At 50.7% G+C, this 913658-nt stretch carries 860 protein-coding genes, 7 tRNA genes, 2 other RNA genes, 2 pseudogenes and 1 riboswitch (2 of these 872 only partly in view); of the genes and pseudogenes, 483 read left to right on the top strand and 388 right to left on the bottom strand.

Features of this window, described 5'->3' with window-relative positions; all coding sequences use genetic code 11:
- The 6 genes from ACZ520_RS17510 to ACZ520_RS17485 all read left to right on the top strand — a co-directional run.
- A protein-coding gene (locus tag ACZ520_RS17510; protein ID WP_464126794.1) for a DUF4423 domain-containing protein crosses the window boundary here: on the top strand, nt 1-1048 show its 3' portion. It extends 95 nt beyond the left edge of the window; 1048 of the gene's 1143 nt are visible here — the last part of the coding sequence; its start codon lies off the left edge, out of view; it ends in the stop codon at nt 1046-1048.
- A gap of 333 nt (nt 1049-1381) precedes the next feature.
- Nucleotides 1382-1727, top strand: a transfer-messenger RNA (tmRNA) gene (gene ssrA / locus ACZ520_RS17505).
- A 110-nt stretch (nt 1728-1837) separates the two neighbouring features.
- Nucleotides 1838-2248 carry a BrnT family toxin gene (locus ACZ520_RS17500; RefSeq protein WP_464126792.1) on the top strand — a complete coding sequence of 137 codons (411 nt, stop codon included), beginning with the start codon at nt 1838-1840 and terminating at the stop codon, nt 2246-2248.
- A gap of 254 nt (nt 2249-2502) precedes the next feature.
- The gene (locus ACZ520_RS17495; protein WP_464126790.1) at nt 2503-4257 is read left to right on the top strand and encodes a reverse transcriptase domain-containing protein; all 1755 of its coding nucleotides are present in this window, start codon (nt 2503-2505) and stop codon (nt 4255-4257) included.
- Nucleotides 4250-5056, top strand: coding sequence for a hypothetical protein (locus tag ACZ520_RS17490; protein WP_464126788.1), 807 nt, complete (start codon nt 4250-4252; stop codon nt 5054-5056). The genes ACZ520_RS17495 and ACZ520_RS17490 overlap by 8 nt, the downstream gene beginning before the upstream one ends.
- An 11-nt stretch (nt 5057-5067) precedes the next feature.
- Nucleotides 5068-5559: a hypothetical protein gene (locus ACZ520_RS17485; protein WP_464126786.1), complete on the top strand. Its 492-nt coding sequence runs from the start codon at nt 5068-5070 to the stop codon at nt 5557-5559.
- Here the strand turns inward: ACZ520_RS17485 and ACZ520_RS17480 are convergent.
- Nucleotides 5556-6350 carry a competence protein CoiA gene (locus ACZ520_RS17480; protein ID WP_464126784.1) on the bottom strand — a complete coding sequence of 265 codons (795 nt, stop codon included), beginning with the start codon at nt 6348-6350 and terminating at the stop codon, nt 5556-5558. The genes ACZ520_RS17485 and ACZ520_RS17480 overlap by 4 nt on opposite strands.
- Nucleotides 6351-6424: 74 nt before the next feature.
- On the opposite strand from ACZ520_RS17480, the gene ACZ520_RS17475 reads away from it, so the two are divergent.
- From ACZ520_RS17475 to ACZ520_RS17460, 4 genes are all read left to right on the top strand, one after another.
- Entirely contained in the window at nt 6425-6955 is a 531-nt protein-coding gene (locus ACZ520_RS17475; protein ID WP_464126782.1) for a CGNR zinc finger domain-containing protein, read from the top strand.
- Nucleotides 6948-7547, top strand: coding sequence for a hypothetical protein (locus ACZ520_RS17470; protein ID WP_464126780.1), 600 nt, complete (start codon nt 6948-6950; stop codon nt 7545-7547). Before ACZ520_RS17475 ends, ACZ520_RS17470 begins: the two co-directional genes overlap by 8 nt.
- Nucleotides 7548-7586: 39 nt before the next feature.
- Complete coding sequence (locus tag ACZ520_RS17465) at nt 7587-8504, top strand: hypothetical protein (RefSeq protein WP_464126778.1); 918 nt, start codon at nt 7587-7589, stop codon at nt 8502-8504.
- 77 nt (nt 8505-8581) lie between these two features.
- Nucleotides 8582-9196: a DUF938 domain-containing protein gene (locus ACZ520_RS17460; RefSeq protein WP_464126776.1), complete on the top strand. Its 615-nt coding sequence runs from the start codon at nt 8582-8584 to the stop codon at nt 9194-9196.
- A gap of 22 nt (nt 9197-9218) precedes the next feature.
- Here the strand turns inward: ACZ520_RS17460 and ACZ520_RS17455 are convergent, their stop codons facing one another.
- Both ACZ520_RS17455 and ACZ520_RS17450 read right to left on the bottom strand, forming a co-directional pair.
- Nucleotides 9219-10061 (bottom strand): DMT family transporter, encoded by an 843-nt coding sequence (locus ACZ520_RS17455; protein WP_464126774.1) that lies wholly within the window; start codon nt 10059-10061, stop codon nt 9219-9221.
- A gap of 99 nt (nt 10062-10160) precedes the next feature.
- Nucleotides 10161-10937, bottom strand: a complete 777-nt coding sequence (locus tag ACZ520_RS17450) for a pirin family protein (protein WP_464126772.1) — start codon at nt 10935-10937, stop codon at nt 10161-10163.
- Nucleotides 10938-11025: 88 nt separating this feature from the next.
- On the opposite strand from ACZ520_RS17450, the gene ACZ520_RS17445 reads away from it, so the two are divergent.
- On the top strand, nt 11026-11346 hold the full coding sequence (locus tag ACZ520_RS17445; RefSeq protein WP_088563923.1) for a winged helix-turn-helix transcriptional regulator: 321 nt from the start codon (nt 11026-11028) through the stop codon (nt 11344-11346).
- Here ACZ520_RS17445 and ACZ520_RS17440 read toward each other — a convergent pair.
- Both ACZ520_RS17440 and ACZ520_RS17435 read right to left on the bottom strand, forming a co-directional pair.
- Nucleotides 11343-12269, bottom strand: coding sequence for a JmjC domain-containing protein (locus ACZ520_RS17440; RefSeq protein WP_464126770.1), 927 nt, complete (start codon nt 12267-12269; stop codon nt 11343-11345). The two genes, ACZ520_RS17445 and ACZ520_RS17440, sit on opposite strands and share 4 nt — an antisense overlap.
- A gap of 43 nt (nt 12270-12312) precedes the next feature.
- A complete protein-coding gene (locus tag ACZ520_RS17435; RefSeq protein ID WP_464126768.1) occupies nt 12313-14055 on the bottom strand; it encodes a DEAD/DEAH box helicase family protein in 1743 nt (580 codons plus the stop codon).
- 81 nt (nt 14056-14136) lie between these two features.
- On the opposite strand from ACZ520_RS17435, the gene ACZ520_RS17430 reads away from it, so the two are divergent.
- The 3 genes from ACZ520_RS17430 to ACZ520_RS17420 all read left to right on the top strand — a co-directional run bounded on the left by ACZ520_RS17430 (nt 14137) and on the right by ACZ520_RS17420 (nt 16038).
- Complete coding sequence (locus tag ACZ520_RS17430; RefSeq protein ID WP_464126766.1) at nt 14137-14361, top strand: hypothetical protein; 225 nt, start codon at nt 14137-14139, stop codon at nt 14359-14361.
- 81 nt (nt 14362-14442) lie between these two features.
- Nucleotides 14443-15420: a PAS domain-containing protein gene (locus tag ACZ520_RS17425; RefSeq protein ID WP_464126764.1), complete on the top strand. Its 978-nt coding sequence runs from the start codon at nt 14443-14445 to the stop codon at nt 15418-15420.
- Nucleotides 15421-15435: 15 nt separating this feature from the next.
- Nucleotides 15436-16038: a type 1 glutamine amidotransferase family protein gene (locus ACZ520_RS17420; protein WP_464126762.1), complete on the top strand. Its 603-nt coding sequence runs from the start codon at nt 15436-15438 to the stop codon at nt 16036-16038.
- Between the two features lie 14 nt (nt 16039-16052).
- Here the strand turns inward: ACZ520_RS17420 and ACZ520_RS17415 are convergent, their stop codons facing one another.
- Complete coding sequence (locus ACZ520_RS17415; protein WP_464126760.1) at nt 16053-16991, bottom strand: sigma-70 family RNA polymerase sigma factor; 939 nt, start codon at nt 16989-16991, stop codon at nt 16053-16055.
- Between the two features lie 117 nt (nt 16992-17108).
- Between ACZ520_RS17415 and ACZ520_RS17410 the strand changes: the two genes are divergently transcribed.
- Both ACZ520_RS17410 and ACZ520_RS17405 read left to right on the top strand, forming a co-directional pair.
- Nucleotides 17109-17585 (top strand): carboxymuconolactone decarboxylase family protein, encoded by a 477-nt coding sequence (locus ACZ520_RS17410; protein ID WP_374031455.1) that lies wholly within the window; start codon nt 17109-17111, stop codon nt 17583-17585.
- Between the two features lie 45 nt (nt 17586-17630).
- Nucleotides 17631-18131: an FBP domain-containing protein gene (locus ACZ520_RS17405; protein WP_088563929.1), complete on the top strand. Its 501-nt coding sequence runs from the start codon at nt 17631-17633 to the stop codon at nt 18129-18131.
- On the opposite strand, the gene ACZ520_RS17400 is transcribed toward ACZ520_RS17405, so the two are convergent.
- Nucleotides 18128-18763 (bottom strand): TetR/AcrR family transcriptional regulator, encoded by a 636-nt coding sequence (locus ACZ520_RS17400; RefSeq protein ID WP_417868097.1) that lies wholly within the window; start codon nt 18761-18763, stop codon nt 18128-18130. The genes ACZ520_RS17405 and ACZ520_RS17400 overlap by 4 nt on opposite strands.
- 78 nt (nt 18764-18841) lie before the next feature.
- On the opposite strand from ACZ520_RS17400, the gene ACZ520_RS17395 reads away from it, so the two are divergent.
- Genes ACZ520_RS17395 through ACZ520_RS17385 form a run of 3 tightly spaced genes read left to right on the top strand, consistent with a single transcriptional unit; the run spans nt 18842 to nt 20288 of the window.
- Nucleotides 18842-19372 (top strand): SRPBCC family protein, encoded by a 531-nt coding sequence (locus ACZ520_RS17395; RefSeq protein ID WP_464126757.1) that lies wholly within the window; start codon nt 18842-18844, stop codon nt 19370-19372.
- Between the two features lie 10 nt (nt 19373-19382).
- On the top strand, nt 19383-19796 hold the full coding sequence (locus tag ACZ520_RS17390; RefSeq protein WP_088563932.1) for a VOC family protein: 414 nt from the start codon (nt 19383-19385) through the stop codon (nt 19794-19796).
- 9 nt (nt 19797-19805) lie between these two features.
- Nucleotides 19806-20288 (top strand): SRPBCC family protein, encoded by a 483-nt coding sequence (locus tag ACZ520_RS17385; RefSeq protein WP_374031450.1) that lies wholly within the window; start codon nt 19806-19808, stop codon nt 20286-20288.
- Nucleotides 20289-20322: 34 nt separating this feature from the next.
- Here the strand turns inward: ACZ520_RS17385 and ACZ520_RS17380 are convergent, their stop codons facing one another.
- Nucleotides 20323-21096 carry an exodeoxyribonuclease III gene (locus ACZ520_RS17380; protein WP_374031449.1) on the bottom strand — a complete coding sequence of 258 codons (774 nt, stop codon included), beginning with the start codon at nt 21094-21096 and terminating at the stop codon, nt 20323-20325.
- 113 nt (nt 21097-21209) lie between these two features.
- On the opposite strand from ACZ520_RS17380, the gene ACZ520_RS17375 reads away from it, so the two are divergent.
- A complete protein-coding gene (locus tag ACZ520_RS17375) occupies nt 21210-22202 on the top strand; it encodes a VOC family protein (RefSeq protein ID WP_464126754.1) in 993 nt (330 codons plus the stop codon).
- A gap of 34 nt (nt 22203-22236) precedes the next feature.
- Here ACZ520_RS17375 and ACZ520_RS17370 read toward each other — a convergent pair whose 3' ends face one another.
- Both ACZ520_RS17370 and ACZ520_RS17365 read right to left on the bottom strand, forming a co-directional pair.
- Nucleotides 22237-23190 (bottom strand): SRPBCC family protein, encoded by a 954-nt coding sequence (locus ACZ520_RS17370; RefSeq protein ID WP_374031446.1) that lies wholly within the window; start codon nt 23188-23190, stop codon nt 22237-22239.
- Nucleotides 23174-23539, bottom strand: a complete 366-nt coding sequence (locus tag ACZ520_RS17365; protein WP_088563937.1) for an ArsR/SmtB family transcription factor — start codon at nt 23537-23539, stop codon at nt 23174-23176. Before ACZ520_RS17365 ends, ACZ520_RS17370 begins: the two co-directional genes overlap by 17 nt.
- 149 nt (nt 23540-23688) lie before the next feature.
- On the opposite strand from ACZ520_RS17365, the gene ACZ520_RS17360 reads away from it, so the two are divergent.
- From ACZ520_RS17360 to ACZ520_RS17340, 5 genes are all read left to right on the top strand, one after another.
- Nucleotides 23689-25032 carry an MBL fold metallo-hydrolase gene (locus ACZ520_RS17360; RefSeq protein ID WP_464126752.1) on the top strand — a complete coding sequence of 448 codons (1344 nt, stop codon included), beginning with the start codon at nt 23689-23691 and terminating at the stop codon, nt 25030-25032.
- A 60-nt stretch (nt 25033-25092) separates the two neighbouring features.
- A complete protein-coding gene (locus tag ACZ520_RS17355) occupies nt 25093-26058 on the top strand; it encodes a hypothetical protein (protein ID WP_464126750.1) in 966 nt (321 codons plus the stop codon).
- On the top strand, nt 26055-26867 hold the full coding sequence (locus ACZ520_RS17350; RefSeq protein WP_374031443.1) for a metallophosphoesterase family protein: 813 nt from the start codon (nt 26055-26057) through the stop codon (nt 26865-26867). Before ACZ520_RS17355 ends, ACZ520_RS17350 begins: the two co-directional genes overlap by 4 nt.
- Nucleotides 26849-27385: a hypothetical protein gene (locus ACZ520_RS17345; RefSeq protein WP_464126748.1), complete on the top strand. Its 537-nt coding sequence runs from the start codon at nt 26849-26851 to the stop codon at nt 27383-27385. Before ACZ520_RS17350 ends, ACZ520_RS17345 begins: the two co-directional genes overlap by 19 nt.
- A 145-nt stretch (nt 27386-27530) precedes the next feature.
- Nucleotides 27531-28421, top strand: a complete 891-nt coding sequence (locus ACZ520_RS17340) for a DUF6635 family protein (RefSeq protein WP_232468968.1) — start codon at nt 27531-27533, stop codon at nt 28419-28421.
- Here ACZ520_RS17340 and ACZ520_RS17335 read toward each other — a convergent pair whose 3' ends face one another.
- Nucleotides 28422-28832: a CoA-binding protein gene (locus tag ACZ520_RS17335; protein WP_088563940.1), complete on the bottom strand. Its 411-nt coding sequence runs from the start codon at nt 28830-28832 to the stop codon at nt 28422-28424. It lies immediately after the preceding gene.
- 193 nt (nt 28833-29025) lie between these two features.
- On the opposite strand from ACZ520_RS17335, the gene ACZ520_RS17330 reads away from it, so the two are divergent.
- Nucleotides 29026-29301 (top strand): TFIIB-type zinc ribbon-containing protein, encoded by a 276-nt coding sequence (locus ACZ520_RS17330; RefSeq protein ID WP_088563941.1) that lies wholly within the window; start codon nt 29026-29028, stop codon nt 29299-29301.
- Here ACZ520_RS17330 and ACZ520_RS17325 read toward each other — a convergent pair.
- On the bottom strand, nt 29298-30488 hold the full coding sequence (locus ACZ520_RS17325) for an MFS transporter (protein ID WP_464126745.1): 1191 nt from the start codon (nt 30486-30488) through the stop codon (nt 29298-29300). The two genes, ACZ520_RS17330 and ACZ520_RS17325, sit on opposite strands and share 4 nt — an antisense overlap.
- Nucleotides 30489-30685: 197 nt before the next feature.
- Here ACZ520_RS17325 and dkgB point away from each other — a divergent pair, with 197 nt between their 5' ends.
- Nucleotides 30686-31486 carry a 2,5-didehydrogluconate reductase DkgB gene (gene dkgB / locus ACZ520_RS17320; RefSeq protein ID WP_464126743.1) on the top strand — a complete coding sequence of 267 codons (801 nt, stop codon included), beginning with the start codon at nt 30686-30688 and terminating at the stop codon, nt 31484-31486.
- An 18-nt stretch (nt 31487-31504) separates the two neighbouring features.
- Here the strand turns inward: dkgB and ACZ520_RS17315 are convergent, their stop codons facing one another.
- The gene (locus tag ACZ520_RS17315) at nt 31505-31978 is read right to left on the bottom strand and encodes an SRPBCC family protein (RefSeq protein WP_088563944.1); all 474 of its coding nucleotides are present in this window, start codon (nt 31976-31978) and stop codon (nt 31505-31507) included.
- 8 nt (nt 31979-31986) lie between these two features.
- Entirely contained in the window at nt 31987-32391 is a 405-nt protein-coding gene (locus tag ACZ520_RS17310; protein WP_374031438.1) for a VOC family protein, read from the bottom strand.
- A gap of 106 nt (nt 32392-32497) precedes the next feature.
- Between ACZ520_RS17310 and ACZ520_RS17305 the strand changes: the two genes are divergently transcribed.
- The 3 genes from ACZ520_RS17305 to ACZ520_RS17295 are packed head-to-tail and all read left to right on the top strand — an operon-like array spanning nt 32498 to nt 33819.
- Nucleotides 32498-32857, top strand: coding sequence for a DUF1428 domain-containing protein (locus ACZ520_RS17305; RefSeq protein WP_088563946.1), 360 nt, complete (start codon nt 32498-32500; stop codon nt 32855-32857).
- A 13-nt stretch (nt 32858-32870) separates the two neighbouring features.
- Nucleotides 32871-33416 (top strand): SRPBCC family protein, encoded by a 546-nt coding sequence (locus ACZ520_RS17300; protein ID WP_088563947.1) that lies wholly within the window; start codon nt 32871-32873, stop codon nt 33414-33416.
- 13 nt (nt 33417-33429) lie between these two features.
- Nucleotides 33430-33819, top strand: a complete 390-nt coding sequence (locus ACZ520_RS17295; RefSeq protein ID WP_088563948.1) for an acyltransferase — start codon at nt 33430-33432, stop codon at nt 33817-33819.
- Here ACZ520_RS17295 and ACZ520_RS17290 read toward each other — a convergent pair.
- The 3 genes from ACZ520_RS17290 to ACZ520_RS17280 are packed head-to-tail and all read right to left on the bottom strand — an operon-like array spanning nt 33792 to nt 37448.
- Nucleotides 33792-35861, bottom strand: a complete 2070-nt coding sequence (locus tag ACZ520_RS17290; protein ID WP_464126739.1) for a hybrid sensor histidine kinase/response regulator — start codon at nt 35859-35861, stop codon at nt 33792-33794. The two genes, ACZ520_RS17295 and ACZ520_RS17290, sit on opposite strands and share 28 nt — an antisense overlap.
- Nucleotides 35861-36331, bottom strand: coding sequence for a response regulator (locus tag ACZ520_RS17285; protein ID WP_374031436.1), 471 nt, complete (start codon nt 36329-36331; stop codon nt 35861-35863). The genes ACZ520_RS17290 and ACZ520_RS17285 overlap by 1 nt, the downstream gene beginning before the upstream one ends.
- Nucleotides 36315-37448: a sensor histidine kinase gene (locus ACZ520_RS17280; RefSeq protein WP_374031435.1), complete on the bottom strand. Its 1134-nt coding sequence runs from the start codon at nt 37446-37448 to the stop codon at nt 36315-36317. Before ACZ520_RS17280 ends, ACZ520_RS17285 begins: the two co-directional genes overlap by 17 nt.
- 219 nt (nt 37449-37667) lie before the next feature.
- Between ACZ520_RS17280 and ACZ520_RS17275 the strand changes: the two genes are divergently transcribed.
- Nucleotides 37668-38591: a PLL family lectin gene (locus ACZ520_RS17275; protein ID WP_088563952.1), complete on the top strand. Its 924-nt coding sequence runs from the start codon at nt 37668-37670 to the stop codon at nt 38589-38591.
- A gap of 37 nt (nt 38592-38628) precedes the next feature.
- On the opposite strand, the gene ACZ520_RS17270 is transcribed toward ACZ520_RS17275, so the two are convergent.
- A complete protein-coding gene (locus ACZ520_RS17270) occupies nt 38629-40173 on the bottom strand; it encodes an AbgT family transporter (RefSeq protein ID WP_464126735.1) in 1545 nt (514 codons plus the stop codon).
- Between the two features lie 80 nt (nt 40174-40253).
- Between ACZ520_RS17270 and ACZ520_RS17265 the strand changes: the two genes are divergently transcribed.
- The 4 genes from ACZ520_RS17265 (at nt 40254) to ACZ520_RS17250 (ending at nt 42499) form a co-directional block, all read left to right on the top strand.
- On the top strand, nt 40254-40613 hold the full coding sequence (locus ACZ520_RS17265; RefSeq protein ID WP_088563954.1) for an MGMT family protein: 360 nt from the start codon (nt 40254-40256) through the stop codon (nt 40611-40613).
- 240 nt (nt 40614-40853) lie between these two features.
- The gene (locus ACZ520_RS17260) at nt 40854-41540 is read left to right on the top strand and encodes a hypothetical protein (RefSeq protein WP_232468969.1); all 687 of its coding nucleotides are present in this window, start codon (nt 40854-40856) and stop codon (nt 41538-41540) included.
- Nucleotides 41541-41543: 3 nt separating this feature from the next.
- Entirely contained in the window at nt 41544-41978 is a 435-nt protein-coding gene (locus ACZ520_RS17255; RefSeq protein ID WP_464126732.1) for a hypothetical protein, read from the top strand.
- A gap of 158 nt (nt 41979-42136) precedes the next feature.
- Entirely contained in the window at nt 42137-42499 is a 363-nt protein-coding gene (locus ACZ520_RS17250) for a hypothetical protein (RefSeq protein WP_374034269.1), read from the top strand.
- Nucleotides 42500-42564: 65 nt separating this feature from the next.
- Here ACZ520_RS17250 and ACZ520_RS17245 read toward each other — a convergent pair whose 3' ends face one another.
- Nucleotides 42565-43212, bottom strand: coding sequence for a L,D-transpeptidase (locus ACZ520_RS17245; protein ID WP_232468970.1), 648 nt, complete (start codon nt 43210-43212; stop codon nt 42565-42567).
- A 235-nt stretch (nt 43213-43447) separates the two neighbouring features.
- Complete coding sequence (locus ACZ520_RS17240) at nt 43448-43954, bottom strand: DUF1993 domain-containing protein (RefSeq protein ID WP_416479830.1); 507 nt, start codon at nt 43952-43954, stop codon at nt 43448-43450.
- A gap of 103 nt (nt 43955-44057) precedes the next feature.
- On the opposite strand from ACZ520_RS17240, the gene ACZ520_RS17235 reads away from it, so the two are divergent.
- Nucleotides 44058-44786: a tRNA-uridine aminocarboxypropyltransferase gene (locus tag ACZ520_RS17235; RefSeq protein ID WP_464126730.1), complete on the top strand. Its 729-nt coding sequence runs from the start codon at nt 44058-44060 to the stop codon at nt 44784-44786.
- On the opposite strand, the gene ACZ520_RS17230 is transcribed toward ACZ520_RS17235, so the two are convergent.
- Nucleotides 44783-46378, bottom strand: coding sequence for an ABC-F family ATP-binding cassette domain-containing protein (locus ACZ520_RS17230; RefSeq protein ID WP_088563959.1), 1596 nt, complete (start codon nt 46376-46378; stop codon nt 44783-44785). The two genes, ACZ520_RS17235 and ACZ520_RS17230, sit on opposite strands and share 4 nt — an antisense overlap.
- Nucleotides 46379-46558: 180 nt before the next feature.
- Here ACZ520_RS17230 and ACZ520_RS17225 point away from each other — a divergent pair, with 180 nt between their 5' ends.
- Together ACZ520_RS17225 and ACZ520_RS17220 are read left to right on the top strand one after the other, a co-directional pair.
- Nucleotides 46559-47281: a DUF4097 family beta strand repeat-containing protein gene (locus tag ACZ520_RS17225; RefSeq protein WP_232468972.1), complete on the top strand. Its 723-nt coding sequence runs from the start codon at nt 46559-46561 to the stop codon at nt 47279-47281.
- A 6-nt stretch (nt 47282-47287) separates the two neighbouring features.
- Entirely contained in the window at nt 47288-47950 is a 663-nt protein-coding gene (locus ACZ520_RS17220; protein ID WP_417868108.1) for an SRPBCC family protein, read from the top strand.
- On the opposite strand, the gene ACZ520_RS17215 is transcribed toward ACZ520_RS17220, so the two are convergent.
- The gene (locus ACZ520_RS17215) at nt 47947-49701 is read right to left on the bottom strand and encodes a hypothetical protein (protein WP_464126728.1); all 1755 of its coding nucleotides are present in this window, start codon (nt 49699-49701) and stop codon (nt 47947-47949) included. The genes ACZ520_RS17220 and ACZ520_RS17215 overlap by 4 nt on opposite strands.
- A gap of 115 nt (nt 49702-49816) precedes the next feature.
- The gene (locus tag ACZ520_RS17210) at nt 49817-50335 is read right to left on the bottom strand and encodes an asparaginase domain-containing protein (RefSeq protein WP_374034261.1); all 519 of its coding nucleotides are present in this window, start codon (nt 50333-50335) and stop codon (nt 49817-49819) included.
- A 106-nt stretch (nt 50336-50441) separates the two neighbouring features.
- Here ACZ520_RS17210 and ACZ520_RS17205 point away from each other — a divergent pair, with 106 nt between their 5' ends.
- The gene (locus tag ACZ520_RS17205) at nt 50442-50867 is read left to right on the top strand and encodes a VOC family protein (RefSeq protein ID WP_088563963.1); all 426 of its coding nucleotides are present in this window, start codon (nt 50442-50444) and stop codon (nt 50865-50867) included.
- Nucleotides 50868-50880: 13 nt separating this feature from the next.
- On the opposite strand, the gene ACZ520_RS17200 is transcribed toward ACZ520_RS17205, so the two are convergent.
- From ACZ520_RS17200 to ACZ520_RS17190, 3 genes are all read right to left on the bottom strand, one after another.
- Nucleotides 50881-51360 carry a GreA/GreB family elongation factor gene (locus ACZ520_RS17200; RefSeq protein WP_088563964.1) on the bottom strand — a complete coding sequence of 160 codons (480 nt, stop codon included), beginning with the start codon at nt 51358-51360 and terminating at the stop codon, nt 50881-50883.
- A 105-nt stretch (nt 51361-51465) separates the two neighbouring features.
- Nucleotides 51466-51957 carry an Hsp20/alpha crystallin family protein gene (locus ACZ520_RS17195; RefSeq protein WP_088563965.1) on the bottom strand — a complete coding sequence of 164 codons (492 nt, stop codon included), beginning with the start codon at nt 51955-51957 and terminating at the stop codon, nt 51466-51468.
- On the bottom strand, nt 51957-52133 hold the full coding sequence (locus tag ACZ520_RS17190) for a hypothetical protein (protein ID WP_374031423.1): 177 nt from the start codon (nt 52131-52133) through the stop codon (nt 51957-51959). The genes ACZ520_RS17195 and ACZ520_RS17190 overlap by 1 nt, the downstream gene beginning before the upstream one ends.
- A 177-nt stretch (nt 52134-52310) precedes the next feature.
- Between ACZ520_RS17190 and ACZ520_RS17185 the strand changes: the two genes are divergently transcribed.
- Both ACZ520_RS17185 and ACZ520_RS17180 read left to right on the top strand, forming a co-directional pair.
- On the top strand, nt 52311-53675 hold the full coding sequence (locus tag ACZ520_RS17185) for an NAD(P)H-binding protein (RefSeq protein WP_464126724.1): 1365 nt from the start codon (nt 52311-52313) through the stop codon (nt 53673-53675).
- A gap of 24 nt (nt 53676-53699) precedes the next feature.
- Nucleotides 53700-54095, top strand: a complete 396-nt coding sequence (locus ACZ520_RS17180) for an NINE protein (protein WP_464126722.1) — start codon at nt 53700-53702, stop codon at nt 54093-54095.
- On the opposite strand, the gene ACZ520_RS17175 is transcribed toward ACZ520_RS17180, so the two are convergent.
- Both ACZ520_RS17175 and ACZ520_RS17170 read right to left on the bottom strand, forming a co-directional pair.
- Complete coding sequence (locus ACZ520_RS17175) at nt 53988-55799, bottom strand: ArnT family glycosyltransferase (RefSeq protein ID WP_464126720.1); 1812 nt, start codon at nt 55797-55799, stop codon at nt 53988-53990. The genes ACZ520_RS17180 and ACZ520_RS17175 overlap by 108 nt on opposite strands.
- 52 nt (nt 55800-55851) lie before the next feature.
- Nucleotides 55852-56289 carry a hypothetical protein gene (locus ACZ520_RS17170; RefSeq protein WP_464126718.1) on the bottom strand — a complete coding sequence of 146 codons (438 nt, stop codon included), beginning with the start codon at nt 56287-56289 and terminating at the stop codon, nt 55852-55854.
- 73 nt (nt 56290-56362) lie between these two features.
- Between ACZ520_RS17170 and ubiG the strand changes: the two genes are divergently transcribed.
- Together ubiG and ACZ520_RS17160 are read left to right on the top strand one after the other, a co-directional pair.
- Entirely contained in the window at nt 56363-57130 is a 768-nt protein-coding gene (gene ubiG, locus ACZ520_RS17165; RefSeq protein ID WP_232469305.1) for a bifunctional 2-polyprenyl-6-hydroxyphenol methylase/3-demethylubiquinol 3-O-methyltransferase UbiG, read from the top strand.
- Between the two features lie 51 nt (nt 57131-57181).
- Nucleotides 57182-57691, top strand: coding sequence for an anthrone oxygenase family protein (locus tag ACZ520_RS17160; protein WP_374031418.1), 510 nt, complete (start codon nt 57182-57184; stop codon nt 57689-57691).
- On the opposite strand, the gene ACZ520_RS17155 is transcribed toward ACZ520_RS17160, so the two are convergent.
- A complete protein-coding gene (locus ACZ520_RS17155) occupies nt 57642-59213 on the bottom strand; it encodes a B12-binding domain-containing radical SAM protein (protein ID WP_464126716.1) in 1572 nt (523 codons plus the stop codon). The genes ACZ520_RS17160 and ACZ520_RS17155 overlap by 50 nt on opposite strands.
- 109 nt (nt 59214-59322) lie before the next feature.
- Here ACZ520_RS17155 and ACZ520_RS17150 point away from each other — a divergent pair, with 109 nt between their 5' ends.
- Nucleotides 59323-60558 carry a M20/M25/M40 family metallo-hydrolase gene (locus ACZ520_RS17150; RefSeq protein ID WP_464126714.1) on the top strand — a complete coding sequence of 412 codons (1236 nt, stop codon included), beginning with the start codon at nt 59323-59325 and terminating at the stop codon, nt 60556-60558.
- 54 nt (nt 60559-60612) lie between these two features.
- On the opposite strand, the gene ACZ520_RS17145 is transcribed toward ACZ520_RS17150, so the two are convergent.
- Nucleotides 60613-61533, bottom strand: a complete 921-nt coding sequence (locus ACZ520_RS17145) for a LysR family transcriptional regulator (protein WP_464126712.1) — start codon at nt 61531-61533, stop codon at nt 60613-60615.
- 204 nt (nt 61534-61737) lie between these two features.
- Between ACZ520_RS17145 and ACZ520_RS17140 the strand changes: the two genes are divergently transcribed.
- Both ACZ520_RS17140 and ACZ520_RS17135 read left to right on the top strand, forming a co-directional pair.
- A complete protein-coding gene (locus ACZ520_RS17140; RefSeq protein ID WP_374031414.1) occupies nt 61738-62115 on the top strand; it encodes an HPF/RaiA family ribosome-associated protein in 378 nt (125 codons plus the stop codon).
- Between the two features lie 41 nt (nt 62116-62156).
- Nucleotides 62157-62714, top strand: a complete 558-nt coding sequence (locus ACZ520_RS17135; RefSeq protein ID WP_374031413.1) for a BON domain-containing protein — start codon at nt 62157-62159, stop codon at nt 62712-62714.
- Nucleotides 62715-62811: 97 nt separating this feature from the next.
- On the opposite strand, the gene ACZ520_RS17130 is transcribed toward ACZ520_RS17135, so the two are convergent.
- On the bottom strand, nt 62812-63687 hold the full coding sequence (locus tag ACZ520_RS17130; RefSeq protein WP_464126709.1) for a hypothetical protein: 876 nt from the start codon (nt 63685-63687) through the stop codon (nt 62812-62814).
- Nucleotides 63688-63875: 188 nt separating this feature from the next.
- Between ACZ520_RS17130 and ACZ520_RS17125 the strand changes: the two genes are divergently transcribed.
- Together ACZ520_RS17125 and ACZ520_RS17120 are read left to right on the top strand one after the other, a co-directional pair.
- Complete coding sequence (locus ACZ520_RS17125) at nt 63876-64481, top strand: flavodoxin family protein (RefSeq protein WP_464126707.1); 606 nt, start codon at nt 63876-63878, stop codon at nt 64479-64481.
- A 124-nt stretch (nt 64482-64605) separates the two neighbouring features.
- On the top strand, nt 64606-65379 hold the full coding sequence (locus tag ACZ520_RS17120) for a hypothetical protein (RefSeq protein ID WP_088563978.1): 774 nt from the start codon (nt 64606-64608) through the stop codon (nt 65377-65379).
- A gap of 158 nt (nt 65380-65537) precedes the next feature.
- Here ACZ520_RS17120 and ACZ520_RS17115 read toward each other — a convergent pair whose 3' ends face one another.
- The 3 genes from ACZ520_RS17115 to ACZ520_RS17105 all read right to left on the bottom strand — a co-directional run bounded on the left by ACZ520_RS17115 (nt 65538) and on the right by ACZ520_RS17105 (nt 68553).
- The gene (locus ACZ520_RS17115) at nt 65538-66158 is read right to left on the bottom strand and encodes a superoxide dismutase (RefSeq protein WP_088563979.1); all 621 of its coding nucleotides are present in this window, start codon (nt 66156-66158) and stop codon (nt 65538-65540) included.
- A 65-nt stretch (nt 66159-66223) separates the two neighbouring features.
- Nucleotides 66224-67510 carry a polyamine aminopropyltransferase gene (gene speE, locus ACZ520_RS17110; protein ID WP_374034246.1) on the bottom strand — a complete coding sequence of 429 codons (1287 nt, stop codon included), beginning with the start codon at nt 67508-67510 and terminating at the stop codon, nt 66224-66226.
- 125 nt (nt 67511-67635) lie between these two features.
- Nucleotides 67636-68553, bottom strand: coding sequence for a class I SAM-dependent methyltransferase (locus ACZ520_RS17105; protein WP_088563981.1), 918 nt, complete (start codon nt 68551-68553; stop codon nt 67636-67638).
- 163 nt (nt 68554-68716) lie between these two features.
- Between ACZ520_RS17105 and ACZ520_RS17100 the strand changes: the two genes are divergently transcribed.
- Nucleotides 68717-69445: a Bd3614 family nucleic acid deaminase gene (locus ACZ520_RS17100; RefSeq protein ID WP_232468975.1), complete on the top strand. Its 729-nt coding sequence runs from the start codon at nt 68717-68719 to the stop codon at nt 69443-69445.
- On the opposite strand, the gene ACZ520_RS17095 is transcribed toward ACZ520_RS17100, so the two are convergent.
- From ACZ520_RS17095 to ACZ520_RS17085, 3 genes are all read right to left on the bottom strand, one after another.
- Complete coding sequence (locus ACZ520_RS17095; protein ID WP_088563983.1) at nt 69417-71006, bottom strand: PAS domain-containing sensor histidine kinase; 1590 nt, start codon at nt 71004-71006, stop codon at nt 69417-69419. The genes ACZ520_RS17100 and ACZ520_RS17095 overlap by 29 nt on opposite strands.
- Before the next feature lie 173 nt (nt 71007-71179).
- Nucleotides 71180-71602, bottom strand: coding sequence for a cysteine rich repeat-containing protein (locus tag ACZ520_RS17090; protein ID WP_417868117.1), 423 nt, complete (start codon nt 71600-71602; stop codon nt 71180-71182).
- A 143-nt stretch (nt 71603-71745) separates the two neighbouring features.
- A complete protein-coding gene (locus ACZ520_RS17085; protein ID WP_374031406.1) occupies nt 71746-72222 on the bottom strand; it encodes a fibronectin type III domain-containing protein in 477 nt (158 codons plus the stop codon).
- A gap of 97 nt (nt 72223-72319) precedes the next feature.
- Between ACZ520_RS17085 and rnpB the strand changes: the two genes are divergently transcribed.
- From rnpB to ACZ520_RS17070, 3 genes are all read left to right on the top strand, one after another.
- An RNA gene (gene rnpB / locus ACZ520_RS17080) (RNase P RNA component class A) lies at nt 72320-72703 on the top strand.
- Nucleotides 72704-72792: 89 nt separating this feature from the next.
- A complete protein-coding gene (locus tag ACZ520_RS17075; protein ID WP_464126703.1) occupies nt 72793-74106 on the top strand; it encodes an alpha/beta fold hydrolase in 1314 nt (437 codons plus the stop codon).
- 140 nt (nt 74107-74246) lie between these two features.
- Nucleotides 74247-75578 (top strand): DUF1214 domain-containing protein, encoded by a 1332-nt coding sequence (locus tag ACZ520_RS17070; protein WP_464126701.1) that lies wholly within the window; start codon nt 74247-74249, stop codon nt 75576-75578.
- Nucleotides 75579-75658: 80 nt separating this feature from the next.
- On the opposite strand, the gene ACZ520_RS17065 is transcribed toward ACZ520_RS17070, so the two are convergent.
- Entirely contained in the window at nt 75659-76456 is a 798-nt protein-coding gene (locus ACZ520_RS17065) for a hypothetical protein (protein ID WP_464126699.1), read from the bottom strand.
- 153 nt (nt 76457-76609) lie between these two features.
- Between ACZ520_RS17065 and ACZ520_RS17060 the strand changes: the two genes are divergently transcribed.
- Together ACZ520_RS17060 and ACZ520_RS17055 are read left to right on the top strand one after the other, a co-directional pair.
- The gene (locus ACZ520_RS17060; protein WP_464126697.1) at nt 76610-77554 is read left to right on the top strand and encodes a hypothetical protein; all 945 of its coding nucleotides are present in this window, start codon (nt 76610-76612) and stop codon (nt 77552-77554) included.
- Complete coding sequence (locus tag ACZ520_RS17055) at nt 77530-77739, top strand: hypothetical protein (RefSeq protein ID WP_464126695.1); 210 nt, start codon at nt 77530-77532, stop codon at nt 77737-77739. Before ACZ520_RS17060 ends, ACZ520_RS17055 begins: the two co-directional genes overlap by 25 nt.
- Before the next feature lies 1 nt (nt 77740).
- Here the strand turns inward: ACZ520_RS17055 and ACZ520_RS17050 are convergent, their stop codons facing one another.
- The 6 genes from ACZ520_RS17050 to ACZ520_RS17025 form a co-directional block, all read right to left on the bottom strand.
- Complete coding sequence (locus ACZ520_RS17050; protein ID WP_464126693.1) at nt 77741-78850, bottom strand: BamA/TamA family outer membrane protein; 1110 nt, start codon at nt 78848-78850, stop codon at nt 77741-77743.
- Nucleotides 78851-78871: 21 nt separating this feature from the next.
- On the bottom strand, nt 78872-79498 hold the full coding sequence (locus ACZ520_RS17045; protein ID WP_464126691.1) for a DUF481 domain-containing protein: 627 nt from the start codon (nt 79496-79498) through the stop codon (nt 78872-78874).
- Between the two features lie 102 nt (nt 79499-79600).
- Nucleotides 79601-80608 (bottom strand): hypothetical protein, encoded by a 1008-nt coding sequence (locus ACZ520_RS17040; protein WP_464126689.1) that lies wholly within the window; start codon nt 80606-80608, stop codon nt 79601-79603.
- 17 nt (nt 80609-80625) lie between these two features.
- Nucleotides 80626-81771, bottom strand: coding sequence for a BamA/TamA family outer membrane protein (locus ACZ520_RS17035; protein WP_464126687.1), 1146 nt, complete (start codon nt 81769-81771; stop codon nt 80626-80628).
- Nucleotides 81772-81813: 42 nt separating this feature from the next.
- Nucleotides 81814-82377, bottom strand: coding sequence for an outer membrane beta-barrel protein (locus ACZ520_RS17030; RefSeq protein WP_417868122.1), 564 nt, complete (start codon nt 82375-82377; stop codon nt 81814-81816).
- A gap of 33 nt (nt 82378-82410) precedes the next feature.
- Nucleotides 82411-84459 (bottom strand): carbohydrate-binding family V/XII, encoded by a 2049-nt coding sequence (locus tag ACZ520_RS17025; RefSeq protein ID WP_464126685.1) that lies wholly within the window; start codon nt 84457-84459, stop codon nt 82411-82413.
- Nucleotides 84460-84696: 237 nt separating this feature from the next.
- Here ACZ520_RS17025 and ACZ520_RS17020 point away from each other — a divergent pair, with 237 nt between their 5' ends.
- The 4 genes from ACZ520_RS17020 to ACZ520_RS17005 are packed head-to-tail and all read left to right on the top strand — an operon-like array spanning nt 84697 to nt 91406.
- Nucleotides 84697-86280: a YiiX/YebB-like N1pC/P60 family cysteine hydrolase gene (locus ACZ520_RS17020; RefSeq protein WP_417868124.1), complete on the top strand. Its 1584-nt coding sequence runs from the start codon at nt 84697-84699 to the stop codon at nt 86278-86280.
- Between the two features lie 9 nt (nt 86281-86289).
- Nucleotides 86290-87501 (top strand): hypothetical protein, encoded by a 1212-nt coding sequence (locus ACZ520_RS17015; RefSeq protein ID WP_464126683.1) that lies wholly within the window; start codon nt 86290-86292, stop codon nt 87499-87501.
- Complete coding sequence (locus tag ACZ520_RS17010) at nt 87498-89552, top strand: phospholipase D-like domain-containing protein (protein WP_464126681.1); 2055 nt, start codon at nt 87498-87500, stop codon at nt 89550-89552. Before ACZ520_RS17015 ends, ACZ520_RS17010 begins: the two co-directional genes overlap by 4 nt.
- A gap of 60 nt (nt 89553-89612) precedes the next feature.
- Nucleotides 89613-91406 (top strand): M3 family oligoendopeptidase, encoded by a 1794-nt coding sequence (locus ACZ520_RS17005; protein WP_464126679.1) that lies wholly within the window; start codon nt 89613-89615, stop codon nt 91404-91406.
- Here ACZ520_RS17005 and ACZ520_RS17000 read toward each other — a convergent pair.
- The 10 genes from ACZ520_RS17000 to ACZ520_RS16955 form a co-directional block, all read right to left on the bottom strand.
- On the bottom strand, nt 91399-91968 hold the full coding sequence (locus ACZ520_RS17000; RefSeq protein ID WP_464126677.1) for an N-acetyltransferase family protein: 570 nt from the start codon (nt 91966-91968) through the stop codon (nt 91399-91401). The genes ACZ520_RS17005 and ACZ520_RS17000 overlap by 8 nt on opposite strands.
- Before the next feature lie 108 nt (nt 91969-92076).
- The gene (locus ACZ520_RS16995; protein WP_088563991.1) at nt 92077-92703 is read right to left on the bottom strand and encodes a glutathione S-transferase family protein; all 627 of its coding nucleotides are present in this window, start codon (nt 92701-92703) and stop codon (nt 92077-92079) included.
- Nucleotides 92704-92715: 12 nt separating this feature from the next.
- Nucleotides 92716-93513: an ABC transporter permease gene (locus ACZ520_RS16990; protein ID WP_088563992.1), complete on the bottom strand. Its 798-nt coding sequence runs from the start codon at nt 93511-93513 to the stop codon at nt 92716-92718.
- The gene (locus ACZ520_RS16985) at nt 93514-94326 is read right to left on the bottom strand and encodes an ABC transporter permease (protein WP_416480769.1); all 813 of its coding nucleotides are present in this window, start codon (nt 94324-94326) and stop codon (nt 93514-93516) included.
- On the bottom strand, nt 94283-95113 hold the full coding sequence (locus ACZ520_RS16980; RefSeq protein ID WP_416479854.1) for an ABC transporter ATP-binding protein: 831 nt from the start codon (nt 95111-95113) through the stop codon (nt 94283-94285). The genes ACZ520_RS16985 and ACZ520_RS16980 overlap by 44 nt, the downstream gene beginning before the upstream one ends.
- 22 nt (nt 95114-95135) lie before the next feature.
- Nucleotides 95136-95666, bottom strand: coding sequence for a hypothetical protein (locus ACZ520_RS16975; RefSeq protein WP_088563995.1), 531 nt, complete (start codon nt 95664-95666; stop codon nt 95136-95138).
- A gap of 127 nt (nt 95667-95793) precedes the next feature.
- Nucleotides 95794-96600, bottom strand: a complete 807-nt coding sequence (locus ACZ520_RS16970; protein WP_088563996.1) for an endonuclease/exonuclease/phosphatase family protein — start codon at nt 96598-96600, stop codon at nt 95794-95796.
- 50 nt (nt 96601-96650) lie between these two features.
- Entirely contained in the window at nt 96651-97175 is a 525-nt protein-coding gene (locus tag ACZ520_RS16965) for a GNAT family N-acetyltransferase (RefSeq protein WP_088563997.1), read from the bottom strand.
- 87 nt (nt 97176-97262) lie between these two features.
- Nucleotides 97263-98300: a class I SAM-dependent methyltransferase gene (locus ACZ520_RS16960; protein ID WP_088563998.1), complete on the bottom strand. Its 1038-nt coding sequence runs from the start codon at nt 98298-98300 to the stop codon at nt 97263-97265.
- A complete protein-coding gene (locus ACZ520_RS16955) occupies nt 98300-98800 on the bottom strand; it encodes a hypothetical protein (protein WP_088563999.1) in 501 nt (166 codons plus the stop codon). Before ACZ520_RS16955 ends, ACZ520_RS16960 begins: the two co-directional genes overlap by 1 nt.
- A 128-nt stretch (nt 98801-98928) precedes the next feature.
- Here ACZ520_RS16955 and ACZ520_RS16950 point away from each other — a divergent pair, with 128 nt between their 5' ends.
- The 8 genes from ACZ520_RS16950 (at nt 98929) to ACZ520_RS16915 (ending at nt 107222) form a co-directional block, all read left to right on the top strand.
- A complete protein-coding gene (locus ACZ520_RS16950) occupies nt 98929-99537 on the top strand; it encodes a DUF4442 domain-containing protein (RefSeq protein ID WP_374031391.1) in 609 nt (202 codons plus the stop codon).
- An 11-nt stretch (nt 99538-99548) separates the two neighbouring features.
- Nucleotides 99549-101156 carry a carboxyl transferase domain-containing protein gene (locus ACZ520_RS16945; protein WP_374034216.1) on the top strand — a complete coding sequence of 536 codons (1608 nt, stop codon included), beginning with the start codon at nt 99549-99551 and terminating at the stop codon, nt 101154-101156.
- Nucleotides 101157-101158: 2 nt separating this feature from the next.
- A complete protein-coding gene (locus ACZ520_RS16940) occupies nt 101159-101938 on the top strand; it encodes an enoyl-CoA hydratase-related protein (RefSeq protein ID WP_464126671.1) in 780 nt (259 codons plus the stop codon).
- Nucleotides 101938-103416 (top strand): acetyl-CoA carboxylase biotin carboxylase subunit, encoded by a 1479-nt coding sequence (locus ACZ520_RS16935; RefSeq protein WP_374031388.1) that lies wholly within the window; start codon nt 101938-101940, stop codon nt 103414-103416. Before ACZ520_RS16940 ends, ACZ520_RS16935 begins: the two co-directional genes overlap by 1 nt.
- Nucleotides 103416-103796, top strand: a complete 381-nt coding sequence (locus ACZ520_RS16930) for an acyl-CoA carboxylase biotin carboxyl carrier protein subunit (RefSeq protein WP_464126668.1) — start codon at nt 103416-103418, stop codon at nt 103794-103796. Before ACZ520_RS16935 ends, ACZ520_RS16930 begins: the two co-directional genes overlap by 1 nt.
- Before the next feature lie 5 nt (nt 103797-103801).
- A complete protein-coding gene (locus tag ACZ520_RS16925) occupies nt 103802-104737 on the top strand; it encodes a hydroxymethylglutaryl-CoA lyase (protein ID WP_088564005.1) in 936 nt (311 codons plus the stop codon).
- 75 nt (nt 104738-104812) lie between these two features.
- Nucleotides 104813-106408, top strand: coding sequence for an AAA family ATPase (locus ACZ520_RS16920; protein ID WP_464126665.1), 1596 nt, complete (start codon nt 104813-104815; stop codon nt 106406-106408).
- Entirely contained in the window at nt 106395-107222 is an 828-nt protein-coding gene (locus ACZ520_RS16915) for an HNH endonuclease (RefSeq protein ID WP_464126663.1), read from the top strand. The genes ACZ520_RS16920 and ACZ520_RS16915 overlap by 14 nt, the downstream gene beginning before the upstream one ends.
- Here the strand turns inward: ACZ520_RS16915 and ACZ520_RS16910 are convergent.
- On the bottom strand, nt 107219-108814 hold the full coding sequence (locus ACZ520_RS16910; RefSeq protein WP_464126661.1) for a lytic transglycosylase domain-containing protein: 1596 nt from the start codon (nt 108812-108814) through the stop codon (nt 107219-107221). The two genes, ACZ520_RS16915 and ACZ520_RS16910, sit on opposite strands and share 4 nt — an antisense overlap.
- A gap of 154 nt (nt 108815-108968) precedes the next feature.
- On the opposite strand from ACZ520_RS16910, the gene ACZ520_RS16905 reads away from it, so the two are divergent.
- Nucleotides 108969-109766, top strand: a complete 798-nt coding sequence (locus tag ACZ520_RS16905) for a substrate-binding periplasmic protein (RefSeq protein ID WP_464126659.1) — start codon at nt 108969-108971, stop codon at nt 109764-109766.
- A gap of 4 nt (nt 109767-109770) precedes the next feature.
- Here the strand turns inward: ACZ520_RS16905 and ACZ520_RS16900 are convergent, their stop codons facing one another.
- From ACZ520_RS16900 to ACZ520_RS16890, 3 genes are all read right to left on the bottom strand, one after another.
- Nucleotides 109771-110916, bottom strand: coding sequence for a hypothetical protein (locus ACZ520_RS16900; protein WP_374031385.1), 1146 nt, complete (start codon nt 110914-110916; stop codon nt 109771-109773).
- A gap of 120 nt (nt 110917-111036) precedes the next feature.
- Nucleotides 111037-112869 (bottom strand): TonB-dependent receptor plug domain-containing protein, encoded by a 1833-nt coding sequence (locus ACZ520_RS16895; RefSeq protein ID WP_464126657.1) that lies wholly within the window; start codon nt 112867-112869, stop codon nt 111037-111039.
- A gap of 28 nt (nt 112870-112897) precedes the next feature.
- Nucleotides 112898-113488, bottom strand: coding sequence for an energy transducer TonB (locus ACZ520_RS16890; RefSeq protein WP_088564010.1), 591 nt, complete (start codon nt 113486-113488; stop codon nt 112898-112900).
- Between the two features lie 171 nt (nt 113489-113659).
- Between ACZ520_RS16890 and ACZ520_RS16885 the strand changes: the two genes are divergently transcribed.
- Complete coding sequence (locus tag ACZ520_RS16885; protein WP_464126655.1) at nt 113660-115189, top strand: ATP-binding cassette domain-containing protein; 1530 nt, start codon at nt 113660-113662, stop codon at nt 115187-115189.
- Nucleotides 115190-115305: 116 nt separating this feature from the next.
- The gene (locus ACZ520_RS16880) at nt 115306-116790 is read left to right on the top strand and encodes a hypothetical protein (RefSeq protein WP_374031382.1); all 1485 of its coding nucleotides are present in this window, start codon (nt 115306-115308) and stop codon (nt 116788-116790) included.
- Here the strand turns inward: ACZ520_RS16880 and ACZ520_RS16875 are convergent.
- From ACZ520_RS16875 to ACZ520_RS16840, 8 genes are all read right to left on the bottom strand, one after another.
- Nucleotides 116787-117572, bottom strand: coding sequence for a DUF2799 domain-containing protein (locus tag ACZ520_RS16875; protein WP_232468982.1), 786 nt, complete (start codon nt 117570-117572; stop codon nt 116787-116789). The genes ACZ520_RS16880 and ACZ520_RS16875 overlap by 4 nt on opposite strands.
- Before the next feature lie 32 nt (nt 117573-117604).
- Complete coding sequence (locus tag ACZ520_RS16870) at nt 117605-119437, bottom strand: ATP-binding cassette domain-containing protein (RefSeq protein ID WP_464126653.1); 1833 nt, start codon at nt 119435-119437, stop codon at nt 117605-117607.
- A 77-nt stretch (nt 119438-119514) separates the two neighbouring features.
- Nucleotides 119515-119889, bottom strand: a complete 375-nt coding sequence (panD, locus tag ACZ520_RS16865) for an aspartate 1-decarboxylase (protein WP_464126651.1) — start codon at nt 119887-119889, stop codon at nt 119515-119517.
- Between the two features lie 10 nt (nt 119890-119899).
- Nucleotides 119900-120670, bottom strand: coding sequence for a type III pantothenate kinase (locus ACZ520_RS16860; protein WP_088564013.1), 771 nt, complete (start codon nt 120668-120670; stop codon nt 119900-119902).
- A complete protein-coding gene (coaBC, locus tag ACZ520_RS16855; RefSeq protein ID WP_464126648.1) occupies nt 120667-121938 on the bottom strand; it encodes a bifunctional phosphopantothenoylcysteine decarboxylase/phosphopantothenate--cysteine ligase CoaBC in 1272 nt (423 codons plus the stop codon). Before coaBC ends, ACZ520_RS16860 begins: the two co-directional genes overlap by 4 nt.
- Nucleotides 121925-122680, bottom strand: a complete 756-nt coding sequence (panC, locus tag ACZ520_RS16850) for a pantoate--beta-alanine ligase (RefSeq protein WP_464126646.1) — start codon at nt 122678-122680, stop codon at nt 121925-121927. The genes coaBC and panC overlap by 14 nt, the downstream gene beginning before the upstream one ends.
- Nucleotides 122677-123468, bottom strand: coding sequence for a 3-methyl-2-oxobutanoate hydroxymethyltransferase (gene panB / locus ACZ520_RS16845; RefSeq protein WP_374031378.1), 792 nt, complete (start codon nt 123466-123468; stop codon nt 122677-122679). Before panB ends, panC begins: the two co-directional genes overlap by 4 nt.
- A 7-nt stretch (nt 123469-123475) precedes the next feature.
- Nucleotides 123476-124195 carry a DUF2520 domain-containing protein gene (locus ACZ520_RS16840; RefSeq protein WP_374031377.1) on the bottom strand — a complete coding sequence of 240 codons (720 nt, stop codon included), beginning with the start codon at nt 124193-124195 and terminating at the stop codon, nt 123476-123478.
- Between the two features lie 148 nt (nt 124196-124343).
- Between ACZ520_RS16840 and ACZ520_RS16835 the strand changes: the two genes are divergently transcribed.
- The 3 genes from ACZ520_RS16835 to ACZ520_RS16825 are packed head-to-tail and all read left to right on the top strand — an operon-like array spanning nt 124344 to nt 126416.
- Entirely contained in the window at nt 124344-125078 is a 735-nt protein-coding gene (locus tag ACZ520_RS16835; RefSeq protein WP_088564018.1) for a hypothetical protein, read from the top strand.
- A 54-nt stretch (nt 125079-125132) separates the two neighbouring features.
- Complete coding sequence (locus tag ACZ520_RS16830; protein ID WP_088564019.1) at nt 125133-125693, top strand: hypothetical protein; 561 nt, start codon at nt 125133-125135, stop codon at nt 125691-125693.
- A 12-nt stretch (nt 125694-125705) separates the two neighbouring features.
- Nucleotides 125706-126416, top strand: coding sequence for an SDR family NAD(P)-dependent oxidoreductase (locus tag ACZ520_RS16825; protein WP_416479866.1), 711 nt, complete (start codon nt 125706-125708; stop codon nt 126414-126416).
- On the opposite strand, the gene ACZ520_RS16820 is transcribed toward ACZ520_RS16825, so the two are convergent.
- The 7 genes from ACZ520_RS16820 to ACZ520_RS16790 form a co-directional block, all read right to left on the bottom strand.
- A complete protein-coding gene (locus tag ACZ520_RS16820) occupies nt 126417-127187 on the bottom strand; it encodes a substrate-binding periplasmic protein (protein ID WP_088564021.1) in 771 nt (256 codons plus the stop codon).
- Between the two features lie 54 nt (nt 127188-127241).
- Complete coding sequence (locus ACZ520_RS16815; RefSeq protein WP_464126642.1) at nt 127242-128327, bottom strand: hypothetical protein; 1086 nt, start codon at nt 128325-128327, stop codon at nt 127242-127244.
- A gap of 10 nt (nt 128328-128337) precedes the next feature.
- On the bottom strand, nt 128338-129270 hold the full coding sequence (locus ACZ520_RS16810) for a hypothetical protein (RefSeq protein WP_464126640.1): 933 nt from the start codon (nt 129268-129270) through the stop codon (nt 128338-128340).
- 101 nt (nt 129271-129371) lie between these two features.
- Nucleotides 129372-130745: an HAD-IG family 5'-nucleotidase gene (locus tag ACZ520_RS16805; RefSeq protein ID WP_088564024.1), complete on the bottom strand. Its 1374-nt coding sequence runs from the start codon at nt 130743-130745 to the stop codon at nt 129372-129374.
- An 11-nt stretch (nt 130746-130756) separates the two neighbouring features.
- Nucleotides 130757-131116 (bottom strand): rhodanese-like domain-containing protein, encoded by a 360-nt coding sequence (locus tag ACZ520_RS16800; RefSeq protein WP_416479869.1) that lies wholly within the window; start codon nt 131114-131116, stop codon nt 130757-130759.
- Between the two features lie 126 nt (nt 131117-131242).
- Nucleotides 131243-132199 carry a formylglycine-generating enzyme family protein gene (locus ACZ520_RS16795; RefSeq protein ID WP_416479870.1) on the bottom strand — a complete coding sequence of 319 codons (957 nt, stop codon included), beginning with the start codon at nt 132197-132199 and terminating at the stop codon, nt 131243-131245.
- Between the two features lie 120 nt (nt 132200-132319).
- Nucleotides 132320-134308: a M13 family metallopeptidase gene (locus ACZ520_RS16790; RefSeq protein ID WP_464126637.1), complete on the bottom strand. Its 1989-nt coding sequence runs from the start codon at nt 134306-134308 to the stop codon at nt 132320-132322.
- 18 nt (nt 134309-134326) lie between these two features.
- Here ACZ520_RS16790 and pif1 point away from each other — a divergent pair, with 18 nt between their 5' ends.
- From pif1 to ACZ520_RS16755, 7 genes are all read left to right on the top strand, one after another.
- Nucleotides 134327-135646: an ATP-dependent DNA helicase Pif1 gene (gene pif1, locus ACZ520_RS16785; protein ID WP_088564027.1), complete on the top strand. Its 1320-nt coding sequence runs from the start codon at nt 134327-134329 to the stop codon at nt 135644-135646.
- The gene (locus tag ACZ520_RS16780) at nt 135646-136788 is read left to right on the top strand and encodes a hypothetical protein (protein ID WP_464126635.1); all 1143 of its coding nucleotides are present in this window, start codon (nt 135646-135648) and stop codon (nt 136786-136788) included. The genes pif1 and ACZ520_RS16780 overlap by 1 nt, the downstream gene beginning before the upstream one ends.
- Before the next feature lie 345 nt (nt 136789-137133).
- A complete protein-coding gene (hppD, locus tag ACZ520_RS16775; protein WP_088564028.1) occupies nt 137134-138192 on the top strand; it encodes a 4-hydroxyphenylpyruvate dioxygenase in 1059 nt (352 codons plus the stop codon).
- An 8-nt stretch (nt 138193-138200) separates the two neighbouring features.
- The gene (gene ribD, locus ACZ520_RS16770; RefSeq protein WP_374031366.1) at nt 138201-139385 is read left to right on the top strand and encodes a bifunctional diaminohydroxyphosphoribosylaminopyrimidine deaminase/5-amino-6-(5-phosphoribosylamino)uracil reductase RibD; all 1185 of its coding nucleotides are present in this window, start codon (nt 138201-138203) and stop codon (nt 139383-139385) included.
- Between the two features lie 43 nt (nt 139386-139428).
- The gene (locus ACZ520_RS16765) at nt 139429-139875 is read left to right on the top strand and encodes a PspC domain-containing protein (protein ID WP_157678706.1); all 447 of its coding nucleotides are present in this window, start codon (nt 139429-139431) and stop codon (nt 139873-139875) included.
- Between the two features lie 5 nt (nt 139876-139880).
- Nucleotides 139881-140300, top strand: a complete 420-nt coding sequence (locus ACZ520_RS16760; protein ID WP_374031365.1) for a hypothetical protein — start codon at nt 139881-139883, stop codon at nt 140298-140300.
- On the top strand, nt 140300-140545 hold the full coding sequence (locus ACZ520_RS16755; RefSeq protein ID WP_374031364.1) for a hypothetical protein: 246 nt from the start codon (nt 140300-140302) through the stop codon (nt 140543-140545). Before ACZ520_RS16760 ends, ACZ520_RS16755 begins: the two co-directional genes overlap by 1 nt.
- Before the next feature lie 13 nt (nt 140546-140558).
- On the opposite strand, the gene ACZ520_RS16750 is transcribed toward ACZ520_RS16755, so the two are convergent.
- The 4 genes from ACZ520_RS16750 to rfaD all read right to left on the bottom strand — a co-directional run bounded on the left by ACZ520_RS16750 (nt 140559) and on the right by rfaD (nt 145460).
- The gene (locus tag ACZ520_RS16750) at nt 140559-141875 is read right to left on the bottom strand and encodes an alkaline phosphatase D family protein (RefSeq protein ID WP_464126633.1); all 1317 of its coding nucleotides are present in this window, start codon (nt 141873-141875) and stop codon (nt 140559-140561) included.
- A 73-nt stretch (nt 141876-141948) separates the two neighbouring features.
- A complete protein-coding gene (locus ACZ520_RS16745) occupies nt 141949-142734 on the bottom strand; it encodes an RNA methyltransferase (RefSeq protein WP_088564033.1) in 786 nt (261 codons plus the stop codon).
- 1 nt (nt 142735) lies between these two features.
- The gene (locus ACZ520_RS16740) at nt 142736-144478 is read right to left on the bottom strand and encodes an aromatic amino acid hydroxylase (protein WP_417868147.1); all 1743 of its coding nucleotides are present in this window, start codon (nt 144476-144478) and stop codon (nt 142736-142738) included.
- A 13-nt stretch (nt 144479-144491) separates the two neighbouring features.
- Nucleotides 144492-145460: an ADP-glyceromanno-heptose 6-epimerase gene (gene rfaD / locus ACZ520_RS16735; protein ID WP_088564035.1), complete on the bottom strand. Its 969-nt coding sequence runs from the start codon at nt 145458-145460 to the stop codon at nt 144492-144494.
- Between the two features lie 212 nt (nt 145461-145672).
- Between rfaD and ACZ520_RS16730 the strand changes: the two genes are divergently transcribed.
- From ACZ520_RS16730 to ACZ520_RS16720, 3 genes are all read left to right on the top strand, one after another.
- Entirely contained in the window at nt 145673-147193 is a 1521-nt protein-coding gene (locus tag ACZ520_RS16730; protein ID WP_088564036.1) for a S41 family peptidase, read from the top strand.
- Entirely contained in the window at nt 147190-147834 is a 645-nt protein-coding gene (locus ACZ520_RS16725) for an alpha/beta hydrolase (protein WP_088564037.1), read from the top strand. Before ACZ520_RS16730 ends, ACZ520_RS16725 begins: the two co-directional genes overlap by 4 nt.
- A gap of 120 nt (nt 147835-147954) precedes the next feature.
- Nucleotides 147955-148365: a bacteriohemerythrin gene (locus ACZ520_RS16720; protein WP_088564038.1), complete on the top strand. Its 411-nt coding sequence runs from the start codon at nt 147955-147957 to the stop codon at nt 148363-148365.
- 42 nt (nt 148366-148407) lie between these two features.
- Here ACZ520_RS16720 and ACZ520_RS16715 read toward each other — a convergent pair whose 3' ends face one another.
- The gene (locus ACZ520_RS16715) at nt 148408-150264 is read right to left on the bottom strand and encodes a hypothetical protein (protein WP_464126629.1); all 1857 of its coding nucleotides are present in this window, start codon (nt 150262-150264) and stop codon (nt 148408-148410) included.
- Between the two features lie 124 nt (nt 150265-150388).
- On the opposite strand from ACZ520_RS16715, the gene ACZ520_RS16710 reads away from it, so the two are divergent.
- Nucleotides 150389-151015: a hypothetical protein gene (locus ACZ520_RS16710; RefSeq protein WP_088564040.1), complete on the top strand. Its 627-nt coding sequence runs from the start codon at nt 150389-150391 to the stop codon at nt 151013-151015.
- 20 nt (nt 151016-151035) lie between these two features.
- On the opposite strand, the gene ACZ520_RS16705 is transcribed toward ACZ520_RS16710, so the two are convergent.
- Nucleotides 151036-151572 (bottom strand): putative glycolipid-binding domain-containing protein, encoded by a 537-nt coding sequence (locus tag ACZ520_RS16705; RefSeq protein WP_088564041.1) that lies wholly within the window; start codon nt 151570-151572, stop codon nt 151036-151038.
- Between the two features lie 135 nt (nt 151573-151707).
- Between ACZ520_RS16705 and ACZ520_RS16700 the strand changes: the two genes are divergently transcribed.
- Together ACZ520_RS16700 and ACZ520_RS16695 are read left to right on the top strand one after the other, a co-directional pair.
- On the top strand, nt 151708-154224 hold the full coding sequence (locus tag ACZ520_RS16700; RefSeq protein WP_464126626.1) for a response regulator: 2517 nt from the start codon (nt 151708-151710) through the stop codon (nt 154222-154224).
- A gap of 1 nt (nt 154225) precedes the next feature.
- Nucleotides 154226-154915, top strand: a complete 690-nt coding sequence (locus ACZ520_RS16695) for a response regulator (protein WP_088564043.1) — start codon at nt 154226-154228, stop codon at nt 154913-154915.
- Here the strand turns inward: ACZ520_RS16695 and ACZ520_RS16690 are convergent.
- Together ACZ520_RS16690 and ACZ520_RS16685 are read right to left on the bottom strand one after the other, a co-directional pair.
- Nucleotides 154912-156075 (bottom strand): hypothetical protein, encoded by a 1164-nt coding sequence (locus ACZ520_RS16690; protein ID WP_464126623.1) that lies wholly within the window; start codon nt 156073-156075, stop codon nt 154912-154914. The genes ACZ520_RS16695 and ACZ520_RS16690 overlap by 4 nt on opposite strands.
- Before the next feature lie 2 nt (nt 156076-156077).
- Complete coding sequence (locus ACZ520_RS16685; RefSeq protein WP_416479879.1) at nt 156078-156605, bottom strand: peroxiredoxin; 528 nt, start codon at nt 156603-156605, stop codon at nt 156078-156080.
- Between the two features lie 60 nt (nt 156606-156665).
- Here ACZ520_RS16685 and ACZ520_RS16680 point away from each other — a divergent pair, with 60 nt between their 5' ends.
- Both ACZ520_RS16680 and ACZ520_RS16675 read left to right on the top strand, forming a co-directional pair.
- A complete protein-coding gene (locus tag ACZ520_RS16680) occupies nt 156666-157433 on the top strand; it encodes an exodeoxyribonuclease III (RefSeq protein WP_232468989.1) in 768 nt (255 codons plus the stop codon).
- 16 nt (nt 157434-157449) lie between these two features.
- The gene (locus ACZ520_RS16675; RefSeq protein ID WP_464126621.1) at nt 157450-158031 is read left to right on the top strand and encodes an FxsA family protein; all 582 of its coding nucleotides are present in this window, start codon (nt 157450-157452) and stop codon (nt 158029-158031) included.
- 451 nt (nt 158032-158482) lie between these two features.
- Here the strand turns inward: ACZ520_RS16675 and ACZ520_RS16670 are convergent, their stop codons facing one another.
- Nucleotides 158483-159775: a penicillin-binding transpeptidase domain-containing protein gene (locus ACZ520_RS16670; protein WP_232468990.1), complete on the bottom strand. Its 1293-nt coding sequence runs from the start codon at nt 159773-159775 to the stop codon at nt 158483-158485.
- Nucleotides 159776-159911: 136 nt separating this feature from the next.
- Here ACZ520_RS16670 and ACZ520_RS16665 point away from each other — a divergent pair, with 136 nt between their 5' ends.
- The 4 genes from ACZ520_RS16665 to ACZ520_RS16650 all read left to right on the top strand — a co-directional run bounded on the left by ACZ520_RS16665 (nt 159912) and on the right by ACZ520_RS16650 (nt 162496).
- Nucleotides 159912-160520 (top strand): TetR/AcrR family transcriptional regulator, encoded by a 609-nt coding sequence (locus ACZ520_RS16665; RefSeq protein ID WP_011165850.1) that lies wholly within the window; start codon nt 159912-159914, stop codon nt 160518-160520.
- An 89-nt stretch (nt 160521-160609) separates the two neighbouring features.
- The gene (locus ACZ520_RS16660; protein WP_088564049.1) at nt 160610-160954 is read left to right on the top strand and encodes a hypothetical protein; all 345 of its coding nucleotides are present in this window, start codon (nt 160610-160612) and stop codon (nt 160952-160954) included.
- Nucleotides 160955-161418: 464 nt separating this feature from the next.
- The gene (locus ACZ520_RS16655) at nt 161419-161790 is read left to right on the top strand and encodes a TraR/DksA family transcriptional regulator (protein WP_088564050.1); all 372 of its coding nucleotides are present in this window, start codon (nt 161419-161421) and stop codon (nt 161788-161790) included.
- A gap of 262 nt (nt 161791-162052) precedes the next feature.
- Nucleotides 162053-162496, top strand: a complete 444-nt coding sequence (locus tag ACZ520_RS16650; RefSeq protein WP_464126618.1) for a hypothetical protein — start codon at nt 162053-162055, stop codon at nt 162494-162496.
- A gap of 89 nt (nt 162497-162585) precedes the next feature.
- Here the strand turns inward: ACZ520_RS16650 and ACZ520_RS16645 are convergent, their stop codons facing one another.
- Nucleotides 162586-163083: a GAF domain-containing protein gene (locus tag ACZ520_RS16645; RefSeq protein WP_464126616.1), complete on the bottom strand. Its 498-nt coding sequence runs from the start codon at nt 163081-163083 to the stop codon at nt 162586-162588.
- A gap of 2 nt (nt 163084-163085) precedes the next feature.
- The gene (locus ACZ520_RS16640) at nt 163086-163970 is read right to left on the bottom strand and encodes a LysR family transcriptional regulator (RefSeq protein WP_417868156.1); all 885 of its coding nucleotides are present in this window, start codon (nt 163968-163970) and stop codon (nt 163086-163088) included.
- Between the two features lie 123 nt (nt 163971-164093).
- Here ACZ520_RS16640 and ACZ520_RS16635 point away from each other — a divergent pair, with 123 nt between their 5' ends.
- The 7 genes from ACZ520_RS16635 to ACZ520_RS16605 all read left to right on the top strand — a co-directional run bounded on the left by ACZ520_RS16635 (nt 164094) and on the right by ACZ520_RS16605 (nt 170460).
- The gene (locus ACZ520_RS16635) at nt 164094-164792 is read left to right on the top strand and encodes a pirin family protein (RefSeq protein WP_374031342.1); all 699 of its coding nucleotides are present in this window, start codon (nt 164094-164096) and stop codon (nt 164790-164792) included.
- A complete protein-coding gene (locus ACZ520_RS16630; RefSeq protein ID WP_464126613.1) occupies nt 164789-166387 on the top strand; it encodes an MFS transporter in 1599 nt (532 codons plus the stop codon). The genes ACZ520_RS16635 and ACZ520_RS16630 overlap by 4 nt, the downstream gene beginning before the upstream one ends.
- Nucleotides 166388-166399: 12 nt before the next feature.
- A complete protein-coding gene (locus ACZ520_RS16625) occupies nt 166400-166777 on the top strand; it encodes an OsmC family protein (RefSeq protein WP_374031340.1) in 378 nt (125 codons plus the stop codon).
- 20 nt (nt 166778-166797) lie between these two features.
- Complete coding sequence (locus tag ACZ520_RS16620; protein WP_464126610.1) at nt 166798-167586, top strand: pirin family protein; 789 nt, start codon at nt 166798-166800, stop codon at nt 167584-167586.
- 144 nt (nt 167587-167730) lie between these two features.
- Nucleotides 167731-168384, top strand: coding sequence for a hydrolase (locus ACZ520_RS16615; RefSeq protein WP_374031337.1), 654 nt, complete (start codon nt 167731-167733; stop codon nt 168382-168384).
- Nucleotides 168329-168601, top strand: coding sequence for a DUF1427 family protein (locus tag ACZ520_RS16610; protein ID WP_464126608.1), 273 nt, complete (start codon nt 168329-168331; stop codon nt 168599-168601). Before ACZ520_RS16615 ends, ACZ520_RS16610 begins: the two co-directional genes overlap by 56 nt.
- 8 nt (nt 168602-168609) lie before the next feature.
- Nucleotides 168610-170460 carry an amidohydrolase gene (locus ACZ520_RS16605; protein WP_464126606.1) on the top strand — a complete coding sequence of 617 codons (1851 nt, stop codon included), beginning with the start codon at nt 168610-168612 and terminating at the stop codon, nt 170458-170460.
- A gap of 82 nt (nt 170461-170542) precedes the next feature.
- On the opposite strand, the gene ACZ520_RS16600 is transcribed toward ACZ520_RS16605, so the two are convergent.
- The 5 genes from ACZ520_RS16600 to ACZ520_RS16580 form a co-directional block, all read right to left on the bottom strand.
- A complete protein-coding gene (locus ACZ520_RS16600) occupies nt 170543-170929 on the bottom strand; it encodes a hypothetical protein (RefSeq protein ID WP_464126604.1) in 387 nt (128 codons plus the stop codon).
- Between the two features lie 152 nt (nt 170930-171081).
- Nucleotides 171082-171798, bottom strand: a complete 717-nt coding sequence (gene lexA, locus ACZ520_RS16595) for a transcriptional repressor LexA (RefSeq protein ID WP_226988073.1) — start codon at nt 171796-171798, stop codon at nt 171082-171084.
- Nucleotides 171799-171920: 122 nt separating this feature from the next.
- The gene (locus tag ACZ520_RS16590; protein ID WP_464126602.1) at nt 171921-172589 is read right to left on the bottom strand and encodes a hypothetical protein; all 669 of its coding nucleotides are present in this window, start codon (nt 172587-172589) and stop codon (nt 171921-171923) included.
- A gap of 57 nt (nt 172590-172646) precedes the next feature.
- A complete protein-coding gene (locus ACZ520_RS16585; protein ID WP_088564060.1) occupies nt 172647-172988 on the bottom strand; it encodes a hypothetical protein in 342 nt (113 codons plus the stop codon).
- 102 nt (nt 172989-173090) lie between these two features.
- Entirely contained in the window at nt 173091-173312 is a 222-nt protein-coding gene (locus tag ACZ520_RS16580) for a hypothetical protein (RefSeq protein ID WP_374031332.1), read from the bottom strand.
- A gap of 172 nt (nt 173313-173484) precedes the next feature.
- Here ACZ520_RS16580 and ACZ520_RS16575 point away from each other — a divergent pair, with 172 nt between their 5' ends.
- Nucleotides 173485-174375, top strand: a complete 891-nt coding sequence (locus ACZ520_RS16575; protein WP_088564061.1) for a M14 family zinc carboxypeptidase — start codon at nt 173485-173487, stop codon at nt 174373-174375.
- Between the two features lie 12 nt (nt 174376-174387).
- On the opposite strand, the gene ACZ520_RS16570 is transcribed toward ACZ520_RS16575, so the two are convergent.
- Both ACZ520_RS16570 and ACZ520_RS16565 read right to left on the bottom strand, forming a co-directional pair.
- Nucleotides 174388-175257, bottom strand: coding sequence for an endonuclease I family protein (locus ACZ520_RS16570; RefSeq protein WP_464126599.1), 870 nt, complete (start codon nt 175255-175257; stop codon nt 174388-174390).
- Nucleotides 175250-175347: riboswitch (purine riboswitch) on the bottom strand. Its footprint overlaps the gene before it by 8 nt.
- A 134-nt stretch (nt 175348-175481) precedes the next feature.
- Nucleotides 175482-176012 carry a hypothetical protein gene (locus ACZ520_RS16565; protein WP_088564062.1) on the bottom strand — a complete coding sequence of 177 codons (531 nt, stop codon included), beginning with the start codon at nt 176010-176012 and terminating at the stop codon, nt 175482-175484.
- Between the two features lie 179 nt (nt 176013-176191).
- On the opposite strand from ACZ520_RS16565, the gene ACZ520_RS16560 reads away from it, so the two are divergent.
- Nucleotides 176192-176593, top strand: coding sequence for a hypothetical protein (locus tag ACZ520_RS16560; RefSeq protein WP_374027639.1), 402 nt, complete (start codon nt 176192-176194; stop codon nt 176591-176593).
- An 11-nt stretch (nt 176594-176604) separates the two neighbouring features.
- Here ACZ520_RS16560 and ACZ520_RS16555 read toward each other — a convergent pair whose 3' ends face one another.
- The 3 genes from ACZ520_RS16555 to ACZ520_RS16545 all read right to left on the bottom strand — a co-directional run bounded on the left by ACZ520_RS16555 (nt 176605) and on the right by ACZ520_RS16545 (nt 178716).
- Entirely contained in the window at nt 176605-176970 is a 366-nt protein-coding gene (locus tag ACZ520_RS16555) for an AgmX/PglI C-terminal domain-containing protein (RefSeq protein ID WP_464126596.1), read from the bottom strand.
- A 358-nt stretch (nt 176971-177328) separates the two neighbouring features.
- Nucleotides 177329-178285, bottom strand: coding sequence for an aldo/keto reductase family protein (locus ACZ520_RS16550; protein ID WP_011165832.1), 957 nt, complete (start codon nt 178283-178285; stop codon nt 177329-177331).
- 29 nt (nt 178286-178314) lie between these two features.
- Nucleotides 178315-178716 (bottom strand): hypothetical protein, encoded by a 402-nt coding sequence (locus ACZ520_RS16545; RefSeq protein WP_011165831.1) that lies wholly within the window; start codon nt 178714-178716, stop codon nt 178315-178317.
- 148 nt (nt 178717-178864) lie between these two features.
- On the opposite strand from ACZ520_RS16545, the gene ung reads away from it, so the two are divergent.
- From ung to ACZ520_RS16505, 8 genes are all read left to right on the top strand, one after another.
- Nucleotides 178865-179554, top strand: coding sequence for a uracil-DNA glycosylase (ung, locus tag ACZ520_RS16540; protein ID WP_088564065.1), 690 nt, complete (start codon nt 178865-178867; stop codon nt 179552-179554).
- Nucleotides 179555-179686: 132 nt separating this feature from the next.
- On the top strand, nt 179687-179998 hold the full coding sequence (locus tag ACZ520_RS16535; RefSeq protein WP_464126593.1) for a hypothetical protein: 312 nt from the start codon (nt 179687-179689) through the stop codon (nt 179996-179998).
- 41 nt (nt 179999-180039) lie between these two features.
- Nucleotides 180040-180456, top strand: coding sequence for a sll1863 family stress response protein (locus ACZ520_RS16530; RefSeq protein ID WP_038448587.1), 417 nt, complete (start codon nt 180040-180042; stop codon nt 180454-180456).
- Entirely contained in the window at nt 180456-181508 is a 1053-nt protein-coding gene (locus ACZ520_RS16525; RefSeq protein ID WP_464126591.1) for a 3-dehydroquinate synthase family protein, read from the top strand. The genes ACZ520_RS16530 and ACZ520_RS16525 overlap by 1 nt, the downstream gene beginning before the upstream one ends.
- Nucleotides 181501-182676 carry a 3-phosphoshikimate 1-carboxyvinyltransferase gene (locus ACZ520_RS16520; RefSeq protein WP_232468994.1) on the top strand — a complete coding sequence of 392 codons (1176 nt, stop codon included), beginning with the start codon at nt 181501-181503 and terminating at the stop codon, nt 182674-182676. The genes ACZ520_RS16525 and ACZ520_RS16520 overlap by 8 nt, the downstream gene beginning before the upstream one ends.
- A complete protein-coding gene (locus ACZ520_RS16515) occupies nt 182673-184499 on the top strand; it encodes a shikimate kinase (protein ID WP_374031322.1) in 1827 nt (608 codons plus the stop codon). Before ACZ520_RS16520 ends, ACZ520_RS16515 begins: the two co-directional genes overlap by 4 nt.
- Entirely contained in the window at nt 184496-185521 is a 1026-nt protein-coding gene (aroC, locus tag ACZ520_RS16510) for a chorismate synthase (protein WP_464126588.1), read from the top strand. Before ACZ520_RS16515 ends, aroC begins: the two co-directional genes overlap by 4 nt.
- A gap of 20 nt (nt 185522-185541) precedes the next feature.
- Nucleotides 185542-186441, top strand: coding sequence for a 1,4-dihydroxy-2-naphthoyl-CoA synthase (locus ACZ520_RS16505; protein ID WP_015092483.1), 900 nt, complete (start codon nt 185542-185544; stop codon nt 186439-186441).
- Nucleotides 186442-186803: 362 nt separating this feature from the next.
- Here the strand turns inward: ACZ520_RS16505 and ACZ520_RS16500 are convergent, their stop codons facing one another.
- Genes ACZ520_RS16500 through aroF form a run of 3 tightly spaced genes read right to left on the bottom strand, consistent with a single transcriptional unit; the run spans nt 186804 to nt 189435 of the window.
- Nucleotides 186804-187859: a S1 family peptidase gene (locus ACZ520_RS16500; RefSeq protein WP_464126586.1), complete on the bottom strand. Its 1056-nt coding sequence runs from the start codon at nt 187857-187859 to the stop codon at nt 186804-186806.
- A 3-nt stretch (nt 187860-187862) separates the two neighbouring features.
- Nucleotides 187863-188570 (bottom strand): bifunctional demethylmenaquinone methyltransferase/2-methoxy-6-polyprenyl-1,4-benzoquinol methylase UbiE, encoded by a 708-nt coding sequence (ubiE, locus tag ACZ520_RS16495; protein ID WP_088564073.1) that lies wholly within the window; start codon nt 188568-188570, stop codon nt 187863-187865.
- The gene (gene aroF / locus ACZ520_RS16490; RefSeq protein WP_464128434.1) at nt 188563-189435 is read right to left on the bottom strand and encodes a 3-deoxy-7-phosphoheptulonate synthase; all 873 of its coding nucleotides are present in this window, start codon (nt 189433-189435) and stop codon (nt 188563-188565) included. The genes ubiE and aroF overlap by 8 nt, the downstream gene beginning before the upstream one ends.
- Nucleotides 189436-189751: 316 nt before the next feature.
- Here aroF and ACZ520_RS16485 point away from each other — a divergent pair, with 316 nt between their 5' ends.
- From ACZ520_RS16485 to ACZ520_RS16475, 3 genes are read left to right on the top strand one after another with little or no spacing between them, the layout of a single operon-like run.
- Nucleotides 189752-190561 (top strand): chorismate-binding protein, encoded by an 810-nt coding sequence (locus ACZ520_RS16485; protein WP_232468998.1) that lies wholly within the window; start codon nt 189752-189754, stop codon nt 190559-190561.
- Nucleotides 190558-192138: a 2-succinyl-5-enolpyruvyl-6-hydroxy-3-cyclohexene-1-carboxylic-acid synthase gene (gene menD / locus ACZ520_RS16480; protein ID WP_088564076.1), complete on the top strand. Its 1581-nt coding sequence runs from the start codon at nt 190558-190560 to the stop codon at nt 192136-192138. The genes ACZ520_RS16485 and menD overlap by 4 nt, the downstream gene beginning before the upstream one ends.
- The gene (locus tag ACZ520_RS16475) at nt 192126-192896 is read left to right on the top strand and encodes an alpha/beta fold hydrolase (protein WP_232469002.1); all 771 of its coding nucleotides are present in this window, start codon (nt 192126-192128) and stop codon (nt 192894-192896) included. The genes menD and ACZ520_RS16475 overlap by 13 nt, the downstream gene beginning before the upstream one ends.
- On the opposite strand, the gene ACZ520_RS16470 is transcribed toward ACZ520_RS16475, so the two are convergent.
- The 7 genes from ACZ520_RS16470 to add all read right to left on the bottom strand — a co-directional run bounded on the left by ACZ520_RS16470 (nt 192879) and on the right by add (nt 199383).
- The gene (locus ACZ520_RS16470) at nt 192879-193718 is read right to left on the bottom strand and encodes a S1 family peptidase (RefSeq protein WP_374031317.1); all 840 of its coding nucleotides are present in this window, start codon (nt 193716-193718) and stop codon (nt 192879-192881) included. The genes ACZ520_RS16475 and ACZ520_RS16470 overlap by 18 nt on opposite strands.
- 11 nt (nt 193719-193729) lie before the next feature.
- Nucleotides 193730-194656: a S1 family peptidase gene (locus ACZ520_RS16465; protein WP_417868175.1), complete on the bottom strand. Its 927-nt coding sequence runs from the start codon at nt 194654-194656 to the stop codon at nt 193730-193732.
- A gap of 32 nt (nt 194657-194688) precedes the next feature.
- Nucleotides 194689-195636, bottom strand: coding sequence for a prolyl aminopeptidase (gene pip / locus ACZ520_RS16460; RefSeq protein WP_011165810.1), 948 nt, complete (start codon nt 195634-195636; stop codon nt 194689-194691).
- A 100-nt stretch (nt 195637-195736) separates the two neighbouring features.
- Nucleotides 195737-195913 (bottom strand): hypothetical protein, encoded by a 177-nt coding sequence (locus ACZ520_RS16455; RefSeq protein WP_464126581.1) that lies wholly within the window; start codon nt 195911-195913, stop codon nt 195737-195739.
- A 140-nt stretch (nt 195914-196053) separates the two neighbouring features.
- Complete coding sequence (gene ggt, locus ACZ520_RS16450; RefSeq protein ID WP_464126579.1) at nt 196054-197787, bottom strand: gamma-glutamyltransferase; 1734 nt, start codon at nt 197785-197787, stop codon at nt 196054-196056.
- Entirely contained in the window at nt 197780-198361 is a 582-nt protein-coding gene (locus ACZ520_RS16445) for a DUF6624 domain-containing protein (protein ID WP_374031313.1), read from the bottom strand. Before ACZ520_RS16445 ends, ggt begins: the two co-directional genes overlap by 8 nt.
- Nucleotides 198358-199383, bottom strand: a complete 1026-nt coding sequence (gene add, locus ACZ520_RS16440; protein WP_088564081.1) for an adenosine deaminase — start codon at nt 199381-199383, stop codon at nt 198358-198360. The genes ACZ520_RS16445 and add overlap by 4 nt, the downstream gene beginning before the upstream one ends.
- A gap of 37 nt (nt 199384-199420) precedes the next feature.
- On the opposite strand from add, the gene ACZ520_RS16435 reads away from it, so the two are divergent.
- The 3 genes from ACZ520_RS16435 (at nt 199421) to ACZ520_RS16425 (ending at nt 203101) form a co-directional block, all read left to right on the top strand.
- A complete protein-coding gene (locus ACZ520_RS16435; protein WP_088564082.1) occupies nt 199421-201454 on the top strand; it encodes a transketolase C-terminal domain-containing protein in 2034 nt (677 codons plus the stop codon).
- Nucleotides 201455-201620: 166 nt separating this feature from the next.
- Nucleotides 201621-202718, top strand: a complete 1098-nt coding sequence (locus ACZ520_RS16430; RefSeq protein ID WP_464126576.1) for a hypothetical protein — start codon at nt 201621-201623, stop codon at nt 202716-202718.
- Nucleotides 202718-203101, top strand: coding sequence for a putative hemolysin (locus tag ACZ520_RS16425; protein WP_464126574.1), 384 nt, complete (start codon nt 202718-202720; stop codon nt 203099-203101). Before ACZ520_RS16430 ends, ACZ520_RS16425 begins: the two co-directional genes overlap by 1 nt.
- Before the next feature lie 106 nt (nt 203102-203207).
- Here the strand turns inward: ACZ520_RS16425 and ACZ520_RS16420 are convergent, their stop codons facing one another.
- Both ACZ520_RS16420 and ACZ520_RS16415 read right to left on the bottom strand, forming a co-directional pair.
- Entirely contained in the window at nt 203208-203612 is a 405-nt protein-coding gene (locus ACZ520_RS16420) for a hypothetical protein (RefSeq protein ID WP_464126572.1), read from the bottom strand.
- Between the two features lie 241 nt (nt 203613-203853).
- Nucleotides 203854-204351: a chemotaxis protein CheW gene (locus ACZ520_RS16415; protein ID WP_088564086.1), complete on the bottom strand. Its 498-nt coding sequence runs from the start codon at nt 204349-204351 to the stop codon at nt 203854-203856.
- A 270-nt stretch (nt 204352-204621) separates the two neighbouring features.
- Between ACZ520_RS16415 and ACZ520_RS16410 the strand changes: the two genes are divergently transcribed.
- The 4 genes from ACZ520_RS16410 (at nt 204622) to ACZ520_RS16395 (ending at nt 210846) form a co-directional block, all read left to right on the top strand.
- Nucleotides 204622-206670, top strand: a complete 2049-nt coding sequence (locus tag ACZ520_RS16410; RefSeq protein WP_464126569.1) for a chemotaxis protein CheA — start codon at nt 204622-204624, stop codon at nt 206668-206670.
- On the top strand, nt 206667-207536 hold the full coding sequence (locus tag ACZ520_RS16405; protein ID WP_417868184.1) for a CheR family methyltransferase: 870 nt from the start codon (nt 206667-206669) through the stop codon (nt 207534-207536). The genes ACZ520_RS16410 and ACZ520_RS16405 overlap by 4 nt, the downstream gene beginning before the upstream one ends.
- 15 nt (nt 207537-207551) lie before the next feature.
- Nucleotides 207552-208616 (top strand): protein-glutamate methylesterase/protein-glutamine glutaminase, encoded by a 1065-nt coding sequence (locus tag ACZ520_RS16400; protein WP_088564089.1) that lies wholly within the window; start codon nt 207552-207554, stop codon nt 208614-208616.
- 124 nt (nt 208617-208740) lie between these two features.
- The gene (locus tag ACZ520_RS16395; protein ID WP_464126566.1) at nt 208741-210846 is read left to right on the top strand and encodes a prolyl oligopeptidase family serine peptidase; all 2106 of its coding nucleotides are present in this window, start codon (nt 208741-208743) and stop codon (nt 210844-210846) included.
- 3 nt (nt 210847-210849) lie between these two features.
- Here the strand turns inward: ACZ520_RS16395 and ACZ520_RS16390 are convergent, their stop codons facing one another.
- Nucleotides 210850-211611, bottom strand: coding sequence for a cyclic nucleotide-binding domain-containing protein (locus ACZ520_RS16390; protein ID WP_088564091.1), 762 nt, complete (start codon nt 211609-211611; stop codon nt 210850-210852).
- Nucleotides 211612-211757: 146 nt separating this feature from the next.
- Entirely contained in the window at nt 211758-212960 is a 1203-nt protein-coding gene (locus tag ACZ520_RS16385; protein ID WP_232469004.1) for a CCA tRNA nucleotidyltransferase, read from the bottom strand.
- Nucleotides 212961-213112: 152 nt separating this feature from the next.
- Between ACZ520_RS16385 and ACZ520_RS16380 the strand changes: the two genes are divergently transcribed.
- Entirely contained in the window at nt 213113-213928 is an 816-nt protein-coding gene (locus ACZ520_RS16380; RefSeq protein WP_015092457.1) for an alpha/beta fold hydrolase, read from the top strand.
- A gap of 98 nt (nt 213929-214026) precedes the next feature.
- On the top strand, nt 214027-215646 hold the full coding sequence (locus tag ACZ520_RS16375) for a DEAD/DEAH box helicase (protein ID WP_464126563.1): 1620 nt from the start codon (nt 214027-214029) through the stop codon (nt 215644-215646).
- 86 nt (nt 215647-215732) lie between these two features.
- Here ACZ520_RS16375 and ACZ520_RS16370 read toward each other — a convergent pair whose 3' ends face one another.
- The 3 genes from ACZ520_RS16370 to ACZ520_RS16360 all read right to left on the bottom strand — a co-directional run bounded on the left by ACZ520_RS16370 (nt 215733) and on the right by ACZ520_RS16360 (nt 218625).
- Nucleotides 215733-216392 (bottom strand): ankyrin repeat domain-containing protein, encoded by a 660-nt coding sequence (locus tag ACZ520_RS16370; RefSeq protein ID WP_088564094.1) that lies wholly within the window; start codon nt 216390-216392, stop codon nt 215733-215735.
- 7 nt (nt 216393-216399) lie between these two features.
- Nucleotides 216400-217704, bottom strand: coding sequence for a D-alanyl-D-alanine carboxypeptidase (locus tag ACZ520_RS16365; protein ID WP_464126560.1), 1305 nt, complete (start codon nt 217702-217704; stop codon nt 216400-216402).
- Nucleotides 217705-217902: 198 nt separating this feature from the next.
- The gene (locus ACZ520_RS16360; RefSeq protein WP_088564096.1) at nt 217903-218625 is read right to left on the bottom strand and encodes a hypothetical protein; all 723 of its coding nucleotides are present in this window, start codon (nt 218623-218625) and stop codon (nt 217903-217905) included.
- A 142-nt stretch (nt 218626-218767) separates the two neighbouring features.
- Between ACZ520_RS16360 and ACZ520_RS16355 the strand changes: the two genes are divergently transcribed.
- Together ACZ520_RS16355 and ACZ520_RS16350 are read left to right on the top strand one after the other, a co-directional pair.
- Nucleotides 218768-219121, top strand: coding sequence for a CidA/LrgA family protein (locus ACZ520_RS16355; RefSeq protein ID WP_464126558.1), 354 nt, complete (start codon nt 218768-218770; stop codon nt 219119-219121).
- On the top strand, nt 219118-219798 hold the full coding sequence (locus ACZ520_RS16350; protein ID WP_464126556.1) for an LrgB family protein: 681 nt from the start codon (nt 219118-219120) through the stop codon (nt 219796-219798). The genes ACZ520_RS16355 and ACZ520_RS16350 overlap by 4 nt, the downstream gene beginning before the upstream one ends.
- On the opposite strand, the gene hemH is transcribed toward ACZ520_RS16350, so the two are convergent.
- Genes hemH through ACZ520_RS16305 form a run of 9 tightly spaced genes read right to left on the bottom strand, consistent with a single transcriptional unit; the run spans nt 219795 to nt 229596 of the window.
- Nucleotides 219795-220802 carry a ferrochelatase gene (hemH, locus tag ACZ520_RS16345; RefSeq protein WP_088564099.1) on the bottom strand — a complete coding sequence of 336 codons (1008 nt, stop codon included), beginning with the start codon at nt 220800-220802 and terminating at the stop codon, nt 219795-219797. The genes ACZ520_RS16350 and hemH overlap by 4 nt on opposite strands.
- Nucleotides 220795-222012, bottom strand: a complete 1218-nt coding sequence (locus ACZ520_RS16340; RefSeq protein WP_464126554.1) for a protoporphyrinogen/coproporphyrinogen oxidase — start codon at nt 222010-222012, stop codon at nt 220795-220797. The genes hemH and ACZ520_RS16340 overlap by 8 nt, the downstream gene beginning before the upstream one ends.
- On the bottom strand, nt 222009-223358 hold the full coding sequence (hemN, locus tag ACZ520_RS16335) for an oxygen-independent coproporphyrinogen III oxidase (protein ID WP_374031298.1): 1350 nt from the start codon (nt 223356-223358) through the stop codon (nt 222009-222011). The genes ACZ520_RS16340 and hemN overlap by 4 nt, the downstream gene beginning before the upstream one ends.
- Nucleotides 223355-224374: a uroporphyrinogen decarboxylase family protein gene (locus ACZ520_RS16330; protein WP_416479913.1), complete on the bottom strand. Its 1020-nt coding sequence runs from the start codon at nt 224372-224374 to the stop codon at nt 223355-223357. The genes hemN and ACZ520_RS16330 overlap by 4 nt, the downstream gene beginning before the upstream one ends.
- A complete protein-coding gene (locus tag ACZ520_RS16325; protein ID WP_374031297.1) occupies nt 224371-225045 on the bottom strand; it encodes a response regulator transcription factor in 675 nt (224 codons plus the stop codon). Before ACZ520_RS16325 ends, ACZ520_RS16330 begins: the two co-directional genes overlap by 4 nt.
- Complete coding sequence (locus tag ACZ520_RS16320) at nt 225042-225917, bottom strand: sensor histidine kinase (RefSeq protein ID WP_416479914.1); 876 nt, start codon at nt 225915-225917, stop codon at nt 225042-225044. Before ACZ520_RS16320 ends, ACZ520_RS16325 begins: the two co-directional genes overlap by 4 nt.
- Nucleotides 225918-227198, bottom strand: coding sequence for a glutamate-1-semialdehyde 2,1-aminomutase (locus tag ACZ520_RS16315; RefSeq protein WP_464126550.1), 1281 nt, complete (start codon nt 227196-227198; stop codon nt 225918-225920).
- Nucleotides 227186-228697: a hydroxymethylbilane synthase gene (gene hemC / locus ACZ520_RS16310; RefSeq protein WP_464126548.1), complete on the bottom strand. Its 1512-nt coding sequence runs from the start codon at nt 228695-228697 to the stop codon at nt 227186-227188. Before hemC ends, ACZ520_RS16315 begins: the two co-directional genes overlap by 13 nt.
- The gene (locus tag ACZ520_RS16305; RefSeq protein ID WP_374031294.1) at nt 228688-229596 is read right to left on the bottom strand and encodes a Rossmann-fold NAD(P)-binding domain-containing protein; all 909 of its coding nucleotides are present in this window, start codon (nt 229594-229596) and stop codon (nt 228688-228690) included. Before ACZ520_RS16305 ends, hemC begins: the two co-directional genes overlap by 10 nt.
- A gap of 122 nt (nt 229597-229718) precedes the next feature.
- On the opposite strand from ACZ520_RS16305, the gene hemB reads away from it, so the two are divergent.
- Nucleotides 229719-230705, top strand: coding sequence for a porphobilinogen synthase (gene hemB / locus ACZ520_RS16300; protein WP_464126545.1), 987 nt, complete (start codon nt 229719-229721; stop codon nt 230703-230705).
- A 50-nt stretch (nt 230706-230755) separates the two neighbouring features.
- Here the strand turns inward: hemB and ACZ520_RS16295 are convergent, their stop codons facing one another.
- The 5 genes from ACZ520_RS16295 to ACZ520_RS16275 all read right to left on the bottom strand — a co-directional run bounded on the left by ACZ520_RS16295 (nt 230756) and on the right by ACZ520_RS16275 (nt 235154).
- Nucleotides 230756-231097 (bottom strand): hypothetical protein, encoded by a 342-nt coding sequence (locus ACZ520_RS16295; RefSeq protein ID WP_088564109.1) that lies wholly within the window; start codon nt 231095-231097, stop codon nt 230756-230758.
- 166 nt (nt 231098-231263) lie between these two features.
- Nucleotides 231264-232391, bottom strand: a complete 1128-nt coding sequence (locus tag ACZ520_RS16290) for a hypothetical protein (RefSeq protein WP_088564110.1) — start codon at nt 232389-232391, stop codon at nt 231264-231266.
- A gap of 167 nt (nt 232392-232558) precedes the next feature.
- The gene (locus ACZ520_RS16285) at nt 232559-233152 is read right to left on the bottom strand and encodes a hypothetical protein (RefSeq protein ID WP_232469007.1); all 594 of its coding nucleotides are present in this window, start codon (nt 233150-233152) and stop codon (nt 232559-232561) included.
- The gene (locus ACZ520_RS16280) at nt 233149-234174 is read right to left on the bottom strand and encodes a TolB family protein (protein ID WP_416479918.1); all 1026 of its coding nucleotides are present in this window, start codon (nt 234172-234174) and stop codon (nt 233149-233151) included. The genes ACZ520_RS16285 and ACZ520_RS16280 overlap by 4 nt, the downstream gene beginning before the upstream one ends.
- Nucleotides 234171-235154 (bottom strand): A/G-specific adenine glycosylase, encoded by a 984-nt coding sequence (locus ACZ520_RS16275; protein WP_088564112.1) that lies wholly within the window; start codon nt 235152-235154, stop codon nt 234171-234173. Before ACZ520_RS16275 ends, ACZ520_RS16280 begins: the two co-directional genes overlap by 4 nt.
- Nucleotides 235155-235268: 114 nt before the next feature.
- Here ACZ520_RS16275 and speB point away from each other — a divergent pair, with 114 nt between their 5' ends.
- The gene (gene speB, locus ACZ520_RS16270) at nt 235269-236204 is read left to right on the top strand and encodes an agmatinase (RefSeq protein WP_088564113.1); all 936 of its coding nucleotides are present in this window, start codon (nt 235269-235271) and stop codon (nt 236202-236204) included.
- Here the strand turns inward: speB and ACZ520_RS16265 are convergent, their stop codons facing one another.
- Nucleotides 236205-236705 carry a hypothetical protein gene (locus ACZ520_RS16265; RefSeq protein WP_464126541.1) on the bottom strand — a complete coding sequence of 167 codons (501 nt, stop codon included), beginning with the start codon at nt 236703-236705 and terminating at the stop codon, nt 236205-236207.
- Nucleotides 236706-236889: 184 nt separating this feature from the next.
- Between ACZ520_RS16265 and ACZ520_RS16260 the strand changes: the two genes are divergently transcribed.
- Complete coding sequence (locus ACZ520_RS16260) at nt 236890-237624, top strand: type 2 periplasmic-binding domain-containing protein (protein WP_464126540.1); 735 nt, start codon at nt 236890-236892, stop codon at nt 237622-237624.
- A gap of 41 nt (nt 237625-237665) precedes the next feature.
- Here ACZ520_RS16260 and ACZ520_RS16255 read toward each other — a convergent pair whose 3' ends face one another.
- The 6 genes from ACZ520_RS16255 to ACZ520_RS16230 all read right to left on the bottom strand — a co-directional run bounded on the left by ACZ520_RS16255 (nt 237666) and on the right by ACZ520_RS16230 (nt 245281).
- Nucleotides 237666-239069: a sigma-54-dependent transcriptional regulator gene (locus ACZ520_RS16255; protein ID WP_088564116.1), complete on the bottom strand. Its 1404-nt coding sequence runs from the start codon at nt 239067-239069 to the stop codon at nt 237666-237668.
- Between the two features lie 332 nt (nt 239070-239401).
- Nucleotides 239402-239800 carry a response regulator gene (locus tag ACZ520_RS16250; protein WP_417868194.1) on the bottom strand — a complete coding sequence of 133 codons (399 nt, stop codon included), beginning with the start codon at nt 239798-239800 and terminating at the stop codon, nt 239402-239404.
- Complete coding sequence (locus ACZ520_RS16245; RefSeq protein WP_464126537.1) at nt 239797-241989, bottom strand: ATP-binding protein; 2193 nt, start codon at nt 241987-241989, stop codon at nt 239797-239799. Before ACZ520_RS16245 ends, ACZ520_RS16250 begins: the two co-directional genes overlap by 4 nt.
- A gap of 77 nt (nt 241990-242066) precedes the next feature.
- Nucleotides 242067-243914, bottom strand: coding sequence for a PAS domain-containing sensor histidine kinase (locus ACZ520_RS16240; RefSeq protein WP_464126534.1), 1848 nt, complete (start codon nt 243912-243914; stop codon nt 242067-242069).
- Entirely contained in the window at nt 243902-244585 is a 684-nt protein-coding gene (locus ACZ520_RS16235; RefSeq protein ID WP_088564119.1) for an HAD family hydrolase, read from the bottom strand. The genes ACZ520_RS16240 and ACZ520_RS16235 overlap by 13 nt, the downstream gene beginning before the upstream one ends.
- Nucleotides 244586-245281, bottom strand: a complete 696-nt coding sequence (locus tag ACZ520_RS16230) for a M14 family murein peptide amidase A (RefSeq protein ID WP_417868195.1) — start codon at nt 245279-245281, stop codon at nt 244586-244588.
- Nucleotides 245282-245338: 57 nt separating this feature from the next.
- Between ACZ520_RS16230 and glmU the strand changes: the two genes are divergently transcribed.
- Both glmU and glmS read left to right on the top strand, forming a co-directional pair.
- Nucleotides 245339-246739: a bifunctional UDP-N-acetylglucosamine diphosphorylase/glucosamine-1-phosphate N-acetyltransferase GlmU gene (gene glmU / locus ACZ520_RS16225; protein WP_374031283.1), complete on the top strand. Its 1401-nt coding sequence runs from the start codon at nt 245339-245341 to the stop codon at nt 246737-246739.
- A gap of 1 nt (nt 246740) precedes the next feature.
- Nucleotides 246741-248627: a glutamine--fructose-6-phosphate transaminase (isomerizing) gene (gene glmS / locus ACZ520_RS16220; protein ID WP_464126531.1), complete on the top strand. Its 1887-nt coding sequence runs from the start codon at nt 246741-246743 to the stop codon at nt 248625-248627.
- On the opposite strand, the gene ACZ520_RS16215 is transcribed toward glmS, so the two are convergent.
- Both ACZ520_RS16215 and mltF read right to left on the bottom strand, forming a co-directional pair.
- On the bottom strand, nt 248610-249167 hold the full coding sequence (locus tag ACZ520_RS16215) for a hypothetical protein (protein WP_464126529.1): 558 nt from the start codon (nt 249165-249167) through the stop codon (nt 248610-248612). The two genes, glmS and ACZ520_RS16215, sit on opposite strands and share 18 nt — an antisense overlap.
- 74 nt (nt 249168-249241) lie before the next feature.
- Nucleotides 249242-250621 (bottom strand): membrane-bound lytic murein transglycosylase MltF, encoded by a 1380-nt coding sequence (gene mltF / locus ACZ520_RS16210; RefSeq protein ID WP_464126527.1) that lies wholly within the window; start codon nt 250619-250621, stop codon nt 249242-249244.
- A 276-nt stretch (nt 250622-250897) separates the two neighbouring features.
- Between mltF and ACZ520_RS16205 the strand changes: the two genes are divergently transcribed.
- Nucleotides 250898-251512 (top strand): thymidine kinase, encoded by a 615-nt coding sequence (locus ACZ520_RS16205; protein WP_038448527.1) that lies wholly within the window; start codon nt 250898-250900, stop codon nt 251510-251512.
- 32 nt (nt 251513-251544) lie between these two features.
- Here ACZ520_RS16205 and trmFO read toward each other — a convergent pair whose 3' ends face one another.
- Nucleotides 251545-252867 (bottom strand): methylenetetrahydrofolate--tRNA-(uracil(54)-C(5))-methyltransferase (FADH(2)-oxidizing) TrmFO, encoded by a 1323-nt coding sequence (gene trmFO / locus ACZ520_RS16200; RefSeq protein ID WP_464126525.1) that lies wholly within the window; start codon nt 252865-252867, stop codon nt 251545-251547.
- Between the two features lie 23 nt (nt 252868-252890).
- Between trmFO and ACZ520_RS16195 the strand changes: the two genes are divergently transcribed.
- Nucleotides 252891-253286 (top strand): DciA family protein, encoded by a 396-nt coding sequence (locus ACZ520_RS16195; RefSeq protein WP_088564129.1) that lies wholly within the window; start codon nt 252891-252893, stop codon nt 253284-253286.
- Nucleotides 253287-253326: 40 nt separating this feature from the next.
- Here ACZ520_RS16195 and ACZ520_RS16190 read toward each other — a convergent pair whose 3' ends face one another.
- The 8 genes from ACZ520_RS16190 to ACZ520_RS16155 form a co-directional block, all read right to left on the bottom strand.
- Nucleotides 253327-255900 (bottom strand): hypothetical protein, encoded by a 2574-nt coding sequence (locus tag ACZ520_RS16190; RefSeq protein ID WP_464126523.1) that lies wholly within the window; start codon nt 255898-255900, stop codon nt 253327-253329.
- Between the two features lie 12 nt (nt 255901-255912).
- Nucleotides 255913-257064 (bottom strand): hypothetical protein, encoded by a 1152-nt coding sequence (locus tag ACZ520_RS16185; protein ID WP_232469015.1) that lies wholly within the window; start codon nt 257062-257064, stop codon nt 255913-255915.
- 164 nt (nt 257065-257228) lie between these two features.
- Nucleotides 257229-258062 (bottom strand): S1 family peptidase, encoded by an 834-nt coding sequence (locus ACZ520_RS16180; RefSeq protein ID WP_416479929.1) that lies wholly within the window; start codon nt 258060-258062, stop codon nt 257229-257231.
- 81 nt (nt 258063-258143) lie between these two features.
- On the bottom strand, nt 258144-258440 hold the full coding sequence (locus tag ACZ520_RS16175; RefSeq protein WP_232469018.1) for a hypothetical protein: 297 nt from the start codon (nt 258438-258440) through the stop codon (nt 258144-258146).
- A 148-nt stretch (nt 258441-258588) separates the two neighbouring features.
- On the bottom strand, nt 258589-259404 hold the full coding sequence (locus tag ACZ520_RS16170; RefSeq protein ID WP_088564134.1) for an MlaD family protein: 816 nt from the start codon (nt 259402-259404) through the stop codon (nt 258589-258591).
- The gene (locus tag ACZ520_RS16165) at nt 259404-260150 is read right to left on the bottom strand and encodes an ABC transporter ATP-binding protein (RefSeq protein WP_088564135.1); all 747 of its coding nucleotides are present in this window, start codon (nt 260148-260150) and stop codon (nt 259404-259406) included. The genes ACZ520_RS16170 and ACZ520_RS16165 overlap by 1 nt, the downstream gene beginning before the upstream one ends.
- Entirely contained in the window at nt 260147-260902 is a 756-nt protein-coding gene (locus ACZ520_RS16160; protein WP_416479930.1) for an MlaE family ABC transporter permease, read from the bottom strand. Before ACZ520_RS16160 ends, ACZ520_RS16165 begins: the two co-directional genes overlap by 4 nt.
- Nucleotides 260903-260934: 32 nt before the next feature.
- Entirely contained in the window at nt 260935-261417 is a 483-nt protein-coding gene (locus ACZ520_RS16155) for a hypothetical protein (RefSeq protein ID WP_374031273.1), read from the bottom strand.
- A 595-nt stretch (nt 261418-262012) separates the two neighbouring features.
- On the opposite strand from ACZ520_RS16155, the gene ACZ520_RS16150 reads away from it, so the two are divergent.
- From ACZ520_RS16150 to ACZ520_RS16060, 19 genes are all read left to right on the top strand, one after another.
- Entirely contained in the window at nt 262013-264793 is a 2781-nt protein-coding gene (locus tag ACZ520_RS16150; RefSeq protein ID WP_464126518.1) for a tetratricopeptide repeat protein, read from the top strand.
- A gap of 8 nt (nt 264794-264801) precedes the next feature.
- On the top strand, nt 264802-265644 hold the full coding sequence (locus ACZ520_RS16145) for a sigma 54-interacting transcriptional regulator (protein WP_088564139.1): 843 nt from the start codon (nt 264802-264804) through the stop codon (nt 265642-265644).
- Nucleotides 265641-266051, top strand: a complete 411-nt coding sequence (gene flgB / locus ACZ520_RS16140) for a flagellar basal body rod protein FlgB (RefSeq protein WP_088564140.1) — start codon at nt 265641-265643, stop codon at nt 266049-266051. The genes ACZ520_RS16145 and flgB overlap by 4 nt, the downstream gene beginning before the upstream one ends.
- 3 nt (nt 266052-266054) lie before the next feature.
- Nucleotides 266055-266498, top strand: coding sequence for a flagellar basal body rod protein FlgC (gene flgC, locus ACZ520_RS16135; RefSeq protein WP_015092407.1), 444 nt, complete (start codon nt 266055-266057; stop codon nt 266496-266498).
- A gap of 80 nt (nt 266499-266578) precedes the next feature.
- A complete protein-coding gene (fliE, locus tag ACZ520_RS16130; RefSeq protein WP_088564141.1) occupies nt 266579-266914 on the top strand; it encodes a flagellar hook-basal body complex protein FliE in 336 nt (111 codons plus the stop codon).
- Between the two features lie 24 nt (nt 266915-266938).
- Nucleotides 266939-268588: a flagellar basal-body MS-ring/collar protein FliF gene (gene fliF, locus ACZ520_RS16125; RefSeq protein ID WP_088564142.1), complete on the top strand. Its 1650-nt coding sequence runs from the start codon at nt 266939-266941 to the stop codon at nt 268586-268588.
- Nucleotides 268588-269622 (top strand): flagellar motor switch protein FliG, encoded by a 1035-nt coding sequence (gene fliG, locus ACZ520_RS16120; RefSeq protein ID WP_011165739.1) that lies wholly within the window; start codon nt 268588-268590, stop codon nt 269620-269622. Before fliF ends, fliG begins: the two co-directional genes overlap by 1 nt.
- Entirely contained in the window at nt 269609-270394 is a 786-nt protein-coding gene (locus ACZ520_RS16115; protein WP_088564143.1) for a FliH/SctL family protein, read from the top strand. Before fliG ends, ACZ520_RS16115 begins: the two co-directional genes overlap by 14 nt.
- Nucleotides 270394-271722, top strand: coding sequence for a FliI/YscN family ATPase (locus ACZ520_RS16110; protein ID WP_011165737.1), 1329 nt, complete (start codon nt 270394-270396; stop codon nt 271720-271722). The genes ACZ520_RS16115 and ACZ520_RS16110 overlap by 1 nt, the downstream gene beginning before the upstream one ends.
- A 12-nt stretch (nt 271723-271734) precedes the next feature.
- On the top strand, nt 271735-272184 hold the full coding sequence (fliJ, locus tag ACZ520_RS16105; protein WP_015092402.1) for a flagellar export protein FliJ: 450 nt from the start codon (nt 271735-271737) through the stop codon (nt 272182-272184).
- A 4-nt stretch (nt 272185-272188) separates the two neighbouring features.
- On the top strand, nt 272189-272992 hold the full coding sequence (locus tag ACZ520_RS16100) for a MotE family protein (protein ID WP_088564144.1): 804 nt from the start codon (nt 272189-272191) through the stop codon (nt 272990-272992).
- Between the two features lie 38 nt (nt 272993-273030).
- Nucleotides 273031-274854 (top strand): flagellar hook-length control protein FliK, encoded by a 1824-nt coding sequence (locus ACZ520_RS16095; protein WP_464126512.1) that lies wholly within the window; start codon nt 273031-273033, stop codon nt 274852-274854.
- Nucleotides 274855-274921: 67 nt separating this feature from the next.
- Entirely contained in the window at nt 274922-275926 is a 1005-nt protein-coding gene (locus tag ACZ520_RS16090; RefSeq protein WP_088564146.1) for a flagellar hook assembly protein FlgD, read from the top strand.
- A complete protein-coding gene (locus ACZ520_RS16085) occupies nt 275926-276357 on the top strand; it encodes a TIGR02530 family flagellar biosynthesis protein (RefSeq protein ID WP_088564147.1) in 432 nt (143 codons plus the stop codon). The genes ACZ520_RS16090 and ACZ520_RS16085 overlap by 1 nt, the downstream gene beginning before the upstream one ends.
- A 128-nt stretch (nt 276358-276485) precedes the next feature.
- Nucleotides 276486-277769 (top strand): flagellar hook protein FlgE, encoded by a 1284-nt coding sequence (locus ACZ520_RS16080; protein WP_088564148.1) that lies wholly within the window; start codon nt 276486-276488, stop codon nt 277767-277769.
- A gap of 251 nt (nt 277770-278020) precedes the next feature.
- The gene (locus tag ACZ520_RS16075) at nt 278021-278695 is read left to right on the top strand and encodes a response regulator transcription factor (protein ID WP_088564149.1); all 675 of its coding nucleotides are present in this window, start codon (nt 278021-278023) and stop codon (nt 278693-278695) included.
- Nucleotides 278676-280088 carry a sensor histidine kinase gene (locus ACZ520_RS16070; RefSeq protein ID WP_417868204.1) on the top strand — a complete coding sequence of 471 codons (1413 nt, stop codon included), beginning with the start codon at nt 278676-278678 and terminating at the stop codon, nt 280086-280088. Before ACZ520_RS16075 ends, ACZ520_RS16070 begins: the two co-directional genes overlap by 20 nt.
- Before the next feature lie 127 nt (nt 280089-280215).
- On the top strand, nt 280216-282369 hold the full coding sequence (locus ACZ520_RS16065; RefSeq protein ID WP_464126508.1) for a FecR family protein: 2154 nt from the start codon (nt 280216-280218) through the stop codon (nt 282367-282369).
- Nucleotides 282353-283570, top strand: a complete 1218-nt coding sequence (locus tag ACZ520_RS16060; protein WP_374031258.1) for a hypothetical protein — start codon at nt 282353-282355, stop codon at nt 283568-283570. Before ACZ520_RS16065 ends, ACZ520_RS16060 begins: the two co-directional genes overlap by 17 nt.
- Here the strand turns inward: ACZ520_RS16060 and ACZ520_RS16055 are convergent.
- The 11 genes from ACZ520_RS16055 to ACZ520_RS16005 form a co-directional block, all read right to left on the bottom strand.
- Nucleotides 283562-286804, bottom strand: coding sequence for an RCC1 domain-containing protein (locus ACZ520_RS16055; RefSeq protein ID WP_464126505.1), 3243 nt, complete (start codon nt 286802-286804; stop codon nt 283562-283564). The genes ACZ520_RS16060 and ACZ520_RS16055 overlap by 9 nt on opposite strands.
- Nucleotides 286805-286929: 125 nt before the next feature.
- Complete coding sequence (locus tag ACZ520_RS16050) at nt 286930-287643, bottom strand: ABC transporter ATP-binding protein (protein WP_374031257.1); 714 nt, start codon at nt 287641-287643, stop codon at nt 286930-286932.
- Entirely contained in the window at nt 287640-288416 is a 777-nt protein-coding gene (locus tag ACZ520_RS16045; RefSeq protein WP_374031256.1) for an ABC transporter ATP-binding protein, read from the bottom strand. The genes ACZ520_RS16050 and ACZ520_RS16045 overlap by 4 nt, the downstream gene beginning before the upstream one ends.
- Nucleotides 288397-289368 carry a branched-chain amino acid ABC transporter permease gene (locus tag ACZ520_RS16040; protein WP_464126502.1) on the bottom strand — a complete coding sequence of 324 codons (972 nt, stop codon included), beginning with the start codon at nt 289366-289368 and terminating at the stop codon, nt 288397-288399. The genes ACZ520_RS16045 and ACZ520_RS16040 overlap by 20 nt, the downstream gene beginning before the upstream one ends.
- Entirely contained in the window at nt 289368-290270 is a 903-nt protein-coding gene (locus ACZ520_RS16035) for a branched-chain amino acid ABC transporter permease (RefSeq protein ID WP_374031254.1), read from the bottom strand. The genes ACZ520_RS16040 and ACZ520_RS16035 overlap by 1 nt, the downstream gene beginning before the upstream one ends.
- Nucleotides 290271-290278: 8 nt before the next feature.
- Nucleotides 290279-291400, bottom strand: coding sequence for an ABC transporter substrate-binding protein (locus ACZ520_RS16030; RefSeq protein WP_011165721.1), 1122 nt, complete (start codon nt 291398-291400; stop codon nt 290279-290281).
- Nucleotides 291401-291489: 89 nt separating this feature from the next.
- Complete coding sequence (gene pfkA, locus ACZ520_RS16025; RefSeq protein WP_011165720.1) at nt 291490-292479, bottom strand: 6-phosphofructokinase; 990 nt, start codon at nt 292477-292479, stop codon at nt 291490-291492.
- 92 nt (nt 292480-292571) lie between these two features.
- Nucleotides 292572-292844 carry an HU family DNA-binding protein gene (locus tag ACZ520_RS16020; RefSeq protein ID WP_011165719.1) on the bottom strand — a complete coding sequence of 91 codons (273 nt, stop codon included), beginning with the start codon at nt 292842-292844 and terminating at the stop codon, nt 292572-292574.
- 161 nt (nt 292845-293005) lie between these two features.
- Complete coding sequence (locus ACZ520_RS16015; protein WP_088564159.1) at nt 293006-293227, bottom strand: DNA gyrase inhibitor YacG; 222 nt, start codon at nt 293225-293227, stop codon at nt 293006-293008.
- A gap of 46 nt (nt 293228-293273) precedes the next feature.
- Complete coding sequence (locus tag ACZ520_RS16010; RefSeq protein WP_374031252.1) at nt 293274-293984, bottom strand: hypothetical protein; 711 nt, start codon at nt 293982-293984, stop codon at nt 293274-293276.
- Between the two features lie 246 nt (nt 293985-294230).
- Nucleotides 294231-294671 (bottom strand): metalloproteinase domain-containing protein, encoded by a 441-nt coding sequence (locus ACZ520_RS16005; protein ID WP_088564161.1) that lies wholly within the window; start codon nt 294669-294671, stop codon nt 294231-294233.
- Nucleotides 294672-294868: 197 nt separating this feature from the next.
- On the opposite strand from ACZ520_RS16005, the gene ACZ520_RS16000 reads away from it, so the two are divergent.
- Nucleotides 294869-295690, top strand: coding sequence for a hypothetical protein (locus ACZ520_RS16000; protein WP_374031251.1), 822 nt, complete (start codon nt 294869-294871; stop codon nt 295688-295690).
- Here ACZ520_RS16000 and ACZ520_RS15995 read toward each other — a convergent pair.
- Nucleotides 295652-296401, bottom strand: a complete 750-nt coding sequence (locus tag ACZ520_RS15995) for a prolipoprotein diacylglyceryl transferase (RefSeq protein ID WP_464126497.1) — start codon at nt 296399-296401, stop codon at nt 295652-295654. The two genes, ACZ520_RS16000 and ACZ520_RS15995, sit on opposite strands and share 39 nt — an antisense overlap.
- 107 nt (nt 296402-296508) lie before the next feature.
- On the opposite strand from ACZ520_RS15995, the gene ACZ520_RS15990 reads away from it, so the two are divergent.
- Entirely contained in the window at nt 296509-297936 is a 1428-nt protein-coding gene (locus tag ACZ520_RS15990; protein WP_088564164.1) for a cyclic nucleotide-binding domain-containing protein, read from the top strand.
- On the opposite strand, the gene ACZ520_RS15985 is transcribed toward ACZ520_RS15990, so the two are convergent.
- The 6 genes from ACZ520_RS15985 to ACZ520_RS15960 are packed head-to-tail and all read right to left on the bottom strand — an operon-like array spanning nt 297921 to nt 302441.
- On the bottom strand, nt 297921-298733 hold the full coding sequence (locus ACZ520_RS15985; protein ID WP_088564165.1) for a metal ABC transporter permease: 813 nt from the start codon (nt 298731-298733) through the stop codon (nt 297921-297923). The genes ACZ520_RS15990 and ACZ520_RS15985 overlap by 16 nt on opposite strands.
- On the bottom strand, nt 298730-299299 hold the full coding sequence (locus tag ACZ520_RS15980) for an ATP-binding cassette domain-containing protein (RefSeq protein ID WP_417868208.1): 570 nt from the start codon (nt 299297-299299) through the stop codon (nt 298730-298732). The genes ACZ520_RS15985 and ACZ520_RS15980 overlap by 4 nt, the downstream gene beginning before the upstream one ends.
- Nucleotides 299296-300171: a metal ABC transporter substrate-binding protein gene (locus tag ACZ520_RS15975; protein ID WP_464126494.1), complete on the bottom strand. Its 876-nt coding sequence runs from the start codon at nt 300169-300171 to the stop codon at nt 299296-299298. The genes ACZ520_RS15980 and ACZ520_RS15975 overlap by 4 nt, the downstream gene beginning before the upstream one ends.
- 9 nt (nt 300172-300180) lie before the next feature.
- Complete coding sequence (locus ACZ520_RS15970; RefSeq protein ID WP_464126492.1) at nt 300181-301239, bottom strand: outer membrane beta-barrel protein; 1059 nt, start codon at nt 301237-301239, stop codon at nt 300181-300183.
- Complete coding sequence (locus ACZ520_RS15965) at nt 301239-301844, bottom strand: hypothetical protein (protein ID WP_464126490.1); 606 nt, start codon at nt 301842-301844, stop codon at nt 301239-301241. Before ACZ520_RS15965 ends, ACZ520_RS15970 begins: the two co-directional genes overlap by 1 nt.
- A 3-nt stretch (nt 301845-301847) precedes the next feature.
- Nucleotides 301848-302441, bottom strand: coding sequence for a hypothetical protein (locus tag ACZ520_RS15960; protein WP_464126488.1), 594 nt, complete (start codon nt 302439-302441; stop codon nt 301848-301850).
- A 233-nt stretch (nt 302442-302674) separates the two neighbouring features.
- Here ACZ520_RS15960 and ACZ520_RS15955 point away from each other — a divergent pair, with 233 nt between their 5' ends.
- The 4 genes from ACZ520_RS15955 (at nt 302675) to ACZ520_RS15940 (ending at nt 305051) form a co-directional block, all read left to right on the top strand.
- Nucleotides 302675-303859 carry a sensor histidine kinase gene (locus ACZ520_RS15955; RefSeq protein ID WP_464126486.1) on the top strand — a complete coding sequence of 395 codons (1185 nt, stop codon included), beginning with the start codon at nt 302675-302677 and terminating at the stop codon, nt 303857-303859.
- Entirely contained in the window at nt 303859-304383 is a 525-nt protein-coding gene (locus ACZ520_RS15950) for a response regulator transcription factor (RefSeq protein WP_464126484.1), read from the top strand. The genes ACZ520_RS15955 and ACZ520_RS15950 overlap by 1 nt, the downstream gene beginning before the upstream one ends.
- 145 nt (nt 304384-304528) lie before the next feature.
- Nucleotides 304529-304819: a BrnT family toxin gene (locus ACZ520_RS15945; RefSeq protein ID WP_464126482.1), complete on the top strand. Its 291-nt coding sequence runs from the start codon at nt 304529-304531 to the stop codon at nt 304817-304819.
- Nucleotides 304809-305051 carry a BrnA antitoxin family protein gene (locus tag ACZ520_RS15940; protein ID WP_088564174.1) on the top strand — a complete coding sequence of 81 codons (243 nt, stop codon included), beginning with the start codon at nt 304809-304811 and terminating at the stop codon, nt 305049-305051. The genes ACZ520_RS15945 and ACZ520_RS15940 overlap by 11 nt, the downstream gene beginning before the upstream one ends.
- A gap of 16 nt (nt 305052-305067) precedes the next feature.
- Here ACZ520_RS15940 and lspA read toward each other — a convergent pair whose 3' ends face one another.
- The 6 genes from lspA to ACZ520_RS15910 form a co-directional block, all read right to left on the bottom strand.
- Entirely contained in the window at nt 305068-305577 is a 510-nt protein-coding gene (gene lspA, locus ACZ520_RS15935; protein ID WP_088564175.1) for a signal peptidase II, read from the bottom strand.
- 57 nt (nt 305578-305634) lie between these two features.
- The gene (locus ACZ520_RS15930; protein WP_464126480.1) at nt 305635-306240 is read right to left on the bottom strand and encodes a hypothetical protein; all 606 of its coding nucleotides are present in this window, start codon (nt 306238-306240) and stop codon (nt 305635-305637) included.
- 261 nt (nt 306241-306501) lie between these two features.
- The gene (locus ACZ520_RS15925; RefSeq protein ID WP_464126478.1) at nt 306502-307293 is read right to left on the bottom strand and encodes a siderophore-interacting protein; all 792 of its coding nucleotides are present in this window, start codon (nt 307291-307293) and stop codon (nt 306502-306504) included.
- Nucleotides 307294-307449: 156 nt separating this feature from the next.
- Nucleotides 307450-308973, bottom strand: a complete 1524-nt coding sequence (locus ACZ520_RS15920) for a sigma-54-dependent transcriptional regulator (RefSeq protein WP_464126476.1) — start codon at nt 308971-308973, stop codon at nt 307450-307452.
- Entirely contained in the window at nt 308966-310771 is a 1806-nt protein-coding gene (locus tag ACZ520_RS15915) for an ATP-binding protein (protein ID WP_416479945.1), read from the bottom strand. Before ACZ520_RS15915 ends, ACZ520_RS15920 begins: the two co-directional genes overlap by 8 nt.
- Before the next feature lie 232 nt (nt 310772-311003).
- Nucleotides 311004-312320 (bottom strand): radical SAM protein, encoded by a 1317-nt coding sequence (locus ACZ520_RS15910; RefSeq protein WP_464126473.1) that lies wholly within the window; start codon nt 312318-312320, stop codon nt 311004-311006.
- A 331-nt stretch (nt 312321-312651) separates the two neighbouring features.
- Here ACZ520_RS15910 and ACZ520_RS15905 point away from each other — a divergent pair, with 331 nt between their 5' ends.
- Nucleotides 312652-316365, top strand: coding sequence for a TolB family protein (locus ACZ520_RS15905; RefSeq protein WP_464126471.1), 3714 nt, complete (start codon nt 312652-312654; stop codon nt 316363-316365).
- Nucleotides 316366-316425: 60 nt separating this feature from the next.
- Here ACZ520_RS15905 and ACZ520_RS15900 read toward each other — a convergent pair whose 3' ends face one another.
- Nucleotides 316426-318399: a hypothetical protein gene (locus ACZ520_RS15900; RefSeq protein WP_464126469.1), complete on the bottom strand. Its 1974-nt coding sequence runs from the start codon at nt 318397-318399 to the stop codon at nt 316426-316428.
- A gap of 217 nt (nt 318400-318616) precedes the next feature.
- On the opposite strand from ACZ520_RS15900, the gene ACZ520_RS15895 reads away from it, so the two are divergent.
- A complete protein-coding gene (locus tag ACZ520_RS15895; protein ID WP_374031235.1) occupies nt 318617-318877 on the top strand; it encodes a 2Fe-2S iron-sulfur cluster binding domain-containing protein in 261 nt (86 codons plus the stop codon).
- A 124-nt stretch (nt 318878-319001) separates the two neighbouring features.
- Nucleotides 319002-319904, top strand: a complete 903-nt coding sequence (locus ACZ520_RS15890; protein ID WP_232469045.1) for an MBL fold metallo-hydrolase — start codon at nt 319002-319004, stop codon at nt 319902-319904.
- A 15-nt stretch (nt 319905-319919) separates the two neighbouring features.
- Here the strand turns inward: ACZ520_RS15890 and ACZ520_RS15885 are convergent, their stop codons facing one another.
- Nucleotides 319920-320756: a DUF6279 family lipoprotein gene (locus ACZ520_RS15885; protein WP_464126466.1), complete on the bottom strand. Its 837-nt coding sequence runs from the start codon at nt 320754-320756 to the stop codon at nt 319920-319922.
- A 54-nt stretch (nt 320757-320810) separates the two neighbouring features.
- Nucleotides 320811-323096, bottom strand: coding sequence for a transglycosylase domain-containing protein (locus ACZ520_RS15880; protein ID WP_088564181.1), 2286 nt, complete (start codon nt 323094-323096; stop codon nt 320811-320813).
- Nucleotides 323097-323209: 113 nt separating this feature from the next.
- Between ACZ520_RS15880 and ACZ520_RS15875 the strand changes: the two genes are divergently transcribed.
- The 3 genes from ACZ520_RS15875 to ACZ520_RS15865 all read left to right on the top strand — a co-directional run bounded on the left by ACZ520_RS15875 (nt 323210) and on the right by ACZ520_RS15865 (nt 325808).
- Entirely contained in the window at nt 323210-323839 is a 630-nt protein-coding gene (locus ACZ520_RS15875; RefSeq protein WP_416479952.1) for a co-chaperone GroES, read from the top strand.
- A 10-nt stretch (nt 323840-323849) separates the two neighbouring features.
- A complete protein-coding gene (locus tag ACZ520_RS15870) occupies nt 323850-325259 on the top strand; it encodes a hypothetical protein (protein ID WP_374031231.1) in 1410 nt (469 codons plus the stop codon).
- A 174-nt stretch (nt 325260-325433) separates the two neighbouring features.
- On the top strand, nt 325434-325808 hold the full coding sequence (locus ACZ520_RS15865) for a hypothetical protein (RefSeq protein WP_088564184.1): 375 nt from the start codon (nt 325434-325436) through the stop codon (nt 325806-325808).
- On the opposite strand, the gene ACZ520_RS15860 is transcribed toward ACZ520_RS15865, so the two are convergent.
- The 3 genes from ACZ520_RS15860 to ACZ520_RS15850 all read right to left on the bottom strand — a co-directional run bounded on the left by ACZ520_RS15860 (nt 325805) and on the right by ACZ520_RS15850 (nt 329347).
- The gene (locus ACZ520_RS15860; RefSeq protein WP_416479954.1) at nt 325805-326821 is read right to left on the bottom strand and encodes a hypothetical protein; all 1017 of its coding nucleotides are present in this window, start codon (nt 326819-326821) and stop codon (nt 325805-325807) included. The genes ACZ520_RS15865 and ACZ520_RS15860 overlap by 4 nt on opposite strands.
- The gene (locus tag ACZ520_RS15855) at nt 326818-327879 is read right to left on the bottom strand and encodes a hypothetical protein (protein ID WP_464126464.1); all 1062 of its coding nucleotides are present in this window, start codon (nt 327877-327879) and stop codon (nt 326818-326820) included. Before ACZ520_RS15855 ends, ACZ520_RS15860 begins: the two co-directional genes overlap by 4 nt.
- Before the next feature lie 70 nt (nt 327880-327949).
- Nucleotides 327950-329347 carry a hypothetical protein gene (locus tag ACZ520_RS15850; protein ID WP_464126462.1) on the bottom strand — a complete coding sequence of 466 codons (1398 nt, stop codon included), beginning with the start codon at nt 329345-329347 and terminating at the stop codon, nt 327950-327952.
- 290 nt (nt 329348-329637) lie between these two features.
- Here ACZ520_RS15850 and ACZ520_RS15845 point away from each other — a divergent pair, with 290 nt between their 5' ends.
- Nucleotides 329638-330828: a KamA family radical SAM protein gene (locus ACZ520_RS15845; protein WP_464126460.1), complete on the top strand. Its 1191-nt coding sequence runs from the start codon at nt 329638-329640 to the stop codon at nt 330826-330828.
- Here the strand turns inward: ACZ520_RS15845 and ACZ520_RS15840 are convergent.
- The gene (locus ACZ520_RS15840; protein WP_088564189.1) at nt 330820-332013 is read right to left on the bottom strand and encodes a serine hydrolase domain-containing protein; all 1194 of its coding nucleotides are present in this window, start codon (nt 332011-332013) and stop codon (nt 330820-330822) included. The genes ACZ520_RS15845 and ACZ520_RS15840 overlap by 9 nt on opposite strands.
- A 259-nt stretch (nt 332014-332272) precedes the next feature.
- On the opposite strand from ACZ520_RS15840, the gene ACZ520_RS15835 reads away from it, so the two are divergent.
- Nucleotides 332273-333106, top strand: coding sequence for a flagellin N-terminal helical domain-containing protein (locus tag ACZ520_RS15835; protein WP_011165687.1), 834 nt, complete (start codon nt 332273-332275; stop codon nt 333104-333106).
- Between the two features lie 47 nt (nt 333107-333153).
- Here ACZ520_RS15835 and ACZ520_RS15830 read toward each other — a convergent pair whose 3' ends face one another.
- From ACZ520_RS15830 to ACZ520_RS15820, 3 genes are all read right to left on the bottom strand, one after another.
- Nucleotides 333154-334599, bottom strand: a complete 1446-nt coding sequence (locus ACZ520_RS15830) for a methyl-accepting chemotaxis protein (protein ID WP_374031225.1) — start codon at nt 334597-334599, stop codon at nt 333154-333156.
- 233 nt (nt 334600-334832) lie between these two features.
- On the bottom strand, nt 334833-335330 hold the full coding sequence (locus ACZ520_RS15825) for a hypothetical protein (protein WP_088564195.1): 498 nt from the start codon (nt 335328-335330) through the stop codon (nt 334833-334835).
- 70 nt (nt 335331-335400) lie between these two features.
- Nucleotides 335401-337689: an ATP-dependent helicase gene (locus ACZ520_RS15820; RefSeq protein ID WP_464126457.1), complete on the bottom strand. Its 2289-nt coding sequence runs from the start codon at nt 337687-337689 to the stop codon at nt 335401-335403.
- A gap of 173 nt (nt 337690-337862) precedes the next feature.
- On the opposite strand from ACZ520_RS15820, the gene ACZ520_RS15815 reads away from it, so the two are divergent.
- Both ACZ520_RS15815 and ACZ520_RS15810 read left to right on the top strand, forming a co-directional pair.
- Nucleotides 337863-339200 carry a hypothetical protein gene (locus ACZ520_RS15815; protein ID WP_464126455.1) on the top strand — a complete coding sequence of 446 codons (1338 nt, stop codon included), beginning with the start codon at nt 337863-337865 and terminating at the stop codon, nt 339198-339200.
- Nucleotides 339201-339800: a hypothetical protein gene (locus tag ACZ520_RS15810; protein WP_416479961.1), complete on the top strand. Its 600-nt coding sequence runs from the start codon at nt 339201-339203 to the stop codon at nt 339798-339800. It abuts the gene before it with no gap.
- A gap of 61 nt (nt 339801-339861) precedes the next feature.
- Here the strand turns inward: ACZ520_RS15810 and ACZ520_RS15805 are convergent, their stop codons facing one another.
- Nucleotides 339862-340671 (bottom strand): SPOR domain-containing protein, encoded by an 810-nt coding sequence (locus tag ACZ520_RS15805; RefSeq protein ID WP_232469049.1) that lies wholly within the window; start codon nt 340669-340671, stop codon nt 339862-339864.
- 133 nt (nt 340672-340804) lie between these two features.
- Between ACZ520_RS15805 and ACZ520_RS15800 the strand changes: the two genes are divergently transcribed.
- A complete protein-coding gene (locus ACZ520_RS15800; protein ID WP_088564199.1) occupies nt 340805-341656 on the top strand; it encodes an inositol monophosphatase family protein in 852 nt (283 codons plus the stop codon).
- Here ACZ520_RS15800 and ACZ520_RS15795 read toward each other — a convergent pair.
- The 4 genes from ACZ520_RS15795 to ACZ520_RS15780 form a co-directional block, all read right to left on the bottom strand.
- Nucleotides 341653-342438 (bottom strand): murein L,D-transpeptidase catalytic domain family protein, encoded by a 786-nt coding sequence (locus ACZ520_RS15795; RefSeq protein ID WP_464126452.1) that lies wholly within the window; start codon nt 342436-342438, stop codon nt 341653-341655. The two genes, ACZ520_RS15800 and ACZ520_RS15795, sit on opposite strands and share 4 nt — an antisense overlap.
- A 106-nt stretch (nt 342439-342544) precedes the next feature.
- Nucleotides 342545-343084, bottom strand: a complete 540-nt coding sequence (locus tag ACZ520_RS15790) for a hypothetical protein (RefSeq protein WP_374031222.1) — start codon at nt 343082-343084, stop codon at nt 342545-342547.
- Nucleotides 343085-343258: 174 nt separating this feature from the next.
- Nucleotides 343259-343555 carry a hypothetical protein gene (locus ACZ520_RS15785; protein ID WP_088564202.1) on the bottom strand — a complete coding sequence of 99 codons (297 nt, stop codon included), beginning with the start codon at nt 343553-343555 and terminating at the stop codon, nt 343259-343261.
- A 32-nt stretch (nt 343556-343587) separates the two neighbouring features.
- Nucleotides 343588-343869 carry a CsbD family protein gene (locus ACZ520_RS15780; RefSeq protein ID WP_088564203.1) on the bottom strand — a complete coding sequence of 94 codons (282 nt, stop codon included), beginning with the start codon at nt 343867-343869 and terminating at the stop codon, nt 343588-343590.
- A 224-nt stretch (nt 343870-344093) separates the two neighbouring features.
- On the opposite strand from ACZ520_RS15780, the gene ACZ520_RS15775 reads away from it, so the two are divergent.
- The 14 genes and pseudogenes from ACZ520_RS15775 (at nt 344094) to ACZ520_RS15710 (ending at nt 356487) form a co-directional block, all read left to right on the top strand.
- The gene (locus ACZ520_RS15775) at nt 344094-344657 is read left to right on the top strand and encodes a flagellar basal body-associated FliL family protein (protein ID WP_232469051.1); all 564 of its coding nucleotides are present in this window, start codon (nt 344094-344096) and stop codon (nt 344655-344657) included.
- A gap of 9 nt (nt 344658-344666) precedes the next feature.
- Nucleotides 344667-345668 (top strand): flagellar motor switch protein FliM, encoded by a 1002-nt coding sequence (gene fliM / locus ACZ520_RS15770; protein WP_088564204.1) that lies wholly within the window; start codon nt 344667-344669, stop codon nt 345666-345668.
- Nucleotides 345669-345793: 125 nt separating this feature from the next.
- Nucleotides 345794-346045: pseudogene (fliN, locus tag ACZ520_RS15765) on the top strand (flagellar motor switch protein FliN); the annotation flags it as partial.
- 11 nt (nt 346046-346056) lie between these two features.
- A complete protein-coding gene (locus tag ACZ520_RS15760; protein ID WP_374031220.1) occupies nt 346057-346725 on the top strand; it encodes a FliO/MopB family protein in 669 nt (222 codons plus the stop codon).
- Nucleotides 346722-347480 (top strand): flagellar type III secretion system pore protein FliP, encoded by a 759-nt coding sequence (fliP, locus tag ACZ520_RS15755; RefSeq protein ID WP_088564207.1) that lies wholly within the window; start codon nt 346722-346724, stop codon nt 347478-347480. The genes ACZ520_RS15760 and fliP overlap by 4 nt, the downstream gene beginning before the upstream one ends.
- Before the next feature lie 8 nt (nt 347481-347488).
- A complete protein-coding gene (fliQ, locus tag ACZ520_RS15750; RefSeq protein WP_088564208.1) occupies nt 347489-347761 on the top strand; it encodes a flagellar biosynthesis protein FliQ in 273 nt (90 codons plus the stop codon).
- Nucleotides 347761-348540, top strand: coding sequence for a flagellar biosynthetic protein FliR (gene fliR / locus ACZ520_RS15745; protein ID WP_088564209.1), 780 nt, complete (start codon nt 347761-347763; stop codon nt 348538-348540). The genes fliQ and fliR overlap by 1 nt, the downstream gene beginning before the upstream one ends.
- A 32-nt stretch (nt 348541-348572) precedes the next feature.
- Complete coding sequence (gene flhB / locus ACZ520_RS15740; protein ID WP_088564210.1) at nt 348573-349634, top strand: flagellar biosynthesis protein FlhB; 1062 nt, start codon at nt 348573-348575, stop codon at nt 349632-349634.
- Nucleotides 349634-351733 carry a flagellar biosynthesis protein FlhA gene (flhA, locus tag ACZ520_RS15735; RefSeq protein WP_464126447.1) on the top strand — a complete coding sequence of 700 codons (2100 nt, stop codon included), beginning with the start codon at nt 349634-349636 and terminating at the stop codon, nt 351731-351733. The genes flhB and flhA overlap by 1 nt, the downstream gene beginning before the upstream one ends.
- A complete protein-coding gene (flhF, locus tag ACZ520_RS15730) occupies nt 351723-353183 on the top strand; it encodes a flagellar biosynthesis protein FlhF (RefSeq protein WP_464126445.1) in 1461 nt (486 codons plus the stop codon). Before flhA ends, flhF begins: the two co-directional genes overlap by 11 nt.
- Complete coding sequence (locus ACZ520_RS15725) at nt 353180-354010, top strand: MinD/ParA family protein (protein WP_088564213.1); 831 nt, start codon at nt 353180-353182, stop codon at nt 354008-354010. Before flhF ends, ACZ520_RS15725 begins: the two co-directional genes overlap by 4 nt.
- A 79-nt stretch (nt 354011-354089) precedes the next feature.
- On the top strand, nt 354090-354875 hold the full coding sequence (locus ACZ520_RS15720; protein ID WP_041577976.1) for a FliA/WhiG family RNA polymerase sigma factor: 786 nt from the start codon (nt 354090-354092) through the stop codon (nt 354873-354875).
- An 83-nt stretch (nt 354876-354958) separates the two neighbouring features.
- On the top strand, nt 354959-355570 hold the full coding sequence (locus ACZ520_RS15715; RefSeq protein ID WP_464126442.1) for a hypothetical protein: 612 nt from the start codon (nt 354959-354961) through the stop codon (nt 355568-355570).
- Nucleotides 355571-356058: 488 nt separating this feature from the next.
- On the top strand, nt 356059-356487 hold the full coding sequence (locus tag ACZ520_RS15710; RefSeq protein WP_232469053.1) for a hypothetical protein: 429 nt from the start codon (nt 356059-356061) through the stop codon (nt 356485-356487).
- Nucleotides 356488-356499: 12 nt separating this feature from the next.
- Here ACZ520_RS15710 and ACZ520_RS15705 read toward each other — a convergent pair whose 3' ends face one another.
- Both ACZ520_RS15705 and ACZ520_RS15700 read right to left on the bottom strand, forming a co-directional pair.
- Nucleotides 356500-357621: a sigma-70 family RNA polymerase sigma factor gene (locus ACZ520_RS15705; protein WP_416479976.1), complete on the bottom strand. Its 1122-nt coding sequence runs from the start codon at nt 357619-357621 to the stop codon at nt 356500-356502.
- Between the two features lie 8 nt (nt 357622-357629).
- Complete coding sequence (locus ACZ520_RS15700; protein ID WP_088564216.1) at nt 357630-357935, bottom strand: polyhydroxyalkanoic acid system family protein; 306 nt, start codon at nt 357933-357935, stop codon at nt 357630-357632.
- 176 nt (nt 357936-358111) lie between these two features.
- Here ACZ520_RS15700 and aspS point away from each other — a divergent pair, with 176 nt between their 5' ends.
- On the top strand, nt 358112-359926 hold the full coding sequence (aspS, locus tag ACZ520_RS15695) for an aspartate--tRNA ligase (RefSeq protein ID WP_088564217.1): 1815 nt from the start codon (nt 358112-358114) through the stop codon (nt 359924-359926).
- Nucleotides 359927-359991: 65 nt separating this feature from the next.
- Here the strand turns inward: aspS and ACZ520_RS15690 are convergent, their stop codons facing one another.
- Entirely contained in the window at nt 359992-360654 is a 663-nt protein-coding gene (locus ACZ520_RS15690) for a DUF4097 family beta strand repeat-containing protein (protein WP_374031215.1), read from the bottom strand.
- Between the two features lie 73 nt (nt 360655-360727).
- Here ACZ520_RS15690 and ACZ520_RS15685 point away from each other — a divergent pair, with 73 nt between their 5' ends.
- Together ACZ520_RS15685 and ACZ520_RS15680 are read left to right on the top strand one after the other, a co-directional pair.
- Nucleotides 360728-361498 (top strand): DUF1266 domain-containing protein, encoded by a 771-nt coding sequence (locus ACZ520_RS15685; protein ID WP_416479979.1) that lies wholly within the window; start codon nt 360728-360730, stop codon nt 361496-361498.
- Between the two features lie 105 nt (nt 361499-361603).
- Nucleotides 361604-362050 (top strand): hypothetical protein, encoded by a 447-nt coding sequence (locus ACZ520_RS15680; protein WP_374031213.1) that lies wholly within the window; start codon nt 361604-361606, stop codon nt 362048-362050.
- 39 nt (nt 362051-362089) lie between these two features.
- Here the strand turns inward: ACZ520_RS15680 and ACZ520_RS15675 are convergent, their stop codons facing one another.
- From ACZ520_RS15675 to ACZ520_RS15665, 3 genes are all read right to left on the bottom strand, one after another.
- Nucleotides 362090-363199, bottom strand: coding sequence for a CpaF family protein (locus tag ACZ520_RS15675; RefSeq protein ID WP_464126438.1), 1110 nt, complete (start codon nt 363197-363199; stop codon nt 362090-362092).
- Nucleotides 363196-364497, bottom strand: coding sequence for a pilus assembly protein (locus ACZ520_RS15670; RefSeq protein WP_464126436.1), 1302 nt, complete (start codon nt 364495-364497; stop codon nt 363196-363198). Before ACZ520_RS15670 ends, ACZ520_RS15675 begins: the two co-directional genes overlap by 4 nt.
- A 75-nt stretch (nt 364498-364572) precedes the next feature.
- Entirely contained in the window at nt 364573-365679 is a 1107-nt protein-coding gene (locus ACZ520_RS15665) for a hybrid sensor histidine kinase/response regulator (protein WP_088564223.1), read from the bottom strand.
- A 220-nt stretch (nt 365680-365899) separates the two neighbouring features.
- On the opposite strand from ACZ520_RS15665, the gene ACZ520_RS15660 reads away from it, so the two are divergent.
- Both ACZ520_RS15660 and ACZ520_RS15655 read left to right on the top strand, forming a co-directional pair.
- Nucleotides 365900-368071 carry a hypothetical protein gene (locus ACZ520_RS15660; protein ID WP_374031209.1) on the top strand — a complete coding sequence of 724 codons (2172 nt, stop codon included), beginning with the start codon at nt 365900-365902 and terminating at the stop codon, nt 368069-368071.
- A gap of 55 nt (nt 368072-368126) precedes the next feature.
- Complete coding sequence (locus tag ACZ520_RS15655; protein ID WP_464126434.1) at nt 368127-369395, top strand: amidohydrolase; 1269 nt, start codon at nt 368127-368129, stop codon at nt 369393-369395.
- On the opposite strand, the gene ACZ520_RS15650 is transcribed toward ACZ520_RS15655, so the two are convergent.
- From ACZ520_RS15650 to ACZ520_RS15625, 6 genes are all read right to left on the bottom strand, one after another.
- Complete coding sequence (locus ACZ520_RS15650; protein WP_464126432.1) at nt 369388-370263, bottom strand: hypothetical protein; 876 nt, start codon at nt 370261-370263, stop codon at nt 369388-369390. The two genes, ACZ520_RS15655 and ACZ520_RS15650, sit on opposite strands and share 8 nt — an antisense overlap.
- An 8-nt stretch (nt 370264-370271) precedes the next feature.
- Nucleotides 370272-370754 (bottom strand): hypothetical protein, encoded by a 483-nt coding sequence (locus ACZ520_RS15645; protein ID WP_464126430.1) that lies wholly within the window; start codon nt 370752-370754, stop codon nt 370272-370274.
- Between the two features lie 96 nt (nt 370755-370850).
- Complete coding sequence (locus tag ACZ520_RS15640) at nt 370851-371585, bottom strand: hypothetical protein (RefSeq protein WP_464126428.1); 735 nt, start codon at nt 371583-371585, stop codon at nt 370851-370853.
- 13 nt (nt 371586-371598) lie between these two features.
- Nucleotides 371599-371928, bottom strand: a complete 330-nt coding sequence (locus ACZ520_RS15635; RefSeq protein WP_464126426.1) for a hypothetical protein — start codon at nt 371926-371928, stop codon at nt 371599-371601.
- A gap of 2 nt (nt 371929-371930) precedes the next feature.
- Complete coding sequence (locus ACZ520_RS15630) at nt 371931-372200, bottom strand: Flp family type IVb pilin (protein WP_011165646.1); 270 nt, start codon at nt 372198-372200, stop codon at nt 371931-371933.
- A gap of 98 nt (nt 372201-372298) precedes the next feature.
- The gene (locus ACZ520_RS15625) at nt 372299-372586 is read right to left on the bottom strand and encodes a hypothetical protein (RefSeq protein ID WP_088564229.1); all 288 of its coding nucleotides are present in this window, start codon (nt 372584-372586) and stop codon (nt 372299-372301) included.
- 187 nt (nt 372587-372773) lie between these two features.
- Here ACZ520_RS15625 and folD point away from each other — a divergent pair, with 187 nt between their 5' ends.
- The 4 genes from folD to ACZ520_RS15605 are packed head-to-tail and all read left to right on the top strand — an operon-like array spanning nt 372774 to nt 377107.
- The gene (folD, locus tag ACZ520_RS15620; RefSeq protein ID WP_088564230.1) at nt 372774-373640 is read left to right on the top strand and encodes a bifunctional methylenetetrahydrofolate dehydrogenase/methenyltetrahydrofolate cyclohydrolase FolD; all 867 of its coding nucleotides are present in this window, start codon (nt 372774-372776) and stop codon (nt 373638-373640) included.
- Between the two features lie 13 nt (nt 373641-373653).
- Nucleotides 373654-374694 carry an aromatic ring-hydroxylating oxygenase subunit alpha gene (locus ACZ520_RS15615; protein WP_015092307.1) on the top strand — a complete coding sequence of 347 codons (1041 nt, stop codon included), beginning with the start codon at nt 373654-373656 and terminating at the stop codon, nt 374692-374694.
- A gap of 1 nt (nt 374695) precedes the next feature.
- Nucleotides 374696-375799 (top strand): esterase-like activity of phytase family protein, encoded by a 1104-nt coding sequence (locus tag ACZ520_RS15610; protein ID WP_464126422.1) that lies wholly within the window; start codon nt 374696-374698, stop codon nt 375797-375799.
- A gap of 3 nt (nt 375800-375802) precedes the next feature.
- Complete coding sequence (locus ACZ520_RS15605) at nt 375803-377107, top strand: class I SAM-dependent rRNA methyltransferase (RefSeq protein WP_011165641.1); 1305 nt, start codon at nt 375803-375805, stop codon at nt 377105-377107.
- A 36-nt stretch (nt 377108-377143) separates the two neighbouring features.
- Here ACZ520_RS15605 and ACZ520_RS15600 read toward each other — a convergent pair whose 3' ends face one another.
- The 4 genes from ACZ520_RS15600 to ACZ520_RS15585 form a co-directional block, all read right to left on the bottom strand.
- Nucleotides 377144-377431 carry a DUF3817 domain-containing protein gene (locus ACZ520_RS15600; protein WP_011165639.1) on the bottom strand — a complete coding sequence of 96 codons (288 nt, stop codon included), beginning with the start codon at nt 377429-377431 and terminating at the stop codon, nt 377144-377146.
- Between the two features lie 87 nt (nt 377432-377518).
- Nucleotides 377519-378172, bottom strand: a complete 654-nt coding sequence (locus ACZ520_RS15595) for an alpha/beta hydrolase (RefSeq protein WP_464126419.1) — start codon at nt 378170-378172, stop codon at nt 377519-377521.
- A 3-nt stretch (nt 378173-378175) separates the two neighbouring features.
- Entirely contained in the window at nt 378176-378952 is a 777-nt protein-coding gene (gene ygiD, locus ACZ520_RS15590) for a 4,5-DOPA-extradiol-dioxygenase (protein ID WP_198298072.1), read from the bottom strand.
- 222 nt (nt 378953-379174) lie between these two features.
- Nucleotides 379175-380464, bottom strand: coding sequence for an Hsp70 family protein (locus tag ACZ520_RS15585; RefSeq protein ID WP_088564234.1), 1290 nt, complete (start codon nt 380462-380464; stop codon nt 379175-379177).
- Between the two features lie 143 nt (nt 380465-380607).
- On the opposite strand from ACZ520_RS15585, the gene ACZ520_RS15580 reads away from it, so the two are divergent.
- Complete coding sequence (locus tag ACZ520_RS15580; RefSeq protein ID WP_417868240.1) at nt 380608-381714, top strand: 3D domain-containing protein; 1107 nt, start codon at nt 380608-380610, stop codon at nt 381712-381714.
- A gap of 33 nt (nt 381715-381747) precedes the next feature.
- Here the strand turns inward: ACZ520_RS15580 and ACZ520_RS15575 are convergent, their stop codons facing one another.
- A complete protein-coding gene (locus ACZ520_RS15575) occupies nt 381748-382761 on the bottom strand; it encodes a hypothetical protein (RefSeq protein WP_232469062.1) in 1014 nt (337 codons plus the stop codon).
- Nucleotides 382762-382874: 113 nt separating this feature from the next.
- Between ACZ520_RS15575 and ACZ520_RS15570 the strand changes: the two genes are divergently transcribed.
- The 8 genes from ACZ520_RS15570 to ACZ520_RS15535 all read left to right on the top strand — a co-directional run bounded on the left by ACZ520_RS15570 (nt 382875) and on the right by ACZ520_RS15535 (nt 391029).
- The gene (locus ACZ520_RS15570) at nt 382875-383429 is read left to right on the top strand and encodes an SLBB domain-containing protein (protein ID WP_088564237.1); all 555 of its coding nucleotides are present in this window, start codon (nt 382875-382877) and stop codon (nt 383427-383429) included.
- Nucleotides 383429-384709, top strand: coding sequence for an O-antigen ligase family protein (locus ACZ520_RS15565; protein ID WP_088564238.1), 1281 nt, complete (start codon nt 383429-383431; stop codon nt 384707-384709). Before ACZ520_RS15570 ends, ACZ520_RS15565 begins: the two co-directional genes overlap by 1 nt.
- Entirely contained in the window at nt 384709-385977 is a 1269-nt protein-coding gene (locus ACZ520_RS15560) for an MFS transporter (protein ID WP_088564239.1), read from the top strand. The genes ACZ520_RS15565 and ACZ520_RS15560 overlap by 1 nt, the downstream gene beginning before the upstream one ends.
- A 103-nt stretch (nt 385978-386080) precedes the next feature.
- On the top strand, nt 386081-387502 hold the full coding sequence (locus ACZ520_RS15555; protein WP_416479998.1) for a GumC domain-containing protein: 1422 nt from the start codon (nt 386081-386083) through the stop codon (nt 387500-387502).
- 6 nt (nt 387503-387508) lie between these two features.
- The gene (locus tag ACZ520_RS15550) at nt 387509-388654 is read left to right on the top strand and encodes a polysaccharide deacetylase family protein (RefSeq protein ID WP_088564241.1); all 1146 of its coding nucleotides are present in this window, start codon (nt 387509-387511) and stop codon (nt 388652-388654) included.
- A 5-nt stretch (nt 388655-388659) separates the two neighbouring features.
- Nucleotides 388660-389040: a YkgJ family cysteine cluster protein gene (locus ACZ520_RS15545; protein ID WP_374031195.1), complete on the top strand. Its 381-nt coding sequence runs from the start codon at nt 388660-388662 to the stop codon at nt 389038-389040.
- A 153-nt stretch (nt 389041-389193) separates the two neighbouring features.
- The gene (locus ACZ520_RS15540) at nt 389194-390240 is read left to right on the top strand and encodes a hypothetical protein (protein WP_088564244.1); all 1047 of its coding nucleotides are present in this window, start codon (nt 389194-389196) and stop codon (nt 390238-390240) included.
- Between the two features lie 45 nt (nt 390241-390285).
- Entirely contained in the window at nt 390286-391029 is a 744-nt protein-coding gene (locus tag ACZ520_RS15535) for a hypothetical protein (RefSeq protein WP_088564245.1), read from the top strand.
- A gap of 11 nt (nt 391030-391040) precedes the next feature.
- Here the strand turns inward: ACZ520_RS15535 and rfaE2 are convergent, their stop codons facing one another.
- The 11 genes from rfaE2 to ACZ520_RS15480 form a co-directional block, all read right to left on the bottom strand.
- The gene (gene rfaE2 / locus ACZ520_RS15530; RefSeq protein WP_374031193.1) at nt 391041-391508 is read right to left on the bottom strand and encodes a D-glycero-beta-D-manno-heptose 1-phosphate adenylyltransferase; all 468 of its coding nucleotides are present in this window, start codon (nt 391506-391508) and stop codon (nt 391041-391043) included.
- Between the two features lie 5 nt (nt 391509-391513).
- Nucleotides 391514-392299: an RDD family protein gene (locus ACZ520_RS15525; protein WP_088564247.1), complete on the bottom strand. Its 786-nt coding sequence runs from the start codon at nt 392297-392299 to the stop codon at nt 391514-391516.
- A gap of 14 nt (nt 392300-392313) precedes the next feature.
- Complete coding sequence (locus ACZ520_RS15520; RefSeq protein ID WP_464126413.1) at nt 392314-393075, bottom strand: RsmE family RNA methyltransferase; 762 nt, start codon at nt 393073-393075, stop codon at nt 392314-392316.
- Entirely contained in the window at nt 393072-393971 is a 900-nt protein-coding gene (locus ACZ520_RS15515) for a 50S ribosomal protein L11 methyltransferase (RefSeq protein WP_374031189.1), read from the bottom strand. Before ACZ520_RS15515 ends, ACZ520_RS15520 begins: the two co-directional genes overlap by 4 nt.
- Entirely contained in the window at nt 393964-394602 is a 639-nt protein-coding gene (locus tag ACZ520_RS15510; RefSeq protein WP_088566751.1) for a hypothetical protein, read from the bottom strand. Before ACZ520_RS15510 ends, ACZ520_RS15515 begins: the two co-directional genes overlap by 8 nt.
- Nucleotides 394603-394746: 144 nt before the next feature.
- Nucleotides 394747-394986, bottom strand: coding sequence for a hypothetical protein (locus tag ACZ520_RS15505; RefSeq protein WP_088564250.1), 240 nt, complete (start codon nt 394984-394986; stop codon nt 394747-394749).
- Nucleotides 394987-395059: 73 nt separating this feature from the next.
- The gene (locus tag ACZ520_RS15500) at nt 395060-399583 is read right to left on the bottom strand and encodes a tail fiber domain-containing protein (RefSeq protein WP_464126410.1); all 4524 of its coding nucleotides are present in this window, start codon (nt 399581-399583) and stop codon (nt 395060-395062) included.
- Between the two features lie 72 nt (nt 399584-399655).
- Nucleotides 399656-404353 (bottom strand): tail fiber domain-containing protein, encoded by a 4698-nt coding sequence (locus ACZ520_RS15495; RefSeq protein ID WP_464126408.1) that lies wholly within the window; start codon nt 404351-404353, stop codon nt 399656-399658.
- Nucleotides 404354-404520: 167 nt separating this feature from the next.
- Nucleotides 404521-405408: an EamA family transporter gene (locus ACZ520_RS15490; protein WP_464126406.1), complete on the bottom strand. Its 888-nt coding sequence runs from the start codon at nt 405406-405408 to the stop codon at nt 404521-404523.
- A 21-nt stretch (nt 405409-405429) separates the two neighbouring features.
- Nucleotides 405430-406314: a pseudouridine synthase gene (locus tag ACZ520_RS15485; RefSeq protein WP_038448409.1), complete on the bottom strand. Its 885-nt coding sequence runs from the start codon at nt 406312-406314 to the stop codon at nt 405430-405432.
- Nucleotides 406269-407318 (bottom strand): hypothetical protein, encoded by a 1050-nt coding sequence (locus ACZ520_RS15480; RefSeq protein ID WP_088564253.1) that lies wholly within the window; start codon nt 407316-407318, stop codon nt 406269-406271. Before ACZ520_RS15480 ends, ACZ520_RS15485 begins: the two co-directional genes overlap by 46 nt.
- 110 nt (nt 407319-407428) lie before the next feature.
- Here ACZ520_RS15480 and ACZ520_RS15475 point away from each other — a divergent pair, with 110 nt between their 5' ends.
- The 4 genes from ACZ520_RS15475 (at nt 407429) to ACZ520_RS15460 (ending at nt 411549) form a co-directional block, all read left to right on the top strand.
- Nucleotides 407429-407932, top strand: coding sequence for a hypothetical protein (locus ACZ520_RS15475; protein WP_232469066.1), 504 nt, complete (start codon nt 407429-407431; stop codon nt 407930-407932).
- A 222-nt stretch (nt 407933-408154) separates the two neighbouring features.
- Complete coding sequence (locus tag ACZ520_RS15470) at nt 408155-409264, top strand: VWA domain-containing protein (protein ID WP_416480005.1); 1110 nt, start codon at nt 408155-408157, stop codon at nt 409262-409264.
- A gap of 68 nt (nt 409265-409332) precedes the next feature.
- Nucleotides 409333-410076, top strand: coding sequence for a DUF5020 domain-containing protein (locus ACZ520_RS15465; protein ID WP_417868250.1), 744 nt, complete (start codon nt 409333-409335; stop codon nt 410074-410076).
- 12 nt (nt 410077-410088) lie between these two features.
- The gene (locus ACZ520_RS15460) at nt 410089-411549 is read left to right on the top strand and encodes a methyl-accepting chemotaxis protein (protein WP_417868251.1); all 1461 of its coding nucleotides are present in this window, start codon (nt 410089-410091) and stop codon (nt 411547-411549) included.
- On the opposite strand, the gene ACZ520_RS15455 is transcribed toward ACZ520_RS15460, so the two are convergent.
- Nucleotides 411550-413352, bottom strand: coding sequence for a protein-disulfide reductase DsbD family protein (locus ACZ520_RS15455; protein ID WP_374031180.1), 1803 nt, complete (start codon nt 413350-413352; stop codon nt 411550-411552).
- Nucleotides 413353-413455: 103 nt separating this feature from the next.
- Here ACZ520_RS15455 and motA point away from each other — a divergent pair, with 103 nt between their 5' ends.
- Nucleotides 413456-414322 carry a flagellar motor stator protein MotA gene (gene motA, locus ACZ520_RS15450; protein ID WP_038451640.1) on the top strand — a complete coding sequence of 289 codons (867 nt, stop codon included), beginning with the start codon at nt 413456-413458 and terminating at the stop codon, nt 414320-414322.
- Nucleotides 414323-414324: 2 nt separating this feature from the next.
- Complete coding sequence (locus ACZ520_RS15445; protein WP_088564259.1) at nt 414325-415281, top strand: flagellar motor protein MotB; 957 nt, start codon at nt 414325-414327, stop codon at nt 415279-415281.
- Here the strand turns inward: ACZ520_RS15445 and ACZ520_RS15440 are convergent.
- Nucleotides 415253-415936 carry a TorF family putative porin gene (locus ACZ520_RS15440; RefSeq protein ID WP_374031177.1) on the bottom strand — a complete coding sequence of 228 codons (684 nt, stop codon included), beginning with the start codon at nt 415934-415936 and terminating at the stop codon, nt 415253-415255. The genes ACZ520_RS15445 and ACZ520_RS15440 overlap by 29 nt on opposite strands.
- A gap of 109 nt (nt 415937-416045) precedes the next feature.
- Here ACZ520_RS15440 and ACZ520_RS15435 point away from each other — a divergent pair, with 109 nt between their 5' ends.
- Nucleotides 416046-416876, top strand: a complete 831-nt coding sequence (locus ACZ520_RS15435) for an exonuclease domain-containing protein (protein ID WP_416480007.1) — start codon at nt 416046-416048, stop codon at nt 416874-416876.
- 24 nt (nt 416877-416900) lie between these two features.
- Here ACZ520_RS15435 and hflX read toward each other — a convergent pair whose 3' ends face one another.
- From hflX to ACZ520_RS15415, 4 genes are all read right to left on the bottom strand, one after another.
- A complete protein-coding gene (gene hflX / locus ACZ520_RS15430) occupies nt 416901-418367 on the bottom strand; it encodes a GTPase HflX (protein WP_088564262.1) in 1467 nt (488 codons plus the stop codon).
- Nucleotides 418368-418506: 139 nt separating this feature from the next.
- Nucleotides 418507-418905 (bottom strand): hypothetical protein, encoded by a 399-nt coding sequence (locus ACZ520_RS15425; RefSeq protein WP_232469070.1) that lies wholly within the window; start codon nt 418903-418905, stop codon nt 418507-418509.
- On the bottom strand, nt 418895-420163 hold the full coding sequence (locus ACZ520_RS15420; protein WP_232469072.1) for a C1 family peptidase: 1269 nt from the start codon (nt 420161-420163) through the stop codon (nt 418895-418897). Before ACZ520_RS15420 ends, ACZ520_RS15425 begins: the two co-directional genes overlap by 11 nt.
- Before the next feature lie 67 nt (nt 420164-420230).
- Nucleotides 420231-421163, bottom strand: a complete 933-nt coding sequence (locus tag ACZ520_RS15415; protein ID WP_088564263.1) for a signal peptidase II — start codon at nt 421161-421163, stop codon at nt 420231-420233.
- Between the two features lie 93 nt (nt 421164-421256).
- On the opposite strand from ACZ520_RS15415, the gene dacB reads away from it, so the two are divergent.
- A complete protein-coding gene (dacB, locus tag ACZ520_RS15410; protein ID WP_464126398.1) occupies nt 421257-422681 on the top strand; it encodes a D-alanyl-D-alanine carboxypeptidase/D-alanyl-D-alanine endopeptidase in 1425 nt (474 codons plus the stop codon).
- A gap of 31 nt (nt 422682-422712) precedes the next feature.
- On the top strand, nt 422713-423897 hold the full coding sequence (locus tag ACZ520_RS15405) for a lytic transglycosylase domain-containing protein (RefSeq protein ID WP_464126396.1): 1185 nt from the start codon (nt 422713-422715) through the stop codon (nt 423895-423897).
- Between the two features lie 77 nt (nt 423898-423974).
- Here ACZ520_RS15405 and ACZ520_RS15400 read toward each other — a convergent pair whose 3' ends face one another.
- The 12 genes from ACZ520_RS15400 to ACZ520_RS15345 all read right to left on the bottom strand — a co-directional run bounded on the left by ACZ520_RS15400 (nt 423975) and on the right by ACZ520_RS15345 (nt 434585).
- Nucleotides 423975-424682 (bottom strand): TetR/AcrR family transcriptional regulator, encoded by a 708-nt coding sequence (locus tag ACZ520_RS15400; RefSeq protein ID WP_464126394.1) that lies wholly within the window; start codon nt 424680-424682, stop codon nt 423975-423977.
- A gap of 95 nt (nt 424683-424777) precedes the next feature.
- The gene (locus ACZ520_RS15395) at nt 424778-425581 is read right to left on the bottom strand and encodes a hypothetical protein (protein WP_464126392.1); all 804 of its coding nucleotides are present in this window, start codon (nt 425579-425581) and stop codon (nt 424778-424780) included.
- 60 nt (nt 425582-425641) lie between these two features.
- On the bottom strand, nt 425642-426091 hold the full coding sequence (locus tag ACZ520_RS15390; RefSeq protein WP_088564268.1) for a hypothetical protein: 450 nt from the start codon (nt 426089-426091) through the stop codon (nt 425642-425644).
- Between the two features lie 172 nt (nt 426092-426263).
- Complete coding sequence (locus tag ACZ520_RS15385; RefSeq protein ID WP_464126390.1) at nt 426264-427844, bottom strand: S8 family serine peptidase; 1581 nt, start codon at nt 427842-427844, stop codon at nt 426264-426266.
- Between the two features lie 73 nt (nt 427845-427917).
- Nucleotides 427918-428586, bottom strand: coding sequence for a glutathione S-transferase family protein (locus tag ACZ520_RS15380; protein WP_374031165.1), 669 nt, complete (start codon nt 428584-428586; stop codon nt 427918-427920).
- A gap of 40 nt (nt 428587-428626) precedes the next feature.
- Nucleotides 428627-429328 carry a hypothetical protein gene (locus ACZ520_RS15375; protein ID WP_088564271.1) on the bottom strand — a complete coding sequence of 234 codons (702 nt, stop codon included), beginning with the start codon at nt 429326-429328 and terminating at the stop codon, nt 428627-428629.
- 151 nt (nt 429329-429479) lie between these two features.
- Nucleotides 429480-430718: a M14 family metallopeptidase gene (locus ACZ520_RS15370; protein WP_464126388.1), complete on the bottom strand. Its 1239-nt coding sequence runs from the start codon at nt 430716-430718 to the stop codon at nt 429480-429482.
- Between the two features lie 190 nt (nt 430719-430908).
- Entirely contained in the window at nt 430909-431919 is a 1011-nt protein-coding gene (murB, locus tag ACZ520_RS15365; RefSeq protein ID WP_088564273.1) for a UDP-N-acetylmuramate dehydrogenase, read from the bottom strand.
- Nucleotides 431920-431934: 15 nt separating this feature from the next.
- Nucleotides 431935-432249 (bottom strand): PilZ domain-containing protein, encoded by a 315-nt coding sequence (locus tag ACZ520_RS15360; protein ID WP_232469075.1) that lies wholly within the window; start codon nt 432247-432249, stop codon nt 431935-431937.
- Between the two features lie 102 nt (nt 432250-432351).
- Complete coding sequence (locus tag ACZ520_RS15355; RefSeq protein WP_088564275.1) at nt 432352-432861, bottom strand: dihydrofolate reductase; 510 nt, start codon at nt 432859-432861, stop codon at nt 432352-432354.
- Nucleotides 432858-433652 (bottom strand): thymidylate synthase, encoded by a 795-nt coding sequence (locus ACZ520_RS15350; RefSeq protein WP_011165585.1) that lies wholly within the window; start codon nt 433650-433652, stop codon nt 432858-432860. The genes ACZ520_RS15355 and ACZ520_RS15350 overlap by 4 nt, the downstream gene beginning before the upstream one ends.
- 60 nt (nt 433653-433712) lie before the next feature.
- Nucleotides 433713-434585: a LysR family transcriptional regulator gene (locus ACZ520_RS15345; RefSeq protein ID WP_374031160.1), complete on the bottom strand. Its 873-nt coding sequence runs from the start codon at nt 434583-434585 to the stop codon at nt 433713-433715.
- A 161-nt stretch (nt 434586-434746) separates the two neighbouring features.
- Here ACZ520_RS15345 and ACZ520_RS15340 point away from each other — a divergent pair, with 161 nt between their 5' ends.
- On the top strand, nt 434747-435445 hold the full coding sequence (locus tag ACZ520_RS15340) for a pirin family protein (protein ID WP_038448387.1): 699 nt from the start codon (nt 434747-434749) through the stop codon (nt 435443-435445).
- Nucleotides 435446-435508: 63 nt separating this feature from the next.
- Here ACZ520_RS15340 and ACZ520_RS15335 read toward each other — a convergent pair whose 3' ends face one another.
- Both ACZ520_RS15335 and ACZ520_RS15330 read right to left on the bottom strand, forming a co-directional pair.
- The gene (locus ACZ520_RS15335) at nt 435509-435967 is read right to left on the bottom strand and encodes a copper chaperone PCu(A)C (RefSeq protein ID WP_417868264.1); all 459 of its coding nucleotides are present in this window, start codon (nt 435965-435967) and stop codon (nt 435509-435511) included.
- Nucleotides 435964-436479 (bottom strand): SCO family protein, encoded by a 516-nt coding sequence (locus ACZ520_RS15330; RefSeq protein ID WP_464126383.1) that lies wholly within the window; start codon nt 436477-436479, stop codon nt 435964-435966. Before ACZ520_RS15330 ends, ACZ520_RS15335 begins: the two co-directional genes overlap by 4 nt.
- A gap of 381 nt (nt 436480-436860) precedes the next feature.
- Between ACZ520_RS15330 and ACZ520_RS15325 the strand changes: the two genes are divergently transcribed.
- Both ACZ520_RS15325 and ACZ520_RS15320 read left to right on the top strand, forming a co-directional pair.
- Complete coding sequence (locus ACZ520_RS15325; RefSeq protein ID WP_088564278.1) at nt 436861-437412, top strand: TMEM165/GDT1 family protein; 552 nt, start codon at nt 436861-436863, stop codon at nt 437410-437412.
- Nucleotides 437413-437557: 145 nt separating this feature from the next.
- Entirely contained in the window at nt 437558-438040 is a 483-nt protein-coding gene (locus ACZ520_RS15320) for a hypothetical protein (protein ID WP_464126381.1), read from the top strand.
- Between the two features lie 70 nt (nt 438041-438110).
- On the opposite strand, the gene hpt is transcribed toward ACZ520_RS15320, so the two are convergent.
- Genes hpt through ACZ520_RS15305 form a run of 3 tightly spaced genes read right to left on the bottom strand, consistent with a single transcriptional unit; the run spans nt 438111 to nt 440422 of the window.
- The gene (hpt, locus tag ACZ520_RS15315) at nt 438111-438641 is read right to left on the bottom strand and encodes a hypoxanthine phosphoribosyltransferase (protein ID WP_015092239.1); all 531 of its coding nucleotides are present in this window, start codon (nt 438639-438641) and stop codon (nt 438111-438113) included.
- 17 nt (nt 438642-438658) lie between these two features.
- The gene (locus ACZ520_RS15310; protein ID WP_374033958.1) at nt 438659-439447 is read right to left on the bottom strand and encodes a uracil phosphoribosyltransferase; all 789 of its coding nucleotides are present in this window, start codon (nt 439445-439447) and stop codon (nt 438659-438661) included.
- 18 nt (nt 439448-439465) lie between these two features.
- On the bottom strand, nt 439466-440422 hold the full coding sequence (locus ACZ520_RS15305; protein WP_232469079.1) for a hypothetical protein: 957 nt from the start codon (nt 440420-440422) through the stop codon (nt 439466-439468).
- A 197-nt stretch (nt 440423-440619) separates the two neighbouring features.
- Here ACZ520_RS15305 and rsmH point away from each other — a divergent pair, with 197 nt between their 5' ends.
- From rsmH to ACZ520_RS15290, 3 genes are read left to right on the top strand one after another with little or no spacing between them, the layout of a single operon-like run.
- Nucleotides 440620-441606 (top strand): 16S rRNA (cytosine(1402)-N(4))-methyltransferase RsmH, encoded by a 987-nt coding sequence (gene rsmH, locus ACZ520_RS15300; protein ID WP_088564282.1) that lies wholly within the window; start codon nt 440620-440622, stop codon nt 441604-441606.
- The gene (locus ACZ520_RS15295; RefSeq protein WP_011165571.1) at nt 441587-441922 is read left to right on the top strand and encodes a hypothetical protein; all 336 of its coding nucleotides are present in this window, start codon (nt 441587-441589) and stop codon (nt 441920-441922) included. Before rsmH ends, ACZ520_RS15295 begins: the two co-directional genes overlap by 20 nt.
- 1 nt (nt 441923) lies before the next feature.
- Nucleotides 441924-443906, top strand: coding sequence for a penicillin-binding transpeptidase domain-containing protein (locus ACZ520_RS15290; protein WP_464126377.1), 1983 nt, complete (start codon nt 441924-441926; stop codon nt 443904-443906).
- A gap of 77 nt (nt 443907-443983) precedes the next feature.
- Here the strand turns inward: ACZ520_RS15290 and ACZ520_RS15285 are convergent, their stop codons facing one another.
- Nucleotides 443984-444838 carry a penicillin-binding transpeptidase domain-containing protein gene (locus ACZ520_RS15285; RefSeq protein ID WP_464126375.1) on the bottom strand — a complete coding sequence of 285 codons (855 nt, stop codon included), beginning with the start codon at nt 444836-444838 and terminating at the stop codon, nt 443984-443986.
- A 193-nt stretch (nt 444839-445031) separates the two neighbouring features.
- Here ACZ520_RS15285 and ACZ520_RS15280 point away from each other — a divergent pair, with 193 nt between their 5' ends.
- Nucleotides 445032-446624, top strand: a complete 1593-nt coding sequence (locus ACZ520_RS15280; RefSeq protein ID WP_416480021.1) for a RecQ family ATP-dependent DNA helicase — start codon at nt 445032-445034, stop codon at nt 446622-446624.
- A 6-nt stretch (nt 446625-446630) separates the two neighbouring features.
- On the opposite strand, the gene ACZ520_RS15275 is transcribed toward ACZ520_RS15280, so the two are convergent.
- The 5 genes from ACZ520_RS15275 to ACZ520_RS15255 form a co-directional block, all read right to left on the bottom strand.
- Nucleotides 446631-447386, bottom strand: a complete 756-nt coding sequence (locus ACZ520_RS15275; RefSeq protein WP_088564286.1) for a UDP-2,3-diacylglucosamine diphosphatase — start codon at nt 447384-447386, stop codon at nt 446631-446633.
- A complete protein-coding gene (locus ACZ520_RS15270; RefSeq protein ID WP_088564287.1) occupies nt 447383-447829 on the bottom strand; it encodes a Crp/Fnr family transcriptional regulator in 447 nt (148 codons plus the stop codon). Before ACZ520_RS15270 ends, ACZ520_RS15275 begins: the two co-directional genes overlap by 4 nt.
- Nucleotides 447830-447951: 122 nt before the next feature.
- Entirely contained in the window at nt 447952-449694 is a 1743-nt protein-coding gene (locus tag ACZ520_RS15265; protein WP_464126372.1) for a hypothetical protein, read from the bottom strand.
- 51 nt (nt 449695-449745) lie between these two features.
- Nucleotides 449746-452295, bottom strand: a complete 2550-nt coding sequence (locus tag ACZ520_RS15260; RefSeq protein WP_464126370.1) for a LamG domain-containing protein — start codon at nt 452293-452295, stop codon at nt 449746-449748.
- Between the two features lie 92 nt (nt 452296-452387).
- Nucleotides 452388-453068, bottom strand: a complete 681-nt coding sequence (locus tag ACZ520_RS15255) for an alpha/beta hydrolase (protein WP_374031146.1) — start codon at nt 453066-453068, stop codon at nt 452388-452390.
- Between the two features lie 27 nt (nt 453069-453095).
- On the opposite strand from ACZ520_RS15255, the gene ACZ520_RS15250 reads away from it, so the two are divergent.
- Nucleotides 453096-454586, top strand: a complete 1491-nt coding sequence (locus ACZ520_RS15250) for a UDP-N-acetylmuramoyl-L-alanyl-D-glutamate--2,6-diaminopimelate ligase (RefSeq protein ID WP_464126368.1) — start codon at nt 453096-453098, stop codon at nt 454584-454586.
- Nucleotides 454587-454588: 2 nt separating this feature from the next.
- Complete coding sequence (locus ACZ520_RS15245; RefSeq protein ID WP_464126366.1) at nt 454589-456010, top strand: UDP-N-acetylmuramoyl-tripeptide--D-alanyl-D-alanine ligase; 1422 nt, start codon at nt 454589-454591, stop codon at nt 456008-456010.
- A gap of 17 nt (nt 456011-456027) precedes the next feature.
- Here the strand turns inward: ACZ520_RS15245 and ACZ520_RS15240 are convergent, their stop codons facing one another.
- Nucleotides 456028-456498 carry a CBS domain-containing protein gene (locus ACZ520_RS15240; protein WP_088564291.1) on the bottom strand — a complete coding sequence of 157 codons (471 nt, stop codon included), beginning with the start codon at nt 456496-456498 and terminating at the stop codon, nt 456028-456030.
- A 201-nt stretch (nt 456499-456699) separates the two neighbouring features.
- On the opposite strand from ACZ520_RS15240, the gene mraY reads away from it, so the two are divergent.
- The 6 genes from mraY to murC all read left to right on the top strand — a co-directional run bounded on the left by mraY (nt 456700) and on the right by murC (nt 463296).
- Complete coding sequence (gene mraY, locus ACZ520_RS15235; RefSeq protein ID WP_416480025.1) at nt 456700-457776, top strand: phospho-N-acetylmuramoyl-pentapeptide-transferase; 1077 nt, start codon at nt 456700-456702, stop codon at nt 457774-457776.
- A 4-nt stretch (nt 457777-457780) separates the two neighbouring features.
- Entirely contained in the window at nt 457781-459169 is a 1389-nt protein-coding gene (gene murD / locus ACZ520_RS15230) for a UDP-N-acetylmuramoyl-L-alanine--D-glutamate ligase (protein ID WP_088564293.1), read from the top strand.
- Between the two features lie 78 nt (nt 459170-459247).
- Nucleotides 459248-459622 carry a hypothetical protein gene (locus ACZ520_RS15225; protein WP_088564294.1) on the top strand — a complete coding sequence of 125 codons (375 nt, stop codon included), beginning with the start codon at nt 459248-459250 and terminating at the stop codon, nt 459620-459622.
- 98 nt (nt 459623-459720) lie between these two features.
- Complete coding sequence (gene ftsW, locus ACZ520_RS15220; RefSeq protein ID WP_088564295.1) at nt 459721-460863, top strand: putative lipid II flippase FtsW; 1143 nt, start codon at nt 459721-459723, stop codon at nt 460861-460863.
- Nucleotide 460864: 1 nt separating this feature from the next.
- Entirely contained in the window at nt 460865-461938 is a 1074-nt protein-coding gene (gene murG / locus ACZ520_RS15215) for an undecaprenyldiphospho-muramoylpentapeptide beta-N-acetylglucosaminyltransferase (protein ID WP_088564296.1), read from the top strand.
- On the top strand, nt 461935-463296 hold the full coding sequence (gene murC, locus ACZ520_RS15210; RefSeq protein WP_088564297.1) for a UDP-N-acetylmuramate--L-alanine ligase: 1362 nt from the start codon (nt 461935-461937) through the stop codon (nt 463294-463296). The genes murG and murC overlap by 4 nt, the downstream gene beginning before the upstream one ends.
- On the opposite strand, the gene ACZ520_RS15205 is transcribed toward murC, so the two are convergent.
- From ACZ520_RS15205 to ACZ520_RS15180, 6 genes and pseudogenes are all read right to left on the bottom strand, one after another.
- On the bottom strand, nt 463293-464252 hold the full coding sequence (locus tag ACZ520_RS15205) for a 2-hydroxyacid dehydrogenase (RefSeq protein ID WP_374031138.1): 960 nt from the start codon (nt 464250-464252) through the stop codon (nt 463293-463295). The two genes, murC and ACZ520_RS15205, sit on opposite strands and share 4 nt — an antisense overlap.
- Nucleotides 464253-464296: 44 nt before the next feature.
- Complete coding sequence (locus tag ACZ520_RS15200; protein WP_417868270.1) at nt 464297-466120, bottom strand: hypothetical protein; 1824 nt, start codon at nt 466118-466120, stop codon at nt 464297-464299.
- Between the two features lie 141 nt (nt 466121-466261).
- On the bottom strand, nt 466262-466897 hold the full coding sequence (locus tag ACZ520_RS15195) for a methyl-accepting chemotaxis protein (RefSeq protein ID WP_464128431.1): 636 nt from the start codon (nt 466895-466897) through the stop codon (nt 466262-466264).
- A 294-nt stretch (nt 466898-467191) separates the two neighbouring features.
- Nucleotides 467192-467770 (bottom strand): annotated as a pseudogene (locus ACZ520_RS15190) (Tll0287-like domain-containing protein); the annotation flags it as partial.
- 236 nt (nt 467771-468006) lie between these two features.
- On the bottom strand, nt 468007-468933 hold the full coding sequence (locus ACZ520_RS15185; RefSeq protein WP_088564300.1) for a universal stress protein: 927 nt from the start codon (nt 468931-468933) through the stop codon (nt 468007-468009).
- A 78-nt stretch (nt 468934-469011) separates the two neighbouring features.
- Entirely contained in the window at nt 469012-470550 is a 1539-nt protein-coding gene (locus ACZ520_RS15180; protein WP_464126363.1) for a methyl-accepting chemotaxis protein, read from the bottom strand.
- A 193-nt stretch (nt 470551-470743) separates the two neighbouring features.
- On the opposite strand from ACZ520_RS15180, the gene ACZ520_RS15175 reads away from it, so the two are divergent.
- From ACZ520_RS15175 to ACZ520_RS15145, 7 genes are all read left to right on the top strand, one after another.
- Nucleotides 470744-471490: a cell division protein FtsQ/DivIB gene (locus ACZ520_RS15175; protein ID WP_088564302.1), complete on the top strand. Its 747-nt coding sequence runs from the start codon at nt 470744-470746 to the stop codon at nt 471488-471490.
- A gap of 121 nt (nt 471491-471611) precedes the next feature.
- Entirely contained in the window at nt 471612-472868 is a 1257-nt protein-coding gene (gene ftsA / locus ACZ520_RS15170; protein WP_088564303.1) for a cell division protein FtsA, read from the top strand.
- 62 nt (nt 472869-472930) lie between these two features.
- Entirely contained in the window at nt 472931-474589 is a 1659-nt protein-coding gene (gene ftsZ, locus ACZ520_RS15165) for a cell division protein FtsZ (protein ID WP_088564304.1), read from the top strand.
- Entirely contained in the window at nt 474589-475344 is a 756-nt protein-coding gene (locus ACZ520_RS15160) for a UDP-2,3-diacylglucosamine diphosphatase (protein ID WP_464126360.1), read from the top strand. The genes ftsZ and ACZ520_RS15160 overlap by 1 nt, the downstream gene beginning before the upstream one ends.
- Before the next feature lie 91 nt (nt 475345-475435).
- On the top strand, nt 475436-475918 hold the full coding sequence (locus ACZ520_RS15155; RefSeq protein WP_464126358.1) for a hypothetical protein: 483 nt from the start codon (nt 475436-475438) through the stop codon (nt 475916-475918).
- Nucleotides 475919-475972: 54 nt separating this feature from the next.
- Nucleotides 475973-476470, top strand: coding sequence for a class I SAM-dependent methyltransferase (locus ACZ520_RS15150; RefSeq protein ID WP_464126356.1), 498 nt, complete (start codon nt 475973-475975; stop codon nt 476468-476470).
- A gap of 63 nt (nt 476471-476533) precedes the next feature.
- The gene (locus tag ACZ520_RS15145; protein ID WP_464126354.1) at nt 476534-476731 is read left to right on the top strand and encodes a hypothetical protein; all 198 of its coding nucleotides are present in this window, start codon (nt 476534-476536) and stop codon (nt 476729-476731) included.
- Nucleotides 476732-476759: 28 nt separating this feature from the next.
- Here the strand turns inward: ACZ520_RS15145 and hmgA are convergent, their stop codons facing one another.
- Nucleotides 476760-478049, bottom strand: a complete 1290-nt coding sequence (gene hmgA / locus ACZ520_RS15140) for a homogentisate 1,2-dioxygenase (protein ID WP_464126352.1) — start codon at nt 478047-478049, stop codon at nt 476760-476762.
- 111 nt (nt 478050-478160) lie between these two features.
- Between hmgA and ACZ520_RS15135 the strand changes: the two genes are divergently transcribed.
- From ACZ520_RS15135 to ACZ520_RS15125, 3 genes are all read left to right on the top strand, one after another.
- Entirely contained in the window at nt 478161-478580 is a 420-nt protein-coding gene (locus tag ACZ520_RS15135; protein ID WP_088564309.1) for an Rrf2 family transcriptional regulator, read from the top strand.
- A 60-nt stretch (nt 478581-478640) separates the two neighbouring features.
- Nucleotides 478641-479264, top strand: coding sequence for an NAD(P)-dependent oxidoreductase (locus tag ACZ520_RS15130; RefSeq protein WP_464126350.1), 624 nt, complete (start codon nt 478641-478643; stop codon nt 479262-479264).
- 69 nt (nt 479265-479333) lie between these two features.
- The gene (locus ACZ520_RS15125) at nt 479334-479726 is read left to right on the top strand and encodes a nuclear transport factor 2 family protein (RefSeq protein WP_374033046.1); all 393 of its coding nucleotides are present in this window, start codon (nt 479334-479336) and stop codon (nt 479724-479726) included.
- Here ACZ520_RS15125 and ACZ520_RS15120 read toward each other — a convergent pair.
- The 5 genes from ACZ520_RS15120 to ACZ520_RS15100 all read right to left on the bottom strand — a co-directional run bounded on the left by ACZ520_RS15120 (nt 479723) and on the right by ACZ520_RS15100 (nt 486035).
- Entirely contained in the window at nt 479723-480448 is a 726-nt protein-coding gene (locus ACZ520_RS15120; protein ID WP_464126348.1) for a phosphatase domain-containing putative toxin, read from the bottom strand. The two genes, ACZ520_RS15125 and ACZ520_RS15120, sit on opposite strands and share 4 nt — an antisense overlap.
- Nucleotides 480449-480528: 80 nt before the next feature.
- Nucleotides 480529-481707 carry a PA14 domain-containing protein gene (locus ACZ520_RS15115; RefSeq protein ID WP_088564313.1) on the bottom strand — a complete coding sequence of 393 codons (1179 nt, stop codon included), beginning with the start codon at nt 481705-481707 and terminating at the stop codon, nt 480529-480531.
- A gap of 110 nt (nt 481708-481817) precedes the next feature.
- On the bottom strand, nt 481818-484583 hold the full coding sequence (locus ACZ520_RS15110) for a tail fiber domain-containing protein (RefSeq protein WP_464126346.1): 2766 nt from the start codon (nt 484581-484583) through the stop codon (nt 481818-481820).
- Nucleotides 484580-485146, bottom strand: coding sequence for a hypothetical protein (locus ACZ520_RS15105; RefSeq protein ID WP_464126344.1), 567 nt, complete (start codon nt 485144-485146; stop codon nt 484580-484582). The genes ACZ520_RS15110 and ACZ520_RS15105 overlap by 4 nt, the downstream gene beginning before the upstream one ends.
- A gap of 130 nt (nt 485147-485276) precedes the next feature.
- The gene (locus tag ACZ520_RS15100) at nt 485277-486035 is read right to left on the bottom strand and encodes a hypothetical protein (RefSeq protein WP_232469090.1); all 759 of its coding nucleotides are present in this window, start codon (nt 486033-486035) and stop codon (nt 485277-485279) included.
- 172 nt (nt 486036-486207) lie between these two features.
- Here ACZ520_RS15100 and ACZ520_RS15095 point away from each other — a divergent pair, with 172 nt between their 5' ends.
- The 4 genes from ACZ520_RS15095 (at nt 486208) to ACZ520_RS15080 (ending at nt 492227) form a co-directional block, all read left to right on the top strand.
- Complete coding sequence (locus tag ACZ520_RS15095) at nt 486208-486756, top strand: NUDIX domain-containing protein (RefSeq protein WP_088566760.1); 549 nt, start codon at nt 486208-486210, stop codon at nt 486754-486756.
- 16 nt (nt 486757-486772) lie between these two features.
- Complete coding sequence (acnA, locus tag ACZ520_RS15090; RefSeq protein WP_416480037.1) at nt 486773-489457, top strand: aconitate hydratase AcnA; 2685 nt, start codon at nt 486773-486775, stop codon at nt 489455-489457.
- A gap of 162 nt (nt 489458-489619) precedes the next feature.
- A complete protein-coding gene (locus tag ACZ520_RS15085) occupies nt 489620-491251 on the top strand; it encodes a HAMP domain-containing methyl-accepting chemotaxis protein (protein ID WP_464126341.1) in 1632 nt (543 codons plus the stop codon).
- A 166-nt stretch (nt 491252-491417) separates the two neighbouring features.
- Nucleotides 491418-492227: a L,D-transpeptidase gene (locus tag ACZ520_RS15080; protein ID WP_088566761.1), complete on the top strand. Its 810-nt coding sequence runs from the start codon at nt 491418-491420 to the stop codon at nt 492225-492227.
- On the opposite strand, the gene ACZ520_RS15075 is transcribed toward ACZ520_RS15080, so the two are convergent.
- The 6 genes from ACZ520_RS15075 to ACZ520_RS15050 all read right to left on the bottom strand — a co-directional run bounded on the left by ACZ520_RS15075 (nt 492224) and on the right by ACZ520_RS15050 (nt 501190).
- Nucleotides 492224-494317: a S9 family peptidase gene (locus tag ACZ520_RS15075; RefSeq protein ID WP_374031124.1), complete on the bottom strand. Its 2094-nt coding sequence runs from the start codon at nt 494315-494317 to the stop codon at nt 492224-492226. The two genes, ACZ520_RS15080 and ACZ520_RS15075, sit on opposite strands and share 4 nt — an antisense overlap.
- Nucleotides 494318-494364: 47 nt before the next feature.
- Nucleotides 494365-495306, bottom strand: coding sequence for an NmrA family NAD(P)-binding protein (locus ACZ520_RS15070; RefSeq protein ID WP_088564318.1), 942 nt, complete (start codon nt 495304-495306; stop codon nt 494365-494367).
- Nucleotides 495307-495450: 144 nt separating this feature from the next.
- Nucleotides 495451-497151, bottom strand: a complete 1701-nt coding sequence (recN, locus tag ACZ520_RS15065) for a DNA repair protein RecN (RefSeq protein ID WP_088564319.1) — start codon at nt 497149-497151, stop codon at nt 495451-495453.
- Between the two features lie 15 nt (nt 497152-497166).
- Nucleotides 497167-498078 (bottom strand): NAD(+)/NADH kinase, encoded by a 912-nt coding sequence (locus ACZ520_RS15060; protein WP_088564320.1) that lies wholly within the window; start codon nt 498076-498078, stop codon nt 497167-497169.
- Nucleotides 498078-500117, bottom strand: coding sequence for a M3 family metallopeptidase (locus ACZ520_RS15055; protein ID WP_088566762.1), 2040 nt, complete (start codon nt 500115-500117; stop codon nt 498078-498080). Before ACZ520_RS15055 ends, ACZ520_RS15060 begins: the two co-directional genes overlap by 1 nt.
- A 488-nt stretch (nt 500118-500605) precedes the next feature.
- Nucleotides 500606-501190: a hypothetical protein gene (locus tag ACZ520_RS15050; protein WP_088564322.1), complete on the bottom strand. Its 585-nt coding sequence runs from the start codon at nt 501188-501190 to the stop codon at nt 500606-500608.
- A gap of 257 nt (nt 501191-501447) precedes the next feature.
- On the opposite strand from ACZ520_RS15050, the gene ACZ520_RS15045 reads away from it, so the two are divergent.
- The 4 genes from ACZ520_RS15045 to ACZ520_RS15030 are packed head-to-tail and all read left to right on the top strand — an operon-like array spanning nt 501448 to nt 504643.
- Complete coding sequence (locus ACZ520_RS15045; protein ID WP_088564324.1) at nt 501448-501963, top strand: hypothetical protein; 516 nt, start codon at nt 501448-501450, stop codon at nt 501961-501963.
- Between the two features lie 2 nt (nt 501964-501965).
- Nucleotides 501966-502721 carry a hypothetical protein gene (locus ACZ520_RS15040; protein WP_088564325.1) on the top strand — a complete coding sequence of 252 codons (756 nt, stop codon included), beginning with the start codon at nt 501966-501968 and terminating at the stop codon, nt 502719-502721.
- An 18-nt stretch (nt 502722-502739) separates the two neighbouring features.
- Nucleotides 502740-503435: an ABC transporter ATP-binding protein gene (locus ACZ520_RS15035; RefSeq protein WP_088564326.1), complete on the top strand. Its 696-nt coding sequence runs from the start codon at nt 502740-502742 to the stop codon at nt 503433-503435.
- On the top strand, nt 503435-504643 hold the full coding sequence (locus ACZ520_RS15030) for an ABC transporter permease (protein ID WP_088564327.1): 1209 nt from the start codon (nt 503435-503437) through the stop codon (nt 504641-504643). The genes ACZ520_RS15035 and ACZ520_RS15030 overlap by 1 nt, the downstream gene beginning before the upstream one ends.
- Nucleotides 504644-504675: 32 nt before the next feature.
- Here the strand turns inward: ACZ520_RS15030 and ACZ520_RS15025 are convergent, their stop codons facing one another.
- The gene (locus ACZ520_RS15025) at nt 504676-506451 is read right to left on the bottom strand and encodes an NHL repeat-containing protein (RefSeq protein ID WP_464126335.1); all 1776 of its coding nucleotides are present in this window, start codon (nt 506449-506451) and stop codon (nt 504676-504678) included.
- 424 nt (nt 506452-506875) lie between these two features.
- Here ACZ520_RS15025 and ACZ520_RS15020 point away from each other — a divergent pair, with 424 nt between their 5' ends.
- Genes ACZ520_RS15020 through ACZ520_RS14995 form a run of 6 tightly spaced genes read left to right on the top strand, consistent with a single transcriptional unit; the run spans nt 506876 to nt 513899 of the window.
- Nucleotides 506876-507874 carry a diacylglycerol/lipid kinase family protein gene (locus tag ACZ520_RS15020; protein ID WP_088564328.1) on the top strand — a complete coding sequence of 333 codons (999 nt, stop codon included), beginning with the start codon at nt 506876-506878 and terminating at the stop codon, nt 507872-507874.
- Nucleotides 507875-507892: 18 nt separating this feature from the next.
- Nucleotides 507893-508912, top strand: coding sequence for an SDR family oxidoreductase (locus tag ACZ520_RS15015; protein ID WP_374033924.1), 1020 nt, complete (start codon nt 507893-507895; stop codon nt 508910-508912).
- Nucleotides 508887-511016 (top strand): dehydrogenase, encoded by a 2130-nt coding sequence (locus ACZ520_RS15010; protein ID WP_464126332.1) that lies wholly within the window; start codon nt 508887-508889, stop codon nt 511014-511016. The genes ACZ520_RS15015 and ACZ520_RS15010 overlap by 26 nt, the downstream gene beginning before the upstream one ends.
- A gap of 9 nt (nt 511017-511025) precedes the next feature.
- On the top strand, nt 511026-511721 hold the full coding sequence (locus tag ACZ520_RS15005) for an outer membrane lipoprotein-sorting protein (protein ID WP_088564331.1): 696 nt from the start codon (nt 511026-511028) through the stop codon (nt 511719-511721).
- The gene (locus tag ACZ520_RS15000) at nt 511722-512789 is read left to right on the top strand and encodes a hypothetical protein (protein WP_464126330.1); all 1068 of its coding nucleotides are present in this window, start codon (nt 511722-511724) and stop codon (nt 512787-512789) included.
- 12 nt (nt 512790-512801) lie between these two features.
- Entirely contained in the window at nt 512802-513899 is a 1098-nt protein-coding gene (locus ACZ520_RS14995; RefSeq protein WP_464126328.1) for a BtaA family protein, read from the top strand.
- Between the two features lie 39 nt (nt 513900-513938).
- On the opposite strand, the gene ACZ520_RS14990 is transcribed toward ACZ520_RS14995, so the two are convergent.
- On the bottom strand, nt 513939-514271 hold the full coding sequence (locus ACZ520_RS14990) for a hypothetical protein (protein ID WP_374031112.1): 333 nt from the start codon (nt 514269-514271) through the stop codon (nt 513939-513941).
- 220 nt (nt 514272-514491) lie between these two features.
- On the opposite strand from ACZ520_RS14990, the gene ACZ520_RS14985 reads away from it, so the two are divergent.
- Nucleotides 514492-515703 carry a hypothetical protein gene (locus ACZ520_RS14985; RefSeq protein WP_374031111.1) on the top strand — a complete coding sequence of 404 codons (1212 nt, stop codon included), beginning with the start codon at nt 514492-514494 and terminating at the stop codon, nt 515701-515703.
- A gap of 115 nt (nt 515704-515818) precedes the next feature.
- Here the strand turns inward: ACZ520_RS14985 and ACZ520_RS14980 are convergent, their stop codons facing one another.
- Genes ACZ520_RS14980 through ACZ520_RS14955 form a run of 6 tightly spaced genes read right to left on the bottom strand, consistent with a single transcriptional unit; the run spans nt 515819 to nt 526296 of the window.
- Nucleotides 515819-518503 (bottom strand): phosphoenolpyruvate synthase, encoded by a 2685-nt coding sequence (locus tag ACZ520_RS14980; protein WP_417868283.1) that lies wholly within the window; start codon nt 518501-518503, stop codon nt 515819-515821.
- Between the two features lie 2 nt (nt 518504-518505).
- Complete coding sequence (locus ACZ520_RS14975) at nt 518506-519369, bottom strand: UbiA family prenyltransferase (RefSeq protein WP_464126325.1); 864 nt, start codon at nt 519367-519369, stop codon at nt 518506-518508.
- A complete protein-coding gene (locus ACZ520_RS14970) occupies nt 519362-521779 on the bottom strand; it encodes an alpha/beta fold hydrolase (protein WP_464126323.1) in 2418 nt (805 codons plus the stop codon). Before ACZ520_RS14970 ends, ACZ520_RS14975 begins: the two co-directional genes overlap by 8 nt.
- Nucleotides 521776-522516, bottom strand: a complete 741-nt coding sequence (locus tag ACZ520_RS14965; protein ID WP_464126321.1) for a formyltransferase family protein — start codon at nt 522514-522516, stop codon at nt 521776-521778. The genes ACZ520_RS14970 and ACZ520_RS14965 overlap by 4 nt, the downstream gene beginning before the upstream one ends.
- Nucleotides 522513-524294 carry an AMP-dependent synthetase/ligase gene (locus ACZ520_RS14960; protein ID WP_416480054.1) on the bottom strand — a complete coding sequence of 594 codons (1782 nt, stop codon included), beginning with the start codon at nt 524292-524294 and terminating at the stop codon, nt 522513-522515. The genes ACZ520_RS14965 and ACZ520_RS14960 overlap by 4 nt, the downstream gene beginning before the upstream one ends.
- A gap of 40 nt (nt 524295-524334) precedes the next feature.
- Complete coding sequence (locus ACZ520_RS14955) at nt 524335-526296, bottom strand: protein kinase domain-containing protein (RefSeq protein WP_464126319.1); 1962 nt, start codon at nt 526294-526296, stop codon at nt 524335-524337.
- A 65-nt stretch (nt 526297-526361) separates the two neighbouring features.
- Between ACZ520_RS14955 and coaE the strand changes: the two genes are divergently transcribed.
- Nucleotides 526362-526967 (top strand): dephospho-CoA kinase, encoded by a 606-nt coding sequence (coaE, locus tag ACZ520_RS14950; protein WP_416480055.1) that lies wholly within the window; start codon nt 526362-526364, stop codon nt 526965-526967.
- Here the strand turns inward: coaE and ACZ520_RS14945 are convergent.
- Nucleotides 526958-527485 (bottom strand): hypothetical protein, encoded by a 528-nt coding sequence (locus tag ACZ520_RS14945; RefSeq protein WP_464126318.1) that lies wholly within the window; start codon nt 527483-527485, stop codon nt 526958-526960. The genes coaE and ACZ520_RS14945 overlap by 10 nt on opposite strands.
- A gap of 96 nt (nt 527486-527581) precedes the next feature.
- Between ACZ520_RS14945 and ACZ520_RS14940 the strand changes: the two genes are divergently transcribed.
- Nucleotides 527582-528763 (top strand): hypothetical protein, encoded by a 1182-nt coding sequence (locus ACZ520_RS14940; protein WP_232469107.1) that lies wholly within the window; start codon nt 527582-527584, stop codon nt 528761-528763.
- Nucleotides 528764-528896: 133 nt separating this feature from the next.
- Here ACZ520_RS14940 and ACZ520_RS14935 read toward each other — a convergent pair whose 3' ends face one another.
- A complete protein-coding gene (locus tag ACZ520_RS14935; protein WP_088564348.1) occupies nt 528897-529619 on the bottom strand; it encodes a hypothetical protein in 723 nt (240 codons plus the stop codon).
- A 236-nt stretch (nt 529620-529855) separates the two neighbouring features.
- Between ACZ520_RS14935 and ACZ520_RS14930 the strand changes: the two genes are divergently transcribed.
- The 6 genes from ACZ520_RS14930 to ACZ520_RS14905 are packed head-to-tail and all read left to right on the top strand — an operon-like array spanning nt 529856 to nt 539616.
- Nucleotides 529856-530908: a hypothetical protein gene (locus ACZ520_RS14930; RefSeq protein WP_374031096.1), complete on the top strand. Its 1053-nt coding sequence runs from the start codon at nt 529856-529858 to the stop codon at nt 530906-530908.
- 9 nt (nt 530909-530917) lie between these two features.
- Nucleotides 530918-531889 (top strand): hypothetical protein, encoded by a 972-nt coding sequence (locus ACZ520_RS14925; protein WP_464126315.1) that lies wholly within the window; start codon nt 530918-530920, stop codon nt 531887-531889.
- Nucleotides 531889-533007 carry a hypothetical protein gene (locus ACZ520_RS14920; protein WP_232469111.1) on the top strand — a complete coding sequence of 373 codons (1119 nt, stop codon included), beginning with the start codon at nt 531889-531891 and terminating at the stop codon, nt 533005-533007. Before ACZ520_RS14925 ends, ACZ520_RS14920 begins: the two co-directional genes overlap by 1 nt.
- A gap of 6 nt (nt 533008-533013) precedes the next feature.
- Nucleotides 533014-535737 (top strand): PD-(D/E)XK nuclease family protein, encoded by a 2724-nt coding sequence (locus ACZ520_RS14915; RefSeq protein WP_464126312.1) that lies wholly within the window; start codon nt 533014-533016, stop codon nt 535735-535737.
- The gene (locus ACZ520_RS14910; protein WP_464126310.1) at nt 535713-538793 is read left to right on the top strand and encodes a UvrD-helicase domain-containing protein; all 3081 of its coding nucleotides are present in this window, start codon (nt 535713-535715) and stop codon (nt 538791-538793) included. The genes ACZ520_RS14915 and ACZ520_RS14910 overlap by 25 nt, the downstream gene beginning before the upstream one ends.
- 28 nt (nt 538794-538821) lie before the next feature.
- Nucleotides 538822-539616, top strand: coding sequence for a PilZ domain-containing protein (locus tag ACZ520_RS14905; protein ID WP_374033902.1), 795 nt, complete (start codon nt 538822-538824; stop codon nt 539614-539616).
- 46 nt (nt 539617-539662) lie between these two features.
- On the opposite strand, the gene ACZ520_RS14900 is transcribed toward ACZ520_RS14905, so the two are convergent.
- Nucleotides 539663-540154, bottom strand: a complete 492-nt coding sequence (locus ACZ520_RS14900; RefSeq protein ID WP_464126308.1) for a hypothetical protein — start codon at nt 540152-540154, stop codon at nt 539663-539665.
- Nucleotides 540155-540266: 112 nt separating this feature from the next.
- Nucleotides 540267-545165 (bottom strand): hypothetical protein, encoded by a 4899-nt coding sequence (locus ACZ520_RS14895; RefSeq protein ID WP_464126306.1) that lies wholly within the window; start codon nt 545163-545165, stop codon nt 540267-540269.
- A gap of 290 nt (nt 545166-545455) precedes the next feature.
- Here ACZ520_RS14895 and ACZ520_RS14890 point away from each other — a divergent pair, with 290 nt between their 5' ends.
- On the top strand, nt 545456-546190 hold the full coding sequence (locus ACZ520_RS14890) for a DUF5602 domain-containing protein (protein WP_416480065.1): 735 nt from the start codon (nt 545456-545458) through the stop codon (nt 546188-546190).
- 1 nt (nt 546191) lies between these two features.
- Here the strand turns inward: ACZ520_RS14890 and ACZ520_RS14885 are convergent, their stop codons facing one another.
- Both ACZ520_RS14885 and ACZ520_RS14880 read right to left on the bottom strand, forming a co-directional pair.
- Nucleotides 546192-546983 carry a hypothetical protein gene (locus tag ACZ520_RS14885; RefSeq protein WP_464126304.1) on the bottom strand — a complete coding sequence of 264 codons (792 nt, stop codon included), beginning with the start codon at nt 546981-546983 and terminating at the stop codon, nt 546192-546194.
- 8 nt (nt 546984-546991) lie between these two features.
- Nucleotides 546992-547843, bottom strand: a complete 852-nt coding sequence (locus ACZ520_RS14880; protein ID WP_416480067.1) for a hypothetical protein — start codon at nt 547841-547843, stop codon at nt 546992-546994.
- A 227-nt stretch (nt 547844-548070) separates the two neighbouring features.
- On the opposite strand from ACZ520_RS14880, the gene ACZ520_RS14875 reads away from it, so the two are divergent.
- Both ACZ520_RS14875 and ACZ520_RS14870 read left to right on the top strand, forming a co-directional pair.
- On the top strand, nt 548071-548739 hold the full coding sequence (locus ACZ520_RS14875) for a hypothetical protein (protein ID WP_416480068.1): 669 nt from the start codon (nt 548071-548073) through the stop codon (nt 548737-548739).
- A 16-nt stretch (nt 548740-548755) separates the two neighbouring features.
- Nucleotides 548756-549406, top strand: coding sequence for a hypothetical protein (locus ACZ520_RS14870; protein ID WP_416480069.1), 651 nt, complete (start codon nt 548756-548758; stop codon nt 549404-549406).
- Nucleotides 549407-549475: 69 nt separating this feature from the next.
- Here the strand turns inward: ACZ520_RS14870 and ACZ520_RS14865 are convergent, their stop codons facing one another.
- On the bottom strand, nt 549476-551089 hold the full coding sequence (locus ACZ520_RS14865) for a hypothetical protein (protein WP_464126301.1): 1614 nt from the start codon (nt 551087-551089) through the stop codon (nt 549476-549478).
- A gap of 219 nt (nt 551090-551308) precedes the next feature.
- On the opposite strand from ACZ520_RS14865, the gene rnhA reads away from it, so the two are divergent.
- Nucleotides 551309-552073: a ribonuclease HI gene (rnhA, locus tag ACZ520_RS14860; RefSeq protein WP_464126299.1), complete on the top strand. Its 765-nt coding sequence runs from the start codon at nt 551309-551311 to the stop codon at nt 552071-552073.
- A 6-nt stretch (nt 552074-552079) separates the two neighbouring features.
- Nucleotides 552080-552856 (top strand): SDR family NAD(P)-dependent oxidoreductase, encoded by a 777-nt coding sequence (locus tag ACZ520_RS14855; RefSeq protein WP_374031075.1) that lies wholly within the window; start codon nt 552080-552082, stop codon nt 552854-552856.
- Nucleotides 552857-552889: 33 nt separating this feature from the next.
- Here the strand turns inward: ACZ520_RS14855 and ACZ520_RS14850 are convergent, their stop codons facing one another.
- From ACZ520_RS14850 to nadB, 3 genes are read right to left on the bottom strand one after another with little or no spacing between them, the layout of a single operon-like run.
- A complete protein-coding gene (locus ACZ520_RS14850) occupies nt 552890-553486 on the bottom strand; it encodes a hypothetical protein (RefSeq protein ID WP_088564358.1) in 597 nt (198 codons plus the stop codon).
- Nucleotides 553486-554337, bottom strand: a complete 852-nt coding sequence (locus ACZ520_RS14845) for an alpha/beta hydrolase (protein WP_464126297.1) — start codon at nt 554335-554337, stop codon at nt 553486-553488. The genes ACZ520_RS14850 and ACZ520_RS14845 overlap by 1 nt, the downstream gene beginning before the upstream one ends.
- A 38-nt stretch (nt 554338-554375) precedes the next feature.
- Nucleotides 554376-555989 carry an L-aspartate oxidase gene (nadB, locus tag ACZ520_RS14840; protein WP_464126295.1) on the bottom strand — a complete coding sequence of 538 codons (1614 nt, stop codon included), beginning with the start codon at nt 555987-555989 and terminating at the stop codon, nt 554376-554378.
- 139 nt (nt 555990-556128) lie between these two features.
- Here nadB and ACZ520_RS14835 point away from each other — a divergent pair, with 139 nt between their 5' ends.
- From ACZ520_RS14835 to ACZ520_RS14770, 14 genes are all read left to right on the top strand, one after another.
- Entirely contained in the window at nt 556129-558381 is a 2253-nt protein-coding gene (locus tag ACZ520_RS14835) for a sensor histidine kinase (protein WP_464126293.1), read from the top strand.
- Complete coding sequence (locus tag ACZ520_RS14830; RefSeq protein WP_464126291.1) at nt 558382-559872, top strand: GGDEF domain-containing protein; 1491 nt, start codon at nt 558382-558384, stop codon at nt 559870-559872. It abuts the gene before it with no gap.
- A 9-nt stretch (nt 559873-559881) separates the two neighbouring features.
- A complete protein-coding gene (gene alr / locus ACZ520_RS14825; RefSeq protein ID WP_464126289.1) occupies nt 559882-561090 on the top strand; it encodes an alanine racemase in 1209 nt (402 codons plus the stop codon).
- Complete coding sequence (locus tag ACZ520_RS14820; protein ID WP_088564364.1) at nt 561087-561914, top strand: MlaE family ABC transporter permease; 828 nt, start codon at nt 561087-561089, stop codon at nt 561912-561914. Before alr ends, ACZ520_RS14820 begins: the two co-directional genes overlap by 4 nt.
- Complete coding sequence (locus ACZ520_RS14815) at nt 561914-562678, top strand: ABC transporter ATP-binding protein (RefSeq protein ID WP_088564365.1); 765 nt, start codon at nt 561914-561916, stop codon at nt 562676-562678. Before ACZ520_RS14820 ends, ACZ520_RS14815 begins: the two co-directional genes overlap by 1 nt.
- On the top strand, nt 562675-564051 hold the full coding sequence (locus ACZ520_RS14810) for an MlaD family protein (RefSeq protein ID WP_088564366.1): 1377 nt from the start codon (nt 562675-562677) through the stop codon (nt 564049-564051). The genes ACZ520_RS14815 and ACZ520_RS14810 overlap by 4 nt, the downstream gene beginning before the upstream one ends.
- A 3-nt stretch (nt 564052-564054) precedes the next feature.
- The gene (locus ACZ520_RS14805; protein WP_464126286.1) at nt 564055-565827 is read left to right on the top strand and encodes a tetratricopeptide repeat protein; all 1773 of its coding nucleotides are present in this window, start codon (nt 564055-564057) and stop codon (nt 565825-565827) included.
- Nucleotides 565827-566483 (top strand): hypothetical protein, encoded by a 657-nt coding sequence (locus tag ACZ520_RS14800; RefSeq protein WP_464126284.1) that lies wholly within the window; start codon nt 565827-565829, stop codon nt 566481-566483. Before ACZ520_RS14805 ends, ACZ520_RS14800 begins: the two co-directional genes overlap by 1 nt.
- On the top strand, nt 566483-567445 hold the full coding sequence (locus ACZ520_RS14795) for a 3'-5' exoribonuclease YhaM family protein (RefSeq protein WP_374031068.1): 963 nt from the start codon (nt 566483-566485) through the stop codon (nt 567443-567445). Before ACZ520_RS14800 ends, ACZ520_RS14795 begins: the two co-directional genes overlap by 1 nt.
- Nucleotides 567446-567457: 12 nt before the next feature.
- Nucleotides 567458-567964: a serine O-acetyltransferase gene (cysE, locus tag ACZ520_RS14790; protein WP_088564370.1), complete on the top strand. Its 507-nt coding sequence runs from the start codon at nt 567458-567460 to the stop codon at nt 567962-567964.
- Between the two features lies 1 nt (nt 567965).
- The gene (locus tag ACZ520_RS14785) at nt 567966-568391 is read left to right on the top strand and encodes an Mpo1 family 2-hydroxy fatty acid dioxygenase (RefSeq protein ID WP_088564371.1); all 426 of its coding nucleotides are present in this window, start codon (nt 567966-567968) and stop codon (nt 568389-568391) included.
- Nucleotides 568392-568885: 494 nt separating this feature from the next.
- Entirely contained in the window at nt 568886-569512 is a 627-nt protein-coding gene (gene rpsD / locus ACZ520_RS14780) for a 30S ribosomal protein S4 (protein WP_088564372.1), read from the top strand.
- On the top strand, nt 569512-569748 hold the full coding sequence (locus ACZ520_RS14775) for a hypothetical protein (protein ID WP_088564373.1): 237 nt from the start codon (nt 569512-569514) through the stop codon (nt 569746-569748). Before rpsD (ACZ520_RS14780) ends, ACZ520_RS14775 begins: the two co-directional genes overlap by 1 nt.
- A 132-nt stretch (nt 569749-569880) precedes the next feature.
- A complete protein-coding gene (locus tag ACZ520_RS14770) occupies nt 569881-570723 on the top strand; it encodes a hypothetical protein (protein ID WP_374031067.1) in 843 nt (280 codons plus the stop codon).
- A 51-nt stretch (nt 570724-570774) separates the two neighbouring features.
- Here ACZ520_RS14770 and hrpB read toward each other — a convergent pair whose 3' ends face one another.
- Genes hrpB through ACZ520_RS14755 form a run of 3 tightly spaced genes read right to left on the bottom strand, consistent with a single transcriptional unit; the run spans nt 570775 to nt 574703 of the window.
- Entirely contained in the window at nt 570775-573315 is a 2541-nt protein-coding gene (gene hrpB / locus ACZ520_RS14765; protein WP_464126280.1) for an ATP-dependent helicase HrpB, read from the bottom strand.
- Between the two features lie 3 nt (nt 573316-573318).
- Complete coding sequence (gene rsmI / locus ACZ520_RS14760; protein WP_011165473.1) at nt 573319-573975, bottom strand: 16S rRNA (cytidine(1402)-2'-O)-methyltransferase; 657 nt, start codon at nt 573973-573975, stop codon at nt 573319-573321.
- Entirely contained in the window at nt 573975-574703 is a 729-nt protein-coding gene (locus tag ACZ520_RS14755) for an HAD family hydrolase (protein WP_416480073.1), read from the bottom strand. The genes rsmI and ACZ520_RS14755 overlap by 1 nt, the downstream gene beginning before the upstream one ends.
- Nucleotides 574704-574796: 93 nt before the next feature.
- Between ACZ520_RS14755 and phnD the strand changes: the two genes are divergently transcribed.
- The 4 genes from phnD to ACZ520_RS14735 are packed head-to-tail and all read left to right on the top strand — an operon-like array spanning nt 574797 to nt 577881.
- The gene (phnD, locus tag ACZ520_RS14750; RefSeq protein ID WP_416480074.1) at nt 574797-575690 is read left to right on the top strand and encodes a phosphate/phosphite/phosphonate ABC transporter substrate-binding protein; all 894 of its coding nucleotides are present in this window, start codon (nt 574797-574799) and stop codon (nt 575688-575690) included.
- The gene (gene phnC, locus ACZ520_RS14745) at nt 575687-576472 is read left to right on the top strand and encodes a phosphonate ABC transporter ATP-binding protein (protein WP_088564378.1); all 786 of its coding nucleotides are present in this window, start codon (nt 575687-575689) and stop codon (nt 576470-576472) included. Before phnD ends, phnC begins: the two co-directional genes overlap by 4 nt.
- Entirely contained in the window at nt 576450-577460 is a 1011-nt protein-coding gene (phnE, locus tag ACZ520_RS14740) for a phosphonate ABC transporter, permease protein PhnE (RefSeq protein WP_416480075.1), read from the top strand. Before phnC ends, phnE begins: the two co-directional genes overlap by 23 nt.
- 16 nt (nt 577461-577476) lie before the next feature.
- Complete coding sequence (locus ACZ520_RS14735) at nt 577477-577881, top strand: acyl-CoA thioesterase (protein WP_088564380.1); 405 nt, start codon at nt 577477-577479, stop codon at nt 577879-577881.
- On the opposite strand, the gene ACZ520_RS14730 is transcribed toward ACZ520_RS14735, so the two are convergent.
- On the bottom strand, nt 577878-578795 hold the full coding sequence (locus ACZ520_RS14730) for a chemotaxis protein CheX (protein WP_416480076.1): 918 nt from the start codon (nt 578793-578795) through the stop codon (nt 577878-577880). The two genes, ACZ520_RS14735 and ACZ520_RS14730, sit on opposite strands and share 4 nt — an antisense overlap.
- A 223-nt stretch (nt 578796-579018) precedes the next feature.
- Here ACZ520_RS14730 and ACZ520_RS14725 point away from each other — a divergent pair, with 223 nt between their 5' ends.
- On the top strand, nt 579019-579810 hold the full coding sequence (locus ACZ520_RS14725; RefSeq protein WP_088564382.1) for a GYF domain-containing protein: 792 nt from the start codon (nt 579019-579021) through the stop codon (nt 579808-579810).
- Between the two features lie 26 nt (nt 579811-579836).
- Nucleotides 579837-580823: a hypothetical protein gene (locus ACZ520_RS14720; RefSeq protein ID WP_464126275.1), complete on the top strand. Its 987-nt coding sequence runs from the start codon at nt 579837-579839 to the stop codon at nt 580821-580823.
- Here ACZ520_RS14720 and ACZ520_RS14715 read toward each other — a convergent pair.
- On the bottom strand, nt 580754-582565 hold the full coding sequence (locus ACZ520_RS14715) for an ABC transporter ATP-binding protein (protein ID WP_464126273.1): 1812 nt from the start codon (nt 582563-582565) through the stop codon (nt 580754-580756). The genes ACZ520_RS14720 and ACZ520_RS14715 overlap by 70 nt on opposite strands.
- A complete protein-coding gene (locus ACZ520_RS14710) occupies nt 582558-584228 on the bottom strand; it encodes an ABC transporter ATP-binding protein (RefSeq protein ID WP_417868308.1) in 1671 nt (556 codons plus the stop codon). The genes ACZ520_RS14715 and ACZ520_RS14710 overlap by 8 nt, the downstream gene beginning before the upstream one ends.
- A 346-nt stretch (nt 584229-584574) precedes the next feature.
- On the opposite strand from ACZ520_RS14710, the gene ACZ520_RS14705 reads away from it, so the two are divergent.
- The 3 genes from ACZ520_RS14705 (at nt 584575) to ACZ520_RS14695 (ending at nt 587688) form a co-directional block, all read left to right on the top strand.
- Nucleotides 584575-585309, top strand: coding sequence for a helix-turn-helix domain-containing protein (locus tag ACZ520_RS14705; RefSeq protein WP_088564385.1), 735 nt, complete (start codon nt 584575-584577; stop codon nt 585307-585309).
- A 100-nt stretch (nt 585310-585409) separates the two neighbouring features.
- Nucleotides 585410-586741, top strand: a complete 1332-nt coding sequence (locus ACZ520_RS14700) for a ferritin-like domain-containing protein (protein ID WP_416480080.1) — start codon at nt 585410-585412, stop codon at nt 586739-586741.
- Nucleotides 586741-587688, top strand: coding sequence for an acyltransferase domain-containing protein (locus ACZ520_RS14695; RefSeq protein WP_464126270.1), 948 nt, complete (start codon nt 586741-586743; stop codon nt 587686-587688). The genes ACZ520_RS14700 and ACZ520_RS14695 overlap by 1 nt, the downstream gene beginning before the upstream one ends.
- On the opposite strand, the gene ACZ520_RS14690 is transcribed toward ACZ520_RS14695, so the two are convergent.
- On the bottom strand, nt 587685-588617 hold the full coding sequence (locus ACZ520_RS14690) for a hypothetical protein (RefSeq protein ID WP_416480082.1): 933 nt from the start codon (nt 588615-588617) through the stop codon (nt 587685-587687). The two genes, ACZ520_RS14695 and ACZ520_RS14690, sit on opposite strands and share 4 nt — an antisense overlap.
- 130 nt (nt 588618-588747) lie before the next feature.
- On the opposite strand from ACZ520_RS14690, the gene ACZ520_RS14685 reads away from it, so the two are divergent.
- The 3 genes from ACZ520_RS14685 (at nt 588748) to ACZ520_RS14675 (ending at nt 591845) form a co-directional block, all read left to right on the top strand.
- Nucleotides 588748-589470 (top strand): hypothetical protein, encoded by a 723-nt coding sequence (locus tag ACZ520_RS14685; protein WP_088564389.1) that lies wholly within the window; start codon nt 588748-588750, stop codon nt 589468-589470.
- A gap of 91 nt (nt 589471-589561) precedes the next feature.
- Complete coding sequence (locus ACZ520_RS14680) at nt 589562-590284, top strand: murein L,D-transpeptidase catalytic domain family protein (protein ID WP_464126267.1); 723 nt, start codon at nt 589562-589564, stop codon at nt 590282-590284.
- Nucleotides 590285-590390: 106 nt separating this feature from the next.
- Nucleotides 590391-591845, top strand: coding sequence for a cache domain-containing protein (locus ACZ520_RS14675; RefSeq protein WP_416480084.1), 1455 nt, complete (start codon nt 590391-590393; stop codon nt 591843-591845).
- On the opposite strand, the gene ACZ520_RS14670 is transcribed toward ACZ520_RS14675, so the two are convergent.
- From ACZ520_RS14670 to ACZ520_RS14655, 4 genes are all read right to left on the bottom strand, one after another.
- Nucleotides 591842-592618, bottom strand: coding sequence for an HvfC/BufC family peptide modification chaperone (locus tag ACZ520_RS14670; RefSeq protein WP_464126265.1), 777 nt, complete (start codon nt 592616-592618; stop codon nt 591842-591844). The genes ACZ520_RS14675 and ACZ520_RS14670 overlap by 4 nt on opposite strands.
- A complete protein-coding gene (gene bufB / locus ACZ520_RS14665; RefSeq protein WP_417868312.1) occupies nt 592587-593441 on the bottom strand; it encodes an MNIO family bufferin maturase in 855 nt (284 codons plus the stop codon). Before bufB ends, ACZ520_RS14670 begins: the two co-directional genes overlap by 32 nt.
- Nucleotides 593442-593449: 8 nt before the next feature.
- Complete coding sequence (locus ACZ520_RS14660; protein ID WP_088564394.1) at nt 593450-594055, bottom strand: YceI family protein; 606 nt, start codon at nt 594053-594055, stop codon at nt 593450-593452.
- Between the two features lie 206 nt (nt 594056-594261).
- Nucleotides 594262-595680: a S8 family peptidase gene (locus tag ACZ520_RS14655; protein ID WP_088564395.1), complete on the bottom strand. Its 1419-nt coding sequence runs from the start codon at nt 595678-595680 to the stop codon at nt 594262-594264.
- A gap of 237 nt (nt 595681-595917) precedes the next feature.
- On the opposite strand from ACZ520_RS14655, the gene ACZ520_RS14650 reads away from it, so the two are divergent.
- From ACZ520_RS14650 to ACZ520_RS14620, 7 genes are all read left to right on the top strand, one after another.
- Nucleotides 595918-596439 (top strand): NADH-quinone oxidoreductase subunit B, encoded by a 522-nt coding sequence (locus tag ACZ520_RS14650; protein WP_050792947.1) that lies wholly within the window; start codon nt 595918-595920, stop codon nt 596437-596439.
- Nucleotides 596426-598108, top strand: coding sequence for an NADH dehydrogenase (quinone) subunit D (gene nuoD / locus ACZ520_RS14645; RefSeq protein ID WP_088564396.1), 1683 nt, complete (start codon nt 596426-596428; stop codon nt 598106-598108). The genes ACZ520_RS14650 and nuoD overlap by 14 nt, the downstream gene beginning before the upstream one ends.
- Before the next feature lie 11 nt (nt 598109-598119).
- Nucleotides 598120-598593: a complex I 24 kDa subunit family protein gene (locus ACZ520_RS14640; RefSeq protein ID WP_088564397.1), complete on the top strand. Its 474-nt coding sequence runs from the start codon at nt 598120-598122 to the stop codon at nt 598591-598593.
- A complete protein-coding gene (nuoF, locus tag ACZ520_RS14635) occupies nt 598593-599885 on the top strand; it encodes an NADH-quinone oxidoreductase subunit NuoF (RefSeq protein WP_088564398.1) in 1293 nt (430 codons plus the stop codon). Before ACZ520_RS14640 ends, nuoF begins: the two co-directional genes overlap by 1 nt.
- Nucleotides 599866-601434, top strand: a complete 1569-nt coding sequence (locus tag ACZ520_RS14630; protein WP_416480087.1) for an NADH-quinone oxidoreductase subunit G — start codon at nt 599866-599868, stop codon at nt 601432-601434. The genes nuoF and ACZ520_RS14630 overlap by 20 nt, the downstream gene beginning before the upstream one ends.
- On the top strand, nt 601431-601955 hold the full coding sequence (locus ACZ520_RS14625) for a NuoI/complex I 23 kDa subunit family protein (protein WP_088564400.1): 525 nt from the start codon (nt 601431-601433) through the stop codon (nt 601953-601955). Before ACZ520_RS14630 ends, ACZ520_RS14625 begins: the two co-directional genes overlap by 4 nt.
- Before the next feature lie 152 nt (nt 601956-602107).
- Nucleotides 602108-602500, top strand: coding sequence for an Ig-like domain-containing protein (locus tag ACZ520_RS14620; protein ID WP_374031043.1), 393 nt, complete (start codon nt 602108-602110; stop codon nt 602498-602500).
- On the opposite strand, the gene thpR is transcribed toward ACZ520_RS14620, so the two are convergent.
- Nucleotides 602450-603079: an RNA 2',3'-cyclic phosphodiesterase gene (gene thpR, locus ACZ520_RS14615; RefSeq protein ID WP_088564402.1), complete on the bottom strand. Its 630-nt coding sequence runs from the start codon at nt 603077-603079 to the stop codon at nt 602450-602452. The two genes, ACZ520_RS14620 and thpR, sit on opposite strands and share 51 nt — an antisense overlap.
- A 51-nt stretch (nt 603080-603130) precedes the next feature.
- Complete coding sequence (locus ACZ520_RS14610) at nt 603131-604108, bottom strand: TerC family protein (RefSeq protein WP_416480088.1); 978 nt, start codon at nt 604106-604108, stop codon at nt 603131-603133.
- Nucleotides 604109-604203: 95 nt separating this feature from the next.
- On the opposite strand from ACZ520_RS14610, the gene ACZ520_RS14605 reads away from it, so the two are divergent.
- Nucleotides 604204-605106 carry a LysR family transcriptional regulator gene (locus ACZ520_RS14605; protein ID WP_088564404.1) on the top strand — a complete coding sequence of 301 codons (903 nt, stop codon included), beginning with the start codon at nt 604204-604206 and terminating at the stop codon, nt 605104-605106.
- Nucleotides 605107-605145: 39 nt separating this feature from the next.
- Here ACZ520_RS14605 and ACZ520_RS14600 read toward each other — a convergent pair whose 3' ends face one another.
- Together ACZ520_RS14600 and ACZ520_RS14595 are read right to left on the bottom strand one after the other, a co-directional pair.
- Nucleotides 605146-605559, bottom strand: coding sequence for a hypothetical protein (locus ACZ520_RS14600; RefSeq protein WP_232469133.1), 414 nt, complete (start codon nt 605557-605559; stop codon nt 605146-605148).
- Nucleotides 605547-606875, bottom strand: coding sequence for a transglycosylase SLT domain-containing protein (locus ACZ520_RS14595; protein WP_464126258.1), 1329 nt, complete (start codon nt 606873-606875; stop codon nt 605547-605549). The genes ACZ520_RS14600 and ACZ520_RS14595 overlap by 13 nt, the downstream gene beginning before the upstream one ends.
- A 201-nt stretch (nt 606876-607076) precedes the next feature.
- On the opposite strand from ACZ520_RS14595, the gene ACZ520_RS14590 reads away from it, so the two are divergent.
- Nucleotides 607077-607541 (top strand): hypothetical protein, encoded by a 465-nt coding sequence (locus ACZ520_RS14590; protein WP_416480089.1) that lies wholly within the window; start codon nt 607077-607079, stop codon nt 607539-607541.
- Nucleotides 607538-608641, top strand: coding sequence for a hypothetical protein (locus tag ACZ520_RS14585; RefSeq protein ID WP_416480090.1), 1104 nt, complete (start codon nt 607538-607540; stop codon nt 608639-608641). Before ACZ520_RS14590 ends, ACZ520_RS14585 begins: the two co-directional genes overlap by 4 nt.
- A 27-nt stretch (nt 608642-608668) precedes the next feature.
- On the opposite strand, the gene ACZ520_RS14580 is transcribed toward ACZ520_RS14585, so the two are convergent.
- On the bottom strand, nt 608669-610117 hold the full coding sequence (locus tag ACZ520_RS14580) for an adenylate/guanylate cyclase domain-containing protein (RefSeq protein ID WP_464126255.1): 1449 nt from the start codon (nt 610115-610117) through the stop codon (nt 608669-608671).
- Nucleotides 610118-610135: 18 nt separating this feature from the next.
- The gene (locus ACZ520_RS14575) at nt 610136-611602 is read right to left on the bottom strand and encodes a class I SAM-dependent methyltransferase (protein ID WP_464126253.1); all 1467 of its coding nucleotides are present in this window, start codon (nt 611600-611602) and stop codon (nt 610136-610138) included.
- A gap of 175 nt (nt 611603-611777) precedes the next feature.
- Here ACZ520_RS14575 and ACZ520_RS14570 point away from each other — a divergent pair, with 175 nt between their 5' ends.
- The gene (locus ACZ520_RS14570) at nt 611778-613307 is read left to right on the top strand and encodes a YiiX/YebB-like N1pC/P60 family cysteine hydrolase (protein ID WP_417868320.1); all 1530 of its coding nucleotides are present in this window, start codon (nt 611778-611780) and stop codon (nt 613305-613307) included.
- 150 nt (nt 613308-613457) lie between these two features.
- On the top strand, nt 613458-614267 hold the full coding sequence (locus ACZ520_RS14565) for a dioxygenase family protein (protein WP_015092092.1): 810 nt from the start codon (nt 613458-613460) through the stop codon (nt 614265-614267).
- On the opposite strand, the gene ACZ520_RS14560 is transcribed toward ACZ520_RS14565, so the two are convergent.
- The 3 genes from ACZ520_RS14560 to ACZ520_RS14550 form a co-directional block, all read right to left on the bottom strand.
- Entirely contained in the window at nt 614264-614734 is a 471-nt protein-coding gene (locus ACZ520_RS14560) for a hypothetical protein (RefSeq protein ID WP_088564409.1), read from the bottom strand. The two genes, ACZ520_RS14565 and ACZ520_RS14560, sit on opposite strands and share 4 nt — an antisense overlap.
- 90 nt (nt 614735-614824) lie before the next feature.
- The gene (locus tag ACZ520_RS14555) at nt 614825-615931 is read right to left on the bottom strand and encodes a fatty acid desaturase (RefSeq protein WP_088564410.1); all 1107 of its coding nucleotides are present in this window, start codon (nt 615929-615931) and stop codon (nt 614825-614827) included.
- 50 nt (nt 615932-615981) lie between these two features.
- Nucleotides 615982-616605 (bottom strand): porin family protein, encoded by a 624-nt coding sequence (locus ACZ520_RS14550; protein WP_088564411.1) that lies wholly within the window; start codon nt 616603-616605, stop codon nt 615982-615984.
- Nucleotides 616606-616729: 124 nt separating this feature from the next.
- On the opposite strand from ACZ520_RS14550, the gene ACZ520_RS14545 reads away from it, so the two are divergent.
- Both ACZ520_RS14545 and recO read left to right on the top strand, forming a co-directional pair.
- Entirely contained in the window at nt 616730-617716 is a 987-nt protein-coding gene (locus ACZ520_RS14545; protein ID WP_416480095.1) for a hypothetical protein, read from the top strand.
- Entirely contained in the window at nt 617713-618312 is a 600-nt protein-coding gene (gene recO / locus ACZ520_RS14540) for a DNA repair protein RecO (protein ID WP_088564413.1), read from the top strand. Before ACZ520_RS14545 ends, recO begins: the two co-directional genes overlap by 4 nt.
- A gap of 3 nt (nt 618313-618315) precedes the next feature.
- Here the strand turns inward: recO and ACZ520_RS14535 are convergent, their stop codons facing one another.
- Nucleotides 618316-619200 carry a tyrosine-type recombinase/integrase gene (locus tag ACZ520_RS14535; protein WP_374031034.1) on the bottom strand — a complete coding sequence of 295 codons (885 nt, stop codon included), beginning with the start codon at nt 619198-619200 and terminating at the stop codon, nt 618316-618318.
- A gap of 187 nt (nt 619201-619387) precedes the next feature.
- Here ACZ520_RS14535 and ACZ520_RS14530 point away from each other — a divergent pair, with 187 nt between their 5' ends.
- From ACZ520_RS14530 to ACZ520_RS14520, 3 genes are all read left to right on the top strand, one after another.
- Nucleotides 619388-620446: a sigma-54 interaction domain-containing protein gene (locus ACZ520_RS14530; RefSeq protein WP_088564415.1), complete on the top strand. Its 1059-nt coding sequence runs from the start codon at nt 619388-619390 to the stop codon at nt 620444-620446.
- A gap of 252 nt (nt 620447-620698) precedes the next feature.
- Nucleotides 620699-622009: a hypothetical protein gene (locus ACZ520_RS14525; RefSeq protein ID WP_464126248.1), complete on the top strand. Its 1311-nt coding sequence runs from the start codon at nt 620699-620701 to the stop codon at nt 622007-622009.
- Between the two features lie 144 nt (nt 622010-622153).
- A complete protein-coding gene (locus ACZ520_RS14520; RefSeq protein WP_374031031.1) occupies nt 622154-622768 on the top strand; it encodes a hypothetical protein in 615 nt (204 codons plus the stop codon).
- On the opposite strand, the gene ACZ520_RS14515 is transcribed toward ACZ520_RS14520, so the two are convergent.
- A complete protein-coding gene (locus ACZ520_RS14515; protein WP_374031030.1) occupies nt 622765-623415 on the bottom strand; it encodes a TetR/AcrR family transcriptional regulator in 651 nt (216 codons plus the stop codon). The genes ACZ520_RS14520 and ACZ520_RS14515 overlap by 4 nt on opposite strands.
- 170 nt (nt 623416-623585) lie before the next feature.
- On the opposite strand from ACZ520_RS14515, the gene ACZ520_RS14510 reads away from it, so the two are divergent.
- The 3 genes from ACZ520_RS14510 (at nt 623586) to ACZ520_RS14500 (ending at nt 628847) form a co-directional block, all read left to right on the top strand.
- Nucleotides 623586-625028: a TolC family protein gene (locus ACZ520_RS14510; protein WP_232469139.1), complete on the top strand. Its 1443-nt coding sequence runs from the start codon at nt 623586-623588 to the stop codon at nt 625026-625028.
- Between the two features lie 2 nt (nt 625029-625030).
- Nucleotides 625031-628243, top strand: a complete 3213-nt coding sequence (locus tag ACZ520_RS14505; RefSeq protein WP_088564419.1) for an efflux RND transporter permease subunit — start codon at nt 625031-625033, stop codon at nt 628241-628243.
- Nucleotides 628244-628325: 82 nt separating this feature from the next.
- Nucleotides 628326-628847, top strand: a complete 522-nt coding sequence (locus ACZ520_RS14500) for a MarR family winged helix-turn-helix transcriptional regulator (protein ID WP_374031027.1) — start codon at nt 628326-628328, stop codon at nt 628845-628847.
- Nucleotides 628848-628906: 59 nt separating this feature from the next.
- Here ACZ520_RS14500 and ACZ520_RS14495 read toward each other — a convergent pair whose 3' ends face one another.
- The 6 genes from ACZ520_RS14495 to ACZ520_RS14470 form a co-directional block, all read right to left on the bottom strand.
- Nucleotides 628907-629659 (bottom strand): cyclic nucleotide-binding domain-containing protein, encoded by a 753-nt coding sequence (locus ACZ520_RS14495; RefSeq protein ID WP_464126244.1) that lies wholly within the window; start codon nt 629657-629659, stop codon nt 628907-628909.
- Between the two features lie 84 nt (nt 629660-629743).
- On the bottom strand, nt 629744-630892 hold the full coding sequence (locus ACZ520_RS14490) for an aminotransferase class V-fold PLP-dependent enzyme (protein ID WP_464126242.1): 1149 nt from the start codon (nt 630890-630892) through the stop codon (nt 629744-629746).
- Between the two features lie 63 nt (nt 630893-630955).
- Nucleotides 630956-631564, bottom strand: a complete 609-nt coding sequence (locus ACZ520_RS14485; protein ID WP_374031025.1) for a hypothetical protein — start codon at nt 631562-631564, stop codon at nt 630956-630958.
- A 109-nt stretch (nt 631565-631673) separates the two neighbouring features.
- On the bottom strand, nt 631674-632450 hold the full coding sequence (locus tag ACZ520_RS14480; RefSeq protein ID WP_088564423.1) for a hypothetical protein: 777 nt from the start codon (nt 632448-632450) through the stop codon (nt 631674-631676).
- A 246-nt stretch (nt 632451-632696) separates the two neighbouring features.
- Entirely contained in the window at nt 632697-633530 is an 834-nt protein-coding gene (locus ACZ520_RS14475; RefSeq protein ID WP_011165421.1) for a flagellin N-terminal helical domain-containing protein, read from the bottom strand.
- Nucleotides 633531-634096: 566 nt separating this feature from the next.
- A complete protein-coding gene (locus tag ACZ520_RS14470) occupies nt 634097-634357 on the bottom strand; it encodes a hypothetical protein (protein WP_232469141.1) in 261 nt (86 codons plus the stop codon).
- A 58-nt stretch (nt 634358-634415) separates the two neighbouring features.
- Between ACZ520_RS14470 and clpB the strand changes: the two genes are divergently transcribed.
- The 14 genes from clpB to ACZ520_RS14400 all read left to right on the top strand — a co-directional run bounded on the left by clpB (nt 634416) and on the right by ACZ520_RS14400 (nt 649672).
- The gene (gene clpB / locus ACZ520_RS14465; protein WP_232469142.1) at nt 634416-637004 is read left to right on the top strand and encodes an ATP-dependent chaperone ClpB; all 2589 of its coding nucleotides are present in this window, start codon (nt 634416-634418) and stop codon (nt 637002-637004) included.
- A 118-nt stretch (nt 637005-637122) separates the two neighbouring features.
- Complete coding sequence (locus tag ACZ520_RS14460; RefSeq protein ID WP_015092070.1) at nt 637123-637506, top strand: methylglyoxal synthase; 384 nt, start codon at nt 637123-637125, stop codon at nt 637504-637506.
- A gap of 91 nt (nt 637507-637597) precedes the next feature.
- Nucleotides 637598-638710: a CapA family protein gene (locus tag ACZ520_RS14455; RefSeq protein WP_464126238.1), complete on the top strand. Its 1113-nt coding sequence runs from the start codon at nt 637598-637600 to the stop codon at nt 638708-638710.
- Nucleotides 638711-638764: 54 nt separating this feature from the next.
- Complete coding sequence (locus ACZ520_RS14450) at nt 638765-639271, top strand: hypothetical protein (protein ID WP_088564429.1); 507 nt, start codon at nt 638765-638767, stop codon at nt 639269-639271.
- A 68-nt stretch (nt 639272-639339) separates the two neighbouring features.
- Nucleotides 639340-639834 (top strand): hypothetical protein, encoded by a 495-nt coding sequence (locus ACZ520_RS14445; RefSeq protein ID WP_464126236.1) that lies wholly within the window; start codon nt 639340-639342, stop codon nt 639832-639834.
- 85 nt (nt 639835-639919) lie between these two features.
- The gene (locus tag ACZ520_RS14440) at nt 639920-640246 is read left to right on the top strand and encodes a CZB domain-containing protein (RefSeq protein WP_088564431.1); all 327 of its coding nucleotides are present in this window, start codon (nt 639920-639922) and stop codon (nt 640244-640246) included.
- 309 nt (nt 640247-640555) lie between these two features.
- Nucleotides 640556-641752 (top strand): hypothetical protein, encoded by a 1197-nt coding sequence (locus ACZ520_RS14435; protein ID WP_232469143.1) that lies wholly within the window; start codon nt 640556-640558, stop codon nt 641750-641752.
- A gap of 85 nt (nt 641753-641837) precedes the next feature.
- Nucleotides 641838-642437, top strand: coding sequence for a riboflavin synthase (locus tag ACZ520_RS14430; protein WP_088564433.1), 600 nt, complete (start codon nt 641838-641840; stop codon nt 642435-642437).
- 2 nt (nt 642438-642439) lie between these two features.
- Nucleotides 642440-643570 (top strand): 3,4-dihydroxy-2-butanone-4-phosphate synthase, encoded by a 1131-nt coding sequence (gene ribB, locus ACZ520_RS14425; RefSeq protein ID WP_088564434.1) that lies wholly within the window; start codon nt 642440-642442, stop codon nt 643568-643570.
- Nucleotides 643570-644109, top strand: coding sequence for a 6,7-dimethyl-8-ribityllumazine synthase (gene ribH / locus ACZ520_RS14420; RefSeq protein ID WP_088564435.1), 540 nt, complete (start codon nt 643570-643572; stop codon nt 644107-644109). The genes ribB and ribH overlap by 1 nt, the downstream gene beginning before the upstream one ends.
- A 15-nt stretch (nt 644110-644124) precedes the next feature.
- A complete protein-coding gene (locus ACZ520_RS14415; RefSeq protein WP_232469144.1) occupies nt 644125-646329 on the top strand; it encodes a sensor histidine kinase in 2205 nt (734 codons plus the stop codon).
- Between the two features lie 17 nt (nt 646330-646346).
- Nucleotides 646347-647720 (top strand): sigma-54-dependent transcriptional regulator, encoded by a 1374-nt coding sequence (locus ACZ520_RS14410; protein ID WP_416480102.1) that lies wholly within the window; start codon nt 646347-646349, stop codon nt 647718-647720.
- A gap of 18 nt (nt 647721-647738) precedes the next feature.
- Complete coding sequence (gene proS, locus ACZ520_RS14405) at nt 647739-649238, top strand: proline--tRNA ligase (protein ID WP_417868331.1); 1500 nt, start codon at nt 647739-647741, stop codon at nt 649236-649238.
- A 182-nt stretch (nt 649239-649420) separates the two neighbouring features.
- A complete protein-coding gene (locus ACZ520_RS14400; protein ID WP_464126230.1) occupies nt 649421-649672 on the top strand; it encodes a KH domain-containing protein in 252 nt (83 codons plus the stop codon).
- Between the two features lie 56 nt (nt 649673-649728).
- Here ACZ520_RS14400 and ACZ520_RS14395 read toward each other — a convergent pair whose 3' ends face one another.
- Entirely contained in the window at nt 649729-652734 is a 3006-nt protein-coding gene (locus ACZ520_RS14395) for a FecR family protein (protein ID WP_464126228.1), read from the bottom strand.
- Nucleotides 652735-652790: 56 nt separating this feature from the next.
- Nucleotides 652791-653270: a hypothetical protein gene (locus ACZ520_RS14390; RefSeq protein ID WP_374031015.1), complete on the bottom strand. Its 480-nt coding sequence runs from the start codon at nt 653268-653270 to the stop codon at nt 652791-652793.
- A gap of 307 nt (nt 653271-653577) precedes the next feature.
- Here ACZ520_RS14390 and ACZ520_RS14385 point away from each other — a divergent pair, with 307 nt between their 5' ends.
- From ACZ520_RS14385 to ACZ520_RS14360, 6 genes are read left to right on the top strand one after another with little or no spacing between them, the layout of a single operon-like run.
- The gene (locus ACZ520_RS14385; protein WP_374031014.1) at nt 653578-658227 is read left to right on the top strand and encodes a hypothetical protein; all 4650 of its coding nucleotides are present in this window, start codon (nt 653578-653580) and stop codon (nt 658225-658227) included.
- Nucleotides 658214-663436 (top strand): hypothetical protein, encoded by a 5223-nt coding sequence (locus ACZ520_RS14380; protein WP_464126225.1) that lies wholly within the window; start codon nt 658214-658216, stop codon nt 663434-663436. The genes ACZ520_RS14385 and ACZ520_RS14380 overlap by 14 nt, the downstream gene beginning before the upstream one ends.
- Before the next feature lie 27 nt (nt 663437-663463).
- On the top strand, nt 663464-669643 hold the full coding sequence (locus tag ACZ520_RS14375; protein ID WP_464126223.1) for a hypothetical protein: 6180 nt from the start codon (nt 663464-663466) through the stop codon (nt 669641-669643).
- 43 nt (nt 669644-669686) lie between these two features.
- A complete protein-coding gene (locus ACZ520_RS14370) occupies nt 669687-670859 on the top strand; it encodes a hypothetical protein (RefSeq protein ID WP_416480109.1) in 1173 nt (390 codons plus the stop codon).
- Complete coding sequence (locus ACZ520_RS14365; protein ID WP_464126220.1) at nt 670856-672265, top strand: vWA domain-containing protein; 1410 nt, start codon at nt 670856-670858, stop codon at nt 672263-672265. Before ACZ520_RS14370 ends, ACZ520_RS14365 begins: the two co-directional genes overlap by 4 nt.
- Complete coding sequence (locus tag ACZ520_RS14360) at nt 672255-673478, top strand: hypothetical protein (RefSeq protein ID WP_464126218.1); 1224 nt, start codon at nt 672255-672257, stop codon at nt 673476-673478. The genes ACZ520_RS14365 and ACZ520_RS14360 overlap by 11 nt, the downstream gene beginning before the upstream one ends.
- Here ACZ520_RS14360 and ACZ520_RS14355 read toward each other — a convergent pair.
- Nucleotides 673475-673906, bottom strand: a complete 432-nt coding sequence (locus ACZ520_RS14355) for a hypothetical protein (RefSeq protein WP_374031005.1) — start codon at nt 673904-673906, stop codon at nt 673475-673477. The genes ACZ520_RS14360 and ACZ520_RS14355 overlap by 4 nt on opposite strands.
- 156 nt (nt 673907-674062) lie before the next feature.
- Between ACZ520_RS14355 and ACZ520_RS14350 the strand changes: the two genes are divergently transcribed.
- Both ACZ520_RS14350 and ACZ520_RS14345 read left to right on the top strand, forming a co-directional pair.
- Nucleotides 674063-674872, top strand: coding sequence for a motility protein A (locus tag ACZ520_RS14350; protein WP_416480112.1), 810 nt, complete (start codon nt 674063-674065; stop codon nt 674870-674872).
- Nucleotides 674873-674874: 2 nt separating this feature from the next.
- Nucleotides 674875-675825 (top strand): OmpA/MotB family protein, encoded by a 951-nt coding sequence (locus ACZ520_RS14345; protein WP_464126215.1) that lies wholly within the window; start codon nt 674875-674877, stop codon nt 675823-675825.
- On the opposite strand, the gene ACZ520_RS14340 is transcribed toward ACZ520_RS14345, so the two are convergent.
- Complete coding sequence (locus ACZ520_RS14340; RefSeq protein WP_464126213.1) at nt 675822-676352, bottom strand: hypothetical protein; 531 nt, start codon at nt 676350-676352, stop codon at nt 675822-675824. The genes ACZ520_RS14345 and ACZ520_RS14340 overlap by 4 nt on opposite strands.
- Nucleotides 676353-676514: 162 nt before the next feature.
- On the opposite strand from ACZ520_RS14340, the gene ACZ520_RS14335 reads away from it, so the two are divergent.
- Genes ACZ520_RS14335 through ACZ520_RS14320 form a run of 4 tightly spaced genes read left to right on the top strand, consistent with a single transcriptional unit; the run spans nt 676515 to nt 680708 of the window.
- Nucleotides 676515-677414 (top strand): tetratricopeptide repeat protein, encoded by a 900-nt coding sequence (locus ACZ520_RS14335; RefSeq protein WP_374031001.1) that lies wholly within the window; start codon nt 676515-676517, stop codon nt 677412-677414.
- Nucleotides 677414-677998 (top strand): hypothetical protein, encoded by a 585-nt coding sequence (locus tag ACZ520_RS14330; protein ID WP_374031000.1) that lies wholly within the window; start codon nt 677414-677416, stop codon nt 677996-677998. The genes ACZ520_RS14335 and ACZ520_RS14330 overlap by 1 nt, the downstream gene beginning before the upstream one ends.
- Complete coding sequence (locus ACZ520_RS14325) at nt 677998-678975, top strand: hypothetical protein (RefSeq protein WP_416480115.1); 978 nt, start codon at nt 677998-678000, stop codon at nt 678973-678975. The genes ACZ520_RS14330 and ACZ520_RS14325 overlap by 1 nt, the downstream gene beginning before the upstream one ends.
- Complete coding sequence (locus ACZ520_RS14320; protein WP_417868336.1) at nt 678972-680708, top strand: FliG C-terminal domain-containing protein; 1737 nt, start codon at nt 678972-678974, stop codon at nt 680706-680708. The genes ACZ520_RS14325 and ACZ520_RS14320 overlap by 4 nt, the downstream gene beginning before the upstream one ends.
- Here the strand turns inward: ACZ520_RS14320 and ACZ520_RS14315 are convergent.
- Nucleotides 680705-682456: a SpoIIE family protein phosphatase gene (locus ACZ520_RS14315; RefSeq protein WP_464126210.1), complete on the bottom strand. Its 1752-nt coding sequence runs from the start codon at nt 682454-682456 to the stop codon at nt 680705-680707. The two genes, ACZ520_RS14320 and ACZ520_RS14315, sit on opposite strands and share 4 nt — an antisense overlap.
- Before the next feature lie 105 nt (nt 682457-682561).
- Nucleotides 682562-682951, bottom strand: coding sequence for an Lcl C-terminal domain-containing protein (locus tag ACZ520_RS14310; RefSeq protein ID WP_374030994.1), 390 nt, complete (start codon nt 682949-682951; stop codon nt 682562-682564).
- A gap of 185 nt (nt 682952-683136) precedes the next feature.
- Between ACZ520_RS14310 and ACZ520_RS14305 the strand changes: the two genes are divergently transcribed.
- The 15 genes from ACZ520_RS14305 (at nt 683137) to ACZ520_RS14235 (ending at nt 700304) form a co-directional block, all read left to right on the top strand.
- On the top strand, nt 683137-683817 hold the full coding sequence (locus ACZ520_RS14305) for a L,D-transpeptidase (RefSeq protein WP_374030993.1): 681 nt from the start codon (nt 683137-683139) through the stop codon (nt 683815-683817).
- A 50-nt stretch (nt 683818-683867) separates the two neighbouring features.
- Nucleotides 683868-684230 carry a hypothetical protein gene (locus ACZ520_RS14300; RefSeq protein ID WP_416480118.1) on the top strand — a complete coding sequence of 121 codons (363 nt, stop codon included), beginning with the start codon at nt 683868-683870 and terminating at the stop codon, nt 684228-684230.
- Nucleotides 684231-684233: 3 nt separating this feature from the next.
- A complete protein-coding gene (locus ACZ520_RS14295; RefSeq protein WP_464126207.1) occupies nt 684234-685694 on the top strand; it encodes a hypothetical protein in 1461 nt (486 codons plus the stop codon).
- Nucleotides 685695-686001: 307 nt separating this feature from the next.
- Nucleotides 686002-687441, top strand: a complete 1440-nt coding sequence (gene purF, locus ACZ520_RS14290; protein ID WP_464126205.1) for an amidophosphoribosyltransferase — start codon at nt 686002-686004, stop codon at nt 687439-687441.
- Nucleotides 687438-688151 carry an AIR carboxylase family protein gene (locus ACZ520_RS14285; protein WP_464126203.1) on the top strand — a complete coding sequence of 238 codons (714 nt, stop codon included), beginning with the start codon at nt 687438-687440 and terminating at the stop codon, nt 688149-688151. The genes purF and ACZ520_RS14285 overlap by 4 nt, the downstream gene beginning before the upstream one ends.
- Nucleotides 688148-689182, top strand: coding sequence for a phosphoribosylaminoimidazolesuccinocarboxamide synthase (locus ACZ520_RS14280; protein ID WP_464126201.1), 1035 nt, complete (start codon nt 688148-688150; stop codon nt 689180-689182). The genes ACZ520_RS14285 and ACZ520_RS14280 overlap by 4 nt, the downstream gene beginning before the upstream one ends.
- Nucleotides 689179-690417 (top strand): phosphoribosylamine--glycine ligase, encoded by a 1239-nt coding sequence (gene purD, locus ACZ520_RS14275; protein WP_464126199.1) that lies wholly within the window; start codon nt 689179-689181, stop codon nt 690415-690417. Before ACZ520_RS14280 ends, purD begins: the two co-directional genes overlap by 4 nt.
- Entirely contained in the window at nt 690414-691025 is a 612-nt protein-coding gene (gene purN / locus ACZ520_RS14270; protein ID WP_464126197.1) for a phosphoribosylglycinamide formyltransferase, read from the top strand. Before purD ends, purN begins: the two co-directional genes overlap by 4 nt.
- A 2-nt stretch (nt 691026-691027) precedes the next feature.
- Nucleotides 691028-694057 (top strand): phosphoribosylformylglycinamidine synthase subunit PurL, encoded by a 3030-nt coding sequence (locus ACZ520_RS14265; protein WP_464126195.1) that lies wholly within the window; start codon nt 691028-691030, stop codon nt 694055-694057.
- Nucleotides 694041-694787 (top strand): phosphoribosylformylglycinamidine synthase subunit PurQ, encoded by a 747-nt coding sequence (locus tag ACZ520_RS14260; RefSeq protein ID WP_464126193.1) that lies wholly within the window; start codon nt 694041-694043, stop codon nt 694785-694787. The genes ACZ520_RS14265 and ACZ520_RS14260 overlap by 17 nt, the downstream gene beginning before the upstream one ends.
- Entirely contained in the window at nt 694784-696307 is a 1524-nt protein-coding gene (gene purH, locus ACZ520_RS14255) for a bifunctional phosphoribosylaminoimidazolecarboxamide formyltransferase/IMP cyclohydrolase (RefSeq protein WP_464126191.1), read from the top strand. Before ACZ520_RS14260 ends, purH begins: the two co-directional genes overlap by 4 nt.
- 11 nt (nt 696308-696318) lie before the next feature.
- Complete coding sequence (gene purM, locus ACZ520_RS14250) at nt 696319-697320, top strand: phosphoribosylformylglycinamidine cyclo-ligase (protein ID WP_464126189.1); 1002 nt, start codon at nt 696319-696321, stop codon at nt 697318-697320.
- Between the two features lie 172 nt (nt 697321-697492).
- The gene (locus ACZ520_RS14245) at nt 697493-698506 is read left to right on the top strand and encodes a hypothetical protein (RefSeq protein WP_374030982.1); all 1014 of its coding nucleotides are present in this window, start codon (nt 697493-697495) and stop codon (nt 698504-698506) included.
- 400 nt (nt 698507-698906) lie between these two features.
- Nucleotides 698907-699764, top strand: coding sequence for an alpha/beta hydrolase-fold protein (locus tag ACZ520_RS14240; RefSeq protein ID WP_416480128.1), 858 nt, complete (start codon nt 698907-698909; stop codon nt 699762-699764).
- Between the two features lie 102 nt (nt 699765-699866).
- On the top strand, nt 699867-700304 hold the full coding sequence (locus ACZ520_RS14235) for a methyl-accepting chemotaxis protein (protein ID WP_088564457.1): 438 nt from the start codon (nt 699867-699869) through the stop codon (nt 700302-700304).
- On the opposite strand, the gene ACZ520_RS14230 is transcribed toward ACZ520_RS14235, so the two are convergent.
- Complete coding sequence (locus ACZ520_RS14230; RefSeq protein WP_464126186.1) at nt 700273-702204, bottom strand: acetyl-CoA hydrolase/transferase C-terminal domain-containing protein; 1932 nt, start codon at nt 702202-702204, stop codon at nt 700273-700275. The genes ACZ520_RS14235 and ACZ520_RS14230 overlap by 32 nt on opposite strands.
- A 116-nt stretch (nt 702205-702320) precedes the next feature.
- Nucleotides 702321-702560: a hypothetical protein gene (locus tag ACZ520_RS14225; RefSeq protein ID WP_011165370.1), complete on the bottom strand. Its 240-nt coding sequence runs from the start codon at nt 702558-702560 to the stop codon at nt 702321-702323.
- Nucleotides 702561-702707: 147 nt separating this feature from the next.
- On the opposite strand from ACZ520_RS14225, the gene pyrF reads away from it, so the two are divergent.
- The 14 genes from pyrF to rplL all read left to right on the top strand — a co-directional run bounded on the left by pyrF (nt 702708) and on the right by rplL (nt 709743).
- Complete coding sequence (pyrF, locus tag ACZ520_RS14220; RefSeq protein ID WP_088564459.1) at nt 702708-703427, top strand: orotidine-5'-phosphate decarboxylase; 720 nt, start codon at nt 702708-702710, stop codon at nt 703425-703427.
- Nucleotides 703414-704304 carry a TrmH family RNA methyltransferase gene (locus ACZ520_RS14215; protein WP_374030979.1) on the top strand — a complete coding sequence of 297 codons (891 nt, stop codon included), beginning with the start codon at nt 703414-703416 and terminating at the stop codon, nt 704302-704304. The genes pyrF and ACZ520_RS14215 overlap by 14 nt, the downstream gene beginning before the upstream one ends.
- Before the next feature lie 67 nt (nt 704305-704371).
- Nucleotides 704372-704447: transfer RNA gene (locus ACZ520_RS14210), tRNA-Thr, on the top strand.
- Nucleotides 704448-704474: 27 nt separating this feature from the next.
- Nucleotides 704475-704560 (top strand) — tRNA-Tyr (locus ACZ520_RS14205).
- A 72-nt stretch (nt 704561-704632) separates the two neighbouring features.
- A tRNA-Gly gene (locus tag ACZ520_RS14200) sits at nt 704633-704709 on the top strand.
- A 15-nt stretch (nt 704710-704724) separates the two neighbouring features.
- Nucleotides 704725-704799 (top strand) — tRNA-Thr (locus tag ACZ520_RS14195).
- A 59-nt stretch (nt 704800-704858) separates the two neighbouring features.
- Entirely contained in the window at nt 704859-706049 is a 1191-nt protein-coding gene (gene tuf / locus ACZ520_RS14190; RefSeq protein WP_015092020.1) for an elongation factor Tu, read from the top strand.
- A 243-nt stretch (nt 706050-706292) separates the two neighbouring features.
- A tRNA-Trp gene (locus ACZ520_RS14185) sits at nt 706293-706368 on the top strand.
- Between the two features lie 32 nt (nt 706369-706400).
- Nucleotides 706401-706778, top strand: coding sequence for a preprotein translocase subunit SecE (gene secE, locus ACZ520_RS14180; RefSeq protein WP_088564461.1), 378 nt, complete (start codon nt 706401-706403; stop codon nt 706776-706778).
- A gap of 10 nt (nt 706779-706788) precedes the next feature.
- Nucleotides 706789-707322 (top strand): transcription termination/antitermination protein NusG, encoded by a 534-nt coding sequence (nusG, locus tag ACZ520_RS14175; RefSeq protein ID WP_088564462.1) that lies wholly within the window; start codon nt 706789-706791, stop codon nt 707320-707322.
- A gap of 62 nt (nt 707323-707384) precedes the next feature.
- A complete protein-coding gene (gene rplK / locus ACZ520_RS14170; RefSeq protein WP_038448239.1) occupies nt 707385-707807 on the top strand; it encodes a 50S ribosomal protein L11 in 423 nt (140 codons plus the stop codon).
- A 12-nt stretch (nt 707808-707819) separates the two neighbouring features.
- On the top strand, nt 707820-708524 hold the full coding sequence (rplA, locus tag ACZ520_RS14165) for a 50S ribosomal protein L1 (RefSeq protein ID WP_011165363.1): 705 nt from the start codon (nt 707820-707822) through the stop codon (nt 708522-708524).
- Nucleotides 708525-708760: 236 nt separating this feature from the next.
- Nucleotides 708761-709291: a 50S ribosomal protein L10 gene (gene rplJ / locus ACZ520_RS14160; protein WP_226988014.1), complete on the top strand. Its 531-nt coding sequence runs from the start codon at nt 708761-708763 to the stop codon at nt 709289-709291.
- An 83-nt stretch (nt 709292-709374) separates the two neighbouring features.
- Nucleotides 709375-709743 (top strand): 50S ribosomal protein L7/L12, encoded by a 369-nt coding sequence (rplL, locus tag ACZ520_RS14155; RefSeq protein WP_011165361.1) that lies wholly within the window; start codon nt 709375-709377, stop codon nt 709741-709743.
- A 313-nt stretch (nt 709744-710056) separates the two neighbouring features.
- Here rplL and ACZ520_RS14150 read toward each other — a convergent pair whose 3' ends face one another.
- Nucleotides 710057-710812: a hypothetical protein gene (locus ACZ520_RS14150; protein ID WP_464126180.1), complete on the bottom strand. Its 756-nt coding sequence runs from the start codon at nt 710810-710812 to the stop codon at nt 710057-710059.
- Between the two features lie 233 nt (nt 710813-711045).
- Here ACZ520_RS14150 and rpoB point away from each other — a divergent pair, with 233 nt between their 5' ends.
- From rpoB to ACZ520_RS13980, 34 genes are all read left to right on the top strand, one after another.
- The gene (gene rpoB / locus ACZ520_RS14145) at nt 711046-715284 is read left to right on the top strand and encodes a DNA-directed RNA polymerase subunit beta (RefSeq protein ID WP_232469147.1); all 4239 of its coding nucleotides are present in this window, start codon (nt 711046-711048) and stop codon (nt 715282-715284) included.
- A gap of 29 nt (nt 715285-715313) precedes the next feature.
- Nucleotides 715314-719441: a DNA-directed RNA polymerase subunit beta' gene (gene rpoC, locus ACZ520_RS14140; RefSeq protein WP_088564465.1), complete on the top strand. Its 4128-nt coding sequence runs from the start codon at nt 715314-715316 to the stop codon at nt 719439-719441.
- A 182-nt stretch (nt 719442-719623) separates the two neighbouring features.
- Nucleotides 719624-719998, top strand: coding sequence for a 30S ribosomal protein S12 (gene rpsL / locus ACZ520_RS14135; protein WP_011165356.1), 375 nt, complete (start codon nt 719624-719626; stop codon nt 719996-719998).
- Nucleotides 719999-720008: 10 nt separating this feature from the next.
- A complete protein-coding gene (gene rpsG, locus ACZ520_RS14130; protein WP_011165355.1) occupies nt 720009-720482 on the top strand; it encodes a 30S ribosomal protein S7 in 474 nt (157 codons plus the stop codon).
- A 9-nt stretch (nt 720483-720491) separates the two neighbouring features.
- The gene (gene fusA / locus ACZ520_RS14125; RefSeq protein WP_088564466.1) at nt 720492-722597 is read left to right on the top strand and encodes an elongation factor G; all 2106 of its coding nucleotides are present in this window, start codon (nt 720492-720494) and stop codon (nt 722595-722597) included.
- Between the two features lie 207 nt (nt 722598-722804).
- Nucleotides 722805-723122: a 30S ribosomal protein S10 gene (gene rpsJ / locus ACZ520_RS14120; protein ID WP_011165353.1), complete on the top strand. Its 318-nt coding sequence runs from the start codon at nt 722805-722807 to the stop codon at nt 723120-723122.
- A 9-nt stretch (nt 723123-723131) separates the two neighbouring features.
- Entirely contained in the window at nt 723132-723794 is a 663-nt protein-coding gene (gene rplC, locus ACZ520_RS14115) for a 50S ribosomal protein L3 (RefSeq protein WP_011165352.1), read from the top strand.
- 1 nt (nt 723795) lies between these two features.
- Nucleotides 723796-724425, top strand: coding sequence for a 50S ribosomal protein L4 (gene rplD, locus ACZ520_RS14110; RefSeq protein WP_011165351.1), 630 nt, complete (start codon nt 723796-723798; stop codon nt 724423-724425).
- Nucleotides 724425-724703: a 50S ribosomal protein L23 gene (rplW, locus tag ACZ520_RS14105; protein ID WP_088564467.1), complete on the top strand. Its 279-nt coding sequence runs from the start codon at nt 724425-724427 to the stop codon at nt 724701-724703. Before rplD ends, rplW begins: the two co-directional genes overlap by 1 nt.
- 2 nt (nt 724704-724705) lie before the next feature.
- Nucleotides 724706-725524 carry a 50S ribosomal protein L2 gene (rplB, locus tag ACZ520_RS14100; protein ID WP_464126176.1) on the top strand — a complete coding sequence of 273 codons (819 nt, stop codon included), beginning with the start codon at nt 724706-724708 and terminating at the stop codon, nt 725522-725524.
- A gap of 9 nt (nt 725525-725533) precedes the next feature.
- Nucleotides 725534-725821 carry a 30S ribosomal protein S19 gene (gene rpsS, locus ACZ520_RS14095; protein WP_011165348.1) on the top strand — a complete coding sequence of 96 codons (288 nt, stop codon included), beginning with the start codon at nt 725534-725536 and terminating at the stop codon, nt 725819-725821.
- A 12-nt stretch (nt 725822-725833) separates the two neighbouring features.
- Entirely contained in the window at nt 725834-726166 is a 333-nt protein-coding gene (gene rplV / locus ACZ520_RS14090) for a 50S ribosomal protein L22 (RefSeq protein ID WP_011165347.1), read from the top strand.
- A gap of 2 nt (nt 726167-726168) precedes the next feature.
- The gene (gene rpsC, locus ACZ520_RS14085; protein WP_088564469.1) at nt 726169-726834 is read left to right on the top strand and encodes a 30S ribosomal protein S3; all 666 of its coding nucleotides are present in this window, start codon (nt 726169-726171) and stop codon (nt 726832-726834) included.
- Nucleotides 726821-727228, top strand: coding sequence for a 50S ribosomal protein L16 (gene rplP, locus ACZ520_RS14080; RefSeq protein ID WP_041577922.1), 408 nt, complete (start codon nt 726821-726823; stop codon nt 727226-727228). Before rpsC ends, rplP begins: the two co-directional genes overlap by 14 nt.
- A gap of 4 nt (nt 727229-727232) precedes the next feature.
- Nucleotides 727233-727424: a 50S ribosomal protein L29 gene (rpmC, locus tag ACZ520_RS14075; RefSeq protein WP_011165344.1), complete on the top strand. Its 192-nt coding sequence runs from the start codon at nt 727233-727235 to the stop codon at nt 727422-727424.
- Between the two features lie 9 nt (nt 727425-727433).
- Nucleotides 727434-727703 (top strand): 30S ribosomal protein S17, encoded by a 270-nt coding sequence (gene rpsQ, locus ACZ520_RS14070; RefSeq protein WP_041577921.1) that lies wholly within the window; start codon nt 727434-727436, stop codon nt 727701-727703.
- A gap of 9 nt (nt 727704-727712) precedes the next feature.
- The gene (rplN, locus tag ACZ520_RS14065; protein WP_011165342.1) at nt 727713-728081 is read left to right on the top strand and encodes a 50S ribosomal protein L14; all 369 of its coding nucleotides are present in this window, start codon (nt 727713-727715) and stop codon (nt 728079-728081) included.
- Nucleotides 728082-728092: 11 nt separating this feature from the next.
- On the top strand, nt 728093-728632 hold the full coding sequence (gene rplE / locus ACZ520_RS14060; protein ID WP_011165341.1) for a 50S ribosomal protein L5: 540 nt from the start codon (nt 728093-728095) through the stop codon (nt 728630-728632).
- A gap of 10 nt (nt 728633-728642) precedes the next feature.
- Entirely contained in the window at nt 728643-728948 is a 306-nt protein-coding gene (gene rpsN / locus ACZ520_RS14055) for a 30S ribosomal protein S14 (protein WP_088564470.1), read from the top strand.
- Between the two features lie 10 nt (nt 728949-728958).
- Nucleotides 728959-729348, top strand: coding sequence for a 30S ribosomal protein S8 (gene rpsH / locus ACZ520_RS14050; protein ID WP_011165340.1), 390 nt, complete (start codon nt 728959-728961; stop codon nt 729346-729348).
- A gap of 7 nt (nt 729349-729355) precedes the next feature.
- Complete coding sequence (gene rplF / locus ACZ520_RS14045; protein WP_416480131.1) at nt 729356-729898, top strand: 50S ribosomal protein L6; 543 nt, start codon at nt 729356-729358, stop codon at nt 729896-729898.
- A gap of 12 nt (nt 729899-729910) precedes the next feature.
- Complete coding sequence (gene rplR, locus ACZ520_RS14040; protein WP_088564472.1) at nt 729911-730276, top strand: 50S ribosomal protein L18; 366 nt, start codon at nt 729911-729913, stop codon at nt 730274-730276.
- A gap of 10 nt (nt 730277-730286) precedes the next feature.
- The gene (rpsE, locus tag ACZ520_RS14035) at nt 730287-730745 is read left to right on the top strand and encodes a 30S ribosomal protein S5 (protein WP_041577917.1); all 459 of its coding nucleotides are present in this window, start codon (nt 730287-730289) and stop codon (nt 730743-730745) included.
- Between the two features lie 20 nt (nt 730746-730765).
- Entirely contained in the window at nt 730766-730951 is a 186-nt protein-coding gene (gene rpmD / locus ACZ520_RS14030) for a 50S ribosomal protein L30 (protein ID WP_232469151.1), read from the top strand.
- A 2-nt stretch (nt 730952-730953) separates the two neighbouring features.
- Entirely contained in the window at nt 730954-731391 is a 438-nt protein-coding gene (gene rplO, locus ACZ520_RS14025) for a 50S ribosomal protein L15 (protein ID WP_088564474.1), read from the top strand.
- Entirely contained in the window at nt 731391-732719 is a 1329-nt protein-coding gene (secY, locus tag ACZ520_RS14020) for a preprotein translocase subunit SecY (protein ID WP_088564475.1), read from the top strand. Before rplO ends, secY begins: the two co-directional genes overlap by 1 nt.
- Nucleotides 732719-733354, top strand: a complete 636-nt coding sequence (locus ACZ520_RS14015; RefSeq protein ID WP_088564476.1) for an adenylate kinase — start codon at nt 732719-732721, stop codon at nt 733352-733354. Before secY ends, ACZ520_RS14015 begins: the two co-directional genes overlap by 1 nt.
- Nucleotides 733355-733484: 130 nt before the next feature.
- Complete coding sequence (rpmJ, locus tag ACZ520_RS14010) at nt 733485-733598, top strand: 50S ribosomal protein L36 (RefSeq protein WP_011165332.1); 114 nt, start codon at nt 733485-733487, stop codon at nt 733596-733598.
- Nucleotides 733599-733600: 2 nt separating this feature from the next.
- Nucleotides 733601-733975, top strand: a complete 375-nt coding sequence (gene rpsM, locus ACZ520_RS14005) for a 30S ribosomal protein S13 (protein WP_011165331.1) — start codon at nt 733601-733603, stop codon at nt 733973-733975.
- 14 nt (nt 733976-733989) lie between these two features.
- On the top strand, nt 733990-734382 hold the full coding sequence (gene rpsK, locus ACZ520_RS14000; protein WP_011165330.1) for a 30S ribosomal protein S11: 393 nt from the start codon (nt 733990-733992) through the stop codon (nt 734380-734382).
- 10 nt (nt 734383-734392) lie between these two features.
- Nucleotides 734393-735019, top strand: a complete 627-nt coding sequence (gene rpsD, locus ACZ520_RS13995; RefSeq protein WP_011165329.1) for a 30S ribosomal protein S4 — start codon at nt 734393-734395, stop codon at nt 735017-735019.
- Between the two features lie 20 nt (nt 735020-735039).
- Nucleotides 735040-736071 (top strand): DNA-directed RNA polymerase subunit alpha, encoded by a 1032-nt coding sequence (locus ACZ520_RS13990; RefSeq protein ID WP_038448232.1) that lies wholly within the window; start codon nt 735040-735042, stop codon nt 736069-736071.
- A gap of 154 nt (nt 736072-736225) precedes the next feature.
- Nucleotides 736226-736771, top strand: a complete 546-nt coding sequence (rplQ, locus tag ACZ520_RS13985; RefSeq protein ID WP_417865086.1) for a 50S ribosomal protein L17 — start codon at nt 736226-736228, stop codon at nt 736769-736771.
- A gap of 208 nt (nt 736772-736979) precedes the next feature.
- Nucleotides 736980-737552 carry a TlpA disulfide reductase family protein gene (locus ACZ520_RS13980; protein WP_088564478.1) on the top strand — a complete coding sequence of 191 codons (573 nt, stop codon included), beginning with the start codon at nt 736980-736982 and terminating at the stop codon, nt 737550-737552.
- Between the two features lie 133 nt (nt 737553-737685).
- Here ACZ520_RS13980 and ACZ520_RS13975 read toward each other — a convergent pair whose 3' ends face one another.
- The 3 genes from ACZ520_RS13975 to ACZ520_RS13965 all read right to left on the bottom strand — a co-directional run bounded on the left by ACZ520_RS13975 (nt 737686) and on the right by ACZ520_RS13965 (nt 741477).
- Nucleotides 737686-738786, bottom strand: coding sequence for a hypothetical protein (locus ACZ520_RS13975; RefSeq protein ID WP_464126167.1), 1101 nt, complete (start codon nt 738784-738786; stop codon nt 737686-737688).
- A gap of 198 nt (nt 738787-738984) precedes the next feature.
- A complete protein-coding gene (locus ACZ520_RS13970; protein WP_464126165.1) occupies nt 738985-740940 on the bottom strand; it encodes a TIGR03545 family protein in 1956 nt (651 codons plus the stop codon).
- A 12-nt stretch (nt 740941-740952) separates the two neighbouring features.
- Complete coding sequence (locus tag ACZ520_RS13965; protein ID WP_088564481.1) at nt 740953-741477, bottom strand: DUF2062 domain-containing protein; 525 nt, start codon at nt 741475-741477, stop codon at nt 740953-740955.
- Nucleotides 741478-741573: 96 nt separating this feature from the next.
- Here ACZ520_RS13965 and ACZ520_RS13960 point away from each other — a divergent pair, with 96 nt between their 5' ends.
- Nucleotides 741574-742557, top strand: coding sequence for a D-glycero-alpha-D-manno-heptose-1,7-bisphosphate 7-phosphatase (locus tag ACZ520_RS13960; RefSeq protein ID WP_088564482.1), 984 nt, complete (start codon nt 741574-741576; stop codon nt 742555-742557).
- Between the two features lies 1 nt (nt 742558).
- On the opposite strand, the gene ACZ520_RS13955 is transcribed toward ACZ520_RS13960, so the two are convergent.
- The gene (locus ACZ520_RS13955; RefSeq protein ID WP_088564483.1) at nt 742559-743554 is read right to left on the bottom strand and encodes a lysylphosphatidylglycerol synthase transmembrane domain-containing protein; all 996 of its coding nucleotides are present in this window, start codon (nt 743552-743554) and stop codon (nt 742559-742561) included.
- Between the two features lie 205 nt (nt 743555-743759).
- On the opposite strand from ACZ520_RS13955, the gene ACZ520_RS13950 reads away from it, so the two are divergent.
- A complete protein-coding gene (locus ACZ520_RS13950) occupies nt 743760-745160 on the top strand; it encodes a mannose-1-phosphate guanylyltransferase/mannose-6-phosphate isomerase (RefSeq protein ID WP_417868355.1) in 1401 nt (466 codons plus the stop codon).
- A 66-nt stretch (nt 745161-745226) separates the two neighbouring features.
- Here ACZ520_RS13950 and ACZ520_RS13945 read toward each other — a convergent pair whose 3' ends face one another.
- Nucleotides 745227-746096 (bottom strand): murein L,D-transpeptidase catalytic domain family protein, encoded by an 870-nt coding sequence (locus tag ACZ520_RS13945; RefSeq protein ID WP_374030957.1) that lies wholly within the window; start codon nt 746094-746096, stop codon nt 745227-745229.
- A 279-nt stretch (nt 746097-746375) separates the two neighbouring features.
- Between ACZ520_RS13945 and ACZ520_RS13940 the strand changes: the two genes are divergently transcribed.
- From ACZ520_RS13940 to ACZ520_RS13930, 3 genes are all read left to right on the top strand, one after another.
- Nucleotides 746376-746633, top strand: coding sequence for a hypothetical protein (locus tag ACZ520_RS13940; protein WP_088564486.1), 258 nt, complete (start codon nt 746376-746378; stop codon nt 746631-746633).
- A 132-nt stretch (nt 746634-746765) separates the two neighbouring features.
- Nucleotides 746766-747341: a hypothetical protein gene (locus tag ACZ520_RS13935; RefSeq protein ID WP_232469159.1), complete on the top strand. Its 576-nt coding sequence runs from the start codon at nt 746766-746768 to the stop codon at nt 747339-747341.
- The gene (locus ACZ520_RS13930; protein WP_464126160.1) at nt 747319-748272 is read left to right on the top strand and encodes an HTTM domain-containing protein; all 954 of its coding nucleotides are present in this window, start codon (nt 747319-747321) and stop codon (nt 748270-748272) included. The genes ACZ520_RS13935 and ACZ520_RS13930 overlap by 23 nt, the downstream gene beginning before the upstream one ends.
- A 42-nt stretch (nt 748273-748314) precedes the next feature.
- Here the strand turns inward: ACZ520_RS13930 and ACZ520_RS13925 are convergent, their stop codons facing one another.
- Nucleotides 748315-749253: an HTTM domain-containing protein gene (locus ACZ520_RS13925; RefSeq protein WP_374030954.1), complete on the bottom strand. Its 939-nt coding sequence runs from the start codon at nt 749251-749253 to the stop codon at nt 748315-748317.
- A complete protein-coding gene (locus ACZ520_RS13920) occupies nt 749228-749842 on the bottom strand; it encodes a hypothetical protein (protein ID WP_374030953.1) in 615 nt (204 codons plus the stop codon). The genes ACZ520_RS13925 and ACZ520_RS13920 overlap by 26 nt, the downstream gene beginning before the upstream one ends.
- A 314-nt stretch (nt 749843-750156) precedes the next feature.
- Here ACZ520_RS13920 and ACZ520_RS13915 point away from each other — a divergent pair, with 314 nt between their 5' ends.
- From ACZ520_RS13915 to ACZ520_RS13885, 7 genes are all read left to right on the top strand, one after another.
- Nucleotides 750157-753249 carry a hypothetical protein gene (locus tag ACZ520_RS13915; RefSeq protein ID WP_464126157.1) on the top strand — a complete coding sequence of 1031 codons (3093 nt, stop codon included), beginning with the start codon at nt 750157-750159 and terminating at the stop codon, nt 753247-753249.
- Nucleotides 753250-753449: 200 nt separating this feature from the next.
- Nucleotides 753450-753980 carry a protease gene (locus ACZ520_RS13910; RefSeq protein WP_417868359.1) on the top strand — a complete coding sequence of 177 codons (531 nt, stop codon included), beginning with the start codon at nt 753450-753452 and terminating at the stop codon, nt 753978-753980.
- Between the two features lie 9 nt (nt 753981-753989).
- On the top strand, nt 753990-756734 hold the full coding sequence (locus tag ACZ520_RS13905) for a hypothetical protein (RefSeq protein WP_464126155.1): 2745 nt from the start codon (nt 753990-753992) through the stop codon (nt 756732-756734).
- On the top strand, nt 756734-757336 hold the full coding sequence (locus ACZ520_RS13900; protein WP_088564492.1) for a hypothetical protein: 603 nt from the start codon (nt 756734-756736) through the stop codon (nt 757334-757336). Before ACZ520_RS13905 ends, ACZ520_RS13900 begins: the two co-directional genes overlap by 1 nt.
- 46 nt (nt 757337-757382) lie before the next feature.
- Nucleotides 757383-758663 carry a hypothetical protein gene (locus tag ACZ520_RS13895; RefSeq protein WP_088564493.1) on the top strand — a complete coding sequence of 427 codons (1281 nt, stop codon included), beginning with the start codon at nt 757383-757385 and terminating at the stop codon, nt 758661-758663.
- A 46-nt stretch (nt 758664-758709) separates the two neighbouring features.
- Nucleotides 758710-760281, top strand: coding sequence for a hypothetical protein (locus tag ACZ520_RS13890; protein ID WP_416480144.1), 1572 nt, complete (start codon nt 758710-758712; stop codon nt 760279-760281).
- A gap of 4 nt (nt 760282-760285) precedes the next feature.
- Nucleotides 760286-761137: a hypothetical protein gene (locus ACZ520_RS13885; protein ID WP_464126152.1), complete on the top strand. Its 852-nt coding sequence runs from the start codon at nt 760286-760288 to the stop codon at nt 761135-761137.
- A 20-nt stretch (nt 761138-761157) separates the two neighbouring features.
- Here the strand turns inward: ACZ520_RS13885 and ACZ520_RS13880 are convergent, their stop codons facing one another.
- A complete protein-coding gene (locus ACZ520_RS13880) occupies nt 761158-762672 on the bottom strand; it encodes an acyl-CoA dehydrogenase family protein (protein WP_464126150.1) in 1515 nt (504 codons plus the stop codon).
- A 126-nt stretch (nt 762673-762798) separates the two neighbouring features.
- On the opposite strand from ACZ520_RS13880, the gene ACZ520_RS13875 reads away from it, so the two are divergent.
- On the top strand, nt 762799-763695 hold the full coding sequence (locus tag ACZ520_RS13875; RefSeq protein WP_464126148.1) for a S1 family peptidase: 897 nt from the start codon (nt 762799-762801) through the stop codon (nt 763693-763695).
- Between the two features lie 151 nt (nt 763696-763846).
- A complete protein-coding gene (locus ACZ520_RS13870) occupies nt 763847-765178 on the top strand; it encodes a hypothetical protein (RefSeq protein WP_417868363.1) in 1332 nt (443 codons plus the stop codon).
- On the opposite strand, the gene ACZ520_RS13865 is transcribed toward ACZ520_RS13870, so the two are convergent.
- Nucleotides 765175-765840 carry a type 1 glutamine amidotransferase gene (locus ACZ520_RS13865; protein ID WP_464126145.1) on the bottom strand — a complete coding sequence of 222 codons (666 nt, stop codon included), beginning with the start codon at nt 765838-765840 and terminating at the stop codon, nt 765175-765177. The genes ACZ520_RS13870 and ACZ520_RS13865 overlap by 4 nt on opposite strands.
- A 44-nt stretch (nt 765841-765884) precedes the next feature.
- On the opposite strand from ACZ520_RS13865, the gene ACZ520_RS13860 reads away from it, so the two are divergent.
- Complete coding sequence (locus ACZ520_RS13860) at nt 765885-766166, top strand: hypothetical protein (RefSeq protein ID WP_464126143.1); 282 nt, start codon at nt 765885-765887, stop codon at nt 766164-766166.
- A 17-nt stretch (nt 766167-766183) separates the two neighbouring features.
- On the opposite strand, the gene ACZ520_RS13855 is transcribed toward ACZ520_RS13860, so the two are convergent.
- Complete coding sequence (locus tag ACZ520_RS13855; RefSeq protein WP_464126141.1) at nt 766184-767314, bottom strand: AGE family epimerase/isomerase; 1131 nt, start codon at nt 767312-767314, stop codon at nt 766184-766186.
- A gap of 210 nt (nt 767315-767524) precedes the next feature.
- On the opposite strand from ACZ520_RS13855, the gene ACZ520_RS13850 reads away from it, so the two are divergent.
- Complete coding sequence (locus tag ACZ520_RS13850) at nt 767525-768070, top strand: hypothetical protein (protein ID WP_088564501.1); 546 nt, start codon at nt 767525-767527, stop codon at nt 768068-768070.
- A 72-nt stretch (nt 768071-768142) separates the two neighbouring features.
- Here the strand turns inward: ACZ520_RS13850 and ACZ520_RS13845 are convergent, their stop codons facing one another.
- Nucleotides 768143-768589, bottom strand: a complete 447-nt coding sequence (locus tag ACZ520_RS13845; protein ID WP_232469168.1) for a hypothetical protein — start codon at nt 768587-768589, stop codon at nt 768143-768145.
- A 104-nt stretch (nt 768590-768693) separates the two neighbouring features.
- Here ACZ520_RS13845 and ACZ520_RS13840 point away from each other — a divergent pair, with 104 nt between their 5' ends.
- Complete coding sequence (locus ACZ520_RS13840) at nt 768694-769551, top strand: helix-turn-helix domain-containing protein (RefSeq protein WP_464126138.1); 858 nt, start codon at nt 768694-768696, stop codon at nt 769549-769551.
- Between the two features lie 17 nt (nt 769552-769568).
- On the opposite strand, the gene ACZ520_RS13835 is transcribed toward ACZ520_RS13840, so the two are convergent.
- Both ACZ520_RS13835 and ACZ520_RS13830 read right to left on the bottom strand, forming a co-directional pair.
- Nucleotides 769569-769751: a hypothetical protein gene (locus ACZ520_RS13835; RefSeq protein WP_088564503.1), complete on the bottom strand. Its 183-nt coding sequence runs from the start codon at nt 769749-769751 to the stop codon at nt 769569-769571.
- 112 nt (nt 769752-769863) lie between these two features.
- Entirely contained in the window at nt 769864-771234 is a 1371-nt protein-coding gene (locus ACZ520_RS13830; protein WP_232469169.1) for an MFS transporter, read from the bottom strand.
- A gap of 381 nt (nt 771235-771615) precedes the next feature.
- Here ACZ520_RS13830 and ACZ520_RS13825 point away from each other — a divergent pair, with 381 nt between their 5' ends.
- The 7 genes from ACZ520_RS13825 (at nt 771616) to ACZ520_RS13795 (ending at nt 779727) form a co-directional block, all read left to right on the top strand.
- Nucleotides 771616-772479 carry a DUF4382 domain-containing protein gene (locus ACZ520_RS13825; RefSeq protein WP_464126135.1) on the top strand — a complete coding sequence of 288 codons (864 nt, stop codon included), beginning with the start codon at nt 771616-771618 and terminating at the stop codon, nt 772477-772479.
- 85 nt (nt 772480-772564) lie between these two features.
- Nucleotides 772565-774397, top strand: coding sequence for a MutS family DNA mismatch repair protein (locus ACZ520_RS13820; protein ID WP_464126133.1), 1833 nt, complete (start codon nt 772565-772567; stop codon nt 774395-774397).
- Nucleotides 774398-774709: 312 nt separating this feature from the next.
- Nucleotides 774710-775330, top strand: a complete 621-nt coding sequence (locus ACZ520_RS13815) for an HdeD family acid-resistance protein (RefSeq protein WP_088564507.1) — start codon at nt 774710-774712, stop codon at nt 775328-775330.
- Nucleotides 775331-775367: 37 nt separating this feature from the next.
- Entirely contained in the window at nt 775368-776318 is a 951-nt protein-coding gene (locus ACZ520_RS13810; RefSeq protein ID WP_374030936.1) for a hypothetical protein, read from the top strand.
- 148 nt (nt 776319-776466) lie between these two features.
- Nucleotides 776467-776661, top strand: a complete 195-nt coding sequence (locus tag ACZ520_RS13805) for a hypothetical protein (RefSeq protein WP_374030935.1) — start codon at nt 776467-776469, stop codon at nt 776659-776661.
- Between the two features lie 162 nt (nt 776662-776823).
- Nucleotides 776824-778353: a L,D-transpeptidase family protein gene (locus ACZ520_RS13800; RefSeq protein WP_464126130.1), complete on the top strand. Its 1530-nt coding sequence runs from the start codon at nt 776824-776826 to the stop codon at nt 778351-778353.
- Between the two features lie 81 nt (nt 778354-778434).
- Complete coding sequence (locus tag ACZ520_RS13795) at nt 778435-779727, top strand: beta-sandwich domain-containing protein (RefSeq protein WP_374030934.1); 1293 nt, start codon at nt 778435-778437, stop codon at nt 779725-779727.
- Between the two features lie 77 nt (nt 779728-779804).
- Here ACZ520_RS13795 and ACZ520_RS13790 read toward each other — a convergent pair whose 3' ends face one another.
- The 3 genes from ACZ520_RS13790 to ACZ520_RS13780 form a co-directional block, all read right to left on the bottom strand.
- A complete protein-coding gene (locus ACZ520_RS13790) occupies nt 779805-780182 on the bottom strand; it encodes a hypothetical protein (protein ID WP_464126127.1) in 378 nt (125 codons plus the stop codon).
- A gap of 134 nt (nt 780183-780316) precedes the next feature.
- Nucleotides 780317-781615: a hypothetical protein gene (locus ACZ520_RS13785; RefSeq protein WP_464126125.1), complete on the bottom strand. Its 1299-nt coding sequence runs from the start codon at nt 781613-781615 to the stop codon at nt 780317-780319.
- 12 nt (nt 781616-781627) lie between these two features.
- Nucleotides 781628-782128: a fascin domain-containing protein gene (locus ACZ520_RS13780; RefSeq protein ID WP_374030931.1), complete on the bottom strand. Its 501-nt coding sequence runs from the start codon at nt 782126-782128 to the stop codon at nt 781628-781630.
- Between the two features lie 135 nt (nt 782129-782263).
- On the opposite strand from ACZ520_RS13780, the gene pepT reads away from it, so the two are divergent.
- The 3 genes from pepT to ACZ520_RS13765 all read left to right on the top strand — a co-directional run bounded on the left by pepT (nt 782264) and on the right by ACZ520_RS13765 (nt 784358).
- Nucleotides 782264-783490 (top strand): peptidase T, encoded by a 1227-nt coding sequence (gene pepT, locus ACZ520_RS13775; protein ID WP_374030930.1) that lies wholly within the window; start codon nt 782264-782266, stop codon nt 783488-783490.
- 202 nt (nt 783491-783692) lie between these two features.
- Nucleotides 783693-783769, top strand: a tRNA-Arg gene (locus ACZ520_RS13770).
- A gap of 136 nt (nt 783770-783905) precedes the next feature.
- On the top strand, nt 783906-784358 hold the full coding sequence (locus tag ACZ520_RS13765) for a hypothetical protein (RefSeq protein ID WP_374030929.1): 453 nt from the start codon (nt 783906-783908) through the stop codon (nt 784356-784358).
- On the opposite strand, the gene ACZ520_RS13760 is transcribed toward ACZ520_RS13765, so the two are convergent.
- The 5 genes from ACZ520_RS13760 to ACZ520_RS13740 are packed head-to-tail and all read right to left on the bottom strand — an operon-like array spanning nt 784355 to nt 789146.
- Nucleotides 784355-785206, bottom strand: coding sequence for a YihY/virulence factor BrkB family protein (locus ACZ520_RS13760; RefSeq protein ID WP_232469173.1), 852 nt, complete (start codon nt 785204-785206; stop codon nt 784355-784357). The genes ACZ520_RS13765 and ACZ520_RS13760 overlap by 4 nt on opposite strands.
- Complete coding sequence (locus ACZ520_RS13755) at nt 785197-786102, bottom strand: MBL fold metallo-hydrolase (RefSeq protein ID WP_464126122.1); 906 nt, start codon at nt 786100-786102, stop codon at nt 785197-785199. Before ACZ520_RS13755 ends, ACZ520_RS13760 begins: the two co-directional genes overlap by 10 nt.
- The gene (locus tag ACZ520_RS13750; RefSeq protein ID WP_088564520.1) at nt 786077-786847 is read right to left on the bottom strand and encodes a lysophospholipid acyltransferase family protein; all 771 of its coding nucleotides are present in this window, start codon (nt 786845-786847) and stop codon (nt 786077-786079) included. Before ACZ520_RS13750 ends, ACZ520_RS13755 begins: the two co-directional genes overlap by 26 nt.
- The gene (locus ACZ520_RS13745; protein ID WP_088564521.1) at nt 786844-787788 is read right to left on the bottom strand and encodes a phosphatidate cytidylyltransferase; all 945 of its coding nucleotides are present in this window, start codon (nt 787786-787788) and stop codon (nt 786844-786846) included. The genes ACZ520_RS13750 and ACZ520_RS13745 overlap by 4 nt, the downstream gene beginning before the upstream one ends.
- The gene (locus ACZ520_RS13740) at nt 787788-789146 is read right to left on the bottom strand and encodes a sigma-54-dependent transcriptional regulator (RefSeq protein WP_464126119.1); all 1359 of its coding nucleotides are present in this window, start codon (nt 789144-789146) and stop codon (nt 787788-787790) included. The genes ACZ520_RS13745 and ACZ520_RS13740 overlap by 1 nt, the downstream gene beginning before the upstream one ends.
- A gap of 111 nt (nt 789147-789257) precedes the next feature.
- Between ACZ520_RS13740 and serA the strand changes: the two genes are divergently transcribed.
- Nucleotides 789258-790463, top strand: coding sequence for a phosphoglycerate dehydrogenase (gene serA, locus ACZ520_RS13735; protein ID WP_417868376.1), 1206 nt, complete (start codon nt 789258-789260; stop codon nt 790461-790463).
- 2 nt (nt 790464-790465) lie between these two features.
- Here the strand turns inward: serA and ACZ520_RS13730 are convergent, their stop codons facing one another.
- The 5 genes from ACZ520_RS13730 to ACZ520_RS13710 form a co-directional block, all read right to left on the bottom strand.
- The gene (locus ACZ520_RS13730; protein ID WP_464126116.1) at nt 790466-793237 is read right to left on the bottom strand and encodes a fibronectin type III domain-containing protein; all 2772 of its coding nucleotides are present in this window, start codon (nt 793235-793237) and stop codon (nt 790466-790468) included.
- An 88-nt stretch (nt 793238-793325) separates the two neighbouring features.
- Complete coding sequence (locus ACZ520_RS13725) at nt 793326-794711, bottom strand: FAD-binding oxidoreductase (protein ID WP_374030923.1); 1386 nt, start codon at nt 794709-794711, stop codon at nt 793326-793328.
- Between the two features lie 11 nt (nt 794712-794722).
- Nucleotides 794723-794929 carry a YgaP family membrane protein gene (locus ACZ520_RS13720; RefSeq protein WP_011165270.1) on the bottom strand — a complete coding sequence of 69 codons (207 nt, stop codon included), beginning with the start codon at nt 794927-794929 and terminating at the stop codon, nt 794723-794725.
- Nucleotide 794930: 1 nt separating this feature from the next.
- Nucleotides 794931-795236 (bottom strand): Grx4 family monothiol glutaredoxin, encoded by a 306-nt coding sequence (gene grxD, locus ACZ520_RS13715; protein WP_011165269.1) that lies wholly within the window; start codon nt 795234-795236, stop codon nt 794931-794933.
- Nucleotides 795237-795250: 14 nt separating this feature from the next.
- The gene (locus ACZ520_RS13710; RefSeq protein ID WP_374030922.1) at nt 795251-795466 is read right to left on the bottom strand and encodes a BolA/IbaG family iron-sulfur metabolism protein; all 216 of its coding nucleotides are present in this window, start codon (nt 795464-795466) and stop codon (nt 795251-795253) included.
- A gap of 151 nt (nt 795467-795617) precedes the next feature.
- On the opposite strand from ACZ520_RS13710, the gene ACZ520_RS13705 reads away from it, so the two are divergent.
- Nucleotides 795618-797555: an LTA synthase family protein gene (locus tag ACZ520_RS13705; RefSeq protein ID WP_464126113.1), complete on the top strand. Its 1938-nt coding sequence runs from the start codon at nt 795618-795620 to the stop codon at nt 797553-797555.
- Nucleotides 797556-797595: 40 nt separating this feature from the next.
- On the opposite strand, the gene ACZ520_RS13700 is transcribed toward ACZ520_RS13705, so the two are convergent.
- Entirely contained in the window at nt 797596-798009 is a 414-nt protein-coding gene (locus ACZ520_RS13700; RefSeq protein WP_088564527.1) for a CBS domain-containing protein, read from the bottom strand.
- Between the two features lie 127 nt (nt 798010-798136).
- Between ACZ520_RS13700 and ACZ520_RS13695 the strand changes: the two genes are divergently transcribed.
- Nucleotides 798137-798745 (top strand): DUF4337 domain-containing protein, encoded by a 609-nt coding sequence (locus ACZ520_RS13695; protein ID WP_088564528.1) that lies wholly within the window; start codon nt 798137-798139, stop codon nt 798743-798745.
- Here the strand turns inward: ACZ520_RS13695 and ACZ520_RS13690 are convergent.
- Together ACZ520_RS13690 and ACZ520_RS13685 are read right to left on the bottom strand one after the other, a co-directional pair.
- Nucleotides 798742-799428, bottom strand: a complete 687-nt coding sequence (locus tag ACZ520_RS13690; RefSeq protein WP_088564529.1) for a PilZ domain-containing protein — start codon at nt 799426-799428, stop codon at nt 798742-798744. The genes ACZ520_RS13695 and ACZ520_RS13690 overlap by 4 nt on opposite strands.
- A 1-nt stretch (nt 799429) precedes the next feature.
- On the bottom strand, nt 799430-800572 hold the full coding sequence (locus ACZ520_RS13685) for a cyclic nucleotide-binding domain-containing protein (RefSeq protein WP_088564530.1): 1143 nt from the start codon (nt 800570-800572) through the stop codon (nt 799430-799432).
- Nucleotides 800573-800682: 110 nt separating this feature from the next.
- On the opposite strand from ACZ520_RS13685, the gene ACZ520_RS13680 reads away from it, so the two are divergent.
- The gene (locus ACZ520_RS13680; RefSeq protein WP_088564531.1) at nt 800683-801012 is read left to right on the top strand and encodes an HNH endonuclease; all 330 of its coding nucleotides are present in this window, start codon (nt 800683-800685) and stop codon (nt 801010-801012) included.
- A gap of 25 nt (nt 801013-801037) precedes the next feature.
- On the opposite strand, the gene ACZ520_RS13675 is transcribed toward ACZ520_RS13680, so the two are convergent.
- The 6 genes from ACZ520_RS13675 to ACZ520_RS13650 all read right to left on the bottom strand — a co-directional run bounded on the left by ACZ520_RS13675 (nt 801038) and on the right by ACZ520_RS13650 (nt 811050).
- On the bottom strand, nt 801038-801691 hold the full coding sequence (locus ACZ520_RS13675; RefSeq protein WP_417868979.1) for a hypothetical protein: 654 nt from the start codon (nt 801689-801691) through the stop codon (nt 801038-801040).
- Between the two features lie 133 nt (nt 801692-801824).
- Entirely contained in the window at nt 801825-806735 is a 4911-nt protein-coding gene (locus ACZ520_RS13670; protein ID WP_464126109.1) for a hypothetical protein, read from the bottom strand.
- Between the two features lie 77 nt (nt 806736-806812).
- Complete coding sequence (locus ACZ520_RS13665) at nt 806813-808036, bottom strand: hypothetical protein (protein WP_464126107.1); 1224 nt, start codon at nt 808034-808036, stop codon at nt 806813-806815.
- Nucleotides 808033-808470 (bottom strand): pentapeptide repeat-containing protein, encoded by a 438-nt coding sequence (locus tag ACZ520_RS13660; RefSeq protein WP_464126105.1) that lies wholly within the window; start codon nt 808468-808470, stop codon nt 808033-808035. The genes ACZ520_RS13665 and ACZ520_RS13660 overlap by 4 nt, the downstream gene beginning before the upstream one ends.
- A 3-nt stretch (nt 808471-808473) precedes the next feature.
- Entirely contained in the window at nt 808474-810291 is a 1818-nt protein-coding gene (locus ACZ520_RS13655) for a hypothetical protein (RefSeq protein ID WP_417868974.1), read from the bottom strand.
- A 138-nt stretch (nt 810292-810429) separates the two neighbouring features.
- Nucleotides 810430-811050, bottom strand: coding sequence for a hypothetical protein (locus tag ACZ520_RS13650; protein ID WP_464126103.1), 621 nt, complete (start codon nt 811048-811050; stop codon nt 810430-810432).
- A 126-nt stretch (nt 811051-811176) separates the two neighbouring features.
- Between ACZ520_RS13650 and ACZ520_RS13645 the strand changes: the two genes are divergently transcribed.
- Entirely contained in the window at nt 811177-811809 is a 633-nt protein-coding gene (locus ACZ520_RS13645; RefSeq protein ID WP_088564538.1) for a hypothetical protein, read from the top strand.
- Here ACZ520_RS13645 and ACZ520_RS13640 read toward each other — a convergent pair.
- Genes ACZ520_RS13640 through ACZ520_RS13630 form a run of 3 tightly spaced genes read right to left on the bottom strand, consistent with a single transcriptional unit; the run spans nt 811799 to nt 814652 of the window.
- Entirely contained in the window at nt 811799-813070 is a 1272-nt protein-coding gene (locus ACZ520_RS13640; RefSeq protein ID WP_464126101.1) for an outer membrane protein assembly factor BamB family protein, read from the bottom strand. The two genes, ACZ520_RS13645 and ACZ520_RS13640, sit on opposite strands and share 11 nt — an antisense overlap.
- Nucleotides 813067-814245, bottom strand: a complete 1179-nt coding sequence (locus ACZ520_RS13635; protein WP_464126099.1) for a hypothetical protein — start codon at nt 814243-814245, stop codon at nt 813067-813069. Before ACZ520_RS13635 ends, ACZ520_RS13640 begins: the two co-directional genes overlap by 4 nt.
- Complete coding sequence (locus tag ACZ520_RS13630) at nt 814215-814652, bottom strand: pentapeptide repeat-containing protein (protein WP_088564541.1); 438 nt, start codon at nt 814650-814652, stop codon at nt 814215-814217. The genes ACZ520_RS13635 and ACZ520_RS13630 overlap by 31 nt, the downstream gene beginning before the upstream one ends.
- Before the next feature lie 176 nt (nt 814653-814828).
- Here ACZ520_RS13630 and ACZ520_RS13625 point away from each other — a divergent pair, with 176 nt between their 5' ends.
- The 4 genes from ACZ520_RS13625 to ACZ520_RS13610 all read left to right on the top strand — a co-directional run bounded on the left by ACZ520_RS13625 (nt 814829) and on the right by ACZ520_RS13610 (nt 821962).
- Complete coding sequence (locus ACZ520_RS13625; RefSeq protein WP_464126097.1) at nt 814829-818164, top strand: Ig-like domain-containing protein; 3336 nt, start codon at nt 814829-814831, stop codon at nt 818162-818164.
- A gap of 183 nt (nt 818165-818347) precedes the next feature.
- Nucleotides 818348-820117: a DNA topoisomerase VI subunit B gene (locus tag ACZ520_RS13620; RefSeq protein ID WP_088564542.1), complete on the top strand. Its 1770-nt coding sequence runs from the start codon at nt 818348-818350 to the stop codon at nt 820115-820117.
- The gene (locus ACZ520_RS13615; protein ID WP_088564543.1) at nt 820117-821280 is read left to right on the top strand and encodes a DNA topoisomerase VI; all 1164 of its coding nucleotides are present in this window, start codon (nt 820117-820119) and stop codon (nt 821278-821280) included. Before ACZ520_RS13620 ends, ACZ520_RS13615 begins: the two co-directional genes overlap by 1 nt.
- 283 nt (nt 821281-821563) lie before the next feature.
- On the top strand, nt 821564-821962 hold the full coding sequence (locus ACZ520_RS13610; RefSeq protein WP_088564544.1) for a hypothetical protein: 399 nt from the start codon (nt 821564-821566) through the stop codon (nt 821960-821962).
- Between the two features lie 17 nt (nt 821963-821979).
- Here the strand turns inward: ACZ520_RS13610 and ACZ520_RS13605 are convergent, their stop codons facing one another.
- Entirely contained in the window at nt 821980-822621 is a 642-nt protein-coding gene (locus ACZ520_RS13605; RefSeq protein ID WP_374030898.1) for a methyltransferase, read from the bottom strand.
- 156 nt (nt 822622-822777) lie between these two features.
- On the opposite strand from ACZ520_RS13605, the gene ACZ520_RS13600 reads away from it, so the two are divergent.
- Nucleotides 822778-823446 carry an energy transducer TonB gene (locus ACZ520_RS13600; RefSeq protein ID WP_464126094.1) on the top strand — a complete coding sequence of 223 codons (669 nt, stop codon included), beginning with the start codon at nt 822778-822780 and terminating at the stop codon, nt 823444-823446.
- 79 nt (nt 823447-823525) lie between these two features.
- On the opposite strand, the gene ACZ520_RS13595 is transcribed toward ACZ520_RS13600, so the two are convergent.
- Entirely contained in the window at nt 823526-825103 is a 1578-nt protein-coding gene (locus ACZ520_RS13595; protein ID WP_374030895.1) for an ArnT family glycosyltransferase, read from the bottom strand.
- Between the two features lie 87 nt (nt 825104-825190).
- Between ACZ520_RS13595 and ACZ520_RS13590 the strand changes: the two genes are divergently transcribed.
- Together ACZ520_RS13590 and aspA are read left to right on the top strand one after the other, a co-directional pair.
- Nucleotides 825191-826231, top strand: coding sequence for an MBL fold metallo-hydrolase (locus ACZ520_RS13590; protein WP_464128428.1), 1041 nt, complete (start codon nt 825191-825193; stop codon nt 826229-826231).
- A gap of 14 nt (nt 826232-826245) precedes the next feature.
- On the top strand, nt 826246-827664 hold the full coding sequence (gene aspA, locus ACZ520_RS13585) for an aspartate ammonia-lyase (protein ID WP_088564547.1): 1419 nt from the start codon (nt 826246-826248) through the stop codon (nt 827662-827664).
- Here aspA and ACZ520_RS13580 read toward each other — a convergent pair.
- A complete protein-coding gene (locus ACZ520_RS13580; protein ID WP_464126091.1) occupies nt 827661-828695 on the bottom strand; it encodes an FUSC family protein in 1035 nt (344 codons plus the stop codon). The genes aspA and ACZ520_RS13580 overlap by 4 nt on opposite strands.
- Before the next feature lie 31 nt (nt 828696-828726).
- Here ACZ520_RS13580 and ACZ520_RS13575 point away from each other — a divergent pair, with 31 nt between their 5' ends.
- Complete coding sequence (locus tag ACZ520_RS13575; protein WP_464126089.1) at nt 828727-829359, top strand: DsbA family oxidoreductase; 633 nt, start codon at nt 828727-828729, stop codon at nt 829357-829359.
- On the opposite strand, the gene ACZ520_RS13570 is transcribed toward ACZ520_RS13575, so the two are convergent.
- A complete protein-coding gene (locus ACZ520_RS13570) occupies nt 829283-830146 on the bottom strand; it encodes a substrate-binding periplasmic protein (RefSeq protein ID WP_464126087.1) in 864 nt (287 codons plus the stop codon). The two genes, ACZ520_RS13575 and ACZ520_RS13570, sit on opposite strands and share 77 nt — an antisense overlap.
- A 45-nt stretch (nt 830147-830191) precedes the next feature.
- Here ACZ520_RS13570 and ACZ520_RS13565 point away from each other — a divergent pair, with 45 nt between their 5' ends.
- Nucleotides 830192-831376, top strand: coding sequence for an RtcB family protein (locus tag ACZ520_RS13565; RefSeq protein ID WP_374030888.1), 1185 nt, complete (start codon nt 830192-830194; stop codon nt 831374-831376).
- Here ACZ520_RS13565 and ACZ520_RS13560 read toward each other — a convergent pair.
- The 4 genes from ACZ520_RS13560 to ACZ520_RS13545 all read right to left on the bottom strand — a co-directional run bounded on the left by ACZ520_RS13560 (nt 831373) and on the right by ACZ520_RS13545 (nt 836108).
- The gene (locus ACZ520_RS13560; RefSeq protein ID WP_088564552.1) at nt 831373-831852 is read right to left on the bottom strand and encodes a hypothetical protein; all 480 of its coding nucleotides are present in this window, start codon (nt 831850-831852) and stop codon (nt 831373-831375) included. The genes ACZ520_RS13565 and ACZ520_RS13560 overlap by 4 nt on opposite strands.
- A gap of 108 nt (nt 831853-831960) precedes the next feature.
- Nucleotides 831961-832557, bottom strand: a complete 597-nt coding sequence (locus tag ACZ520_RS13555; RefSeq protein WP_088564553.1) for a DUF4360 domain-containing protein — start codon at nt 832555-832557, stop codon at nt 831961-831963.
- A 57-nt stretch (nt 832558-832614) separates the two neighbouring features.
- Nucleotides 832615-833331 (bottom strand): DUF4360 domain-containing protein, encoded by a 717-nt coding sequence (locus ACZ520_RS13550; protein ID WP_232469181.1) that lies wholly within the window; start codon nt 833329-833331, stop codon nt 832615-832617.
- 140 nt (nt 833332-833471) lie between these two features.
- Entirely contained in the window at nt 833472-836108 is a 2637-nt protein-coding gene (locus ACZ520_RS13545) for an ATP-binding protein (protein WP_464126084.1), read from the bottom strand.
- 120 nt (nt 836109-836228) lie between these two features.
- Here ACZ520_RS13545 and gloA point away from each other — a divergent pair, with 120 nt between their 5' ends.
- The 8 genes from gloA (at nt 836229) to mdtD (ending at nt 843684) form a co-directional block, all read left to right on the top strand.
- Nucleotides 836229-836738: a lactoylglutathione lyase gene (gene gloA, locus ACZ520_RS13540; RefSeq protein ID WP_464126082.1), complete on the top strand. Its 510-nt coding sequence runs from the start codon at nt 836229-836231 to the stop codon at nt 836736-836738.
- A 4-nt stretch (nt 836739-836742) separates the two neighbouring features.
- Complete coding sequence (gene mtgA / locus ACZ520_RS13535; protein WP_088564556.1) at nt 836743-837495, top strand: monofunctional biosynthetic peptidoglycan transglycosylase; 753 nt, start codon at nt 836743-836745, stop codon at nt 837493-837495.
- A gap of 73 nt (nt 837496-837568) precedes the next feature.
- Nucleotides 837569-837979 (top strand): hypothetical protein, encoded by a 411-nt coding sequence (locus tag ACZ520_RS13530; protein WP_464126080.1) that lies wholly within the window; start codon nt 837569-837571, stop codon nt 837977-837979.
- Nucleotides 837980-837988: 9 nt separating this feature from the next.
- Nucleotides 837989-838657, top strand: a complete 669-nt coding sequence (locus tag ACZ520_RS13525) for an AlkZ-related protein (RefSeq protein ID WP_088564558.1) — start codon at nt 837989-837991, stop codon at nt 838655-838657.
- Nucleotides 838658-838743: 86 nt separating this feature from the next.
- Complete coding sequence (locus tag ACZ520_RS13520; RefSeq protein WP_088564559.1) at nt 838744-839889, top strand: CapA family protein; 1146 nt, start codon at nt 838744-838746, stop codon at nt 839887-839889.
- Between the two features lie 31 nt (nt 839890-839920).
- Nucleotides 839921-840415, top strand: coding sequence for a Cys-tRNA(Pro) deacylase (ybaK, locus tag ACZ520_RS13515; RefSeq protein WP_088564560.1), 495 nt, complete (start codon nt 839921-839923; stop codon nt 840413-840415).
- A gap of 123 nt (nt 840416-840538) precedes the next feature.
- Nucleotides 840539-842185, top strand: coding sequence for an ATP-binding protein (locus ACZ520_RS13510; RefSeq protein ID WP_464126077.1), 1647 nt, complete (start codon nt 840539-840541; stop codon nt 842183-842185).
- A gap of 65 nt (nt 842186-842250) precedes the next feature.
- On the top strand, nt 842251-843684 hold the full coding sequence (gene mdtD / locus ACZ520_RS13505) for a multidrug transporter subunit MdtD (RefSeq protein WP_464126075.1): 1434 nt from the start codon (nt 842251-842253) through the stop codon (nt 843682-843684).
- Here the strand turns inward: mdtD and ACZ520_RS13500 are convergent.
- Complete coding sequence (locus ACZ520_RS13500; protein ID WP_416480179.1) at nt 843681-844451, bottom strand: protein-glutamine glutaminase family protein; 771 nt, start codon at nt 844449-844451, stop codon at nt 843681-843683. The genes mdtD and ACZ520_RS13500 overlap by 4 nt on opposite strands.
- A 91-nt stretch (nt 844452-844542) precedes the next feature.
- Between ACZ520_RS13500 and ACZ520_RS13495 the strand changes: the two genes are divergently transcribed.
- From ACZ520_RS13495 to ACZ520_RS13480, 4 genes are all read left to right on the top strand, one after another.
- Nucleotides 844543-845640 (top strand): PrpF domain-containing protein, encoded by a 1098-nt coding sequence (locus ACZ520_RS13495; RefSeq protein WP_464126072.1) that lies wholly within the window; start codon nt 844543-844545, stop codon nt 845638-845640.
- 129 nt (nt 845641-845769) lie between these two features.
- Complete coding sequence (locus ACZ520_RS13490; protein WP_464126070.1) at nt 845770-847323, top strand: hypothetical protein; 1554 nt, start codon at nt 845770-845772, stop codon at nt 847321-847323.
- A gap of 63 nt (nt 847324-847386) precedes the next feature.
- Nucleotides 847387-849102: a sensor histidine kinase gene (locus ACZ520_RS13485; protein ID WP_464126068.1), complete on the top strand. Its 1716-nt coding sequence runs from the start codon at nt 847387-847389 to the stop codon at nt 849100-849102.
- A 34-nt stretch (nt 849103-849136) separates the two neighbouring features.
- Nucleotides 849137-849778 (top strand): response regulator transcription factor, encoded by a 642-nt coding sequence (locus tag ACZ520_RS13480; RefSeq protein ID WP_232469191.1) that lies wholly within the window; start codon nt 849137-849139, stop codon nt 849776-849778.
- 19 nt (nt 849779-849797) lie between these two features.
- On the opposite strand, the gene ACZ520_RS13475 is transcribed toward ACZ520_RS13480, so the two are convergent.
- Nucleotides 849798-850331 carry a YceI family protein gene (locus ACZ520_RS13475; protein WP_088564567.1) on the bottom strand — a complete coding sequence of 178 codons (534 nt, stop codon included), beginning with the start codon at nt 850329-850331 and terminating at the stop codon, nt 849798-849800.
- A 156-nt stretch (nt 850332-850487) separates the two neighbouring features.
- Between ACZ520_RS13475 and ACZ520_RS13470 the strand changes: the two genes are divergently transcribed.
- Complete coding sequence (locus ACZ520_RS13470) at nt 850488-850760, top strand: GNAT family N-acetyltransferase (RefSeq protein ID WP_088564568.1); 273 nt, start codon at nt 850488-850490, stop codon at nt 850758-850760.
- A 2-nt stretch (nt 850761-850762) separates the two neighbouring features.
- On the opposite strand, the gene ACZ520_RS13465 is transcribed toward ACZ520_RS13470, so the two are convergent.
- Nucleotides 850763-851242, bottom strand: coding sequence for a C40 family peptidase (locus tag ACZ520_RS13465; protein WP_232469193.1), 480 nt, complete (start codon nt 851240-851242; stop codon nt 850763-850765).
- Between the two features lie 160 nt (nt 851243-851402).
- Between ACZ520_RS13465 and ACZ520_RS13460 the strand changes: the two genes are divergently transcribed.
- The 9 genes from ACZ520_RS13460 to ACZ520_RS13420 all read left to right on the top strand — a co-directional run bounded on the left by ACZ520_RS13460 (nt 851403) and on the right by ACZ520_RS13420 (nt 865478).
- Nucleotides 851403-853100 carry an NAD-dependent malic enzyme gene (locus ACZ520_RS13460; RefSeq protein ID WP_464126064.1) on the top strand — a complete coding sequence of 566 codons (1698 nt, stop codon included), beginning with the start codon at nt 851403-851405 and terminating at the stop codon, nt 853098-853100.
- 170 nt (nt 853101-853270) lie between these two features.
- On the top strand, nt 853271-855067 hold the full coding sequence (locus tag ACZ520_RS13455; RefSeq protein WP_464126062.1) for a sensor histidine kinase: 1797 nt from the start codon (nt 853271-853273) through the stop codon (nt 855065-855067).
- A 143-nt stretch (nt 855068-855210) separates the two neighbouring features.
- Nucleotides 855211-856632, top strand: coding sequence for a S8/S53 family peptidase (locus ACZ520_RS13450; RefSeq protein WP_464126060.1), 1422 nt, complete (start codon nt 855211-855213; stop codon nt 856630-856632).
- Nucleotides 856633-858084, top strand: coding sequence for a S8/S53 family peptidase (locus ACZ520_RS13445; RefSeq protein WP_464126058.1), 1452 nt, complete (start codon nt 856633-856635; stop codon nt 858082-858084). It begins immediately after the preceding gene.
- Nucleotides 858085-858360: 276 nt separating this feature from the next.
- Nucleotides 858361-860439: a methyl-accepting chemotaxis protein gene (locus ACZ520_RS13440; protein WP_464126056.1), complete on the top strand. Its 2079-nt coding sequence runs from the start codon at nt 858361-858363 to the stop codon at nt 860437-860439.
- Between the two features lie 2 nt (nt 860440-860441).
- Complete coding sequence (locus ACZ520_RS13435; protein WP_417868934.1) at nt 860442-861266, top strand: CheR family methyltransferase; 825 nt, start codon at nt 860442-860444, stop codon at nt 861264-861266.
- 1 nt (nt 861267) lies between these two features.
- Nucleotides 861268-861738 (top strand): chemotaxis protein CheD, encoded by a 471-nt coding sequence (locus tag ACZ520_RS13430; RefSeq protein ID WP_088564575.1) that lies wholly within the window; start codon nt 861268-861270, stop codon nt 861736-861738.
- 9 nt (nt 861739-861747) lie between these two features.
- Entirely contained in the window at nt 861748-863223 is a 1476-nt protein-coding gene (locus tag ACZ520_RS13425) for a chemotaxis protein CheW (protein WP_374033696.1), read from the top strand.
- Between the two features lie 65 nt (nt 863224-863288).
- The gene (locus ACZ520_RS13420; protein WP_464126053.1) at nt 863289-865478 is read left to right on the top strand and encodes a DUF748 domain-containing protein; all 2190 of its coding nucleotides are present in this window, start codon (nt 863289-863291) and stop codon (nt 865476-865478) included.
- Here ACZ520_RS13420 and ACZ520_RS13415 read toward each other — a convergent pair whose 3' ends face one another.
- The 9 genes from ACZ520_RS13415 to ACZ520_RS13375 all read right to left on the bottom strand — a co-directional run bounded on the left by ACZ520_RS13415 (nt 865479) and on the right by ACZ520_RS13375 (nt 872587).
- The gene (locus ACZ520_RS13415) at nt 865479-865877 is read right to left on the bottom strand and encodes a hypothetical protein (protein WP_374030866.1); all 399 of its coding nucleotides are present in this window, start codon (nt 865875-865877) and stop codon (nt 865479-865481) included.
- A gap of 145 nt (nt 865878-866022) precedes the next feature.
- Nucleotides 866023-866313, bottom strand: a complete 291-nt coding sequence (locus ACZ520_RS13410) for a hypothetical protein (RefSeq protein ID WP_464126051.1) — start codon at nt 866311-866313, stop codon at nt 866023-866025.
- 67 nt (nt 866314-866380) lie between these two features.
- The gene (locus tag ACZ520_RS13405; protein ID WP_464126049.1) at nt 866381-867736 is read right to left on the bottom strand and encodes a cytochrome c biogenesis ResB family protein; all 1356 of its coding nucleotides are present in this window, start codon (nt 867734-867736) and stop codon (nt 866381-866383) included.
- 19 nt (nt 867737-867755) lie between these two features.
- A complete protein-coding gene (locus ACZ520_RS13400; RefSeq protein WP_088564579.1) occupies nt 867756-869135 on the bottom strand; it encodes an ammonia-forming cytochrome c nitrite reductase subunit c552 in 1380 nt (459 codons plus the stop codon).
- Between the two features lie 9 nt (nt 869136-869144).
- On the bottom strand, nt 869145-869600 hold the full coding sequence (gene nrfH, locus ACZ520_RS13395; RefSeq protein WP_088564580.1) for a cytochrome c nitrite reductase small subunit: 456 nt from the start codon (nt 869598-869600) through the stop codon (nt 869145-869147).
- Between the two features lie 144 nt (nt 869601-869744).
- Complete coding sequence (locus tag ACZ520_RS13390; RefSeq protein ID WP_416480191.1) at nt 869745-870053, bottom strand: hypothetical protein; 309 nt, start codon at nt 870051-870053, stop codon at nt 869745-869747.
- A 164-nt stretch (nt 870054-870217) separates the two neighbouring features.
- A complete protein-coding gene (locus ACZ520_RS13385; RefSeq protein ID WP_464126046.1) occupies nt 870218-871150 on the bottom strand; it encodes a PLL family lectin in 933 nt (310 codons plus the stop codon).
- A gap of 92 nt (nt 871151-871242) precedes the next feature.
- A complete protein-coding gene (locus tag ACZ520_RS13380) occupies nt 871243-871935 on the bottom strand; it encodes an RluA family pseudouridine synthase (protein WP_374030861.1) in 693 nt (230 codons plus the stop codon).
- Between the two features lie 79 nt (nt 871936-872014).
- A complete protein-coding gene (locus tag ACZ520_RS13375; RefSeq protein ID WP_416480193.1) occupies nt 872015-872587 on the bottom strand; it encodes a hypothetical protein in 573 nt (190 codons plus the stop codon).
- 210 nt (nt 872588-872797) lie between these two features.
- On the opposite strand from ACZ520_RS13375, the gene ACZ520_RS13370 reads away from it, so the two are divergent.
- Entirely contained in the window at nt 872798-874105 is a 1308-nt protein-coding gene (locus tag ACZ520_RS13370; protein ID WP_464126044.1) for a hypothetical protein, read from the top strand.
- Nucleotides 874106-874193: 88 nt separating this feature from the next.
- The gene (locus ACZ520_RS13365; RefSeq protein WP_374030858.1) at nt 874194-874409 is read left to right on the top strand and encodes a hypothetical protein; all 216 of its coding nucleotides are present in this window, start codon (nt 874194-874196) and stop codon (nt 874407-874409) included.
- 14 nt (nt 874410-874423) lie between these two features.
- Here the strand turns inward: ACZ520_RS13365 and ACZ520_RS13360 are convergent, their stop codons facing one another.
- Nucleotides 874424-875362, bottom strand: coding sequence for a glycerophosphodiester phosphodiesterase family protein (locus tag ACZ520_RS13360; protein ID WP_464126041.1), 939 nt, complete (start codon nt 875360-875362; stop codon nt 874424-874426).
- Nucleotides 875363-875508: 146 nt separating this feature from the next.
- Here ACZ520_RS13360 and ACZ520_RS13355 point away from each other — a divergent pair, with 146 nt between their 5' ends.
- Nucleotides 875509-876420 carry a mechanosensitive ion channel family protein gene (locus tag ACZ520_RS13355; protein ID WP_464126039.1) on the top strand — a complete coding sequence of 304 codons (912 nt, stop codon included), beginning with the start codon at nt 875509-875511 and terminating at the stop codon, nt 876418-876420.
- On the opposite strand, the gene ACZ520_RS13350 is transcribed toward ACZ520_RS13355, so the two are convergent.
- The gene (locus tag ACZ520_RS13350; protein WP_464126037.1) at nt 876417-877283 is read right to left on the bottom strand and encodes an MBL fold metallo-hydrolase; all 867 of its coding nucleotides are present in this window, start codon (nt 877281-877283) and stop codon (nt 876417-876419) included. The genes ACZ520_RS13355 and ACZ520_RS13350 overlap by 4 nt on opposite strands.
- Before the next feature lie 62 nt (nt 877284-877345).
- Between ACZ520_RS13350 and ACZ520_RS13345 the strand changes: the two genes are divergently transcribed.
- Complete coding sequence (locus ACZ520_RS13345; protein ID WP_088564588.1) at nt 877346-877696, top strand: MerR family transcriptional regulator; 351 nt, start codon at nt 877346-877348, stop codon at nt 877694-877696.
- A gap of 49 nt (nt 877697-877745) precedes the next feature.
- On the opposite strand, the gene ACZ520_RS13340 is transcribed toward ACZ520_RS13345, so the two are convergent.
- Nucleotides 877746-878549, bottom strand: coding sequence for a class I SAM-dependent methyltransferase (locus ACZ520_RS13340; RefSeq protein WP_464126035.1), 804 nt, complete (start codon nt 878547-878549; stop codon nt 877746-877748).
- Nucleotides 878550-879141: 592 nt separating this feature from the next.
- On the opposite strand from ACZ520_RS13340, the gene ACZ520_RS13335 reads away from it, so the two are divergent.
- The 3 genes from ACZ520_RS13335 (at nt 879142) to ACZ520_RS13325 (ending at nt 880825) form a co-directional block, all read left to right on the top strand.
- The gene (locus ACZ520_RS13335) at nt 879142-879816 is read left to right on the top strand and encodes a response regulator transcription factor (protein WP_464126033.1); all 675 of its coding nucleotides are present in this window, start codon (nt 879142-879144) and stop codon (nt 879814-879816) included.
- Nucleotides 879817-879972: 156 nt separating this feature from the next.
- On the top strand, nt 879973-880236 hold the full coding sequence (locus tag ACZ520_RS13330) for a helix-turn-helix domain-containing protein (RefSeq protein ID WP_374030852.1): 264 nt from the start codon (nt 879973-879975) through the stop codon (nt 880234-880236).
- Between the two features lie 100 nt (nt 880237-880336).
- On the top strand, nt 880337-880825 hold the full coding sequence (locus tag ACZ520_RS13325; protein ID WP_464126031.1) for a hypothetical protein: 489 nt from the start codon (nt 880337-880339) through the stop codon (nt 880823-880825).
- Nucleotides 880826-880830: 5 nt separating this feature from the next.
- Here ACZ520_RS13325 and ACZ520_RS13320 read toward each other — a convergent pair whose 3' ends face one another.
- Entirely contained in the window at nt 880831-881829 is a 999-nt protein-coding gene (locus tag ACZ520_RS13320) for a zinc-binding dehydrogenase (protein WP_417868911.1), read from the bottom strand.
- Nucleotides 881830-881996: 167 nt separating this feature from the next.
- On the opposite strand from ACZ520_RS13320, the gene ACZ520_RS13315 reads away from it, so the two are divergent.
- Nucleotides 881997-882416, top strand: a complete 420-nt coding sequence (locus ACZ520_RS13315; RefSeq protein ID WP_464126028.1) for a DoxX family protein — start codon at nt 881997-881999, stop codon at nt 882414-882416.
- Nucleotides 882417-882489: 73 nt separating this feature from the next.
- Nucleotides 882490-883476 (top strand): hypothetical protein, encoded by a 987-nt coding sequence (locus tag ACZ520_RS13310; protein ID WP_464126026.1) that lies wholly within the window; start codon nt 882490-882492, stop codon nt 883474-883476.
- Here ACZ520_RS13310 and ACZ520_RS13305 read toward each other — a convergent pair.
- On the bottom strand, nt 883473-884078 hold the full coding sequence (locus ACZ520_RS13305; RefSeq protein ID WP_464126024.1) for an HAD family hydrolase: 606 nt from the start codon (nt 884076-884078) through the stop codon (nt 883473-883475). The two genes, ACZ520_RS13310 and ACZ520_RS13305, sit on opposite strands and share 4 nt — an antisense overlap.
- Nucleotides 884079-884153: 75 nt before the next feature.
- Here ACZ520_RS13305 and ACZ520_RS13300 point away from each other — a divergent pair, with 75 nt between their 5' ends.
- Entirely contained in the window at nt 884154-885062 is a 909-nt protein-coding gene (locus tag ACZ520_RS13300; RefSeq protein ID WP_464126022.1) for a hypothetical protein, read from the top strand.
- Here the strand turns inward: ACZ520_RS13300 and ACZ520_RS13295 are convergent.
- Complete coding sequence (locus tag ACZ520_RS13295) at nt 885050-886816, bottom strand: tetratricopeptide repeat protein (RefSeq protein ID WP_464126020.1); 1767 nt, start codon at nt 886814-886816, stop codon at nt 885050-885052. The genes ACZ520_RS13300 and ACZ520_RS13295 overlap by 13 nt on opposite strands.
- Nucleotides 886817-887064: 248 nt before the next feature.
- Between ACZ520_RS13295 and ACZ520_RS13290 the strand changes: the two genes are divergently transcribed.
- A complete protein-coding gene (locus tag ACZ520_RS13290) occupies nt 887065-887697 on the top strand; it encodes a hypothetical protein (protein WP_464126018.1) in 633 nt (210 codons plus the stop codon).
- A gap of 11 nt (nt 887698-887708) precedes the next feature.
- Entirely contained in the window at nt 887709-888623 is a 915-nt protein-coding gene (locus ACZ520_RS13285; RefSeq protein ID WP_464126016.1) for a hypothetical protein, read from the top strand.
- A gap of 27 nt (nt 888624-888650) precedes the next feature.
- Here ACZ520_RS13285 and ACZ520_RS13280 read toward each other — a convergent pair whose 3' ends face one another.
- Nucleotides 888651-888917, bottom strand: a complete 267-nt coding sequence (locus ACZ520_RS13280) for a hypothetical protein (protein WP_088564602.1) — start codon at nt 888915-888917, stop codon at nt 888651-888653.
- 282 nt (nt 888918-889199) lie between these two features.
- Here ACZ520_RS13280 and ACZ520_RS13275 point away from each other — a divergent pair, with 282 nt between their 5' ends.
- Nucleotides 889200-893843 carry a hypothetical protein gene (locus ACZ520_RS13275; RefSeq protein ID WP_464126014.1) on the top strand — a complete coding sequence of 1548 codons (4644 nt, stop codon included), beginning with the start codon at nt 889200-889202 and terminating at the stop codon, nt 893841-893843.
- 77 nt (nt 893844-893920) lie between these two features.
- Here the strand turns inward: ACZ520_RS13275 and ACZ520_RS13270 are convergent, their stop codons facing one another.
- A complete protein-coding gene (locus ACZ520_RS13270) occupies nt 893921-894793 on the bottom strand; it encodes a hypothetical protein (RefSeq protein WP_464126012.1) in 873 nt (290 codons plus the stop codon).
- Nucleotides 894794-895044: 251 nt separating this feature from the next.
- On the opposite strand from ACZ520_RS13270, the gene ACZ520_RS13265 reads away from it, so the two are divergent.
- Entirely contained in the window at nt 895045-895455 is a 411-nt protein-coding gene (locus ACZ520_RS13265; RefSeq protein WP_464126010.1) for a hypothetical protein, read from the top strand.
- A gap of 135 nt (nt 895456-895590) precedes the next feature.
- Here ACZ520_RS13265 and ACZ520_RS13260 read toward each other — a convergent pair whose 3' ends face one another.
- The 7 genes from ACZ520_RS13260 to ACZ520_RS13230 form a co-directional block, all read right to left on the bottom strand.
- The gene (locus ACZ520_RS13260) at nt 895591-895953 is read right to left on the bottom strand and encodes a hypothetical protein (RefSeq protein ID WP_464126008.1); all 363 of its coding nucleotides are present in this window, start codon (nt 895951-895953) and stop codon (nt 895591-895593) included.
- A gap of 273 nt (nt 895954-896226) precedes the next feature.
- A complete protein-coding gene (locus tag ACZ520_RS13255) occupies nt 896227-897138 on the bottom strand; it encodes a hypothetical protein (RefSeq protein WP_464126006.1) in 912 nt (303 codons plus the stop codon).
- A 399-nt stretch (nt 897139-897537) separates the two neighbouring features.
- Nucleotides 897538-897613 (bottom strand) — tRNA-Gln (locus ACZ520_RS13250).
- 270 nt (nt 897614-897883) lie between these two features.
- A complete protein-coding gene (spoVG, locus tag ACZ520_RS13245; RefSeq protein ID WP_011165187.1) occupies nt 897884-898210 on the bottom strand; it encodes a septation regulator SpoVG in 327 nt (108 codons plus the stop codon).
- A gap of 292 nt (nt 898211-898502) precedes the next feature.
- Nucleotides 898503-899924 (bottom strand): trypsin-like peptidase domain-containing protein, encoded by a 1422-nt coding sequence (locus tag ACZ520_RS13240; protein ID WP_088564618.1) that lies wholly within the window; start codon nt 899922-899924, stop codon nt 898503-898505.
- Nucleotides 899925-899938: 14 nt separating this feature from the next.
- Nucleotides 899939-900187 carry a DUF1844 domain-containing protein gene (locus ACZ520_RS13235; RefSeq protein ID WP_011165185.1) on the bottom strand — a complete coding sequence of 83 codons (249 nt, stop codon included), beginning with the start codon at nt 900185-900187 and terminating at the stop codon, nt 899939-899941.
- A 45-nt stretch (nt 900188-900232) separates the two neighbouring features.
- Nucleotides 900233-901045, bottom strand: a complete 813-nt coding sequence (locus tag ACZ520_RS13230; protein ID WP_088564619.1) for a M48 family metalloprotease — start codon at nt 901043-901045, stop codon at nt 900233-900235.
- 158 nt (nt 901046-901203) lie between these two features.
- Here ACZ520_RS13230 and ACZ520_RS13225 point away from each other — a divergent pair, with 158 nt between their 5' ends.
- From ACZ520_RS13225 to ACZ520_RS13185, 9 genes are all read left to right on the top strand, one after another.
- Nucleotides 901204-902178: an AAA family ATPase gene (locus ACZ520_RS13225; RefSeq protein ID WP_038451994.1), complete on the top strand. Its 975-nt coding sequence runs from the start codon at nt 901204-901206 to the stop codon at nt 902176-902178.
- Entirely contained in the window at nt 902178-903047 is an 870-nt protein-coding gene (locus ACZ520_RS13220; RefSeq protein WP_088564620.1) for a DUF58 domain-containing protein, read from the top strand. The genes ACZ520_RS13225 and ACZ520_RS13220 overlap by 1 nt, the downstream gene beginning before the upstream one ends.
- Complete coding sequence (locus tag ACZ520_RS13215; protein WP_464126002.1) at nt 903047-903946, top strand: hypothetical protein; 900 nt, start codon at nt 903047-903049, stop codon at nt 903944-903946. The genes ACZ520_RS13220 and ACZ520_RS13215 overlap by 1 nt, the downstream gene beginning before the upstream one ends.
- On the top strand, nt 903943-904953 hold the full coding sequence (locus ACZ520_RS13210) for a vWA domain-containing protein (RefSeq protein ID WP_374030826.1): 1011 nt from the start codon (nt 903943-903945) through the stop codon (nt 904951-904953). Before ACZ520_RS13215 ends, ACZ520_RS13210 begins: the two co-directional genes overlap by 4 nt.
- The gene (locus ACZ520_RS13205) at nt 904953-906017 is read left to right on the top strand and encodes a vWA domain-containing protein (protein ID WP_088564623.1); all 1065 of its coding nucleotides are present in this window, start codon (nt 904953-904955) and stop codon (nt 906015-906017) included. Before ACZ520_RS13210 ends, ACZ520_RS13205 begins: the two co-directional genes overlap by 1 nt.
- Nucleotides 906018-906199: 182 nt before the next feature.
- Nucleotides 906200-906868, top strand: a complete 669-nt coding sequence (locus ACZ520_RS13200; RefSeq protein WP_464125999.1) for a tetratricopeptide repeat protein — start codon at nt 906200-906202, stop codon at nt 906866-906868.
- Nucleotides 906852-908837, top strand: coding sequence for a BatD family protein (locus ACZ520_RS13195; RefSeq protein ID WP_464125997.1), 1986 nt, complete (start codon nt 906852-906854; stop codon nt 908835-908837). Before ACZ520_RS13200 ends, ACZ520_RS13195 begins: the two co-directional genes overlap by 17 nt.
- 2 nt (nt 908838-908839) lie before the next feature.
- Complete coding sequence (locus ACZ520_RS13190; protein WP_088564625.1) at nt 908840-909325, top strand: hypothetical protein; 486 nt, start codon at nt 908840-908842, stop codon at nt 909323-909325.
- Between the two features lie 169 nt (nt 909326-909494).
- Complete coding sequence (locus ACZ520_RS13185) at nt 909495-910226, top strand: tail fiber protein (protein WP_464125995.1); 732 nt, start codon at nt 909495-909497, stop codon at nt 910224-910226.
- Nucleotides 910227-910263: 37 nt separating this feature from the next.
- On the opposite strand, the gene ACZ520_RS13180 is transcribed toward ACZ520_RS13185, so the two are convergent.
- A complete protein-coding gene (locus tag ACZ520_RS13180) occupies nt 910264-910794 on the bottom strand; it encodes a hypothetical protein (RefSeq protein WP_464125993.1) in 531 nt (176 codons plus the stop codon).
- Nucleotides 910795-910923: 129 nt separating this feature from the next.
- On the opposite strand from ACZ520_RS13180, the gene ACZ520_RS13175 reads away from it, so the two are divergent.
- Nucleotides 910924-911196 (top strand): peptide methionine sulfoxide reductase, encoded by a 273-nt coding sequence (locus ACZ520_RS13175; protein WP_041577875.1) that lies wholly within the window; start codon nt 910924-910926, stop codon nt 911194-911196.
- Nucleotides 911197-911325: 129 nt separating this feature from the next.
- Nucleotides 911326-911649: a hypothetical protein gene (locus tag ACZ520_RS13170; RefSeq protein ID WP_417865283.1), complete on the top strand. Its 324-nt coding sequence runs from the start codon at nt 911326-911328 to the stop codon at nt 911647-911649.
- A 3-nt stretch (nt 911650-911652) separates the two neighbouring features.
- On the opposite strand, the gene cobB is transcribed toward ACZ520_RS13170, so the two are convergent.
- Complete coding sequence (gene cobB / locus ACZ520_RS13165) at nt 911653-912369, bottom strand: Sir2 family NAD+-dependent deacetylase (RefSeq protein WP_464125990.1); 717 nt, start codon at nt 912367-912369, stop codon at nt 911653-911655.
- 122 nt (nt 912370-912491) lie between these two features.
- Here cobB and ACZ520_RS13160 point away from each other — a divergent pair, with 122 nt between their 5' ends.
- Nucleotides 912492-913658: the 5' portion of an aconitate hydratase gene (locus tag ACZ520_RS13160; RefSeq protein ID WP_374033661.1), read on the top strand. 1092 nt of this gene lie beyond the right edge of the window; 1167 of the gene's 2259 nt are visible here — the first part of the coding sequence; its start codon is at nt 912492-912494; its stop codon lies off the right edge, out of view.

Genomic DNA, 913658 nt, shown 5'->3' with positions numbered 1-913658 from the left:
GTTCTTGGCGGACTTCTATCTGTTTAAACGTAAGGCTTCCAAAGGCTCTTTGCGTGCATACACGTATGCCGTGTTCTCTGCCGCAGCCAATATCAAATCCCCGAATTACTTGAAAATGATCATCGAAGGAAAAAGAAATCTTTCCGACGACATGATCGGCAAGTTCGGTAAAGCCCTGGGCTTTATGAAAGATCAGACCGAAGAATTCCGTTTGCTGGTTCAATTCACGCAAGCGATGGATCCGGCTGAACGCAACATGTACCTCAAGAAATTGAGCGAACACCGTGTGGCGGGGAAACTGAAATCCGGCGAAATCGATCGCAAGACCTGGGAAAAAGTTCCGAACTGGGTGGCGTGGATCATTTACGCAATGATCGATCAAGACGGCGTGTCCTTCGATACAGCGACGCTGAAAAACCTTCTGCGTGGCAAGGCTTCTGAAGATGAAATCGACAACGCCCTTTCCACTTTGATCAGCTCTGGCGACCTTCGCCGTGACGAAGTGACGGGTGAATTGAAAAAAGCCCGCAGCCTGACTGAATCCCCGGAAGAAATCCCGGTGGCTTTGGTTCGCAAGCTGCAATCCCAGTTGATGTACTTGGGCCTTGAATCCCTGTACCAGGATCAACCAACCGAGCGTGAGTTCGGCACGTTGACTCTTTCTTTGACCAAGTCCGAGTTTGAAGAGATCAAATTCAAACTGCGCCAGATGAGAAAAGCCCTGCACAAGGACAACTCAATCGCGCGCATGAAGGACAAGGGCGAAAGAGTTTACCAGTTGAACATCCAACTGTTCCCGGTGACCAACGCGGTGGAATCTGCGGTGAAAGCACCAGCAATGAAGTCGGCTTTGGACATCCAGGTTGAAACTCCGATCGTGGAGACGACCCCTGTGGAAGCACCAGTGATGATGGCTGAGGCTGCTCCGGTGGTTCCTCAAGCGGCCGCTCCAACAGCTCCTGTCGGCGCTAAAGAACAGAAGAATGACCGTTCAAATGTGAGCTCTCTTGCCGCAACGGCAGCGTCCGCTGCCGACCTTTTCCGTTAATTCTGCACAATCTAAGGGCTGTCATTGAACGTGACAGCCTCTCGGATAAATTTAAGATTCTTAAATTTTGGTGTCAGTTTTGCCCCATTTTTCAGCCAACAATGTGGATAACTCTGTGGAATAGCCCCATAAATGGTGGATATCTCAACCGTTTGGCGTAAATTGTCCCTTGCTAACGTTAGGATCTGGTTAGGATGACACCACCCAAGCAAGACAAAAGTCCTGCGTCACGAAAAATTTAATCGTTGAAAACAGGGGTCCGAATGGGAAGGATAAACGATTTTCATTTTCCCGCGAAATGCGAGATGATGAGAAAGAACTGTTTCACAACATGGGGGCGTACTGGCTTCGACGTGGGTGCTGAAGCATAAGGAGCATACCGGGGCGGATGAGGACCTCGTTAAAAACGTCCACTTTGTAATTGGCAACGATTACGCACTTGCAGCTTAATTAAGCAGCACGATCAACCTTGTGGTGGTTCCGCACTTGGATTGATCGTCATTTAGGGACCTCGGCGTGTTGGGTTTTCTCCAGCAGACATGCTTAAATTTACTGGGGGAGAGGTCTTAGGGATTTTGTCTGTGGAAGCCCGAGGACCAATCTAAAACACTGACTAAGTATGTAGCGCCTTATCGTGGATCATTTGCGGACGGGGGTTCAATTCCCCCCGCCTCCACCAATTTCCGGCCTGGAAATGGTTCTAAGCTGTTATAGTGTTAGATACTACCCCCCTCGGGGGAAAGTCTTATGGTTCAGTAGTTCGACAGGAAATCAAGTACTCGGAGAGAAATGTTTCAAAGCAAACTTTGGCAGGATCGACTACTCTCAATCATTTCCTCCCATTCACAAGATAGCGTTGGTCGGCTCCGGGCAATCGGAAACTTTGAAAAGATGTCCGGGAATTTGAATAAGCATGAGGTATCATTTGATGAGGCTTCTAGCTGCATAATTAGTATTAAATCCATTGCGCTTAAAGATAAACTTTTTAATGTCCGACTTGAGCCACGTTTCAACCTGATCGCCTTGAGTGATCAAAAGCGAATTTTGTTTGTCGTATTTTGTGTTCGTGACAAGGGCACTCAAAAGCGAATCATTTCTGCTCGATGTGCAAATGGAAAGGAGCGCGCAAAACTCTTGGCTAAGTTCCCTGAGATTGACGGGTCTTACCGCTCCTGCAAATTCTTAAAAAATTCAATATAGCCTGACCGTCATTAGATGCTGGACCAAGATATTATAGTCTAAACAAAATATATTTATTCTTGAGTATGTACAGCTGAGAGCTTTAAGATCGAATTGCGGTCTGCCCCAAGAAAATTGATTAGTGCTGTCTGTAACTGCGGCAACTAGTAAACGCCGGGTGCACGGTTGCCCCCAGCAATCTCTTATGGCCTTTTCTGCATGTAACATTCTGTTCATGGCGAAAGAGTGAATTAAATCGGGCAGACCGCTTTTTTATGGAACAAAAAAGTAAAGACGTCAAACTTGAGTCCTTAGAGACCTTAAAAGAAATCGCCGACTTGCTTAATGTAAAAGTAAAGCGATTAGGTATCGTATTATACTCGGAAAGAGACAATCGGGCTAGTCAGTATAAAGAATACTCCATTAAGAAAAAAAATGGTGGCATACGAGAAATTGCTGCTCCGGAGGTGGGCCTTAAGATCCTTCAAAAGAACCTGGCTAAGGTTCTCTTGGAGAGCTACCAAGTAAGACCATCAGCGCACGCCTTTTTACCCAATACTTCAATCATCACTAATGCAAAGAGACACCTTAAACACCGTCATATATTTAATTTAGATTTGAAAGACTTTTTCCCTTCGATAAACTTTGGAAGGGTTCGCGGAATGTTCATGGCGAAGCCTTATAATATGAATGCAAAAACGGCTACCGTCTTCGCCCAAATTGCATGCTATAAGAATTCAATTCCTCAGGGTGCTCCAACTTCTCCCATTATCTCAAATATGATTTGTTCAAAATTAGACGGTGAGCTACAAAAATTTGCAAAAGAGAACAAGTGTACGTACACGCGTTATGCCGATGATATTACTTTTTCCACGAACCAACCAGGCTTCCCGAAGGAAGTAGGTTTTCTTAAGGGAGAAGTAAGCCATTCTTCTGCTGCGCTCAGAAAGATAATTGAAAAAAATGGTTTCACAATAAACTCAAAAAAGGTTCGATTACAGTCTGATGACGACAGAAAGATAGTTACCGGAATTACAGTTAACAGTAAGTTGAACGTATCTAGAAAGTACGTTAGAAATTTACGCACCGCCTTGTATAAATGGAATCAACATGGCATCGAAACCGTTTCGAAAGAATATTTTGAAAAATATATTCCGACTTCAAAAGAAAAGAGCACTAAAAGATTCGATAAAATCATCCGTGGAAAGCTCGAGTTCCTAAGATTTGTTAGAAGCTCTAATAATAAGTCAGTGCACTATAGCAAGCATCATTCCAACCAAGGTGATATTTTTGAAAATCTAATCTTAAGATATTTTGAATGCGGCTTGAGAGATCATAACTGCACCGCTATTCGAACTGAGGGAAAGACAGATTGGATAATATTCGATGCAGTTCTGAAAGCTCTTCAGGCAAACAATGAGTTTAAAGATTTAAAAATAGCTTTTCATAAGATAAAAGAGGACCGTTTCTATGGAGATCAAACTCTCTCGAGCTTTTGTTCCTCTGCTAAGAAGCTAAGGAAGTTCAAGCAACGTATCATTTGTATTTTTGATCACGATAATGATGCGATAAAAAAGAACCACGAGCAGGGAGTAATTAGTTGGTCAAATAACGTCTTCTCAATGGTAATTCCTTTGCCTCCTGAGCATAAGAACTCTTGCAGTGCTGAACTTCTTTTTAAAGATGACGATATCCGACGGCTTGTTGTTGATGGGCGACGTCTATATTTATCCAATGAATTTAATAAAGACGGCACACTTAAAAGTAATGGGAATATTAAGTACCAAGGAAAGATAAAGCTCGATACTGGTGAAGTGAAGGTTATTGATTCGGACGTATTTGATAAGTCATCTGGTAAGTCTCTTGCATTATCTAAAAATCATTTCGCGAAAACAGTTAGTAAAAGTTCCACTTTATTAAATTGTGATCTTACGGCATTCAGAAAACTATTCAAAGAAATCGAAGAGTTTGAATCTCGAATGACAAAAGAAGGATCTAAAAATGTCGAGACGAAATCTTCAAATGCATAAAGATCATGACGTCCTATTAAGATGGAGAACTCAGCTCACTGATATTGAGGTTGATACATTCATCCCTTTATTCCTTGGACGACTTGATGGCCTTGGAGAAATTCTAAAGAAGATGCTCGAGATGTTGGAATACGCTCGAAATGACAAAGTTTTTATACATTCGGTAGAACAGGTTGTCAATCCAGGTGCCTTTGAAAAAAAGGCAAATCAAGGATCTGCTGGTGTCGCTTATTGCGACGGTATCGAAAAGACTATTAAAGAAAGTTTTTTAGCCAAGATTCAGTCAATAGAGATTGAATTCAAGTCGGCTAAGACTTTTAGAGAATTTGCCAAGTGTACTGCCCAACTGGATATGCTTTGCCAGTCAATTATTCAAAATAAAGCTGATCTATTTCTATTTAGTTTGCGACCTTTTGCTGAGATTGAAGACAAAAGGACAGGGCAAATCATTACAACAGAACCTGTTCATTACTCAATGATTCTTAGACCATTCGAAATCTGGTTATCAAATCTAAATCAAATTGCAGAAACTACGTCTGCGACCATCAATACGTGGCGAAAATCGCAATTAGAATGGAAGACAGATTACTTAAACTTTCGCGCGGGAGAAGCAGCAGCGAAAGGGAATCGAATGGTCCTATATACCAATATCGCCACTGTAACTGTAGCAATCTCGCTTTCGTGCTTGTTTCTGTTTATTCCCGATATCCTAAATTTGCGAAAGGAAAATCAGGAGCTCAGGGAGCGGATTCAGCAGATGATGGCCAGCCAAAATACAACAAATAAGAAATCTAAGTAGGGGTGGGTTGATTGGTTTCTAAAGAAAGTCTGGAGCTGCACGCACTTAATTTAGGTAAACTGCTGGGTAATCTACAAATGCTTGAGTTTCTCGCTCGAATGGCAATTTCAAAGTTGAACAGTCGTGAGTCGGAGCGAGTTATTAGCCAACTTCCTAGAATTAAATCAGGTGATCTTATTGAGATTAATATCTTCACTAACAAAGATGATCTAACACAAGTCTTAGAGAAATATAACAAGTGTGCTCCTTTGGAGTTCAAAATAGATATCAAACCGATTGTTACTCTGAGGGACGCCTTGGCACATGGTCGTACTTTTGGATTCGGTTCCCAAAAATATCTTCGCCTCTTAAAGTTTAATCGGAAAGCTGAAAACGACAGGGTAGAAGTTACAATAGCTGTCGACATGTCACCAGACTGGTTCGATGAACAGAACAATAGCCTCCAAATATGTCTCGAGAAAGCACGACTTTCAATTGGATATCTTAAGGCAGAGATAAATTAAAGAGGTCGTCGGTATCTCCATCTTTGGTGGGACAATGCAGCAAGAGGATCGGTATAACGCAAATTTTGTTGTTGTCTTGCCTGCGCGTCAAAACGTTTATTGAAATCAGAAAACAATATCTGGAATTTCTCTAGTAGCTCCTGAAAGATATCTTTTTCTGTTTCATCTTGGTGAATTTGAATGAATGCAGCACGAGAGAATTCACATATATATTTGCGATCTTGGAGCCCTGCGGGGAAAAGACACCATAATGAGGTTTCATCCCCAAAATCAAATAAGATTGGTGCATTAAGATTTGACCATTCTTTCAGTAGCGTATTTTCACTAGCAATGAAAATTCTGCGAACAAGAGGGCTATTATTTATAGAGGCCACTTCTCTAAGAGATTCGAAGAATTGAGATTTGTCTCGTTTTCGTCTTAGACCGTCTACTACCCAAGTAAGTCTCTTATAGAATGAGTTTCTGGAATTACGTTCTTCGGAGGATATAGCCGAATGCTGAAATTCCAACACCCAACCCTTTATGGTCTTTACGTCAGCAATATGCTTTTCTCCATCTTCTGCTTGGTGGACATATTCCTGCCATTCAATTTGGAAGTGAGACTTCCACCCACGATGCCATTCAGTTTCATTTTCCCACCAGGGGTCGCATTTGCGTTTCCCTCTATGAGCCCAATGCTTAATTTTAATGTGCCCACATTTAGGCGTCATTGGTTGTGCGCAGCCCACGCAGATACCAGATAGTCCTTTTTTAGCTTCTCGACGCTGTCCGTTTACAAGTGCAAACTTCATAATACCCTTCTTTGTTTAAATCGTGTAACACGATAAAATCACTAAAGGCGTTACGCCTTCAAGAGGGTTAATTCATGGAAAAAGCGTTACAAGACTGTTTTTATGTTCAACAAACGGATGTGACCGGCAAAACCAACGGAAAGCCCCCAATCAAATATGACAGGGAAAATGCCTCTTACCTTATTGATGGCGCCAACAATCACATTAGAAAAGCTGAAGCTCGAGATACAATCCAGATCGAGCATGATGAGTATATTCACTGGTGTATGAGTGAATACTTCAGAAACGGGTCTTCACCACTGTTATTGAATACTTTAAATAAGCATGTTTGCATCGTGGGACACCAATGTCACATTATGCCTGCTGGAAAAAAACTGACGGCAATATTTGTGGCTCACATTCCTCATAAGCCTCCTCCTAAGACTTTCGCTTCATACATGTTTTCAAATATGATTTCACTAGGTTGGCTAGAGGGACTGAGGAAATGTAAAAATCCAGATTGCCAACAGTTTTTCACCGGCAGAGCAAACGTAAAGTGGTGCTCTAAAACTTGCGGATCAAATTATCGGGTGGGTCAAATGCGAAAGAGAAGCCGGAATGTCTAACAACTGGATTCTTGATTTAAAGAAAGAAAAACTTTTCAAGCTATTTATGATCCGCGATGAAGTTAGTCTCCGCATAAGCGATCTCCTTTTAAGGCAACTCCAACTCGGCGTCTCGGACGACTCACTTCATGTACAAATGGTCATAGAAGAAATCAACACACTGGAGGGCTGGGGAAAAACGCGCACGAAGAGTGAGGAGCCGTTCCGGGGAAAGCATTTGAAGGGGCTTTATAAAAAACATTTTTTCCAAACGGCGCTAATAGCGAGAAATCTTCAAAGTGAATGGAAAATGCAAAGTAAAAAGTCTGAGAAGTTGAGAGGAATGATTCAAAGTATTTTGAAAACCAGCAGTGATCCTTTAAAGAAAAGCCAGGATATAGCCAGCGAATTTGTAAAGGCATTATCCGTACGAGAAAAACGTGGCGATTTAGACGGAGAGTGGATCGTATTCGCTAAGTATGAAGGTTTGAACTATTATTTAGTCCTCGCACACCACAAAGATGGAGATGAAAATATTCGAGAAGAAATTCTGAATTCATGTCATCAGCAGTTCCCATTTATAAAAGAGATTCTTCGAACAGAGCCACTGTAATTTACTTTATATTAACGAATACTTTGATGGGATGATTCAATGAGTTTAATGTTTAGAATCTTTGATTTTATGTATACCAAACTGGTGCCCGAATCACATCACGACAAAATGCTGTTTGAACAGTTGGATAGATGTATGAAATCTTATCCAAAATTGCGCAAGGTTATTCCTCAAAGTTGGCCTCGCCATTCAAAGTACGGAATTACAAATAGAAGAATGCATAAGTTTAACAAGGCACGACGAAAAAGACCTGAGGGCATGAACCTGCCGTTGTTCTTACACCTCTCTGAAGTTGAACCCGATAGGAAGATGAGAGAGATATTCCAATCAATCTTAGTTGCTCTTGATTGGTTTGCGTCTGAGATGATGGATAAACCAGGTGCGAAGTCCGTGCTCGAGCCGCTATGGACTAGTACGTGGGATTTACTTCGAATTTGGGGGGTGGTTTCCGAAGTATTTTTGATCCGTCATTTAAAAATTAATACAGATTTTCAATTGCAGGGATTTGATCGAAAGATCCCTGATTCACAAAAGACAGCAGATATTCATGCAATTCTGCTAGGAAGAGATACATGGATAGATGTCGAAGCTTCGGCTCTAGAACCCTTCAGGGGAACTGCCCAAGAATTTAGAGAGTTGCTGGTCATGCGCGCACGCAAAAAAATGACCGCAAAGTTCTCTGATCTTCCGTCAAGTCACTCAGGCATGATCATTTCTATATATAGGGTTATGAGCCCCGAGAATTTGCGCCTTTTCCAAACGGATTCAATATTGACCAAGCCCATCGCGGAGAAAAACGTTTCTGGGAGCATATTTTGGCTACTTCAAGGCAGGAAGCTCGGAACGCTAGATTCATTCGCGCTACATCTCGAGGGTTTTACTGCTTTTGACAAAACCGAGTTTTTTGTACAAATTCCAAGAAGAGTGAATCAGGATAGTTCCTTTGAGGAAACTTGATTTTCCTCCTTTCCTCCAATATCGTCGAGGAAGCATATGTTTTTCAAATATGGGCCTGAATTTTCCAAAGGAAAACCATGGAACTACCATTCTCCGCCGCTGCCGATCGTAATAAAGAGCCCATTTTGGAAGTTCTTAAGAAAGTCATCCGTCACGAAGACCACAACCTGCTCGAGGTGGGTGCCGGCACCGGACAACACGCGGTTTACCTTGCACCCTTCTTCCCTAAGATGGAATGGACTCCGACCGAAGTAGCAGAAAACCTGCCGATGCTTCGTGAGCGTATTAAGCAAGCTGCCATTCCAAATATCAAAACTCCGTTCCGAATGGTTGTCGGGGAGGATGATTTCCCGATTCGCACTTTCGACGTGATTTTGACGATCAATACATTCCACATCATGTCCTGGAAAGAGTGTAAGACTTTTATCAAATTGATCGCGGGCCGTTTAGAGGAAGGCGGGAAGGTTCTGATTTACGGGCCGTTCAACTATAACGGCCAGTTCACGACCCCCAGCAATGAAGAATTCGACAAATCCTTGCGCGAACGAGATCCGCAAAGTGGCATCCGCAATTTTGAAGACGTCTTAAGCGCGATGTTTAAAAATGGTTTTGAGTTCGTGAAAGACTTCGAAATGCCAGCGAACAATCGCATGCTGCTTTTCCGCAGGCTTAAATTCGTAAGAAAGAAATAGTCCTCATTTAAATTTAAAGGTCTCAGGCTTTGTTGTTAGCAACTATTTTGATATAAAGCCCGCCAAGAATAAGGGCCGTTGCAATAAAAAGTCTGAGACTTGTTTTTTCATTCAAAAGCAAGATTCCACCAAAGGCCGCGATGACCGGGCTTGATAGCATGGCCACGGCAGCAGTGCTTGTTTTCAGACTTTGCATGACGATATACCACAGTAAATATCCCAGCGCCGATGTCAGTGCTCCGGACAAAACGGCCCAAGTGGCACCCATGGTTGTCAGTTTTAGACCAAACACAAGATACAAAGCCAAAACGACCGGAAGGGTGAAGATAAAGTTCATTGCGGTCGCGGTGACGGGATCAGCGGCTTTCTTTCCAAGAATAGAATAAATCCCCCAGGATATTCCTGAAAGAGCCATCAATATAGAGGCCTGAACCGGCGGAACATCAAAGCCCGGAAGCACCAGATAAACCAATCCGGAAAGCGCGACGATCACGCCCAGCTTTTCAAAGCGCGACAGTTTTGCGCCGTTGTACATCGAGTATCCCAGCATCGTCATTTGCGCCGCCGGAAATACAATCAAAGCCCCCGTGCTGGCGGTCATCCGGACATAAGCCAGAGAAAAGAAAAGGGCATAAGAAAACAGCATGAGCGCCGGGAGCATGGCCATTCTATTACCGATGATCTTTTTGTCGTGATAGGCCTTCAGGGCCAAAGGCAATAGAATCGCAGCCCCGGCAAATAATCTTAAGATAGTAAAAGAAACCGGATCATTCGCGTGATCGCTCAACGCCAGTCTGCAGAAAATGGAATTTGCTGCAAAAGCCACCATCGTCAGTGAAGTGAGTAGAACGATCCTTAGGTTCATCCAAGCATTCAACGCCACTGACTTTGGTTTTGCATCAGTAATGAGGGTTTTTAGGTTCTTTATCTGATGTTCAACATACGGGTGACTGAAGGCAGTCTTTTAATTTTTGGTCTGTAATATCACGATGGCCTGTCCGGTGCCTTTGATGCCAAGCTTTCCACTTTGGGCAAGAATCCCATCACCGTCTTTTATATCTTTCCCATTCCAAGAAAGATCCCCAATAGAAACCGCATAGGCGAACTTGTCTTCAGGAATTTCAAAGACCTGTTCTTCCCCCTCGATCTTTGCAGCATACAACCACACATCCTGTCGGATATTCAGTGGGGCAGTGCTGGGTCCCGCCAACAGGTTGAAGCCTTTCTGGGTAAGACCTGCTTGCTGCACCACCGGCGTTCCAGACTTGGCATTCGGATGGATCCAGATCTGAAGCAGACGCAAAGGTTGGTCACTGAGATTCCCTTCCGCATGAAAAATCCCATCGCGAGCACTCATTAGTTGCAAGTGCTCCGCCGGAACTTCCTGATTCGTTCCTTTGTCATCCAAATGTTGAAGCTTGCCATGAACCACCCATGTCAGGATTTCCATGTCATTGTGGGGATGATCGGGGAAGCGGGATTTTGGCTGGATCTTCGCATCCGCCAATACCAGCAGATTTTTCAGTTGTTCGCCACGACCTGAATAAGGTCCCACGGTTGCGATAAAGTGATCTTTCAAAGACAGCCAGCCCAGGTTCATTTCCGGCAGTTGGGAATAAGGCCTAACTTGAATTTCGGATGTTTTTGAATTCATAGAGCTGTCTCCTAAAATCGCAAAGTGAAACAGAGCCGCCACTGAAAGAATTCCGATACCGGCAAATACAGGGAATCTTTTTTTCATTCTTCACGGCTCCTTATGGTATTCTGGGGCAGGTGGTATCTTTAGTAAAGTAGGGGTATTTTGGAAACTAGTTTCCTAGAGTGAACTAATGGCAAAAAGTAAATCATTGGAAGCCTGCCCGGTATATAAGACGGCGATGATTCTGGACGGAAAGTGGACGATTCTCATTTTTAGAGACTTGCTGGCTAATAAAGTCGTCCGTTTTAACGAACTTCGCCGGTCCCTGGGATCCATCAGCCCCAAAACCCTGACCGAGCGCCTGACGGAGCTTGAAGATCAAGGTCTGGTGAACAGAAAAGTCTACGCCGAGGTCCCGCCACGGGTGGAATACTCGCTGACTGAAAAAGGCAAAGGCCTTTCTGCAGTTTTTGACTCCATGGCAAAATTCGGAGACAAGTGGCTGAGCTAGATCAAGCCACCTTCCTGAAGCAGAAGCCTGCCGGAAATTTCAGGCAGCTCTGTTGCCAGGCTTTTTAGTAAGAATTCAAAACGTGCGATGGCGGCTTCTTTTCGTTCTTGATCAGTGCCTTCAAGTCCGTCGGCCAGTTCGCGCCATTCCGGTGATCTTAAAAGGACTTCCTGCAATGACTTGGTGAACACATCCGCCCACGTCGGTTGGCTGAATGTAAAGTTCAGTGAAAGGGATTCTTCCTCGGTGGTTGTTTCATGCCAATAACCGCGGGGAACAAACAAAACACAGCCCGGCTTCATCACGACTTCCATGCTGTCTTCATCCAAAGCATCGATCAGGTGAGCATGACACTGTTTTTCCAGGGCTGCCGGCATTTCTTCTGATCCGGTAGTAAAGCGCTCCGTGGGGAACTCTACGGATTCATTCGGCGCAAGTCTCCATGTCTTGGTGCCTTTGATCTGAATGATGAAGTTTGCATTGGCATCAAAGTGCAGACGGGTGCCGCAACCAGCCGGTGTGGCATAGGCAATCGAACGCGCTTTGCACAGATCGTTTTCAGCTCCACCAGTTACCAACCCCAAGTCCGCGCGGATATTCGTAAGCATGTCGGCAATTGTTGCATCCTGGCTTTGCATGGAATCAAAAACCAGGGTCATGTTGTTGCGATAGGCTTTCAGCGCATCACTGGGCTCAAGATGGATCGAGCTGTATTCGTCGTCAAAATCAGGCAGACAGGCCCGAACCTTGCGCTGGCGGGCAGAGATCAGATTTTTAAGATCTTGCATTTGCTCTAAGGCAAATATGTCCTGCAGTTTCCCCGGGGTCGCCGGAATAAACAAAGGCTCCACTGGCCAGTGGGAATTAAAGAATTCAGGAAGTGTGACAGGGGCCAATAGTTCTGCAAGACCAAGTTTTTTCATGTCTTGATTTAACCCCGAGAAACCGATCAGCGCTATCTATTCTTTAAGGTGCCAGCTCTTCAGCAAAGACTTTTTCGGTCACGCGCCAGAACTTGTCCTGTTTTCTGGCGATCACAAAGATCGGGGCGCGGAAAAGCTTCTGGAATCGGATGACTTCCTGAGGGCTTGTCAGATCCACGGCCAGTTCCGGCAGTCTGAGGTGGGATCTTAAGAAGTTGATATTGAACTTCTTCACGGCTGTTGTGTTGTTGAAGAAGTGGACTTCGCTGAGGTAATTGGATTCCAGATCGTAATAACGGATTTCAAGGTAAGGATTTGAATTCTTGTCCTTGCGCTCTTCAAATGAAATCCGGTCCGGAGTCATCACATGGGCGTTCTTGGAAAGCTTCGCCTGCTTCAGTTTGGCTTCGGCATCAATTAAGACGGCATCGCACTTTTCACAAGCCTTGGCCGTGATGTCGTTTTCACAGGAACAGTTATGGCAAAGTTTAAATCTGAAGCGGAATCCGCAGGGCTTGATTTCCAATGTGTTCGGGTCTTGAGAGGCCCCTTTGCATTTTCTGCCGAAATGTTCAAAGACCACGCCGTCATCATCGGCATAACCCCAGAAATCATTTTCAAAGGCACACTGGGGGCAGGCCACTTTGACCGGAACGGTGTCCTTGGCCGGGCGCTTGTCGCTGATCTCCGGGGCATAGATGTCGTGACCGACCCCGGTGTAATCCAGAACGTAACAGTCTTTTTTGTCTTCAGATAAACGAAGTCCGCGACCCACAATCTGCTGGTACAGACTGTTGGATTCCGTGGGGCGCAAGATCGCAATAACATCGACGTGAGGCGCATCAAATCCGGTGGTCAGGACTGACACATTCACCAGGTACTTGAATTTTTTCTGCTTGAAGTCGTGGATGATCTGCGCACGCTCTTTGATATCTGTATCACCAAAGACAACGCGGGCCTGATCCGCCGGAAGATAGGTCATGATTTCTTCAGCATGTTTAATGGTGCTGGCAAAAATCATCACACCCTGACGGTCGTACTTTTCCGTGATGTCGATGATGTTATTGATAATCAAAGGGGTCAGGCGCTTTTGATTCTTAAGAACTTCTTCAACCTCAGCGGTGGTGAAGGCGCGGTCTTTTCCCAGCAGGTCTGAAAAGTCATAACATGTGACCGGAATATCAACCTTCACCGGAATGGTCAGATAGCCGTGACGGATCATGTAGGACAGTGGCAGTTCATACACGCACTGCTTGAAGAATCGACTTTGTTCGGTTTTAAGCTCGCCGCCTTGATTGTATTCATAGATCCAGCCTAGCCCCATACGGTAAGGCGTGGCCGTCAGGCCCAAGACACACAACGTGGGGTTGCGATCCTGCAGCTTTTTAACGACTTCTTGATATTGTGTTGCGCCCTCTTCGGCGACACGATGGCATTCATCAATGATCAGCAAAGAAAAGTTGTTGAAGAACTCATCCGGGGCGCGGGCCACGGACTGTACGCTTCCAAAGATGGCCTTCTGATCGTGATCTTTCTTTCCCAGGCTGGCGGAAAAGATGCCGGCTTCCAGGCCATAGCTTCTGTACTTGTCATGGTTTTGTTCGACCAGCTCTTTGACGTGTGCCAGTACCAGGATGCGACCACGGGCGATGCGGGCCAATTCGGCGATAACCAAACTTTTTCCCGCACCTGTCGGCAATACAATGACAGCCGGTTCCCGTTTCTTCTGAAAATACCGGATCGTATTTGTAACCGCCTGCTGTTGATAGTCACGTAACCTGTACATGGGCCTACCTTACAGGATTAGGCTGAAAATCTCACTTCTTAAGTTTCTCTGGGCACAAGCTTATTTACAGCTGAGAGCGCCGTGACTAAACTGATTTTGCAGGAGGTCTATATGGATGAAAGTGATTTTGAGGGGACTTTGGTTCTTGAGAAAATTGCAGAGATCAATAAGATTGACGAGTTCTTTGAGGCCGTGGATTCTGACGACTTTGACCAGGCCCGAGCCCTGATGAGACGCGCCGGGGTGGACGGCGAGACCATAATGATGGTTCTGCGCAAGATGCGTGCGGCGGACGGCGAGCACTAAAGCTGTCCGCGTTAGCAGTTTACTTGAATCCTCCAATCCGGTTGTATATGATCCCCATGTACTGCTAGAGGGGCGTGGGTTTTGGCGTTAAACGACAAGAAAAAAACATTTGAGTATTTTAGTTCGTGGCATGTCCAGAACAAGATCACTCTGATCACTCTCATTGCCATTTTGCTGCTGTCAGCCCTGTTTGTGACGGCGGCCATCATTCTTCCGGCCATTACGACTTCACAAATCATTGCCTTTATTATTTTGATTCCAGCGTTGGCCTGCTTTGGGATTGCCACCTGCCATTCTTCCAGTCTGGAGCTGGCTAAAGCCCGTCGCGATTACGACAAGCTCGCGCAGCGTCTGTCTGAAACGGAAGATTCCCAGATCACATTGGATCGTTTCTTTTCCATTTCGAACGATCTGATGGCCGTTGCCGGTAAGGACGGGCGGCTGAAGAAAGTCAGTAAGTCCCTGGTGACCACCCTGGGCCATAGCGAGGAAACTCTGCTGAGCACGCCGTTCTTTGAGTTCATTCATCCGGAGGACCGCGTTTCCACCCGCGAAAACATCAAGGCCCTCAGCTTGGGTCTGCGTTCAGTGGGCTTTGTGAACCGCTATCGCACCGCCGATGGTTCTTACCGGACACTCAGTTGGAGTGCTGCTGCCGATGATGAGTTGGGTGTGAGAGTCGCCTCCGCTCGCGACGTGACCGATGAAGGAAGTATCAAAAGCCGTATGCAGAGGATGCTGGACTCGGCTTCTTTCCTGCTGATAGTGAAAGACACCGATGGCATTATCACCAACTGCAATGAGGCTTTTGCAGTATTGGTCGGTTTTACGCGGGAATCCTTATTGGGAAAAAGTGTTAAGCTGCTGAATTCGCCGTACCATTCGGCTCCAGCAGATAAAGAGCAGGAAGTTCTAAAATCCCTGGCGCCTTTGACTTATGATGAAGTGTTTGTGAAGGGCGGCGCCGAAGAAAAGTATATTTCCACCGTTTTTCCAATCCTTGATCAGACGGGAAAAGCTATTTCTATCGGTAAAGTCTCAGTCAAAGTAATGCAATGACCTTAGGAGGCCTTGATGGCTGCAAATGACAAAAAGATTTTGATCTATCTGCCGGATGAATACGCGGACTGGGAAGGTGCTTATCTGATGAGTGAGCTTTCTCAGAACAAGATTCCCTTCACTGTTGTGTCGGAAACAAAGAACACCATCACCTCCATCGGAACCCTCAAGGTACAACCTCAGGCGGCCATCACAGACTTTACTGCAGACCAGGTGTCAGCGTTGATTCTGATCGGCGGGGAAAACTGGCCTAATATGGACCGCAACAAAGACGTGCGTGCGATGGCAGCGCAGGTTCTGAAGCAAAACTCTTTGCTGGCGGCGATCTGCGGGGCGACTTTTGCGCTGGCGCAAGAAGGTTTGCTGAAAGACCGCAAACACACCAGTAATGATCTGAATATGCTAAAGGCTTTTGTGCCGACTTACGCTGAAGACGCCAATTACCAGAACAAGCTTGCAGTGACGGATGGAAATCTGATCACGGCATCCGGTGCCGGCCCGGTGGACTTCACGTTGGAGCTTTTGCGCGCTTTGGATGTTTACACCGAAGAAAAGCGTCAGCACTGGTATAACCTGTTCAAAAACGGCACCCCGCCACCGGCAGAGTTCTGGACATAGCATTGGGCGGGCCGCTAGCTTAGCGATGTCAGGCGCGCCAGTTTGTCCGGATTTCTTTGGGAATAAATTCGGGCAATCTTTCCGTCTTCAAACTCAAATGAAATCAGGGTTTCAAAGGCCCAATCGCCCGAAGGAAGCTTTTTAGAAATCACCACACCCGGACGTCCACTGACCGGGTGCAATTCCATCTTCATCTCATATGGCGGTTTCACGCGAGAAGAATAAATGCCCGCAAAGAACCGCGCGATATCATACGGCGTGCGCAGGATGTGCGGAACAGCCGAGATCTTTCCGCCCCCATCAGCCCAAAATTCAGAGCTGTCCGCCAGAAGCAGACTTAAGGCTTCGGTATTGCCGGTTCGGGCGGTTTCAAAGAACTGCGAAATCAGCCTTGTGGGATTGGCACCTTCGGCAGATTCAAAACGTTTTTTGTTTGCGGAAATAAACTCACGCGCTCTTTGAGCGATCTTTCTGCAGGCGGTTTCGGATTTGTTTAAGAATTCAGAGATTTCCTTGAATGAATAATCAAAGATTTCATTCAGCAGATAGACGGCACGCTCTTCTGGATTTAGGCGTTCCAAGAGCAGCAGAAAACTTGTAGTCAGACTTTCGCTTCTGATCAGATTTTTGTCAGCGGAATCGGTCTCGGGCAAGTTCCAGTATTGAAGACTGTCGGGCACTGCATCCGGAAGCCAGGTTCCGGAATAAGATTCCCGCTGTTTGTAAGCAGACTTCAGCAGATCCAGCGCACGGTGGGAACATATCTTGGTCAGCCAGGATTTGTGGTTTTCGATGGTGGAAGGATCGGTTTTCGCCGCCTCAATAAAGACATCCTGAACCAGGTCTTCGGCTTCGGCCAGACTTCCGGTCATTCTGAACGTGAATGATATCAAATAGGGACGGTGCTGTGAAAAGGACGGTTCCCATTCTTTAAAATAAAGCGGTGTTTCCATGTCGATAAGACGAGTTTAAAAGGCGAAATGTGACAATTCACCTTAAAATATTCAGATTTGTCACAATTTTCAGGCCTCCCTCGTCTTAAGGGTACAAACCGCTTTCAAGGAGCCTCTATGCATAAAGCAAGAATTCAGTTCGCACCCATGATTCAAGATCAGTTCCAAAAGCTCGCTCAAATGAGCCAGTCGGTGGAAGAAACCCTTGGTGAAAGCCTGTTTGGTCTGGTTCATAACCGTGTTTCCCAGATCAACGGCTGTGCGTTCTGTCTGGATATGGATGTGAAAAAAGCCAAAATCCGCGGTGAACGCGAGCTGCGTATGTATCACATTGCCGTGTGGCGCGATTCTCATCTGTTTACGGATAAGGAAAGAGCCGCTTTGGAATGGAGCGAGGCGGTCACCAAGCTTCACGGTGATAATATCAGTGATGAACTGTATCAGCGTGTTCGTGAACACTTCTCTGAAAAGGAGCTGGTTCATCTGACGTTGGGGATCAGCGTGGTGAATGTGTGGAACCGTCTGAATGTGGCTTTCCGCAATCCCGCCGGGTCCGCGGATGCCTATTTCGGTCTTGATAAGGCGGGTCTATAGTTGAAATTGTTCGATTTGATCATGGGCTTGGAATATTCTAAGTCCATGATTAAATCTCACAGCAATAATTTCCAGGCCGAACATTCCTTTTCGATCAGCTCTGAAGATGAGCTGGTGAAGTCGTTCCGTGTGCGTGATCAGAAGAAATTGGTTCTGCCCGATCGCCTGCGCTATCCGCTGAATATTCGTTCTTACTTCACCTGGAAAGAGCCTTCCGGCGTTTACACCTATCTGGTGATGAAGATGCCGAACTGGGATCTTCCCAAAGGGGTTGCGTTTAAAAGAACAGCTCCCAGCGGTGAGCCCACGGGAGGGCTGTGCAACTGGTGCCACGCCTATGGATCTTCAGAAGAAATCGGCCTCTTGTCGGTGGCGATGAGTGCCAATGTCAGTAATTCGTACATGATCTGTCAGGACTTGCGTTGTATCGAAAAGATCGAAGAAGCGGCGATGCTGGCTGGAAAAGATCCTGAAAAGAACATCAACGAGCTTTACCAGAAGATGCAAAAGCTCTTTGAAAATATCAGCGGCTATCGTCCTGATTAGGCTTTTAGAATTTCAAAATATCTTTTTAAGGAATCATAAAGAGCATTAAAGGCTTTGGGGTCTTCAAGGCCTTTTAGCATTCCGTAAAAACCCTCATGCGCCATCACCACGAAATGCGCCACCTGACGGGTGTTGATATCTTCACGCAGATACCCCGCTTTTTTGGCGCGCTTGAGTTCCTGATCCATGCCATCGATCCAATAGTTCAGAGCATCTTGCAAACGTGCTTTAAAGCCCGGATCCACCGGAGCCATTTCCTGCACTAGATTATTCAAAGGACAACCATAGCGAAGTTCCTGAGGATCGGCTTTGCCGATCAGGTTTTTTAGCTGCAACAAGATCCCTTCCAGGGGGTTTTCATAGGTTTTCAGTGGATCAATCCAGCGGGCGTAGGTCATCGGTTTGATGACTTCATCGACCAGGGCATAGCCCAGATCCAGTTTTGTCGGGAACTGATGGTAAAAGGCCCCTTTGGTCATCGATGTCTTTTTGACAATGTCATCGATGCTAACCCCTTGAAATCCGCGGGTAAAGACCTCCCAAAAGGCCGCATCCAAAATCTCTTTGCGGGACTTTTCCAGGTTTCGGGTCTTTTTAACGGGTGCTTTCTGCCCCTTTTTTCCTTTTTCCATGTAAAGAGTCTAGCAAAAAAGACCGATCTTTACAACATACTAAATAGTATGTTAATGTTTCTCATATAGGAGGTCGTTATGTTGATCAAAGTAGTCGTGGGTATGCTGGTTGTCGTGGCACTGTTTTTGGCCTTTATCGCCACTCGCAAGGGTGAGTTCCGTTATGAAGTCAGCGAAGTGATCGCGGCTCCGCCGGAAAAGATCTTTCCATATATTAGTGATTTGAAGCTGGGCGGGGAGTGGTCTCCTTTTGAAAAAGTGGACCCCAACATGAAAAAAGAATTTATCGGTGAACCGAATCAAGTCGGCGGCAAAATGACCTTTGCGGGGAACAAAGACGCTGGCGCAGGATCAATAGAAATTATCCGAATTATTCCCAACGAGCTGGTGCAGCTTCGTCTGCTGATGACGGAGCCCTTGGCTGCTGACAACATTGTGGAATACCGCCTGACCCCCGAAGGACAAGGCACCCGTTTCAGTTGGGCCATGTCCGGTAATGGCGGTTATGTTGGAAAACTTGTTACATTCTTTATCGATTGCGAAAAAATGGTCACGGATCAATTCCGCAAGGGCTTTGAAAATCTTAAAGCCATCGTGGAAGTAAAGTAAGGAGCTGCAAATGAAAGGCGAATTTTGGATCAACCTTCCTTCGAAAGACATTGAAAAGACCCGCAAGTTCTATACGGAGCTGGGTTTTGAAATGAACACCGCCCATGCAGCCCCGCACATGGTGGGAATGTTTTTGGGAAGCAAGAAGGTGGTGCTGAACATATTTCCGGATGTGATGTTTAAGGAATTTATTGGTGGATCTGCTGTGACGGAAAGTCATGAATCCGGAGAAGTGCTGTTTTCATTGGGTGCGGACTCGGTCGAGGAAGTGGATGATTGGGCCCGCCGCGCTGAAAAAGCAGGGGCTAAATCCTTTGGGGATCCTGGAGACAAAGACGGTTGGATGTACGGATGTGGCTTTGCCGATCCCGATGGCCACCGCTGGAATATTTTATTTATGAACATGAGCAAGATGCCGAAATAGGAGGCCGTTATGAAGATTGATCCAAAGCTTGATCTGGTGCTGGAAAGAGTTATTGATTTGACCCCTGAACAGGTATGGAAGGGCTGGACGACTCCAGAGATTCTGACCAAGTGGTTCTGTCCAGAACCATGGAAAACCATCGAAGCCGAAGTGGATCTGAAGCCCGGTGGGATCTTCCGCACGGTGATGCAGTCTCCGGAAGGTGACAAGTACCCGAATGTCGGCTGCTTCCTGGAGGTTGAAAAAAACAAGAAGCTTGTGTGGACCGATGTTTTGGCTCCTGGATTCCGTCCGGTTCCGACGGTGGAATCTGGCGCGGGCTTCCCGATGACGGCTTTCATTTTGCTGGAAGAGCATCAGGGTAAAACCAAGTACACGGCCGTGGCCCGCCATCGCAGTGAAGAGGATCTGAAAAAACACGAAGCCATGGGTTTTCACGAGGGCTGGGGCATTTGTGCCGATCAGCTTGTGAAAGTGATGAAGAGTCTTTAAAAAGAAAAAGCGGCTTGTAACAAAGCCGCTTTTTTTATTTCTTCAGTGTCAGGCGCACCGGACAGTGGTCAGAGCCCATCACATCCGGGCAGTGAGCCGCTGCTTTGAGGCGGTCGGAAGCCTCTTTGTTCACCAGGAAATAATCCAAGCGCCATCCGATGTTCTTTTCGCGAACTCCGGGACGGTAGCTCCACCAGGTATAATGATCAGGGCCCTGTTCAAATTTTCTGAAACTGTCGACCCATTCAAGCTTATCCAGGAACCGTGTCATCCATGCGCGTTCTTCGGGAAGGAATCCGGCATTTTTCATATTGGATTTCGGATTGCGCAGATCGATCTCTTTGTGGGCGATATTAAAGTCCCCGCAAATGATGACCTCGCGGCCTTTTTTTCTGAGTGCCTGCAGGCGCTTTTCCGCCGCCGCACAGAATTCAAGCTTAAAGGGCAAACGGGTGTGTTCGCGCTGACTGTTCGGCCAATAGCTGTTCACAACCGTGATGGGGCCAAAATCCGCCTCCAGCCAGCGGCCTTCGACATCAAACTTGGCAATACCCAAACCAATGCGCACATCGTCGGGCTCTTTCTTGGAATAAAGCGCCAGGCCGGAATAACCAGCTTTTTCGGCAAAAGCCCAGGCAGAATGATATTTGGCCGGATGATAGAATTCTTCATCCTTTTTGATGGCTTCATCGGTGATTTTAATTTCCTGCAGGCAGACGATGTCGGCCTTTTCTTTTTCGAACCATTCGCGGAAATTTTTGCGGTGGACCGAACGCAACCCATTCACATTCCAAGAGATCATTTTCATAAGCCCTACAATAGGGGGTTTTGCCGATGGAGGTCAAGGCCGGTCGAGGGTTGCCGCCGCCCGGGTTTTGATACTATAAAAGGCTCATCTTTCTGGGGCGTCTAAAAATGAATATGAATGAATTTAACATCGCAGCTCAGGACTTTTTGCAGAGGGTATTCAATAAATTGGATGCTCAGAATATCCAATTGGATAAGCATTGGTTCATCGATCATCTTTGTTATCGCGTCTCTTCGTTGGAGAATTATAACTCCTTTAAGAAACAATTCGCATCTTTTGCCGAGCTTCTGATTGAAAGTGATGTGAACGGGCGCCCCATTGCCACATACAAATTCGCTGAGCCCATTTGTTTTCGAGATTGGTCCATTCAGGTGGTTGAGCTTCCGGCACCGAAGCCGGGTAAAATCACCATCGAGGGTTTTGAACACTTTGAAGTGGTCGCAGATGTCGGCTTTGATGAAATCAAGTCTCGCTATCCAAATGCAGTATTCAGTGAATCAGGCTTAAAAAAGGATTTTAATCCGGAGCTTGAAATTTCGTTGGATGAACTGGCGATCAAATTTCATCCCTTGTCTTTGGAATCTGTTATCCGACTGGAAAAGAACGAAGCCGTTTATGCAGCCGTGAAAAGCGCAGGTGTTCTGAAGTCCCTGAAGGAACATCAGCCCCTGTTGGTGGGAACATTCCCACTGGGTATCGATGTTTCAGGATCTGACGTGGATGTTCTGATCAACGTTCCAGATCTGACGGCAGCCGAGACTTTGTTTAAAAAGCATTTCTCCGGCTTTGAAAACTTCAAGACCGAAACCCACGCGCAGTATTCTGCGGTGACAGCTTCTTTTGATTTCCAAGGTGTGCCCTTTGAGGTCTTTGCCCAAGTCAAAGATTCCGCCAAACAAAGCGGCAATCTGCACTTCCTGGCAGAAGAGCGTCTGTTGCATGTGGGGGGAGCATCGTTGGGTGATAAGATTCTGGCTTTGCGTAAAGCCGGGGATAAGACCGAGCCTGCTTTTGCCAAGGCATTGGGGCTGTCCGGGAATCCCTATGACGAGCTTTTGCGATTGCAAAAACTCAGCGAGTCTGAACTTCGTCAGCTTCTGAAATAAAAAAAGGCCGTGGGTGTCACGGCCTTTTTCATTCTTATTTTTTCGCCAGCAACTCTTCCAGTTTGTCGAAGGATCCAGTCCATCCTTGCGTCATTCCGGCGCGGCCTTGAACAAAGGTCGCCAGTTCCTCTTTCGTCCATGTGCCGTGAGCTTCCCAGGTGATTGTGACCCGGGTTTCATCCGGAGCTTCCTCGGTCAGCAGCACCGTGGTCTTCATGGATTCAGGCCACGTCGGCGCCAGTGGGTGACGGGAGGGTCTTTCGTCCTTGTCGCAGAACTGCTGTGTGTACACGATGCGGTCCGGGCGATGAATTTCCAGATAGTCGGCGCGACTGTAAAATTCGACACCTTTTCCGTCCGTCATCATGCAAAGCGTGCTGCCGCCGGGTTTAATATCCGCGCGCAGGAACTTCATGGTGAACCCTGTCGGTGGGATCCATTTGGCAAAGTGCTCTGGATTTGTCCACATCTCAAACACCGTGTTGATCGGGGCTTCAAAGGAGCGGTTGATCACAAAGGTCTCGTGTCCGGTGGACTCTTTCTCCAGATACTCTGCCAGACGGTCCCAAGTGGAGTTGCCACCTGCAGCTTTGATAAACTTTCTGGTTTCTTGTGCGGCTTCAGGTGTCGGCAAAGTCATGGTCATTTCAAGTTTGGTTTTGCCTTTGACGTCCTGGAATGTCGCCGTCACCCGGAACAGAGGAGGCCTGTCATCATTGCCTCCGTGGTCGTACACCAGTCGGGAGCGTTCTACGACTTCATGATAAATGGTTTTGTTTTCCCAGTTGGTTCCATCAGGTCCATGCATGGTGTAAGCCCAGTGGCCGCCGGGGCGCAGGTCCTTGCTGTGAGTGGTGATGGTGAATCCTCGCGGACCCCACCACTTGGCGACTTGATCAGGGTCCGTCCAGGCATCCCACACGGCCTTCACCGGAGCATCGTAGATTCTGGTAATTTTAATTTCGTTGGATTTACTTTTTGCGGCCATGTTTTTTCCCTTTCGGTTTTTCTTTCACAGTGACGGTTTTTAAGTAGGCATCTAAGCGATCAAGGCTTTCTTCCCAGAAGACCCGGTATTGCTCCATCCAGTCGGCGACATCTTTTAAGCCGTCGCCATTCAATTTGCAGGGGCGCCACTGGGCTTCTTTGGATTTCGTAATCAGGCCCGCTTTTTCCAGGACCTTCAGATGTTTGGTGACAGCAGGCAGGCTCATTTCCTTTAGAAATGGCTTTGCCAAATCCGACACATTGGCTTCACCTTTTGAAAGCTGAGCCAGCATCGCCCGGCGGGTCGGGTCGGCAAGGGCGGCAAAGGTCAGGCTAAGATGGTCTTGCATAATACACCTATCGGTTAATTAACTAATAAGTTAAATATAAACCTCTGGAAGGGGTCTGTCAAATTTGGCCTTAAAACAAGTGATTTCAGTAAGTTATAAATATCACAAAAACGCGTGGCAAAGGCCCTGGTCTGTAATAGAACACTGCCATGGTGAAAGTTTCCCGAATCCTGCATGCTGGTTACGTCTTTGAGTGCGAGGGCACGCGTGTGGCCTTTGATACGATCTTTGAAAATCCCTTCAGTCGTAATTGCCATGCATTTCCTGCGGTGGAATTTGATAAGGAGCAGATTCGGGATCTGAAATTTTCCGCCGTTTTTATCTCACACTATCATGACGACCACTGTTCTTTGGACAGCTTGAATCTGCTGGATCGAAGCACGCCGATTTACATGTACTGTGTTTTTGACGAGATCTTTGATTGGATTCGACAACTGGGGTTCACGAACGTGAACTCTTTGGCGCTGAATGTGCCGGTCAAGATCGGGGAATTTGAAATCATCCCGCGCCGGGCTTTGGATGCGGATGTGGATTCGTTGTTTCAGATCAAGGCCAAAGGTTTAAACATTCTGAATGTCGTGGATTCCTGGATTGACTACGACACTTTGGATTTGTTGCGTGCCCAAGGTCCCTGGGACCTGATTATGTGGCCTTTTCAGACCATGCGGGAAATTGAAGTCATCGCCCCCAGAAGTGCGGCCCCGTCCGATGGTTTGATCCCAAAAGAATGGGCCGAACAGCTCAAGGCACTTAATCCCCGTTTTGTGATCCCAAGCTCTTGTCAGTTTTCGATGGAAAGCTGGTCTTGGTATAATCATGCCTTTTTCCCTGTGTCCTATGCCGGATTTCAAAAGCAGCTAAAGGACCTTTTGCCACAAGCGCAGGTGGTCCGCTTGAATCCGTCCTGCAGTGTAATACTGAATGGGGAAGGTGTGAGCCCGGCCGCGGCGCTGCCTTGGATAAAACCAGTGGGACCGCAGGATGTTGACTATGACTATCAGCCGAAACTGGTTCCGCCTAAAACCGCAGAAATCGCCAAGCGCTTTCCGGCTCTGACGGCGGAACAATACCGCCGTGTGATTGAATACTGCCAGTCAGACCTTTTGGAAAAGTACCGTTCAATGGTTCCCCCGGAAGATATCTATTTCGAAAATCCTCGTCTTTGGCGACTTTCCGTTTTTGATCACCAAGGTCAGGGTCAGGAGTTCTTGTATCAGGTCCACGGGGCCGAGATCGAAACGCGGACCGCTGCCACCGAAGACATTGGCTGGACGACGGAAGTGTCTCTTTACAAGCTGCATGCGGCTTTGCAGGCAGGCGAGACCCTGACATCCATGTACATGCGGATTAACGATTATGATTTTGCACCCGAACTAAGTTCCGCTGTGGCTGAAGTGGACGTCGTGGAAGATCCGCTGGTGCGCTGCCTGTTCAACGGTGTCTTCGGGGCGTACCAATTGGCACAACTTCGTCGTCTGACAGGATGTCAGTGAACAGAGCTTTAATCCGTTCTATCCATTGACTGATGTTTACAGCAATTCTAAAACTGATATGTGCTTAAACGTCTGATACCCCTTTTTTTGATGCTGGCGCTGCAACCTTGTTGGGGCGCTCCTTTGGGAACGATCCCCACGATTGAAGAAGACAATCTGCGATTGATCTTCGATTTTCGATCGGACCTTTGGTCTTCGCCCTACACCTACAAAGATTCACCCGTGCGAATCGTGGGTGGAGACATCCGAATTCCCATTTATAAAAGCGAAACCTGGAGCGCATCCGCCCGCATATTCGACGAGAACCTTCAGTTGGGCCGGGCCCAGTTCAATCTTGGTGGAGAAAGCATCTTCATTGGAACCGCCCTGCAGAATCAAGGGGCGGGGTTTGGCGTGCGTAAAGTTTTCGCCAGCGGCAGCATGATGAGTGTTTTTGCCTCTTACGCCACGGCCAGTGACGTTCCTTGGGGTGCGCCACGCAATGACTATTTCGACGGGACGATCTCTTACCGAATGGTGACTGGCAACGACTATCACTGGATCTTTGCGGTGAATCAGTCTGACAATCGGGGAATATACAACGGCATGCCTTACCCGTTCATCGGCGTGGTTCAGGATATCTGGCCGGGCTTTCGTTTCAGTCTGGGGCTGCCCTTCCTGATGTTGGAATGGGGAGCCACCGAAGAATGGGTGACTAACTTTAGCCTGACTCCGTTCGGCGTTAAGCTGGCCACCAGTAAGAATCTGGATCATGGCTTTGTCTTCCAGGCAAAGACTGCCCTGACGGTGCGATCGTACATGTTTGACACCCGCAAAGACAGCGCGGACCGCCTGTATTATCAAGAGATCTTTGCCGAAGGGGCCTTGAAAAAGTTCGTGACTCCTCAGACCGGAGTGTCTTTTGCGCTGGGGGCGGCGGTGGATCGGCGGTTGTATGAATCCGAGCGCATTTATGTTCCGAACTCAAAAGTGACCACGATCAAAAATGATTTCTATGGCCGTCTAGGTGTGGAGTTCAGACTATGATGAAGTGGGCATTCTATCTTTCCGCATTTGTCCTGACCAGCTCCTGCGCCCCGTTCGTGGATTCGCCTTTTTCCGACAATCTGCTGCGTCCTGAGCGCAACTTGAACGAAATTGCCATCAGTCGCTTGGGCGATATCGAGGGTGACGGAGTCATTCGTATCGGTGTTTTCTCTGACCCGCATCAGAACTACAAGGCCACCGACAAGATGGCTTATCAGATGAATCAGGCGACCGATCTTGATTTTGTGGCAGGGCTGGGGGATTTCACCAATTCAGCTTATAACCTGGAATACGATGAATTTATCGAAGCCATCGGGCGCCTGGATCAGATCAATATCAATGCGGTGGGAAATCACGATTCCATCGGGGCGGGCCCGGAGCTTTATCGCAAGGCTTTTGGCAAATCGAATTTCTATTTCGAGTCCGCGACTTACAGATATATCTTCTTCAATTCCAACAACCTGGAAAACCCGGCTGAATTCGATCCGCAGTGGCTCAAGGACCGGGTGGATGAAACCGGCAAGAACATCATGATCTTTTCGCATGTGCAGTTGCGCGATAACGAGCGCTATTTCAACGACGATGCCACGATTCTGGGTTATGTGATCGAACACCCCAGAGTGAAGGTGATTTTTAATGGTCACAACCACGTCTATGATCTGTCGAAAGATCACGACACCATCATGATGCAATGTGGGCGTGTTGCAGGGGATGATGGCACCCATTGGCTGACGATCACCGTGCAGGGCGGACAGTTCTGTGTGAAACGTATGGATACAGGAGTCACCACATGCGAAAATATCAAGTAGGTCTTTTCGTGGCGATGTTGCTGCTGGGTCTTTCGGCGCAAGCCGGAGACTGGCGTGCGGTTGTGGAGCGAGCAGGCTTCATGGGTACAGTGGCGGCGGGCTTTAGTTACGAGTGGGAGCCTGAACATGCGGTGGATCTGTCCCTGGGGGCTTACCCGCTGGATGATCAGACCTATTACCAGACAAATTTTGTCTATCGGTATTCCCGCTGGAACAGTCCGGTGGGGGAGGACATGTGGCGGCCGCTGCAGTTTGGCTTCTTCATGGCGTACTCTCTGGATCAGGAGCATTACTTTATGAAGTCCCCGGATAAGTATCCGTATCCGGAATACTATGACTGGACCGCTCTTCGTTATGGACTGGAGTTTGGAACAACTTACACCTTTATGCCCAGCCGAATCGGGCTGGCTTATCGCATTCGTATTTTTGATAATGGGGTGATTGCTTTGTTCAATAATTCCAATCGCGACCTGCAGTATTACGTGTCTTCAGGATTCTCGCTTCAGTATTTGTTTTAGAAGTGGCTGAAAGGTTGACAGATTTTTTGTCTTTCAGCCGGGACGTCCTGTTTAAAAACGAGATTCGCACGCAATGCCACGATCCGGTTGAGAATTAATCCTTTTCACGAATAAAATTTGTCAGAATGGATCCAGGAGATTCCTCATGGATCAAAGAGCCGCGCCAGTTCTGGGCGCCATAGATGACTGCATCGAAAAGTTCGCCGCAGAAAGAAAGCAGCACATTGCCCCCTTCATTGAAAAGCATTTTTCCGTGTCTGAAACAATCCGGATTCAGAAAAGGCATCTGCCTCTGGATCTGCTGTTAAGTCCGGTGAATGCCCTCTGGTCGATTCCCTATCTGATGCTAAAAAAAGCTGTAGAGACTTCCGACAAAATGGGCTGGCCGGCGCTAAATCCTCTGATCGACATTCTTCCGGCAAGTTTTAAAACGGGCTATCAAAAGGACATCGAAAAGCTGATCGCAACAGAGCTTGTGGGTGAAGACATCCTGATGGACTGTCTGCGCAAGGATGCCGTGCTGGGGCCAATGCTGGCGTCGGGGGCGGTTGAGCTGAATCAACGCAAGATCCGCAGTGAAGTGCTGAAAGAGATTGAAAAGTACACCTCCAGTCAGGCCATGATCAATGATATCTGCAGTTCTCTTCTGACTCTGGCGGCAGGATGGATTTATTTCGGAGACAAATCGCTGGGGGTCATGGGAATAGGAAGCAAGATTGCCCGGCAGATGGCCCGCGAAAAGGCGTCGTCGAACTTTTTCCTGGGTGAAAAAGTGGGGTCGGTGTTTTATGGAGTTTTTCCTCCGGCGCCCACAAATACCCAGGTGGTGCTGGCGACTCTGGCGGTGGGAACACTGCTGACGGCCTGCAGTTTGGTGGTCAGTGTTTTGAGTGACCCCGCCCGCAAACGTTTCGGCCTGCATGATAAAAAGCTTCATGCTCTGGTGGACAATCTGGAGGAAAGACTCTTTATTGCCTTAAAAAAAGACCTGAAGAGTCATATCCGCCAGTCTGCCCCCATGAAGCAGGCAAGTTGATCAGAAGTATTTTTTATGTTCGATGATCAGGCAGCGGTTGGAAACGACTTTGAGACCCGCTTTTTCAGCGCGGGCTTCCGCCTCGGGGTTGGTAATCCCCAACTGCAGCCATAACACTTCCACTCCACCAACAGCCAAGGCTTCATCGACGACTTCGTCGATGCGGTCCGAACTGCGAAAGACATCCACAAACTTGCGATACTCCGCCGGAACTTCAGCAAGACTGTTATAGATTTTAAATCCTCCGGCTTCATGTTTTTTGGGGTAAGTTCCCACCATGTCCCAGCCATGGTCACGCATGTAAGCCGGAACATAGTGGCTGGCTTTCGTGGCATCAGGGCTTAGACCATAGACGGAAAATTTTTTGTACTTTTCCAGCAGGGCTTTGAATTCGCTGTCTTTGACATTCATTAGGGCACCTCGGGTTGTATCCATTATGTTCAGCGAGCGACGCTTTAAGTTCAAGCATTCAGAGGGAATTTCGTGCAATAACAGCATGAAATCTCTGTGCGTACTTTGTTTTAATCAAACATCTTGATTAAGTTTATCGATTTTTAAAATGAACTGCCCTGAGCTACATTGGATTTATCAGGAGGCAGAAAATATGAAATGTCCAAACTGTAAAGAACCGAATCTGGTGATCTCTGAACGCAAAGGGATTGAAATTGACTATTGCCCTGAGTGCCGCGGCATCTGGCTGGATCGCGGCGAGCTTGATAAGATCATCGAAAGATCCGCAGAATACGAGGCGGCTCCAAAACGCGAAGAGGTTGTTCAACATCAACAACCCCCTCAATATCAGCAGCAGCATCAGCAGCCCTATCAGTATCAGAAACCTTACAAACGCAGAAAATCATTCCTGGAAGAACTGTTCGACTAGGACTTCTTTTCCGTAAGGAAGTAAGCAAAGGCGAGGGCTGGCATCAGGAACCCCACCCACGATGTCAGCTCCCAGCCGCCACGGGCGTAGGCCCACGCACCCAGTGTAGATCCCACCGCACCTCCCACAAAAATCGTCGCGATAAAGAGTCCGTTCAAACGACTGCGGTATTCCGCATTTAGTGAGAAAATCGCTCTTTGACCCATCACCAGATTGGCGGTGATGCCTGCATCCAGCAGGATTGCGGAAATCACCAGCGCGGCCAATGAAGCCGTAGAACCACCGTCAAAGAAGTGACTTAACAAAAATGAAAAGGCCGAAACCGTCATGGCAATCATGGTCGCTATGCGGCTGTGACCTTTGTCGGCGGCTTTACCGGCAATGGGTGCAATCACCGCTCCGGAAACTCCGACCAATGCAAAGATCGCAATGGCTGACTGGGACAGGTTGAACTTCGGCCCGGCCAGCAGCAGGGGACTTGCGGTCCAGAACAGACAGAATGCTCCAAACATAAAAGCCTGATAGGCGCCACGACGGCGGACCACCGGTGTTTCAACAAACAGTCGTCCCATGGATTTCAGCAGATCAAAATAGTGGATGTTTTTATTCTCGGGATGACGTTCCGGCATCACTTTATAAAGAATGACGGCAAGGACCATCATCAGTGCGGCAGACAGAACAAAAACCGCATGCCACGAAAATAAATCCGTCAGCAGGCTTGAGACCGGACGGGACAGCATAATCCCGATCATCAATCCGCTCATCAGGCTGCCAACGACCTGGCCTCGTTTTACTTCCGGGGCAAAGTGCGCCGTGTAGGGCACAAGAATTTGCACGGTCGAAGCCCCAAGTCCAGTGGCGAACGCGGCGATAAAATAAGGCGTCAGTTGCGAGGCAAACGCCAGGCCCAGAACACCCAGTACTGCAATCCCAATCATGGTCAGAACCAGACGGCGATTTTCGATGATGTCACCCAAAGGCACAATCAGCAAAACTCCCAGTCCATATCCGATCTGAGTAAGGGTCACGACAAGACCGGCAGCGCTGGGATCCAGTCCCAAAGCCTGACTGATCATGGCGGTGATGGGTTGAGCATAATATAAGTTGGCAACAATGATTCCGACGGCAGCCATCAGAAGCAGGACCAACCCGCGAGTTAAAGTCGGGTGTACAGTGTCCGTTTTCATATTTCCGAAGCTACGCCTGTCTATGCGATTGCGCAAGGTCAGTGATGAAAGCCGACTTGCACTCGGTATTCACTAAGGATTGCTAAATGGATTATTGATTTCAAGTCAAAGATCAATTGCGGTTTTATGTCTGAATCAGCAACAGTGAAAATGTTAGATTAGCCTTATCAAAACGTATCTTTGATGAGGAGAACTCTATGAAAATGCCACAAATCGGACTTGGAACCTTTCGTTTAAAAGGCGCTGACGCCGAAAACTCAGTAAGAATGGGACTGGAGCTGGGCTATCGCCATATCGACACGGCTCAGATCTATGACAATGAAACCGAAGTGGGGAAGGTGCTGACTGGAAGCGGGATGCCCCGCGCAGACGTGTTTTTGACCACCAAAATCTGGACAGAGAATCTGTCCAAAGCAAGTCTGATTCCAAGCTTGAAGGAAAGTCTTCAGAAGCTGCAAACCGACTATGTGGATTTGGTGTTGATTCACTGGCCATCTCCGGAAGGAAAAGTTCCCTTGGCCGAGACTTTGGAGGCCCTGATGCAGGCAAAGTCCCTGGGGTTGAGCAAAGAGATCGGGGTTTCCAACTTCCCGATCAGTGAAATGAAGAAAGCTGTTGAAATTGTCGGGGCCAAGAACATATTCACCAATCAGATCGAGGTTCATCCGTATCTGCAAAACCGAAAGCTGGTTGATTACCTGCAGTCGGTGGGTGTGACCGTAACGGCCTATATGCCGCTGGCTTATGGGAAAGTCATGAAAGATGAAACACTGCTGAAGATCGCAAGCCGACATGGAGTGACACCGGCGGATGTGGTTTTGTCCTGGCTGATGGATCAGGAAATGGTGGTCATTCCTTCTTCGACCAAGAAACAGAATCTGCAGAAAAATCTGCAGGCACGCCGGGGGCTTTTGACTGCGGAAGAAAAAGAACTGATTGCCAACCTGAACTCGGGGGAACGACTGGCGAATCCGGCTTTTGCGCCGGCGTGGGATTAATGCGGGTTCTTGCCTCGCTTACATGATCCGCAAAAGATCTTCCAGGCGGTTGTAGCTTTCGCTAAGTCCGCGGTGCATGCCTGACTGTAAAACCATATCTCGCGCAGTTTTGGATTCGTAGCGCAAGACCACCGTGTGCAGCGTGGTTTTGCCGTCTTCGGTCAGCGAAAGGTCATTCAGGCCCTCACCCGGATACCAGGGCTCATCGAAGAGCTCGGTGGTTTGCAGATGGTCGGGGCGGTGAATCTCTTTTACCACTCCGTGCATTCCCATTTCGCGGCCGTCCTCGTGGCGCCACAAATAGTGGTATTGACCTCCGGGATGGGGATCCAGAGTGCAAACGGGCAGGGTCCATCCTTCCGGGCCCAGCAGCCAGCGTTTCAAATATTCCGGTTTCGTGTAGGCATCAAAGATTTTTTCTTTAGAGGCTTTGAATGTGCGGGTGATGACGATATTGCGGTCACCTGCGGGTACGACTTTTAAATCGTTCATGCGTCCTCCTACTTTGGCGGCTCTTCTCCAGAATAGCTGACAATCTCCCAGACATGTCCGTCCAGATCCTCAAAACTGCGGCTGTACATAAAACCATAGTCCGTGGGCGGGCGTGGGGACAGGCCTCCGGCTTTTTTGGCTTTGTCGATCAGCGCTTCCACCTGCTCTTTTGAATCGACGGAAAAGCAGGTAATGACTTCAATGTTCTTACGGGCATCCATGATGGTTTTGTCGGTGAAAGTCTGGAAGAAGTTTTCATCCAGAAGCATGGCGAAGATATCTTTTCCCATGACCATGCAGGCGGCGCTGTCGTTGGTGAACTTCATGTTGTATTCAAAACCCAGCTTGCTGAAGAACTCCATGGATCTTTTCAGATTCTTGACAGGAAGATTCACGTAGATTTGATTAACCATGCATTTCTCCTTCCAGAACGGGCCTGGTTCCATATATTGTTATTAACGTGGCAATAAGTCTCAAGTGACGATGAAGGAATACATAGAAACATAACGGAGGAATCATATGGCAAAATACGTAGATGGATTTGTACTGACTGTTCCCAAGAAAAACATGGCACAGTATCGCAAGATGGCGATGCAGGCCTCAAAAATCTTTTTGAAGTACGGGGCGCTGGAATACAAAGAATGTGTCGGCGATGACATGAATATCGAATGGGCGCTGCCGTTTCCTAAGCTGACCAAGGCAAAATCCGATGAAGTGATTGTGTTTTCATGGATCACCTACAAATCCCGTGCGGCTCGGGACCGTGCGAACAAGGCCATGATGAATGATCCGAAGATGAAGGACATGCAGCCGGATAAAATGCCATTTGATATGAAGCGCATGGCCTACGGCGGCTTCAAAACGATCGTGGATAAATAGGTTCGGAAAGTCTATGAAAACATTTGGAATAATAGTTGGTTCCCTGGTGGCATTGATTCTGGTGCTGGGACTTCTGGCACCCAAGGACTTTAAGGTCAGCCGTGACATCATTATCGATAGGCCCCAGTCTGAAGTTTACGCCTATGTGAAACAACTGAAGAATCAGAACCTGTGGAATGCCTGGTTTCTGAAAGACCCCAAAGTGAAGATGGAGTACCAAGGCGAGGACGGGACCATCGGTTTTGTCGCTTCCTGGGAAAGCGCGATGAAAGAGGTCGGAGTGGGTGAGCAGGAGATCAAAGGTCTTTCTGAAAACACTCGCGTGGACACCGAGATCCGTTTTAAGATCCCGATGGAAGCCAGCTTTGATTCTTACGTGACCACGGAGGCTGTGGACGCTGGTCAGACCCGCGTCACCATGGGAATGCATGATGAGATGTCCATCCCCATGAATGTGATGAGCTTCCTGTTTAACAAGATTTTTGGCGGCGAAGACCATATCATCCGGGACATGGATCAGAGTCTGATAAATTTGAAAACACAGCTTGAGCAGAAATAAGGAGAGAGAGTTTATGCGATCTAAATTGGCAACAGGTTCCCGTTATTTACTGGGTTTGATTTACTTTGTTTTTGGATTGAACGGCTTTTTGCAGTTCATTCCGGCACCACCGACAATGCCAGAAGGGGCGATGGCCTTTATGGGGGGGATGATGGCGGCGCCTTATTTCTTCCCGGTATTGAAAGGCACGGAAGTGATCTGTGGAGCTTTGCTGCTGAGTGGATTTGCGGTCCCGCTGGCGTTGGTGATTCTGGCGCCAATCACTTTGCAGATTTTCCTTTTCCATTCCTTCCTTACGCCGGGTCTTGAGAATGTCATCATGCCTGTGGTGATGATAGCCCTGCATGTACTGGCAGCCACTGGATACTGGAATCTTTATAAGCCATTGTTTAAAAGAGGCTGAGGTCGTGGCGGGCTTTTTCCCGTCAGGCGCAGCACTTCTTTGACAATGCTTTTGATCGGACTGGGTTTGCTTAAATGCTGCTGGAAACCGGATTCCAGCGCTTTGCGAATGTCTTCGGTGCTGGTATACGCCGACAGGGCAATTGCCGGCAGGTGACGGTTTCGCGGGCCTTCCCAGTCCCGCAATGCCCGAATCAGTTCATATCCGTCCATCTCAGGCATGCCAATATCTGAAATCAGAATATCAAACTGACCTTCTTTTAACTGAGCCAAGGCTTGTTTCGGTAAAGACGTGTCAGTCACCAGAGCCCCTTCCCGCTGCAGCAGGCGTTTGATCAGCACCAACGTGTCCTCTGAGTCGTCCACCAAAAACACCCGCAGCCCCGACAATGATCCTTTTGCATCTTCGTCGATGAATTGCAGCTTTTCGGTGTTTCCACTTAAGTTCATTGCCGGAGCCTGCGTGGCTTCCATCGAAACCAGCGGCAACTGGAACCTGAAGGTCGCACCCCGGTTTTTTCCACCACTGCTGACTTCGATGCTGCCGCCGTGAAGTTCGGTCATATGTTTTGCAATCGAAAGGCCCAATCCCAGTCCCATGCGCTTGCGATTCATGCCGGAATCCTCCTGCCAGAACTTTTCAAACATATAGGGAAGATTTTCCGGTTCAATGCCCTGACCTGAGTCCTTCACTGAAACACTGAATTGCGAGTCGTACTTTTGGCAATCCACGTGAATATGACCGCCATGAGGTGTGAACTTGATGGCGTTGGAAAGAAGATTCCACAGGATCTGGCGGAATCGATCCGGATCGACCACGGCAGGCGTTGCGGCTTCGCTGCAGGTGAATTGCAGTGAGATGCCCTTGGCATTGGCGGCGGTTTCAAGGGATTCCATCACGGATTGAATCAGCTCCTGTACAATCACTTTCTTCAGGCTTAATTTGGTCTTCCCGGTGGTGATGCGAGAAATTTCCAGCGTGTCGGAAACCAGGCGTATTTCGTGATTCAGATTTCGCTCAATGGCGTCCAGCGCATCGTGATATTCCCGTGACAGGGGATCTGAGCCTTTTAAAAGATCCAGGCCCCCTTTGATGATGTTCAGCGGGGTGCGCAGTTCATGGGACAGGGTCGCCAGAAAGTCATCTTTCTTTCTGTGGGCAGTGTGAAGCTGCTGAATCCGCTCTTCCAGCTCTTTGTGAAGGGCATTGCGGCTCATGGCGATGGAAAGAGTGTTCACCAGGGACTGGACGAAACGCACTTCCTCTTCGGAAAAGTGGCGGATGGACCTGTTCATCAGTAAAAGCAGGCCAAACTTCTGGTCTTTCTCAAGTCCCTGCACTGGAACAATCAGGCAGGAGTTAAAGCCCTCTTCCCGCAGGTCCCGTGCAGAAGATAGCTTCATCGCCAGATCTCCATCCAGCAAAAGTTTCGGCGTGCGCAGATTCCAAAAGCTGGACCGGGCGAATTCTTCTGACATTTTTTCTGAATCACGACGGATCATTTCGACAGCGGAAAGTTTCAGGCACTTCAGGGCGCTTTGCCTTAAGTGTTCGATCATCTGCTCGGGATAGACCTCGGTCATGACAAATTTGGAAAAATCAAAAAGAGTCTGCATCTGCTCGAACTGCTGTCGCATCAGCACTTCGGCGGATTTTCTTTCAATGGCGGCATAGATTCCGCGCACCATTGCTTCGGATGTCAGTTCCGACTTGCAAAGATAGTCCTGGGCACCTTCATGGACTTTTCTAAGGGCGAATTCCCGGTCTTCCAAGGCAGACAGGATGATGATTGGGGCATCCGGCAAAATGGCCTGCATACGGGGCAGGGTTTCATCCAGGTCACTGTCCGGCAAACGCAGGTCCAGCAACACCAAGTCATATCTTTTGGTGTCTATCAGTTGAAGAGCGGTCTTTAGCATCGCGGCGCGATCCAGGGTGATTTCGGGAACGTCCTTCACACGGCGAATATAGCGCGAAATGATGAAGGCGTGTTCATCGTTGTCCTCCACCAGCAGAATATTCAGTGGCTTCAGGGGTGACATCACGGCTCCTTTTCGGCCTCGGGCTTGGAAATATTGCGATTCCAAACGCCCCAATAGGTGGCCATGCTTTCCACCATTTTCTTAAGATCATCGGCTTGCAATGGCTTTACCAGATAACTATTGGCGTGCAGATCGTAGGCTTTCATTTTGTCGACTTCTGCATCTGAAGTGGTCAGCACGATGATGGGAATTTTGCGAAGCCGGGCGTCGTCTTTCACCTCGGAAAGAACTTCGTGTCCGTCAAGGCGGGGTAATTTCAGATCCAGCAGGATGATGTCCGGCTTTTCCCGGTCCTCATAGGGGGTCAGGCCGCGCAGATACTGAAGTGCCTGCACGCCGTCGCTGACGCGGTCCACTTTGTGGACGAAGGATTCTTTCTTCAGGTTTCTCATGACAATCAGGGCGTGATCATCGTTGTCTTCCACCAGAAGAATTCTTAAAGGGTGTTTGGCATCATGACTTGGCTGCATCGAAGACTCCTCGCTCGGTGAAGAATTTTGGGAAGGCCAGCCAGAATGTGGCTCCTTCATTTTCCCGCGATTCCACCCAGGCGCGCCCACCGTGCAGTTGCATGATTCTTTGCACGATAGCCAGCCCCACGCCTGTTCCTTCTTTCGAGTTGTCCAGACGCTGAAACAGTCCAAATATTTTGCGATGATAGGCCGGGGCAATCCCCGGGCCGTTGTCCTTCACGCCCACCATCATTTCCGTGGGCGCATCCTTCGTCAGGATTTGGATTTGCGGATTGGGATTGTCGGTTCCGTATTTCAGGGCATTGGTGATCAGATTCTCCATCACCTGATACAGGCGGCGGCGGTCGCCGATCACTTTCGGGAGTTCGACGGGAACCTGCACATCTATTTTGCGGTCGCTGAAGCGGTTTGAGAAGTTTTCCAGAATTTCATTCAGGATGTCATTCATGCTGACGTCACTTAGGTTCAGTTCCATGCGGCCGGCTCGGCTTAATTGCAGCAGATCGTTGATAAGTTCCTGCATGCGCTTGTGGGCTTTTTCCAGACGGTCGATGGAATCAGCGACATCATCCATGTTGCCGCTTTTAATATCTTCTTTGATGAATTCAATGAATGAAGAACTGGTCACCAGGGGTGATTTCAAGTCATGGGAAACCGTGTATACGAATTGTTCCATCTCCTGATTCTTCTGCTGAAGCTCATCATAGGCGTGTTTCAGACGGGTTTCGATCGTCTTTCTTTCCGTGATGTCGACGATGGAAGCAATCGCATAGTTGCTGTTGTCGATAGTAATGTGGTTCAGTCCGATTTCCACCGGAATTTCTTTACCATCCTTGCAAAGTCCGCTGAGATCACGCCCCGCCCCCATCTGGCGTTTGGCCGGGTTTTGCATGAAGCTTTCGCGATGTTTGGGATGGTTGTGCCGCGACCCCATCGGTACCAGTCGTTCTATCGCCGAACCCTTGAGTTCGCCGGGATTGTATCCGAACATTTTTTCCATCTCTGCGTTGCACAGGACGATGAATCCGGCTTTGTTCACCATGACGATTCCTGTGGGCAAAGACTCGATGATGGTTTTAAACCGGTTCTCATGCTCGAAGGCTACAGTTTCCACACATCCCCCTTTATTCCTAAGCACAATTTCAGTTTGTTTAGGCAAAAATGCGGACGCAATATGTTTAATCACAAGTGTGTTTTCACAGTGGATTTTTCTTTAGCACTACTTAGTGGTTCATTTTAGCAAAGCACGCGAATCAACTTTCTCTTTCGTTTAATTTCGCTACCTTCTGGCTGTGAAAGAATTTTCACCAACGCAGGATTCAAGGAGGATGATATGCGTTTCTCGAAGTTAATTCTGACTTTGTTTTTAGTCACAGCCACATCACTGACAGCAAAAGGCTTCGTGATGACAGATGCGCAATACGCGCCCCTGCACGATGACCCACAACCCCCGGGATGGTCCGCCTGGACAAGCGTTGGCGGGGTGGGCACTTCAGATCCCGCCAGTTGCTCCCGCAGCAACTTCCGCACGGATCTGTTCGTGCGTGGTACAGACAATGCTCTTTGGTATCGTCACTGGAACGGATCCAGTTGGGGTTCTTGGACGTCGCTGGGGGGTTTCCTGACGTCTTCACCCGCGGCGGCTTGCTGGGGCCCCAACCGCATTGATGTCTTCGTGCGTGGCGGAGACAACGCTCTTTGGCAGCGCACGTTCCGTCACGGAGTGTGGCAACCGTGGGTGTCGCTTGGTGGCTTTCTGACTTCGGGCCCAGCCGCAGCCACGTGGTCGGGGGGACGTCTTGATGTATTCGTTCGCGGTGGTGACAATGCCCTCTGGCATAAGTGGTTCACTGGGGGAGCTTGGTCTGGCTGGGAGTCGCTGGGAGGAGTGCTGACGTCAGATCCTGCTGCGGTCTCTTGGTCCAGCGGACGGATTGATGTGTTTGTGCGAGGAACAGACAACGCCCTTTGGCACATCTGGTACTGGGGAGGCTGGTCCGGATGGGAATCCCTGGGCGGAGTTTTAACTTCGTCACCGGGGGTTTCATCATGGGGTAATGGCCGTCTTGATGTGTATGTACGGGGAACTGACAATGCCCTCTGGCACAAGTGGTACAGCGGCGGCTGGTCCGCTTGGGAATCTTTAGGAGGCGTTTTAACCTCCGGGCCGGATGCCACATCATCTGCGCGAAATCGAACGCTGGTGTTTGTAAAAGGCACGGACAACGCGATTTGGTATCGATCGTGGAAACAGTAGAAATAAAAAAGCCGGGTTTTTAGACCCGGCTTTTTCTTTATTGTCCTGGCATCACATAGAGCAGATTTGCTCCCGGTCCCAGTGGCAGCTTCAGGCCGATCCACGCAAACAGCAACAACGACCAGAAGATCGTAAAGGCGATCGAGTACGGCAGCATCAGGGCGATCAAAGTTCCCAGGCGTGCTTTGGGCTCATACTTGTTCGCAAATGCCAGAATCAGCGGGAAGTACGGCATCAATGGCGAGATAATATTCACGACGGAATCCGCCACACGGTAAGAAGCTTGCGTTAGTTCCGGCGCAATTCCCAGCAGCATGAACATCGGCACAAACACCGGAGCCATCAGGGCCCATTTCGCCGAAGCACTTCCCAGGAACAGATCCACCACGCAAGTCAGAATGATGAAGCCAATCATCAGCGGGATGGCACTTAAGTTCATATCCTTCAGAAGTTCAGAGCCCTTCACCGCCAGAATCAATCCAACGTTCGAGGAGTTGAACAAAGCAATAAACTGCGCGGCAAAGAAGACCATGACCAGATACGGAGCCATCGTTGCCATGGCGTCTTGCATGGCGCTGGTGACGTCAGTTTGGGATTTGAAGGTTTTTGCCGCAAAGCCATAGACCACACCAGTGGAGGCGGCAAGGAAGAACACCATCGGGATGATGCCCTTTAAAAACGGCGAATCCAACAAAGAGCCATTGGCAGGATTTCTTAAGAAGCCAGTTTCAGGGACTGTGCCCCACAAAACCAGCAGAGCGAAGATCGCAAACACAACGCCGGCCCACAGCAGACCCTTTCTTTCGTAGGCATTCAAAGGCTCTGGAGCCGTGCGCTCGGCTGCACCTTTGTATTCACCCAAAAACGGCAGCGTGATCTTTTTGGCCACAAGAGTTCCCACACCAATGATGAGCACAGAGGAAACTGACATAAAGTACCAGTTTACCACCGGAGTGACGGTGTAAGCAGGATCGATGATTCGCGCGGCTTCCTGAGAAAGACCTGAAAGCACAGTGTCGGCCACACTCAGCATGAAGTTGGCTGCAAAACCCCCAGACACCCCGGCAAAACAAATTGCCAGACCAGCCAGAGGGTTCAGACCCGCACTATGAAAGGCCATCGCTGAAAGGGGAATCAACAGCACATAGCCGATGTCTCCGGCGGTGTGGGACATGATTCCGGCCAACAGCACTGCGGGCACCAGAAGCTGACGCGGGGCCTTGATCACCAGCAGGCGCAGCAAAGCGCCCAGCAATCCACTTTTTTCTGTCAGACTGAAACCCAGCATCGCCACCAGCACCGTTCCTAGGGGAGCAAAGCCGGTGAAGTTTTTCAGCATGTCAGTCAGAACCATGTGCAGGCCCGATACGGAAAGAAGGTTCACCGCAGTGATGCTTTCTTTTTTGACCGGATGAATGGCCTCAACGCCCAAACCACTGATGACCGCCGACAGCAGAACCACCAGAATTGTTAATAACAGGAACATCAAAGCCGGTTGTGGCAGGGCGTTCCCCGCGCGTTCGACCTTTAGCAGAAAGCGATACAACGGTCCGGACTCTACAGTATTATCAGTACTCGACATGTGAAAATTTCCCCCTCAGGCGAATATCTTTTAATATTTGTAAGTACTTGTCACATATTAAAGACAAAGTAAGATGAGTTATGAGCGAAGTATTTTCAGAGAAGGTTCTTAAACTGATCAAAAAGATCCCGGCAGGGAAAGTGGCCACCTATGGCCAGATTGCGGCCTTGGCGGGAAAGCCTCAGGGATCCCGTGCAGTGGCGTGGTTGCTGCACTCGTGTTCGGAAAGTCATGATCTTCCCTGGCAGCGGGTGTTGAACTCGAAAGGAAAGATTTCATTTCCGCCGGGGACGAAGTCCTATCGGCAGCAGAAAAAGCTTTTGGTTTCCGAGGGCGTGCGCTTCGGCGAGGGTGACGTGATCGAGATGTCGCTTTTTCAGTGGAAGAAAAAACCGGTATCTGCGAAAGTTTCTGCCAAGAAGCCACGGATGTTTTCGTAGTAAGTTATTTCGGAGTATCCTCGCAAAATCCGCTCTGGTAGCGGGTTTTCAGTTTGTTTGTTTGCGCCTCTTTGGTCTTAATTAGGTCTGGAAACTGGGCTAAGGGTCTTTTCAGTTACAGCGCTGTTAACTAAGACTCAGGCAATGACAAAATACACAAACTTAAAAAGTGTCTTAAAGTCCTCGAATGAAAGTAAATTTCCCATTCGGTTTTTGCTGGTCTTGGCGGGTTTTTCCCTCGTGGTAGGATGTGCTGGTGCCTCTGGAGATGGGGAATGGGCTTCTGGAAATCCCGACAGCGCTCAAGGAGGCGTAACACCAGAGCCGGAAGTCCCAGAAGTCACGACACCACCATTGGCGGGGTTGTATTTTTCTTTCAAACCCGGCACCCAGACGCTGGCCTATGGCTTGGGTAAAACCTGGGATGGCTGTGACAAAGAAGCGATCGTTCGTGGCGGTTATGACAGCGACACGAAATGTGGTAACGGCACGGTGTTGCCTGCGTATGCTGAACATTTGAATAAACACTTTTTTGGCTGCGTGGAAAAAGGTTCTTTGGCGGCGGGGTATTCTCAACCGGACCGGGTGTTCATCCGTCACTGGGGAACTTATGTGAATCGCAACGCAAGAAATTCAAGCAGTCTCAGCATGCATGCCTATGCCCGTGCGATTGATATCGTGAAGTTTATTATTTATGACCGCACCGGCAAAGCAACCTCTGTCAGCACTCATGTGCGGGACTTTAAAGGGACGACGGCAAAGTTTTATAATGCCTTCCGCCAGTGCTGGAAGGACACGATGCCGTCGAAGTGTCGACCGGGGCAGCGGGAATACAGTGGATCAATTGGTATTCCTGGGTCAGAACTGGGCGGGAACAGTTTGCACAACGACCATATTCATCTCTCATTTCCATTCTGTGCGGGGTAACTTATGAAAAAAATGATTTATACTTGGATGACTTTAATGGGGATCTCTTTGACGGCTATGGCGGCCACAGATGTGGTGGGCGAAAAGACTGTGGATCTTAAAGGGGGCGGCCAGGCCATGGTCACGACTCGCAAAGTCGGCGACAAGCTGGGTAAACCCTATACCATGGAGCTTCGCGTGAACTGCCACGGCGGACGTATCGCATGGCAGGAGCTTCCGGTGAAGGATCAGGAGTCCGTCTGTGACGTGAAACCCCAATCGGCGAAACTGTCTGAAGATGGTAAAAACATCGTGGTTTTGATTCGGGAGACAGATGCTGATGAATTCAACCGTCTTTCCAAGCAGACTCCGGCTGGAATCCTGGGCGAAGTGGAGCCGCAGTGTAAAAAAGAGGCGGCCGAGTTCAAGTTCCCGGTGGAAAGTTATTGTTTGCGCTAGTTCCAGTCGAATCTGCCCCGAAGCTGTGATAGTTTGGGGGCATGAGTTCAACTTGTTGTGTATGCCAAAAACCTAAAGCCACGCTTCAGTGTGGCTGTTGCAAAGAAGCGGTCTGTAAGAACTGTGCGCAGTTTCTGGAAGAGGGCCGCTTTTCCTTTATGACCAAGGTTCCGGAAATGCTTTCTCACGGAGCTTACTGCACCCCTTGTTTTGATTTCAAAGTGATGCCTGAAGTGGATGCCTACGATGCGGATGTAAAGGCCGCGCGTAACATCGCGGTCTTTTTCAAGGATCAATCCAAAGAGACTCGTCTGATGAAACGCACTGAAAAGCCGTTTAAGATTGTGGACTGCGAGGATCGTGACGAGACTTTGCTGCGACTGGCGTATTTTGCGGTTCAGGCGAAGTTTAATGCGATCATCGATGTGGAAATCACCTCCAGGAAAGTTCGCAATGGCGCTTATCAGACTCATCTTTGGAGTGGTACGGCCATTCCCACGAACTACACGGCCCGCCGTTAGGAAATGCATAGCCCCGTCCTGGTTTGAACGGGGCCCTTGCCCGGAACGCTCCATCACAACGTGCTCTATTGAACTGTAATCCACACATTGGCTTTGCCATAACTTCGCACCAGACGGTTGAAGACGTATCCGTTGTCCGGGTGCATGCGTATGCAACCGTGCGAAGCGCGCGTTCCTAACTTAGACCAGTTGCCCTGAGGGGTGCCATGCAGGGCAAATCCTCCGGTGATAAAGACGGCGTAAGGCATGTTACCCAGTCCCTTATAATCGCCACCGGGAAACTTGCTGGAGCTGTAGCGGTCATAAATGCGGCCGTTGGGGTGTCTGTCAAAGTTGGGCGTTCCATAGCCGGCCATGCCGGTGGATACCAGCCATGATCCTCGCAGTGAACCGTTCACATACAAGTACATTCGCTGACTGGATTTCACCACCTGTGCCCAGACCGCACAGGTATTGCGAGTGCAGCCACCAAAGATGTTGACCAGTTCATCAAGATAAGTTTCTGGAAGATGAGCCGATTGTCCGGTTTCTTCTTCATAAATTTTATCGAATTGTTCCAGCACTTGTTCGATGTTTGGGTCAAAGGGGTTGATCTCGTCGATCACTGTGGGACTGCGTTTTTGCATTGTTTCGGTGGGCTCTGCCTGGGCAGTATTCACTGTCAAAAACAGCAGAGCAGCGATGGCTCCTGTTATTTGTTGTAGAGTTCTCATGCCACACCTCATTGGTTAGAGAGTTGGGATTTGTCCTCATTGTACTTTGTGGGGGCAAAAAATTGGTAATTTCCGTACAAGCATGGACGGATGACAGAGATATTTTCAGAGAGACAGACAGACGAAGGGAACCTTCATGCAAGTTCAGAAAGAGAACGACACAGAGGTCTGGTGTGAAGGATGGGGACAGAATGTGAGCATGTTGAATCTCTTCAACATGCTCATTAGCAGCCGGCTAGGACTTAAATGGCAAAGCGCCCAGGAAGTCTTTTTTACCAATCTCGACGCCATTGTGACGAAGGATGGAATAAGCTGTGGTGACATGGAAATAGATGTTCGGAATCGCGTGATGCAAAACATACTCTTCGCCAGTCAGATATTTTCCTTCCCAGCGCGGTTGGCTGATGTGCTTTTTATCTGCACCCTCAAAGTCCTTGGCGGAGACGGACTCAAGGAAGGCAATCGTGCTTTCAATGCGCGTCTTTAGTTCCGGTAAAGTTTTTTCCGTGTCGGGGTGGGAAGGCGCTTCTTTGCCTGTCAGGCGAGCCACACCCAGTTTCGCCGTGTCACAGGCGATCTGAATCTGACGAGTCAGCGGGAACTGATCCGGCGCCAGGCGGGAGTTCAGCAGAACCTCGACGTCAAACTTTTTTGTCTCGGCCAGGTGGGCGCCTTTGTCCAGAATGGCAGAAAGATTTTTAAGGGTTTTGATAAAAGGGGGAACAGTCATTTCGTAAAGCATGGAGACCTCCGGTGAACAGTGCAGAAGAATTAGAGCAGAGGCTTTTCCCAGTGACAAGTTTCCTGTGCAGGTTAGACTCAAGTTTGAAACGGGAGTCAGGCGTTTGGATTTAAAGCAGTACCAGGAGCGTAAAACACAGCAGCAGAGCGGTCCTGCCATGAGACCCCTGTGTTATTCCTGTCTGCAGCCCGGAAAAGCCTGCTATTGCCATGCCATTCAAAGATTTGATCCTGGAATCAGCTTTGTCCTGTTGATTCATCCCATTGAAGTGCGCCGGCGCATTGCCACCGGGCGTATGACGTCGCTATGTCTGGATAATTCTCATCTTATTTCAGGTCAGGACTTCAGTGAAAATTCCCAGGTGAATGCGCTGATCAAGGACCCGGCAAATCACTGTGTGATTTTGTATCCGGGGCCGGATTCCAGTGACCTGTCGGTGATGAATCAGACGGCGCGCAACAGCCTGGTGCCGGATGGAAAAAGGCTGACGGTGTTTGTGATTGATGGCACCTGGGCCACGGCAAAAAAGATGATGCGTGAAAGCCGCAACCTGCACGCGCTTCCCAAGATCTGTTTTTCCCCTGATAAGCCCTCGGGCTTTCGCGTGCGCAAGCAGCCCAGGGAATTGTGTTATTCCACCATCGAGGCCGTTCATCAGACGATTGATCTTTTAGGTGGGGCGTTGGGTTTGGATCTGACCCGGCGTCCGCATGACAACCTGCTGGACGTCTTTGATCTGATGGTGGAGCGTCAGTTGCTTCACCTGCGCCATGCGGAAGAAATTCACGGGCCTTTCAATTCACGTGATCTCAAGGCCCGTCACAGTCGTTAGTGAGTCACTTGCTTGGAAGCCAGGTACTCTTCGTAAGTGATGTGATTGTCGTAAACCACACCCTGATCGATTTCGATAATTCTGTTGGCCACGGTTTGAATCAGCTCATGGTCATGGGAGGTGAAGATCACTGTTCCCTTGAAACGGCTCAAGCCTTCATTGACCGCCGTGATGCTTTCGAGATCCAGGTGATTCGTGGGTCCATCCAGAATCAGAATGTTCGCACCTGACAGCATCAGTTTAGAGAACATGCAGCGAACCTTTTCGCCCCCGGAAAGAACCTTCGGCTGTTTCAGTGCATCGGTGCCGCCGAAAAGCATTTTCCCCAGGAATCCGCGCAGGAAGGTTTCGTCTTTTTCCGTGGAGTACGGGCGCAACCAGTCCACCAGGGTTTCCTCATCACCATTGAAATAGCGGGAGTTGTCTGTCGGGAAGTAGCCGACGGAGGTTGTGATACCCCAGTTGTAAGTTCCGGAATCCGCCTGCATTTCACCGGCGATGATTTCCAAAAGCAGGGTCTTTGCCAGGTCATTGCGGCCCAGAAGTGCGACCTTGTCGCCTTTTTTTAAAGTGAAGCTGAGGTTTTTAAGCAGCGTTTCGCCTTCCCATGTTTTGGTCAGCTTATCCACGACCAGAACGTCGTTCCCCAGTTCGCGCTTGATATCAAAACCGATAAACGGTTTTTTACGGGAAGAAGCCGGCAGATCGACGAACTCGAGCTTTTCCAGTTGTTTCTGACGGGAGGAAGCCTGACGGGATTTCGAGGCGTTGGCGCTGAAACGGGCGATGAAGGCTTTCAGCTCTTCAGCCTTGTCAGAGCTTTTTTTGTTCTGATCTTCGCGCAGGCGCTGATTCAGCTCGCTGGCTTGTCTCCAGAAGTCATAGTTGCCGGTATAAGTGGTCACTTTGCCAAAGTCGATATCGGCAATGTGAGAGCAGACTTTGTTCAGGAAATGACGATCGTGCGAAATAACGATGACGGTGTTTTCAAAGTTCAGCAGGAACTCTTCCAGCCACTGGATCGCATAGATGTCCAGGTGATTCGTCGGCTCATCCAGCAAAAGAATGTCCGGGCGCCCAAACAGAGCCTGCGCCAGAAGGACCTTTACTTTTTCGCCGCCATTAAGCTCTTTCATCAGCTTGCCGTGCATCTCTTCCGGAATTGCCAGGCCGGCCAGCATCACGGCCGCTTCGGATTCAGCCTCCCAGCCGTTAAGTTCTGCGAACTCAGTCTCAAGTTCGGAAGCGCGCACGCCGTCAGCCTCAGAAAAATCCGGTTTTGCGTAAAGAGCGTCTTTTTCTTCCATCACCTTGTACAGGCGCTCGTTCCCCATAAGAACGGTCTTAAGCACCGGGTACTCATCATAGGCATAGTGATCCTGTTTCAGGATAGAAAGGCGCTGATCCGCGCCGATGATCACTTCGCCGGTGTTGGGTTCGATTTCTTTGGAAAGGATTTTCAGGAATGTCGATTTTCCAGCCCCGTTGGCGCCAATCAGGCCATAGCAGTTGCCGGGGGTGAATTTGACGTTCACTTCTTCGAAGAGTTTTTTGCCGCCAAAACGCAGACTTACATTATTCGTGCTGATCATCGGAAGGGTCCTTTTGAAAGCTGTTTTTTTACGTGTTTCAGGCGGGAAACGCAACCCTTTCCGGGGCCGAAGCCCGCCCTTGGAAAAATCTCCCGGTGAAAAAGGCTGGCCGTGTGCTCTGGGCTTGAAAATAGGGGGGCTTGGCGGCTTAATAAATGAATTATGTTTGTAGGAGGACTTATGAAGTTTGCAGCATTGTTGGCCCTGTTTATCAGTCCCTTGGCTTTGGCCGCCGAGACCGAAGTGAAAGAGTTTGATGCGAAAACCATTCACAGTTTCGATATCGAGAACCTGAACGGAAATATCAAAATTGAGGGGGGTCACGAGGAGAAGATCGTGATCACGGCTGAAAAGACCGATTTCACCAAATCCTGCCGTCTGGAAATCAAACAAAAAGGCGCGGACCTGGATGTGAAAGTTTCCCGCAAAGGCGTATTCAAAAAGTCGGACTGCACCACCCATTTTACCGTCCTTTTGCCAAAAGTGATTGAGCTGGAATTGAAATCGGGCTCGGGCAATATCGCCATCACCGGCACTAAAGGGGATATCGACTTTAAAATCGGCAACGGCCAGGTGACGATTGATGCCGACGTTCACGAACTGGATGGTTCAGCGGGGAATGCGGATATCAATGTGAAGTCCCTGACCGGTAAAACCGAGCTGAAAATGGGCTCAGGCACGGTGAAGGCCGCTTATGCCGCTTTGCCTGCCACGGGTGAGTTTGAAATCAAATCCGGCAGCGGGAATGTGGAGCTGACTTTGCCAGCCGATGCCAAGATTCAGACAAGCTTCATCTCTGTTGGCGGAAAAATGACCAACGAAGTGGGCGACACGCCGAATGCGGGATTCAAAGTGAAACTGAAATCGGGCGCCGCCAACCTGCATATCAAGAAGGCGCTTTAATCAGCCATGGCCAAAAAAGCACCCGTCGTTATCGAGGTTTTAAACAAGGTCACAGCCGCATCCGTGGAAAAACACACGGGCAAAAACTGGGATCAGTGGATCAAAATTCTGAATGAGCAGGGTGCAAAAAATCTTTCCCACAAAGAGATCGTGGCTTTGCTGGGAAAGAGGACTTTCAAGATGAAAGAGTGGTGGCGCCAGATTGTGACTTCGGGTTACGAGGTTCATATTGGCCGCCGTCAGGAAGGCCGCAATCAAAAAGGTGAACTGTCGGCCACGGTCAGCCGAACTTTCTATATCAGTGCCGACAAACTTTGGAAGCTTCTGGAATCCGCCGAAGGCCAGGCCGTCTGGTTAAAGCCATTGTCGCACTTCAAGTTCAAGGCCAAGAATGTTTTTGAAACCGAGGACGGTTATTTTGGGGAAATCCGCACGATGAAAGAGGGGGAACGCCTGCGCATGAGCTGGCAGGATCCCGAGTGGCACAAGCCCACGATTGTGCAGGTCTATGTGATGGGCCGGGAAGAGAACAAATCCATGCTGGCCTTCATGCATGACGGCATCAAAGACACCCGTTCCAAAGCGGCAATTCGAGAGCGCTGGAATGAAGCCGTAAACGCCCTGTCAGAGATGACGCCCGCGGCCCCAGTCAGAAAAAAGAAATCCTAACGAACAGTCACGTTCGTGCGATCCGTAATATATTTCAGCAGTGTTTCACGACTGATGCCGCGTTCTTTCAACGGGCCCTGGGTGCTGATGTGCCCGGTTTCTTTGATCCAGCTTTTCACGGTTGAAAGTGTCGATTTGGAAGTCGGAACAAATCCCGCCGCCAAATCCAGGCAGATCCCCCGGGCCGCGCCGGCCTTGGGTGAATAGTCGTGGGATACAAAGATCCCGTTGTAGCGCCATTTGTTGTCGCGATCGATGTCAGGATAGACTTTACGGTTTAATTGCGCCCACACATCGCAGTACTCGGCATTGTTCATGTCCGAGCGCAACTGATAAGCAAAAGTCTGCACGGAATCCAGAATCCAGTCCGTCAATTCCGGCTGCAGGGCCGTTGCCAATTCGGAGCGCAGCTTTGTAAATTTCAAGGTACTGACACGAAGTTTTGGATCGAACAGGGACTGGGGCACCAAGTCCGGATAGCGGGATCCGTTTTGTTTCGCCCAGATTTGCGTCGCTTCATAGTTCACGCAGGAATCAAAGAATGACACCGGCATATGACCCAGCAAAGTCTGATAGAAAGGCTGACGGCACGCTTTCAGCACGCGGTCTTTGTCGGTGTTGGTCAGGCCGTCGTCGCGGTCGATCTCTTTTTGGAATTTTTTTGAAACGCCGGTGTCACCGCAGTTTTTACTGGAGGTGTATTCCTGTCCGTCGTGCACCAGATACTTGATCAGGTTGTATTTTTCTGCGGATTTTTTCTTCAGCAGATTCGGATTAAAGCGGTAGGCCGTCACGCTTTCGGCGAAATCTTCAAAAGGGTTCGATTCGCCATAGCGGGAAACGAAAGGGTGACCCTGGAGGGCTTTCTTCTTTTCAACTTCAAAGCCGCCGGCTTTGGATTCTTTCCAGTTGCTCAGTTCCAGCCATGTCACGGAACGATCATAGTCTGAAAACTGATTGTCCGAATGGTTGTGGGCGATTTCGTGATAAAGCGTGTACTGACGCATGATCGAGGACTGTTCAGACCAGGAATCGAAAAGTTCGATTGAGGCATTGGCCAGAACTTTCCCGCCGTCATTGCCGTAAGAGGCCCGGGTGTAGCCGCGTTTGAACTTGATCAGTTGTTTGTTGAATCCAAATGGCAGTTGGTCCGGTTTCACCAGTTCGAAAGTGCGAATGACATCGGCGATCTCGCCAGCGGTGAAAAGGGAGGCGCTGGTAAATGAATAAGGCGAGGTGTTCACATCGAACCTGTCCATCAGGTAAAGCATCTGCGGACCAACATCTGCGCCGAAAATCTTTTGAGCCGCGCAAAGAGCCTTGTCACAGCCGGGCCCGATTTTAAACTCTTTCTGAAAGTCCTTGATCACTTTTTCCGGAGTCGCGCTTTCGCGTCCCAAAGTCAGCAGACGACTGAAGGCCAGAACCAGATGGGGGCGTTCATTGTTCAGGACAACCCCCGCAACCTCGTGGGTGCCGGCTTCATAGCCGTCTTCGACGGGAAGATTTTTATAGTAGCGCTGAATTTCTTCGGTGGTGACGGGCAGCTTTAAACGGCACACAGCGGACTTGACCTGGCGTTCGTTGGCGGCCCACCAGTCAAGTTCTTCAGCGGCTGGCGTTCGTTTGTGGGGAGGAAGAGGCACGACCTTGTCTGTCAGGAGTGAACTTTCATTCACCGGTGTTTTGGTCAGATGAGTGCATGCGGAAAGTACAAAAACGGCTGCCAAAATCAGGCGGGATAAAAACAAGCGTAACTCCTCAGAAGTAGATCCAATATTGTCTTTTCGGAGAAGGTCCGAAGGGCTTAACAGCGCCCTTCAGAAATCTCAAATTAACACAGGACTTTCAGAGAGGAATTCGCGATTAGAAACTTTCGAAGGTGCCTTTTTCGCGATTCTTGCGAACCTGAGGCACATTGAACACCTGGTTGTGGAAGGAAATGTAGAATCCCGGTTGCAGAAGTTTAGCTGACAGCAGGGCTTCGGTGACATTTTGAGCGGCATCGCTGTCGTCAAAACCCATTGGGATCATGGCGCCAGTGAAGACCACCGGAACTTTCGGTGTGCCGATTTCTTTAAAGCAGTGTTCGGCAGAAATGTGCATGGTGTCGGTTCCATGCAGAACGACGATCGGGCTTCCACGCTGCATTTGATCTTTGACCGTGGCAGAAATCAGGGCGCGGTCCTCATCTGTCATGTACAGGGAGTCTTTGCTCAGCAGGGGATACACCATGATATTGGTGTACGGCAGACGCATCTTGGAAAGAATGCGGTTTTTAATGCTGGTGCCTCTGTTTTCCAGAGATCCATCGAACTCATTATAAGTTTTTTCGATGGTGCCACCGGTGGTGATAATGATGACGTCTTGAATAGCTGTGCCCATGGTCCGAGATCCTATGTCAACTTTCGGAGGCTGGCAAGAAAAGCAAGAAAGCGGATGCTCGCGGAAAAGGCCCTGTGTTAGCATCTGAGTGCAAGCGAGGTGGATTATGGAAGCACGACTGACGATGATCACGCTGGGCGTTCAAAACCTGGCAGTGTCCCGCGAATTCTATGAAAAGGGACTGAAGTGGCCCGTTTCATCAGCAAGCAATGAAAACGTGGTCTTCCTGCGCACCGGCGGAGTGGTTTTGGCGCTGTTTCCTTCCGAGGAGCTGGCAAAAGACGCCGGTGTCGACCCGCAGGGCAGTGGCTTCCGGGATTTCACCATCGCGCACAATGTGAACAGCAAAGAGGAAGTGGCCAGAGTGCTGGCACAGGCTGAAAAAGCCGGAGGCCGCATAATTAAACCTGCCCAGGATGTGTTCTGGGGAGGTCATAGTGGATACTTTGAAGATCCGGATCGTTTCCTGTGGGAAGTGGCGTGGAATCCCATGGCGCCACTGAACGAAAAAGGCGAGATGCAACTGCCTTAGGGCGCCTGCCGTCCTACCAGATATTGATAATGTCGTATTCGCGAATCTGAGGGCCGTTTTCGACAACGGCCACGCCGCCGACCTTCTGATCCAGAAGTGCTTCGCCCAAAGGGCTGTTCGGTGTGACCACCTGAATGTTCTTTCCTTCAAACTGCACATTGACGCCGCCGCCTTTGGCAAGAATGAAGAAGAAGCTGGTTTTGCCGTTATGCTCAACTTCGATGACCGCCGAAGACGAAATGCCGTCGTTGGGTCCGAAGTCACGCACCGACAGGTGTTTTAGCAGCAACAAAACCTCTTCAATGTCGGCAATGCGCTTGGCTTGTCCACGCGCCAGATAAGAAGCCTCAAGGCCACGGGTGTCGTATTCGTTTTCAGCTTTGCTTTCTTCATTGGTGGCCGCATCGATAGTGGCTTTAACAGCCTCTTTAAGAGCAGTCATGTCCGCGACAAGTTGTGTGCGAATGGCTTCAATCAGTTTCTTTTTATCCAAGGGACACCTCTGTCGTCAGTATCGTCTTTTGTGTGGACACAGGCAATCGATAAAATAGAAGAGGGCTTGACGGGGAATCAAGCCCTCTGAGGGAAGGAAGAAGGATTAGTGGGAGGAAGATGCGGACTTGTTGTCTTCGGCTGCAGAGCTTTTGGCTGCTAACAGCTTGTCGAAGAAACCCCCTTTTTGAGTTTGAATTTCAATTCTTTGGGCTTTCGCCACCGGAGCTTTCGGCAGATAAATGCTGAGAACTCCGTCTTCGTGATGGGCTTCAATTTTTGCGCCATCGACGGTGTCGGGAACGGTGAAGCTGCGACTGAAAGTGCTTAACACTTTTTCATCACGCTTTCGTTCGCCTGAGATGGTCAGAAGATTTCCGTTCATCTCGATTTGAATGTTTTCTTTTTTGAATCCAGGCAGATCAACACTCAGTAAGTAATGATCTTCGGATTCGGCCACTTCACATGTGGGTTTAAATAGACGCTCCTGATTCTCGGTGAAGGGGACCGCTGCAAGATTTTCAAACATACGATCCATCTCTTCAAAGATATTGGATGTCATTCTGCGAGTGGGCCAATAAGGTGTAATCAGTCTCATTATAAACCTCCTTTGCAGGTTTCGTTCTTACACTCTAACGATGTGGTGGCTTGTGCGACTGTCAAGTTGGGGGGATCAAAAATTTTTGCGCCAACCACAACCAAAGCTGTCAGATAAAGTGCAATCAGAAGTTCTTTAATAAGATGTTTTATTGAAAAAGAATCGGTTCGTCTCATGACCAACAACCTCCTTTCGTGGGTCAAAAAGAGGAACTTCAAATCAGTTTGTTGCCATAAATCTGGGTCCGATATTTTTGTTGTCAAGCTGCGTGCAAGTGCTTGTTATTTGTCAATAATTTTAGGACTCTGGATGAACGTGTTAGGATGGATCTATCTGTGAGGTCGAATGTGAAGGTGGCAATTGCCGGAGCCAGCGGTTTTGTTGGCAAAGCCCTGATCCAGGAACTGCAAGGACATCATGAAATCGTTGCGCTCAGCCGGTCCAGTAAAAAGGATTCGGCTGCTGGCATCGAGTGGCGGTCCTGTGATCTGTTCAGTCTGCTGGATGCGGAAAAAGCTTTGGAGGGCTGTGATGCCGCCGTTTATCTGGTGCATTCCATGCGTCCTTCAGCGCAACTGACTCAAGGGACCTTTGAAGACTTCGATCTGATCGTCGCTGATAATTTTGTGCGTGCGGCGGAAAAGTGCGGAGTAAAAAGAATCTTTTATCTGGGGGGCATGTGCCCTGAAAACACGGATGAAATGTCCCGCCATCTGCGCAGTCGGCAAGAGGTCGAAGGTGTTTTCAAAACCAGTCGCATTCCCGCAACCATTCTGCGTGCGGCAGTGATCCTGGGCCCGGAGGGCTCTTCATTTCATATTATGACTCGTTTGGTTGCCCGGCTGCCGGTTATGGTCTGTCCGAAGTGGACCAGCACGCAGAGCCAGCCCGTGGCTTTAAAAGATGTGGTGCGCAGTCTGCGCCACTGTCTGGAAACCGCGGAAACCCAGAATCATATCTATGATATTGGTGGCCCTGATGTGATCAGCTATCTGGATATGATGAAAATGATTGCGCGCATGCAGGGACTAAAACGCACGCTGCTGCCGGTTCCGCTTTTAAGCCCCAAACTTTCGACGTTGTGGGTGTGTCTGGTGACCGGAGCACCCAAGGCTCTGGTCGCGCCGCTGGTCGAAGGCTTGCGGTCCACGCTTTTGGTCAGCGACAAACGTCGGCTGGAAATTCCCGGATACCGGTTCATGCCGGTGGACGAGGCGTTACAGCAGGCTTTGGCGGATTTCACGGAAAAGAAAACACCGTTGGCTTTTCAGAAAAGTCCTTTGGGAAGTTACGAGGTGCGTTCGGTCCAGCGATTGTTGATTCCCGAAGGGGTGACTGCTGACGAAGTGGCTCACGCGTACATGGAGTTCTTGCCCAGTATGCGCCCGGGTCTTATGAAGGTTGAAGTCAACGGACGCTGGGTGAATTTCTGCTGGAGCTTTCCGTATGTGCGGCTTTTGATTCTGGAGTATTCGCCGGAAAGAAGCTGGTCCCATCGTCAGTTGTTCTATGTGCGGGGTGGTCTGCTGGCGCAAAAAACCGTGCGTGGACGTTTGGAGTTTCGTGAAACTCTGGGAGGCAAGGCGGTGATCGCCGCCATTCATGAGTTTAAACCCCGCATGCCGTGGTTTCTGTATCGCTGGACTCAGGCGCTGTTTCACATCTGGGTTATGCGTCAGTTCGGACTTTACTTGAATCGGCCCAAGTCTGCGCGGTAGTCTTTGGAATGCAAGGAGGCCCGCATGGCCAAGTCAGATCATTCCAGTTTTATCGGTTATATTCTTTGGATCTTTGGTTTCATGGGGGCGCACCGTTTTTATTTCGGCAAATCCATCACCGGGACCATCTGGTTTTTCACTTTCGGTCTGGCCGGCATCGGCTGGCTGATTGATATCTTTCTTATTCCAAGCATGAGTCGCAGTGCCCAGCGCAGCTATCGCAGCGGACGGGTGGATTATAACGTCAGTTGGATTTTGCTGACGTTCCTGGGAATCTTCGGTGTGCACAGATTCTATATGGGGAAATGGTTGTCAGGTTTGATCTGGCTTTGTACCGGTGGTCTTTTCCTGATCGGTTATCTGTATGGCTATTGGACTTTGAATGAGCAGATTTCCGACGTGAACCGCGAGGCGGCTTAACCACGCAGCGCCCAACGATCCCCAACTGATCAAAAGAGCATCAAAGGGGACTCGGAAGCGGTTCTCTGATTTAAAGAACCACACCGTCATAAAGAGCGAAAGCATCAGAAGGACCGTGGCCTTGTTAAAGGGCTCTTCTGACTTTCGCAGTACCAGCAGTCCCAGCAGACTCAGTGGCAGCAGAGCATAGTAAAAGAAATTTTCCCATGGATAGTAAAGCTCTTTGGTGGGGTTTGAGATGATCGGCCACAAGGGGTTTCCCCACGCCAGATAGTAGATATATCTTAAACTTGAAACCAGTACGGCCGGATCTTCGGCCACACACTTCAGGCCTTCTTTCCAGAAATAGCCCTGATTGGTGAAGGGCTGATCCCACTGCTTGAAAGTTCGTTCGTTCGTAAAGTGAAATAGCGGCGACATCCAGCGGGCACCGGACGAATCCGCGTTGTCTTTGGAGGGGCACTTGCCTTCGATAAAGTTCAGGGCTCCGGCGGTGGGACCCAGTTGCGGTTTTCCATAGTGCTTCCACGTCCATGCCATGTGAGGAACCACAATCAACAGACAGCCGATGGCCATCACTGTCGCCTTTAAAAACGCGCGAGGGAGTTGGTGGCGTTCACGGTACAGCAGCCACAGGCCCAGAATCGGAATAAAGAACGCATGATTGCCTTTGAAATAAAACGCCACGGCCAGCAGAAGCCCCATAAGGAAATAGCCGGACAGCTTTTCATTTTTAAAGGTCTTCATCATCAGCCACAGGAACAGCGTGATTAAAAAGGCATAGGCATTTTCCGCCATGTGGAATGTCGCAAATCCGGCAAGGGGAATATAGGTTGCGGAAATAAGAGCCGAGAAAGCCCCCGCCAAAGCGCCAAAGCGTTCCCGTACCATCAGATAAATTAAGACGACTGTTCCCCAGGACAAAAACACCTGGGACCAGTTGAAAAGCTCAAAACCGCCAAGCCGACGCAGCCACAGACTCCACAATGTGAAGCCGGCAGGCTGGAAAAGCTGGCTCAGGGTGTATTCACCGCGCATGATTTCCTCGCCGCGGTGAAAGTATCCTGCCATGTCCGAAAACAGACTGAATTCCGGAGGGGCTTTTATAAACACCAGCCAAAAACGGAATAAGAAGGCGCCGCCCAGAACAGCGGCGATGAAAGCCCGTTCAGCCAGAGGCACCGGCAGCTTCGTCATAAGCATCATCATCAAAGAGACCACAACCAGCGCCAGGCCCAGGGCCACGGGAAGATCGGTCCAGTCTTTTTCAAGCAGGACACCGTAGCTGTCGCCCTTGGTGCTGCCAGCAAAGTGCCAGGTGGTTTCTTTGGCAAGGCTTGCACCCGTGTTGTTTAATTTGAATCCGGCCAAGTTATCACAGCGGGTGTTTAGATCCGTGGGTAAGTTCCAGTCGCCGTGCTGAGTGCTCATCTCATGCACGCAGTTCATGGTGCGAAGCTTAAGATGTTTCAAAGGATAGATCATCGGGGTGGTGGTGAACTTAACCCAGTAAAGGCCTTCGCGTTCGGGATTCATATCCTGAAACAGAAAGCTCGCCAGGGAGTCCTGAACGGTGTTCAAATCGGTTTTGATAATTTCAATATTGTGAGCGCGCGGGGTCAGCAGAAACAGCCAGCTCATTGCCAGAGTAAAAAGGGCAAGGCTCAGACCGAAGAATGCGTTGGATTTCAGAGAGTTTTTCATGGCTGGGGACTTTCTACTGAAAGGAACTCCCTGCCTTCAAGTTACGAAACCCTTAGTGAACAAGTCGTAATAGAGACGTGTTGTGGGAAAAGACCAACAACAAATACGGCAGGGTGGTGGTCACCAGCACGCCCCAGGGTTTTGGGTTGTGCAGGATATGCAGGCCTGAAATTACGAAAATCAAGGGGGCGAACACCACCAGCGTGGCCGGAACCGCGAAATTCAGCAGAAGAACGGCGCCACCGATGATCTCCATTAATTTGACCGTGGGCATGATAAAGCGGGTTTCAAGGCAGGCATTCACAAAGGCATCGATCTTGGGATCTGAAGGTGGAATCTTCACCCAGTGGAAGAAGCCGTTCATGCCCCAGAAAAACATTTGCAGTCCAAAAATCCACCGGCAGACAATCTCGATGTATTCAATCATGCTGTCAGTGTAGCGGAAGGGTCCGGGCAGATCAATGCGGGATTCTTGCATGATTCTTACCACTGGACTTCGCCAAACCTCCAATTGCCATGAACCCCTTGATAGCTTTGGAAAAGACAGGGAGGTCGATGTGGATATGGAATTGGCGAAGGTGGATCGCGAGATTATTAACAACGAAGCTTATGATCATCTCGCGGACCGCTGGTACGAGGCGCAGGATGACCCTATCGCTCTTTTGCGCAACCAACACAAAGTGGAAATGCCGTGGATATTGGAAGCCATCCGCCGCAACATTGGTTACAAAGCCGAAATTCTGGATATGGGCTGTGGCGCGGGCTTTCTGGCAAATGATCTTGCGGCGGCCGGGCATAAGGTGACTGGAATTGACCTTTCCACCTCCAGTCTGAAGGTGGCGGAATCTCGTGATCTCACCCATTCAGTGCACTATCGGCAAGGGGACGTCTATCAGGTTCCTTTTGCCAACGAAAGCTTCGATGTGGTGGCGGCGATGGATTTGCTGGAGCATGTGTCTGATCCACAACGGGTGATCGCCGAAGCCTCGCGGGTGCTGCGTCCGGGCGGGCTGTTCTTCTTTAACACCTTCAATAAAAATCCCCTGGCGTGGCTGGTGGTAATTAAGGGCATGGAGTGGTTCGTAAAGAACACACCCAATGATTATCACGTGTACTCACTTTTCATTGAGCCGAAAAAATTGAAACTGTGGCTGGAGGATTTTAGCCTGGATACCACTGAAATTCGTGGTATTCGTCCGGTGTTCGCTCAAAAAGCGCTGTGGCAGTTGATTCGCACCGGTGTCGTACCGAAAGATTTTAAGTTCACATTTTCACGGGCGCCTTTGATTGCGTACACGGGCTTTGCGAAGAAGTCGCGGGGGTTCAATTAATTAACAAAAAGCAACTTGAGGAGCGATAAACAAAGGAATATAGATTTCGACATGAACGTTTCCACTCTTCTTAGATATTGCGGCTTGCTCTTGGTGGGCATGATGGCGGGCAGCTCCTTCGCCTTTGTTTTGGGTATGGGCCCGGCGATGGAGCAACTGTCGATCACTTCCTATATGGAATTCCACCGCTCGATGGAAACTCCGTTCAATATTTTCAGTCCCTTGATCTATCTGCTGGCTATCGCAACTTTGGTGGCCAGTCTTTTTCAGATCCGCCATTCGTGGAAATCGATGGAGTTTCTTCTGATCGTGTTTGCGCTTTTGTGTGTGGTGGACGAGCTTCTGATGACCCGTTTTGGAAATCTGCCTTTGAATCACGTCATCAGTCAGTGGGATTTGATCGCTCCGCCACCGGATTGGATGGAGATCCGCTCTCAGTGGCTGCGTTTCATGTACATCCGCAGTGCTTTACTGGTGTCAGGATTCGCACTGCTTTTGGCGTCGACGTTCTTTATGAAACGGTCTCCGGCTTCCCCACAAGATGTCTTTGCTGTCGCTTAGGCAGATTGATTTTGTTTGATCCATCTCCGGATATCTTCTGATTTTTTTCTTCGCCCTTTTTCAGGAAGCGCGGGATTTCTTTTTTTCCCGTGGCCAGATAATCTTCGGCCAGCAGGTCCTTGGCTTTTTCTTCCGGCCAATGCTGGCTTTCAGTCAGATACACCAATGCCGATTCAAACAGGTTCAGTTGGGAAATACCGTGGGATTGGGCATGGCGCTTGGACATAAAGTCGTTGAAGTCATAGAACTGCCAGAAGAAGGACTTGTGTTCCTGCTCCTGCGCTTTTTCTTTCAGACTTTCGACGAACTTTTTGAATGTTCCGCTGTTGGCGTAAAGGTCCCAGTACTTGGCAAAACGATTCATCACCTGCAGGGTCGCAAAATCCATGGATTTGGTGCGCAGGATCTGGAACGGAGGATGATTGGAATAAACCATCTCCCATTCCTTGTCGTGGCGGGCGATCGGGGCGCCTTTCAGACGCTTCAAAATGCCCACCTGGATTTCGTCCGGACGAAGCTCTGCCAGGGTGTCAAACCCGCGCGCAAAACTGTGAATGTCTTCACCAGGAAGACCCACAATCAGATCGGCATGGGTGTGCACGCCGGTTTCTGCGGCCAGGAAGCGGAAGTTGTCTTTTACTTTTTCCAGATCATTTCTGCGGCTGACCAGGCGAGCGACGTCGGTGTTCCAGGTCTGAATGCCGATTTCGAACTGCAGGGCGCCGGCCGGGAACTTTTTGATTAATTCTCTGATTTCGGTCGGCAGGCGGTCCGGCACCATCTCAAAATGCAGGAACAGTCCCAAATGCACTCGCTCCAAGAAGAATTCCAGAATCTGGGTGCAGGTGGTGGGACTTAAATTGAAAGTGCGGTCGATGAATTTGAACTGACGGGCGCCTCGGTCCATCAGCTTTTGCATGTCGGCCAAAAAAGCCGGGACATCAAAGTTTCGGACGGCTTTATCCAAAGAGGACAGGCAGTATTCGCAGCGGTAAGGACAGCCGCGGGAAACCTCGACATACAAAACCCGGTTCTGAATGTCTTCGTCAGAATAAAATTCGTACGGGGTTTTGATGGTTTTAATATCCGGCAGGATGTTTGTGACAAACTTTTGGCCCGGCAGTGTTCCGTCAGTCAGGAAGCTTTTGCAGAAGTCGCGGAACAGGAAGTCCGCCTCGCCTTTGATGGTGAAGTCTGCGATTTGGCAAATCGGATTGGTTTCGGCTTCATGGCTGACTTCAGGTCCTCCAAGAACAACCAGGGTCTCCGGGCTGATTCTTTTTAGCAGGGACACCAGTTCCAAGGACTCCTGGGCATTCCAGATGTACACCCCCAAACCAATAATTCTTGGTTTCTGGCGCAGAAGAATTTCAGCAATATCGCGGGGATCCCTGGCGATCGTGAACTCCATGATTTGAGCGCGATTTTGCAGCTCTTCAAGATTGGCGTACAGATAACGCAGTCCGAATGAACTGTGTTGATAGGTGGAGTTCAGGGTCACAAGCAAAATGTCTGTCGTCATAGGGGGCTATCCTAATGCATGTTGAAAAAATAAGCGAATTGTCTTTGCCAACATGAGGACAATTTAGCTACCATTACTTTGCGGTAATGCTTTTTTCAAAGGATTGAAAATGATGAAAACTGCCACGATGGCTTTTGTGACGTTGGTTGCTATGACGGCAACAGCGCATGTGCCTACGCTAGAAAATTTTGAAACCAAACCTATTCTGGCGGATCTTAAGGACTTGCGCGCCCTGAACATCCCGGTATTGGCAAAAGATGAACGCATCGAAGTCGGTTACGCAATCGTGACCCCGTTGATGCAACAAAGAATTCAAGAACGCTCCCACCAAGTGGGTAAATGCGGCGGCTTTGAAGATCTGAGTTTGGATATGCATATCCAGGGCACAGGCTTTAACAGCATTTTGGATAGTCTTGCGGCTATTCAGGAAAAGAACGCCCTTTATGAGCGCGCTCCATTTGCAGCTTTGGCTTTGGAGAAAAACGGAATCATCGAATCTGCGATGACCGAAGTCAGTGAAGAAAACCTGCGCAGCTATGTGACCTGGCTTTCCTCCTTCCCAAGCCGCAGCAACCGTGATGCGGATCCAAACCGTCATGTGGTGGAAATGAAAACCCGTCTGGAAGCCATGCTGGCGGAAGCGACAATCCCTTACGAGATTTCTGAAATCAGCCACACCTCCACCAAACAAAGAACTTTGAAAGTTCGTCTGGTCGGCAGCGAGCGTCCCAGCGAGATCGTCGTGCTGGGTGGTCACCTTGACTCCATCAATCAAAGCTGGGGCGGAGGCAAGACGGCGCCGGGTGCTGACGACAACGCTTCCGGTTCTGCGAATCTGATTGAAGCTTTGCGCATCATGATGACCAAGGCTCAGCCAAAGCGTACGGTGGAGTTCTTCTGGTACGCGGGTGAAGAATCCGGCCTGTTGGGTTCCGCTGAAATTGCCAAACAATACAAAGCTGAGAAAAAAGACGTGGTCGCGGTTCTGCAACTGGATATGACGTTGTTCGCGGGTTCCGGGGAACTGGTTATCGGCAGCATGACGGATTTCACCAGCGCTTGGCTGCGCGATTACCTGAAAGCGGCGAATGAGACTTACATCCATGCACGCATCGTTGATGACAAGTGCGGATATGGTTGCAGTGACCATGCTTCATGGAATCGTCAGGGTTATCCGGCAGTGATGCCGTTTGAAGCGACCTTCAGCAAAAGCAACAAGAACATTCACACCACGCGTGATGTGATTTCTCCTGAATCCAACTTCAAACACTCGGCTGCGTACACGAAAATCGCCCTGGTGATGGGAATGGATCTGGCCAATTCAACTGCAAGACAGCCTTACTAGCTGATAGCTGAAAAATGAAATTAAAAAGGGAGCCTGCTGGCTCCCTTTTTTTATCTAAATCTTCTCCAGACGTTTGACGGTCTTTTTCAGATCCTGAATTATTTCATCTTCTTTTTCGTCTTTTCTGCCCAGTAAGTACAAGGTGTGTTTCCAGTAGCCGGCTTTGGGACCCAGCAGGGTCAGGATACCGGATTGGACTTCGTCCATCACATAAGGCACCGGCAGGAATCCCACACCGGCGCCGTCAACGATGGCTCGGCCCACGACGGACATGATGTCACTTTCAAAGACGACTTTTTTGCGGGCGCGGATTTCTTGAAAGAACAGATCCGTTTCATGGCGCAGTTTCATTTTGTACGATGGAATGATCAGTCCCCACGGAACCGCATTCAGAAACTCTACGGCCGATGTGTTTCTGGAGGTGCGGATTTTTCTTTCTTTCAGGTTCTTCGTGGACACCATCAGGTTTACCGGCATTTCGGCGGTGGCAAGTTCGGTGACATCGTCGGCATAGATGGGTTTGTTCGTCAGCAGCAGGTCGATTTCCCGGCTGCGCAGTTGTGTGACCAGGGCATCAGAAGGGGCCGAGCTGACGAAAAATATTTTCTCCACACCACGCTTTTGTTCGCGAATCAAAGGTGCCAGCAAGTCGGCGATGAAAGGACGTTCCACCTGATCGCTGACGCCGATACGGATGCGCTGACTTTGTTTTTCTGTCGGACTTTTCAGGGACTCGGCAAAGTCGGCGGCGACATCGAACATTTTTTTACAGTAAGCAAACGTGCGTTCACCCTCTGGAGTTAAGTGAAGATTTCTTCCGCGTTTTTCGAAAAGTTTCTGATCGATGGAAGATTCAAGCACTTTGATCTGTGAACTGAGCGAGGGCTGACTGATATGCAGGTATTTGGCAGCATTGCTGACTCCACCCAGCCGGGCGGTTACATAAAAGTAGTACAGGTGATTGTAGTTAAACATGATACTAGACCTCCTAATAACATGGCTTTTTTGGAGCCCTTTTGGAACTGGTCTTTCGCTGCGAAACTGTAAGTGATGATCTCTACAGCGAATTTCTAAACAGGACCCCTTTAATATATAACTTTAACCTAATTATGTCTTCTAAATTATATATTTAACGAAATTGTCGATATGAACGATAATAGTCTCAAGAAGGAGGTAGATATGCAAACAGACATCTACTACAGAGACATCACTAAAACTGAAAATCTCGAATCTTACTTGTTGGAAACAGTCGAAGGGACTGTGGGAGATTTCTTCAAGTATGACAGTGGTGCTCACCTCACAGTGCGGGTGGAAACCGATCGACATCGATCGCAGACTCGCAAACCCAGTTATGTGTGTGAGGTCATCTTGAAACCATCTCGCTCGAAAACAGTGATCAAAGTGGTCAAACGAGACGAGAATTTCAAGCGATGTGTAGCTAAGACCGTATCTGCTTTAAAAGGCGTTCTTAGCAAACGTTCCTCCCGTAAATCCCAGCATCGTCGTAATGATCCGATGTTGGAATTCCAACCTATGCCACTCGAAGGGGTGGCATAACCCAAAAGAATTAAGACCCGTCAGAGGCAAGGAGCAGCTTTATGAAAACTCATCTTCTGAAAAACCAAAGTGACGGCGAACTGGGTCGCAAGATCCGGGACCGCATCAAATGGGACAAAAGAGTGAGCTTGGCTGATCTGGATATCGTCATTCGTGACGGCGTGATTGTGGTCAGTGGATTTGTCGACACATCTTACAAGAAAAATGCCGCTTTGGAGGTCATCTCTGAAACGGAAGGAGTGTGGACGATCGAAGACCGTATCGTCGTTCCCGCGGATTACTACCGCTCAGACGAGGAAATCCAGAGTATCCTGGAGGCTCAGATCGATGACATGATCAAGATCGGCGGAGAGCACATCGAGGTGATCGTCAAAGATGCCGTGGTCAGACTGGAAGGGGAGGTCTTCCGTCCACGTCTGAAAGCAATGGCCGTTGGCGCTGCCTGGGAGCTTTCCGGTGTTCATGACGTTGTCAACGCCATTGAAATCAAAGAGCCGCCAAGACGGGTTCCCATGACTGTAGGTTTTGAATTTGAAGTGCTGTTCCCTTTAAACAAGGGGACAGAGATCCTCGAGGACAAACTAAAGGAGGTCTCTTGATGAAAGTAGACACAACATAATGTGCGGTCCTTTTCCCATCCCTCCATGTGCAGGCGTCTGAATCAGACGCCTGTCATTTTTTTATGCCGAATCGGCTTTAGAACAGATAGCGCAGTTGAGCCGCTGCCGTGAACATATTGTACTTTTCCAGATTGCGGTCGCTTTGATTCATCACCGTGGCAAGTCCTGCGGTCGGGATGAATTCCAGTCTCTCAGCCACGGGCATGCGGGCGCTGAAGTTTGCATAGAACATTTCCAGATCATCATCGATAGTTCCGGTAACTGACTCAGAGCTGAAGCTGCGGCTGTAAGTGCGCGCATAAGTCAGGCTGAAGTTCGGGTGACTTTCGCCTTCGATTTCGCCGAAGAACGAGAATCGAACCTGACTGCCCCCTTTGACTTTGCCCGAGTCAGAGAAAACGCCGACGTCAACATCCGCGTCTCCCTCCATGGCGATGTCATAGGCTGCGATGGCGCCCAGGGTGAAGTCCACAAGCTTTTGCACATAGCCCGCGGCCAACGTAACCGTGGTTTGCCCGGTGCTGGCGCTGAATTTGGCGTCATTGGTGTTGAATTCGTACTTTTCGCTGGGGAACGAGACTCCGGCTTCCAGATAGACTGTTCCGCTTTCAGTATCCAGATTTCCTTTATAGCTGATGTCGATGTTACCGAAGTCTTGAGTTTCTCCGCTGCCAGAAAGACCGGCTTTGGAAAAGTTGGAATCATTTTTCAGATAGTAAGTTTCAACACCCACAGCATGATGGGTGGTGATGCCGTAAAAATAAGAAACAGGAATCACAAACTGATTGGAAGTCGCTGATCCGCCCAGATCGGCTTCGGCCGAGACGTGAGAGTATGAAATGCCGCCCTTCAGCTCGTTTTGTCCGGCTTTAGGGGTCAGGGTTTGCAGCGTTTGGGTCAAAGCAAATGCAGAGGCAGGCAACAGCGAAAGCAGCAGAATCAGGGATTTCATGAACATCCTTTCATTTGCTTTCATTGTGGCCTTGGGCAGACCTCAGTGTACAGACAAATGTTTATGGGCGTTCGCATCTTTGGTTTCGGGCGGCGCCATTTGACAAAGCTTGATTCGGCCGCTGGCTTTTGCTGACGCATCAGAAAATCGACGGATGTCCTTGGCCTGGGCGGTGGAAACAGACAATAATGCTGAAAGAGAGTGAACTGGCGGGAAGTAAAAGCATGAAAAAAGTTTTGATCTTAAATGGCAGTCCGACGGGGGACAAAGGCAACTGTGCTCAGTGGATCAAGGGGCTGGTGAAGATCTTTGGGAAGCAAGCCGAAGTGGAAGTTGTGCATCTGGCGAAGACGTCTTACGGGCCGGGACTGCGAAAGAAACTCGAATCAGCTTCAGGCTTGTTCTTTGTGACGGGAACTTACTGGGATTCCTGGGGGAGCCCATTGCAAAAGTTGATGGAAGACATGACTGAACTTGAAGGCTCGGCCGCCTTTATGGGAAAGCCTGCGGCGGTCTTTGTGCTGATGCATTCGGTGGGTGGTAAAGGGGTGCTGTCCCGTCTGCAAGGGGCCCTGTCGACGATGGGTTTTTTGATTCCTCCGATGAGCGGCATGGTCTATTCCTTGGTTTCGGATATCGCCCTGAAAAGTCCAAGCTCTCACGCCAAGGACTTCTGGCAAAAAGAGGACGCCGAACTGATTGTGGAAAATTTCCTGAAAGCCTGCGATCTGCAGGTGACTTGGACCACCTGGCCCGTCGACAAAAAAGACCCTCGTCGCAAGTGGCTTAAGTAATCTGATCAGCTTTTGGTCGCTGTGAACTATTTACCCGGTCCGCGGGGGATAGAGGCGCTCAGAGGGAACTGAGGGGGCTTTCGGGCCCCTTTGTATTGGCACTTATCTTGTATTGCGTGCGGGTATGCGCGCGTTGATTTCATTCATCATTTTGGCTTTCAGTTTTCAATCCCTTGCGGGGTTTGACGACGTCATTCCTGAAAAACGAGTGGTGTTCAATCCGGTTGTCAGCACCTCCGCCCGCACCTTGCCGCAGTGGCAGTTCGGTTATCAGCGGGCCGGTGGCGCCAACGTCAATTCCCACATGTTGACGAATGCTTTGAGCATGGGTGTATTGCCTCGTCTGGAAATCGGTACGGTTCCCATGTTCTATGCCACGGCATCCGGCAGCCGCAATTACACCGTTAAAGGTAACTTCTATCGTGGTGAGAACTTTGACTGGGCGGCTTCATTCACCGAAACACGTTTCCGGTCTGAAGTGAAGAAGGAAGGCAAAGTTGTCGAAAGACCGGATCTGGTTTTGCGTTCGACCCAACTGGGATTCAACTATCGTCCTGACTGGAATGAAAACGTGACGATGTCGCCGTTTATCACTCAGGTGTGCGGGCACATTGATTCCACCAACGGTTTGATTTTCGTTTATTCACTGAAGTGCGAGGCAGAGTACGGTCTGGATATTCAGTATCAGATCAAAGATCGTGAATGGATCACGTTGGCTTACGGTCATTTGCGTGAAGCGGGTCTTTCGCCTTACGAGCAGATGAATACTGGGGTGGGTCTGGCCTGGTCGCAGCTTCGCCCGAAAGAAATGTTCTCGCGCCCGTCGGTCGGCGTCTACTACACTCCCGACACCCAAGACACCCTCTTCCTTCTTTCCACCACCTTCTTCGAACTCTAAAAGGTACCTGCTTACTTTTTCCGAAGCGTCGCTTCATTTTGGCCATAAAAAAAGGAACTGCTGATGAAGGCAGTTCCTTTTCTTGTTTTTGTGGTGCTCTGCTTATGCAAAACTGCGGTGGGCCCCCCTGTGGAGGGTGCCGCAGAGGTACCTTTTGGTTATGTCATGGACTTGGTCAGGTCACGAACTTTTTTGGAAGCGAAGTTTTCGGAAACGAAGTTCCAGTTTACTTGCGCCCAGAAAGTCTCAAGATATTTTGCACGAAGATTTCTGTAATCAACGTAGTAAGCGTGCTCCCAAACGTCAGCAACCAACAGTGGAGTCGGGCCGTTGTTAGTGAATGGAACTGCCGCGTTGGAAGTGGAAACCAAAGACAATTTGCCAGCAGCATCCATGCACAACCAGATCCAGCCGGAACCGAATGTTTTAACGCCGCCATCTACGAACTTTGCTTTCAATTCATCCATAGAACCGAAATCACGAGTGATCGCAGCAGAAAGTTCTGCAGACGGTTGGCCGCCCTGACCCGCCGGGCTCATGCCGAACCAGAAGAAAGTGTGGTTCCATGCCTGAGCGGCGTTGTTGAAGATGCCACCAGAGGAAGTCAAAGTGATCTCTTCCAGGGATTTACCTTTCAGGGATGCATCTGTTTCCATGAATTTGTTCAGATTGTCGATGTAAGCTTTGTGGTGCTTGTCGTAGTGGTAAGTCATTTGTTCTTCGTTGAACAATGGAGCAATACCGGTTTTCGCGTAGGGAAGATTTGGAAGTTTGAACATTACGCCTCCTGTTTTGTTTAGTTTTCTAAATGAAACTATAATGAAAACAGGAGGCGGTCTATCAATTAAGCGTTATCGCCAAGCATTGTTTTGACGAAAGTAGGAAGGCTGAAGGCCGCAGTGTGCAGGTCTTCATTGTAGTACTTAAGACCTTTGTCCTGAGCGAACTTGGCCGCGTGGTCTTTGTTGAAGTCTTTCGCCGGATGTTTGGATCCTTTCACAGCAACCTGCAAGCTCCACATGCCCGACGGATAAGTCGTCGCATGGAACAGCATGGTGTGAACGCTTTGTTTGCCGAAGATGCCCTTCAGGCAATGATTCAATTCAACGAAAGTGCCCTCATGGAACATCGGGGATTCACCTTGAGTGATCACCAAGCCGCCGTCTTTCAATGCGTTTTTACAGTTGTTGTAGAATTCCGCAGTGAAAAGGCCTTTCGCCGGACCCACCGGGTCAGAACCATCCACGATGATCACATCGTAAGAATTCGGAGCCGCGTCTTTCACAAACTGGATGCCGTCACCGATAATAAGATTCAATTTCGGGTTGTTGAATTCGCAAGCGATGTTTGGCAAGTGCTCTTTGGAAGCACGAACCACCGCTTCGTCGATTTCAACCATGGTCACATTGTCCACGTTATATTTGAACAATTCACGGATGGTACCGCCGTCGCCGCCACCGATAACCAATACGTTTTTCGCATTGCCGTGAGTCTGCATCACAGGGTGAGTGATCATTTCGTGATAGTGGTATTCATCACGCTCAGTGCACATCACCATGTTGTTGATCGCCAGGAATTTCCCGTGAGAATAGGAATCCAAAACGCGCACGCGCTGGAACGGATTTGTTTCATCAAACAAAACATCGCCCGTGTAACGCAAAGAAAGCGCCTGGTTTTCGTCTTTGTCGGTGAACCAGACATTGCGATCGATCTGATGACCTTTGGAAAGATCGAAAGACGGTTTTTCGCGCATGATCTTAGGCTGGAAGTCGGACTTCTGGATGACGTGCAAAGAGCCGCGATTCATCTCCAAAGCCGAATAGTTCGCCTGGAAAGCTTTTTTCAGGTGTTCAAAAGAAACCCAAGGATCCACTGAATCACCGCAGGTGAACAGATCCACGGCCGCATAACGGTATTCAGGCCAAGTGTGAATAGCCAGATGGCTTTCCTGAATAACTACCACACCGCTTACACCCCATGGGGAGAAGTGGTGGAAAGTGGAGTTGATGACTGTCGCACCAGCAATCTGCGCCGCTTCGACCATGCTTCTTTCGATGATGGAAACGTCGTTCAGAACTTCTGCGTTACATCCACTGAACTCAACCAAAATATGACGACCTAAAGCTTTCAATTCCCTGTCCTCCAACGGCCCCTGAAAAGTGGCCTTAATAAGTAAAATTTAGGGGGTTCTAGGGTGTTTTTACCTGGGGGGCAAGGTATTTTTGGCCCCAAATGGGAAAAGGGGCCGTTTGGCCCCTAGTTGCTTCTGATCTCGAAACAGTTGTGTATTTTTTTGTCGTGGAAGTCCTGGGGGATGCTGTCGGTGGTGATTTCCTTCACCTTGTATTTGGCCAGCAGCGCCGGGGAGATTTTAAATTTTCGCTTGTTGTTCGAGAAATAGAGTATTCCCTCTGGTCGCAGCATATTCATGCAGCTTTCCACCAGGAACTCCTGGTCCCTTTCGACTTCGAAGCTTTCGTCCATCTTTTTTGAGTTCGAGAAGGTCGGTGGATCCAGGAAGATCACGTCGAAAGTGTTCGGCAATTTTGTTGTGCGCAACCAATCCAGGACGTCGGCGTTGATAAAGGCGTGTTGGGCCGGATCCAGATTGTTCAGTTGGAAATTGTCCTGAGCCCAGCGCAGATAAGTCTGGGACATGTCCACGCTGGTGGTGTGGGCGCCACCCAAAGCCGCAAAAACGCTGACTGAGCCCGTATAACAGAACAGATTCAGGAACTTTTTGTCTTTGACGGATTTAAACACTTTTTGGCGCATCGGGCGGTGATCCAGGAACAGGCCGGTGTCCAGATAGTCGTACAGGTTTACTTTCAGCAGCGCCTGGGATTCGCGCACGACAAAGGTTTCCTCTTTGGCGTCGAGCTTTTCGTATTGTTTCAGGCCTTCCTGGCGCTCCCGCTTTTTGATCACGATTTTGCTGTCGTCGCATTTAAAAAGGGCCTTCAGGGCTTCTTGCACGTGAGGCAGGTGGTTTTTCTCCACATCGCGCAGGTCGCTTTTGTCGTAGATCAGGAAGTGATCTTTGTAGATGTCGACGATATAAGGGTATTCCGGAATATCCCGGTCATACAGACGGTACGCCTCGATTTGGGCGCGTTCAGCCCAGCTTTTCAGTTTTTTGTAGTTCTTTTCAAGACGGTTTTTGATCATGTCCATGGGGGCTTTTTAGACAATTTAAGCGGGATATGGTACCAATTCCTCGATGTTGGCAGAAAAAAGGGCAGAACATATAGCATTTTTACTCGCTTCAGACGGCGGAGAGGTTGCCTTTGTCGAAGACAAGGGGACCGTTTATTTCGCCCGCTTTCCGGCTGGAGCAGTGGCACCTTCATCGGCCGTGGTAAAGCTGCTGCAGGGGCTGTTTGACCGCTTTGTGGATCACAGTTTTTTCATTCTGCGCCAGCGCATTTACACCACGGCCGCCCTGACCGAAATGTGCCGGGGTATGGTGAAAGTTGTTGCCAAGCGAATCACGGAAAATCTCAAACCCTCGGATCAGGGTGAAAATCCCGGCTGGCAGTTTGTGGAGATTGGCGACACCACCCAGATTGTTTCAGCCGTGTCCCATCTGAATCAGGAAAATCAAAAATCAGTCCACGAGATTGCAAGCTGGTTTCGGGGGCAGGCTGCCCAAAGCCCGGAACAGCAGTTGGAGCTGGCGTCAGGCCTGGCCCGGCTGGTTCCCCGGGGGGATGTGCTGCATGACTATGATCGCGACATTGCGGCCTTTCTGGTGAATCCGGAAGGCGAGCTTTTAAGTTATGGTGTGAATTCCAATTCAAAAAACAAAACTCTGCATGCGGAAGTGAATCTGGTGCAGCGCCTGTATCGCGAAACGGGAAAGAAGATCCCGGCCGGAGCGGTTCTTTATTCCACCCACAAGCCCTGCAAGATGTGCGCAGGCATGATTTATCACTGGTGTGAAAATCCGGCGCAGCTAAAGGTTTATTATTCTGTCGAGGAAAAAGGCGGGCTGTCACGGCAGACCGTGCTGGATCGGCACGGCCTGAATCATCACCTTAGAAAGTGGCTTCCGGAGCATCGCTAAAATAAGAGGAGATCGCTTTCAGCATGGTGTCCTTGCGCACGGGTTTGGACAGGTGCAGGTCGCAACCGGCAGAGATGCTTTTTCTGACGTCCTCCTGGAAAGCATTCGCCGTGCAGGCAAATATTTTCGCAGGAGTGCGATTCAACTGGCGCTCCATTTCGCGGATGCGCTGAGTGGCTTCATATCCGTCCATGCCCGGCATCTGCACGTCCATGAAGATAATGTCGTAGTGGTCCTTGGCGACCATGTCCACAGCCTCGACGCCGCTGTTGGCATAGCTGACAGCGTGAGCGGTTTTTTGCAGATAAATTCCGAACAGATGGCGATTGTCATCGACATCATCCACGACCAGAATGCGCAGACGGCTTTGAGAGATATTGTGTTTGATGTCGCTGAGCTGGTAGCGGCCCTGCCAAGGATTGTGCATGGTCGTTTTCCTTTCAGTTGTGGACGGCACCGAAATCGTGAAATAGAACGTCGTTCCCTGGCCCGGTTGGGATTCAAACCAGACATGGCCGTTCATCATTTGCACGATGTTTTTCGTGATGGAAAGCCCCAGTCCCGTGCCGCCATATTTGCGTGTGGTGGTCGTGTCGGCTTGAGTGAATGGCTGGAAGATGTCTTTGAATTTTTGTTTGGAAATGCCGATGCCCGTGTCGGTCACCCGAAACAGCAGATTTCCTTTGTGGGGCGTGCGGTTCACTGACACCTGCAAAGACACCTCACCGGTGTTGGTGAATTTGATTGAATTGTTCACCAGATTCATCAGTACCTGGCGCAGGCGATCGGCGTCGCCGACAAAGTATTCTTCAACATCGGGATCGATGGTCATTGAAAGCTTCAGGCTTTTTTCTTTGGCTCGGAAGCCCAGCACGGTGTTCAGTTCGTCCAGCAGGCGTTTTAGATTGAACGGAAGCGGTCGCAGTTCCATTTCTCCAGCTTCGACTTTGGAAAGATCCAGAATGTCATTGATGATGGTCATTAGCTGATGATTGGCGCGCTGAAGAATCTCGACGAATGAGGCTTGCTGGTTGTCTAGCGGAGTCTCGGCCAGAGTGTCGGTGATGCCGATGATGGAATTTAGCGGAGTGCGGATTTCGTGGCTCATGTTTGCCAGAAAAACGGTTTTTGCGTCAGTGGCGGCTTTGGCTTTGATCGCAGCGCCCAGAAGCTCTTTGTTTTTCTTTTCCAGGTTGTCTGAAAGACTTTTCTTTTCAGTGATATCCACGGCCATCTTCACGATCTTGGACACCTGCCCCTGCAGATTTCTTACTGGAGTGTAAGATCCTTGAATCCAAACTTCGCGATTTGTTTTGGTAAGTCGCTTGAACTCTCCTGCCTGGGCTTGTCCTTCAGCAAGTTGGTTCCACATTTCTTGATATTCCAGCTCGTGTTGGTGAAACTCCGGCAGGAATATTGAGTGATGACGTCCTTCAATCTCATCGAGTTCATACTCCATAAGATTCAGGAAATTCGGGTTGGCCCAGAGAATGTATCCCTGGTTGTCGAACTCGATCACCGCATTTGAATTTAGTAGAGCCTCATAAACAGAATGAGTCATGACATAAGTGTATCTACAGTCATGTTTATTAATAAAATTACAAAATCCCCTGGGGATTAAAGTTTTGTAATTACGCTATGAGTCCGTCGCTTCTGTACAACCAGAACAACTGGAATGTTGATGAATCGTTGAGTTTTATCTGCGCTTTGACAACTTCTTAGCGCTCCAAATTTTTATGGCCACTGATTCTCCAGCAAGTCTTTGCGCGCTTCCATGGCGTTACGAATTCCGATGGTGCATGAATTAGAAAGCTGTCGGCTGTTGTCTTTCAAACAGCGCAGGATGCGGCCTTCGCCGGGTTTAAGCATGTCACAGAACTGCAGCAGATCGTTGTTGCAAGCGCGACGAAGCTCCATCATCAAGTGATGCACCTTCTGACTGCGCGTTCGGCAGTCGCTGGTCAGTTTGTCTTTGTGATCTTCCAGACATTTCAAAAAGTTTCCGCCGCCAGGTTCAACATCCTGGCAATAGCGATTTAAATCTGCGCGGCAGGGATCCAGGGCGGTTTTTTCCGTCTGGGCCAGAGCTTCAATAGAGAATATGAAAATCAGCGTAAAGATCAGGGTCAGCACGCCGACGATGAAACGATTTTCCATAGGCGAAACCTCCGGAGTGATCAATGCCATCCAGTGAAGTGGTTTATTCAGTTTTGAAAGGGGAGATTTTTTTTGAAGAGCCCTCTCTGAAGAGAAGTATGGAGGGCTCTTGAGAAACTTAGAACGAGAAAACTAAGGACGTGTTACTTTGCAGCCGGTGTTTCGAACATGGACATTGCAAAGAAGGACTTGCGGAATGTGCTCCAGTTTGTGGATTTCACAGCCGCGACTCTCCAGAAGTAATGTTTGCCAGCTTCCAGACCTGTGGCTTCGAAAGTAGTGCCTTTAACAGCGTATTCGTTTGCCACCAACCATTTGAAGTTAGGATCTGTAGCCACTTGAACATGGTACTCGTCCGCGCCAGCAACGGATTTCCAAGTCAGAGTTGTTTTATCAGCTTTAACGGAAGTGTAATATGCCGGGCTTACAAGCTCTGGTTTAGCCGGAACTTCGTTTTTCGCAGGATCCGCTTTTGGCTGTGGGAACAAAGAGTTCATTTTTTCGGTCAAACCACCGTGGCCGCCGCCGTGACCACCACCACCATGAGCCTCTTCAGCCAAAGAAGCAGAAGCAAGAGTCAAAGTCATAGCGAACGCGAATAGAGATACCAAGATCTTCATGATTTAATCCTTTTGTAAACGATGCTTAGAAAGTAAAATAAAACCGGGATTAAGAAAACCTTCTTGCACGAAATGCTGGACGGTGTTAGAAATCCCCACGGTTTTGCGGATGATTGCTCTAATAATTCTCTAAATTCCTGAAATTAGAGAGGAAAGTCCGGACTCCATATGGCAGCGCAAGGGGTAACGCCCCTCTACAGTAATGTAAGGAACAGTGGAACAGAGAGAATGTCCAGGGCATTGAGCCAGACACCGGGAACGGGAGGGTCTGGGGAGCCGCTGGAGTGAAAACAGCCAAACTCTGCGCGGAGCAAGATCAAATAGGGTGACACTAGTAGGGCGGCCAGCCCGTAGTCACCGGGTAAGATCGCTTGAGGGTGTCAGTAATGCCACTCCCAGAGGAATGATCATCCACGATTATCGGGTAAATTATGGGACCTGGTAGTTTGGACAGAATCCGGCTTATAGCAAAACCGAGATCCCGCCTTCTTTATCGACGACTCTGCAAGTTTTGCAAAACTTGAGAGTTTTCGTGCCCTTAGGATCCCTATTTGGGCTAAATTCCCCGCCATGAAAACACTGTTGTTTGTCCTGATCATGGCTGCAGGCTTGGCTGCACAGGCCCAAGTTTCTTTGAACATTCCTTCTGAATCGACTTACGAGTCAGGCAAGTCCCTTTGTCAGAAAACCTATGCGTCTTTGATCGCCCACGAAAAAGGATTCTATGTCCGCGTCCCGGTGGACTATTCCCGCCCGGAACGGGGTATGACCGAGGTTTACTCTTATTTCCACCGCGGCTTTGATCCCAGCAAAGAAACCATGATTTATTTCACCGGCGGACCCGGGCAAACCTCGCATTGGGGCCTGTTCCGCAATCCGATGCCTTACAATGTTCTGATCATGGAGCACCGGGGGATTGGCTGTTCGCGCCCGGACACCCGCGCGATGTTCCTGGATCCGTCTTATTATTCCTCTGAAAATGTCGCTCGTGACGCCGAAGTGGTTCGTCAGCATCTGATGATCAATCAATGGACTGTGTATGGAATTTCTTATGGCACGGTTCCGGCGACGATGTATGCTTCGCTTTTCCCGCAAAGCACCCGCGCGGCGATTTTGGAAGGTGTGGTCTATGACGGGGGCCTGCAGTTGTGGGATGCGCCTCATCGCCGCAAGCTGGTGCAGAAGATGCTAAACTCTTTGTCGCCTTCGCTGATGGCACGGCTTGAAAGTGTGTCGACAGTTCATGGCATTCCCGACACCTGGATGTCACGTCAGGCGCGCACACAGTTGATGTACAACGATGGCGTGAAAAAACTGAAAGAGCGCTTGGAGCTATTAACTGACGACAAGGTCTTTAAAGAGTTTCTTGCCGAGGTTCGCAAAAGTTATGAGCCGATCACTTATACTCCGCACATTCTGTTTGCCTCCAATGACATCGCCTACATGATGATTTCCTGTCAGGAGCTGGGAATGGCGACGCCGGACATCAGCATCGAGGATTCTTTCATCAAGGGGCAGTTGGTGCGCAAGGTGGATACTGATTCGCTGAAGCAATGTGCGCGTCTTCGTGCCAAAGGCGACAAGATTTATCGGGCCGAAAATTATCCGGTCAAGGTTCCGGTCACGTACTTCCAGGGATCTGATGATGGAGCGACTGCGGCTCCAGAGGGAATTCGTCATTACAAGAGTGTTCCGGCTGGATTCAAGCAGATGGCGATTTTGGTTCGTGGCGGACACAACCCGAATCTGGAACTGATCCTGTACGAAAATCCACAACAGTTGCAGATCTTTGATTACGCTATGAAAGGTCTGCCAATTCCCAAGTCTCTTTATTCTGAAATGAAAGAGAACACCGGCCATTTCTGGGCCTACACTTCCAACTGAAGTCGGGGTGGTTTGTTTGTCGCCACCGAATGGCGAATGAATCTGTCTTAAGACTCCTCCGGGTCTAAAATAGGGATTGTTGCTTTAAAGACAAGGAGGTCTTTATGGGCCAGTCGTCGAAGGTTATTTTTACTTCGTTAATGACAGCTTTCCTGCTTGCGGGATCGGTGGGTTTCGCTGCGGAAAAAAAAGAGCGTATCAGTGACAAGGATGTGGTCGATGCCTACGCTTATTATTTGGGACGTTTGCTGGTGCTGCGCCAGGAGCACCTTGATTTTCGCGATGAAGGTTTCCGCTGGAATAAAATCATCCATCGACCGGTGGGCGGGGTGAAATGGGCCAATCCGAATCTGGATGTGGCTTACAGCGAGGCTTGGGTGGGAATTGATAAAAACTCCTGCACCATGCTGGAAGTTCCAAAGATCACCGGGCGCTATTATACCATTCAAGTTTTGAATGGATGGGGCGAAACAACCTCCAATATCAATGAACGAACTTTTCCCCGCCATGCTTCCGGAAAATTTGCCTATTGTCTGAAGGACAGTACGGTGGCGCTGGGACCTGATGTTGAAAAAGTGATCCTGCCCAGTGCAAAGTCGCGAATTTTGGCCCGAGTCGAACTGGGGGCTGATCCATCTCAGGCGGTGGCTTTGCAAAAACAAATAAAACTGTATTCAATCGGGACGCCGGTGATTGCCAAGCCTGTTGCAATTCAGATCTTCACAAACAAGAATCTGCCGGGAATCACCGCTTTTGACAATGCTTCCGCGGTCCTTGCCAGTGAAGCGGACATCAATCCTGGAATGGAAGAGCTGCAGGCCAAGGTTCGAAGCATTCAAAATGCCGCCAAGGGATCTGAAAGAACCCGCTTGAATGAGGTGATTCGCACGCGCGCGATTCCGGATTTTGGTGCGCATTTTTTGAAACTGGGTCGAGCGGGTAATGGCTGGCATCATCCGACCGTCGTGGGTAATTATGGGTCTGATTATCGCGCCCGGTCCGCTGTCAATCTGGGTGGGATCTGGGCCAATAACAGCAAAGAGGCTGTCTATTTCAAAACCAATACCGACGGACAAGGGGTCGAACTGAACGGCTCCAATGTCTATACGATGACCTTCCCGAAAGATCGCCAACCGCAGTCTTTGGTCCGCTATTTCTGGTCAGTCATCGTGGTGGATGCTGAAAAATTCCAGGTGGTGCCGAATTCTTTGCAACGCTACAACCTGAATAATCAGTCGGGTCTTAAGACGAACGCAGATGGATCACTGACCGTGATTTTTGCCAACAAGTTGCCATCGGGTTATCCGCAGAGCAATTGGTTGCCGACACCGGCAGGGAAGAACTATCACCTGACCATGCGTTTCTATGGTCCGACGGCAGAGCTTGAAAGCGGTCGGTACTTCCCTCCACCACTGGTGAAGGTGGGTGGTTCTCTGGCCAAAGCCGAGAGCAGCTCCACGGTCTTGAAGTAAATAAAAGAAAACCCGCCTTCGTTCTGAGGGCGGGTTTTCAACTCACAGGATCTTCATTCCTAAAGATCCACGTTCGTTTTTTAATGTCTGGTGATGGGAAACTGGAAGTTCAGACCCACAAAAGTCTGAAAATTCGGAACGCCCACGCCTTCGTGCGCGACGGTCCACTGAGGTTCGGCAAACAGATTCATCGTGGTGCCTGTTTCAAGCTTCCACACTTTGCCAATTCCCAGTCCGATCGGAATGTAATAGTCACCGGTTTCCCAGTTGAAGAACCAAATTCCCGTCGAGCGCAGGTAAACGGCCGACGGCAGATTATAGATGACGAAAGGCTGTAGGGTGGCGATGTTCTGGGTGGGGCGATCCTCGTCCCCAGCGACATCATGCTGATAAGTCAACAGGCCCCCGATAAGTCCCCAAGGGTGCGGGCTCATCATCATGGCCGAAGCACCCACCTGCCATTTGCCAGCGCCGGTTTCATCTTCGCTGGCAGTGGGGAAAACAAAATAGGGACCGACACCGAATTCCACACTCTCGATGCCTTTAACCAGGAAAATATCAAACAGGTTGATATCACCCAGGCCTGACACTTGATCTCCGTCAGGACCCGGCACTGTCTGGTAAGGAATGGTCATGCGCGCAATCTGCGGCAGGCCTCCCAATAGATGCGGCAAAGCTCCGCGCAGATTGAATGAATTGGAGGTTTCATCCGTACCGAAGATGGAAGAGGTTATATAGTCGTGCAAGTTCAAAGCAACCATCGGTGTCAGTGGATTGTTGGACTTGTTCATGTCATCGGCAGAGGCATCTGCCAGGGCATTTGAGGTGGATGTTGCAACTGCGAGGGCCGCCAGCACTTTTCTGAACTTTATATTCATGAATCCTCCACTGCATGAAGTGCTATTATTTCGCGACGGCGAAGTTCAAGGTACTGGCATGAGCAAAAGTGTGAAAAAAACAAAAAATATTTATTATGTGTAATTCATCCCTGCGGGTTTAGGTGTCGTGATGATTGTCATAAAATACATCTGATGAAGTCATTGGTTGTTGTGACGATCTTATTTCTGATTGCAGGGAGTGAGGCAGTGGCTTCATTGTTTTTGTCTCCGGTTGGGCACCGCGAAGCCTTTTTAGGAAACACCGGGGCGGGACTTGTGCAATCCCCTGGAGCGGTGCTGTTTAATCCAGCAGGTATGGCCTATTTTAAGGATCGGCCGGCTGTGTCTCTGTCCGGATCCGCTGTCAGCTATCAGGAGTTTTCAGGCCAGGCATTAACCCGGGAAACAGGACAGCTTAAGTCCGAAACTCTTTTAGGCTCTGCGATTTTTCCGGTGGAGGCAGGCCTGCGCATGGGCGTCTTCTATTCTTATCCAGGCAATATTCAGGATTACCTGCGTTCGTCATCCATTGAAAATGGCGCCGAGGTCACCGACACCAGTGAGCTGCAGCGGCAGGCGGCCGTGGGTGGAATTGCGTATGCAGGAATGATTGATGCCGATCAAAGCTGGGGGGTTGGAATTAACATCGCTTACAGGGAACTGAACGGTCTGGTACTGAGTCAGTCGGTTTCTTCGGGGGCTTCGACAGTTCGTTTGCAGAAGAACGTTGAACAGCAGACCTCGCTGGTGTTGACCCCTGGATACATGTGGCGAGTCAGTGAAAACTATTCTTTTGGTTTGAACGTTCAGTGGAAGGCTTTGAATGTTTATTCTGAAGGAGATCAGTACATCAATGAATTCAGCTCGGGGGATGCACGGCCTTCAGAGGATTTCTCCCGATACACTCCGGCCTCTGAGTCGATGCTCGGGTTTACTTTAGGACAGGTATGGAACGTCGACGGACATCGGTTGTTGCTGGATCTGTCTTGGGCACCTCATTCCGGCTATCGCGAGATGGCGGTCGGGCGGATTCGACGGTGTCAAAAAATATTTCCCTTGGCTGGGAGGCTCCGGTGCTGCCGAATTCTGATATTTTAAGCGGCCTGTCGCTGACGGAGGTGGGCTCTCAGAATTTCTATCTGGTCACCGGGGGCTTGGGATTTAGCAATCGCACCTATGATGGCAGCGTGGGAGGCTTTTTTAAATACACAACGGATTCGCGCCGGGGCGGATTGTCTTCCAGCACGATAGGTTTTCTGTTTTCTTCGTACATCGAGTACTGAATTAGAACCACGCTGACCCGGCCTGGATATAGAACACGGTTTCTTCCGGTCCGCGGGCGACATCAAAACCCATCTGAAAACCCACCAGGCGAGCCATTAAATAGCGAAGACCGACACCATAGGTGTCTGCGGTGTCAGAGCTTTTAAAAAGATCGTTCTCGGTTGAAGCCTTTCCTCCGCCTCCAAAGGCGCTGAATTGCCAGCGGGGTTGGGGACGCCAGCGCAACTCCAGTTCCAATGATCCCGCAATGTCGCCTTGATATCTTTGTTTGGCGATTCCTCGCAAATCAATATAAGGTTTGGCATAGAAGGGCGCACTGCCATCAGTCCAACGAGTCAGGAGCCTTGCAGCGCCACCCCAAATTTCGTTCCACTTCCAAAAGGTTTGAATATCTGCCGCGGAAAGATTGTAGTTCAAATTCCCACCGAAGTTTTCTGAGAACATGTAGTAGCGCAATTCCCCCTGTACACCAGTTAAAGGGGAAAGTGTGTTGTCGCGGCTGTCATAGTTTATCAGCAACGCCAAACCTCCATTGCGGTTTTCGGTCTCGGGAAGGGGAAGGTTTCCGCCTTCAAAAGTGGCTTTCAGATCTGAATACAGGTAGCGTGCACCGAGAAACCAGTTGCTTTCGCCCAGGCGGCGACGCAGATCCTGTAAAAGGAAAAAGCCGTCCAGGCTGTATTGCATCTTTAGGTCTTCTGAACCGGGAAAGCCGACTGAACCATAGAAGTTCAGATTCATTCCGGCGACTCCAAGCACACCCAGATAGCGCCAGCGATCCTCATCCCAATTGCGCACATAAAATCCGGCTCCTCCTGCACTGCCGTTATCTGTGGCAAAGGCCGCAACCCCTTTGATGGTTGGGGGAGCAAAGTGTCCCGGGCGGGGAGCTTCAGTGCTTCTTTCCATGAAGACCAGGGCCAGTCCCCCTCCGAATCCGACGGCCGGTTCAGTGATTATGATCGGCACGGGCAAGAAGCCGCTGTGTTCAAGCAGCCAGCGACTGGCATCCAGATAACCGTCTTCGGGATCTATAAAGACACTTCCCCATGAGGGGCTGCAGGTCAGATGAGTAAAGATAGTGGCTAAGAGCAGGATCTTTTTTTTCACTTCCATCCTCCATGTAAAGCATCAATAGCTGGCAATCAGATTCAGGGTTGTCAGAGTGCTGGCGGTTTCCATACCTGCGAAAGGTTGCTTCTGATACTGCACCAAGTAGCCCAGCTTCAAAAACAACTGCGGGCTGAGGGAAGACCCCAGTGCCACCTCGGCATTGGCTAGATCCATTCCGGCATCGGTCAGGTTGGGAATGTATTCGGCCCAGACTTCTGCGCTCAGTCTGGAGGTGAGTTTTCTTTCGTAAAAGGAATAAACCCTCCCCGCAGTCTGAAACCGGTTCGGGGAATTCTGCGGGTTCACCTTCATGTAGCGAAGGCCCGCTTCTATCAGCCAAAGATTCTGACCGTTTTCAATAAGGCGTTGCTGAACGCCAACTTCGTCACTGTCGCGCTGGATGATTCCCGCGAACGGATCGCTTTCGGTCTGGTGAAAGTAATACCCGCGGGTTTCGGTCATGATTAGATTTCGTTCCAGACGGGCGCCCCCCAGCCAGTTCCGGTTGTTTTCCACGCCGTTGTCTTTGGTGCGCAGGAAATGGCCATATAAAGAGATCATTCCCGCTGTCATTTCATAGTCGGCATCCAGACTGGCGGCATAGGAGTCAGAATCAGCGTTGCCACGCATTTCCAACAGACTCATCTCCAATGTCACGTGAAAGGGGTTGGGGGTATGAAGAGTGCCTTTTGAAGAAATTCCAAATAGTGAGGCGATGGCCAGAAATAGAATCAGCATTTTTTATTCCTAAAAGCGATAGTTGACGTTGAGGGTCTGATTCTCTTTGTTTTCTGAAAAACCAACTTCCAGCACGGCCGACCATTCTGAACTTAGTTCCCAGTTGATTCCGGCAAGCGCATTCCAGACGTCCAGCGGCTGTTGGGACATCCGGTAACGGACGGTCACGTTTTCACCGACATTGGGATCTCCGGCAAGGGGCAGTTCGTAGTGTCCGGTCAGATTGACTTTTGTATTCAGATAATTCGCGCCAGCATAGAAGCCGAACTTTCCGCTGCGCGGAGTGCGGTAATTGTAGCCCACCCTTGGAATGAAGCTGAAGGCGGTGATGTTATCTTCAGATACATTCACGTTGGTGATCACATAAGTTATGGGGGCGGCGAAAAACCAGTCCTTGTAGCCACTGGCCAGCAGAAGGCCCAAGCCGTAATTATAGCCGTTATAATCAATGGGCGCGACGGCAGAAAAGTAGCCCTCGCAAAATGCCGGTGGGGACCCGCCCGAACAAAGATTCGGGGTGAAAAAGTCATAGAGATCCGCTTTGGCAATTGAAATAGGAACTGTGCCGGTTCCTTTGACCGAGCCCAGAGTGACAAAGGCATTCAGGAACGGAAAGATCCAGGCATCGAGCTTTGTTTGCCAACTGGTGTTGTCGACTTTGGCTCCGGAAAAATCAATGAAGTCGATGTTTTTATAAGGAACATCCTTGCGAAATGCGACTTCCATGGATTCGATGCTGAACCCCTGATTCTGATGAAAGAATATCAGGCTGACTCCGTAGGGCAGCGGCAGGCTGAAGCCCCTGTCCAAAGCTCTCTGCCCCAGAAATGGCAAGGCATGGTCCCAGGTTCTTTCGCTTTCGCTGTCGGGATGATAGGCCGGATAGGGTTTCCCTTGAATGGCATTGCCAGGTTCAAGGACACGATCCCGGGTGGCTTCTTCAGCCGTTTTTCCTGCTGCAGGATGAAAGCAGAACAGAAGTGACAAAGCTGTCATTATCAAATGGATGGAATTCACGTCCGGCCTCCTTCATTTTAAAATGACTGCCCCACACTGAAGTAGTAACTGATTCTCTGGTCGCCATAGGCGGTATCAAAACGGAAGTCGACTGGATTTTTCTGAGCGATACGAAAACGCACGCCCAGACCGCCGCTTCCCAGAAAGGCGGCGCCTTCAAAGTCAGAAACTTTTGGGGCCAGTTGTCCGGCACCCGCGAAGGCGACACCGCCCCAGCGATCCGTGAAACGATAGCGATACTCTGTTTGTGCGGCCCACATCATCTTGTCGCGGTACTTGCCGGTTTCATAACCGCGCAAGTCGCCGCCCTGACCAAACATGCTCAGGCTGTAAAAGGGGACTTCGCCATAAGCAAAGCGCGCCATCAACCGATAGGCAAAAACGGAAAATGGTGCCATTTGCAGATACTGATTCCAGGAAATTTTGTAGGTCTGGTAAGTGGAATTGTCGTGCAATTCCTCACTGTGAAATTCAGCCTGCAGATCAAACAGGGATCCTTCCGTCGGATAGAAGCTGTCATTACGGGTGTCACGTTCAGCTTTCAGGTTCGGGGCAATGAAATCTGTTTTGGCGACGATTTCCTCCGCCAGGACGCCGGGGATGTTCTCTGATTCTATGTTGGTCGTGATTTCAGCGCCGATAAGCTCAATTCCCAGAAAAAGTTTATTGGTGACCTGCTTCATCAGTCTTAGCCCGGCAAAGTCGACTTCCTGTTTCAGGGGAATGGAGATGTCCTGCTTGTTCTGATCGTAACCGACGCCGTAAAAGTCGTAAAAGACTGTGGCCTTTCCAAGTGCCAGTCCCACGCGCCATTCGTCATTGGCAAGCTTTCCTGAATAGGCCAAACCTCCTCCGTAGGAATGTTTTTCGGTGTAGAATGCGCCACCTCCGACAATAGAAGGCGGACTGTCGTCATCTTTCAGAGTAAAAATGTACTGGGCCATCAGCGCAAGCCCCCATCCCTGACTCGGATTCAGGAAGGGAATTGGGGCAATGACAAACTCATTCTGGTCTTTTTTGTGAAAGGCGTTGAATGGCGTGGGTTGCGCTGCGTTCACCGGCAGAGCTTTCTCGTCGTCCAGTAAATTGGAAGACTCGTCCCAATGCAGACGAGTGTCCTCTTCGGCAGAAGACTGTTGAGCTTCTGCCGAAAAAGAAATCATCCAGATGAGAACGATCAGAGATAAAGATTTCCGCATTTTCGATTAATCCATCGAGTACGTCAGATTCAGACCCACGGCCTTATAGTTGCCAAGGCCCTTTGCCACGGCACCGTTGGCGCCATCAATATAGAAGTTAAAGCCGAACTTTGGCGTGGCTTTAAACAGGACACCAAAGATAATCGGGAAAGTCGGAGTGTCCACATCCTGGACCTGGCAGGAGTCACTGCCCGAGCAGGATTTCGAAATATTGATACTGGTGTGGAAGCCCATATACATACCGAACTGCTCTCCGGACTTGATCAGGATATCCACCGGAATATCCAGATAGTCCAAGTGGAAATCAATTGTCTGTCCGGTGATGTCACTTTCTGATTGCAGCGGTCTTTGAGTATATAAAAGCCCCGTGCGGAAATGAACCGGTCCTTGCTCCATCGGAACATGGACAAACACGCCCCCCTGGAAACCGACTTGCGAGTTGGCCGAAAAATTCAAACCCGCGACATCGCCTGCTTGCTGGCGGGCTCCCAGCTCGATGCCCCAGTCCATGGCTGCCATCGAGGGGGACGTCAACAGAGTCAGAGCCAAGTAACAGAAAATCTTTTTCATAGTCATGGTGCACTCCTTTTATTTGTTATTTATTTATCTGCGGAACCCACCGCCATGGAAGCCTCCTGCCCGGAAGCCCCCTCCGCCTTGAAGCTGCGGTCGTCCTGAGAAATCCCGGCCTGTGGGCGGACGGGCCATCTCACGTTGACTGTCGCGGGAACCATGCATTCGATCCAGGTCTGCCGTGTTCTTGCGATCGACGTTTTCCCAGGAGCCCGGACCGATATTTTTCTGCCAGCCCGAATCGGTGCGGCGATAGACCTGGCCATCGTGGGTGGCATAAATATTTGAACTGTCATTGCCGCGAATGAACTTGGTCTGACCGATGGTGTTGGTGGTGATGCCATGCCCACCGGGCCCTGAGATGACGGTGTGACGACCCCAGTTGGTGTAGGTGTTGTTGATATTAATGTTCACGAAGGTCGGACCGTAACAGCAGTATCCCCAACCCCACGGGTACATGAGTGAACCCATTGAAAAGCCCATAAAGAATCCGGCTTCATAGCCCCAACCGTAACCCACACCAAAACCGTAGGTGCTGGGGGCGGGGTACCACTGACTGCCGGATGTGTAAGAGTCATAGTTGTAGCCGGTTCCATAAACGATGGTGCCATCCGCCGAAACAAAAGTGCCGTGATATCCCGGAGTGTAACCCACCGTCACTGTGTCTGAGGTCGATCCATAAACGTGCACATAGGTGACATAGTAAAGGGGCGAAGAGGCGGGAATTTTGTAAATCTGTTCTGGAACGGCCAAGGCCACCTGCCAAGGGCCTTGGGCTGAAGTGGATGTGAACCACACTCCATCCTGCACTAAATAGAAGGATTCACTGTTAACTTCAATCAGCGGACTGTTGCAGTTTTGCGCATACTTCAGGCCGGTTTCGGGAATGGACTGCCATTTCACCTTGCCATCGCAGGAGATGTCTTTGGGTTTGAGATCTCTTTTCACCTGAGCTGTTTGCGGGATCTGACTGACAACGACAGCTTCCTGGGCCTGCGGCGTGCCCGGCACAGAGACCAGCACTTCCGCGACAGGGCTTTTCAATGGGATTCTGGCAAAATCCTTGGGAAGCTGTTTGCCGCTGACATAGCTCCACGGTCCTTGAAGACTGGCAGAACGGAACCATCTTCCCGAGACCAGGGTGTAATAGTTCTGGTCTTTGGAATCTATAAATATAGAGTTCGGTGAGTTCGACATGTATAGCAGTGCGGTGCCATCGACTGCGGCGTACTTCGGTTCCCCTGTGCTTTGCAAAAGTTCCGTAGGCTTAGTGGCTACAATTATTTCAGGTGTGACACCAGGCTGATAAAGCGGTTTGCCGTCGGCGGTTTTGCCTTCCAGTGGATCCACCTTTTTGGCTTTCACGAGTTTATCTTTAATCATCACAAATTTGGAGGTGGGACCGGATTTGGAGACCTTCCAGGGGCCCTTAAGTTCGGGGGCTTGAAACCATTTTCCCAACGCCCAAAGATAATAGTCTTTTGATTTTTCCTGATGCAGAAACAAGGCGCTCGAGTTCAGAACTCGTTTGACCTCTTTGGCGCCGTCGGATGCGGTCCATTGGGGTTCGCCCGAGATCATAATCAGGATCGACGGCTGCGAAGCGAAGACAAACTCAGGGGGCTCGTTATGCAGTTTGGGTTGGGGCAGGCTGGCGCCCGAGGCCACCGCCAGATTGTCGACCAAAGTCCGGTAAGAAAATGCCACGGTTTTACCGTCGAAATTTTTTTCGATTTCTATCTGTAGGTCGTTGTTGGTGATATTGGCCGTCGGTGCCTGAAGGTTCTTGATGCGGAAGCGGCTGAGTTCGACCAAATCAGACTCTTTGTTGATGGCTGCTTTTGCTTCTATTTTACAGCTCCCATAATAGTCTTTGCCCTCCCTTCTTAGTTTGAAGGCGGCGCGGGCCTTGATGTCGTTGTGGCTGAGGGATTCTACCTGAGGCTGATACATTTCGATGGTTTGATTATTGGTGAGCTTCAGCTCCAGGGGCCAGGTGCGGGTTTGTTCCGGTTTGTTTTGAGCTATTACCCAGGGCGAAAGAACCATAATAAGAAGAACTGCGATCCAGGACTTCATGGGGATGTCTCCTCTGATTGATAAATCAAAGTTTATCAATATGAAGAGGGTCGACAATTCAGCCGCAGAAATTACAGTGGTCTAGGTTTACCAATTCGCCACTGTTACCAAGTCCAGCAATGGATTTATCGGTGTCCTTTTGCACTGGTCCTCTGGGCCAGATTTACTGTCAGTAAACATGTTTAAAGCGAGAAGTTAGTCCTCCTCAGATAATCTGATCGTATGGAGGGAAATCCCATGCGTTTCGCTATTGTTCTGTTGTGTGCACTCACAGCATTTGTTGGCGCTTGTTCTTCGTTCAAATCTTCTCAGGAAAGAACGCCAGCAGCGACCTATTATGTAGATCCCCAATACTATGACCTGCAGGTTTTGATGGCCGAAGCTTTGGACTTCCGCGCCACCGCCCTGCGCTTTGCGGATGAAAAGAAGTTGGGTCAAACGGGCGACGTGTCCTTGAGTCGTTCTGAAGGGGAATGGGTTCGCGCCATGGGCGCAAATTATCTGGAAACGCGCAAAAAACTGATGGATCTGGCGATCGCTGAAGGCGAGTATTTCGCAGGTAAAAATCAGGTGAAGTTGACGCCGTATAAAGGCACCAAAACAGAGAAGAAAGACCGTCATGTTCGTAAGGACACCTACGAAACTTATAATGTTTTGAATGTGGATCCAAAAGATGCTCAGGGCGAAAAACAGATTTTCCGCATGCAGATGGCTTTGGCTTCCGCATTGCTTCTGATGGACAACTATCTGGTGGCCATCCAGCCGTTTAATGACAACTCTTCTTTGCGTTATGTTCTGAACTATGACGTTCCTCAAAAACGTGCGTTGCAGGCGATTGCGGATTCTTATTCCTCCACCAGTCGTCGTGACCAGATCGAAGACGCGATCAAGTTCATCGACTCGGTGATGGCTTGGCGTCGTGCTAACGGTGAAAAAACCAGTCCGGAAGAAGCCCAGCTTTACACCCTTACTCAGTCCAGTATCTGGTACCTGGCAGTTAAAAATGACAAGACCGGCACAGGCTTTAAAGACGCCATTGCCAATCTGTGGAATCGCCTGACTTTGCGTGGAAAACGCGGTGTTCGTGCAGTTTCTTACGGGATGAGCATGGGCTTCGGCAACATGGTCGGCCTGGTAGAGACTCGCAAAGGTTATCTATACAATATGTCTGAATCGGAGAAAGCCAATCTGATTGCAGAAATGAAACCGCTGGACATTCTGATGGAGAAAACTCCATTCCGTCTGACCGACAAGATGATCCCGGGGCACTACGGCCACGTGGCCATCTGGTTGGGAACTGAAGAGCAACTGAAAGACCTGCAGGTTTGGGATCAGATCCCGGCAAAAATTCAGGCGAAAATCCGTTCCGGCCACCGCATCGTGGAAGCTTTGCGCCCGGGTGTGGAATTGAACACTTTGGAGCATTTCCTGAATATCGATGACTTCTTGGTGGTTCGTGACACGCGTTCCAACATCACGGATGAATATCGCCGCAAGGCCATTTTGCAGGCGATTGCCCAGATCGGGAAAGAGTATGATTTCAACTTCGACGTTCATACGCACACGCGTATCGTTTGTTCTGAGATCGCCTATGTGGTCTTTGGTGACGTGAAGTGGCCGCTGGAAGAAACATTGCGCCGCTACACCATCAGCCCGGATAACGTGGCTCAACTGGCTATCGGAAACCAGAGAACCTTTGAACCGGTGATTATGTATTACGACGGCAAGCGCGTTTACAAGGATCTGCCTTATTCTTTGGGCCTTCTGCTGAAAGCCGACGATCAACACTACGCTGAATTTAAAAAATTCCAGAATCTGTAGGAAGTAATCATGAAGATGACGATGAAATCCGCTTTGATTGCCTGCACAGCCCTGATGGCTGTGCATTGCACCCACAAAGAGGTGCGTGAACCAGCCAGTGAAAAAAAGTACACGATCTCGGATGGGCAGACTCAGGCATTGGCTGATCTGATCGGGGGGGATTCCCCTTTGAAGCCGTATCGTCATCCGATGAAGATTTCTTTCCACACCAATGGCGACCAAAAGTATCTTTCTGAAACGGCCCGCAAGGCTCTGAATCAAGCGATCATTGAAACGCTGGGTGTGGAAAATCCGGAACAGGGCCTGGCTAAACTGGCGGTAGGAAACCTGAAAGACGCGATGATCGAAAACTTTGTAAAGACCATGCGTGTTTACAAGATCATCAACACCGGACTGCAGGTGGATCTGACTTTCCTGCCTCAGCCGAATCAAAAGAATGATTATGCGACCGAGTTGAACAGCAATCAACTGGTTCGCTTCAATGAAACCGGCGCATTGAGCTCCAAGTGGGATCAGTTGGAAAAGTCCACCGACACCGGCACTGTTTATAATAACTCAGTATACATTCCGGCCACCCAAGGAAAGGCCGACTATATCGGTGGTACGGTGACCTTTTATGTTGAGATTCTGGATACCCGTCCCAAGTTCGGTCTGCCGAGCATCAAAAAGAACGGCGTCAAGGGCTTTGCCCGTTATCGCCGGTACTATCGCCTGAACCGTGAAGTGCAAAAGTCAGTAACCTGCGAAGGCTTCACACTGTCGGCTAAAAAGGCCGGTGCCGGAGTGCCGTTGTTCTACACGGTGGATCTGTATAAGAACTTCAGTCTGAAAGACATCATTCCGACGGAAGAAACCATCGAAGTCTTCCCGGGCCTCGTGGCCTCGAACAATGAGGGACGTTCTGAATTGATGCCGGATAAATACGAAAAAACCGGCAAGTCCATTCCAACGGGTCAGTTCCTGGTGGAAAGTAAAAAGTCCTTTGTGGAAGAGATCAGCTTCAACCTGGAAAAGATCGTTTACGACCTGAAAGAGAAAAAACTGGATCGCGATCGTTCCCGCGTCAAGCTGGTGGAATACTATTCTTCCCGTGATAACGACAATATGGCGAACGAGACCCAGGCGCTTTATTCTGCGCGCGTCCAGTACCTGAAAAAATGTGAGTCATCGATGGAGAAATTCCTGCATCTGGATGCTCTGGTGAACGGAGGTGTCCTGTGAAAAAGACCCTGTTGATTCTAAGTTCTGTGGTTTTTGCCTCCACTGCGGTGGCGCAAACGGCACAAGTGTCTTTGAAAGAGCGCATTGCTGCCATGGACTACTATAAGAAAAATCATGACATGATGTTTGCGGCAGAAGCCTGCCGTCGTCCAGAGACTTTGCTTCAGGAAATCAAAAAGCTCCCGGCGTCCGAGCAGACCAAGGCTCGCGCTTTTGTGAAAGCCAATGATTCCATCGTGCCGGAAAAAATCCTGCTTCCTTTGGTTTATTGGAAGTTTGTGAAAAAGAATGCGGCAAATGAAGGCAAGGTGATGCAGTACTGGCTGCAGATGCGTTTGCAGGCCCTGCGTGACTATGCTGATAATCCTTTGGTTAAAGATAAAGCGGCTCAGAACGAAGCCCGCTCTTTGATGACTTCGTGGGCTGGGGCTTCCAACTTGAGTCTGACCAGTCGCGAACTGACCGAAAATTTGCAAAAACGTTTCCCGCAGATGGACCCGTACTCTTTGTCGGCGGGGGGCTTTGTCCCGGGCAACATTGTAGAGCTGGTCAGTCATAACGAGATATCTCCGGAAAGAATCCAATGGTTCAATGACCGCGTGATCTTTGCCGGTGGGGTACTTGATTTCAGTCAACCTTATATGAAGATGCCTTTGCACAAGGACGATGACGGACATCCGTCTTTCAAAGACCCAATGTTTGCAAAAATCCGTGACATGATCCTTTCCGCGAAAGAGTCGGTGTTCATTGATATCTTCCTTTTTGGCGGAACGATGGGTGGAACTTTGAGCAAGTTCCTGCTGGATCAAACAGTGGAAAAGAAGAAAGCCAATCCGAACTTCAAGGTGTTGTTGCTGCATGATTATGCCACAAACTACAACATGAAGGACGAGATGATGCCGATCTTTAAGTATATTAAAGACCGTGCGGCAACCGATCCTGGTCTGAAGGGTTCTGTGTACCTGCTTCAGGCCAACATTCAGCGCCATCCTCCTGGGATTCCGTTCGGTATCACGAACCTGGTGCCGAAGACGGAAGAGACTTTCAAAGCCCTGGAAAAGCGCAACACTTACTACGAATCCAAGATCGATCATAGCAAGGTGATCGTGGTGGATCCCGAATCTGATGCGCCTCAGGCTTATTTTGGTTCCAAGAACTGGTCTGATCACAGTGGTGGCTATTACTATGATAATGCCCTTTATGTGAAAGGCCCTGCCGCAGCGTTGGTTCAGGCCGCTTACTATGATGATGTCGAAGCGGCGTTGACGACAGATCCGAACGAAAGAAAATGGTTCTATTACAAGGAAGAGGGTTACGACAACGCAGCTTATCTTAAAAACCGTGATCAGATTCTGGCGTGGTTCCGCGTTGACAGAACTTCGTTCCCGGCCGTGGGAAATCAGTCTGTACGTCTGGCGGAAGCCAATGTGGATGGGAAAATCAAAGACACCCGCAACATGCTGGTGGATATGATTATGAAAGCCGAAAGCCACATCTATATGGAGCATCTGTTCATTTATGACAAGTACATCAACGATGCCCTGATGAAACGCAAGGCGCAGGTTCCGGGTTTGAAGATCCGCATTCTGGCTGACCACAACGGAAACTTCAGTTTGGGGGGATTGCCAAATACGTTGTACTTGGATCAGTTGCTGCGTCATGGGGTTGAAGTTCGTGCCCGCCGCACTTTGGGTATCGAAGCGAAGTTCCCTAATGGAAAAACACAAGGCTATCACCAGGAAAATCACCGTAAGATTACTTCCGTTGATGGCAAAGTGATGCTGGTGGGTTCTTCGAACTTGAATCCGGACACTTTGCAGGGAAGTTTCCGTGAATTCGGAGCACAGTTGTTTGACCAAAAAGTCATCGGTGGCTTTGAAGAAGAATTCCTGGATGCGTGGAGTGACGACAAGCTTGTCGGCCCGTTCTATGAAGGTGAGCATCTGCAGTTGCAGGTGATGGGTAAAACCCTGTCGCCGGAACTAAGCAAGATCATCAATGATCTGGGTTCCACGGTGCTAAGAGCCAAAGACGACATCGAAAAGCGTTAAAACTAAAAAGGGCCTCAAAGGCCCTTTTTGTTTTTCGGACCTTGCGGTAAGATCAGTGCCATGGAAAAAATGGCTTGGAATCTTGAATCTGAATATCCGTCTTACAACTCTCCTGAATTTCAGGCTGAATTTGATCTGGTGAAATCCAAGGTTGATCAGCTTGAAAAGGACGTCAAATCCCTGAAGACTCCGTTTGAAAACGAAGTGGAAAAAATCCAGAAGATCTGGATCGACGTGGAAGCCACCCAGATTTTGGTTGGTAATATGTCGACCTTCCTGAATTGTCATCTGTCGGTGGACAGCACCCTGAACGAGGCGCAAGCCAAAAAGTCTGAGGTGATGGCGCTGAATTCGCATATGTGGCAGATCCTGATCCCGGTGGATAACTTTATGAAACGTTGTTCAGAGGAAACTCTGAACAAGATTCTTTCCCACCCGGAACTGACACCAGCAAAATTTGACTGGAGCCAGGAACGTACACAAAAACCATTCATGCTTTCTGATGAAGAAGAAACTTTGTTGCAGGCACTTTCAATGCCGGGCTTGCATGCGTGGGGCGAGCTTTACACCAACTTGAGCGGCACCATGCGCTGTGAAATGAAATTCAAAGACCGCACAGAAACTGTGGGCCTGGCGAAGGCATCCGCATTGATTCGCAGTCAGGATGAAGAAACCCGCCGTGTGGCGTGGACCTCCATTCAAAACGCATGGACCACGCACAAGGAAACAGCAGCATCGATTTTGAATGCCCTGGCTGGCTGGCGCCACGAGGTGATCAAGAAACGTTCTCAAGTGAAACCGGCGCACTATCTGGATCAGTCCCTGTTCTATAGCCGTATCACCCAAGAAACTTTGGATGCGATGCTGACGGCTTGTTATGAAAACGTCGATATGTCCCGCCGTGCGAATCTGGCGATGGCAAAGCTGATGGGTAAAAAGTCTTTGGACCCTTGGGACTTGCTGGCGCAAAGCCCGATTTCAGCCTCCAAATCAGAGCGTAGCTATGAAGAAGGCTTGAACATGATCAAGGATGCCTTCGGTCAGGCTTCACCAGACATGGCGCAGTTTGTGGACATGATGGCTGAAAAACACTGGATCGAAGCGCGTGTTCTTCCGAACAAACGCAACGGCGCTTATTGCACCGGCTTCCGCAAAAAACGTGAACCACGCGTGTTTATGACCTACATGGGTTCTAATAGTGATATCTCCACCTTGGCTCACGAACTGGGGCATGCTTATCATTCCTGGGTAATGCGCGATATGCCAATTGCCGAGTGTGGGTACCCGATGACGTTGGCTGAAACGGCCAGTATTTTCTCGGAAACCCTTTTGCATGATGTGCTGTTGACCAACTCCAAAACCCGTGAAGAAAAGATTGAATTTGCGTGGGGTGAGATGGAGCGTGCGACGGCATTCCTGCTGAATATCCCGGCTCGTTATGACTTTGAAAAAAGCTTCTATGAAATGCGTGAAAAGCGCACGGTCAGCGCCGATGAACTGAGCAAATTGACCGATGAGGCGTGGAGCAAGTGGTACGGCAGCACTTTAAGTGCGAACGACAAGATGTACTGGGCGACAAAGCTGCATTTCTCGATGTCCGGAATCAGCTTCTATAACTATCCGTACACGTTCGGTTACCTGTTCAGCATCAGTGTTTATGCCCGTCGTGAAGAGCTGGGTAAGGACTTCATGAAGACTTACGTCAATATTCTGCGCGACACGGGTCGTATGACGGCGGAAGATCTGGTGCAAAAGCACCTGGGCGAAGACATTCGCAAACCAGAGTTCTGGAGAAAATCCATCGCGGTCATTAATCGCAAAATTGAAGAATTCGAAAAACTCGCCCTTAGCTAGGGCGAGCTCTTAGATCCAGTGACATGGAAATGTCATCGGTGAAAATTCCATCGGGTTGGCGATAAGCTTCGCGCAAATAGCCAACCTGCTGGAATCCCAGTTTTTTATACAGTTTGAACGCCGGTTGATTCGCACTCATCACGTTCAGTTCCAGAAAGCTCAGGCCTTCAATGCTTTGAGCGACTTCAATCAGACGACGCAATAAAGCTTCGCCCAATCCCTGGCCGCGATAATCATGATGCACTGACATTCCCAAACCCGCGCGGTGCCCGCGTTTGCTGTCTTTGAACGCCACCATGTTGGTGATGCCGATGATGCGGCCCTGGTGTTCAGCGATGATCAAAGCGCCTTTGGGATCTTCGTTGGCATCGGTAATCCACTTTGTTTGGGTTTCCACGGTTTTCTTTGCTGCGGATTCCGGAGTGGTCAGAATGTAAGGGGACGTGGGCAGAATTTCCAGAAAGGCATTTAACAATGCCTCAGCCTCGCTGACCAAAGCAGGCCTCATAATGATGGAATCGCCGCTTTTCAGTTGAATGGTGCGGGCTTCATGCAATGCCATTTGGACCTCCTTTGGTGATCTTTAAGATCGGCGAAAAGAGGCCTCAGGACAAATTAATAAATTTGATGGAGCCTCTAAGGAAAATGCATTCCCCAGAGGCTGTACGATCTAGTGAGCCTGAGCAGAGGCGCGCAGTTTATCCAGCTTTTGAGCGGCGGGACGGCTGGTACAAAGTCCCATCCATTTGTTGATTTCAGGATAAGCAGACATGTCGAATTTCAGGGCGTATAGCAAGCCCGCCACCGAAGCCACATTCAGATCCGCTACGGTGAAACGGTTGCCGACAAGGTAAGTCTTGCCTTTAAGGCCGGCTTCCAATGTGTTCAGATAAGTTGGCAGAACCTTTTTCGCGTCTTCGATGACTTTGGGATTTTTGAATTCATCCGGGACAAACAAAGCCTGAATCAGCCAGTTCACGGCTGGGGTTTGCAAGTCCACCAGGGCCCAGAAGCTCCATTGCATAATGTGGCCTTCTTCTTCCAGATTCTGCGGCGCCAGCGGGCTGTTGTGTTTTTTTGCCAGATAGTTGGTGATCGCCATGGATTCCCACAGTACGTATTCACCGTCGATAATTGCCGGGATTTTTCCGTTCGGATTAATCTTCAGATAGTCCGGGGACTTGTGCTGCTTTTCGCGCATGTTCAAGGGCACCTGTTCGTAAGGCAGGCCCAGCTCTTCAAGCATCCAGTAGCAGCGCCCGGCGCTGGACATTGGGGATCCGTAGATTTTAACCATGTGAATGACTCCTTAGGAACTTGCGCTGGAATAAAAACGCAGGGCAAATTTCCAAAACTTGTTTGTTAGATAAATCAAAATTCCCGAAAGCACCACCACCCACGCAAACAGGGCGAAATCCGGCGGCTCCAAAAGAGCGCGGGCCGGAACGCTGGCAATCACACCCACCGGCAGGGCGGTCAACAGCATCCATTTGAACCACGGAACATAGATCGAATCCGGGCGCATCCCCAGGCGATAGATCTGATACCAGATGAATTGCAGGTTTTCGGAACGGGCAAAGATCACCGCGGTGGAAGCCATAAAGAATCTCATGGCATACAATGCCACCAGTCCGCACGGAACCAGAAGCAGCAGCCAGAACAGGCGCAGCCACTCAAAATTAGAAAGCTGGATGATGCTGTAAATGAACCAACTGGAGGCAATAATCAGATTGCCGATCATCGCGGTGGATGCTTTTTGCAGTGAAATCATGAACTGCGAATTAATGGGCTTTGCCAGCAGCAGATCCAGATCGCCTTTGCGCACTTTTTCAGAAAACTGATCCAGGTTCTCGGAAAGAATGATCATGTAAAGGCCGTCGACGACAAAAACCACACCCAGGAACACACGCATTTGTTCCAGATTCCAGTCGCCAATCTTGGGCGTATGACGGAACAAAACCTCAAACGTCATGATCTGCGCCAGATACCAGAAGATATCTGTCGCAATGCGGGTGATAAAGTTCACCCGGTATTCCAGGTCCGCAATAAAGCTCGTGCGGAAGAGGGCGGCGTACAAAGACAGGTATTTCTTTAGCGTCTGAAACATTTAAGCCCCCGTTCCGGTGTACACGTTAACACCTTTTCGCCACAGCCAGGCGCCGATAAGATTCACCACGACGATGCCGACAGTGACAGAGGCAAAGGACTGCCAGACCGTGCCGATTTCCAGCCGTCCTGTCAGATATCCCACGGGAACATAAACCCCGGCACTGAAAGGCAGGGCAATCATGATGGACTTCAGCGGTTCCGGCATCAGATCCAGCGGGAACAGTTCCCCGGTCATCAGCCACAGAGCCAGATTTTTCGCTCCGGTCACGGCATAGACCTTATTCAGGTAAAAGGCGCCGGCCGCGATCACAAAGCTGATCGAATGAACCAGAATCAGATAATAGAATTCCAAAGCGAATGCCAATGGCAGACGTTCAAACTTGGTCGGAAGATCAAAAATAAAGATCGCGATGAAAGGCACCAGCATCGACACCAGAGTGGTGATGAACTTGTATCCCATCAATTGCGAGAAATAGTATTCATAGAAAGTCATCGGGCGCACCAGCAGGCTGTTGATGCTTCCGGAATCAATTTCCTGAATCATACGGTATTCATACATCCAACTGGTGCAGATGCGCGCAAAGAACGCGCCCCACATCGCGTAGGCCAGATAATATTCGCGACCGAAGCCCGCAATTTCGGTGGCGCCCGCCCCTTTAAAGACGGCAAACCACAAAAGGATTTCAATCCCCGTAGTCAGTGTTGGCTGAACAATCGCATCAACGAAGTAATTCAGCCGGTATTCAAGATTGGACAGAATCGCGAGCTTAGCGAACGCGAGATTCCGCTTCCAAAAAGCGGCGAATGACATCTTCAAAATCGACCTCTTCGTTTTCAGCCAGTTCAGTGTTGGATTTGGTTACGAACTCAGGAACCGTGCCCTGATAGACGATGTTGCCTTTGCTGATAAGAAGCAACTTGTCAGCAAGCTTGGCGATATCGTCCATGTAGTGACTGGTCAGAATCACGGTTGGTTCTTTTTCTTTCACGTACTGATCCAGGAACTCACGAATGGTCTCCTGGGCCACGATGTCCAGGCCGATGGTTGGTTCATCCAGGAACAGTACTTTGGGTTCATGTAAAAGGGCGCCGATGATTTCCATCTTCATGCGCTCTCCCAGACTCAGGCGGCGAAGCTGTGTGTGCAGGACGTGTGTGCACTGAAGCATCTCGGCCAGATGGTCCACGCGCTTTCGGGCCTGTGCCGGATCCAGATCATAAATACGCGCCAGCAAAGAATAAGAATCCGCCGGAGAAATATCCCACCACAGCTGATTTTTCTGCCCCAGCAGAATGCTGATCTGGCGCAGGAATTCGTTTTTGCGCTCCCACGGTCTGAAACCCAGGACCCGTGCATCACCACTGGTGGGAGTCACCAGGCCTGAAAGCATTTTCAGTAAAGTGGTTTTGCCGGCACCGTTGGCACCAACCAAGCCCACAATCTGGCCGGATTCAATTTTTAAAGTGGTTTTGTCCAAAGCAACTTTGGAGACATGCTTACGATTCACGAAGCCCTTCAGGGAATTGATAAATCCTTCGGGCTTCTGGTAAGTCTGATAGACGCGGGAAAGGTCGGTGGTTTCAATTACGATCGCCATGTCGGCGACTATAACCTAGATCCTAGTCGTTGATAAAAGAAAACTCAGCGTAACGTTCTTCATCACTGAAGAATGTTTTTTGATCCGCAGATACGTAGCTGCCTTCGATAATACGGCCTGCTTTGCAGTTTTTCAAAGACTCGCGTTTGCCGTTGTAGTCGCAGTCACCCACGTACCAGGCTTTTTCGGAATACTTGATTTTGTAGCCGATCAGGCGGGCGCCTTTGTAGAACGCCAGGACCTCGTCCAAACGAGTGCGGCCGGCCGCGTGATAATCGCCCTCCAGAATCGTGTCGCCCCAAACCTGAGCTTGCTCCACTGCGATGGCCTTCAGGTTGTCGCGGGTGGGATCGTTCAGTTTGTTCATGCGGGTTTTCTGGCTGTAAACGATCTGGTGGGAATAGTTGGATTTGCACGGCTGGGTCTGGCAAGCGTGCTCGTAGTGAGCCGCTTCTTCGTAGAATTTGTCGCCGTTCGGGCCCATCTGATCAGCCATCGCCAAAGAGGAAACGAATAGCCCCAAAAGTGCTGTGACTGCAGTTTTCAAAGACATAGAAACCTCCTGTGAGGTGAATATGCTCCGAAATCGAGGAAACTTTTAATACATACAAAAGAACTTATTATACAAAAAATGAATCAACCGGAGGCCGATCGCGCATAACGAAGTCGGCCCGGGAAGGCTATTTCAGACGGAACGAGGCCGAAAGGGGCTTGTGATCCGAGGTTTCGATATTGTTGTGCAGGGTTGTGGAAGTGGCTTCCAGCCCGCGGACGTAGATGTGATCCAGTTTGAACCTGCGGTTGTCGTTGGCAAACGGCAGCTTCTTCATCTTGAGTTTTCCAAGGATTTCATCAAGATAGGCCAAGCGTTCGCCATTCCAGGAATTGAAGTCCCCGGCAAAAATCAGCGGACCGTCGTGTTTTTTCAGGAAAGCCGCGACCTGTTCGATCTGCTCGCGGTTGTGTTTGTTGGCCACGAAATTCAAACCGTGGATGTTCGCAACCCACAATGTGAACGGGCTGTTGGCGATGGCGTATTCGCTGACCAGCACCATTTTCGGGGTTTTGATCACGGGTTCGCGACCCGGGCTGCGCAGGAAGTGAACCATGGACGGGCGCGCGTAAGAGCCATTCATGACGCCGGTCTGATCGCCGTCTTTTTCCAGGAAGCTTGTGGCAAAATCCCAGCAATAGTTCTTCTGGCGCAGGATCACGTTCGGAACGTAAGAATCAATCATGCCTTCCTGAATCAGGATCAGATCGTTTTTGGGAACAAAATATTCAAAGTCGCGGGCCCAGCGGTCTTTGGCTTCGGCTTTTTTGATGTTCCACACGAACAGGTCAAAGTTGGACGGCAGAAACTCGTGCTGGCATTGGCCAAACTGAGTGTGAACGTCTTTGTCTGCGGGAATTTCGTTTTGAACCTCTTCGGCGAACGCGAATGAGGACACGGACAGGGTCAGCGCCAGGATCAATCCCTTGATCATTTTTTGCTCCTTGCAAAAAAAGCCCCTCATCAGTGAAGGGCTTTAGGATTTTAAACTTTCTTTTCAAGGACTGTGAACTGCAGTCCTTCGACTTTCGGAATTCCGAAGCGTTCATCACCGTAAGGGAACGGCTTGGTTTCCTTGGTGTTGCGGAAGCCATGCTTTTCGTACCACTTGATCAGCTCTGTGCGAACGGAAATCACTGTCATGAAAATGGTAGTACAATCCCAGAATTGCGCAAGAGCCTCTGACTCATTGAGCAACAATTTTCCGAGTCCTTTCGACTGTAATTCAGGAGCCACGGTCAGCATGCCCAGATACATTTTTGAACCTTGTTTTTCGACGTGGACACAACCCAGAAGATCACCGTTGTCGTCATCTTCCGCCACCAAAATCACGGACTCTTCCTTGTCGATCAGTGCCTGAATGCCTTCAGCATCCACACGCTGTCCGTCCAACAAGTCAGCCTCTGTCGTCCACCCTTGTTTGGAACTGTCCCCGCGATAAGCGGAATTAACCAGTTCAACCAAATCTTCAATGTGACTATGATCAGCCTGAGTAAATTCAATATGCATAGCTTCCCCCAAAAGGTACCTGCTTACTTTTGCATAAACGGTGCGTCTAGCGCGATGCTTATGCAAAAGTAAGCAGGTACCTTTTAGTTACTTCTTTTTGGTGTAGATGAAAAGCTCTTTGCCTTGGCGGCGGGGGATTGATTTTTGCCAGCGGCCCCAGAAGATGGGGTGGTAGTGGTTTTTCAAACGCTGGCGCAGCTCCCACTCGGTGCCGCCGTAAGGTGGGCCCTGGCGTTTTTCGAAGGTGAAGAACACGCCCATCAAATGGCCGCCTTGGACCAGCACGCGGTTCCAGATTTTGACAAGCTCCTGACGGCGTTCCGGATTGATGGCGCAGTAACAAGTGTGTTCAAACACGACATCAAAGGACTGGTCGAAATCCTGTGGCAGCTTGAAAAGGTCCGCCTGCACAAAGTTCAAAGTCGGCAGATGGCCGTAAAGTTTTTTAGCGCGTTCCAAAGCCAATGGGGAGATGTCGACGGCCGTGACAAAGTGGCCGGCCGCTGCAAACAAAGCCGCATCATGACCTTCGCCACAACCCAAAACCAGCACGCGCGACCGGCTGATTTTCAGTCGGGGAATCATGTCTTTCAGGGCTTCAGCGGGTTCGCCCAGATTCCAGCCCGGATTTTCTTCCTGCTGGTAGATCTGACTCCAGTAGGTTTCTTTTTCGACGTCTTTGTGGGATGGCCAGTAAGCCGGGATGTCGTAGGTTTTGCCGTTGAATTCGATGAAGTCGTCGCCGAATTCTTCAAGCAAGTTGAAGAACGTGGCCTGGGCCTTGCGGGACATCACGAACGGGATTTTATTGGCGGCATAACCGTGAAAGCGGTCCCATTCGTCCAAAGACAACGATTCCAGATCGAAGGCATAATGAACGCCATACGGAAGCAGGATTTCCCAGGTTTTGTCATCTTTCAGATTTACTTGAGCGGCTACGTAGGGTTCGTCGAAGGCTTCAACGATCACCGGGACATCGCCGAAGGTGGAAAGCAGAGTTCCGCCTTCGTGAATTTTCAGATTTTGCAGGATTTCCTGCCCCACAATCGGGTCTTGGATGCGAACCTCGCGGCTCAGAGCAAAACCCTCTTCATCAATCTGGATGAAATTTGTGGGAATAGCCATTAGTGGCCAGGAGTTGCTGTTGGAGCAGGAGTCGGAGTCGCAGTGGCTGCCGGAGTCGCCTCTGGAGCTGCTTCAGTTGTTGCTTCGTCCGCACCCGGAGTGATTGTGGAACCTTCAGTGAAGACCACGATATCATTGGTGGTTTTTACGGATTGCAGAACCCATTTATCCACGTTTTCCTGATCAGAAACATCACGGTAAAGAACCGCTTCGCCTTCGATCACTTGTTCCATGGTTTCGCCGTCTTCAGCCACGTCCGTGAACTTGTAAGCAAACACCGCACGAACCTTGTTGTCGCTCAGGGTTTCAGTCCACAAACGGGAGATGGAAAGGTCTTTGGCGTGTGGCTTTTTTGCAGCCAGAGTCTGAGTGATAAGTTCAGCCAGTTTTACCTGAATGCCGGAGTGCGTCTCAAATCCTACGGCTTGGGAAGTGTGGATCACGTTCCAGGTCCAAACCAAGGCAGCAATGAAAATAACCAGGCTTACAATTTTCTTCATCTCTAGAGTCCTCTCTCCATTTACTCAGTGTGATAAAACTGACATCGCTATCCGAGCATGATATTCAGTTTTTTTCAACACTCGCACAGAGAGGGTATCTCATGAACCAACAATGGCTGACAATCTTAATGTCAAAGGGGATTGAGCTGGAGCAGAACCTGCGTCAGCAGTTGCAAAACGCCAAAGACGGGCTGAAGTCCCAGCTTGAAGAACGGGGTATTCGTCTGAGTGCCGCGGACCTGGCAGCCTTGCTGGAAGAGGTTTCTCCGAAGGCCTCTCATGCTGCGCTTAGTTATGCGCTGGATATCGTGCGCCCGTTCTCGGCAGGCATGGGTCTGAGAATTTCTCGCTTGTCAGACACGCAGGTGGAAATGGTGGTTCCGGCCCGCACCCGCAACCTGAATGAAGTCAAAACTATGCACGAGGGGGCTTTGGTTACGGCGGCGATTGAGGCGGCCAAACTTCTGTGGATGCGCCATGCACCGATGGGGTCTTTTGAAATCAACGTGACCCGTATTGAATCTGAATTGTTCAAAGTCACCAGTGAAGAGTGCCGTGTGCGCATGGAGCTTCCTGAAACAGTCCGCGAAGTGGTGCTGGCGGAAGTCCGCGATCACCGCGAAGCCAAAGCCGAGGTCGAGCTGAAAGCCTTCGACAGCAACGATCAGGCCGTGGCGGAGTTCCGTTTGCATTTGAGTTTTAAACACACTCCGGCTTTGCCCGGCAGTGAGGGATAGTACAAGGTTCTATGGAAATTTTAGAGACAAACATTGATTCCAGTTCCAGTGATTTCAAGCTCAACCGCGAGGCCATGCTTGGTATCGTCAACGAATGGCGTGAACGCGTAAACCTTGTGAAACAAGGTGGCGGCGAAGACGCGACTAAAAAACACAAATCCCGTGGCAAGCTGACGGCGCGTGAGCGTATCGAGGCATTGGTGGACGGCGGAACCGCGTTCCTTGAGTTCTCAACACTTGCGGCGTGGGACATGTACGAAGGCCAGGCACCGGGTGCGGGTGTGGTCACCGGTATCGGTGTTATCCACGGCACTGAATGCGTGATCGTGGCGAACGATGCGACGGTCAAAGGCGGCACGTACTTCCCGATGACGGTGAAAAAGCACTTGCGCGCGCAAGAGATCGCTTTTGAAAACGGTCTGCCATGTATTTATCTTGTCGATTCCGGTGGCGCCTTCCTGCCTATGCAGGCGGATGTTTTCCCGGATCGCGATCACTTCGGAAGAATCTTCTACAATCAGGCCCGCATGTCGGCCGCCAACATCCCGCAAATCGCGGTGGTGATGGGTTCTTGTACCGCGGGTGGCGCGTACGTTCCGGCGATGAGTGATGAAACCGTGATCGTGAAAGAAAACGGAACCATCTTCCTGGGGGGGCCTCCTCTGGTGAAAGCGGCGACCGGTGAGGTTGTTGATGCTCAGGAACTGGGCGGGGCGCAGGTGCACTGTGAAACTTCCGGTGTGACGGATCACTTTGCGGAAGATGACGAACACGCGATTGAAATCACCCGTTCCATCGTGGCTCACCTGAACCACAAGCGTGCGGTGCAGTTGAAGACTCTGCCTGTGGAAGAGCCATTGTTCGACCAGAAGGAACTTTACGGGATCATCCCGAAAGACAGCCGCACTCCATTTGATGTGCGTGAGGTGATCGCGCGCATCGTGGACGGTTCCCGCTTCCATGAATTTAAACCGCTGTACGGTAAAACTCTTGTAACGGGCTTTGCCCACATCTGGGGCATGCCGGTGGGTATTATCGCCAACAATGGTGTGTTGTTCAGCGAAAGCTCTTTGAAAGCGGCGCACTTTATCGAACTGTGTGAACAGCGCGAAGTGCCTTTGATTTTTCTGCAAAACATCACCGGCTTCATGGTCGGTAAAAAATATGAAAACGAAGGTATCGCCAAACACGGCGCGAAGATGGTGATGGCCGTTTCCAACGCCCATGTGCCGAAATTCACCGTGGTGATTGGTGGTTCTTACGGTGCCGGAAACTATGGTATGTGCGGTCGTGCTTTCCAGCCTCGTCAGTTGTGGATGTGGCCTAACGCCAAGATCAGCGTGATGGGTGGCGAGCAGGCAGCCAACGTTCTTCTGACTGTGAAAATGGATCAGATGGCGGCGAAAAAACAAACGATGTCTGCTGAAGAGCAGGCGGAATTCAAACGTCCAACTTTGGAAAAATACGAAAAAGAAAGCGCTTGTTATTATTCTTCAGCGCGCCTGTGGGATGACGGGATCATTGATCCGGCGGACACCCGCCGTGTGCTGGCACTGGGGATTTCCGCAAGCCTTAACAAGTCCTGGGGTGAAAAAACTCAGGGCGTCTTCAGGATGTAATTATGTCTTTTGTTGTAGTTACAGAAATGAATCAGGTGGCCTATGTGAAACTTCACAGGCCCGAAGTGCGTAACTCTTTCAACCCGGAGATGATCGCCGAGCTGACCAAGATTTTCACCGATCTGGAAGCGCGCAAGGATCTGCGTGCTGTGGTTCTGCAAGGGGAAGGCAAGGTCTTCTGTGCGGGTGCGGACCTGAACTGGATGAAAGAGATGGTGAACTTCACCTTCGAACAAAACCGTGAAGACTCTTTGAAGCTTTTCGGTATGTTTGAAGCCATCGCCCAATGCAGTCTGCCAGTGATCGGCATGATTCACGGCGCGGCCTTTGGCGGCGCTTTGGGGCTGGTGGCGGTTTGTGACGAAGTCATTGCTGAAGAAAACACCCAGTTCTGTTTCAGTGAAGTGAAGCTGGGAATCGCGCCGGCGGTGATCAGTGCCTTTGTGAACAAGAAAGCTGTTGCGGGGAAAGTTCGTCCGTTGATGCTTTCAGGCGCGGTGTTTAATTCGCATATCGCCCAGCAAGCCGGTCTGGTAACTGAAGTGGTTCCAGTGGGTGAAGGCCACACGGCTTTGCAAAAGGTTCTGCACGGCTATATGCAGTGTGGTCCGGATGCGGTTCGTGAAACCAAAAAACTATTGAATGATCTTGATACCTTGAACTGGGCCGATCAGCGCAGCCGTACAACCACGGTGATCGCAGAACGTCGCGCCAGCAATGAAGGGCAGGAAGGCCTGAAATCCTTCCTTGAAAAGCGTGAGCCCGCATGGAGACTGAATTAATGAAAAAGTTCACACGTATTGCCATCGCCAATCGCGGTGAAGTGGCTGTTCGTATTATCAAAGCCTGCGAGGAACTGGGGATTGAAACCGTTCTTCTGCACTCAGAAGCCGACATCAACACCCGCGCTTATCGTATGGCGACTAAAACCATCTGCGTGGGTCCTGCGGCGACGGCGGAAAGTTATCTGAACATTCCAGCCAACATCAACGGCGCTTTGGCCGGTGGTGCGCAAGCGGTACATCCGGGTTTTGGTTTCCTGTCTGAAAACGCTGATTTCGCGGAGGCTGTGAACAAAGCCGGTTTGACCTTCATTGGTCCTTCTCCGGAAGCGATCCGTGCTTTGGGTGACAAGGTTCACTGTAAAGAGCTGGCAAAGCAGGCGGGTTTGCCGCTGGTGCCGGGTTATCAGGGTGAAAACCAGGATGTGGCTCACTTGATCACGCAGGCTGAGAAAATCGGCTATCCGGTGATCGTGAAGGCCGCTGCCGGTGGTGGTGGCCGCGGGATGAAGCTTTTAAAGTCTTCCGCCGAAGCACACGAGCTGATTGAATCCGCCCAGCGTGAAGCGCAGTCGGCTTTTGGTTCCCCGAAAGTTTTCCTGGAAAAATATCTGGATCGCGCCAAACACATTGAGTTCCAGGTCTTCGGTGACAGCACCGGAAATGTGCAGCACTTCTTTGACCGTGAATGCTCTGTTCAGCGCCGTCACCAGAAAATCATCGAAGAGGCGACTTCGCCTTCTTTGACCGATGATCTGCGCCGCCGTATGGGTGAAGCGGCTTGTGCGATTGCGACTTTGGGCAAATACAAAGGCGCGGGCACGGTGGAATTCCTTCTGCAAGATGGGGAGTTCTATCTTTTGGAAGTGAACACTCGTTTGCAAGTCGAACACCCGGTAACAGAAGAAGTTCTGGGCGTGGATCTGGTAAAAATGCAGATCCTGACTGCACAAGGCGACTTTGTTCACGACAACAAGCAGATCCGTGCGCCGAAGGGTCATTCCATCGAATGCCGTATCTATGCTGAAAATCCATTCCTGGGTGGCGTACCTTCCACAGGTCTTTTGGGGCATGTGGAATGGCCCGAAGGCCCAGGCCGTCGTTATGAATACGGCTTTGATTCAGGTGATACCATCACGCCGTACTATGACCCGATGATCGCAAAAGTGATCGTGTGGGATGAAAACCGTCCGCGTGCGATTCAGAAAATGATCCGCGTGCTGAAGGATTCCGTGGTGTTTGGGGTTCACACGAACATTCCGTACCTGATCGAAATTCTTTCTCACAAAGAATTTGTCATGGGCACGATGACGACAAGATTTATTGAAACCTACTTCAGTGAATCACTGAAAGAACCAGCTTTGACGGAAATTGAAAAAACCGTGGCAGCCGGAGCTTTGTTGCAACTTCGCGGAGGCGCTGGTGAAACGGCCAAAGCTTCCGCATCCCCTTGGGCTTCTTACTGGAGAGGTATCTAATGGAAGTGAAAGTAAGAATCGACGGTGTTGATCACAAAGCTCAGGCCCAACTGATTGCCGGGACATTGTGGGTTCACTATAACGGCCGTGTTTTCACTCAGGACGCCACGACAGGACGAAAGTCCCGTAAAAAGGGCGGTTCGGGTGGTTCTTCCGATCAGATCATGGCCCCTATGCCGGGCAAAGTGACCAAATTGCTTTTGGCGCCAGGGGCGGCTGTGGCTGCAGGCCAGGCGGTTTTGGTGATGGAAGCCATGAAAATGGAGTACACTTTAAAGGCAGAGATCGACGGAACTATCGACAGTGTGAACTGTGCCGTCGGCGAACAAGTGGCCTTGGGTAAAGCCCTTGTGAAAATCAAACCAGCATCCGATAAATAGGGCCTATGAAAAAGTCAGTTGTCATTGTGGAAATGGGATTAAGAGACGGTCTTCAGAACGAAAAAACGGTTCTGGATGCTGACACTCGTGTGGAACTTGCAAGACGACTGATTTTGGCCGGAACCAAGCGTGTTGAAATCGGGGCATTTGTTTCCCCGACCTGGGTTCCGCAAATGGCGGGCACTGCGGAAGTGTTGCAAAAGACTTTCGCGCAGGTGAAGTCCGGAGTAATCCCCAAGAAGACTGAATTTTCGGTTCTGGTTCCCAATGAACGCGGGATGATGGATGCCATCGCCAGCGGCGTAAAGGAAGTTGCGATCTTTGCGGCGTGCTCTGAATCCTTCTCTTTGAAAAACATCAACTGTTCCATCGATGAAAGCTTCAAACGCTTCGAGCCGGTGATGGCTTTGGCAAAGAAGCACAAGATCAAAGTGCGTGGTTATCTTTCCACGTGCTTTGGTTGTCCCTTTGAAGGCAAGGTGTCTGAGGCCAAAGTGGTGAAGCTTGCTCAGCGCATGCACAAGCTGGGTGTGTACGAGCTTTCCATCGGCGACACCATCGGCGTGGCGGATGTGGGGCAGGTGGAATCTTTGTTCAGAAAGTTGAAGAAAGTCGTTCCGGTGAAAAAACTTGCCGGCCATTTCCATGATACGCGCGGGCAGGCTTTGGCGAACATTCTTGCGGCGTACAAACTGGGGATCAATGTCTTTGACACCAGCCTGGGTGGTTTGGGCGGATGCCCTTATGCTCCGGGGGCCACGGGCAACGTTGCGACCGAGGACGTGGTTTACATGTTCCATGGTATGGGTGTGAAAACGGGTCTGAATCTGGACAAGCTGATTGAAATCAATCCGTGGATGGCGGAAAAAATCCAGCATCCACTTCCATCAAAGGTCGGCAAAGTCGGCCGTTTGAAACCTTTGGGTAAAGTTCAAAAGTAGACAAAGGTCCTGTTGTTTCCCAGTAATTGAGGCAATACATTTTTTTGTTTATATTCATACCACCGTGAGGATCGGATGAATAAGATTCAAATATATGTAGCGCAAAGTCTCCCTACAGCCGCCAAAAGCAGTGGAATAGAAGTTTATATTACGCCGATCGATGGACATTGGAATGATCATGGTTTCAAAACTCGATTTACTTTGAGTATTCTTGTTAACAGAAAGTCCGTTTTTAAGTCGTTGTGTCACTTGAATGTAAGAGATGGTTCCGAGCTTTTGCAAGAGATGATCATGGATGCTGATCCTCCAGTGCATTTGACTAAGGGCTTACGTACTTCTCCCGAGCTTTTCATGCTAATGCCAAACATTAAAGACTACCAAAGGCTAATCGAGGTATTCGACCTAGAGTTAGCGAAAGAAATTCTGTCGAGATTGGGCGATGTTGTATTATTAAGCCACGAAAATTGTACCGATGAGAACTTTGAGACTTTTTTAAAGAGCAGGAAATTTATATTGTCATACACGAGAACCGCGGAAGCGTTCTTTTCTTATAAGAATTCTGGGGTGATTCTCAATGGTCTAAAGCAAATTGAAAAAACTAAGATGTCAATGAGCTATAGGTTTTCCTTTAAGCTCCCGGCCTTCCGAAATAAACACACACTCAATATGGACTTTTCTCTGGAGTCTCGCTTGCCTAGAAGAGTTTTTGCAATCATTGGTGAAAATGGAGTCGGGAAGAGTCGATCATTGGTGAAAATGCGGGAATACCTGATTAAGGGAAGCGGTATCTTGGATGACGATGGAAACAGGGTTGCAGTAAATAGGCTTTTGTGTTTGGCGCCAAGTGCTGACTCCATTAGATCATTTCCAAGAGGAAACTTAGCTTCGAGCCGAGCGCGGATATATGCGAGGACTCTTAATTACGGATCGGTTTCTAGGAAGGGAGTCGAGGGAGTTTGTCAGAAATGTATTCAAGTTTTTAGGCGCGAAGATGAAATTCGTGGGCGAACACGTTGGGAAATATTCATTGAGGTGATGCGAAGTGTTTTGCCAATTGATGAAGTTGTGTTTCCATTTGAAGATTCGGATGAAAAGGAATCTTTTGTCGAACTTTCCAAGTTAGACCAGCTGAGTGAACAGAAGTTTCTTGAGACCGCAAGTAGAGTATCGAAAAGTGGAGATCCTTTTCGTCTGGTGGATGGAGAACTCACGCCATTGAGCAGTGGGCAGATTTCATTCTTTAGATTGGTTGCTACTCTTTTGTTGGAGATTGAAAATGGCACTCTTGTTCTTTTGGACGAGCCTGAGACGCATTTGCATCCGAACTATATAAGTAAATTGATGGAGCTGCTGGATTCTTTGCTAATGTCAGCAGGATCGATAGCAGTAATTGCAACTCACTCTGTTTATCTTATTCGAGAGTTGCCAAGGTCCCAGGTTGCAATACTTGAAAAAGATTCTGAAGGATCAATTTTTATCAAGAAACCAACGCAAAAGACGTTGGGTGGGGATGTTGGATTGATTTCGCACTTCGTATTTAAAGATGAGTTCTTTGGCAGATTGGTGCGATCAAAGAAGAATTTGTTGAGAACTCCCGAGTTTTTAGATGAATTGTCCGATGAAGCGCGTGTTTACTTTAGGACATTAGGATCGGTCAATGAAAAAACTTGAAGCTCCGAATTTTGACGATCTAGATATTCTGAGAGACATGAGCGGAGAAGGGAATCCATTGTATAGGAGATGGAATCTCATTGAGAGTATTCGTGGTGCCTACGGAAACTATGATGTGCAAAGAGGCAATGGACATCAGATTGGTGCTGCTGTTTCAATAACGGATTCCGCCAAGTTTGCTATCTTGAGTTGTGTTAAAAATTGGAGTGGTCCTCTTGGAGTTTTTGAGGACATTCGATTTAACTTGTCTCCAGATGTTTGTCCAATGTGCGGAAGTTTTTCAACAACATCGATAGATCATGTTATTCCTAAGGAGCTATACCCGGAATTTAGCTTCTATTCAAAGAACTTGGTGCCTGCGTGTTCCTGTAACTCGAAAAAGCTTCTCAATTTTATCGGAAGTCCGAATGAGAGAGTATTGCATCCGTACTTCGATGAGGTTTTAAGGAAGCGTTTGATTGTCTCTTCGTTTGGTAGACCGCTCGATTCAATGACGATAAGTGTTGTCGTTGCGCCGGATCTCGATGAGCTCCAAAGTGAGGTAATTTTTCACATAGATAAGTTGATTAAGAACGAAAGAATTGCCGGATATTTCTCCTGTGAGTTTAAAAAAATTTGGACTTTACCGGATCACTATTTTAATAATGTCCAAACTTTGACATTCGACATCATGAAAGTTGAACTGGAGAGAAAGCTTCATCGGCTTGATGAAGAGTATGGTACCAAGAATAATTGGAAATCGGCTCTTTATTCTGGAATCTTGCTTGATGAAGAGGTCTTGAGATATATCTTCAATAAGCTTCAGAATATTTAGTTTTTCGAAGCAGAAACTTGTGATGCCATTTGCGGTGTCACAAGCAGTTCCGGATACAGTTTAGAGTACCAGTACTGGTTGCGCAGGATGCCTGCGACGTATTCACGTGTTTCATCAAACGGAATCAGATCCACGAACAGCAACGGATTTTCCACCGGATAGCGTTTCATCCATTTGCGTACGTTGCCGCTGCCGGCGTTGTAGGACGCCAGGGCTTTCATGTGATCATTCTTGAATTCTTTTACCAACGCAGCAAAATAGCGCGCACCCAACTGGATGTTGCTTGAGGGATCCAGCAGTTCTTTGTCGGTGACAACGCGTTTTTTCAGATCTTTCGCCGTGCGAGGCATGATTTGCATCAAGCCCGTCGCGCCCACCGGGCTTTTGGTGTTCGGATTGAAGGAACTTTCCTGACGGATCAAAGACAGAAGCAGGAACGGATCCTGATCGCGGTGATGTTTGATCACCAGATCTTCAAACGCCAGTGGATAATAGATATTCAGATTCTTCAGTGTCTTGAACTGAGGATGATTCTGGAACAGGCGGCTGAGCACCATGAAACGCTGATGGTTCATGTCATCAAACTTCGCCAGCAGTGTTGCCACATAAAGCTGGAAACCGGGTTCTGCTTCGGCCAGCTCTGCATAGTCGATAAATTCAAGCGTGCGTTTTGCCAGGGCATCTTTTTGCTGAGCCATGAAGTGCTCAACCAATTGGATGGCGCCATTCAGATCTTCAAATGAGCTGCGGGTCTGCATGCGCTGCTCTCGCAGGTCGGAAACCGTCTGATAAGGGCCGTCTTCCATTGTCGCGTAGTCTGTCAGGATGTGATAGCTCAGGGGGAAGCTGGTGAAGTGATCTTCCATGGTGTTGGCAGAGACAGATTTCCCCTGCTCGCGAGCGGCATGATTCATCCAGAACTGCGCACGGGATGTCAGTGCGATGTCCTTGGAAAGCTTGGAAAGTTTCTTCAGGAAGTCTGTGGCTTGTTCAGGATTTTCCTGCCAGATTTCAAACAAACCACCGCGGTAAAGACCCAGGTCGCTGAATTCTTTATCTGTACTGCACTCCAAAGTTCGGGCATACAGCGCGCGCACGGTGGAAAGCACTTTTGCATCGGGAAGTTTTTCTTCCAGCTTAAAGGCCATGGCAGTTGCCAGGTGCGGGGAAATGCAGGTTTTGTCGTTTAGAATATGCTCAGTCAGGTTGTGGCGATCTTTGTTTGAAAGAGTCGAAACAGCGCGCACACTTTCTGATTCAGAAGTGTTGGAAAGCTCTGTCCATTTTTGCTGACGAATTAATTTTGTCAGTTGGGCTGCTTTCAATCGGGTGTCTTTATCTTTCCCGGCAGCGGATTTGTCTTTATAGAAGCTTTTGCACAGAACGGCATTGCGTTCGATATGGCAGCCCTTATAGCGGGCGGCAAAGAAGTTGTGCTTTTCATTCAGTTGAATAAAGAGCTCAGCGGCTTCTTTATGTTCCTGGGAAACAGGGGTGGGGCTGGCATGTACATTTTGTAACAGCTGCCCAAAACCGGCATCGAAATAGCAACCGGCCGCCGCTAATGTCAGGGCGAAGGTGCTTGAAATCATTAATAAAGTCTTAAACCGGTTTTTCTGCATAGTTGTTAAAGTGGTTTAACTGCACTAACCGTACCCTTTGGAGGCTAAGCAGATTGGCGGTGGATTCCACTTAAAATGCTTTTGAAACGTGTCAGATTGAGACGAACTGACTAAGATGGTGTCTATGCATTTTTTAAAAGCGCTTTTGGTCATTGCGATAGGATTGTCAGGCGGAGTGGTCTTTGCCAAAGAGACCTGCTCTAAGCAGTATATCGTGGGTACCAACAACTATATGCCGATGTACTTTCGTAATCCCGGCGGCCAAGCCGGGGGCGTTGATGAGGATCTGATCTCTGCCATCATGGCAAGAAGCGATTGTGGATACAATTCCCGAGGCATGTCCCGGCCGATGGCGGTTGAGTCCTTGAAGCGAAATCAACTGGATTTGATTCTGCTGGTGGCAGAAAATAACATCTATTCCGATGGCGGCGCAGATTTCATTCCACTGTTTCGTTCAGTGCGGGAACTGGTTGTGCGCAAATCGAAATATAAAAAGGGTCAGACGGTTGCTGATGTTTTCGGAAATAAAAAAGTCATTTTTGGAAACCTGATCGGATCCCGTGCGGTGATGACAGAGCCTGAGTATCAGATGCTGCTTAAAGACAGCCGGATCATTCAGGTGCCGGATGCTGTCGGTGTTTATTCCCTGATTCAAAAAGGCCGTACGGATGCAGTTATTGCGACTCCGCTTTTGAATAATTATTTGGTTAAAGATTTAAAAATAGAGAATGACATCATCCTGGTTTCGGATCGCAATTTTACAACGTCATTGGGTATTTATGTTTCCAGGCAGCGAGTGGGACAGCAAGACCGCGCAAGGCTTGAAGAGGTCGTGCGTAAGATGAAGAAGGACGGGACCATAGAAAGAATCATCTCAAAGTATCTTACGCAGGATCAGATGTCGTCAGTGACCTTCGAATAGACGGTTACTGACAGGATTTTGCTTTGGAAGGCGTGAAGTTATAGATCATGGTGCCGCCTTCTTTCAGGAAGCCTTGTTTCAGTTGATCCAGATATGGGGGCGGAGTTCCCAGCTTGCTGCGACCGTGGCGGACGGTGTCCAGTGATCCCGCAACCCCCAGACAACCCTGAGTTGGAGTATACGGATCCCAGCCGTGCAACAGAACGCCGCGACCATGGATATCCTGATTTTCCGGCTCGAGGCCCACCAGTTCAATACCGTCACGAATATTGCCGCCGCGCGGAGGGCTGTAGGCTTTGGTCATGATAGCGCCATTCGGAGTTTTCAAGGAACCCCGGCCGTTACCGAAGCCGCCTTCACCGCGGGACACCCAGAGGGGATTTTTATCCACAACATTGGCTAGGGAGCCATCGGCGTTCAGAATCCACATTTTTCCCATCACACCGCCATCAGAGAAGTCATTGAAAATGAACTTGTCCTGATTGACCTTGCCTTTGTTTTTCTTCAACGCTTCCATAGCCTGCTTCAGGCCGCAGTTCAAAGTCTTGTTGTTCTGAATGACTTCAGGAAATTTCTTTTCATCGCAATTGGCAGTGGCGCTGCGGGAGTTCAGCATGCGATTGGTGCTGTCGATCTTTTCCGTCATCGCCGAAGCCATGGCATCAGCCTCGGCCACTTCAGTTCCGGTGCTTGGCGTGACCAGGGATTTCGGTTTGGATCCCAAGCCGAACAAGTTCAGGAACCAGTCGATCAAATTAAAGCTTCCGGTTTTGTAGGCTGGCACATCGCTGGTCAAAGTACAGTTGGTAGTGCCATCACCGGCGGAGCAGGTGGCGGCATCAGTGCCCAGATCGGACTTTTGCACCACCAGGCTTGAGGATTTTGCCAATGCCTGCAGATCGGCGTTGTCGGAAGTGTCTTCCGTGCCGCTGATATCAGTGACCTGATAAAGAGAGTTTTTATCAACGTCTTTTAAAAAGCCGCTGTTGCCTTCGTACTGGGGAGTGATAAAGCGGGTGCCCTCTTTGACGGCCTGAAGTTTCACCGAAGAGTTTTTTGGCAAGGCCCCGATAGGCATGACCGCCTCGGTGGATGCATAACTGACTGCTTGTAACAGAAATATTGAAGCGCCAACAATGAACGGTCTCATAGTCTTAATTTAAATGAAAAAGACTCTGAAATTAAGGCCAGTTTCTGTCAAATGGCGGGGAAGGTCCTGTTCCGGGAAAAACTGAGGGGCACTGGACCCCTCAGATACAAAGAGCGGTGCTTAGAACAGGTATTCCGCTCCCAGTGAGCCAGAGAAGCCCTCTGAATAGAAGCTGTAGGTTTCTTCATAGCGATGGTCCGCCAGGTTGTTCAGGCGGGTGAAGACATTGATATTGTCATTCCATTGATATGAATAAGCAGCGTTGGCGGTCACATAACCCGGAATTGAAGTGGAGGCATAAGCCGTCATCGAGATCGGTGCGCCGTTATCCATGCGTTCGCCAGCACCCACCAGCTCCAAAGCAGCGGTGTGTTTGTCGTGGTTTTGGATGTATTTCAGGCTGCCGTTCACAAGCGGACGACGCAGCAGCCACGTGCCGGTGTCGACATTGCGTGGCTCCTGATAGCCGTAGGTCGCGATGAATGTGCCGCCAGTCCAGGGACGGATGGTATAGCTGATATCAACACCACGGGTTTCGGTTTTGGAAACGTTTTCGTACTGAATGCTTGGGAATGAACCGGAAATCTGGATCAGATCCGTGAAATCAGAACGGAAGAACGTGACAGAGGCGCTTTGGCTTTCAGAGATTTCAAATTCCTGCATCAGGCTGTACTGAACGGCGCGCTCGGCTTTCAGGTCTGGATTGCCATAAGAAGAATACAACTGGAACAGCGAGGGAATCTTGTATCCGGAAGCCACTTCAAGCTTGGTGTGCTCAAACACGGTCAGGCCAATTTGATAGGTGCTGACAGCATCCTGATCCGCCCAGTTTTCCACGCGCCCACCCACGGCCAAAGAAAAGCCCGGATGGAATTCATAGTCAGCCTTGGCAAAGACACCGCGCTGTTCAGAGAACGTATTCACGGATTCCACACCCTTGTCACGGTATGTGAAGTCTTCATAAAGATAGCTAAGCCCCGCAGCCACGCTGATCTTTTCAGACTTGTACGGAGTCAGATCCAGACGGGCGGTGCGCAGATTTGCGCCATATTTCTGGTCAGTGCCTGTTGGGTTTTGTACTGGAACCACCGGCCACTCATAAGTGCGCAAGCTGTTTTGCATGCTCAAAGCCAGGCGCGGTTCGAACGGAAGTTCGTTGAACTTCATGTAAGTGGAACCACCAATCTGACGGGTGAACATTTCCAGATCGTCGGTGTCCATCACCTGATTGGTGGTGCGATCCGTGGTCGGGGACGTGTTGAAGTCCTGCAGGAACAGGGCTTTCAGGTTTCCATCAACAGCGCCCTTCCATACATAGGCACCTTCGGCGTTCCAGTTGTTGCGGGAATAGGTTTCGGTGGAATCAAGCACCGGGGATTCTGCGTCTCTCCACGCGCCATGACCACGCAATACCAAGGCGTTGTTGTCATTCAAAGCTTCTGTGTGACCGACAGTCACGTCGCGGAAGTTCTGGGTGCCCAGTTGACCTTGCAGGGAGCTTTGGCTTTTGATTTCCTGAGGAATAGTGTCGATCTTGATTACGCCGGACAATGCCTGACCGCCGTAAAGCACGGTCTGGCCACCTTTGATGATTTCAATGCGGCGAACGGATTTGATATCCAGGGAATTCAAATTGAATGTTCTTTGCACCGTAGAGGCGTCGTAGAACGGAACGCCGTCGACAATGATCATCACGTGCCCAGAGTCACCGCCACGAATGAAGATGGAGTTGGGCTGAAAGGGTGTGCTGACGACGGTGATGTTGGCCTGGCTGGAAAGCAGACTGGTGATGTTCGGAGCGCGGGAATCCTTGATGGTCTTTTCATCGATCACGACCTTGTTGGAGGTGTTAAAAACAACATCCTCAACAACGGTTTCAAAACTGGGAACAGCTTCTTGAGCGTGAGCGGCCAAACCCAGGAACAGGCAGGCAAGCAGAACTGAATATTTCACTGATAAATCCTTTAAACCGGTGCAAGACTTAATTTACTTCTAATTTAAATCTATAGGTGTAACGGATCTTAACAGCAACAGATTCTTCGCCTTTGAAAGCTGGTTGAAATTCGAATTTTTTCAGTGCTTCCACGGCGGATTCATTCAAGCCATGACCCGGTCCGCTTAGAACCTGCACGTGGCGGACTTTGCCTTCGCGGTCGATCAGGATTTCCAGAATGACGGGCCCATCCACAGCGGCTTTCTTGGCTTCTTCCGGATATTGGGCTTTGAATTCACGTTTAACTTTTGGAAGACGGGTGATTTCGCTGAAGCCCACCGGGGTGGTGGAATCTCCGCCACCACCGGCGGCACCCGCGTCTGCGTTGGCAGTTGTTTCAGGGGCTTCGCTCTTTACAGATTCCGACGGAACAGTCGGTGCTGGTTTGCTGACAGCAGCCGGAGGTGCCGGCGGCAGGCCTGAAACACCTGCAGGGCTTGTAACCGTCAGATCCACCACGGTCCCCAGATCTGGAGACACCGGCGAAGCACCCCACTGCAGGGCCGTGACCGCCAGCAAATGCAAAATAACTGATAATAGGATCCAAAGTTTAAGTTTCAAGCCCTTAGACCTTCTCATAATCCAATTTTAAGTCAATGCCCGGCAGGGCTATTGTGGGAAGAGCTCAGATGGTGTAGAGTGGTTCTTGTCGGGCTCTAAATCCGGCGTCTATGAGAAATTAATCCGTCATCTTATTCTTTTTTTAAGAACTCACATCGGCCCCCTTCGGGCTTGGACGGATTATTTACTATGCAAAACAATTTATTTCAGGTGACCGGAAGGTCCCTGTTCTATGAGCTTCCCAATGGGGTGAAGCTTTTGAATGATATTTCATTTACGTGGAACTTTCGCCGGTGTGCCTTGGTCGGCCCCAATGGCGTGGGAAAAACCACGCTGGCAAAGATTCTTGCAGGAATTTTGGAACCCAAAAGCGGTGAATTGCGCTGTTCACAAAACGTGGTGTATCTGGCGCAGGTCAGTGAACCGGCAGATATCACCGTGGGTGAGTATCTGATCGGCTTGTGGGAAAGTCCGGTGGCGGACCCGGCAGTGTGGGGCTTGCTGCTTCAGGATATTCCGCTGGAGCAAAATCTAAAGTGTTTGAGCGGTGGCCAGTGGACCCGTGTGCGCATTGCTGAAGCCCTGGGGCGCGGCGGTGGGCTGCTGATCCTGGATGAGCCGACAAACAATCTGGATCGTGAGGCGCGCGAACTCGTGTATCGCTTTGTGCGTGAATATCCGGGATGTCTGCTGCTGATCAGTCACGATCGTGAACTGATGGAGGAAGTCGACGGTATCTGGGAGCTTTCCAGTCAGGGACTTTCAAGTTATGGCGGCAGCTATTCTTTTTACGAAGAGCAAAAACAGGCCGAACGGGAACTGCTTGAGGAAAAGATCGACCGCGCAAGACGTGAAAAAAAGAAGCTGGAACGCGAACACCACGACAAACTGCAGACCCAGGAAAAGCGCATGCGTGCAGGTGACGCCAAAGCCGCCAAGGGCGGGATTCCCCGGATCATTGTCGGCGGACTGAAGCGCCGGGCGCAGGAAACCCACGCACGCATCAATGTGAATGAGGAAAAGCGTGTGGAAAAGTCGCAGGAAAACCTGCGCGAACTGGTGCAGGCGCAAAAGGTGGAAAGCCGTCTGGGACTGGATTTGAGCGCCGCAGCCCTGCCGGAAGGAAAGCTTGTTTTTGAGCTCGATCACTTCAACTTAAGTTATTTTTCAGAGGGTTCCTTTCTTTGGCAGGAGCCATTGACTTGTGCCATGCGCGGACCCCGAAGATGGGCTTTGTATGGAAGAAATGGCGCGGGCAAAACCTCGTTGCTGGATTGCCTGTTGGGCCGTTCACAAGCGGTGCGCACCGCAGGTGTCTGCCGTCTGGGAGAGGTGCCCGTTCAGGTCTTGGATCAAAAGTATTCGTTGCTGGATGCCGATCATTCTGTGCTGGAAAACGTGATGGAACAATCCAGGTTTGATCCGATAGAGACCCGCAACCGTCTGGCACAGTTTCAGTTCTTTGGTGACATGGTTCATCGCAAGACCCGGGACTTAAGCGGAGGTGAAAAGCTGAAGGCGTCTTTGGCGAAGCTATTGCTGTCCCAGCCCGTGCCGCAGCTCTTGATTCTGGACGAGCCCACCAACAATCTGGATCTGGCCAGTTTGAAGGTTCTGGAAATGGCCTTGGCAGAATACGCCGGAGCGCTGCTGGTGGTTTCCCACGATGAGGTGTTTCTGCAAAATATCGGGGTCGAAGCGGTATTGGAAATCGGATAGGGTCCCAAAAAACAGGGGCCCACCCTTTGCAATGTTCCAGCTTCGCTATGTTTGCTCGTTGGTTCACCGTTCTATCTTTTGTGTGTTTTGGCCTACTTAGCCTTTTTGTCGTTCAGATGACAAGAAGGCCGCTCTGTATTGAATCCAAGGTTGTCGAAAGAATCGACAGACTGGGACCTCAGTCGACGGACACCATCTATCGCTGTGCTGTGAACCGTGAAACGGCTTACAGCACCTATTTTGGGGAGCAAAGCCGGGACCTGACGTATCGGATTCAAAAGACCGAGCGTCTGCTGGAAAGCTTTGAACCCTTCCGCAAGAAAGTGCAGCTCACGATCTTCCCGGATCGACCGTACTTGTACCGCGTTCAGGGACAGCATATTTTTATCGGCCAGAAGATGCTGGAGGCTCCGGGGCATCTGGAAAAGGCGCTAGCAAAAGTCTGGTATCACGAACGCAATGACTCCTTGTTTGTGCAGCAGGATCTGATGGAAGAAGTCTTTACTGATTTCCTGGTGTATCTGGATCTGGGGGATCTTGATATCGGAGACCCGGATACGCGTCTGAAGACAGCGCTTCGTAAAGTGAAATGGCCGTTTGTTCTGAAATCTGTGGCAGCTTACTGTGATTCGCCATGGAAGCAGTCTGAACACTTCGCCCTTTGTCAGAATAAAGCCGAAGCCGCGCATGAGCTGAATCAGCAAGTGGTGGAAATGAGTCTGCGCCCGCTGCTGGTCACAAGCTGGGTGAATGCCTATCGTCAGTTGACGATGAAAGAGCGTTTTGAATTCACGCAGAATCTGCCGCAGCTTTTGCGCGCTGACCATTCCGAGCCTTTGCCGATCGTGGGCAGTGCTGAGGCCATGATGTCGGACACCGCTTTGATGAAGGCGGCCGAAGCCATTAAGAATGTGAATCTGTTTGTTTCAAAGACCAACGCCATCAAGGATTCTGAAACTCATCGTCTGTTCCTGGCGAATTTCACCAATGAACTGCGTATGAATGGGTTCCATGATGCCTTTGCCGAAGCGTCTTTTGATGTTTTGTATGTGGCACAGGAAGAGCTGAACGAAAAATCCAAAGTGCTGCAGCAGTTTATGAAAATTGCGAAGGCCCAGCCAAAACTTCAGATGGCTGTGCGTGATGGAACAAACCTTTGGATGCTGCCGTCCCGTTACCCGGTGCCGGTAAAGTCTTTTGGTCAGATCAAGTCAGTCCGTACCGTGGTGGAAAAATGCGGTGGCTACAATTTTAGCTATGTGATGGACTATGCCGAAGAAACCGAAAAGTTGCTGGTAGTGGACCATTGTGACGCCAAAAAAGAGATCCAGTATTCCCGCTATCTTTCGGAAGGGGCTGAAGGTTTTGGGGCTCAGAACAAAGGAACCGCGTTTGTGCAGTTCCATCTGCCTTCGTTGCTGATGAAGAAGGCCGAGCTGGAGCAGGTTTCAAATGTCTTTGAATTTATTCAGAAGCGCGATGTGGAAAGTGCGCCTTTTAAAAGCCTGGGCTGGCGCGAGGTTCACTGGAGTGAGCAGGCCAATGCTTATCAGCCAAAGGCCTTTGTCGATGCTATTGAATGGTTCCGCGTTCCAAACTAGGGGTTGTCCAGGCTTGGCAGCTCTTCCTTGAAGGCCGAGATATCTTTCTGCAGTTTGTCTCGGTTGTTTTCCAGAGTATTCAAATCACTTTGCAATGAAAACACCTCTGATTTTTTGCTGTTGATATTTGAATCAAGCACAGAAATCTGGGAATTGAAGTGAGTCACCAACTGGCTTTGCTGATTTATCATTGCCGCGGACTTGCTGGATTCCAGACCGCTTTTCTCCGCTTCCAACGCGCTCAATCTGCTGCGTGCAAAACTTAAATTATTGCGCTTGTGCAGAATATCCATATCCAGGCTGCGTACCTCGGAAGATTTGCTGTCGATCAGGGATTGAACGTATTTTTTGCGACCTTTACGGTATTCAGGCAGGAAAGCCGGTTCAAGTTCCTTCGGGCAAACGTTCTGATACTTTTTGCCGGACGTGCCGGCAACGAAGCCGTTGGATTTTGCACAGTAATCCACCGTGCCTTTGCGGTGTTCAGCAACCAAAACATTAATCTGCGGTCCTTCGCAGATATCGCGAGAGAAGAAATCACCACTTTTTCCGATGATGTACGCATTGGTGGTGGTGCAGTACTTTTCAACGCCGCTTTTAAAGCCTTTATCCAGTTGGGATTCCTGAATATCAGCCTCGACTTTGCGGCATTCGTTCACTACCGGGTCGGCATTCAGCCATTGGCCGCGCATGGCAACTTTTTGGCCGTGTTCAAACCAGTTGATGGATTCGCAGTCTTTCTTTTTGAAGTAGCTTGCACAACCCGCCAATTGAAATGCCATTACCATCAACACCAATACACGCAACATCGTCATTACCCCACAAGCTGCTTCAGCTCGTTTTCAAAATTCTGCTGGTCTTCCATGGCTTGCAGCATGGAGGATTCCAGATCTTCAATGGCCCCGCTCAGTTCATGCAGCTCTTTGGCCAGGCCTGCGGCTTTGTCCCCGGCCGCGGTCATCAGACTTTCATTTAAAGCGTCTCTCTTTTTAGTGAGATCGGCAATCTTCTTGTCACAGTCTTCAATCAGTTTCTGGGCCTTCTTGATCTGGGTCTCAAGCTTCTTTCGTTCTTCTTTATAGTTGAATTTCGGAGCCTCGGCGGCTTTTTCGGAACTGACTTTTTGCGTTGTCGCGCCTTCGTTCAGATCACGTTCTGCCAGGAAACCTTTTTGCAGACTCCAAACATACTCGTCATAGGTGCCGGGATACAAAGTCAACTTCCCGTGGTTCACCTCGAGGATTTTGTTGGCCACGCGGCCGATAAAACCCCGATCGTGGCTGACCGTGATGATGGTTCCTTCGTATTTTTCCAAGGCCGTGGTCAATGCCTCGACTGTGTCAAAATCAAGGTGATTCGTAGGCTCATCCAAGAGCAGCAGCGGTGATTTCTGCAGCAGGATCTGCCCCAAAGCCACACGGGACTTTTCGCCGCCGGAAAGGACTTTCACTTTCTTGTGAACGTTGTCCCCGGAAAATAACAAACTGCCGGCGATGTTCAGAACATCCTGCTGGGTTACTTCTTTGTGGGCAGCAGAGGCCATGGCTTCTAAAACTGAATGTTCAGGATTCAAAGATTCCGGCGTGTGCTGGGCAAAATAGGACAGGCTGACCTGATGACCCCATTTGATGGATCCACGCACCAGGGGAATCTGTTCACCCAGGGACTTTAACAGAGTGGATTTGCCGGCCCCGTTCAGCCCCACGATGCCCAGATGATTGCCGCGCTCTAAGCGCAGGGTTACGTCTTTCAAAATCACCTTGTCGCCATAACCACATTCGACATTTTCCACTTCCAGAATCATTTTTCCGGTCGGGGAGGCCGGCGGAATGTGAATATGGGAATGGGTGGGTGCTGCCTTCACCTCGATGACCTCCATTTTTTCCAAAGCCTTCAGGCGGCTTTGTGCCTGACGGGCTTTGGTGGCTTTGGCTCCGAAACGGGTCACAAAGTCCATGATGGATTTCTTTTTGGCTTGTTGGCTTAGAACCTGCTTTTGCAGAATTTCAGCCAGCATTTGTTTTTGCTCGAAGTAATCGTCAAGACTTCCGGGGAACTTCACGATGTCGCCGGATTCGACTTCCAGAATATGATCCGTCACCCGGCGCAGGAATTCGCGGTCGTGCGAAATCAGCAGGAACGCGCCCTTATATTCCTGCAGGAAGCTTTCCAGCACCAGCAGGGTTTCCAGATCCAGGAAGTTCGTCGGCTCATCCAGCAACAGCAGGTTCGGCTCTTGCCCGATCAGGTACAAAAGCTTCACGCGCATGCGGTAGCCACCGCTAAGCTGTTTCAGATGAGATTGGAAGTGACCTTCCGTCAAACCCAGTTTCAAACCGAACTGTTTCAGTTCCCATAGGGGCTTGATGCAGTTCTTTTCCAGATATTCTTCGACCTTTTGATCGACGTCCCAGTCAGATTCCTGTTCCAGATAGCCCAGACGCAGTTGTTGGGATTTGGTCACGATCCCTTCATCAAGATGTTCCTGATCGACCAGAATTTTAAACAGAGTGGATTTGCCGGCACCGTTGGGGCCGATAACGCCGACGTGTTCACCTTCGTTGATCGCGAAAGTGGCATCGTCAAAGAGAACTTTGGCGCCAAAGGCCTTGTGGCCGGATTGCAGTTGCAGAAGAGTGATAGCCATACGGCCTAAACTGAAGGAATTTCGTCGCGGGGTCAAGAGCGGGAAGGCCATTTGGCGGGCTTCCCGCATTTTTAAGGCTACTTATTGTTCTTGCGGTCTTCTTGGCGCTTTTCAGTGACTTTGTTTTTTGCGTTTACAAAAACCACTGTCGGCTCATGTTTCTTGGCTTCATCCATGCTCAGTCCGCAGTAAGAACAGATGATCACCAGATCGCCTTTTTGTACGTGACGGGCGGCAGCCCCATTCAGGCAGATTTCGCCCTTTTTACCCTTGATCACGTAAGTGGAAAAGCGCGCGCCGTTGTTGCAGTTGTAAATATCCACGCGTTCGTTCATCAACAAACCAGAGGCTTTGATCAGATCCGGACAGATGCTGACAGAGCCTTCATAGTTCAGATCGGCTCCAGTAACGGTCGCGCGGTGAATTTTGGTTCTAAGCAATGAAATATTCATAAATAAATCCTTAAGCGTTGTGTTGCAGGGCGATCAGCATGCCTTTAAGAACAAGGTCCGGCACGATTTCGTCGAATACTTTTTCTTTTTCAAACAAATACGAAAAACCACCGGTCCCGATCACCATCGGGCGTTCCCCCTGGAAACATTCTTTGGTGATTCGTTCCGTCAGTTCCTTGATGGTGCCCAGATGACCATAATAAAGACCCGACTGGATGCTTTCGATGGTCGCACGGCCCAGGGCCTCGTGCATGGCCACGATTTCCACGGACGGAAGCTTGGCCGTTTTGCTTTCCAAGGCCTCCATGCAAAGGCGCAATCCCGCCACGATGGATCCCCCCAGATAGTCCTTGTCCTTTGAAACCGCACAGAACGTGGTGGCCGTACCCAAGTCCACCAGAATCAGATTCTTACCCGGATACAGGTGAGTCGCCGCAATGGAATTGGCGATACGATCGGCGCCGACTTCCAGTGGGTTTCTGTACTTGATCTTCAGACCGGTTTTAACCCCGGCCTGCAGGATGAACGGATTGATATTGAAGTACTTCATGCAGGCGCCGCGCAGGGAATAGATCACCTCCGGAACGACACTGCAGATCGCGATTTGTTTCACCTTCGCCGGATCAAATCCATTTTCGCGAATGGCCGTGCGCAGGAAAATGCCGGTTTCATCGGAAGAAGCCCCGCTTTTGGAGTTCTTACGGAAAGACAGAACCATCTTGTCCTTATCAAAAAGCCCGGCATAAATCTGGGTGTTACCCACATCAAGACACAAAATCATAAAGAATCCTTTGGCAGCACCACACGAATCAGTTCACTGGTCAGTTGATCCAGATTTTCACAGGCAACAAAGCCTTCGTGATTGAACAGCGTGAACCTGTGGGTGTGGTTGACGATATCAATTTCGCTTAAATCATTGTGAACGACGAAGTCCGCGTGGGAGTTGGCAAAAAGCTTTTCCACGGCGTGGGCTCGCTGTTCAGGAGTGGCGTGACTGGTCAGTTTAAACGCAATCACTTTCAGGTCCTTGTTTTTTGAATAATCCTTCAGTCGGTCCACAATCTTGTGGTTGCGCTTCAGAACGATATTCATTTTATCAGCGTCAGAGCTGACTTTCTTCACCTCAAACGGACGGAAACTTTGCCCATCGACTTCGATGTGGTCGACAGAATAGTCACTGACGGCCGCCGCATGGATCACGTGGGTGAAATCCTCGGTGGAAAGGTAGTGCTTCATCTTTTCATCCAAAGTCGCAAAGCTGACGAACAGGTCACGGCGGGTGACGTGTTCAGACTTGGGTGAAGAATGGGCTTGCAGCAAGGTCACATCAAAGCCCATCTGGGTCATGTATTCAGCCAGCGCAATGCCGGTGCGGCCGGAGCTGAGGTTGCTGATCACACGAACCGTGTCGATGGGCTCTTGCGTGCCCCCGGCAGTGATCAGGATTTTCACTTTGGAAAGAGCAGAGGACTTCGGAGCGACCGAGGCCCCTGCGGTGTCTTGCGCAGGCTTATGAAGCGCTTCCAAAGTCATTTTCAGAATCAGATCCGGTTCCAGCAGTTTGCCCCAGCCTTCTTCACCACAGGCTAGAATGCCTGAGGCCGTGTCCAGGATCTGCACACCCATCTCTTTCAGTGCGGTCAGGGATTTTTGTGTCACCGGGTGCAGATACATGCTGGTGTTCATGGCCGGAGCGACCAGGAAGGGCTTTTTAAAGTCATGAGCCAGGAATAGAGTCTGCAGCAGATCATCACCCACACCTTGAGCGGCTTTGTTGATGAAGTTCGCCGTGGCTGGTGCCACCAAAATCACATCCGCCCAACGCATCAGGTGGATATGATCCATGACGTTCCCTGCGGCATACATGTCACTGATGACGGGTTTACCCGTCAGGCCTTCCAGGGTGGCGTTGCCGACGAACTTCAACGCTGACGGAGAGGCCACAACCTGAACCTCGCAGTTATTCTGCACCAGACGGGAAACGACATGGCAGGCTTTGTAACAGGCAATCGAGCCCGTCATCATGAAGAGAACTTTAGATTTGGACATTGTCGATCAACCTCACTTCACCGAGTTTGGCGGCGACGAAGCGGCGGTTTCCCACATCCGTCACATAATCCACGATAAATCCTTGCGCTGACAAGGAAGCGGCGGCTTCTTCGGCCGATTTGCTTTTCGTAATGGCTTTAAAGATGGCCGGTGCTTTCTTGCGCTCTTCCGGGGTTAGGCGCAGATTGCGCGAACTTTTAGCCAGACCGTCTTCTTCACGTACGGTCGGGACCGGAACGATTTCCAGGTCCATGAAGAAGCTTTCCACCATGCCTTGAATCAGGGTCAACTGCTGGAAGTCCTTTTCGCCGAAGTACGCCTTGGTCGGGCGAACCACATTGAAAAGTTTCATCACCACCGACAACACACCATCAAAGTGACCCGGGCGGTGGGCGCCATCTAGCAAATTGGAATATTCATTTTCAGAAACTTTATAGCGGTAATTGTCCGGGTACATGTCAGAATAGCGCGGGAAAAAGATCGCATCGACGTTGTTTCTTTCGGCCATCGCCAGATCCTGATCCCAGGTCTGCGGATATTTTTCCAAATCTTTTGGGTCATTGAACTGGGTCGGGTTCACGAAGATGGAAAGCACCACAAGGTCGTTGTTCTTGCGGGCTTGTTTGATCAGTTCCTCGTGTCCGGTGTGCAAAGCCCCCATGGTGGGAACAAATCCGACCGTGCCGGATTGCTTGCGGCGCCAGGCTTGAAATTCGGAAGGAGAGCGCAGGACCTGTGTCATGAATAACTCTCTTTCTCGGTAGGGAAGGTTTCAGCACTGACTTCCTGATGGTACTGGTTCAAGGCGCCTTTGATGGTGTTAAAGCCATCCAGGTATGTTTTGACGAACTTCGGTTTAAAGCCTTGGTTCATGCCCAGCATGTCCTGCAGGACCAGCACCTGGCCGTCGCAATCCACACCCGCACCGATGCCGATGGTTGGAATCTCCAGAGCGGCGGTGATTTCTTTGGCCAGTTTGGATGGAACACATTCAAGGACGACGGAAAAGGCGCCAGCGTCCTGCAATTGCAGAGCGCCTTCCAGAATTTTCTTCTGCGCTTTTTCATCGCGGCCCTGAACTTTGAATCCGCCCAGTTGATTGACGGATTGCGGGGTCAGTCCCAAGTGTCCCATCACTGGAACGCCGGAATCCACCAGATGGCGGACCAGTTTCAAATTTCCGGCAGCGCCCTCCAGCTTCACGGCGTGTGCGCCCGCTTTCATCACTTTTTCCACCGCTGTCATATTGGCCGTCAGGCCTTTGCGATAACTCATGAACGGCAGATCGGCGATCACAAACTTGTCACCAGCCCCGCGCACAACCGCGGCAGTGTGATGAGCCATGACACTGGCTGAAACATCCAGGGTGGTGGAATGCCCCAACATCACCATCGCCAAAGAGTCTCCGACCAGAATGCAGTCGATATCACTGTCGGCCACAATGCGCGCGAAGGAATAGTCGTAGCAGGTGATCATCGAGATCTTTTGTTTTTTGCTTTTCTTGTCATGGAAATCGAGGATGGTTTTCATAGGGCCCTCACTTTCGCGGATACTCAGGCCAAAGGGTTTCAAGAAAGGCTTTGTACACAGCCTGATAAGGATCATCGTTTAAGGCCTGCAGATTCTTTTCGACTGTGGCGGCATCTTTGCGCGCCAACGGGCCGGTGAAGGCATCTCCAGGGTTCGCCAAAGTGTTCTGTATCACTCTTTCAATATAAGGCTTGGCGGCACTTTGCGGTATTTTCATCTCGGCAAAGCCTTCCAGCATCTTGGCAAGCAACAAAGTGGTGAAATTTCCACCGAGCACACACAAGGCGTGATAGCGGGCTTTTTCAAAGGCGAAGATGTTCGAATAAGAATTGGGAAGTCCCGGCAGGGCCTCAATCAGGGAATCACATCCGGTCAGTGCAAAGTGAATCTGCTGGTAGGTGGACAGATCGTAAAGATCCGGACCAAAGGTCATCAGCGGGTGTGCTGCGATCATTCCTTTGAAGTACAGTGCGCCCGAGAAATGCACGAGCGTTTTGTCTTCATGCTGGGCCAAGTGCTCTTGATAAAAGGACTCCAGCGCACTGTCGCTAATAGCCAGCAGAATATGCGAGCTCGCAGAAACTTTGCCCGCCAAAGCAGAGATGTCCTCGCTGCGGTCCCAGGTCTGGTATTTTAGATTGAGTAAATGGAAATAGTGGGCGACATGTCGGGCGACACGGCCAGAGCCAATAATAAGAAATGTAGGAACAGTCTTTGTCGCATTCATATGTGGGTACCTGTCCTTTGCGGGATCAAGTCCTCTGTAATGTTCGCAACCTAACATAATTCTAACAGATTTCAACGATTCTTGCCAATATGCGTAAATGCGGTCGTGGGCGCTGGACTTAGCTCTTAAACTAAGTAAAGTTCCGCTCATGAAATACTTGTACTGGATCAGCGCCGTCGCCGTGATTGCATTGGGTGTGTTTTTCTCCATGAATTTTCAGATTCAGGAACGCTCTATTCCCAAAATCAAATTTTCTCAGGTTGAAGTTCCCGAAAAGATGGGAAAAGGCATTTACGAAAGACTGCGCATGGAAATCAAAAATGCGCCGATCGTTTTCCTGGGTGTGACCCCGGGACAGATTGAGGATTTGGAACTGTGGAGAGGCTTTATGGAAGCCAATCAAGAGCAGGGATCCAAGTACGACGTGATTGTCGTGGACCCGCAACTGCCTTACGTGGAGCTTTTCAATTCCACTATGCGCCTGGATGTCCAAAATGAAATGCCCCGTTTTGTCGAGGGCGTGAACAACGCTCGTGCGCAAGGGTTGCGAGTGGCCGTGATAGTGCCTTACATTTATTCTTCGCAACTTGTGAAAAAAGGCCCTGCCAATCGTCTGAAGGAAGAGTACAAGATGGACGTGACGAGTTTCTCGGTGATGAAATTCCCGGTGACTCGCGAGCAGGAAGAAACCTTCCAGCCTGTGTGTGATCTGGATGGCACAAGAGACCTTGCTGGCACCGGACATCTGGGCTGCATGGTTATCGAAGTGGCACGCAAAACGTACCGCAAGAAATTTGAAGAAAACAAATACTCAGGCATGATGGAACAAACCGGCGCCAAAGACTACATCGTGCTACTAAACCGCAACGCCAGCCCCCGCTAAAAAGGTTCCCGGTTCTTTTTTGGGTCTACAGAGCGTTATAAGAGGAGAAGATAGATGAAAACGATGATGCTTGTTTTGTCTCTGTTGGCAGGTTTCACTGCTGAAGCCCGCAGCGTTCTTGAGCAGCCTTGGCAGTCTGCTGATGGCCGTGCGATTGTTCGTTTCGTTGAATTCAACGGCAGGCTGACTCTGAACACTCGCAGTTACTATCCAAATGGCGCCCCTTCTGATTATTTCTTTGAATTCTGGATGCCGGAGGGCCGCGATGTACGCCCTGGTGAAACAATCCAGGGTCGTCTGCGCAGTTTGGATGGTTATTATGGCTGTGTGTTTGATGAACATGCGCAAGCTCAACTGACTGTGGATGGAACTTTGAAAGTTCATTATCCTTTGTTGACGTTCCACCGTGAAACACGCTCGGTGCGTGATGGTAACGGCGGCCGCCACTATCGTCGTGTCATCGACTGGAATGGCTGGGGCTGGGTTGAGACTGTTTATTCCTATCCAGTGGAACGCTGGAGAGTGATTTCTTCTGAATGCGTGATCAACCAGCGCAACTGGGTGACCAATGAATTGTTCCCGGTCGGTGAACGCCCGGTTCCTCGTCCCAACTAAAAGGATTTCTTCGTGAAAAAGATCGCTGTCGTCACTGGTGCAAATCGTGGTTTGGGTCTTGCCTTGAGTGAGGCCCTGGCACAAAGGGGCTTCAAAGTCCTGATGGCGATGAGAAATCCGGACAAAGCACAAAAGACCCTGAACGGCCTGACCATGAAGGGTCTGGATGTCGTGCCAATGAAGCTTGATCTGTCCCAGGAAAAAAGCATCAACGACTTTGTCGAAGTGATCAAACGCGAATACGGTTTTGTCGATGTACTGGTGAACAATGCGGGCATCCTGATCGACAGTGAAGACGGCGGAAATTCCTCGCTGTTTAAAACCAAAGCCTCCACTTTGCAAAAAACTTTTGCTACCAACACCCTGGGGCCGTTCCTGCTGACTCAGAAAATCTTCCCGCTGATGAAGCAGGAAGGTTATGGTCGCATCGTCAATGTCTCTAGCGGCATGGCTCAGCTTTCGGAAAAGCAGAAGGCCTCGGCGTCTTATCGTATTTCCAAAACGGCTCTGAACATGGTGACGAATCTTTTTGCCTCGGAAGTTTCCGGCGAAGACATTTGTGTGAATTCGGTATCGCCAGGATGGGTGCGCACGGATATGGGCGGGCCGCACGCGGATCGTTCAGTTGAACAGGGGATCAAAGGTCTTCTTTGGGCGGCGACGTTGCCAAAAGGCGGTCCCAATGGTGGTTTCTTCCAGGATGGCGAATCCTTAAGCTGGTAATTAATCCTTATAGTATTTCAGATCTTCTTCTCGGACATAGTCCTTGGCAGAGCGGGCTAGGGACCCGTCGGACTTCATGCGTTTGATAATGTCTTTGATTTTATTGCGTTCTTTTTCTGTTACACGGGCTTTGGAAACATAGATGCCCAGATCCTGCGCCTGATTCGGGTCCGGTAAAATCACAAAGTTATGATCCTGACCTTTGCGCGATAAGTAATAGTGAGTGAACAGCGGGGTCGAGAACGTGGCCTGCGTGCGGCCTTTGATCAGGTTGGCAAAGATGTCGGCGGGGCCGGGCACTTCAAACAGGCGCTTTTGTTTGAAAAGTAATTCCCGTTCCTGATCGGACATAAAAAATCCAGCCCCAATCAGGGTCGAGAAAACGATTTTGGAGCTTTTTAGGTAATCATCGATCTTGTAGGCGGGATTGAAGACTTTTTTATCGACAATCAGCATGCGTGGCACGCGATAGGCCGGTATGAACTCTGCGACTTTGTCCATTTCAGCATCGCGGATTGCAAGCCCCATGATGTCGACACGGTTTTTGAGAAGCTTTTCTTTGTTGGCGGCATATGATCCCGGGATCTCGGTTTCACGGCATTCAAGCTGCTTCACGACTTCAGTCATCAGAACATACGAGTGGCCTTTTTTAACGCCGTTTTCGATGAAGTAGGAAGGCTCGTTGTCCATAAAGGCCAGAACGAAACGTCTTTCGCAAAGGTCATTGGCGTGCGCAAACATCATCGCAAAAAGGACATTCAGCAGAATCATGAAGTTTATTGTGATTAAGCCGAGTTCATCGGGCAAATTGAAACTCGCCCAGGTCTAGTATTCGTACTCACTTCCGAACACCACGCCGACCGTAGAGCTTTCAACCGTCGTGCTTTCTTTGCCATAGTAAAAGCCGGCCGCAGATCGCAGCGCGCGAGTTCTCCATGAATACCCTACGGATGTATTGAAATTCTGTCCGAAGTAATCCACATCCGAACCAAATCGGTGGGAAATACCACACAAAAGCTGGTGTCCGTCCGCGGCTCCGTAACGATAACCAAAACTTTGCGAGAACGTGTAACGATCCAGATTTCCCGAGACTTCGACAAAAGAAGAATCCGTCAGAAATTCGTGATGTCCCACCTTGAAGCCGTGACCGATCAAGAGCTTGCCCTCTTCATTGGTGACGCTGGATCTGGCGTCATCATCTTCGCTGACGGTGAAGTCGCCTGGAGGTGATCCATGGGTGAAGATTTTGGAAGAACCCTTGTTCTGGTTGTACAAGGACAAGCCGCGCGAATTGAAATTCACACCCAATGTGTAGTGTTCAAACTGAAAGTGCGTCGAAAGCCCCAGGGCCACATTCAGATTCTTGTATTCGGACTTGGTTTTGGAAACCACATAAATGTCTTGTGCGGGGAAAGAGCTTTCGCCAACCCCGAATGTTTTTGCCTCGGAATAGCGAGCCAGGAACTGGATGGCAAGCGGAATGGACTTAAAGGCCATCGAGTATCCCGAAACCATGCGACTGATATTGGCTTCGGCATCAAACGAGGTTTCGTTCTTGTTGGACTGCCAGGAAAACAGACCCTGTAAAGTGTTGGCGACAAAGAATTCATGCACCAGATCTTCGCCGACCACCAGATTGCTCAGGTAAGAAGGTGCCAGTCCCAAGGACGATGAAAATGTCTGGCCTTCGTTTTTGGAATTGATGGCCCCAATCGAGTTTCCATTCAGGCTGAAGGCATTGTCCTGTCTTTGGCGAAGCAGACTGGGATTGTAATAAGACGCGGCCTTGGAGTGAGTGGTCGCCACGCCGGTGTTGGCCATCATGCCTTCGTAAAGGCCCACGGGAAGAATCTGCGCCAAAGCCGTGGAAGAGGTCAGAAGAATTGAAAGAGCGTACAGAACGGATTTCATCAGAGTATCTCTATTGTTTGTTCAGACGGACTTGTCCGGTCATGGCGTATTCGCCGCGTTTTTTCTGTTCATAGACGTTCCCCACCCAAACTTGAGTGTTCCCGTTTAAAGGATAGATTTGAATATAGGCTTTGTCGGCGCGGATATTGACGATCAGGGCGCTGCTGCCGGAAACGGTCATATAGTCCTGTAAAGGCCCGCTGGATGTCTGGGATCGGCTGATAACTTCACCGCTGTCCTTTTTGGAAAGGATGACCAGGGCATAGGCATCTTCCTTATTGGGCTGTCTAAGGCGGACGTCCCAGGTGATGAGCCAGTCTGACTTGTGTGTTTTGCGATCAAAGAAGGTGATCTCTCCATTGTAGACACCCTGGATGCCGCTGGAGTTTTTGGTTGAAAGGGGGGAGCTGGCAGTCAGCGTCGCAAACAGGTCTTTGATCTCCATTTTTTTCAGTTCTTCCAGCGCGAGGTTTTCGTCACGGACTTCAAGAAGTGTTTTTTCGTGGCTGATCCACTCGTTGCCGGTCTTTGAGGTGGCTACAGTTTGCACCGCAGTCGGAGCGGCATCGGTGGGAACCGGGCTTGAGGTCATCGCAGCGGCAGCCGGTGTTTGGGCAGGCGCTGTGGGAATATTGCATGCGCCCTCCAGCATTGTCGGGCTTGTGGATTTAAACGCCAGCTTTACGCCCAGCTCGGCCAAAAAGACGGTGACGATCTTTCCCAGAATCTCGTCCGCCTTCTTGTAGCGCTCTTCGAGAGTTTTCAGATTCTGGTATTCTTCAAAGTCCTTCTGAGTCAGTGCAATCAGTTCGGATTTGACCTGATCGGCGATGACCGCCGATGCCGTCGAAGTCGGTGCGGTGGAGCGCCCGAGAGAAAACGAAACAACTGCGACAGCAGCAACAACCAGGACAATCAGAATCTGCGACGAATTTTTCTTCATTTGGAAATGGTACTTTGGGGCGTGGGCAAAGAAAATAAAAAAGCCATCCCCGAAGGGATGGCTTTGACGCGGCAGGGACCTGAATTAGAACCAGGAACCTTTTAGAAAATTTCGTGAGCCAGTGGGCGACGAGGCGCACGGAAGTAGGTTCTTGGCGACAGATCCAGCAGATCGCTCAGCTTCTGCATGTAAACGCAGGCATAGCGGTCTAGTTGGTAGGCGAAGTAACTTTCTTCGTTGCCGGCTCTCATCAGTTGACCCCAGTTGGAGTTGTACATGGCCTGCTGCTTTTTGATCAGTTGGCTGATCTGGGCGTCGATCTCAGAAATAGTCTTCTGCAAAGTTTCGATCTGAGGTTCATTGGCCGCCACGGATTTTTCAATCTTGCGGGTCATGATGTCCGTCAGTTCATCTTCGAGAGGTTCTTTCTTTTTCATCAGGGTTTCGATTTCCTGATTGATCGGTTCAGCCTGCTTGTTGTTTTCAACTTCAACGTCAAGTTCCTCGATAACCATCGCGGTTCTCCAGTTGCAGTCCTTTTTCAAGCGCAGGATATCACCGTAGATATGGTCACCCACGTAAAGGATGTCATCCCCCGCCAGATCCAGATCGGCCGTGAATTTCTTCGCGTTACCGCCCTGATAGATCCCCGGAGTCAGCTTGCCTTCCATGTTGGTCATAGTGCCATCTGCCGGATTCACACGCAGGTACTTCTGGTTTTCGTAGAAGAACTTTGGTTTGGAGGCAAACGTGATCACGAACTCAAACAGATCTTCCCAGGACTTGTGCTCTTTTAGGAATGGCTGAATCGCATAGTCCAGAAGCAGTTTCGTGTAGTGGAAATCAGAGTTCGTCAACACGAAGATCTTTTTCCCGTGACGACGGAATTTTTCCAGCGTGTGCACCAGGGTTGGATCTTTGATGATGAAATGATCCAGGTTCTGTTTCACAACGTCTTTCAGGGAACCGTCGCGGTGAGCTTCATCCAAAGCATCCAGCACGTCGTCAGCAATCTGCGCGTATTCCGGATACTTGTTGGTTGTGTCCGAGTCTTTCAGTTCCACGATCTGAGCGATCAGATTCGCCAAAGAGATCGAGAAAGACGTGTCCACCGCCAGGTAGTCGGAATTGGACAGGTCAATGTAAGTGGACTTGTAAAGCTTCTGGTGGCTTTTGAAATCCAGAGGCTTCAGACCGTGATAGCTGGCACGAATCGCCGTGTAGCGGTTCAGCTTCAGCAGATTTCCCATCTTGCGGTCGATAACCAGGCCACGGATGGCGAAGTTATAGTCGAACACCAGCTTGCGCAAAGTTTCAGGATAACCGCGTTTGACCAGTTTATCGATCATCGTGGTGTGGGACAGGCGCTCAAAGTTTTCGCTGTTATAACGAACCAGTGTGTGGTCCATGTCCACGCCGATGTAGCGGATTTTTTTCAGATTCAATGTTCTGTTAACAAATACTTTTCCAGGCATATTTTCTTTTCTTACTTAGTAACAGGGAGCTGCAGATCATTCCAAAGAAGCATGCCCCCTTGCATGTTGTATACTTCTTCAAAGCCGTTCATCTTGGCAAAGGCTGTGGCCTTGGCAGAGCGACCGCCACTGCGGCAGATAAAGACCACAGTTTTGTCTTTGGGCAGGGAGCCCAGTTGCTCAGGGAGAGTGTCCAGTACCATCAGGGAGGAGCCTTCAACGTGACCCAGTTCGCCGATATATTCTTCAGGCTGGCGCACGTCGATCATCACCACGTTTGCCTTGTTCTGCAGAAGCTCCGCAGGGCCAATATCGTAGATTCCCTCAAAATGAGGATTTTCAGTTTTTGAAGTAAAGTTGACGAATTTCATTGTAACGTCTTCCTCCGGCATCAGAGCCAAGACTCTAACCATAGCACCTGCCGGAAAATACAGCAAGAACCAGTCAGGCTCGGCGCGCAGCAGATTTAGGTCCTAAGTTGTTTTAGGACCTGTAAATCAATTGGAAGCAGATGGCAGGATGGGAGTGGCCGCAGAGACACAGCGGAAACCCAGATGATTGGCGGTGTAAGACGCACTGTTGTCCAGATCGATCGAGAAAATCCCGGACTGTGTACCATTGTAAAGACTGCCCCCGCGGGCGACGGCCCCACCCGGACTGCTGATCCAGGCAAACCCCATCCCGCAGAAGTCGTTGGTGTTGGGGTCGGCGCATTGCAGACTGGCGGCCGGGGCAAACAAGGTGGTGAAAGAATCCGCCAGCGTGATCAGTTCCGAGATATAAACATTCGAAGTGGCCGCACCAGCAGAATAGTCATCTTTGGTCCATTCCCACGAGTTCCCGGCGAAATCCCACAGGACTTTTCCGGTCGAAAGCTGGTGAGTGCGACGGTTTTCGTGCCAAAGCGTGGGACTGCAGACCGCATCCAGAGACGCAAGACTGTCGGGATTGGTGTCTTCATCCAAATCCAGGCCATAGCAAGGATGATCATCACCGCCCGCAGCCAGTAAGCCCCCGAAATCGTCGTTGAAGTGCCCCCGGTTCAAAGCGCCCGAAGTGACGGCCCCGGAATTCCAGTTGGTGGATACCGACGCCAGATTCTGCGCCAGTTGGTTCCACTGCGCATTGGAAATCAAGTCAAAATCCGCACCCAAAGCCTGGCAGGCCGCGACGGCATCGTCCCGGTCAATCGCACCCCACGGAGCCCCGCCAGCCTGCGAAGTCGCCACGGAACCCACGTCCTTCATTTCATACTTGGCAACACAAAAACCCGGAGGAGGAGAGCCCGCCGGCGCCGGCACATAGACATAGTTCTCCGGACAGGAATAAAGAGTTTCCTCGATCACGGCATCTTCGTCCGTGCTGCCGTCTTCTTTTTTTAAGTCCAGTGTGCAGGCGGAAAGCAGCAGGGAAAGCAGAGGTAAAATGGCGTATGGGAGTATACGTTCAGTCATGCAGGACTCTTCGGTGTCCATTAAAGATTCGTAAAGAGCTATGCGATGAGAACTCGGTAAATTCCGCGAGAAACTAAAAGAGCTGTTTCAGGGTGAAACAGCTCTGTGAGAATTCTTGTATTACCAGATTTGCACTCGGTCTTTTTCCGGAAGAGTCATGGGATCTCCAGGCTTGCACTGGAAGGTTTCCGCAAATGCCGGCTGTTGTTTCACCTGTTCGTTGATGCGTGCCGGACCTGAAGAGTGCGGATCGGTTTTACGCAACAACTTGGCGTTGTCGGGGCGAATCACTTCGCACCACAGGCGTCCGTAAGCAACGAAGAAGTCCTTCTTGTCTTTTTCACTGCCTTTGCCGTCAGGGAAAGCGGCGTTGTAGGCAAAAGTCAGCCCGACAAGGTCGGCCACGTTTTCGCCCAAAGTCAGTTTGCCGTCATGATCGGCCTTGTTGAACTGGTCAATCATCTTCTGGCCGCGCAGATTGAACTCCATGATGTCCTTGGTGGTCATCCAGGTGCGCAGGCGCCCCTGGGAATCATATTTGGAGCCGCTGTCATCAATACTATGCCCCAGTTCATGACCGACAACCGCGCCCACGGCCCCCAGATTTTCAATCACCGAGCCGTCTTTGTCATAGAACGGGAACTGCAAAATTCCGATCGGCAGCACGAACTTGTTTTCGTTGGAGCTGTAGTAAGCGTTCACGGTCAGTGGGCTCATGCCCCAGGCGTCCATGTTGGCGGGCTCGCGCATTTCCTGCATGGATTTTTCCCAGCGGGCCTCGCGGTAAGTCCGCAGGTTTTGAATGGCCTGTCTGCTGGAATACTTTTTCACCGGCAGGAAATCCCATTCGCGGTCGTTGTGGGGTTTAACCAGTTGCAGGCGCGCTGTGCGGATCTTTGCCAGGGCTTCTTTTCTGCCTTCCTTGGAAAGCCAGGTGTTTTTTTCCAGGCCCTGCAGGATGCTGGCGCGAATGCGTGATGCCACTTCGTTGACTTTGCTTTCGTCAAAATTCGGGAACACTTTTTCAATCAGAACCGCGTCGATTTCTTTCGAGAACAAACGGGTGGCCTCTGAAGTGCAGCGTTCCTGACGGACCGGGCGCTGGGCCGGGCCACCGAAGAACTTCTTTTCAAAGGCAAACTGTGAAGCAAAGAACTTCGGATAACCGTCATCCATAATTCCGCTGAGTGCGCCATACAGATACGCATCTTTCCAGACTTGCAGATCCCGTTTTGGCAGTTCGGCATTCAGAAAGTCCAAAGATTCCGGAATCGGCGTGTTGACGGCCAGTTTTTCCGGCACGTATTTGAACAAAACATCCAGCTTCAGATTCGGATATTTTTTCACCAGATCTTTTTGGGAGGCGACACGTTTTTCGCTCCAGCGCTGGTGACGAACTGCTGTTACCGGGAAGACTTTGATGAAATCCTGCTCCAAGGCGATCTGGGCCTGGGCTTTTTTCACGGCCTCAGCTTTTTTGATTTTCGGATCGACGGACTGGAAAAAAAGCACCAGTTGCTTTTCATAGTCGGCCATCAGGTCCTTTTGCTCATAGTACTTGTGATCTGGAAGCTCCATCAGGCTTGAGTACAGCATGGCGTCGATCTCTTTGGGATTATCCAGATTGTTCGTCGGCCACAGGCGGATCAGACCTCCCAGTCCGCGCGGCATTTGGGCGTGGGTGTAAAGAATGAATTCCTCTGTGGACTTGATTTGCTCCAGCTCGGCTTTCAGCTTTTTGACTTCGGCTTTTTCATCCTTCGCCTTGGCGGTGGAATCCATGCACGCCAGATAGTAATCGCGAACCTGGGAGGTGCGTGCATCCAGATTTTTCTGGTGTGGAAGTTCTTTCATGAACTTCATCTGGGTTTCAAGCAGACGTTCACGGGAATCACTGAAGGCAAACAGGTGACGGCTGCGATCCTCGCGCAATTTGAAAGCGGATTCGGCTTTGGAGCAAACATACTGATGGAAGTTGTGGCACGGGCTGATCTCTGAATTCAGGGGAAATTCACGTTTGACCGGAATTTCGGAAGTGGATTTGGGAGCGGGTTTTGTGGCCTGCGCCATCAGAGGGGTCATCAGCAGGGGGAAGAGAAGTTTCAGCATCAACAACAGTCCTTTGTTATGAATTCGGAATCCAAATGCTATCGTTTTTATATTTGCTTCGCAAGACTGGGAAGTGGCATGATCGCAGGACCTATGCCTGTGCACGAAATCGAACTTTCCCCCGAACAAGCCTCTGCTTTGGATCTTTTAAGATCCGGAGAGAATGTTTTTTTGACGGGTGGGGCGGGCAGCGGAAAAAGCTTTCTGATTCGTCAGTTCATGCGTGAACTGGATCCGAAGGAAATGCCGATCCTGGCCAGCACCGGTGCCGCCGCCGTATTGTTGGGTGGTCGGACTTTTCACAGCTTCTTCGGCCTGGGTATTATGGAAGGTGGCGCAGATGCCACTTACGAACGGGCCAGCAAAGACAAACGCCTGATGTCCCGCCTGCGCAAGGTCGAAGGTGTGATCATTGATGAAATTTCAATGATTCCCGGTCAGGCCCTGATGATCGCCGAAGCTTTGTCGCAAAGAGCCCGGGAATCCAAACTGCCCTGGGGCGGCCTGCGTGTGATCGCGGTGGGGGATTTTGCGCAACTGCCGCCCGTGACACAGACGGGGCAGCGCGACTGGTGTTTTCTGAACGGCGTCTGGGAAGCCAGTGGTTTTCAGACGGTGATGCTTTCGCATAATCAGCGGGTTTCAGACAATTTGTTTTTGGATGTGCTCAGCGACGTTCGTCACGGCAAGGTCACGGAACGTGTTCGTGAATTTCTGAATGAACATGTTCAGGATCACGACGAGGACGATCCGGGCACACGCCTGTTCCCGCGCAAGATCAACGCTGAAAAATTCAATGAACGAAAGCTTGCCGAAATTGACGAAACAGAAGTGGTGATTGAATCCATTTACAGCGGATCCGAACGTCACATCGAGACTTTGAAGAAGGCGTCGCCGATCGCGGAAAAGTTGATTTTAAAAATCGGTTGTCAGGTGATGTTCCTGCAAAACGATCCGCAGCGCCGCTGGGTCAATGGAACTCGCGGGACTGTCGTGGATATCACGGCGGATCAGATCACCGTACGCAAGGATCGCGGTCGCGAAGTTCAGGTCAGCAAATCCTCTTTTGCCATTCAGGATGCCGAAGGCAATATTATGGCGCAGGTCGAACAGTTCCCCCTGACGCTGGCGTACGCCACCACCATTCACAAAAGCCAGGGCGCCACGCTGGATGATCTGTGGTGTGATCTCAGTCAGTTGTGGGAACCGGGGCAGGCGTATGTGGCGCTCAGTCGCCTTCGCAGCGCCAAGGGCCTGCACCTGATTGGGTGGAATCCACGATCGATCATCGTCGATCCAAAAGTTTTGCAGTTTTATAAGCAGTTTGAAGGTCTTTAATGTTTTTGAAAGTAGTGCTTTTCACCTGGGTTTTCTCGGTAGCGTCTTCTGCATTTGCAATTTATTTTCCATTGCCAGCGGGGCATCGTGAGGCCTTTATGGGCAATGCCGGTGGTGCGATGGAGTCGTCTCCGGGAAATGCATTGTACAATCCTGCGGGACTGGGGTTTCGCTCTACGAATAAGTTGTCACTGTCGGTCAGTGGGACCGCGCTAACCAGTCACCAGATGAAAAACAGCAGCAGTGACTTGAGTCCCAGCGACTATTCTGTGCGCCCCTTGCTGGCTTCCGGAATTTATCCGACGGAGTGGGGGACCGGAGCTGTGTTTGTGGCAAGCCCGATGATGTTGAGCCTGGATGGTTTGTTGAATACGCAGGGTGGTTCCTACAATTCGTCCACACTGACCAGTTTGGACAGTCAGCTTTTGAAGGTCGGGGCCGCATTTGGCGCAGCCATCAACGACAGCATTTCATGGGGGATTTCTTCTGGCTTGCAGCTAGGGGACTCCAGAACTCACAGTTACAATAAGGTAAGTACGGGGGGAAATCTTTATGCCACCATATTTACCGAGACGGAAAACAAAAATAAAGGCCTCTTCATTTTGCCGGGGATCCAGATAAAGCCTGTGGCGAACTGGACGCTGGGTTTATCTGCTCAGTTCATACCTGTGATGCTGGAATCAAAGGCGGTGGATTATACGGCTGTTCACTATGTGGCGACTCCGAACACGGTGAATGAAGAGACGGTTTCTTATGAGCCGGTGAAGCAGTCCCCTTACTATCTGCGTTTGGCCAATGGCTTTAATCTGCTTGCTGGGAATGACGTGTTTGTTGATGTGACTTATACTTCCGAATCCTCGTTGAGGGACGCAGAGGGAGTTGTCGAGAATGAAGAGTCGTTCGTTGTCTATTCTGTTGGCTGGAGAAACAAAAGTTTTGAAAGCTGGCAGCCTATGGCGGGTTACAGTCATACTTCAATCAACAACAGTACAAATCATCTGACCAGTGCCGGAGTTGCGATTGTGCGTGGCCGAAGTGAGCTGATTCTGGGTGGCTATTACATGGCTTCGGTACCGAACGAGGATAATGTATTTGAGTATTCGAGCTACGGATTTATGTTCTCAAGCAACGTAGCTTACTAAAGAATCCACATCAGTTCGCGAAGCATGCCGATGGCGATGATGATTCCCAGTGTTTGTAAGACCAACACTATGTAGAACCAGGCAGGTTGTTTTTTCGATGGTGCTTTCGACATCAGCCCTCTTCATAATCCTCATCGGGTTTAGTTCAGAATGTGTAAACCAGATGAGGTTGAAATTTCATCACTGTAATCCCTCTGTGAACATCGCCTTTATGTCTGATCCAGCCCCTGGGTTGGGGGCGCAAAATTGATCTAAGTGTTTGATATACCTAAATTTATTCATGCTTGAATAATGCTTAATTTGGGGCTACTGTCAGCGCATCGTATATAAGTTGTAGGAGGAGCCATGGCTCAAGTTACCGAGAAAAATCCGGTGGGTCTGAACGGGGTCGATTTTATCGAATACTCCGGTCCTGATGCCCACTTTTTCGAACAAGTGTTCAAGCGCTATGCTTTTAAAGAAGTTGGCCAAGTTCATGGCAAAAACATCAAGCTTTTCCGTCAAGGCGACATCAATTTTATCCTGAACTGCGAACCTCAGACATTCGCTACGGACTTTGCAAAACTTCACGGCCCGTGCGTGAATGCAACCGGCTTCCGTGTTTTTGATGCGGATCAGGCCTTCAAAACGGCTGTGGCTCGCGGTGCGCGCCCTTACGACGGCAACGAACACCAAAAAGGCGCGACTCCTTTCCCGGCAATCTACGGCATTGGTGACTCTTTGATCTATTTCATGGATCAGAAGAACCAGGACAAGCTTTACAATGAAATTTTCCAGGTGAAACCTGAAGACAAAGCGCCCGTGGGCGTGGGTTTCACAGTTGTCGATCACTTCACCAACAACGTACCAAAAGGTGAAATGGACAAATGGCAGCGTTTCTATGAAGACGTTTTCGGCTTCTATGAGGCGAAATTCTTCGATATCCGCGGCAGCAAGACGGGCCTTCTGTCCCGTGCGATGAGATCTCCGTGCGGCAAATTCTCTGTGCCTATCAATGAGCCGACTGAAGAAAAATCCCAGATTCAGGAATACCTGGATGAATATAAAGGTTCCGGCATTCAGCACATCGCTTTGCTGACCAATGATATCAATTATTCTTTGGAGTCTTTGAAGAGCAGCGACATTCAGTTCCTGACGCCGCCTCCGCACACGTACTATGAAATGATTCCTGAGCGTGTACCGGGTGTGACGGAAGATATCAGCCGTCTTGAAAAGAATGCGATCCTGGTGGATGGCGACAAAACAGGAAAATACCTGTTGCAGATCTTCACGAAAAACACTTTCGGTCCGATCTTCTATGAACTGATTCAGCGTAAGGGCCACGATGGTTTCGGCGACGGAAACTTCCAGGCTTTGTTCGATGCTATCGAGCGCGATCAGCGTGACCGCGGTTATTTGACATAGGTGATTTGATGGAACTGATTCGTTCTTTGTCCCTGCCTGCCATTGGAACCAAGCTCACGGCTGAAGAAGCCATGAGCCTTGCCATCAGCGAGGCCTATAAGGGAGCAACGCGAGTCAGTCCCAACCCGCTGGTGGGTGCGGTGGTTCTGGATGCCCAAGGAGGATTTTTATCCGCCGGTCATCATGAATTTTACGGCGGCCCCCATGCGGAAGTGAATGCTCTGAAAAATCTTTCGCCGGAACAGCTTAAAGGCGCTCATGCCTTTGTTACGCTGGAGCCTTGTGCGCACGAAGGGAAAACCCCTTCCTGCGCCAAGATGATGGCAAAACTTCCACTGAAAAAAGTGACCTTTGGTTTGATCGATCCCAACCCTCTGGTGGCGGGGCAGGGCGCGGAAATTCTGCGCCAGGCGGGGATTGAAGCCGAGGTGTTTTCTTCGCCACATCCGGCCCTGGATGCGAAAATCAAAACAGAGCTTGAAGAAGTCTGCGAAGCGTTTCTGTGGAACTTCCGCAAAAAGAAAGTCTTCGTTTCTTTGAAGATGGCTTCCAGCCTTGACGGGCAGGTGGCGCTTCGTTCGGGTGAAAGCCAGTGGATCACCGGTCCTGAATCCCGGGAATACGTTCACTACATCCGCGCCTGCCATGATGGAATCCTGGTGGGTAAAGGCACCATTGATTTTGATAATCCGTCTTTGAACATTCGGCACCCGCAGATCACGAAAAAGAACAAGGTCATCGTGGTCGATGGGGAAGCTGAGCTGCTGCCGAAATTCACCAAGCTGAAACTTTCCGAAGTGCATGCCTCTGAGGATGTGATCTGGTGTGTGGCCGAAGAGCTGCGTGAAAAGGTTGAAAAACTGCGCGGCACTTTGGCGAAATCCCCGGACGTGGTTTACGTAAAAACCCGCGTGGGTGGCGATCTGGATCTGGAAGACCTTTTGGCGCAGCTTTATAAAAAAGGTCTTCGATCGGTGATGGTTGAAGGGGGCGCATTCACGGCCAGCTCCTTTGTTAGTTACCACCTTGTAAATCGACTTTATATGTTCCAGGCTCCTATCATCATGGGCTCTGGAGGCTCCCGCTCCTGGACGGAAAGCGTTCGTATTTCCACCATGACGGATAAGATCCACTTGAAGAACCCTCGTTATCTGACTTTCGGTAACGATTTCATGATCACGGGGACCTTATAGGTACAGCTTACTTTTCAAAGGCAGGGGTGCTAAAACCCTCCCTTTGCTTGAAGCAGTATTGATGGAGGCCGAAGTGACCGAACAAAACACACAGAAACTGGACTATCGTTGGGTTCGATCCGATAAAGGCGCCTTGGCTGGCGTTTGTAAGGGTTTGGGCGACGCTTTGGGTATCGAAACATGGATACTGCGCGTCATTTGGCTGGTTGCGGTTCTCTGGTTTGGCAGTGGGATCGTGTTTTATTTGATCCTGGCAGTTTGCTTGCCCCGTGTCGACAGACTGGACCAAGCTCTAGATAGAAAGCTTCTTGGCGTGTGTGCTAGAATAGCTAAACGGTACCACATCGAGGTGGGAGTAGTAAGAACGGGATTTGTTCTGTTCTCGCTGGTCACTTTCGGTGCTGCGATCCTGGGTTACGGCCTTTGTTACTTTCTTATTCCCAAGGCTGACGAACCCGCAAGTCGCTCAAAGAGCGCAGGAGTATTTTAATATTTATGGGTGATGACAGTAGTAGGTCGATCGTAAAATCCCTGAAAAACGAATGGTCTTTGTTTTTGGAAGCTTTCCAGGGCGAAGACGCTGATGAAACTAAACCGTCGCAAGACGCCTTTGCCACGGGCCAACTGGAAGTTCTGGATCTGGAGCAGATCCGCGAAATGACCAAGGCTCTGGTCGAGGACCGCAAAAAGCTCAATCAAAAATTGGAGTCCCTGTCCAAAGAGATCGACCTGAATTCGGCGAAGCTGGAAAGCCTGCGCCTGGTTGGTGGTGAAGAGGACGAAACCATGTCCCGTATCAACGAACTGCATGATCTGGGTCAGAGCATGGCGCAAGCGCTTCAGAAACTGGACAAGCAGCTTCGCAATATCCGTGAACAGGAAGACAAACTGAATGAGGAGCTTCTGACATCCTAATGGGATGGTGGTTGCTTCTTCCTTTTATCGCTTCGGCTGACTTTGCCTTCACCGGCAAAGTCGTGAGCCTGCAAAAAAATCCCCTGAAAAACAATTATCTGGTGCGCATGGAAAGCGTCGATAATCCCTTGGAGGTCGACAAGGGCCCCGAGTACCTATGTCTGCATAAGGCCATGAGGTCGCAAGACCCGGTGCTGTTCACCTTTGATGCGCGTCTTTTTAAAATCCGCACCTGCAAGCTTTGATCGTTTTCGTCTGCTATCTTTGCACTGTGCCGGCGTGACTGATCAGCAGTTTGCCGGTTCGTCCAAGGCAGTACAGGTCCGTCGACAAACCGTTTTTGACGGTCTCAGTTTTCATAATCATAAAATTATGCTTCCAGGTGTGAGTCAGTCTTCGCGGGTTTCGCATGTACCAGGCCGTGGGATAATTAATACTGTGCATGGCGCTGGAGGTGAATTCAAAGGTTCGATACCCCAGAAGCTGAGGTTCAATTTTTAAAACTTCACTGAAGTGCACATCCCCTGAGGCAAAGACCACGGGGGCTTCCAACCGGCGAAGTTTTCCCGTCAGATCAGAAAGGTTGCGCATGTATTCTTTCTGAAACGAATCGTGGCCGATATAGGATGAAAAATACTGACTGCCGTTCATCAGCCAGGAAGGTTTGTCATTCTCACCTAAAGTTTCAAGCAGCCATTCCTGCTGATCCGATCCCCACATCATGCCGCCGGTTCGGGGTTCATCGCGGAAGAAGCGGTCATCCATAAGAAAGAATCTTTGTCCAAATCCGGTCAGCACCGAACCGACCCCATGACCCTTGCGATAGCCAGCGACAGGTGTAGAGCCGAAGAAGCATTCAAAGATCCGTCGGGAGACATGCTTCATGGCATAGTGGCGATTTTCATTGTTTCGGCCATAGTCATGATCATCCCAGGTGGCCAAGGTTGGAATCAGCCGCGGTTGTCGGAAATGCGCCAGAGTCGTGCGCGTTTCGCAGTGGCGGCGCCACAGGTCTTTTTCCGTCCCGTCACTGCCCAGGTCGCAGTACACCGAGTCCCCCAGCACAAACACCAGTTCGGGAAGTTCGGCAAACATCCGGTCCCACATATTGCTGTTCTGGCTGTGATAGATGTCACAGGAACAACTGATCATTGCAAAGCGCAGATTTGTTTTTCGATTTAAAGGTAAACTTTTAAAGATCCGTTCGTCCAACACAGTGCCGCGGTCCTTGTCGATGACCTGCAGGCGGTACAATTGGTCGGCCTGCAGTTTTTCCGCGATCAGCTTGTCGATGCCGTATCCGGAATGCTTGCGGTGCTCTTCATCCCATTTACGCACGGGAAGATCGCGCCCTTGCGAGTCTTTCACTCGGTAAGCGTAAGGATTTTTTCCTTCCGTCAGGATGGTGAACTGAGCCGAGATTTCGTTGGTCATGTTCTGGCAGATGGGAACTTTGCCAGTGTAAAGATCGGATTGATATTCATTGCCCGCCAGCGCAAGCCCCGCGGGGAGGCTTGTGTATATCAGCATGGATTTCGTGGCATTTTCCAGGAACTCGCGGCGTGACGTGCTCATCACATTATCATCGCGGTAAGAGTTCCTGCTTGGGGAGGCCTCTGTTCAAAAAACAGAGATGACAGATTTGTTACTAACGATCGCGGTTCTGGAATTCCTTCCATTCACGCAGTTTGCGAATGCTTTGTTGCAAAACGGTTTCCAGAATCACCAGTTCTTTTTTGGTCGGCGTGTTTTGCAAAAGCATACGACGAAGAACGGTGAAGACATTGATCTTTCTTTGGCGGGTCAGATCAAAGCCCATTTCTTCAAGCCAGGTTTTCAAAGTGGCCTCGGGATCAATGCCCTCGATGCCTTGGGGGGCGCGGCGAACTTTTCCGCCGTCCAGTTTCGTACGTTGTCCACCCCAGGTGCGGCGCAGACTGTACATGCCAAGCAGTGTGGCTTGCGCCAGATTCAAACTCCAGTTGTCACCAAATGTCGGGATGCAGGCGCAGAAGTTGGCGTGCTCAAGGTCTTCTCCGGCAAGTCCCCAGTCTTCGGGGCCGAAGACCAAGTGAACGACGTAAGGCACGTCACTTTCCACCTGGAACTGAGGGGCTTTGTCGGCGATGTCCTTAAGAACTTCATCGACATCACGCACTTGACGGCCTTTGCCATCGCGGGCGGTGAAGGCGACTTTGATGCTTTCGGGTTCTTGTTTCAGGAACTCGTCCCAGGAAGCATAAGTCGTGCGGTTTTGCAGGCCGGTTTGGCCGGTGGCCGCCGCTTGCTGGGCTTCATAGGTGATTTCGCACTTGGGATCAATCAGGATCAGCTTTTCAATCCCCATGTTGGACATAGCCCTTGAAGTGGCGCCGATGTTTCTTTCATAGATAGTGCGAACCAGAACAATACGAATCTCAAAAGGACGTTTCATTTTACAGGGCTCCAGCCAATACCAGGCCGTCAGAAATCAGGCCGTGGGTTTTTTCATCCTTCTTGGACAGAGTCGCCAGATCGTCTTCGATCTGTTTTTTTAGTTTCGATTCAGGGTGACGGGATAAAACCAGCTCCAAAGACTCCATCAGCAGCAGCCAGTCGGTCGGCATCAGGGTTTTGTGAACTGTCAGAACTTTTTCCAAAGCGTCAGTCAAGGCAGGCCCCTGAAGTTTGTCTTCGCGGATCTTGCGAACCTGACCGTACAGGCTTTGTCTTTGCAGTTCTTCGTTGGAATACTTCGGGGCCGGAACACGTTTGGCCACGAAGTCAGTGGTTTCACCATAAGCTTCGCGATCTGCAGGCCCGCCAAACACCGACGGGACCGTGGATCCCACGGCCATGTCAAAGGTGCCCCACTCTGGAGCAAACAGCACGCGGCCGTTGAATTCCGCTTTGGCATCGGTCAAAGCCAGCACCAGGGTCTTTCCGTCTTTTTGCAGAACGGACTGAACCTTGCCGGTCACAACGACGCCAGAAACAAATTCAAGGCGCGTTTCTTTGCCCGCAACCACATTCAGTTCAGCCCACTGGCTGGCTGTGAATGTGGAAGGGCACTGATTTGGATACGCTTTCAGGAAGCCCACCGGAGTTCCGAATCCATGGGCATGATACTTTTGATCATGGCCGGGAAGTTCGTGATCCTGATAGGACAACTGCGAAGGCCCTTGCAAACGCAAATAAGCCAGGGCACCGTTGCTGTCGGTGATCGCTTCCACGATCTGACCGGAAATCTGCAGACCGGAATTCAGTTCGGCCGTGTTCACGGACTGGGCTTCGATGGCTTTGTTTAAGCCCTTCAGGCCGCCAATACGGAAGGCCATCTGGTTCGCCATTTCATCCAGCACTCGCACCAAAGTTTTGAAATCCTTCGCCACGAACAATTGCGGCTGCGGTTCAGTAATGTCATAGGAAGTTTTAATGCAGTCCACAGTCAGAGGGATCTTTTTCACCTTCTGACTTAGGCACCACTTGGATTCACCAACACTGGACAGCAAGCCCGCACCAAAGATCTTTGGATTGTCGAGCTCACCAATCAAACCGTATTCCGCCGTCCACCAGTTCATGCGGGACAGTTCAGACGCTTCTGAGATATGGCTGATGCTTTTACCAACCTTGTCCAGATGTTCTTCCGCCGCCTTGACCTGTTCAGGTGTGGAGGCCGGGTTTTCCTTGATATCAGAAAGGTCACGGATGGCTTCGTAAAGATCCAGATCCTCTTTGCTGATGATGGCTTTCTTCGCGACCTGAGCATACTGGCGCAGGTAATCGGAAAACTCCGGATGAATTAGAATCGGGGCGTGACCCGCAGCTTCGTGAACAATGTCCGGGGCCGGGGTGTAAAGCAAATGATCCAGGGTGCGCATGTCCGAAGCAATTGGCAGCACCCCAAGGGATTGCAGCTCCATGAAAGCTGCCGGCGGGATAAAGCCGCTGACCGGCAGTGCGCGCCAGCCGAATTCCTGGATTTTTTTACTGACGTCTTCAATGCGCGGAATGCGTTCGATATCGATGCCGGTTTTCTTCAAACCTTCGACGTAACATTCATGAGCATGTTTGGACAAAAAGGCCTTCAGTTGGCGCAAAACATAGCGCCACACAGCCTGATCAACGGGAGTGTACTTTTCGTAGTGTTGTTCTACGACGTATTTTCTTAAGTGTGGCGGTAGAAAGTCCGTCTCCATAGTGGTCTGCCTCTTACAGGTCTTTGTCGTCTTTGGACAGATAGTTCTGAATATAATCAGCGACGGCTTTTTCCAAAGGCCATTTCGCCGGGCTCATGCCCGCAGCCAGCCACTTGTCGGTTTTAGCTTCGGTGAAGTATTGATACTGGCCGCGGATGTTTTCAGGCATCTCGAGCCAGTTGATTTTCATGTCTTTCCCCATGGCCTTGAATACACCACTGGCCAGATCCAGCCACGTGCGTGGTTTTCCGAAGCCCATGTTGTAAACGCCATTCTTTGGTTTCTTGTCCATCAGCTCGGCCATCCAGCCGGTGACGTCCTTCACGTAAACGAAGTCACGCATGAATTCGCCGTCTTTATAGTTCGGGTCTGCGGATTTGAACAGTCCCAACGCGCCGGTGTCCTTGATCTGATTGTAGGCTTTAAAGGCCACGCTGGACATGGCGCCTTTGTGGTATTCATTCGGACCAAAGACGTTGAAGAACTTAAGTCCATACCAGTGTGGAGGAGTTTTTGTCTGCTTCACCGCCCAGCGGTCAAACAGAACTTTGGATTCACCGTACAGATTCAGCGGACGCAGTTTTTCAGGATCGGTGGTGTCGTCAAAGCCCAGTTCACCAGCTCCGTAAGTTGCAGCACTGGAGGCATAGATCATGGATTTGCCATGTTCTGCGCACCATTCAAAGATTCTTTGTGTGTAGTAAGTGTTGTTCTCCCACAGGAACTCTTTGTTGGTTTCTGTCGTGGAAGAGCAGGCGCCCATATGGATGATCCAGGTGACTTTCTTTTTTGCTTCCTCGGTTTCAAGGAACGGCCACAAGTCATCCTTCAAAAGGAACTTGGTGATTTTTTGTTTGCGAAGAAGATTGCGTTCGGAAAGACCGACCGAGTCCACCGCGACGATATCGGTAAGACCTTTTTGGTTCAGTTCCCACACCATCACACTGCCAATAAAACCGTTTGCGCCTGTTACAATAATCATAGTGATTTTAAGGTATTACAGGGGGTCGAAAAGCTCAAGGCCGGGGGCGTTGTTCAGGGCCTGTGCGAACAGGAAATTTCTTCCAAAATGGGGGTGAAAAACGGCACCTAGAGCCGATTAATTCGATCTGGGCGGGCACGGTGGTTGCTCTCTAGGAGCGGGTCGGGAGGGCCGAAGTGCTCAGTTCACCACGTTTTTTCATAATCTCATTGATGGTTTTGGTCTTGGGGGCCAGCCTGTATCTTGTGCGTCTTTCAGGTAAAGACGTCAGCAAGGTGAAATCCGGTGAAGACTATTGGGCCGAGACCGGCTTGGGGCCGGCAGCCCTGGAAGACCTGCTTCAGGATCAGACCTGTGGCAGTTCCGAACGCTACTTCCTGGCTTGTGCCAATGCCATTCTGACAGTTGCCAATCGCTACAATCTGAGCCTGAATTTGCAAGGGGAGCTGGTCCCAGTTCACGAAGCCTTGTCTGCCGACATGAGCTCTGAGAAAAAACAGTTGGAACCGTGGAAAGAATATTTCACTTCACACACTGCCAAAGCCACACAGATCTCTTTCCTGAAAGCATGGGAACAACTGAAGGCTGAATATATCAAACCCAAACAAAGCTCCATGATGGTGGGCCTGGGGTTGAATGGTTTTATCTCGGTCTTCCGTGATCCACACACTTACTTTATGCCGGTCAATCAGTTCCAGGAAGTGATCTCCAGAGCCGACAGTCGTTCGGTCACTTTGGGAATCACGTTGGGCAGCCACAAAGGCCAGTACGTTGTGCGCAAGCTGACCGAAGGCAGTCCCGCGAAAGCTTCCGGCATTCAAAAAGGGGATGTGCTGATTTCCATCAACGGCACCCCTGTTAAAGGTCTGATGCAGCCGCGCGTTTCTGAATTGTTGAAAGGTGAAGTCGGCGATGTGGTTCGCATCCGTGTTGAGCGTGATGGCGAAACCTTGAAGTTCCGCCTGCGCCGCCAGGAAATCACTGTGGCCACGGTTTCCACCCGAGTGATCGAAGGCATCAAGCCTATTGCGGTGATTGGTATCAACAAGTTTGCCCGTGGCGCCTGTGAAAAGGTGAAAGAGTCGCTTGAGATCGTCAAACGTTCCCACGTGCGTGGTTTGTTATTGGATTTGCGTGACAATCCAGGCGGTCAGATGGAAGAAGCCGCTTGTATTGCGAGTCTTTTTGTAGGACCTGAAAACAAGATCTTCGAAGTTCGTTACCTGGATCCAAGCAAAAAGGCTGAAGTCTTCTATGGTGGCGAGGAAAAGCATTTTGATATGCCAATGGCTGTACTGGTGAATGCAGCCTCTGCCAGTGCTTCTGAAATCGTGGCCGGGGCTTTGCGTGACCTGAATCGCGCCGTGCTGGTGGGTGAAAGAACTTTCGGAAAAGGTTCTTTCCAAGAGGGTGAATACTGGTCCCAGAACAAGAAGATCGCTTTGTTTGAAACCAAAGGCTTCTACTACCTGCCATCGGGCCGCTCCCCACAGATGAAGGGGCTGGAGCCGGATGTGGCGGTGAATTTTGAAGAGATCTCTGTCGTGCGCGAGGCGGAGCAGTTCATCAATCCGCTGCGGGCACCGGAACGTCAGGTGCGTGCGATGGCGCAATCCATGTCCAGCAGTGAATGTCTGGACTTGGAAGACGGTTCTCCTTCTGATGATTTACAACTGACAAAAGCTCGTCAGGTTCTTTTCTGTACAAAGGCTGTGGCGAGGGCGGGGCTATGATTACGACGACACTTTTTAAACACAAATTTATTCCGGCAAAAAGAAAATCCGAGTACCTGATGATCGTGCTGCACGGTCGTGGTGACAGTATCAAGCCGTTCTTTTCATTTGATGAAGAACTAAATCTGCCTGAAATGAATTATCTGCTGCTGAATGCGCCCCGCAAGTTTCTGGATGGCTACACCTGGTATGGAGAACCTCCGTATCAGGCCAACGGCGTGATGAAGATCCGTGAAAAGCTTTTTGATCTTTTAAACGATCTTGAAAATCAGGGTTGGGACAGTGAAAAGATCTTCCTGTTTGGCTTTTCGCAAGGCTGCCTGATCAGTGCGGATGTTGGTTTGAACTATCCCAAGAAGCTGGCCGGCGTGGTCGGTATCAGCGGCTATTTCAACTTCTATCCCCGTTGGAGAAACAATCTTTCGTTGGATGCGAAGAAAACCCCGTGGCTTTTCACCCACGGTCACCAGGATGATATTCTGCCTCTGGAAGAGACCAAGTACGGTGTCGACAAACTGAAGGACGCGGGTCTGAAAGTGGAGTGGGTTGAAATGGACAAAGACCATTCCCTGAAAGATGAAGAGTATCCCATTATAAGACGCTGGGTTCGCGACCAGCTTTCTGATTTAAGAAAAAATTGAACAACATGACGGCCATCATGCAGAAGTAAATCAACCCCACCGAGAAGTTGGATGTAACAATCCTGCTTCTCCACCTTACGGGCGAAGTTGGATGTAACCAACAACTTCTCGAGGTGAAAGATGGCTGAATCATTCTTTAAATGGGACCAGGAGCGACTGACCACACATGTGGACGCCATGGACCATGAACATCAAAAACTAATCCAAATCATGAACCGTCTGTATGAGCGTAACGAAGCCAAGGCCTCCAAGGCCGAACTTACGTCCATCGTGCGTGAACTGGCCAGTTGGACCGTGACTCACTTTGACCACGAGGAAAAGTTCTTCGACACCCTGGCGTATTCACAGGCCGCCGTTCACAAGAAGATCCACCGGGATCTGATCGAGCGTCTGAAGGGGCACCAGGCAGAATTTGAAAAAACCGGGGTGCTGACACCAGCCTTCTTCCAGTTCCTGAAAACCTGGCTGACCGCGCACATTATGGGGATTGACACCAAGTACGGTGAAATCGCCGCCAAGAAGTCGGCTTAAAAGGCAGAAAACAAAAAGGCACCCGGTGGGTGCCTTTTTGTTTTAGATGGATTCCTTGTGTTCTTCCACCAGACTGAGCAGCCGGGCATAAAGATCCATTTTGACCGCCGGGGTCTGTTGCAGTTCCTTATAGAAACGGCCTGTTGGAATTTCCGGCATTCCGTTTTGTTCAAAGACCAGCTTGTCGATGATCTTCTGGATCTGCTCCATGCTCAGGCCCTTTTTCTTTTCGGTGATGATTTCCTCAACCATCTCGATCAGGGCGTTGCCGGTGATGCGTTTTTCTGAATTCAGCTTTTCAGCGCGGTCAGAAATGCCTTTAAGAATATGTTCGGGCTTGTTTTTACCAGCCGCCGTCTGAACCAGCTCGCGGTACAGGGACTGGAAGTTTTCAATATGACGACGCTGCTTTTCACCCATGCGGGCATCACGGTTCTTGGCAAAGCCGGACAGCACCGTCTTAAAGAAATTGTTTTCAGTCATCCAGCGTTTTTCAAAAGGCAGCGGACTGTCCTGAAGGAACTTTGGATAGTCCCTCATGATCGTGCGCATATTGTAAAGCGCGGGGTGATTTACTCCATCAGCGACTTTTTCGGTATTACCGCTGACTTTGCACCTTTCAAAGAATGAATACTCTTTGTCAAAGCGGGCAAACAGACCGTCTTTGGCCAAAATGTGACTGCGCTGGGTTTCATTAAAGCCCATGCGATAAAGAAGTCTTTCGGCGCGTTTGTTGTCAAAGACCTTGTTGAAGTTCTGCACCGCCGGGTGGTGGGCAAATTCACGCAAAGGTTTTTTCTTTTTGGTTTTAAGGTAGTCCACCATTTGCGCAAAGACCTGCACAATCAGACGGGCTTTTTGTTTTTGCTCGTTCAGATTGGTCGAGAATCTTTCCACGTCATCATAGCGGTATTTGTCATGGCGAATACCAAACTGACGAACACTGCCATAATCAATGATGCCGGCATCAGCCAGAACGTTGTCACCGTCCCAGTCGAGCCACGCAAAGATATAGTCCGTATCCAGCAGGGCGGTGAATTCACCGAAGGCCTTGGACACTTCATGCAGCATTTCATCGTATTTGGCGCTGCCTTTGGATTTAATATCCCAGGCTTTGTTCATCACCTGACGGTCAATCAGATAGTCTGTGGCCGCTTTCAAATTGTCCAGACGCTCTTGCTTCAGATAAAGGAACAAGTGGGCCGGACGGATCAGGTTTTGAGCCGCACGAACGCCAATGCCGTAACCTTTGCCCAGATCAATCACACACAAAACACGTTCAGTGCGCACGCCTTGCAGGTGCATCACTTCAGCCAGAATCGAAGCGCCCAGCAGTTCATCAATTTCAGCTAGACCGCAGCCATAGCCAAATTCAGTGCCGCCGGTTTTTAGTGGCTTTTGTGCCGCCACTGCGCCTGGAGCAAGGCACGTCACACCCGTGCCGCGGCTGGAAACATCCCAGGTCGTACCGCGATGGTAAACAGTGCCGTTCCAGATGCCACGCCCGTCGCCCGAGGTTTTACCCTGTTTGTTCGAGTGCTGCAGTTGCAGATAGCGGGTGGCCATGTATTCGTGGGGACGGATGGTGTCAGGGTCGATGCGACGGTGAGTGAGTTCGTCGTATTCATTGATGATTTGCAGAGAGAAAGTCTCAATCAGTTTTTCCTGAAGATCATCCGTCATTTGATGAGGATGGTCGGAAGGGATCAGTCCCATTTCTTTGGCGAGAATGAAATTGAAATAGGCGACTTTGCCAGTTTGCAGTTCACGCACTTTATAAGATACAAAGCCGTCTTTTACTGCTTCCATCCAAGGATGCACGCCGTTGAGCTGATCAAAGGACGAATAAAAGTTCGTCACTTGTTGTAACTTTCTCGCGCCGCTATGTTTCATCGTCATGAGATTCCACACTCCTTGTAGAAAAATGAGACACTCTTCATATCGGCAAGCCAGGCCTGCACTTTAATATTAAGCCCTAAAAAAGTTATTCCGAATACTAGACTGGACATAATAAGGGGACTTCATGAAGACATCTGGCTTTTTACTTCTAGTGCTGATCTCAACGACCTCCTTTGCCCTGAAGCGCGACCCGCCGGGAAAGCTGCTGCGACCGCAGTTTTCAGCTTCACAACCTTGCGAGAACCGTCCTGACTTCCTGACTGAGATCCGCAGTGAGTTCGTCGGTTCCCTGAAGCACCTGCCAGAGACGGTTTTGGTGGCCCGGGATGTGGAATATTATGTGGAAGGCAAGGCTGACGCGGAAAATCTGCGCATGCATGGTTACCAGTCCTTTATGAAAGCTCCCGCAACGCCAGCCAAAGTCCTTTGTGGCAGCACCGCTCAGGACCTTAGCCAGAGGTTTTCTTTGATGGCTCCCACTTTGATCGACACCCACAAGGAAAACCGCGTGGGACAAAGCTTGTGGCAGTTTCAGTTGCTGACGGACTCTCAGCGTTTTTCATTCTGGAATTTGAAGACTGCGGGCCTGCGCGGGGGTGAAAGCCTGGAGGACTGGATCAAAAGCAGCGGAGCTCAGTATAAGATCTATCAAAAGACCCACACCGAGTATGAGTTGATGCTGATTAAAACTGAGGGCAACGTGACTCAGTATCTGTCCGTTCGCTATGACTCGGTTCCGAATCTGAAATAGCGCTGGCCTTTGGTGGGGGATTAAAGGCGACGACGGAAGTAGCCTGGATATTCCAGCACCAGACAGTCTTTATCCACTGTGAGGTCCGCGCTGAAGTGGACCTCTTTTGTTTTGGCATCGATGGATTCAAAGCGATAGATGCTTTGTTCCGGTGTGTTCTTCAGTTCGGTATATCGCTGGCTGGCTTTTTTGGTTTTAAACTGCAAAGCATCAACCCAGGTCACTTCAATTTCATAGACTTGCAAAAACTGCGAGCGCATCCATTGAATTGGCAGGGTGTTGGTGAATGGAGACGGAAAAATATCCACAAACAGGGAATCAATCAGGTCCGAAACGCCGACCTTTTGGTTTGGATGGGTCAACGACTGCACGTGAAAGTTCTGTACGCTGTAGGAATCATCCATGGTGATGCTGTACTTGATGCGCTGAAGTTTTCCGGCTGAATCAGGGTAAACCAGCAGGGAGTCAGCGAAGATGTTATCTCCGGCTGTTTTCAGCACCAGATGTTCAAACCCGACTCCCTTCAGGGATTCCCATACAACGTCCTGCACTTGCATACCCACCACCTCGTACGTCTAACAGGATAACACAGAGAGATTTGTCTGGTCCGGGAAAATGTTCGGGAAACTGCCAAACGTTTTGACAGCTCGGATTTCCGCTTCATGGTGAGATCCAAAATCCGATAAGAATACATGGGCTCAGCATCGTTTCTTAAAAATCTGCTGACACGCTTTGGAGTGGAGTTCGGTCTGATGGGTCTCATCGGGTTGGGGCTTCTTACGTTCCAGCACCCCGAGCTTTTAAAGCTGAGCCAGTACTCTGAACGACCTTTGAGTGAACTGACCGAAGTGCTTCGCACAACAGAGCAGATTCTGGTGCGCGCCGAAGCGGCCCAGGATCGATTCCTGGTGTCCCGTCAGCCCACCGACTTGCAGTCTTATAACAGTGAAATCACCGCTTTGAACGGGCAACTGGCCAGAATGTCGCAACTGGTGCGCAACAAACCCCGTGAGCACGCCATGGCCGTAAAGCTGGGGCATCTGATTCGGGCGCACATTGAAACGGCCAACACGCAAGTGATGAATCCGCAGCGCCGTCCGGCGCAGACTGAAGAGTCTTTGGATAAAACCCGCTATCAGATCCGCCATCAACTGGTCGAGATGCAGGCGGCGTCCGCACCCGCGATTAAATTCAAACCCACCAAAGAAGGTCAGAACTTCCTGCTGGGCTTGTGTGCGGCGATTGCTTTGATCGTGGTCAGTCGTTTTTTGCAAAGAAAAGAACAGCGCGAAACCCGCAAGGCTGTGGAAGCCCTGCAGGGAAAATCCATTCTGCTGGATACAATCCTGAATTCCATGAGCGAGGCCCTGATCGTCGTGGATCAGAATGGCTGGTTTACCCATTACAATGCAGCCGCGCAAAGAATCGTTGGCTCCCGGATCAAGGAAATTGCAACTGATTCCAGTGTGGAACAGTTGGGGTTCTTTAATCTTGAGGCCGGTCGCCCGTTCACGCGGAAAGAGCTGCCGTTGTATCGTGCGCTTAGTGGGGATCGCGTGGATGATCAGGAGATTTTTGTTCAAAATGCCGAGCATCCAGAAGGAATTTATATTTCTCTTTCCAGCCGTCCGCTGAACGACATTGACGGCGGCATATCCGGCGCCCTGATTGTGTTTAAGGATATCAGCCGTCGCAAGATGGTCGAACAGGAATGGATCCGCGCCCGTGAGGCCGCGTTAGAGGCATCTCAGAAAAAATCGGATTTCCTTGCGGCGATGAGCCACGAAATCCGCACGCCGATGAATGGCGTGATCGGTATGACGACGTTGTTGGCGGACACGCATCTGAATCCGGAACAGACCGACTATGTCGGAAATATCAAACGTTCGGCGGAGTCCTTGTTGATGCTGATCAATGATCTTTTGGATCATTCAAAAATCGAAGCGGGCAAGATCCGCCTGGATCCGCAGCCGCTGGATCTGCAGTTCCTGGTGGAAGACGTGCTGGAGATGTTCAAGCCCACGGTGGCGGAAAAGAACATCGGTCTTGAGTGCCGCTTTGATGGCCGGAATCTTTGGCATTACCGCGCCGATGCCGGACGCCTGCGCCAGATTCTGGTGAATCTGATGGGGAACGCGGTAAAGTTCACGGAAAAAGGCTTTGTCCGTCTGGAAGTTTCCAGTCGTGGCGACAGTGACGGCAAAACGGCATTGTTGTTTGAAATCAAGGACACCGGTCAGGGACTGCAAGAGCATGAAAAGCGCTCGCTGTTCCAGAAGTACTTCCAGGCAAAAGCCGGAATGAAGTTTGGTGGCACGGGGTTGGGGCTTTCCATTTGTAAACAGCTTGTGGATCTGATGGGTGGCGAGATTGGCGTTGAAAGTGTGCCCGGTGTCGGATCCAATTTCTGGTTTATGGTGAACCTTGAAGAATGCGCGGGGGAAGTGCAGCTGCAGAGTTCAGAGATTCGTTTTGCCAAGATTTTCTCAGGCCATGTGCTGGTCGCTGAAGATCAGATCGTCAATCAGCGGGTGGCTGAAAGTTATCTGACCAAGCTGGGTTTGAAAGTGGAAATCGCCGGCAACGGTCAGATCGCTTTGGAAAAAGCCCGCAGCAAGTCCTACGACTTGATCTTTATGGACTGCCAGATGCCAGTCTTAAATGGCTATGAAGCGACAAAGCAGCTTCGCCTGTTGGAAAACACCCTGGGCCGCAAAACCCCGGTGGTGGCGCTCACAGCCGAGGGCACCAGTGGTGAACGAAAGAGCTGCTATGAAGCAGGCATGGACGACTTTTTGACGAAGCCTTTGGAGCTTCATAAACTGATCGCGACCTTGCACCGCTGGTTGAAGCCGTCAGAGAAAAATCTGGATCTGAAAGCTTTGGAGAGTCTGAAAGATCTGATTTCAAATGATCGCAGCCTGACAGAAGTGCTGATCGAGGATCTGGAACAGACAGGGCCTGTGTTGTTGCACGAAATCCGTGAGGGTATCGAGGCCAGGAACCAGGAAAAGATCTCTGAAGCGGCCCACGCTCTGAAATCCAGTGCGGCGACTTTGGGGGCCAAACAGGTGTCCGAGCTTTGTCAGAAGCTGGAGGATCTGCAGGACTTTACCGAAGCAGAGTTTTTGCTGAAACAGACGGAACGCAAGTTTTTTGAAAGTCTTTCGGAGTTAAAGACATACTCCTCCAGAGTGAGGGCGGCATAAGATGGCTAAAATACTGATCGTGGATGATCAAAAAAGTGTGTTACTGACTTTAGAGGCTCTGTTGATCAAGGACAATCACCTGGTCACGGCCTGCATGAATTCGATTGATGCTTTGGATAAGCTGACCAATGAACATTTTGATCTGATGATTACAGATGCCATCATGCCGGGCGGAGCCACCGGTTATGCCCTGATTCGCACAGTTCGCAGCAATCCCCAACTGGCGCACCTGCCGGTGATTTTGCTGACGGGGAAGAGGGAAAAGGCTGATATCGAACGAGGCATTGAATCCGGCGCGAATGACTATGTGGTGAAACCAGTGGACCCGGAGCTGCTTTCTGCCAAGATTCAAAACCTGCTGGCGAAAACTGAGAAAGACACTGCTCACTTTGTTGAAGCCCCCGTACATGCGAAGGCCGAATGGGAAACCAAGACAGAGATCATGGCGGTGTCTGAGCTGGGGATGACAATCAAATCAAACATTCCGATGCCTTTGGGGATGGTGACCCGAATTTCCAGCAGCCTTTACGAAGACATTGGTATCAGCAAGGTGCCGTTGAGAATTACGGCCTGCGAGGAAACCAAAACCGCGACCGAAACCTTTTATAAGATCCAGGTGCATTTTGTTGGTTTGACGGAAAAAGAACTGACACCACTGCGTCTGTGGATTCGTTCCAAAAAGACCTTTTAGAGTTTCACCGTCGCAAAGCCGCCGTAGGTGGTGCGCAGATTCGTGACCTGTCCCTGATAGAGTCTTGCCAGAACCATTTGCATACGCCCCTGATAAGCATAACAACGCAGATCATACTTGAAAGCCTGAGGTCCTTCCGGCGTTTCAAAGGTTTGTTCCGGAGCTGGCATGTATTCCTGCGCAATCATATCCTGCCCCACGATCTTGTCATAGGTGCTGCGGCTGATGGTGCCGCCGCGATAGGACTGTTTGGAGCCAAAGGCGTTTTTCGGTTTAAAGAAGAACTTTTTGCGATTGCCCCAGATTTCGTCGGCACGCTCGGTGCTGATATCAAAGGATTCCGGCACCGCTGTGCGAACCAGGTTCAGATCCTCGCCAGTAAGACCCTGGCTTTCAAGGAATCCAGGGGTGCCCCAGTCGATCAGGCGCTGCTTATCAGCCAGCATCAGATATTCAAACGGATTCGGTGACAGGCACACGTCACGGCTCAGGAACTTTTCACGCAAAACAGAACTGGAGGGTTCGGTCAGGAAAAAGTCTGTGTGACGGTTGTAAATAAAGTCCGGATGGAAGTCCTTGAACAGCTCGCGATAGTCGACAATGCGGGAATCCCAGCCGAAGGATTTGAACAGCTCGTTGTAAGCCAGGAACTCAACATACAGTCTTTGCTGGGAAGGGGCATCGTCGGTGATCGCCACTTTGAAGCCGGGGCCGGCTTTTTTCCCCTGCAGTTCCATTTCCGTTTCGATGGAGCGGCGAATTTCTTCAGGATTGAAATCGGGAACCGGAAGAGAGTGCCCCTTCATGCGGTACATTTCATAGCCCAGGATCAGAAAAGCGGCGTTGGTGTTCACTTCGATGAGCTTCAGATTCTGATGCTCGTCCAGGTGAAAATCATAGCTCATCATGATGGATTTATTGCCCGGGTCCTTCAGGCCTTTTTCGGCAATCAAAGACTGGTAGTGCTGCAGATAAGAGGGCTGCTGGCGCATGTTGTACAGAGCAGAGATGATCTTTTGCGCCTTCTGAATCACGTCCGGGGACAGAGCCACGGTAAACGGTGAAATCAGATTTTCAGAAACGATGTCCTCAAGAGGCTCTTTTTCAAGCCCCTTGTAGGAAGAACGAAGCTGCTGGATATAGTCAGCCTTCAGATTCATGGTTACTTCAGTGGAGTGATGTGTTCGTCGCCCACTTTCCAGCCGGCCTGGCAAAGCTCTCCGGTCTGGCAGCCCTGAAGCACGCGCAGGATTTCTTTAGCATCACGGCCCACGGATGTATTGTGGATGCCCATGTATTGAATTTTTTGGTCTGGATCGATGATGAAGGTGCCGCGGGTCGCAATACCACGATCTTCAAACAGCACGCCGTAATCACGGGCAATACGTTTTGTCAGATCGGCCATCAGTGGATAACCCAGGTTTCCAAGGTCATCACGCAACCAGCGTTTGTGAGAGTGTACAGAGTCCACGCTGCAACCGATAACAGTCGCACCCGCATTGTGGAATTCCTTCAGGTGCTCGCGGAACTGAGTCAGTTCAGTCGGGCATACGAAAGTGAAATCCAGCGGATAGAAGAACAGAACCACCCATTTACCTTTGAAGTCGTTCAGTGAAATATCTTTAACTTCGCCGCCATCAAACACAGCCTGAGCTGCAAAGTGCGGAGCGGGTTGATTAATCATTGGCATAGATGTGTCTCCTTGCTATTAATTGATGCCTTTGATGGTGTGGAAACTCAAGGAGAAACTGTGAAAATCATCTCTTGGAATGTGAATGGAATTAGGGCTTGTCACAAGAAAGGTCTTCTCGATTTTGTGAACAGGGAAAAGCCGGATATTTTCTGTATTCAGGAGACAAAAGCTCACATTGATCAGGTGGAAAATGAACTGAAGAAACTCACCTGGAATCATTCTTACTGGTCCTCGGCTGTTAAAAAAGGTTATTCGGGCGTGGCGACGTTTGTGAATGAAGAGCCAAAAAACGTGGAATACGGCTGGGGTATATCTGAATACCAGTCAGAAGGCCGCATCATCATTTCCGATCACGGTCCTTTCGATCTGTACAACATCTATTTCCCGAATGGCGGTTCCGGCGATGTTCGTCATAACTTCAAGCAACAATTTCTGAAAGATCTGAATCTGCATCTGAAAGAAAAGCTGGCGACCGGACGTCAGGTGGTTGTGGTCGGGGATTATAATGTGGCTCACGAGGCCATCGACGTCCATGATCCTGTCCGTCTGTCCAAAGTCAGCGGCTTCTTCCCTGAAGAACGCGCCTGGTTTGATTCATTCGTGGACCTTGGTTTCATCGACACCTTCCGTTATTTCAAGCCGTCCGAAGCAAAGCGTTACTCCTGGTGGGATTATCGCCAAATGGCACGCATTTCAAACCGCGGCTGGAGAATTGACTACATCTGTGTCTCAAAAGGCCTTGAGAAATACCTGGCTTCAGCAGATATTCTCGACCAAGTCGAAGGCTCGGACCACTGCCCGGTCGTAGCCACTTTGGATATCTAGAAAAAGGGGTCCACAAATGATCATGATTCCATTTCCATTCATCGTTGCAGAGCTGGTGATCTTTTTCCTGGCCGTGCAAGAGTGGGGTTTCCTGAACACGCTGGGCCTGTATTTGCTGCCATGCCTGCTGGGCTTTTTGATCATGACCACCGTAGGCCGCGTGGCTTTGATGAGCCTGCAAACCTCCATGATGCGCGGGCAACAACCCGGAAATAAAATCCTTCATTCCGGAGCCCTATTCCTGTCAGGCTTGCTGTTTCTGATCCCAAGCTTCTTCGCCCGAGTTATCGCGGTAGTTTTGTTCCTTCCAGGATTGCGCCATCTTGCAGTCTGGAGATTCAAAACCTACATGGCCAAAAAAATGACCCAAGGCTCTGCCAGAGTCTTCAATTTCGGCGGCGGACCTTTCGGCTTCGGCGCAGGAATGGGCGGCATGGGCAATAACAACGCCAACAACGGCTTCCGCTACTACGAATTCAGAAACCAAGGCGGCGGCTTCGAAGAAGTAAGAGAAGAACGCGAAATTCAGGCCGAAGTATTGGACGTAACACCTCTAGAGATCACCCACGAAGACAGCAACCCAAAAGAAGACAAATAGGCGAGCTTCCCCAATTCAGAGGCCTTTGAAGGACCTCAAGAACCAGTAAAACTAGTCTTAAGATCCGTTTAAAGCTCCTCAAAAAACGACGAACATTACTTTGCGTAAGTAGTTTGTTCGGCATTCGAACCTCCTCGGAAAGCGAAGAGGCTCAAATTCCATAAAAAGCGAAATGAGGAAGCTCATTTCGCTTTTTGCATTTCACATACCCAATCTTCCCAAACACTCGAAGCAGTCTCATCGCGCTCGTGCGCAATTTTGCTCCAACCTAAAATGATCTGATTGTCCTACCAAGCTGTCGTTGTGGCAGAGGGAGGATAAAGACGAATCCGCCGCAAGTTCTGCAGCGAAAACAAAAAACGCCGGCGAAAGCCAGCGTTGATAGTGTAGAGCGAGGATGTGTTCGAAGCGGCGGGGTCGGCTTTAGCCTCTCTCTGCCGCATCCGGGAGCCTACTTGGTGGAAGAAACCACGCGCCCGTTCTTAGGTTGGTTAGAAACCACTGGGCCGAAGTATTTGCGGAACATGGACTGCCCCAAGTGCGCCGACTTTACCGTCCAGAATTTCTTGTTCACAGTGATAGCAGCAACCGCGATCTTGCGTTCGCCGTCTTGGGCGTAGCCCACGAACCAGTCAGTGCGACCTCGTGGGTTGTCGCCAGTCAGGTGACCGGTTTTACCGCCCATTTCGATTTCACGGAACTTGCGATCTTTGGTGATCGGGCGGAACGAGCGGCGGGAAGTTCCTGCCAGAACAGTTCTTTCCATCAGCTCTCGCACTTTCGCGGCGGATTCTTTGGTCATGATCGTGCCGTTGTTCAAAGTCGAACCCTCGTAAAGGGATTCGCCTTTTTCATCAGTCACATTGCGCACAAGGTAAGGGATTACAACCTGACCGTCGTTGGCGACAGCAGCGGCGATCATTGCGCCTTGAACCGGGCTCATGCGGTTGGTTTTGTTGTAACCGGAAGCCACTTCAGCCATTTCAAAGCCTTTGCCTGGCGGAACGTAAGCCACACCCATTTCAACCGGGAAGTCCGCGGGGATTTCCTGATTGAACATGAAGCGGTTGGCGTATTCGTTCAGGTCTTCGGGGTGCAGGTTTTCGATGCTCAGGCGACCGAAAGCCGTGTTGATCGAGCGGGCGAAGGCGTCTTTCAGGGTGATCACGTTGGTCCAACGGGTCACTTTGTCAGAAAGAACGTTTTTCTTGTACAGAGTGTAAGCGCCGCCGTTGTAGCGGATCTTGCTTTCAGGGCTGACGCCGGCTTTATCAACTGCCGCTGTGGCCGTGACAACCTTGAAAACGGAAGCGGCCGGGAACGTGGCCTGCAGATTCAGGTTCGGAGCATCGGCATCGTCACGCTGGAAGCTCGACATTACCAGAACTTCTCCGGTCATTGCATCGATCATGAAGACCGCGCCGTAATCCGGTTTGTAGGATTTCAGCAGGCGGTCGGCTTCACGTTGAAGGGTGTCGTCGATGGTGTAGTTCAATTTCACGGCCTGCTCTTCGCCGTTCCATGGGATCTTAAGAGACTCTGGCAGATCATTGGCGCGAACTTTTGAGCCAATGGCTTTTGCCAACTGAGTGCGCTGTTCAAGTTGAGATTTGATTTTCTTGTGAGCTTGAACCTCTTGGCTGTCCGCAGAGGACGTAAAACCTAACAGAGAATAAAGGCCTACCAGGCAAGCTCCTGAAAAAACGAGCAGTTTTAGCAACTTATAATTGTTTTTAGATGACATTATTTTATGGTAGCACCAATTTTTTAACGCTTTCAAGGGCATTCTCAGAAGAAGTCACTGGAAATGCCATTCTGGTGCGCTTTTCAGGCCTATTCCTCGTGACTCTCGAGGGGACTTGGACTAAAGACTAATAAGCATGAAGACCAAAGAACGCATTCTCGTCACCTCCATCGAACTCTTCAATCGCAGCGGCGTGGTGGCTATCACGACAAATCATATCGCGAAAGCCATGGATATCAGCCCCGGCAACCTGTATTTCCACTATGACAACAAGGAAGAGATCCTGATTGAGCTGTTTAAGAGAATGGCGAAAGAGACCTACGACGTCTGGCGCCCCAGCCGTGCCAAGAAGTCGACTCCGCTGGTCTTCATCAGCGACAACTTCGAGTTGTACTGGCGCTATCGTTTCTTCCACCGCGAAATGTACGCCCTTCGCCGCCGTGACCAGCAACTGGCGAAGATGTGGCGCAACCACATCCAGAAAATGATGAAACTGATGGTCATCCTTTACCGCCAGTGGGTGAAGGATGGCAAAATGGTGAAGATCGCCGAAGTTTCTGAAATGCAGTACATCGCCGAATCCCTGCTGGCGATGGCGACGACCTTCCTGCAGTTCTTTGAATCCGCAGAAAAGCAGCCCGGCAAGCGCAGCATCGAGCGTGGTAAACGCCACGTGGCCCGTCTGTTGTTGCCGTATACTTCTGGCGAAACAAAGAACGAGTTTGAAAAATTTCTAAAGTCCTAGCCTAAAATGTCACCTGAGAGCGAATACAAGCCGTTCTCAGCTGGCAGACTCATTGCTTTAGGTCAGAGTCATCAACGAAAGGCTCTGACATGAAAACCATCGCCACATTCTTCGCCGTGATTCTGTTTGCTTCCAATTCCATGGCGGCTTCCCAGTGTGCAGAGCTTAAAAAAGAACTTCAGGCCATGCAGAAGGCTCAGGCCCAGATCATGGCAAGCCTGGTGAACAATCACGAAACTTTCGCGTCTTCTTTGGAGGAATACTCCACGACAATGAAAACAGCCAAGGGGTCGGCTGTGAAAGCCGTGTCGAAAGAGATGGATCAATCCGCTCAAGCCTTCCGCACTCGCGGAGTTCAGGGGAAAAAGATGGCCACACAACTTAACGCCGCAACCGGGGATTTGCTGGCGCGTGTGGCTTCTTGCCTTAATTAGTCTTTATATATGCCTGTGGGACGCTTCTCGGGGGAGAAGCGATCCTGAATCGTGCAAGGCGACCTCATAGCAGGTCGCCTTCTTTATTTCTGGGCCTTGTTCTAAGGGCTTTCAACGACTGTCAGTCGGCAAACTCGCTTCAATCTGAGATTCTTCGAGGGAAAAAGCCCCTTTCTGTTTTCATTTCGCAAACTGAGGGCTAGAATTCTAACGCGTTGCGAGTTTGAGCGGGCGATCTAATCAAAATTGGGATTATAATTGTAAGAAGATGACTTGGAGATGGGTTTGTGAGGTCAGCCGCTATGGCGCTCCCATGGCCGCAGTTAAGGATTCGTCAGGATTTACAACGCTTTATTTAATTTTAAGTTAATGTAAGATTTTTTGCTTGCAAAAATTACAGGTCTAGAACTTAATAGGTCAGTTCCAAATTGGCACTTAAGCTGGAAGGAACTCGAGGGGGCAATATGGCTATCTCTGAAAAGCTGGTGACTGAATGTCGTACAAAGCTTTTGCAAACGAAGCAGGATATCCTCAATAGAGTGAAAGAAGCTCGTTTGAACTTGGACCAGAATGAGGAAAAGGGCGGCGATGAAGGCGACCAAACGGTTCGCGTTTTGGCTGAACAAGAATTCCTCAGCATGCATGAAAGACTGCGTGGTCAACTGATGGAAATCGAAAGCGCCTTGGCTCGCATTGAGGGCGGCACATTCGGTTACTGCGAAGAGACTGAAGAGGCGATTGAGCCTGAAAGACTTCGCGCTATTCCTTGGACTCGCCTGAGCATCGAAGGTGCTGAGATCCGCGAATCCATGAATAAACGCTACGCTCGCGGCTAAACCGTCAGCTCAAACGTATTTGATTTAGTATTATCTCGAGGGGATTAGAAGGGATGGTGTGCGCTTGCGACCATCCCTTTGTTTTTTCTACGGTCGGTGAAAAGGACCTCATCGACGGCGTTGTCGGCCAACGTCCTCGCTTCGACGTGCTTGGAGACCGACCGTAATTACCTGTAAATTTACCACTACTTAACTCGTTGCGTTGGTTTTGGGGTGGGGCTGTGCTAGAACGCCCTCATCAAAACAACCAAGGAGTTAAAAGATGAAAGTTCTTTCTGTTGTCGCTGCATTGTTGGTGGCTTCTTCCGCTCAAGCCTGGAGCGATAAATACGTCGACGTTCAAAATGGCCGTACGGTGGCTGTGAAAGCTGTGGATGCTTCCAATCAGGATGGCATCGTTTCTTTGCGCGTGGTTGTTAAAAACCAGGCTTTGAATCTGATTGATCCAAAAGGTGTTGTGACTTCCGAACAAGATGGTTTCACTTGTGATGTTGAGCGCGTGATTCTTTTGAACAGCTCTTATGATTCCGCTTCCAAAACTTATACTCAGAACTATGAACTGAAAGTGTCCTGGACTCCGGGCGCTGACTGGAGCTCTTGCACAGTTCAGGTTCAACACCCATCTTTGAAAAACAACAGCGTTGTTCTTTATGTAGAAGGTGCGACGACGTCTCCAATCGAAGACGATTATCGCGATCTTTACTAGTTTGATTATTGAAGAGTTTTATTAAAAGCCGGTTTGTGCAAAACGAACCGGCTTTTTTGTTTTCGGTGGGTTGATCCCGAGGTGGGCTTTTAAACAAACCTGTCTGGCCACGCAGTTTTACTGATCAGAATCTGCACCAGGCCTTCAAGGCCCTTTTGATCTTCGTTGTCGAAACGATTTAAAACCGGCGCATCGACATCCAAAACCCCCAGCAGCTTTCCGTTATGAATCAGTGGCACCACGATTTCAGATTTTGAGGCGGCGTCACACACAATGTGACCGGGGAACTGATCCACGTCAGCCACCAGTTGAGTCTGCAGTGTTTTCGCCGCGGTTCCGCACACACCTTTTCCGATTGCGATGCGCGTGCAGGCGGGAAGTCCTTGGAAGGAGCTGAGCAGCAGTTCGTTGTTATGAAGCAAATAAAATCCCACCCAATTGATCTCAGGCAGGTGCTGCTTAAGCAGGGCAGAGAAGTTCGCAAGATTCACGAACCATTCTTTTTCCGCCAGGCCTTCGGCTTCAGAGTGCAGCTCTTTATAGAACTTGGTTTTGTCAGAATAGTTGATGGACGTGTGCTGTTGCATATCTATCTCCCTTGAGTGGACCGTTTCTGAAAGGCATTCCATACTGAACGGGCCGTGACGCCGATGGGGCGGTTTTTGGGACGGACCAAACATAGCTCAAGATGGGTCTCGGAAGCGATGGATTTATCAATCAGCACCAGATTTTTTTCTTTGGTGCATTCGCTTTTGGCGATGCGGCCCCAGCCGACGCCACCTTCGATCATTTTCACTTTGGTGTGGTGATCGGGAACATAGATTTTGTGACCGGCCTCTTTGCTGGTTTTGCGAATCGTGGCATCGGGTCGTTCATTGGTTTGGTGGTTATAGACCAGAATCTGGGGGTGTTTGGTCAGAAATTCTTTGGTTGGCGTGCGCTTTTCCTGCAGCAGACGGCGGGACACGGCGGTCACCAGAACGACGTCTTCAAGGAAGATGCTTTCCAGGTCTTCGTTGTTCTTGGGGGCCGGAGCGATGGCCAGGTCAATCTCGCCATCCAAAAGGCGCTGATAGCCGCCCTGAAGAATGGACTTGCTGATGATCAGATTCACCGGCAGCACGGGGCGCGCACATTCCAGGGCGATCAGCTCCAGAATTTCGGTGGAGATCAGCGGGTCGGCAGAAATATGCAGTTCGGTGTCGGCCTTGTGACGTCCCAATTCGATACCCACACGGGCCGTGTATTGGGCGGATTCCAAGGTGGCTTTTGCCACGGCATAAAACGCCTGGCCTTCCGGGGTCAGTTTTACTTTGTATTCGGAGCGGTCAAAGATGGTCAGGCTCAGCTCATCTTCCAGATTCTTAATAGCCACGCTCAAGGCCGGCTGGGAGCGTCCCACCTTGTCGGCCGCGGCCCGGAAGCTTCCACACTCAATGACGGCTTTAACGAATTCCAACTGGTCTAAGTTCATAGGACCCCTAATGATAATCTTTACTTATCAAGATGATTAAATCTTTCAAATTTTATTTATCGTCTGAAAGCCGTAAAGTCTATCAAGAAAGACAAACACGATTTTAAAAAAAGGGAGCAACATATGATTCAAGTAAGAAAATCCAACGAGCGCGGTCTGGCACAACACGGATGGCTGAACTCCAAACACACTTTCTCTTTTGCGGAATACTATGACGAAAACTTCATGGGCTATGGCCCTCTTCGCGTAATCAATGAAGACCGCATTCAGGGCGGCACAGGTTTCGACACCCATCCTCACCGTGACATGGAAATCATTTCTTATGTGATCGACGGAGAGTTGGCCCACAAAGACTCTATGGGTAACGTGGCTGTGATCAAACCGGGCGAAGTGCAGCGCATGAGTGCAGGCACAGGGGTCCGTCACTCCGAATACAACAACATCCCGGGCAAGGAAACTCACTTCCTGCAAATCTGGATCAAGCCGGATAAGATTGGTGTGGAGCCGGGCTATGCCCAGAAGAACTTTGCTGACAGCTTTGGTTGCAGCGATTTGATTCTGGTGGCTTCGCACAAAGGCCGTGGTGGTTCCATCACGCTGAATCAGGATGTCGACATGTATGTGGCGAAAGCCCAGGATGCCGGTGAAAAAAATCACAAGACCTATCCGCACAGACATCTGTGGGTGCAGGTAATTAAAGGCGACGTGCAGGTGGATTCAAAGTCCCTGACGGCGGGTGATGGTGCGGCAATTACTGATGTGGAAACACTGAAGCTTTCCTGGGGCAAAGGGGCTGAATTTATCCTCTTTGATATGCCGTGAGTTCTGCTGCTGCTGAAAACACAAGGGAGCAAAGTGCTTTTGCTCCCTTTACTCACAAAGCTTTTGCGGTCATCTGGATTGCCACCGTTTTATCCAACATCGGCACGTGGATGCACGATGTGGGGGCGGGCTGGCTGATGACCAATCTGAATCCATCACCAATGATGGTGGCTCTGGTGCAAACGGCAACGACCCTTCCCGTATTTTTGTTTGCATTGCCGGCAGGCGCTTTGGCGGATCTGATGGATCGTCGCCGTCTGTTGTTGGCGGCACAGACCATTCTTGCAGCCTTGGCTGTGTGTCTGGGGTTCATGGTTTATGCCGGGCAGATCTCACCGGTGTTGCTGTTGTTATTTACGTTTTTGATGGGAACATTTTCGGCTTTTTCAACTCCGGCATGGCAGGCCATCACGCCCAGCCTGGTGCCCCGGAATGTTCTAAACAGTGCGGTGTCGTTAAATTCTGTCGGGATCAACATCAGTCGCGCCATCGGCCCGGCCTTGGCGGGGGTGATTTTGGTGCAAGTGGGTCTTGCGGCGCCGTTTATGGTGAATGCGTTAAGTTTTTTGGTGGTGATCGCGGCTTTGTGGTGGTGGACACCACCGAAGAAAGCGGAAAGAACGCTGCCCGCTGAAGACATTCTGGGCGCGATGTGGACCGGGGTTCGTTATGCCCGCAACAGCCGTCCTTTTAAGAACACGGTCTTGCGTGCGGTTGGATTCTTTTTGTTCGCCAGTGCTTACTGGGCGTTGCTGCCTTTAGTGACGAAAAAGAATCTTGGCGGCGGCTCTGAACTTTACGGCATCCTGCTGGGAAGTGTAGGCGCAGGTGCGGTTCTTGGGGCGTTGATGCTTCCGAAGGTGCGCGCCCGTCTGAAAGCGGATCATGTGGTTTTGCTGGGTACAGTGGGAACCGCAATCAGCCTGGGCCTTTTTGCCGTGACAGCACAAAGTTTTGTGGCCGTGGCGGCCAGTATTATCGCCGGGGCTTCCTGGATTGGCGTTCTGACGACGCTGAATGTGTCAGCGCAGACTTCGTTGCCGGATTGGGTGCGTGCCCGTGGGTTGTCCTTGTTTGTGATGGCCTTCTTCGGCTCGCAGACGCTGGGAAGTTTGTTGTGGGGGCAGTTGGCTTCCCGCACGACGATCTCGATCGCCCTTTTGGTGGCAGCTGCGGGGTTGTTGCTGGCGGTTCCATTGTTCTGGGGCTTTAAACTGCACCAGGAAAAGACGGCGGATCTGACTCCGTCAGCGCATTGGCCCGAACCCGTGCTGGCTCACAAAGTCGAGCTGGATCGCGGTCCGGTGATGATTACGGTGGAATACATTATTGATGTGAAAAAGAAGACCGAGTTTGTGGCCGTCATGGATTCCCTGAGCTCTGAACGCCGTCGTGACGGTGCTTATTCCTGGGGAATTTTCGAGGACACTGAAAAGCCGGGCCGATTCTTGGAATATTTCCTGGTGGCCTCCTGGCTGGAACACTTAAGGCAGCATGAACGCGTGACCAAGTCCGCTCATGATGTGCAGATGGAAGCGCGACGATTCCACGTATTGTTGGAAGAACCCGTGGTGTCGCACTTTGTTTCTCCGTAAAGGGTATTGAAAATGGTTGAAGGTAGACGAAAAGAAAATCTGGTGGCGGAAATGTCGGTTCGCGAGCACAAGGTGCATGCGGGTCTTGCAGAAAAGCTGGGTGGCAAAGATGAAGCGCCCGATCCGCATGAATTGCTGGAAAGTGCCTTGGCGGCTTGCACGATTTTGACGGTACAGCTTTATGCCAACCGCAAAGGTTACAAGCTTGAATCGACAGACGTGAAAGTGAAAATCGAATCTGAAGGGCCCGAAACCCAGATCAGCCGCGAGATCACCTTCCGCGGTGAACTGACAGATGAGGAAAAGGCAAGGCTTTACGATATCGCCGGCCGCTGTCCGATTCACCGTCTGCTTGAAAGCAAGGTCACGATCACCAGCAAAATGGTTTAACTTTCCTAACAGGGGGCTTCATGAAAAGACGGGACTTTATTCGCAGTATCAGTCTGAGTGCTTTGGGGGCTTTTCTTCCATGGAAAGTCTTTGCTGCTGACAGCAGCAAGGCCCGGGTGACTTTAAGACGGTCAGACGAGCGAGGCTTCGCGGATCATGGCTGGCTTAAAACCAAACACAGTTTCTCTTTTGCCAACTATCGTGATCCAAAACACATGGGTTTTAAAAACCTGCGCGTGATCAATCAGGATATCGTGGTGCCGTTGGAAGGTTTTCCCACTCATCCTCACACAGACATGGAAATAGTGACTTACGTATTAAGTGGAGAGGTGAAGCATAAGGACACCCTGGGTAACAGCACTATCATCAAGCGGGGTGAGATCCAGAAAATGACCGCGGGAACTGGAATTCAGCACAGTGAATACAACAGCTCCAGTCTGCAGGATGTTCATTTTATGCAGATTTGGATCGAGCCTTCCCTGGAAGGCATTCAACCCATTTATGAACAAAAAGCCATTGATGGTTTTGGTAAAGAGGGCTTGATTTGTGTGGCTTCTGAAGCCGGTCGCAAGGGCGGGCTTTATCTGAATGCCAAAGCTGATATTTTCCGCGGCAAGTTTTCAGAAAAAACCTCGGCCACGTATCGTTCTTCTCGTGAAGGCAGTGTTTGGATTCAGGTGATCTCAGGTTCAGTCACTGTGGGGAAGGTTCTGGCCCAGTCCGGGGATGGCTTGCGAATTGAAAAAGGAAGCAAGCTGCACCTGCAAGCCGGGGCTGGGACAGAGTTTCTGCTCTTTGACCTTACTTAGAGGGAAATGCGCAAATAATGATAATTAATTCCTATCATCTCGATTTAAAATAACAAATTTCTTTTATCAAAGTTAATCGCTATCTTTTTAAAAAACAGGGGAAACCCACTCACAAAATTGAAAAATAAAAAAGGGGATATCAACATGGCAAAAGCAACTGCAACACCGGCAAAATCACTTCTGACTCCAAAAGATCACACTCTGATCCTGATCGACTTCCAAAGCCAGATGGCTTTCGCAACCAAATCCATCGACACCACATTGCTTCGTAACAATGCAGCTCTGGTTTCGAAGGCAGCCAAGTCCTTCAACGTGCCAGCGATCCTGACCACGGTGGCGGAAAAGTCTTTCTCGGGCCCGATGTTTAGCGAAATCACGCGCACCTTCGAAGGTCAGAAAATGCTGGATCGCACTTCGATGAACACCTGGGAAGATCAAGCCGTGATTGATGAAGTCAATCGCATCGGTAAAAACCGTATTGTCTTTGCAGGTTTGTGGACCAGTGTTTGTATCGTCGGCCCTGTTCTTTCTGCTTTGGAGCAAGGTTTTGAAGTCTATGTGATTGCTGACGCCAGCGGTGATATCAGTGAAGAGGCCCACAACCGCGCCATGGATCGTATGGTTCAGGCGGGTGCTCGCCCAATCACATCTTTGCAATATCTGTTGGAGCTGCAAAGAGACTGGGCTCGTGGCGAAACTTATGCGTCGACAACCAGCATTGCCAAAGAGGTGGGTGGCGCTTATGGCCTGGGCATCGACTATGCCAAAACTATGTTCAACGCTCAAGAAGGCCACTAGTGTGCGGCCCTACATAATATCATTAGTGGTTGGATTGCTGGTCGGGATCATTTACGCTGGTCTGCGTGTGAAATCACCAGCGCCACCCGCAATCGCCCTTGTGGGATTGCTGGGAATGCTGATCGGGGAAAGTGTCTTTCCCCTGATCAAAGACCGCCTTTTTCCACCAGCCGAGCCCGCTCGGATTGAAAAACAAGAACTGAATCGCTTCAAGTAAGGACAACCATGGATCAGAAAGCCAGCCTCGTATTTATCAACGGAAAAATCTCCACCATGAACCCGAAACAACAGGACGCCACTGCGGTGGCGGTTCTGGGTGACAAGATTCTGTCGGTGGGGTCTGACAAAGATGTGATGAAAAATGCCGCGGCCGACGCGAAGGTCGTCGACTTGCAGGGGCGTCGTCTGATTCCAGGCCTGATTGACAGCCATATTCACGTGATTCGTGGGGGCTTGAATTACAACATGGAGCTTCGCTGGGATGGCGTAGATTCTTTGGCTGTGGCCCTGCGCATGTTGAAAGAGCAGGCGCAAAGAACTCCGGCCCCACAATGGGTGCGAGTGGTGGGCGGCTTTACCGAATTCCAGTTCCGCGAAAAAAGACTTCCGACCATTCAGGAAATCAATGAGGCATCCCCGGACACGCCGGTGTTTATTCTGCACCTGTATGACCGCGCTCTTTTGAATGCGGCGGCCGTGCGTGTGTGCGGCTTCACCAAGGATTCTCCGAACCCTCCGGGGGGAGAGATTCAGCGTGATGCCAACGGCAATCCCACAGGCATTCTGATTGCGAAGCCCAATGCCCTGATTCTTTATTCGACTTTGGCAAAGGGGCCGAAACTTCCGGTAGAGTACCAAAAGAATTCCACTCAGCACTTCATGCGCGAGCTGAATCGCCTGGGTGTGACCGGAGTGATTGATGCTGGTGGCGGTTTTCAGAACTATCCGGATGACTACACGGTGATTGACGAACTGGCGAAAGAAAAAAAGCTGACTCTGAGAATCGCCTACAACTTGTTCACGCAAAAACCGAAAGGGGAACTGGCGGACTTCAAAAATTGGACTGAAACCGTCAAGTTCGGACAGGGGGACGATTTCTATAAACATAACGGCGCTGGCGAAATGCTGGTTTATTCCGCCGCGGACTTTGAGGATTTCAGAGAACCCCGCCCGGACATGCCGGAAAATATGGAAGAGGATCTGGAAGCAGTCGTGCGTGTGCTGGTCGAAAAACGCTGGCCGTTCCGCATGCATGCCACTTACAACGAAACCATTGAGCGCGCTTTGAATGTGTTTGAAAAAGTGAACCGCGATATGCCTTTCAACGGCATTCACTGGTTCTTTGACCATGCAGAAACGATTTCAGAAAAGAACATCGAGCGTGTGAAAGCATTAAACGGCGGGATCGCGGTTCAGCACCGTATGGCTTACCAGGGTGAATACTTTGTGAATCGTTACGGTAAAGAGGCGGCGATGCGCACACCTCCGGTTCAGGAGATGTTGAAGGCGGGTGTGCCAGTGGGCGCCGGAACGGATGCCACTCGCGTTGCAAGTTACAACCCGTGGATGAGTCTTTACTGGCTGACAACTGGTAAAACTGTGGGTGGTCTGAAAATGTATCCGGATGAAAGATGCCTGGATCGCGCCGAAGCACTGAAACTTTGGACGATGAGCAATACCTGGTTCTCGAATGAAGATGGCACTCGCGGTCAGATCGTTCCAGGGCAGCTCGCTGACTTTGTGGCCCTGAGTGCGGATTATTTCACCGTGCCGGTGGAAGACATCAAAGACCTGCAGGCGGTGATGACGGTTGTGGGTGGCAATGTGGTGTATGGTGCTGAAGAATTCAAGTCGCTGTCTCCGGAAATTCCGGCGGCGATGCCTGACTGGTCCCCGGTGCGCACTTATGGCGGCTACCAGGAAAGATCTTCGGCTTCCAAGCATGCACTGGCCAGCATTCATAATGCTTTCAGCCATGGCTGTTGCGGGGTTCATGCGCAAACCAAAAAGGTGCGCAGCTCTTTGGAAGAAGTCGCCTTGGACTGGAGCATGGGTTGTTCTTGCTGGGCTTTCTAAATTATCAGACAGACAAAATAAAAAAAGCGCCCACGTCGAAAAGACGGGGCGCTGGTATTCATATAATTAGTTCCAATCGAACTTAGAGTTGTCCCAATTGTTTCAAGCCCTCTTCGGTTTTTTTGCATCCTTCTTTGAAGGTGTTGCTGGAGATGTCAGTAATTTCGTATTTTACTTCAGCCTTGCAAGTCACACCCTCATGTTGGGGGAATAGTTTTTTACAGGCTCCGTGAGCGGCTTTCATTTGCGCCAGGATTCTGTCTTCATTCGGAATCCCGCCCAGAAGGATTTGCAGGTGGTTGAACTCCAGAAGGACATTGTTATAGCTGGTGATGAACTCCTGGGTGCAGTAGCCGTTGGCATCCACAGAGTTTGTTTTGGCGTTGGTTTCATCACTGCCGCCACCACCGGCACAAGCAGTCAGCATGGACATAACAAGAACGGTGCTTAGAAGTTGGATGGTTTTCATTTTAAATCCCCTTTGTTTTCTGTCCCAGTTTTCAGAAGCTGGAACTAAATTTTAGAAAAACAGCGGGTTTTATCCGTCCCCGCTGCGGTATCCGATATGGACGACTCGCGGAGACGTAAAAGCAATGGCAGTGCCAGGGGATTTAATAGGAATTAGAACTTACGGATCAGGCCGACAACGATTCCACGGATTTCAACCTCATCAGGAGTGTACCACATGGATTTCATCGTTGAATTAGACGGGCGCAGTTCCACCATCTTATCTGCGTCCCCAGTTTCCGGGCGGGGGCGCAGATAGAAGCGTTTCACGGTGGCTTCATTATCTACCGTTGCCACAATGATGTCGCCGTTGTTGGCGGAATTCTGTTTCTGAATCAAAATGATGTCTTCATCAAAGATCCCGTCTTCAATCATGGAATCGCCCTGCACCTTCAGTGCAAAGGATTTGGAAGGATTTCTGACCATGGAAGGGGGGACGTCCACGAACTCGTCGTGTTTGATGGCTTCAATAGGTTGGCCTGCCGCCACTTTCCCAAGAAGGGGAAGTGACAGGATCTCGTCACGAGCCTGGAGGAGCTGAGTGCGAGGAGATCCTGTCTTCGTCGAGACCGTTTTCGATTGCAGCTGATCCTGAACCGCCGAAGCGGAGTGGAGCACCTGAATGGCTCGCTTCAAGTTCTGGGGATTTGAGATATATCCCTTGTTCGTCAACTGCTTCAGATAATTCTGAACCGAGTTGAACGAAGCCAGACCGAAGTGATCCTTAATTTCTTGATATGACGGCGAAACTCCTGAACTTAAGATGTGCGCCTCGATAAATTCGAGGACGGATTTTTCTTTCGGTGTCAGTGGTGGGAGGGGCGTTTTCATCGTCATAACTTACATATGAACTTACAGTGTAAATTATATGTAAGTCAATAGCCTATTTTCAAAAAAAGAAAGGACCAGCCCTTGGGCCAGTCCTTCGTCATTTTTTGCGCTGGAAGCGGGTTTTATTGCTTCTCAGGGGCTTTTCCAGCCTCGTCATGCTTCGGTGCCGGGCCTTTGTGCGCTGGGCCGTTTGCAGGGCCATGATGGCGGCGGGAAGCATCCACCAACTTTTTGGTGGCTGGGTCCACCGGTTTATCAACAGCCTTCAGGATTTCAGCGATGCGGTTCAGGTTCGTTGCCCAGTCGGTGAAGATGATCTGGTTGGCCGCCGCATTCACATTCATCTCGCCATCACGCGAAGGCAGGATGCGCAGATCGCGATTCAGATCCAAAACAGAAACATGCTTCAGCGTCGCCACCCAGGTGTACATGCGCTGAGGTGAAATCGCAGGAACTTCCGAACTGACCTCGATCAAATCACGCTGCACATTGCGCGCGGATTTCACCACCATCACGTCGTTTTGTTTGCTGATCGCAAAGCCGTTGGTGGCAAGGGCGATGGAAAGCTGATTGAACGCTTCAGCCGGCTCCAGAGCCTCTTGATTATAGATTGAGATTTTTCCGCGCACGCCCGGATCAATAATGAACTTTTGACCTGTGGCCTTCGAGTAAATCTCGATCACCTTGGTCAGTTCCTCGTTATTGAAATACATTTTGATTTTGTCGGCAGCAGACGCCTGGGACAGAGTAAGAATGGAAACAAACAAACTTGAGATAACGTACTTAAGCATGGATCCTCCTAGCGCTGTTTAGGCTAGGAGACCTTCCAAAGACGGGCAAGTCCAGCTTTACAGCAGACCCGCCACGCAAGATGCCAGCGCCTGTTCAGCGTAAGGGGATAAAACCATGCGGACGTGGTTGTCGCGAGTGGTGGATTCAGTATAAAGATCGCTGACGTCGTTCATATGCTCAATCAGGCAGCCGGCCTTCTGGGATTTGATTTCCATTTTAACCAGGCACTTTTTATTGCGCACAGAGCAGCGGATGTCGTTGTAATGAACTCCAGGGGTCAGGTTTTCCTGATTCAGGGTCGCCAGCAGCGTGGTCTCGTCTTGAGACGACAAAAAGGCCTGGGCAGGAGATGCTGCCAAAGCCATGATTGCGGCAAGTGCGATAGTGATTTGTTTCATAGAAGCCTCCTTGTTTCTAACTTGCTTCGAAAGCTAGTTGTAACAAGCAGGCCATCATGGGTAAAAGGTATATAAAGAATTCAGATATGCACGTTTAGAATATTATTCCTTACGTGGGCATTCTTTCTTATCGTCATTGCAGACAGGTTTGATATCAGCAACCACAGGCTGTGACTCGGAAGCCACTTGGCGGGTGATCACCGGGATCGGTGTGGAGTTTTTGGCGTGGCTTACCGGCGCCATTGAGCAGTTTTGATAAAACAGTATCACGACGGGATTGATTACCAGCATCGCAACGAAACTAAAACTACCTCTATTCAACATACTTGCCTCCACACTGAGTCCTAATGGTCACACCCTTTCTTTTACGGACGAAAGCCTGCAAGACTTTAGTCAATTTGTAAGGATTCTCAGCTTGATTCAAAAAAAGCCACTTTCTCATCTTGAGAGAATTCGCAGACACAGCGATAATGATTGCTGAGTGGTTAAGAGGACTATGAAAGCATTAATTTTTAGCGCGATCCTTATGACAGTTGTTGGGGCGAAGGCGAACTTCCCTGATCTTCAGCAAGACTGTATCAATGAGCTCAAAAAATTTCCGGGCGCTTGGGACGACAAGCTTTTGCATCAGGCTTGTGCCAAGGTGCAAATCGACACTCAGTGCGTGAGTGCCGAAGGCCGGCCTATCTATCATTATGAAAAGATCTCTTCCACCCCTGGAGCCAAAAAGGTTCTGGTGTTCAGTATGATTCACGGAGATGAAACGCCGGCAGGCACCGTGGGCCGTTACTGGATGGAGCGTCTGGAAGGCATCGATCCGCGCAATTCCTGGCGTGTGATTCCGGTGTTGAACCCGGATGGCGTGAAATACAAAACCCGCTACAACGCGAACAAGATTGATATCAACCGCAACTTCCCAACCAAAGATTGGGATGCGGGGGCTTTGACTGCGTGGAGGCGTTCTACGGGCTCCAACCCACGCCGTTTCCCGGGTAAAGAAGGTGGCAGTGAGCCAGAAACCAAGTGCGCGATGAAGCACCTTGGTGACTTCCAGCCGGATTTTATCGTATCTGTTCACACACCGCTCAAAGTTTTGGATTACGACGGACCGAAAGTGAAATCTCCGCCCAAGTTTGATTACCTTCCTTGGAAGTCCCTGGGGAACTACCCTGGGTCCTTGGGTCGTTACATGTGGGTCGAGCGTTCAACACCGGTGCTGACGATGGAACTGAAAGACAATCTGCCGCCGAATCTGGCGCCGTTTGATCAGCTTCAGGATATTATCGGGACGCTGGTGAAATACGAAACCTCTGCAGAGCAAAAAAAAGAGGAGACTTCCACAGCCTCCTCTCCAACGAGCTTTTTACCTGTCGCCTTGGAACACTAGTTCCAGGGCTTTCTAGAAATCACCGATAGAATCTTCAAGACCCGGGAAATCGATGAACGGGTTTCTGTTCCCTTGCATCTTGTGGATCTCGTCGTTGCGGCTGATTTCTTCATCATCAATTGGATCTTCTTTGGACCACTTGCGCAAAGTCGCTTCCTGACGGGAATCAATTGGCAGGTCATATCTTACAGAGAAATAGAACAAAGCGCGAGCCACGTTGCCGCGGTGATTTGCCGGTGGCATGAACACGTCAGCGCCACCCTGGGAAGCACGACCGAAGCGGGATACTCGGCATTTCAATGGTTTTCTGTCCTGAACAACTTCACCAAATGGGTTGTTGCCGCGGATAGAGTTCATTTCATTGTCAGTAGGGTACAAGTGGTGCATGTCAGCTTTCTGCATGCTCTTGTTGTGGCGGCCAGAGAACTTGGATTGCGGCCAGGTGTGCTCAGTGTTCACAATGTTGCCGTCGGGAATTCTGCCCGGAGCCGGAGCATTGCCGCCGCGGAAATCAGCAGAGCCGCGGATAGAGTCGCAGTAAACGTCCTTCACGGCATAGTCCCCGTGACCTTCATCAACCAAATAGAAAGAACCCAGAAGGAAGGTGCGAGCGCCGTCGTAACCCAGAGAAACATGCTGATAGCAGTTGTCGCCGCTGCAGCCGTTCACGATCTGATCGTAGCTGCCGTTCACACGAAGGTGGAAACTGCGAAGAACAAACTGAATGTTCTTTTTCAGATCGTCGTTGGAAATTCCGGAAGCCAGATCGTGGTGGAATTTTTCGCCATAATAAGGAACATCGCCGGAAGAAGGAGCTGCAAAAACGAATTGCCCACAAAGCGTGGATACCAGCACCAGAAGAGAAACTGCGGTCAACTTCACAAAGAACCTCCATAGTCAGGCATTTGAGGTGCCTGGTAGAAACGCTGCGCCCTATTCGCAGCATATACGGGGAAACACTATGAAGTTATTTCCAAAAGATTCCGTGGTTGCAACAACTTAATGAAAACCAACCGTATACAAACAAATTTGCGCGGCGCGGAGGTGTCATATTCGACAAATTATCGGAAACAGGGCGGTTTTTAGCCCTGCTTTTTAAGATTTTTTCAGAAAACTCTCTGGCATTTCAGGCGCAGGTCCCAGATTTTTTTCCACTCATTTTGGAATATCAAAGCCGCTTCGCGGGACTGAACAGTCAGGCGGGCCTGCAGGGATCTTTTGTCCAACTGAAGCTGATTGAGGACATCCGGGGTGTAGGTCAGGGTGGAGCCCTCTTCCAGGGCTTTCATGGTCAGGAACTCTGGGGATTCCTGCATCTCTTCTCCCGCCCAGGCGTGAATGTAGGTGGAATTCAGGAACTTGGTGTGAAGACCCTCGGAGCGGTTATAGATATTTTCATATTGGGAAAGCGGGATGTACTTCAGTTCGGCTTTGGCGTAGCGCTGGCCATCACGGTAAGGCACCGAACCAATACAGACTTCCACCTTGTGCATTTGAAGTTTGGCCAGATCCGGCTTCGTGACTTCGCAGGCGTAACCTTCGTCAGCGGGCCAGTCGGATGTCAGAAACTCTTGGCAGTTATGGGCCCAGGACAGGGCCGGGAACAAAAGCATGGCAAGTACAAGCAGGCGGTTCATGGGTACTCCTGAAAGCGCTGGTTATACCTTAAAGGCCGTGGGCCTTCCAGATGGTGGCCGAGGCGCCTGAAAAAGATTCCGGACTGCTCAAGGTTCAGACAGGTGACAGCGGCTTTCGCGGTGAATCTTGTCGCTGCCAAAGCGTTATGGAATACTGCCGATGTTTCTGGAGGGGTTCCTTGGTTAAGTATTTGATGATGGAGATTGAAAAGTCTCAGCTTATGAAGGCTGTGCATGACAACAACAGCCTGGTGCTGGATCTGGAGTGCATTCTGAGTGTGGTGGATGAAACCACCGACGTTCTGGAAAGAGCCAACAGCAGTGTCACCACTAAAATCACCATCAAAAATCCCCGCCTGAACCGCGTGCCACCTGTGGGCTACGTGTCTGAAGGGCAACTGGAAATCGACGACAAACCAAAAGGTTTCCTGCCGCTGAATCTGGAATACAAAGGCGACTTCCGCCTAAGTCTGACCCTCGGCCCGGATGAATTCGAGACCGAAGGGGATGAGATCATTATCAAGACCGAGAGTTCGGAGATTCCGTCGGGGTATCGTAAAATTCCCGCGATGGGGTGGTAGACTCGCTAATCTTATTTCACGATTAACTCAAGGCTGACCTTGGTTCGGGAGTCTTCGGCGGAAGGTGGAAACTTCATCGCCTTGATTTTGGAGATAATGCAGTCTTCAAATGCAGGATCCTTGAAGTTCATATCGCGAATGCGCGGATTCTTAACAAAACCATCTTCATTTTGAATCCAAACAAGCGTTGCTCTTCCATCCAGGCCCGGCGATCTCTTTACTGCATCTTGGATGCAGGACTTGAAAGCACCTTGATTTTGATCGAGCGTGCGGTTGGTCGCTTTTTCCGTCGCATCCAAACGTTCTTCACGCGTAGGCACATTTGAACAAGAAGCTAGAGCTAGCATCATCAGGGTGAGGATAACTTTTTCTTTCAATTAAAACTCCCGTTATTGGTCGGTCTCGTTGTTGTTCTTTCCACTTCGTTTATGGGCGATCCACGATAATGCAGCAAATGCTGGAAAAATAATAAATGAATATAGGACATGCGTCTTAGCTTCGGGGCCGCATGTAGTTTCCCAAGTACCTAACCCGCTCGCGATACATTGATCCAACGAGTAATCGAATAAAATAACGATCGGGACCAGTAGAATAATAAGGCAGAAAAATATGGCTGATTTTTCTTTATAGGTGGGCATGGTTCTATCTTCTGTGATTTATTTTGGCGGGTACAGTCAAATAGCAGTGAAAGAAAAAGGCTGCGGGGGACTTCCCAGCAGCCTTTTGTTTGTCTCATTAGTAAGCGAAAATCTTTTTAATGTCTTTGTCGATCTCGGGTGTGATTTCAACCTTCAAGGCACCCAGATTTTCCTGCAGTTGTTCGATGCTGGTCGCGCCCAGAATCACGCTGCTGACTCCCGGTTGGGCGGCGGTCCATGCCAGTGCCAACTGCGTGCGGCTGCATTCCAGTTTGTCGGCGATGCCTTTAAGTTCCCACACGCGCTGACTGTTCTTTTCGGTATAGAAGGTGTCCTTCAGCCAGTCGATGCGCGACAGGCGGCCTTCGCTGACGCCTTTGTCGTATTTTCCGGTCAGCATGCCAGACGCTAACGGAGACCAAGTGACCAGGCCCATGCCGTGTTGTTGGGCTTTAGGTTGCACATTGGTTTCAAACTTGTCGCGCACAAGCAGGTTGTACTGTGGCTGTTCGACTTGCGGTTTGTAGTAACCACCCTTGTCGCAGATATCCATGGCTTCCTGAATCTGTTCAGCGGTCCATTCGCTGGTTCCCCAGTACAGAATCTTTCCGTGATGAATTAAATCATCCATGATGCGCACGGTTTCTTCCACCGGGGTTTCGGGGTCATAACGATGGCAGAAATAAATATCCAGATAGTCCGTGCCGATTCGTTGCAAAGACTTGTTCACGGATTCCAGAATGTGTTTGCGGGAAAGACCCTTGTCGTTGATGTCTTCACTCATCGGCCAGAAGACTTTTGATGAAATCACCAGCTCGTGGCGGGGGAAATCTTTTAAAGCTCCGCCCATGATGCGTTCGGATTCGCCTTTGGCGTAGATGTCGGCGATGTCGAAGAAATTGATTCCGGCTTCATAAGCCAGGCGCAGAATGCTGCGGACGGAAGTGAAGTCTTTGACGGTGCCACCAAAGGTGGTCCATCCACCCAGAGAATAGGTGCCGATTTTAAGACCGCAACGGCCAACGCTGCGGTAAGGCATATTGGGATTGAACATCAGGGCCTCCTTGCAGAAGCCCCATTATCTTAATGAAGAACCGGATGTTGCAAGTAATGATTGATTTCGATGATTCGGTCTTGCTGACTGACCACGGAATCCTGAATCGCCACCAGCTTTTGCATCAGATTGTCTTTAGCAAGCCTAATGGCTTCGAAGATATCCTCGTGGACGCCTTCAGCCTCGGCCTTCGCGCCGCCCTCGTTTAAGACGATGGCAATACGATACAGTTTCTTCAGACCCTCGCGGGTGAATTCGCGCCCGTCTGTTTCATACTGGAGCGCAAGTTTTCGGGGATCCCGGGCTACTACCGCAACCACAGTCTGTGGAGTCACAAAGTGTTCAAACTCTGCGATCTGCTGGTAGATAAAGGACTTAACCTCAGGATTTTGCTCAATAAGCTCAATGGTGGGGTTGAGAAGGGTCGTCATAGGCGGCCTCCTTTTCCTCGTAGTTATAGTGTAACAATGGGGTCGAATTTTGTCTGGTCAAGAAGACTGGCACCGAAAAAATAATTTGAAATCGAATAGGTTTGCATTAGAATCCCGAACCTGGACCATAGACCTGTGTCAGATTGAGATGGAAAATATTAAGTCAGAAATCAAATTAGACTCATCTTGGAAGCAGCATCTTCACCTCGAATTTGAAACCGAGCGCATGAAGAAGCTGAAAAACTTTTTATCTGCTGAATACAAGGCGGGTAAAACGATTTATCCCCGTGGCGATGACTATTTTGCGGCGATGAATCTGACTCCTTTTGACAAAGTGAAAGTGGTGATCGTCGGGCAGGATCCTTATCATGGCCCCGGTCAGGCGCACGGACTTTGTTTTTCTGTGCAAGACGGCGTTCGTTTTCCTCCGTCTCTTAGAAACATCTTTAAAGAACTTCACGACGACGTGGGCGCGACCATTCCACAAAGTGGCTCCTTGACCAAATGGGCTCAAGAAGGTGTGTTGTTGTTAAATGCCGTGCTGACAGTCGAGGACGGGAAGGCCGCTGCCCATCAAGGCAAGGGCTGGGAAGAGTTCACCGACAAGATCATCCACGTGCTGAACGAAGAAAAAGAAAATCTGGTGTTCATTCTGTGGGGTTCTTACGCGCAGAAAAAAGCGTCCTTCGTGGATCGCAAAAAACACCTGGTGCTAGAGGCTGTGCATCCATCGCCATTGTCCGCTCACCGCGGATTCTTTGGGACTAAGCCCTTCTCCAAAACCAATGCCTATCTGAAATCCAAGGGTATTGGCGAAATCAACTGGAACCTGGTTTAACTCCTTCGGGGGGCGTCCAAAATAGATCCATCCCGGTGTTTTATATCAAGCCTGCAAGGGTAAAAGCTCTAGTCTTCGCTGGGGACCTTGGCTAAGATATAAGAAGGTCTCAATTATTCACCAGGAGGATTTATGAGATGGCTTGTTATGGTGGCTTTCGTGGCATCCGTCTTTACTGGCTTGAATCCGGCACAGGCGGGTCCGTCGATCCGTTTGGTCGCAAGTGAGCACTCCACAATCACCGCAGACACCGTCAAAAGCATCCGTGCCGATGGCAACGGGCTGCTGGTGGTCTTTGCGAAAACAGCCGGAACCTATTATCTGGATCGTGATGTCATCAACTTTGAGACCTACCGCAGAAAGCTGGAAGAAAGTCTGAAAAATCAGAAGCCTGTCAGCGTCAAGGCCGAGCAGCATCAGCTCAATATTGTTGAAGTAAAATAAGGCCCCGTTGTAAACTGGTCTCCGTCGTAAGGAGACCTTTTATGCGTCATATTGCTGCTGCCTTTGTAGTGTTGTCCCTGGCTTCCCAATCCTTTGCCACTTCCGCTGAAGAAGTGAAAACCAAAACCGCTGAAGCAGCTACGGCTGCGGCTGATTACACCAAAGAACAAAAAGAGCAGTTCCAAAAAGACATGGAAGAAAATCTGGCGAAAATGAAAAAAGAAATCGCCGAGATGAAAGAAGCTGCCTCCAAGAAAACCGGCGAAGCAAAAACTGAGTACAAAGAACAGATCGCTGCTTTGGAAAAAAAGCAGGAAGAAATGAAGAAAGATCTGGCGAAGATGAAGAAAAGCTCTGGCAAAGCCTGGGGCGAAATGAAAAACGGAATGAGCAAAGCGTGGGATGCGATCTCTGATTCCTACGGTAAAGCCAAAGCCCACCTGTCAGAAGAAAAATAATGAAAAAAAGCGCACTGCTCTTCACCACAGAATTACCTCGTCCCGCAGACCTGGGGGAAGAGCTGTTGTTGGTCCACGACGAGATCTTGCCTCGTAAATCCAAAGCCTTTAAAAAATGGATGGCACAGTTTCCACTGCGTTATCCGGTGAAGGCCGGGGAATCTCTTAAATCCGTTCAGAACTTTCCTGAACACATCACCAAGATCGTCAAGCTGTGTGAAGGCGCTTCCAGCCGGCGTTTGACGGTGGTGGTGGCCGGAGGCGGCAGTGTCGGGGACTTTGGCGGCTTTGTTGCCAGCATCCTGAAGCGTGGCGTGCGTCTGGTGCACATGCCCAGCACCTGGCTTTCGGCGATTGATTCTGCTCATGGTGGCAAGACCGCTTTGAATGTGGGATCAGCGAAAAACCAGATCGGCACTTTCTATCCCGCTGACAAGATTGTTTTGTCTCGTTCGTTGCTGATGGCTCAGCCGGTTGCCCGAGCCTTTGAAGGTTTTGGCGAACTTCTTAAGATCGCTTTGATTGCCGGGGGACCGCTGTGGCGGGATCTGGCGAAAGAATACGAAGTGAATGCGGCGGTGCTGTGGAAATACCTTTCCAGTGCCATTGATGCCAAATACAAGGTTGTCGCCAAGGACCCGGAGGAAAAATCCGGTCATCGTCATATCCTGAACCTGGGGCATACTTTGGGTCATGTGCTGGAAACCCAGTACGAACTGCCACACGGGGTGGCGATTAATTACGGGCTGGAGTTTGCTTTGCGCTTCAGCTTGCACAAAAAGATCATCACACCTGCTGAGTACGAAAAGCTGATGCTGGCGCCTGTGATGGGTTACTTGCTGTCACCCGTGCGGGATGAATTGCTGCAGACCAAAGAATCGGTTCTGCGTGAATTCAGAAAGCAGCTTCTTAGTGACAAGAAAAAGACGTCGTCTGAAGTTCTGCGTTTCGTTTTCCTGAAAAAGCCCGGCCAGTGTGTCGTGCGTGAAGTCAGTGTGGATGACATCCTGGTGGAAGTCTGCCGCCAGAAAGAAGATGAACTCAATGGCTGATTTCCGATTTCAGGGCGAGATTCCTGGTTCTAAATCCATTTTCAATCGCGCTTTGATCGTAAAAAGCTATTTTCCCGTGTTGGATCTGCAAGGGCATTCCGAATGTGACGATGTCGTTCACATGCGTGAAGGCCTTAAAGAGATCCGCGAACGCAGCCGCATTGATTGCGGCGAAGGCGGCACCACGTTCCGCTTTATGGCGCTTCGGGCGTCACGCATGCGCGGGGTCCATACTTTAGAGGCCACACCTCGTCTGTTGCAAAGACCGCAAAAAGGTTTGCTGGATTTGTTGTCTCAGTTGGGTGTGCAAACCCAAATCAAGAATCGCGAAATGTTCGTGGTGTCTGAAGGGTGGAAGCGTCCGCGCGCCCCATTGAAAGTAAACACCTCTGAATCCAGTCAGTATGCTTCGGCTTTGATTCTGAACTGCTGGCTTTTGGATTTCGATCTGGAATTTGAACTGGTCGGCGACAAGGTTTCTGAATCGTACTTCCAGTTGACCGTGCAGATGCTGAAAGAATTGGGCATGCGCATGCAGGTTCAGGGCAACAAGTACCTGATCCCGGCCGGCCAGCGTATCAGCAAGCTTGAATACCGTGTGGAATCGGATCTGAGTTCGGCATTCACCATGGCGTCTGCTGGCGCCTTGGTGGGGGGAGCCAAACTTTTGAACTATCCGGTGAAAAGCTCCCAGCCGGACGGCGTCTTTGTCGAGATCTTCAAGCAAATGAACATCGAAACAGAAATGGTCGAAGGCGCTTTGTGTGTAAAGCCTTCCACAGGCTTGCGTGCGGTGAATTGGGACCTTTATCAGTCCCCGGATCTGTTCCCGGTGCTGGCGGTGCTTTGCAGTTGGGCCAACGGCAGCTCCAAGCTTTTCAATGCGCCTCATCTGGCGGCGAAAGAAAGCAATCGCATTGCCAAGATTGCTGATTTGTTTGAACGCCTGGGCATTTCCCATGAAGTCTTGCCGGATGGCATGATCATTCACGGCAACCCCCAGCAAAGCCTTAAAAAAGGCATCACTTTTGATTCCGATCAGGATCACCGTATGGTGATGGCGGCCACTTTGATGAAGCTAAAAGGCCATGACATCACCATTGAAAACCCCGAGGCCATCAATAAGAGTTTTCCAGAGTTCTGGGACATGATAGGTATCAAGGCATGATTACTGTCGTCGTTGGCCACCGCGGAACCGGAAAAACTGAAATGATGAAGCGTCTGCAGATATACCTGCGAGACGAGTCCGCGGAGATCATTGACCTGGATGAATCCATCGAAGAAAAAATCGGAAAAACCATCCCCGAACTTTTCTTAGAGCACGGCGAGGCCTATTTCCGCGAGTTGGAGCGCCAGCTTTTCCTTGAGACTTTGCAAAAGCCCCACACGCAGATGTTCCTGGTGCTGGGGGCGGGCTTTGATCTGTCCGTGATCCCAGAAAACGTGCGCGTGCTGTGGGTTCGTCGTAACACCGATCTTGATGGTAGAATCTTCTTGAACCGCCCACGCCTGAACCCGGAATTGTCTCCGCTGGAAGAATTCCATAAGCGCGCCGTTGTGCGCGAAGCCCGTTATCGTGAACGAGCCGATGAGGTCTATCTGATGCCGGAAGGTCTTTTTGAAAATCGCCATCACGCCATGGCCGTTGAAAAAGCTCTTTTGACTCACAGTCTGCATGACATCGGTGGCGCGGTGACGATCCCGTCCGAAGTCTTTGCGACAGAAAAGCGCTGGGAACTTTTTAAAGCCCGCTTCGTGAACCGAGGTGTGGGTTTGTTTGAGCTGCGCGATGATTTGCTGACCTTTGAACAGATCCAGCGCGTGGTGCAGGAAATGGCCAGCGAGCGCCTGCTGTACTCTTTCCGTAAGGCCCCGGAAAACGCCGAAGCTCTGATACAGGAGCCTTTGATTGCGGTTTTGAATCGTGTCGCCTGGATTGACTGGCCGGTGGAGCTGGGATCACCCGAAGATCTTTTGCGGGTGATTTCGTCTGATAAGCTGATTTTGTCTTTGCACGATGATTCCCGCAAAGAACTGTGGCAGCAGTTTTCTCATCAAGCGGCACAGTTGAAATATGCACCGATGGTCGACACCTTCAGTGATCTGAAGACGGGCCACGAATGGCAGCAAGGCGAACCTTCCCGCCGCAGTTTCTTGCCGCGGTCCCCGGATGGTCGCTGGGAATGGTATCGCCGTTTGCAAAAAGGTCATCAACTGATCAATTTCTGGCGCGAAGGGGATGGCACTGCGGGGGATCAACCTTCGCTCTGGGCATGGATGATGACTCCGACGGTGGTGAATGGTTTTGCTGCGGTTCTGGGTGATCCCGTTCGTCACAGCTATACTCCGCTGGAGCATTCTGATTTCTTCCACAAAATGAATTTGCCGGTCTTCGCAGTCGCTATTTCCCGTGAAGAGTGGGATCAGGCCTTCCCGGTGGTGCAAGGCATGGGGCTTCGTTATGCGGCGGTCACGTCCCCTCACAAAGAAAACGCCGCCAAAGTCTGCAAACATGAAACCCTGAAGGCCGTGAACACTCTTTTCTGGAATGAAAAGACCAGATCATGGCAGGGGACCTCCACCGACGATCAGGGCTTTATGGAACTGATCGAGGGTGTTGGTATGATTGCGCCTTTGCAAAAAGAAATTTCCGTCTGGGGCGGGGGTGGCGTGCTGGAAATGATTGAAAAAGCCCTGCCGCACGCAAGCTTCATTTCTTCGCGCACGGGGAAGCCCCGCGCAGGGTCTGAAGATGCCGAAACCCTTTTGCCCAAGATTGTGATCTGGGCTGCACCTCGCGGACCGGAAACCCAGATGCCACCTGCACACTGGAATCCGGCGATGGTGTTTGATTTAAATTACAAAGAAGATTCCATGGGCCGTGAATATGCCCAGCGCTGTGGCGCCAATTATCAGTCCGGGCTTGTGATGTTCACAGCCCAGGCGCAAGGACAGCGAATGTTCTGGCGCAAGTCCGAGGAGAACGCATGAGTGCAAGTCAGTTCGGTTCCCGTTTTGTGATCACGACTTTCGGTGAAAGCCATGGGACCGCTTTGGGCGTGGTGATTGACGGATGTCCGGCCGGAGTGAATTTTGACGAAGCACTTCTAAAAAAAGAACTGGAACGCCGTCGTCCCGGTCATCATGGTTCGGGTCAGATTGTGTCCGGTCGTCAGGAAGCAGATGCTCCGGAAGTTCTGAGCGGCGTTTTCGACGGTAAAACCCTGGGCACGCCGATGGCGATCATTGTGCGCAATCAGGATGCAAGATCTCAGGATTATTCTGCCATCAAGAATTCCCCGCGTGCGGGCCATGCCGATGACATGTGGAGGAATAAATTCGGTCACAGCGATCATCGTGGGGGCGGCCGGTCTTCCGGTCGTGAGACGGTGTCCCGCGTGATGGCGGGGTCTGTGGCGCAGATGATGATGAAACACGTCAGTGCGCCAACCAAGGTGATTGGTTATGCCTCACAAATTGGTCCGATGACTTTGACCGATGCCGAACGCGCGGAAGTCAGCAAGAAGGACATCGATTCCTTCCAGGCAAGATTTCCCTCCAGCCGCGATCAGGAAGTGGCCGCGCTTTTAAAGAAAGCCCAGGACAACGGCGAAAGCCACGGCGGCGTGGCTGAGATTCTGATTCAGAATCCACCAGCCCATTTGGGTCAGCCGGTGTTTCATAAACTGAAATCCGATCTGGCGATGGCTTTCTTGAGTGTCGGGGCCACCAATGGCTTTGAGCTGGGGCTGGGCTTTGAGTCCGCCGAAGTCAAAGGCACGGAATTCCATCAGGGCCCTCAGGACGCCTATGGCGGCATCCGCGGCGGGATTTCCACCGGGGAAAGCATTCTGCTGCGGGTTTCCTTTAAGCCCACAAGTTCGATTCTGGATGTGGCAAAAAAAGGCCGCCACGATCCCTGCATCGTGACCCGTGCGATCCCGGTGCTGGAGGCCATGACATGGCTGGTGTTGGCAGATCACTACTTGTGGTCTAAAACTGATCGCATCTAGATTCAATAAAGAGGTTTTAAATGGTTTCTGATATTTTCAATCCAGAGTGGTGGACGGAAGTTCCTGGTTTTAACTTCAAGGATATTACTTATCATCGCGCTAAAGATCAGGGCACAGTTCGTATTGCCTTCAATCGCCCTGAAGTGCGTAATGCCTTCCGCCCACAAACCGTGGACGAGCTTTACACTGCTTTAGAGCACGCTCGTATTTCTGCTGATGTTGGTGTGGTTTTGATCACGGGTAACGGTCCTTCTCCGAAAGACGGTGGTTGGGCGTTCTGTTCTGGTGGTGACCAGCGCATCCGCGGTAAAGACGGTTACAAGTACGAAGAAAAAGAAGCTCAAGGCAAAATGGATCTGGCTCGTCTGGGTCGTTTGCACATTCTGGAAGTTCAGCGCCTGATTCGTTTCATGCCGAAAGTGGTTGTGGCGGTTGTTCCCGGCTGGTCCGTGGGTGGCGGTCATTCCCTGCACGTGGTGTGTGATATGACGATCGCCAGCCAAGAGCATGCGATCTTCAAACAAACGGATCCGGACGTGGCAAGCTTCGATTCTGGTTACGGTTCTGCATACCTGGCCCGTATGGTGGGTCAGAAGCGTGCTCGTGAAATCTTCTTCCTGGGTCGCAATTACACAGCTCAAGAAGCCTTCGATATGGGCATGGTGAACGCCGTGGTTCCGCACAAGGATCTTGAAAAAGTGGCGTTGGAATGGGCGAAAGAAATGAACTCAAAAAGCCCGACAGCGATGCGCATGCTGAAGTATGGCTTCAACATGATCGATGACGGTCTTGTTGGTCAGCAACTGTTTGCGGGTGAGGCGACTCGCTTGGCTTACGGAACCGAAGAAGCCGTGGAAGGACGTAATTCCTTCGTTGAAAAACGTCCGAAGGATTTCTCTAAATTCCCTTGGCACTACTAGGCTCCAGATTCAGAAAATAATAAACTCTTAAAACACGGTCCGAAAGACCGTGTTTTTTTATTTAAAACCAGCCTAACGATTTGAAAATCCCTATCAAGTGCCAGTGCTTGAATACAGCTGTCTTTGTTTGATGCCGGGGAGGACAATAGGGTCATGAAACCAGCTATCTTCTTCCTACTGTTAGTGTTCGTAGGACTGGCATTCTGGGGATGCCCAACGAAGAAGTATATTCCTGACCCAACACCACCAAAACCTGAAGTGCAGATCCAAACCATGCGTTATGATGAAGTTCTAAGACAACATGGGCAGGCCCCACCCGTGGGACCTCGCCAGGACCAGCGTCGAATGCTGGCTATGAATTACTAGAAAATGCTGATTCCTACAGACAGGAAGGTTTCGGAAGAATCCTGCGGGCTCATGCCGGCTTCAATGTTAAAGCCCATGCCCGACAAATAGATCATCGCATAGTTGCGCTCGTTGTATTCTTCAAACGTCAGGCGTTTGTAGCCAACGCCCGCATAGAATGGCAGAAAGTTGGCCGTTTCAAAGTACCAGCGATAAGCCAAAGCCAAGCCGCGGTACTCAATATCTTCTTTGGATGAAGACACGGAACGCTCAACACCCACCAGAAAGCGGTCTCGCAACCAGATGCTCAAGTCCAACGCCAAAGCATTGTCCTTAATTTCTTTGCCGTTGTGATGAAGGCTGACGAAGGTTTCTTTTACATTCAAATCAAAGCTGGCTTTGGCATCCCGAGAGCTGAACGTGCGCGACGGCTGGTCTTTCAGTGTCGCCAGTTTCGCCGGATGAATCATGCGCCCGATGCTGCCCGCAGCTTTGCGCACGTACTTGGCGGAAACCACGCCGATGATTTCACCCTGATCATTCAAAACCGCACCGCCGGAATTCCCCGGGGACACGGACATGTCGGTCAGGAAATTTTTGTCAGAGTTGATTTTGGTGACCATGCCTTTGGTGAAGTTGAAAAGCATGTCGTTGTTCAGATTTGTATCGAAATCCAGTCTTGTCCCGAACGGGTGCCCGATGGTGGCGCATTCCTGGCCCACTTTGATGGAAGCAAGGTTTGCAAACTTCAGGGGCGTGGCTTTCGCCGGAGCATCCAGGGTCAGAATCGCGATGTCATTGTCTTTGTCCCAGCGGCTGATGGTGGCGCTTTGCTGGGTCACGACCTTGTCGTTTTCAAGCCATTGAACGGTGATCGGACGAAGATCAAAAACACAGTGGCGGGCTGTTAGAATTTCTGTCGGGGAAATCAAAGCGCCGGAACAAACCCCGCCTTTAGAGCGGATCACCGGAATTGCGGGACGCGCTTTTTCAAAGACCGCAGACCATACGGTGTCTGCGGCAGTTGCCGGAAGAGCCACTGCCATCAGAAGAACGCCAAATAGGAATTTCATAAATTATTTTACGGTGCCTTTATAGATGTAAGCGATACCACCGGTCAGGGTGATGTATTCCATTTTGGAATAAGAACCGCTTTCTTTCATCAGATCCAGGAAGCCTTCACGGCAAGGGAAGGCCGCAGAGGATTTTTGCAGGTATTCGTAAGCTTCTTTCTGACCCGTTACGATGCCGCCGATTTTAGGCAGGATGTTCTGGGAGTAGAAGTTATACAAAGCACCGAACACCGGAATGTTCACCTGGCCAAATTCCAGAACCATCACTTTGCCGCCTGGGCGAGTGACACGCGCCATTTCTTTTAGCGCCTTCACCGGATCACCGACGTTGCGGATACCGAAAGAGATGCTGCAAACATCAAAGCTGTTGTCAGCGTATTGAAGCTGGGTCACATCGGCTTGTTCAAAAGTGATGTCCAAACCGCGCTCTTTGGCTTTGCCCGGAGCCGGGATCAGCATTTCTGCGCAGAAGTCAGTTCCAGTCACAGCGCCCGTGCCGACAGTTTTTTTGAACTCAATCGCCAGGTCACCTGTGCCAGTGGCACAATCCAAAACCTGATCACCGGCTTTGGCGCCGCTGTATTTCACCAGTTTTTTTCTCCACAGGTGATGGATGCCCATGGAAAGGACGTTGTTGCCCTTGTCATAGTTCGCCGCCACTTTAGAGAACATGTTTCTGATGATTTCAGGATTTGGAGAATGATTAGACATAAACTTCCGCCTTGTGCGCTTTGTGCAGTGGACGGTCGATAGCCGTCAGGATTCTATCAAGCTTCTTCATCATCATCGAGAAGTCATTCAGGGTCAGCGCCTGCATTCCATCAGACAGCGCTTCCGCCGGACGAGGGTGAACTTCGACGATGATACCATCGGCGCCCACCGCTGCGGCTGCGTAAGCCAGATCCGGAACCAAAGCGCGGATGCCCACCGCGTGAGAAGGATCCACGATCACCGGAAGGTGCGTGTTCTTTTTCGCGTAAGCCACAGCGTTCAGATCCAGAGTGTTGCGAGTTGCAGTTTCGAAGGTGCGAATACCACGTTCACACAGAATCACATTTTGGTTGCCCATTTTGGTGATGTATTCAGAGGCTTTGATCCATTCGTCGATATAAGCAGCCAAGCCGCGTTTCAAAAGCACCGGCTTTTTCTGGCGGCCCAGTTCTTTCAGCAGTTCATAATTTTGCATGCTGCGGGAACCAACCTGGAAGCATTCCACGATGTCGTAAACTTCCTCGATTTGACGGATGTCAGTCACTTCGGACACAAGGCTCATGTTTAGTTCTTTGCAAACAGTGCGAACCATGTCGAAAGAGTTTGCGCCCAGACCCTGGAAAGCAGTCGGGGAGGTGCGCATTTTCCAAATGCCACCACGAAGCAGGTGTGCGCCTGCGGCTTTAACGCCGGAAGCGGTTTCCATGAACTGAGCCTGGCTTTCAATTGAACAAGGGCCGGCGATCACGGTGAAATTTGGTCCCCCGATATCAAAACCGCCAACATTGACAATTTGGGTTGAGGGACTTGTTTGCATAGTTTGCGTTTCCATAATACGAACTTCTTCTCGCCCTTGTTTTAACATTTTCACAACTACTAAGTTGAAAAAAGAGGGTCCTTTTGTGGATCGGCAGAATAGCATAACGCTCGAAGGCATTACAAACTTTTTGGAGGCAGGGGCCCTCTTGCGACATGGAAACCAATGGATTCTCATTGAGGGGCCGTTCGCTGCAGAACCAACCCCAAATAGTGTCGAAATTTCAGTATTTTGCCCGGATTTCTATGATCTGACGACCCCGGCCCGCTGGTACGGGAAAGCCCGGTACGCCCTCTCTACAGAGGAATTGCGTCGCATTTGTGAGGCCTACTTGGCTCAAGGGCCCCGTACTGTGGAGCCCTTAATGACCGCACACTGGGAAGAGCCGCGTCTGGAGGACTTTGCCGAGGCCCTTTCCGTTATCCAGTCCCGCATTGAAAAAAACGAAATTCAGAAAGCCGTTCCGGCTGTGTTTGCCCGGACCGCTCAGACCGTCACGGCCCGTGATCGTGCGCGCATGTTGGTGAAGCTGTCTGAAGCTCCATCGACATTGTTTGTTTATGGATTCTGGAAAGACGGTGAAGGAGTGCTGGGGGCAACACCGGAAACACTCTTTGATTTTTCCAAAGGTGTTTTAAAGACCATGGCGTTGGCGGGCACCTGCCCGAAAAATGAAAGCACCGAGCGTGAATCGCTTTTGCGTGATAAAAAAGAAATGCTGGAACACCAGTTGGTCGCCGAAGATATCAAAGAGCGTCTGTCTGTCTGGGGCGCCGTGCAGTCCTCCGCGCCTTATATTCTGGAGCTTCCGACCCTGTATCACCTGAAAACCGACATCAGCGTGGTTTGTCAGACACAGCCGGATTTTGTGGAGCTGGTGAAAGCCCTGCACCCTACGCCGGCCTTGGGCGTGGCGCCACGGTCCGCCGGGTATGTGTGGATGCAGGCGCTGCCGGGGCAGCAGGGGCGCCGCAGGTTCGGAGGTCCTTTTGCCTTTATCGGGGCTGAGGAGGCCCTGTGTCTTGTCGGCATTCGCAATTTGCAGTGGAGTCAAGACTCTGCGATGATTGGTTCCGGCTGTGGTGTAGTCGCGGCCAGTGAACTGGAAAGAGAATGGCGGGAGCTTTTCCAAAAGCGCCTGTCCGTGAAAAAGATATTGGGGCTTGAAGTATGACAAACATGGAACTTGCAGCAAAAGTCATTCAGGAACTGGTGCACACCGGAGTCAGAGAATTTATTCTTTGTGCCGGCGCCCGCAACAGTCCGATGGTTCACATTCTGGATGAATGCAAGAATCTGAAGGTTTATTCATTCTTTGAAGAACGTGCCGCAGGCTTCTTTGCTCTGGGCCGTATTGCCAGCACCCGTCGTCCAGTGGCGGTGATCACAACATCGGGAACTGCTGTGGCGGAACTTTTGCCCGCGGCTGTGGAAGGCACTTATTCTTCTTTGCCTCTGATCATGGTGACGGCGGATCGTCCGAAGCACTATCGTGGTTCCGGGGCTCCGCAGACGATCGAACAAGTGGGTATTTTCTCTTACTACAACGAAGTGGCTTTGGATCTGGACAGCGAAAACTCGCATCTGTCATTCAAATCCCTGTCCTGGAAAAAACCAATTCACGTCAACGTCAGCTTTGAAGAACCGCTGATCGACGGTCCGGTACCACAAATTCATATTCCCAGTGTTTCTGAACGCACCAAGCTGCCCGTGCAAATTCCACTGGGCACGCTGAAAGAAATGGAAACTTTCGTCAACACCCACAAGCCACTGGTGATGGTGGGGATCCTGCCGGAAAAAGCTTACGGCACTGTTTTGGATTTCCTGAAGCAGTACAAAGCACCGGTTTATTGCGAAGGCATTTCCAGTCTGCGTGGTCACCCGGACTTGAAGGATGTTGAAATCAGGTCCGGTGAAAAAATGATTCATCGTATTCTGGAGATGGGCGTTTGCGATTCCATCCTGCGTATCGGGGGTATTCCGACAGCGCGTGTGTGGCGTGATCTGGAAGACAAGTACAAAGAGCTTCCGGTGTTCTCGGTCAGCTTCAACCACTTCACAGGCCTGAGCCGTCCGGTTCAGCACTGCAATTCTTTGGATTTGCTAAGTCAGGTGGAATTCTCGTATCCGCATCACGAAAACGTGAAGGTGAATATCGAGGACGCGGCTCGCGCGACGCAGATTCGTCAGCTTTTGGACAAGTATCCTGATTCCGAGCAGGGCATGATCTATGCGATTTCAAAACGCATGAAGGGCTCATCGGTTTATCTTGGAAATTCTTTGCCGATCCGTGAGTGGGACTCCAGCTCTTCGCATGATTTCCCTCCGGCGCGGGTGGCGGCCAACCGTGGCGCCAACGGTATCGACGGACAGATCTCAACCTTCCTGGGCTGGGCTCATCCAGAGCTTGAAAACTGGTGCCTTGTTGGAGATTTAACAGCGCTGTATGATTTATCGTCACTTTGGGTAACTTCCCAGCTGGATGCGAAAAAATTCCGCGTTGTTGTGATTAATAATGGCGGGGGGCAGATTTTCCACCGCATGTTTAAGAAAGAGATTTTCATAAACAAACACCAGATTTCTTTCGAATCGTGGGCAAAGATGTGGAACTGGTCCTACGACAAATGGCATACTATTCCAGAAGACAACAAAGAGTTGAACCTGGCGGACCATCAGATCATTGAGCTGAGTCCTAACTGGGAACACACTCAAGAATTCTGGAAGGAGTACGACTCATTGTGGAAAGAGTGAATCTCTTTTTCCTTCACGGCTTCCTTGGAAGACCCACGGACTGGGCGCTTGTAAAAGCGCACTTGCCGCAAACTGAAGGACTGCGCATTTTTACACCGGATTATTTCAAAGAACTTTCCCTGGGGCCGACGCATTCGTTCGAGACCTGGGCGGAAAACTTTGTCAGATGGGTTGAAATTCATGGTGGTGGCAGTGCCGCCCGCAATGTTCTGGTCGGATATTCTTTGGGTGGTCGTCTGGCGCTGCATGCTCTGGAAAAAAAGCCTGCCCTGTTTTACAAAGTCATGCTGGTGTCCACCAACCCCGGCTTCAATGACATGCACGAATCCTTTGATCCTATTTCTGAAGAGCGCCGTCAGCGCTGGATGAATGATTCCTATTGGGCTGAGGAATTTTTAAAGGCCCCGTGGGACATGGTTCTGCGCAACTGGAACGCCCAGCCGGTGTTTGGCGGTGCTGAAGCTGAGCCATCCCGGTCAGAAAAGGAATACTCGCGCGAGGCGCTCAGTCTGGCGTTGACCCAGTGGTCACTGGCACAGCAAAAGAACATGCGTGGTCTGCTGGAAAAGCAGATTCAGAAGCTGATCTGGATGGTCGGGGAACGTGATGAAAAGTTCCTGGAGATGTCCCGTCGACTGACGGAAGAGGTCCCGGGGTTCCACTTTGAAACAGTGCCCTCTTCCAGTCACCGGGTTTTGTTCGACAGCCCCAAAGAACTGGGCGAAAGAATTCGTCAGCTTTTACAGAAGCTTCTTTGAATTATCATCAATCCACTGGCGATATTTTATCACATTCATGTAGATGGATTTGTCTTTGCAAAGGTCTTTATTGTCGATGTACTGGCTTTTCTGGCTGGCTTTGACTTCGCCAGGCACGGTCCAGGAGATCGCTGAAGCCACACCCACGACATAGTCCTTGCCTGAATAGCGCATCAGCGCCGGTCCACCCGAGTCGCCGTTGCAGATGCCTTTGCCGTCTTCCTGATTGATATAAAATTGAGTCTCGTCGCTGCTGAAATGACTGATGGTCAGATCCACGTGGCGCAGCTTGCCTGAACCTTGAGTGTCATCGGCAGAAGTTTTTTTGCCCGAGATGCGCCCGTAACCAGCGGCCGTGAAGATCAGGTCTTTGCTTAGAGGGAATTTGGAATCCGGCAGGGTCAACGGACGATAGGACGCCGGGGCATCCTCTTTCATCGAGATCAAAGCAATGTCATTGCGCTCGGTGGAATTTAATTTTTTGTATTTGTCGTGAGTGGCCACCTTGTGGGCCTTTTTCATCACGTACTGACCTGCCAGCGGATTCAGGCCGAATGCCAGAGTCAAACCCTCAGCACCTTTACCCACGCAGTGAGCGGCGGTCAGAATCAGGCGTTTGGAAATCAGCGCACCTGTGCAGTAGGTTTTTGTCGGGTTGTCATAGATCAACACCACATACTGGGAAATGATATTGTCTTTGGCGGTCATGGTGCCGCCGACAATGGCCGTGTCATTCGGAGCCGGGGAATAGGCTGCTTCATAGCCTCCGCAAGCCGAAAGAATCAAAACGATGAAAGAGCTAACGTACAACTTCGTTTTCATACTTCCCCGGACTATTTAGGCAACAACTGGTTGGGGTCAACCAGAGAACTGGAAAGTCTGGCGACCATGCGATTGATCCAGGACTTATAGTACAGCGTGCTGGTGAAAGCTGCGTACTGAGAGCAGTCGTTGTTTTCGTCCTTCACACCACGGCTGGTGATACCCATCAGGAACAGTTTACCGTTTTGTTCAAGGTACGCAGGCCCTCCGGAATCCCCGTGGCAAGCTCCTGTGCCTTGGGTCTGATCGACAAGGAATTCAGAAGTGCTGTAATTTGGACTGTCGATTTTAACTTTTGTCGTGCGCAATGTGCCGATGCCGGCGCCGGTTTTGCCATCTGCGATGCCATAACCTGCAAGAACGATCTCTGCACCTTTTTTGATGTTGCGTTTGTTGCCCAGAAGCGTGGCTGGCTTATAGCCCGCCGGAAGTTCGCCCGAGAATTTAACAAGAGCGATATCACCAGTGTCATAGTCTTCGCCCTGGCGATTTTCCCAGTATTGGGAAACTTCCACTTTTTCAACCTTGCGGTGTTCGCTGGTGGCCGTGATTGTTGTGCCGAAGAACACGTACATGTCTTCTTGGAAAAGACCTATGCAGTGAGCGGCTGTCAGAACGATATTGTTGGTAAGAAGTGAACCTGTGCAGATTTGACCCTCGAAGGCGTCATACACAGCGACGATGCTTTGGCTCATGGAGTCTTCGGACTTAACTTCCGTTCCCCCGATGATTCCGTCTCCAGATGTCAGAATGCTGGAGTCGTTTTTTTGTGGCGCGCAGGCTGAAAGTGCCAGACTTGCCATGATCCCCGAAATTAGCAACTTATTCAGTTTCACTAAAATCCCCCCGGATTTCGCTCCACAAAGCTTGTGGTTCGTGGCACTGAATAAACCCTTTTTGGCACTGCGTGACAAGATGATAATGCTTATATCAGCCATAAGGGGAAAAACCCCCTATGGCTTTGAAAGTCTTACAGATCTCTGAAACTGTCTGTGGCTTCAATAAGAGCTGAGCGGGTTCCAGGCTCGGCCGCTGCGTGGCCTGAATCCGGGATGATTGTAAATTTTGCCTCCGGCCAGGCCTTGTGCAGTTCCCAGGCGGACTTCGCCGGGCAAACCACATCATAGCGGCCCTGAACAATGGCGCCCGGGATGTGGCGGATTTTATCCACGTTTTCCAGCAGCCAGTTGTTGGTTTTAAAGAAGGCGTTATTGGTAAAGTAATGGCATTCGATGCGCGCAAAGCTTAACGCGTATTCCGGGTCATCGAACTCATCCACCGCTTTCGGGTCCACGATCAGACGGGAGGTTGCGGCTTCCCACTTGCTCCACGCTTTGGCAGCTTCCAAACGGACATCTGCGTTTTCGTGAGTCAGGCGTTTGTAGTACGCAGCCACCAGATCATGGCGTTCGTTTTCAGGGATTGGTTTCAGATATTCGTCCCAAACATCCGGGAAGATGTGGGAAGCGCCCTCCTGATAGAACCACTGAATTTCAGACGGACGGCACAGGAAGATTCCGCGCAGAACCAAAGCCTTTACGCGCTCTGGATGAGTGATTGCGTACGCCAAAGCCAGGGTCGAACCCCAACTGCCGCCGAAGACAACCCATTTATCGATCTTCAGCATTTCGCGGATGGTTTCGGTGTCCTTCACCAGATCCCATGTGGAGTTTTCACGCAGTTCTGCGCAGGGCAAAGACTGCCCGCTGCCGCGCTGGTCGAAAAGAATTATGCGATAAGCTTTTGGATCAAAGAAACGACGATGATCCGGGTGAACACCTCCACCCGGGCCGCCGTGCAGGAACACCACAGGTTTGCCTTGTGGATTTCCGCACTCTTCCCAGTACAGGGTATGGATATCAGAAACTTTCAGCATGCCTTTATTGAAAGGCTCTAGAGCTGGATAAAATTCGCGCATAAGCACCTCGCTTGAGAAGCAAAGACTCGCGCAGTTCTGTCACGAAGTCAAAATGCGCCACGGCTGATTTTAAAAAGTGCAGCGCATGAGACGTGAAGGACTATTTGGTGAGTTTGTCTCGAAGGATCAGAGGGCAGAGGCCGGCGCGGCAGCAGAGCTTGGCCAGCTCTTTGGCGTCGGAGGCTTTGTTCATCATTGCATGCAGCAGATTCATGGCATCTACCGACAACAAAGTACTTTGGCATTCGGTTCCGGATACAAAATGAACAATACGCACTGAGCACCTCCCGCGCATTCAGGATAAGCGGGAAGTTTTGTTTAAATCCATTTAATGAGAATAACTGTCAAAAGATGAAAGGTCGTTGAGAATCAAGCTGGATCAGCCCTCCGGGGAGGGAGGAGGGCTTTGGCTTGGGGTTACTTGGCGATGCTAGTGCCGATGTCGCGTGGGTCTGCCACGCCATGCAGTTTGTCGCCTTCTTTTGAGACGGCCATCACGTTGCAAGGGATCGGGTCGATCTTCACGTCATAGCCCATGTCCTTCAATTGCTTTAAAACTTCCGGCTTCGGCCCTGGCGGGTCGATGAACAATACATCCGGCTGCCACTGCTGGTGGTAGCGAACCATGGTGACGGATTGATATAACGGCAATTTGAATTCGACATAGTTCAAAATTGTCTGCGCCACGCAACTGATGATGCGTGTGCCGCCCGGAGCCCCCACGGCCATCACCGGCTTGTTGTTTTGAAGCAGAATTGTCGGAGACATGCTGCTAAGTGGAGTCTTTTTCGGAGCGATGGCATTGGGTTTTCCACCGATCGCACCAAACAAATTCGAAGCACCCACTTGTGCCGAGAAGTCATCCATTTCGTTGTTCAAAACCATGCCTGTACCCGGCGCCACGATCGCAGCCCCCATCCAGCCGTTGATGGTCTGAGTGGTGGCGACTGCGTTGCCTTTGGCATCGATCATCGAGATGTGTGTCGTTTCGGTGGATTCATATCCTGTGACTTTGCCTGCGGAAACCTCGGATGCTTTGCGGGCGCGATTCTCGGGAATCTGCTGACGACGGTCCTTCAGATATTCCGGGGACAGCAAAGTTTTCACGGGCACGTCGGTGAACTCGGGATCACCCAGATAAGTCGCACGGTCCGCAAACGCGGATTGTAAGGCGGAAGCAGCCAAGTGAATGGACTTTGTGGACAGCGGACCTGCCTTTGCCAGATTGTCAGCTTCCAGCGTGTCCAGGAACTGAATCACGTGAACACCGCCGGAACTTGGCGGTGGCATCGAAATCACTTCATAACCGTGGAACTTTCCTTCGACGGGTTTGCGCCATTTCACCTGATAGTCGTTGAAATCTTTTTGTGTCAAAAGACCTTTGCGCTCTTTGGAAAGTTTCAGCATGGACTGCGCAACGGATCCCTTGTAGAAACCGTCTTTGCCTTTTGCGGCGATCAGCTTCAGGGTTTTTGCCAGGTCTTTTTGTACCAGTAATGTTCCCAGGGCAGGGGCTTTGCCTTCTTTCGTCAGGAAGATGGCTTTGGCCGCCGGGTCTTGGGCCAGAACATCGGCGCGGTATTCAAGAGCTCTGTGGAATTCCGGGTAAATTTCAAATCCGTTTTCAGCCAATTCAATTGCCGGCTGCATGACTTGCTTTAAAGGCAGTGACCCGAAGCGCTGATGAATTTCCAAAAGACCTGCGACCAATCCGGGGACGGCCACAGCCAGAATTCCGTCTTTGGAAAGATCGGAAACGGCCTTTCCATCTTTTCCAATGTACATGTTTTCAGAGGCCTTCAGCGGCGCACGTTCGCGGAAATCAATCGCGTAGGTGTCACCGGTTTTGGCTTCGTGGAAAAGCATGAAGCCTCCCCCCGCAATCCCGGTGGACTGAGGGCGCTCGACAGAAACTGTGAAGGAAGCGGCCACGACCGCATCGATGATATTTCCGCCGTCAGCAAACATTTTTTCTGCGGCTTTGCTGGAATAGCGTCCTTGGGTGGAAATCGCATACTGCGTTCCGTAGGCCTCAGCGGTGGCGTGATCCGGGCGTTCTTTGGCGGTCAGGATGACAGGTGAAGTTGAAGTCGTCTGACAGCCCAGTGCCAGCAGAGAAATTGAAAGTACGAAAAGTTTTGATTTAGTCATTGTTTCTCCATCCGGTTTTAAAGGTCCATTCAATGAATTCTTTGTGTCGCTTTTCGGGTTCGGGCGGGTGGTATTCACCATCCAACGGGGTGATCACCAGGCTTTCAATGGGATCCAGCCCCATCTCGGATCTTCGGTTGTTGAGATTTTTTTCGTCCTCAACATCGGTGATGCGCAGGATGCCGTTTTCATCCCAGTCGGCATTGGTGCCGTAAACCTGCTTTCGTCCCTCATAGAAACGAATACGGTCAATCAGAATGGCAACGTAACTTTTAGGGACTTTTCCATTCTTGGCCAGATCAATCAGCACGGGTTCCTGCATGCGCATGAACTCCGGCCAACTGATTGCGTGCAAAATGATTCTTAAAGCGGCGGTGCAGGCCTCTTCGCCGACAAGGTCGATTGTGGGGAAGCCTTTTTCAACAATCAGGTCATTCAGTTTTCTGGCATTGCGCAGGTGAACTTTTTCCATCTGGGCGTTGTAACCCTGAAACAACTCGCCCGTGGCAGCCAAAGCTTCGCGCACGGCCTCATCTTCACGCATCAGGTGCAGGATTTCTTCTGCGTAGCTCATCCGAAGAATTCCCCCATGATGCGGTTTTTTTCGATGTCCGGAATGAAGCTCGCATCAAAGGCGATCTGATTGCATTTGTGGAAATCCTCTTTGGTAAAGCCATGCACGCGGTGAAGGACTTCATAGTCATCACTCAAAGTCGTTGCAAACACGCCGGGATCGTCGGAATTGATCGTGACCAGAACGCCTGCCTGCATCAGCCTGCGGATCGGGTGTTCTTCGTAAGTCGGGAAGGACTGGGTCAGATAGTTGCTGATCGGGCAAATCTCTAGGGGAATGCGGCGGTCTTTCACCAGTTCCAATACGGACGGGTCGTTGATGATCTGAATGCCATGCCCAATTCGTTCTGCACCCAGGATCTCGATGCTGTCGCGAACCCAATGAGCAGAAACCGGGCTTGGCGTTTCACCAGAATGCACGGTGATGCGCAGGCCCGCCTTTTTGGCTTTTTGGAACAGGGGAGCAAAGACTTTCGGATCAAAGCCCTCTTCGTTGTCTGCCAGGTCCAGAGCCAAAAAGCTGTCTTTGTGGTCAATGGCGAAATCCACAACTTTTTCCGCAACGTCAAAGGACTTGATCCTTTGAACGATGCAGATCAGGCCGATCAGCATCGGGAACTGTTTGCGGGCTTGTTCGATGCCTTTTAGCAAAGAGCGGTGGATCTTTTCGAAAGTCAGGGATTTGTGTCCATCGGCGATAAAGGTCGGCGCATAACGCAACTCAAGAAGACGAACTCCGTCATTGAAGGCGTCCTCACAAGCTTCATAGGCGACCCGGGTCAGGATTTCTTCACTGGCCAGAACTTTCTGTGCATTCATGAACTTATTCAGCACCGAACCTAGGTCCTTCATGGGACCCGTAATCAAAAACTGATCCTTTTGCCCCTGGGAGGTGGGGGCCAGCGGAATGCCCACTTGCGGAGCCAGTTCCAGAATGGTGCTCCAACGCACTGAGCAGTCCAAATGACGGTGCAGATCCACTTTCAGGATGTCGCGAATATTGTGAGAATAGAGCCTTTCCATTTGATGTTCCTCGCTCTGGGCAGTAAAACTATATCCTATGACAGAACCGATTCAGATCAAAACAAAACTCGCAGGCAACCCTACTCAAGAACCTCAATTCAAAAGCTTTGTTAAAAGCAAAGACGGACGTCAGATTCCAGTGGCCGATCCTAACGCGACTCGCGCCCTTGTTTCTTTGATGGATATGAACGCCGTCCTTGGTGGCGCGGCTTCTCACTATGGCGGTCCTGCTGCTTTGGCGGAACTTATGTCCGCATTGCACGGTCATGTGTTTGATGTGGCGGCTCGTGAAAACAAGCAATGGTATGACCTGTTCCATATCGTGAACGACGCAGGTCACTGCGAAAATGGTCTGTATGCTTTGAAAGCCAATTACAAAATGGCGGGTCTGACTTTGGACAGCCTTAAAAAATTCCGTTCGATCGAAAGCGGTCTGACGGGTCACGGTGAAGTGCACTGCTTCCCGGAAGGGGTCTTTATCTCCAACGGTCCTTTGGGTTCTGCGTTCCCGCAAACTCAAGGTGTGGCGATGGGCGAGGCGATCTCTGGCAAAAACCGTGTGACAGTGACCACGATCTCTGACGGTGCCTGCATGGAAGGTGAAGCGAAAGAGGCTTTCGCGGCGATTCCGGGTCTGGCAAAAACCGGCAAGATGGGTCCTTATGTTTTGATCATCAGCGATAACAACACGAAACTTTCCGGTCGTATCGATGCGGAATCTTTCTCGATGACTCCGACCTTCGCGTCTTTGAAGGACCTGGGCTGGAATGTGATCAATCTTGCTGAAGGCAATGATCTGCAAAAATGTTACGACACGATTGTTAACGCTATCGAGCAGGCCAAAGCCAATCCGATGGCGCCGGTTGTAATCCACGCAAAAACCGTGAAAGGCATCGGCACCAAGAAAACCGCAGAATCCGCAACGGGCGGTCACGGTTTCCCTCTGAAAAGCCCTTCTGAATTGCCTGCATTCGTTGGCGAAATTCTGGGAGGCGCGGCTTTGCCGGATGTTTTCAATACCTGGATTGCTGAACTGAACAAGTGGGAAGCGGACATCAAAGCCAGCGGTGTGAAAGATTCCGGTGAAAAAATTCAAGTCGGCATTTCTTCCGCGATGGTGCGTGCACGCAAAGCCGGTTTCCCGGTTTTGAGTGTGACTTCGGATCTGCCAGGTTCCACAGGGGTTGCGGGCTTCCGTAAAGAATTCCCTCAAGATTCCTTCGACGTGGGTATCGCAGAATCCAACATGGTTTCAACAGCGGCGGGTTTGTCCAAGCTGGGTTACATCCCGGTTGTTGATACCTTTGCTCAGTTTGGTGTGACCAAAGGCGCTTTGCCTCTGACGATGGGTGCATTGTCTGAAGCGCCGGTGATTGCGGTGTTTTCTCACACCGGTTTCCAGGATGCGGCGGACGGGGCTTCCCACCAGGCGCTCAGCTATGTGGCGATGGTTTCCTCCATCCCGCATGTGGATGTGTATTCCCTGTCTTGCAGTGAAGAAGCCGACGCTTTGATGTACACGGTGATTGAAAACTTCGCCAAAGCCCGCAAGGAAGGTAAAGTTCCGAATTCAGCGGTGTTCTTCTTGGGTCGTGAAAACTTCCCTAAGACCTATGTGGCTGGTACTTCCTATGACTTGCGTAAAGCGCAGGTTCTGGCGGACACGACAGCGGGTAAAACCAAGTCTGTGGCGATTGCAACGACAGGTTCTTTGGTCCCACAAGCTTTGCAGGCGGCTAAAGATCTTGAATCCAAAGGTGTGGGTGCGGTTGTTGTGAACTGTGCCTGTGTGAACCATGTGGACGTGGCGACCTTCAAAACTGTTTTGGAAAAAACTCAAGGGCACTTGATCACGGTGGAAGATCACCAGTTGCTGGGTGGTTTTGGTCAGATTCTGACTCATGCTCTGATGAATGCCGATGTGACCTTCAAGGTGAAAAGCCTGGGTGTTCACGGCGAATTCGGTCAAAGTGCTTACACGGCGGCTGACCTTTATCGCAAACACAAGGTGGATGCCTCCGCGATCGTCGAAACCACCGGCACCTTCTTCCAAAAAAGCGGCGCCTGGTAGGGCCCCCTACACTGCGTTAGTCTTTGTGAGATAAAATGAAACCCCACTGTCGAATGGCTGTGGGGTTTTTTATTTGCAGGCCCAAGGTCCGTAAACAGATATTGCCACTAGTAGGCGTGAATACCTTCGGTGAAAATGGATATATATCCAAACTTCTGAGGGGTTCATGAAACTGCTGACCAGAGTGATTGTGTTTGTGATTCTTGGACAGTCAGCCGTGGCGGCAACAATGCCGGCCTTCACGCGTTTTGGCGAAGGCTTCTCGGTTCAGCCAAAGACCGAAAAGAAAGTCACGATGCCCAAAGTGATGTCCCAAGACACTTTGGGGCTTTGTTATTCTTTTGCTGCCGCCGCGATCATGACGGCGGAAAAATGCCGAATCGAAAAAAAAGACTGTAACAATCTGCCGGATTCAGAGGTGTTTTCCCCTTTGGACGTGGCCCGATTTGGAAATGATCCCGACGGAGAGAATACCTTCGAGTCGTCTTACCGTGGTATCCGCGAGGGCGGTCCGGGGGCTTTCACTCTGGAAGTGGCGGCAACGTTTGTCGGCAACGCGGCTTCTCAGCAGTGCATGTCTCTGGATAAAGTTCTGACGAAAATCGGCGGAGCACAGATGGGGACGGAGGCTCAGGTGGCGGCCTTCAAACGTTTGCGCAAAAAATACGATGAATACCGCAAGATTGATCCAAACTGCCAAACCTGTCTTTCTGATTTTTTTGCCACGGCCAAGACCGAAGTGGACAAGGATTTTGCTGTCGACACAGATCCGGCCCGATTGTTAAAGGCTTTCAGCGAAGAGACCTATGAAAAGTTCTTTGACCGGCTTGTGACCCCGAAAGAATGTGCTCGGGCGAAAAATCGTGCCTACTTTGAGGGGATGGGCTCCACTGAGATAAGTCTGTTTCCCAAGAAGGGGCAGAAGGCAGACTATGCGAACTCTATTGCAGAGATTAAAAAGCAATTGTCTGCCGGGCATCCAATACTGCTTTCGAATATTTGTCTGAATGAAAAATACTCCGACGACTGTCCCGCCCCAGGTGTTGAGGGCGGAAACAAACATGCGACGGTGATTTCCGGTTATCGCCGCATGTGTGACAAAGCCAACAAGTGCTATGATGCAGTTCAGATTCATAATAGCTGGGGGCAGGAGTGGCAGGACACTTATAACGGTGGCTGGGTCGATGCTGAAACGCTGTTGAACTATACCGGATATCCCGAACAAATGCTGGCCTGGCTTTCAGACAAACCAAAGGACAAATAATGAAAATGCTTGCGATGATTTCAGTTTGGATTTTGGTGGCGTCGTCAGCCTGGGCAGACCTGAAGATTTATGATGGCAAAGGGTATCGGCCGTTGAAGGTGCAGGAATACCAGAAGCTGAAATTATCAGTGGATTGTTTCAAGGGAAAAACCCCGAATTGTGACGCGTGGAAGGTCGCTCAAAAACAGGCCCCGCGCGTAAATCTGCCTCAAGCCTTGGCGGGCAATCCCGCTGCCAGATACTGTCTGGACGCCGGGGGAGAAAACCGCATCGCTAAATCAGACAAGGGTGCCGAGTTTGACTATTGCCTGTTTAAAGACGGTTCGATGATTGAAGCCTGGGGACTTTATCTGAAGTTTAATCCCGTCAGCGAAAGAAAATAAAAAAAGCCCCGGGAAATCCCAAGGGCTTTGATGAACGCCCATTTACGCGGCGTTTATGCATAACTGCGGTGGGCCCTCCTGTGGAGGGTGCCGCAGAGGTACCTTTTTACTTAATGGAAACTTCGCATTGGAAGGTGCCGACTTCGGTTTGTTCGCCCAGGCCCCACCAGTAAACTTTGGCAGTGTGGTCGACAACGCTGATGACCAGTTCGAATTCGTAGGATGCTTCAACCCAGAAATCATAACGAACTTCAGTGTCAGAAGCGGCGCTGGATTCTCTTGCCAATGCCGGACCGTTTTTGTCCAGAGTGGAAACAGAGTAATCACCAACACTCAAAGACCAGTTCTTCGCGTCTTCGATCAGAAGTACAGTGGGATTTTTTTGGATGTTGAAATCTTCAGATACATCCGGGCTTTTGGAAAGTTTGGTAGCTTGGCAGTCAAAAACTCTCTGGCCGGCGAAAGACAGGCTGGAGAAAAGCATCGCAGTCACAAAAAAGATAGATTTCATGATTTTGTCCTTTGTTTAATGGCGTCTTGCTATCTCGTTTAGGGCGAAAAGTCTTTGATTTTATTGTTTGATTTCTGAAAGTGAAGAAATTGCCCAAGTCCAAGATGGAACATGGCGGAGCGGGCGAGGGCGCGGGCCACGCGTAAGTGTTCGTTTTTAGGTGATTTTATCGGGTTATTGAAAAGCAAAACCCGCGGGCTTTGGACCCACGGGTTTTATATTGGAATCTTTTAAAAAGCTCTTAAGCGGCTTTGGCTTCTTCGTGGTGAGAGAACTGCGCCATCTGACCCATTTGATCCTGATTGAACGCAGACACGATATCCACAAGGATAACGACTTTATTGTCGACTTTACCCATACCACGCACGAAGGACATCGCGTGTTCGTTGCCCAGAACCGGAGATGGTTCGATTTGGTTTTCCTGAAGGTCCACAACCTCTTTTACAGAGTCCACGATCATGCCCACCTGACCGATTTCAGTATCGATCACGATGATGCAGGTGTCGCGGGTTGTGTCCTGAGACTGCATGCCGAATTTAATGCGCAAGTTCACTACTGGAATGATCTTGCCGCGAAGGTTCATCACACCTTTTACATAATCAGGAGTGCGAGGCACTGGAGTGATTTCGCCGAACTGATTGATCTCGCGCACTGTTTCGATGGCCACACCATACTGCTCTGCCATCAATTGGAAAGTTAGATACTGACCGGGTTTTGCTTTCATGGATACATCGCTCATCGTATTACGCCTTTCAAAGTCGTGATTAAAAATCTTAACAATAGACTCTTCGCGAAAAAACCAAGGTGACTTAAGAGGATTTCTCGGTGGGATGGAAAAAATAATATTCTCGGATATTTGGCGGCTCATAGTGGGACAATGGTCCTGTGTTTCATTAATTCTTTACACCAAAGGGTGGATTGATTCTCATTCTGGACCAAGGGTCTAAATAGCTCAGATGTTCGATCACCGATACATCAATGTGATTTTCTAATCTCTATGGAGCGCACAATGAGCGGTGACAATTCTTTCTTTGAAGAACTACAAATGGATTTCCTGAACGAATCCGCATTTATGCTGGAGCAGTACGAGGAATACATGATGAGGCTGGAAAACAGCGAAGATCCAGCGAAAGATCTGACAGATATATTCCGGGTGGCCCATTCCGTAAAAGGAGGAGCTGCTGCCGTCGGTCTGGCAGACTTGTGCAAATTTGCCCACGTGATGGAAGACCTTTTGGATCTTCTGCGTTCGCGCCCTGAGCTGGTGAACTCAACTGTGATCTCTTTGTTGTTGCAGTCCGGAGACGAACTGAAGAACCGCGTTGCGGCTCTTCAGCAGCAGCAGGGTGGTCCTTGGGATCCTTCTGCATTGACGGCGGAATTGATCGCCATCACCGAGCAGCTTTCTGGCAAAGCTTCCAAGCACGCACATGCTCCCGCTCCTTCAGTGGATGAGCCCAAAGTGGAAGCTCCCGATGATTTCTTTGCCCTAACGCCTGCGGCTGAAGCGGCTGCACCAGAAGATGATTTGATCAATCATGATCTTTTGGCAGAACTTCTGGCACAGATGTCCCCTGAAGATCAGGCTGAATTCCATGCCAAAGAAGCGGCTGAAGCCGCTCTGAAAACGGCTATTGCCGAAGCGGCCCCTGTGGCGGCGGCAGAGCCTGCGAAGCCGGCTCCGGTTCTGAAAGTGGTGGAAACACCGGTTGAAGCTCCGGCACCAGCTGCAAAAGCAGTTCCGGCTGCGGCAGCCAAACCAGCAGCGGCGGCAGCCGCATCTGGAAGTGGTGGTGGTAATAACAAGAATGTCAAAAATGCGACCAGCGCCATCAAAGTTGACACCGGTCGTGTGGATTCGGTTCTGGATGCCGTGGGTGAGCTGGTTGTATTGAAAAATCAGCTCGTGCATGACGAAACAGTTCGCAGCGGTGTGAACCTGCGTCTGGAGGCCATTGTTGATCAGCTCGATAAGGCCGTTCGTGAATTGTATGAAAAAACTTTGAGCATCCGTATGACCCCGCTGAAATCCATGTTCATCAAGATTCAGCGTATCGTGCGTGACGTGTCTTTGACTCTGGATAAACCAGTGGATCTGCAACTGATCGGTGAAGAAACCGAAGTTGAAAGAACCGTGTTCGAGCTTCTGGGGGACCCTTTGGTTCACCTGGTTCGTAACTCGATGGACCACGGGGTGGAAAAGAAAGAACTTCGCCAAGAGCGCGGCAAGCCGGCGACGGCAAAAGTCACCGTATCTGCAAAACAATCTGGCGGTAACGTTATCATCGACATCTCTGATGACGGTGGTGGCATCAACCGTGACAAGGTTCTGAGCAAGGCCATTGAAAAGGGCTTTGTGCCCGCAGGCGTGGACCCGGCGTCCATCCCTGATGAGCAGGTTTTCCAGTACATCTTCTATCCGGGTTTCTCTACCGCTGACAAGATTTCGGACCTGTCCGGTCGTGGTGTGGGTCTGGATGTGGTGAAATCCAATCTGGATAAAATCAACGGTAAGATCAATATTTACTCCAAGGCAGGCCAGGGGACCACGTTCCGTCTGACGATTCCTTTAAGCACGGCGATCACCGACGGTATCATCGTGGCTTTGGATGGCGCTCGTTATATTCTGCCGATCCATTCTATCCGCGAGATCGTGCGTGTCCTTCCAAAGGACTACACGAACATCTCTGGTGCCGGGAAAGTGGCCAGCATCCGTGGTCTTCTGTTGCCGGTGATAGACGTTTCCAAAACCCTGGGGTCTATCAATTGGACTTTGAACAAAAAAGACCAGCAACTGGCTCAGCGCCGCGAAAATTCTTTAAGTGCACGTCGCGAAGAAACCATGCTGGTGATCATTGAATCCATGACAGGTCAGATGGCCTTCCCGGTGGACGATGTCCTGGGTCAGGCGCAGGTGGTTGTAAAACCAATCACCACCGGTCAGGACATTCCGGAAGTGGCCGGTGCCGCGATCCTGGGTGATGGCCGTACAGTATTGATTTTGGAGCCCGGTGCTCTTGTGAACAACGTCGCTAACGGAAGAGGAATGGCCGCATGACCGCTGTAAAAAAGAACGAGGCCACAGGCGCTCTGTACGATTTTGAAGATATCAAGCTTTCGGACAAAATGTTCATGAAGTTTGCTGAGCGCATGTATGACCTGGCCGGGGTGGATCTGCCACTGACGCCAAAGAATCATGCTTTGATCCGCAATAGAATTGTAAAACTGCTGCGTCGTCATTCCTTGAAGACCTATGAAGAATACTGGTCAAAACTTGAAGCCGGTGGCAACGAGATGGTGTCTGAATTCATTTCAGCCCTGACCACGAACATGACTTCGTTCTATCGAGAGTCGAATCATTTCGACTTTCTAAAATCCATTCTGCCGGAGCTTTCCCGCAAGTTCGGAACTGATCTGCGCATGTGGTGTGCGGCAGCAAGCACGGGCCAGGAGCCTTACACGATCGCGATGACAGCGTGTGAAGCTCAACCTGAAATGCCTTCCGCGAAGCCGCGTTTGCTTGCGACCGATATTGACCTGCAGGTTTTGAAAAAAGCCTCTACAGGCACATATGAAGAGCGCGAAATGCAGGGGCTGCCGCCAGTGCAGCGTTCGAAGTACTTTGAGAAAATCAAAGCTGACGGCGATGAATACTGGAGAGCCAAGGATCAGATTCATAACATGATCCGCTTCGCGCCGTTTAATTTGATGAATCCCAAGTACGAGTTCCAGCACAAGTTCCATGTGATCTTCTGCCGTAACGTACTGATTTATTTTGATGAGCCGACAACAAAACGTGTGATCGACAATCTGGTGTCCTGCCTGGCACCGGGCGGATATCTGATTCTGGGTCATTCCGAATCAGGGAACGTGAAACATCCGGGTTTGAAACCGATGTCTCGCGCAGTATATCAAAAACTTTAATTAAAGAAGGCCCCAATGGCACAAAAGATTCGTGTCCTGATTGTTGATGACTCTGCGGTGATTCGTAAGCTGCTGGAAAAGATCTTTTCCTCCTGCGCGGATATCGAGGTGGTGGGAACGGCATCGGACCCTTACATCGCCCGCGACAAGCTGGTGGCGCTAAAACCCGACGTAATGACTCTGGATGTGGAGATGCCTCGTATGGACGGCATCAGCTTCCTGGAAAAAGTCATGCAGCATTTCCCGACCCGCACGATCATTTTCTCAAGCTTGGCGAAAACCGGCTCTGAAACGTATCTGCGTGCTCTGGAAGCTGGCGCGATTGAAATCATGGAAAAGCCGTCCATCGACGTGTCCCAGTCTTTGGAGACATTGTCGGCGGCCATCATTGAAAAAGTAAAAGCCGTGGCGAAAGCCCGCATCAATCCGATCAAAGCGGTGATTCCGAATCCGGGGGCGCCAGTGCAGAAGGTGGCCAGCACCTCTTTGGCAAGAACCACGCACCAGTTGCTGGCGGTGGCTTCTTCCACGGGTGGTACCGAGGCTTTGAAGGTCTTCCTGAGCGGCATGCCGGCGGATATTCCGGGAACTTTGGTTGTGCAGCACATGCCACCGGGCTTCACGAAGTCGTTTGCTGAAAATTTGGATAAGATGTTCCCGTTTGAGGTGAAAGAAGCGCAGGAAGGTGACCAGGTGGTGCCAGGGCGCGTTCTGATTGCTCCGGGCAACTATCATATGGAAATCACGCGCAGTGGTGCCTTCTATTACGTGAAGCTGCATCAGGGCCCGGCCCTGCACAGTGTTCGCCCTGCGGCGGATTATCTGATGAAGTCGGTGGCTAAATACGTGGGTAAGAATGCCATGGGTGTTGTTCTGACCGGTATGGGTAAGGACGGCGCTGAAGGTCTTTTGGAAATGAAAAATGCCGGAGCTTACACTGTGGCTCAGAATGAAGAAACCTGTGTGGTTTACGGTATGCCAGCCGCAGCGGTGGCGCTGGGGGCCGCAGACAAAGTTCTGCCGCTGGATCGCATCGCAGGGGATCTGCTGAAACAACTGCAGACTCGTAACGCCGCTTAGTCCAGCAAAGTTTAAAAAATGTTTTACCCAAGCCCGAAGGAAACTTCGGGCTTTTTTATTGTCTTTCTTGCTTCATTCCGCCGTCCGGTTAGAATAAGTTCCTGAAATCCGTCAGGAGACATCAATGAATTTCCGCAAAAGTTTGATCCTGGGTCCTCTGTTGCTGGTGGCCTGTACGACGACGAATCAATTCAAGAAGGAGTCCCTCATGCACGATCCCTATTTGTGGCTGGAAGAAGTGGAAGGCGAAAAGGCCCTGGAATTTGCCAAGGCCGAAAACAAACGCACGCTGGGGCACTTTCAACAGAATCCACGCTTTAAAACCATCGAGCATGACTTAAGAAAGATCATGCTGGCGGAAGACCGCGTGCCTGCTGTGCACCTGAAGAACGGGGAGCTTTATAATTTCTGGCAGGACGGAAAACACGTGCGCGGCCTGTGGAGAAAAACCACCCTGCAAAACTATAGGACCTCACACCCGCACTGGGATGTGATTCTGGATATTGATGCTTTGGCCAAAAAAGAAAATGAAAACTGGGTGTGGAAGGGGGCGATGACCTTGCCCCCGGCTCACGAAAAAGCTTTGGTCTATTTGTCCCGTGGGGGCAAGGACGCCACGGTGGTGCGTGAATTCAATATGAAGACCCGCCAGTTTGTGACGGACGGCTTTGTATTGCCTGAGGCAAAAAGCAATGTTCAATGGAAAGACGACAACACCGTTTATGTGGGAACGGATTTCGGGCCGGGCAGTATGACGGACTCAGGTTACCCGCGTATCACCAAAATCTGGAAGCGGGGCACGCCGGTCAGCGAGGCCAAGCTGGTGATGGAAGGCAAACCTACTGACATGTCTGTGTACAGCTATGTGCAGTTGGACGGCGACAACAAACATGTCTTCCATTCTATCCGTACGGGCTTTTATTCCAGCGAAAACTGGTACGAAGACGACAAGGGCGTTAAAACCCGTCTGCCGATGCCGACGGATTCCGAGTTCTGGGGTGTTTTCAAAAACAAACTGTTCTTTGAGCTGAAGTCTGATCTGGGAAATCTTAAAACGGGCAGTATTGTGTTCATGCCATTCGATAAAATCTTCGAAGGCGAAAAAGCTCAAGCGTCCCTGAAGGCGATCTTTGTCCCGACCGACAAAAGATTCATTCAAGGCCTGAATCCAACCAAAAATCATATCATGCTGCATGTGACAGACAATGTGCTTTCCAAAATCGAGAAAGTGACCTTCACCAATGAGGACACCTTCAAGACCGAGTCCGTGCCACTGGGTGAGAACGGCATGGCCTATGTCACTTCCACCGAGGAAGAAAGTGATCTGTATCTGGCGCAGTACATGGATTTCTTCACTCCGGTATCGACATATCTGGGGGATGCGAGTGACGGCAAAAACATGCTGGAGCTTTTGAAGAAATCTCCGGATCGTTTCAACAACAAGGGCATGAAGACCCAGCGTTTTGAAGCGACCAGCAAAGACGGCACGAAGATTCCTTACTTTGTGACTTCCAAGGCAGACATCAAGATGGATGGAAAAAATCCGACGCTGCTTTACGGGTATGGCGGATTCCAGTCGCCGATGCAGCCAAGTTATCTGGGCACGGTCGGCAAAGTGTGGCTGGAGCAGGGTGGGGTCTATGTGATTTCCAATCTGCGCGGCGGGGGCGAGTTCGGTCCGGCATGGCATCAGTCCGTGCTGAAAGAAAATCGCTATAAGGTTTACGAAGACAACATCGCGATTTCAGAAGACCTGATCAAGCGCGGTTTCACCTCGCCACAGCACCTGGGTATTTCCGGTCGATCCAATGGCGGTCTGTTGACGGGGGCGACCTTCACGCAGCGTCCGGATCTGTACAATGCGGTGATTGTGGGTGTGCCTTTGCTGGACATGCTTCGCTATCACAAGCTGCTGGCGGGCGCCAGTTGGATGGCCGAATACGGTGATCCGGACGATCCAAAAATGCGTGAGGCGATTCTGAAGTATTCTCCGTATCAGCGTCTGAGCAAAGACGCGAAGTATCCTGAGGTGTTTATCATGACCAGCACCAAGGACGACCGCGTTCACCCGGGCCATGCGCGCAAGATGGTGGCCAGAATGAAAGAACAGGGTCATCCGGTTTACTATTATGAAAACATGGAGGGCGGCCACGCAGGCAGCGCGAACATCGAACAGGCCATCTTGTGGAATGCTCTTGAGTACACCTATCTTTGGGAAAAGCTGAAGTAGGTTCTAGCCGGTCAGGGCCTTGTTGGCTTTCTTCAGCCGCTGTGACAGGGTCTTGACCAAAGCCTTCGCCCACGAGGGGCGCGCAAAGATAACATTGTCCAAAGAGCCATTCGGGATCGCGATCAATTCGACTTCCGTGATGGCCTCCACGGTGGCCGAGCGGGGTTCGTGATTGAAGTGCCCCATTTCGCCAACGAATTCACCGGGCAGAATTTCTCCGAACATGATTTTGTCACCGTCCGGGCCTTCCGAGTACGCACGCAGGCTGCCTTTTTTCACGATATAAGCCACTTCGGTCATATCGCCTTCTTTGAACAGCACATCACCCGGCTGCAATTGTTTTAGCTCGTACTGGGCCTGGTTGTTATCAACCTTCGGGGAAATGATTTTGGAAACACAGTCCACCAGAGCTTTTTCGCGGTCCGGTTCGGTCAGAAACTGAATACGGCCCGAGGCGACTTCGTGTTTGAAGATATCGTGGTCGGCGACATAGGACATGATGATGATCGCGATGTCGTCGTTGTTTTTTTCTTTGAGAATCTTCGCGACGATGTCAAAGCCGGAACCCTTGGGTAAATATTCATCCACCAAAACGGCTTTGGGGTGAACGTTGTCCAGTTTGTACTTGGCTTCAAACCACTCCGAGCCGTGAAAGACCGAGCAGTTTTCAAAATTTCGATTAAGGGCTTCAGTGCACTTATGGATGCGGGTTTTGTCGCCGCTGATAATCAGGAAAGTGTTCTTCTTTTGGTCGTTCCGTCCCATATCTAAAACCTTCCATCGTTTTACGTGGATGTTTAAGACAACCCACGCTGGGTGACATTGTCTTATTATCAGGCTTTTAGGGGACGGCTTCAATAGACCGGTCTCAATTCAATCGTGGATGTCTTGAACTGAGACCCTTAGCGGACTTAGTGGTGGGTTTCCTCGGGTTTCGGACGCGGAGCCGGTCCACGCGAGAACTTTTCATACTGCTGTTCCCAGTAGTGCATCTGGGACGGGGACAGGGAATAATCCATCTTCGCCAGCTTCATCGCCAGCAGGAAAGATTCATTCATCACAAAAGCCGCCTGACGGCGTTCGCCCTTGCGGCTGTAGTTTTCAATCTTGTGCAGACCCTGCATCAGATACAAAGCTTTGAAGAAGATCGCGATCTCCTGTTTGAAGATGCCCATTTCTTCACGCATGAAGTAGGCAAGCTTCGGATCATTGGAAAGCTCGTCATGATTCCAAGGCTCTTCGCCGTACTGGGCTTTCATGAAGGCCATCATAAATCCGGCAAACAATTCGATCGGATCATTCTTGTCGATGCCTGAAAGATTGATGCGCGCCAGATGAATTTCAAAGATTTCCATCTTGTGGGCGTCAACAAACACAGAATGCAGGCCCGGCAGGATTTGTTCCAGAATGTGCAGGTCAAACAGTTCCATGAAAGCCAGGTGGGGTTCTTTCAGGCGCAGGAATTTCAGCCATTCTTCACGACGGCGCGGAAGGACGGATTTTTTCAGTTCACCACTGCATTCGGCGATCGCCGCACGCATCGTGGCTTCAATCGAGAAATGCAATTTGTGGGAAAGACGGATCGCACGCAGGATACGAATCGGATCCTCGATGAAACGAGCTTTCGGATCACCGATCATGCGAAGCACGCGGTTTTCGATGTCCTGGATGCCACCGCAATAGTCGATCAGTTTGTGCTGACCCGGATCGTAGAAGACGGCATTGCAGGTGAAGTCGCGGCGAACGGCGTCTTCTTCAACAGTGCCGAAGTAGTTGTCACCTTCCACAGAGTCATCGCCCTGATCGGCCAGTTCTTCCTGAGTCACGTTACGACGGAAGGTGGCCACCTCAAACTGCTGATCACCACGTTTAACAAGCACCAGCTTGAAACGACGGCCGATCACGTAAGCGTTGGGAACTTTTTTGCGAACCTGATTGGGGTGAGCGCTGGTGGCGATATCAAAATCTTTCGGATGAATCCCAACAAGCAAATCACGAACGCAACCACCAACAAGATAGGTTTCAAAACCGGCGTCTTGAAGGTTACGGACAATTCTTAATGCGTAGGAGTCGATCCAGTCCTCGTGGAGCTGGGGTTTTTGCTGGGCAGTCATTGAGGCTGAATCTACATCCCTTCGCATCAAAATTCAAACCTGAATAACAAAAGACCGGAAGGACAAGTCTTTGATCTTAAGTCCTTGAAATAATTGAGGGTCTTTTGAATAAATCAACATGACGTCACCCTCGCCCGGGGGTATAAAAGGGTATGTCTTACCTCAATAATTTCTATCATCTCTTTTATGGTCCCGAAGACGGGCGCAAATGGGTCTTTGTTCATGGTCTGATGGGCTATGGACAGAACTGGCGCCGGATCATTCAGGGGATTGAGGCGACCGAACGGTGTTTGGCCTTTGACCAGCGCGGGCACGGAAGATCCTTCCAGCCGCCCGAGGGTTACAGTCCCGAAGACTATGCGGACGACCTCAAAAAGATTGTGGATGAGTTGGGGTGGGGGAAGTTTGTTCTGGTCGGGCACTCGATGGGTGGCCGTAACGTCCTGAACTTTGCTTCCAGATTCCCCGAGTATGTGTCCCACCTGGTGATCGAAGACATTGGGCCCGAGGCCAATCCCACGGCTCATGAGTATTACGAGTATTTGTTGAATCTGGTTCCCAGCCCTTTTGCCTCCCGAGACGAGGCCAAGCGCTATTTCTTTGAGGACTTTGTCAAAACGGCGAAGACCCGGGAAAACATCCAAGTGATGGCGAACTACTTCTATTCGAATATGGTGGAACAAGCCAACGGAACTGTGGATTGGCGGTTTTCGAAACAAGGCATTCTGGACTCTGTCCGCCTGGGGCGCACAGATGACCGCTGGGACGAAGTGAAATCCCTGAAAGTGCCGACCCTGTTGGTTCGCGGAGGAAACTCCAAAGAACTCAGTCAGGAAAACTACGACAAAATGCTGGCTAGCAACCCTATGATTAAGGGCGTCGTAATACCTGGAGCTGGACATTGGGTCCACTCAGATCAACCTCAGGCCTTTACGGAGGCCGTGAAACTGTTTGTGGGCGGCTTTTAAGCGCCTGCTTTGACATTTGGCTCCCTGCTAAGTAGTTTGGGAGCTTCAGACCGGAGTATAGAAACTTGAAATTCTCAGAATTGAATTTAGATTCCCAATTGTTATCTGCAATCCAGAAATTGAACTATGATGATTGCACGCCGATCCAGGAACAGGCCATCCCGCCGGTTCTGGATGGCAAAGATGTTGCCGGCCTTGCTCAGACCGGAACAGGTAAAACCGCCGCTTTCGTAATCCCAGTGATGGAACGTATCCTAAGAGCCCGCCCGGTTCAGGGTGAAGTGACTGAAGAGCAAAAAGCCCTGATCGAAAAAAGAGCCTACAAAGACTGGAAACCTCAGAACTTCGTATTGATCCTGGTTCCAACGCGTGAGTTGGCCGAGCAGGTTCAGGACAACATCAACAAACTGAGCGTTGATTCCGGCCTTCGTGGTTTTGCGATCTATGGTGGTACTGGTTATGACAAACAAAAAGAGGCGCTGAAAAACGGTGTTGAATTCATCGTGGCGACTCCGGGCCGTTTGATCGACCTGTACAAGGAACATCTGGTGGACTTGAAACAGGTTCGTGCGATCTGCTTCGATGAAGCGGACAGAATGTTTGATATGGGCTTCAAAGACGACATGAAGTTCATCCTTCAGCGCGTTCCTCGTGAACGTCAGTTGCTGGTCTTCAGTGCGACTTTGAACTTCGACGTTCTGAACACGGTTTACCAGTTTGGTTCCGAGCCGGTTGAAATCAACATCAGCCGTGACCAGGCCAAAGCTGAAAACGTGAAAGACCAGATCTTCCACGTGGGCAACGAAGAAAAGCCCCAGCATCTTTTGTCTTTGGTAAAAGTGCACAATCCAAAACAGGCCATCATCTTCACCAACTTCAAAATGAGCGTCGAGCGCATCGCGAAGTTCCTGGTGGAAAACGGTGTTCCTGCCATGGCCATCTCAAGCCTTCTGACCCAGGCTCAGCGCAACCGCGTGATTGAGCAGTTCAAGGCTGAAAACGACATGAACGTTCTTGTGGCAACCGACGTTGCAGCCCGCGGTCTGGACATCAAAGGTGTCGACATGGTTGTGAACTATGAACTGCCAATGGACTCTGAATCCTACGTTCACCGTATCGGTCGTACCGGCCGTGCGGGCACGACGGGTCAGGCGTTTTCTTTGGTGGGCGACAAGGATATCGAGTCTTTGGGTCGCATTGAAGATTATCTGAAACACAAAATCGAAGTCGGCTATCTGGAAAACGACCAGTTGTTGAAAGACTTCAAACCGATGAGCTCCAGCTTCGATGGTCACTATCCAAAATCTTTGGACCGTGCACGTGCACCTCGTGAAGGTGGCCGTGGTGGTGACAGAGGCCCGCGCCGTGAAGGTGATCGTGGTCCACGTCGCGAACGTGGTGATCGCGGACCTCGTCAGGACCGTGGTCCTCGTCCAGAGGGGCAGCAGAAATCCGCTCAAAGCGCGGCAGGTGCTCAGCAGACTCAAGGTGGCGGCCAGCGTCCGGACAACCGTCCAAGAAGACAAGAGGGTGGCCCAAAACGCCAGCACGAAGGAAAACGTGGCGAACAAAGACCAAGAACCGACCAGCAGGCCCGCAAACCGCACGGTCAACAGCAGCAGCGCCAAGGGGCTTCTGCGAAAAAGCGTGTGCCAGTGGCAGCGCAAAAGTCCATCGGCCAGAAGGTCGCAGGATTCTTCAAACGTCTGTTCTCTTAATCAGGCATTTCAAAACCCTGAAAAACAAAAAGCCTGCTCCGTTAAGGAAGCAGGCTTTTTTTATGCCCCGAGGGATTTTGGGCGTCTTATTTCTTTTTGGAAAGAGCTTTTGCCGTGTCCTGGTTGGAAGCTTCTTTTGCCACATCCAGAGCCGTCTGACCTTTTTTGTTTTTCACTTTCAGGTCAGCACCTTTTTTAACCAGGAAGTCGATGTCTGCCGGAGTTCCGTAGCGAGCCACCGCAAACAAGGCCGTCTCACCCAGAGAGTTGGCTTTGTTGATCAGGGATTTGTTTTTCGCCAGAATGGATTCTGCCGTTTTTTTATTGTTCTGGGCTGCACGCATGAACAGGGTGTCGCCTTCGTCGCCCGCCACGGTGATGTCCACGTTGGCGCCGGCTTTGATCAGCTCTTCAGCCACGTCGTAGGCATCGTTGGTCACCGCAAAAGCCAAAGCGGTTTCTCCGCCGTTGTTTTTCAGCTCCAGATTCACTTTTTTGGAAAGCAGGAATTTTACGATATCCAGATTCCCACCCATCGCCGCATTCATCAGCGGGGTCATGCCGGTTTCGTCCTGAGCGTTCAGATCAATCTTGTTTTTCTGAACCAGGGTTTTAACTTTCGCCAGGTCACCTTGTTCCGCAGCCTCGTTCAGGGCTTTATTGGATTTTCCCGCCGCGAAAGCCGTTCCGTGAAGAAGGCCCGCGAGGAAAAAAATCAATGCCGCCAGCAAATAAGACTTTTTCATACGTCACCTATTTCTTCGCTGTAGTGATAGTGTTCACTTTGGTCAGGTAAGAATATTTATCAAATGGCAAAGGCAGTTGCTCTGTGTATTTGATCGCTGTCGGGCCGCCATTTTGATTGATCAACTGGCTGACCTTGTTTTTGATCTGTTGAGAAGCCACACCCCAGTCAGAGCGGGACTTGTCATAATCTGTGTGCATCAGAACTGCGAAGTAGATTTCGCCGTTTTTGGTGGAAACAGAACCCATCAGAGTTTTGGCTTTGTTCACGCTGCCGGTTTTTGCCGTTGTGGAACCTGCCATCACGCCGCCATAGTTGCCGACGGTGGAGGATTTGTCCTTAGCGGCAACCGCCATGACGTCAGAAAGGTCATACCCTTTTGCAGACAGGGATTTGTCCAGGGAATAAAGAACCTTGATCATCATTTCGCAAGTCGCTTCGTTATAAACCGGTTTTGCCACCGAGCCTTCATTGTTGCCGGAACCGTTGTGGAAAACGATATCGGTTTGATCAGCCTGCATTTTGTTGGCGATATAAGTGTTGAAAGCCTCAGTGCCACCCAGATTCCAGAACAAATTGTCAGCGATGTAGTTATTGGACTGGTTGTTCATGCGCTTCAGGATGTTTTTCAAAGGTGAAGACAACAAAGCCATGGTGGTGGTCTTTTCAGATTTCTGAAAATCAGCTTTTCTTACGAAGCTGACAGTGCGCACGTCCACCTTCGGGCGAAGGGCCATTTGCACCCCAATGCGGGACGCTTTGGATTTCAGAATGGCGTAATAGCCCGGATTGATAGCCGTTGCAAAAGAGGACACCAAAGTCGCACGCACGACAGAGGCCTGCTGTTCAACGGTTTCATATTTAGGTGTCGTTCCACCGATCATCGGCTTTTCTTCCGCCAACCACGCCAGCAGGAAGTTTTCATCGAAAGTCAGCTTTTCGACCTTGGTGATTTTCATGCGGTTCAGTTCAGAAAGCAGGAAATAGGACATGTTGCGACCAAACAGCGGATCGCGGCTGCCTTCGATATGAATATCGTAAGAACCGTTTGCTGTCGGTGTGACATGCAGTTTGGTTTGGAAGCGATAGTCAGGACCCAGGCGGTCAATGGCCCATAATGTGGTTACGACTTTGGAGATGGATGCCAGCGGGAATTTGTCGTCCTTGTTGTCATCACCCTGGATCTGCTGGGTTTTTGAATTGGCGGCCATATGGCACATGGAATTCAAATAAACCTTCGCAGAAGCGGCGGAACTGATTAGAAGCGTACCAACAGTAACGTGCAGTATTTTTTTGGCCAAAGCTGGAATCATTACTACCTCTCCTTCAAGACACAGGCTGTATTTCATGATCTGTACCACCTTGAGATGCTTTCAGTTTTAGCTGGGGAACCAAAACATGTCAGGATTCTGTATTGGAGCCCAAAATTGGCAGCCTGGGGAGGGAATAAAAAAAGCCCCGGGGTCTGCGGGGCTTAAGTTCACTGAGATTTGCTGGTTTTCTTGAGCCTGTTACGGCTGACATTGGGTCAGTTGGAAAGCCTTCTGTACGGCCAGTTGCTCATACAAAGAAGCCGTCAAAGTCATATTATTATATAGACGCAAGGTCCATGCTTTGTCCAAAGAACCCAAAGTCAGTCCATCCAGAATCTGGTTGGGCGAGGCCTCCAGAGTGCGTTGGAATTTTTCACGCAGATCACTGATTTGCTGAAGCAATTGGGCTTCATTCATACGAACCAGGTCGCCGTTCTGAGGAAGCTCTGCAACTACGTCCGGATTTTTCATCTCAATTAATGTGCTGGCAACGACAGTGTTGATATAAGGCATGGTGACCACGGGACTTCCCACCACAGCCACGGCTCCCAAAAAGGTTTCACCGACTTTGGCGGCGATCACATTTGCGGCTCCCTCGATGAACTGACCATGGGCATAGGCGGCCCGGGAAATGAATCCTCCTGAAGTGACGGCGGCCCCGCCGGCTCCGATCATAACTTCTGCCGCAAACAGCAAGGTCATGCTGGAAAGCGCGATACCCAAGGACAGATGCTGATCTCGGGTGGCTTCATCGTAGTTTTCTTTGAACAGGGCAGAGATGGCCTTCATGTCATCTGCCTGCATGCGGTACAGGCGTGCCTGGCGAGCCAAAGCCTCGCTGTTACATTTGCTATCAGAGGCCTGGGAAGTTTGGCCTAAGAGCAGGCTTGCGGCAATAAAAACGGACAGTAGACGGGACATGGAAAGCTCCTTGAATCATTGCCAAGGGGATTCCAAGTTTCAGGCCAGCGCCGGAATCAATTAAAACACGATACAGGAATCCGGGCTGTCTCATAATTAGACGAGCGACATTTGTGGTCGGTTCTGTTAGGTTCGAGGAATCATGATTCAGGCTTTTTTGATTCTGCTGATTTTTCAGTTGTTGGGAGAGGTTGTGGTTCACCTTTTCCGATTATTTATCCCCGGCCCGGTGCTGGGCATGGTCTTCTTCTTTATAGCCCTGTTGGTGCGCCCGTCCTTAAAGGACAGGGTGGAAATCTTGAGCCGTTCCATCACGGCTCATCTGGCCTTGTTCTTTGTTCCGGCTGGGGTCGGAGTTGTTGAGTATTTCGATCTGTTTGGAAAATTCGGCGTGGGTATGGTGGTGACGGTTTTGATCAGTACCGTCATTACTTTGGGGATGACGGCTTTCGTGTTTCATCAACTGATGAAAGTCGGCACCAAGGAGTCCCCATGATTGAGTTAGGCGCCTTGATCATGACCCTGGGGTTTTATCTGGCATCCCGTCGTATCAGTGCCTGGGGAAAGGACAATCCTTTGCTCAGTCCGCCTGTCATTTCCATGTTCGCAATTATTGCCGTTCTTCTGATGGCGAGGATTCCATATCGTGATTACTTCCAGGCCGTGCGCCCGATTCACTTTATGCTGGGACCGGCGACGGTGGCGTTGGCTTTGCCGTTGTATAACCAACTGGATCGTCTGCGCCGGGTGCTGGTTCCGTTGATGGTGGCTTTGGTGATTGGCTCGGCGGTGGGAATTCTCAGTGCTGTGTTCATCGGGGCCTTCATGGGACTTCCGCACGAGGTGCTTTTGGCGCTGGCTCCGAAATCTGTGACCACACCAATTGCCATGGGCATTGCCGAAAAAATCGGTGGGGCTCCTTCGCTGGCGACCGTCTTTGTGATGATCACGGGGATTGTCGGTGCGCTGGTGGCCACCACCGTGATGAAGCTTGTGCGGGTGAAAGATCCGGTGGTGAAGGGTTTTGCGATGGGACTTGCCGCCCATGGACTGGGAACCGTGCGGGCCTTTCAGATCGGCGAGATGGCCGGGGCCTTTGCGGGGCTTGCGATGGCGCTCAACGGTTTGATGACCGCCATCATTGTGCCTTTGATACTTTCGTTGATTCCTTAAAGGCTCTTCACCAGATCGGCAAAGCCCTGAACCCATTTCGGGTTGTCGTTCACGCAGGGGACCAGATAGTACTGGTCGCCGCCGTGTTCGTGGAAGGTCTCTTGTCCGCCGATTCCGATTTCTTCCAAAGTCTCGATACAATCAGCCACAAAGGACGGGCAAATCACGGCGATATTTTTTTTGCCGGTTTTGGCCAGTACTTCCAGACTGTGATCGGTGGCAGGTTTCAGCCATTCTCCACGTCCCAGACGGGACTGGAAGGCCACACTCCAGTGACTTGGAGCCAGATTCAGAGATTCTGCAATCGCAGTTGCTGTGGCAAAGCACTGGGCGCGATAGCAGTTCTTGGCGCAGGCGTTTTTTTCAAAACAGCAGTCTTCGGTGGTCAGGCAGCCGGGAATTCTTCGCACATGGCTTTCAGGCAGACCGTGGAATGAAAACAGATAGTGATCGACCTTTTTGTCCTGCAGGGTTTCTTCGGTCAGTTTCACAGAAGTTCCAATGAAAGAAGCATCATCGAAAAAAGCCGGCAGACGGCGCAGAGGAGTCGTCAGGTGAAGTTTCTTGGCTGTTTTCTCTGCCAGTTTGAATGAGCTTCCATTGGTGGCTTCAGCATACTGAGGGAACATAGGGGCAATCAGGATTTCATCAACACCGGCTTGCTGCAATTCCTTCAGGGCTGATTCCACGGACGGTTCACTGTACTGCAGACCCACTTTCACGACGAAACCGTCTTTGAGTTCCTGCTGCAAAAGTTCGGCAAATCGACGTGTGTACACGGCAATCGGAGAACCTTCCTTCATCCACACTTTTTTGTAGTTTTCAGCCGAGAAGGGCGCGCGACGGGGAACGATTAAAAGATTCACCAGAGGCCAGCGCAGAACGAAGGGAAGATTGATGACCTCTTCATCCATCAAAAACTCGGTCAGATACTTTTTTACGTCCGGCACTTCGTAAGAGCGGGGGCTGCCAATATTGATTAACAGAAGTCCTTTTTTAGCCATGTGCGCTCGCAATCTTTTCAGCGATCAAATCGCTGCGTTCCAGAATTTTGCTTAAACCAATGCCGCTCAGGTAATTGCCATGCAAGTACAAACCTTGTGGTTCCGGCACTTCAGCCAGATCCGCCAGAGCATTTTCCAGGTTCAGATCATAAAACGGCAAAGCCTTTTTCCAGCGGTTGATACGATATTCCAGCAGGGTGTCTTTCTGACCCAGAATACGGAAGCGTTCTTCCGCCAGAAGGTTCAAAAGATCACTGTCAGAAAGATCCAGCAAAGCTTCTTCCTGCTGCCCACCCAGAATCCAGGTTTCATTGTAAGTTTTGTCGCGGTCCTTAAAGATATAGGAATTCATCAGAACCCCCAAAGTCTTCAGGTCAAATCCACGAGGGATCAGGCAGCCGAAGCCTTTGTATTTCTCTTGGGGCTTGGCGAAGAACAACGTCACACTCATCAGTGAAGACATCTGAATGTTGCCAAGAACCTTGGAAAAATCAGGGTGTTTTTTGGCCAGCAACTGGGTTGCAGCCCTGGCGGAAGTGGCGACCACCACCGGACCTTGCAGGGACTCAAGGCTTACCTGAGAATTCAGGTGAATCTTCACGCCCAGTTCCTGCAAACGGGTTTGCAGGTGATCGACCAGATCCTGCATGCCGCCCGGGCCGGTCAGAAGACCTTTGTACTTGCTGCGTTTGTTCCCGGAAAACAGCGGGCCCAGAATCAGACTGGCACTTAGATGTGTGATCTCGTTGCCATAGATTCCCTGCATCGCAGGTCCCAGCAAAAATCTGGTTGGCGCCTTTCCGATTTTGCGCTCGCCCCAGTTCAGCAGGGTTTCGCCGGCCTGAGGGCGCAGGGCTTTTTTACCCCCGGTCAAAACGCGCGGAAGCACCCGGCCCATCAGGGCCAGGGTCTCAAGGAAGGACAGCGGCCACGCTTTCGGAGTGTTGCGGAAGAGGAAGCGTTTTTTTGAGGTTTCCAGCGGATAGCTGGGAGTGATGCCGAGTTCCGCAAAAAGGCCTTCGGCTTTTTCAGTGCGGATCAGGGCATTGGCGGCACGTTCGGCAATTCCGTAAGGTGTCTGGTCAGTACCCAGCAATCCTCCGACACGGTCCGAGGATTCATAAAGTTCTACCTGAAAGCCTTTTTGGGCGAGCCTCAGGGACACTGTCAGTCCCGCAAAGCCCGCGCCGATCACATGCACTGTTTTCATATGGATTGAGAGAAGATTTTGGTCTGTGGTTGTTTGGTTTTCAAGCGCTCATCAAAAAATGCACAGGCATTTCTCAGGAACGGGCGACCGGCTTCGTTCACCATTAGCTTGTGATCCTTGATTTCAACCAGTTCGTCTTTGATCATTTCAGCCAGGAATTCCTTGGATTGATTTTCCTGAGCTTCATTGACGAATGACACCTCAAAGTTCGTCATCAGATTCAGAATCTGTTCACGACGGACTTTGTCTTCTTCAGTCAGAATGTGGCCGCGCAAAGTTGGCAGGCGGCCTTCATTCAATGCGGCCTCGTAAAGCGGCAGCACTTTTTCGTTCTGATGGAAGCTAAACGGAGTTTCAGAGATCGAAGAAACACCCATGCCCAGCAACACATCCGTGCGCTGATCGGTGTAACCCATAAAGTTCCTGTGCAGGCGCTTTTCTTTCATCGCAATGCAAAGATTGTCCGTCGGAAGGGCAAAGTGATCCATGCCCACTTCCACATAACCGCCTTCGATCAGGATGCCACGGGCGATTTCATACAATCTGCGCTTTTCAGAAGCTTTTGGCAGATCCTCGTCTTTAAACAGGCGCTGAGCCGGTTTGATCCAAGGAACCAGAGCAAAGCTGTACAAAGCAATACGGTCCGGGCGCAAAGCCACGGTCGCTTTCGCCGTTTCGGTGATGGATTCCGGAGTCTGGCGAGCCAAACCATAGATCAAGTCAAAGTTCACGGAAGTGTAACCCATGTCGCGCGCGTCCTGAGTCAGCTTCTGGGTGATTTCCAAAGGCTGAATACGATTCACCAGGCGCTGCACTTCCGGATGGAAATCCTGAACACCCATACTGACACGGTTGAAGCCCAGCTCGCGCAAAGCTTTCAACTGAGCGGCATTGGTGCGGCGAGGATCCACTTCGATGGAGCCTTCAAAATCGTTTGTGTCGATTTTCACGCGGGAAAGAATCGGTTTCAAAAGCTGAGTCAAAGCATCTGCGGAAAGGAAGGTCGGCGTGCCGCCACCCAAGTGGATGTGCTTCAGGGGTTTTTCCAAAAGCTCAGGAACCTGATCCAGATACAACTGCCATTCTTTCAAAACCATATCCACATACGGTGTTTCACGCTTGTGGTCTTTGGTGATGATGTTGTTGCAGCCGCAGAAAGTACAAAGACTTTCACAGAAAGGAATATGCAAGTACAGGGACCAGCCCCCAGTGCCTTCTTTCAAAGTGGCGCGCAGATGCTGCACCCATTGATCCGTCGTGGGATTGGTTTCCCAGTACGGCACAGTCGGATAAGAAGTGTAGCGGGGAACTGGTACGTCGTATTTCGCCAATAGATCTTTCATCATGACAGCACCTCGCGAACAGTATCTACGAACAGTTTCACGTTCTTTTCAGGAGTTTTCGGCAAAACACCGTGACCCAGACCGCTCACCCAGCCGGCGCGCTGTTCTTTGCTCATGTTCTTCATGGGCGCAAGGTAGGTGTGCATCGCTTTTTTAAAATCAGCATCATCCATGAACAGCAAGCTTTGGTCGAAGTTGCCCTGAACGAAGCCTTTGTTCTGGATGTTGAAGCAATCCGGAAGATAATTTCTATGGTCGAAGCCCTGACCTGCCCATGGCAGTGCCTTGAAGGCGTCATTGAAGAACACCGCCTGGGTGCCCTTGGAATAGTAGCCGATCTTGCCCGGATAGTCCTGGGACAGACGGGTCAGTACCGGCTGGATCCATTCCTGGAAGAACAGAGGTGAAACTTCACCGGCAGCGGTGTCGAAGATCATCACGATCTCTACGCCACCTTCCAGTTGCAGGCGGATGTTTTCTTTTAGCAGCGGATACATTTTTTCCAGGAACTGCGGGAACATCGGTGCCAGTTTCTTGGACTGGATCAAGGAGCCCGCGTGAGAACCTTCCACCGCGTAAACGAACAAAGTCCAAGGACCGCCCACAAAGCCAATCAGACTTTTATTGGAAGGCAGAACTGCGCGAGTCGCCTGGACCGCTTCTTTTTGGAAGTGCATGAATTTGACAGCTTCTTCCACGCCACCCAAGGTGCCGATGGTTTCCGGAGTCAGTTTGAAACCCAGTTGCGGGCCGTGATCCGTGTACTCAAGGCCCATGCCCAGAGCTTCCAGTGGATACAGGATGTCGCTGAAAAGGATGGATACGTCGAAATCAAATTCCGCCACGGGACCACGAGCCACTTCTGCCGCCAGATCCGCGCGTTTGCAAAGCTGGTCAAAGGAGTGATTGGCGCGCATGCCCTGATAGTGTTTGTGATAGCGGCCTGCCTGGCGCATGAACCAGATCGGTGGGACTGCCTGAGGAGTTCTTTTAAGTGCGTTGTGGAATAAAGTGTTCATGTTGCCTCCTCAGTGGACCATTGATAGCCGACGCCGCGAACAGAGCGGATGTGTTTTTCTCCGTCATCGCCCAAAAGCTGGCGCAGGCGCACGATAATATTGTCGATAGTGCGATGGCTGGGGTTTTTATCAACGCCCCAGATTTCGTTCATAATTTCATCACGGCTTAGCACCCGTGGTGATTTTTCAATCAAAAGCTGCAGAATCTTCAGATCCGTCACCGGCGGATATTCAATCTGGCCGGTCTTCTTGGTCACGGACATCTGTGTGAAGTTCACCACGCAGGATTCCAGTTGCAGTTCGCGGGTCGGGGCATGGGCATCCAGCACATGCTTCACGCGAATTAAAAGCTCTTTCAAATGGAAAGGCTTGGGGATGTATTCTTCCGCACCCAACTCAAACCCCTGCAGACGGGATTCCGCATCGGCTTGTGCCGTCAGGAACAGGAACAGGATGGGAGCGGTGGCCTTTAGTTTTGCCGCCAGTTCAAAACCGCTGCCATCAGGCAGGCCCACATCCAGAATCGCCAAGTCATAATCCTTGGTTTTTGAAAACAGGGACCAGGCCTCGCTCAAGGATTTCGCCCAGGAAACTTCATAGTCCCTTTTCAGGCGTTCATTCAGGGTTTCGCCCAAAGAGATATCATCTTCCACCAGAAGGATTTTTCTCATGGCAAAGTCCCTTCAATTTCAATGTGGGATTTGAAGCCTTCGTTTTCCTTCGATTCAAACCAGATGTCGCCGTTCATTTTTTCCAAAAGACGTTTTGTCAGCAGCAGGCCAATGCCGTTGCTGCGAACATCCTGGGACATCAAAATCTCGGAGCCTAGCTTTTTTAGAATACCCTTAAAGCCCAAACCATCATCCTGGATGACCAGTTCAATGCGGCCTTCGCCATGTGGGCGCACACGGATCTTCACCGTGGTGGCTTTGCCGTGCAGGACTGAATTCTGCAGAAGATTGCGCAGAACACTCAGCAGGGCGCGGCGATCACCCAGGATTTTGGCTTCACGTTCAAGCTCCACAGTAAGTTCAGAGAACTCACTGCGCAGACTGGACAGAAGATCACTTAAAGACACTTGTTCTTTCAAGAGCTGACCGGCCTCAAGATTTGCCAGCAGCAGGGAGTTTTCAAGTTGCAGATCCAGACGCTGAATGTCCTGAATCAGGCGTTTCATCACCGGGTGGGATGTTGTGTTCAAATCCTCTTCCAGCACCTCGGCCTGCAGGCGCAGACGGGCAATAGAGGTTTTAATGTCATGGCTGAACGTTGAAAAGAAGAAGCGCAGACGCTGGTGGCGCTTCTGATCGCGGTAAGTGAAAATCACCAAAGCAATCCCGCCAAACAGGATCGCCGCCAGCAGGATCGAACCTTCCCACGCAAACATGCGGTGAGAAGTTCTCATCTGTTCAAGTGAAGCGTTTTCAGGACTGAGTTTCAGCAGGAAGTAAACCCACCACCAACCCACCAGCGAGAAGGTAAAGGCGAACCACAGGATCGCCAATGCCGTCTTGATATGGGGTTTGATGAAGGATTTAGTCATTTACTCCGCCGCATCCACGATAATCTGTGCTGCCTGTTCCAAAAGCTCATCAGAGTGAGCCAAAGAAACGAAACCTACTTCGTAAGCATTTGGTGCAAGGTAAACACCTTTGTCCAAGGACTTCAGGAACAGGTTCTTGAAGTTGCCGCCCTGATTTGCCGGGATCTGGTCGATGGAACGGATTGGGTTTGCTGTCGGTCCGTGGATCCAGAACAGGGACGCCACTTGGCTGACTTCAAGGTTCACACCTTTTTTCGCAAAACCAACACGGATGGCATCAGCGAATTTTTTGGTTCTTTGCTCAAGCACGTTCCAGCCGTCCACACGCTGCATTTTCTTAAGTGTGGTCAGGCCTGCGCGCATGCCCACCGGGTTTGCGCTCAAAGTGCCGGCCTGGTAAACGTCACCACTAGGGGCCACCATGTTCATCAGTTCCGCTTTGCCGCCATAGCAACCCACAGGGAAGCCGCCGCCGATGATTTTACCGTAAGTCACAAGGTCCGGACGGATGCCAGTTTGTTCAACCATGCCACCCAAGCCCACGCGGAAACCCGAGATCACTTCGTCAAAGATCAGCAAGCTGCCGTTCTTTTCGCAAAGCTCTGCGACCTTTTTCAGGAACTCAGGACGCTGAACCAAAAGGCCATAGTTGGCTGGAAGTGGTTCGATGATCACAGCGGCAATGTCTTTGCCTTGAGCCGCAAACACTTCAGCCAATTTAGCTTCGTCATCCAACGGAGCCACCACAGTGTGAGCCGCCACTTCCGCCGGGATGCCCGCGCTGGAAGATGCAGATGCACCTGCCAGACCGCTGCCGGCTTTTACCAGCAGGTTATCAACGTGGCCGTGATAGCAGCCTTCAAATTTCAAAATTTTAGTACGGCCCGTTGCCGCACGCGCCACACGCAAAGCACTCATCACGGCTTCAGTGCCGGAAGATACAAAGCGCAGCTTTTCCATGAACGGCAAAGTGCTGGTGATCCATTCAGCCAGTTCCAAAGAATAAATTTCAGTGGCACCGAAAGTCCATGCGGTGTCCACCATGCGGTGAACTTCCTCTTTCACTTCAGCATCCAGATGACCCAGGATCAGCGGGCCAAAGCTTTGGCAGAAGTCGATGTATTTTTTGTCTTCAACGGAAGTCAGGAAAGCGCCTTCAGCTTTTTTGAAGAAGACAGGAGCACGGTCAAGACCCTTGAAGGAACGAACCGGGGAGTGAACTCCGCCCGGAGCGACTTTCAAAGCGCGTTGGAAAAGTTCTTCAGAAGTTACTTTGTGCATTGTTTTCTCCAGTCTTCCTGATCCAAAAAGACGTGCAGTCGGGTTGGATCGTATTTCTTGTTTTCTTGCAAATAGGATCGGATCACCTGATGGGTGTTGCCCGGTCCGGAGGCGTGGTGCTGGGACAGAATCTCTGGGAACTCCTGCACTGTTTGCAGGAACTGACTGCCGCTGCTCCAGAAGAAGAACTTTTTGCCGCTGACAGTTTCTTTGGTGCCTTCCGCTTTCAACGTATAGGTCGCAACCAAAGGCATTCCACCCTGAACCGGATTGGCGAATCCGTCTTCGTGGCTCAGTTTTGCCCAAGCCAATTTACGATTCGCCAGAGTGTCCAGTTGAGGCTCTTCCTGCTCTCCAAGGCTTTCCGCACATCCGTGCACCCATATACCTTTTTGAGAGAGGTTTTTCCATGTTTTTAGACCTGCGGTCCACACAAAATCAGTCCAGAGGAGGTCCGTCGGCCATGCTTCACTGCGTGCTACAAACAGGGCGGTGGTGCCTACCGGGATTTCATAGCAGGAAATCGCCTGGCGCTCGGCTTTGACGTCAGCAGACCACAATTCAGGCGCAGCAAATTGTGGCGGTTGGTTTTTAGGCTGTAATTCTTTCTTATCCAAGACCTGTCCGCCGTCAGTCAGGCCCTTCAAAAGGGTGATGCGGCCATACGGGCGGGACAAAACAGCGATGCCGATCTTCTGATGGCAGCCCCCACCAAAACCGGACAATGTATCGCGCTCGCTTTGGGCGCAATGGAATGTGTCGGGATCATGGATGGTGTTCAGCAGATCGCGCAGATCCTGACGGCTTTTCAGAACCTCAACCGCCAAGGCCCCTTGGGCCGCGGCATTGGGATTCACACTCAGTGGCAGAACCACCCAGTTCAGTTCATTGAAATACTGGCGCAGCTGCTGCTGGCCTTCAGCAAACTCTGGCAGTGTTGCGCTGAACAGGCGGTCAAACGCCGCTTTGGCGACGATCAGGCCGTCGGTTTCCGGGGATTCAATCAGTTTGCGCACGCGAGTCAGCATGTTGCCGCGAACACTTTCAAATTTCACGTCCTGCAAACCAAAGGGCAGGTGTTCTTTGAAGAATCCTGTCAGGTTGTATTCGCGGCGCGGGGACGAGCTGAAAACCTTCAGGGTTTTGCTGGCCATGATTTTGTCGAAGTGGGATTTTTTAACCAGCAACAGATCACGCTGATCCGCACGCGGTAATGTCGCACCGATCACAGTCTCGGATTTGAATTCAGTCGGAAGATCTTTCCAGGAATGCACCACCAGATCGGTTTCATCGCGCAGCAATTCGCCGAAGAAATCCTCGGTGAAAACACCTTTTTCCGGAATCTTCCACAGAGGTTCAGTCAGGTTTTTATCACCCAGGGATTCACGAAAACGGTAGTCGATTTCGATGTGTGGATTTTTTTCTTTCAGAGCGTCTCCGACCATGTAGGCCTGAAGACGGGCCAGATCACTTTTCCTTGCGGAAATTCTTAAGCGCATATGTCGTCCCAACCAAGTGGGCGAAGCTCTGTCCTTTGTGTGAAGGCCAATGCGCGCTCAAGTAGAGCGGCTTTAAGGGCCTCCAGTTTGGTAGTTGTGTCTTTCTTGGTTTCTTCGATCTCTGCAAAAAATTTGTTAAGACCCATGAAACCCACATGAGAGAATTGCGATGCAACGATGTCCGAAAGGTTGTTCGCTTCCCCGCGCAGGTCATAGACGGCGTGAGGGCGAGTGTCTTGTTTGTTCATCAGCTCCACAATGCGCTCATCAGTAAGTGGTGCAGCAATCACCAAAGCTTCGCCGTGAATAAAAGCATCATTGTAAGTGGAAATGGTAAGATTGTCGTATTTATCGGCGAAAGCCTGCATTTTTGCAGGTTCACGGCAGATCACCTGAACGGACTTTTTCAAAGCCAGCCACGGAAGGATTTCCTGCGCCAGATGGCCGGAACCGCAGATGGTGACAGAGTCCATGTCTTTTGTGTAGCGACGCAAAAGACTGCCATAGCTTTGGGATCCCAGGCCCACAAGATGCTGGGCGCGCGTTTTCTTCACTTCGGCCATGATGAAGTTCAGCCATTTCTGGTGATCTCCGAACAAGGGGTCCTGAAGCTGTTTGCGGGAATCGACGAAAAGTTTGAACTGACCGAAGACTTCAGTCTCGCCCACGATCGGGGAGTGAAGGCCGCACAGAATCTCAAGCAAAAGACTCAGTGCCTTTTCGCCACGAAGAACAGTGTCTTCCGGTTCAATCACATCCGCATAGTTGCCCAGTTCCATTTCTGTGCAGAAAAGGATCTTGCGCAGACACGTCTTGAAGATCGCAGCGTCTTGCAAAGCTGCGAATTCTTCAGAGAAGTTTCTATTGGATTTTCTGTGAACGAGAAGTATATCTTCCATGTAGGATTAGGTTTATCACTAACCTTTCATTAAAGTGTCATCGAAATGTCATGGCTCATGGAAAACTCTGCCTGTTATTTAAGCAGATGACCCAATTTAAGACCCCAGGGTGGAGGCCGATTATGAAACTCACTCAAAGACCGAGAAGAAATCGCACTACAGAAGCTCTGCGCCAAATGGTGGCTGAGACCGAACTGCGTGTATCGCAGCTGGTTTTACCCCTGTTTTTGGTGGATGGAAAGGACCAACAGCAGGCCATTTCCACAATGCCGGGCATTTTCCGCCTGAGCCCGGACCTGACCTTGAAACTGATCGAAAAAGCCGTGGGTCTGGGAGTTAAATCCTTCGATCTGTTCCCAGCCCTGCCAGAGTCCAAAAAAGACAAGTACGGAACAGAATCTTTGAATCCGAACGGCTTAATGCCAACGACTCTCAAAATGATCCGCGACAAGTTCCCGGACGTGACTTTGATCACGGACGTGGCTTTGGATCCGTATTCCTCTGACGGTCACGATGGTGTGGTTGAAAATGGCAAAATTCTGAATGACGAAACTGTCGAGCTGCTGGCGAAGATGTCCCTGGTTCATGCGCGCGCCGGAGCAGACATCGTGTCCCCGTCGGACATGATGGATGGCCGTGTGGGGGCGATTCGTGAAGCTTTGGACAACGAGGGCTTCATCAACACGGGGATTCTTTCTTACTCGGTGAAATATGCGTCGTGCTTCTATGGTCCGTTCCGTGAGGCTTTGGATTCAGCACCAAAATTTGGCGACAAAAAAACCTATCAGATGGATTTCCGCAACACGCGAGAGGCTTTGCGTGAGATTGACCTGGATGTGGCAGAGGGTGCTGACATGGTCATGGTGAAACCTGCCTTGAGTTATCTGGATGTGATCGCGAAAGTGAAGGCCCACACCAACCTGCCAGTGGCGGCTTACAACGTCAGTGGTGAATACAGCCTGATCAAGGCCGGGCACAAGGCCGGCATCATGGATGAAACCCGCGGCATGGTGGAAACTCTTTATTCCATCCGTCGCGCTGGTGCAGATGTGATCTTTACGTACTTCGCCCTGGATATGGCCCAGTGGCTTCGCGATAACCGCAATTAAAAAACAAATGCCGGCGACAGAGTTGTTGCCGGCATTTTCTTTTCAGTCGTTTATTTGCTACAAGGTTTTAGCACGACTTCGACTGTCGCCTGTCTGTCAGTTTCGATCTGCGCAAACAATATGATTTTGCCCAAATTATCCCAGACTCTGATATCAACCAGTGTAAAGCCTGTTCTGTTCTTGATTGTTTTCTGAATGATCTGTTCTGCTTCTTCCGGAGTTCCCGTGTAGCAGATTTTATCGGTGAAAAGAAAATTGGCGGGAATTTTTGTCGCCTTGTCGATGATGGTGATTTCGTTGTAGGCGCTGACGATAATAACGGCCTTTTGTTTGGCCTGTGCCGTTGCAGAGAACATCAGGGACAGGGCCGCTAGAACGATAAACTTGCGCATAAAAGCTCCTTTGTTTTTAGTGTTGAAACAAGGTGCTGCGCGGAATGTGCCAGATTAGAATGTGAAAGAATGAACTTTTAGGGTGTGGCGCGCGAAAAAGCCACAGACACAGTGACAAAAGGGAGTCGCCGTGACTCCCTTTTAAGTTTTTTTCCAGTTTTGAAAACTACTGGAAGTAGTGTCGGTAATAGATCGTGAAAGTAGGATCGATTTTTCCGGTTTCCATGTTGCGACCGTTGTAGGTCTGATAGTTGTGCAAAGTTCCGTGAGTCTGTTCCAGACGGAAACCAATGCGCCAGTTCTTTTTACCCGTGGACAGATCCACATAGCCTGAACCCTGATAGCCATCCTGGAAACCTTTGGAGTTGTGACCGATCTCTGCTCTGTAAGTCAGTGTTCTTGGGCCGGCCTGACACCACAAAACCCCACCGACATTGGCAGCCACGTAGCTTGCGCCATCAATGGTGGACCCACGACCGCCAAGTTCGGTGAAAGCACGGGCACGGCAGGTGTTTTTCGCGTTCACGTATTCTTTCGCAATACCCAGATAAAGACCCATGATCATGCCGTCACGGGTTTTCTGCCCGTCGCTGATATAGGTTGGCGTTTTGGTCTGACCTGGCTTCAGGTTGTTCACCATCTGGTGGAACTTGTCCTGCTGGTTGGCGGCTGTCAGCACGTTGCCACGGGAATCAGACTGCAGTTGCTGCCAGCCGGCTTCGGCTTTCCAGTAGAAGGTTTCAGCGCGGGCATTGTCGATATTGTCGATTACGAACTTCAGAACGTTTTCGTTCGTGAAGTGCTGGTCAATACCACGGCCGCCATCAGGAAGTTGTTTGGCGGTGCCTTCGATTTCACGAGTGTACAAATCAGAAGTTGCATCGAACTGCAGGTAATGACCCGTTGGCAGGAAGCCACCGATGGAAAGTTTTGATCCATGAGTATAACCGTTGTCATCAGTGTCAGCACCCACCGCAATTGGATTCAGCAGATTGTAATCGTTGGTGACGGCCAGATAAACGCTGATACCGCGTGGACGTTCAAAGTCTTCACCGGGCAGGAACTGTCTGAACATTTCAGGAACGTCACGGGCGTCTTTAAAACGAATGTGGATCACACCCCCCAGTTTTTCGGGGCGAGCGGCGTTGTTGTAAGAATACTTATGACTGAAGATATCAGGCTGCGTGTTCTCGGCATACAAGTCCTGGAACTTCCAGAACTCTTCCGCGTGCGCCACGGAAGAAAGGCCAAGAACCGAGGAAAGAAGCAACAAGCCCCATCTTTTAAAAATCATGAATCCACCTTGCGAATTTTTAATAGAGTTAAAGCACAAGGGGGCAATTCACAAGGTGGCGTCTTTGGATTCACCTTTTTCCAAGGCGTCGTCTAAAGTTCAGCCGGTTTAATTTCGTTATGGCGTGGATTTACGTGGAACACGCGCCAGTGAAGGCTTTCGTGGGTCTATTGTTTGGTCGTCGGGGTGGCTGGAGCCGGAGTCGATGGAGCCGCTACTGGCTTTTTTTCCTCTTCATTCCAAGAGAACGACTTCATGATCTGATTGCAGCTTTGCAGGGACTTGCTGAAGGTGGCTTTGTCATCCAGGCAGGTCATGATCGCCACACGGTCCTGGTTTTTCAAAACCACCTGACGGATTTGTTTGTTTTTGGATCGGGATAGCATGTCCACCACCAAAGCGGGACTGCCGTTCAGTTCGAAGTTCTTCGCCGAGATCACCTCAAAGCCATAGTTCGGGTAATCCCGCATCCATTTGCGTGTGTAAAGCTCCAGGGACGCGGTTTTTGCGACTTTGTCAGTGCGAATGCTCAAGACCCCTTTACCGTTGTCTTTGGCGGCAAAGCGGACGGTATCCAGCAGGCTTTGTTCAGAGGTCGCAACCGGGATCCAGGATGTGCCTTCGGTTTTCAGGGTGAAACCCTTGTGCAGGAAATAGAGACCCTTTTCCGGATTGGTCAATGCCGAAGAGCTCGTCGCCGGAAAAGGCGCCGCCAAGGCAGACATCGGTAAAAGGATCAGTAAACCAAGCAGATTTCTCACTTCTTCAGGGTATCTGAAGGGGCGGGTTCCAGGCAAGGGCCTAAATCTGCGGGCAAGGTGACAATGTAAATTTGTTTCTTGTCCTGAAAGCTGCGAGTAAACGCCAGACGCTCCTGGGATTCATTGGAAACCACCGGGGAGGCCAACGAGTCATTGCCTTTGAATACAACCTGCGTGCACTGCTTTTCAAGGTCGTACGCTTCCAACTGCCACTGCTTTTCACCCTTGCGCAGGATGCTGTAAAACAGACGGGCCGGGGGGCGTGGAGCAAACTGCAAATCGCGGTATTCGCCCTCCTGGCTTTTCAAAACCACGGGGATCTTTTCTTTCAGCTTGAAGGCCACCAGGCTTTGCGTGTTGGCCTTCAGATCCTTTTCGACCCATACCAGTTGTTTGGCATCAGGGGACAGGGTTGGATAGCGTTTGTCTTTGTCTTTTTCCGCTGAAATCAGACTGACCGGCAGATTTTTCAGATCCAGACGATAGATGCCCGTCAGGCCGCCACGACGGGACGTGAACAGAATGGCAGGCTTCAAGGCATGGGTCATGAACAGGCTTTGCCCGTCATATCCCGGCTGCTGGGTCAGACGCACAATCTCGGTGCCGTAAAGATCACTCATGTACAAGTCTGACGGAGGATATTCTTTGTCGAAATTTTTATTCAGCAGCGGACTTTCTTTGATTTCATCCGTTGTGGAGGAATAAAGAATCTCGGAAGCGCTGATATAGATCGCATCAAAGGCATCACCATCAGAAAAGGTCACGCGGCGTTCTTTGTTTTTAGCCAGATCCATTTCGTAGATCTGTGAACCTTTGTGGGATGAACGGCCACGACTGGTGTAAATCAGTTTGTCGTTGTCTTCGGAAAAACGCGGATGATCATTGTCACCCAGAAACGTGATTTGTTTGGAGCCTTTGGCCAGCAGATAATCCGGAGTCAGAACGTCTTTGGTGACACTCAAATGTGAACAACCCGTTGCAAGAAAACAAAGGGCCACGATCGCCGGATTCATCCACTTCATATTTCAACCTTGTGCAGTACTTTCTGGAGTAAGGAAGAAGGATTGACCTTCTTCAGTTCTTTCAAATCAACCCACTGCAGGTTTTTGCCCGTCAGTGATTTCTTTTCAGTGATCTGAATAAAGATATCATGATGGGTAATGTTGTGTTTGGCATCATAGGCTTTGGGCTTGTTTTTTTCCATGCTGATTTCCCCTGGGAAAATCATCTGGCCCTTCAGGAAGGGGGCGTAGTCATTCTGTACCAAAGCCACCTTTTGGTTTTTGATTGCAACCACTGGTTTCCAGACCCAGACCTCGGATTCTTTGCGTGGCTTTTTCAGGGGCAGCTTTTCCACCAGATTTTTTTCGCGGGACACACAGGTCGCGGCCCACGGGCACAGCATACACATGACTTTTTGCGGAGTGCACACGGTGGCACCAAGCTCCATCAGTCCCTGATTGACGACATCCGCCTGCCCGAGCAGGGACAGTTCGTCCGAGATCTTTTGCAATTGATCACGACCTTTGCCGTTCCACCATTCCAGTTTCAGGCCATAACGACGGGACAAAACACGAATGACGTTTCCATCCAGGACACCGACTTTTTCACCGAAGGCAATGCTTGCGACCGCGCGGGAGGTGTAAGGGCCAAAGCCCGGAAGCTCCAGCAGTTCGGCGGCGGTTTTGGGAAAGCCGCCGGCGGCCAGCGCTTTAGCGGCCTTATGCAGATTGCGGGCGCGGGAATAGTAACCAAGACCCGCCCAGGCTTCCAACACCTCCGCTTCAGGGGCCTTGGCCAGATCCTGAACGGTCGGGAACTTTTGCAGAAATTTTTCGAAGTAGGGAATCACGGCAACAACGGTGGTTTGTTGCAACATGACTTCTGAAAGCCAGATACGATACGGGTTCTTGTTTTCCCGCCATGGCAAGGAACGTTTGTTCTTGTTGTACCACTGGGTCAGTTGCTTGTGATCTGTCTTGTAATCGTGTTGGGCCGCCATGCGCGGTAATGTAGTCAACAGCCCAAGGCAGAGTCAAGGGGCGTCATTGCCCGGGGCTCGACACAGGGGTAGAATAAGGCTGTAACCGGGCTATTTCAGTCAGTGAGGAGCACCATGGAATACAAACCGCTGAGCGGACGCGAGTTCCCGCGTTTTTCCGCAATTAAAACTTTCTTCAGATTGCCGTATGTTTCAATCGAGGCCGACTACGAAGTCGGGATTTTTGGTATCCCGTATGACGGTGGGGTGTCGTATCGTCCGGGCGGGCGCTTTGCTCCGGCGAAGGTGCGCGATGTGTCCAGTCTGGGGCGTGGCTTCCATATGACCCGCATGGAAAATTTCTTTGAAAACCTGAAGGTGGCCGACATCGGTGATTGTCCCACAGTGCCGATTGATCAAAAGCAGACTTACGAAAAAATCGAAAAGTTTGTCGGTGAAGTTTTAAGTCACAACAAACGTTTCCTGGCGGTGGGCGGGGATCATTCCACAACGTTGCCGGTACTGCGTGCTTTAAGAAAAAAATACGGCAAGCCGTTGGCGTTCATTCACTTTGATGCCCACTTGGACACGTATCCGGCAGCCTGGGGTCAGGAATACCACCACGGGGCCTTTGCCCGTCACGCTGTCGAAGAAGGTCTGGTGGATCCGAAGAAGATGGTGCAAATCGGTATTCGCGGACCGCTGGCCGGTGGTGATGATCTGAGCTTCGTGAACAAACACGGCATTCGTGTGATCACCGTGGATGAGATCCGCAACCAGCCGATCAACGATTTCCTAAGAACCCTGCCGACGTTTGATGAAACGCCGACCTACATCAGCTATGACATCGACAATCTGGATCCAAGCTGTGCTCCGGGCACCGGCACACCGGTTCCAGGGGGGCTGACGACTTATGAAGTTCAGCGCATCTTCCGTGCGCTGAAGATTCCAAATCTGGTCGGTGGTGACGTGGTGGAGATTTCGCCTCCATTTGACCATGCAGACATCACGGCCTTGGCTGGCATGGATGCACTGTTTGAAATGCTGCATTTGTTTCCCACCAAAAAATAGCTAATTTCGCTCGCCGTGGGATATCACCAGGATCTGGGATTTGGTGATATTCACGGCGATAAAGCTGACCGCATTGACGCTCGGAAACCAATACGTGTCCGGGTCGACCCAGAAGTTTTCCAGGCCCTCTTTAAGCTGTAACAGTTCCCAATGATTTTTGCTTTTGGTTCGTTGCATGACTTCAATTTGATCGAGGTCGTCGTAACGGCGAATTTGACTTTCCATCGAGGCCATCAGGGTCTGGATCATCAGAGACCATGTGGCCGGACGCATGTGCCAGTCATTCAGGTCCCGCAGTTCCTCCAAATCCGCCGCCAAGTCCTGTGCGGAGCTTTGATAAAATTCAATTCGCACGCAGGCAAAGTCTGCGTAAGCCTCTTCCACTCGGGCGCATTCGGTGCGCAGGGTTTTCAAGGATGAACTGGCTTCGATTTCGGTCAACGCCCAGACACCGGAAGGACAGGACATACACAGGAACATTGTTATCAGTAAGAATTTCATGAATCACCTCAGGTGCAATGGATTGCAAGCCAGAGGCATAATTCAATTAAAATTCAATCGTTCTTGGGTGAACTGCTGTCCGATGTTGGGAACAGGGGCAAACCTGTCCGCGCAATTGTCTTCGCCCGATACTTTTTATTTTCGCAATTTGCAAAGCACCTCAGAGCTTTGCTAGGATGGCGCCATGAAATGGGCCTTTATACTTGTATTTTTTGTAAGCTCAATGGCGATGGCTGAACAGTCGCCTTTGCAGTCGCCCAAGCCTGTGGTGATGGGGCTGCCCTTTCATGTCAAACGCATTAAAGCCATCATGCAGTATCAGGACTTCATCAATCAGACTATGTCCAGCGTGGGATACAAAGTCAGCATCCGCAACACTCAAGGCAGTCCCCCCAATAAAATGCTGACCGATGGACAGATCGACGCCATTACCTATGACGACAAGACCTGGACCGAGCAGCGGGATAAGACCGTCAGTCTGTCATTTCCGATTATTCGCACTCGGGGGCGCATTTTTTTCAAGGGTAACAACACACGATTTGACGAAACCAAACTGGCAAAGTTCAAGGGCGGTATTTCCAATAACAATATGGCGTTCACAGAAGAAGCAACCCGCCGCAAACTGAAGTTCATCAACACCGCAAGTCCGTTGCAAAGTGTGGTGGATCTGATGAGTGGCAAGATTGACTATTTTGTCGCCATCCAGGAAGTGGGATTGAGTGCCGTCGATTCTCACCCCGAAGGCAAAAGCAGTATTGTCATGGGTAAAACAGTTTTTCTGGAAGTGCCGCTGTATCTGACTTTTTCGCGAAAGTTCCAGTCGGATCTGCCGCGGATTGAAAGTGCCTTTCGCAAAGCGCTGACCGGAGACCTGTCCAAATACCCGCTGATCATTGAAAATCTGAATAAAGAGCCCTGAAATGAAAAAACCCGCTGCTTTGAACAGCGGGTTTTGTTTTTTTAAGTCGGGGTGATTTCGTTTGGCGGGGTCAGACCTTTCTTTTTGATCTTCTCTACCAGAGTTGTGCGGTTCAGTCTTAGCAAAGCCGCTGCCTGATTGCGATTCCAGCCTGTTTTTTCCAGGGCTTTCAGAATCAGGGCGTTTTCGTAAGCGTCCACCGCCGAATTAAAGTCCATACCCACATCCGGAATTTCAAGGCCGCCGATTTCAGTCGAAGCCGTTTTGCCGGATTTGTATTTCAAAGGCAGATCGGAAATGTCCACCTGACCCTGGCCTTTAAGGATCGTCATGCGCTCCACCAGGTTTTCAAGTTCACGAATGTTTCCTGGCCAAGGGTAATTCACCAGACAGTCCAAAGCATCAGAAGTGATGCCGGTCAGACCGCGGCCCTTGGTTTTATTGAAGATATCCATGAAATGATTCAGCAGCAGCGGAATATCGCTCTTGCGTTCGCGCAAAGCCGGAACGGTGATCGGAATCACGTTCAGGCGATAGAACAGATCCTCACGGAATTTGCCGTTTTCAACCGCTTCTTCCAGATTCAGATTGGTCGCGGCAATTACACGCACATTCACGCTGACAGTTTTGGTGGATCCCACCGGCTCAAAGCTCCTTTCCTGCAGGGCGCGCAAAAGCTTCACTTGCAGGGACGGCTCAAGATCACCGATTTCATCCAGGAAGATCGTGCCCCCGTCAGCCATTTCAAAGCGGCCCACACGGTTGGCAATGGCGCCGGTGAAGGCACCTTTCATATGACCGAACAGTTCACTTTCCAAAAGTTCAGAAGGGATCGCACCGCAGTTAATCGGTACAAAAGGCCCTTGTGCGCGGGAGGAGTTATAGTGAATTGCGCGGGCAATCAGTTCTTTCCCGGTCCCGGATTCCCCGGTCACCAGAACTGTCGAATCAGAATCAGCCACGCGCTCAATCATGCGCAGAACATTCTGGATTTGGTCGCTGGTTCCGATGATCTGGTCGAATTTGTATTTCTTGTTCAGCTCCGAGCGCAGTTGCTGATTTTCCTGCTGCAGTTTTTTGTGCGTCAGGGCTTTTTCAATCAGACTCATCAGCTCTTCAAGATTGAAGGGTTTGGTCACGAAGTGGAAGGCCCCTTTTTGAGTCGCGCGAATCGCGGATTCAATAGTGGCATGACCAGTCAGGATGATCACTTCAGTCGCCGGTGTGAGTGATTTAAGATAAGTCATGAACTCGATGCCGTCGCCATCTGGAAGATTCAAATCGACAATGGCCAGATCCACCGGGCTGTCACCCTGGCACAGAACTTTGGCTTCTTCGATTTTATTGGCGGTGATGACGTTCAGGCCTTTGCGATCCAGCACCCGGAACAGAGCGGTGCGGAGTGAAGACTCATCATCTAATATCAGGACACGTTGGCTACGCATGAACCTTCCTTCCATGGTGGGTTCTTGGCGGAAGAAACCGCCTAAAATCAGGATAAGGGGATTTTGACGGGACTGTCAAAAAATCCGCGCCTGGCAAGGCTTTCAGGACCATAAAACTGGACGGGGGTGGGAAAAAAATGCCAGATTTCGCTGGGCCAGAGGCGAGGAAAATTCGAGCTTTTTCTCGTGAAGCAAGGCCTGCCAAAACCCATGGAAATTGCTAACAGCTAAAGAAGACTTGGGTATTCCAATTTTATCAGAAAGAACTGATTAAAAGACGGGCAGACCTGACAGGGGATTCGCAAAGACCCCTGTCTGTGGGGTGGCAAGGGCTAGAAGCCCAGGTTTTCGATCTTTTTGCGAAGCAGGTCCAAAGTGACGGGTTTAACGATGTAGTCATCCACACCGTCTTTCAAGGCGGACTTCACCGAGTTTTCATCTGACACATTGGTGGTCATGATGACTTTCGCGGATTTGAATTTTCGCGACCGTTTCAGTTCCTGCAAAACGGCGGCACCATCACGCTTGGGCATACGCCAGTCCAAAAAGATCAGTTGCACGGGGTTCAGCGTATCAAAGGCATTTTCCAATTTTCCCAAAGCGATGGATCCATCTTCGGCTTCAAGAATATTCTTAAAGCCCAGGGTGTCCAGCGCCGCCACCATGATCATGCGGTCGGTGCTGTTGTCGTCAATTACCAGAGTCGGACATTTAATGCGTTGAAAACTCATGTGGAAATTCCTTGTTGTGGTACTTCGAGCATTTCTGAGCGCCACAGATGCGTGCAGGCCATCTTGTATTCAGAGCGAAGTTGCAGCAGCAGATAACGAAGCTCTTCTTTGGTGCCCGCACGGGCCTGCTTTTCGATATCGCTGCACAGTTGACCCATGACACGCAGGCCGGCATTCACACAGCTTGATTTCAGATAGTGGGCGCGGTCAGCAAGGTCTTTCAGATCCCCGCGTTTTTCCGCTTCGATCATCTCCACCACATAGGCAGGGGCCTCTTTACCCCATGCCTGCAGAATCTGCTTCATCAGGTCGTCAGCCATATCCGGGCTGATCTGGCGCAGGTTTTCCATGGCTTTGGGATCAACCACCTGGGTTGCCGCATATTTCAGATGACGTGACCACAGGGCCAGTTTTTCATCAAGCTCTGCCAAGGTCAGAGGTTTTGACAGATAGTCACACATGCCGGCAGCCAGGCAGGCTTCTTTGTCGCCGCGAATGGCGTTGGCGGTGACGGCAATAACGGCCGGCCCCTGACACCATTGCGGGAAGCGTTCCGTGATTTTTTGCGCGGCCTCATAACCGTCCATGACGGGCATGTGGCAGTCCATCAGGATAATGTCGTAGGTGCTGGAAAGGGTTTTCTCCAAAGCCTCTTTCCCGTTGTTGACGATGTCAAACTTGTGTCCCAGTCGGCTCAGCATGACTTTCACAACTTCCTGATTGGTCATGTTGTCTTCGGCCACCAGAATTTTCAGAGGGGCCTGGGATGATGAATAGCTTTGTGATTCGCTGGGGCGCTGGTTTTCCGGCATCACGTTGATCGCCTCAAGGGGCAGGGTCACCCAGAAGATGGAGCCTTCGTTGGGTTTACTTTCCACTTCGATCTTGCCGTTCATCAGCTCCACCAGTTGTTTGGTGATGGAAAGGCCCAGACCGGTACCGCCGAATTTGCGGGTGGTGGATTTGTCAGCCTGCTCAAACGGAGAAAAGATTTTTTTCAAAGTCGCTTCGTCCATGCCCAGACCCTGATCCTTGACCTGAATCTGCAGCATGGTGCGGGACTGATCACTGCGGAAAGAGTTTACAATCAGGCTGACGGTGCCTTCAGAGCTGAACTTGATGGCATTCCCCAGAAGATTGATCAGGATCTGGCGCAGGCGCAGGACATCCCCTGAAAACGCTGCCGGCGTCTGTTCACTGACCGAGGCATGCAGATCCAGTCCTTTGGATTTGGCAGAGTATTCAACGGTGTTGATGACTTCCTGAACCAGCTTGCGCGGCTCAAAATAGCTTTCTTCCAGTTCCAGTTTGCCGGATTCAATCTTTGAAAGATCCAAAATGCCGTTGATCAGCGACAGCAGGTTCAGGGCGGATTCGCGGATGATTTGAATTTTCTTTTTGATTCCCGATTCTGGGTTCTGATCCAGCAGAACTTCGGTCATGCCCAGAATTCCATTCATCGGTGTGCGGATTTCGTGGGACATATTGGCCAGGAAGCTTGATTTCATATGAGAAGCCTGAAGGGCTTCGTTGCGGGCTTCGACCAGTTGCTTTTCAAGCCGGCGACGCTGACGGCCTTCAAATTCTGTCATGACATAAGCCACGATGATCAGCAAAAAGGCCATAGCAGTGCCCAGCACCTGCCACAACTGATTCCGCTGGGCTGTGATTTCGGATTCCTTTTTCAGTGCCAGCACGCGGGCGCGTTCGTTAGTGATGACCGTGTTAACCGCTTCACGTAGCTGGTCCATGACATCCTTGCCTTGGCCGGATTTAACCAAAGCAATCGCGGTGCTGAGTTTGCCAACACGCACGTAATTGATGACGTTTTCTGAAATTTCCATTTTCTGGCGAACCAGAGCGGACATGGATTGATACTCAGGGCTGGCCTTCAGAGTTGCCGGAGCACTCTTTTCAAGGAGTTCAAATTCCTTTTCGATCGCATCGTTGGCATCCAGATACGGCTTCAGAAACTGTTCGTTCTGCGTCAGCACGTAACCGCGCTGGCCGGTTTCCAGATCCAGTGTGGATTTTTCCACGGCCTGAACCAGAGTAATAAGAGCTTCGGTTTTTTCATAGAGTGCAATGGTTTCTCGATATTCCTTCAGGGCCAGGAATTTCAGGATGAAAACCGTCAGGGTGGCCGCAACACCGGTTGAGAACAGCAACAGTGTCAGGGTGCGATTCATTTTAAATGCCAAGGTGGTCCTCGTTTCCGAGTCTTCAGGATAAGAGAAAGACTCTGCTCCAACAAGTGTCCTAAGACCTAGGGCGTGTGTGTCGGAGTGAAGGAAATCTTAACACCGTTTCCGGCGGTTTTGTCAGGAAGAATTTCCAGTTTGGCGTCATGATCGCGCAGAATCTGAGACGCAACGGAAAGTCCCAAACCCAAAGGCATGGAGGTGCTTTTCTCAGGGGTGCCGTTATCGTGAACCAGAATTTCAGGCACACCATCGGTCGTCAGGATTTCGATGTCCATCAGAGCCTTAAAGTCCTTGTTGTGACGGATACGATCAGTAACCCGGTCAATGGATATCTGCAGGATGTTTTTCAGTGCCTGGGCCAGCATGTTCAAATGTCCGCGAATGACGATATCATCCGCAGGGAAGTGCAGTTTGACCTCGATCCCCTGGGATTTCGTCTGAAGTTCGACGATTTTCAGGGACCGCAGGCAGACTTCTTTCAAGCTGACTGCACCCTCACGGTCGGCGTTGGGGTCGCGGGTAAAGCCCAGCAGGTTCTGCACGATTTCTTTGCAGCGCTGGACGCCGGCTTCCATTTCCACGACATCCGGATAAAGGGGATGTTGGGGGTCCATGTCCATTTTGATCAACTGGGTGAAGGACAAAATCCCGCCCAGAGGATTGTTCAGTTCGTGGGCGATGCTGGATCCGATTGTTCCCAGTTCGGCCATCTTGGCGGATTCCAGAATCTGACGTTCCATTTTCAGTTGCTGGGTGACGTCGTGATAAAGGTTCACGAACACCGGCGGTTTTTCTGAATCCAGCAGCAGGCTTTGTGAATAGACTTCAAAGGTGCGGGCGGCGCTGCGCGATTGCACGCGGAAGTTGGAGCCGCGCTGACAGCCCGGGCAGGGTTCATCGCGGTTGTATAATACCTTGTAGCATTTGCGCGAGGTTTCCTCTTTGCTTTCGCTCAGGCGTTCATTCAGGGCCTTGTTGGACTGAATGATGTCATAATTTGTATCGATCAGAACAACCGGGTCGGACATCGAGTTGAATGTCGCCTCCCATTGTTCCTTCATGGATTCAGATTCTTTCAGTTTCTGAATACGATCCAGCGCCAGGGCCACGGCCTCGGCCACGCGGGTCAGGAAGTCACTTTCATCCTTGGAAAAAGGATGGTCCGGGGCGCGCAAAAAGAAGATCGAACCGACTTTTTCATGCTGGCGGAACAGCGGCACCTGAAACTGGGTGAAGCTCAGTTGGGTCTGCACCTGTTTGGCAAAAAGTTCGTCCTGGGGATGGAAGAACAAACGAATCCACGATGTCTGCACTGTTGCCGCCAGGGAATCATTCAGCAGTTGCTCGATTTCAACAACGGAGCTGGCTTCGTGCACCGCCATCAACGCGCGTTTGAAACCTTCAATGCGCGAATTGGTCAGGAAAAGTTTGCGGCGGGCCTCGGTTAGAAACTTGGTTCTTTTCTGAACCCGTTCTTCCAGTTCGATTTGCAGGCGTTTAAGTTGGGCTGTCTGTTCACGAATCAAAAGGGCGAGGTTTTCATCCTGTTTGCGCTGATTGGCCTCTTCCAAAGCTGAAAACAAATGTGTTTCCAGATCCGGATCCTGAAAGCTTTCCATCACCCGCAGGAATGTGAATTCCTCATGCAGCAGCGCCAGTTGGTTGGCGGAAAAGTCCGCCGGAACCACGGCGATAAACTGCGTGGCCGGATGGGCACGTTTGACCTCTTCGTAAAATTCGGGAAATTTTTTACCCAGAATCAGAGTCACTGACAAAGCCACCACGTCATAGGTGGAATCCTGGATCCAGTGCCAGGCCTGATTTAAGTCCGTGGCGATGTGAGCACCCAGCTCTTGCAGGCGCGCATCCCAGGGACCAATAAGCAGGAAGCCGGCTTTCAAAGTCCGCATGTCGGGATCAGATCCTTGTGGTGAGTGATGGTAAAGTCAGGATGATCTTCCGGATACATCGGTTTTTCGCCGGTGTGTTCTCCATAGGCGAAATAGCAGGTGTCAGCGCCCACGCGTTTGCCGTCGCGAATCTCGCTGGACAGGCGGTTTCCGATGCTCAGCAGATGTTTTGGGTCGTGACCTTGGGTGCGCAGAATTTCACGGAAGGCACTGTCTTTCTTTTCGCCGATAAAGCCGTTCAGAATGTAAATGCCGTCAAAGAAGCCGGCGATGTTCAGGGCTTTGATCTTTTTTTCCTGCGACGGGCGGGAGCCCATCGTGACTAAAAACAGTTTATAGCGTCCGCGCAAAGCTTCCAGATTCTGCAAAGAGCCTTCCAGCAGGGGAAGTGTTTCCGGCACCAGAGGGTTGTAGAATTCCTCCAAGGCGTCGTGGATGGCCTTGCCTTTTTGGTTCGTGCCAAAGCGGTTGGCAATCTGGGTGAAAATTTCGGTGTGGGAAAGTTCTTTGGCCAGCTCTTCGCGGGCGCTCATGCATTCGTCCAAAGTGCATCGCAAACCGGCTGCCAGCATAGCTTCGCAGGCCCGCTGGGAGGCGCGAGGCACCAGCAAACCTGAAGTATCTAGCAGAGTGTCATCCAAATCGAAGGCGATGCTTTTGTACTTTGTCATTTATACATTCCGTCCCGTGATCAGAAGTTCCAGGCCCGGCTTAAAGTGAGGCCAGACCAGATTCAGATCGATGTGCTCTTGCTCTTCGATGCAGATCACAGGAATTTGATGTTCAATCCATCCATACTGTCCAAGGCTGCCCGGGGTCGGATAGCCAATGTCCTCGCGGGCTTCATAGCCGGTGCCGGTGGCCAGAATCTCGGCCGCCTGTTTGCCCGGAGCTCCCGTATAGACAACGCAAGGCTCCCACGAATGAAAGTGTACTATAAGCTGTGGCTTTTCGTCCTCAATGAGTTTTACCAGAGCCTGAACTTCCCTCTCACTCCCAGGCGAAGGGCCAGGATAGTATCGAGGAGCTTTGCTTTCGGGGCTCCAGTCCCGGCACGGGAAGTTGCGATTCAGATCGACGCCATTGGCGTTGGTGCGCTGATTCTTGCCGTAGCCGTCGGGATTGATGCAGGGAATGAGGATCCACGGGCGCAGGCGACCGCTGTTGGCGGCTTCCTCCTGCTTCAACCAGTGCAAAAACTCTTCTGCCAGACGGACCCCCTCGGGTTCGTCGCCATGCACACCGCCGATAAACAGGATCGGGCGTTCAGAAAAGTCACTGAGGCTGTGTGATTTTTTATACAGCTCAATGGAAGTTCCCTGAGAGGTGGTGGCCCAAGAAGTTTGGTGAAAAATTTTTGCTTGCATGAGACAATTAAGCCTGTTTTTTTCAGATAAGAAAAGCTTTTAAAAGGAAGTTTCGAAATGTCAGCAAATGCATCTGAGAAGTTGACGGTTATCGCTCTTGCGGCAGGCAAGGGAACTCGCATGAAGTCCCCCCTCCCGAAAGTCCTTCATCCTGTAGCGGGCCGTCCGATGATTGAAAAAGTGATTCAAGCCTCCAAACAGGCCGGCGCTGCCGAAGTGCGCGTGATTGTCGGTCATGGTCAGAATCTGGTTCGTCAGGTTGTGGAGCCAATGGGTGTTGCCTGTTACGTGCAGGATGAACAACTGGGCACCGCCCACGCGGTTCGCTGTGCGAAGCCGGAAACCATCGAGGGCGTGGTCGTTATCATGAACGGGGACCACCCGCTGATTGAAGCTTCCGACATCAAGGATTTCGTGCGCATTTTCCGCGACGAAAAATGCGATCTGGCCGTGGTGACTGCGGTCTTGAAAAATCCGGGCGAGTTCGGCCGTATCGTGCGCCACAAGGGTGACCTGGCGGCGATTGTGGAAGCCAAAGACGCTTCTGCCGAAGCTTTGAAAATCCGCGAGATCAACACCGGCATCTATATCGTCAAGGCGTCCATCCTTGCTGATTATTTGCCAAAGATTTCCAACAACAACGCAAAAAAAGAATACTACATCACGGACCTGATTTCTTTGTGCATTCAGGACAAGTGCCGTGTGCAGGCAATCCAGTCCACGCCGAAAGTGGCGGTGGGTGTGAACAACCAGCTTGAACTGGCGCGCGCCACCCGTCTGCTGTTCAAGCGCAAAGCTTTGCGTCTGATGGAAGAAGGTGTGCTGATGATTGATCCGCGCACCGTCTATGTGGAAGAAAGCGTGGAAATCGGCGCGGGCACTGTGATCTATCCGAATGTCTTTATCCGTGGCCGTTCCAAAATCGGCTCTTTCACGGTGATTGAATCCAACGCCTTTATTTCTGACAGTGAAATCGGCGACAGCGTGCAGATTCGTGGCGGTAGCTATCTGGAAAGTTCCAAACTGCACAACAAGGTTTCTGCGGGACCGTATGCGCGTCTGCGCCCGGAAACTGAAATCTTCGAGGAAGCTCATGTTGGCAACTTCGTTGAAATGAAAAAGGTCAAGTTCGGCAAAAAATCCAAAGCGGGTCATTTGACTTATCTGGGTGATGCCGAGATTGGCGAGGAAGTGAACGTGGGTTGCGGAACTATAACTTGCAACTACGCCGCTGATAAAAAGAAATATAAAACGAAAATCGGAAACCGCGTCTTCGTGGGCAGCGACACTCAGTTTGTGGCGCCTATTGAAGTCGGCGATGATGCCATCATCGGTTCCGGCTCCACGATCACCAAAAACGTGCCGGCGAAAGCATTGGCTGTGGCCCGTGGAAAACAATTTGTAAAAGAAAACTACGCCGCGAAAACTGCGGAAACTGAAGAAAAAGAGCAGGTGTAAGATGTGTGGAATTGTTGGTTACTTGGGTCCACAAAATCCTAAAGATATCATTGTGAGTGGTCTGAAAAAACTTGAATACCGCGGTTACGACAGTGCCGGGGTGGCCATTCTGGACCACGGCAAAACCAAACGCGTGCGCGCCCAAGGCAAGCTGAAAGCCCTGGAAGACAAACTGGCGACTGAAAAATTCGACGGCCACATCGGTATTGGTCACACCCGCTGGGCGACCCACGGCAAGCCTTCCGAGCGCAACGCCCATCCGCACCAGGTGCGCGGAATCAGCCTGGTTCACAACGGCATCATCGAAAACTATCTGGATATTCGCGAAGAACTGAAGGCCCAGGGTGCGGATATCACTTCTGACACGGACTCGGAGCTTGTGGCTCACTTGATCGCTAACGAAGTGGAAGTGACCAAGGATCTGTTCAAGGCCGTTCAGAACGTGCTGGAAAAGATCCGTGGCGCGTTCTCGATCCTGGTGATGTGGGAGCAGGAACCGGACCGTTTGGTGGCCTTCAAAGACGGCCCGCCGTTGGTGGTCGGCCTGGGCAGCAAAGAAATCTTCGTGGCCAGCGACGTGCAGGCTTTGATTCAGTACACGAAAAACTTCGTTTATCTTGAAGACCGTGAAGTGGCTTCCATCAAGGGGGCTGATGTTCAGTTCTTCTCTGCCAATGGTTTCCCGATCCAGAAGAAAGTGGTTGAGCTGAACTGGAACCCGGAAATGGTTGAAAAGCAGGGCTATTCCCACTTCATGCTGAAAGAGATCTATGAACAGCCACGCGCGGTGGCGGCAGCGATCGAACCGCACGTGAATCCAGAGACGTTCTCTGTGGCTTTGAAAAATGTCGGCTTCGGTGGACAGTCCGTGCAAAAGCTGGAGGAGCTTGATGCGAAGGCCGACTGGGCAAAAACCCAGGAAGTTTTCAAGAGTATTGAGCGTGTGTTCATCATCGCCTGCGGCACCAGCAACTATGCCGGGAACGTCGGTAAATATCTGATCGAACAACTGGCGAAAGTTCCGGTTGAATGCGACATCGCCAGCGAATTCCGTTACCGCAATCCAGTGATCCCGGCAAAAAGCCTTGTGATCACAATTTCTCAATCCGGAGAAACAGCTGACACTTTGGCGGCCATCCGTATGGCCAAAGAAATGGGCGCGACCACTTTGAGTATCTGCAACGTGAAGAGCTCCACGATCGACCGTGAAGCGCATGGGCACTTGTACATGAACTCGGGTCCTGAAATCGGCGTGGCTTCCACGAAAGCCTTCACCAGCACGATGGCGGTTCTGAACACTTTGGCAATCGCCATTGCGCGCACTCGCGGGGTGATGAACGAAGCAGAGGAAAAAGAGCTGGTGAAATCCCTTCTGGCGGTTCCAAGTCAGATGGAAGGTGTTTTGTCTTACGATAAATACTTTGAAGAAGCGGCTTCCAGTCTGAAGTTGTTCCGCGGTTTCCTGTACATGGGCCGTGGCACCAGCTTCCCGATTGCAATGGAAGGGGCTTTGAAACTGAAAGAACTGGCTTACATGCACGCGGAAGGTTATGCCGCTGGCGAAATGAAGCACGGTCCTTTGGCGTTGATTGATGAGCGTATGGCGATTGTGATGGTGGCTCCGACGGATCACCTATACGAAAAAACCATCAGCAATCTGGAAGAAGCCCGCGCCCGCGGTGGCAAGGTGATTTCTATCGGAACTGGTGATAACGAAAAACTGCGCGAGATCAGCGAGCACTATCTGGCTATTCCAAAAGCTCACTGGACAGTGAATGCAATCCTGTCAGTGATACCTTTGCAGTTGATGTCTTATCACCTGGCAAGCAATCTGGGTTACGACGTGGATCAGCCACGCAACCTGGCGAAGTCAGTGACGGTGGAATAGACTTTTCAACCCCGGGTGTCCCCCGGGGTTTTTTGTTTCTGGTGACATCTTCTTTTCGCCTTCCAGATAAAAATACAGCGCCATCAAAATCAGAATGAATCCCGCAGTGATAATCAGCAGATGGAAGAACATGAAAAGAGTCCATTCTTCGCGCAAGGACAACCACTGCGTGGGCACTGAACCGGTACGACCGGCTTCGCGCAGGATGATATTGATTTTGTAGTGTCCTTTGTAGGACAGGATGATTTCATCCAATAAGCAAAACAGAGATGAAGCCACGCAGATAAATTCAAAAGAACGCCATTTTTTACGACGAAGTATCAGCCAGGCTAAAGCTGAGACGACCATTGTCAGATAGGCCAGACGCACCTTGGGCTCAAACAAGGGTTCGGCCACACGATAAAACTCCAGATATTGTTCCAAGGGCATGCGCGCCAGAACCTGGCTGGCAAAGAAAGCAAAGTAAAGCACAAAGCCGGCAAACAGACCGATGCTTAAAACACAGATATAAATGCAGATTCGCAACGGGAGTTGTGCCATTGTGTTTTATTGTCAGCACAGAGGCAGTATATAGCAAATTTTAGATCGGCAACATTCCTAAAGAAATTCTATTTTTATCCGGCGGCGTTCATCAGATTATAGAATGATTTAACACGCTCCACGAAATCCACGGTTTCGTAACCGCGAGCCGGTCCGTATTCAAACTCTGCGGCGTATTCCGGATCCGCCAGCAAAGGCAGAATCTCGCGCATGTGTCTCCAGGAATAAGGATTGCGCCCCATTTTTTCGGCCAGCTTCTGAGCGTCTTTTAAATGAGCCCAGCCAACATTGTAGGCTGCCAGCGCCAAAGCCAGACGGTCTTTGTAGTTCAGGTGGGAAGGCACGCGGTTCATCAATGAACGCAAGTATTTAGATCCGCCCCAGATGCTTTGCAGTGGATCGGTACGATCTTCAATACCCACATGTAAAGCAGTGTCAGTCGTCAATTGCATCAGACCACGCACACCGGTGAAACTGCGAGCTTCCGGATTCCAGTGCGATTCCTGATAAGCCACAGAGGCGATCAACTGCCAAGGCAGATTGTGTTCGCGACCAGCATCACGGAAGGCCTCTTTATAAGTCGGCAACGTCGTGCGAATTTTTTTGAAGAACTGAGCGATGTCGCGCTTGTCTAACTGGGTCAGATACGTTTTGTAGCGATCCAGGATGCGCATGATTTCGTCTTCGCGGGACGCCTGCTGATACCAGTGTTGCATTAGGTGAAGCAGACTTGAGTTGTCCGGTGATAGCTGCCAGCTCAAAGAGTAAGGGGCTGTCAGGTCCGTGACCTTTTCGATCGAGGGGTGATAGCGGGCATAGAAATCACCGCTGAAGTTTTCTGCGATCACACAGTCGTTCTTGCGCTGGGCAAGGCTGGCGATCAGATCCTGGGTTTTGATGTTTTCCTGAATTTCAACCTTCACTTGGGGTGAAAGCTGGGTCAGACGTTGTGACAATCCCAGATAATTGTCTTTTTGCAGCAGTGAGATGCTTTTGCCATTCAGATCCTGGATGTTCTGGATCTGGGCCTTCTTGTGGCAGTAAAGGCTAAGATAAGTTTCTTCGTAAGCCGGGCCGGTCAGGAAACCGGTCATATTGTGAGGAGTCCTCAAGCGGGCTGCGGCGATATCCCCTTCGCCTTTAGAAAGCGCCCGCAACACCGAGTCCTCATCCGGAAGGACCACGTACCTCAACTTGAGGTTGTAGCGGGTGGCGAAGTTTTCCAAAAGATCGTGATCGATCCCGAAAGCCCCACCGCGTTTGGGCTGACTATATATAAGAGGACTTTGCGTGGTCAGCACCACGATTTCACCTTTGGACTGAACTTGAGCCAAGCTCTCCTGTTCGTCCATAATCATGGCGTCGCAGCCATTCATGGCGACCGTGGTAAACCCAAGGCCTCCGATTAGAAAGGCCCGGGCGATTTTCTGTCTTAATCTTAAAATCGTTCCCATAGCGTGGGGCAGTGCTATCCTTTGGCGCGCCGCCAGTGCAAGCATTAAGCACCGAATTTGTGTCTTTAAATGTGAAAAGCGCGCGGTTTTTGCACAAAATCCCCGGCAAATTGTAAAAAAGCTCAGTCCTCGGCGACGCTTACAGGCTGGCGTCAGAAACCCAGAAATCGCTCGTTTTTATGACGCAAGCTAGTTGAAAAAGCCTGTCTGGAGCGTTGACTCCTCCGCCAGATTCCACGATCGTTTTTGCCAATGGCCACTAAAAGGAGGGTTTTAGTGTCTGAGTTTTCTTATGTTCACACTCGTGGTTGGGTTGAGGTTGTTGTTGGTTCCATGTTCAGCGGTAAGACCGAGGAACTGATCCGTCGCCTGCGCCGTGCGGAATTCGCGCGCCTGCAAATTCAGGTGTTCAAACCTATTATAGATAAACGCTACAACGAGATGGCCGTGACTTCCCACGATCTGACGACCATTGATTCCACTCCGATTCACGATGCTGAAGAAATCTGGAACCTTCTAAAACCCAACACGAAAGTGGTGGGGATCGATGAAGGTCAGTTCTTTGGGCAAAACCTGGTGCAGATCGCCCAGGATCTGGCAGACCGCGGATTGCGTGTGATCATCGCGGGTCTGGATACAGACTGGCAGGGGAAACCCTTTGAACCCATGCCGACGTTGATGGCCGTGGCTGAAAGCGTGACCAAACAACATGCCGTGTGTGTGGTGTGTGGGTCTCCAGCCAGCCGCACGCAAAGAACGGCGGGTGGCGACGGTCAGGTTCTGGTCGGAACTCATGACGCGTACGAAGCACGCTGCCGTCAGCACTTCAAACCGGAAGTGGATGCTCCCACGCTCGACTGGAAACTAAAACGCGAAATGGAAATTTCCTAAATAAAAAGGCCCCGGATGGGGCCTTTTGTTTTTTATGGTTTCCACTGCTCCATCGCATTGCGGGCGATGGTGATTTGTTTTTCTTTGCGCAGGGTTTTGTCGCGCTCTTTTTCCGCCAGTGGTGGCAGTAAAGCAAAGTTGATATTGGTCGGCTGGAAGTGTTCTGCACGGGTTGGATCCGTGATCGCTTCAAGCAAAGAACCAAAGGCACTTTCGCGCGGCGGAGGATTGAATGGCTGGTCTTTCAATTTCTGATTCAGGAACCGGGACACCATCAAGCCTGTGCAGGTCGATTCAAAGTAACCTTCAACACCCGTGATCTGACCGGCAAAGAACAACCAAGGATCATTCTTGCTGGAAAGGTCCTTGTTCAGACGCTTCGGGGAGTTGATGAACAGATTGCGGTGAATGCTTCCAAGTTTCAGGAACTCGGCGTTTTCAAGGCCCGGGATCATGCGGAACACACGAACCTGTTCGCCGTAAGCCATGCGGGTCTGGAAGCCCACCATGTTATAGGCTGTGCCTTCTTTGTTGTCCTGACGAAGCTGAACCACGGCCCATGGATAACGGCCGGTGCGAGGGTCATCCAAGCCAATCGGCTTCATCGGACCGAAACGCAAAGTCTGCGGGCCACGATCCACCATCACTTCAATCGGCATGCAGCCTTCAAAAAACTCTGTAGTCTCGAAGTCTTTTGGTTCGATCTTGCGCGCTTTTTGGATTTCTTCGATGAAGCGGTTGTATTCTTCCTTGTTCATCGGGCAGTTGTAGTAGTCCCCGGTGCCCTTGTCATAGCGGTCGGCCTTCCACGCGATTTCCGTATTGATGGAATCCGCATCAATGATCGGTGCAATGGCATCAAAGAAATAAAGGAATTCGTCACCAAAATGCTGGCGCATGCTTTCGGCCAGATCATCGTGAGTCAACGGACCGGTGGCAATAACTGCCGGACGGGGGATGTCGTTTAAGGACTTCACCACATCGTTGCGGATTTCAATATTCGGATGATTTTTGACTTTTTCAGTCATGATGGCAGAAAAGACCTCGCGGTCCATGCCCAAAGCCTGACCGGCCGGAACTTGAGCCTCGAAGGCGGCCTGCAGGATGTGAGAATTCAGCTTTTTAGCCTCCCACTTCAATTGGCCAGGAGCGGAATGTTCACCCAAACTGCCAAAAGAGTTGGAGCACACAAGTTCTGCGAATTTATGAGTTTTGTGCGCCGGGGTCATGGTTTTATCGCGCATCTCGTAAAGAACGACACTGTATCCCATGTCAGCTAGTTGCAGAGCGCATTCTGAGCCCGCAAGCCCTGCTCCAACGACTGTAATTTTTTGATTTTGAGTGATATTTGTCATCTTTGTGGTAGACCTTTTCTTACATGGATCCCAATCAGAAACCCAAAGGCAAATTATCTATCGGCTCGGAAGTACTACAGAGACTTTTCGAAAATGGCAAGTCGCCATTGTCCGAGCAGTTTATGCGCTGGAAACTATGGGCAAAATGGGAAGAAGTTGTGGGTCCGACTATCGCCAAAAATGCCGAACCGGTGGGTTTTCAGAGGGGTGTTTTGTACGTTTGGGTGCGAAACTCGTCCTGGATGCAGCAGATGATCTTTATGAAGGATCCTATCCGCGACACCATCAATCAGAAGTTTGAAAACAACTTTGTAAAATATATCAAGTTCACCCTGGATCGCCGGGAGGTTCCGACTGAGGACACCTCCACTTTCAAAGAGATGATCCAGAAAATCGCACCAGAATCCGACGACGACTAAGGCTGATGAAAAAGGCTCAGCCTTGCAGTTTACTCAATTTTTATTTTAGGTTTTTAAGAGCGGCTAGCCACGGGTTCATCAGCTTTTCCAGTTGAATGCGGCTTTCTTCCGGCAGGTGTGGTTTCAGTTCGCTGAGTGCCAGCAGGGTGTTGATACGCTCGGGCAGACTGAGTTTGCTGCCGTCGCTGTTGATATAGAATTCTTCCTTGGCGTTGAACATCTGGCGGTTCATCGCATAGTAAACTTCCTGAGCGGACCACAGATAAGAATCAATTTTCGTGATCTGCCAGCCCTTTAACAGCGCACGAATCGCCAGGGCCTGTTGTTCGACGCGATAGTCTTTGTTCACTTCCAGCGTGCGTTCATTCAGATTCATTTTGGTCACAGCCAGCTTGTCGGCTTTGATCAGTTGATTGGAAATAAAATTGGAAAGCGCCAGGATCAACAGACGCATGTCTTTGCGGCCCGCATTTAAAATATCCAAAGGCGCTTCGCCGTTGGCGTCTTTTTCAAGCAGGATCGATGATTTGGTGTTTTCTACACCTTCGGTGGCATCCAGGAACTCGCTGAGCGCCAGCAGGAAGTTTGCCGTGTCGCGGGTGCTGACCGTCTGCGTGCGTTCGCCTTTTTTGATGTCAACGATTCCGGCCATGACGGCAGTTTCATTGGTTGTTCCATAGCTGTCTGCCCAAAGCAGATTGTTGTTCAGACTCAGCATAAACACCGGGGTTGCTTTTTTGGTGATGTCCTGAAGCAAAACCGCCGCATTCCCCAAATTCAGAGCAAAGAGCATGTCTTTCGGGAACAGAGGCTGTTGCAGGTCTTCGTGCTGGGCATCCTGAGTCAGATCCTGCGCTTTGATCGGACCCAACTGTTCATCATAGGCGGTTTTCTTCCAGTCGGCCGTCAGGCGCATCATGCGACTCAAACCACGAATTTGCGATGCGAAGGCTGCCGCTGAAAAGTCTTTTTCATAAGTGAGCTCGTGATCTGCATGATAGGCATCACGCAGCTTGATGATATCAGGGACGCGGAAGGAAAGTCCCGGGTCTTTGGAAGCATCAAAATTCATTATGTCCAGCAAGGTGCCTTCATGATTCACCGGAGCCAACAGGGCCGGAACCAGATTGTTCTCCATGTCACGATAGCCAGCAATTGCCACCAGCTTGTTCACCTGCGCCAGCATTGCGGCAAAGGCATTCGGATCGTTGGCAGGCGACTCTTCCAGCAAAAGGACATTGGCCGACATCGCCGGACCAATGGAGTCTGCGCGCAATTGCGGGGAGGCTGCCGCCGGCTTCAGATTCAGGGATTTGCTGGTGGAGGCTTCAAACAGAACCTGTCCGCCTTCAAAGCCAGGCAGCATGCCGTCGGTGGCGGGCAGGACTTTCTTTTGCCATACCTTAAACAGGTTGCGCACATAGTTCTGATAGCCGTCACGCACCCGTGTGATGGCCGCCGCTTTATCTGTCAGGCCCACATCGATGTTGTCAGCGAAGGTCTGGGGCATTGTCTTTACGAATTCGGCAGCGAAGGCCTCAATGGAGGTCACAACATACTGGCGGGTGGCGTTGTTCAAATCGCGCTGCAAAGTCTCTACACCGAATTTTTTGATTTTCGGAAGAATAAAGATCTTTTTGGTGATGCCGTCGATGATGCCGCCGTTGCAGCCTTCGGTGGCCAGGCAGATCAATTCGTCCTCGTTCTGTTTGGACAGGAAATCATACAGTGTTTCATTCACCGGTTTGAAATTCTGTTCGCGCTCGGCGGGGGTCAGCATGCGCCATACGTCCACGATCACGGTCAGAGCGCTCTGGGCATCGGACATGCGATCCAGGCCCACCGCGAGTTTGCGTCCCTGCAGCATGCTGGCCTGAAGTTCCGGGGTCAGTTCGACCTCAAATTGCTTAACGGCGTCGTCAATAAGGCGCAAAGTTTCTGAAAGGGTTTTGGTGGCCGCAAGTTTTGCCAGCAGGGCGCGCACTTCCGCAAACAAGGGTGTGGTTTTCTTCTGGAACTCTTCTGTCAGACCACTTTCGATAACCGGGATCAGTCCCATATTGGGGATTTCCGCCAGCACCATGCCCGTGAATATTTCGGCGCGAGAAAGAATCTCGTTCAGATTTTTAATGGGAACCTGAGGCAGTCCCGGGCCCAGAGCCTCAATGTGTCTGCGAATCACCGGACGCGATTTTTCGATATCGGCCAGAACTTCAGTCAAAGTCCCGCGGACTTGTTCCTGGGTCTGAGAAGTGGCCAGAGATGCAAACGGGGAATCCGCTAGCTCCGTTGTCAAAGTGGCCTGGGGAGTGCTGTAATATTTGCGAATCCAGGAAAGCCCGGTCTGCTTTAGGGCCGGTGTTTCGGTGGAAGCACCCAAGTGGTGCAGAGCCTCAGCAATTTCAAAGAACCGGGCGCTGCCGATGGTGCCAGCCCAGTACAATTCCGGAGTGTCTTTGCCAAACTGACGAACACGCAGGTTCAACCGGGTGTCTTTGGATTGCGGGCCGAAAGAAGTTTGGGGTTTTTCAAAGACACGTTCTTCCACTTTCGGAGCGCACGCCGAAAGAACAAGGGCCGAGGACATCAGAATGTGCAAAGACTTTCTTAACATGGGCCCTCCTTTCTAGAAGAACATCATCAAGTTCATTTCCTGCGCCAACTGGCGTTCGATATTGACGCCGGCAAAGACGTCGGAAATCTGATAGCTGATCATCATGGGAATCAAGGCGGTCTTTTTAAAATATGAATTCACCGTGCTGTAAGTCAGCTCGGCCTTCACGCGGTGAGCGGTGGAGGCGGAATTCAAAGCCAGCAGGTCATAGCGTGTATTGCGATCGCCACGATAGACGTCTTTTTCTTTGGTCGAATAGTCATAACCTGCCCCCAGCGTCCAGCTGTCGCTGAATTCATAGAAGGCATTGCCACCGACGGTGGCGATATTACCCAAAGTGCGGGTCACGTCCTCTTTAGTGGTGGCATCAGGCAAGGTGTCATCTTCATCGGTGGGAACCCGGGCTGTGATGTTGTCCGGGATGTTCACCAGATAAGAAACGTAAGGAACCAGATAGGCTCCGGCAAAGATTTTGTGGGAATAAACGAAAGAATTCGTGATGTTCGTGCGACCGAATACATTCAGCGCAGCCAGATCGTCGGTGTCGTATTTAGGGCCCGTCGGCAGATTCAACTGGGCCTGATGGGCCATGGTGATGTCGCCTTTTTCATAGAACTTGTAAATGCTCACCACGTTCACATCGCCAATGAAACTTTCATCGCGGTTCGCAAGTGGTTTGTAACCCTTTGCCGTCAAAGTCTCGTTGGTGGCTTTGCTCAAGTCCGTATTCAAAGCCGCATCCAGTTCCGGATTCAGTCCAGAGAACTGCTGGCGATAGTATTCAATATTCGAGAACTCCTGCGAAAGGGAGATCTTGTTGGTGTAAGACACGACCGGCACGCCGACACCGATTGTCCAGTTCTTGGTGATACCGCGGGCGAAAACCGGGGCATAGTATTGAACCTTCGGCATGGTGTCCACGCGCAGGACGCCCAGATTGAAGGCATCCCCCAGATTGTGACCACCGAAGCGGTTTAAAGCGTCAATCAGGCGTTTGGCGTCGGAATTAAACTTAGCCAGGGATTTGGCGTCGAAGACCACGGATTTGTAGTCCCCCAGATTCATCAGGCTGCCGCTTTCGGTGTATTTCTGGCTGATGCCGTCGATCATCCCAAAGCGCAGGGAAGGGCTGTTGATCCCCTCGGGCAGTGTGCTTGTTCCCATAAGCGAACCATAGGCGCAAATTGAGCCTAAAATTCCGCAAAATGTTACAAGTAACGCCCGAATATTCACAGCATTTCCTTCTAAAGCATTTAGATTGTATTTAAAAGTCTCTTCTGAAACTTACTAACTTTAACCTGAAATTCTTATGCCACTCGCGCTGCGGATTACTCTTGTGAAAGAATCTTGGATGTCGCTTCGATCCAGTCCATGTGGAACTGAACGTTCATGTATTCACCCTGCATGATGCACAAGTTCCATTCTTCCTTTGGCAGTTTGTCATCGAAGAATGTTTTCGAAGCCACGCCCACCACCATGGTGTCGCTGCCAATCGTGGTGATCGCAGGTCCACCGGAATCACCCTGACAGAAGCCTTTTCCTTGTGATTGATCCACGATGAAAGCAGGTTCGGTCGGACTGTACTTGGCGATATTCAAATCTGCCGTGCGCAGAATGCCGACATTGCCTGGGAAGGACGGACGGCCGTCCATGCGACCGAAACCAGCCGCTTTGATGCTGTTTAACCCCAGATCCACGTCTTTGGCCGGCAGTTTCATGATCTCGATATTTTCTGGCAGGGCCGTCTCAAGCAGTACCAGCGCCAGATCGTACTTTTTGTTTCCGTTTTCGTATTCAGGATGAACCAGGAATTTCGAGGCCTTGTAATAAATCGCCTCGCCATCCTCGTTTTTCAATTCAATTCGGTGTAAAGCGTCTTCGCGCTTTGAAATGCAGTGGCCCGCCGTCAGGATCAGACGGGGAGAAATAGCACTGGCTGTGCACTGGGAAACTTTGTATCGGGTGATGGTCCCGCGCTCATCTTCGGTGATTTGCGGGTCATACAGCACGCGGAAGTTCAGGGCCTGTTTTGCCGTGGCTTCAGTCACGGCCACGTCGGTCCCGCCGACTATGCCGTCAAAGTTGGAATTAACCAGGGAATCTTTGGAGATCTGGCCCTGGCAGGCGGACAATATGAGTGACAATACGATCAACTTTCTCATGCCGGGTCTGACTTGCAAAATTGCAACTCAGCTTATATGCATCCCAAGGGGTTTTCGGCTGTCAAAAAGTTGGATAGTGCCCTAAAAAGACCACGAAATTTGGGCAGCCGCTCCCACAGCTTCCGTTTGCATCAGGCTGGAAACCTGCAAAGTGGCGGAGGTGGCTGGGATCTTTTCAGACCAACTGACCTTCATTTCGCGCACATCGCCGGTGGAGTCTTCATTGTCGATGTAGATCACTTCGGAGCTGATGCGGTTTTCGCCCAGTCCATCCATCGGAAGTTTCAGGCGGTGTTCAGAGGCCTGCGCAGTCCCCGCCAAGATCAGTAGAAGAGTAACGCCGATTGAAATTGCTTCGAGTAGTTTTGAATTTTCCATGAATCTAAAACTAAAGATCTTTGAAACGATTCTCCACTCGGGTTTCCAGGATTTCTGGACCAAGTGGAGGAAGCTTGCAGAATTAAAACGGTACTAAACCGAAAAGACCAGCAGAAAGCTAGTCTTTGAAGGGGACTAGCTGAAAAGGCTAGTCTTTGGTTTCTTTTTCGATGGAAGTGCGAAGCAGGGACTCGACGTGATTCTTGCGATTGGAACCACCCAGCATGTTTTTCAGGCGGTTGTGAATGGACGGATCGTTGATCAGTGCGCCCAGACTGCCTTCGCCACGGTCGATCTTGGACAGAATGGAATCCAGTTTTTCGATGGATTTACCCAGCTTTTCGCCGCCTCCGTGGGCATTCATCTGCGCCACGAATTTCTGGCTGTCTTTGCTGGTCTGGGAAAAATTCGTGCTGGCGGTTTCAAGGTTCGCCATGATTTTACCCATGCGGTTTTCCACGTTCATCGCATGGGTGATTTTGTAAAGCTCGTTGATGATATCAAAGATTCTGTTGGTTTCATTGCCACGCTCAGAAACGATACCCAAAAAGTCCGTGGGCTTTGCCACTTCCAGAATATCGCCTTCTTTCAGGCTTTCAGCGCGCGGGTCCCCTGGGATGATAAAGACGAACTTGTCACCCAAGGCCCCTTGCGTGCGGATTTCCACCTGGGAACCCTGACGGATACGGTCGATATAGTCCTCGTTGATTTTCATCTTTACGTCCAAAGAGTTTTTCTCGGGCAGGAAGGTGATGGTTTCAACGTTACCGACGGTCACACCGGACAGGGACACGACGCTTCCCACCGCCAGGCCCTGAACCTGGTCAAAGTGAGCATGCACACGCACATAGCTTGTGAACAAGGCCTTGTCCGCGCCGAGCATAAAGATGGTGGCCAGAATCAGGAAGATCCCGATGGTCAAAAAGATTCCGACTTTGATTTGGGTGCCGAAGTGAGATTCCATTAAGCACTTTCTCCGTTGATGAACTGGCTCATGGCCCCTGGGGGCTCTTGTTTGAGTTTTTCAATTGTGTACTGCTCGCCGATTTTTCCATTCAGCAGCAGGGCAACCTTGTCACAGACGGCATAGACCGTCGGCATGTCGTGGGTTACCAGAATCGAGGTCACACCCTTGGCCTTCAGGCTTAAGATGGATTCCTGGATGCGTTTGGTGTTGTAAGGGTCAAGACCCGCTGTCGGCTCATCGTACAAAACGACTTCGGGGTGCATCATCATCGCGCGGGCCAGGCCCACACGCTTTTGCATACCACCGGAAAGATTTCCCGGCAGCAGGTGTTCAGATCCCGGCAGGCCAAACTCCTGCAGGGTTTCTTTGATCTGGCGCGAGATTTCCTCTTCGCTGAAGTTGAAATGTTCACGTAAAGGATACGCCAGATTTTCGTACACCGACATCGAGTCAAACAAAGCCCCGCCCTGGAAGGCATAGGCCACTTTCTTGCGGATTTCGATCAGTTCGTTTTCTTTCATCGGAGTGATATCCACGCCGTTGATCAGAATCTGCCCGCTGTCAGGTTTTTCCAAACCGACCAGACTGCGCAGAATAACACTTTTTCCGGCACCGGATCCGCCGATCAGGCCCAGACATTCACCTTTACGCACATAGAAGTTCACACCCTGGTGCACTTTCTTGCTGCCAAAGGACTTTTTAAAGTCCACCACTTCGATAACGCCTTGTCTGGTTTCGCTCATATCATTTTCTCCACGATCCAGAAAAGTTTTGAAAGGAAGAAGTCACCGACTACAATCAGGATAGACGACACGACCACCGCTTTGGTGGTGGCGATGCCGACTTCTTTCGTGCCGGCTTTCACATTCAGACCGAAATAGCAGGACGGGATGGCAATAAAGAGGGCAAAGAAGAAGGTCTTCGCAAATCCGGACAGATAATCTTGGATGTTGGAAGTCGTCATCACTTTCAGATAATAGAAATTAGGATCCAGATTCAGTTCAGTCGCACCGATGATCAGGCCGCCCAAATTTCCGACGATGTTGGCAATAGAAACCAGGATCGGCAAAGTGATCAGGCATGCCAGAACACGGGGAATAACGATTTTCTTGATCGGGGATGTGCCCAGAGCACGAATCGCATCAATTTGCTGGGTCACGACCATACTGCCAATTTCACTGGCGATACCGGCACCCACACGAGCCGCCAGCATCAGACTTGTAAACACTGGACCCATTTCACGCAAGATGGTCACGGCCAGCAGTTTAGGAACATAAAGTTTACCACCGAATTTTTCCAGACCCATCCCAAACTGCAGGGACATCACCATGCCGATGCTGACGGCGGTGATCACGATCAGCGGCAAAGAACGCATGCCGATCTGATAAATTTGTTCAGAGATCAGTTTGTAATAGATACGGCCACGGATGGTTTCACGGAAAACATCACGGCTTAGCAGCCCCACTCCACCAATAAAGTGGAGGACTTCCATCATAAAGACTGTGAAGGGCAGGGCGAGGTTATTCATCACGGAGCCTTAAACTGAGCCTTAAAGTCTTCAAAGTGTTTCTGTTCAGCCGCAAACTGCTTCTGAACGCCACCATAACTCAAAGTGTAGTTGCAGTTGTTTTTCTTAAACACCAACAAAGCCAATTGCACTGGAATGCCATCCACCGTGCCCGTAGCAACGGATTGACGGGCCTCGCGGCCATTGAACATCAAAGTGTCTGACTTAACATCCAGATTGGAAAGCGCCGCCAAAGACTCGGTTTCCATTTGCTGTAAGGAAGGATCCGAGCCACCACAATCAGAAACAAAAGAAATGGTATTGCCCGTAGCCGAACTCAACCAGGCTTTGTCAGAGTTACCAGCATCAATGGATTTAAACGGAGAAGCAGGCGAAGAAAACTCCACACCCTTAGCAGGCACAGATTTCCGCCCCGGCAAATTCACCGACACACACCCAACAAAAAGCAAACTCAAGATGCAACAAACAAAGATGTTCTTCATAGCACCCATCCATCGGAATAAATTGAGGAAAAATCCAGAGTCTGTACGGCGAAACAGTGCCTCGGTCTAGTGCGGATAGGGGGAGCGGTGGCGCCTCATCCCCTTCGAACACATCCTCGCGGACGTGGCCCTTTGGGCCTACTGCTGCGGAACTTGGGGCTGAGCCACCACCGCTCCCCCTATCCGCACTAGACCAAGCTGTCCGACCTTCCAAACAAGAATTTTCCCACTGCTTCTAGCGCCCCACCGAGAGCTCTCGTTAGCGCGTAGAAAAAGTTCAGAGAACACACGTCGTGTGCACAAGCCCACAAAACCTGCCGGCACACCAGGCGCTTGGCAGGGGCTTAGGCAAGCCAGACGCGAGTTCCGCAGCAGCACGTCCCAAAGGGACGGCGTCCGCGAGGACTGTCCGAAGCGGCTGGCTTGCCTAAGCCCCTGCCAAGGGCCGGGTCGTTTGCCGTCAGCGTTTTGGCGGTGGTGTTGGAAATTCTATGAAACTTTTTGCCCATCTGGAAATTATTTGCCAATGGACCTTTGAAAGAGGTGGCACCGTATGTGCAATAGCAGAGCGAAGGGAAGAGAAGGGGTTCAAGGAGTGAACACTTTACGCAATTTGATCGTGGCAGGATGCCTGTTCTTTGGTCTAGCTTCAGCGCAAGCGGCGAAGGTCAATGGAATCATTAATTTTCAGGGCGACACTGTTCACATGGAACTGTCGGGCCAGCAAAATTGGGATTACGACGTCAAACGCCTTGATAAAAAAGGTCAGGTTGTCGTTGAAATGACCGTGCCGGCGTTGGATGAATCCACGATCGGTTCTCTTTCTTCATTTAAAAGTGATTTTGTGACGTCGGTGGCTGTGGACCGCAAGGGTCCGGATGGCAAGAACGTGATTCAGTTCACCCTCTCCGGCGAAGACATTGAGACATTTGATTACCTGACGGATCAGCCTTCTCGCCTGATCATGGATTTCTATGTGAATCCTTCCGCGAAACCTAAAAAAGACAGCAAAGCGGTTGCTAAAAAAGACACACAGATCCCGACCGAGCTGCCTGCTAAAGATGTGAAACCTGTAGCAAAAGCCAAAACAGACAAGAACCGCAAACCTGCGGCGGATACTTTGGCGATTGCGGATCAGGGTGTGGGCTTTGCCGCTAATGATTCGGTGAAATCCGGTATCTTTGACGGTGGCGATCCGGACTATTCCCGCTTCTCGGTTAAAGACTATGAGATCAAAGAAGAGGCGATGATCCGCGCCAAGGATAACTACTATATTCCGTTCCCGATGCTGGAAACCCCGGTCAGTTACTGGGAGAAAATGAAGATCACTCCGGCGATCTATCAGATTTCCCCGCAGTCCACCGAAGAAAACAAACAGGCTCGCTTGCTTTTGACTCTTTTTGAAAAGCAGCGTTATGGCGTTTATCTGAAAACGCAAGCTTGGTTCAAAGACAAGTATCCAAAATCTGAATACAACGAAGTCATTGATTTCATGACTGCCGACGTTCACCTGGCCCTGTGGCAGGAAGAAGGCCGCATGAAGGATTATGACGAGGCAATGCAGAAATATAAGGAAGCGGTCGCAAAGTATCCGCGCTCTCCTCTGGCGGAAAGAACGTCCGTGAAGACAGGCTTTTTGGCTTTGGAAAAAGGCGATGCGCTGAATTCCCTGCGTTTGTTCCAGGAACACATCGACAATAAAAACTTCTCTGGCAAAGAATCGGTTTCAAAAGACCTGGCTCGTCTGGGCATGGGTTTGGCTTTCATGAAGCTGAACAAATGGACTGATGCAATTGCCCAGTTTGATCAGGTTGAAAAAGAAGCGACCAACCGCGATTTGAAAGTGGAAGCCGCTTACCGTCGTGGAGACGTTTGGGTGCGCGGCAAGAACTATGCAAAAGCGGTTGATGAATATCAGAAAGCTTTGAAGAAGTATCCAGAGGGGCAGGGTTCTTACCCGAATGCCTTCTTCAATCAGGCGGAATCTTTGTTCATGATGAACAAGTACCCGCAAAGTCTGGACACTTATCGTGAATTTGTGAAGAAATTCCCAAGCAGCAATCACTCGGCCTTTGCGATGACCCGCATGGGTGAATTGCTTGAAATCTTCGGTGCCGACAAGTCCCGCGTGATGGGGGCTTATCTGGAAACTTACTTCCGCTATGGTGAAACTCCGAATGCGGTGATTGCGCGTTTGCGTCTGTTGAGTGCGCGCATGAAGGGCATGAAGCCGAAGGAAGTGAACCATGCGGTTGAAGAAATCATGTCTTTGGCTAAAAAAATTGACCTTCCGAACATCGAGCAGTTTGCAACTGTGATGGTCGCGGATGGTTACACTCACCGTGGGGAACACCAAAAAGCGGTGGATCTGCTTTCCAAGTATTATAAAGAACATCCAACATCTGTGGATGTTCCGCTGCTGACCAACCGTATTGTTTCCAACATCAACGACAAGCTGGAATCTGAAGTCAATGAAGGCAACTTCATCAAGGCTTTGAAGACCCACAGTCAATATGCTGACAACTGGCTGAAAAATTCAAAGCGTCTGGATACAAAATATAATGTCGGTCGTGCCTTTGAAATGGCCGGCGTTCCGGTTGAAGCGGAAAGATACTACAAAGACGTTTTGAATCGTATCTATGCGATTCGTGGCACCGCGGAAGCCAAAGAAATCCAGGTGAAAGAGCAGATTCCTTCTGAAGACGAGCTGAACCTGCGTCTTTCCAACGTGTTCACTCAAGAACAAAAATACAACCAGGCCTATGACTATCTGAAAAATATCAAAGCTCCTGAAAAGATGGATGAAAAAGCTCAGATTGAACGCGTGAACATCGCGGTTCGTCTGCTGGAAAAACGTGGTGATAATGACTCTGCGGTTCGTTACCTGGGAGAATTGCTGCGCACCTGGAAAGGCCAGCCTCAACTGGTGGCAGAACCTTACTTGAAGCTTGCAGAGCTTCAGGTGAAACAAAGCAAGCCGGATGAAGCCATCCAATCTTTGGAAATGATCGACAAATTGCAAAGTGATTCGGGCAAGATTTCCCCGGTTGTCCACGCCAAAGCGCTGGAAATGATGGGTGATATCTATCTGGATAAAAAGCAGCAGGATCTGGCGACAGGTTCCTATGAAAAGCTGCTGGAAAAATACGAAGACAATCGTCCTCTGTCCTCTATCCGCTACAAGCTGGGTCAGATCTACTTCAAAGCAGGTGAGATCCAGAAGGCGGCTGAGGTTTGGAATGACTTCAAAGGTGACAAGAGCGGGTTCTGGAAGAATCTGGCTCAGGAGCAGTTGAAGAATTCAGAATGGCGCGACGGTTACAAGAAATATATCAAAAGAATTCCAGCTATGTCTGAGAACGAGCAAGGCCAATAGGAGTTTGGATGTCGTACTTTGATTTTGATGCTCTACACATCGAAGATAGAAGAATGCACGAAGTGAAACAACTGAGTTTGCAGTTGGCTTCAACGCAGGCAAGTTTGCTTCTGGTGGGTGAAGCCGGTGTGGGTAAAACAAGTCTGGCTCGTTACATTTACACAAAAAGCCGTTCAGCACGTCTGTACTGCCTGGATTGTAAAAACGCCGGTGGATTTGATTTCTCCCGCGTGGATGGCGGTACTTTGCTGATTGAGGATCTGGATTGTGCTTCCGTGGCGTTGCAAAATGACCTGATGAAGCTGGTGGAAAGAACCGACGGCACTCGTCCCCGTTTCATTTCGACTTCCCGCCGCGATCTGCGCGCTTTGGTGAAGCAGGAGCAGTTCCGTCAGGATCTTTTCTATAAGCTGGCGGTTGTGCATCTGGAAATTCCGCGTCTGGAAGACCGTCGTCAGGATTTCCAGAATATTGTGAATTTTATTCTGGAAGTTTCCCAGATCATGCACGGCAAGTCGGGCTTGCGTTTGACGGCCGAGGGCTATGAGCGCCTGAATAGCTGGAACTGGCCGGGGAACATTCGTGAGCTTGAAAATGTGCTGGAAAGAGCCGTGGTTCTTGCAAAATCTTCACTGATTGGGCCTGAATCCATTCAGTTTGAGGCTGTGGTTGAGGATATGGACCTGGATTTTGCACCGGGCATGTCCCTTTCTGAGGTCGAGAAGCGTCTCATTATTCAGACCCTGGAGCTGACTGCCCAGAACCGCACCCGTGCGGCGCAAATGCTTGGAATCAGTATTCGTACATTGAGAAACAAACTTAATGAATACAAGGAAGCAGGTGTTTTATGAGTAGTATCTTCGATAAAACAACCAACGCTCTGGCGACCTCACTGAGCATGAGGCAGCTCCGTCACAATGTGACATCCTCCAATATCGCCAATGCCGAGACTCCGGGGTACCACGCCAAGAAAATGGATTTCGAAGGCGCTTTGCAAAGAGCCCTGGATCTGGATGGCGCGAATTCTTTGAGCACGAGCAATCCCGAACACTTCGCGGTGGGCGGAATCTCTGTGAACAAAACCCGCCCGGACATTTACGATGATCCGGAAGGCGCCGTGAACAACGACGGAAACACCGTCGATGTGGAAAAAGAAATGTCGGCGTTGTCAGAGAACGCGATCATGTACAAAGCGGCTCTGCAACTGATCAACAAAAAAATGGCGGCCCTGAAATATGCCGCAACCGAAGGGCGGTAATAGATGGCTGATTTTTTGACGGGGATGAGAATCAGCAGCAGTGGTATGGCGGCGCAAAGAATGCGCATGAATACCATTGCCAGCAATATTGCCAACATTAACACGACCCAGACCCCTGAAGGTGGTCCGTATCGCCGTAAGGACGTGGTTTTCGAGGCGATGCCCGACGCCAAGAACTTTGGCGAGATTATTACATCGACCGATCCGGCGGGAAGCTTCCAGCGGGTCCAGGTGACAGATGTGGTTTCGGATCGCAAGGCGCCGTTGCTCAAGTATGAGCCGGACCATCCTGATGCAAATGCAGATGGATACGTGGCTTATCCGAACATCAATTTGATGGAAGAAATGACCAATATGATACAGGCGTCGCGTTCTTACGAGGCGAACGTGACAGCGGTTCAGGCGTCCAAGGATATGGCCCTTTCCGCGCTGGAGATAGGCAGGTAATTCCTTCCTAGACCCCGGCAAAAATTAAGGACTTTTTTACGCAAGTTTAATACAATTTTCTAAGAGGAGAAGGTGAAGCCATGGAGGGTTTTACTGTATCAAATGCAAACAGGTTTCTCGATAATGGAATCGTCCGTGATTCCAAGTCACTAAGTATCGAGAACACCCCTTCAGCTAGTTCGACATCCGGTACGGGCAAGAGCTTCGCCGACACCCTGAAAGACGCCGTAGGCAGCGTGAATGAAATGCAGAAGGCTTCAGACAAAGCCATGCAGAATCTCGCGACTGGCAAAACGGACAACGTGGCCGATGTGATGATCGCCGCAGAAAAAGCAGACATCGCCCTGAAGGTGATGGTGCAAGTGCGCAACAAGATTATTGATGCGTACCAAGAAGTTATGAAGATGCAGGTTTAGTTTCCTTAGGCTGGAGGGGTTTCCTTGAATAAGATTTTTGGTGGATTGGTTGTCCAGTTTCGCGAGTTCTTCAAAAACCTGGGTCCGACCAAAAGACTTTCAGTAATTGCGGTTACTGTAATTGCGGCGGTGGCACTTTTCACGATGCTGTTTATGGCTTCAGGAAAAGACTATGTGCCATTGTTCACAAACATTCCGACGGAGCAGGTTTCCACAATCGTGGGAAAACTGAACGAAAAGAATGTGCCGTTCCAGTTGCGTGATGGCGGTAAAACAATCGCCATTCCAAAAGAACTGCTGCACTCAACCCAGATGACATTGATGTCCGAGATCGGTTCCCCAAAAATGGGTTCCATCGGTCTTGAGATCTTCGACAAGCAGGATTTCGGTATGAACTCCTACGCTCAGAAGATCAACTATCAGCGTGCCCTTCAGGGTGAGCTGATGCGTGCGATCAACACGCTGACCGCCGTAAAACAATCCAAAGTGATTCTGGCATTGCCAAATAAAAAGACTTTCCTTGAAGAGGGCGGTCAGGCGTCTGCGTCTGTCGTGGTGGAATTGCACCAGGGGAAAGAACTGGCTCCGGAGCAAGTGCGCGGTATCCGTTACCTGGTGGCGAACTCTGTTGAGGGTATGGACGCCGACAAAGTCACAGTTCTGGATGAGCGTGGTAAAGTTCTGACCCGCGTGGCGGACGGTACAACCGGTGGTTCCAATGAACTGCTGGATCTGAAAGCGAAAATTGAAGGCGACCTGGAAGATCGCATCGAGGACATCCTGTCCAAAGTGGTGGGTCATGCCAAGGTGGTGGCGAAAGTGGATGCCACTTTGAATCACCGTGTGATTTCTTCTGTGGAAGAATCCGTGGATCCGGATAAAACAGCGATCCGTTCCCAGCAGTCTGAAGAGGAATCTTTGGACGGCTCCCGTACCAATCCAGCCGGTGTGCCGGGCTCGCGTTCCAATCTGCCGGGTGCCGAGGACCAGGGGACTGTGGGCTTCCGTCAGGATGTTAAAAAAGAAATCAAGACAACCAACTATGACGTTCCAAAAACCGTGCGCAACATCCGTGAATCCGCCGGGAATCTGGAGCGCGTGAGTGTGGCGGTCGTTGTTGACGGTATGATGACCACAACAACCAAGGCCGACGGCACAACTGAAACAACCTGGAAACCGCGCTCTGCTGAAGAGCTGCGCAAGTACGAGGACCTGGTTAAAAACGCGATCGGGTTCAACACCGCCCGCGGTGACAGTGTTAAAATTGAAAATATCCAGTTCCAGCCGGAAGACTTCTCTGAAGCAGAAAAGATCCTGACGACGCTGGAAAGAAAAAAGCTGATCCACGCGTTGTTCAAGTGGGCATTGCTGGGCTTCAGCTTGGCGCTGTTCTTCTTCATCGTGGTTCGCCCGTTCATGCAGTGGATCACCGACAGCTTCCAGGATTCTGTTGAGGAAATGCTTCCTCGCACCATCGAAGAACTGGAAGAGCTGCAGTCTGTGGATAACACCCTGCCGGGCATGTCCACCGCGTTGCCGGTCCTTCAGGAATCAATTGATCCTGAGAAGGCCGAATCTGAATTGCTGAAAGACCGTATCCTGTCATCAATGAGTCGTGACGAGGAAAAAGCAGCCAACGCCTTTGGTATGTGGCTGGTTAGGAAGGATGGCTAATGAAACTTCATAAGTCAGATAATATTGAGTATGAAAATCTCAAGGGCTTCGACAAGGCCGCAATCCTGATCAACTACCTTGGCAAGGACGCGGTGAAGGTTCTGCTTCGCCGTATGGACGACTCCGATATCCGCAAGCTTATTAACCAAATGAGCAAATTGCGCGTGGTGCCGGTTCATGTGACCAAACGTGTACTGGAAGAGTACTACGAAATGATTTCTGAGACGGAAGACTACATTTTCTCTGAAAATATCTCTGCCAAGGACACCATCGTGGACGCCCTTGGTGAGGAAAGAGCCCGTGGTATCCTGGGGGGCTTGAACATCACTTCCGGTGGTTCCCGTTCTTTGGAATCCCTGGAGATGGTCGACGCCAAATCCCTGGCGACCTTCCTGGTGAATGAGCACCCGCAGACCGTAGCCGTGATCCTGGCGCATCTTGAGCCCGAGAAAAAAGGCGAGGTTCTGAAACGTCTTCCTGAAGCCCTGCAGGCCGAAGTGGTTCTGCGTATGGCGAATCTGGAGCACGTCGATCCTGAATTGATTGCTGAAATTGACCGTGTATTGAAGAACCAGTTGTCCAATACGGCGACTGTCGAGCAGGCGGCATTGGGTGGCGTACATCCGGTGGCGGAAATGCTCAACGTCATGGACAAGAACACGGAAACCGCGATCATGTCCCGCCTGGAGGAAAAAGATCCTCTGCTGGCGGAAGAGATCCGCAAGCTGATGTTCGTCTTCGACGACATCGTGAAAATCGACGACCGTGGTATCCAGTCCCTTCTCAAGGAAGTGGCGAACGAAAAGCTTCTGCTGGCGCTCAAAACATCCAGCGAAGAGATTCGTACGAAGATCTTCAAGAACATCTCTGCCCGTGCGGCCGAGATGCTGCGTGAGGATCTGTCGAACATGGGTCCATCCCGTCTGTCCGACGTCGAGTCGGCTCAGCAGGAGATCGTGAACGTGGCACGCCGTCTGGAAGCAGAAGGAAAAATCCTGATCGCAAGAGGTGGTTCAGAAGATGCAATGGTCTAATCGCGCCTCCAAGTCCGTTCTGTCCAAGGAAGTGGCTGAAAAGACAGTTCTCGAGTTCGTTCCCATGCGTTTTGATCTGGGGACTCCCGAGCAGGCCATGAACTATCTGGCAGAAAAGAAAAAGGGCTCTGACTTCCGCATGAACGATGCCGTGCGTGTGCAAACGGGTATCGATCAGGTGGAAAAAGGCAACGACGAGGAAAAAGTCGAAGTCGCCGCTTTGGAAAAACTGAAAGAGATCCAGGAAGGCGCCTATCAGGAAGCCTATCGCCTGGGTCTGGAAGAGGGCCGTAAAGAAGCCTTCGAGCAGGTTTCTGCGGATATCGCCGAGCGTATGGCCGGTTTGGACACCCTGCTTTTGACTATCAAAGAACTTAAAAAAGAAATGTCCGGATTCAATGAGGCCCATCTGCTGAAGCTGATGTTCCAGATGGCCTCCCGTCTGGCCAAAACCGAGCTTCAGAGCAATAACGACGCGATGGTGGGAATTCTGCGCGACGCGGTTGGTTTGGCTCAGGACGAAGAAGAAATCACCGTTCACGTGTCCCAGGCTCAGTTCGACTTCCTGGAAGAACTGAAATCCGAAACCGGCCGTGAATTTGAATTCATCAAAAAAATCAAATTTGAACCCAACGCCGAAGTTGCTGATGGCGGCTGCATCGTTGAAACCAACTATGGTGAAGTCGATGCGCGCATTGAGCAGCGTGTGGAGCAGTTGTGGTCTGTTCTTTCTGAAAACATGCCCAAAGTTAAAGACAGGATTGCCGGTTAATGAGCGAATTTGAACTGAACCTGGATAAGTATTCTGACGTGATCCAGTCTGTCCATTTGACGAAGGACAGCGGTAAAGTCACGGAAGTGAACGGGATGCTTATTAAAGGGTATCTGCCCGGCGCAAGTGTTGGCAGTATCGTGTCCATCAATCCCAGTGGGATGGAAAAGTCCTTCCTGGCGGAAGTGGTGGGGTTCAAGGACAAGCATGTTCTGATGATGGCATTAAACGACATGAGAGGCGTGGCCCTGGGATCCAAAATCGTCCTGGCCCGTCAGATTGCCACCGTGCGTGCGGGTGAAGAGCTTTTGGGCCGTGTGGTGGATGGCCTGGGTCGTCCTTTGGATGACAAAGGCGAAGTCGAAAATTTCCGTGAAGTTCCTTTATACAGTGAAGTCCGCAACCCTCTGGATCGTCGTCCGATTCGTGAGCCTATTGACCTGGGGATTCGTGCCATTAATGGTGCATTAACCGCAGGGCTGGGCCAGCGTGTCGCTATTATGGCGGGTTCCGGTGTGGGTAAATCCGTATTGCTGGGCATGATGGCCCGTAATACGAATGCCGACGTCAACGTGATCGCCATGATCGGTGAACGTGGGCGTGAGGTGCGCGAATTTATCGAGCACGATCTGGGCCCGGAAGGGATGAAAAGATCGGTTGTTGTCTGTGTGACCAGTGACCAAAGCCCGCTGCTGCGTATGCGTGGCGCCTATGTGGCGACGGCACTGGCTGAATACTTCTCCTCTCAGGGGAAGAATGTTTTGTTGATGATGGATTCGGTGACTCGTTTTGCGATGGCTCAAAGGGAGATCGGTCTGAGCACCGGTGAACCGCCATCCCAGAAGGGTTACACCCCGAGCGTCTTTGCCACCCTGCCTAAGCTCCTTGAGCGGGCCGGGTCCTTTGAAGGCGAAGGCAGTATCACCGGCTTCTATACGACGCTGGTCGAAGGGGATGACATGAATGATCCGATCGGGGATTCCGTGCGTTCCATCGTGGACGGGCACATCGTTCTAAGCCGTTCGTTGGCGCAGAAGGGTCACTTCCCGGCGATCGATATCATGCAAAGTGCCAGCCGGGTGATGCGGGCGGTGTCTTCGCCGGAGCACTCCAAACTGGCGCAAAAGCTGCGTGAAACCCTGGCGGTCTATAAAGACGCCGAGGATCTGATCAACATCGGAGCCTACAAACCGGGATCCAATCCCAAGATTGACCGGGCCGTGAAGGTGATTGACCAGGTGAACGACTTCCTGAAACAGAGAGTCGAGGACCCGACCAACTTCACGCAGACCGTGCGTCAGATGCAACAGATTCTTATCAACGCCTAATAGAGGTGGATCATGAAATTCAAATTTCCACTTCAAAAGGTTCTTGAACACCGCAAGATCAAAGAAAATCTGGCACAAAAGGACTTTCAAGAGGCCGTGAACCTTTATCAAGAGGAACTGGAGCGTCTGAATCAGATGGGCAGCCAGGTTCAGAACGCCCATGCACAGGTGGGAGCGCTCAGTAATCAGGGCGGGGCCCAAGGTCCAGCTCTTTCTCAGATCCACGAGTTTCTTCAGGGCCAGCAAATCCGCATCCAGAGGCAAATGCAAAAAGTTCAGGAATTCGAGAAATTGGTCGAGGCCAAGAGAGAAATTTTGCGACAAGCCGCTCTGGAATATAAAATTATGGAGAAGATGCGTGAAAACAAGTTCGAAGAATATCGGGCTGAGCGTCTTTCCAATGACCAGAAGGAAATGGATGAACAGTCCATTCTGCGGTTTAAAGCTGTGAAGGAATCATAGGCAGATGAAAAGCGGATACGATCAGTTCTTCAAAAATGCACGTCAGGTTGCCGACCAGAACAACGGAGTGAAGTTTCAGAAAAGAAATGCGTCTCCGAAACTGCATCTGGATCTGGCGTCTGAAGACGTCGAACAGCAGATCCGCCGCCGTATGAAAATGTCTGCTCCAAAGAAGAAGAAAAAAGCCCCGGTACCATGGAAAATGATTGGCGTGTCCTTCATGGGTTTCATGGTGGCCATCTGGGGATTCCAGAATCACGAAGAAGTTGAAAATATCATTAAACGTGTCGAAGTTCAGATGACCGGCGAAGCGATTGCCCAGCCGTCAGCGGCTCCTGCAGAGCCGGCACCTGCCGAAGCGAAAGCGGAAGCTCCGGTGACCGCGGCGATGAGTGGCGCTGAAATCGATCACCTGCAAAAACTAAATGAAAGAAACAAAGAGCTCGATGCGCGTGAAGAAGAGCTGAACCGCATGGAGACCGAACTTGCCACCCAGAAGGTGGAACTTGAAAAACGCCTGAAAGAGCTGGAAGAGATGCGCAGCAAGATCTCCGGCATCCTGGAAGACCGGGTCAAGGCGGACGACGAGAAAGTCGATACTTTGGTACAGATGTACACCAATATGAAGCCACCCCAGGCGGCCAAAGTCTTTGAGACGATGGACGAGGATTTGGCAATTGAAATACTTGGTCGTATGAAAAAGAAGAATGCTGCTGATATTATGAATTTGTTGAAGCCTGAAAAAGCTCAGATTTTGTCTGAGATGTTTGCGGGCTACAAGCGTCGTGCTCCTGCGAGCGCGAAATAAGAAAGTAACGACAGTTTTTTCCAGGGAAGGAGGAAGGTTTGTTACAAAGTATCGTACCCCCCATGGTGGGTGCGACCGAGATGAAGTCACCACCTGACAGAGGGGTGGAGAAAGACTTCAAGGGAACCGGATCCGGCTCTTCTTTCGGCAAAGCTCTCGAGGAGAAAATAGCCTCGAAAGACCCGAAAGAAACGAAAGAGCCACCGCAGCGGGAACTGAAGGCGAAGAATGAAAAGCCTGAAAAGACCGAAGCGCAAAAAGGCAAGGAACCCGAGGTCAGCCAAAACGATGGGAAAGCAGAACGAAAGGGAACGGTTCGACAGCAAAAAATAAAAGAATTCATGGACTCCTTCGAGAGTGAATTCGAAATATCCCCCACGCGACTCGTGGAGGCGATGTCCCAGCTGGACGACACCCAACTAGTACAATCCCCGGAAGAGACGGCAGAAGCCGTGATCTCTCAATTGGGACTCAGTGATGAGGATGCAGACAAAGCGCAAGCGATGTATGCGGGCTTGCTGCTGCAGTTGAAGCAGACTCCTGCGCCTGCAAAGGCTCCGGAATTTGCGGTGGGTGCTGGCGTGGTGACTCAGGCTGGTGTGCAGCTGCGCGCTGAACAGGCGCAGGCCAAGCAGACCATGCTGGGTAATACCGTCGACCGTTTAAATCAAAAATTCTGGACAGACGCGCAGGCAAAACCTTTGCCTTCGGCAGCGCTGGGACAGCTTGATGCGGCAGCCCTGCAGAACATGGATCTGGATGAGGCATCTTTTGCGGATATTCCAAAACAGGAAATCCCGATGGATATGCCTCTGCCGGAAATGCCACACCAGGCTTCAGGCAAGCTTCCTGAACTTCCTCCGCATCTGCAGGGGCAGATGAAGGATACCATGTCTCCGGCATTGCTGGCGGCTTTGGCAGCAAAGAAGGCGGCCGAAGCGCAGGCCGCTCAGGGAACTGGCGTCGCAGCGGAAGCTCAAGCCTCTGAACAGGGTGCGGATCTGATGGCGGAATTCACTCAGGCGGTCAAAACGCCCGAGGCTCCGAAGATCCCGACAGCTCAGGCTTTGAATCCATTGGAAGTGCAGTCCAAACTTTCCCAGGAATTCATGCGCAATGAATCCCAGGGTGGCAATCTGATGCAACAGGGCAATGACTTTATGAAAGGCATGAGCGCCGAAAAAGAAGTGGGTGAAAAGTCCACTCTGACATCCGGCGAATTCAAGCAGGGTCTTGAGGGCCTTCAGAATGTTCATGGCGCTCCGATCAAGGGCGAATCCCTGAAGATGGATGCCGCTTTGCCATTGGCAGGGACGGCCCCTCAGGCACCTGTTGATGCCAAGGAAAATGATGCCGCCGTGAAGCAGTTGATGAATCAGGCCCAATACCTGATCAAACGCGGTGGCGGCGAAATGAAGGTTCAGATGACCCCGGAGGGCATGGGAACCATTCACCTGAAAGTCATGCTTCAGGACGGTAAAGTGAACATGCAGATGTCAGCAGATACTCAGGAGGCTAAAAAAGCCATCGAGTCCAGTCTAGCTGAACTGAAAACCAGTCTTGCTGCTCACAAATTGTCCATGGAGAATGTAAAGGTGGATGTGGTGAACACGACATCCGCGGATACGGCTACGCAAAACCAGACCAACATGAACGGCAATCAGCAAAGAGATCAGGCGCGCCAGTTCTGGAATCAGTTCAATGAGAACTTCGGATCCCAGGGCCGCAAGGAATCTTTCGCAGACATGCCTTCACTGAAAGGTTATGGCAGTCGCCGTGATCCACTTCAGCCAATCGAGACGCGCTCAACGCCGACTCGTAAAGTTGAAGGCCGTGGCAGTGGACTGAATCTTGTAGCGTAACGGCTATGCCGGCAGAGCTGAAGCCCCGGCAGGGGCGTAAGCTGAAGCAGCTTTAAAAGGAGCAAAGATGACAATGGTGAACGCGAAACTTGGTGTGAATGCATTCGGAGCGACTCAGACAAAACCTGAGAACGCCGGGCCTTCCAACATGAGCGTGACAGACAGAGAAAAGCTGGGCGGTGAAAACGTCGGCGAAGTTCTGAACAAGATTGTCGATGCCAACTGGACAGATCCATCCAAAAAAGTTCGCACGGTCGGCAACCCGAGCTTGGACAAGGATGCTTTCTTCAAGCTGATGCTGACACAGATGAAAAATCAGGATCCGACGAATCCACTGAAGAGCCATGAGATGGCGGCACAGTTGGCAAGCTTCTCCTCTCTGGAGCAGATGCAGAACATGAACAAGTCACTTGAGGAAATGAAGAACGGTCAGAAGCCTTCGGAAAACTTCCAGGCGCTGAATCTGATCGGTAAAGCAGTCGCAGGTGATTCTTCGAAAGTGGTGCGCGGCACGAATGACAGAGAGCATGATTTCAAATTCACTCTGCCGATGGCTGCCAGCGAAGTGTCGGTGAAAGTTCGTGATGCCGAAGGAAACATCGTGCGCACGTACAATCTGAAATCACTGAAAGCGGGCGAAAACAAACTGACCTGGAATGGTGAAGACGAAAAAGCAATGAAGGCTCTGCCTGGTGAATACCAGTTCATCGCAGAAGCCAAAACTGCTGACGGTAAGAAGATGGGAATCAAAACAGACTTCGACGGAATGATCACCGGTGTGAGCTATTCCAATGAAGGCCCTGTGCTTCATGTGGGAAATCAGGCGATTCGTTTCTCTGACGTGAAGAAGATTACAGACCCACGTCTTATGACCACCGACCAGAAAGTAAATGATGTAACAAACCTAGACTTGAAGAAAGATGATGCTAAAGGACAAACTATGAAAGAGGGGAATGCAGAGTTACAAAACTCTTCCATGAATCCTGCTCCTGTAGCAAAATCTAACATCATGAACAATGTGGGCTTGTCCCGCGACATGATGGAAAAGATCGCCAAGGAGACAGCGAAGTAATGGTCGATTTAAAGAAGATACAAACTCTTGATCAACTCATCCCGCAGCAACCAGGGAAGGTAAAACAACCGGATCTGGCTGGGGGACCCTCCTTCAAGGAGACTCTGAATCAGGTCGGTGGTGTGAAGCCGCAGAACCTGGGACAGATGCAACCTCCTGGGCTTGCAAAAGCTGTTGAAGGGGTGAAGTTTTCGAATCACGCGATTGAGCGCATGAGAACACGGGGAATCAATTATTCACCGGAAGATGTCTCAAAAATCTCAGAAGCGGTTTCGAGAGCGGCGGCGAAAGGTTCCAAGGATTCATTGATTCTGATGAATGACTCGGCACTGATCGTCAGCGTGAAGAACAACACGGTTGTCACGGTGATGGACAAGAATGCGCTCAAAGAGAACGTGTTCACCAACATCGACTCAACAGTGGTTCTTTAAACTGTGAAGCTGTCCCGACGAGACAGATAGCAGCTGGTTTTAAAAACTAAATATTAGGGCTGGTCCTCGTAGAGGAGGCCCTCCAAACGGCGGAATTCGACTAATTCTGCCAACGACATGGAGGTCACATGGGTATTCTTTCTTCATTGTACACTGGTGTATCCGGTATGACAGCACAGGGCGAGGCTCTGGGTGTTATCGGGGACAATATCGCCAATGCGAACACTATCGGTTTCAAAGCAAGCCGTGCAGAGTTCCAGGACATCATCTCCAAAAATCTAAAAGGTATTGTTGGTGGTAACCAAATTGGCCGCGGTGTGAAGATCGGTGCCGTAAATCCAATCCTTTCCCAGGGTAACATCGACGCCACTGAAAAAGTGACGGACCTTGCGATCTCCGGTGACGGTTATTTCAAAGTTAAAGGTTCCGATGGTGAGTCTTACACTCGTGACGGTTCCTTCCACTTCGACCGTGAAGGTTACCTGGTAACAAACGACAATCAGCGCGTACAGGGCTTCTCCACAGACGAGAAGGGCAATATCGTCAACAAAATGACCGATATCAAATTCCCTCGCGCTCTGATCCCGGCTAAAGCTACAAAAGAACTGAAACTGGATCTGAACCTTGACTCCCGTATGGAGCCGACGAAGAAATTCGATGTTAACGATCCATACTCCACTTCTCATTACTCTACAGGCGTTGAGATGTACGACTCTCAGGGTAACAAACACCTTGTCAGCTTCTTCTTCAACAAAGTTAACGACCGTGAATGGGAATTCAAAGGTTTGGTTGACGGTAAAGAGATCACTGGCGGCGAAGAAGGCAAAATGTCTGAAGTGGCTGCTGGTAAATTGATGTTCACAGTTGACGGTAAACTGGATTCCCAGGAAACAACGTCCACGAACTTCAACTTCAAAGGCGGTGCTTTGCAGGACCAGCAGGTGAAGCTGAACTTCGGTGATGCTATCAAGGACGGCGGTAAAGGTTTGGACGGTACTAAGCAGTACGGTAAAAACTCGGACCTGATCTCCTGGCACCAGGATGGCGCGGCTGCAGGTACTATCACTGGCCTGTCCTTCAATGACGAAGGTACATTGACAGCGGTATACTCCAATGGTCAGGCCAATGACCTTGCCCAGATCGCTTTGGCGAAGTTCGAGAACCCGGAAGCTCTGTTCAAAGTCGGTAACAACCGTTTGAAAGAATCCAGAGACTCCGGTACTGCCTCCGTAGGTGCCCCAGGCGCTGCCGGCCGCGGTAAGTTGTTCGCGAAATCCCTGGAAAGATCCACAGTGGATCTGGCTACAGAGTTCGTAAACATGATCCAGAATCAGCGTGGTTTCCAGGCCAATGCCAAAACCATCACGACGACGGACGAGCTTCTGAACGAAGTTATTCAGTTGAAACGTTAATTCCCGCTAGTCTAAACCTACCATGACCATGTCGACAGGCTCCCTGACCAGGAGCCTGTTTTTTTTCGTTTGGCAACCTCGTTTCAGAGGGAAAATTGTTTCATCTTTGCAATCCCCTGACTAAACCCGATTAAATCTATGTAATATTGCCTATTAAGGGCGCCAATGTGAAATTTGCTACTTTTGTTTAGAAACAAATCTGCTATAAATTGCATATAGATTTTACGAACCAGTAACAAAGGTGACTCTCGATGAGATGCTTAGTGGTCGAAGACGATAACGAGATCGCAACAATAGTGAAACAAGGCCTGGGCGAGCTTGAAGGTGAGGTCGATGTTGAGTCCAACGGACGCCGTGCCTTTGAAAAAGCACAAACCAATCATTACGATATTATTGTTTTGGATTTGATGCTGCCTGAAATGGACGGTTACACTTTCGCAAAGTCTTTGCGCGAAAAAGAAATCAACACCCCCATTCTGATCCTCAGTGCTTTGCGTGAATTGGATGACCGCCTGAAGGGCTTGAGCATGGGTGGCGACGACTACCTGACCAAACCTTTCGCGATGGCTGAACTTCAGATCCGTGTAAAGAACCTGTTGAAGCGCTCTCAAAAAGCGTCTGAAGTGACTCAACTGGTATTCCAGGATTTGAAACTGAACCGTCTGAACCGCGATGTGGTTCGCGCCGGCAGAAAACTCGACCTTCAGGAAAGAGAATTTGTTCTTCTTGACCTGTTCATGAGTAATCCAAATAAAATCATTGGTAAGCAGACGATCCTGAAGGAAGTCTGGAACTATGATTTTGACCCTCAAACGAACGTGGTGGACGTACTTGTATGCCGACTAAGAAACAAGCTGGAAAAAGATTTCCCTACACGCCTTATCTATACGGTTAGAGGTGTAGGATATGTCCTCAAGTCGTCTTAAGCCGACACTCTTCAGAATCAGCACCAAGCTGACGCTTGCGTATTCTCTGGTGCTGATTCTCAGTTCTACCGTTATCTTCAGTTTCCTTTATTTCCAGATCAGTCACGGCCTGCAAGAGCAGGAGCGTGGCGTTCTTTCCTCCAAGCTGGAAGAGTACCGCAATCGTATCGAAGTGCGGGGCCTGGGGGAATTCAATGACTATTTCCTCTATATTCCCAATTATGATCGCGATGCTGCGCTGCTGGTCAGTGTTTTCAGTCCCAAAGGGGAAGTGACTTTCCATCACGAGCCCTTCCCAAGCTTCAAATTGAACATGGAGAAGCTTAAAGAAGAGATGAACCGGCACCGCGGTCAGCTCTTTGAATTTGCCATGCGTGAAATGCATGGGGGCGACACGATCATCATTCTGGGGTCGACTCTGAAAGACGGCAGCAGACTTGTGGTGGGTAAAAGTACAGAAAGCCTGAGCCTGCAACTGCGCAATCTGCAGAAGATCTTCTGGTGGTTGCTGCTCCCGGTGGCGCTGATCGGATTCCTGGGGGGCTTGTTCCTGTCCAACAGAACTCTAAGTCCGGTGCGTGAACTGATCACCTCTATGAAAAAGATCGAAGGCGGTTCCCTGTCGACCCGTGTTCCGATCGGGGGCAGTGACGATGAGCTGGAAGAGCTGAAAGTTCTGTTCAATAAGATGCTCGATAAAATCGAAGGTCTGGTGAACGGACTGAAAGAGGCCTTTGATCATCTGGCGCATGATATCCGCACTCCGGTCACACGACTGCGCGGCCGTGCGGAACTGGCGCTGACCAGTGAGGGGGATGTGGAATCCTATCGCGAGGCTTTGCAGAGCTGTTTTGAAAACTCGGACAAGATCCTGAATTTCCTGCAAGTGCTGACGGATATTACTGAGGCTGAAAATCGCAGTAAGAAACTGAAGATCGAAAAGAAATTCATCAGTGACCTGGTGAAAGAGATCATGAGCCTTTATGAAATGGCCTTCGAGGAAAAAGACATTCGTGTGGTGCAAAAGCTCGACAACCATGACTGGGCCATGGTCGATGCCAAACTGATCAGCCGGGTTATCGCAAACTTGCTGGATAATGCACACAAGTACACACCACCGGGTGGTGAAGTGACGATTGAAACCATCAATCAGACCGAAAACGTCATCATTCGTGTGACAGATTCAGGGCCGGGTATTTCGGCTGATGAACACGGTATGATCTGGCAAAAGCTTTATCGCAGCGACAAGAGCCGTTCTGAATACGGAATGGGATTGGGTTTGACGTTTGTAAAAGCAGTCGTTGAAGCGCATGACGGTAAAGTTTCTGTGCGCAGTCCGGTGAAAGACGGACGTGGTACAGAGTTCGAAGTTCTTTTGCAGAAGATGTCGTGACTTAGGTCGCGGCTCTTCTGTTCCGCAGAGTGAAGTTTTCTCTTCAAATTCAGGAACACAAGTGTTGTCCAGATGTTGGATATTTCTGGCCGGGGTGTAATGCGTCGGACATAATGACTTCAACACCATGAAAAAAATAATTGTCGCATGTATTCTCGGTATTTCAGTGTTGTCTTTCATCGTGGCAAAGCAGTTTCTGTTCAAGGCCGAGGTGAATAATGAAAATCTTGGTCCGACACTGGCGGAAGTTCGCAATGTAAAAAATGAATTGCGTTACAAGCACGCCACCGGATTTTTCTGGGCCGACGCCGCCCAATCACAAAAACTTTTTAATGGATCTGAGGTTTTCACCGGACCTTCTTCTGAAGCCCTGCTGGAAATGCGCAACAAGGATATCATCCATGTTCCTGCCGAGACTCTTTTGCGCATCTCGGAGAATCGGCAAGCGGGCACTTTGGCTTTGAATCTGGAGCGCGGAAGCCTTCAGGTGGAAGGTAAAGGGCAGGGAAAACCTTTAAGTGTACGGGTTGGGAATTCTGATCTTGTTTTGAAAGCCGATGCACCCTTTGGACTTTTCGCGAAGAAAGATGCTTCCGGTCAGCTGACACTTTCCATGGCCTCGGGTTCTTTAACATTGGAAAGTGGGGGCCAGACGAAAACCCTCGGCACCGGAGAGGCTTTGAGCATTTCTGATCCCACGGCTGCTGAAGAGGGCGCCGCAAGTGGGGCCGCAGGTGGAGGCTCGGAAGTTTCAGGTGGTGGGAGTGGTGATATCAAGGTTGCTCCTGAGTCAGAAGTAAAGAAGGCACCGCCCGCTTTGCAGATGACCGAAGTCGTGAAAGAAAAGCTGGTTCTGCTGGAGCCTGCTCCTAAGAAGGTTTTTTATGGTCAGGGAATTGAGTTCTTCCGCTGGAAGAGTGCTGACGGACGAAGACTGACCTTACAGATCAGCCGCACCGCCGATTTCCTGACGGAAACACGGGCAGAAGATGTCTCCGAAATGAAAGAGGCCGTGATTCCGAAAGATCTGGGCACGGGCGAGTATTACTGGCGCGTGGTCGAAACCACAGACGGTGTGCCGCATTTTTCAGAAACGCGCACCTTCCGTATTGAGCGTCTGGGCCGCGCCATGATTGGTCAGCCTGTTTTGACATTCAAAGAGCGTGGCAAGTGGACTTTGAATGTCCCGGTACAGGATGCGAAGCCCGGTGAAAAGTTCCACATGCAGGTGGGAAAGAACAAGGGTTTTGAGCAGATCTTTGACGAATACGAAGGCCCGCAGCCCTTGAGAAGTTTCCTGGATATGTCGGGGGAATACAGCATTCGCGTTCGCAAGGCCTATGGAGACAATCTCTATTCTGACTGGTCCGATCCGGCGAAATTGATTGTGCGTCCTCCGTTGTCGGCGCCAATTCTGTCCAAAACAGATGAAAAGATCGGATCCTCGGGGCTTTCAGAGATGACTCTGACCTGGAATCCGGTTCCTTATGCCGTCGACTATCTGGTGCAGATTGCTGACGGACCGAAGTTCAGCAGAATCCTGAAAAACGTGGTCGTTGAAAAAGCCCCTTACGAATTGAAACACAACGAATCTGTTCCAGGTTATATGCGTTTGGTGGCCCGTTCCGTTGAGGGGGAGTATTCTCCTGCATCCGAAGTTTATCAGGTCAAGGGTGTGATCAAAGGCCCGGCTATTGAGAAAAAAGAGGTTCTGCCGCCGGTCTTTGAGCAGGCGGGATCAACACCTCAGTTTCATCTGGTATGGACTCACCGTGAGGCGGCGAAAAGATACCGTGTTGAATTAAGTCGTGATCCGAAGCTGGCAGGATCACAGATGCTGGACACTGAGAATGTGGAGATTTTCCATCCGGTTTCAGAAGAGGGCTGGTACTATTTCCGCGTCTGGCCAGTGGTGGATGAAAGCAAATTGTTTGGTCTGCCAACGCCGATTCTGGCGGTTTCTTATGGCAAGCCCGGTCCGCTGATCACTCCCAAACCCATGACACCCAAAAAGAATGAAGTGTTCCTGATTCCCCGTGGTGTGCCGGTGTCAATCAAGTTCACGTGGTCTGAATCTCCCGAAAATGAATGGTATGTTCTGCAGATGTCGCAGGATCAGAACTTTGCAACGAGTACTGAAATTAAAGTTGAAGCCCAGGAATACATTCTGAAGAAGCCGATGAAAAACGGCCAGTGGTATTACCGCGTTCGGGGCAGAAACAAGTACCAGGCCTCGGCCTGGAGCGATACTGGAGTGTTCTATTTTGGCGTCTCTCAATAAAGCTCTTGGAATTTTTGCTGCTGTATTGATTTCGTGCGGATCGGCGTGGGCTCAACAGACCCTGAACAAGGCGCGGGTTGAGGTTGTCCCGTTTTCTTCATTGCAAAAGAACATTCATCCGTTTCAGACGGATTGCCGCAATATTCTGCGCGAGCCCAGAGTGGAATGGGAGCAGTTTGAAATAGTCAAGTTTCCCGAGCAAAGCACGTTGCAGCTGAAGATTTCCGGCGAGCTGAAGGAAAATTTGGATATCCGTTTCTGGAGCCGGCGAATTTTACTTTACGACAAGGACAAAAAGTCCCTGAAGCCTGTGGTTTTGCCCCTGGTGAATCTGCCGCTAAAATCAGACACCGGAAAGTTTTTGATCTCTTTGAATATTCCGGAAAACGCCAACTTTATTTCCGTGCCTTTGGAGCTGTTTGGCGATGAAAGCTTTCGGTATTTGTTTCACGTGCGTGGGGTGAATCAAGAGATGCAAGTTCAGGCTATGCCCGTGCTGGACAAAGTCGGAAAGGACTTTTGTTCCCGTGACGTGATGTGGGTTGGAGCGGGATTGATGGGGGCTGCTCAAAAACAGGATACCAGTCCGATCGTGACGACTTTGGATCTTCAGTCTTTTACATTCGACACCCTTTCGTTTACCCGCCGCTGGAACTGGAAAGTGGATCGCACGATTCGCGCCGGTGCTTACACCAGCAGCTTCCAGTTTAATAATTTTCTGGATGTGTCCGGAAACCAGCGCTTGTTCGATATCAAGGGTGAGGTGGCGTTCACCAGGCGCCATTGGACCTATCGCAATGCTCTTTTCAAAGTGCAATACGGTTATCTGGCGGGGGGCGATTTTGAAAGACGTCCTTATGCCTATGTCTCCAGTGCATCGTCAGGGGGGATCAGCAGCGGACAGCATGTCAGCGCGACGGCAGGCGGGTTTGCGGAACTGTTTTCTCACGACAAGAAGTGGTACACGGATGTGTCTTTACGACTGCATCCCTTCTATTTTGGTCTGGATCACACCTATAGTGGCATTGGAATTTCAGGGGAACTCGGTTTTGCCCATCCACTCAGTTACGAGCGCACCATTGGTGTTTACACCTATGGAACCATGTTTCAGGGCCGGCACGCAGGCTCTGATTCCAAAGACACTTCCGATGTCTTTATATTCGAAACCCATCTTGAATTCCGATATGGCTGGCTATTTTAAGACGTAAACTGGTGTTCGGTGCATGAAGTTGTCATGCGCCTCGCCATATTGACTGACGCCCCAGCATTTCAAATCCCCCAGAGTCGTGAGAGCGCAAACATGCAGCGGCAGATTGTCCATCATGGACATTCCCACGCTGACAGATTTGGCAAGGCCAAATCCGAATGCAAATGATGCTGTCGGCGACGACACAATCTGATAAGTGGAACTGACGAGGCCGTTGTTGTCGACACCCCAGCATTTCACGGTGCCGGTGGCCATGCTTGCACACCCACCGAAGGAGCCCAGCGAGATGTCCGTGGCCCCCGTCAGTTGGGGCGCCACGACAGGGGTTGTGGTGATGGTTCCGTTGGCCAAAGTTGTGAGAGGCACGGCAGCCAAAGCCGTTCTGCTGCCCCAGCACTTCACTGTTCCGTCGTGCAAATAGCAGGCGCCATAGTTCCCCATGGAAAGTTTGATTTCCTTGGTGGTGGTGATTGTATCAATCAAGGTGGGAACGTGAGTCGCATTTCCGATGGCAGTCCCGGTGCCAATGATGCCGTTGATGTTGTAACCCCAGCAGTAAATTTCCTTTGTGGTGGCATTAGCCTTAACGGTACAAGTGTTACTGATGCCGGCATGAACACTTTCAACTCCGGATGTGAGGCTTGCGATTGCGGAAGGGTAGGGCCTGGAGGTGCTGATGTCTGCTTGTCCGGACTCGCCAGCGCCGTTGTTGCCCCAGCAAAGTACTCCACCGGAAGAAATGATGGCACAGGTGTGATTGTAGCCGACCGATATGTCTTTGATGCTTGCAGGCAGGGCCACAACTCCGTTCGGATATACGGTGGGAATTTGATAGGGAGCCAGCACTCGCGTGCCGCTGCCGTCGTTGTTTCCAATCTGCCCGGTTCCATTGTATCCCCAGCACCAGACGGCACCGGCCTCGGTCAATGCACAATAAGACTGGTACTTGCCCGAAATTTTCTTAACGTTGGTCAGAGGCAGTGTGTACTGCGGGCGCGAGAATGAATTTCGATTGTTTACGCCAAGCTGTCCTTCGTCATTCTGCCCCCAGCAGGTCACAGTCTTGTTCGTGCGCAGGGCGCACGTTGACGCCAGGGTTGCCACCACCTGCGTATAGGTTTCCGGGGACTGGCCGGGACTGAAGGCCACAGCTCTGAAGCCATCACCCCAAAGACCGTTGCCCATTTCGCCGAAGCGGTTGAATCCCCAGCATTTCACTCTGTTGGAGGCCGTGATGGCACAGCTGGCAAGTTCACCCAGTTGGAAATCTGTGAGGGTTTCACCAAAAGAGTCCATCCTCATTGGAGTATAGCTTTCAGTAAGTTCATAAGCATTGTTCGCAACAGGAAGACCGACACCCCAGCAGTACAGATTGTTATCCACGCCCAGTGCACAGGAAGCATCCGTTCCCACTTTGACCTTTTTTGATTTGACTGGCATGGCCACCTGATTGGCTGATGCCCAGGGCACAGAGCCGGAAACGGCACCGCGACGTGAGCGATAGTTGCTGCCCCAGCACCAGACGTCGCCGGATTCAGTCAGACCGCAGCCGTGACGGACGTCTGCATAAGTGCTGCCATTGACTGACAGAGTGGAGATGTCATTCGGTAATCCAGTGATGGAGATTGGAACATGAGTCGCCGCAGATCCTGTGCCCATTTTCCCCCAGCACTTCACGGTGCGCGTGCCGGCGTCTTCGTCGATGGCGCAGGCCATGCGTGCACCGGCGGCGACGTCCAGAGCTTTAGTGACATAGCCATACAGAGTCGGTGTGCTATATACAGAAGTGCTGGTGGCCTGTCCCACGGTGGCTTCCGTGTTATTACCCCAGCAACGAACCTGATCTGTCGAGGTGATGATGCAGGTGTATCCCATTCCCACCGTGACTTTTTTTACATTCGTGTAGCCAGCAAGTTTTTGCGGAGTCTCTGTGGCGGCCGTTAAACCATTGCCAAGCTGCCGGGAGGCGTTTTCACCGAAACAATAGACGTCTCCTGCAGTGTCGATATAGCAGTTGTGCTCAGCATATCCGCCAGCAATGTCCCGAAGGTCGCTGGCTCCGGCAACTTCGGTTGCGAAAGAAGTTCCGGCGGCCTGACCATTTCGATAGGGGAAAGCTCCCCAGCAATCCAGCTTTCCATCCAGGCGCTGGGCACACATGTGACCTTTGGCGGCGCCCGCCATTGATTTGTATCCTGAGGCCTGCGGTCGGGAACTGGTGTCAGGTATTGTGTTGGCGATATTTACTGTCAATGAGGGCAGACTGGAGGCTGCATTCGTCGTTCCGGTCACCGTCAGTGCAAAACTTTTCGTCGGACCCGGCGTTGTTTTGGTCATGATGGAATAATATGCGGGAGTATAAATCGATCCTGCAGGAACCGTCACTTCCGTGGAAATGATATCCGGGAAATAGTAATCAATGCCCGCCAGAGCCGTGCCCGGGACTGACTTCAGCAGCACCGTTGTGGCCACGGGGCTGGTGCGCGACAAGTTGACCTCGATGTTCCCCATGGTTTGTTCCTGATTGTAGGTTCCCAGAGAACTTAATGTCACGACAGGTCCGGCAATGAATGCGGGCGAAGTTTTTTCCGCACTGACGTTACCCACTTTGTCGGTCACGCGAATGATATAGTAGTAACTGTCAGCCTCCGTATCCGGCAAGGTCAGACCGTCAAAGAAAAGCGCATCTTTGGGTTTTTCAGCCCAGTCCTTGATCACGGCGTTGCCAGCAGTTTTTACCAGCTTGATTTCATACTTGGCGATGCCGGACAGATTGTCGGTGGTCACGGGTGCATTCAGGCGCGGTGAAACATCCAGCAAAGAGCGCGTTGACACCAGGGTCTGTGTGTCAGAAACATTGGGAGCGGTTTTATCCAGAATGATTTTGGCTTTCGTGCATTCGCTGTAAAAACCGTCCTTGTTGCGAACTTTGACGGAGATAATATGTTCGCCCTCCACGTTCGGAAGCACGGCGGTTTTTTCCGCGGTGTAGGGTTCCCACATCTCTGAGCACAGACCACCGACCGCAAAGCTCAGTTCAGAAATTTCAGAAGTCGAAATGATTTTGACCGGAACACTGGTTTGTCCCGTGTAAGGCACTTCGTTATTCACCTTCAAAGAAATGGCCGGCGTGTTCTTACTTGAAAAAATGAGTGAAAGATCGTTCTTGGTGGTGCAAGAACTTAGAAGAAATAAACCGAGCAAGAGGCAGAAGAACGTTCTAGTCATGCCGTTCTGATCGGGTATTTGGAAGCAATTATAAAGACTTAGGTGGGTTCAATCTCGGTTTGAAACAACATGAATGTTCCAGAGAAAATGCCAGCGGAATACTTTGCAATGCCATGGTCGGGATTCTAGACTCCCAGATAGCTTTTTCGGACTTCGTCGTTGTTCAGAAGACTCTGGGCAGAGTCCTGCATCACGATGCGACCACATTCCAAAACATATGCGCGGTGGGAAATCTTCAGTGCCATGCGCGCGTTTTGTTCGACCAGAAGGACCGTCATGCCTTCCTCCTGATTCAGCTTTTTTACAATTTCAAAAATCTGCGCCACAATCAACGGAGCCAGCCCCAAAGAGGGTTCATCCAAAAGCAGCATGCGTGGTTTTGCCATCAGCGCACGGCTGATAGCAAGCATCTGCTGTTCCCCGCCGGAAAGGGTCCCGGCCATCTGGGAAATGCGTTCTTTCATGCGTGGGAATAAAGTCAGGCACATTTCCAGATCCTGTTTGATCTTTGCTTTGTCGGTGCGGGAATAGGCACCCATTTCCAGATTTTCAAGCACGCTCATTTGGGCGAAGACCCCGCGGCCCTCTGGTGATTGGGCAATACCGAGGCCCACGCGTTTGAAAGTGGACACCTTGTTCAGGTCTTCACCACGAAAATGAATGCGCCCCTGGCTTGGTACAATGCCCGAAATTGCCCGAAGCGTGGTTGTTTTACCCGCGCCATTGGCGCCGATCAAAGACACCACTTCGCCTTCATTGACGTTGAAGCTGATTCCCTTCAGGGCGTGAATGGAACCGTAATAGACATCCAGATTTTCAACGGTCAACAGGGGATTCATTCAGCCTCCTCAACGCCCAGATAGGCCTCGATCACTCTTTGAGAGCTTTGCACCTTTTTCGGAGCCCCCTCTTCAATCTTCACACCATGATCCAGAACAATGATGTTTTCACAAATACCCATCACCAGTTTCATGTCGTGCTCAATCAAAAGCACGGTCAGTTTGAAATCCTCGCGAATCTTCGCAATGGTTTCCATCAGATGGTGGGTTTCGGAATGGTTCATACCGGCAGCGGGCTCATCCAAAAGAATGATCTTTGGATCCGTCGCCAGAGCGCGCACGATTTCCAGCTTGCGCTGTTCGCCGTAGGGCAGGGATGTTGCCGGTTTGTGGGCTTTTTCCTGCAGCTTGAAAATCTTCAGAAGATCGAAAGCCTTTTCCTGCAGACGTTGTTCATCCACGCGGAAAGAATCTGTCTGAAACAAAGTATCAAACAAGCCATAGCGAACGTGCTGGTGACCGGCGATCAGCACGTTGTCCAGAACAGTCAGGTTTTTAAACAGACGGATGTTCTGGAAAGTGCGTGTGACGCCACGATGGGAAATTTCATAAGGTGCCAGGCCTTTCATGCTTTGACCTTCCATCAGGACTTCACCGGAAGTGGGCTGATAAACTCCGGTCAGCATATTAAACACCGTGGTTTTGCCAGCACCGTTGGGGCCGATCAGTCCCGCCAACTGCCCTTTTTTGATTTGGAATTCCAAAGAGTCAACGGCCTTTAGGCCGCCAAACTGCATGGTGATCTTGCGGGCCTCAAGCAGAACGTCGGACATATTTTCTCCAAACATCGCTGAATTCCATGTCCCCGAACAAACCCTTTGGTCGAAGGATCATCATAAGAATCAAAGCCAGGGAATAAATCACCATGCGCAGATCCACACCCGTCAGCTCCTGCAGTGGGCGCAGGGCTTCTGGCAAAACCGTGATGATGATCGCTGCCACGATGGACCCGGTCATGGAGCCCATGCCACCCAGAACAACCATGATCACCGCATTCACACTTTGCAGGAAGGTGAAAGAGGAGGGATTGATGAAATTAGTGAAGTGTGCAAACAATGCCCCCGCCACACCGGCAAAGAAGCTGGAAAGTACAAAAGCTTTTACTTTCATGCGGGTGGTATTGATACCCATCGCTTCGGCAGCGATTTCGTCTTCACGAACGCTCAGGAATCCGCGACCGTGACTGGAATGCATGACTCTCCAGATAGTGAAGAAGCAAATCACCAGCCACACGGAAGCAAACATAAAGGCAAATGGAAACGAGCCGACACTGGGAATTCCTGAAAGACCGCGCGGTCCTCCCAGGAAGTCCATGTTCAACAGCGCCACGCGAATGATCTCGCCAAAACCCAGGGTCACGATGGCAAGGTAATCGCCCTTTAAACGCAAGGAAGGCAGACCTACCAGGAAGCCCGCAGCTGCGGCGGCAAGGCCTGCGCCGATCACAAAAACAAAAGACTGAACAAGCTGTAGGGACTCAGGCAAAAAGCCCCACTTGGTGGAAGCGTGTGCCGAGAAATACGCGCCAATCGCCATAAAGCCCGCGTGTCCCAAAGAAAACTGGCCAGTGTAGCCGTTTACCAGATTCAAGCTCATGGAAAGCAGACAGTTGACGGTCGCAAAAAGCAGAATCAGTTTGATATAGGCATTGACGCCAAAATCCAGTCCGAATCCCAGGACAGCAAGGCATATCAGGGCCAGTGCCGGGTTTTTTAAGGCTTTCATCAGACCTTCTCCACAGAGTATTTACCCAGCAGACCTGCCGGCTTAAAGATCAAAATCACAATCAGAATTCCGAAAGCCAAAGCATCACGATAGGTGCTGGACAGATAAGCCACGACCATTTCTTCGGAAAGACCCATGATCATCGCACCCAGAACCGCACCGCCGACGTTGCCGATGCCACCCAGAACCGCGGCGACGAAAGCCTTCATTCCGATCATCATGCCCATCAAGGGATCGATTTTGGGATACTTCATGCCGACCAGCACGCTGCCGATACCAGCCAGTGATGATCCAACGATAAAGGTAAAGGCAATGATGCGGTCCGGGTTCACACCCATCAGGCTTGCGACCATGGGGTTGGCGCTCACGGCCCGCATCGCGCGGCCGATTTTGGTTTTGAACAGCAGGAACTGAAGTCCCAGCATGGCGACAATCCCCACGCCCAGAACGGTCACATCAAAAGAGCGGATTTCAACGATACCGATAGAGAAGATCACAAAGTCTTTCATGACTTCAGGAAAAACTTTGGGATCGGCTCCAAAAACCACCTGACCGGAATACTGCAAAAACAAACTGACACCGATGGCGGTGATCAGGACATTCAGTTTTGGAGAATTTCTTAAAGGACGATAAGCCAGACGTTCAATCACCAGCCCCAGAAGGCTGCAGCAGATCATCGTGATTACAATCAAAGTCAGAAGAGTGCTGAAACCGGGGTTGTTTTCAATTCCCAGCCAGCGGGCGAAATAGTAGGCGGCAAAGGCGCCCACCATATAGACATCCGAGTGGGCGAAGTTGATCATTTTCAGGATTCCGTACACCATCGTGTAGCCCAGGGCGATCAATGCATAGATGGATCCAAGGCTCACTCCGTTGATCAAATGCTGTACGAAATCCTGCATGCACGTCCTTATGGGTTGATGGTCGTCACAAACTTGCGGTTGTTGCCGTCCACCTGGATGACCACCGCGCTTTTCACAGCGTCACGGTTTTCATTCAGGCTGATTTTCCCGGTCACACCAGGGAAATCTTTTGTCTTGGATAGTTCATCACGAATGGCTTTGCCTGACAAGTCTGGCGCACGTTCAATCGCTGCCACCAGGATTTTCGCAGCATCGTAACCCAAGGCTGCCAAAGCGTCCGGAGTTTCATTGTATTTGGCTTTGAATTTTTTGATGAATTCAGTCACCGCAGGATCTGTGGACTCAGTCGTGTAGTGGTTGGAGTAATAGTTGCCGTTGATGGCTTCTTTGCCGATCTCGTACAATTTGTCAGAATCCCATCCGTCGCCACCCATCAAAGGCACTTTCACACCCAGTTGGCGGGCTTGTTGGGCAATCAGACCGACTTCAGTGTAATAGCCCGGCACATAGATCGCTTCCGGATTCTTGGAGCGGATCTGTGTCAGTTGGGCTTTGAAATCAATGTCTCCGGCTTGATAGCTCAGGTCTGCAACGATCTCGCCGCCGCCTTTTTTGAATTCCGCAGCAAACACATCCGCCAGACCCACGCTGTAGTCATTTTTCACGTCACGCAGGATCGCGGCTTTTTTGATCTTCAGGTTTTCTTTGGCGAACTTTGCCATCACCATGCCCTGGAACGGGTCGATGAAGCAGACGCGGAAGACATAGTCACCGGCCTTGGTCACATCCGGATTCGTGGAAGCCGGGGAAACGAAAGGAACTTTGTTGGACTGGGCAATCGGAGCTGCCGCTTTGGAACGTCCGCTGGCAACACCACCGATGATCGCCACGACATTGTTTTGGGTGATCAAACGGGTTACTGCAGAGGCCGCTTCTTCGTTTTTACCCTGATCGTCCAAAGTCACCAGGCTGATTTTTTTGCCTTTGACCCCGCCCGCGGCGTTGATTTCATCCAATGCCAGGCGCACACCCTTGTTGGAGCTGAGGCCGAACGTGGCATCGCTTCCAGTCAGGGAATCATATTCACCGATAACAATTTCATTTTCTTTTTTGGTGCAGCCGCTGATGAGTGGCAGAACCAAAATCAGAGCCAAGAGGAGTTTTTTCATGTGGACCTCGCTGTGGGTTGCTTAAATGGAATACTCCATAGAATTCAAGCTCCTACAGTCGAGGTCAAGGTAAAAACGTGAGGACAGGTTTAAGTTGCCAGAACACTCGCCAACGAGATCAGATCCAACTGGTTTTTCTTTTCGTTCTTATAGACAAGATCCAAAGGCACCTGAATAAGTCGTTCGCCTTCAGTGCCGATCATGACGTCGCAATAACCTTTGAACAAAGCGTCCACGGCGGCAGCGCCCATGCGGCTGGCAAGAATACGGTCGGCCGCGGTTGGAGATCCGCCACGTTGTTGGTGTCCAAGAATACAGACTTTTGCGTCCATGCCGGATTTTTTGCGGATGGCATCAGCAAGATCATACGCGCGCCCTGGTTTCTGTCCTTCAGCGGTGATGATGATGCTGCTGGTTTTACCACGGGATTTGGCTTCGTTGATGCGGTCGATGGCTTTTTCAACTGTGGTGTTGGCATCCGGAGTGAAGATTTCTTCCGCACCACCCGCAAGACCGACGTGAGAGGCGATGAAGCCTGAGTTTCTGCCCATCACTTCCACGATAAACAAGCGGTCGTGAGACGCAGCGGTGTCACGAATGCGGTCAATTGCTTCAAGGGCGGTGTTCACAGCCGTATCAAAGCCGATGGTTTTATCACTGCCAAAGATGTCATTGTCGATAGTGCCAGGAACGCCAACCACCGGGATCTGATGCTCTTCCCAAAGGGCATGAGCACCGCGGAAGGAGCCATCACCACCGATGCAGACCAAGGCATCAAGTCCCAAATTTTTGATATTCTGAGCGGCGCGCGCGCGGCCTTCAGGGCGCATGAATTCTGTAGAGCGGCCGGTTTTAAGGATCGTACCGCCACGCTGGATGATGTTGGCCATGTCACGAAGTTGCAAGGGCTCGATCTTGTTTTCGATCATGCCGACGTAGCCGTTGTGAATTCCGTACACTTCAAGTTTTTGCGAGATCCCCACACGCACAACTGCGCGGATTGCCGCATTCATACCCGGGGCATCGCCACCGCTTGTGTACACACCGATTTTCTGAATTTTCTTATCAAACTGAGCCATGGGATAAAGGCTACCCCGGGATTATCATAGAGACAAAATAAAAAAGGCGTCCTTGCGGGACGCCTTTTCAGAAATCGAAAGACTTCGGTTAATTACTTAACCATAGCTTTGAATTCAGCACCTGCGCGGAACTTCGGAGCCCATGCAGCAGGGATTTTGATCGCTTTGCCAGTTTGTGGGTTGCGACCAGTGCGAGCTTTACGTTTAGCTTTAGTGAAAGTACCGAAGCCAACCAATTTAACATCGTCACCTTTTTTAACGGATTTTTTGATGTTTTCTACAGCGCAATCAAGGATTGCTTCTGCTTGAGCTTTGGAAACTTTTGTTTCAGTAGCGATTTTTTCGATAAGTTGAGCTTTGTTCATTTGAACTCCTCTTGTTGGACACGTTTGTGTATCCGATGTTGATTATAAAATCGTGATGATAACTCTTCGTCATCCAATGACAGCCCCATGAAAATCCATAATCAGAATTTCGTCAACTGCAAAATGTGAAAAGGTCTCTGAGTGTGGTTTTGCGGCTGATACTAATGTTTGTCTTCGCCTGGATAATCATCATCATCCATGGAAGTTAAAGCATCACTTGAAGAGTCTTTAACGGGAATTCGGTAGGACTCAGAGGCCCACTCGCCAAGATCAATAAGTCTGCATCTTTCAGAGCAGAAAGGGCGGAAGGGATTTTCGTTTGAGTACAAAGCCAAACGCCCGCATTGCGGGCATTTGACCTGTCGAGATTGAGATTCGGTCATAGTCGAAATTTATTCCAAGTCCCGCACCCAGTGCAAGACGCGGAGCTTAGTAACGCTTGAAAACACCCGTTGCGAACTTCGTCGCAACACCATTGTGCGGGAAGTAAAGTTCGTAAGCGAACTGATTCTGCGCCAAAGTGCCTTCTTTCACCATCACCTGGATCAGGCGAAGACCACCACCGTTCAGGTAAGAACCCTGAGCGCGGATTTCAAAGCCTTTGCTGTTGTTGATCAGGCTGAAAGTGTTGTTGTTGGAAAGAATCAGCGGGTTGAAAGCAACACCACCTGCGTTGATTCCCAGGCTCAATGTGTACTGATACCAGTTTGGAGCAGGGTATGCTTCAAATCTCAACACTGGTCTCATGGAACCGTCGATAGAGAAAGAAACCATCAGGGAGCCGGATGTCCAGTTTTCACACTTGGCCAAGCCCGCTTCGATACCCCAGATAGTGCGACCGCACACGGCCAAAGCTTCCTTCAGGAAGGTTGCATAAGCACCGCTGTTTACAATGCTCAGGCTGCCGCGGTAATTTGTGTTATTACCATAATAGTTATAGTCATAGAATTGAACAGGGCCGGTTACGACGTTGCCGCCGCCATTAACCACAACACACTGTGAACCGTTCCAGACAGTTCCTACTGCACAGTTGGGAATTGTGCCGGTGTTGTTGTTTCCGCCGCCGCCACCACTTTTTCCGCACGCCGCCAAAACCAGCGCGCTATAGATCGCGATAAACGATACGATAATCCTTTTCATAATAAACCTCTCTCTCGATATTTTTCCTCACTTACACTGCAATACATGAGTCATGCCAGAGGGCGGGATTGTTGAAAGAGGGTTTAAATGCAGATGGGGCGCGCCGAGGTGTTTACTTATTTATAAGGTCAGCCATTTTGTGTCACAGGCTGCGCCGATGGCGAGGGGTGAATACTGCAATGGAACATGAAAAACCCTGTCTCAATCTGAGACAGGGGGGGGAACTTATTGAAAGCACTGCGGGTTTTAGTCGCCGCGAGCGATGTCGGCTGTGCTGGAGATGCCCACGGCATTGCCGGCCTCATCCAGGTCAACATGGAAGCGGACGTTGGTTTCGCCCAGCGGGCGGTAGGTGATCAGCAGATTGCACACGGCGGATTTTCCACTCTGGTCGACGCTGCATTTGGTGTCGGTGTGGGAAACAGCACTTGTCATGTTTTCCAGATCCTGGCCTTCGGAAAGGCGGGTCAGGATCTCGTCGTTGTAGGCCTGAACTTTGGCCAGAATCTCTGTCAGCTTTTCTTCGGGGCGAACATCACCAGTCAGGCGCATTGAAGCGGCATTTTGTTCCAGAAGAGTCAGGGCCTGCTCTTGCAGTTTTTGATCATTCAAAGAATCAAAAGCCGAAGCTGAGGCTTGGGTCGCAAAAACAAAAGACATCAAAAATACAGTCATCGACACGCGCATGGAATCCTCCGGATTTTTTTAAAAGTATGTCGAAGATGGTTCATAGCAGAATTTGTGCCTGCCGGAGATGAGCTTTGTTTTGATTCCAGTGACTATGCTTGAGTGAGGTGAACATTTTCTGTCACTGCGGGTGGAAACTTTCACGCCACGTTTTGCACATGGGACTTTAATCTTAAATATGGTATGGTGCTGTCCCTATGAGCCGCGAAACTAAAAAATATCTTCCCTATATTCTGGCGACACTTCTTCTGGTGGGACTTATTGTTATGGTTCAGACGCAAAAACCGTTGAAGGCCCGCACTTCAGGAGCGTCTTTCGCGCAGCAGGCCGGATATTTCTTTTTGCCTCCGGGAAGTGCCAAGGTTTCGGATGTGACTGAGGCTCAATACCGAGCCCTGCTGACTGATTTTCAGGTGAAGTACATCATGCCGGTGTTCAACAGCACCGGAAGACCTCTGCTGATTCCGGCGGAATGGGAAAGCCCTTACTTTGCGGCCTTTGCCCAGAACAAAGACACTTATATGCAGGTGTCTTTGTGGGGTGGAATGGCCAGAGCGCCAGGGGCTTCGCTGCCGGTTCTGGCGGGAATTCTTTGTCACGAAATTGGTCACGTGATTGCCGGAGAGCCCCGTCAAACTTTCACCGGGGCGGAGTGGTCGTCTTCGGAAGGTCAGTCGGATTTTTATGCTGCGAAAGACTGCCTGCCGCAGTTTTTGAAAGCGCATCCGGAACTGGTTGCTGATATCAATCCGCAGGTGCTTGCACTTTGTGGGGGCAATGAACTTTGCGCCCGAGTTGCGCAGACCGGGGTTGAAATGGTGCAGTTCTTTAAACGCTATGATTCACAAAAATCAGATGATGTATCTTTGTGGACACCGGCTCCGGCAGCAGAACAGTTGCTAAGAAACGTATATCCATCCCATCAATGCCGTCTGGATACTTATCTTGCAGGGGCTTTGTGTCAGACGGGCGGCAGTTGCTCAGCTCCGGCGTGCTGGACGGCGAATCATCAGGAATAATCCCAGCGCCATAATCGTCAGACTGATCCAACTTGAAATGGACAATCCCAAAGAAGGCCCACGGAAATCATCGCGGAAGGCCTCCATCAACAGACGTCCCATTCCATGCAGCACCATCCATAAGAAAAAGATGCTGCCCGGATTTTTTAAGAGCTTGGGACGAAGTGACTGAGCCGTGGTTTCAGTTCCCAGCAAAATGAAAAGCACTCCCAGTTCCCAAAGCGAAGCATAGGCCTGGGTCGGGTGCAGACCATTCACGGCCCAGGGCAGATCGCAGCTTCCGCCATAACAACATCCCGCCAGCAGGCACGCCACGCGACCCAGGACATAAGCAAAAGACAAGACCGGTGCAAACAGATCCAGGTAATCCTCAAACTGAACCCTGGCCACAAAGATCATATATAATAGACAGCACAAGCCCGCCAGAATTGCGCCGCCATAAAAAACAAACCCGCCATTCCAGAAATAGAAGATGCGGGTGAAGTCTTCCTGATAGTGCTCGAAGTTTTCATAGAAGACGTGAAACAGGCGGCCGCCAATAAATCCCGTGACCATGATAATAAGACTTAGGTCCAGAGCGACCTTCCGGGAAAGTTCAAACTTATCCGCGCGGGCACTGATCCAAATCAGACAAAGGCACACCGTCAGACTCAAAACGAGATAGTAAGTGGGAACGTTCAGAGTTGATGACAGGGGGATAAAAGGAAACAAGCGGCCTCCGCTATATACCGACGATAGACTTAATTTTCTTTGATTACCAAGAATATTCAAGACGATTCTGGTCAAGGGCCCGGAACTACAGACATAATAAGGCCTATATGAAGTTGCACCCGGCTGAAATCGCCAAAGAAATTAGGGCCTTTTCTTTCTTTAAATCATTTGCGGATGACCTGCTTTTGCAGACGTCTGCCATGGTTCATTGCGAGTCATTCGCCGCGGGTTCCTTCATTCTTCAAGAGGGCAAACAAAACAGCTCTCTGTTCTTTTTGAGATCCGGAAAAGTCGAAATTTCCCTGGCTTCTGAAGTGATTGCCACTTTGGACACCCCGGGTGAGGTGTTCGGTGAAATGAGCGTGATCACCTCCAATCCGACATCCACCACGGTCAAGGCTCTTTCGGCGGTGGAATGTTTTGTGATCCGTTCTGAGGACTTCGGTCATGTTCATCCCAAAGACAAAGACCGCTTTCAGGCGTTGTTGTTCCAGATTTACTGCAATGTCCTTACTGAACGTCTTATGAAAACCAACGAAAAAGCGCGACTCTTTGAAATCCTGAACCGCGAACTTCATGAGGCCCAGCAAAAAATCCAGAAAGTGGGCGGACGCGTTTTGTTGGTTGAACCGGATAAAAAGCAGCAGCTTCCGATCCGCATGGCTTTGGGGGGCACCGGGGTTCATCTGGACATTGCCAATGATGCCGAAGGTGCACGGGAATTCCTGCGCGACAATCAGTACGACGTGGTTTTGTGTGAAGAAGGCTGCGTGGAAGTTCTTAAAGAGGTCCACGAAGGCAAAAAGACACCATTTTCAATTTTGCTGACCAGTAAGGATGTCCAGGGGAACCTGCGTATTCTGGAAGGCAATCGTTATGTGGATCATATCATTTCCCGGGATGCAGAAGACCGCAACGCCACCATTCGCTATGTCCTGACGGCGCTGGGAAAACTTCTGAACAAGGATCTGTTCGGTATCGAAAAGTACCTGACCTGGGGAGTGGAAGTTCAAAGAAAGATGGTTTCCAACTCGACCCAGCGTGAATCCCTGCGCGAAGATCTGTATGGTTATTTCAAAAAAATGGGGGTTCGTTCCACCATTTTGGACCGTGTGAACACGGTGGTTGAAGAAATGCTGATGAATGCGATCTATGATGCGCCGGTGGACTCCAACGGAAAATCCATCTTCAATCATGTGTCCCGTAAAGAGGAAATTCAGCTCGACACCCATCAACAGTCCCAGCTTCGTTACGCGAGTGACGGGGTTTATCTGGCGGTGGGGGTGAAGGATCCATTTGGGTCTTTGACCAAGGATATCATCATTGACTATCTGCTAAGCTGTTACAATGGCGCGGCGGGAAGCATGAACGCCAACAAAGGCGGCGCCGGGCGCGGCCTTCATCAGATCATCGAAAATGCGGATCTGACTGTGTTCAACGTTAAAAAAGGCGTCTGCACAGAAGTCATCTGCATGTTCAATATCGACGGCCAGAAGCGTGAAGCCCAGCCGTCATTCCACTATTTCTTCGTATAAGTGATCAGACCCAGCAACATCTGTCCCAGAAGCACGCAAGGCACTGTGGGCAGATTGGTGGATATCAATGAGGTCGCAAAGCCCAAAGCCGTTCCCCCCAGGGAAATCACCAGCATTCGGATCAGATAACTTTGTAAATTGCGACTGCGGGTGGATGTAAAGCTGGTTGCGATGAACAGGGATCCGATAGTGAACAGATAACCCATGCTTTGGATCGCCATCGTCGTCAGCAGCAGCGTTCCCACGTCAAAGACGCGATTTTGCCAAGTGCGATGAATATAGCTGTGGTTGACCATTTGGAAAGACGCCAGCGACAAGGATCTCCAGAACTTCAGAACAAAGACGCCAAAAAACACGGCCGCCAGCAAACACAATTGCGCCCCCGTATCACTCATCACCGCCAGATCACCGAAATAAGAGGCGGCAATATGGCTTTCCAGGGCCGGGGTAAGATAGCTGGTCAGATAGGTCAGCGACAGGAAGAACACAAACAGGGTCAGATAGATGTGGTTGCGATCGGACTTTGTCTGAATCAACTGATCCATCAGTAATAAAGTCACCCAACCCAGGGACAATCCCGCCACCAGGCTGATACCATGAAAATCAGTGCCCAGCAGAATATTGATCACCAGGCCCAGAACAATCCCCAGGGAGGCGCCTTGTCCCAGGACAAAGATTTGCGCGCTTTTTTCACGCGCACTCCACTGGGACCCGATCAGTGCCAGCACCGCCGCCATCAACACCGACGACGGCAGGGACCACTTATAGATTTGCAGCAGTTCAATAAAGGATGTCATCGGATCTCCAGCACACGCACGCGGTTCCATTCAGCGGTCAAAGCGCGATGGGACACCAAAATCAATGAACTTTGCGGATGTTCTTTCAGGTAAGTCCCCAGAGCTTCTTCCAACTGCAGGGTGGATTCAGAGTCCACATGATTAAACGGTTCATCCAGAATCAACAGACGGGGCTTTTTAGCGAGCACGGCTGAAAGCAGGATCTTCTGCCGTTCGCCACCGCTGGCGGTGTTCCACTTTTTATCCAGATCCATGTTCTTTAATAGGGGGTGGGATCCTTCGTTATCGCCCAGCAGATCACGCAAAGTCAGTGGCAGATGAAAATGAAGTGTTCCCAGTTGCGGCAGATATTGGATGTCTTTTTGCGGAATTGAAAACTGAAAGCGGCCCTCAAAGTACTTATGCAGCCCCAGCAGGGTTTTTAGCAGCGTGCTTTTTCCAGCGCCGTTTTCACCACGCAGAAAAAGAACTTCACCATCATTCAGTTCAAGGTTCACCACGGGTGAAAGCGCCAGACCATCAGAGCTTAGAACCCGCAAGTCCCGGGCGGAAAGCAAGGAACTCATTTCACTGACCCCACCAGCAGCTCCTGCAGTTTCGCGATGGAGCTGGCATCGCCTTTTGTTTGCACATAAGAAGGCACGATCATCACGGGCACGCCGGAAAGTTCCTGAAAGCGCTCCAGGGTTTTATGCGGAGCTGATGCCGTTGCAAAGAGCACAGTCACTTTATTGTCCTTGGCAAGTTTGGCAGCCTGAGCGATGCGCGCCGCAGACGGAGGCATTCCCGGTTTTTCTTCCAAAGAACCTGCGGATTCAAGCCCGTAGGCGCTGAAGAAGTAAGTGAATTCCTTGTGATACTCCATCACTTTGGTTTTCTTAACGGTTTTTGTCAGACGCTCCTGCAGGCGGGTCATTTCGGCTTTGAATGCATCATAATTTTTCTCAAACGCCGCACTTTCCTGAGGTAGCGCCGCTGACAGCACTCGCACCACTTCGCGCCCGGCTTCGGCCATTTTCAAAGGGCTTAATGTGAAGTGAGGATTGCCGTGTGCGTGAACATCGCCCAGCGAGCGATTGATCACACCTGTCGGGACGTCCAAGGGCTTGATGCTGTTGCCAAGAATGCAGGAGCCAGTGCCTCCATCCTGAATTTTCGCATTCCCGGATTTGGAAAGAACTTTCGGAAGCCAGCCGACCTCCAGTTCAAGGCCCATGGAACAGACGATGTCGGCGCGGTTTACTTTCAGAATGTAATCAGGGCGGGCTTCGGCAAAGTGTGCATCTTCAGAACCTGAAAGCAGACTTTGTACCTCCACCTGCTCTTGTCCGATGGCACGCACCACTTCAGCAATGTCCGGCAATGTGGTGACAACTTTGATTTTGGCCTGAGCATAAGGACTAAAAAGCAACAGCACAGAAAGCAAAAATTTATTCATGTCAGGCTCCTAGAATGAATGGGCCGGGTGGGCGCCAAGGATCGCCACCCACTGCAGTTCGATTTTCTGGCTGATGGTGTCGGATTCGCCCTGATAAGTTTGATTATCATAGGTGTATGCCACACGCAGCAAAGAGAACTCGCTGTTTTTAAAAGTCAAAGTCGGGACAAATCCATAATCCAGATTTTTTTGTCGGGAGCCATCGCTGATAAAGCTGCGGGACAGATCCGAGAACAAATCCACACGCAGTCCCAGGAACAGTCTTTCTGACAAAGACATCTGAGGATAGACGTAAGCACCAATGTCTTCCTGAGTGTCCGCCCCCGGCCCACTCAAGTTGCGGTACCAGATTTCAGACTGGAACAGGAAGCTGAGGGTTTTGCCCTCTGTTTTTTTAAACACAAAATCCAGACCGTAAAGCTGGGTTTTGGTTTCTGCCGCGTCGGTGCGGCCCAGATAGTTCATGCCCCATTGAAGCGCACCGGCCTCGCCGAAGTCGACAAAGTTCACCGGGTGGATGTAGTGAGTGGGCACCTGCGGCTTTTCGCCCTCATCGTGGCTGTGGCCATAAGTGTAGCCATTGGTCACACCCAGGGTGATATCCCAGTAGCTGTCCGTGGGAAGCAGAGTTGAAAACTCAGCGCCAGTATCGGCGACACCTTCCTCATCAAAGAATTCAGCCTGTACGCGGGGAGCCGACACAAACGCCCAGTCGTGCTGGTGGAACTGATTCAGTCGACCCACACCCAGAAAGAATTTTCCGACGCGGAAGCGGGAATTTGGAATCACTTTGCTGGAACCCACATAGGCTTCGTGAACTTCGGCCACGAATTCGCCTTCCTCATTGTGAGCGGCAAAGTTCAGGTAAGCATCAAAGGTCGGATCCAAAGGCCCAAAGAACATCAATTCGGCAGCGCGGATGTCCAGCTTGTTTTCGGCAGAGTCCTCGAAGTTCAGCGGCGCCACCAGATCCAGTGCGGCTGCAGATTGCATGTTTTGCAGAACCTGGGCGGAAGCTGTCGTTGCGGTGGAAGAAAGCAAAGCGGCGGTCAGAATCAGTTTTTTCATCAGTGTCCATCCTGTGGGGAAGAAAGGCGTGCATTCAAAAGTTGAGCGTTCGTGGCGGTGAAGCCCCAGGCCCGTCCAGAACCATTTCCGGGAGCGGCATCATAGTTCAGATCCAGGCTGTCCTCCGCGCTGTTATAAACTGTGTTTGTGTGGTCCATGCCAGATGCTTTGGCTCCATTCCAGATCAGCACATGGGCGGGACGTTCATTGTTATGAATGTCCAGATTGAAAGTCAAAGTTGTGGAGGCATCCACGGCAGCAAACAAAGAACTCCAGTCCTGCACCTCGCCTTGAGCATCGGCATGCACCTGCAATACATTTCCCATGCGTGTGAATGTCACCGTGAATCCACTTTGCAGGCTGGAATTTGCGAATGTGTGCAGGCTCAAGGAACCACCGTCATTCAGGGTGAAGGTGATTTCAAAATTGGCTCCGGCAGAAACAGCCGAAATACCTTCGCTCATCAGGCCTTTGCCTGAACCCAGATCATAATAGGAAGAGTCACCCACCTGCAGCGCCTTGCTGAGGTTGTCTTTGTCGGGATTGTGACCACCACCGCAAGCTGCCAAAGCCAGAGAGAAGAAAACAGTTAAAAGCTTCTTCATCGACTACTCCTGATAGCGGGGTTCGTTCGGACCCGGATTTCTGCTGCGGTGACAGTCAAAGTGATCACCGTGCATGTGACACATGAAATGGGACTTCACTTCTCCCGCACCCGCGTCGTGAGTCAGCGTTGCCCAGATGCCTCCCCCAGTCTGCCACATTTTCACATTTGTGATCTGGGACAGAGGCGCAATTTTTCTGGTGAAGATGTCAGCGGAATAAGCCAAAGAAGCGGCGAATTCATCAACGCTAAAGCTGATGTCGTTGGCAGGGGAGTCGATCACTCCCAAATCTGCAGAGTCATGGCAGTGAGCTTCCTGAGCATCGCCATGAGCATGGAAATGGCAGTCATAACCCACCACGCGGGCTGTGCCGGAGTTATCCATATAGGTCAGTTTCACGGCCGCTTCATCATCCGCTTTGAAAGTTTGAAAGCCCACCAGACCGCCGATGTTGCCGCTTTCAAAAAGTTCCAACGCCGCCACCGATGCCAAGGTCACCGGAGATTGGTTCAAAACGGTGTTGCCATGATCATGATCGTGTTCATGAGCAAATGCAGACAGAGGCAGGGCCAACAATAAAGAGAAGATGAGTTTCATAGGTTACTCCTTGGATTCTTTTGCTTCTAACAAGGCCACCTTCTAATTGCAAGATATTTGCGTTTAGGTGGCGGAACTGAATTGATTTTGGGTTTAACAATGTCTAAGTGCTTGAAATTACGAAGCAAGGGGCAGCGAATCGTTGCATATTTAAGTCTGCGGTTGCACCCCCGGGGGGCTGGGGTTACAAGGGGCCCATGCCAGGACTGATTCGTTTTCGATGGATAGCTATTGTGTCTTTGTTGCTTGGAACCATCCCGCTTTTGAAGTGGGGTTATCTGGACAAGCGCCATTTTCCGTACATTATTGCAGTGCTGACGTTGCTGGCGATCTTGAATGTTTTGGCTCACAGTATCTGGCCGAAACAAGAAGACTATGGACAGAAGCAAGTGCTGGTGCATTTGTGGGTGGATCTGCTCGCGGCTTCCGGATTGTTGTTCGTAAGTGGTTCTGCCGACAATCCGTTTGTTAGCATTCTTTGCATTCACTCATTCCTGGGTGGGATGCTTTTGCGAAAAAAAGCATCCTATGTTTTCGGAGCTTCCGTTTTGGTGCTGCTGTCGCTGTTGCAGTATGAAACCTGGCTGGACTCACAAAAGACGGTGGGAATTGATTTCTCAGAACTGTCTTTGCGCTTCCTTTCCCAGTGGGTTTTGATCACGGCCAGTTGGTTTGTCAGTCATTATTTTTCCAGTCTGCTGGCGCGTAAAGAAAAGCGCATCCGTCTTTTGCAGGACCGTCAGCATCAGGCTGATCGCTTGAAGGCTTTGGGTGCCCTGACGGCGGGTTTTTCCCATCAATTGGCAACACCGATGAATTCGCTGAAACTTCGCATGGAGCGGGGCTTGCGCAAGCTGCCGGAAGAAAGCTCTGGCGCTCGTGAGGAATTTGAAAAAGCACAGAGTTCACTTGATGAATGCGTGCGTGTTTTCCAGCACATGGCTTCAGTCTTTTCGCGCTCGTCCCAAAGCGAACTGCAACGGGTCGAACTGCCGGTGCTGGTGAAGGATTTGATTGGCGTGTGGGAAAAAGAAAATGCCGGGGTTGTGATTGAATCCCATCTGACCACTGATTCTTTGTGGTGTCGTTTGCAGACGCTGGCTTTTTCCCAGACATTGTTTGATCTTTTGGACAATGCTTTGGAGGCGTCCCCGGTGCCAAGCCCGCTTTACGTGCGCCTGTTCAAAGAGGACACCTGGGCGGTGCTGGAAGTGGTCGACAAAGGTTCGGGCATTTCGGCAGAAATCCTGTCGCGTTTGGGTGAGCCGTTTGTGACTGGCAAAGAAGCGGGCAACGGTCTGGGAATTTATTCTGCGCAAATGATGGCTCAGGCCAGCGGCGGGGATTTTGTAATCACCAATAACGTCAGCGGCAAGGGCGCCACGGCCCGCATCCGTCTGCCTTTGGAGGAAAAGTAATGGAACAACATGCAAAACGACTTTTGCTGGTGGAAGACGACCAGGGTTTGCGTGAAGTGCTGACCGAAGAACTGCAAGAGCGTGGTTTTAAGGTGAAGGCCTATGCTGATATGCCCGCGGTGGCAGAGCTGGGTGAAGTTGACTGGGCGCTTTTGGATTTGCGCGTGGGCAGTGAAAGTGGCCTGGAGCTTTTAAAAGATCTGAAGACCCGCCAGCCGCAAGTCAAAGTTGTGATGATGAGTGGCTTTGGCAGTGTGGCTTCCGCGGTGAAGGCCATGCAACTGGGTGCACATAACTTTATCGCCAAGCCAGTCACGGTGGAAATGATTTTAAGAGCCTTCAGTGATCAGGCCGAAAACATGGAGCTGCCGGAGGAAGAAATCTCCCTGGCGCGCATGGAGCGTGAATACATTGATTATGTCCTGCAAAGTTCTGAGGGTAATATCACCCAAGCCGCCAAAAAGCTGGGTCTGCACCGCCAGAGCCTTCAGCGCAAACTGCGCAAGAACATCCCCCGCAAATAAGCCAGTTCCCGGATTTATATTTCCTTCAGACCCACTCCCTCAGTTTTAAGGTCGGAGTGGGTTTTGCTTTTTAAAATCTTCAATAAAATCAGCATATTGATGTTGTAATTACGATGTATTTACATTTTTGAAGAAGCACGGTAATATGGAATTTGAGTGGGACGATGGCAAAGCCCAGAGCAACTACAAAAAACACGGAGTCAGATTCTCTGAAGCAGTGACGACGTTTCGAGACTCTCACGCGCTGGAGATGTTGGATCAGGAAAGCTCTGCTAATGAAGACCGCTGGGTAAGGTTGGGAAGGTCATCGCATTCAAGAGTCCTGGTGGTTGTCTGTTGTGAGCGTGTGAGTCCGGAACGAATTCGGATCATTTCGGCAAGAAGGGCAACATCCCGGGAAATGGAATCATATCTACGAGGTTTGCATGAAGAGTGAATTTGATTTTTCCAAAGCCAAGAAAAAGAAGCCTTTGAAAGACATCAAGGTGCTTAAGACCATTCGTTTGGATCCTGAGGTGCTGGAGTGGCTTGAAATTGAAGCTGAAAAGCAGGGGATGGGTTATCAGACATATTTGAACTGGTATTTGCGAAATGCCATGTCCAATAGAAGTTCGATTGAAGAGCGCATTGCGAAACTGGAAAAGGCTGTTTTTCCCAAGAAGGCTTAACAAATAAAAAAGGCGCCTATGTGGCGCCTTCTTCTTTTTCTTTATTCTTTTTATTTTCCAGGAACATCAACAGCAGCAGCAGTGCGACACCGCCCACGATCGCCATATCGGCGATGTTGAAGGCTGGCCAGCTCCAGCGGTTGTACAGATGGAAATCCAGGAAGTCGATCACGTAGCGGAAGCGCACGCGGTCGATGTAGTTCCCGATAGCACCACCAAAGATGCTGGATAGAGCGATGATTTGTTTTGTGTCGTCATCTTTCACTCCACGCAGGATGCCCAGAATGATCAGCAATGCGATCGGCGGCATGGACAGGAAGAAGATCTCACGGAAAGAGGGATGGCTTTCAGCCAGGAATCCAAACGCCGCACCGAAGTTTCTAACATAAGTCAGATTGAAGAAGTTCGGAATCACGATAACGGATTCGCCCAGATGGAAGTGCGTGTGAACGTACACTTTCACCAATTGGTCCAAGGCCACCAGAAGGCCGGAAATAAGCACTAACCAGATATATTTTTTCTTCATGCGGGGGAGTATAGCCTAGTTTAAATAAGATATTAAATGATTTCGTTGGGATATGGCTTACTTCAGAAGGCCCTTGGAGCGGCTGTAGCCGATCTTGATCAGCATTCTGAGGGCTTCCAGATCCGAGCTCAGGTTGAACTCGTCTTTGACTTCCTGAATCATGGCTTTGGAGCCACAATCAAGCATATCCAGGGTTTCCGGGGCGCGGGAGGTCGTCGTCAAAGTCTTTTCTGTGTAGGAAACCTGAGTCTGCGTCGCCGGTGCCGGAGGCATCGTCATCACCGGCTGAACCGGTGGCAGTACCTGCTGCTGCATCTGAGGCATGTGCTGAACTTGATGAACCGGCTGTTGCGGAGCCATCATTGGTTGTGCCTGAACCGCGGCGGCGGCAGCGGCTTGTACGACAACAGAACTAGCCTGAGGTGCGCGATCCAATTCGCCCATCATGCCGGCCAGGCTTTTCAGCTCGTTTTTGAAGTTCTGAATGCTGGGTCTTTCCAGAGAATGTTCACCATCACGGGTGGCCTTCAGATACAGGCTGACCAGAATGTCCGGAGTCGTTGCCATTTCCTTGATAGAGCTGTTCTGCACCATAAGCCATTGATAGGCTTTGAGCATTGTCTCTTTCGTGTAAGCCTGTGGCGGCAACGGATTCATGGTCATTAACTAAAAATCTCCGGGAGTGAGGGACTGAAACTACAGAGTTCGTAAGATCGAGTCAATGCAGAGACCTCACTATTTAAAACAATTCAATGCCTAAAAAATATGCATCTCTAGATAGGGGGGATTTAAGGTGATTACAAAACTAGAGGCGACGCAGAAAGGGCTCTTTTATGAAAAACTTTTTCTTGATTTGGCGGAAGAGCTTTTGTTGGTGACTCCCGAAAACCCTGTCGTTCCGGGAGTTCCAGGCCACTAAGGCCATTAAGTATTTTCGTTTTTCTTCCAGTATCCGGTGGCTTTCACCCATTCCGGATTTGCACCACGAACGGTTTCAACAAGCTCTTTGAGCTCTTTGGATGTTTGCAGCTCGGTGGCGATCCAGCAGAAATAATCACCATGTGGAAGCTTCGCTTTCAGCACAGTTTCTTTCAGTTTTACCGCTGTTCCGGGCGGGTTGTTTTCACGCAAAACCCAGTGAGTTGCCACATGGGCCTTGGATTCAAATTCGCGTTTTTCGGATTCATTTCCGATTTCAACAACCACCACGGCTTCAGCGCCAGCGGGCAGTTCGCTCAAACGGCGGGCAAATGACGGAATCGCACACTCATCACCGATCAGCAGATACCAGTCAAAGTCATAAGGAACGACCGTGGAACCGCGCGGTCCGCCGACGCCCAGATAGCTTCCCACCTGGGCTGCGCGAGCCCAGGTCGCCGCAGGCCCTTCTTCGTGCAGGAAAAATTCCAGATCAAGTTCTTTGGCGGCATTGTCAAAACGGCGTGGAGTGTAATCCCGCATGATCGGTTTTTCACCTTCCGGGAAGACCGGTCCTTGCGGGCCAAGCTCTGGAATCACGGGCATTATCTCGCCGGGCTTCGGGAAGAAGACTTTGACGTGATCATCCGGGGATGCGCTGTAAAAATCAGCGAGGTCTTCGCCGGTCAAAGTGATGCGTTTCATGCGCGGGGAAATATCAGTGATGGATTTGACCTGCAGCAGTCGGAACTTAAGATTGTGGCGAACTGACTGAGGTTTTCTGTATGTGTTTTCCATTCGAGGAACCTCCAATATCTTTAGATCTAGGAGGCGGGTTGATTTGGTGCAACCGCTTTTCGTTCAGCTCGATTATATGAATTCACATTATCATCGCGTTTGCGATTTGAAAGTTCGGAGTGCTAACGAAGAAGGCCGGGATGTCCCGGCCTTTTCTTAGTTCGAATAGTCTTTGGCGATGATGCCGTACTTTTCGATTTTTCTGAGAAGAGTCTTCTTTGGAATGTTCGCATGCAATGCTGTCTGATTGATGCGGCCGCGGAAGGTTTTCAGAGCCTTGATGATAAATTCTTTTTCGAAGGCTTCTTTCTGGGCGTTGAAATCCAGATTTTCGCCAGAGTAAGCGATCATCTCGCCGTCGTCTTCGTCCAGATCCATGCCACCGACATCGCCGTCTTCGTCATCACCCAAAGAAGCGTGAGCCTGAACTGCAGAGCTGATGCCCGCAGAAGCCACGTTCTGAGCGGTTTCCTGAACCGGAGGAACGTCGATCAGGTTTGTGCCTGTCGCGATCAACAAAGCTTCCGGCAAAGAGGCGATCGTGATCACATTGGACATTTCCAGAACGAAAGCGTGTTCGATCACGTTTTCAAGCTCACGGATGTTTCCTGGCCAGCTGTGTTTTTTCAAAACAGCCATGGCATCCGGCGCGATGCCAGTGATGCGTTTGCCATGGGCCTGGTTGAACTTGCGGATAAAGATGTTCACCATGTGTTCCATGTCGTCTTTGCGTTCAGCCAAAGCCGGCAGGAATATAGGTACAACGTTCAGGCGATAGAACAGGTCCTCACGGAAAGTGCCGGCTTTGATCATGTCCTCCAAAGGACGGTTGGTCGCAGCGATGATACGCACGTTCGTAGGGAATTCACGGTTGGAACCCACTGGAGTGAACAGTTTTTCCTGAAGCACACGCAGGATCTTCACCTGCATCAGCTGAGGCATGTCGCCCACTTCATCCAGGAACAAAGTGCCACCTTCAGCGAACTGGAATTTACCAATCTTGCGCTGGTCAGCGCCGGTGAAAGAGCCTTTTTCGTGACCGAACAATTCGGATTCAAACAGATTTTCCGGGATAGCAGAACAGTTGATTGCCACGAATTTTTCGTCTTTGCGGGCCGAGTTGAAGTGGATGGCTTTCGCCACCAGTTCTTTACCCGTACCGGAAGCACCACGGATCAGAACCGGGGTTTCCACTTTCGCCAGACGATGAATGATGTTGAACACCTTCTGCATCTGGGAGGTATGACCGATGATTTTGCGGCCTTCTTCCACCATCACGGGGGCAGAGGCGGCGATATTGGAAATCAGATTGTGGGCGTTAACGGCTTTGTCGATCAAAGCCAGCAGGTCATCACCAGCCACAGGTTTTTGCAGATAGTTGTAGGCGCCGTCTTTCACTGCCTGAATGGCAGATTCAAAGGTCGCGTGGGCCGTCATGATGATAACGATGATGCCTGGATCGAATTCTTTGATCTGACGAAGGGCTTCAAGGCCGTTCATGCGAGGCATGTCGACATCAAGCAGAACAAGGTCGTATTTCTTGTCGCCGTTTTTCACTTTCTCCATGGCATTGACGCCGTCGAAAGCTTCATCAACTTCGAAGCGCTGAGTAACCGCAAGTGCGGACTTTACCGAAAGTCTTAAGCCCTGATCATCGTCTACAACCAAAACCTTAAGCATGAGTGCCCCCTTGTTCGATGGGTAGTTCTACCGTAAATGTGGAACCATTACCATGGGAAGATTCTACAAAAATGTTTCCCTGATGTAATTCCGTGAAGTATTTCGCCAGATACAGGCCCAACCCTGAACCCTTGATAGGGGAGGATTTGACGTTTTTCGATCTGAAGAACTTCATAAAGATATTCTGCAATTCATCCTGCGGGATGCCCGGGCCCTGATCGGCCACCTGAACGATCACCTTAGAGGGTGTTTCCTCGCTGCTGACCATGATTTTCGTGTCTTCCGGGCTGTATTTGATGGCGTTTTCCACCAGGTTCGAGAACACCTGTTTCATCAGCTCCGGGTCGACTTGAACCGGGAACATGGGCTCCAGTTCCGACACGATTTGAATGCGTTTCACCTTGGCCAGGAACTCGTGCTTGCGGATAACCTCTTGCAGAAGGTTATTGATGTCCTTGCTTTGCATGTTCAGCTGCACGCCCTGACTTTCAATCTTACCGTAGCTTAAGATCGCATTGATGAATTTCAATAGATCATCAGAGGAATGTTTGATCGTGTCCACGGCCTCGCGCTGCTGGTTGCTCAGTGCGACCGAGTCGGTCAAAATCACATCGGTCATGCCCTGAATGCGCGCAATTGGCGTTTTCAAGTCATGGGACATCATGGAAATGAAGTTGGTTTTAAGCTCTTCCACCTGGCTGAGCAGTTTATTCTTCTGATAGTACTCCCAGCTACGGCGGTTTTCCACGATCAGGCGGTAAGGGATAAAGAAGTAATAACACAGGAAGATTGTCAGCAGCGGTGCCGCCATTGGCAGCCACAATCCGAAGCCCCAGTAAGCGCCCGCACATAGAATCACAAACCCCAAGAGTGTCGCGCCCAGAACAATCAGGCCGCGGGTGGGTTTCATCGTCAGCACCACTTGTGTGGTCAAAACCGACGCAATCAGAATAAACAGCCAGCTTAGGTAGCCGGAAACTTTCACCGGGCCCGAGTTTTTGATCAATGTGTCGATGACATTGGCCTGCATCTCGATGCGGGTCATGGCGGTCACTTCTCGGCTGAACGGAGTCATGATGTATTCAGCTTCATTCAAGCCCAGATCCGTCCCGATCAGAATGATTTTGTCTTTAAAACGGGAAGGGTTCACTTCACCTTTAAGAATAGCTTCAAAGGAAGTTGCCGGGTAAGAGCGCGCCGGATGGAAATCGATGTACGCCTGGTCAGTGCCATAGAAATCAAACTGACCACGGATGCTGTCCACTTGCATGGCCTGAGGATTCACCAGACTTGCCAATCGCACCGGCAGCATAGGGCGGTCCTGATAAGTCAGAATCATACGACGGGTGACACCGTCTTTGGCAAAGTTCACCAGATCGGTTGTCTTGGGTGCAGGAGAAATCGAGACCTGTTCCAGAGGCTCTTGCAGGAACATCTGGTTTTCTTCACCCTTCATGGGCGTCGTGCGACCGGCGACAAAAACATGCGGAGAAGCAACAATGGCTGATTCCCAGGCATTCTTTTCGTCAAGCGTTCCTGGAACCTCATCAAAGGCAAAATCATAGGCAATGGCTTTAGCGCCGCTGTCATTCAGAGCCTTCAACAGAGCAATCTGTTCCGGGGCGGAAGGATAACCTTTATAGAACTGAACAGTCTGTGGAGTGATATAAATCAGCTCGACGTTGCCGGAAGTGGAATTGAGGATTTTTGTGCGAACCCGCAGATCGTAAAGATAGGACTCAAGATAATCCAGGTTGGTTTGGCCGATGAAAAAAGAAATCCCCACTGCGAACAACATTCGCAGCGCAAGTGCTTGGTAGGAGCGTCTTTTGGAGGCTCCGGATTTCTCTTCAAGGGAGGGAGGAAGAGTCATACAACCTGTCTTTAAAGTTTAATCAATTCTGATTAGCGAACCGGGATGCAGCCTTCGCCAGTACCGCCGCCAGGACCGGCCAGCTTGGTAGTGGATGAAGGTTTGGGCTTCAGAGGTTTGATTTTTTTGATATGTGTTTGCTGTGTCATAGTTTCCTCTAGCAGGTGGCCCTGCTTAATTTATAGTACATAAAAGTGGTTCCAATCAAGCTGCGCGTGCGGAAGCAGAACTGACCGTCCTTTTGGTGCTTGCTGCCCGTGCCTTTCTTGTGGATGAACATGCAGCCGCCACCGCATAGGAACCGGGCCCAGCAGCTTTGGCAGTTGTTTTTTTCAATCAATGGCGCCTGTTCGGCCTCCATGCGGGCAAAGTCAACGTCTGTGCCTTGTCCGACTTTTTCTTCCTGATTTCCCACTTCCCAAGGGCAAGTGAACAGGTTGTTTTTGGCATCCATCATCAGGAAGGATTTGCCAGAGCCGCAGAAGTTTTCCGTCTGCTGCTGATTGTCCAGTGCATTGAAGTACTGGTCGAAGATGCCCACTTTACGAAGCTCTTCCTCGCCGCCGGCTTTGAAGGCCATTTCAGCGATCTGATTCATCTGATCGACGAACAGCTTGTTGCTGGCATCGTCATTTTCTTCCACTGAGTAAGTGAACTCATAGCGGTCCGCATTCAGGGTTTTGTAAAACTCGTAAGCTTTTACCAGCTCCAGGTTTTCACGGTTGAAAACGCCGTGCAAAGTCAAACGACCCAGGGATTCGCGAACGGCAGCAAGCTGTTTCAGACCTTCAACAACCAACGAAGTGCTGCCGCGACCGTCTTTGGAAGGGCGGGCCTTGTCGTTGGTTTCTGCCGGGCCGTCCAGGCTGACGGTGACATTGGTTTTCAATGAAGTCAGAACTTTCAAAGTTCTTTCGTTGATCAAAGTGCCGTTGGTCACAATCGAAAAAGACGCGTGAATGTTCTGGCCCGCGGTCATCAAACGAACATAGTTGCCGATTTCCTGAATGCCGTCCGGGTAAAGCAACGGTTCGCCGCCCAGGAACGTGATGTTGAATCTGCCACCGGCAGGAACACGCTCCAGGAAGAACTTCAACTGCGGCAAAGTTTTTTCAACGTTGATTTTGGTTTGAGCGGAACCATAAGTTCCATCGCCACCGGCTGCACAGTAAGTGCATTTCAAGTTGCAGATCTGGGTCACGTTGATAGTCAGGCTGCGAATGCCCACAGAAAGGCGGCCGGATTTAACGTCAGGGCTGTTTTCCAGCTCCCAGTTTTTCAGCGCCACGGCGGCATCGTCAGAACCCAAGGATTCCTGACTCATCTGGTTCCAGGTGTCTTCAGAAATCTCGGCGATTTCAAGATTGCGGGCATGGAAAGCCAGGGGAGCTCCTTGGTTCCATTTGAATGCCACAATGTCTTTAAATCGTCTTTGTTCCATAGTCAGTCCAAGGTATTGCAATAAGCGTTCCATAATGAGACACGGCAAGGCCTTAACTTAATTAAGTAATTTCATATACTTAGGAATGCGTAAGGTGGTGTATTTTTGGCCTCTTTTCGGGGGGCTGGGAGCAAAAGGAAACTATTTCAGGGGGTGTCTAAAAGGTCCCTAGGTCCCTTGGTGGGCGGCAAAGGCGAGGAAACTCGCGAGCTGCGCTCCATTTGTCGAAGGAAAACTCATGCTTTTCCGAATGATAAGTTCCATATTCTCAAATCAACCCGGTGTGGGACCAGATACGGAAAAACAGGGGATTTTCAGAGGCAAAATCCTTCAGTGGGGCCTTGGGGGTTCCGATAAATTCTGTATGGTATTGCATATCCTGTACGTCCTTGTGGCGATATTCATTTTCGCGGGTTGTTCCATCGAGGCTAATCTTGAGGATCTGACCAGTCGTAATCAGTTGTTCATCGTTTTGGATGAAAGCAACAAGGCCATTAATTCCTCCAACATTCGCTCTTACGTCATCAAAGGTTCGTGCCAGCATGTGGGTGAGCCTGTGCAGATCTCTCTGGAGGGGCGTGGAACTTTCGAGGGTCTTTGTGATGCATCAAAGACTTTCGAGGTGGTTCTGGATCTGGATGGTTTGTCCGAGGGAGAAATCCAGATGACGGTTTCACAAAATGAAACTGAGATCAAAAAAACATCGCTCGATACAAAAACCATTCTTGTGGATCTGACTCCGCCGACGGTGACCGTGAATGCGCCGGACAATGCCGACAACTATCCGGTATCTTCGTTGCGTGCGAACTATCCGATCACGGGGGCTTGTTCTGATGCTTTGAATCTGGTGAAAGTTGTAACGTCCCTGCCGACTGAACATTTCCTGGTGTGCTCTGCGCTGAACCAGTGGGAGCTTCGCATGGACTTGTCGGCGCAGACGGCAAGTTCCATTGATTTTTATATTCAGCACTTTGATACGGCAGGAAATGTCTCAGAAACAAAATCTGTGACGATCAGATATCCTCAATGGCAGAAGATCAGCCCGGACGTGACATCGACTGGTTATCCGGCTGTACGCCAGATCGTGCAGTATGGGGATTCGGGGCGTGTCCTTCTATCTTCTCCGTTGCGAAACGATGATCTGGTGGATCTTGGGATTGTGAACTTTGACGGGACTGGTTTGACCCGGATAAATCCGATGTCGGGGCAGTGGGCCCTGGATACAAGTTCGGTGATCACCCCTGTTCCAAAGCACAGCCGGGCCTTGTATGTTCGTCAAACTGTGGGCCGCATACAGCTAAAAGAACTGCATTCTGTGAAACTTGACGGCAGCGGAGACCGTGTTTTGATGGGACCAACCTCGGCCAATCCAACAGGGGGCGTGACAACCTACGCTTTGACGCCGGATCAGAGCACGGTCATTGCTATTGGGGATGTGGGTTCGGCCGACAATGAATTCAGTCTGTATGCCATCAATGTTCTGACGGGTGCACAAACGAAGCTGAATGGAACCATGGTGGCCGGTGGGGATGTGCGTGAGTTCAGAATTTCTCCGGATGGATCAACTGTCGTGTTCCGTATGGATAAGGACATTGATGAAGCGATCAATCTTTACGCTGTAAATGTGAATGGCACGAATTTGCGTCGTCTTGGACCTGCGATGGGCCCCGCTCAGTCAGTGCAGTCAGACTATGTGATCAGTCCGGACAGTACATGGGTGGCATTCCGGGATAATAAAACTTTCTCCAACGGCGGCACGGCTTTTGGTGTGGTTTCGCTGGTGACGGGAGAGCTGATTGACCTTACGAGTGCCACTATCAGTGGTATAAGTCTGATGGGGTCCTTCAGTCCGAACTCCCGTTATATCACTTATCGATCGGACCGTGCCCTGGCGACATGTCTGGAATTGTTTGCCTATGATCTGCACACTCGGACGGAAGCCCGTATTACCGACACTTGCACGCTGACCACGATGGATGTGGGCGCGTGGACCTGGTCCGCGGATTCGACCAAGCTTGCTTTCACTCAGTCCATCACCGCAAACCGCTATGATCTGCATGTGGCTAATGCCGATGGGACCGGCCTTTTGCGTTTGACCACAACAACGGTGAACCGCAATGGCCTTTTTCATGGATTCAGAGACAAAGTGATCAACTTCACTCCGAATGGAAAGTACATCGTCTATCAGGCCGATGCGACCGGTGTGGATCCGGGAGCAGCTGGTGAAATGAAAATGGACCTTTTTGCGATCAAAGCTGATGGTACGGGCAGCCCGGTTCTGCTCACCACCCAGTCAACTCCAGTCGTGATTCGTGACTATCCGGTTCTTGAGATCGGTCCTCAAGGAGACCGGGTGGCCTATGTCGCTGATATTGAAGTTGATGGTAAGTACGAGATGTATTTGTCTGCTATTGATGGCAGCTCCACGCGGAAATTAAGTCCTGTCATCACCAACCCTGACGGCGACGTCGGTCTTACACAATATTTCTTTGACTGGGGCCGCAATACCGTCATGATGCTTGCCGATGACACCATTGACGCCGTCAATGGCCTGTACCGTTCAAGCCTCGGGCTTGCTGCCAGTCCGACAGTGAAGATCAATATGCCGTTGATTCGTTCCGGGGACTATTTCTTTGGGACACCACCGGCGAGTGGAACTAAAATCGCTTTCCGGGGAAATCCTGACGTGGATGGCGAAATGCATATCTATGCTGCAAATCCCAATGGCAGCAATGTCGTCCGTGTGACGAAGAATTATCCTGTCGGGGGCGGCAAGTTGGTTTCGTTTTTATTCACTGCTGATGGGGCGAAAATTATCTATACGGCTGATCAGGACACCCCTGGTTTGCTGGAGCTTTATGTGGGTGACAGCAACGGGGCTGCGCCGATCAAGGTCAGTGTCCCAATCACCAATCCTAACGGGGCAATCACGGACTTTAAGTTCAATGAGGCGACTCAGAAGATTTACTATGTCGGCGACATCACAAACGACACGATTCCGGAGCTGCATTCAGTGAATCTGGATGGAACTGGTCACATCAAAGTGACTCCTGACTTTGCTCACAGTGTGATCTACACCTTGTGGGATGTGGCCCCGGACGGCAGCTATGTGGTGATTCGCTGGGACTACGCGATTGATGAAAAATTCGAGGTCGCGAAGGTGGCTGTGGACGGCAGCGGCACTATTACCCGGTTGAACTCGGTCATCGGCAATGCTTTTGATATCGCAAACTTTGTGATTTCGCCGGATTCCCAGTGGGTTTGTTATTGGGGTGTTACGGTCACTGCGGGTCGCAATGATGTGAAAGTGGCCTCTGCAGCGAATCCCGCAGGTGTGAACCATATGGCGGCGCAAGGGGTGGACACTTCGCGTATGGGGGCGGGGTGCCGATTCTCTGAAGACTCTGAATATGCGGTTATCAATGGGGACTTTGTGACCGACGGACGCACAGTGCTGAAGACCTTCCGTATTTCTGATCAGACGCTTTTTGATATGAATCCGGGGCTTCCCGCGACGTCGCACACATCTTTGTATCAAACGTTGACGGAGGGGGCGAACAAGCGGTTGATCGCTCTCAGTGAGTCGGCACCGGACATCTACGAATTGTACAGCATGAATCTGGACGGGTCTGATCTGAGAAAAATCAGTCAGGCTCCGTATGCCGGCGGTCAGGTAAACGCCAATAACGGAACGGCCGTTAAGTTTCTGAATGACGCCAACAAAACGATAGTCTACACGGGCTTGATCGAAACCGTGGGGAAATGGGACCTGTATGCTGTGAAGTGGGATGGAACTGAAAGCAGAAAGCTGGTCACTTTGAATTCCTATGCAGACATCTATGACACCTTTGTGTCGGTGCTGACAGATCGAGTGTTCTTCCGTGCGGATAACGACAAAGACGGTGTTTTGAGTCTGTATTCTGTGAAGGGCGATGGTACTGGTTTGAAGAACCATATGCCGGGCCTGCAGGGTAATACCGGCGTCTGGTACAGCACGATGGCCACATCAAGCCATGTTCTGTTCACCAGTGATGCCTACAATTCCCAGGTGCTGGAAGTCTTTGTCGATTCATTCTAAAAAAAATCCCGGATTGCTTTCACAACCCGGGATTTCTGAATTTCTGATTTTACAGTTCAACTACATCAATGGAGCTGGCTTCGTGTGAGTGCGGTACTCACCGGCATCATCCGTGAACAGACGCAGGTCAAAGCTGCGGTTGTGGATGATGTTCTGGATGTACATCAATGAACGGTACAGACTTTCTTCGGCGAAAGTGCCGAAGCTGTACTGGATCGGAGTGTTGCCTTTTGCTGACAACACCATTTCATAGCGCATCAACTGGTGCTGCGATGTTTCTGGAACCAGAGACATCAGGAAGCCCACGCCGCGTTCGCGCCAAATGCCGATTTCCTGCAGGTCTTCAAACGCTTCGAAGCGTTTTTCAACAGTGGTTGCCGGATTGATGATGATCTGCAGACGGTCTGCGATGCGCTTGATATCGCCCGTGAATGCCGCCATCCAGTTGCCGATCGCACCTTTAGGCGGGATCAGACCACCGATGATCGGTGTGGAGCGAGGACGGCTTTTGGTTGCGATGTAAGCTTTGAACTTCGCCACAAAAGCCTCTTTCGTCATGTATGGCAGATAAGCCAGCGCATCCGGATTAAAGAAGACTTCCTGTTTGAAGTAACCATTCACGATCTTGCCGTTTTCAAAGGACCACAGATGCCAAGGGATCTTGTTGTATTCCTTCTGACCGATGGTTTCCTGAACGATTTTCTGGATCTCGCGGAAGTCGCGGGCAGAAACATCACGCATTTTCATTTCGTTGCTGGAAGTCAGGGTCACAAAACGCTGAGGCGCCCATTTGTTGTTGGAAGTGAACAACAAGTTGGAAGTCGCCAGGGTTTCTTCACCGAACAGACCAAACAGGATCTTGGACTTTTTGTATTTGGAGAAAGTATCCAGCAGGAAGTGTCTTTCCTGGTCTTTTTTGTCGAAGGAAAGAACTTTGTTTTCACCGTAAGCACGACCGGCTTCGAATTTCAGCAGGCTCAAAGAGAACTTGGTTCTGGCATCACGGAATACACCTTCAGAGGAGCCTTTGAACACGCGGTCGATACGGCGCTGTTGAGCCGGGGCTTGAGCGTCTTCCATGGTGATCGCTTCAACATCCGTCAGGTCAGCAAGAAGCTGGTTCTGAAGGTCTTTGCGGGACGCCAGCGGATTCAGGATCTTCACATCCTTGAACATAACTTTATTTTGCATCAGACCGTCATAGGCCTGAGCTGCTTGCGCGTTGTTCAGGTCAAACACGTAATCAAGCATGATCACGTCGTTTTTGCCCAAACCGGCGCTGGCTTTCAAAGGAACGAAGTTCAGCCATTTTTCGATGCGGTTGTCGATCAGGTTTACACCCAGAACTTCAAGGTCTTCCATTTCAACACCGGCGTTGGCGCCGACACCTTCACCACGAATGGCGATCAGTTTCACGCGCATTTTATTGTCGGCCATACGGAACAGGTGAACCATGAAGTTGCCGGACAGGTAAGCGTGAGTGGATGCCCCGGCTTCAAAAGAGCCTTTCAGGGTGTCGTAGCCCAGGGAAAGGATCAGGCTGATTTTGCCTTCAAATGCCACGAAGTCGCCTGGAACCAGACGGGTGATGGCTTTTTCTGCCGTCAACGGCAGGTTTCTCATTGTGTATGGCAAAGTCAGCAAAGAGTCCTTTTGGGATTTGAACTGACGGGCAAAGATGATTTCTGTGCCTTTGTTAATGCCAAAGCTGACCGGGCTGTCCATATCGTTGATCAGGTCACCGATATCCACGCCGACGTCCATGATGTATTTGTCGATACGAGTGTAGTAGCCGTCGACGTAAGAAGGCTCGGACTCGATTTTATAGCGAAGGGAAGTGGAGATACCGTCGATGATATCTGCATTCACCAGGGTCAGGCTGCCGCCGATTTCCTGCTTTGCCACTTCTTTTTTGATTTTTTCCCAGGCATTGGCAGGTTTAAGAACTTCCCATCCAGCCTGTGCCGGGGAAGTGATCATCAGTGAAAGGGCTGCGGCCAAAGCGGCAGTCACAACACGTTTTTTGAGCATCATAAGCTCTCCTCTACATACGTCCTTGAATTAAACAGCGGTCATCTATGCCGCTCTGCGAGTTCCGTAACTTTGGGGCACGTTACAACTCCGCAAGAGTGGTAGTAAATATTCTTTCAAAACACAAAGTAAAAACTCTAATGGGCCGAATTACCGGTAAATATCGCTTAGCAGTAGAAAGTATTTGGCGGTACGACCCCGGCGATGATGTGATGACAGAATGAAGGTCAAATACATCCTCAATGGTTGCGAATATGAAGTCGAAGCAGAATCTGGCCGCACGTTGCTGGATGTGGCTTTGATCGCCCGATTGAATCCTCCATACTCATGTATGGAAGGGAATTGTGGCACCTGTGAAGCCCTGATTGAGCAGGGATTCACTTCTGAAAATAAAGAGGTAAGTCGAGTTGTTCGCACCTGTCAGGCTGTACCATCGTCTGAATTTGTGATCGTGAATTATGACAAAAGCCCGACCCAATAATATGTAGATTGATTCGTGTTTCTAAACAGTTCATTCTGTTCCATATATGTCGCTTACGATAAAATTTTGGGGGGTTAGGGGCTCTCTGCCATCTGCGCCTCCACCTACGGATTGGACTTATCATGTGGAAGGAGTTCTTAGAAACTTCTTCTCGGCCGGTTATCGCGACCCATCCCAGATTTCCCGCTATATTCAAAGTTTGGATGTGCCCCAGGTCGGCGGCTATGGTGCTGCTACGACCTGCGTGGAAATTCAAAGCCCCAAAGGACAGTTGATCCTGGATGGTGGCAGTGGCATCCGCAATTTGAGCGAACGTATCATGACCGGCACCACCGGTCGCGGCAAAGGCCCTTTCCATATCTTCATGACTCACTTCCATTGGGATCATGTGATCGGTCTGCCGTTCTTTACCCCGCATTTTATTCCAGGCTGCGAAGTCCACTACTATGCTGTGCAGCCGGAACTGGAAAAACTGATCCGCGGGATCTTTCAGCGGCCGTATTTTCCGGTGCCTTTTGAGGCATTGAAAGCAAAGATTCATTTCCACGTCATGGAACCGCGCAAACCCTATCAGTTGGATGACATGACCATCACGCCGTACAAGCTGGATCACCCGGATCCTTGCTGGGGTTTGAAGGTGGAATGTGGTGGCAAGTCCTATGCCCACTGCGTGGATACTGAAGGCACCCGTATCACCCGCGATGAGCTCGGGGAAGATCTGCCGCTTTATCAGAATGTGAACCTGATGTACTTCGATGCCCAATACACCCTGCCGGAGCTGGCAGAAAAAGCCAACTGGGGCCACAGTGCTGCACAGGTCGGCTTGGATATCGCCATTCGGGAAGGCATTCAGAAGGTTCTTTTTGCCCACCACGATCCGGGAGCCCGTATTGAGCATGTGCAGGAATTGAAACGGCAGACGAAGGAATACTACGAATCCCGTCAGCGTTTTGCTTCGGCAAATCAGAACTCTCTTCCGCCGGTCGAGTGGGACTTTGCCCACGAAGGCCTGGAAATCAAACTTTAAAAGAAAAAGGCGGGTTTAACCCGCCTTTGCTATTTTTTCCAACTGTGCTGTTTTCTCGTTCAGATTTTCGATCAGATTTTTTTTCTGCTTTAAATTCATGGATCCCAGAACCTCGATGACCAGTTTTTGCAACTGGTGTTTGTATTCGCGGAAGGCCGTTTGGTATTCGGCCAGATCCATGGCGGCGGGATTGTTGTAGTAGGTTTTCAGGAACTCTCGTTTTGCTTCGGGAGTGGTCATCTGTTCCTGATAGCGGCTGAGGATATGGGCTTTGTTGCGCGCCTTCAGTTCGCCGGGGAACGGGGATGAATCCAGGTGGGTGTTGATCATTTTCTCCTGTTCTGAGGTCAGCGAGCCCAGGAACATTTCAAAGTACTCGGTGTATTTGTTGCGCATTTCTTTGCGGTATTTGGATGTCTGATGAAACTTGTCCAGATCCGCCTGGGTTTTCTTTTCAAATTCCCGGGCGAAGGTGGCGAGTTGCTTGGGCTGGGTCGAGGCAATGAATTTTCCGGCTGTATCGGAAAAGCGGGCGTTGATCTGCTCAACGTCCTTGAGGAAAAGATCAAAATAGAAACCGGTGCGGGAGGAATCCAGAGTGCCTTTTTGCACTTCCTGTTGTAGTCCTTTGAGGCGGGCAATCCACTGGGGCAGAACCTCGGCTTTAAGTTCGCCCAGATCCTTTTGCACGCCGTCTTTCAGATCCCGGCTTTGCGAGCTTGAGATGTCGAAATAGTCATCGACCTTTGAGGCGATGTAAGTGTCAGCCCACTTGAATGCGATACCAAAATGATTGCACCCTGTTAGGGTCAAAGCTCCGGCACACAGAACGACAAAAAGAAATCTATTCATTCGTCAATTCTATCAGACGAAGCTTTGAAAACCGCGCTGGTGGCGGTTTTCAGATCAAAGGTCGGGTGATTTGGCCTTGTCAAATACGAGTTCCACTTGAGTTGGATCACCTTCTTTATAGGCGTTCAAAGCCTCCAGCGTCTTTTGATCCAGCATCACTTTTTCGGTGTTTTCCGGCCATGGGAAATCATCCGCCGGGAAACGGGTTCCGATTTTTTTCATAAATTGAGTCCATACCGGCACGGCGCCATTGGAGCCTGTCAGCTTGTGCGTAAGATTGTTGTCGTAACCAACCCACACCACTGTTGTGATGTAAGGGGTGAAGCCTGCAAACCAAGCATCTTTATTGTCGCTGGTAGTTCCGGTTTTGCCGGCTGCCGGGTTGAAGAACCCGTTCAGGGTGATGGATCGTGCTGTCCCGGACAAAATGGTTTGTTTCATCATGCTCACCAGGCTTGCCACCGCGGCAGGGTCCACAGTCCCTGTTGGGCGAGGATCGTGTACGAAGACCTCAACATTGTCTGAATTCAAAGCGCGTCTGATAAAAGACAGCGCGGGTTTTTGTCCCATTGCTGCCAGAGTCATGTAGCTTTGCAGAACTTCTTTTGGATACATTTCAAATGCACCCAAAGTCATTGCCGGGAAGGATTTAAGCTGCGAAGTCACGCCCATTTCGTGGGTCACGTCAATCACGTTCCCCAGTCCTACCGCAAGCCCCAGAGAGGCCGTCGCCGCATTCAGGGAATTTTTCAGCGCATAGAACATCGGCACTGTGCCGAAGAATTTCTTACCATAGTTTTCCGGGGACCAGGCCTGACCTTCATATTTATAAGTGAACTTTTCATCGTTCAGCAAAGTCACCGGAGTGTACGGTTCGCCCGTTTCGGTTTTGTTCAGCAGGGCTGTCAAGTAAACGAAGGGCTTCATGATCGAGCCGATCTGGCGGTGTCCGTCGATGGCGCGATTGAATTGAGTCATACGGAAGTTTCGGCCGCCCACAACCACGCTGACCAAGCCCGTTTGATTGTTGCCAACCAGAACGGTTCCTTCCAAAGAGTGACCTTTGGCCTTCAGGCCCGAGATGTGTTTGTTGTTTTTTTCCAGATTTTCAAGGTGGCCACGCAAGGCATCCTGCGCTGTTTCCTGCGCTTCCAGGTCAAGCCCGGTGTAGATTTTCAGGCCATCGGGACTCAGTCCCTGAGACGTCAGTTGTTTGCGAACCGCATCCAGATAGTAGGGGGCTGTCTCGGAAGCGATCGTGCGGGGTGCGCTCGGAAGTGGCTGGCGATCGGCTTCATCAAACTGGGCTTGCGAAATGTAGTCCAGGCCCTTCATTTTTGTCAGAACCAGATTGCGGCGGCGCTCGGCGTTTTCTGGTTTCTTGAACGGATTGTAAAGTCCCGGGCTGTTCACGATCGCGGCCATCAGCGCACATTCGCTGATATTCAGGTCGGTCAGTTCTTTGCCAAAATAGTAGCGGGCGGCCGCGCCATAACCACGCACCTGGAAAGCGCCGTTTTGTCCCAGATAGATCACGTTCAGATAAGTTTCCAAAATCTGGTCTTTGCTGAAACGCGACTCCAGCAGCACGGACATGATGAATTCCTGATACTTTCTTTTCAGGGTTCTTTCGCTGGTCAGGAAATAGTTTTTCACCAGTTGCTGAGTGATCGTGCTGCCCCCTTGAGCACGGCGGCCCGAGGTGACGTTTTTAACCAGGGCGCGGAAGATGCCTTTGAAGCTGACCCCGCCATGTTCCAGGAACTGGGCGTCTTCAATGGACATCACGGCGTTGGAACACATCGGGGGAACCTCTCCCAATGTCACGGTTTTTTGCATCAGGGGTTCGTTGCCGATATATTGGGCAAGCAAGGGGGCTTCACTGACGGCCTCTTGCACTTCTTCAAAGGGTGCACCTTTGAAAATGCGGGAAATCAAACGGTCCTTTTGCACGACCAGAATCTGAATGGAGCTGTCAACATCCTGAGTGCGGGTGTCTTGTGTGACCCAGCCGATGCAGGCATCCTGGTTTTCGTCCAATCCCACCTGCAGGCGCGCGGCGCACTGCTCACGTGTGGCAATAAAGTAATCTCCAGCGAGCAGTCGTTGATCGAATTCTCGACGGCGATAGTTCTGACGCAGAAGCTGTTTTTCGATGTCGGAAATCTGAATCTGACTGTGCGACTGGAAAGTAGGTGGAGCTGCATAAAACTCCGTCGGAACGATGAACTTTTTTGACTCCAGCTTGGAGGTCAGTTCCTTTTCCAGTGCAAAGTAGGAATAGACGCCAATCCCAAGCCCGCAGATGATTACAAGCGTCAGAAGGATTGTAAAAGCCAATAAAATAGTCTTTAATCGTGGTCGCATCATAGATGACAGAGTAGTACGAAACTCACTCGGTGAACAACCTTTGAAAATGTTTTTCATAAGTTGCCTTTGTGAAAGGATTGTTTGTGGCTAAGAAGAAATCTTCTGCTAAAAAAGCCAGTGTAAAAAAGGTCGTTAAAAAGACCGTCAAAAAAAGCGGCGTAAAAAAATCTCCAGCAAAAGCCGCCAAAAAACCAGCTCCCGCAAAAAAGAAAGCTCCTGCCAAGAAAACCGCTGCTAAAGCACCAGCTAAAAAAGCTGCTGCCAAAAAGCCTGCAGTGAAAAAGGCTGTGGCCAAGAAGCCGGTCGCTAAAAAGGCAGTGAAAGCTGCCAAGCCTGCGCCAAAGAAAGCGGCGGCGAAGCCTGCGACTTCTCACTTGGTGCGTGAATCTGCCCCTGTTAAAAAACTGGATTTGAGTGGCTTTGTCACTCCCTTGGACGACCGTCTGATGGTTCAGGTTTCTGGTGCCGAGAAAATGACCCCGGGTGGTTTGTATATTCCTGATTCCGTGGCCGACACTTCCGGGAACCTGCAAGGTTTCGTGGTGGCTGTTGGACGCGGGCACATGAACAAAAAAGGTCATGTGCGTCCGATGGACGTGCAAGTCGGGGACAAAGTGGTGTTCTCTGAATATGCAGGCTCTAAAATCAAAATTCAAAATGAAGACCTCATTATTCTGCGTGAAGCGGACGTGATGGGCGTGGTTTCCAAGTAAAGGAATGAAGATGTTGAAAAAGAACTTTTTGAAAGCACTGGGTCTTTCTGTCGCTTTGGCGACTCCGGCGGCTCACGCCCTGTCTTTGGATTGGAGCGGTGGTTACCGCTTTGAATGGACTGAGATTGACCGTCCATCTTTGGGTTCCCCGACGGAAAGAAAAGCTTACGGTACCAACTATCTTTATCTAAGCCCGACCGTGATCGCGGCAGACGGTGTGAACGTTGTTTCCCGTTTCGATATTCTGAACAGCGCAGATTATCCGAATTCTCAACTGGGTGAAATCTGGGGTTTGAACTCCAACGCGGCTGCGGCTTCTTCCACAAACCAAGGTTCCACAAACGTTCGTGTCAGCCAGCTTTATCTGACTGTGAATCAGGAATACGGCGCTTTGGTTGTGGGGCGTACTCCGTTTGAGTTCGGTTTGGGTATGACTTACAACGCGGGTAAAGGTCTGTTCGATCACTGGTATGACACGCGTGATATCGTGGGTTACAAAATCGTGGTGGGCGACTGGTTCTTCATGCCTTCTTTGGGCCGCAAACAGTCCACTGGCTACGGTCAGGGTGGTTCTATCTCTACAATGGGTTTGCACCTTCAGTATGAAAATGCAGAAAACAAAACCATTTTGGGCGTTTATCAGGAAACTTCCAAAGGCGTGAAAGAGGCTTTGGGTTACCAAACTCCGGATCAGGTTGAGGCTATCGGCGGCGCGGGTGCAACTGTTGGCGAAAGCATGAATGTTCAGCGCACGAATGTGGTGTTTGGACGCGGCTTTGATTCCTTCGGTTTCAAATTGGAAGCCGGTTTCCAAAGCGGTGAAACAGGTGTTTTGACCGCAGGTGGTGATTCTGTGTCCTTGAATGGTTTCGGTGTGGCTTTGGAATTCGAAGTTCCGGCCAAAGAATCCAAATGGGATTACAGAGTTCGTGCGGGTATGGCGACGGGTGAAGACGGTGGTTCTTCCGGTTTCGGTGGTTATGCCTTCAATCAGAACTATGATGTGGCGATGTTGTTGTTCAATCATCGTTTGGGCATGAAAGACTTCCTGAATACCAACGCTTATCGTTCCAATCCGAACCTGACTGTTGGAAATTCTGCGGATGATGAATACGTAAGCAACGCCATTTATCTTGCTCCATCCGTGAACTATGCTTGGTCCGAAAGAGTCGACCTACGCAACACTCTGGTTTATGCACAATTGATGCAGACCCAGAATTCTTCTGTTGATTCTACAAAAGATCTGGGCCTAGAATGGGATATCGACGTGGTTTACAAACACAGTGATAAAATCCAGTGGGTGAATCAGGTCGGTCTTCTGTTCCCAGGCGAAGCTTGGAAAAATGGGTCTGGAGCAGACGGAAACCTGGATAACGGGTTTACATTTGGATTTGCATCTAAAGCCGCCATCAGCTTTTGATTACAGCACGATTGCAACTTGTACGACAGCTTGATGACTACTTGAAACATCTTGTTTGGTGGTGAGCAGGGCCCGGGGGGCGAAAGTCCCCCGGGATTTTTTTTGCCTTAAAACATCATGGACAACTTCCCAAGGATTTGTAATATCAGGTCAGCAACTCAAATCGGAGGTTCTATGAAAGCGCTTTTAGGGTCTTTGTTGGCTCTGGTGATGTTATCTGCTCCGGCAGCTCAGGCTTGGACTGAAGTGGCCAACGAAATGATCTTTGCTGATCAACCGACTTTCCAGCAGGTGTTTTTGCGTAAAAGCAAAGCCGAATATCAGGAAGTCATGGTTCAAATCATGAATCCCAACGGGGCCCGCATCCAAAGAGCTGAAATCATCACGGAACAGGGCTGGTCCAAACCGGTCTGGAGACTTGAAGGCGACTACCGTTTCGGCATGCAAAGAACGGATGTCTTCCAGAAAGCCAAAGTGAATATCTTCCGTACTTATTTGACGACTCTTCGTCCGGGCGAACCGGTTCGTCTGCGCGTGATGATGCGCTAGTTTTCATCCATTAGGTACGGAGTGATGTGGCAGCCCATAAGGCACAGGGGCATATTCTTTACGCCCATCATTCCTGTTGCCATGACATATTTGTTCTTTAGATCTTCAGCTTCCTGTTCGGTCATGTGATCCAAATCAAAAAAGGTTCTGGAAATAAGGGGAATGTCCTCGCTTGCCTTAAAAGTAATATAGCTCCTCGTCTGCGGAAGGAGTTCGGCGGCCGTTGTTAGTTGGGCATGTTGCGGAGCAAGGTCTTTAGACGACAAAGCCAGTTTAATAAAGGCAAACGGAGTTCCAACCAGTTTGCCTCCGGCAACTGGAAGTTCTATTTCCATGGTGTCGATTTTCTTACGGCTTAAAAGATACTTAAGATAATTTAGATTTCCATCGGGATGACGGGACAGGGAGATGATTTCCCCTAACAGCCAAATTTTTAAATTCTGATTGTCCAAATTATCCTGGCAATAGGTCTCTGCCAGCCCAAGAACGGTATTGCTGAAAGTGTTTGAAAAGACACTCATGAACGAGTGAATATTTAATAGATCTGAACAGCCCAGATTGATTTTTTGAAAGTGAGCCCAAGCTTTCTCCAAAGTGCCATAGGTCGACAAGTTTTGATATTGGAGCATCGCCCATGCTCCAATGGCCCCTCCGGAATCCGGGCTGTAGTCCCGAACTAGCAGGTATGGTTTTTTGTGAAAGCTGGATCCTTTGATAAAGGCAGAAGCTCCCTTCGCAATCAAAAGACTGACGATAGTATGATTTCCCCTCTGGAGAGCAACTTCTAAAAGGGTTTGTCCGTTTTCTTCAATTGTTGCCAAATCCGGCATGGGACGGGATTCGATAAGTGACTGAACTTCTTCGAAGGAAGCATACTTCACGGCCTGAAAGATTGATTGAGCCGGAGATTCTACCGACCTTGTAGGGACGTATTTTTCATCAGCCTGGTCTTTCTGAAATGCGCAACCCACTACTAAGCAGGCAAGGAGGCTCGAAATAAGCAGATTTCTCATTCCTCTTCCTCCGGGTTCCAGAAGTCCCCGCTGGCTTCTGCCAATGAATCATTTAGGATGGTGTTACCCCAAAAGTTTTCATCGTTGCGGAGTTCATCGATAGTGATCGAGAATTTTGCTTCGTCGATAGTTTTACACTTTCCCGGGCAATAGATTGTTGCCAGTGCCTCAGGAAAACGTGTGATTTTTTGCAGATAAGTGCTGAAGTTTTCGTGTCTAGCCGGATATTTGATATTTCGCCACCATAGCAAAAGCGATGGATTTACAAAGTAGGTGCGGTCTTCTTTATCGCTATAGTGCCAATATCCATGGAATTTATTCGGCATTTTTCCAGATATAAACTCTGCCAAAGCGAAATGCGGAAGAACCTTGTTTAGCTGGGTATCAAGCTCGCCAAGCAGAATATAGGAAGCATCTTTTACCAGCCTTTCAAATAGCTCGTCATTTTGCATCGAGGGAACTTTAATAAGCTTTTCTATTATGGCCAAAGGAATTTCATGGTCGCGATATCCACGCGTAATTGCGGGGATAACCTCGGAGGCCGGAGTCTGATTGGTGATGACAAAAGTCAGCAGCTCTTCAAAAGACTTGCTCTTAAGAAGACTTCGAATTTGCGACTTGGATCGTGATATGCCCGCCCTGAGAGCGTGGTACTTAAACAGCTCTAAGGAGCTTGGTTTCTTTTGTTCTAATTTTAGAGTGCCGACTTCCTGATACAAAGACTTCTTAGTTGTGGTATTGGCCACGAATGGTGAGGCGCCCAACTGAGCCAGGTGCCGGATGACTTCAACGTCACCACGCAAGGCTGCATTCTCCAGTGGTGTGCTGCCATCTGGAAAATTCTGATTTAGATCGGCTTGGGACTTGGTTTGAATGGCGTCCTTCAGGTCATGAAGTTCAGCTTCAAGAATAAGTTTTTGGAAGGCGTTCTCAGGGGTTTTGGCTGACTGGGCCAACGGCGTTTCAGACGGCACGGCTGGTTTGTTCTGATCTTTCGAGAAAGAACAACCCATCAAAACAGTCATTATGATTGTTTGCGCAAGAATGACTTTTTTCATGTTTTGTTCTCCTTTCTCAATAGGACAAGGGTCCTTCATGGACCCTTGGGAGGATTGAATCAATTAGCTGTTATTGGCGGCCGCGGATCAGTGCTCTTTGTTGCAAGGCTTCGGCCGTCGCATCGCGTGGGGTTCCGAAAGTCACACCACTGCTGTTTGGGTGAACATTCAGTTGCATTTGTGGCTGAGTGCTCAGTGCCGTGCCGCCGGTTCTGGAAGAAACTCCGGACGGGATCGTACCTGGTGTTGTCGGCGTTGTTGGCAAAGTCCCGATAGACGTCGTTGGTACCTGGCTCTGGATAGTGCCGATGGTGCCGCGACCTGGATTCTGCAGGCGGCCGGACAAGTCGATACCTGGATCTTTAACTGTGCCGCTTGTTTTTCCACTAAGGGCATTCAAAAAGGCAAGGTAAGATTCAGTCAGGAAGGTCCCGTATGCAATCTTCTGCTGTTCAGTGAGGTTGCCAATAGAAGCTGCCGACTGCAGTCCATGCAGGCTGTTGGTTTTCAGAAGTGTCTCCAAAACGCTGGTTTCACTACGGCGAATTTCTGCTTCGCTGCTCAAGTATGCGAATTCTTGCGGGTTGGTTGTTTTTAGAGACAACGCAGTCAGTGCTGCCGCTTGCTCAGCTTCGTACTTTAATAGATTTGCCTGTGCTGACAAAAGCTTAGAACGAACCATTTCATGCTTTTTCGGGATGTCTGCAATAAGCTTTCTCGTGAGTTCTAAGGTGTCCTTTCTTAGCTTTTCCGCATCTTCTTTGGCCCATTGGTATGAAATATTATCATCAAAAGAAATCATGCCTCTTTTGACACGTTCATCAATTTGAAGGGAGGATCTGATAGTAGTAAGCTGTTCAACCAGAAGAGGCTGAATTGCGCTTGTGAAGAACTTGGAGGCTTCAGAAGATTCTACATCTTTCTTTTTGTCATTCAAAATTTCGGTGAAACCTGAAGCCAGGCAAGAAAGTGCATCTGCAGATTCTTTGTGTTCTTTACACTCTTTACGCAGTTTTTCAAAGTGGTTCACCTTCTTTTCAACAACTTCTTCACCCGTAGCCTCAGCATCCGCTTCCGCCACTTCTTCTTTTTTAGCCACTTTCTTTTTAGGCGCGGCTGTTTGTTCAGCCAATTTTTTCATCAGCTCAACATTCAGTGCATCGATATCAGATTTGTTTTTAGCGCTCAGGACGATGGTGTCGTAACCACACTTGCCTTCGCAGACTTTACCTTCAGTTGTTCTTTTTGGAACCAAAGCCAGGACTTCTTCATCACCGTTATCAATGTATTTAACGGGCATCACACCTTCAGCGGTGTAAACCTTGCTTTCAGTCAGATCGCCGCTTGTGGAAGCGAAGTCTGCGGAAGCAATTCCGTCATTATGAGTGTTGAACGATACATTGAATCCCAAGACAGCCAGCAGAGCCGACGTCAGAACCCATTTCTTTTGCGGGTAAGTGAATTTCATAAGTCCTCCTATATGAAGGGAACATCCAGTCCCTTTTATCTACACTTATGTAAAGCGAAGGCCGGGCCAAAACCCGAGGTTCGGGCCAATGGCCCTAAACACAGGAAATAGCTAAGAGTTCTCATGTTGAGATTCATTGCACGGGCGATGGTGCCTGTTGAACTTCTGGTGTCCCATCGTGAGAAGTGCCAAAAGTGTTTTAATTTCGTATACTTAGACCTGACTTTCGGGCAGAAGGCAAAATATTGAAAAAGCGCCCCTTTCGGTCACTTTTAGAGTATAAAACAGCCATGAAGTTTCATTTCCCGCGAAGCAAAAGGCCTGAACATATCGCCGAATCCGATTGGAATAATTGGACCTGGCAGCTTCGCCATTCCCTGAAAACCCAGGACGATTTCGCCCAGCATTTTGAATTAAGTGCGGATGAAAAGGCTGCGTTTGTGGGTGGGAAAGAACTCTTCAACGTGCGCACCACGCCGTACTATGCAAGCCTTGCTCAAGGTTCTGCCGGTCAATCCATTCGCCAGATCCTGATGCCTCATCGATTTGAAATCGAAGACGGAGAACAGCAGATGCTGGATCCTTTGGGCGAACGTCAGAACAAGGCAGCCCCTCGTTTGATCCATCGTTATTCAGACCGTGTGTTGTTCCTGATCACAGATATCTGCAGCGTTTACTGCCGCTTTTGCACCCGCAAGCATTTCACGGGGCAAGAGCAGGCTTTCATCCGCAACGAAGAATACGAACAGGCTTTGGCCTATATCAAATCTCACACCGGGATTCGTGAAGTCATTCTTTCCGGCGGCGATCCGCTGACGGTCAGTGACAAGCAACTGGATCGCGTGCTGGGTGATTTGCGTGCGATCGAACACGTTGAGATCATCCGCATCGGATCCCGCATGCCCGTGGTGTGCCCGATGCGTGTGACCGAAGACCTTGTGCAGATTCTAAAAAGGCACAAGCCGGTGTTTTTGATGTCGCACTTTAATCATCCGGACGAGCTGACTGCCGAGGCGGTGGAAGCTCTGGAAAGACTGGTGGATAACGGTGTTCCGGTGATGAACCAGATGGTGCTGCTGAACGGTATCAACAACCATCCAGCGCTGGTGCAGGCATTGAATCGAAGACTGCTGTTCCTGCGTGTGAAGCCTTACTACATGTTCCAGTGTGACCCGTCACTGGGGACGGACCACTTGCGCACCTCTGTGGAAGATTCACTGGAAATTCAGAAAGAGCTGTGGGGGCACTTGTCCGGCCTTGCGATGCCGAATCTGTCTTTGGATATCCCTAATGGTGGAGGCAAAACTTATCTGGTACCGAATTTTGAAGTCGGCCAGGAAGGCCGCACCCGTCACTATGTTGGTTGGGATGGGGTGAAGGCTGAATACGTCAGCCCCGCGCCCGAAAAGATCCGCAAGCCCGATGCCTCAATGTACGAGGCCGAGTGGGCTCACCTTAAAAACAGCAAGAACTTACTTTAGTTCTCCGTTTACACCATCCAAAAGCTCTTTACCCAAAAGGCCGATTTCTTCCAGCTTTTGTACCGGCAGGCGGTTGAACACAACGGCCCAGGCGTAGCCATCACCATGACGAGTGAAGTAAGAAAGTGTGCCGGTTTCCAAGGCGCCGGCGTGTCCGATGTTTTTCCCACCATCCATGCACACCCAGCCCAGGCACGCGTTCGGATTTCCGATGGTGGTCACGGGGGCCGTCATCACCGCCACCGTTTCAGGTTTCAAAATCTGCACACCTTTGTTCCAAGGTGTTACGGCATTGGCAATTTTCACCAGATCTGACGGAGTCGCCAGCCAGCCACCGTGTCCATCCATGGTGTGGAAGACATAGCCGTTGTAGGATTGAGGCCCCATGGTTTTGTTGTCGAAAACAGACTTATTCGGTGCAGAGCGGGGATCATCATAATAGCGGGCTTCGTTTGGCAGGCGGTCCTGCAAAGTGTTGCCGGCAATTTTCATGTCGGTGATGCCCAGAGGTTGCAGAACCTTTTGCTGCACATATTGCTCATAAGGCATTTTAGACAGGGACTCGATGATACGCGCCAGAATATTGAAACCCAGATTGGAATAGTGGAACTCTTTCCCCGGAGCCACATCCAGCTTTTGATACTTCAATACATAAGAAATCACAGTTTCTGCGCTGGCAGGAACCGGAGTCTTCATTTTTTTGGCGATCGTATAGACTTCATACTGCGGATCACCACTGACGCTCAGATCCCAACCCGCGGAATGCTGAAGCAGATCACGCAAGGTGATCTTGTAAACACGCTGATCGCGGATCTGGCGGTACTTTGGCAGATAGCCGCGGGGGCCGAAAACAGGTTTGTTCAAAGCTTTTTCCAGATCGACACCGGAATCTTCCAGCACTTTGAACACGGCAATAGCCGTGATGGGTTTGCTGGCACTGGCGATGCGCCACAAGGTGGTGTCTTGCGGCGTCGTTTTGTTTTCTATATCTGCAAAACCAAAGTTGTCCGTGTGGATGATCTCGCCATCTTTCAGAATGGCGACAGAAGCGCCTGGGATGTTGTGTTTTTGAATGAACGTATTTACGAAATCACCGGCTTTTTTTGCCGACGCATTTTTCTTTGGGGTGCTGGTGCAGCCGATCATCAGCAGGGAAACCAGCAGGGTCATCAGGGGTGCTTTCATCTATAGCTCCTTCTCGCTATGAGACAGCGTGATCGATTTTTTGCATAAAGAAAACAAGTTTTCGTGGATTTTCTGGGCCATCGGTCCCGTCGCGGTTTGGCCAGTTGTTAATGTTCGGTGAAAAATCAATCCATAGTCTCGTGAAGTACATTCAGGATCACCCGAATAGTTCAGCAGAACACAACCGCAAACTCGGATGTAGGCGGTCAACTATTCAAGGAGGCTAAGCCATGGTTATGACGAAGTAGCGAGGAAATAAATGGGAATGAGAGTAACAACCAATATTGCAGCCCTGAACGCCCAAAGAAATCTGGCGGGTTCGCAAAGAATCGTAAATGATTCTATGGCCAAACTCGCTTCGGGCAGTCGAATCAACAAAGCGGCAGATGATGCTGCGGGCTTGGCGATTTCGGAAGGGTTGAAGGCACAGATCCGTTCTGCAGCTCAGGCTCAAAGAAATGCCAACGATGGTATTTCCATGATCCAGACGGCAGAGGGCGGTCTGAATGAAGTCGGCAACATTATTGTGCGTCTGCGCGAACTGGCGATCCAGTCGGCCTCTGACACTGTCGGGGAAACCGAGCGCGGGATGCTTAATAAAGAGGTGACACAGTTGACCAGTGAAATGCAGCGTATTGCCAAGTCCACGACTTGGGGTACGACCAAACTGCTGGATGGCTCTGCGCCGAAGTTTGATTTCCAGGTCGGCATCGGCAACGACGATTTCGCGGATCGCATCAGCTTTAATGCGGGCGAACACGCGGCGACGCTGGATGCTCTGGGCTTGGAAGGACTGGATTTCTCTTCGAAAGAAGGGGCACAAACGGCACTGAAACGACTGGACGATGCGCAGACGAATGTCAGCGGCACCAGAGCTTATCTGGGGGCATTGCAGAATCGACTGACATCGACAGTGGATAATCTGGGTGTGACTCAGGAAAACCTGTCCGCTGCCAACAGCCGTATCCGTGATACTGATGTTGCAACAGCATCCAGTGAGATGGTCAGAAATAATATTTTACTGCAGGCAGGAACTTCGATTCTGTCTCAGGCAAATCAAGCAAACCAGTTGGCGTTAAAGCTGATCGGTTAGCAAGTACTCCGTTAGGGGCCCTTTCCCAGGGGCCCCTTTTTTTTGTCTTAAGCGGCCTTGCGGCCTTCGATCAATCCACGCAGATCCGAAATCAGCGAATCCACAGCTTCGGTTTTTTCATTGAGCTCTTTGGCAATGGAAGAAACCTGCTCTGAAGCTTTGGTATTGCTTTGTGATGTGGTGTCCAGGCTGACCAGGGCGCCGGAGACCTGCTGAATACCCAGACGCTGTTCTTCGCTGGAAGAAGCGATGTCCTGGTTATAAGAAGACACTTTTTCAATGTCCTTATGGATGCGGGTAAGAACATCCTGGCTTTGGCCGGCCTTGGAAACGCCCTCTTCAATATAGCTGGCACTTTTTGAAATCAGCTCAGAGATTTCTTTGGCAGAGACAGAACTTCTTTGTGCCAAAGAGCGCACGGCTTCGGCGACCACGGCAAATCCGCGACCAGCTTCTCCGGCGCGCGCCGCTTCAACGGCGGCATTCAGTGCCAGCAAGTTGGTTTGGAAGGAGATGTCCTCGATGATATTGATGATATCCTGCATTTTTCTGGAACTGTCGCTGATTTTTTCCATCGAGCTCATCAGTTGTTTGATAGCGCCCGAACCGTCTTCAGCGGAGGTTTTGGATTCTTCGGAAGCGACCTTGGCCAGCAGGGCGCGTTCGCTGCTGATTTTCACAATGGACTCTATCTGACTGATGGAGGCCGTGCTGGCTTCCAGCATCGAAGAGGCTTTGCTTGCGCCGTTTTGCACGGTCAGGCTGGTTTCAGAAAGATAGCTGGCGGCCTTATGCACCTCTTGTGAGTTGTCTGCCAGGGCGTCACAAATCTGCTTCACAGTTCTTGCGATGGAAGAGGAAGCAAAGAATGAAACCAGGCCCGCCAGAACGATTGAAACGGCAGCAAAGACCGTCACCCAAAAGCGCGCCTGCTCTTCAGCGCTGGTGGCCATGTGGGCTGACTGATCGGCATACTGAATTTGGTATGTGGTTTCACGCAAAAGAGGCTCATAGATTTTTTGGGCTTTTCCGGGGCACACGTCGCGAATCAGGGAAACGACCTTACTTTCGTTTTCCTTGAACTGCGCACTCATCGCAAGGACTTCGCCTCCAAAGGACTTGAATTCATTCCATCCGGCGATGAACTCTTTATAGCTGGTGCGGTCTTTGGCGGCAGGATCAATCTTCTCGTAAGCTTCAATGTGCTTTTCAAGATTGATGATCTGTTCTTTGGACTTTTCGATATAAACGTTCACTTCTTCCTGCGTGTTGCCGGCAAGTCCAATGCTGCGAACATGGATGCGAAGCTCGCGAATGGTCGCACGAAGGTCGGCAAGCTCTTTCAGTGAGGGCAGATTTTCATGCGCAACGATGCCGTACTCGGCACTGACTTTATTAAGAAAGAAAAAACCCAAAGCACCGCTGGTGGCTGCAAGCAGAGCAACGGACAGTCCCATCACGGTCAGTTTTGCTTTTAAACTCCAAGTCTTCATAACGGTCCTTAAAAACAATTGTTAAAAAATATTAACCTTGTTTTTACATCGGAGCGATTCAACCAAACATGAGATAAAAGAATTAAAGAGAGGAAGTTTCAACGTTCTGAATAAGAAGAACGGGTGATAGAGATTCAAATCTCCGAGAGGCATTCGGGTTAATATTTGGAGGCCGAATAAAAAAAAAGCCCGGGCAGGCCGGGCTTTTTTTAAGTCTGTTTCAGCTCTTCAAACTAGAAGTTGAAAGAGTAAACTGCGGAAGTGAAATCCACAGAAGACGCAGTGTCTTCGTCGAACCAGTTCCATACTTCGAAACGCTCGATGCCGATAGCGCCAGCGCCGTTGGCAAGTTTGTATTGAGCACCGTAACGGAAGCTTGGGCCAACAACAGTTTTATCGTCAGCGCCATCCATTTTGATCATGGAGATGCCCACGCCTGGAGCCAGGAAAGCAGTCACGTTGGAAGCTTCAACAAGTCTTACGAAAGAGTGTGCACCAAAGCTCAATACTTGAGGGATGCCAGCGTCTTTCTTTTCAGTTTGCATGAATACGTATGCACCCAGTGCGCCTTGAGCATCGTCGAATTCCATACGGCCACCGATGTTCAATGCAGAACTGGTCATACCCAGATTGATGCTGGCAGTTTTGTTGCCGCCATAGGAAGCAACGTTTCTAGCTGCGAAGGCAGCAGAAGAGGATAGAAGACAAAGGACAACGATCAACTTTTTCATTAATTACTCCTTGTTAGTAACCCGAAGAAGTTTGTCAGTTATCCTCATTTTGGCAACAAAAAAAATATGACTACACGCGCTCCAAGCGGGCGTACTTTACAACGAATTTCTTCACAGTGTTATCCGTGAACATCACGCTGACTTTGAAGTTTTCGCCCGTGCCCTCGGTCGCATACACCGTGCCGACGCCAAATGTCGGGTGTCTTACGCGCATGCCCTTTGAGAACTGCGCCGATCCGCCCCCTTCATTTTCGTAATCCGGGAAGTCCTGTGCATCATCATAGCTCTGCGTGCGCGCGCGATTGCGATCGCTGCTTGTGGCGCCCCATTTCGGCGTGCCGCCAAAGTCAGAGTCATAAGAGCTGGAACCATAGCGGGCCATAAAGCGCGGCGCTTCAGCCGACGTTTTAAAGTCGATCAGGTTCTGCGGGATCTCCTTAATGAATCGCGAAGGAGGATTGAACTGTTCCTGGCCCCACACGCGTCTCATCTTTGCGTAGGTCAGCCAAAGTTTCTGACGAGCGCGGGTCATGCCCACGTAAGCCAGGCGGCGTTCCTCCTCGACATCTTGTTCGTTGTCGCTTTCTGCACTGCGAGCGCTTGGGAACAGATTTTCCTCAAGTCCCACAACAAACACGTACGGATACTCAAGACCCTTGGAGATGTGCAGGGTCATCATGGTGACCGAGTTCTGCTCCTGATCCAGAGAGTCCACGTCATTTACCAAAGCCATTTCTTCCAGGAAGCTGATCAATGTCGATTCTTCGCCACGCTCTTGCACGAACTGGGCAATGGCGTTGTCCAGTTCTTCCAAGTTTTCGATGCGGGCCTGGGATTCCGGGGATTCGTCTTTTTTCAAAGCCGCCAGATATTCAGTGCGATCCAGAACCACGGCAAAGAATTCCAGCAGTTTCAGATGCTGGGCATTTTGCTGAAGGTCTTTCATCAGATCGATAATGCGACGGATCTTGCCCGTGGTGCCGGCATTGAACAGGCGCTCTTCACAGGCTTTTTCGGCCGCTTCGAACATGCTCAGGTTTTTGTGAGCCGCGTATTCTTCAATTTTTTCGATGGTGGTTTTGCCAATACCGCGCGCCGGAACATTGATGATGCGTTTTAAGGCGATATCATCCGCCGGATTGATGGACAGCTTCATGTAGGAAATCATGTCCTTGATCTCCATACGCTCATAGAAGCGCACGCCGCCCACCAAGCGGTACGGAATTCCCATGGTGCGCAGTTGTTCTTCCAGAACACGAGACTGGGCATTGGTGCGATAGAAAATCGCATAATCATTGTACGAGCCTTCGCCCTCATTCATCATCGACTGAATGGTTTTCGCAACAAAGCGGCCTTCCTCGTATTCGTTCTTTTCCTCGCGCACGTGAATCAGGTCACCCGCGTCGTTGGAGGTGAAAAGAGTTTTGTCTTTGCGCTGGGAATTGTTTTTGATCACGGCCGTGGCGCCATTGACGATGTTGGCGCTGGATCGGTAATTTTCCTCAAGCTTGATCACCTTCGCATCACGGAAGTCTTTTTCAAAATCCAGGATGTTTTTGATGTCGGCCCCACGCCAACTGTAGATGGACTGATCCTCGTCACCCACTACGCACAAGTTGCGGTGAGCGGAAGCCAGCATCTGAACCAGCAGATACTGAATGTGATTGGTGTCCTGATACTCGTCCACCATGATGTAGCGGAACTTTTTCTGATACATCTGCAGAACATCAGGGTACATGCGGAACAGATCATAGGTTTTCAAAAGCAGATCATCGAAATCAAGGCTGTTGGCCTTTTTCATTTCGCGCTCATAGGCTTTGTAAACTTCCACGGTCTTTTGATCCATCAGACGCTTCGAGGACTTTTCCAAACCTTCCGGGGAAAGACCCATCATCTTGGCGCTGCTGATGCGGCTCTGGAAGTTTTTCGCGGGATACATCTTGTCGTTGATATCCAGGGCGGTCATGACTTTTTTGATCTGGCTGAGCTGATCCGAAGAATCGTAAATTCCGAAGAAAGGCTTGTAATCAAGAAGCGTGATGTGCTGGCGCAGAACACGAACGCAGAAACTGTGGAAGGTGCTGATCCAAAGCTGGGTTTGAACCACGGCCCCCATGTCAGACAGGATCTTGTAAATACGGTGTTCCATCTCTTTGGCGGCCTTGTTGGTAAAGGTCACGCACAGAATTTCATCGGAAGCCGCGACCCCCTGGCCGATCATGTTGGCCATGCGGTGGGTAAGGACGCGGGTTTTGCCAGATCCGGCGCCAGCAAGGATAAGCAAAGGCCCTTCCAGGGTTTCGACGGCATCCTTCTGCGCGGGGTTCAGATTTTTCGTAACAAAATCAAGTACATCCATGGCGGCTTCCTTAATGTGCGTTTGCAGGGGCTGTCGAACTTCTGGTGAGACTGACAAAGTTTGTCTATCCATAAGTTTTCATTGAGGTTTTCGCCATTTTCCACTATAACTATAACGCAATAAGTCAAGTGAGCGAGGAAACCCCTCCGTTTATAGAACTTAGAGAGGACTTTGTGAAGCGCGTTTTTAGCCGGATCACAGCAGCAATTGTAATGGCAAGCACCTTGGGTGCTTGTGCCCCGCAGTCTGACAGCGCTGATCAGTCCGGCAATGTCCGTGTACTGGCGCCACAAAGCAATTCCAAGGCTGGTTATTCGCTCCAGACCGTGGAACTGCTGGGGATTGAGGACCTGCAAACCGTCACCGGGAAATTCGTTCGCTTCTTCCTCAGCCCCCGTATCACCAACAACACTTTGCACGGCCGTCCTGCCGTGGCTCGTTTTATCAAAAACAAATCCGGCGATTTTATCCCGGCCAACGAAATGACCCAGCAACTGGTCACCATTTATGCTCACACTCAGAAACTGGCGCTGCTGGATGAAGAATTGGGCGCCGGTGGTGTGAACCAGTGGCCGCGTGATGTGGGTGTCGGCGTTCGGGTGAAAGGTTCTTCCGGCGCCAACAACGCATTCTATGACGGTGCCACCGATTCCATGCTGGTCGTGCCTTATACGCAAGACGGTCTGGCAATTGCCATCAATGGTGGGATTCTGGCTCATGAACATTTCCATTCATTGTTCTTCAAACTGGTTTTGAAAGATGTTGTCGATGAAGACACGGGTGTTCACAGTCGTGAATCTTTCATGGATGACGCGGCTATTGTGCAAGAGGATCTGTCCGGCCGTGGTCGCCGTGAAAAACCGGTTCTGATCGGGGATGAACTGGATGAAGCCACGCTATTGAAGTTCCACCGCCTGGCGATGATGCGCGGCCTGAATGAAGGCCTGGCTGACTTCTGGGGCTGGATGTACACCGGGAACCCTGATTTCATCGCCCAGTCCCTGCCAAGCCAGAAGCGTGTTCGCTCTTTGGAAGTCAGTGATTTGTTTGGCATCTATGAGCTTCCGAACAAAACCGTTGTGCGCAACAACCTGGAATTGTTCCATGCTTCCGGTGAACGTGCGAAGTTCCGCGATTACGTGACAGGTTATGCCTACACCGTGGGAACGCAGTTTTCCCGTGTGTTGAAAAAGTTCACCGACATTTACTCTAAAGAGCGCGGCCTTGAGGATCTGGCCGCCCGCAAAGAAGTGGCGAAACTGGTTGTCAAGATGCTGCCCTCTTTGAAAGCCGAACTGGCTGAAAAGAAAGACACTTATTACACTCACGATCAGTTCATGCAAAGCTTTGTGAAAGAGCTGGGCGAAATGAAAAAGAAAGAATGCGAGTTCCTGGCCGAGGTTCTGGAAACTTCTGCTGAGACTCCGATGGTTTACTCCTGCGTTGAAGAAACCGGCTGGGTGATCAAGTCGGCGACAGCCCCAAATCCTGAAGTCGGGGAAGTGAAGTAAATGAAAGTCATCGCAGGTCTGCTGTTATTCCTGATGTCCGTGAGTGCTTTCGCTCAAGAGTCGCGCATGAAGCTGCCGGCTGAAAAGCCGGTTTCTCTGCTGGCTGCCTATCCTCTGAATTATGAATTGCGCTATGAGCGTGGCAACTCCGGCGATCTGGAAGCCCGGCAGCCGCAGAATTTTTCCCTGGGATATCACCGCAACAGCTACAGCCTTCTGGTGGAGTACGCGAGCTTCACTGATACCACGGGCAACAGCACCTCCAGCATCGAACGCCGTCATCAGGACATGACTGTGTGGGGCCGTTACAATGCCTTAAGCGGGCAGGACGGTGGTATGCGCGGGGTGATCTATTTCGGCGCCGGCCTCGGCGGCTATGAAGAAGAGGTCATCACACGATTCATGACGGACAGTCGTTCTGACAAAACCGGAATGAAAGTGATGGGTGGTCTTTCTGCGGGCCTGGAGCTGTTTATTTTAAGCACCAGCCAGTTTGGTGTGACTGTCGGCATGGAAGGCCGTGCCTTGGTGGGATCTGATTTTGATCCGAATCCAACTTTGGGTGCTGTTCTGCGTGCGGGCCTGGTGGTTCCGCTATAAAAAAAGCCCCGTTCTTTCGAACGAGGCTTCCTTAGGAATTTAACTATAAGCGGGTTAACAATTACTCAGTGATCTTTTGCACGATCGCAGAGCCGACTTTCGCTTTGCTCACAAGCTCTGTGCGATAAGCTTGAGCTTCTTTCTGAGTCGCAAACTGGCCAACACTTACGCGGAACCAAGTTTTGCCTTTGATGTTTGCCGGGATATAGAACGCGCTGTAGCCTTTGTTTTTCAGATCAGAAGCCATTTTCTGAGCTTCGGCTTCGTCAGCATAAGAAGCCACTTGCACAGTGAATTTACCCACTGCGAATTGCGCTACGTCTTTAGGAAGGGAGGAAGGCAGACGGTCTTCTTTCGTCGCTGCTTTCTTTTCTGCTGCTTCCAAAGTTGTTGGAGCTTTGCCTGCCGCTACGTTTTTCGCAGCTTCAGATGGTTCGTTGTGCTGGGTTACTGGAGTTTTGTCACCTTTGGTTGGATTCGGTTTGTGAGTCTCAACTTTTGGTTCTTTGGATTCAACTTTTGTTTCAGCGATTTCGCCGTGGTGACCGGCAGGAGCCGCGTGTTCACCGTGAGCTGGTGTTGCTTCGTGTTCAGTTGTTGCCGGAGTCGTTTCGTCAGCCACGAATTCTTCAGCCAGTTTCGCGATTTCTTCATCCGTCATCGCGCCCACTTTGCCTTCAGAAGTCCCGTGTTCAGAAACAGAAGCCACTTCACGCTCTTGGGTGTGAGAGGATTTCTGAGGTTCCAAGGCAGCCAGTTGATGTTGGTTGTCACTGTACTTCTTGCCTACAAATGTACCGATAGAGAAAGACAGCAAAGAAATAAAGAAAACTAAAGCTAGTTTCACCATCACATCCGTTTTAGAACTCATTTTTTCAATCCTCATAATTTTTAAACCCGCTTGAATGCTTAAGTTTCGGGCCCTTCCTTTGGCCCTGCAAACATGTTAGCGTTAATCCTCTGAACTGGTCAATCATCCAAGGGTCCTGCCCGAAGGGGAAAGCGTGGAAAACAGCGTAAAATCAAGGGATTGGAAGCAGGTCTTAGGTCAAGCTATTGAAGCGGTCAACCTGGGTCGCCAAGTGCTTCTCAATTATTTCGGTAACTTAGAGCACGTCGAGGAAAAGTTCCAAGCCGGCCTTGTCAGCGAAGCCGACAAAGAATCAGAAAGAGTCATTGCAGAGCATCTTAGGAAAAATTTTCCGGAAATCGAGTTCCTGGGCGAGGAAACCTTCGCGGCTTCTCACGGAACCGGGACAAAGGTCGCGTGGAGCAAGGCCGGCGCAAACGGGCGCTGGATCCTGGATCCACTGGATGGGACTACAAACTATGTTCATCGTTTTCCGATTTTCTGCATCAGCCTGGGTTTGGAAATTGACGGTCAGATTCAGCTCGCGGTGATTGATGTGCCGATGTTGAATGAAACCTACACCGCGATCCGCGGTCAGGGTGCATTCGTTAATGGCAAGCCTTTGCGAGTCAGCAAGAACACCGAACTGAAGAAAGGCCTGCTGGCGACGGGTTTTGTGTCCGAGCATGAACATGTGATTTCTGAACAGCTAAGAATCTTTGATGACATGGTTCGCAAGTGCCGTGGTGTGCGTCGCCCTGGGGCGGCTGCTTATGATCTGGCACAAGTGGCGCGCGGTGTGTTTGACGGCTATTGGGAGCGCAACATTCAGCCGTGGGATGCGGCTGCAGGAATTTTGCTGGTTGAGGAAGCGGGCGGTGTCGTGCAGACCTACCGTGGTGAGGCCTACACGCCTTATAAGAACTCGATCGTGGCTGGAAATCCCACGATGGTCACAGAGATTCAGAAGGTCCTTGTGCCCCGCCTGAGCGAAGGCACTGATTAATTCTTTTTCTTGGTTGAAACCAGACGGCCTGACTGAGCCTCATCAACCAAAGCCGGGTGGTAGTGATAAATCACACTGCCACCTTTCAACAGCGGAATCAGTTTTTCCGCCATCGACAAAGACAACGCCGGGCAACCCCAGCTTAAACCCAAACGGCCATAAGGCTGCCCGGTCTTTTGATTGACCATATTGATAAAGTCTTCGCCGACATACCACGCGCCATGAACAACGATATCGCGATTGTAGGCCTGATCGTTCGATCTTTGCAGGCCGTACATGCGCAGGGTTTTTCCATAAGAGCCGGTGTACACTTCACCTGTCAGATAAATGCCCAAGGAGGTCTGGCGGGAATCCTTGGTGTTACTGAAGCGATAGGCATAGTTGCCCTCACCACTGCCGATACCGTGAGAGGTATAGTATTTTTCCACGGCTCCATTGCGCAAGTTGATGAAGTAAAAACGTCGCTGGGTGGACGGGGCAGAGTAATCGATGATGACAACGTACTGCGGGCTGTTCAGGGTGACGTACTTGCTGCTGCGGTTGCGTTTTACCTCTTCACAAGGGCGCACACTGGTCGGATCTTTGCCTTCACAGGTGTAAGTGTCCTGTTGAAAGCTGCGGCCCCGGTTTTCATACATGAATTTATTTAAACGATTGACGGCGTCGGCGGGCACGCCCTGGGAGATGATTTTACGATTGATGTCGTCCTGCTGGGCTGCCGAGGCAGAAAAAGCGGTGCAGAAAAGCACTGTTCCCAGAATGTATGGCAAGGCATTTTTCATCAAGGTCCCCTTGTAAATAAGAGACCTTATATTACGCCCTTTTCGGGAAAGAAACTGTCAGAATTTTTGACAGGTATAAAACACAAAAAGGGCGCTCTAGATACGTTTAATTCAAGCGGATACGGAAAGAACCGAAGGTCACCGTTTCGGAGTACTCAATACCGTTGTCAGCTTTCACGTGCTTGCGGGTGCGGATAATAACATCCACGTCCTGGGGGACTTCTCTGGTTTTAAAGAAGGACACAGACTGCTCTTGTACCGCGCCCTGATTCAGGTGCTCGAGGCTGGTTTGCAGCAGAACTTCAGAGTATTTGTTCACCAAAAGCATTTCATAGTTGCTGTAGGTGACTTCTACGTTGGCGCCGTTGGGTGCAACATAGGATTCGTGCGTCGGAGCGGAATCAAGAACCCACTGGGCATTTTGACATTTCACCATGGCTACGCGCAGGGTGGTTTGTTGTTCTTCATCGCTGGAAGAGGCGTTGATCAAAGACAACTGAACAACTTTGGCTTTTGCTTCCGGTGTGCCACGGGAAGAGTCGCAATAAGCAACAGAACCATCGATAACCTTGTTCAAAGTGATGTCAGCGTGTGCCGCACCAGCAGCCAAAAGCATGGATAGGACAGAAAAAACCAGACGAGCCATGGATACCCCCTTAAAAGTGATCCACTAAATACCACCAAGTGTATGTGCTTTTCAACAAAGGGATAAGTTCCAGAAAAGATTTTTTATTAGGGAGCACAAAGGGAGCGGTTTTTTTGCCCGCCAAGGGTGGATATAGGAAAGACAGGGGAGGAGTTGTGGCTCCTCCCTGAAGCCTCAATGGCTGAATTTGTTTTTGATTTCAGCTATTTTATCACCGACTTTGTCGCCCCACTTTTCCATGAAGCCTTTGACTTGGGTGTCATCAATGCCCACGGTGCTCATGGCTTGATGCACGCGTTTGTCGGCTTCTTCTCTGGAGATTCCTGTTTTGGCAGAAACCAGGGTGATCAGTTCGTCGGGATTTTTCATCGCTTTTTTTATTTCTTCGTCAGTCAGATTCAGACCGGCGAATTTCTGTTTCAGGGCGTTTGAAAAGTCCCCGAATTTGTTCTCAAATAACTGCTTGTCCATAACAACTCCTTCCCTCGACCAGAGTCGGGGGCTTAATGAGACAGCTTGTTTTTGATATCATCGATTTTCGAGTTCACTTTGTCTGCGGCGGATTCCGCTTTTCCCTCGAACTTTCTGTCCATGTTGGTCATGAATTCAGAAACTTGTTTTGACGCTTCCTCTTTGGAAAGTCCGATTTTCTGCTGAACCAAACCGCTTAAGGCTTCCATATTGCCTTTGGTTTTTTGGATGTCGTCGTCGGTCAGGGCACCCCATTTTTTGCGAAGCTCGCCTGATATTTCCTTGATTTTGCCTTGGAAGATATCCTTGTTCATAAGAACCTCCTTAGTCATTGTTGCTACCTTAATGGGGCGCCTGTTTGGCAAAATAGTCAAATTTTCGCGCCAAAACTTTGGCGCCTGTCATAGAATTACTACCCGGCAAACATTCACCACAGGGGCAAAAATTGCCCCAGTTCAAATATGTTGGACCGCAGTCACTGGCCCTCGGCGAAGGTCCTGTTGGCATCCGTGTTGCTTTCAATCTTGATAGGACCACTATGTGGTCATTCATCATGGAGGATGAAGTGGCTGAAGAAAAAGCGGCAGCATCGGATGTATCGTCAGCTCCGAGCGGGGGATCTGGACAAAAGCCTATTCTACTTATTGCCTTGGCGGTCGTTAATATGCTCGTCGTTGCGGGTGTTGGATTCATGCTCTATTCCAACCGCAAGAAAGAAGCGGCAGAACCTAAAATTGAACAAGTGATCAAGGGCGAAGCAGAAGCCCAGCACAAAGAAGCCACTGAAGAAAAAGAGGTCATCGGTAAGGTCGTGCCTCTGGAAACCTTTATTGTGAATCTGGCTGGCTCCAAGGGCCGTAAAGTCGCAAAAGTGAACATGGAGCTGGAAGTGACCGGCAGCCACGTCATGGAGGAACTGGAAAAACGCAAAGCCCAGATCCGCGACATCATTATCATTATTCTATCCAGCAAGACCTACGAGGATGTTTCCTCCAGGGAAGGCAAAGACAGTCTTCGCAGTGAAATCAAGGACACCATCAATTCTTTCCTGGTGCAGGGGAAGATTTCCAACGTGTTCTTCACCGAGTTTATCTATAACTAAGGCAGGACTATGAATCAGGTTCTTTCACAAAGTGAAGTGGATGCTCTGTTAGCCGCGGTCTCTGACGGGGACGTGGGCTCGCCGGAAGCAGCCAAGCCCGAAGCGCAGAACGTCGGCAAGGTCGACGAGCGCAAGATCGTATCTTATGATCTGACCAGCCAGGACCGCATTATTCGTGGCCGACTTCCGCAACTGGAAGTTATCTACGAAAAATTCATGCGTGCCTTCCGCGTGTCTTTGTCATCAGCTCTGCGTAAAATCGCCTCCATCACGCTGACTTCCACGGAATTCCTGAAATTCGGGGAGTTCATCAATACACTGCCAATGCCAACGTGCATGTCGGTGCTTCGTTTCGGAAACCTGCGTGGTTCCGCGCTGTTCGTGATCGAAAGCAAGCTGGCTTACGCCCTGGTGGACAGTTTCTTTGGCGGTGCCGACCGTCCTTACACGAAAATCGACGGCAAGGATTTCACCCCGATTGAGCTTTCTATTGTCCAAAAGGTGGTGGGCCTGGCGATCAACGATATGGAAATGGCCTGGGCCTCCATTGAAAAGATCGGCTGTTCTTTCGTTCGTACCGAGGTGAATCCGCAGTTCGTGGGTATCGTGCCTCCAACGGACGTGGTTATTGCCTCCACATTCGACGTGGAGCTTGAAAACGCGACGGGCACGATCTCTATCGTGATTCCTTACGCGACCATTGAACCGATCAAACAAAAACTGCAGACCGGTTTCCAGGTTGAAACCGATCAGACAGACAAAAAGCTTTGGACGGCGATCATCCAGGAACAGCTTCTGGAAACAGACATGGAGATCAAAGTGAACCTGGGCGAAACCGAGATCAAGCTGAAGGATCTTATGAACCTGAAAGTCGGCGATGTGATTCCGCTGGATCAGGATGCCTCAGGAGAGTTCGACGTGGCGGTCGAAGGTGTCAGAAAGTTTAAAGGTTATTACGGAATACATCATGGAACCGTGGCTGTGCAAGTGACCAGACCGGTGGAAAAGTAGGGGGATGAATGAGCGACGATACATTGGATAATCTGGCGGATCAGCTGGTTGCGGAAGCGGCCGGTATGGCTGAATCCAGCGGAAGAAAATCTTCCAGCGAAATGCCTGCACACAAAGACAGAAACCTGAGCCTGATCCTCGACATCCCTTTGAAAGTGTCCGTGGAGCTGGGCCGCACCAAAATGCCGGTGAGCGAGCTGCTGAACCTGACTCAAGGTTCTGTGATCGAGCTGAGCAAACTGGCGGGTGAGCCGATGGAAGTTTATGTGAACGACAAGTTGATCGCCCGCGGTGAAGCCGTGGTGGTGAACGAAAAGTTCGGTGTGCGTTTGACGGATATTATTTCACCTGCTGAGCGCGTAGAGCAGCTCAGATAAGAGGTATGAAAATGCGTTGGTTGCTTTCTTTGATCTTTGTAGTTTCAGTTTCTGCTCACGCGGAAGAGGCGTCGACGCCAACAGCGGCGGCGTCAGAATCCCAGGAGCTTTCCGCGGCGGCAACAGCAGAGCCAAAGGATGTCACTAAAAATGACAACCGCAAAGAGTCCGAGATTCTTCTGAATCTGGAGTCCAACAAGAAAGCGGCCTCTGAGGGCGGTGGCGTCTTCCGTATTCTTTTCACCCTGTCCATGCTGGGTGTGGTGGGTACGGGCGCGTACTTCTTCCTTAGAAAATACAAGATTCCCAAAGCGATGAAACATCAGACGCAGATCAAGGTTTTGCAACAGCACTACCTGGGTCCGAAGAAAAGTCTGGCGATCGTGCGTGTGGCGGGTGAATCCATCCTGATCGGCGTGACGGATCATAACATCTCCATGATCAAGTCCCTGTCCCTTCTGGATGACGAAGTGCCTGAAGAAGCACCGCAAAGCTTTGGCAAAGTTCTGGGTCAGTCTGCAGCCGCAGACGTGGACTTTACAGACACGGCAGACACAGAAGAAACTCCCGCTCCGCGCAAGCGCAGCGCCAAGGATCTGGATCTGGACGAGGAATTTGCGATCAGTGGAATCAAGGATATCGTTTCCAAACGTCTTAAAGGCATGAGGTCTTTTCAGTGATCAGAAATAAATGGGCTCTTTGGAGTCTGCTTCTTTTGCCTCTGGTATTCTTCTTCGGTTCCAGTGCGTTTGCCCAGGTGACATTGCCGACAATGAATCTGGGATTCAAGACAACCGACAACCCGAACGAGGTTGTGAATGCGGTTAAGTTGATCATGATCATGACGGTGCTGACTCTGGCACCGGCGATCCTGATCATGATGACCGGCTTCACGCGCATTATTATTGTGCTGTCCTTCCTGCGTCAGGCGATGGGCGTGCAGCAGATGCCGCCGAATCAGCTTTTGGTGGGTCTGGCTTTGTTTTTGACTTTCTTCGTGATGCAGCCGGCGTTCAATGAAATGAACACCAACGGCATTCAGCCTTACATGGCGGGCACGATTTCCCAGGATCAGGCGATTGAAAGGACTTTGGCGCCTCTGCGCAAGTTCATGTTCAATCAGACCCGTGATTCTGATCTGGCTTTGTTCATCAAACTTTCCAAAGTTGAAAAACCAAAAACCCGCGCGGATGTTCCGACGATGGTTCTGGTTCCGGCCTTTGTGGTGTCCGAATTGAAAACGGCCTTCCAGATCGGCTTTATCATCTTCCTGCCATTCCTGGTGATCGACATCGTCGCGGCCAGCGTTCTGATGGCGATGGGTATGATGATGCTTCCTCCGGTTGTGATTTCGTTGCCCTTTAAGATCATGCTTTTTGTCCTGGTGGATGGATGGGGTTTGCTCATCGGTTCCATGGTCAAGAGTTTCGGGTGAGGTGAAAGATGACAGATGAATTGGTAATCAGACTGGGACAGGACGCTCTTCGCACGACAGCCATGCTGGCGGCGCCGCTTTTGATCAGCACGCTGGTTGTGGGTTTGGCAGTCAGTATTTTCCAGGCTCTGACTCAGATCAACGAAGCGACTCTGACCTTCATTCCAAAAATGATCGTGGTGGCGGCGGTGTTTATCCTGGCCGGTCCATGGATGATGGATGTGATGAGTTCTTACACTGTGAACCTTTTTGAAAATATTGCCGTGATGGTGAGGGAATAGTGCTGAACTGGAGTACGATGACTGAGGCACAGATTCTGCTGTTTGCGCTGGTTCTTCTGCGCATGATCGCCTATGTCGTTTCCTCCGCGGTTTTTGGCTCTCCCTTGGTGAATACGCCGGTTAAAATCCTGCTTTCTTTGGTTTTAAGCATGGTGATCTTTCCGGTGGTGAAGGTCGGAAACGTCGATTATTCGCTAATTTCCAATGAAATCATTGGTTTGGCGGTCCGTGAACTGATTGTGGGTCTGGCGCTGGGTTTTTTAACCCGGTTGTTCTTCTTCGTGGTCAGTATGACAGGGGACCTGGTTTCCATGAGTATTGGCCTGAGCGCGGCTCAGCTTTATAACCCGATGATGGGCTCCCAGGGTGGGGTGATCGAGCAATTCTATTCTGCGATGGCGACCCTGGTGTTTTTGGCGATCAACGGTCACCACATGCTTATCAGTGCGATCGCGCAAAGTTATGAGCTTGTGCCGGTCAGTTCTTTGGCTTTGAATTTCGGTCCGTTTGCGGAAATCGCCGTATTCGGACAAGTTGCATTTGTGATGGCGATCAAGATGTGTGCCCCGGTCCTGGTGGCAATCCTGATTGCCAATCTGGCTATGGGTATTCTGGGAAGAGCGGTGCCCCAGATCAACGTCCTGGTAACAAGTATGCCAGTGACGATTATGCTGGGTATGGCAGTGGTGTTTATCTGCCTTCCGCTATTGATTATGGAAATGAATGGGGTTGTTGAAATCACAGCTAGCAAACTGTTCGATGTGATGAAACACTTATAGGGTAAGGCTTTTAAGTTCTAGGAAGGAACGAGATGGCTGAAGACAACGGCGAAAAGTCCGAAGAAGCAACGGAAGCGAGACGGGAAGAGTTTCGCAAAAAAGGGAACGTTGCACATACAAAGGAGCTGGGTTCCGCAGTAATGTTACTTGCGGCGGCTGGCGGCGTGTATGCTTTGGGTCGTTTCTTCTTCAAGGAAATGTACGAAGTCTTTCAGCATTCTTTCGGTGATGACATGGTGAAAATGGTGCGTGAAGGGAACTTCACCGAAGCAGCCCAGTACTGCGGTATGAAAGCCATGATCCTGATTGCGCCGGTTCTTTTGTTCGCCGGTATCATCGGTGCAGCCTCTTCCATCGTTCAGATCGGCTTCCTTCAGGTTGAAGACGCCGTTTCCCCTAACTTTGAAAAAGTAAATCCGGTTGAAGGCTTCAAGCGTGTCTTCAGCATGCGTGCTCTTGTTGAAGCTCTGAAATCCATTCTGAAAATGGGCGCCGTGGCCATGGTGCTTTACTTCCTGCTGCGCAGTGAAGTCACTCAGGTTCCTTACATGCTGACTTATTCCATCGACCAGATCATTGCCTATATCGGCGTGATCGTGGTGAAGCTTTTGGGTGGCGTTGGTGCGGTGATGCTGGTGATCGCCGGGGCGGATTACTTCTATCAGCGCTTTGACCTTGAAAAGAAAATGATGATGACCAAACAAGAGGTCAAAGAAGAACACAAGCAGCGCGAGGGTGATCCGATGATCAAATCGCGCATTCGCCGCATTCAGCGTGAAATGGCGAGCAAGCGCATGATGTCCGAGATTCCCAAGGCGGACGTCGTCATCACGAATCCGACCCACATCGCCGTGGTTTTGAAATACACCGACAATCTGCCAGCGCCGCAAATCGTGGCGATGGGCGCTGATCATGTGGCGGAAAAGATCAAGGAAATCGCGCGCGAAAACAATGTGCCTATCGTGGAAAACAAACCACTGGCGCGCACGATCTTCAAAACTTTGAAAATTGGACAGGTTATTCCCCGGGAGCTCTTCGTGGCTGTGGCTGAAGTGCTTTCATACGTTTACCGTTTGCGTAGGAAGAAAAGATAATGGATCAGTTGTTTCAGTTCTTAAAACGATTTGACAAGATCACCAAGAACACGGATTTGTTCATTGCCGTGGGCTTGCTTGCCGTGCTGGCCGTGATGATCATTCCGCTTCCGCCGATGATGCTGGACTTGGCACTGACCTTCTCTTTGGCAATCAGCATCCTGATCCTGCTGGTAAGTATCTATACTGACAGAGCCCTGGATTTCACATCCTTCCCGTCCTTGCTGCTGATGACGACTTTGTTCCGTCTGGCCCTGAACGTGGCCACAACCCGTCTGATTCTGACTCACGGACACGAGGGTGAGCAGGCCGCGGGTCACGTGATCGCTTCCTTTGCGAACTTCGTGGTCGGCGGAAACTATGTGATCGGTTTTGTGATGTTCCTGATTCTGATGATCATCAACTTCATGGTTATCACCAAGGGTTCCGGGCGCGTGGCGGAAGTTGCAGCTCGATTCACCTTGGATGCGATGCCTGGTAAGCAGATGTCCATCGATGCGGAACTGAACTCCGGTCACATCACGGAAGCTGAAGCGCGCAAGCGCCGTAAGCAGGTGGAAGGTGAAGCGGACTTCTACGGCGCGATGGATGGTGCCTCCAAGTTCGTGCGCGGTGATGCCATTGCCGGTATCATCATTACTCTGATCAACGTTATCGGCGGTCTGGGCATCGGTGTGATCCAAAAAGGTCTGGATGTCGGCACAGCCGCAAAATATTACACGATGCTGACGATCGGTGACGGTCTGTTGTCGCAGATTCCGGCGCTTGTGATCTCCACCGCAGCCGGTATCATTGTGACCCGTACTTCCAATTCCGACAAAGATGTCGGTGAAGAGGTGACTGGTCAATTGTTCGTGAAGCCTCGTGCCGTGATGATTTCAGGTGCAGTATTGGTTCTGATGGGGTTGGTGCCGGGCCTTCCGACATTGCCATTCCTGTTCATGGGTGGTGTTCTTTGTGCCACTGCATGGATCATCAAGAAAGCCCGTGCTGAACAGGCCGAAGCTGCCAAAAAGCAGTCCGATGCGGCTTTGTCTGCGCCGAAAAAAGAAAACATCGAAACGATGCTTCCGCTGGATATGGTCGAGCTGGAAGTGGGTTATGGTCTTATCAATATTGTTGAGTCCGATCACAGCGGGGATCTGTTGGAGCGTATCGTCAGCATCCGCAAGCAGTTTGCTTTGGATCTGGGGATCGTTGTTCCAAGCATTCATATCCGCGACAACCTGCAACTGGCGCCGGGCGAATACCGCCTGATGATCAAAGGCAATCGTGTGGGGGGCGGGACTCTTCGTCCGGAAGCCCTGCTGGCAATGGATCCGGGCAACGTGGCCGAGCGTATCGAGGGGATTCCAACGAAGGAACCGGCGTTTGGCCTTGATGCTTTGTGGATTTCGCCTGCGCGTAAAGAAGACGCTGAAATTGCCGGTTACACCGTGGTGGATCTGCCGACGGTCATGGCGACTCATCTTACCGAGATCATCCGCACGCATGCGCATGAACTTCTGGGGCGTCAGGAAGCTTCCACTCTTATTGAGAACTTCAAGAAGTCCCATCCAAAAGTGGTTGAAGAGCTTATTCCGGATCTTCTGCCACTGGGATCTGTGGTTCGCGTGCTTCAGAACCTGTTGAAAGAACAGGTTTCCATCCGCGATCTTCTGACCATCTTTGAAACTTTGGCTGACGATGCTCCTCGTACAAAAGACATCGAGGTTCTGACAGAGCAAGTTCGCCGCAGCCTGGCTCGCGGTATCACTGCAAAATACACCACGGATATGGGCAATATTCCGGTGATGACTTTGCACCCGCATATTGAAGAGCTGATTGCCAATTCCCTGTTGCAGACAGAGCAAGGGGTTCAGTTGGTTATGGATCCGACGACGGCCCATCGTCTGATCAACGAAATCGCGCGGACGGTGGAACACCATCCGGAAGTGGCCGGTCAGCCGATCCTGCTGACCAGCCCGACATCGCGCCGTCATTTGTATAAGTTAACTTCCCGCTTTATCCCGCAGCTTGTGGTGCTTTCGCACAATGAGTTGTCTTCGGATGCGGATGTGAAATCGGTTGCACTCGTGGAGATGAGCCATGCAGGTTAAGAAATTTGAAGCACGTACCATGAAAGAAGCCCTTGAGATGGTCAAGACCCAGTTGGGTCCTGACGCCATCATCCTGTCGGCTCGTGACAACAACAAAAGCTTCGGCCTTGTCGGGGAAGGCAGTGTGGAAATCACTGCGGCGGTTTCCGAGGAAACCCTGCAAAAAAAGAAGTTTGCTGAATCCCGTCTGCGTGAGCAGGATCGTGTCAGATTCAACAACAGTTCCGCCCGTCAGCAAAAAGAACTGATCCACAAAATGGTGGAAAAGCATGTGCAAAAGAATACGGCGCCGGCTCCGATCACTCAGCGTCGTTATATCGACATCGAAGATGAGTCTGAATTTGGCCGCCAACAGAAGGTATCTGAAGAGCGAGTGCGCAACGCCGCTCAAAGAGCGTTGAATGCGTTCCAGGAACAAGATGAAATCTTCTCCCGCGGGGGCAATTCGGCGGCACGCAAGCCGGCGGCTCCGGCTCCGGCTCCGACCAAGGCGGCCCCAGCGGCAAGACCGGTGGTTGCGGCGGAAAGCCCGGAAGTGATTGCGCTAAAAAATGAAATTGCCAGCCTGAAACAGGTGATCACGCAGTTCCAGCAGATGCCTCAGACGTTCACGGGCTCACACCCGGGTGCGGACTATGGCATCAACTATGACCTGAGCTTTGTATTCGAAAAACTGACAAAAGCAGGCATGGCTCCGGAAATCGCGGCAGAAATCCTGACCACAGCTCAAGAGACTTTGCCGGCGCTGAAATTGAAGAATAAATCCCTGGTGGAAGCCTATGTGGCCCGCCACGTTTTGGACAATACCAAGATTTCCCAGAATCCGACGCATGGGAAGATCCACTGCTTTGTCGGCCCTGCGGGCAGCGGCAAAACTTCGGCATTGATCAAAATGGCCAGCCAGATGGTGGTGCGTGAAGGCAAGAAAATTGCTCTGTTCACAACCGACACTTTCAAGGTGGGCGCGGCGGATCAGATGAAGATTTATGCTCAGATTCTGAATGTGCCGTTCTCGGTGATTCGCACTCAGAATGACTGGACAAATCTGATGCGCTATCTGGCGAACGTGGACTGCGTGCTGGTCGATTACACAGGTCTTAGCCTTAAGAGCAATGAAGAAATTCAAATGCTGAAAAGCCTGCTGCCACCGGCGGCATTGAATCCGAACATCCATTTGACGTTGTCCACCAATGCCAAAGACAGCGATGCGACCGAGCTGGGTCGTCGTTACTCGGTCCTGGGCTATAAGGATGTGATCTTTACGTCTTTGGATGAATCAACCCAGCATGGAACGATTTACAACTTCATGAAGCGCTTTGATGTGCCATTGCATTCCTTCGGTATCGGGCCGCGTGTGCCTGAGGACTTTGAGTTTGCGACCAAAGAGCGTCTTTTGGATCTGATTTTCAGAATCACGAAATTTAAACAACAGGACTCTGAAGCTGTATGAGAAATTTGAATTCGTTTGATATGCAGCGCACGCGCACGATCAGTATCACGTCTGGCAAAGGCGGGGTGGGGAAGACCACGCTGGTGGCAAACCTGGCTCTGTCTTTGGCGCAAAAAGGTAAAAAGGTGCTGATTCTTGATGGGGACCTGGGGATGGCGAACGTGGACATCCTGTTCGGGGTTCGTCCGGCAGGAAACATGCACGACATTATCGCCGGTCGCAAAGAGATGCGCGACATTCTGATGGAAGTATCCAAGGACGTGTTCCTGATCCCAGGCGGCAGTGGCGTTGTTGAGTTCAATCATCTGAATCATTTCGAAAGAAGAGCCATGGTGGAGGCCGTCAGTGCCTTGCCCCTGGGCTTTGACTATCTGCTGATTGATACCGCTCCGGGCATTGCTGAAAATGTGTTGTTCCTGAACTCGGCTGCGCAGACGGTGTCGGTGGTGATCACGCCGGATCCGGCAAGTTTCGCGGATGCTTATGCGCTGATCAAGGTTCTGCACAAGCAGTACAAGGTCAATCACTTCTCTATCATTTGCAATCAAGTGCGTGATGAACAGGAAGGGCTGGGACTTTACCAGCGCTTCAACGATGTGGTGAACAAGTTCCTCTACATTGGTCTGGATTATTGGGGTTCGGTTCCCAATGACGTGGTTTTGCGAAAAGCAAACCAAATGCAGCGTCTCATCGTGAGACACGATATCAGTGCTGAATCTTCCAAGGCGATTCGTCAAATTTGTAATCAGGTGGAGAAATCCTCCAAGCAAATCGAGATCACTGGTGGCATGCAGATGTTCTGGGATCAGGTCGTGGGGAGCGCTTAGGTCCAACTCCACAGTTATGTGAGAATTGGACTTTTAGGGCATGGACCTGTTTGATAACATAGACTTCAAGAGGGAAAATATGGGGAAAAACGCGGCATTGTTGAAGAAGTACAAGGAAGAGCCACGCAAGCTCGCTCCGACGCAAAAAGATGACCTAATCAGAGAATATGCTCCGCTAATTAAGTTCATCGCTCAGAAGATCGCGGTACGACTTCCCTCCAATATCGAGCTGGATGACCTTATTTCCGCAGGTGTCATCGGTTTGATGGATGCGATTGAAAAGTACGACTCCACTCGTGACAATAAGTTCAAAACCTATGCAGAATTCCGCATCCGTGGAGCGATCCTGGATGAACTTCGTGCCCAGGACTGGGTTCCCCGCTCTATCCGTGACAAAGCCAAGCTTCTTGATAAGACCATGGTGCAATTGGAAGCTGATCTGGGTCGTACTCCCTCCGACGAAGAAGTGGCCAAGGCATTGAATGTAAATATTGATGAATTCCATGATCTGGTGAATCAGGTTCGCCCGGTCAGCTTGTTGCCGATCGATCAGGCGACAAGCTTCAGCAATACCGACAAGAAGTCCATCATGGATATTCTTGAAGGTTCCCGCACCAACAGCCCTTTCAATCAGTTGAATGTCAAAAACATCAAGGAAGTTGTGGCTCAGGCAATTGAAGAACTGCCAGAGCGTCAGCGTCTGGTTCTGTCTTTGTATTATTACGAAGACCTGAACCTGAAAGAGATCGGTCAGGTTCTGCGCGTGACCGAGTCCCGCGTGTCCCAGCTTCACGCTCAAGCGGTCGCCCGCCTGCGTGCCAAACTGGCAGCAACCATCGGTGCCGGCGAACTCGAAATCGCTTAAACATCCGTTTAAGGCACTTAACAATAAATTGTTTGCATTGAAAATTGAAACCTCCCGAAGAGAAATTCTCGGGAGGTTTTTTTATGTCTCAAAAATGGTCAGGGCTGATCGCAAAGGCGTTGTTGTCCATGCTGGGGGCAGGGCTTGTCGGTGGTTGTACCAAAGAGACGATTTCGGACTCTATCATTTATCCGGATGTGCAGTGTGGTCAGGCTGTCGAGGAAAGCTTTTTGGGAAACAGTGGCACCGACGTCCTGGGGGCCAGCGACAAGATGTCCCAGGCCATGTATGTTTTTGGACTGGTCGGAGCCCGTATGGAAGTAAATCGGCTGACAGTGCGTATGTCGTCCGAAAATCTGACTTCGGCGACGGTGAAAGTTTATCAGGGTGGAAACGTTCCTGAGGCGGGCGAGTTGGTTGGCAGTGCCACGGTGACTTCCGGGTTGGGCAGTTCCAGTCCCGACGATGAAGTTGTTTTTGCTTTTAGTCCCGCGTTGACTCTGACCGTTTCCGGTGAGAACGAATTGGATAAGTACTATTTTGTTGTCGAAGGTGCGGGCGGGGCGTACACGATGGCCGTGCAAGGGGTCCGTCCCATCAATTCACTTCGGTATGTGAAAAAGAACGGAAGCTGGTCATCACAGAGTGCCTATATGTCATTGTCCATTCGCTACAAGGTCGTATGTCCGCTGTAGGATGTTCGTCAGCAAATATTTTTGGTGGCAGGGTCTTTGCTTGAGGGGTTTGTATAAGCATGAATGCTTATCACAACCACAAGGAGGATACCGTGGGAACAGAAAGAACAAACAGGCCACAACAAGGTGATTTGAATAAAGACAGATCTCAAAGAGAAGAAAGCAGCCGTTTGGAAAGAGAGCGTTCTTCCGAGAGAAGTTCTCAAACATCCCAAAGACCTCAACAAGATAGATCCGACAGAAGAAACAGCAGATAGCCGTTCTCCTTTTGTCTTCGAGCGAGAAGGGGCCTTCCTTAAAACGGGAGGTCCCTTTTTATTTTCCCTTCCTGACATTCATGAAGCGGGGCAAAGTGCCCGTTCAAGCGGGGCGGGATGACCTGTGAGTTCTGACAGCAGACGCGGCTTTTTATGAAAATCCAACCATCGAAGAAATTCATTTTGCGTGACGGGCATCGAAGGAATGAAATGGTTCATAAGGAGGTGCTTATGAAAATCTTAACAGGTCTTTTTCTGCTTCTCCTCGCTTCACCCGTTTCGGCATACGAGGAGTTCAGCGAAGGCAACATCAACGAAGTGTATGTGATCAATGTGACAGACGACACGACAACGCTGGATCGGGACTATTACTATAATTTCGGGCGCACCCGTCTGTTTCAGGATAAGCGGGCAACATTTTATCTGCGCAACAACAGCGGACTTCCGATGTATATCAACGATTTTGATATGAACGGGGACTATGCCTTTGATTATTCCGAGAACTGCCCGCAGATTCTTTTCCGCGGTCAGCAGTGCCGCATTCGTGTGTTCTTTGAACCACGCAGCCTCGGAGTGCATCGAGCTGATTTGGAGATAGAGCTGACTCCGCAGGAGGACATCGTCCTGCATTTGCGCGGACGTGGCGTGCTGAACTATTAAAAGGAAAGACGCCTATTCCGAGGCGTCTTCTTCCATCTTGGCTTTGATTTTTTTCATCAGGCGGGCCTCCATCTGACGGACGGCCTCGCGGGTGATGCCGTGCTTTTCGCCGATCTCCTGCAGGGTCAGTGGATCGTCATTCAGAATACGTTCATCCAGAATGATCTTCTCGCGTTCGGAAAGCTCCGGACGGATCTCTTCGATCTTTTGCTTCAGAATTTCCAGTTGTTCATTGTGGGCCATGGCTTCATCCAGCGGCTGGTCCGAAGGTCCGCGCTGCAGGTCCCCCAGGGTCGTACCGGAATCTTCATCCACCGGGCGGTCCAGGCTGACATCGCGACCGGACATGCGCAGGGTCATGTCGCGCACTTCGTCCTCGGGAATGCCCAGACGGCTGCTGATCAGGCCAATATTGGGTTCAATACCCATGGCATCCAGAGCCTCTTTTTCTTTTTGCAGCTGATAGAACAATTTGCGCTGGTTCTGCGTGGTTCCGATGCGCACCAAAGAATACTGGCGCATTAAAAATTCCTGGATGTATCCACGAATCCACCACACCGCATAGGTGATCAGACGAGCACCTTTGTACGGATTGAACTCGCGCACCGCATGCATCAGGCCGACGTTACCCTCTTGGATCAGGTCGATCATTTTCGAACCGAACTTGGAATACTCGGCGGCGACCTTCACCACAAAACGCAGGTTGGCTTTCACCAGGGCCTGGGCTGCTTCGGGGTCTTTGCTTTCAAAGTATTTTTTGGCCAGGGCCATTTCTTCTTCCCGGGTCAGAACCTTGTAGCGACGGATCTCGTTCAGATACATCACCAAAGGATCGGCCGAAGTCAGGGCCTTGGAGGTGTCGGCGACCGCAAGGGTTTTGGTGTCTTCCTCCACGTCGGGAAGTTCGTCTTCGATGCTGGGGACGGCGTAGGCTTTTTCGGCCTCTTCGTGCGAGCGAAGTTCGTCGCTGTGTGCGTCTTCCACCAGCTCGGCCACGACTGATTTTGATTCAGTGGGGGCGGGCTTGGTGTTTTTCCCAGACGCAGACTTGCCCACAGGCTTCTTGGCAGAAGCCGTCTTGGACGGGGACTTGGTCTTAGGGGTGGAAGGGCTTTTTGCTTTCGTTTTCGCCATAAGCTCAACTAGCCAAGGTATTTAGCCAGTTTCCTTTGCAGAGTCTCGGTGACTTTACCTTTGAAGGGAGTCAGCATCAACGGCAGATCCACGGTGACAGAGACTTTGCTCCCTGCGCCAGCCGCCGCAACCGTCATATCCGCTTTAAACTGGGATCCCTTGAGATTGGCGCACTTGGTGCCATCATCAAAAGAGCACTGAATTTTTGGGTCAAAGCGTCGAATATCCTGATCATTCGAGAGGAATTCTTTGATCTTCTTATAGGCTTCTTCCGCAGAATGGCTACTAGAATGATCAATCGTAAACTTGGGCATCGGATATCTCCTTATTTCTGTTTTGAAATTATAGGGGGAAATGCTTGGTAAATGAAGCAGAATGGCTGGGTCTGGGGGGGACTCTCTTAAGGTTCTGTTATGGAGAGTATAAGAATATGGTTTTTGACTGCAATGGCACAATATGTAAATCTGGGGCCCACGAACAAGGTAGACATATGAAGTTTGTTAAAGAGCTAAAAAGAACACATTATTGCGGAAGTCTGGGCGTTTCCCAGGCAGGTCAAAAAGTTGTACTGATGGGTTGGGTCGATGTTCGACGTGACCACGGCAGCCTGGTATTCATCGATTTGCGCGACCGTGAAGGCATTGTTCAGGTTGTTCTGGATCCAAATAAAGCCGAGACCGCTTCCTCAAAAAATCTGCGCGGTGAATTTGTTCTGGCCGTGGAGGGTGTGGTTCGTGCCCGTCCGGACGGCATGAAGAATGCGAAAATCAAAACAGGTGAAGTGGAAGTCGAAGCAATCCGCTGCGAGATTCTGAATGAATCCGCCGTGCCGCCATTCCAGGTCAGCGACACGAACGTGAACGAAATGCTGCGTTTGAAATACCGCTATCTGGATCTGCGCAGCCCGCGTCTGTCCAATCATCTGATCACCCGTCACAAGGTGGCTCAGTTGGTTCGTCGTTTCCTTTCAGACAACGGCTTCCTGGAAGTTGAAACTCCGATCCTTTACAAATCCACTCCGGAAGGCGCTCGTGACTATCTTGTTCCTTCCCGTGTGAACCCGGGCCATTTCTATGCGCTTCCTCAGTCTCCGCAGACGTTGAAGCAGCTTTTGATGATCTCCGGTTACGACAGATACTTCCAGATCGCCCGCTGCTTCCGTGACGAAGACTTGCGTGCGGACCGTCAGCCGGAATTCTCCCAGATCGATATGGAGATGTCCTACATCGATCAGGAAGACATCATGGAGATGAACGAAAAACTTTTGCGCACGATTTGGAAAGAGATCAAAGGCATCGACGTGGGCGCCATCCCGCGCATGACTTATCAGGAAGCCATGGACAGATACGGCATCGACAAGCCGGACACGCGTTTCGGGGTCGAGATCAAGGATCTGAAATCCATCGTGACGGGTTCTGGCTTCAAGGTCTTTGATGATGTTCTGGCTCGTGGCGGGATCGTTCGTGGTATTGCGGCTCCGAAAGGCGGCAGCTATTCCCGTGGTCAGTTGGATAAACTGACGGACATGGCGAAACGCGCGGGCGCTAAAGGTCTTGTGTGGATCAAATCAGAAGCTGATGGCACGCTGTCTTCTTCTGTTTCCAAATTCTTCAGCCCTGAAAAGCTGGCTGAAATGTTCAAGGCCTGCGGCGGTGAAACCGGTGACTGTGCTTTGGTTGTTGCGGATGATTACGACACCGCTTGTGCGGCATTGTCCACGTTGCGTTTGCACCTGGGCCGTGAGTTGAATCTGATCGACAACAGCAAATACAAATTCCTGTGGGTTGTGGACTTCCCGTTGCTTGAGTACTCTCCGGATGAAAAGCGCTGGGTGGCTCGTCACCATCCGTTCACATCCCCGAAGGATGAGTTCGCGCAGGATCTGGTGAACAACAACGAAGCCGCTTACGGCAAGATGCTGGCGAAAGCCTACGACCTTGTGTGCAACGGTTACGAAATGGGTGGCGGAAGTATCCGTATCTATCGCAATGAAATTCAGCAGGCGATGTTCCGTCTGTTGGGCATGAGCGAGGAGGAAACTCAGCACAAGTTCGGCTTCTTCCTGGAGGCTTTGAAATACGGAACTCCTCCGCACGGTGGTATCGCGTGGGGTATGGACCGTCTGGTGATGCTGCTTTGTGAAACAGATGCGATCCGTGAAGTGATTGCGTTCCCGAAAACCGCGAAAGCAACAGACTTGATGTCTGACTGCCCAAGCGAGGTGAATCGCGATCAACTGGCGGAAGTCGGTGTTCGTCTGAGCACTCTGGCGGAAAAACATCTGGAAGATCTGAAAAAGAGCTAAAAGATAAAAAACAAAAGCCCGGGATGGAGACATTCCGGGCTTTTTTTATTTCTAAATGACGTCAATTATTCCAGTGCGGATTCAACGGTGATAGGGCCTTCGACCGTTTGCACCTGAATGCGTCCCACTTCTGTCGGCTCCACGCCAGCCACAGGCTCTTGCTTTAAAGAGTTGTCGATAGGTCCTGAGATCGACTGCAGATCCAGCTCGTACAGGGTTGTTGGCGGCAGGCGCAGGGTCACATGTCCTTCGCGGGTTTCAATGCGGATCTGTTTCTTGAAAGTCTCGGGCACGTAAACTTCGGCTTTCAGGTGCGAATCGGTGGACTTGCTCAGTTCCTGTCCATTGACGTTCATCTGAATCCAATGACTGGCCAACGGCTCCAGAAGTTCCAGGTGCAGGCGGGATTGTTCCGCAGTTTGCTGGATGTAGCGGCCTTCTTCAAAGCGCGGCACTTTTCCAGACAGACGGATTTTCAGGGTGCTGCCATTGTAGGTGCGCAGATCGACATCCACGGTGCGGGATGAAATCAGAATCTCGTCCATGCCCTGCAGGAAAAATTCCTCGTTTTCTTCATGGGTCTGACCTTGCAAAAAACGGTCGGCGACGGAATTGAAGGCATTAAAAACAGTTCCCGGGTTATTAAAGACATAACCCATCAGCAACATCAAAGAGCCAGCAAGAATAAAGAATAATGCCGCAGCGGCAAGCAGGAGCTTCTTTAACATGCGAAGAAACTAACACATTGAAAAAGCAATTGAAACGTATTTGAATTGAACAAGGCCGGTGAAAGGGGTTCCCATGCAGCGCATTTTGCCAGAAACAGATCTTGAAAAAAAATTGATGTCTTTGGGTGCGCCGTTTATCGAGGAAAATCAAGTTCTTGATGAGCTGTTTCAAGTTGTCGGGTCTGATTTGGAAGAGGGCAAGGAACTTTCCCCCGAAATTCGCGAACAGGTGATGGATGAAATCGGCGAGTACTTCTTTCGCCTGGATATGAATTATGGCCCCGACATCAAACTTGATTGCCTGGCGATCCTGGAGGAGTTCTGGGGAGTGGCCGACCGGGAAACCTGCCAGAAGAGTCTTGAAAACATCCGCACTCAAGGTCACCGCACCAAGTTCAACGTTCTAAGATCCGCTTTGCCGTCTGATGGCAGCATCGACGCGGTTTCCATGGAAAAGTTCCGCCAGATCTTCCGCTTCGATCTGGAAGAAGGGCAGGAACTGCAAATGAGCGACGCGGATTACAGCAAGCTGGCGTTGTGGGTTCAGCGCACAAACAAATATCTAAAGGAACCCGGAATCCTGGCCTGGGATGCTTCCCGCTATATTCACCTGGTGCGACTGAGCTTCGTGGCCGGGCACCTTTCAGATATTCAGGCCTGGTCCGAAATTCTGAAGCTGGCGCCTTTGATTGAAGGGCGATTTTCAAACTGGATGGATTTTTCCCAAAGCTTCCTGATCGGGCGCACGTTCTGGTCGGGTTCGGATGATCCACGCGTAAAGTCCATCTGCGAAAAGCTTCTGGGGCATCCGGCAAGCCCTTGGCAGTTTATAAGCTGGTCCTAGGTCCAGAATTCCGGATTCTGTCTCAAGTTTATACGTTCGATTCCGATACGTTTTCCATCAAGTGAAGACCAGGATGGACTTCATGGATACACACGGAGGTGTGATATGGAAAAAATCAGCGGAATCCTTCCAGCAACGGCAAGGACTCGAGCGGTAGACACTTCGGCTTCCCAGCCAGCCCGTCCCGGAGCTTTGGCCCTGGGGCGACCAATGGGAAAGAACTCCCTGGGTGATCGCATCACGTTGAGTAAACAGATGGAAGAAATGCGGGCAACCGGAAACCTTCCTGAACAACAACCGCAGCCGGAGGCCTCTCCCGTATATAAAAGACCGGCTGGCGAGACGAACAAACTGAAGGTGATTGAAGACCTGAATCAAAAGTTCTTCAATAATCCGAAATCGGTGGCCCGCGAAGGCGACCAGACGAAATCGGAAGAAACCTTCACCAAATCAACCGAGAACGAAGGACTGTTCTTTGTTGAAAAAGACCTGCGCGCACCGGAGCAAGCTCCACTGAAGCCGCAGACAGATAACACAAAAGTTGTAGCTTAATTATAAAAACCCGGACGGCGCCCCTCGCTTTCCGGGTTTTTACTTTTCCTGCTCCAGCAGAAATCCTGTCTCTTCCAGGGAAGTGATTCGATAGACGCCCTTCAGGCGGCGCGAACCGTCGGGTTTTCTTTCCGCCACAATCACATAATCCAAAGACATTTGAATCAGCCTGCGAATCGCAGAAAGACTCCATTGCGGGGCCCCCATCTGAATCAGCATTTCTAAACGGATCAGCGCCTGGCCCGCATCCTGCGCGTGCAAAGTGCCAAAGCTGCCACTGTGACCTGTGGCCAAGGCCATCAAAAAGTCCTTGGCTTCAGCGCCGCGCACTTCGCCCATGACCATGCGATCAGGCCGCAGGCGCAAAGAGCGTCGCACCAATTGCGCCTGATCGACGGAAGGTAAAACCCCTTGGGGGTCTTCGCGGGTCAAAAGTTTCAAGCTGGCTTTGTTGGGAAGGGAGATCTCAGACGTGTCTTCGATCACAACCAGGCGCTCGTTTTCGGGCATCAGATTCAAAAACGAATTTAACACTGAGGTTTTTCCAGATCCGGTCGGGCCCACCACTAGAAAATTTTTACGACGCTTTACCAGGTCTGTAAAAAACGGCAGACAGTCTGTCGGGCACCACTGATGTTCGGCCAGACGGGCAAAGCTCCAGGGGTTCTTCGGGTGACGGCGCAAAGTCACGTGGGGATGCGTCTGTGTCAGTTCCGCTCCAATCAGGCTTAAGCGAAAGTCCCCAAAGCGGCCGTCGGCACAGGGAAATTCAGTGGTGATGTGAGCCTGGGCGGCGTGGCTTAAACGATCCAAAAAATTGCGATAGCTGGTTTCAGAGAAAAAACAGTCAGGATGCTTTTGCAGGTGGCCGCTTCTTTCAAGCCAGATGGCCGAAGGACCATTGATCAGAATCTCGGTGATACTTTCATCGGTCAGCAGGCTGTCAAGGGGGCCCCAGGCGTGCATTTCATTTTGCACCCTTGTTCGCACCTCGGGTGCGGCTGAGGCCGTGTGCAGTTCCAGAATCTGTTCAATGCGCTGAGAACGCAGTTTATGCTGTTCTTCGGAACTGAGCAGGAACTCATTCAACGGCAGCTTCAGAATGTCTTCGTGAATCCGGTCATAGAGGTGTTTGGCTTCGCTCATCATAGACGACGACCCTGCAAAGTGTTCAAGTGGTGGGGCATCGGATTTTCCTCGCCCTCGCGCAGGATGGAAGGGCGGACGAAGATCACAAGCTCCGAGCGGTTTTCCTTAAAGTCTTTGCTTGAAAACAACGCACCCACCACCGGCAGGCGAGAAAGCAGGGGTAGTCCCTCGGAACTTTTCCCATCTTCACTTTTAAGAAGTCCCGACAGCGCAATGGTCTGCGGTCGGGTCAGATCAAAGTGACTGGAAACCCGGTTGGTTAAAATTCCGGGAACGTCATCGACCTTGCGCGAATCATCCACGGTGGAAATTTCGGTTTCAATCGAGATGCTCATGCGTCCGGCGGCGTCCGCTTTGGGTTTGACCCGCAACAAGATCCCGTAGCGCTTCCACACGATGTCCTGCATTTTATAATTCATAATCTTGATAGGGAATTCACCACCGGCCAAGAACTCGGCCTCTTTGCCGCTGCGGCAAAGGATGTTCGGGCTGGCCAGAATTTTCCCGTGGCCTTGAGCTTCCAAGGCGGTCAAGTTAAAGGGAAGCTCATCCCTTTTCCAAACTCCGTCAGGCATAAGCTTAGCGGAGTAGCCCGCCGGCGGGCGCAATCCATACTTCAGGGAAAAGTCCTTTTTGATTTCAGCGACGGTGATTTGCACTTTGATGGTCGGTGCGACATCCAGACTGGTTTCATCTTTTAAAAGACCTACCCCGTAGGGCATCAATAGCTTGCTGTATTTTTTGAATGTTTGATCCGTACCGCTAACCCGGATTTCCAGGGCGGGTTCATAGATCAGTGTCTGGGGTGGCAGGTGAGCTTGGTAAAACAAGTCACTGAAGTGTTCCTGGGCCTGTTGCTGCAAGGAAGCGGTCATCCGTGCCCGCATTTGATAGTTCAGACTTTTTGAGCGCATGTATTCCGCCAGATGAATCCAATCCTGCAGGCGATACAGTTGGCCTTCAATCAAAAGATCCCCTTCGCTTAAAGACGCACGCAGGCCCACACGGGATTTCAAATAGACACTCAGATCCTGAAAAGAGTCTTTCTTGGACGGATGCAAAACCTGCACGCTGTAAAGGGCCGATCCCACTTTGACTGTGGTCACGCCTTCGCGGCGGCCGACCAAATTCAGTTTGCCGCCCTGGCCTTCGGCGGTCAGGATTTCGCGGTCTTGAATCCACACACGATCCTGCCCTTGCAAGGGGACGGATTTTTGTTCACCCAGTCCCAGCACCAGCGCGGTCTGAGAGTAAGCAGGAAAAGAAATAAGCATCAGGAAAAACAACAACGTTTTCATGAGCGGGCTTTAAAGCAAAGCCCGTGCAGAGTTCTTGGCAGGATAGAGCGGGGTCAGGGTCGGGAGCCGGACACCCTAGCCCAGGGGCAGTTCGAAGAACACCATCACTCCCTGCGCCGTGTTTTTAAACTGCAGGTGGGATTGGTGTGATTTCAAAATGGACTGACAGATGGTCAAACCTAAGCCCGTGCCGGTGGAGTGGTGCATGACGTCCTCATCAATAAAGAAGGGCTTCATGATTTTATCCACCACAGACGTAGGCAGGTGCGGGCCGATGTTGGAAACCACAAAGCGCAGGTTCGTGCCGCTTTTCATGCTTTCCACGTGGATCTCGCTGCCATCGGTTCCGAATTTGGCGGCATTGTGAATCAGTCGCAGCATGACTTGTTTGATCAGGCGCACATCGGCAGTGACGGCCAAGGGTTCCAGTTTGCTGACCAGCTTTTGTTGCTTTTTATTCATCAGTTCCTGCACCTCTTTGCTGACGGCTTCGTCAAACTGGGTGAAGGCCACTTGCTGCATGTCTATTTTAAGTTGGTTGGTTTCAGCACGGACCACCAGCAGAACATCTTCGACCAGGGTCTTAAGGCGCTCGGCGCTGCGGGTGATACGATTCACCATCAGCTTGTCTTCATCATTCAGTTTGGATTCCGCCAGCAGGGAAGAAAAGCTTAAGATCGAAGTCAGCGGAGTTTTTAATTCATGATTGATCAGAATCATGAAATTGGATTTGGCGACATCCAGGCTTTTGAGTTCTTCCAAGGCGCGCGCCAGTTCCTGATTTTTTTGCTTCAGTTCCTGTCCCAGGGAATAGCGTTCAATCGCATGATCCACGGTGTTGGTCAGGTCCACCGGGTCCCAGGGTTTAGTCAGATAACGGAAAATCTGACCTTTATTCACAGCGCTGATCACGGATTCAAGATCGGTGTAGCCGGTCAGTAGAATGCGCACAGTCTCAGGGTGAGACGTCAGGGTCTTTTCCAAAAATTCCACGCCGGTCATTTCCGGCATGCGCTGATCGGTGATGATAAGGGCGACCGGGCCCGGATGTTCGTCCAGCACAGCCAGAGCCTCTTTCCCGGAGGTGGCCTTTAAGACGTTGTATTTCTTTCGGAACAGGCGTTCCAAGGCGTCAACATTATCCACTTCGTCGTCGACACACAAAATTGTGCTTTTCATCATATGAGGTAGTGTAGGAGCTGGAAATTGCCAGTGCAAAGGATTTCAAGCTGGTCCAACGTACCGTCCGGGTCGAGTCCTGCCAAATGTGAGAAATATGCTGGTCGACAGTCCAGATTCATAATCTTTCAACATTTAGACCGGGAATGCATCAAGTTGAAGCGCTATTCTGACGAAGAGTGGAACGATAGAAGTTTTTTTATTCCTTTTCAGGAGATCGTGTATGAAGTTTTGGATGCGCATTGCAGCTCTTTTCACCTTGGTGATGAGCTTTGCAGCTGGTGCCCAAGCCCAAATGTGGGGCACAGGTATGTACGGTGGGATGCAAGCCTGCCCGTATGATTACTCTGCTGGTGCCGGTTCTTCCAGCTATCTAGATGAAATCAAAGAAGCTCAGGCTGAAATCAGCGAAGCACAAAAGCAGCTTCGTGCAAAACAATCTGAATTGAAGAAGATCGACAGATCCCTGACTCGTTCCCGTAAAGATGTCGAAGATGTGGTTTCTGAAGACTATACAGAACTGATGTTTGAGCACATCGAGAACAACGTCAGCTGCAAAGAGTACAAAGGCATGGGCGCGAGTGATGAGTTCATCGCTCAAGGTCAGGAAGGTGATGCTTCCGTTCAAGCTGGCGGCACCCGTGAAGTTCACGGTTTCAGCATCCAGGAATGGGCGCGCGTTTGTGATCCGAATAAAAACGGTTCTGTTTCCGGCACGGTTTGCTCCACTCCAAAATTCCGTCAAAGTGAAAAAGGTCGTGCAACGACTGAAGATTGTAAAAAAGGTCTTTCTGACTACAAGAAGGGTTATTCTCAAAGAAACAAGGTCACTCGTGAAATTGATGCTTTGAAAAACCTGATCGAAAACAGAAAAGAAGACATCAAGATCGCGAAGGAAGATTACGCTGATGAACAGCGTGAACGTCGTCGTGAGATTTCTGAAGGTGGCGTGTGCGTTGACTGTATCGCCTCCGGCTCCGGTTACCAGTATCAGAAACCAGAAACAAACTGGGGTTCTGTGATCGGGAACTTCGCATTGGGTGGTCTTTCCATCCTTGCTGGTTACAAAACAAATCAAATGATTGCTGATGCGAACTCCAACATCGGTTGGCCGACAGACCCTTGGGCTTCCATGGGCTACGGTTACGGTTTGGGCGCAATCGGTACCGGTATCGGCCAGATGGTCGGTGGCGGCAGTGGTATCTATGGCTCTATTGGTGGTGGTATCGGTGCGGGTGCATTTGGTTGTGCCGGCAATAACGGTGGCGCTTACGGTATGATGGGTCCTTACGGTGGCATGAACGGTAATGGTATGTGGGGTAACCCATATGCGATGGCCGGCCTTGGTATGGGCGGCATGGGTGGCGGTATCTATATGCCAGGGATGGGTCCTTGGGGTATGGCCGGTCCATGGGGCATGGGTGGTCCATATGGCGGCATGGGTGCCATGATCGGCGGTATGGCCGGTGGCATGATGGGCGCTTACCCAGGTGCGATGATGGGTGGTATGGCTGGAATGGGTGGCATGATGGGTGCTTATCCAGGCGCAATGATGGGCGGCATGGCCGGCATGATGGGCGCGTATCCAGGTGGCATGATGGGCATGGGCGCATTGGCTAGTGGAATTATCGGAGCTTACCCAGGTGCTATGATGGGTGGCGGTATGATGGGTGCTTACCCAGGCGCGATGATGGGCGGCATGGCCGGCATGATGGGCGCATATCCGGGTGCAATGGTTGGCGGTATCGGCGGTGGTATTATGGGTGCATACCCTGGTGCTATGATGGGCGGTATGGCTGGCATGATGGGAGCTTATCCAGGTGGTATGATGGGTATGGGCGCGATGGCTGGCGGCATGGCTGGCATGATGGGCGCATATCCGGGTGCGATGGTCGGCGGTTTGGCTGGCGGCATGATGGGTGCTTACCCTGGCGCTTTGATGGGCGGCATGGGTGGTATGGCCGGAATGATGGGCGCATATCCTGGTGGCATGATGGGCATGGGCGCAATGGCCGGCGGTATGGCTGGTATGGGCGGCATGGCCGGTGGCATGGCGGGAAGCCTTGGCATGCTTCAGATGCAGCAGCAGATGATGCAGATGCAAATGCAACAGTATCAACAGTACATCCAACAGCAGCAGTCTTACATGCAACAGCAGGTTCAAAGACAGCAGGTTGTGGCAAGCTTGCAGCAGGAACTTTATGGATTGTTGTATAGAATCCAGCAGGTTCAATACGGTGTAGGCGGCGTGGGTGGCTCTATCGGTATTGGTATCGGTGGCGGCACAGGTATCGGTCCAACGCCAATTGGTGGTGGTATCGGCGGTCCTCAGCCAATCCCGGTTCCGGGTACAGGCGGGACGACAGGTCCGGCTCCAATCCCTTCTGCCCGCTAAATAACAAATTAAACAGTTAAATAAACTAAGGCCTTCTGCTAAAACAGAGGGCCTTATGCTTTTTAAAATCCCGCGTCTTTACGACAGTCACGTTCACTTTATCGCCACGGGCGAATTCGCTTCGGGGCTTCGTCTGGAATCGATCACATCCCTGCAGGATCTGCAGAATCTGGATCGCACCAAGCCGGGATATTATCGTCAGCACTGGCTGGTGGGGTTTGGCTGGGATGAGCGTCAATGGCCCGCGCACGAACAGCCACACAAAGATCTTCTGGATAAAGTTTTTCCCGATATTCCCGTTTACTTTGCCCGCATGGATGGACACAGCAGTTGGTTGAATTCCGCCGCCCTTAAAGAAATGGGCTTGGAGTCCGCCACTGGCATTCTGACGGAAAAAGATCATCTGCGAGCCTGGGATCAGTTGCCGTCGTTCTCTAAGTCCCAGCAACGATCCAACATCCTGCAAGCCTGCCGCACGTTCAATGCCGCAGGCTTCACCCATGTTCGTGACTTGAGCTGCACCGAATCCCTGTGGAATATGCTATGTGAGGTCGCCGATGCCGGAGATCTGACTTTGGCGATCGAGGAAAATTTCACCTCGCACGACATGAATGACTTTGATTCGATGTTGAGTGCGGCCCTGGCGGCAAAAAAGCAGGATCGTCCTTTGCTTCGTTCCAAAGGCATCAAGGTTTTCTACGATGGTTCGCTGGGGTCTGAGACGGCTCTGCTCAGTCGACCTTACAACGGCGAGCGTTCTGGCAATCAGGGACGTATTCTTTGGGATATCGCTGATATTGAAACGATGATGAAACGCACCTGGGCTGCGGGGCTTGAGTTTTCAGTTCACACCATTGGTGATGAAGCTGCCCATCACATTGTGCAGGCCGCACGCAAGATTTCCGCGCAAGGGGCCGTAGGGCGTTTGAATTTGGAGCACGCGCAGATCCTGCGCCCGGAAACCATTCAGATGATGAAGCCCTTGCATGTGCGCTGTCATATGCAGCCATGTCATTGGCTGAGCGACCGGGTGTGGTTGATGGAAAAGCTGCGAGAACTTTACCCGTATGTCTTCCCTTGGGAGGCCCTGCGCCTGGCGCAGATTCCGATTTCTTTTGGTTGTGACAGCCCGGTGGAGCCATCGTCTTTCTGGCGCAACTATCTGGCTTTGGAAGAAAGCCCTCAGGCTCGCATTCGCAAATTCAATGGCGACATCACTGTGGTGCATGCGCATCCGGATAAAACTTTTGCGCCGGACTGTCATTCCGTGATCAAAGACGGCGTGGTGAAAGAAGTCGTCTTTAACGGCAAGAGGATTATTTAAACGACGGCTTGTCGATAATGATCTTTTTGTCCTTCAGGGCATAGATACCGCCACCCACCAGGATCGCGGCTGTCGGGATCAGCCATTTCTTATTTCTTTGCACCCAGCTTTTTTCAGTTTCTTCATCGGCTTGATTTGTTGCCTGCACACAACTGGGGGTGAAAAACACCCGGGCCTGCAGGGACAGGCTGATGTCGTCGATCTGGGATTGAAATCCGCCACAGCCGCCCTCCACCAGTGCTTGCGCGTGATTTGCCTGCTGCAAAAGCTGCGCGAAGGTTCCATAGAAACTCACGGCGGTGTGAGAGTCAGAAATCAATGTGAAGTGATATGCGGCCTCGGGTACCAGTCGTAAGTGCCTATTTTCTTCCAGAGGGATGATCTGACTTTCCACGGCCAGCGCCTTCATCCACGGATTTAATTTTTTTAGATTTTCCAATGATACCGATTCGACCCGGCAAGCCGCGGGGCTGGATTCATCCTGCAGCAGGCTGAACTTGCAGTGCAAAGTCTTCACAGAACTTTCGATTTGCGGCGAGGTCTTCCCACTTTGCCATTTCAAAGTCAGATCCAGCAGAAATTGCAGACTGAGTGCTGAAAGGGCGGATTGTTGATTCAGTCGACTCAAAGTTTCAAGTCCCTGAGGGATTTCCGTGGGGGACAGGTCCGCTAGAGAAAACATTTGTTGTTCTTGCTCCGGGGCTTGTTGCAGTTTTTCAATTTGCACGTCGCCATAAGAACGGGTCGTTGGGTTTTCCTGCAAAAACTTTTTAAACTCGGCCGGAGACGCCGACGGGGCTTGAATCAGCACTTGCGCTTTGGTGCTTGTTGCCAGAAGTAAAATCAAAATCATCAACGGGGTTTTCATTTTTTCTCCTAGTTTTGATATTCGATACGCACAGCTTTGCGGGGGGCGGAAGCGGGGGTGACGCTGTTACCGCGCGCCTCAGGATTTTGAACGACGGCAATAAAGGGGCCATTAAAGCTGAGCAGTCGTGGACTTTCGGTGTCTTTCACCAGCACGGCATATTGTTGGGGATTTAGCGGAGCGCGCAGAAGTTTCAACTTGCTTCCCACTTTCAATCCGCCTTTTTGGGTGTCATTGCTGGCCAGATAAAGATCCACGACGCCACCCATGTCACCAACGAGGGATGCGAGCGATTCTGCATTGGCGATTTCGATTGGCACCAGTACATGGCCCGCCGGGATATAAGTGTCAACCGATACTGGGGCCGCCACGGTTTCCAGTGGATCTTGTTCAGACTTGGAGGGGCTGCTGATAAAGGCGATCAGGCCGATGACCAGAAAGCCCGCCAGAGGCCAGTTACTTTTTAGATTTGAAACGGTCTTTTGAAACATAAGACTTCTCTTTTGTGAATTGGTGACGTTGTTGCGCGGATTTAAGTTTTGAAAGATGGGAAAAGGCCGCGAAGAAAATCAGCAGCACCAGGGCCATCACCAGACAGACTTCAATGAGTATCTGCCCTTTGTTATTTGGGTTTTCCATCGCAAGGGTCCTTTGGTCAAAGTAACGGCGCAGGCTTTTTCAAAGCCGAAATCCGCCTTCAGGAAATTGGAAAGGGGCGGGCGCAGCGCGATCCGGTACTGCCAGCGTTGCGCCAAGGCCTGACGAACTTCAAAGTCAGGCTCAGGGCTGTATGTCGGCGCCGTGTCCGGGAAATCCGGACGGACCGCCAGGCGGGGAATGGGCTCGTTTTCAATCTGGGTTTTGATCGTGAGGAAATTCAGACGTGTCTGGTTTTCCCGGTGGGCGCGGTAAAGCTGGGTGCGGGTGGAGCTGTGGCTGCGTTGAAGCTGCAGGTTGCTTTGTTGGATGAGTTGTTTTTGTTGGGCATCCAGGGCCAGGCGCCAGGTTTGAACTTGCAGCACGCGGGCCTCCGCCAGAGTGATTAAGTAGGGATTCTGTGCTGAGTATGCCATTTTCCGTTGAGTTAGGGCTTTACCCCATTGAACTTTTAACTTGATGGCTTTGGAATTCAGCGACAGCAGCTTTTCTAGATGGGGACGAACCTTTTCTTGTCCTTGAAGGCCCTCACTGCGACAAGTGTGTTTCATCGCCAGATCCAGTTGCAGAAAGCCCATCATTGCAGCGACCAGAAACAGTCCGGACACCAGTATCGGCAGTAAAGCCAGAATAAGAATAGCGGCAAAGCCCTGCTGGTTGCGCATGCGGGGGCCTTTATTACAGCCGCAGTTCTTTTGAAATTTGGATTTCCGGTTGCAACGCAATTTCGATGCGTCCGGTGCTGCCCGAGAGCGATTTGTTCAGACGGACATTCAGGCGGGTGTTCTTAAGCATCAGCTTTTGCAGATTCTTTTCCAGATGGTTTTTACAGGTGGAAACTTGAACGGATTCCGCACAGATCAGGGCTTCATGCAGTTGATGATCGGCATAATAGAAAACCAGCGTGCGATAGAATAGAAATGCCAGTGCCGTGCCGGTGGCTAACAGGAGCGGCAGCACAAAAGCCGCTTCCAAAAGTGCCTGTCCTTTTTGATTTAGAATTTTCATAACTATTTACTGTCTGATTTGGAGTTAACGGAACCCTCGAAGAAATCGCTGAAGTCGCGCTTCTTGTACATGGTGTCCGTGACTTTATGGGCTTCTTTCTTGCGGCTGTCGGTTCCGCCCAGGGCTTGCGCCACATTGGCGAACTGCACGTCGATGTTGGCGCCGACAACTTTGATGACGGAAATGCTGCCGACAGCAACGATAGCGACAATGATCAGGTACTCGACAAGTCCCTGGCCTTTTTTGTTTTTGATGATGGTTTGAGCTTTCATAAATCCTCCAGTGGTCAGGAGGTGAAAGCAAAGATCGGACAGCGGTGGGATGCGATTAAAGCAAAAAAAAAGTCCGGAGGTCCGGACTTTTTGGAGAACTACTTCTTTTTAGCTTTTGTAGTTTCAGCTTTTTTTGCAGCGGCCTTTTCTTCCTTGGCAGCAGCAGCAGCTTCTTTTTTAGCGCCGGCTTTTTTAGCCTTACGCTGAATAATAATGCGATCCAAAATGTCGTAAGCTTCTTTTTGCAGGTCGTTTTCGAAGATAAAGCGATAGAAACCTTCGATTTCCGGGCTTTGACGGAACTTCTTCAGGGACGTAGGAAGGCTGTCAGATTGAACGAAGTCAATAGAACTACCATCTTTTGAGAGCTTAACTTTTTCAGCCATTCGAAAATCCCCTAATCTTTTAAAGGGTTTGTACCTTGATAGGGGTTTAGGAATCAAGCAAAAACAGGGTTCGCAGGGGTGAAAAGGTCCCGCAAGAAGGCCTTGGCGGAATGGGACGAAGTTGGAATAAGTATTGAATTTTGTTAAGAAATGACGCAAATTTAAGGCTCAAAAAACAGGGGAGGTCATGGTGCTGATTCTTGACGGAAAAGAAGTCGCGAAAGAGGTGCGTGCGTCCCTTGTTCCCCGAGTGGCGAAGTTTAAAGAAACTTACGGCCGGGCTCCTCATCTGTCGGTCGTCATTGTCGGCGACGATAAGGCGAGCCACGTTTACGTTAAAAACAAAAAAATCGCCTGCGAAAAAATCGGGATGACCTCCACGATTCACACTCTGCCGGCCGAAACCACACAAAGCGAGTTGAATCAGATTCTAAGCAAGCTGAACAACGACAATGGCGTGGACGGCATTCTGGTTCAGTTCCCGTTGCCAAAACATCTCAGCGCGGACGAGGTTCTGAAGCTTGTTTCCGCAGAAAAAGATGCCGATGGTCTGACTTACGAATCCTTGGGTTATTTCTTTGCTGGAAAGCCCCTGGTCAGCCCGTGCACTCCGGCGGGAGTGATTGAGATTCTGAAGCATTATCGAATCCCGGTGGAGGGGAAAAGGGCCGTGGTCGTTGGTCGCAGCAATATTGTGGGGAAACCCATGGCTCTGCTCTTGACTGAAGCCAACGCCACAGTCACATTGTGCCACTCCAAAACTTCCAATATGTCAGAGCTCACAAAGCAGGCGGATTTGGTTGTCGTCGCGGCTGGCAAGGCCCGACTCTTGGGTAAAGAAGATTTTAAAAAAGATGCGATCGTGATTGACGTGGGTATGCATGGCTCAGGTCAGGGCGGAAAACTCTGTGGAGATGTTCGCTTTGAAGAGCTTGATGGCTGGGCGAAGGCAGCGACTCCGGTTCCCGGTGGGGTGGGTCCGATGACCATTGCCATGCTTTTGAAGAACACCTGCCAGTTGGCGGAACAACGCGCCCGCGACCCTCAATTCTAGTTCAGAGGATTTTATGTACAGCGGATTTTTGAAAAATGTTTGGTATGTGGGACTTCCAAGTGCAGAGCTGGCGGTGAATAAAGCCACGGCCCGCAAGATCTTGGGTGAGCCCATCGTGTTCTATCGTGATTCCAAAGGCAAAGTGTCCGCGATGCGGGATATCTGTCCCCACCGAGGAATTCCTCTGAGCTATGGCCGCGTGGTGAACGATCAGATCGAATGCCCTTATCACGGCTGGAAGTTTGACGGCACCGGCATGTGTACTGAGATCCCTTCACTGTGCCCGGATCAGGAACTCAATCCGAATAAAATCAAAGTACGCTCTTATCCTGTTCACGAAGCTCAAGGCCTGATCTGGGTCTTTGTGGGTGACAAGGACTATGATGTTTCCAAAGCGCCAGCGATCCCGGTGATGAAAGCGTTCCCGGCGGATGTGAAACCGAATTTGACTTACGTGGTGAACTTCCCATGTCACGTCGATCACGCGGTGATCGGTCTGATGGACCCGGCGCATGGTCCTTACGTGCACAAAAGCTGGTTCTGGCGTTCTGAAAAGACCATGCTGGAAAAGAAAAAGAAATTTGCTCCGGTGAACTATGGCTTCCAGATGGTTCGTCACCAGCCTTCGAAAAATTCCAAGGCTTATAAGATCCTTGGCGGCACTCCGACGACCGAGATCACCTTCACGCTTCCTTGCGTGCGTGTCGAGCATATCGAAGTCGGTCCTCGTAATTTCTATTCTTACACGGCGCTGACTCCGGTGGATGAAAACAACACACGTGTGACTCAATTGGCGTACTGGGACATCCCATGGCTGACGCTTTTGAAGCCGGCGATTCATCAGTTCTCTAAAAAGTTCCTGGGTCAGGACATGGATGCGGTGACCAAACAGCAAGACGGCCTTCGTTATGATCCAAGTCTGATGTTGATCAAGGACGCCGACACTCAAGCCAAGTGGTACTATGCTTTGAAAACCGAGTACCATGACCATCTTGAGGGTAAACGTGAATTCAATCACCCTGTGAAAGAAACTGAGCTTCGCTGGAGAAGTTAAGATGCTTCGAGGAACCGGAATTTGCCTGGTTTTGCTGTTCTCGCTCAAAGCGCAGGCTTTGAGTTTGGAATATTTCGGTGAAACCGCGATCAAGACCGGAACCGAGTTCAAAAAGACCACCATCGGTGGTCTTTCCGGCATGGCCTTCAATGGCGACACTCTGTGGGCGCTTTCTGATGATCGTGGAAAGTTCGGGGAGCCCCGCTTTTACGGTTTTGACCTGAAGATTTCGGGGAAGTCTGTTTCTTTAAACCCTAAATCCGTCAGTTTTATTTCGGGCCTTCCCAAAACCGGGGAGCGGGCCGCGATTTTGGATCCTGAAGGGCTGGCGCTGTTGCCGTCGGGGGATTTCTTGGTTTCCTCTGAAGGCAGCAACGATTCCAAACCCCGCGAAATGCCCCGGATCTTCCGTATAAACCCGCAAGGGGCGTGGAAGTCCGACCTGTCCGTTCCGGCCAAGTTTTTACCCGAATCCATCGGCCAGCAAAAGCAGGGCGTGCAGAACAACCTTTCGTTTGAGGGACTCTCAAGTTCCGTGGACGGGAAGGTGCTGTTTGCGAGTGTAGAAACTTCCCTTTTCCAGGATTATGTCGCCGGAGAAGAGGAAAAAGGCGACTGGCTGCGAATTCTCAAGTACGAAGACAAGCCTGAAAAAGGCTATCAGCCGGTGGCGGAATACGCCTATCGCCTGGATCCGTTGAAAGACGGGCACGGGGGAAAAGAAGTCTTCCGCGGGGCTTCGGAAATTCTGGTCGTCAGTGAAACCAAACTGATTGTGCTGGAGCGCGGAGTGCGTCTGCTGCCGAAAAAGATCTGGGCTAATACAATCACTTTGTATCAGGTGGATCTTGCCAAAGGCACGGATGTTTCGGGTGTGAGTAAGTTGGAAGGTGCGAAGTTCACGGGTGTTGAAAAAACAAAGCTGGTGGATTTTGAATCTGATCTTGGTAAAAAACGTGGCGACAAACGTGTGCAGAACTTTGAAGCTTTGGCCTGGGGGCCGAAACTTCCGGATGGTCGGCGCAGTTTGCTGATAATGAGTGATAATAATTTTTCAAAAAAAGAAATCACCGAGTTGGTTGTTTTCGCAGTTGAGGGTGAATAGTTTATGATGACAGTGTGGCGTCTTCGTCAGGGAGCCGATAAAAGAATTCGCAGTGGACACCCGTGGGTGTTTTCCAACGAGCTGCTGGTAAGCCCTAAGGGTCATCCCGCGGGTGCGGCGGTAGAGCTTCAGGATTCCAAAGGGCAGTTCTTGGCCCGCGGTTACGGCAATCCTCATTCCCTGATTTCGTTCCGTGCCTTGAGCTTCAACAGTCAGGACAAGGATCCAACCAGTTTTGACTTCCTTCATGAAAAGATCTTCAACTCTTGGCGCGTAAGAAAGGCTGCGGGCTTCCGTGGCAGCTTCCGTCTGGCGTTTGGCGAATCTGATTTCATCCCAGGTTTGGTTCTGGATTACTATGTGATCGTACAAAACGGCAAACGTGCTCAGCTCTTTGCTGCCCAGTTGGTGACGGCGGGAATGAATGAAGCCCTGAAGGACGCGGAAGGCTTCTTCAAAGGTTTGGCTGAAAAAGCTCATGCGCAAGGTCTTTCCGAGTTTGGCTGGGATCAAACGGCTGTGGTGATTCGTAATGACGTGGGTGTGCGCAAGCTTGAGGGCTTGCAAGTTGAAGAACCGCGCCTCATCAAGGATCTGCCGGACATGAACCTTCGTGATGTTGAAATCGTGCTAAACGCCGCAGGTGATGACGGCACGATCACCATGAGCTGTGATCTGGTTGAAGGCCAAAAAACGGGCTTTTTCCTGGATCAGACTCACAACATCTTCCTGGCAGTGGGGTTATTTAAGAACTGGGCCAAAACCCAACAGCCGCGCAAGATCCGTGTTTTGGATCTATGCTGCTATGTCGGTCACTGGTCCACGCAGATTACACGTGCTTTGAAGTCTTTGGGCTTTGAGGTCGAGGTGTCTTTGGCGGACATCTCCAAGACCGCTTTGGCTTTCGCGAAAAAGAATGCCGAACGTGAAGGGGCGGAAGTCATCGTTCACGAAATGGACGTGTCTGAAGGTTTGGCGGCTTTGCCAAGCACTCACTATGACATCGTGATCGCGGACCCACCGGCGTTTATCAAATCCAAAAAAGACATCCCTATCGGGAAGCATGCTTACCTTAAGATGAACACGCACGCATTCCGTCTGGTGAAAAAGAACGGCTTTGTGGCGTCATGCTCTTGTTCTGGTTTGCTGGAAGAAGAAGAATTCCGCGATGCGATTCGTAAGGCGTCACTGAGAAACTACGCCGAACTTCGCAGCGTTCTGCGCGGGGGCCATGCGGCAGATCACCCAACGCTGATGCAGTTCCCGGAAGGGTTCTACCTCAAGATGTATGTACATTATGTTCATTAATAAAAAAGGCCCGTTTCCGGGCCTTTTTTGTTTTTCCTAAACAGTCTCTTTCTTATCGAGATATTTGCGTTCAAACCAGAAAGTGCCGGCGGGAAGCACGGCCGCTGCGAAGGAAAGGATTCTTTGTTTCATGGACCAGTTCAGTTCGCTGGCAATAAAGTTTGCCATCAGGATGTAACCGATGAACAGGAAACCGTGGATAGGCCCCATGGATTTAACCAAAGCGGGATTGCCTGCCATGTACTTCATAGGCATAGCGATCAAAAGAAGAATCAGGAAGGAAGCCCCTTCGAGCCAACCCAAAATACGGAATGCTTGAATCATAAGTTCACCTCTTAGTCGTTCAGATACCCAATGTTAGCGCATTGTGCAGCTAAAATATAACTGAGAGGCCGCAGCAAATCATTGCGGTCAGGCTGAAATGCGTTTTATTAGCCACTGGTGCAGGTCCTGAAGCATCTGCGGCGTGATGTGATGGTCCGCTTCATAACTTTCAAATTGAAAGTCAAATGAGGCGGCCTTCAATACGGCCTCGGTGTTCAGGCCGTGAGTATAGGGAAGTTTGCTGTCCTGACGTCCATGCATCAGCAGCACTTTCGGTGAGCGAGGATAGCAGCGCTCTTTGGCTTGCGCGGAAATTTCCTGCAGCGTGCGCCCGGAAATGGCGACAAGGCCCTTGAACAGCTCCGGTTCAGTCAAAGCCAAAGAAAGTCCCATGATTGTGCCCTGGCTGAATCCCAGAACGAAAATATTTTCAGCGTCGATGTCCGGATTTTCTTTTGGCAAGGCACGAATGAAATCAATCAGGATCTTTCGCGACTGTTCGGCCTCTTGCTGGTTGTGCAACGGACCTTGGGCAGTGAAATTCACATGAAACCACGCAAAGCTTCCGGCCCCCAAAACCAAAGGAGCACGCAAGTTGTAAACCGCAAAGCGGGGATCAAGTCCCTCAGTCAGCGAAAGCAATGACTGCTCGTTGGCCCCGACCCCGTGAAGTAACAACAGCACCGGGGATTTGCCAGAGGATTTAACTTTTGCCGGGCGATAGATATACTGCAGGCTCATAAGTTAAACCTTTCTGCCAAAGCTCAGGGCGCGCATCGAGATGCTTCCCATGTCAAAGCCTTCAAGCTCAAACTTCAGGTTGTCTTTTTCATCGGCGGCACCCAGCACATACAGCAAAGGCAGATAGTGATCCGGAGTGGGCACACTCAGTTGTCCGGCTAAAGTTTTCGCATAGTCATCCCCGACCGCTTTGAAATCGCGATCGATCAGACGAGCCTTCACCCATTCATCAAATTCTTCGGCCCAGTCAAAACCCTTGCGCGGCTGATTCCAGTCCATGCGACGAAGATTGTGAACAATGTTGCCGCTCCCCAGAATCAAGACACCCTGTTCACGCAACTGGCCCAGCGTTTTACCCAACTCCAGATGGAAACTTGCGGGTTCGGACATATCGATAGAAAGTTGCACCACCGGCACGTCAGCCTCGGGATACATCTTTGCCAGCACGGACCATGTGCCATGATCCAGGCCCCAAGATTTATCATCGGCTTGAATTTTTGGATTCTTGGAAAGACGGCGAAGCTCTGCTGCCAGTTCCGGATTTCCCGGAGCCGGGTACTGCATGTCGTGCAGGGCTTGAGGGAAGCCATAGAAGTCATGAATCGTGCGCGGTCTTTCCATTTGGGTGACCCAAGTGCCGGCGCTCAGCCAGTGAGCGGACACACAAAGAATCGCTTTGGGTTTTCCGATCTCTTGGCCCAGCTCCAGCCAGCGCTGACCGTATTGATTGTCTTCGATGGCGTTCATAGGGCTGCCGTGACCGATAAACAGAGCGGGCATTTTTGCAGAGTCATTTTTGCGAGAGGGGTCGAAAATCATAAGCAGCTCCTTGGCCGAGGTCAGCTGACTAAGCCCGGCGACTGCAGCAAGGCTGCCGGCACCGAAAAGCAAAGATCTGCGACTGAAAGGCCGGGAAGGAAGTTTCATGCTTTAATTATCGGTGGTTTTTGACTGTTTCGCCAGAATACATAATTGCAAATCAGTGTTGCAACAGTAGAACAATCAAACGACTTGCGTCCCTTGCGCCACAAAGCCCGCCGCTTCTGTCAGACCGGAAAGCACCGAGTGGAAGTGAGACTGGGTTTGCAGGCGCTCCAAACCGAAACGTTTTTCAAATTCCTTCTGAATGAACGGCACTTTGGCGGTTCCGCCGGTCAGGCACACCAGATCCACTTGATCGGCCGTGACGTTTCCGTCTTTCAGGCACTGATCTAGTGACGCGAAGATGTTTTCGCGGGTGTCCTTGGCCCATTCGATAAACTGGGGACTTGTGAAGTGTTCGCTGATTTCCAGACCCGGATAATCAAAATTGAAATCCGTTTCGTTGCTGTTGGAAAGGGCGCGTTTGGTTTTTTCAATGTTTTCAAAGAACGGGAAGATCTGCTGGTCTTCAATCAAGACGAACAATCTTTCCACGGCTTCAGCATCCTTGGCGGTCAAAGAGCACTTCTTAACTTCACGGATGAACTCGTAGGTGTCTTTTTCTTTCAAGTGCACGATGTGCGCGGGATGATTCAGGCGCAGGGTCACACCTTTGGGCATGGTCATCACGTTGCTTCCCATCGGCAGGCGATAGCGGGATTTTGCGCCAAAATATTCATTCAGCTTGTGACTCATGAACACGCTGTCCAGGGCATCGCCCGCCAGCGGGCAGCCGTCGATGGCCAGAACGTCTTCTTTCGAAAACCCGGAAGGGCGCAGCTTGATCAGAGTGAAATCCGAGGTTCCTCCGCCAAAGTCCCCGATCAGAACGATCTTTTCTGAAGTCAGCTGGCGGCGATAGTCAAAGGCGGCCGCCAAAGGTTCTGGAACAAACTGCACTTCTTTAAAACCGGCAAAGGCCGCGGCCTTTTGCATTCTATGCAGAGCAAAGCCGTCCGCCACAGAGTCCATGGAATATCTAGCCGGTCTTCCGATCACGGCTTTGGTGACCTCAGTGTCTAAAGTTTTTTCAGCTCGTTTTTTCAACTCCAGCAGAAAGACCCCGATCAGGGTTTCCAAAGTCAGAATACGGTTGTCGAGAACAGTTCCCAGATAGTTCTGATTGGGCAGGTGGGATTTGAAAGACCGGAACAGACGACCTTCCATATCCTGCTGAATATACTGCTCAATCGCTTCAGAGCCGTAATAGCAAAGATCCGGGTTCGGGAAATAGAGCAGAGTCCGCATCATGGTCGGATCCGAGGCTTTTTCATCCAAAGGCAGGGCCTCATAACGCTTGCCTTGATGGTAAGCGCCTACCAGGGAATTACTTGTGCCGAAGTCGATGGATAAGAATGTGTCTGTGCTCATTACAGCAGGATAACATGGCACCGGTTTTTATCGGTACCTATTTTCGTCACCTCGATTTTCATCTTTTCAAGGGGAACACAAAAATCCCGGGTTTCATGGGGACCTTGGTATTCTGCGCCCGTCTCAAGGTCAGGAGTTTGAATATGAGTAAGAAACATATTGCAATACCTAGTCTCTTAGCTGCTTTACTGGCGTTGTCGGCCTGTGGGCAGATGAAGGCTGGAGTTCACACATTCCACGCCACTCAAGGTACTAATCAGTTGCCGTCTGAGGTGAATAAGGACAGCTATGGCTATTATGGCTATGAAGAAGCCATGGGCACTGATGAAGAGGAAGTGATCGAAGTCATCGCTCCCAAAAAATCTCAGACCCCAAAAAATGCGAATGCCACCAAAACTGAAACGGTGAAGGAAGAAGCGCCGCCTGTACAACCAAAGACGGAAGCTCCAAAAGTGGAGGCTCCGAAGGTTGTAACTCCGAAGCCGGAGACCAAACCAGAAACCAAGCCGGAACCAAAACCAGCAGCCAAGCCTGTGGTGCCGGAAAAAATTGCTGAAGAAGCACCGGAAAACAGTGAAGAAGAACCAGAAGTTCCATCCATTCCGAAAAGTGAAATGGTGGGTCCTGGTGTGTTGAAGCCGACTGTTTATTACTTTGTGATTATTGATGAAGACAAAAAGACCTTGTGCCCGGCCAACACCAAAAGACCTCTTTATGGTGAGGGCGGTAAGACATTGTTGAAAGTCTGCCCGAAAACTGCGGAAGCCTGCTCACTGCAGGGCACTTGCGGAGTTGTGCAAAAAGGTGTGACTCACACGTTTAATATTATCGGTAACTTCCAGGGGCAGGATCGTTTCTTTGAAATCCCTCATGACGGCTGCCGTTTTGGTTACGGTGTGCGCAGCTCCTGCCTTGATCCGTTCTATACATTGGCGGCGGATCTGACGATCTATAAGCCGGGTGAGGTTATTTACATTCCTGCAGTGGTGGGTTTGGAATTGCCTGATGGTTCCAAGCACAGTGGTTACTTTGTGATCCGTGACCGTGGTCATGGCATCAAGGGCCTGGGCCGCTTTGACTTCTTCACTGGACACTATAGCTGGAACAACTCCAAAAACCCGTTCAAGAAACTGGGTCTGGGAGACGTTAAAACCAACATTCCGTATTTCCGAATTAAAGGTGAGGCGGCGAAGCAGGTGCAGGAATACAGATCGTATCCGGATCTTCCTCGCCACGCGGTCACTAAGTAGTCCCGCGTGATCGAGGTCTGAGAAAAGAAAGAACTAAGTTGAGACCTGTTGTTGCTGCTGTTGAGGAACCGGAGATCCCTGAACCTGAGCAGCGGCAACCTGAGCCATCTGCGCCACTGCCATCTGCGCGTGTTGCGCCTGCTGATGGTAGTAGTTCAGCTTCTGTACATACTCTTTAAGTGCGCCGTTTTCCTGTTTCAGCACACCCAACTGAGTCAACGCCTGCTGCAGGTGACTGTAGTAGTCCTGAGCTTCCAGGGATTTTTTATCCAAAGCCAGCTTCATTTCCACAATCTTGGTTTCGGCGACGGACATCAGGTTCTTCAATACATCATTTTGCTGAGCCGCTGAAGACTCCACTTCGCTGAAGGAGGCAGAGATTTTTTCGATCTCTTCATTCAGGGAAGTGATGGTCTCATCACGCAGGGTGATGGTGTTTTGCAGTTCTTCCACCGTGTTCTGAAGGTTCTGGCGTTCGCCCTTCAGGGTGTGGATTTCGTTTTCGAAGTGTTCACGCTGCTCTTCCCACAAGGACTCTTCTTTGGCGAAAGCGCTTTTGGCTTTCATCAGCTCCATCGCGGTTTCGTCTTTCAGCGCTTGATTCAGATCCAGGTCTCTTTGCAGTTGTTTGTTCTTTTCAAACAGGGCCTGGCTGTACTTCTTTTCTTCGCTTTGCATTTGCAAGGCGCGCGCCTTCAGGCCTTGGATCTCAAGCTGCAGTTGCAGACTTAGTTCCAAAGATTTCGCCAAATCGCCGCTCAGTTTGGTGTTGTTCGAGCGCTCGGCAATCAGTTGATTGGCAAGGCCCTGCAGTTGTGCGTCCAACGTTTCAGCACCGTAAGACACGTTCTCCAGGGACTTGATCTTCTCGCGAAGTTCTTCCTGGCTGCCTACCAGCTCTGAATGGAATTTTTTCATCTGAACTTGCATCTGCTCATACTTTGGTGGGGCTGGCACTGGACCCTCTTCAGGTTGTGTGCTTAGCTCATTGAGTTTGCCGCAGATCTCATCAAAAAGTTTTTCGTGATCAGGAACAGAGTTCGTCATAGACTTCATTGTGAAGCACAGACGGAAGTCAAGTCATCGAAATTTATTGACAAGAGTCGAGGCTCTCGATTTAGGTCCAGTGTTGAATACGCACGAGTGTAGAAGGAGAGAGAATGAATATCCAAAAGTCCCTGCGCCTGTTTGTGGCTTTCGTGTTTGGGTTGGCTTGCACCCCGGCTGTTCATGCCCAGGAACTGGGTTTGTTAAGCGACATCAAGCCTCCAGCGCAAGCCTCTGAATATATCTTCCGTTCTTCCCCGAAAGAATCCCTGATCAGTGTTCAATTGTTGGGAGCGGTTTACAAACCCGGCATTTATTACGTTCCTGCAAACACTGAACTTTTGAAGCTTCTGACTTTGGCGGGTGGAACCACCAACGGGGGGGATCTTTCTGAGGTTCTGGTTCGTAAAACCGAACCGCGCACCTGGGCTGACCTGAACATGAAGGCGATCAGCGAATACCAAGGGGCCTATGAAGTCGATGCTGAAAAGCTGATCAAATACGGCGGCGGTAAAAACCTGAAGCTGGGACAGGATGATTTTGTCTATGTTCCTCCGCGCACTCCGTGGATTAGCAACGAAGCCTCCCGTGGTATCACTATCGTGTCCATCGTTTTGGGTATCGTGCTGACGGCGGTTCTGATCGATAAAAACACTGGGGATAAATAATGATCCGGGCCCGCGATGGTCGAATTCTATTTTTGATCAAAGCCCTGGTGGCCCTGTTATTCCTTTCGAAGATTTCTTTGGGAAGCTTTCTGCTTCCCGTTCCTTACAGTTTCTCTTTTCTGATTTTCCAGCAGGGCATGCATCCTTTTGTGAACGTGTTTTTGTGTTTCCTGCTGGGTTTGCCCCTGGGCCTGCTGTGGCTGAAGGTGCGCGACCGTCATCATCTTAGCGGTTTCTATAAACTCTTCGTCTTTGCCCTGATTCTGACCATGACTGTTCAGACCCTGTTACAGATCAGCTTTGTGAACACCGAGGAATCCCCGGTCATGCAAGTCGGGGCCCTGGCGGTGTCGCTGTTCATGGTGCTCATTTACGGAATGATCATTCCCAGCCTGTGGGACGTGAAAGACTTTATGTACTTCGTTCAGCGCTGGTCAGGGGTGCTGGTGTTGATTTCTTTGGTGTTGTGGGTGGTGGCCGGTGGAGCCGTCTTTAAAGGGGGGCGTTTTGTCGGCGTCTTTAAACACATTCCGCACATGGTGACCTGCGCGACGGTGGCCTTTGTTTTTTCATTGGGAACTTTGCTTGAAGACCAGAAAATGAAACATAAGGTTTTCAGTGCGCTGGTTTTGGCTGGAAGTTTCTTTGCTATCATTCTGACGGGCACGCGTTCTTCGGCGGCGGCGGCCGTGATGGCCTTTATTGTTACGATGGTTTTACACAAAACCGAAACCAATCAAGGGCGCATTTTCAAATTTGCTTCGTTGTCAGTTCTGCTGACATTTGCTCTGTTCTTTGGTTCGCAGGTCTATGACTTTGCCCGTGGAGTGGCCACTGGTCAAAATGCCTTGGGCACCCGGGAGGCTCAGGACGGAATCGCCTCTCGCTGGGAAGAGGTGGAGCGTGGCAGTCAGATCTTCCTGCAGCAGCCATGGCTGGGACACGGGCTTCTTTCGAAATTTGCCTCTGGGAACGAAGTCGATGTCTCCAATTACAACGCCATGAAAGATCCGCACAATATCTTTGTCTCGGCCGGGGTGATCGGTGGCTGGCCCCTGATTGTGCTTGCTGGCATTTCGTTGATCCTGATGGTTGTGGGTTCTTTCAAAGCCCTTGTGAGCTTTGACATCTCCAAACGACAGGTCGCAATCTATTTACTGTCCCATATTCCTATTCTGGTCATTTATCACATACACTTGTCCCTAGGGGGCATGGCAGATCGTCTTTACTGGATGGTCTTTGGCTTTATTGCCGCGTCGGTCTCTCGAACAGGAAAATAATGAAAGGCTTCGGCTACGGCTTTGCAGAGTTGGGAATCAACTGTGTTGAGATTTTCCTGCGTCTGCATTTGCTCGTCTTTTACACTCAGGAAGTGGGCTTGAATTCGTCCTTGGCCGGATTGGCGCTGGGACTGGCCATCTTTTGGGATGCGGTGATTGATCCGGTGATTGGCTACTATTCGGACCGGGTGCGTTTCAAGCGGGGAGAGCGGTATTCTTTCCTGCCATGGGGCTTGGTGTTTTTGTGTGTCAGCATCATGGGGTTGTTGAATCCTCCGCCTATGGAATCCATGAATGCGAAGTTTTTTTACCTGCTGGGGTTTTCGCTGTTGGTGAATACAGCCTACACCTGTTTAAGTGTGCCTTATTCTGCCTTGGTTGGGGATCTGGCCGAAGATTCGCGCGAGCGCTCAAAACTGATTGGCTGGCGTCTGGCTTTCGGCAATATCGGTGCGATCTTCGGGATTGCGGTCCCCGGATATTTTCTGATCGCGCGGGAATCAAAGCCTTATGCGCAGACCGCGTGGATGATTGTGCTGTTGTTGTGTGTGGGCACTTTGGTTTCTTGGTACACGGCCCTTCGCTATAATCGTCCCGCGCGGCAGGGGCAAGGGCAGGTTAAATTTTCGCTGTTTCAGCCGCTGAAAAACCGCAGCTTCATGCCGCTGCTGGCGGCGTACTTTGTTGCCAATATCGGACTGACTTTCAACTCGTCGGTGGCCTTGTATTTTTATCGGGAGGCCCTGGAATTTTCAGAAAAAGAAATCACCGCCGTGTTGCTGCTGTTTCTGCTGTCGTTCACGGTCGCCATTCCCGGGTGGTTGTTTTTGGTCAGGTATGTGCCCAAGCGCCGGGCCCTGATGTGGGGGGTGTTTATTCTGGGAATGGTCAGCTCTTTCATTTATCCGATGCTGCCGCCCGAACAGGTGGGCTGGGCGCTGTTATGGGCTTCGGGGGTGGGGGGAGTGCTAGTGGGCTCGGCCGTGCTTTTAGAGTCGCTCCTGACGGATATAGTGAAGGCTGAAGAGGAGCGCACGGGCCGGGACGAGTTAGGGCTCTATTTCGGAGTGTGGAAAATGATCGGGAAGATCTCTCGGGGATTGGCCCTGGCTGTTACTGGACAGATCCTGACTTGGGCCCTTACCGAGCAGTCCGAACTAACCCATTTCCGACTGGGGCTTGCCTTTGGCCCTCTGGTTGGGAGCCTATTCATTCTGGCGGTCCTTCTGCTGTGGAAGTTGTCAAATGGGCGCCCTGCCGTGAAGTAATTTCAAACTCTTAATCCTCATTGCTTATATAACACAGGCCAAAGCCATTTTTCGGTGGCACAACCAATGCTTACAGGTTCGTGACACTAGAAGGTGGGGAAATATGAGTGATCAACATATTGAACCGGAATTAACAGTTGGCGAAATTATCAAACTATATCTGTCGCACTGGCGGATGTTTGCCCTGTTTACCGCAGTTCTCTTTGCAATCAGCGCTTTAGTATATGCCGTGAAGGTTCCGTTTGTGGCCAACTCCACGATCGTGATCCACGATTCCCAGAACTCCTCTTTGCAGGCGTTTTCTAACCAGTTTTACGGCATGTCCAAGTCTGTTCAGGAATCCAAAAAGGGCAGCAGCGTCCTTTCCAAGCACATTGAATACCTGAAAACCCGTGAATTCTATGAGGATCTGCTGAACCGTATCCAGGCCCGTGGCAACAGCAAAGAAATCACTCTGGAAGAGCGCAAAGGCTTTGAGATCTTCAAAGAAAAGTATCTGATCGGTCTGGAAGGCAATCCGGAAAGCAAAGTTCAGTTGCTGCAGATTTTGAATGCCTGGACAAAAATCAATCTGGATTCTGATTTCGAGATCCGCGTTTCTGCGGTGACTCCGATCAAGTCCATGTCCTTGTTCCTGTCCAACACCGTGTCTGAACTGGCGGCGGAAAAGCTGAAAACCCGTGAGCTGAGCGAAATCAACCGCGTGGAAGACTTCATGGTGAAGCAAAAAGCGGACGCTGATGAAAAGCTGGTGGCGTTGGGTAAACAACTGGCGGAAATGCAGAATAAAGACGAAAACCTGCTGCCTTTGGCTTCCAAAGACAAAATGGGTGAATACGTTTCTGACCTTTTGGTTCGTTCCAACGAGATCAAACTGAAAATGGCCGAAAATAAAAAGATGATCGATTATCTGCAGGCCGGTCGTGGCAAACAGAGAGAAAGCGCACTGTACGGTGTCGGCGGTCGTATCGAGGCTTTGAAAATCGAAAACAACATCCTGTCCAGCAAGCTGGGTCAGGTGCAGGCCTCTATCGCGCGTTTGAAAAAAGAGGTGAAAGACCTTCCGTTTGCCGCTCAGATGGTGGAAGACCTGAAAAAGAAATCCGAACTTGAGTTCAATCGTTACAAGGAACTCAGTACTGCGTTGACCAAGTTGGATGCGATGAAGATTTCCATCGACACACGTTTTGAGGTTCTGGAAAGAGCCCGTTGGGAAACAACCCTGCCGCAGATCGGTCTGTTGAGCCTGGGTCTTTTGTCATTGTTGCTCAGTCAGTTTATTGGTTCATTGGTGATCTATTTCAGATACCTGTGGAACCCGCATGTGGTGACGGCGCAAGCCTCCCGCAACTTGGTCATCTTCGACAATCACTCCGTGGATCCACGTGTGATTATTGAAAATTCCAAGATCAAATTCAGTTTAAAGAAACCGGAAGCCAAGAAGGAAGACGAAACCGAGGACGAACAGCAGAAGATTGCTTGGAACGTTCTTAATGTAGGTCAGGGTACTGACGTTTCTCAGTAGGTGAATATGAAGAATCTTGTTTTCGGGGGAATGTTAATCATGTCTGCGGCTTCCTTGGTGGGATGTGGAAGCCAGATCGGTAGCAGTGTTCGTCAGGCGGTGTCTGACAACCAATCAGCGCAAACGCTGGTTGAGTGGGAAAACTCTGAAGCCAACCCGGAAGCATTGTTTGCCAACTGGCGCCATGAGTTCATGGTTGATTCCGGCAAGCGTGAATCCATGAAGACCGAATTGTGCAAAGAGCTGAAAGCTCTTCCGGCGCAGGATCTGACTTTGTTTGAAAATGAAATCCGCGATGAAAACAACCGCGCTTTGGTGAGCGATTGTAAACAAGAGCTTCTGGCTCAGGTGGATGCGCACTTTGATGAACAGCGCGAGACTATGGATGTGCCAGGTCACGCGTTGAAAGCAGTTCAGACCAAGAATTCTTTCCGTTTCCCGGAAAACGTTCAAAAGCGTGATATGTCCAATGGCTATATGGCGGTGACGGGCGATGTGGCTCGTAAAGAGATCGTTTTGACCTTCGACGACGGTCCTCATGGCCTTTACACAGATGCTATTTTGCGTGCGTTGAAAGAAGTCAATGCCAAGGCGATGTTCTTTGCTACTGGAAAATCTGTGCGAACCAATCCAGAAGCTTTGAAACGTGTGGCGGCAGACGGTCATGTTATCGGCAGTCACTCCGTCACTCACGCGTGCTTGGGGACCAGTGTTGCCTGCTATAAACAGATGGGTAATCGCAACCTGACCTTTGATGAAGCGGCGGCGGAAATCCGCGGTGGTCATCAGGCGGTCTTTGACGTGCTTGGCTGGGTGGACCCAGTGTTCCGTTTCCCTTATGGCGAGACTTCCAAGGATTTGAAAGCTTTCTTGAGATCCAAATCTGCGGGCGAGTTTGCCTGGAATATTGAAAGTGACGACTGGAGAACTCAAACCAACGAACAGTTGTTGGCTCGTGTTCTTGCGAACGTGGATAAAGCGGGTCGCGGAATTGTTCTTTTCCATGACATTCAAAGAAGAACCGCTGAAATCATGCCTCAGTTTTTGCGCGAGGTTTACAACCGCGGTTACAGTGTTGTATTACTGACTTCCGCAGATCCGTCTGCGAAGTACAACAGCAAACTGGTGAAGCGTAAACAACAGCTTCCATAAGGTTCATGAAAAAGCCCGATATTGACCGTCCCTCGACGTGGAAACCCTATAAATCTGGAATGTGCAATGGCTGCCATGGCGGCTGTTGCACGATGCCGGTTGAAATCAAAATCTCCGACCTGATCCGCCTGGGTGTCGCCACCGAAGACGAGGCCCAGGGCTCCATCAAAAAATTAGCCAAGCGCCTGATGAAAGAGGGCATTATCGTGTCTTATCGCTCTGGCACCGAGTTCTTCATGCTGTCTCAAAAAGCGAACCGGGACTGTCTGTTCCTAGACACCAAAACCCGCCTGTGCACGGTCTATGAAAAGCGCCCGGACACTTGCCGCGAGTTCCCTTCCATTGGCCCCCGCCCAGGCTTCTGCCCCGGCTCCAGCCACATCTAATACCGCTGTCTCAGTCTGAGAAATGATCAAAAACCTGACAGGGGGTTGCGCAAGTACGGCTCTGTCTCAGAGTGATTGGCGCTAAATGCTCTATATTCGCCAATAGGTGGCACAGGCACTGCTCTTACATACAGATAGGAACAGGAGGCCCCAATGAGCTTCACAGATAAAAAACTCGAAATCGCAATCGTCGGCTTTGCCATCGTGATGGTGGGCGGGATGAGCTATCTGTTGAAATCCCCTGTTCAAAACGTGATGAAAGAGCTTGAGGTCGTTTACGAAATGCCTCGCCCTAAATCCATTTTGGCGGCGTTGTTTGATCTGGGTGACCGCGAGATCTCCCGAGATTACAAGAACCCGTTTGAAAAGAAAAAGGCTGACGCCAAGAAAGCGGACGCTCAGGCGGCCACTCAGAAGCCTGCGGCTGCAAAAACGGCTGCTAAAAAGAAAGAAAACTCCAAAGCTCCAACTGAAATCAAAAAGCCATCTGTTGAGGTTAACGTGGTGGGTGCGGATGAAACCCGCGCCAACCTGGGTGAAGACATCACTGTAGGGGATGGCAACGGCAACAATCAGATTGCTGAAGACACATCCGGCAATAACAAACAGGCCGAGCCGAACAAGTCCACCTTGTCCGGTGATCAGTGGCGTGCTCTTTTGCAGGCTCAGCCTACAAAAGAAAATGTGGCCAAGCTGATTGCGGCTTACGAAGCCAAAGAAGTGGACGATCAGACTTTCTATACAATCGTGACGGATCTTCTTCGTGGCAATAAATCTGAAACTCAGCTTCTGGGTCTGATGGCCTTGAAGGGTGCTTACAGTGCGAAAAGTTTCGCGGTGGCAGCTCAGTATCATGATTCCCTGGCTCCAGAAGTTCAGACTCAGGTGCAAAGTTATATGATGACTTATGCGGCTTCCGGTCGCTTGCCTTATCTGATGTCTGCTTTGCAAACGAACAGTCCTGAAGTGGTGACTGCAGCAACTCAAGTGGTGATGCAGGGTTATGCGGCAGCTAAAACCGGCACGAACTTGTCGGATCCACGCGGTTCCCGCGGTGACGTGGTGGCAAACTCTGTGGAAAGCTACAGCAAATTTGTTCCCATCTTCCAGCAACTGGCACAGAGCCAGGACAGCGAAATTGCAGGCTTGGCTTCTGCAGCTTTGAGTCAAATTCAAACTGCGGCGGTTGCGTCTCTTTAAAACTGGACAGCCCCCGTCTTTTTCGATGAGAATAAGCCCATATTTATGGGCTTTTCTAATTTCTGGCGCAGCTTCATTTTAATGACCGCATTGATGGGAACTTCTTATTCCCATGCCGCCACTGATTTGCCCCGCAATCTGACTCAGGGTGATCAGATCCGCACTTTGCAGATTCTGGGATTTGGATCGGCCTCCAAAATTCTTGATAATCCGTACCCACTGGGTGGTTACACCGGGATTGAGGTGGGGCTTTCCACTGAGTTCATTCCCGCTGAAGATCTTTCCGCCTTGGGCAGTAAGACTCAGGACAAGGGTGAATTCAATTACTACACCCTGACCATCGGCAAAGGCCTTTACTACAACATCGATGCACACGTGTATTTCACGCCGACCGTGCAGGAAGAAAAGATGCAGAACTTCGGCGCACAACTGCGCTGGGGTTTTTATGAAGCCAGTTTCTTTCCTCTGACATTAACGGCAATGGTTTACGGCGGGGGGGCGAACTTTTCAAATCTGATCAATGTGTCCAGCATGGGTTATGATTTGATTGCGACTGTCACCATGAATCGTCTGGCGATCTATGTGGGTGGTGGGCGTCTGCGTGCTATTGGCACCTTCATCGGCGGTCCGGATGGGATCACCGCAGATCAAAACACCGTGACTCAGGATATCGTCGAAGACCACGCGGTCTTTGGCATCAACGTCGACATCGCGAAAATGTTCATCGCCATGCAAATCGACCGCTACGCCGATTCTGTATATTCAGGAAAAATCGGCTTCCGTTTCTAGATCGCTGAAAATTACTTTTGCGCTTTTTCGATCAGTTTGGTTGTGGACTTGCCATCAACAAACTGCAGGGACATGACTTGACCGCCGTAAGACATCACAAACGGTGCGCCGACGATGGAATCGATTTTCCAGTCGCCGCCTTTGACCAGAATGTCAGGGCGTACTTTGTGAATCAGGTTTTCCGGAGTGTCTTCAGTAAAGATCACAGTGAAGTCCACAGCACTCAACGCCGCCAGAATCTCGGCGCGATCGGCTTCGATTTGCACGGGGCGGGTCGGGCCTTTCAGGCGTTTCACACTGGCATCTGAGTTCACACCCACCACCAGCAGGTCACCTAGTTTCTGAGCTTCCTGCAAATAGCGCACGTGACCCACATGAAGAAGGTCAAAGCAGCCATTGGTGAATACGATTTTTTTGCCAGCAGCACGAAGAGGGGCCAAAGTCGCTTCAATGTTATCGAGATTACGGACCTGACCCATAGAACTTATGCCTTTTTGAACAGTTGAGCCCCAGTGATAGAGCCCGTGATATCTTTATTGAACAGAACGGACAGAATCGGAAGGATCACAAAACCCGTTGCGATCACCACCAAAGAACGTGCAACCACTTTCAAAGAGTAAGCGGCTTTGTTCAGCTCTTCAGGTTTGCCGATGCGCTGATCAAACGCCCATTCACCCGGAGTGCAACCGATAAAGATGCGGTTCACTGTCAGATAGATGAAGGATACGCCAGCGAACAGACTGAAGGTCGCCAGATAGATCATGCCTTGAGCGTCCGGATTGGTCAGATTGCCGATCAGATCCACTTTCGTCACAACCAACAGGATGATCATGCAAAGAAGGCTTGCCGCCACAACCAGCATTCCATCCAACAAAGCGGCAGAGAAGCTGAATGTGGTTTTTTTGAATTCTTCTTTGGTAGCTGTGCCAGTGATCTTTTGTTTTGCCGTGGACTTTTCGAAATCCAGACGACGGTTTTTCTGCAGAGTTTTCAGGATCTCATCCACTGCCGCAGAAGATGTGCCGTCACCACCCACTTCCGTCAAACCACCTGGAGTTGGAGGCAGGGAAGTGGCTTTTTTACGTGGCAATGGTGGACGAAGAGGATCGGTGGAGGATTCTTCAATCAGCTCCAGACCTTGGTCCTTGATGCGTGGGGTGGCTACGAAGTTTTCTTCCGGAGCTTGGGACGCTGGATTTGCCTGTTTTTTCTTGTGAAAACCCAAACCATCCGTGAGGGGCTTAAACTCAAATTCCTCAAAAGGATCCATGCCTTCTCCTTAAATCAACACATCAGATCAAAGTCATACTTTAGGACGGAGACCAAGGTCATGCAAGCCGTTTCAACTCGTAGAACTTGAGGCCCCAGAGTGACTGGATGAAGGCCTAGTTTTTGGAATTCTTCGACCTCACGGTGAGAGAACCCACCTTCGCTGCCTACGATAATCCAGACATCTTTGATCCCTGCGGGGTGGTCGGCTTTGACCTTGTTGACGTATTCCTTGATGCTTAGAGTCGACGGACCCTCATAAGCAAATAGACCCACACCGGCCCCGTTTCGGTTAATCAAATCCGAGATCTTTTCAAATGAAATGGCAGGGTGAACCTTCATCAGGTCGCCGCGGCCACTTTGCTGGGTGGCGGATTTGACGATCTTGTCCCAGCGGTCGGTTTTATTGTCAGATAGCTTTTCGCCTTTTCTTAAGAAACTGAATTCAGAAAAGAACGGATGAATACTGGTCACTCCCATTTCCACCGCTTTTTCCATGATGGCGTCCATCACGGGGAAACGCGACAGCGACAGCACCAGATGCAGGTGCGGCTCTTTCAAAGCGGGGATGATTCGTTCTTCCAGAACACGGGCCGTGGCGTTCTTTTTAGACACGTGAGTGACTTCAACAAAGTACGCCTTGCTGTCTTCTGTCAGCACTTCGAATTTGGAACCAATTTCCTGGCGGCAGACATCGAAGATGTGATGAAAGACGTCACCGGTGAAATTCACCTGATCCTGGAACAGGTCCTTTTTTTCGATCCAATAGCGTCTCATGACTGAACCCAGTATCCGACCCATTCGTCTTTTTCAATTCGACGAACCACGGTCAGGCCGGAGTTTTCCATGAACTTTTCAAAGAAGTGATTGTCACGCTCTTCCAGAATCCCGGTCAGCAGCATGTGGCCGCCTGGTTTCAGAACACGCAGCAGATCTTTTTTGATGTTGATCAGAACACCATCGATGATGTTGGCCACAACCACGTCATACTGATCGCGGATGTCTTCGATTTGTGTTTCTGGAATTTCAATTTGTGGCAGCTTGTTCAGCTTCACGTTTTCACGGGCTACACGGCGCGCTTCCGGATCGATCTCGATGCCGGCCACCAGTCCCATACCGGACATCTGCGCCAGCATTGCAAGAATCGCGGTGCCCGTGCCCACGTCCAGCATCGCCCAGTTCGCCAGATCATTTTTGTATTTTTCAGAAAGCTTGTGGATGAAGAACGCCATCATCTGAGTGGTGGCGTGAGTGCCGGTGCCGAAGGCCATGCCCGGATCAATGTAAATCGGGTGCTTGCATTCTTCAGGGGGAGTCAGCCAGGATGGAACAACCCAGAAGTCACCCACCAGTTTGAACGGCTTGAAACCTTTTTTCCATTCTTCCAGCCAGTCTTTGGTTTCTTCTTCATGGATATTCCAGCGGATGCCGTCGTTGAGTTCGGTCAGGCCGTCAAAGAAGGTGTTGTCTGGTTTTTCAGTGAAGAACACGTCCATTTCGTGGGCGCGCACATGAAGAATTTTGGGATCGTAAGTCAGATCGGGCTGTGAAAACGGCAATGCTTCGGTGACGCCGGAGGCGCCACATTCAAAGCAGTGGGTTGTGATGATATCTTCAAGTTCAGCAGGAACCTGGCTTAGTCGGATACGGAAGTAGGAATTTGTGTCACTCATTCCGAGTGGTGTTATCAGAAACCACCGAATTATCAAGTCTTTCCGCTGTTGGGGCCGGGGTCAAAGCCAGGGCCGCCGGAGCTGTATTTGCCGCAGGAACCACCGGGGAGGGGTTTGCAGAAACTACAGGGTTTTGGGCGGTCAAAGCGGGGGGAGTGACCGTGGTCACGGCCGTTACCACAACCTCGGTGGCAGGGGTCATTTCGGCCTCCGCGACCTTCTTTTTGGCTTTGGGTTTGGAGTTATCGATAAAGGAACCACCCAGGTCAATGCGGTCGCCGGTCATGATGCCGATTTGTTCCAGCATTGGCAGCTCATCACGGGAAAGCAGGGTGAATTCGCGGGCCACCGCCACACGGTCGTAAATGGCGATGATTTTCAACTGCCCCACCGGAACCAGGATTTCACCAACGGCATTGGCACCACTGGCATCGCGGATGTTGATCTTGCGAACGGCGGTGACCACCAGATTCTTTTTCAGTCCGGAGCCGGGGCCGGCGTTGATGTAGAAGTCTTTGTAGACGGTGTCGGTTTCAGACAGCGTGATATTGCGGCGGACGTCCACCACGGACATATCTGCGGCGTGGGATGAATTCGATAATCCAAGCATGAGCGCAATCAGTAGCATCATAAGAAACCCTTCCATGGTTCACTGAATCCCTTATCGGCCGTCTTATTTTGAAACTTAAATCCACTGGACCAAAGAAGTGCCTGAAGCAAAAAGCCCCTTGGGTTGCAAGGGGCTTCAAAGTTAAATCGAATGTAGGGGCCGAGGTTAGTTGGAAACGATGGCGCCCTGAACTGAACTGTACACCTTGTAGGTGTCATCAGCAGTTTTTTGTTCAATACCGGACATGTAGTTACCCACCGTGCTTTGCACGTGATAGGTCACGCCACCACCTGTGGCCGTACCGGTCTGAGTAGAGCCCGACACCAAACCTGTGGTCTTTGCCGGATCCTGGAATTTGACAGGAGGAGGAGTCAGCTCAGCAATTTGCTCCAGAGATGCTTCCATAGAACATCCCGTGGCGAGTATTAGTAGTGAAGCTATAACGAACCTTTTCACGCAATACCTCAGTGTTACTGTCTTATCGGCTGGAAGCCGGCAGACGTTGAGTGTTCTCATTTTGAGACTTAATATATTTCATTAGATCTTCATTCTGTTTGAGCAGAAGCTCATTTTGTTTTTGTAAGGCGGTCATCTGTGTCTCGAGAGCGGAAATGCGCTCGTCATGATTGGTGAGGATCGCTTTGAATTTGTGGTAAAGCTCCTGCACCGCACTGGTGATCGGTGCAATCATGTTCATGTAAGAAACGGCCTTGATACCTTTTTTGTTTTCATCCACCACGTGCGGATAAACTTTTTCAAGTTCTTGCGCGATGAAACCCATCTGCAGACGTGGATCGGCATTCGGGTCTTTCCAGTGATAGGACGACGGCTTCAGTTGCAGGATCTTGTCCAGGCTGCCATTTAGAACGTGGATGTCTTTTTTTAGGCGAATATCCGAAGCACCGTTCACAGTTCCAGTGGTGGTCAGATTTCCTACGGCAGACAGGGTCATCCTGGTGCCGGTGGAGCCACCGGTTTTCGTGGCAAAGTTGATATCCCCACCATCCATTTCATTGGCAATGTGAAGTGCGGTGCTACCACCGGTAGGTACTCCCACATAGGCAGAGCGTGTATTCGGAGACGCGGTTCTGGCAAAGAACTGCATGTACACGTGATCTCCGGTGCCGGGCTTAAGGCTCAATATCCCCATGCCGTTTGAACCGGTTTCACCCAAAGTCAGAAGTCCACTGGCATCCAAAGACATCAGCATTTGACCAGACCCAAGGTTTCCTTTGTAGAAATTCAGACGACGGCTGGAACCATATTCATTCACGATGTGGAAATTGTGGGTGGTTGTGGCGTCATTACCCATCTGGAAAGACGAGTACGCCGTGTTGCCAGCGCCCGAGCTTCCGATGTGTATATTCGCCAGCGGGCTTGTGGCAGTGTTAAATCCGGTAGGGCCGGCGAAATAGTTTTTCGCGGTGGTGCTTTGCTGATAGATCCCGTAGCGATTGGTGACAGTTCCACCTGTGGATGGGTTCTGCAGGAACAGGTCATACATGTTCGTTATCGAGCCAGTGATTAAATGCGGGACGATGCGGATACCATAGGCATCTGTTGTTGTCGGAGCATTGCCCGCGACAAAGCCCTCATGTCCATAGACGAATTGTCCGGAAGTCAGGTTTGATACTGTTCCCGCATCCACGTTCCCCGCATAGCGGTTGCGTGTGGCATTGGCGTGGAAGGCTTCATTTTGACTTGTTACAGTCACTCCTGAAGGTACGTTGGGAACAACGATACTGACCAGGGAATGTGTCGACAAAGTGGAATTGGCAGTAGGGCTGAAGCGCTGGTAGGCACCTGCCGCCACATAGTTGCCGGTTGTTTCAGTGTGATTGCGCAGGGTCGCATTCAATGCTTCAGTTGTGATGGCGCTAAAGGCACTTGGGAAAGGGGCAAGATCCCCAATCACCGCGCCACCTTTTACCTGGAAGTTGGTCGCCGGTGCATTGGTGTTGATACCCACCTTGCCGTCCGCCTTGATGGTCATCCACTTGTTCACACCCATCATGTCGGTGAAATGCAGGTCCGCTGAAGTGGTGTTGGTGAAATCCGTGCCGGATTCAATATAGTTCGCGCCACCTTGGGAAAGGATGCGCATGGTAACCGGAGTGCCGGATTTATCTTCCAGACGAATATCGGCAGCGCCGTTGTTTGAAACATGCAGGTTTCCAGTAGGGGCGGTTTCATTCACGCCCACCTTGCCCGTGGCCAGAATGGTCAGACGGGGAATGGCATTCGTTTCAAAGGTCAAAGACTGGGCGTCGTTGGTGCCCAGGACTGCCGCAGTACCAAAGCTATTGCCGCCATTGGCAAAAATCCCCGAAGAAGAATAACTCGTACAACCCATCACGCCTGAGGCGTTGAAGGTCAGCATCTGTGCGGTGCCGCAGGTAAATGGAATCACCGCAGAACCTGTGCCATTGGAAACAAGCAGACGGTCGGCCGTCAAAGACGTCGCGCCCGTACCACCTTTGGATACCGGTACCGCAGACGGGAAGTTCGCCGGATCCGCACTGATAGTGCCTGAGGAAACCGCGATACCCGAGCCCACCTGAACCACACCGCGAGCTCCTGTTGTCGCAGCATCAACGGAAATCACTGGTGTTGAAGTGCCTGTAGCCACCTGAACCGGCGCTGTACCAGAGACACTGGTCACAGTTCCCGCGTTGGGAGTCGCCCATTTTACACCCGCGGCAACAGCACTGTCGGCAGTCAGCACCTGACCGTTCGTTCCCACCGGCAGACGGATATTGTTGGTGGCATCACGAACCAGAACGTCCCCTTTGGTTGTCAGAGGAGACAACGCATTGAAGGCCCCCAGAGCCGTTGTCGTCCCGGTACCTCCATTTGCAATCGGCAAAGTGCCGGTGATATCTGAAGCCAGATTGATCGCCGCACCGCTGGAAGCTGCCGTCAAACGACCTTGAGCATCCACTGTGATGGATGCGCGAGTGTAAGAGCCCGCTGTCACTGTCGTGTTGGCCAACGCAATCGTTCCGGTCGAGGTGATCGGGCCACCTGTCAAACCAGTGCCCGTTGCGATGTTGGTCACAGTACCGCCGGAAGAAGTGTCGGTATCAGTACCGCACTCCCAACGATTGTTCGCGGACACCCATTTTAAAACCTGGCCATCAGTACAAGCCGTGTTGTTCGGACGATAGACAAAGTATTTGCCAGCACCGTTACCTACATCACCCACATCCAACGTCACAGCACCTGTGCGACCAGCAACGGTTGTGACCGGGAAGGCGATTGCTGCATTCGAAGCCGCCGTCAGGCGACCTTGAGCATCAACAGTGAATGTGCCCACTGCAGTGGTAGAACCATAAACCGCCGGAGTGACTGTCGTGTTGGCCAAAGAAATTGTCCCGGTGGAGGTGATCGGACCACCTGACAGACCGGTGCCGGTTGCGATATTAGTGACGGTACCGCCGGAAGAAGTGTCGGTATCAGTGCCGCACTCCCAACGATTGTTCGCGGACACCCATTTTAAAACCTGACCGTCAGTACAAGCCGTGTTGTTCGGACGATAAGTCAAATATTTACCAGCGCCACTGCCGATGTCAGCAGCATCCAAAGTAATCGCACCCGTGCGACCCGCAACCGTCGTCACCGGGAAAGCAATGGCGGCATTGCTTGCCGCCGTCAAACGCCCTTGGGCATCGACGGTGAAAGTTCCAACTTGAGTGCTGGAACCATAAGATGCGGCCGTCACCGCTGTATTAGCCAGCGAGATTGTGCCAGTTGAAGTGATCGGTCCGCCGGAAAGCCCCGTGCCGGTTGCGATGTTGGTCACAGTTCCGCCGGAATTGGCGTCATTATCTGCGGCGGGTGCGAACTTGGTGCCGTCGTACTTCAGCACCTGACCTGCGGCCAACCCCGTCGTGTCGACGGTGATGCCCTTGATTTTGTTAACAGCCACAGCACCAATGGTGCCACTGACGTCCCCCGCAACAGACACGTTGATAGACTGACAGTTAAAGCCAGACACCGCATTCCAATACATGGTTTGGTGGGCCGCACAGTTTGCATTGGCCACCGCCGTATTGAAGTCGGCCTGGGTCATATAGTTGTTCAATGTGGCCGTCAGTCCATTCACATCACCGGTGCTGATCTGAGCAGACAGCCATTGGGTGCCGTTGAATTTCAAAAAGTGCCCGTTCGTTGGAGCTGTGGCGGACACCGCCACGCCCTGGATTTTTGCAACAGAAGGATTCGGATAGGTGCCGCCCAGGTCGCCAGCGGCCGCGCCCGTCGGAACACGGGCATCACTAAAGCGGGCATCATTTCCGGCGGCAACCTGATTGGCATTCTGACCGACATTCAAGGTCAGTTGCGGAGTGGTTGTGCCGTTGGTCACAGTGATATAAGCGTTGGCGGAGGTCACATCAGACACCGTCCCGCCATTGGCACCGGAAACACCAGCACAGCTTAAAGCGGTGCCATTCCAACTTAAGAACGTACCGGCGGCGCAAGTCGGCAAACCGGCTTTTTGCAGGAAGTCCTCTTCAGTTTTGGTGCCGAGCTTTTCTGATGACAGGGCATAGGCTGCGTAAGGAACCGTACGAATTTCATTGGACGGGGAGATGATCTTCCAGCCCGAGCCATCATGGAATTGCACTTTCAGCAAGCGGGTGTCCCCGGCCTGCGCGGGATAGGTGGAACCACCAAAGCAGTTGTGAGTTTTTGAGTTGTTAAATGCCTCAAGCAATGTGAACAGGGGATCTGCCGGGAAAAGTTTTGTCCCGGAACCGATCGGCACGTCAAACACGCCGCCAGAGTTAATCATGTTCACGCCATCTTTTTGCTCGCGATAGATAACACAACTGCCGTTAGGATTGGTGATCTCAAACAGGAAACTGACGTTGTTATAATCAAGCCCGTGTCCGTCAGCTTTAAGAATACGCCCCTGATAGGTCAGTGAATTGGGGGAGGCCAGTGCAATCACACTGGTGAACATTGAGAGAATAATGAGCAAATACGTTCCGTTTCTCATGTCTGTCTTATCGGCTTTTTAACAGAAAATCGTGAGAAAAATCCCTGAGCTTTTTCAGGGATTTAATCACATTTATTTCTTTTTGATACAGACCTTGGACTTTGGATTGACCTCGCAAATCGCTTCACGAAGCTCCTGATTCTCTTGTTTTAAAGAGGCGATTTCGCGCTTCTGTGCCTGAACTTCGGCCTTAACGCCGGACAGGGACGCGTAAAGCTCTTTGAAGGCTTCAATCATCGGGCCGATCAATTTGGTATAGGCCACGGCACGGAAGCCCTTCTCATCTTTGTCAACGGCTTCAGGGAACACTCGTTCGACGTCCTGGGCGATCACACCCATGTCTTTTTTCTCAATAAGATCCAGATCCGGTCTGACATCATGACGCCAGTTGAAGGTCACACCACGAAGGGAAAGAATTTTCTGCAACGAATCCGGAACAACCTGGATGTCGGTTTTCAAGCGGGCATCGGACAAGTTTTCCCACGCAGCCGTACCACCGGAGGTACCGTTGACAAAGAATTTACGAGAACCTGTGTTACCACCGATATAGACGTTGCCACCACTGGTGACAGTTAATGCGTCACTGGAAGCCGTGGTTGGTCCGGGACGAATCCAGAAGTTACCGCCATCAAGCCCCATGAAGAATTTTCCGGAGGTGTCCATTTCATCAAAACCAATGTAAGGAGCCGTGGCACTTCTCAGATTCAGCGGCGCACCCGGAGTCGACGTGCCGACACCCATAGTGATCCAGCCGGTGCTATGAATGCGCATGCGTTCAGTCGGCACTGTGAGGCTTCCAGTCCCAGTGTGGGTGGAAAATGTCAGATCCGCGGGAACGGAGGTCGATGTCCAGGTCGCGGCAGCGACACTTTGGATATGTGAACCCAGGCCCACAGTTGTGGCGTCACCATAACCATTGAACAGAAGGCTGCCTAAAGTGTCACCGGATTGAACGGCGGTTTTGGCGCCAGTAGTTCCGCGGGATTTCATCAGTTGAATCCCCGGGCCTGCACTTGCTTCTTCGTTGCGTTCAAAAGCGGCAGATGAGTTGGTGTAGTTGTTGCCCTGAACATGAAGTCTGACCGTGGGTGCTGTCGCACCGATACCAACAGCCCCAGAGCTGGTGATGCGCATTCTTTCTCCCGATGATCCGTTGTTCAAAGTCGCAAAGGACATATAGGCAGACTTGGCTGTGGCAAAGTCGGCTTCAGCGACACCCGCGATTGAAGCACCACTCTGATAGGCAGTACCGTCATAACCACGCATGGACAGGAAGCCCAGAGAATCACCCGCAAGAACTGCGGCTTCGGCGCCCGAGTTGGAGCGGGCCTTCGTCAGTATGTAAGCCGGTTCACCGGTGTTACCGATGCTTTGGACATAGACGTCATCATTGCTGCCGCCAGTGCCTTTAACATGGATGATTCTTTCCGGGGCAAGGGCGGTGCCAAGGCCTAAACCACCTGGAACATACAGCTTCAGATCCTGAGTCGAACGCCAGTCGCCTTGAGCATTGGCATTTCCGATGCCCACTGTGCTGTTCGCCGGATTAGCTACCGGGCCAATACCCCAGTAACCTGCGCTGTTCCAGTTTCCGACAAACTGCGCTTGACCGTTGGTGTTGTGATAAGAGCCGACGAAGACGGCGTTGTAGTTGGCCGTGGCATTCCATTCACCCACCTGGAAGCGGGCGCCGGGGCTTTCAGCATCAATGCCGACTCGGCCATCGTTGGTGATTCTCATTTTTTCAACATTGTTCGTATCAAAGATGATGTGAGCATCACTGCCATTGGAAATATAAAGATCCGAAGTCGCGGTATTAGCATAACCAAAAGTACCCAGCCAGGTTCCGTTGCGCAGGAAATCCATTTCAACTTTGCCGGCAGCTGGTGAATTCAGGATGAGCGCAGACTTGGTTGTTGCCGGCGCCATCACGGCCAGACCCGCATTGGTGTCTGGAGACTGACCAATACCAACATAGCCGGCATTAGAGATCGTCATGCGAGTGACGTTGTTGGTTTCAAGCGCCAAAGAATAAGCGTCATTAGTGCCCAGGGTCGCGTTCGAAGCCAGAGTGTTACCACCGTTGGCAAAGAAGGATGTCGAAGCAAAGTTCGTACAACCCATCACACCCGAAGCATTGAAGGTCAGCATCTGCGCGGTACCGCAAGTAAATGGAATCACCGCAGAACCCGTGCCGTTGGAAACCAACAGACGGTCAGCAGTCAGTGAGGTCGCACCCGTACCACCCTTGGAAACAGGAACAGCAGAAGGGAAGTTCGCCGGATCCGCACTGATTGTGCCTGAAGAAACCGCGATACCAGAACCGACTTGAACAACCCCGCGCGCACCCGTTGTTGCCGGATCCACAGAGATAACGGGAGTCGTAGTACCCGTAGCAACTTGAACCGGAGCTGTACCCGTGACACTCGTCACAGTACCCACAGTCGGAGTCGCCCATTTCAAACCAGAAGCTTGAGCAGAATCCGCAGTCAGAACCTGACCGTTCGTTCCCGCAGGCAGGCGAACGTCGTTCGTGCCATCGTTACCGAGAACATCCCCTTTAGTCGTTAACGGGGAAAGACCGTTGAAGGCGGCAATCGCTGTCGTAGCGCCGGTACCACCATTTGCAATTGGCAAAGTGCCGGTCACATCCGAAGCCAGATTGATTGCCGCGCCACTGGACGCCGCCGTCAAACGACCTTGAGCATCCACCGTGATCGAAGCGCGAGTGTAAGAACCCGCAGTCACCGCGGTGTTGGCCAAAGCAATCGTGCCTGTCGAAGTGATCGGACCGCCGGTAAGACCTGTGCCCGTTGCGATATTCGTGACAGTACCACCGGAAGAAGTGTCAGTATCTGTCCCGCACTCCCAACGATTGTTCGCCGTCACCCATTTTAGAACCTGACCGTCGGTACACGCTGTGTTGTTCGGACGATAGACAAAGTACTTGCCAGCGCCGTTGCCAACATCACCCACATCCAAAGTCACAGCACCTGTTCTGCCTGCAACCGTAGTCACAGGGAAGGCGATGTTAGCGTTGGAGGCCGCGGTCAAACGACCTTGAGCATCGACGGTGAAAGTGCCCACTGAAGTAGTGGATCCATAAGCCGCCGGAGTTACCGCCGTGTTCGCCAAAGAAATGGTGCCCGTGGAAGTGATCGGACCACCGGAAAGACCCGTTCCTGTGGCGATGTTGGTGACAGTACCACCGGAAGATGTGTCAGTGTCATTCGCACACTCCCAGCGGGAGTTGGCATTGATCCATTTCAAAACCTGACCGTCTGTACAAGCCGTGTTGTTTGGACGATACGTCAGATATTTACCGGCACCGCTTGTGATGTCGCCGGCATCCAAAACGACCGCGCCCGTTCTGCCTGCAACCGTGGTTACAGGAAACGCGATAGCGGCATTCGAGGCGGCGGTCAGACGCCCTTGAGCATCGACGGTGAAAGTGCCCACTGAAGTAGTGGATCCATAAGCCGCCGGAGTTACCGCCGTGTTCGCCAAAGAAATGGTGCCCGTGGAAGTGATTGGACCACCGGAAAGACCCGTGCCCGTCGCGATATTCGTCACCGTACCGCCAGAGTTGGAATCGTTATCCGCTGCTGGAGCCCACTTGGTGCCGTCGTATTTCAAAACCTGACCAGCAACCAAACCCGTGGTATCAACAGTCACACCTTTGATTTTATTAACTGAAGATGCACCGATGGTTCCGCCGACGTCACCGGCCAAAGAAACATTGATGGCCTGACAGGAAAAGCCGGCCACCGCGTTCCAATACATGGTTTCATGAGCGGCACAGCCCGCATTGGCCACGGCCGTGCTGAACTCCGCATCGGTCATATAAGAACTTAAAGTCGCAGAAAGACCGGTCACATCACTTTGTGCAATCGCCGAAGGCGTCCACGCCGTGCCGTTGTATTTCAGGAAGTTCCCGCTGGCCGGAGCGGCATTGGAAACCGCGGTGCCCTGAAGTTTTGCTACAGACGGATTGGGATAAGTGCCGTCCAGATCTCCAGCTGCGGAACCTGTTGGTGTGCGAGCATCAGAGAAACGGGCATCATTGCCTGCCGCCACTGTACCTGCCGCCGTGCCCACATTCAGGGTCAGTGCCGGGGTGGAGGTGCCGTTGGCAATCGTAATGTAAGAATTTGTGGAAGTGACATCAGTCACAGTACCGCCGTTGGCACCGCTGATTCCGGCACACGTCATCGTCGTGCCGTTCCAGGTCAGATAAGTGCCAGCTCCGCACGTTGGCAGGCCGGCTTTAGCCAGGAAGTCAGTTTCGGTTTTGGTGCCCAGGCGTTCTGCAGAATAGGAATAAGCAGAATAAGGAACCGAACGAATTTCATTCGCCGGAGAAATCACTTTCCAGCCAGAGCCATCATGAAATTGCACTTTCAACAAACGGGCATCACCGGCCACCGCGCTGTAGGTGGCTCCGCCGGAACAATCGTGAGAGCGGGAGTTGTTGAAAGAATCAATCAACGTATAAAGAGGATCCGTCGGGAACATCTTGGTGCCGGAACCAATCGGCACATCAAACACACCACCCGAGTTCTGAAGATTCACACCGTTTTTCTGTTCGCGATAAAGCACACAGGTGCCTGAAGGGTTTGTGATTTCAAAAAGGAAGCTGACGTTGTTGTACTCAAGCCCTTTGCCGTCAGAGTTTACGATACGTCCTTGATATGTCAGAGAATTTGGAGCAGCCAAGGCCACTCCACTCCAGAATGCGAGAATCAAAGCAAGATACGTTCCGTTTCTCATGCTTTTCTTATCGGCTTCTTAACAGTTTGCGAAAGTCCAAGGCCAGTATGTTGCCGCAAACTAATGTAATTGTGATTTATCCACAGATAAGTGTCTCAGGAAGAGACAGATACACTGGATCTTTTGAATTGATCTTGAATTATCTAGAAAACATCAGGACTTAGGATCTATTCCACAGACTTCGTTGGGCGGGAGTAAAGTGTGTTCGTGACCAGTGCTGCGCCAATGATCAAAGCGCCAACTATCTGAACCGGCGCCAGTCGTTCATGGAAGATTAAAGCGCCCATCAAAGCGGCGGTGATGGGTTCGATCATCATCAACAGCGCCACTTCGGTGCTTTTCAATTTTTGCAGAGCTGCCAGCTCCAGGGTCAACGGAATGATTGTGCAGACAAAAGCCAGGCCCAAAATGCTGGATGCCTGAATGTGGCTAAGATTTTTGATTTCAGAATAATGAGGATGATGGAACAGCGACAGGGCCAGAGCTCCAAAGGTGATGACGTACAACGCGGAAGAAATTGGACGAACATCCTTTTGCAGGCGGCCTGACAACAGGACATAGATGGCATAGCTGATGGCTGAACCCAAGCCTGCCGCCACGGCCCAGATGTTACGAACCTCGATATGCCCCCACAGCAACAGGATCAGTCCGGAAGAGGCCGCCACCAGACACAAAGCCTCTTTGCGGGAAATCTTGTCCTGAGTGAAGAAATGGGAAAAGACATTCACCCAGAACGGATAGGTATACAGTAACAGCGCTGCCAGGGTGACGCTCAGTCCGTCGATGGCGATGAAGTACATGGTCGAGAAGAACGCGTAACCGAAGATCCCCAGCAGGGCTGCGATGATGGTCTGACGCAGATTCAGTTTAACCCAGGAAGGGCGGAACAAAAGCAGGAAGATCCACAACAAAACGGCTGCCAGGGCAAAGCGGTAGGAAAGAAGCTCTCCGACTTTCATGCCGGATTCAAAAGCCCACGTTCCAAAGATCCCCAAAAAACCAAAACCCACGCTCGCTACAGAAATTTCCAAAGATCCGCGAAGGCGTGGGTTCATGTTTTTCATAATGGAATGGCTTTAAACTTTTTTACCGTTTTTGTATTTGCTTGGTTTCTTGGTCGTTTTCACTTTGGAAGCCGGTTTTGCAGTCTTCTTTTCAGAAGTCGCACGGCCTTTGTAAGTGCGTTTTGTCTTGATCTCTTCCGGATCATCCGCAAGGAACACGCGTTGAACTGCGGCATCGTTCAGGTAAACCAGCTCGCCGGTTTTCACAGCACCCATGCGCAGGCGGCCAATGGCCACACGCTGAAGTCTCATCACATCGAAACCGATTTTCGCGAACATCTGACGGATCTGACGGTTTTTACCCTCGGTGATCACGATTTTGTACCATTCGTACTTTTCAGATTTGTTGTCGCCGGTTTTTTTGATTTTTTCGATATGACGGGCAGACACTTTACCGCCCACGATGGAAACGCCTTTTTTAAGCTTTTCCAGTTGGAATGGTTCAGGTTTTCCGTTCAGTTTCACAAGGTAAGTTTTGGTTACTTCAGCCTTTGGATGCATGACCTTGTTGGCGAAGTCACCATCGTTGGTCAAAAGCAGCATGCCTTCAGAGTCCCAGTCCAGACGACCTACCGGGAACACACGCACCGGCAGTTCGGTCAGGTATTCCGCCACTGTGGGACGGTCGTGTGGGTCATCCATGGTGGTCAGAACGCCGGTGGGTTTGTTCAGGATGGCGTAGATTTTCTGAGTCAGGGGTTTGCGCAGAGGCTTGCCGTCAACAAGAATACGGTCGCTTTGAGGATCAACTTTGATACCCAGCTCGTAAACGCGTTTACCGTTTACGGTCACAAGGCCCTCTTCGATCATGCGGTCTGCATGACGACGGGATGCCAGTCCACTGTCAGCAATTAGTTTATTAAGTCGAACTCTTTCAGAGGAGTTATTTTCAGACATTCTTCATCGGCCTCGGGTAATTGTTGAGTGATCAATATATCACCACTCAGGCCGGAAGAGGAGATATTCTTACGGTTGTACTCGGCGATGGCATGGCGGAGGTCGCGAGCCAGCAGAGTCATGAGTTTATCTCCCAAAAAGACGTTGTCCACGGCGGTTTCCGCCTTGCTCAGAACGATGGAGGACCATTTTAGGGCCTCAGAATCACCTTGTTGGATCAGGGCGCAGGTTCTTTCAAGCTGGCTGACCAGGTCTTGATAGTAAGGATCGGTACGGCGGTCGACAAAGAACTGCTCCAGACGCTTGATCGGGAAAAGCAGGCGGGTCTGTTCCTGCAGCGGCTCGTTTTTCATTTCAAGCAGCTTTTGGAAAACATAACCACGCAACAGGGAACCGGTGACTCTGTCGCCCACCACGCGGAACTGGGCAGTAATATACGGAGCCACCTCGATTTTGTGGGTGTGCTGCGAGCTCAGTTCCAGGTCGGAGTTATAATAAAGAACCAGGTCTTTGCGAAGAGGCTCTAAAAGACCGTCACGGATCGTGAATTTGCGGTCGAAAGTGCGAACTTCCAGGGATTTGTCTTCACGCAGGATGATGGCAATGGCTCTTTTATTCTGATCTGGCAGGATGCGGAACTTCTCGCCTTCGGCGCACTGAGTCTTAAGATAAGAACCCACCGCGTCAACGAGGTCGGAGAAATGTTCAATCTCGATCAGTTGAACTGATTGCGGGAAGCGAATCGGATTCAGGTCAAATTTCTGCTGATAGAACCCGTTGAAATTCTCCAGCAAAAACTGAACTTCATGACCCAATTGCTGCTTATTGGACGCCCAGTGCGGGTAATCCATGCAGTAATTGAAAAACATTTCGATCAATTCAGGGGTCAGAACGTCGTCGGGATGAGGGAAACCGCGCAGGAAATTGAAGAAAGACAAACGCGTCGGTGTATTCTGAGGATTCAGATCAGAAACAAACTTCAAAAGTTGTCCGACTTTAAGCATTTTTTTCTGTCTCCTTCCCTCGGGCCCTAAAGTATGAACATTTGAATTTTTAGTCCAGAGAAAATATAATGGAAAAGAAGAATTTTTTAAGTCCTATGGAGGGGCCCGATATGCATAAAGAATTGAATCCGGAATTGTTTGGGGAAAAGAAAGTGGCCAAGAACACCGCTATGGACAGCGTTTCTGCCGTGGGGACATCCCCGAACAGCTACCTGAATACAGACCGCCAGATTTTTGAAATCAAAGCCCAGAACCAGGCCCTGGCCGACCAGTTGAACAAGGTCGTCGCCACTGTCAACGAACTGATAAAGACCTCCAACATCAAGTTTGAAAAGCAACACCACCTTTTGAACCGTCTGGAGCAAAGCCACAACGGCCTTGCCACTGAAGCCGGTCAGAAGATCACCCAGCTTTCCCAGCGCGTGAATGAACGCAAAAGTTTTGACCTGAAAGTTCAGGAGATGGTCGACCGTCACAACAACGTGATCAAGAGCTTTGAAGTGCGTATGAACCACCTGCAAAAGCTTCTGGCCGAAAAAGAAGCGCAGATGATTTCCAGTCAGGCGGCTTTGAATGAAGCCAAAATGGAAATCGCGCGCCTGAAACGTCTGTAATCTGAGCTGACGGAAGTTTAGTCAGTGTCAGGTTTCACCGCTTTGGCGCTTTTGGCGTCTGGAAGTGGTTAAAACGACGGTCGAAATTCAGAATGAGACATTATAAAACCCGGTGAACTTTAGACAGGTCACCGGGTTTCTTTTTGATTAAGTTCGATCTGGTGGTTGGAACAACCCTTGCCTTAGAAGTCTTCACGCAGTTGTTGTAACGGGGTGGGGATTATGAAAAAGCAATATGTTGTTCTGACCATGATCTTTTTAGCTTCCACATTTCTTTTCCAGAATTGTTCTCCATCCGGAGTTCAGTTTGAACAGACCCGTGAGTTGGCTTCTGTGACCGAACCGGAAGTCGTCTCTTCCGAAGTTGTTGTCGACAACGAGGCCGAAGCTGAAGAGGCTGCACCCGAAATCAAGACCAAAACTTTCACGGCCGCTTCCAAGGAAAAAGCCGTGGATATGGTGTGGGTGATCGACAACTCTGCTTCCATGACCGCGGGGGCGGATATCATTCGCAAGAACTTTGAAGCGTTCGCTCACCTGGTGGAAAACCAAGTGGATCTGCGTGTGGCGTTGATCTCTAAAAAGGACGCCTTCAATTTGAAGACCCATGTGTCTTTGCCTGAAACCATGAAAAATGGCCAGCAGGTCGACTTTATGGTGCACAGCTATAATCCGTTGCTGGTGGCGGCGGCGGCCACTTGCCCGGAAACGGCGACGGATGCCTTTTGTAAAAAGATTCTGGGTAACAGCAAGTATGACAAAGTTTATTCGTCCCTGAATGACTTTTTCCGTCCTCAGGCCCAGAAGGTGTTTGTGTTCGTGACGGACGATGATTCCGCGGCGAATGCCAATACGACTGTTCAATACGAGGCTGCCAATTCAAACGGTTACGTGGCTACGATCAAGAGTCTGACCATCAACGAAGATTACATCACCGCGGCGACATTCAAGGACCGCATGGTTCGCGCCTTCGGTAAAAATGGTTCCTATAAGGTTTTTGGATTTATTGCCGCAGCTGACAGTAAATGCCGTGCGCGTGAAAGTGCGGCGTATAGTTCGCTGATCTCTTACAGTGGTGGCGTCGCGTTTAATGTGTGCGACAAGGACTGGAGCAAAAATTTCAGTCAGCTATCTGAAAAAGTCGTCGACTATGCCAGCACCGAATATTCCCTGCAAAGTGAGAACGTCAAAAAGGTTCTTTCTGTTAAGCTGAATGGGAAAGTTCTGATTCCGGGTGTGGACTACACGGTGGCTGACGGGAAGGTTGCTTTGAACCCGACTTTGGTCAAGTCGCTGGGAAATTATATCATCGACGTCACCTACACAGAATAGCCAGTACTTCGTAGGGAAATATGAATGCGAGTTGTTTATAGATACTTAGGTTGTCTAACCTAGGTGGAATGACAAAAAACAAAATTCTATTTCATGTGCTTGCATTCGTATTAACGACATCTGTTTCTGCGGTCTCTTCTGCTGCGGACTGGTCACAAACCAACATTCAATTCCTGCATGGGAACGAATACAAAAAAGGCAATGACGACAGCTATTCAGCCACCGTCGTGACCTTTGAGCATTTAAGTTCCTGGGCCTATGGATCCAATTTCTTCTTCTTCGACATCACCAGCCCTGACACGGAAAACAGCACGGCCTATTACGGTGAGTTTTCTCCGGCCCTCAGTCTGGGGAAAACCGGCGTCTTTACGCCGCCGGAAGGGGTACTGAAGGACGTTTTGTTGCAGTTGAATTTTGAAATCCCTCAAGGTCCGGCGCGCCGGGTGAACCTGGGCGGGGTGACCTTTGAATGGAAGGATCTGTGGTTTGACTATCTGGGCACTCAGTTCCTTTATCGCGATGCTTTGGGAATTGACGGGCATACCGGTCAGTTGACGGTGGTGTGGCTGAAACGTTTTGGCGGCGAAACCTTCCCGCTGGAGTTTTCCGGCTTCGTGGACTGGGCCGGTCAGGAAGGTCCACTGAAGGACAATGTGCATACTCAGGCCAACTTCCTTTACGACTTCAATCGCCGCACCCAGAACAAGGTTCCACTGAAAATCGGCATTGAATACAAATACTGGAACAATAAATACGGCATCGACGGCGTGGTTGAAAACGTGCCCCAGGCCAAGCTTCTTTGGATCTTTTAATAAGGAACGTCTATGAATTTCAAAGCTCAATTTAAAGGTCTGCGTGGAAAGCTTCTGGGCGTGGCGGTTCTGCCGTTGATTGCGCTGTCGGTGACGGCGTGGATCAGCTTTCAGGGCTTCAGTCAGATCGGAACCATGCTGAACGAATCTTATGAAGTCTATGTTCCGAACATCCGTTTGCTGGGACAGTTGAATTTGAATCGCGCCAATATTGGTTATTTCACCTTTGCCGCTTTGGCGAATAAAGAGGACATGAAAAACCGCGAAAACTTTGTCGGCCTGCTCGATCGTTCTGTCGATGCTTACAAGGCCGCGATGGCGGAGTATGAAAAGCAGAATTATATTGAGGGCGAAGCGGAAGCATTCCGCGCAATGAAGGACAATTATCCGAAATATCTAGAGTACACCAAGCAGGTGCGTGAAGCTTTGCTGCGCGGAACTCCGGCGGACTTCGAATATGTGGTGAGCCTTGTGGATAAGGGGGGACCTTGGCAGGTTCTGCAGATCCAGATCGATCACACCATCACTAAAATTTATCAGATGTACACAGACATCAGTAAATCAAACAATGACCTGCAGAAAAAAGAACGGGCCCAGAAAGCCTCTTTGATTGTTGGCGTTGCGTTGGGTTCATCGTTGGTGCTGTTCCTGATTATGTTGTGGATTGCAAACCGTGTGTCCGGCTCTGTCGGTCGTGTTGTCGGGGCCCTGACTGAAATCAGTCAGAATGTCTCTGGCGCGATTTCCCAGCTTTCGGTGGCAGGTCAGGCCTTGTCGACGTCTTCCACGGAAGCCGCCGCATCCCTGGAAGAAACCGTGGCCTCTTTGGAGGAAATGACTTCCATGGTTTCGCGCAACTCTGACAGCGCGAAACAGGCGTCTTCTTTGGCGGATGATTCTTCGTCGGTGGCCAAAGAAGGGGAGCGTGAGATCAACGGATTGATTGAATCCATGTCTCAGATTTCCCGCGACTCCAAAAAAATTGAAGAGATCATCCACGTTATTGATGATATCGCCTTCCAGACGAACCTGCTGGCGTTGAATGCCGCCGTCGAAGCGGCCCGCGCGGGAGAGCAGGGGAAGGGCTTTGCGGTCGTGGCCGAAGCCGTTCGGGCTCTGGCGCAGCGTTCAGCCACCGCAGCCAAAGAAATCAATGGCCTGATCAAGGAAAGTGTCGAGCGAACTGAAAAAGGCAGCGTCGTGGCTGACAATTCCGGCCAGGTGCTGACCCGAATCGTGTCTTCCGTTGAGCAGGTTGTGGTGCTGAACCGCGAGATTGCCCAGGCCAGTAGCGAGCAGTCGCAGGGCATTTCTCAGATTAGCAAGGCCATGAATCAGTTGGATCAGGCGTCGCAAAGCAATGCGGCTTCTTCAGAGGAAATCGCCGCAACAGCCGGGGAAATCGAGCGTCGCGCCCACGAGCTGCAGCAGCAGGTTCAGATATTGAGTTCAGAAGTTCTTGGGGCCAGTTGATTACTGGCGGCCCTTTTCCATTCTTCTCAGGAATTCCGGAGCTTTTTCAAACTGAGTCAGAGTCAAAGCATCAATCCACACACCGTGTGGGTTGATGAACACCACCGTCGGCAGGCCCTGGATGTGGTATTTCTTTTTCAGTTCACGCAATTCCGGTGAATCCTTGGTCGCATCAAACTTCAAAAGCACATAATTTTCGGACATTGCACGCACGCGCGGGTCGGTGAATGTGTGCTCTTCCAATTCGTGGCAGGCGGCACACCATTCCGCCCAGAAGTCGATGATCACCGGCTTTTGATCTTTGGTGGCTTGAGCCAGAGCGGCTTCCGAATAAGGCTGCCAGTTCAGTTTCTGGATCTGATTGATGCTGGCGCCACCGATCATCTGCCCGCGGATATACGGGCGCAGATCCAGCACCGCAATCACGGCGTAACCAATACCCACCACCAGCAGGGCCTGCATCAGACCTTTTTGAATGTGACGAAGGGCGCTTTGGCCTTTCGCGGGCAGGAAGGCACCATAGATGCTGGCCAGAACAATCAGGCCGATGGCCAGGGCCCCGTCAAACCAGCGCGCTGGCAGCAGCAGCTCCAGATAATAATAGAACGCAGAAAGCATCAGTGTTCCAAGAATGAATTTGAAAGCATTCATCCACGGACCAGAGCGGGGCAGGGCATTGGCCAGTTGGTTGAAAAGTCCCAACACGATGAAAATCAGACCCAGCCCCAGGGCGTAAACGAACAGATAAAGGAAGCCCATCATCTTGTTCTGCGTGGAGGCCACATAAGTCAAAATCGCCACCAGCACCGGTCCGACGCAAGGGCTGGCCACGATACCGGCAAACAGTCCTGTCAGATAGACACCGATGACACCCTGTTTTTTGGTTCCGCGCCCCAGTTTGTTGCGCAAGAAGGCCGGCACCTGCAGATCATAAAGACCATACATGGACAGTGCCATTGCCAGGAAGATCGCACACACGACGGTCAGAACATAAGGATTCCCGAGGCTGGCTCCGAACAGTCCGCCACTGGAGGCTGCCGCCAGGCCCAGCAATGAATACGTTGTGGCAATCCCCAGAACATAAATGCAACTGGTGAAAAAGTTCTGCAGACGAGTTCTTTCGTTGGAATGATTTCCCAAAACCGCCAGGGTGATTGGAATCATCGGGAAGATGCACGGCGTGAAACTGGTGAAGATGCCGGCAAAGAACACAAAGATCAATCCGGCGATCATGCTGCTTCCCAGGTATTTCTGGAAGTTGGCCGTATCAAAGAACTCTGTTGGCGCAACCATTGGTTGCACTTCAGCGTCTTTGATCTGAGCTTCACCTTCCACCATGGTCACCACAATCGGAACTTCAATCAGTTTTGTGGTCGGGAACAGACAGAACTGATCTGAACACGCCTGATAGGTGAGCTCCATTTTCATTTTGGTGTGTTTTTTCAGGAAACGGTGAGGCGCTTCAATATGTGCGGTAAGCGTTGCGGCTTTTTCCATCCCGCTGCGCATCTTTTTTGAGAACTTGTCATGCCACTGAACGATCGGCTCAATCTTGAACGGAGCCACTTTGAAACCATCGGGTTCAAGAATCACCACGCTGAATTTGTCTTCATAGGCGTGATATCCTTCGGGGAGCGTCATTTTAATTTCGATATTGCCGCCCTGACCCGGACTCCATTCGTAAGGCACGACTTTGGTTTCAGCCAGCAAAGGGTCCGTGTCATTGGGATCAGCAGCCCAAGACTTAGGACTTGCGAACAGGGAAAGCAGAATGGCAACAACGTAAAACAGGCTGAATCTCATGAGTTTCCTCTTAGTATCTCTCCGGACCATGGGCAAGTTTATTTGCGACTGACTCAATATTAACACAGTTCGGTCCGATAGAGAAACTGAGAGGTCATATCTTATGGGTTTTGTAGGTATATTAGTTGTATTCGTGATGGTGTTCGGCGGCTTCCTTATAGCCGGCGGTAACATGTCCGTGATCATCAAGGCGGCCCCTCTGGAGCTGATGATTATCGGGGGCGCGGCCCTCGGAGCGTACATTATTGCCAATCCGATGAAGGTTATCAAAGCCGGATTCAAAATGAGTATCAAAGCAATGACGGCCAAAGGACCTCAAAAGCAGGACTACGTCGAACTGTTGCAGATGATGTTCCAGTTGTTCCAGGCTTTCCGTAAAGAAGGTCCTCAGGGTATTGAGAAACACATCGAGGAACCGGACAAGAGTGACATCTTTAAAGCTTATCCAAGTTTCATGCACAACCATCATGCGGTTCACTTCCTTTGCGACACGATGAAAATCACGCTGTCTGCAGAAATGTCCCCTTACGATGTTGATGATTTGCTGGATGCCGACATCAAAGCGATTCATCACGAAGAACACATGGCGGTTCACGCCGTGCAAACAGTGGCCGATGGTTTCCCGGGTCTGGGGATCGTTGCCGCGGTTTTGGGTATCGTTAAAACGATGGCCCACTTGACGGACGGGGTTGAAAAGATCGGTGCCTTGGTTGCAAGCGCCCTGGTTGGAACGATGTTGGGGGTTTTCGGTGCTTACGGTCTGATTGGTCCGACGGCGACGAAGATGGGTGCCGATATCGATGCTGAAGGCCGTTACCTTGGCTGTATCAAAGCGGCGATGGTGGCTTTGCAGCGTGGTGCGCCTCCGATTGTGTGTGTCGAGTACGCTCGCCGTTCTATTATGCCTGAAGAAAGACCTTCTTTTGAGGAAGTTGACAAAGCTACCAAAGAAATCAAGAAAGCAGCTTAATCATGGCAGAAAAGAAACAGACGATCGTTATCAAAAAGATCATAGTTTCCGGCGGCGGTCACCACGGGGGTTCCTGGAAGGTGGCCTTGGCCGACTTTATGACGGCCTTGATGGCGTTCTTCCTCGTTATGTGGCTGGTGGGGCAATCTGAAGAAACCAAAAAAGCGGTTTCCGATTATTTCTCCACGCCTTCTGTTATTGAATACAACTTCCAGAACTTCGGTGCTGAAATCACTCTGGAAAAACTTTTCCTGGATATTCTGAATGAGCCGTTGAAGGCCTTCCAGAGTTTCATGGAGCCGGCAGATAAAACTCCGAACCTGCTGGACATGGGCTCCACAAAAGTGGTGGCGGCTTATCTTGCGGATCAGATGACAGATGTGGCGAAGAACGTCACGGTCACTCCGGATGGGTATGACTTTGATATTCCTGACTACATGCTGTTTGAGCGTGGCACATCCACGCCGAATGCAAACTTTGTGAAAGTCATGGACAAGATCAAGGGAATCACCACCGGTTTGAAGGATGCGGATATCAAGCTGACTTCGGGTCTGTTCATTCAGGCGGTTCCGGATGGCAGTGTGATGTCGGCGAACAAGGTGGCTTCTGAGCGCTTTGACATTGTTCGTGCCAAAATCATGGCTTCACTTGAAAACAACACGGTGAATGTTTCCGGTGGCATCAGTGTGAAGGAAAAGCGCGGTGAAATTGATCCAGCCAAACTGGTTGGTTTTATCCGTGTGAAGATCGCGCAGAAAGAAATCACTTCCGACGGTCATAAGCCACGCAAGCTCGAAACCCTGTTTGGCCCGTCCCGTGTGGATATGTCTGTGTATGACAGCTTTGTGAATCAGATCAGCAACCGCAAAGCGGCTGAAAAGAAGGACCTGAAACAGCAAGTGGATCAGGACCTCAAAGAAGAAACGGGTATTACAGATCCGTTGATGCAGACAGAATAAAGAAATAGTCTCCAGCCCCGTCAAATTGGGAGCTTTCACTGGTCGCGGTGAGGGCTCCTTCAAAGAAGATCACACCCCATTTTGTTCCCAGCCCGGTTCGTGCATCAAAGTACGGATTGATTGTTTCCACGTCCGGTGTGTTGTAACCGATTTCGTTATTCCACTTCCAGCCGCCGAAGACATCCATGATATTGCCGAAAGCAAAGCGTTCGGATTTTTCATGAGTGGCTTCCCAGTTGGAGTTCGTGTCGTACATGATGCGTGATTTCCACAGATTCAGATGCAGGCTGAGCAGGTCCCCATTGTGGTCGCCACCATTGTAGTACTGACTTTTGGTGTAACCGATTTCCAGTTGTGCATTCTGTGAGAAGTCCACTTTCACTTCCGCATTCATGCGCAGGTTGAAGTGGTCGTCACCATGTTCATAGTTCGTGTTCGAGCCCCAAACCCCCAGGCGGAACTGGGAGCCGAAGTTGAACCAGAATGATCCCTGCAAAGCCGGGGAGTTGTCGGATTGAGAAAGACCGTGCTCCACATAGTGGGAAAGCAGGCTCACATCACCGGACAGCGCAAAGGTTGGAGACGTGCTGGCTTTGGCGGCCGTGGCCCCCAAAGTGCTGATCAGAATAATGGTAAAAGCAATGTATCTTCGCATAGATAGTTCGCCTAATTGTGACTTAGTCCTGCCGGAAAAACAAAGTTTTCGCGCGGGGCCTGCACGGGGAACTGGACCAACAGCCCCAAGAAAGGTAGATTAGCCCGCTATGAATCTTGATTTGCCACTGAATGAATACACATATGTCGCCTTTGATACCGAAACCAGCGGAGCTTATCCGGTCGGGCATGACGTGGTCGAGTTTGGCGCGGTGAAGTGGCATAAGGGTGAAGAAGTCGGCCGTCTGCAGTTTTTGTTCAAGCCGCGCGAACTGATGACGGATTTCATTATTGGCATTCATGGCATCACCAATGAAATGGTGGCTGATGCTCCGTTGATCACCGAAAAGATCCGCGAGATTCATGAATTCTTCAAAGGCGCGATTGTGATGGCCCACCACGCTCCGTTCGATTTGGGTTTTATGGCCATTGATTTTGAAAAAAACCAACTGCCGTTGTTGCCCGAACCGGCATTGTGCACCAGCCTTCTTTCCCGTAAATGGATTCATGGCGTGGAAAACCACAAGCTGCAAACTCTGGTCAGACATCTGAATATTGATGGGGGCCAGGCTCACCGCGCCTATGACGATGCGAAGGCCTGCCTGCAAGTGGGCTTGGCGTGTTTTGCAAAGATGCCGCCAGAAATGACTTTGGCCGGAGCCATCAAAAGTCAGGGGAAGAATCTGTGGTGGAAGGATTATTCTTTGGCGTCCCTCAGTGCGCCCCAGTTTAAGTCCATCATCGAAGCGATTCAGACCAAAAAAGATGTCGATATGGTTTACGAGGGTGGATCAGACCGAGGTTCCACCCGTCGTGTGACCCCGATTGGGATTGTCAGAAATCCGGACGGGGACTATCTGCAGGCGTTCTGCCACAAGGATCAGGCGGCCAAACGTTATTATTTGAACCGCATCAGCGATGCCCAGATCATCTGGATCTAGGGCGCACGCTGGACAATGAATTTGTTATTCTTCGTCGATGTTCCAACTGAGCTTTTTCTTTTTGCCTTTGCCTGGGGCCAGACCGAAGCGTTCTTTGATTTGCTCCAGGTCTTCTTTGCGAGCGCGAACTTTCAGCATCACGCCGTTGGCTTCATAGTTTTCTGAAAGCACGCGCATTTTTGCGCGGATGTCACCGATGGCACCCTGAGTGGTGTACGGGATCAGAACGTCTTCTTCGACCATGGCATTTTCAAAGTGCTTCACAAGTTTGGTGTGCAAAGCTGCGATGTCGTCAGGATTCTTTGCAGACATGAAGTGAGCTTCCGGGAACTCCTTCGCAAGTTCCGCCTCTTCTTCCTGGGACAGGCGATCACGTTTGTTGAAAATCAGCATGCTTGGGATGTCCTGCGCGCCGACCTCTGCCAGGACGGTGCGGGTGACTTCCAGTTGAGAACGGAAGGTCGGGTCTGAACAGTCCACTGTATACAACAGCAAAGAGGCATTCGCCGCTTCATCCAAAGTGGATTTGAAGGACGCCACCAGATCATGCGGCAGTTTTTTAATGAATCCGACGGTGTCAGAGACAAGCATCTTGGGGCGGGTTTCCGGATAAAGAACACGAACGGTGGTATCCAGAGTTGCAAACAGTTTGTCTGCCACCAGCACATCACTGCCAGTCAACGCACGCATCAGGGAAGACTTGCCGGCATTGGTGTAGCCCACCAGCGCGATGGTCAGTTCCTGTTCTCGGCGCGCGCGGCGAGTATCAAGTTCCTGGGAAATGGAGGCCAGTTCCTGCTTCAGTTCCTTGATGCGGTCGCGGATCTTACGACGATCCAGCTCGATACTGGTTTCACCAGCCCCTTTGCCGCCACCACCTTGACGGTCATCGCCGGCGGTAGACTCACGCATGCGTGGAGCCACGTACGTCAAACGCGCAATTTCAACCTGCAGACGGGCGGCGCGAGTGCGTGCGTGTCGACTGAAGATTTCAATGATCACCCCGGTGCGGTCCAAAACCTGGGCGCCGGTGGCGCTTTCAAGGTTGCGCAACTGGGACGGGGAAAGATCGCAGTCAATAACCACAACCTGGGCTTTTTCCTGAGGTGTTGTGTCGCCGGAAGAATCCATGTCTTCAGCGCCTTCTTCAACCTCGAACACTTCTTCGACGTCATCACCGAAAAGATCGTCTTCTTCCTCGTCTTTTTTAAAGCGAAGGGCGGCCTTGTGCTTTTTCTTAACGAAGTTCGGGCTGACTTTGCCGGTTCCACCAGTCCACTGCGCCAGCTCTTTCAGTTTGCCATCACCCAGGACGTTCGCGGTTTTTGTAGAGCTGCGACGCTGGGACATCTGACCGACAACTTCATAGCCAAGGGTTGTGACCAGACGGGAAAGTTCGGTCAAAGAACCTTTGAGTTCCTGATCTGAAGTGCGTTGAAGTTGAATGCCGACAAGGACGGCCTTAAGAGGGGTGGTTTCGTTTTCGTTCATGGCGAACGGTATAACACAGGGCCCGGCAAAATCCAGCGGGACCTCAAAAAAGTCTTTAAATTCGGGGGGATCGGCGCATCATGATGTAGCAAATACCCGGATCAAGATCCTTGGAAGCGAGGAGTCCTTAAAAGCCCGTTTATTTGCGCGGGCGCAAATAGTGGCGCACCAGTTCGCCGGTGCTTACATAAGACCCGTCCTTAAAGACACAGCGATCCAGGGCGAACCATTCCTTAGAGGCTTCAAACTCCAACAGTTCCGGTTTACCGCCCAGTTTGCGGCACAGGTTGAAGCCGGGATTGCTTTTTTGATCCAGAATGTCCGCCGTCTTTACTTCGATATCGACAGTGAAAGCCGTGCATTTGCGGTCCTGGCAGTCTTTGGAGTAAAGTTCGGTGCGATCCTCGTTGAAGCAATAAGTCTGCGCTTCAACAACTTTGGTTTCAGCATTGTATGGCATACGGAAGCTGCCTTTTTGGCAGGTCAAATCCGCAGCAAAGACGGGCGTTGTCAGAAACAGAATCAGACTACTTAACATATGTTGCACCCTTGCCTCGTTTTACGATATCCGCTTTCGGAATCCAGATGTTGCCCTCTTTGCACTGGTAAGAAGGATCATAGTAACCGCAACTGCGGCCCCAGGAATTTCTTAGCAGGTATTCGCACTGCCCGGATTTTTCATTGAATCTGCGGCCGACCAGAACACTCGCGTGCATTCCCAGTTGGGAATAGTCGCGGCGGTCGCCCAGGCCCTGTGCATCGTAACTGAGAACAACCGGATTTTTCGCGCTCAGTTGTTCATCGATTTCATCACCCAAAGATTTTTCGCGGAAGGTCCATGGAGAGGAGACTTTCAAATCTGTCTTGATACGCTGTTTGCATGTGCGGTTGGCCATCTGGTCGATGAAATCCGCGCGCGAAGAAGTTTTCAGGATGTGTTCCAGATCCTTGGTGCTGACGTTCGGGAACAGACGGCGCGAGGTTTGATAGACCTTTTCACAGTTCGGGGCCGACCACGACGTGATCTCGTCCCGTCCTAGTTTGTCGATCTGGGTGATCAGTTCCTGAAATTCACCGTTGATGTTGTCTTCGCTGGGGAAGTCTTTCTCAAGACAAAGGCCTTTTTCGATGGCCCCTTCCAGGGCGCTGGACGGGAAGCCGCCCTCAAGGCTGCCCGCTTTGACGCCGACGTATTTGGCCCCGGTGTTGAACAGGCTGTCGTTATAGTTGACGGCGATGTCCGCGGCCGAGATTTTCTTTTTCAGTTTGAAGGACAATACATCCGCAGCAGCAAAGGCATAACACCAGCCGATCGAATCCTGATTTCGCACCGGGCCCATTTCTTTGCTGACGTCCATGGGTTTGCAGGATTGTTTTTCGCGCGCATAGGATTTTTCAGCCTTCGCTTTCAGGCCGTTCGTGAAGGACTTCAGAATATTCGGAGGAAAACCCAGGGCTTTACCGTAGGCGGTGTAGGCCTCGACAAATTCATTGATTCGACCTGTGTTCGCATATTGTTCCATGTCGACCTGGATGCGGTTGAATTCAGCTCGAAGTGTTTGCGTGCGCAGGGTCGGATAGAAAGTTTCAGGCACACCCAGTCTGCGGCTGGGAATCTTGCATCGCTGCATGCGACCGGTCAGTGAGTCGATCTCCATCGACATATCGTATTTTTGATAGCCCTGCGCAATCTGCTTTGCCTGAAGTTGGATGCTGGAAATGCTGCAGTTATCGGCATGAGCCTGTGGGAAAGGAAAAGCCGTCAAAAATAGGATTACGATCAATGTGCTGCGCATGATTTGTTTATCGGAATTCAGAGCGAAAACCTGTGGATTTACGCGGAAATCAGGACCAAAAGAGGGGCTAGCCCTCTTCTTTGTATTCGATCACGTTTACGGTGCGTTCTTTTTTAATCTGATGCAGGCGTTTGTTGATCTCGTCCGCCAGTTCTTCGAGATGTTTGAACTCGTCCCCGGTACGAAGTTTCAGATGGGCGTCTGCCTTGCCTTCCAGGGCCTGATGCAGGAAGCGCTCAAAAGCATAAAGGGGACCGGCGATGCGGTGGGAAATCAGACGGCCCACCGCAAACAAGATCGCGCAGAACGCAACTGAGATGATCATGAACGTGATCACAAACGGCACCAGGAATTTATTCAGCAAAAAGGCGTTGTTTCCCACCAGTTCCTGAATCGTCACACGCATGTAGGTATAGGAAAACACCGAGCAGATCAGTGTCAGGCTTAATCCCACACCCATCAGGATAAAGCAGTACTTCAACTGAAACGGCATGTTCACCCAGTACTGTTTGCGCACGTTGTTTTCGGGCCACAGCAGTTCACCTTCACGAATGATGGCATAGACGATCAGTCCATACCCCACCCACTGCAGGGCATCGGCGACGTTGAAGGCCGGGCTGGACAAGGACGGCGTGCCGACCACGATAAAGTCCACCACGTAGCCCCAGATGATGCGGTCGGTGACGTTCCCGATGATGCCGCCAATCAGAATGGAAAGACCCGAGCGCAAAGTGAGGGATTTAATTGGAAGCAGGTATTGAATCAAAGCATAAGTCGCCAGCAAAAACGCGCCACCCGTGGAAAGGGACACGATACGCAGTACCGATGGCAGATCCGAGAACAGTCCCAGCATAGCCCCATGGTTATGATGAAGAACGAAGTGCACAGGACCATAGGATTTCAACTGCGTGATTCCTGTTGCCCAGATCTTGGTGATGCGGTCCAAGGACCACGTCGCCAGAAGTGGCAGAATCACAATTAGCCATTCACGTTTTTTCATGAACTTCAGTCTAACAAGTGACTGTTGGACTTGCGAAAGAAAAACAAGAACATTACCATCGTCCAGACACTTGGTTTTTATGAGGAGAGTTGAGTGAAAGCTTTATTGATTTCTTTGGTCGTTGCGCTGATTTCTTTCAACGTTCACGCGGATGATAAGTTTAAGGATATTTCCAAAGAGTTTGAGGCGCTGGCTAAGAAATACGGGGTTCATTCCAAGGATCTTGGGATTTATGCGACGATCGGGGAAGGCGAAGAGCTGAAAACGGTTTTGGATGTGAACGGGAACAAGATGATGGTCCCGGCCTCCATTTCAAAAATTGCGACGGCTTCGGCGGTTTTGGCGTCATTTCCTCCGGGGACTAAATTCAAAACTCAGCTTTTGATCGGCGGGGACCTGAAAAACGGAACTTTGAAAGGGACGTTGTATCTGAAAGGGGGCGGGGATCCTTCGTTCGTCTCTGAAAACATGTGGTATCTGGTCAATGCTTTCACCCGCACTAAAATCAAAAGAATTGAAGGCGATATCGTCGTTGATGACTCTCTGTTCGACAATGTCCGATACGACATGAGCCGTCAGAAAGAGCGTGTGGATCGCGCTTATGATGCTCCGGTCGGGGCGATGAGCTTTAACTGGAACTCCGTGAACATTTTTGTGCGTGCGAACGGGGCGGGGAACGGTGCTGACGTCACCATTGATCCGGAAAATGACTATATCCGTCTGGTGAACAAGGCAAAAACTGTGGGCGGTTCAGCGAACAATCTGCTGGCAGATCGCCAGGAGGACAAAAAATTCCCGGGTGATGTGATTCACGTGGGAGGCAGCATTGGTCAGGGTTTGAAGGAAGTGGTGGTCTTTAAAAACATCACGCAGCCGGACCTTTGGGCAGGGTATAATCTGAAGGCTTTCCTGGCGCAAAGAGGAATTCAACTCACCGGTACGATCAGGAACGGTGTCACACCAGAGAAAGCAGAACTTGTCGCTGAATCGGAAAGCAAACCGATTGAGCAGATGGTGGCCGACATGAACAAGTTTTCAAACAACTATGTTGCCGAGATGCTGACCAAGAATCTGGGTGCGGTGAAAAAAACAAAAGGCGCAACACTGGCTGACGGCGTGCTTGTTATCAATGAGCACATGCAAAGTCTGGGTGTTCCCGCGGATCAATACAATCTGGAGTCACCTTCAGGTTTGTCGCGCCAGAACAAACTGTCATCATTCGCGATGTGGAAGGTCCTGCAGCATTTACGCAACGACTTCCGGGTCCAGCCGGAGTTCCTGACATCCTTGCCGATCGCAGGGGTTGATGGCACGCTTAAAAAACGCATGAAGAATTCCCCGGCAGAACGTTGGGTGCGTGCGAAAACGGGATTCCTGACAGGCGTGGTCTCATTGGCGGGTTATGCGGGTTTGGAGGACGGGCGAGTTGTGACTTTCTCTTTCGTTTACAATGGTTCCACGGATGAGACGAAGATTCGCGCGTTTTTTGATAATTTACTTATCTATCTTGTAAAATAAGCCGATTGAAATGGTGGAAGGTGGACCTCCCATGATGAAACTCAGTGTCTCAGTTCTATACGTTTTTATGCTAGGCGCTCCTGTGGCAATGGCCCAGGGGAATATCGCCGAGCAAGTGGTGCCGCAGGTGCTGGGAAGAAGCCCGGAAGAAAGCCGTCCTTGGCGTGCTCCGGTATTCTCTGACCAGGCTGCCTCCTTGGGTTACCATGAGACCGCTTTCTCCATCCCAAAGGGCATGGACAAGCAAGTTCAGTTCTGGATTGATATCTACACCAAGTATTCCACCAATCAGGGCGTGATTCACGATTCTGAAAATGTTGAGAAGGTTTACGAGATCGTTGATCTGACGGGCCTGACAACAGAGCGTGCGAAGCAAAAGCGCGTCGATGAAGTAAAGAAGGAAATTGCGCTGAAACTGAACTCGCCGGAAGCGGCGGATCGTCTGCGTTTCCAACTGGGTCAGAAGGACCGCATGCAGGATGCGATCTTCTATTCCGGCCGTTATCTTGAAGACATGGAAAAAATCTTCCGTGATGCCAAAGTTCCGGTGGAACTGACGCGTCTGGCGTTTGTTGAAAGTTCTTTCAACATCATGGCGCGCTCCAAAGTGGGGGCCAGTGGTCTGTGGCAGATCATGCCTTACACGGCAAAACCTTATAAAATGATTTCTGCGACCGTGGACAACCGCAATCACCCGATGGAAGCCACAAAACTGGCGGCGAAACTTCTTCGTCAGAACTATTCCATGCTGAACTCCTGGCCGCTGGCGGTGACGGGTTACAATCACGGTCCTACAGGTGTGCGCAAGCTGACTGAAAAGTACGGCACACGTGAACTGGGTCAGTTGGTGACGGATGTAAAATCCAGCAAGACCTTTGGTTTTGCCTCCCGCAACTTCTATGCAAGCTTCCTGGCTGCTTTGGAAGTGGAAAAGAACGCGGGCAAGTATTTCGGTTCTGTGGTGTGGTCCAAACCTTTGGATTCCCAGGATCTGAAACTGCCAGTTTCAGTGAAGTACAAAGAGATCGTGTCTTGGTTTGATGGCGATGACCGCAAGGCGCAGATCTTCAATCCGCACCTGACCTTCAAGGCCCGTAAAGGCCACCCGATCCCGGCTAAAACTGTGATCGCGGTTCCAAAGGACAAATACAATGTCGCTTTGATCACCCTGGCCCGCCGTGACCGCATGGTGGCGATGGAAGATAAAAGAAAATAAAATCAGAGATTGGAAATTGAAATAAAAAAAAGCCGGGATTGTCTCCCGGCTTTTTTATTTTCGAATGTACGGATGGCTTAGATGAAATCGCCTTTACTGCGATTTACTGCCGCCACCGGAGCGGGACCGCCCAGATCCAGATACTTGTGGAAGAGCTGGTAGATCTCTTCAACCACGGCTGTATCGTGGATGGCGGTTGGATTATCGATCGCCATCGTATTGGTCAGGCCGATGAAGGCGTTAACCATGATGTAAGAGATCTTTTCCATGTCGCGGCCCGGGATCTGTGGAAGGTTGTAGCGGACAACCTCCTGGAAGAAACGGATTGTCTCGGACATATAAGCAGCTTCGGCAACATAGTACTGAATGGTGGTCAGTTTAGAGCGAAGTTCCGAGTTGCGACGAGTGGTTTCAACAGCCAGTTCAATCATGCCTTTCACACGCTGCTCGGGTGGCAGTGGGGAAATAGCGCGCATTTTTTCGCTGAAGATGCGTTTGTCTTCTTCAAGGATGTTTTTCACAACCGCTTGTACAACAGACTCTTTGTTACCAAAGAACTGATACAGTGAACCGATGCTGACACCGGCTTCTTTGGCGATTTTGTCAGTCGTGATGGAGTAGAAACCTTCACTAACCAGAAGGCGAGAGCATGCATCCAGGATTGTTGCTACTGTCTGGCGAGAACGTTCTTGTGTGGGAGCCTTTACAATAATCTTAGTTTTCTTCGTTTTTTCTTCAGATGACATCATGTTCACGGAAAACCCTTTCTGAGGACCTAGTTCCATGAGGACAGAATAGGATTGAGTGGACGCGTGGGCAAGTCTGGTTTTTTGCAAACCTGTAATGTTTGTAAATAAATAATGAAGAAAAACGCGAGGTTTTATTCGCTGTAGGCTTGTGCATCCTGAAGAACCTCAGGACCCCACATCACAGTGTCGCCGGAGCTGATGTAGTTCTGAAGAAAGTTCGACAGATCCGAAGCGCCTTCGTTCAGCCAATACATCACACAATCAGAATTGGTTGAATGGGCTCCATGAGCCGTGTCCTGATGAGCCGTGACCATCGGAACGCCGTTGTTCACAAATCCCAGGGCGTGACCCATTTCATGCACCAGCGTGCTTTGCTCGACGTATTTCGGGACTATGCCGTTGGGGTTTGCCCCCGAGCTGCGCACGACATCCTTAAAGATCGCGATGATGGGTGTACCGCCAAGGCTGACACCAATGACTCCGGTTTCAGGGCCGGATCCGGTGCTGTAGTTTCCGTCCAGGAAATAAAGATAGAAACGGGATTCAGCACTGGAGGGAAGCTGACTGTGATACTGCTTGTGCAGATTAACGATATCGATGCCGGTCCATTCCGTTTTTCCCTGCGCCGGGATTGCCGTCATTTCAGCCAGAGTTTTTGGAACAGCGATGGTCGGGGCAGAGCTGCGGTACTGAAAGATCGCCGTCAGGTTGTCTTCCAGAATCTGCCAGTAGTTCATTCCGCCGGCGGTGGTGCCGGTGAAAGGCTCGGACCCTGTTTCATAATAAATCTCCATCGAGATTTTTGCCGTGCTTTTGAAATAGATGCTGGAGTTTGAATAAGGGAAGCTGGATTCAGAGCCAGAGTTGCCACCGCTGCAACCAGCGGCCAGCAAAACACAGATTGTAACAAAAGATCCCAGCAACGTCTTAACCACAGATTCATTTTAGACTGGCTGGCCGCCGTTGCCTAGATCTGGTTTCAAAACCGGACAATGTTACTGCAGTTCCTGCTCGCAATAAACCTGGGCGCGCTCTTCATTGGCTGGATAGCTCATGGATTTGGCCAGTTTCTGGCATTGCTTCTTGGTGATCGTGCGGTTGTACTTGCGCAGGCACTCCCAACGGGCCTCATCGCCCGTATCCGGGAATTCCATCAGTTTGGTGATGGAGTGACATTCTTTTAGATTGGATTGCTGGCGCAGATCGTACAGGCACACCAGACGGGCTTCTTCTGCGTTGGTGGAATACTCCATAGAGGACGCGACACCCAGGCACTGGGTCACGCTGATTTGGTTCTTTTTCTGCTTCAGGCATTTCAAGCGCAGATCATCGCGCTGATCCATGGCAAGTTTCGTGGACTTGGCCACATGGCAAAGTGGGGCGGCCTCCGCACGGAAAGCACCCAACCCAATAATCGCAGCTACAACCAACAAGAGCTTCATCATGTTCGCACTCCAATAAGCACTGGTGTCCTAATCAGCAAGGTTCTGGCCAGATTTATATGCAAATAAGAGCGGTCTGAAATCAAATGACTGTCTCATAATTTGACAGTCGACATTCTTTGGAAGCGCCAGGCGTCCTTTAACAGGGCCTGACGCCGGGGCTGCGGGGCACAGCTTAACGAGCTTCCACAGCGGCATCAACGGCGGCCTGGGCATTGACCAGACCCGAACCGTAGCGATTGTCGTCGTTCGGAAGAATCGGCGTGGCGGTTTTCATCAGCAAAGTCTTCACTTCGGAAGGCTTTAATTTTTTATTGGCGGCCTTCACCAAAGCAGCAACGCCAGCGACATGTGGGGTCGCCATCGAGGTGCCGAAGGTTTCTTTGTAACTTGTGAGATCTGACTTCAGGCTGACCAAAGTATTTGGGGATCTTTTGATAGCGGCGCGGATTTTTTCCCCTTCAGCCTGCTCGACAAAAAAGCCCACCGCAAACAGCACGTTGTCTTGTTCAAACAGACGCGTTTCGATCAGGCCCGGTCTGTTGTTGGCGACAATCACGCTGGTGGCGCCGGCGCGCATGGCATTGCGGATCTGGTCCTCAATCGGAGTGACTCCGCTTAAAGTGACCAGCACGTGCTTGTCTTTGACGTCTTTCCCGGCAAAGTCTGCGGGCTCTCCCAAACCGCAGTCCACAACAGGGCGGGTCTGCTCCAGGTACGGAGTTGCGGTGCCCTTAAAGTGATAAGCTTTAAGGGTCTGCGGTCCCTGGGTGTCATTAAGGGTCACGGTGCTGAAACGGCCCGAGCCCACGGGGATTGTTGATACGATTTGAACTCCAGGCGCCACCACGGCCACTTCCGGTCCGTACTGGGAAAACACCGCGTGCTTCAGGTTCTTGTCAACGGCACCCACTGCGATCACAGACGGGGCGGAGGCGGGGAAGTAGACTTCGTTGATGCCATAGTTGCCGGTTGCTGCCACCACGGTGATGCCGGCCTGATCTGCACGCAACAAAGCGGCTTTTTCCGCAGGGGACCCGCTTGGGCTTCCCAAAGAAAGATTCATCACGTCCACTCCCTGATCAATCCCCCAGGAAATGCCAGCGACGATGGCGGTGTTGGAACAACCTGAATCCACACAGACTTTGGCGGCCAGCAGTTTTGCTTTCGGTGCAACACCGGAAAAGCCACTGCCATCTTCTGCAGCGGCAATGGTGCCGCCCACATGGGTGCCGTGACCGGTGCGGTCGTAGAAATCATTGATGCCATCTTCACCCGTGAAGTTGCGGCCTCGTTCAAAGTTCGGCGCCAGCGAAGGATGAGACGCATTCATTCCGCTGTCCAACACCAGAACGCGGATGCCCTCGCCTTTGTTGGATTTGCTCCATGCTTGCGGGGCTTTCACCGCTTCAAGACCCCAAGGGGTGCCGGGATGAACGACATCGATGTTGGCAAGAACCGCGCCCTCACTGATGCGTGGGGGAGCCGGATGGAAGTATTCTTTTTCGACATACGCCACACCCGGAGCGGACTTCAGGCGTTCGATGTCAGCGGGGTTTTCCGTGTCGACGATGAAGGTGTGAAGTTGCGGAAGACTTTTTTCGATCGTGCCGGGCAGGGACTGGGACCACGTGCCACGGGTGCTCAGTGTGCGCTGGAAAGCCGAGGCATCTTTCATCATCACAATCGCGCGTGCCGCCAGGGCCTGGGAGCTGGTGGAAAGAACGAGCAGAAAAGAAAAAAAGGTGAACTTCATGGGTCAGAAGTTCACCTTTTCGTGTCTATATGTAAAGGGGCTGTCGGGGCCTCGTGAAAGCTTTTCCCGGGTGTCAAAACACTTTACGGGGAGTTTTCTCTTTCAAAGCTTCCTCGACCCAGAATTGCACGCCATGGTGATCCTGGATGTTCTTCATATAGGCTTTGACCATTTTGTCTTTGATCTGAATTTTGTAAGACAGGAAGCGGAAGACAATCGGCGCAAAGAAGGCATCGGCGATGCAGAAATCACCAAACAGGTAAGGCCCTTCGCTGACTTTCAAAGCCGTGGTCCACATTTCCAGGACACGGTTGATGTCACTGATGGTTCCCGGAGTCAGATGGCGGATTTCTTCAGAGTGTTTCAAATCCATGCTCAGTTGGGAGCGCAGGGAGGCAAAACCGGAATGCACTTCCGCCGCGTAAGTGCGGGCCAGCGCGCGGGCCCCGATGTCTTCAGGCCACAGTTTTGCTTCCGGGGAAAGCTCATTCAGGTATTCGGCAATCGCCAGGGAATCCCACAGGATAATTTTACCTTGTTTCAAAGCCGGCACTTTTCCGGATGGAGAGAACTTGGCGATCTGAGCCGCCGTTTTCGGCTGATCCAGGGTGATATTGATTTCACGGAATGGCAGGCCGGATTGCACGGCCACCAGCCACGCACGCATGGACCAGGATGAAAAGGTTTTGTCTCCGATGATCAGGTCAAAATACGGTTTGTCGCTGTGAACGTGATAGGCCACTTGAATACCTCCGGGTATTGGGATGGCCTAGAGTGTAGTCTTACGCGGCCGCCTCGGCAAGGGTCAGCTCAAATGGAGGCGGCGAGGCAGAAGTTTGAGCAAGTTTTTCGGCTTTGTGGTGAGTGTATTTTTCCCACAGTTTGCGCACCCAGTGGTGAGTCAGTGGATTTTCAAAGGTTCTCTCAACTTTTTTCTCAAAGACGGCAATCGCGCACTTGTAGTTCATTTTTTCGACGTGACCCTGGATGGTGGCCCCCAGTCGTTCACACATGGAATCGACCTTTAAATCCACGCGCGGGGTTCCGACGACAAAGTCCGCCGGGGACTGATCCATATAGAACAAACCCAATCCCGTCAGAATTTCCCCCCAGGGGATTTCCTGGGACTGCTTGCGCCACAGCGGGGCCAGGGTGAAGTATTCCATCGTCATGATCTTGTTGCCTTGTTTGGTCACTGATTTCACAAACTGCGGATCGAGTTCCTTGAAATAGTTGTGATTTTGATGCGCACGCAGATTCAGATCGAAAGTGGTGAAAAGATTGAATCCGACAATTTCGTTTTTATACAGCAGCACGCCGGCAGCATGGCAGCGGAAGAAATCATCGTGATCAAGTTCAACGCCGGCGCGGTTCAGGACACGCCCGAAGGTTTCCTCCCACAGTCCGTAAACTTCGTTCAGAAGTTCTTTTTGAGAATCGCACACGTGGTGAAGCGGAATGATTTGATAGCTGATTTTTGGCATACACCAAGCATGAAGTCGGTCCGGCATCTTCTGACAGTCCAATTGATTTTTTTTGGACCTTTGCTAAGTAAATTTCAAATATTCCATGTTGAACGACAATAAAAAAGGCGACTTGCGCCGCCTTTTTCAGAGTTAATTTTGATTCGATAAACTAGGGTTTGAAGATTGGACCGTTGCCATCAAGCACGCGATAAGGATTGTCAGCGTATTCGATCATGTAAAGAACCGGCTCCAGATTCTTTCTTTGCACCTCAGGAATGATCTGCGCACCGGGATAGAATCCACCCGAGCCCCAGCCGCTGTTGGCCGGATCCAGTTCGAAGGTGAAGGAAATGATCTTGTGTTCACCGTAAGACCAGTCAGTTGTGTCACCGCTGGCGATATACAGACCTGAAGACTGCTTCGGTTCGTAGCCGTTCCACTCCGCCATTTTTTTTGCCATCACTTCGTGAACTTGTTTGTCACGGGTGTTGGAGATTCCTTCGTACTGGTGGCCCCAAGGATAAAGAATCAGTTGCGAGAACGTGTGGAAGGAAAGAAGGCTTGTGATGTTCTCGTGGGACTCAACATAGTTTTTGATGGCCTGGGTTTCCGGTTCACTGAAGGCTGCAGGTCCACGGAAGGTGTCACTGTTTGGATTGGTGCTGGCACCGCCGCCGCCCCAGCCGTAACCATAGTTGCGGTTCAGATCCACACCATAAGTTCCGTTGCTGTTTTGTTTGCGGTTCTTTCTCCAGGATTTATAGCTGCCGGTGGAAATGTCGAACTCCGCTCCGTCAGGGTTCACCATCGGGATGAAGTGCAGATCGCGGGCGTTGACCAGGCGCTGGATGCGCGGATTGCCGTTGGCGTACTCGGTAAGAAGGTACTGCACATAATAAAGAGGCAACTCGATGGACAGATGCTCACGCGCATGGTGACCGCCCATAAAAATCGCCGCTGGCAATGTGTCTGCATTGGCAAGATCGCCGGAAATGCGGATGGCCCAGATGTCACGGCCTTCAACCGACTTCCCGATGGAATTCATCTGGGAAATATCCGGGTGTTGGGAAGTCAGAGTTCTTAGTTTCTCGGTCATTTCTGCATAGTTATGGAAGGCGGCATCTTTGGCCGGGAAATCCATGGCGTCAGTCATCGGGAAGCTGACTTCAAGCAATCCCAGTTTCTCGACGGCGTTTTTTTCTTCCAGGCTGCCGACGGCGATGACGTAGTCTTCACGCGTGGCTTCGATGGAAGCGCCCGTGTTGGCAACAAGGCTTCGCTGGAATTTGTCTTCGGCGCGAACCTTCATCCAATATTGAGTGGTATCTACGGATTGTGCATTTTGCAGCGGCAAAAAGCTGATAGCGGAAATGGCAACAGCCGCCATCCACATGGTGGTCTTCTTCATAACCCCTCCTTGGGCTTCTGAGGCAGAACTCAGATACCATATTGTGAGAGGTTTTTGTGTTAGGGTACAAGGCTTAGGTAGGGGAGCTGAGACTAAGGTCTAGGTTTAGGACCGCAGAAGCGGTCCACGAGGATCTGCGGTCCTTATCGCAGAAAAATACATGCACTGAGGTTGTCGTGAAGAATGTCTGTTACCAGCGGATGGGTTCGGCTTCGATTTCGACGCCGAATTGAGTGTGAACGTCCGAAGACACCTGGCGAGCCAGCTTCCACACGTCGTCGGCGGTGGCTCCGCCGTGGTTGACTAGCACCAGGGCCTGCTTTTCGTACATGCCCACAGGGCCCAGTTTTTTGCCCTTCCAGCCGGCGCGATCAATCAGCCAACCGGCTGCAAGCTTGAAGCGGTCTTCGTAAGGGAAGCTGACAAGGTCATTGTGTTTGGAAAGCAAACCATCGCGCAGCTCTTTGCTGACAATCGGGTTTTTGAAGAAGCTTCCGGCATTGCCGATGACTTTGGGATCGGGCAGTTTGCTTTGGCGGATGTTGATCACGGCCTGAGCGATGTGGCGGGGATCTTGCGGCCAGTTGTTGCGTTCAACCTCTTTGCGGATGTCGCCGTATTCCAGGTGCAAGGTGTTTTTCTTTGGCAGACGGAAGGTCACATCCCAGATCAGATAGCGGCCCGCGCCTTCTTGTTTGAAGTAACTGTCGCGGTACGAGAAGTGGCATTCTTTGTTGCTGAAGATTCGTGGTTCGCCCGTTTGCAGATCCAGAGCATGGACTTCCCACAGGGTGTCTTTGACTTCCACGCCGTAAGCACCGATGTTTTGAATCGGAGCGGCTCCGACTGTGCCAGGAATCAAAGAAAGATTCTCAAGGCCCCAATAGCCTTCTTCCAAAGTCCACTGAACAAAGTCATTCCAGATTTCTCCGGCCTGGGCTTTCACGAACCAGTAATCGGGATCTTCATGAATCAACTTACGACCGAGGTTAGAGACCTTCAGCACCAGGCCTTCAATCTGAGAGGGCAATACCAGATTGCTGCCGCCACCCAGGATCTTCCAGGGAAGCTTTTTAAGGTCAGGATTCATCAGCAGGGTGGACAGATCCGCAGGCGTATACAGCTCCACAAAGTGCTCTGCTTGAGAGCGCAGTTGAAGGGTGTTGGAAGAGCTGAGGTCGTGAGAGTTTTGGATCTGCATGATCCAGAGATCTTATTAGAAGGCTCCGGCTTTGGCCATCATTCTTTCAAGGATTTGATCCTTGTTGATAAAGCAAATGCCCAGGCCCAGTCCTTTGCTCCATATCACTTCGGCCGCCACGTTGTGCGTACGATCGACAGTGTCTAACTTGACTGTAAGGTTCAGAAGGTCCCCTTTTTGCGGGACATAGTCTCCTTGCGAGACTTCCAGAAAGGCGCCGGTCTGCGAAATATTACGAAGCTTGGCCACCAGAATGCCAATGTGGCCGTACACTTCGATCGAAGCCATCTCTTTGGTTCTGAATCGTTTCGCGGTCTGGGAAGAACTCATAAGGCACTCCGGGATTAGCGTCTTACCTCTATTCTCGGAAAAAATATCGCGTTGGTAGAGTCCAAATTGAATCAGTCTCAAGATGGGACTTGATTCTGGACCCTACTTGCGCAAGTACGTCAGAAACGAAAAAGGAATAGGCGTTTCGATGTCACGTCGCTCGGTCTGAGTGAACACCTTTTCGTCGATTTCAGGGTAATAAGTGTCCCCCGGAAATTCACGATGGATCAGGGTCAGATAGATTTTGTCGGTGATTGGCATCGCTTGTTTGTAGATTTCGCCGCCGCCAATAATGAATACTTCATCGCCCCACTTTGCCGTCAGGGGTTCCGCGTGTTTTACCGCTTCTTCGATGGAAGAAACAAAAACCACGGGGCTTGATTCGGTGGAATTGAAGCTTTGTTTGGACGGATCGCGGGTCACCACAATGTGATAGCGGTTGGGAAGGGCGCGGCCGTTGAAAGAATCAAACGTCTTGCGCCCCATGATCATGATATGACCCTTGGTGGTTTCGCGGAAGAACTTCATGTCCTCGGGCAGATTCCAGGGAAGTCCCCCTTGCGCGCCGATCACACGGTTCTGCGAACAGGCCACCACATGAGTCAAAATCATACTGCCACCTCAGCCTTGATGGCCGGGTGCGGATCGTAACCGATGATTTCGATGTCTTCGTAAGTGAAGTCGAAAAGATCTTTCTTGGCCGGGTTCAGTTTCAACTGAGGCAGTGGACGGAATTCACGGGTCAGTTGCAGGTTCGCCTGTTCAAGGTGATTCAGGTAAAGATGCGCATCACCCAGGGTGTGAACAAAGTCACCCACTTCAAGATCACAAACTTGCGCGATCATATGGGTCAGCAATGCGTAGCTGGCGATATTGAACGGCACACCCAGGAAGATATCAGCACTGCGCTGATACAGTTGGCAGGATAGTTTTCCGTTCGCCACATAGAACTGGAAGAAAGCGTGACACGGTGGCAATGCCATCTTGTCTACGTCACCCGGATTGAACGCCACCACCAGCATGCGGCGGGAATTCGGATTCTTTTTGATTTGCTCGACGACGTTGGTGATCTGATCGATGGTGCGACCGTCAGCGGTTTCCCAGGAGCGCCATTGTTTTCCGTACACCGGGCCCAGGTTGCCGTTTTCATCTGCCCATTCATCCCAGATCGTCACTTTGTTGTCGTGAAGATACTTGATGTTGGTTTCACCCTTCAGGAACCACAGCAGTTCATGGAAGATAGAGCGCGTGTGAAGTTTTTTTGTGGTCAGCAGAGGGAAGCCCTCTTGCAGATTGTAGCGCATCTGATAACCGAACATTGAAATGGTGCCGGTGCCGGTACGGTCCTCTTTTTTCACACCATGTTCTAGAACTGTTTTTATGAGATCGTGATACTGCTTCATTCTGCCTCCTTGCGGGTACCGTACTGTGGGAAAGTTATGGTCCCTTTGTCGCTGAACATTCTATTTTAGCTTCTTGCCTTGTCCACGTGAAAAATAGTCCCAGATGAATTTGCCGCAGGGGCCAAGCTCCTTAGAGCCATGTCGACCAATAGCGGCGTGCAGAGGGATGGGTTTTAATCCCAGTGTCACGAGGGATTTTTGCTTGATTTCCTCTTTAATTGCGAAATCAGGCATGCGCCCATAACCCAGGCCACCCTCCAAAAAGACTTTCTTCGTCTGCAGGTCCTGAACGCTGATGGTGTTTGCCGGATTCACAACACCTCCGGAGCGATTGGAGCTTTTCACTGTGCTGGAAAGAACAATCTGAGGATATTTCTTCAGATCCTCGGTGGTGGCTTTTTTCAGCTTCGCCAGCGGATGCTTGGCAGCGCAGACCATCACCATGTTCACAGTGAAAAGCTCCTCAGTGATGAGAAGCCCTTTGTCGTTAAAAATCGTGCCCAGGGAAATGTCGGCGTGATCCTCCAGCAAATGTTCATCGGCACTCAGAACATCGTGAATAATTTTGATCTCCGTCTGGGGGAAACGGGAGGAGAATTCCTTCAGCGCACTGACCAAATTCGGGAGGGGCCACAGAGCGCTGACGGCCAGACGGATGATCGGTTCATGTCCTCTTTTCAATAACTCAGCAGTTTCCCCCAGTTCGTCGAACTGAAGGATCAGGTCGTCGGCTTTCTTTAAGAAAGCGCGGCCCTGAGGGGTCAAGGTCGGGCGGTACTGGTCACGGCTGAAAATTTTAAAGCCCAGCTCACCTTCAAGGGTACGCATGGCATAACTGACCGCGCTTTGTGCGCGATGCAATTCCTGGGAAGCGGCCCGGAAGCTTCCCGATTTAACTATGGTTTGAAGTACTTGCAGTTGATCCAGTGTCATACCTCAGAAAGTATATCAAAAAATTAGATCATGTTAATCAAAAAATTATAATTTTTTTAGATCGTCTAGTTGTGTAATATTATTTACGAAGAAATGGAGTTCCTGTCGAAGCTAGAGCAGACAACCAACAACCAAGTCTCCATTTCAAGTGGGAGGTCATTATGATGTATCAACGCAAATCCGAAGACAGAGGCTACGCAGAGTTCGGTGGCTGGCTGAAATCCATGCACACGTTTTCTTTCGCCGACTACTACGATCCAAAGTTCATGGGTTACCGTGACTTGCGTGTGATCAATCAGGACTGGATTGCAAAATCCTCCGGATTCCCTGCGCACCCGCACCGTGACATGGAGATCATCACCTACGTGCTGAAAGGCGCCGTGGAGCACAGGGACAGCCTGGGTAACGTCGGTCAGATCAAAGCCGGAGAAATTCAAACGATGCACGCCGGAACCGGCATGCGCCACAGCGAATACAATCCGTCCGAGACTGAGGACCTTCAACTGTTCCAGATCTGGATCATGCCTGACGTGGTCGGTGCGACTCCGGGTTACACCCAGCAGTCCTTCACCCGCGAACAGAAGCTGAATCAGTTCAAGCTGATCGTTTCCAAAGACGGACGCGAAGGCAGTCAGAAGATCAACCAGGATGCGGATCTGTATGCGTCGGTCTTTACCGAAGGTTATGAACAGGAATTCGCTTTACGTTCCAAACGGGGAGCCTGGCTGCAATTGGCCGAAGGTGAACTGGAAGTGAACGGTCAAATTCTGAAATCAGGGGATGCCCTGGTGGTGGAAGAAGAGAACCTGAAGATCAAAGCTTTAAAAGAAACTGAATTCTTGCTCTTTGACCTTCGTTAGGTCTTAAAAACAAAAAAGGCGGAGTGAATGCTCCGCCTTTTTCTATTTCAATCACTGTTGGGACTAGTGATGGTGATGATGTTCTTCTTTTTTGGTCTCCACGCGGGGGATGACTTTGAAGTCGAAGGATTCAACCTTGCCGTTTACTTTCAAAGACACTTTCAGTGTCTCGTCGGCTTTGACTTCGCGGGTGGGGTCAAACAGCATGATGTGGTTGCCGCCGGGTTTTAGTTCCGCGGATTTTTTTGCCGGGATGGTCAGCTTTTCCACTTTCTGCATGGACATGCGACCGTCTTTTTCCACGGTTTCGTGCATCTCAACTGCTTTGAACGGCTCGATCTTTTCAACCGTGACAGTGACTTCCTTGTCGGTCGTGTTCGTGATCACGCCATAACCTGCTGTCGCATTGGTGCCTTTGATCGGCGCAAAGATGCGGGCGTCAGAAATAGTGACTGGGGATTTCGCGGCAAACGCAACAGGGCTCAGTGCCACTGTCAAAGCTGCAAGTACGATGGCTTTCATAGGTTCTCCTTAATTTTAGTTGTAATTTCATCGGCAGAGCGCGGGCTTTGGATGCTGTCGACGACAATGCCTTTTTTATTCAAAACAAATACGCGGTCGGTGTGCGAGATCGAATAGCCCAGATAGGACTTCGGATCTTTTTCCACGATGTAGCTGGCGCCAAAGGGTTTGATCGCGGCATCGATTTCAGCCGTGGTGCCGGTCAGGCCGATAAATTCCGGATTGAATTGGTGAGCGTAAACAGACACCGATTCTGCCGTGTCGTTTTCAGCATCCACGCTGATAAAGATCAGTTGAACATTTTCACGTTCTTTGTCTGTCAGTTGTTTGAAGGCCTGGGCAGAATAGCTTAAAGCCATCGGGCATACGTCCGGACATTTTGCGTAACCAACATAAAGAAGATTCAGCTTTTTTGCGTTTTCAGAAAACTGCCACGTCTTACCGTTGTGGTTCAGTTTAAAGTCGCCACCCATTGTTGGCGGACGCTGAGTGTACCAAAGCAGAAAAGCCAAAAGGCCCAAGGCGGATAAGGCCGCGACAAGCGAGCGAATTAACTGTGTTTTTATCGAAGTCTTCATCCCCCCAGTTATAGAGAATTCAGCCCGGTTCGCCAAGGTGTAGAATGTCAGACGCAACATCAAGTTGCGGGGGAGTTTTCTTTTGACTTTCATCTGCGGCCTTCGTAAGTTGGCCGGGTAGTTAGGGAGTAGTCGCAATCTTTCCCAAGATTTGATTTAAACCGACATACTGAGTGATGAACTCCGGTTTAAATGCCTAAGGACCCAAAAGTCCTTCTGTTGACGAGACTGACACGAGTGTTTTTAACAAAGCACCGTGTGGTCTCGTTTTCTTTTTGAAGCAAGCCCCCACGGTCATAACCGTATCGAGGGCAAATGGAAGCAATCATCAATTCATTCTTACTGGTGGCCGCCACAGAAATGGGCGACAAAACTCAGCTATTGGCGCTGGTTCTGGCATCAAAGTTCAAAAAACCATGGCATGTGATGGCCGGGATTTTCACAGCAACAGTTCTGAATCACGCTTTGGCTGCCTGGGCGGGTGAGTGGATCGCGGCCACTGTTCCTGGTCAGTGGTTGAACTGGGCGCTGGCTTTGACGTTCTTTGGTTTTGCTCTGTGGATTCTGATTCCGGATAAGGATGACTCGAATGCCGACAATATGAAGTGGGGCGCCTTCTGGACAACCACCGTGTTGTTCTTCTTTGCTGAAATCGGCGACAAAACCCAGCTCAGCACAGTGGCTTTGGCGGCGAAATATCAAAACATCCTGCTGGTCACCTTGGGTACGACCGCCGGGATGATGTTTGCGGATGGATTGGCGGTGGTCTTCGGTGAAAAACTCACTCAGAAGATTTCAATGAAGTGGATTAACTACGGGTCGTCGCTGCTGTATGTGCTTTTCGGTGTCGGCATTCTGATGCGCTAAAAGCCTTAAAAAGGCCTGTGTGAAGTTTTGACAGGCAGCTTTTTCATGGTGGCTAAGTGTATGAAATTAAATGGCTCTTTCGGGTTTCGGAAGGGCCGTTTATTGCCTCTTTAAAGGGGCTTCAAGTCCCCCTATACTGCGCCCTATGAAAAAGCACATCTTTGCCATTAGCGCCGTTATTCTGTTTTTTGGGACCGTGACTTTCGCTGCGACGGAAGTTTCCAAATCCACGAAAGAGGTCCTTGGGTTTTCCAATCTGTTGAACACAGATGCGACGTCTTGTGACTATTCCGTGGAAAGGCAAAAAGACGGCAAGGGTGCCGTGGTTGTTTCCTTGCGTTCCGATAAAGAAACCGGCATTCAGGATTCCATCCGTATTGCTGCCGCTCAGTTGCCATTGAAAGAAGGCGTGCTGGTGGCGCGTCCGGGACTAAGTATCACTTATCGTGATGGTGTGCTGACGAAGAAAGAAAAGCTGCCGGCAATGGGACCGGAAGGTCAGGACTACCAGGTGCTGATGCTGAAGGTGTCCCCGGATCTGAAGGATATTTCTTTGGGTTACGCCCTGGATTCAGTGAAGACGATCTTTAAAGAAAAAGTTCTGGCTGAAATGAACTGCAAGTTCTAATCAGCAACAGATCCTGAAACGAAAAAAGGAGCCTTGCGGGCTCCTTTTTTTATTTGTGCAGTTGTCTTGCTTACTGGAAGTTTTGAACTTGCGCGATGTAAGGAAGATTTCTGTAGTAACCCTGATAATCCAAACCGTAACCAACAACGAATTCGTTGGCGATTTTGAAGCCCACGTGATCAATGTCACATTTCACTTTCAATGCATCCGGTTTTTCCAGCAATGCAACAGTCGTCAAAGATTTTGGTTTGCGGGACTGGATGGCGTTTTTCAGATAGTTCATGGTCAGACCTGTGTCCACGATGTCTTCCACCAGGATCACGTGGCAGTTTTCAACCGGACCGGCCAGATCCAAAGTCACTTTCACTTCGCCAGAAGAAGAAGTGCCGCCGTGGTAAGACGCCACACCGAAGAACTCGCAAGTGATGTCGGCTTCGATGTTACGAACCAAATCAGAGTAGAACATGAAAGAACCCTTCAAAACGCAGATCGCAACGACCTTTTCGTTTTTGAATTTCTTGGAAAGGGTAGCCCCAATCTCTTTCACTTTTTGCTGGATCTGCTCTTCTGTAAGGTAAGGTTTCAAGGAAAGATTTGTCATGGTCGCCCTTTCTCCAACTACACGAAGGAGTTGTTCATGATTTCGCCGAAGCCGCCGCCGCCGGGAACGATGTATTGCTTTTCGTTCAGGCCGCGTTCTTGATCCCAAAATTGTCCGGGAGTTGCATCTAAAACTGCCTGAGGGGACAGTCCCCGGTCAAGTCTTAAGGCATAGATTACGACCTCAGGGTGTGCAGCCAGTACATTCTTCAAATACTCAGGCGTCACAATCAGGTTCAGGGCGATAAACTTGCGGGCTGGACCCTCAATATGGGTCTTGTAGTGGTCAATGGCGGTGACCATGGTGTTGCCGGTGGCTCCCATAGGGTCGGGGAAGATCACATGGGCGTCTTTGACGTCGCCCCCGATCTTCATGCCGCCGAACTCGGCCCCGGTCACAGCGTCTTTGCTGTTTGTCACCCGGGCGGCAAAGATATGGTCCTGACGCACGTTTTTCCCCGGCAGGGAAAAGTGCAGGAAGTTGTAACAGATATGGCTGGGATAAGTTCCGGCGCGGGCCAGGTTCACACTGACGGCTTTTTGCTCCGGGTTGATGCGTGCGCCAGACAGTTTTTTATCCGGGTGCATCGCGGTCATGCGGGTTTCCTGCTCGAACCTTTCCATCGCAAACTCATTGTTGATCGTGATGGAAATCATGTGGGTGTAAAGCACTTCCACAATGCGGTTGATTTCAGGCTGATAAGTGTCGGGGTGGCAGAGTTTGGCTAAAAGTCCGTTAAGGAAAGGGCTGTCAATGATGTGTACCTGAGGCCCATAGTGGTGTCTCAGTTCCTGTTGAAATGCCATGCTGCTGCCTTTGGTGAATCAGTTGCCTTTTTCGAACTCAACAAAGATCACAAAGTCGCTCTCGCCGGAACGGAACTGGGGGGAGCGCAGGATCTTGTAAATATCAAAGCTCATCAACTGGTCTTCTTCCGGGCCCATGTTTGACACCGGAGGCATCACGCCAGACATAAAGAAACCAGTCTCGCCGCCGATTTCAAAAATCGCTGGGAAGGATTTGCGCTGAAGTTCAAACCCGCCGCCGGGAGCCGGCTCGCGCCAGTTTCTTTGGATTTCCAGGTTGCCGCGCAGGTTGTTGTTATCAAAGTCATTCAGCTCAAAGAACGTGGTCAGGCCGATTTCAATGGCCGGATTTCTGCGGTCTTTCAAAGTGTAGGACCACTGCAGGGTTCTTGAGGCTGTCAGGGGGCGGTCTTCCTTGTGCAGAATCTTGATGTCCGGGCGGTTCATCACGTTCTTTTCAAAGTCCGGCAGAATCCCTGCAGAGTACTCGTTGAAATTCATGAACTGTCCGGTGGATCGGCTGGCGCCAAAAATGGTATTCAGGCGACCGCGAGAAACTTCGGTGTAATAGACAATCAGGTGAGCCCCGGCTTTGGCAACGGCACGGCCCGTGCGATCCGTCAGTTCCGGAGCGGCGGCCGCTGCCACCGCAGTCACTGCGGCAGGTGTCGGCTCCACTTTATAAGCATCGATGGTGCCGTCTGCAGCTTCAGAAGATTGTGTTGCTTCCTCTGTTTCCTGATTGGCAAAGTTCGCGGTGTCCTCGGGTGGGGGGACATCCACGGGTCCGCCGGCAGAGTTGATCTGCACTGTGGATTTCAGATAGCTCACCCGGCGTTCCAGGTTCTGCTGGCCTTTTTTATAGAGAGTGATTCCGACACCGCCGGCAACAACGACCACCAAAGACAATTGAATCAGGGGATTGCCGAAAAAGCGTTTCCATGCCGGTGGTGTTGCGGGTTTAAAGCTTTCCATATCAACGCCACACTGCGCGCAGTATTTGTCTTTAGGTTGTTGAAAACCACAGCGGGGGCAGTTGATAAGCATCGAAATCCTTTTCAATACGAAGAAGCCTTAAAAACAGGTTAAGGCAAAGCGACTTGACGCTCAATAGAATAATTCATACCTTGAATCATCTAATAGCCCGAAAACTATAGCGAAAGCGCGCGCCCATGAAGAAGTACAAGCCCAAATCCGGTGAACGAATTGAACGTCAGGAAGAAGTCATCCCGCCGAAGGTCGAGCTTCCCTTTGAATTCTCGCCTGAACACTATCCCGTTCTGCTTCAGGAAGTGCTGGCGGCGTTTTATCCTCTGCGAGACAAAAAAGAACTGAGCTACTTCGACGGGACTTTTGGCCGGGGCGGTCACTACATGGCGCTGAAGTATGCTTATCCCCAGATGAAAGCCACGGTCATGGACCAAGATCTGACTGCGATTGCCTACGCGCAAAGCCGCTTCCAGACTGAAGTCGAGAAGGGCCAGTTAAACGTAATCCATGGTAATTTCACGCAGTTTTCAGAACACAATCTAAATAACTTTGATATGATGCTCTTAGATCTAGGTGTGAGTTCTCCGCAATTGGACCAGGGAGAACGAGGCTTTAGTTTTTATAACGACGGCCCCCTGGATATGAGAATGAACCAGCAGCAGGGACTGACAGCTGAGGTGCTTATTAATACGGCTTCTGAGGATGAGCTCATTCGAATCTTCAAGGAATACGGCGAGGTCTATCGCCCTTCCCGAGTCGTACGTGCGATCGTCAATGACCGCAAAACAAAAGCATTCCAGACAACAGGCGCCCTGGCAGGGCTGATTGAACGCGTGGATGGATGGCAGGTTAAAGGCCATCACCCGGCCACGAAGTATTTCATGGCTTTGCGACTGGCGGTGAATTCCGAACTGGAAGTGGTGGCAGAGGCGATTCCGAAAATGATTCGCGCGCTGAATCCCGGCGGGCGACTGGCGGTGATCTCTTTCCACTCTCTGGAAGATCGTATCGTAAAAAATATTTTCCGTGAGTCCGAGGATTTGGGCCGCACGGTGACTAAGAAAGTAATTGTTCCCACTCAGGAAGAGTGTGACAGAAATTCTCGCTCACGCTCTGCGAAGCTGAGAATATTCGAGAGGAGTGCTCAGGATGAGCTCACAAAACTTTAAGCAGCTAAAACCTTTCTTCAGTATTCTTATTGTCATCTTTACTTTGTTTTCAATCGTGTTCCTGCAGATGGAAGAACGCCGTATGGGTTACAGCGTTCTGAAGCTGACCCGTGAACACAAAAAAGTCTGGGAAGAAAAACGCACCAAGGAAATCTCTTTGGCAAAAATCACGCGTCCCCAGCTTTTGGATTCCGTGGCTCAGCAAAAATTCACGCTTAAAAAGGTTCAGGCCAATCAGATCATTCATCTGACCGGCCCGCTAGCTTCTGAGATGAACACTGTGGCTGAAAAAGGCATCGCAAAAAAGGATCTGTAAGTTGAAATCACGTATTGTTGTCATCTTCGTCGGAATTCTGGTGTTGTGGTCCGCTTTGGCGATGCGCGCAGCCTATCTTCAATTTCTTCCCAACGACCGTTTGAATGCTTTGCAAAACCGTCAGTTCCAAACCAAGGTGTCCTTGCCGGCACGCCGTGGGGCGATTGTCGACAGCAATGGCCGTGACCTTGCAATGTCGGCGGCGGCTTATTCACTGTATGCCGATCCGAAACTTTTGGAAAACCGCAAACAAGTGGCGAAGAAGCTGGCGAAAGTTTTGAATCAGTCTCCTGAATCCGTTTACGCAAAGATCAAAGACGGCAACCGCCGCTTCGTGTGGATTCAGCGCATGCTGGAACAGGACAAAGCCGACGAAATCAAATCCTGGGACATCCGCGGTCTTTCCTTTGTGGAAGAATGGCGCCGTGTTTATCCAAATGAAACTTTGCTGGCACAAACCCTGGGTTTCCTGGGCAGTGAAGGGCAGGGACTTGAAGGTCTTGAGCTGGGTTACAACCAGGCTCTGACCGGGAATAAAAAGAAAGTTCTGGTAAAGCGTGATGCTCGTGGCCGCCCGCTGATCAACGACGGTTTGATGTTCATTGAAAATCCGGAAGGGACCGAGCTGAAACTGACTGTGGATTCCGATTTGCAATACCGTCTTGAAAGCGAACTGGCGAACGCGGTTTCCCAGTTTGAAGCCGACCACGCGGTGGGTGTGATTCTGGATGCGAAAACTTCCAAAATTCTGGCATTGGCATCTGCGCCTACATTTGATGTGAACAAAGCTGCCAAGGCGCCGTCTGAATATCGCCGGAATAAAATCGTAACCGATGCATTTGAGCCCGGGTCCACGATGAAAGCTTTTGTGATCGCCGCAGCTTTGCGTGATGGTCTGATTCAGCCCAACACCAAGTTCTATTGTGAAAAAGGCAGCTTCAGAGTCGGCGACCGCATCATCAAAGAAGCCGAAACCAGAGAGAAGTTCGAGGACCTGACTGTTTCTGAGATTCTGGCAGTGTCTTCCAACGTCGGTACCACCAAGATCGCTTTCAAAATGGGTCAAGAGCGTTTGCGCCAGGGCCTGCTTGATTTCGGATTCGGTCAGCGCCTGGGTGTGGATCTGCCGGGTGAAGCCCGCGGCATGGTGCAGGGGCTTCCTTGGAGACAGCATTTGCTTTCCAATATCTCTTTCGGTCACGGGATTTCCACGACACCTTTGCAGATTGCCAACGCTTTTGCGGCGATCGCCAATGGTGGCGTTTTGAATACACCGTACATTGTCCAAAGCATGCGTGATGCTGAAACAGGCGAGTTGGTTGAAGTTCAGCCAAAACCCATCCGCCGTATTCTTTCTGCAGAGCAGGCTGCGCAAATGCGCGCAATGCTGGTAGGGGTGACCACGAAAGGTGGAACCGGCGGTAACGCCCGTGTGGACGGTTTCATGGTGGCCGGTAAAACAGGGACTGCTCAAAAAGTAAATCCGAACGGACGTGGGTACCTTCGTGGCGCTTATATCTCCAGCTTCGGCGGTTTTATTCCGGCCAACGATCCGAAGTTTGTAATTTATGTGGCAGTGGATTCACCGAAGAAATCCTATTACGCGGCAACGGTGGCGGCTCCGGTCTTCTCCAGAATTGCGTCCTATGCTGTCCGCAAAGAAGGAATTGCCCCTTTGCAGTTGGCTGAAGAATCCACAGTGAATCCAAAAGTTCGCCGCGTGGCTTCTGAACCAAAAGCCGTCAAGAAAGCCGAAGCTCCAAGAGCGCTTCTGACTGCGACTGAACTGGATAAGGTCACGAATGTTGAAACCGGCGACACCGTTCCCAACCTGATGAATCTGACCACGCGCGAAGTTCTTCGCAAAGTCAGCGGTCAGGATCTGAAAGTGAAATTCGTAGGGCAGGGCACCGTCAGCGAAGTCTTCCCAACCGCCGGCTCCCAAGTCCCCGAAAGCAAAGAAATCACCGTCATCATGAAATAACCAAAAGGTACCTGCTTACTTTTGCAGAAGCATTGCGCCAGATGTGCCGCTTCGGAAAAAGTAAGCAGGTACCTTTTTTACCAGAGGTTTTCCTCTTTTAGCAGATTGATGGTCAGTTGTTTGGCGAGGCGGCTGCCGAATTCGGCGTTTTCCACGTCCACGGTGTCGATGTAGTTTGTTGCAAAAACATACTGGCGATCAGGTGTTTTGATGAATCCCACGAACCAGCCGATGCGGCGTTTTTGAGCTTCATCCGTATAGCCCGATCCGGTTTTTCCGCTGAACTCATAACCCTTCGGGGTCTTTTCCAGGAACATGATTTTCTTGGTCAGTTCCTGCGAGCGTTTGGTCGCCGGCAATTTATCGTACAAAAGTTTTTTCAGGAAGTCGGTTTGTTCAAATCCTGAAATGCGCAAAGAGAAGCCTTTTTCATCCGGGGTGAAAGAGGCCGGGGTCAGCCACGCGGTTTTGATTCCGCCGGAAATATCCTGATTGCCGTAATCAAACTTGCGCAGATACGTTTGCAGCTTTTGAAAGCCCATCTTGCCGGTCAAGACCTGGGAATACCACACGGTGGAATTTTTCATCCACGAAGCGGCCGTCTGATCTTTGTTCCACTCGGGGATGGAGTGCTTTTTGCCGTTCCATTTGAATTTCGTGCTTTCATTTTTCAGAATGCCGGAATCAAAGCCCATCACCGCCAAGGGAACCTTGAAAGTCGAACACGCCGGACGCTGCACCTGACAGTTTTCCTCATTGATGGATTTCTGAATCTGACCGGTTTGGGCATCAATCAGCAAAAAACAGACGGCCTTGTCCGGGTAAGGATCCGCTGCGACTGGCGTGGCTTCCCTGGCTGGAGCCTCTTTCGGGGCGGGGGAGGAACAACCCAGCAGCAGGGCAGGAATCGTTAGAAATGAGAGTGCCTTCATAAAAACTCCTTCGGATTTATAGGTTCGCATAAATTGCGGGGCAGGTCTTGCAAAATTTTTCCGACTGGAATTCGGAAACGCCCGGGAACTTCCGAAGGATTCAGGGCACTTAGGGCCTCGCCTTGTTCTTGCTGCCTGTTTGCGCGGCAGCACAAGAAGCCGTGCAATCTTGTTGAAATCAAGGGGTGTTTGAATGAAAGTGTCGTTTATGGAAATCGCCGCCAGTCCGCAGGAAAACCAGCTCAAAAAATACTTCAATCTTTCCGGTTTCCGTCGCGGGCAAAAAGAGATCATCGATTCGGTGATGGGTGGCCGTGATGTTCTGGCCGTTCTGCCGACGGGTGGGGGCAAATCCCTGTGCTATCAGTATCCGGCGGTTGCCACACAAAAGCTTGTCATCGTTATTTCCCCGCTGATTGCTTTGATGAAGGATCAGGTGGCTTCTTTGCGCCGTTATGGCATTCCGGCGGGCGCCCTGCATTCCGGACAAAGTGATGACGACAAACGTGAGGTCTTCGCCGAGATCAACAAGGGCGGCGCCTTCGTGTTGTATCTTTCCCCGGAGCGCGCTCAGAAAGAGGGCTTCCATCGCTGGGTGCAAAACCGTCAGGTCGGCCTTTTTGCGATTGATGAAGCTCACTGCGTGTCCCAGTGGGGGCATGACTTCCGTGAAGAATATGCGCAGCTCAATGTTTTGAAAAAGCTGTGCCCGGATGTTCCCGTGCTGGCACTGACCGCGTCGGCGACACCGACCGTCTTGGATGATATTTCCAAGCATCTGAAGCTGCAAAAGCCCGAGCGCATGGTTCACGGATTCTACCGTTCCAACTTGTACTATCAAGTGGAGCTGTGTGAAGACGAAGACGCCAAGCTTCTGCTGCTGCTTCAAAGTATCAAACAAACCCCTGAAGGGCGCATCATCGTTTATTGTGGGACTCGCAAGGTCACTGAAAGCATTGCGGCTTTCCTGCAAAAGAAGTTCGGTAAAACTGTGGGCTACTATCATGCCGGTCTGACTTCCGAAACTCGCACCAGCACCCAGGAAGCTTACGCCAAAGGGGAGCTGCGCATTCTGGTGGCGACCAATGCCTTCGGTATGGGTATCGATCAGCCGGATGTGCGTCTGGTGGTGCATTTCCAGATTCCTGCCAATATCGATGCTCTTTATCAGGAAATGGGACGTGCGGGCCGTGACGGAGAGCATTCGACCTGCCTGACTTTGTATTCGAAGAAAGACAAGGGTCTTCAGTCCTTCTTCATTCACAGCTCGGAAGCACCGGATGAAATCAAAGACGCGCGCTGGAGAAATCTGGACGCCCTGGTGAACTATTCCGAAGGTGGAGAGTGTCGTCACGCCGAGATTCTTACTTACTACAAAGACTCCCAGCGCATCGAGCGCTGTGGGCATTGTGATAGTTGTGATCCGAAATCAAGTCGTCGTATCCAGAAGTCTGTGACTCCGCTGGCGAAGATGGATCAGGTTGTCACCAAACTGAAAAAGGCCTCGAGCAAATCCAAAAAAATCACCAACACCGACGATATCGTGCTGGATGAGATTCAGGAAAAACGTATGGAGCTTCTGAAGCGCTGGAGACGTGAAAAGGCGAAAGAGCTGGATGTGCCAGCCTTCGTGGTCTTCGGTGATTTGACCCTGCGCCAACTGGCGGTGAAAAACCCACGCACTCTTGATGAGATGAAAAACATCTATGGCATCGGGGATTCCAAGCTGGAAAAGTTCGGATGGGATATTCTGGCGGAACTGGGTGATCCCACACGCCGTCTTTAGTGGCGGCTAAAGCCCCTTATCAGCTTCAAACTGAGTCAGAACCACATCCTGGCTTGTAATGCCGATATAGGTCGGCGAAATCATCCAGGAACCGCTGTTGAAATACCTTCCTTGGGGCAGATCAATGGTGCCGGGATGGTGAGTGTGACCAAAGATGATGGCATCAAAGCCGCGGGAACAGATTTCTTCGGCCGCGATCACAAAGTCCGGATGTTCTCCGGGCAGGCATGGAACTTCGCTGCTGCCGCGGAAGCGCCGGCGCAGGCGGGACTTTATTTCTTCAAACTTAATCCAGGCTTTATAAATTCGCGGGCTGACCATCAGGGCAAAACCACCCAGCCAGGTCAGGAACTCATACAGATCGGGGCGTTTCACAAAGAACGGGTCGTACAAGTGGCCGTGCTCGATGCGAATGCGCTGCTTGCCACACTGAACATTTAAAAATGGCGCCAGGGTTAACGGGCCCCAGTCCTCCAGAAAGTTTTCAAGGACGATGTCGTGGTTTCCGACGACGTAAAACACGCGATTTCCAGCTTTGGTGATGGCTTTGACGGCGCGAAACACCTCGGGCACATCTTCCGCCATTTTACGGAAAGACACTTGCGCGATTTCCAGACCGTCGCCATTGATGCAGACGTCGTATTTGTTTTCCGCCGCCCAGTACAGAAATTCAATCAGGGATTTCTTTGCCTCAGAAAAAGGATTCCCCAGATGCAGATCTGAAATGACCACCATTTTCTCTGTGGTGACATCAATAATCATAAAACGGATTCCGTAATGTCTTGCAGATCATCTTTGGAAAGCTGTTCAGCCGCCATCAATGTAATGAGCTTTTCATTGGTCTGACGAATGCGTCCGCTTAACTGCTTCATCAGCTCAAAGGCAAAAGTTGGGTCGCGGCGGATCTTCAGCAGAAAACTTCCCGGATCAAACATCAGCAATGTCGTTTCACCCACAGCCTGAGCAGAAGCGGATCTTGGCAGGGATTCCAGCAAAGACATTTCACCCACCATGCTGCCACGGTCGATGCGACTTAAAATCATGGTGCGGCCTTCGACTCTTTTAAAGACTTCGATGGCGCCTTTTTGCACGATATACATCTCGCGGCTCAGATCCCCTTCACGGAAAAGGACGTCACCATCGGACAGTTTAACGATCTGCTGATCGACGAATTTTTTGCCCTTGGAAGCTTTTGAATTGAACATAGGTGGATAGATTATCAAGGATTTTTGACCATTCCACCGGGCATGAATCGGTCTGGTCGAAGGTACCGCGAGCAAGTGCAGACAGTGGGGCCGCAATGGGCCCTTCGTCTGTGAAAAGAAACTTAGATTGGTTTGGGATGACCATCCACGCGCAGTTGGAACAGGAAGTAAGGCGGAATGCACACGCCTTTTCCGGACTGGGTTTTGTTGCAGATATAGTCGGCCCGGCACGAGGTGTTGTCATCGCAGGCCTGCAATCCCGCAGGTCGGGTGTTCTGCGCCAGGCATTCTCCGAAAGGACGATTGCGCGCCAGACAGTCGTTGAAGCCCTGAAGAATCGCGATAGCTCCGCATGCTTCACCGGAAGCCAACTGTTCACAACCTCCAGAACACATGCCGCCCGGGAAACCCACCTTCGTGGTTTGGCAGTACTGATGTGACGGGCAGGATGTTCTGGTTCCGGCCTTCATCAGATCGCGATGAGAATTTGCGGTTTGAGAAATCGTCCCCGGCTCGCAGGGGTTGCCAGCCATCGGTTGTTCCGGCAGGCATTCGCCGATTTCTTTGGAGGTTTCAGGCGTGACGACCGCCTTGCATTTCAATCCAGCCGCACAAGTCCAAGCCTGATACTCTGAACCCGGCAATCCACAGTGGGCATTCATGGAGCCCGGTGTTTTCGGGTCACGCTCAGAGAAGGGACGAGAGCTGTCGGCCGTTTTTCCCTGGAAGACATTCTGGAAATATATCTGACGGCGCTTTTGTTCCTGCATCATGTGCGGAGATTGGGATGAGAAGACCGAGTTGGCAAAGATCGTTGATTCCGGGTCTTTCCCCAGAAAGTGGAAGCCCGCAATCGTGCGTCCCTGATGGCAGCCCGCACAGGAAAGGTCGTTCAGGCGGCGACGGAAAGACGACGGGCCATAAATGTTTTCCAGATCCGACAGCTTCAGATTTTTAAAGTCGTCTTTCTTGAAAATCTGATCAAACGGTCGATTGGCCAAGCGGTTCATTCCGTGCAGGGCAAAGGAAGAGCTCTTGTTGGTCAGGAATTTTTCTGGAATGTTCAAGGTCCCGGCATCCAGAGCCTTGATATTTTCCGGCGTGGAAATCCAGGCCAGCAGTTCTGTGCGCAGGACGGAATCATTTTGCAGACGAGCCACGTCCGGGGTGTTTTCCATCGGGGCTGGCACAAAGATTTTGTTTTTTAATTTATACACGCGCAGGAAATATTCCGCATGTCCGCCCATGTCCCCCCGAATGGTCGACGGCCAGCGTACGGCTTGCAGATTCACTTCCAGTGATTTCAGGTTCGCCAGCGTCACCCAGTTTTTCAAAGGAGGCTTTTGCTGAGAGGACCATTGTTTTGCCACCGTCTGGCAGTTTGATGTCGCTGGAAGTTTGAAGACCGCATTGAGGGTCATCGGCAGACGCGACTGAATCAGGGTTTGGTTCTGGGTTTTCGCATAGGACAGGCGATAGATCAGGCGCACCTCGCCGCAGGTGCCGGGATTAAATACGGTGCGATCCATGCGGTTGACAACGCCCACCAGTTCAAAGCGGGCCGCCGTGGTTTTTAGCCAGCGGATATCAAACAGGCGGTGAACATAGTTCATACCCACACCCAGCTTGGCATCCTGAGTCTTGAGGGCGTCCAGGTCTTTCTCCAGATCGGCAACCAAAGAATGGTAAGCAGGATGTTCCAAAAGTTTCTTATTGTCTGCGCCAGGAGCAGAAAATAAAACGGCGCCAAGATTGAAGTCAGCTTCGTCAAGGGCTTGAACTTCAGAGGGTTCTTCCAGAACCAGACGGTGCGCAGAGGCCGCACAAGCGGACAACAACAAGGCCATAAAAATAAAATTTTTCATGGCTTTATTTTGACTTATGCCTGGTTTTTGTCACGTTGCAATTGGGAAGGATCAGTTGCAAGTCACGCCGTAGCGGTCCTTCTGGGTAAGGCAGTGGGCTTTCACAGCACTGTCTGCCAAAGATTTTTGGTAAACACGCAAAACCGCCAGCTTGCCGTTGAAGCGGCGGCGGCCATCGACGTCAAAGGGAATTCCGACAAATGCATCGGACATCCCGCCAATAACATCGCCGTCGCTTTGAGCCACGTTGTTGGAGTCTTGCTTGATATTAACGACTTTAGAGCTTTCAAGAGCGCCGTTCACATAACTTTTTAATGTTGAGGTGGCTTTATCAAAGCTGACAGCCACATGATACCACTGATTGGCGTTCAGGCTGACGCCGCCACTGACCGTATCGGTCGAGCCATAGTTGTTGATGTAAAAGGCGTCGACGGTGTTGTTTTTACCTAGGCGCAATCCCAGGCCATGGGAAAGCTTGTTGCCATTGTCGTACTGCGCTTTTTCAAAGATGGTCTTATACAGGTCGTGGCGCAGGTCATTGGGCGGATAGTTGTTATCCACTCCCAGCGCGGCACCGGGTTGCAGCCAGGCTTCAATGGTCCACGCCGGACCCAGGGTCGAAAGATCCGCCTGAGAAGTCACCTGCATATAATCATCAACACCGTCAAACTGCATGTAGGCAGTAGCGGCCGTGGGGGCTACAAACCCCGATGAGGCGTTGCCATCAAATCCGCCCAAGGTTTTTGTTAACGCTTTGGGAGCCAGATCGAACCAGCCCAGCCAGCCCGCCGGACTTGCGGAAGGAGCCATGCCGCGATCAGCGTTGGCCGCGTCCCAGTGCAAAACCAAATCACCGGAATTGATGGCGCCGACTTTCACCGGACGATAGCGGTCGGCGGTTGCGGTAAAGTCGTGAAAGATTTCTGCTGGAGTCGATTGGGTATAGCCCGCAATTTCTGACATCTGACCCGCGAAGGGGAAGAACGTCTGAACCCGGGGAGCCAGTCTTAAAGGAGAAGCAAAGTTGTAAGTCGCCGGCAGATTCTGACTGCACACTTCTCGGCCGCTGACGAAAGTTTTTAGTTTTCCTGCAGTCACCTGGGTCGTTACAAACATCCATCCGCCGTTGGCGGCATTCGGATCATCGCAGACGACTTCAGATCCGCCATCCGTGTAGCTGCTGGAAATAACTCCGATCCAGTGACGGCTTTGCAAAGTGCCGTTGGTGTGATTGGCCAGCACGGCGGTTTTGCTGTCGGTGTTGTCACGCTTGAACCAGTAAGAAAGGCGCAAGTCCTGAGTCGTTCCAAGATTGGCAACACTCAAAGGCAGCCCCTGATCATCCTGAAGAGCATCAAAGTGCAGGGCGTTTTTTAAAGAAACCGCGTCGTTGCGCCACGGGTTTGCTTCGCTTAAGCCCGAAAGGTCAATTGTATCCGCCGTGGTCAAAGCCGGCCAGTTCACGGTTTTGTTGTTGTCGGCACTGGCGGGAGCCCGCGTGGTCAGGATGCTTGTCGCATCCAGTGTTTTGCTGATGGAAAACTCTGGGTCAAACAAAAACAACTGCGAGGTGCCGGTCCAATCAGGACGAACCTGCACCTGGAAGGACTTGCTGCCAAAGCCCCCGCGTTTTTCCGAGGCTTCAAAATTGAAAATCCAGGTTCCGATCTGATCCAAGGTCGGCGTCCATGAAAACAGACCGTTGTTGCCAATGGTTCCGACGGAAAGACAATCGGTGTTGGCAAGACCGGTGACTTCGCCGGTAATTTTCTTATAGGTGCAGGACCAGAACAAATCTCCGGTCTGGGCCGAGTTCGTGACCGTGGCATTCAAGGTGGAAACCGACTGTGGAGAGCGCGACTCAAGCGAGTTGGAGGTGAGCAGGGGCAGAACCTCTGATGCCACCGTGCCGCTGTCCAGTCGTTTCAATTGTACGGAATGGATTTTGACTTCGGCGTCTTCTGAGTAAAAGCCCAAAGCCCCCTTGCCGGAATAAAGCGCGGAAGGGAAGGTGCCATCCGTATAGGAATAAAAAAGCTGGTCGTCGCGATAGACGCTGAACAAGGTTCCTTTGCGCACAAACTTAAACTTGTGACGGCCGCCCACGGCGGTCTTGCTGACACTGTCGGTGCCTAAAAACTTCTGTCCCACTTCCCCGTGCGCCAGCCCCAGTTCGGATCCGGTGGAGGGTTTGGAAATATAGTAGTTCGTGGTTTTGTCCGTGATATTTCCTTTATAGCCAAAGAACAGCCAGAAAACCTCCCAGTCATTGGCGGCGGTGTTTTGGCGTAACTGCTGGCTGGTGGTTAAATCCACGGTCAGTTCAAAGTCCTGTACAGGTGTGTCGACAGTTTCTTTGATGAACACCAGGGCGGCGTGGGTTTCGTTGGCCGCCGTCGCGGGCTTTGGCGCCAGAATGATTTCGCTTGAGCTGAACGTCACTGATCCCTCGCCATCATAAGCGACGGCAAAGTTTGCGGCATCCAAAGAAATGACTTTGGTGGGAGGTGTTTTTGCAGGATTGCTGGAAGAACCCAGAATTGCGGTAATGCCGCCACAACCGGTAAGAATGAGAGATGCCAGTACGATCAGAATGCTCATGCTAGCTCTAACGGAGCTTTCTGAAGGGGTCTGAAGCAAAAAGCCCGGGCTGCAAGAAACTGAAATGTTTCCGTATCAACCCGGGACAGTCCTTATGGAATAGTACTCAGATAATCCCCGATTTGGGTGATGACCGGCATTGGAATTTCGTGACCGCCTCGGAACCCTTGCAGGGAGCCTTTCATGCCATGTTGGGTCAGCAAAGTTTCAAGTTTCTGCGCCTGTTTGTAGCCCAGAACCGCATCATTGATGCCATGACTTTGATAGAAGCGCTGGCCGGCGCGATTGGGAACATACTGCTTCCATTCTTCCTGATGCACCAAAGTGCCGGACATGATCACAAGTCCTTTTGGAGTTTCCGGTGCACGCAGATAGATTTCAGTCGCCAGCATCGCGCCCTGGCTGAATCCGCCCAGCACGATTTTGTTCCACGGAACCTTCATCTGGCGGATCATCTCCATGGCCAGGTCGTAAGCTTTGCTCATGCCTTTCGGGGTGTCGTTGCTGAAGTCACGGTGTTCACCGCGTTCCTGCGCACGCTGAATTTCCATCATGTCAATTGTCCACCAGGCGCGGCCCATCCAAGCCGGGCCGATGGGCACTTCCAGATTTCCGTTCGGAAATAACCAGTTGTATGTCTTCTTGGTTGGGATGATTTCCCCCAGCGAAAACAGGTCGTTGGCATCAGCGCCGTAGCCATGGAAGAAGATGACCCATGGCGCATCGTCGTTATGATTTATTTCTTGGCAATGTAGTTTTCCGAGTTGTCTCATATCTGAGACCTAAGTTACTCTTAGTGCGTGAAACTGCAACATCTCTTTTCCATTCTGCCGGGGATTCCTGAAAACGCATTCTCTCATATTGAAGTGACAGGGGTCTTTAACGACGCACGCCTTGTCGTGCCGGGTTCAGTATTTGTCGCGATTCGCGGCAACAAACTGGACGGGCACACTTTTATTCCTGATGCCGTTGCCAAAGGTGCCGCCGCCCTGGTGGTGGAAGATCGCGCGAAAATTCCGCAAGGGTACGAAGGCGTTGTGTTGCAGGTGCCAAACTCCCGCGAAGTGCTGGATGTTCTGGCCAGCCGTTTTTACTGGGATCCGGGGCAGGAGCTTTTCTGCGTCGGCGTGACCGGCACCAACGGAAAAACTTCTGTCACGTACATGGCCGAAGCCATTTTGAATCACGGCAAAATTCCCACCGGGGTGATCGGCACGGTCAATCACCATCTGGGTGATCAGGTATGGCCTTCTGAAATGACCACGCCGGATCCGGTGTTTTTGCAAAAGCGTCTGCGCGAATTCCGTTCGGCAGGGGCTTTGGCCGTGGCGATGGAGGTTTCCTCCCACGCTCTGGACCAGCGCCGTGTGGACAGTGTTCCGTTCAACACCGTGATCTTTACGAATCTGACACGTGATCATTTGGATTATCACAACACGATGGAAAGCTATCTGGAGGCGAAGCAGCGCCTGTTCACGGATCTTTTGTGGAAGACCCACAAGCGTCCGTGCTTTGCCATCGTCAATACCGCTGACAAGTTTGGCCGTCGCTTGCGTGTGGCTGATCCGGCGGTGCTTTGGACATACGGTGAAAAAGACTCTGACATTCGCTATGAAATTCTGAAGATGGACTTTGCCCTGACCCACTTCAAAGTGTGGACCCCGGTCGGGGAGGGTGAAGTGCGCTTGCCAATGTCCGGGACTCACAATGTGATGAATGCCCTGGCGGCCTTGGGTGCGGGATTGTCAGCGGGGCTTCCGCTGAATATCTGCATCGAGGCTTTGGATCGTTTTACTGGTGTACCGGGCCGTCTGCAGTCCGTGCCCAATGATAAAAATCTTTCGGTCTTTGTTGATTACGCCCATTCGCCGGATGCATTGGAAAACGTGCTGACGGCTTTGAACAAGGTTCGTGAAAACCTGCAATCCAAAGCGCGCATCTGGACGATCTTTGGCTGCGGCGGGGATCGTGACAAAGGCAAACGTCCTTTGATGGCTGAAATGGCCTTGAAGTATTCAGACGAAGTCGTGATCACTTCCGACAATCCTCGCACCGAAGATCCGCAAGCGATCATTCAGGATATTCTGGCCGGAGTGGCCGGATCTGCGAAAGCCAAAGCCATGACCGTGGTGGACCGCAAGGACGCCATCACTCAAACCCTGAAGCGGGCCCAGGAAGGCGATGTGATTCTGATCGCCGGCAAAGGTCACGAAGACTATCAAATTATCGGAACACAGAAGTTCCCCTTCAGTGATGTGAAGGTGGCCGAAGAGGCCTTGCAAGGGAGATAAACATGAGAGCCATGGACCTGCAAACCATCGTTAAAGTCACAGGTGCAAAGATCCTGAGCCAGAAAGAAACCCATTTTGCTGGCATTGGCACCGACACCCGCGCCCAGTTGCAGGGCCAGCTTTTCATCGCGCTTAAAGGTGAGGCTTTTGACGCCCACAACTTCCTGGACAAAGCGGTGGAATCAGGCGCCGCGGGTTTGATGGTGCATGAAGAAAACGCTCACACCGAAAATCTGCAAGACAAAGCCACGATCCTGCTGGTTCCTGATACTTTGAAAGCATTGCAGAAGCTGGGCAATTGGGCTCGTCACGAATCCAGCGCCCGCATTGTCGGGATCACGGGTTCCAATGGCAAAACCACCACCAAAGAATTCACGGCGGCGCTGGTGGGTTCTGCCATGGACGTTCACTACAACAAAGGCAGCTTCAACAATCATTGGGGTGTTCCTTTCACGTTGTTGCAACTGCCTCCGAAAAAGGATGTTGCCATCATTGAGATGGGGATGAATCACGCCGGTGAAATCACCGAGCTGGTGCATATTGCCGAACCGGACGTGGTGGTTTGCACCATGGTGGGGCGTGCGCACATGGAATTTTTCGGCACCATCGAAAAGGTGGCGGAGGCCAAAGAGGAAATCTATGAAGCTTCCGGTGATCAGACTGTGCGTATTTACAATCTGGACAACACACAAACCCACAACATGTACGTGAAGGCGCGCGAAAAATTCCCGAAGGCGCGCATCCTGACGTTCTCTTCCGAAGATCCGCGTGCGGATGTGCACTTGATGATTTCTTCCATGAACATGAATGAAATCTCGATCAAGGGTTCCATCGGTGGCGAAGCGGGAACTGCGCGCGTTCAGGTGTTCGGTGCTCAAAATCTGACGAACCTGATGGCGGCGGCCAGCGTGGGGCTGGCGGTGGGAATGACTCCAGCGCAGGTGTGGGCGGGGCTTCCTGCCTGCAAGACCAATTGGGGGCGTAACCAGTTGGTGCACTTGAAATCCGGTGCGCAGATGATCTTTGATGCTTACAACGCAAATCCTGACAGCATGAAGGCTCTGATCGACAATATGAAACTTCTGACCGTTCCGGGGCGCAAAGTCGGTGTGTTCGGTCAGATGCGTGAACTGGGATCTGCGTCCGCGAACCTGCATGAAGAGCTGGGCACCTGGGTCGGCCAAGCAGGCTTTGATAAAGTATATTTCATTGGTGATGACGCCGAAGCCTTCGCCAAAGGTTTGAACAGCACCGGATACAAAAATCTGGCGCTGATTGAAAAAGACTATAAAGATTCTTCCGGCCAGGATCTGGCGGGCTTCCTGAAAGCTGGCGACATCGCCGTCGTCAAAGCCTCACGCGGGACAAAGCTAGAGCGCTTCGTCTTCCCGTGTGAGCCTTTGGATTTCGCCGAAAAACAGTAATCCCAAAAGGTTCCTGGTTAGACGCCGGCTTGTCCGACCAGATAGGCGGTTCGTTGCAGCAGGGGATTTGAGAACAAATCTCCCAACACCCAAGGGGCGTCCGAGGACTCATCTTTTTTCAGAATCTGATCCAGCAGCACCAGCATGTCTTCCGAAGTCACGATGCCGACAACTTCATCGTCTTTTGTGATCAGAAAGGCCGAAACCTTTTCTTCAATCATCGCATCAACGACGGCTTTCATCGGGGCTTCGATCGGGAATGTTTTTAAGGGTGAACTCATGAGCTTTCCAACAGGAGTTTCGGCGTGCGGAGAACGCAACAGATCCCGCTCGGAAAGCATACCGACGATATAATCCTCTTCTTCATCCATGACGGGAAGGTGACGAATCCAATAGTTGGTCATCAGGCGCAAAGCTTCTGAAGCTGTCGCGTCCTTACTGACAGTGATGAGTTTTCGGGTCATATGGTCTTTCAACGCAATTTTCACAACGACCTCCTTGCTTGCTCTTATTTTAGCACTTTCAAGGGCGCGGAACATGAGCCCTGTCATATCACAGATAATTCTTTAAACATTAGTGATTACATATACTTACGAACTTTCGCTTGATTTTTGTCCAGCGAATATGCTAAACCCTTTAAGTTCCTAGCAAATTTAAATTTTTAGGTCACAACAGGGGATCAGCGCAGCATGCTTTACCAATGGCTTTACTCAATGGCGGATGAATTCTCGCCACTGAACGTTTTCAGGTACATCACGGTCAGAACCTTTATCGCCTTCTTCACAGCCTTTTTGCTGTGCTGGATTTGGGGTCCGCATTTTATCAAACGTCTTCAGTTGAAGCACTTTGGTCAGGCGATCCGCGATGACGGTCCTCAAACTCACAAAAAGAAAGCCGGCACACCAACCATGGGTGGTGGTTTGATTCTTCTTTCCACTTTGATTCCCTGCCTGTTGTGGGTGGATATGATGAACCCGCTGGTGTGGGGTGTTCTGATTATCACTTGGGGCTTTGGTTTGATCGGTTACATGGACGACTGGTTGAAAGTCAGCAAAAAGAACTCCAAGGGTCTGTCCGGTAAAATCCGTCTGGCTGGCGAGTTCCTGATCAGCGGACTTGTGGTTTTGGCTCTGGTTCACTTCCACGGTCTGAGCACCGCAGTGACCATTCCATTTGTAAAATCCGTTTCTATTGATCTGGGTTACTTCTATGTGATCTTTGCTGCCCTTGTTGTGGTGGGCACCGCCAATGCGGTGAACCTGACAGACGGTCTGGATGGACTGGCGATTGTTCCGGTGATGATCTCGGCGGCGACTTTGGGTCTGTTTGCCTATGTGACGGGACACTTCTCGATTGCGAACTATCTGCAAATCCCTCACGTCGTGGGCGCCGGGGAGCTGACCATTGTGGCGGCGACCATCGTGGCGGCGGGCATGGGCTTCCTTTGGTTCAATGCGTATCCGGCGCAAGTTTTCATGGGTGACGTGGGTTCGTTGTCCCTGGGCGGTTTCCTGGGTTCCATGGCTGTCATCACTCAAAATGAGTTGTTGATGCTTGTCCTGGGCGGGGTTTTCGTGGTCGAAGCATTGTCAGTGATCACTCAGGTGATCTCTTTCAAAATGACCGGTAAAAGAGTTTTCAAAATGGCGCCGATTCATCACCACTTTGAATTGGGCGGATTGACCGAAACCAAGATCATTGTTCGTTTCTGGATCATTTCCATTTTGCTTGCAGTATTAAGTTTGGCCACTCTGAAGTTGAGGTAAGAAGATGTATAAAGAGTATAGTGATTTAAAAGACAAACGCATTTTGGTTGTGGGATTGGGCAAGACGGGTGTTTCCCTGGCTCACTTCCTGACCAAACATGGCGCACAAGTGACAGTGACAGACCACAAATCCAAGCCGGAGCTTTCTGCTCAGTTGGAGCAACTGGGTGATTTGCCAATCAAGTTTGAGCTGGGCGGCCACAGCCCGAAAACTTTCATTGCTCAGGATCTGGTGATTCTTTCTCCGGGTGTTCCAAGCAATCTGAAGATCTTTGATTATGCCCGCTCCCAAGGCATCAAGATCACCGGAGAGTTCGAATTCTCTGCCGGCTTTATCAAAGAGCCGATCATCGGTCTGACTGGTACCAACGGTAAAACCACAGTCGCGAAAATCACTGAGGCGATCCTGACTGAATCCGGTGTAAGAACCTGGGTGGGCGGGGCGAATGAAAAGCCGCTGGTGGATTACCTGCGTCTGGATGACAAAGCTCAGGTGGTGATCGCGGAAGTATCAAGCTTCATGCTTGAACACTGTGACACTTTCAATCCGGGCAACATCGTGTTCACGAACCTGGCTGAAAACCACCTGGATCGTTACCGTTCCATGGAAGAATACGTCAATGCAAAACGCCGTATCTTCAAAAACACCAACCAGGCAACTACCAGCATTCTGAATGCGGATGACAACGCGGTTGTCGAGTTGGCTCGTGATCCGGCAGTTCAGCGCGGTCGTATCTTCTACTTCTCCCGCAAACCGGCTTTGGAACCTCAAATCATGAACATCGGTGGCGCTGTGAATATCGGCGACGAAATCCGTGTTCGTACCGGCCCAGAGATCGAAAGCTTCAATATCAAGGGCATGAAAATGCGCGGTAAACATTCCGTGGAAAACATCATGGCGGCGATCCTGGCATCCCGCGAGCATGGTGCAACCCGTGAAGCGGTTCAGAAAGTGATCAACACTTTCACCGGTCTGCCTCACCGTATCGAATACGTGCGCAAAGTGGGCGGAGTGATGTTCTACAACGACTCCAAGGCCACCAACGTGCATGCGGTTCTGCGCGCTTTGGACACTTTCGATGAAAACGTGATCCTGATCGCCGGGGGTAAAGATACGAATCTGAATTATGAGCCTTTGCGCACTTCCGTGAAACGCAAGGTGAAAACCCTGATCTTGGTCGGGGAAGCCAAAGAACGTATCAATCGCGACCTTGGTGACTTCTCTGAAACCTTCCTGATCGGTACATTTGAGGAGGCGGTTTTGATCGCTTACCAAAAGTCGAGAATCGGGGACGTTGTCCTGCTTTCTCCGGGCTGCTCAAGCTTCGACATGTTTGACAGTTTCGAAGAACGCGGCGATTATTTCAAAGAAATCGTGAGAAAGTTTCACTGATAATTTACAATCAAGAAACAAGCAAAGGGCCTCGAGGATGAGGCCCTTTGAGTATTAACATTGCCAGGAGGGCTCCCCGTGTCTCGTCGTCTTTTCCTTTTATTCTCTTCAAGCGTATTGGTTCTTTCCGGTTGTGCTTCCGGATCTTTCAAGGCCCGCCAGGAACAACGTGAAAAGATGGCAGCCAGCACAGGCATGTTCTGCGAATTCCTCAGTGGCGATGTTTACCATGATCTGGATGTTGAACTGAGCATGAAAATGGCCAATCGCTGCGACGCCAACCGCAACTTCTCTATCACCAACTACAAAAACACTTCCGATCAGAATGGTGTGATCTATTGCTGCGCTACAGCCGGACGTGGTGAGCGCAAAGCTGCCGCTCCGAAAAAGGCTCCAGTGACACCTTCCAAACAGGAAGCAGAGCAGTCTGACGCTGAAGTGATCTCCGAGTAATCGGGTCCAGCTTTTTTCCGACCCGATAGACCTTAATCTGGACTTCTGATTAACTTAGAAAGTGGCTGGTGAAGCCACTTTCTCGGGAGTCCACGTTTATGTTGAGATATCTGTCCAGCAGCCTGTTTCTTGCCATCATCACTCTTTTAGGAATCGGGCTGGTTCAAGTTTATTCTTCCAGTTTTATCTTCGCGATCGAATCCTATGGCGACGGTCTGTTCTTCTTCAAACGACAATTGATTTTCACGATTCTGGCCATGGGCGTGCTGGTGACCACCATCCATATTCCATTCCGTTACATTGAAAAATACGGTTGGGCTTTGTGGCTGGTGGCGACACTGGGGGTGTTGGCGACTTTCGTTCCGGGCCTGGGGGTTCGTGTGGGTGGAGCGATCCGCTGGATTCAGTTGCCATTCGGAGTGCGCTTTGAGCCGGGCGAGCTTTTGAAAATCGCCTTCAGTGTGTGGTTTGCAAGTTTGCTGTGCCGTCAGGAAAACTTCCTGGGGCGTGTTAAGTGGCACTGGATTTTTGTGGCCCTGGTGGCTCCGATGGCGTTGCTGCTGAAACAACCTGACTTTGGAACCTTTGCCATCATCGTCATGGTGGCGGTGACTTTGTTGTTTGCCTTCGGTTTGCAGTGGAAATACATCATTGGTGCGGTGGCGGTGATGATTCCGGCGTTCTATTTCCTGGTGATGAGTGTGCCTTACCGCCGCGCACGTGTTCTGGCCTTCCTGGATCCATGGGCGGACCCGGCGCAAAAAGGCTTCCAGGTGATTCAAAGTATGCTGAGTTTCCATTCCGGCGGATTGACCGGCGCAGGTCTGGGGCAAGGGCAGGGGAAACTGTTCTTCCTTCCAGAGGCGCACACCGACTTCACCCTGGCCGTGCTGGGTGAAGAAATGGGCTTTGTCGGTTTCGTTCTGATTTTGGCATTGTACGGTTTTGTTGTTTTCCGCGGAATGCAGATTGCGGTCAAAGCTGAGGAGCCATTCAAAAGAGCATTGGCTCTGGGTTTGTCAGTGACATTTGGCTTGAGTGTATTTATCAATGCAGGGGTGGTGATGGGACTTCTTCCCACCAAAGGTTTGACTCTTCCGTTCTTGAGTTACGGGGGAAGCTCTTTGGTGTCCCTGTGCTTTATGTTTGGACTTATTCTGAACATCGAGAACTCTTTCGAAGAAGACAAGTTTTCCCGTCGCTTTGGTTCCCGTTGGACAGCTTCAAAGGTGAAAAATTAAAATGACTGTTAAGAAAAATATCGTGATCGCCGGCGGAGGCACTGGCGGACACATTTATCCGGGTATTGCCATCGCCCGGGCTTTGCAAAAGCTTGATCCCAGCATCGAGGTGCACTTTGTCGGCACGGCTCGGGGTCTTGAAAGCAAGATTGTTCCTCGCGAGGGTTTCCCTCTGCATCTGATCGAATCCGGTCAATTGAATGTGAAAAGTCCGATTCAGAAACTGAAGACCCTGTTGAAGATTCCGGTGGGTCTGTGGCAGTCCATCCGTCTGCTGGGGCAGCTAAAGCCTTTGTATGTAATCGGGGTGGGTGGTTATGCTTCCGGTCCGTTTGTGCTGGCAGCCAGCATTATTGGCTTTAACACGGCGGTGTGGGAACCCAATGCAATGCCAGGCATGGCCAACCGTATCTTGTCCCGCTTTGTCGACAAGTGCTTTGTGGTTTTCAACGAAGCTAAAAAACATCTCAAGGGTGACAGCATCATCCAAACCGGTATGCCGGTTCGTGCTGAAATCGAAGCGGCTGTGCATAGCACCTCTGAAAATCAAAAATTCCACCTGCTGGCTTTTGGCGGCAGTCAGGGATCCCGTATCATCAACAACTGTCTGAGTGATGCCGTGATGAGCGGGGGGGAGTGGGTGAAAGACCTTTCTGTCGTTCATCAGTTGGGCAGCGCGGATCTTGAGCGCGTGACTGAAAAGTACAAAAATGCGCCGTGCGAAGTGCAGCCGTTTGAGTTCATCTATGACATGGCCAAGTATTATCAGTGGGCTGACATCATTGTCTGCCGTGGTGGGGCCAGCTCGATTGCGGAAGCGGCGGCGTTTGGCATTATTCCTATCATTGTGCCTTTGCCGGCTGCGGACGACCATCAGCAGAAGAATGCAGAAAGCCTGGTGCAGAAAAATGCCGGCCGGATGATTCTGCAGAAAGATTTAACGCCGGAAAGGTTGATTTCAGAAGTCCAATCTTTGCGGGCCGATAAAGATTTGCGCGATCAAATGGTTCGGAATATAAAGAACTTCTATATCCCTCATTCTGCGACCGTGATCGCAAAGGAAATCCTGCAATGAAGTTACAGCACGCCAAATTCCATTTCGTAGGTATTGGAGGCATCGGTATGTGCGGCCTCGCGGAGCTGTTGCACAATATCGGCGCGAAAGTATCCGGCAGTGACCAGGCTGAAAACGCCAACACGGAAAGACTGAAAGAACTGGGTGTGAAGGTCTTTAAAGGCCACGCTTCCAGCAACGTGGGGGACGCTGACGTTGTGGTCTATTCCAGTGCGATTCAATACGGAAACCCCGAGATCTCCGAAGCGCGCGCTCGGCAGATTCCTCTGATCCCGCGTGCCGAGGCTTTGGCGGAAATCATGCGCCTGAAGCGCGGTATCGCAGTGGCGGGGACGCACGGAAAGACCACCACAACGTCCATGACTTCTGCGATTTTCCTGGAGGCCAACCTAAGCCCGACGATTGTGATCGGCGGCCGCTTTGAACTGATCAAGTCCACAGCGATGCTGGGTTCCGGTGAATGGCTGGTGGCCGAAGCCGATGAGTCTGACGGAAGCTTCCACAAGCTATCCCCGGAAATTGCGATCATCACCAATATTGACTCGGACCACCTGGAACACTTCAAGACCTTTGAAAATGTGCAGAAGTCTTTCCACGACTTCGCGATGAAAGTTCCTTTCTATGGCAAGGTCATCGTGTGTGGCGATGATCCGCTGGTTCGTCAGATCTTTGAAAACTTCCCGAAAAGAATCCTGTTCTATGGCTTCGATGAAAAGAACGATTTGGTTGTGACCGGAGAGCAGGGGCACTATGCGGTTCACCGCAATGATCGTTTGCTGGGTACAAAACATCTGGTGGGTGAGTTCAATCTAAAGGTTCCGGGTCGTCACAATGCTTTGAATGCGGTGGCGGCGATTTGTGCGGGTGTGGCCGCGGGGATTCCGTTTGCAACATGCGCCAAGGGTCTTCAGCGCTATGAAGGCGTGGATCGTCGATTCCACTTCAAGGGCGAGAAAAAAGGCATCAAAATTTACGATGACTATGGTCACCATCCGACTGAAGTGCGTGCCGTTTTGCAGGCCTTCCGTGAAAAGTATCCGAAGCAGAGACTGGTGGTTTTCTTCCAGCCGCATCGTTATTCCCGCACACAGCACTGCTGGCATGACTTTACCACGGCCTTTATGGAAGCCGATCAGGTTCTGCTGACAGATATCTATCCGGCGGGTGAAGCGCCAATTCCAGGCGTGACCAGTGAAAAGCTGGCTTCAGAAATGAAACATGAGCACGCCCAGTATTTTGTGCGTGATGAAAAAGCGACTCAGAAAATTCTGGGCATGTTGAAAGAGGGCGACGTGTTTGTCACCCTCGGTGCCGGAGACGGCTGGAAACTGGGACTGGATGTCCTGAATCAGCTTTAATACAAAGAATCCCCGGGGCGTTGGCCTTCCAGCGCCGCGGTGACATTGTCCAAAGCCCGGTGACCCATGGCGGATCGGGTTTCGACCGTCGCACTTCCCATGTGCGGAGTTAAAAACACATTCGGAAAATCACGCAGCTTCAAGTTGTAATCAGGTTCATGGCAGAACACATCAAGTCCGGCCGCAAACAGATGACCGCTTTGCAGCGCTTTGATCAAAGCATCCTCGTTCACCAGATTCCCGCGCCCTACATTCACCAGCACCGCGTTTTTCGGTAGCAGCGAAAAGCTTTTACTGTCCATGATGCCATTGGTTTCCGGAGTGCTGGGTGCATTTAAGGAAATGATCTGACAGTGCGGAAGCATGTCGTGGAAGTTTTTAAAATACACGGCATCTTTTTCAAGTTCCGGCGGCAATCGTTTGTTGTTGCAATAGATGATCTTCATGCCAAAACCGCGGGCGCGGTCGGCAAGAGCCCGGCCGATGCGGCCCATGCCCAGAATCCCCAAAGTTTTGCCGCTGACCTGCAGGCCCAGCATGTCCGTCTGGCTGTAGGTTTTTCTCCAGCCGTCCTGCATGATGGACAGATACTCGCGTCCGCGACGGCAGGCATTTAAAAGCAGCATCATTCCCAGATCCGCCGTGCACTCGGTCAGCACTTCCGGAGTGTTACTAAGAAGGATGCCGCGCTCTTTGGCGGCACTGATATCCAGGTGTTCAAATCCCACACTGGAGGTGGCGATGATTTTTACGGAATCGGGCAGAGCTTTAATGACATCGGCAGTAATTTTCTGACGGGGTACAACCACGATGGCAGCAGGCTGGATCTTGTGAACCTGATCCAGCATTTCTTCGACGGAAAGTTCTTTGGCCGAAATCGTGGCTTTGAACTGATTTAATGCGCGTTCAAGGACCGAAGCCGGTGGCAGAAAAGAAAAGAGCAGGATGTGTTTCATCGAGGCCTCCAGTGTTTACGTTGTAAACCCCGCAGGCCTTCGGGTCAATTTGCGATACGATTCATGCAATTCCAGTTGGCTTTGAAGCGGTTGCCTTGAATTTTCATTGAAGAGGCCAAAGCAAGACATTCGGACCGGCTCAATTGTTTTTGTTCAGACAATTTGGACCAGCAGTACCAACGAACATTGTCGGAACTCTCTACATCGGCATTGCGATCGGCCGCTTCAAGACACGACCCCAGGTGGATATCGTGGTTAAATCGGGTCAAACAATTCCAGTCGACGCCGGTCACACTTTGTGTTTCAAAACGGCGGGCGAAAAGATGACATTTCAAAGGATTGTCAATCAGCGGTTCAAACTGGTTGTAACAATACCAGCGATAGCCATCGCGGGATTCAGCGTTGTCACCGGAAGCCGCTTTCTGCAAACATGTTTCCACCATTTGCGGCAGCATTTCTGTTGGCGCCTTCAGGCCGATGCTGTAGCTCATGTCCAGACGGTCGCGTTGTGGCCACTGGGCCGAGGCTTTCAGCAACTGACTGAAATCGTGGGAATACAAACGGCCCTTGAGCGCGCGCAAAGCTTCGCGACGAATCGGGGATTCGTTGCTGTACATCATCTCTTTCAGAAGGCCTTCGATGCCCATGTCATAGCTTCCGAAGCATTGGGACAGGCGCGGGATGAATTGCCATGCATCGGAAGTATATTGCAGCCAACTGGCTTTCAGCTCGGTGGTCTTCAGCAGATCCTTCATGGCGCAGAACTGGTCAGTCACGATAAAGTTCAAACCGTCCCCCAGTCGCTGACGGATCAGGCGTTCCTGCTGTTCAGCTTTCACCATATCCGGGAGAAGCCCCAATTGCGCTTGCAGATCCAGGAATTGCATTTTCATTTTCAGTGGCAAAGAGCGCGCAGAGCCGATTTGCAGGAAGAAGTTTTCAAAGTTGCGGGTGGCTTCAGCCGAAGCACGCAAAGTGTCCTGCAGCAGCGCCATGAACAGCGGATTCTGGGTCGCTTCCAAAAGAGGTTCATAGTATTTCTTCAGATGCAGTTTTTTGGCCAGGAAATGGATGGCTTCACGGTTTTCGTTGATGCTTTCAGAATACGCGTTGCAGGTCAGGGCCTTGTAGTTTGGATCGGACTCGGTTTTAGGTGCGACGATGCGATAGCTCATTCCGGCAAAAAGCTGATTCAGCTTTTTTGTATCCGGGCCTTTGCTGAACAGAGTCTGTGCGCTGGTGTCGCGCAGGGCTTTCTTCAACAGGGGGCCTGCGACTTTTCCCATGGGTCCGGTGCTGGTGAAACCATGCAGGCGCTCGACGTTGTTAAAGGCCGAAGAAAAGATCTGACTGATGCTCATCCCGTATTCGGAATAGCGGGAAAAAGCCACGCGTTCAGCAAGGTCACGGGGAAATCCGTTCTTGATCAGAACTTCCACGTACTCTTCAATCGAGCGTTTGTCCGGGGTTTTGCTGGAAAGGGTGTTGCAGCCCATCAGGAAGACGTCTTTGGGTTTGCTTAAAATCCCCGGGCAGGAGTTTTCGCAGCTCAGCCTTTCGATTTCCTTCAGATCCAGAGTGGTGCTGTTGCCTTCCCCAAAGAACACGCCCCCAAAGTGGCCGGAAATCAAAAGCACGTCACATTGAATGCCGGAGTCGCAGGCGTTTTGCAGCCAGCGGGGGTTCTTGCCTTCCGTGGGAACAAGCTCGGTGATCTCGACATCCTGGGAAGCGTAAAGCTGTCTCAACGCCTCTTTTTCGTCCGCGGAATTCAGGGTCATTGTGCAAATGCGTTTGGTGGCCGCTTCGACAGAAGGGCTCCCAAGCATAACCAGCAGTCCAAGACAGAGCAGGGATTTCAGTTTCATACCCGCAAAAACTGCAAAGGGCTGTCCAGCGCCAGTTAAGAATCAGGCAAGGAGGAGCGTCCATGGCTTGCGCATATGACAAAATGGGGAAGACGAAAAAAGGGTGTCTCGTTTTGAGACACCCTTTTTGGGGGATAAAAATCAGGCGGCTTTGCGACCTTCGACGACCGAGATCAGCTCCTGAACCATCGAATCCATCTGCTGGGATCGCTGGGCAAGCTCTTCAGCGGCCGAGGCACATTCGCCCGCGGCCGAGGCATTGTTCTGGGTCACACGATCCAGTTCATTGATGGACATGTTGATCGAGCTGACCCCCTGGGACTGCTCCGTGCTGGCGGTGGAGATTTCAATATTCAACGCCGTCAGTTTTTCGATCTGCACCACGATTTCATTCAGCATCGTGCCGCTGGCCTGAACAACCTCGTGACCGCTTTCAATTTTGTGAACGCTGTCCTCGATCAGGGTGGCGATCTCTTTGGCGGACGTGGCACTTCTTTGTGCCAGTGCGCGCACGGCCTCCGCAACTACGGCGAAGCCTTTGCCTTGCTCTCCGGCGCGGGCCGCTTCCACTGCCGCATTCAGGGCCAGAAGATTGGTCTGGAAGGCGATATCGTCAATAACTGAGATGATCTCTTCGATCTTCTTGGAGCTCTTCGCAATGTCATCCATGGAAAGAATCAGCTTTTCGACCTCATCTTTGCCATGGCGGGCTTTGACCTGCGCGGTTTCAGCCAGTGAGCGGGCTTCGTTGGTGTGTCCGGCATTCAGCTTGATCATGCTCGACATTTCCTCGGTGGCCGAAGTCGTCTGTTCGATGGAGGCCGCGGCCGTCGTGGCGGCGCTGCTGAGGTCTTGAGAGGACTTGGAGATTTCAGAGCTGGCTTGGGCGACACTGGTGCCTGTTTCTTTCAGTTTCACCGCGATGCCGGAAAGGGCCTTCATTGGGCGGTTTAACACCACAAAGGCCAGGCCCATGGCAACAATCGACAGGCCCACGGCAACAAGCACGATGTACATGGTGGCATCGGTAGCTGCGGCTTTGACTTTGTCTTTGCTTGAAATCACAGCGAAACCGCCATGCAGTTTACCGTCGGACCAGTCTTCCATGGGATAGCCCAGAATGTCCTTGCCGTTTTTCCAAGGGGACTGGGAAGGGGAGCCGTGACAGTTCATGCACCCCTGACTGGATGAAAGGCGCACCGGACGGTATACGATCACGTGATTGTCGGTGGTTGCCGTGAGCTCTTCCAATTTTGGATCGGCCTCAAATTTTTTCAGAATGTCCATTTCTTCCTGAGTGGCGCGATTGTCCGAATTGCGCGGTTCACCCGAGAAAATGCGGAAAGTATAGCCTTCCTTTTCAGCGCCTTCAGCGCCCACTTTCATTGCGGCAAAGATGGGAACCTGCTTCAGGATGGCCATTTTGGATTCTTTGGAAAGATTGCCATCAGGATGATCCTCGATGGCCTTTTCGATGCTGGCTTTTAATCCACCCTGGGAAGCCACGTAAGAGCGCACGGCTTCCAGGCGGGAAAGGATCGCTTCTGATTTTTCGACCAGATGGGATTCGCCTTCGTGCGAGATGCGGGATGATGCCACGATCACAGCTGCGGTCGTGCAGATCACGCAAGCAGTGCCAATACTGATCATAACTTTGGTGCTGAACTTCACTTTGAAACCTCTTGTTCCTTATTTTGTTTAATTGGAATGAGGCTCTTATCGAACAAAAGCTCTGTAATCTTCCTTACAAATGTGAGAAGCCATCTCCACCGGGCGGGGGATCTTTCTTAATAACTTGTCCGGCGAGCGTTTAAAATTGAAATAGAAAAAGGCAGGCGACTAAGCACCTGCCTTGGGCAATGAATTTGTAATAAAAGGTCGAGCTGTTAAGATCTCACAACAATTACAGGAACGGGGGATTTTGCGATCATGTCGCGAAGGTTGGATCCCAGAAGCGTGCCCAGAAGTCCGCCGTGGCTTTCATCACCCATGCAGATCAGATCGCAGTTGCCGGCAGGTCCCGCAAGGAAGGTGTCCACCAGCGGAGTTTTTTCCTGCTCAATGATGCCCTCGCAGGAAATGCCCTTGCTGCGCAGACGCTCCAGTTTTTTCTCCATGGAACTCTGGGCGTCTTTTTTGATGTCAGTATAGATGGTGTCGATACTTGGAGTCGCTTCCCCAGCAGCAAACATGTATTGCTCTACCGTGCGCAAGGTTTCTGCGACGGAATGATAAAGGACAACGTGGGCACCCAGTCGTTTCGCCAGACTGACGCCATAGGTTTCAGAGGCGCGGCACTTTTTCGTCAGATCGGTGACGATGGCGATGCGCAGGTCCTTTTTGGTCGGCAGGCTGTAGTCGTCGCGTTGAGTGCCGGGGCCCAGGATGTAAACGGGCCGCTTCACATTGCGCACGACTTCCTCGGCCACGCTTCCCAGGAAGAACCGGTCCATCCCTTTGAGTGCGCGGGACCCGACGATCAAAGCTTCAACACTGTTGGTGTCTTTGACGGCGTCAGAGATTTCTTTCACTGGCGAGCCGAACTTCACAATCAACTTTCCGGGAACAGCAAAGTTGTTCATGACCGGGGCCAGTTGATGATGTTTGTGGCTGATGATTTTGGCTTTTTCAGCATAGGAAAGTGCCAGTCGTCCCGGAATGTCTTTGAGTGTTTTGATATACAACAAAGACACCGGGCAATTCAGGCGGACAGACAGGTCCGAGGCGAAGCGACGGTTCACCTGGGATCTTTTCAAAGAGGCTTCGTCTTTATGTTCCAGTTCGTCGGCAATAAGAAGTGAATGAGTGGTCATGCTATCCTCCTTGTCTTGAAGGATAGCACTTTAACTGCGCGGGTCTATGATTCCCGTCATCATTTGTCTATTTTTGGGTCACGAAGCGGCCTGGTCTGAGTTTCCGCTAATAATAACATTCAGTTGCTGGACTGCTTCTTCCATAACAGATGACTGGCGCGTCAGCTCTTCTGAAGCAGCAGCGCACTCTTCGGCTGCCGCTGCGTTGGCTTGTGTGATTTTATCCATGTCGGTCAAGGCCTTGTTAATTTGCAGAATGCCCTGTTCCTGTTCTGAGCTGGCGCCGGATATTTCCGTATTCAGGGCGGACAGCTTTTCGATGGTGGTTACGATTTCTTTTAATGAATCTGCACTGGATCGAACAACTTCGTGACCTGACTCAATCTTTTCAACACTGTCGTTGATCAGATTGGAAATTTCTTTGGCGGAAGTGGCGCTTCGTTGTGCCAGGCTGCGAACGGCCTCTGCGACGACAGCAAAGCCTTTGCCATGTTCACCGGCACGGGCCGCCTCTACAGACGCATTCAAGGCCAGCAGATTGGTCTGGAAGGCGATATCATCAATCACCGTGATGATCTCTTCGATTCTTTTTGAGCTGGAAGTGATTTCATCCATGGATGTCGTCAGCTTCTGGACCTCGCGTTCACCGATGCGCGCCTTTTCCTGGGCGGTGTGGGCCAGGTCGCGGGCTTTGGAGGCGTGCTGGGAATTCATTTTCACCATGCTGGAGACCTCTTCAGTGGAAGCGGAGGTTTCTTCGATGGAAGCCGCCGCCTTCACGGCGGAATTGCTGAGGCTTTGGCTGGAGCTGAAGATTTCATTGCCGGTGGTCGACACCTGCGTGCCGGCGCGGTTGAGGGTGGCAATCGCCTCCAGCAGTGCGCCCAGAGGGGAGCGCAGCAGTGCATAGGAAACGGCCAGAATCACGACCGTGATCAGCAAAGCCCACAGCAAAATAGAGTAGGTGGTGTTGCTGGCGGCCTCGGCGACACGGTCTGTGGAAGAGGTCACTGCGAACACACCGTGAAGCTTGTTGTCGCTCCAGTTTTCCATGGGGTAACCCAGAATGTCTTTGCCGTTGCCCCAGGGACTGTTGGCAGGATTTCCGTGGCACAGCAGGCAGCCTTGCGCTTCTGACAGACGCACGGGACGATAGACCACGACCTCGTGATCGCCCCGGGTGATGATCTCTTTCAGTTCAGGTTCTGCTTCAAAGCGCTTCAGGATTTCCAGTTCAGAGGTTGTGGCTTTGTTGGATTCGCGGCGCGGGGCTGCGGTGAAGACCCGGAATTTGTAGCCGTCTTTTTCTGCATTCTCAAAACCCACGGCCATCGATGCGACGATGGGAACTTTGCGCAGCAGTTGTTTGCGCACTTCTTCAGGCAGGTTGCCATCCGGATATTTTCCGACGGCCTGGGCAAAGTCCTCTTTCAGATTTCCGGAGGTCGCCACGTATCCACGCATGGATTCAAGGCGGGAAAGAATCGCCTGGGATTTGTCGACCAGTTGGTCGCGTCCCTGCTCGTGAATTTTGGAAGAAGAGATTCCCACCGCTGCCAGAGTGCAGACCACACACGATAAAGCGACGTTTAAAATGACCTTGGTGCCAAACTTCATAGAATCTCCTTCGCTGCTATCTATCGGTAATGAGGTCGAAAACAATATGGACTAAAGCTCGTTTTGTTGCGGTTTGAAAAGCTAAGTGCACAAAGGTCCAGTGAAAGACCTTGGTCTTGTTTTGCGGACAGCGTTTCATTGTTGGCGATCTTGTTGCTAATCTAAAATTCACGACAGCAGAGGATTTCCGACTGTGAAGAAGCTCGTTTTGAAACTTATTTTTGGATTCATTGTTCTGCCTGCAGCACTTGCGGGAACGCTTTTTTATCTGAATGAAAACGGCTTTTTCAACATTCGTACAGTCGAGGTGGTGCTTGAAAATCCACCCGCGGGGCAGGAGCAGTTTTTGCGCCCGCACGTTGATCGACTGGAAGCAAGTCTGGCCCGTTACAAGGGCGTTTCTCTTTGGAATATCAAACTTAAAAAAGTGTCTCGTGAAGTGGATGCCCTGAACTGGGTGGAAGGTTTGAACATCAAAAGAAGCTGGCCGACGACGTTGTCTGTGCGCGTGCGCCCGCATGAAGTGAAACTTCTGTTCATGGCCAAGGGTGGAAAACTTGTTCCGATCATTAAAGACGGGACTTTCCTGGATCCGGTTGAAAGCAAGCAGGCTCCCGATGTTGTGTTGCTTGACGGAGAAGGTTTTGTGAAAAAAACAGAACTTCGCAAGAAGGCTGTTGATGTGGTTGAGCAAATTCCTGCTGAAGGATCGTTCAGCAGAAAAACAATTTCTGAAATTCGTTACGACAATAAAGAAGGCTTCTGGATGACCATGATCAAAACGGGAATCCAGGTGAAGATGGGTGAAGACCAAGTGTCTTTGAAGTCTGCACGAGTCAGCCAAGTCGTCGATTATCTCGAATCCCGCCAGTTTGACGCGCGCGTCATAGACGCGAATCTGTCAAAGAAAGTCCTTGTCAGGTTGCGTAAGGATCCCTAAGCTTAAGTCTGGAAGACCGATCAAAGTCGGGTAGATGCCCCCTTTCGAAGCCCCTTAAAATGATTTTAACGGGTGGTCTTTCCTGAAGCTTTATAGTTTAGGCATCCGTGAGGACTTAAGGATGAGTACATCAAAACCCAAAGCTCCGGTATTGGCTGGCTTGGACATTGGTTCTACCAAGGTCTCTTTTGTCATCGGCACAGTTAATCCCGAAGGAAAAATCGAAGTCGCAGGCGTGGGCACCGCTCCCAATACAGGGATCCGTCAGGGTGTCGTAGTCAATATCGAAGCCACGACTGATTCCATCAGAAAAGCCAAAGAAGAAGCAGAATTGATGTCCGGTTACACCGTCTCCGAAGTGTGGGTGGGTGTTGCTGGTTCGCACATTTCTTCCTTTGATTCCAAGGGCATGGTTGCGATCAAGAATCGCGAAGTCACCGCCTCTGAAATTGACCGCGTGATCGAAGCTGCAAAAGCAGTGGCGGTTCCGACGGATCGTTCTGTTCTTCATGTTCTTCCAAGAGAATTCAAAGTCGACGGCCAGGATGGGATTACGGATCCTATCGGCATGTCCGGCATCCGCTTGGAAGCCAATGTGCACATCGTGACCGGCGGTCAGAGTGCCATCAATAATACAGTAAAATGTGTTGAAAAAGCCGGTTTGAAAATCGCAGGCCTGGTTCTTTCCCAGTTGGCATCCGCAACCGCGGTGATGTCCAACGATGAAAAGAATCTGGGTGTGTGCGTGGTTGATATGGGTGGCGGCGCTTGTAACGCCCTTTACTTTGTCAACGGCAGTGTGGCTCACTCCTCTGTAATTCCAGTGGGTGGCCAGCACTTCACTCACGACGTGGCGGTGGGGTTGAGAACTCCGCAGTTCGCGGCGGAAGAGCTGAAAAAGAAGCATGGCTGTGCCATGGCTTCCATGGTGAATGAAAATGAAACTGTTGAGGTCGAAGGTGTTGGCGGCAGAAAATCCCGCGTGATTCCTCGCAAGGACCTTGCGGATGTGATCGAAGCTCGTGCAGAGGAAACTCTGAACCTGATTGCCAATGACATTCGTATGAGCGGCCTGATGCCAATGCTTGGTGGCGGGATCGTTCTTACAGGGGGCGCAAGCAACCTGGATGGTCTGATCGAAATGGGTGAATTTATCTTTGATATTCCGGTTCGCAGAGGGGCTCCTCGTGAAATCGGTGGTCTGACGGATGTGGTGAAGTCTGGAGAATTCTCCGCCGCTGTCGGACTGTTGCAGTATGCACTGGGGCAGAGAAAAGACCTGCTTCAGGCGCATCAACAGCAGCAGGAAGTGAACATTGGTGAATCGCTGGACGGGATCACCAAGAAGATCAAAGAATTTTTTGGACAGATTTTTTAAAATTTTTAGCCTGAGTTCGCCCAAGCCTCGGCGACGGCGGATGATTCTGTGGGGAGGATCAAATGTTTGAGTTGGAAGAAAATATCAATATCGGTGCAAATATTAAAGTAGTGGGCGTCGGCGGTGGCGGTAGCAACGCGGTTGCCACCATGATCGAATCCGGCATGAACGGTGTTGAGTTCATCGTTGCCAATACAGACATCCAGGCCCTGAACGCCAGCAAGTCTCCGAATAAGATCCAGTTGGGTCTGGATCTTACAAAAGGTCTTGGCGCGGGTGCAAATCCGGATGTGGGTCGCAGAGCTGCGATCGAATCCTACAATGAAATCGTTGAAAAATTGGAAGGCGCGGACATGGTGTTCGTCACTGCGGGTATGGGTGGCGGAACTGGTACGGGTGGCGCTCCGATCGTCGCGAAGATTGCGCGTGAACTTGGCGCTTTGACTATCGGTGTGGTTACCAAGCCTTTCCTGTTCGAGGGTAAAAAACGCGGCAAGCACGCTGAAGGCGGCCTGGCTGATCTGAAAGAAAACGTGGACACCCTGATCGTGATCCCGAATCAGAAACTTCTTTCCATCGCTGCGGAAAGAACTCCGCTTCTGGAAACCTTCAAAAAAGCGGACGAAGTTCTTCTTCAGGCTGTTAAAGGTATCTCTGATCTGATCAACATCCGCGGTCTTATCAATCTGGACTTCGCCGATATCCGCACTGTTATGTCCTCCAAAGGCATCGCAATCATGGGTACTGGCGCAGCCAAAGGTGACAACCGTGCGGTTGAAGCGGCGACTGCGGCGATCTCTTCTCCACTTCTTGAAAACGTCAAGATCGATGGCGCGACTGGCATCATCATCAACGTAACGGGTGGTTCTGACCTGTCCCTGTACGAAGTGAACGAAGCTTCCACTCTGATCACTGAAGCGGCTCATGAAGATGCAGAAATCATCTTCGGTGCGGTTATCGATGAAAGCATGGGTGATGAAGTTCGCGTGACTGTGATCGCGACTGGTTTCGATTCTCACGATGTGAAACTTGTGAACGACATGGCTCAGGTAAATCAAATGCAGAACTTCCTGAACCAGAACGCAGCTCACTTCGGTGGCATGAACATGCAGATGCCGCAAATGCCGCAGCAGATGGCTCAAATGCCACAGATGCCGCAGATGCCACAAATGCCGCAGTTCCCGCAAATGCCGGTGATGCCGACAATGCCACAAATGCCTGTTATGCCTCAGATGCCAGCGGTTGAACTTCCGCCGATCACTGCGGTTCAGTCTCAGGTTCAGTCTTTTACGCATCAACCACAGCAGACAGAGGCAGCTCCTCAGGTTACTGAGACTGTGGTTGTTCCCCCTGTAGCTGCCGTGACTCCGCAAGTGGCGCAGCAGGCAGCACAAAACATGATGCCACAAATGCCGGTTCAGGCTCAGCAAGCTCCTGTTCAACAGGAAGTTGCCACTCCGATCCAGCCACAAGTGGAATCATCTTTGTCTCCGCGTGATATGCTGCTGGCTAAAGCCCGCGCTTTCAAAGAAAGCCAGGACTTGAAATCCAAGCACGCGAATCCGGAACAACTGTCCATGAACGTGGATCACGAACAGCAGTCTTTGGAAGAAGCGCGCCGCATGGCTCGCGAAGTCCTGAGCTCTCCGTTCTCCAGCCAGAATCTTGAAGTTCCTGCATTCATCCGCAAGAAACAGGGATTCGATCTGAATAAAGAATAGTGGAAGCCTGGTTCATATCCGACATTCACTTGAAAACCGCTGAAGAGCGCAATGGGAAAATCCTGTTGCGCTTTTTGCGTTCTTTGCTGGCGGGAAATCCGCAGCAGGTTCACCTTTTCATGCTCGGGGACATCTTCGATCTGTGGGTCGGTGGACACACTTATTTTGCCAAAAAGTTCGAACCTTTGATGCAGGCTCTGGGTGATCTTCGCAAAGCCGGAGCCCGCATCACGTTCATCGAAGGAAACCACGACGTTCACGTGGAAGGTTACTTCCAAAAACGTCTGGGGATCGAAGTTTTTGTCGAGGCTCAGTATTATCTGATCGACGGAGTTCGTGTGCGCTGTGAGCACGGGGATCTGATCAATTTGAATGATGAGAAGTATCTCAAATACCGCGGCATCATTCGCAATCCTTACATCAAACCTTTGGGAAATATTCTGCCGGGCAAGTTCTGGGATCATATCGGGAACAAAGCCAGCAAAAAAAGCCGCGAACGCAGCGGACACTATCGTGTTTCCAACGAAGGTGAGCTGATCACGATGATTCGCAAGCACACTCCGGTGGCCTATGCGGAAAAGCCGTTTGATCTGATTGTGTCCGGGCACATGCATGTGTTTGATGATCATACTGAAACCATCAACGGACACTCGGTGCGTTCGGTGAACCTGGGGTCATGGTTCGAAGAGCGTGTGAAAGTTTTCTGCCTGAAAAATGGCGTGGGCGAATGGGTCTATCTTCCCTCTGAAGACTAAGTTCTGACCGAATTTTCTGGATCACTTAAAAACCTGAACTTTTGCGACGACAGTCTTCAGGGCGTATCCTTTTTGTATTCAAGGAGGATTTATGAGATCAACGGTCAGTGCTTTGGTGTTTCTGCTGGCAATGACAGCTCAGGCTGCTGTGGAAATGACAGTGCAAAAAGAGGCCTTCGTCATTCATTCGACGTCCATCAGTTGCATGGCTTATCAGGATGGATCCAACCGTCGTGATATTGCTTCGCCATACATTGATATTCCTCAGATTCGTATTGCCAACCGCAGTGGTGAATTCTTTGCTCCGGCCATGATTCAGGTGACATTCAAATCTTCGATTCGCTCTTACACCTGCACCTATTCTGATTATCAGTTGGATGCCATCGGCATTCCGGTGCGTATGACCAATAACGAAATTCTGGATCTGACTTGTCCGATCAAGTGTGGCGGCTTGCCAATCGGCAGCCCCGAAAAAGTCACCGCCACGGTCGAACTGATCGGGTACACCGAATCTGGCAACGGCCATATGACACCCGTTAAAATTCAAAAGAAAATGGACATCATCAATCCATAACTAACTAAAAGGTACCTGCTTACTTTTTCCGAAGCGCTGCGATAGAATCTGGGTATGGATTTCAAACCGACTCAACGATTTAGTGACCGGGTTGATAACTACGTCAAGTTTCGACCCTCGTATCCTTCTGAACTTCTTAAGTTTTTCACCGACCAATTGGGGCTGACCGCAGCAAGTGTGGTTGTCGATGTGGGTTCGGGAACAGGGATTTCCACCGAAATCTTTCTAAAGAACGGCAACATCGTGTATGGGGTTGAGCCCAATGCTAAAATGCGGGCTGCTGCTGAAAAGAACCTGGTGGGTTATCCTGATTTTCACAGTGTGAATGGTTCATCTAAAAACACCGGGCTGCCTGCCAACAGCGTGGATTTCGTAATTGCCGCTCAGGCCTTTCACTGGTTTGAACCGGTGGCGACTCAGAAAGAATTCAAACGCATTTTGAAATCGCCGGGAACGGCGGCGTTGATCCGGAATGACCGCCGGATGACGGGCACGGGATTTAATGTGGACTATGAAGCGCTGATTGCGAAGTACGGTTCCGACTACAAGTAGGTTCGACATAATAATATCGATCAGTCCCAGATTGAAAGTTTTCTGGGGGCCTACAACGAACATGTGATTTTCAATTATCAGGATCTGGATTTTGATGGCTTGTTAGGGCGTCTGTTGTCTTCGTCATACATGCCTCAGGCGGACAGTGAAGTTTATCCGGCCATGAAAGTCGAGCTGCAATCGCTGTTCGACAAGTATCAAAAAAACGGAATGGTGCGGATTGAATACGACACGCGTATTTTCCACGCACGAATGAAATAAAAAAAAGCCGGGTTTCCCCGGCTTTTTTTTATTTGAAGTACTTTTTGAAACCTTGCCAGCAGTTTTGATAATCGCTTTGCAGGAAATCTTTCCCCATCGCGAAGTCCGTCACCATATACGGGGAGCGGGATTCAAACATGAAGGCCATGGTGGCTTCGATCTTGTGCGGCTTTAAATCCGCATTGCTGGCTTTTTCAAATGCGTCTACGTCTGGTCCATGCGCGGAATAGAAATTGTGCAGACTGCCGCCGCCAGGAACAAAGCCCCCCGCGGTTTTTGCGTCGTATTCGCCATAGATCAAACCCATGTATTCGCTCATGCAATTGCGGTGGAAGTACGGTGGGCGGAAGGTGTGTTCACCCACCATCCAGCGCGGCGGGAAGATCGCAAAGTCCACGTTCGCCGTGCCCGGCACTTCACTTGGTGAGGTCAGTACGGTGAAGATGGATGGATCTGGGTGATCATAGCTGACAGTGTTGATGGTGTTGAATTTGCGCAGGTCATATTTGAACGGAACAAAGTTTCCGTGCCATGCCACCACATCCAGTGGCGAGTGACCGATTTCAGCGCCCCACAGTTCACCGGCAAATTTGCCGACCAGTTCAAACTTTCCTTCTTTGTCTTCAAACGCCGCCACCGGAGTCAGGAAGTGACGACGGTGAGCCAAACCGTTGGCGCCAATCGGGCCCAGATCCGGCAGTCTGAAAGCCGCACCAAAGTTTTCACCGATATACCCAGTGCAAGTGGTGCCTTCTTTCAGTGGATTCACCTGGAACTTCATCCCGCGGGGAACCAGAGCGATTTCGCCCGGTTCTACTTCCATAAAGCCCATTTCGGTTTTTACATGCAAAGAGCCTTTTTGCGGAACCAGCAGGAAATCCCCATCGGCGTTCATGAAGTAGCGTGTGTCCATGGGCTTGTTGAACGAATAAAGATGCGCATTCAAACCACGCTGTTCGTGCACAGAGCCTGTGCCACACACGGTGCGGATGCCTTCAACGAAATCCTGCTTCGCGGAAGTTTCAGCCAGCGGATTCCAGCGCATTTGGTTGGGATTGATGTGCTGAGGTTTGAAGAAGGTTTTGGAAGTCAGATCCTTCAGCGGGGCGAAAGGCTTGTGCATCACGGACGGGCGGATGCGATACAGCCAGGAAAACATATTGGAATGACGAGGGGCTGTGAAGGCCGTGCCGCTGAGCTGTTCAGGATAAAGACCCGCCGGGGCCTTTTGTGGAGAGTTCTGGTCCTGAGGCAAAGAGTTCGGGCGAGCTTCTGTGGAAAAATGATTTCCGAAACCTGATAAGTATTTTGTTTCCATATGGGACAGATAATCAGTTCCCAGGTAAAAAATCAACAGGGATGCCCCTCAACCGCGGGGGCTGATAAATGACCTCTTGACGGGCTTTAATGAAACTAATATAGTTACAGTATGGCAGCTAATAGCAGATTCGCGGTAGCGACTCATATTATGACCCTGGTAGCTCACGATGCCCCTAAGGGGGAGCTTCTGAAGAGCGATATTGTGGCGGGAAGCGTCAACACCAATCCGGTGGTGGTGCGCCGTCTGATGGCCGAGCTTTCCAAAGCGGGTCTGCTGACGTGCCATCAGGGAAAAGGCGGCGGAGTCGAACTGGCCCGGCCGGCAGAGAAGATCACCCTGCGTGACATTTATCAGGCGGTGGGGGAATCCGACGTATTTGCTTTCAACCCGAACCGGCCCAATACAAGATGTCCTGTCAGCACCAGTATGGCGAAGCTGCTGACGCCGGTGTTTTCAGAAGTGAATGACTGTGTGGCAGATCAATTGAAGCAGACGAAGCTTTCGGATCTGGTTCACAAGGTCGACTAGGTCTTCTGTTTTTTTGCATTAAACTGTAACAAATATGGTTACTTAACAAAGGAGAAAACCATGAATGTAGCACTGATCGGAGCTTCTGGATTTATCGGAACCGACATTTTGGAAGAACTGCTAAGCCGCGGACACAAAGTCACCGCCATTGTCAGAAATCCGGAAAAAATCAAATCCCGCGAAAACCTGCTGGTGAAAAAAGCCGATGTCACTGACACGGAAAAACTGGCTGAAATCCTGAAGGGTCAGGACGCTGTTGTGAGTGCCTATAATCCAGGAACTGACATGAGTGTGACTGGCGCGAAATCCTATGCGGCGGCAACAAAAAAAGCCGGTATCAAACGTCTGCTGATCGTGGGCGGAGCGGGATCTTTGGAAATTTCTCCGGGGGTTCAGTTGGTGGACACACCTCAGTTCCCGGCGGAATGGAAAGACGGCGCCCGTGCAACGCGCGAAGTACTGAACTTCATCCGCACCCAAAATGATCTGGATTGGACCTTCTTCAGCCCGGCCATGATGATCGAACCAGGGCCTCGCACGGGAAAATTCCGTCTGGGCAAAGACACTCCGGTCTTTGATGCGAAAAATGAAAGCCGCATTTCGACGGCAGACTATGCGGTGGCGATGGTCGATGAACTGGAAAAGCCCCAGCACCTTAAACAACGCTTCACCGTCGGTTACTAGAAAGGCCCCTACATGAAAGCATTTAAAGCAATTACTGCCGCATTGATTCTGTCATTGGCTCTTCCGGCAATGGCGAAGAAAACCGCCGTGGAAGAAAACAAAAAGATTGTCACGGATTTCTATAACATGGTCTTCCGGGATCACAAAGTGCAGGAAGCCGCCGACAAGTACTTTGGCTCAAAGTACATTCAGCACAATCCCCTGGTGCCGGATGGGGTGAAACCGTTCACCGGGTATTTCATTCCGCACTTCAAAGCCAATCCCGAGGCGCGCAGTGAAATCAAGCGTGTGATTGCGGAAGGCGACCTGGTGGTTTTGCATGTTTTGTCCAAACAGAACAAAGACGATCGCGGTCGTGCGATCGTGGATATCTTCCGCGTGGAAGACGGCAAAATCGTTGAACACTGGGATGTGATTCAGGCGATTCCGGAAAAGGCCGCCAATACAAACACCATGTTTTAGTTTCTTTTGCTGACGCAGCGGAAAGCCGCTGCGTTTTCAATCACGGGTTCCTGATTGCACAGGGATCCGTGCAGGTTCTGTCCGCGTGCGCGGGCATCTGCCAGGACCCTTGCCATTTTCAGATAAGTCGGCGTCAGTGTTTCGCGAATCTTGGTGACAACTTCTTTATATGGTTTGCGTGGATTGCCGGCTTCATAGCCCCGCGCGCACATCTCGGACTTGAACGCTTGCGCTGCGGATTCAAACTCTCCGGTCCACAGGCCCCAAAGGCCCGCCAGATAACCCGTGCGGTCTTCACCCACGGTGCAGTGGAAGTAAATGCTTCTTCCGGCTTTCACAGATTTTTCAATTGTCTTTAAAGCCTCAATCGTCATGCGGCAGGCGGCCTTGTAGTCATGCAGGTCTTTCCAGGGAAAAGGCACATGGGTGATGGCCGAGGCTGACAGCCCCGCGTTTTGCAGTTGGGCGATTTCTTTGGCGACTTCGCCTTTGGTGTCGGTTTTGAAGATGAGAACCTCTTCGATGCCGGAATCCAGCAGCTCCTGAATCTGAGCTTTGTTTCGGGGCTCCATCCCGCGCACCACGCGGGCGCCGTTGGCGTCGCTGGAAACTTCATGCGAGTTGGGAATGCTTAACCCCTCAACCGAGCCCAGAAAAGCCGATTGTAAAGACCAGGCAGATGGGCAAAGGAATAGAACAAGAAGGAAAGGAAGTGCTTTCATGGCCCCGGTTTCTATTTAAAAACCGGGGGACTGGCAAGTAAGCAGGTGGAAACTTAGTATTCCCGGAAGGAATGATAAGTTTATGGCAGCAGCATCATCGCAGGGCTGCGGACTTCTTTGCCCTTGGCATCCACACTGATGGCCTGAACCTGATACTGCAAACCATGGATCAGACCGCTTAAGACGGCCTTGTGGCTTGTGACCATTTCAGAATCCACGGCCGTGTACATTTCCTCACCCGTAAACACATTCACGATATAGATCTGGCTTGAGGACGGGAAATTTGTGGACCAGGTAATTTCTGCATTCGGTGCCGCCACCGAGGCGATTTTGAAATCACTCAGGGCAAAGTCCGGCTCCACACAAGGGTTCGGCTTTAAAGCGGGCATGTGGAAGTTGGCTGGTGCCACCACGTCCCAGCCGGTGGCTTCCAGGAACTTCACGGCGGCCTGTTTTTTTCCGTTGTTGGGATTATAGAAGAAGTTGTTGCTCTGGATACCACACAGGGAGTGGGAAGAAGGCTTCTTCCAGCTTTGGGCCTTTTTGTGGTGCTTCCACATCATCACGTTGGCGATGTGATAGCGCGGCCCCTGATAGTACAGAATACGTATTGGCAGTTCGGTGTCTTTTTTCATTTCCACCGTGCGATAAGGACAGCCCAGGCGGGTCGGGTGCACACCGTCGTTGTTCACCAGTTCATTCCACACGTCACCTTCTTTTACGAACAGGCGGGCACCATCATCCGACAGCAGGGAAATCTCGTAGTGGCCTTCGCGGTCCTGATCAGACAGCTTCAGAACTGACGAGTATTCAATGGCAAAGTTTTCGATCAGCTTGTTGCCACCGGCATCCACCAGCACATCTCCGTTTTTAGTGGCAAAACCTTCGGTGAAAGCACGGGTGGGCACGTTCACGTCCGAGAAATAAAGATCCTGCTCAAGCTTCACACCCTTGTTGTAATAGTCCATCACGCTCTTGACTGATGCGGACATCTCGGGGCTTTTCACATACAGTTTCGCAAACAGTCCGTTTTCGCTGTTGTTGGCCGAACCGCTGCCCAGAGGATCACACACGGTTTTTTCCGGATCGGCAAAATCCACCGATCCGATGCTGTCGCCAGTCGGGGTTTTTCCGCTGCCATGATAGCTGCACGTGATCTTCTTCAGCAGTCCGCGGGCGCGGATATTGGGTTCATTTTGTTTTTTTGCCAGTGCAAAAGGGGACACCAAAAGCACGGCAAGGAATAGTGATTTCGTCATTACGTACCTCAACAATCAGCTATCTACAAGATTAACAAAATTGTAAAAACTGTGGAAGTATCCCCCACACGTCGTACGATATTGGTATGTTTTGAAGTTTCGAAATGAGATTACTGCAGACCGAGTTTGGCTTTGATCAGTTCCAGATCTTTTTTGAGACTCTTGTTTTCTTCTTCCAGCGCTTTGATGCGCAGGTCTTTCGCAGCGGCATCCTCTTCCAGTGAAGCCACTTTGCGTGTGATGGTGTTCAGTTGTTCCTGGGTGGCTTTGCACATGCCATGAAGATCTTTGACGGCATTGACGGTCGCCCAGTGAATGGGGTCGACGTTCAGCTCCAGGTATCCATCCGCGCGGGTTTTCACCGCATCCGGAATCACCTGCTGCACTTCCTGGGCGATAAAACCAGTCATAGGCACATCCGACGGAAGGTTCAGGGCATTTCCGGATTTATAATTATAACGAACGGTGTGTAATTTCAGAACTTCATTCAGACCGTATTCGTATTCACCGTGGATGTCTTTCAGGCGTCGGTCCGAGGCATTGGTCCACGCGGTCCCGGTGCTCAGTCCGGCAGTTCCCGTGACATGAAGAGTGTAAGTCGGTGCCGGGGTGTTGATGCCGAAGTTCCCTGTCGCACGATCAATGGTCACCGCTGCGCCCAGAGTGGCACCCGTGTCATCATAGCGAAGTATGCTGAAGTTGGAGCCCATGTTGGATCCGGTTTCAGACGCTGCATTCACCATCATCGACCAGCGATTGACGTTGGTTTTTCTGTAAATCAAAGACGGGTTGTAGTTCAGTGCTGTGGAGTCGATCACCACCCCGCCAGTGGCCGAAGTCACGAAGCGGGCAACTTCGCCAGATCCGATGACATGCAGGGGAGTGGCCGGGCTGGTTGTGCCGATACCCACGCGTCCGCTGTCGTCGATCGTCATGCGCGGAGAATTGTTTGTTTCAAACGAAAGACTGAAGGCATCGTTGGTGCCAAGCACCATCGGAATACCCAGCGAGTTTCCGGAGTTCACCAGGACACCCAAAGAACTGTAGCTGGAGCATCCCGCAACGCCGGCTCCATCAAAGGCGATGGCCATCCCGACAGCGCAGGAAAACTCAGTGAAAGCAGAGCCTGAAGCATTGGTGTAAACCAGTTTGTTGGCACTGAAAGTCCCAGTGCCGGTACCACCTTTGCTGACTGGAACCAAAGAAGGGAATGATCCCGGATTCACGGTGACGACACCGGAGCTGACATTCAGACCGCTTCCGATCTGCACTATACCCTTGGAGCTGGCGGTGGCATCACTGACAGAAATCTGCGGGGTTGTGGTGTTGTTGGTAACAACCACGGGGGCGGTTCCGGCCACATTCGTGACGGTGCCGGTGGGAATTGAAATCCACTTCACACCGTTGGCGTCTGCCGTGTCTGCCGTCAGGACCTGTCCACTCGTGCCCGCTGGCAGGCGCACATTGTTCGTGCCGTTGTGAACCAGGATGTCCCCTTTGCTCGTCAGTGGTGAAAGAGCGGCCATAGCACCCACACTGCTGGAGGCGCCGGTACCGCCATTGGCTATCGGCAGGATGCCTGTAACCTGGGACGTAAGGCTGATCGGAGTTGCCGCACCACCTCCGCCCAAGGTGCTCCAACTGGAACCATTGTCGCGATAGATCTGGTGGCTGTCTGAAGAAATATAAAGAAGTCCGTTGTTGCCTGCTGCGGGACGGGCGGCATCCACACCCGCCATGATTCCCGTGGCGCCACCAAAGTTTTTCACCGCATCGACGATGCCATATCCTGAAAGTGTGCCAGGAAGGCCCGTGGTGATTTTGCTCCAGTCCAATGCAGGAATATCAGCCGCTGTCAGGGTCGAACCCGCAGTTACGCGTCCTTTGGCATCCGTGGTCACTTTGGTGTAAGTGCCGACCGTGCCGACAGTCGCAAGATTTAAAGCTCCGGCAGAGTTCAAAGTCGCATCACCGCTGACCGCGACTTCGGCCGCCGTGCCACCGGCGTTACCCACCCAGATGTTTCCAGTGGAAAGGGTTTTGCCTTGTTTGTTGTTGAAAGCCTGCCAGTCGGTTGAACTTAAATAACCGTTCGTTGTGGAATTGGCCTGAGTGATGAACAAATCAGGCACCGCCGCTGTTCCCGCAACCCCCAACGGTGATTGTGCGGTGACGGAAGTGACTGAGCCTCCACCGCCGCTGGCAGAAATCGTAATGTTGCCAGCTCCGTTGGTGATATTGATTCCGGAACCTGCTGTCAGAGTTGCCGGAGTATAGCCTGTGCCATTGCCGATCAGAACCTGACCGTTGGTTCCGGCAGTGCCAAACAGATTCAAAACACTGTTCAGAGTGCCGTAGCGGCTAAAGACACTGTCAACATTGGTTTGAGTTGTCGAGGCTGAGATCTGCACAAAGTCCGCGGCAGTCTTGTCGGCAAGGCGGGCGGCATTGATGGCGAAGGGAACTGTATTGATTGCCACATCCGGTGTCAGATCTGTTCCACCCACACGCACCCGCAAAGACCTGGTTGTGAAACCAGATGCCGTCACCGTGCTGGTGTCAGCACAGGTCACACTGCCGGAGGACGCAAAGATGCGATCGGCGGTGTTGCCGGTGGAATCCGTGCGCGTGCCACTGCCGACAATCACACTGAATTCACCACTGGAGCCGGGAGTGATGCTGTGGGTTTCTTCAAACACCACACAAGTGGACGGATAGATAATCTGCAGAATCACGGTCTGAGTCGTCGTGATCGGGGTGCCCCCCGCATCAGTCAGCAGACCCTCATATGTGAACAGAGGACCGGGCGAAGGTGATGCCGCATGGGCGGCAAGACCTGTTAAAATCAGGAAGAGGGAAAGAATCAGGCTTTTCATTCGGTGATTCTCCCTTTGATTTTGAAATTGCCGCCGGCAGCGACATGCTGCTGTTGGTGGCGCAGGCGGCTTTTTACCCGATAACCACCACCAGCCTGTTCGGCGCTGCCGATCAGGATTTCCTGACTGCGGGTGGAGGAAGGGGAGTAAAGCACGGTCACTTCCTTGTAGAAGAAGTTGTTCTTGCGAGGTTGCGCACGGAATTTAACCTTCAGTGTCTGGCCCGGTGAAATCGCCAAAGAGCTCCAGGGGGATTTCAGATTGGACAAACTGACGGTGAACTTCCCGTTCACGCACGAAGAGGGAGCCGCAACATCATAGCTGGTCGGTGTGATCCAGGTGGCACCACCATCGAGGCTCATGTCAATGCTGCCGATGAAGTTGGAACAAGAGGCCTGCAATGGCACGCTGTTCAGGCTGGAAGTAACCACATGGTTTGGATTGAATTCAAGACTTTCCATGGAACGCAGAATCGACACTGTCGGACTGGCATCCGAACAGGCAGAGAGGATCGACACGATCATCCCTAATATGGCGATTTTATTCACGTCCCGTGTGTTCATACTTGTTAAAATATCGGCAAAAATGAAGGACTTCTAAAGTCGGCCGGTGTCTCAGGATGGGAATAAAAAAAGCCACCTCTTTGAGGCGGCTTTGGGAGCGAATCAGTACTGAAACAAGACAGCAGTCTTGCTAGAAATTCATCGTATAACCGATCAGGCCCTGCACACCGGACATAGTCGTGGACAAGTCCTTGCCGTTGCGCTCGACTTCGGAATCGCCACCGCACTGGCTGACACCCGGGATGTCGCTGGCGCCGGTACAGTTGCCTCCGGTCGTCAGGTTTCTTTCAATCGGCATGTAACGGACGTTGCCTTCCACCGTCAAACAATGAGCGTCGGTGAAGCAGAAGTCCACACCGATACCACCCATGGCGCCAAAGGCACTGCCTTTGAAATCCAGATTCTTGGTGCCGGCGGTGATCTCTCCACTCAAGGACCCGTAACCCAGACCTGTCTGCATGTAAAACTTAATGAAAGAGTTTTCCAGAGGATACATGCGGAAGATGGGAAACACGGTGAATCCCGTCAGTTTGTAATCGTAGCTTCCGTCTGTCCCAGAGCCTTCAGTGCTTTGCATGAAATAAGAGGGGCGGAAGACAAAGGCGTAAGAAGTCCCGCTGAAGCGGTAGGACCAGTTGGCATAAAACTCCCAGGCGCTGCCCAGAGATTTGGTGTCAGCATTGGCGGCGCTCGCACGAGCGGCATCAATCAGGGAGTTCATGTCATTTTGGCCGGCAGAAACCGTCGACAGACCGATTCCCAGAGACATGTCGCCGGAAAGGCTTGGACCGCGGCTAAGGCGGCGTTGGGCGTTTGCATCCTGGGCAAACATGAGCGAAGCAAGAAGAGCGGTGGACATGAAAATTCCCACCTTGGTCAAAGCTCTCATAGTGATCCTCCTGATCTTTCAAATTTGATTTAACACAAGTCTATACAACACTCTCTATTTCAACATCTATGAGCCACATCCATTCTACACCTTTTGGACAAAAGGCGGGACCATCTTTGGTCCAGACGAAATGAAAGCGACTTCAGCGTGTCTGTATGAGACTCTGAACACCATGAAGCATTTGGAAGAAAAGACGCTTTCCACGCGTCAGATTTTTAAAGGAAGATACCTCAAAATTGAACAGGATCAGGTGCAGGCACCGGATGGGCGCACTTACACCCGGGAATACATTCTGCATCCCGGTGCCGCGATGATGATCCCGCTTTTGCCGAATGGAAACGTGGTGATGATTCATCAGTACCGTCATGCGGTAAAGAAAGTTTTTCTCGAGTTCCCGGCTGGCAAAAGGGATCACAACGAGGAAACCCTGCTGACAGCAAAGCGAGAGCTGCTTGAAGAGACCGGCTATGAAGCCAAAGAATGGAAGTTCCTGACCACAATTCATCCCGTCATTGGTTATTCCAATGAACACATCGATTTGTATCTGGCCAAGGATTTGATTCAACTGGAACAGCGTCTGGATCAGGGTGAGTTTATTGAGGTCGTCGAAGTAAAACCTGCGGATCTGATGCAGCTTGTTCTCGAGGGAAAAGTCAGCGATGTGAAAACCCAGATCGGGGCTTTTTGGCTTGATAAATTTCTAAGAGGGGAGTGGAATTGAGAGGAAGGAGCCTCTCATGTTCATTCAATCCAAAGACAGTTTTAAGACGAAATCGAAACTTCAGGTGGGCTCTCAGAGCTACACCATTTTCAACGCTCAAAAAATTCAGCATCCCAACATCAAGAAACTTCCGGTGTCGCTGAAGGTCCTTTTGGAAAACCTTCTGCGGCACGAGGACGGTCTGCATGTCAGCAAAGAGGACATTGATTCTTTGCTAAGCCTGAGCAACGAATCCCTTTCCCGCGAAATTTCTTTCTTTCCGGCGCGGGTTCTGATGCAGGACTTTACCGGCGTGCCGGCCGTGGTGGATCTGGCGGCAATGCGGGATGCGATGAAGTCACTGGGCGGGGATCCGAAAAAGATCAACCCGCTGGTGCCGGTGGATCTGGTGATCGACCACTCGGTGATGGTCGATGCCTTCGGGACACCAAAGTCCTTTGATGAAAACGTTAAGATGGAATTTGAGCGAAACCACGAACGTTATGTCTTCCTGAAATGGGGGCAGAATGCGTTCCAGAACTTCAAAGTGGTTCCGCCGGGCACAGGTATTTGTCATCAGGTGAATCTGGAATATCTGGGTAAAACCGTATGGTCCAATCAGGGGCCGGAGGGTGCCAACGCCTTCCCGGACACGCTGGTGGGCACAGACAGTCACACCACCATGATCAACGGTCTGGCCGTACTGGGCTGGGGTGTGGGTGGTATCGAGGCGGAAGCGGTGATGCTGGGGCAACCTCTCAGCATGCTGATTCCGGAAGTGGTCGGCTTTAAACTTGATGGCAAAATGAAAGAAGGCACAACGGCGACGGATCTTGTTCTGACCATCACGCAAATGCTGCGTAAAAAAGGTGTGGTCGGCAAGTTCGTTGAATTCTATGGTCCGGGTCTGGCATCCATGTCACTGGCGGATCGTGCGACGATTGCCAATATGGCTCCGGAATATGGTGCCACCTGCGGATTCTTCCCGGTGGATGAGCAGACGATGAAGTATCTGCGTCTGTCCGGGCGTGATGCCGCAACAATTTCTCTGGTTGAAGCTTATGCGAAAGAAACCGGTTTGTGGCGTTCTGAAGAAGCTGAAAAGCACTATCACTTCAATGACACTCTTCATTTGGATATGTCGACGGTGGAGCCTTCGTTGGCGGGACCAAAGCGTCCTCAGGACCGCGTGGTACTGGCGGGCGCTGCGGAAGACTTTAAAAAACAACTGGTGGCGGGCTTCCAGGTGGAGGCTGACAAAGCCAGCAAAACCGCTTCGGCGGTGGCAGTGGACAGTGAATCCTATTCACTGGGTCACGGGGACGTGGTGATCGCCGCGATCACGAGCTGCACCAACACGTCCAATCCGTCGGTGATGATCGGGGCGGGCCTGGTGGCGAAGAAAGCCGTGGAAAAAGGTTTGACCGTGAAGCCGTGGGTGAAGACGTCCCTGGCTCCGGGTTCACAGGTGGTGACGGACTATCTTGAGCGCGCCGGTTTGCAGACTTATCTGGACAAACTGGGTTTCAATCTTGTGGGTTACGGCTGCACGACTTGTATCGGAAACTCCGGTCCATTGGAAGCGCCCGTTGCGGGAGCAGTGGAAAAAGGAAATCTGGTTGTGGCTTCGGTTCTTTCCGGCAACCGCAACTTTGAAGGTCGTATCAATCCGCATGTGAAAGCCAACTATCTGGCGTCCCCGATGCTGGTGGTGGCGCACGCGTTGGCGGGAAATATGATGATTGATATCACCCGTGATTCGCTGGGTACTGATTCGGCCGGTAAACCGGTGTATTTGAAAGACATCTGGCCTAGCACGCAGGAAATCCAGGACACCATCAACAAGACTGTTGAAACGAAAATGTTCGACACCCGTTATGGAAATGTTTTTGCCGGAACTGAGGACTGGCAAAAAATCAACACGACGTCCTCTCAGGTGTACAACTGGGAGCCAAGCACTTACATCAAGAACCCACCGTACTTCGAAGGCATGACTTTGAAGCCGGAAGCTGTTCATGACGTGAAGGGCGCTCGCCCATTGGCCATTCTTGGCGACTCCATCACGACCGACCATATTTCTCCGGCAGGCAGTATCAAAAAGGATTCCCCGGCAGGTCGTTATCTGACTTCACACGGTGTAGAGGCCAAAGATTTCAACTCTTACGGATCCCGTCGTGGTAACGACGAGGTGATGGTGCGCGGAACCTTTGCAAACATCCGTATCAAGAATGAGATGCTTCAAGGGGTGGAAGGCGGCATGACCAAATACGTGCCAAGTGGTGAAACACTGGCGATCTATGATGCCTCTGTGAAGTACCAGTCCACGATGACCCCGCTGGTGGTGATCGCAGGGAAAGAGTACGGTACCGGCTCTTCCCGTGACTGGGCGGCCAAGGGCACTCGCCTTTTGGGTGTGAAGGCTGTGATCGCGGAAAGCTTTGAGCGCATTCACCGCTCCAATCTGATTGGTATGGGGGTGTTGCCGTTGCAATTCCATCCGGGCACAGATCGCAAAACTTTGCATTTGGATGGCAGTGAGACGTTTGATATTTCCGGCATTGAATCCGGGATGAAACCGCAGCAGGATCTGACGTTGACGATTCATCGCGCCGATGGCAAGAAAGAGGACGTGAAGGTGCGTTCCCGCATCGACACCGCCGTCGAACTTGAGTACTACAAGAATGGCGGCATCCTTCATTATGTCCTGAGAAAACTGGTCTAGTTCCTTGCACAGTTCACAAGCTCTCGCCTGAACAGGCGAGAGCTCTGTCCACCGGCCAGGTCCAAAAAATTACCTTCCTTTAAGAAACTGTCCCAAGCCCTTCAGTAAAGTTCGCATCAAAACGAAAAGTAGATCAGAACGTTATCGAGGAGTTATACATCTATGGGCAACATCACGTCCTGGTTTCGCGGCATCAAGGGAAAACTTCTATTCGCAGCGGCCCTTCCGATTGTGGCTTTCTGTATGGTCGGGGTTATCTCTGTCAACGGTGTGGGTCGCGTGAATGAGCTTCTGAAAAGTTCGCACAACGAAATCATTCCCAATATTCTGATTCTGACGGACATGCGCATTTCCCGGAATGCTTTTGGATTTCGTGCTTACTCAGCGCTAAGCCTTTTCAAGGCGGGGAAAGATATCGACGGCGAAGTGACGATGGCCGAACAGGCTTTGCATTCCTATCGCAAGGACTATGAAAAATACACCAAGACGTCTTTCACGGAAGAAGAAAAGGTCCTGTTTGAAAAGGCCCAGGACAAGTTCCCGGCCATTCTTGCGATCATGGAAGACATTCTGAAAAATCTTAAATCCAAAGATGCCGCCAGCCTTGAGAAAGCCGAAGAGCTTCTGCGCGGGGCCTACACCGTGGCGGGTGTTCCGGTGAGTGAGTTCACCGCCGCAGCCTTGAAAATCTATGAAGGTAAAGCCACGACCGAAGGAGTACTGGCTCATGAGGCCGAGCAGTCTGTAAAGATGTGGAATATTCTGACAACGATCATCGGGAATATTCTGATTTCCGGGACGTTGCTGTGGATTGCTTCGCGCATGTCCAAAGAGATCTCCGGCATCTCGGAAAAACTGACGGAAGCCAGCAATCATGTCGCCGGTGCCGTGACCCAGATGACCAGTGCGGGTACAAGTTTGTCCCAGTCTTCCACGGAAGCGGCCGCTTCTTTGGAGGAAACCGTGGCTTCTTTGGAAGAGCTTTCTTCCATGGTGCAGATGAACTCGGATAACGCCAAACAGGCGGCAAGTCTTTCGGCCTCCTCCCGTGAGGTTGCGGAAAAAGGTCAGGGTGAAATTTCAAAACTGATTTCGTCCATGGAGCAGATCTCTGGTTCCTCGCGAAAAATTGAGGAAATCATTCATGTGATCGACGATATCGCCTTTCAGACCAACCTGCTGGCGCTGAACGCCGCGGTGGAAGCCGCCCGTGCCGGAGAGCAGGGGAAAGGTTTTGCCGTGGTGGCTGAAGCCGTCCGTGCGCTGGCGCAACGAAGCGCCTCTGCCGCCAAGGACATCACCCAGTTGATCAAGCAGTCCGTGCAGCAGGTGGAAGAGGGCAGCCAGATCGCCAGCTCCAGTGGTGTGGTTCTGGATAATATTGTGACTTCAGTTAAAAAAGTGGCGGATTTGAACAATGAAATCGCCACGGCCAGCACCGAGCAGACAGCCGGGATTCAGCAGATCAGTAAAGCCATGAACCAGCTTGATCAGTCCGCACAGAGCAACGCCGCTTCCGCTGAAGAAATCGCCGCCTCCAGTGCCGAGATTGACTCGATGGCCGCCACCTCCCAGAAACTGACGTCTCAACTGAATGAAGTGATCCACGGTAAAGGGGGTGTGACGGCTGTTGCGCCGACAGTTGCCGCCGTGGCGGTCAGCAAGACGCCTGCCGTGACGGCCTCCCAGGCAGTAAAGGTGGCGGCCCCGAAGAAGGCTGCGAAAGCCTCGGCTGCCAGCGAGGTGATTCCGTTTGATGACGATCGCCAGGTGGGTACCATCGAGGGCTTCTAAGGCGGCCAAAACGCCTGTGTTGAACTTCTTTACTACGTGACTTTTTAGGGCCCCTTTCAGGGGCCTTTTCCATTCAAAGCCTCCAGCTTGCAGTACAGTGTCTCAAAATGTGGCAAAGTCTTTGCTGTATGAAATTCGTCTTTTCATAAAAAAGAACGGAGTGATTATGAAGAACGTTATGAAGTACGGAGTCGTAGCCGCGGCTTTGGTTGTCAGTCAATCCGCGTCGGCCTCTTTCTGGGGTAAGGTGAAAAATGCCTTTAACGACTGCAAATACGAAGATCAGGAGTACAGCCAGGTCTATTCGTATGAAAAAGCCGTGACGCCGCGTCTGCCAGAATACCTAAGACCGCAGCAGGCATTCAGTGAGCAGGATTTCTATTCCAAGCCCTGGCTGCGTGATTTCCGCTATGTGATCGTGATCAACAAGGCTGAACATGGCCGTACCGCCCAGACAATGCGTGTGTACGAATATGGCCGCGTTGTTATCAACAGCAAAGTATCCACAGGCCGCGAAGGTCTGGAGCTGAAACGTAAAAACAAAGAGTGCACGGGCGCTCCGGCGAAGTCTTACTGGTCTCAGACCCCAACGGGTTATTACACGCCGAAATTCCTGTCTAAAGATCACCACTCCAGTTCATGGGATTCTTCCATGCCGTTTGCGATCTTCTATGACGTGGACAACGGTTTGGCTTTGCATGAAGTTTACAAGAAATACACGGACTATCTTGGAGGCCGCGCTTCCGGTGGTTGCACCCGTCAGGATGCGAAAACAGCTGAAGAGTTGTTCAACCGTGTGAAGGAAACTGAGCGCGCCACCATCCCTGAAATCAATCCGGACGGAACTCCGGTGTTGAATGAGGATGGCAGCGTGAAGTACATCAACTCTCAGTACTGGACAAGCCAGAAGACCGGCGAAACTGTGAAGTTCAACACTTTCAGTGCGCTGATCATCGTGCAGGACGTAAGAGACTAATTCTTATTTCCGTTAACCATCAGAATAAATGCATATTCCGTGGCCGTTTCTTTCAACTGATCGAAGCGGCCGGAAGCTCCTCCATGACCTGACTCCATGTCAGTCTTCAAAAGAATCATCGAAGTCCCTTTGTTGTGTTCGCGAAGCTTCGGCACCCATTTCGCCGGCTCCCAGTATTGTACCTGAGAATCGTGGAAACCTGTTGTCACCAAAACATTCGGATAAGCCTGGTCCTTGACGTTGTCGTAAGGAGAGTACTTGCGGATGTACTCGTAGTCCTCTTTCACATTCGGATTGCCCCACTGGTCGTATTCGCTGGTGGTCAAAGGAATGCTATCATCCAGCATGGTTGAGATCACATCCACGAACGGCACCTGGGCCACCATACCTTTGTAAAGATCCGGGCGCAGATTCATCACCGCCCCCATCAAAAGGCCGCCGGCACTTCCACCCATGGCAAAAGTGTGTTCCGGAGTCGAATAGCCGTCTTTGATCAGAGCTTCGGTGACGTCAATAAAGTCATTGAAGGTGTTCATCTTTGAATGCGTGCGGCCCTGGTCATACCAGTGACGGCCCATCTCGGAACCCCCACGGATGTGAGCCTTGGCATAGACAAAACCACGATCCACCAGGCTGAACAGATTGCTGCTGAACCAAGGGTCCATGTTCGCGCCGTAGGATCCGTAGCCGTAAACCAGCATCGAGGACTTGCCGTCTTTCTTGAAGTCCTTTTTCATGATCAGGGACACTGGAACTTTGGTGCCATCGCGAACTGTCAGGAATACGCGCTCGGTTTTGTACAAGTCGGCGTTGTAGTTCGGGATCTCTTTCACTTTTTTCAAAACCTGTTCTTTGGTTTTGACGTTCAGGTCGTAAACAGAATCCGGCAGACGCATGGATTCATAGTTATAGCGCAGCCATTCGGTGTCGTATTCACGGTTGTCGCCGACAGATGCCAGATAGCTTGGATCTGCGAACTTCAGCTCGTAAGGATTCTGGGCGTTGCGGTCCGCAATGCGCACTTGAGTCAGGCCGTTGTGACGCTCGTCCAGTGCGATGAAGTCCTTAAACACGGTGACGCTTTCCAGGTACGTGTCATCCCGGTGAGGGATCAGTTCTTTCCAGTGTTTTTCCTCGGTGTGATCAAGGTCTGCCACCATCAGTTTGTAATTGCGGGCGTTTTTATTGGAAACGATATAGAACTTGTCGCCGCCATCCGTGACCGAGTATTCGTGCGCACGTTCGCGTGGATTGAACACCTTGAAAGTCCCTAGGGGGGTGTCTGCCGACATGAAACGTGTTTCGGTCGTCAGGGTGCTGTAGGAGCCGACGAAGATGAACTTTTCAGACAAAGACTTGTAAACGTAAACGCTGAAGGTGTCGTCTTTCTCGTGATAGACCAGATCCTTTTTGTGCGTTTTGATGTTGTAGCGATAGATCTTCTCTGAACGCAGGGTTTCTGGGTGCTGTTCGGTATAGAAGATCGTTTCATTGTCATTGGCCCAGCTCAGGTTGCCGGTGACATTTTCGATTTTTTCTGCCAGCACTTTCCCGGTGGTCAGATCCTTAAAGTGAATCGTGTAGAATCGTCGGCCCACGGTATCCACCGCATAAGCCATCATTTTGTGGTTTGGACTCATGCGCGGACCGGTTGAGCTGAAGTAGCTGTGCCCTTTTGCCAGTTCCGGAACATTGATCAGAATTTCTTCCGGGCCCGTGGGGCTGCCTTTGTGGCGGGTGTGCAAAGGGTACTGCTGGCCCTTCTCATATCTTGCCGAATACCAGTAGTCACCGTCCTTGGCCGGCACGAAGGATTCATCTTCCTTCACGCGGGACTTCAGCTCTTGGAATATCTTTTCCTCAAGCTCTTTGGCGGGCTTCATCATTTCGTCAGTGTAGGCATTTTCTTTTTTCAGATAGTCGACGACTTTGGGATTCTCGCGTTCGCGCAGCCAGAAATAGTCGTCCATACGGATGTCGCCGTGTTTGGAAAGCTCGGTTGTGATCTTTTCAGGTTTCGGATAATCAAGATAATTTTTGTGCATGCATGAAACTCCCAGAAGTGCGATAGCCAAGACACTTTTTTTCATTCGAAAAGGCTATCACCATCTTCCGGGAATTGGGAAGCACAAGAACCTTACGGTCTGGCTTCGCGCTCCGAGGACGGACGTGATTTTCTGTCTGCGTCAGCGCGCTGAGCGCGGGTGTAAGCATCCAGGAACGTTGTTCTGGCGAATTCCTCCAAAGATGTGGCCGTGGTGTTCTTTTTGTCGCGGTTGAAGGTGCCGGCGATGGTGCCGTTATTGAACGAGCGGCTCATTTCCAGCATGGCATCTGACCAGTCTTCGCTCAGACCGGCTCCGATCAGGTAATTTCTCATTTCCTGTTCAGGGACCTCGACATATTCAAGGTCGGGTTTTTTGATGGCCTGACCGATGATGCGCATAGCTTCTTCGAAGGTCACATCACGCTCACCTAAAAGATATTCGACATTGTGGGATTTGAACTCCGGATGCATCAACAGGAACGCAGCCCGGGCCGCAATATCACGGGTGGCAATCATTGGCACCGGAACTTCTCCGGACATGGTTCCAAAGAAGCGGTTCATCGAGATAATGCTGGGAATTCCGCTGAGCAGGTTTTCCATAAAGTACGTCGGGCGAAGGTGTACGATGTCCGCGCGGGTGATGGAGTTCAGCCTTTCTTCCTGATCATGCAGACCCAGGATAGGGCCTGTGCCGCTTTCAAGGTCGGCTCCGACACTGGAAAGATTCACCACCTTTTTGACGCCGGCCTCTTCGATGGCTTCGGCGATGACTTCACCGAATTTGTTTTGATAGAAGCGCACTTCTTTGGCGCTCAGGTCCGGGGGAATCATCGTAAAGACGGCGGAACAGCCACGCATGCAATCCATCAGGAAGCTCACGTCATTGGCGTCACCTTGCGCCAGTTCCGCGCCACGGAAGGCCTCTTTGTTCGGGAACTTGCGGGCCACGCAGCGCACTTGTTGGCTGTTTGCCAGAAGGTGAGTGGTGATTTTTGAACCGATGTGACCTGTAGCTCCCATAACAAGAATCATAGCCCGTCTCCTTAAAATATGAGTGTAGGCTTCAATGGTAGGGGATCGGCTTCGGAGGGGGGAACTTACAAATTAGAAAGGCTGCTTTGTGGGCAGCCTTTCTTTAGTTTTATTCTACTCCGCCAGGGTCGGAGTGTAGACCAGCTAGTTTTGTTTGGCGTCTGCCAAGAGTTGCTCAGCGTGGGCCAGGGATGTTTTGGAGATCTTTTCACCGCTGATAAGACGGGCGATTTCCTGAACACGATCCTTTTGTTTGAGTTCTGACACGACCATGTTGACAGAATCTTTTTGCGGAGACTTCTGGATAAAGAAGTGAATATCTCCGAACGCTGCCACCTGTGGAAGGTGAGTCACGCAGACAACCTGTTGTCCTTTGGCAATCGTGCGCAGCTTGCGACCGACTTTTTCTGCCGTTTCGCCAGACACGCCGGTATCCACTTCATCAAACAGATACGTGCGCGGCTGATTGCTGGAGCCCACCACGCGCTTCAGTGACAAAAGAATACGGCTCAACTCACCACCCGAAGCAAACTTCGCCAGCGGGCGTTTTGCGTCCTTGGCAGAGGTCTGACTTAGGAATTCCACATCACTTAGACCTGTGGACGCCAGTTCCTGCAGTTTTTCAGTCATCACATGGAAGGTCACGCCTTTCATGTTCAGATCCAGTAGTTCTGCGTTCACGCTGTCGGCCAGAAGCTCGGCTCCTTTTTGACGGCGTTTGTGCAGATCCGCACCCAGAGTTTCAAGCTCTTTCAAAATCACGGAAGCTTCTTTTTTCAAAGATTCCACGCGGCTTTCAGAGTTTTGCAGGTTGGAGATTTCAATTTCCATCTCCATCAAAGCCTTCAGGATGTCATCGACCGTGGCGCCGTATTTTTTCTGCAGCTTGCGCAGATCGCTCAGGCGGCTTTCGGCTTCTTCCAGACGTTGAGGGTCCGCATCGATCTTGTTTGCGTACTGGCGCAGATCATAGATGCTTTCATCGATCAAAGTCTTGGCTTGTTCCAGATTTTCCAGCTTCGCCGCAATCTGCGGGTCGACGTTGGAAATCTCAAGGCCTTTTTTCAGGATCGCATTCAGGCGGCTGATCGCAGAATCATCATCCGTGTACAGGGCCGATTCCGCCTGATCCACAAACGCACCAATGCGGTTTGAGTTCTTCAGTTTTTTGACTTCGACTTCCAGTTCGTGGTCCTCGCCGGGGGAAAGATCCAGATTGGCGATTTCATCACGCTGATAAGTCAAAAAATCCAGACGCTGGGCCTTTTGTTTGGCATCGCTTTCAAGTTTTTTGATTTCAGCAAAGATCGCGTGATAGCGGTTGAATTTTTCCGTGAACAACAAACGTTTGTCCCAGGTGCCCGCGTACTGATCCAAAAGATCCAGGTGATAGTGCTTGGACATCAGGTTGCGGTTTTCGTGCTGACCGGTCATTTCAATCAGCGGTGCGGAATGACCTGCCAGTTCCACCATCGGGGCCACAATGTCACGCAGGCTGTTCAGGGTGCTCAGGCTGCCGTTCAGGTAGACTTTGGATTTGTCACCGGAACTGAGCACGCGGCGAACGATCAGGGTGTGCTCGTCGGCTTCAATGCCCATATCGTGCAGCATTTTTTGAATATCGGGGCGGGAGGAAATATCAAATGAACCCTCGATGGTCGCCTGGGTGGCGCCTGTGCGAATGGTGTCGCTGGAACCTTTGCCCCCCATCAACAGGGAAAGACTTTTCAGCAGAACGGATTTACCGGCGCCGGTTTCACCGCTCATGATGTTCAGTCCCTCTTTGAAAGAGACATGAAGGTTTTCGATAATCGCAAAATTGGACACTTTCAACTCAAGTAACATAATCTTTCCTTAAGCTCAGTTTCGATCGCCGAATTTCAGTTTCTCGCGCAGCAAATGGAAATAGTTGTGATTGGCTTCACGAACCATCCAGTGGTCATAACAAGAACGGCTGATGATGACTTCGTCATCGGCCGTCAGTTCCGTCATCTTCTGTCCGTCCACGATGAAGTGGGCCTTCTGGGTTTTACCCTCCAGACGGAAAGAAAGCTCCCGGTCATCCGGGAACAACAACGGACGGGAAGTCAGGCTGTGCGGCGCCACCGGAGTCACCACAAACACCGGGGACTCGGGATGGCAGATCGGGCCGCCCGCTGCCAGATTGTACGCCGTGGAGCCCGAAGGGCTGGCCACGATGAAACCATCGGCCTTCACCTGACTTACCAAGAACTTTTCAGAATAAATCGCCGTGTTGATCAATTGGGACATCGAGCCCCTTTCAATCACCATGTCGTTCAGCGCATGGTACTCGGCGCGAACCTTTCCTTTGCGCAGAATTTTGGAATAGATCATGGAGCGCGGACGCTGAACCATTTTCCCTTCCAGAGTTTTTTCGATGATATCAAAGCAGGAATCCGCACTGTGAGCCGTCAGGAACCCCAAAGAGCCCATGTTAAAGCCCAGAATAGGAACACTGCGACCTTCCAGCAGGCGCACGGCGCGCAGGTAAGTCCCGTCACCGCCCAGAACGATCACCAGTTTCAGATCGTCCATGTGCTTTTTGGTTTTCGCCGCCTTGGTGCCCGCTACCACTTTCTGGTCCGGGCAGGTAAAGACGTCAAAGCCGCGTTCTTTCAAAAACTCCGCGACCTTTTTAGCCAAAGAGACCGCTTGCGCAGTCTCCAGGCGATAGACCAAACCAATGCTGCCGTTTTCTTTCAAAACCAGCTTGCTCTGTTTGTGTTCTTTGTCCATCGAACTCTTCTTCATTAAATCAGTCCATCACGACGCAAAAGAGCGTTTGGATCCGGCTCACGACCGCGGAATTTCTTGTACAAATCCATCGGGTGCTCGGTGCCGCCACGGCTCAGAACATTGTCTTTGAACTTCTTGGCCACTTCCTGATTGAACAGGCCTTTTTCCTTGAAGTACTCAAAGGCATCCGCATCCAGAACCTCGGCCCATTTGTATGAGTAATAACCTGCAGAATAACCGCCAGCAAAGATGTGGCCGAAGCTGCAAGAGGAATTCGCGCCATCCACTTTCGGGAACAGACGGGTTTCGGCCGTTGCCAGCTCTTCAAACGCGTCCACGTCCTTGATCGTGCCCGGATCGGTGGAGTGCCATGCCATATCCATCAGACCGAACTGCAACTGACGGCAGGACATGTAACCCGCCTGGAATTTCTGGGAGCGTTTCAATTTCTCGATCAGCTCCGCCGGCATTGGTTCGTTGGTTTCGTAGTGACGGGCAAAGATGTCCAAGCCCTCTTTTTCACCCACCCAGTTTTCCATGATCTGGGAAGGAAGCTCCACGAAGTCCCAATAGACATTGGTACCGCTCAATGAAGGATACGTGCACTCAGACAGCATGCCGTGCAAAGCGTGGCCGAATTCGTGGAACAGCGTGCGAACTTCGTCATACGTCAAAAGTGACGGCTTGGTCGGAGTCGGCTGCGTGAAGTTGCACACGATGCTGACGTGTGGGCGTTTCATTTCGCCGTCGATCAGACCCTGTGAACGGAACTGAGTCATCCAAGCGCCGCCTTTTTTGGTCTCGCGCGGGAAGTAGTCCGTATAGAACAGACCCATGTATTTGCCAGAAGCATCTTCATAGATCTCGTAAGCTTTCACTTCCGGGTGATAGACCGGGATTTCTTTGTTTTCTTTGAAAGTCAGGCCGTAAAGTTTCTTCGCGTGTGCGAACACACCTTCAACCACGTTTTCAAGTTTGAAGTAAGGGCGCAGGTCCTCTTCGTTGAACGCGTAACGCTCTTCTTTCAGTTTTTCAGAGTAATAAGCCACGTCCCAAGGTTTGATCTCTTTCAGACCATCCAGCTTGTTCGCGAACTCTGTCAGTTCCTGAACGTCTTTCAGGCCCGCGTTCTTGGAAGCCGCCAGAAGTTTGTTCAGGAAGTCCATAACAGTTTTTGGATTTTTCGCCATACGCTCGGCCAAGACGAAGTCAGCATGCGTGGTGAATTTCAGAACTTTCGCGCGCTTGTCACGAAGCTCAACAATTTTCAGAACGTTGGCCTGATTGTCGAACTCACCTTTGAAGGCCTTGGAAGAAAACGCTCTCCACATTTTCTCACGAAGCGCACGGTTTTTTGCGTAAGTCATGAACGGAAGGTAAGAAGGGATCTGCAGATTGAACATCCACTTGCCGTCGTGACCTTTGGATTTCGCCAAAGCCGCCGCACCTTCCAGTGTGCCCTCAGGCAAACCCTCAACATCTTCTTTTTTATCCAAAAGCATTTCGAAGGAATTGGTCGCCTTCAAAACGTTCTCAGAGAATTTCGGACCAAGAACAGAAAGCTCCTGATCGATCTGACGAAGAACTTCCTTGTCAGCCGCATTCAGCAAAGCTCCGTTGCGAGTGAAAGACAGGTAAGTTTTTTCCAGCAGGCGAGTCTGTTCCAGATTCAGGTTCAAGGATTCACGCTTGTCATAAACAGCTTTCACACGCGCAAAGATCTCAGCATCCAAAGAGATGTCAGAACTTAAAGCCGTCAGCATCGGATAAATATCTTTAGCCAAAGCCTGAAGCGCTTCATCCGCATGAGCCACTTCCAGGTTGGAATAGATCGTGGAAATCTGATCCGCATGAACGCTGGCCGCTTCCAAAGCCACAATGGTATTCTCAAAATCCGGAGCCGCCGGATTGGCCTTGATCTTAGCCACATTTTCTTTAGCCATCTTGATGGCTTCTTCAACCGCCGGCACATAGTGCTCAACTTTGATCAAATCAAAAGGCACTGCCTGATCTTTGTTTTTGAAGGGTTGCAAAAGAGGATTAGTCGTATTCATAGGAACCTCCATGGATAGAGTAAAAACACCCTTCTTTTCTTCCATGAAACAGACCCGAAATAAAGCGAAAAACCCGGATAAAAAAATGACTCAACCCGACGCCACCAGACGGGTCAAACGACAGTACTTTTTAACTCCCAAACCCCGACGAAAAGACCACCCACAGCCCAAACTGTGAGGACCGTGAATAATGCAGGAGTGACCAGCAAAGGGGGATTTCAAGTTTTTTACCCGAACAAGCCGGGAAAGAGGCATTGGGGAGAGGGGGAAAGGCTTTATTGGGGCCTCCGGCCCAGGGATGGTCGCGAAGCGAGTGCCGGCAGAGGGCAGGAGCCCGTGCCCCAAGAAAGCCTTTCCCCCTCTCCCCAAGGCCGCCGTCCAAATTCACTTCGGGTAAAAATGGAAAGCCCCCTTTGGTGGTTATTCCAAAGGGGGCGTATGATGCGGCATATTAGTCCGTTAAAACGGTCGAGAAGTGCCGCGCCTCTCTAGTTTTTAACACAAACTCCAAGATTCGAACCGGACAGAACTTGACGGCATGTCGCCCCGACACCGCAAGTGTTCCCTTGGCTCAAAACGCAGCTCTGAGTGAGGGTCTGAGAGCAGCTGGAGAAGCTGTTAGAATTCGTTGGAATATTGGAGTACTGCGGATGATTGATCGTCATCTGCGGAGCTGACGGAATGGACATGTAGCCGAAGCCCCAGCCGTATCCGTAAGACCAGAAGAAGTAATCATTCCAGTAAGGCATGATCAGTTGTTGCTGAACGCAGCCCAAACCAAATGTGCCGTTGTAAGTTGGCAGATAGCCATTCGGGCAACCACAGAACCCTTGCTGAGCAAAGATAGTCGAATAGTTGTAGGCATAATTGTACAGGCCCGGATAAGGGATGAAACCCGAATAGTTGTAATAAGCGGTGTTATTACAATACGAAGTTCCGTTGATGCAGTTTAGCTGCAACGGTGTGGTCGCGATCTGACCGGGATTGGTCACGGTGTTGTTTCCACCATTGTTATCCGGTTGGCAGGCTGCCAACGCAAATACCGTCAGAACCATAGTTATGAGCTTTTTCATAAAGCACTCCCAAGGTTAAAAAATCTTTCAACAATGCCTAGGACTCCAAGTTCTGTGCCTTATGAGTTTTTATTCAGGAGCCTTATATTCGATTTCAGGGCGGGTTTTTACAATTTCGGGGCCAAAAAGCGTCACCTTGCGCCGCGAAAGGTTCCCGATATGAGATGGCGGCGAGGGTGGGAAATTTGGGGATTTTGGGGGTTGGCAGATGGGGAGTTCCCCTTTAGGCTTAAGGATATGTTCGAAGGGAGTCGATCATGAAGAAGTACATTGGATGTGTATTGGCCGCTCTATTGGCGTTGCCTGCTCAAGGCGCAATTTCTAAGCAAAAAGCAAAACCTGCTGCTTCCAAAATTCTTTCTGGTGAAGGCGTCAGCTTCGGTGGTCTTGCCGGAACCGGTTTCACTTTGATGGATGTTCGCCGTACTGCAGATGCAGGTAAAAAAGTTGAGCGCATCGTGATTGATGTCGGTGATATCAACGGCGGCATGCTGCGTGGCTGGCCGGGCTATTACTATGCAGAGCTGAAGAAAAATCCTCAGCGTCTGGTGGTGGACTTTGCCCAGATGCCGAATGCCAACATCGATCAAAAGCGTTTGAATGACCGTCTGAAAGGTTCTTTGGCCGTGGTGAAAACCAACATGAGTCTGGATCCCGTCGACAGTTCTTTGAACCTGACCCTGGATCTGAAAAAGAACACCAAAGTTCGTGTCTATCAGGTCGCCGGCAAGAAAAGCACCAGCAAGGTCGTTATTGACCTGATCGCGGAGTAGTCGTGATCGTGCGGGGACTTCTTTTCGCGGCACTGCTGATTTCTGCAACTTCGGCGCAGGCCCGTGTTTTTAATATCAACAATGAAACCTTCGCCGCCTATTTTGACGTGTCGGCGGGACCTTCCACTATCGGCACCGGCGCCTTCGATGGCGAAGCCACCGGGCTGAGCTACAGTGGGGGAGCCGGCTACAATTACAGTGGCGAGTTTGGTTTCCTGTATACGCGTCAGTACATGAGTCTGCGTTTCGGTCTTGAGATCATCAGACCCAGCGCCATCGAAGGCTCTTCTGCGACCAACGCCTCTGAAACAGAGCTGTACACCGCAGACAGCCAGATTCTGGGTTATGCCCCAAAGCTGGGGGTTGAATTCAATCTGCAAAGCAATGCACGCTCGCGGTCCTTTGTGGCTTTGGGTGTGGGTGCTGCCAGTGTGACCATGAAAAACAGCTACACGCTGACAACAGACGGGCAGACTGCTTTTCCGGGTGTTTCCAATCATGATGTGGAAGCCAAAGGGTCTGCCACTTTGCTGAATGCCTCTTTGGGCTACGAGGGACTTTTGACTGACACCACCACCATTGTTGTGGAAATGGGGTATCGTCAACTGAATATCGACAATCTGGAGTACACCAAGTCTGTCACCACTTTCAAAGGTCCGGTGAACAGCGGCGACAAAGTCACCACAGCCGCAGGCGAACAGCGTGATCTGAATTTGTCCGGCGCCTTTATCGCCATCGGCTTCCGCTTCTATCTTTAACTTCAAGGAGTCAGCAACATGAGTGCTCTGTATCGTCTTAAGGGCCTGGAATATTCATACCTTTGGAACGGCAAGCAAGTGCCGGTTTTGAAAGGCATTGATCTGGAACTGGAAAAAGGCTGTTTCACCTGTATCGTAGGCCCGAGCGGAACCGGAAAAACCACGTTGCTGAATCTTTTGGGTCTGATTGATACCCCCAGCAATGGACACCTTGAGTTTGCGGGCGAAGACGTCACTCATCTTCCTGAATCTGAAAAAGAAAACGTGCGCCTGCACAAGGTTGGATTCATCTTTCAGTCCTTTTATTTGATACCCACTTTGACAGTGCTTGAAAATACCTCTTATTTCCTGCCTTCGCTGGGTTACAACCACGCCAATGCCCAGAAGGTGGCGATGGAAACGCTGGATCTGTTGGGACTTGCCGATCACGCCAAGAAAAAGCCGCTGGAGCTTTCCGGTGGTCAACGTCAGCGTGTGGCCATTGCCCGCGCGATTGCCAAAAAACCTGCCGTGGTGCTGGCCGATGAGCCGACGGCGAATCTGGATTCGGTGACGGCGGAAAAAACCATCAACGCCTTCAAAGAACTTCAGAAATCTGAAAACACCAGCTTCATTTTCTCGACTCACGATTCACATCTGGTGAGTTTCGCCAAATCCGTGTACCGCATGAAAGACGGCATGATCGACAACACGAAAAACCAGGAGGCTGAATAATGTTGGAACTGTTGAAAATCTCCTGGCGCAATCTGTTCAGAAATCCTCGTCGCACCTGGGCCAGCCTTTGTACGGTGGCTTTGGGGGCTGCAGGCTTGTTGATTTACCAGGGCTTTAACACCGGCGTGATGAACCAGTACCGCGAAAACGTCATTCATGGATACTACGGTTATGGTCAGGTGTTCCCGCAGAACTATTTCGGCAAAGTTCACGAAACCCCGTGGAAGCTGTGGTTTGAAAATGCCGATGAAATCGAAAAGCAGATCCGCAGTTCTGCATCTGTGACGGAAGTCTTCCCGCGCGTGTCGTTTTATTCTTTTATCGTCAAAGGCGGCATCACCCTGGGTGGTAAAGGCGAAGGGGTGATTCCAGAGCGTGAAAACAAGTTCTTCACGGAAATGAACTTCATCGAAGGCCACGACTTGCAAGGACAGGATCAAATCATTCTTGGCAAAGGTCTGGCGGAAAGCATCGACGCGAAAACCGGGGATGTGGTGACTTTGCTGACCCAGACTGTGAATGGTCAACTAAATGGGGCGGACCTGACCGTGGCCGGGATCTTCTTTACCGGAAAGAAAGTCATCGATGATTCCTTCTATCGTGTCGATCTGAAGCAGGCGCAGGCGCTGCTTGATACCACTCGTGTTGAGATGTTCTCGTTGGCAACAAAGGGTGTGGAAGCTTGGCCGTCGGTGGATGCGGATTTGCGCAAAGCCAATCCGTCTTTGGAGGCGGTGCCCTTTGAGATTCTGGACAAGAACTACTATCAGAACTCGGTGGACTTCCTGAATGCGCAGTTCTCCTTCATCCGATCCATCATTCTGGTGATTGTGGCGATGGGGATCTTTAATGTGATCTCCACAGGCTTGCTGGAAAGAGCGGGCGAGATGGGCGCTCTTCGTGCTAATGGTGAAAAGCGCAGCCGTCTGTTTAAGATCCTGATGATCGAAAACAGTTTGCTTGGCATTTTGGGCGGTTTCCTGGGTATTTGTATTGCGGTTGTAGTGGATGCAACCCTGCTTCGTCAGGGGATTCCGATGCCACCGGCTCCGGGAATCACACGTCAGTTCTTTGTATTCCTGGATATTCAGCCCAGCCACTATCTGCAGGCGCTGCTGTTGCCGATGATCGCGACAGTGGTGGCAAGTTTGTGGCCGGTGCGAAAGCTTCTGAAGAAATCAATCCCGGAACTTCTGCGTTCCACATAAAACGAAAAAAAGCGGCTGTTAAGCCGCTTTTTTTATTCTGCCTGAACCACGCCGGATGAGTTGAATTTCTGCACCCGGCTGTTGCCAGCCTCTGAAACATAGAAGTTGCTGCCCACGTCGATCATGATGTCGACAGGCATTGCAAATTCGCCTGCCGCAGCCCCGGCCTGACCATAGGTGGCCAGATGGGCTCCATCCGCAGAGAAGCGGACGATTTTATTTCCCGCCGCATCTGCGGTTAAAATGCTGCCGTCTTTGTCGATGGCGATGCCGAAGATCGTGGTGATGTTGCCTACGGCACCGGGCAGAATTGTCCAGGCTAAGCTGTTGTCCGGATTGACTTTTACCAATGCGCGGAACGGAGCGCCCGGCGCTGTCGAGGTGGCATCTGAAACAATGACTCCGCCATCCTCAGTCACGGCAACACTTATCGGAGAAATCAGGTTGCCCGCTCCCAAGGTGCCCAGTTCGACACCCGAAGTGTTCAGTTTTCTGATCAGGCCGTTGGTGGCATCAGTCTGGTAAATCACATCAATATCAAGGTTTTTGTCATGAACGATATCCAGGAAGTAGGTGCTGCCAGTAGGGGTGATTTCGCCTGCTGAAGTCCCGTCCGGATTGTACTTCATGATTTTGCCGTTAAGAAGGTTCGAGCCATAAATGATACCCTGGCTGTCAATGTCGATATCGTACATCAGGGTGCCAGCGGCGAAGGTCAGGTCGTTGAATCCGGTGGTGTCAAAGCGCTTGATGCCGGTCATGTCGCTGACATAGGTGTTACCCAGTGAATCGCGGGCCACTCCAAGAGCATTCGATAAGGTGGGATCATATTTGCGGGCCAGAGCTCCTGTGGTTTTGTTGTAAACTCGGGTTGTGGAGCTGTTCATGACATAGACTTCATTTCCAGCTTCGGCAAAGACAACGGGGCTGCTCGTGAACTGTGTGGCTCCGGCGCTTCCATCAGTCAGAAAGAGCAAAGCTCCGCTCGGATCAAATGAAATCAGATAACCATTGCTGTCACTTTGACTGATTAGGAAGTTGCCATTGGATAACAGGGCCAGGTCACCCACGTTGCTTGATGTAACCGTTGCCGGTGGGACCGGCAGGATTTGCGTCGGCCAAGTGACCTTGCTGTCATAGGTTCCGTTCGGCAGAAACTTCTGCAATCGATCTGACCAAGTATCTACAACATAAACGTTGCCGGCAGAATCAAGTGTGAATTTGGTATTACCCCAGAATTCGCCATCAGCGTTGCCCGAGGTGCCAGCACCGTAAGCCGCCATTTGTGCACCTGTGGTTTTGTTGTATTTGCGAATCTGATAGAAATAATTCAAAGCCAGATATACGTTGTCAGAAGAATCAAAGGCAATGTCCTGAGCCGACGGGAACGTGCCGCCTTCCTGAACAAATTCCTTAAACACACCCTGGGAAACTCCATCAAGATTGTATTTTTGAATGTATTCACGAACTGCGACACCACCACTGTCTCTTTCGATAAGACCTACATAGATCAAGCCAGTAGAGTCCACTCCCAACGAAGTGATTTCGCCATCCGGCCATTTCGAAGCGGCAGGCAGAGAAATGCTCTTCAGAACTTTTCCATCGGCAGTGGCGACATAGATTTGATGTTCAAACAGGGAAGCAGAGACAAACTTGTTTCCTGGTGCTGCACTCAAAAATGATTTGTGCTTCAGATTGAAGGCCGGCTGCCCCAGAGGGAAACTTCCCTTGATCACCGTCACAGTTGGAGTTTGATCATCTCCGCCAGTGGATGGCGAAACGATTTCGCCAAAGCGATCCAAGCTCATAGTACAACCCGAAGTTGCTAATATTAATACAATGAGGGCGAGCGATGTTGATAGTTGCTTGAACATATTCGGTACCTTCTACGTGCCGTTTACGAGGTTATTACGTCGTGTTTCATAATACTTTTCGGAATTCGTTAAAAACTGCTCAAGATAATTCGAGGAAGGTTAGGGACCTGACTTGTTATTTTTTGCTCCACGAGTTAAATACCGTAACCCGTTCGTCGTGTTTCGGATTACAGAGAGGAAATGTCGTAGCCGGAGATGTGAGAGGCCTGTTGTCTCAAAGTGAACAGATATTGGTCAACGGTGCCAAAGTGACGTTTTCAGGCCTCTTTTAAAGGCTCAAATCCAATGAATAGGTTCTCAAAGCGAGACATGTTCGGTATGAGGTTTGCTATAAGGTACTTTCGGAGATTTAAAAATTATGAGAGTGTCCGTCCTTGTTAATTCCAAAGCAGGCTCTGTGAATGCAGAGTTGATCGAGGCGAAAGTGCGTGAAGCGCTTTTCCGCTGCGATCTGCGTTTCTGTCGTCCTTCGACGATGACAGAGATGTTTGACTTTGTTCAGGAAGAACAAGCGAAGAAAACGGACTACTTTATTATCTGCGGTGGTGACGGCACTATCAACGTGGCGATTCAGGCCATCATGAAATATCAAAACGGCGCGCAGATTCCTCCGATTGCCATTGTTCGTTCCGGCACCGCCAACGATTTGGCTCATGAAATTGGTGTATCCACCAGAATTGATACCGCTGTTCGCAATATCTTTGAAGGTGTTGTGAAAAACATCGACGTGATTGAAGTCAGCTCGGGTGAACAAGTCGCTTACATGCTGACCAACGGAGGTCTGGGACTTCCGGCCAAAGCGGCCGAACTGGCTAATAAATTCCGTTCTCACTTGCAGACCTTGGCGAATTGTCCGAAGTCGGCAAAGGCTTATCGTTTCCTTGCACAGAAAAGTTATCACGCGGTCAAAAAAATGGGGCCGAGTGTTTATTCCATGATGACCGCCGAAGCGATTCGCACCTGGAATCCTGAAGGCTGGGGTCTGGAAATTGAAATTCCTGGAAAAGTGAATGTTGAAACGTCGTCTCCGATCGTTCTGATCAATAATCAGCAAAAGATCGGCTCCAGTTTTGTCCCGGCGCCGTTTACCTCCAATACAGACGGTACGGTGAACCTGCTTCTTTCTGAAACCAACAGTATTCCTGGGCACACTTTGGCGGCATACCACCTCCGTCGCGGTTCCGTCGAGAAATCTCCGGTCTTTAAGTCTTTCGAGCTGAAAGAGTTCAGACTAAAGAGCCAGAATCCCGAGCGTGCTTTGACTTTCTTTGGGGATGGCGAGATCCTTCTCAGAGATGTTCAGGAAATCACAGTTCGTTGCCTGCATCACGGACTGCCAGTCATGGTCCGACAATAGTTCTATTCGGAGGTCATCGTGACCAAACCACGCATTCTCGTTACCGGAGGCACCGGCTTCCTGGGGAAACGGGTCATTCCTTTGCTTCGCGAAAAATTCGAGGTGGACGTGTTGTCTCGTTCGGGCAAGACTGAAGTCCAGGGCGACCTTTGTCAGTGGAATGCAGGTCTGGATCTGGATGCCTTACGCAAAAAGAAGTACGCACTGTTTCTGCACATGGCGGGGCTGTATGAACTGACTGCTCCGAAAGTGGATTGTTACCAGCACAATATCTCGGCCATGGGCACCGCTTTGAAAGTCGCCGAGGCTTTGGAAATCCCTTTCTTCGTCAACACCAGCACTGTGGCCGCGGGCATCAATTCTTCTTTGACCGTGGTAAAACCCAACGATCTGAATTTTCAAAAGACGTTCCCGGATGCTTATTCCGAATCCAAAGCTCATGGTGAACAGGTCCTGCAAAACTGGCCGACGGTTCACACCACGGGCCGCATCAACCTGCGTTTGGGGGTTTTGGTCGGGGACACGAAAACCGGCAGCATCGAGCGCATTGATGGCCCTTACCATGCGGCAGAGGCATTTAATAAAATACGCTCGGTGGTTGAATCCATTCCGACATCTTTGCCGCTTCCTGGGAACGACAAGACTCGTTTGCCATTGGTTCCAGTCGACAAGTGTGCGGAAGCCATTGTGAAGTTCTGTGAATGGGCGGTGCAGACCAAACCTCAGGGCTATCACAGTTTCCATGTAACCCCGAATCAGGGGTTGGCGGTGCGGGATCTTTATCTTTCTGCTTTAAAATCGCAGGCCATTCCGCATAAAGGAGTGATCCTGGTCGACAAGATCTCTGAAGCGCTGGTGCTGAAGCTTTCCAGTTTTATCGCGCGCTTCCCGGAAGAAGAGCTGCATTACCTGATGAACTTCCCGATCTACGACACCACCAGCACGCGCGAAATTCTGGGCGAAACATGGTGTCCTGAGTTCTTCCAATACGAACAAAAATTCTGGAGCGGCTATGAAGCGTACGTATCGAATCGCTGAGATCAGTTTCGGACGCCCCCACTGGGATGCCGCCTATGAATTTGACTTTGCCGGGGACCACTATGAGGTTCAGCGCTTTAGTGCCAATTTTTCTGTCGATGCAGTCGTCAGACTGATCGAAACCCTGCGCAATCAGGTCGACGCATTTGCCTTGACCAGCCTGCCGCCGGTGATCAAGCTCGATCAGAAAAGTTACGTTCACCGCCAGTATCTGGAAATCATGGCCACACCTTCCCCGGTGCCTTTGTGTGACGGGACAGGTTTGCGTGAAATTGCCAATATCAATTCTTTGGTAAAACATATCGAGTCCGGGGTCATTCAGCCTGAACGGGGAACCTTCTTCCCGACAGCAGTTCTATGCACCGAGCTTGAAGAATACATCCGTCACCGTTATCGCAAATCTGTCTATATCGGCGATGCTTATTCACTTTTGGGTCTGCCGTGGATGATTCAGCCGTTCCCGGGTCTGATGACGCTTTCAAAGCTGGCTTTGAATGTCGCCAACATCAAGGACATGAAACGCAATACTCCTCTGGCGCAGACCAAGATGCAGAAAATCAGTCGGTCTTCTTTGGCAGCCCAGGTTGAAAACGTGCAGTACGTTTTCTGTGATCTGCCGATGCTGCTTTTGTTTGATCAGGCGACGGATTTTGTGCGCGGCAAGGATCTGGTGATTTGGTCCTCGCATCCGGCAATGGAGGAAGAAGCCAAGAAGTATTCCCCACGCAGTATCATCAACCTGTTCCCGGAAAACTACCGGGTGCATCCGTATATGAACTATTCGGTTCTGGATGCGATGCTGCGCCTGTCTCACAAACGCACCGCCGCTTTGTCCATTGAAGAGTGGGAGCAGTTGATCACTGAAGACGTCGAAATCCGTCAGGTCGCGCGCAAATACGTGATGACTCGTAATTCGTCTACGCAGACAAAGATCTCTCAAGGGTTCAATGCGGTTCGAAACAAAGTGTTCAGCCAGCCTGAACCGGATTTTGCCTTTGTGATTCATGCGCTTTCTCACAATGATTTTATGCATGTGCCGGGACTGGGCGTGCTGAAGCATATGCCAAAAACCTGGAATGATCCGTTTGACCGAATGGCCGCGAAAGCGCCGCCGTTTGTTTACGGTCATATCAAGCACATCATCAGCGAAAGCAATGGCAAGGAAATCAACGGGATCATCTATGCCTTGCCAGCCACACCCAAAGTTCTGAAGAACTCGGACCCGGAAGTGATCTATCGCAAGATTGAAAGTATCTGTTATGATGCCGCCAATCGCGGGGCGAAAATGATCGGCCTTGGTGCTTACACGAAAATCGTGGGCGATCAGGGGATCACGATCAATCAGAACAGTCCGATTCCAGTCACCACCGGAAACAGTCTCAGTGCCTCGGCGACGTTGTGGGCTTTGGCCGATGTGGTTCAGAAGATGCACCTGTTAAAGCAGGACGCCAACACCGGCTATGTCGATGGCATGGCGATGGTGATCGGGGCGACGGGCTCTATTGGTAAAGTTTCAGCGAAACTGTTATCGATGATCTTTAAGCGTCTGTGTCTGGTGGCTCCACGCCTGAACCGTTTGGAAGAACTGCGCCAGGAAATCCAGCAGATGTCGCCGAACTGTGAAGTGATTATCACCACGGACGCCAACGAGCTGGCGGCGGATGCCGATGTGCTGGTGACGGCGACTTCGGCATTTGATCACAAGATCGTGGATGTGATGCGCTTAAAACCGGGCGCGGTGGTGTGTGATTGCTCGCGTCCGCTGGATTTTGATATCGAAGATGCCAAACAGCGTCCGGATGTTTTGATCATTGAATCCGGCGAGGTGGTTTTGCCGGGACCGGTGGAAATGAACTTTGACATGGGTCTTCCGGGAAACACTGTGTATGCGTGTCTGGCGGAAACAGCGCTGCTGACTTTGGAAGGTCAGTATGAGCCCTTCACCATGGGGCGCGATATCGAATGGCACAAAGTAAAACAGATCTATCAGATGGCGAAACGCCATGGGGTCAAGCTGGCGGCGATTCAGGGGCACACCGGAATTATCACGGATAAGGAAATCGAACTGACCCGGGAACTGGCTTTGTCTAAAAGAAAAAAATAAGGAGATGTCATGAAGACACTTTTGGCGATCAGCAGCTTGTTATTCTCTTTGCATGCCCTGGCGGAAAATCCCGCGGAATGGGTGAAAAAGGCGGACAATATCCGCAATCCTGCTGAATCCTATGAAATGAAAATCAAGGTTGAAACGTCTGAAAACACCTCGGTGTTCCAGGTTTATTTGAAAGGTCAGGATAAAACCCTGATCGTCACCAAAGAACCTGCCCGTGACAAGGGTCGCAACATGCTGATGCTGGATCGTGATTTCAACGCGTATGTTCCGAATCTGAAGCGTTCCATGCGCCTTTCTTTGGCACAAAAGCTTTCCGGTCAGGTGGCGAACGGGGATATTTCCCGCACCCGCTGGTATGGTGACTATGATGTGACGAAAGAAAGCGAAAACGCCAACGAAGTTCAACTGCTTTTGAAGGGCAATAAAGACAACCTGACTTATGCGTGGGTTCGCCTGTGGCTTAAGAAAGGGACCTTTGCTCCATTGCGTGCGGAATATCTGGGTTTGAATGGTAAAACGGTCCTGAAGCGCGCAAGCTTTGAAGACTATAAGAGCATCTCGGGCGCCGTCCGTCCGACGACTTTGAAGATCGAAGACACTAACAAACAAATCAGCTACATCCGTATTCTTTCCATGGACAAGAAGGACTTCAGTGACTCCTTCTTCACGGTCCGCAATATGGAGAGCATGAAATAAGTGAGATTTCTGGTTCTTCTGACACTTCTGATGATGACTCCTTGGGCGAGGGCAGACCTGGTGTTTGCGCCTCGCTATGAGTATATCCGTGGTCAGGAAGACGAGCTGGCCAACCGCCTGATTTTGAAAGGCAAACTGAACAGCAATCTGGGGCCTTTCGGAGTTTTCATTGAAGGCTTTGGCGACTTTGAGGGCAATGAAGATCAAGCCTATATCCGCCGTTCTCCTTCAAAAGGTTATCTGCAGGAAGCCTATCTGGAATTCAAGCTGGACTCATTCTATGTGCGGGTGGGCCGTCAGGCCATTCGCTGGAGTGAAATGTGGTCCCTGCCGTCTTTGGACGTGTGGTCGGGCCGCCGTTGGGCAAGATTGTTTTTTGATCCGTTCCAGGATCAGCTGACTCATCCAACCGGGGCTTCCTTTTCCTATGCCCGTGAAACGTGGTCCTTGGATATGGTCGGAATCGGGGATGTTGCCGAGTCCACCTATCCCATCCCGGCACCGGAGCCTGTGGAAGAAAAAAACACCAGTTTTGGTGGCCGTCTGAAGATGGACGTCAAAGGCTTTGGCCTGTCCCTGGTGTCAGCGCAGATTCTGAATCGCAATCACTATGGCTTTACCGCCAACTATGCCTTTGAAACCGCAGTTCCCAAGTTTGAATACGGCTATGTGGATGACACCACCTTGCCCGACACGATCAAAAGTGATCGCAGCTTTGGCACGGTCGGGATGGATCTGTTCCTGGGGAATTGGGTGGTGCTGCCGCAGGTGACCGCTTATGAGGTCAACACTCTGGCGGGGACACAGACTCAAGTGTCTTACTACGTCAGTGCGCAGTGGAATCCGAACCGTCATGACGTGTTCTTTCAGCTTTATCAGAACGACACGACCAAGGATCTTTTTGTGAATGCCAGTTATGGTTATAACTGGACGGATTATTTTACTTCCACTGTCTTTGCCCAGAGCTATCAGGGGAAAGACGGCGGGCTTTACGATATGTATGAAGAAATCACCGGCGGTTACGTCGTCGGTTTGCGTTTGGAATTTACCGGCAGTTTGCCTTTTTAATGGGAGTCAGCAATGGCAAAAGAATACTTCTCTGATCTGAACTACACCCTGTCCAACGAAGACACGCGCATTGAATTTGAATTGTTGCCGGAAGGCGCCAACCGCGTATTCAGCATCGCTGGATCCGGGGCTCGCTGTCTGCCGCTGATTGCAAAGAACCCGAAGAATCTGGACGTGATCGACATGTCGGTCAGTCAGTTGTATTTGTGCGAGCTGCGCCTGCAGGCGATGAAGACATTGACCTATGAGGAGTACCTGTACCTGATGGGCTATCGCGGGGCTTTGCAAGGGGGGCATGACGAAGGCGACAGCCGGGAAGAGCTGTTCAAGCGTTTGACTTTGTCCGCCGCCGCTGCCAGCTACTGGCAAGAGCGCGTGGAAGGCTGGAAACCGCGCGGTTTCATTCTGCTGGGCCGTTGGGAATCCCACTTCCAGAAGCTGGGTTATTTGTTCCGTGATGTCTTGCAATGCGATTTCAGCAAAGTCTTTGCGGCGCAAACACTGTCAGAACAGATCGAGCTTTATGAAAAGCACTGGCCGAAAATCCGCTGGAACAGCTTCATCCGTGTGGCGGCCAGTGAGTTCGTGTTTAACAAGTACCTGTACAAAGGCCACTTCAGTGGTCGCGCCGATCATAAAACCGAGCAGCGGGCCCCGTGGCAGTTTATCATGGAAGAGTTTGATCGTATCTTCCGCACGCAATTGGTTCGCAAGAACTACTTCATGCAGATTCTTTTCCTGGGCCGCATTGCCTATGAAGAAGGTTTGCCACTCGAAGCCCACGAACATGTTGTGGCGGCCGTGAAAAAGTCCAAAACCGAAGTGCGCTACCTGCACGGCAATCTTTTGGAAGAGCTGCCGAAGCATGCCTATGATTTTATCTCTTTATCCGACACGATTTCTTATCTTGAACAGCGTGATGCCAATCAGATTTTGCAAAGACTAAACACAGACAGCAAAGCCGGCACCCAGATGGTGATCCGATCCTTTATGCGTGCGCCAACGGCAATTGATCTGAAGGGGTGGGAAGAGCTCGGCGACAAGAATGTCTGGGCCCAAAACAAAGATGGAACTGGCGTTTACCAATTCCATATCTTTAGAAAATCTTAGAATAAAAAAGGGAACCACTTAGTTCCCTTTTTTTTGGGTTTATTTTTCGGTGCAGCTGATGTCGGCTGTCTGTCCGTAAAGGGCCATTTGGCCGTTGCCGGATTCGTCCAACATCAGTTCGACTTTTCTTGGATTCGACTCGCTGACTTGGCCTTTGACGGCCACAATGTGGTCCCTTGTGTGTTTGATCACCAGGAAGCGCTCTTTTTGCTCGCTTAGATAGTTCACGGTGATGGTCTCTTCACCGCCATCACGGTCAAGCGTTAAGAAGTCCATGATATGGGACTGAGTGGTGCACTCCAAACCATAAGCAGAAGCATTTACCGCAGAAAGACTCAAAGCTACCAGCACGATTGATTTCAGAATTTTCATATAATCTCCATTTTTAAATCACACGGGGACAGGTGCGAGAGCCATGCCCATATCAGAGGGAAAACGCGGGCATTACGATGAACATGGCTGTCTAAGTTTTTTACACTGTGACGTTTTACTGAACTCTTTTCATGCGCCTTTGTGAATTATCACAGAATGTTTAGATCACCTCGTGTTTGTGGTAGAACGTGGCCTTCAGTTTTTAACTTGTGAGGTCAAAATGAAATTCAAGCTTCTTGTTGGAGCTCTGGCTTTTGTGGCGGGTTCTTGGGCGCAAAAAAGTGCGGCTTATCTGATTGCTTCTGAACCGGCAAAGCTTCGTGCAGGTGTTCCTACGGACGTATTTGTTGCGGGCTTTGGTAATGACCAGGGGACTCAGTTCCTTCAGTCTGCGATCATTGGTGCTAAGGTGTCCCGTGACCGTTTCCCTCAAAGACAGCGCGTGATCATCAGCGCGGTGAATGAGTCTCTTTCTGCTGAAAGCGCGATGTTGGCCAACGCGGGCTTTGGTTTCCGCAAGGCTGACAATGATGATCTGGGTAAAGAACGCCTGGTGTTGGCCCTTCAGTATTTGAATGCGCCGATTTCTTCTTTGCAGTTCTATGGACATGCCAATACCTATAATGGTTTCCGCCTTCAGGACAAACGGGACCGTTTGGATCATGAAGACGAAGAGTTCGCGCAAATCGGCAGTGTCTTGGCACCGAATGCCTTTGTGGTGTTCCATTCCTGCAACTCCGGTTGGCTGTTGGCCCCGGCGGCGGCAAAAATGTGGCGTCGCCCGGTGTTTGGTTCTTTCGCATCCTCTGACTTCCAAGAGATGATGACTGACGGCAACTGGTACTATCACGATGTTGGCTACTACCCTGAAAACCTCACTCGCATCGGGACCACTTCCCGCATCACCCAGCAGACGCTGGAATGCACGACTAAAAAATGTCTGCGTTTGAAACCAGTGAATTCCCCGTATGTTGATTCCTTCGGTACATTCAGCCGTGGTTTGGGTTTCTATAAAGTGTTCTCTCCGGTGGATGCTTTGATCCCTCAGGCGACAATTCATTTCACTTTGTTGACCCCGACGGTGAAGCCGCTGACTTTGCAGTCCTCCCGTGCGGATCTTATTGATGCCGTGAAGGACTGGATGTGTCCTTCTGACAAGTCCGGCGTTCGCCGCAAAGCTTGTGCGGAAGCCATCGACACTCAGGCCTTCATGACCAATCCGACTTTAAGCTTCTTCAACGGAACTCCAGTGGCCTGCAACAACACCAGTTGCTCCACCACTGTGAAATGCAAGGTTCTGAAGAAACTTGTGGGCGCAGTTCCATGCACGACGGTGGATCTGGATTCCCGCAAATCCACCGTGTTCTCTGATCAGCTGAAAATGATCTTCAAAGGTCTTGAACAGTTCGAACTTGGCACATTGAAGCTTTAGTCCCTAAAAGTGCTTTCCCCAAAAAGCAGAAGGCTGCGAGATTCCTCGCAGCCTTTTTTTCGGCCTCGCCCGCAGTGCTGGAGCACCGGCAGGTGCGCAAGCTGGAGCAGCGCCGCTACTCCGACAGAATCTTGATGGTTCCGGCTTTGGCGTCAATTCGCACTCGCATGCCGGTTTTCAGTTTCTTGGTCAGGCCCGGGATGCTGACGATCGCTGGGATGCCCATTTCACGGGCCACGATGGCTGAATGTGAAAGCAGACTTCCGCGTTCTACCAACAGACCTGAAATCGCCGGATACAGAGGCACCCATCCTGGATCGGTGCGCGCCGTGACCAGAATCTCGCCATTCAGATCCAGGTTGTCGCTTGGATTGATGATAACTTTCACCACACCTTCCAGCACGCCCGGACAGCATGGCAGTCCTTTCAGATCCCAGTCACCGGTTTCGCTGCTGACCTGGGACAGGTCTTCTTCCTTGATGAACTTGTTGTTCCAGTAAACCGCTCCACGAGTCATCACACGCGGGTCGGTTTCTTCGGTGAAGCGGGCATAGTCCTTCTTGCGAAGCTCCACGAAGGCTTTCAGATCAAACGATGGCAGGGTGCCATTGTAAATCCCAAAGACCTCTTCGATGGTCAGCCAGAAGATGTCGCGTGGATTCTCCAGTGCGCCCAAAGAAGCCAGGTCTTCACCAATTGTCTGGAAGATCGTGCGGGCGATCCCGTAAATACGGGTGCGGGCAAAGCGTGTGTTCTCGCGGTTTTTCACCGCTTTGCGCGCGTGCTTCAGAACCCAGAAATAGATTTTCTGCTTAAAGCCTGTCAGGTGTCCGGCCACTTTGGCCTCGGCCTGCTGGCGCAGATTTTTTTCGTGAGTGTCGTCATGGGCTTCGACCTGACCGGACTTCAGATAGTTCTTCAGACACACAAACAGATAGCTTGGGTCGGTCAGAAGATCGATCTCTTCCAGCTTCATCTCGCTCATGCAGCGGAAGCCGAAGCGATCCAGATAGTCCAGCACCAGCTTATAGAACTCGGTGTACTGGGACTGGTTCAGGGCTTCAAGGCCTTCTTTCGGATCGGTTTCTTCAATCAGCTTGCGCAGGCCTTCATTTTGATTGGCTTTTGCCGCCAGTCGCAATAACGCCTTGGTGGGCTCGGCACTTTCCAGTCCGCCTTCTCCGGCCAGCAGATCATTTTGAATGGTGGAATCAAGTTCTTTCAGCCACGTTGTCGTGAGCTTTCGCAAAAGACCAAAGTGCACCATGCACAGGAAGTCGTTGATAATGGGCGCCTTCCAGCGGCCCAGCATGTTTCTTTCAACATCCATATACACGCGGATCAATTGGTCCCCGCGCATGCGTTTTAACGGCATCGCGCGGAAGCGGTCATAGTCCTTGTGGAAGGTCGTCAGGAAATCATCCACCACACTTTGGATGGTGAAGTGGTATTTGATAAAGTTAAAGCCCGTGATCGCCTTGCGCAGGCGGCCCACCGGAGTGTCCCAGGATGGATGGGGCTTGATACGATTGGCGATTTCATCGCTGAGGGCTTCAGACACACCCATCATGGTTTCCATGAACTCGCGGTTTTGTTTAAAGCCCGGCAGGACACCGACCAGTTTGTACCAGTTAAACAGGTTGTAGTACACGCGTCCGTCCAAAGAACCCAGCATGTAACTTAAATACGAATCCATGTCCTTGATGATGTCGTTGGGAACCCCCAGGACCTCACAGAACTGCACATAGACGGCTTTGTAGTTCCTTAGCGCGAAGCTAAAACTCAGCGGTGACGTCAGGCCGCCATAGGATTCGATGATGTTCGAATTGTCCCACAGATTCGGATAACCAATCAGATCCTGATCCAGGCTTGTGACCGGGCGGGTTTGCAGAATATAGATCTTGCCGCTTTCCACAGCCCACTCGATATCCTGAGGCCGATGGTATTGTTCCTGGATTCTTTGCCCCAGGCGGTAAAGGCCATTCAGTTCTTCAGAACTTAAAGAGGCCGTGTTCACCTTTTCCGCACTGACCGGTTTCATTTCGCAATGACCAGAGGCGGATTTCTTCATCATCTCTTTTTTCTCGACCAGTTCTTCCCGCAAAAGTTTTCCGTTTTTGGCATCAAGCCAGAAGGAGTCAGCATCCAGGGCCCCGGAAACCAACCCCTCACCGACGCCATAGACAGAGGACACGACATAGCTGTCGGTCTTTTTTGCCACGGGATCACAGGTAAACAGAACACCGGATTTATCAGGGTCGATCATGCGTTGCAGAACCACAGACACCGATATTTTTTTCAGATCAATCTTGTTTTCCAGGCGATACACCAGACCGCGTTCAGAAAACGCCGAGGCCCAGCACTGACGGATGTATTTCAGAATGTCTGCTTTGCCGGAAACATACAGATAGCTTGAAAGCTGACCGGCAAAGGAATGGGACAGACTGTCTTCATCTGCCGCCGAAGAGCGCACGGAAAAGACTTTGTCGGACCCCAGCGACTTCAAGGCTTCGTCCAGGGACGCCTCGACAATCGCAGGCAGGGGAGTGGATTCAAACAGATTTAAAACTTCTTTTTCCGCCTGCGCAGGTGTCAGCTCCTGGCGGAGCAGGCGGTCTAAAATGCCTTCCAGACGGGATTTTACATCCGCAGACTGCAGAAATTCATGGAAGTAGCGCTTGCCGAAAACCACCCATTCAGGAACCGGCAAGCCGGCCTGGGACATCAAGTAAAGATTAAAACCTTTTCCACCGGCTTCATTCTTTGCGAAAAACAGAGTCGATTTGGGGGTGACAAGCATGGTTAAACTCCCAAGATACAAATAAGGATGATGTAATGAACCAGAAGATAAACGCCGCTGATATTTCTAAAGAAAGCCGCCGTTTTGCGTGATTTACGCAAAAGATAGGCAAGGCTCACGGCCACATAGATTGTCAAAGCAATCGGCGGCCAGAGATTCGGGTGCAGGAAGTAAATCAAGGCCACACCCAAAACCGCCTGGCTGATGGAAAGGGCCCAGGCTCCGGTGCACCCAAAAATATTGGAATAGCTGGGAACATGGTCGCGCTCTTCTTCCGGGGCGAAGGTCTTTCGGGCAAATTCAAACAAGTTGAAAAAGAACCAGTTCATCAAAAAGAACAGGCCGTGCTCTGTCTTCAACTGGCTCAGGTCCATGCCGGTCATGGCAATCCCTGCCGACAATCCCAACAGTGCACTCACAAAGGTGTGAGACACCGCATAGGTGGTCAGGTGCGGGCGCAGCAGGTCACCGATGAAGAACTCTTCATACATCATCAGGCTGTATCCGATGGCAATGGCGTGCACCAGGAAAGGTGAAAGCCCCAAAGAGCCTGCGATCCCCAGTTCCAACAGTATCAGAAGCAGCAGCGCTTTTTTGACCTGTGCCACGGACAAAACCCCGCGCGCCAGCGGGCGGGTGGGGTTGACCTTCAGGTCGACCTCATAGTCCTTGATTTCATCAAACAGGCGCATGCGGAAAAAGAACGACAGCATCAGAACAAAGACCACTGCGAAGCGGGACCAGCTCCAGTCCTGCCCCTGAGAATTGGTCAGATACAGTCCGTTGGCCCATGAGAATAAGAATATCATGGGCACATAAGAGGCCGGACTGAATCTTTCTTTAATCAGAATCCACCACTTAGCCAATGACGACTCCTGGCTCTTTCAGTTGGTCGCGCAATACTTTGTATTCCACTTTGGAATGATGGCGCGGGTCCATTGGAACCTTGTTGACGAATTTGATCTCATCGACCGGGATTTTGTTTTTTTCAAAGACACGCTGGATTTCTTTTTTTGCGGCGGCAAAGTCAAATGTCGCAGCATCGATGCCTTCTTTAAGTTCGACCACGGCATAAGTGGCCTGGCCCAGCTTCGCATCATCCATGCCCAGGAAAGCACAGCGGTATGTGAAGTCCATACGCTTTAAAAGAACCTCGGCGCGCACCGGGAAGTAGTACTTGCCCGCTCGTTCGATCGCGTTGTTCACACGGCCCACGATCCACAGGTTTTTGTCGGGATCGATGTAAGCCAAGTCACCCGTGCGGTGCCATACGCGGTTCTTTTCATCCATAATTTTGGTGGTCTTGAAGGCGTCAGGGTTGTTGTAATAGTCCCGGCAGACGTGGTCCCCGGTACAGATGAATTCCCCGACTTCACCATTTGGCACTTCGATCTGGGACCACGGAGAATCCTTCAGCTCGATCGGGCCGTCTTTGATGCGGATGAAGCGATAGTCAATGTCTTCACTGATATGGCCGACATTCACACCCTCCTCGATGATCTCTGGATCGGTGATGTTGCTTTCTTTCAGCATGTCGCGACCTTCAATGTGGGCCATCGGTTCAGCTTCCGTGGAGCCGTACAGAATCCACAGATCTGTTTGCGGGGCGATCTCATAGAAGGCTTTAACGTCATCCTTGGAAATCGGCGCACCGCCGGTCACCACGCGGCGCAGTCCGGTCAGTTGAATGTTGTTCTCTTTACAGAACTTGGCAACACCGACCAGCATGCTCGGGGACAGAGTCGTGCAGTTGATATTTTCGTGAAGGATCTGACACGCCAGCAGGGCCGAGTCGTGGGCCGCGGGGGCCGCCAGATTCAGCGCTGGTAAGATGGTGGTCACTCCGGATGCCAGATTGTTCAAACTGAAAATCGGGAAGGCCGGCATGTCCTTGTCTTTCTCGGTGTACGGAATCACGTGGGAAAGGGCATGGTGCTGGGCCGACAGGAAGCGGTGAGTGCGGTTGGCACCCTTTGGTTTTCCCGTGGATCCTGTTGTAAAGGTGATCAAAGCCGTGAATTCACTTTCGACCGGTTCAATCGGTGAAGGTTCCGCTTTCAACAGCTCTTCGAATTTGTGAGTGAACTTGTCACCCGGTCCGTACAGCACCCGAATTGGCATGGACTTAAACTCTGGCACTTGTTCCACCAGATCAAACGCCATTTTAAAACTGATCATGGCTTTGGGGCCCACGCATTCCGCGGAAGCGCCCAGATGGTGACTGCGTGCCCAGGAATCCAGGAACACGGCAATGGCACCAATGCGCTGAACTGCAAACATCGCGGTGTACATGTCCAGGCTCATCGGCAGGAAGATGATGACCCGGTCGCCTTTTTTAATACCGATATCCAGCAAACCCCGAGCAAAGGAGTTGATGCGGGCGGCGAAGTGGCGATAGGTGATTTCATCGTGTTTGATCGGGGTTTTTGGATCCCCGTTCCACTGCGCCAAGGCTTGGGGGTTTGCCCAGCGCAAAGCCACGCGTTCAGGGAATTCGCGCAGGTGTTTTTCCATGTAGGTGATGACGTTGTTTCTTCCGTCCTCACCCGGATAATAGCCAATTTTATGATCAGAAGCAGAGGCACTGCTGCTGACCTCCGCAGTCAGAACTTTCAGGATGTCCTGAACGTGAGACCACAGCAGCCCATGCCCCGCATTCTCGACATGGACAATTTTATGGGAGGGGTACTTGGTGACGATTTCATTCTGAGCCTGATCCTGACTGATCTTGTCCTGACGGCCATAGATCACAGTTACGGGCACCTTGCAGACGTCGCCGGAAGACCACGGCAGAGCTTCCATTTTCATTTTGTTGGCGACAGTCTTTTGCCACAGCTTCCAGTCCTGCAAACGTTCTTGAACCTTGGCAAGATAGGGAAGGGTGTCGGCCTTGAGGGGATGAATCAGATCAGCAAAGAAGCTGTCTTTCGATTTTGAATGACTGGATTGAATCAGCTTGTCACCCAGAATCGGGAACTGCAGAAGCCCTTTGGCCACTGCTGAAAGCGGGCGCTCGGGTTTGATGTAAGGGGTGACCAGCACCACCTGTTCAACATAGTCCTGATATTTCGGCAGGGACTTCAGAATACGGTATCCGCCCCAGGAATGACCCAGAAGAATTTTTTTAGATTTGTCCTGAGTCAGCAGGCGGATCCATTCCTCGCTGTCGGCCTCCACGGCCAGCAGTTTGTAGGCTTTCGGATCCAGACTCTTTTGTAAAAGGCTCCAGTCCTCAGGATGGCCGGGGTTTCCGTGCAGAGCAATGATGGTTTTCATATTCTGACTCCTTTTGAACGAAGCCGGTAAAAGTCACGCAAGCGTGGATTGCTTCTGTAAACCGTTCTTTCAGTTTTCTGATTCTCAAGACCCTGAATCTTACCTTGGGAGGCGAACTCCTTAAGGATCTGCGAGGCTGCTTTTGCTTCGAATGACGCTCCAAGATCCAGGGACTGCAAATAATCCTTTTTATCGGAGGGAACTTCCACGACCTTTAGCAAGGCGCCGTCATCCAGCTTTGAGGTCATTTCATGAATGGAAAATCCTGCCGGGGTGTCTAAAAGATGGGCCCAAAAGTCACACATCAGACCGCGCTGATCCGGCAATAGCCCGTGATGGATGTTCAAGCATCCCATTTTGGGAATGGCCAGCAGCTTCTTTTTAAAGAACGAGCGAGTGCGCGCATTCAGGATCAGATCCGGCTGCAGACGCTCCAGCAGGGCCAGGGATGACTCGGAGTTGATGTCTTTGACGACGTAGACCTTTTTGCCAGCGGCCTCATAGGCCAGCTGTTTTCGTTTCAGGGAGTTGTCGAAGAAGTTTTTCAGCAGTTGCAGGCCCATGCGGGGGGCCGCCATGCTTAGGATCAGCAAAAGGGCTTTGATGACAATGTCCCAGTCGCGGTTGTCGATAACGACAAGAGCCTCGATATGAGGCTCTTGCGCCAACGGCAACGTCAGCTTGTCATAGTTGTTCGGAACAAATGTCACCGCCGAGGTGACCAGCAGTGTTCTCATAGATAGAGCTCTTCGATTTTTTCCTTATAGCGCTGATCCAGCACTTTTCTTTTCACTTTCAGGGAAGGCGTCAGTTCGCCGCCCTCCACAGTGAATTCATTGGGCAGAATGATGTATTTTTTGATGCTTTCAAAACTTGCCAGTTGGGCGTTGGTTTCAGCCACCGCTTTGCGGATCAGTTCGGCCACGAACGGGGATTGCACCAGGGAATTCCAGTCGGAATAACTGACTTGTTTTTCCTTGGCCAGATTCTCAACAGCCGGACGATCCAGCGTGATCAAAGCCACGATGTATTTCTTCTGATCGCCGTGAACCAGAACATTGGCGATGTACGGGGACAGACTTAGCAGCCCTTCCAGGCGTTGTGGGGCCACGTACTTGCCGCCGGCGGTTTTGATCAGATCTTTTTTACGGTCGGTGATTTTCAAGTCACCACCTGGCAGGATTTCGCCAATGTCGCCGGTGTGGAACCAGCCATCGGTGAAGGCTTCTTTGGTGGCTTCAGGATTTTTGTAGTACTCCTTCATCACCTTGTCGCTTTTAACCATGATCTCGCCGTCTTCAGCGATCTTCAGCTTCACTTCGCCAATCGGGCGGCCGACGCTGCCAAATTTGTAATTGAATGGAGTGTTCACCGTGATAGCGGCCGTTGTTTCAGTCAGACCATAGCCTTCCAGAATCAACACACCTGCGGCGTGGAAGAACAATGCGATTTCACGAGGGATCGGTGCGCCACCACTGATGGCAAAGCGCAGACGTCCGCCGAAAGCCGTCGGGATCTTGTCCAGAACAAGTTTTTTCGCCAGTTCGTATTTTACCAGCAGATCCAGTGGCAAAACCTGGCCGCTCATTTTGTAGTCGCCCACTTTGGTGCCGACTTCCAAAGCCCAGTTGAAGATTTTCATTTTCAACGGCTGAGTCTGAATCTGTGCGGTGACCGCAGCATAAATTTTTTCAAAGATGCGGGGAACTGACATCAGGAATGTCGGACGAACCTCTGTCAGATTGCCACGCATTTTTTCCAGGCTTTCTGCAAAAGCCAGGGTGAAGCCGATATAAGCATGTCCCCAGTGTTCAATGCGTCCCAAAATATGCGCATAAGGCAGGAAGGACAGGGAAGTGTCCGCTTCCGTGGCACCACACAGCGGGAAAGCTTCGCTGACTTCGCTGATGGCCTGAAGGTGAGTCATCACCACGCCTTTAGGGCGACCGGTGGTTCCGGAAGTGTACAAAATAGTGGCGATATCTTCCTGGGTCAAAGAAGCGCAGAGTTCCTGGAACTGACTTGGGTGTTTTGCCAGATAGTCTTTACCCATCTGCAAAAGTTTCGGCCACGTGATCGCCTCCGGGTTCGGGCAGGTTTCGTCAAAGACGATGACCTTTTCCACTTTCGGGCATTTTGCCTTCACGGACTCGAATGTTTTCAAAGGTCCGCGGCTTTCGCAGATCAGAATGCGGGATTCAGAGTTGTTCAGAATGTATTCCACATCATCGGCGGTGTTATTCTGATAGATTGGCACAGTGATGGCTTTGATGCCGAAAATTCCCAGATCTGCCGTGGACCATTCCACCCGCGTGTTGGACATAATGGCAACACGGTCGCCAGGTTTGATCCCCAAAGACAGCAGGGCACAGCCAACAGCCTCGATATCAGAGTAGTATTCGTTCCAGCTTTTTTCTTTCCAGGAGTCGTTGACCTTGTACTTGACAGCCACATGATGAGGACTGCGGCTGCGCATGCTTAGAATGGAATGACCCAAAGTGGTGGGCTTCGTCATGATGAATACTCCTGGTTGCCGTAACTTTGCGACGAAGTGATTATTTCAGATACAAATCTACAATTTTTCTCTGGTCTGCTGGAACCGTAATTGTGGTTTCTGCAGAGAGTCCTGTCGTCTTGTTTCTAGCCTGTATTTTGACACCAACTTCAGCCTGAATCAGATAGGCATCTCCGGATGGTTTGATGCTGACTGGAACGCCGGCAATGCGAAGTTCCGGATTAGCACCGCCATTGACGATGTTGATAATCAGGGAAGCGACTCTTGGAAGTCGTTGAAGAGTTCCGGTGAAAGAGTACGCCTCGTAAGTTGGAGTGATGGTTGTCACCAGATCCGTGTAACCTTCCTTGACCAGTCGCAGACTGTAAGGAGTGTTGGCTTTCACGGTCTTGCGCACCGGTGTGAATTCTCCGGTGTCGTTGCCATCGATCACCACGCGGGCACCGCCTGGGTTGGAATAGATGGTGACTGTGTATTCCGGTGATGTGGCAGCCAGTTCGGTCTGTTGCAGGGTGCCGGCAGCCTGGGCATTGCCCGAGTTGGCCGGTTTTGGAGTCAGACCTGCAGTGGCACCGGACTTACCCGGGGACTTTTTTGCAACGAAATTGGTGTAACCCCACCACAAGCCCACGACGACCAGCAAAGCACCCACGGCTTTCATCGCAATACCGGTGACGTCTTCCATGGAAGAACTTGGTGCCGGTCGGCCGATGGAGGTGCGTGTGCCCATTTGATTCACGCTGGAAGGCGTGCGTGTCATGGTGCCCGGACCCGAGGCAAAAGTGCCTGTCGCGGAGGTGCGGGTTTGTGTGATGTTGGTGTCTGTTGCGCCAGGCACCTTCGGCATGGAAGGTTTTGGCGGCGTTTTCAGATTGTCCAGATTCACACGGATATCCGTGGAGGTATCCAGATCCAGACGCTCTTCGCCTTCGGCTGTTTCTGCCGGAGGTGCGTAGGCCGGAGGACGCTGAGGTGTGCGCATGTCGGTCTGAGTGACAATGGTTTTGTCTTCAGAAGTCGGCTGCGCCTGAACTTTGGCGAACTCCACCAGCTTGCGGCGCTGTTCAAGGAAGGCGGCCGAGAAGGCGTTCTTCATGAACACGCTGAAGTCGTGCGGGGAGAACTCAGGGTATTGTGTATTCAGGAAACGGTTCAGATCACGGTGGAAGGCCGCCGCAGTCTGATAGCGCAGGCTTTTGTCCTTCGCCAGGGCTTTGTTCACAATTCTTTCCAGTTCCGGTGGAACGGAAGGATTGATCTTTCTGATGGAAGGCACCTGACATTCACGGATCTTGCGCAGGATCGCCGCTTCACTGTTGGAAGTGAACAGACGGTCGTTGGCCAGAAGCTCCCACAGGACGATACCCATGGAGAAAATATCCGTGCGCGGGTCGATGGACTGGCCATCGGCCTGCTCAGGGCTCATGTAACCGTATTTACCCTTAAGAGTCCCGGCTTTGGTGGCCTCCATTTGCGTTTCCGCTTTGGCGATACCGAAGTCGATGATCTTCACTTCACCTTCAAAGCTGACCATGATGTTCTGCGGACTCATGTCACGGTGAACGATGTTCAGCGGTTTGCCGGTGGTGCCATCGATGCAGCGGTGAGCGTGGTCAAGACCAGCCGCCACCTCTTTGATCATGTAAACGATCTGCTCGATGGTGAATTGGGTGTTGGTTTTTTTAAGCTCATTCAGAATCTGGCGAAGGTTGCGGCCTTCGACGTATTCCATGACAAGGAAAAACTGGGCTTTTTCAACCCCGAAATCGTAAATTGAGACAACGTTCCCGTGATTCAGGTTCACGGCGATCTTTGCCTCTTCCTTGAACATCTCAATAAAGTCCTGATGATCGGAATATTGGGGCAGAATGCGTTTGATAGCGACAAACTTATTGACGCCCACTGCGCCTGTGGATTTAGAAAGATACACTTCCGCCATACCACCGGCGGCAAGTCTCTCTAGAAGAATGTATTTTCCAAATTGTTCCACAGCTTGAGACATGAAATCATGTTCCCCTTTGAGAAGACTATCGGTAAAATAAAAATAATCCTTAAGGAGTTTCAAATATGAAATGGATTGGACTGACCGGAGGTATAGCCTGTGGCAAGAGCACAGTCAGCAGAATGCTCCGCACTCATGACATTCCGGTGGTGGATGCCGATGAAATTGCCAAGGAAGTCGTGAAACCGGGCTCTGCTGGACTTAAGTCTGTCATACAAGAGTTCGGTCCGGAATTTTTGACTGCCGACGGAGCTTTGGACCGCCGTAAGCTGGGCCAGAAGGTTTTCGGTCATCCCGAGCTTTTGCACAAACTCGAAGCCATCACCCATCCTTTGATTCGTGAAGAGACCCGCCGTCGTCGTCGGCTGTATGAGGATATGGGCCATAAGCTGGCCATCTATGACATCCCTCTGTTGTTTGAGACCCGCGCGAAGGATCAGTTCGACGGTGTGATCGTGGTGTCATGCACGAAGGAGCAGCAGAAAGAACGTCTGCGCCGTCAGAACTGGAGCGAGGATGAAATCGAGATGCGCATTGCTTCGCAGATTCCCCTTCAGTTTAAAGAGCAGGGGGCGGACTTTGTCCTGCACAACAACCGCGACGAGCAGCATCTGCTGCGCGAAGTGGAGCGGTTGCTGAAATGGCTGGAAGAGCGTAAAAATCAGAACTGAAGATTGTAGCCGAACTGGGCATAGATATCCGGCCCGGTTACTGAAAAGCCGGTGCCGATCTCGCCGGTGAAGGTCTCTCCGGCGCCAATCCCGGCATGAACTCTCCAGCGGCGGATTTCAATCAAGCCCGTCACTCCGTCAGAAGATTCCAGATAAGCATTGCCCCCCAGCCGGGCATAAGGCAAATAGCGGTCTTCTTCCGCAAAATACCAGCGGTGTCCCAAACCGAGTCCGAGGAATTCCTCAGTGTTGTAGGAAAGCTCATAGTCCCAGACTGGCAGCGGGGATTGTTTGATAAAGGCAAAGCGCAGGGCCACATAAGGGCCTTGTGTCCACTCGTCGCGCTCCAGATAATTTCCGCTCTGATATCCCAGCGACGTCTGAATCATAAATTCTTTTCGTTCTGCAAAATCTGAGACTTTTACAGATGCCAGATCAGGATCGTCCTCGCCTGAAAGCGGGGAGGTTTCTAAAGTGGTCGTTGTTGTGGGAGCAGCAAGGCTCTGAATTGAACTCACGACCAAGGTCAAAAAAAGGAGGCTAAGAAAAACTCGCATAAGACAAAGTATAAATTATGTCTACAATCAATGGTAAGAATTTTGGAGGCAAAATTTATGTTCAATAGAGGATTCCTGTTCCTCGCGGGCCTGTCTGCGATGATCACCACTGTATCTGCGCAGGCTGAAAGCATCAGCACCACCATTCACCATCATTATCAGGCTCCTCGCGCCTTGGGGATGGGTGACGCTTTCGTGGCGGTTGCCAATGATTATTCGGCTATGTTCTATAACCCGGCAGGTCTGGCTCGTCGTGAAGACGGTCAAATCAATCTGTCCCTGACTGCGGGGGGGACTCCGGGGGCGATGGACTTCTATAATGAGTTCTCGGACATCGATAAAAGCAATCAGACCGATCAGCAGAAACAGCAGGCTTATCTGGAGCTGATTGAAAAGAACTATGGCGAAGTTTATTCCATGCGTATCGCACCGATGGAAGGCTTCTGGGTTCGTCCGAATTGGGGTATTGCCCTGATTCCGGCTGATGTGTCGGTTGAAATGGCGATGCACCAGCAAGTCGGGCCTACGGTGAACACGACCGTCTATGCTGACACCACTCTGGCATTGTCTTATGCCGATGATGTCAAAGGAGTGGATCATGGTCGTCTTTCCTGGGGTGTGACCGGTAAATTTGTGAACCGTGGATTCTACAGCCGTCCGATCAGCTCTACGGATTTTGCTAACGGGGATGAGATCATTAAGAAAGAGGACATGCTGGAAGGCTACACCATTGATGCCGACATTGGTTTCCTCTGGACTCCGGAATTGCCGGATTCAGGCTTGTGGTCGGTGCTTCGTCTGGCCAGCCCGACTGTGGGTTTGGTGGTTCGTAACGTTGCTGAAACCGGGTTTGGTTCTTCTTTGAAGCTCTTGAATAAAGAGGGTCAGAACGGGGAACCGGAGAAGCTGTACCGTGTGGTGGATATCGGGACTCGCTGGGAATACCCAAGCATGTGGATCTTTGGTGGTCGCGGAGTTTTGGATGTGCGTGATCTTGGACACCCTGACTTTAACTGGAGAAAAGGTGTGCACCTTGGTTTTGAATTCGACTGGACAGTTTCCACCTGGTGGAAAGGTCACTACAGAGTGGGTCTGAAAGAGTCATTCTGGACAGCAGGTATTTCCGCAGAGCTGGGCATCTTCAATCTGGATTTCGCATCTTACGCGGATGACGTCGGCACCCGCAACACCCCGGTTGAAAGCCGCGTCTACATGACCCGCCTAAACCTCGACTTCTAAAAGGTACCTGCTTACTTTTGCAGAAGCTCTGCAGCAAAATAGAAAACGGCCCACTTTAGGGCCGTTTTGCTATTTCTAAATCTGTATTTCGGACAAAGGGCTCGATGCTTCTGCAAAAGTAAGCAGGTACCTTTTATGGTTGCCATTGGGCTAGCAGGGCTTGGCCGATGGCGTTGATGTCTGCGGTGGACATGTCAATGCCGGCACTAGCGGCTGCCTGGTTGATGTCGCCACAGATGTCAGAGTTGGCGTTGTTGGTTCCGCCACAAGTTACGGAATACACCGTCTGAATCGAAGAGCCGATAGCTTCGATTGCTTCCACAGCGGCAGGCGAGTTCGGATCAGCGATAATGTCGTTGATAGCGCCTTCAATCGCTGCTGTATCACAGCTTGCGATGTCACCACCACAAGAGCCCAGATTCAGAAGTTCGGCGGCATTGGAAAGAGCCGTCGCACTTTTCGCCATGGCACCAATCAAAGCCAGACCTTTTTGACCGGACTGGTTGCAGTAGTTGGCAGTGTCGTTCACAAGACTAACATCGCCAAAGTTCAATGCGTTCAGCATATCCGTCGGACCGCCGCCTTCACTGATTGCAGTCAGGGCCGTGGACAGGTTGGCAGCAGAGGTGATGCCGGAGGAAATAAATCCAGCCGCACATCTTAATGTATAAGCGTTCGGGGAGGTGATCCCGTTGATTTTGCTCATGCAGGCTTGGGCGGAAGCGGCATCTCGCGCTTCGTCCAGACAGAACTGGGCTTCGGCGATCATATCTTTCTCAGTTTGTTCACCCTCACATCCCGTGAGAAGAGCTGCGCTCAATCCTAGAATCATGGTTGCGATTTTCTTCGAAAACATCCTGGATACTCCTTGGTCTAAGGTACAGAGAACTTATCGGAATTCATCCGGGGGCCTTAACTCACAATCGACAATGGTCGTGAATTCGTAACGAATATGTAAGCAGGACCTTTGAATGTATTTTTCTGAAACGTCTCAATGTGATCCCCTGTTCGACCGATAAGGATGATGACTTGTTTCGATGTTTTTCAATCGGGGTATCTATGAAAAGGATTTTGTGGATAACGCTCATTCAAATGTTTCTTTTGATGGTATTCACGCTGGAAGTGAATGCACGTGAGCGTCATAATTTTTATAGTGGTGTGCGCTGCCTGGGAATGGGCGGAGCCTGTCTGGCTGTAACCAATGATGAAACCGCTTTGCTGGTGAATCCGGCAGCGCTGGGTAAACTGCGTGATTTCTATGGGACGATCTTCGATCCTGAAATTGAATTTGGTTCAGAGACTCAGGGCTTCTATGCGGATCAGTCTTTTTCAAATCCCTACAGCTTAGAGGACGTGCTGGGCGCATTGGATAAAAAACGCGGCACTCCCTATCATGCAAAACTTCAGGTGTTCCCGTCCTTCGTGGGCAGAAATTTCGGAGTGGGGATCTATGGTAACTACACTCTGGATGCCACGATGGCGGCCGATGGCAGCACCGTCGATGCTTATTATCGCAATGACCTGGCATTCGTTCTGGGCTTTAACTTCCGCTTCTTTGATGGACGCGTGAAGCTGGGCTTCAACACCAAACTGATCAGTCGGGTGGAAGTGGATGATCCGGTTCTTTCTGCGACGGGCCCGATGAGTTATGACTCCATCGCCAGTGAAGGTGTGGGACTTTCAACAGATGTGGGTTTGATTTTGGCGGCACCGTGGAAAATGATTCCGACATTGTCGGCAGTTGTTCGTGATGTGGGTGGCACCAGCTTCGATCAGGCCCATGGTGTCCGATTAGACACAGCCAACCGTCCCAATTTGGTGAAGCAGGACATTGATGTCGCAGCAGCAATCTTTCCGATTCATTCTAATTACGTTCGCTCTGCTTGGACGGTGGAGTACCGTGGCTTATTAACATCAGGGGATGAAGAGGACAAAGCCAAATTGATCCACGGCGGTCTCGAATTGAACTTCGGGGATGTGGTTTTTGCCCGTGCCGGATATAATCAAAGATATTGGACCGCTGGTATGGAGCTCGCCTCCGAACGTTTTCAGTGGCAGTTTGCCACCTACGGCGAAGAGATCGGCACCTCAGATTCACCCAAAGAAGACAGACGATACACCGTCAAGTTCGCATACCGGTTTTAAGGATGAAGCATGAAAAGTGTTAAACAAGCTTTCATAATTCTGCTGAGCCTGGTACTGACCACCTCCTGTGCCCAGCCAAATCTGCTGACCGATGTCTCGGACACCGATTCAGACGATGCACTTTACTATGAGGCCAAGAAAAAGCTCGATGCTCTGGAGTGGGACGAAGCCATTGATATTATCGAAAATCAACTGTCGCCTTCTTACGCTGCGAAAGTCAGCGTGAAGGAAACTTTGGCCGGAGCTTATGCCGGCAAATGCGGCTTTACTTTCGTGGACATCATCAGCGGCATGCAAAACAGCCCGTCTGCGAATATCTTCCCGTTCTTTGTTTCGATTTTCGGGGGCAACACACTTGATACCGCTTCCTGTGATCAGGCGATTTCCATTATTTCGAGTTTGGGTACGGTTTTGCAGCGCACGCAGGATCAGAATCTATTCATGACCATTCTGGGTATCGCGCGCATAGGAACAACGATCAGTGCGAAACTGGATCCGACAAATGACGGCGTGGTGGATGGCGTCTATAATACCAATTACAGCGTCTGTCATAACTATTCCGGTGCGCCGGGCACCGCCACAGCGACCGATGGTTGGGCCCAGCCGGGTCCAAGCCCGCAAAATCCGCTGGCGATTCCGGCACCCGTTGTGGCGCCCACCCGTTCTATCACGGACACCGAAGCCAAAAAGATCGCTTCAGGTATCGGTTTGATTTTTGAGAATATCTCGGCCCTCGCATCTGTGCTTTCCGGCGACAATGCGACGCTGACGGCTTTGCAGGATGCGCTGGAGCAGTGTGAATCCGTCGCAGGCGCCGGAAACTGCACGGCGACGAATGAAGCCGCTGTGGGTGCAGAGCTTCTGTATACCATTCGAGTCCTGATGGACACCAACGGTATGGGATTTGGCACCTGTGATCCAACTAAAGTTTATCCCGATGCAGCCGCGTGCTGTCCTCGTCTGAAGATTCCGGGGTTCTGATGATGAAGTTCCTGGCGTCTTTCATTCTTTTGCTTCTGGGTCTGTCAGCGCAGGCACAGGAAATCAATCAGATGTATCGTCCTATCCGCTCTCTGGGAATGGGGGGTACAATGCTGACGACAGTTCATGGATCGGAGGCGTTGTTTTCAAATCCGGCGGCGATGGGTAAAATCGAGGGTCTTGATATTCATCTTCTCAGCGTGGGCTTGGGTGGACGAGTGCCAAGCACTGAGGACCTTGATGCCATCGAAGGAATCGACTCCAATGACCCGTCCACTTACAACGACCTGTTTGGACGCCGTCTGCATTTCCTGGGAACGGGAAGTGCCGCGATTGCTTTACCCTACATAGGCTTTGGCTATTACACCGACTATACTCTTTCTTTGGAATTGCATAACCCCGGTTATCCCGAGTTCACGACGTACTTCCGCAACGACTCGGCTTATTATATCGGTGGAGCTTATCCGCTGGGACCGAAGACCTTCCTGGGCCTGGCAATGAAGCGCGTGAATCGCTGGGGCGGTGACGTGCAAGAGCTGGGTCTGACGACCGTGGCCAACGCGGGTGACATCAACGCCATCATGGACGAATTTGAAAACAAGGGTACCGGCTATGGCGTGGACATCGCCTTGCTGACTCAGGCGGACACTCCGCTGAATCCAACCCTGACCGTGGTGTGGAAAGATGTGGGTAACACGGCTTTCGAAAAAACTGCCGGGGCGGATGCTCCATCGCATATTCCTCAGAATCTGGGGGCGGGGGTGTCCCTGGGCTTTGATCTTCCGGGTCTTGATTGGATTGTGGCTCTGGAAGGCCAGCACCTTTTGGATCCGGACATACAGATCGGAAAAAAGTTGCATTTGGGGACTGAGATTTCAATTCCGTTCCTGGATATCCGCGCCGGTATCAATCAGGGCTATTTCTCCTATGGTGCGGGCTTTGATTTCTTTATTTTCCGTCTTGATGCTGCAAGTTACACAGAGGAGCTGGGTGTTTACCCGGGTCAGAGTGCTGACAATCGCATCATGGTGGGCCTCAGCATTGATTTAAGCTTTGATGCTAACTTCAAATTCACGGATAATAGCGGCAAGAAGAGAAAACTGAAACAACGCCGGTAATCCTGAATGCTGAAAGTAATTTCCATTGAAAGCAGATCTCAGATTTCTGAGATCTTCGCCAATTACAATCCCCGCGAGCAATCCTGGCTCGTGTCGGATCTGCGCACTAAATTTGAGCTTCAGCAAAAAATCCTGGGCCGTGATGGTCAGTACATCGATGAATCTGTCCTGCGTGCCAGTGACTTGTGGAAGATGCTGCTGAAGCGTCTGGATCCGGGGCTTCGCCTGGTCAGTGATCCGTTTGCCAGATCTCTTCTGCGCACAATCATGGATGAACACGCCGAAGTTCTGGGTGTGAATTCCTCCGCCGAAGACACTGTGTTTAGTTATATCGATCAGATGGCGGCGGTGATCTTTCACCCGGAAGGCACCACTCGCCTGACGGAATGGTTTGAAACTCATCCGGAAGCCATGAATCGCTGGAAGGAATGGTATCTGCGTGCGCGTTTCTGTGCGCTAAAGCTGCTTAAGGAACACCGTGTGATCACGGCGGACTGGATCACCGCTTACCTGCAAAACTTCAATGATCTGGAAAGAGTCTGGAACATGCCCTTGATCGTGGATCTCAGTGGAGAGATCACGCGGGTGGAAGCCGAGATTCTGCAGGTGCTTTCCCGTTCGGTTGATGTCGTGGTGCTGGAACCAACACCTTCCTGGCGTGCGGACTTCCACTTCCTGCTAAGACCTTATGAAGACCTGCGTGCGATGAGCACGGCAGTGCAAAAGCTTCCGGCGGTGGTGCGTGGGGAAAAGAAATCCGAAGTTCTGCGTTTCTCAGGGATGCTGGCTGAAATCAAACACAGTGTCGGGCAGGTTCGTCAGTGGCTGGATCAGGGCATTGCCGCTGAAAATATCGCCGTTATTGCCCCGGACATTGAAACCTATTGGCCGGTGCTTCAGGCGTATCTGGCTGAAGAGGGCATTCCCGCACAAAAAGACATCACTCACAAGGCACAAAGCCTGCCTTCGGTGACCCGTTGGCTGGCACTGCTCAGATCCAAAAGCGGCCGACTATCGACTTCGGATCTGGAGATTTCATTCTTTGAAAAAGAAGAGGCCCAACAACTGCGCTACGAGGAGTTCCGGTCCCTGTTTAAGAGCCTCTATGTCAATGAGGATCTGGCGCGCAATGAAATCGTGCATAAGGTCTTTTTCGAACAGATGGATCTGGGCGGTTTCTTAAAGCGCGATGAATTTGTCGCTAAAGCTTTGTTGTCCTGGAATTCCGATGAAACCGATATCGTGCAGGTTGTTTTGCGTGAACTTCTGCAAAACGCTGTGGCCGGCACATCCCTGACCTGGAAAGAATGGTTGAGCTATCTTGAAAGCATCGTCGCTGCCAAGGAATACACTTTGGAAAAAGGCGAGCCTCGCGGGATCATGGTGACGAAACTGATGTCGGCCCACAGTGAAAAAGCCCGTCGTCGTATTTTCGTGGGCTTGACTGATGAAGCCCTGAAGGGTCGCAACAAGACCCAGCTTTCAGGACAAGACTATTTTGAACTGGCCAAAGACATTGGATTCTATCTGGACAATCCGGATCAAAGCGATCTGGAGTTTGAGTTGCGTTTGCTGGCAGAAGCGGAAAGTGATGAAGACCTTTATTGCTTCGGCGCCACGGACTTAAGCGGTTCCCTGTGTTCACCGGCCACTTTCTGGATGAGCCTGCAGGGCGAGCACGAAAAGCTGACGGTGCCCCTGGAAACCCGCTGGGACGAATTGCAACATTCCACTCAGCGCGGGGAGCGCCCGCTGCTGGCAGGTCGCAAAGAGCTGGTGGAACAAAGAATTCTTCAGGATCTGGGGAAAGCACCTTTCGCCACGATTGCTTCACCCGAACTGCCACGCATTTCGGCGTCGGCGGTGGAAAGTTTCCTGGAGTGTCCGTTTATTTTTGCGGCACAAAGATATTTCAAATTAAAAGACCTGCCGGATATTGATCTGGATGTCGACCACCGCACCCGCGGGCAACTGGCCCACGCTATCTTTGAAAAACTGACGATTGAGCCTATGCGTTTTGACTGGAAGGTTGACGAGCTGGATCAATTGCTTGAAACCGTGCGGGTGGAAAAGAAGCTGGTGTTCGCGGACGAGCGTCTGTGGACGCCGCTGAAAAAGAAACACATCCAACTGGGGCTGCGCTTTTTGGATTTTGAAAAACGCTGGCGTGAAGAGTTTAAGAAAACCCGCACCATCGGACGCGAAAAGCGTTTTGAGTTCTATCTCGATCCACAGTCCGGGGATATTTCCACCGAAGCTCGTGACAACTGTTTCCGTATTTCCGGTCAGATTGACCGTATTGACAGCGACGGTGGCAAACAACTGGTGGTGGTCGATTATAAAAGTTCTTCGGGCGGGATTTCCGCCCATGGCTCTTGGCTGAAGAACCGCGAGTTGCAGTTGTTGTTCTATATGTGGGTTTTGGAAAAAGGCCTGGTGCAGGACATCCAGGGTGAAGTCATTGGTTTGTTCTATTATGTGTTCAGAAACTTTGAGCGCAAGGGCTTCAAGGTCGATGACCTGGCTGGAGTGCTTTACCCAGCCAACAAACGCAAAGACAAAAATGCCACCTTTGAGGCCAAAGAACGCTATTTGACCGAGTTCAGCCAGATTCTGATGACGACTTTGGGTCGCATCAAAAATGGGGAATGTGACGCAAAACCCGCAGATTTCAAAACCTGTACTAGCTGTGAGTGGAGGCGACAATGTCGGGCACCACACCTGAACTAAGAAATATCATCCTGCGTGCCGGTGCCGGTGCGGGGAAAACAACGACATTGACCCAGACTTTCCTGAAGTTTGCGAGTGACTTCAAGGAAAAGCACGGCAAGTTCCCGCGTATCGTGGTGACGACCTTCACCCGTAAAGCGACACAAGAGCTGAAAGAGCGTCTGCTGGGAAAAGCCCTGGATGAAAAGCGCGATGATCTGTTTCAGTTTGTCAGCTCGAAGTCCCAGGTTCAGATATCGACCATTCACGGGGTTTTAAGCCTGTTCTTGTCCCGCTATGGCTCTGCCATCGGCCTGACTCCGGATTATAAGATCATGAGTGATTCTGAAATCCGCAAAGGCGCACGCAAGATCATGCGCAAATACCTGCTGGAAAATCCGCAGTTGCAGGAGCTTTTGGAAGAATATGATTTTCAGACTCTGGAAGGCGCTTTGCTGAAGTTTTTCGGCGAGCAGGTGATCTTCCCAGGGATGACCTTCATCCGTCGGGGAGAGATGGAGCAGGAAACTGCCAAGTTCGTTGCCGACATCGGCGGAGCTTTACGCCGGGTGTGCCTGGAAATTTCCCAGGAAACGAGCAATGACAAGTGGGTTGATTATGCGGGGGCAATGACCGGTTTTGACTGGAATGCCTCTAACGGCGACTGGGAGGGCTTCTTTGCCCGTCTGGAATCCTTCTGGGAAAACATCAGCAAGCCGGTATTCCGCAAAGCCACACCGCCATTCAGTTTAAGTCTGAATGAAGAGCTGGAAGAGCTGCGAGACCGTGTTGATCGTTTGTTGGCTGAACCCCGCTATCGTCCCGAATACTGGGATCGCCATGAAAAGAACTGTGCGCTGTTTGAAGAACTGGCACAGAACTTCTGTCGCGACTTTATGCAGACCAAGCTGGAAAGCGGTCTGCTTTCGATGAGTGATCTTGAAACCCTGGCCTCCAAGATCACTTTGGATCAGCCCGAAGCTGCCGTGAAGTTTTCCCAGGAATGGGACTTCTGGATGGTCGATGAATATCAGGACACCAGCCCCGTGCAGGTGGAGCTATTGCGCCATCTTGTCGGAGAAAAGCCGGTGTTCATCGTCGGGGATCCGCAACAAAGTATTTATCTTTTCCGTGGCGCCCGTTCAGAGGTCTTCCGTGAAAAGGTGGCCGAAATCGAAGCTCAGCAGGGTGATGTGCAGGTCAAGCTTGTGAACTATCGCTCTTCTCCGGAAGTGCTTGAGTTCTTTAACCACTATTTCACTCGCCTGGGTTCGCAGTTTGCTGCGATGACCCCGGATGAAAAGAAACCGAAAAAAGGCCCCGAGACTCCGGTGGTGCAGGTTGTGCTGTCGGAAACCGGTGATGAGGATGAAACCTCGGCCGAGATCCTGGCCACTGTTGCGCGCATTCAGGAGCTGTTGCAGGCTGGAACCAGTCCGGAGCAGATCTGTGTTCTGGGGCGCACACATAGAACTTTGGAAGACATTGCCAAGGTCGCGCAGGAATACGGTGTGCCTTTGCAGCTTCACAGCGGCAGCGGATTCTATGAGCGTCGTGAGGTGCTGGATGCTTTGGCGGTTCTGAAGTTCCTGGTGAATCCCCATGACAATGCCAACTTTGTGGCGCTTTTAAGATCGCCATGGCTGGCGCTGCCGGACAGCGAGATTCTTTCTTATTGCCATTCGTTCCGTCATTCTTTCTGGAAAGAAGCGCAAAAGGGTCTGGATCAGAAGCCCGAAATCCATCCGCTACGGGTGATGAAGGCTCTTTTGGCGCAGGCTGAAATCAAAGGCTTGTCCTGGACACTGAAAAAGGCCCTGATTGATCTGGGTCTGTTTGATTATTCCGCACGTATTGATTCCACCGGCCGTCGCGAAGCGAACCTGTGGAAGGTTATCTCTTTGCTTTCGCAGGAAGAACGCCGTCCGGGTTTTAACTATCTGGACTTCCTGGATTCGAGTCTTGAAACACTTTCGACCGATGAGGGTGGCGAGGATGCGGATGCGACTCCGGTGATTGAACCCAAACGTGTGAACTTTATGACGGTCCACGCGTCCAAAGGGTTGCAGTTTGATCAGGTGATTTTACCGGGCATGGGGAATGACCCGCGCGCCAGTCATGCGCCGGTTTTGAGCATTCATGAAAAGACCGGACAGTGGTCTTTGAAAGTGCGCAACGAAGAAACTCAAGCCATGGCCGGCAGTGTGTTGGCCGATCAGATTGTGGAAGAACTGCGCAAGCGTGAAACCGAGGAATTCAACCGTGTTTTGTATGTGGCTTTGACCCGCGCCAAATCCGGAGTGACGTTGCTTTGGGATAAAAAGGTCGGGAAGAAATCCTGGGCGGCCCATTGCCCGTTGAATCTGGAAGAAGGTCTTCACGAGGAAAAAGATTTTTCTTACGTTGTACGCAGCGAGAATCCTCAGCCGCAAAAGATGTCCGAGCAGGACCTCGCGGAAAAGGACCTGCGCCCGCAATGGCAGGCGCAAGCATCTGAAAAACGAAAGTATATTTCTGTCACCGAGCTGGTGACGCCGGAAGGTGTTCAGGCTGGAGGTGGTTACACACCGAAGGCCTCTCAGTTGGGGTCGGGCTTGGCCCGGGCTCAGCAGGGGACTAATGCGCACCGTTTGTTTGAAGCTTTGAAGTTTACCTCCTTTGACGAGCTTTTGAAGATTTCAGACGAGGACCTTAAAAAGCCGCTGGAGTTCCTGGCAAAAACCCCGGAACTGCCGCTTTTAAGAATCATCAATGAAGGTTTTGTCGAGTGGGGTTTTGCTCTGAAGTACAAAGAGGCCCTGATGCAGGGGCAGATCGATCTTTGGGGCATTGTTGACGGGACGTTGTGGATGGTGGATTACAAAACCGGATCCCAACGATATTCTGACACTGCTTTCAGGCAGTTGGAGGCCTACACCTGGGCGCTGTATCGTATGAAATATCTGGATAACGTGCAGCAGGTGAAACTGGCGGTTGTTTATCCTGTGGACGAAGTGGTCAAGATCGAAACTTTGGGCAGTCTCAAAGAGTTGAACGAACGGCTTGAAAAGAGCATCGATAACTATTTCCTTGTCTAGGAATTGAGGGTTCCATATCATTTTTGATATGAAAACAAAACCATGGTCCCTCATCATCCTTGCTTTGCTTCACATCCTGGCTCCGGCAGGTAACCTTTTGCTGAATGCACTTCGTTCCGGAAGGACGCTGTCTCAGCAGTGGACGTACTGGTTTGAGGTTCTGCCAAAGCCACTCGTAGCACTTTATGTTCTGGTGCCGGTGCTGGCGGGGATCTTTATTTTCATCTGCCGCCGCTGGAGCTACTGGGCCTATCTTGGTTGTCTGCTGGTGATTCTGCTTTCAAATATCTACAGTTATTGGACCAATATGAACATGAGCACTCTGGTGCTTTTGTTGGTGGTGGTTTTGATCGATGTTCTGGTGGTGGCTTACTTTGTGGTGCCTTCCGTTCAGAAAGTTTATTTTGATCCACGCATGCGCTGGTGGGAAGCGGCTCCTCGCTATCACTTCAATCACATGGGCTCTGCCAACGGGCAAAAAGCCTTTATCAAAAGTATTTCCCAGGGGGGCTTGTTCCTGTCTTCCGCACCGGAACTGCATGAAAACGATACGGTCGAGATGGAGTGGAACTATCAAAGCCAGCACATCAAGGTGAACGGAACTGTGGTTTATAAAAACACCCGCACGGATATTCCGGGCTACGGTGTGAAGTTCAGCCATTCTGATGAATCCGAAAAGCAAGTCAAAGCCCTGGTGGCCAAACTTCGTGGGGAAGGGTTGATTATCTCTGAGCGTTTGCCAGGACCGGAGGACAGCTTCGGTGTGTGGCTGAAGAAACTTCTGACCAAAGGGGAAGGTCTGTTCCCGAAAGCCAGAGTTTAAAAAATAAAAAAGGGAGGCTTTAAGCCTCCCTTTTTTTGTTCCGGGACTATTTGCTGCGAATGTATTCGCACTTGGCAACAGCATCGCGACCCACGCCGAAGGCAACACCTTCGAATTCCTTGCGGGTCAGAGTCAGCACACGGCCTTTCTCGGAAATTTTCATGGAGACACCGCTCTGCACGCGGCTGGCAGGCACACCCAGGAACTTGTTAACTCCGCTGTATTGGAATGTCAGAGTGCCGTTTTTATAGGTCACTTTTTCCTTCCCTTTGGAAGAGCTCAGCGCCTCGCCGTGAGAACCACTGACTTCGCGAGCCTCGCCATTCACAACACCTTTATAAAGTGGCATATAGGTGACGTCGGCGCGATAGAATTCCAGTTCAGATTCTTCGTTCTCAGATATGATCACTCCGTCATAGCAGAAGGTTTCACCATTGATGTCAGACGCATTCAGGTCGTAACGACCGATGAATGAACTGACGTCAGCCAGGGCGGAAGAGGTACTTAGCAGAAGGGCTGCAAACACTACTTTTTTCATAAAAACTCCGGGTTCATGCTTGGTTTATTGTTTGGTTCAAGTCACTTGTCTAAAACAAAAAAAAGGCGCGGATTCCAGAGAGAGGGGAATCCGCGCCAGGAGAGCCTATTGATTATCTGTTGTACTCTGGGTTTGTCATCAGAGTCAGCTTGTTCAGGAACTCAAGGTTCTTCATGATGATGCCGTAGGAAACTTCCAGACCGCCGCCATCAACCAACTGGGATGAAACGTCACCCAGTTGAGCCAGAACTTCCAGACCCTGCTGCTTGCTCAGAGCTTCGCCCGCTGTTTTCATCGCCTCGTTCAGAGCGTTGAAGTCCAGAGCCAGCAATGGAAGAACTTCTGCCAATTGAGCCGTCTGGGCTGCCAGTTCCTGAGCTGCCTCTTGAGCGCCCTGTTGTTTAGTCAGAACCGCTACAGAGATAGAGATCACCTGTTCATTCAGTTGAGTCATCAACTCAACTTGTTTTTCAATGCTCAGGTTCGGATTGGCTTTAACCATTTCAGCAGAAACGATTTTGCCATCTTTGTTCAGCTCGTTCAGTTTCGCCGTCAGAGCCGTCTTCGCTTCAGTCAGTTTCGCTTCCATCTGACCTTGAGTCAGAAGGTTCTGAAGCTGAAGGACCGCCATTTTCTGCATCAGTGGGTTCAGAACTTCTGCATTCTGGATGAAGAAGTTTTTCTGAGCCGCCACATCAACCAGAGTCTGGGAAGCCAAAGCGTTGTCCAAAGCCCAGAAGCTCAGACGAGTTTTGGATTTCTCAGATACACCGAGCTGGCTCAAAGCCGTTCTGTCAGAAGGCGCTTTACCCAGGCTGCTGCCAACTTTGAACAGAGTTGCAAAGTTGTCTTTGTCACGCAGAGTGGATGCTTCCAGATTCAGGATGCCGTAGATACCAGCATAGAATCTCATGGAAGCCGTCACCGTCGCTTTTTCACCCTGGATTGGCTGCAAAGTAACGTCTTCATTAGAGAACGTTGGCTGCAGTTGATCCAGCATCATGCCCGTGATTGTGTTCACGAACAGGCTGTTTTCCGGGCTCATGCCAAGGATATACTTTTCGAAATCCAGGAACGAGAACTGGATGCTGTTGTAGTAGTACTTGTATGAAGGGTAGCCCTTCATAGTCAGCATTTCCATGGCCGTGATTTTTTCGTACTCAAGGCCTACAGTGTCCAGACGGTCTTTGGTTACAGAGATGTCCTGGATTGCACGTTTTTCAACGATCGCAACATCCATGGAGGTCTTGCCGGTCTCTTCACCCTTTTCGTTCACTTCTTTCTTCTCGTAAGGAACCGCAATGAAACGGTCCGCGCTCTGGAACAGGGAGTTCGCATCCGGAGTGTTGATCAGTTGCGTGTAGAACAGGTACGTCTTCAAAGAAGCCTGTACGTAGTCCTGGATCGCAGGGTTTCTGTTGTCAACAACCAGCATATAGAACAACTCGTCCATGAACTTGCGCATACGGAACTGGTAGTAAGAGGACATGGAGCTTGCACGGATGGAAGTTCCAACATCGAACACCAGGCGGTCCCAAGAGTGGAACGAATTCACGTACATGCTTTCCCAGTCGTTGATATTGGATTCAACGATTTCTTGAGCGGAAGTACCGAAGTCATGACGCTCACACGTAGGCTCGTAACCAACGTCTTTGTCTGTGCAGTACATGTACTCTTTCACCACGCCCTGAACCTGGTACTTGTTGAAGTTAGCCCAGCCGTTTTTGGCGAAGTTAGCTTTGATCGTGTTCACGTGCAGGTACTTGCCGTTAACAAGAAGCTTCTTGGAAGCAGCGTTACCTTCAAGCTTCGCGATCATTTCTGGAGTCGCTTCAACCAAGCCCAGGTGCGAAGCACGCAAAGCGCGGATGTCGTAAGTACCCAGACCATCCCAGTTGAACTTGCCTGGAGTCAGGTAGTCCATGATGGAAGAGTAGTTACGTTTGCTTTCAGTGCCGTCTTCGTTAGCGAAGTTCGCTTTGTCGAAGGAACCGATGAAGTTGTGAGTCAAGCCCTGGGAGTGACCCATCTCGTGACCCAGTGTATTGATGATCTCGATCTTCAAAGCCTGGTTGAATGGCATCGCGATAAAGCTGGAGTCAGCCAGTTCCGCGGATGTTTTCATACAACCTGGAGCGTTCTGCATCGTCGCCATCATTTTGGCGTGGATTTCACCCATTTTAACAGTTTTAGCCAAAGTCGCTTTTTCTTTCGCAGACAGCTTGGAACCCTTTGCCGCCAGCATCTCACGAGCCATCACTGTCTCGATTTCACGAGGAGTCATGCCTGGTTTTTCAGACAACGCTTTGTGAACTTTGTTCATCCAAGCGTCCTGAGTCTGCGGAGAAGAGAACTTGAAGTTGCTGTCGCCACCCAAAGATTTACGCTCAGCCACCGCCGCTTTCAAGATGTTCATGGAAGCGCCGATGTTCTTAGCCTTCATTTTAGACTTGGCATCAGTCTGGGCACCTTTGACCATGTTCACCATCTTACGTGTGAATTGAGTCGCAGCGACCGCTTTGTCCTGGGCTGTGCCTTGCTGAGTCTGGGCTTTTTTAGCTGCCTCAGCCTCTTCAGCCTGCTGTTTAGCCAACTGAGCGCTAGCCTGTTCACGGAAGCTCTCTTTCATTTTGTCCCAGTCTTGTTTGATCTTCATGTTGCGGAAGTCCGCACCCACGCTTTGCAGCATGTTACCAGCATAAAGGATCAAAGAGTCCGCAACCACGATCGCAGAGCGAGGGTTGAAACCAACCTGAGATACACCCAGGATGCCGTGGTCAGCAGGTTTGTTCTCGAAGTGGATGATGTTCTTATCAAGGTCACCCAAGTGAGCTTCCACACCGTTTTCACCGGCGATCTGCATTTCGATATAGTCACCAGAGCGCTCCAAAGCGGAACCTTTAAAGGCTTGTTTGTAAGCGAAGTTCCATGCCTTCACCAGCTCTTCAGTGGATTCGATGTAAAGCTTGCGCATTTCCGGATTATCAGTTGGCAAACCAGTTACTGTGTAAACCAGCTTCTTGCCGTTTCTGAAATCGTGGACCATCGGCAGTGATTTTTCAGTGCCTTCGCGACCGCGCAGGTTGTTCTTGTCAGGATTTGCCTGACCGATAGTCCAAACACCGTAGCCCAGTGCATTTTGTGCAGAGAACGGGATGGATTCAACAAACGCTTTGTCTGTAGAACCGTCATTCAATTTGAAGGATACGCGCTCTTTTACGCGAACCGCTGCCTGGTAACCTGGAGTTCCGTTGTAATCATCAAAGGCCTGGAAGTCACCGATGCAACCCCAGCGAAGACCTGTGGAGTACTGCTGAGTGAAGCTCAACACACCCTGATCCAGTTTCATGTTGACGTCCATTACCTGAGCATCAGCGATACCAGTCAGGCAACCGTCATAGATAGCAGCGTAAGGGGATTTGTCCTGTGGAAGAGAATTCTTCGTCCAGTCCAATTCCATGTAGTCAGCATCTTTACGGGAAGTTTCAACCAGACGAGCCATTGCGTATTTCGCGCCGGTAGCGTCCTTTTCTTCCAGTTTCAGGTATTTCACCGGCAAAGACATCAGTTCTTCGTAATCAACTGCGTTTGTGCCGGATTTGTAGTTGGCGATCAGGTCCGCCTTGCGAACCACTACGCGGGATTCTTCAAGGTCGAACTTAACGATAGTCAAAGAACCGGCCATACCAGCAGCCAAACCTGGGGAAGCAGCAGAGAATGCCACGTCTTCGATCGTGCGCTTATAGAAGAATTCTTTGCCTTTAACATCAGCAATTTTGATTGTAGTGCGCGGGTCGAACTGAGTGTTCGCCTCTACTTTTTTAGCTTGTACGTTTTGAGCGATCTGAACCAGACCTACAGAGTCACCGGCACGAACCTCTTTGAAAGAGATCGTCGCGTCCTGGTTGCCTTCGTAGTCAACAACTGGCAGTTCCGGGCGTACATATGTCACTGGAACATCGTAGCGCAGAACCAGGATACAGTTCTGTTGCGCTTCAGCCGGAAGAGCTTTTACGACTTCTTCAGTACACTGACGAACGTTGGAATTTTTTGCACCGGATTTCAACTGAGCCAATTGAGAGTCAGTCAATACCGTTTTACCAACCTGACCCACTTCAAACACATGCAAAGCATCCACATCCAGCAAAGTCAGGATGCGAGTGTCTTTTTCAAGGTTCACCGGGATCTGATAGTCAGAGTTCAAAGTGCCAGCAGTCATCAACTTATTGTTGATTTTGTTCATTACGAATGTGCGGTCCAGATCGCCGCGAGAAGCCGCGTCGATACCCACCGGCATACGATCAGCCGGGTTGATGGACACCTGGATATGAGTTGCATCAGCCCAGTCAGTTGTTTTCATGCGAAGAGTGGAGGTCTCTTCGTTCAACTGATTTTTAACTCTTTGCAAAACACCGTAACCATTGATTTTGAATTTGAACAGTGGAACCAGCAGAGTTGCAGACTTCTGGGAGAGCAGAGCCTGCTTTTCTGAACGGATCTTTTTCAAGGAAGCCACCATGGACTTCGCTTTGCTGTTGTCTTTGGATTTCTGAAGTTGCTTTTGAAGCTGAACTTCCTCTTTCACCTGGGCCAGGTGTTTTTCCAGATTGGACAATTCAGAAGTGTCAGTCACGATTTTGTAAGCTGTCACAAACTGCTTATCAACAGAGAAAGTGATGGAGTACTTCTGGCCAGCCTGACCGGACATCTCCAGACCTTTAAACATATATTTAAGACGTTTTGGAACCTGGGAGTCGCGAACCGCAACCACACCTTTTTCCGCCGTCGCTTTGGAGGAATCCCCCAGGCTTAGAGTGGAGAGACTGTCATCAGTCTGAACCTCATACTGAGAGTTCTCAGTTTGCAGCTCAGGGATGTCACTGATCGCAAAGATGTTTTCCTGGGCTTCTTCCGGCAAAGCGGCGTCCCTTTTCTTTGTACAGCCAGTAGCAAAGATTGCCAGCGCCAGTAGGGCTGTGAAGGCCTTTGCGTATTGAGACTTGTTAGACATAACTCTCTCCATTCCTAAAATGTCACCTCTCGGGACCCATATCGAATATAAAGGTCTTCGGGAAATGACTCTCTCCTAAGAGGATATAAATGCATTGAAGGTGCCACGGTGAAACCACCTCAGTTTGAACTATTTGCATTTCAGCCCCGAAAGGTGTCCAGAGTTTGATCAGGGGACAATTAGGGCTCTTCTCATTTTGAAACAAGGCAAGCGCCCTGATTCCTTACACAGGATCTTGTCTCGGAATGGATCTGGGGATTGGCTATGGGTATGTCTTCAAGGAGGAAGAAATGAAGCTTCTAATGCTGTGGCTTTCAGTGTGTCTGTATGGGATCGGAGCAAACGCCGTCGTTGTCTGGGGACCTCCTACGACGATGGGGAAAGGGGAGGTGCGCACCTTCATTGAAACCACTGATTCGGGCGAGCCGCTTTCCATCGGATTGGCCTTTCCGAAAGAGGCCATGGAAGGGCTTTCTGAGCATGCCCCGGAGGTTTTTGTGGTGGCTCTGCCCTCGGCAATGGCGCTGCCTCCGTACAATCACGTGATGCTGGACTGGATGCCCCACGGGCATGATCCGGATTCAGTCTATGGTCGCCCGCATTTTGATTTTCACTTTTACATGATGAGCTCCGAGGACCGTCAGAAGATCACTTGTCTTGGGCCGGATGAGGCTGTGTGTATGAAGCAACCGTTGCCTGAGCTGATTCCGCCCTTCTATGTTCCGACGCCGGCGGGAGTTCCGCAGATGGGCTGGCACTGGGTGGATCCACGTTCGCCCGAATACAATGGGCAGCCTTTTACCAGCACGATGATCTATGGGTTTTACAACGGAGAAATGAGCTTCATCGAGCCGATGATCACCAAAGAATTCATCCAGGCCACAACGTGGTTTGCCAGTCTGATTCCCGTCCCGGACAGGGTGATGATCAGCGGGCATTATCCCACGGCTTATTCCCTGGCATATGATCCGTTTAAAAATCTGTATTATGTGAAATTGAAAAATCTGGTGAAAAAAGAAAAGTGATTTAGAACACGCGCCCGCAGGCAGGTGCTTTCGGGCGGGCGATCAAAGTACGGCCCTTTTCCAGAGTGAAACGGTTTTGCGGGTGCTTATTCCATTGGATCTCGGCTTCAGTCGCCAGATCGCCATGAACGCGGGCATTTTCAAGGGCCGTATCAAGCATTGCCAGCCACAGCAGGGCTTTGTTGCGTTCCATGCTCCAGGCATCAAATGAAGCCGGGGCATAGGGCTTTCCGGCCAATGAAGGATCATAGCTTTTAAAATAGTCAAAGATCCCCAAAGAGCCGACGGCTTTATGGGGTTTCACGGCAAAGTCAGTCTGATCATCGATCAGTATCGTGCGGGCCGGTACCGCTTCGGGCATCACCAGGCTTAGATTCTTTTTAAAGCGGGAAGGAAATGACAGTGTCTCATCCTGAGAAACCACCTGCAGGTGGTCTTTGGAAAACACGCGGTGAGCGATCTGCAGCAGGGATCTGCCGTCGGATAAATGCACTTGCGATAACAGGGTTTCGTTGCGGGATTTGGTGCCCCCGCTGAAGAATGAAATGCGCGCATCCGGGTGTCTTTGCATCAGGGCTTCAATCATTTCGGGCAGAAAATCAGTGTGGCGATAGGCTTTTTCCTCGACAACGCGAATTTGTCTGTCGCCTTTATGATCGTCAGGATTTTTTATGCTGTAGAAGGTAGTCCAGTCGATATCAAAAACAATATCAAATCCGGGGGAGGGGCTTTGCGCCTGGGCCTGCGGCTGGAAACTCAAAATCAGAATGAGAAGTGCCAGCCACAGTTTCATGAAGTTCCTTAGAATACAACAGTCACAGATCCGTAAACGATGGAAGTGTCTTCGTCCATAAGGTCGATGTTGGAGTCAGTGCCATTCGGTTTCAAAGTCGAACCGCTGTTGGTATGACCCATGGCAATCGAGAACGTTGGATTGATTTCATAGCCGATTTCCTGAGAGAAATCGAAAGAATCACGCATCACACGCTGGTAAGACCAGGTGTTCATATGCACGAAGTCCGCAGACAGGGAAATGCCGTTGGCAAAAGAGTAAGCAAAGGACAAACCCTGGTTCGATGAGTATTCTGTGTTCACAGATCCATCCAGAGCCGTTTCATACTGGTGGAAGTTGCGGTTGAAGCCCAGAGTCGCCGTGATATCCAGTCCCGAAATGAGATAGTCCGGATTGACAATGAAAGTCGTTCCCGCCGTCAGGGCCGTGATCATATTCTGTCTTTTCTGAGCGTCTTTGGAAGTTGGCGCCACCATGCCCACGCGATAGTTCATGGACAGGCGTTTACCCACCTCGAACGGTGTTCGGTTCACACTGAAAGTGGTGTTGCTGAAAGAATCGTTTTGGGAGTCTTTCAAGTCCTGCGCATAACCACCCTGAACGCGGGCGGTGAAAGTGTTGTTCAGCTTCAGGTTGAAGCGGGCCATATAGTCCATGGATTCCCCACGGGTGCCGTCTTCATAGTCGATCATATTGGTGGAATAGCTGGAATTGATAAAACCGCTCCAGCGGCGACCGTCCTTTTTCGGGGCTTGCATCACGGATGTTGCTGATGTCACAGAAGCATTGTTGGCAAGCGCGGGCGCTGCCATCAGAGCACTGATCAGAAATCCAAGAATAGGACGAATAGCAAAAGACATAGGCCACCTCAGAACCATTACAACTGCGAATCGGGTGCCATTGAAATCCGACCTGAGCTGCAATAGGACCCAAGGTCACTGTCCAAGGTTTGGTCACCGGGCCAATTCCGGCCTCATCTCGGTAGAAGGCCTACTGACACCGGTCTAGAGTTCAGGCGTATCTGGTGATACATAGTACACAATAATGAGTTTATTGAATATATTGAAGTTGGTGTGAGGAGTTAGATGTGACCGTGGTGAGTAAAGTAATCGCTGTTCTTGTTTTGTTGCTTCCGGTTTCTTCCGTTGAAGGAAAGCAAAGTCTTAATCCTGCCGAAGCGCTTCGAAACGAGGTTGGATTTGTTTTGGATAAAGGGAAATTTCAGTGGAAAGGCTTAACGAATGTACCCAAGGGGTACACGAAATTTCAGAATCCTTTTTTTTCGGCCGTATATCCTAAAAAATGTTTCTCGCTGCTGCCAAATGGTGGCGGTGATGACATATCAGATTCTTTGGGATTAGTTTTTGAAAGAACAATGTCTTGTGGGGGATACCAAAAAAGCACTGAAAACAAAAATTGGTTGGCCGTTCGTTTGACAAATGAGTATTCAGGAAAAGACTCGGTAGCGGAAAAGATTATGAGAGGTAGTGCCGTATATAAATCTTTGGGTACGATCAATGGGAAATCGGCGGCAATTCTGTTGTTAGCATCAATGGATAGTCTGGGTGGAACTGGTCAAGTGGTAGCAAATATAAAGGTTTATGTTCATTGCAAGGGCAAGCACTATGTTTTCGACACGTCTTTCGAGCCTGGCCAAACTTCAATTGATATCATTCGCAGCCGGAAGTTTGAAATTCCCAAAGACTTCAAGGATATAATTTCTAGTTTTGAGTGCACTGGTAAAAATGTCATCTAGCTCTTTGGGAGGGGTAGTGCCTAAGCTTCTGATTCTTGTTCTTGGTCTATTGTGGGCTATTCAAGGAGGTACCTCTGGTGTCACCGAGGCCCATAGATTGGTGAAAGAGGTCAAGGGGGTTCAGGTGGACCCTCAGCCCTTTGAGTGGAAGACATCGGTAACAGCGCCAAAGACAATCGATTTAGTTATTAATCCATTCTTCAAAGTAAAGATGCCGAAAAGCTGCTATGAATTGTCTCCCAATGGCGGAGGCGACGACATTTCGGAGTCGTTGGGCCTAGTTATTGAGCGTCTGAAAAAGTGTCCTTCGTATGTAGGGGAAGAAGAACTTCCTAATTTTTTTACGCTCACGTTGACGAACTGGTCCACAGAGAATTTCGACTCAGTTGAAAAAGCAAGTGTCGTTAATCAAGTGTATCGAAGAACGGGGAAAATCAATTCATATCCTGCTGCTTTGATGTTGTCGACAGATATGAACAGCAAAAGTAAAGTTGTGGCATATTGGCATATTTATCTTCAATGCAAAGGCAATCACTTTATGATAGTTGGGGGATTTCCTAGCGGCCAGCCGTCTATCGATATTATTCGCAGTCGTAAGTTTGAAATCCCCCAGGACTTTAAAGACATCATTTTAAGTTTTGAATGCACTGGAAAGAACGTAAAATAGGTCCATTTCTCGAAAACTTAGGCTTCAAGAAGTGCCTGAGACTTTTCAACCCGCGACACCTCTCGGCCCTTAGAAGACGACGACTGTCAGCTTGTCTCCCTTGGAAAGTTTCAGGGTGAATTTGATTTTACCACCAGCCACGTCGTACTGATCGGCCTTGACCTTTTCAAGCTCTGCACCGCTCTTTCTTTTTAACAGCACATCGCGGATCTTCATACCCTCTGGAATCTCCAAAGGAAACTCCTGGCTGATATACGAAACAGAGGAAGCGATTTTATCAAAGGCTTTTTTATAACCGTCATCGTCCTGACACAGGGAATAGGTCTGCACAACGCCAGGACTGGAGCTTTGCAGGCGTTCAAAGGTTTCCGCATAAGACTGTCCCATTTTCAGCTCGCAGCTTTGACCGTGGGTATTGCCCACCACCGCCATAAAGTAGTTTCCTTGCAGAGCCGTCTTGGAAATATCGCGAAGGAAGTTCTGGGCTATATCAGTCCCGCCCTCCAGCAAGTACCCCGAGCGTACAATCCCACGGCGCACCCCTGTCGGGCCCGTCATTTTACAGGCCTGAGTCGCAGCAGTCCCTGGGTAAATGGAAGCAAGATAAGCCATGATATTCGCATGTCCACGATAGGCCTGAGAACAATAGTCCGTCAAACCTTCGCTTTCCTCTACATAGTATGTGGAAGCGCCTTCGGTGTATTTACATTCTGTCAGATGAACCTCGTTAAAGTGGAAATTCACCCCATTATAAGAGGCCGTTTTGCCCACCAGCGCAGCCATACTGTCCTGAACACGCTTTAAGTCCTCGCCCTGACAGTTCTGTCCTGCCAAGCCTACTTCACTTTGTCCTTTTGCCAGATAATTGTAACCATAGAAAGTGCGCGTTTCGACGTTCGTGCTGACTCCGTCACGATAGCCCACCCCCGTGAACGTAAATGGAATGCTGACTCTTTTATAAACGACAGACATCGTGCGGTCATAGTTATAAACCAGATCATTCATACAATGACGACCTTGATAATTGTCTTCGTCCGTCAAAACGAAGAAGACCACCTTTTCATTTGTCGCAGGCTTCTGATATTTGTTTGCCGCGAACTGAACAATCGAACACAGAGCGGATTCATTATCACTTCCCGCAGTTCCCATATTCAGCACGGATTGTTTGATACTATTTACGCGAGACTGACGAACAGACGCCGAATCACGGGGGTCCAGCACGATAGACTGTGGACTTCCACCATAAATCGTTTTAGCAATGGCTTGAGTGTCATTGGCGGCCAGCTCTGAAATGTCGTTCACATAAACTTCACTGCCTGTTTTCAGGCTTCCATAAATCAAAGTGCCAGAGGCGGTAAGATAGCTGGAGGTGGACATAAGCTGCACAGTCACCTTTTTCGTGGCCAAAGAGGCCAGTAGACCGTCGATACGAGCCACCAGTTCTTCCTGTGATTGCTTCATTGTTTGGGAGTTATCGACCACCAGAATCAACTGTGTTGATGGGTATTCCACAGATTCTTCCGTTTGGAACTCAGACACTTTGGCATTTTCGGGAAGTTCACCGTCAATTCGATAGGCTGTTTCAGAGTCCATATCAAAACGCAGACTTTGCGGTGCACAGTTCTGAAAAGAAAGAACCAATATGGACGCCCCGGCCAAAGCCGCCAACCTATTCTTTTTCACACATCCCCCCGGATATCTGACTATTATTCTACTCATTGTGGAATATCAGGGGAGACCTTGTCTCAAAAAAATACAAAAGTCCTAAAACAAAGCGTCTCGAACTTCTGTGCGAACGCCTAGGGGAGCGGGACTGTAGGGGGCGCCGGATGAATCAAGGCGGCTTTAATTCCTATGCCGACTACGCACAGGGCATTGACAGAAAAGCCCCGGCCCGTAAGGATGTTGGGCGTGTCTACAAATACTCGCGATCATATCATGATTTATTCCGACGGAGCCTGCTCCGGCAATCCCGGCCCTGGGGGCTGGGGCAGTGTGATTCTTTACCCTGACAATCAGGTGCAGGAGCTGGGGGATGGTGAAAAATCCACCACCAACAACCGCATGGAGATGACGGCCGCCCTTGAGGCCTTGAAGGCCATTGCGCACATGAAGGTGCCAGTGCGTTTTTATACGGACTCCACCTATCTGATTCGTGGGATCACCCAGTGGGTGCATGGTTGGCGTCGTCGCGGCTGGAAAACTGCTGAAGGTGGCGAAGTTTCCAATCAGGATATCTGGGAAGAGCTGTCCCATGTCGTTGCTGCCCGCGGGGCACAAGGCAAGATCGAATGGCACTATTCCCGCGGTCACGTGGGAATACCTGGGAATGAACGCTGCGACCGTATTGCGGTGGCGTTTTCCAAGAACGACTATGTGTCTTTGTACTCTGGGAGTTTGGATCAATATCCCTACGATCTGTTGCAGGTTCCTGCTGACACCAGCCTTCCAGAAATGAAGGGCCCTGGTGAAAAGAAGAAAGAAGCCTTTAGTTACCTGAGCAACCTAGGGGGCTTGGTTTACCGTCATCGCAACTGGCCTTCTTGTCAGAAGCGCGTGAGTGGGCAGTCCGGAGCGAAGTTTAAAAAAGCCACCTCGGCCGCCGAAGAAATCGAGATTCTGAAGTCCTGGGGTTTAAGTCCCAGCACGGTTATCAAGGAAGGATAAGCACCTATGGAAATCACCAACCGTCATGTCCTGATCACCGGAGCCAGTCGTGGAATCGGTCGTGCCTTTGCAAAAATCTGTGCCGAAGACAAAGCCCATTTGCATCTGGTGCTCAGAAAAAAAGACGACGAAGTGATCAAGGAATTTGAATCCCTGGGTGCCAAGTCCGTGAACATCTGGGAAGCAGACCTGTCGACCCGTGAAGGCGTTGAGCATCTGCTGGAGCAAATCAAAGATGTGCCGGTGGATATCCTTTTCAACAATGCCGGTGTATTGACCGGTGGTCTGATTGAAGAACAGCCGATCAATGACGTATACAAGATGCTGCAGGTGAATGTGAATGCGCTGGTGCATCTGACCCAAGGGGTGCTGCCAGGCATGCTGAAAAGAAAACGCGGAAAGATCATCAATAATTCCAGCGTCTCTGCGTATATGAACTTCCCGTGCGCTTCGACCTATGCAGCAAGCAAGGCGGCCGTGATGGCTTTCACCAACTGCATTCGTCTGGAACTGAAAGACACCGGCGTCAGCACGTTGCTGCTGATCACCCCGGGAATCAAAACCCGCATGTTTGATGAAATCGAAACTTTGTATTCCAAAAACTTTGTGATTCCATCGGAATCAATGACTCCGGGGAAGTATGCCGAAGTCATCCGCGAAGCGGTTTTGCATGATCTGGAAGTGGTGGAGCCATCCGGTTTGACGGGGGTGGGGTTGAAGATCGCAAAGCTTGCGAAGCCCCTGTTTGAAATGGAAGTCATGCGCCGGTTCAAGCGCTCTTAAAACTAAAAAGCCCGCTTTCAGAGCGGGCTTTTTTTATTTTGAAGATTTGTAGCTTAAAGTTCCTGAGCCCACCGGACCGGTGATGGTCAGCTTCTGGTCCTTGCCCTCGATGGAAATCATCGGAACCGGGAATGTGAAGGTGTAAGGGGTTGAGAAGCGGTTGTGAATCGGGTACAGGCCCTGGATTTCCGCCAGCGGCAGTTTGATTCTTGTGGCCTTGCCTTCGAAGCGGCGGCCATCCACATCCAGGAAGATTCTCCACACAGTGTCAGCTTTGTACAGATCGTCGTTCTTTCTTTCCGGTGTAAAGAAGGTCACAAAGAATTCAGACTGTTTGGAAAGACGCTGTTCAAACTTCGCTTTTTCTTCTGCGTATTTTTCTTCCGTCCACTGATACAGGCGCATGCTCTGATCCAGTTGCGCGGCAGCGACTTTGGAATTCAACTGAATGCCTTCAACATCCAGCACGTTGTAAAAGCCGTTGTAGGTGCGAAGTTTGTCCGAGTTGTCTTCCAGAACTTGCATGTATTCGTCAGACGTGCGCAGGGTGCGACCGGACGGAGTCACTTCATAAGTGGAAGCGCAGGCGGACAGGATTGTGACAGTGGCCAAGGCCAGAAAATATCTCATTACTTAGACTCCAAAAAACCGTCGAGGAACTTTTTGATATCCGCATACACGGTCTGGCGGATCGTATCGTTGATCAATTCATGCTTTCCGCCCGGATAGACGTAAAGCTCTTTTTCTGTGGTACCAAGATGTTCGTACAACGCTTTGGCTGCCGCAGTGCTGATCACCGGATCGGCATCAGACACAATCACCAATGCAGGTTTTTTCAGCTGATTCGCACGAGGGTTGACGAATTCAAAGGATTCCAGGAAGCCCAGAAAAGCGCCGGGTGAAACACGCGTGTGGCGAAGAGCATCCTGTTCGTATTCACGGATCACATCTGGATCGCGTGTCAGCATGTCGTTGGAAAGCTCATTTCCCATGGTGATCTGTGGCAGAAGCTTGTTCAGAATGCCAGCGCCTTTGGCTTTGAACGCCGGAACCGGAACTGTCAAACCCAGCAGCGGAGCACTGATGACCATCGCCGTGCAGTCGATATCGGAATTTTGCAGCAGGGTTTTTAGCTGAATCAATCCACCCATGGAATGGCAGTACAAGATCACCGGGCCTTTTTTGACCTTTTCATCTTTCATCACCATGTCGAGGAAGATTTTGTAGTCCTTGCAGTAATCGTCAAACTCCGCCACGTAACCGCGGCGTCCGTCCGAGCGACCGTGACCGCGCAAATCCCAGCCGTAAAAACTCCATTTGTCGCTTTCAAAAGCTTTGATCAGTCGGTGATAGGATTCCGAATGTTCGCCATGGCCATGCGTGATGATCACGGTGCCGCGCGCTTCGGGATTGTCCCAAATCTGGAAGAAAAGTTTGATGTCTTGGTAGCCCTTAAAGAAGCCTTCAGATCGTTTGTACATACTGTCTTAGCTTGCCGTGCCCGTTTAAAGCGGGCAAGTCAATTCAGGCCTCGAACCACGATTGTATCGTGGGCGGTCTTGCTCTTTTCCGGATAGTCGAGATTGTAATGGATACCTCTGGACTCATGTCTGCGCAGAGCGCACTCCACCGACAGGTCGGCCACAATCGCGATATTACGAAGCTCCAGAATGTCCGGGTGGATCTTCATGTTCGAATAATATTCTTTGGTCTCTGAAAGAATGTTTTTCAGACGGTGCTGGGCGCGTTCCAGACGTTTGTTAGAGCGGACAATCCCCATATAGTTCCACATCAGGCGGCGAATCTCGTCCCACATGTGGTTGATCACGATCATCTCATCGTCGTTGGATTCCTGAGGATGAGTCCAGGCTTTCGGCTCCTTGTCCGTCAGCCTGTAGGTGTCCCAGTGCTTTTTGATTTCCTCAGCGCAGTTGTGAGCCGTGGTCAGGCATTCCAGTAACGAGTTGCTGGCCAGACGGTTGGCGCCGTGCAGACCTGTGCAGGCAGTTTCGCCAATGGCCCACAAGCCTGTGATGTCCGTGCGACCTGAAACATCTGTCAAAACACCACCGCACAAATAGTGCGCTGCCGGCACCACCGGGATCGGTTGGGTGCTCATGTCGATGCCAAATTCCATGCACTTGTTGAAAATAGTCGGGAAGCGCTGCTTGAGGAATTCACGATCCAGTTTGGTCATGTCCAGATACACACAGTCAGCACCGGTTTTTTTCATTTCATTATCAATCGAACGAGCCACCACATCGCGCGGAGCCAGTGAGCCCAGTTCATGATACTTGCGCATGAAGGCTTGACCCTTGCTGTCGATCAGCTCGCCACCTTCGCCGCGCAAAGCTTCCGAGATCAGGAAGTTGCGGGATTCGCGGTGATACAGGCACGTCGGGTGGAACTGCATGAATTCCAGATTGGCGATGCGGGCGCCCACTCGGTACGCCATCGCGATGCCGTCGCCGGTCGCGCCACCCCAGTTGGAAGTGTAAAGATAAACCTTGCCCGCACCCCCGGTGGCCAGAGCGGTGTTTTTTGCTATAAAAGTATGCACCTCTCCGGTGTCTTTGCTAAGGGCGTAACAGCCGATGCAGGTCACCGGATCCATGTCCGCAGGGTCGACCTCTTTGTTCACGATCAGGTCGATGGCGTAGTACTTTTCCATCAGGGTGATGTTCGGATTTTCGCGAACTCTTGCCAGAAGAGTGCGATGGATCTCTAAACCGGTTTGGTCCTCGAAGTGAAGAATGCGCCTTTTGCTGTGTCCGCCTTCGCGCGTCAAATCCACTTCGTTGGTTTCTTCAGAGCCTCGTCTGCGGACGTCAAAATGAACGCCCCAGTTTGTTAAATCTTTAATGCGATCAGGGGCTTGCTCTACATAATCTCGGACGACAGTTTCTTTGCAAAGACCGGCTCCGGCGGTCAAAGTGTCCTGCACGTGGGACTCAAAACTGTCTTCTTCCGACATCACCGCAGAGATTCCACCTTGAGCCATGGCCGAGTTGGTTCCACCGGCGCTTTCTTTGGCCAGCACGATCACTTTTCCATTTTCCGAGAGCTTCAGAGCCAAAGCCAAGCCAGCAGTGCCAGAGCCGATAATCAAAATGTCGCAGCGGTGAGTACTCATAGTGGGGATCTTCTACCCCTTTTAGTGGCATTTGCAAAGGACTCTTGCTTGATTCTTACCAGTTTCTAAAACTACAATAAAATCAAAGGTATCTCGCTCTTGGAAGAGCGTGGAGAAGTTACAGGAAGGAACTGCCTCAATGAAAGTTAAACTCATCGTCGTTCTGATTGCGGTGGCGGCTGTTTTCATCAGCGCTGTCTTGTGGCGGACGGACAGTTTTGTCTATGGGGACCGTATGAGTTGGGTCGAAGCGCAGACCCGCACCCAACTGGGTGCCATCAACCATTCATTGACGGTGGAATTGAAATCCCTGCAGCGCCTGGTTTCTGGTTTGAATTCGGAAAGTTTCCAAAAAGGAAAAATGAACTGGAGCTCCATGGCTCCGTATTATGCGGTGGCCGCTTTTTCTGTGCGTGGCAACGAGCTCGATCCGCAGGCCCTTGCTGTTCGTGAAAATTCCAAAGCCGCGAACTGGAACAAAGAGTTTGTGAAAGCGGCCATTGGCAACATCGGTGCGCGCGGCAATGACATGAGATTTTATGTGAAGCCGTTCCAGGATTCCCAGCGCGGTCGTTACGTGGCGCTGGTGTTTTTGGAAGGCACGCGCGCTTATGCTTTGATCGGTTCCGGTGAAACCTTCCAGTCCCTGATCGACGCACAAAAAGGTTCTTTGAGTGCGTTTTCCATCGTGACGGCCACAGGTCTGACGGTGGGTCACTCAGTGCCGGAATATCTGGGCACGGTGATGCGCGATGATCCTGTTTTCCGTGAAGCGCAAAAAAGCGGATCCTCCCACGGCAGTTCTGTTTTCAAGCTGGCTTCCGGTCAGGATCTTTACGGCATGTTTGAAATGATCCCGCAAAGCAATCTGTATGTGCTCAGCTCCGCTCCGCTGAAAGAGGCGATGAAGGGGCGCACCGGATTGTGGTGGCAGTTCCTGCTTCTGGGGGCGGGTCTGGTGCTGGTGGGTGCGGCTGCTGCATTATGGGTGATTTCACCTGCGGAAAAAGAAATTGAAACCTTGGAAGCCCAACTGGCAGAAGCGAAGGCAAAACCGGCACCGGCTCCGGTGGTCGAAAAAGTCATCGCGCAAGATCCAGAGATCGCGCACAAAGAGCGTCTGGATGCTTCGATGCGTGTGGCTTCGGCGCTGGCGCATGAAATGCGCGGGCCGTTGGCTTCCATTCTGGGCTATTCGCAGATCATTCTTTCCAAAACTCCGGAAGCCGAAGTTGTGCAAAGCACGGATTCCATTCTGCGTGAAACCCGCGCGGCACGTTCGGTCCTGGACAAGCTTCTGGGATATGCCGGCGAAGAAGTGAAAGAAAAAAATGCCATGCGTGTTGAAGGTCCGCTGGTGCGCGCCCTGAAGCAACTGGATACGCTGTTTGCGCAAAAAGGCGTGAAGATCACCAAAGACATTCAGGACACTCACGCGAAAGATCTGGATGTGGACGGCGTGACGCGCGCAATGGTGAACATCATGACCAACTCGGTTGAAGCGATGGAGCGTATGGCGAAAAAGGAAATCAAGGTTTCCCTGTACGAATCCGAAAGCGGAACCCATCTGGACATCGAGGACTGTGGCGAGGGCATTGAACCTGCGAACATCGAAAAGATTTTTGATCCGTTCTTCACAACCCGTTCGTTCCAGAATCACATGGGGCTGGGTTTGTCGGTGGCCTTCGGAATTCTGAAAGAGCACAACGCCGATGTGAAAGTGGAATCCCAGCGCGGGCAGGGCACGAAAGTGATGATCCTGTTCAAGAAAACCATGGGTCTTGCGGTGATGAAAGCGCCGGTGGCGCCAAAGCAGGAGGAGGAAGAAGTGATTGTGATGAAAGAACTGCCTCGCCTGAAAGAAGAGTCCCCGGAGCGCGCCGAAGCCGAAGCGAACTTTGTCGCGGCAACCACGGTGCAGCCGGAGCCTGCGGCATCCCCGCTGGATGTGAACATCGACAACCTGCTGGAAGAGCTGCCTGAGGTGGTGCCTGCCAAAGTCGAGCCGGTGGCGGCAACGGAACCGGTGATGGTTAAAAAGATCGTTAAGAAAACGGTGAAAAAGAAATCCCAGCCTGCCAGCGATGAACTGACCTTCATTGATGGCTTCATGGGTGAAGAGGTCGAGGAGGAAGTTGAAGTGGAAGAGGAAATTCTTGTGGCGGCCGATCAGGCCGAGGCTTCCGCTGAAACTGTTGTCGCTGCGGCGACAGAGCCCGTGACCAACACGGCGATTCCGGTGGAGCACGCTGCCGGCGCCAGCCTTGCTGATATGGATGATGAACTGACTCCGGTGAATTTTATCGTTCCGCCGAAAATGGCTGCGACGAAAAAAGAATCCAAGCTCGACGGATATCATGTTGAAATTCGCCGCCCTGGAAAGAGGATTTAATTGAACATTCGCGATTACAGTTCTCAGTTTACGGTTTTTGTTTTCACCACGGATGTGGATCTGGGGGCGTCGGCGAAAGTGTATCTTTCACAAGCCGGCTATGATGCCTATTTCTTCCAGGATCCTGAAACGCTGGAACAAAGACTGAAAGAGAACGCCCCGCATATTCTGGTGTTTTCCACAGCGGCCCTGGCGGGTTCGCTGAGTGATTTTGTCAGCATCGTACAGGGGATCAACGACGAGATCCGCTTTATTGCGGTCAGCTCGATTTCCCAGTTCGATATTCTGGCTCAGTACAACAGCCACGGTTTTGTGGATGTGATTTCGGACGATGCCGCAGCCCTTGAGTCCCGCGTGGTGTGGGCGGTGGACCGTGCCTGTGAAAAACTTTATCTGACCTATCAGAACGAACAGTTGTTTGATGATTTGAAATCCACCGAATCACGCATGGAAGAAGTCCACGCCGCGGCGGTGAAAAGCATGAAGCAGGCGGAAGCTGAAAAAGCTCCGACGGTTTCCATTTCAACCCGCATCGGCGAATACCGTTCTGCGCAAAGCAAAGAGGATCTGATCCAGAAGTATCTGAATCAGTTGCCGGGCAGTCTTTGTGTGTTCTTTAAATTCCTGCCTTCAGTTCGTTCGTTTGTGGCAACCCATGCCAGTGGCATTCCGGGTTCTGACATTCAGGGTGTCGGCGTGCAGTTGGAATCCAACGACATGAAAGAGCTGAGCTCGCAAATGGCTGTCGGATTGCTGCCTCCGCGCTTTACCGAAATGCTGGTGGAAGCCTTCCACTTCAGCCCGCCGAAAGCTTTGCCGCTGTATGCGCACAACGCTTTGGAAGGTGTGTTTGTTTATTCCGGCCAACTGCCGGCTGAAGAAGTTGCACGCATGAACGAAGAGTTCACGCTTTTGTCGCTTTGTTATTCGCACTTTTCTCTGGAAAAGAAAGTCGATTCCCTGGAAGTGCAGGACTTCGTCACTGAGGTTTATAACCGCAACTATTACCAGAAAGTTCTGGGCGATGAAGTGTCCCGGGCCCGCCGCCTGAAGCAGCCTTTGTCGGTTGTTAAAATCTCGATGGATGATTTTTATGAGATTGAATCATCTTTGGGTGAAGCGGTGAGAGATGAGTTGCTAAAAGCTGTGGCAACCATCATCACTAAGACCAGCCGAACCAATGATGTCACCTGCCGCACGGGGGTGAATGAGCTGGCGATGATCCTTCCGCACTGCCCGAAAAAGGGTGCGGCTTTGCGCGCGGAACGTCTGCGCCGGATCATCGAAGGCACGTCGTTCATGGATAATGGCATGAAGGTGTCCATCAGCCTGGGTGTCAGTGAGTATCCTTCCTTGTGTGATTCCGCCAAGTCTTTGGATGAATCCGCAACCAAGGCTTTGCTTCACATCAATGACAAGGGTGGAAATAAAATTTGTTTGTTCAAGGCTCCGGAAACCCACAAGCCTGAATTTGAAGTGACAGCGGAATAGAGACTGAGAATGGAAATGTACCGTCGCACGTTTGCGGAAATTAATCTGGATCATCTGAAGCACAACATCCAAGTGCTGCAGAAGGCCTTTCCGCAAACCCCTTTTCTGTGTCCCATGGTCAAGGCCAATGCCTATGGCCACGGGGATGTGCAGTTGGCGCGTTTCCTGGAAGCTCTGGGCATCAAACATCTGGGTGTGTGCCTGATTGAAGAAGGCCTGCTGCTTCGTCGCTCGGGTGTGAGCGCAGAAATTCTGGTCTTCCGCGGTTTCGATCGCGAAGGGGCGGAAAAAATCATCGAATACAACATGACACCGGTGGTGAGTTCCTGGGAGCAGATCGATCATCTGGAGGCTGTAGCTTCAGACCCGGTGGGAATTCACCTGAAGTTTGACACCGGTATGAACCGTCTGGGATTCCGGCCCGAAGAAGCGCAAAAACTTTTCGATCGTCTGTGGCAGAACAAAAAAATCCGATTGAAAGCCCTGGTGACTCATCTGTTTAACGGTGAAGACGCCACGGATTCTCAAGGGATCAGTGCCCGCCAGTTGCGCGATTTGAATCGTGTCAGCACGGTGTTTAAGCCATTTAATATTTTCTGCCACGCTTTGAATTCAGCCGGGATCGTGAGCGCCCTGCAGATGAAAGACGCCGGAAACACACCGGCGGATCATCCGTTGTTCATGCAAAACTGGGGGCTGCGTCCGGGGCTGATGATCTACGGTTACAACCCACTGGGGGCGAAGAACTTCGGGGGGCTAAAGCCGGTGATGAGCCTGAAATCTCATGTGGCCACCTACAGACAGCTTCACATCGGTGAAACTGTTTCTTATGGCGGCACGTGGACGGCAAAACAGGAGTCTGTCATTGCGGTGGTCCCGATTGGATATGCGGATGGTTATCATCGCATTTTATCCAATCAGTCCTCTGTGGTTTTTGCAGGCAAAAGAGTTCCTCTTGTCGGAAACATCTGCATGGATTATCTGATGCTGGATGTGACTGAAGTGGTGCGCGGCAGGGATCTGAAGGACTTTAAGGATCAGGAAGTGACTTTGTTCGGATTTGCTTCCGATGGCAGTTTCCTGTCTCCGGAAGAACTGGCGGTTCAGGCCAAAAGTATCACCTGGGAAATGCTGACCAGTGTGGGCGAGCGCGTGCCGCGTATTTACTCCGGCGTGGATGTCGGATTTGTGTTTGATGAAAGCAGAGGCCAACGATGACCCTGTCGCAAAAACTGTATAAACTGATTGCCGGGCTCGGTCGGTACTTTATGGGCACCATCTCGGATCTGATTTCCTCGACGGGAAAGATCATCATTTTCTTCAATGAAAGTATGCGCCTTATTTTCGCCAAACCCTCGCGTTTTGCCGAAATCATCCGTCACATGGAATTCATCGGAAACCAGTCCATCGGGATTATTTGCCTGACCGGTGGTTTTACTGGGCTGGCTTTATCCCTTCAATTGTATCTGGGTTTTAAACTGTTTAACGCGGTCAACATGGTGGGACCGACGGTGGCGTTGGGTATCACTCGTGAATTGGGTCCGGTATTGACGGGTCTGATCGTGGCTGCGCGGGCCGGGGGTGCCATGGCGGCTCGCCTGGGCACCATGCGTGTGAACGAGCAGATCGATGCCCTGGATGTCATGGGTGTGAACACCAAGCAATATCTGGTGTCACCGCGTCTGGTGGCGGCCTTCATCTGCATGCCGTTGCTGGTGGCGGTCTTTGACTTTATTGCGATGCTGGGAAGCTGGTTCCTGTGTGTGAAAATGGTGGGTTTGGACGAAGCGGTGTTCTGGCAAAAGATCGCCGACTTTATTGAAATCCGTCACATCAACGAGGGGCTTTTGAAGGGGATGATCTTCGGAATCTACTTTGCCCTGATGTGCACCTATCGCGGATTTAACACCACGGGCGGCGCCAAGGGGGTGGGTGAAGCCACCAATCAGGGTGTCGTGCAAAGCATGGTCGGTATTATCATTCTGGATTATTTTGCGACCAACCTGATCCGTCTGTTCTACAGTCTTGTGGGGATTACATAATGGCGATTGAATCAGCAATTTCACTGCGTGATGTGAAAAAGTCCTTCGATGGCGGGCATGAGTTCGTTCTGAAAGGCATCAATCTGGAAATTCCCAAAGGAAGTCTGACGGCAATCATCGGTTTTTCCGGCACAGGAAAAAGCGTGATGCTGAAACACTTGCTGGGACTTTTCAAACCCACTTCGGGAACCATCGAAGTGTTGGGTACAGATCTGTCCACGTTGAATCCGGATCAACTGACGAAGTTCCGCTGCAATTTCGGGGTGCTTTTCCAGTCTGCGGCCTTGTTTGATGATATGACCGTTCTGGAAAACGTCTGCTTCCCGCTGCAGGAACACCGCCGGGATCTGAAGCCGGCCCAAGTCCTTCGTATAGCCGAAGAAAAGCTGCATCAGGTAGGTTTGGAGTCCAAACATTACCATAAACTTCCGAGTCAAATCAGTGGTGGTATGCAGAAGAGAACTGGTCTGGCGCGAGCTCTCGCCCTAGATCCAGAAATTCTGATCTATGACGAGCCGACCACGGGTTTAGATCCCATTCTGACAGAAATGGTGGATAATTTGATCCTGAGTACCCATAAGTTAAAAAAGGGTGTGACTTCAATCATGGTATCGCATGATTTGTCCGCTGCGTTTAGGATTGCCGACCACATCGCGATGTTGGATAGTGGGCGGGTTTTGTTATTTGGTACTCCAGAGGATTTCTTCAACACGGATATTGAACTGGTGAAGAGATTTGTGAATAAAGGGATGAAACATCAATGAATTGGCTTCGCGCTGCAGAATTTAAAGTCGGATTAATGGTGATCGTGGTGGGTTCACTCATCGCGGTCATGTCTATGCAGGTCAGCGACGATCCATCTTATCTTGGTCGTTCCAAAAAAGCCTGGTTCCTTCTTCCCAATGCTGGTGGTCTGGTTAAAAACTCCGCCGTTCGTTCCGCCGGTATCCCGGTGGGTGTTATTAAGGACATTCGTTTGCAGGACGGCATGGCCCGCATCGATATCACTATCAAATCTGAAGTGCCGCTGACGACGTCCGCATCTGTAGAAATCAAAGCTCAGGGCATTTTGGGTGACAAGCACATCGAAGTATACCCAGGTTCACCCACGGATCCTCCGTTGGAAGATAACGCCCAGATCCTGTCCATTAAAGACGGGGCGGGTATGGAAAACCTGATGGCTCAGGTTTCTGATGTGGCAAGCTCCCTGAAAGAAGTGGCAAAAAACCTGAAAGAAGCGACTTCGGAAGACGGCACCCGTGCCCACGTTCTGGGCCGTATCGTTAAAAACATCGAGACACTGACCGGTGATCTGGCGCAAATGACCACCGAGAACAAGGACAAGATCGGCGATATCGTGGATGACATTCACGGCATCACCGCGAACCTTCAGGAAGTCATGAACGACAAAAGCGACTCCGGCCTGAAAGAGACCTGGAAGAAGCTGTCCAACACAGTTAAAAACCTGGATGACATCACCACCCGTATCAACAAGGGTGAAGGTGCTTTGGGTAAACTTATCAGTGACGAACAAACTTCCGAAAACCTGACCTCGGCGATCGATGGTCTGGGGGGAATGCTGGACACTGCCAACCGCATTCAAACAGCGTTTGAGTTCCGCGGTGAGTATCTGAATGAGGTCGGCGCGACCAAGTCTTATATTGGTGTGCAGATCCAGCCGGGTCTGGATCGTTACTATTATATCGGTGTGGTGGATGACCCTGCCGGTGTGGTGGAAACGACGAAAACTGAAGTCACCGGTCCGGGGGCAGGTGATGTTGGGCCGGGTTCTTACACCGAAAAGAAAACCTACAGCAACAAGATCAAGTTCACTGTTTTGTTTGCAAAGAATTTCTGGGATCTGACTCTTAAAGGGGGTCTGATCGAAAACAACGGCGGTTTCGGTATCGATTACTACTTCTTCCGCCGCAAGCTGAAGTTCACGGCTGAAGCCTTCCAGTTCAGCGAAACCAACGTGCGCAGCAGTCTGACTTACAACCTGTATCGCGGTATCTTTATTACTGGTGGTATCAACGATGCCTTCGATCAACAGGGTGCACGTTCCAGCTATCTGGGTGCGGGTTTGTTCCTGACGAACGACGATCTTAAACTTCTTCTAACCAAGGCACCTTTTTAACCTATGAGCGGTGACAACGTGATGAGCAGCACAGAAAAGAACTGGTTGGTTAAATCCTCCACAAGGATTCTGGGCCCCTTCACTCTGGCTGAAGTCACTGAACAATTGCGCTCTAAGCAGGTGTCCATCATCGATGAGGTTCGTCAGCCGGAAGGCCGCTGGAGCTACATCCGTGAAAACAAACTGTTCATGGATATCGTCAAGAATATCCGTGAAGAACAGGATTCCCACTCTGAACAAACCATGACCCAGTCGATTGCTCATCACACGATGACAAGGACTGATGTCTTGCCAGTGACCGATGATCTGACGCCGACCCCGGTGCCACATCTGGATCTGACCCCGCCACCGATTCGCGACATCAAGGATGTGACTCCGGTGGTGCAGACTCCGGCGAACCGTGCCTCGGTGAATGCAACCGCTGCCAAAAGCTATGGCGCGACTGGCGACACCCGTTTGCAGGGTAAAATCCGTGAAAAATCCAATCTTATGCGCTGGGGAATGCTGGCGGCGGCCGTGGCCGTGGCAGGTGTGGTGTTCTTCACACTTTCCCAGAAAGACAAGAATAAATCCCTGGGTTATGAAGAGCTGATGAGCCAGGCTTTGCGCTACAAATCCCTGGGGTTGTACGAAAGATCCCTGGAATCTTATCAGCGCGCTTCCAAGCTGAAAGAGCCGGATGCCGAAGCCCAGGTGCAGATGGCAACCGTGCTGATTTCTGAAGACCGTCAAAGTCTGATGGGCCGCCGTATTCTGGAGCGTGCTTTGGTTCAGGAAAACCGCAGCCGCAGCGAAATCGTCGATGCTTATTTGGGGATTGCCGTGTCCTATATGATGGACGGGGACCTGAAACAAGCTGAAGACACTTTGCAAAAAGCCATCGGGCATGAGCCGTTTAATATTTCTGCTCTTTTGAATCTGGCAATCATCCAGTTAAAAAAAGGGAATTACGGCGAAGCGATGCGTGATTTTGATTCCATCTATCGCAAAAACCCGGGTTCTGTTCTGGCGCTGTTTGGTAAAGCGATGGCCTCGGTGGAATACGCCAAGTCCGTCAACGATCTGAATTTCCTGAACCAACTGGTGGGCGATATCAAAGCCAATATCCAGAAGACCGGTTATCTTCGTCAGGAACTTTTGCTGTTCCTGGTGTACGCGCAAAGTTTGATGGGGGACGTGGACGGGGTGAATCGGGCCGTTGTGCAGTTCCTGGCAGAGATGCCGGGACAGGCCCGCAACTACATCCATCCTTTGCAGGTTGAATGGCGTTTCACCCAGTGGGACTATCTGGAAAAATATTGTGCAGAAGCATTTAAAAAACAATCCCCGCATGCCGAACTGAAAGCGTTGCGTTCCGTGTGTCTGATGGAAGTCAACCGTGACTCGGATGCCGCGAAGATTCTGCAAGAGGCGTTGGCGGAAGCCCCAAAAGATCCGTATGTTCTGGTGACTCAGGCCAGTTATCTTTCCAAAGTGGGGCGTCTGCCGGAAGCTTTGGGAATTCTGAAAATGCCCGAGCTGTCCCAGATTTCTGTAAAAAACTTATTGATGGGTGACATCTGCATCATCACGCAGGATGTGAATTGTGCCCAGACTGCTTATACTCATATCTATAGCTCTGACAAACGAAGCGCGCCGACGTTGTATGGTTTGGCGTGGGTGATGGTGAAGAGCAATAACCGTCCTATGGCTTACGACTATGTTCGCGCTGGTTTGCAGGCAGAACCAAACTATCTGCCACTTCTGGAGTTGAGGGATCAACTGGAGTCTGAGTAATGAAACGTTCCGTCCAGGCCGCAAGCATCTGGATGTTTCTTTTGCTGGGAGCCTGCACGAAGGAGCCCGGTTATCACGTGGCAGATTATCAGGAAATCAAGTTCGAGGATGTTCCTGAAGAAATCAAAATTCCCACCAAGGCCTGGGACCTTTTGGAGTTTAAACCCGCTGCCGACGGCCATGGGCCCGCAGTGGGTAAAAACCTGATCTTTTCCGAACTGACCGTTTTTCTGGTCGAAAAAAATCCTGGTGTGGTTGAAGGTGAAGCCATCAAGATCCAGCTTCCGCGCGGCGGGGGCACGATTGACCTTTCACGCTTTATCACCGACCGCCGGGGCACTTTCTATGTGGGCTTTGATTTTCCGGAATTCACTGATGCCACGGGCAAGAAAGTGTTGTTCTTGAGCAAGGCGCGCAAGCGCCGTCTGGGCAGCGAGGTCTTCGGGGCCGGCTGTAACCAGTACTTTGATATTACGGATGAATTCTTCAAGAAAATGAAGGCCGAAGGACTGAAGGTCAACAGCACCCAGGACAGATATTTGAGTGTGCTGGGGGGAAGCTTCCTGTTCGCGGCGGAAAAAGGGACGGATGTTCATCTGGCCCAGGTTCGATTCACCAACTCTCAACAGCCCCAATTCTTCTGCGAGGAGCGCTGATGGAAAAACAAACTGTCCAAAGTCTTCAGGATAAAAGCAATGTCGACGCTCTTTTCCTGGTGAAGGAAAAGAATGTTTCTGTCGGTAAAAACGGCCGTCCTTTTATGGGTCTGCAATTGGGTGATGCCACGGGCACCATCGATGCACGTCTGTGGGACCGAGTGGATGAACTGGCTCGCGAATTTGAAATTGGCGACATTCTGAAAGTGAAGGGTCTGGTTCAGATCTTTCAAAATCGCAAGCAACTGATTGTGCATCGTCTGGAACGGGTCGAGTCTTCGACGGTGGATATGGCGGACTTCATTCCGGCCACGGCCCGCAATGCCGAAGACATGATGGCCGAACTGACTCAGCTTGTGCGTTCAATGAAAAACGATTATCTGCGCCAGTTGGTGACCGACACCTTGGAAGATCCCGAGATTCGTCCCATGGTGCTGCGTGCGCCGGCCGCGAAAAGCATTCACCACGCGTGGATGGGCGGCCTGTTGGAGCATATTCTTTCCATCTGCAAAATTATGGACTTCATGGGGACGCACTATCCGTTCCTGAATCGTGACCTGCTTTTGTTCGGTGCGATTTTCCACGACATCGGCAAGGTTTGGGAGTTGTCGTATGACAATGGAATTTCTTACACCGATCGTGGCCGTTTGATCGGGCACATGCAGATCGCGTGCGAGCTGATAGACAAGAAGTCCTCACGTATCCTGGGTTTTTCCGAAGAACTGCGTGACATCTGCAAGCACATTATCTTAAGTCATCATGGCAAACTGGAGTACGGATCGCCCAAGCGTCCGAAGTTCCTCGAAGCGATGGTGGTGGCCATGGTGGATGATTTCGACAGCAAGGTTGCCACAGTGAAGACCCTGATGGATAACGAGCGCGGTTCCGGAGAAAAGTGGTCCCGCTATAGCGAACTGTTTGATCGCTATTTCCTGCTCGATGATATGAACGAGAAATACTAGAAAAGAAGCACGATGATTAGTGGCATTTTGGAATTCCTGCGGACCTATAAGAACTACGACCCGGCGGCAAAATCCCTGTGGGAGATCGCTTTGCTGTATCCGGGACCCAAAGCCGTGGCTTTGCATCGGATTGCTCATGAACTTTATGGGATGAAATTATTTTTCCTGGCCCGACTGGTGGCCGAGATTTCCCGTTGGCTGACCGGCATTGAGATTCATCCCGGCGCCACTCTGGGAAAACGCCTGGTGATCGATCATGGCTTCGGTGTCGTGATCGGGGAAACCGCCGTCATTGGTGATGACTGCATCATCTTTCACGGTGTGACTTTGGGTGGATTGAAATTTGATCCTGTGAAACGTCATCCAACGGTTGGCAACAAAGTGCTGATCGGAACTGGCGCCAAGATTCTGGGACCTATCACTATCGGTGATGGAGCCCTTGTGGGCGCCAATGCCGTGGTGATTCGCGACGTGCCGGCCGGGGCGACGATGGTGGGGCCGGTTTCAACTCAGAGGTAGCATGAAAACGCTGGAACAATGGTTTGCCGAATACAGTGAAAGTCATCAGCATCCCGTCAACCAGCGCCTGCACAAAGTCTGCGTGCCCTTGATCTTCTTTTCTATCGTTGGAATGCTTCTGCAAATCCCTGTTGAACTGGGGCCGATCAAGCTCGGAGAGCTGTTGATTGCCGTGGCTTTGGGTTGGTACATGACCCTGGGTCCCCGGGTTTTTCTGGTAATGTTGGGCCAATTGGTTCTGAGTTATGCTTTGGTTTACGTATTAAGTCTGTGGGTGTCACCGATCTGGCCCTTGGTCCTGATCTTCGTTTTGGCGTGGGTGGGACAGTTTTATGGGCACCACCTTGAAGGCAAAAAACCATCTTTTTTCAAAGACTTACAGTATCTACTGATCGGACCCTTGTGGGTGGTCCGTGGCCTGTTTTGAGTGCCAAGATATTCTCATCCTGTTTTCATGACTCAAGCTTCATATTAAATGGTTCGCTTGCCGCCGTGCGTTTCTGAGATACTAAGGGTGATCTTAATCTAGGCGAAAGGAGTTCGGCTATGAAGCAGACAGAACAAATCCAGACGGTGCCAACTTCGACTCCGCACCAGGAAAGCAACGGAACAGTTGCTCCGGTACGCAAGAGAAGAAGTCGCAGACGTCTCAGCGGTTGGTAAGCCCAACCGCCACAGCCGGTGAACAAGGCCCATCCGAATAAGCGGCTGAACCTTTTTGACCGGCTTTTTTTTAAAGCTCCCATTTCGGGGGCTTTTTTTTTATTCATTTTCAGTTGGCACTTCAGTTCGTTTTCAATCTCATCTTCTTTTCAATCCGCTTTCCTCACGTTTTCATTCGCGCTTGTTTTCAATGAAATGCTGTTCTTTCACTCAGGGTGCTTTTAAATCGTCTGACGACATTGAAGGATGAAATAATCTATGAACAGACAAGGTAAAACGCCACGTTTTAAAAGACAGAGAAGACTTTTGACCGAACTTCCCGGTATGGGGAAGGCGGGCGCTCTTGAAAGACGCCCTTATCCTCCAGGTCAGCACGGCTTGCAACGCCGAAAGTACTCTGAATTCGCTTTGCAACTTGAGGAAAAACAAAAGCTGAGATTCCACTATGGTCTGCGCGAGGAGCAGTTCCGTCGTTTGATCAATAAAGCCAAAAAATCCAAAGCCACCAACTGGGTTGAAGCTTTGGTGAACTTGCTTGAAAAACGCCTGGACAACGTCGTATTCCGCCTGGGCTTCGCTGGCAGCATCCCGGCAGCAAGACAGTTGGTATCTCATGGCAAGGTTCTTGTGAACGGCAAGAAAGTGAACATCGGCTCTCAGATCATCAAAGTGGGCGACAAGATCACTTTGAAAGATGAAGCGTACCAAAATCAGGTTTACATGGCTGCGAAACAGGCTCCACGTCTGCCTTTGCCATCATTCATGGCTAAAGAAGACGTCGCAGGCAAAGAACAAGGCCGCTTGACTGATGAACCGAATCTTGAGGCCGTTCCATTTGCCTTCGAGCCGGGTTTGGTCATCGGTTACTACTCAATGAGGGGCTAATGAAAACGACGAAGTTCATCGAAGCAGAGCAAATTGCTTTCGAAGAAGTAGCTGAAAACTGGGTCTCCGTAAAATTCGGGGATGAGAAGTTCGTGATCGACGTGGATACTCTGTTCGATCTGTCCTTCCGCTGTGCTTCTTTCCTGGCACAAGTCGAAGCCAAGGAAGAAGAACAGGCCGCAATGCAAGGCACCTGTGTCTGCGAAGGCGTTCCTGCAGAAGCTAAAGTACACTAAGAAAAAGGCCTCGAAAGAGGCCTTTTTTTTTGCCCAAAATCCAAAGCCATCCAGGCTCCGCTGGCACCGTGATTGCTCCCTCCCTTATGAGAATCATTTGAGATGATTCAGAGTCGTTATATTGGAGGCCACATGCCCTTGTTTCGCCCATTTTTGTCGTGTGTTCTGGGGTTGGTCACCATCCTTTCTGTGGCTCAGGCCCAAGCCCGTCCCCAAAGTGCTCTGGATGTGATGACCTTTGAGGATGAATTCACCTGCAACGACAAGTTTCCTCATCATTCCTTCTGCGAGGCTGTGGAGTTCCGCCCCTGGTCTGAGGCCGAAAAACAGATCGTCGGGGAGTATCTGGCCAACATCAACGACCCCCGTCTGGGGCACCTGCTGGAAGTGATCAAAAGCAAAGGCATCACCAAAATTCACCGCGTGGGGTACGGTGCCACCTGGTACAACAATATTTCCAAGCGTCGGGCCGAGTTCGTGCGCAGCAGGGACAAAGCTTTGTTGTGGGTCAATCCGGTCACCAATGTGATTGGTTTCTCGGACTCATTCTTTACCGGCACTTCTTTCATGGACCCTCACGCGAAAGTGGATCGCAAACAGATCAATGTCTTCCACGAACTGGTGCATGTCTTTGATGTGGCTTTGGGGCATATCTCTACCTCTCAGGAATTCTATGACAGCGTGGGCTGGCACTGGGACGGCAAGGAGCATGTGATTGGTGGCGTGGACTATCATCAGTCGCAGTTGGACTTTAAAAATATTCTGGCGTTGGTAGGAAACAAACAAAGTGCGCGGGCTTATGCTCAAGACCGCGAACTGGGAATTCAGTATGGATTCCCGACAGTGTATTCCATGACCAACACTCATGAATCCTTCGCAGAGATCATTTCCTACTACATCTTCGATCCCACGGCGAAAGACTATCTTTCCCCCAAGATTCAGGCTTATGTAAAATCAGTCCTCAAAGAAGACTGACGCAAAGCTTCGGAAAAAGTAAGCAGGTACCTTTTAGTGAGCAGGTACCTTTTAGTGGCGGCGGCGGCCTTTGGCTTCCGGGACGCCGTCGGCGGGGTCTTCGGGCCATTGGTGTTTCGGGTATTTGATGCGCAGTTCTTTGCGCACTTCCGGGTAACCATTCTTCCAGAAACTTTCCAGATTTGAAGTCACCTGCACCGGGCGGAAATTCGGCCCCAGCAAATGCAATGTGATCGGAATCGTCTGTTTATAGACTTTCGGTGTTTGCATCAGGCCGAAGACTTCCTGAATGCGCACTTCCAGGTATGGTGGTTTGTCGGACGGATAAATCACGCGAATTTTGCTGCCGCTGGGAACTTCAATGCGGTCGGGGATTTCCCGGCGCAGGGTGTTTGCGGTTTCTGATGGCAGGACACTGTCAAAGAAGAAACATAGGTCCTTTTCCATCACAGTCTGCATTTTGCTTTCGCCCATGCAGGCTTGCGTGAAGGCTTCGACCTTCATTTTTTCGATATCAAGATTCAGGTCCTCTTGCTGCTGCAGGAACTGCAGGCGCTCCCACCAGTGGGCCAGGGCTTCGTTGGTTTTTAAAACCAGATCAAATTTGTCAGCCAGAATCTGTGGCAGTTTTTCAGCGACTTCGGTTGCTGAAGCCGGACTCAGTGAGGGCTCTTCCAAAGGCAGGCCGTACAGGGACCGGTATTCGCGAGTGAAAAATTGTCCCTTTTCCTCGACGAAGGACACATCACGAATTTTGACGATGTCATTGCGGAAAAGATCCAGCACGAAGTCTTTATCCGCACCGCAGGCAAGGCTTACCATGGTTTCCGCGTCGGAACTGCCTTCCACGCCATTAAGAGCGGCAAAGAATTCAGAATTTTTCACCAGAGTTTCGTTTTGCAGTTTCACGCCACGACCGCCCACCATCAGGGCGCGTTCGGTTTTTCCGCGTCGTCGGCACAGACGATCAGCATAAGCTGTCAGCAGGATCTTTTTAGTCAGTGCCAGCTGCTGGTCTTTCTTAAGAGCGGCTGCCGGAGTGTCCGAGGCCTTTTGCAGGCGCTTGGCCAGTTCCTGAATCTGACGAGCCGCCTGATCCACCGTTTGCAAAGAGAAATACGCACTGCCCGCAGGGGCCTTCTTGCTTTGTCGGAACTGATGCAAAACTTCCAGACGTGCACTCAGGTCGCATTCCAGGTTGTCACCCAGGAATGAGGCCACGGATTCACGTCTTAGGATGTCGCGCTCTTGCAGTAAGGCGGCCATCTCTGACGCCAATTCAATGGCGCCCAGATCCATTCCCACCAGCATCAGTTTTGCCAGACGCACGGGCAGTGGGAAGTGCAGGATCTTGCGGCCCAGGGATGTGATCTTGTTGCCGTCGTCCATCGCGCCGGAAATGCGCAGGTAACGAAGGGCATTTTCAATGGCCACTTTCTGTGGTTTTTCAAACCAGCTGAAAGAATCAAAATCAGTGACACCTTGAGCGCTTAAGAACAACAAACTTTCAGTCAGGTCCACGCGCTGGATTTCAGCCACTTCGCTTTTACCGAAGGACAGTTCATCCATTTTGTTCCACATTCGATATGCGACACCCGGGAACTGGCGGGCGGCTCGGCCCGAACGCTGAATGGCGCTGGACAGGCTGATACGTCCCAGCTCCAGACGGGAAAATCCGGTGCGGTGATCCTGCTTCATGTTTTTAGCAAGACCCGAATCAATAACGGTGTTCACGCCATCAATGGTGACCGACGATTCCGCAATATTGGTGGACAGGATCACACGTTGTTGTGAAGTCTTTTTCAAAGCCCGGCGCTGGTCTTCCAGATTTAAAGACCCATGTAAAGGGACCAGCTCGATGTTTTTGCCGTCAGCCCAGGTTTGCAAGGCGTCTTTGGTGCGGTCGATTTCGCCCACGCCCGGCAAGAATACCAGAATGTCGTGACGGGTTTGTAGCTGGGCGTCTTTGACGGTTTGCGCGACGGCATCAAAGAACTGCGGGAAGGTTTGCAGTTGCTGGGATCCTTTTTGATAACGGATATCCAGCTCAAAAAGTTTTCCCGGTACGCTGACAATCGGGCAGTCGCCCAGATAGCTGGCGATCTTTTCGGCTTCAAGGGTTGCAGACATCACCAGAATTTTGATGTCCCGGCCCAGCTCCTGCAATTCGCGCAAAAGTCCCAAAGCCAGATCCACATGCATGGAGCGTTCGTGGAATTCATCCAGAATCACCAGCTCGACATCGGACAGCTCCGGGTCTTCGATCATCTGACGCGCCAACAGGGCTTCGGTCATAAAGACCAGACGGGTCTTTGCAGAGGTCTTATTGGCAAAGCGCACCTGATAGCCGATCTCTTCGCCGACCTGCCAGCCTTGTTCTTCGGCGATACGGTGAGCAGCCGCGATGGCGGCCATACGGCGCGGTTCAAGGACAATGACTTTTTTAGAGGTCACCTGCAACAGGGCCGGAGGCAGACGGGTCGTCTTACCGGCGCCGGGCGCTGCGGTGATGACAAGATTCTGGCCTTGTTTCAGAAGGCTCTGAATCTCGGGGACGAAACTGTCAATGGGAAGCAGCAGATCCTGACTCATCTATCAGACCGGATACACCAGCAGCATAAATTCCGCCTTGTCGGCTTTCAGGCCGCCGATCAGCTTGTCGATCGGGCCTTCCAGAACGATTTCTTCTTCCTGGGAAAGATTCATGGTCAGCAGGAAGCGACGTTGAGCAAAGTGCTCTTTCATGTCGTTCAGGGTTTTCTTAAGACGATAAGGGGTGTCCATCAAAATAATGGCGCGTTTTTCTTTGGTCAGATCTTTTAAGGCACGGGCGCGGGCTTCGTTTTCAGCAGGCAAGAAGCCGCGAAACACGAATTCATCAATGCGCTGACCGCTCAAAGACAGCAATCCCATCAGGGCGGAGGCGCCCAACACGGATTTCACCGGCACGTTTTTCTGGCGGCACAGGCGCACCAGGTCCGCTCCCGGATCACAGAAACCGGGGGTGCCGCAGTCAGAAACCAATGCCACGGTTTTTTCCGCACACAGTGGAACCAGTGCGGCTTTGTCTTCAGGAGTGGAATGTTCATCCAGAACTTCGTAGGATTTGCCGGTGATGCCATGGGCCCGCAGAAGTTTTGAAGCCTCTTTCGTGCTTTCGCAAATCACCACGTCGCAGTTTTTCAGAATTTCAAGGGCGCGCAGGGAAATTTCGCTGACATCGCCAATCGGGGTGGCCACCACGTAAAGCATCAGGACTCCTTCTGATTCAGCAGAAAATTCATGATACGCGGAAGGTCCGCGGGCGGCTCGGCTTTTCCGGCATGGGTGCTTTCAAAGAAGATCATCTGTACTTTTGGACAGTGCTGCGCCAGCAGATGCAGATTCACCGGTTCATTTTCAAAGAAATAAATCGCCTCGTAATTCTTTTTCTCGGCATCCAGGAACCAGTCCGTTTTGAATTTCGCGTCGTCCATACTGCGATGAGGTTTCAACACCAGCTCGGCTTTTTCATTCAAAGGGAATCCCCATTGTGCAATGACTTCGCCTGAGCTTCCGCCCATGCGTTCGACGTCCCGGCCGGTCAGATATACAACATCAGCACCGGCATCGGAAACGGCGTTCACAAATTCCACGGCTCCGTCATAAGGTGCATCGAACTGCAAATAGTGGTTCGAGAAAAAACTTTTCTGCCAGTAGGCTTTAACGGCCTCTTGGAACTCAGGATGATGACCGTCCAGTCCGGCGCGGGTCAGGGCTCCCACGATGCCCCAGTCGGTTCTCAGGGTCTTGATGTTCTTTAGCAACGCCACTTGCTCAGGGAATTTTTTTTGATTCAATGGCGAAGCCGCGAAATCCAGAAGGATTCTTTCAAGGCGGGGACTGACATCAAATAAAGTGGAGTCGAGGTCGAAAACAGCAAGGCTGGTTTTGCCCTGTTTTGTGAGGTCCTGAATATTAACAAGAATCTGTTCCAGCATAGGGGCCATCTAGCCATACAAGTCCAGTGAAATCAAAGACTTTTCTTGCCCGTGCTTGGGGGTTTTCTATAATGATTTTGGGAGGCAAACAGCATGAAGAAACTTCTTCTTGGCATGGTTCTGTGGGGACCTGTTGTGCTTGGTGGATGTCATCTGAAGAAAGATGTTTTAGGAACGGCTGAAAACCCGATCAAGTTTCATTTGGTTCCTGCAGTTGATGCCAAAGTTCTGACCGACAATTCTCAGATTCTGAAGGATTATCTGGAAAAGAACACACCTTATAAATTTCAAATCACTATCCCTCAGAACTTTGTGGCGGTGGTGGAATCTTTCGGCACCAAGCGGGCGGATGTTGCTGCTATCAACACCTATGGATACCATCTGGCGCACAAGCAGTACGGTGTGGAAGCCCGTCTGACGGTGATTCGTTACGGGTCCGCGACCTATCAATCGCAGTTTCTGGCCCGGGCGGATGGAAAGATCAAATCACTGAAAGACCTGCAGGGAAAGAAAGTGGCCTTCGTCGATCCGGCTTCGACTTCGGGTTATCTGCTGCCACTGAAGACTTTGAAGGACCGCAAGATCGAACCCAAGGACACCGTCTTTGCAATGAAGCACGATTCCGTTGTGACGATGATTTATCAAGGGCAGGTGGATGCGGGCGCAACCTATTACAGTCCACCTCAAAATGGGCAGCTTGAAGACGCCCGCCGCCTGGTGAAAACCCAGTATCCTGATGTCGAACAGAAGGTGAAAATCATCGAATTGTCCGAACCCATCCCGAATGACCCGATCGTCTTCCGCAAAGACATGCCGGAAGAAATGAAAGAAAAGATCGTCGACACCCTTTTGCAGTTTGCTGCCACACCTGAAGGGCAAAAGTCCCTGGACCTGATGTTGGGGGCAACCAATTTGAAAAAATCCACCGACAGTGACTATGACAGCGTTCGCGAGATGCTGTCGACGCTGGCGCCGGAAGGGAAGTGATCGTGGCTGAAGCCCTGTTGCGCGTTGAAAACCTGTCCAAGACCTATCCCAACGGTGTGCAGGCGCTGAAAAATATCAATCTGGAGGTTCATCCCGGAGAATTCCTGGTGGTGATCGGCCTCAGTGGCTCGGGGAAATCAACCTTGCTGCGATGTCTGAACCGCCTGCAAGAGCCAACTTCCGGACGTATCTATTTCTCGGGACAGGAGATAGGTCAGTTGCAAGATGCGGCGAAAATTCGCAGTGTGCGCAGCAAGATGGCCATGATCTTTCAACACTTCAATCTGATTCCGCGGCAAAGTGTTTTAAAGAATGTTCTGATGGGGCGACTGGCGGCAAAGTCCACCTGGCAAAGTTTGTGGGGGATGTTTTCCGGCTCAGAAAGGTCAGAGGCCAAAGAGAACCTGCGTCTGGTGGGGATCGCTGAAAAAGCCTCCTTGCGCGCAGACCAGCTTTCAGGCGGTCAAAAGCAGCGTGTGGCCATTGCCCGGGCTTTGATGCAAAAGCCGACATTGCTGCTGGCGGATGAACCGGTGTCCTCGCTGGATCCGGCGACTTGTCATGTGGTGATGGATTATTTGCGCAAGATCAATCAGGAGATGGGCATCACCGTGATCGCCAATCTGCATTTTCTTTCACTGGTGCGCCAGTACGCGACCCGTGTGGTTGCGCTGAAAGACGGTGAAATCGTCTTCCGCGGAAAGCCCGAAGAAATCACCGAAGAATGGTTCCGCCGTATTTACGGGGAAGGAGCACAGGATGTTGCGCCGAACGATATTTGACGGCCTTGTCTTTGGCTTTTTGCTGTGCCTTCTGGCGGCGGCCCTGTTTGTCACTTCGGAAGAGCAGCTTTTGCAGTTGGGCCTGGTTTCATCTTTGGCCTTATTGTTCTTTGTTGTTGGTTGCGGCATCAGTCTGGGGCTTTCAGCCCGCAAAGTCGTCACTCTGGGCGCAAAGTTATTCGCAGCTCATCAGGGGGCTGAGGAAGATCGCCCTTGGTATCGCACTTTCTGGTGCTGGCAGCTTTTGATTTCTTTGGCCGCCACGCTGACAGTGGCTGTGATCAAGACCGAGTTTTCGTTTGTTGAGCTGTTTGATCAGAACGGTTTTGCCGGGGCAGTTCGTCTGTTCAAGGGACTGTTGAATCCGAACTGGGATGTGTTGCCCCGAGCTGTGCTGAATATCATTGAAACCATCTTTATGGCGTTTCTGGCAACCACGCTCGCAATCCCGGTGGCTTTTTTGCTAAGTTTTGTCTGTGCCAAAAATATCATGCAGGGTCCCTGGGCCCGGATGATCTATTTCGTCATGCGAACCTTCCTGAACGTCACTCGATCCATTGAAGCTCTGATCTGGGCCATCATCTTTTCGGTGTGGGTGGGGATAGGACCGTTTGCCGGGATGCTGGCTTTGATGATTCATTCGGTTGCTTCACTGGCCAAACAATATTCCGAGATGGTGGAATCTGTCGAAGAAGGGCCGATTGAGGCGATTGAATCCACCGGAGCCAATAAACTGCAAACGATTTGGTATGCGATTGTTCCTCAGGTGCTTTTGCCTTATATTTCATTTACGGTCTATCGCTGGGACATCAACGTGCGCATGGCGACGATCATCGGTCTGGTGGGTGGTGGCGGTATCGGCACGATGCTGGTGCAGTATCAGGGGCAGGCGATGTGGCGTGAGGTGGGTTGTATCATTGTCGTGATTGCGGTGGTGGTATGGGCCCTGGATCAGGCCTCGGCCTATGTTCGTGAAGCATTGAAATAGTCTTAAGGAGCTTTCCATGTCTGTTTTGAATAACTATAAAGTCACTATCAAAGAACACCATGTCGATTCACTGGGCCACATGAACAATGCCACCTATCTGGCGTTGTACGAGGAAGCCCGCTGGGAAGCGATCACCAGTCGTGGATACGGTTTTAGGGACATTCAAAAGATGAAACAGGGTCCGGTGATTCTGGAAGTGAATTTGAAGTTCCAGCGCGAAGTGCTGTTGCGTGAAACGATCACCATTACTCTGGAGATGCTGGGTTACAAAGGAAAGATCGCCCAGATGAAACAGCAGATGATCAAGGACGATGGCAGTGTTGCCAGCGAAGCGGTCTTTACGTTTGGTCTGTTTGATATGAAAGAAAGAAAACTGATTGAGCCCACTCCGGAATGGAAGCGGGCGATTGGAATGGATTAAGCGGCTTTTGCCAGTGGCAGGGCGACGACGGTGATGTAGAACTTTCCTTTTTCAGTCGCAAAAGGAATCATCATCCCGGCGGAGCCTTGAGCGCACGGCACATTTTGGCCGCTGCCCAAAAGAACTTTAGGCACGGTCATCTGAACTCCATAGGAACTGATTTCCGCCTTGGCGTTACCAAAGATAATGTTATTGATCTCACCCACGGCATCCTGATTGTCTTTATTCAGCTCGGTTTGTTCCTCCATAAGCATGGAAGACACAACCTCCAGGAAGCTGCCTTTATCAAATGAAATGCACAGATGTCCCTGGAATGCCTGGGACTTGATCTCCACAACCGAGGAAACTTCCCCCATCATCGGATCGTGCGGGGACTTGGGGCCGGCTTTTTCCATTTTTACTGACGAGCAGCCAAACTGACCCAACACATGCGTGGTGGCCTTGATGACGGCGTTGATCACGCGCACATCGACGGCATACTTGGTAGCGGCCGCCGCGGTGGCAGGTTCTTTTGCGCCCGTACCGTGATGTTGGGCATTCAGAACGGAAATCATCGCAGTGATCAATTCGTTTGGAGAAACCGGTTTTTTAAAGAATTTGGATGATTGAAGGCTTTCCGGCAGATCGGTGGAGTCTCTTTGTGAGATCACGATCAGCTCGGCATCCTGGGTGTTCTTGTAGGTGTGGATTCCGTACACGAAACCACCGTCCATCAGACGGGGCACTTCGGTATCAATCAGAACCACGTCGAACTTTTGGTTCTCGGACTTGATAGCCGCTTCAGCTCCATCTTTAGCACGAATCACGACCGGGGAGACCCCCGAATTTTCAAGCTGCTTAAGCAAAGGTTCTTTCACCAGTTGCTCGAGCTCACAGTTGTTGTCCACGATCAGGATGTTTTTTCGTGTTTTCATTTCTTTCTTCTGTATGAATACCATAAACTTTAATCGGTTTAAGAGTCGGATTTCTTAACAGGCAGTAATCTTGTCGGGTAACTATGAGGAAGCCTTTAACTCTATTTATTGTCCAGAACTTCGACGAAATTTCCCAAACAAATTATCAACAAAATGTCTAATTTCCTACAGTTAAGTCATCTTCTGTTTGTGCCGAATAGTGCGGAACAGGAGTATCGAGAGCATGGGAAAACAGTATTATCTTTCGAACAATGGGACTCATATCGGGCCGTTCAATCTTGAGACAGTTCTAAAAAAGATTGAGACTCAGGAGAACCAGTGGACGGATTACATCTATGACGAAGCGCTGGGTGAGTGGCTTATGCTGCTGGAGCATCCGGAGTTTTCTGCGAAACTGGCACAAAAGCCTGCGACTCGACCTTCGGCGTCCCCAGTGTCATTGCTAAGCAAGCTGGCATTGAAAGACAAAGAATGGTTTATTTTGAAAGAGGGTAATAACTACGGCCCGTTCTGCCAGTTGGAGCTGATCCAGATGCTGCAGGAAAAGGCGTTGTACGAATACGACTACATCTGGCACTCCAAACTTCCTTCCTGGAAAAGAGTGGCCGAGGTGGAAGACTTCTCTGCGGAAAGCATCCGTGTGATGAAAGACTCCAAGGAAGCTGATGTGGCCGAGATTTTCTTCCGCCGTCGTCATGTGCGTGCATCCTATGGCGCTTCTTTGATTGTTCATAACAACAAAACAGTTTTCCGCGGTCAGGCTCTGGAAATCAGTGCCGGTGGGGCGGGTGTTCTGATCGACACTCCGAATCTGCAGCCGGGGCAAAGTCTGTTCCTGCATTTCCAGCCGGGTGATGGTGTGCCGCCTTTCAATGCGGTCTGCCAGATCGTCAGCAAACAATACGTGAAGGACAGTGGCGCCGCCGTTGAGCCGGTGAAGTATGGCGTGAAGTTCACAACTCTCAGCCAGTCCGCTCGCGAATCAATCAAGAATTTCACAACGAAGGCTGCATAAAAGCAGCCTTTGAGAGGATCTTTGGTATGAAAAAGGACTTTCAGCTTTTTGTTGTCGCGGCAGCGTCAGCTTTCTTGATGGCCTGCGCGCAGAATGTGTCTTTCGATCTTCCAGAAACTCAAGACAACTTTGGTCAAAGCATCACGTACAACAACAAGGTGGATATTCTGTGGATCGTGGACAACTCCACCTCCATGCTGAAGCATCAGCAGCGTCTGAGTGAACAAATCCCGGATCTGGTCAGCAAACTCAATACTCTTAAGATGGATTATCACATGGCCGTGGTGACCACCAGCATGGGGGGCACGTCCCCTGACGGCGGGAAGTTTATCGGCAGTCCCAAATATGTGACTTCGAAAACCCCGGATCTGGTCAACAGCCTGAAAAATCGCATGATCGTGGGTGAGGCGGGCAGCAATTTGGAGCGCGGTCTGGAGTCCATGGAAAATGCGCTGTCAGCAAACTATCTTGCCAACGAAGGCAAAGGCTTCTTCCGCAATGACGCCCTTTTGGTGGTGATCGCGTTGTCGGATGAAGATGACTTCAGTAAATCCAGCTCTTCCGCGGGCATCACCTACTACACTAATTTATTGGACAGTATCAAAGAGCCGTGGGTGGATGGCAGCCGTTCCTGGGTGTTTAATTTTATCGGCGTCTTAAGTTTGACGTCCCAGTGCAAAACCTTCAATGACTTTGCGTCGGCGGGTTTAAGCTATATGGGTTTGGCTGATACGTCAGGCGGGGTCAAAGAATCCATCTGCAGCACGAATCTGTCGTCGGCCGTGGGGAACATTCGTTCACGCATCTATCAGATCCTGACGGACTTTAAACTGTCCAAAGTGCCTTTGGAAGAGTCCATCACGGTCAGCATCAATGGTGTCAGCATTCCGCGTGACACCACCAATGGTTGGGACTATCTGGCCGCCAGCAACGTGATCCGTTTCTATGGAACTGCGGTGCCAGCCGCGGATGCGTCGATCAAGGTCGATTTCACACCTAAAGACGCGAACTGATAATACATGCCCTGGGCTTGCATAAGTTCTTCGTGCGAGCCCATCTCGGCCACTTCCCCTTGATTCAGAACAATAATGCGATCACACTGTTCAATCGTTGAAAGACGGTGGGCAATGATGATGCTGGTACGGCCTTTGGTGATCTCTTTGGTCGCATCCTGAATGATGTGTTCACTTTCAGAATCAATATTGGCGGTGGCTTCATCCAGAATTAAAATATCCGGATTGAAGGCCAAAATGCGCGCAAAGGCGATCAACTGGCGTTCACCGACCGACAGGTTGGCTCCACGTTCAGCAACCGGGCTGAGCAGATCGCGTCCTGTGCGGGTCAATAGCGCCATATAGCCGGTTTTTTCGCACGCCATGCGGATTTGCTCTTCGCTGATGCGCGGATCCCCCAGGCCGATATTGTCGCGGATATTGCCACGGAAAATAAAGTTGTCCTGCTGAACCACGCCGACGTGGTGGCGGATTTCTTCCCGCGGGATGCTTTCCAGCGCCAGACCATCGACAAAGACCGTCTGTTCCGGAGCATCATAGAATCGCTGCAACAGCGAAATAAACGTCGATTTGCCGCTGCCGGTGCGACCCACCAAAGCCACGGATTCGCCGGCTTTGATGTGCAGGTTGATATTTTTCAAAACCATTGGCAGATGGCTTTCGTACTGGAAGTTCAGATTCTTGATCTCCAGTTCCCCCCGCAAAGATCCTGGGCTGGTCAAAGTGGCCAGTTCATGTTCTTTCGGTTCATCCATCAGCGTGAAGATGCGCTCGGCGCTGGTCAGGGAGTTTTGGAACTGCTGGTATTTCTCCAGGATCTCGCGCAAAGGCGGGATGAAGTCCTGGATGTTCATCAGGAACGCCACCAAAGAACCAATCGCAATCGAATTTTCAGCGCTCAGGTAACCACCGAAATACAAAGCGGAAGTGATGGTTACGGCGTTGAACAGATTCATCACCGGTTGCATCAGGGCATAGGCTTTGATTGAACGCATATTGGTATCGCGATAGTCCACCGACAGTGCGCCGAACTTGTCGCGATTGCGGGTCACACGGTTGTAAAGCTGAATGACCTTGATGCCGTTCAGATTTTCAGCCAGGAAGGCGTTGATCACGGACAGTTTCTTTTTTTGTTCGCTTAAGATCGCACGAATTTTATTGGACAGGTGGAAGGTGGCCCAGATAAAGAACGGCGCCAGGAACAGGGACACCACGGTCAGCTTCCAGGAAATCAGGCTGAGCGCAATTACCACCGACGCGATGATCACCGCGTTGGTGAAGACCGAAATCACACCTTCCGAAAACAGTTCGCCCAAGGACATCACGTCATTGGTCAGGCGCGTGACAATGCGCCCGTTGGGGGTTTTGTTGAAGAACTGCATCGGCAGTCTTTGCACGTGGTTCATCAGATCTTCGCGCAGATGATACAGCATGCGGTTTCCGAACAACTGAAACAGGAAAGCATTTCCGAATGAAAACACCGAACGCATGATTTCAAGTGCCAGGTACGCGTAAGCCACTTTGGTGAAGATCGAAAGATCGCGACCCACGACACCTTTGTCGATGGCTTGTCCTACGAGCATCGGAATCAAACGGGCCACGGTCGCGCCGCCGGCGACAGCAAAGATCGCCATGAACAAAAGACCTTTTTCGCGACGGGCATAAGGCCACAGGCGTTTGAATAGAATCGGGTAAGTGACCTTGGTTTTTACCAGGTCCTCATTCATAAAATTATCATTCATGGTGATCCCCCAATCCTTGAATCTGCACAATTTTCTGGAAGGTCGGGCTGGTTTCCTGAACCTGCTCCATCGTGCCCCAGGCTTCCACATGGCCGTCTTTTAAAATCAGCAGACGGTCCACGGACTTCAGGGAGGACAGGCGGTGAGCCACAATAATGCGGCTGAGGCTGCCATGGCTTTTACGCAGTTCCTGCTCAATTGCTTTTTCAGTGCGGGTGTCGACGGCACTGAGTGAGTCATCCAGAACCAGCACCGGAGTTTTCATGATAATTCCGCGGGCGATGGTCAGACGTTGTTTCTGGCCTCCGGATAGATTCACACCGCGTTCACCCAGTTGGGAGTCAAACTTGTGCGGTAAAGAATCAATTTCTTTGGTCAGATCGACGATTTCAGTCATGCGTTGGATTTCATTGATGTCCGCTCGCTCGGTCAGGCCCAGGCTCAGATTGTCGGCAATGCTGTCGCTGAATAAGAAGGCCTCTTGCGGGACAAGCAGGAAGGTGCGGCGCAAAGATTCCTGGGTGATGCTGCTGATATCGTGGCCGTTGACCAGGATCTGGCCTTCTTCAAGCGGATACATGCGGGTCAGAAGATTCAGCAGTGTGGTTTTGCCAGCCCCCACCGGTCCCATGATGCCCAGGCTTTCGCCAGCCTTCAGGGTGAAGGACACATTTTTAAGCGCATACACCGGGCTGGTTTTATGGCGGAAAGAAACGTTTTTAAATTCCAGCGTTTCAAACTTTTCAATTTCTACGGTGCCGTTGTCAGGAATGTCGGTTTCGGTTTGCAGGACTTCTTTGATTCGGTCAAAGGAAGCATAACCTTTTTGGAAGTTGGAAAAGCCCATGCCCAATGCCGTCATCGGCCATACCATCTTTTGGATGTAGCGCTGGAAGGCAAAGAAGGTCCCGATGGTGACTGCACCCGAGTACAAATCGTCCTTGGCGATGAAAAGCAGAATCACACTGCCTGAAGTCACGCCGAACTCCATCACCGGAATGAACATCGAATCGACGCGGGCCACTTTGTTGCAGGCTTTTTCAAAGCCGGCGCTGATACTGTTGAAAAGCTGAGTGCGGTTGTTTTCCTGCGCGAAGCTTTTGATCACGCGGATCCCGCCCACAGTTTCCTGGGCGATCCCGGTCAGTTCAGAAAACCGTTCCTGCTGAATTTTATAGTTTAAGTGAATTAAACGCATGACCTTCCAGATCAGGAAAGGCACCAGCGGCAGGAACACCAGGGTTTTCCAGGTCCATTCCCAGTTCAGGGACATCATGATCGGCAGCACCATCAGGATATAGATGATCCCGTCGGCCAGAATCAAAAGTCCGGGGCCGATGGCCTGACGGAACGACTGCACATCGTTGGTCAGAAGACTCATCAGTTCGCCCACGGGATTTTTGTGGAAGAAGTTCGGTCCCAGGGAGGTGATGTGGCGGAAGATTTTTTGACGAATATGTTCAGCGGCGTAGGTGTGGAAACGGCCAAAGTTCGCGCGCCAGCCATAGCGGGTGATCGCAAGTCCGGTCATCATGGCCAGAAAGATCAGGCAGGTCTTTCCGATGTCGGACAAGGAAGCCTTGGCCTGAATCTGATCGATGGCGGCTTTCATGACCAGTGGATAGGCGGAATCCAGGGCATTCGTCAGCAGCAAAAAAATCATCCCCAAGCTGAAGGCCCGGGGATTGTTTTTGATATAAAACCAAAGGGGACGCTTAAATAATAAGGAATTTTCAGAGGAGTTCTGCATCACCCCGGGGACTGTATTTAATCCTTCCAAAGTCTGCAAGAGAATTGGGCGTCACAGTGGGATTGCTCTTGGCGTCGTTCATAAGCCCGTTGTTCCCACCCATAAAAGAAGGGGCGGGGCTGTGTCAGTCTTTGGAAAAGCAGTCTCAGAGCGGTCATTGGAACCTCCATGCCTGCTGTTAGGATCGGTTGTTTGGTGCCAGCATTCAATACCCTTGCTTGGGGTACTATAATGTAATACTCTGGTTTTGGGGGTTGAGATGTCACAGATTGACCAGTTTTTGAATGCCTTAAAACGATCCTTAAAAGCGAAGAATATTCTTTATAAGGATCTCGCCAAAGCTTTGGATTTGAGCGAATCCAGTGTGAAACGCATTCTATCCAGCAAGAGTTTAAGTCTGGATCGTCTGGAGGAAATCTGTCGGATCGCCGACCTCAGTTTTTCCGAGGTGGTGAAATCCGCGAATCTGGAAGAAGCCAATCAGCCGATGATTCTGTCGGACGAACAGGAAAAGGCCCTGGCTGAAAACGCGCGCCTGCTGCATTTCTATATGATGCTTCAGGAAGGCAAAACCCCGCAGAAAATTGAAAAGGAATATCAGATCCCGGGTTCCGAGGCGAAAAAATATTTATTCCAGTTGGATCGTCTGAACCTGATTGAACTGCACCCCCGCGACAAGGTGAAGCTGAAGCGTCAGGGCTTTCTGCGTTTCCGTCGTGACGGGCCGGTGGGGAAAGCGTTGTTTGAGCAAACCAAGTCGAATTATTTGAATTATGATTTTCGTCCCGAGGATTACATCCGCTTTACGTTGATCAAAGTCAGCGCGCCCACTCTGGCCAAGTACAAGGCCAAACTGGAACGTCTGATGATGGATATGCAAGAAGAGTCACGCTACGAGGTGGAACATAACGTTTCTGTCATCGATTCCGGCGTGTTGATGGCATTCCGTCCTTGGCAGTATTCCTATATGGGTGCACTGAAGAAGAAAGAATAGTCCGTCAGTTGATTACCTGATTTTCATACACTGTTTACTGGCAAGTGCAGAGGCCCTGCCTTGCCTTTGTTTTAGAGTCCAAAGTATTCCTTTGGGCTCTATGAAAAACTTCACTGAATCCATTCAATATCTCATTTCACTGGTGACGGAAGATCCGCATCTGGAATCCGCGTGGCTTAGCACCCTGGCGCACATGGAGCACTTGGCTTCGCAGCAGGTGCTGGGAAATATCTCAGCCTCGACGCCCTTGCATTTTGTGAATGAAATTCAAGAGCATGCGGCAGATGAAGCCCGTCATCGTGATATCATTTTATCTCTGCGACCTTATCCGCTGGCCAAAGACGGGCGTTATGAAGATTTGCGCCATCGGCTGCGGGCGGTGGCGGAAAGTTTTGTTCTTGGATTTTTTGCCAATCCGGTTTTGCTGCAGGCGCAGTCCCGCTTTGCCGCTTACGTTCATGGCGCGATCACCATTGAACAGTTTCCCTTTCAAATTTATTCCGCCTATATCGACGGTACCGGCAGCCCGCGGATTCGCGAAGGCATGCAAGAGGTTTTGGCTGACGAAGTCGGGCACATCCAACTGGGTAAAAAGTTTTTGGCCACTTTGCCCGAAGCCGAACGCCTGTCTTTGCAGGAACTGCAGATCATTGAAAAGGAAATGTGCCTGCTGATGGTCCAACGCATGACCGTGCTGGTGCAGGAGTTTCAGAATCATGAAATGCCGACAGAACCTGCCGTTCGCGCCAGTCAAAAGCTGGTTCGGGTCCTGGCGGACCGTCCTTATGCTCAGGTGGCGTGGGTGCATGCTCTGGGACACAGCGAGCTGATGGCTTCTTTGCACATGCAAAAGATTTTTATTTCGCGCAATCTGCCCATGCCGGACCTGATGCCTGAACATGTCAGCGATGAATTGCGCCATGCCCGCCTGCTGCAAAGAAGTGTTGTGATGGAAAGACGCAAATGGCTGTCAGTACCCGGTTATCGCCAGTTGGAGCGTCGCTTGTGTCATGAGCTTGAACGCTATCTGACCCGCTATTTCAGTTTGATGATGCGGGAAATCCCGGAACCCGAACAACTGTATCTTTATGGGGCCTGGGGTTTGGAAATGCGGGTGTTCCGTCACTACACGGATATCATGCGCGGGACTGACCATGTCGGGGTGGCCCAGACGATTTCCGTCATTTTGCAGGACGAAGCTGAACACACGCGCATGGTGCATGAAGAGATCGGCGATCGCGACTTTATGAATGTGCAGCTTTTGAAATGGGTTCGTCAGACCGAGGATGTGGTTTTCGAACACACTGCCAGCCGCGTGCTGTCCCTGATTGAAGTCCAGGATCAGATGTCTGAATTTGCTCCGCTGTATCAGCGCGCCTTTCCGGTGCGCAAGTTGGTTCGGCACCCCGAGACGGAAATGGAGTTGCGATAATGGCGACGGCTTTTCTTTTTCCCGGCCTGAATGCTTTGCTGCGAAAATCAGATCGTCATCGCTTTTTGCATCTGCCCGAAGTGCAGGCCTGTTTTCGTCGGGCCGAGGCCATCATTCAGGAACGTTTTGGTTATCGTTTCAGTTTCAGGGAGTTTCTTGAGCTTTCAGCCGAGGATATTTATTCTTTGAAAAATATCAGCCTGGCAGCCGTGGCGATCTGCTGCATTCAGACCGGCGTGGCCCGGCGTTTACGCGATCAAAGCGGCGACCCGGACTGGGTCATGGGATGTTCCTTGGGGGATCTGGCCCGTGCGGTGTTTGCGGGGACTTACACCTTTGAGGATGCTGTTTATAATCACATCCATTTCACCCGCAGTATCGAGGGGATTGACAAGATCGGCCGCAATATTGCGGTGCTGGCCCCCAAAACGGCGCCTTTTTCGGTCGAGGATTATGCGTGGTTTGAACAAAACAACGTGGACGTGTCCTGTCTGACCCCGAGATTTTTGAATATTGGCGGCCGCTATGCAGACCTGGATGAAGTCGAAAGACACGCCAAAAACAAAGGTTGGAACGTGATGCGTATTTTGGATTACCCCGTGCATTCACGTTATATTCTTCCCTATGTGCAGGCGGTGGAAAATGACTTCGCAAGTGTGCACACGGAACATCCGCGGGTGCCGATATTCTCAAGCTTGAGTGCTCAGCCCCTGAATGATCCCCAACAAATCAAACAGGAGTTTCTTCTGAGTATCACGAAACCCATTCACTGGAGCCGGGCCGTGCAGAAGCTGGTGCAGGATCATCACATTGACTGCTTCGTGAATATCGGTCCGTGTCGCAGTTTGACGGGGCTGATGCGGGAAATTCCGGTGCAGGCGGTGATGGTCGAGGCTGCGGATCTGATTGCCGGTGCGATGCCGGATAGGGAGCTGGCAGGTGTTTAGAAGAACACTGTCGCGGTGACAGAGCCTTCTCGCAAAAGATAGTAATTGTAAAGTGCGCCGAGCATAAAGCGGCGGCTGAGGGCATACTGAACGCCGCCAAAGTATTCTTCTTTGATCTGCTTTTCTTCCAGCTCTTTGGTTTCATAGTTATAGGCCCACGCCGGAGAGTCCTCGATGCGTTTAGCGGCCGTGAAAATGAATTTTCCCATTGCCAGAGAAGCCGTGTAAGTCTGCACGCGGGCTTCGTACAGCTCCTCTTGTTCCATCAGATGCAGATTTGCATAACTTAAAATCAAAGAGCTTAAGTGAAGGGCCACGTTATAGGTGTTGACCTGGTATTTGATGGTGGTCTTCACGTATTCGCTTTGTTCCAGTTGAGTTTCATCGCCGTACACAGAATAGCCGGCCGAAAACGGGCCCCAGATGGCATTGATCCCGCCGCCAATGTTGATTTTATTCGTTTCGGTATTGTACTTCGCCATGGCGCCGGCCTTCAGGCTGTAACGGCGATACCCATTCCCTTTGCGGTCGACGATGTCGAAGGCCGAAGCCAGGGTCAGTTTCTGATTGGGGTATTTTTCCTGATTGTGTTTGCGCTCCCAAAGGTCATCCATCATTTCAAAGCCGGGGGCTCCAAAGAAGGTTTCCTCACTATTGGAAGGGGACAGAGCTGCGCCAATCTTGCCATTGCCCCGAACGATCGAAAAGTCTGCTGAAGGGTTGAAATAGATGGCTTCCAGACCCAGACCTTTTTCAGTCGGGACAGCGGACGGGTTGATTTTAATCTGGCTGCCTCCCGGGGCGGGACTGGCGGGGTCCCGGCGGAATTTGCTGCATTCGTTGATCAGATAACAATCCGAAAAGTCGGCCTGGGCCACGGAGGCAGTCCATAAAGCAAAGATAAGAATGAAAAAACGCAAACCAGGCATTCATTTAAGGTTAGAAGATGCCCCGGGATTTGTTAAGGACCGGTGACCAATTTCTGGACAGTCGAGGTTTATTTACAGGGGCCCGGAGCCCGGGGGGCGGGTCGTTTGCGGGGTATGGTATAACGAGCTCATGAAGTCTTTGTCTGTGATTCTATTCAGCTTTGCGGTTTTTGCGGTGCCGGCCCTGTCCTGGGCGGGTCTGAAAGACGTGCGCCCCTGCCTGTCTGAGCATATTCACGAAGCCCTGGTTCTGAATAAAGAGCGCAAGCCCCTGTATATGAATCTTTCCGACGGCAAGTCCAAGGCGGTTTCAGACAAGTTGATCTGGATGGAACGAAAGCTGTCTGTGGCCGTTCCGTTTGCAGATGCGTGGGCGGCTCCTTATCAGGCGGCGGGAATTCCAATTCTTTGTCAGGACTTTATCTCGATGTCGGAAACCCCGAAGTTCCAGGCGCAAAACCCTGAAGGCCCGGATTCTTTGCACAACTATCGCCGTCCGGATATCGCGGGTATCAAGTCCCGTCTGCTGGAGCTGTACAAAGCCAAGGCTTACCAGCAACTGGCTGAGTATGCAGATAAACAGATCGTCGATCTGGATCAGAAGCCGCGCTACAACTGCATGGTAAAACACATTCTGGAATCAGTACGTCGCATGGCGGCCCTGACCCCGGTGCACGCACAAAAATCAAAAGCCAAAAATAAAGTGTCGAGTGAGTTCCTGTCGCGCACAGTTTTGAGATCTCACATCATGCTTTTGGATGACTCGGCCGAGATTGATGAAGTTGCTGCACCTTTGCAGGCGGCAGGTTTGCCAATCGTCTGTCAGGATGTTCCGTACATTCCCTGGCCGTAACTCTGACCTTTCCGATTCTTAATTTGCGGATGCGCCCATCTCCCTTGAGAGTGGGGGAATGAATTGCGCATCACGAATATACCAATACTTAGTGGCGTTGTTTTTACTGCTATCTGCCTCTGTCAGCATGGCGGAATCCATGTTCAATCGCAGAACAGCCAACGGTCGTTTTCTGTTTGATGTCCTGTTGGAACATTCCGTTCCCCGTGAACCACTGGATCTGATCTTCCGTATGTTTGACTATAATGAAGGCCGTATTCCCAATACTGATTATGCGGTGTTGGTGGACTATTCCCGTCCCAGCACGGAAAAACGCCTGCATCTGCTGGATCTGCGCACGGGGATGGTGCAGAAATTCCATGTCGCTCATGGTATTCGTTCGGGGATTCTGGAAACACGAAGCTTTTCCAATCTGCCGGACTCCTGGAAGAGCTCTTTGGGGTTTTATTTCGCCAAAGGAACTTACAACAGTCCCAAGAACGGCTTGTCACTGTATCTGGACGGTATAGATCGTTCGAATAATAATTCGCGCTTGCGCCAGATTGTTTTGCATGGGGCCAGTTATGTCAGTGAGGAATTCATCGCCCGCAACCGGCGCCTGGGCTGGAGCGAGGGTTGTTTTGCCGTAGGGTTAGAGTATGTGCAGTACCTGATCAATCTTTTGCAGAACGGAAGCATTTTGTTTTCCTATCACAAGGACCTGATTGGGTATTCCCGCCGTTACCCTTCGGAGCAGTCTTTGATGGGGGACGAGCTGTTGCCTCCGGGAGTGAACACACGACGCAACCCCGGCGAAGGTGGGGGCGTGGATTAAAATGAGACACTTAGGATAAACTTCCTCGCAATAACATCTGTGATATTCAGTATCCTTAAGCGAATCCGATAATTCCCTACGACTTCAACCCTAGGGGGATCGGATTATGTGGAATAAACTCTGGAAGACTCGCAGCTATCGCTACAAGACGCTGGCACTGCTTATCGGCGCGATGATTCCCCTGTGGGCGATTGTTCTTTTCTATGTGCTTCCGCTGGTGCGTGAGAACATGTACGAAGACCGCCGCGTGGCGATTCGCGCCACAGTCGATATCGCCACCAAAGTGCTGGAATTTTATCACGATCAGTATCAGCAAAAAATTCTGACAGAAGATGAAGCCAAGAAGCAGGCGCTGGCAGCGGTGGCAAAACTTCGCTACAGCGGTAACGAGTACTTCTGGATCAACGATCTTCATCCGACCATGCTTATGCATCCGATCAAACCGGAATTGAACGGCAAGGACCTTTCAGGTTTTAAAGACCCCAATGGTTTCCATTTGTTCGTGGCCTTTGCTGAAAAAGGAAAGACTGCGGAAGGTGAGGGTTTTGTTCCTTATCTGTGGCCGAAGCCGGGGTCTCCGAATCCGGAACCCAAGATCAGCTTCGTTCGCAATTTCAAACCGTGGCAATGGATCGTGGGCAGTGGCGTTTACGTCGATGACGTGGAAACGGCCATCGGAAACTTCCGAAATAAAGTTCTGATTGGCTTCACCATTGCCTTTGCTGTGGCGTTTGCCTTGTTCTTTGTCTTTGCCAGCCGTTTGATGAACTTCCTGGCGCGCACGGTGAATGATACCAACGATGCCAGCCAACAAGTGCTGGAGGCGTCCAATATGCTTTCCAGCGCAGGACAAAACGTCGCGCAAGGGGCGGTGGAGTCTGCAGCGCGTATCGAAGAGACCATGGGTTCAATCAAAAATCTGAATGATATTGTTCAGGCCAATCAGGAAAGAGCCCGTGCGGCGGCCGATCTGGCAAGAAGCTCTGAAAGCGGAGCTTCCCAAGGGGCTATGGAAGTGAAAAAACTGATTGAATCCATCAACGTCATGTCCAAGATTTCCGGTGAAATCACCTCGGCGATGGACATCATTGATGATATCGCTTTCCAGACGAATCTGCTGGCGCTGAATGCGGCGGTCGAGGCGGCCCGGGCCGGAGAGCAGGGGAAAGGTTTTGCCGTCGTGGCAGAAGCCGTGCGCAGTCTGGCGCTGAAGTCGGCGCAAGCCGCAAAAGAAGTAAAATCCGTTATCACCAGCAGTGTGACGCAAACCCAAGTGTCCTTGGAGCTTGCAGAACGCAGTGACCGCGTGCTTGATGGCATTGTCAGCTCGGTGCAAAAAGTGAATGTGTTGAATCAGGAAATTTCAGAAACCACCACGCATCAGTCTGAAGGCATCCGTGCCATTCACGAAGCAATGGGTTCTTTGGAGCGCCAGACGCAAGCCTTCTCGGCGGCGGCAGAGGAAACAGCAGCCACCTCCGAGGAAATGTCCGCTCAGGCCAACACGCTTCAGCACATGGTGCACAGTATGGCTACAGAAGTGATCGGTAAGGCCTCTTAGTAGGCCTCTACCGACATCACATCCTCAATGATCCCGGCTTTCATCATCATTTCAAAAAGATGGGCGATTCTTTCAGGGCTTAATGAATTTGCATGCGGGGTCAGGGCTTCAGCGACCGTGCGCCCGCTGGCCAGAGCGCGCAGAATCTGCGCCTCCACCGGTTGCAGTTCCTGCACCAGCACCTTTTTTTGTTTCTTGTGAATCATAAGACCTTGGGGGGTGTTCCAGTTCACACCCTCAAACATATAAGCCGGTTCGAAGCGATGCTCCCAGATATCATAGACCGCATACTCGCTTTCAAAAATCTCCATCGCATCAATCATGTGCATCTTCACATCATCCGAATTCAGCAGTTCCTGAATGGTTTCAACCGGCAGCGGCTCCGGGGTTGCCGCGTGTTGCACTTCTTTATGGATCCATTCAAATTTTGCCAGGTCCGGCAAGAAAGGAATGCCTTTGGCGGTGGAGGTTTCCTGAATGAACCCGGAAAAAGCTTCGCCATAGTCCGCCAGATTATAGGCCACGGACGGCTGGGCTTCGATGTACTTTCGGCACAGCTCATTGAAGAAGTTGTCACCCAGGACCCAGGCCACGGCCGGATAGGTCGTGCGCAAAGCCTCAGTCAGACGTGCCACATAGGTGCGGTGATAGATCTGAAAGGCCTGCTCAAGGCTGAGCTTTCCGGCGGGTTTCAGATACGCCAGATGCTGCGGATCTGCTTCGGGAGCCAGGATGTTTCTTTTAAACAGACTCTGTAGTTCGCTCAGTTTCATAGGAATTCTCCAGAATGTAAGCGGCCTTCATCACTTCAACTTCGAGTTCACGGAAATCCGGTATGTCATCGTCCCGTTCAATCAGTACCGGCAGGTGACGAACCTGGGGCGCCAGCATTTTAAACAGATCCCAAACTTGCGCCGGAATTTCCTGAGAGTGAGTGTCATACAGGAAGTCACCATAATCGCTCGGGCCGGACAGGTGAATTTGCGCCACACGGTCCAGTGGGATGTGGTTGATAAAGTATTTTGGGTCAAAGCCGTGATTGCGGGAATTCACATAGATGTTGTTCACATCAAGTAACAGCGCGCAGCCGGAACGCTTGCTGACTTCCGAGATAAAGTCCCATTCATTCATGTGGCTGTGATGATAGCTGATATAAGTCGAAATATTTTCAAGCACCAATGCCCGGCGCAGGAAGTTCTGCACAAAATCGATGTTGTTCACCAGTGTCTGCAGGCTGTCTTCCGTAAAAGGTATTGGCAGCAGGTTGTGAAAATTCTGACCTGAGATCGAATTCCATGACATGTGATCTGAAACAATGAATGGTTCCACACGTTCAATCAGTTCGCGCAGTCCCTGCAGGTAATCCACGCGAATGCCCTCGGGCGCACCGATGTTCATGGAAATCCCATGCAGAGCGACGGGATAGTCCTGGCGGATGGTTTGCAGCATCTCCAGCGAGCGTCCGTGAGTATGAATGTAGGTTTCAGTCTGCGCCTCGAACCACGCCACCTCGGTGGAGGGGCGCTGTTCAAGATAAGGAAAATGCGGGGCCCGCAGGCCCATGCCCACCTTGTGGGAGAAGCTGGAATTTTGCATGACGTCCTCTATTTTTTTGGAGCTGCTGGAACTGCTGCGACTTTGGCTTCGCCATCGATTTCGATTTTGATCTTGTCACCGACAACAAATCCGCCCTTGTCCATGGCCTTGTTCCAGTTCAGCCCGAAGTCCTTGCGGTTGACTTCGCCTTCGGCTTCAAAGGTGACAACGCGATTGCCCCAGGGGTCGGTGACTGCGCCGTTGTAATCAACATCCAGGGTGACTTTCTTGGTGATCCCGCGAATGGTCAGGTCACCTTCGACTTTGTCGGGTTTGTTCTTGTCGTATTTGACGTTGGTGGATTTAAAAGTCATTTCCGGGTACTTTGCCACGTCAAAGAAGTCCGGACTGCGCATGTGTTTGTCGCGATCGGCTTCATTGGTGTTAATTGAATCGGTTTTGATGGTCACATTGATGTCGCTTAACTTCATGGACTTTTCATCGAACTCGAAACTGCCACTGACCTGGTCGAAACGGCCTTTGACTTTTGAAACCATCAGGTGCGGAGCTGTGAAGGAAACGTTGGTGTGAGCCTTGTCGACATCAAATTTCGCGGCAAGGGCAGAGGTGGATACCAAAGATGTGGCCATGAAAGACAAGAGCAGCGCGCGCATACGTGATCCTTTCGCTTGTTCTTAAATAGGTGCTCCGGGATGGAGACGGTATTCATTAACTGTTTTTGATCGAAAGAAGATTTACAAATTAAGAAGCAGAAAGTTTTTAAGATAAAAACAGAAGCTCAAGGAGTATTGTGCGGCGACAGATTTTGGGCAAAAAAAAGCCCGGTGCTTTGTCGGCACCGGGCTTTGAAGTTCAGAACTTAGTAGCTCATCAAAGCTTTCACATCAAGCTTGCCGCCTGACACGGATTTGCGGTCAAGAGCATTGATCTTACGAGCAGATCCGATGATCGCCGCTTTCACGTCCTGCCAGGATTTTTCCGGGTGGGCAGACCAGTAAAGAGCCGCGGCACCAGCAACGTGAGGCGCCGCCATGGACGTGCCATCCCAAGTTGCTTTGAAGCCAAATTTATCGATAACAGTGTCGCTGTAGCTTTGGGCCACCGTAGTGGAATAAACCTTCACGCCCGGCGCGCCGATATCCACAGATTTTTGACCCCAGTTAGAGAATGAACCCAGACGGTCGTTGGAATCCAATGCCGCCACAGAGATGATGATGTCGTGATCATAAGACGCAGGGTAAGCCGGAAGCTTGTCCGTGTCGTTGTCATAGCCCACACCTTTGTGCCCGTTGCCCGCCGCTGCGATGAACAGAACACCTTTGTCCTGAGCGTATTGAACAGCATCACGCAAAGCCTGATTTTCAGGAGCGCCTGGCTCTTCACCTTCAGAACCCCACGAGTTGTTCATGATTTTCGCGCCGTTATCAACAGCATAGCGGATGGATTTGATCGCATCAGCTGTGGTTCCGCCGCCCGTCATGCCGATGAAACGCAAAGACATGATTTTCACGTTCGGTGCCACACCCGCAATACCTTTGCCATTGTCACCACGAGCCGCCACGTTGCCCGCACAGTGAGTGCCGTGACCTGGGTTGCCGCCTTTGAACAGGCCGTCCAAAGAATCCACGGCAAGGTCATAAGGTTTGTTATCGTTGGTCACAAAATCCCAGCCGATCACGTCGTCGATGTAACCGTTGCCGTCATCGTCGATGCCGTTGTCCGGGATTTCGCCAGCGTTTCTCCAAAGATTTGGCAGAAGGTCTTCGTGTGTGTAGTCGACACCTGTGTCGATAACTGCCACGATCATTTCCGGATTGCCTTTTGTCACTTTCCAGCCGTCAACCACGCCGATATCCAGCATGCCCCACTGTTTGGAGAACAAAGGATCTGCGCCGGTTGTTGGTTGCGGAGCGTCAGGGATCGCTGGGTTGTCCTGGCGAGCGGCTGCGCGAAGCTGAGGATTTCTTGAAAGCATTTTTGCCAAAGCGGCACGGCGAAGAGGGTCTTCGATTTTATAGTCTTCCAAAAGAGAGATTTTGTAGTTCGGCTGAACGTACTCGATGGCCGGATTTTTTTCCAAAGATTGAAGGCTCATGCGGCGGGGAGCTTGAACGCGAACCCAGGATTCGCTCAATTTTTCGACTTTTGCGCCCTGAATTTCCAATTCAACGAAGCCAGGTGCCAGTTTAATAAGCAAATCTTGCTTTTGGGAGTTGGCAGATGCCACTCCGGACAAAGCAAGAATGGCAGAAGCAACGTACAGTGCCATCTTCTTCATGTGGGTTTTCTCCTATTGTTTAAGCTCCCTAAAGTTTGTGGTTAAACGACAGGAGAATCAATTTCATTTGGCCTACTTTGGAAAGGCGCGTTGAAGAAATCGGTGAGGGCCGCCAATATATATATCTAGTTGTCAGGATTACGGTTTTTCAGTAACTACTTAATGATAGCTAAATGAAATTGCAGAGGTGTATTTATGCACAATGAACAAGTGCAGGGTTTGGTATCTCACGATGGGATGACCGGAACCCAAGCTGTAGATGATATGTCGCGAGGTTTTGCTTTCACGTCAAAGCTTGATGCTATTGTTGCGTGGGGAAGAAAAAACTCTCTGTGGCCAATGCCGTACGGTACTGCTTGTTGCGGTATCGAGTTCATGTCCGTGATGGGTCCCAAGTATGACTTGGCTCGTTTCGGTGCGGAAGTGGCGCGCTTCTCTCCACGTCAGGCGGACTTGCTTGTCGTTGCGGGAACCATCACCGAGAAAATGGCTCCGGTGATCGTGCGTATCTATCAGCAGATGCTGGAACCTAAGTACGTGTTGTCCATGGGTGCTTGTGCAAGCTCCGGTGGTTTCTATCGTGCTTACCACGTTCTTCAGGGCGTTGATAAAGTCATCCCTGTCGACGTTTACATTCCTGGCTGCCCTCCAACACCAGAGGCGGTGATGGACGGTATCATGGCTTTGCAGCGTATGATCGCGACAAATCAACCACGCCCTTGGAAAGACAACTGGAAGAGCCCATATGAACAAGCTTGAAAATCTGAAACAGCTTCTGGCTGGCAAATTTAAAATTGAGAACTTCAAGTTCACTCACGCTGTCGGCGATGATGTGATCGAAGTTCCTAAAGAAGACGCTCCGGCGCTTTTGTTGTTCCTTCGTGAAAGCGGCCAGTTCGACTTCCTGATGGACGTGTGCGGTGCGGACTATCCAAGCCGTGAAAAGCGTTTTGACGTTGTCTACAACCTGTTCAACTCCAAGGATTCCTCCCGTCTGCGCATCAAAGCGCAAGTGGGCGAGGGCGAGTCCATCGGTACTGCAATTCCTGCTTACCGTGGTGCGGACTGGTTTGAGCGCGAAGCGTACGACATGTTCGGTATCATCTTTGACGGTCACCCGAACCTGCGCAAAATCCTGACTCACCACCAGTTCGTGGGTCACCCTTTGCGCAAGGACTACGATGCGAACAACCAGCAGGCGTGCACAAACTCCCTGCCGATTCACTTCAACAACGAGCCGGGTTCACCAGGCGACGTATTGAATGACAAATATCTTCCATTGAACATCGGTCCTTCCCATACAGCGATGCACGGAACTTTGCGTGTGATGGCTGAAATGGACGGCGAGACAATCATCCGTTGCAACAACGAGATCGGTTACCTGCACCGCTGCTTCGAAAAAATGGCGGAAACTCACCCGTACAATCAGGTGATCCCTTACACCGACCGTCTGAACTACTGTTCTGCTCCGATGAACAACATCGGTTACTGCAAAGCGGTTGAAAGACTTTTGGGCGTGGAAATCCCGCCAAAAGCTCAGGCGATGCGTGTGATCCTGGCTGAACTTTCCCGTATCATCGATCACACGATCGCAATCGGTACCGGTGCGATGGACTTGGGGGCTTTGACCAGCTTCTTCTATATGTTCGGTATGCGTGAAAAAGTTTACGGCCTGTTCGAGAAACTTTGCGGTGCCCGTCTGACAGTGTCCATGACCCGTATCGGTGGTATGGCTCAGGATGCGCCGGAAGGCTGGTTCGATGAAGTCGTGGCTCTTTGCAAAGAAATCCGCAAGGGCACTGACGAGATGGCGGCGATGGTTATCGACAACAAAATCTTCATCCAGCGTACTAAAAACGTATGTCCGGTGTCCGCTCAGGATGCGATTCAGTGGGGCTATACTGGTCCAATGCTTCGTGCCTGCGGTGTGAATCTGGATCTGCGCAAAGCGCAGCCATACTATGGTTACGACGCTTTGGACTTTGATGTTCCAGTGGGAACCAACGGTGACATCTATGACCGTTACCTGGTTCGTTTCGAGGAAATGCGTCAGTCCGTTCGTATCATTGAACAAGTCTGCAAAAACGTTCCTGGTGGCGATTACACAATCCGCGACAAAGGCATCGTTCTTCCAGAGAAAAAAGACGTTTACGGCAACATCGAAGGTTTGATGAATCACTTCATGCTGATCATCAAGGGTCTTCGCCCACCAGTGGGTGAAGTTTACGATGCGACAGAGGCGGCCAACGGTGAGTTGGGCTTCTATCTGGTCAGCGATGGTTCCGCGAATCCTTACCGTTTGAAAGTTCGTCCACCTTGCTTTGCGATCTACCAGTCTTTCCCGACTGTGGTTAAGGGCGCGATGCTGGCCGATGCGATCGCAACGGTTGCCTCCATGAACCTTATTGCCGGCGAATTGGACCGCTAGAGGAAACAACGATGTTTAAATTGTCTGATTCTGGCTTGGCTGCAGTAAAAAGTGAACTGGCTCGCTACGAGGCGAAAGAGTCCGCTATTATTCCAAGCCTTTATATTGCTCAAAAAGAAAATAACGGCTTCATCACGCCGGACATTATCCGTCACCTGTCCCAGGTTATGGATATTCCGGAAGCACGTATCAATGAAGTGTTCAAATTCTACACCATGTTCAACCAGAAGCCCGTGGGCAAATACCACGTGCAGGTTTGCACGAACATCTCCTGCGCGCTTGAGGGCGGCCGTGAGATGGCAAGCCACATCTGCCATGAACTGGGTGTAAAATACAATGAAGTCACTGCTGACGGCCGCTTCACAGTTTCCAAGGTAGAGTGCCTTGGTTCCTGCGGAACTGCACCGATGATGCAGGTGAATGACACCTACCACGAAAAGCTGACTCCAGAGACAGCGATGAATCTGTTGAGAGGTATGAAATAATGTCTGAAGTAAAAGTGCTTACAGAATTCTACCACCTGCCTGAATATCAAACTTTGGCGGGCTACAAAGCCAAGGGTGGTTACGAAACTCTTCACAAAGCCTTCAAAATGCAACCTCAAGCCATCATTGATGAAGTGAAAGCTTCCGGTCTGCGCGGTCGTGGTGGTGCGGGTTTCCCAACGGGTATGAAATGGGGCTTTTTGCCGAAAAACGGCGAGCCACGCTATCTTCTGTGCAATGCCGATGAAGGCGAGCCAGGGACTTTCAAAGACCGTATGATGATGGAGCGTGCTCCACATCAATTGATCGAAGGCATGATCATCTCTGCTTTCGCGATCGGTTCCAACAAAGGTTACATCTACGTTCGTGGTGAGTACGTATTCCCGATTGAATGCCTGAACAAGGCGATCAAAGAGGCTTACGCTGCCGGTCTTCTGGGTAAAAACATCCTGGGTTCCGGTTTTGATTTCGATCTGGATGTGTACCGCGGTGCCGGTGCTTATATCTGCGGTGAGGAAACAGGCATGATCTCTTCTTTGGAAGGTCTGAAAGGCCAGCCAAAATTGAAACCGCCATTCCCGGCAGTTCAGGGTTACCTGAGAAAGCCAACCATCGTGAACAACGTGGAAACTCTGGCGGCTGTGACTTATATCATTAAGGACGGCGCTCAGACTTACCGCAAACACGGTACGGAGAAATCCGCTGGTACCAAACTGTTCTCTTTGTCCGGTAACGTGATGACTCCAGGCAACTTCGAAGTTCCGCTGGGTTATCCGTTGATGGATCTGATCATGAAAGAGGGCGGCGGTATGAAACCGGGCCGCAAACTGAAAGCGGTTATCCCGGGTGGTTCTTCCGCTCCGGTTTTGACGGCTGAAGAAGTGGCGAAAGCAAACTTGGATTACGAATCCCTGGCGGGTCTGGGCACAATGCTTGGTTCCGGTGCGGTGATCGTGATCGATGATTCCCAGTGCATGGTTGATATGCTGGGTGTTTTGACTCACTTCTATGCTCACGAATCCTGCGGTCAGTGTACGCCTTGCCGTGAAGGTACAGGCTGGCTGAACAAAGTTCTTCATTCGATCCTGGAAGGCCGCGGCCGTTTGCAGGACATCGACTTGTTGATCAAAGTTGCTGACAACATGAAAGGTAAAACCATCTGCGCGCTTTCTGATGCAGCGGCTTTGCCGGTATTGAGCTTCGTAACTAAGTTTAGAGATGAATTTGAATTCTATGTCCGTGAAGGACGTTCGAAAGTAAAAGGAACGACATATGCCGAAATGCACCATTAATGGCAAAGAAGTCGAAGTAAAGGAAGGCACGTCGATCATCGAGGCGATGCAACAGTCTGGCGATCGTATCGCTCACTATTGCTGGCACCCGGGATTGTCCGTGGCTGGTGTTTGTCGTCTTTGCATGGTGGAGATCGAAGGAAATCCACGCGTTCAGATCGCATGTAACACCATGGTTACTGAGGGCATGAAGATCAACAACACGTCTGAAAAAGTAAAAGACGCTGTGAAGTGGGGCTTGGACTTCCACTTGATCAATCACCCGCTGGATTGCCCTATCTGCGATCAGGCAGGGGAGTGCGGTCTGCAGGATCAGTACATGGAATACGGCAAGTACGATCCAGAGATGGCTGAAGCAAAAGTTAAGAAGCACAAAGTTGTGGATTTGGGGCCAACAGTGGTTCTGGATTCCGAGCGTTGCATTCTTTGCTCCCGCTGCGTGCGTTTCACCGAAGAAGTTTCCAAAACCAACGAGTTGGGCTTGTTCAACCGTGGTGACCGCACTGAAATCGGCACTCACGACGGCATGCTTTTGGACAACAACTATTCCCTGAACACAGTTGATATCTGTCCGGTGGGTGCTTTGACTTCCAAAGACTTCCGCTTCCGTCAGCGCGTTTGGTATCTAAAAGATGGCGACAGCGTTTGTAACGGTTGCTCCACTGGTTGCAATATCAAGGTTTACTACAACAAAGAAGGCCTGTTCCGTATCAAGCCTGTTTACAATGAACAGGTGAACGGTCACTGGATGTGCGACAGCGGTCGCAATGCCTACAAATTCGTGAACCGCGAGGCACGCCTGCTTAAAGGTGTGGTTGCGGGTAAAGAAATGGCTCCAGGTGCGGCGGCGAAGAGCGCAAGTGAAGTTCTGAAAAGCACTTCCGGCGATGCTTTGGCTCTTGTGTTGACAGCTCAGTACACTGTTGAAGAGTACGAAGCGATCATCAGAACGTTTGTTGAAGAATTCAAAACCAAGAAAGTGTTCTTCTGGATCAACAACAAAGAGACTTTCGACAGCTTCGACGGTTTGTTGTCTCGCGGAGACAAAAACCCGAACACCAAAGGTCTTTTGAAAGTCATGGAAAAGTACGGCATCACGTCCACATGGGCTGATCTGTCTGCAGGTCTTGCAAGCGGTTCAATCAAAACTGTGGTTGTGGCGGGTCCGGAAAACCAGGCGGTGTTCCCAGAGTACAACGAAAGATTGAAAGAGCTTTCCAAAGCTCAGAATCTGATCTGGATGCAAGCGGGTAAAAACGACGCTTTGACGGCTTTGACCGGCAACGTTTGGATTATTCCAATGAAAACGTTCGTGGAAAAAGACGGCACATTCATCAACTACTCCGGTCTTGAACAAAAGATCAAAAAAGTGACGAATGTTGTTTCTGAAGCACTGACTTTGACAGAGGCGACTTTGTTGATGGTTGGTAAAAATCTGGCACTTCCAACGGCGAATGCGGCCTTCATGCCGAACAACCAGCGTGAAGATCAGGTGACTTTGGAAGCTCGTAAAAAGAATGAGTTCGTGTTCAGAAGAGGTAGCCTATGAGCGTAATGCAAAACAACTCTGAAAAGTCCAAGTGGTTCCTGCCGGGGATTCTGGGTGGTCTTGCAACGACCATGAAGCACTTGCTGAAGAACTTGTTCAATCAGAAGAAAATGATGACCCTGAACTATCCTGAGGAGAAGTATGAGTACTCTCCTCGTTTCAAAGGGAATCACGTTCTGACGGTTAAAAAAGACGGTTCTTTGCGCTGCACGGCTTGTATGCTTTGTGCGACCAACTGCCCTGCGGAATGTATCAAGATCACGGCGGCGGAACACAACGACCCATCAGTCGAAAAGTTCCCGATCAGCTACGAGATCGACATTCTTCGCTGCGTATTCTGCGGTTTCTGTGAAGAGGCCTGCCCGGTGGATGCAATCCGTTTGGGCCCTGAATGGCAGACTCCCGGCGTGAACGGTGCAAACTTCATCTACGACATCAATCATCTGGCATACCGTCCAAACCTTAAGGGCGGCATCCTGACTCACGTCGACGACGAAGAACGCCACAAAGCCGGCATCTAAGCCGCGGCTGAACCTTTTTGATCAGCCGCTCAAAAAGGTGCCTGGTGACTTTTTACATCTACAATGCGTCAAAAAGGGAGTCGAAAGACTCCCTTTTTGTTTGCCCGCGCTTCGGTTCCCCTGCCAGACTTAAGTCATAGAAGGGGGATTCTATGAAAAAGTTTTTGATGTCTTTGGCGTTGGTTTTAGCTCCAGCCTTGGCTTTCGCAGATGTGTCTGTTCAGCCGCTGAATGTAGAGGCGAAAGCTCAGGATCAGTATCTTAACTACAACTTCGGAACCACATTTGTTCACTCCGCAAGATTCCAGGATTTCATTCTGACGGCCAATGGCCCTGATTCCACATTCATTCGTGGTATCAGCGTTCAGGGTTCCTTCGCCTATCGCGTGGACACCAACTGCCCGCAGATTTTAATGCCGGGGCAGCAGTGTGTGATCCGTGTGATCTTCAGTCCATCCACAACCGGTGGTCACTGGGGTGATGTGACTGTTCACCTACGTGAAAGTAATATCTATATTCGTTTGTTCGGGAACGGCATCCGCTAGGTCGGCGCTTCCGGTCAGCTTGCAACGGGCGAGGGGCTTGTACACAGGGAAGGCCCCTTGCAGTGTTGATTCGTACAGAACGATTTCCGTAACATGAATCTTGCCGAAACTTTTGCGTTTAAAGGGCGAGATCATATCCTTCACACTTCGCGGGTTGCGAAGTCTTCCAAAGGTCAGATGCGGTGAAAATGGCCGCTCTTCAATTTTCGGCAGCAGATTCTTTTCCACCAACTCGTGATCCAGAGCTTCCTTGAATTGATTCAGACTTCTTTTGTTTTGCACACCCAGCCACAAAACCCGGGCATCGTGCTCGTTTGAAAAGGCACCGACATCCTCGATCTTTAGATCAAACGGCGCAAAGTTCTGGCAAACATTCGCCAGGGCTTCGGCCACCTTCTGAACTTCCTCTTCGGGGCGATCACCCAAAAACGTCACAGTGACGTGGTAGTTGTCCAGCGGGACCCACTTCACGGTCATGTCACGGCGATCAGCATTGATTTTGAGTTTCTTTAAGGTCGGCAGAAAGGTGTCTGCCAAAGGATCGGTAGCGTTGAGAGCAAGGAACAGTCGTCTGGTCATAAAGCCCCCTCATAACTATGATCGCTGTTATGAGGGGGCTTGTCTAATGGATTAAGCTTCTTTTTTCGGGAATATCAGGGAAGCGGCAATAGAACCACCGATAAACGCGAAAATGATGCCCAAAGAGATGCCAATCGGGAAGTGGCCGCCAAACAGCTTGTTCAGCCATACCATCTTAAGACCGACAAACACCAGGGTCAGGGCCAGACCGTATTTCAGCAGGTGGAACTTATCAACCACGCCCGCCAGCAGGAAGTACAGGGAACGCAAGCCCAGGATCGCAAAGATGTTGGATGTAAACACCAGCAAAGGCTCATTCGTGATAGCGAAGATCGCCGGCACGGAATCCACCGCAAAGATGATGTCCGTGAATTCCAGGAACACCAGGGCAATAAACAATGGCGTCGCCAGTTTCACGCCATTTTCTTTAATGAAGAAGTGATCTTCATGCATGCGATCGGCAACACGGATGTGCTTTTTAAGCCATTTGATCAGCCAGTTTTGAGAAGGGTCCACTTCTTTGTCCGGCTGGAACATCATCTTCACACCTGTGATGATCAGGAACACACCGAAGATCAGAACCACAGCCTGGTATTGCATCAGGACTGATCCCAGAGCGATGAAGATCGCACGGAAGATCAGGGCGCCCAGGATACCGTAGAACAGCACGCGGTGCTGGTACTTGGCCGGAACCGAGAAGAAGCTGAACACGACGACGAAGACAAAGATATTATCGACGGACAGTGATTTTTCGATCACATAGCCGGTCAGGAACTCCAGTCCGACCTGCTTGGCCAGAGCCGGGGTTTCCGGGTAAAGATGCAGGGTGTAGTAGTACAAGCCCAGGTTGAAGAGCATCGCGATGGACACCCAAACAATCGACCAGATCGTGGCTTCTTTGAAACTCACCGTATGTGAGTGTTTATGAAATACACCCAGATCCAGGGCGAGCATACCTATGACAAAGGCGATGAAACCTGCGTAAAACCACCAGAAGTCAGCAAAAGGGAATAGTAACGTTTCGGACACGGTAAAACCTCCAGAGCGCAGTATAAAGACTTTTGGATGTTTTAAAAATTAGATATTCTTTAACAAGTTATTCGCTAAAAGCAATGAGGTGAAATATGCCCGTTCGTATCGAAAATCAGGTTCAATGGCTGAACTACCATCATCTGCATTATTTCCACGTTATTGCCAAAGAGGGCAGTATCGCCAAGGCCGCTGAAAAGCTGAACATGGGTCAACCGACTCTTAGTATTCAATTAAAGCAGTTGGAAGAGTCCTTGGGAAAGAATCTTTTTGAAAGGCGCAAACAACGCCTGTTTTTGACAGAAGCCGGGAAGATTGCATTTGAATATGCCGACCAGGTGTTTCGCCTGGGAGCGGAAATGGTGGAGGTTTTGCAGGATCGTATGCAGAACAACCGTGTGCACGTACAAATCGGAGCATTGGACAGCGTGCCCAAACCTATCATTTCTGAAGTGGTGCTTCAGGCCTATAAGCAGGGGAATTGTGCGGTTTCGGTTTTGGAAGGTGCGGGCAATGATTTGTTGCGCGAACTCAGCGCGCATCAGATTGATCTGCTGCTTTCAAACTATCCTCCGAACGTGGATTTCCAGACGGTGTATGCCAAGTCCATCGCCAAACTCGATGTGGTGGTGTGTGCCTCGGCGAAGTACAAACATCTGCGCCGGGATTTTCCGTATTCACTGGAAGGTCAGCCGTTTATTTTTCCGACCATTCACAGCCGTCTGCGCCGGGATCTGGAACATTATTTTTCTATCAATGGCATTCGTGTGGATCGCATCGCGGAAACTCAGGACACCAGTCTGCAAAAGCTGCTGGGTCAAGAGGGCGTGGGGCTGATTCCGATTGTGGAGGTCGCAGCATCGGATCTGATCCGGGAGAAAAAGCTGGTGGTGCTGGGAACATTGCCGGGCATTTATGAAGAGATCTGGCTGATGGCGGCCAACCGCAAGATTGACAATCCAATCGCGGCGAAGTTGATGAAGGGTTTTACATTATAAAAGAAAAACGGCGGGAAACCCGCCGTTTGTTTTTTGTTGTTATGTACAAAGCGCTGAAAGGATCTTCAGTGCTTCCACTGCTTCTGGAACCACACCGCCCTCACGGCTGGTGGAGTTTTCAATGTGCACCTTCGTGGAGTGGCAGGATTTTGCCGACACCTGGCGCATGCGGATCAGGGCGACATAGTTATCGAACTCCGTCAGGCTGCGGTACTCCTCAAGGCGCGGATCGTTGTCGGGTGTGGTCTCGATGTCCGGCAGTTCAATGGTGTTCAATCGTGAGTACAGGAAGTCCTTGTAGGATTCCAGTTGGCGCAAACGAACTGAGGTGTCACCTTCCAGTTGCATGGCATTGATCAGCTCGTCCGTCGCGCGGTACGTTTGCAGATCCTGAAAAGCCATTGCGGAATTGCCGGCAAGAACGAAAGCCAGAATCATCACTAGTTTACGCATGTGCCACCTCCTACTGCGTTTTCGATATTATTCAAAGTTTTTGTGATCTCAGGGAAATAACGGGACGTTTCCTTGCGACGAGCGCTGGATTTGTTGGCGCTGGCCGGGAATTTTTGCATGTACTGCTGCATTTGCTGGATGAACTGATCCGCGTTGGTCACGGTTTTTCCTCTGTAGAATGTGTTCAACAAAGTTTTTGCCGGTGTCCAGGTTCCTGCCGGGCCGGTGTTGTGGGACCAAACCATCAAAGCACGCTTGATCTTGTTCAGGTCAAATTCAGACATGCGGAATTTGTTTTTATAGTTTTTGTTTTCGAAGATCATGTTGTTCATGTCCGCTTTAACCCCTTTCAGGTAAGCGTACGTGTAAATCATGTTCTTCATTGGATTGCCGTTTTTCAAAGAAATGCGTTCACAGGACTGCGCTTTGCCTGGGCGGATCGGTTCCATCTTATCCAGAAGCTCCATGGAAAGGCGGCTGCACAGAGGATTCTTGTTGCCTTCCAAAGAGATACGAACCGCGTTCAGTTCATTGGAATTCACATCCTGAATAGCAGGGGCGGTGAACTGGCCGATACCGCCAGCGCCAGTGCCACTCATGGCGTTGACATGGAATCCGGATTCGATATTGATCAAAGCGTAAACCGCGCGAACATCCAGATTCTGTGTTTCCTCGTCCTTGCCCGGAGCAATAAAGTCCTTCATGCAAGAGCTGACCAGTTCAAAGCTGTTGTTCACCATCTTGAAGTAGTTTTCAGAAATACAAGGGCGGAAGGCTTGGCGGGCGGCGCCAGCGGCATTGCACTGACGGAAGGTTTTGCTGCTGACACCAAATTTCGTGTTCATGCCCATTTGAATGCACGACGCTTTAATAATGGAGTTTGCTTTGATCGGTGCACGGATCAGATCACCCAGCAGGCTGTTCTGTGACTCCACGGCCGTTTTCATCTCTGCTTCCAGATAATTGTTCTGGGCATTGCACTGCATGTAGCGCATATTGCGGATTTCTTCCTGGCAGGTGTCGCAGTTGCGGTTGGCAACATTGTCACCCCAGCCAAACAGGCTTTGGAAGCTTTTGGTTTTTTCAATCTTGTCGAGGGCATGCTCAATAATAGGAATCGGCTCTGAGGTTGTTTCCTCTTCCTTTTTGTTTTCCACTTTGGCTTTGGAGGCGTTCACGTTAAATGGCGCTGCCAGCCCCTTTTCTTCCTTGGAAGCCAGGTCCAAATGGAAGTCCACAGGTTTCATATTCCAGCCCATGCTAAAGCAAAGGGTCAGAAACAGCATTTTGTACAAATGGGGTGTGGTAGCTCTCATGAAGCCTCCTCACGGCCTTAAAGAGCAAGAGGCCTGCCAAAGAGGATTCCACAATTATCAAGGACTTGCGGGACTGTAAGCTGTCTCGTTATGAGATTGCCAGTGTCAAAGGCCTAAACGGTCATCGCCCTGTCTAGATCATCAACAGGGAGTCTTGACGGCCATAATAGTGATTTATACTATAAACAACATGGAGTTAACATGAAGTTCTTTATGGCTTTTCTTGCGATCGGATTTGCGGGCTGCTCCCAAATGCAATACATGGAAGTTCCTGAATACAAAATAACAAAAAATGGTCCATTCATTCTGTCTGAATCACCTGAACTTTGGAAAGTATTTGACCGCAGTTTGTCCAAGACAGAAAGAAGACTGAACTTTTTGATTACTAATAAAGACTCGAAGCCTCACAGCCTTTTTCTGAATCAGGCAAGTTTAACTATTAATATGGAAAAGAAAGCAATCTCCTGCCAAAACATCGCCAGACCAATGAATGTTCTGGTGATGGAGCAAGATCAGGTTTCTCAAATCCAATGTAAACTTGAGATAAGTCCCAACAAGGAGAATCAACTGGCAAATAGGGACTCCTTGGTGAAGTTAGAGATACCGACAGATTCAGGGGTTACAGTAGCTATCGAACGGATTTTTCGAATCGAGGAGTTCAGATGATGAAGTTACTGATAATCGTGGTTTCGTTGTTTTTATCGCAGGCCGCTTCTGCTAGAGGTGGATCAGGGGCTGCATTTATCGTTGGGGCCATTGGCGGAGTTGCCGCAGCGGGAGCTTCCGCAGAACAAGGTCGCCTGCCCGAAGAGCTGAGTGATTGGGCGGATCCGTTATCTCAAAGCACCTCCAGGTTGGATTCTCAATGCGGAGTTCTGACAGAGATGAAACTGGTACGCACCAGTCGACTGAATTATCTCTTTTTTGGATTAAGAAATGAAAGCGGCAAAGATGTCATGGCTCGTCTGGATCGGGTTAGGGCGACATTTGGTAATGGTCGGGAAAGACTTCTTCTGGCGACGGGCAATAGTACTTTGGAAGTCAAGAATGGTTGGTATGCCTGGGGCTTTATTCCGTTTCCGCGAAAGACAGACTTCAGAAGCCAGGACACATTGAAATTGGCTGTGCCTTTGGTTGTGGGTGGAAATGTTACTTGTGATTTGCAGGCAAAATTTATTCGTAATAAGGCAATTGCAGAGGATCAAAACTCCTACATTGAGGCGGGAGCTTTCGTAATGTCTATGGGTCTGTCCACGACATTAGGTGCCACCAAAGGCATTACTGACGTCGCTGAGCCTTACCATCATGGTCAGGTAGAGTTTTACTTTGCGGGCTTTAAAGAGGTTGATAGGGGAGTCTATTGGCAATTTGGCGCTAGTGAGTTGGGAGAGGTTCGGAACTCCAGCTCTTTTGGGAATCGGCAATATGAGAAGGCAAATATGATAGATATGTCCATTGGAAGAGCCTGGAGAAGCTTCTACGGCGAGGAGACCTCCGGTTACTTTAGCGTGGGGCCGTCCATGGGGCTGGTGCAGGCATTTATTCATAGTGGTGAGACGGAGAAAGATACAAAGTTTACCGTTGGTGCATATGGTTCATACAGTTTTGAGTGGAGATATTCTCGAGTGTATATGGGAGAATTTAGGGGTGACTATTCCATTGGTTTCACCGTCTTTGCTAAATACTATCCCTATGTTTTCGATGTAGGCCAGTCTGACGTGGGTATGCTGGGAGCAAGTTTGGATCTTTTGCGCATTGGTTACTAGGAAGGCAACCAGCGTCGTTTCTATTGCCTAATTGGCAATGAGGGTGGCAGCCTTAGCTTCGGCGGCTTCGTAACCACAGGCGCGGCACTTCATTACGAAGTGGCCCTGGGCATTCGTATCCAAATAAAGGATAGAATCCGGGCAGTGAGGGCAGGAGCTTGCAGAAACATCCTTGCGCACAATCGGAGCCTGATTCAGTTCAAAGACATAGTGAGTGTCGCCTTCAAAACCTTTGATCACGCGTTCGCCGATGTTTTTTACGGCAAAGCCTTCCATCTGCAACGTCTGTGCGATGTCGGAATCAATCAGAATCTGATCCGGTTCCGCCAAGTTTGTCAGGCGGGAGGCAAATGGCAGTGGCGCGCCAATGGCCGTGTAAGAACGGAAGAACTTTTTATTACCATAGAAGCCCACGTTGGCGTAACCGGCAGAAATACCGATGCGGATCTGCATTTCCTTTTTCCAGTTTAGCAGATAGAACTCACGATCCTGACGAAGGGCTTCGCGCACCTCCAGGGCGGCAAGGCACGTTCTTTGTGTATAGTCTCCGTAGCGGATCGGATCGTTGGCAAAGGCCAGAATGCCGTCGCCTTGGAACTTGTCGATGGTGATGTCGTATTTCAGGAAGATACTGACAACCGTGTCCATGAACCTTGCCAGAACCAGATCCACTTTGGCCTGATCCAGACGGACCACGCGTTCCGTGGAACCGACGATGTCCACAAAGATGGCGCAAATCTGCGCACGGCGAACACCTTTTTCCAGATCCACTTTGCCTTCACGGATGGCTTGCACCACCTGCGGGCTGAACTGGGTGCTTAAGGTATTCAGACGGACAGCTTCTTCTGTTTTGGATTTGATAATGTGATCTCGGTTGGCGATTTCGGCCTTGAGGGCCAGGCGGCTGTTGATCTCACGCATGCGCAGCTGTTCGTGGAAGAAACGAATCAGGAAGCAAATCACGATAGAGCCGACAATAAAGAACGAATTCAAAACCACCGGCCACAGATCCGTCACAGCCTGAATTTTCAGTGCAGTGAACAGATAATAAGGCAGATAGATTCCCAAAGCGGTGGCGACAAAAAAGCCCGTGGAAAACGGAATGAACGAAAGTCCCCCGATGGCCACCAGGTTCAACCCGGCATAGTAGCCGGTGCCCACGTCAGGGATAAAATAAATCATGATGTTGATGGGTAAAGCCACGAGCCCCGCATACAGGGCGGCAAACCACTGGGCGCGATGGAAGCTTTGCTCTTTGCGCAGTTCGTACTTGGCCACCAGACACAGCGGAATGATGGTCAGGCGCAGACCCAGGAACAGCCATTTGAACTGGGGAACGTAAATCAGATCGGCAATCCAGAAGGCCATGAACAAAGGCACGGCCATCCAGTTTGCGATGACTCGCAGGACAGATCTGATTTCTTCAATCACCTCAAACTCGCGCATTTGTGAGGTGGTGATTTCTTTCCCCAGCATTCAGTTCCTCAAAGCTTCCTATTTCTGAATCACTACAAACAGATTCACACCCAGAGGCTCTTTTTCCACCCAGATCTTGGAACCCATGTCTTTGAATATACGCAGCAGGTCCTCTTCAGAGCGGTAAATCAGATGCCAGTCCAGAACCAGCTCCATGAACGGCACACAAGGATTGTCCTTGCTGAAGTTGCCGATCACGACATGGCCGCCTGGTTTTACAGATGCCAGCATTTTTTGTGCTGCCATTTGTGCCACAGGTTCTGTGAAGTAATCAAACAGGCCGGCAGAATAGATCAGATCATAATCTGTCTCGGGGCAGCCAGCCGCGATCACGTTGCGGATCGCCATATTGTTGAATTTGAATTTAAAGCCGGATTTCACAAAGCGCTCAACAGAGTGCAACTGTCTTTGCGCGTGTTTCAGGGATTCTTCATCCTGATCCAGGCACGTGAATTCAGCCGGACGGCCATAATAAGGAGCCGCATTCTGCAGGAAGATCTGCTGTTCCATCGCAGGACCGCTGGCCACGGAAAGAACTTTTACCGGAGTCGTCGGTGGAGTGCGCTCAAACAGTTGAGTGATTTTTTCAAACAAATACTGACCACGGTTTTTTACCGCCGCACCGGCAGGTTCATCGATGAAGTATTTGTGCATGCACTGGTCAAACAGGGTTTTACCCACCAGTTCGTCGCGGTACAGGTGATTCATCATTTCATAGTCACCGGCATAGCCGCGTGGTTTGAAGTAAGCACGGTTGGCAAACGGAGCACCGTAAACCAGGTGACCCACCTGTTCACGGGCAAAGTCGGTGGCCCACTTCATTTGTTCTGGCGTGAAGTCTTTCACAAGCTTCGGAACATCTGCGTATTTCATTGGAATGACCTGGCCCAGATAGTCGGACACAGAGTCCGCAATCGTCATGCGATAGTCTTGAGCTTCTTTCCAGCTATCGACCGGGGATTCCTGTTCCAGTTTGTCGATGCGGGATTTTAGCTTTTCCAGCCAGTCCTTCATCTCGTACACAAATGTTTTAAATTCTGCCGGCAGTTGTGCCAGGTGCATGGCATATTCAGTCTGCGCATTGATAACTTCAGAAGACACTTCCAGAGCTTTGATGCGGTCCACTTTCAAAGGTTCACCCAGAACCTCAAAACCCACGATCATTTCGCCGGTCACAGACTTGCTGTGGTTTTCAGAGCGAGCCCAGCGCAGGGAAACGTGCTGGGTTTGAATGTTTTTATAAAGGACGTCGGCTTCGAAGTGGGGATTTTTATCCCACCAAGCTTTCAAGTCCGCGTATTCCGCGCCAGGAACCAAAACAGCGCAACCAAAAGAACTGATGTTCAGAACTTCCAGATTGCGGCCGGGGATAGTTAGGAAGCAGGCACCAGGCTCAATATCATTGCGATCCTGACGAATCACTTTTTTGCGTGTGTTTTCATCGATCTGGAAAAATTCCTGCTTCATAGCGCCGTTGCCGCTCATGCTGACTCCTCTAGGTTGAAATAACTGATGTAAAACTAAGCAAGGCTCTTATCGTACTTATGGGGTACGAAGAATACGGGACCAAAGCAGGGGGAGCGTTCTTATTATACTTTAGTCCAGTTGGTTTTGTTCCTTAAGTGACCGAAAAAGAAAGGGACTAATTAGGAGATTATTTATGAAGAAGCTCGTTTTATTGGGGGCCGCTGCGGCGGTGGGGTTGGTTACGGCCTGCACATCACCATTTAAATCTGAAGTTAAAACATATCGTCATCCGGCCAGCACGGAAGAGCTGATCACGGGCAGTCGCAAGGTTCTGGCGGATATCGGCAATCCTCAGGTGTTTAATGCCAAGACTTGTGCGGGCTTTGTGAACAAAGTCACAGACTATCTATATTATCTGCCAGCAGATCATTTCCTGCCAAAGAATGCCACAGAAGTGGAGCAATTGAAGTCCGTCGGACCTGAAGTGATGGACACCATCTTCCAGATCCGCGTGGCTTTGCATGATAAATTGCAGGAGTTTGAATCCCGCAATGAACTGAGCAAAGAGTGCATCCTGGAAATGCGTGAAGGCTTCCAGTATGCACGATTCTCTGAAGAGTACCTTTTGGACTGGCTTTACACCAACAAGGTCTTCACCTTCAAAAAGACCCCGATCATGGTGAATTCAAAGCCGGACACCTGGACAAATCCGAAGTATTCCGGTTTTGAATTGAAAAGCGGGGATGTTCTTTTGATCCGTGGTAAGTCCTATGTTTCTGCCATGATTGCGCGAATCTCTGACGAAGAAGGCAACTTCTCGCACTTGGCAGTTGTTGGTGAAGACAAGGCCGGGAAAAAATACATCGTTGAAGCATTGATTCAGTACGGGGTGATTGTGACTCCGCTGGAAAAGTGGCGTCAGGCTGAAGATGCGCGTGTGGCGCTTTATCGTCAGCCGGATGAAGCTTTGGCGAAGAAAGCTGCGCGCTTTATGTATGATCACGCCAAAGGTGCTTTGGATCGCAAAAAAGGCATCCGCTATGACTTTGCCATGGACGATGATGACTATTCATCTTTGTTCTGTTCTGAAGTTATCCGCATGGCTTACGACAAAGCCTCCGGTGGTCAATTTATCGTTCCTAAATATCGCAGCACGGTTTCCAAGTTTAAGAACACGGATTATCCGCGTTCACTGGGTGTGACCAAAACTTCTTTGTTCTCGCCTTATGATATCGAAGTGGATCCTCGTTTTGACTTCGTCGCTGAATACCGCTTCATGCCGCTGCTTCGTCAGGTGCGCATGCAGGATGCGGTCATGCAAAGTGTTTACGGCTGGATGATTGATAAAGATTATACGTTCCACTGGGCACCTCAGCACAGTGTGAAGGCTTACTTTGCCAAAATGGTTCGTCAGTTCGGTGTGGCGAAAGATACTTTGCCGAAGTACATGCCTGTCGACAGCATCAAAACGAACGTGCAGTTTGAAGCGGTAGCGACTTTGCTTGAAAAGAACATCTATGAAAAAGAAAAAGAGTTCTATCAGAAGAAAGGCTATCTGCCGTCCTTCCAGGACATGCTGGCGATCAACGAAGCTTACCGCGTCGCTGATTGCAAGAAACATCAAGAGTACCGCAAACAGCCAATGACGGTGGATAACAAGCCACTTCCGGATGAATCAAAGTTCCACTGGTTCTTCTATAATAAGAGCAAAAAGTGTGAATAATTAGGATTTCCATCTCAAATGGAAACGCTGAAAGCCGCCACCTGTATCAGGTTGCGGCTTTTGGCATTTTAGGGCTCCATGCTGAATCCATAGTGCCTTGATATTCTGTGTTCAAGACGGCGGTGTTCTGTCTGAAAGGAATCAGAGGATATGGAAATCAAAAGACTGTCTCGCAGAGAGCTGATCAAATACGGTGGAATCGCCCTTTTCGGAGCGGCCGCAGGCGGAGTGCTTGCTGGCTGTTCCCAAACGAATTTTTCCAATGCCGTGGCTGATGGCGCAGAGTCTGTCAGTGATGGTAATGGCGGAAGCTGTGCCCAGATTCCCTCTGAAACTGCGGGACCGTATCCTGCCCATGATGACAGCGCCATCAACGTGTTAAGACTGAACGGAATTGTTCGCAGTGATATTCGCAGCAGTCTGAATACGGGTGGCTATACGGGAAGCTCAACGGCCACCGGGGTGCCTTTGACCCTGACGTTGAACTTGCTGGATGTGAACGCGTCCTGTGCGCCTTTGGCGGGGTATGCGATCTATTTGTGGCATTGTGATATTAACGGCAAGTATTCAATGTATTCATCCGGCGTCACCAGTGAAACTTATCTGCGTGGCGTGCAGCAGACCGACAGCAATGGCAGCGTGACGTTTCAGACGATCTTTCCGGGTTGTTATGATGGTCGTATGACCCATATCCACTTCGAGATTTATCCCAGCATGGCTGAAGCCGTGGATGACAGCTATATCGTCAGAACTTCACAGCTGACGTTCCCGCTGGCGACTTCTAGTTCCGTATATAACAATGCTTCGGGGTATTCGGCCAGCAAAACCAATTTTAACAAAATCAGTTTTGCCACGGACAATGTGTTCAGCGATGGGACCGCTTATCAGATGGCGAGCATCCAGTCCGGAAACTACAGTTCCGGCTTTGTCGCCAGCCTTGATGTGGGGATCAAAGCTTAAGGTTTTGCGGATTCAAAATAGGAAATGATCGGGGAGGTCTTGGTGTTTTTCACCGCCAGACGAACCCCGTCGTGTTCAATTTGGGTTTCGGTGCCTTCGCCGTGACCCACTTCGGATTCATCTTTTTGGGCATCTTCCGGCAGCAGGGCCTGCACGTCTTTTAGATGCACTTTTCCTTCAGGGATGCGGTGATAGAACGATTGCACCTTGCCGTCTTTGATTTCAATGGTGGTGTCATAATCCAGGCTGCCGGTTTTATAGAACAGCAGCGTGTCTTTGTTTTCAGTCTTTAACGGCTTACCCAGCAGTTTGGTGATTTCGGCTTTGGTGGTTTTACCCGGGGTTACAGAGGCCAGCTTCTTTGGCAGGTATTTCGCCTTAAAAGAGGCAGCAAAGCCATCAGCCAGAGCGGGTAGTGACAAAGTCAGCCCTGCACTCAAGATCACCGCAGAAAGAGTTTTAAGCATAACAACCTCCTGAAAAAACAAAACCCACAACCAATTAAAGTTGTGGGTTTGTGCTGGCGTCAACGCCTATGTCAATAATGACAACCGGATCTAGACAGAGCGCAGATACACGCGCCATTGTTTCATGCCCATCTGGAATTCCAGTTTGGCAATTTCCATGTCACGGCGAAGCTCTTCCAGCTTGTGATCGTAAGCTTCTTTCAGTTCTTCACGTTTGCGAACAGCATCCAATTTGAACTGTTCATAATCCTCACGCAGCTTTTTCATTCTGTTCTGCGCTTCCAGGATCTTTTCTTTCATCTGAGCCAGTTTTTCTTCAGCAAAACCGTGTTTGGTCAGTTCGGCCGCTTCCGCCTGCAGACGGGCTTTCAGAATTTCCACGTGAGAGATCTGGCGAAGTTTGGTCGCAAGTCCCATCGCGCTCAAAGTGCGGATCACCCATTTAGTCGGATCCCAGTGATACCACTTGATACCGTTGCGATAGTCGATCTGGAACTTGTGGTGGAAGTTATGGTAACCCTCACCGTGAGTCAGAATCGCCACGAACCAGGAGTCACGGGCAGAGATTTCTTTGGAATAAGTCTGTTTGCCCAAAGTGTGGCAAAGAGAGTTGATGAAGAACGTGGATTGCTGGGTCAAAGCGATGCGCAAGCCCCCGGCAATCACCAGACCACCCAACCAGGAACCCATCGCCCAGCCCACCAGCATAGGGAAGATGAAGCCTGTCAGGATCGCGATTGGAACGTAGTGATCGTTCTGGAATTTCACCATCCAGTCTTTTTCAAGATCCGGAGCGTGGATTTTCTGATCGACGGAGTCCTTGAAGAACATCCAGCCCATGTGGGCGTACCAGAAGCCTTCATTGATGTTGTAAGGATCTTTTTCGCCATCAATGTGTGTGTGGTGACGGCGGTGGTCAGAAGACCATTTCAACGCAGAACCCTGGAAGGCGGAAGCACCGATCAAAAGGAACAGAGCTTTCACCAGTGGGTGAGCATCATAGCTTTTATGGGAGAACAAACGGTGATAGCCCGCCGTAATACCCAGGTTTGTTGCCGCGGCAAAAGCCAACGCGAAAAGAAGGATGTCCCATTGGAAACCGAAATTGTAGAAATAAATGGGGGCCAGGATGAGAGTGATCAGTGGATTCAGAACCAAGAACAAGGCCACTGGCCATTCGATACGTTTTTTTGTCATGAGGGCACCTCGTACTACTGAGTGTAACAGAGGCGCCATGATTTCAATACTTAAATGGAAAAGCCAAGGATAAATTTACCGTAAGTCCCATTCATATTGATATCTTGAGAGGGTGCGTTACCAGTCGAGTCTGTCGCATCATTCCATTGGAAATTCTGATATCCGAACTCAGCCCCTAATGAGAAGCCAATGAGCTTTACGCCAGCCTCTAAACCCACTGTGTACGAGCTGGGAGAGCCAGCCGAATAACTGGCTTTTTTAACACCAAATTCCGTGACTTTCAGGTCGGTGGAATGTGACAGGCCGTATGTGAGGATTGGCCCGGCATAGATCAGATTATCAATGGGACGCCAATTGAGCAGCAGCGCCGTTCGGCTGAAGTGGGCGGTATAGTCCAGTCCTGATTTTGAGGTCGAAAATTCCATATTCTCATAACGAATTCCGATGCCGGGCAAAAGTGGAATAGGAAGTGTGATAATTCCGTCTGCGCCCAGACCATAAAACGGAGTGACACTGGGAGCAGAACCGGCGCAGCCTGCGCACAAGGGGTTCAAGTCCGGATCTGAGTTCAACATGCCATAGGAAAGGCGCGCTTCAAAAAGATCGCGAGCTTGCGCGACGGGTGACATCAGCAAAAAAGAAAGAGCCAGAATCAGAATATTAAATAGACGCATAAACGAACTCCCAAAAAACCATTTCAGTGTAATGTTCCTTGCCGGGTTTCTCAAAACGGCGTCTTAAAATAAGACCTTCGTCTCACTCTCTTTTGTCGGGGAATCTGCTAGCCTTGAACGAAGTATGCTCATCGATGTTGTGCGCCCTGAGACCTGGGAAGAGTTGAACGATCAAGTGAAAACCTGTTTGGGGCTGGCGCCGCGAATTCGTGCGCGTGCCTATCAGGGGCTGTCTCAGGCAGTTTACGAAATTTCTCAGAGCACGGCTCACTTTATGTCCCACAAAAAAGCCATCGGTGTTGTTCAGGGTCAGACCTCTGTTTTTGAAGGTTTGCTGGGTTACTATTACAAAGAAACCTATGAAGTGAATGCCCGTTCGCACACTCAGATCACCGACGTGAAAGAGTGGGTGGAAAGTCTGAAGAAAGACACCTGCTTTGTTCTGTTCAGTGAAGATCATCCGGTGACGGGGGAGTTGTATCCTTTTGCCGACGAGCTGGATCGCCTGCTGAATGAAAAGCGCATTTTTTCTTTCCGTGTTTCTCACGCCAGACATTTTCATGAATCCGTTGAGATTCGCCCGTACACCGTTCGTTTGTGTTCTTATGCACCGATGGTGAGTGTGGCGATTTTGGGGGAGCGTTTCCGTTCTCCAGCTTTGCAGGTGCAAAATCAGTCCTGGCTGGAGGTGGACTTTATCAATCAACTGACGAAGGCCCGCGACGGTCGCAGTGTGAATCAGTTGTTGGTTGAAAAGTTTGAAACAGAAGCGGCCTCTGTCGCACAGCCTTTTTTAAAGCCGGGCAGTGCGAGACTGTATGACCGGGCGTTGTGTGTTTTCTCGGACGTCAGTGCGGAAGCTGTGGCGCAAAAGGTTTTCAGTAAGCTGGGGCTTTCCGCCGAAGAGGGCTGGAAGAAGCTTGAGACCACCAACATGTGCCAGTGGAATGCCATTAAAATGTTCCGCCACTGGTGGGAGCCGGCGCCGTCGTCTGACAGCCTGCGTGGGCTGCTGATTGTCGGCCCGGAACTGCTGGCGACAAAAGACTTTGCCAAGCTGCTGATATCTTCGTATGAAGATATCAAAGCCCAGCAAAGTTGGAATGTGTGACCCAAGCTCAGAATCGCTTCATTATCCTGAAGAAAATGAAATACTCCGAATCGGATCTGATTCTGCATGCCATTTCCACTCAAGGTGAAAAGCTGTCTTTTATGGCCCGGGGGGCAGCGAAGAGCAAAAAACGCTTTGGGGGCGGGGTTTTGGAGCCGACTCATTTTGTCAGCCTGACCTACAAACAATCTTCCGAGGAAGGCAAACTGCATGTCCTGCTGGAGGCCACACTGATTAATGATTTTGCCGGACTTCGCACGGACTATGACCGTCTGGAGCTGGCTTTGCACATCTTAGAGTGTGTCAGCAAAGTCAGTCAGGAAGGCGACCGTCATTCCGAGTTCCTGTTCAATCTTCTGGGACACACGTTGCGCGCCCTGGAAACGGCTCAGGATCCTTTGGTCGTAAAAATGCATTTCTATCTGAAGTTTCTTCTGCAGCAGGGTGTGGTGGATGCAGAACCCTGGATGGCACCCTTTCTTAAAACCAACATGGCCGACAGCAATCAACTGGTGTCATATCGTCAGATTGTCGATGATGAACTGAAGAACGTTGAACAAATGGTTCGTCATTATATCGTGAACGCCACTCTTTAAAGCTTATTTTCCTTTACCCAGCGGATGCAGGTTTTCCATGGTGCGGGCCAACTGATCAATGCCCAAGTGCGTGTACTTTTCCGTGGCCTGCAGACTTTCGTGGCCCAGAAGTTCCTGCAGAGTACGAAGGTTGGCGCCGCTGCTTAGCAGGTGAGTGGCAAAGCTGTGGCGAAGCGCATGGGGATGCAGCGGTTTTAAGAGCCCCGCACGAATGCCACTTTGGCGGACCATTTCGTAAGCCGTGCGGGAATTCAGTGGCTTTTCTCCGAAAACGTATTCATCAAAAGAGCTTTCCTTTTTCCATTTCAGCAGCACATCGACCGTCAAAGACGGCAGAGCCACGACACGCTCTTTGGAACCTTTTCCCTTCACGCGCAGAACTTTCTGCGAGATCTGCACTTCGCTCCACTTCAGATTGCAGGCCTCGCTGACACGCAGACCGCCCCCATACAAGAGCAGGAACAGAACTTTTTCTTTCAGCGGGATTTTCGAGTCGGCGTCGAAGCTTTTCAAAACGGAGAGCGCCTCATCCACACTCACAAAGTGCGGAAGCTTCTTAGGGACTTTCGGGCAGGTGATCTGCACGGACAAATCCTTCTCAGTCAGGCTTTCTTCAAAGGCCCAGGAAAAGAAGCTTTTCAGAGTGGCGGCTTTGCGGTTTCTAGAGGCCAGCGAAAGGTGCGCCCACTGGTTGAAGGCCGCCCGGGCCGTGGAAAGTAATTCGGACTCCGAAATTGATTTAGACTTAACTGAGGGATCTTCATAATTAAAGGCCTGCATCAGATCCAGGGAATAGTGCTTGATCGTAAGGGGCGAGGCTGACTTTATAAAAGTCATGTATTTCAGGTATTTATCTATATTTTCGGAAAGCTTAAATGCCTTCGCCATAGCCCTGAAAGTCCCTGTATTGGGTTTGAGACCCTAAAAAAAAGTTAACGTCGTGCATTATTTTTATTGCAATTACTACACGACCAAAGTTATAACTCAATGCGTTGTCGCGGCGTATCAAAGCGAGATAATCAAATTGAGACGCCCACCCAAGTTTAAAAAAGTACGTAAACCGAAAGGTGGAGCTATGAACGAAAACAACTCAACGACTGTTTTGCCCTCTTCTCAGAATGCAAACCAAGTTATGTGGAACACAAATCAAACTTCCAAAGTGGTTGAAAACAAGACCATCGTCTATCAGTCCGAAGTGATGGGCAGTTTGATGAAGATGATCGACCGTGTAGCTCCATCCCAAGCCAACATCCTGGTTCTGGGTGAATCCGGGACTGGTAAAGAGCTGATCGCCCGCTCCATCCATGATCGCTCCGGCCGCAAGAACAAACCGTTTGTTGCGATCAACTGCGGTGCCCTTCGTGAAACATTGCTTGAGTCCGAGTTGTTCGGTCACGAAAAAGGTTCCTTCACCGGCGCTTACAACCGCAAAATCGGTTTGGCTGAAGCGGCTAACGGCGGGACTTTGTTCCTTGATGAAATCGGTGAATTGGATCCAGCGATCCAGGCGAAGCTTCTTCGTTTCATCCAGGAAGGTGAAGTTTACCGTGTGGGTGGCAAAGACCCGATCAAAGTGGATATCCGTCTGATCTGTGCGACCAACCGTGAGTTGGATCAGGAAGTGACTCGTGGCAACTTCCGTGAGGACTTGTTCTATCGTATCAACACGATCGTGGTCAGCGCTCCGCCTCTGCGTCGTCGTAAGGAAGACATCCCTGCATTGGTGAATCACTTCCTGAACAACTCCCAGCACGCCTACCTGAACCGTGGTCGTTCTGTGAATGAAGAAGCGATGAAGGCTCTGATTCGCTACGAGTGGCCGGGTAACATCCGTGAACTTCAGAACGTGTGTGAAAGACTTCAGATCCTGTCTGATGGTCACATGATCATGCTGAATGATATCCCGGAAAACATCCGTAACGGTGAAGCTGAAAAAGACGTTATCGCTTACGATCCTGCGATGACTTTGCATGAGCTTGAAAAGCGTTACATCCTGAAAGCGTTGGCTCACTTTGGTGGCAACAAAACTCAGGCTGCAAACAACCTGGGTATCACGATCAAGACCCTTTATAACAAACTTCATGAGTACGGCGAATTCGAAAAATTCGCGGTTCACACGAAGCCGATGAAATAGTTTTTGTACTAGCAACCCGGAGTGGTTCCTCTCTCTTTCCACTCCGGGTGTTCTCTTCTCTCTTCAAAAGGCCCTTTGCGGGGCCTTTTGTCGTTTAAGCCCCTGGAACTGTTTGGAATTACCGCACTTCTCGCCGCAGAAAGCGGCACTGCTGTCAAAGTTGTGCGCAGGTAAAATACTCCAAAACGTACAGATTTGAGATGGTTTTGGCGCAGGCATTGCAACTCAAGGCCTTGGATAATAGAGGTTCATATGAAACGCGCTTCTGTAACATTATTGATGATTATTGCCATGGCCAGCTCTGCCAATGCGTGGATCAAACGTGGAAATGGCAACAACAATCCGCCAGCACCGCCGCCGCCGGGAGCTGTGGCTTCTCAGACAATGGGAAGTTGTGCAGATAATCTTTTTAATGGCTTGGATTTATGGCCGTCATCTGCTGAATATGCCTGTGGTCTGGGACGCGTGGATGTTCAATTCCAAAAATGCGTGATTGATCTTACGAAGGTTCTGGATAACAAGGCCAATCCAAATAAGGACCATTTGTCATACTCTGATCATAATAAATATGTTGGTCGTGCTGCTGATGTTTGTGTTACCTCCAAACGCGCAGATGCGGTTCAGTGTATGCTTGATTTGTCCAAGAAACGTTCGCTGACCTTGGAAAACGCTGCGTTCTTCTGCGAAAGAGGCGTTGAAAACAATTTGCCAGCTCAGCTTTGTACGGAAAGTCTGGAAAAGTCGTTCCCACGTTATGGTCAGGCTAAAGAGTATTCTCTATTTATCTGCCGCCAGTCAGCCAGCCCTACGTTTGATAAGTGCGTATCGCAACTTTACAACCAGGGTGCTCTTGAGGTTGAAAACAACCGCTTGCAGTACGATGCTTTGAGACTTTGTAAGAACGGAACCAACACCGCACTGAATAAGTGTATCGTGGATGAAGTTCAAAACCGCGGTCGTACGGGTGTTTCTGCGGCAGCCGTTTGTATGGAAAGACACGACGCTGAAACCCGCGCTCGTGCCGAGGCCGAACGTCGCCGTATTGAAGAACAGCGCCGTATCGAAGCAGCCAAGGCGGAAGCTGCGAATAAAGCGGCTGAAGAAAAACGTCGTCAGGAAGAACAGCGCAAAGCCGACGAAGTTCGTCGCCAGCAGCAGCAACAGCAAGAGCAGGCTCGTAAACAGGAAGAGGCTCGTAAGCAAGAAGAGCAGCGCCGTAAGGAAGAAGAAAACCGCAAGCAGCAGGAAAAGCCACAGCCGATCCCGCAGCAGCCTTCCAAGCCGACAGCTCCGACGACTCCTTCCCAGCCTTCTGTAGATTCCGGCAAACAGCAGGAAGAACAGAAGCGCAAAGACGAGGAAAAACGCCGTCAGGAAGAACAGCGTAAGGCTGACGAGAAACGCAAAGCGGACGAACAGAAAAAGAAAGACGAAGAAAAGAAAAAAGAGGAAGAGAAGAAGAACCAGGAATCCCAGCAGCCAGCGCCGCTCGATCCGGTGACGACTCCTCCGCCTCCACCACCAGATGGCGGTCTGATTATTGACCTGCCAATGCCTGAGTAATTTTCGTGAATCACCAAGGCCCCTCGTTTACAGCGAGGGGCCTTTTTCTTTTTTCAGCACCTAAGTCCTAAACAATTTATTTTGTGTTTACACCCTTACGGCCCCCGAAAGATCATCATTTCACGTGCATCTTAGGAGTACAGCATGAAAGTTTTTGCAGCAGCAGTGATGATGATTTTGGGGCTTTCCACGACGGTTCATGCCGAGTGGAGGTATGGCGTTCAGGTCGGGTACAGCCCGAACTACCTGGCGAAACTTTCCGGTGACGGTACGGTTTCAGGAACTCCGACAGACATTGATTATGATCTGGAATACAAAGGGGCCCTGGAGGTGGGATTTAACGCGTGGTACGCACCTCAACATTCCTGGGGTTTTATCAGTGGTATTTCTTTGGGTGGGGAGCGAGAGCTGGATAAGATGACCCTGAATGGAGTCACTTACAGTGCGACGGGTGAAACATCCAAATTCCAAACACACTTCCTTTACGCGGGCACGCTGTATCGCTGGGAATCCTTCTATCTTCCCCTGGGGCTTGCTTATGGTATCAACAAGTTCACTCCGGCGGGGACGGGGGACGGTGAAGCCACCAATGGTGTGGGTATTTTGTTTGGCCTGGGTTGGTTCTTTGCGGATAACTTCGTGATCGAATATATCGGTCGTTCAACGACGACAGAACTGAAACTTTCGTCCGGGACCGATACGATAAAAACAAAGGGCGCTATCGGAAGCGCCCTTTTGAACCTGAAGTATTTCTTCTAGGATTTGCCGATGCCCGCAGTGTAGTGGTTGATGAATCTGAGCGCGTTCTTGGTGACGATCTCTTCCGGGGTTTCGGAAAGAATCAGGTCAAACAGGAAGGCGCCGTGAAGATAAGTTTCAATCTCTTCGGCGATTTCATCCAGGGTGACGCCTTCCTTGATTTGTCCCATCTTTTGCAGACGTTCCAAGCGTTCAATCAGCTTGGGATCTGCGAACATAGGAATGCGTTCTAGTGCTTTTTTGCGGAACTTATTGTCTGTCAGGCACTGGCAGATGATGATTTTACCCAGGCAGTCGCGATCGTGGCTTTTACCCACCTTGAAATCGACATACTTGCTGAGTTCGGCGGCAAGGGTGTCTTGAGCCGGGTAGGCCAGCTCCTCCGTGCGGATCTCTTCGATGAAGCGTTCCACGATGGTAAGCAACAAACCTTCCTTGCCATCAAAGTAGCGACCGATCAGGGACTCGTTAACGTCTGCTTTCTTGGCAATCAACTTAGTAGTGGAGCCATCATAACCATGCTTGGAGAAGATTTCGATGCCCGCAGCGATCAGACGCTCTTCAGAAGCACTTCTGTCACGTTTTTTACCTTTTTGGCTATCAGCACTTTCGTCCTGATCAGTCTTAAGTTGAGATGTGTCAGACATGGATAAACCCCCTAAATACCTAAAATCACTATCTATAGGATACTGTATCATAAGGTCAATTGATATTCAATTAAGTAATTGATTGCATACTTATCATCGTTGGGGTACAAACTTGTATGTAAGCGATTACATATTCAACCGGGAAGTCAATGGGACTTTGGAGAACTAATATGGAAAAAAACAAGATCATACAATGGGGAGCGAAGTTCCTCATCTGTGGGACTCTTTTGCACGGAGCTTCGGCCTCCGCACTGACTCTGAACGAGTATCTCGATCAGGTGAAAGGTGACAGTACGGCCTATAAAGGAAGTGCTGAGCAGTCAGAAGGTGCCCAGTTAAAATCCCGTGAAGCAGATTTGATTTTCACGCCGAAGCTTTTTGCAGAAGCCCGCTGGGGCTATGACGGCAAGCCCGGCAATCCGAAAATGTATGACGAAGTTAAAAGTCAGTATTACTCCCTGGGTGTAAGTCAGCAGTTCAGTTTCGGTCTTCAAACCAAATTGTCTTATGATCTGACGCGCACACAATTTGAAGGGCTGGCGCCAACGTCTCCGATCAATCCATCCAAATACTGGGATGCAACTCCGAAGCTGGAATTGTCCATGCCTTTGTGGGCCAATGGTTTCGGCCGTACCGCTCAGGCCAATGAAGAGGCTTTGCGCGCGCAGAACCTTGCGGAAAAATTCTCAAGCCAAGGGCAATCCCTGAACATTCTTGCGGGCGCAGAAGCGGCTTATTGGAAGCTTGCTGCGTGGCAGGACGTGGTGACGATTCAAGAACAGGCCAAACAAGCGGCGCAAAGTATTCTTGATTATGTCAGCCGGAAAAAAAGAATGAATCTGGGCGAAGAAGCGGACGTTCTGCAGGCCCGCGCTTTGGTTGAAGCGCGTACTTTGGAACTGCAAGTGGCTCAGAACGAATATCTTGAAGCCCAGCGCATGTTCAATAAATTCCTGAACCGCGAAGCCTCTGCCAAAGTAGAGACACTTGAAAAGGTGAACTATAAATCATTGGAGCAACTGACCATCCCGGGCGCTCGTCCGGGCAGCCGTGCGGATGTTGAAGCGACCAACGCTCAGTTGGCAGCAGCCCGCGCCAATGCGGTGATCACTCTGGAAAGAAACCGTCCGTCTCTGGATCTTTACGGTAACTATGCAATGAACGGCCGCGATGAGGAATACAACGAAGCGATGAAAGAATCCGGTAAAACGGACCAGGACACCGCTTTTGTAGGTGTTCGCTTCAGCATGCCTTTGAATATCGGTGCGGCATCTGACACAAAAGCCGGTGCTCGCAAAGCGGAACGTGCGGCAGAGCTGAACCGTGAATACGCTTACTATGCCCAGGAAATCGACTGGACCAATTTGACCCGCAATCTCCAGGATGCCCGTGACAACCTTCGTTTGTTGTCTCGCATTGAAGATGCTCAGAAAGCGAAGCTTGAAAACGAGCGCGTTCGCCTTCGTCAGGGTCGTACGACGACGTATCAGGTTCTGTTGTTTGAACAGGACTATACAACGTCCGCAATCAGCAAAGTAAAATCAGCAGCAAATATCCTTGGTTTGCAGGCGCAAATCAAACTTTACCAAGCCTCTCCTGAAGGAGGGAAATAGTCATGAGCTTACCTAAGTTATCCATCAGCCGTCCGATATTTATCACGTGTGTGACCATCGCCATGGTGGTTGTTGGTTGGGCCTCCTTCAAATCCATGTCCGTTGATCTTTATCCGGACGTTTCCATTCCGGTGGTAACCGTACAAACCGTGTACGCGGGTGCGGGTCCTGCCGAGATCGAAACTCTGGTCAGCCGTCCTATTGAAGAGGAAGTCAGTACGATTTCCGGTATTAAACGTCTGACCTCCAAATCCCTGGAAGGTGTTTCCCAGGTTATCGTTGAGTTCAACAGTGAAGTGGACGTCAAACACGCCGAGCAGGAAGTGCGCGACAAGGTCAACCTTGCCAAAGCCAAATTGCCTGACGACGTTGAAGATCCACTGATTAAACGTTTTGACCCGGCCGACACGCCGATCCTGACGGTGTCTTTGACTGCCAAAGACCTTGGCGATGCGGCACTGTTTGATATCGCCGACCAGTTTGTGAAACCGCGCCTTGAGCAGGTTCGTAACGTCGGTGCCATCGAGATCATCGGGGGTCGTGAGCGTGAAATTCATGTGCTTCTGGATCGCAAAAAACTGCGTGCCCGTGAGATCTCTGTATCTCAGGTGGCGGCGCAAGTGGGCGCTTCCGGTCAGAACATCCCTTCCGGTAAAGTGAATCAGGGTCAAAAAGAGATGGTCTTCCGTGGTCTGGGTGAGTTCTCATCCGTACCGGAAATCTCGGACACTCTGGTAAACCTTTACGGGAATGAAGTCCCAACTCGCGTGGCGGACCTGGGTAAAGTCGTTGACACTCTGGCCGATGAAAAATCCCGTGCTTATGTAGACGGTGAAAAATCCCTGTTCCTGCAAGTGTATCGTCAGTCCGGTTCCAACACTGTGAAAGTGGCCCAGGACGTGATCAAGCAGATGAACCGAATCAAGCCTGAGCTTGAAAAAATGGAAGGTGCTCCGGTTGTCGCGGTCATGACAGATGCTTCCGTGAAAATCTCGGACAACTTGTATGACGTTTACGAGACGATCATCATCGGTATCCTTTTGACAGTTATTACCGTGTTCTTCTTCCTGGGAAGCCCGCGTTCCACATTCATCACGGCCTTGTCTGTTCCAATTTCTTTGATTGGTGCGTTCATGGTCATGAAGATTGCCGGGTTCTCTATCAACATCGTATCCATGCTGGCATTGACTCTGGCCGTGGGTCTGTTGATCGATGACGCGATCGTGGTTATTGAAAATATCTATCGTCGTATGGAGCTGGGTGAAGAATCCCTGACTGCGGCGGAAAAAGGGACAACTGAAATCCAGATGGCCGTTATGGCGATCACTCTGGTGGTTATTGCGGTGTTCGTGCCAGTGGGTACAATGTCCGGAACCATCGGTCAGTTCCTGAAACAGTTTGGTATGACGGTCGTGTTCTCGATGGCGATCAGCTGGTTCGTGGCAATGACTTTGATCCCGATGCTGACAGCATACTTCGGTGGCTCCGGTCACGGTGGTGGTCATGACAAACACAAGCCAGCAGGCTTGTATGACAAGACTCTGGGCCGCATGGTGAAAGGTTTCGACCGTTTCCAAACCATGCTTGAAAACGTGTATGTGAAACTTTTGAATGTATCTCTGGATTGGCCGAAGGTGACTATCGGTCTGACCATGATGGTGTTCTTCCTGAGTATCTATACAGTGACGAAAGTTCCAGGCGCGTTCATTTCCGATGATGACTCGGGTGAATTCTCTGTGACTTTGGAACTGCAGCCAGGCACCAGCTTGGATGGTACAGAAGAAGTGGCTCGTCAGGTGGACAAGATCCTGCACGACAATCCGGAAGTTCGCTTCACGACAATGATCGTGGGCAGCTTGTACGGGGAGTCCAATAAAGCCAGCTTCTATGTTCGCATGAAGGATGGTAAAGAGCGCGGGCCTCTGACAACAGAGCAGTTCCGTGACAAAATCCGTGGTCAGTTGACGCATTTGTCCTCTGCCAATCCGGTTGTTAAAAAGTATGACGCAACTGGCGGTATGGGTGGTCAGCCATTCATTCTGAACATTATTTCTGCGGACCCGGTGGAATTGGAAAAAGCCGGCACAAAAATGTATGAACTTTTGAAGAAGGATCCACGTCTAAAGGACGTCGACTCGAACTATCGCCCGGGTAAACCTGAAATGCAGGTTCACTTGAAACCAGGCGCGGCTAAAGTATTTGGTATCAACACCAGCACCATGGGGGGCGAGCTTCGTGCCCAGGTCGAGGGTTTGACGCCGGCGAAATTCCGCGAACGTGGTCGTGAGTACGAAGTTCGTGTTCGTTTGCAGGAAGATCAGCGCGACTTGATGAAAACGTACAATGACGTTTATGTTCCGAACGTGAACAGAAAACTGGTGCGTTTGAGCGATATCGCCAAAGGTGAAGTGGAGTCCGGACCGGCTTCCATCGAACGTCAGGACCGCGGTCGTTACATTCAGATCACTGCAGGTCTGGCACCGGGTGCAGGCTTGAGTGACGTGGTGAATTCAGCCGTGGCAGCAATGACGACGGGTGAAAATGCTCTGCCTCCAAGTGTGCGCTATGGATTTGGTGGTGATGCGGAAAACATGCAGGAACTGATGACATCCACGGTGATGGCACTGGGCTTTGCGATTCTGTTCATCTATCTGATCCTGTCGTCTCTGTACGAGTCCTTCATCACGCCGATCACGATCATGGTGGCGTTGCCGTTGGCTTTGTGCGGTGCCTTCCTGGCGCTGTTCCTGACCGGTGAAGTTCTGACGATCTTTGCGATCTTCGGGTTCTTCATGCTGATCGGGGTTGCGGGTAAGAACGGTATTTTGCTTGTCGACTTTGCCAAGCAGATGATGGAAGAGGGTAAAAACCGCCGTGAAGCTTTGATTCTGGCTGGTAAGACCCGTCTTCGTCCGATCCTGATGACGTCCTTCGCATTGATCGCCGGGGTTGTTCCGGTGGCGATCGGTATGAATGCGGCTTCCAAAACGCGTACGGCGATGGGGGTTGCGATCATCGGGGGTATGATTTCATCCACGATCCTGACTTTGATTGTGGTACCGGCAGTGTTCACTTACGTGGACAGATTCCGTGTGTGGGCAAATAACTTCGGCGCTAGATTTACTTCCCAGAAAAAGATGGAAGAAAAATCCAGAGATGCCGTGATTGAAGAATCCGAGAACCATGACGACAAAGGCATGATTCCGGCTAAATAATGCAGTACCGGGCGGACCTTGAGCACTCCGGCTTTGCCGGAGTAGGGGAACCCGCCCTTGATTTCAGATATTGGAGGCCTTTATGGCAAAATTATTCATTCAAGATCTCCCTTCCCGTGAAGAGGTTCATACGTCTTTGACGACACTGCCGGTGGCGGCAGAGCCGGATTCCATGGCGGTGTATTCCAATCTGCTGTTCCTGAAAGTGGCCAGCGAGATTGAAAACAGCCTGGACAGCCTGCTTTCCAAGTACAACCTTTCCAGCGGTCGATTTATGTTGTTGTTCCTGCTTCGAAACGCGCCTGCAGGATTGCGTCCTTCCGAGTTGGCCAACCAGGTGGGTGTAACCCAAGCCACGATTTCAGGTTTGATCAACAGCCTAGAAAAAGCTGAATTGGTGGTTCGTGAGGGGCATCAGTCTGACGGTCGTTCCTTTGTGATTCGTCTGGCTCCAAAAGGGGAGCAGGCGATTCAGGATATCTTCCCTCAATGGTATCCACGCATTGTGAACTTCTGGAATGTGGTTTCCAACGAGGAAAAAAGCAGCCTGAACGGTCTGATGGAAAAGATGATTCAGAACAAGTCCGCGCTGACACCGAGATAGAAATTAGACATTGGAAATTTGAAATTGGAAGAAAAAAGGCCGTCTTGTGACGGCCTTTTTTAGTTTTGAACTTTGTCTTCGTTGGAATTTTTCAGTCGCAGGGAAAGTGTTTTCACCAGCGCCTTGGACCAGGCGGGTTTTGAGAACAGCACCACGTCCAGACAGTTGTTGGGGATTTCAATCAGTTCGCAGTTGGTCAGGCTCATGACGTTGGCGGATCTGGGTTCGCCGTTGATGTAGGCCATTTCACCCACGAATTCGCCGGGATTGATATGACCCAACAGGGTTTCAGCACCGTTGTCAGCCTTGTAGGCTTTCAACTGCCCGCGTTTCACTAGGTACACGGACTCGGCTTTTTCACCTTCACGGATCAGAATCTGATTGGCCGCCAGGAACTTCATGCGATAGTTGGCATTGTCACCGTTCACAATCCAGTTCAAGGCGCGCGTCAGGTGTTCAATAAATGTTGCCTCATCGGTGGGGCGGGTCAGGATGTGCACCTGGCCCGTGACCACTTCGTCGACAAAGTGATCCGTGTCCGGAAGCGGTGACATGATGATGACAGCGATGCGCTCTTTTCTTTGAATCAGCTTTTGTGTCAGATCCAGAGCACTGACTTTGGCGATCTCGGAATCTACGATAACCACATTCGGGATCACGTTTTCGGCTTTGAAAAGGGCGGCACTGCCATCAGTGGCGGTGAAAACGGTGGCATTTTGTATGTGCTTGGTCAGGGTGCTTTCAATTTTCTCTGCTTCTTCCGGTTTGGCAGAAGCGATCAGAAATATTCTTTTACTTTCAAGGTCAGCCACGCGAATTCCCTTCTTCGGACTCCTTAATAAAGAATAGAGAATTCTTCGGCTTGTTCAACGACCGCGAGGGCTGCCTCGACCTTTCTACAGACGGGCAATCACGCTGCGGACATCTTCTGTATCATGATACAACCCGAAGCCGAAACGCAGGCGGTTCTTGCGTGAATCCACATGGACTCCGCGAGCATCCAGATCCCGCACCAGCTTCTGGCAGTCCTCGGTGGTGGGAAGATCGAAAGTCAGAAAGTGACCATGATGATCAAGATCCAAAGCCATCAGACGCGAGCGGTTCAGCAGGGGATGCTTCATTTGATCCAGTTCCTGCAGAAAGACCTTTTGATTATTTTGAATGTGGGTGTGAATGGCCGTGACCGTCAGGCCTTCTTTCTTGAATGTTTCCAGCGAGGCAATCAGGCGGTACAGCGCTGAAAAGTCCATGGTGCTGCCAGCGTACTGAAGGGCATCGGTCGGATAACCCACTTCATTTCCCACGGCAGAAAGCTTGGAAAGTTCGGCAAACCATCCCGTGTGAAACGGACGGTGACGGGTGCCCGGGGGAACATAAAGGAAGCAGGCCCCTTCGCCTCCCTGGGCGTATTTGTAAGAGCCGGCAAGATAGAAAAGGCGATCTTCGATGGGCTTTAAATCCGTCGGCACCGCCATAAAGGCATGATAGCCATCCACCACGAACAAACTGTCGGCGGGGGCGGCTTTCGCCAGACGGTGAATATCGCAAGCAAGTCCTGAGTTAAAGAACACCTGGCTGACAAAGACCAGATCCCAGGCTGAGGATTTTGCTGCCGCCTCGAATCTTTCCTGGAAGGTCTCAAAGGGCAGGGTGGGCACTTTCACCACTTCAAACGGAGCCATTTCAGACAGGCGGTTGATCTGACGGTCGAAGCTGTAAAATTCTGAATCGGTGGTCAGGATGCGCAGTTTTTTATCCCAGTTCAGGGAGCTGAGCAGGCGAAAGACAAATTCGTGCGTGTTCGGGGCAAAAACAATCTGTTCGGGATGGGACAGGTTCAGATTTTCGGCGATTAGTTTTTGTGCCTGGGGAACCTTGGTGGAAAAAATGTGGTTCCATTTGTTGTCGACATATTTGCAGGAATCATCCCAGTACTGCAGGTGTGCTTCGCGGGTGGCATCCGGCCAGTAGTGGTGGCTGTGGCAGGCAAAATGGATCTGCTGGGGATGGGCATCAAGGAAGCGCTTATAAAGGTGTTTGTACATGCCCTGATGATAATAAAAAAGGGAGTCAAAGACTCCCTTTTTTATTTGCTGTGTGCGCAGCGACTAGAAGTAACCTTCGTCATCACCGAAGTCTTCGTCGTCTTCATCGTCATCGTCGTCGCCATCATCATCGTGTTTGGAAGTGATGTCTTCTTCGATTTCGTCTTCGTCGTCTTCTTCGATGGAACCTTCGCCTTCTTCAGACTCGTCTTCGTCATCCCATTCGTCGTCTTCAGAAACAGCTTCTTCTTCGATGTCGATCATGCTGTCGATTTCAGCTTCGTCATCGAAATCCGCTGTCATGTCTTCAACCTGAGGTTTCAGAACTTCAACGGCAGCGATACCACCGGCAGCAGCGGCTGCAGCTTTTTCCTTTTTAGGAGCAGCTGGCTTCTTCGCAGCAGGTTTTTTTGCGGCTGGCTTTTTAGCAGCGGCTTTTTTCGCAGGCTTCGCAGCTTTTTTGGCAGCTGCTTTTTTAGGAGCGGCTTTCTTAGCTGGTTTAGCGGCTTTTTTCGGAGCTGCTTTTTTTGCTGGCTTGGCAGCTTTTTTAGCAGTCGCTTTTTTAGCTGGTTTAGCAGCTTTTTTAGTTACTTTTTTTGCGGCAGCTTTCTTAGCAGGTTTCGCTGCTTTCTTAGCTACTTTCTTCGCAGGTTTTGCTTTTTTCTTTGCCATGATTCGCTCCCTGAAATGTCCTGGTTCAATAATGGAAATGCCCCCTTAGACTAGCGAGAATTAAGGGGGCAGGCAAATCAAAATAGAATTACGATGAGGACGGTCTTGGTTACTTGATAACCCCACTCAAGTGGTCATCGATGATCTTGGCCAGATCATTCGGAAGGATGAAGGACAGGAACAGACCACCATTATAGGCGCCGGATTTAGGGACAATCGTGAAATAACCCAGGGTGCGGGTCGCAGCAGCGTTCTTAAGAGGGTACGTCAGGCCCAGGAATGCCGGGAACAAGGAACTTTCGATAAACATTCCGACCGCATTCACGCCGAAATACAGATAAACCTTGTTGTCCGAGTTCGGATTCAGACCCAGCCCAAGGGATGGAAGCTCTCCGCTTGGCATCATTGGCAGGTTGTTACCATTTGGCAATTTAGTCGCCGGCAGGGTTGTAACGCGATCTTTAACAATCAGTTTCAGTGGAATGCTGACGGCTACGCGCGCCTTTTGCTGGGAATCCATGACCGTCTTGATCTGAACCCCCTTTACTTGCGGCACATCTATATAAAGACTGCTGAAGGCACCAGGCAGGGGGAGGTACAGAAGCAAAGCGTTGTTGGCTTTGTCGATACCAAGCACCTTTTCATTTTCATAGGTGCCGCCGCCCACGTATCCATTTAAATCCATTTTGTCGTAAGCACTTGGAGGAGCTGGCTCTGTCGGAGCAGGTGTGCCACCTTGACCAGAGTTCCCGCCATCACTGGACCCTTGGCTGGTATTGCCGGTAGCGCCAGGCAGTGACTCGAATCCTCCTTGTTTGCCACAGGCGGCAAGAGCTGCGGTGGCGAAAAGAGCGACCATCAATCTTGCTGTGATATGTTTAGTCATACAAAACCTCCATGCTTCTTCCATATTTTTCGGAAGGTTTTGTTCTGGACTTTAGCTAAATATTTGAAATTATTGGTAAAAAAGTTCTACACTTTTCTGATGCTAATTATCTAGGCAGCTTTGCCTGGAAAAACTTTGAACATTAAAATGAAAAAGGGGAGCCGATGCCTAGCCGGTTCCCCCAAAATAAAAAACCCGGAAGGCGTAAACCCTCCGGGTATAAAGTTTGAACTTTTAGCTTTCAGACTAGCCGATCAGCTTAAGAGCCAATTGGTTGGACTGGTTGGCTTGAGCCAAAGTGGATGTACCAGCTTGCAACAAGATGTTGTTACGAGTCATCTCGGAAGATGCCTGAGCAACGTCTGTGTCACGGATACGGCTGTTAGCTGCAGACAAGTTCTCTTGAGCAACACCCAAGTTGTCCACTGTAGAAGTCAATCTGTTCTGAAGGGCACCCAGGTTGGCGCGAGTTCCAGAGATTGAAGTCTGTGCATTATCCAGCATACCCAAAGCTTCCTGAGCGCCTTCTTTAGTGGAGAAATCCACACCAGACAGACCCAGAGCATCCAAAGTAGCCACGTTTTCAGAAGCGTTGAAGGAGATACGATCTTCTTCAGAGTTGTTGAACAAACCTACTTGGAAATCGAACTTCGGAGAAGAACCATCCAATAGTTTTGTAGTACCCCAAGTTGTTACAGAAGCAATACGCTGCATTTCTGATTTCAACTGTTGAACCTCTTTATTCAACATGCCACGCTCTGTTTCACCAACTGTATCAGAAGCAGCCTGGATGCCCAACTCACGAAGACGAACCACGATGTTACCGATCTCGTTCAGACCACCCTCTGCAGTTTGAACCATGGAGATACCATCGTTCGCATTGCGCTGAGCTTGAGCAGCAGATCTGATCTGAGCTTTCAAGCCTTCAGAGATCGCCAAACCTGCAGCGTCGTCAGCAGCTTTATTGATGCGGCTGCCGGAAGCAAGTTTCGCCATAGAGTCGTTGATCTGTCTTTGAGAACCGACCAAGTTACGTTGAGCATTAAGTGCACTGATATTTGTTGTTACTCTCATTCCCATTTTAAATTCCTCCGTTAATATTTATTTTTCATATTCATTACCTTCCTTGATTTGTTTTGTTGGCATCAGCGAAACCTACTTTCGCTTTGCCGGCACTGACATCCGAGTCGGTGCATTTGTATGGCCTTTGTTTTTTGCTCTTTTCAGAGCTTGGGCTTAGTCCGCTTCCGAGGCTTGCAGCCTCTGCAGCTCCTGGGCTCTGCCCGGTGAACAATCTATTGTTCTATTTTACTTTCATCCTTGAAGGCCCTCCTTTCGGTTCAGCAAGAGAGTGACCATCTCTCTTGACTCCTTCTGAGTGAATCGTTGATGTGCATTAGATCGGGATTTGGTACGAGCTCTTGACAGGACGTCGGGCGGGTTTTGTTTGTTTTTCACAATACTGGCCGTAAGGCAGATCGGGGTTTCAGGACGTAGGATTGTCCTGAATCATTTGTACACAGTACTTTCAGAGGGAAAAATCGAATTTGGCAGGACTTTGGATAAGTCAATTTTCTGAATGGGGATAAAGGGCTTAAGCGATGCAAAGGCCGCAAACCCGCTGCTGGCGTGCAAAGGAACAGAATTTAATCGATTTCGATAAAGCGGCAGAAGGCCATGTTGCCCGCCAGTTCGTACTGGTGGGTCTGTGTGGCTTTCAGGTGATGAATGGGATTGTACCCAATAGTGCAGACAACTTTTTCGCCATCATAGTGAGAACAGTCCTCACAGGAAAAGCGTGTGTCATATTCCATGTAGTCCTTGGGGTTGACGCGGTCTTTTTTGATGGATGGATGCAGGCGCGGCTGGGATTTGCCTTTACCTTTGGGATTTACGATACCTGCCACTGTGACCGCCTTGACATTGCTGAAATAAGACTCATCCTTTATTCCAGATGGAGGGTTTATGAGCAACGATATTGAAAAAATGACGCGAAAAAGCCAGGAGGCCATGCAGGCCGCCGCGAGACTGGCTGAGCGCAAAAACAGCCCCTCTGTAGAGCCGGAACACCTTCTGATGGAGCTGGTACAGCAGACCGAAGGCATTGTTCCGCGCATTCTCGACAAATTGAATGTTCCTCAGGCCCAGTTCCTTGCGGAACTGCGGACCAAAATTGATAAATTCCCTCAGGTGACGGGCGGCGGCCAAAAGCTGTTTGCCAGCCCTCGTCTTGAAAAGATCTTCAAGGCGGCCGAAGACGAAGCGCAGGAGTGGGGTGATTCCTATATCTCCACCGAGCACTTCTTTATGGCCATGCTTAAAGGGGGGGACTCTGAACTGCTTGGGCTGTTTAAGAAAAACAAAGTCACGGCGGAGGCGGCTCGCACGGCCCTGACTGAAATTCGCGGAAAACAAAAAGTGACGGATGATGATCCGGAAAACAAGTACGAGGTTCTGAACAAGTACGCCCGTGATCTGACCGCTTTGGCGGCCGAGGGCAAATTGGATCCGGTGGTGGGTCGCGATGAAGAAATCCGCCGCGTGGTGCAGGTTCTTTCCCGTCGTACCAAAAACAACCCGGTCCTGATCGGTGAGCCTGGTGTGGGTAAAACCGCCATCGCCGAAGGCCTGGCTTTGCGTATTATCAAACAGGACGTACCGGACAATCTGATTGGCAAAAAACTGATGTCCCTGGATATGGGAGCCCTGATTGCGGGTGCCAAGTACCGTGGGGAATTTGAAGACCGTCTGAAGGCGGTGATCAAAGAAGTGACCAGCAGTGAAGGCCAGATCATTCTGTTCATCGACGAACTGCACACTTTGGTGGGCGCGGGTAAAACCGACGGCGCCATGGATGCAGGACAGTTGCTGAAGCCGGCACTGGCGCGCGGTGAATTGCGCTGTATCGGTGCGACCACTTTGGATGAGTACCGCAAGTACATCGAAAAGGATGCGGCTTTGGAAAGACGCTTCCAGACTGTGATGGTCGAGGAACCAAGTGTTGAAGACGCCATCACCATCCTGCGTGGTCTGAAAGAAAAGTATGAAGTCCACCACGGTATTCGCATCACGGATGCGGCGCTGGTGTCGGCGGTGAAATTGTCTCACCGTTATATCACCAACCGTTTCCTGCCGGACAAGGCGATTGACCTTATTGACGAGGCGGCCAGCAAGCTGGGTATTGAAACCCGCTCGGTGCCGGAAGAAGTCGACAAGATCGAACGTGAGCTGATGCAGTTGCGTATTGAAAAAGAGGCGCTGAAAAAAGAAAAAGACGAAAGCGCCCGCGAGCGTCTGGCGGTGATCGATAAAGAAATCACCGAGCTGAACGCCAAGAACCAGTTGCTGCGTGAACAGTGGGAATTTGAAAAAGGCGGCATTGAGGGTATTAAAAAACTCAAAGCCGACATTGAGGATCTGAAAGTGGCGGTGGCCAAAGCCGAGCGCGAAGGCGACTTGGGTAAAGCGGCCGAACTGAAGTACGGAAAGCTTCCCGAGGCCGAGAAAAAACTTAAAGCCCTGGAAGAGCGCAGCAAGGAAGGCGCAAAATCCGCTTCAGAAAACCGCATGCTGAAAGAAGAGGTCGGTCCTGAGGATGTGGCCGAAGTCGTCGCGAAGTGGACGGGAATTCCAGTCAGTAAAATGCTGGAAAGTGAATCTCAGAAACTGCTGCACATGGAAGATTCTTTGAAACACCGTGTGGTGGGTCAGGATCATGCCCTGACGATTGTGGCCGATGCCATTCGCCGGGCGCGGGCTGAGATTTCAGATCCGAACCGTCCGATCGGGACCTTTATGTTCCTGGGTCCGACGGGTGTGGGTAAAACTGAAACTGTGAAGGCCTTGGCCGAATTCCTGTTCGATGACGAACAAGCCGTTGTTCGTATCGATATGAGTGAATACATGGAAAAACACGCGGTATCCCGTCTGATCGGCGCGCCTCCGGGTTATGTCGGTTATGAAGAGGGTGGTCAGTTGACGGAATCAGTCCGTCGCCGCCCGTACAGTGTGGTTCTGCTGGATGAGGTTGAAAAGGCCCATCCGGATGTGTTCAACATCCTGTTGCAGGTTCTGGATGACGGTCGTTTGACCGATGGTCAGGGGCGCACGGTGGATTTCAAAAACACCGTGTTGATCATGACCTCGAACGTGGGTTCACAGTCGATTTTGGATCCGGGTATGTCGGAAAATCAGAAGCGTGAAGCCGTCAACGAAGCTTTGCGTGAAAGATTCCGTCCGGAGTTCCTGAATCGTATTGATGAGATCGTGATGTTCAAGTCCCTGGGCGAATCGCAGATTTCCGGCATCGTGAAGGTGCAGTTGGATCTGGTCGCGCAACGACTGAGAGCAAAAAAGATCGGCATCGACTTCAATCAGGAGGCCATCGACTTCCTGGCGAAGAAAGGCTACGACCCGATTTATGGTGCAAGACCTTTGAAGCGTGTGATTCAGACCGAACTTCTGAACCCACTTTCCAAAGAGATCATCTCTGGCAAAGTCAAAGCAGGAGACACCATTCACGTCAAAGCCAACGGCGGCTCCCTGACCTTCTAAAAGGTGCCTGGTTGTTTTTTCTGGCTACACAGCATCAAGCCCTGTCTCATCGAGGCAGGGCTTTTTGCTTCTTAAGCGATGACATGACAATTGAGTTTTACGGGAATAGAGTGAAGGAATGAAAAAACAAAAGAAAAAGACATTGGCCTTGATTGCTCACGACGGAAAGAAAGCTTTGATGGTTTCATTCGTGCGTGATCATCTGGATACTTTTAAAAACTTCACTTTGGTGGGCACCGGCAATACCGGTCGTCTGATTCAAGCCGCGGGTCTGAAGGTTACACGCAGGCTATCGGGACCGCTGGGTGGGGACGCCCAGATCGCTGCCGAGGTTGCGACTGGCAAGTGCCAAGGGGTGATCTTTTTCCGTGATCCGCTGGGCATGCATCCCCATGACCCGGACATCTCGATGCTGATGCGAATCTGTGACGTTCATAACGTTCCTTTGGCGACCAATCCGGCGACGGCTGAGCTGCTGATTACGGGCCTTTCCCACGACTAGTGCTGTCAGGGTTTTAGACACCTTTTGCATTCTTTTCCGTTACAGGCCTGTGGGTTGAGAAACCCCTCTGCCGAGGGCATCCTCACGGGCTATGCGTCTGAATAAAGCCTTCCTTATTGCCAGTTTGATCTTTGCAACGTCGGCCCACGCCAACAAAGGGGCGAATTGCGCTGATGGTTCCGTGGTACTGGGTTTTGCCGGGGACATTCTGGTTCACGATGCTCTTTACAAAAATATTCTGCCCAAACAGAACTTCACAAGTCTTTGGAGCAAAGCCATTCCTTTGTTCAACAAGGCCGATTACATGACCGTGAATCTGGAAGGTCCGGCGGCGGTCGGTATCGACAAGGCCGGTCGTGATGTGGGCGATCAAGGTTTCACCTATGATCTGAATGTCTATTCGGGAACGAATTTTTCTTTCAACTTCCATCCGCAGATTCTGCGTGATCTGAAAAGTTCCAATATTGATCTGATCAGCACCGCGAACAATCATTCCTTGGACAGACTATGGCGGGGAGTCGATCGCACCATTGAGGCTGCAAAAAATATCGGCCTTTCCACGGTGGGAACAAGACCGTCTTACGCGCCGAACGAAAATTTCTATCACTTGGCAGATGTGCGTGGCTATCGCATGGCCTTTGTGGCCTGCACAGAGGCAACCAATGGCATTGCTGATACGAAGAACCAAGTTCTTTCCTGTTATGGCAAATCCCAGCCGGTGGAAGCATTGATCCGCCAGTTGCGTGCTCGTGGCGATATTGACGGTGTGATTGTGCTTCCGCACTGGGGTGTGGAATACAGCCACAAGCCCGATAAATCTCAGACAGCTTATGCCAAACGCTTTTTGGAAGCGGGCGCTGTGGCAGTGGTGGGATCTCATCCCCATGTCCTGCAGCCGTGGGAAAGCTATCGTACCAGTGATGGTCGTTTGACGATGATTGTGTATTCCCTGGGGAACTTCCTGGCCTTCCAGGCCGGCACCGAAAAGAAAACCGGCGCCGTTGTCTATTTGCAATTGGGACGCGATGTGCAGGGGCGCACGCAGGTGCTGACATCCTATTATACGCCGACTTACCGCGATGGTTACACCGTTTATCCGATCAGCAGCAAAGGTTCCAAGGACGCGCTGAAAGAGGCCGCCCGTCATCTGGGCACGCAGAACCGTCTGGAGCCAGACCAGAAAATCCCGCGCTGCAATCAATAAGATTTCGTTTTTCAGTCCCTGCCAAAGTGTGTTTCAATATTGGCAGGAGATTTTATGGAAGCCACCACAGCCTTCTGGCGTAAATGCAGTTCCTGCAAAAAGCCCATCAATTATGGTTCGAAATATTTCGTTTGCAGCGTTTCCACCTGCAATAACGAGCGCACCGGTTATGTCTTTTGCAGCGTCCCTTGTTTTGAAACACATCTGCCGGGGGCAAGACACCGCGATGCCGGGGCCGTGGAAAAGGTTGCTCCCAAAGATGCAGCGGCCGCTGAAGAATCCCATCAGCGCGCTCCGGCCCGTATCATCGTCAAGTCCCCGACGGCTTCCACTTCTTCAGCTCCGGCGGGCAGTTTGGCCGCAGCTCCTCAGGAAGTTTTGATCATCGCTTCTCGTTTGAAGGACTATATTCAGGCGCGCTCTGAATACAACACTTCGGCTTCGGTGATGGATGTGCTTTCGGATCACGTGCGTATTTTGTGTGACCGGGCGATTGAAAATGCACGGGCTGACGGTCGCAAGACGGTGATGGATCGCGATTTCGAGTTTTTGAAAAAATAAAAGCACTGGTTTCGTTCCTGCAACTGAGACTACGGATGTAATTCAGATACTTAACGAAATGGAGTTCTATGAAAAAGTTTATTGGTGCGCTTATTCTGGCAATGGGCTTTTCCTGCGCGGCCCAGGCTTCCTATGTGTCTTATGACTTAAGCGGTTCTGCCGGTTCCCGTGATGGCGAATCCTACAGCGAAATTCATTTGGGGTTGAATTATTATCCGGTGCACTGGTTCAACTGGAGAAACTCCATCTTCACACAGTTTGGATCCCAGATTAATACCGTGTATGGCTTGGACACCGCTGGCCTTTTCAATTACGAGATGTATAACAGCAGCCGCACTTTGGGGATTGAGCTTTATGCGGGTCCGGGATTGCGTTTTGCCTCTGAAAGTTCCAATGCGGCATTTGGAGTTGCCGGGATCACCTTCGGCCTGGGTGGTCTGCGCATCGGTGGAGGCGTGCAGCAGTTCCAGTATTTCGAGGATCGTAAGGATAAAAACGATTTCACTCTTAATAAAAGCGAGACCCAATATTTTATCACATTGTCCGGTGGCGGAAGTTTCTAAAAGCCCCGGAATTTTTCGCAGGTCATGACCGGCATCATACAGTGAGAGGGATTCACTCCGACAAGAGCCTCGGAGGAATCCCCGCATGAGAATAAACGACATTGTTCTGGCCCACGCCAAATACAAACTCAGCCTTAGGAATTTTGTGGAAACCGGTTCAGAGTTGCAGGTCCCTGATGAGGATCTGCTTTTCTGGTTGCAGGACAACAAGCACAATCTTTCGCATCTGCCCGCGTTTAAGCATCTGGAAAAAGAACACGAAGCTTTTTGCAACTATGTTTCCGCCGTTCTGACGCTGGTGGATGCCGGGCAGCGATCGCAAGCCCGGGAACTGATTAAGAGCGAAATGTTTGTGTTGCTTTCAGAGGAAATTGTCAGCAGCATTGCGGTGCTGGAGCGGGCGGCCAAGTAGCCGTCCGAAAATTCTTTATTGGTATTTCGTTTTTTTGTGATCAAGGTTTTGACGTTCAGAGTATTCACACTAGTGATTTCACCATTCAACTTTTCTTAAACAGTCTAAACATTCGACAAGGCAATTTTTTTTGAAAATTGCTGTTTTCAATGCTTGCGAACAAATTCAGACACTTAGCGTGTCTCAAGGTGAAACCGGTTTCGTTTTTGCAAATGAGTCCGCAAACTTACACCCGGTTTAAGGTCCAGCCTTTTCATTCCGTATACTGTGCAAGAACCGCCTCGATAGATGGAGTGGAAAGGGAATATCATGAAATCACAGGGCACAGCAAAATGGTCGAAGAAGTTTTTCAAAGCGGGCGTGATGATCGCCGGTGCGGCCATGACGATGGGGAACCAGAAGTGCGAACAGAAGCAGGTTGAAGCCCCACCGCGTGTTCTAAAAAAGATTGTTGAGATGGGAGCGATCCGCTCCAGTCCTCTGATCTTCCCTAACGGTTCTTTTGACTTCCAGTTTGTTGCCAATGAACAGATTTACGGAGTGCTCATGGAGAGCAAAGAGTTTGCGCTAAGATATGCGCCTCCCATCGCTGTTCCCCCCGAGCAGGCACGCAGTGGGGATGAAAGCTTCTTCAATCTGACCAAAGCGGACGGTCAGATGATGAAGGCGTTCGCGCAGGCAGTCGGTAAAGACAACTACAATGTGCAGTACGCGCAAACCGCGTGGTGTATGGTGAATATCCCGCAGGCGAAACTTTCCGGTGCGGTGAATTCATTTGAATTGATCGGTGGCGGTGGTCTGACCGTGGGGTTCACTCCGGCAGGAAACTATTCCACGAATGGCCTGGCTTCGGCGGGGTTGAATGTGGAATGGGCGCAACTGGATCTTTCCATGATGGCAACTCGTCCACTGACTTCGAAAGTGATGACCGCCGCCAATGTGACGACAAAACAAACCAAAACCAAAGTGAACTTCGGTCTGAACTTCGGTGCTTTCACCATCGGGCCAAGTGCATACTATCAGACTCCGCTGGCGCAAGTGACCAAGAACGCGTTGGTCAAAGCCGTGGGTGAACTGAACTCCGGATTGAAATCGGAAGAATGGCACACCCGTGTGATGGCCAATCACGACACGCATCTGGTGATCGTGGGTGGTTTGGATGTGGGCCTGGAGGCGGGCGACCAGTTGTTGGTTTATAACGAGGACTACTACTGGGAAGGTGAGCCTTGTAATTCGAAGTACCTGGGTGGTGGTGCTGCGGCCGGTTCGGCTGTTGCCAAGATCGAGATCGACTGGGTGGGCGATGAGATCTCGCGTGGTCGCGTGATTGAACAAAATGCCAATAACGCTGTTATTGGAGCCAAAGTAAAACTGTTCCAGTTCCATGCGGCGGATTATAAGCCTCAGGATCCGGGGGTTCAGCCGGTGGATTCCTCCACGCCAGGCACTCAGACCCCTTCCAAGCCCATTGGTAATCAAAACCCGGGAAAACCGGGTCGCGGCTAGGGCTTTCTCAGAGTGTAAAAGTGCCACTTTCCTTGCCACGGGCAGGGGAAAGATGTAGGGTCTCGGCCACAAGCTTGAGGCCCCTATGTTTTCTGGAATCGTAGAATCTGTGATGCCCATTGAAAGCTCTGAAGAGCTGACCAATGCCTATCGTATTAAAATCAAAAAACCTTCTGAATTCAATGACATAAAGCTCGGCGACAGCATTGCCTGTGACGGCGCCTGCCTGACCGTGGAAGCTTTTGATGATCAAACCATGACCTTTGCTTTGGCGGCCGAGACCATCAAGGTTCTTGAATGGAACCCGCAGAGCTGGCTGGGAAAACAAGTCAATCTTGAGAGATCTTTGCGTTTTGGCGACCGTATTCACGGCCATCTGGTGACCGGTCACGTCGACAGCCTGGGGACAGTGACCCGCGCGGATCTGGAGGGGGAGTCCTTCTTCCTGGATGTGAAAGTGGCTGACACGATCCTGCCGTATGTTTGGAAAAAGGGCAGCGTGACTCTGAATGGGGTCAGCCTGACTGTTAACGAACTTGCAGGCTCTGTGGTGTCTGTCTGCCTGATTCCTGAAACTTTGAAACGCACAAACTTGGGACTGCTTAAGCCGGGCAGCCGTATCAATGTGGAGCCTGATTACATGGCTCGCGCCATCCAACGTTCTTTGGAAGTCAGAAAGGGCTAAAAATGGAATTCAACACAATCCCTGAGATCATCGATGATGTTCGTAATGGCAAGATGGTTATCCTGGTGGATGACGAAGATCGTGAAAACGAAGGCGATCTGATTCTGGCGGCTGAATTCGCAACGCCTCAAAATATCAATTTCATGGTGAAAGAAGCCCGCGGTCTGGTGTGCCTTTGTCTGACTGCCCAGCAGGTGGAACGTCTGCAACTTCCGCTGATGGTGCGTGACGATCTGAACTTTGCGCCGAACAAAACGGCGTTCATGGTCAGCATCGAAGCTTCTGAAGGGATCTCTACCGGTATTTCCGCTGCCGACCGTGCGCTGACGTGCCGAGTGGCTGCGAACCCGCATGCAAAACCTGCTGACATTCACATGCCGGGTCACATCTTCCCAATCCGCGCCCAGCAGGGTGGGGTTCTGAAGCGTGCCGGTCACACGGAAGCCAGCGTGGATCTGGCTCGTCTGGCGGGGTTGAATCCGGCTGCGGTGATCTGCGAAGTGATGAACGATGACGGCACTATGGCTCGCGTGGGTGACCTGCGTGAGTTCGCAAAAAAGCACGGTATCAAAATCGGCACGATCGTGGATCTGATTGCATACCGTCTGGCCAATGAAACTTTGGTGGAAGAGCTGACCAGCATTCCACTGCCGGCGTCTTTTGGTGAAAACATGCAGGCGCGCGTTTTCCGCAGCACCGTGGATGGGTTGGAACATTTGGTGATTCAAAAAGGTGAGATCAAGAAAGATCATCCAACCTTGGTTCGTGTCCACGTGGACAACTTCACTCGTGACTTTATGGCGGTGGTTCAGCGTGGGGCTTCGTCTGTGCTTGAAAGCATCAAGGCGATTGCGCAGGAAGATCATGGGGCTTTTGTGTTGCTTCGCGGGAACAACCGCACCACAGGTCTTGCTCAGGAGCTGAATGTGCTGGTGGGTCTTGAGGACATTCGTCCGACGACGCCGCTGATGGATGAACGTGATTACGGCATCGGTGCGCAGATCCTGCGTGAAATCGGTGCGAACAAAATCCGTCTTTTGACCAACAAGCCTGAAAAGAAAGTCGGCTTGAAGGCCTTTGATATCGAAATCGTTGAAATTGTCGCAATGGAAAACTTGAAGGGACCAAAATAATGGGAAAAATCAAAGTTGGTGTTGTCACCGCTCGTTGGAATCAGGAAATCACCTCTAAACTTGAAGAAGGCGCTATCAGCTATCTGGAGTCCTGTGAAGACGTAGAGATCTTTGCAGCTTTGGTTCCGGGCGCGGTGGAAATCCCATTGGCGTGCCAGGCGTTCCTTGAGGCGGGCTGTGACGGTGTTGTGGCTTTGGGTGTGGTGATCCGCGGTGACACTTCTCACTATGACTATGTTTGCAACTCTGTGACTGACGGCGTAACCCGTCTTATGCTTGATTACAAAAAACCGATCGGTTTCGGCGTTCTGACGACTGAAAACGAAGAGCAGGCTTTCGCCCGTGCCGGTGGCGAACATGGCAACAAGGGTGAAGAAGCGGCTCAGGTGACGATGGAAATGATCGGCCTGACCCAGGAAATCCCTGCGGCCATGAAGACAGCTCTGATGCTGGCTAAAAAAGCCCCTGCGAAAGCGGCCAAGAAGCCTGCAAAAGCTGCGGCAAAAACACAAAAAAAGAAGAAAAAAGTAAGAAAGTAATCTAGCATGGGGGCTATGGAAAATACGCCCCTTAAGGATGAGTTTCTTCCTCCTGGTCCCCAGGAGTTTAAAAAGCGACGCCGCGAGATCATTTTGGTTCTTGTGGTGTCGTTTTTATTTGGTCTTCTGACGTGGTTTGAGATCCGCCTGTTCGCCACCAGTCAGCAGCTTCCGTTTGTTCACAGTATCTTCTTCTTCGGTCTGGTGAACTTCAACATCATCCTGCTGTTGCTTCTGCTGTTCATGATCTTCCGTAATGTCGTGAAGGTGTTCGTGGAAAGGCAGGGCAAAGTCTTTGGCTCAAGCTTAAAGGCCAAACTGGTCGCAGCCTTTGTGGCGTTCAGCTTTATTCCGACCGTGCTGATGTTCATCATCTCGGTGTTTTATATCAACTCCAGCTTCGACAAATGGTTCAGTGCGAAGATGGCCGGGGTTCTGAAAAGCTCCATCGAAGTCACCAACGCCTATTACTTCAACGCCAAGAAAAAGAACTATCACTTCGCCCATCAGATTGCGGATTCCCTTCGGCCGCTGCGCGATCAGCGTGCGATCGAAAAGAAAGTGGAACAGTTGCGCAAGGATTTCAGCCTGGATGCGGTGGAGTATTATCCATCCCTGTTCGGCAAGCGCGTGGTGGTGTCGGCCGAAGATGACACGGTCCCGACGGTGCCGGCAGTGTCTTTGGAGTTCCTGCAAAAGGGGATCAAACTTCAGGCCGAAGCCAGTATCATTCACCAATTTGGTGACGGCAATCTGGTGCGCGTGATTGTGCCCGTCCAAGAGGGCGCCGAGCGCGGTGCGGTCGTGGTTTCAAGCTTCCTGCCGCTTTCATTGATTTCCAAGATGAATGACATTTCGACCGCCTACGATGAATTCCGCGACATCAATCCGCTGGAATACCCGCTGAAGTCGATCTATTTGTATATTCTGGTTCTGATGACCTTCGTGATCCTGCTGGCGGCAACGTGGTTTGGATTCTATCTGGCAAAACAGTTGTCAGTACCGATTGTGCAGTTGGGCCGAGCGACCCGCCGGGTTGCCGGGGGGGATTATACTCCGCTGGACGTCAAAGCCGGTTCAGAAGAGATTGCCGACTTGATTCAAAGCTTTAACTCGATGACTGTGACCCTGGAAAGCACGCTGGCTGAACTGGATCAGCACGCGCGCTACACCGACACGGTTTTGAAAAACGTCAGCGCCGGGGTGATCTCGGTGGACAAGGCCGGGGTTGTAACCACGATCAATCGTCATGCGGCTCAGTTGTTGCGTGTGGATCCTGAAAAGTACATCGGGCATTCGGTGCGAGACCTGCTGACGCTGGAGTATTTCCGCACGTTCGCGGAACTGCAAAAAACCATGCACGATCACAAGATTGAAAGCTTGCAAAAAGAGCTGCGCCTGAATGTTCAGGGGGAAGCGATTCCGTTGCAGGTGACTTTGTCGATGCTGAAAGATGAAAAGGGCGAAGACATCGGTAAGATTCTGGTCTTTGACGACATGTCTCCGATTGTGAACGCCCAGCGTGCGGCCGCCTGGACCGAAGTGGCCCGTCGTATCGCGCATGAAATCAAAAATCCGCTGACGCCGATCAAACTTTCCGCCGAACGTTTGCAGCGCAAGTTCGGGGGCTCGATCACAGACCCGGCTTTCAGTGAATGCACCACCATGATCGTGAAGCAGGTGGATGGGCTTAAGAATCTGGTGAACGAGTTCAGCAACTTTGCCCGTTTACCACAGGCCCGTCCGGTGGTGGCGAATTTGAACTCGGTGGTGGAAGAATCCCTGGGGCTGTACCGTCAGGCCCACCCGCAGATCGACTTTGAATTCAGCAAGGATCTGGAGCTGCCGGACTTTAAGTTTGATCCGGACCAGATCAAGCGTGTTCTGGTCAATTTGGTCGATAACTCAGTTTCGGCTGTTGCAAAAGAGTCACAGCCCAGCGTGAAAATCACCACGCGCTACGATAAAGACATCAAAACCGTGCGTATGACGGTGGCGGACAATGGTGAAGGCATCCCCGCGGCGGATCGAAGTCGCATTTTTGAGCCATACTACTCTACAAAAGAGGGCGGAACTGGGCTAGGATTGGCCATTGTGAAAAGGATTATCGAGGATCACAACGGGTTTATTCGGGCCACGGCCAATGAACCCAAAGGGATCAAGATGGTTATTGAAATGCCAGTGAACGAAGTCGGCGCATGGAAGCCGTCGGAGTCCTAGCAAGAAAAGGGGTCGTTATGACGGCACTGAATACGAAAATTTTGATTATTGATGATGAAGCACCGATTCGTGATGTGCTTTCTGCATCTTTGCGTGATGAAGGCTATCAGGTTTCTTTGGCCCATGATGGTGAAACCGGGATTCAGGCGATTCGTGATGTTCAGCCTGATATCGTGTTTCTGGATATCTGGATGCCGGGTAAGTACGACGGTATCGAGGTTCTGAATCTGGCGCGCAAAGAATTCCCTCACGTGGAGTTCGTAATGATCTCCGGTCACGGAACCATCGAAACCGCGGTGAAGGCAACCAAGCTGGGTGCCTGGGACTTTATTGAAAAGCCTCTTTCCATGGACAAGATCCTGATTGTGATCTCCAATATCCTGAGCTACCAGCAGCAGAAGGAAGAAAAAGCGCTTCTGTTGAACAAACTTCGCAAGTCGATTGCTTTGATCGGCGAGGCTCCAAGCATCGTGGCGACGAAACAAATCATCGCACGCGTGGCACCGACCAGTTCCTGGGTTCTGATCCAGGGCGAAGCGGGCACCGGTAAAGAACTGGTAGCCCAAAATATCCATTACATGAGCTCTCGCGCCAGTCGTCCGTTTGTTGAAATCAACTGCGGCGGCATCCCTGAGGACCTTCAGGATTCTGAAATTTTCGGAATCGAAAAAGGCGCCATGCCGGGTGTTGAGCGCACGAAAAAAGGCAAACTGGATCTGGCTTTGGGCGGAACGCTTTACATTGCTGAGATCGGCGAGCTGAATCAGGCGGCGCAATCCAAGCTTTTGAAGTATCTCGACAGCCGTACCTATACCCGAGTGGGCGGTACGGAATTGATCGAAAACGATGTTCGTGTGATCGCAGCCTCCTCGAAGGATCTTGAAAAAGAAGTGAAGGACGGTCGTTTCCGTGAAGACCTTTACTATCGCCTGAACGTGATTCCTTTCCGCGTGCCTGCGCTGAGAGAGCATCCCGAGGACATCCCGGTGCTTGTTTCCTATTTCTCTGACAACGTTTCCCGCGAAAGCGGTTATCCGAAAAAAGCGTTTTCAGAAAAAGGCGTGGAAAAAATGCTGGCCTATCAGTGGCCGGGCAACGTTCGTGAACTGAAAAATTTTATTGAGCGTGTGTACATTCTGACTCCGGGCGATTTTGTTGACGTTCACGATCTTCGTTTCGCCGGTCTGATTGACAAAGATGATGAAAAAGCAGTGGAGATGCAGGATCTTTCCACTTTCCGCGAAGCACGCGCCCAGTTTGAAAAAGACTATTTGCTGCGCAAAATTGGCGAAAACAGCGGTAATATTTCGCGCACAGCAGAGGTGATTGGTCTGGAAAGAAGTTACCTGCACCGAAAGATCAAAGCCTACGGAATTGATACGAAAGAATAGAAGGAAAGAGACAGCAAGATGGCAGATACAGCAATTACCCCGACACGTTCTCAAAACTATCCAGAGTGGTACCAGCAGGTGATCGTTGCCGCTGATATGGCGGAAAACTCTCCGGTGCGCGGTTGCATGGTGATCAAACCCTGGGGCTACGCCGTTTGGGAAAACATGCAGGGCGTTTTGGACCGCATGTTTAAAGACACCGGCCATGTGAATGCCTATTTCCCTCTTTTGATCCCGTTGAGCTTCCTGGAAAAAGAAGCGGCTCACGTGGAAGGCTTTGCGAAAGAGTGCGCGGTTGTGACTCATCACCGTTTGAAAGGTGATGGCAACGGCAAGCTGATCCCGGATGGTGAACTGGAAGAACCACTGATCATCCGTCCAACAAGCGAAACAATCATCGGTCACCAGTTTGCAAAATGGGTGAAATCCTATCGTGATCTGCCGATTCTGGTGAATCAGTGGTGTAACGTGATGAGATGGGAAATGCGCACGCGTATGTTCCTGAGAACCGCCGAATTCCTGTGGCAGGAGGGTCATACCGTTCACGCCACTGCGAAAGAGGCTCAGGAAGAAACCTTGCAGATGCTGAACGTGTATGCAGAGTTCGCTGAAAAATACATGGCGATGCCGGTGATCAAAGGCATGAAAACTCCGGATGAAAGATTCCCGGGTGCGGTTGACACTTACACGATCGAAGCACTGATGCAGGATAAGAAAGCCCTGCAGGCGGGAACTTCCCACTTCCTGGGTCAAAACTTTGCCAAAGCTTCCGAGATCAAGTACCTGAGCGCCGAAGGCAAGGAAGAGTTCGCATGGACCACCTCCTGGGGTGTTTCCACCCGTTTGATCGGTGGTCTGATCATGACCCACAGTGATGACAATGGCTTTGTGGTTCCGCCAAGACTGGCTCCTCTGCATGTCGTGATCATTCCGATTTATCGTAACGACGAAGAGCGTGCTCAGGTTCTGGATTATGTAAAAGCTCTGGAAAAAGATCTTAAGTCCCAGAGCTATGTGGGTTCTTCCGTGCGTGTGAAGATCGATGATCGTGACATGCGTGGTGGCGAAAAAGCATGGCAGTACATTAAGCAGGGTGTTCCGGTGCGTGTTGAAGTGGGTCCTCGTGACATGGCAAAAGGCGAAGTCTTCGTCGGCCGTCGTGACCGTGGTCCGAAAGAAAAAGCTTCCATGGAAAGAAACGCCTTCGTGGCCAACATCACGAATCTTCTTCAGGAAATGCAAGATGGTATGTTTGAACGCGCGAAACAAATGCGCGATGAAAGCATCAAAACCATCACGAACCTGCAGGACTTTGAAAAGTACTTCACTGGTGGTGAAAACACGGCTCCGGGCTTTGCCAAGGTTCCTTGGTGTGAAGCCGGGATGGGGCATGAGCTGCTGGCGCAGTTGAAAGTGACTCCACGTTGTATGCCGCTGGATCAGGAGCCTGTACAGGGCAACTGCATCTTCTCTGGCAAGCCCGCGACCAAGTGGGTCCTGTTCGCAAAATCCTATTAAACAAAAAGGCCCTCTTCCGAGGGCTTTTTTTTTCGTGTTTCCCGGTGCTGTTCGGGAAACAATTCTCTGTGAACACTTTGAAGTCTTGTCGTTGCAAGTGGGCATTGCCCTTTGTGGGGGCTGCGTTGACCATGAAAGAAGTTAACGAAAGGCATAAAGTGTTGGCGCTGGCAGATACGCAAATGGATCAGATACGGGAACGCATTGCAGGCTTATTGCGGGATGTGGTGAAAGAAATGTCGGGCCACGCCGAGGGCATTGAAGTCTGCTACACCGCGGGGGAGCGCACCACTGTCTATCGCATCAATATGCCGCAGGAACACCGTGGGAAGCTGATCGGGGCTCAGGGCAAGAACATCACCTCTTTGCGAAATATTCTGGCGGCGATGGCCGGAAGCAATGGCTTCCGCGCTATTATCGAGCTGGTTGTTTAAGACGATCTCAAAAATGAATGGCTGAAAATGAAAGAGCTCCCGGTGGGAGCTCTTTTTTATTGTACCTCGATGAAGCTGGATTCAGACCAGGGTGAGGATTGACTGGAGCTGCGACCGCGGATGCGGAAATACCAGCGGCCCTTGTCCAGGCCCTTATTCAGATAATAATCACGGGCTTCGACTTTATAAACAACGCTGCCACTGAAATCCTGTTTCTTTGCCAGTTCCAGTTCATACCAGGCAGCTCCCAGAATCTGACCCCAGGCGAAGCGAATGGCATCGCCTGATTTGAATCGGTTCCCCTTGGTCGGAGCTTCCAGGGCGGCGGCGAGCAGATCTGATTGCTTGCGGTACTCAACCCCATAGACTTGTGAAGGAGTGTCGAAGAAGTCCGGGCTTTCAGAACTTGGAATCAGACGGAAGTAATACCAGCCCTCTTCTTTGACCGGCATGAAGAATTCAATATTGCGGGTCTCGAAACGTTTGGCATCCTTCAGGTTTTCCTGGCGGCCCACTTCAATGAAATATTTTTTGGCGTTCTTGCGATGAGTCCACAGGATGTGCAGCTGATCCTGTGACCCTTTGACGTCGATGTTTCCAAAAGAGATTTCATAGCGTTCGACCGAGGGGCCCGGCAGGACGCCTTTGATTTTGAAAACTTCAGAGGCGGGGGAGACTTCACCCTCTTTAGAGCGGGCCAGAATACGCACATAGCTGGGCTCTTTGGTGGAGTGATCAATCGCGTATTCCGGAGAGTTCAGGTCCACTCTCAAATTTACGTTTCCGAACTTGGGAGTGTCAGCAATTTCGATGATGTAACCCGTGGCGTGGGTCACGGGTTTCCAGTTCACGGTGACACGCACGGTGACCGGGCTGACAAGATCCTCTTTTTCTTTCAACAGCACGGGCGCCGACAGAGGCGGGCGGACTTCGGCAGAAATCACATTGGACCAGACGGATGAAGAGGGTTTGTCGGCGTAAACCTTTTGCGCACGCAGATAGTAAGTTCCGGGATTGGTGACTTCCATGCCCTGGGACAAAGGCCCTTTGCGGGAATCCAGGACGGTGCTGAAGTCAGGTGTGCGGCTTAACTGCACTTCGAACTGCTGATTGTTTTTTGCGTCGCGGATTTTTGCGGTGATCTCCCAACGCCCGCGTTCAATCAGGCGAAGATCCGCCCTTTCAAGATTGATGTCAGAGGGGGCGACGACGGTGATCTTTCGGGCGGCGCCGGGTTTGCCATTGGCGGCAATCAGACGCCAGTAAAGCACGCCGGCCTTTTTTCGGGTTACTTCCACAAAAGAGCGACCTGCGGTGTTCACCTTTTCGATATCCTGGGTGAACTTCGGTACGGTTGAGAATTCCAGGGACGGAGCCGATCCGCTCCATTCAAAGCGAACCGGTTTGCCGATATAAGCGACCAGGTTGTCCTCTGGTGAAATAGCGGTCAGAGCGTTCTTTCGCTCTTCTTCTGCTGCTGCTGCGGCTTTCTGCGCCTGAAGCTCAGCGGCTTTAGCGGCAGCCGAAGAGGCTGCCAGATTTTTCAAAGCGGTTGCGGAAGGATGCAGGGTGATGATGTTGGAAGAGGGGGACACCTCGCCCTCTTTTGATTCAGTTTGCAGGCTGATGTAATATGGTTTTGTCAGGTACTCGTTGATTTCAAAAACGGTTTTGGATTTTGGCAAGCGGTTGATTTTTGAATCTCGCATGTCGGAATTGAAAGAAGTGCGAAGCAGAAAATGTTCGGCCGCTTCTTCGCCGTGCCACGCCAGTTGGGCAGCCACGACTCCACCGGCTTTTTCATTCTGAGAAGTGACTTTCAGTTCCGGCGCAGTCAGCGGATTGCGAATTTGAACTTTGATGGCGTCAGACCAGTCTGACACCAGGTCGTTGCCATAAAGGCGCCTTACGCGCAAATAGAAGTCTCCGGACTGGTCGATCAAAGAACGAAAAGGGGACGGACCCACAAAGGCATCATACAGATCCTGGTATCGTTCAGTACGGCTAACCTGAAATTCATACCGGGAGTCGGGGGCGGAGTTGACGACCGATACATCCAACTGCCATTTTCCCCGTTCAATAAAGGTCAGGCGCGGTTCACTCAGTTTCGTCTTTTGTAGATTGGCGACTTTAAAGTAGGAGTTGGTGGAAAAGTGCGGGACGCCCTCCTTATATGAAACCACTCGCCAGAAGACGTCTCCCAGCAGTTTGGCGACGGGGATCGGGGTGGTTTTCTTTCCGGTCACATCCAGTTCTCCATCAATGTGATAGAAGTCCGGATGGGTGGAGTATTCCAGGGTCTGGCGTTCTGCCGGGCCGCTTTCCCAGAGAAATGCCTGATTGGTTTCATTCTTATAAATCATCTGTTTTTCTGCGGGTTGCAGCAGCTTGATGGAGGGGTCGATTGTTTGGTCAATGTAAAGTTCAACTTTGCTGGTTTCCTGCGCACGGCCATCGGCGGAATTATTCGTACCGGAGCTGCGGCTGCGCACGATTACACTTTCACCGTGAGTGAGAAGCTGCTTGTCTTCCACACCTTCGATCGAAGCCTGTCCAGCGGCCATGGCCAGTCCCAGAGCATGCTCTTTCTTTTTCACATAAAGGTCGTATTTGGAGCCAGGGCCGATACGCAACCCCGCCTGATCCACTCGCAGAATAATTCCCGTGTTGTCATTGGGGAAACTTCGCAGATTGAAGGCTCCGTCATTTAGCGCCAGAATCAGATTGTTTCGGTCGCCGGAGTCTTCAGAGATGCGCAAAAGAGTGTTTTCACTCAGGCGGGCCCGGCGGTTGCCGGAGAAGTGCAGAAGAGCGGCGGATTTTTCGCCGACAAAAACTTCAGAGCCGTTGTAAAGCTTTTGTCCGTCAGCAGCCGTGCGCCAGAAGAAATCGCCGGGATATTTGTGTCGCACCTGGGACCTGATCTCGCGTATGACGGCAAGTGGTTTTCCCAGAGACGTTTCGTCCACTTTGCTCAAACCCGGGATACCTGCAAGATATCCCACGCCGGCAATGATTCCGATGAATAAAACAAGTGCTGCAAATCCGAGTTTCTTTTTCATCCCCCTACTATCGGGGAAATATTTGTCGATGTACAGACATGATCTGGATTTCAGTCTTATTTCTTAAGAAATCCAAATGTCTTTTCCACGATGAAATCAGGCTCGAGCACCGCGGAACACTTGGAACATTTATTCTCAGAGGGAAGATGCAGTGACGGACCCTCCTGATCACTTGCATATTTATAGTGAACATTCTCAGACAGCTTGATCACATGTTCGTGAGAGCAATCCTCGCACAGGAATGGCGCATGGAAAGAAATGACCCGGGCATTTTTTGGCAGAAAGCCGTGCACGATATTCACCTGATTCACAATCACGAACGGGCATTCTTCAAGAGACAGCTTTGCATCAGTTGGCACTCGGCAGGTCCACATGATCCAGTTCTTCACTCCGATGGAATTTATGAACGTCACCTTTGACATGTTCAGTTTGATCTCTTTGTAGTTTTGAATGTTGAGTTCAAACAAAGCCGTCTTTTCGCTGATCGGCCCTTCCAGAGCGATTTCTATCGTGCTTCCGTTCACTTTTGTATTCATCGAGTGTTCCTTAGAATTAAAAAATTCGATTCTATTCCCACCTGAAATTCTGATTCAAATTTGGAATTCCGGCTCGGTGGATCTATCTGTAATTTCAGAAACTGTTCCCCTTTTGTCAAACGAGGATCGGGTGGAGTGATACGCTTATCTTGCACTGGTTTCATATAAGAGTATCAGGGTGATTCTTCTCTGGCTCAAAGGCCTGAAAATCGTCGAATGTATGGTGTCCCAGCTGGACTGTACCATCATCTGTGCGATTTCAAACGACATTTCCAAGGCCAGAAAGTGAGGCTAGCCTTTATCTAATATGAAATGTCTTTTATCAATCCTCTTGTACGTTGCATGTGGTGCTTTGATTTCTTGTGCGAAAGCCGGTCTTCAAAGCACGAACTTGCCATCTAAATTCAACGGTTTGGAAAGTGCCGTGGCGATTTCGCCGACGAGCGTAAGACTATCATGGCCTTTGCAGGCTCGATTCAAAGAATATCGAATCTATCAAAAAGGTTTTAATACTCCGAAAAAAACTGAAACTTTTGCGACAACGACTCTGAATAGTCTGACCCCGGATAGCTATTATGAATTTTCAACTTCGGGTGTGGATGCAACCACTGACGAAGAGTTTGGCTTTGATCGTTACATGACCGTGAAAACGCTGGCGAACTTTTCCGGCATTCCTTCCTCCGGTTTACAGTCCCAGTCCAATGGTTCCGTGGAAGTCAGTTGGGTCAAAAACGGGGATGGGGTCACATACAAAATTTTTGCGAAACGTGAAAATGAAACCTGGGACCTGACAACTCCGGTGAACACCGTGGTCAGCAAAAGCACAAGCCTGGTGAATTCTCTGCCCAGCGGTGCAAAGTACTGCTTCTGGGTCATGGCGTTTTATGATGACGGCACTTTTGAGCCCACGAACATGAGCGAAACCTATCTGAATTCCAAAGCACCTTGTGTGCTCGTTCAGTCGCAACTGTCGAATCTGCCGGCGGTGCGGATGAATTCTGCCTTTGTTGGTAACTTCCCGTGGTTCTGGACTGAAGGCGGGGATTCCACCTATAAAACAGAGATTTTCGAACGATTTACGGACATTCGTCTGGCCACAGTGGCTGGAAATGACTACTTCCGTTCCATCATTCCGATTGCTCCGGGTCTGAAGAATATCTATGCGAAAGTCACGGCCACCGACGGCAAGGTGACCATCGTGGATGTTCAGCCGGATGGACTGCCGGGACTGAGCAAACCTTTGGTGCGAAGCCTCGAAGGCTCAGGTGCCAAGGCTCCGTTGCTGCCGCGTCTGATCGGCGGCGGCTTGGGAATGCAGGAGTTAGGTAACGGCATTCAAGTCGGAGACTTTAACTGTGACGGCTATAAAGATGTGGCGGTGTCCGCTCCGCGCGCGACTCCTTATATCAGTGACAGACACTATGATGCCACCGGTGCGGTTTCTATTTTCTATGGCTATCAGCCGCCGGATGAAATTGATTCCAACGGTAACATCGTTCGTCCGAAGCCGCGTTTGAAAACGGATGTGACGCCGACGGCGGATGCTTCGTTCCCGGATCCTCAGTTGATTTATTATACTGATCTGACTTCAGATGCCCGCCTGGGTATTCGTATTGCGGTCGGGAACGTGAATGGTGATTGTTTCAGCCGCTACAAGCCACCTGAAGGGGTGGTGGACAATGATCCGAAAATCAACCGCGTGGGATTGTGTGATGACTTGTTCACGCCGGCAGTGCCTCCGGCGGACTTGAACAAGCTGAAAGAAATTCACACCTGTGATGATCTGGCCATGCAAACCAATGATGGTGCGGTCTTTGTCGTTTATGGCGACCCGGTTCGGGGTCTGGTGACTGGTGCCGGCGGCAGCGCTTATGGTCTGAATGAGGCCACTTGTGATCCGACGTCTTTCAAATGTCGTCCGTCTAAATATCGTGATTCCACAACGGCGTATGTGCATTCGATCACCTTTGGTGACTATAACAATGACGGTTTTGATGATCTGGCGATGGGTGTGACCACGAACGCCAATAAACGTCAGGTTCACGTGCTTCGCGGTGACCGCTTCGGTCTTTATCCGGCGAGTGCGACGAAAAGCCACGCCAAGATCGATGCGGAATCCATCGGCGCAGGTGATTTGACGGATGGTTCGTTCCTGGGTTTAAGCGTGGCTGAAGACTTCGCTGGTGCGGTGGCGTCGGCTTACAATTCCCGTACTTGCACAAATGGCGGCGGGTATATTTTCAGAACATCGCCGGCTCCAAAGAACAAAGGCTTTGAATTCAACAAGTGTGATGACCTGGTGATCGGTGTGCCTTTGCGTGCCGCAGGCCGCGGTTCGATCCTGGCATGTAAAGGTGTGCAGCCCACTGCCGGGTCGGATTTGCAGCAAATCACCAGTTGGATGTGTAAAGAGTCTTATCCAGACACGTCTTTGGGTATCAGTGCTTCTCATATCACCGTCAAAGGATATGGTTATTCTTTGCTCGGTGTTCCGAATCAGAATGGTTATCCTTTGACGAAAGTTATCGGAACGACGAACTCGACTCCGAATGTTTCCGGGGCGGTGTTCGTGGGCGCGCCCACTTCGACAGTTTCCGGTCAGGCCAACGCCGGTGTGGTGTTTGGTTATTATATGACGCCAAGATCTGCGGACTTTGCCACCGGTGGTCTGCAGGGTATTTTGGCGCCCGTGCAGACGATCAACGCTGTGAATTCTCTGGCATGTGATGCGAAAAACAGAAACGTTCTCACGGGCAGCCTTGAACATTGTGAAAATCAGGCGCTTCACACCAGCCCCTCCGAAGCCGGCGTTCAGTACGGACGCTCTTTGGGGACGGTGGCGGATATCGAGGACGTGACCCGCGGACTTCCGTCTCTGGCAGTCGGTGTGCCTTACCGCGCGGTGACCAGCAGCGACGGTAAAAAATCCATTTCCAACCATGGTGTGGTGTATTTGTATAAACCGGACGTGTCCACGTTGGGCACTGAAGCCGGCGTGCGTATCGATGCCCCGCAGTTGTCCGATGATGACTCTTATGGATGCGCGACAAACTGTACTTGGTACAGCGGCGGGGTGAACCCATTCGGTGCCTCCATTATTTATGCGAAAGACATGACGGCGGGGGCGCAGATTGGTTTCGGTGGTTTGGCTGGAGCTGATTTCAACGGTGATAAAACCGGAGACCTGATTATTGGTGCTCCTTATCTGTCGACTCCTTCTTATTTTAATGGCGCAGCCTTTGTCTTTAAATCCAGCGGTACTTTTGCGGCGTCTGTGACGACTCCGGATCAGACGATCAACGTGAACTTCAGTAAAGAGCTGAACTATCACTATGAGCGCGCCAAAGTTGTCGGGGATTTGAACGGTGACGGCTATGCGGACGTTGTTACGCACATCTCAGTGGCAAGCACCGTGGAACTGGTTGTCTTCTATGGCAGCGCCGGAGGCCTTGTGACAACACCGGAGCCTACGCGCAATCCGGTGGCAGCTTTGCATCCGCTGAAGCTCGCCGTGGACACGGATCCTGGATTTGGCCGGGAGTTTCATCGCATCGGCAGTGTGAACGGCGATGCCTATGACGATTTGCTGATTCTGGGTACTTATGGCAGCTATATCTATTATGGATCTTCCAGCGGTGTGGTGTATGCGAATGCGCCGTCATTGGCTCCAGTGGGGCAGAACCCGTTAAGATTCGCTCTGGGTGGAACGAACACGATTGCCTTCCATAGTGTAGGAAACATGTATGGATCGACTTCAACGGCGGGGTTGTCCGTTGGAACATTTAACAACCTTAATCGCGCGGTGACCTATGGTGATTTCAATGCCGATGGTTACGGGGACTTTGCGCTGGGCACTTATACCGATTTGACTCCAAGTGCGGATGTCATCCCGGGTGGAGTGAACATGACCGCGGCTAACAAAGGCCGTGTATTTGTCATCTATGGTTCTGCCACAGGTCCGCAGACCAATCGTGCCACGGGCACCATCCGACTGCAGGACGATAACGGCGCTGCGGCTGACGTTCTGGTTGAAAACCCATGTGGTGAAACTTTGCCCAAGGTTTGTAAAGTTCAAATGCTGGCTTCGAACGACACGGGCGTGACATTCGGTTGGAATGTCGTGGGTATCGATTCCCTGGATGTTCTGGCAGGTGAGGAAACAGACGAGCTGATTGTCAGTGATCCTTCTTTGACGACGCTGAAAGGCCGCATCTATTTGTTCAAAGGCGGCGCCCGCGGTTTGGCTTATACTCCGATTCAGAAGCTGGATCCGGCAGCGGCGGCGGAACGCTTTGGCTATGAGGTGGCGGCAGCGGGAGACATCAACGGTGACGGCGTTGTCGACATCGTGGTGTCAGCGCCGGTGGCGGGTAAAATCTATACTTTCTATGGCGGCCAGGTTGGCAGTGCGTATGCCTTCTATGGTTCGACGTCTCTGGCGACAACGGATCTGTTCCTGGCGGGGTCGGCCCCCATTGCCAAGAACACACTTCATGCCAGTCAGTCCCAGCCAAAACCTCAGCGTCTTGAGGTTCTGGGTACAGATGCGATCTTTGAAGCGGGCGATGCCTTCGGTTATGGCCTGGCAGGAATCGGTGATGTGAACAATGACGGTTATGCCGACATCATCGTGAACATGCCGGGCAAGGACTACGATCTTGAGGAAGTGCAGGCTGATTCCGGAGCTTTCGTGATTTATTACGGAAGTCTTCTGGGCCTGAAGATCAATTCCACGCCAACGACGACTCCGCGCTGTTATGGCGGGTCTTCACCAATGTGTGAGCCCTATTTGCTGTATCTGCCGGAGCGAAAAGCGTACGAGTACACTTATATTTCCAACAGTGCGAGCGGGGATATCAACGGCGATGGAATTCCGGATGTGGTTCTGGGGGCTCCTGGTCGCAATCATCCGTCAGGCAAGGCATTCTCGACAGGAGTCGTCTATGTTCTCTATTAAAAGGATTTTCAAAGCAGCCCTGCTGACCGTGGTCGTCAGTTTGACGGCTTGTACGGAGAAGCTTGAGACGGGAAGTCTGTTGCGTGATTTTACCGGCGCAGAGGGCGTTGAGGTGCTTTCCCCGACGGCAGTGCGGGTTTACTGGCAGTTGCACAGCCGCTATCGTGAATACAAAGTTTACTATAACCTGTCCTCTGAGGCGGTGGCGGAAACGTTCCAGGATTCTGTGATCATCCGCAACCTGTCTCCGAACACGGCCTACACCTTCAAAGTTGTGGGAACGGACGGGACAAACAGTGTCGGCGGTAATAAAGAGATCACGGTGACCACCAATAAACCTTTTGCGGGGGCCGGCAGTGTTTCCAAGGATGCCGATGGCAACCTGATTCTGATTTGGGATTATCCAAACAAAGTGGCGGAATACCAGATCTTCTTTAAAGAGTACGAAGACCCGACGGCTGCCAATACCAGCAACTGGACGGCGGTGGATCGCACTTCATTGGAAAATCGTTATATTTTCCGCAATATGACCGGCTCCACACGCTATCACTTCGTGGTGCAGGCGAAATATATGGATGACACTTACGAGCGTCCCACCAAAGTGGTGACCGCCTCGACGAATTCATCCTTCCCAACGCCAGCTTATGAGCTGAGCCCTATTTCCATCGGAGCCTTGCCGTTTGCGAAGGTCACGCCGGTGGTGAATGCGGAATATAAAAATGAAAATTACGTCAGCCGGGTTTACATGGGCAGTACGGCCGTGTCGGACCCGCTCGTGGGTGCCGGAACGATTGTGTTTTCTCCTTCCGCAAACTGGACAATTGGTAAAATTGAAGATCTGTCCATCCGCGTGAATTACAATGACGGCGCGAAAAATGAGACTTTGATCTTTGATAAACTGAGCACTTACATCAAAGGTATCCCGGGCTATAAAGAAATGCCTCCGGTGGCGGCCGTGGACGCCGGGGTGGCGTACATGGGTGAAGCCATGACTTCCGGTGACTTTAACTGTGACGGTCATCCGGACCTAGCTGTGGGTTTGCCGAATATTTCGATTGCCTCCCTGGGGGTTAAGTCGGCCAATGCGGGTGCGGTTTATGTTTATTATTCTTATAAACCCACCGGTTCAGCCAGCTACAAACTGAAAACCTTCCCGGACCCGGTGCAGAGCCCGGCGGCCCCGGGCGTGGATCCGCAGATCATTACTTTTGAGGATCTTTCCCACTATGCACGTTTCGGCAAGTCCATGTCCGGCAGCGGAAATCTGAACGGGGACACCCGACTGGGTAATGCCTGTGAAGATCTTGTGGTCGGTGCGCCAGGCCAGGATACCAGTTACAGTCCTTACGATTATGATGGTGCGGCCTTTGTCTTCTTCGGAAGTGCCGAGGGTCTGAAAGCACCGACGAAAATCAAGGACATGCAGCAGAACTTCGAAACCTGTAACGGCCTGGTCGAGGGGGCAACATGTTCTGCGGTGATGTTGTGGCCGGATACGTCGTTGTGGCCATCGTCCCATTGGGATCAGGCGGGCCGTGTTCAGATGGGGAACAATGCGGAGTTCGGTCACGCGGTGTCCTTTGTTGGTGATTTTAATGGTGATGGTTACGATGACATTGCGGTGGGGGCGCCACGCGGGGATTGGGATGGGGTGCCTTCTCCGAATCTGCCGGGTGAATCCAAATATGAACGCGAGACAGGATTTGTGGCCATGTACTTTGGTTCCAAATCCGGTATCGGATATGAAACTCCCACGGCCGGTGGTATTCCGAATTCGGGTAATCCCAAATTCCGCTTCCTGAAAATCTATGCACCGACTCCGCACTATGGGGCCCGTTTCGGTCACGCGGTTCATGGTGGTGCCGATGTGGATGGCGGTTTCAGAATTCGAAACTCTGCCGGAAAACTGGTGGGTGGATCTGACATGATCGTGGGTGCGCCCGGAGATCGTTATATTCAGGCCCAGAGTGCGAAAATCAAGGCAACAACTGCGAGCTGTTCGACTCCGGACACTTGTGCGGCGATTCCGCCGGCGGAAGGTGGATGGGGAAGTTCAGGAATTTCGTTCCCAAGTGGCACCAATCACTACAGCTTGCCAGTGAACAATGCGGCGGTGGGTGTCGGGTCTGCTCCAGGGGCTGCTTACATTTATTTCGGTCGATCCGCTCCTTCAGCGTCAGCGACGGAAGATGAAACTTATCGTAATCAATTCTGGTTCTGCGGTAATCGCAAGATGGACACCAATAAGCACTTCTCGTGTTTGACGAACAAGTCGGGCTTCCGCATTTTGTTCCCGCGCAGTTACTATAAAGACGATCAGGTGGGTTCGGGCGTGAAAATGGTTTCCCGTGGCTTTGGGACATCGGTGGCTCTGGTCGGGGATCGTTCCCGCTATGATGCGACCAACACGGCGTTAACCAGTCCTTCCGACACCAATGCCGATGGATGGGCGGAAGCCGTTGTGTCCAGCAGTTACTTTAACAACGGCTCAAAAACCAATTCCGGTGCCCTGTGGGTCTTTTATGGAAATCCGTTCAAACTTTATGAAATGGATGCCTTTAAAGGGATTGATGCGGTCGATCCGGCGATCAAAGACAGTGACTGGAATGATGGTTCGTCTCAGTGCGATCGCTTTGATGTGAACAACAACCTGACCAAACGCAAGTGTGCTCCAACGTTGATTCGTTCAAACTCCATTGGTTCCAACTATTATCTGGGGCTGTACCCGGAAGCCATGGCTGTGGCGGACGTCACAGGTGACGGGATCAAGGATGTCGTCGTGGGCGCTACGGGGGACGGGACGAAGGCATCCAGTTCCGGCGCGGCTTATGTGTTTACAAGTTTGGCGGGCGTGGGACTGACATCGAACTTCCTGCACCTTTATAATTATCAAGGTCAGGCTTATGATTACTTCGGCCGGTCTGTGGCTGTCGGCAATTTTGACGGGGATTATGCGGGTCTGACTCCGTTGAATGACGTCTTTGTTGGGTCTTATCTGGATAAATCGGCGAAACTGGGGGGCGGGGCTGCTTTGGGTTACTACTCAAAAGGTCAGCCGCTGTCGTCGGTGAACTCGGTCCCGGTTGAAAAAATGGTGGACCGTGCAGCCAGCCCGCAAAGTCTGAACTTTGAAAGTATTCGTATCGTCGGGGATATCAACCGCGATGGTTATGCGGATGCTGTGGCTCAGATTTCACGTCCATCCAGCAACAGCAAGACTTATACAACAGACGCGGTGGTGTTCTTTGGGTCGAATCTGGGGCTGGTAACAACCTCGTTCTGTAAAGAGAATCTGGCGCGCGTCTTCAAGGCGCAAAGCCAGAATGAAAACTATTGTTATCCATCTGTGAACCCGGCGCAGGGTGTGACTTTGAATGACATCGCGTTGCCTCAGATGATCAGCAAACCGACGAACCTGAGTGTTGGCTGGGCCAGTCGTGCCTTTGACGCTGGTGACATTAACGGGGACGGCTTCGGGGATGTGGTATTCCTGGATCCGGCCTCCGGTGGCCAAATGGTTGCTTACTATGGATCTCGAGGGGGCTTGCAGGCTGTGACCAATCCGAAATGGATTCCGGCGGCCGGGGATCCTCAATACATCTCCACTCGCTGGTCCACGATCACCTGGGGTGACGGCACAATTGGCATGGATGAAGATTCTCCGCACCGACGCAAGGTCATTAACCATGGTGATTTCAATGGTGATGGCTATTCTGACATTGTGCTTTCGGTTCCTTCGGCTCCGTCCTTCTTCACGATGAATAAGGGGACCAGTATCAATGACGTGAATCCTCCGTTCGGTGATCCTCCAGCAGCGAATGATGGATGGCAGTGCTACGATGAAGCAGACTCCAGCTGTAAAAACGGTAATCAGGCTGTGTATATGGGACGCGTGTTTATCTGGTATGGTTCCTCCACGGGGGTGCAGACTCCGAAGGTGAAAGGTTATACGCCAACTGACAACGAGCCGAACGTGAATACGAATCTGTTGTCGGCAAATGCCAATTACTTAATTGACACTTATGGAACTGAATCTGCGGCTGTGGCGAACAAGGCCTGCAGTGGGGCTCCGAACAATTCGTGCAAGATGCAATACCTGTACAGTCCAATGGTGCGCAACGTGAACTATGGTTACGAGCGTATGCGCCACATGTTCGGTGCAAGTGTGGCCGTAATGGATTACAACAAAGACGGTATCGACGATCTGGTGATCTCTGCTCCGGGCTGGGAAGATCTGGCTTGTTACTATGATGCTGACAACTATTCCAACTATGGACGTCTGTTCCTGTACAAGGGAAGCACCAACGGAATTCAGGCGGCGGATCGGGACAGCTATTACAACGCCACCTACATGGCTGGTTCGTGCGTCAACACGACACAAAGTCAGTTCCAGAATCTGGATCCATCACTGGATCTGGACGGAGCTGCGGGCCGTGTTTACGGCCTGATGCCGCCAATCCTGAATCAGGCGCTGAGTAACAACATGTCTGGACGTTACTTTGGTTATCGTATCGCTTCGGCAGGGGACCTGAATAACGACGGTTACGAAGACCTGATTGTGACGGCTCCACGTGAAGCTCCGAAGGCGGGTCTGACTGACACGGGGATGTCGTATGTTTATTACGGTCCGCTGTGCGGCTCGGATAACAACTCTGCGATGTGGGATTACCTGGAAATCAATCTGAACAAGCAGATGCTTTATACTGATCCAAACCTGCCAGGCGGTGGTGCGGGTATTGAGTGTATGCGCACGTCTGGAACACCGAAACCGGCACCTCAGGCCTTCTATGCCTGGGATGCGAAATCCGGGGATTTGGTGGGCAGTGAGCTGATGACCGGCCGAATGAAAAAAGGCGATTTCAACGGAGATGGATTCGACGACGTGATTCTGGGTTCGTACGGATTCGATGATTCCGTAAACGGAATCACGCAGTTGGGCCGCGGGCTGGTGTTCTTCGGATCAAGTGTTGGTTTGCATTCTGCTGATTATCCGGACACGGTTGTTGTCGGGGATGCCCAGGGCCGCATGAAGCCTTATGTGATTCAATACGAGGATACTGAAACATCGCCGTATTACTTCTATATGAACACTTCTTCCGGCGATGTGAACGGCGACGGCACTATGGACATCCTGGTTCCAAGTGAAGGACATGATGGGCATGCGCCGATCAACGGTATCGATGTGGGGAACTTCTTCTTACTCTATTAAGCACGTTTGATTCTGCGGGGGCAGGGGATGGTATTAAAAGCTTTGGCGCTGATTCTGGCGACAGTCTGGTTGACGGGCTGTCTTGAAGAGCAGGGGAAATCGAGTGAAATCGTTATTCCCCCGGGCAGTCTATTGCAGTTTGATATGACCAAGGTCAATCCGGCCAGCACCAAAAAGTTCTCCCTTTATCTGACCGAGTTCATTCAGGCGGAAAAGAAGACCAAAAATCTTCTGGACATGACCACTGATGCAAAGCCGGATTTCATCCGCTCCATCATGCCGAAAGGCCTAAGTCCCTCCGGCGCGATGGTTCTGAAGGTGGTGATGGAATATCGCACCCTTCCCTGGTATGCGATCGTTTATCCTGATGCCATCATTCAGCCAAGTCTGGATACGACGCTGGTTTATAACCTGCTGTCCACTTATCCAGGCAGGGATCTGAGCACCTATACTCCGGATGAAATTCAGAAGATCACGGCGGCGGTGATCAGATTCCGTGAGGAACGACTGGCATTGTTTGGTATTTCTCCCGATTTTAATCCGGATTTGCTGTATCGCTTTATTCGCAACGGACTTTCCAACAGCTATGATTTTTTGACGTTCATGAAGTCCTTTGGTGTGGAGTTTGTTTTCAACAATGACGGTGATGTCACCGCGGATCCGTATCCATTTGGAATTCTAAACCGCCCACCGGTGCTGGATGAAAAAGCCACCACAAAGGTGCAGCAGCAGCGGGTGGAAGAAGGCAAAAAAATTGAAATTCGCGCCACTGCCAGGGACCCGGACGGGGACCAGGTGTTTTATGCCTGGATGCTGGAAGGTGCTCTGCGCACGGCGGAAGAAGGCATCGTGCGCTGGGATCCGACTTATGATGACGGTCGTCCCGATCCTTACACGATGAGTGTGATCCTGTCTGATGGTGGCAAGATCAGCCGTGTGGACTGGCCGGTGTTGGTGGAAAACGTCAACCGTCGCCCAACCTACACTTACAATTGTCCGGCAACTGTGGATGAAAATGCCGAGTGGGTTTGTCTGGTTAAGTTCAAGGACGAAGACGGGGATGCGATAAAAGTGGTGGCGGATGCCATCAGTGGTTCCAATCCTTTGTATTTGAATAATCAGATGGCACCAACAGAGATCAATGACGCGGGTGAAGTCACCGTGCGCTGGACACCGAATAACGAAGATGCGCGAAAAGGTCTTAACAGTATCATGCTGGAAGTGACGGATGCGCTGGGTGGGTTGACTCTGGCCAGCTTGCAGGTCTCGGTGAAGGACACCAACTCGGCACCGATCATGCTGGGCGGGGTGAATCCGGTCGCGGACAGTGCCATCGAATATGACTATTGCGCCAATGAAGTGCCTGATGGAGTGGCTCCTTATCAGTTTTATCTGGATTTCCAGGATGCAGATAACATCGGTCCGAATGCGGCATATCCTCCTGATGAATTGATTGTGACCACCGCCGGGACCTTGAAGTCGTACATCACACAGGTTGGTTTGCCGGAAATCCTGCCCGATCGTGTTCGTTACACCTTCCTTTGGAAGCCACTGCACACCCTTAAGACCGGGACCTTTATTGTCACGCTTAAGGACAATCATAATGGTGCCGCAGCTCCAATCACACTGAACCTGACCGCGGCGGATCGCAATACCAAGCCGTGTTTGGCGGGGGCGGATCAGACTGTTCAGGTCAAATCCAATCAGATTCAGAACTCCATCACTTACACGGTTTCTGACAAAGATAACGACCCCTTGTGGCTGGAAGCCTATGACTTCGCCATGACGGGCACAAACACCAATAAGGGTGCCATCGACTCGTTGACGAACATCGTTGACTGCGGAACAAATCAGATGCTGATTTTGCGCCGTATGGTGGGTATGGCCGAGCCAACCTATCGCCGAAATGCCTCTTCATTTTGTATCCGTATTATGAATAATTCCGTGGACATCGCGGGTGGTGGTGCGGCCGGTTACGTTCGCTTTGTGCGCTCGTCAGAAGACACTTCAGCAAGAACATTTGCCACGACCAACACCTTCACTGTACCGGGCAGCAATATTGTCTTTAAACCAAAAATGAGCGTCACCATCAATGCCGGTGATCTTGAAGTGTTGTTCCCGGTGGTGGCTGATGGCACGACGGCGGCGGCAAATACGGTGACGGTGATTGCCACCGCAGTTCCCGCTGGTGTCACGGTGACAAATCCGGTGGCGTTGTATGACCGTGGTATCGTCACCTTCAGTCGTCCGACGACCACGGCTGCGATCACGATTCCCAAGATGACTGTTGTGCGCACCGCCGGCCGTTTGATTGAGTTTGAAACACCGGATGACATTGTTATGCCGATTGGGACCGCGAGTGTTTCGATCCCGGTCTGGAGAAAACCAATTCTGATTGCAGATGGAACGGTGTTGACCTCCAGCAACACTCTGGCGGGGGCGCCGGCCTTCACCGTGAGTGCGGTATCAGGAACCCCTTCTGCGATATCACCAACATTGCCGCATCCTCCGGGTCTTTATGACTGGAATGAACACACGGTTCAGCGCGGGACTTCCAATCAGGTGGAAGTCTATCGCAAGTTCCGTGTGCGTGCGCTGGACGGCTATCGTGCCCCAGCCAAGGCCATCAATACGTTTGTGGATACGTTGCCTCCAGAGGCTGCGAATCTGAAAGTTGAAAATACCGGTGTCTTTGAGCATCAGGGCATCGCCCGATTCTTCCGTGCCACGGGGACGACGGCGATCAATCTGCCGGCCGGGACCCGGGTTCGCACCGCCAACTATACTTATTACGAATTGATTGATCCTCTGGTGATGCCGGTCGGTACGTTGACCATCAACAGATGGGTTCGTCGGGTCGAAAATCAGGGCTGGACGACAACAACACCTATTGCGAACAATCGCCTGGCAACACTGCGATTTACGGATGTGAACAACCCGTCCATTGTCGTCAGCAATCCGACGATCATTGCGACACAGGGAACGAACTTGCAGGATGGTCTGATTCAAATGGCTGACAGTGCCTTGAAGCTGCCGTCTCCATATTATGCTTTGGACGATTATTGGTATCCGCTCGATCCAAAAGACTATTACACGTTTACGGTTGAAAAGATCGGGACCGGCCCGGTGGGACAGTGGAGTGTGTGTCGTACCACGGGACTTGCCAACTCGGCCTGCACCGGTACGAATGTGTGCTCGACGGTGCCGGCGGCGGCTGATCAGACCTATTTTAAAACCAACAAGTGCTATTTCCGTTATACTCCGCACGCCAGCGACTATTCCGGAAACTTCAGCTTTAAGGTGACGGCGGTGGAGCGTTCGCCCTGGGGAACATTGAGCACCGTTACGAATGTGACCCTGGTGGTGAAAGAAATCAACACCAAGCCGGTGCTTACCGACAGCAGCTTTACGCCGCTGGCGGGCGGCTCGGGTGCAGCTTTGGGGACGCCTTTGACTCTGGGTGATTTCAATGAAGGCACCGAGTCGCTGTATAATATCTATGCTGTCGACAACAACAAAGGTTCCGAACTTCAGACCGTGAACTTTGATCTGGATGCCCAGGTGTATGATCTGAAAACATCGACGTGGGTGCCAAGGCCGGAGGGGCTGAGTGTGGCGGTGGAAAAGCGTGAAGCGCTGACACCGGGACCCGGATCCAAGACCACGGCCAAGCTGATTTGGAATCCGACGGATGCTGACTCCAAAAAGTTCTCTGGCACTGCAGGCCTGGTTGTAAAAATGCGTGTTTATGACGCCAAAACGATGCCGGATGTGCAGCAGTCCACGGATGCGTTTTATAAAATCCGCTTGATCAATAAAAATCAGGTGCCATCCATTGCCGAGATCGTTTCCGGAAATAATTTCCGTATTTTTGCTGACACCTATTTCAGTCAGGATGTCTATCTGTATGACAATGATGCCTATGTTCCGAACGGTGGCAGCTTCTCAACACTGTTGACGTTGTGTCGTGATGCCAATGGGGTTGCGTTGCGCCATCCGACTTTGGATCCGGTGTCGGCAGACCCGTATGTATGTCATGCGAACAGTACGACGTGGGCTCCTGAAATTGCCACCTATGATGCGACTTACAAACGCAACGTCTCGGTTCCCCAGTGCGGTGACGGGACGAATTTGAATGTGGACCTGGCTGTGCCGAAGCTGACACCGGTGGGTGTGCCAGAGCTCGTCGGAAGCACTCTGCGCCAGCGCTATAAAATGGAGTGGTGCCCTCAACGAACTCACATTGGTGAGCATTCGGCCGAATTGTTTGTCAATGACAACGGTGACGTGGACCGTGACGGGCTGGCTCTGTCGCGATCGGCCAGTGCAACGCCACTTAGAATCAATGTGGTCGCACCCGCTTACTTTATCAGTCCAAGACAGAATCTTTCCGGAACGCCGGTTCACTTTATGCCGCACACGGCGGCCAGCATGCCTTCTGCACCATTTAAGTATCCGGTGATCGTCAATAATTCCCAGGGGAACTCTTTGGAGTACTCTCTGGTGACTTCTCCGCGCCCGTGTGCTGAAGCCAACGGAATGTGCATTGATCCGACCAAGGGGATCATCAGTTGGAATCCGGCTTATCCCGCAGATGTCACCGCAGAAGGTGGCGCCGGTCATCAGGTGCGCGTCCGTGTGCGTGATTTGAAAACTCAGGAGACTGACACTGTCAGCTTCTATCTGAAAGTGCAAAATCCGCTTTCACCATTTGAAGCCTCACCGGTGATCAACAGTTTCCTGCCGGCTGGCACGGACGTGCTGGCTTCGGAAAAAACACCGGTTTCATTCTCGATCTCGGCGTCAGACCCGAACTCCAACGATACCTTGTTCTATCGCTGGTATGTGAATGATGAGCTTCGTTATGATGAGGGGCCGAACTTTGAATTTAAAGCCAAGGACACGGATGCCTCCATTGATCCCGATGGCGCAGGTCCGTTGAAATCCGGGGAGTTCATGATCCGTGCGGAAGCCACCGACGGGAACTATGTGGCGGCCAAAGAATGGAAAGTGAAAATCCGCAATAACTATCTGTTGGCGGAAAAACTCTTCGACATCTTCGCGGCTCGTCCGGAAAGTTTGCCGTCCATGAATCCACTGGCCCTGAACTGGCTTGTCGAAGTGCCGGTGACCCTGAATCTGGGTTCAAATATTGTTGACCACCTGGTCTTTGCCGGCACTTACACTTTGGGAATGTTCACCAAGCACTTCCTGTGGGATCTCACCCTGGTGAATGGGGCTATGAACAAACCGAACGGAACTTTGGTGAATCCTCCCTGGAACTTTATGGAGGATCTGCCTTGGTTAAGCGGAACTCAGACCAAGCGCATGGCCCTGGTAAAAACGTCCGGCAGCTTTGATATTCTGCTGACTTCGCAAACCGGTCGGGTGGGGCCCTTTGGTCTGACCACCGAAGCTCTGCGTATTCCGGCAACGGACTTGACGGGTTTGAGTCTGGGCACTGGAAACAAATGTATCGGTGACTGTCCCCAGAATCTATTCACGAGCAACTTGAACTCGGATCTGCGGTTGACGGAATCGTTGGACTCGGCCTATGTCTTCTATGCCTCTGACAACGGAGACAAGCTGATGTACGACTATCTGAATCCGGCCAGCGCCGTTCAGATTTACAATTTCGGCACCGCAAAGATTTCCGGAATGGTCTTGAATAAAAATCTGGAACGTTTGTATGTGGCGACCCAGCAGACAAGCCCTTCGATTTCACACAAATTGTTTGTGTTCAACGTCAGCAATGTGCGCTCAGGCGGAACCCCTGGCTTGGTCGCACAGATCACATTGTGGGACGGCGTCGCCGGACATCAAGACTGTAAACCGACCGATCTGGTCGTGGACGTGGCTTCACACCGGGTGTTGGCTTTGCTGGCGGGGACAGGCGGTGTTGCTGTACTGACCGACGGACCAGCGAAAACTCCGACGGCCGCTGACGTGCAATTCGTTGGCGTGAACGAAATCAGCAGCTCGCCATTTGATGTGCCGGGGCAGGGACGTCGTCTGGTGATCCGTCCGGAAGACCGAATGATCATCGGAACAATGAAGGACGCCAATCAGGTGTTCACTATCGATCTGGACAGTTATCAGGTCTATGCGAATTCTGTGCAGGATCCGGTCGACAGTATCGTCAGTTTTGACTCGGGCCAGATCCTTCTGGTCAGTCGCAGCAAGGGCCGGATTTACCGCGCTCGCTAGCTTTAAAATTGTATCTTTCAGAGAGGCCTCATAGAATTTATCTGTGAGGCTTCATCTATTTTTCAGCATCTTTATTTTCGCGAATGTCTGCTTTGCCGGCATCATCAATCCGGATGTTATCCGAAAGAACTCTGTGCCGATCATCGGGGTTAACGATGACGTCGTGATGGTTGCTTCCACGCCGCTGGTGCGTGTCGGGGACCTGGTGGTGATCGCGCGCATCCAGGATGATGACATCGAAGTTATTTCCCGTGGGTCCGTCGAAAACATCCAGGACGGAAAATTTCTGATTCTGCTGGATTCCAAAACCATCACCAAGTTCCCCAAAGTGCGTGACCGCGTGGTCAGTCTGGCGCGACTTCAGGACAAGAAATTTGAAGAGCCTGAAGTTCCGCCAACAGGAGGGCTTCAGCCGGATGAACCGGACCCTTACGAGCAGGGCTATGTTCAACTGGATTTCGGCCCTTACCAGGGAAAGATTGAAAGTTCCTCGCCCAATCAGGCCAATCAGTATAAAACCTTTGAACACAATTTCATGGACACGCATCTGATGTGGTATTTCGACTTCCTGTGGAGAATCGGACTGGAATACCGCAGTTCCGGTGGCAGTGTGCCGGTGAAGTCCTACAATCGCGAGGAAAAAGAGACCACTTATCGCGAAAGCATGATCGCGATTCACTACCGTTTCCTGCCGCTTTGGAAAGAATTGCGTCCGACCCTGAAGCTGGTGACGAAATCGACAGACTTCAAAACCGCCAATGATGATGAATATGTTCTGAGCAGCACGGGTTCCGGGATGGGATTGGGAGCAAACTTCCACTATCTGTTTGGTCCGAATGTGTTCAATTCAGAAAAGTCCTTTGACTGGAGCTTCAACCGCATCTATTTCGACCTGACTTATTTCCCGGCTTATTCAATGAAAGACAGCGGAGTCACCCGCGGCGAAAGCTCGACCGGGACGGCGATGGAGGTTTCAGTCGGAGCCACGACGCTGGTACACATGGGCTTTATTCCGTTCTTCAAGCGTTTCTCAGTCGATGTCAGCACGGGGATGAGTTCCAGTCAGGTGACATTCTCGGGGACGCCGACCAATGCGCCGGATGGTTTTTATAATATTCCCGAAGGCGGCACTTACAAAGAAAGCCAGAACTTCATTCGAATCATGATAGGTCTTCGCATGGAAGACTATATCGGAAAGATGCTGAAGCCCCGATGAAAAAACTGATTCTGCTTGCCCTGACATTGTGTGCGTTTGCCTCCTGGGCCCAGGAAAAGGATGAGCCATCCGTTCCACAGGGGATGACTCAGTTAAAGGCGGAGGATCTTCTGGATAACATGGATTTTGATCCGTCCAAAGTTCCCGCCAATGCCGCAGGTGAAGTAAAGGCCGAAGACCTGCCTTCGACGGCCATTCCTCTGGTGGAATATGTCATCGACAGCTCGGGATCCATGGGGCAGTTGATGGGCCCCAAAAAAACCAAGATCTATGTTCTAAAAAAACTGCTGGCCCGCTATCTGATGTCACAGTGGACGGAAAAGACCAGCAGCGGCCTGAGAGTGATCGGCTCCCGGCGCAAAAAAGACTGCAAGGACAATTATCTGGCGATTGAGCCAGGCCAAAGCAAGCTGGGCGCAATCGAGGGTATTGTAAAAGGTTTTGAGCCGGTGGGGATGACTCCGATTGGCCAGGCGTTGAAGGACGCCTATAAGGATGTTGAGCACTATAAGGGACCAAAGCGGGTGATTCTTTTCACTGATGGAGAAGAAACCTGCGGGCAGGATCCTTGTAAGATCGCGGCAGAGTTGAGCGGAAAAGACGTCGACTTGAAGTTCTTTGTGGTGGCGTTCGGTTTGCAGAATCAGCCCGATATCCTGAACAAGCTCGCGTGTATCGGTGATATGAATCAGGCGGACGACGAACAAAAACTGGAAGAGCTGTTCCAGGAGCTGGACAAGCAGTTGAATCCCGGAAAGAATCTTTTTGTCAGCAGCCCCCAGCCCAATGCGACGGTGTTTTTGTTCCGGGCGGAATCTCCGAATGAAATCTATCGCAAGTTCCATGCGTCCCAGGGGATTGAAGTTCCGCCGGGGAAGTATCTTGCCATCGTGAATCTGAAGCCCAAGTACAAATTTTCAGAGTTCACCATTCCACCGCAAAAAAAGGTGACCCTGAAAGTCGGGGGGTACGGTTTCTTCCAGGCCAACTTTATTGAAAAACTGATGAAGATTGAGCTGCTGGATTCCAATCGTAAAGTAGTGAAGCGTTTCACCAGTGATGTGCGCGTTCCGCTGCCAACGGGCAAGTGGGCGATTCGCCTTTACCGGGACCCTTTCTTTGAAAAGACTTTGGAAAACTACCTGATTGTTCCCAACGCTGAATACACCTATGATGTTCAGGAAGCCGGGGCGTTGGTGGTGGAAGATCCGAAGGTTCGCGGTATTTATGTCTATGATGGAAGATTTGCCCTGTTGGGGAATCATCTGACGAATGTTCCATTGGTGTTGGGTAAGGGCGTTTATGAAGTCCGTGTGGATGAAAAATGCGTCTTTAAAGATGTGATCATGGGTTCCAACAGCGGACTTGTGAAGTTGGATTGCAGCAAGGTGAAAAATGACCAATAAAAAAGCCATTCCGTTTTTTATTAAAGTCCCTGTTATTCTTGCGGTCGTTATTGCCTTGGGGCTGGTGCTGGCGGTGATTTTTGAAAACAGCAAGCCTCACCCCGAACTTCCAGAGTGCACAACTGTAAAATCCGGGCGTTTTGAACAGACGTCCATGCTGGCGGCGATGGATCGTTTTGCGGATGGGGAGTATCGCGCTTTGACTTTGAATGCCAAGGGTGACACCTGGGTGGTGAACAAGCTGGGCTTCGCTCAGGATTTTACGCCTTATCTGGAAGCCAAGTCCACCACCGCCAATGCCATCTATCCTTTTGAGGAATCCAGATATTCATTGGCGGCGACGTTTGGCAATATGGCCTTTGTGCGGACTGAAAGCGGGCGAACGCTGCCGATTCGCATGGACGGTGACAGTGCCACCATGCTGAATCAGTTGGGGGTGTGTGGACGCAACTGGAAGTCCGATGTGACCTTCCGCCGTTTGAATCAAAGCACCTTTGTGTCGTTGGAAGCCAATGGCCGTCTGGGTTTTTATAACAGCCAGGCATGGCAGAGTGTGATCCCCCGGGAAGTGCCAAGGTCTCCGGACACTTTGATGGGGGTGGAATCCGGAAATATGCTAAGTGTTCTGCAATGTGGGCAGGAGTATTCCAACGGCAAAGCCCGCGTGCGCATCGAGCCGGGATTGCTGGCCTATTCCAGTGGTGAAAGCAAAGATTTCGCCGTCTATAAAGTGGCACCGGATCGTTTAAGTCTTGAAACGCAAAGACTTTCGGTGGATGCCAGCGCCAATCCTTTTTCGGATTTTGTGGTGGCACCTTATGAACAGATCGGATTTAAAACCAGCGGCTGGCTGGAACGCGACGAAAAATGGGCCTTCTATCCTTTGGCTCATTTACAAGGGGCGCCGGCGGCGTTGGCGGTTGAAACCGGAGAACCTCTGGACTATCGCGAAGAGTACAAAGTCTATGGTGAGCAAGAGCCCCGTGCGGTGTGGTTTGCTGAAAGAAAAAGACCTTACAATATTCTGCGGGAATACGGTTTGACCGTGGCGGCTCCAGCCGGGGAGTCAAAGAAGTTTTCTGTGAAAGACAAGGTGGCCGTGAAGGCGATTTCCGAGAGGGGATTGTGGACGGTGCTTCCAGGTGGCAGACACCTGTTTGTTGAAAACAGCAAGAGCGGGGTGGATTACGCGCTCTTGCAATGTCCTCTTTAGAGGAAATCCATATTGGCTTGATAGCTTTCGCGGTGAACATTTTTGGAAAGAGCCGCTTCCGGAGTGCGCTCTTGAGTTTCCCAATAAGCCGCCTGCTGGCTGACCTTCGGAGCAGGAACACCTTGAATCACTTTTTGCGCCAGATAGGTCAATTGGGTTTTTGCGACATGCAGCTCATGGCGCATAGTCTTTTCAGATTCCAGAGACTTGTTCCACAGGACGTAGATGCCCTGCACTTCGGCGCGGGCGCTTTGTAAATCATGTTCGGCCTGAGCAAGACGTTGGCCCAGTAGGTCTTTGTCGGCATTGGCTTTATCAAGTGCAGATTGCAGCTTTGTATTCTTCTGCATCTTGAAGTACTCCAAACTGATCAGAAGTCCCTCGATGGCAAAGATCACAAGACATGCACCAATAATAAGGCTCGTCATTCCACTCTCCCTGTTCCCTTCATTATATAGAATTGCGGAACAGGTAATTTAGCTACAACTGCGGAACACCCCCAAATCTAAGCCTTGGTACAGTTTCGAGTATCTCTCACGGCTCCGAAACGATGTTTGGACAATTGTTTATATTCCGGAGGAACTATGAATATAGCGGGGCTTTTAGGTGTTTTGGCTGCAGTGAGTATTGCAGTATTTTCAATCCTCGATGCGGCAAAGAATCCGAAGGTGTTCGCCGATGTGCACGGGATCGTGCTTGTCGTGGGCGGTACTCTGACTGTGGCTCTGTTGAGCTTCAACTTCAAAAGTCTTTGGACGGCGCTGAAGATTGTCACTCGCAAAATGCTCGGGCGTGAAAGAGTCGACTATCTTGGTACGATCGGCACGATCGTGGAAATCTCCGAAGCTTACCGTCGTGATCCAAAATCCGTTTCTGCTTTGATGAAAGCCGAGACTCACCCTTTCATCAAAGACGGCGTAAAGCTGCTGGTGGAATACGGTTTTAATTACGACGAGCTGGCGGATGTTTTGACAAACGCCCTGCGTGGAAAAAAGAAACGTGATGATGAGGAAATCAAAGTCTGGCACACGATCTCCCGCTTCCCACCGGCATTCGGCCTGTTGGGTGCGACTTTGGGGATGATCTCCCTGTTGCAAACTTTGGGAGAGCCCGGCGCTCAGGACCGCATCGGTCCCGCGATGGCAACCGCACTGGTGGCGACGTTCTATGGTCTGGTTGTGGCCAACCTTGTCTTGATCCCGATTTCTGAAAAGCTTCAGACGGTGTCCAAGGCGGACGTGACTTTGCGTGAAATCATCAAAGAGGGCATCCTGCTTGTTCACGAAAAGAAACACCCTTTGTTTATTAAAGAATATCTGAAATCCTTCCTTTCTCCTGCTCAGAGAGAGGACGACGGTGCTTTGAAAGCGGATCCAGCTAAGAAGGCGGCCTGATTATGGGAGAGCGTAATAAACGCAGCAGAGTGCATTTGGATGAGCATGAGCATGAAATGGCTCATGACGAGTCCAACTGGCTTGTCAGTTACGCCGACATGATGACGCTTCTTTTCGGATTCTTCGTTCTTATGTATTCGATGTCCCGCTTCGATAATACAAAGTTCGATCTGGTTCGTAAGGAAGTGGCCAAGTACTTCGGTGGTAATATCAAGGAAGTCAGTGCGGCGCTTTTGGCTGAACAGAAGATCATGAATATTCTAAAAGGATCCGGCGACCTGAATGGTGTTGAGATCATCAAAGACGGCAATAACACCCTGTTGTTGAAATTTGATGGCGAAGTGCTGTTTGACTCCGGGGCGGTCGAGGTGAAAGACGCGGCCAAACCCAATCTGCGCCGAGTGGTCAGTGCTTTGCGCTCGATTGAAGGCGTGAACAAGATTTCCGTTGAGGGGCACACCGACAGCGATGCAATTCAAAGCGGTCTGGTGAAATCCAACTGGGAGCTGTCTTCGTTGCGGGCAAGCTCGGTGGTTCGTTATTTTGAGGAAAGCGGCGTTGATTCCAAGTTGCTTTCGGCTGCGGGCTTTGGTTCCAGTCATCCGCTGGCGCCGGAAGTGGACAAGGCAGGGGTGTCAATCCCTGCCAATAAGGTCCTGAACCGACGGGTGGTGGTGGCCGTGACACTGGACGATGCCGAGGCGGCCTACAAGCTTCAGCAAAAACAGTTTTCAAAACAGCTGACCAAAGAAGAAATCGAACATCAACAGCGTGAAGCCAGTCTGCAGGAAAAAATGAAACAGGCCCAGGCCAGATTCGATGAAGCCCAGAAGCGCCACAAGGAGCAGCAGGAGCAGCGTCGTAAACAGCAGCAACTGGATAAGTTACAAAGAAAGATCCAGGATTTAGAAAACAAAGCTCAGAAGTTTGAGTCTGATCTGAATCCGAACTAGTAGTAAGAAGTCGTAAAAGAAATCCCCAGGCCAAGGCCGGAGTAGCTGAATTTCATACTGCCGTCTCCGCCGCTGGCCTCGCGGGTTGCGAGCTCCACCGCAATCAGAGCGTTGGGGCGAATCGGGTACTCATAGCCCACACCCAGCATGAACTCATATAAAAGCGCACTGAAAGAAAAACCATCACCGGCATTCGGTGTGGATTCTTTTTTATTCAAGTTGAAATTCACAGGAGTGAAGCTGGCGAAGGTAAAGAATCCCGGTTTGGATTTCTGCACCAGAGTGTCATCCGGAGTCGTTTCGTAAGATGCCGGCAATCCCTTCAGGTAGTAGTAACCCGTCAAGCCAATACCGGAAATAGGGGTGAAGCCATAATTACTTGAGAAGTCCATAATATAATGGATTCCCATACGGGAGTTGATGGATGGAAAGTTCCATAGAACCATCGGCTGAAGCGTTAACATCGAGCCCAGTGCTTCTTCGTTAACCTGTTCCCCAGCGGACACAGTCGTACTGAACATGGACATCTTCGCGCGGATAACCGGCGCTTGGAATTCCGCATTCGCAAGATGGGGAACAGTTAGGAATAGGACTAAGGTTAGTAAGCTCTTCATAAAGTTGTTAATTTACGAGCTTACCTTGAAAATGTAAGAAGTCAACAGACCCCGAATCTAGGATGGATGGTGGTAATGAAAATCTTAACTACAAGGCAACTTGGATTGTTGTCTTTAACTCTGGTGCCAGTGTTGCTTTCTGCGTGCGCAGGAAAGTATTCAATCAAGTCCTATCCCAACGGTGCCAAAGTTTACATCAAGGATGTGCAGAGCCAGGAGAAGAAACTTCTGGGTATCGCGCCTCTTCAGGTGAAAGAGGAATCAAAGCTCGGTGATGTGTTCTTCCTGATATTTGAAAAGCAGAACTATCGCACCAAAGAGGTCATGGTTAAAGTCAACGAAGGTGAAAGTCTTGCGGTGGCGACGCGCATGGATCCTTTGTCCGACGAGGAAAAGAAGGCGGAAGAGCTGGCTCAGAATGAGGATCAGAAAAAGAACGATCCACAAAAGCCAAAGCCTGAAGACAAGGACAAAAAACCTGAAGACAAACGAATGGAAGAGCTGCTCGCGGAAATGCAGGAGCTTAAACTTCGTGTGGCGCTTCTGGAAAACACATCTTCATTCTACAAGGATGCGTTGTTTTCTCCGCGTCTTTCCGGCGGCATGCCGACAGCAGAGCGTGATCGCACCGATCGCGTGGTGGGTTTTGTTTTTCAGGGTCAGCAGTTGATCGTGAAAGGGCAGTATGACAAAGCCCTGGTTGAAATCGACAAGGCTTTGCAGTTGGATGAGTACTCCAATAATGCTTGGCTGCTGAAAGGCTCCGTCAAGTACCTGCAAAAGGACTTTGAAGGAGCAAAAATCGCCTGGGAACGCTGCCTGAAAATCGACCCGTACAATAAAGTGGCTTATCAGTATCTGTCCGACGTCTATCAGCGTCTGGGAATGGCGCCCCTGCCAAAAACCGGGGCTGAAATGCGCTATCCGGCCTCTAATGTGGAAATTGAAAAGCGTAACGAAAACAGGATCCGCTGATGAAGTTTCTTGGGGCACTGATCTTTCTTTTCTTGTACGTTCCGGCTCATGCTGCTCTGACATCTGATTGGGATGTCAGCATGGGCATGACTTCGTTGAAGTATCAGTTCCCCAGTGCTGGCGTCGATAAATCCATCGAATCATCCACCACGATGGAAGTGAATTATTCCATCAATAATCCTGCGTTGAACACGGCTCTGACTTTGTCCTTTATGGAGATGGCTGGCGGCGGGGGCAAACAGCTTCCGTTCACGCGTATCGCCCTGGGCGGACGGTACTATATGTTTGGTGTCAACGGCATGCGTGTGGTGGTGGACAGTTCTTCCGAAGCAAAAGTCTGGCGTCCAACGCCGTTTATTGCCGCAAACCTTGGTTTGAGCAATCTGGCGGTGGATGACTTCAATGCGTCCCTGATAGATTTGACCGTCCGGGGTGGGGTTGAAATTCCGGTGATGTCTGATCTGCTGCTGATCGGGCAGGTGTCCATGGGCTCCAGTCTGACTGCACCGTCTTCCGAGGATGAGAACGTCAAATACAGTTTTATGACTCTTTTTGCGGGTCTTCGTTTTGTGGGGTTTGACTGATGTCTGATAAAAACACTAACAAAAAACGTGTGATTGTGGGGGCTGTGCTGGTTGTTGGCGCGGCATTGGGCTATGCGGGTTATCTGCAAAGCAAAAAGCCCCAGGCCCGTCAGGCGGGGATCCGCTCCGGGCAGGGCACCTGGGATGAACTTAAAAAATCCCATTCCATGACCGTGAACACCCACCTGTCCTCGAAAACCGGACGGGCATGGAAAAACCATGACTTCGGCGCGCTGATGTCGTCCTTTGGACCTGAGCGCACCATGAAAGAAAATAAAGAGTTCTTCCAGGCCAGTATTTATGTGCTGGATGTCTCCAGCATCCAGTGGAAGCCGGAGGAAAAAAAGGATCTGCAGGCGTTGCAGTCCAAGATCGTGAAGTTTCTGACGGAAGATGGCAAGGGTGTTGTGGGCGACGTGGCTCAGACCCACAGTTTTGCTGCCAAAACGCTGCTTCGCCTGGGTACGCCATCGGCTCAAGAGCTGAAGGCGCTGGAAGGTTTTCACAAAGGCAGCCGTGATGCTTTTCGCCGCGAAATCGTGGCTGACGTGCTGATTCAGACAGAACCTTTAAGCGGTGAAGGCCGTGCCTTGCTGACGAAAATGCTGCTTTCCAAAACGGAAGTGAACGAAGGGCTGCAGATGCTGGCCCGCGTGCGCGACGGGGAGGCCCGCAAAGAGCTTCTGAACCGCGTTTATAAAAACTATGCGAACTATCCGGCGGCGATGAAGCCGTTTGTGTACAAACAACTGGTTCTGAATCATTCGCTGATTCAGGGCGACCTGAAAAAGCATCTGGCAGAGGCAGCCAAAAGCAAGGATGAAGTCTGGGAGGACAGCTTTCTTGTGGCCGTTCAGGAGCTGAATGTGGTGAGTGAATTCACGGCAGATATTCAAAGAATCGAAAAGCAGTCTCAGTATCCGCACCTGAAAATGCTGGCAGGTGCCATTCTCGCGAAAGATAAAGGGATCAAATGATGAAACGTTTTTCTGCACTTCTTCTTTCACTGATGCTTTCACAGGTGTCCTTCGCCCAGTACATTGAAGAGATCGGATCTCTTGAAACGGTGTACGAAGCCCGTGCACGCAGTGTTTTGAACACGATTTTGCGTCCGACGGACTACACTCTGGTTGTGGCCATTGAAATGGACCGGGATGAAAAGAAGCTGAAAGAGTTCCATGATGAAATGGATGTTCAGTATCTGCCGGGAATGCCATTGATGGGCGATGCCCCGACACTGGGTAAGGCCACCAACAAACTTCACGAAATGAAGTCCAAAACCGACATCTCAGTGGTCTTGTCCCGCAATGTAAATCCCGAGACTGAAAAGATCATCAAAGAGCTTTTGACGTCCAAGTTGCACCTGGATGCCACGTCGGGTGACTCTGTCACGGTGAAGCGTATTGAACTGCCGGCGGATCCGCCCAAGGCCGAGCCAAAACCGGATATTCTGCCTGAATTGACCTGGAAAATGTGGACGCTGATTGTGATCATGTCCCTGCTTGCTTTGTCGGGTTTGATGTTCTGGGCGTGGAGACGGGGTCGTGCGCAGGAGCCGCGCAAAGAACTCAAAGAAAATCACGACTATAAACACACGGAAAAAGATCAGGAAACGGAAGAAAATCCGCAAGACGTTGTGGCAGCAGCAACTTCAGAGCCGGGTACTGCCGCTGTGGTGGAGCCGGAGTTCAATATGGATGCAGTGAAACAGCACATTCTGGCGATTGCGGCTCAATATCCGCAACTGGCGTCGCGTGCGGTGACCGAGTTCACTTTGAATGAGTCGGCGGGCGATGCATCTTTGCTGATGGAATTCCTGGGCTGGGACACTTCCAAACGGGTGTTCACCGATGTTCCCGCGATGGCTTGGGCCCGTCTGGGGAAAGCGGTGAAGGAGCGCGAAGGAAGCTCTACGAAATCTGAAACCGAAACTGCGGTTCGTAATGTTTATAAAGCGATTTTGGCGGCCTATGTTGAGCACGAGATGTCGTCCGATGAGGAAAATCCGTTCTCGTTCGTGCTGAAAATGCGCGAAGAAGAACGTCAGCAGATCCTGGACAAAGAAACACCGGCGAACATCGCGGTGCTTTGCCTGCATTCCCCGGCGGAAGTGACGGCAGGGATTGTTGGTTCTTTGGATGCTGAAAAACGAGTGAAGGTTCTGGCCGAGATTTCCCGCGTGGAAAAGCTGCCGCACAATGTGGTGCAGGCGGTGATTTCGTCCTTCAATCAAAAACTGACCGAGATGCGCATGCGTCCGGAGCCAAGAATCGAGGGGGCGTCCGTTCTGGCGAAGGTCATCCGCGGTATGTCCCCGGAAGAAGAGATGGATCTGCTGGCATTGTTTGCCAATGACAATCCGGAAGAACTGGAGCGTTTGCGTCGCGTGATCCTGACCTTCGATGATTTGAAACTGGTTCCTTCCGATATTCTGTCCGAGGTGCTGAACAGTTACGAAGTCGACTCCTTGTATGCGGCTTTGTTCAAAACCCATACGGCGTTCTACAACCGCATCCTTGCGACCCTGCCTGAAAGAAAAGCGATGATCGTTGAACGGGACCTGACGGACATGGTCGCAATCCCGCAAAGAAAGAAAACAGCGGAAGTGCGCCGCGAGATCTGTCAGCAGGTTGAAAAAGTGATGTACAGCCGCTCTTTAAGAGTCGGTGATCTGGTGGACGGCACCGTCCGTGCCGTTCGTTCTGTTTAAGCCGTTTTTATATACAGCCCGAGGAATGTGATGTCGTCGGGCTGTTCCTGGTTTTCAATATGCTCTACAATCTGTTTCTGCATGATATCGTGAAGGCTTCTTGAAGAGCCGCGATTCGTGCAGTCCACGGCGGTTTTAATCACCGTGCGCTCACCATACGCGGTTCCGATTCCGTTCACGGCATCAATCAGACCGTCTGTGTAGGCAAAGAACACCGCGCCCGCAGGCAGTGGGACCGTCGCTGTCTGGAATCGCGATTCACGGCTTTCACCCAGTCGTTTGGAATTGGCCTCGGTCAGGAACATCAGATCATTCTTTTTGATTTTTTTGCCTTCTGGCGGAAGCGGGCTGATCAGCGGGAAGTCATGACTGGCGTTGGAATAGGTCAGGGTCCCGGCTTCCCGGTCGTAAAGTGCGGCAAAGGCCGTCATCATTTTTTCACCCTTGGCCAGGTCACATAAAACCTGATTCATCATGCTCAGAACTTTCGAAGGGTCCCACATGTTTTCCGCCATCGACAACGACAGAACCGAACGGGCTGCGGCCGTGATCAGGGCGGCGGGAACTCCGTGCCCGGTCGCATCGCCAATAAATACGAACAGTCGTTTGTCGTCATTAAAATGGAACCAAAGATCTCCGCCGCACTCTGAAGCCGGCTGATAAAATCCCTTCAGGGTAAAATGATCCGTATCGACTTTGGGTTTTGGCAACAGAACAGTCTGAACTTCCTTCGCGGTTTCAAGTTCGGCTTCCATGCGGGCTTTTTCCTCTGTTTGTCGCAACAGCCCCTGAATTTTTTCAAGCATGGAGTTAAAGACCTTGGCCATACGGCCCACTTCGTCATTGGATTTTAGTTGAATGGGTTTGGATTGACCGGTTGATGCGAACAGGGACATGCCGCCAGCCAGAACAGAAATACTTTGTGTCAGGGAATCCACGCTGAAGAAAGTGGCGATCAGGCCCAGCAGGATGATCAGCGCCGATGCCATCAGGGTCTTGTTCATCGTCTGCTGTAAGACGGAATAGATCTGGCCTTTGTCGAAGGCCTGGAACATATAAGCCTGCAACTGGGGAACCCAGGTGTAGGAAATCAGGTAGTCATTGCCGTCAAGGCGAAGCTCACGAACACTGCTGCCCTGGCCGGTCAATTGCGCGGTGATGGGCGCGTGAATTTCAGAGGCGTTGGCAAGTCCCAAAGGAACTTTCCATTGTTTCTTTTGCGGATGCCAGAAACCCAGGGTCTTTTTTTGATTGGCGTCTTTCAGCCCGTCGAATGTCAACTGACCATAAATCAGCAGATCCCCTTTGCGATAGTAGACGATCATGTTTTCAGGCTTGTCCAGATTGACGTCGGTTTGCACTTTGCCTTCAGGCATCTTTTGCAGATATTGCAGTTGCGCCGGCGGCAGACTGGGTGATTCCAGCAAAGCATCCAGGAACGTGGCGTTGCCTTCGACTGTGCGATAGATCTGAATATTTCCCCAGCCCTGTTGCTGAGCGGCTGTTTTGATCTGTTGACTGAAAACGGCGCCATCGAAAAACAGCAGCGCGGTCTGCAGTCGTTCCATCACTTTGTTGGAGCCTTCATTGATCACTTCTGTCGCATCCTGGATTCGCTCCATGGCGGAGGAATAGAGATAGGATCTTTTATCATCCAGAAAAGAGTTGCGATTGATCCAAAAGATCGTGGCTGAAGACAGAAGCAGCAACAAAGATGTAATAACCAGAAACTTAATCTTGATGGACATGGCTTCTATTTATCGGCGGATGTTCCCTCCAAGTTAACGAGACAGCAGAGGGCGGACTGGACCTTGGGCGGGCTTTGCGCTGGCAAACAGTTCCGTTGAATCAGACTACCGAACACAGCGAACGACGGCGGCATTGCCATAGCCGCCATATCCCCAGGAACCATCCAGAAGACTCATGATGATATAGGTGTCGAGTTCCTGCGTGAACGGGGTGCGGGACCAGTTGTAGTTCTGCGAGGTCGAAAGACCGACGAAATGACTGAGTTCTTCGGCCGTGGGCAGCCACCATCCTGCATATTGGTCTCCACCACAGGTGCTGCCATCCGCTTTCAGATCACAGACTGAAATCAGTGTCCGGCAGTAATTCATCCCTTGAGCAATGGTCATGGGATCCGTGGTTTCAGGGGAGGCCATAGAGAGCTCAGCCTTCGCACCCAGCACGAAGAGCAGCACAGTCAACAGAGCACAGGACGCGATGAAAAGGGTATTTTTCATGGGGACCTCCACTGCTATCTACGTTGAACGCAAATTCCTTTAAAGGGAATTTTCTTTCGCAGGAACTTTCAACCCACAAAGACAGGATTGACGATTGAAAGTCCTGTGTCAGAAAGCTCCGTATCCCCGGGGTAATTTCCGCCCGGTTCTGGGGTAACATAAGTGAAAAAACGGGGAGGTTTCCCATGAAATCCATCATTCTTTCATTTGTGTTGTGTCTGTCTGTGAATGCAGTGGCTGAAATGCAGGCTCTGGATGATTTGATGACACCGGATGAAATCGCTGCTGAAGCGGGCTTTCCACGTACGGAAGTGAACACCGAAGCTTTAAGTCTGCGGGATTTTGATTCTATCGAGTCCCTGAACGTGACCCGGGAATTTCCGATAGTTCTGATCGCCAACAAAAATGCCTATGGTTATGAGGCGCAGACGATGCGTGTGATTCAAAACGGAGTGCACACTCACACCTGGAAGATTTCGACGGGGAGGGAGCAGTGGGAAACCTCTAAAAGCGGGCGGCAATACTTCACGACGACCCCCCCGGGATGGTTCTATCCTTACTCAATTGTGCGCAATCACTACTCACAAACTTGGCAAACCAATATGGAATTCAGTGTCTTCTTTAACGGCGGGGTTGCCTTGCATGCCGCAAATTCCGCACACAATTCGCAACTGGGCCGCCGTGCTTCCGGTGGATGTGTCCGCCTGCATCGCGATAATGCAAAGTACATCTACGAGCGGATCGTGCAGGAAGGGAAAGGTCTGGTTCCCGTTATTCGATCCAACGGAACTGTGGCCCGCGACTGGCGGGGCAATGTGATTCGCGCGGTGAAGTACCGCACACTGATCGTTGTTGAGGGATATTAAATGGACTATCGTCGGGTGCAAACGGAAGGCTTACCTAATAAACTGAAACAATGAGATATTTCCTGCTCGTTTTCTTTATTTCCGCTTCCTGTCTTGCCAACGAGGTCATTCTGGATCGCACCAATAAAATGGGCATCCGCAAGATTGATATCCTGAAAAAGGACAAGGGTGTTTACACGTTTGATGGCAAGATATTGGGAAAATCTCTTCCACCCAAAGTCGCCGCAGCCTGGAAGCAGGTTGAAAGAGGCCCGGCCTCCGCAGGCAAAGCGCGCTGCCATGCCGGCACTTATATCTATATTAATAAAATCTCCAAAAAAGAAACCCGCAAAGAAGGGTGTGCCGAAGGCGCCGAGTATGGCCGCTTTGTTCAGCATATCGAAGACATCCGCACTCACGCGCAAGGGAAATAGTTTATGAAGTTCATGGGGTTCGTTGCGATCGTTCTTGTCACTTCATCTCTTCAGGCACAGGAAGCTGTCAGTCCTGCCATGCGTGAGACGATCGATAAGATCACGAAAATGCGCGAGACCCTGAAGGTCTCTGCCGACCGCAGTGGCGCCTGTGAGACGCCTCAGTCTCCGTCATGCACTTTTGAAGGCTATTGTGGAAAGCTGGCCGGAAAAGCCCAGGATTTTTACCTTTATCAGGACAGCGACGGTCGCAAGGTTCCCAATATGGCGATGATCGGCAATCTGAGTTTTGCTGAACATTGTGCGAAGGGCACATTCCCGCAAACGGCGGTGCAGGATCCATTTGTTTATGCCAACCAGTTTATGGACGAGAAAGCGGCGGGCGGTAAAGAGCAGCTTCAGCGCAATAAAGAACGTCTGAAAAAAGAAACAGCCCGCACTCTCAAGGTGGTAGAGGACGCCCGCAGCCATGTTGTCAAATCCCTGGAGGCGCAGAAGACGTCGGCCAATGCAAAGCAGATCGACAATATGATCGCGCGCGTGAAGGCCATAAAATATCGTGAAGCCAAAACTGACGGCCAATACATGGATCTGGTGGCTGATGGGTGTGAGTCTCCGAATGCTTATTATTCTTCGGAGACCAACACGATCACGGTGTGCCCGCAGATGATGAACCTGCCGGAAGCTTCTTTGTTTGCAACTTTGGCCCATGAATTCGGCCATGGTATCGATCCCTGTGCGATGGAAATGGATTTCGGCAAGGAAGGGGCGAAACTGCCGGACTTTATGAGTCTGGTGGTAAAGCCCAATCAGCCCACAGTGAATCCCGCCGTCAGAATGGCGCAGAACCCGTTTAAAAACGTGATTAGCTGTCTGCAGTCTCCGCAGTCTATTGAAGTCAGTATTCCGACCAAGGATGCTTTGCTTCGTGAAATCAACGAATTCGAAGATGGCTTGAAAGCGGAAGTCGGCGGTGAAATCGACGAGGAAACCGGCGAGGCCAAAGCCACTGACGCCACCGATGCCCGCTTTGAAGATTCCCGTCAGAACATTGAAAAGAATTACGAGCGCTACAAATACTGCAGTGAGATCACCGGCACCGGTCATATTCAGGAAGCTTTTTCTGACTGGATTTCCGCGCAGGCTTTGACTTCAAAAATTTCGGGCATCCAGGATTCTGCCAAAGCACGTGAGTTCGCGTTTGCTTCGCAGACCATGTTCTATGGGATGGCATGTGAAAACGTGCAACAGGCGGTGGACAGCAGGATGGATCAGTTTGTGGAGGCCTGCCCTCAGTTGGAGGAAATCCGCGCCTATATGGAGGATATGAAGCATTCTGATGGTCACTCCAGTCACCCGGATGCAAATCGTCGTATCAACCGAATCTATTATGCCAAGCCCGAGATTCAGAAAGCTCTCGGCTGTGAAAGCGGTCACAACGACGCCCAAGAGTGTAAGCCCTGATTTTGGCAAGATGTGTTGAATTGTCAGGATTCTGTCAGGGGTCTTGACGGAACTCTGTCATGGTCGCTAGCGTTGGTTGCATTCCACCCAATCAGCGTAAAGAGAGACCCATGACACTTGCCGTGTTTTTGAGACATTCTTCGCCACCTAGGCCCCCATCGAAGGGACCCTCTTCGGGAGAGAAATCCCGTTCGAACACCCTCCGTGTGTCTTTACACCCGAACTGCCAGCAAAAAAAATCAAATATCAATATTAAAGAAAACGGCGTCCCAGTGACGCCGTTTTTGTTTTTTAAAGGGGTCATTCCATGTGTGGCGTTGTAGGACTCATTGGTGAAGATCAGGCTGGCGAAAAATTGTATCCGGCGCTCTTCGCTCTTCAGCACCGTGGGCAGGATGCCGCAGGCATTCTGAGCTATGACTTTGAACGTTCTCAGTTTCATCTGGAAAAGGATCTGGGCTTGGTGGAAGACGTCTTCACCACCGAACGCCGCAAGCGCCTGAAGGGCACCATGGCTCTGGGGCACACACGTTATTCCACTATCGGCAGCGTCGATAAAGAGGACCTGCAACCGATCTTTTTAAGTTATCCCTATGGCATCGGCATGATCCATAACGGCAACGTCACGAACTATGATGAAATCGTGGATTATCTGCGCAACCGAAAACTGCGATGGACCTTTTCGCGCAACGATCTGGAGATTTTGATGCACATGGTGGCCGTCGGTCTGTCTTCACGCAAGGACAACCCGGATCTGCCTTCCAGTCTGGCCGAAGCCGTGAAAGAGCTTCTGCAAACCGTGCAGGGTGCTTACAGCTCTATCGGAATGCTGGCCGAGCAGGGTATGTTTGCCTTCAGCGACATGAATGGCATTCGGCCTTTGCTGATCGGTCGACGGAAAAAGGGCGACAAATACAATTACTGCTTTGCCTCTGAAAAACAGGTTTTCTTTGGACTGGGATATGAATACTGGCGGGATCTGCGGCCCGGGGAACTGGTCTTTGTCGACAAGGACCGCAATCTGCGTTCCTTCGTTTTGAGTGAAAAGAAACCGCGTCCGTGCATGTTTGAATGGATCTATTTTGCGGGCTCTGAAACCGAATGGCACGGCCGTCCGGTCTATGAAGTGCGCCTGAAGCTGGGGGAGATCCTGGCGGAAGAGTGCCGCAAAAAGGGCCTGGATATAGATGTGGTGGCTCCGGTGCCAGACACCTCGCGGGCGGCGGCCTGCCGTCTGGCGGAAGTGCTGGAAAAACCTTATCGCGAAGTTCTGATCAAAAACCGCTATGTGCAAAGAAGCTTTATCGTCAACGAACCCGAAGTCCGCAAGATGATGGTGAATCTGAAGCTTTCCCCGGTGCAAAGCGAGATCAAAGGTAAAAAAATCCTGCTGGTGGATGACAGCATTGTGCGCGGGACCACTTCCGCGCGGATCATTCGCCTGCTTCGTGATGCGGGGGCGGAAAAGGTCTATCTGGCCAGCACCTGTCCTCCGATTCGCCACCCTTGTTTTTACGGCATTGATTTCCCGGACGGGGAATCGCTGGTGGCGCACAAACGCAGTGAAGCTGAAGTGGAAAAGATTTTGGAGGTCGACGGCCTGGTCTTCCTGCCTCTGAATCGGCTGCAAGAGGGCCTGGGCCTTAAGAATCTTTGCAGCGCTTGTCTTGATGGTGATTATCCTGTTCCGGTCTCAACTGAAAACTTTTTGAAGACCCGGAACATCAATTTAGGTGGTGAACTATGAAAATTCAGGTTCTTTTTGGCAGTGCGAATGATGAGCGTGTGTACGGTCCGTTGTGCCGTTCCCTTGAAAAATGCGGTGAGGTAAAAATGGAAGTGGCTTCGGCCCACCGTGATCCCGCCCGGGTCCACGAGGTTGTAAAAGCCTGTGGGGCTGATGCTTTTGTGGCAGGCGCAGGTTTGGCCGCTCACCTTCCGGGTGTTGTGGCGTCTTTAACAGACAAGCCAGTCTTCGGAGTGGCCGTGAACGGGGCTTTTGCCGGGCTTGATGCCTTTTTATCCATTGTGCAAATGCCGCGCGGGATTCCGGTGGCCGCAGTGACTGAAGAAAATGCCAACACCATCGGGGACTTCCTCGTGCGTCTGGCGAAGGTCCCTCAAGACCGTCTGTGTCTGCACTGGAACCGCAGCCTTGAAAGCTATTCACCGATTCAAAAAGCCCTGGATGAAATTCAGACACAAACCGGATTGTCGGTTGAATGGACGACGGCTCAGGCCGAAAACTGCCTGGGGGAGATCGTCAGCCCGTGGGAGTTGCCACGCACCCAAGGCTTGAATTTGTTCCTGTGTGAAAAGGAACAACTGGCAAGCTCTAATCTTGCGTTGGACTTCTATGCTAAAGCCCGCCACGGCGGATTCTGGGTGGGGGCCAACAACGTGACCAATTTCGTGAATCAATGGAATAAACTGAAAGTTTTGGGAGCAGGCCGATGAATCTGATCTATCGCGGTTCCGTAAAGGATCTTTATCAAAACAACGACAAAATCGTTTTTGAATACAGCAATCGCTATTCCATTTTTGACTGGGGTGAAATGCCGGATGAAATTCCGCAAAAAGGCGAAGCCTTGGCGGCGATGGCTTCAATGTTCTTTGATCATCTGTCGTCCAAAGGTTTTTCTTCCCACTATCTGTCCGCTCGGTCCCGCACCTCCATTGAAGTGCAACCGGTAAAGGTTTTGCGTCCGGAATGGAAAGATGATGCCTATGACTATTCCATGTATGCGTGTCGTCCGACCCAGTGTCTGGTGCCGCTGGAGGTGATCTTCCGCCGCCACCTGGGGCAGGGGAATTCTTTAGAAGGCCGTCTGAAAAAGAATCCCGCCTATCTAGCGGATCTGGAGCTGACTCAAGTGCCCACTTCTGCTGACAGCTTTATGCCGGCCCTGGTGGAGGTGTCGACAAAACTTGAAACCACCGATCGCTACCTGTCCAAAGCGGATGTGGCGGCCATGAATGTGGTGAACGATGCCGAGTACGCAGCCCTGCGCAAGAGCACCCAGGAAGTGGCAGCCGAACTGGAAAAACTTTTTGCCAGCTTCGGTGTAAAACTGTGGGATGGAAAGTTTGAATTTGCATTCACAGATGAAAACAACGGTCAGCGGGGACTGGTTCTGGTCGATTCCATCGGGCCGGACGAATTGCGTCTGACTTATGAAGGTCTGCCGTTGTCGAAAGAATTCCTGCGTCAGATCTACACCGGATCTGAATGGAGCGAAGCGGTTAAAAAAGCCAAAGACTTTGCAAAAGAAAGAAAGACCCAGGACTGGAAGTCGATCTGTGAAAATGAACTGGGGCAAAAACCGTCCCCGTTAACAGGTGAACAGATTCAAGTCAGCTCCTGGCTGTATCTGGCTTTGGCTAACGAGATCGCCACTGTCCTTAACAAACCACGTCCTTTTGACGAACACATCAACTTGAAATTCTGGCACCAAAAGGCTTTGTCTTTGCTGGAGAAAAAAACATGAAACTGGTTGTTGTCGGAAAGGGCGGGCGCGAGCACGCTTTGGCGCAAAAACTGAAAAGCTCCCTCTTGGTCACAGACTTGTGGGTGGCGCCGGGAAATCCCGGAATGCAGCAGGCGGGTCTGTCTTGCGTGAACTGCGAAAGCCCGGAAGCCATTGAAAAGTTCTGCCTCGAAAACGGAGTGTCGCTGGTGGTGGTTGGCCCGGAGGCTTTGATTCTGTCGGACTTAAAGCTGCGTCTGCAAAAGCGTGGTATTGCATGCTTTGCGCCTTCTATGGAAGTGGCGCAGTTGGAATCCTCCAAACTTTTCTGCAAAGGGGTGCTGAAGGACGCGGGCGTGAAAACCGCCGCTTGTCAGGTGGCTTACTCGGAAGACCAGGCCCTGCTGGCCGTTGGAAAGCATGACTTTACAAAGCCCCTGGTGGTGAAGGCCGATGGCCTGGCTCAAGGCAAGGGCGTGTGGGTTTGCAACACCTGGGATATGGCTGAAGAAGCTGTGCGCACACTGGGACGTCATTTTGGTTTTCCATTGTTGTTGGAAGAATGTCTGATCGGAAAAGAACTTTCCGCCTTTGCGTTGTGCGATGGCGAGGACTTTGTGATTCTGGGCACGGCTTGTGACTACAAGCGTGTGTCGTCGGATCCTTTCAGCGCCAACACCGGCGGCATGGGGGCCTACAGCCCCTGTGACTTTGTGAACGAGGCGGATGAGGCGGAGATTCGCAGTATTTTTGCCAAAACTCTGAAGAGCTTGCGGGACAAACGCCTGCCGTATCAGGGCTTTTTGTTTGCGGGCTTGATGAAAACAACGGAAGGCATTTACGTTCTGGAATACAACGTGCGCATGGGGGATCCGGAAACCCAGGCCCTTTTGCCTCGCCTGAAAACGGACCTTGCGGATCTGATCATGAAGGCCGTGACTCATCAATTGAAAGATCAGGCATGTGAACTGGCTTCCGAATCTTCCGTTCACGTTGTCGCAACCAGCGAAGGCTATCCGGGATCGCCGATGAAACTGGGAAATCCCATCACGGCCAAGGTCCTTTCCGCTCCGGATCGTCATTTGTACTTTGCCGGCGTCAGCCGCATCAATGATCAACTGGTCAATGTCGGTGGCCGTGTTTTGGGCATAACTGCCATGGGGTCCACCCGCGAAGAGGCTCGTCAGAAGGTCTATCATGAAATGCAGGCTGTGAATTTTGACGGCATGTATCTGCGACAGGATATCGGGCTATGAATAAAATCAGGATTGCGATCTTGGCCTCTGGAACCGGCTCCAATGCCGAAGCCCTGATGAAAAAGGCGCAGTCCCTGAATTCTGTCGAAGTCACCTTTGTCCTTTCTGACAAAGCCGGGGCGGGTGTTTTGGAAAAGGCTCAAAATCTTTCTGTGCGCCATTTTGTAGTGGCCAAACAAAGCGACCGCCGCGAACACGAGCAGCGCGTGTTAAACCTGCTGCGTGAATACCGCATCGACTGGGTCTTGCTGGCCGGTTACATGCGCCTGTTAAGTCCTGAGTTTTTGCAGATCTTCAGTGCCTGGCATCGAGGGAGTTCACAAGTGGTGAACATTCATCCGTCGCTGCTGCCGGCCTATCCAGGTGTTGATTCCATCCGCCGCGCCTATGAAGACCGCGTAAATGAAAGTGGCGTGACACTGCATCTGGTGGACGAGGGTATGGACACAGGCCCGCACCTGATGCAATCGCGATTGACCTTGGAAGCCGGTGAAAGCCTGGCCGACTGGTCTGTGCGTTTTCATAAACTGGAACATCAAACTTACACTCAATTTCTGGAACTTATGGCTTTGGGGCAGATCCCCACAAGCCCATTTGAGGAGACTTAAAGATGCAAAGAATATCTGTGCGCAGCCTCTATGATCACAGCACCGAAAAAGCTCTTAAATCGGCGTTGTCGCTGGAAGCCCCAGTGACCGAACTGCACCTGCGCCGCGTGTACTGGCTGCTTGAAAAGAAATCCGGCGCCGCACGCGAATTCCCTCTGCAGACAGCGATGGACAAGGTCTTCTTTGATCCGATCTCAGAATCCCGGCAAACCGGTTTCATGGACTATCAGGACGACAAAACCTATGTCGAAGTCCGTTTCCTGGCCGGAGTCACCGACAACATGGCTCGCACCGCGACCGAGGCTTTGATGCTGTTTTCTGCGCAACATAATTCTTCCTGGCAAGAGTTCCCTCTGGAAGTTCACAGCGGATGGGAAATGGAAATCAGTGGGGATATTTCCAAAGAGCAAATTGAAAAGGTTCTGTTCCAGAATCTGGCCAATCCACTTTTAAACAGGCTTGAAATTCAGACGGGCGCATCCCTGAAAAAACAAAACACCTGGGCCGCTTATCCTCATTTCTGGAAGGCCTCCGAGCACATGCCCCAGTTGCAGCTTTTGAATTTGGACGTTGAAACCCTTCAACGCATCAACAACGAACGCGGCCTTGCTTTAAGTGATGAAGAGATTCAAACCATTCTGACTCATTTTAGTTCCCCGGAAGTGGCTGCCGAGCGTGCTTCCTACGGCTGGCATGGCAAGATTACAGAAGTGGAACTTGAATGTCTGGCTCAAACCTGGAGTGAACACTGCAAGCACAAGATCTTTGCCGCTGACGTGGACTATACAGAAAGCTCTGGCGACTTCCCGGCCCTGGGGGAAAAGAAAATCTCCAGTCTTTACAAAAGCTATATTCAAAAAGCCACCCGCGATCTGGATGACTGCGGTTATCTGGTGTCTGTCTTTAAAGACAACGCCGGTATTGTCGATTTTGATTCAAAATTAAATGTGTGCGTTAAAGTCGAAACGCACAACAGCCCGTCGGCGCTGGATCCTTTCGGCGGCGCTTTGACGGGCATCTTAGGTGTGAACCGCGATATCCTGGGCTGCGGCCTGGGTGCGAAACCTGTCGCCAACACAGATGTCTTCTGTCTTTCCACCCCGAACCTGTTTCCGAAAGCAGATTCCCCGCAAAGACCCGAGCTGCTCAAAGATCCCGGTGTGATCTTCCGCGGCGTCCATCAGGGGGTCGAAGAGGGTGGCAATCAAAGCGGTATTCCGACCATCAATGGTGCTTTCTGTTTTGCCAGTGAATTTGCCGCGAAGCCTTTGATCTTTGTCGGCTCTGTTGGCGTGATGCCCAAGACCGTTCACGGCCGCGGCAGCGAATCCAAAGAAATTCGCGCGGGTGATCTGATTGTGGTGGCTGGCGGGCGCCTTGGAAAAGATGGCGTGCACGGTGCGACCTTCAGTTCTTTGGCGTTGCATGACAACGTGGCCTCGAATGTTGTGCAAATCGGTGACAGCATCACGCAAAAGCGTCTTTTGGATTTCACCTTGAAAGCTCGCGACAACGGCTGGATTCAAGCCATCACGGACAACGGGGCTGGGGGTGTCAGTTCCTCGATCGGGGAAATGGCGCAGTATTCGGGCGGGGCGCGCATGGATTTGGGTCTGCATCCAGTGAAGTACTCGGGCCTTGAATACTGGGAAATGCTGGTCAGTGAATCTCAAGAGCGTATGTCTTATGCCGTCAGCCCGAATCACCTGCTGGAGTTTATGAATCTGGCTCGTCACATGGGTGTTGAGGCTTTTGTTCTGGGTGAATTCACCGATTCCGGATCCTTTGACATCTTTCATGGCAAAGAACCTCTGGCAAAGATCAGCCTTGAATTCCTGCATGAAGGTTTAAGCCGAATGAAGCTGAAAGCCCACTTCGACGGACCAAAACAATATCAGGAATACTTCCGCGCCGAAGGTAAGGCTCCACTGAATGGCAATGATCTTGCTGCAGCCCTTAAAAAAGTTCTGGCAAATCCCAACGTGGCTTCGCGCGAACCTTTAGTTCGTTACTATGACCACGAAGTGCAAGGGGCCACACGCGTGAAACCTTATAGTGGCAAGACCCAGTCCGGAGCCAACGATGCCGGTGTTCTGGATCTGTCTGTGCACGGCGGGGACACCAACAACGCGGTGGCAGTTTCAAACGGACTGTGCCCGCAGTTTTCCTGGTATGACACTTATCTGATGGCGCAAAAAGCGGTCGACGAATCCGTGCGCAATCTGGTCGCGACCGGGGCGGACCCGGCGAAGATGGCCTTGGTCGATAATTTCTGCTGGCCGGATCCGACCCCCAAAAACACCAACCCCGATGCGGCCCATAAGATGGCGCAGTTGGTGCGGGCCTGTGCCGGGCTTTACGATGCGGCTCTGGCTTACCGGGCTCCGTTTGTCAGCGGCAAAGACAGTATGAAAAATGATTTCATCGGAAAAACCAAAGGTGGCGAAACTGTGAAGATATCTGTGCCGCCAACCTTGCTGGTGACGGCCATGGCACAGGTCCCGGATGCGACGAAAACAGCACCGGGATTCTTCCAGAAGGCCGGGGATCTGATTTATTTATTGGGCACACCGACGAACAGTCTTTACGCTTCGGTTCTTTCCCAGGAATTCACCGTGCAGGAATCAGCTCCTGAGTATCCGGATTTAAAACGGAACAAGAATCTTTACTTGCGCATCTTTGCGGCTCATCAGAAGTCTCTTTTGCAGTCTTGCCACGATATTTCTGATGGCGGTCTGATGACGGCCTTGGCGGAAAGCGGCTTTGGCAACAATCTGGGAATGAAGTTGAATCTGGATTCACTGAGCTGGAATCAACTGTGGTCTGAAACGGGTTCTTTGTTTGTGGTCAGTGTGAAGCCTGCTGACAAGTCCCAGTTTGAAGAACTGTTCACCAGTCAGCAAAGACTGCTGGGGGAAGTTCAGGAAAATCCTGTGATGAGCTGGCAGCATCAGGGAATCACACAAAACACCGCCTTGTCCGAACTGCAAAAAATCTGGTCTGAAGGAGTTTTGAATGTCTATCAAGCCTAAGTTTCTGGTTTTGTGGGGTGACGGAATCAACTGTGAAAATGAAACAGCCAGGGCCGTTTCTTTGGCCGGCGGTGAAGCGGACAAAGTCCACGTCAATGACCTGCTGGCAAACCCAGGGCTCTTGAATGAATATCAGGCCCTGGTGATTCCCGGTGGTTTTTCTTTCGGCGATCATCTGGGCAGCGGGCAGGTGCTGGCCCTGAAGCTTGAAATGAATCTAAAAAATGAATTGCAGCAGTTTGTGAAAACCCGCCCGGTGTTGGGCATCTGCAATGGCTTTCAGACACTCGTCAAGCTGGGGCTGTTGCCGGACGCTGACTTTCAGCGCAGTTGTGCGCTGGTGAAAAACGAGCAAGGGCATTTTGTGGACCGCTGGATCGAAGTGGAAAGAAACGAAAAATCCCCTTGCGTCTGGACCCGGAATCTTCCCGCCAGATTTGCTCTGCCGATTCGTCACGGGGAAGGCAGATTTGTCTGCCGGGATGAAAGCCTTCTGCAGCGACTGCTGACCCAGAATCAGGCCGTGCTTCGTTATACCGAAGACGTCAATGGCGCGCAGGCGCAGATTGCCGGTGTCTGTGATCCATCGGGTTTGGTTTTTGCCCTGATGCCTCATCCCGAGGCGGCGGTGCATGACTGGCATCTTCCCTATGAAGGCGAAGCATGGGGTCTGGAATTTTTCAAAAGTGCAGTGAATTATTTGAATCAGGAAATGGGAGTGAACCTATGAATCCAATCCGCCGAGCTCTGTTGAGCGTGTCTGATAAAACCGGTTTGCTGGAGCTTGCCAAAAATCTGGCCGCCCAAAATGTCGAGCTGATTGCCAGCGGCGGCACCGCCAAGGCTTTGACTGAGGCCGGATTGAAAGTCACCGCGGTGGAAACTTTGAGCGGCAAAGGCGAAGCCTTCAACGGCCGGATGAAAACCATCAGCTTTGAAATTGCCTCAAGCCTGCTGTTTCGCCGTCAGGATGAAAATGATGTGCACCAGGCCGCCGAGCTGGGGATTGAACCCATTGATCTGGTGGTGGTGAATCTTTATCCCTTCCACGCGACCCTGCAAAAGCAGGCGGGGTTTGAGGAGTGCATTGAAAACATCGACATCGGGGGGCCGACGTTGCTGCGTGCAGGGGCCAAAAACTTCCACTCCGTCACGGTGTTGTGCGAGCCCTCCCAGTACGGGGACTTCTTAAAAGAATTCAACAGCAACAAAGGCGCAACCACTTGGGAGTTCCGTCAAAAATGTGCCGCTGCCGTTTACACCATGACGGCCTTTTATGACATGGCCATTGCCGGTTTCTTGACGCAAAAATCCGGGGCCGCTCTAAGATACGGGGAAAACCCGCATCAAAAGGCCGTGGTGCTGAAAGATCCATTTGCTGACGGTCTGGCCCACGCCAAATCCCTGCAGGGCAAAGAGATGTCCTACAACAATTATCTGGATGCCGACTTTGCCCTGAAGACTTTGCAGGATGTGCATTCCTGGCAGGGGAGCAAAGCTTTGCCCGTCGCCGTGGTTGTGAAACATAACACGCCCTGCGGTATGGCCGTGGCCGAAACTCCGCAGCGAGCTTTGGAAAAAGCCTGGAAAGGGGACGAGAAAAGCTCTTTCGGCGGCATCATTGCCCTGAATGTTCCAGTGACAGAGGACATCGCAAACTTTTTTGCCGAAAAATTTGTCGAGGTGATTCTGGCGCCATCCTTCACCGACGGCGCCCGCGAAAAACTGAAAAAGAACTGCCGCGTGATGGAAATTGCATTAAAGCCCAATCCATCCATGCAGGTGCGCTCCATCGAAGGAGGGCTGCTGCTGCAGGACTCAGATGCTTTTGATTTAAGCCAGATGAAAACCGTCACGCAAAAACAAGTCAGCCCGGACCAGCAGCGTCTGGCGGCTTTTGCGATGCTGGCGGTGAAGAACCTGAAAAGCAACGCCATCGCGCTTTGCCGGCAGGACGGACCAGAGTTCGAGCTGCTGACCATGGGCTCCGGTCAGACCAACCGCATCGACTGCATTGAAAAACTGATCAGCTCGCGTCTTGCTGACAAAGGCATCACCGATCTTTCCGAAGTGGTCCTGGCGTCCGACGCGTTCTTCCCGTTTGCTGATTCGGTTCAGGTATCGGCAAAGTTGGGAGTTAAAACCATCATCCAACCGGGAGGATCCGTGAAGGACCCGGAAGTGATCGCCGAAGCCGATCGCCTGGGGGTTTCCATGATCTTTACCGGCCGCCGCCACTTTTTACACTAGGAGAACATGCCATGACGACTGTGAGTTTGGATTATAAAAATGCAGGAGTTGACATCACCAAGGCCGATGCCTTCGTGGAAAGAATCAAAAATCTGGTGCCGACCACTTTCAACGACCAGGTTCTTCAGGGCATCGGGGGCTTTGCTGCTGTTTACAAGCTGACTGAAGAAAAGTACCTGGCCTCCTGCACGGACGGTGTGGGCACAAAATTGAAACTGGCCCAGGCCCTGAACAAACACCACGGCATCGGAATTGATCTGGTCGCGATGTGTGTGAATGATCTGTTGTGTGTCGGAGCAAAGCCGTTGTTCTTTTTGGATTACATGGCCTTTGGAAAGCTCGACACCCAGGTCAGTGAAGAGCTGATCGCCGGAATGGTTGACGGCTGCCGTCAGTCCGGGATGGCGCTGATTGGCGGCGAAACGGCCGAAATGCCCGGCGTGTACCAGGGGAATGAATATGACCTCGCGGGTTTCAGTGTGGGTGAAATGACCCCGGCGGATCTCTACGATGAAAAAGACATGAACGAAGGGGACGTGTTGATCGGGATTGCGTCGTCAGGATTTCATTCCAATGGATATTCTCTGTTGAGAAAGCTGGTGAACCAGGATGAAACCGAACTGATGCAGGAGCTTCTGACTCCGACCCGCATTTACGTGAAATTGGTCAATGAGCTGCGCCGCCAGTTTCCTCTGGCGATGGTGGGGGCCTCCCATATCACGGGCGGGGGCATTCACAATATTCCGCGCATGAGTGAAAAGTTTGATTACGATATTTCCGGCTGGCCGGCCTTGAATGAAATGGCTTCGGTCTTTGGCAAGATCATTCCGCGTGCGGGTCTTTCTGGTGAAGAGTTGTATCGCACCTTCAACATGGGGGTCGGATTGGTTCTGCTGATCAAGAAGGAGCAGGCTGATTCCGTGCAAACATGGTTGATCTCTCAAGGCGAGAAGCACTGGCGCTTAGGCTCCGTACAAAAAGGCACTGGTCAAATCGCCCCCGCGCGTCACTAGGGCTTGCCGTCTCTGCCACGCCTATATTGGCAGAGACGGCCTTTTTAGCTTTAAAGGTCCCTGTCTAAATCCTGATCACCGGGCCCTTTCTTTCATATCCTTTTTTTAATATGGACTCACATTCTGGGAGTGGGCTATACCAGTCGCCTGTTCATTACAAACGGAGTTTAAAATGATGAATAAGAATGCTTACTTGGTATTGGCGGCAACAGGGTTGTTGATGGCCCCTGTTTCTGGTTTCGCGCAAACTTCCACCACGTCTGTGAATACAAATTCCAGCACTGTGAAAATGGAAGACCTAAAAAAGGCCGACGAAAAAGAAAAGGACATCGACAGTGAAATCACTGACGCCCGCATGAGAGCGCAGTTGGGTTCCAAGTCCAAATGGTCTTTCAAATCCAGCCTGGCTTACTCTGGCGGTTCTGTTGAAGAGCCTCTAAGTGGTGTTCGTCCTAACTACCGTGCATCCGCAACTATCGAAGCCATGACAACTTTGTCTGGTGATGTTGGTGTCAACTATCGTTTGGGCGAGCGTGACAATATCAGCTTCGGTACGGGCGTGACTGTGGTGGATCCTCTTCACGGTGATATCGTGAAGCCTGCTGAAGACACTCGTAAAGGCCGTAAAGGCACTTTGTCTCGTTACGAAGTTTCCACTCCATACCTGAGCTGGAGCCGTGGTTACCGCGCGTTCGACACTCAGATGATCTCCAGCCTGCAGTACAGCCACGCAACTGACAGTGACTCTATCAACCTGACCAAAACCTTTGGTGCGGCAAGCTTCAGCCAGACAGTTCTTGCGAACTTCGGTCAATCCAAATGGAATGGCGGTACAAGCCTGACTTTGGGTAAGAGCTTCTACACTGGTGATCTTGATGACGCCAACATGATTGCGGCAGCTAAAGCGGGTAAGTACAAACGTTCTGACATGAGCTTCGGTTTGTTCCCGTTCCTTCAGTACACTTTCAACGACCGTTATTCCTTCAGAACTGTGTTCGGTTACTTCCAGTTTGCACGTTACGAAGGTTATGCTGACAACTTCCAGTTGGAACCATATCAGTCTGTTGGTACCGGTATCTCTATCACTCGTGATATCTACCTGTATCCAAACGTACAGTTCACTCCAAAAGACATCCGCGCAGACCGTACAAACGTAGCATTGTCTGCCAACCTGAACTTGTTCTAGTTCCGGTCGGTGAAAAGGGGGCATCTGACTGCGTTGTCGGTGCCCGTCCTCACTCCGACGTGCTTGGAGCACGCCTGCGTTGCGGGCGGTCGCCTCCGCCTTGCATCTGCCCCCTTTTGACCAACCTTGGTTCCCGGTTTTTGGGGCGGGGAACGGGGAGTGGGCTTTGAGGCAGTTCGTTTTTGGAATTTTTTTTTTAAGTTTGAAAAAGGCTCCCCTGCGGGGCCTTTTTTTTGTTTGGGAGCCAGCCTGGGTCATACCTTGGTTGGCTTTTTGCGTTTTGGGGTTGTGGTTGTTCCTTTGTCTGGTGTTGGGGGGCAGGTTCAGGAATTGGGGTGGAGGTCGTGGGTTGCCTTTTGGCTGCGATTCGGCGAGCCTTGGGGATGTGTGGAGGTGACTGATGAAATTCGCAGTAGGGATGCTGGCGTTTTCTTTGGTGGTGTTTGCTTCAAATGGATTTGCGGGGGCGCAGCCGGTCTGTGGCACTCAAACGACTTCTTTGGGCGATTCTTATAATTATTGTGTTCACACGGGCAATCGTCAGAAAACCCAGGACGTGGTTTATTACTTTCATGGATTGTGGGGGAATGCCCGGCAGTTTTTTGATCAGCGTCGCGACACCTCGTGGGTGCTGAAGCGCTGGGCCCAGTTGGGGTATGAACCGTCGGTGGTCACGATCTCTTTTGGTGAAATCTGGCTGCTGGTCAATAATCAGAAATTCCCTCTGCTGCCGGTTTTTCAGAATGAGATGATGCCTTTTCTTGAAGGTCAAGTCGGAGGCCTGGGCAGCGGGCGCCGCCTGTTGATGGGGGAATCCATGGGGGGCTTCAATGCTTCGCAGGCCTCTTTGCAGTTGCCGGCGACCTTTTCCAAAGTGGCTTTGTTGTGCCCGGCCCTGACCGTGATCGGGCCTTATTCTTCTGAAGCTGATATCGACAAATATATTGCTCGCACCAAGGCGCTGCGGTCGCGCGTGAATTTGATGCTGGGAATTTCCCGCGAGGTTTTTGCTGACGAGGCCGACTGGCAGAATCACAATCCCTTCAATCTGCTGACGCGGTATTCGGGCCTGATCCGCCCGGTGTTCTTTGTTTCCACGGGGCTGCAGGATGAATTTGGCTTCCAGGAAGGATCGGCTGAATTTGTAAAGGCCGCCCAAGCCGTGGGAATGTCCGCGACCTGGAGTCCCCTGGCGGGGGGGCACTGCAAATACAACCGTGAGGCTGTGGCGCAGTTTTTCCTGAGCCGCACCCGCTGAAATGAAGTGAAAAACTTTTGGACGTTTCTCAATCAGAAACGTTCCCTGGTGGATACTGACATTTAACGAGTTTAACCCGCAGGGCTGGGATATAATTTGGCTATGAAAACATTCCGTCCGCGCCGCAAGTTGATCGTCAATCGCGAAGTGCAGTTTGATGTAGTCATGCATGTCAGTGTCTTTGTTGCCGTGCTTTTTCTGGGGCAGATGTTTGCCGCTTGGTTGTTCATTGGAAAAATTCAGGAATTGGCCGGGACCGGTGCCTTTTCAATGATGTCGGTGCAGGAATTTATCTCCCGCTATAAAACTGTGTTTTTGGTCTATCAGCTGATCCCGGTGTTGCTGGGGTTGGTGGTGGGCTTTTGGTACTTCAACCGCATGACCCGCAGAATTGTCGGTCCGCTCTTTAATATCAAACGCACGGTGAAACGAATGGCGGATGAAAATCTTGATTCGGTAGAGATTCACCTGCGGGAAAATGATTATTTCCAGGATCTGGCCCAGGACATCAACGTGGTTCTGCAGAAAAAGCCGAAGTGATGCGGCCCTTGCTTTGTTCCAGGGCCCCCAGCACCAGCTTTTGAAAGAGCCATTCCCTCAAGCCACGGGGGCGATTCAGTTCCATTCTTTTCAAGCAGTCCTGATATTCCAGGGGGTCTGCCTTAAATCCCTTTTTCAGCAGTGCCAGAAGTTTTCCCAGGGATTCCTCCTGCGCCTGTCGCAGTTCGCCCAGGGCCAAAGCCAGCAGCTCCTCATCCAAAGTAAAGTCACTGCCAAAGGCAAAGGGCGGGAACAGCCGGTCAAAGCCTGCTTCCCGGGCCTGTTTTAAAAGTTCTGCGGGTGTGTTGTGACGGGCCCACTCCGGAATTTGATAGTCGGAGCGAAGTTTACCTTCTTTCTGCGCTTTGATTTTCAAAGACTCCTGAAACTCAGAATCGGCGATGTTCAGCAGTTCTTTGATGACCTCCTCGTCGGTCTTGCCGCGCAGGTAAGCAATGCCGTATTCAGTGATCACGATGTCACGCAGGTGGCGGGGGATGGTCAGTTGTCCGTGGGACCACAGGATATTGGAATGACGGCGGCCCTTGTGCTGCCGTGTGGATCGCAGCATCAGCACGGAATGGGCTCCTTCCAGTTCGTGGGCCATGGCCACAAAGTTATACTGTCCCCCGACGCCACTGACGACGGTGCCGCTTTCCAGGGTGTCTGAAGCGGCCGAGCCCAGCAGGGTTACGTTCATACAGGTGTTAAAGAACCGGGCTTTGCGCCGCTGACGTCGCAGGGCCAGTTCGTTGCCATCATAAAGATCATTGACGATAGACACGCGGGTAATGTTCAGACCGTCAAATTCCTCGCCCTCCAGATGGCGCAACCATTTGTACAGTTCGCTGGATCCCAGAAAGAAAGCTCCATGCAGATAACGTTTTTGTTTTGAAACCGGCTCCTGCACCTGACGTTTTAAAATCCCGGCTTTGCGCAGATTCATAAAACCGTCCATGACCATTTCGCTGGTGCCGTACAGGCCTTTTTCGAAGGGCGTGCGATACAGGTGCAGTTCACGTGCGTGCCGGCGGTGTTGCCAGAATTTTTCCGACAGCACTTCATAATCCGGGCCTTTTTGATGACGAAGACAGGCAGAGTACACCAGTGCCTCTGACAAAGAGCCGATACCTATTTGCAGGGTGCCGTCATCTTCCAGCAGATGACTGGCTAAAAAGCCGATCAGATGATCTGTCCAGTCCACCGGCGTCCGCGGCAGGGCAAAAAGTTTGCGGTGTTGACGGGGGTCCTCGACAATCATGTCAAAGTAATCGGGACCGACTTCGGCATCCGTCCCCAGAAAAGGCAGTTCGGGGTGGACCACTCCCAGCAGCAGGATTTTTTTTCCGGCCTTGCGGTATTGATCTATCACATCCAGGGTCAGATCGGGATTGCAGCTCAGGCTGTAGCGCGGGCCCTGATCTGTCTGGCGGCAGGCCACCAGTTGCAGCACCACTTCGATATTGCATTCGACCAGGTACGAGGCCACGTGAGTGTAATTCAGGCTGACGTAATCCTGCTGCGCAGATTCCGCGTGCAGGGCCTGGCCGGCCTGAAAGTAAAACTCATGAATGCGGACATTGCCGGGAAGCTCGCCATGCCGACGGTCTTTCAGGTACTCAAATACGGGATAATCAGGTCCGAAGTGACGATCCAGAAAAGGGGACAGGAATCGTCGTTCCAGATCGCTTTGTGGAGAGGGAATATCCAGTGAAAGAGCGGTGTAGATTTCCAGACGGCGGTCAGGCAGGTCTTTGACCCGGTTGTACAGCAGATTGATCAACTGATTGGGTTTGCCAAGACCCAGCGGAGCAGCCACGCGGATAACCGGCCCCAAAGTGTTCAGGAGCGCATCCACAGCCGTTTCAAATGAATGGAACTGACGGGGTTTCTGGTCCATACCCTATTGAAAACCCGGGGCTGCCAAGTGCAAAGCCTTAAATGGCGAATTTGTATTTTAAACGGCAAAAAAAGAGGCTGCCTTTTCGGGGCAGCCTGCTTTGTTTCTTTAACGAATTACTGGCACTCGTTTTTGATCGCTTTATCAGCGTTTTGATAACGGGCATAAAGCTCTTCGTACTGGTCCATGTAAAGCTCAAGAGTGTCAGAGTTTCTTGTGCTTCTCATTTTTTCGCGGATCCAGTTCATTTCTTCAGCAAGTTTGGCTTTGTAGGAAACCAATTGACCGCAGGAAAGAGCAGCCTGGGAAGAGGAAGCAGCGCCAACGATGGCCAATGCGATAAGAAGAGCTTTCATGATAAATCTCCTTTTGAGTTAATGAATTCTGATTTCGGGGCGAACCTACTAACGCAGGACATGAAAGACAATCTTTGATGCCGCAGGAATAATTTTTACATAATCGGGGATTGCATTTATGATGGGTTCGTCTTCCCAGGAGTTTCCATGAACAAAAATCTGCGTGCTCACCCCATGAAAAATCCGATTATTCTGGCTCTGGATGTGGATACCCGCGACAAAGCCCTGAAAATTGCCGACGATGTTTCAGATATCGTCGGGGGCATCAAGCTGGGGCCGCGCCTGTGTCTGCGTTACGGAATGGATTTCGTGAAGGAAATGGCGCAAAGAGCGCCGGTTTTTCTGGATAACAAACACTTCGACATTCCCTCGACGATGGAGGCCGCAGTTCGTGCCAGTTTCGAGGCCGGGGCGTCTCTGGTGACGGTGCATGCCCTGAGTGGCAAAGAGGCTCTGACCCGCATGGCAGCGGTGGAAAAAGAGCTGAACCAGCAGCGTCCGTTCCGCATTCTGGCCGTGACGATTCTGACTTCCTGGGATCAGAATTCGCTGCCGGTGAATATGAAATCTCAACCAATTGCCCAGCACGTGACGGAGCTGGCGGCTTTGGTGAAGGATTCGGGTTTGTCCGGTGTCGTGTGTTCCCCTCACGAATTGGACCTTTTACAAAACCGCGATCTTTACCTTGTCACTCCGGGAATTCGCTTTAGTATGCAGGATTCCGGCGATCAAAAACGTATCATGGGACCCAAAGAAGCTCTTCGTGCAGGAGCTTCGGCGCTGGTCGTGGGTCGCCCTATTCTGGAAGCTTCCAACATCAAGGAAGCTGCCACTGATTTTGTGATGGCAATGTATGAAGAAAAATAACTCTCGTCCGTCTGGCAGAAACAACTCTCAACGTCCTCAGCAGGGTGGTCGCCCGCAGCAGGGCCGTGCTCAAGGCGGTCGTCCGCAAGGGGGCCGTCCCCAGGCTCATGCTCCTCGTGAAAATCAGATTCCGCGCGACTGGCGTGTGGTGATCGGCACGCATGCGATCAATGAGGTGCTGAAAGTGCGTCCGAAGCAGGTGAAGGGCTTCTGGATTCGTCAGGGCTTTGAAAATTCAGGCGATCTGCGTGAAATGAACGAACTGGCGATGAAAAACCATATCAAAGTTGAATTGAAGGCCGAAGCTGCGCTGGAAAAATTCGGTCCGTCCCAGCAGGGAGCCGCTATCTTTGTCGATGGCGCTCCGGAATTTGATATGGCTAGTCTGGAAGGCCTGGATAAATCCATGGTTCTGATTCTGGACGGTATTGAAGACCCTCATAATCTGGGAGCGATCCTCAGAACCTCCTGGCTGGTGGGGGCGCAAGGGGTTCTGATTCCGGAAGACCGTGCGGTGGGTTTGACGCCTACTGTACATAAAGTGGCTTGCGGGGGCGTGGAGCATGTTCCGGTTGAAGAGACTACGAACTTTGCTAACTATGCGGAAGAACTTAAAAAACAGGGCTATTGGATCTATGGTTTAAGTCCGCGTGGAAAGCGATCTATTTTCGAATTAGAGCTTCCGGACAAGGTGGTTTGGGCAATTGGTTCAGAAGACAAAGGAATGAGAGTGACAACGGAGCGCCTTTGTGATGAATTGGTGTTCATACCGCAAGCTAGTTCTTCGGCGAGTTATAATGCCTCTGTGGCGACAGCCATGGCATTAACTGAGACCCTTAGACAGCATGCGCCGCGCGGAAATCGAAAAAAATCGTAATCTGTCGAATAATTATCTTTGACGGACGTTCTTTTTCTCCGTACAACATTTCGGTTATCTCAGTAAGGCTGGTTTAGCTCAATTGGTAGAGCAGCTGATTTGTAATCAGCAGGTTGCGGGTTCGAGTCCCATAACCAGCTCCAAATTTTTCTGGGTAAGCATTCACAAGTGGGTAGGTGCCCGAGTGGCTAAAGGGGACGGACTGTAAATCCGTTGGCTTATGTCTACGAAGGTTCGAATCCTTCCCTGCCCACCATTTTTTTTGAATGTTTTCCCGGAAAAGTTTTGAAACAGAAGAGAAGAAATTCTCTTCGGGCGTTCTGAAAGGGCGGGAATAGCTCAATTGGCTAGAGTATCTGCCTTCCAAGCAGAGGGTTGCGGGTTCGAGACCCGTTTCCCGCTCCAAATTTCAGAACTAATGCCCATGTAGCTCAGTGGTAGAGCACACCCTTGGTAAGGGTGAGGTCGTCGGTTCGGCTCCGATCATGGGCTCCACTTAATTGGCTTTTAATTTTTAAGGTTAAGATAAATAAAAAATCTCTGCAGGAGGAATAATGTCTAAAGAGAAATTTACACGTAATAAACCGCACGTAAATATCGGCACTATCGGTCACGTCGATCATGGTAAAACCACTTTGACTGCTGCTATCACTACTACTCTTGCAGCAGCTGGTAAAGCTCAAGCAATGGCTTACGATCAAATCGATAAGTCTCCAGAAGAGAAAGCTCGTGGTATCACGATCTCCACTACTCACGTTGAGTACGAAACTGACAACCGTCACTACGCTCACGTTGACTGCCCAGGTCACGCTGACTACGTAAAAAACATGATCACTGGTGCTGCTCAAATGGACGGAGCTATCTTGGTAGTTTCTTCTGCTGACGGTCCAATGCCACAAACTCGTGAGCACATCCTTCTTGCACGTCAAGTAGGTGTTCCTGCTCTAGTTGTATTCATGAACAAAGTTGACATGGTTGACGATAAAGAACTTCTTGAGCTAGTTGAGCTTGAAGTTCGTGAACTTCTGTCTAAATACGAATTCCCTGGCGATGACATCCCAGTTGTTAAAGGTTCCGCATTGAAAGCTCTTGAAGGCGATCAATCTGAAATCGGTCGTCCAGCTATCATGAAATTGATGGATGCTTGCGATACTTACATCCCAGCTCCAGTTCGTGCAGTAGATAAAACATTCTTGATGCCAGTAGAGGACGTATTCTCTATCTCTGGTCGTGGTACAGTTGTTACTGGCCGTGTAGAGCGTGGTATCGTTAAAGTTGGTGACGAGATCGAAATCGTTGGTATCCGCCCAACTCAAAAAACTACTGTAACTGGTATCGAGATGTTCCGTAAACTTCTTGACGAAGGTCAAGCAGGGGACAACTGCGGTGTTCTTCTTCGTGGTACTAAAAAAGAAGACGTTGAACGTGGCCAAGTACTTGTTAAACCAGGTACAGTTAAACCACACAAAAAGTTCAAAGCTGAAGCGTACATCCTGACTAAAGAAGAAGGCGGACGTCACACTCCATTCTTCAACGGTTACCGTCCTCAGTTCTACTTCCGTACTACAGACGTTACTGGCGTTTGTACTTTGAAAGCTGGAACTGAAATGGTTATGCCTGGTGATAAGATCGAAGTTTCTGTTGAACTTATCGCTCCTATCGCTATGGAAAAAGAGCTTCGCTTCGCGATCCGTGAAGGCGGTCGTACAGTTGGAGCTGGTGTTGTTACTGAAATCCTTGAGTAATAACGCAGCGTAAGCTAAGTAATAATCACCCGGGGGACTTCTTGACAAAAGAGTCCCCCTCGGTGTTTCTTGGCATTCTCAAAAAAAGGTCTGAAAAGTCTATTTTTTGAGGTTTTTGTAGTCTCAATAGGTTTTTCCTAATGAGAAATGATCCAGCGCAAGGCGCGCCGAGGAAAGCGTACCGGGGTACGCCGACGAGGAAGCAACGCAGTCGATGGGTCAGTTGTCATTAGGAAAAAGTGCAGGGGTGTAGCTCCAGCGGTAGAGCGAACGACTCCAAATCGTTAGGTCGTGGGTTCGAATCCCTCCGCCCCTGCCAATTTTGACTCCATAACTTTAGGATGAGGAATAATGGAAAAGGCCAACTCTAAGATTTTGACTATCAGCTTTGCACTTGCAGGTATCTTGGTCGGTTTGACCGTCTCTCTTCTAATCAAGGCATTCGCTGGCGCATTCGGTGTTGTGGCTCGTGCTGCTGACTCTGATATGGTTCGCCACGGGATCCCTGTTTTGGCAGGTTTCGCGTTGTTTGCCGCTCTTCAGTTCAACCCACGCGTTCACACTTGGGGTGAAGAGGTTGTTTCTGAGATCCGTAAAGTTGTTTGGCCTTCCCGCAAGGACACAACGGCTATGACCATCGCTTGCGTGGTTATGGTTCTTATCTCCAGTGTTATCATCAGTTCCTTCGATCTGATCTCTGGCTTCTTAATCAACTTTCTTATGAAGTAAGGACGGAACCATGGAAAAAAAGTGGTACATCGTTAACGTTCAGACCAGCTGTGAAAACACAGCTAAAAAAGCCATCGAAGAAAAGATCAAATCTTCCAAAATGGAAGAATTCTTTGGCGAAATCCTGATCCCTGCGGAAAGCGTAGTGGAGCTGGTAAAAGGTCAAAAACAGACCAAATCACGTAAATTTTTCCCGGGTTATATCTTCGTTCAGATGTTTTTGAATGATGAGACTTGGCATTTGGTACGTAATTCGTCTAAAGTCACGGGCTTCGTGGGCGGCACTAAAACCCGTCCTCCGGAAGTTCCGGAGGCTGAAGTTCTTCGCGTAACCCAGCAAATGGCTGGCGTTGCTGAAAAACCAAGACCGAAAGTGAAGTTCGCTGTAGGTGAGAACGTGACTGTTATCGACGGTCCATTCTCCAACTTCCAGGGAACTGTAGAAGAAGTGAACGAGGACAAAGCGAAGCTTAAAGTTCTTGTGAGCATCTTCGGTCGTCCGACTCCAGTTGAGTTGGACTACATTCAAGTAGAAAAACCATAACCAGAAGCCGCATAGGGCGGCCGATGGATTTTAATTAACACAACCTCTTGCAGGAGTGGGTCATGGCAAAAAAAGTTACAGGAATGATCAAGCTGCAGATACCGGCAGGGAAAGCTAATCCAGCTCCACCCGTTGGACCGGCGCTCGGACAGCATGGGGTAAACATCATGGAATTCTGTAAGCAGTTCAACGCTCGTACACAAGCGTTGGGTGATAGCATCATCCCTATCATCATCACTGTTTACCAAGACAGATCGTTTACTTTCATCACAAAAACACCACCGGTGTCTTCTTTGATCAAAAAGGCGTTGAAACTGGAATCCGGTTCCAAACAGCCTCAAAAAGACAAAGTTGGCAAAATCAATAACGATCAAATCAAGCAAATCGCTACAACGAAATTGCCTGACTTGAACTGCTTGAAAGTTGAATCCGCAATGTCACAAGTTGCTGGTACAGCTAAGAGCATGGGCATCGACATCGCGTAAGGGTGGTAATAGATGGCAGGCAAAAAATTCGCAGCGGTCGCTAAAAAAGTTGATTCTGCAAAAAAGTACACTGTTGAAGAAGCATTCAAACTGGTTGTTGAAACAGCTCCAGCTAAATTTGATGAATCTATCGACGTAGCATTGCGCTTGGGTATCGACCCTAAGCAATCTGACCAACAAGTGCGTGGAGCTATCGCTCTTCCTCACGGTTTGGGCAAAGAAGTTAAAGTTGTTGTTTTCGCAAAAGGCCCGAAAGAAGCTGAAGCGAAAGCGGCTGGCGCTGACTTCGTAGGCGCAGACGACCTGGTAGCTAAAATCCAGGGCGGCTGGTTGGATTTCGATAAATGTATCGCGACTCCGGACATGATGGCGACTGTTTCTAAAGTTGCTAAGATCCTGGGGCCTCGTGGTTTGATGCCGAATCCAAAAATCGGTACTGTAACTATGAACGTTGGTGAAGCTGTAACTGCCGAGAAAAAAGGTAAGTTGGACTTCCGCGTTGATAAAGCAGGTATCGTACACGCTGGTATCGGTAAGAAATCCATGGGCGATGCTAAACTTAAAGATAACTTCATGACTTTGTTGGGAGCTATCGTTAAGGCTAAACCAGCATCTTCCAAAGGTATCTACCTTCGTTCTATCGCTGTAGCGTCCACTATGGGCCCAGGCGTTAAGATCGAGCCAAATGCAGCTGCTGCTGCAACTGGTGCTAACTAGTAAATTTTAAGGCTCTGAGCGTGCTCAGGGCCTTGTTTTTTATCTGGTTATTTTGTATTAGTTCATAAAATTATTGCGATCAGAGACAGTAGGTTTCTTTCAGTGGATGTAATCCCTCGTTTGTGGGGGGCCTACCGAGATAAGGCAAAAAGGTTCCATGCGACCTCCAAACCGACCTGATTCGCACAGGCCCCTTCGAAAGAAGGGCAAAAAGTCTAATGAAAGGAGGCTCACATATGATCACTCGCGCAGATAAAGAGCAGGAGATTAAGCTAATCACGGAGAAATTCGGAAAGGCTAAGGGAGCTTTCATCGTCGACTTCAAAGGCATCAAGGTTGAGCAAGTAACTAACTTGCGTAAAAAATTGAATGCTGCTGATTCTGAGATGAAAGTTGTTCGTAATACTCTTGCAAAAAGAGCGTTCAAAGATCACCCAGCTATTGAAACAGCATTTGCTAATTCAATGAAAGGTACTAACGCCATCGTATTCTCTTACGGTGAAGTGAACGCGACTGCAAAAGCATTGGCTGATTTCGCTAAGGACGTAGAAGTTCTTCAAATCAAGTCCGGTGTTATGGACGGCGCTGCTTTGGATGATGCTAAGATTAAATTCTTGGCGACACTTCCGGGCAAAGACCAGCTTCGCGCTATGTTGTTGGGTACATTGTTGGGTGCAGGTTCTGCACTTGCTAGATGTCTTAACGCTTACGCTGAGAAAATGGGCGGCGGCGCAGCTGCTGGTACTGAAGAAGCTCCACAAGCGTAATTGCTTGAATCCCGAAGGTTCGGGACTGATGGTGCTGAATATTTGAATTTTTAAATAATTTTTTTATATCCCTGGAGGATAAAATGTCTCTGACTAACGATCAAATCGTTGAAGCGTTGTCTGCGAAAACTGTTCTAGAAATCGCAGAACTAGTAAAAACTTTGGAAGAAAAATGGGGCGTTTCCGCTGCTGCTCCAGTTGCTGCTGCTGCTGCAGGTCCTGCTGCTGCTGTTGAAGAAAAAACTGCTTTCGACGTTATCCTTGTTGACGCTGGCGCCAACAAAATCAACGTTATTAAAGAAGTTCGTGGCTTGACTGGTTTGGGTCTTGCTGAAGCTAAAGCCCTTGTTGAAGCTGGTAACAAAGCTGTTAAAGAAGGCGCTACTAAAGAAGACGCAGAAAAAATCAAGAAAGCTCTTGAAGCTGCGGGCGCGAAAGTTACTGTTAAGTAATTTCTGCCACTTAGTTTATACTAATGCCGAAAGCCTCGTGGAAACACGGGGCTTTTTGCATTTTGGCCCTCGCTTTACCCTTCGTTGGGATTGGGCTGGGGGCTTAGGGATGCAAAACCTTTCGGACAGTCCTCGCGCGGTGAGGCTTTTTGTTTTGCGGTAGTATTTTATTTTTAGTTTTCTGAGTGCTTGATTGGATTTTCGGGCGCTGTGGAACTCAGGTTTTGCATCCCTAAGCCCCCAGCCCAATCCTAACGGGGGTTGCGGTGGCCAAAATGCGAAAAAGCCCCTTTGTTGGGTGCTTTGGACTTTTTTACCAGGAGAAGCCTAGTTTTACGCCGAAGGCTTCTTGGGTTTCTCGGTCGGATCTGTCCCATTTGATGTCTATGTGGCTGTATTCGATGGCGGCTCTAAGGCCTTTTTGATGGGTGCTTAGGCCCAGCGAGTAATAGCTGTGATTTCCTTCGTCGTTGTAGGGGCCGAAAGTTCCGTTGGTGCTGGTGATGCTGGTTTTAACTTTGTGGGCTTCGTAGATGTAGGAAAAGTAGGGGACCAGGTACTCGTATTTGTACCCTAGGCTGACGCCGGCTTGGGAGGTGGTGATGTCCGACTTGGCTTTGGCGTCGGTGGTGTTGTTCCCCAGGTAAAATGCGTCGGTTGTGGTTTCACTTTTTGTTCCGTAGGCGCCCATCAAAGAGCCGACCCACACTCGGTTTTGGGTTCCGTGGTTCAGGAACTGGAATCTTACGCCCCATAGGAAGTTTTCCAGATAGACTTCTATCCCTTTGAAAACACTCACGCTTGCGTCGAATCCGATGTTGTTTGCGCCCGCCACGAAGTCGCTGGCGTCAATATCGCTGTTGATCAGAACCTTGTCGCGCAAGGGTGGGTTCGAGTTGATATCGTTAACCAGGGTCACCCGGGTTTCAGAGGCCATGACCACGGCGGCGTGCCCTTGCCACTGTTCGTTGGAGACTACCGGCATGTTGAAATGGGAGGCGCGCATGCTGATGGAATGTGAGCATGCTGATAAAATAAGCAAACTTAAGGCGAACAACGCTCTAAACATGGGGATCCTTCCTTCGACTTTTTAAGCCTATGATGCGTCCTTGTTATGGGCTACTGATTAGCTGCAAAACTCGACTTTACACGGCGCAATAACCGCCTGTTTTTGGAGTGCCTGAAGTTTTTGGAAAGGCATCAAAAACCTCTAGAATCACTTGCTTTATTGAAAACTTAGGGTAGTTTGAGATACTTGCGTTTTTATTTAATGTGGGCCTTGGAACATTCCCCCCGAAGCGAATGTCCGATTTTCTTATCACGGAGAGTACATTGGAAAAAACTCCAGTTACGGCTTCTAACATTCGAGTTAGAAAGTCATTCGCGAAAAATAAGCAAGTCATTGATATCCCAAATCTGATTGAGTTGCAGAAATCTTCTTACGAAGCTTTCATTCAAAAAGATATGGATCCAGATCGTCGCGGCGATGCTGGTCTTAATGGCGTTTTCAAATCTGTTTTCCCAATCACAGATTTCAACAATACAGCAAGCCTTGAGTTCGTATCATACACTCTAGAGCCAGCTAAGTACGACGTGGACGAGTGCCGTCAGCGTGGTATGACTTTCGCTGCTCCGATCAAGGTGACTCTTCGTCTGATCGTTTTCGATGTTGATGAAGAAACTGAAGCACGTTCTATCCGTGACGTGAAAGAACAGGAAGTTTATCTGGGCGAAATCCCATTGATGACTGCCAACGGTTCTTTCATCATCAACGGTACTGAGCGCGTTGTTGTTTCCCAGTTGCACAGATCTCCGGGCGTGTTCTTCGATCACGACGGTGGTAAAAACAATGCTTCCGGTAAACTGATCTACTCTGCACGCGTGATCCCTTATCGTGGTTCATGGTTGGATGCTGAGTTTGACCAAAAAGACCTTATCCACGTACGTATCGACCGTCGTCGTAAGTTCCCAGTGACAATCCTTCTTAAAGCTTTGGGCTACAACTCTGAGCAGCTACTGGAATACTTCTACGATCTTGATGAAGTTTACGTTAAGGGCGGCAAGCTCTTCCGTAAGTTGGATATCGAGCGTATGTCCGGTCAAAGAGCATTGACTGATATCGTTGATCCAAAATCCGGCGAAGCGCTGGTAAAAGCGGGTCGTCGTATCACTCGTGCGATCGTTAAGAAAATCAAAGATCTTGATATCACTGAGCTTGAAGTTCAGCCGGAAGATCTTGAAGGCAAAGTTCTTGCGAAGCCTCTGATCGATGAATCCACTGGTGAGATCATCGCTGATGCGAATGCGGAGTTGAACTCTGCGATCATCAAGCGTTCCATCGAAGCTGGCATCGAAAGCTTCTTCATGATCTTCTTCGACGGTTTGACTGTGGGTCCTTACCTGCGCAACACCCTGTTGGTTGATAAAGTTTCCAACAAAGAAGAATCTTTGGTTGAGATCTACAAACGTCTTCGTCCTGGTGAGCCTCCAACTCTGGAAGCGGCTACGACATTCTTCGGCCGTTTGTTCTTCGATCCAGAGACTTATGACCTTTCTGAAGTTGGTCGTATCAAGATCAATCACAGATTCGGTATCTCCATGGACGAGTGCCCACCGTCTCACAGAACACTGACTCACAAGGATATCCTGAGCACCATCAAAACTTTGATCGATCTGAAAAATGGTCGTGGTGTTATCGACGATATCGATCACTTGGGTAACCGTCGTGTTCGTTCTGTGGGTGAGTTGCTTGAAAACCAATACCGTATCGGTTTGGTTCGTATGGAGCGCGCTATCCGTGAACGTATGTCCCTTCAGGACGTTGAAACAATGATGCCTCACGATCTTGTGAACGCGAAACCTGTGAATGCCGTAGTAAAAGAATTCTTCGGTTCTTCCCAGTTGTCTCAGTTCATGGATCAGACGAACCCACTTTCCGAGATCACGCACAAACGTCGTTTGTCTGCTCTTGGGCCTGGTGGTTTGACTCGTGACCGCGCTGGTTTCGAAGTACGTGACGTACACCCTACGCACTACGGACGTATCTGTCCTATCGAAACTCCAGAGGGTCCAAACATCGGTTTGATCGCCTCTTTGGCAACTTACGCTCGTATCAACAACTATGGTTTCATCGAGACTCCATACCGTAAAGTTGAAGCGGGTCAGGTTTCCAAAGACATCAACTATCTTTCTGCATTGGAAGAAGCTGGTCACCACATCGCTCCTGCGGCTCGTGACGAAGCTGGAAACAAAGCCATCCAGACTGCGACCACCATCACTCGTCGTGACGGTGAGTATGAGATCGTGGACAAGGATAAAGTTGCTCTGATGGACGTTTCTCCATCTCAGTTGGTTTCCATCGCAGCTTCCCTGATTCCATTCCTTGAGCACGATGACGCCAACCGTGCCTTGATGGGATCGAACATGCAACGTCAAGCGGTTCCACTGCTTCGTTCTCGCGCGCCACTTGTTGGTACGGGCGTAGAGCGTTTGGTTGCTCGTGACTCCGGTACTTCCATCGTTGCTCAAAACGATGGTATCGTTGAGGAAGTTGATGCTTCCCGTATCGTTATCCGTCGTTTCGCCAAAGGCGGCGAGCTGGGTGCGAACGTGGACATCTACAACCTGACGAAGTATCAGCGTACGAATCAAAATACGTGCTTCAACCAAAAACCAATCGTTACTGTTGGTGACAAGATCTCTAAAGGCGACATCATCGCTGACGGACCTTCCACTGAACTTGGTGAATTGGCATTGGGTCAGAACATCCTTGTGGCGTTCACCCCATGGCAAGGTTACAACTTCGAGGACTCCATCCTTATTTCTGAGCGTCTGTTGAAAGACGACGTTTACACTTCCATCCACATCGAAGAATTCGAGTGCGTGGCTCGTGACACAAAACTTGGTAAGGAAGAGATCACTCGCGATATCGCCAACGTTGGTGAAGAAGCTCTTAAAGACCTGGACAGCTCTGGTATCATCCGCATCGGTGCGGAAGTTCGCCCTGGCTTCATCCTGGTTGGTAAAGTGACTCCAAAAGGTGAAACTCAACTTTCTCCTGAGGAAAAACTTTTGAGAGCGATCTTCGGTGAAAAAGCCGGCGACGTTCGTGATACGTCTCTGCGTGCGCCATCCGGCGTGTACGGAACTGTTATCGATGCTCAAGTTTACTCTCGTGAAGGCGCAGACCGCGATGAGCGTTTGTCCCTGATCATCGAAGAGAAAAAACGCAAGCTTGAAAAAGACTTGGCGGTTGAGCAGAACGTTATCAAAAATAACGCTATCTCCAAACTTCGTGACATCCTGGTGGGTAAAATCACTACGGGCGTTCTTCTGAATGAAGACGGTTCTCAGAAGTTGTTGAACAAAGGTCAAGAGATCACTGAGGCGGATCTAGAGACAGTTCCATTCGAATTGTTGAACTACATCCCTCTTGAACAAGACCTTGAGTTCCAGGTGAACAAAATCATCGACAATGCTCGTAACCAGTTGGATGCAGTTAAACTTGTGTTCAACGAAAAGATCGATCGTCTTCGTAAAGGTGACGAATTGCCTCCGGGCGTGATCAAAATGGTTAAAGTTTACGTTGCTATCAAACGTAAAATGCAAGTCGGTGACAAATTCGCCGGTCGTCACGGAAATAAGGGTGTTGTCTCCAAAGTATTGCCTGCGGAAGACATGCCTTACCTTGCTGACGGTACTCCAGTAGACATGGTTCTGAACCCACTAGGGGTTCCTTCTCGTATGAATATCGGTCAGATCCTTGAGGTTCACTTGGGTTGGGCAGCGCACAACCTTGGTAAACAACTGGGTGCTCATCTTGAGAAGTGGAATGCAGAGAACGCTCGCACAGAGATGAAAGACATCTTCAGCGACTCTGATATCTCCGCGAAACTTGATAAAGCAGACGATGCTTCATTGAAGTCCATGGTTCAGCGCATGAAACACGGTATCCACGTGGGTACGCCGGTGTTTGATGGTGCCCGTGAATCTGACGTGAAAGGTTTGCTTGCAAAAGCGCAAGTGCCTTCTTCCGGTAAGTCCGTTCTATTCGACGGTCGTACAGGGGAGCCGTTCACGAATCCGGTAACTGTCGGCATCATGTACATGCTGAAACTTCACCACTTGGTGGAAGAGAAGATCCACGCTCGTTCTATCGGACCTTACTCACTCGTTTCTCAACAGCCTCTGGGCGGTAAAGCTCAGTTCGGTGGTCAGCGTCTCGGGGAGATGGAGGTTTGGGCGATCGAAGCATACGGTGCTGCATACTCTCTGCAAGAGTTCCTGACTGTTAAGTCAGATGACGTTGCAGGTAGAACTCGTATGTACGAGAGCATCGTGAAGGGTGAAAACATCCTTGAGCCAGGCTTGCCTGAATCCTTCAACGTATTGGTGAAAGAGCTTCAATCTCTGGCACTGAACGTGGAGCTGATGGAGTCTGACATTCTACGTGACCAGGATGAAGATTTTGGTGACGAAGAAGTGATCGAGGTAGAACCAGTTGCGCCGGTTGCGTCTAAAGACGAACCAGAGCAGCACTAAGTTTAATAATTTAACAACAGGGGTGTTCTTTGAGAGACTTGTTGAATTTTTTCGATAAACCAAAAGATCCACTTTCGTTTGACGCCGTACGAGTTTCGTTGGCGTCACCTGAAATGATTCGTGAATGGTCATTTGGTGAAGTTAAGAAGCCAGAAACTATCAACTATCGTACTTTCAAGCCTGAGCGTGATGGCTTGTTCTGTGCGAAAATCTTCGGTCCTATCAAGGACTACGAGTGCTTGTGCGGTAAGTACAAACGTATGAAGTACCGTGGCGTCGTCTGTGAAAAGTGCGGCGTTGAAGTGACTCAGACCAAGGTTCGCCGTGAGCGCCTTGGTCACATCGAATTGGCAACTCCAGTAGCCCATATCTGGTTCCTGCGTTCTTTGCCTTCTCGTATTGGTAACCTTTTGAATCTTTCTTTGAAAGACGTTGAAAAGGTTCTTTACTGTGAAGCACACGTGGTTATCGATCCAATGGAAACTACATTGGAAGAAGGCCAGGTACTGACTGAAGAAGCATTGCAAGCGGCTCTGAATGAGTTCGGCCCATCCTTCAAATACGGAATGGGTGGCGAGGCAGTTCGTGATCTTTTGAAAAAAATCGATCCTGAATACCTTTCCCGCAAACTTCGTCTGGAAGTTAAAGACACCAAGTCTGAAGCTGGTATCAAAAAATTGACTAAACGCCTGCGCGTTGTTGAAGCCTTCAAAGGTTCCATCAACAAGCCAGAGTGGATGATGTTGGAAGCGCTTCCGGTTCTTCCTCCTGATCTTCGTCCATTGGTACCTCTTGATGGCGGCCGTTTCGCGACGTCTGACCTGAATGACCTGTACCGCCGTGTTATCAATCGTAACAACCGTTTGAAACGTCTTCAGGAGCTGAACGCTCCAGACATCATCATCCGAAACGAAAAGCGCATGCTTCAAGAAGCAGTGGACGCTTTGTTGGATAACGGTCGTCGCGGTAAGACCTTCACTGGTCCGAACAAACGTCCTCTTCGCTCCCTTTCTGATATGTTGAAAGGTAAGCAGGGTCGTTTCCGTCAAAACCTTTTGGGTAAACGTGTAGACTACTCTGGTCGTTCCGTTATCACCGTTGGACCTACTCTGAGACTTCATCAGTGCGGTCTTCCGAAGAAAATGGCTCTCGAGTTGTTCAAACCATTCGTTTACAACAAACTTGAAGAAAAAGGTCTTGCGACCACTATCAAACAAGCCAAGCGCTTGGTTGATCAGGAAACAGTTGAAGTTTGGGATATCCTTGCTGACGTGGTTAAAGAGCACCCGGTTCTTCTGAACCGTGCACCAACCCTGCACAGACTTGGTATCCAGGCGTTCGAGCCTGTTCTTCACGAAGGTAAAGCTATCCAACTGCACCCGTTGGTATGTACGGCGTTCAATGCCGACTTCGACGGTGACCAGATGGCAGTTCACGTTCCACTTTCTGTGGAATCCCAGGTTGAAGCACGCGTTCTGATGATGTCCACGAACAACATCCTTTCTCCTGCCAACGGTAAACCTATCATCAATCCTTCCCAGGATATCGTGTTGGGTATGTACTGGTTGACTCGTATGCGTCCGGGCGCCAAAGGATCAGGCAAAGCCTTCTCCAGCGTTCAGGAAGCTCAATACGCGTTTGAAACAGGTCTGGTAGACCTTCAGGCGGTATGTAAGGTTCGTATCAACGGAACTCTGCAAGAGACCACAGTGGGTCGTGCAATCCTTTCTGATATCGTTCCTAAAGAAGTTCCGTTCAACGAAGTGAACGTGACAATGGGTAAAAAACAGATCGCGGCCCTGATCGACAAGACTTTCCGTCTTGCCGGTGCAAAAGCGACCTGCATCCTTGCTGACAAGATCATGGAATACGGCTTCAAGTATTCAACTGCAGCAGGTATGTCCATCGGTATCGATGACATGGTGATCCCGGCGGCGAAAGCTCCGATGATCGCTGACGCAGAAAAACAAGTTACTGAGATCCAGCAGCAGTACGACGAAGGTTTGATCACAGATGGTGAGCGCTACAATAAAGTGGTCGACATCTGGGCGCAGACTGCAGACAAAATTGCTAAAGAAGGTATGAACGCGATCGAAAAGCAAACATTCAACGTGAATGGTAAAGAGGTTGTGGGTCCTTCCTTCAATCCAATTTACATCATGGCTGACTCCGGAGCCCGTGGTTCCGCAGCTCAGATCCGTCAGTTGGGTGGTATGCGTGGTCTGATGGCGAAACCTTCCGGTGAGATCATCGAGACTCCGATCACTGCAAACTTCCGTGAAGGTTTGACAGTTATCCAGTACTTCATCTCCACGCACGGTGCGCGTAAAGGTTTGGCCGATACCGCATTGAAAACAGCGAACTCCGGTTACCTGACTCGTCGTTTGGTTGACGTTGCTCAGGACGTTGTTGTGTCCGAGATCGATTGCGGTGTTGAAGATGGTTTGGAAATCACTCCGATTTACGAAGCGGGTGAAATCGTACAAAACATCGGTGACCGTATCCTGGGCCGTACAGCGTTGAAAGACGTTGTTGATCCGGCAACGAACGAAGTTGTTGTTCGTGCTAACCAGGAAATCACTGAGAATGACGTTAAGAACATCGAAGGCCGCGGTATCGACAAAGTCGACATCCGTTCTGCGTTGATCTGTCAATCCAAGCGCGGTGTTTGCGTGAAGTGCTACGGACGTGATTTGTCCCGTGGTGCGACTGTGAACCTGGGTGAAACAGTGGGTATCATTGCCGCTCAGTCCATCGGTGAGCCGGGTACTCAGTTGACGATGAGAACGTTCCACTTGGGTGGTGCGGCTTCTCGTGCGGTTGAACAATCTGTTCACACATCCCGCTATGACGGTACTATTAAACTACAAAATGTTCACGCAGTGACAAACCGTAACGGTAAGTTGACTGTGATGAATCGTAACGGTTCTGCTCTTGTGATCGACGAAGCGGGTCGTGAGCGTGAAAACTTCAAGCTCGTATACGGCGCTGTTTTGAACTTCAAAGAAGGCGACAAAGTTGCCAAAGGTCAGACTGTTGCGGAATGGGATCCATATTCGAATCCAATCATCGCAGAGGTTTCTGCGAAGATCCAATATCAGGATATCGAAGAAGGTTCCACAATGCAGGAGCAAGTGGATGCGGTAACTGGTTTCGCGACCAAAGTTATCATGGAATCCAAGTCTTCCGATGTTAAGCCAACTGTCTTCCTTGTGGATGGCGCTGGTAAAACATTGAATCTTCCTGGTCGTGATATCCCGGCTCGTTACCTGATCCCAGTTGGGGCTCAGTTGCTAGTTGCGGATCAGCAGGAAGTGCATGCGGGTGACGTAATCGCGAAGATGCACCGTGAAGCTTCTAAAACGAAGGATATCACCGGGGGTCTTCCGCGCGTTGCCGAATTGTTTGAGGCTCGTAAACCGAAAGAAGCAGCTATCATCTCTGAGATCGATGGTTATGTGACATTCGGTAAAGACGTTAAAGGTAAACAACGTGTGATCGTAACTCCTGAAGTGGGTGAGCAAAAAGAATACCTCATCCCTAAAGGTAAGCACGTTGCTGTAAGAGAAGGTGAGTACGTAAGAGCCGGTGAGGCTTTGATGGATGGTCCAACAAATCCTCATGACATTCTGGCGGTTCTGGGTGCTAAAGCCTTGTCTGCATACCTTGTAGATGAAATCCAAGAAGTTTACAGACTTCAAGGGGTTGGTATCAATGACAAGCATATCGAAGTCATTGTTCGTCAGATGCTACGTAAAGTAGAGATCCGTGATGCCGGCGACAGCCGCTTCCTGGCTGGTGAGCAAGTTGAAAGATATGCTTACATGGAAGAAAACGAACGTATTAACAAAGAGGGTGGCCAGCCTGCTACTTGCAGCCCACTTCTTCTTGGTATTACTAAAGTTTCTTTGAGCACTGACAGCTGGATTTCAGCAGCGTCCTTCCAGGAAACTACAAAAGTTCTTACGGAAGCAGCGATCAATTCTCGCACAGACCATTTGCGTGGCCTGAAAGAGAATATCATCATGGGTCGTCTGATTCCTGCGGGAACTGGTTTGACATCTTACAAGCGCTGGAAAGTGTCTGTGCATGAAGATGACGATATCGGCTTTGTTGCATTGCCGGGTATGACGTCTTCCGTACAGCCTCAAGGCTAAAGTAAGACCACCTGATCGCCGGCTTCACAGGCCGGCGTAGGGTAAAAAGCTCATGGATTGGGGACCTCACGCCGCTTTTCATGGATAAATGTAATTTTAACAACAAAGTCTTGACCTGGGCGTCACCGAAATGTAAGTTCCAGCGTCCAGAACCGCATAATTGTTTTTAAGGGGTATATAAAGTGCCAACAATTAATCAGCTCATCAAAAGTGAGCGTACTGTTCAAAAAAACCAAACAAAATCACCAGCTTTGGACTCTTGTCCTCAGCGTCGCGGTGTTTGTACACGTGTTTATACTACGACTCCAAAGAAGCCGAACTCCGCTCTTCGTAAAGTAGCAAAAGTTCGTCTTTCCAATGGCTTCGAAGTTATCTCTTACATCCCTGGTATCGGCCATAACCTTCAAGAGCACTCCGTTGTACTAATCCGCGGTGGTCGTGTGAAGGACTTGCCGGGTGTTCGTTACCACATCGTTCGTGGGGTATTGGACCTTCAAGGTGTAAACGGTCGTCTGCGCGCCCGTTCTAAATACGGTACTAAGAGACCTAAGAAATAAGGATTGAGAGATGTCACGTCGTAAAAAGACCTTTAAAAGAGAAATCATTCCAGATCCGGTTTTCAAGGATCTAGTAATCGCTAAGTTCATCAATAAAATGATGATCCAAGGTAGAAAAGCAACTTCTCAAAAGTTGTTCTACGGTGCTTTGAAAGAGCTTGAAGGTAAAGTTCAAGGTGAAGAGCCTTTGGCAGTCTTCAAAAAAGCTCTTGAGAACGTTAAACCTTCTATCGAAGTTCGCTCCCGCCGTGTAGGTGGTGCTACTTACCAAGTTCCAGTAGATGTTCGTCCATCCCGTCGTTTGGCTTTGGCTATGCGTTGGTTGGTTGAGTACTCTCGCGAGCGCGGTGAGAAAGACATGGCGAAACGTTTGGCTGGCGAATTCTTGGACGCGTACAATAATAGAGGAAATGCTATTAAGAAGAAAGACGACGTTCACAGAATGGCTGAATCCAACAAGGCATTCTCTCACTACAATTGGTAATCTGTTCAGATGTCAGCTAAAGATCCTAAAGTTGTAGCTGATCTCAAGTACACTCGTAATATCGGCATCATGGCTCACATTGATGCCGGTAAGACGACCACCACCGAACGCATTCTTTACTATACAGGTAAAAGTCATAAAATCGGCGAGGTCCATGATGGTGATGCCACCATGGACTGGATGGTTCAAGAGCAAGAGCGCGGTATCACTATCACCTCTGCTGCGACCATGGCGTTCTGGAAAGATCACAGAATCAACATCATCGATACTCCGGGCCACGTTGACTTCACGATTGAAGTTGAGCGTTCCTTGCGTGTATTGGATGGCGCGATCGCTGTTTTCGACGGTGTGAATGGGGTTGAACCTCAGTCCGAAACCGTCTGGAAACAAGCCGACAAATATAAAGTTCCCCGCATTTGCTTCGTAAATAAAATGGACCGTGTTGGTGCTGACTTCGTGATGTCTTTCGGGACGATCAAAGAAAAGCTGAACGCGAACCCAATCCCTGTGCAGGTACCAATCGGCATGGAAGACACCTTCCGTGGTGTTGTCGATCTTTTGGAAAACCGCGCTTACATGTGGGATCAGTCCGGAATGGGTGACCATTTCGAAGTTACCGATGTTCCCAATGACATGAAAGAGGAAGTAAACCGCTTCCGCACTGAAGTCGTTGAGAAGATCGTTGAATTTGAAGACGAACTTCTTGAGAAATATCTCAATGGAGAAGAAGTCACCGTACCAGAGCTTAAACGGGCTTTGCGCAAAGGGACTCTTGAGCTGAAAGCCTTCCCGGTATTCTGTGGAGCCGCTTTCAAAAACAAAGGCGTTCAGCCTTTGTTGGATGGGGTCATTGACTACCTTCCGTCGCCTCTGGAAGTGCCTGCAATTGTGGGTCACGATCCTGAGCGTCCTGATAAAGAAATCATCTGTAAAACTGAATTCGATGCTCACGCGGCTGCATTGGCGTTTAAAATTGCCAATGATCCGTTTGCCGGCACTTTGACTTATATCCGTGTTTATTCCGGTGAGGTGAAGGTCGGGGAGCAGCTTTTGAATCCGCGCACTCAGAAAAAAGAGCGCATCCAGAAGCTGGTGAAAATGCATGCGAATTCCCGTGAAGAAATCAACAGCCTGAAGGCGGGTGATATCGGCGCGGTTATCGGTCTTAAGTTCACAGGCACAGGGGATACTCTGTGCGAAAGCTCTCATGCTGTGGTTCTTGAGGCGATCACATTCCCAGAGCCGGTTATTTCCGTGGCGGTGGAAGCGAAGTCTTCTGCGGACCAGGAAAAGATGTTGGCTGGCCTGGCTAAACTTGAAAAAGAAGATCCATCCTGCCGTCTGCGCACGGATCCGGAAACAGGGCAAATCCTGCTTTCTGGCATGGGTGAATTGCATTTGGAAATTCTTGTGGATCGTTTGCTTCGTGAGCATAAGATCCAGGCCAATGTGGGTAAGCCGCAGGTTTCCTATCGTGAAACCATCACGGCGGCAGCCAAGGCGGAACACGTTTACGAACGTGAGATCGCTGGCGAAGCTCACTTTGCCAAAGTCTCCCTTTCCATCGAGCCTATTTCTCAGGCGGATGGCATCCAGTTCATCAGTAAAGTGGCTGTGTCTAAAGAATTTACAGCCCCTATGTTGAAGGCCGTTGAATCGGGCTTCCGTGAGGCTTCCGAGGTCGGTCCTTTGGCAAGCTGTTCGATGCTGGGTATTAAGGGGACCTTAAATTCGATTGAAGTTCGTCCGGATTCATCCAGCGAGATGGCCTTTAAAGCGGCTGCTTCCCTGGCATTCCGGGACGCAGTTAAGGCAGCCTCTGTAGAGCTTTTGGAGCCTATCTTTAAGCTTGAGGTGACTTGCCCGGATGACTTCGTAGGAAACATCGTGGGTGATCTGAATTCCCGTCGTGGAAAGATTCTCACAATGAATGTGAAGCAGGGTGGTGGGCAGGTTATTTCGGCCGAAGCCCCTCTGGCGAGTCTGTTTGGTTATGCTACGGATGTCCGCAGTTTGAGCCAAGGCAGAGCCAGCTTCAGTATGGAATTTTTGGAATATGCCATTGTGCCTGCGAAGGTAAAAACGGACATTCTCCATAAAATGGGAAGATATTAAAAAAAATAATATTTCCCTTTGACATTAGATTTCAAAGTGCGCATACTCGCGCACTCATAGCGTCTATATCTACAAAAAACCCCCCGCGTTGAAGGCGATTCAGGCCGCAAGGGCTAATTCGGGGCAAGTTTTCGATGGGATCAGGACGTTGATTGTTAACAAATTTGCTAGTAATTACGATACTTTATAAAAGAGAAGAGTGTCCATATGCAAAGTCAGAAGATTAGAATCAGATTGAAGGCATTCGATCATAAACTGCTTGACCAGTCGACGAAAGAAATCGTTGAGACTGCTCGTCGTACAGGCGCTAAAGTTGCGGGTCCAATTCCCTTGCCTACTCGCATCAACCGCTACACTGTATTGCGTTCTCCGCACGTAGATAAAAAATCTCGTGAACAATTCGAAGTGAGAACTCACAAGCGTATGCTCGATATTTTAGAACCAACTCAACAGACAGTAGATCAGCTTATGAAGCTGGATCTTTCTGCTGGTGTAGATGTTGAAATCAAACTTTCTGCGGTTTAGAGGTAAGACGTGAGCGAAACTACAGAAACTCAAAATACTGCAGGTCTTAAATTGAACGGCCTGTTTGCCTTCAAAGAAGGTATGGCTACTATCTATAACGAGAACGGCGAAGCTGTTCCTGTTACTGTTCTTCGTTACGAGCCTTGGTTTGTTTCTCAAATCAAAACTAACGAAGCAGATGGTTACGAAGCTATTCAGGTAGCTTGCCACCCTAAAAAAGCTAAAAACTCCAACAAAGCAGAAAAAGGTCACCTTGAAAAAGCTGGCTTCGAAAATGGCGCTCAGTTCGTAAAAGAACTTCGTCAAGCTGCTCCAGAAGGTACTGTTGTTGGCGCGCAAATCTCTATCGACAGCTTGGCTAAAGGTGATTTCGTAAAAATCACTTCCAAGTCTAAAGGTAAAGGTTTCGCCGGTTCCGTGAAGCGTTGGGGCTTCGCAGGTGGTCCTGCATCCCACGGTTCTAAATTCCACCGTCGTCCGGGTTCTTCTGGTAACAGAACATGGCCAGGTCGCGTAATGCCGGGTAAGAAATTCCCAGGTCATTTGGGTGCTGAAACTGTCACTGTTAAGAACGTAGAAGTTGTTCAGATCATCGCTGAAGAAAACGTTCTGATGGTAAAAGGGCCAGTTCCAGGTGCTAGAAACACTTTGGTTAAGTTGGTGAGAGAATAGTATGGCTACAGTAAATGTATTGAACTGGAAAAAAGAAAAAGTTGGCTCCGTTGAGCTTGCTGCTGACGTGTTCGAAACTCCTGTTAAAAAGGAAGTTCTTCACACAGTAGTTCAATGGCAATTGGCGGCTCGTCGTCAAGGCACTCACATGACTAAGACCAAAGGTCTTGTGTCTGGTGGTGGTAAAAAGCCGTTTAAACAAAAAGGTACTGGCGGAGCTCGTCAAGGTTCCAGCCGTTCTATCTTGATGCCTGGTGGTGGTACCGCTTTCGGTCCTCAGCCTCGCAGCTACGCTTTCGTTCTGCCTAAAAAAGTTCGTCGTTTGGGTCTGAGCATGGCACTTTCTCACCTTCAAAAAGAAGGCAAACTGTTCATCGTGGACAGCATGGCTTCTGAAGGTAAAACTGCTGAGCTTAACAAACGTTTGCAAGCTTTCGGTTTGAAAAAAGCTGTATTGGTTGACTCTGTAGTTGATGACAAATTCAACCGTGCTTCCAAGAATCTTCCAACATTCAAATACTTCCCAGTTGAAGGTTTGAACGTGTTTGATCTATTGAAGTACGACGCTGCTGTTATCACTAAAGATTCTGTGGCTAAAATCGTAGATCGTTGTTCATTGGAGAAGGCGTAATGAAACAAGTAATTAAAGCCCCTCTCATTACTGAGAAAAATACTTATCACAACGCTGCTGGCGTATACGTTTTCGAAGTGGACCTGAAGTCCTCTAAAACTGACGTTAAAGCTGCTGTTGAGAAAAACTTTAAAGTTAAAGTTGATAGCGTTAGAACTAGCGTCTGCCGCGGTCACTCTAAGCAAACTAAATTCGGTCTAACCAAGGTCGCTTACTGGAAGAAAGCTTACGTTAAGCTTGCTGAAGGTGAGAAGATCGCTCTTTTTGAGGGAGTATAAAGATGGGTATTAAAACATTTGCCCCACGCTCTCATGGTCGCAGAGGAATGACTGGTTTCGATTTCAAAGAAATCACTAAGACTACTCCAGAGAAGTCTTTGCTAGCTCCTCTTAAGAAACAAGCTGCGCGTAACAATCACGGTCAAATCACTATTCGTCACCAAGGTGGCGGTCATAAGAGAAAATACCGTTTGGTTGATTTCAAGCGTAACAAACTTGAAGTATCCGCAAAAGTTATCGCGATCGAGTACGATCCGAACAGAACTTGCCGTATTGCTCTGATCTCCTACGTTGATGGTGCTAAGGCTTATATCCTTGCTCCAGTAGGTTTGAATGTTGGCGATACTGTTATCTCTTCTGATAAAGCCGATATCAAACCAGGTAACTCCCTGACTTTGGGTGCTATCCCTGTTGGTACTGTTATTCACAATATCGAATTGCGTCCAGGCAAAGGTGGTCAAATCTGCCGTGGTGCTGGTGCAAGTGCGACTCTTGCTGGTAAAGGCGAAAAGTACTGCCAAGTACGTATGCCATCTGGTGAGTTGAAACAAGTGTTGACAGTTTGCCGTGCTTCTATCGGTCAAGTTGGTAACACTGACAATGAAAACATCAATCTAGGTAAAGCAGGTCGCTCTCGTTGGAGAGGTATCCGTCCTTCTGTACGTGGTATGCACATGAATCCAGTTGATCACCCACTCGGTGGTGGTGAAGGCGTTGGTAAAGGGCATCACCCAGTAACTCCTTGGGGTCAACCTTGTAAGGGGTTCAAAACTAGAAACAATAAGAGAACCAACTCTTCAATCATCAAGAGACGTAAGTAGGAGTAAAAGGTGGCACGCTCAATTAAAAAAGGTCCATTCGTCGATACTCATGTTCAGAAGAAAATCGACAATGCACTTGAGAAAAATGATAAAAAAGTTATTAAAACTTGGTCTCGCCGCTCAACAATTCTTCCAGAGACAATTGGACTGACATTCGCAGTTCATAACGGAAGAAAGTTCGTTCCTGTGTACATCACAGAGAACATGATTGGTCACAAACTCGGTGAGTTTGCTCCAACCAGAACTTTCCATGGTCACGCTGAGAAGAAAGCCGCTGCTCCTGCTGCGAAGAAGTAATAGAGGTTTATTATGGAAGTTAAAGCAAGCTTGAAATATGCAAGAGTTGGCGCTCAGAAAGCAAGATTGGTTGCTGACCTGGTTCGCGGTAAAGACGTGAACGAGGCAGTTAAAACCCTTACTTTCCTGAACAAAAAAACTGCAGGTATGGTAAAAAAGCTAATCGAATCAGCTGTTGCCAATGCTGAATACAAAAAGGTTATGGATGTAGACAGCCTTTATGTTAAAGCTATCTGGGTTGATCAAGGTCCAGTTCTTAAAAGATTCCGTCCTCGTGCACAAGGTCGCGCGTTCGGTGTTCGTAAGAAGACCAGCCACATTAACGTAGTACTCGAGGAGAAATAGTCGTGGGTCAGAAGGTTAATCCAATTGGTCTAAGAGTCGGTGTTATCAGAACTTGGGATTCTCGCTGGTATGCGAAGGGTCAACAATATTTTGAAAATCTCCACGAAGACATCCGTTTGAGAAAGTTCCTTAAGGACAAACTTAAGAACGCGGGTGTTGCGAAAATTGAAATGGAACGTGCTGCGAAGAAGATTAAAATCATCATCTCCACAGCTCGCCCAGGTGTTGTTATTGGTAAAAAAGGTAGTGGTATTGACGCTCTTAAAGCGGAAGTTCAAAAACTTACACCCAACGAAGTTTTCCTGAGCATCCAAGAAGTGCGCAAACCAGACCTCGATGCTCAGCTCGTTGCTGAGAGCATTGCTCAACAACTTGAGAAACGTATCTCTTGGAGAAGAGCTCTTAAAAAATCTATTGCAGCTGCGATCAAAGGCGGCGTGAGAGGTATCAAGATCCGTGTTTCCGGTCGTCTTGATGGTGCAGAGATTGCCCGTTCTGAGTGGTACAATGAGAAGAGCGTTCCTCTTCATACATTGCGCGCTGATATCGACTACGGTACAGCAGAAGCTCTAACAGCATACGGTATCATCGGCCTGAAAGTATGGATCTATAAAGGCGATATCTTATCTGCTCGCGAAGTTGAGGAGGCAGGTCGTGTTAAGTCCTAAAAGAGTAAAATGGCGTAAACAATTTGTAGGCCGCGCTACTGGTTTTGCAGTAAGAGGCGCTAACCTTGATTTCGGAGACTACGGTCTTCAAGCAATCGAGGAAGGTCGTCTGACTGCTCGTCAGTTGGAAGCTGGTCGTATCGCTATCTCCCGTTCTGTTAAGCGTGGTGGTAAAATCTGGTGCCGTGTGTTCCCGAACATCCCGGTAACTAAAAAGCCTGCTGAAACTCGTATGGGTAGCGGTAAAGGTAACCCGGAACTATGGGTTGCTCGTGTTCTTCCTGGAAAAGTTCTTTTCGAAATGAACGGTGTGACTCGTGAGCAAGCTAAAGAAGCTTTCGAACGTGCAGCTCACAAACTTCCTTTCAAAACTCGTTTCTTGGTAAGGGAGTAGTTGTATGAAGTTTGTAGAGATCAAAGATCTTTCTGTAGCTGAATTGAAAAAGAAAAGAGCAGCTCTTTCTGAAGAGTTGTTCCAGGCGCGTATCAAGAATTCCATTGGGCAGCTTTCTAACCCAGTGCAAATCCGCGGTCTTCGCCGTGACATCGCTAAAATCAACACAGCGATTGTAAAAAAAGTGGCGAGATAGAGGTAGGACATGACTGAAACTAATTCTAGAGGACGTAAAATTGAAGTCGTAGGTGAAGTTATCAGTGACAAGATGGATAAAACCATCTCTGTCCTCATCTACCGCATGGTTAAACATGCCAAGTACGGTAAGTATGTTAAGAAGACATCTGTTTTCAAGGCTCATGACGAAAAAAACCAAGCTAAAGTTGGTGACATCGTTAAGATCCGTGAAACTCGTCCTCTGAGCAAAACTAAACGTTGGGCTTTGGCTGAAGTCGTAGAAACGGCAAAGGCGTAGGAGACTGTTATGATTCAAATGCAAACCAGACTGAATGTAGCAGACAACTCCGGCGCAAAAGAAGTTATGTGCGTTAAGGTTCTTGGTGGTTCTAAACGTCGTGTAGCATCCATCGGTGATGTTATCGTTGTTTCCATCAAAGAAGCTCTGCCAAATGCAAAAGTAAAAAAAGGTGACGTGGCGAAAGCCGTAGTTGTTAGAACTGTTGCTAAACTTCGTCGTCCAGACGGATCTTACATCCGCTTCGATGACAACTCTGCAGTTCTTATCAATGCGTCTAAAGAACCAATCGGAACACGTATCTTTGGCCCAGTTGCCAGAGAGTTGAGAGCAAAGTCTTTCGTTAAGATCGTATCTTTGGCTCCGGAAGTTCTATAAGGGGTGATGAGATGAATCGCTTACATACAAGATATAATAAAGAGATCGCTCCCGCTCTGAAGAACCAATTGGGAGTTAAAAACGTGATGCAAGTGCCTCGCCTGGAGAAAATCACTCTGAGCGTGTGCTTGAGCGAAGCTGTTCAGAATCCAAAAATCTTGAACACTGTGGTTGATGAAATCACAGCGATCACTGGACAAAAAGCTGTTATCACTAAAGCAAAGAAAGCTATCTCCAACTTTAAGTTGCGTGCTGGCATCCCATTGGGTGTTCGCGTGACTTTGAGAAGAGAAAAAATGTGGTCCTTCATGGATCGTTTGAACACGCTGGCACTACCTCGCGTACGTGACTTCCGTGGCTTGCCTAACAAAGGTTTCGACGGTCGTGGTAACTACAACATGGGCTTGAAAGAGCAGATCGTGTTCCCTGAGATCAACTACGATAAAGTAGACAAGACTCGTGGTATGAACATCACTATCTGTACAACTGCGAAGAACGATACTGAAGGCAGAGCGTTGCTTGAAGCGCTTGGTATGCCTTTCAGAAAATAAGAGGTGTCACTTGGCTCGTAAAGCAAGCATTGAAAAAAATAATAAAAGAAAAGCTCTTGCTGCTAAGTATGGTCAATACAGAGCAGAATTGAGAGCTAAAGCTGTTGATATGAAGCTTTCTGACGAAGAAAGAGCAACTGCACGCACTAAGCTGCAAGCTCTTCCTCGTGACACAAACCCAAACCGCACAATCACACGTTGTGAAATTTCTGGTCGCCCTCGTGGTAACTACAGAAAATTCGGTTTGTCTCGTATTGCGTTCAGACAATTGGCCCTTGACGGTAAATTGCCTGGCGTAACGAAAGCCAGCTGGTAAGAGGTTCAGAATGGATACAATTTCTCAGTTCCTTACAATGATCAGAAACGCTGGAGCAGCAAAACACGAAAAAGTGGATATGCCTGCTTCTAAAGTGAGAGCTGGTATTGCTCAGATCTTGGTAAACGAAGGCTTCATCAGAAGCTTTAAAGTTGCTAAAGACAGCAAACAAGGCATCATGCGTGTTTATTTGAAGTATGACGAAGCTGGTGGCCACGCGATCAATAATATTGACCGTGTTAGCCGTCCTGGCCGTCGCGTTTATGTTAAATCTGACAAGATTCCAACTGTTCGTTCTGGTATGGGCATGTCCATCATCAGCACAAGCAAAGGAATCATGAGCGGTAAGCAAGCTACAGAGCAAAAACTCGGTGGCGAATTGCTTGCGACACTTTGGTAGGTGAATCATGTCTCGTATTGGAAAAGCACCCGTTGTTTTTGATAACACAGTACAAGTGAGCGTTACACCTGCTAACGAAGTAGTCGTTAAAGGTGCGAAAAGCTCTTTGAAAATCGGTATGAAACCAAATGTTTCCGCGAAAATCGACGGCAACAAAGTGGTTTTGACTCCGAACGATGAAACTAAAGAAAGCCGCGCGATGCACGGTCTTTACAGAGCACTTATCCAGAACGCAGTTACTGGCGTTACTAAGGGCTTCACTAAAGGTCTGGAGCTTCAAGGGGTTGGATATCGTGCAAACGTTGCAGGTAAAAAGTTGGAGCTTTCTTTGGGCTTCTCTCACCCTGTAATCTTCGATATCCCAGAAGGTATTGAAATTAAAGTTGATAAGCAAACACAGTTGTCTATCACTGGTCCAAGTAAAGAGCTTGTTGGTCAAGTTGCGGCGAAAATCCGCTCCTTCCGTCCACCAGAGCCATACCTGGGCAAAGGTGTTCGTTACACTGGTGAGCAGATCAGACGTAAAGCCGGTAAGTCTGCTGGTAAATAATTGAGGTAAAGTATGAAATTGAAATTTAGTAAGCATACAAGCGAAAGAAAAGTAAATCGCCTCAAGAAGAAGATCAGAATCCGCAAGACTGTTAAAGGGACTGCGGAAAGACCTCGTCTTTGCGTATTCAGAAGCGGTAAGCATGTTTACGCTCAAATCATCAATGACGTAGACGGCAACACTCTAGTGGCTGTTTCTTCTCTTGGTAAAGAGGACAAATCCGGTATCGAAATGGCGAAACTTGTTGGTATCGAAGCAGCTAAAGCAGCTACTGCGAAAAACATCAAAGACGTTGTTTTCGACAGAAACGGTTACCTCTATCATGGACGTGTTAAATCTCTTGCTGACGGCGCTCGTGAGGGCGGCCTGAATTTCTAAGGAGTGATGTGTGGAGAAAGTTCAAGCTCAAGCAGCTGAATTAGAAGAGCGTGTAGTCGCGATCAACCGTGTAACAAAAGTTGTTAAGGGTGGTCGTCGCTTCTCTTTCGCAGCTCTAGTAGTTGTGGGTAACAAAGCTGGTGATGTTGGATTCGGTTCCGGCAAAGCTGGTGAAGTTCCAGAAGCAATCGGTAAAGCAAGCAGATCCGCTAAAAAATCTGCTAAATCTGTAGCTTTGAAGGAAGGTCGTACGATCCCTCACGAAGTTATCGGTAGATTTGGTGCAGCTAAGGTTATCATGAAGCCAGCTGCTCCAGGTACTGGTGTCATCGCGGGTGGTGCGGTACGTGCCGTTCTTGAATCTGTAGGTGTAAAAGACATTCTTACTAAGTGTGTTGGTACTCGTAACCCGCACAACGCTGTAAGAGCAACAATCGACGGCTTGAAGCAGTTGAAACAACAGCTTTAATTCGCGGACTGGTGGCAAAAATGGCTAAAACATTCGTAGTAACTTTGAAAAGATCAACTATCAAATGCACGCAGGATCAAAAGGACGCAGTTCGCGTTCTTGGTCTTAAGAAACTTCACCAAACTGTTGAAGTGAAAGATTCTGCTGCGGCACGTGGTAATATCATGAAAGTTCAACATCTTCTTGATGTTGAAGTTAAGGGGTAATCATGAGCTTGCTTAAAACATTGGCACCTAAGGCAGGATCCAAGCATGCTCCAAAAAGAATCGGTCGTGGTATCGGTTCTGGCATGGGCGGCACTTCTACCAAAGGTCACAAGGGTCAATTGGCTCGCACAGGCGGGACAGTGCGTCGTGGCTTCGAGGGTGGTCAAACACCTATGCACCGTCGTCTTCCTAAGTTTGGTTTCAGCAACGTAGCTTTCGCAAACAACTTTGAGATTGTAAACGTTGGCCAACTTGCTAAATTTTCTGGAGAAGTCACTCCTGAATCTCTACACGCTGCTGGACTTATTTCCAAAGGCGCTGTTAAGATTTTGGGAAATGGCGAGCTTAAAACAGCTTTGACTGTAAAAGCTCATAAATTCTCAGAAAGCGCTAAGAAAGCTATTGAAGCTGCTGGCGGCAAAGTCGAGGTAATTAAGTAGTGTCTGCAATTGAGAGCATCGCAAAAAATTCTGATCTTCGTAAGCGCATCTTGTTCACATTGGCCCTTTTGGCCATCTACAGAATTGGTGTACACGTTCCGACTCCTGGAGTAGACGGATCTGCGGTGCTCTCTTTTTTCCAGGCTCAAAGCCGTGGAATTTTTGGCCTATTTAATACCTTCACAGGTGGAGCTCTTTCCCAGTTCAGTATCTTTGCACTGGGAATCATGCCTTACATCTCCTCTTCCATCATCTTCCAACTTTTGACTTCTGCGATCCCGTATCTGGAAGCTCTTAAGAAAGAAGGGGAGCAAGGTCGTCGTAAAATCAACCAGTACACTCGTTATGCGACGGTGGCTTTGGCGATTATCCAAGGTTACGGTATCAGCACGTGGTTGATGAACTCCACAAGCCCGGATGGACATCCTTTGGTGATCGCTCCAACTGTGGCATTCCTTCCATTCCAAATCATGACTATCATCACATTGACAGCAGGTACCTGCTTTATCATGTGGTTGGGTGAGCAGATCACAGAGCGTGGTATCGGTAACGGTACTTCCCTGATCATCTTCACTGGTATCGCTGCTGCGATCCCTGGTGGTGCTCAACAGCTTTGGGAGCTTGTTCGCACAGGCGAAATGCGTTTTGCATTGGTTCTTTTGTTGGTTGCCTTTATGGTGGCGATCATCGCAGCCGTTATCTATATGGAAGTGGCTCAGCGTAGAATCACAGTTCAGTACTCTCAAAGACAGGGCGGTGGCGGCATGCAATCCATGCAGACTCCGACCTCTCATCTTCCTATCAAACTTAATATCTCTGGTGTGATCCCGCCAATCTTCGCGAGCTCTTTGTTGATGTTCCCGGCGACAATGGCTCAATTCGTGAACACGCCTTGGTTGAAGGCCCTTCAGGATTCTTTGAATCCTTCCGGTACTATCTTCAACATCATGTTCGTGGCTTTGATTGTCTTCTTCTCCTTCTTCTACACAGAGATCGTATTCAATCCGAACGACGTGGCAGACAACCTGAAAAAATACGGTGGTTTCGTTCCTGGCGTTCGTGCTGGTAAATCCACTGCAGACTACATCCAAAGAGTTTTGGAACGCGTAAACGTAGTAGGTTGTATCTACCTTTGTACTATTTGTATTCTTCCAGGCATCATGGTGAACCAGTTCAACGTTCCGTTCCACTTTGGTGGTACTAGCTTGTTGATCTTGGTGGGTGTTGCTTTGGACACTGCTCAACAGATCCAGTCTCATATGATCACTCAGAAATATGAGGGCTTCCTTAAGGGTGCTAAGATCCGTAGCAGAAGGGTTCAGTTCTAATGAACTTGATCCTGTTTGGTGCCCCGGGGGCCGGTAAAGGTACGCAGTCTGAGCTTTTGATTAAACGCCAGGGAATGACACAGATCAGCACTGGCGATCTATTCAGGGCAGCCATTAAAGGGCAGACGGACCTCGGCAAAAAAGCCCAGGAATTTATGGATAAAGGTCAGCTAGTGCCAGATAGCATCGTTATCGGCATGGTTGAAGAAGTTCTCCAAAAAGGCATCCAAAACTTTATTTTAGATGGTTTCCCTAGAACTGTGGCTCAGGCCCAGGCTCTAGATGAATTACTTGTAAAAATGAATCTATCCATCGGGAAGGCGATCTTCCTTGAAGTTCCCATGAGAATCCTGATGGACAGGCTGACTGGCAGACGCGTTTGTAAAAATTGCGGCGCTGTCTATCATATAGTCAGTAAGCCCTCCAAAGTAGAGGGCAAATGTGATTTGTGCGGTGGTGAGGTCATTCAACGGAATGATGACAAGGCAGAGGTTATTGAGACCCGCCTGAAGACTTATGAAGAGTTCACAAGCCCCCTAAAAGAGTTTTATAAAAAATCAGGCAAATATACTGAAGTGGACGGAAATAGGGACACCGAAGAAGTCTATAAAGAGATCGAAAAAATAATAAAATAGACGGCTGTATTATTTTTATCTCTAGACTTTGTGTTTTTTCGGTGTTAGCGTGCCGGACCGCATTCGTGTTTTTGCTGGAATTTTCACTTTTTTAATAAAAGTGGAAACTATAAGCGTATGGGAAGACATTATGAAAGTAAGACCATCAGTTAAGGCTATCTGTAACAAGTGTAAAGTTATTAAAAGAAAAGGCGTTATTCGCGTTATCTGCGAGAACCCTAAACATAAGCAAAGGCAGGGTTAATCATGGCACGTATCCTTGGTGTCGACTTACCTAGAAATAAGCGCGTTGAAATCGCATTGACTTATATTTACGGCATCGGCCGTCCTCGTGCTGCTATGATCTGCAAGCAAGTTGGTATTCCTTCTGAACTAAGAACTGAAGGCCTGACTGACGAGCACATTGCTAAAATCCGTAGCATCGTTGAAGCTAACTTCAAAGTAGAAGGTGACTTGCGCCGTGAAATCGGTCAGTCCATCAAACGTTTGATGGATCTGAACTGCTTCCGTGGTATCCGCCACCGTAAAGGCTTGCCTGTTCGTGGTCAGAACACTCGTTCTAACGCACGTACTCGCAAAGGTCCTAAGAAGACGGTAGCTAACAAGAAAAAAGCCGTATAATTGAGGTTGCGTAAATGAACACTGATAAAAAAGCTGTTACAAAGAAAAAAGTAAAAAGAAACGTTCCTCAAGGGAACTGCTACATCCAAGCTGGGTTCGGTAACGTTATCGTAACGATGACTGATCCAACCGGTGCTACCGTGTCCTGGTCCTCTGCAGGTCACCTCGGTTTCAAAGGAAGCCGTAAAGGTACTCCATTTGCAGCTCAAGTCGCGGCAGAAGACGCTGCAAAGAAAGCTATGGAAGCAGGCATGAAATCTGTGGACGTTTACTTGAAAGGACCAGGCGCTGGTCGTGAGCCTGCAATTCGTGCATTGGCTGCTACTGGAATGAGAATCTTGTCTCTTAAAGACGTGACTCCAGTTCCTCACAACGGTTGCCGTCCACCTAAGCGTAGAAGAATCTAAGGAGTATATCGTGAGCTGCATTAACGAAAGCGTTTGTAAGCTTTGCCGTCGCGAAAACGTGAAACTTTTCTTGAAGGGTGACCGTTGTTACACAGATAAGTGTTCTTTCGAAAGAAGACCTTATCCTCCAGGACAACATGGTCAATCTCGTTTGAAGTTCTCTGAATTTGCGCTTCAATTGCGTGAAAAACAGAAAGCCAAGAGATACTATGGCGTTTCTGAGAAACAATTTGTGAAATATGTTGGAGAAGCCAACCGTGCAAAAGAATTGACCGGTCATGCGCTTCTGAAATTCCTCGAGACTCGCCTTGATAACGTTGTGTACACTTTGGGGTACGCAAATTCTCGTCGCGAAGCAAGACAGCTTGTTAAGCACAACCATTTCCTGTTGAATGGTAAAAGAGCTAACATCCCAAGCATTCTTGTGAATAAAGGCGATGTTATTCAAGTTGCTGAATCAAGCCGCGAAATGGCTAAGATCCAGTCTGCTATCCAAGCGGTAGCTAGACGCTCTGTGCCAGCATGGCTTGAAGCCGATCATGCTAAGTTCACTGGAACTGTTAAAGATCTTCCGAATCGTGAAGACGTAGCAGTTGCTGTTGAAGAGAACATGATCGTTGAATACTACTCAAGATAATTTTACCTCTCGGGGGAGCTATGCAAGAGCACTATTATAAGTTTTGGAGAGAAATGATCAAACCAAAGGGATTTGAGGTTGATCGTGATTCTCTTCGTGATGACTACGCTAAATTCATTATCCGTCCCCTTGAAAGAGGGTTTGGCGTTACCTTGGGTAACTCCCTAAGAAGAATTCTTCTTAGCTCCATGATGGGTTCTGCAATTACAGCTGTTAAGTTCGAAGGCGTATTGCACGAGTTCACTACGATCCCAGATGTTCTTGAGGACGTCACTGACATCATCCTGAACCTCAAAGAAGTGCGCTTTAAACAGTACACTGCAGATTCTTTGACTTTGAAGATCTCCAAAAAAGGTCCAGGCAAAGTAACTGCAGCGGACATCCAAACTACCGATAAGATCGAGGTTTTGAACCCAGATCTTCCAATCGCTACTTTGGGCGCGAACGCAAACTTCAACGCGGAAATCGTTGTAAGTTTCGGTCGTGGTTATGTACCAGTTGAAAACAGAGAAACTGATCTGCCAGTTGGCTTTATCGGCGTTGACGCTCTTTACAGCCCAATCAGAAAAGTGAACTACAATGTTTCCAACGCGCGTGTTGGTCAAAGAACTGACTACGATGCATTGACTCTTGAAGTTTGGACAGACGGTTCTTTGAAGCCAGAAGAAGCAGTAGCTCTTTCTTCCAAAATCATGAAAGAACAACTGCAAATCTTCCTGACTTTCGACGAGACTATGGAGCCTGCAGAAGAAGCACGCGAGCTTGGTTCTCCAACTCTGAACGAGAACTTGTTCCGTTCTGTTGACGACCTTGAGCTTTCTGTTCGTTCTGCGAACTGCTTGAAGAACGCTAACATCCGCTACATCGGCGAGTTGGTAGTACGTTCTGAAGCTGAAATGCTTAAGACTAAAAACTTCGGCCGTAAATCTTTGAATGAAATCAAAGAAATTCTGGGCGAAATGGGATTGGGTCTTGGCATGAAGATCGAAGGCTGGCCACCGGCTGGTTGGGATCCAAGTCAACCTCCTCAAAAGAGAGAGACTCAACAGTAATCTAAAATAGACACCAAGAACGGTGTTTGAACACGCGGCCCTGCGGGGCTGCGAGGGCACGGAGCCCTGAAAAGTAACACTCTAACCAAATAAACCCAGAGTGTTCTATCGTGCTGATACCTGATACGGTCAGCCCGTTTAACCGGAGAATAAAATGAGTTCACACAGAAGAAGAGTAAAACATTTCGATCGTAAATCTGGCCCAAGAAAAGCTTTGTTGAGAGGTCTTGTGACTTCTTTGATCGAGCACGGCCGTATCACTACAACTGTTGACCGTGCTAAAGAAGTACGTCGCCACGTTGAAAAAGCGATCACTTTGGGTAAAAAAGGTGACTTGGCTACAACTCGTTTGTTGCTTTCTCGTTACCCTAACAAAGAAGCGGTTGCTACAATCGTTAAGGATCTTGCTCCACGTTTCAAAACACGTCCTGGTGGTTACACTCGTATCATCAAGATCGGTCGTCGCCCAGGTGACACTGCTGAAATGGCATTCCTTGAGTTCGTAGACTACGATTTCGAAGCTAAAACAGCTGACACTGCAGAGAAATCTGAAAAGTCCGCTAAAACTGCGAAAGCTACAAAAGCTCCAGCTAAAAAAGCTGTAGCAAAAAAAGCTTCCACTAAAGCAGTAGCAGCGAAGAAGAAAGCTGTTAAAAAGGCTCAGAAGAAAGACAGAGCAGCATCTGCAGCTCGCGCTTAATTCCGGGATCTGATTAAGGTCTTCAAAAAAAGGCTCAAGGAAACTTGGGCCTTTTTTATTTTCAGCGTCCTTCGTTTTATCCTTCAGAACTCTCGGACCTCTCACTGGCTTTGCGAACCGCTCTCGCCATTTATCACCAGTGCGTCTTGCCATCCCGGACGACAATCTTTACCTTGGATACTCAGTTCCTTGCTGGAAGGGGAGTCCCATGAAACAACACCTTAAAGCCTTCGGTATCGTCTTTATTCTGGCAGCAGCCGGTTTGTGGGCCTACACCCAGTTCTTTGCCAGCAAGCTGAACCAAACCACCTCAGATTACGCCACGATTGAAGCCATGGAAAAAGAAGGCGTTCCTAACTTTGTGACCAAGGATCTGGACGGAAAGGCTGTCGAGCTTGAAGCCTTTAAGGGTAAAGTGGTTATTCTGAACTTCTGGGCGTCCTGGTGCGGACCTTGTATCGAGGAAGTCCCTTCCCTGGTCAAGCTGATCAAGGAATTCAAAGGCGACGTACAACTTATCGCAGTTTCTGGTGACAGCAGTCGTAATGACATCGATGTCTTTATGAAGTCCTTCCCCGAAATGAAGGGCGCTAATATCCATATCGTCTATGATGAAGACCGCTCTTTGATGAAACGGTTCCAGGTGGCGCGCCTGCCGGAATCCCTGGTGCTGGGCACGGACCACAAGCTGGTTAAAAAAGTTGTGGGATCCATCGAGTGGTTCAATAAAGACTCGGTATCCTATATCCAGGGCTTATTAACGACGAAGCCTGCTCAGTAAGGGTAAAGTAAAAAGCCGCTCGAGAGAGCGGCTTTTTTCGTTTAAAGGCTTGAAGAAGCGCGCGCAGACAGGTCTGCTTGCTTGGGCGCGCGCAAACAAGTTTGCTTGAGCGCGCGGCGACGTCGTCGCCTTGCTATGGAATCCCCTCTACGCAGTCGTATTGCAGGTCAATCTTGGTTCCTTCGATCAAAGCATAAGTGAATTTCAAAATGCTCTTCTCGACTTTGTAGTTCAGGATGTTCAAGCCGTCGATGCTGACCTTCAAGGTTTCCGGAACCGGTTCGCATTCCAAAGTCAGATTGGAAAGCGAGTTCACGATCTTGTCCTTGAACGTGTTCAAGTTGGCACTGTAGTCGGAATCACAGATGCTTCCCACGCCTCCATCGCTCAGTCTGGAGGCCTCTTCGTAGAAGTAGCCTGCGTGGCTTGGAGAAGTGTCTTTATCCTGTTCGGCCTCGCAAGCGGTGTCGCCGGGTTTCACGATGATCGAACTGAATGTGAAGCGCACATCCGGGCCGAAGACGTTTTTGGATTTAGCCACCAGATTGGCAGGCATGTCGGATGCCTCCATCGGTAACAGCACGCCGGCGGCATCATTTGCTTTCACACGGGAAGCCACGCCCCCCACAGAGCGCTCGTCCTCATCGGAAATCACGATCACAGAAATCGCGGCGCCCGGGCGATAGCATCCATGGGAACCTGCGGCTTCAAAATGGTCATGGGCGGCTTTGATTGCACGCTCATCCCCGGAGCTGCCGCCCCCAATGGTCAGGGCATCAATCGTGGAATTAAAAATCGTATTCAGGTTGGCAGTCCCTTTTCTCAGGATATAGGCCGGAGACCCACCAGCGGGTGTATAGTTGGCCCAATTGTAGGGGGTGCCATAGACCAGGGAGCCGCCAGAAGAAACGCCTCTGGTGGTCGTCAGGCACATTTGCCAGTCGATATTGCTGGCATCCAGCGAGCTTACGAACGTGCCCATGCGGGCTGCGAGCTTTCTAAGCTCGGGAAGCATCGAATTGGAATCATCCAGCACAAACAGGAAGTCGACCTGTTTGTTGCCGTAAGCCACGACCTCGCTGGTCGAGATGGTTTTGCTGGGAGTGGTCGGCGGAGTGACCGCGGTGGTGTCCTGCTCAGGGACCGGCGCAAAATTCATTTTCGCGCAACCCGCAGAGAGGGTTCCAATCACACAACCTAAAACTGCTAAATGTGTTTTGAACGATGCTTTCATACCTACCTCATCGTCAAGGCTAGCATGAAAGTAAATGCTTAAAACAGAGGCAAAGTGAAAAAGTGAGGAAAATTGATAAGTAAAAACAGTAAGTTACGAGTTACCGTCGAAGATCTTTACAGGACCATGCTGAAAAATTAGACAAAAAAAGACACCCTTTTTGAGGGTGTCTTTTGCGTTGTCAGAAAATTTGAAATCTTAAAGTCCGAATCTTTTCTTCAATTCATCAACAGCTTTCTGGCCTTCTTTTTCAAGCTGCTTCTTGCCTTGGTTTTCGGCGTCTTTTTTCGCCTGATTCACGCGGGCTTCGGCTTGTTTTTTCTGCTCGTTCAACTGGGTCTCGGCTTTTTTGATTTCCTTGTCCAGATCACCGCGCAGTTTGTTGATTTCGGCTTCCACGCGGGCGCGCTGTTTGCCGATCTCTTCATTGACGTAGGCCTCGATTTTCTTGCGGGCTTCGTCAATCTTGGCCTGGATCTGCTTTTCGAATCCTTTTTGCAGCTCAGGTCCCAAGTTGGAGTTGATAAACAAAGGAACATTCGGGAACGTGCCCTGACCGTCCACGGTCAGCGTCACCACCGGGATTCCGGCAAAGACCGCCTTCAGAATCTGGTCGGCAATCTCGTTCTTGGATCCGACGGCGTATTCGATCTGGGTGAACTTGTTATCCATGTTCACCGTGATGTTCTTCAGACCCACAAGCTTGCCTTCGATACCGATGCTGCCTTTGGCCTTGTTAAAGGCAATCTGCACATCAGGGGACTGCACCAGTTCTTTGCCTTCGATCGAGTAGGAATCCACCTTGAAGCGATAGTCCACGATGCTGTCAGGCTTGGTGTTATCCAATGACAGGCGCACCAGGAAGCCCATGATTTCCTTGGACGGGAAGTCCCCGGACAAAGAGGCTACGGTCGGCTTGCCGATCAGCTTCTGGTGGGTGGTGATATCCAGGATTTCACCTTTGATGTTCCCGGCATCCGGAGTCAGACCCGCTTGAGAGCTGACTGCCGTGCGTTTGATCCAAACCAGTGGATAAGAATTCGGACGACCGAATTCATAGCTGATTCCGTTTTCACGCGGATGTGGTTGAAGAGGAATATCTTCCGGATCTTTTTCTTTTTTATTCAGCAGGTTGGGCGGAATGTATTTTTCGGCCATGGCCTTGTAGCGGAAGAATTTGGCTTTGTACGGTCCCAAATAGCGATTGAAGATCGCCATCGACATGGACTTGGCATCCAGCTTTGGAATGCGGAAGTGCTGCTCAAGACTTTTGATGTCGGTCTTGACCTGCTTTTCGATTTCTTTGTACTGGGCCTCAAGCGCTTTCAGATCTTTTTGCAGATCATTGCTTGCGCCCTGCACTTGTTTGTACATGGCATCGCCATCTTTAAAGACTTTATCCAGTTCCTGCAGGGAAGACTGCAGTTCCTGCGGAGTTTTAAAGTCCTTATACTTGATGCTGTTCAAGCGCTTGTTCAAAGCCTCGATGTCCTTACCTTGTGGCAGGGACTTCATGCGCGCATCCCAGGCGGCTTGTTTGGCTTTCAGGTCTTTTTCGAAGTTTTCCAGCATTGCTTTGGATGGCAATGAATCCTGCAGCTTTTGCAGTTGCACGTTGGCGTCAGTGCCCGTCAGCATCGCGATCACGTCACCCAGAACGTTGTCACCAGCTTGTTGCTGGGCTTCGCTGATGGCTTGTTCTTTCAGTTTGTCAGCAAGTCCTGGTTCGTTGGACACCGGCTCGGGCGGAGCCACGCGGCCCGGGCGGGCACGCTTCACACCAAAGGCGATCTGCTCAACGGCCGCTTCATTCACCACCACTTTGGCGCGCAACAAAGCATCCCACAGCATCGAGAAACGGATGTCGCCGATGTTCAAAGAGTTGTGGGTCGGCTTTTCTGCGTCAGTGACTTCGATGCCCTGAATGCGCAGGCTGGCGTTGAAGAAACTGGTTTCGACTTTGGCGATGTTCACTTCGGCGCCGACAGCTTTGTAACCGGCCCATTCCATGCCCTTACGCAGGTGAGAGTCGAAGAAGAAGTGGAAATACAATCCAATCACCGCACAGATGATCACAAACGGAATGATGGCTTCCCAGCGGATCGGGCCTTTTTCTTTTTTCTTTTTTACGGGTGTTGTTTCAGGTGTTGTCATGTGCTGTGTGTCCTAGCCGTAAAGGTTGTCGTAAGTGCAGTACCAGTTGTAAAGCTTGGTCGCGGTGAAGGCTTTCCAGAACTTCGTGCCTTTGAATCTTGCCACCACCGTCGCGCGATATTTCAGGATCAGCGCTTTGAAGGCAAAAAACGCAAACGGCAAAAGCAGGATGGAAACAATCATGGATCCCATCACGATGCTGTTGTTGAAGCGGGTCATTGGCACCAGCGGCATGTTGTACATGGTGGTGAACAGCGGTTTCAGACTTTCGTTTTCGAGCACGGCTTTACCCAGGTGGTGAGCCGGTCCGTCAAACATGAAGGCCACGAACTTGAAAAAGAACGCCGACAGGAAGGCGGCACCAATCTGCACGCGGAAAATAAAGATAATCGCAAAGACCACAAAAGTCTGAATGGAAATAAACGGGGAAAACCCCAGGATCAGTCCCAGCGACAGGCCGGAGGCCAATTGGTTGGTTCCGGTGTCCGAGTTGAGGAGTTTTAGAAAATTAAAAATCTGCTTCAGTAAGGCCGTCATGGATTTCCTCCTGCAGGAATTTTAATAAGCATAAATGCAAGGCGGCAAGTAGAAACCCGAGGACACAAGGGGCGGTTTGTCGTAAACTGGGCCCCTATGTCACATCCCCTGGAACTTTTGATTGTTGAAACAGTTCAGTTGGGCGGCAGTCTGGTCTTTATTGCGGATCAGAATCCGGCCACATTGTCGCAATGGCAGCAGCCATTGGTGCAGGACTTTGCCGGGGAGATTCCTTTCGTCACGCGCACGGCGCAGGATCTGCGGGCACAAAAGTATGTCACACGCCCTGAAGATCTGGTTATTTTCCAGTCCAACCAAAAATCGATCCTGTCTTCCCTGGATGCCGTTCTGAATGGCCAGCGTCTGTTGGTGGGGGATGAAGTTTCACCGGCGGAGTCCCATCAGTGGGACTATGCTTTTGCGGATTTAAGCCTGCACAAGTGGCAGTTGATTTTGCAAAGTTTAAAAGCGCACTGGGGGCAATGGTCTGCCTTGCAGGGTTTGGATGGCGAACACGGGGCAGGCTGTCTGTTCCTGGATCGCGATGATGTTGTGGTTAAGAATGTTCCCTATAACAAAGACCCCGAAGCCGTTCAGTTGCTTCCGGGAATTTGTGAATTGATTAACAGCGCTCATGCGCAGTCCTATTGGGTGGCACTGGTGACAAACCAGTCCGGTTTGGGGCGAGGCTGGATCAGTTGGTCCCAGTATCAGTCCGTGCATCAGCGCATGATGCAGCTTTTGGCCCAGCAGGGGGCGTGGATTGACGACTGTGAGTGGTCGGCGTTTATCGACGAAGCGGGCAGTCCGCGCGGCCGTTTGCTGGCGGGCCTTCGCAAACCTCGTAACGGTATGTTGCTGAAGGTGAACAACAAGCTGCGTGTGAACATGGCGAAATCTGTGATGGTCGGAGATAGTGCTTCTGATTTGAAAGCGGCTTTTGCCGCCGGGGTCGGACGTCTTTACCTGCTGGCTTCAGAAAAAACTGATAAGGAAGTCAAATCCCTGCAGGCGCATCAGTCCGCATACTCTGGTTTTAAGTTTACAGTTTTGGAAAAACTCTCGGACCTGAAGCTTTAATTTAGCCCAGGTCTTCCAGTGTGGAGGCGTCCACGCGTTCTTTGATGCGCAGATAGAAGAAAGCGCCCAGCAAGCTCACTACGAAATTGGTCACTTGGAAGGCCGTGATCACAGTTGGTCCCACCTCGGATGTGCTTCCGTTGTAGATATTAAACAGGAAATAGAAAGCCGCCTGACCCACGCCAACCCCTGCCGGGGAAATTGGGATGGCTGTCGCCATATAGCCCAGTGGTGCCACCAGGAAATAGGTTTTGGCAGCCACTTCAGAATAGCCTGCGGCATTGCCCGCGATGATCAAAAACACGATCGAGCAGCCCTGGGACAGCAGGCTTAGAAGCAGCACCAGCATGAAGCGTTTTCCGTCTTTGCCATAAAGATGCATGCTTTCATAAAGCTTCATGAATTTTTCAGACAAAGGCAGTTTGTTGATCACACGCTTTAGCAGCGAGGTCTTGTAGATCTGCGGGGAAAAGATCAAAGCCAAAGCAATCACAAACGCAAAGAACAGCGCCAGAATAAACCAGAACAGCGTCGTCAGGGCCGGGATGGTCATGATGTGGTTCAGGTCATAAAGCATCACCAGCAGTGCCAATAGCACCATGGCAAACAGGCCCAGAACCCGGTCCATCAGGACGCTGGTCACGGCAATGACTTTTGATCCGGGATTGGCACGGGTGAAATAGTAAGCCTTGATGACATCGCCACCGACCCCGCCGGGCATGGCAAAGTTAAAGAACGAGCCGATCAGGCTGAGTTTGAAGACTTTCAGAGGGCCGGCATTCATTCCTTGAGAGCGAATCAGGGTGCGCCATCTTTCGCTGGCCAGGAACAGGTTCAGCAAAACCAAAAGCAGTGCCACAGACGCCGTGGTCGGCGTCAGCAGGTTTTTAAGGGCAGAGAAGTTCAGTTTTCCGGATTGGATCAGCCAGTAAATGATGCCGGCTGAAAAAAGAATCTTAAAGGACTGAACCAAAAGCTTTTTGGTGTGTTTAACCATGGGGATTGTCTTACTTGAAATCAGCTCAGAACACTACCTCGAAGTACGGGTGTGCAAAGATTTAGGGGGCTTAAATTCGATTTGAGCAGGGCTTTTAAGCAGCTAAAAAGCCTCAGTTTTTTGACGAATTGAGCCATTGTAAGGTCTTAATTACTCAGAAACTGGCTTTGATGATATAGATTGAGGACTGATTTCGGAGGTAGTTTTGATACCGGTTATATTATCGGGAGGAAGCGGAACACGATTGTGGCCCGTATCCCGTCAGCAGATGCCCAAACAATTTTGCGACATTTTCGGGGAGCCTTTACAGACTCTGACCCTGAAAAGATGTTTGCGTATGGGAAGCCCCTGGATTGTCACCTCCAAGGCCCTGCAGACACTGACCGAACTGAATCTGAAAACCAACCAAGGCGAAGCTGTTAAGGCCAACCAAGGCGAAGCCGTTAAGGTTGTCTACGAACCTGTGGGCAAAAACACCGCACCTGCCGTGGCGGCTTTGTGCAAGCTTTTACTGGATCAGGGGAAGGGCGATGAAATCGTCGGAGTCTTCCCCTCGGATCATCTGATCACCAAAGAAGATGCGTTCCTGAAGGTTGTGGAATTTGCTTCTGCAGTGGCGAAAGAAAACCGTGTGGTCACTTTGGGGATCACTCCGTCTTATCCGGAAACTGGATATGGCTATATTCAAACTAAAACGGCGAGCCTGAAAGAAAGCGGGGCGCTGAAAGCGTACTCCGTGGTGAAGTTCCATGAAAAGCCGGATCTGAAGAAAGCGGAAGAGTTTTTGGCACAAGGTGGATTCAGTTGGAATGCCGGGATCTTTGTTTTCAAAGTGTCTCATATGGCAAGCCTGTTTGAAAAACATCAGCCGGCGATGTGGGCGCAAATTTCTGCCTTGAAAGCAGATGCCTCCAATTTGGGTGATATCTATGCTCAGGTGCAAAGCATTTCCATTGACTATGCGATCATGGAAAAGCTCAGCGAATCTGAACTGGCTTGCGTGCCAGCGGACTTTGGCTGGAGTGACGTGGGCTCTTGGGATGCCGTGGCTGCTTTGCAAAAGGGGCAGGACATTATCAACGTCAAAGGAAAGGACAATTTCGTCTTTGGTGAGCCGACCAAAAATTATTCTATGATCGGCTTGGAAGACGTGATTGTCGTGGACACCAAGGACGCCTTGATGCTGGTTAAAAAAGGCCAGTCCCAGGATGTGCGCCATGTAGTTGAGACTTTGACTCAGGCAAAGTCCCCGCTGGTGAAAGAGCATGTCTTTGAATACCGCCCTTGGGGTTATTTTGAAATCCTGAAGGACACAGAGAACTTTAAGTCCAAAGTCATCCGCGTAAACCCGCATTCCCAGTTGTCCTATCAGTCCCACGCCAAACGTGAGGAACACTGGACGATCACTCAAGGGTCGGGCGAGGTGGTTCTGAATGACCAGGTGATCCCGGTGAAGGCCGGCAGTCACATTCATATTCCACTGGGTGCGAAGCATCGCATGCGCAACAACTCCAGCGAGATGCTGGAATTCGTGGAGGTTCAATTGGGAACCTACTTCGGAGAAGACGACATCGTTCGTTACCAGGACGACTATTCAAGAAATTAGATATTGGAAATTTGAGTTTGGATTTGCGAAAAAAGAAAGGGCTGCGTTTGCAGCCCTTTTTGTTTTCTAGTCTCTGGATTCTTCCAGCGGTACGGATAGAACTTCTGCGTTTCCGGTTGGCAGGCCGCTTGTGGAAGGGGCTGCGGTTGGGTTCTTACGAACGCTTTCTTCTTCCTCAGGAAGATCGATGTCTTCCTCATCCACGTGCTCTTGCACGACTTGCAGAGTGGGGTCTTTCTGTGTGCTGGCTGTCAGGTCTTTGTGATATGCGTAAACCAAACCGCCTTCTTTGAAGTTGTTCAGCATTCTTTTGATGATACCCGGAGCAACTGCCGGGCAACCCCAGCTGCGACCCAGACGGCCCTGGCTTTTTACGTAGTCTTCAGAAACGTAGTTCGCGGCGTGCACGACAATGTCGCGTTCAGCGGCGTTGCTGTTGGAAGCTTCCAGACCATACAGATTCAAAGATTCGCCGTGACCACCATAGTAAGTATTGCCGCCCAGGTACAGCCCCAGGGAAGACATCTTGGAGCCATCGATGTTCGAGAATTTCGCCGCCACGTTCACGCCAGAGCCCTTGCCGTGTGCAACAAAGTGCTTGGTCACGGCGCCAGTCTGCATGTTCATGATGTAAAGGCGTCTTTCACTGGAGGGTTTTGAGAAATCAATAATGGCGATAAAGTCCGATTTGATGGTGACCTCGCGAGTGCTCATGTAGGTCTTTTCGCGACCACGGATTTTCGCTTTCATTTTAACGGTTTTACCCGCATTGACATCCAGGAATTCGAAAGTTCTTTGCAAAGCCGGCTCAGGAACGCCTTGTTTCTTAAACATGTCGTAAATGCGCACGTCTTTGATTTTCTTGTCATACAGGCTGTCAGCATAACTCTGGATGCTGGCAAGGGTGATGATAAGGGCGGCCACAAGTTTCTTCATGCTTTCCAACTTTCAATTACGTGAGGATTCAATAATTCCACGAACTTTCCTTACAAGGCATGTGCCAGCTTTTTTGCCTGCTTTAGTGTCCTAATTTTGAGCTGAATGCGGGGGCGGTGCCGCGAAAAGTCCCCTTGTACAGAAAATCGACGCCCGTTCGCCGACGTTCCGGAATAGCCCCTTTTTCCCTGCTCTTAGGCAGTTTTTGGGGTTCTGAATTGAGCTTTTTCACTGGGTGACTTTAATAATAACCAAACACGACTCTTACAAGGAGCTTATATGAAATTTGTGGTTATACTGGGTGCGATGTTGCTTTCACTGAGTGCTTTGGCGGCCAAGACCTATCAGGTGACGGGCCCGATCGTGGAGCTTTCTGATTCTCGCATCATTGTTCAAAAAGGCAGTGACCGCTGGGAGATTGAAAGAAACCCGAACACTAAAGTGACGGGTGATCTGAAGGTCGGTCAGAAGGTGACGATTGAATACACGATGGCGGCAGACACTGTGGAAGTGAAAAGCGAAGGCAAAAAAAAGTAACTTCTTGTGGTTTCTTAAAGGGCTGAAATCTAGTTGATGAATTCTTAATTCTAATGCGTTGGAATGCTGTTGTGTGAGGTGGGGAGCCTCGGATAAACCCTGATGTTGGTCAACAACAACAGGGGGTTCGCCATGGCGGCACTCAAAAAGGTTCTGATTTCAGCCTTTATTACTGGTCACATCGTGATGATGATCACAGCGGCACTGCCGGATCGCAGTGCCGTCGGGGACCGCATCCTGCAGGCCCTGTCGCCTTATCAAGTTTTCTTCGGATTGGATCAGCCCTGGAGCATGTTTGCTCCCAATCCTGCATCAGTAAATTCTTACTTAACTGCGACAATCACATTCAAAGATGGCTCGACCGAACAGTGGACCTTCCCGAGGGCTTCGCAGTTGGACAGCTGGGACCGTTTCACAGCGGGTGAACGCTATCGCAAGTATCAGCAGGATAATCTTCTGCCGATGGAAAAATCAGAACTGTGGTTTGATTTGTCCCGTTATGTGGCGCGCGAAGTGGCCAAGTTGGAACAACTGGGTCGCAAGCGTGAGTTTGAACAGCTATATTTCTATCGTCACACCAATACTGTACAGCCGCCGACCCAGGTGTTTATACCGCATGGACAGATGAGCACGGCCTACACCAGCGAAAGTGTTTTCCACTTTAAACCCACCGGAGGACCTCGTTATGAAGCTAACAACTCTCACTAGTGGATTGAATGAATTTTTCTTTAAGCCCCAGCCGGTGCATACCGTGGCGTTGCTGCGAGTATTGTTCGGAGTCGTTTTGCTGATCAATTGGTTTATGGTGTGGAGCCATCTGGACACGTTCTGGGGAGTTGAAGGGATCTTCTCTTTGGAAAGCGCTTTAAAGATGGGGAGCGCCTTCCGCTTTAGTTTGTTTGAACTGTTACCACCGGATCCGCGGGTGCCGGCGCTGCTGGCCCTGGTTCATTTGGGGGCGGTGATCGGGGTGCTATTCGGGCTTTTCACCCGCACCTCCATTGCGGTGGCATTTTTCACGCTGATTTCGTTTCATAACCGCAACGTCTTTGTTCTGAACAGCTCTGACATTGTGATCCGCAATTTTCTGTTTTTGTTGTTCCTGACTCCTTGTGGGGACTGGTTGTCGGTGGATCGCTGGTGGCAGGTGCGACGGGGGCTGGCGCCGGAAGAACCGGTGGATAAAGCGCCATGGGGGCTGCGTTTGATGCAGATTCAGTTCAGTATCATCTATATTGCGACAGTGATGTTCAAGATGAAAGGGCCATTGTGGGCGGATGGTACAGCGGTGTATATAGCGACCCGGTTGGATGAGTTTGTGCGCATGCCTCTGGAGTTGTTGAATAGCCTGCTGGTCATCAAGTTTTTGACTTGGTCGACCCTGGCGGTTGAGCTGGCTTTGGGCACCCTGGTGTGGATCAAAGAGCTTCGGTACTGGGTGCTGCTGGCTGGAGTCGGCCTGCATCTGGGAATTGAGCTTTCGATGAATATTCCGATGTTTGAATGGATCATGATTATAGTGATGATCTGCATGGTGGACCCAGAAGATATGAAAGACTGGCTGACACTGGCGAAAGAGGGAAGGTTGTTTTCAAGTATTTTGTCCTGGAGACCGCCGATACTGGCCAAAGTTAAATAAATAAAAAAGCCGCTGGTGACAGCGGCTTTTTTTGTATCCAAGTTATGGTGTTGCTGGTTCGGGATGTTTTGTGCGGGACCTGCGGTATTCCTGAAGCTTTTGAATCCATCGGTCGATATCCCGGGAATCCACCATGCTGATCATGACTACAATCATCGCCCATTCAAAAACCGGAATGGACATTGTGAACTCAATTCCCAGATGCAGGCCGACTCCAGCCAGCAGCACCCAGTAGCGCAGTTCTTTCACCCACACCAGAGTTCCCAGGGCAAATTCAACAAGCAAGGTCGACCAGGTGATGTATTTGATCAGGACCATATTGTTCAGAATTGGCAGTTCAAAACGGACAAAATCATCCAGGCGCGTGGCGATATAGACAGCGGTGCCATCAACCCAGCGGTCGCCTTTGATTTTGAATAATACCGTGGCTATATAAATGATGCAGAACTGAATCTGAATCATGCGTAAGGCCCAAGGCGCCTTTTCTGCTGGAACCTCGGGGGCTTTGCCTTTTAGGCGCAGTCGCCAGCGGTCGATTGAAAAAGCGTCACCAGACGGGGTGAACAGAAGCAGGAACAAGAAAACTCTTAAGACAGAGTCTGCACTGTTCATGATAAAACCGTTACGGTGATGAAATGAAGTCAAGGTGACAAAGGCAATTAGAATGGACATCCTTGTCCACGCGCCGAATGTCAAAGCTAGGACGGCCAGCAGATGCACGAAGGCAATTGTGGCTGTGACTTTGTACGAGTTCGGCATGTAGTCAAATAAAGAAAAACGCAGGGGATTACCGTACTGCTGCGCAGTTTGCAATGACACAATTCCATCGGGTCCGAAAAGAACTTCCAGATCCGTATATATCATCAGCCAATTGAACAGCAGAATCAGTCCCAGGCCAATTCGCAGCAGGGCGACGCTATAGACTGGTTGCGGTTTGAACAGAAACTCATCAACGCTATTGGCGATTGTTCGTAGCTTCATGGCGAATCCTTTCAAAGGTCGGGGTGTAAACGAAGATCGTTTCAATGTCGTATTTGCTGCTCAGGGTGCCATGTGGAATCAGTGGGGCCTCTGGCGGAGGAGCGACTCGGCTCTGATATCGTTTGAAGGATATTTCCTTCAGGATGCGGTTCTTGCCGGTGCTTTCGGCCTGCATCACTTCTCGGGTCACAAAGCGGGAGACATCGAACCAGACAAGCTCGTTTTGATTTGGTAGCAGGGTCTCCTGGCCTAGTAGGCGATAGCGGTCCCCGGTCAAAACTTTACGGGGGCCGTTGATATTCAGAGGGCGAGGCATCTTCCAAACACCCGTGGAGCCGTCGTCGAATTTAAGGTCAGCTTCGATGAACGCATTGGTGTTCATTGGATTCGGAGCAAACATCGCCCAGGGTTGATAGAGCATAACCAGTGCTTGATAACGTTTCACAAGCGACATGAAACGTTCTCCCAATTTGCTCTGATCGGGCAGGCCGTCAACGACCATGATGCCCACATTCAGAGTGAAGAAGCTCATGATGATGATTTTTTTTGACTGATTGAATGCAAATTGCATCTTTTCTTTCAGTGTCACTGTCTTTCTCCTGTGGAGGATCTGTCCTTAAATGATATTTGCATATGGTTCTTAACATAGAATTCTCGGAATAGTTCTTTACGCTTTTGCAAGTTTCTGAAGGTCAGCTTCCAAATTCTGCGAAGTTTGCAATGCTGATTAACATATTTTGGAAGTGTCAATTAAATGGCTGAAATTATGATTTATTTAAGTGTCAAAAATATTTTCTGCGTTCTAAAAATTCTGTCAGCTCGAAGAAAAAATTAACCGGTCGTTGTCTGTAGCGGTGGATGTCTTCCATTGCCGCGGGCGAGGGCTGCAAAAAGGAGAATGCAATGGGTGGGATGTCTGGGAAAGTGATTTTCCTGGCGGGGATGTCGATGATTGCAAACGTCGCGTTTGCAAATAAACCGACAAATAATACCGTCAAGAAAGACACGCAGGTAATTGAAGTTGGGGGCCGCGGAGGATTTGTAAATCTTAACTCTAAGGTTATTCAGGCTGTTGGGAACAACGGTAACAATGGCAACAGTGGAGTTGTCGGAAATAACGGTATTGTTGGCAGCAGCGGCAACAACGGTAACAATGGCAATAACGGACTTGCTGGAAATAACGGTATCGTTGGCAGCAGCGGTAACAACGGTAACAATGGCAATAATGGACTTGCTGGAAATAACGGTATCGTTGGAAGCAGTGGTAACAATGGCAACAATGGTAATAACGGAATTGTCGGGAATAACGGTATTGTCGGTAGCAGTGGCAATAACGGCAATAACGGCAATAACGGTAACAATGCCGTCTTAGGAAACAACGGGGTTCTTGGAAGTAGCGGGAACAACGGAAGTAACGGTAATAACGGTAACAACGGTAACAACGGTAATAACGGAGTTATCGGGAACAACGGTATTGTTGGTAACAACGGCAATAACGGCAACAACGGTAATAACGGTAATAACGGTAATAACGGTAATAACGGTAATAACGGTAATAACGGTAATAACGGGAATAACGGGAATAACGGGAATAACGGGAATAACGGCAACAACGGTAATAACGGTAATAACGGTAATAACGGTAATAACGGTAATAACGGGAATAACGGTAATAACGGGAATAACGGCAACAACGGTAATAACGGGAATAACGGCAACAACGGTAATAACGGAAACAACGGAAACAACGGTAATAACGGCAATAACGGAAACAACGGAAACAACGGCAATAACGGCAACAACGGAAATAACGGAAATAACGGAAACAATGGCCATAACGGTCATAACGGGCACAAAGGTACCACCACGGGATATAGCACCGGCTATACAACGGGTTATACGACCGGTTACACCACGGGCTATACCACCGGTTATACGTCAACTGGTTATACGTCTACAGGCTACTCCACTGGGTACACAACGGCGACGACTTACGGTCCGACGACCAGTGTAACGACTGCCACCACTTACAATCCTGACACGGCAACCACAGTAACGACGGCAACGTCCACTTCTGTGACGACATCCACGACAGGTGAAGTGACGACGTCTTCCAGCTCGTCCAGTTCTTCCACGTCCTCAACTTCCACTTCCACGACAGGGGAGTCCACGGCGACATCCTCCAGTTCGACTGGATTCAAAGAAGAAGAGAAAAATAAACTGCGGGCGAAATTGAAGCCTCTGTTCCACCTGAGCTTCGATTACGGTCAGTACATCGTGAATCTGACTCCGCACTTCAGAAATGTGCAACCGGCGTCCATCGTAAAGTATGACTACCGTCCAACTTCCGATACGCTGATTTACGGCGATTATCGTGATGGTTTCCAAAAAACTGTTTACGGTGCTATCGAAGTGGGTCTGGGTGCGCAGGTGCGCTTCTGGTTCGACAATGCGACAGGTTTGCGTCAGCACTTCTGGGGCTATGTTGGCGTTCTGCCAATCATGGGTAAAGAGACAGAGTCTGTTCGCTATGTGAGCACTCTGGACAAAGCCCGTAATATGGGTGGTCGCTGGTCTGTTCCAAAAGACGCCGCAGATCTGGACACGTGGGATCCAGGTGACAGCATCACTTACATCGGTCACGGTGGAATCATCTTCTCTGCAGGCGCGGGCTTCGGTCCGGTGGGTGCAGGGGTTGCAAAACTGGCGAACGGTACGTGGGAAACTTACGTGGAAAAAGTCGGTTCGGACCGTGCCTACGTAAAAATGTCCAAAGGTAAGCTGAACAGCTTCTCGATGTTCACGAATGTGTCCATCCTGACGTTGAGCTTGAGTGAGTTCAGATCTTCCGATGACGGATTCTCCTTCTTGTTCGATTTGACGACCGATACTGGCCGCAAAGCATACGAAGACGTGATCCGCGGAAACGTTTTGGCTTCAGAAACTCTGTCAGTCGACAAACCACGAAACTTGGTTGAGCGTGCTCCAGTTGTTAAGGTTGAAACATTCAGATCTGTGGCGACGGGCCGTGTTGTCAGCAAGTCTTTGGCTTTGCCGATCATTTGGGACAAAACGTACAGCAAGGGTAAGATTAACTCTTACACCACATCTGAAATGCATTTGGATCGCAACACTGCCGTTGTTCACTACGGAATCTACTCTGATTCTGAAGACAGCCGCTTCTGGTTCAAGCATAAAGAAAAAGACTTCATGTTCTATGGTGCCAAGTATTCTGTTGAAAACTGGGATAGCAAAGCGCGCATGGAAAGCATGTTTGGTACTTATTCTTATGCCTTCAAGCACGAAAGCTCCAACGGCAAACGTCTAAGATCCGGTATCTATGCTTTGGTTAAGAAAACCGGCCTGGATTCCCTGATGGTGGGCGTGCCTGATGCAGACTTGGGTTACACCGGCATTGAGTTCAACGTGAACTTCAGTGACGAAAACACCATGAGACTGATGAGAGCGGCTCAGAGCATGAGTCAGGATGCCTTCATCGACAAGTCCACGGATCAGATTTACTCCTACTTCAACGAGCGCAATGATCCTTACGATCTGTGCATGATGGATGGTGGAGCACGTCTTCCGGGTTCTTGCGTGAACGTCACGACCAAGAAAACGGCCGAGGCAGCAAGCAAAATGTACTATGCTTTGAAGACCATGTATAAAACGATGAACTCCGATCCTAAGGCGTTTGCCGCCGCTTACGGCGCATTCGGTGAAGGTATGGCAGAGAATCTGTTCACATTCCGTGCGGCGATGTCCATTGCGGGTGCGGGCACCACAATCGACTATCTGGTTGAAGGTACTCACATCAATATGTACTTCCGTGAATGGATGGTGGATGGTTCCGGACGCTGGGTCCCTGCAGTTCAATCTCCGAACTACAAAGGTCTTCCATTCCAGCCGGCAACTCGTCACTCCAAAGTGCGCGGTATGATCATCGGAAATTCCGATGCAGGAAAAATTCCGCACATGATGCCAGTCACTTTCTAGCCCCGGGTTAGAGAAGTGTTCTCGCAAAAGGCCGTTGGTGAACACCAGCGGCCTTTTCTTTTTTTTCGTCGAACATTTCTATTTGATAATTACATTCTCTTTAATTGCGGATCTGTAGTTTGAATTTACTTTTGCTAGGTTGGTAAAAATTATTTCGCACCAAAAAACAAATTCCAATCAAGGAATGGGAAAGGGAAGTTATGAAACTCAAGGCGCTTCTTGCGGGAGCTTTGTTGGCGACAACAATGCAGGCGACTGCGAATGAATTCGATGATGGCACTGGAGAATTCGATCCACGCCCGCTTCCTCAATATTCTGAAGCAGAGCTGCAGAAGAAAATTGAGAATGAGATGGCGATCGCCTGTTCAGGCAATCTTTGTAAGATCGTCGGCCAGGACAGCAGTGGTTCCGGATGGACCGTGCAGTTTCAGGTCGGTTACGGACGTGCCAATGGGGGCGACGGGGATACCATCTACATCGGCGACTATGACAACGGCAATAACAACAGCAACGGCTACGCAAACATCACTGTGACATACAAGAACTACAAGTGCCGTTCCAATCTGCTGGTTACGCCGGCGGTATATCGTTTTGTAAATACCTACCTGTACAACATGGTGAACTCCGATGGTTCTGTGAAGAGAAACTTCTCTCCAGCGGATCAGACGGTGGTTTTGTTCTATACAACCATGCTGAACAAAGTCAGCTCATGTGGCAGCGGTCTTAACTAGAGGTCTTAAATGAATAATGCAGGGTCTATGGGCAAAACCGTGTTGATGGCAGTGATCTGGATGATGGCGATGGGTGCTGAGGCACAAACGACGGCCACCTCCCAGGCGCAGTTGAATAAGTTGAGAATTACGAATCGCGCGCAATGCGCCGTAGACTCTGAGATTCCGACCGAGTCCGCTTTTATTGTTGTGGACGGGTACAATGCCGGAAAGATGGTATATTCCCTCGGTAAAAATATCGGCTCCAACGCCGAGGCGATGAGTGCCGAGGGCATGCAGCAGTTTCGTATTGCGGTGACCCGTCTTACTAAAGTGATCATGAACAAGCTGATGGCCGGACAGCTTCCGCTTCTTCCGACCAACCTTAAAACGTCATCTTTGACTGGCTATAACGCCATCGCTGAAAAATGTCAGAACAAGACCTACTGCCCCGAGCTGAATGGCTATCTTTCCAAGTTGTGGGATAACTCTGAAGGGGCGGGATTGCGCTGGGAAAGTCTTGATAAATTCAATGGCACCCACTTTATGTCGATGAAGAAGACCGACCGGGTTGCCTGCTTCTATGTAAAAAGATTCTCGGCTCTTCAGGAACAGTTGAATTCCGTTGAAGTGGACAAGTCAGTCCTTTTGTCAGTGGCTCAAGCTGCACTGGCCAGAGAAAAGTATATCACAGACTGTGAAAGTGCTGATGCGACCCTGGATTCGCGTAACTCAATTATCCAGCTTGATTTGAAAATTCCCCGAGCGGTGGACTTCGCCTCGGTCGGATTTGATTTCTGGAATAGTGTAAAAATCTATCTTTCTTTTGCCTGGAGATATTCCAATATTCCACTTCAAGTGGCACCGGAGTACGGTCAGATGTTCCGCTCCATCGCCCTTGAAGAGTCCATTATGATGATTCCCAACGGCTGTAAAAGCATTGAGAAGCCCGAATGTGATGCCGCCACTTTGTCAATGAACAGCATTCGTGAGCTGGCCCGTCCCGACGGTAATGAAACTGAGCATCGCAAAGAAGTTCCCAAAGGCCCTGAAGACGATGTCGTCAACCGCGGCCCTCGTGATGTTAATGACGACTTCCTGGGGACACGCAGCTATGAAGATGCTTCTGACTGGGTTGAAAACTTCCGCAAGAACTATGTGACGGCTCGCGGATCCATGAAAAACCGTGTGCAAAGTGCGATTCAGTTTCTGAACATCGTGGCCGGGGCGATGACTCCGGCAGAGCTGGGCGAGTTCGTAAAACCACTGGCTTTTGCCAAGAGTTATTCCAACCAGCACCGCGACGAACTTTACTACCTCTGCACGGAGGCCCGTCTGGCCGGGGATCAACGCCTCGACTTTATGAAAACCGGCATTGATAAGGTTCAGCAACTGGATGTCATGCAGCGCTCTTTCCAGGGCTCTCAGGTTCAGTTGGCAGATGCGACTCGATATTTTGATAAAGTCAGCGAAACAGTGGTTGCGTTCTGCGACTCCCTGGAGCGAGAGAAAATCTGGAATGTGGCTGGTTACACCGTGAACAGAAGTGGTTTCCACGCGTGGGCACGTGAACTTTTGGGTGTGGCTCCTCCGGCGACGATTGCGGCCGATATTCAGCCGATGAAGTTTGGGGCCCCGTTGCTGGTGTGGGATGCCACTCGCGTCAGTGATCCCGGGAATTCTATCTGTGCTTCGGCGATCGACTGCACCCGTCGTCTTATCAAGTCCATGGTGGATCTGTATGCTGTGGCGAAATATGCGGATGCATTCCTTCCGGTGAATTCGACAGTTTCCACTCCGGACGTCTTTAATCCTTATGCCGATTTGAAAGCATGTAAAGTTTATGATCCATGGTATCAGACCCGTCGTGCAAACAAACGCCTGATGGCTGATTTGGCTAGCACGGCCCTGTTTGGCTGGAATGCTTTGCCACTTTATGTGGATGTGGACTTCAAACCACCGAAAGTCACAAGCCTCAATGCGATGATCAAAAATGGAGCGGTGAAGTTTGATCCAAAAATCCAGAAAGAAAAAATGGAAATGGCCTTGCTGGCGGACTTCGGTCCCTTGTTGGGGGCGCCGTGTGCGGTGTCAATTGCACCCAACAGTGCCAAAGATTTCAGTTTCTATGCCTTCAACGGAATTTCCGTAAATTATTGTAAAATTCGCGACAATGGGACCACGATAGGTGAATCCAACGGAGGGCTGCAGACCAGTCCGACCGTCAGCAAGTCTTATTGCGGTGGTTGTTCCATCAACTTCGTAGGTGTTGCGGGGGGGGCGGCCGTTTCCACGGGTGGTCTGCCTCTGAATCCGATCAAACTGGGCGTATACCTGTTCCGCAGTATTCACCGCTATATCACTGCCAAGAAAGACAAGGTCAATATTCCTCGTCTGCAGGAAGTGGACGTAAACCGGGTCGTGGAGACCTATAAAAAGTACGGCACCATCCCGGATCACTGCGTGGATCAGTTGGCCGCCGGAGTCGGTTGCTATCAGAACGTCTGCGCCGCTAAAGCTGCTGATTACTTCGAAAGATACACAGGTAAGAAAGTGAAGCATCTCGAGCTGGAAGAGCTGACGGATGCCAACGGCAATACCACACCATCTTCTGCGGTGATCATCCAGTCTGACTATTGTGACGGCAAAGTGCGCGTCAAATACAGTTGTTCAGAGGACGGGAAGAAATTCAAAACATATGAAAAATTCGGTGGCATGTACGGCATGAGCAAAGACTGTCGTCAGACCATTGGTCACAACTTCTGGGGCTTCTAGTGAAAAAGTGGATTGGAACCATCACGACATTGATTCTGCTTCAGCCAATTTTCGCTCAGGCATTTTTGGTGGAAAGCACCTATATAAAACAACCCGGAGGCCAATATGCCAAGATGACCAAAGTCACTTGCGACACGGCATCTTCGGGGGACTGCCAAAGTCTTTGCCAGAATGCGACGGCTTGCCAACGGCCGGAGCCGTACTGTCGTAACTGTGCAGGCACAACATCGCCGTTACTGCGTCAGCTCTTCACGGAAATTTCCCGAGTGTATGCCATTTCGCGGGAAGTGAACGACCGCAAGGATCTGGTTCGGTTCCTGGGGACTGAGAAGTACGTAATGCTGGATTTAAAAAGTGTCTTTAACTACTACAGCCCGGTCGGCGGGGACGCCTTTACCAAGGAACTTCGCTTTTTCTGTGGAGAGACCGGAGAAAACACCCTGCTTGCCGTAAAGCTGGATGAAGTTCATCAGCCGGTTGCACTGAGCTACGTGCTTTGTCGCAACAATGTGGGCCAGACCTCTGCCTTTGAGGTGCAGCCTCGACAGCCAGGATTTGGTCAGCGTCCTTTGAGTGCACCACTTATTTTTAAAATGAACTGATTTATCAGTTTACTACAACAACACCCTTAAATGGGAAGGAGACAACATGAAACGTTTGTTAAAAGCGATGGCTACGACAGCCGTCACCTTGGTGGCGATGCAGGCAAACGCCATCCAGGTCAACTATAGTTTCCGAGTGAACAGCTCGGGTCCAAGCATCTATCCCTGTAACGCGGGTTTGCTGACAAAAGGCGACACCTACGGCGATAAAAAGATCTGTTACTACGAAGGCACAAACACGGCGTGTACGCCGAAGTGTGATGGCTTGGATTGCGAAGGCGGTTCTAAGCCAACACCGCAATTCATCCAGAACCTGGCTACTTGGTCCAACACACCGTTGAATACCAAGTCTGCGTGTGAAGCTGCAGGCCGTAACTGGATTAGCACGCCGACTCACGCAAGCAACGTACCTCCGGGTGTTCTTGGTTCTGAAAAAGACCAGGCCGGTCCAGGTAAATTCGTATACTGCGACATCACTTGTAAAACATCTGGTCACACGTTCAACTCTCAGGACAGAACTTGTTCCAACCCAGGTGGCGGCAACAATGGTGGCAACGGCAACACTTGCGTATGCTCCACTCAAGAAGGTCGTAAGTTCGGTAACTACGTTCATGCAAGCTGGACTAAGTGGGAAGACCGTCAAGATCCTCACACTGACAAAGTTTCCGGCATCAGCCCTTACTTCGCGACTCTATTCGGTGAAGTTGATGCGTTCGACAGAGTATTGGATAAATTGTCCTTCAACCTGGGCAGTGAAACATACAATGCGGCATACTTCGTGGATATCTGCTACCGCGGTTCTCAGATTGACTACAGCCACTACAAAGCGGCTTACAAAGTCATCGCTGAAGCTTCTTTGACAGACATCGGTCACAAGTACAACGGTAAAGGTTACAGCGACTTCGCGGACCTTGAAGTTCAAGCACACTTGATCTGTACTTCTCAGACTCAAAACTGTGAAAACGGCAACTGCAGCGACACTGATGAGCATCCAAACGGAAGCAACACTCCTCAGTTCGACAATGACATCACTGACATTGATGATCCAGTAAGCAATCACACTAAGTATCTTGCTGGTGATATCAAGGATTTGATCAGCGGCGCGAACTTCGTGCAGACGATCGATAAGAACACTCCGATCTATCTTGATAAGTACAACAAAGGTGCAGCAGCGAAATTCTGTAAAGTTCGCTACATCTTCAAGGAAAAAGACGGTCTGGGTCACTATCCTAAACTGCGCAAATGGCAAAAACACGGTGCAAACATCTGCACTCACACGAAAATCGAAATGGCAGATCTTGATGGAAACTGCCCTAACTGCAAATAGCTAATTGATATCAGAAGGAACAGATATGACTAAAATTGGTGGTTCTATGAAAAATGAGTTACGGATCTTGGGACGTCTGCTCCTTCTGATTGTATCTTTGACTATGGCAGAATCCGTTCACGCATCCGGTGGATGCGTGGCCGATACGGATGAAAAGATCGAGATTCAAATCTCCCCGGCGAATCAAAGCTGGGGAGATTACACCGGCCGACAGTTGATTCCGTCCACCCTGGTGGACAAGTGCGAAAAGGATGCGGGTCGCTTTTTAATGATCTCCTTGGGCTCGGCGTTTTGGGATACAACCAACACGGGCATTAATACCAGTATCTTTGGTGATCATGCGGCAAGAAATTGCAGTATCAATAACTCCCACGTCTTGGGAGATTTTAAGCAGGGCAGGGCCACGGCCAGTCTACTGCGTCAGTACAAGTTTATCAGATCATGCTTTGACGTCCGTGTAGTTGACGTCGGTGGTGAACCTATCATTGCCAAAGAAAATCAGGAGTTCTGCCAGGTTCGTCGTGAAGAGGACGGAGCGGTCACCTTGATTGGCGATATGTGCTTCTTAAAGGTTCGCGGCAGAAATAAATTTGCAATTCAACCGGTTTTCAAGGGCAAGTGCCTTGAGCCATCCTATCTTCAGGAACTGGGAATCGAACCCCAGGACATGTATGCAAAACTAAATACTTTGATTGCCGGTGATGATACCGGAAACAGTCAGGACCTGACTCATATCGGCAGCCGACTGCTTCATTTGAATATTGCCCCGGATTCCAAAACCCTGAAATTGACAGAGGACTACGGTCCAATGACCCCGCGATTTGTCACAGACTACAGTGTCGAATCGGACATTTCTGATATCGAAATCAAGCAGCAGTCCGACACCTCAGAGCTGCAGCTCAAATTCCTGGTGTCCAACTTCGCCCCGGAAAAGTGCGTGGGGAATGAGTGCGCCAGCGCCTCGAACTATACCCAGCCCTTCTTCGGTCAAGTGGAGCTTTATCAGGTCGGAAAGAACAAGCAGACGTTGATTGATGAATGGTGGGACGGGGGTCTGGTGCCGCCAAACTGGCAGGGGGTGGTGCCTGGGATGAAATTCAGATTGTCCGAAGGGCCCTTGGTAAAAGGGGGCCGCTACAAAATTGTCGTGACGATGCAGAATCCAACGGATGACTATTCTATTTTCCTGAGTGGCTTCAGACAAATGCTTCTGAATATGTACGCCACGGAGGATGCCGAGGTGGGGATTGATATTTTCCCTAATATCTCGTCTTTGAGCAATCTCGGTGTTTTGCCTTCATTTGGCGGCGTGGGTTCTTTGGTCCGTCACAATCAGGGCGTGGCCCTTGGGGAAATCGTTCGCGGTTTGGATGGCATTATCAAGAGCCAAATATGGCCTCCTTATTATGACCGTGTTTGCGACGATAAATCCAGTTGCCTGAAGGTCGGCAACAAGAAATTTCACCAGAAATACGTCGTGGAGTTTGTTGTTGGGGAAAAGGATCTCGATACCGGTGCGCAGAAGCTGCTGAACCTGTCTATTTCCAAAAGAAGTGTTCTGGGTGGAAATTACGACAATAAGACCAGCGGCTTTGCCACCTTGACGTGTGAAAGATAGAAATATGAAGAACTTTATGGTCCCTTTGTTGCTTCTTTTTTTTTCACTGACTGCCGGGGCCAGCACCGGCAGTATTATGGGCTCTTCAGTGAATCCGGTGACGGGTGAAGAACTTTATGCCTGCAATGCAAAAATCCGCAGTCTTGCTTCATCGGCAGAGCAGATTTGTCTGAACCTCGGTACGGGAGAATCCTGTGATCCGACCCGAGTCGGACCGACGGATGGCCCCTGTCAGTGCTATTCCAAAGAGATGATTGGCAACCAGATAGTGGCCACTCGATCAGACGGAGCGGTCCAGGCCATTCACAGCACTTCCCAGTGGAAGCAATTCGTGGATGACGGCAACTTGTTCAATGGCAAGATGAACAGTCTGGAAGTGCAGTTGGGAAGCGAGATTCTGGGTGCGGAGTATGGTTTTACCTATTGCTACAAAGGGCCTTTCGCGACTTCAGGGAATGATCAGTCTTTGGGGTCTTATGGGCTGGACTTCACTCTGCAGGGAAGCGCTTATGCGGTGGCCTTGGATTCGGTGGAAATAAAGTATGCGTGCGATCTGAGATATCGTGGGCAGAGCGGAAGTCCTCGACAGCCAAATTCCAGTCCTAATTATGGGGACCTGTATTCCGACTTCGTCCGTACAGAGACGATCTATAAACGGGTGGATGAAAGAAGTCCGAAGGAAATCGGTTATCAGAAGATTAAAATGCTTTTGAATCAGGCGGCGCACGAAGTCCCACGATTTTGTGTGGTGGAAGTTCGCTTCAAAGAACGTTCGGGCAAGGATCTTAAAAGGGATGCTTTGGCCACGACGTCATTCAATGGAAGTCTGGCTATTAAAAAACAAGGCTCTATGTGAGCCTTGTTTTTCTTTGAACACTATAAATAACTTTTTACTGCAAAGCCTGCTGTCAGCTCCGCAATCAGGAATGCAATGTCTCGCGCATGTGTTTCTTTTTCCTCAAGGTTCAGCGCCATGAGTTTTTTCAGGCGACTGAGTCCTTCCTGATCCGCGGCGGAACGCTCCAGGAACTGCTCCAGAATTTGTCCGGCCTGATCCCTTTCAAACGCACGCAGCATATCCAAAGACAGAACGTTCGTGGTGCCTTCCCAGATAGAAAACACCTGCGCATCGCGCAGCAGACGGGGAATGCCGGTGTCTTCCACATAACCCGCACCGCCGAACATCTCGACGACCTCGCTGGAGATATGGATGGATTTTTTCGCGGTATAAAGTTTCAGAATCGGCGTCAGAACCCGCAGCAGGATTTTTTCAGAAGCAGAAGCTTCGCCCACTTCCTCTTTCCCCAAAAGATTGGCCACAAAGAAGCTAAAGGCGATGCATTTGCGGAAGTCCGCCTCCAGGGAATCCAAAGTGGACTTGTGCAGGGGATGGTCTTTCAAAAGCTTTCCGAACGCCTGGCGTTTGCTGGAATAGTCTTTAGCCAGATCCAACGCACGTCGCATGTGACCCACAGCGCAGATGGAATTGTAAATGCGCGTGATATTCAGAACACTCGCGATGCGTTTCACGCCTTCACCCACACCGCCAATCATGCGGGCCGGTGTTCCCTGCAGGCTCAGCTCTGCGGTTGGCAGGGCCTTGGTGCCCAACTTGTCTTTCAGGCGGTGAATTTGAATGTGATTCAGCTCGCCTTTGTCATTGCGAAGCTCCAGGAAGAACAGGCTTAAACCGCGAGACCCAGGTGCTGCACCATCCGGACGTGCCAGGGTCAGGGCCATCTGGGATGTCGTCGCGGAAGTAAACCATTTGGTTCCATGCAGGGAATGGGTCGCGCCAAATTCGCTGGTGCCGGTAAACGGGTGTGCATCCGTGGAAGTTCCACTGACATCAGAACCGCCGGTTCTTTCCGTCATCCATTGACCAGCCGTCCAGAATGTTTTTGGATCCCGGGACAGCAGGTGAGGCAGGACACGGGATTTAAGATCAGGGTCCGCGTAAAGCTCCAGCGCGCGGGCTGCTCCATCGGTCATAGCCAAGGGGCATGAGAAGATCGCCGAGCTTGGGGAATACAGATACAGCAACGCCATTTGATAAACGCGGGAAGCAGCTCCAAACCGGCGGTCATAGGCCGTGGCCACGATGCCTTCTTCGGCGGCGACCTTTTCCAGAGCCTTCCAGCCGTGAGAGGTGCGGATGTCGTCGATTCTTCGACCCCATGGGTCAAAAGGCACGTGGACGGGTGGTTGGGATTCTGCCTCTTGGGCCCAAGTCAGCATGTCGGTGACCGCTCGTTCACCCAGGTGTTCAAGGTGAGGAAGAGCCACTTTCTGGGCGTCAGCAGGTAAGAGGGACTTCAGGATCTTTTGAAGTGTTTCGTCGGAGCGGAACGTGTTCGAAAGCTGGGGACCGTCTTGGTAAAAGTTTTTCATACCCTGAATTTTATTCTTTCATAGGGAGAACTCAAGAACATGTCGGTCACCCCGCCTTTTTTTAAAAAAGTGTTGCCGTTTGGTAAGGTCCTACATATAAGAGCCGCTCTTTTGGGGGAGGCACATTTGAATCGTATTCTATTGGCATTGGTGGCCATTGTTTTGGCTTCCTGTGGACTTTCTAATCGTCCTCAGGTGAATACCAAGGATTCCGCGGGTATTATGGGCGGCACTTTGGTGGCGGAAAACGCGAAAATCGCATCCGGAATTGTTGGGATCATGGACTTGCAGTCCAATTCCATCTGCACAGGTTCCATTATCGCTGAAAACTATATTTTGACGGCTGCTCACTGTGTGATCGGTCTGAAGCCAAGCAAACTGCGTTTGATCTTCGGTTTGGATGTGGATGAGCTGATGGGCGCCCGCGAACAGGACATCGTTCAGATGTACACTCGCTCAGTGTCTGACTATAAAATCCATTCCAGCTACAACGAAGTGGATCAGGAAGAAAAAGAGACTGACTGGGGTGACATCGCTTTGATCAAGTTCCACGGTGCTTTGCCTCCGGGCTACAAGCCGGTTCAAATGCTGAAGGATGATACGATCCTGCGTCGTGGTTTGACGGTGACTTTGGCGGGTTATGGCGTTTCCCAGGTGGATACAGAGCCTGTGGATGCAAGAAAAGTCAAAAATCTGGATGAGGCCCTGGAATATGGCGAAATCATCTGCGATGAAGACCTGAAGAACTGCCTGAAAGTGGACATGTCCGGTGACGGCGTTTTGCGCCAAACCAAAGCTCCGATTTCTTCTGTTCAGGAAACAGAAGTGCGTCTGGATGAATCCAAAGGTTCCGGCACTTGCGCTGGGGATTCTGGTGGTCCGGCTTATGTGGAAATTAAAGGTGAGCTGTTCTTGTTCGGCGTTACCAGCCGCGGCAGCGCTCTGTGTGACAGTGTGGGTGTTTACACCAATGCCGTTTACTATACTGACTGGATCAAGTCCACGATGCCAAAAATGCGATAGTCTCATTCTGAGACTGTCAGTTTCCTGACATCTGTAAAGCAAAAAACTTCTGCGGGGAAAGAGCTCATGTTCTTTCCCCGTTTCTTTTTGTTCTGGGCTGGAACACCCTTTGAAATCTTTAAGAGCTGAACCATTCTTGGAGGATTTCGAAATGAAAGTGTTTAAGACTTTTGTGGGTTCTGCTGTTGTTGCATCGATGTTGTGGTCCCAGCTGGCGCTGGCCATCACCGATGAAATGCGGGATCTGGTTTTGTATGAAACCAAAGCCAATGCCGTGGCGACACGAAGTAATGAAAAGAAAGTCATTCATCATTACGAAATCCCCCTGAAAATTTTGGAATCCGACCTGAAGATCGACGCCAATGCCGGCTACGTCAAAGCTCTGACCTTTGAACGTGATGGCGAAAAGTATGTGCGCTGGGTTTTGAATCCGGAAGACACCCGCTGGGAAAAAGCCGTGCGCGTGTTCCTGCTTCGCAATGGCATTGAACCAGTGAAAAAAGCCTACTTTGAAGGTTATATGACCGCTTCGCGCAGTTATATCCTGGTGGACCCGGTAACAGGTGCTGAGTTTTCTTTGAAAACCTCCACCAACCGCACCGGCGGTTACTGGGCCGACAAGAAACAGACCTGGGATGATGCTTCCCAGATCCGTAAAATTTCTGATTACGTGATTGAGCGTCTGAAGTCTCAGCCGCCTTTGCAGCACTCGATCGTTTTGGATGAACCGATTGCTTTTGGTATCAAGCGTTTTGATATGGGTATGATCGTGCGTTCTTACGAAGAGCTTCCGGGCACGGGCAAGCGCTATGTGCCGGGCTTCTCGATCATGCACGAAAAGCTGGGGCGTGAACTGGCCAAAGCCAATGGTTCTTCAGACCCGGCATCTTACTGGAATGAAAACTATAACAAGCCTCTGGCCCGCGCACTGGCGGAATTCTTTGTGGCGACCGGGATTCGTTATGATTCCCCGCACTCTCAGAACTTCCTGGTGGAGCTGGATGAGCGCAACAAGCCGACGGGTAAAATCGTTCTGCGCGATTTCGGTGATTCTTATCTTTACGAAAAATTCTTCAAGGCGATCAAGCGCACCGATATCATCGATATCTGGGAAAAGGGCAATATCATGAGAGGTGACATGGGTATGACTGTCGGGATTCTGCATGGTAACCAGCCGCCAAGCTGGATCGACTATCGCAACGACAAGAGTTCGGCGGACAGCTATGATAAGTGGGGCCGTGACTTCTTTGCGGAATTTGAAGCTGAGGTAAAACGTCAAACAGGTGTGGACATTCCTGCACGCACTGTGATCGATCGCAGTATCTATGAAGACCCGGAAACCAAAGTGAAGCACAAAATGGGTTACTTCACGCGTGATTACAGCTTGTTGTCAGCGAATAATGGATTCCTGAAAATGGTTTCCAAGGATCAGCAGCGTGAAGTGGGCGCGGCACGACTGTGCGGCCGCGTGTTTAATCACTAGATATGGTACCATTGAGTCAAAGTTTTAAAGAACCAGTCCTGCATGGGCTGTTGCAAGGAGATGCTTTCGAGCATCTCCTTTTTTGTTTGCACCAGGCCCGTGTGTTCCGGTGTGACGGAGTCAGCACATTCGTGGATCCATTCCAGAGTGGACTCGGGATGAAACTGAGTGGCCACCACGTTGGTGCCCCAGCGGAAGGCCTGGTTCGGGAAGAAGTCATTTGTTGCCATCAGCTCGCCACCCGGAGGCAGATCGAAAGTGCATTGATGCCAGTGAAAGACGTTGAGTGTGTAGGGAGTGGTCTGATCTTTCATGGTCACCGGAACGAAGCCGACTTCCCATTTGCCGGCCGCATACACGCGTCCGCCCAGAACTTCCGCCAGCAACTGGCTTCCCAGGCAAAGGCCGAAGACAGGCAGACCCTGCTTCACACATTTTTTGATAAAGACTTTTTCATCGATCAGCCAAGGGTGCTTGTCTTCTTCAAACGTGTCCATCGTGCCACCGCAAATCACCAAAGCTTTGATGTCTTCAGGCTGGAACGGAGCGGGCTCTGAGGCAATATTCCAGACGTGGGGTCTGAGCCCCTGTTGTTCCGCCCAAAGCAGAACCGTGCCCGGAGGAGTGTCATTTTCGTGCTGGATAATAAGAAGATCTTGCATGGGAGGCACTATAGTCAGAAACTCTGCAAAAGGGGACGATTTTCTTGAAGCAGAATATTGAAATATGTTCAGGGTGCATTGCCAGATCCACGGAGGCGCGGGCGGAGAGTCCGGTCGAATCGCACAAGCTTTTTCTGGCGGAGGTTCAGGCGGCGCTGACGGCGCGCCGACCGGATGTGGAGTGGAATCTAAGCACCGTGTCCTGTATGCGCTTTTGCCCTGAAAACAAACTTAGCATTGTGGTGCTAAACCGCATGGGCATGACCCGCGGATCGGCAGTGGACACAATTGTTGAAGATATTCTGATCAGAATAGACCGCCCTTAAACAGAGCGGCTTCTTTTTTACAACTGCGGGCGCAGGCGCACGTATTCATTGATGGCGCCGATGATGTGATAAAGCGAACTTGCTTTTGCCGGTTGAATTCTGAATTCGCCGCTTTCCTGCCAGGTATCAAACCACAGGCCTTTCTGCGGAGTCTCAAAAAACTTAAACAGGGTCGCCATGGCCTCATCCGCAGATTGGGCGTACTGGACACGTTGGTCTTTCTTTTCAAGTCCCATTTGCAGAACCGCTTTGATGCGCTCGCATTGAGGCCAGAAACGGGACGTCTTCGTTTTGGGCGATAGATCGCTCCACACTTCATCAATCACGGACTTGCGCTCGGCCCAGAGGCCGTGTTTTTCACTGAGCACGATCAGATTTTCGCGAACAGCTGTCAGGTCTTTGCCGGTGAGGCCTTGATAAAGACCCATCAACCACGCCCACTCGTATTGATGGCCTGGTTCAAAAACGAATTTGCCATTTTCCAGAATTGGGGACCAGTCGGCGTTGAAGTGTTCAGCCAGTGTTCCGGATTTGGGATCAATAAACTTGGTCAGACACAGGTTCAGAATTTCGTCAGCCAGTTTCTTCCAAAGTGGATCACTGTCGACGGCCATCCAGGCAACCGCAGATTCAAACATGTGCATATGCGGATTGGCTTCGTATTGTACGCCTTTGTCGGTCAGTTCGGTGAAACCGCCCTGGGACAGGTGGCGTTCATTGTAAAGATACTGAACCAACTGGCGGGAGCGCTCTTTGTACTGCGCAAGAGGATTCACGGCATAAGCATGTGCCAGGCCAAACAGCGCAAAGGCTTGAGCATACAGATCCGGTGTCGTGTTTTTGGCTTCCCCTTCTTTGGTGGCGGAATGAATGAAGCCTCCGGATGGCAAAGAGTAATTGCGGATCAGTGCGGCGGCCCCGATGTCGATGGCTTTGCGGGATTTTTCCTGATCGCAAAGCCCCAGTTCCATGCCCAGGCGCAGACTGTAGATTTGGCGTGCCTGAACCATTGATCGCCGAGGAACGTCCTGAGGTTCGCCTTCCAAAGAGAAGGATTCAACAAAGCCGCCGCGTTCCCAATCAACCCCTTTGTTCAACCATAGGGGAAGGACGTCTTTTGAAAGCCAGTTCTTGCAGTTTTCAACCATAAGCACTCCGGAATGTAACTAGATGTGAGCGTTCACAATATCCTGTCTGGTAACAGGAGTCCAGCCCCCTGTTACCACTTGAAGTGTGGGAAAAGGCAGGGGATTTCATCGAATGATATGTGTTTCGTCCGACGACTTGCCTAGTTCCACGAATTACCTCCGAATAGAGAACACGGACAATTCATTGTACGAAACAAGGAGGAAAAAAGTATGAAAAAGTTGATTCTGTTTTTGGCGATCGGTCTGACGGGAGCATTTGCGCAGGCCAACACGGATGCGGTGACCATGGAAAATGATGCCAGCATCATGGGGAATCGCCTGTGGGGTTGCGGCATGACCTTTAAAGGGACATCCAAAGGTATCAAAGTTATTGTCGGGCACTTTAAAACTGTGGCTTACGGGACACTTCACTGTAAGAGCATCAAGGGAACCCACTACAGACAAGATGTGATGGTGACGATCGGACATCATTGGATTGGCGCAACTGCGGGAATCGGCTATTTCAAACTTAAGGGCGCTTCATCCGAAATCAGTCTGTTCAATTCCAATCCTGATGTGATCCTGGGTAAATACCTGGTGGCGCAAGGTGAAGCGGCTATCATCGGTGGTGTGGGCGCCTTCACTGCCGTGAAGGTGGGCTTGCCTCAGTTGGCAATGAACATCTCTTTGCAGTTGCTGAAAGGCCTGGGCGTGCAAGTCGGTGTGGATAAGCTTTATATCGAAGCGATCTCTGAACCGGAAGTGGAGCCAATCTAAATTCAGACGGGCTTAACAAAAAAAGGCGCCTCTCGAAAGAGGGCGCCTTTTTTGTTTGTTGAACCGGCGAAACTACTGTTTTTTCACGTAGGCATTCAAACGCATGCCCGGGGCGATGGAGCTGGTCAGGCTGACGCTCGTGCCGCGCACCAGATCTTCTGTAGTGGTGGTACCGAAGTCGATGTTAAAGCTGATTTCCTTGGAGCGGTCACTTGGGCAGGTGAAAGAACCTTTGAAATTCTTTTTTGCCGCCAGAATCAGGAATTCCTCATCCCAACTGACGCTGGAAAGAAGGTTGAAAGTGCCGTTGCAGACCTCATCCACATTTCCATTGGGATAAGTTCTTTGCACTTCGAATTCGGTTGTGTTGACGACGCGGAAATTCGCATAAACTTTCTGGAACCCGGCGCGGGCCTCCACTTTGTAGCGTCCCACCAGATTTCCTGGTGTCAGTTCTGCGGCCCAGGCGGGGCTGGCGGCGCTTAAGATCATTGCTGCAGATAAAAAATACTTTTTCATTGTTATACCCTCCATTGGTTGATGAGTTTTTATACCGGGGTTATGATAAGACGGACAAAATAAAAGCCGGCTCTGTGAAGTTTTACAATGAGGAGTAATTTGACATGGCAAAGACAGCTCGCCCGATGAAGACACTTCATCCCATGAAGTCATTGGGAGTGGTCAAAGCTGAACGCGGAGATATTCGCGCCGAGCGTCTGGAAGGGCGTGTGAAGCCGTCGGTGCCCTTTCCTCATCGTCATGATTTCTTTCAATTGGTCGTTGTGGCCGGAGGCCGCGGTCAGCATGAGATCGACTTTGAAACATATCCCATCAGGGCCGGGGCGGTTTTTTTCGTGAAGCCAGGTCAGGTGCACCGCTGGGATTTGCAGGGCGCCAGGGGTTATGTGATCGAGTTTTATGTGGAATCCTTAAGTCTGGATGCCATGGACCGCGAGTTGTTTCAGAGTCTGCATGAATTGCCAGAACACCTGAAACTGCTGTCAGCACCACAGCAGAAAGAATTCTATTTCCATTGCGAAAAGATGTGTGGCGAGTTTGCATCCCGGGACCGCGGTTATGGCAGTGCTTTAAAGAGTCATTTGAATATTCTGATTCTGTCCCTGTTTCGTCTTTCAGGCAGAACAGCGGTCAAAAAAAGTGAAGGCGCTTTCCTTGGAGATTTTGAGCGATTGATTGAACTGAACTTCAGCCGGCAGCACAACGTTGAATTTTACGCCAGGGCTTTGGGGCTTTCTCCAAAAGCACTGACCATGCGGGTGCATCGTTTGTTGGGAAAGTCCGCTCGCGAGATGATTCACGACAGATGTCTGCTCGAAGCTCAGCGCTATCTGGGATATACCACCATGCCGATTGCGGAAGTGGGCCTGAGTTTGGGGTTTCAGGATCCGAACTATTTCAGTCGATTCTTTAAGGCTAAAACGGGATTCAGTCCGGGAGCCTTCAGGGACAGAAACAACTAGGTCGCAAGAGCTGCGACCTAGCCTTTGATAGGAGTGTTGCCAGTGTCTTCTGATTCACCTTCGCGGTGGCTTTGTTCGGCACGCAGGGCGATCTTGCCAGTGATACCAACCCATTCAGGGAGGAACACCATAAGACAGAAGTAGATGATCACGGAGATTCCGGCAACCGCCAAAAATCCAAGTACAAACCATAATTCCATGATAAAGCTCCTTTTGCTTCCTTCAATATAGAACAATTCAGAGCTTTTTGCCAGAGACGGGCTTCACAATCACTAGCACAAAGGTAACAAAAAGAGGCTTTGGACCAGAGAGTCAATGCTGTTTCTGGGCTTCCGCTTTTTCAACTTCCAGGATGTATTTCTTAGTGGCTTCCGGCAGCTCTTTCCACATGCGCAAAGCCAGGATCAATCCCAGGCCCGCAAACGGGATCAGGAACAGGGGCCAGTAGTGCCAGTTTTTCGCCGACAGATAACCAATGGAAAGAGACTGCAGGCCGGAACCCAGATAGACGCAGCCATCGACAATGCCCGAAGCGGTCGCCGTCATTTTTTTGCCGCCAAAGTCAGCAGCGGCAGTTCCCGACATCAGGGAATGCACGCCAATCACCGCCAGGGTCATCAGCACCGCAGCCAAGCCGAACAGGGTGGGATTCTTTGTCAGGAAGAAACACATCGCAATCAAAAGGAAGATCATGATGAAATTGTTGATCGCCGCCGGAGGTCCGCGACGGGACTGGAACAGTCTGTCTGAAACAAGGCCCGCAATAAAGCCTCCCAGAACTCCGGTCAGACACAACAGCAGACCCCAGTTTTTGATGAAGAATTCAGATCCTGCATAAAATGCCGGATTGGTCTGTTTGGTTTCGTTGGCAAAGATCAGATACCACTGCATGATCCCGTTGCGCAAAACGCCGGAAGTGAAATCCACCAGGGCGATGGTGATCATCACCGGGTTGGCGAAGACCTTTTTGAAAATCAAGCCCATGGTGATTTTGACATCGTCGTCATCACCGGAAGAGGCATCAGCGGTGTCGAACTCATCGAAGTTGGCCTCTTTCGGGGAGTCCTTCAATAGCACCATGTCGATCAGGGCCCACACAATCAGGATGAAGGCCGGAATCGTGAAGACCAGCCAGGTTGCATCGGTGGCTCCGGTATCAATGGCAAAGATGTGCTGGATGAAATTCTGGAACGCAGTCCGCGGACCCTCGGGATTTAGTTTCGAGGCGTCAACAATCGCCTGCCCCCAGTCGAAGGCAAAATAGACACCGAATGAAATCAGCGTTCCAAAGATGGCGCCAAAGACCCCGCGCTCGCGCACGTGGAACCAATAAGCCTTCACTTTGATGATGGAAACGGCACCATAACTTTGGAAGAACATGTTCAGCGCATACAAAACCGAGAAGGCCACGACCATGTTGGTTTTCAGACGGCCCATTAAATAGAGATACGTAGCGCCGCCCATTAACAGATTCATCAATGCCGAACCCAGAGTGGCGATGATGATGCCTTTTTTTCCGCCGATGCGGTCCACCAGCGGGCCGTTGATCAGGAATGACAGTCCATACACGATGGTTCCGGCGGCAAAGATGATCCCGAACTGTTCCTTGGTCATCATATCGCCCATGGCGTTCTTGGAAACATTCAGATTGTAACGGGCCATGTACAAAAAGGCATAGCTCATGCCCAGGGGAAACCAGTTGACGAAACGCCTGAAGATAAATTTTTTCGAGTGATTCAGAGGGTTGTTATTGAAATACAGAAAGATGACGGCGGCTAGACAGATGCTCACGAGTAATAGGGCCATGGCGTCTCCGATACGTTTTGCGGCCACAGTAGGACTAAAAGTCCCTCTTGGCAAACGATAGCTTGGAATGTGAACGGATCTACGAAATCCACCCGGGGGATTGGGGGCATATTCTTCACTCCTACGGAAGGCTTAAATCTTACGAAAACTGTTCAGGTCATTGACAGTGCTCTCAGAATGAATGAACCACTTCGGGCATTTTTGGGTTTTTCGGCGCCCGGGTGTACATTGAGGGAAAGATTCTGCCAGGAGGGTAGTATGAAAAATGTGTTCATGAAGACAGTAAGTCTTGGCGCGATGGTGGTGATCGCCGCTTGCAGTCAGAAAGTGTCAGAGTCCCCGTCAGACTCGTCGAGCTCGGCCCTGGGACAAAGCAATGCGGAAAAGGCCGTCGTCAGTTTTAATCTGACCGATGCGCCCAATAAGGACCTGAAATCCGTGGTGGTTGATATTGACCACATGGAAGTTGTGGTCGCCGGGGCAGGCAAAGCCGGAAGGCTTATCTTGGCCCAGGGGCTGGGGCCTGTGGATTTGCTGACTCTGCAAAACGGGGTGACCCTGCCTTTGCAGGATGTGGAAGCGCCAGCCGGGATTCGCATTCAGCAGATTCGCCTGGTTCTGAAACCATCGGGACACTATGCCGTGAAAGGCGACGATTCGATTTGCGAATTGAAAACACCGAGTGCGCAAAAAACGGGTGTGAAGATCATTCTGACCAACAAGGTGCAGTTTGAGGCCGGTCATCATTATAATATTGTCGTGGACTTTGATGCGCTTAAGTCTGTGGTGGTGCAGGGAAATGGTGGATGCCTGCTAAAACCTGTCCTGAAGCTGAAGTCCGCTTTCAAAACTCCGATCGTTCAGCCAGAGCCTCCGGTTGATAACGGTGGTGAAGAGCCGTCAGATCCTGTTGTTGAACAACCAGAACAGCCAGAACAACCGGGCACCGGCGAAGAAACCGGCAGCAATGAAGAATCCGGTGGTGAGTCTTCTGAAGGTGAAGAACTGGTGACCGAGCCGGAACAGAATGATCCTTCGGACGATGGTTGGGATTATACGCCGATTGTCGACGGGGAGGACTATCCTGTTGTGACCGAGGATGAGCTGGCCCAGCTTTTGTAAAAATACCTGTGAACCCACCTTCTTCGGAAGGTGGGTTTTTTCTTTTGGGGTTGCCTGCATGAAATGGGGTCGGCATCATTAGGGCATGACAGACACAGCATCCGTTCCCGGCACCCTGACTAAGTCTTTGAATAACGCCCAAGCTCTTCATCGCAAAGAGCAGCGTTTAAATCTGCTTCTGACCAGATGGCAGGCGAAACTGCAGCGTCATCAAAGTGGTCGTCTGATTTCTGGGCTGCTGTTCTTTGCCAGCCTGGTTCCCTTATCCATGAACGCAGAGGCTCGGGTTGGCTTTGCAGTTCCTGCGGTTGTTCTTTTGGTGTTCATTTACCTTGTGATTCGCACGCGCAACATCGCTCGCCATTTGCAGCATCTGCAAAGACTGCAGCAGTTCGTCGTGCGCCAGAAAAAACGCTGCCTAGGGCAGATGTCAGGCCGAAGCTGGAAGCAGGCACATGAGGCCTCTGCGGAATATCCAATGATTCGTGATCTGGGATTGGTTGGATCTCATTCCCTGTGGACGGTGCTGGATGAAACTTTCTCTGAAGGCGGTTTGCGCCGTCTTTTGCACTGGATGAGTGTTGCACCACTGAGCCCGGATTTACTGCACAAAAGACAGCAGCAGATTCAGGCCCTGCGACCGCAAACGTGGTTTTTCACCCGTCTGGGGATTCAGGCTAATTCCAACGAACTGAACCTTTCCACTTTGCAGATTCAAGAGTTTCTGAAAAGTTCTTTCGTCGGCCCGCAGTTTATGAAGCTGTTTGTGGCCAATCTGGTGCTGTGGGTTTTGACGGCGTTATTGCTGGTGTTCTCTGTGACCACAAAAACAGCATTGCCGGCAATTCTGTTCGCCGCCTTTCCGTTGCTAAGTTTGTTCAGTCTGGGGTCTGTGGGACGCGCCTTTATGCAGGGAACTGGGTTGTCCCATCACCTTTCTGCCTTGGCGCCGTTGTTCCTGGCGATTGAAAAGAAATGCGAAAGCAGTCCGGCCCTGGCCCAACTGTGCCCGCAGATTTTCAAAGTGCGCCCGTCAAAAACATCCCAGAAGCTGGATACGGTCTTGGGCTTCGTGGGCACCCAGACGAATCCGATTTTGCATTTCATCCTGAATGCGATGCTGCCGTGGACTGTGACTTCGGTGTTTTTCCTGGAGCGTCTGCGCCAGAAAATGGGGAAGGACTTCCCGCAGTGTGTGACGGAGCTTTCTGAATTTGAGGTTTTGGGCTCTTTGCTGATCTTCGATAAATATCAGACGCAGACTTATCCGGTGCTCAGTGGTGCCATGAATCTGCAGTGTGTGCAGGTGTTCCATCCTCTGTTGGATCGCAACAAAGCCGTGGCGAATGATTTTAGATTCCCGCACAGCAAGTCTCTGGGGTTGCTGACGGGATCCAATATGTCGGGTAAATCGACGTTTCTGCGCACTATGGGGATCAATCAGATTCTGGCCAATATGGGGGCTCCCGTCTTTGCTGACAGTTATCAGACTGTGCCGATGAAAGTGGAAACCTGTATCGAAGTCAGCGATTCCCTGCGTGATGGATATTCCTATTTTTATGCGGAAGTTCGTCGTCTGCGGGATATTCTGCAGACCGCGGCCACGGATACCCCCGTGTTGTATTTAATTGACGAGATCTTCCGTGGTACCAACAACCGGGAACGCCAGATCGGGTCGCGAGCAGTGATTCAGACTCTCGCCAACGAAAAGACGTCGTTGGGCTTTATCTCCACCCATGATCTGGAATTGACGGTGCTGGAGCAAAGCAGTCCTTCGGTGATGAATCTGCACTTCCGCGAGGACATCGACAGCTCTGGCAAAATGGTCTTCCATTATCATCTGAACCAGGGCCCATGTCCCACGACCAACGCCTTAAGAATCATGGCCGCTGAGGGTATAAAGGTGGATGAGGTCTGATCTGAATTTTCTCAGATAAAAAGCAGTGCTTGTTGGCAGCACAGGCACTATGTTTCCGCTTTTAGGATATACTATAAATGAAACGATGCTTTTGGAGTAGAAGCGCAAATTTGGATCTTTCTTAATTTGTATTGCTTAAGTTTTCTATCCAGAAGTGATCGTCCGAGACGGGACTTGGCCGAAGGGTCGGGGCCCGTTTCCATTTTTTGGGGTGGTTGAGGAAGGCTCTTGCTTCCCCAAAAAGTGTCAACAATCTGCAATACCGCGCTCATAGCCATTGTTATATTGATAAAAAAAAGCGGGAGGTTTGTGATGAGAAGAATATCTACTCAGCTTATCTTTTTGGGAAGTGTCTATCTGATTCTGGGGGCCACGGCGCTGGCGTTTGCATCGGCGGCGACTCTGGCTTCTGTGATGGTTCTGGGCGTGGTTTTATTCTGTGTGGGGATTGCGCAAATTGTGTACGGGATTCAAGGGCGCAAGGATGGGCAACTGTGGCCTCATTTGGGTTTGGGGTGTCTGGCTTTGGTGTGTGCGGCATTGATCGCCAGAAATCCTATTGAAAACACGTTGGGTCTGACTTTGGCGGTGAGCTTCTTGCTGATAGCCAGCGGTCTGACCAAATTTATCGGTGCGGTGACCGAACGATCCCTGGGGTGGGGCTGGCTCGCGGGCAGTGGATTGATTTCGCTTTTGCTGGGCGGACTGATTCTGGCGACGTTCCCGGTATCGGCATTCTGGACAATTGGTACGCTGGTCGGTGTGGATCTGGTGGCCGCAGGCATCGCCACCATGGGGTTGGGCATTTCGATCAAAGAGGTTCGCGAGGATCTGCGTGAAGCCGGACTTAACAGTTCTAAAATGAACACCGTCGAGCGTCGACGCTATGACCGGGACCGCGATGATGATTCTCGCACTCCGCCGCTACATTAGGTTGAAAAGGCACCGGGGGCTGCATTAATGTAGCCTCATGGCAAAACGCACAAGTACGAAGAAGCCCATGACCGAGGCCCAAAAACAGGTCCATGATTTCGTCAAGGATTTGCAAGTCCTTGCCCAGCAGCCTTTATCTAAAAAGCACTCCAAGCTGCTGCTGGAAGACTATCCCTTTGATGGCGCCCTGCTGAACTCCAGCTCTGTTTATCGTAAAAGCCGTGAGTTGTACCTTTCTTTGGGCGGAACCTTCACGGCGCGTGTGTGCTCAACGATGCGCTCTTTAAGTGCCCAGGATCTTTTCAAAGACAATATCGAATTCACGCCGACAGCCGCTGAATTGGGTTGGTTCCGGGATTTTCATCATGAAGTGGCGGACCCGCTGAATGAAATACACTCCCTGATGCGTTTCAATGAGATTTCTCTTTTTCACGAACAGAATCACCGCGTGATCTGGCGTTTGTTGCCACCGGCACCGACGGAACAGCGGGATATCAGTCGTTATTTGAATTTTGCCGAAAGCCTTGTGGTGACCCTGGATCTGGCCCTGGGGGATCAACTGGGCAAAAAGCTGTCGCCTGTCTACGAGCGTATAAAAGTTATTTATCGTTCGGGTGGTGAACACACCTGGATGCAAAAGTCCAAAGCTGAATATCGTCAGTATCTGCTGGCGATGTTTGTGTCGACTTACTATCTGCTTGAAATGATCAATCCCGAAGACATTCTGAAGGCGGTGGACTATGTTCTGCCAGGGCAAAAGAAAATGAACAAAGAGGCCGTTCATCGGGGGCTGGAACTGAGTGAGCTTTTCACCCGGGTCACCAACCCTTTGTGGCAGGATCGTTATTGGCAGACGGCCGCCGCCAAACTGGCAAAGATGCATGTGGACTCTGAAGAAGAGGCCCTGTATCTGCCCGAGGATCCCCTGGATCTGGAGGACAGTGAGTTCTTCTTTGTTCACCGGGTCTTTGACTATTACGGTCTTTAATCCGCTTTATATCAGAGAAAAGTTTTAAACAGGAACCCGGCTGGACCTGCGCGCAGTCCAGTTCCTGTGACTTGTCAGATGTAATTCACAGAAATTGCCCAGCGACAGTTAGACTAAGAGGACAATTCTTTTTTCGTGAGGGGCAAGAATGGTCCGAAAGTTCAATCAACTGAAGAAGCGTGTAGTGGAATTTTATGATTTCCTCAAAGCCATGGATGAAATGCCCATGCGCCGTCTGTTAGGGGATTTCTACGAGGAAAAAGAACCGCGCCGCAAACCTGTCCGTCGTGAAACTAAAACCTCGGTGGAAGATCTGCGTCCATCGAAGAACTCCGAACAATAACATTGCTGTAGATTACGTTCCTGCCGAGCGCCACGCATCTATCCGTTGCCCGACTGATTTTGGGCAACTGTCTCACATTCTCTTTAGCAACCAAAAATAAAACGTTCAGAATCAAACGGCACCAATGGCCTATCATCTTGATCATCCAAGGAGGGATACATCATGCGAGTGGCAGTCTCGTCACTGGTTCTGACTTTTTTTCTTGTCTCTGTGACAGCGAATGCAGCCGTTGATTATAGCTCGGCATTAAGCCAGCTCAGTCTTTCGGAAATGCGTCAGGCCGCACTGGGAATCTGGAAGCATGGTTTGAACCCGAAAGTCTACTGGAATGATCGCCTGGAAACCTTGTATCGCAACGGGGGAAATCTGGAAAAGACCCTGCGTCCTCAGGCCAACCAGGCGTTTTTGCGCATGTTGAAGGATCTGCAAATTGGCAGTGTGGATCCGGTGAATGCCGGTCGTGATGTCAAACTGGTGCGACGGGATTTTTTGACGCCCAAGCAGTTTCAGATGATCGCATTGGCTGCGGGTAATGATGCCCAGAGCTTTGTGAATTTGGTGGCCCCGCAAAATGCCCCTTATATAGGAGTGCAGGCGGCGATGCAGAAGATTTATCCGCATTGTATTGATGGAACGTGGCAGGACATTGTGCCGCTGACGACCCCTTTGCGTCTGTATTCGGTTCATCCGGTGATTCGCGAGATCAAAAGCCGGCTGGCATTGCTGGGCTATCCGATGAAGAACATGGATGATCGTTTTGACGGCGATCTGCTGAAAGCGGTGACCGACATTCAGTGGAACATGCGGATTCGCCCGGATGGAGAGATTTCCCCGAAAGGAAAGGTGTGGTCTTTCCTGAGCGTGTCTTGCATGGACCGGGTTCGTCAGATTCAGGTGGATATGGAAAAGATGCGCTGGTTCCCGCAGTATTTCGAAAAGAAATACATTTTTGTGAACCTGGCGATGTCGTACTTCATCATGATGGATCAGGCCACTGACTGGCCGCGGGTGATGAGCTTCCGCACCATCAACGGACGTCCCGCCCGAAAGTCACCAACCATGCGGGATGAAATCGTCAACGTCATCATCAATCCTTTCTGGGTGGTGCCGCCGACGATCTTTTATGAAGACAAGGTCAACGATCTGAAGGATCTGACCAGTGATCAGATTCGGGAATACTTTGATTCGCACCACTACGAGGCATGGGTCGGGGGCTTTCGACGTAAAGTGGATCCGACGACGATTGACTGGAAGGGCATTGCTGCCGGAACGGTGGATCCTGACATTATCATTCGCCAGCTTCCGCATCTGGGAAATGCGCTGGGGGTTTTGAAGTTTGATTTGACGAACAGTTTTGCGATTTATCTGCACGATACGAATCAGCGCGAGCTGTTTGATACGCCGATGCGCCAGCTCAGTTCGGGGTGTGTGCGCCTGGAAAAGCCGCTGGATCTGGCCGAGTACCTGCTGGAGGACACTCCGTGGGACCGTCAGACCATTGCTTCGATGATGGCTCGTCCCGGCGAAGTGGTGGCAAAGCCCACCGAGATTCCGGTGCCTTCCTACAAGCGCCTGCCGGTGTACACGGCTTATCTGACTTCCATGATGAATTCAGACGAGATCGTGAGATTTGTGGATGATATCTATGGTCAGAACCCGGCAGTTCTGCGTTACCTGGATGGACGTTTTTAAAGGTGATTACATGCCCCTTGGGGCAAAAAAGAAGCAGGAAAACTTAACAACGAAAATCACAATCGTGAAAGGGGTTCGAAAATGTTAGTGAGTAGAGTACTCTTGTTCGTTTTAGCAGGTGCGCAAATCAGTTTTGCGGCGCCCGAGGTGGGCAACAAGCCGGATCTTCCAAAACCACCGGCACCGCCGTCTGAGCCGACGCCTCCTCCTGGAGAAACTCAGTATGAGGGCGTGGGCCGTATCGATCAGGTGACGCGGGAAAAGGGCGGGGATCTGTACCGTTTGGATCTTATCAAGACCTTGCCGCTGGTAAGAATCGAGGCAAAATCCCGACTGGGTCGCATGAAAATTTATTCTGTGTCGCTGGTGACGGATAAAAATGAAAAGGTGCCGGTTCGTCAGTTGATGGGTGTGAATGTGGATGAACCGATGGCTCCGATCAGTTCTGAAATCTTCCAGACCAAGACCGGCATTGTGGCAATTGAAATCCTGGCGGAAGCCATGGGTGGAGAAGCGGCTTTGGAAATCAAGGCCTTTTCCACCAAAGAAGCGCCACGACTGGCTCTGGGGTCCCGCATTCCGGCGTTTTCCTGCAAGCGCAATCTGGATGCGCTCCTGAAAGACAAACTGGATCCAGTGCAGTTATGGGTGGGACGTGCGGAAGCGGCTGCTCCGGGCTCGGTGCAGGAAAAGTTTGCGGGTAATCAGCTTCGCGATCAGGTGAAGGACTTTATCGCCACTATGAATACGGGCGGTACATTCACTTCCACTCCGTATATTCTGACGCTGATGAACTTCTTTGTTGATCAGTACAATGCGGTCCGTGGCGGAGGTGTTTCGGAGCCAGCCTACAAGAGTCTGCTGACGGGCACTTATGACATGCTGATCGTGTCCATTCAGAATGAACTGCCGTGCAGAAAATTCCCAAGTGCTGAATTAATCAAGATGGCAATGGATTTCAACAAAAAGCATCAGTCCATGCCAGCGGATGCCAGAGGCCGCGCGCTGTTTGCGACAATGATGTCCAAAGTGCGTGACTATGCTCCGGATCAGTACCGCAAGGAACTGGCGGCAGCCAACATGACCTTCCGTGAAGCCGATGCTGAAGGCACCAAGTACTACAAAATGTACGTGGGCAGCAAAGACGGTGATTTCCTGAAAGACACCAACAAGAACATGAGCGCTTACGCGTTCATGATTGCCGAGCAGGCCTTGAAAGTGGAAGTCAAAATGATGGATATCGAGCAGAAGTACCAGCTGATCGTGGAGTATCAGGCGAAGTACAATGCGAACAACGAGTTCCCTCAGGCAGTGGCAATGCGCTATCTGAATATTCTGTCTGAAGAAACCTTTGGTCACCCGATGTTCTATTAAGAACGCAGGGTCCTCTGAATGCAAAAAGCCAGATCTTTCGGGATCTGGCTTTTGTTTTTTACCTGAGTCTGTAGTCTCTAGTCGGCGCGATCAACCTTGCCCAAAGATTTGATGCTGCGAACACGAAGATAGTCACAGTCAAATTCACCTGTCAGCTTAAGGCGCAGCTTCTGGTCTTTTTCCGGGGAGCGGAAGTTGGAGCGGTCAAACTTGATCAACAGTTCCGCAATATACTCCTGATCATAGGAACCTGGGGTCATGACATCGAAGGATGTTACTTCAATCTTGTCTTTTTTATTGATCATAAAGTCGAAGCGGTTGGAGGTGTCCACGACATTGAAGTAGGCTCTGGTGATCTGTGCAACGCGGGTTTCACATGGCACACCTTTGGTGTCTTTCAGTGCCCAGACATTTTGAGAAACCAGGATGAGTCCCGCAATCATCATCTTTTTCATAGAAATATTCCTTCGGCTGATAGTTATAGTGGCACTTCTACCCCATAATGCCCGGAAACAACATAGGGGAATGTGGAACTGAGGCCTTAGGGCGCAGCCTCAGGAAAAAAATTCACTTTACGGGTGGGTTTCAGCTACAGGTTGGGCGACCAGCCCCCCCAGGAAGGACAGTAGCGGGCGTGGTCGGAAGGGCCGCGCAGCACCCCCCAGCGGTATTCGCCGCGTTCGTTGGGATTGTTTGAAAGCCATCCCAAAAACAGCCGGCGTTTGAATTCCGCCATATCCATGCTGCGACTGCCAAGATAGTTCACAACACATACGGAGTCCTCGGTGATATTTTGGACCGGCATCTGCCGGGCCTCACTGGCGGTGCTTTGGCTGATGTAAGGAAAGATCTTTGTCAGTGCGGCCTTTTGTTCAGCGCTGAGATCCCGGCCCCCATTGCGCTGAAGAATATCCTTGTAGGAACGTCGTAGCAGCATCAAATCATCAAAGATGCGTTCGTCCCGGCTGGGAGAAGAATAAATGTCGAACGCCTCATAAGACATGCAGGACGGGTATTGGCGTTTGTATGAAAGTGCTTCATTGACATAAGACACCCGGTCTTTGAATCCCACGCAGACGTTGTCCACCAGGCGAGTGATCATTTCGTCGTCTTCTTCTTGTTGAGTGGCCAGTCGGGACTGAAGAGTTTTCGTCCATTTTTGCAGAGGAATCTGGAATTGCTCGGTACTGTATCCGGGAACCTCCCACACGGGCCGGCCCAGGCTTGAAACCGGCCGCCAATGGCGGAAGCCCGCTCCGCTGGATGAGCTGTAGTTCCCCTCAAAGACCCAGTTCGCATTGGGCCAGGACTTTCTTTCCTGCATGGTGAATCCGGAGTGAGACCCCACCACGGAATTGTAAACCAGATAAGGAACGCCGATGGGCAGGATCTCTTTGATGGTCCAAGAATGATGATTGACGTCGGTGGTTGCAAGAATTCCGCCCGAGCGGATGGTCTTGCGGCTGATGGCCACGGGATAGGTGTCGCCGGGCAGTGAGCGGGTGCTGGTTGTTTCATGAATATAAAGCAGGAAACTTCGCACACGATCGATTTCGCGTTGTCGGTCCCAGCGACTCATTTTGTTGGAAATGCGGGAGCCCGAGTAGGTGGGGTCTTTGATTACGAAAGGAAGTCTGTGTTCGTAGGCGAAGATCAGGCGCATGGAATAGACGGCGTCGGCGCAGTCGACGCGCAGACCATAGTAGGGATTGGACTGCCCATTGGGTAAAAGCCTGCGTGAAAAGAAGTATCGGTTCCACTCACTTTTCACCCAGGTTGAATAGCGGTTTTCCCATTCTGCGGACCACTGGTTTGAATCCGTCCAAACAGCTGCATATCCCGGTGCCGCGAACAACACGAGCGCGATCAAAATCATCACTAAGTTCATATCAGTGCCTCATCAGTTGCAGATAACTCTGAATTTTTCCCAGTTTCTGATTTGAGTTGCATCGCTGTGAATCGTGTCTGTGATACGACCGCCCCCGCCCACCGCCGTCAGATAATGGCCGCTGATGGTCTGAATGGCATAGGCGCCATAACCCAACGAGATCAGTTTGAATTTTTCCCAGGCCTGAAGCTGGGTCGCATCCGAGTGGATCACGTCAGTGATGCGTCCGCCGCCGCCCACGGCGGTCAGGTAGTTTCCTTTGGATGTTTTGATGCCATAGTTAATAACCGAGCTGCCATCGCAGGAATCCACAAGAGTGAATCGCTCCCACGATCCCACTTTGGTGGCGTCTGTGTGAATGACGTCAGTTACCCGGCCTCCGCCACCGACGGCGGTAACATAGTTGCCAAGATAGGTTTTGATCACGCAGGAAAGAGGCGCATTGCAAGCTTGCGCTGAAGTGGCGGCCATGCCCGTAAACAAGAAAACTGAAAGAAGTATTTTTGCTTTCATTGGATTCCCCCTGGGTCGTTCATGACCCCTCCAGCCCTAGCTGATAGCAGGCGCAGGACGGATTCAATATTTACCTATGGAAAGTGTCGAGATAATGCTTCAGACCCGACGGGTCCTGTGTCAAAATGGATGTCTATGATGGAAATTCAAAAACAACTGGTCGATCGTTTCTTTCGCTATCTGGCTGTCAGCTCACAGAGTGACGACAACGCTCTGGCATTGCCAAGCACACCAGGACAACAAAAGATGGCAGAGCTTCTGGCGCAAGAACTGAAAGACCTGGGGTTACAGAACATCGTGGTCGATCAAAATGCCACGGTGACGGCCGTGAAGCCGGGAACCAAAAAAGGCGGCCCACGCATCGGTTTTATCACACACATTGACACCGTGGATGTGGGACTGAGCCCGCACATTCATCCGCAGATACTGAAATTCACCGGTGAAGATGTTTGTCTGAATAAAAAAGAAAACATCTATCTTAAAGTTTCGGAACATCCTGAGATCAAACCTTATCAGGGACAGGATATTATCTTTAGTGATGGGACCAGTGTTTTGGGTGCCGACAATAAGGCTGCGGTCAGTGTGGTGATGACCCTGCTTGCGAACCTGCGGGATGATCAGCAGTATGGTGACATCGTCGTGGCCTTTGTGCCGGATGAAGAAATCGGCTTGTTGGGCGCCAAAGCGATGGATCTGTCCCGTTTTGATGTGGACTTTGCCTACACCATCGACTGCTGTGAACTGGGTGAGGTGGTTTATGAAAACTTCAATGCCGCCACAGCCGACATGATTTTCACCGGGGTCACCGCCCATCCGATGTCCGCCAAAGGTGTTTTGGTAAATCCAATTTTGATGGCGCAGGATTTTATGGCGCTGTTTGATCGCGCCGAGACGCCGGAAAACACGGCAGGTCGTGAAGGGTACGTATGGTTCAATGGCATGACTGCCACCCAGCAGGAAGCCAAACTGACGGCTTCGATTCGTGACTTTGATTTGAACTCTTTTGCTAAACGAAAAGAGAAACTGCAAAAGGCCGCCGAATCAATTCAGAGCAAGTACCCGACGGCTCAGGTGCAGCTTAAGATCACCGACACGTACAGCAACATCAGCTCCGCAATTGGCGAGGATCGCCGCGCGATCGATCTGATTTTTGCCGGGCTTAAAGAGATCGGAGTTGAACCCAAGGTCATCCCTATGCGCGGGGGGACGGACGGCGCGGCTCTTTCGGCCAAGGGGATTTTGACTCCGAACTTCTTCACTGGCGCATTGAACTTTCACTCCAAATACGAGTTCCTGCCCATTCCATCGTTTGTGAAGTCCTATGAACTGGCGGAAAAAATCTGTCTGTTGGCGGCTCGCTGATCAGAAAAGAAGAATTCTTGGGTTTAATCTCAAGTTATTGATATTATTGATTTTTATATTGCCAAAAAAAGGGGCATCTTAGCGGAGTGCGGGCTTGTATACGCAGGCGTAAAAGTTTTCCCCACAGTCCGAAAACCCAAAGAAGTACTTGAAAACACGGGGTAAAACCCATATAAAGGAACCTCACTTCAAGTGAGACCGTGGTTCCGTAGCTCAGCTGGATAGAGCATCTCCCTTCTAAGGAGAGGGTCGTACGTTCGAGTCGTACCGGAATCACCATTTTTCCTGCCTGATTCAAGACAACTGACAATCCAGTGTAAAAAGCCGTGATTCTAAGACCGGGATTTGCTTCTTTGTGCGTCCGTTTGAACCCCTGATTTCTTTGTTTCAAAGTATCGGCAAAGGGGGGCTCTGTATGAAGCTCATCATTATTCTTTCGCTGATACTGTTAGGTGTTCAAAATTCCCATGCCGCTTGCGGTGATGAAACGGTTCGCGAGTTTGTGGGCGATGAGGCGGTGACGATGGCTTACAATGTTCGTTATGCGTCTTTCTCGAAAAAGAAAACCAGCGGGGACTATGTTTCGTGGTCCATCAAAAAGCTGGTGTGCGTGCAGACCAATCGCGGAATTCTGCCTGATACGATGCCGACTTATTCCTGTTCCAGTCCCAGTGGCGTGGGAAAAATCACCGCCAAAGCCATGTGGGATTCCATGTCTGAACTGGGCGTGATGCCAGATGCGACGACGGGACATGTGTATCACCAGGCCAAGGACATCAAATGCCAGGTTCACAAAGAGGGCGACGGCGGAACATCAGCCAATCCTCATTGTTGGGTGACGGCGGCTTGGGGAGATCAGTGCCCTTAGGCCACGTGACGCTTTTGCAGGCTGGCACACAAAGCGACGCCGCCCAGAATCACGTACCACAAGGTCAGAATCCAAAGAAGTAACAACGGCAGGGCTGCGAACGAGCCATACAGCTTGTTGTAAGCGAAGAATTTTTTTGCAAGAAGCACATAGCCTTTGTGAACTCCGAACAGGGTCACAGAGGCTAACAATGAGCTGATGAACGCCGCCTTGGCGCGCACGCGCACATCCGGCACCATTTTGTAAACCAGGAACAGCGTCCCCACCAGCACCAGGGAATTGGAAACGGTCGCCGGAATCACACGGTGAACGAACTGGAATTGCTCCAAAGATGTAAAGCCCACATAGATTGCCAGGAACACGGGTATCGCCAGAACAAGGCCCCAGTGATAGATCAGGCGCTTGTAAAAGGGTCGGGTGTTGCGCTGATTCCAGACACGGTGAATGCCGACTTCCATATCATGCAGCAGGCGAATAGAGGTAATAAACAGAAAGACGGCACCGGCGGTCCCCAGTTTTCCGGCGTTCACGTTTTTCAAAACGACTTTCATCATTTTCGTGAATCCGCTGCCCGCGGCTTCCTTCATGTTTGAAAGCAGCAAGGCTTCGACTTTGGGATAAAAGACCTCAAGGCCGCCGATAGACTGAAAGGTCGCCAGAACAACGGCGATGAAAGGGACCAAGGCCAGAGCAGTTGAAAAAGACAGGGAGGCGGCCACCAGTTGCAGCTCGCCATCGCGCATTTGTTGAATAGTGTCTTTGAGTACGCTCCAAAGTCGCTTAAACAAAATGAAGTCCAGTTCCGCGGTTGCCCGCTGCACATCCTGCGCGGACGCGCTTAAAGCCAAAATCTGTTTTTAACGGCAAAGTCGTTTCCTTGTCTTTCAATCTGAGCAGCATCGCAGTAAGGATCGTGCTCAAAGAAAAGATACCATGATTGGTCGGCCGCTTCACCTAGATACTTCTGTTTTTCTTCGATCAGAGTCAGCGGGTGCAGGTCATAACCCATCACCCACGGCAGTTTCACGTGCGTGCTGGTGGGAACCATGTCGCCACAGTAAAGCAGTGTCGTTGTGCCGTCAGTGACTTTCACCACCTGCTGCGCCAGCGTGTGGCCGTTGCTGATGATGGCAGAAATGCCCGGAAGGAAATTATCTTTGGCGCCGTCCATGACGTTCAGAACACCTGCATCTATCAACGGCTGAAAATTCGCAGCATAGTAGCTGGCTTTTTCGCGCACATTCGGATGGCTGGCGGTTTCAAGGTTGCCTTTTTGCACCCAGTACTTGGCATTCGGGAAGGTCGGGACCAGCTTGCCGTTTTTTTCGGTCGTAGCGCCGCCGGCATGGTCGAAATGCAGGTGAGTCAGAATGACGTGATGAATGTCTTCCGGTTTCAGGCCATGGAATTGCAATGACTTCAGCAGGGACGGGCCGTCGGACTGGATGTTGAACAGGTCGGCAAACTTGCTTCCCATTTTGTCGCCGTATTTCGCAACAAAGTCGCCACCATTGCCGGTGTCGATCAGGATGTTGCAACCAGGGGACTTCAGCAGCAATCCGCGGGCTTCCATCGAAATGCGGTTCTTTTCATCCGGGGGATTGCTTCTTTCCCAAAGGACTTTGGGAACAGTTCCGAACATCGCGCCGCCATCCAGGCCGAAAAGACCTGTGGGGATCGGGCGCACTTCATAGGGCCCGATTTTCAGCTTCTTGTTTTCAATTTGAATCGTTGTCTGGCTCATGAGGTTTTTCCTCCATCGGAACGGCTGGGAACGCATCGGGATTGATCGTCAGCACCCAGCTCTTATAAGCAGCATACACCTCTTGGATCGGACCTGGGGGATGAACCGGACCTACGTGCAGGATCAGCTTTCCCGGGCGGGGCATGGATTGACCTTTGGGCCAAAGCTCCATCACGCCATCCAGATAGGTGAACAACAGCGGTGTCTGCGTGCGCTCTGAAAATATGGATACGCCACGTTTGAATTCCTGAATTTTACCGTCTTTGGAGCGGGTGCCTTCCGGGAAGATGATCAGCCACATGCGGGGCAGTTCAGTCAAAAGCTTCAGGATCAGATTGATGGCTTCACCTTTACGGTCTTTGCGGTCAATCGGAATCGCACCCAGGCAGTGCTGGGAAAAGAACATGAACACCGGGTTGCTGAAAAAATAATCCTTCGCCGCGGCGATGTACAGATTCAGCCAGTAACGTCTTGGGATGGAGGCTGCGATAGACACCGCGTCCAGATGGCTGGCATGGTTGCTGATGATGATCAGCTTCGGCTGGGTCTTGTAGATTTCCGCAAACGGGGTGCCGCGGACTTCCAGGCGGATATAGAACTTGTACAGAATGTTCTTCAGGATCACGGACCACAGAAAACGCATGCACACACTGAAAAGATCAATGTGGCGGGTGAAAAGCGGCAGATGCTTCAGATAAGTGGGAAGCTTGGTCCACTGTTCGTTTTCGTAGTTCCAGTCCTTCATAGAATTACCGTCATCACGTAATAATAAATTGGCGCCACAAAGATCAGGCGATCCATGCGGTGCAGGAAGTCCCCACGGCCGATGATGAACGGACCCACGGTTTTCATGCCCGCATCACGACGAACCACGGTCATCAGGTAATCCCCAACGAAACCACCCATGGACGCCACAAGGCCAGAGGCCAGCCAGTATTTTTCAGAACCATCCGGCAACAGGAAGCGCATGCAACCCGCCAAGAACAGCGTCAGCAGCGCCGACACAATGGTACTTCCGACTGTACGTCGCGGGTTGATACCCGGGAACATTTTCCAGCCACCAATGTAACGGCTGACTGCCAAGTTCGTGTTATCGCAGAACTCTGTCAGGATCACCAGGTACATCACCTGGAAAACACCATTTGGCATTTTCATGATCAGGCCCAGATGCATGAACGACCATCCCAGGAAGATGAAAGCCAGCAACGTCAGGGAGATATACTGAATCATGCGCTTGTAGGAGTTCTTCACCAGCGGCACAAGGCAGGAAATCCCCAGCACCACCATCGGCATGGCATTGTAAATATCCAGACGGTCGTACCAAGCGCAGACACCCAGTCCGATAATGCCCGCATAACAAATCATCACGAAGTAACTGCGATGGAACATCCCCATGATCTGGAAGAAAATCTTTGCTCCCAGAATCGCCAGGGCAGTCAGGGCCACCAAAGGCCAAGGCTCAGGCATACCCATGGCAAGAAACATCAGTGGGGCGGCAATCAGCCAGGATTTGATGCTGGCCCATGATTGAACAAAGTAATAGTTTTTCTGACGGAAGAAAAAGACGATCAGGCCGGAAGCAAAGATGATCGACAGAACGATCAGAACTGTCTGGCGGTAAATGTGGTTTTCCCAAGCCGTCGGCATGGCAATACGGATGGGAAGATCCAGATCAAAAAAATCCATTACGAAGGTTCCTCTTCAATTTTGTAGTCTTTGATTTTCTTGTACAGGCTGGAACGCGAGATTTGCAGGATGCGCGCCGCCTCTTCGATGTCCTTGGTTTGTTTCAGGCAGGTCTTGATGGCGTGGGCTTCAAATTCCTCCACCAGCGTATTTAAACCCTTGTTGAAATCAATGACCGTGTAAGACGGGGCACTGGTTGCGGTGGCCGCAGGCTTCAGCCAGGCCGCCACATCCTCACCACGAATGAACGGAAGTGGGGATGTCAGGCTCAGTTGTTCGCACACGCGCTTGAGTTCACGCACATTTCCAGGCCAGTTGTATTTTTTCAAAGCCTCCAGGCCGTCTTCAGTAAAGGACTTGTTACGGCGCGGGCGTTCGGCATCCAGGAAGTGGGCTGCCAGTTCGTTGATGTCTTCAAGACGGTCCCGCAGCGGCGTCAGTTGAATGCGCTGGGATGCCAGACGATACAAAAGGTCTTCGCGGAATTCTCCGGCCGCGACCATTTTTTCCAGTGGCTTGTTGCTGGCCACGATCACGCGGGTTTTCACCTGTGTTGTTTCTTTGGCGCCCACTTTGCGAACTTCACCGGTTTCCAGGAAGCGCAACAGTTTTGCCTGCTGGGTCAAAGGCAGGGCCTCGATTTCATCCAGGAACAGGTCGCCGCCGTGGGCCGCTTCAGTCAGGCCCACTTTGTTTTGATCTGCGCCCGTGAAGGCGCCTTTGATATGACCGAACATTTCGGATTCAAAAAGATTTTCCGGAATGCTGGCAACGTTTACTGCGATGAACGGGCGTTCGCCCTCTTGTTCGTGCAGCAGACGGGATACAACTTCCTTACCGCAGCCGGTTTCGCCCTCGATCAGAACAGGACTGGTTTCACCACGCAGATCGGCAATGCGTTTCTTGATTTTTTGTGAAGCTTGGGAGGTTCCCATCCAACGTGTGGATTTGCGGCTGGCGGCAGGATCCACACTGCGCAGATCCCACAGGGCTTCGATTTTTTCCAGTACCAGCAGAATTTCTTCCGGCATCAGGGGCTTGGCCAAAAATCTTTGCGCTCCGGCTTTCAGACAGCTTTCCATCAAGGGACGGCTCAGGTCCCCGGACATCGCGACGACTTCCAGTTGGTTGTTGTGCTTGACCAGCTTTTCAATCACTGTCGGGCCCACGGCTTTGGTAGAGCCCGGCTCCAGATGCATATCGACGAAAGCCGCATGATAAAAACGCTCGTATTGAATGGCTTCCAAAGTGGGAGCTGAGAAAACCTTCCAATGGTTCGGCAGGGACAGCTTCAAGGACTGATGGATCAGTGGATCATCATCCACGATAAGTAGAGAGAATACTCGAGTTGTTGCCATAGGACTTTAGCATACCCCACAGCCCTTAATTAGCCATCATTAGCACGCCTCGTCACCACGAATAGTGACGAAGGACGGGAACAGAGTTACCATTTTTAGAGTGGAGGCCCTATGAGCGCTCAAAGAATCTTGTTGGTTGAAAACATTCACACCGTCGCAAAGGAAAGGCTGGAGGAAGAAGGCTACAAAGTCGATCTGATCGCTCATGCACCTTCCGAAGACGAACTGCTGAAACTTCTGCCAAACTACGACGTGCTGGGCATTCGCTCCAAAACGGAAATCACAAAAAAAGTTCTGGATTCGAACAAGCATCTGGTGACCATTGGTTGCTTCTGTATTGGAACAAATCAAGTGGACCTTCTGACCGCGCGGGAGAAGGGGATTCCGGTGTTCAATGCTCCTCATTCGAACACTCGTTCCGTGGCCGAGCTGGTGATCGCGGAAATGATTTCCCTGTCCCGTCAACTGGGCGACCGAAACACTCAAGCGCATTTGGGTGAGTGGGTGAAGTCAGCGGTGGGCTCTAAGGAAGTCCGTGGCAAAACTTTGGGGATCGTCGGTTACGGCCATATTGGAAGCCAGGTCAGCATCCTTGCTGAATCCATGGGGTTGAAGGTGCTGTTCTTTGACGTGCTGAAAAAACTTCCCCTGGGAAATGCCATGGTACAGAACACTCTGGATGATCTTTTGCGAAATTCTGATTTTGTGACTTTGCACGTGCCAGAGACTCCTGAAACCAAAGACATGATCGGCGCCCGCGAACTGTCGATGATGAAAAAAGGCAGCTTCCTGATCAACGCCAGCCGCGGCACGGTTGTTGTGATTGACGATCTGGTGAAATCCCTTCAGGAAAAACATCTGGCGGGTTGTGCGATCGACGTGTTCCCGGAAGAGCCGGCATCAAACAAGGAAAAATTCAAATCCCCGCTGCAGGGAATTCCCAACGTCATTCTGACTCCGCACATCGCAGGCAGCACCGAGGAAGCGCAGTATGCCATCGGCCTGGAAGTGGCCGAAAGCTTCCGCCGCTACCTGAAGATCGGCTCTTCGCCGGGGGCGGTGAATTTCCCGAATGTGGATCTGCCAGTGAAGCAGGGGACGTCGCGTATTTTGAACGTTCACCGCAATGAACCTGGTGTCCTGGGTGAAATCAATGGTCTTATTTCCAAAGCCGGTGCCAATATCGAAGGGCAGTACCTGTCGACAGATGAAAAAATCGGTTATCTGGTGATGGATCTGCATTCCAGTCAGGCGCACACGCTGGCGGCGGATATCGAGAAGCTGTCCCGTTCCATCCGCACACGTGTGGTTTACTAGTTTTAGTTGTTTTGAGTGGCCAAAGCTTTGATTTGGTCGTTTGCCAGCTCCTGATTCCAGATCAGGAGCTCTTTCGTGATACCACGAATCGGATTGCTGGTCCCGGCGGTGCCTCCTGCAAAAACATGCAGGGCCGTGCCTCCGGCTGGAGCTGAATACGCGGTCATAGAGCCCGTGACTCTTGTTGCCGCGGCAGAAGCCCCGACGGTGGCCGTAATCACATCTCGTTTCATCGTTGCAGTGTTGATCACAAATGCAAGACCACGTTCACTGGCGTTGCTGGCGGCTCCGGTCGTGGTTTCCCAGTTGTTTCCATCAAGGGCTGTGATTCCCAGCCATGCGCCGGTCGTCCCGGTGTTTTTTGTCAGATGGAATCCAGTGCGGGATCCCGCTTCATGGGTGCCGTAAGAGAACAATTCTTTCAGTGCACTGTCTGCGGTGTAGAAGAAATTCATATAAACCGTGTTCGCAGTGGAGGCCGGGAAGTTCGGTACTGTGAGTGCATGGGCTGCCGTGGAAGTGGTGATGTTCAGAATTCCCGCCGTTGTAATGCTGACATTGGGCTGATTGGCTGTCGTCGTTTGGACCGCATCAATGCCATTTCCACTTTGGTCATACCATCTTACCAATGTGGGCGTGCCGCCATTTCTGAACGTGTCGAAGGCGGTTTTGTTCACCAGACCGTTGTTGTCGAAGTAGATATCGGCTTCGGCATTGTCTGCGGTACGGCGGATGCGGATGGCAGGACCACTGTATGATCCGTATTTTTTCCAGGAATAGATTCTTTGGGCCGCAGGCAGGCGGTAAACGCTCAGATTTGTCGTGGAGCTGGCCTGGCCGTCTGAGACCACAATAGAAACTGTCGCAAATCCTGAAGATCCCGCCGCCGGAGTGACGGAGATATTGCAGTTCAAGCCGCTGCCACCCACTACGATATTTCCCTGTGGAACCACCGCCGGGTCAGAGGTGGTGGCAGTCACAGAGCTTGCGCAGTCGATGCTGTCTTCCGGGTCCGGATCGGCAATGGTGAAGTTGCGGGTGGTGATGCTTCCCAGCGCCGCAATCGTTGTGGTCAGTTGTCCGGTCCAAGTCAGAGTCGGTGGATTGCTGGCGGGCGTTCCTGTGCGGTTTGTCGATGTGGTCGCACCATAGGCATTCACGGCTTCGACGCGGAAATTGTACAGGGTGCCGTTGGTCAGATTTTCGATCACATAAGGAGATGTCGCGGAAGCCGAGGCGACGGTGGTCGGCGGGTTCGTGGTGCCGTATTTGACTGTGAAGGAGTTTGCGCCGCTTCCGCCAGTCCAGGTCAGAGTCGCTTTTTTATTTCCCATGGTTGGTGCATTGAAGGTGGCCGCGACAGGTGCAGCAAGACTGCAGGCAATATTGCTGGTGGCAGGACCTGTGCCGACAGAATTGATGGCTTCAATCGTGTAGTTGTAAGTTCCGCCGGAAAGACCTTCTTCTGAACAGGTTCTGGTGGCGATGTTTTCACAAATCACAACGTTCACACTGGGATTCACAATACGGCGAACAGTATAAGTGATCGGCGGAGCGCCGCTGGCCGGAGGCATCCAGTTCAGCGTGCACTTGCCGATTTCTGGAACAGTCACGGTCGGAGTCAAAGGAACCGTCGGGGGAATGTTCGGTGTGGCGCTGAGGGTGTTGGTTGATAGTTGGGAGCCCACCGCATTGGTTGCGGTCACTGAGAAATAATATGGAACCATGTTCGTCAGACCCGTGACGATGTACGGAGAGGTGGCCGTCGTGGAGGCCACCGTATTGATCGCTCCCACGCTGGTTCCATAGCGAACAGTGTAGGCGGTGGCAAGACTGCTGGCTTCCCAGGTCAGGGTTGTGCGCCCATCCCCCGGACTTGCCGTCAGCATTTGGAACGCCCCGGGAAGTCCCACAGGACAAGAGACGGCGCTTGATTTTGCACCGGTGCCTGAAGCATTCGTGGCTTCAACCGTGTATTGGTAATTGCCGGCTGCGATGGTTTCTTCGCAACCCAATAAAGGTGTGTTCGTGCAAACGGCCACATCGGTACCAGGGCCGGTCACACGACGGACGGTGTACAGAAAGGGGGCCGTGCCAGTAGCCGGGGCTTCCCACGCCAGAGTGCACTTTGTGGAAGCAGCCGTGGCGTTCAGATTTAGCGGTGCAGAAGGCGGGGGGCTTGGTGTGGCGGACAGGGTGTTCGTCGCCGTCACATTGCCAACCGAGTTTTTGGCAATCACAGAGAAATAGTAAGTCGTCCCGTTATCCAAAGAGGAAACAGTTTTTGCGGTGGTCAGAGAGGTTCCGGCCGAGGTCGTGATGCTGCCGGAACTGGTGCCGTACATCACGGTGTACGATGAAGCTTCGGGGCTGGCTTCCCAGGTCAGTGCCACCTGATTGTTTCCCGGTATCACAGTCAGCAGGGAAAACTCTCCCGGAGCGCCCATGTACGGATAACTTTTTTCAGAGGTGGAATCCACCGTGCCGATATCATTGCTGGCCGTGACGCGGAAATAGTAAGTCGTGCCCGGCACTAGTCCGCTTTCAATCACCACCGGGGATTTGGTGGCTTTGATGGAATTGGTGTAAATACCAGCGGCAGTTCCGTATTTCAGTTCGTAAGAAGAAGCGCCTTTGGATGTGCTCCAGGAAACCAGCAACTGGTGATCAAAACGCTGAATGGTCGCAAGATTGAATGCGCCCGGAGCTTCGCTGGAAGGTTGATTTAACGGATCTTCCTCACCCAGAGGTTTGGTACACGAAACGCACAACAAAAATAGAAGAAGTATAAACTTACGCACAGCCCTTTCAGTCTATCAGTGCAGACGGGAAAGAGCCATGGGTGCAGGTCCTAGGGTGGGTCTAGATAACTTTGCCCGGATTGATGATGTTGTCCGGATCAAAGACTTTCTTAATTCCGCGCATAAGCTGGATTTCAGCTTCAGAACGAGTGTAATTCAGGAAGGTCTTTTTGGTCAGACCCACACCGTGTTCGGCAGAAATGGATCCTTTGTACTTTTTAACCGCTTCAAAGACCATCACGTCGACCTTGCGGCATTCTTTGACGAATTCTTCCTTGGTCATGCCCTCAGGGCGCAGGATATTGATGTGCAGGTTTCCGTCGCCGATATGACCGAACCAGACCACTTCCCAGTTCGGATAAGCCTTGGACAGGACCTGGTCCAGGTCTTCCATGAATGGCGGTACCTTGGAAATCGCCACAGCGATATCGTTTTTGTACGGGGAGTATTTCGCCAAAGATTCAGAGATGTCCTCGCGGTATCTCCAGAAGGTCTTGGCTTGAACTTCCGATTGGGAAATCACGCCGTCCAGAACCCAGCCTTCTTCCAGGCATTTTTCAAACACACCCAAAGCGTGTTCCTGGTCCTGTTCGTTGCGGGTTTCAACTTCTGCCAGAACATAGAACGGGCACTCGGTCGCCAGCGGAGCCGACAAGCCTGTGCTGTCCAAAACCTTGCGCAAAGCTTTGTCCGAGAACATCTCAAACGCCACCAGCGGAGTTTTGGTTTTGAATTCCGCAAAGATTTTCATCACGGCATCGAGCCCGGTCACACCCATCACCAGAACATTCATTGGTGGGGGATTGGCAGCAAGCTTGATCGTGGCTTCAGTGATAAAGCCCAAAGTTCCTTCAGATCCGATGAACAGATGGCGCAGATCATAGCCCGTCGCATTTTTCACCAGGCCGTTGTTCAGCTCCAGAACTTCGCCCGTGCCAGTCACTACAGTCAGGCCGACAACCCAGTCACGAGTCAGGCCGTAACGAACGACTTTGATGCCACCAGCATTGGTTGCGATGTTGCCACCCATTTGGGAGGAACCGCGGGCTGCAAAATCCACCGGATAGAAAAGCTGTTTTGAGTGCGCGAACTGCTGCAAAGCCTCCGTCACGACACCCGGTTCAATCACCACGGTTTGATCCACGGAATTGAACTCTTTGATTTTGTTCATTTGATCAAAAGACACAACCACTTCGCCGTTGGTGGCGACCGCAGCCCCGGAAAGACCCGTGCGGCCTCCGGAAGGGATCAGAGCGATTTTGTTTTGACGGGCCCATTGGACCAGCGCAACCACATCGGCGGTGGAGTGAGGGAAAACAATGGCGCTGGCTTTGATGTCGAAATAGGTTGTCCAGTCCCGGCCCCAGTATTTCAGACTCTCTTCGTCGGTTTTGATTTGGTCTTTCTTCAAGATGCTTTCAAGGTCGCGGAGAGCTGTGGTGGACATGTGCTACAATCCTATTCTTCGTTGATCGGGCGGTGATAATCTTTCAGAGTTCTGATTCTAAAGAAAGCATAGACGGGACACAAGCCCCAAGCGGCCGTGATCAGACCATAGACCCCAATGTACGCCCAGAAAGGACCGCCTGCCACAGCGTAAGCGGTCAAACCCACGCCGAACAGAAATCTTAGAATGCGGTCCCACAGGGCGACATTGCATCTCATATTACTTCAGAAGTTCCTGAAGTTCGCCGGACTGGTACATTTCCATCATGATGTCGCTGCCGCCAACCAACTGGTGGTTGATGTAAAGCTGTGGAATTGTCGGCCAGTTGCCGTATTCTTTGATGCCCTGACGGATTTCGTCGTCATCAAGTACGTTCACATCGTGAAACTGAACGCCCATATCCTGAAGGATAGCGCATGCACGTGCAGAGAATCCGCACATTGGGAACTGCTGAGTCCCTTTCATGAACAATACAATTTTGTTACCTTTAACAATCTGATCAATTCTTTCGTGAGTCGTTGCCATTTTTACGGTCCTTTTTATGATTTAATCTTAGTCTTGATTGACAGGGCATGAACCTCTCCGGTCTTCAATTCTGGACCAAAGCAAGCCATGACGTTCTGGTGCTGCTGAATGCGGGTCATGCCGGCAAATACAGTGCTTTCCACGAACACTTCCCAGTGATCCTGAGTTCCGGTCAGATCGAAAACCTCGATCGTGGAATTCGGATAATGCTTCTCTAAACGTTCTTTCATTTGTTCTGCTGTCATAGAACGGGAAACTAGCAGAGGGCGCCCTCCCTGTCCAGCCTTCGCCAAGGCTTCGGTGGGCAGCCAGCGGTCCCATCCGGCAAAGCCTTAGCGACGGCGGATTGATTGATGCGGGCCGTCGATGTACTATAGGCCCATGTTTGGACCGTCCTTCCGCCTGATTAAGATATTCTCTCTGGTATTGCTGACTGTGCTCTTCTATTTCTTCGCAAGAGCCGAGTTCCTTATTTGGAATTGGAGTTTATTCAAAAATAAACCCGCTCAGGACATTTTGTGGTCCTTCATAGTGGGCCTGCGCTTTGATGTGGCGGCCATTCTGACTTTGACGGCACCGTTGCTGTTGCTGGCCTTCGTGCCCTGGCCACGGGCCTGGAACGGTCTTTGGGCCACGGTCACCTGGGTGGTTTTCAGTGTTTTGCAGGTGCCATTCCTGATTCTGAACCTGGGCGACACCGAATTCATCAACTTCGTGGGCCGTCGTTTCACTTTTGACAGCCTGTTTGTGGTGAACGAAATCCCCGGTAAAGTCTGGAACTTCGTCAGCAGCTACTGGCTGCTGTTTTTGGTGAACACACTCATTGTGTTGCTGTTCGTGCTTTTGGTGCGCAAGGTGACACTTGCTGGCTTTGAAAAACTGCAGTGGACCGTGCACAGCCGAAAAGACAAAGCCAAACTGTGGCTGGCTCACGGGTTTCTTTGTTTTGTGGCGCTGGCGATTTCAGTGATCGGAATTCGCGGTGGTCTTCAGGCCAAACCCGTCAGCTTCGTGAACGCCAATGTATTCACCGCCCCTTTATTGAACAATCTGGTGCTGAATTCCACCTTCACATTTATTAAAAGTTACGGAGCCAAGGGTCTTAGCAAAGACAAGTACTTCAACGACCAGCATGAAATGCTGTCATTGCTGAATGGTTCTTTGCGTGGCTCCCTGATGGAGGGCCTCCGTCCGAAAGCCCCGCAAAATGTGGTGATCATCATTCTGGAAAGCTTCGGGGAGGAATACATCGGCCCGGTGAACGGGAAGTCCTACACGCCGTTTTTGGATTCTTTAAAGGCCCAATCCCTCAGCTTTGAAAACGCCTATGCCAATGGCCGCCGCTCCATCGAAGGGGTGGGGGCGATCATGGGCGGGATCCCGGCGCTGATGAATGAGCCGTTTATTTCCTCGCACTTTACTTCGAACTATTTCCTGGGTTTGGGGACTCTGCTGACGCCGGCGAAGTATTCGACGAGTTTCTTTCATGGCGGTCACAACGGAACGATGTACTTTGATTCCTTCATGCAAAGTGCCGGGGTTGAAAAATATTTTGGTGCGCGTGAATACGGTAACGGCGCCGATGATGACGGCGTCTGGGGTATCTGGGATGAGCCCTTCCTGCAGTGGATGCTGACAGAAGTAGACCAGTTGCCGCAGCCGTTTATGACTTCGGTGTTCACGTTGAGCTCGCATCAGCCCTACAAGATTCCGGCGCAGTATCAGGACCGTTTCAAAGAAGGTCCGATCGAGATTCTGAAAACGGTGGAATACACGGACTTTGCCCTGGAAAAGTTCTTTGCCGAGGCCGCGAAAAAGCCGTGGTTCAAAAATACGTTGTTCATTGTGACAGCGGACCACGCTTCCATGCACTACCGTCCCGAATATGAAAATGAACAGGGAAGCTATCGCATCCCGCTGTTCCTTTATCATCCGGGGTACAAGTTCCCGGAAGTGGACACGAAGATGGTGGTGCAGCAGATCGATGTTCTGCCGACGGTTTTGGATTTCCTGGGAATTTCTGACAAGGATCAGAACTATCTGGGCAGTTCCATCTTCATTCCTGGCGACAAGACCGCGGTGAATTTCATTGATGGTCGTTATCTGTTGTTTGCAAAAGACTATTTCCTGCGCTGGACACCGGGACACGGCGAACCACAAATGTTCGCCATGTCCGACCGTGCGACCGAGCACGAAATCCCGGCCGATCAGCCGGGCACTTCGCCGCGCCGGCAGGCGCTGGAAAAAAAGCTGAAGGCCACCATCCAGTACTTCAATGAAGGCATGTGGGACAATAAACTTTATTACCCTTCAAAATAGCGAAACATAAGAAAGGACCCCGTTGAGAGGTCCTTTTGTTTTAATGGGAAACGTTGGACAAAATTTCGTGGGAAAGATTTTGATCGCGGGCTTTGCTGGCGATGTCGCCCAGGCTGAGCATGCCAACCAGGCGTTTGCTTTCGTTGATCACTGGCATGCGCCGAATTTTCTGCGACGCCATCAGTTCTCCCACTTCCAACAGATCATCTTCTTCAAAGCAATATTCAATTCCCTTGCTCATGCATTCGCTGACTTTGGTGACGTTCGGATCCAGGCCCTTGGCGACCACACGCAGGGTGATATCGCGGTCCGTAATCATGCCGATCATCCGGTCATTTTCCTCAATAGGCAGGCAGCCATAGTCGCCTTTTGCCATCATTTCGGCGGCCTCGCGCACGGTGCGGTCGCGGTTGATGTAATCAGCATGTTCATGCATGACGTCTTTTACTTTCATGGGAAACTCCTTGTTGGTTGAGTCCTCATGATATTTCTTTTGCTGAATCAGCAGTGGTGTATTTTGTCATTGATGTTCGCAGGAAAAAGTTGACTGACACAGACGGAATGATTTTAAATCTGTCGTCATGTCAGACGATAAATCTTCCAATTTTGAAATTCGTTGTGGTGTTGTGATCGCTGTTTTTGCTGCGGTCATGGCGGTGAGTGATCTGGTTGCAGGCAAGTACGGGGATGATGAGATTATCGGAACCAATGAAAAAGCCGCAGCTTACATGTGGTACCAGTCCAAAAGCGTGAAAGAAACGCTGGTCGAAGGGGAAAAGTCCCTGCTGGAAAGCCTGAAACAAGCCGGTGCTTTGAAGCCAGGCACGGAAAAGGCCATCGACAGTCATCTGGTCAATTTGCAGAAACGCATTCTGCGCTATAAAAAAGAAAAGAATGAAATCCTTCGTGGGTCGCAGACGGTGGGGCAGGATAACTGGGTTCAGGATATCAATGGCGAACTGGGTAAAATAATCGGGGCCCAGGAAATGGAAGCCCATCTGGCAACCTTGTCAGTGGCCGGGGACCGTTTTGATATGTCCAGTTTGTTCTTTCAGTTGTGTCTGGTCCTGGGGGCGATGAGCCTGATCCTGAAAAAAGAAAGCCTGCAAAATGTGTTTTTTGCAGGCATGTGTGTTTTGGGAATGGTCGGCACGGGGATTTCCCTGTGGGCTTATCTGGGTGTGGCCTAACCTGTACGACGGAAATAAATATCGCGTTGCAAATCAGTGAGGGAGGCCACAATCTTGCCCTCGCTGGCATTGGCCATATGATTGAATTCCACGCCTAAAACCAGGGTCTCGTCATTTTTCACACGGATATTTTTGATCAGGCCCTGAACGACGATGGGCTCTCTGTCTCCCAGAAAGATTTCTGCTTCCACCAGATCTTCCAATTGCAGATTGGCTTCAGTCTGGGGAATCTCCACAGCACAACCTTCTGTGGACAGGTCCAGCAGGCGGCAGGTGTGGGAACAAACGGCCTGATTCAAATATGTCACCACAAACTCGGCTGAATAGTCTGCCGGAATCACGTAGCGATAGTTTTTTCTTTTTTGCAGATGGAACAGGTTCAGCACTGTCAGGGTGACATTGTTTTCGTTGATCACCGGATGAGTTTCAAACAGGTACTTTTCGCCTTTGATGGAAAAGCTGGCCGTGAACGTCGCTGAATCCTCGGTGTTCATGGCGGTGGATTCCGGCGGATGGCATTTGATCTGCAGTTTGTCGTTCACACCCATGGTGCGAAGAGTGATACTGCGATCGAATTTGTCTCTAAGGACAATCGACTCATTGCTGTTCACCAGACGCTGTAACAGCGTCTGCTTTTCGGCTTCGTTATGAATGGCTTTAAAGACGACCAGGGATTCGCTCATGTCAGGCCGCCGCAGTCATCTTATGGCCACATTCGTGGCAGAACTTGGCGCCAGCCTGAACCTCGGCACTGCAGGCCGGGCAGGATGGACCGCTGGATTTTTTCTTGGGCTTTTCCTCTTTTTCGTCCATGTCGACGAAGCCTTTTTCATTCCATTTTTCAATCTCGCGCAGCATCTTCCAGCTTTGCAGGATGGAGCGGAATTCTTTGACTTCAAATTGCAGGACCACTCCGGTGCCGGCATTTTTTCTTTTCATGAAAACGCCTTTGCCTTCCAGACGGGCAAAGTGGTCGTTGTTCAGGTTGATGCCGATTTCCTCTTTGCAGAATTCACTGAACTTGGCGAAATCAACTCCGACGATGCCGAAGCGATCCGGCTGTTCATTTTCTGAAAGCTTCAAAATCGCCCCCAGCATCTGCACACACAGTTCATCGACTTTCAAAAGGTCGGAACGGCCGCCTTTGAAATAGTAGTACTGATAGAATTCAAAGAAGCTTTCCACCAGGCCCAGATCCAGGAAGTGAACCTTCTGGATTTCTTCCGGGCCATCAGGATTAGTGGGGTCTTTGCCCATTTCATACAAAGCCAGTTTCAGCTTTACCAGAATATTGATGGCCTGTTCGATGCGTTTCGGGGAATCGCCCATCACGCGCTGGGAATACTGCTTCATCATGTTCCAGTCCACGATCACACGACCGGCCTGGGATCTGTCGCCCTTGTGGTTGGCCGTGTGGAAGACGGCGCCGTACACCTTGGCCACCTGATCTTCCGGGCAAGGGGACGAGTCTTTTTCCATTTTACTGGAACGAACATCATTCATCGCCAGACGCAGACGGTCCGCCAGTGATTTGATGATCACCTTCAGCATCTGAGGTGCGCCTTCATATTGTTGCTTCAGGGTTTCAACCGGAATTTCCAGCACCTTGGTTTCAGTGGTCGCAACAGCGGATGTGGGGTGAGTGGCTTGCCCCAGAATCACCTGATCACCAAGAATATGAGAAGAACCCAATTGGAAAAGGTCGATGGTTTTTTTACCGCGGATCAGACATTGATTCGCACCACCGGATTGGATCAGATAAACGGCCGTAATTTTATCGCCGTCTTTATAGATCACTTCGCCTTTTTTAAAGGTTTTTACAGACATAGCATCCCACTCCTTAAAGAAATCACATGGTTATATCGGCTGAAAGGGCCCTAAAATTGAGTTCGGGCGGGGGCTTGCGAGGTCCAGTTTCATACGTTATAACGGTGCGGATGGATTACTTCTTTTCGGCCGCTCCTCCGGAGCATCAAAAACGTGAAAAAGCCAAAGCCCGCGAGCTGCGCCAAAGCCAATGGTGGAAGCAGGAGCTGGGCAAAGGTCTGTGCTATCACTGCGGTGAACGTTTCAAGCCGGCCGATCTCACAATGGATCACCTGATCCCCATCGCCCGCGGGGGCAAATCCAATAAGAACAATTGCGTGCCCTCCTGCAAGGACTGCAACAGCAAAAAAGGTTATAAAACCCGTGCAGAAATGGCTCTGGAGGAATTGAAGAATTCCTCCACTCCGGCCCCGGAATCTGACGACGAAAGTCAGGAATAACAGCGCCCCTCAGGGGCGTTTTTTATTAGGGCAGTCGGCTTGTCGCCACCGTGAGGATGTACGAGTCCCCTTTGGTCAGAGACTGTAACGGACTTAGCCAGAATATTTGTGTGATGATTTCATCCCGTTCCAGGGCGCCCAGGGCGCGGATGGTGTGTTCCGGCGCTGTTGCCTGAAGGGTTTTCAGGGGATTTTGTGAATAGTACCTGCCGATGTCGGCTTCCAGATTTTCCTGATCCTGTGTGGTGCGCTGGTACAGGTGGTACCACTTGCGGCAATACAGATCTTCAAGGGAATAGCTGCACACTTCAAAGAACCTCAAGCTGCGGAAGATCTGAGTATGCGCTTGCGTGTAGATTTCAATCAGGTGATGGGGTTGAATTTGTTCCAGAATAAACGGATCCACGCTGACGCCCAGGCGGTGGATGGCTTTTTCCGTGAACAATCGGGTGTCTTTCAAGCTGCCGTTCTGGGATTTCACGTCGGTGCAGACTTGAAAATAAACCAGGATGTCTTTCAGAACCTGTTCTTGTTCTTCGGCGGTTAAAAGATTGAAGTAAGGCAAAGTGGTGTGCCCGTAGGGGCGAACCAGAAGTCCCTCTTCTTCGATGAGCACACTGATGTTTTCGCTCAGAATTTTAAAACGTGCATGACGACTGAGCCCGGATGACGACTGCATATGACTCAGTTTAGGCATAAGTTCCTGAGCTTGCCAAGTTACATGCGTCTTTGAAGTTGCCTGGAACTTCCGCAAAAGTTTCTTTAACAATCGTGATTTTAGAACATCAAGATTTGGATAAGCCGGTGGCGGTCTATTTCGCCAGACGGACGGAGTGATGATCTCCGGTCGAGATGTACATCCCTTCAGGGGTGAAGAGGGGTTGAATGGGTTTGAAAAGCAAAGCGTCTGCCATCGGGCCGTCCCGGTGACCGGTAAAATCGGGATTTCCCATCCACAGAGTGACTTCATTGGTGGCGGGATTCAGGCGGCGAACTGTGCTGCTGCCGCGTTCAGAGAAGTAAACGTACTTGCCGTCGTTGGTAAGACCTGTGGCCGAGAAGGTGCGAACACCCGCCCCCGTGCCATTGGCGTAGCCCTGAAGTCCGTCGGTGCCGGCGATCGTTGTGATCGTGGCATTGTGTGGATCGGTGATATCAATTTTACGCAAAGTTCCTGAGTCATTGCTGGTGACGTACAGATAATTTCCCAGAGCCGTCAAGGCATAAGGATTGTTCAGGCGTCCTGTGGTCTTGTCTCCATCGGCGGATCCCTGAGTGTTCACGGCTCCCATGACGGTGAAGACCTCGTTGGTCAGCAGATTCATGCCCCGAACCAGAGCGGCAGTTCTTTCAATAAAATACAGATAGTCGCCATGGACCACAAGACCATAAGGCTGATTCAGTTGGGCTACGGTCAGGGCATCGCCATCCACACTGCCCAGAGCTCCCGGTGTGCCGGCCAAAGTGGACACGACTCCCGAGGCCAGGTCAATCTTGCGAAGAACTCCGATCTCATAGTCGGACACAATCAGGTTGCCATTGTAGGACGTGATGTAATGTGTGGAAAAGAATCTTGCGCTCAGACGGGGACCGTCAATGTTACCCTGAGTTCCGGGTTTACCGGCAAACAGGCTGATGACACCATCTTTATCGACTTTATAAACGGCCGTATCATAGTAGGAAACCACATACAGGTCGTCACCCACTTTTACCTGATTGGTGCCGCGGGCATAGGCGAGCGGGCGCGCGTAGGAACCATCGTTGTCAGATTTGTAGTTGTCGCGAATCAGGCCAAAGCCCGCCAGCATTTCGACTTCTTCGCTGACCAGACTGATTCGGACCACCGTGTTCCAGTTGGGTTGAGTGGCATAGACGGAAGTGCCCAGAACCACAAGGTCAGTGAACCCGCTTTTATTAACGTAAGACCACATGCGGCCTGCGCGGGTGGTGGTTGCCGCATCTTTGTTTAGGATGGATGTGACCGTCGCGGTGTCCAGATCCAAAGTTCTGATACGGCCTGTGCCTTCTGCCAGATACAGGACATTTCCCACAACGTCGATACCAAACAAAGAGTCAAAGCGTGCAGCGGTGCCTACGCCGTCTGTACTGCCAGTCAACGTCAGGCTTCCGGCGATGGTGGTCACGTCTCCTGCCAAAGTCACCTTGCGTACGGCTCGGGTGTCGTTGACGTAAAGGCCTTCGTGCGCTCCACCAGAAATACAGGCGATACCGCCGGGCTCATAAAATCTGGCGGCAGAGCCCAGTCCATCCGCGTACCCGAGGGTGCCGCCGGCGATAGAGGTCGTCACCGGGTTTGTCACCGGATTATTGATGTCACCGACGTCGAGTCGACGGATGCGGATGTTGTCGTTATCCACGACGTACAAAGAATTCCCGATGGAACATAGATCCGTAGGCGCATTGAAGCGGGATGGATCACCATTGGAGGCTGCGTCCAGGTAGCCATTGACATATTCAGTGCCGGCCACCGTACGGGTCACGCCGGCATTGTTGGTGAAGCGAATCAAGGCTGCATACCGGTCCACACTATAGATACCCCCAGAGACTTTATGAACACCCCAGGGCTGAGAAAGTCGGGATGTTCCCAGTGGGCCATTGCCAACGCCACCGAGGCTGCCATGTCCGGCGATGGTCGTGACAGTTTGACTGCCCAGATCAATGCGCCTTAAAGAATTTGCGCTGGATAAATACAGGTGAGTTCCATCAGTGGACAGGAATCTTGGACTTGAAATCTTGGCGACACCACCCGCAGTCTTGAAGTCTGCCAATGCGGCCGGAGCACCAATCCACTCAGAAAGATTGTAGGTGTCCACATTCAGTTTCATGATCTGGCCACCCAGAGTGCTGGAAATATAAAGCTCGTTGCCTTCCATATACAGCATCGAAGGCACGAAAAGTTTGTTGTTGCCCAGGGCGCCAGGCTGACTACCCGTCAAGCCCGGTTGTCCCGCGACGATGGCCGAAGATCCAATAAAGCCTTGCGGATTGGCCGGATCATAAGGAATTTCAACCACCACATGGGAGTACTGATCGGTGACGAACAGGCTGTTGCGTCCGCCATTGTTATACGCCTTGATTCCGTACGGAGACCGAAAGTAAGTGTTCGGCGGAGTCCCTGTTTGCAGAATATCCAGACCCGGGAAGGTTCCTGCAAAGTTCTTCATTTCGTAAGGTGCGGTCAAAGAGATATAGCTGATCAAACCATTGGTGTTTCCGGCAAACCATAGATTGCCCGCGCTGTCGATATCAATACCGATAACACGAATGCGATTGGTGCCGAGGTCCCCGAGGGTGTGCCCACCGGTTCCGCAAAGACCAGCAATAACAGAAACAGTGTCGTTCATGTCAAAGCGGCGGATGCAACTGTTGTTGGTGTCGGCAATATACAAAGCGCCATTGTAGTACTTCAGATCACCCGGACCGCTGAATCGTGATGTGGCTTTGGTTTGGTCTTCATTGGCTGTGGGTTTTCCCGCAGTCCCGCACGCCCCCAAAAGAACTTCCACTGTTTTCAGCATCGGACTTGGGTTGTAGCGCAGAATACAACTGCGACCGTGATCCGAGACATAAACATAGGTTCCGTCAGTGGCTGCTCCAACGGCATGACTGAGGGAGGCCTCGCGGCCCGTTCCCGCGCTGACTGTGCTGTACCCGGATCCCACGAGTGTGCTGACCAACGGCAGAGCTGGAACCGTTGTGTCGATACTGCGCAGGTAATAGCGGTCTGCCAGAATCAAAGAGGAACCCAGGCGTGTCAGCGCATAAGGGGCATCAAACCGGGCGATGGCAGGAAGTCCATCGGCCACATTTCCCACTGCGGGCTCCTGGCCAAGGACTGTTACCACTTCCGTCAGAACCTGGAAAGGATTGGATGTTGTGGTTGTTACATTCCCCTGAACATCGGTCACAGTGACACGCATTTTTGCATGACGCTGGGATCCGCCGGTAAAGTTGTAAGCATAACTGGTGGTGGGAGCGGTCAGGGATTGAACCTCAGCGCTTGAGTCCGCATCATCAATAAAGAAGACCTTCCATGAAGCCACTTCAGAATCCAGGGCCAGACCGCTGAAATCAAAGTTCACAGGATCCTGACCTTTGCGGTACATCGGATCAATAAAACTCAAATCATAATTTTTTGCCGCCAGTTGATTGCGCGTGAAAGAGCGGCTGACCGTCGTGGAATTCCCCGCGTGATCCGCCTGCGTCGCCGTGATGGACTTGGCACCAAAGCCCGTGGTGAAGGTGACGGCGGTACTCCACGAGCCAGCGTTACAGGCCGTGGTAACGGGCGCTCCACTGATGTCTCCGGTCAACGTCACAGAAGCACTGTCGCCAGGTGAGGCGCCGCAGGTTCCTGAAACTGTCAGACCATTGATGCCGTTGCTGCCTGCTGCCGGGTTGCCCCAGGCAAGGGCCGGAGCCCCGTTGTCGACAGTGAACGGCTGGCTATAGACAATGGCATTTCGTCCCACTTTATCGATGGCCCGAATGGCAAAAACCAGAGTCGATGTATTCCAGTCCCCCGGAATTGTCACATTCATGGTGCCACTGGATGGATGATTTGCGATCGAATTGACATAGTTCCAGGTCACGCCATCCAAAGTGTAAGCAATTTCCACCGGATTGGTTGCAAAGTTGGCATCGGTCGCCACCCAGTTAAACACAACAACATCACCACCCTTGTGGGCGACGGTGTGATCCGGTGTGATGGTCAGACTGGCGATGGGATCCAGACTGTCGATCAGGTGTGAAACCGGTGAAACATCTTCGGTGATGTTGCCCAGAGAGTCTTTTCCGACAACCTTGATGCGCAGTTGATTTGAGTTCAGCGCGCCCGTCGCCCAGGAATAAGGACTGGAGTTTAGCTGGTCCACGGCAATGGGTGTCCAGGTGGAACCATTGTTCAGAGAATAATAGAAAGAAACTGGATTCGCCGCAGGATGGGCGTCCGTGTATGTCCAACTGATGTCCTGTGTGCTGCCGCCATTGATGTTCTGGGCGGAAAGAAAACTTGTCAGCTCAATTTCGGGGCCTGTGCGGTCCCGGGTCTTGGTATAGGATGAAAGTGTTGTGTTCACATTTCCGACATCGTCAGCAAACCACAGATGAAACGGATAAGCGCGGTCTGTGTCCATCGCCGCCGCCAGGGCCGAGGAGGCGGTTGAACACGCAACCCATGTTGTATCAAACGCCGGGGCCGTGGCGATTTCCGTTATTTTTACAAACTTCGCATCACTGCAATCAGCCAGAGTAAACTGAGCCATGGTCTCTTGCGAAAGAGCGGCAGTTTCATCTGTAATGGCGGGAATTGCCGGAGGTGTTGAATCAATCGTCAAAGGACTTTCTGATTCGATGGTCTTACCGGATTCATCCGTCAGCATGGCACGAAGGGCGGCCAGGGGATAGTCACCGGCCGGAACACTCCAGGCGTATTCATTCGTGCCTTTGGGAAGCTCCGCCAAAAGGCTCCAGGTTGTCCCATCCAGCGTGTAATAGATTTTCGCGGTTTGGTAATTGGAACTTCCGCCAATGTTCAGCTTGATGGGATGAACTTCGCCGCCTTTGATTTTGGGGCTGACTTCCAGGGCCACAGAAGGTGAGCTGAGATTTTCAAGGTTGGCCGTCAGATTACAGCCGGCCAGCAGGAATGACATTCCCGAAATCAGGGCCAAAGATACGGCAGTAAGACGTTCAAATCGCATCACCCTTTTATCGGATCTTTAACAACTTCAATAAATGCGAATCGCTCAAATCTGAGTGATTTTTCGTTGGAAACGTCTCACTTTGACCCGTTTATCTGAAAGTCCTTTTGAAACTTCGCAATCCACGAGTTGGGAAAGAAACTTGAATAAGTCAGGGGTTTTTTGCAGACGTTGGTGGCGGCAACCAGAGGTTGCCACTGGCTTTCGCCCTGATAGCGCACGGGCACCGTCAGATCTGCCTGCAGAATCGACGAATCTTTGGCGCTCCACTGGCAGAGGTGCTCTGCCAACCGCATGTAAACCAGGGGATCACAGGCAGTGCGGGTCATCAGCCAGGGAGGTGTCAGCGGCACGGTTTCTTTGCTTTGATCTTTTTTCCACAAGGTCACATGAGGTTCGCACTGCACACGCCCGTCGTACATGATCATCGCATACATGCGTCCTTCACCCGTCAATGCGGCATCGCCGGGCAGATAGTATTGCGGCAACTGCAAGGCCAGGAAGATCACCGTCAGAATCACAGCACTTCGCAGGGCAAAGACCTTTTGGAATGTGGCTTTGATGCTCCAGTCGGAAACCAGGGGCCGTGTGATCAACAGTGTTCCCAGCAGCAATAACATCACGGATGGATAAAAGAATCGGGTCAGGTGCCAGGAATAAAGGTGAAAAATCACCAACTGCGAAAACACGAAGTAAAACCATCGATTGTTTTTGGCAAACAATAGAAAAATCAATCCCAGTTCCAGAACCAGCACATACCAGACACCTAGTTCAGTGAACAAGGCCGGGAACAGTCGTTCGTTGATGGCCGAGCCACTCAGCCACTGGCTGTTCAGCTTTAACAATCCGGCCGTAAAATACAAAACGAAGAATGCCATCGGCAGGGACCGGGCGCGATCCGGGATCAGCAGGAATGCGAATGTTATCAGTGTGGGAATGTAGTGATAGTTCCCGGTCAGACGATAATCCAGAAGAATGAACCCCAGCTTGAACAGCAGCAAAGCCCAAAGCAGTCCGGCGGCCCATTGGGGCTTCTTTTTCAGGGCCCACAGAGCCGATGAAATCACGGCCAGCACAGCATAAGTGCCCAGCAGCATCTGCAAAAGCTCGGGACCGGGCTTGAAAGCTTCACATTGTGAAAACAACGGCCAGCAAACCGAGGGCGTTGACGGAGAAAGAATCAACAGCAGGGGTCTTTCGCTCAGCCAGAAAAAAACAGTCAGCAGGTGTTCAAGACTTAAAATAACCCCCACAATCCACAAGGCAGGCTGTTTTTGCAGCTCGGACTTTAAGGTCTTCATCGCTCTTCTCGCATTCCCAAAGACCGGGCAGTCTCGGATGAAAAGGGCAGACGGGTGTCGGAGTCAAACAGGGCTCCCTGCAACTGGCTTCCGTAAAGCAGCGCCTCCGAAAGGTTGGTGCCTTTCAGATTCGCGTTTCGTAAATCTGCAAAGCTCAGATTTGATTTTGATAGGTTTTTTTCTGAAAGATTCTGATCTCGCAAAACTGCAAAGGGCGCAAACAGATTTTCCTGCAGTATAATGTCAGCCGCGGGAAACTGAGGCACGGTGCCGGGGGCCAGCACTGGCAAAGCGGGATTGAAAGTCTGTTCGACAGAGGGAAAATTCAGCGTGCGAACTTTCGGAGCCGGAAACAGTTCGTGGCCATGGGGAAGAAGGTATCCTCCCAGAATGACCACGTAGATGATGAGATAATAGGAAGTCAGTGATTTCACAGTTTAGAAACCGTCGCCGTCACCGTCACAGCCGTTGGGAACCAGAACTGTACCGATGGAAACGTTGCCGCCGTTCAAACATTGTGTCACTGCGGCTGTTCCGCAGTTGACCGCCAAAGTGATTCGTCCGTGCGGCGTGCCCCCGCAGGCAGCACCGGCAGCAACAGCCACGTTACTGACAGCAGTGATGCGCCCTTGAGCATCGACGTAGAACGTCGGAATAACCGTGGAGCTTCCGTACCAACCGGCACCGACACCGGTATTGGTCAGTCCCAGTGCAACCGCACCGGAAGAACCACCACCGGTCAGACCGGTACTGGCCCCAACACTGGTGATCGTACCGCCCGAGTTGTTATCCGCCTGCGGTGTCCATTGAGACCCATTCCATTTCAAAACCTGACCAGCCCCCGGTCCGACGTTCGCAACGGACCGGCCTTGCAGGGCGGTGACCACGGTTGAGCTTTGCCCGCCGGTGACATCACCATTTAAAGACCCATAAAAACCTGCCGCATTGCCAGGGATGTTGCCGGTCACTTTGCTGCCGGAAACAGAATTGATTTTTGCATCAGTCACGTTGCCGTCGGCAATTTTAGCCGTCGTGATGGCATTGTTGGCAAGATCGGCAGTGACAATGGTCCCGTCATCAATCTTGGCACTGGTTATCGCAGAGTCTGCGACATCGGACGTTACAATTGTGCCGTCAGCGATCTTCGCGCTGGTTATTGCGGAATCAGCCATGTCGGCGGTGACAATACTGCCATCCAGAATTTTGGCAGAGGTGATGGCGGAATCCACGATCTTGGAAGTACTGATGGCGCCGTTGGCAATTTTATTAAACGTGATTGCACCATCGGCGATTTTGGCGTTGGTGACGGACATGTTCATCAGCTTGTCAGAAGTAATGGCCTCATCGGCAATTTTATCCGTGGTCACTGCGTTGCTACTGATCTGTGCCGCAGTCACCGCATTGGGTGCCAAATCCGCTGTGCCAATGGAACCGTCTTCGATATTTGAAGACCCCACGGCGGTGTTTCCGGTGACAATCGGCTGCCACTGTCCGCCCACGGATACTTGCACCGTCTGGGTGTTTTCATCATAGCGCATAAGACCGTCACGCGCCGGAGGTGCGGCCGATCCGTCAGAGTTAGGAATGCCGATGGAACCCACGCTGGGCGCACTGGCCGAAGGATTCAGCAATGACAGCAAGCCATCAAAGTTGGCAGGCAGGAACAGAGTGTCTGCTTTTTCCTGCGTTACGTTCGCAGATTTTTGAATAAAGTCCGAGGCCTTTTTGCCATTCAGGGCCACGGCGTTTTCAGACTCCAGCGCAAACGGGACCGAGCGCATCTGGAAGTCCGGGGACAGAGTGATGGTGTCTGATCCCACCGTGAAGGTCACGCGCACTTTGCGCGCATCTCCCGGCTGTGGAACATAGGCGGTATATCCCGCCGCACAGGACGTCAGCCCGTTGATAGCGGCAGAATTTTTTAAAACCTGATGGATGGCCAGCAGAGGGCCTGTGTTCACGACCGTGGCGCCATTTTCACCGCTTCCCAGAGTGAAGTTGATGATCCCTTTGCTGTTGGTCATGTTGACGGTGCGGTTTTCTTCAAACAGCACGCATGTCTCCGGCCCTGGAGAAAGAACCTTGATATTAAAAGAGACATGGGAATCTTCCAGCGGCATGCCGTTGGGTTGAATGATACGACCCTGGACCGTCAGTCCTTGGGGCACTTCAGTCAGAGATACGCTGGCATTGGCAGAGACACTTAAACTGCACAGAGCTGTGGCCGTGAATTTAATGAGTGTTGAAAAATCCATACCTTATGTCCTTCCGAAACGTTCAATACAAGGTCGAATAGTCGCTCAATACCTTATTTATCGGGTTATTTTGCCAAATCCATTAATCGGGGGATAAATAATTACCAATTTATACAGATCTTGTTTCAGTGTGAGACACTAAGGGCGCGAAGACTTTGCGATGTTGTTTTTGCACGAAGGGGACAGTTCAGACATGCGTTTTTTCAAACAAACGAAATAGCTTGCCTCCCCCGCGCAGAATTTTTGGATGTCACTGCCGCAGTCCTGATGAAAACGGTCGCGCACCGCAGATAGCTGGTTGAAGCATGCTCGGGAAAGTTGATCTTTCTTGCTGCGCAAACAGGCCAGTGGGTGCTCTGCCAAAAAACGATTCTTCGTGCAGTGTTCTTTGTATTCGTCATGACAAGCCGGAGTTTCTTTCATCAGGCTGTTGATGACGTTGTCTGCGGAAAGTGGTTTTTGTTCCACCGGACCACGCTGGAATTCTTTTGGAATGGTTGCGGCCTCGAAGCTCATTCCTGCTTCCGGCACGGGGGCGGGTTTCGGTTTTTGAGAATTCAAAGCCGGATTCGGTGGAAGCTGCGCTGGCGCCGCAGCGTTTGCAGGAAGTTGTGCTGGCATGACTTGTTGTTGTGCTGGCGGGGCGACGTGAGCAGCGGATTCTGTTTTGGTTTGAGTCATACGCAAGGTGATGATCACCGATAAAACGGAGATCCCCACTGTCCCGAGAATTAATAGTATCACGTTCCGAATGCTCATAGACCTTTGATATTTCGGAAGATTCGAAAGTTTTCTTGAATTGGGGCTGGATTCTAAACCTGATGTAATCTACAGAAAGTCCTGAAACCTGCCGATATAATGGACAGATCAATCGGGGGCATTGGAATGTTTCGGAACCTTGCGATAAATCTTTTACCGCTATTGCTGCTGCTGACAGGCTGTTCAATCGAAGCCAGTCTGCAGGATTTGGCAGGTCTGCGCGGTCCCAAACTTCCGCCTGGAATTGATATTACCAACAAACAACCCATCGCCGGTGTGGTCACGGATCCTGCGATCAGTGATTTTGCGAAATCAGAAATTCTGGTCGGTCCCGCCGGAAAAGCCGATGGCGTCACTGAACTTCAGTTTGCGATTCAATTGATGAATTCAGATAACACGGTTGTTGCCGGCTATGTTCCTCAGTTCACAGTTATCAAAGGACTGGGCACGGTCCCGGTGGTGTGTACGCCCAGTGATGACTTTGGTTTCTCGGTTTGCAGCATCCGGTCCTCTGAACCCGGTATCAAAACTTTGCAGGTCACCAATCTAGGAAGCTTCCAGGGGCAAAAAGATCTTTTGTTCGATGCCGTTGTGAAAGAGACCACCCGTATTGTCAGCTCCGGTGGTGAGGTGACCGTGGCCACACATCCCAGTGGCTGGCAGATGACGGGTGCGGTGGGTTCCCAGTTTGGCAGTGCGATGGCTGAAAAGAATGGTTATAAACTTCGCCTCGGTGCCGGGGGCGCCGCTATTGAGTAAAGACCAGCAGGCCATCCGGCCCCGTCGTCGCCACGAACAGTTGATTTTTGAAATAAACTGGCGAAGCTGAAAAATCCCCGGTTAAAGTCAGTGACTGAAGCTCTTTGGAACTCTTCAAATCATAAACGCACACTTTTCTGTTTTCACACAACATCACGGCCACTTCCTGATGAGCATAGGAAATAATCAGCGGGCTTGCTTGTGCACGTGACGCCCGACCGGCAATTCCTTTTTCCCACAGGATTTTTCCATGGGATGTTTCCAGGACAAAATTTTTCATGAAACCGGTGATGGCCAGGATGGTGCCGTCGGCATTGATGGAGGGGCAGCTCATACTGCCGCCTTTGTCCAGTTCGGTCTTCCAAATCAAGGCTCCGGAATCAGCTTTGACTGCATAAATAAACCCGTCCCAGGAACTGAAGTAGGCACGATCCCCGTGAATCAAAGCGGCGCACTTGATATCGCTGCCAGTGGCAAAGCTCCACTTGGCTTTCCCGTTTTTCAGTTCGTACCCTTGCATGGCGCCGGTGTTGGAGCCCATCAGAATCAGCCCCTGCGGCAGTCCCAGGGTGGGGGATGAGTGAGGATGATTGCCGATCAACGGTGAGGTCCAAAGCCATTTTCCCTCACGGGCTGAAATCGCCAGCAGGTAACCGTCGGGCTTGGCCAGCTCAATACCGACGTACAGGATACCGTCCTTCATGAATGGAGAAGACCCAATGGTGACTCCGGTCTTGGTGATCCAGCGGATGGCTCCGGTATCCTTGTTCAGGCTGTAAAGATAGCCGGAATAATCCCCGACATAAACACTGTCTTCATCGGTCAGAGGAGTCGAATGAATGCCGCGGGAGCTGACTCCGGTATAGAACTGCCAGCGCAACGAGCCGTTCCAGTCATAGGCTCGTAAAAAACCCGTGTCATCAGCGACATAAAACCCTTTTTCATCGGCTGCCGGAGAACTTTTGCTGGCGCGGTGAATGCCGTTGTTTAATTGTGGCACCTGCCATTTCAATTGAAAGGCCTTGAAATGATCCCCCGATGAAATTGCCAGACCGGATCGGGTGGCGTTGCCGCGGTAAGTGGACTGGGGCTGGCGGGTTTCCCGCAGGCTTAAATCATAGGTCAGCGTTGCTCCGTGAACGGGGGAATGAAGCTCCTGAAAGCTCAGGTCTTTTTCCAGCAAGGGCAGGGTGCTAACTTCTGCGCGAATGAGCAAAGCCACGATAGCGATGCAGTACAGACCGAACAAGGTGTATTTCATAGCACCTCCGCCCACATCAGCTCTGCGCGGGATTTTTTGCAGACATCGCGCAGAATCAGACGGGTTTGCATCTGAAGCTGTGTGGTGCGACGGGACTGCATCCAAAAATCAAAATTTTCGCCAGAGTTTTGGCATAGGGACTCGATCTGGGAAAGAAACACCAGAGGATCGCATTGGGTGCGGGTGGAAGGGGCTTTCACGAAGGGATTGTAAACTTCGCTGGCCCGCTCCTGGTGACGAATCAACAGGGTGTCGCATTCCATGCGGGCATCCAGCATATTTAACGACATCAGTCTGGGGGCCCCCGATGCGGCGCTGTCTTTCACCAGGATGACAGGCAGAATCTGAAGCAGCGCCAGTGTCACGGTGAAGATCACAGCGGACTTTTTATTCTGCAGATTTTCATCCCATAGCGCCTGCCACGATTCTTTGTACCAAGGAATCAGTACAAAAATTCCCAGAAGCAGCAGCATTGTCATGGGATAGAAGTACCCCACAATGTGCCAGGAAAAGGCATGGAACAAAACAAACTGGGCCAGGGTCACATGGCGAATCCATGCACGTCGGCTGAAAAGCCCCACTACCAGAATGCATTCCAGAATGACGGCATAAATCAGACTTGCATGTTGCAGGGGGGGCGGCAGAAAGCTTGGGTGGATCAACGACACGCCAGAAAGCCATTCAGGATCCAGCTTCAGAATCCCGGCGCCCCAGTAAAAGACTCCGACAAAGAAGGGAATGACAGTGGTTTTGTGGGGCAGGAACAGAAACGCCACCTGCACAAAAAAGCTCATGTAGTGATAGTTGCCCATCAGTCCATAGGAAAGGCTGGTGAAATAAATCTTCATTCCCAGCAATGCCAGCAGCAGGAGATAAGCGGGTTGGATCTTTTTAAGCAAAAAAAGAACGGCCGTGATCAAGCCCAGTCCGGCATATACTTGCAGATATGTCGAAGCTGTTGCCGTGCTGATAAAGCGAAGATTTTCACAAGAGGGCAAAAGCGGCCAGCACAGCGACGCGGATTTTTCGGCGCTTCGGACCACCAGATCCAGCGATCGGTCCATCCAGAAATAGGCCGACAGCACATGGGTTAAGGCCAGCAAGGCCCCATAAATCTGCAAAGCGCGGGACTTTAGCAGCTCTTTCATGGTTGCTCCTGCACGGGCAGATTCCATTTTTTTAGCATGGCCGGATGAACGGTTTTTGCCGTTGCTGCATCGACCGAGCAGTTTTCAAACCTGACCCCGACAAAGTCTGCACGACTGAGGTCAGAATTCAAAAAGCGTGTGTTGGCAAAAGCCCCCCCCAGAAAACGGGCCCCGTCCAGGCGGACCTTTCTGAAAGTGGAGTTCGTGAAGCGGCAAAGGTCGCACTTGAATCCGCTTAAGTTTGAATTGGAAAATTCGATGTCAGCAAATTCAGAACGGTTGCTTTGAGTGCCCACCAGGCGTGTGTTTTCAAAGCGCGTGTTGGTCAGATTGATTTGCATCCATGTGTTTTGTGCCAAAGAACTGTCTTTGAAGGTCGCATTGATGACCTGAGCGTAGGCCAGGGCACTTTCGTTGAATTCAAGATTAACCATTTTTTGACCGCTCCAGGGAGAAGCGCTGAGCGAAGTGGCATGGGCGCCACTGGTCCAGAGAAGAGCAATGAAAAGATATTCCGAATAAAACCGATTTCTCATTGTGAGATAAATGATGGCACCTTTTTAATATCAAAACAATCCAGTTTTACCAGAATATTCCGATAATATAGAGGATGAGTACTGTACGTCTTGGATTGACCATCATCATGCTTCTGTCGCTTTCGGCGTGTATGAACGCCGACTTGGCTATTCTTACAAGCAAAATCACTCAGACTCAAAACTTGAATGGCGCCTATAAGTCCACGTCTCTTGTGCCGATTCGCTGGTCGACGGCGGATGCGGATATTCCGCCAGACTATTTGAAGTTGGAAGCATCGGCGGATGGCGGTAACACCTGGATGGTGATTCAGGACCGCATGTCCAACACGGGCGCTTATGACTGGGATATTTCCCACCTGGCTGATGGCAGCACCCATCACTTGCGATTGATCGCCGTGGTTCGTGATGCCCGGGAAACCTTGCCGTTGGGTTCTTTTCTGATTGATGATCAACCTCCAGTGCCGGGGGCTGATCAGACGGTGTCGGTGACCGAGGACGTGACGGCTCCTTTTGTACTGAACACACCCAGTGACAACGACCAATATAAAATTCAGATTGTGACGGCCCCCGCGCGCGGTTCGCTTTCCGGTTGCGGTGGCAGCAGTGTTTTGAACTGCACTTACACTCCATCCTTAAATAACGATATCGATGACAGTTTTACCTATAAAGTCGTGGACCGCGCCGGAAATGAAACGGCTGTGGTCACGGTGACGTTGGATCTGCAGCCGGTGAATGATGTGCCGGTGATCACGACTTTGGCGTGTGCGGGCAGCATCGGTGAAAACTATGCTTATGCCTGCGGTATTAATGCCACAGATGTGGACCTGCCTTCGCCCCTGACGTTGACCTATCATCTGGATGCCGCCACCACTTGTGGACCTTGGTTAAGTATTGATGCCAACACCGGCGCCGTGACCGGAACTCCGTCTGCTGCGGAAGTCGGGACGACCTGCCATGTGGCGGTGTATGCGGAAGATGACGTGGGCGGGCAGTCCGCGATCTTTGCGTGGGAACTTGCAGTGACCAACTCACCGCCAATCGTAAATGTGACGGGCGGACCCTACATTATTTCTGAAGATGCCGCTTTGGCTGAAGTGATATCCGGTGCGAATGTTTCTTCGATTGAGGAAGCGGGCAGCACCTATTCATTGGTGACTCCGACCGTGGCGGGAGATCGCTGTGAAGATCACGCGATGGCGCCGACGGCGGCGAATTACAGTATTGATTCCGTCACGGGAGCATTTTCTTTCCAGCCGGCACCGGACTATCAGGGAGTCTGTCAGATACGTATTGCCCTGACCGACGCCTTCCCTTCGACAGGGTATGCGGATGTGGCGATCACCGTGAATAACGTTCAGGATGCGCCGGTGATTGCCGCAGGTCTTGCGCCCTGTGCTGCAAACATCGATGAAGATGACCAATATAATTGTATCGTCGCGATCACGGATCCCGATCCGGAAACGGTGACAGTGACCCGGGATGTTTCAGACACCTGTCCATGGCTGACCGCCACCCCTTCCGGCAATGGCCGGGTGGTCACGATCTCGGGGACGCCGGATGATGATGACGTCGGAACCTGCCGTTTGGCCATTCACGCTGAAGATCCTCAAAATGCCACGGATGTGCAGTTTATCGACATCACCATTGCCAATGCTGAACCGACGCTGACAATTGGAACCCCGACCGTGCTGACCGAAGACGATCCGTCTTTCTCGGGTCTGGTGGATGTGCTGAGTGCTGCCGCCGTAAGTTCCTTGGATGAGGGCTTGGGCACTTATTCTCTGGATTATACCGGCCTGACGGGCACAGCCTGCAATGACACGTCCGTGGTGGTCACACCAGCTTCGGACTTTGTTATCAGTGCTGCCACGGGGGCGGTCAGCATCAAGCCCCGCGCAGATTATTTCGGGACTTGTTATGCAAAGATCCGGTTTGATGATGGTAATAGTGCTGGCAACTCGGTTGTCGAGCAGGAGATCGCCATCGTTGTTCAAGCGGTGAATGATGCGCCGGTAATTACATCTATTCCCACCACACATGAAATTCTGCTGACGCCGGGTTCAGCGACACTTTCAAGCTTCACGTTGACGGTGGATGTGGGACCAGCGAATGAAAACTTGCAGAATCTTGAATTGATCTGCACCAATTCAAACACTTCGCGCCTGACCGTGGACTGCACGCAAACGCGCGTGGGTGACGGCGACCTGACGGTGAATCTGTCCGCCAGCGCAGGAGTTGATGCTTCGGCAACGGTGACGGTGAAGGTGCGTGACAGTGGCGGCGGCACCAATGAATCTGCGGTGGCAAGTATCGCTGTTTCCATGACAGATGCGGTGGTGCTGGCTCCGATTGCGGCAGACACTTTGAATTACAATATTTATGACCAGGCTGTGGCTCAATACAGCGGGGCGGTGGCGGCTTCGGCGCGCACATTTGTGGTGCGGGTGAATCCGACGGTAAAGGTTTCCAGCAATGATCCGGCACTGCCGGCGATGCGCACGGGATCTTTGGCGGCCACGGCGCGGGTTCGTCTGATCAATGATGGTTTGATCATTGGTGCCTCCGGTGCGGGAGGGCTTGCACCCGCAGCGACCGCGGGGTCCCTGCGCATGGGTCAGCACGGAGGAACTGCGTTTAAAGTGGAAGCGCAATACGCCAACGTCACGATTTTGAACAACGGAATGATTTATGGTGGTGGCGGTGGTGGCGGTCGCGGTGGTACTGACAACAGTGATGTTGGGGCGGGCGGCGCCGGGGGCGCAGGTGAAGGACCTGCATCCGCAGCCGTCAGTGGAACCGCCGGAGCCTCCAGTGGTGGTACCGGGGGATCTCCAGCCACTGCCGTTGCGGGCGGAGCATCTCCAGCGGGTGATTATACTCCCTCTAATGGAGTTGCGCGCACTCATGGAAGTGCCGGGCAGGGGGGCAGCACGTGTTTGATTGGTTCTGCGTTGGGAAATAATCCGGGTGAGGCCTTCTTTGGGCGCGGCGGATTCGGTGCCGGCTTTGGCGGTGGTGCCGGAGCCTGTGATATCACCTTTGGTGGTGGCGGCGGCGGCGGTCACTTTGGAGGTGGCGGTGGATCTGGTGGTCTGGCCGACCTGAATGATGCTGGAAATCTGAATACGGATGCGAATGGTTACAACGGTGGTAACGGGGGTGCTGCAATTGAAGTCCCTAATGCTGTCAGTGTGCCCGCCGATATTGCGATTTCAATTGTTCCTGGTGGCGGCAGTCAGATTGCCGGTTGTGTATGGAATGATATTTCAGGTGTTTACCTTTCAAATGTGGCGAGTGACACGGATATTAACAACCGTGTGTTGACCTACTCGTCCACCGCCAGCCAGAACGTCAACAGTCCTTCCGGGCTGAAAATCTGGTCCAATGGGCGCGGAAAAGCCTATCGATAGCTATGAAAAAGGGGGGTTTTTAGACCCTTCCAGACCCCCTTTTTAAAGCCTACCAGTTCCTCGCATTTAAAATTACGCCAAGCATCACTAAGCCTTAAGTCTTGCTTTGACCCCCTGCGTTCGGCTTAACCTATGAAAGTCATTCATTAAAATTCGTTAACATCGTGTAAGGACCAAGCGACTGTGAGCAAAATTACCAAAAGTAGCACAGCTGAATATTTTGCTAAGAACCTCCAGCAGGTGGGTTTCTCATCTCCTTTGAAGGCCGTTTTGACGACCTTGAAAGAAGCCGTGGACAACTCATTGGATGCCTGCGAATCGGCTGGTATCTTGCCGGATCTGCTGGTTGAGATCTCCAAGGTGGGAGCAGGTTCCACCAAAAATACTGATTTAATTCGCATCGTTGTTGAAGATAACGGCCCTGGTATCGAAGGTGAAGACCTTGCCAAGGTTTACGGTGAATATCTTGCCTCTTCCAAATTTGGTCGTGGTCAGTGCTCCCGTGGTCAGCAGGGTATCGGTATCTCTGCGGCGACCACCTGGGCGCAGATGACCAATGCCCGTGGTGTGAGTGTTATTTCCAAAACCAAAAAAATGCGTAAAGCGATCTCCGCACAAGTGGATGTCGACATCAAATCCAACACCGGTGTTCTGAAAAACAAAGAAACTCTGGATTGGGATCGTGAGCATGGAACCCGCGTTGAATTTGTTCTGGATGGACGTATTCAACTGAACGGGGACGGTGGTCTTTTGACTTACATCGAGGGCACCATTCTGGTGAATCCTCACATGACCATCACCTACAAGCTGACGGACGGCGACTTCGTGACCGTAACCCGCGTAAGCACCGATGTGCCGAAAGTTCCGGAAGCATCTTTGCCGCATCCTCACACCTTCAAGCTGGGTGAGTTCATCACGCACTCCACTTTGTTCGGTAAAACGACTTTGTCCAAGTTTTTGAAAACGGGTTTCTCCCGTATTTCGGACCAGTCCATTTCTGATTTCGTGAAAAAAGGTCTGCCAAAAGGTCTTCTTGAGAAACCTTTGACCGCGTTGAGCGAGGAAGACTTCAAGAAGGTCTTCCAGGCTGTGCAAAACACAGATCTGATGGCTCCAAGCACGAAGTCTGTTCTGACTGTGGGGGAAGAGGCGCTGTCCAAATCCATCACTCGTCTGGGCGAAATTGACTTCTTCGCCGTTGTGACCCGCAAGCCGACAATCTGTGACTTCAAGCCGGTTGTGGTGGAAGTGGCGCTGGCGCGTTTCAAAACCCGCAATCAGGAGGCTGATTCTCCGGTGACTTTGCTTCGTTTCGCCAACCGCGTTCCGCTGCAATTTGATAAGTCCGGTTGTGCGATCACGTGGGCGATCGAGTCCGTGAACTGGAAATCCTATGGTTTGGGTCAGCCTAAAGACTCTTTGCCATTGGGTCCGTACATCTTCGCGGTTTCCATCGTGTCTCCGTTCATCAAGTTTAAAAATGCCTCCAAGGAAACTATTGATGCTTCCGAGGAGCTGGTTGCGGAAATCCGTCTGGCTTTGATCCAAGCCGGTCAAAAGCTGTCCCGTCACATCAAAAAAGAAGTGAAGGAAGCGGATCTTGAAAGAAAACTGGCACACATTGAGCAGTTCGGTCCGATCCTGGTTGAAGGTTTGGCAAGAATCATCAAGGCACCAGAGTCCCGCAAGAAGAAAGCCGAAGAAGGTTTGAAGAAACTTCTGGGCCGTGATTCCGAAGACGCGATGGCGGATTTGGAAGCAGCGGAATCCAAACTTCTTGAGCAGAAAAAACGCGACAAGAAAAAAGGCATCGCTCACGGTGACGAAGAGGAATTTGATGTGATTTCCTCAAGTGATCTGGTGGAAGAGGCTTCCGAGGAACCGCAAGGGACCAAGAAAACCACCACCAAAAAGACTGTAACCACTAAGAAAACCACTGGGAAAAAAGCGTAATGGCAAAACTACTCAGCATTCGCGATTTGAAAATTGATATTCCTAAAGAAGCCCGCATTCTTGCGGACAAGATGCTGAAGGACCTGGAGTCCTCCAAGCGTCCGGTTCTTGAGGCGGTGAAAACTTCTTTGGACAACTCTTTGTACAACGCCAAAGTGGGCTACCTGACTCCGGGGGACAAGGTTGTTCGTACTGAGTTGAACGTTTCTTCCGTGCAGAAACTGGCGCGTGTGGTGTTCCTTTTGGAAATGCTTTTGCGCAATCTTGAAACCGGCACCGTGAATACGAAGCGTGAGCTTTATTACATGTGTAAAGGTGAGATCAAAGGCAATCCGCGTTTGAAACCACTGGATTTCGAAGATCAGCCTGAATCCGACTCTATCATCGACTTCATCGGCGATATGCTGGAAGTGTACCGTGAAGAACTGAACGTTTTCGCCAATGACCGTGGTGGGCAGACTTATTCCCAGCAACTGGTTGTGACTGAGACTTTGGCAGACGGGGACAAGGCCGTGATCGACCTTTCCACTTTGGGAACGTCTCCATTCCAGCCAAAGAACAAACCTCAGGCGCTGAAGCTGAAGGCAAAAAAGAAAATCGATTTCTGCCTGATCGTGGAATCCGAAGGTACGGCGAATACGCTGGTAACCATGGGCTTCACCAAACGTAACAACTGTATCGTGATGGGTGCTCAAGGGGTTCCATCCAACGGTGTGCGTGGCTGGGCAAAACTGATCCAGGAAGAATTGGATGTTCCAATGTACTTCTTCGGGGATCTCGATGCGTACACCATGCAGAATATCTACCGTACTTTGAAAGCCGGTTCCGCCGCGTCTTTGATCCGTAATGCTGACTTCTCCGCACCGAACGTGAAGTTCCTGGGCGTGTTGCCGGAAGACGTGAAAAAATACGATCTGCCTCACTACAAAGTGAAAGAATCCGATCCGGCAGAAGCGCGCGCTTTGAAAAAAGCCAAAGATGCGCTGGAAAACGATCCGTTCTTCCTGGATAAAAAGAACAAAAATCTGGCGGACATCCTGCGCTGGTTGATCAAAGAAAAGATTCGTTGCGAGCAGCAGTCCTTCTTCTCTGTCGACCCGAAAGATCCCATCAAGACAGAAAAGCTGATTCTTGAGAAAATCAAACGCGGATCTTACGTTTAAGATTTTCGCTTAAAGAAAAAATCACTCAAGCCCCTGTCCTCACGGATGCGGGCTTTTTTTTCGGGCGGCGCCCGGCAGAGCTGGAGCGCCGGCAGGCGCGCAAGCTGGAGCAGTTCAGCACTGCCGGCTTTCGCCGGAACACTATAATCTCTTCAAAACTTCCAGCTATTTCCACCATTTAGGCGTTTAGAAAGATGAAACTTCGGTAGGGTTTGGTAAAAGCCCTTTCGAACTGCTGTGAATTTTGTTAAAAAAACCTCGAATTTTAAACCCGGGAGTTTTTATGAAATCTGTTTTCGTCGCTCTGGCTATGTTTGTTTCTTTGTCCGCTCAAGCCGATGTATCTCCGGCGGTGGTTGCGAAGTGCTCTGGCAGTCTTTATGACAACACAGCTTTGTCCTTTGTGATTCAGGATACAGCCGTTGTGAATTTGAAACAGGGTGTGCTTTCGACTTTCGATGGTGATTTTGCAGTGAACATGATCTGCAAAAAAGCGGATCGCTCTGAACAAAACACTCCGGACCGTTCTTTGGCTTATACTTGCGTTGAAAATCGCGCGGGTGATGGCAAGTATCTGATCAATCTGGAATACGGTATCAGCGGTCGTCTGGTGGGTCAGATCCAGCATGAACAGATCTTCCCATTGAAACCACAAACCATCGGTTCCATTTTCTGCCGCTAGTCGGCTGTCAGCCTCTTTTAGCTGATTAAAACCAAAGGTGTGCCGCGAATGTCGGCCACCTTTTTTATTTCACGGTGTCCGTTGAGCAGACGACGGGCTTCTTCCAAAGGATTCCAGCCGTGATCCTGTAAATCGCGCAGTAAAATATAAGCGCGACCCTGTGGTTTCAGTGCCGCATCGATTCCGCGAATCAAATTTGTGAAATCAGAATCAATAAAGAAACGACAGCGGTTTTTAAACTCTGAGGGCGAAAGCTTTCCCTGATTGATGCGGAAGTAAGGCGGGTTGCTCAGAATCAGATCATAGCGGCCGCTGAATTCAGGGGTCCGCAGCGATTCGTAATTCTGATTTACGAAATTCACTGAAGGCGGGTTGTCGCCAAAGGCGGCCCGATTTTTTTCAAAGTGCTCGCGATAAACATCCTGCACTTCCATGAAATCAAATCCGGAAGGATAGGCGCGGTTTTCTGATTTGCAGTGATACAGAAAATCAAGGCCCACGATCCCGCAGCCGGAACACAGATCCAGGGCGGTCATGGTGCCCAGATCCTCGTTCAAAAGCTCAAACACCTGACGCGCCAAAAACACCGAATCATGGGAAAAACGGTATTCCTCGGGTTGGGAGTAGTTAAAGGTGAAATGCGGGTTCAGGGAGCTCATCAGGGCCTAGGTTTTAGATTTCCCTCTGCCAAATGTCCATTTTTTCATTTCGCTTTCATTAGCAAAGGCTCAGATCTAAATTAATTACATTTGGGCTCAATTTAGGGGGCCTGTATTGAGTTTTCCGGGCCAAGAATCTATAAATTGGCCAAGACCATGTCCAATAAACAATTCTCATTATCTTTGAATATCAACCGTTCCGTGACCCTGTCGGTGCTTTTGCATGGCGGGCTGTTCGCGCTGGCGGTGGGTATGGCGGCTCCGGAAGTGCTTCCGCTGCCGGTGGGCGTGGAGCTTCAGTATGGCGATGGCGGCACAGTTCAGGCTCCAAAGCACGAACAACAAGTCAAGGCCGCGAAGATGAAAGCCCCGGTGGCGGCCGACAACTCCGAAGGCCCGGCCATCAAGTCTGAGAAAGTGACGGAAGCGGCTCCGCAACCTGTTGCTAACGGGAAGGCCGCGGGTTCCTTGGCGGGGACTTCTGACAAAGGGGCCCTGGAAGGCCGTGAAGGGGTTGTCAACGGAAGTGAAGTGTCGCCGGAGCAGCGTTACCTTTACGAGATCAAAAAGCTGCTGGAGCGCCGTAAGCGCTATCCAATGCTCGCCAAAAAAATGGGTCAGACCGGAAAAGTCACCATGCGCTTTACACTGGCGCAGGATGGTTCCTTGCTGACCAGTGAGATCGTGGAAAAGACTCCGTATGATTCTTTAAATCAGGCGGCCCTGGATCTGGTCAAAGGCATCCACGGTTTGAAGCCTTTCCCGCAGGAAATCCAAAGAGGCTCCTGGTCGATCACAGTTCCTATCGAGTACGTGTTGAACTAAATCGGTGAAAATACCTCATTCGACTGCGTTGTCGGCGAGCCTTGCGCCTGAGGCATTTTGACCGATTTTAAAGGCAGGGCTATTTCGTGATGCCCTGGAAGTTGCGGCAGAAGTACACGTTGAAGGTTCTTGCGTGGATGCCGTGACGGAATGTTTTCAAGGTCTCTTTGTCGCAACCATCCCAAGCGGCCCACTCCATCGGATCGGCCGGATATTTTTCCGTGCTGACGAAGATCGCGTTTTGTCCCTTCAGATTGTTCATTTCCTCCGGTGATTGCATCACGGTGTAATGACTGACCGTAGAACTTAGCATGTACACTTTCTGTTTTGTGCCCCAGGTGGTCTGCGCCGTGTTTTCATAGCGGTGAGCCGCGATGAACGGCTTGCTGCCGCTTTCGGCGTGGATTTCACGCTGGCGACGATTCACATAGCGACCCAGGTCTTCCCAGCCGGTGAATTCGTTACTGAAGTCATAGGTGGTTTGCCACTCGCCATTGGGGTTGAACAGTTTGTACGCTTTAGGAATCCACGGATAAGCAAACGGTGTGTAGCTGATCAAAGCCAGCAGCACAAAGAAGGCGCCAATACCCCACGTGAAGACTTTGCTTCGCGCCTGAACAATTTGACGACGACCCCATACCAAACCCTGAGACCAGATCGCTCCCGCACCCATCAACAGCAGGGTGTAGGCGGCACCACTCCAGTGGGGCTTGTATTCCGCCCAAAGCGGCTGTGGATAGAAGATCGCAATCGAAGGCAGGGTCAGGCACAGCAGGAATCTCCAGCGCGCCTCGTGGCGTTTAATGAATGAAGTGATAAACGCCAGCGCGATCATCACGTACAGGAACGGAGTGGCAAACAGCAACTGAGCTCCGAAGAACACCAGCCAGCGGCCGATATCAAATTTGGCGCCCGTGTGACGATCATGGAACTGATATTTGAAACCCGGCCACTCGTGCAGGTGATTCCACAGGAAGATCGGTGTCGCCAGAACAGTCGCAATCAGCAACCCCACCCACGGCCAAGGCGTCAAAAGGTCCTTGCGGCGTGAAGGTGTCGCCAGCAGATACAGGCCAAAACCCGGCGCCAAAAGGGCGATGATGAATTTTGAATTCAGACCCAAGCCCATCAGGATGCCCAGCCAGATCCAGGTTTTTTTCACGCTCCAGGCTTTGCCGTCTTCACGCACGCCCTGCCAGAACACGTAGGAGGCCGCCACCCAGCAGAACATGAAGGGAGGTTCCGGAGATGCCACATAGCCCCCAAAGCCCCAGAACGGGGACCACAGCAAAACAACGCCGACAAAAATAGCCGCCCAGTCGTCAAACAAATCGCGAGTCAGTTTGTAAAGCAGAATGACCGTGCCAACAAAGCACAGGAAGCCCGGCAGACGCACCCCCAGATAGGTGTCACCAAAAGCACTGGTGGTGATGGCTTCAAGCCACGCAATCATGGCCGGGTGGTCAAAATAGGAAAGCTGGGGCCATTTGGCCCAGGACCAGTGGTAAGCCTCGTCATCAATCAGGCCGATATTCAGCGAGAAAAAAGCTCGGAAAAACAGTGTCAAAATGAACAGGATGGTGACTTTTTGCGAGAGGTTTTGGCGCTTCCAGAATTCACGAATCACAGGGGTGTCCTTGCTGGGGTGTTCGGTCATTTTGTCAAAGCTCTGTCGTAATATCTTGGGGCGTCGGTGGCAACCAAATTCTTGCCTGTAAAGGCGCTGGATGAGACTCTGCGGGGCATGAAATTGACCTTGATCGCTGTGGCCGGGTTGTTTGTGTTTTTGGGGTGCCAAAGTTTCCGTTATCATGACCCCCAGAAACCACATCGCGGGGAAACCCAGTTTTACAACAACTATGACAATTCCCCGAAAGCCAGCTTTTGGAAGTGGCAGTGGGAGCGTCTGACGGGACCGCATAAAGACGAAGCGCCGTTTCGTCCGCCTGTGCTGAAAACAGACACAGAATATTTGCGCCAGAATAAAAGTGAAACCACACTGACCTGGATCGGGCACAGCTCTTTCCTGCTGCAGTTGCACGGAAAAAATGTTGTCACTGATCCGGTCTTCTCGGAACGCGTGTCTCCGGTCAGTTTCATGGGGCCGAAACGCCTGGTGGCTTTGCCTTTTGAGCAAAAAGAACTGCCGCCGGTGGATGTGGTTCTGGTTTCCCACGCCCACTATGATCATCTTGATTTAAAAACCCTGCGCGAACTGAACAAACAGAATCAGGGAAAGACTCTGTTCCTGGTTCCGTTGGGAAATGCGGACCTGTTGAAATCCGAAGGAATTGAAAACGTCAAAGAACTCGACTGGTGGGAACAATTCAGCCTTGATGGACTGACGATCACTTTCACACCCGCTCAGCACTGGACCCAGCGCAGTCTTTGGGATCGTAATCAGACTTTATGGGGTGGCTGGCACGTGCAGTCAGAAAAATTCAAATTCTTCTATGCCGGCGACACCGGTTATTCGAAGGATTTTTCAGACGTGCACAGTCGTTTTGGAGACGTGGATCTGGCGCTGATTCCAATCGGTGCTTATGAACCACGCTGGTTCATGGGAAAGCAGCATGTGGATCCGGATGGAGCAGTTAAAATTCATAAGGATCTTCATTCCCGCCTGAGCATTGGGGTACACTGGGGCACTTTCCGCCTCAGTGATGAACCCATGGCTGAGCCGCCTCAGGAATTGGCGGCGGCCAGGGATCGGGCCGGAATCCCCGAGAGTGGTTTTCGCGTGATGATGCACGGTGAAGTTTTGAAATTGGACAATAGAAAATAGATTTGGAGTTTGTGATGGAAAAGTTCCGCGTAGAAAAAGATTTGCTGGGTGAAAAGAAAGTCCCTGCGGAAGCTTATTACGGTATTCACACCGTGCGTGCGATGGAAAACTTCCAGATTTCCGGCATCCCGGTGGGGGGCAATCAAAGTTTTGTGCGTGGTCTGGCGCTGGTGAAAAAAGCCTGCGCACTGGCCAATGGCGAGTTGGGCACCATCCCGGCGGATGTTTCCAAGTCCCTGGTGGAAGCCTGTGACATTGTTTTGCAGGATCCGAAAAAATGGGGTCAGCAGTTTCCGTCTGACGTGTATCAGGGCGGCGCCGGGACTTCCATCAACATGAACGCCAATGAAGTGATTGCCAATATCGCACTGGAAAAACGCGGTTTGCAAAAAGGCACCTATTCTGTGATCAATCCGAACGATCATGTGAATAAATGCCAATCCACCAATGATGCGTATCCGACGGCTTTCCGAGTGGCGCTGTACGAACATCTGAATGGAACTTTGGCGGCACTGGATTCACTGGCTTTGGCCTTTGAGAAAAAAGGCAAAGAATTCCAGAGCGTTCTAAAAATGGGTCGCACGCAGTTGCAGGACGCGGTTCCGATGTCCCTGGGACAGGAGTTCAACGCCTTTGCCACTTTGCTGAAAGAAGACGGCCGTCTGACCCGCACAGTTCAGAAATTCATGCTGGAGGTGAATCTGGGGGCGACGGCGATCGGCACCGGCATTAACACACCTCCGGGATATGCTGCTTTGGCGGTGCAAAAGCTGGCTGAAGTTACCGGTCATCCTTTCGTACAGTCGGAAGATTACATCGAAGCTACCAGCGACTGTGGTGCTTACATCATCATTTCCGGTGCCTTGAAGCGCACGGCTGTGAAGCTTTCCAAAATCTGCAATGACTTGCGTTTGCTCAGTTCCGGTCCGCGTGCGGGGTTAAAGGAGATCAATCTGCCGGAAATGCAGGCCGGTTCTTCGATTATGCCTGCGAAAGTCAATCCGGTGATTCCGGAAGTTGTGAATCAGGTCAGCTTCAAAATCATCGGCAATGATCTGGCGATCACGCTGGCTGCTGAAGCTGGTCAATTGCAGTTGAATGTCATGGAGCCCGTCATTGCCTCCAGCTTGTTTGAGTCTTTGGATCTTTTGAAAAATGCCTGTGAAACCCTGGAGCACAAATGTGTGAAGGGCATCACCGCAAATCCGGAGCGTTGCCGCGATTATGTGATGAACAGCATTGGTATTGTGACATATTTGGACCCGATCATTGGTCACGACGAAGGGGACCGCATTGGTAAGATCTGTGCAGAGACCGGTCGCAATGTCGCGGAAGTCGCTCTTGAGCGCGGGGTGGTGACTCAGGCGCAGTTGGATGAGTTGTTCTCAATGGAAAATCTGCTGAACCCGAAGTACGTTGGGAAGAAGCACTAACTGCGGCGCCGGAAAAGCACCTGGGGGTTCACCACCAGGATGCCGACCAGGGCCAGAATGCAGCCGATGCCCGTGGCTGTCAGGCGAATCATCGGGGTGTGCAAATCACCCCGTTCCAGATTGGGCATATCCAGAATAAGCAATAACATCACAGCCATGACCGCCGACCCCAGCCAGTAGCTGCGGATGATGGACCATGGCCCCCAGAAGCTCACCAGAGCCAAAATCAAAATAGCCAGCCACAACGGCGGCTCGGCATAAATAATCACATCAGCGACGATCACACCCACTAATGTTCCCAGGAATCGCTGAATGCTGCGATAGACGCTTTGTTTGATCTCCGGACGCATAATAATCAGCACGGTGCCCACCGCCCAGTAGCCGTGATCCACCTTCAGCACATCCACGGCAATCAGACTCAGCAGAATCGCCATCGCATACCCGGTGGCATACAAATGCCGGGATTTTTCCGTGGTCATGGATTCTTTCAAGGTGGTGCGAAGTCGCGCAAAGGGGTTGGGCCGGTGCCGGCGCAAAAAAACCAAAATGCCCAGAGAAACAAAGACGCACAGATAACCCAGGAAAGCATAGCTCACGATCGGGACGAAATATTTTTGCAGATCCCCGGCGTAAGCCCCGGCCAGCACCTGAAAGATTGAAAACAGCAAAGCGCGCTCAAGTTCCGCGCCCTTGCCTCCGCCCATGAGCCCCAGCCAGTAAACCAGGCCCAGCAGTGTGGGAATGAAAAGAGCGTTGTGTTTGTGGGTCAGGATGCCCAAAGAAAGCCCGGCCGCCATCATCAGGAATGTCAGAGTGATCGTCCACAGGCGATGTCCCAAGGTCCCCAAATGATCATTCAAAGGCAGCAGAAAGCCCATCAAAGAGCCGAAGATCGCCACCGGCAGTTGCCCCATGATTGAGCCAATCACCAAAGGAAAGGCCGTCGCAAAAGCGCAGACGAACATGCGAGGCCATGGAGATGGCATCGGCTGGATTCGCAGAACTTCATCGATGTGATGGCGCAGACTCATGAAAATCAGTATACTACTGCGGAGGTGCCTTATGAAAAAGAAAATCAAACTTGAACTGGTGGTCGATATTGTTTGTCCGTGGTGTTATGTCGGAAAAACAACACTGTTTAAGGCCATGAAATCTGTCAAAGATGAGTATGACTTTGATGTGAGCGTTCTTCCGTTTCAATTGGATCCGGGCACTCCGGCAGAAGGTGTTCCCCGAGCTGCGTATCTGGCTGCCAAGTTTGGAAATAGCGAACGTTTTCAAATGGCAGAGCAACGGGTGATTCAAGCGGCCGCCGCCGCGGGCGCTGAACTTCATTTTGATAAAATGCAGGTGCAGATCAATACGATGGACTGCCATCGTCTGATCTGGTGGGCGAGCACTCGACAAAATCAGGTCGCGGTCACCAATGAAATTTATAAGGCTTATTATGCAGAGGCTTTGGATCTGTCCCAGCGCGAAGTTTTAGCCAGCGTGATGGCACGAGTGGGCTATGACAAGAATGAGGTTCTGACATTCCTGCAAAGCGAGCAGGGCTTCAACGAAGTGGCCGCGCTGATTGACGAGGCTTATGCACTGGGAATCAGCGGGGTGCCGTTTGTTATTTTAAATCGGGAGGCTGGAATTTCAGGAGCTCAGCCACTCGAGGTGTTTTTGCAGGCTTTTCAACAAGTTTAAGCAGGGGATGAGCCGGAGGCAGCGACAGTTGAACTTCTGGCGGTGCCTTCAGATTCAGGAACCATTTTTTGTAAAGGTGTTCATACTGCCCGGAACGTTTGATTTCTTCAAAGGCGGTCTTCCATTTGCTTATGGTCAGCGGGGCTGTTCCCCGGGAAAAAGCAAAATACAAAGAACTGTGAGCCAGCGACAGCACTTTGACGAAGGGGTTGGATTTGTATCCGGCACGACGGAACAGTTCGGCAACGACCAGTTCATCATCGCAGATGGCTTCCACGCGTCCCGACATCAGCATCTTTGCGGCGTTGACGGATGAATTCACGGGAACAATGTTGGCGAAACCCTCTTGCTCCAGAATGTTATGGAAGGCGGTGCCGCGATGGACGGCGATACGCAGGTCTTTTTTCAGAGACTGCAGGGTCACTTTGCCAAGATCCTGGGTGCCGCGCACATAAATGGCGATTTCGCCATTGGCGATGGGGCCGATCAGGGTGAACAGCTTTTCACGCTCAGGATTGCGGACCACTGTGAACAATAAAACATCAGGCTGGGTCACGGCCAAGTGATAAGCCCGCGGCCATGGCAGAACCTCAATACTTTGACTTAACGAAGCTGACTTTTGAATCATGCGCGCCAGATCCACAGCCATTCCTTCCGCAGATCCTGAATTTTCATAGGTAATAGGCGGCCAGTGCTCGGTCACAATTCTCAAGGGGAACTGTGAAGCCCAGCAGGGCTGCGCCAGTGGCAGCAGTAAAAAAATAATCAAAAAAAACAGCTGCGACATGTGTTAATCTTATCACAGATCAAACATCGGTGGAGGAAGAGCTATATGCCAGTCCTGTCGAATATCAAGTCTGCTCACGTTCCGGTGAAAATCTGGTCTCCAGAATCCGAAGTTGAGTCACAAGCCTTGAAGCAACTTCAGAATGTGGCATCGTTGCCATTTGTATTTAAGCATGTGGCAGCAATGCCGGATGTGCATTTGGGAATTGGTGCCACGGTCGGAAGTGTGATCGCTACCAAAGGCGCGGTGATTCCTGCCGCCGTCGGTGTGGATATTGGCTGTGGCATGATTGCGGCGCGGCTGAATGTAAACCCGGAACTGGTGCTGCATGATCTGGATCGTCTGCGCGCCGGAATTGAAAGTGTGATTCCTTTGGGGCATGAATCCAATAAAAAGCTGACCCAGGAAGTGCAGAACTGGAAGGGCTGGAAGAACATGCCGGAGTCTGTGTCCCTGCTGCGCTTGAAAGACCGCGCGTCCCATCAGTTGGGAAGTCTGGGTGGGGGCAATCATTTTATCGAAATCTGCACCGATGAAGAAGGAGCCGTGTGGGTGATGCTGCATTCCGGTTCCCGCAACGTGGGAAAAAGCCTGGCCGAAGAGCACATCCGCGGCGCCAAAGGGGAAATTGCAAGACTGGCCGTCAAGCTGCCTGATCCGGATCTGGCTTATTATGTGGAGGGCACCACTGAGTACGAAAATTACATGCGCGATCTGGAGTGGGCGCAAAGCTATGCGCTGGAAAACCGCGAAGAGATGCTTCGCCGGGTGATGGAGGTGATTTCTCATCACGTCGGGAAAAAAGGCGCACCTCTGCCATATTCACTGAAGGTTAACTGTCATCATAACTATGCCACCCGCGAGGTGCACTATGGGGAAAATGTCCTGATCACGCGCAAAGGGGCGGTGCGTGCCCAAAAAGGTGATCTGGGGATCATTCCGGGCTCGATGGGGGCCAGATCCTATATTGTCAGAGGCAAAGGCAATGCCGAGTCTTTTGATTCCTGTTCGCACGGGGCGGGAAGGCGCATGTCACGTTCAGAAGCCAAGCGGCGGTTCAGTCTGACGGATTTGCAAAAACAGACGGCAGGGGTGGAGTGTCGTAAGGACGCCGGTGTCATTGACGAAATTCCCGGCGCTTACAAGGACATCGACCAGGTGATGAAAAATCAAATGGATCTGGTCGACGTCGTGGCGGTGCTAAAACAGGTGCTGTGCGTGAAAGGCTAGTTGCGTTTCTTGCGGGACTGCTGGCGGTGGGTTTCCTGCCAGTTTTTTCTGTGATGTGCCGTCTGATGTTTTTCAACTTTGGATTCCGGCAGATTCTGCAGATGTGCTTTCAACTGGGAATGCAATGGTAACAAACCGACACCGGACATCAGCAGGTCGCGGTACTGTTTTCCAAAACCTTCTTCGACGTGATTGATCAAAAGTTTTTCGATTTCTGCGCGGGCCACGCCGGCGTCTTCTTCAGAGATGTGTTCCAGTTCGGTCAGGATGTCGATGTCAGCCATCAGGGACGTCAGTTCACGCAGCCACAAATAGCGTTCTGCGGTCATCAGCACCTGAAACCATTCTGTCGGAGCGGCCTGATAACCCACTTCACGGTCGAATTGGTCTTTCAGTGAATTCAAAACTTCTTTTTGCAGAGCCCACAGGGCTTGACGGACTTGAAGAGTGGCAGAGTGATGAGCTGATTTTGACATGGGGTAGGGCTCCTGGTTCGCTTTTAAAAGCCGATCCTAGCGTATTTTATCGCCAATGACATCTACTTTTAGCAGCTCTGCAGGAGCCCAATTGGGGTTCTTAAGTCACTATCTGCAACGTCTCCATTGTAAGTGGTAGATCAGGCCGGAGCTGATGTCGGCGCTATCCACCGTTGCCAGGGTCTGTTCACCACGGGCGTTGGATTTAGCCATCATGGATGTGTTGACACGCAAGTTCACGTTGGCTCCGCACGGCGTCCAAACCATAGTGCTGGCAAGCAGACCGTCAGAGATCGTGTAGCTGTCGTTCACCGGACCCATGAAGGTGCGGCTGATGCGAGGACCACGGGCCCCTGCCCAGAAGTATTCCGCATCAAAGCGTGACATACCACCACGAGGCACGAAGTTGAATCCACGGTAGTCAACCTGGATCACCGCCACGCTGTAGCCGCTTGGCACGGTCACTGGAACAGAGATGTTACAGGACTTGCGATCCATGGAGCGGCCGTTACCGGCTTCAGCCACATAGTTATCGAACAGGATACTGAGTGCAGAAGCATCCGGACTGACAGTGACACTGGCACTGCCCGCAGGACAGCCGGTTCCACCGTAGGCTGGTTGACCCAGGCGAATTTCCTGAGCATTGGCTTGCAGACTCATTGCAGAGATCATCCCCGCGATTGCGATCAATAGTTTACCTTTCATAAATCCCCCTTGTGATTATGACATTGTTAGTTCGTTAATTTGGTTTTTAATTTTTAATTATGGAAAACGCGGTGGTCTTCCAGGATTGTTCGGCCGACCCGGTCCCGGATCGCGTCCCGGTGGTTGATTGACACCGCCGTTGCTTGGTCGGCAGGTCTTCCACGCCAGTTGGTATTTTTGGGACTGCACCTGACCGTCGATACTGTCCAGAGTGATCTGGGCTGTCAGCAGTGACGATAAATTCAGATTGCGGGCCATCAGATAAGTCGTGATGTAAAGTGACTGAACAGAATTGGCGTTGCATGCGGCCCATGGTGCAACACGAGTGTCGACCTGGTGACGGATGTAATAAGTGTCGTTGTACGGTCCGCGGAATTCCTGTGCGCGGAAATTGTAGGTGCCGCCGTTTTCATAGCCGGGGCGTTCGTTGCGGGGTTTGCTGCCATCAAAAGAATAAAGGGCCTGATGGGTCACCATCGTTCCGGCTTCAGCGTAGGCAAAGCCGCGATAGTCTGCGGAGGTCACCGCGAAAGTCCATCCTGCCGGCACCTGGAAATTCACCTTCAGTTCACAGTTCAGGCGAACGATCGGGCGGTGCATGGTGGACTCAGCGATAAAATTGTCCAGAAGTAAAGAGAAGGTCTGTGCATCCGGTGAAATTGTGGCGTTGTAAGTGCCCGCTGGACATCCCGAGCCCACGGCCTGGATGCTGTGAATGCGGATGCCTGGTGGCGTTTGGGCCAAGGCGGCTGGTGCCGATAACAATAAGGACATTCCAATTAATGATGTGATTCCCCGCCAGATCATAATGTTTCCCCCCAGAAACTGGTGACATCGGTCACCTGGGAATCCATATAGCAAGGGCCGGGCCAGCTTTATCGGTGGCAGCGTGGCTCCACCTCTGTCATGACGCACTAGCGATGCTGGTGTCGTTCTTCGCTCAGTTTTTGGATATGATTCAGCAGATCTGCTTTGCGCAGCGGTTTTACCAGATGCATGTTGCAGCCAACAGAAAGACTGCGATCGATCTCGTTTTTCAGAGCAAAGGCGGTCAGCGCCCAGATCGTGGCGGCCGGCAGTTTGTGATCCTTTTCCCATTTGCGAATTTTCTGGGTGGCGGTGAAGCCATCCATCACCGGCATCTGCATATCCATTAATATCAGATCAAACCGCTGCTTTTGCACCAGGTCCAGCGCCTGTTGGCCATTGCCGGCTTCTGTGATCCGGTGAGGCGTGTTTTTCAGATAAGCCTTGATCAACAGACGGTTGTCGTCAGTGTCATCAACAATAAGGATGGACAGGGGTTCCTGTGGGGTCTGTGAAGACGAAGCCGGGACAGTGGCCGTGACCTGAGCCAGCAATTCTTCCTGCACGTCACGCAGCCAGGGCAGATCCAGACTGAATGAAAAACGGCTTCCGCGATGCAGTTCACTTTCAATGGTGATATCGCCATTCATCATCTTAACCAGACGTTTTGAAATGGAAAGCCCCAGCCCGGTGCCGCCGAACTTGCGGGTGATGGTGGAATCAGCCTGGGTGAATGGCTGAAACAACTGCGGAATTTTTTCTCGCGGAATGCCAATGCCGGTGTCGCTGACGTGGAAGATCAGGTTGCCTTCCATATTAGTTTGGTTCTTCATCAGCTCGACCCGGATGAATCCTTCGGTGGTGAACTTTATGGAGTTGCTGATCAGATTGGAAAGAACCTGCCGGATGCGCGTCGGATCACCCATGAATATCCCGCGTGTGTCCTCGCTAAGATAAACAGTCAGTTCCAGATTTTTTTCGCGGGCCTTCAGCTCAAACATTTCGGTGACATCGGCGACCAGACTGTGCAGGTTGACTTCGGTTTTTTCCAAAGTCACCAGGCCCGCCTCAATTTTCGAAATATCCAGAATGTCGTTGATGATGCTTAAAAGATTGTGTCCGGCCTTTTTCGAAATATCGACATAGTGTTTCTGCTCTTCGTTCAGCGTGGATTCCTCAAGCAGGTCGGACATGCCGACAATCACATTCAGGGGGGTGCGGATTTCGTGGCTCATGTTGGCCAGGAATTCGGATTTGGTTTCAGAGGCTTTCTTAAGCTGAACATTGAGGTCGATCAGATGCTGGGTTTTCTCGTCCACGATTTCTTCCACCGTGATGATCCGGTTGGCGATCGTCAGCAGCAGGGCACAGATCAAAAACACAAAGACCAGGGACGTCAGCAGGAACACCGCCGCATTGAATGCCGATCCTTCCCGCAACGAGATGTCCTGCTGAACGGTGACTTCCCACTGTCGATCGCCAACCTCAAGATGCGAGCTCCATTTAAAGTCTGCATGAAACTCACCAGCCCGGTCGTTCAGGGTGTCGATCATTAATTCGCGGGCGGACGCCTGGGTGACGTCTTCAATCAAAACACGATAGCTCGGGTCATTCAGCACATCAGTCAGGTCGCGCAATATTCCGTCCAGGCGCACGACCTCCAGCAGCACCCCTTCCGGTCGGCCGATGGCCATTATCAGATAGATCCCGCGGGAGGTGTGGTTGAATTCATTCAGTTCAACAGGGCTTGAGGTGATGATACGTTTTTTCTCAAGCGCTTTTTTCAGCAGCGTGCTGCGCTCGGGATGATTTCCGAAATCATAGCCCAGCACCTGGCTGTTTTGGGAAACGGGTTCAATGTATTCAATCTGGAATTTTTCCGGCTGTTTTCGGTCATACGGAATCCAGGCCAGGGCCTGAACTTCGGGTCGGCGCGAATGCAGGGTGGTGGCAAAATCATGGAATTCCTGACGGGTCACCGTGGTAGAGCTGTCAAAGAAGCTTTTCAGGGACACCAGCATGTCGATGTTGCCGTTGAAGTCCTTTTCCAGAACATTGAAGGTGAATTCAGCCTTGCGGGTGAACTCGGCGGCCTGTTTCTCTTTTTCCGAGTGGGTCAGGTATTGGGAGGCGGAAAGAATCAGGGCAAAGGCCACGCACACCGGGACAAGAACTTTGGTGACAGACTTCAGCCAGTAACGGCGTGACTGGGTGGAGAACATCAGGGCCAGTGGCGCAAGGATCAGACCGCCTATGGAATCCCCGACGAACCAGTGAATCCAGTTCATTGAAATATTTTTGGGCGTCAGCACGTGGTTAAAATAAAGCAGTCCCACGCCCCAACTGGCACTGATCAGGGCCGCGACCGGTCCTGCTAAAAACAGAAACAGAATCACTTCGCGCTCAAGATAGAAGCGTTTGGGAAAACGGAGAAAACGTCGGATTAAAACGGCGGCGATGACCACCGACAGGGTGTTTCCGACAGAAATTCCCAGAGGCAGCAGCAGATTTGAAATAGTTTCCAGGTGGCGGGCATTGATCAGGAAGGCACCCACAAGAACACCGGGCCAGCGGTTGATTCCAAAAAGCAACAACGCCGCGATACTGATACCAAATGGGGGCCAAACCAATGACGCATAACCCGGGGGTAACGCCAGCAAAAGCCCCAGCCGTCCTGTCAGATAATACAGAACAAAAATAAGAAAGGTTTGAAAAGCCCATGTCTTAAGAAGCCGTTGGAACATGAGTCCATTTTATCGGTGTTCCAGAGGGGAAACAATCTATACCTATTTACCCTCTACCAAATGCCTTTTTGTACTGTTGTCAAAAGCATGTTATGAATAGGCCACGGTTAGGAGAATTCCATGTCAAACATCGCGGGGGTGTGCGTGAGCCCCGACAAAGAAACACAAAAGTACGTATTCAACCACACCATGCTTAGAATCAAAGATCCTAAAGCCTCCCTGGATTTTTACACCCGCATTTTGGGGATGAAGCTGGTGCGCAAACTGGATTTTGCCGAGTGGAAGTTTTCTTTGTTCTTTTTGGCCTATGTGCCGGAAGGAACGGATGTCCCTGCCGAGAACGAAGCCAATGCCCGCTATGCCTTTGGTCGGGAAGCGGTTCTGGAGCTGACCCACAACTGGGGCACTGAAGAGCAAGAGACCACTCCCTACCATAACGGCAATACCGAACCTCGCGGTTTTGGTCATATCTGTATTTCAGTCCCGGACATTCAGCAGGCCTGTGCCCGTTTTGAATCCCTGGGTGTGAACTTTCAAAAACGTCTGGGCGAGGGCGGCATGAAAAACATCGCTTTTATCAAAGATCCGGATCAATATTGGATTGAGGTGGTTCAACCGGGTCTTTTGTAAAAACATGCGCAGTCGTTGGCAAACTTTAAGAAAATGGATCCTGAAAGCAGTGCTGCTCTTTTTCGTGAGCAGTCTGGGATTCGTTTTGCTTTATCGCTTCGTTCCGGTGCCGCTGACACCTTTGATGGTGATTCGCTCGGTCAGTTCGTTGTGGGGTGAAGAGTTTGTCGGCATTCACAAGGACTGGGTGCCGCTGGAAGAGATTTCCCCATCCGTGCAAAAAGCCGTGCTGAAGGCCGAGGACTATCGCTTCTTTGAGCACAATGGTTTTGACTTTGACGCCATTGAAAAGGCGATGAAGTACAACAAGACCCATAAACGAAAAAAAGGCGCCAGCACCATCACCCAGCAAACGGCCAAGAATGTGTTCTTGTGGCCCCAGCGCGACTGGGTTCGCAAAGGGCTTGAAGCCTATTTCACCATTTTGATTGAATTCACCTGGCCCAAAGAGCGCATCATGGAAGTTTACCTGAATGTGATCGAACTGGGTCCTGGAGTTTACGGGGTCGAGGCGGCTTCGCAGAAGTACTTCAAACGCAGCGCCCGCAATATCAATCCTTATCAGGCGTCGTTGATCGCTGCCGTTTTGCCAAATCCGCGGCGCTTCCGTATTGACCGGCCTTCCAACTATGTTGTCGGCCGTCAGCGCCGTATTCTGAATCGCGTGGCTCCGGCCATTCCCAAAGCCGCCGATGCTTCTGTTCTGGACTTCCTGGATCTGAAGTTTGACAGCGAAGAAGATGAATCCGCCAACTAAAATCCAGCGTTGAAGGACAGATTGCCTTCGCCCGCCGAATCCCCAAAGCTTTCATTAAGTCACGAGGGGATTTATGCACCATTTTGTCTGGCTTGTGCTTTTGCTGCTGACGTCGGGACTGGTTTCCTGCGGGGCGATTTCCTCTGGGGACAGCTCGGGGCAAAAAGATCCCGACACCAATCCGCAAAAGCCCGTGGATCCGCAGGAACTGCATTATCCCAATGTGGATGCGGAAGTCTTTTCGGTCAGTTGCTATCGCTGTCACAGTCATCTGTTTGGAGTCACACGGGGCGGGGTTGCTTTGGATTCCTATGCAGAGGCCAGCTTCAACGCCGCAAGAATCTATCAGGCGGCCATCGTGGAAAAACGCATGCCTCTGGGGGGCATGCTGACTGTGCGTCAGTATGAACTGCTGAAGGCGTGGCTGGAATCCGGTGCCCCGGCCTTTGAACTCGAGGTTGCGCCCGTGACCCTGCAGGAATAGAATTTTCCCATGAGTTCAAAAAAGAAAAAAGCGCAGATGGTGAAGGCAATCAACGAGCGGGGCTGTCTGCTGGTGTATCCATTGGAAAACCGCAAAGAGCCGGCAAGCCTGTGGTCTGAACTTTATCCGCGCACCAAAATGCGCTGGGAGTGGGATCAGGAGGGCGACAACCGCGTGGCTGAAATGTGGGTGCTGCGCGAAGAGCTGTCACGCAGTGAGGAAGTCATCTATGCCAAGTGGTTCCGCAACCGCGCGACTTTTTTTTCAAAGGAAGTGTTCGTAAATCTGCTGGCCTATCTGGGCAGCTCTCAGGGGCGCCTTCAACTGCCGCGTTCCAGTCAGGAAGCGTTGGATAGTTTTCTGCTGGATTCCCCGCAGTCCACCAAAGTGATCAAGGAAAATCTGGGCTGGCAGGGAAAGCTGATGGAAAGCCACTACAACCGGGCGATGAAGCCCCTGTGGAATTATCTGCTTCTGGTGGGTTATGGTGAAGTGCAGGATTCCAGTTTTCCCTCCCTGAACATGGCCGCTTCCCAGAATCTTTTCGAAGACCTCTGGCTTCAATCCCAAAACCTCAGTCCCGAAAAGGCCGAGGCCTTTCTGGAAAACAAACTGGGCTCTGACAATCCGTTTTTCAAGTACGCACAGAAGATGGCGAAAAGCAGCGCTCAGCTTTAGTTTGCTGCCTTTTGCCAGCGCTGTATTTATTCAAAGCCGCGAAGGTGCTTTTGCCTCGGCATTAAATTCAGGAAAAAGTGAAGTCTATGCCAAGACATCACTTCATCCTTCTTTTGATTGCGGTTCTTTTCATTCACCCCACCCAGGCCAGGGCCGCGCCGGATGTGCAGTTTCAGACGGAATGTCAGGACGGGCAGGACCGAATCAGTCTATCCTTCGTGGGTGATATTCTGGTGCATGAAGCTTTGTACCGTGCTGTGGTCAGCGGCACGCAGCACTTTAGCCAAATCTGGCGAAGGACCGATGCGCTGATGACCAAAGCGCATTTTTCCGTGGGCAATCTGGAGGGACCGGCTGCATTGGGGGTCGATAAGCGGGGCAAGGACCACGGCGACGTCGGCTTTATCTATGATGAGGTGGTGTATTCGGGCTCTAATTTTTCCTTCAATTATCATCCGCGTATTTTGTCGGATCTGTATCGCTCGGGTTATGATCTTTTGACCGTGGCCAATAATCACTCTTTGGATCGCAGTTGGCTGGGGATTGACAAGACCATTCGCGCGGCACGCAATGTGGGGATTCCCACTGTGGGCATTCGTCTGTCATCAGAACGCAGCGGGGCCTTCCATCACATTGCCACCATCGGGGGCTTCCGGGTAGCCTTCCTGGGCTGCACGGAAATGAGCAACGGACACAACGACAGCAGGGATCAGGTGCTGTTTTGTTATAAGAACCCCGACAAGATGGTGGAGCTGATTAAAAGTATCACTGCGGATTCCAGTGTCGATGCGCTGATTTTGCTGCCGCACTGGGGGCAGGAATACAAACATTCTCCTGATTCGCGGCAAAAGGCTTTTGCAAAACGCTATCTGGAGGCCGGGGTGACGGCAATCATCGGCTCGCACCCCCATGTGCTGCAACCGTGGGAAAAGTATGTCACCAAGGACGGGCGCGAAACACTTGTGGCCTATTCACTGGGGAACTTCGTGGCGGGGCAGGCGGGCTTGGCGCGAAAGACCGGTCTGGTGGTTTATCTGGGGCTGGCCCGCAGCGCCGGCCGGGTGAAAGTCTTTGGCGCTTCTTACACGCCAACTTATCGTGAAGGTGCAGAGGTTTATCCAGTCACCAAAAATCAGGCGGTGTTCGATCATGTTGCCAGCATGTACGGCAAAGAACGCCGGCTTGATGCCGCCGGGGACCTGATGAGTCATCTGTGCACGAAAAGTGAATGATTTGCTCAGGCCCCGGAGTTACACTGGGGCCATGAGCGACAAAGACAAATTTCCTGTGACCCTGGCTATTCGTGAACTGCAAAAACATCAGGTGCAGTACACCGGACATCTTTTTCCCTATGAAGAAAAAGGCGGCACGTCTCATTCCTCAAAAGAACTGGGAGTTCCTGAACATCACGTGATCAAAACCCTGATCATGGAAAATGAAAAAAAGGAACCCCTGGTGGTTCTGATGCACGGGGATTTGCAGGTATCAACAAAACAACTGGCGCGTGAGCTGGGTGTGAAAACGATTTCTCCGTGCAAGCCTGAAGTGGCGGATCGCCATTCAGGTTATCAGGTCGGCGGAACATCTCCGTTTGGAACCAAACGCGAGATGCCTGTGTATATGGAAAAAACCATTCTGGATCTGGATCTTATTTATATCAATGGCGGCAAGCGTGGATTCCTGGTTTCTTTGAAACCGCAGGAAGTCCAAAGGCTTTTACAACCAACTTTGGTTCATGTCGGTGTTAAAGCTTCTTGATTACCGTCTGCAATAAATAGCTATTTCTTTGTTTGTTTACATCTTCAAGATTCTCAAGATTGTCTTTGATGGACAATTTTTTGAACCCACATAGTCTGAGACCAGCGCTTGTTCGGAGGTTTCATGTCGTATGATGGCGGTGTTAGAAAGCTTGTGGAAGTGATTCAAAACCTGTCTGCGGCCCGGTCTTTAGATGAAATCACAAAGCTGGTGCGGACTGCCGCCCGGGTGATTGCCGATGCGGACGGAGCCACCTTTGTTTTAAAAGACGGGGACTTTTGTTTCTATGCAGACGAGGATGCGATCAGTCCTTTGTGGAAGGGTCAGCGTTTTCCGCTGGAGTCCTGCGTTTCCGGCTGGGCCATGCTGCACAAAGAAACCGTGATCATCGAGGACATTTATCGGGACTCTCGTGTGCCGTGGGACGCTTATCGTCCGACCTTTGTTAAAAGCATGATGATGACCCCGATCCGGCGCGAGGACCCCATCGGCGCCATTGGCACTTACTGGAAGGACCAAAGACTTCCCACCGATGAGCAGCGCGAACTGTTGCGCGCACTTGCAGACTCTGTTTCGGTCAGTATCGAAAATCTGAACAACTATAATGATCTGCAAAAACGTATCGAGGAACTGAAAGAAGCCAATCGCTCCAAGGACGAATTTTTGATGACGGTGTCGCATGAACTGCGCACGCCTTTGAATTCGATCATGGGATGGGCCGAAATTCTGCTGGAGTCCAATCCCGGGGACAGGGACGCGCGCCTGGGGCTTGAAACCATCGAACGCAATGCACGCAATCAAACCCGCATCATAGAGGACCTGCTGGATTCCTCGCGCATTTTGCTGGGGCGTTTTCACATGGAAAAACATCCCGTGGATCTGGTGGAGGTGGTGAATCAGGCTGTCGATGCGGTTCGCCTGATGGCGGAAAAAAAGGACATTCACATCGAGATCGCCAAGGGTGTGACCACCGCCATGATCCAGGGGGATGCCGAGCGACTGAAACAAATCGTCAATAATCTGCTGATCAATGCCATCAAGTTTTCACATGCCAAAAGCAAGGTCGAGGTGACCGTGGTCCGTCAGGGCCCCAGTTTCTCAGTTTCAGTAAAAGATGAAGGCGTCGGCATGGAGCCGGAGTTTATCCCCCAGGCCTTTGAACGATTCCGTCAGGCGGACGGCTCGACCACAAGAAAATTCGGCGGTCTGGGGCTGGGGCTGTCCATCTCACGGCACTTGGTGGAGGCTCATCAGGGAACCATTGTCGCCCGCAGCGCAGGGACAGGCAAAGGTTCGGAGTTCTCATTTTCAATTCCCGCTTTAAGCAAGCAAGGGGAGATCCTTAACGAAACGCCTGCCACACCCGCACCCCGCAACCCCAAACCTTTGCTGGGAGCTCACATTCTGGTGGTGGATGATGATAAAGACTCACTTCAGGTGATGGAAACAGTTTTGCGAATCAACGGTGCTGACGTGGTGGCGGCAGACTCCGTCGAGGAAGCGCTGCGGTCTCAAGGTGCGGTGGATCTGATTGTTTGTGATCTGAGCATGCCCGGTGAAGATGGCTTTTCTTTCGCGCACAGGATACGCGCCGGGGAAACGCGGTTTTCACGGCAGGTTCCGATGATGGCCTTGACGGCCTTCGTGGATAAGGGCAGTGAATCCAAAGCATTGGGAGAGGGATTTGATTCCTTTATGGGGAAGCCCTTTGCTGTTCCTCAGTTGATTCGCAGTCTGGTGGAACTTAACAGTGCGAACTATACGCATTAGCACAGTGATTGTGGGGACAGTCATCTTGGAGTAAGATCAGGGGAATCATAGAAATCGAGTTTCTTATGGCCTCTGCTGCTTCAGCAAAATCAGACGAACGATCCCAAAACCTTTTATTGTGGCTGGTCGCCATCGGCTTTTTCATGGAGACCCTGGATTCCACCATCGTCAACACCGCACTGCCGGGGATGGCGAAGAGTCTTGGTGAAAGTCCGCTTTACATGCAGTCCGTGGTGATTGCCTATTCCCTGACTATTGCGTTACTGATTCCTTCCTCGGGATGGATCACCGATCGCTTCGGAACCAAAAAGGTTTATCTGGGGGCGATCCTGGCGTTCACCCTGGGGTCGCTCTGCTGTGCCTTCTCTCAAACGTTGCCACAGTTGGTGATATCTCGCGTGTTGCAAGGGGCGGGGGGCGCCTTGTTGCTGCCGGTGGGGCGTCTGGCGGTTCTTCGCGCGTTTCCGGCTGACAAGTTTTTGCAAGCCATCAGCTTTGTCACCATTCCCGGTCTGATCGGCCCTTTGATTGGGCCCACCCTTGGCGGGTGGCTGGTTGAGTACGCTTCTTGGCACTGGATATTCCTGATCAACATTCCGGTCGGCCTTGTCGGGTGCTGGGCCACTTACAAACTGATGCCGGATCTTCGCGGGGCGAAAGCTTCGCGCTTTGATATTTCAGGTTATGTGCTTTTGGCATTCAGTATGGTGTCCATTTCATTCGGCATGGAAGGGCTGGCCGAACTGGGGCTGCGTCCGGGCCTGGTGATGATTCTGCTGGTGTTCGGTCTTGCAAGTTTGGCTGCGTACTGGCTGCATGCCGGGCGCACAGAGGCTCCGTTGTTTTCGTTGAATCTTTTTAAAATCGGAACCTATAACATCGGATTGCTGGGGAATTTATTCGCCCGTATCGGAAGTGGTGCGATGCCGTTTTTGCTGCCGCTGCTTTTGCAGGTGGGGTTGGGCTATTCGCCGTCCTACGCCGGAATGATGATGATCCCGATGGCGGTGGCCGGGATTCTGGCCAAACGCTTTGCCGCCCCCTTAATCACGCGCACGGGTTATCGCAATATGCTTGTCGGTAACACTTTGCTGGTGGGACTGACTATGGCCAGTTTTGCCTTGATGTCGGAATCCCAGCCGATGTGGCTTCGTCTGGTGCAGTTGTTCTTTTTTGGCTGGGTGAATTCCCTGCAGTTCACGGCGATGAACACGCTGACGCTGAAAGATCTGGGCAGTGAATACGCCAGCAGTGGCAACAGCCTTTATTCCATGATGCAAATGCTGGCGATGAGTCTGGCGGTCGCGGCGGCCGGGGCCATGCTGACAGGTTTTTCAGATCAGTTTGGTACAGCCAATCACGGTGCTTTGCGCACGTTCCAGTGGACTTTCATTTGTATGGGGGTGATCACCTGCAGTTCGGCGGCGATCTTCTGGCAGGTGCCGGAAGGGGAGCGCAAGAAAGAGCCCATCCCGCAAAGTGAACCGTCACTGCACTAGTAGCCTTCGTCGATCATCATCATGCGCTCTTCGTTGCGCATCAGTTCAAACCATAGGTTGTCTTCGCCATCGACCTCTTTGCTGCGCACTTTGTATTCTTTCAATGTGCCCTGGACAGACTTGTTGAAATCATTGTCCTTGAAGTTCACGCGGATAGTGCCGGCATCATTGTAGGTTGCAGCCGGGGTGAATTTTAAGTTCACTTTCATCTTTGGATTGTGCCGGGTCATGGTGGCCTGCCACTCAGAAACCGGCACGGCTTTTTTCTCCAGTGACGGGTCCATCACATAAGGAACCAGTTCAGAACCTTTTTTAACCAGCACCACCGGGGCCACATGGTATTTCCAGTCCACGGTCATGCCGTTTTTGGTGGGATTCGGGCGGCGCAGGCGCGGTGATTCGTCTTCGTTCACGGATGCAAAGACCTTCAGCGGGGTGATACCTTTTAGCAGCATCAGGCGCGACATTTCATGGGCGCGCTCTTCGCAGCCCGCGATGGAAAACTCAAAAGGAATGTCGCCGTTGGACTTCAGTTCACTGAAAAGCTTTTGCGCATCGGCTTCGCTCATCACCGTGGCTTTATCTCCCTGAAGGGTGGCGGTGGCCACTTTGGCTTCGGTCGGCTTTTCGGTTTTGCACGGCACGTTTTCGCGGTTGTTCAGATAGCGCAGGGTGGTGTCTAAATTTGCGGCAAAGGACGACAGATCATCGGCGGCAAAGCCCGCCTGACAGAACAGCAAAAGAAGTGGCAAAATGATCTTACCCATGGGAATCTTTTCGGCAGGACACCCTTCAGGCATAAGTCATTTCACTGGATGATGGTCGGGGTTTTCAGGGGTATTTCCCAGGAGCAAATGAATGGCACAGCGATCTTTCCCGGCAGTATACATGCGAGGCGGCACCAGCCGCGTGGTGGTGTTCAAAAAAGACGATCTGCCTTCGGATCCGGCGCTTTGGAATGAGATTTTTCTGTCCTGCATGGGAAGCCCCGATTCACACGGTCGTCAGTTGGACGGCATGGGCGGCGGGATCTCTTCCCTTTCCAAAGTGTGTGTGCTGTCGCCTTCTTTGCGCGAAGATGCTGATGTGGATTACACCTTTGCCCAGGTGTCGGTGAACGAAGCCAAAGTGGATTACAAAGGCAACTGCGGCAACGTCAGTTCTGCAGTGGGGCCTTTTGCGGTGATGGCGGGATGGGTGAAGCCTGCGGGCAATGAAGCCTGCGTGCGTATCTTTAATACCAACACGGCCAAAGTCATTCATGCTTACTTCCCGGTGGAAAATGGCGAGCCCGTTTTCACCGGTGACTTTGCCATTCCCGGAGTCAGCGGCACCGCCGCGCCGGTAAGGCTTGAGTTCCAGCAGCCCGGTGGGGCGGTGACTGGAAAGCTTCTGCCCACCGGACAAGTTTGCGATACGCTGAAAATCTCTGATTCTGAATCCGTGGAAGTTTCTTTGGTGGATGCGGCGAACCCCTGTGTATTTGTGCGCGCTCTGGATGTGGGGCTGACGGGGGCAGAGACTCCGGCCCAGCTTGAAAGTTCTGGGGACCTGTTGAAAAAGCTGGATCTGATTCGTCGATTGGGTTCAGTGAAGATGGGGATTGCGCCCGATCTTGAAACGGCCAAAAACTCGATCGCCATTCCATACATCGCTTTGGTCAGCGCACCGTCATCAGATGAAATGAATTTTTCGATGCGGGTGATTGCCAGCGGGCAGCCCCACAAGGCTTTGCCTTTGACTGTGTCTTTGTGTGCCGCCGTGGCCGCGAAGATTCCCGGAACTGTGGTTCATGAACTCGCGCAAAGAGTGACAAATGAAGTGCAGATCGGAATGCCCTCGGGGGTTCTGACGTTAAGTGCGGAAGTCACCACGGAAATGGGCCAGTGGACTGCCGTCAGCGGCAGTTTCTTCAGGACGGCAAGGCTGCTGTTTGCGGGCCGTATCTTCGGCTGAAAACCGTCCCGATGTAAAAACCTTGAACAGTTGAATGTCTTCTGGACGATTTCACAAGGGTGCTAAAGTGGCATAGCGGTTGCTTTAAGGGCTTCGGGCGATTTTGCCCGTTGGCTTTTGAGGTTCTTTGTGAGCAAGACACGATTTTTATCCCTTTTGATTTCGCTGATGCTGGTGGGGCCTGCGTCCCAGGCGGCACTGACCTGTGAATCTGTCTTTGCACCCAGTGTCTGGAAAGAAAGTGGCGGCAAGCCCTTTCCGCAGGATCCTGCAACTTTAAAAAGAATCCAGCACGAACAGCAGGAAAGTCTGAAGGTGTCCAAATTCCTGATGCAGGAAATGACTCGTCAGTCGACAGCGCTAAAAAATGCAAATAAAGGCAAAACGATAGAGCTGGATGTGCTGTGTCTGGGTGCCGGGCCACAGTGTGCGGCGGCGTCTTTGGTGCTGGGAAAAACCAACCTGAAGTCTTTGGTGGTTGAAAAGACCGATCTGGTGGCCAAGACTTTTGCGGAAAAAGATTTCTATATCAACAGCATTGAAGCTCAACGTCTGTCCATGCATGACTTCCCGGGTGGCGTGGGCAGTTTGTCCCATCTGACTTCGCAGATGTATGCGCATTCGACGCAACTTGCGACCCATATTCAAAGCCAGCAGTATGTTTCCAAAGTTCCCGTGATGCTTGAAACCACCGTGGTTGCCGTGAACAAGGTTGTGGTTGATGGCAGACTGCAGATTGAGGTGGTGACCGACCAGGGGGTCACCCTGCGTGCCAAGAACGTGATTCTGGGAACGGGTCTTGGTGAAGTCGGAACCAAAGTCAAAGATGCCTCTTATCAGTCAGCCTTTGCAGAATATCAAAAGCTTCATCAAGCCGAGCCCGCTGTCTTGCGTCCGATCATGAGCACTGATGCCTTCCTGGTGTCCTTGCGTGAAAGTCGCCTGCAAAAACTCGGCGTGCACATGCCGCGCGATTTAATCATTATCGGAAACGGAGATGGCTCACGCATCGCGATTGAAGGCCTTTTGAATCCTCATGTTAAAACTCAAGAAGAATTCAAGATTCAGTGGATCGGCAATACCTTCCGCACCGCTGAAGAGTACATCCAAAGTCAGAACGGCTGGGATCGCTACGTTGATATGATCGTGCCGCAATACCACAAGAATCGTATTACTGGTTTGCCTGGCCATGTGGAGAAGGTCGAGCGTCTGGATAACGGCCGTTATCTTGTGACGGTTCGGGATGCGAAGAACAACATCGTCAGTCAGGCTGAAGGCGACATGATTGTTGATTCCACCGGCTATACCAATCTGAATGGTCAATTGCTTTCGAATGTGGCGAAAAGTCCTGAAATGATTGATGTGATGGGTCCGTTGAAAGAATTGAATTTAGCTGAGACCGTTTTGGCTCGGCAGTATGCCGATGCAGGCGGGGAAAAATTGCCGATTTATGCTGTGGGCTCGGCTGCCGGCAATTTGGCTAAAGACACTGAATTGGCGGGTTCTCCGAATAAGAATCCGGTGGCCATTTTCAACACAGTGGCCAGGACCTCGCAGTTCATCTCGCAACTGATTGGCGCGAAGCCTTTGGAAAGCCAGCGGGGAGTTCGCTCCGAACGTCCTGACACCAGGTCTTCTCAAGAGATTATCAAAGATCTTCAGGCTCGTCGCGGGGCTCATTAGGCCCCCAGCGTCAGCATTCAATGAATTTGCCCGCTCCAGAGACCATGGTTAGAATTTTTAGCAATGATGTTTCTTCTGGTGTTTCTATCATTGATGCTGACGTTCTCGGTTTGTACGGTCTTAAGCTGTTATCTGTGGCCCTATCGTCGGCAGTTGTTGCACCGGATGATCCTGAGCATCCAGGTGACTTATGCCGTCTGGTCCTTTTCCATCATCACCGTTCTGGTCATTGATGACATGGCCATTAAAATCTTCATGACTCATCTGCGGCAGTTGGTTTTGCCCCCGCTGTGCGTGACGTGGGTTTTGGTGGGAGCTGCCATCTTCCTTCCGGACCTGTGGGAAAAGATAAGACGCTGGCAGTGGATTCTGTATGTGCTTCCTGCAGTTGTAATCGGAGCCAACGCCATGTCGTTAATGGGCTTTCCATTTGCGAAGGAATGGATCTTCTTTAACTTCCGTCTGGTAGAAGGCTTTGAAGGTCTTCCCATTTTTGAAAGAAGCGCTTTGCAAAAAGCCAATCTGCTGTATTCGTTCTTTTGGATTCTTGTTCTGTACCTGATCTATTTCTGGGTGATGGCCACCAAAAAAGGCCCGCGCCGCCGGCATGCGATTTATATGTTCCTGGCCAGCGTGATTCCGGTCGGAGCCGAAATTTTGGGACAGACCGTGTTCAAGCTTCAGCCCCAGTTTACCCAATTGACCGTCGCCGGGATCTGGCCCTCGATGCTGGCATTGAATTATGCGGCCGTTCGTGGGGATCTTCTGGAAATCAGCACTTTGGCGCAAAGAAGTGTGTTTGATCACTTGCCCAGTCCGGTGATTGTCTTGAACACTCACGGGGAATTCTGGGACTGCAATCAGGCCGCGAAAAAGTTGCTGGAGCTGGGGCCGAAGGATTTCGGCCAAAAAGCCTCACAGATCCCCGTCATTCGTGAGATTATGAATGGGGACGAGTCCATTGCCTACGCCAGCCGTACCTTCAGAATTGTCGAACACACGGTCCATATGACCAAGGGACCTGAAACCGCCAAGATTTATGTGCTGATGGACGTGACAGACCTTGAGGAAAGCAACCGCACCCTGCGCGAGCTGAACGCCCAGATTCTGCAAATGACCCGTTTCAGCCGCAAGGTACAGACGGTGTTGTCTCATGATCTGACGGGTTCCCTTTCCGGAGTGCAGATGCTGCTGACCGGAGTGATCAATCAGATGAAGCAAAACGAAGATCAAACCCCGGTGGAGTCTTTGCAAAAGGTTCGTGATGCAAACAAGTCTTCGATGAATCTGTTGCGTGACGTGCTGGCCTGGAGTCACGAGGATGAAAGTCAGCGAAGCATCGACTTCCAGGGGCGGGTGAATGCCGCTATTGAACAGTTGTCACCGCAACTGCTGCAAAAGAATATTCAACTGCACAAAGAAATGCCCGAGCAGGAGATTCAACTTTTGGGGTCGGGTAAAGTGCTGGAGGCGGTTGTTCGCAATATCCTTTCAAATGCGATTCGCTTCAGTCCGCGTGAAGGTGTCGTGCGTGTGACCGGCAGAATGCTTGAGCGCCATGTTGAATTGAACATTCAGGATTATGGCCTCGGCATGTCGCAGGAGTTGATCGATGAAGTGTTCAGTTCAAGGGCGGCATTCGCAGCCACCAGTGGTGGTTTTGGTATCGGTTTGCACTTCACGAAGGACTTTATCACCCAAATGGGTGGTGTGCTCATCATAGAATCTGCAGAGGGAGAAGGGACTCTGGTCCGTGTACAATTGCCGTTATTTGGTTGACCTGATACACTGGTCAGAGAATAGTTGGGAAAGCATGAGCACACTAGAGAACACACTTCAGAATTCTGTATCGTTTTTTATTGTAGATGACCATCCGGTGACCCGTCATGGGTTGCGTGTGGCGCTGACTTCATTGTCACCAAAGATTCAGTGTGTGGGCGAAGCGTCCACTGTACCTGCGGCCCTGCAAAATCTTAAGAGTCTTGATGTGAACTATGTTGTGTTGGATCACATGTTGCCAGGCCAGTCCGGCATGGAGCTTATTACCATGGCGGCTTCCGCGCGTCCGGATCTGAAATTTATGCTGGTCACTCAGTGTGAAGATGCGGAAACACTGGCACAGTATCAGCGCATGGGTGTGAAGGTGCTCCTGTCCAAAATCTCTGCCATGGATGTTCTCGAAGATGCGGTGAAATGTCTGATTGAAGACAAAAACTATCTTTGCCCTGCTTTTGAAAAAATCATGGAAGAACCGCGCCTGACGAATGTGCTGACACCGCGGGAACTGGAAGTCGTGCGCATGATCGCTCAAGGCAAGACCAACAAAGAAGTGGCCGCATGTCTGGAGTGTTCAGAGCACACCATCAAGACTCACAAAACCAATGTGATGCGAAAACTGAATCTTTCCAACGCTGTTGAAATCAGCGTCTGGGCCCTGAAGCGCAATCTGGCTTAAAGGCCCTTCCGTTTTTTTATTAAACCTGTTTTGCGAACTGCACATCCAAAGAGATGCTGACGTCGTCACCGACCAGCACGCCACCGGCCTCCAGGGCCGCGTTCCAGGTCAGACCGAAATCCTTGCGTTTGATTTTGGTCGTCGCAGAAATCCCGATTTTAATATTTCCATACGGGTCTTTCATTTCCGCCGTCGGACCTTCCACTGCCAGAACCACCTCTTTGGTAACTCCATGAATGGTCAAGTTTCCGGTGACCTTCAGATCGTCGCCATCTTTTTCCACTTTGGTGGATTTGAAGTTCAGGGTCGGATACTTTTCTACGTCAAAGAAGTCAGCACTCTTTAAGTGGGTGTCGCGCTGGGTTTCACGGGTGTTGATGCTGGAAGCATCGATCACCGCTTCAATGGAAGATTTGGTGATGTCAGATGAATCCAAAGAAAGGCTGCCGGACAGTTTTTCAAAGCCGCCGTGAACTTTGGCAATCATCATGTGTTTGATGGTGAAGTTGGCGCTGGAGTGCATGGGGTCGATGTTCCATTTAGTGGTTGTCATGTGTTCCTCCTTCAAGGGGATGAGTGTTCGTTATGGATTCATCCTGCCATGGGTGGGATTGTTGCGTAAGGAGACATATCTGCAATAGATTGTTGCAAATATGGAACTATCCTGAATCTTTGTTTCAAGATAAGATGATCCGCATAAGGAGACTATATGAAAGTCGAAAACAAACTGAATGACAGATTCACCCTGCCAATTCCCGGAGCCGGGGAGGGTGTGCTTTTGTATCGTCGGGGCCGAAACAACGCTTTGGATCTTTATTCCACTGTGGTGCCGGAAGCGGCGCGAGGTCAGAATCTGGGAGACAAGCTGGTCCGTGCGGCTTTGGATTTCGCCAAACAGGAAGGGGTCAAAATCATCCCGACCTGCCCCTATGTGGCGCACTGGTTTAGCAAACATCCCGAAGAGTCCGGAATGTTGCTTTAAAGCTACTGAGGGTAAATCTGGCGGCCGTGCTGAAGGCCGAACTCAAGAATCTGATCCGGTGAAATGCCCGGGTCATTGCGATGGATCCAATCCGGATAGTATTTCACATAGTGAGTCCCCGCGAAGCTCATCGGCAGGGGCTTCATATTCAGGGCAATTCCCACCAGCTTGGAACAATACGTCTTTTGATTGTCCCAGATGAAATTATAATCAAACGGCAATCCCATCTGCCCCAGTAAAGCCTGCTCATTGACCAGTTCATCCGGGATTTCCACACGGATATGACCGGCGGGCAGGTGGTGGGCGGGAACGCGGCGGCCCCCTTCACGGGTGTCAGCTTCGTACACGTAAGACTTGTATTCCAGGGTTACGTGGAACAACGGCTGCGGCACGCGGGGGTTGCTGTAAAAATGCAACACTGCCGCGAAACTTTGCGCAGAAAACAACAGGCCAAACAAGGATAACAGAAGGCTTTTTCTCATGAACCCATGCATAGTCCTCTGGCTGCGGTTTGGCAAGGGCAGTGGGCTGGTTTTTACGAATTTCACTGGGTAAATTATGCAAGGGCCATTGCTTGCCTATAGGGCGGGCAAGGAGTAGGTTCATGCTCATAACGACCCTTCCTTTACTTGAGGATTATTCGTGGAAACCGACAATAAATACGCGCGCCCTGTTTATATTCCATACTCTGGAACTGTCCTGCTTGAAATGTCTTTGCTAAACAAAGGAAGTGCCTTTTCTGACGAGGAACGCACGCATTTAAACCTGCACGGCCTGGTGCCTCAGACGATTGAAACCATCGAAGAGCAGGCCCAGCGTGTGTACTCCCAGTACCGTCTGCTGAAGTCCGACATCGACAAACACGTTTATCTGCGCAACCTGCAGGACACAAACGAAACGTTGTTCTATCATCTGTTGGTGAATCACCTGACCGAAATGATGCCGATCATTTACACGCCAGTGGTGGGTGAGGCCTGCGAACATTTTTCCGAGATCTATCGCGCCTCGCGCGGTCTGTTCATTTCCTATCCGAACAAAGACCGTATTGATGAAATGCTTCGCAACGTGACCAAACAAAAAGTCAAAGTCATCGTCGTGACCGACGGCGAGCGCATCCTGGGCCTGGGTGATCAGGGCATCGGTGGCATGGGTATTCCTATCGGAAAGCTTTCACTGTACACGGCTTGTGGTGGTATCAGTCCGGCGTACACATTGCCGGTGGTGCTGGATGTGGGCACCAACAACCAGGCGCTGATCAACGATCCGTTGTACATGGGTTGGCGTCAGCCGCGCATTACCGGTCAGGAATACGAAGACTTCGTCGATGCGTTTGTGCAGGCGGTGAAACGCCGCTGGCCGGATGTACTGTTGCAGTTTGAAGATTTCGCGCAGAAAAATGCGTCACCGATTTTGAAGCGTTATCGTGATGAGATCTGCAGTTTCAATGACGACATTCAAGGCACCGCCGCCGTGACGGTGGGCTGTCTTATAGCGGCCAGTCGCGCCAACGGGGGACGTCTGCGCGATCAGCGGGTGGTCTTCCTGGGGGCCGGTTCTGCGGGCTGCGGTATTGCTGAACAAATTATTGTCGAAATGAAGCACGAAGGGCTTAGCGATGAACAGGCCCGTCAGCAGGTGTTTATGGTGGACCGTTTTGGTCTTTTGACCGACAAGATGCCAAACCTGCTCGAGTTCCAAAGTCCTTTGGTGCAAAAAGCCGAGGCGCTGGCTTCCTGGGAAATCTCTAACGACGAGATTTCACTGCTGGACACTGTTCGCAACGCCAAGCCGACGATCCTGATCGGAGTGTCCGCGCAGCCGGGTCTGTTCACCGAAGAAATCATCCGCACCATGCATAGCCATTGTGAGCATCCCATTGTGATGCCGCTGTCGAATCCGACGTCGCGTGTGGAAGCCACACCAGCGGACATTCTGCGCTGGACAGACGGTAAAGCATTGGTGGCAACGGGCAGTCCCTTTATGCCGGTGCATATCAATGACCAGATTTACCCGATTGCTCAGTGTAATAACTCGTACATCTTCCCGGGGATCGGCTTGGGGGTTTTGGCTTGTGGAGCCCGCCGCGTGACGGACTCGATGTTGATGGCCGCCAGCAGTGCTTTGGCCGATTGTTCTCCGCTAGCGCAAAATGGCAAAGGAGCCTTGCTGCCAGAGTTATCTCAGATCGAAAAGGTGTCGCGCACGATTGCCTTTGCGGTGGCGAAAGCGGCACAGGCTGATGACGTGGCTTTGAAGGTCACTGATGAAGAGCTTTTGGCATTGATCGATAAAAACTACTGGTATCCGAAGTATCGCAGCTATAAGCATGCATCGTCGTAGTGTTTCTGGATTGTAATAGTCTTGACTGAGGCTTAGCTTGAACTTGCAAACGGGGGCTGCTATTTCGTGACTGCAACTAAACCACAGTCAATTGACATACTTCGGAGCCGGCCATTCGTTTCATCTGTACGTTCCTTATTTTAATTGCCTTTCAGTTCGGTCACGCGGCGGTGACGGACATCACCACCCAAGTGCAAATGGGCGAAGCTCCCGCTTTCGTCAATAACCCGGCAGATGTGGAATTTGCTCCCGCTGGTGTCAAAGAACTGTCGCGTGGTTACACCATAGAAGATCAGTGGTTTAAGATTTCTTTGCACAATGATCACAACACACCTCAGTCAAAAGTGCTTTATTTTGATGCCCCCCTGATGGGGCGCTTGTACTTGCAAAAGCAGGGCGACTCGTTGGCGCTGTCTTCCGGTCCCGGTCTGCCTTTGGCGGAAAGGGCTTTTAAAAGTCGCTTTGGCGCCTTTCCGATCGAGCTGGGCCCCGATGAAACCGCAACGTACTATATTAAACGTGATTCCCATCATGCGCTGAACACGCGGGTCTTTTTGGCGGATGCGGCGGACCTTGAACATCAGGACGATCTGGCGCGCACCATTTTTTATTTCTATCTGGGCGGGATTTTTTCTCTGGTGGTTTACAATCTTCTGCTGGGTTTTTTCACCACGCAGAAAGATCACGTCAGCTATTCATTCTTTGCGGCAAGTTTCGGTGTGACCGCTCTGGTTTTGCACGGGGTGTTTGACAGTTATCTGCTTCCCAACGGCAAATTTGTCTTTTCCAACTATCTGATGTTCTTTTCCTCGGTCAGTCTTTTTTCGGCCAGTCTTTTTGTGGAAAGATTCTTAAGCATCAAAAAAGAATTCGCCGTCGGTTACTGGGGGCTTCGCCTGTTTTTGGCGCTTTCGATGGTGACGATGGTGGGAAGCCTGTTTGCACCGGTGTATCGTGAACTGTTCTTTTTGGGATATCTGATCGATATTGCTATCGGGGCGGCCATCTTGTTCTTTATCTTCTGTGGTTTCTATTCCCTGATTCGCTACAGGCACAAACTGGCGTCTTATTTCCTGTTAAGCTGGCTGGTGGTGTTGATCGGAACCTTTGTTTGGTTTGCATCCATTCATGGCTTTATCCGCGGCAATATCTACACTCAGTACTCGCTGCTTTTGGCGAATCTGGGCGAAATGATCGTGTTGTCTTTGGGACTGGCTTACAAGATCCGCGTGCTGGACGAAGAAAAACGTCTGGCCCAGCAGGCCGCCGTGGACAAGGAACGTTATCACCGTCTGGTGCGGGTGCTTTCACATGACGTTGCAAACACGGTTTCGGGGCTTTTGTATCATTCAGAAATGCTGAAAGATCACGTCACTGCCCAGGCTGCGGATGCGCACCTGGATCGTATCAACAAATCCACCACCAAACTGAATCAGATTCTGAAATCGGTCCGTCAGGAAGAGGTCTATCACGTCTTCAAACAGAACGCAGAAATGCAGTTGGTGGAGCTGGCCTCGGCATGCTGGGAAGCTGTGAATCACTATTCCTGGCAGATTGAGGAAAAAGAACTGCTGATCGAAGTCGAAATTGAAAATGATCTGTGTGTGCGAGCCGACCGCTCGGCGCTTATCAATCAGGTGCTTTCCAATATTCTTTCCAACAGTATCAAATTTTCTGAACCGGGCCGCGAGATTCGTTTGCTGGCGCAAAAACAGGATGACGGTGTGGTTCTGGAAATACGGGATCAGGGGCTGGGCATTCATCCCAGCGAAGTCAGTCTGCTGTTCAAGCGCAACCGGTTGTTCTCTCACAAGGGCACCGGAAATGAAGAGGGCACAGGCTTTGGCACCTCGCTGATTGCAGAATACATGCAGTTGTTCGGCGGTCAGGTGGAAGTGTCTTCAGTTCATCATTCGATCCATCCGGCCTCGGGCACAACGGTGAAGCTGGTCTTTCCCCACCCATGATATCGTCTCGGTCTGAGACACAGTTGCAGTGACAAATACTGCCGTGTTTCCCCTGACTAGACACCTTCCGTGACTGGGCTGGTATCTGGTGGGTCCCCAGCGGGCACGCCGAGTGCACTTTAAAGCCCCACAGGGGGCGCCATATGAAAAATCAAAAAATCCGCATTCTGGCTTGTGTTTTGGGGCTTTTCAGTTCCTTCCAGGCCACGGCCTTTGTGGAACTGGAAAAGCGCCAGCCTCTGGAAGTTGAAGACGGTCGTCTGACCCCGTACTGGGCGCAGGAATACATCGGCGCTGATCTGGTGAAAGAGGAAATGCGTCTGCTTCCGAATCTGCAGCGTGTTCCCATGGCTGTCTATGACGTGGGCTTTGAAAAAGAACACATCAATCTGGCTTTTGATATTCCGGTGGATCGCGCCATGAACGGAAACCGTCCGATGAAAGGGCATCACGGCACCAGCGTGGCGTCGTTGATCAATGGCAAGGGCATGGTTTCGGTTTCTGAATTTGTGAACTATGTGCAGCTTAAAAAAGTATCCCCGGCGGTGTTCTATTTTGGCGCTGTCAGAGAACTGAAAGAGCTTCCAGTAAAACCACAGGTGATTTCAAATTCCATGGGCTGGACATCTGAATCCGTCCTGGAACTGGCCACGGAAGTGGACCAGATGGGCATCATCTGGGTGATGGCGGCCGGCAACGAACATCCCAACGAAATTGCTGAACACGAACGGGTCGCGCCGGTCATCAGCGTCGGATCTTATTCGCCTCGGGGACTTCAAACTCTGTCGTCCCAGGAATCCGATCAACTGGACATTCTGGCTCCGGCGGATGAATACCAGGCGGCCCTTGATGGCAACGGACAAGAGGTTTTGTTTGGTGAGACCAGTGGTGCCACCCCTTTGATTTCCGCGTCCATCGCCAATGCCAAGGCGCTGATTCCGTCTTTGTCCCGTGCCCAGATTGAAAGCCTGATGAAAAGAACGGCGATACGTTCTTTCCACAGTCTGTATTCGGAAAAGAACAAGGCCGGACTTTTTAATGCTTATCGTTTCTTCAAGGTGGTGCAGCGTCTGCATGCGGTGTGCGGTGCCAATGCCCCGTGCATTCAGGCCCAGATGGACAATCGTCAGAACTATCTGTTTGAAGCTCAAGTCTTAAGCCCGCGTATCACGGCAGTTTGCCATTCCAGACAGGGACTTCCCAAGGCCGAAATGAAAGCCCTGCGCACGCAGTATTTGCTGAACGCCGAACAATCCCAGTACGCGCGTTTGCTTTCTTGTGCCTATCGCAATGAGGGTTACAGCATCAATGCGGACTACTATGAAAACATAGCCCTGATTCACGAAAATCCCAAGGCCTTGCAAAACAAGATTCAGACCCAGGCAGTCCAGGCTGTGCTGCATGGCTACACGGCAAGTGCTTCCTTGCGTGATCTGCAGATATTAAATGATTCTTTCCGCGAAGCCCTGCTCAAGATCCTTTCCGGTGAAACGGGAATGGAACAGTATCAGGCGCGGGATCTGTTGAAAGCCTACGACAACACCGTGAAAGTGGAGCTTCCCTAGATGAAACTTCTGCTGTTGCTGTCATTGCTGATTTCCTGCCGGGTTCTGGCATTTGTCGAGCTCGAGGATCGCAAGGCCCTGGAGGTGGAAGGCGAAAAGCTGACCCCGTTCTGGGCACAGGAATACATTGGCGCGGATCTGGTGAAAGAGGAAATGCGCCAAATACCGGGGCTGGTGAAGGTGCCGGTTTCGGTTTATGACAGCGGATTTGAAAAAGATCACATCAAACTCACACGGGACATCGAAGTGGATACCGCCTCTGGCGGCATGGGTGAGGTGGGCTATGGCGGGCACGGCACCAGTGTCGCAAGTCTGCTGAACTGGCCGGGAATGGTGTCGGCTTCAGAGGTCGTGGACTTCGTGCAGCTTCGCCGGGTCAGTCCGGATATTTTTTATTATTCTGCCTTGCAGGAAGTTAAATCAATGTCCGTGCGCCCGTGGATCGTTTCCAATTCCATGGGATGGGAAACGGCGGAAGTCACTGGTTACGCCCGGCAGGCCGATCAGATGGGCATCATCTGGGTGATGGCGGCCGGCAATTCCCATCCACTGAAGATTGAGGATCACGAACGTCTGGCGCCTGTGATCAGTGTCGGATCCTATTCTCCACGAGGGCTGCAGACGATATATTCTCAGGAGTCTGATCAGCTGGACATTTTGGCGCCGGGTGATGACTATCAGGCCGCCATAGACGGAATGGGGCAGAGGGCCTTGTTTGGTGCGACCAGTGGGGCGACGCCGCTGGTGACGGCTACGATCGCGAATGTGAAATCGCTGCTTCCGTCACTGGGCCGTTCAGAAATCGAATTTTTGCTGAAGAAAACCGCGTTGGCCTCTTTTCACAGTTTGTATTTGCCGGATAATAAAACGGGTCTTTTGAATTCGTATAAAGCGTGGAAGGTCGCGAAAAGGTTGTTTGCCATCTGCGGAAAGGACGAGGCCTGTTTGCAGATGCAAATTCGCAATGGGCGCAATTACGTGTTCAAAGAGGCCCGCTTGACCGCCAAGGTGGAAGGGGTGTGTGCGGGGAAAACTGTTTTAGCAAAGCAAGAGATGAATGCTCTGCGCCGGCAGTACTTTCTGAATCCGCAAATCACCCGCTATGCCCGGCTTCTGTCCTGCGCCTATGGAAACGAGGGTTACAGCGTTAATGCCGACAACTATGATTCGATGGTGTTGATCCAGTCAGACCCCGTCGCCATGCAAGCCAAAGTCCGACGACAGGCCGTGCGGGCTGTGCAGAAAAATCATGTCAACAGCGGGGCTCTTCGTGATGTGCAAATACTGGATGATTCCTTCCGGGAGGCACTGGTCCTGGCTCTAAAAGACGGCCATGCTTTGTACCCCAGCCGGGCGAGGGAATTTCTGGAAAAGTACGATCAAACAGGTCGAGTGGAGCTCTCGGATCGGTCCAAAATCTCAAAAAAGAGCAGTAAAAAAACTGTGAAATGAAAATTAATGAAGGCACGGCTAATCCCCCATCCGTGTGAGCTTGTGCTCATGTTGAGGGGTGTTTATTACAGACCCGCAAGACAAGGGGTGGTTTTGGAAAAATATTGGAACTCAAAGCTCATAAAATGCTTATTGGTTTACAGGATTACTGGTTCCTAATTTTCTCGGCTTTCGACGGAAAGATTAAGATTTAGACAAAACAAAGACATCCTCTCGTCCTTTGAGATATTCCTACCGAACAGTTGTAGGTCGAATATTTGTAAGGAGAGACCTTCGATGAGTACTGCACGTAAAATTGTAGAACAAAGTCCCCAGCTTGATGAACTTACCAGCCTCCGCGAAGAAATCAAAGCGCTGCATCGGGTGCAGGCAGTGATCGAGTTCAACCTCGATGGCACTATCATCACGGCCAACGAAAACTTTCTGGGTGCGTTGGGGTACTCTCTTGAAGAGATTCAGGACCACCATCACTCCATGTTCTGTGAACCAGAGTATGGCAGAAGTGTGGAATACAAGAAATTCTGGCAGACTTTGGCTAAAGGTGAATTTGTCGCCGGTGAATTCAAACGTCTCACCAAGAGCGGCAAAGAAATCTGGATCAATGCTTCTTACAATCCGATTTTTGATAACGAAGGCAATCCCTGCAAAGTGGTGAAGTTCGCCACAGACATCACGGCCCAGAAAGCCAAAACCTCTGAATACGAAGGCAAAGTGACGGCGATCAGCCGGGCGCAGGCTGTTATCGAATTCAACCTCGATGGCACGATCATCAGCGCCAATGAAAACTTCCTGGCGACCGTGGGCTATGGCCTTAGTGATATCCAGGGCCATCACCATCGCATGTTCTGCGATCCGGCTTATACAAGTTCCCCGGAATACAAAATGTTCTGGGAAAAGCTGGCGCGCGGCGAGTTTGAGGCGGGCGAATTCAAGCGTTTTGCCAAGGGCGGTCGCGAGGTTTGGATTAATGCTTCTTACAATCCGATTTTCAATGCCGATGGCAAGCCCTGCAAGGTGGTGAAATTTGCCACGGACATCACGGCTGCAAAAATGAGAGCCGCTGAAGATGCGGGAAAAATTTCCGCCATTGGCAAAGCGCAGGCGGTGATTGAATTTAACATGGATGGCACGATCATCAGTGCCAATGAAAACTTCCTTGCAACCGTGGGCTATGGCCTGTCGGAAATTCAGGGGAAACATCACCGCATGTTCTGCAGCAGTGAATACACGGCAAGTCCTGACTATGCAAATTTCTGGGCGAAACTGAACCGCGGTGAATTTGATTCCGGCCGCTATCAGCGCGTGGGTGCGGGGGGCAAGTCCATCTGGATCCAGGCCACATACAATCCGATCATGGATATGAATGGCAAGCCCTATAAAGTAGTGAAATTCGCCAGTGACATCACCAAGCAGGTTGAACTGGAACAAGAGGTAAAAAGAAAAGCCGAAGAAGACCAAATGAAAGTCGATGCCCTGCTGCTGACCGTAAATAAGGCCGCAGCCGGTGACCTGACTTCCCCTATCACAGTTTCCGGCGCGGATGCCATTGGCCAGTTGGCTGATGGTATTCAGAAAATGATGGTGGATCTGCGGGGAGTGATCTCCGTGGTTGTTTCCTCAGCGAATAACTTCGGAACTTCTTCCAAATCCATCGCAGAGCAGTCCACCTCCGTGGCTGCTGGTGCCCAGAGTTTGGGCGCGACGGTTGAAGAAATGAACGCTTCCATTGAAGAATTCACAGCTTCCATCGCATCGATTGCTGACAACACCAAACAGGCCAATGAGCTGGCAAAAGTCACTCAGAAGGAAGCTGAACAGGGCAGTCAGGCCATTGCCAAGTCCATCGAGGCCATGGAGCTGATCAATAAATCCTCTGAAGACATCAGCGAGATCATCAAGGTGATCAGCGAGATCGCAAGTCAGACGAATCTTCTGGCCTTCAATGCGGCGATCGAGGCGGCACGTGCCGGTGAGCACGGTCTGGGCTTCTCGGTGGTTGCGGACGAGGTTCGCAAGCTGGCGGAAAGATCATCGCAGGCAACGAAAGAGATTTCCAAACTGATCAACGAATCCACCAAGCGCGTGGAACAGGGCAGCTCCATTTCCAAGCAGGCCGGCGAAGCCTTCAGCAAAATCGTGGCGGGTATCGAAAAGACCACCCAGTCCATCTCTGAAGTCACTCTGGCGGCGGAAGAGCAGTCTGAGGCAGCCAAAGGTGTCAGTGCTTCGATTCAGCACATTGCTGCTGAATCCGAGAAATCGGCGCAGTCATCTGAAACCATTGCAAACAACACCGGCATGCTGGTGAAAGAAGCCGATGACCTGAACAGAACTGTGGCTAGATTTGTGGTGTAAACGTGGCAGAAGCAGCAAAGAAACTGGAAGGAGCAGCCCTGACAAGGCTGCTTTCTTTGGTAAAGACACATACCGGAATCACCATGGAAGAGCGCAAGCGCGACATGCTCACCGCTCGGATCAAACCGCGTTTGAGGATATTGGGCCTTGAATCCATGGAAGACTATATCGACCACCTGGAACAGGGGAAGGTCGAGATTCAGGACTTTGTTAATCTGGTCACCACCAACGAAACCCACTTCTTCCGTACCCAGGCGGTGTGGGACTACTTCCAGAACGAATACCTTCCGGAGTGGTATAAAAAGAATCCGGATACGATCCTCAGAATCTGGTCGGCGGCAGCCTCGACTGGGGAAGAAGCCCACTCTTTGGGAATGGCTTGCGAGGAATTCCGTTTCAAACATCCGTCTTTCAAATACAAAGTCATGGGTTCAGATATCGACACGGAAGTGCTGGCCAAGGCACGTTCGGGTGTTTTCAGGGACCGGACTTTGGATGAATTGAAAAATCGCCATCCGGCGCTGGTGGAAAAATATTTCCGTGAGCAGGCCGACGGCACTTTCCGCATCAGCCCGGTGATCAGCGCCAATCTGGAGTTTTTCCAGCACAATCTGCACAAAGCGCCGCCGAAGGGTCTGATGTTTGATATCGTTTTTCTGCGCAATGTTTTGATTTACTTCAACGACCAGGATCAGGAACTGGTGCTTTCCAATATGCACCGGGCTTTGAAGCCGGAAGGCATGCTGATCCTGGGTGAATCCGAATCTTTGGCGCGGCATAAGGCGCAGTTCACGTTCAAAAAACCTCTGATCTATATGAAGGGCTGATATGTTGCCGGTCGAACACCACGTCAGAATCGGTCAGATCCTGATCGCTGAAAACGGCGAGGTGCTGAAGACTGTATTGGGTTCATGTGTCGGCATTGCGCTGGTGTGGCGCCGGCAGAACAAATGGGCCCTGGCCCACTGTCTGCTGCCGTACCCGGAAACCTTCAAAGAGGACAAAGACGCCCGTTATGTCAGTCAGACCATTCCCCGCATGCTGGAAAGAATGGGCGCGACTCTGGCGGATGTTTCCGAGATGGAAGCCATCGTCGCTGGTGGCGGCCGCATGATGGACGGGGATAAAAGCTATACTAAATTTGTCGTCGGAGATGAAAATCTGAAAGCGGCAAAAGCGGTGCTGGAAAAACACCGCATCCGCATCGTGGCCTTTGAGCCCGGCGGCGAACAGGGAACCAAGATGCGTATCGCCGGTGACGGTGATTATTCCATCGAAAGACTTCCCAAGACGGGTTAGGAAGAAACTATGAAAAGCTCTTCGCATATGCAAATGTTTGCTTCTTTCCGACTGGGTCAGGCGGAACTGGCCGTTTCGATTTCGTCCCTGCAGGAAGTCGTCAACTATCCGGAAAAAATCACTCTGGTGCCCCTGGCGCCGGATTATCTGACGGGTTTGTTCAATCTGCGTGGCACGGTCACACCGATTGTGGATATCGGCCGCCTGCTGGATGTGGAAACTTCCGGTAACAACAGTGTCAAAAAAGTGGCGATCGTGCATGTCAACGGCGTGCGTATCGGTTTGCTTTTTGACTCCACTTCAGAAATTTTAAATGTTCAGGCCGGGGACATCTCGCGCTTTGACAATCCTCTGGAAGGTCGTAAATCCGTCATCCGCAGTGTGCTGAAGCTGAATGGCGGGGATCGCATCGTCGAGGTGCTGGATCCTGAAGCTTTGATCAAGATTGAAAACATCCCGCAGATTCTGGAACAAAGCCGCAGCACTGCGACGGAAATGACCCGCAAGGCCTCCAAACGGGACCAGTGCATCACTGTGCGCTCCGGAGCGTTGGAATTTGGCCTGAGCATTTCCGGGATTCGCGAGATCATTCGCGTTCCTGAAATCAAGCGCAGCGTGTTGGCGGTGGACTACTGTATCGGCATGGTGAACCTGCGGGGTACGATCATTCCGATTTTGGATTTTCGCATGTTCCTGAAAATTGACGGCGAAGAGTGCCGGGATCTGGAATCCCGCCGCATCGTCATTCTGAAGCTGCAGGGTGTGCAGGTGGGTTTCCTGGTCGACAGTGTGGATAGCATCGTGACCTTCTTTGAAGAGGAAGTGCTGCCGATTCCGATGTTTGCCCAGGAAAAAGTCGAGATGATGCGCGGTCTGCTGGCGCAGGAAAACAAAGCCAATGTTGTGCTGCTGAACGAAAGCAAAATTCTTTCAGATCAAGAGATCCTGGCCATCACTCGCGGGCATGATTCTTTGTATGGCAATCGCGAGAAAGAGGCCGAGGCGGCCAAAGCCAAGACCGAAAGAAAACCGTATATTTCCTTCCGTCTGGATTTCATGCTGTCGACGCGCTTAAGTTCGATCGACGAGATTGCCAAGGTCGAAGGTGAATTGATGCGGCCGCCGGGTTATCCGGAATATGTCGTGGGAATGATGAAAATGCGCGGGGAAGTTGTGACAATCGTGGATTTGCGCAGCTTCTATGGAATGAAGCCGGCCACGGACCTGGTCAATTCCCGGGTTTTGATCGTAAAGGGCCAGCAAAGCAAGTTCGGTCTGCTGGTGGATTCTGTGGAGTCGATTGACACCGTGGATGAGGCCAATAAGACGCGTATTCCGACGATCCTTGCTCCGGAAGCGACCAAGACTTTGCAGGGCCATATGAAAGAAATTGTCGAAGTCACGGACCTTGCCGGTGTGAAAAAGACGTTTATGATTTTGGATGTGCCGGAACTTATGAATCGCCTTGATGTCCGCGCGGCATAAATAACGAACTGATTACTTGACGTTTTCCTGCAAGTGCTGGAGTAGTCATGCAAAGGGAACTTTGTATGACGACGACTGTAAAACGAATCCTGCAAATCGGTCTTTTATTGCTGGGCCTGTACAGCCTTGCGGGATTTGTTCTGGCTCCCTGGATCATCAAATCTCAAATCATCCAACAATGTGAAAAGCGGCTGCAGACGACCCCGAAGGTGGGGGCGGTGTCGCTCAATCCCTTTACCTTCGAACTTGTAATTAAAGACTTTCTGCTGCCTTCCAAAGATCAGGAAAAGCCGCGCCTGGCGTTCAATCATTTTTCCGTGAATCTGACTTGGTATGCGCTTTTTAATCAGGAAATTCGTTTAAAAAGTGTGATGCTTGACGGGGCGGCAGCGCGCTTTGTGGTGTTTAAAAGTGGTGACACCAACTGGGAATTGACGCCGACCGGGGAATCCGAAAAAGACACTTCTCAGGATTCAGATTGGATTTTGACGCTGGAGCAAATTTCAATCCGTGAAAGTGGTGTGGACTTTTTTGACTACACTCACGCCACGCCTCTGGAACTTCCTTTGGGACCCATGAATCTGGCCGCTGCCAATATCAGCACATCTTTAGGCTCCACGACCTCTTTGAAGTCTTTGAACATTTCTTTCGGTGAACAAGGATCATTGAATTTAAGCGGGGACATGCAGTTAAAACCTGTCACCGTCAATCTTACCGTGGAAGCACGTCAAGTGCCGTTGGATTTTTTGACAGCTTATCTTTCGGATCATACTTATTTGACGCTGAAAAAGGGCCAGGCCGACACCGTGTCACGCATTCAATATCAGAATGGCCGAGTGCGTGTAACCGGCGAAGCGCAGATCCACGACTTGGCGCTGGTGCCGGAAAATCAGGATAAGCCCGTGGTGGAATGGGCGCAGTTGGATTTGCAGGGGATAGATGTCACCACCGGCCCGTTGGATTTAAGGGCTGCCGAGTTGGTGTTGAAAGGTCTTAAAACCGACGTGGAGTTGCGAAAAGACGGCACGTTGAACTTCCGCTCTTTCGTGAAGAAATCTCCGCAGGCCCCCGCGGAAGCGGGAACCACCAAGCCTGCTGACGCCACGAAAAAAGCTGCGCTAAAATATCATATTGGAAAACTGACTTTAAGCGACGGCCTTGTGAACTACGCGGATCTGCAGATCCGTCCGAATTTTAAAGCGCTGGTGCATGATCTTGAGGGTTCTGTCGGACCGATTTCCCCAAAGGCGGATGAAAAGATTCAAATTGCTTTGTCCGGGCAGGTTGAAGCCTATGGAAAATTCAAGGGTAAAGGTTTTGTGATTCCGGGAACCAAGCGCCCCACGCTGGATCTGGACATGAACTTCCACAATATCGAAATGACGACCTTTACGCCTTATTCAGGGCACTTCGCCGGATATGAAATCAAAAAAGGAAAGCTTTTCCTGGATTTGAACTACAAGCTTGTCAACAGTCGTATCAAAGGCAGCAACAAGGTGCTGCTGGATCAGTTCACTTTGGGGGACAAGGTTGAAAGCAAGAATGCGACCGGCTGGCCTTTAAAGCTGGGGTTGGCTTTGATGAAGGACCGCAAAGGGCAAATCAAGTTTCAACTGCCGGTGGAAGGGGATGTCAATTCTCCGTCCTTTTCATTAGGTAATCTGATTTGGACAGCAGTCAAAAACATGATCATCAATATCGTGGCGGCACCCTTTGATTTTCTTGCAAGCCTGGTCGGTGGCGGCGATGACATGCAGGACATCCGCTTTGCTCCGGGGCAGAGCGAGCTTAAAGCCGGTGAAAAAGAAAAGCTGATAAAGCTGGCCCAAGCCCTGGCCGAGCGACCACAGTTGAATCTTGAGATTCGCGGCGAATATCAGGCGGCCGACAGGCAGGCGCTGCAGGTAAAAGCCCTGGAGGAAAAGCTCGAACCGTTACTTGCAAAAAACAAAGATCGCAGCAAAGCGGTGCGAACTGTCGCAAAAGAAAAATTGCAGCCGGAAGCTTTCGAAGTCATTGAAGACCAATTTGCCAAAGACCCTGCCGGGCGCACCGCTGCCTGGGAAAAGAAAACAGCGGAAGCATTGTCCGTCAGCGACGATGAACTAAAAGGCCTGGCTCTTGCCCGGGGGAAGGCTGTCATGACGGAGCTTGCTGCCGGCAAAGTTGAAACGGAACGGCTGTACTTGTTATCAGGCAGTGCCGGAGAGGCCGGCAAGGCCCCACAGGTGACCTTGTTGCTGAAAGAAAAGTAATTAATTCCCCGCGCAGAAGTTGCGGATGGTATCCGGGAAGCAGGTATAGATAATCGCCGGATCTTTGGGGCCCTGGCCATCCAGATAGACCAGTTTTCCCTGATCACCGTCCACATGCAGTTCAACGTGTCGTTCGATATCCGCGTCACCCGCGACGATGCTGACACCGTTGTCGCGGCATTCAAGGGTTTGAATCTGATACGGCATCGGACGAATTCCATAGGGAATGTGGGTGTCGATCCAAAGAACCTGCAAGGTCGGTTCTTTGCTCACGGTGATACGCAAATCAGTATTAAAAATATCCGAGTGGTAGGGACGTTGGCAGAATAAGCTGTGGGACGCGGCCTTTGCGGCGGCAGAACCAAATATCAGGAAAAGAACCGGCACCAGTTGTTTCATAAAGTCCTCTTTCAACTGAAGCTCGGTCTAACGAAAAAAATTGTCAACGGGACTTACATTAAGATGGTTTCATATTTGGGAATCAGGCAAGCCTGCCAGCGGGAAAGGAAGCCGCTGGACAGACTTGCCCGAGGGAAGTCCGTTCTTAGTTGCGACAGACGTGTCCGTGATAGACATTGTTGCCGGTGTAGCACTTGCACGGCTGACCAAAGCGGTCGGTGTAACCCATGTCGCAATAGTTCCCGCGGTTCATGCAGCAGTAACGGGATGTAGATCCACCGCCACCCTGCAGATCCATCTCGTCTGGCATCTCGGCTGTCGACATCTCAACCATGGATTCGATCTCCACCGGCAGTGTCACCAGAGTTTGTTCTTCAGCGTGCGCAAAACACGACAGCCCCAGAATCATAAACAGAGCCATAACCATATTTTTCATGAAATCCTCCTTGAGCTGTTTATTGTGTATTAAACTCCCAAGGCGGCAATATGTATTCGGTCACTTCTTAGGTGGAACGTGGACGAACATGCGGACGATAGCGGAAGTAGAACAGCAGAATGATTCCCACACACATCACCAGGGAACCCAGATATTTCCAGATACGGCCTGGATCACGATTCACAGACAAAATGGAAGCCGTGACCCCGCCATTTGGGGACTCTTCAAAGCTGGCCTGATAGATATAATAGCCCTGATGCTTCAGCGGTTCATTCATTGAAATCGTGGCGCGCTGATCGTCAAACTGCACTTCACTTTCATAGGCCATGGCACGCATGGTGCCGGGATAATCAGTTTTTTTGAAATTTCTTAAAGAGATATCAAATCCCAATGGAATTTTTTTGTGATGATAGGCGACCAGATAAACCCATTCGTCGGTGAAGACTTTAATATAATCATTCAGCACCAGATAGCTTTCTTGTCCGTTGTAACGAACTTTCAGTGATGCGCGAGTGGCCGGAGTCGGCCGGTCCAAAGAGCGGACTTCGTATTTTTGTATAGCTTTGGTCAGGAATTGCAGGGTGCGAAGCTCAAGGCCCATCCAGGCGGTTTGAACGCGGTCACCTTCCGTCAGAGTGCCTTTTTTATAAGGATTCTGACTGTCCTTGCTGTAAAGGGCATAGTTCAGTTGCTGTTTTTCATTCTGATAAAGACGGATTTCGTTAATCTCGGGACGGCGTTCCCACAGGCCGCCCATGGTCACCAGAACCGGGCCGACTTGTTTTTCAGCGCGCTCAAAAGCGTTGCGCTGAATCAGCCAGTCAATTTCGCTGACGTTCGCGTTGGCCAACTGAAAACGCACAGCCGACCCACTCTGTGCCGCAGGCGAGGCTTCAATGCGGGTTTGGGCAAGGCCGTAAGGAATAGATTCCAGCAGCTCAAAATGCAGTCCCTTGGCTTTGATCAGGAAGGGTTCTTTGGCAGAGACGGGTTTTTTTAGAAAGTTGACCTCTTCGGAATAAACTTTGTCATAACCGTCTCCGGTGCGGGACCGATAGACGGTCAATTGGGTGTCCAGCAGTTGCACTTCGTTGACGGCTTCCGCGGTGCGAGTCAGGCGGATGATGCCGTCCACACCGTAAAGCTGGGTTAGCAGGGCTCCAAAGACGATCATGATGATACCGACATGGGCAAGGATGAACGCCGCATGCCGTGGTTTCCACGGCCAACGATCGGCGATCACTGCGACCAGGCTTGTGACCAACAGGCCCAATGCACAATACATCCAGACAGAGTTGTAAACGAGCTGCTTGGCCGTCCAGGCATCAAAGCGGGCTTCGACAAAAGTACCAACAGAAATCAGTACAGCTAAAACGGCGATGATAACCACCGCCAGTTTTAAGGAAGCAAAAAAACGAATCACCGGTCGAAACACGCGGAAACTACTTTCCGGCCACTTTTTTGGCGCGAAGACTTGCCACCAGTTTTTGTCCTTCTCGGACTTTTTCGATGGAAAGGCCCAGAATACGCGCAGCCTCCTGCGGAGCATGGAAGCCGGAAGAGTTTTCGGCCTCAACAAAGTCGAACAGGAACTGAGCTTCTTTTTGCAGGGCGCGGGCTTTTAGCAAATTTTCTGACGGATTCTTTTCGTCTTTGAACTCTTTAAGGTCATTGATGTAATCCACCAGCGCATCAAAGGCCACATCACGCAAAGAGATATGACGATCCTGGATGGTTTCCACGCGGGCTTTTAATTCCGCTTCCGGTACATTGTGGCAGGTCTGGCAGGCTTTGTTGATATTCAGAAGCGGGCTGCGCACCTGATGATCGGTGACTTTCATGGCGCCCACACGCTGATAAGGCATATGGCAGTCCACACAAGCCACGCCAGCGCGGGCATGGGTGCCCTGATTGAACATTTCAAATTCCGGGTGCTGCGCTTTTAACACTTCAGCTCCAGTCAGGGCATGCACCCAGTCTTTGAAGCCGTTTTCTTTGTAGTATTCCATGATCTGATCGGCCTTCAGGCCCTTACCCCATGGATACGTCAGGCGTTTTTCTTCACCCTTAAAGAAGTACTCAACGTGACACTGACCGCAGACAAAACTGCGCATTTCCTGGCGAGATGCCATTTTGTTAACGTCATACTCTTTGATGCCTTGCTGGGCCTTCACCAGCTTGATGCCTTCCATAAAGGCCGGGCGGGTGATTCGCAGAGACATGGTGGAAGGGTCATGACAATCGATGCAGGACACGGGATGTTGAACGGAGTGCACGATGTCTTTGTAAGGGATTTTCCCCATCTCTTCAAAACCCTTGGTGATGTCGCCGTCACCCAGTTTTTTATACAACAAATAGGTGGAGGCGTGGCAGTTCAGGCACGTGCCCGGCTGTTTTACTACATTCTGGCGTTCTGTGAAGATTTGATCCACCAGCATGTAGGCATGACCGCGCTCTTCGCGGAAGTCCTTGGAAAAGGCATAGCCGGCCCACATGGTTTTTAGGCGAGGGTCTTCATCAAGTTTCTGGGCAGACACCACATCGCGCGGGTCCTTGTCCGTCGGGATATGAGGGAAGGCCTCAGAGCCACCGTACTTGGTGCGGGTCATGTCGGTTGTTTTCAGATAAGAATCATACTGGTGCGGGAAGTTCTTGCCCCAGATTGCCGGATCATCGATGTCGTCGGTGATTTCCACCACGCGATAGAAAGGGTTTTTCTCTTCGGATTTTCGTTCAAAGATATTCACCAGCAAAGCCGTGACCAGAACTGTGACGATGGCAGCGCCGCCAACGGCCAGAAACATCCATTTATTTTTGTTCATACCAGACTCCTATCGAACGTGTCCCACACCACGGTGGCAGTGCAGACAATTGGCTTCCTCGTTGTGATTTTTATCAGTGCGATCCATGGCCTGCACCATCGGCTGATGGCAGTTCAGGCAGGAATTTTTAACGACCTTCAGGCTGTGTTCTTTGATCAGGATGGGTTCGTGAAAGTTCTGAAGGGTGAAGGCCACGGAATGATTCCAGCCATTCAGAGCTTTCACGGCGTATTTGCCGACGATGTTGTGGGGCAGATGGCAGTCGTTGCATTTAGCGACGTGGTGATGGGCGGACTTTTGCCAGGAATCCAGGTTTTCGCGCATGACGTGGCAGTTCACACAGGCCTTGGGATCGTCCGACAGGTACGAATATCCCTTCGCATAGATGAACGAGTAGCAGCCCAAACCGATGACAACACCGAAAAGAACCAAGATAAGCAGGTTGAGTTTGCTGAAGTTGGACATAAACGGATTATCAATTACTTTGCAGTATTTAGGTAGCTTTAATCCGACACTGGGCCTGCCAATCCAACCCGGGTTGAAGGCAAAAAAAAGCCGACCCCTTGGGTGGAGTCGGCCGATTTTTAACAAATTTATGACGGCGGTTATTTACTTCGCGCTGATTTCGACAAGAGCGCAAGTTGGAGCCTGAACCACAACTTCATATTGAGCTGTCCAGGAGTCGCCTTCATCGTTGGCGCCGGTGATTTCCACGGCAACTGCCACCTGGCTCTGATCAAGTTTTGTGTAGCCGGTGATGGAGGAATCATATTCGTGGCCTTGGATGCCGGTGGCGTCACGCAGATAGTCTGCAACCGCTGCACCTTGCGCAAATTGCGCGCATGGAAGTTTGTCAAGTTTAGCGGCCATAGCGGAAGTGGACACCAGGGTCATCAGAGCAAGAATCAAAGACTTCATGGAAAACTCCTTTGGTTTTTTATGGGCCTTCTTTAGCACAACCAAAAGGGATTCTCTATGGGGGGAAGGATGCAGATAAAAAATATTCACTGCACTTTTAAAATGCGTGCTCCGTCAGATTCCGACGAAGCACGGGTTGTCAGGTTCTTGTCGGGATTTGGTTATTAAGGCGTAAACACCTTAAACCAAATCGCCTGATCGGTGCCTTTCACATAGATGACCAAATATCCCGGCGCCAGGGCGGCGGCTCCGGGACCGGAGGTTAAAACTCCTCCCAAGGATTCCCATGAGTTCCATTTTCCATCCCACCACAGGTGCCAAAGAGCATTGTCAGTGCCGCGCACGAAGATATCCAAGCGCTCCGGGCCCCAGGCGGCCACATCAGGATCCGAAGTCAGAATGCCACCCAGAGACTCCCATCCTGACCAGCCACCAGCAAACCACTTGTGCCAGAGGGCATTGTCAGTGCCGCGAACAAAGACGTCGATTCTTCCCGCAGCCCAGGAGGCTGCCGCAGGATCCGAAGTCAGAACACCGCCCAGGGATTCCCATTCGGACCATGCACCACTGGCGAACCACTTGTGCCAGAGGGCATTGTCAGTCCCTCGTACAAAGACATCCACCCGGCCAAATTCCCAAGAAGTCACGGCAGGCCCGGAAGTCAGCACACCACCGATGCTGATCCATTCACTCCATTGGGAGCCCCACCAGTAACGGGCCCAAAGGGCGTTGTCAGTGCCTCGGGCAAAGACATAGATCTGTTCACCTTGGCAGGCTGCTGCCGGAGATGATGTCAGTACGCCCCCTAAAGAAAACCATTCTGACCAACTGGCGCCATTCCAATAGCGCGACCACAGAGCATTGTCGGTGCCTTTTACAAACACGATGTTGCGGAAACCCGACATGGAGCAACTGGCCGGATCGGAAGTGCCAATTCCACCGATAGTGATCCAATCGGACCACCCGGCGGGATTGATTTTTCCGGTCAGGCCGTATGAAGGATCATTTGCCGTGAGGGGCGAGTTCGGCACGTAACCTTGGGCCGAGAATGAAGACAACAACAACGTCGCAAAAAGTGAAATTATTTTGAAACGCATAACCACCTCCTTGTACGAATGTGTGGAGCTGATGGCTTCAAAGTATCACTGGGAATTTGCGCTGCCAAACCAGTCAGGATCAGACTGGCCTTTTAATATTCGTAATCAATGAGTGTGCGGAAATAATTCGGGACAGGAGCCTTGATGGTGATGCGCTTTTTATTGTGCGGATGCGTGAACTCAAGACTGGCGGAATGCAGGCGCAGTTCTTTGAAATTGGTAGAGGCTTTTCCGTACTTGGGATCACCGACGATCGGGTGCCCTTCACCGGCAAGATGCACACGGATCTGGTTTTTCTTGCCGGTCAGCAGGTTGATTTTCAAAAGACTGAATTTCTCAGTTTCTTTCAAAACTTCATATTCGGTGATGGCAAGCTTTCCTTTGTCGGAATCCTTGCTGGAATGAACAACATAGTTTTCATCCTCTTCAAGATAACTGCTGATGGTGCCGCTTTTTTTCGGCATTTTACCGTGAACAATGGCGTAGTAAGTCTTGATCGTGGATTTCCAGTCGTCCTTCAGAAAATGCTGAACCTCTTCGCTTTTTGCAAAAATCAATACACCGGTGGTGGCCTGATCCAGACGGTGCACGACATAAACACATTTGTTGGAGCGGGGATTGCCTTTACGGACATACAGATTCAGCAGATTGTGAACTGTGTTTTCACGGTCCCACTTGGCTGCCACAGTCAGAACCCCCGGAGCCTTGTTGCCCACGATGACATCCAGGTCTTCATGAAGAATTTCAAAGCCGCGGGGTTGATGTTTTTTAGGGATCTTTTTCATGGGGAACCTGCTGTCCTGTTGAGGGCTTGTTTTAGCTTAAACGGACAGCAGGTGCCTAGTGGAAATTAGGCAAAATGAATTAATTGTCCTGGCTGACCGGTTCGCCCGTGATTTTGCAGTATCTTTGGTTGCGAACGGGGATTTCCAGTTCAATCGGGGTGTTACCCAAGGATTTCACAGTGGCTTTAAGCAGCATAGTTCCGTTCGGGTTGACGGACAACGAGGCCGTCACCTCGGCCTTTAGCTGACTGTGGACGGTCGTGCGGTCAAAAATTCCATTTTCCGTGGAGGTGCCTTCCCCCTTGGCAATGATGGTGGCTTGAACCGGGCCGCAAGTGAAGGACGTCGTCATCAGATCGCCGCGAGGATTCGTGCAGGCTGCTTTGGGGCTGATGGCCAAGGTCATGGCAGTCAGTGTTTTGTCGGCATCAGGTGCGCGCCCCGTGACTTGAGAAAGGTCGTAGTTGCCGTTCATTCCCCAGTAGCCAGAAGCGGAGCTCAGAGTGATGTAGGTGCCATCAAACCCGATGGCGCCATCACGGTTGATGACGAAGTCACGTTGTGTGAACGAGGGACTGTCACTGCACTCCAGATTTAAGGCCCACGCTGAGTTGCCAAGAAGAAGAGCCGCTACAAAGAAAAGTGATTTCATAGGATACCTCCGTTTTGTTAGGCGGAAGGTATATCTAGGGTATTTATATGTAAACAAATATACTAGTTATATATTTAATAGGTATTTGCCTATATTAAAGGAAGTGGCAGATTCTGCGATTTCGGTCAGCGTTATAGTTTGCGTCCAGAATATAACTTCCGTACGATTTTTACTAAAGTTGAATTAGTTTTTATGTAAGAAGAGGTCTGGATGAAAAAAGTCAAATCGTTGTTGCTGGCTCTGTTGGTGGTCGCTGGTCATCAAGCTACTGCAAATCCTGGCGTTTGGCTGGATCTGCCGGTGTATGAATATCCTTTTAATAGCACGACGACGCATGGCCCGGATTACTTTAGTATGCGCCAGTCCTCCGCGATTTCCACCGGTTTTCTGCAGACTGTCCACCGGGGAATTGGTGGAGACTCAAAGGAAAGTGTGGGCTGGTGGCGCTGGATTCTGATTGGTGGATTTGACTATCTTACCTCCACTGTGCCGGTCGGGGCGGGTTGGGGCCACGAAGAGTGGCACCGCGCCGTTATGACCCGTAGGGAAATTGGCAGCTTCAATTCGATGAACACTTTTCCTTGGGGCCAAGGGGTTATCGCGGTTGATCATGTCAACGATGCGGATTTGATCAAACTGAAAGACGAACATCCGGCTGAAATGGTGCGTTTAAGTTCCGCCGGAATGGAGGCGCAGGTTTATCAGAATATGCTGGTTGAAAAAAGTCACTTTTATCGAGATGCGCGCTCTCGTGACACGTTCTTGTTGTGGTTTAATAATATGAATGTCACGTCTTATATGCTTCAGTGTGCTTCCACGGACGCGGATAAAACGACGGATGAAGAAATGGCAGAAGAAGGTGCGGACGTTAAGCGTCGCGACTTTACTGGGCTTGATTGTACGGCCTGGGTTTATGACTTGTTCCGTCCCGACGAACCTTATGCCAATCGTGGTACACATCCTTCCGGTGTGGGCATTAAACGCTATATCAAGTATTCGGACCTGACCAGCGAGGAACAGAACTTCCTGAAGCTGCAAGCCAGTTTGTCGTATTTTAATTTTGTGGATCCATTCCTGTTCGGATTTACCGACTTTAAAGCGGGCTGGGGACGCTGGAACTTCAAGTTCAATCACTATCTAACATCTTTTGGTGGAACGGTAGATGCAAATCTGTTTCTGGAAATGCATAAACACAAGTTCCTGGTGACTTTGCATAATGGTATGACACCGAAAAGATATTTTCCGGGGATGAGTTTGCAGTGGATCGACGCCCAACTTAGCCATCATCTTTTTGTTACCCTGGGTACGACGGCTTGGATGCAGCCGAAAGATCAACGTTATGATGCTGAAGATGCTGAGTGGCTGCTCGACGGAAATATTGAAGTGGCGCTCAGAACCTCGGATGCCTTTGAATACTATGTCGGCTATGAAAGCAAAACACCGGGTTGGAAAGCCGGGAACGTTTACTTGGATGACAATTGGTCTGTCTGGACCGGCTTCAGGCTGGGATTGTTCTAGCTCGAGGCTTTGGGGTTTGATTGTTCTCAGGGATTGTAGCGGCAGGGGGGCTTATATTGTTTAATGTAAGCTATCCAGCGAGGTGGTTATGGATTCAAACAAGACTTCCGACGTGTCTCCTATCGCGGGCAACTTCAGTAAAGAACGCAATCCTTCGGTTCAAAACGGAGTTCAGTACAATCAAGGGGACATCGAAGATCATCAAAGCAAAGAAGATCTGCAAAAGAACTGGGACAAAAAGGACGGGGACAAGTCCGAGGTCATTGATAGCGAAGGTCACCGCAATCGTATTAATCATTACTGACTTTTAAACACAAACTATTCGCACAGCTCATCGCGGATTTTCATGAATAAGTCCGCGCGGTCGGTGATGACTCCATCGGCCCCAGAGGCTATCACCCACTTTAATTCCTCGACCGAGTTCGGGGTCCACGCGACCACACGAATGCCTTTCTGATGCAGGCCAAAGACCACCTCGGGCGTCAGTTGGGGCCAGCCGGTGGTGACCAGGCGACTGCCCAGCTTGGAGGCCGCTTCCAGCGCTCCGCGCGCATCCCAGATCAAGGGCACCACGGCGATTTCCGGAGCTTTGGCTTTCAGGTTCTTCAGGGTTTCGTGATTAAAGGACTGTACAAAGAATCGATCCTGGCTCCAGCCACTTTGGCGGATTTCTTTGATAATCAGATCCAGATACTGATCTTCGGCGGGGAAGTACTGCATCTGATCCTTGAAATATTTGATTTCGATGTTCAGGCGGGCAGGTTTGCCTGCGATTTTATAGTCTTTGAACGCAGAAAACACATCGCGAAAAAGCGGGATGGGTTCGGTGCGGGACTCCAAATAATGTCGTTCTCCGCAGCGGATCTGCGCCGCTTCGGCGTAACTCATATGGCGAAGCGCGGCCTTGTCCAGAGACTTGCCGTGCAGCGAGCAGCGCTCGGCCTGAATATTGGGAATCGGATCGTGGGCGGCGACGATCTGATCATCGCCGGTGATCATCAAATCCAGCTCTGCCGTGTCGGCTCCGGCATCATAGGCGGCTTTGAATGAAGCCAGGGTGTTGTTGGCATATCCGTCAATACCACGATGACCGTGGACTTCCATATTTTTGGCAATCAGGCACATCACCGCATTTTTTCCCAAAGTGTCGCCACTGAAGGGGCGGCGCTGAATAGGGGCCGTTGTTTGCGCCAGTACTGTCAGGCTGAACGCCACGGTCACCAGGAATGCCATGCCGGATGGAAAAATACGTTTCATAGAATAAAGATATCGGATGAAACTGGACCTGAATTAACTGGTGCGATTGCAAAGTCTCATTTTGTGACACTGATTTGTGACAAGTAAGAAGGGTCGTGACGTCAGGAAAGGTGCCCACATCGCAGATCTTTCATAAAATGACAGGCATGGAAGACACTGAATTGTATCAGCAGTTAAAACAGATCTGGCAGATGCTGAACGAGCCGATCTTTCGTATCAAGGATGCCGAGGTTTCTGCGGCCAGTGTTCTGGTTTCCATTTTGTTGATGGTTGTGGCCGTTTATGGATCGAAGCTGGTCAGTAAGATTGTGGTCAAACAGCTTTCGCGCCGCCGGGTGGACAGCGGGGTGCGTGACTCCATCGCGAAGTTTGTGCGCTATGTGCTGGTGGTGATGGGGGGCATATTTGCCCTTGATAACATGGGGATCTCGGTCAGCTCGTTGGCGGCAGTCGGGGCCGTCTTGATGGTCGGGATCGGCTTTGGTTTGCAAAACGTCACGCAAAATTTTATAGCCGGGATAATTTTACTGATAGAGCGTCCGATCAAGGTCGGCGACATCATTCGGGTGGGCGACACCTCTGGAAAAGTCATCGACATCCGGGTGCGTTCCTCGATCATCCAGACCCGGGATGATATCACCATCATCGTTCCCAATTCCAAATTCATCGCGGAAGAAGTCACCAATGAAAGTTTGGCCTCGGGAAAAATTCGCCAGCACATCACGGTGGGTGTGGCCTATGGCTCTGACGTGGCATTGGTAAAAAAAATTCTGATTGAAGCCGCTTTGGAGCATCCCGAGGTCGTAAAGGAGCCCAAACCCAATGCTTTGCTTAAAAACTTCGGGGAATCTTCGCTGGATTTCGATCTGCGTTTTTGGTGTCAGAATATCTGGCGCATTGAAAGCATCACCAGCGATATTCGTTCCATAATCGTGGAGCGTTTTCAGGAAAATAAAATACTCATTCCTTATCCACAGCGGGAGCTGCATATAGTAGAGTCCTCACCTCAGGACTCTACCTCCCGGGCCCCGACACAAAGTCCGGAGCTGGATCACTAGTTACGATTCATCATTTCTTCGAAGGCCCCGACGGCTTTGGCGTCATGGCTTGGAACTATCAGAAGATCCGGATACTTTTTTTGCAGAGCCTGCAGTTCCAGGATCCGGGTCATGACTTCATCGGGTTTGTTGTCAGCGAATTTTGAGCTAATCCAGAACTTGGGCAGCCCTTTGGTGATCCCATCGGAATTCCATACGGTGTCACCGACCAGAAAGGCTCTTTGGCCGCTGGCAAGATTGATGAAAAGACCCACAGACCCCGGAGAATGCCCCGGCATTCCGACCAGAATCAGACTGCCATCACCAAAGATGTCGCGGCTTTTTGCATAGCCTTCATAGCTTTTGTTTTCCAGCGTGTAGGTCTGCCATACAATCTGCTCGTTGAACAAAGAGGGGAAGATTGCCGGAGACGCATTTTTTGTTTTTAAAAAGTCCAGTTCCTCTTGAAGAACCTCGACGGGGACGGATGGAAAATCGATCAAGCCACTGGAATGATCAAAGTGGGCATGGGACAGAATAATACGGTCTGCCTTAAGTCCAAGGGCTTTCAGTTGATCTGCGGCGGATTCTTTTTGTATAAACTTTGTCGCCGATCGAGCCCACCAAACCATATCCTTCACCTGAGTTTTAATGGAATGTCCCAAACCGGTATCAAACAGGAACGTCCCTTTCGGATGCTGGATAAAGAATGCGGGGTGGACCATGGAAAACTTTTTAAACCACGAGCCTCCTTTGATAGTTTCAGCCTCGGGCGGGGAAATGGTTCCGGTATACAGAACCTTCACATTCAGTTTCTCATCGCGAGACCAGCTCGGGAACGAGATTGCGGTTATGGCCATTAAAATCATCAAATATTTTCTCATAGGAACTCCCATGGACTTCATCCTAAACTATGGAGTAAACTCCATGGTCAAGAGGGCTTTTTATGCTGATTGGACAATTATCCAAAGAAACCGGTATCTCCCGGGATACCTTGCGTTTTTATGAAAAAGAGGGGCTGATCCGCAGCTCATTAAGAGAAAATGGATACAGAGACTATTCGTCTGCAGTGGTAGAGGAGCTGAAGCTGATCCAGCTTGCCAAAACCCTGGGTTTCAGCCTGAAAGAAATCAAGAGTTTGAAAGTGGCCTTGTTGAAGGGAGAGCTGTCCCGAGAAAAAGTGCGTTTGCAGCTTGAAAAGAAGCTTCTTTGGATCGAACAGCAAAGTCAGGGTCTGAAAATGATGAAAAAGCTGATTCTGGAAAAATTGAATAATTGCGACTCGCCCATTTGTTAACAGGTGCTCCGGCCGGGCGAAGGGCACGGCCGGGAACCAAGTCAGTGAATTACGGCTTTACGAACTTCAAAGTCATGCGATCGCTTTCACCAATAGCTTCGTACTTCGCCCGGTCTTTGTCGCCTTTAGCAAAGGACGGCGGCAGAGTCCAGACACCTTTAGGATAGTTCTTTGTGTCTTTGGGATTGGCGTTGATTTCGGACTTCGCAACCAGTTTGAAGCCCGCAGCCTGGGCCATGCGGATGACTTGCTTTTCACTGACATAGCCGCTTTTTGATTTTTTATCCTCTTTCTTGCGGGGATCGGCGCGGTGCTCAACCACACCCAGAACACCTCCGGGTTTCAGGGCGTTGTAGAAAGACTTGAACGCGGCTTTTTCTGAACCATGGGTCATCCAGTTATGCACGTTTCTGAAAGTCAGAACCATGTCCGCAGAATTGTCTTCAGCGATTTTGGCCGGTGGGGTGAAGTCATTCACGGTGACTTTAGCGCTGATTTCAGGGTGCGCCTGCAGCCAGTCCAGGAATTTTTGGCCACCGCTATAAACTGAGACCGGAACAGCCGCAGCGATGTACTTTCCTTTGGCAGAAAGATACGGCGCCAGGATTTCGGCATACCAGCCAGCCCCCGGTGAAATTTCAACCACAGTCATTTCCGGTTTTAAACCGAAGAACTCCAAAGTCTCAGCCGGATGGCGGTACATATCGCGAGCCTTGTTGCTCTCGGTGCGATAGGGGCTGTTCAGCGCCTCTTGCAAAGTGGTGGGCAGGGCGGGCGCGGCGGGTTTTGTTTCCTTCGGAGCGGAACTGCAGGCTGCAGTAAAAAGCAAAGGCAGCAATAGTAGTGATTTCATGATGTCTCCTTTTTCGTTTTACATAGCATGGTTTTTTCAGGTGTCGGGAGGCAAACTAAAACTCACCAAGTAGAGCAAAGAACTCGTCTAACATCTGTGCGTTGCCCGACAAATCGGGTTTGTAAATATCACCGGAAGTTGTTTGGTATTCCACTGGAATCGCATGTTATTTGTGAAGACTCCGATACACTCAAGATTCCAGATTGTTTGCAGTCCTAATTAGGGTATTCTCGCGGACATTAAAGTAACCGGAATCGCTAGAAGCAGTGAACTCACTGGAGTGTGCGCAATGAATATGGCGAAGTTTCTCAGAGAGAAAAGAATAGATGCGGCCCTGACTCAATTGGAAGTGGGGCGTCGTCTTGGTTTTCACAAGTCGTAGTTCATCTCCAGCTTGGAAAGGGGTACCAGTCGTCCTCCAGTTTTGGTCTTAAAAAGAATGTGTGAAATCTACCGTGTTTCTGAAGAAGAGATGCGGCGGGCGTACCTTGAAAATGCAGTGGAGGAAGCAGAGGATAGGGCTGCTAAAGCCTGGAACTCTGAATCTTAATATAAATAGCAAAACAACTTTATCAAAGTTAGGGACAGAACTATGTCTTATCGATTTCTATTACTTGAAGATGATCCTGAGATTGCCTCTATCGTCCGGCAGGGGCTGTTTGCGGAGGGTTATGAAGGGGAGTGGGTGCCCGAGGGAGCGCGTGCACTGGAGTGCCTTCAAAGTCAGAAGTATGATTTCATGATTTCTGATATCCTGATGAAAGGGATGACCGGTCTGGAAGTGGCTCGTCGCGCAAAGACCCTTCAGCCGGATCTTCCTGTTATCTTCTTAAGTGCCCTCAGTGCTGATGAGGAACGCATTTTGGGGCTGTCTTGTGGGGATGACTATTTGTGCAAGCCTTTTTCTGTGGCCGAGTTGCAGATTCGCATCCGCAAGATTCTTCAGCCCAGAGACAGTTCCGCGGTTTTGACATACGGAAATCTGAAGCTTGACCGATTGAAGCGGAAAGTGGTCTGCGGCACCGAGCTGGTTGATATGCAAGAGCGTGAATTCAAGCTCTTGGATCTGTTCATCTCCAATCCTCATCGCATTATCAGTCGGGAGCATATTCTGCGGGAGATCTGCGGATACAATCATTTTCCAAGCACAAATGTTCTGGATGTCCTGATTTGCCGGCTGCGGGAAAAGATCTCTGCGGGGACCGGGCGGGTTTCGATCCGCACCGTACGCGGAGTCGGCTATAAAATTCACCTTGAAGCGGTGTAAATACCAAGGGGCTCTGGATCGAGCCCCTGACTCAAAAGCCTACGACGTGATTGTTACGATTGCGCCATCGTTGAGATTCTAGGTTCTTTTCTCGCCCAAATGGAGTAGGGTCCATGGGCTCCATAATAATAATACTTTAACTCCTTAGGAGAGTGTATGCCTCTCGCCAGATTCCTTAAGAATAAGCGGACGTGTGCAGCTTTGACTCAGCTTGAAGTTGGACAGCGTTTGGGTTTTCACAAGTCACAGTTTGTTTCAAGTATGGAGAGGGGAACCAGCCGTCCTCCTATTCAGGTCCTTAAGAAAATGTGCGAGATCTATCAAATTCCTGAAACGGAGATGAGAAAGGCTTATATCCACAATGCCGTCGTGAAAGCCGAAGCACGCGCCTGCGACGACTGGGATAACGAGGATCATTAATCTCGCTTCAGCCAGGGTCATGAATTCCGCCCGTTCTGGGTTTGTTCATGACTCGAATTTATACTTTTGCTAAATTGGATGTCAGGAGCTGGCCACACCCATGAAACATCCACTGAATGATCTTTACTGGATCGAAGATCTGCTGCCCCCGGGTTATGACTGTCTGCCCAAGCACGGCGGCTTAGCTTATTATCTGGATATGAAGCTTGTGCTGATTCTGGTCGAGCGCAAAGGCCTTTATGAACACAAGGGCGTCAGTTATCCTTTTGAGCTGTGGAATGGATGCATCATCCCGGTTGAAAAGAAAAAGCAAAATGCTTTCTTTCTGAAATACCTGTTTTTGGAAAATCACCCGGCGAACAAGGACTGGTTGTATATTCCAGCCCAGTCCGAGGATTTTGAAGAAGAGGTCAAACAACTGATGCGGGAAATCAGCAAAGGCAATCCGTTGTTGGGCCTTCCCGTGAAATCCAGATTGTCTGAAAAAGCCGAAGCAGCTTCCGCGAAGAAAACTCCGCGGAAAGCCAAGACCGACAAGAAGAAGGAAAATGCCTTCTTCCTTTCCATCGCCAAGAAAACCGGAAAATAAGCTTTCTATGGCAGCAGGGCCATGCGGGACTTGATTCTTCCGGCTTCCAGCTCATGCAGCCAGTGATTGACTTCTTTCATGGGAGCGGTCTGAACCTGAGGTTTGATCTTTCCCTGTGCAATCAGCTCATAAAGTTCCTGCATTTCAACGTGAGTTCCCCAGAAAGACGCCTGCACCTTGGTTTCAAAGGTGATGGCCGTCGCTGTCGTCAATGGCACTTGTGCCGAACCCAAACCGATCAGCAGGATGGTGCCGCCGGGTTTTACAAAGTTCTGAGCATCTTTAAACGTGGACTCCAGTCCCACAAAATCAACGACCACATCAAAGGACAGGGGTTGCAGCGAAGAGATCTGTTTGGAGTTTAAAACATTCTGCACGCCAAAAGATTTGGCCATCTCCAGATTCGCATCTTTTAAATCCACCGCTGTTACTTCCGCACCCAAAGCCAGAGCAATCTGAACGCCGTTCATCCCCAGACCGCCCAAACCGATCGCCAGCACTTTGGATCCCAAGCCCACGCCGCCTTTGGTTTTGATGGCATGATAAGGAGTCAGTACCGCGTCGGTGGCAACAGCCGCGATTTCGGGGCTGATGCCTTTGGGCACCTTCACGATGTTGCGTGCGGGAACTTTCAGATATTCCGCATAGGCGCCATCTTGTCCCAGGCCGATGAAAGTTCTGCTGGGATCGTTGCACAGATTGTCGTGACCGGTGCGGCAATAGTTGCAATGACCACAAGGGTTCGGGCCGTGGACGGCGTAAAGGTCCCCTGCAGAGTAGTTCTCAGTGACTTCCGAACCTTTTTCCACGACTTCACCGCAGGCTTCATGGCCCATAGTGAAAGTTTCTTTGTAAGGAACTTCACCATGCAGGACGTGCAGGTCGGAATGGCAAATGCCTGCCGCACGGATTTTTAAAATAACATCCAAAGGGCCCGGAGTTGGTTTGGGAATATCAACAAGGGAAAGCTCTTTTTTTCCAGGAACGTATCTTGCGGCGAACATAGTTGCTCCTCTGATAAAGATGATGAGTTGTGTTTTTATGTTCTCATTGAAAGAAGGCGTCGGCAAACAGCCATCGGCAGAAGGCACTGTGCAAAAAGCAACGGGGGCTTTATTATTCATTCCTAAGTATGACAAAAAGCAAGTATGCTTTGTCTAAGGAGTCGCTCATGAAGTCGCGTATTCAATTAGGCCTTAGAATTCTGCTCGGCGCTTTTCTGGTGTATGCTGGGACCGGACATTTGACATGGCTTCGTACCGAGTTCTTGGCTCAAGTTCCGAAGTGGCAGCCTTTTGATCCCGATTTTGTGGTGGTGGCGTCGGGGGTCGTTGAAATTTTGCTGGGTCTTAGTTTCCTGTTTCTAACCCGCTATAAAGCGCAGGTTGGAGTTGTCGGGGCCCTGTTTTTCATTGCGATCTTTCCTGGGAACATAAATCAGTACGTCTATCAGATTGATGCCTTTGGTTTGAATACGGACAAGGCAAGGTTGATTCGCTTGTTCTTTCAACCGGTCTTGGTGGCTTGGTCCCTGTGGTGTACTGGTGGCTGGGACTATGTGAAGGCGCAATGGCGTCGTCGAGGGACGTAAAACGTCGTTTTTTCAGGTTTAAATGAAAATAATAGGTTTGCAGGCTTGGCGCATTTTTCGCTAGTCAAAGGGAATGGTTCTAAGTCGTTTAAAAGCCGTTTTCATTTTGGTTATGGGTCTGGTGGTCGGCCTGTGGGGCAGGGCCGCGGATCTGACGCCGGCTTTTCATAAGACCTACGCCAATAATTCGCTGTTGACTGTGGAAGAGCAAATCCTGCTGCGGCAATTTGATTTCTATCTGGTGCCGGGCATTTTGTCTGAAGCTTTTTTGAAAGCGGACGATCGATCTTCGGTCAGTTTTGCACGCCTGACTGGCGATTATCTGGGGGCTCAGCAAGAGCTGTTGCAGAACGTTTATAAATTTAATTCCGTCCGACTTTCCAGCTCTTCCAAGTCAGTCAAAGAAATTAAAGAAAACATCCGCAAGGCTTTAAATCAGTCCGTCGATGCCGGCAGAAAAGCGGTGTTTTTAACTCACTCCTTGGGTGGTTTGGCTTTGCTCGAAGAACTGGTGGATTCTTCCAACCTCAGGGACGTTGTGGCGGGGATCGTGTTCCTGCAAAGCCCTTTCAGGGGTTCGCCGATTGCTGATGCGTATTTTGATAATCCAATTTATCTGGATAAACTGCTGGGTACGGTGATTCCATTCTTTAACACTTCGCCAGACACCATTCGTTATCTGGGAACCTCCAGCCGTTCGCAGTTTATGAAAGAAAACTTCGAGGCAATCACCGCGATCACAAACATTCCCATGATCACTGTCGGCGGCGTTGTAAACGGGCAGAAGAGTCTGTTTACCCCCGCGGTCAATATCATGGCGATGGGCTGTCTGGAAAAAGTCTTCGGTCAGTGTGTGGTTCGTCTGTATTCGGGCCCGTATGATCTTAGCGATGGCATGGTGCCTTTTGAAAGTTCAAAACTTCCGGGCGTGGACTTTGTTCGGCTGGATGGCACAGACCACGGTGAAACGGTCGTGAACATTCCGTTTCAACAATACGACAAGGCCCGCACTACCACCACCTTGCTGCGCTTGCTGCTGCCGTCCTTGAATCCGCTTTAGCGAGTGTGAATCAGGCTGTAGTCCTCGGTGACTTTCAGGCAGTTCATGCCGGCGGTATGAGCCGCTTCAATTCCCAAAACAGCATCCTCAAACGCCAGACAGTCCGTCGGGGCGATATTGACTTTCGCCGCTGCCAGTAAGAAACAATCCGGCGCAGGTTTGCCTTGGGTATAGTCCTCTGCGCACACCCATGTGTCGAAGTACTTTTGAATGCCCAGTTGATTCATCGTCAGTTCGACGATCTTGCGGCGGCTGCCGGTGACAATCGCCATCGGGATCTTGCCATGATAGTGCTCGATGATTTCCATCACCGAAGCTATCGTGGTGACATCGTTCAAAGAAGCCAGATAGTGGGCCTCTTTTTCTTTTACAAACTGCTCAGGGTTGATGTCGGTCTTATGCAGCTCGTTCATCATCTCAACAATTCTCGCCGTGGGGCGGCCCGCCCAGGACAGGTGCTGCTCGCGGCTGAGTGTCAGGTCATATTTATCCAGGGCCTTGTTCCAAGCGGCGAGGTGCGCCGGCATGGTGTCGGCAACAGTGCCGTCGAAGTCAAACAGCAGGGCTTTAAAAGAGTGCTCAGGAAAGAAATGATGAAGCATGGATGGATTCTCCGAATCAGAAATTAAATCTATCAGTTCGTTTTTAATAGTACTATCCTTTATTGGGGAGCATTTATGAAATACGCCAGACTATGGATCGGTTTGCAGTTGGTTTTAACGGGTTCCTTTGCTATGGCCGGTGCGCCAGAGGCACAACGGGTGGCCGTGGAGGCACCGGAGTGCAGGTCCATCCAGCCGTTTTATTGGGAAGTCGGAAATTCTCAAGGACTTCTTGCCGCAGGATCGCCGGGAAAAAAGTACGAACGCAAAGATGAAATGAAGGTCGCCTCGGCTTCGAAGTGGATTTTCGCAGCCTACTATGTCGAACTAAAAAAAGGCCTGTTGGCAGAACAGGACAAGAATTTGCTTCTGATGCGCGGGGGGTATGATCAGTTCAATGTCATTCCGTGTGCTTTGCGCCTGACTGTAGAGGCCTGCTTCCAGGCCCGCAGCAACAGCACGGTGAACCCAGCCCATGTCGGTAAGTTCTATTACGGCGGGGGCAGTGCTCAGGCTTTGGCAGTGAATGCGGGCTTGGGAAAGTTGAACCGCAAAAAACTGAGCCAAGAAATCGAAAGCACCCTGAAGAACAAATTCAGACTCAGTTATCCGAACCTGGCCTTGGCCGGTGGGGCGGAAATGAGTGCGGAAAATTATGCCCGCTTCCTGCAGGAAATACTGAAAGGCACGTATCTGATCAAGGACATGTTGGGGGTGGATGCGATTTGTACCAGTCCTGCCACCTGCAAGCAGGCCGCATTTTCTCCGGCCAAAGAGGACTGGAAGTATTCTTACCATCACTGGGTTGAAACCAACGGCAGTCAGGTCGAGGCCTACAGCAGCCCAGGGGCCTTTGGTTTTTATCCCTGGATCAGCGCCGATAAAAAGACTTACGGAATCGTGGCCCGCGAAGGGCGGGGCGAGCAGGCGTACTGGGACTCGGTCCAGTGCGGGCGCGCGATTCGCAAGGCTTATTTCAAGTAAGATATTTTAACAGACAGCTCGCGCAGTTTTCCGCGAATCTTGTTTGCACGCTTTTCATCCGTCGTCAGGCTTGCCGCCTTTTCATACATCAGTTTGGCTTTGTCGGTTTGGGATTCCATCGAATAAGCGTCCGCCAGATGTTCAGCAATGATGCTGGCCGAGGCTTGATACTCGTGCGCTTTTTCCAATACCTGAATGGACTCCGAGAAGCGTTTTTGTTTGAACAGCACCCATCCCAGAGTGTCCAGAACGTAACCGTCCTTGGGATCAAGCTCCAGCGCGCGACGGGCCAGTCTTTCGGCCTCGGGCAGATGCTGGTTCAGTTCAGCCAATGAAAAGGCCAGATAGCTCAAGCTCTGCACGTGATTGGGTTCAATCTCCAGAACCTTTTTCATCTGGGCGATCATGTTTTCTTTTTTGCCCAGACGATCCAGGATCAGTGCATGTTGGAACAACAACTCCACATTCTTGGAGTATTTGGAAAGACCTTGTTCCAACACCTGAGCAGCCCCCAGGTAATCAGCCTTTGCATCAAGCAGCGAGGCGTACATCGTATAGACTTGCGGTTTGTCGGCGTTGGTTTGCAGACCCTTTTTGGTGACGACCAGGGCTTGGTTCAGCTTGCCCTGACCTTTTAACAAATGGGCGGCGTGCACAATGGCCTCGCTGAAGTGCTTGCTTGAATGCGGCACCTGCATATAGTTGCGAACGGCATTTTCCATGTCGCCGGTTTCTTCCTGAACCGCAGCCAGGTAATAGCGGGCCGAATCTGCTGTCGGGTGCTGGGTGACGATGTCTTGTAGTTTTGCTCCGGCCTGATTGAAGCGTTTTTGTTCAATCAACAGCAGGGCCATTTTCATCTGCACATCCAGCGAGGATTCGGAATTACCGGTGATCAGCTCCAACTGGGAATAGGCTTTTTCCGAATTGCCGTCCTCCAGATAGATTTGTGCGATCAGGTCGGCCACTTTCGGGCTGAAATTTTCCTGTTTTTGGTATTCCAGACACAAAGACAACGCTTTGCCGCGATTGTTCTGTTGCAGGTATAGATTCGCCAAAGCCATCAAAGCGTCTTCAAAACCCGGTTTGATGGTCAGGGCTTTCTTGAAGGCGGCTTCTGCAGCCTTTTGATGACCGGCCCCCTCCTGATCCAGATGGGTCAGGCCGATATAATAAAGCACCTCGTGCGGGGTTTCATAGTTGGGATCTTTCAGCAGGGAGTTGAAGTACTGCTCTGCTTTTTTGAATTCTTTCTTATCCGCATACAAAGAGCCGATGTAGATAGGCGCTTCGCTGTTTTTCGGTTCCAGACGAAGCACAGCCTGATACTGAGCGATGGCTTTGTCATAGGATTTTTCCGCGGAATACAGTCCACCCAAGACCAAGAGTGATTCGACGTTTTTGGAATCTTTCGCCACTGCCTGCTCGGCTTTCTGAATGGCCTCTTTCACTTTGCCGATCTTCAGGTATTCAGCGGACAGGCGCATCTGCACCGCCGCAGAGTTCGGATCCAGGGCTGCGACCTTTTCAAACAGGGCCACGGCTTGTTCGGACTTTCCTTCACGGCTTAGCACATCCCCCATAATGAAGTTATAGTCCGCCTCGGCACGGGCATTGATGGCATCCGTTTTCGCAGCAGGAATCACAAGGCTTTGTTTTTCGAGGGCGGTGGGTTTCTTGGCAGGCGTGCTTGCGCAGGCTGTAAGGGTCAGTAGAAGAGCGGCACTGGCAGTCGTTTTGAAGGATGGGCGCATCAGTTCTCCTTGTCAGAGTACAGTGTAAAGAACTTTGCTGATTTATAATAAATTTGTTGAAGATCGAGCCTAAGACTGGCCCTAGATGCGGTTTCCACGGCGTTTGGGGGATACGGATACTAGTAATGTTCACTTGTCGCTGGCTGGCTCTTGGTAAGGGCGGCGGGGATGGACTGGCGCTTGCAATCTAAGCTAGCAGACGAAGTTTTTTACCTCAAAGGCAAGCTATTGGAACAGGGAGTGGAAATATGAAGGCACTATGGGTCGCAATTTGTTTACTGTCTGTTTCATTGACATCCCTGGCAGAGGAACAACTGGCTTCGGTTCATGTGGTTAAAGGCCGCCTGGAGCTATTAAATCAAGACGGCCGTGCGGTGGCGATCAAGGACGGGGCCGTAAAGCTTGAAATCAGCAAACCCTCAAAGCTGTCGTCTCCTGTTCGCTGGATGAAAAACGAGCGCGTGGTGCGCATTCAGGATCAGGGCCATGTTTTTGAATTTAGAATTCCAAAAAGCTCAATCAAGGGCGAAGGGCAATTCTTGGTTAGTGCCGAAGCGGCGGAACAAAGCGCCAACCTCAGCTCCGTTGTGCAGAAGTCGGATGTGACTTCCGAGCGTTTGGAAGTCGTGAAGGGCTGCAGTTATTTTGTTCTGGTGCCAACGCCAGTAACCCGTGTCGATAGCAATGGCAATATCTCAACCACCATCGAGATGCAGCAGCAGTCTTATTCAGGCCGACAAGATGTTCTTGTTCATGCGATGAACTGGACTGAACAAGTCATCATGCAGGTCTATAACGAGGAAGGCACGATTGAAATCAAGTCCGAGCCCGTGGCAAGACATGATGAAGTCGTTGTTCGCGAACTGTCGGACTGCCGATAACTGAGGGATCTATGATTAAGCTTGGCAAGTTTCTGAGTATCATTGCGTTAGGTCTGATTCTGGGCGTGGAAGCCTTTGCCGCTTCCGCGGAGGCCCTGCTGGCGCGTGACTTGCGAAATGCCAAGATGACCTTTGGTCATGAGCAGCGGCTATATCATTACTTCGATATTTATCAGGAAGCGGCCCCGGCCACGCAGGCTTTGATGGCGACACCTCAAGGGCGAAAGCAGGTTTTGCAAACCCGCATTTCTTATGCGACTTCCAAGTTTTGGTCCAAAGCCTCTGGCAGCAAAGGGTTGTTTGCCGGGGAAGGCCTTTATCTGGCCATCGACCCCCATATTTCTGAAAGCTATGGCAAGATGATGATCGAATTCACGGTCAAGCCGGACTCCTATTATATCAGCCTGGCTCGCGGTCTTTATCTCAGCGCAGACACGGTGAAGGCTATTTATCAGGAAGGCTATCTGGTGGCGGACCCGGCTAACGGTATTCCAGACACGATGCGGATTTCAGAGATGACTTTGGCGATGATTCTTCAGCCCGAAAACGCACGCTTCCGCTTGCTTCTGCAAAAAGCCCTGAAAAGTGAAAACATCATGATGGCCGAATACGTGTGGCGTTCGGACCTGGATGTGGTTTGTGGAGAGGAATCCCTGCAGACAGCCTTCGTGTATATTGGGACAGATCCTCGGCTTCCGGAATTCAGCGCCGTTGAAATGGCGGATGTGAAGCAGGCTTATGCCGGGATTGCGATGACGGCAGGGGAGCAGCGAGCCTCCCAGGAAGCGCAGAAGCTGCGCACCTTGATAGATATCAATCAGCAGGCGATGTCCGCCAACGAGATGGTTGAAAATGCTTTGGCGATTTATAAGTCTGAAAATGAATTTAAGAATGCCGTCGGGCGACTTCATGGGTGCAGGCCCTAAAGCCGCCGCAATCGGGCTTCAGGCGGGCTATTTGTTTTTAAATCCCAGGATGTCCACGTAAGTGATGCCTTTAGCAACAGAAGAAGACGGTGTTGCTCTTTGTCCTTTGATCAGGATTTTTCCGGAATTGAAAAGTTCTTTGTACTGGGTGCGGGAAATCTCGCGCAGGTTCAGGTCTTCGTTTTGGTTTTTAATCGCCGTTAACAAAACACCGTCAAGACGCTTCGCAGACTTAAACAGCTCCAGAACAATGCGGAAGGATTTTGGGGGCTGTGGAGGGATGAAGTCTTGCATAACGTATTTCCTGTTTTTAGGGGATGACGGGCGAAAGTCCCATAAAAACGGGGGGATGAGCAAGGGCTTTTGGCCCTTTTGTAGTTTTAACTGAGCGTCAGCTAAGAAACCGGACCCTCGCAAATAAAAGGATGCTTCAACTTTCTGTCTCACGTTGCGACGGAAAGTTGTTTCTTCCCGTTTCAGAAACACAGTTTTCCTCGCGATTATCATAGTTTATCCAGATTTTCCTAAGGGGACCCGATAAAAATATGAGCTGTTCCGTGGGATATCGGGGGAAATATGAATATTTTGGTGCGTTCTGCAAAACTGCTGCTGATCTGTCTGCCGGCCTTTATGGGGGCAGTTGGGTGTACCCTCAAGGCAGATCTCCTCCAAAAAAGTCTCCCTTCGATCGATGCTCCGGATGTGGGTGATGGGGACGGCGAAACTGATAATGACCTTTCAGGCTATTTTCCGGTGGATAAGACAACTCCATTTTTCCAGGATGACTTTAATCGCGACGATGAACTTCTGGCCAGTAACATAAAATGGATTGATTTAGGCGGTGCTCCCACCAGACTGACAAACAAAGAAGTGTCCACGTCGGACAATAGTGGGCAGTTATTGATTTCTCCCAACAATCCTGCGGTCTTTCCTGATCAACCCAAGGTTTATCTGGAGTCTTCAGTTGTATTTGATTCAAGTGCAGATCAGATTTTCGGTATAACGCCTGCTGCGGATATGGGAAGCATGAACATCGTGGGATGTTTCTATCGATTTACAGCGGCAACTCAAACGCTCAGCATTTATGCCGGGGATTTTATGAGCTTTTACGGGGGCGCATTGACGCCTTACCTGACTCTGACAAATTACCCGGTGGAGTCGCCAAACTACCTCGGGTGTGAAGTGGACGAAGTCGCTGGTACAGCTAGGGTATTTCACAATCTCATAGAGTTGGGGACCGCGTCGGTGGTTGTGCCTCCGTCCGCGAGTGCTGTTCCTTTGATTATTGCTCTGGGCAGCATCGTTGTAGATAATGTGAAAGCTTTTCCTTCCTTTGAGGTGGGAAGAGATCCAAACGGCGACAATAAGCTGAAGATTTACAATCCTCCATATCAGAAGCACTACCTTAGCAATCTGGCAAATTTTGTTCTTCAGGGCTATTGTGCGGATGACGGGGCCACGATTCAGGTCAAGGACTCGCCTCCTGGAACTTTTCAATCAGGTCCTGTCACTTGTGCCGGCAACAAATTCTCTATTCCTTTGGACTTATCAGACGTAACTAGATTTCCAGAGGGAACCAATCAGATCCGCATCGAATACACAGTGGGTGGGGTTAGCAGTGAATACTTCTGGCACTTTATCCACGTCCCAACTCCGCCTCCTCCGGTCGTTTCCATCGCCATTGGCGCACCGTCACCTTCATCCGGGTCCAGCACCACGGAATTTGAATGGTCGGTCACTTATCAAAATGCAAGTGCGATTTCTTTAAATAGTAGTGATATTACTTTATCGGGAAACACCACAGGCTGTGTTGTTTCGATTGTGAACACCGGCCCGTCCAGTCGGACCGTGAAGGTGACAGGGTGTTCTGCCGGATCTGGCAGTGTCGCTATTTCGTTGAAGGCAGGGACTGCGGTGAACAGTGTTGCGGTTCCAGCCGGTCCGCAGGGGCCTTCGGCAGCGGCTTTGTTGAAGCCCTCGATTTCTATCGGATCTTCGACCCCGGATCACGGAGGCAACGGAATCACTGAGTTTGTCTGGCCGATCACATATACCGGGGCATCGACTATCAGTCTCAGTTCAGCAGACGTCTTTCTTGTGGGCACAGCCAGCAAGACTGGCTGTAGTGTTTCGATTGCGGGCAGTGGTACAGTCAATCGTCAAGTCAAGGTGTCTGGGTGTCAGGCGACGTCGGGAACATTGGCCATTGTCATCACTGCGGGCACCGCGCAAGGCAGTAATGGAACCTTGGCACCAGCTTCAGCAACTTCGCCCTCCGTCACCATGATGGTTCCTTTAAGCATCAGAACATTTGCTCCCTATGAAACTTCAGCCGGTGCCAGAAAAGGTTATAGATTCCAAATTGTATTTGATGGAGCTACGGCGGCGACTCTTGATCCAACGGATGTCGTGCTTGCTGGCGCCACCGCGGATTGTGTGGTGGAAGTTGAAGCATATGATTTTACCACGTATCAGCTCGGGTACATAAACCTTTGGGATTGTTCGTCGTTAGCTTATGGAGCGGCGGTCACCATTTCTGTAAAAGAAGGGGTCGCGACAAACAGCTATGGCGATATTTCACCAGCGTTGCCGAATGCGACGGTGATAGTGCTGGACAATCAGATTGAGGTTTCTTTTGCCAAAGCCGTTGATGTGATCCCGGGTGGTGCTTCAACAAATACACAGCAACTGATGTTGGCGTTGGATCGCCCTTCTCCCGTTGATGTGCTGGTGGAATACACGGTTTCACCATTCTTTACGACGGCGGCAAATCCGACAAACTTCAATCTGCCGTCACGAGGCACAGTTCTTGTCCCCGCGGGGCAGACCTCCTGGCCGGTGTCTTATAGCTACCACGGTGGCTTAAGCACGGATGGGCATAAGATTCTTCAAGTGGGAATCTCGGGCGTGGTGGCCGTCGGCTATCGCGCCGTCGTCGGAGTCAACCAAGTTGCCCGCCGTGTGATTTCTGAAGAGTCCGGCCGGGTCACGCAAATGGTTCTTTCTCAGGGCGACGAGCCTGTCTTTATGTGCAGTCTTCGTGGAGGCCAGGTCTTCTGTATCGGGGATAATACTTACGGTCAGCTCGGCGATGGAACAACTGTCAATAAAACGGCTCCAACCCTGGTTGTCGGTGGGGATGTCTTCACTGAGATTTCCGCCGGTTCCAAATCCGTATGCGGGATCACCTCTGCGGGAGTTGTAAAATGCTGGGGTGATAATTCAAATGGTCAGTTGGGGGATAGCACAACCGTTTCTAGGTCTGTGCCCACCGCTGTGAGTGACGCTTCCACTTACAAGTCCATTTCGGTCGGGAACACGCATGCTTGTGGCGTGACGACGGCGGGGGTGGCGAAGTGTTGGGGTTCGAATAACATCCTTGGCAATGGAGGAGCAACACCTTTAGTCCCGACAGCGGTCACGGGTGGGGATCTTTATAACTCTGTTTCTGCGGGAGCATTCACAACTTGTGGCATTCTGACCTCGGGCTTGGTGAAATGTTGGGGCGACAACGAATACGGGCAGATCGGTGATGGCACCAGCGGAATGTGGGAAGATCGGGCGGCTCCAACTGCAGTGAGTGACAGTGATACCTACAGTGTTGTTTCTGTTGGATACGGGCATGTTTGTGGCGTGCTTGTTTCGGGTGGGGTAAAATGCTGGGGTAATAACGAATACGGGCAAGTCGGAGACGGCACTACGACTCCTCGACTTGTGCCCACTCCGATCAGTGGCGCTGACACTTATGTGACGGTCTTTAGCAGTCGCGGGAAATTCTACGGCTGGCCCGATTATAATATTTACGATCAGAGTTGCGGAGTGACCAGTGCCGGTGTTGTAAAGTGCTGGGGTTACTCTTTAGGGTTGGTTCCGGAGCAAAAAATTAACGGCCAATTCGTTTCCGTAGTCACGGGGCTTTCCAGACATTGCGCTGTTGATGTGAATGGTGTCGCTCAGTGTTGGGGTACTTCGTCCGAAATTGCATTAGGTGATGCGCTTGATGGTCGACTGACCTCCCCGGTGTTAAGCCCGACTTTAACGGCGGACACGACGTTGTATAATTCCATTTCAGGATCGGCTTTAAATCGGTGTGGGATCTCAACCACGGGCGGCGAACTGCGCTGTTGGGGAGTACGCAGTGGTCAGGAAAAAGACATGTCGATCCTTATGAGTTCCGGTGATCAGTATGTGAAGGTGGCCCCAGGCCGAAGTCATTCTTGTGGTATAACCTCGACAGGAACTGCCAAGTGCTGGGGGGACGGATTCGCAGGTAAACTTGGGACATTCAAGACCGCAGAAGTCCGAATCCCAGAACCTGTATTTGGAAATGATGCCTACACGGATATTGCCGTTTCCTATCATCACACCTGTGGGGTGACTTCGACCGGACAGGCGAAGTGTTGGGGGTACAACAATACGGGTGAACTGGGGAATGGAAACACGTCGACAGTCTATGGACCTCAAACCGTGGTGGGTGGTGACAGCTTTAAAGCTATTGCGGTTTCTCCGGGTCGTTCCTGCGGGATTACGGCGTCGGATGCGTTGAAGTGTTGGGGTCTCGGGTTCTATTATGGTGGTAATCGTCTGACTCCTGTGGAAATTGCGGGTGGACCTTATAAGGCTATTGCCATGAGTGAATTGGCTCAACATGCCTGCGGATTGACGACGACTGGGAAAATCTGGTGTTGGGGCAATAATGATTTTGGTCAGTTAGGAGACGGAACGGCCAATTCCCGCGAGGAAGCCGTTGCCGTCAGTGGCAGCGAAACTTACAAGGCTGTCTATGTTGGAGGGGGCACAACTTGTGGCCTTACGACTTCTGGGGCCGCTCTGTGCTGGGGAGCTTACGTCGGGGATGGAACAATTATCAGTCGTACCTCACCAACAGCCGTCACTGGCGGAGATGTTTACACTGCGTTGTCCGTCAGTGCCGATTATACTTGTGGTGTGACGGATGCAGGGCTGGTCAAGTGTTGGGGTTTGAACCAAAAAGGTCAGTTGGGTGATGGGACGACGGTTGATAAATATGCTCCTACTGCGGTCCTGGGGGCAGACAATTACAAGGCCGTCTCAACTGGTGTTGTCTGGTCTGATGCAGATGGTAACAGCACTTGTGCGTTGACCGTGGCGGGCAGAGTGAAATGTTGGGGCGGCAGTCAAAAAGGTTTAGGGGTTGGAAATCTTAGATCTGCGTATCAGCCGATACCGATGGCGCTATAAGCAGGACTCGGTCTGCCAACGAAAAGGCGTGACGCCTTTTCGTCCTAGATTCTGTCTGAGCCCGATATTTCGGCTTTTTATTTCTTCTTCGTCAGCGGAAATAGATTCAGATCCAGTTGCATAAGATAAGAGTCCGTCGAAGGAGATTTTGACTGCGCCAGGTGCTGGCGTGAAAGTTCGTCAATCCAGTTTCGCAGTTCGATGAGTTTCATTGCCACCGGCATAAACTGCCCCCGAGGAATAACCACGGGATGGTTATGATAGGTGGACGGACTTTGCGGATTTTCAATAAATGTTAAAAAGTTATTAACCGCATCGCGATGAAGCTCGATTCCCTGGTAAGGCGCATCGCCCTTCGTAGTGGAGTGGTCAAATTCGGCCGGAGCCGCCGTCAGCGGGCTTCCCTCTATGAGCTCTCCGTTGTCATCCCATTGCAGATATTTTTCTTTCTCAATTCTGTCGAGTGCGTTTTGCATCCGCAGAGACGATATTCCCGGAATTTCAAAATTTTCTTCGATCTCTTTGACCGAGAGGCGTTTTTTCTTCCAAGTCATCAAACGCAGAGCCCAGACAATGTCTGACCAGAGCACCTGATCCATTCCAGCTTCCTTTTGATAGAGCGATGGGTTGGGATCGGTTTTTGATTTTTCCTGCAATAGCTGATCGGATTGATTTTTGGGGGAATGAGCCAACGCAAGCCACAACATGTGTTCTTTTTGGGCGTTGTTCATTTTGAAATAGTTCGCAAATTCCAGGGCGCGTGTAACGCTGAGATTTTTTCTACCTGAGCTTAAATCCGAAAGATAGCTTGCCGGCCAATTTAACAAATTGGCGAACACCCGGTAAGAAAACTTGGCATCGCGCACTTTGTTTTCGACAAAAAAATCCTTGAAGTAGTCTTTCGCATCTTTGTATGGCATGGGCGAGACAAATTTTAACTTCTTTTCCACTGCAGGCATCCTTTGCAAACATTTTAGGGGATCAAGGTTCGAATTCAAGAGTTAAACCGCGAAAGAAGTGTACTCATTTTTAGTACACTAGGTCTAGAAATGTACTCTTGCCGAGTAGAAAGTGACCAGCAAGGTCCGCTGCAAAAGCTAGTGACAGCCCAACCTGTTTACGCTTCTTTCCAGGGTGGTTTTTGATTTGCAAAAGAAGGTGGCAGATGTGTTCAACTACCAAACAAGAAAGAAGGTATGAAATGAAAAACGTAGTCGTTCTTATGATCGGTCTTTTGGCGGCAAGTACGGTGATGGCGCAAGGAACAGCTAAGGTTGTGTCAGTAAACTGTCAGTCTCCTTCAATGATGGCCGGCGGTGTCTCAGCATCCCTAACGGGCACCCTTGAAATCATCGTCAGCCCGACAACGGGTATGACAAAAGTACGTCCCGGCAGCGAAGTTGTTTTGAGTGTTGGCGGCGAAACTGCGTCTGTTGCCATTGAAGGAGTTTATTTTGTGGCAGGTGCGCGGGAGTACATCAACGGGAATTTGGATCAAGACGCGGTTCCCTTTTCAAGTACTCGAATTGATTTTAATGACTCTTCAGAAAGTCAAAGAAGCTACATTCAGCGTTTGAACGGCCAAAAGATTCCACTTCATTGTGCGCACTAAGGCTGGTCACTTTGATATTCGCTCGAAGTTAACCAACGGCGGGTACTGTGTAGCCTCTGTACCCGCCGCAAGCGATTTTTTGAGACTTGAGTTTACAATGGGATCCCTTTGGCCCCCTTGGAGTTTTAACTGGCTCTAATAGCCAAGCAGGGTGTTGAAGCCTTCACATTGCGCCTCAACCGGGCCCGCAGGGGTTTGGATCGCCAGGTTCAGGGCATCGCCATATGGGGACTGAGCGCCTTCTTGAGCAAAGGTGCTAACCACGAGTTTCCCGGATTTCCAAGCTTCCAGACGAACCACGCCGTGAGCAGCACGCAGGTAAAAATCAACTCCATTGGCAGAACCTTTTTCAAGGGTCGCGTATTCGCGGTCCGGCTGTTCTTTAGAGGCTTTGAATGGGGTGTCGCTCGTGGTGATAGTGCAAACAGCGGCATGAGCGTTTACGAACGGAGCCAGGGACAGAACGATCGCAGTCAGGGCACGTTTCAAGGTTTTCAAAGGTTTCTCCAGGGTTTGGTTTGCTAGATGATTTATTGTTTATCGCGGAAAAACGCAAATTAAGTGTTTGAAAGTGGGGTGAAGGGGAGGGGTTTTGTAAATTTGGGAGGCTAGGTGTAAGGTGTCTGATGCCCTACCGCCGGCGAGACTTTAGTTTTGAGTGTTCTTTCAATCGAATCTCTGTAGAAAGTAATGGCATTGACTTTTCAACTCCCATTGCTTTCTACAAATGATTTCTAACTGGTTATATTTTTGTGTTTTTGGATTTTAATTTTAAACATTTAGAATTGCTCTAATGTGATTCTCTAGTGTTGACTCGAGTTGAGACTTTCCGGCGATTGAATTGTCATAAAATATCGTACGGTGATTTGAGACATCAAATGGAAGTTTCGTTGTTCTTTCTGCTAAAAGGATTGTTGGTTTTTTAAGGGCGTGCGCAAATCCAACTTCATAGTACACATTGGCATTTGTTGGGCTAATATCTGCAATTACTATTTTTGCTTCGCGAATTTGCTGAGAGATGTCTTCTACTATAAGTCCCGGCCCTGATCGTTCATCAATGCGTACTACGTCGAGCCCTGATTTGTTGCAAACACTTTTAATGACCTCGAAGTAAACATCATTGAACGGTGGGCTGAATTGCATGACGACAAAAGCAGTGGGTCTGACAGCTTCAACTTTGTAGTTTGTGACTTCGATATCACATTCGCCCATACACCAGATCCCAACTTGGCTTGTTTGGAGGGAAATCGGAAGTTCACCTTCTAAAGTATCTACACCGTTAACTGTCAATTTGACTCGGGATCCTTTTACAATTACTTCAAGGTCATAAGTCTTGTTCCGGTCGAAGGCGACTGGATTTCCAGTTCGAGCAATGTAGTGCCATTGATTTGTGAAGTATCGTATTGCAAATTGATCATGAGAATTGATTCCAGCAGTCGCAAAGAACTTTGTTGCATGATCATAGTAGAAAATAATTTCAGAGCCTTCTTTTTGGTGCTCTTTTGGGTTGCCGGTAAACTTTACTGTTGCAGAGATTGAGCCACCTCCAAATCTTTGGTCTGAAATGAAGTTACCTATTTCTGGGCGTGTACCTTCATCTTCTTTGTTGATTCCACCTTTAAATATTAACTTGTTTCCTACTTCTTCAAAGTTTCCAAGTAAAGAGAGCCATCTATAGTGCATTTTTATCTCCGCGAATGAAAAAGTAAGTTTGTTTCTATCGGTTATTCGAAGGAAGTTGGATTTGTCATGGTCTTATCGGAAAATAATAAAAATATGTTTAGTGGAGAGTGCTAAGAAAGAAATCTTTCTATTCGCAAGAGTCAAATTTTAAGTCAATTTGTTGATTTAGCTTTTTGCCAGCAGGACTCGGTCTTCCCAGGTTGGGCTCCTGCCCAACCTTCCAGAGCCGGGGCCGCAATCTCGTCAGGCCGTCCGGGCCTGCCGCTTTACGCTGAACGCGCCACTGGCGCAGTCACCGCAAAGCCGATTGCTCTCTTCGAGTCCTGCTACCCTGAAGACGTAGCAATGCCCGAAGCGAGTTTCCTGGTGTCTATGTTGTCTTATTTTTTAAAGGAAAAATGGATGGGGTAGCAGGACTCGAACCTGCGAATGACAGAATCAAAATCTGTTGTCTTACCAACTTGACGATACCCCAGCAAGATGATGCGTTCGAAGGCCCAAATTACGGATATTGCGGCCCAAAATCAAGAAAAGACTTTATGCGTTGAAAGATAACGCGCCATGGGCCTGGAAAAGAACCGGGAACCTTTTAATAAAAAAGCCCGTCAGGGATCTGACGGGCTAAGAATTCCAGGGGGTTTACTTGAAGCCGCCGTTGCTGGCTGCCTCCACATTAGGCAGCCAGGTGTGCGTGAGCAGGGAACTCGACCCCGGCCCCATGGCCCTAGGGTGAATCAAGTCAAACCTAGTAGTCGTCGTTGCCGTAGTCGCTCCCAGGAGCTTTTTGGCGTTTTAGACTGACCAGGGTTTCGCCCATGGATTTTAGTTCTTTTTCGTAGGCCTCAAATATGAGGTCTTCAATCATCGCCCGGGTCTCCTGATTCAGGGGGTGGGCGATATCGCGGAACTGACCGTCTTTGCGTTTTTTGCTGGGCATAGCCACGAACAAACCGCTGGTTCCTTGGATGACCTTCAGATCCCTCACGACAAAACAGTTGTCCAGAGTGATCGAGACGTAGGCCTTCAGCCGGTCCTCATTGACGGGGAAAACTTTCACCTCGGTGACTTTCATACAGTCCCTTTCTTGTTGCCGTTCTTGTTGCCATAACAGTTGCTCATTCTTAAAAGCCGTTTGACCGGCCTTTTTGTCGCAATCTTGGAGCCAAACTATGGTCCGTATTTCTTCTCGGTGGGCCCAAGAAAAACTAAAGACCTAGGTCGAGGATTTTTTTATATTTTTACTGAGGTTCCGCGAACTGCCTCAATTTGAGGCAGGTGTTTACTTATATAGCGGCAAAATAAAAAAGCCCATCCGAAGATGGGCTTTGAAGCGCTGCTCTTTATTAAAATTTCTGAGTTTAGAATTACTCGATGTTGATGATCTGAATACGGGTGTTGCGGGCAATTCTAAGGGTGTTCTTGCCCTTTTTAAGAGCCTTTAAAACGTCCTTGGCGGTGTCGACGGGCTGTTTATTAACATCCAAAATCACATCGCCCACGCGCAAACCGCCCTTGGAAGCGTTGGAGTTTCTTTCCGTCTCGATCACCACGGGCTGCTTCATATCGTCCGGCAGGCCCCATTCCTTGCGAAGCTCGGTGGTTGGATCAATCACCGTGAAGCCCAGATCAAACGGAGCTTTCTGGCCCGCATAGGTTTTAGTCGCCGCACGAACCGCGCGTTTTTCTTCCACACGTTCTGCCGTCACCACATTCAGGGTCATTTCCTTGTTGTTGCGGATGATCTTGGTTTTAATCGGCTGACCGATAGGGGCGTCGGCCACCGCATCCATCAGATCCAAAGAGGTTCTGATTTTCTTGCCGTTAAACTCGGTCACGATGTCGTACATCTTCAAACCGGCTTTCAAAGCCGGGCTGCCCGGAGACACCTGCGTGATCACAGCCCCGCGAAGTTCGCCCAGTCCCAGGTACTCGGCCGCTTCCGGATCCAAGTCACCCAAGGCCGTACCCAGGAAACCTCGGGCAATGCGGCCCTTGGATTCAAGAATTGGCAAGATGGCTTTCACTTCATCAATCGGAATCGCAAAACCGATCCCTTGCGCGCGCGCATCGATCGCCGAGTTCACACCGATCACCTGACCTTTGGTGTTCACCAGCGGACCGCCCGAGTTCCCCGGATTGATGCTGGCATCGGTCTGAAGCAATGGAATTTTATTGATCTCTGTGATGTCGCGGCCTTTGGAAGAGATAATCCCTTTGGTCATGGAGTGACCGTGACCGAACGGATTCCCGAACGCCGCCACCCATTCGCCGACTTCAACATCTTTGGAAGAACCCAGCACCGCCACAGGCAGTTTGCCTTTCGGAGTGATCTTGATCAAAGCAATGTCCGTGCGTTCGTCGCTGCCGACCAGGGTCGCTTCAAACACGTCCGTGGATTTTTCGCTTAATTGAACGTTGATGATGTCAGCGCCGGCGATCACGTGGTTGTTCGTGATGATCAGGCCGTCTTCACGGATGATAAAGCCTGTGCCCAGACCCATTTGTTGCGGACGCTGTTGTTGTTGAGGTTGCTGCATGCGGAAGCCATAAAGCTGTTCCAGCATATCCAGCATCGGATCACGCATGCGCGGAGAGTTCTTGGGCATCGCCGTGGTCGAGATATTCACAACCGCCGGGTTGATGGCCTTGGCCAGCTCAACAAACAAGTTGCCGGGCAGGGCGGCGCTCAGATTCATCTTCGGTGGATCTTTCGGGAGTTCCTTCGCGCCCGTTTGGGCTTGAGCGGTCATTGCGACAGACAGAATAAGAACCAACAGCGTCTTCATAGACAGTTTTCTCCTTACATAGACACAAATTTCATTTGCAGATCACTGATTAAGTTTTCCAAAAATTTGGCTTCATCGCCAGTCAGATTTCCTTTGGTCTTTTGTTGCAGGACCACCAAAAGGTCGATGTTAAAGCGAGCCATATTTTTATCTTTGCTCACTTCGCCGTTTTGAGGATTTGGAGCCAGACCCATAGCCATAATCGCCGAAGAGGCGACGGACATAATTAGGACTGAAAAGGAGGCTTCAATTTTTTCGTTCATAAGTATCCTCTCTGTGAATGTGAGTTCTCTGTTAATCCTGTCAAGTTAGATGGGGTAATAACCCATCAGTTTTTGCAAACGGACCTCAATGGCCGGGTGGGATTTCAGGAACAGATTTTTTTGTCTAAAACCTTCCGGGTTCACCATGAAAAGATGACTGGTGCAGGCCGGGATATCCAGCGGCTGGGTTTGAGCCAGGCCTTCCATGCGCCACAAAACTTCGCCCAGGCGGTTGCGACTTTCCAGAAGTTCAGAAGCCATCAGATCATTTTCAAAGAAGGACTTTTCCACCACCACAAGCTTGATGATCAACCAGCCAATCGGGGACAGCAGCGGCATAAAGAATCGCAGCTTGTACGGGATCAAGTTGTCCAAGAACTGTCCCAGGCCCACGACGGAATTGGCCAGTGTGCTGCTGACGCTAAAAGCAAACGTATCCAGACGGCGGATGTGGCAGATTTGATGGGCCACGACGGCTTCCAATTCCTCATCACTCAGTTTTTGCAATAGCCCTGCAGTGAAGCCCAAAGATCCACGTTTCCAGGAATGACCCACGCAGAAGGCATTCACGGACGAGTGCGGGGTGATATAAACTGCCGGAGCGGGCATGGACAGTTGGGCAGACATCTTTTGAACCTTGTCGATCAGACCCCAGGAGTCCTGGCCTTTGATTCTTTGTGCGTTCAGTTTCGCCAGCACGCGGCTTTCGCCGTAAAAGAACACAAAGAAGTTCAAAAGAACCGCAAAGAAGAAACCAATCAACAACCCCAGGCGTTCCCCGAACTGGTAGCCAAGAACCAGCAGGGCCAGAGAGCTTGATAGAATGAATATCCAGACTTTTGTATTGTTGTTGATCATATAAAATTAGTCCCACTAAAGAGGGGTCTTGGCAAGCACAGGAACGGCGCATAGTTTTTCGTCGGGATTTCACTCTAAACTTGCGTAGTTTTTGGCTTAATTGTGAAATAGAGAGGTTCATCTACTCAGGAGGCAAGAACGTGAGTGAAGTCGATATCATGGCCCTGAATGCCGCGATCAAGCAAGAGAGCCAATTCATTGATAAAATGATGGCTGAAATCAACAAGGTTGTCGTAGGGCAAAAGGAAATGGTGGAGGGCATCATGATGGGCCTTCTGACCGGGGGCCACATCCTGCTGGAAGGTGTGCCGGGCTTGGCTAAGACGCTGACCATCGCGACCGTTTCAAAATCCATTTCATTGGATTTCCAACGCATCCAGTTCACTCCGGATCTGCTGCCAACGGACTTGATCGGTACCATGATCTTCAACCCGAAATCCGGTGAATTTGCTCCGCGCAAAGGACCGATCTTCACAAACATCGTTTTGGCGGACGAGATCAACCGTGCTCCGGCGAAAGTGCAATCCGCACTGCTGGAAGCCATGGCCGAAAAACAAGTCACCATCGGGGATGAGTCCTACAAACTTTCAAGCCCGTTCCTGGTTTTGGCGACTCAGAACCCGTTGGAACAAGAAGGTACTTATCCGCTGCCGGAAGCCCAGATGGACCGTTTCATGTTCAAGATCAACGTCGTTTACCCAGGCAAAGGCGAAGAGCTTGAAATCCTCAACCGCATGGGTACCAACGAAAAACCGGAAGTGCAGCCGGTGATTTCAAAAGAAGACCTTTTGCGTGCGGCTCACCGTGCGGATCAGATCTATGTTGATAACAAAATCAAAAACTACATCGTGGAATTGATCATGGCCTCCCGTAAGCCGGGTGAATACGGTCTAAGCCGTATTGCGAACCTGATCAACGTGGGTGGTTCCCCGCGTGCGACGATCAGCTTGTATCGTGCAGCGAAAGCTCACGCGTTCTTGCGTGGCCGCGGTTATGTCACTGCCGAAGACGTAAAGGCCATTGCGTACCACGTTCTGCGCCACCGTCTGATTCTGACGTACGAAGCCGAAGCTGAAAACATCAGAACCGATGACATCATCAAAGAAATCCTAAGTCAGGTCGAGGTGCCATAGTGAGCTTGCCTCCTGAGGTCTTAAAGAAAGTCAAACTGCTTGAGATCAACACAAGAAAGCTTGTGAACAATCTCTTTGCCGGTGAATACCACACGGCCTTCAAAGGGCAGGGGATGACTTTTGCGGATTTCAGGGAGTACGTTCCTGGCGATGACGTTCGCTCGATTTCCTGGCCGCTGACTGCGCGCACGGGAAAGCCGTACATCAAAACCTTCGAGGAAGAGCGTGAGCTGACCCTGATTCTGGCCGTGGATGTCAGTGGTTCCAGTGATTTTGGAACCGGGCCTTATTTTAAGGGCGAAGTCATGACTCACATGGCGGCGTTGTTGGCGTTTTCTGCGGTGAAGAACAACGACCAGATTGGTTTGTTGCTGTTCAGTGATCAGGTGGAACACTTTGTTCCGCCGAAAAAAGGACGGGGCCACGTGCACCGTCTGCTGCGTGACTTGTTTTACTATAAACCAAAAAGCCATCGCACCAAGCTGTCTGCCGGGTTCTCTTATTTGCAGGGGATCTTAAAGAAGCGCGCGACGGTGTTTGTATTTAGTGACTTTATGGATCAGGGCTTTGAACAGTCCTTGCGTTTACTGGGAAGAAAGCATGACGTCGTGGCCTGCGTGGTCAACGATGCGGCCGAGTATTCCTTGCCTTCCATGGGTGTGATCGAAGTGCAAGATGCCGAGACCGGGGAAATCGTCACCGTCGATACGTCTTCGCAATCGTTCCGCGCCCAGTATGAAGAGGCCGTGGCCAAACGCAAAGACGCCCGGGATCGTCTGCTTCGCCTGGCTCAGGTGGAGCGTGTGGATGTGAAGTCCAGCGAGGATTATGTGAATCCTTTGGTGGCCTTCTTTAAGAAGAGAAGATAATGGCGGCAATTCAGTGTAAGGCAGAAATTCCCAAAGTCGAGGGACTGAAAGACAACGAGCTCACCGTAGGTCGCGAGTTTCTTTTGGTGTGTGACGGGGACTTCCCGCGCGATCTTCAGCAGGAAAAACTTCATTTTGTTCTGAAGCCGGAACAAAAATACCAGATCAAGCTTCTCGGTTTTGAGTTCCGTTCACCGACGGTGGCGGATATCAAGGCCACGGCTTACACGGCCGGCAATATTCCGTTTGAAAACCTGCAACTCAGCGACGGTGTGCAAACTCTGGATCTGGGGCCGATTCAATACGGAGTGACCTCGGTGCTGCCGCCGCCTCCGCAAAATCCGGGCGAACAGCCCGTGAAACAAGAACCTTACGGTCCGATCGGGCCTGCTAGCATTGGTGTTCCAATGCTTTACTGGGGGATCTTGGCGGCGTTTTTGGGTGTGATTGCTTTGATTGCGATCACCAAGATTTATCGCGTGGTGCAAAGACGCAACATGCTGGAACGCCTGCGCGAACATGACTCGGCCTTAACACCGCTGTCTGAATTCCATCAAAACTATCGCCGCCTTCAGCGCACCAATCCGGTTTTCTTTGGCAAAGAGGCTAAAAAAGAAGAAATCGATCAGGTGCTGGTTGACACGAACAAGATGTTTAAGCTCTTCCTGACCCGCCAGTTCCGTGTGCCGGCTTTGGAGTGGAGTGAGCGTCTGGTGATCAAGGATATCAAGAAATACCATCGCAACGTCTATGTGGAAACGGGCGAAGGCCTGCTGAAGCTGTTCCATGAATACCAGCACGCATTTGCCGATCAGAAGAACCTTTCCAGCAGCGACGTTTTGAATTTGGCCACCCACTGCCGCACTCTGGTAGAGAAAATGGAAAGGGTGTCCTCATGACGTATCATTCATTGTGGGCCCTGTGGTTCCTGTTGCCGCTGGTTTTGATTCTGATCTGGAACTTCTGGAAAAGAAAAAAGAAGACGCCGACGTTGCAGTTTGGTTCGGTTGAGCTGTTAAAGTCTGTGACGCCGACCGTGCGCACGCGTTTGATGCACCTGCCGGTGATCTTAAAATCCCTGGCGCTGGTGTTTGCGATTGTCGCTTTGGCGCGCCCGCAGGAAATGAACACCAAGATCCGCAAGAACGTGGAAGGGATCGACATTGTCATCTGTCTGGACGTGTCTGACTCGATGCTGATTGAAGACATGAAACCTTTAAACCGTCTGGAAGCCGCGAAAGAAACCATCGCGAAATTCATCAGCGCGCGGACCTCAGATCGTATCGGTCTGGTGGTCTTTGCCGGTGAATCCTTCACCATGGTTCCACCAACGCTGGATTATCAGATGATCTTGCAGCGAGTGAATGAAATCTCCAGTGCGTCGAGTGCAAAAATCAAGGACGGGACCGCCTTGGGTGTGGCCATGGCCAATGCCGCAGGCCGCTTGAAAGATTCCCAAGCCCGCAGCCGTGTCATGATCTTTATGACGGACGGGGAGAACAACTCCGGCACCATTGATCCTGAAACGGGGCTTGAAATCGCCAAGGGTTACGGTATCAAGGTTTATTCCATCGGTATCGGTAAAGACGGCCCGACGCGCATCCCGGTTTATTCCCGTGATATCTTTGGCCAGAAGGTAAAGACTTATCAGCCGTTTGAAAGCACGGTGAACGAGGATCTGCTGGGTCGTATGGCTTCTGATACGGGCGGTAAATACTATCGCGCCACCACCGAAGGGGCTTTGCAAAAGGTCTTTAGTGACATCGACACCTTGGAAAAAACCAAGATCGATGTGAACAAGTTCACCAACTATACTGAAAAATTCCCGCCCTTCCTGATTTGGGCTTTGGTTCTTTATTTGGCCGGACTGCTTTTGGGCCGTTCCTGGTTAAGGAGGGTGCCATAATGTTCCGCTTTGAAAACCTGGCAGCATTTAATTATCTGTGGCTGATTCCGGTGATTATCATCGTGGGCTTTATCTTTGATCGCATGTCGAGAAAAAAGATGGAAGCCGCCATCGGCTCTAGACTGTATCCGTTCCTTTCAAGTTCTGTATCGCGCAAGAAGCGTTCGATCAAAACCACTTTGCAGGTTTTGGCCGTGCTTTGTTTTGTGCTGGCTCTGGCGCGCCCGCAGATGGGTGAATCCCAGCAGGAAGTCAAAAGTGAAGGGGTTGAGATCATCTTCGCCGTCGACGTTTCTGAAAGTATGATGGCTGAAGACGTGAAACCTTCGCGCCTGGCACAAGCCAAAGCCGAACTGAGCCGTCTGGTGGATCTGATGCCGGGAAATAAAGTGGGCATCGTGGCCTTTGCCGGATCAGCGGCCTTGTTGTCACCTCTGACAAATGATCCGGGCGCCATCAAAATGTATCTGGAATCCCTAGAGCCAAGTTCCGTGTCCTCGCAAGGAACAAACTTTACGGAAGCTTTGAAGATCTCCAAAGACGCCTTCGAGCGCGGCGGGGTTTCTACTGATGAAACCGTGAAAGTCACGCGCGTGATCCTGTTTGCCTCCGACGGGGAAGATCACGAGCAGGGCGCCTTGGATGAAGCCAAAAAAATGGCCGGTGAAGGTGTCCGAATCTTCTCGCTGGCTTACGGCACGGAAAAAGGCGGGGCGATTCCGGTTCGTGATGGCATGGGCTTCTTAAAAGGTTATAAAAAAGACCGTCAAGGTCAGACCATCCTGACGACAGTCAAAGGCGATGCCTTGCGCGCGCTGGCTGAAGCCGGTCAAGGCAGCTTCTATTTCGCCACATTTGGGGGCGAGCAGACCAAGCTGCTGGTGGAAGATATCAGCAAACTTGAAAAAGCCCAGTTCGACACGACTATGGCCACCCAGTACGAAGAACGCTTCCAGACAGTTCTGATGTTGGGAATTATCATCGCACTTCTAGAACTGTTCCTGGGTGAACGCAGAAACTCTTTCCTGTTCTGGAAAGGCCGCTACGAGGTGCCTCCCGCATGAAGCGCTTGGCCTGTGGTTTTTACTCGAAGCTTCGGACAGTCCTCGCTCGTGATGGGCAGGGGGTAGGTATGGCATTTAGTGGCTCGCTGTGGAACTTGCTTCGAGCAAAAACCACAGGCCAAGCTTTGTGTGTTGTGTTGCTTTCGCAATTGCTAGTTAGTTGTGGGCCGGGAAGGCCGCATTTGAAGACACTTGAGTTGAATCGTGAGGGGAATAAAGCTCTGACGGCACAGACTTATCCGGGGGCGATGGAGAAGTATCTTGAGGCTCTTCGCTATGATCCGTTTGTGGGGCAGCTTCATTTGAATTTGGGTTTGAGCTTTGAAGGTCTGCAGCAGGCGGAAAAAGCGCTGCAGTCTTATCGAGAGGCCGAGAAGCTGGCCTTGGCCGACAAGAATTTTGAGCTGGTGTTTATGGCGCGCTTTAATCAGGCGCAGCTTTTAGGCAAGGCCAAACAGGTGGACGAGGCTTTGGCGGTTTATCAAAAGGCGCTGGAGATCATTCCGTCTTCCAAGGAAGTGAAAACCAACATCGAGCTTTTGACCCAACAACAGCAGGGTCAGGGTGGCGGTGAGGGCAAGCAAGATCAGCCGCAAAATGGTGACAAGAATCAACAGCAGCAAAATCAGGATGGAAAAGATCCTAAAGAAGGCGACAAGGATCAGGAACAAAAAGAGGGGAAAACCCCTCAGCAGTCCCAAAAGTACAAGCCTCGCCCGTTTAACGGGAAAGAGCTGACTGAAGGGGACGTGAAAAAGATCCTGGGCGAATTGAAACAGCAGGAAGAAAAAATCCGTGCTGAATACAATCGCAAAGATGTGAAGGAGCAGCCTCGTGACAAAGACTGGTAATTTCCTGTTCTTTCTAAGTTTTATTTTCTTCGGGCTTTTTGCCCAAGCCGCGGGCACCACCGTGCAGTCCACTGTGGATCGCAACGAAATGGGCCTTGGCGACACGTTCACTTTGACCGTGGCCGTGACGTCCAGTGAAGACGTCGACATCCAGGACCCGCGTTTGCCGGATCTGGATGGTTTTGATCTTTTGAACAACTGGCAAAGCAATGCCGTGGCCCAGAAGCTGGTGAACACGCCCTCTGGGATGCAGTTTCAGACTCAGCGCCGTAAAGAGTTCCATTATCAGATGAGCCCCAAGAAAACGGGGACCCTCAGTGTGGGTTCTTTTGAAGTGGTGATCGGTGGCAAGGTTCACCGCACCCAACCTATTGTGATCAAAGTTGGTCAGGAAAGCATGGGGGCGGGAAAACCTCCGAAACGTCCGTCCATGGCGCCTCCGGGGTTTGATGACCCGTTTGAATCCATGGATCAGGCCGAACAAGAGATCTTTGATCAGTTGTTGCGTCAGCGGCAAAGACTTTTGCAGCAGCAAATGCAAGGGCAGCAACAGCAGGAAGATTATGGTGGCTATCCGAATTCCACAGGTCTGCCAGAGGCTGCTTTCCGCAGTCTGCCGACAAATCCGAACGAGGCTTTTTTCATCTCTGTTGAAGTCGACAAAACAGAAGTCTTTGAAGGCGAGCAGGTCACCGTCAACTGGTACATCTACACCCGTGGTCAGATGGAAACCCTGGATCGTCTGAAGTTCCCAAGCCTGAAAGGCTTCTGGAAAGAAATCATCGAAGAGGTTCCGTCCATCCAGTTCACCGAAGAAATCGTCAACGGCACGCCATGGAAAAAGGCCCTGCTGGCGTCCCACGCCCTGTTCCCGATCAAGCCGGGAACAGCGACGATTGATGAATACAAGATCAAGTCCCGCGTGCGCCTGCCGACGCAGGGGTTCGGATTCTATGGCAAGCCGTATGAATACACGAAAAGCTCGGCCGCTGTTCCAATCAAAGTGAAACCTTTGCCAGTGGAAGGGCGTCCTTCCGACTTTACCGGGGCAGTGGGGCAGTTTGAACTGCATGCGTCTGTCGAAAATCCGCAAGTTTTGGTAAATCAGCCGTTCAGTCTGAAAGTGCGCTTTGAAGGGGCCGGCAATGCGAAGATGATTGATCTTCCGGCCTTGAATCTGCCGACGGGCCTTGAGCAGTACGACAGCAAGTCGGAATCCAAGTTCTTTAAAAACGGGCGCAGCTACAAGGAATTTGAAGTGCTGGTGATCCCTCGTCAGGAAGGCCAGATGGTTCTGCCGGGCTTGAGTGTCAGTATGTTTGATCCTCAGACCAAGAAGTACTACACCCGCACGACTCAACCGATCAATTTGACGGTTTCGAATAATCCAAATGCACCCGTGGGGTCTTCTTCGCGCATGGCCGATGCGGGGAAAAAAGCAGAGGCTCCGAAAGTGGTTGAAAACCGTTTGCCGGATCCTTTGATGCAGTGGCAGCCAGCGGCTGAAGCCAGCGTCCTTTATCGCCCGTGGTTGTGGGCGGTGCTTTATTCCGTGGCATCATTGTTGTTGCTGGTAAAAGCACAGCGTGAATTCGGCTGGGGCCGCCGTCGCCGTACTTTGAAAGAGCTTGTGCAAAAACGCTTTAAGGTTGTCGACACGGCTTTGGGTAAAAATGATTACCGCAAAGTGGGTGTTGAAATGACCAACACGTTCTACACCGTTCTGGGGGAAGTGTCGGGCACAGGTGGGGCGGCGATGGAAATTGAACGTTTGTTGGAAGTCATTCCACCAAGCATTCGTCGTGAACATGGTGATGACATCGCAAAAAGTTTTGAGTTCTTCCAGACCTTGAGTTTTGCACCGGAAGAGATGCTGGGCAAAATGAAAGAAAAAGAAACCATGAAATCCCAGGTGGATCATGCTAAGAAAGTTCTGAACGCGGTGGTATCCGCGGTCGAGGAGAAATAAAAATGAAATCTTTGATTGTTACTTCATTGACCCTGATGGCTTTGCAAGCAGGGGCGCAGACGCCTCCGGTAGAGCCGGTGCCTGGCTCTGAAACTCCAGAGCAGATGCCTTCAGAAAACATCACTTTGACGGCCCCTCAGGGCGAAGCCAAAGTCGATCTGAAGTCCGCGCACCACACCAACAAAGATGTTGTGATTGCCGAGCTAAAAAAATGTCATGACCAGACCGTGGCAGAAGCCAAGGCGGCAAATCAGCCGATTCCGGTGGGTAAAGTGGTTGTGGACTTCAGCTTTGATTCTGAAGGCTCTGTGACTATGTTCCAATTCAAGGAAAACCGTGTTCGTCCGGCGTCACCAGCTTTGAATTCCTGTATTGAAACATCCATTCGTCAGGCGAAGTTTGAAAAGCTTCAGAACCAAAGAACGGGGAAAATCGTCAGCGTTTTCTATCCGTACATCTTTGAGGTTCAGAAAACCAAAAAGAAATAGTCCGTGACGAATCCTCAGCAGTTGCCGGGTCCCCGGCAGACTGCCTTGCCGAGATTCCGGCAGCCTTCCTCTCAAATCAAAATAAAGCCATTTTCAAGGGTGTAAAGCTTTGGCACCGCCGTTGCTTTATAGGTTTGTATCTAAAACAAATCACCTGAAAGAGGTTGTTATGAAAAAGCTCATCCTGATTGCTCAAATTCTGTTGGCTCTGTCCCTGACTGCAACGGCTCATGCCGGTGAATATGATTGCGGACTTTCTGAAGTGCGTGCTTTTAACGCTGCTACTGTTCCCGATGAAAATGTCTGGATGAAAGCTGACGGGCGTCTTATTGATATCAATCAAAATATGGCTTTGTTTTCTTTGCTGGGTAATAAATATGGCGGGGACTATCGTATGAATTTTGCTCTGCCTAAAGTTGCAGACCTGAATCTGAACGGGACAAAATTCGTTCACTATGTCTGTGTCTATGGAATTTATCCCACGGGAGGAACAGACAATGGCAACACCGGATTCCTTCGCCAGTACGCAGGCCGGTTCAATCTGGATTCTTACAGTGAGATGATAGTTGAAAACGAACTTGAACTTCCAATTCAGCGCTACCAAGCCCTGGCAAGTGTAATGAATAAGGATCTGGTCACTTACTATAGCCTTCAAATTCCGACGGTGAATATGCCGGCCGTCGTCCTGAATGGTGAAAAAGACAATAAAATGAGCACTGTGCTTGAGCTGAATAGTTTCTATCCGATGTACAATATTCTCTGTGAAAAAGGCGGCTTGTATATTTCCCTGGGTAAAATGCGCGAACCAGAGAACGTGAAAGAGATCGTCGTCGAAGGCATGGCGGGCATCTCCTTCCGTGGTAATGTCAAGGAGTCCGCTCATCTGTATGAGTGCTTGTAAGGGGGCAATAAAAAAGCCGGATTATCATCCGGCTTTTTTATTGTCTGAAGAACGGCAGCGGTTCGTATTTTTTATGGCGCTGGGAAGGGGACTTGCCGCTTCCTTGCGCTGAAGCTGCACCGATGTACAAAAGCTCAGAGCCGTCTTTTTGTTCGGTTTTGAAGATCGAATAGGTTTTGTCGCCCACATTCGGAGCTTTGTATTCGTCACACAAATATCCCGAGACGACTTTTTTCTCGCCCCGTTTCCAGTCGGTGTAGTCGCAGTATTTCACCATATTCAAAGCCTCCGCCACTTCTTCAGTCAATGGAGTGTACGAGGACTCAGACACAGTCAAATCAACATCAGTCCCAGCCGTGGCGGTGGTGTACTGGATTTCAAAAGCCAGATAGGCCTGCTTGCATGCATCCTCTTCATAAGCCAGATGGGTCAAAATCCACTGGTTTTCAGAAACCTGCAGGTGCGTGGTCAGCGCATCGCCCTCGTCCACGTAACAAGGTCGTTCATAAAGAGCCGCCTGCGGAGCCGCCCATACCAATTGTGTCAGCAGTAAAAATAGATGCATCATACCCCTAGACTATCGAACAGAGCTTCGTTGCCAACAGAAATCAGAGTGGCTGGTGCAGAATGGCAGAGCAAAAGACCTTGGGCTCCCTTGCGCTAGGGGGGATAATCAGAGGCAAAGAAGGAGGTGGTTATGACAACTCCCGATTTCTCTCCGTTTCGCCATATGAACGATATTGAGGGCCTTGAGCCCGAAGGCATCTTTGTCGACGCCAAAACCGGAGAGCCGATCCTGCTTCGCGCGGACAACGATTATTGGGTGAATCCTTTTGCCTTAAAATTCATTCCGGTCCGCGACCTTTCCCAAAACGGTTATCAGGATTACGTCGAGCTTTTTGAAACCGACGAAGAAGAAGCCGAACGGGAAGCCGGCGGCGCCAAAGAAGCCGGGGCTCCGGGGTACTGACGCATGGCCTAAGGGAATAGACATTCTCAATGCATTTTCGATTTCTCAGATCCAGGGGATTGAGGTTGAGAAATGCCGGGGGCTCTTTTAAGTTCCGCAGGCTTTCTAAACCTTAAAGGAGAATCAAAAATGCGTATTCTTTTGGCGACTTTGACTTTGTTGGCATCTTCAGCGGCTTTTGCCGGTAACCTTTGCACAAAATGGGAGCACAGTGACCGCTACACAGCGGCGATCAAGGTTGTGGCGGCTCAAGAGGATTTCTCTTACGACGAACTTTGCACTTTCGCCAGAATTCTGGACATTGAAGCTCAACCGTCCCGCGTGATCACACCAAAAGGGGATGTGATTCCTCACGTGCGCATCCAGTTGCACATGGCTTACGAAAGCTGCCTGTACATGGTTCGTGACTCTGACAAAGTGATCACTTCCCAACGCTGCTATTCTGGCTGGTAAGTTCTAGGTTCCTTCCTGAAGGAACTCTGCAATAAATCGAGGAACCTCCGTGGAGGCCGGGCCGACATAGTGCTCGTCAAACGCGGGGGAGATCTCGGTGTCTTTAAGATTGATTTCTATCTTCCTGGCTTTCCAAGCCAGCCGTACAAAGCCCGCAGCCGGGTAAACATTCCCACTGGTTCCAATCGAGATAAAATAATCCGCCTTGTCCAGGGCTGCATAGATTTCCTCCATGTGATGGGGCATCTCGCCAAACCAGACGATGTCGGGGCGAACGCCGCCTTTTCTGCCGCAAGCCGGGCAGGGGTGCTCCACCGCCAGATCCAGCAGCCACTCGAAATGCTCATCACAATGCAGGCAGAACACGCGATCCAGGCGCCCGTGCATGTGCAGCAGATTCTTTGAACCTGCGCGTCGGTGAAGGTTGTCGACGTTCTGGGTGACCAGCAGAAAGTTCCCCTCCCAAAGGTTTTCCAGTTCGACCAAGGCCAGGTGGGCAGGGTTCGGGGCAAGGTTTGGCTCTTTCAGTTGAGCTCTTCTCAGATTGTAAAAGCGCTGAACCAAAGCCGGGTTGCGCGCAAAAGCTTCGGGTGTCGCCACGTCCTCGATGCGGTGATCTTCCCAAAGACCGTTCTGGTCCCGGAACGTGCGAATCCCGCTCTCGGCCGAGATGCCGGCACCAGTGAGGATGACGATGTTCTTAAATAGCCTTAAGTCCATTATGCCTCGCGCAATTCAGGCCATGGGGACGGTCCCGAGAATGAATCCCAACCCCGCATTTTGTTTGAGATTTCAACTGATTTTCATTAGGATGGGGCGTTCTTAAAAGAAAGGCAATTACAATGGCTTCGAAAATCGAAACTACACCGGAAATGGTGCAGAACGTATACAAGAAGACAGCTGAAAGATTGGCTGTTGTTCGCAATCGCTTGAACCGCCCTTTGACATTGGCGGAGAAAATTTTGTTCGGTCACTTGGATGATCCACAGAACCAGGAATTGGTTCGTGGCGAAAGCTTCCTGCTTCTAAGACCAGACCGCGTGGCGATGCAAGATGCGACAGCACAAATGGCTTTGTTGCAATTCATGCTTGCAGGTAAAGACGAAGCGGCTGTTCCTTCCACAGTCCACTGCGATCACTTGATCCAGGCTTACAAAGGTGCGGGCGCAGATATGACTGTTGCCAATGCGACCAACAAAGAAGTTTATGACTTCTTGGCGACAGCTTCTTCCCGTTACAACATCGGCTTCTGGAAACCAGGCGCTGGTATCATTCACCAAGTCATCCTTGAAAACTACGCGTTCCCAGGCGGCTTGATGATCGGTACAGATTCCCACACTCCGAATGCGGGTGGTTTGGGTATGTGTGCTGTGGGTGTTGGTGGTTCTGATGCTTCTGACGTGATGGTGGGTCTGCCTTGGGAAGTTAAAAATCCTAAGCTGATCGGTGTTCACCTGAAAGGCAAACTGGGCGGTTGGGCGTCTGCTAAAGACGTGATCCTGAAACTGTGCGGAATGCTGACTGTAAAAGGTGGTACGGATAAAGTTGTCGAGTACTTCGGTGAAGGCACGTCCTCCATCTCTTGTACTGGTAAAGCAACTATCACCAACATGGGTGCTGAGCTGGGTGCAACCTGCTCTGTATTCCCATACGACGAGCGCATGGGCGCTTACCTGAAATCCACAGGTCGTGATCAATTGGCGTCCATCGCTGACGGTCATAAAGACATCCTGTCTGCGGATGCCGACGTTGTGGCAAACCCAGGCAAATACTTCGACGAAGTTTACGAAATCGACTTGTCTGCTTTGGAACCACACCTGGTGGGTCCTCACACTCCAGACTTGGCTCGTCCTATCTCTGCACTTAAAAAAGAAGTGGCTGAGAAAGGTTACACAGTTAAGATTTCCTCTGCTTTGATCGGTTCCTGCACGAATTCTTCTTACGAAGATATCGGTCGCGCGGCGTTCGTGGCGAAACAAGCTATGGAAGTGGGCGTGAAAATGACGTCT

This window comes from Bdellovibrio sp. BIS2 (genome assembly GCF_055398295.1).
Note: the sequence above shows the minus strand (reverse complement) of the source record. Positions and strands in the feature narration are given on the sequence as shown.

What these genes read in the sequence shown, in the direction of transcription:
- ACZ520_RS17500 (WP_464126792.1), top strand. Translation starts at nt 1,838, where the DNA reads ATGTTTCAAAGCAAACTTTGGCAGGATCGACTACTCTCAATCATTTCC.
- ACZ520_RS17495 (WP_464126790.1), top strand. Translation starts at nt 2,503, where the DNA reads ATGGAACAAAAAAGTAAAGACGTCAAACTTGAGTCCTTAGAGACCTTA.
- ACZ520_RS17490 (WP_464126788.1), top strand. Translation starts at nt 4,250, where the DNA reads ATGCATAAAGATCATGACGTCCTATTAAGATGGAGAACTCAGCTCACT.
- ACZ520_RS17480 (WP_464126784.1), bottom strand. Translation starts at nt 6,350, where the DNA reads ATGAAGTTTGCACTTGTAAACGGACAGCGTCGAGAAGCTAAAAAAGGA.
- ACZ520_RS17475 (WP_464126782.1), top strand. Translation starts at nt 6,425, where the DNA reads ATGGAAAAAGCGTTACAAGACTGTTTTTATGTTCAACAAACGGATGTG.
- ACZ520_RS17470 (WP_464126780.1), top strand. Translation starts at nt 6,948, where the DNA reads ATGTCTAACAACTGGATTCTTGATTTAAAGAAAGAAAAACTTTTCAAG.
- ACZ520_RS17465 (WP_464126778.1), top strand. Translation starts at nt 7,587, where the DNA reads ATGAGTTTAATGTTTAGAATCTTTGATTTTATGTATACCAAACTGGTG.
- ACZ520_RS17460 (WP_464126776.1), top strand. Translation starts at nt 8,582, where the DNA reads ATGGAACTACCATTCTCCGCCGCTGCCGATCGTAATAAAGAGCCCATT.
- ACZ520_RS17455 (WP_464126774.1), bottom strand. Translation starts at nt 10,061, where the DNA reads ATGAACCTAAGGATCGTTCTACTCACTTCACTGACGATGGTGGCTTTT.
- ACZ520_RS17450 (WP_464126772.1), bottom strand. Translation starts at nt 10,937, where the DNA reads ATGAAAAAAAGATTCCCTGTATTTGCCGGTATCGGAATTCTTTCAGTG.
- ACZ520_RS17445 (WP_088563923.1), top strand. Translation starts at nt 11,026, where the DNA reads ATGGCAAAAAGTAAATCATTGGAAGCCTGCCCGGTATATAAGACGGCG.
- ACZ520_RS17440 (WP_464126770.1), bottom strand. Translation starts at nt 12,269, where the DNA reads ATGAAAAAACTTGGTCTTGCAGAACTATTGGCCCCTGTCACACTTCCT.
- ACZ520_RS17435 (WP_464126768.1), bottom strand. Translation starts at nt 14,055, where the DNA reads ATGTACAGGTTACGTGACTATCAACAGCAGGCGGTTACAAATACGATC.
- ACZ520_RS17420 (WP_464126762.1), top strand. Translation starts at nt 15,436, where the DNA reads ATGGCTGCAAATGACAAAAAGATTTTGATCTATCTGCCGGATGAATAC.
- ACZ520_RS17415 (WP_464126760.1), bottom strand. Translation starts at nt 16,991, where the DNA reads ATGGAAACACCGCTTTATTTTAAAGAATGGGAACCGTCCTTTTCACAG.
- ACZ520_RS17410 (WP_374031455.1), top strand. Translation starts at nt 17,109, where the DNA reads ATGCATAAAGCAAGAATTCAGTTCGCACCCATGATTCAAGATCAGTTC.
- ACZ520_RS17405 (WP_088563929.1), top strand. Translation starts at nt 17,631, where the DNA reads ATGATTAAATCTCACAGCAATAATTTCCAGGCCGAACATTCCTTTTCG.
- ACZ520_RS17400 (WP_417868097.1), bottom strand. Translation starts at nt 18,763, where the DNA reads ATGGAAAAAGGAAAAAAGGGGCAGAAAGCACCCGTTAAAAAGACCCGA.
- ACZ520_RS17395 (WP_464126757.1), top strand. Translation starts at nt 18,842, where the DNA reads ATGTTGATCAAAGTAGTCGTGGGTATGCTGGTTGTCGTGGCACTGTTT.
- ACZ520_RS17390 (WP_088563932.1), top strand. Translation starts at nt 19,383, where the DNA reads ATGAAAGGCGAATTTTGGATCAACCTTCCTTCGAAAGACATTGAAAAG.
- ACZ520_RS17385 (WP_374031450.1), top strand. Translation starts at nt 19,806, where the DNA reads ATGAAGATTGATCCAAAGCTTGATCTGGTGCTGGAAAGAGTTATTGAT.
- ACZ520_RS17380 (WP_374031449.1), bottom strand. Translation starts at nt 21,096, where the DNA reads ATGAAAATGATCTCTTGGAATGTGAATGGGTTGCGTTCGGTCCACCGC.
- ACZ520_RS17375 (WP_464126754.1), top strand. Translation starts at nt 21,210, where the DNA reads ATGAATGAATTTAACATCGCAGCTCAGGACTTTTTGCAGAGGGTATTC.
- ACZ520_RS17370 (WP_374031446.1), bottom strand. Translation starts at nt 23,190, where the DNA reads ATGGCCGCAAAAAGTAAATCCAACGAAATTAAAATTACCAGAATCTAC.
- ACZ520_RS17365 (WP_088563937.1), bottom strand. Translation starts at nt 23,539, where the DNA reads ATGCAAGACCATCTTAGCCTGACCTTTGCCGCCCTTGCCGACCCGACC.
- ACZ520_RS17360 (WP_464126752.1), top strand. Translation starts at nt 23,689, where the DNA reads ATGGTGAAAGTTTCCCGAATCCTGCATGCTGGTTACGTCTTTGAGTGC.
- ACZ520_RS17350 (WP_374031443.1), top strand. Translation starts at nt 26,055, where the DNA reads ATGATGAAGTGGGCATTCTATCTTTCCGCATTTGTCCTGACCAGCTCC.
- ACZ520_RS17345 (WP_464126748.1), top strand. Translation starts at nt 26,849, where the DNA reads ATGCGAAAATATCAAGTAGGTCTTTTCGTGGCGATGTTGCTGCTGGGT.
- ACZ520_RS17340 (WP_232468968.1), top strand. Translation starts at nt 27,531, where the DNA reads ATGGATCAAAGAGCCGCGCCAGTTCTGGGCGCCATAGATGACTGCATC.
- ACZ520_RS17335 (WP_088563940.1), bottom strand. Translation starts at nt 28,832, where the DNA reads ATGAATGTCAAAGACAGCGAATTCAAAGCCCTGCTGGAAAAGTACAAA.
- ACZ520_RS17330 (WP_088563941.1), top strand. Translation starts at nt 29,026, where the DNA reads ATGAAATGTCCAAACTGTAAAGAACCGAATCTGGTGATCTCTGAACGC.
- ACZ520_RS17325 (WP_464126745.1), bottom strand. Translation starts at nt 30,488, where the DNA reads ATGAAAACGGACACTGTACACCCGACTTTAACTCGCGGGTTGGTCCTG.
- dkgB (WP_464126743.1), top strand. Translation starts at nt 30,686, where the DNA reads ATGAAAATGCCACAAATCGGACTTGGAACCTTTCGTTTAAAAGGCGCT.
- ACZ520_RS17315 (WP_088563944.1), bottom strand. Translation starts at nt 31,978, where the DNA reads ATGAACGATTTAAAAGTCGTACCCGCAGGTGACCGCAATATCGTCATC.
- ACZ520_RS17310 (WP_374031438.1), bottom strand. Translation starts at nt 32,391, where the DNA reads ATGGTTAATCAAATCTACGTGAATCTTCCTGTCAAGAATCTGAAAAGA.
- ACZ520_RS17305 (WP_088563946.1), top strand. Translation starts at nt 32,498, where the DNA reads ATGGCAAAATACGTAGATGGATTTGTACTGACTGTTCCCAAGAAAAAC.
- ACZ520_RS17300 (WP_088563947.1), top strand. Translation starts at nt 32,871, where the DNA reads ATGAAAACATTTGGAATAATAGTTGGTTCCCTGGTGGCATTGATTCTG.
- ACZ520_RS17295 (WP_088563948.1), top strand. Translation starts at nt 33,430, where the DNA reads ATGCGATCTAAATTGGCAACAGGTTCCCGTTATTTACTGGGTTTGATT.
- ACZ520_RS17290 (WP_464126739.1), bottom strand. Translation starts at nt 35,861, where the DNA reads ATGTCACCCCTGAAGCCACTGAATATTCTGCTGGTGGAGGACAACGAT.
- ACZ520_RS17285 (WP_374031436.1), bottom strand. Translation starts at nt 36,331, where the DNA reads ATGCAGCCAAGTCATGATGCCAAACACCCTTTAAGAATTCTTCTGGTG.
- ACZ520_RS17275 (WP_088563952.1), top strand. Translation starts at nt 37,668, where the DNA reads ATGCGTTTCTCGAAGTTAATTCTGACTTTGTTTTTAGTCACAGCCACA.
- ACZ520_RS17270 (WP_464126735.1), bottom strand. Translation starts at nt 40,173, where the DNA reads ATGTCGAGTACTGATAATACTGTAGAGTCCGGACCGTTGTATCGCTTT.
- ACZ520_RS17265 (WP_088563954.1), top strand. Translation starts at nt 40,254, where the DNA reads ATGAGCGAAGTATTTTCAGAGAAGGTTCTTAAACTGATCAAAAAGATC.
- ACZ520_RS17255 (WP_464126732.1), top strand. Translation starts at nt 41,544, where the DNA reads ATGAAAAAAATGATTTATACTTGGATGACTTTAATGGGGATCTCTTTG.
- ACZ520_RS17250 (WP_374034269.1), top strand. Translation starts at nt 42,137, where the DNA reads ATGACCAAGGTTCCGGAAATGCTTTCTCACGGAGCTTACTGCACCCCT.
- ACZ520_RS17245 (WP_232468970.1), bottom strand. Translation starts at nt 43,212, where the DNA reads ATGAGAACTCTACAACAAATAACAGGAGCCATCGCTGCTCTGCTGTTT.
- ACZ520_RS17240 (WP_416479830.1), bottom strand. Translation starts at nt 43,954, where the DNA reads ATGCTTTACGAAATGACTGTTCCCCCTTTTATCAAAACCCTTAAAAAT.
- ACZ520_RS17230 (WP_088563959.1), bottom strand. Translation starts at nt 46,378, where the DNA reads ATGATCAGCACGAATAATGTAAGTCTGCGTTTTGGCGGCAAAAAACTC.
- ACZ520_RS17225 (WP_232468972.1), top strand. Translation starts at nt 46,559, where the DNA reads ATGAAGTTTGCAGCATTGTTGGCCCTGTTTATCAGTCCCTTGGCTTTG.
- ACZ520_RS17220 (WP_417868108.1), top strand. Translation starts at nt 47,288, where the DNA reads ATGGCCAAAAAAGCACCCGTCGTTATCGAGGTTTTAAACAAGGTCACA.
- ACZ520_RS17210 (WP_374034261.1), bottom strand. Translation starts at nt 50,335, where the DNA reads ATGGGCACAGCTATTCAAGACGTCATCATTATCACCACCGGTGGCACC.
- ACZ520_RS17205 (WP_088563963.1), top strand. Translation starts at nt 50,442, where the DNA reads ATGGAAGCACGACTGACGATGATCACGCTGGGCGTTCAAAACCTGGCA.
- ACZ520_RS17195 (WP_088563965.1), bottom strand. Translation starts at nt 51,957, where the DNA reads ATGAGACTGATTACACCTTATTGGCCCACTCGCAGAATGACATCCAAT.
- ACZ520_RS17190 (WP_374031423.1), bottom strand. Translation starts at nt 52,133, where the DNA reads ATGAGACGAACCGATTCTTTTTCAATAAAACATCTTATTAAAGAACTT.
- ACZ520_RS17180 (WP_464126722.1), top strand. Translation starts at nt 53,700, where the DNA reads ATGGCCAAGTCAGATCATTCCAGTTTTATCGGTTATATTCTTTGGATC.
- ACZ520_RS17175 (WP_464126720.1), bottom strand. Translation starts at nt 55,799, where the DNA reads ATGAAAAACTCTCTGAAATCCAACGCATTCTTCGGTCTGAGCCTTGCC.
- ubiG (WP_232469305.1), top strand. Translation starts at nt 56,363, where the DNA reads ATGGAATTGGCGAAGGTGGATCGCGAGATTATTAACAACGAAGCTTAT.
- ACZ520_RS17160 (WP_374031418.1), top strand. Translation starts at nt 57,182, where the DNA reads ATGAACGTTTCCACTCTTCTTAGATATTGCGGCTTGCTCTTGGTGGGC.
- ACZ520_RS17155 (WP_464126716.1), bottom strand. Translation starts at nt 59,213, where the DNA reads ATGACGACAGACATTTTGCTTGTGACCCTGAACTCCACCTATCAACAC.
- ACZ520_RS17150 (WP_464126714.1), top strand. Translation starts at nt 59,323, where the DNA reads ATGATGAAAACTGCCACGATGGCTTTTGTGACGTTGGTTGCTATGACG.
- ACZ520_RS17145 (WP_464126712.1), bottom strand. Translation starts at nt 61,533, where the DNA reads ATGTTTAACTACAATCACCTGTACTACTTTTATGTAACCGCCCGGCTG.
- ACZ520_RS17140 (WP_374031414.1), top strand. Translation starts at nt 61,738, where the DNA reads ATGCAAACAGACATCTACTACAGAGACATCACTAAAACTGAAAATCTC.
- ACZ520_RS17135 (WP_374031413.1), top strand. Translation starts at nt 62,157, where the DNA reads ATGAAAACTCATCTTCTGAAAAACCAAAGTGACGGCGAACTGGGTCGC.
- ACZ520_RS17130 (WP_464126709.1), bottom strand. Translation starts at nt 63,687, where the DNA reads ATGAAATCCCTGATTCTGCTGCTTTCGCTGTTGCCTGCCTCTGCATTT.
- ACZ520_RS17125 (WP_464126707.1), top strand. Translation starts at nt 63,876, where the DNA reads ATGCTGAAAGAGAGTGAACTGGCGGGAAGTAAAAGCATGAAAAAAGTT.
- ACZ520_RS17120 (WP_088563978.1), top strand. Translation starts at nt 64,606, where the DNA reads ATGCGCGCGTTGATTTCATTCATCATTTTGGCTTTCAGTTTTCAATCC.
- ACZ520_RS17115 (WP_088563979.1), bottom strand. Translation starts at nt 66,158, where the DNA reads ATGTTCAAACTTCCAAATCTTCCCTACGCGAAAACCGGTATTGCTCCA.
- ACZ520_RS17105 (WP_088563981.1), bottom strand. Translation starts at nt 68,553, where the DNA reads ATGGACATGATCAAAAACCGTCTTGAAAAGAACTACAAAAAACTGAAA.
- ACZ520_RS17095 (WP_088563983.1), bottom strand. Translation starts at nt 71,006, where the DNA reads ATGACTCATTCTGTTTATGAGGCTCTACTAAATTCAAATGCGGTGATC.
- ACZ520_RS17090 (WP_417868117.1), bottom strand. Translation starts at nt 71,602, where the DNA reads ATGGAAAATCGTTTCATCGTCGGCGTGCTGACCCTGATCTTTACGCTG.
- ACZ520_RS17085 (WP_374031406.1), bottom strand. Translation starts at nt 72,222, where the DNA reads ATGAAGATCTTGGTATCTCTATTCGCGTTCGCTATGACTTTGACTCTT.
- ACZ520_RS17075 (WP_464126703.1), top strand. Translation starts at nt 72,793, where the DNA reads ATGAAAACACTGTTGTTTGTCCTGATCATGGCTGCAGGCTTGGCTGCA.
- ACZ520_RS17070 (WP_464126701.1), top strand. Translation starts at nt 74,247, where the DNA reads ATGACAGCTTTCCTGCTTGCGGGATCGGTGGGTTTCGCTGCGGAAAAA.
- ACZ520_RS17065 (WP_464126699.1), bottom strand. Translation starts at nt 76,456, where the DNA reads ATGAATATAAAGTTCAGAAAAGTGCTGGCGGCCCTCGCAGTTGCAACA.
- ACZ520_RS17060 (WP_464126697.1), top strand. Translation starts at nt 76,610, where the DNA reads ATGAAGTCATTGGTTGTTGTGACGATCTTATTTCTGATTGCAGGGAGT.
- ACZ520_RS17045 (WP_464126691.1), bottom strand. Translation starts at nt 79,498, where the DNA reads ATGAGTCTGTTGGAAATGCGTGGCAACGCTGATTCTGACTCCTATGCC.
- ACZ520_RS17035 (WP_464126687.1), bottom strand. Translation starts at nt 81,771, where the DNA reads ATGATTTCTTTTTCGGCAGAAGCTCAACAGTCTTCTGCCGAAGAGGAC.
- ACZ520_RS17030 (WP_417868122.1), bottom strand. Translation starts at nt 82,377, where the DNA reads ATGAAAAAGATTTTCTGTTACTTGGCTCTGACTCTGTTGACGTCCCCC.
- ACZ520_RS17025 (WP_464126685.1), bottom strand. Translation starts at nt 84,459, where the DNA reads ATGAAGTCCTGGATCGCAGTTCTTCTTATTATGGTTCTTTCGCCCTGG.
- ACZ520_RS17020 (WP_417868124.1), top strand. Translation starts at nt 84,697, where the DNA reads ATGCGTTTCGCTATTGTTCTGTTGTGTGCACTCACAGCATTTGTTGGC.
- ACZ520_RS17015 (WP_464126683.1), top strand. Translation starts at nt 86,290, where the DNA reads ATGAAGATGACGATGAAATCCGCTTTGATTGCCTGCACAGCCCTGATG.
- ACZ520_RS17005 (WP_464126679.1), top strand. Translation starts at nt 89,613, where the DNA reads ATGGAAAAAATGGCTTGGAATCTTGAATCTGAATATCCGTCTTACAAC.
- ACZ520_RS17000 (WP_464126677.1), bottom strand. Translation starts at nt 91,968, where the DNA reads ATGGCATTGCATGAAGCCCGCACCATTCAACTGAAAAGCGGCGATTCC.
- ACZ520_RS16995 (WP_088563991.1), bottom strand. Translation starts at nt 92,703, where the DNA reads ATGGTTAAAATCTACGGATCCCCAATGTCCAGCGCCGGGCGCTGCTAC.
- ACZ520_RS16990 (WP_088563992.1), bottom strand. Translation starts at nt 93,513, where the DNA reads ATGTTTCAGACGCTAAAGAAATACCTGTCTTTGTACGCCGCCCTCTTC.
- ACZ520_RS16985 (WP_416480769.1), bottom strand. Translation starts at nt 94,326, where the DNA reads ATGTCATTCGCCGCTTTTTGGAAGCGGAATCTCGCGTTCGCTAAGCTC.
- ACZ520_RS16980 (WP_416479854.1), bottom strand. Translation starts at nt 95,113, where the DNA reads ATGGCGATCGTAATTGAAACCACCGACCTTTCCCGCGTCTATCAGACT.
- ACZ520_RS16975 (WP_088563995.1), bottom strand. Translation starts at nt 95,666, where the DNA reads ATGTCTTTGAAAACTGCAGTCACAGCACTTTTGGGGCTATTCGTTTCC.
- ACZ520_RS16970 (WP_088563996.1), bottom strand. Translation starts at nt 96,600, where the DNA reads ATGATCAAGGGATTGATCCTGGCGCTGACCCTGTCCGTGTCCTCATTC.
- ACZ520_RS16965 (WP_088563997.1), bottom strand. Translation starts at nt 97,175, where the DNA reads ATGCATATTGAATTTACTCAGGCTGATCATAGTCACATTGAAGATTTG.
- ACZ520_RS16960 (WP_088563998.1), bottom strand. Translation starts at nt 98,300, where the DNA reads ATGGCTATTCCCACAAATTTCATCCAGATTGATGAAGAGGGTTTTGCT.
- ACZ520_RS16955 (WP_088563999.1), bottom strand. Translation starts at nt 98,800, where the DNA reads ATGAAGAAAATTGTAAGCCTGGTTATTTTCATTGCTGCCTTGGTTTGG.
- ACZ520_RS16950 (WP_374031391.1), top strand. Translation starts at nt 98,929, where the DNA reads ATGTCAAAGGGGATTGAGCTGGAGCAGAACCTGCGTCAGCAGTTGCAA.
- ACZ520_RS16945 (WP_374034216.1), top strand. Translation starts at nt 99,549, where the DNA reads ATGGAAATTTTAGAGACAAACATTGATTCCAGTTCCAGTGATTTCAAG.
- ACZ520_RS16940 (WP_464126671.1), top strand. Translation starts at nt 101,159, where the DNA reads ATGTCTTTTGTTGTAGTTACAGAAATGAATCAGGTGGCCTATGTGAAA.
- ACZ520_RS16935 (WP_374031388.1), top strand. Translation starts at nt 101,938, where the DNA reads ATGAAAAAGTTCACACGTATTGCCATCGCCAATCGCGGTGAAGTGGCT.
- ACZ520_RS16930 (WP_464126668.1), top strand. Translation starts at nt 103,416, where the DNA reads ATGGAAGTGAAAGTAAGAATCGACGGTGTTGATCACAAAGCTCAGGCC.
- ACZ520_RS16925 (WP_088564005.1), top strand. Translation starts at nt 103,802, where the DNA reads ATGAAAAAGTCAGTTGTCATTGTGGAAATGGGATTAAGAGACGGTCTT.
- ACZ520_RS16920 (WP_464126665.1), top strand. Translation starts at nt 104,813, where the DNA reads ATGAATAAGATTCAAATATATGTAGCGCAAAGTCTCCCTACAGCCGCC.
- ACZ520_RS16915 (WP_464126663.1), top strand. Translation starts at nt 106,395, where the DNA reads ATGAAAAAACTTGAAGCTCCGAATTTTGACGATCTAGATATTCTGAGA.
- ACZ520_RS16910 (WP_464126661.1), bottom strand. Translation starts at nt 108,814, where the DNA reads ATGATTTCAAGCACCTTCGCCCTGACATTAGCGGCGGCCGGTTGCTAT.
- ACZ520_RS16905 (WP_464126659.1), top strand. Translation starts at nt 108,969, where the DNA reads ATGCATTTTTTAAAAGCGCTTTTGGTCATTGCGATAGGATTGTCAGGC.
- ACZ520_RS16900 (WP_374031385.1), bottom strand. Translation starts at nt 110,916, where the DNA reads ATGAGACCGTTCATTGTTGGCGCTTCAATATTTCTGTTACAAGCAGTC.
- ACZ520_RS16890 (WP_088564010.1), bottom strand. Translation starts at nt 113,488, where the DNA reads ATGAGAAGGTCTAAGGGCTTGAAACTTAAACTTTGGATCCTATTATCA.
- ACZ520_RS16885 (WP_464126655.1), top strand. Translation starts at nt 113,660, where the DNA reads ATGCAAAACAATTTATTTCAGGTGACCGGAAGGTCCCTGTTCTATGAG.
- ACZ520_RS16880 (WP_374031382.1), top strand. Translation starts at nt 115,306, where the DNA reads ATGACAAGAAGGCCGCTCTGTATTGAATCCAAGGTTGTCGAAAGAATC.
- ACZ520_RS16875 (WP_232468982.1), bottom strand. Translation starts at nt 117,572, where the DNA reads ATGGCATTTCAATTGGCGGGTTGTGCAAGCTACTTCAAAAAGAAAGAC.
- ACZ520_RS16870 (WP_464126653.1), bottom strand. Translation starts at nt 119,437, where the DNA reads ATGGCTATCACTCTTCTGCAACTGCAATCCGGCCACAAGGCCTTTGGC.
- panD (WP_464126651.1), bottom strand. Translation starts at nt 119,889, where the DNA reads ATGAATATTTCATTGCTTAGAACCAAAATTCACCGCGCGACCGTTACT.
- ACZ520_RS16860 (WP_088564013.1), bottom strand. Translation starts at nt 120,670, where the DNA reads ATGATTTTGTGTCTTGATGTGGGTAACACCCAGATTTATGCCGGGCTT.
- coaBC (WP_464126648.1), bottom strand. Translation starts at nt 121,938, where the DNA reads ATGTCCAAATCTAAAGTTCTCTTCATGATGACGGGCTCGATTGCCTGT.
- panC (WP_464126646.1), bottom strand. Translation starts at nt 122,680, where the DNA reads ATGACACAGGTCCTGCGCTCTCCTTCCGAATTTCAAGCCTGGCGCCGC.
- panB (WP_374031378.1), bottom strand. Translation starts at nt 123,468, where the DNA reads ATGAAAACCATCCTCGATTTCCATGACAAGAAAAGCAAAAAACAAAAG.
- ACZ520_RS16840 (WP_374031377.1), bottom strand. Translation starts at nt 124,195, where the DNA reads ATGAATGCGACAAAGACTGTTCCTACATTTCTTATTATTGGCTCTGGC.
- ACZ520_RS16835 (WP_088564018.1), top strand. Translation starts at nt 124,344, where the DNA reads ATGAAATACTTGTACTGGATCAGCGCCGTCGCCGTGATTGCATTGGGT.
- ACZ520_RS16830 (WP_088564019.1), top strand. Translation starts at nt 125,133, where the DNA reads ATGAAAACGATGATGCTTGTTTTGTCTCTGTTGGCAGGTTTCACTGCT.
- ACZ520_RS16820 (WP_088564021.1), bottom strand. Translation starts at nt 127,187, where the DNA reads ATGATTCTGCTGAATGTCCTTTTTGCGATGATGTTTGCGCACGCCAAT.
- ACZ520_RS16815 (WP_464126642.1), bottom strand. Translation starts at nt 128,327, where the DNA reads ATGAAATCCGTTCTGTACGCTCTTTCAATTCTTCTGACCTCTTCCACG.
- ACZ520_RS16810 (WP_464126640.1), bottom strand. Translation starts at nt 129,270, where the DNA reads ATGAAGAAAAATTCGTCGCAGATTCTGATTGTCCTGGTTGTTGCTGCT.
- ACZ520_RS16805 (WP_088564024.1), bottom strand. Translation starts at nt 130,745, where the DNA reads ATGCCTGGAAAAGTATTTGTTAACAGAACATTGAATCTGAAAAAAATC.
- ACZ520_RS16800 (WP_416479869.1), bottom strand. Translation starts at nt 131,116, where the DNA reads ATGAAATTCGTCAACTTTACTTCAAAAACTGAAAATCCTCATTTTGAG.
- ACZ520_RS16795 (WP_416479870.1), bottom strand. Translation starts at nt 132,199, where the DNA reads ATGACTGAACGTATACTCCCATACGCCATTTTACCTCTGCTTTCCCTG.
- ACZ520_RS16790 (WP_464126637.1), bottom strand. Translation starts at nt 134,308, where the DNA reads ATGCTGAAACTTCTCTTCCCCCTGCTGATGACCCCTCTGATGGCGCAG.
- pif1 (WP_088564027.1), top strand. Translation starts at nt 134,327, where the DNA reads ATGAATTCGGAATCCAAATGCTATCGTTTTTATATTTGCTTCGCAAGA.
- ACZ520_RS16780 (WP_464126635.1), top strand. Translation starts at nt 135,646, where the DNA reads ATGTTTTTGAAAGTAGTGCTTTTCACCTGGGTTTTCTCGGTAGCGTCT.
- hppD (WP_088564028.1), top strand. Translation starts at nt 137,134, where the DNA reads ATGGCTCAAGTTACCGAGAAAAATCCGGTGGGTCTGAACGGGGTCGAT.
- ribD (WP_374031366.1), top strand. Translation starts at nt 138,201, where the DNA reads ATGGAACTGATTCGTTCTTTGTCCCTGCCTGCCATTGGAACCAAGCTC.
- ACZ520_RS16760 (WP_374031365.1), top strand. Translation starts at nt 139,881, where the DNA reads ATGGGTGATGACAGTAGTAGGTCGATCGTAAAATCCCTGAAAAACGAA.
- ACZ520_RS16755 (WP_374031364.1), top strand. Translation starts at nt 140,300, where the DNA reads ATGGGATGGTGGTTGCTTCTTCCTTTTATCGCTTCGGCTGACTTTGCC.
- ACZ520_RS16750 (WP_464126633.1), bottom strand. Translation starts at nt 141,875, where the DNA reads ATGAGCACGTCACGCCGCGAGTTCCTGGAAAATGCCACGAAATCCATG.
- ACZ520_RS16745 (WP_088564033.1), bottom strand. Translation starts at nt 142,734, where the DNA reads ATGAAACGTCCTTTTGAGATTCGTATTGTTCTGGTTCGCACTATCTAT.
- ACZ520_RS16740 (WP_417868147.1), bottom strand. Translation starts at nt 144,478, where the DNA reads ATGGAGACGGACTTTCTACCGCCACACTTAAGAAAATACGTCGTAGAA.
- rfaD (WP_088564035.1), bottom strand. Translation starts at nt 145,460, where the DNA reads ATGATTATTGTAACAGGCGCAAACGGTTTTATTGGCAGTGTGATGGTG.
- ACZ520_RS16730 (WP_088564036.1), top strand. Translation starts at nt 145,673, where the DNA reads ATGGTTTTGGTCTTGGGGGCCAGCCTGTATCTTGTGCGTCTTTCAGGT.
- ACZ520_RS16725 (WP_088564037.1), top strand. Translation starts at nt 147,190, where the DNA reads ATGATTACGACGACACTTTTTAAACACAAATTTATTCCGGCAAAAAGA.
- ACZ520_RS16720 (WP_088564038.1), top strand. Translation starts at nt 147,955, where the DNA reads ATGGCTGAATCATTCTTTAAATGGGACCAGGAGCGACTGACCACACAT.
- ACZ520_RS16715 (WP_464126629.1), bottom strand. Translation starts at nt 150,264, where the DNA reads ATGACGATGAAACATAGCGGCGCGAGAAAGTTACAACAAGTGACGAAC.
- ACZ520_RS16710 (WP_088564040.1), top strand. Translation starts at nt 150,389, where the DNA reads ATGAAGACATCTGGCTTTTTACTTCTAGTGCTGATCTCAACGACCTCC.
- ACZ520_RS16705 (WP_088564041.1), bottom strand. Translation starts at nt 151,572, where the DNA reads ATGCAAGTGCAGGACGTTGTATGGGAATCCCTGAAGGGAGTCGGGTTT.
- ACZ520_RS16700 (WP_464126626.1), top strand. Translation starts at nt 151,708, where the DNA reads ATGGGCTCAGCATCGTTTCTTAAAAATCTGCTGACACGCTTTGGAGTG.
- ACZ520_RS16695 (WP_088564043.1), top strand. Translation starts at nt 154,226, where the DNA reads ATGGCTAAAATACTGATCGTGGATGATCAAAAAAGTGTGTTACTGACT.
- ACZ520_RS16690 (WP_464126623.1), bottom strand. Translation starts at nt 156,075, where the DNA reads ATGAATCTGAAGGCTGACTATATCCAGCAGCTTCGTTCTTCCTACAAG.
- ACZ520_RS16685 (WP_416479879.1), bottom strand. Translation starts at nt 156,605, where the DNA reads ATGCCAATGATTAATCAACCCGCTCCGCACTTTGCAGCTCAGGCTGTG.
- ACZ520_RS16675 (WP_464126621.1), top strand. Translation starts at nt 157,450, where the DNA reads ATGATCATGATTCCATTTCCATTCATCGTTGCAGAGCTGGTGATCTTT.
- ACZ520_RS16670 (WP_232468990.1), bottom strand. Translation starts at nt 159,775, where the DNA reads ATGTCATCTAAAAACAATTATAAGTTGCTAAAACTGCTCGTTTTTTCA.
- ACZ520_RS16665 (WP_011165850.1), top strand. Translation starts at nt 159,912, where the DNA reads ATGAAGACCAAAGAACGCATTCTCGTCACCTCCATCGAACTCTTCAAT.
- ACZ520_RS16660 (WP_088564049.1), top strand. Translation starts at nt 160,610, where the DNA reads ATGAAAACCATCGCCACATTCTTCGCCGTGATTCTGTTTGCTTCCAAT.
- ACZ520_RS16655 (WP_088564050.1), top strand. Translation starts at nt 161,419, where the DNA reads ATGGCTATCTCTGAAAAGCTGGTGACTGAATGTCGTACAAAGCTTTTG.
- ACZ520_RS16650 (WP_464126618.1), top strand. Translation starts at nt 162,053, where the DNA reads ATGAAAGTTCTTTCTGTTGTCGCTGCATTGTTGGTGGCTTCTTCCGCT.
- ACZ520_RS16645 (WP_464126616.1), bottom strand. Translation starts at nt 163,083, where the DNA reads ATGCAACAGCACACGTCCATCAACTATTCTGACAAAACCAAGTTCTAT.
- ACZ520_RS16640 (WP_417868156.1), bottom strand. Translation starts at nt 163,970, where the DNA reads ATGAACTTAGACCAGTTGGAATTCGTTAAAGCCGTCATTGAGTGTGGA.
- ACZ520_RS16635 (WP_374031342.1), top strand. Translation starts at nt 164,094, where the DNA reads ATGATTCAAGTAAGAAAATCCAACGAGCGCGGTCTGGCACAACACGGA.
- ACZ520_RS16625 (WP_374031340.1), top strand. Translation starts at nt 166,400, where the DNA reads ATGGTTGAAGGTAGACGAAAAGAAAATCTGGTGGCGGAAATGTCGGTT.
- ACZ520_RS16620 (WP_464126610.1), top strand. Translation starts at nt 166,798, where the DNA reads ATGAAAAGACGGGACTTTATTCGCAGTATCAGTCTGAGTGCTTTGGGG.
- ACZ520_RS16615 (WP_374031337.1), top strand. Translation starts at nt 167,731, where the DNA reads ATGGCAAAAGCAACTGCAACACCGGCAAAATCACTTCTGACTCCAAAA.
- ACZ520_RS16610 (WP_464126608.1), top strand. Translation starts at nt 168,329, where the DNA reads ATGGCCTGGGCATCGACTATGCCAAAACTATGTTCAACGCTCAAGAAG.
- ACZ520_RS16605 (WP_464126606.1), top strand. Translation starts at nt 168,610, where the DNA reads ATGGATCAGAAAGCCAGCCTCGTATTTATCAACGGAAAAATCTCCACC.
- ACZ520_RS16600 (WP_464126604.1), bottom strand. Translation starts at nt 170,929, where the DNA reads ATGAAAACCATCCAACTTCTAAGCACCGTTCTTGTTATGTCCATGCTG.
- lexA (WP_226988073.1), bottom strand. Translation starts at nt 171,798, where the DNA reads ATGAAAACGCCCCTCCCACCACTGACACCGAAAGAAAAATCCGTCCTC.
- ACZ520_RS16590 (WP_464126602.1), bottom strand. Translation starts at nt 172,589, where the DNA reads ATGCTTAAGTACGTTATCTCAAGTTTGTTTGTTTCCATTCTTACTCTG.
- ACZ520_RS16585 (WP_088564060.1), bottom strand. Translation starts at nt 172,988, where the DNA reads ATGAAACAAATCACTATCGCACTTGCCGCAATCATGGCTTTGGCAGCA.
- ACZ520_RS16580 (WP_374031332.1), bottom strand. Translation starts at nt 173,312, where the DNA reads ATGTTGAATAGAGGTAGTTTTAGTTTCGTTGCGATGCTGGTAATCAAT.
- ACZ520_RS16575 (WP_088564061.1), top strand. Translation starts at nt 173,485, where the DNA reads ATGAAAGCATTAATTTTTAGCGCGATCCTTATGACAGTTGTTGGGGCG.
- ACZ520_RS16565 (WP_088564062.1), bottom strand. Translation starts at nt 176,012, where the DNA reads ATGAACCGCCTGCTTGTACTTGCCATGCTTTTGTTCCCGGCCCTGTCC.
- ACZ520_RS16550 (WP_011165832.1), bottom strand. Translation starts at nt 178,285, where the DNA reads ATGTTCAATCCCAATATGCCTTACCGCAGCGTTGGCCGTTGCGGTCTT.
- ACZ520_RS16545 (WP_011165831.1), bottom strand. Translation starts at nt 178,716, where the DNA reads ATGACGACCCTTCTCAACCCCACCATTGAGCTTATTGAGCAAAATCCT.
- ung (WP_088564065.1), top strand. Translation starts at nt 178,865, where the DNA reads ATGGAAAATATTAAGTCAGAAATCAAATTAGACTCATCTTGGAAGCAG.
- ACZ520_RS16535 (WP_464126593.1), top strand. Translation starts at nt 179,687, where the DNA reads ATGAGATGGCTTGTTATGGTGGCTTTCGTGGCATCCGTCTTTACTGGC.
- ACZ520_RS16530 (WP_038448587.1), top strand. Translation starts at nt 180,040, where the DNA reads ATGCGTCATATTGCTGCTGCCTTTGTAGTGTTGTCCCTGGCTTCCCAA.
- ACZ520_RS16525 (WP_464126591.1), top strand. Translation starts at nt 180,456, where the DNA reads ATGAAAAAAAGCGCACTGCTCTTCACCACAGAATTACCTCGTCCCGCA.
- ACZ520_RS16520 (WP_232468994.1), top strand. Translation starts at nt 181,501, where the DNA reads ATGGCTGATTTCCGATTTCAGGGCGAGATTCCTGGTTCTAAATCCATT.
- ACZ520_RS16515 (WP_374031322.1), top strand. Translation starts at nt 182,673, where the DNA reads ATGATTACTGTCGTCGTTGGCCACCGCGGAACCGGAAAAACTGAAATG.
- aroC (WP_464126588.1), top strand. Translation starts at nt 184,496, where the DNA reads ATGAGTGCAAGTCAGTTCGGTTCCCGTTTTGTGATCACGACTTTCGGT.
- ACZ520_RS16505 (WP_015092483.1), top strand. Translation starts at nt 185,542, where the DNA reads ATGGTTTCTGATATTTTCAATCCAGAGTGGTGGACGGAAGTTCCTGGT.
- ACZ520_RS16500 (WP_464126586.1), bottom strand. Translation starts at nt 187,859, where the DNA reads ATGAAATTCCTATTTGGCGTTCTTCTGATGGCAGTGGCTCTTCCGGCA.
- ubiE (WP_088564073.1), bottom strand. Translation starts at nt 188,570, where the DNA reads ATGTCTAATCATTCTCCAAATCCTGAAATCATCAGAAACATGTTCTCT.
- aroF (WP_464128434.1), bottom strand. Translation starts at nt 189,435, where the DNA reads ATGTTAAAACAAGGGCGAGAAGAAGTTCGTATTATGGAAACGCAAACT.
- ACZ520_RS16485 (WP_232468998.1), top strand. Translation starts at nt 189,752, where the DNA reads ATGACCGCACACTGGGAAGAGCCGCGTCTGGAGGACTTTGCCGAGGCC.
- menD (WP_088564076.1), top strand. Translation starts at nt 190,558, where the DNA reads ATGACAAACATGGAACTTGCAGCAAAAGTCATTCAGGAACTGGTGCAC.
- ACZ520_RS16470 (WP_374031317.1), bottom strand. Translation starts at nt 193,718, where the DNA reads ATGAAAACGAAGTTGTACGTTAGCTCTTTCATCGTTTTGATTCTTTCG.
- ACZ520_RS16465 (WP_417868175.1), bottom strand. Translation starts at nt 194,656, where the DNA reads ATGGCTGATATAAGCATTATCATCTTGTCACGCAGTGCCAAAAAGGGT.
- pip (WP_011165810.1), bottom strand. Translation starts at nt 195,636, where the DNA reads ATGCGCGAATTTTATCCAGCTCTAGAGCCTTTCAATAAAGGCATGCTG.
- ggt (WP_464126579.1), bottom strand. Translation starts at nt 197,787, where the DNA reads ATGACTAAATCAAAACTTTTCGTACTTTCAATTTCTCTGCTGGCACTG.
- ACZ520_RS16445 (WP_374031313.1), bottom strand. Translation starts at nt 198,361, where the DNA reads ATGAGCTACGCAGAAGAAATCCTGCACCTGATGCGTGAAGATGAGGCC.
- add (WP_088564081.1), bottom strand. Translation starts at nt 199,383, where the DNA reads ATGGAAAGGCTCTATTCTCACAATATTCGCGACATCCTGAAAGTGGAT.
- ACZ520_RS16435 (WP_088564082.1), top strand. Translation starts at nt 199,421, where the DNA reads ATGACAGAACCGATTCAGATCAAAACAAAACTCGCAGGCAACCCTACT.
- ACZ520_RS16430 (WP_464126576.1), top strand. Translation starts at nt 201,621, where the DNA reads ATGAAACTGCTGACCAGAGTGATTGTGTTTGTGATTCTTGGACAGTCA.
- ACZ520_RS16425 (WP_464126574.1), top strand. Translation starts at nt 202,718, where the DNA reads ATGAAAATGCTTGCGATGATTTCAGTTTGGATTTTGGTGGCGTCGTCA.
- ACZ520_RS16420 (WP_464126572.1), bottom strand. Translation starts at nt 203,612, where the DNA reads ATGAAATCTATCTTTTTTGTGACTGCGATGCTTTTCTCCAGCCTGTCT.
- ACZ520_RS16415 (WP_088564086.1), bottom strand. Translation starts at nt 204,351, where the DNA reads ATGAGCGATGTATCCATGAAAGCAAAACCCGGTCAGTATCTAACTTTC.
- ACZ520_RS16410 (WP_464126569.1), top strand. Translation starts at nt 204,622, where the DNA reads ATGAGCGGTGACAATTCTTTCTTTGAAGAACTACAAATGGATTTCCTG.
- ACZ520_RS16405 (WP_417868184.1), top strand. Translation starts at nt 206,667, where the DNA reads ATGACCGCTGTAAAAAAGAACGAGGCCACAGGCGCTCTGTACGATTTT.
- ACZ520_RS16400 (WP_088564089.1), top strand. Translation starts at nt 207,552, where the DNA reads ATGGCACAAAAGATTCGTGTCCTGATTGTTGATGACTCTGCGGTGATT.
- ACZ520_RS16395 (WP_464126566.1), top strand. Translation starts at nt 208,741, where the DNA reads ATGAATTTCCGCAAAAGTTTGATCCTGGGTCCTCTGTTGCTGGTGGCC.
- ACZ520_RS16390 (WP_088564091.1), bottom strand. Translation starts at nt 211,611, where the DNA reads ATGGGACGGAACGACCAAAAGAAGAACACTTTCCTGATTATCAGCGGC.
- ACZ520_RS16385 (WP_232469004.1), bottom strand. Translation starts at nt 212,960, where the DNA reads ATGACTGCCCAGCAAAAACCCCAGCTCCACGAGGACTGGATCGACTCC.
- ACZ520_RS16380 (WP_015092457.1), top strand. Translation starts at nt 213,113, where the DNA reads ATGTCTTACCTCAATAATTTCTATCATCTCTTTTATGGTCCCGAAGAC.
- ACZ520_RS16370 (WP_088564094.1), bottom strand. Translation starts at nt 216,392, where the DNA reads ATGAAAAAGTCTTATTTGCTGGCGGCATTGATTTTTTTCCTCGCGGGC.
- ACZ520_RS16365 (WP_464126560.1), bottom strand. Translation starts at nt 217,704, where the DNA reads ATGATTCCAGCTTTGGCCAAAAAAATACTGCACGTTACTGTTGGTACG.
- ACZ520_RS16360 (WP_088564096.1), bottom strand. Translation starts at nt 218,625, where the DNA reads ATGTCCCGTCTACTGTCCGTTTTTATTGCCGCAAGCCTGCTCTTAGGC.
- ACZ520_RS16355 (WP_464126558.1), top strand. Translation starts at nt 218,768, where the DNA reads ATGATTCAGGCTTTTTTGATTCTGCTGATTTTTCAGTTGTTGGGAGAG.
- ACZ520_RS16350 (WP_464126556.1), top strand. Translation starts at nt 219,118, where the DNA reads ATGATTGAGTTAGGCGCCTTGATCATGACCCTGGGGTTTTATCTGGCA.
- hemH (WP_088564099.1), bottom strand. Translation starts at nt 220,802, where the DNA reads ATGGCTAAAAAAGGACTTCTGTTAATCAATATTGGCAGCCCCCGCTCT.
- ACZ520_RS16340 (WP_464126554.1), bottom strand. Translation starts at nt 222,012, where the DNA reads ATGAAAACAGTGCATGTGATCGGCGCGGGCTTTGCGGGACTGACAGTG.
- hemN (WP_374031298.1), bottom strand. Translation starts at nt 223,358, where the DNA reads ATGATGAAAGATCTATTGGCGAAATACGACGTACCAGTTCCCCGCTAC.
- ACZ520_RS16330 (WP_416479913.1), bottom strand. Translation starts at nt 224,374, where the DNA reads ATGAACACTTTATTCCACAACGCACTTAAAAGAACTCCTCAGGCAGTC.
- ACZ520_RS16325 (WP_374031297.1), bottom strand. Translation starts at nt 225,045, where the DNA reads ATGAGAAAAATCCTTCTGGTGGAAGATGATATCTCTTTGGGCGAAACC.
- ACZ520_RS16320 (WP_416479914.1), bottom strand. Translation starts at nt 225,917, where the DNA reads ATGACTAAATCCTTCATCAAACCCCATATCAAGACGGCATTGGCGATC.
- ACZ520_RS16315 (WP_464126550.1), bottom strand. Translation starts at nt 227,198, where the DNA reads ATGCACAAAGTAACTTCTGAAGAACTTTTCCAACGCGCTTTGAAAGTC.
- hemC (WP_464126548.1), bottom strand. Translation starts at nt 228,697, where the DNA reads ATGCGCTTAAGAATTTCCGCAAGGAAAAGTGATCTGGCCCGTCTTCAG.
- ACZ520_RS16305 (WP_374031294.1), bottom strand. Translation starts at nt 229,596, where the DNA reads ATGGAAGATATACTTCTCGTTCACAGAAAATCCAATAGAAACTTCTCT.
- hemB (WP_464126545.1), top strand. Translation starts at nt 229,719, where the DNA reads ATGAAACTCACTCAAAGACCGAGAAGAAATCGCACTACAGAAGCTCTG.
- ACZ520_RS16295 (WP_088564109.1), bottom strand. Translation starts at nt 231,097, where the DNA reads ATGCGCAAGTTTATCGTTCTAGCGGCCCTGTCCCTGATGTTCTCTGCA.
- ACZ520_RS16290 (WP_088564110.1), bottom strand. Translation starts at nt 232,391, where the DNA reads ATGATTTTTAAAAGATGGGGCTTGTTGCTTCTTTCCTCGGTTCTTGGC.
- ACZ520_RS16280 (WP_416479918.1), bottom strand. Translation starts at nt 234,174, where the DNA reads ATGAAGTGGATGAATCCGGCGATCGTGGCCCTTTGTTTTCTTGCAACG.
- ACZ520_RS16275 (WP_088564112.1), bottom strand. Translation starts at nt 235,154, where the DNA reads ATGGCGGCCCAACACGATTACAAGACAGATCACAAGCAACTGACCCAG.
- speB (WP_088564113.1), top strand. Translation starts at nt 235,269, where the DNA reads ATGGAATACAAACCGCTGAGCGGACGCGAGTTCCCGCGTTTTTCCGCA.
- ACZ520_RS16265 (WP_464126541.1), bottom strand. Translation starts at nt 236,705, where the DNA reads ATGAAATTCTTACTGATAACAATGTTCCTGTGTATGTCCTGTCCTTCC.
- ACZ520_RS16260 (WP_464126540.1), top strand. Translation starts at nt 236,890, where the DNA reads ATGAAATGGGCCTTTATACTTGTATTTTTTGTAAGCTCAATGGCGATG.
- ACZ520_RS16255 (WP_088564116.1), bottom strand. Translation starts at nt 239,069, where the DNA reads ATGCGTAGCCAACGTGTCCTGATATTAGATGATGAGTCTTCACTCCGC.
- ACZ520_RS16250 (WP_417868194.1), bottom strand. Translation starts at nt 239,800, where the DNA reads ATGAGTTTTCAACGCATTAAATGTCCGACTCTGGTAATTGACGACAAC.
- ACZ520_RS16245 (WP_464126537.1), bottom strand. Translation starts at nt 241,989, where the DNA reads ATGAATCGCACCCTGACACTGTTGCTGTTCTCAACCGGTGTTGCGGCC.
- ACZ520_RS16240 (WP_464126534.1), bottom strand. Translation starts at nt 243,914, where the DNA reads ATGCGGACTTTGAAAGCCGGCTTCCTGCTTATTGGTCCCTGGGATGCG.
- ACZ520_RS16235 (WP_088564119.1), bottom strand. Translation starts at nt 244,585, where the DNA reads ATGACAAAGTACAAAAGCATCGCCTTCGATTTGGATGACACTCTGCTA.
- ACZ520_RS16230 (WP_417868195.1), bottom strand. Translation starts at nt 245,281, where the DNA reads ATGCAAGCAAAAATTTTTCACCAAACTTCTTGGGCCACCACCTCTCAG.
- glmU (WP_374031283.1), top strand. Translation starts at nt 245,339, where the DNA reads ATGTCAGCAAATGCATCTGAGAAGTTGACGGTTATCGCTCTTGCGGCA.
- glmS (WP_464126531.1), top strand. Translation starts at nt 246,741, where the DNA reads ATGTGTGGAATTGTTGGTTACTTGGGTCCACAAAATCCTAAAGATATC.
- ACZ520_RS16215 (WP_464126529.1), bottom strand. Translation starts at nt 249,167, where the DNA reads ATGGCACAACTCCCGTTGCGAATCTGCATTTATATCTGTGTTTTAAGC.
- mltF (WP_464126527.1), bottom strand. Translation starts at nt 250,621, where the DNA reads ATGGGAACGATTTTAAGATTAAGACAGAAAATCGCCCGGGCCTTTCTA.
- trmFO (WP_464126525.1), bottom strand. Translation starts at nt 252,867, where the DNA reads ATGACAAATATCACTCAAAATCAAAAAATTACAGTCGTTGGAGCAGGG.
- ACZ520_RS16195 (WP_088564129.1), top strand. Translation starts at nt 252,891, where the DNA reads ATGGATCCCAATCAGAAACCCAAAGGCAAATTATCTATCGGCTCGGAA.
- ACZ520_RS16190 (WP_464126523.1), bottom strand. Translation starts at nt 255,900, where the DNA reads ATGTTAAGAAAGTCTTTGCACATTCTGATGTCCTCGGCCCTTGTTCTT.
- ACZ520_RS16185 (WP_232469015.1), bottom strand. Translation starts at nt 257,064, where the DNA reads ATGGGAACAAGCACACTGCCCGAGGGGATCAACAGCCCTTCCCTGCGC.
- ACZ520_RS16180 (WP_416479929.1), bottom strand. Translation starts at nt 258,062, where the DNA reads ATGAGAAAGTTGATCGTATTGTCACTCATATTGTCCGCCTGCCAGGGC.
- ACZ520_RS16175 (WP_232469018.1), bottom strand. Translation starts at nt 258,440, where the DNA reads ATGGAAAATTCAAAACTACTCGAAGCAATTTCAATCGGCGTTACTCTT.
- ACZ520_RS16170 (WP_088564134.1), bottom strand. Translation starts at nt 259,404, where the DNA reads ATGGAATCTCACTTCGGCACCCAAATCAAAGTCGGAATCTTTTTGACC.
- ACZ520_RS16165 (WP_088564135.1), bottom strand. Translation starts at nt 260,150, where the DNA reads ATGAGCGAAACCAGACAAGGCGTTATCGAAGTGGTGGACTTTAAAAAG.
- ACZ520_RS16160 (WP_416479930.1), bottom strand. Translation starts at nt 260,902, where the DNA reads ATGATGGAAGTCCTCCACTTTATTGGTGGAGTGGGGCTGCTAAGCCGT.
- ACZ520_RS16155 (WP_374031273.1), bottom strand. Translation starts at nt 261,417, where the DNA reads ATGAAGAACATCTTTGTTTGTTGCATCTTGAGTTTGCTTTTTGTTGGG.
- ACZ520_RS16145 (WP_088564139.1), top strand. Translation starts at nt 264,802, where the DNA reads ATGTCGTACTTTGATTTTGATGCTCTACACATCGAAGATAGAAGAATG.
- flgB (WP_088564140.1), top strand. Translation starts at nt 265,641, where the DNA reads ATGAGTAGTATCTTCGATAAAACAACCAACGCTCTGGCGACCTCACTG.
- flgC (WP_015092407.1), top strand. Translation starts at nt 266,055, where the DNA reads ATGGCTGATTTTTTGACGGGGATGAGAATCAGCAGCAGTGGTATGGCG.
- fliE (WP_088564141.1), top strand. Translation starts at nt 266,579, where the DNA reads ATGGAGGGTTTTACTGTATCAAATGCAAACAGGTTTCTCGATAATGGA.
- fliG (WP_011165739.1), top strand. Translation starts at nt 268,588, where the DNA reads ATGAAACTTCATAAGTCAGATAATATTGAGTATGAAAATCTCAAGGGC.
- ACZ520_RS16115 (WP_088564143.1), top strand. Translation starts at nt 269,609, where the DNA reads ATGCAATGGTCTAATCGCGCCTCCAAGTCCGTTCTGTCCAAGGAAGTG.
- ACZ520_RS16110 (WP_011165737.1), top strand. Translation starts at nt 270,394, where the DNA reads ATGAGCGAATTTGAACTGAACCTGGATAAGTATTCTGACGTGATCCAG.
- fliJ (WP_015092402.1), top strand. Translation starts at nt 271,735, where the DNA reads ATGAAATTCAAATTTCCACTTCAAAAGGTTCTTGAACACCGCAAGATC.
- ACZ520_RS16100 (WP_088564144.1), top strand. Translation starts at nt 272,189, where the DNA reads ATGAAAAGCGGATACGATCAGTTCTTCAAAAATGCACGTCAGGTTGCC.
- ACZ520_RS16090 (WP_088564146.1), top strand. Translation starts at nt 274,922, where the DNA reads ATGACAATGGTGAACGCGAAACTTGGTGTGAATGCATTCGGAGCGACT.
- ACZ520_RS16085 (WP_088564147.1), top strand. Translation starts at nt 275,926, where the DNA reads ATGGTCGATTTAAAGAAGATACAAACTCTTGATCAACTCATCCCGCAG.
- ACZ520_RS16080 (WP_088564148.1), top strand. Translation starts at nt 276,486, where the DNA reads ATGGGTATTCTTTCTTCATTGTACACTGGTGTATCCGGTATGACAGCA.
- ACZ520_RS16075 (WP_088564149.1), top strand. Translation starts at nt 278,021, where the DNA reads ATGAGATGCTTAGTGGTCGAAGACGATAACGAGATCGCAACAATAGTG.
- ACZ520_RS16070 (WP_417868204.1), top strand. Translation starts at nt 278,676, where the DNA reads ATGTCCTCAAGTCGTCTTAAGCCGACACTCTTCAGAATCAGCACCAAG.
- ACZ520_RS16065 (WP_464126508.1), top strand. Translation starts at nt 280,216, where the DNA reads ATGAAAAAAATAATTGTCGCATGTATTCTCGGTATTTCAGTGTTGTCT.
- ACZ520_RS16055 (WP_464126505.1), bottom strand. Translation starts at nt 286,804, where the DNA reads ATGACTAGAACGTTCTTCTGCCTCTTGCTCGGTTTATTTCTTCTAAGT.
- ACZ520_RS16050 (WP_374031257.1), bottom strand. Translation starts at nt 287,643, where the DNA reads ATGAATCCCCTGTTGACCGTTGAAAATCTGGATGTCTATTACGGTTCC.
- ACZ520_RS16045 (WP_374031256.1), bottom strand. Translation starts at nt 288,416, where the DNA reads ATGTCCGACGTTCTGCTTGAGGCCCGCAAGATCACCATGCAGTTTGGC.
- ACZ520_RS16040 (WP_464126502.1), bottom strand. Translation starts at nt 289,368, where the DNA reads ATGAAAGCCTTAAAAAACCCGGCACTGGCCCTGATATGCCTTGCTGTC.
- ACZ520_RS16035 (WP_374031254.1), bottom strand. Translation starts at nt 290,270, where the DNA reads ATGCAGGATTTCGTACAGCATTTGATCAACGGAGTGAGCCTTGGATCC.
- ACZ520_RS16030 (WP_011165721.1), bottom strand. Translation starts at nt 291,400, where the DNA reads ATGAAAAAACTCCTCTTGGCTCTGATTTTGGTTCTGCCACTCATCAGC.
- pfkA (WP_011165720.1), bottom strand. Translation starts at nt 292,479, where the DNA reads ATGGCTCAGTTTGATAAGAAAATTCAGAAAATCGGTGTGTACACAAGC.
- ACZ520_RS16020 (WP_011165719.1), bottom strand. Translation starts at nt 292,844, where the DNA reads ATGAACAAAGCTCAACTTATCGAAAAAATCGCTACTGAAACAAAAGTT.
- ACZ520_RS16015 (WP_088564159.1), bottom strand. Translation starts at nt 293,227, where the DNA reads ATGACCGAATCTCAATCTCGACAGGTCAAATGCCCGCAATGCGGGCGT.
- ACZ520_RS16010 (WP_374031252.1), bottom strand. Translation starts at nt 293,984, where the DNA reads ATGAAAAGGATTATCGTATCGTTTATCGCGATCTATAGCGCGCTGGTT.
- ACZ520_RS16005 (WP_088564161.1), bottom strand. Translation starts at nt 294,671, where the DNA reads ATGCGCGTGTCGATGACTGTATTTTTGATGTCTTTTGTTTTTGCGACC.
- ACZ520_RS16000 (WP_374031251.1), top strand. Translation starts at nt 294,869, where the DNA reads ATGAGCCGCGAAACTAAAAAATATCTTCCCTATATTCTGGCGACACTT.
- ACZ520_RS15990 (WP_088564164.1), top strand. Translation starts at nt 296,509, where the DNA reads ATGAAGTTGCACCCGGCTGAAATCGCCAAAGAAATTAGGGCCTTTTCT.
- ACZ520_RS15985 (WP_088564165.1), bottom strand. Translation starts at nt 298,733, where the DNA reads ATGACATCCTTTATTGAACTGCTGCAAATCTATAAGTGGTCCCTGCCG.
- ACZ520_RS15980 (WP_417868208.1), bottom strand. Translation starts at nt 299,299, where the DNA reads ATGAGTTCCTTGCTTTCCGCCCGGGACTTGCGGGTTCTAAGCTCTGAT.
- ACZ520_RS15975 (WP_464126494.1), bottom strand. Translation starts at nt 300,171, where the DNA reads ATGAATAAATTTTTGCTTTCTGTGCTGTTGCTTTTTAGTCCTTATGCT.
- ACZ520_RS15970 (WP_464126492.1), bottom strand. Translation starts at nt 301,239, where the DNA reads ATGAAAAAACTGATTCTGACCGCCGCTTTGCTTTCTTCCACCGCAACG.
- ACZ520_RS15965 (WP_464126490.1), bottom strand. Translation starts at nt 301,844, where the DNA reads ATGAAGAAGCTTTTAACTGTTTTCTTCTCTCTGGCTTTGGCAGCTTGC.
- ACZ520_RS15960 (WP_464126488.1), bottom strand. Translation starts at nt 302,441, where the DNA reads ATGAAACTCATCTTCTCTTTATTGTTGGCCCTGCCTCTGTCTGCATTT.
- ACZ520_RS15950 (WP_464126484.1), top strand. Translation starts at nt 303,859, where the DNA reads ATGGAACAACATGCAAAACGACTTTTGCTGGTGGAAGACGACCAGGGT.
- ACZ520_RS15945 (WP_464126482.1), top strand. Translation starts at nt 304,529, where the DNA reads ATGGAATTTGAGTGGGACGATGGCAAAGCCCAGAGCAACTACAAAAAA.
- ACZ520_RS15940 (WP_088564174.1), top strand. Translation starts at nt 304,809, where the DNA reads ATGAAGAGTGAATTTGATTTTTCCAAAGCCAAGAAAAAGAAGCCTTTG.
- lspA (WP_088564175.1), bottom strand. Translation starts at nt 305,577, where the DNA reads ATGAAGAAAAAATATATCTGGTTAGTGCTTATTTCCGGCCTTCTGGTG.
- ACZ520_RS15930 (WP_464126480.1), bottom strand. Translation starts at nt 306,240, where the DNA reads ATGACCATGAATCCGTTGCCGCCACAGGCTTACACGAAAGAGACAATG.
- ACZ520_RS15925 (WP_464126478.1), bottom strand. Translation starts at nt 307,293, where the DNA reads ATGGAAAACACATACAGAAAACCTCAGTCAGTTCGCCACAATCTTAAG.
- ACZ520_RS15920 (WP_464126476.1), bottom strand. Translation starts at nt 308,973, where the DNA reads ATGCTTAAGGTTTTGGTTGTAGACGATGATCAGGGCTTAAGACTTTCG.
- ACZ520_RS15915 (WP_416479945.1), bottom strand. Translation starts at nt 310,771, where the DNA reads ATGTTGTTCGCAGTGGGGATTTCTTTTTTCATCGGCCAAACCAACCTG.
- ACZ520_RS15910 (WP_464126473.1), bottom strand. Translation starts at nt 312,320, where the DNA reads ATGGAACGCTTATTGCAATACCTTGGACTGACTATGGAACAAAGACGA.
- ACZ520_RS15905 (WP_464126471.1), top strand. Translation starts at nt 312,652, where the DNA reads ATGGTATTGCATATCCTGTACGTCCTTGTGGCGATATTCATTTTCGCG.
- ACZ520_RS15900 (WP_464126469.1), bottom strand. Translation starts at nt 318,399, where the DNA reads ATGATGCTCAAAAAACGTGTTGTGACTGCCGCTTTGGCCGCAGCCCTT.
- ACZ520_RS15895 (WP_374031235.1), top strand. Translation starts at nt 318,617, where the DNA reads ATGAAGGTCAAATACATCCTCAATGGTTGCGAATATGAAGTCGAAGCA.
- ACZ520_RS15885 (WP_464126466.1), bottom strand. Translation starts at nt 320,756, where the DNA reads ATGAATAGATTTCTTTTTGTCGTTCTGTGTGCCGGAGCTTTGACCCTA.
- ACZ520_RS15870 (WP_374031231.1), top strand. Translation starts at nt 323,850, where the DNA reads ATGTTGAAAAAGAACTTTTTGAAAGCACTGGGTCTTTCTGTCGCTTTG.
- ACZ520_RS15865 (WP_088564184.1), top strand. Translation starts at nt 325,434, where the DNA reads ATGAAAGCGCTTTTAGGGTCTTTGTTGGCTCTGGTGATGTTATCTGCT.
- ACZ520_RS15860 (WP_416479954.1), bottom strand. Translation starts at nt 326,821, where the DNA reads ATGAGAAATCTGCTTATTTCGAGCCTCCTTGCCTGCTTAGTAGTGGGT.
- ACZ520_RS15855 (WP_464126464.1), bottom strand. Translation starts at nt 327,879, where the DNA reads ATGAAAAAAGTCATTCTTGCGCAAACAATCATAATGACTGTTTTGATG.
- ACZ520_RS15850 (WP_464126462.1), bottom strand. Translation starts at nt 329,347, where the DNA reads ATGAAATTCACTTACCCGCAAAAGAAATGGGTTCTGACGTCGGCTCTG.
- ACZ520_RS15845 (WP_464126460.1), top strand. Translation starts at nt 329,638, where the DNA reads ATGAAGTTTCATTTCCCGCGAAGCAAAAGGCCTGAACATATCGCCGAA.
- ACZ520_RS15840 (WP_088564189.1), bottom strand. Translation starts at nt 332,013, where the DNA reads ATGAAAGCACCCCTGATGACCCTGCTGGTTTCCCTGCTGATGATCGGC.
- ACZ520_RS15835 (WP_011165687.1), top strand. Translation starts at nt 332,273, where the DNA reads ATGGGAATGAGAGTAACAACCAATATTGCAGCCCTGAACGCCCAAAGA.
- ACZ520_RS15830 (WP_374031225.1), bottom strand. Translation starts at nt 334,599, where the DNA reads ATGAAGACTTGGAGTTTAAAAGCAAAACTGACCGTGATGGGACTGTCC.
- ACZ520_RS15825 (WP_088564195.1), bottom strand. Translation starts at nt 335,330, where the DNA reads ATGAAAAAGTTGATCGTTGTCCTTTGTCTTCTATCCTCTTCTGCTGCC.
- ACZ520_RS15820 (WP_464126457.1), bottom strand. Translation starts at nt 337,689, where the DNA reads ATGGATGTACTTGATTTTGTTACGAAAAATCTGAACCCCGCGCAGAAG.
- ACZ520_RS15810 (WP_416479961.1), top strand. Translation starts at nt 339,201, where the DNA reads ATGAAAGTCATCGCAGGTCTGCTGTTATTCCTGATGTCCGTGAGTGCT.
- ACZ520_RS15805 (WP_232469049.1), bottom strand. Translation starts at nt 340,671, where the DNA reads ATGAGTTCTAAAACGGATGTGATGGTGAAACTAGCTTTAGTTTTCTTT.
- ACZ520_RS15795 (WP_464126452.1), bottom strand. Translation starts at nt 342,438, where the DNA reads ATGAAAAATGCCTTGCCATACATTCTGGGAACAGTGCTTTTCTGCACC.
- ACZ520_RS15790 (WP_374031222.1), bottom strand. Translation starts at nt 343,084, where the DNA reads ATGGCTCGTCTGGTTTTTTCTGTCCTATCCATGCTTTTGGCTGCTGGT.
- ACZ520_RS15785 (WP_088564202.1), bottom strand. Translation starts at nt 343,555, where the DNA reads ATGGACAAGCAGTTATTTGAGAACAAATTCGGGGACTTTTCAAACGCC.
- ACZ520_RS15780 (WP_088564203.1), bottom strand. Translation starts at nt 343,869, where the DNA reads ATGAACAAGGATATCTTCCAAGGCAAAATCAAGGAAATATCAGGCGAG.
- ACZ520_RS15775 (WP_232469051.1), top strand. Translation starts at nt 344,094, where the DNA reads ATGTGGTCATTCATCATGGAGGATGAAGTGGCTGAAGAAAAAGCGGCA.
- fliM (WP_088564204.1), top strand. Translation starts at nt 344,667, where the DNA reads ATGAATCAGGTTCTTTCACAAAGTGAAGTGGATGCTCTGTTAGCCGCG.
- ACZ520_RS15760 (WP_374031220.1), top strand. Translation starts at nt 346,057, where the DNA reads ATGCGTTGGTTGCTTTCTTTGATCTTTGTAGTTTCAGTTTCTGCTCAC.
- fliQ (WP_088564208.1), top strand. Translation starts at nt 347,489, where the DNA reads ATGACAGATGAATTGGTAATCAGACTGGGACAGGACGCTCTTCGCACG.
- flhB (WP_088564210.1), top strand. Translation starts at nt 348,573, where the DNA reads ATGGCTGAAGACAACGGCGAAAAGTCCGAAGAAGCAACGGAAGCGAGA.
- flhA (WP_464126447.1), top strand. Translation starts at nt 349,634, where the DNA reads ATGGATCAGTTGTTTCAGTTCTTAAAACGATTTGACAAGATCACCAAG.
- flhF (WP_464126445.1), top strand. Translation starts at nt 351,723, where the DNA reads ATGCAGGTTAAGAAATTTGAAGCACGTACCATGAAAGAAGCCCTTGAG.
- ACZ520_RS15725 (WP_088564213.1), top strand. Translation starts at nt 353,180, where the DNA reads ATGAGAAATTTGAATTCGTTTGATATGCAGCGCACGCGCACGATCAGT.
- ACZ520_RS15720 (WP_041577976.1), top strand. Translation starts at nt 354,090, where the DNA reads ATGGGGAAAAACGCGGCATTGTTGAAGAAGTACAAGGAAGAGCCACGC.
- ACZ520_RS15715 (WP_464126442.1), top strand. Translation starts at nt 354,959, where the DNA reads ATGTCTCAAAAATGGTCAGGGCTGATCGCAAAGGCGTTGTTGTCCATG.
- ACZ520_RS15710 (WP_232469053.1), top strand. Translation starts at nt 356,059, where the DNA reads ATGAAAATCTTAACAGGTCTTTTTCTGCTTCTCCTCGCTTCACCCGTT.
- ACZ520_RS15705 (WP_416479976.1), bottom strand. Translation starts at nt 357,621, where the DNA reads ATGGCGAAAACGAAAGCAAAAAGCCCTTCCACCCCTAAGACCAAGTCC.
- ACZ520_RS15700 (WP_088564216.1), bottom strand. Translation starts at nt 357,935, where the DNA reads ATGCCCAAGTTTACGATTGATCATTCTAGTAGCCATTCTGCGGAAGAA.
- aspS (WP_088564217.1), top strand. Translation starts at nt 358,112, where the DNA reads ATGAAGTTTGTTAAAGAGCTAAAAAGAACACATTATTGCGGAAGTCTG.
- ACZ520_RS15690 (WP_374031215.1), bottom strand. Translation starts at nt 360,654, where the DNA reads ATGTTAAAGAAGCTCCTGCTTGCCGCTGCGGCATTATTCTTTATTCTT.
- ACZ520_RS15685 (WP_416479979.1), top strand. Translation starts at nt 360,728, where the DNA reads ATGCAGCGCATTTTGCCAGAAACAGATCTTGAAAAAAAATTGATGTCT.
- ACZ520_RS15680 (WP_374031213.1), top strand. Translation starts at nt 361,604, where the DNA reads ATGGAAAAAATCAGCGGAATCCTTCCAGCAACGGCAAGGACTCGAGCG.
- ACZ520_RS15675 (WP_464126438.1), bottom strand. Translation starts at nt 363,199, where the DNA reads ATGATGAGCGAAGCCAAACACCTCTATGACCGGATTCACGAAGACATT.
- ACZ520_RS15670 (WP_464126436.1), bottom strand. Translation starts at nt 364,497, where the DNA reads ATGAAAACGTTGTTGTTTTTCCTGATGCTTATTTCTTTTCCTGCTTAC.
- ACZ520_RS15665 (WP_088564223.1), bottom strand. Translation starts at nt 365,679, where the DNA reads ATGATGAAAAGCACAATTTTGTGTGTCGACGACGAAGTGGATAATGTT.
- ACZ520_RS15660 (WP_374031209.1), top strand. Translation starts at nt 365,900, where the DNA reads ATGAAGTTTTGGATGCGCATTGCAGCTCTTTTCACCTTGGTGATGAGC.
- ACZ520_RS15655 (WP_464126434.1), top strand. Translation starts at nt 368,127, where the DNA reads ATGCTTTTTAAAATCCCGCGTCTTTACGACAGTCACGTTCACTTTATC.
- ACZ520_RS15650 (WP_464126432.1), bottom strand. Translation starts at nt 370,263, where the DNA reads ATGAAAACCCCGTTGATGATTTTGATTTTACTTCTGGCAACAAGCACC.
- ACZ520_RS15645 (WP_464126430.1), bottom strand. Translation starts at nt 370,754, where the DNA reads ATGTTTCAAAAGACCGTTTCAAATCTAAAAAGTAACTGGCCTCTGGCG.
- ACZ520_RS15640 (WP_464126428.1), bottom strand. Translation starts at nt 371,585, where the DNA reads ATGCGCAACCAGCAGGGCTTTGCCGCTATTCTTATTCTGGCTTTACTG.
- ACZ520_RS15635 (WP_464126426.1), bottom strand. Translation starts at nt 371,928, where the DNA reads ATGAAAATTCTAAATCAAAAAGGACAGGCACTTTTGGAAGCGGCTTTT.
- ACZ520_RS15630 (WP_011165646.1), bottom strand. Translation starts at nt 372,200, where the DNA reads ATGAAAGCTCAAACCATCATCAAAAACAAAAAAGGCCAGGGACTTGTC.
- ACZ520_RS15625 (WP_088564229.1), bottom strand. Translation starts at nt 372,586, where the DNA reads ATGGCTGAAAAAGTTAAGCTCTCAAAAGATGGTAGTTCTATTGACTTC.
- folD (WP_088564230.1), top strand. Translation starts at nt 372,774, where the DNA reads ATGGTGCTGATTCTTGACGGAAAAGAAGTCGCGAAAGAGGTGCGTGCG.
- ACZ520_RS15615 (WP_015092307.1), top strand. Translation starts at nt 373,654, where the DNA reads ATGTACAGCGGATTTTTGAAAAATGTTTGGTATGTGGGACTTCCAAGT.
- ACZ520_RS15610 (WP_464126422.1), top strand. Translation starts at nt 374,696, where the DNA reads ATGCTTCGAGGAACCGGAATTTGCCTGGTTTTGCTGTTCTCGCTCAAA.
- ACZ520_RS15605 (WP_011165641.1), top strand. Translation starts at nt 375,803, where the DNA reads ATGATGACAGTGTGGCGTCTTCGTCAGGGAGCCGATAAAAGAATTCGC.
- ACZ520_RS15600 (WP_011165639.1), bottom strand. Translation starts at nt 377,431, where the DNA reads ATGATTCAAGCATTCCGTATTTTGGGTTGGCTCGAAGGGGCTTCCTTC.
- ACZ520_RS15595 (WP_464126419.1), bottom strand. Translation starts at nt 378,172, where the DNA reads ATGAGCCTGCAGTATATCTATCGCCCGGCAAAAGTTAAATCCTCTGGC.
- ygiD (WP_198298072.1), bottom strand. Translation starts at nt 378,952, where the DNA reads ATGCCCGCTCTGTTTATCGGTCACGGCAGCCCTATGAACGCCATCGAA.
- ACZ520_RS15585 (WP_088564234.1), bottom strand. Translation starts at nt 380,464, where the DNA reads ATGAGCACAGACACATTCTTATCCATCGACTTCGGCACAAGTAATTCC.
- ACZ520_RS15580 (WP_417868240.1), top strand. Translation starts at nt 380,608, where the DNA reads ATGAGTAAGAAACATATTGCAATACCTAGTCTCTTAGCTGCTTTACTG.
- ACZ520_RS15575 (WP_232469062.1), bottom strand. Translation starts at nt 382,761, where the DNA reads ATGACGAACTCTGTTCCTGATCACGAAAAACTTTTTGATGAGATCTGC.
- ACZ520_RS15570 (WP_088564237.1), top strand. Translation starts at nt 382,875, where the DNA reads ATGAATATCCAAAAGTCCCTGCGCCTGTTTGTGGCTTTCGTGTTTGGG.
- ACZ520_RS15565 (WP_088564238.1), top strand. Translation starts at nt 383,429, where the DNA reads ATGATCCGGGCCCGCGATGGTCGAATTCTATTTTTGATCAAAGCCCTG.
- ACZ520_RS15560 (WP_088564239.1), top strand. Translation starts at nt 384,709, where the DNA reads ATGAAAGGCTTCGGCTACGGCTTTGCAGAGTTGGGAATCAACTGTGTT.
- ACZ520_RS15555 (WP_416479998.1), top strand. Translation starts at nt 386,081, where the DNA reads ATGAGTGATCAACATATTGAACCGGAATTAACAGTTGGCGAAATTATC.
- ACZ520_RS15550 (WP_088564241.1), top strand. Translation starts at nt 387,509, where the DNA reads ATGAAGAATCTTGTTTTCGGGGGAATGTTAATCATGTCTGCGGCTTCC.
- ACZ520_RS15545 (WP_374031195.1), top strand. Translation starts at nt 388,660, where the DNA reads ATGAAAAAGCCCGATATTGACCGTCCCTCGACGTGGAAACCCTATAAA.
- ACZ520_RS15540 (WP_088564244.1), top strand. Translation starts at nt 389,194, where the DNA reads ATGAGCTTCACAGATAAAAAACTCGAAATCGCAATCGTCGGCTTTGCC.
- ACZ520_RS15535 (WP_088564245.1), top strand. Translation starts at nt 390,286, where the DNA reads ATGGGCTTTTCTAATTTCTGGCGCAGCTTCATTTTAATGACCGCATTG.
- rfaE2 (WP_374031193.1), bottom strand. Translation starts at nt 391,508, where the DNA reads ATGGGTCAGGTCCGTAATCTCGATAACATTGAAGCGACTTTGGCCCCT.
- ACZ520_RS15525 (WP_088564247.1), bottom strand. Translation starts at nt 392,299, where the DNA reads ATGGATCCTTTTGAGGAATTTGAGTTTAAGCCCCTCACGGATGGTTTG.
- ACZ520_RS15520 (WP_464126413.1), bottom strand. Translation starts at nt 393,075, where the DNA reads ATGAGACGCTATTGGATCGAAAAAAAGGACCTGTTCCAGGATCAGGTG.
- ACZ520_RS15515 (WP_374031189.1), bottom strand. Translation starts at nt 393,971, where the DNA reads ATGAGTGACACAAATTCCTACTTCCGTATCCGACTAAGCCAGGTTCCT.
- ACZ520_RS15510 (WP_088566751.1), bottom strand. Translation starts at nt 394,602, where the DNA reads ATGATGCTACTGATTGCGCTCATGCTTGGATTATCGAATTCATCCCAC.
- ACZ520_RS15505 (WP_088564250.1), bottom strand. Translation starts at nt 394,986, where the DNA reads ATGGAAGCATCTCTGGAGCAAATTGCTGAGCTGACTCCTCCTCCTGTC.
- ACZ520_RS15500 (WP_464126410.1), bottom strand. Translation starts at nt 399,583, where the DNA reads ATGAGAAACGGAACGTATTTGCTCATTATTCTCTCAATGTTCACCAGT.
- ACZ520_RS15495 (WP_464126408.1), bottom strand. Translation starts at nt 404,353, where the DNA reads ATGAGAAACGGAACGTATCTTGCTTTGATTCTCGCATTCTGGAGTGGA.
- ACZ520_RS15490 (WP_464126406.1), bottom strand. Translation starts at nt 405,408, where the DNA reads ATGAACCCACGCCTTCGCGGATCTTTGGAAATTTCTGTAGCGAGCGTG.
- ACZ520_RS15485 (WP_038448409.1), bottom strand. Translation starts at nt 406,314, where the DNA reads ATGTCTGAAAATAACTCCTCTGAAAGAGTTCGACTTAATAAACTAATT.
- ACZ520_RS15480 (WP_088564253.1), bottom strand. Translation starts at nt 407,318, where the DNA reads ATGCTTAAAGTCGGACAACTTTTGAAGTTTGTTTCTGATCTGAATCCT.
- ACZ520_RS15475 (WP_232469066.1), top strand. Translation starts at nt 407,429, where the DNA reads ATGCATAAAGAATTGAATCCGGAATTGTTTGGGGAAAAGAAAGTGGCC.
- ACZ520_RS15470 (WP_416480005.1), top strand. Translation starts at nt 408,155, where the DNA reads ATGAAAAAGCAATATGTTGTTCTGACCATGATCTTTTTAGCTTCCACA.
- ACZ520_RS15465 (WP_417868250.1), top strand. Translation starts at nt 409,333, where the DNA reads ATGACAAAAAACAAAATTCTATTTCATGTGCTTGCATTCGTATTAACG.
- ACZ520_RS15460 (WP_417868251.1), top strand. Translation starts at nt 410,089, where the DNA reads ATGAATTTCAAAGCTCAATTTAAAGGTCTGCGTGGAAAGCTTCTGGGC.
- ACZ520_RS15455 (WP_374031180.1), bottom strand. Translation starts at nt 413,352, where the DNA reads ATGAGATTCAGCCTGTTTTACGTTGTTGCCATTCTGCTTTCCCTGTTC.
- motA (WP_038451640.1), top strand. Translation starts at nt 413,456, where the DNA reads ATGGGTTTTGTAGGTATATTAGTTGTATTCGTGATGGTGTTCGGCGGC.
- ACZ520_RS15445 (WP_088564259.1), top strand. Translation starts at nt 414,325, where the DNA reads ATGGCAGAAAAGAAACAGACGATCGTTATCAAAAAGATCATAGTTTCC.
- ACZ520_RS15440 (WP_374031177.1), bottom strand. Translation starts at nt 415,936, where the DNA reads ATGCGAAGATACATTGCTTTTACCATTATTCTGATCAGCACTTTGGGG.
- ACZ520_RS15435 (WP_416480007.1), top strand. Translation starts at nt 416,046, where the DNA reads ATGAATCTTGATTTGCCACTGAATGAATACACATATGTCGCCTTTGAT.
- hflX (WP_088564262.1), bottom strand. Translation starts at nt 418,367, where the DNA reads ATGAACGAAAACGAAACCACCCCTCTTAAGGCCGTCCTTGTCGGCATT.
- ACZ520_RS15425 (WP_232469070.1), bottom strand. Translation starts at nt 418,905, where the DNA reads ATGTTAAGTAGTCTGATTCTGTTTCTGACAACGCCCGTCTTTGCTGCG.
- ACZ520_RS15420 (WP_232469072.1), bottom strand. Translation starts at nt 420,163, where the DNA reads ATGCGCAGCACATTGATCGTAATCCTATTTTTGACGGCTTTTCCTTTC.
- ACZ520_RS15415 (WP_088564263.1), bottom strand. Translation starts at nt 421,163, where the DNA reads ATGAAAAAACGTGAATGGCTAATTGTGATTCTGCCACTTCTGGCGACG.
- ACZ520_RS15405 (WP_464126396.1), top strand. Translation starts at nt 422,713, where the DNA reads ATGATGAAACTCAGTGTCTCAGTTCTATACGTTTTTATGCTAGGCGCT.
- ACZ520_RS15400 (WP_464126394.1), bottom strand. Translation starts at nt 424,682, where the DNA reads ATGGAACTAGGTCCTCAGAAAGGGTTTTCCGTGAACATGATGTCATCT.
- ACZ520_RS15390 (WP_088564268.1), bottom strand. Translation starts at nt 426,091, where the DNA reads ATGATGAAGCTCTTGTTGGTTGTAGCTGCGATTATTGGGTTGGGTGCT.
- ACZ520_RS15385 (WP_464126390.1), bottom strand. Translation starts at nt 427,844, where the DNA reads ATGAAGTTCACCTTTTTTTCTTTTCTGCTCGTTCTTTCCACCAGCTCC.
- ACZ520_RS15375 (WP_088564271.1), bottom strand. Translation starts at nt 429,328, where the DNA reads ATGCCAAAAATCAGCTATCAAATCATTCCGCTTCACCACGTGTGCGAT.
- ACZ520_RS15370 (WP_464126388.1), bottom strand. Translation starts at nt 430,718, where the DNA reads ATGAAGAAGACCACCATGTGGATGGCGGCTGTTGCCATTTCCGCTATC.
- murB (WP_088564273.1), bottom strand. Translation starts at nt 431,919, where the DNA reads ATGCAGATCCAAAACTCTCACGACCTCAGCTCTTCCAACACCCTTCAA.
- ACZ520_RS15360 (WP_232469075.1), bottom strand. Translation starts at nt 432,249, where the DNA reads ATGAGTTCTTCCCAGACCGCGAAACGATTCAGAACCAAAGAGATGGCT.
- ACZ520_RS15355 (WP_088564275.1), bottom strand. Translation starts at nt 432,861, where the DNA reads ATGATTTTGACTCATGTGGTGGCCTGTTCGCAGAACCGTGTGATCGGC.
- ACZ520_RS15350 (WP_011165585.1), bottom strand. Translation starts at nt 433,652, where the DNA reads ATGAAGCAGTATCACGATCTCATAAAAACAGTTCTAGAACATGGTGTG.
- ACZ520_RS15345 (WP_374031160.1), bottom strand. Translation starts at nt 434,585, where the DNA reads ATGACACTGGATCAACTGCAAGTACTTCAAACCATAGTTAAATCGGGA.
- ACZ520_RS15340 (WP_038448387.1), top strand. Translation starts at nt 434,747, where the DNA reads ATGATGTATCAACGCAAATCCGAAGACAGAGGCTACGCAGAGTTCGGT.
- ACZ520_RS15335 (WP_417868264.1), bottom strand. Translation starts at nt 435,967, where the DNA reads ATGAAAGCCATCGTACTTGCAGCTTTGACAGTGGCACTGAGCCCTGTT.
- ACZ520_RS15325 (WP_088564278.1), top strand. Translation starts at nt 436,861, where the DNA reads ATGGAAGCAATCATCAATTCATTCTTACTGGTGGCCGCCACAGAAATG.
- ACZ520_RS15320 (WP_464126381.1), top strand. Translation starts at nt 437,558, where the DNA reads ATGAAAAAGCACATCTTTGCCATTAGCGCCGTTATTCTGTTTTTTGGG.
- hpt (WP_015092239.1), bottom strand. Translation starts at nt 438,641, where the DNA reads ATGACAAATCTTTCCTTGAAACCTTACCTTACAGAAGAGCAGATCCAG.
- ACZ520_RS15310 (WP_374033958.1), bottom strand. Translation starts at nt 439,447, where the DNA reads ATGGCATTTCAACAGGAACTGAGACACCACTATGGGCCTCAGGTACAC.
- ACZ520_RS15305 (WP_232469079.1), bottom strand. Translation starts at nt 440,422, where the DNA reads ATGGAAAGCTTTAAACCCGCAACACCACCGGCATGGAAACGCTTTTTC.
- rsmH (WP_088564282.1), top strand. Translation starts at nt 440,620, where the DNA reads ATGAAGAAGTACAAGCCCAAATCCGGTGAACGAATTGAACGTCAGGAA.
- ACZ520_RS15295 (WP_011165571.1), top strand. Translation starts at nt 441,587, where the DNA reads ATGAGCTCACAAAACTTTAAGCAGCTAAAACCTTTCTTCAGTATTCTT.
- ACZ520_RS15285 (WP_464126375.1), bottom strand. Translation starts at nt 444,838, where the DNA reads ATGAAGGCACTCTCATTTCTAACGATTCCTGCCCTGCTGCTGGGTTGT.
- ACZ520_RS15280 (WP_416480021.1), top strand. Translation starts at nt 445,032, where the DNA reads ATGAAAGTGTCGTTTATGGAAATCGCCGCCAGTCCGCAGGAAAACCAG.
- ACZ520_RS15275 (WP_088564286.1), bottom strand. Translation starts at nt 447,386, where the DNA reads ATGATTATTGATGTCACCACAGAGAAAATGGTGGTCATTTCAGATCTG.
- ACZ520_RS15270 (WP_088564287.1), bottom strand. Translation starts at nt 447,829, where the DNA reads ATGTTCAATTCAAAAGCTTCCAAGGGCAAAAAATTCGTCGATCAGCAG.
- ACZ520_RS15265 (WP_464126372.1), bottom strand. Translation starts at nt 449,694, where the DNA reads ATGAAAAATTTTATTTTTATGGCCTTGTTGTTGTCCGCTTGTGCGGCC.
- ACZ520_RS15260 (WP_464126370.1), bottom strand. Translation starts at nt 452,295, where the DNA reads ATGAGCATTCTGATCGTACTGGCATCTCTCATTCTTACCGGTTGTGGC.
- ACZ520_RS15255 (WP_374031146.1), bottom strand. Translation starts at nt 453,068, where the DNA reads ATGAGACAACTCGGAAAACTACATTGCCAAGAAATAAATCATAACGAC.
- ACZ520_RS15245 (WP_464126366.1), top strand. Translation starts at nt 454,589, where the DNA reads ATGAGAGCCATGGACCTGCAAACCATCGTTAAAGTCACAGGTGCAAAG.
- mraY (WP_416480025.1), top strand. Translation starts at nt 456,700, where the DNA reads ATGCTTTACCAATGGCTTTACTCAATGGCGGATGAATTCTCGCCACTG.
- murD (WP_088564293.1), top strand. Translation starts at nt 457,781, where the DNA reads ATGTATAAAGAGTATAGTGATTTAAAAGACAAACGCATTTTGGTTGTG.
- ftsW (WP_088564295.1), top strand. Translation starts at nt 459,721, where the DNA reads ATGTTGAGATATCTGTCCAGCAGCCTGTTTCTTGCCATCATCACTCTT.
- murG (WP_088564296.1), top strand. Translation starts at nt 460,865, where the DNA reads ATGACTGTTAAGAAAAATATCGTGATCGCCGGCGGAGGCACTGGCGGA.
- murC (WP_088564297.1), top strand. Translation starts at nt 461,935, where the DNA reads ATGAAGTTACAGCACGCCAAATTCCATTTCGTAGGTATTGGAGGCATC.
- ACZ520_RS15205 (WP_374031138.1), bottom strand. Translation starts at nt 464,252, where the DNA reads ATGAAACACATCCTGCTCTTTTCTTTTCTGCCACCGGCTTCGGTCCTT.
- ACZ520_RS15200 (WP_417868270.1), bottom strand. Translation starts at nt 466,120, where the DNA reads ATGAAACTGAAATCCCTGCTCTGTCTTGGACTGCTGGTTATGCTTGGG.
- ACZ520_RS15195 (WP_464128431.1), bottom strand. Translation starts at nt 466,897, where the DNA reads ATGATCAAGCTGAATGCCGGACACACCAACGAAGCCCGCTCACTGGCT.
- ACZ520_RS15185 (WP_088564300.1), bottom strand. Translation starts at nt 468,933, where the DNA reads ATGACCACTCATTCACTTCTTATTGCCGACGAACTGGAACATAAAGAC.
- ACZ520_RS15180 (WP_464126363.1), bottom strand. Translation starts at nt 470,550, where the DNA reads ATGAAGTTTGGCACCAAGGTCATTTTAAACGTCGCTTTATCGTGTGTG.
- ftsA (WP_088564303.1), top strand. Translation starts at nt 471,612, where the DNA reads ATGAGTACATCAAAACCCAAAGCTCCGGTATTGGCTGGCTTGGACATT.
- ftsZ (WP_088564304.1), top strand. Translation starts at nt 472,931, where the DNA reads ATGTTTGAGTTGGAAGAAAATATCAATATCGGTGCAAATATTAAAGTA.
- ACZ520_RS15155 (WP_464126358.1), top strand. Translation starts at nt 475,436, where the DNA reads ATGAGATCAACGGTCAGTGCTTTGGTGTTTCTGCTGGCAATGACAGCT.
- ACZ520_RS15150 (WP_464126356.1), top strand. Translation starts at nt 475,973, where the DNA reads ATGGATTTCAAACCGACTCAACGATTTAGTGACCGGGTTGATAACTAC.
- hmgA (WP_464126352.1), bottom strand. Translation starts at nt 478,049, where the DNA reads ATGGAAACAAAATACTTATCAGGTTTCGGAAATCATTTTTCCACAGAA.
- ACZ520_RS15135 (WP_088564309.1), top strand. Translation starts at nt 478,161, where the DNA reads ATGGCAGCTAATAGCAGATTCGCGGTAGCGACTCATATTATGACCCTG.
- ACZ520_RS15130 (WP_464126350.1), top strand. Translation starts at nt 478,641, where the DNA reads ATGAATGTAGCACTGATCGGAGCTTCTGGATTTATCGGAACCGACATT.
- ACZ520_RS15125 (WP_374033046.1), top strand. Translation starts at nt 479,334, where the DNA reads ATGGCGAAGAAAACCGCCGTGGAAGAAAACAAAAAGATTGTCACGGAT.
- ACZ520_RS15120 (WP_464126348.1), bottom strand. Translation starts at nt 480,448, where the DNA reads ATGAAAGCACTTCCTTTCCTTCTTGTTCTATTCCTTTGCCCATCTGCC.
- ACZ520_RS15115 (WP_088564313.1), bottom strand. Translation starts at nt 481,707, where the DNA reads ATGACGAAATCACTATTCCTTGCCGTGCTTTTGGTGTCCCCTTTTGCA.
- ACZ520_RS15110 (WP_464126346.1), bottom strand. Translation starts at nt 484,583, where the DNA reads ATGAAAAGCCTGATTCTTTCCCTCTTCCTGATTTTAACAGGTCTTGCC.
- ACZ520_RS15105 (WP_464126344.1), bottom strand. Translation starts at nt 485,146, where the DNA reads ATGAACACACGGGACGTGAATAAAATCGCCATATTAGGGATGATCGTG.
- ACZ520_RS15100 (WP_232469090.1), bottom strand. Translation starts at nt 486,035, where the DNA reads ATGAGAGCTTTGACCAAGGTGGGAATTTTCATGTCCACCGCTCTTCTT.
- ACZ520_RS15095 (WP_088566760.1), top strand. Translation starts at nt 486,208, where the DNA reads ATGAAGCATTTGGAAGAAAAGACGCTTTCCACGCGTCAGATTTTTAAA.
- acnA (WP_416480037.1), top strand. Translation starts at nt 486,773, where the DNA reads ATGTTCATTCAATCCAAAGACAGTTTTAAGACGAAATCGAAACTTCAG.
- ACZ520_RS15085 (WP_464126341.1), top strand. Translation starts at nt 489,620, where the DNA reads ATGGGCAACATCACGTCCTGGTTTCGCGGCATCAAGGGAAAACTTCTA.
- ACZ520_RS15080 (WP_088566761.1), top strand. Translation starts at nt 491,418, where the DNA reads ATGAAGAACGTTATGAAGTACGGAGTCGTAGCCGCGGCTTTGGTTGTC.
- ACZ520_RS15075 (WP_374031124.1), bottom strand. Translation starts at nt 494,317, where the DNA reads ATGAAAAAAAGTGTCTTGGCTATCGCACTTCTGGGAGTTTCATGCATG.
- ACZ520_RS15070 (WP_088564318.1), bottom strand. Translation starts at nt 495,306, where the DNA reads ATGATTCTTGTTATGGGAGCTACAGGTCACATCGGTTCAAAAATCACC.
- recN (WP_088564319.1), bottom strand. Translation starts at nt 497,151, where the DNA reads ATGTTACTTGAGTTGAAAGTGTCCAATTTTGCGATTATCGAAAACCTT.
- ACZ520_RS15060 (WP_088564320.1), bottom strand. Translation starts at nt 498,078, where the DNA reads ATGAAGAAGAGTTCGATGGACAAAGAACACAAACAGAGCAAGCTGGTT.
- ACZ520_RS15055 (WP_088566762.1), bottom strand. Translation starts at nt 500,117, where the DNA reads ATGAATACGACTAATCCTCTTTTGCAACCCTTCAAAAACAAAGATCAG.
- ACZ520_RS15050 (WP_088564322.1), bottom strand. Translation starts at nt 501,190, where the DNA reads ATGAAAAAGCTCATAACTATGGTTCTGACGGTATTTGCGTTGGCAGCC.
- ACZ520_RS15045 (WP_088564324.1), top strand. Translation starts at nt 501,448, where the DNA reads ATGAAGAAGTACATTGGATGTGTATTGGCCGCTCTATTGGCGTTGCCT.
- ACZ520_RS15035 (WP_088564326.1), top strand. Translation starts at nt 502,740, where the DNA reads ATGAGTGCTCTGTATCGTCTTAAGGGCCTGGAATATTCATACCTTTGG.
- ACZ520_RS15030 (WP_088564327.1), top strand. Translation starts at nt 503,435, where the DNA reads ATGTTGGAACTGTTGAAAATCTCCTGGCGCAATCTGTTCAGAAATCCT.
- ACZ520_RS15025 (WP_464126335.1), bottom strand. Translation starts at nt 506,451, where the DNA reads ATGAGCTTGGATCGCTTTGGCGAAATCGTTTCGCCATCCACTGGCGGA.
- ACZ520_RS15020 (WP_088564328.1), top strand. Translation starts at nt 506,876, where the DNA reads ATGAGAGTGTCCGTCCTTGTTAATTCCAAAGCAGGCTCTGTGAATGCA.
- ACZ520_RS15010 (WP_464126332.1), top strand. Translation starts at nt 508,887, where the DNA reads ATGAAGCGTACGTATCGAATCGCTGAGATCAGTTTCGGACGCCCCCAC.
- ACZ520_RS15005 (WP_088564331.1), top strand. Translation starts at nt 511,026, where the DNA reads ATGAAGACACTTTTGGCGATCAGCAGCTTGTTATTCTCTTTGCATGCC.
- ACZ520_RS14995 (WP_464126328.1), top strand. Translation starts at nt 512,802, where the DNA reads ATGGCAAAAGAATACTTCTCTGATCTGAACTACACCCTGTCCAACGAA.
- ACZ520_RS14990 (WP_374031112.1), bottom strand. Translation starts at nt 514,271, where the DNA reads ATGAAAATTCTGAAATCAATCGTGCTGGTAGCTTTGAGTCTTTCTGCG.
- ACZ520_RS14985 (WP_374031111.1), top strand. Translation starts at nt 514,492, where the DNA reads ATGAAATTCAAGCTTCTTGTTGGAGCTCTGGCTTTTGTGGCGGGTTCT.
- ACZ520_RS14980 (WP_417868283.1), bottom strand. Translation starts at nt 518,503, where the DNA reads ATGCTTGTCACCCCCAAATCGACTCTGTTTTTCGCAAAGAATGAAGCC.
- ACZ520_RS14970 (WP_464126323.1), bottom strand. Translation starts at nt 521,779, where the DNA reads ATGAAAACCATCATTGCTCTGCACGGAAACCCCGGCCATCCTGAGGAC.
- ACZ520_RS14965 (WP_464126321.1), bottom strand. Translation starts at nt 522,516, where the DNA reads ATGAGAACACTGCTGGTCACCTCGGCGGTGACATTTGTTCCGAACAAC.
- ACZ520_RS14960 (WP_416480054.1), bottom strand. Translation starts at nt 524,294, where the DNA reads ATGACGAAGCCCACCACTTTGGGTCATTCCATTCTAAGCATGCGCAGC.
- ACZ520_RS14955 (WP_464126319.1), bottom strand. Translation starts at nt 526,296, where the DNA reads ATGTCTCAAGCTGTGGAACAATTTGGAAAATACATTCTTCTAGAGAGA.
- coaE (WP_416480055.1), top strand. Translation starts at nt 526,362, where the DNA reads ATGAAATGGATTGGACTGACCGGAGGTATAGCCTGTGGCAAGAGCACA.
- ACZ520_RS14940 (WP_232469107.1), top strand. Translation starts at nt 527,582, where the DNA reads ATGTTCAATAGAGGATTCCTGTTCCTCGCGGGCCTGTCTGCGATGATC.
- ACZ520_RS14935 (WP_088564348.1), bottom strand. Translation starts at nt 529,619, where the DNA reads ATGTTTTCGAAGAAAATCGCAACCATGATTCTAGGATTGAGCGCAGCT.
- ACZ520_RS14930 (WP_374031096.1), top strand. Translation starts at nt 529,856, where the DNA reads ATGTTTCTTTTGATGGTATTCACGCTGGAAGTGAATGCACGTGAGCGT.
- ACZ520_RS14925 (WP_464126315.1), top strand. Translation starts at nt 530,918, where the DNA reads ATGAAAAGTGTTAAACAAGCTTTCATAATTCTGCTGAGCCTGGTACTG.
- ACZ520_RS14920 (WP_232469111.1), top strand. Translation starts at nt 531,889, where the DNA reads ATGATGAAGTTCCTGGCGTCTTTCATTCTTTTGCTTCTGGGTCTGTCA.
- ACZ520_RS14915 (WP_464126312.1), top strand. Translation starts at nt 533,014, where the DNA reads ATGCTGAAAGTAATTTCCATTGAAAGCAGATCTCAGATTTCTGAGATC.
- ACZ520_RS14910 (WP_464126310.1), top strand. Translation starts at nt 535,713, where the DNA reads ATGTCGGGCACCACACCTGAACTAAGAAATATCATCCTGCGTGCCGGT.
- ACZ520_RS14905 (WP_374033902.1), top strand. Translation starts at nt 538,822, where the DNA reads ATGAAAACAAAACCATGGTCCCTCATCATCCTTGCTTTGCTTCACATC.
- ACZ520_RS14900 (WP_464126308.1), bottom strand. Translation starts at nt 540,154, where the DNA reads ATGAAAAAAGTAGTGTTTGCAGCCCTTCTGCTAAGTACCTCTTCCGCC.
- ACZ520_RS14895 (WP_464126306.1), bottom strand. Translation starts at nt 545,165, where the DNA reads ATGTCTAACAAGTCTCAATACGCAAAGGCCTTCACAGCCCTACTGGCG.
- ACZ520_RS14890 (WP_416480065.1), top strand. Translation starts at nt 545,456, where the DNA reads ATGAAGCTTCTAATGCTGTGGCTTTCAGTGTGTCTGTATGGGATCGGA.
- ACZ520_RS14885 (WP_464126304.1), bottom strand. Translation starts at nt 546,983, where the DNA reads ATGAAACTGTGGCTGGCACTTCTCATTCTGATTTTGAGTTTCCAGCCG.
- ACZ520_RS14880 (WP_416480067.1), bottom strand. Translation starts at nt 547,843, where the DNA reads ATGTCTTTTGCTATTCGTCCTATTCTTGGATTTCTGATCAGTGCTCTG.
- rnhA (WP_464126299.1), top strand. Translation starts at nt 551,309, where the DNA reads ATGTTGGGCGTGTCTACAAATACTCGCGATCATATCATGATTTATTCC.
- ACZ520_RS14855 (WP_374031075.1), top strand. Translation starts at nt 552,080, where the DNA reads ATGGAAATCACCAACCGTCATGTCCTGATCACCGGAGCCAGTCGTGGA.
- ACZ520_RS14850 (WP_088564358.1), bottom strand. Translation starts at nt 553,486, where the DNA reads ATGAGATATTTTCTGGCCTTGGCCACTGTCACAATCCTGTCCGCCTGC.
- ACZ520_RS14845 (WP_464126297.1), bottom strand. Translation starts at nt 554,337, where the DNA reads ATGTACAAACGATCTGAAGGCTTCTTTAAGGGCTACCAAGACATCAAA.
- nadB (WP_464126295.1), bottom strand. Translation starts at nt 555,989, where the DNA reads ATGAGTACTCACCGCTGCGACATTTTGATTATCGGCTCTGGCACTGCT.
- ACZ520_RS14835 (WP_464126293.1), top strand. Translation starts at nt 556,129, where the DNA reads ATGAAAGTTAAACTCATCGTCGTTCTGATTGCGGTGGCGGCTGTTTTC.
- alr (WP_464126289.1), top strand. Translation starts at nt 559,882, where the DNA reads ATGGAAATGTACCGTCGCACGTTTGCGGAAATTAATCTGGATCATCTG.
- ACZ520_RS14820 (WP_088564364.1), top strand. Translation starts at nt 561,087, where the DNA reads ATGACCCTGTCGCAAAAACTGTATAAACTGATTGCCGGGCTCGGTCGG.
- ACZ520_RS14815 (WP_088564365.1), top strand. Translation starts at nt 561,914, where the DNA reads ATGGCGATTGAATCAGCAATTTCACTGCGTGATGTGAAAAAGTCCTTC.
- ACZ520_RS14810 (WP_088564366.1), top strand. Translation starts at nt 562,675, where the DNA reads ATGAATTGGCTTCGCGCTGCAGAATTTAAAGTCGGATTAATGGTGATC.
- ACZ520_RS14805 (WP_464126286.1), top strand. Translation starts at nt 564,055, where the DNA reads ATGAGCGGTGACAACGTGATGAGCAGCACAGAAAAGAACTGGTTGGTT.
- ACZ520_RS14800 (WP_464126284.1), top strand. Translation starts at nt 565,827, where the DNA reads ATGAAACGTTCCGTCCAGGCCGCAAGCATCTGGATGTTTCTTTTGCTG.
- ACZ520_RS14795 (WP_374031068.1), top strand. Translation starts at nt 566,483, where the DNA reads ATGGAAAAACAAACTGTCCAAAGTCTTCAGGATAAAAGCAATGTCGAC.
- cysE (WP_088564370.1), top strand. Translation starts at nt 567,458, where the DNA reads ATGATTAGTGGCATTTTGGAATTCCTGCGGACCTATAAGAACTACGAC.
- ACZ520_RS14785 (WP_088564371.1), top strand. Translation starts at nt 567,966, where the DNA reads ATGAAAACGCTGGAACAATGGTTTGCCGAATACAGTGAAAGTCATCAG.
- rpsD (WP_088564372.1), top strand. Translation starts at nt 568,886, where the DNA reads ATGAACAGACAAGGTAAAACGCCACGTTTTAAAAGACAGAGAAGACTT.
- ACZ520_RS14775 (WP_088564373.1), top strand. Translation starts at nt 569,512, where the DNA reads ATGAAAACGACGAAGTTCATCGAAGCAGAGCAAATTGCTTTCGAAGAA.
- ACZ520_RS14770 (WP_374031067.1), top strand. Translation starts at nt 569,881, where the DNA reads ATGCCCTTGTTTCGCCCATTTTTGTCGTGTGTTCTGGGGTTGGTCACC.
- hrpB (WP_464126280.1), bottom strand. Translation starts at nt 573,315, where the DNA reads ATGAGTCAGGATCTGCTGCTTCCCATTGACAGTTTCGTCCCCGAGATT.
- rsmI (WP_011165473.1), bottom strand. Translation starts at nt 573,975, where the DNA reads ATGCTTTACGTGGTGGCCACCCCGATTGGCGATGTCAGCGAAATTTCC.
- ACZ520_RS14755 (WP_416480073.1), bottom strand. Translation starts at nt 574,703, where the DNA reads ATGCTGGAACAGATTCTTGTTAATATTCAGGACCTCACAAAACAGGGC.
- phnD (WP_416480074.1), top strand. Translation starts at nt 574,797, where the DNA reads ATGAAGAAACTTCTTCTTGGCATGGTTCTGTGGGGACCTGTTGTGCTT.
- phnE (WP_416480075.1), top strand. Translation starts at nt 576,450, where the DNA reads ATGTTGCGCCGAACGATATTTGACGGCCTTGTCTTTGGCTTTTTGCTG.
- ACZ520_RS14735 (WP_088564380.1), top strand. Translation starts at nt 577,477, where the DNA reads ATGTCTGTTTTGAATAACTATAAAGTCACTATCAAAGAACACCATGTC.
- ACZ520_RS14730 (WP_416480076.1), bottom strand. Translation starts at nt 578,795, where the DNA reads ATGAAAACACGAAAAAACATCCTGATCGTGGACAACAACTGTGAGCTC.
- ACZ520_RS14725 (WP_088564382.1), top strand. Translation starts at nt 579,019, where the DNA reads ATGGGAAAACAGTATTATCTTTCGAACAATGGGACTCATATCGGGCCG.
- ACZ520_RS14720 (WP_464126275.1), top strand. Translation starts at nt 579,837, where the DNA reads ATGAAAAAGGACTTTCAGCTTTTTGTTGTCGCGGCAGCGTCAGCTTTC.
- ACZ520_RS14715 (WP_464126273.1), bottom strand. Translation starts at nt 582,565, where the DNA reads ATGAATGATAATTTTATGAATGAGGACCTGGTAAAAACCAAGGTCACT.
- ACZ520_RS14710 (WP_417868308.1), bottom strand. Translation starts at nt 584,228, where the DNA reads ATGATTTTTTTGCTGCTGACGAATGCCCTGGATTCCGCCTATCCACTG.
- ACZ520_RS14705 (WP_088564385.1), top strand. Translation starts at nt 584,575, where the DNA reads ATGTCACAGATTGACCAGTTTTTGAATGCCTTAAAACGATCCTTAAAA.
- ACZ520_RS14700 (WP_416480080.1), top strand. Translation starts at nt 585,410, where the DNA reads ATGAAAAACTTCACTGAATCCATTCAATATCTCATTTCACTGGTGACG.
- ACZ520_RS14695 (WP_464126270.1), top strand. Translation starts at nt 586,741, where the DNA reads ATGGCGACGGCTTTTCTTTTTCCCGGCCTGAATGCTTTGCTGCGAAAA.
- ACZ520_RS14690 (WP_416480082.1), bottom strand. Translation starts at nt 588,617, where the DNA reads ATGCCTGGTTTGCGTTTTTTCATTCTTATCTTTGCTTTATGGACTGCC.
- ACZ520_RS14685 (WP_088564389.1), top strand. Translation starts at nt 588,748, where the DNA reads ATGAAGTCTTTGTCTGTGATTCTATTCAGCTTTGCGGTTTTTGCGGTG.
- ACZ520_RS14675 (WP_416480084.1), top strand. Translation starts at nt 590,391, where the DNA reads ATGTGGAATAAACTCTGGAAGACTCGCAGCTATCGCTACAAGACGCTG.
- ACZ520_RS14670 (WP_464126265.1), bottom strand. Translation starts at nt 592,618, where the DNA reads ATGAAACTGAGCGAACTACAGAGTCTGTTTAAAAGAAACATCCTGGCT.
- bufB (WP_417868312.1), bottom strand. Translation starts at nt 593,441, where the DNA reads ATGCAAAATTCCAGCTTCTCCCACAAGGTGGGCATGGGCCTGCGGGCC.
- ACZ520_RS14660 (WP_088564394.1), bottom strand. Translation starts at nt 594,055, where the DNA reads ATGCGCGCGCTGCTCTTGTCTTTCATGGCCACATCTTTGGTATCCACC.
- ACZ520_RS14655 (WP_088564395.1), bottom strand. Translation starts at nt 595,680, where the DNA reads ATGAAGAAGATGGCACTGTACGTTGCTTCTGCCATTCTTGCTTTGTCC.
- ACZ520_RS14650 (WP_050792947.1), top strand. Translation starts at nt 595,918, where the DNA reads ATGACCGGAACCCAAGCTGTAGATGATATGTCGCGAGGTTTTGCTTTC.
- nuoD (WP_088564396.1), top strand. Translation starts at nt 596,426, where the DNA reads ATGAACAAGCTTGAAAATCTGAAACAGCTTCTGGCTGGCAAATTTAAA.
- ACZ520_RS14640 (WP_088564397.1), top strand. Translation starts at nt 598,120, where the DNA reads ATGTTTAAATTGTCTGATTCTGGCTTGGCTGCAGTAAAAAGTGAACTG.
- nuoF (WP_088564398.1), top strand. Translation starts at nt 598,593, where the DNA reads ATGTCTGAAGTAAAAGTGCTTACAGAATTCTACCACCTGCCTGAATAT.
- ACZ520_RS14630 (WP_416480087.1), top strand. Translation starts at nt 599,866, where the DNA reads ATGCCGAAATGCACCATTAATGGCAAAGAAGTCGAAGTAAAGGAAGGC.
- ACZ520_RS14625 (WP_088564400.1), top strand. Translation starts at nt 601,431, where the DNA reads ATGAGCGTAATGCAAAACAACTCTGAAAAGTCCAAGTGGTTCCTGCCG.
- ACZ520_RS14620 (WP_374031043.1), top strand. Translation starts at nt 602,108, where the DNA reads ATGAAAAAGTTTTTGATGTCTTTGGCGTTGGTTTTAGCTCCAGCCTTG.
- thpR (WP_088564402.1), bottom strand. Translation starts at nt 603,079, where the DNA reads ATGACCAGACGACTGTTCCTTGCTCTCAACGCTACCGATCCTTTGGCA.
- ACZ520_RS14605 (WP_088564404.1), top strand. Translation starts at nt 604,204, where the DNA reads ATGCCCGTTCGTATCGAAAATCAGGTTCAATGGCTGAACTACCATCAT.
- ACZ520_RS14600 (WP_232469133.1), bottom strand. Translation starts at nt 605,559, where the DNA reads ATGCGTAAACTAGTGATGATTCTGGCTTTCGTTCTTGCCGGCAATTCC.
- ACZ520_RS14595 (WP_464126258.1), bottom strand. Translation starts at nt 606,875, where the DNA reads ATGAGAGCTACCACACCCCATTTGTACAAAATGCTGTTTCTGACCCTT.
- ACZ520_RS14590 (WP_416480089.1), top strand. Translation starts at nt 607,077, where the DNA reads ATGAAGTTCTTTATGGCTTTTCTTGCGATCGGATTTGCGGGCTGCTCC.
- ACZ520_RS14585 (WP_416480090.1), top strand. Translation starts at nt 607,538, where the DNA reads ATGATGAAGTTACTGATAATCGTGGTTTCGTTGTTTTTATCGCAGGCC.
- ACZ520_RS14580 (WP_464126255.1), bottom strand. Translation starts at nt 610,117, where the DNA reads ATGCTGGGGAAAGAAATCACCACCTCACAAATGCGCGAGTTTGAGGTG.
- ACZ520_RS14575 (WP_464126253.1), bottom strand. Translation starts at nt 611,602, where the DNA reads ATGAGCGGCAACGGCGCTATGAAGCAGGAATTTTTCCAGATCGATGAA.
- ACZ520_RS14570 (WP_417868320.1), top strand. Translation starts at nt 611,778, where the DNA reads ATGAAGAAGCTCGTTTTATTGGGGGCCGCTGCGGCGGTGGGGTTGGTT.
- ACZ520_RS14565 (WP_015092092.1), top strand. Translation starts at nt 613,458, where the DNA reads ATGGAAATCAAAAGACTGTCTCGCAGAGAGCTGATCAAATACGGTGGA.
- ACZ520_RS14560 (WP_088564409.1), bottom strand. Translation starts at nt 614,734, where the DNA reads ATGCTTAAAACTCTTTCTGCGGTGATCTTGAGTGCAGGGCTGACTTTG.
- ACZ520_RS14555 (WP_088564410.1), bottom strand. Translation starts at nt 615,931, where the DNA reads ATGACAAAAAAACGTATCGAATGGCCAGTGGCCTTGTTCTTGGTTCTG.
- ACZ520_RS14550 (WP_088564411.1), bottom strand. Translation starts at nt 616,605, where the DNA reads ATGCGTCTATTTAATATTCTGATTCTGGCTCTTTCTTTTTTGCTGATG.
- ACZ520_RS14545 (WP_416480095.1), top strand. Translation starts at nt 616,730, where the DNA reads ATGCTCATCGATGTTGTGCGCCCTGAGACCTGGGAAGAGTTGAACGAT.
- ACZ520_RS14535 (WP_374031034.1), bottom strand. Translation starts at nt 619,200, where the DNA reads ATGGCGAAGGCATTTAAGCTTTCCGAAAATATAGATAAATACCTGAAA.
- ACZ520_RS14530 (WP_088564415.1), top strand. Translation starts at nt 619,388, where the DNA reads ATGAACGAAAACAACTCAACGACTGTTTTGCCCTCTTCTCAGAATGCA.
- ACZ520_RS14525 (WP_464126248.1), top strand. Translation starts at nt 620,699, where the DNA reads ATGAAACGCGCTTCTGTAACATTATTGATGATTATTGCCATGGCCAGC.
- ACZ520_RS14520 (WP_374031031.1), top strand. Translation starts at nt 622,154, where the DNA reads ATGAAAGTTTTTGCAGCAGCAGTGATGATGATTTTGGGGCTTTCCACG.
- ACZ520_RS14515 (WP_374031030.1), bottom strand. Translation starts at nt 623,415, where the DNA reads ATGTCTGACACATCTCAACTTAAGACTGATCAGGACGAAAGTGCTGAT.
- ACZ520_RS14510 (WP_232469139.1), top strand. Translation starts at nt 623,586, where the DNA reads ATGGAAAAAAACAAGATCATACAATGGGGAGCGAAGTTCCTCATCTGT.
- ACZ520_RS14505 (WP_088564419.1), top strand. Translation starts at nt 625,031, where the DNA reads ATGAGCTTACCTAAGTTATCCATCAGCCGTCCGATATTTATCACGTGT.
- ACZ520_RS14500 (WP_374031027.1), top strand. Translation starts at nt 628,326, where the DNA reads ATGGCAAAATTATTCATTCAAGATCTCCCTTCCCGTGAAGAGGTTCAT.
- ACZ520_RS14490 (WP_464126242.1), bottom strand. Translation starts at nt 630,892, where the DNA reads ATGTACAAACACCTTTATAAGCGCTTCCTTGATGCCCATCCCCAGCAG.
- ACZ520_RS14485 (WP_374031025.1), bottom strand. Translation starts at nt 631,564, where the DNA reads ATGGCAAAGAAAAAAGCAAAACCTGCGAAGAAAGTAGCTAAGAAAGCA.
- ACZ520_RS14480 (WP_088564423.1), bottom strand. Translation starts at nt 632,450, where the DNA reads ATGACTAAACATATCACAGCAAGATTGATGGTCGCTCTTTTCGCCACC.
- ACZ520_RS14475 (WP_011165421.1), bottom strand. Translation starts at nt 633,530, where the DNA reads ATGGGAATGAGAGTAACAACAAATATCAGTGCACTTAATGCTCAACGT.
- clpB (WP_232469142.1), top strand. Translation starts at nt 634,416, where the DNA reads ATGAGCAACGATATTGAAAAAATGACGCGAAAAAGCCAGGAGGCCATG.
- ACZ520_RS14460 (WP_015092070.1), top strand. Translation starts at nt 637,123, where the DNA reads ATGAAAAAACAAAAGAAAAAGACATTGGCCTTGATTGCTCACGACGGA.
- ACZ520_RS14455 (WP_464126238.1), top strand. Translation starts at nt 637,598, where the DNA reads ATGCGTCTGAATAAAGCCTTCCTTATTGCCAGTTTGATCTTTGCAACG.
- ACZ520_RS14450 (WP_088564429.1), top strand. Translation starts at nt 638,765, where the DNA reads ATGGAAGCCACCACAGCCTTCTGGCGTAAATGCAGTTCCTGCAAAAAG.
- ACZ520_RS14445 (WP_464126236.1), top strand. Translation starts at nt 639,340, where the DNA reads ATGAAAAAGTTTATTGGTGCGCTTATTCTGGCAATGGGCTTTTCCTGC.
- ACZ520_RS14440 (WP_088564431.1), top strand. Translation starts at nt 639,920, where the DNA reads ATGAGAATAAACGACATTGTTCTGGCCCACGCCAAATACAAACTCAGC.
- ACZ520_RS14435 (WP_232469143.1), top strand. Translation starts at nt 640,556, where the DNA reads ATGAAATCACAGGGCACAGCAAAATGGTCGAAGAAGTTTTTCAAAGCG.
- ACZ520_RS14430 (WP_088564433.1), top strand. Translation starts at nt 641,838, where the DNA reads ATGTTTTCTGGAATCGTAGAATCTGTGATGCCCATTGAAAGCTCTGAA.
- ribB (WP_088564434.1), top strand. Translation starts at nt 642,440, where the DNA reads ATGGAATTCAACACAATCCCTGAGATCATCGATGATGTTCGTAATGGC.
- ribH (WP_088564435.1), top strand. Translation starts at nt 643,570, where the DNA reads ATGGGAAAAATCAAAGTTGGTGTTGTCACCGCTCGTTGGAATCAGGAA.
- ACZ520_RS14415 (WP_232469144.1), top strand. Translation starts at nt 644,125, where the DNA reads ATGGAAAATACGCCCCTTAAGGATGAGTTTCTTCCTCCTGGTCCCCAG.
- ACZ520_RS14410 (WP_416480102.1), top strand. Translation starts at nt 646,347, where the DNA reads ATGACGGCACTGAATACGAAAATTTTGATTATTGATGATGAAGCACCG.
- proS (WP_417868331.1), top strand. Translation starts at nt 647,739, where the DNA reads ATGGCAGATACAGCAATTACCCCGACACGTTCTCAAAACTATCCAGAG.
- ACZ520_RS14400 (WP_464126230.1), top strand. Translation starts at nt 649,421, where the DNA reads ATGGATCAGATACGGGAACGCATTGCAGGCTTATTGCGGGATGTGGTG.
- ACZ520_RS14395 (WP_464126228.1), bottom strand. Translation starts at nt 652,734, where the DNA reads ATGAAAAAGAAACTCGGATTTGCAGCACTTGTTTTATTCATCGGAATC.
- ACZ520_RS14390 (WP_374031015.1), bottom strand. Translation starts at nt 653,270, where the DNA reads ATGAATACAAAAGTGAACGGAAGCACGATAGAAATCGCTCTGGAAGGG.
- ACZ520_RS14385 (WP_374031014.1), top strand. Translation starts at nt 653,578, where the DNA reads ATGAAATGTCTTTTATCAATCCTCTTGTACGTTGCATGTGGTGCTTTG.
- ACZ520_RS14380 (WP_464126225.1), top strand. Translation starts at nt 658,214, where the DNA reads ATGTTCTCTATTAAAAGGATTTTCAAAGCAGCCCTGCTGACCGTGGTC.
- ACZ520_RS14375 (WP_464126223.1), top strand. Translation starts at nt 663,464, where the DNA reads ATGGTATTAAAAGCTTTGGCGCTGATTCTGGCGACAGTCTGGTTGACG.
- ACZ520_RS14365 (WP_464126220.1), top strand. Translation starts at nt 670,856, where the DNA reads ATGAAAAAACTGATTCTGCTTGCCCTGACATTGTGTGCGTTTGCCTCC.
- ACZ520_RS14360 (WP_464126218.1), top strand. Translation starts at nt 672,255, where the DNA reads ATGACCAATAAAAAAGCCATTCCGTTTTTTATTAAAGTCCCTGTTATT.
- ACZ520_RS14355 (WP_374031005.1), bottom strand. Translation starts at nt 673,906, where the DNA reads ATGACGAGCCTTATTATTGGTGCATGTCTTGTGATCTTTGCCATCGAG.
- ACZ520_RS14350 (WP_416480112.1), top strand. Translation starts at nt 674,063, where the DNA reads ATGAATATAGCGGGGCTTTTAGGTGTTTTGGCTGCAGTGAGTATTGCA.
- ACZ520_RS14345 (WP_464126215.1), top strand. Translation starts at nt 674,875, where the DNA reads ATGGGAGAGCGTAATAAACGCAGCAGAGTGCATTTGGATGAGCATGAG.
- ACZ520_RS14340 (WP_464126213.1), bottom strand. Translation starts at nt 676,352, where the DNA reads ATGTCCATGTTCAGTACGACTGTGTCCGCTGGGGAACAGGTTAACGAA.
- ACZ520_RS14335 (WP_374031001.1), top strand. Translation starts at nt 676,515, where the DNA reads ATGAAAATCTTAACTACAAGGCAACTTGGATTGTTGTCTTTAACTCTG.
- ACZ520_RS14330 (WP_374031000.1), top strand. Translation starts at nt 677,414, where the DNA reads ATGAAGTTTCTTGGGGCACTGATCTTTCTTTTCTTGTACGTTCCGGCT.
- ACZ520_RS14325 (WP_416480115.1), top strand. Translation starts at nt 677,998, where the DNA reads ATGTCTGATAAAAACACTAACAAAAAACGTGTGATTGTGGGGGCTGTG.
- ACZ520_RS14320 (WP_417868336.1), top strand. Translation starts at nt 678,972, where the DNA reads ATGATGAAACGTTTTTCTGCACTTCTTCTTTCACTGATGCTTTCACAG.
- ACZ520_RS14315 (WP_464126210.1), bottom strand. Translation starts at nt 682,456, where the DNA reads ATGTCCATCAAGATTAAGTTTCTGGTTATTACATCTTTGTTGCTGCTT.
- ACZ520_RS14310 (WP_374030994.1), bottom strand. Translation starts at nt 682,951, where the DNA reads ATGAAAAATACCCTTTTCATCGCGTCCTGTGCTCTGTTGACTGTGCTG.
- ACZ520_RS14305 (WP_374030993.1), top strand. Translation starts at nt 683,137, where the DNA reads ATGAAATCCATCATTCTTTCATTTGTGTTGTGTCTGTCTGTGAATGCA.
- ACZ520_RS14300 (WP_416480118.1), top strand. Translation starts at nt 683,868, where the DNA reads ATGAGATATTTCCTGCTCGTTTTCTTTATTTCCGCTTCCTGTCTTGCC.
- ACZ520_RS14295 (WP_464126207.1), top strand. Translation starts at nt 684,234, where the DNA reads ATGAAGTTCATGGGGTTCGTTGCGATCGTTCTTGTCACTTCATCTCTT.
- purF (WP_464126205.1), top strand. Translation starts at nt 686,002, where the DNA reads ATGTGTGGCGTTGTAGGACTCATTGGTGAAGATCAGGCTGGCGAAAAA.
- ACZ520_RS14285 (WP_464126203.1), top strand. Translation starts at nt 687,438, where the DNA reads ATGAAAATTCAGGTTCTTTTTGGCAGTGCGAATGATGAGCGTGTGTAC.
- ACZ520_RS14280 (WP_464126201.1), top strand. Translation starts at nt 688,148, where the DNA reads ATGAATCTGATCTATCGCGGTTCCGTAAAGGATCTTTATCAAAACAAC.
- purD (WP_464126199.1), top strand. Translation starts at nt 689,179, where the DNA reads ATGAAACTGGTTGTTGTCGGAAAGGGCGGGCGCGAGCACGCTTTGGCG.
- purN (WP_464126197.1), top strand. Translation starts at nt 690,414, where the DNA reads ATGAATAAAATCAGGATTGCGATCTTGGCCTCTGGAACCGGCTCCAAT.
- ACZ520_RS14265 (WP_464126195.1), top strand. Translation starts at nt 691,028, where the DNA reads ATGCAAAGAATATCTGTGCGCAGCCTCTATGATCACAGCACCGAAAAA.
- ACZ520_RS14260 (WP_464126193.1), top strand. Translation starts at nt 694,041, where the DNA reads ATGTCTATCAAGCCTAAGTTTCTGGTTTTGTGGGGTGACGGAATCAAC.
- purH (WP_464126191.1), top strand. Translation starts at nt 694,784, where the DNA reads ATGAATCCAATCCGCCGAGCTCTGTTGAGCGTGTCTGATAAAACCGGT.
- purM (WP_464126189.1), top strand. Translation starts at nt 696,319, where the DNA reads ATGACGACTGTGAGTTTGGATTATAAAAATGCAGGAGTTGACATCACC.
- ACZ520_RS14245 (WP_374030982.1), top strand. Translation starts at nt 697,493, where the DNA reads ATGATGAATAAGAATGCTTACTTGGTATTGGCGGCAACAGGGTTGTTG.
- ACZ520_RS14240 (WP_416480128.1), top strand. Translation starts at nt 698,907, where the DNA reads ATGAAATTCGCAGTAGGGATGCTGGCGTTTTCTTTGGTGGTGTTTGCT.
- ACZ520_RS14235 (WP_088564457.1), top strand. Translation starts at nt 699,867, where the DNA reads ATGAAAACATTCCGTCCGCGCCGCAAGTTGATCGTCAATCGCGAAGTG.
- ACZ520_RS14230 (WP_464126186.1), bottom strand. Translation starts at nt 702,204, where the DNA reads ATGGACCAGAAACCCCGTCAGTTCCATTCATTTGAAACGGCTGTGGAT.
- ACZ520_RS14225 (WP_011165370.1), bottom strand. Translation starts at nt 702,560, where the DNA reads ATGAAAGCTCTTCTTATCGCATTGGCCATCGTTGGCGCTGCTTCCTCT.
- pyrF (WP_088564459.1), top strand. Translation starts at nt 702,708, where the DNA reads ATGAACAAAAATCTGCGTGCTCACCCCATGAAAAATCCGATTATTCTG.
- ACZ520_RS14215 (WP_374030979.1), top strand. Translation starts at nt 703,414, where the DNA reads ATGAAGAAAAATAACTCTCGTCCGTCTGGCAGAAACAACTCTCAACGT.
- tuf (WP_015092020.1), top strand. Translation starts at nt 704,859, where the DNA reads ATGTCTAAAGAGAAATTTACACGTAATAAACCGCACGTAAATATCGGC.
- secE (WP_088564461.1), top strand. Translation starts at nt 706,401, where the DNA reads ATGGAAAAGGCCAACTCTAAGATTTTGACTATCAGCTTTGCACTTGCA.
- nusG (WP_088564462.1), top strand. Translation starts at nt 706,789, where the DNA reads ATGGAAAAAAAGTGGTACATCGTTAACGTTCAGACCAGCTGTGAAAAC.
- rplK (WP_038448239.1), top strand. Translation starts at nt 707,385, where the DNA reads ATGGCAAAAAAAGTTACAGGAATGATCAAGCTGCAGATACCGGCAGGG.
- rplA (WP_011165363.1), top strand. Translation starts at nt 707,820, where the DNA reads ATGGCAGGCAAAAAATTCGCAGCGGTCGCTAAAAAAGTTGATTCTGCA.
- rplJ (WP_226988014.1), top strand. Translation starts at nt 708,761, where the DNA reads ATGATCACTCGCGCAGATAAAGAGCAGGAGATTAAGCTAATCACGGAG.
- rplL (WP_011165361.1), top strand. Translation starts at nt 709,375, where the DNA reads ATGTCTCTGACTAACGATCAAATCGTTGAAGCGTTGTCTGCGAAAACT.
- ACZ520_RS14150 (WP_464126180.1), bottom strand. Translation starts at nt 710,812, where the DNA reads ATGTTTAGAGCGTTGTTCGCCTTAAGTTTGCTTATTTTATCAGCATGC.
- rpoB (WP_232469147.1), top strand. Translation starts at nt 711,046, where the DNA reads ATGTCCGATTTTCTTATCACGGAGAGTACATTGGAAAAAACTCCAGTT.
- rpsG (WP_011165355.1), top strand. Translation starts at nt 720,009, where the DNA reads ATGTCACGTCGTAAAAAGACCTTTAAAAGAGAAATCATTCCAGATCCG.
- fusA (WP_088564466.1), top strand. Translation starts at nt 720,492, where the DNA reads ATGTCAGCTAAAGATCCTAAAGTTGTAGCTGATCTCAAGTACACTCGT.
- rpsJ (WP_011165353.1), top strand. Translation starts at nt 722,805, where the DNA reads ATGCAAAGTCAGAAGATTAGAATCAGATTGAAGGCATTCGATCATAAA.
- rplD (WP_011165351.1), top strand. Translation starts at nt 723,796, where the DNA reads ATGGCTACAGTAAATGTATTGAACTGGAAAAAAGAAAAAGTTGGCTCC.
- rplW (WP_088564467.1), top strand. Translation starts at nt 724,425, where the DNA reads ATGAAACAAGTAATTAAAGCCCCTCTCATTACTGAGAAAAATACTTAT.
- rplB (WP_464126176.1), top strand. Translation starts at nt 724,706, where the DNA reads ATGGGTATTAAAACATTTGCCCCACGCTCTCATGGTCGCAGAGGAATG.
- rplV (WP_011165347.1), top strand. Translation starts at nt 725,834, where the DNA reads ATGGAAGTTAAAGCAAGCTTGAAATATGCAAGAGTTGGCGCTCAGAAA.
- rpmC (WP_011165344.1), top strand. Translation starts at nt 727,233, where the DNA reads ATGAAGTTTGTAGAGATCAAAGATCTTTCTGTAGCTGAATTGAAAAAG.
- rpsQ (WP_041577921.1), top strand. Translation starts at nt 727,434, where the DNA reads ATGACTGAAACTAATTCTAGAGGACGTAAAATTGAAGTCGTAGGTGAA.
- rplN (WP_011165342.1), top strand. Translation starts at nt 727,713, where the DNA reads ATGATTCAAATGCAAACCAGACTGAATGTAGCAGACAACTCCGGCGCA.
- rplE (WP_011165341.1), top strand. Translation starts at nt 728,093, where the DNA reads ATGAATCGCTTACATACAAGATATAATAAAGAGATCGCTCCCGCTCTG.
- rpsH (WP_011165340.1), top strand. Translation starts at nt 728,959, where the DNA reads ATGGATACAATTTCTCAGTTCCTTACAATGATCAGAAACGCTGGAGCA.
- rplF (WP_416480131.1), top strand. Translation starts at nt 729,356, where the DNA reads ATGTCTCGTATTGGAAAAGCACCCGTTGTTTTTGATAACACAGTACAA.
- rplR (WP_088564472.1), top strand. Translation starts at nt 729,911, where the DNA reads ATGAAATTGAAATTTAGTAAGCATACAAGCGAAAGAAAAGTAAATCGC.
- rpmD (WP_232469151.1), top strand. Translation starts at nt 730,766, where the DNA reads ATGGCTAAAACATTCGTAGTAACTTTGAAAAGATCAACTATCAAATGC.
- rplO (WP_088564474.1), top strand. Translation starts at nt 730,954, where the DNA reads ATGAGCTTGCTTAAAACATTGGCACCTAAGGCAGGATCCAAGCATGCT.
- ACZ520_RS14015 (WP_088564476.1), top strand. Translation starts at nt 732,719, where the DNA reads ATGAACTTGATCCTGTTTGGTGCCCCGGGGGCCGGTAAAGGTACGCAG.
- rpmJ (WP_011165332.1), top strand. Translation starts at nt 733,485, where the DNA reads ATGAAAGTAAGACCATCAGTTAAGGCTATCTGTAACAAGTGTAAAGTT.
- rpsM (WP_011165331.1), top strand. Translation starts at nt 733,601, where the DNA reads ATGGCACGTATCCTTGGTGTCGACTTACCTAGAAATAAGCGCGTTGAA.
- rpsK (WP_011165330.1), top strand. Translation starts at nt 733,990, where the DNA reads ATGAACACTGATAAAAAAGCTGTTACAAAGAAAAAAGTAAAAAGAAAC.
- ACZ520_RS13990 (WP_038448232.1), top strand. Translation starts at nt 735,040, where the DNA reads ATGCAAGAGCACTATTATAAGTTTTGGAGAGAAATGATCAAACCAAAG.
- rplQ (WP_417865086.1), top strand. Translation starts at nt 736,226, where the DNA reads ATGAGTTCACACAGAAGAAGAGTAAAACATTTCGATCGTAAATCTGGC.
- ACZ520_RS13980 (WP_088564478.1), top strand. Translation starts at nt 736,980, where the DNA reads ATGAAACAACACCTTAAAGCCTTCGGTATCGTCTTTATTCTGGCAGCA.
- ACZ520_RS13975 (WP_464126167.1), bottom strand. Translation starts at nt 738,786, where the DNA reads ATGAAAGCATCGTTCAAAACACATTTAGCAGTTTTAGGTTGTGTGATT.
- ACZ520_RS13970 (WP_464126165.1), bottom strand. Translation starts at nt 740,940, where the DNA reads ATGACAACACCTGAAACAACACCCGTAAAAAAGAAAAAAGAAAAAGGC.
- ACZ520_RS13965 (WP_088564481.1), bottom strand. Translation starts at nt 741,477, where the DNA reads ATGACGGCCTTACTGAAGCAGATTTTTAATTTTCTAAAACTCCTCAAC.
- ACZ520_RS13960 (WP_088564482.1), top strand. Translation starts at nt 741,574, where the DNA reads ATGTCACATCCCCTGGAACTTTTGATTGTTGAAACAGTTCAGTTGGGC.
- ACZ520_RS13955 (WP_088564483.1), bottom strand. Translation starts at nt 743,554, where the DNA reads ATGGTTAAACACACCAAAAAGCTTTTGGTTCAGTCCTTTAAGATTCTT.
- ACZ520_RS13945 (WP_374030957.1), bottom strand. Translation starts at nt 746,096, where the DNA reads ATGAAGAAACTTGTGGCCGCCCTTATCATCACCCTTGCCAGCATCCAG.
- ACZ520_RS13940 (WP_088564486.1), top strand. Translation starts at nt 746,376, where the DNA reads ATGAAATTTGTGGTTATACTGGGTGCGATGTTGCTTTCACTGAGTGCT.
- ACZ520_RS13935 (WP_232469159.1), top strand. Translation starts at nt 746,766, where the DNA reads ATGGCGGCACTCAAAAAGGTTCTGATTTCAGCCTTTATTACTGGTCAC.
- ACZ520_RS13930 (WP_464126160.1), top strand. Translation starts at nt 747,319, where the DNA reads ATGAAGCTAACAACTCTCACTAGTGGATTGAATGAATTTTTCTTTAAG.
- ACZ520_RS13925 (WP_374030954.1), bottom strand. Translation starts at nt 749,253, where the DNA reads ATGAAGCTACGAACAATCGCCAATAGCGTTGATGAGTTTCTGTTCAAA.
- ACZ520_RS13915 (WP_464126157.1), top strand. Translation starts at nt 750,157, where the DNA reads ATGGGTGGGATGTCTGGGAAAGTGATTTTCCTGGCGGGGATGTCGATG.
- ACZ520_RS13910 (WP_417868359.1), top strand. Translation starts at nt 753,450, where the DNA reads ATGAAACTCAAGGCGCTTCTTGCGGGAGCTTTGTTGGCGACAACAATG.
- ACZ520_RS13905 (WP_464126155.1), top strand. Translation starts at nt 753,990, where the DNA reads ATGAATAATGCAGGGTCTATGGGCAAAACCGTGTTGATGGCAGTGATC.
- ACZ520_RS13895 (WP_088564493.1), top strand. Translation starts at nt 757,383, where the DNA reads ATGAAACGTTTGTTAAAAGCGATGGCTACGACAGCCGTCACCTTGGTG.
- ACZ520_RS13890 (WP_416480144.1), top strand. Translation starts at nt 758,710, where the DNA reads ATGAAAAATGAGTTACGGATCTTGGGACGTCTGCTCCTTCTGATTGTA.
- ACZ520_RS13885 (WP_464126152.1), top strand. Translation starts at nt 760,286, where the DNA reads ATGAAGAACTTTATGGTCCCTTTGTTGCTTCTTTTTTTTTCACTGACT.
- ACZ520_RS13880 (WP_464126150.1), bottom strand. Translation starts at nt 762,672, where the DNA reads ATGAAAAACTTTTACCAAGACGGTCCCCAGCTTTCGAACACGTTCCGC.
- ACZ520_RS13870 (WP_417868363.1), top strand. Translation starts at nt 763,847, where the DNA reads ATGAAAGTGTTTAAGACTTTTGTGGGTTCTGCTGTTGTTGCATCGATG.
- ACZ520_RS13865 (WP_464126145.1), bottom strand. Translation starts at nt 765,840, where the DNA reads ATGCAAGATCTTCTTATTATCCAGCACGAAAATGACACTCCTCCGGGC.
- ACZ520_RS13855 (WP_464126141.1), bottom strand. Translation starts at nt 767,314, where the DNA reads ATGGTTGAAAACTGCAAGAACTGGCTTTCAAAAGACGTCCTTCCCCTA.
- ACZ520_RS13850 (WP_088564501.1), top strand. Translation starts at nt 767,525, where the DNA reads ATGAAAAAGTTGATTCTGTTTTTGGCGATCGGTCTGACGGGAGCATTT.
- ACZ520_RS13845 (WP_232469168.1), bottom strand. Translation starts at nt 768,589, where the DNA reads ATGAAAAAGTATTTTTTATCTGCAGCAATGATCTTAAGCGCCGCCAGC.
- ACZ520_RS13840 (WP_464126138.1), top strand. Translation starts at nt 768,694, where the DNA reads ATGGCAAAGACAGCTCGCCCGATGAAGACACTTCATCCCATGAAGTCA.
- ACZ520_RS13835 (WP_088564503.1), bottom strand. Translation starts at nt 769,751, where the DNA reads ATGGAATTATGGTTTGTACTTGGATTTTTGGCGGTTGCCGGAATCTCC.
- ACZ520_RS13830 (WP_232469169.1), bottom strand. Translation starts at nt 771,234, where the DNA reads ATGAGCTATGCCTTTTTGTACATGGCCCGTTACAATCTGAATGTTTCC.
- ACZ520_RS13825 (WP_464126135.1), top strand. Translation starts at nt 771,616, where the DNA reads ATGAAAAATGTGTTCATGAAGACAGTAAGTCTTGGCGCGATGGTGGTG.
- ACZ520_RS13820 (WP_464126133.1), top strand. Translation starts at nt 772,565, where the DNA reads ATGACAGACACAGCATCCGTTCCCGGCACCCTGACTAAGTCTTTGAAT.
- ACZ520_RS13815 (WP_088564507.1), top strand. Translation starts at nt 774,710, where the DNA reads ATGAGAAGAATATCTACTCAGCTTATCTTTTTGGGAAGTGTCTATCTG.
- ACZ520_RS13810 (WP_374030936.1), top strand. Translation starts at nt 775,368, where the DNA reads ATGGCAAAACGCACAAGTACGAAGAAGCCCATGACCGAGGCCCAAAAA.
- ACZ520_RS13805 (WP_374030935.1), top strand. Translation starts at nt 776,467, where the DNA reads ATGGTCCGAAAGTTCAATCAACTGAAGAAGCGTGTAGTGGAATTTTAT.
- ACZ520_RS13800 (WP_464126130.1), top strand. Translation starts at nt 776,824, where the DNA reads ATGCGAGTGGCAGTCTCGTCACTGGTTCTGACTTTTTTTCTTGTCTCT.
- ACZ520_RS13795 (WP_374030934.1), top strand. Translation starts at nt 778,435, where the DNA reads ATGTTAGTGAGTAGAGTACTCTTGTTCGTTTTAGCAGGTGCGCAAATC.
- ACZ520_RS13790 (WP_464126127.1), bottom strand. Translation starts at nt 780,182, where the DNA reads ATGAAAAAGATGATGATTGCGGGACTCATCCTGGTTTCTCAAAATGTC.
- ACZ520_RS13785 (WP_464126125.1), bottom strand. Translation starts at nt 781,615, where the DNA reads ATGAACTTAGTGATGATTTTGATCGCGCTCGTGTTGTTCGCGGCACCG.
- ACZ520_RS13780 (WP_374030931.1), bottom strand. Translation starts at nt 782,128, where the DNA reads ATGAAAGCAAAAATACTTCTTTCAGTTTTCTTGTTTACGGGCATGGCC.
- pepT (WP_374030930.1), top strand. Translation starts at nt 782,264, where the DNA reads ATGATGGAAATTCAAAAACAACTGGTCGATCGTTTCTTTCGCTATCTG.
- ACZ520_RS13765 (WP_374030929.1), top strand. Translation starts at nt 783,906, where the DNA reads ATGAAGCTCATCATTATTCTTTCGCTGATACTGTTAGGTGTTCAAAAT.
- ACZ520_RS13755 (WP_464126122.1), bottom strand. Translation starts at nt 786,102, where the DNA reads ATGAGCCAGACAACGATTCAAATTGAAAACAAGAAGCTGAAAATCGGG.
- ACZ520_RS13750 (WP_088564520.1), bottom strand. Translation starts at nt 786,847, where the DNA reads ATGAAGGACTGGAACTACGAAAACGAACAGTGGACCAAGCTTCCCACT.
- ACZ520_RS13745 (WP_088564521.1), bottom strand. Translation starts at nt 787,788, where the DNA reads ATGGATTTTTTTGATCTGGATCTTCCCATCCGTATTGCCATGCCGACG.
- ACZ520_RS13740 (WP_464126119.1), bottom strand. Translation starts at nt 789,146, where the DNA reads ATGGCAACAACTCGAGTATTCTCTCTACTTATCGTGGATGATGATCCA.
- serA (WP_417868376.1), top strand. Translation starts at nt 789,258, where the DNA reads ATGAGCGCTCAAAGAATCTTGTTGGTTGAAAACATTCACACCGTCGCA.
- ACZ520_RS13725 (WP_374030923.1), bottom strand. Translation starts at nt 794,711, where the DNA reads ATGTCCACCACAGCTCTCCGCGACCTTGAAAGCATCTTGAAGAAAGAC.
- ACZ520_RS13720 (WP_011165270.1), bottom strand. Translation starts at nt 794,929, where the DNA reads ATGAGATGCAATGTCGCCCTGTGGGACCGCATTCTAAGATTTCTGTTC.
- grxD (WP_011165269.1), bottom strand. Translation starts at nt 795,236, where the DNA reads ATGGCAACGACTCACGAAAGAATTGATCAGATTGTTAAAGGTAACAAA.
- ACZ520_RS13710 (WP_374030922.1), bottom strand. Translation starts at nt 795,466, where the DNA reads ATGAAAGAACGTTTAGAGAAGCATTATCCGAATTCCACGATCGAGGTT.
- ACZ520_RS13705 (WP_464126113.1), top strand. Translation starts at nt 795,618, where the DNA reads ATGTTTGGACCGTCCTTCCGCCTGATTAAGATATTCTCTCTGGTATTG.
- ACZ520_RS13700 (WP_088564527.1), bottom strand. Translation starts at nt 798,009, where the DNA reads ATGAAAGTAAAAGACGTCATGCATGAACATGCTGATTACATCAACCGC.
- ACZ520_RS13695 (WP_088564528.1), top strand. Translation starts at nt 798,137, where the DNA reads ATGTCAGACGATAAATCTTCCAATTTTGAAATTCGTTGTGGTGTTGTG.
- ACZ520_RS13690 (WP_088564529.1), bottom strand. Translation starts at nt 799,428, where the DNA reads ATGAGCGAATCCCTGGTCGTCTTTAAAGCCATTCATAACGAAGCCGAA.
- ACZ520_RS13685 (WP_088564530.1), bottom strand. Translation starts at nt 800,572, where the DNA reads ATGTCTGTAAAAACCTTTAAAAAAGGCGAAGTGATCTATAAAGACGGC.
- ACZ520_RS13680 (WP_088564531.1), top strand. Translation starts at nt 800,683, where the DNA reads ATGGATTACTTCTTTTCGGCCGCTCCTCCGGAGCATCAAAAACGTGAA.
- ACZ520_RS13675 (WP_417868979.1), bottom strand. Translation starts at nt 801,691, where the DNA reads ATGCAGTCGTCATCCGGGCTCAGTCGTCATGCACGTTTTAAAATTCTG.
- ACZ520_RS13670 (WP_464126109.1), bottom strand. Translation starts at nt 806,735, where the DNA reads ATGCGATTTGAACGTCTTACTGCCGTATCTTTGGCCCTGATTTCGGGA.
- ACZ520_RS13665 (WP_464126107.1), bottom strand. Translation starts at nt 808,036, where the DNA reads ATGAAGACCTTAAAGTCCGAGCTGCAAAAACAGCCTGCCTTGTGGATT.
- ACZ520_RS13655 (WP_417868974.1), bottom strand. Translation starts at nt 810,291, where the DNA reads ATGGATTTTTCAACACTCATTAAATTCACGGCCACAGCTCTGTGCAGT.
- ACZ520_RS13650 (WP_464126103.1), bottom strand. Translation starts at nt 811,050, where the DNA reads ATGAGCATTCGGAACGTGATACTATTAATTCTCGGGACAGTGGGGATC.
- ACZ520_RS13645 (WP_088564538.1), top strand. Translation starts at nt 811,177, where the DNA reads ATGTTTCGGAACCTTGCGATAAATCTTTTACCGCTATTGCTGCTGCTG.
- ACZ520_RS13640 (WP_464126101.1), bottom strand. Translation starts at nt 813,070, where the DNA reads ATGAAATACACCTTGTTCGGTCTGTACTGCATCGCTATCGTGGCTTTG.
- ACZ520_RS13635 (WP_464126099.1), bottom strand. Translation starts at nt 814,245, where the DNA reads ATGGAATCTGCCCGTGCAGGAGCAACCATGAAAGAGCTGCTAAAGTCC.
- ACZ520_RS13630 (WP_088564541.1), bottom strand. Translation starts at nt 814,652, where the DNA reads ATGGTTAATCTTGAATTCAACGAAAGTGCCCTGGCCTACGCTCAGGTC.
- ACZ520_RS13625 (WP_464126097.1), top strand. Translation starts at nt 814,829, where the DNA reads ATGAGTACTGTACGTCTTGGATTGACCATCATCATGCTTCTGTCGCTT.
- ACZ520_RS13615 (WP_088564543.1), top strand. Translation starts at nt 820,117, where the DNA reads ATGGCAAAACTACTCAGCATTCGCGATTTGAAAATTGATATTCCTAAA.
- ACZ520_RS13610 (WP_088564544.1), top strand. Translation starts at nt 821,564, where the DNA reads ATGAAATCTGTTTTCGTCGCTCTGGCTATGTTTGTTTCTTTGTCCGCT.
- ACZ520_RS13605 (WP_374030898.1), bottom strand. Translation starts at nt 822,621, where the DNA reads ATGAGCTCCCTGAACCCGCATTTCACCTTTAACTACTCCCAACCCGAG.
- ACZ520_RS13600 (WP_464126094.1), top strand. Translation starts at nt 822,778, where the DNA reads ATGTCCAATAAACAATTCTCATTATCTTTGAATATCAACCGTTCCGTG.
- ACZ520_RS13595 (WP_374030895.1), bottom strand. Translation starts at nt 825,103, where the DNA reads ATGACCGAACACCCCAGCAAGGACACCCCTGTGATTCGTGAATTCTGG.
- ACZ520_RS13590 (WP_464128428.1), top strand. Translation starts at nt 825,191, where the DNA reads ATGAAATTGACCTTGATCGCTGTGGCCGGGTTGTTTGTGTTTTTGGGG.
- aspA (WP_088564547.1), top strand. Translation starts at nt 826,246, where the DNA reads ATGGAAAAGTTCCGCGTAGAAAAAGATTTGCTGGGTGAAAAGAAAGTC.
- ACZ520_RS13580 (WP_464126091.1), bottom strand. Translation starts at nt 828,695, where the DNA reads ATGAGTCTGCGCCATCACATCGATGAAGTTCTGCGAATCCAGCCGATG.
- ACZ520_RS13575 (WP_464126089.1), top strand. Translation starts at nt 828,727, where the DNA reads ATGAAAAAGAAAATCAAACTTGAACTGGTGGTCGATATTGTTTGTCCG.
- ACZ520_RS13570 (WP_464126087.1), bottom strand. Translation starts at nt 830,146, where the DNA reads ATGTCGCAGCTGTTTTTTTTGATTATTTTTTTACTGCTGCCACTGGCG.
- ACZ520_RS13565 (WP_374030888.1), top strand. Translation starts at nt 830,192, where the DNA reads ATGCCAGTCCTGTCGAATATCAAGTCTGCTCACGTTCCGGTGAAAATC.
- ACZ520_RS13560 (WP_088564552.1), bottom strand. Translation starts at nt 831,852, where the DNA reads ATGTCAAAATCAGCTCATCACTCTGCCACTCTTCAAGTCCGTCAAGCC.
- ACZ520_RS13555 (WP_088564553.1), bottom strand. Translation starts at nt 832,557, where the DNA reads ATGAAAGGTAAACTATTGATCGCAATCGCGGGGATGATCTCTGCAATG.
- ACZ520_RS13550 (WP_232469181.1), bottom strand. Translation starts at nt 833,331, where the DNA reads ATGTCCTTATTGTTATCGGCACCAGCCGCCTTGGCCCAAACGCCACCA.
- ACZ520_RS13545 (WP_464126084.1), bottom strand. Translation starts at nt 836,108, where the DNA reads ATGTTCCAACGGCTTCTTAAGACATGGGCTTTTCAAACCTTTCTTATT.
- gloA (WP_464126082.1), top strand. Translation starts at nt 836,229, where the DNA reads ATGTCAAACATCGCGGGGGTGTGCGTGAGCCCCGACAAAGAAACACAA.
- mtgA (WP_088564556.1), top strand. Translation starts at nt 836,743, where the DNA reads ATGCGCAGTCGTTGGCAAACTTTAAGAAAATGGATCCTGAAAGCAGTG.
- ACZ520_RS13530 (WP_464126080.1), top strand. Translation starts at nt 837,569, where the DNA reads ATGCACCATTTTGTCTGGCTTGTGCTTTTGCTGCTGACGTCGGGACTG.
- ACZ520_RS13525 (WP_088564558.1), top strand. Translation starts at nt 837,989, where the DNA reads ATGAGTTCAAAAAAGAAAAAAGCGCAGATGGTGAAGGCAATCAACGAG.
- ACZ520_RS13520 (WP_088564559.1), top strand. Translation starts at nt 838,744, where the DNA reads ATGCCAAGACATCACTTCATCCTTCTTTTGATTGCGGTTCTTTTCATT.
- ybaK (WP_088564560.1), top strand. Translation starts at nt 839,921, where the DNA reads ATGAGCGACAAAGACAAATTTCCTGTGACCCTGGCTATTCGTGAACTG.
- ACZ520_RS13510 (WP_464126077.1), top strand. Translation starts at nt 840,539, where the DNA reads ATGTCGTATGATGGCGGTGTTAGAAAGCTTGTGGAAGTGATTCAAAAC.
- mdtD (WP_464126075.1), top strand. Translation starts at nt 842,251, where the DNA reads ATGGCCTCTGCTGCTTCAGCAAAATCAGACGAACGATCCCAAAACCTT.
- ACZ520_RS13500 (WP_416480179.1), bottom strand. Translation starts at nt 844,451, where the DNA reads ATGGGTAAGATCATTTTGCCACTTCTTTTGCTGTTCTGTCAGGCGGGC.
- ACZ520_RS13495 (WP_464126072.1), top strand. Translation starts at nt 844,543, where the DNA reads ATGGCACAGCGATCTTTCCCGGCAGTATACATGCGAGGCGGCACCAGC.
- ACZ520_RS13485 (WP_464126068.1), top strand. Translation starts at nt 847,387, where the DNA reads ATGATGTTTCTTCTGGTGTTTCTATCATTGATGCTGACGTTCTCGGTT.
- ACZ520_RS13480 (WP_232469191.1), top strand. Translation starts at nt 849,137, where the DNA reads ATGAGCACACTAGAGAACACACTTCAGAATTCTGTATCGTTTTTTATT.
- ACZ520_RS13475 (WP_088564567.1), bottom strand. Translation starts at nt 850,331, where the DNA reads ATGACAACCACTAAATGGAACATCGACCCCATGCACTCCAGCGCCAAC.
- ACZ520_RS13470 (WP_088564568.1), top strand. Translation starts at nt 850,488, where the DNA reads ATGAAAGTCGAAAACAAACTGAATGACAGATTCACCCTGCCAATTCCC.
- ACZ520_RS13465 (WP_232469193.1), bottom strand. Translation starts at nt 851,242, where the DNA reads ATGAGAAAAAGCCTTCTGTTATCCTTGTTTGGCCTGTTGTTTTCTGCG.
- ACZ520_RS13450 (WP_464126060.1), top strand. Translation starts at nt 855,211, where the DNA reads ATGAAAAATCAAAAAATCCGCATTCTGGCTTGTGTTTTGGGGCTTTTC.
- ACZ520_RS13445 (WP_464126058.1), top strand. Translation starts at nt 856,633, where the DNA reads ATGAAACTTCTGCTGTTGCTGTCATTGCTGATTTCCTGCCGGGTTCTG.
- ACZ520_RS13440 (WP_464126056.1), top strand. Translation starts at nt 858,361, where the DNA reads ATGAGTACTGCACGTAAAATTGTAGAACAAAGTCCCCAGCTTGATGAA.
- ACZ520_RS13430 (WP_088564575.1), top strand. Translation starts at nt 861,268, where the DNA reads ATGTTGCCGGTCGAACACCACGTCAGAATCGGTCAGATCCTGATCGCT.
- ACZ520_RS13425 (WP_374033696.1), top strand. Translation starts at nt 861,748, where the DNA reads ATGAAAAGCTCTTCGCATATGCAAATGTTTGCTTCTTTCCGACTGGGT.
- ACZ520_RS13420 (WP_464126053.1), top strand. Translation starts at nt 863,289, where the DNA reads ATGACGACGACTGTAAAACGAATCCTGCAAATCGGTCTTTTATTGCTG.
- ACZ520_RS13415 (WP_374030866.1), bottom strand. Translation starts at nt 865,877, where the DNA reads ATGAAACAACTGGTGCCGGTTCTTTTCCTGATATTTGGTTCTGCCGCC.
- ACZ520_RS13410 (WP_464126051.1), bottom strand. Translation starts at nt 866,313, where the DNA reads ATGAAAAATATGGTTATGGCTCTGTTTATGATTCTGGGGCTGTCGTGT.
- ACZ520_RS13400 (WP_088564579.1), bottom strand. Translation starts at nt 869,135, where the DNA reads ATGAACAAAAATAAATGGATGTTTCTGGCCGTTGGCGGCGCTGCCATC.
- nrfH (WP_088564580.1), bottom strand. Translation starts at nt 869,600, where the DNA reads ATGTCCAACTTCAGCAAACTCAACCTGCTTATCTTGGTTCTTTTCGGT.
- ACZ520_RS13390 (WP_416480191.1), bottom strand. Translation starts at nt 870,053, where the DNA reads ATGAAGTCTTTGATTCTTGCTCTGATGACCCTGGTGTCCACTTCCGCT.
- ACZ520_RS13385 (WP_464126046.1), bottom strand. Translation starts at nt 871,150, where the DNA reads ATGCGTTTCAAAATAATTTCACTTTTTGCGACGTTGTTGTTGTCTTCA.
- ACZ520_RS13380 (WP_374030861.1), bottom strand. Translation starts at nt 871,935, where the DNA reads ATGAAAAAGATCCCTAAAAAACATCAACCCCGCGGCTTTGAAATTCTT.
- ACZ520_RS13375 (WP_416480193.1), bottom strand. Translation starts at nt 872,587, where the DNA reads ATGAAATCACTTTTCTTTGTAGCGGCTCTTCTTCTTGGCAACTCAGCG.
- ACZ520_RS13370 (WP_464126044.1), top strand. Translation starts at nt 872,798, where the DNA reads ATGAAAAAAGTCAAATCGTTGTTGCTGGCTCTGTTGGTGGTCGCTGGT.
- ACZ520_RS13365 (WP_374030858.1), top strand. Translation starts at nt 874,194, where the DNA reads ATGGATTCAAACAAGACTTCCGACGTGTCTCCTATCGCGGGCAACTTC.
- ACZ520_RS13360 (WP_464126041.1), bottom strand. Translation starts at nt 875,362, where the DNA reads ATGAAACGTATTTTTCCATCCGGCATGGCATTCCTGGTGACCGTGGCG.
- ACZ520_RS13355 (WP_464126039.1), top strand. Translation starts at nt 875,509, where the DNA reads ATGGAAGACACTGAATTGTATCAGCAGTTAAAACAGATCTGGCAGATG.
- ACZ520_RS13350 (WP_464126037.1), bottom strand. Translation starts at nt 877,283, where the DNA reads ATGAGAAAATATTTGATGATTTTAATGGCCATAACCGCAATCTCGTTC.
- ACZ520_RS13345 (WP_088564588.1), top strand. Translation starts at nt 877,346, where the DNA reads ATGCTGATTGGACAATTATCCAAAGAAACCGGTATCTCCCGGGATACC.
- ACZ520_RS13340 (WP_464126035.1), bottom strand. Translation starts at nt 878,549, where the DNA reads ATGAAATCACTACTATTGCTGCCTTTGCTTTTTACTGCAGCCTGCAGT.
- ACZ520_RS13335 (WP_464126033.1), top strand. Translation starts at nt 879,142, where the DNA reads ATGTCTTATCGATTTCTATTACTTGAAGATGATCCTGAGATTGCCTCT.
- ACZ520_RS13330 (WP_374030852.1), top strand. Translation starts at nt 879,973, where the DNA reads ATGCCTCTCGCCAGATTCCTTAAGAATAAGCGGACGTGTGCAGCTTTG.
- ACZ520_RS13325 (WP_464126031.1), top strand. Translation starts at nt 880,337, where the DNA reads ATGAAACATCCACTGAATGATCTTTACTGGATCGAAGATCTGCTGCCC.
- ACZ520_RS13320 (WP_417868911.1), bottom strand. Translation starts at nt 881,829, where the DNA reads ATGTTCGCCGCAAGATACGTTCCTGGAAAAAAAGAGCTTTCCCTTGTT.
- ACZ520_RS13315 (WP_464126028.1), top strand. Translation starts at nt 881,997, where the DNA reads ATGAAGTCGCGTATTCAATTAGGCCTTAGAATTCTGCTCGGCGCTTTT.
- ACZ520_RS13310 (WP_464126026.1), top strand. Translation starts at nt 882,490, where the DNA reads ATGGTTCTAAGTCGTTTAAAAGCCGTTTTCATTTTGGTTATGGGTCTG.
- ACZ520_RS13305 (WP_464126024.1), bottom strand. Translation starts at nt 884,078, where the DNA reads ATGCTTCATCATTTCTTTCCTGAGCACTCTTTTAAAGCCCTGCTGTTT.
- ACZ520_RS13300 (WP_464126022.1), top strand. Translation starts at nt 884,154, where the DNA reads ATGAAATACGCCAGACTATGGATCGGTTTGCAGTTGGTTTTAACGGGT.
- ACZ520_RS13295 (WP_464126020.1), bottom strand. Translation starts at nt 886,816, where the DNA reads ATGCGCCCATCCTTCAAAACGACTGCCAGTGCCGCTCTTCTACTGACC.
- ACZ520_RS13290 (WP_464126018.1), top strand. Translation starts at nt 887,065, where the DNA reads ATGAAGGCACTATGGGTCGCAATTTGTTTACTGTCTGTTTCATTGACA.
- ACZ520_RS13285 (WP_464126016.1), top strand. Translation starts at nt 887,709, where the DNA reads ATGATTAAGCTTGGCAAGTTTCTGAGTATCATTGCGTTAGGTCTGATT.
- ACZ520_RS13280 (WP_088564602.1), bottom strand. Translation starts at nt 888,917, where the DNA reads ATGCAAGACTTCATCCCTCCACAGCCCCCAAAATCCTTCCGCATTGTT.
- ACZ520_RS13275 (WP_464126014.1), top strand. Translation starts at nt 889,200, where the DNA reads ATGAATATTTTGGTGCGTTCTGCAAAACTGCTGCTGATCTGTCTGCCG.
- ACZ520_RS13265 (WP_464126010.1), top strand. Translation starts at nt 895,045, where the DNA reads ATGAAAAACGTAGTCGTTCTTATGATCGGTCTTTTGGCGGCAAGTACG.
- ACZ520_RS13255 (WP_464126006.1), bottom strand. Translation starts at nt 897,138, where the DNA reads ATGCACTATAGATGGCTCTCTTTACTTGGAAACTTTGAAGAAGTAGGA.
- spoVG (WP_011165187.1), bottom strand. Translation starts at nt 898,210, where the DNA reads ATGAAAGTCACCGAGGTGAAAGTTTTCCCCGTCAATGAGGACCGGCTG.
- ACZ520_RS13240 (WP_088564618.1), bottom strand. Translation starts at nt 899,924, where the DNA reads ATGAAGACGCTGTTGGTTCTTATTCTGTCTGTCGCAATGACCGCTCAA.
- ACZ520_RS13235 (WP_011165185.1), bottom strand. Translation starts at nt 900,187, where the DNA reads ATGAACGAAAAAATTGAAGCCTCCTTTTCAGTCCTAATTATGTCCGTC.
- ACZ520_RS13230 (WP_088564619.1), bottom strand. Translation starts at nt 901,045, where the DNA reads ATGATCAACAACAATACAAAAGTCTGGATATTCATTCTATCAAGCTCT.
- ACZ520_RS13225 (WP_038451994.1), top strand. Translation starts at nt 901,204, where the DNA reads ATGGCCCTGAATGCCGCGATCAAGCAAGAGAGCCAATTCATTGATAAA.
- ACZ520_RS13215 (WP_464126002.1), top strand. Translation starts at nt 903,047, where the DNA reads ATGGCGGCAATTCAGTGTAAGGCAGAAATTCCCAAAGTCGAGGGACTG.
- ACZ520_RS13210 (WP_374030826.1), top strand. Translation starts at nt 903,943, where the DNA reads ATGACGTATCATTCATTGTGGGCCCTGTGGTTCCTGTTGCCGCTGGTT.
- ACZ520_RS13205 (WP_088564623.1), top strand. Translation starts at nt 904,953, where the DNA reads ATGTTCCGCTTTGAAAACCTGGCAGCATTTAATTATCTGTGGCTGATT.
- ACZ520_RS13190 (WP_088564625.1), top strand. Translation starts at nt 908,840, where the DNA reads ATGAAATCTTTGATTGTTACTTCATTGACCCTGATGGCTTTGCAAGCA.
- ACZ520_RS13185 (WP_464125995.1), top strand. Translation starts at nt 909,495, where the DNA reads ATGAAAAAGCTCATCCTGATTGCTCAAATTCTGTTGGCTCTGTCCCTG.
- ACZ520_RS13180 (WP_464125993.1), bottom strand. Translation starts at nt 910,794, where the DNA reads ATGATGCATCTATTTTTACTGCTGACACAATTGGTATGGGCGGCTCCG.
- ACZ520_RS13175 (WP_041577875.1), top strand. Translation starts at nt 910,924, where the DNA reads ATGACAACTCCCGATTTCTCTCCGTTTCGCCATATGAACGATATTGAG.
- ACZ520_RS13170 (WP_417865283.1), top strand. Translation starts at nt 911,326, where the DNA reads ATGCGTATTCTTTTGGCGACTTTGACTTTGTTGGCATCTTCAGCGGCT.
- cobB (WP_464125990.1), bottom strand. Translation starts at nt 912,369, where the DNA reads ATGGACTTAAGGCTATTTAAGAACATCGTCATCCTCACTGGTGCCGGC.